The following is a 922,746-nucleotide window of genomic DNA, read 5'->3' as shown; positions in this document are numbered from 1 at the left end:
CTATTGTTTGCGCATCTGATCTTATTGCTATGGGCGTTTTGAGAGCGTTAAGGCAAACAGCGCTTAAAGTGCCTGACGATATTGCAGTGGTAGGTTACGATAATATTGCTGTATCGGCCTTCACGACCCCAGCGTTAACTACCGTTCAGCAAAACACGAAGCTAGCCGGTGAATTATTGGTAAGTACGTTAATTAAAGCCATTTCAAATGAAAAGGTAGAAGATTTCCTTATGCCAGCGGAAGCCATAATTAGACATTCATGTGGGGCAAAAACCTAGGCAGCCTACGAGCCTTGGTTGCCTAATTTAATAAGCCTGGCTAACTCGCTAGGCTAACTTTCTTAGGTTAGCTACCTCAGGCTAGCTATCTTGAGCTGCTTAGTTAAAGAAAATGTTCCGCTAAGAAATGATTTACAATTAGTGAAAAAGCGCTTGATGTTATTAGTAGTAAACGAGCAACAAGCGCTTTTTTATTGCGAGGTAAAATTTACTGCGCCGACATTTGCTTAATAAGCGCCGCTTCTAGGGCATCTGAATCTAACGCTCCTTCCCTAACCCATACTTGAACGCCGTTGGCGGGCACTGAGGTTGTTAACGCGTCACCGGTAACCAATTCACGTGTTTCGCCAGACAGCTGCTCAGTCCATGTGCCAGCTTGCATGTATTCATCGATACTAAAACTTGCAGGTTCTTCGGCTTTATTGAGCAGTACCAATGCGGTTTGTTGTGCGCTATCACTTTGCAACACGCGATAAAACGCGGCTTTGTGCCCGGCTAATTCAAGATTAAACTGCAAACCTCGTTGAAGTGCGGGTGTGTTCTTACGCACATTTGCGATTTTAGTCAATTCAGTAGCAATAGGATGAGACTTGGCATTGTCTATGTTGTGTTGGCCAAGGTAATTACGGTTACCTTGGTGTTCAGACGTACCACGCATAAAGCCAATTTCTGACCCTTGGTACACCACCGGAATACCTCTCACCGTAAACAACCAGTTGTGCGCATTAATGAAACCATTGTCGGTGGCGTTAATGCGTGCCATATCATGGTTGTCGTAGAAAGTCGTTAAATCATAAGGGTTATTGTAAGGCCCATGGGTTAAATACAAGGTGTCGGCTAACGTTGCGAAGTCACTTTCAAGTGGCTTTTCAAACACCTTTACCATGGCTTCTTGCATCGGGAAGTCGAGCACACTTACCGCACCATTTTTGGGAAGGGTATGCTGCGCAATAAAGTTCGCATCATATTGGAAGCTTTCGCCGAACATAAAGAAGTCGGGATGCTCTGCCCTCACCCGGTCAGACATTTCTCGCCAAAAATCATGGGGGACATGGCGAATAGTATCGATACGAAACGCATCCGCGCCTTGTGAAATCCAGTAAAGGTAACTATTGATAAGATAATCTCTTACCTTGGGATTTCGATCATCAAGGTTAGACAGTTTTACTAAGTCTGGATAATCATGAAAAAATTCGTGTAACGGATTATTTTTTGGGTCTAAATCTTCCGGGGCTAGATTCTGGTGATCAGCGACTAACTCGCCTTCAGCGTTATAAATTTCACCGTATCCAGGTTGGTCAGAGGGCATGGTAAAGCTTGGCGTACCGTGGTTGGCTACAATATCAAATACCGATTTTAAACCGAAGTTTTCACGCATTTGTGTGGTGTACTGTTTCACACTTAAATCATGGCTTATTAGATGCTCATCAGCTTTATAAAAGTTAGTTGCCCAATAACCGTGATAACCGGTTTTGCCACCGTCTTTAAATGCGCCACCAAAAGTAATTTGCTCATCGCCACTAAATGATTGGTTAGGATTTTGTAGTACTGGCGTCATCCAAACCGCGGTGAAACCCATATCGCGAATATAGTCGCCATTGTTAAGCACCCCTTTCAGGTCTCCGCCCATGTAACCTACATAGGCTTTTTTGCCATCAGGCCCTTCCATCGGCAACTGCCAGGTTGGAAATCCCCCACCTTGGTCTTCATGGTTATTACTGGGGTCGCCATCCACGAACCGGTCGGTCATTACAAAGTAAATCGCTTCGCTCGCAAACGGTGTGGTGGTACCTGAAATAGTGACTTTGTTATCCGCTTTACCATTCGAGGCAGCTGAAGATTCTGCCTCGGCCTTTGCCGAATCAGCAGACATTGACGACGATGTATAAGCACAAGCTGTTATTGTGCCTACACCCAATGCAAGTGTGATAGCAAGGGTAAGGTTTTTTAGTTTAGGGGTCATTGTGCTAGTTCCTTATCAGCTACGTCTGCTTCTACTACGTCGTGTTCTTTTACGAAAAATACAGCGATAGCCCCCAATAACATGGACGCTCCGGCGACAACAATAATGTATTTAGCTTCGTTATCGAACACACTACTTAAAATCCAGCCTGCGGTTAAGCCAGACACTATCTGTGGTGCGGCTACCGTGAAGTTAAATATGCCCATATAAACGCCGGTTTTGTTGGCCGGTAACGCGCCCGCTAGCATGGCATAAGGCATCGCTAAAATAGCGGCCCATGCAATCCCTACCCCAATCATTGGGATAAGAAGCTTCACTGCCCCAAGGGGCACGGTAACTTCAGTAATCAATAAGTTTACATTCACCATGGTGAGGTCTTGGAAGAACAGAAAACTAACGTAGCTTAAGCCACCTAAAATTAACGCCCCAGCGTAAATAGTTTTTCTGCCAAACTTGTCGGCGAGTCGAGCGAGAAATACTGAGAAGACGGCGGCGAATACCGAATAAGCAGCAAACAATATACCCACCCAGTCACCGGCTGCGCCTTTAGCGGCTACAATAGCGTCGGGTACTTGAGCAACTGAGGCAATGTGCGCTGGATCCCACCATATTTTGTCAACACCCCAGATATGTTGGGTAATTGCTGGCGTGGTGTATACCCACATAATAAACAGGGCAAACCATGAAAAAAATTGTACAACGGCAAGTTGTTTCATGGTTTTAGGCATGTGAACAACCAAGGAACAAAACGCTTTCATACGCTCGATAAATGGTGCTTTTGGCGTATTTTCTGGCTTAACGTCATTCTCAGTGCTTAGGCCTTTGTATCTATTGTACTCTTCGGGCGAGTATTCTTTGGTGCGAAAAACGGTCCAGATGACCGTACCAAGCAATACCGTAGCCCCAATATAGAAAGCCCAACTAACAGACGGAGCGACTTCTCCCATTTGCGCAGTATTTTCAAGACCTACCACGTTAGTTAACACGAAGGGCAAAATTGAACCTATTACTGCACCAATATTGATTAGCAACGATTGTATGGAATAACCAATGTTACGTTGCGACGGCGGCACCATATCCGACACTAAAGAGCGGAAAGGCTGGAAGCACACGTTAAATGAAGCATCCATTAGCGCGACCATCAGCGCCCCCATTAGCATTGGTGCAAGAAAGGCAACAAATAAAGGTGCGTTGGGTAATAAGATCATACCTAGCACGGCAGCTACCGCACCCGCAAGAATAAAGGGTCTTCTTCGTCCTAAACGATTCCATGTTCTGTCAGACGCCGAGCCAACAATAGGTTGCACAATCAACCCCATAATCGGTGCCACTAGCCAAAAAAGAGACAAAGAATGAAGGTCTGCCCCTAGGTCGGAAAGAATTCGGCTCACATTGGCATTCTGTAGGGCAAAGCCAAACTGAACGCCTAAGAAGCCAAAGCTAACATTCCAAATTTGCCAGAATGATAAACGAGGTTGTTGTACTTGCATAAGACCACTCTTCTTTATTGTTGTTCTATTATTTAACGATGAAAACATTCGCCGACATTGGCGCTAACGTTACGGTTTCACTGGAGGCGAATTCCTTATCGTCTTTAAGACGAGTCATATTCTTTTTACCGTTAGTAACCATGTTATATTTATTCATATCTACCGTTGATGCTTTTTCATTTTTGTTCAAGATTACCAATATCACGGGTGACTTACTGTTCACTTTCTTTTCATCGGTATCGTTAGTATCTTTATCGCCCTGTATACTTGGGGGATTTTTAGCATTGGCCTGCCTTGCGTAGGCATACACGCCATCAACAGGTGCATAGTGCTTAAAGCTGCCCTCAAAAACCGCGGGGTAGTTTTGTCTTAGAGAGAGCAATTGTTTAATTCGTGACTGTGCCCAACGCTCATCATCCGATAGCCCTTTGCCAGTAAATGCGTTCTTAGTATCGCTTTTCCACCCGCCAAGGAAATCACTTCGAATAATACCGTGATCTTCCGTGTTAGGGTTGCTCATCAATATTTCGGTGCCGTAGAAAACTTGAGGAATGCCCCGCGCAGTGAGATAAAACGTCATCGCCATATCCCAGCGATTAATGTCTTCATCAACCTGAGAATAGACGCGGCTCATGTCGTGATTGTCAGCAAAAATCACTAGATTATTTGGCTCGCCGTAAAGAAAGTCAGTCGCTAACGTTTCATAAATAGACGTTAGCCCTGTGTCCCAGCCTTCTTTTGAAGTAAGCCCGTCAGCTACCGCATGTTGCAACGAAAAATCCATCACACTCGGTAATGCACTGACATAATCATCATGCCTATGGCTTCCAGCTTGCCAATAAGCGGTAATAGCAGGGTTTACCGACCACTCTTCACCCACTATGTTTAGATTCGGGTATTCTTGCATCAGTCGCGTGGTCCACTCTGACAAAAAGCCTTTGTCAGAATATGAATAGGTATCTACGCGAATGCCGCTTAAATTTGCAAACTCTACCCACCAAATCGCATTCTGAATAAGGTATGTCGCTAGGTGCGGGTTCCTCTGATTCAAGTCTGGCATGCTGGGAACAAACCAGCCATCACTAAATGCTTTGATATCGCTTTGAATTGCATGTGGGTCATGAAGTGATTCTCGTTTATGAGTAGTGCCAACAAACACGCCCTGATTGTTAAGCCAATCTTTAGACGGCTTGTCTTGAACCCAAGCGTGACCGCTGCCGATGTGGTTTAACACCATATCCATAATAAGCCCAACACCATGCTCAGATGCCTTTTCACTGAGCTTTTGATATTGTGAATTTGAACCGTAACGTGGGTCTATTTTATAATAATCTGTGGTGGAATACCCATGGTATGAATACGAATCCATGGCATTTTCAAGTAACGGCATCGACCATATTTGGGTAAATCCCATATCAGCAATATAATCTAGATTGTCGATGATCCCTTGAATATCACCGCCGTGGCGCCCGCCTTTGTTGTCGCGATTTAACCTGTCTTTATATCCATCAACGCTGTCATTGCTTTCATCACCATTGGCAAACCTATCAGGCGCAATAAGGTAAATGGCATCTTTAGGGCCAAAGCCCACCCGCGATTGAGAATGTTGTCGTCGTGCATTAAGTGCATAGTCAATGTCGTGGGATGAACCATCTGGTGCGATGAGCGATATAACAACCCTTCCCGCTTCTGCACTATCTGTATTCAACGTGACAAATAAATAGTTTTCACTGTCTAATCGTTTCGAGTCCACAACGGTGACATCAGTAGCATTGATTGAAGCGGAATAGTTGGCAACACCGTCGCCATGCAACATAAGTTCAACAGTAGGCTTTTCCATACCCACCCACCAATTTGGAGGGTACACGTCTATGTCAGCTATTGCAGCATATGAGAACGTTAGCGATGCAAGTGTCGCAATGCTGTTTACAAAACGGTTAGTGACTAATGAAGCTGCTGAAACCAAAAAGCGAGGCACTAAAGGAGAAGTGAATGAGGGCGCCTTTACTATTAGCCAGATGCGAGAAATGTTAAAACGGAAATGCAACACACCCCCTCCATGTTAATAAGACGTTAAACCACTATGGCATACTACCCCCACAAGCTACTCACGCCAATCCTATGCATACGTATTCACCTTGAGGATGAGTATGAAATAGCCAGCGAAGGCTTGGATAAGCATGTTTTAAGCACATTCTCTGTGTATTTTTCGGCCACCGAATTTCATAACGGGGCATGCATCGAAAAAGTGCCCACTCGATAACTTCTTTCAATTCCATTAGGCATTGGAATAACAATAGAAAACCATATTTGAATTAATCAGGAACCAAATCAAATACCTTACTTTCTAAGCCCGCTAAGCTAATTGTAATTTCAAGCCCATTGTCAGTGGCTGTCATAGTGGCATCATCATGAGGCAGCAGCGCCTTGACGCTGATCGGCTTCGTGCTATTGAAGCGCCTGCCTAGTGCGTTTATTTCCGTCATATCGCCAGAGGGGATCGTAAGTGTAAACTCCCCTGTTGCTTCTTTTGAAAAATTGGCTATGACTAATATCGCGTTATTTTCAGCATGCCTGATAAAGGCAAACTGTTGCTCAGTATAAGCACGAGGGCGCGCACGTTGCAGTTCTTCATAACTGTTACCTTCGAGCACAGCTTGGTTAAGATTAGCTTGATGCAAACTCACAAAATCACCACGGATGGCTGTATTGTTAGATGCAATTTGCATCACATTTTCATAGAAGCGACGTAAGGATATTTCTTCAGCTGTTGACTGGCCACCATCAAATTTCCCCAGATTCATCCAGCGTTGATGGGCGGGTACGCCAGCATAATCGAATATAGTGGTACGGGTAGGACTACCAAATCCCATGTCTTCACTGCCATCCTCTCCTACATCTTGACCGAAATAGAGTAAGAAAGGGGCGGTGTTTATTAACGCACTTACGGTTAATGCTGGTTTGCCCTGCTTCGCACTGCCCGCAAAATCAGCGCTTGGAATGCGTTGTTCATCATGATTTTCTAGAAAATTGAGCATGTGTGAAGATATGTCTGCAACGTCTTTGCGCGTGCTGACCAATTCACTCACTTTACCTTCACCTCGAACAATTGACTTCAAGGTGTCATAAAAGCCAACCTTATCGTAAAGATAATCCATCTTTCCTAGCTGAATGTAATCTCGATATTTATCAGGTTGATAGACTTCCGCTAGTAGAAATGCCTCAGGGTTTCTTTGCTTAATGGCACTGTTTAAAAATGACCAGAATTCGACTGGCACCATTTCAGCCATGTCGAACCTAAAACCATCAACGCCTTTATCTAGCCAGTAAATGGCGATGTCTCTGAATTTGTACCACGAATCAGGTAATGATTTGTTAGCCCAAAAAGCCGCATGTTCTTCTACAGGCATATTTCGATAGGCTTCTGGTAGCTTTGGAAAGTCGTAGCTACCGTCGGGTTTTACGCCGTAATTAATCTTAACGGTTTCATACCAGTCGTTAATATCGGGCTGTGGTGCTCGACTGCCGTTGCCCGTCCATTTAGCCGGAAATTCATCAAACTGTCCGTCAACCAAATGATGCTGATCCTTTCCAGTAACTGCGCACCCTAAAACAGTTTCTGCAACGCCCTCGGGCAATACAAATGGTGTATTAGGTATGTAATAGAAATTATTATCTCGAGAATACGTTTTTGACGTATCGTCGTTAGCGCCAAAGTTATCATGGCGTGATGAAAACGAATGATAACGGCGCGCTACATGGTTAGGCACTATATCGATAACCACTTTCATATCGTGTTGATGAGTACGCTGGATAAGCGCTTCGAATTCTTGTAGTCGGTTAGCGGGGTTATCTGCTAAATCAGGATTAACGTTATAATAATCTTTAACCGCATAAGGCGAGCCAGCACGCCCTTTAATCACATCGGGATCATCGTCAGTAATTCCAATGTTGAGGTAGCTGGTAGCTAAGGCATGATGCGGAACACCGGTATACCAAATATGAGTGGTACCTAACGCTTTAATACTTTGAAGGGCCTGTGGCGTGAAGTCACTAAATTTCCCCACACCATTTTCTTTAAGTGTCCCCCACGGTTTATTGGTTGTATTCGTATTCCCGAACAATCGAGTAAATACTTGATATACCACAGGCTTGCCAGAATTGGGGAGAATTTCTGTCACTGAGTTATTCGTGTTCTCACTTTCCATGAAATTGGCACCTGACTGTGGGTAAGCAATACAGGATAATAGGCCTAGAGATAAAACTGCTACCGTTAATTTCTTAACCGCCGAGCTTATATTTACGTTTTTATAAACGCTTTGGGAAGGAGTTTGTGCCGCGTTTTTCGCCACACTTTTGATCACGTGGAGGTGATTTGTTTTTGTAATATCTAACACTACAAGCATACCTTTGCATTGAATTGCCAATAGCATACTCGTTAAGGGAATGTTAAAACAATTCCATACGTATTCAATACTAAATTAATACGATGTGATTGCTTTGTTCCGTTTCCCTTGTTCTTCGATTTGTCCCTCAATCTGTAGTATTTTAGTCGTCTTTAAAGAACGGCCGTACGTAATATAATACTGATACTATGCCGCTTTACTGGCAGTAAACTCTTCCTCAGCTTTCATGGTGGAACCAAACATGTTTTCAGTTAAGCTGCCGGCAAGATCATTTTTAATACGCAATAAAAAGCTACGCAGCACTGGAGTTAAACCATGTTCTATCGATTCAGCCTTTATTCGATATACAGCTCGCAAACCGTTGTAGTCAATTGGGTCACCCAAACGTTCAAAATCAAACCCAAACATTTTTAATCGGCGTGCCAATTTAGGCTCCATCAGCACATAACCGTAATCAATATTTTGCTCAACACAAATACTAAACGCTATAAAATAGAGCGCCAAAGATAAATAAGGAATATTATCTAGGAGAACACTTTCCGCTTTAGTCATTTTCTGTCTATTAGAAGGTTTGAACGGCGCTTTAGCTTTAAGCTGTCTAACTCTAAATGACTTCGGAATAGCTAAACGAGAAATTTCACATATTGAAGTTCTGCCAAGCTGAGCGGGCACTAACGCTTTGTCTTCAATAGCGTGAATACACTTTTCTTCTAGCGGTAAGGCTTGGTTGCGAATAGCAGGCATAATGATACGAATCGTTCCTGCACAATCACCTGTAGGTAAATGTTTGATATAACAGTTAACTGAGTAATCGTCATAGCGATCTATCTCTAAACCCGTAGAGCGCTCTTTTTCGAAGTTCATTTCTTCACAATAAACTTCGTGTCTTGTGCTGAAACATGTCTCTCGGTCTTCTTTGTTTTGTGCTACCACAAGTGAGTAACGACTAAAGAAAAAACTCGATAGTTCATCCATCTGTTTTTTCTTTCTTTTGTTTCTCAATTTCTTCAGATTAGAAGAAATATGGCTATGAATTGTTTTTAACTTATTTAGCGAAGTAGCGACACGTTTTTTCAATTGTTGGTCCTCTATAGATTTAGCAGGCCTAGTTTGAAAAGAATGACAAAAGTTCACCTTGTGCTCACACACAATTTCACTCTCGAATACAACGATTCAAACCGATTTATAGTTTGATTGATTATTATTATCCCGGCTCTCACGTATGAGGCTATTACCTGAGATATACTCTGATTTTGCTAAACGATCGTAAAGTACGACGTTTGCGGTAGCAGCTAGATTCATACACGAGTACGTGGGTATGTAAACAACATGGTCACACCACTCAAGTACGCTTTTATCTAAACTGCCATCTTCTGGTCCGAAAATGTACATTGCATTTTCAGGATGTTTGAATTCTGGTAAAGGTAACGCGCCTTCTACTAGCTCTATGGCTACTACACTTGCATTTTCGGGCACGACCTCTTTTAAGTCATCAACGCCGATAGTTGGGATCTTTTTATGAAAAGCCTTCGTATCAGCATTAAAGTTCTTTGCAATACGGTATCTGTACCCAGTGTAAAACACACTTGATACTCCGTAGCAGCCTGCAGCTCGTAAGATAGAGGCGACATTTACGGGGTTTTTCGGATTCACTAATCCGATACTTACGGTTTGCTTTGATAGCGAAAGGGAACTCACACGACCTCTTTTTATTATTCTGTTATTTTATTATTTTGCTATTTTGCTATTTTGCTTCGCAATAGCCTTTTAATACTGCCACTTAGCTATTGCTATGACTCGCCATTCTAGTTTATTCATTAGTTCGGTATTGCGCATTATTGTTATACTTTAGTTTAATTACGCGACGGTTTTATTACCTTGCGTACTTTGCGCTTCTACTTTCGACTTCGATATCACTCGTCTTGCCATTCGTCTTCCCTGCCCGTAGCCACGCAGTAATTTCTTTTTATCCATTGTTAAACGCTTAACGCAAAACGCTTCATCAGGCGCTATGACAGTAATCGTGCAGTCAGACGGCGGATCTAACAAAAAATTCAATGTTTCATTATAAATATTTGATCTTTTTGTCATCTTATCTAGTAAAGCCGGTTGAGCGCCATACATTTTTTCTAATAGCCACGCTGTCTTAACTGTGGGTTTTGTAAAGCCCTTAGGTTGAGAGAGCACCACAGTAATATCACGAGCCCCCATCTCATAAGCTTTTCTCACCGGTATAGCATCAGCTACACCACCATCAACATAGCGCTTGCCATTTATTACGGGTTGTTCTCTAAACGCAGTTGGAATTGCACAAGATGCTACCATCAACGCATCAACATTTTCTTCCGTTGCTTGTATGTATTCACATTCACCTGACTCAACACTGGTGATCCCTACATACAATGGCATTGCTGCTTCTTCACCAGGCGCTGGTATACCCAGAGACTTCTTAGAATGGTGCCATAACCAATGTACATCAGTCATATGCCCACCCTTTATAAACCGCATTGGGCTAAAAAACTCACGTTTAGTGGCGTACTGCGTGATGATAGTCTTGCTAAGACCTGGCATTTTAGCAACATAGGTTGAAAGGTTGGTTGCCCCGGCCGATACCCCTATCGCGAAATCGAAAGGATAGTAATTTTGTTCCATGAACTTATCCAATACGCCGGCTGCAAAAACGCCGCGCATCGCACCACCTTCTACCACTAAAGCTGATTTCATTGTCTCAATCTCCGTTAAAGCAATATATGAATTACTGCTTAATTAAATCCTTCTATTGGAGCTCCCCTAGCCCTTTAGAAAGCTCAGGAAAACAATGTCACTCAATGATACCTATCATCATCCACACCTATTGCTAACATGTCATTGTGCATAATCATGCACTTTTATTATGTTGCAATTGTGTAAGGTGGTTATCGACTACATTGGTTGAATAAAGCAAAGTATGTTCCAATAGTGCGAATTTTTATTCTGACGGAATTTCGAAAAATAAATTGCGGAAAAAACTGATTGGTTTAATGGAAAAAACTGTTTAAAGAAATGAAAAAAAGCCGTGAAAATCCACGGCTTTAGTTTCTCATTTATCGCTAACGGTTATTTAGGGCTAACAGTAAGCGTAGGAGACTGACCATTAGGGCCAGATACTTTAAATTCGTATAGCCCCGCTTCAGTTACTTCAACAACAAGATTATTGTTGCTAAATGCCAACACTTTTGGTTGATCAGGGGTCACAAGGTTAGATATTGCATCATTTGGGTTACCTAAGTTAACGGTATTCCAATCTTCTGATGCCACTTTGAATTCTGCACTTCCTACGCTGAGCTCAATGTCTACCGTATATTCGCCTTCACCCTGATAGGTAAATAGGTCAGTGGTTCCCCACCCATTCATCCCGCCACGGACGTACACTTCTGTGTCACCAAAATAGGCTTCTTTGTAAACACCTATGGTTGGATTGTTTTCGTCATTCACATCAAAAACAAATACATAGCGGTCAGCTTCTTCAATGGTCAAAAGCAGGTTATCGTTTGTTCTTGCTAAGGCCGTAGCCTGTCCAACGTTTACATTTCTATCTGCATCATCAGCACTTAATGCACCAAAGTTAACCGTATCCCAATCTTCAGAAGCGACTTTGAATTCATAACTACCTGGTTCTATATCCATTGTCACTTTATAGATACGCCCCCCTTGATACTCAAGTTCGTTATTAGTGCCCCAATCGTTCAGTGCACCTCGAATATACACTGGCGTTCCAACATAGGGCTCCTCGTTTACAATACTGAGTACGGGAGACTCTGCATCCGAGGCATTAATGGTAAACAGATAAGTAGCGCTTATTGCCGGCGTGAATGCTAAGTTATTGTTGGTCCTAGCCAACACTTTGGGCTCAGTTTCTACAAGCGCAGCATCATCACCTTCTGCAGCACCAAAATTAACCGTTTCCCAATCCTCTGAAGCAAACTTGAAGCCGTAAGTGGTGGAACCTTCAAGTGCAACGGCCACTTCATATACACCTTCACCTTTGTATATGAATGGGTTATCAGTCGTCCAACCGTTCATATCGCCGCGAAGGTAAGGCGTAGTCTCGCCATAAGGCACAACATCCGGCGCACCAGAAGTTGCGTAGGCCGATAACCCATAACCTTGTGCGCCTGATTGCGGCTTAACAAATACAGCAATAGTCAGTGCTGGAACGGTGAAAATACCATTCCCGTCTTCTGCTTCGTTAAACGTTGCCCCTCGAACCGCTTCATCACTTGAGTTCATTTGCAGTGCATGTAATGAAAACCCGGTTGCGGTATTAATACTAATGGATTTCGTTTCGTACCCCGTATTTACTAGCACAACAATGGCATCATTTTGCATATCAAGATCGGCGCGGGCTTCTCCGTAAGTGTCAGCGTCAGAAGCAACACCGTCATCAATGCTCATGGCTATCAAACCTTTTTGCTGGTTTGAACCAATATTATGAAAGCCGATACGGTCGATGATGTCGTCAGCGGTGGTTAAACGAAATAACGGACTTTCCGTACGAATGGCCAGCAACTCGTTAAATGCATCTGACGCAAATATGATGTCGGCCATAGATGCATCACGTTCTGGGCTATAAATAAACTCACCCATTTCTTCCCAACGAACTTCATTGTCTTCAGCTAACGGTAAACCCACGTTCCAGTTATTGGTTTCATAGGTAAAATCAACGAAATTGAACCAATCGCCTGCGTCATAGGTGTTTCTGTCCATAGACTTAGATCGCAGTAAATCACCGCCCATCTGTAAGAATGGAATACCTTGCGACACAAGCGGAATACCGATAGCTACGTTTTGTGCACGTACGCGCTCACTCAACGAAATGTCCATTGGTAATGTATAGTTCAGCTGATCCCATAAGGTTTCATTATCATGTTTAGATACATAATTAATAATGTCGGCTGGGTCTAATGCGTAACCACCTAGGTTACTGGTATTGCTAGCTACGCCTGCCGAGGTTTCAAGCACATAGTCTTGCAGTGTGCCTATCATGCTCATTTTCACTTTGTCTTGGTCGCTTAACAGCGCGTCAGACTCAGGTGAAAAGATATTACCTTGGCGAATAGCTTCACGAATTCTATCGTTGTACGTGCCTATTTGCGTACCGGCCATATTCAGCTGGTTCGCTTGTTCGTAACCTCTGTCGATGCGTGTCCAGCCCTCACCGTAGAAGTAATTATCTTCATCTAATGCTTGTACGCTGTTGCGCAATTGCAACATCGTCTCTTTAGAAGCTTGGCTCATGATGTCAAAGCGAAAAGCATCGTATTTGTAATGCTCGGTCCACACAAGTAGTGAATCCAGCATTAATTTTTCCATCATTACGTTACGCGGCTCGGTGTCATCACAGCAGGTTTCACGAACAATATCGCCGGTGTCGGTTTCATAACGATGGAAATAGCCAGGTACAACCTTATCCAGTACAGATTTCGCAAACACGCCAGAAGCATTGGTATGGTTATATACCACATCTAACGCAACACGAAGCCCCATTTCATGCAGAGCTTGAATCATTGCCCGCATTTCGACAATTCGTTCTACACCTTCTGCATTTGATGCATAGCTACCTTCTGGTGCGTTGAAATGATGTGGGTCGTAACCCCAGTTGAAACCATCAATAGCACGCATGTCACTTGTGAGCTGCTGTGCTTTCGCTGCTTCAGCGAGAGGGTCGTAGCTGTTGTAAACATCAATAAGTAATGTGGCACTGTTCTCTTCTTCACAAACCACCGCTTCCGCGTTAAGGCGACATAAGTCTGCAACCGTGTCGAATAAACCAACGGTCTTTGTTGGGTCTTCATCGATGGTGGCAATATCGTTTGCGGGCAGCACATGGAAGTAGTTTAAGCCTGCCTCAACCAATTTTTGTAGATGTAAAACAGGCGCCGTGTTTTGCTCGGTAAAGGCTAAGTACTTACCACGATTTGCTTCGCTTGTAGACATATCGCGAATACTGAAATCACGAACATGGCCCTCATAAATAACTGCATCTTCAGGGTTTTCTAACGTAGGAATATTCTGAGTATCCCACCCTTCTGGTTTTAAATCGTCATCTGATAAGTTTACAAAGCGAGAGAAGCGGCCATTGGTGCTAAGGCTTACCGAATAAGGGTCAGTAACTTCAAGTACTTCTACCGCCCCCGTTTGCGGATGAAAAACCGTAACTTCATAGCGGTAAAGTTGTCTGTCTAGCGACATATCGCCTTCAAATTGCCAGATACCTGTATTGGTGTCTCGCGTCATCGTGTATCGACTCGCCAGGGTTTTATTGTCGTTGTATGTTAGCAACTCTACATTTTGCGCTGTGGGGGCCCATACCGATACAGCAATACCCGTGTCAGAATACACGGCACCTAAACTTGCTTCGTTTGCATCTTCATCACCCGCGGTGAAGATATCATCAATAACCTTTGCGTTTTGTAAGCCTGTTGCTGCTATTAGCACCCCGTCACTGTCATACCCACCCACTACCGCTTGAGTGGTTAAGACAGTCTTAGCATCCTCTAGGCTCCACTCTCCTTCCCAAGCCTGAAGTGCCGCCAGGTTTTCTGCTTTAGCTGTTTGGTTTTCATCTAACGTGGCAGGCATTAACGCTATTGAGGTGCCGTTAATTCCATCTTCCAGTGAACTCTCTAAGTCAGCATTCGCCGAATAGTGAAGCTTCACGGTAGATACGGTATCAGCCACATCCCACAATATCGTATTAGCATCTAACCAATGTGCACCAAAACCTTCTATATCTACAGGCTGTGGCCCGAGAGACATAATGGGGTATTCAAACAACGTGGGCTCCCCTGACAACGTAAAGTTCATACGCACGTACGTTTCGTCATCTTGAACTAGCGAAGCTTGAAAGTCTGAACCGCCCAGCTCTTTACCGGCATCGTCAGTGCCTAAGTGAATGATAAAATTGTGGCAGTTATCAAAATTGTCTTTTAAATCTAATACCCAATACGCACCATAATTAGGGTCGATACCCGTATGTTGACGCCCATTGGCCCAGTCAGTATCTGCATCGGCATAAGCGTCGCATTCATCATTGTTCCATGTATGCAAACGCCAGCCCTCGTACGCGGGGTCGGTTGTGGAATTATCAGCATCAACTGCCGCGCGGTTGTAGTATAAAACTGCTTGATTATCGGCAGGGAAAAACACCGGTAGTGGCAAACTCGGATCGGCGCCAACTACACACGCATCATTAGTTTCATTAGGCACCGTGGGTGCATCACATTGAATAGGCGGTGGCGCGACGCACGCTGTGCCGTCTGCATTAGGTACGTTTGGTACATTACAAGTCAGTAAATTGTTCGAGCCAGACTCAACACCTGAGCCCCCACAACCTACTATAAAGAGCGCCGTTAGGATAAGCGCCGCAATGCGCCATACCTTCAGGGTGGGCATTGGCGTCGATAAGGGTTTTGTTAACATGGATAACTCCAAATTTTTCTTTTTCGTAAACGCAGTATTGGCAGCGATAGCCTTTGGTTTCAGTTTCTGGCAGATAGGTAAAATGCTCATAATTGGTATGTCATCCCCAAGTAATACTGCGTTCCGAAAAACTGGATGGTGCCGGTTTGTTCAGAAGAGGTGAAATAGCTCTTGGTAGGTTCGTCAGTAACGTTGTTAACTTGAAACAATACGCTCCAATTGTCGTTAATTTCATAGGACGCTTGGTAATCGACAACCAGTTCAGAATCAAAATTTACGGTTTGATCGTTTACAGCCACTTGCTCAGACACAAAGAAATCGCGATAACGCCCAGATAAGCGAGTTTCAAACCCTTCGTACTCCCAAAATAGCGTTACCGTGGCGACATTTTCAGATAACCCAGGCAAGCTATCTGAATACACCGAACTACTTAGCGTACGTTGAATTTCACTTTCCGTGTATGAGTAACTCGCCGTTACCCCTAAACCAGACCAGAAGCTTGGCAACATGCTATAAATTTCAGTGTAGGCAATTTCAACACCGCGAATATAGCCACCTTCAGCGTTATTTACCGCCGTGCTATAGCTGCCATTTTCTGTAGGGACGGTAACAAAAATAGGGTTGCCATCAGCATCCCGTGACAACTCAGCCTCTTGCCCTACAAATTCAGGTTCAAGATACACAGGAACCTGAACCGACGCTGGAACCGCAATGCCGTTGCCACTAAAGTCATAAGGTTCTATATTAATTTCTTCGATAAAAGATTCTATATCTTTGTAGAATGCCGCCAGTATTAACGCCCCTTCGGTATCCTCAAAATAGTATTCCCATGAAATATCGTATTGGGTGGCATAAAAAGGTTCTAGGTAAGGGCTATTTGTTGCGTTGCCGTTTACCTTGGCGGTAGGTTGCGACAAGGTCACTTCCCCGGAGTCTCTATCCTGTACAGCGGTTACCGTTTCAACGGTGGTAGAAGCATTTGCCGCAAATCTATTAATAGGCGCACGGCCCATCACTTTTGCTGCGGCTACTCTTAGTTGCGTATTATCTGTCAGCGCAAAATTTAGGTTGATAGACGGCAACACATCGTCGTATTCGTGAGTAAGCGTTGTGAAGCGATAAAAGTTGTTAATGAGGCCAGCATCGTCAGTAATGTTTTGCGCGCCAGCAGTGGGATCACTGACTTCAACTGTGACACCGGTTTCTGGATCGGTAATTAATGAAGTGGCACGCTGGTAAGTGGTAGAGCTTTGTTTTGTTTTTACGTAACGAACCCCCACATTACCGGTTACAGGCATACCCGCAATCTCAGTACTGAGTCCCGCCATCAAATATGCAGAGTTTACGGTTTCAAATACCTGCCCACTTTCCTGCATAGTCCAAGAAGTAGATGGCCCTGTACCTGGGCCATTAATCACACCTGCTGCTCCAGCCCCCCAGGTTTGTACTGGTTGAGGGTAGCCGCTCGGAAACCATGCATTAAGCGCACTGTTTAAATCTACCGACAAATAGCTTGGGAAATAGCTAAAATCGCCAGCCCAATCAACTTGCTCTACCATATCATCCGTTAAACGCAGCGGTGGCTCACTTGCAGAAAACGCACTGTCGTTTCCGTATTCAAATACCGAACGATCGTTACTGTACTCTCTATCGGAATAGCGATAGCCAAACTCCAAACCAGTTACAATAGGCATATCCACAAAGTATTGGAAATCGACTTTATAAGCATCGAGTTCGTCTTTGTTAACAAACGGATAAATGCCGTATTTACTGACCATCACCCTATCGATATCGGAAAATGCATCTGCTTGATTGAAGGCTAAATCAGGAAGGTTGTTGCCATTTAACAAATACGAGATTTGAACGTTCTCATCAAACACTGGACTGACAGCGTTGGCATCTTCGCTGACTAATGACCACAACAAGCCATTACGGAAATCACTTTTCGCAGTAGAGCGTGACACATCAAACTGTACCGATAAGTCAGCACTAATTTCCCAATCTGCGTTAATACCAAAGTTTTCAACGCTATCGAAATCTTGGTTGTCGTCGTTAACTAGCTCGACTCGAGTAAAGCTACTGTCTGTTCGTGAGAAAGTGCCACCAATCACACTATTGTTCACAACAACAGGGTTCGTGATGCCAGCTGTTATCCCCCCTAGTTTGACTCGATACCCGCGGGCAAATTCTTCTGAATCGAACTTAGAGATAAACGCATCAGCTTTTAAGGTGAAATTTTCTAATGGTGCCCACTCTATGGCTGCAACGTAACCGTCGCGAGTTTGCTCGCCACCTTTATGTTGAATCTCAAAGCCTTCAGAAATAAGCTCACATTCTGGGCAGTCGGTGCCAGCTCTGTCGTTATCACCTTCAATACCATCTACATCAACAGCCCCGTTATACGCTAAACCCACAAACTGAGTAGAAACACTGGGTTGGAATAAGCGTGCATAACCTAGGGATAAACCGACGGTGTCGTCCATAAACTTTCCTTGATAGGAAAAGCTCAATCGATGACCAAATTCACTCGCGTCCGATATCTCACTGGCTCGGTCGTTATACATGCCACGCATATTGGCACTGAACTTATGCTGCTCCTCCATGACTAACGGGCTTGCTGTCTTGAGTTCTACCGTTCCAGCGATCCCCCCTTCAATGAGTGATGCTTTAGGCGATTTATATACACTCGCTTCGGTGATTAACTCTGAGGGGTACTGGTCGAACTCAATGGCTCTGCTTCCACTGGTAGACACTTGCTCACGTCCATTTAATGTAGAGAACACAAAGTCACCCGCTAAACCACGAATGTTAATCTCGGCCGCTTGGCCCCCTGTACGAACTGCAGATATACCTGGCAATCGGGTAAGCGCATCTGCCATAGATACATCAGGCAAACCGCCCAAATCATCAGCAGAAATTTGTTCTGACACCGTGTCAGAAAAACGCTTTTGGTTGAGTGATTGTATGAGGCTAGTACTAAACCCCCTCACCTCTATGCGTTCGAGCGTTTCCTCGGATATATCGTTGACCGGTATATCTTCACCTGTTAATTGGCTACCCGATTGATTGTTACTATTTATCGCAGATTCGCTGACTTCATCAATGGTGTCTTCTTGCGTTTGTTGAGCGTATGTAGGCAAAGTAAATGCCAACCCGCTGCTGACCAACGCCACCATGATGGGCTTAATTTTGAATGTTCTCATTGGTGCCCCGTTCCTTATTTTTTATCAACGGTTTGGGAATACCACACCCAAACCCGTCACTTATGGTTCTGCCATAAATAGTATCGGGTTGTATAAAAAGAGAGCAACACTATGCATACGTATTCATTTACATTAAATTTACACAAAATTAAATATTAGCAGTGGCTAACTTAATCAGGATAAGTAAGATATTGAATTGCAATGAGGAAAGTCCCCCTCAAGAAATTCTTAAGGGGAAAGTAGAATAGTTGACGGCTTCGGAATGTTAAATAACGAGGCGCGATTTATGGTGATTTACAGCAAGGCACAGTAACTTGCATCACAGCGCACAGGCCAATTAAATTAAAAGCTTACAGACGTTTTATTTGCACTATCAATCATTGATTGAATGTATGCGTCATGAGTGGGTAGCGATGCTAATGGTTCACGCTTTATGTTATACAACGACGATAGCATGGCTTGCGTTTTCTCATCTGAAAAGCTATTCGCTAACCCATGATAGTCTTCAGGGACTAGCCCTTGCCCATACATAACTTGCAGCCAAGAGCTCTCTAAAAATAAGTCATTTTGTTCACGCACTAAATTGCCATTTTGTTTGAACAACGCCATTTTGTGAGTTAACGAATCTGGCAAGGTTAAATGGCGCATATCTCGCCAAAAATCACTGTCTTCGCGTTCATTTAAACAATAATGTAATACTAGAAAATCTCGTATTTGTTCAAATTCTACTTTTGATTGTGCGTTGTATTCTTTAACCGCACTCTCTGAGATACCTTGGTGCGGGAAAAGCTTAATTAACCTCACGATAGCTGATTGAATAAGGTGAATACTGGTAGACTCCAGAGGCTCTAAGAAGCCAGAAGAAAGCCCTACCGCGACCACATTTTTATACCACTGTTGTCTACGACGGCCAGTAGTAAATTTAATGAATTTAGGATCGCCCAGTGGTTTAGTGTCAAGGTTAGCCATCAAGGTGTCGTGGGCTTGGCTATCACTCATATAGCGTGAACTATATACGTGACCATTGCCATTACGATGTTGTAAAGGAATTCGCCATTGCCAACCAGCACTGTGCGCGATAGAACGGGTGAAGGGTGCGGTATTTTCATGGCGTTCAGAAGGTACAGCAATGGCGGAGTCACAAGGTAATAAATGAGACCAGTCATCATAGCCTGCCCCCAGCGTTTCATTAATTAACAGCCCTCGAAAACCTGTACAGTCAATAAACAAGTCCCCTTCAATGGCATGGCCATTTTCGAGATGTAATGCTTTTACATTCCCACTGTGTTTGTGTCTTGATACGTAGCTGATTTTACCTTCAACACGTTTAACGCCCAGCCCCTCGCTAAGTTTACGCAGGTATTTAGCATATAATGAAGCGTCAAAATGATAAGCAAAAGGGAGCTCTAAGACCGGGTCTTTCGCGTTAATACGTGCAAATTTACCTGCCTCAGCCGCTAAATAGTTAAGGTCATATTCCCACAAATCATGTTTTAAACCTTGCTGACGTGCTTTTAGCCAGAAGTGATAGAAATGACAGAACGCCATGCTTTTGCCTGGCGCACCAAACGTGTGGTAGTACTGTTGCCCCTGTTGCTTCCAGTTTTCAAAGCGAATTGCCAGCTTAATGGTGGCCTTGGTATCGCGAAGAAAAGTGGCCTCGTCAATACCCAGCACTTGATTAACTAGTCTAATGGGCGGGATGGTGGCCTCGCCTACGCCTACTGTGCCAATAGCCTCAGATTCGACCAGGGTAATATTCACTGCGTCGCCAATGACTTTTTTGAGCAACGCCGCTGTTAGCCACCCTGCTGTGCCGCCGCCAGCAACCACAACCCGTTTTACCGGCGTTTGCTTGGCTTCTTGGTGATCCCTTGAATATTGATCGGTTGCCTGTTGATTCGCTGCTGTTTTATTTGCTACTACCATACTCAGCCCTTACTACTTACTTCACCACACTGTAGATGGTTTGCCTGTCTTTTTACAATAAAAAAACCACCTTTTGCTTCGCCGCCAAAATGCATATTCGAGCGCTGAAACAACAAGGTGGTTTGTATTTATTCTAATGTTAGCTTTCGCTCAACCATTAGAAGGTATAGTTAAAGCCCAACAAGTAGTTAGTACCGTAAGATTGATATTGCGTAATTTGACGAGAATCCGCCTGTGACGCTTGAATATCATCTTCATCAGTTAGGTTTTGCGCTTGGAAAGTAACACGTAGGCCTTCCAGAGACTCAATACCAGACTCACTAAAGTCGTATCCGATTTGGGCATCAACCAAGGTACCGCCTTGCTTAGTAGCATCTACCAATGCCAAGCTAGTACCACGTTCTTCCGTTAAGTAATCATCACGCTTAGTTGCCGCAACACGGAACTCGAAACCATCTGACGTGGTCAACCAAAATCACACAACCCAGTTAAGCCGCTTTTTGTAAGTTAGCCATGTCAGCCTCATATTGATTTGGACTCTTGTAATCCAGATATGAGTGCATTCGCTGACTGTTATAAAACATAGTGATGTATTGCAGAATATCCTGCTGGGCAGCACGGCGACTCTGGTAGTGACGCCACTGCACTCGCTCTTGTTTCAATGTGCCGAAGAAGCTTTCTACGACGGCATTGTCCCAACAATCACCTTTCCTGCTCATGCTACCTGTTACCTTGTATTGCGTCAGTAACTGTCTAAATTGTCGGCTTGCGTATTGAGAGCCGCGATCCGAATGATGTATCAGGCCCACTTTAGGTTTACGTTGCCACAAAGCCATCGTTAAGGCATCACACACAAGCTGGGCATTCATCCGCGATGCCATACTCCAGCCCACGATTTTTCGTGAGAATAAGTCAATCACTACGGCCAGATACAGCCAGCCTTCTTGCGTCCAGATGTAGGTAATGTCAGAGACATACGCCTGGTCTGGCTTTTGAGCATCAAAGTCGCGTGACAGCACGTTATCGAAGACAGGTTGCTGATGGTCGCTGTTAGTCGTGACTTTGTATTTTCTACGTCGTCTGACGCTCACTCCAGCTTCTTTCATCAAGGCTCTCGTTCGCTGTTTTCCAACCGGATAACCAAGCGAATTCAACGCGCGTTTCATACGTCTTACGCCATAGGTAAAGTCACTGGCATCTGCTACTTTCTGTACCCACTCAATTAACTCATCATGTTGCGGATCCGGTTCAATGTGTTCCTTGCGTCGCACGGCACTATAGTAATTACAGCGACTGACACCAAGAATCTCGCACATCAGGCTAATCGGCCAGGTCTTCTTATGTTGGGTGATGAAACCGTATTTTACTTGGTTTCTTTGGCAAAGAAGACCGTTGCCTTTTTTAAGATCTCTTTCTCCATTTTCAGGCGCTTATTCTCTGCTCGCAGTTGGCGAATTTCTTCCTGCTCGGGCGTCAACTTACCATTGCCACGAAATGCGTGAGCCCCTTCTGATTCTTGCTCTTTAAGCCAGCGGCCTAACATATTGGCACTGATACCAAGACTGCGAGCAGCCTCAGTAATCTTGTAATTTTGTTCTGTAACCAGACTCACCGCATCCAGTTTGAATTCTTTCGAGTAGCTTTTTCGGGTTTTCATATACACTCCAGTTGAGATAATTATCTCTTAACTGGGTGTGTGAATCTATTGGAGCACGTCAATCGCTTTCGTAAAAGAACGTCATACTGTATGACTCTTCAGACAAGCCTGGAATTCGGGTTTCAGTTTGCGTTGGTGCTGCGTCTACTTCACCTTCCATGAAGGTGGCACTTGCGAACAAGCCAAAGCCTTCAAGTGAGTCGTGAAGCAATTCACCTGGTAATGAACCTTGAAGTTCATAACCGCGCACATAACCTTCAAAACCATCCAGTACACTACCGACTGAACCTAAGAAAGTAGCAGGCGTTTGCCCTTCTGACCCTTGGTGTAAATCAGGAATGTAAACATCAGAGAAATCCGTTAGTACGCTAGTATCGCGATGCCAGTTTTTAATATCTTTATAGAAGAATGATGCCGCTACATAACCCGTATCTGAGAAGTAGTTTTCATAAGCAATATCCAACTGGTTAGCTTCAAGAGGCTTAAGTTCAGGGTTACCTGAGCTACCACTCCAAGGACCATTTTCAGGATCGGTACTGGTAATTTGGTTATCATTAAACGCGAAAGACGCCTGTGTATTTGGACGCATATCGTCCATACGTGGTCTTGAAATCACTTTACCCAATGCGAAACGTACAAACTGGCCTTCAGCTACTTCTGCAGAAAGGTTAAGTGTTGGTAGTACATCAGTGTAATCAGCGCCGCCAGAAACCGGTACCGCTACTGTCATGCCTTCAGCATCTGACGTAGTTGAGAATCCAGTCGATTGTTGGTCAGCACTAACCACTTGTACACCCACGTTACCGCGAATATAAACATCACCTATTTCCGTTTCCAAATCAAATTTAGTGTAGAAAGTCAGCAACTCTTCATCAACTGTATAGCTATCACCTAAGCGATCGTTTTGTACCAGCTTGGCATCAGTCGCTGTGTAATAACCACTTTGGAACAGACCAAGTGAATCATACGCTAGAATGCCGTCTATACCGATGAAATCTAGAGGTACTACGCCTAGTACATCTGGAATAGCCGCATCACCAGGATAGCTAGGGGCAGTTAAATATGCACCGTTGTTTTCTTTGGTTTTGCTACGATCTGAGTAGATAACGCCCGCAGACATGCCAGTTACTACGCCCCATTCAACGTACCCTTTTGCATCAAAGCGGTAAGTATCTAGGTCTTCTTCATAGTTTGGTTGGTTAACAAAACCATCTTGTGCGTCTGCGCCAATAATAGGTGCGCCCCATGCTTGTGGACCTGCAAGACGAATTAAGCTTTCATCAGTAAGGTCAACAGGTGCAATGCTTGGGTGATCAGAATATACCGCGCCGGTAGACGTCATTTCCCAGCTACGAGCAGTAATAGGACGTCCATCAATTCCTGCACGGCCTACGCCTGAATAACTTTCTACATCGATAATGTCTTTTTCAACTTTACCGGTAGAGTAGTCGAACTCTAAGGTCCAGTTATCATTTAAGATGTATTCTGCGTTCACGCCTACCGTCGTTAAATCAGCTTCTTGAGTACGAGCATCATTACGAATAACTGAATAGAAGCCATCGTAGTAACCTGATGTTACTAAACCGTTTTCAACACCAGTAATGGTATATTCGCCAGTTCCCCATTCAGCACCACCTTCTTCAAGACCCCGACGAACGTCATCTTCTACGAAGTCGATATAAAGCGCATCTACTTGAACATTTAGTTTATCAGTAGGCGCCCATTCAACTACAGCGGCGATAGAATCACGCTCTAACATTGCTGAACGTGCAAAAGAGTCGTGACCACCTAAAATAGTAGTTCCTTCTGCCACATCTACACCGGCTGCTGCATTATCAGCATTCGCGCCTGCATAGCCCCAACCACGGAAATGTTGTTCTTGACGTGGTGACTCCATGCTAGCAACAGTCAGTGCAAGACCGATAGTATCGTCAGCAAATTGGTCAACGTAGTTTACTGAAATACGATGTCCGTTGTTGTCAAAATCTGGGTTAGGAGAATCTTCAGCATTCTTTTCATACGAGCCATTAATAGCGAATGTACTTTTTGCTGCAAGCGGACTAATGGTTTGAAGGTCAATTGAACCACCAATATTTTGGGTGGTCATGCCAGCTTCTGCTGTTTTATAAACAACGATACTAGAAATGATCTCAGTTGGGTAAAGGTCGAATTCAACGCCGCGGTTGTCGCCCATACCTAATAATTCACGGCCGTTAAGTGATGTACCTACGTAGTTTTCGTTGAAACCACGTACTGAAATACCACTTGTACGTCCGTTTCTACGCTCACCAGCTAAGCCAGGCAAACGTGAAATAGATTCTGCAATACTTGTGTCTGGTAATTTACCGATGTCTTCTGCGGATAACGCTTCAACAATGGAGGTGCTATCCATTTTAATCGCTTGAGCGCGTTGCAAGCTGCCACGTATACCGCTAACTTGAATAACTTCAACATTAGCTTCATCAGCTGCTTCTGAATTTGTTTCTTGTGCAAATGTAGGCGAACAACCAAAAGCTACGCCACCAGTGATCAGCGCAACCTTGATGAGATTTGGTTTAAATTGTTTCATAAAACAGGTGTCCCATTCAGTTATATTTGTTGTCTTTTTGTTATTTTTATGACAATCGAATGACAATGTATCCAGTCGCTGACAATCCTATAGAGCACACGGGCTTTGCACAATTGCTTGCATACGTATTCATAGAAAATATTCAACACCCCATTAACATTAACCGTTATGAAATTATTGAAATTTAACAACAAAATTACGTAAATTCGCCACCAAACTTGTTTTATGTTGTAATTTTGTTACGTCATAAAGGTATTTTTTGAAGGGTTATGCGAGGGCGCAAACAGTGAGGACGAAAGTTTAAAAAGCAGAATTTTTCTGCTTAGACTTTTTTATAAAACACCAATAGAAAGACACAAAAAAGCCCGCTAATTAGCGGGCTTCACTTAAACACTTACGTGCACTTTGCCAACTACCAACCCGTAGTTTCGCGAAGTGCCTTGCCGATTTCAGCAAGAGAGCGAACTGTTTTAACGCCCGCGTCTTCTAGTGCTTTAAATTTCTCATCAGCTGTACCTTTACCGCCAGCAATGATTGCACCAGCGTGACCCATACGCTTACCTTCAGGTGCAGTAACACCCGCAATGTAAGAAACAACAGGCTTAGTTACGTTAGCTTTGATGAATTCAGCAGCTTCTTCTTCTGCTGTACCACCAATTTCACCAATCATAACGATAGCTTCTGTTTGAGGATCGTCTTGGAACAACTGTAGGATGTCGATGAAGTTAGAACCAGGAATTGGGTCTCCACCGATACCAACACAGCTAGACTGGCCGAAACCTTCGTCAGTAGTTTGCTTAACGGCTTCGTACGTAAGTGTACCAGAGCGAGAAACAATACCTACTTTACCAGGCTTATGGATGTGACCAGGCATGATACCAATCTTACACTCTCCAGGAGTAATAACACCTGGGCAGTTAGGACCAATCATGCGAACGCCTTTAGCATTTACGTATTCTTTAACGTAAAGCATATCTAGCGTAGGAATACCTTCAGTAATACAAACGATAAGCTCGATACCAGCATCAGCAGCTTCAACGATTGAATCTTTACAGAATGCAGCAGGTACATAGATAACAGTCGCAGTTGCGCCTGTTGCTTCTACCGCTTCACGTACTGTATTGAATACTGGAAGACCTAGGTGCTCAGTGCCGCCTTTGCCTGGTGTAACACCACCAACCATTTGCGTACCGTAAGCAATAGCTTGCTCAGAGTGGAAAGTACCTTGACCACCAGTGAAACCTTGACAGATTACTTTGGTATCTTTGTTAATTAATACAGACATTATTTGCCCTCCGCAGCAGCAACAACTTTCTCTGCTGCATCAGTTAGCGACTCAGCAGCAATGATATCAAGACCTGAGTTCGCTAGAACTTCACGGCCAAGCTCTGCGTTTGTACCTTCAAGACGTACAACAACAGGAACACTAACGCCAACTTCTTTAACGGCGCCAATGATACCTTCAGCAATCATGTCACAACGAACGATACCGCCGAAGATGTTAACTAAAACAGCTTTAACGTTGTCGTCAGATAAGATGATTTTGAATGCTTCTGCAACACGTTCTTTAGTCGCGCCGCCACCAACATCAAGGAAGTTAGCTGGCTTGCCACCGTGTAGGTTTACGATGTCCATTGTACCCATTGCTAGGCCGGCACCGTTAACCATACAACCTACGTTACCGTCTAGCGCAACATAGTTAAGTTCGAACTCAGCAGCATGCGCTTCACGTGCATCTTCTTGAGTAGGATCTTGCATAGCTTTAACTTTAGGCTGGCGATATAACGCGTTGCCGTCGATTGCTAGCTTAGCGTCAAGACAGTGAAGGTCACCATCTTCTTTAATGACAAGCGGGTTAATTTCAATCAATGCAACATCAAGATCTTCAAACATCTTAGCTAGGCCAAGGAAAATCTTAGTGAATTGTTTGATTTGAACGCCAGAAAGACCAAGTTTAAACGCCATTTCGCGTGCTTGGTAAGGCTGAGCACCAACAATTGGGTCGATTTCAGCTTTAAGAATTTTCTCTGGTGTTTCTTCAGCAACAGTTTCAATCTCAACGCCACCTTCAGTAGAAGCCATAAACACAACACGACGGGTTGTGCGGTCAACTACTGCACCAAGGTACAATTCGTTAGCGATATCTGTGCAAGTTTCAACAAGGATTTTGCTCACAGGCTGACCATTTTCGTCAGTCTGGAAAGTCACCAAATTTTTGCCAAGCCAGTTTTCTGCGAAAGCTTTAATTGCGCCAGTATCTTTTACTAACTTAACGCCACCTGCTTTACCGCGACCACCTGCGTGGACCTGACATTTTACTACCCACTCACTACCGCCAATGCGGTTAGCGGCCTCTACAGCACTTTCAGGAGTGTCTGCTGCGTATCCTTCAGAAACAGGTAGACCGTATTCTTTGAATAGCTGCTTACCTTGGTATTCATGCAAATTCATGGTGTTTCTATCCGATTTTTAGTAAGACAAAAGCCGCTTTCGCGACTTGATTAATTAGACTGATATTATAGGGCGAATATCAGCGTTGTGGCAGTAACGCGACTTATATAAATAAGCAGCGCTGCTGCACACAATAACAAGAGAGGAAAGCCTTACACGTCTAATAGAAGGCGTGTTGGATCTTCAAGCATCTCTTTAATTGTTACCAAGAAGCCTACTGACTCTTTACCATCAACAATACGATGGTCATAAGACAGGGCTAGGTACATCATTGGCAGAATTTCCACCTTACCGTTAACAGCCATTGGACGATCTTGGATTTTATGCATACCCAAAATAGCGCTCTGTGGCGGGTTAATGATAGGCGTAGACATCAATGAACCAAACACACCACCGTTAGTGATAGTAAAGTTACCGCCTTGAAGGTCTGCCATCGACAATTTGCCATCACGGCCTTTAATTGCCAATTCTTTAATTCCTTTCTCAACACCAGCCATACCTAGTGTATCCGTATCTTTTAAGATAGGCGTAACTAGACCGCGAGGTGTTGATACCGCGATAGAGATATCGAAGTAGTTGTGATAAACAATGTCATCACCGTCAATCGATGCATTAACATCTGGGAAACGTTTAAGTGCTTCAGTTACCGCTTTCACGTAGAAAGACATGAAACCTAAACGAATACCGTGACGTTTCTCAAAGCTCTCTTGATACTGCTTACGAAGTTCCATAATTGGCTTCATGTTAACTTCGTTAAACGTAGTTAGCATAGCAGTAGAGTTTTTAGCTTCAAGTAAACGAGTTGCAATCGTTTTACGAAGACGTGTCATAGGAACACGTTTTTCTGTGCGATTACCAGTAGGTAAATCAGCTGCAGCAGATGGCGCTGAAGCCGCTGGTGCACTGCCACCTTTAAGGTGTTTTTCTACGTCTTCTTTAGTGATACGGCCATTTTTACCCGTACCTTTAACTTTTGCTGCGTCTACGCCTTTTTCTGCCAATAAACGGCGTACTGAAGGACTAAGTGCATCGCTGCTGTCATCTGAATCATCAGATGCAGCTTCAGACGACTCAGATGCTGCTGCACCTGACGTTGCGCCTTCAACAAATTTAGCAATCACTTCTTCAGCTGTCACTGTTGCGCCTTCTTCGGCAACAATTTCTGATAGTGAGCCATCAGCAGGCGCTACCACTTCTAGAACAACTTTATCAGTTTCAATATCAACCAAGTTTTGGTCACGGCTTACCACTTCGCCTACTGCAACATGCCATGTGGCGATGGTTGCATCAGCTACCGACTCTGGTAATACAGGTACTTTAACTTCTGACGTTTTACCGCTAGCTGCAGGTGCTGCTTCTTTTTTAGATTCAGCTTTCGCTTCAGATTTAGCTGGCGCAGCGCCACCCTCTTCTAATTTAGCAATAACTTGCTCGCCTAGTACCGTTGCACCCTCTTCATTAAGAAGCTCACCGATAGTTCCGTCGGCTGGTGCTACGACTTCCAGCACAACTTTATCAGTTTCAATGTCAACCAGGTTCTGGTCACGTTTTACCGCGTCGCCGGCCTTTACGTGCCAAGTTGCAATGGTGGCATCGGCAACTGACTCTGGTAGGACCGGAACTTTTATCTCAATTGTCATCATTGTTCCTTATTTAATAGTGAGTGCGTCTTCAACCAGCGCTTTTTGTTGCTGATTGTGAACGGAAACATAACCTACAGCAGGTGAAGAAGATGCTTCACGACCTGCATATGTTAATTTGGCGCCATCTGGAATTGCTTGCCAGAAATGGTGTTGACTGCAATACCAAGCTCCTTGGTTTTGCGGTTCTTCCTGACACCAAACCCAATCTGTAACGTGGCTGTATTGTGCCACAACTTTAGCGCATTCTTCTTGTGGGAATGGATAAAGTTGTTCCAATCTTACGATTGCAACGTCTGTTTGTTCATTTTTACGGCGCTGGTCAAGCAAATCGTAGTAAACCTTGCCTGAACACATCACCACACGCTTAACGTCTTTCGGATTAATATCGTCAATTTCGCTGATCACGTTGTGGAATTTGCCTTCTGCTAACTCTTCAAGAGAAGAGGTTGCAAGCGGGTGACGCAACAAGGATTTAGGCGACATAACGATAAGCGGTTTACGCATAGGGCGAACCACTTGACGACGAAGCATGTTAAACACTTGCGCAGGTGTTGAAGGTACACATACTTGCCAGTTGTGATCAGCACACATTTGCAAGAATCGCTCAAGACGAGCCGAGCTATGCTCAGGACCTTGACCTTCGTAGCCATGTGGAAGCAACATGGTTAGACCACATAAACGGCCCCACTTCGCTTCACCTGAACTCAAGAATTGGTCAAATACAACCTGTGCACCGTTTGCGAAGTCACCAAACTGTGCTTCCCAAATAGTTAAACACTCTGGCTCTGCCGTAGCGTAACCATATTCAAACGCCATAACCGCTTCTTCTGAAAGCACAGAGTCGTATATTTCGATCTCGCCTTGGCCTTCACGAATATTTTGCAGTGGCATGTACGTTGAGCCATCAGCTTGATTATGCAATACCGCGTGACGGTGGAAGAAAGTACCACGGCCAGAATCCTGACCTGTCATACGTATATCTTCACCAGCATCAACCAATGATGCGTAGGCTAGATTTTCTGCCATTCCCCAATCAAGTTTCTTTTCACCGCTTACCATGGCCTTGCGGTCTTGGTATAACTTGTTTACACGAGATTGAAGTTTATGCCCTTCAGGGAAACTGGTTAACGCTTCGCCAAGTGCTTGAAGTTTTTCAACACTGATAGCACCATCATATGGCGTATCCCAATCGTGACCTAAGTACGGAGACCAGTCTACACTGTGCTTTGTCATCGGACGCCATTCTTCAACTACACATGCACCATGATCTAATGCTGCGCGGTATTCTTCTAAATAGCGGTCGGCATCACGCTGCTCAATAACCCCTTCAGCAATAAGCTGGTCGGCATAAATAGCGCGAGGTACAGGATGCTTCTTCACTTTTTGGTACATAAGCGGCTGAGTTGCATTTGGCTCATCAGCTTCGTTATGTCCATGACGGCGATAACACACTAAATCGATAACAACGTCACGCTTGAATTTATTACGGTATTCAAGGGCGAGCTGAGTCACAAAAGCAACCGCTTCTGGGTCGTCAGAGTTAACGTGGAAGATAGGTGCCTGAACCATTTTCGCAATATCAGTACAGTATTGCGTAGAACGAGTATCTTCAGTTTTTGACGTTGTGAAACCAACTTGGTTGTTCACCACAATACGTACTGTTCCGCCCACGGCGAAACCGCGAGTTTGTGACATATTGAAGGTTTCTTGAACTACGCCCTGCCCAGCAATCGCTGAGTCACCGTGAATGGTAATAGGAAGTACGGTGTTAGTATCGTCGTTACGACGTTCAAGACGAGCACGAACTGAGCCCATCACTACTGGGTTCACAATTTCAAGGTGAGACGGGTTAAACGCAAGTGCTAAGTGAACATTGCCACCTGGCGTAGCAAAATCTGATGAGAATCCAGCGTGGTATTTAACATCACCTGCGCCTAATGAATCATCATGCTTACCGGCGAATTCATCAAACAATACTGATGGGTTTTTACCCAACACGTTGACTAGTACGTTCAGACGACCACGGTGAGCCATTCCGATAACCACTTCTTTGGTGCCTGCAGCACCTGCATTAGTGATTAGGTTTTTAAGCATAGGAACTAATGCGTCGCCACCTTCCAGTGAGAATCGCTTGGCGCCTGGGAATTTAGACCCAAGGTACTTTTCCATGCCGTCAGCAGCCGTTAGCCCTTTAAGTAGGGTAAGTTTTTCATCTTTAGAAAACTCAGGCTTGGCTTGTACTGACTCAATTTTTTGCTGTAACCAGCGTTTTTGGTCTGTATCGGTAATGTGCATGTACTCAGCACCGATAGAGCCACAATATGTTCGGTTAAGTGATTTAAATAATTCACCTAATGACATTGAATCTTTGCCGATAGCAAAAGACCCTACGTTGAACACACTGTCAAAATCTTTATCAGAAAGGTTATGGTGAGATAGTTCTAAATCACGAACACGCTCTTGTTTCCATAATCCTAGCGGATCAAGGTTGGCATGCTGGTGACCACGGAAACGAAAGGCGTTAATAAGCTGTAACACTTTAACTTGCCTGTCATCCGATACCGGAGTGCCTTCAACTGGTGCGCTCGACATTCGTGCTGTCGGGCCTAGAGCAGCTAGCTTCCTAAACTGATCTTTAACACTAGTATGGTTGGTTTCAAGTTCAACGCCTTCGACCTTGGGGAGGCTATCAAAGATTTGACGCCAAGTATCGGAAACGCTCTGCGGGTCTTCCATATACGATTCGTACAATTCTTCGACATAGGCAGCGTTGGCACCTGCCATATGCGAGGAATCCCACCACGCTTTCATCACGCTTTCTTGCATTTAATTTGCCTTGCTACGTTTTGTAAATTCTATTAACCATCGGTTTGTATTATAAGGTTATTCGTGACATAACCAAGCGTTATACCGATGAATACAAAAAAAAATAGCCATCACATCCGGATGGCTATTTAGAGCATTGCTTTCTGTCACTCAGGAGTAACCAGAATATAGTACTAAACAGCCCGTTGTAAAAGCATAGACTTAATGTGTCCAATTGCCTTTGTCGGGTTTAATCCTTTCGGACATACACTTACACAGTTCATAATACCGTGACAGCGGAATACGCTAAATGCATCATCTAGATCGTTCAAACGTTCATCAGTTGCAGTATCACGGCTATCGATAAGGAAACGATAAGCGTGAAGCAAACCAGCAGGCCCGATAAATTTATCCGGGTTCCACCAGAACGATGGGCACGACGTAGAACAACATGCACATAGAATACATTCATACAGTCCATCAAGCTTAGCACGTTCTTCAGGAGACTGAAGGTGTTCTCTTGCAGGAGGCTGTTTGTCATCGTTGATTAAGAATGGCTTAATCTTTTCATATTGGGTGTAAAACTGTGTCATATCAACCACAAGGTCGCGTACTACGGGCAAACCTGGAAGTGGACGAACAACAACTTTACTTTTACCCAATGCAGACAATGGCGTAATACAGGCAAGACCATTCTTACCATTCATATTCACACCGTCTGAACCACACACACCTTCACGGCACGAGCGGCGGAATGATAACGTTGGATCTTGCTCTTTAAGAGCAATTAGTGCATCCAACACCATCATGTCACGACCTTCCTCTACTTCTAGAGTGTAGTCTTGCATGCGTGGCTTGTTATCAACATCAGGGTTGTAACGATATATCGAAAATTGTAATTGCATGATCGTTGCCTCTCTTAATATGAACGCACTTTAGGCGGGAAAGCTTCCCGAAGCTTAGGCGCCATATTGACATCACGTTTAAGCATTTTTTCAGTATTCGGATCGTAAACGCTGTGGCATAACCAGTTCTCATCGTCACGGTCCGGGAAATCGAAGCGGCTGTGTGCGCCACGGCTTTCCGTTCTGAAGTTCGCTGCTACTGCTGTGCTGTACGCGGTTTCCATAAGGTTATCAAGCTCAAGACATTCAATACGCTGAGTATTGAAATCGGCACTCTTATCATCAAGGCGAGCATTCTGAAGACGTTCACGAATTTCACCAAGTTGCTTAAGGCCGTCTGCCATGGCTTCACCTTCACGGAATACTGAGAAGTTAAGCTGCATGCATTCTTGCATATCTTTTTTGATTTGAACCGGATCTTCGCCCTTACCTTTCTCTGAGTTTTCCCAGCGATTGAAGCGAGACATTGCCACTTCAAGGTCAGACTCTGATGCTTCGCGGAATGGCGATACGTCAGAAAGGGTTTTACCTAAGTGTAGACCAGTCGCACGACCGAATACTACAAGGTCAAGTAGTGAGTTACCGCCAAGGCGGTTAGCACCGTGTACAGATACACATGCAATTTCACCACAAGCGAATAAGCCGTTGACTACTTTATCGTTACCGTCTGCATCAACAGTTAAACATTGACCGTCAACGGTAGTTGGAATACCACCCATCATATAGTGACAAGTTGGTATTACAGGGATTGGTTCTTTCACTGGATCAACGTGAGCAAACGTACGAGATAGCTCAAGGATACCTGGTAAACGCGATTCAAGTACGTCTTTACCAAGGTGATCAAGTTTAAGTTTACAGTGAGGTCCCCAAGGGCCATCAAATCCACGACCTTCGCGAATTTCAGTCATCATTGAACGTGCTACAACGTCACGACCAGCAAGGTCTTTCGCGTTAGGCGCATAACGTTCCATGAAGCGTTCACCGTCTTTATTAAGTAGGTAACCACCTTCACCACGACAACCTTCCGTTACTAGCGTACCAGCACCGGCGATACCCGTAGGGTGGAACTGCCACATTTCCATATCTTGTAATGCAACGCCAGCACGGATTGCCATACCAACACCGTCACCGGTATTAATGTGTGCATTGGTAGTAGAAGCGAAGATACGCCCTGCTCCACCCGTTGCTAATACGACTGCTTTAGACTTGAAGTAAACCACTTCGCCAGTCTCGATATCGATAGCAGTACAACCAACAACGTCACCGTCTTGGTTTTTAACTAGGTCGAGTGCGTACCACTCAGAAAAGACCTTTGTTTTATTTTTTACGTTTTGCTGATAAAGCAAATGCAGCAAGGCGTGACCGGTACGGTCAGCAGCCGCTGCGGTACGAGCTGCTTGCTCGCCACCAAAATTTCTTGATTGACCACCGAAAGGACGTTGGTAAACCTTACCATTCTCAAAACGTGAGAAAGGTAAACCCATGTTCTCCATCTCAATGATGGCTTCTGGGCCGGTTTTACACATATATTCAATAGCGTCTTGGTCACCAATGTAGTCCGACCCTTTTACAGTGTCGTACATGTGCCATTCCCAGTTATCTTCATGGGAATTACCTAGCGCAACAGTAATACCACCTTGCGCTGATACCGTATGTGAACGGGTAGGAAATACTTTAGACAGTAGTGCACATGATTTGCCAGATTCTGAAATCTGCAATGCTGCACGCATACCAGCGCCGCCAGCGCCAATAACTACTGCGTCAAACTCGTGAACGGGTAAACTCATCTTACACTCCCCACAATACAAACAGACCAACAGCGACGTAACCAAAAGCAATGATGTTTAGAACATACTGAATGATTGCACGCAAACCAGACGCCTTCACATAATCGGTAAGTACTTGCCAAAGGCCAATACGAACGTGGATCATGATGGCGATAAGTGCTGCCAATGTGAACACCTTCATCGCTAGCCCAGAAAATAATCCGCGCCACGCAATGAAAGTAATATTATCAGTGGATATAAAAAACCACGCCATGAATACCGTATAAGCAAAAATAATTGCAGCGGTAGTACGTAGTGAAACGTAATCTTGAATACCATTACGCTTTAAGCTTGCTTGGTTGCCTAGCATAGTGCTACTCCCAATACTACTGTCAGCACAATCCAAAGAGCGATAGCTATTTTGGCGCTGAGGTTTCCTGACTCCAACTCTTCCCAGTGACCTAAATCCATAACTACATGTCTTAGGCCGCCTAAAATGTGGTAAGTCAGCGCTGATAAAGTGCCTATTGCGATCACTTTTCCAATGATACCGTCCATCATCGCTTGTACGTTCGCAAACCCTTCAGGCGAGGAAACAGATACTGCCCATGCCCAAATAACAAAGAGTAATGCGAAGAACATTGCGACACCGGTAACACGGTGGAGAATTGACGAAATAGCGGCAGGCGGAAATTTAATAGTATTGAGTTCTAAATTTACTGGTCTTTGCTTTTTCACAATGTATGCCTGTTTAATCCGTAGGGATAATGAATTACTCACCGTTATTATGTCCTGTGTGAGTTAATTCGTTTATTACCTGTTAATTACCTCATCCAATGAGTTGTTAACAATTTGTGAATTATTCTTTAATGCAATTAACAGAATAATTATTCTGTTTTAATGCACTGCTGAGTATATCCAGCACAGTATATAATTACAATTTTTTGTGCTGTAGTAAGACTTTAGTCTTTTTTGACAAATCTTCCTGATAAACACAAAGAAAAGTAGCCACAAATACTAACAACAAGCATGGAATGCTTAATAAACAAGGCTGTAAAGTGTATCAGCACTAAACTAGAATAACACTATTTTCACTAGCAAAATTAAGGTCTTTTAATGAAAACGGGTAATTCTCAATCGACAAAAGGTTATTTTTTCAGCTAAGGTGTTAATAAATTTGGTAAACGGTGGTTTACCTTTTGCCAAAAGACATTGATAATTACCCTGAAACGGGTTTAGTGCGATTACCAAAATGTTAACGATAGAGATTCCGGCTGAGCATTATAAATCTCAGTAATTCGGAATATTTATTGTGCATAAATGCAATTAAATTGACTTATTGGTACATAATAAAGTACAAATACGCCACTTTTCCCCAACGAAACGAGCATTTTCGCCCGTTTTCGCTGCAAACAGAACCATTCTGAGGAGAGCATTTTATGGCAGATCAGAAAGCCATTCTTAAAGCCGGCGGTAAGGAAATCGAGCTTCCTATCTTGTCTGGCACCGAAGGACAAGACGTAATCGACGTTCGTACCCTTGGTCAACACGGTTACTTCACCTACGACCCTGGTTTTATGGCGACAGGATCTTGCGAGTCAGCTATTACTTACATTGACGGTGCTGCTGGTGTATTACTACACCGTGGTTTCCCGATTGAAGAATTAGCGCGCGATGCAGACTACCTTGAAGTTTGTCATATGCTTCTACACGGTGATGCACCGTCTAAAGAAGAATATGAAGAATTCAAATCAACGATTACACGCCACACCATGGTACATGAGCAAATTAACATGTTCTTCCATGGCTTCCGCAACGATGCCCACCCTATGGCAATGTTATGCGGTACGGTTGGTGGTATGTCATCTTTCTATCACAGCGACTTAGACGTTTCTAACGATGAAGAGCGTAAACGTAGTGCACATCGCTTAATTGCGAAAATGCCTACTTTGGTAGCCATGTGTTACAAGTACAACATTGGTCAACCATTCGTTTATCCACGTAACGATTTGAGCTATGCAGCTAACTTCCTGAACATGATGTTCTCAGTTCCTGCTGAAGAATTTGAGATTAGCCCTGCGGTTGAACGTGCAATGGATCGTATCTTTACGCTTCATGCTGATCACGAGCAAAACGCATCTACTTCTACCGTTCGACTAGCTGGTTCATCTGGTGCTAACCCTTACGCATGTATTGCGGCTGGTGTTGCTTCACTTTGGGGCCCTGCCCATGGTGGTGCGAACGAAGCATGTCTGAATATGCTTGAGGAAATTGGTACGGTTGACCGCATTCCTGAGTTTATTGCACGCGCTAAAGATAAGGCTGACCCGTTCCGTCTTATGGGCTTTGGTCACCGTGTATATAAAAATCACGACCCACGTGCAACAGTAATGCGTGAAAGCTGTCACGAAGTATTAAGTGAACTTAATGTTAAAGATCCACTACTTGAAGTAGCAATGGAGCTTGAAAAAATTGCATTAAGCGACCCGTACTTCGCAGAGAAGAAATTGTTCCCTAACGTAGATTTCTACTCAGGTATCGTACTTAAAGCTATTGGTATTCCAACCAATATGTTTACGTGTATCTTCGCATTGTCTCGTACAGTGGGTTGGATTTCACACTGGCATGAAATGATGAGCGATCCAAAACAAAAAATTGGTCGTCCTCGTCAGCTTTACACTGGTCACAACCAACGTAAGTACACGCCATTGAAATAAGCGTGAACAGATAGTTATTTGTTCATAAAATAGCGCCTTCTGGCGCTATTTTTTTGGCTCTTTTTTAATAAACTTTCGTACAAGAGTTTATTAGAATAACCGCAGAAGGATTATGTTATATGCCCTACTCTGTTGTGTTGCTTGGCGTTGCTGGGCTCATCCCTTTTTTAGCTATGCCAATAGCTTATTCTTTTAACCTTTTATCACTAACCCAAAGCGCTATTTACTTTATGCAGTACTCAGCGGTTTTATTGTCTTTTTTTGGTGGCATACATTGGTGGGACTCAATCAGTAATCAGCGTTATGGCAAACAAATGTATATCGCCATGTTTCCCAGCATTGTCGGTTGGCTTTGTTTGGTATTTAGCCACGACCCGAAAACCTTAGGGGTGCTTTCGCTTAGTTACGTTGCCATCTTAGTGTATGACAAATTCACGCTTAGCCTACCAAAAGGCCAAATTGTAAGTTATATCAGTTTACGTATAGCACTTACCTCGGTCGTGGTAATTAGCCATGCTTGGATGATTTATCTCATTACCTAACTTTTATAGTACATAGCGCACGTTGTCAGGAAACATCATTGCGTTATAAAAATTGGCTGATGCTACAAGTGTTTGCCAATTGTTGAAACGGCACGTGCCAGCAAGACACAAAAAAAGCGCAGTCATAATTATCATGACTGCGCTTTTTTCATAAACCGGCAATACACTCCGGTTTATGCGTTGTGTTTTTCTTTTAATCTAAACCTTGTTCACTTTATTTAACAAGTCAGCCGTAAAAAGAGTAAAAACGCGGGATGTTACTCGTCACGTATAACCGAAAGCAACTCAGCCGTTTTTTCTTCCATCAAGGCTATATCGCCTCGGCTCTCTACGTTTAAGCGAATAACCGGTTCGGTGTTCGACTTACGCAAATTAAAGCGCCATGTGTCGAATTCCAACCCTAGGCCGTCTGTAGTATCGATCACCGTTGCAAGGGGCTTATATTTAGATGTTGCGCGCTCTAGTGCAGCATCTGCATCTTTAAGCTTGCTGTTAATCTCACCCGACGATGGAAATGCTTCAATGCGCGCTTTAACCATGCTCGCCAACGATTGCTTTTTAACACACACAAGTTCGGCAATTAGCAACCAAGGGATCATACCTGAATCGCAGTAAGCGAAATCTCTAAAATAATGGTGCGCACTCATCTCACCGCCATACACCGCGTCTTCCTTGCGCATACGCTCTTTAATAAACGCATGACCTGTTTTCGACTTAATTGGTGTACCGCCAGCATTCGCCACAATGTCTTCGGTATTCCAAAATACCCGGGGGTCATAAATAATTTTACTGTCTTGGTTCTTCTCAATGAACGCTGCTGCAAGCAAGCCAACAATGTAATAGCCTTCAATGAAGTTGCCGCTAGCATCGAATAAGAAGCAACGATCGAAGTCGCCATCCCACGCCACACCAAAGTCCGCGTTATGTTTAATAACAGCATCGGCAGTGTCTGCTCTGTTTTCAGGTAATAGCGGATTTGGAATACCATGAGGGAAAGTGCCATCTGCTTCGTGATGCACTTTAATAAAGCTAATTGGAACTTGTCTGCTCGCTAACTCAGCTTCAATAGCATCAAGCGCTGGACCTGCTGCACCGTTGCCCGCATTAACCACTATTTTAAGTGGTGTGAACGAATCAAGATTCACATAAGACAACATGTGGTCTACATAGGCTGACATACAGCTATCTTCTACATAGCTTCCTGTATCAGTTAAATGTGAAACCTTAATGTGTGCATGACCGTTATAAAAGGCATCAGCATCAATAGTCTCACCTTGCGTGTAGTAAGCAAGACGCTGTGATACCGCTTCGTCGGTCAACTGCTCAGCGCGCTCTTTAATAGCGTTTAAGCCCGTATCGCCACTAATGGGCACAGAATCAGCTTTTACCAACTTCATGCCATTGTAGTTAATGGGATTATGGCTAGCTGTTACTTCTATTCCGCCATCAACACCTAAGTGTTTAGTCGCAAAATATATTTCTTCCGTGCCTGCCATACCAATATCAGTAACGTTCGCGCCAGCATCAATTAGCCCTGCGCTCAAGGCAAGTTTTAAGGGGGTAGAGGTTAAACGAACATCGCTGCCCACCACTACTGTTTTCGCTTTCAACTCTTCAGCAAAGGCGTAACCAATGCGATAAGCCGTTGCTTCATCAAGTTGGCTGTTAAGCTCACCGCGTATGTCATATGCTTTAAAGCACGTAATTGGTTTAGTCATGTATTAGAGTCTCTGTTCCCTGTTAAAGCTATTATTGGTCACTTGTGTGACAACAAAAAGTGTTACAACAAAAGTGACGAATATCATTCTAAAGTAGATGGTATAAAACCCCTCACCTTCGCGCAATGCGCTTTTCAAATTACTAAGCAATTAAACGTACTTTATTTTTTCTCTGTTGTGGGGGGTCATTAAATCTTGTTTTGGGCCAACGGGAACAACTTGGGTAGGGTTTATCATGGTGTGGCTGTAATAATAGTGACGTTTGATATGGTCAAATTTTACTGTGCTTGCCACACCTGGATATTGATACAACTCTTTCATATATCCGTACACGTTTGGGTAGTCTGCAATTTGGCGAATATTGCACTTGAAGTGACCATGGTACACCGCATCAAAGCGAATCAAGGTGGTGAACAAGCGCCAATCCGCTTCGGTAATTTGATGGCCCACCAAATAACGTTGTGTCGACAATCGTGTTTCTAACGAATCTAACGCTTCAAACAAGACCTCAACGGCTTCTTCGTAGGCACTTTGCGTGGTAGCAAAGCCAGCCTTATAAACGCCGTTATTGATAGCGTGATACACCGTATTATTAATATCGTCTATTTCTTCGCGCAGCGCAGCGGGGTAAAAATCTTGTTTATCTCCCGTAAGCGCATTGAAGTCACTGTTGAAAATACGAATGATATCTGCAGATTCATTATTTACTATAGACTGGGTTTGTTTATCCCACAGCACCGGAACCGTTACCCGCGTGGTAACATCATGTTTTGCTTTGGTGTATAGCTGATGCAGATAATCATAGTGATATAGCTTATCGCCGGTACTTCCTGGGTAGTCAGAAAAACTCCAACCATCCCCAAGCATATCGGGGTTCACCACAGAAACATCAATGTGTTCAGTAAGCCCTTTCAGTTGCCTTAAAATTAACGCACGATGAGCCCACGGACAGGCATAAGCAACATAAAGATGGTATCGACCAGACTCTGGTGGGTGTTCGGCTCCTGCTTCACCGCCTATCGTACCTCTAAACTTCGACGCTTGACGTTCAAATTTACCGCCATTCTCACTCGTGTCATACCATTTATCTTGCCATATTCCGTCTACAAGCAATCCCATTTGTTTCTCCAAGCATTCGTTTCAAAACGTGTTATTCAATCATGTATAACTTTGAACGTAATGCCTGTATTTTTGGATTTAACTTCCTAGTTTTTAGAACGAATAGGTAAAGAATAGGTATAGCACCTTTACCTAACGTCCATATTATCGATGATTGTTGTGGAAATCGGCACGACTTCAGTAGCTACACCCATTTGTATAATGGCAATATCTTACGGTTTTGACATGCCTTACTGGCAGATCAAAGAAGAGCCCTTGCAATATTGCGCTTTTTTGCGATCATGCGCCCCTTGAGTAAAAGCTTTTAATTTTTGTTTAGACTGTTCTGTTTTTCCCCGGTTAACGAGTATTGGCTGAACAGTTTTAACGCAGCACTTAAACAATGCGGCTATTGGCATAGCAAGAACTGGAATACAAAGTGAGTATATTGGAAGATCAACGATTTGGCGGTATCGTGCGCCTATATGGCGTAGAAGCCGCAGAAAAACTTGCAATGAGCCATGTGTGCGTTGTGGGTATTGGTGGGGTTGGAAGTTGGAGTGCAGAAGCGCTTGCGCGCTCTGGTATCGGTAAAATTACCCTGATTGATTTAGATGATGTATGCGTAACCAACACCAATCGACAAATTCATGCGATGGCAGATACCATAGGCGACGCGAAGGTTGACGCTATTGCCGAGCGTATTAAACGCATAAACCCAAATTGCGAAGTGGTATGCATTGAAGACTTCGTCACACCAGAAAACACAGCGGAACTGTTAACCCAAGCTATGGATGCTGTTATTGACGCAACTGACAGCATAAGAGCAAAAGCTGCCATGGTAGCCCATTGCAAACGCGCAAAAATACCTATCGTGACTGTTGGTGGTGCGGGTGGACAAATTGACCCTACCCAAGTGACCCGAGGTGATCTATCAAAAACCACCCAAGATCCTCTTGCGGCCAAATTGCGCAGTGAATTGCGACGCAATTACAATTTCAGTAAAAACCCTAAACGCCGCTTCGGGGTTGAATGCATCTATTCAACCGAGCAGTTGCGTTATCCCCAGCCTGATGGCAGCGTATGTTATAACAAATCGGCAATGGAAGGTGGAACGCGGCTAGATTGTGCAGGCGGTTTTGGCGCGGTCGTAACGGTAACTGCTACCTTTGGTATGTTCGCATCAGCCAGTGTAATCAATCGCTTAACCGGTCATAAATAGACAAACGGGAATAACTACCGCACAATGTTGTTAGCAGGTTTAAAAATGACGATAGCGAACATCACACTATCGCGTAAAGGTTAAGTCAGAAGGATAATAAAATGTCACCTATAGAGCTCGAACAATTAATGAAGGACTGCGCAGAAGATGCGGTTGCTACAGCCCAAGAAGAGTTCAGTTTAACCTTAGATTATTCTGCTGAAAGTGTTTCACTTGTAGATGATATTTTGCTCAGCTTTTTAGACAAATATCATGACAGTGCATTAGAAGATGAAGCAGTTTTCACCATTTGTAATATCTTTGGCGCGTATGTAGGAGAAACATTCCAACGTTTTGTGGGTGGAACATGGCTTTATGACCAATCGAACCCTAAAGCACCTTACGTGTTATTAGTGGTCGGTGAGAATTCTTATGCCTTTGCTGGTATTTGTTACGAGCGGCTAGTGAACGACAGCCAGGTCAGCGTTAAAGCTTATTTCGATCAATCTGTAAGTAATCACCGCCAGTAAACAGTCTGTTTTGCACTTTTTTCGTGTGGGGCTTATACCTTTTTGCCTCACACGCCAGTCGCTTTTTTGGGTATCTTCACCTAAAAATTAATTCTTAATTCCCAGAAAATAACACCTCAAACAAAAGCTTTTTTCTGATTTATTCGGTTTTTACTCGCAATGAGGCTTTTTCCAATCTTGTATCATCCAGCGCAAATGCCGACTTCGACTAATACAATATAAGCTGATAATAGACACCACCACCTTGATGGCAGTTATCATTTCAAACCCCCAATGTACTGACACAATATGATAAAACTGTACACTCAACGACGCTATCACGCCCACTAAAATAAGTGGCAACAATGCGCGAGACCACCCTGTGATCCCCTTTTTCCATAGCCTTTCACGTTGCGATATAAGCACAAGCCCTAACACTATCGGTACACTGCTTAGTAATGCCAAGCCTAAACTCTCACTTTGAGGATAAAACAGCTTAAGTAACGCTTCAGTTTGCGAGCGCGAGGCCAGCGAAAAAATAAACGCAATCCAGTCCAAACTAAATAGCGCCAGTATGACGTACAGCCATTTTGGCGGTAAAATTCGGCCAGATTCATCGTAATATTTTAATGGCAGTTTAAGCATGTAAAACAAATAGCCTTGTTTCAAAGAATAATTAATAACCCAGTTATTATTGGGCTAATAATGCAAACTTAAAGCGCTAAAAGAAAATATCAGGCAATTTGGCATAGTTATAAATGTTTTACTATAAACGACACGGCTTCAGGTGATTTAAACGAATTGTGCTTAGACACAACAATGAGTCTTTCTAAGGCTTCCGGTATATCGGCACTTTCGTAGGTCACCACGCCATCAGTGAGTAATAAACACACTTCCCTTCTTTCACATTCGGTTTCTTTTTTCGACCCAATAATGGAATAAGCTTTTCCTTGAATAGGCATAGAATACAAGGTGTTCATTAATGGGTGACCTGGCTTTAATGAGTCGAGACTTTTAAATTTAGTGTCGGTTAAATAACTCTGCATGTCTGACTGAACAATGTCGACCCCATTTTCATCGAGTAAATCAACAAACATATTTTTGAGTTCATAGGGTATTTGTACCAACGATGAACCAATATACCCGATTGCCGACGCCGCTAACGCCGACCCCTTGTGGGGCGTATCTAAATAAAAAACGGTGTTCGTTGTAAACCTAGGTTCAAAGAAAAAGGTGTCCCGAATATCTTCTGACATCGACTCTTCAAGCTGCTCAGAAGGTACAGCAAAGGTGGTATTCCAAAAGGCGTCGCCAGGCGATACTGTCAGTAACTTGGTTATAAGCCCTCCTAAACTGTGCCCAATAAATACCGCTTCGCGAGTGATTAGTGGGTTATCAATAGTGGCCAGTAGCGCATCAAGCTCTCTTCGAATTTTCATGGCGCTATACAGTGGCGGCTGACCTGAGGGGTAAAGCACATGCCAAACTTGATAGCGTTCGTTCAACCATTCGTCATTCATTACTGCCATAGTCAAATAACGCCAAATCAAGGGGTCGGAATTAAGTCCATGGATCATAATAAGGGGAATTTTGGTGTCAGATATTTCCCCAATAACATAAATCCCTCTAAGGGCTTTTGCTTGATTAGTACCCACAAAGCCTTTCCAGCGAAGCCCTCCGACTATCGAATCATTTAGTAAGGCTAAATAGCTGGCACTTGGAGAGTACCTAGCCATATAGGCGTTATTACCCACACGTACCGTGGTTCGGCTATGAATTTTCTGAGCATCTAACGTTATGTGCACCTCGTTACCATCTAGCTTAATGCCCTGAAACATCAATGTGTAACTGCTGTAAGTCCCTTCTTGAGGGTAATAGGTCTGTTCAGTTTCTGTGGCTGCTTGTTCTCTTACTACCACCGCAACGCCGTATTCTCCTAGAATTTGGGGTTGCAGTGTATCTTCTGAAGTCAGCATTCTAGATGCAAAAATGATTGGCTGGTCTAAATTCAAATGGGTGTGAAAATGTGCTTCATCTTCTTTTCCCGACATGCGCAATGTCAGCAAACTCATTAGCGCATCTCGATGACGTTTTAGCGCAAATTGGCGCTCGTCAGCACTGACATCATCCCGCCCAAGTAGCGCTTGTGTACACAACAAGCTGTTAATTAAGCCTTCTGTCGAACGAGGCAATATGGTCACGCAGCTCCAATAAAGCTCACGGGTGGTGTGCTCAATATAACTAAGGGTGTATTCTGGCGCATTAGACAAGCGCAATGTGAGTGATGGGGGCTCAGATTTATAATAGTCTGAAGAACATGATGCTAAGCCAAACATAATCAAGCTAAATAGAATGGGTAACGTTTTTCTGCACTTAAAACTGCCCATGAAGCCCTGCCGTGAAACTTATGTGAGAAGAGCAAAAGAGTATGATGAATTTTTGTTCAGTATTCCACTAATAGGCAGTATTGTTCTTAGTTGAAAAAGTTTTACCTCAAAGAGCTGCGAACCCGCCATACTTACTGTATAATCCGCGGCCATTTTAGGCACAAGTAGCGTCGTTTACCGGGTGATATTTTAGATGACAGTAGAAACCTTTAATCCAAGTAAAGCAGCAAACAAAACCACTACTTTAGAAACACCAGTCAAAACACTGACTGAAAATCGTAGTTCAGGTGCAAGCAACGGCGCCCGCATTGGGTTTGTCAGCTTAGGCTGCCCAAAAAACTTGGTAGACTCCGAACGCATTCTTACGCAATTGCGTACTGAGGGCTACGATGTTGTGCCTACATACAACGATGCTGATTTGGTTATTGTTAATACCTGCGGCTTTATTGATGCGGCGGTAGAAGAGTCACTTGATACCATTGGTGAAGCGCTTAAAGAAAACGGCAAAGTCATTGTAACTGGCTGTTTGGGCATTAAAGAAGATGAAATCCGTGAAGTACACCCTAATGTACTGGCTATTACCGGTCCTCACGCTTATGAATCGGTAGTTGAGCAAGTTCACGAACATTTACCTAAGCCTCAACATAATCCGTTTGAACATTTAGTGCCCGATCACGGAGTTAAACTTACGCCTCGTCATTACGCGTATTTAAAAATATCAGAAGGTTGTAACCATAGATGTACCTTCTGCATCATTCCTTCCATGCGTGGCGACCTTGTAAGTCGTCCTGTGGGCAGTGTGCTTGATGAAGCGAAGCGCTTGAAATCGGCGGGTGTTAAAGAGCTATTGGTTATTTCACAAGACACCAGTGCGTACGGCGTTGATGTGAAGCACAGAACAGGCTTCTGGGATGGTATGCCCGTTAAAACACACATGCAGCAATTGTGTGAAAAACTGGGTGAGATGGGCATTTGGGTGCGTTTACATTACGTGTACCCCTACCCGCATGTTGACGACCTTATTCCACTGATGAATGAAGGTAAAATTCTACCTTACCTTGATATCCCGTTTCAGCATGCCAACAAACGTATTTTACGCTTAATGAAACGCCCAGGTAGTGCAGATCGTACGCTTGAGCGCGTTAAGAAATGGCGTGAAGCCTGCCCTTCATTGGTTATCCGCTCAACCTTTATCGTAGGTTTTCCGGGTGAAACTGAAGAAGAGTTTGAAGAATTACTCGACTTTATTCGTGAAGCACAGCTAGACCGTGTGGGCGCATTTGCTTACTCACCGGTTGAAGGCGCTCGTGCAAACGACTTACCTGATCCAGTACCTGAAGACGTTAAACAAGAACGTTTAGCGCGCTTCATGGAAGTTCAGGGTGAAATTAGTGCACAGCGTTTACAAGCGCGCATTGGTAATGAATACCAAGTGGTTATCGACAGCGTAGACAGCGAAGGCGCTGTAGGGCGAACTTATGCCGATGCACCTGAAGTTGATGGGTTAGTTCACCTTAATGGCGTTTATGACGTGAAACCTGGTCAACGGGTGTGGGCCGAAGTCATTCATGCTAACGAACACGATGTGTGGGCGGTACTGTCTGAAGATCAAGACGAAGACGAAAGCCAAGATTAATCGTACAAATAACCACTAGGCTTTCAACAAGTCGTTCAAAATAATGACAATATAATAAACAAAAAACCGGTAGTTCCTAAGGAGCTACCGGTTTTTTTTAAGTTAATAGTATGCCGAATGCACATCAGACAGAAGTTACTGCGCACTTACCAAGGCAGTTCATCACCATTTGAATGTATAAAACGCCCTGCACTATCAAGGGTCATTTCGTCGATGCGAGCGACCAATCTTTCAGCAGAAGTATCTGCATCAATATCGCCGCTACCATTTACCATTTCAGTTTGAACAAAGCCTGGGTGAAACAAACCTACCGCTATTCCTTCTGGCTTGAGATCGTTCGCTAGTGACACACCAGCAGCATTCAACGCCGCTTTCGACATTCTATACCCATAGTAACCGCCAGAAGTGTTATCGGTCATAGAACCCATTCTGCTGGTGATCATGGCTATCTTACTGTTGTCGGCCATTGATGGAAGAAGAGTTTGTGTGACAAGCAGAGGCCCCATCGCATTCACTCTAAACTGATAATCTATGGTATGAGGTTCCCAGTCGTCTAAGGTTTCTTTGCCTAACACACCTGCGTTATTAATGAGCAAATCAATCTTAACGTCTGCTAGCTCCGCTAAACTATCAGCCAGCGTATCTGGCTGCGATACATCAACACCTGTGATCACTTTAACGCCAGATGAATTAAGCTCATCACAACTATTGCGACAGGTGGCGTACACCGTCGCGCCTTTCGCTTTATATTGCTTGACCAGGGCTAGACCAATACCGCGGTTACCCCCTGTAATGACTACGTTCATTTTAACGCTCCCTATTTATATGCTGCACGCTACAAATATAAATACAAATACCAGTGCTATGCCGAAAAAAGTCAATGGCATTTATTCACACTGAAAGCCTGTGTTAACCATTTATTGGCAATGCTTAATTAGCCTTTCAGCAGGCTAATCATTTTTGCATTTGAATACCGGAATATCTTTTGGCTTTTTTTGATGATTACTCGTTTTTTTGAGCCGCTAAAAAAGCGAATAAAAAGCGCGGCCTACCCTAACGATGCCAGCAAACGCGCAAGATCCTCAGGCGTGTCTATGCCAACGGGTGGTTTAGCATCTGCTACGTCGCAATGGATTTTGTCGCCATACCACAATGCCCTAAGCTGCTCGAGAGATTCAATTTGCTCAAGGGCACTAGGCTGATAACTAACATACTGCTTCACGTATTGTGCACGGTACGCATAAATGCCTATATGTCGAAAATACAATTTAGGATCAGCACTTTGACGGTTTTTCATCATACGATCACGTTCAAATGGGATAGCGGAACGAGAAAAGTACATCGCCTCTTTATGTGCATTTACCAATACTTTAACCATATTGGGGTTAAATACATCGTCGCTTTCTAAAATAGGCGTAGACAAGGTAGCCATCACACATTGAGGTGCATTCGACAAATTACTCGCCACTTGCTTAATGTTTGCAGCAGGAATGAAAGGTTCATCGCCTTGTACATTAACCACAATGCTATCGGCAGCTATATTTTCTTTCTCAATTACCTCGGCAATACGTTCAGTGCCAGACTGATGTGTATCGGCGGTCATACATACATGAGAAAATTCATTTGCAACATCGGCAATGCGCATGTCGTCAGTGGCGACAATGATTCGCTCAGCACCCGCTTCAGTGGCACGTTGCACCACATGCTGAATCATGGGCTTGCCGTTAATATCAGCCAGAGGTTTACCTGGAAAGCGGCTAGAGCCATATCGTGCGGGAATAACTACTGTAAATGCCATCACACACCTATCGCGTTGCGTCTACTTCATCGAGTGTCATTACCGTTGCTTTACTTTCTATAAGCACCGGAATCCCGTCTTTAATATCGTAAGCTAAACGGTCAAAGCGGCAAATTAGCTTATCTTTTTCATCATTAAGCACCAACTTGCCTTTGCACACTGGGCATGCCAGTACTTCTAATAATTTGTTATCAAATGCCATTGTATTTCCTTGCTTGCTAAGGCGTCATTGTTAAGCCAGCATTAACCAGCTTGTTATCTATTTGTGTGAAAAATTTCTTATCGATACTTGCTGAAACGGGCAAATACCAACAATCGCTGTGAGCGATATCACTTAACTTCACTGCATCTTTTTCGGTCATTAGCACCATGCCCGATGGGATATCATCTGCGGTAAATTGGTGATGATCGGGAAACGGTAATGTGCTGGACAAGTTTAACCCCATACTCGTTAACTGCGAGAAAAAACGTTCAGGCGCACCAATACCTGCCATGGCAGTAATATTCTTACTGCGCAAACTAGTCAACTCAGCCTGCTCGGTGGGGTTTGTAACAGAGCACAATTCACCGGCTACCAACTTCATAAGATACTGAGGTGTCTGGCCTGCTGTAAGGTCTGGTAACGTATTGTCAGCACGGTTATGCACAATGGCATCTACTGTTGCCAGCCGCCAGTGACCTTCCCTAAGCGGCCCCATTGGTATTAAAAAGCCACTGCCGGTTAAACGTTCGTCCATTACCACCACTTCAACATCTCTTGCTAACGCATAATGTTGAAGGCCATCATCACAGATAATAAGGTCGCAATTAAGATCACTTGAAAGATAATCTGCGCCCCGCCTACGTATAGGGTCAATCACCACGGGTACTTGACTTCGAATGGCCAGTAGTCGAGGTTCATCCCCTACTTCACTGGCATCATCATTAGCGGTGACTTGACGAGGATAATAGCTAGACTTCCCCCCATACCCTCTACTTAAAATACCAACTCGAACACCTTTTTCGCGATAATACTGCGCAAGTGCAAGTACCACAGGTGTTTTACCGTTACCGCCAACCGAAATATTGCCTACGACAATAACTTTAGCACGGCCTCGATACACCTTTTTCAGACCGGTAGAGAACAAAAACCTTCGAAAAGCTGATAACAGCCAGAAAAGTATCGCAAGTGGCGATAACAGCCACACTAGCGGGTGACCAGCGTACCAGCGCTTCACCATACGACTCACTTAGTTATCACCAAACTGCAACGCGTGAAGCTGAGCATAATGCCCGCCTTTTTCTAGTAACTCCTGATGCTTACCACTTTCAATAATGCGACCTTGCTCAACCACCATGATAGTGTCGGCATTTTCAATTGTCGATAACCTGTGGGCTACCACAATACTGGTGCATCGTTTTTGTAATGTTTCTAGTGCATCTTGGATAAGTCTTTCCGATTCCGTATCTAGCGCCGAGGTCGCTTCGTCTAAAATCAGAATCGGCGCATCGGCTAAAATAGCGCGAGCAATAGCGATACGCTGACGCTGTCCGCCAGACAACATAAGGCCATTTTCACCAATAACAGTATCGATACCTTCAGGTAAATTACCCAAAAACTCATCGACGTGAGCCATTTTGCAGGCTTGCTCAATTTTGGCCTGCGACACGGTTTCTTTTGCACCATAAGCAATGTTATTGGCAATAGAATCGTTAAATAATGTTACGTTTTGCGACACTACCGCAAACTGCGCCCGTAGTGATTTTAAATCGATACTGTCTAAAGGATTGTCATCCAACCTGACTTGCCCTCTTTGCGGGGAATAGAATCGGGTAAGCAGCGACGAAATGGTCGACTTTCCGCTTCCAGAACGCCCTACCAAAGCAACAGAGTGGCCAGGTTCTGCGGTAAACGACACGTTCGTTAACGCAGGCGAATGCTTTCCAGGGTAAGTAAAGGTCACATCATCGAATTCAATTTTACCGACTGCACGCTCTAGTTTTATGTCGCCTGAATCAGCTTCGTTTTCTCTATCTAGAATTTCAAACACGCTTACGCAGGCAGTCATGCCTTTTTGAAACTCATTATTAATCGTCGTCAGTTGTTTTAAAGGTTTTAGTAGCATCACCATACAAAACACCACGTTAATAAATACACCCGCAGAGAGCTTTTCAACCATGCCAGGCGTGCTGGCAATATAGAGCACTACAGCTAACGCCACAGATGCAATAACCTGAATAGATGACACACTTAAAATCTGGGTAACCGCAAGCTTCATGGTTTGTTGGCGGTTATTATTATTTTTCTGCTCGAAGCGTTTTTGTTCGATGGTTTGCCCACCAAACATAATGACCACTTTATGGCCTTTTACCGCCTGCTCTACCGCAGATGTTAAATTGCCCATCGCTTGTTGAATGTTTCGACTCACCACTCTAAAGCGCTTACTCACGAATGAGACAATAACGGCAACCAAGGGACCAATTAACAAGAAAATAAGAGATAACTGCCATGAGTAATAAAACATGACCGCGAGTAATCCAATAACAAGCGCCCCTTCCCGTACCAAGGTTAACAAGGCTTTACCAGAAGCATTGGCAACTTGTTCTGTGTCATAGGTCACTTTACTAATTAACGCGCCCACCGCTTGGGTATCGTGGAAAGACACCGGCAAATGGATATATTTATCGAACAACTGTTGTCGCATGCGCATGACGACCTGCGCCCCAATCCACGTTAGTGTGTAGGTACCAAGAAAGTTAAATAGACCCCTTAATAAAAACAACGGGACTATCGCATACGCAGCTAATCGTAAGTACGCCTGATCATTTTTCCCTAGTGACTCGTCAATCATGGGCTGCAATTGTGCAAATACGAAAGTATCTACCGCGGAGTAGCCCACCATGCCAATAACGGCAACGAAGAAAGGGAGTTTAAATTCACGCAGATAGCGTAAAAAGCGTTTAACCTGGAAGGCCGACGGATCGGTTTGTTGCATCAAAGTGTTTTAACCTGTTCGTTATTCATTACTTTCACCCTCGCTATTGTACTAGTACTTGAGTCATTTCCCTAATCAACCCCATGCTTTGATTAAAAATTTTCCTCTTTCTTCACTTCAGATTCTGAAGAAACAAGGTGCCTAGGCGTGTAACTTGGCAAATACCAACGGTTTTGGGCGTCTTTTCGTTCTGACCTAACTATATAGCCACCTTCTGTGAACTCAAGTCGAATGAAACCAAATTCGCTGGTGGTAAATTGGCGAACGCCATATTTCTGATAGCGAGAAAAGACGGATTGGCTTGGAAATTTCCACCTATTTTCATATCCTTGGGTATAAAGAACCACATCAGGAGAGACGCGTTGAATCCATATGTCGGTAGATGAAGTTTTACTGCCATGATGAGGTGCAATTAACACATCAGCACGCACAGCTGTTTGTTCAACGTTGCTTTTATTTTCTTGAGTACCGTTTGTTCTCCCTTTAATTCCCGCTGCCATTCGCTTTTTTTCTGCATGTAGTATGGCGTACTCACTGGCTCGTTCAATATCACCAGGAATCAGAACACTGTGGAATCCATCATCAATTTTAATCACGCAAGACATAGCATTACTGTCTTCTAGATTCCCTTTTTCAGGCCATAGAAAGGTAAGCGTTAACCCTTGCCAGTTAATTACCTTTCCTCGCTCACATCCGTCTATCGGGCTTATCCATGCGGGTTTAATACCTTTGGTGTCTAACCAGGCACTCAACGCGGCTTTTCCTCCTGCATGATCAGTATCACCATGACTGTGAATGACCATATCTACGTGTTCGCTGTTATTTTGCTTCAGGAATGCAGGTATAACCTGACTCGCTAATGGCGCTTCAGCGTTATACATAGGCCCTGTATCAACAATGATGGCATGTTCCCCTTTGGTTAACGCGATAGCAGTTCCTTGGCCAGCATCAAACACATTAACAAACCATCGAGTTGGAGAAGAATGAATAAAAGTGAGGGTAACTGGCAGTATTAGCAATGATACACAGGCCCATTTATATCGCCACCTGGGTAAAATGGCTAATAACATGGCGAAAAGCAGGCACAGTATTGAACCCGTGGTGGGATAGAAGTGAATTGCACTTATTGGCCAAGATGCCGCGTCGCTTAAGCAGGTTAAAAGCCAGCCTAATACCTTATCTATTTTAAGTAGCACCCAAATAGCAAAGTCTAAGCTTGTAGGAATATAGTACCCCGCCATTACCGCAAGCAGTGCCACAGGAAGAACAAGCGTAATAACAGGCAATACAAAAAGGTTAGCGATAATGCCGATAGTGCTAGCCGTACCAAACCACAATAGCGTGATAGGCGCCATCACAACGCTTACCCCTAATTGAATGCAAAATAAAGCTTTGTACCACGGCATTGCCTGGAATCGAAATCGCCAATTAAGCAGCCAAATACTTATCACCGCGCCTATGCTTAAATAAAAACTGGCTTGCAGCAACGACAGAGGAAACAACACAATACAAGTAAACAACATGAAAACGCCCATGTGAAATGGCCGTAACACACTATTAAATACAGCAAAGCCAATACCCACCACCAATAAAACAAAAGCTCTGACTACTGGCAATGCCATCCCGCTTAACATCACATACAGCGCAGTACTACAAACCAAAGTCATTAATACGTAGCGCCTTAGGTTTATGAAAGCGTTCTTCCTTTTTATTATGCTACTGGCAACAAAAATAAACGCGCTACACGCATAAAATACCGTCAGGGCGATAATGGATAGGTGCATTCCCGATATACTGAAAATATGCGCGGTACCGGTTTGCCCAATCGTGTGCCAGTCGTCTTTGGTTAACAGACTACGTTCACCAATCAATAACGCCTGAAACCAACGCATTTGATCAAGTGGCAGCGTAGTTATAAAAACGGATATGTTATGACGAACACTATGGTTGTGAACCACGGCTTCAATGTGTAAATGTTTGATATAACCCGTAGCCACAATTTCTTGGCTGGCAAGGTATTGTTGTCGATTGAAGCCTACTGGGTTCAGCGTGCCGTAGGCCGGTTTTAATTTCACCGTGGCAGTGAATTTGTCCCCGTTGTGTAAACAGGTACTCGTCAGGCGATGGCTCAATGCCATTTTTCGAGTGAACTTCAGTGCTATATCGTCTATGGCGTTGACGTTGACGACATACGACATATATCGCGGTTCATCTTTTTCATACTCTGCGTTTACTGCACTGTCGATATTTTCCGCGTTTTGTGTGTGTACTCTATTTTCTTGATTATTCACGACGCTTTTTTGACCACTTAGACAGCCTCCCCGGTCAACCGTCGCATTAATTGTGACATCTTGTTGAATTTTGCTCTGTGGTAGTTGCCAAGATAGGTGCCAATACCCTAAACTCGCCATCCATGTAGCACCTATTAATGCGCCACTTACTGCAATAAGTACAAACTTCATCCAAGACGTTTGTTTACCGCCGCTTATTGAATAAAAGTAAAAATTGCACTTTGATAGGAACAGCAGTACACCACCACCTATGGCAAGCGTCATCACTAGGTTTAGCGATGGCAACTCGGGCCATAAAACAGCGGTTGTTGCGCTAACACAAAAACTGCCACACCAAATTGTGATACGATTTACCATTGTTTTACGTAGCAATAAATATAGATGGCTGAATGTAGCCCATATGTTGATAGTTAACGAACGAGTGTTATGCCTAAGAAATTTATTAGACGTTTCCTGCCTGAACCGCAGGCTGTAAAGAACAACAAAATTCTGCGCGTGTTTGGCAGCGTTTTGCACGAACCTAATTTATGGCATTTAAACAGACGTTCAGCGGCAGGCGGATTTTGTATCGGGCTGTTTTTTGCGTTTTGGCCTGTGCCCTTTCAAATGTGGCTTTCTGCGGGCGTCGCCATTCCTTTTCGTGCTAATTTACCGCTATCGGTAGCCACGGTATGGGTTACCAATCCGTTCACCATACCGCCCATATTTTATGCTGCTTATAAAATTGGTTCTACTGTACTTGGGACTAAGCCTAAACACTTTGAATTTCAATTCAGTTGGCAATGGGTGGTGGAAAGCATCAGCACTATTGGCCCCGCATTTTTGGTTGGCTGCGCAATTTGTTCCATCATCGCCAGTGCCGTGGGTTACTTCACCCTAAACTGGATTTGGCGTTTTCAGGTTAAAAAGGCTTGGGAACGCAGAAGATTGGCTCGTGCGAAAGCCAAAGTGCAAGCACAGTAGCCAGCTCCCCCTACCATAGGCAGGCGGACGCTTAGGCTACGAGTTCTTAGTACGTGCCTAAGTACATCAAATCATACACACGCAGACATGAAAAAGGCGCTCTTAAGGCGCCTTTTTTCATTAGTATGGTTTGCGTTCTGTTAATACTGACTGCTCAAACTGTGCTAATTATAAAGGCTAGTCATGCTCTGCTAAAAAGGCGAGTAACTTAGCTTCATCCCACACTTCAACATCTAGCTCTTGTGCTTTGGTAAGCTTAGATCCCGCTTTTTCACCAGCGACCAAAAACGAGGTATTTTTCGATACCGAGCCTGCCACTTTAGCCCCTAACAATTGCAGTTTCGCTTTAACATCGGAGCGGCCCATTTCGCTTAATGTTCCTGTGACTACACAGGTTTTTCCATCAAGAGGTAACGCACTTTGTGGTTTTTTCTCAATTGCAGGCCAATTAATACCCGCCTCTAGTAAGGCATCGATAACATCGGTGTTGTGAGGTTCGTTGAAAAAGTTATGCAAATGCGCCGCAACAATACCGCCTACATCTTGCACTTCAATGAGTTCATCTTCGCTGGCGTTACGAATTGCCTCAAGGGTTTCAAAGTGCAAAGCAAGGTTCGCTGCCGTGGCCTCACCGACTTCTCGAATACCTAACGCATATAAAAACTTCGCCAATGTGGTGGCTTTCGACGCCTCAAGTGAGAGTAACAATTTGGCCGCAGACTTTTCGGCCATGCGTTCAAGGCCCACAACATCGCCTAACTTAAGATTAAAGAAATCTGCAGGGCTATGCACTAAATCGGCATCAACGAGTTGATCGACCAACTTATCGCCTAAACCGTCGATATCAAATGCTTTTCGAGAGGCAAAATGCTTTAACGCTTGCTTGCGCTGCGCCGCACAGATAAGGCCACCGGTACAACGAGCAACCGCTTCGTCTTCCAGTTTTTCTACATTAGAGCCACAAACTGGACAGTCTGTAGGAAAAACAATGTCTTTAACGTTGTCATCTCTTTTGGCTTGTACCACAGAAACCACTTGGGGAATAACGTCACCCGCGCGTCGAATAATAACGTAGTCGCCTACTTTCACCCCTAGTCGGTCAATTTCATCTTGATTATGTAGCGTGGCGTTTGACACAGTAACACCGCCAACAAACACGGGCTCTAATCTTGCCACTGGCGTTATTGCAAAGTGTCACCAGAGCAACCTAATTTCAATTAGAGAGACTCTCGTAATATTAGACTTTATATACAAAATACAATAACCTCCAGTATTTGAACATATTCAGGTAGGTATATGCAAATGGATAAGAAAATGAGCTTAGATGAAAAATTCGTCTTTATCAAAATCCATTATGGAGAGCCTATACACGATGGCACGGTTGAACTGTTCAAAGAAAAAAGCTACTCCCAAATCATGAAAATATCAAAAAATCTTGTTGCATATAGCAATATTCTCTGCCCTGTATTGCTATCTAGTGGTAGAAAGGACTTAACTTATTGTTTAAAACTTGTAGCTATAGATTTGAGCCAGCGACTTGCTAAACCCACTGCATATTCAGACTTTATATCACTTAAAACACATATTATTAAATTGATAGAGCGTAGTCATATACCTTGGGTAACTTTTTCAAAAAAAGATCTCTCTTTTCTCAGTGTTGCTATCCCCAAAATGACTTATGAAGAACTTAAAAAGCAAGCAATCCCTAGAAAAATTCAATTAGGATTCCATCATGTAAATCCTAAAATTGAAGTATTTAAAGAAGTCCTAAATAAAACATGTAGCCCTGAAATCTCAGACGCTCTGATAAATCACGCGATGGCATATAAGAAGAAAACAAGGCAGAAGATAATAACCCAATTAACAGATTTTCTTAACGGTATAACTACAGATAAGCCTGATTGGTATAATCATCCACTGGTTTTACAAAGTGAATTAATTAAGTTCCGGGCGAACCTGCTTGATCGGTATCAAAGAAATACAGCTTATTTGCATTTCCATATTATTAGTAAAGCAATAAGAACACTAATGGAACAAGGACTACTAGACAGCCAAATAGACCTGCCTGACAACTATAAGGGGTCATGGCGTAATCAAACATTGCGTGCAAACAATCCCTTAATTTCTAACTTAGACTTATACGATTTGAACAGTACATCTTTTACTAAAGATACGCCTCGATTTCTCGAACAGTTGAAAAAAGAAATCGATACGAATCTTGCGTGTTTAACCGATGTAGCAAAAAATATTGTTTGGGAAGGTTATAAAGATTACTTGTTAGGAACCGAAGTTATTACTCAATATAAAAGTTTCATTGAACAACATACAGGTAAACACATTCATGTCGAAGATCAGCTTGCTCCCAAGTTTCAGACTAAATTAAGCGCGATTTGGCCAGAAAACAACATATCTGACTTTTTAACATCTAAACGAGTTGCGTATTATGACAGCAATTATGAGTTTTATATCTCAGGTGGAACCAATGACCCAAATAGCCCTTACAAAGTAAGTAATTCTGTAAACAGATATTTGGGACTAACCATAGAAGTAGCTTCAGCTATGCAAACGATAATCGTGGAAGAAATTGGCATTAATCCATTTTCTCTCTACGATATCTCAATATCATCTGACGGGGTTGGTAGAGAGTTTGTTCAAATTACTGATGAAGGTTCTGTCCGACTTCGCGCTTTAAAAAAACGCGCAAAACAATCAAAAACAAGGAAAGCTAAAGGAGGCCCCGTCTTACTCTCACAGATACAAAAATCAGATATAGATGCTGCTGTTTGTCTGAAAATAGCTTTAGAAATGACAAGTAGAGCCAGAGAGTCTAGCGAAATTAGGAAGCTTTGGGTATTTCGTACAGCAAATGGGGTACAACATGTTTCAGACAGTGCATTTCAAGATAACTTCAACAAAATGAAAGCGAGTCTTCCCAGTAAAAACAAAGCCTTACAACACTCAACATTGAAAAAAATAAGAGGTTCCAAAGGGGTGTTAATATTTCTTCAATCAAGAGGGGATGCATTGAGAACTGCAAATTACTTAGGTAATCAAGTCGAAACAACCTTAAATAGATACATTCCTCCTTATCTATCAGAGCTAATCTATAGAAATAAAATTAGAGCGTTTCAAAATGTATTGCTTTACATGGCGATTGGTTTGGAAGATTCGCCTTCAGACGCTCTTAATATGAGTGAGAAGGAATTAAAGTCTCAGCTTGAAGTTGCTTTTAATAATGAAGATATGGGTGGTAATTTGTACGACAAACTCAAAAACCCGGATGATGAAAATATCCATAATGAAGAATTGTATTTTTGTGTTTCCATCGACAACATAAAAACCGCCCTTATCTATATTAAAACTGGTAGTGATCCTATACTTAAGGAGCAATGTGTCACAGCTGTTTCAGCAATATCCGAAAGCACTGTCATAATGAAACAAATGCTACGAACTGCTCAACTTGCAGTGCAAAAATGCTAGGTTAAATAAAACATGAGTGAAAATGCAAATTTAAAAGACGATGATTTTGTTGACTTTTCCAAATTAGTTGATTCCGCAGAAAAGTTTGAATACGAAATGCCCAGATGGCTATTAAATGACAATGTTTACGACCAAGAATGGTTAGCTTCAAAAGTGGCTGTAGATATTGACTACTATCGTAAAAACAAAAACAAAGCACTAAAGATAAATTTTAAAAGAAAGATTTCCGACGTGGAATATTTGACTGACGCAATTAATGAACCTTTATTAAAAGACATTATGCACAGCTTATTATACTTGGACGCACGAGGAAAAATCACTCGACCATTAAGAGCTAAAAGCATTCTGGTCGCCATTACTGACTTAATAAAACATGTCAATGAGGTTCGGCAAAAAGACTCAAAATTGCTTGTAAGGGGGCTAGATCAAATTAAATTAGACGAGCTCAAAGGTTTTATTATGGACTACAATACACAGCCTCATGTCTTTGCTGCCGCCCTTAAAATCATAGATTTAAACTCTAGTTCATCATCAAAAATCGACTGGATTAAAATAAAAAATGAGCTCAACTTAACAACAAGATCACTATTGTCATTGCAGCACTCTTTGAAAAAATACTATAAGAGTAACCCATTTGAAAACGATGATAGTGCTTATAAAGAAGACCACTCAGTGACAAAGAAATGGAACGCACCCACTAGGGTTCGTGAATTTCAATCTGCTAATACAATAGATTTCGATATTGACACAGATTTATGGCCTTCAGAAAAAACTATATCAAACATAATCTCACTGCTTGAGGCGGTCTACACAGCAAGGGCATCTCAAAAGTATAAATTTGTTCACTCACCCGCAGCATTATTTAGCAATGGTGGAACTCTGTTTGATAGCATGAAACCATCAATAAAAACCCCCGTAATGCCTACATTCAGTTACCTGCACTCTATTTCAACAAGTCTTAAATTTGCTAGGAAGTATGGTTATGCGATACGCCAGCATTTATCCGAACTGGCGAAAAATGAGTTACAAAAAGTAGATAATAGCGACGTTTACTGTTCAAGCTCATCATTGCAAGAGGAAGTGTTTAAAGAAACAGCTTTGCCAGTTGTATTAAAAGAACTGAATATCACGTCGTGGTGTGACGACAATTTGGTGTGTTTTAGCCAATTTAGACAAGAAATGTCCATGGCCGTTGCACTAAGGTTATATGTAGCCTCAATCTACATACTGGTAGCTGGTTTTGTTGCTAGCAGAGTTACGTCTATGAGAAGTTTAAAACGGAATTGCTTTGTTCAATCGCCTATCGATGGGCATTTCGATTTAATTTTACGAATTCCAAAAACTTCTGAACGTATTGAGCTTGAAAATGTTCACCGCCCAATACCAGACTTGATATTCGATTATGGCTTAGAGTTTGCACTTTTAAACAATGTCCTAGAAGAGCGAAGAGGCTTTATTGTAGATGAAACCGAACAGTTCTTATTTGGTGGTTTTTTGTCACACACGTCTTTTAAAGCCCATGGAACAGAATTTGCTCAAAGCCGTGTTGGCCCTCTCAGCAATGATTATATAAATGGTTGCTTAGACTTGTTTGCAGACTGGAGTTCCTCTCCCTTAATTAATGGGAAACGATGGTACCCAAGAAGTCACCAATACCGTCGAACGTTTGCTGTACTGTATTTCAATATGACTGACAATACAGGGTTAGAAGAATTGTCCTGGTTTTTAGGGCACGCTGACTTAGAGCAAACTTTTCACTACGCAGAAGTATCGCCAAGTTCCGAGTGGATTGACTGCGTAATACCATGAAGCCGATCGGTCAATACTATTCAAGCCGATCACTTTTTTGTCTGCCAGTAGACCTTAGTAAAATCTAACTTGAGTGATCGCCATCAGTCAAGGAATTAGTTTTTTTCGCATCGATTCGCCTTTTAATTCCAACTTTATTGCTCCGTGAACAAGCCGATCTAGGATCGCATCAGCATGTGTCGATTCTCCGATCATTTCATACCAATTTTCTATCGGTAATTGGCTGGCAATTAAGGTCGATTTTGTGTCATATCTCGCATCAATTAATTCCAGTAAATCACTGCGTTGTTGAGCTGTTAATGGCTCTAATCCCCAATCATCTAGGATCAGTAAATTGGCAGAGCTAAGCTTGTTGATCAGTTTTCGATAACTACCATCGGCTTGCGCTAAGAACATCTTTTCTAATAGCTCTTTAAGCCTAAATAATAAACGCTACTCCCTTGTTGGCAGTGGTTTTGACCAAGCGCGCAAGCGAGGTAAGTTTTGCCACACCCCGTTGCGCCCGTGATCAAGATGTTTTGATGAAGGCGAAGCCATTCACCTTGTGCTAATGAACGGATCTGAGTTTTATCGAGTTGTCGTGCTGCGCCATAGTTTAGTTGAGCCAGTGTGCCGCCAACTCTGAACTTTGCTTGACGAGTTAAGCGATCAATTTTACGCTGGTCACGCTGTGTTATTTCATGCTCAAGCAATAACTTAGCCGCTCTTCGAAACTTTGTTCTACGTATAGATTGGGTTGCTCATATTGCTGCAATAGTGCATCACGTATACCGCTTAGCTTTAAGTTACTTAACTGGTTATTGACTTGTTGATTGATATTTTGCATAAAGATTTCCTTTGGTTTGTTAGTTTTGATTAATGGTAATAGTTGTTGCCGCGGATATTTTTATGATCAATATCTTGTAGTAAATCACCTTGAGCTTGTGGCAAGGGTTGCTTATCCAAGCCCTTTTCTAAAATGTTTTTACTTGTTTACGCGAGTAACACCTGTGGCTAATGCGCGATGACAGGCTGCTTCAAGACGTTGGTCAGTAAACTTCTTACCTAGGCTTAATAACCCCATACAAGCACGGTAGCTTTGTTCTGGATGCTTTTTAGCTTGCATCAATTGCATAACAAACTGCTCCGTTGAACCACCGAACTTAGCTGCCCAACGCTCGAACCGTTGTGGTGTCCATTGCTGCTGCTTTTGATGAGCTATTGGCATATGTAGATCAAGCGTAGTGTGTGCACCTTCTCGGTGTGATCTTGGATGAACGGCTACTTGAACACCCTGATGGTAAAGTGTCACCAGTTGACCTGTGGCATGGGCTTCAAGCTTTTGTTTGATCAAGGTATGAGGTACTGAGTAGTAGTGTTTTTCAACTTCGACATGATAATCAATATGCACGCTTACTTGTTTGACTAAGGTGTAACTGTAAGCCTGTGTGGGTAGTGGTTTGAGAGCAGGTTTATCAATGGATTCAAACTGACTGAGCCTTGAACCAGGGTGCTTCTTCATTTTCCGCTGGTTTAAGTCGACAAGCAGTTTTTGTATCTTTAGGTTTAATTGGCGCAAGCTAAAGAAGCTTTCATTGCGAAGCCGTGCCATTATCCAGCGTTCGACAATTTGCACACCCACTTCTGCTTTGGCTTTATCCTTGGGCTTATAAGGTCTAGCAGGCACAATGACCGTATTGTAGTGTGTCGCCAATTGTTGGTAGGTTGGATTTAAATCAGGCTCATATCGACAAGGTTTAGTTACCGCACTTTTTAAGTTGTCAGGGATTACCAGCTCTGGCACACCACCAAGAAACTCAAAACAACGAGCATGACTCATCACCCAATCTTCTAGCTTTTGGCTATACGTTGCCTCCGCATACGTATAATTAGATGCGCCCATAAACTGCGACAAAACACTTGAGCTGTACGGTATTCACCTGTACTAGCATCAACAATATTCATAGTTGGGCCGCAGTAATCAAAAAACAGTTTTTCACCTGCTTTATGGTTTTGTCGCATGGACGGTTTTTGACATTTAAGCCATGCCTTGTACTGTCGGCAGAAGTGGGTGTAACTGTAAAATCCTTCCTCGTGTCGCTCTTTGTATTCTTGCCAAAGCAGCAATAGCGTCATGGTTTTGGGTCGCAGCTCCTGCTGAACTAACAACCAGTCAGGAATACTAAAGCCTTTTAGTCGGGGCTTTGTTTTGAAGAATGCTCGTTGCAGAGAATGATCATCCCATTTTTCATCAAGTGGCCAGCAAGTGATACCTAACTCTGCTGATTTACAGGCATATTTAGAAACAATTGAAGGTGAAATAGATAAGCTGTTTGCTATCTTTCGATGACTGAGTTTACAGTCGTATTTTAGTCTTAAAATCTCTTTAAGTTTACGCATTGAAATAGGTGCCGTTGGCATGGTTATTCTCATCATCAAAAATGAAAAGGATAACGGTTAAAAACACCTACTGGATAGACAAAAATGAGTATAAATTGAACGATACCATTCAAGCCGATCACTCAATACCATTTTGACCAAAAAGTGATCTGCATCGATGGTATTGAGTGATCGCGATGGATAGTATTAGGTGATCGGCTTAGATGGTATTAGGTGATCGCGATGCATGAGAATATGCATTGACGAAGCAGAAGCCACGATTGCAAGGATTGGTGCTTCTCTTGGTAAAGCGATACAGGGTGATTTAAGCGTAACAAACATTGTAAATACAGCTCGTAAAAAAGCAAAAACATCTCTAGTAATTGAACCTTTAGTAAGAGATTTGATAGATGAGCATAAAAAAAATACTGGTGAAACAGTTCGATTTCATCGAATTGAAGGAAAGGCCGTGTTTTTTTATTTTCAGAAAAAAGAGGCATATTGACGTGGCGAAATTTCAAAAAGGCCAAACCTCTAAATCTGTACTTTTGAAAAAAAAAATGATCACTCAATCAATGGTTCGTAAAAGTGAAATCCTCAATAGTATAAACCATTATAATGAAATTCCCGATAGTCTAACGACCAGTAAATCCACCATCTCTAAAACAATGGTAAATAAGTGGCAGGACGACTCATTGGGCATAATAAGCTATTCTTACAACTCTTCAATGACAGAACACAACGCATCAGCTTTACGCCAACTATCAGTTGCTATTGAAGACCTTAATGTAAGGCTTAAAAAATCGGAATCAACCAATAATAAAGACTTTGCGACAAAGAGGAGTCGGATAACAACCCATGATGTAAATGAATTGAAAAGAGAAAATGAAGACTTAAAATCTGCACTTGCAGAAGTTTATAGGGCATACATGCAACTTTTAGATAATTTGAGAGAGGACGAACAAATAGACGCAGCTTATAGAAAACTAATTTTGGATCAGGCTCGTATCCTAGGAAATAACAGATTGGCTTTGATAAAGTAATGTCATATGTCGTGACAGCTAAATCACCCTGCCTTGATTTCCTTATAACCAGTCAGCGCAGAAATGAAAAACATGATTGCTCGCTGTCCTTAATAATGAAGAAAGGCGGTGGTATAGATTGGCACGCCAATGCTTACCTAACCAAATTGGGTGGAGGCGCCCAAATATTTAATATTAAACCGTTAGCACCGACGGTTACAAAGAAAGCTTATAGCCTAAATATATTTTGTTCTTTCCTTGAAGAAAAAAATATTTCTCTATCCGACATTAATGATTCAGCAATATATCAATTCATTGAAGTATTAAAAGATCGAAAGATTGCCGACGAAACAGTATTAACGCATGCCAGAGTCGCTTTGAGTTACGTTATATTTTTATCTGATGAAAATCCCAACTGGAAGCTAGCAACTAAAGAAAAAGACACGGTGAGAGCATATAGTGTTCATTACTCTGAAAAAAAGTTTAAAGCAGGTAATAGAGAAATAACTTATGTAGATCATGTATCATTTGCGGGGTTGATTAGCATTACCGTGGACGTAGAGTATATTCACGATCATGAATTTATTTTATGGTTGGACGCCATTAATGAAAGCACGTATCACCCAGAGCTTAATGATTTTTTAATATACAGATGGCAAGCCTTCTCCACACTACTGGAGATTACTGGGGCAAGAATAAGTGAAGTTCACCAGATAACAAAATCTTCAGTTGAAAACGCTTCTAAGGCGCTCCTGAACGCCAAGAAGTGTGTATTAAGAAATATTCCGATTCTAAAAGGTAAATATAAAGGTAAAAACAGAGAAGTAGAAGTCACAGGTGATGACTTACAGATCATAATATATTACTTAAAGTTAGTCGAAAACACATTTCCCAACCAAAACCATGACGCCATTTTTGTTGATGCACGAAGTGGCAAACCATTGGCAAAATCTTATCTAAAAAACTATGCAAAAAAAGTAATTAATGCTAGTAAGTATAGGGAAGAGTTGCGTCATGTCACAAATCACTCTTTCCGACACAGATTTATTACAATGAATGTAGCAAAGGCGATTAAGAAACTAGCAGCATCAGGTAGCTTTAATAATATTTTAAGTGTTGCTGCTACAGCATGTCGAAAAGTCACAATGCATGCTTCGAATGCAACTATGGCAAGATATGTCCATTTAGCTTCTGAACTGAATCATGAATCAACTCAGCTAGATAGTGTTTTACTTGAAATGTCGTCCCAGATCAGAATTAGAATAACAAGAATGCTAAATATTAGTAGGTCCTTGAAAGCGAAACAAATCGATGAAACTGAAGCGATTCAATCGTTATTGATTAACATTGACGAGATTGCAAAATTCGATTTATAAGTTGTCTTAGTGTGATTGCACTAGTACAAGTTACCGCACTTCGCGAGGGCGCTCAATAATCTTTCCGATATGACCACTACAATCGTTTCCAGCAATTACGTGCTGTCATAAAATATTTTTACTATCTGATTTAACGACTTGTATCAAAGCTGGGTTTAAAAAAGCATTTGCCAGTATTGCGTGCAACAACTAATTTTAGGTCCCAGTGTTCAGTTCCTACCCCTTTTAATAAAATATCACTTTTCCAAGTTAGAGGTTTCAAACTTCCCTTTCAACTCAGCATTCTCTCTTACAAGCTTCATAAGCTCAGTCTCTTTGGAATCCAACTTTGAATCCAGATATTCCAACCGAGAAGTTAGCGACTCCACAAGGCCTGAAAACTTAGCACTTTCTTGCCTCAGGTCATCGTTTATTTTTTCTAAAGTCGATAATTCACTTTTTAAATTTTCATTTAACTTATCAGCAGCATCAACAGCTTGAAATGCTTCGAGCTCCGACTGTTGAAATTCCTCAAATTTCTCTTCATGTTTCTTTATGACAGAAGCCACCCTACTTTCTGCAACTTCGATCGCTACCTGATAATTATCCTTTGCCGCTTTTGTAAGTTGCTTCGTTAATGCTTGTATACTTTTTTCAAGTGAATCCTGCAATTCAGCCGGTAGCTCTACTTGATTATCTAAATCATTTTGTGAAACTTCATTACTTCTTCTTTCGAGCTCAGAGTTCCAAACCATCTTTATGCGAGCGGCACTCCCTCCTCCTATGATTTGCCTAATCCCAAAAGGAGTCACAACCTTATTAGAGTTCAGCAGTTGGTTTCCTGCATCAATGATCTCGTCATCTGAAAACTCCGCAACTCTGCCCATATAAAATCTCCCTCACTTTAAATAAGTTATTTAACTTATTTAAGTATATTAACTTATTAAAAAAATACAAGTGTTCTTTCATAAAGCAATTACAGCAAAGCAAGTGCATCTAATTAACTGCGCTCAAGATGAAAAAAAGCGTTTTTTAAAGGAGACTTTGCATGTTTTAAACAAAGCTATTAAAGTCAGAAAATCTGTTACTCGCCGTATTGACCTAAATGGTCAAATCGTATTTACTGAAGCAAAGATTGCTAATAAAGCTCCATCCTAACAGGCAGGTAATTATCTCTAGAGTAGGTATATAATATGTCAGTGCTAAATTTTGAAATAGAAAAACACAGGTCTATCTAGGATGAGGTTGGAGTCCCTTTTAGGGGCGCATCGCTTCATCTTTCTATTGAAAATGGATTTCCATACGATGTTTTTATACAAACGGCAAAGATAATCCAAATCGATAGAAAAGAGCTTGCAGCATAATTATTTATCTCACCTTCCACACTTAGTCGTCGAGCGAAAACCGGCCAACTCAGCACCGAAGAAAGCGACAAACTTTATCGAATATTAAATGTACTTGTCGCTGCAATTGATTTGTTTGAAGATAAACGGGAAGACGCATTACTCTGGTTTAGAACTAAAACTAAAGGGCTCGGGAATAAAAGCCCGATTGAAATGACATCAACCACCGCCGGATACGACAATGCAAAAAACATTATTGGACAACTTCAGCACGGCCTGCTTGCATAATATTATTGAAAGCGAGCTGGAACTAAATGCGTGTAGCGGTATACTTTTTGTACCAGCATATTAAAGTTTGAAATTGGGTACTATTCTAGAACATATGGTCAACAGCCCGTTGACCAACTAAAAGTGCAACAAGCTGTTGCAAAAAATGCAACAGCTAAACAAGCACCAAATATCCAACAGCTTGTTAGACCATTTATTAAGAACATGATTTTACAAAGTTGGCTGAGTAGATTTAGCAATATAGAATTGCAATTTCAATCTTTAATACATTCGCACACTTTTTACCTCTGCAATAAGAAACAAAAGAAATTGGAGTTTAAGTACTGCAATGAGATGAGCTTCAAACTATAGTACGAGCGCCTGAAAAAGACCGAACCGACTAGCCTGAATTGAGCAAAAAGCAGTTACAACGGCTGATAAATGTCTATGACGTGAATGGTTCTAGCAAAATGAATTACTTAAGCTCTCAATTATTTGTGGGTACAGTAGGTGGGTTTATTTCAAACCAGAGCCTCGCAACTTTTCTTGTGGGCTTCAACTTTGTTGCGTAAACTTTTTATTATCTGGCTGAGTGTGGATTCTACACTTAAATTGATTTTTCATTAAACATTGATGAAGACCTCGATATTTTTTGCTCTGTAATAAAGATACAACAACCTACATAAAATTCCTACTTATATCTTAGCGTGCTTTGGTCGAAGCCACTAAACTTAGCTCTCAATTGTTATTCATCATTCCGTGATGAAAATTGATGAATGCTTAACATCTGATATTGTGAGCTAATGTATTTCAACTTAATAAGCAGAGATTGAAGTCCGCTTGTATTCTAAGTACTCAATTTTTAGCTACTCCGAACTTATCGTCTGGCTGCTCTTGTGCATAGTCAAACATAACTATTCGTTTACGGTGATCCCGCAAAGCTGCTAACGCTACACTAAAACAATTTTCGCACAAGTCTATGTGATAAGATTTTCCATCGTTCTTTGAGCCATATCCCCATTGCGCTTTGAGCTCTCCACATTCCTCACATTCGTGGTCACCAATCTTGTTCATGACGCTTTCATTGCAAACGTCACAAACACGGCCCACTACTGTCTTTGTCAATCGCTCTGCGTAAACTTTCACATTGAGGCCTCTAGTCTGAACTTGTATAGGTTTATCATAGCAAATTAAAAAATATGAATGCTCGTTTTTCGGTCTTTATTGGTAAAGCGACCGCTTTAGTCGTGCGAAAAGGTAATCTCTTATTTCGTTATATTATCAGACAATATCACGAGGTTCTTTTTGAAGACGCAATTACTGGTTCTTTGTAGTGGTCAACAATATTTATTTGGTTTACATAAGGTAACTGGTTAGTATTCACTATATTCGGGACAAAACTAATTAAGCCGAAGATATTTGGGAATAAATATGACAGTTAGCTCTTATGAAAAAGACCTCGCTATATGTGAGCATGTATTTAATCATTTTGTTTTAAGTGACCAATTCTTTGGATTTGTCACCATTGGTATCCTTGCAAGGTATGCTAACAAAAATAATATTTATTCTCGTGATTTCAAATTATTAGTTCGCGAACGAGGGTTTGATTTAAAATCTAAATGTAACGAGCGAGGCGTATACTTCTCGCGCTCGTGCTCTAAGGCTCTTGTAAACAAACATCCAGTTAAATTATTAAGGTGTGCAGAAATACTTTCAGTGATTGCTGAAAGCGGTGTAAAGGGAGCTTTATCGCAGTTAAAGATAAAACGAAGCATCATCGACCAACTCCTATACGAAATGATAGGCCCTGTGCAGTACCGAACCAATTTTTTAAAGCTTGGATGGGATATTGCTGATCTGCCCTACCTTAGCACTCCTTTGTACAAACAGATGGTCAAATACATAGTAGACAATCAAATTACAGATAAGCATGCATTACACAATACAATTGTAAGAGATATGAATGATGGGAAAAAGTGGTGGTTGCACGAAAATACAGTGAATTCTGACAAGCCAGGCTTCATTTACGTAGCAATGTTGTCTGAAGAAAATGCGTTGTACCGGGTTAAAATAGGTCAGACTGAGCGTGAAATAAAAAAACGCCACAATGAACATCTCAGAGCAAAAAAGATAAATACTGACACTACATTCTTATGTAAATATGTTGAATCTCCAATTAAAGAGGAATCCGCTATTTTGTCTTATTTAAAGGAGCATGGGCAGCTTATTAGTGGCAGAGAAGAATTTATTATTAACGATAAGTTGGCAGCGACACTGAAGGGGTATTTAGTCAGCAATGTTGGATTTGCCGCGTTTATCATCTAGACATAATTAAGATAGCAAGCTCACCAATAATCACCTAGACTAATCGCAATTCCCCAATTTCGGGACAAAAGATTTCGCTGTCATAATGCGGAGATGATTAAATCTCTTGCACATCCCGATTATTTAGCCCTTACGAGTTGGCTTAAAACTATACGTAAACAGAAAGGTTTAACTTTGAGAGATGTAGCAGAAAGAATTGACGAGCCATTTCAAACAGTAAGTAAGATTGAAAAAGCACAGCGTAATTTAACGATCTTAGAGTACGTAGAATATTGTAAAGCAATAGAAGTAGATCCGGCGATCGGCTTGGATTTAATCGTCAAATTATCTTCAAAGGCAAGGTATCGATAGATTAGCATCTTCCATCGCTAAATTTATGTCTAAGCGGCCTTGCTTGTTCGAAAGCTCTACTTGAGTCACTACTCTGGCTACAACTTCGCGAAGTTCGTTTTCAACATTTAATACATCCATGTGACTCCCTTTACCTTACTGATAATATATACAGTATACATTTGTGCTCAGTTTTTATAAATCAAGTCTCACATCGTATATTTTTAAAAATTAAACGAACGTCATAACTTAGGTATGTATCGATTAGTCTTCCGCATGTATTTTTGAAACACATCCCCATGCACTTCTATTAAATATGGCTCTTCAATTTTCCGAACAATCAGTTCAATGCAAATCCAGCATATTAAGGCGCAAGCCCATAGCAGTAGATGTGCGAATGTGAAACATAACCCCAACCAAAATATATAAATGCCGAAATAAATCGGATTTCGAGACCTTGCATAAATACCATGCGTAATGAGCGTCGTCGTTTCTTTCTGGTCGACACCAATTCGCCATGAATCACCCATTTGGATTTGAGATAAGAGCGTGACGAGTATTCCACAAGTCCCAACCGCAAGACCTAAAGCCTGAAATGGCAGTGGAACAACAAACAAAAGGGGCACTTTGCCAAAATACCCAATGAGTATCACACCAAACGCTAGGCAAAATGTAATCACAAACATAGTACCGGGCAAAATCTCTATCATCGGAGCGCTTAACGAGGCTGCTCTAATGCCAAAATCCCCATTCCTTTTATATTGCACAAAGCTTCGAGCGACTACTGCAAGCAATATAAAAGCACTTATCAACACCAGCGAAATCATATCTACCCTTTTTAGTCATATCATAAAACTATGATTATAAAGTCTATACTTAATATAGGGTCAACACATATCGATGACGTTTAAGTGTAATAAGTGAAATTGGGGCGTTAACAAACAACGGCTAATGCCCCAAATGTGGCTAATTCTTCCTGCTGTGCACAAGTCGGTATAAAACAGGTAAAACTATTAATGTAAGTAAGGTAGAAGATATTATCCCGCCAATAACTACCGTCGCTAGTGGTCGCTGCACTTCTGCTCCCGTTCCCACATTAAGCGCCATTGGCACAAAACCAAGGCTAGCAACCAATGCCGTCATCAGTACCGGCCGCAAACGCGTTAATGCACCGTCAACAATAGCGTTAATTAACTCTCCTGTCTCTTCCAGCCTTTGACGGATAAACGACAACATAACCAAACCGTTAAGCACAGCAATGCCAGACAGCGCAATAAAACCAACGCCTGCTGATATAGACAAGGGCATCTCTCTCACCCATAGCGCAAAAACGCCACCCGTTAATGCTAAAGGCACGCCAGTGAAAATTATCAATGCATCTTTCACCGAGCCAAAGGCAATAACTAGCAATGCAAGAATTAAGAAAAGCGTCGCTGGCACAACAAGGCTCAATCGTTGACTTGCACTTTCAAGCTGCTCGAACGTGCCGCCATAATCGACCCAATAACCACTTGGCAATATGACATTTTCTGCTATTTGCATTTTTGCTTCGGTAACAAACGAGCCTAGGTCGCGCTCTCTTACATTCGCCGTTACCACAATACGGCGCTTGGCGTTTTCTCGGCTGATTTGACTGGGTATGCTGGCATATTCAAGCGTTGCAACCTCTGCTATAGGCACATAATCATCATCCCCTGTCATAATAGGTATGCTGCCTAGCCTATCAAGATTATTGCGAATATCCTCTGAGTAGCGCACGACTATCTCGAATCGCCTGTCGCCCTCGAATATTAAGCCTGCTTCTTTGCCGCCAATCGATGCGCTTAACCAAGTTTGCAGGTCAGTGACATCCAAATTGTAACGCGCTAAAGCATAAGGTTTGGGATTCACGGTAAAGATAGGAATCTCATCAACTTGCTCAACGCGTGCATCCGCAGCGCCGGGTATATCTTGCAGTACCGCTAATATATCACCGGCCGAATCGCGCAGTTTATTTAAATCATCCCCATAAATTTTTATGCCTAAGTCAGCCCTGACGCCACTAATTAACTCGTTAAACCGCATTTGTATAGGTTGAGTAAACTCGTAATTATTGCCAGGTACGCTTTGAAGCTCACGCTCCATTTGCTCGACAAATTCGGCTTTAGATAAAGTAGGATCTGGCCATTGGTCGATAGGTTTCAACATCACAAACGTATCTGTAACATTTGGCGGCATCGCATCGGTGGCAACTTCTGCCGTGCCGGTTTTAGCAAAGACAGTGCTCACTTGTGGGTACTGCATAATGACGTCTTCAAGCCTTTTTTGCATATCCACGGCTTGCTCAATGCCAGTGCCGGGCACTCGCATAGCGTGCAAGGCAATATCACCCTCATCAAGTTGAGGAATAAATTCAGAGCCAAGTCGCATGCTTAGCCAAACGCTTACAACAACCAATAATGTCGCTGAGCCTATTACCAACCAACGTAGTTTAAGCGCCCATAAAAGAACCGGACGATACACCGATTTCGCCCCTACTATGATTGGACTCTCTTTTTCACTGACTTTACCCGACATAAACATCGCAACGGCTGCTGGCACAATAGTGATTGAGAACACCATCGCAGCAAGTAATGCCAAGATGACGGTGGCCGCCATCGGGTGAAACATCTTCCCTTCGACCCCTGTTAAACTAAAAATAGGGATATATACAATGGTAATAATCATCACGCCAAAAAGACTAGGTCGTATTACTTCGTTGGTTGCTTCATACACAACTTCAAGTCTTTCCTTGATGGGCAGTACTGAGCCAGTTCGCCTCTGCGCTTCACTTAAGCGCCTAATGCAGTTTTCAACGATGATAACCGCACCATCCACAATTAACCCGAAGTCTAACGCCCCTAAGCTCATTAAGTTTGCGCTAACGCCTGTTTGCACCATCCCAGTTATTGTGGCGAGCATAGCGAGCGGTATCACAGCGGCGGTAATGATGGCGGCTCTTATATTGCCAAGCAGAAGAAACAACACCACAATCACCAGTAATGCGCCTTCAATAAGGTTTTTACGGACGGTATTGATGGCTTTATCTACCAGCGCGGTGCGATCGTAAACAGTTTCTAATACCACACCTTCGGGCAAGCTAGCTTGGATTTCATCCACTTTGTCAGCCACTGCCAAGGCCACAGCGCGACTATTTTCACCAATAAGCATCATGGCAGTGCCTAAGACGGTTTCCTTACCCTCTCGTGTCGCAGCCCCCGTTCGAAGCTCTTTACCAATAGCCACTTCGGCAATATCGTTGACGGTCACTGGAGATTGGTTAGTGAGTGTTACCACTACATTACCTATATCTTCAATTGTGGCCAGTTGCGCTTGAGAGCGCACCAGTATTTGTTGACCGTTACGTTCGATGTATCCGGCACCTTGATTGGCATTATTTCGCTCCAATGCCCGCAGCAGATCGTCAGTGCTCACACCATAATTAAGCATACGTTGAGGATCAGGATTCACATGATATTGCTTGGTAAAGCCGCCAATAGCGTTAACCTCGGTGATACCTTTTACTAAAGCGAGTTGAGGTTTCACCACCCAGTCATGCAGTTCTCGTAGTGCCATCGCATCAAAGTCTCTGCCGTCAGCCGTCAATGTACCTGGCTCAGCGCTGAGTGTGTACATGTAGATTTCACCCAAACCTGTGGCAATCGGCCCCATTTCAGGCTCGATACCCTCGGGTAGCTGACTTTTGATAATGCCTATCCGCTCATTAATGAGGTTTCTGGCAAAATACAGGTCGGTGCCTTCTTCAAAAACGGCGGTAACTTGTGACAAGCCATAACGAGATAGTGAACGGGTATAATCTAAGTTTGGCAATCCCGCTAAAGCGTTTTCTACCAAAAAGGTGATGCGCTGCTCGGTTTCAAGCGGCGAATAACCTGTTGCTTGAGTATTGATTTGTACTTGGACATTGGTGATATCGGGTACGGCGTCAATAGGCAGCTTTTGATAACTAAATAAGCCAAAACCAATGACTAAAAAACTCAGCATCAAAAATATACCGCGCCTGTCTATTGCAGTGCGAATAATGGAAGCTAACATGTTAAGCCTCCCTTAAAGCCTTGCAGTAGCAAAGATGCATATTCGGGTTGTATTGAGGCATTAATGGTCATGACCGGCCTCCGATTTTTCCAGATCTGCTTTGATCAGGTAACTATTGGTAGCCACCACGCGCTCACCTATTTCAATGCCGCTTATGACTTCAATATAGCGACCATCAGTTACACCGAGCTGCACGGGTCGTGGTTTATATTCATTATCATGATTAACAAATACCACTTGCTTGTCTTCATACTCTTGAATAGCAGTCACAGGCACCATATGACTCACGGCCTTGGTGGTTGTCGTTACCTGCGCTTTTACCAAGGTGCCTAATGGCCAATAGCCACTGCTATTGTCAACAGGGACATTGGCAAGCGAATGCGGACTACTATCGGCAGATGGCGTGAGGTAGGCAATTTCAGATAGCTGCTCAAAGTTTGCATGCCTTAATTCAACAGCTTGTCCGACCTTAATTTTGCCGAGGTGCTGCGAGAACACGGTTAACTGTGCCCACACATCCTTGTAGTTGGCTAAGGAAAATAGTACTTGTCCGTTTGATAACTCACCATTGTTGGCATGCCGCGCTATTACGTTGCCATCAAATGGAGATGTAATTGAGTAGCTTTTTAAACTCTCATTTGATTCTACGACCGCCAAAACATCCCCTTTTTTAACTGTGTCGCCAATATTAACTTTGACATCTTTGATCACACCGTCAAAACGCGCTCTGATATGACTCAAAGAAGCAGGATCTGCACTTATTCGGCCATAAAGTGTGGTCGAGAGGGCAATGTCGCCAGCAATGACATTTGTGGTGGTAATGCCATTTTGCACAGCAGTCTCGTCGCTCATCGTGACGAGCTCACCAGCGTGTTTATCATCCTCATGAGAATCACCGTCTGCGTGTTTGTCTCCCGCGCTCACCGTCCCATGTATCATCATTAGCGTGACGCTTAAAACGAGTACTTTTAATATTGTGAATGTTTTTAATTGAGTAAATTTATTCATGATCGTTACTTCTTATCGAAATGTTTGATGGCTGCTGCATAGTGATGTTGTGCGCTAGCTTTTTGGAAGCGTTGCTCTTTGCAGTATCAGTTTTTGCATTGCTGCTTTGTGGAGCCTTAAGTGCGAGACCGGTAAGCGTTTCAATTTCTGTTTTGCTTAGGTGCACTTGAGACGCCGCGTCAATTAATGTCAGGCGCGTATTTAAGAACTCTTGTCGAGTGGATACCCATTCCAAATAGCTAAACCGGCCATCTAAATAGGCGCTTTCGACTAAATCCAAGGCTTCTGTAAGAGGCGGTATGACAGTTTGTTGGATAGCGTCAACCTTTAATAATCCGCTAGTGTGCTCACCTAAGGCCTGATTAACTGAATGTAAAAGACTGCGCACATTACTCTGTTTTTGGAATTCTATTGCATCAAGGCGAGCTTTTTGCGCCTCGTATTCACCTAGGTTTCGTTTTTGTTGAAACAGTGGCACGCTGATCCCGGCTATTAAAGCGATTTCATCAATACCTTGTATTCGTCGAACACCCGCTGACCACTCAATGTCAGCTCGATTATTGGCTTGCACTAATCTAAGCTGCGCTGCTTGAACACGGCTTTGTTTTGCGAACAACTCTATATGCGGACTGCTTTGGATAGCGGCAGAAAGCATCTCGAATGACCCAATGTCTTGAAACGCAAAAAGCTTACCCTCCACGCGCTTAAAAGTGGGCGTTTGTTCGCCCCACATAATGGCAAGACTGCGCAATGCAAATTGAAGACCTTCTTGAGCTAATTTAACATCGAGTTTTGCTTGAGCTAGCGCTGCTTGGGCGCGTTTTTGCTCTAGCAATGGTGACGCGCCTGCATCAACGCGCTTAGAAACTGCGTTATAGGTATAGAGTGCAAGTGTCTCTGCGTCGTTTTGCACGCCTAAGGTGGCCTGCAATACGAGTGCTTCGATGTAACGACGATTCAGCTCGCCAAGGACATCTAATGTGCGTATTTTCTTTTCCACCTCTTGTTGAATTTTACGCTCGGAGAGTACGTCTAATCTTGCACTAGGCTTGTCGTTGAGCTGTAGTACAGATGACAAGGTCAAACTGACTTCGAGCTCCTTAATGCCCGACACCTCGCCGGTTCCCATAAAGTTCTCTAGTTCAATCCCAGCATTCAGTGCGGGTTTAAGCGCGGCGGTTTTTGATTCACCGTCAATTACTCGCTGTCTAAATTCAAACTCATACAAACTTGGATTATTCGCAAGTGTAAGTCTGATTGCATCTTCAAGGCTTAGCGTTTCTCGCACGGGCGCTTGAACACCTTCATCTAAATAGCGATTAGTTTGCACCGCTTGTGCGGTAATTGGACTCAATGTTAAGCCCAGCATGCAAGCAAACGCCATGGCGCGTGCATGCATAAAAATATGAAACATTTTCATTAGAATATCCTAATAATATTATCAATATTCAGCGTCGCGCGTTTTTTGCAGCGAGACACTTTCGAAAGCGATATTAGGATAGTGTTTTGGGTGGGCGTAGTAATCGGTTGATGGGTGCGTCGATAATCGCATCCAAATAATTAAAGTTGTGGATAGATACCACAGATTGTAGATTGTTGATGTTGTGCTGACTTAACCACTGTGCATGCGTACCGTGGCAGTGGCCACAATGATGGCAATCGGCAGGATTATGGTGATCTGCTTTTACTGACTCACCCAGCGCCTTAGTTGGCATATCGTTTGAAGCTTGATTGTGCTCTGAATGCTGGTGTTCATGTTGCAAATGTTGGGTATCTATTGCATGAAAATCTAATGAATTGGCCACAGCAGAAAACGACTGAAAGAGTATCAGCGAGATCATGATGTAACTTATACGTTTTAAATTTTTCATGGGTGCGAGTTTACCAAGCCTATTTCACTTCGTCACGACATTGTTCATCGGCAAATTCTAGCTCAACGGTAGTATGTTCAAAGTGATATTTGGCTAATGAGCTTTGTATGCTCTCTTTCAATGACTGTATGTGCTCAACGCTGACTTCTCCTTCCAACACAAGGTGGACAGTCATAACATTGCGCTCTCCGTCTAAAGACCAAATATGAAAATGATGGAGGTCGCTTACCTTATCGTTTGCAAGCAAGTCGTTTCGGATTTTTGACATTTGCTCTTCATCTGGCGTTGCCTGTAAAAATAGCATCAGGGTTTCTTTTAGGTTACGAAACACATTGAAGAGGATGAACAAAGTAAAGCCAATGGACAGGATGGGATCTAAAATCGCCCAAGGCTTAAACATTAAGACGATGGATACAATAAATACTGCCACCCAACCGAGAACATCTTCTAGCAAGTGCCAATTAAGCACTCGTTCGTTTAATGATGTTCCTTCGCTTAGTTTATAAGCGGCAAAACCGTTTACTGCCATACCAAAAATAGATAAGGCTAACATCCCCTCTACTTGGGGCATTTCAGGCTCTGCTAAACGAGGGATTGCTTCAAACAATATCCAAATAGAGCCTACCGTGAGCACTAAACCGTTAATCAACGCGCCCAATAAAGAAAAGCGCTTATATCCATATGAGAAGGTTTTATTAGCTGATTTATCGCTAAGTTTGTTCAATCCCCAAGCTGTGCCAATTGACAAACTATCGCCGAGGTCATGCACCGCGTCTGCCATGATAGCGGTGCTGTTGGTCAGCCAACCACCAATAAACTCGATGATGGTGAACACCACATTTAAAAAGAACGCCCAGCCAATGCGCCTTGATGCATCGTCTGAATTGCCATTTGAGTGTGTATTGTTATGTGAATGATTATGACTGTGCATGTTTGATCTTATCCAAGATTACTTTGTTTGCAGGTGAAAGCGGTATGGGTTTAAACGGGCTTACATTTGCCCCGCCAGTATTGCCCTCTGGCAACAAACCAACAGCCGTTTTGGTAACCGCACCAATCAGCCTGAAAAGTTGCCCGAAGACTTCTTTAGTATCCTTGCGTTTTAAGCCAAATTTAAGCATTTCATAGTGTACTCGGGTATGATGAAAAGTAGAGTGTTGACCAATCACATGCGCATCCTCAAGGGCTTTAAATTCTGTTTCTTCATCTTGATTTGTAAATGCATGTTGAGCATCTCTTAATTTTTCTTCTACATAAGGTTTTGCTGCTTGTGTGAAATTCATAACACTTCTCCATTAGATGCGCTGCTATTACGAAGTTCTTGCTTAGCATCTTTTAAGATTAAGACTGCGCCCCGCAAGACGATAAGAGATACAATAAAGCCAATCACTAAATCAGGCCAGCGAGTGTCAAACAAGTAAACCGTCACGCCCGCTGTAATTACGCCCATGTTGGCAATAACGTCATTCGCCGAGAAAATCCAACTCGCTCGCATATGTACTTCGCCACTCTTCTGTTTTCTAATGATTGCTAAACATATAACGTTAGCGATTAAGGCAACAAAACCCATCCCCATCATTAACAATGACTCGGGGTCACTGCCTAATATCAAACGACGAGCAATATCAAATAAAATAATAAGGCCTAGAATCAATTGAAAATATCCGCTAATTTTTGCGGCGTTTGCTTTGTGAATGATGGTCTTACCCACTGCATAAATACCAATGCCATACACCACCGCATCCGCAAGCATATCCATTGAATCTGCAATAAGCGCTGTTGAGTCAGCCAATAACCCTACACTCATTTCAACAACGAACATTACGGCATTAATGCCTAATAACCAATACAACACCCTTTTTTGTTCTTGGTCTTTGATTTCAATGTCGCACCCACAGCCGCTCATAAAAACACTCGCTTTACTGACTTATGACACAAGTGTAAACTCTATACTTGGTATAGAGTCAAGCGCATCAGGTAAAGTAAAATGAAAATAGGACAGTTAGCAGATAAAACAGGCCTAAGTATTCAAACTATTCGCTTTTATGAACGAAAGGCGTTGTTAGCAGCACCACAGCGCACGCAATCGAATTATCGAAGTTATTCGGACGAAGCACTAAAGCAGTTGCTGTTTATTAAGCAATGCCGCGCACTAGATATGACGATTGAAGAAATTAGTTTAGTACTAGAAACACGAACTAACCCAGAAAGCAGTTGCGAAAACGTCAATGCAACAATAGACAAACATATTGATGATATTAAGCATCGAATATCTGAGCTAAACGCTCTACAGAAAACACTTAAATCCATGCGAGCCGCTTGTAACGACGATAAGAAAATCAAGGAATGCGGTGTTTTGCACAGAATAGACAGCATTGTAGATTCGCACTGCCCTGCAAAACGTAACGACTGAGCCTCAATGACTCGTTCGCTAGCGAACGGTATAACAAGTTGTTGCCTCACAATAAATAGTATTTCCAATGAAACGCTAGTTTTACCGATTGGGTTATAAAGTTAAATATCCTGAAATCTATTTAATCCTTGAGCCATCCGCACAATTTCTTGATTTTCCAGTGCCAGTAAGTTGTCCAAAAGTTCTTTATGATGAGGGATTACAGCCTGCTCTCTTAGATAAGAATAAAGTGCTATCACTTCTTGATGTTGTTCAATTACGATTGCTGCAATCTCTGAGTCTGCCTTTTGTTCAAATGCGCCGTCGCAATGTTCGTGTAAAACTATTGGATTCTTTTCCAAATATTCTATAAAGAGCGTTTCCAACTCTCCAGATTCCGCTTTCACTGAAAATGATTTAATAAGCGCTGCTAAATGCTCCTCATGAGCAATCAAGTATTGCATTGCCATTTTTGAGCGCTCAGAATTATTTGGTTCGCAATGCGTGAGGCAGCTTGCTAGTTGTTTATGGAAATCCATGGTCCACTCTAAAATATCTCTTACACTTTCTATTTTCATACTAACTCTCGATATCCCGCACAGATTAAAAAGGCTCCAGACAGAAATTTAAATTAAATACCGCTTAAAATCATAACGGCTAGATTACAGTTGCATTACAAATTTGTCAGATCCGCTCGTTTATGTGTCGTTTCACGTTGGGTCACTTTAAATTAAAAATTAAGCCATGAAAACGTCACCACTTATTCGCTTATTTCAATTAAGAAAGAGGCTAAAACTCTCATCTAGGCTTGACTAGTCATAGTCGGACTGCTTTTTGCACTACTCTCAAATAAGACTAGGAGAGAGTGACTATATGGACATTAAGTTGTGCTCTACTTCCCAAGAACTAGGGCGTTTTGACTTGATTTGTTGTAGAAGAGCGATTTTTTATTTCTGTAAGGTTGATTGCATTATTTACCTACATATGTGAACTTTTTACCCGATATTGACGGGGTTTGAGCAACATTATGAACGCAAATAAAATAGACAAAGAACTACTTGGTGCATTTGTAAAATGCGCTGCGTGCCTTGCTTTGCTTGTTTTATCATTGTCTAGTGTTGCATGTGAGCCTTCAAACAAAAATGATGCAACTGCCAATTTCATTGAGTCTGTAGCGACTCAACATCAATTTGACAATACGCAACATTCGGAACATTCGGAACATCAAAATCACACAGAGTGCGACGGTAAGTGTTGTGACGGTGTTTGTGAGTGTAAATTAGGCTCGTGCTCTAACCTTTCATCAATGGTTGCACCTGTTTTGAAATCAATCAATGCACCATCTTTTTCAAACTTTTATTTCTTCAATTTTTATCATTTCTACTCGGGGTTTAGCCTCCTGAGGCCGCCTAAACTCAACTACAATTCTTAAGCAGTTTGTCAGGTTACTACCTTACAAACATGTAAACAGTGCAGCGTATCGCACATATCGCTAAAGAAGTGAGGTTCTTATGAATAATCGAATGAAGCAACATAGGCGCATTTTTTTGAGAAACGCGGCTTATGCCACTGGTGGCTTTGCCCTGCTAGGTCAGATGAGAGCACCTTGGGCTTTCGCAGAGGGTTATAGCAATAGCAAAAATGACAACAGTATTGCAGAGGTAAACTACGGGGATGCAGTAGTAAGTGGGAAAAACATCAACATGACTATTTCTCGCCAGCAAAAGAAAATTGCCGGCGATGTTGCAAGCCCTATTACCATCAACGACATATCACCTGGCCCATTGCTCCGGTTAAGAGAAGGTCAGCAAGTTAAGATTCATGTTACCAACGAATTACCAGACAGCACGTCTATTCATTGGCATGGTTTTATTCTCCCATTTAACATGGATGGAGTACCTGGCGTTTCATTTCCTGGTATCGACCCGAGCTCTACGTTTACCTATGAATTTGATATAAAACAAAACGGCACCTATTGGTATCACAGCCACTCGGGACTGCAAGAGCAACTGGGGCACTTAGGCCCGGTCATCATTGACCCTTCCGACGGTGACATAGGTGCAGACAGGGAGCATGTCATTCAGTTAAGCGATTGGACCTTTGAAGATCCACACGATGTGTTCAGGCATTTGAAAGTGGCAGAGGGTTACTACAACTATCAACAACGCACCATAAGCGACACTGTTAACGATATTAAAAAGCAAGGTTTTGTTAATACAGTAAAAGAAAGAGCTATGTGGGCCAATATGCGGATGAATCCCAGAGATATTCTCGATGTAACAGGCTCCACATATACATATTTAATGAATGGCAGAGATGCTCAAACCAACTGGACCGCGCTCTATAAGCCCAATGAAAGCATTCGATTAAGGCTCATAAATGGCTCCGCCATGACGTATTTTGATTTTCGTATTCCGGGCCTCGAAATGACGGTAGTGGCTGCTGATGGACAACCAATAAAACCCGTTAAAGTCGATGAACTTCGAATTGCGGTTGCTGAAACCTATGACGTCATTGTAAGGCCAATCGGCACGACTACATACACTCTTTTTGCAGAAAGCATGGACAGAAGTGGCTTCGTTCGTGGAACGCTCAGTACTGAACTTGGAAAAGAAGCGCCTGTGCCAACATTGCGTGAAATGCCAGAGCGTGGCATGGCGGCCATGGGGATGAATTCAGATATGGCCGGGATGGAAGGCATGAACAAGCAATCTAATAAGCCAATGAATAAAGAGGGGTCTTCTGAGTCATCAATGGACACAATGAATGACCATTCATCGATGCATACGCGAGCGCTCCCGGTAGATAATATTAATATAGAGCATGATGAGGAGGGTCATGGACCCGGTGCAAGTATGCTTGCAACAAACCCTACCAGTCGACTTGATGAGCCAGGCATTGGCTTAGAGGACGCAAAACATCGGGTACTATTATACAGCGACTTGACCGGCGCTGAGGAATGGCCCGACACCAGAGAGCCGACCCAAACTATTGAATTACATCTTACTGGCAATATGGAACGTTATATGTGGTCGTTTGATGGACTCAAATTTAACGAAGTCGATGGCCCTATTCATTTTAGGTATGGCGAACGAATTCGTTTGATTTTAGTGAACGATTCTATGATGAACCATCCAATCCACTTGCACGGTATGTGGATGGAGTTAGAAAACGGGAATTATCCGCCCCCCCGAAAACATACGATAAGTTTAAAACCCAGCGAAAAAGTGTCGCTCTTGATAAGCGCAGATGCCCCCGGAAATTGGGCATTCCATTGTCACCTGCTCTATCACATGGATGCGGGCATGTTCAGAATCGTATCAGTCTCGTAGGGGAAATTATATGAAAAACACGTCTAAAATTTTCAGTACTTTACTAATTGGTCTTTGCGCATCGTCTAATGCGCAAGAGATTCCATCAGATTGGCCGAAACCAGTCGAACAGTACAACACGGGCATGATTTTATTTGACCGTTTTGAATATACACGCACAAACGATGAAGAGAACATCGGAGTGTGGGACATGATCGGATGGTACGGCGGTGATACCTATCGCCTTTACTTCAAAAATGAAGGCGAAAACAAGCAAGATGATGGCGAACCAACAGATTTAGAGCGAGCTGAGCTTCTTGCTAGTAAATTAATTGCGCCATTTTGGGAATTTCAAGCCGGTATTGGCACAAGAGGACTGCTAAGTAGCGATACGAGTATGGAGAACTATGCCGTCATTAGCTTGTATGGGGTTGCTCCTTATCAATTCGAAATGGATAACTCCATTGTGATTAATGAGGATGGTGATGTCAGTTTCTCAGTAGAAGCCGAATATGAAATAAGAGTAACCCAAACGTCATTCTTACAACCGAGACTTGCCCTTGCTGGTTCGCTTTCAGAATCTGAAAGGTTTGACCGCCCCTCTGGCTTCAATTCGATACGCTTAGGTTTGCGATATCGCTATGAGTTTGCAAGAGAGTTTGCACCATACGCAGGCTTTTATTGGAGTCGGAGTCTCGGTAATAGCGCTGATATTGCTCGAAACAAGGGTGAGTCGGTAAGTGAAACTGGTTTCGTGGTGGGTGCTCGATTCTGGTTTTAAGTGCTTTAAAAAGGAGCAATCAATGGAAGTAATTATTCAGTTGATGATAGCTTTAGTCGCAATAGGCCTCGCTACGACGAGTCATTTTTTAAGCCTCAGAGCGTTAAAAAATTACGTTGTTAGCTCAGACCTTTCTGCATACTTAAAGCTCATTGCAGTAGTTTATGGCATAACCTTTAGCCAGTTGATAGCTGCCTTTTGGTTCGCCGTAGGGTTTCTGTTATCTATAGAGATCGGTCTAGGCGATTTGCAGGGATCAAGTTCTCTTTATTTTACTGAAATTTATTACTTCTCACTCATTAACTTAACCACCTTAGGACTAGCTCAACTAGAGCCAATTGGGCATTTAATTTTCTTATCAGGTTTGGAGGCAATGACGGGCTTTTTGCTTGTTAGCTGTTCAGCCTCTCTAATATTTAAAACAATGAATCAGTCCTAAAAGGACTGACAGGATAACGTGATGACTAAATATACAAAATTTTTAGCAATGATCTTTACATCAACTGCGGCCATGCTGTTAATGATGTATTTCAATACATATGCATTTGACCACATTTTTTTTAGCGAGACGCGGTTTTACATGGCTATCTACATGGGCTCAATAATGGCAATCATTATGTTGCTATTCATGCTTAACATGTATGAGAACAAAGCCAAGAATTGGACAATTTTGCTAGGTAGCGGACTCATCTTCGTGATCTCACTGTACTTAGTCCGCTCTCAATCAACCATCGCTGATGAAGCGTGGATGAAAGCAATGATACCGCATCACTCTATTGCGATTTTAACTAGCGAGCGAGCCAATATCTCAGATAAGCGAGTCCTCAAGCTAGCAAACGAAATCATTGCGGCGCAAGAGCGAGAGATCAAGGAAATGAAATGGTTATTAGAGGACATAGAGAAGAATGGTCAAGTAAAAACTGAAGCTGAAGTTGAAAGTCGTCAAGTACCGGATTTCGGTCAAAAATAGACACGCCATTGAAAAATTACAAATTACTTATAGTTAGGAGAAAACCATGGAATTAAGAGCAAAATTATATCGAATGCATACAGATGAGCACATTTGTCCCTATGGCTTGCGATCTAAAGACCTACTAAAACGAGAAGGGTATCAAGTAGAGGATCACAAGCTAGCAAGTCGTGAAGAAACCGATAAGTTCAAAAACGAACACGAAGTAGAAACAACCCCTCAAACGTTTATCAATGGAGAAAGAATCGGAGGGTATGACGATCTACGTGAATATTTCGATTTAGGGGAAGCAGGACAAACGGGCACCACCTATACACCTGTCATTGCAATATTTTCAGTTGCATTGTTAATGGCACTAGCAATCGCATATGCCTTTGTTCAAAGCAATTTTTTCATTCAAGTTATAGAATTATTTGTTGCATTTAGCATGAGCTTACTAGCGATTCAAAAGCTTAAAGATCTCTATAGTTTTACGAACTCCTTCATCACCTATGACTTACTCGCTATGAGGAATATACGCTACGGCTACATTTACCCCTTTGCCGAAGCGTTCGCTGGAATCGGAATGCTGGCAGGCCTGTCTGGTTATCTCGTTGGCCCTGTCTCTCTATTTATCGGGACAGTAGGCGCAGTTTCAGTATTCAAAGCGGTGTATATTGATAAGCGTGAACTCAAATGTGCATGCGTGGGCGGTGATAGTAACGTACCGCTTGGCATTGTATCACTCACAGAAAATCTCTTTATGATTGCCGCAGGGTTATGGATGCTCTCAACCGCAATGATTTAAAGACGGTGGAGACATATTTAAAGCTTTAAAAACAAAATAGATTTGTGTCTCCACAAAATAGTCTTTCTTAAACCGCATTTTAAGGAATATTTACAATGAGTTCTCACAACGAAGATTATGAAAAAGGAAGCTTAAGTTTAACCGGTACAATAGCGATGGGCACTGGCGTAATGATTGGAGCAGGAATATTTGCGCTCACCGGTCAAGTCGCGGAATATGCAGGTTCGCTTTTCCCGCTGGCATTCATCATAGCCGCCATTATTAGTGGATTTAGTGCCTACAGTTACATCAAGGTTTCAAACAAATATCCATCTGCGGGCGGGATCGCAATGATATTAAAAAAGGCCTATGGACCAAGTGCCGTGACCGGAGGTGCCGCATTATTAATGGCACTTTCAATGATTATTAATGAAAGTCTGGTGGCCCGAACGTTTGGCACGTACACCCTTCAGTTATTTGATGTGCAAGAAAATAGCATATTAGTCCCAATACTAGCTATCGGACTCATCATTTTTGCATTTGTTGTAAATGTTGCGGGTAACAAGGTAATTGGAAGTGTATCCAAGGTTACAGCCGTTTTGAAAATTGGCGGCATATTAATTTTCGCCCTTGTAGCACTCTGGGCAGCAGGGTTTGCTTTTCAACCCGCTAGCGCTGATGTAAGTGCAAACTCCTCTGCTAGTGGATTTTTAGCTGGGACCGCATTGGCGATTTTAGCATACAAAGGATTTACAACTATCACCAATAGCGGCGACGAGGTGGTCGACCCAAACAAAAATGTTGGGCGAGCAATTATAGTGTCTTTATTAATTTGTTTGGTTATCTATTTATTAGTCTGCTATGCCGTAGGCTCCACATTAACGGTCGAACAGATAGTTGCAGCTAAGGACTACGCACTCGCTGAAGCGGCTCGTCCCGCTATCGGACAGTATGGTGTTTGGTTTACGGTGGGTATTGCAATAATAGCGACCGCATCGGGTCTACTAGCCAGCGTTTTTGCGGTTTCGCGTATGTTGGCAATGTTGACAGATATGAATTTGATCCCCCATCGGCACTTTGGTATGCCCGGTAATATTCAAAAGCATACTTTGGTCTTTACTGTAATTGCTGCCGGACTACTTGCCGCTTTTTTTGATCTTTCAAGGATCGCATCTTTAGGAGCCATTTTTTACCTAGTAATGGATATTATCATTCATTGGGGCGTATTAAAGGTACTTAGAAAAGACGTTGGAGCAAACCCACTGGTGGTGATCACCGCAATTATATTAGATGCTGTTGTTCTTCTCGCATTCATTTGGATCAAAGGCAGTGATGATTTACAGATTATCATCATTGCTGGCATTGGCATTGTTGCCGTTTTTGCCTATGAGCGCTTTTTCCTCAGGCATAAGCGCGAAGATGATGGCGATGAAGGACATGCCCACGATGGCTAGAATGAAAAAACTTTGAGGATATAGTGCGGGAAATGTACGTTTATCGGCCTGAACATTCTATAAAAATGAATCAGTCCGATAGACGTGTGGATAGGAGCTCTACTAGTTACACCTTCACAGATATTGATTGCTTAATTTCACTCGGCTCGGTCTGGTTATTACCATTCACTTTATTCGCCTCCGCAATGGCGCTCTCTTCAGCTTCTTTCTTTTTACAGTTGGACGTTTCTGTTTCTGCTTCTGCTTCTGCTGTTTGATGATTTTTTTCCAATTTGTCATTCACAATCGGTTGATAAACTGGCGTGTTGTTAGAAATCTGCATTGATAATGTCTCCTTAAGATTAAAAAGGTTTTGAACGATGTTTTAAGTCTTTTTATTTAGAGCGCTTGCCCTGATCAGTTGTATGGCAGCTCCATGGCTTACGTTTGGCATTTTCGCGAATATTTTCGTCAACAAATTGATAATAGCCCTCTTTAAAATGCGTCCACCAATCGTCCGAAATGTCGGCTCTGTGCGTTCGAACTATATTCTCGATGCCATCCAGTTCACAATGCGTCGCATCATAACCAATATGAAGCGTGTTGGATGACTCTTCAAAAGACACTGCATCAACGCCGATGGTTGAATCTATATCTCTGATAATTAGGTCTAAATTGTCCGCAGTCACACCCGTCAGTCGAAGGTGACGAATTACTAAATTTAATTCACTCACACCAACTCTATGATGTTTGTTACTCATTGTTTTCTCCTGCCTATAAATATATTGATACCTTCGACCATCGCGTTTTACAAAAAACGTTAATTGCCATATTGTAGATTTGAACTGCTTAATTTAGGGAGCCAAGCAGGCGTGTTATCTTTGTATGCTAAATAACGCTCCCCAAATTCGGCTATCGCAGCCTTTTCTTCACGTTTCGCTAAGCGAATATAGACTAGTGTCAATATTGGAAACATGATCAATGTCGGGATGGTGGGCCATTGCAATAAAAAGCCAAACATTATGATAATAAAAGCTAAATACTGTGGATGGCGACATCTTGCATACCAACCTGTATTGGCAAGCGAATGGTTTTTCTGCGCATGATGTAGAACGTTCCACGCAGAAGATAAAATAAAGAAACCAGCAACTATGAGTACATTGCTAATAATGTGCAATATGCTCCAATGGGCATCCCCCTCAAGACCTAAAATCGTTCGGAGCAAATGTCCATTTTCATGTGCAAAAAAATCTGTGTTTGGGTAAAGCTCTGTTAACCAGCCTGACAAAAAATAGATGGTGAGTGGAAACCCATACATTTCTGTGAACAAAGCAAATATAAAAGCGGAAAAAGCCCCCAAGCTTCTCCAATCGGTCTTTGATTGCGGTTTTACAAAGCTGAATGCAAAAAATATAAAAATGGCCGAATTTATGAAAACTAAGCCCCACAGGCCATAGTCGGATTCACCGTGCATCGTTTTCTCTCTTTTCTTCGATGTTTGTAGTTGTTTTCTGTTGAGGCCTTTCTTTGAACGTCATTTGGTCCTCTTCTGTCTCTTTTTGCTCGTTATTATGACGACCGTGCCCGTGACTCCCATGCATAAAAAAATGCATAAAGGGGCAAAGTAACAGAATCAGGTAAGGCAAATATGGCCACACATGCTCGCCATGCTCAAAAAATAAAAAGTAACTCGCAGCAGCAATGAGTCCCAGTGCAGCCCACCCAGAGGGCGTTTTCCAAAATGATAAATTTGAATTGCTCATATTTATTCTCCTTTTTGAAAGCTAACGAATCATTGAACCGTTATCTTCCCTTTATACATTTGCATTTGACAGTGAAACGCGTACTCACCTGATGGTAGCGCTGGAAGTGATATAACTGTCTTCTTATTTAAAGGTAGCCGTTCTGAAATATCTAAATCGGGTATTGATAGCATTTCTGCGCAAGGAGTCCCATCAGCTCGATGAAATACTATTTGTCTTTCTTCATTCGCTCTGATTTTGATGTGTGCTGGTTGGTAAATACCGTCTTTTACCAAAACCTCTAACGAACCTTCAGCAATACTAATATTGTGCTCTTTGTACAACCAAAACCACCAGACGATTAGAACAATAAGCGCAATTCCTACAAGGTTGATCCATAGCATCATCACAATCTCCTAATGCTCTTTTGCTTTAAAAAATCGCAAACGATTGGCGTTGGTGACGACTGTTAGTGATGAAAACGCCATCGCAGCACCAGCTATTACTGGACTTAATAAAAGACCGAAAAATGGATATAAAACACCGGCAGCGAATGGAATACCCGCAACGTTGTAAATAAATGCTCCGAATAGGTTTTGCTTAATATTGGTTAGAGTGGCTTTACTCACCGCAATTGCGTCAGCAAGACCATGAAGAGAGCCCCGCATTAGCGTAATATCAGCGCTTTCAATGGCTACGTCAGTACCTGTACCTATTGCAAAGCCTACATCTGCGTGAGCCAGGGCGGGTGCGTCATTAATACCGTCACCTGTCATACCCACGATTTCTCCCATCGTTTGATACTCAGCTACTTTATTTGCTTTTTCCTCAGGCATTACTTCAGCCACAAACTCTGTGATACCAGCTTTTTCAGCTACTGCTTTTGCCGTTGAACGATTATCGCCAGTTAGCATTACTACCCGAATTCCATTGTTCTGAAGTCGCTTTATTGCATCAATAGAATCAGTTTTGATTGGGTCGGCAACTGCAATTACTGCAACAAGTGATGAATTAACCGCAAAATACATTGGGGTTTTAGCTTCAGAGGCTAAGCCTTGGGCTTTTTCGACGTAGTCGCTAATGTCAATATTTCGCTCTTTCATTAGCTTTTCGTTACCGAACAAAAGCGTGTCGCCCTCAAGCTGTGCTTCAACGCCCTGCCCAGCAATCGAGGAGAACTGAGTGACTTTTTTAGGTAATATGTTTTTTGATTTGGCACTTTCAACTATCGCCATCGCTAAAGGATGTTCTGAGCCTGCTTCGATACTCGACGCGAGCATTAGCACTTGTTTTTCATCTTGACCGGGTACTAACAATACATCGGTTACCTTAGGTGCTCCCTCTGTAATAGTGCCTGTCTTATCTAAAATCATCGTAGTAATTTTACTGGCTGTTTGCAGCGCCTCGCCGTTTCTTATCAACACACCAGCTTCTGCGGCTTTGCCTACTCCTACCATTACTGACATCGGTGTCGCTAAACCAAGTGCACATGGACAAGCGATGATGAGAACTGTTGTTGCCGACACAATTGCGTAAGCAATAGCTGGAGACGGCCCAAAGTTTAGCCAAACTAGAGCGCTTATTACGGCGATGATCATGACAACGGGCACGAAGTAAGCTGAAATGATATCGGCTAAACGTCCTATCGGAGGCTTTGAATTTTGAGCGCGTTTTACCATGTTGATAATTTGGGCAAGCGCCGTATCTTTGCCTACGCGCGTTGCCTTAAAAATAATTGAGCCTGATTTATTAATCGTACCAGCGACGACTTCTTCCCCCTCTGTTTTTTCTACAGGCATCGGCTCACCGGTCAACATAGATTCGTCAACTGTGGAGTGTCCTTCTACCACCACGCCGTCTACTGATATTTTTTCACCTGGCCTGACGCGAATAAGCTCATCGAGCAACACTTGTTCTATTGGAATATCTTCATCTTTATTGTTTCTAATAACACGGGCTGTTTTAGCTTGCAGGCCAATTAAACGCTTAATCGCTTCTGAAGTCTTACCTCGCGCCTTAATCTCAAGAGCTAAGCCAAGATTGATTAAACCAATAATCATTGCAGTTGCTTCAAAATATACGTGTCTTGCCATTAGGGGAACCACATCAGGAGCAAAAACAACCACCATTGAGTAAAGCCAAGCAGTTCCTGTTCCGAGAGCTATTAATGTGTCCATATTCGCAGAATGATTTTTAAATGAATTCCAAGCGCCCACATAAAAATGTTTACCCGCAAAAACCATTACGCCAAAAGTCAGCAATCCGACGGTTAACCAAACGAGTCTTTCTGTCGTAGTTGTTACTGTCATTTCGCCAACGACCAGACTGTAAATCATCAATGGCACACCAAGCGACAACGCAACGGCCATTTCGCGCATTAATTTTTTGTAGTATTGCCAGTCGGCTTTTTCTTTTTCGTCCAGAGCTTCTTGCTCAGAATCGCTGTCGTCTAATTTTGCTTTGTATCCGGCTTTTTCCACCGCTTCTATAATATTTGAAACCGATGTATCTCCGGTTACCGTGACAACACGCTGAGCGAAGTTCATCTCCGCTCGTTTAACTCTAGGCAGATTGTTTAACGCCGCCTCAATTTTGTTGACGCAACTGGCACAACTGGCTCCTTCAATTATAAATCGATTTTCTGATAGATTATTTGGCTCTTGGTTGGTTATGTCTTTGACCGCAGGAGTTTCGCTCGCTGATTGGGCTTGCTTGCTACAACAACAATTATTCGTTGTCTTTTGGGTAACTTTTTCAGTTGCAGTCATTTAGACTCCGTCGTGTTATTGGCGCGGTTAACTTTTTTCTGTGCTCTGTATTTGCATAGATTCATATTTTTTTGACTCTGATTGCATAGTAATTAGGGGCAATACGGGAGCAAGACAAAAAGCAATAAAGTTGCTTTTAGATTAAACATAATTTTAACGGTGTAAGATGTTAGGAACACGGCACTGGCATTACAGTTTGATTACTTTTCTGTCATTTATGAAATAAATAATTGGTATGCGCAAAAACGACAATGTGAACGGCTACTAATTGACTAGAAGACTTTTAGCTAGAAATTGGACTAACCCAACATTATGAACATCTTTAGGCTATTATTCGCGAGAAGCGAGGTCATGAGTAATCAATGGTGTAGCCCTGAATTTTTAATTAAATCATCACTGACTACGCATAACTTTTTGCGCTTCGAGATAAATATTGCTAAGTGAAGATTCACAAAAATGTATCATACTTTGTGGACGTTTCGACTGGCTGGATTGCCCAAGATAGCGGACGGATCTGTTTTTGGATTTTAGTTGTCATTTTTTGCTAAATACTAGTTTTTTATAGTTGGCCTTGACAGACAAGTAAACGGCAAAAGGGGCAGTACGCCATTCAAATTTGTATGAGAAGTTTGTGCTTTTGAGGACATAGCCAAGGCTTAAAAGCTGGTTATGACGATCTTGATCGCCACCAAACTGGTTAGTTGCGAATTTCAATAGTGTTGTGGCACAGTATGACTTAGCATTCAAACCCAGTGAGAAACAAGACGTAGATAAACTTTTTAAAGCATGCAATAGCGCCATGTCTTATCTTTTTGTAGACCAGTTTTACCTTTGTTGAATAGACAAGAAATAATGTTTATTCTGAGTTAATTTTCTTTTTATTCTAACAAACTATAATTTGGGTTGGACAGTAATATGACCACATCTCTGGACTCAGACCGGGCCCTTGTAAATGAAACGAAAGATCAATTCGGCTTTGTTGGCATAGCACAACGACTTGCCCCGTCAATCGTTGAAGCATCAAAGGGCGATGGCATAGTTATCGGTCTTGAAGGCCGCTGGGGTTCAGGAAAAACGTCACTTTTGAACTTTCTACGCACTGAACTTGTTGCAGCGCAAGACACAGGAATTCATACCATTACAATCGCGCCGTGGCTGAATGGTGATACCTCATCGATGGTCATGTCATTGCTAGGACCGATGACTGCAATACTAAAGGCCAAAGAAGATGAAATTGCTGAAACTGCTGGCAAGAAAAAAATTGCCATTAAAAAACAGATGGCTGAAGTCGGCCGGCTTTTAAAGGACTACGGTCCACAGACGGCCCGGAAGTTTGCGCCAGTTGCCAATCTCGCCGGACACTTCATTCCAGGAGTTCAGATTACAGGAAAAGCATTAGAAGGCGCTGCAACAGTGGCTGAAAAATTTATACCTAGTGGATCAACACCATCTGAGCTAAAGCAAAAAATATCTGACAAAATCCAAGCGTTGGATGTTGGCTTTGTTGTTATTCTCGATGATCTGGATCGCCTTGAACCAGAGCAAGCAGTTGAAGTTGTTCGGTTAGTTCGCTCCGTCGCTGATTTTCCAAAAGTAGCATACCTGATGTGTTACGACCGTGAAATCCTGGCTCAAGCTCTAAAGACGGGTCTGAAAGTTGAAGATGGTGACCTTTTCCTTCAAAAAATCGTGCAGCTCACTTTCAATATTCCGCTTCCAGAGCCATTTGATCTTCGCAACCAATTTCTAGATGAAGCAAAAGCGATCTTTGCCGACGTCATGGGTTCCGACGCCAACGGCGATCTACTAAATGATTTAAAATTAGCTGTAGACCAAGAAGGAATGGGGCTAACTACACCTCGTGAAGTCAAACTTGCTTTGAATAGCATTCGCTTTGTGTTTCCGCAAATCAAAGACGATGTATATTTCCCTGACTTTTGCCGTCTGCACTTGATCAAAATTACAAAATACAAACTTTATCAGTGGATTGAGTCTTATCTTTCAATACGCTCTGTATTAGTCACTGGAGACGCAAGTGTCTCTCTTGATGAAAAGTCTAGAATAGGTAAGCAGTTAAAGACGCTCTTGCCTTCTAAAGATCCTTTCTCTAGCGATTCGATTTGGAATTTGCAACGTTTTATTCCGGGTGTGTCAGAGGCTGAAAAATCAGAAGAAAGCGTTTTTAACAAGATGGATTCGGCTGATGTTGCTGACGCGATTACCCTTAAAAGGCTCGGTAGTCCACTGCATTATCGATTTTACTTTGCTCTCACTGGTCCAAAGACGGTTATGTCAGATGAGGATTTCAATCATATCTTAGCGTTGGCAAGGGAAAATGACGATCAGTTGGCTATTCGCCTTACCGAAGAAGTGATGAAGCGGCGTAACTCAGGCAAAACGTGGTTCGAACATGTGCTAGACCGACTAGACAAAGAATGCATAGCGACCTTGGATGAAGATCAGCTTATTGGGTTAGTTAAAGCGCTGTCCGATATGATGGATAGCGCAATGGCAGCAGACGGTAAACATCGTGTATTTTCTTCTACGCTTGATGGAATTGCTAACAAGGTTGTAAAGAGGTGCCTAAATCGATTAAACGAAGTGAACCCAAAAAAACAGGCTGCGACTGTCCTACAGATAGCAAGAGAAGGAAAGGCGTTGAATTGGTTGGTAGGTAAGTTCTTTAGAAGCCAGTTGTTTCGCCACGGGAAGGTCGGCAAAGAAGAGGTTACCCCGGACCAATGGGAAATTTCAGAAAAGGTTTTGGACGATGCCATCGCTATCTTAAAAGTCCGCGTCAGCAAACAAATTACAAAGGATCTGATACCAGATTTCCCTGACATTAGGGCTTACTTATATGGTTGGCTGAACTTAACTGAAGATGCTCAAGCAATCGACTGGGTGCATGAATACAGCGCTACAGATGAGGGTTTTATTAGGATACTGAACCACCTTAGGGGATGGTCAATGAGTGACAAAGTGTATTACCCTCTGTCTCAAGAGGTCGTCAGTAAATTTTTCGATTGGGATACAACAGTTGAACGCTTGGATAGTTTAAAAGTTGGTGAGTTTTCTGCTCAAGTTGCGGAACTTCAAGCAGCAATTGACCATGCTAACCATTGAGTAGAACGCTGCTTGTTAATTTTTACCCAAAACTGCTCAAGAGTTCAGTTTTACCTGCAAATTAACAATATTGATTGGTATGCCGACTATCGCCTAACTGCCCAAACCCGTCTGTCACTCATTGGATTTTTGAGACTAAAAAAACTACGTTAATTTGAGCAAAAATTTGAACCCGCTATGTCGGCTTTAGGCTCGGAACGGCCGGCCGCAGTACATCAATAATCAAAAAGTGGTATGATACTCTTTTGTAAAGCATGACACTTTCGGTGTTTGTCAGCCTACACCAATCTACACTATTGTAAGTTTCCCAGAATACACATTCATCGCGCTATAAAACTCATACTCGCCTGGCGGATAAGCGGAAAAGTTCACCGATACTTGTTTATTAAGTTTGAGTCTTATCGATAATCCTAGCTCCGGAAAGAGCAGGTATTCAGAGCATAAATTTGAATCCGTTCTCAGAAAAACAATTTGATTAGCTTTACTAGCTTTCAATTTAACCCTTGGGGGTTGATAGTGAAAGTCTTTTACCTCGACTAAGATACTGTTGTGTCGATGTCGCTTTTTAATGTGCTGGCGAAAACTTAGTATTAGTAGTAAACATATTAAAAACAATGCGCCGCTAATCCATGGCATTTTAGAATCCTTTTATATAGTTCGCTGAACAGCTACTTTTTGTTTATAAAGAAACGCTCGTTCAAGCGATATTTAAGTTGGTTGGTACGTCTTGATTTATCAGGAGAGCGAATGAAAAAAAATAGGGCAGCCATTGCTACCCTTATTGGTTTGAGCAATGTCTAATTATTTATCGAACTCCACCATATCATGTTGGTATATTTCTCCTGTGACCACACTAGCGGTTGCAAAGTGTTCATCCTGCTTTTCTCCGAGACTCACTTTGCCCACAAACTCACGAGAATAGCCAGTTTCACCCTCATTTATAACAAGCTTATCCATTACCGTTCTGTAAACGTTAAATACATCGCCTGTTTCGAGGCTTTCTGTGTTTGCAACGCAAATAACAAGAGTGTTGTCATCTTTGACACTAACAACTTGGCCGCTCATTACATAATCATGGTATAAACTGTTGGCACAACCGCTTAGAAGCGCAGTTGCGATTAATATCAGTGTCGCTAATCTTAGTGTTTTATTCATTTCAAATTCCTTTAATACGTTTATCCTTAGCTCAAAACGCAACTACCTTGCTATCAAGCGGCGCAAACCATCATGCATATTAGTTGCTTGGCATCTATTTGTGTTCATGCACCTTTTTGGATTTTTCTACGGTATGCCCCATCATTTGCTCCATCATTTTTTCCATCATCTGAAGGCGCTTTTCCATCATGGACATTTTCATTTCAGCAGACATTTCCTTGCCATGCATCATGCTTGAATCACCTTTAGACTGATGCATCATGCCCATCATGTCTTGCATGCTTTTAGCATGCTCATTGAGCATTTGTTCTCGTTTCGCTGGGTCGTTTTCTTGTTTTATTTTCTCTAAGGCACTGTTCATTTTTGTAATGTGCTCATTCATCTTTTCTATCGATGCATCATCCATCATATTCATCGGCATATGCGATTTATCGCTGTGTTGATGCGCACTGGTGATACTTAATGGGGAAAACATCAAAAGTGAGGAAAAAGCGATTATAAGTAGGTTTTTCATATTCAATTTCCTTGTTGTTGAGTTAATGATTTCTGTCTTTCGATGCAAACAAAATCTGCTTCTTGCATCAAATTTTGAAATGTAACTGTAATTCAAAATAAACGTTGTTTCACGGCAGAAGCATTACAATTTGATTACCTTTTGGTAATTAAACTTTGTGTAGTAATTAACTTGCAGGAGGGTTAAGCGGACTAGCATGAAAATGCGAAAGGTGGAAAAAAAATTTTGACAATAAGATAAACGCTGCCGACCCATTAATAACAGGAAATCGACAGCGCGGTGTTTTTAATTAGACCAATGAATATGCGTGATTTTCCAATCATCATTCAACTTTTCTAAACCTATGGTTTCGTTCCCAATATGGTTTACTTCTTTTCCTTTGTATCGCCCTTTCACCAAGCTTCTCGACAAAGATATTGCATGTGTGCCGTTTTCTTTTACATGATGCTCTATAAGCTCAATTTGCATTTGTGACAAATACTTCATATCAGAGAGCATATGATGACTTGCATACTCTTGGGCGCTTCGCTCCACACCCTTTCCTTCAAAAATTAAAACATCATCTGCCAAAAGGCTTGCAGCTAAGTCGCCATTCCCTGTTTCTAAAGCTTTATGAAATTTAAGCACTAACGTCGCTGCATCGGAATCTGTTCCGCTAAAGTACTGTGATTCTTCGTTGTGTTTCTCATCTCCATGAGCATTAACTACTGCACTAAATGACAATAGAAATGCAAAAACAGTCAAGGGTCTTAAAGCAGTCATTTTCATAAACATTTTCCTTTTCTTATTTTGGCGAAAACGCCGATTATTTATGTTAAAGGTTCGGGCTCAGCGCAGTAGTTAACAGCGCTGTAAGAGACAAAATGAAAAGCCCAATAATGAACTCAAATTTGATTGATTTGAGTAATTTAAAGCGCACATTTTGATCGTTAGGTAGCCTAGGTACCCAAAAAAACTTATGCCCAGCTGCTAACGTGAGCATTAGAGCAACTGCAAAAAGTTTGGATAAAAAGGCAAGTCCATATTCGGTGAATATAAGGGTCGATGGGGAAGACAGTAGCTGTATCAACATTACTACACCAACCGTGACTAAGATAAACACCAACACTATGGCAATGTTACCGTAACGTTTCATGACGAAAGCTAATTCGGAGTGATTGAGTAATCTACAAGCAGTAATCAGTGGGTATAACGAGCCTACCCACGTCAAACCAATGAGGGAATGGATAACAATTTGAATTTCGCCCAACGTGACAAACTGACTAGCATGTCCGGTCAGGGAAAAAGTAAACGCTAGCGGCAATGAAAACATTGCGGTGCTTGTTAGCAGTAGCTTGAATGACACTAAACTCTGGTCACGTTTGAGTTTTTGTAATAGAAACCACGTAAGCAACGCGAACAAAACAAAGATAGCGCTACGAATTGCGGCAATAGTTCCTACCTGTGAGTGCCACATCATCTCCACCATGAAAGGAGAAAACATACCCGCTAATCCTTTCTCCGCCATATAGCCAGTCTGAAGAAAAAAACCAGCGACACTAGCAAAAAAACCAACAACTGAAAGCCGAAAAGAATAGTTTAAGGTAACCAGTTGCCAGCTTTTATGAGCCTTGAATGCTACGCGCTGCTTGCTGCCTTTTAAAAGTAACAAAGTAGCGCTAGAGCTCATAACACCCATCATCCCTAAATAGACTAGGAATTTGCCTAACACTAAAAATGCGGTCCACCATTCTGGCAACATATCGATTTACCTATTTAACTCTTAATAACTAATGAGTCATACCTGAATGATCCATCGAAGTATTTTTCATGTCTTTGTGCTTCATTCCTTTCATTTTTTTGCTCACATGCACCATAAATGAAAGCTGTCCCTTCATTTTATGACCGTCATCTCCCATAATGGTCCATGAGACTACGTAAGTATCCACAGCAAGCAAAGGTAAGCTGAAACTATAGTTTTTGTTTGCGTCCATCGAAGGTTCAAAGCCAACATCCACAAGCTCACCTTTTTTACTTTTAACCTTTAAGTCAACAAGACGCACATCATCTGCAAAATTGAGAGCCAGGTTGTCTGGACTTTCCATCAACATAGCATTGTCTTTCGGCATTGATGAGGCCAACGATGTATGAGCATATGCTTGTATGCTTAAGCTCAGACTTAAAACAAAAAGTGCGATGATTATTGATTTCATATTATTTCCTTAATAGATAGTTTGTTTAAATAATGTAGTTGTTCTTGTTTGATGTCGTAAAAAGTGAATCGTTGGTGATAGGCCGAATTTCACAGACGCATAGTCGCGGGCGAAAAAGTTCGCCACGCTACTACATGTCAATAGTCCTCTTATGAAATGTCGTTCCTTGCTTGAAGCTAGCATCAGAAAGTATCCGGCAAGTGTTGAATTTGCCTTCTCTTCCACAGAAAATAAATTGCGGGTAAAACCAACAAGGTCAGTAGTAAAGCGCTAACCATGCCACCAACCATCGGAGCAGCAATACGACTCATGACTTCAGACCCAGTGCCTGAGCCGTAAAGTACGGGTAATAAGCCAAATATTATGGTCGCTGTGGTCATCATAACCGGTCGGACACGTAATCCAGAGCCATGAATAACCGCTTCAGTTAACATGTTTATGGTGGGTTTGACGCCCTCAGATTTACATTTTTCGATTAAGGCTTGATACTCCTGATTTAAGTAAACAAGCATAATTACGCCAATTTCTACGGCAACACCTGCAAGTGCAATGAAGCCGACGCCGACGGCAACTGAAAAGTTAAAACCCTCTATGTACATGAGCCAGATACTTCCTACCATAGACAGTGGTAAAGTCCCCATAATGATCGCTACTTCGATGAAGTTGCGAAAATTGAGATACAGTAGAATAACGATGATAGCTATGGTCAAAGGAACCACATAGGTTAATTTCTCTTTCGCCCGCAACATATACTCATATTGTCCAGACCAGTTCACCGAATAACCTGCCGGTAAGACTAATTGCTCGCTCACTGCTTTTTGGGCTGAAACCACATAGGAACCAATATCTACACCATCGATATCCACATACACCCAGCCATTAAGCCGTGCATTTTCACTTTTAATACCTGGAGGACCATCTTCAATATACACATCCGCCACATCGGCCAAAGCAATTCGTTTACCCTGTGGTGTAACGATAGGTAATAAAGATAAGGACTCAGGCGATGAACGATAAGACTGAGGATAACGAACATTTACAGGGTAACGCTCTAAACCTTCAACACTCTGAGTCACATTCATCCCGCCGATAGCACTTGAGACAACTTGTTGGACGTCAGCGATGTTTAGACCATATCGTGCTGCCTTTTCGCGCTGAATATCTACTTTGACATAACGTCCTCCTGCGACACGCTCAGAATAAACAGAGGCAGTGCCGTTAACATCGGAAAGTATGGTTTCAATTTGCTGTCCGATTTTCTGAATTTCCTTGAGATCAGGGCCACCAATTTTAATACCAACGGGCGTCTTTATACCTGTTGCCAACATGTCAATTCTAGTCTTAATTGGCATTACCCAAGCATTCGTTAGGCCCGGCAATTTGACCACTGAGTCAAACTCCTTTATTAAATCATCAGTTGTTAAGCCTTCTCGCCACTCCTCTTTAGGTTTTAATTGAATGAAGGTTTCTATCATCGTTAAAGGAGCCGGATCGGTTGCGGTATCAGCGCGACCTACTTTCCCAAACACGGTTTCGACTTCTGGGACCGTTTTGATCAGTTTATTGGTTTGTTGCAACAACTCTCGGGCTTTGCCAATCGATATACCCGCATAGGTTGTTGGCATGTACATCAAATCCCCCTCATCCAAAGGTGGGATAAACTCGCTGCCAATCTTGTTCACAGGCCACAAACCTATCGCTAGTACTAAAGCCGCAGCTAACATCGTTACCTTAGGGAAACGCAGAACAGTTCTAAGCGTCGGCATGTACAAAAAAGTTAAGAAACGATTGACTGGATTTTTGCTTTCAGCAAGTATTTTACCGCGCACAAAATATCCCATAAGAACGGGCACAAGCGTAATTGCAAGAGCTGCTGAGGCTGCCATTGCATAGGTTTTGGTAAAAGCAAGCGGTGAAAACATGCGCCCCTCTTGTGCCTCAAGCGTAAACACAGGCACAAAACTGACTGTTATAATTAGAAGACTGAAAAACAATGCAGGGCCCACCTCAGATGCTGAATCCACAACTATTTGCCATCTATTCTCTTTGGTTAAGGGGGTGCGCTCCATGTGTTTATGCATATTCTCAATCATCACAATCGCTCCGTCGCTCATCGCACCAATAGCAATAGCAATTCCACCCAATGACATGATGTTGGCATTGATACCTTGCATATACATCACAATAATTGCTGTGATAATGCCTACTGGAATACTAATGATGGCAACAAGCGACGAACGCACATGGAACAAGAATGCGATACACACCAGTGCAACGACGATAAACTCTTCCACTAATTTCGATGCAAGGTTGTCTACCGCTCTTTCTATTAGTGCAGAGCGATCGTACACCGTGACAATTTCGACCCCATCGGGTAAGCCTTTTTTAAGGTCTTCAAGTTTTGCTTTGACGCCGTCAATCGTTTTTTGCGCATTTTCACCAAAGCGCATAACAACGACACCGCCAACGGTTTCCCCTTCACCGTTTAACTCAGCTACTCCCCTTCGCATCTGTGGACCAAGACGAACATCAGCAATGTCCTTTACTAAAAGCGGCGTTCCATTATCGTTTACACCCAAAGGAATAAGCTCAATATCCCTTTTACTCTCTATGTAACCTGTGGCACGGACCATGTATTCAGCTTCAGCCATTTCGATGACCGATGCGCCCACTTCCTGATTGCCGCGCTTGATGGCCGTTTGAATGTGAGAGAGCGGAATGCCATATGCTCGCAACTTCTCCGGATCGACCTGCACTTGATATTGCTTTACCATGCCTCCAATAGCTGAAACTTCAGAAACGCCTGGCACCGTTTGAAGCTCATACTTAAGGAACCAATCCTGTAAGCTTCGTAGTTGGCTGATATCGTTTTGTCCCGTTTTATCAACAAGTGCATAGAGATAAACCCAACCCACGCCGGTAGCATCTGGCCCCAATTGTGGTCTTGCGTTTTCGGGTAGATTAGGAGCAACTTGCGATAAATATTCAAGCACTCGACTACGCGCCCAGTACAAGTCGGTGTCGTCATCGAATATGATGTAGACATAAGAATCGCCAAAAAACGAATATCCTCTCACTGTTTGTGCCCCGGGCACTGACAGCATTGCGGTAGTCAAAGGATAGGTAACTTGATCTTCTACCACTTGAGGCGCTTGTCCTGGATAACTAGTTTTTATAATTACCTGTACGTCCGACAAATCGGGTAATGCATCAACCGGCGTGTTTTTAATGGCAAACAACCCACCACCCACGAGAATAAGCGTAGCCAGTAGAACAAAAAATCGGTTATTGACCGACCATCTAATTATGGCAGCTATCATTGATGAGCTCCTTGATGGTCTGAATGATTAGAATGATCAATGTCTTGGGTATCGTTCATGTCTGTCATCGAGCCCATGATGTGGACAGTTGCCACTTCAAAACTTCCAGAGTCGGTTTTGACAATTTCCATGTGCAGTGACATACCGGCTTTCAATTCTTCAATAGCAACGCTATCGGCAACATCGAAATCCATTGTCATACTCGGCCATTCCCACTCATCAATAGGACCGTGATCAACGTTGATTTTTCTGCTCTCCATCATCACGTTATTTATGGTTGCCTCTGTCCAAACCGACATAATAGGCTCTTCCATACTGTGCATTGCGTCATGACCTGAATCAGTGCTCTCCTCAGAGCTATCCATGTCATTCATCGAATCCATGATATGAACGGTGGTTACTTCGAAACTTCCAGAGTCAGTTTTAGTGATTTCCATATGAAGTGACATGCCGGCTTTCAACTCATTAATGTCGACGCTTTCGGCAACGGTGAAATCCATTGTCATGCTCGGCCATTCCCACTCTTCAATAGCGCCATGATCAACATTTATCATTCTATGATCTGTCATCACACTGTTTACGGTCGCCTCGGTATATACCGACTGCGCAGTCGCTTCAGGCTCCTCCATCCTTTTGAAATCAGAACTAATGCTGCTTTCTGAATCGAGTAAGAATTGTGCTGACGTAACGATTTTGTCGTTGAGTCTCAAGCCTGATAAGATCTCTGTATATTCATCAACTACCTGTCCTACTTCTACTGACACCGACTTAAACTTACCGTCTCCAAGTGCTAAAACCACTCTATCTTGGCTACCAGTTCTAATTACCGCCTCAGAAGGCACGAGTAAATTCTCACCTGTTAAATCGGAATGGATCGTTACCTGAGCGAACATGTTAGGTTTTAGTGCATAATCATCATTGGTAAATCTCAGTCTTACTTTAAGCGTCCTAGTCGTTTCATCTAGGGTTGGATAGATATAATCAACCTCTCCTGTCCACTCTTTACCTGGGAGATATTCTAAAGTCATAGTCACAGGCAAACCCTCTTGAATTTGAGCAGACTGTCGCTCAAACACCTCAGCATCGACCCAAACTTTATCCAAGGCACCAATTGATAAAATTGTCAGTCCTGGCTTTACGTAAAACCCTTGACGCACATTCAAGTTATCAACAAAGCCAGTTTGGGGTGCATAGAAGGTTATTGTTTGCTGAACTTTACCAGTTGAGATAAGCGATTGAATCTCAGATTCTGGCATTTGCAGCGCTTTTAACCTTGTTTTTGAAGCCTCTATCAGCTCCTTATTTGAGCGTTTTAAGGCAATAAGATATTCTTCTTGAGCATTTACAAGTTCGGGAGAATAAAGCGCGTATAGTGGCTCGCCCTTTTTGACATATTCGCCCGCTGCTTTTACGTATAGCTCATCTATCCAACCCTCTACCCTTGGGTGAATATGAACGAGTGTGTCCTCATTATATTGGATATAACCTACTGTTTTTATAGGTACGTGCAAAGACCGCTTTTCCACTTTAGCAGTACGCACACCTAGATTGTTCACTACAGTTGGCGAAATCTTCACCGTACCTGGGCTATCGCCAGCGCCTTGTTCATCTTCGTAAACAGGTACTAAATCCATGCCCATAGGGGACTTCCCAGGCTCATCTCTTCTATAGTTTGGATCCATTGGCGCAACCCAATACAAAGGCTGCTTTTCTCCAGCATCCGCCGCACTATCATGTGAGTCATTTGAGCTTGGTAATATTGAGTAGGTAAGAGCTGTCATTACAGCGCCTGCTATCACGCCTATAGCGATTGCGTTAACAGTTTTCATTGGTTTGCTCCAAATTCAGATACAGCTTTAAGACTCTGCTCAGAAAAAAAGTAATTTAGTTGAATGTTTGTTTTAAGTAGTTCGACTTCGATTTCTAATGCGTCAATACGAGCATTTAGATCAGCAATCCTAGCTCTCACAACTTCAGCAAAATCACCGTCATCATTGGTATAAGCTGTTAACGAGGCTTCGGCTTGTTCGCTTGATTGCTGGAGAATATTCGTGCGATATAAGGTCTGTCTCTCCAACAGCCGTTCTCTTGCTGCAAAAATGGATTGCATTTGAGCAAGCATGCCTCTAAGCACTAATCGTTTTTCAGTTTTAATTGCTTCTGATTCGTTAACGGCGGCGCTTACTTCTTTATCTTGTTTATTTTCTGTAAATAAGGGGAGGTCAAAACTAATGCCAATCGAAAGAAAATCTGCACGGCTTCTGTCCATTTGATCATCCGCTCGATATGCATAACTGGCATTTACTCCCCATTGCGGCTTGTATTGTTGTTTCGCTAGTTCAATGCCAGTCTGACTAGACTTTATTCGGCTTTCAACAGCTCTTATAAGAGGGTGCGAGATGAGTATATTTGCCAACATTTGTTGATTATTAGCTTTCAATATCTTGTAGTAGGCGTTCTCTATTCCTTCAATTTCTGGCAACGTTTTTGGTAGTTCAAGAGAGGCAACATTTACCGAGTTATTGAATGCGCCTAAATCGCCGCCGGTCAACCATTCTAAAAGTTCAGCCGAGGCCCTTTCTTTTTGAGAAGATAGTTTTGTGAGTCTGTCTTCAAGTCGCGCTAGTTCTAACTGCGCTCGGATAATATCTTGTTGCCTAACTTTACCGACGGCAGAGGAGTAATTCGCTTCTGCAATTTCACTGAGTTGTTCAAACAAAGATCTGTCTTTCTCAATTAGCGAAATGCTTTGCTGCGCTAGATAAACGTCTAACCACTTCATAGAAACGGCAACTTGTGTTTTGGCTATTCTGTCCAATCGCATAAATGGATGCTGCGTTGCCAATTCTTCGAGTTGCTTGCGTCTAATACTCAAGCTTTCTCCACGAGGAAACATCTGTGATATGCCCGCTTTAATTTGAGTCATAGGCTCTTGATCGAATGCAAAACCATCAGTAGGGATGTTTGCCAACCCTAATGACACAACTGGATCAGGCAAAGTATCTGCGGCGATACTTGAAGAAATAGTCGCGTTTTCCCGATATTGGCTACCTTCCAACCACGGGTCCTTTTGAATAGCTTGGGCAACAGCCTGCTGCAAAGTAAGGGGGGTCTTTTGTTCTGCTGATATTTGACTGCTTGTTGTAACAAGCAAAATTAGGCATGCAAAGCCTTTAAAAGCACTCATCAGAATTGCTCCTCATACGAATTCACCTCTGCAAAAACCTCTGCTGTACCGTCATCTTTGAGCAATAACACTTGATATGGTCTGAATTGATCGCCGTTCTCCATTCCTGGACTGCCAACAGGCATACCCGGCACCGAGAGGCCGATAGACCCTTGCGGAACATTATCTAAGTATTTAACAATAAATTTGACGGGTATATGACCTTCGAAAACATACCCTTCAGTTGACACCGATGTATGGCAGGAGCGGTACATTGGTTCGATTCCGAGATCTTGTTTTTTAGTAGTGAGAAAAACAAGATCATCTACATCGGTTTGGATGCCTTGAGATTCAGCATGTTCAATCCATCCCTGACAACATCCACACGACTCGCGTTTAAAAACGTCCAACTTTAAACTCGACTCAATATCTTGGGAATTGGTCTTGTTTTGTTCAGTAGTAACTGATTCATTTGTGCATGCAACGACGATAGTCACTGAAATAAGCAGCACTAATTTAGTAAAAAGCAATTTTATTGGCTTCATTTGATTTCTCTTTCTAACAATTTAAATGTCGGCCACAGCCTTTATTGGGCGGCGTTCGATATTGGAATTTTGACGAGCTTCGCCAAATTTTTGGAGTTAGGCTAAAGAGCGTTTTGGGGGACGTTGCAAGCGACCAAGGACAGCATCATCTGCATCCGTGATAAAAGTGTTGGGCTTAAGGGATTTGAAGTCGATTGGAGTTAAAATGTCAAAATTCACGAGCATCGCGATGGACACAATGCCTAGTGGACAAGCACACCCGTCGCCACAGCAATCCGCGTTCATCTGACTCATCTCATGACTATTTTGCGATGAATTATGGTCGTTATCCATAAGGTGTTGCTCATGCATATCGTTTTGCATGTCGCAGCCAGCGCTGGACAGCGCAAACGAATCTGCAACTTGAGTGCTTAAAAATATTATAAGCAAAACAGTTTTAATGCATTTACTGACCACACCAACCCTTAATGAATAATCTAATTCGACTTTACTATTCTTGAAATAACTTTGATAAGGTATTCTAAATATAGTTCCAGTTGAAGAGTATAGTTAAGCAACATGGCAGTGCGATTACCTGCTCATTACAATGTTGTAATCTATTAAGGGCAATCGTTGGTTATTTTTATGCATTGGAATATATTGCTTGTGAGTGAGGTACGTTTTGTTGGCCCGAGTTGCAACATCCAATCTCGAACACCCACTTGTTAAACATTTAGCAACACTAAGTACCGAAATCGCATTAAACATGACGTGAGTGAACTATGAAAATTTTGGTAGTCGAGGATGAAAAGAAAATCGGTGACTATATAAAGCAAGGACTAACAGAGTCTGGATTTGTCATTGAACTCGTCCGCAATGGTTTAGACGGTCATCATAAAGCGATGACAGGCGAGTTTAATCTAATAATATTAGACGTCATGCTCCCAGATATTAATGGTTGGCGGATTTTAGAATCATTACGTCAATCTGGCAATCAAACGCCGGTCTTGTTTTTGACAGCGAGAGATAGTGTAAATGACAGAGTAAAGGGTCTAGAGTTAGGCGCTGACGATTATCTAGTCAAGCCTTTTGCTTTTGCAGAATTGTTGGCTAGAGTCAGAACCCTTTTTCGAAGAGGAAATACAGTAGCTGCCAACCTGCTACAAGTCGCAGACTTACAAATGGACATCCCGTCTCGTGTTGTAAAACGCGCTGGCCAATCCATTAATTTGACAACAAAAGAGTTTTCGCTTTTAGAACTCATGGTCAGAAGACAAGGAGAGGTGCTTCCTCGCTCGTTGATTGCGTCTCAAGTATGGGATATTAATTTCGACAGCGATACAAACGTCATCGATGTAGCGATACGCCGCTTAAGAGCTAAAATTGATGATGCATTTTCCCCTAAATTGATTCAAACGGTTCGTGGTATGGGATACAAGTTAACAACTGATGAAGAGCAAAATTAAAAGGCAAAAGCCGTACTCAATTTCCTTTCGAACAATGGTATTTGTGGGAATAGCTATCTTTGTGTGTTTGGGCGTTATGGGCACACTCGTAGTCACCTCCATCGAAGATCATTTTCAAGAACAAGATGCCGATGAGCTTGATGAGGTGTTTCATGCCATTAAGTTAAAGCTCGAAAAGTCACATAATCAGTCAGTACAACCCAGTAAGCTTTTATTTCAGGCGGTTTCAGGACATCATGGTGTGTACTATTATGTAGAGGATGCCGAAGGAGATACAATATTTTCAAGCGAAGGAGCCAACTTTTCTTTCTTTCCTAAAACAGCCAAAACATACACATCAATTAATCCCGCAGACATGCTGTTATTTAGCGATGAAAACCATATGCATAGAGCCATTAAATTAGGTTTTAACACGCATGATACTAGCTATACCATCATCGTTGCTTCAAACATGGAATTTCATATGACATTTATGAACAGCCTTTTGAAATCGATTATTGGCATCATTATTTGTTCGGGCATTATTACAGTCTTAGCTGCGCGTTTTGCGATTTACAGAAGCCTATCACCATTAAGAAAGCTTACGCGAAAAATTGAAACCATCACCGCCGATAATCTTGATATACGACTAAACCCAGATGAGGTACCGGAAGAATTAATCACTCTAGTAAATTCTTTCAATACCATGATTGAGCGGCTTGAGGATGGATTTGAAAAACTATCCCACTTCTCAGCCGATATCGCGCATGAATTACGAACCCCAATAACTAGCTTAACTACCCAAACCCAAGTGATGTTGGGACAAGCTCGGTCAAATGACGAATATGCTGACATACTTTATTCGAATTTAGAAGAATATGAGCGTATGACGAAAATGGTAAGTGATATGCTGCTATTAGCTAAAACCGAGCACGGTCTTATCAAGCCATCAATTGAACCTTTAGATATTCAACAGGAAATATCAAGCCTACTCGATTACTTTAATTTACTCGCTGACGAAAAGCATATAAACATCCAAGTCACCGTATCCGCCCTTACTATTCAATGCGATAAAACCATGTTCCGACAGGCAATAGGAAATCTGATTTCAAATGCGATTAGACACGCTCCTAGTAATAGTACGGTAGAGATCAAAACGGAGTCCAAAGGAAAAAAGCAGAAAATAATGGTGTTAAATAACGGGGAGAAAATTGAGCCTCAGCATATTCCCAAATTGTTCAATCGTTTCTATCGAGTTGACCCATCTCGACAAAGAGATGGGCAAGGTACAGGCCTTGGATTGACTATTGCTAAATCTGTGATGAAAATCAATGGAGCCGATATGTACGTCGAATCCGATGAAAGTAAGACGGTTTTTATTATCGAGTTTAGCGATACTTAAAAATAAGATGATGACGACGGGTAATCATGTTTGGAAAATTGCTAATTTATCGGGCTATTTATTGAGGTCGCAATATGAATTAAATTAAGACTTATGAATATGTTAATTAGAGCATGTTCAAATATTAATAAAATAAATGAAAATTATTTTGAACATGCTGCATTACATGAGCCCAATTTATCGTTAGATTATTTATTGGTCTGACTAACGGGAAAACCTATTTTAATTATCGTGTATTCTTACAACCGTGTTACCCATTTCGCCAAATCAATAAAGGAGCTTTACCTAATAAAGTCAAGATACTGCTGCTCTGACAAAACTTTTACTCCTTTGTCTTTTGCTGCGTTAATTTTAGTTTCGCCAACTTTATCGCCTGTAACAAGATAAGTTGTCTTTGAAGTTACCGATTTTCCAACTTTTGCGCCTAAGGCTTTAGCATTCTTTTCCATATCTGATCGGGAACCTTCAATCATAGTGCCTGTAAAAACAATTATTGCTCCAGATATCGGTGATGACAATTTTTCAGTATTTTCTATAGCTGTTGGTCTTAATGCAAAGCCTAAATCATAAACCTTAAAAAATTCTTCCCTTATATTTTCTAAACCCTCTTTAATAGCCTCAGCGCTAATTTCAGCGAATCCATCAATTTGGATCATGTCAGAAACTGTAAGTTCAAATAAACTAACTAATGAATGATGTTCTAGAAGTTTTTCGCAATTCCCTGAACCTAACCGGCTAACCCCAAACGCAGATAGGAATCGCCAGTCTTCAATCTCAATACTTCTGCTCGCTTGGAGTTGATTAAATAAATTTATCGCCGTCTTCTCACCAAAGCCAATCTTTAAGAAATCGTCAACTTCTAAGCTATATATTTCATGGATATATTTAACTCCAAAGCTGGTTAGCTTTTCAATCGTCTTAGACCCAAACCCATCATTATTACCAAGAGTTTTGAAAAAATGAACTAAGGTGTTTTCAGTTTGCGCGGGGCAGTCTATTTTATTAGGACAAATTAAATTATCTGATTCCCACAATAAATGGGATCCACAACTGGGGCATGAATCAGGAATATCAGGGGCAACCTTCGTTAAGACCTCTTCAATTTTGGGAATTACTAAACCACTTCTCACCAACCTAATGATAGCGCCAGCTCCAACGCCATTTGTTTTGACCATATTATAATGGTGAACTGTCACTCTGCTTATGGTAACACCACTTAATTTCGTTGGCACAAGTTCGGCTACAGGTGCTATCCTTCCAGTTCTTGATGTTTGTGGTATAACCCTAACTACTTCGACATTTGCAGATTCTTCATTTACTTTAAATGCTATTTGCCACCTATGGTTACGTCTTGTCGCGCCCATATACTTTTTTATAGTCTCATTTGTAGTCTCTAAAATTACACCATCCACATCAAAGTCTACCGAACTCCAAATACCCTCAACGATTGATTCAAACTCATCCATCAACACCGAAATTTTGACTGTATTATTTTTAAGAAGAGCGAAGGGATAAAATACACATGCGCCATCTTTTATAGCCTTCTGGATTCTGTTATCAACCTTCTTTTCAGCTATAATAGCGGCTTGGATATTTCTAGAATTTTCAAAATAACTACTGAGTACCTCAGTGAAATAACTTTTTTTAATAACTATTTCACCGGGCCCCAAACCACGCTCTCCGGAGTTGGCTACCTTCAATCCGCGTTTAAATGCTCTTGTTACATCTTGTCCTCTATAACCATCCCCTCTGGTATATAGAGTATCACCGTCATCATAGGCTGCATAACCATCGAGTTTAGGTGTCACCCTAATATCAATCTCTTCTTCAGGTACATTCGTCTCTTGAGCTGCTTTTTGTATTCTCTTTACCCACTTCTCGATATCTTGAAGTGAATATGCTTTTTCCGTTGACAACATTCTTTCTGGAAGTTCGACTGTTTTAGACTCAATTAAAGGCTCTGGCTCAACAGTGTTAAGGTATGGATGAAGATGATTTTGATCTCGCAATAATGAAATGTATATATCATATTGCTTATCTGACAGAATCGGACTACCCGCCCGATAAAGGGCGTTGGATGCTTTTAGAATAAATACTAACTCTTCAGTATTTAAGTCTGACCGAGAGAACAACGATACTAATTTTTCTGGCCTAAATTCTTCACCTGTCTCATTCAATATTTCCAATTGTTCTTTGGTAAAGTCAATATTCAGCATATCAAAGCCCTCCATTTAAACGAACAACTAAGGTGGTATTGTTATATCCTAATAATGGCTGATAAATATCCGTTTGGAAAAACGATGTAAGGGTATCGTTGAGACCTTTTGTGAAGACATTAATTAAATAATGTAACTTGAGTACTTGAACAAATCTATTTGAAACAATTTTGTCCATGGTGACACCCATTGCACCGGTACGTCCTACTTGAAACTCAACATCTAACAGTTTGGTTATTTCTTCTTGGGCAGGGAATTTCTGCGCAATGGCCCAGCGCGGCGCGCGTGCCACAAAGCCTAATGTTTGTTGTACGCTAATATCATCAACTTTAAACACTACGCCATCAATATCGTAAGGTAAGTCGTCACGAAGGGTCAATATACGCTGATAATACGCTAAGCAGCCTTTGCCTCCCTCTGCGGTGTCGATATCAGGGCATAAGGGTATACCCCACTCACCTAACTGCGCTAATCGCGCACTATGATGATGTGGCAGCTCAAAATCCTCAGGCGTAACCACACCCAAAGAATAGGCGTAAAACATTAACGGGCGTTTCGCTGTTACTTTTGAATCAAGCTGTCTAAGGCTTCCAGCGGCAGCATTACGCGGGTTAGCGAAAACTTTACCGTCGTTAGCACGCTGATAATCATTAAGCGCTTCAAAGCCCTTTTTAGGCATAAATACTTCACCGCGAACTTCTAATCGAGATGGGTAGTTTTCGCCGCGTAATTTAAGAGGAACGTTTGCAATGGTGCGAACATTGGTAGTAATGTTCTCACCAACTTGGCCATCACCCCGAGTCGCTGCACGTACCATTTCGCCATTTTCATAAAGAATACTAACCGCCAATCCATCAAGCTTTGGTTCGCAACTAAAACCAAGTTCTTTATTGTCTTTTAAGCGATCGTAAATACGTTTTTCAAACGCCAATAGCGACACATCATCAAACGCGTTATCAAGTGATAACATAGGCACTTCATGGGTAACTTGCTCGAAAGCAGAAAGCGCAGAGCCCCCCACTTTTTGACTTGGCGAACTTACACTCTGCAATTCAGGGAATTGCTTTTCGATGCTGATGAGTTCCTGCATATCTCTATCATATTGCGCATCGGGCACTGTTGGGGCATCGAGCACATAGTATTGATAGTTGTATTCGTTTATCTGCCCACGAAGTGATTCGGCGCGGGCTTTTGCTTGTTCTAACGTGTCTGACATGATGATACTTGCGTGTAATTTTTTAAAAGAAATGGCGGTTTCACTCTGCTAACTAAAACAGAGGCAGCACGCTCACTCAATACTAATTGGTGACTGTACTTAACGCCAAATAATTGTCCTAATGGTAGCATGAGAAAACAAAAAAGGGCCGCTAAAAAGTCAGGCCCTTTATGCTAATTTATAGGAATTGACTACTGGCGGGCAATCATACGTTTGCGCTCAAACTCACGTATTTTTTCCATGTATTGCTGTAAACCTTGTTTAGTTAGCACACTACGACGTCCATCAAGCACTTGAGCACCGAACTCATCCGCCAACTTACGTGCGGCGTTGTGCATCATATTGAACACTTGATGAGGATCGCCCTCAATGGGCAGGATCATAAACAAAGAAACTCCCTGTGTGTTAAACGTTTCAAGGTTATCAATATCGAAAATTCCAGGCTTAAACATATTAGCCAAGCTAAATAACACCGGTCCTTTACCATTGGAATTAACGTGGCGATGGAAAATATCTTGGTCGCCAAACTTAAAGCCAAGCGTTAATAACATTGGCAACAAAGCTGCGCCAGATATTGGGTCGTCCTCGGGGGCTTTAACGTTGAGTACGAGTACTTCTTGTTCAACTTGCTCAGAAGCGCCCTCATTTTGGGTGCGACTGCCTGAAGCAGTTTGCATACTGTTATCTTGGCTGTCTGTACTGGCGCTTTCTGCGTTGGCTGCGTTGGCTGCATTGGCTGCATTGGCTGCACTGTCATCAAAATCGATACGCATTTGATCATCGCCAAATTTAGGCTCTTGGCGCTTGCGAGAAATAGGTTTGCTGCGCTTTCCTTTCATAAAGCGCTTAGCTTGTTCACCTAGGCCGCTGGCACTAACGACTTCAGCACCTTCGCTTGCCTGATTTTGGGTCTCTTTGTGGCCTGTTTGCGCAGTATTACCCGACACAGATTGTGTTGCCGGTGAGTCCAAACTGAAATCATCGATTTCTGGTGAGTTGTGTTCAGGCGTTGGTTGGCTATTGCCCGCATCATGAGACACTGGCGTACTGTCTACTGCACTATAAGTCGCAGAGGGCTGGTTGGTAGCGGCAGTTTCAACTTCGCTAGCAGGTTCATCATCGCCTTCACGTAATAGAAACCCAGGAGGTTCTGGGAAGGAATCTGCACTCAATCCGTCATCTACATTTGCAGGGACTGAAGTGCTCTGAAGATGCGGCTTTGGATTAGACACTACCGAACCATAAAGCTTAGGTTTATCGGCTACCTTTTCTTTCGAAGTATTAGTCTTGGAAGCGGAATCTTCAGCACTCGCTCCACTACTCGCGGCATTAGCTTCTTTCTGCGCAGTAGCAGCTAAATGATCAACCGTTTCATTTTCACCCGATGATTTATCCGATGCATTATTAACATCATGCTGAACACTGACATCGCTAACATCGCTATCAGCGGTGCTATCGCTACCATAAAAGCTTTTTGCTTTGGAGGCACTCGCCGCTGTGTGATTGGCACTGCTATGTGAATCACCTAGGTCTTGTTCATCGCTTGTATCGAAACTGTCTTGCGCATTTTCTTGTGCATTGCCAGAACTCACCACGCGAACCTGGCCAATACCTAATTCATCAAATCCTTCTGATTGCGAACCTTCTTCCTCACCAATATCTGCCCACTGACGGGGTTCAACTCGAGGTTTACTGCTCGCCTTTCCGTTTTTGCGAATTTTCCAAATACCGTGAGCAAGCACTGCAATTATAAAGCAGGTACCTGCAAACAATAGTGATAGACGTAATTCATCTTCCATTTAGCTTCGTCGCCCTTTGTTATGCTTCTGCGAAAGCCATTGCTTGTTCAACATCAACCGCTACCATCCTAGACACACCAGGTTCTGCCATGGTAACACCGGTTAAATGACTTGCCATTTCCATCGCAATCTTATTGTGGGTGATATAAATAAACTGTACCGTTTGCGACATTTCTGAAACCAAGTTACAAAAACGCCCAACGTTAGCATCATCCAATGGTGCATCAACTTCATCCAGCAAACAAAATGGTGCTGGATTAAGCCTAAATATCGCAAATACCAATGATAAAGCGGTTAACGCTTTTTCTCCACCGCTTAAAAGGTGAATTGTACTATTTTTCTTACCAGGAGGGCGCGCCATGATAGTCACCCCAGTTTCTAGTAAGTCATCGTCGGTTAACGCTAAATAAGCGGAGCCTCCTCCAAACACTTTTGGAAACAGGGTTTTTAAATCTTGGTTCACTTGCTCAAACGTAGTAGAAAAACGGGTACGGGTTTCTTTATCTATTTTACGTATCGCGCTTTGCAATGTTTCCAATGCATCGGTTAAATCATGGTATTGAGTATCAAGGTGTAACTTTCGTTCCGATTGGGTTTCGAACTCTTCTACCGCTGCCAAGTTCACCGCCCCTAAGCGAGACAAACTTCCTTGCGTGCTTTCAAGTTCTTTCTGCCACATGGTTTCATCAGCTTCTTCAGGCAATGTTTCAAGAATAGATTTGAGCGACTGCTGGCTGTCTTCCAGCTGCTCCAAAATAGCGGTAGCACGCACTTTAAACCCTTCAATCTCGATATTTAGCTTTTCGATGTTGCTCGTGCGCTCTTGAATATCTTTCGCCAACGCCTGTTGGCCTTTTTCTGACTCACGCAGCATTTGTTCTATTTCATCATGCTTAGATTGGTACTCGGAACGCTTGTTTTCAAGTTCACTTTTTTGTGTAAGCATTTCTTGTAATTGAACTTTTTGAACTGCTTGCGGCGCCGACAAGTCTGTAAGCTCTTTGCTTAGCGTATCCCGTCTGGATTGATAATCGGTTAGCTGCTGTTGGTTACGCGTTACCTGTTGAGCATATAAATTTTGATGACTTTCCAACTGCTGTACTTTTAATGCCATCTCATGAGCCAGGTGTGTTAACGACTCTACCTTACTGCGAAGTTGCGCCACCTTATTATCAAATTGTTCTCGGTTATTTTGCGCTTCGCTAACGCGATCTTCGTATTCCAATAGTTGTGCTTCATGAATTTCAAGCTGTTCAGATAAAGTAACAAGCTGCGCTTCTTCTTTACTTAACATGACATTCTGCTTGTTTAATTCGTCTTTAAGTTTTGTGCTTCGCGCCGCTAATTGTTCGTTTTGCATCACTAATACAGACATGGCATTGGTATGCTGAACTAGCGTATTTTTAAGGCTCTCATAGGTGAGTTTGGCATGGTCACTTTTCTCGGCATTACGACTAACCAGCACGTTGGCTTCTTCTACTTTTGCCTGGGCTAATGCTATATTGTCTTCAATGTGGTTAAGCTTTTCACTCAAATCAGCCAGTTTTGATGCTCTATGTAAAACGCTGTTTTCAACTTCACCGCCCCGCACTACCCAATCTTTAGCACACCAAAGACCTTCTTGTGAAAGTACAGACATTGTGTTTTGAAGGGTGCCGACCATATCCAGTGCATCAGCGTTGGTTTTACACAGTAGAATATGATTGAACGCTTCTGGCACCCGTTTGTTTTGTAACGCCGCAGCCAAGGTGTTGGGTTGCTTTTTATCGGTGAAAGCTGATTGGGCAAACACCCGCCCCCCCATGGGCAAAAGCGTTATCTGATTAACTAAGTCATTTATTTCAAGAGAACCGGCAATATAAGGTTGATGCCAATAGCGCAATACGGTTTCCACACAGTCATTCAAATGTTCTGGCACATTCAGCTGCTGCCACAACAATTGTAAGTCGCTATGCACCTCGGTATTGCCCGCAGCAGCATCGTCTTGCAGTGCCGATAGTGCTGCAATGGTAGATTGCAAAGACTGTCTTTCGCCATCTAGCTCTCTATGCATTGTTTCTACTTGTGCTAGGGCTTGCTGACTGCTTTTAAGGGCTTCTTTGATGTCGTTGTATTGCTCCAACGCCTCGCTTGCCTGAACTTCGGCTTCATCAATTTGCGCATTTAACATTGAAATCCGATCGGTAATATCATCGGTGTCGAGCTGGCTAAGCTCATCGTTCAGTTCACTGATACGCTGTGAAGTACGAAGCTGCATGTTCATCGTCGACTGAATTTGACTATGGCAGGTTTGTACCTCTTGCTTTAAACGATGATAAATTTGTTCGTGCTCGCGGCTTTGTGCACTAAAATCACGGCGTTCTTGCTCGGCATCATCAAACATGTCTTTGGCTTGTGCCAAAGCTTCATCATTCAACGCTTGCTGGGGTAACAAGGTGTCTAAACCCGATTTAGAGGTGGCTAACGCTTGATTAGCTTCTTCTAACCCAGCGACCAACAAGTTCGTTTGCTCGTTCAAGGTGACGAGTTCAGCCTCAATCTGTTGTTTGCGCTGCTGACTATGTAATTCGTTTTGTTCAATACGAGTAATGGCGTTACTGGTGGTAAATAGCTGCTGCTGCACATCATCGGCAGCTTGTTTGTTTTGCGCCAGTTGCTCTTTGTAGGCGAGCATGCCCGCTTCATCACCATGTTGCCGTAACACTAATGCATCAAGTGCTTGCTGGTGACCTTGCAGCACTTGCTGCAAGTTTTCAGTTTGTTCGTTATTTTTTAAAAAGCGGATACCCGCTAATTGCCCCTTCAGTTCACGCACTTTCTCACGCAACATTTTATAACGGGTTGCAGCCGCGGCTTGGCGCTGAAGCTTTTCAAGTTGTTGACCAAGTTCATCACGTACATCATTTAACCTTGCTAGGTTATCTTGCGTGTGGCGAATACGATTTTCAGTTTCCCGCCTTCTTTCTTTGTACTTGGAAATACCGGCCGCTTCTTCGATGAAAACTCGCAGCTCTTGCGGCTTAGATTCTATTAGCCGAGAAATCATACCTTGTTCAATAATGGCGTAAGAGCGAGGCCCTAACCCTGTGCCCAAAAACAAATCGGTGACATCACGACGACGGCATTTGGTGCCGTTTAAAAAATAGGTAGATTGGGCATCGCGGGTGACTAATCGTCTTACTGATAATTCGCTGTAAGTCGCATATTCGCCGCCAATTCGCCCTGCACTGTTATCAAAAAACAACTCAACACTGCACTGCCCCACAGGTTTACGTGCGGTAGAGCCGTTGAAGATAACGTCGGTCATGGCATCGCCACGTAAGTTCTTAGCAGAACTTTCCCCTAGCACCCATCGTACGGCATCGATTACGTTCGACTTTCCGCACCCATTTGGGCCGACAACAGCAGTCATTTCATTAGGAAAAGGAATTGTGGTTGGGTCTACAAAGGACTTAAAGCCCGCTAGTTTGATCTTTTTTAAACGCACAACAATACCTTACGCACTAAAGCTACGTAACAAGATGCGCCCCGTTGATGAGGGTTAAACGTTATAAAAGAAATATTTAGCGTATTGGCTAAGTGCATTAGGAAGCACATTTTTATGGTTTTTATTATGCTTGGACTTTACCAAATCTAACAGCTTGTAACAATTACCATTTCGTTTGCGTTAGGGTGTTACGTATAATGAGTAAATAATTTTGTTTTAGTAAAAGTTTTAGTAGCAGTTTTAGTAAAACCATCGTAGTAAAACCGAGCAGTGGAGTAATGATGAGTTCGCGAAGTGGTATACATTATTTTTTTGAAGGGTTTTCATTAATCAAAACTAAAGGCTTAAAACGCTTTGTTTTTGTTCCTTTGGCTATCAACATTCTGCTTTTTTCCGCCGCTTTCTATTTTCTATTTGGCCAAATCGAATACGGCATAAGCTATGTGATAAACCTAGTACCTGAATGGCTGGGTTGGATCAAAACGGCAGTAAATTTCTTTTTATGGCCGTTAGCGGTGTTAAGTGTACTGCTTATATTTGCCCTAATATTTGGCACACTTGCAAACTGGATTGCTGCGCCTTTTAACGGTGTATTGTCAGAAAAAGTTGAGCGCCACTTAACAGGGCAAGCGATGGGTGACGATGGATTACTCGACCTTGTAAAAGACATTCCACGCACCTTGGGCCGAGAATTTACCAAGCTCTTTTGGTATATTCCTCGCGCTATAGGCTTCTTGATACTGTTTATATTTGTGCCTGTATTCGGGCAAATTCTGTGGTTCTTATTTTCAGCCTGGATGATGGCAATTCAATACTGCGATTACCCTTACGATAACCACAAAATTGACTTCAAGCGCATGCAAAATCACCTGTCGCAGCATAAAGGCAAATCGATGTCCTTTGGCATTATGGTGAATATCTTTTCACTTATTCCCGTGGTGAACTTTATCGTTATGCCAGTCGCCATCTGTGGCGCTACATCAATGTGGGTAAGTGAACTACGTGACGAGGCATTAAGAAACCGGGTTTAATGCTTTATTCTTCGATATTGGTTTTAGCGTCTGTTTTAGCATCGGTAGTGGTAGCAGCATCTGCTGCCGCCTCACCCGCATTTATTTCACCACTCGCTTTGTGGCTTTCGTAGGCCGCAAGCCATTGCCCGGCCTCTTGGGATTGTCCGCTTTTATGAAAAGCCTGAAACAGATTCATTGAAATAGGTCGCTGCGCCGCGGGATTTGCTAACTGGTCTTGCCACAAAGACAAGTATAAATCGGGTATGACTCCACTATCATGGTGTTCCATAAACGTGATAACACGGCTAGGTTTGTAGCTGGTGACGTTTATTGCACCACAGGTTTTCGCAGTGCCTACCCGTAGAGGTAAAAACGCTTCTTTGGCTTTGGTTTCCCAGTGATTTACGGTGTTTTGAGGATGATAAGCAATGGCACCGTCCATAGTAAGATTAGGCGGAGCAAATGTATTTAACCCTTCGTTAGAGCAGTATCGCGTCGCGGCGTTGCGTGACAACGCATATTCGTCAATAAAACCCGCGAAGTGCGCCAGTTCGTGTACCATCACCGAGTAAGCATCGCTTATATCTAAGTACATCACCCCATTTTGAACATTGGCTTTGCCCTGCTCCGATACCACGATGGCATGGGTAAGATCCCGAGCCTTAACAATTGGCGCCAGTGGCTTCACGTTGCAGGCAAGATTACCTTGCCCTTGAAAATTAGCGTTACAATCAAGCACATTATTTTCAAGCCATAAAGGCGGTGCAATACATAGCGGAAGTTCACTCAACCGCTCATCGTTCACATAGTCTTTATATAACTTATCAGCACGAGCAATCGTGGCCAATGAGGTAGCGACAAGTTGTATTCGCTGATGGCACATTGTATTTGATTGCCATGAATATTGAGACACAGCAGTAGGTGTTGTTGGCCTATACCGTTTAATAACAGATGCTATCTGCTGCGCTAATTTATGACCTTCCTTAGCGGCGCGCTGAATAAATACTTTTGCGTCGTCACGATTATTTTCATCCCACAATAACCTGCCGTACTTAAAAGCACTTTGCATATCATCCATGGCCGTTTTCTGAAGCCAAGGTTTTGCTAATTCTGGTTGAGCGTGTAAAAGATACCAATCAGCGAGTGCAGCTTGAGCAGGCATATAACCTTGCTCAGCCGCTCTAATTAACCATTTCTCTCGTTTTTCTGGATTCTCAGTCGCCATGGCAAAGGCGAGTTGCGCTTCGGCGACATTACCAAGGGCAGCTAAACGAACAAGCCGATCTGAAGCGGCCTCTTCACCAAGTAATTGGTACAACGCCCATGCTGCGTCAGCATTATTAATTGAGGCTAACTGCTCAAGCCAATATTGGGCATTATTTTTAGTTGCTACATTGATAAGAAGGTTTTGTGCTTCTTCGCTGGCATTATCGTTGCCCTGACTTGTACCAGATAGTTCATTATTTTGCGCCGCAAGCCATAGCAACGCGTAAACGCTTTGCTTTAACGGCCGAGCTTTATTTGACGAAAGTGGGTTACTCGCGGGAGCGCTAGCAGTTGAATCAGCGCTGGCTGAATTAGAGCTAAGTGGATCAGAACCGGCTTGTTCGGGTGCCAATGCATCAGATAAATCAGGCTCGGTTGAAAGAGGCTCGGCTAAGAGGAATTGCTTATCGTAAGCATGTATTGCCGAGGTAGCATTACGCACTAACTGCTGCGTGTAACGGCCGCTGTCGCCCGCTATCAGCAACAGCGCTATTATCGCTAATGTTAATCCACGCATTGTCTAGACGCTGTTACTCTTCAGCGTCTGACGAACGTTGACGAAGACGGTTAAGCTCCATTCGAGCGTAACGATGTTCAACATAATCAAAGACGTTGGTGCTCAGCGCCAACTTAAAATAGTTAGAAGCGATACCATTGTTGCCATCTTGGCTATGGTACTTACCTAAATAAAAGTACGCTTCACACAGCCTATCAGTTAATGCTTTTTGACTCTTTACACCGTCAAGTAGCGAATTAAGCACTGCGTTTTCATCCACCACGCCTAAAAATAAATCGGTTAGTGTGGTGGCCCAATGTTCATTATTTAATTCTGGCCGAATAGCCGCTAAATAAGCCTGACCTTCTTCTGGCGATAAATCGTAATGGGCAAAATACGCCCACAAGGCACGAAACGGGTCAGAATTATCCTTTTGTAAAAACCGGCCTAAGTCTTCTATAGCCAATTCCGATCTACCGCCGTAATACAAGGCAATGCCACGGTTCAAAAAAGCGAAATCATATTCAGGGTTAATTTCTAGCGTAGAATCGAAAGAATCGTAGGCTTGTATAAAGTCACTTTGCTGAATGTAGTGAATGCCCATAGAGTTATAGGCTTCTGCAAAATCGGGCTTAAGGTTGATAGCCTGACTGTAATCAAACTGTGCTAACCCACCTAACCCAACGCTGTCGTATAGCATTCCGCGTTGTAGGTGAAGTTCTGCTTTGTCTTCATCAGACAAGGCGCTGCTACCCAAAATTTGATTGTAACGGGCAATAGCCATTTCAGAGCGAGGATTAACTGGCGCTGGCTCTGCTAACAGTAAATTACCCATTTGTGGCTGGCGAGAAACTTCTGGAGTTTGTGCACAACCGCCTAAAATACCAACAAATATGAAAAAAAAGATGAGACTAACGTTTCGACGCATGGTAAAAAAGCATTCTTAAGTAAGAAAAACATCCCGCGTTACAGATGCGTAAGCGGCTTTATATGCCGCCAACCTTCTCGCATTTAGTGTAAAAAGTAAAGTTATAAGTCGGGAGAATGTAGGTAGTTATGGATAATAAAAAGATAAAAAAGCTAATAGAACAAGCACAAGAAGTTCAACAACACTCGCACTCACCTTATTCTGATTTTAAAGTGGGTGCAGCTGTACTTACCGAGTCAGGTGATATTTTTGCAGGCTGTAATGTCGAAAGTGCCGCTTACCCCCTTAGCCAATGTGCTGAAGCCAGCGCCATTGGAAATATGGTTAGCCACGGCCATAAACGCATTCATTCTATTGTGGTGGCGAGTCAAAATGACGAATTTTGCTTTCCTTGCGGAGGCTGTCGACAAAAAATTGCAGAATTTGCGCCAGACGATACCCCTGTGGTGATGGTCACTAAATCGGGTAAAACCCACGAAACCACCATTGGTGAATTGCTGCCTAATGCGTTTAGAGCGCACGATTTAGGCAAGTAGGTAGGTTTAGGCTTGATATTTAAGTATAAGATCTTACGCGGTTATTTTACATTTTATAAACCCGCGTAAGGCTTACGCTTTTCACCCGCGATATTCTATGTTTCTTTCCCCCTTTTTATTTTTATGCATTGCTTAATTCACGCTCAACCCAAGTGCTTTTTTAATGACTAGATCTTGTCAGCACATCTTCGGCGCAGCAGAAGGAGTAATATTTAAGATCAATCCATTTTGATTGAACGCTAATGCTACTTGGTCACCAATTTCAATGCCTGTGGCAATACGCTGATGCGCTCTCATACTCGCGACAAGATTATCAGATAGGGTTATTTGCTTTGACGAGCAATCTACTAACGTCCATTGATTATTGATGTTCGTCAGTGTCGCTACGCTTGTTCTTACTGCATTCAACGTGGCCAACTGATGTTCGTAAGCTCTACTATAAGCCTTATATTGTTTGCTGTAATCGTTACTATCTACATCGGCTATTTCATCGCTAAAACCGTGTACTTCAAGTTCAACATCTATAGTGGCAATATCTACAGTATTGCTTACCTGGCTTTTAAAATCATAAATACCTACCAATATAACCAATACAAAAGCAGCCGCACCAAATGCAAACCAGTCCTTATGCCAACTCCCTACAAGTTGCCAAAAGCGTGAACCTTGCCCAAAACCTGAGTATTCATGGTGCTTTGCATTATTTATCACCTTACGTTTAATGCGACTTGGCACTTTGCGTTGGTTTTTGCTGTGCTGATATGCCTGACGGAAGTGTTCATTTTCGTCTTTCATGATTGTGACTCCAATGCTTTTTTAAGCTTTTCCCTTGCATAACGAAGACGTGTTTTGACTGTCTCGTGAGGGACACAACAAATTGTACTTATCTCGTGTACGCTGAACCCTTCTTGCTGTAAGGAAAATGCTTCTTTCTGCTCGAAGGGTAACCGCTTTAATAGTTGGTGAAAGTCAGGTACCTCATCTAACGGATTACTATCAGACACCAAGCTTTCAACCTGATTACAATGGTTGCTTTGTTGATATTGCTTTCTAAGTTCATCTAGCAGGGTGTTGCGGCCAAGGGTGAAAAGCCAGCCCAGAAATTTTCCTTCCTGGCGATACAAGTGCTTTTTTTCTATTACCTTTAGCCACGTTTTTTGAGTTATATCTGCCGCCATATCTGCGTTACTCAACACCAGCAAATAGTAATACAATGCATTGCTATGTCGATCGTATAAACGAGATAACGCTTTAGGTTCCCCCGTACGCGCATATCGTTCCATTAAGCTTTCATCGCTTAAGGGTGCACTGAACCAATCTTTTACCGATATCAGCAGCCCTGCTCTGGCATAACTCATACGCGCTCCCTTATTCACCTTGAAGAACTAAGTAAAAACCAATCAAAACATGCTATTGACGAGCGGATTCAAAACGAAAATCTAATACAACAAACATATCATGTTGAGCCACTGGCACACCATTTTCTATTTTTGGTTTATATTTCCATTTTGACAAGGCTCTACGGGCTGCACGGTCGAACACACGCTTGGGCTCGGCGCTAATAATATAAATATCTTGTACCGTACCATTTGACGCTACCGTAAAACCTAACTTCACCCACCCTTCTATACCATCTCGCAACGCCTCTTGGGGAAAAGAGGGATCTACTCGAAATTGCGGAGAAGCTTGCATATCCTTTTGTCCACTTTGAAAATTAGGATTTATATTCACCGTATTGTTGGTAAATTGAGGGGTAAACTTAAACGTTGTATCGGTGTCATTGGGCGTAGGATCTGCTTTGGGTATTTCCATAGGCGGCTGCGCTACAGGCTTCTCCATGGGTTTTATAGGCGTACGTACAATCACTTTAGGATCGTCCAACGTCAATACAATCGGCCCAACAGTTTGATACTCCGTCACTTTACCCGCAACCTGATCGTTCTCTATCAATTTAGCCATAACGGCAAACAAAGCAAAGGTGATAACTACACTCATTGCTATGTAAATAAGTGGCTTAACGCTGAAGGGGCGAAGTACATCATGTTCTGTGAATGCGTTCATATTGCTCTCCTGTTTTCTTACATAACGAAACAAAATGGCAATAGGGGTGATTTATTTTTACGGCTGGATTAAAACTGCATGCGGGCAACCACTGGTATGACCATTCAAATTGATAAATTGACTCTTCGTCATCTGCTAATACTATATTCAGTCTCGTAGACCGGTGAAACCTAAGCAGCGTACGCTTATCATAGAGCTCGTTTAAATAAGCACGTATTAATGAGCCTGTATCGATAAGCTCGAATAAAAAGATACGAAAACGATAAAGCGGCCTACTAACGTTTCCCAAATGAATTTTGTTGCGTTGAATGTTCGTTTAAAAGCCTAACGCGTTTTTAAGCACATTTTGCGCACTATATATGGAATATAACTACCCATGACCACTAAAACTCAAGCCTTATTTACCCCTTTCGAACATAAAGGGCTTTCGGTAGACAACAGAATTGTAATGGCACCGATGACGCGTGAATTTTCTCCTGAAGGTATTCCTACCACAGAGGTTGCTGATTACTATCGCCGCCGCGCTGAAGGTGGAACAGGATTAATTATCACAGAAGGCACTACGGTAAACGATCCGGTAGCTAATATGAGCCATCGCATTCCTGTTTTTCACGGTGACAAGGCACTTGCCGGTTGGGAAGAAACGGTAAAGGCCGTGCACAGTGTTGGTGGTAAAATTATGCCTCAGCTTTGGCACGTAGGAATGGCTCGTGTTGCTGAAAAAGCCCCTTTCCCGGAACTGCCTAGTGCAGGGCCTTCAGGCTTATTTAAGCCTGGTAAGCAAGGCGCAGAGCCAATGACTCAACAACATATTGAGTCTGTAATCGGTGCTTTCGCAACCGCTGCGGCAGATGCTAAACGCATTGGTTTTGATGGTATTGAAATTCACGGGGCACACGGCTATTTGATTGACCAGTTTTTCTGGAGCGGCACTAACGAGCGCACCGATGATTGGGGTGGCAGCATGGCGAACCGTGGTCGCTTTGCGGTAGAAATTATTAAAGCGATCCGCGCCGCTACGTCGCCTGACTTCCCCATTGTGCTGCGTTATTCACAATGGAAACAACAAGATTACACAGCGCGCCTCGCGGAAACACCGCAATTACTTGAAGAATTTTTAGCCCCGCTTAGTGATGCAGGTGTAGACATATTCCATTGTTCACAGCGCCGTTACTGGGAAAATGAATTCGAAGGTAGCGATTTAAACCTAGCAGGATGGACGAAAAAGCTTACTGGCAAGCCAACAATTACCGTAGGCTCAGTAGGTCTTAACGATGATTTCTTTGGTGCCTTCACCGGGAAAGGTTCGAACACGCGTGCTATCGATGATTTGATTGAACGTTTAGAAAAAGGCGAGTTTGATTTGGTAGCCGTAGGCCGCGCCCTACTCCAAGATGCCAATTGGGCAAATAAAATCAAAAACAACCAGCTTGATGAATTAGAGGAATTCTCAGGGAAAGCCCTCGCGTCGCTTACATAAGCAGTTATACAAGCTCGTGCATAGGCAGTTCCATAGGCATTTATATTAATGCTTGTGGAACCTTTGCACGTTCACTCAATAAATTCGCTAATGATCTGGCTAACTTGCTTACTAAAATGTTTGCAAACGCACATGGGATTATTTGAGTGGCAACATCCAGAATGGCTGACAACACTACGCTCATCATTGACCGTACAACCAAGCAGTAATCTTCACTATGACACAACCCATGCCGTCTAATAAGTTAGCTAAAAATACACTGCTATTAGCCGCAGCTGCCATTGGATTTGCGCAAACCGTTCTGTTCGCAATTTTAGCACCGCTAGGTAGAGAAATTGGCCTAATAGAAGTGCAAATTGGCGCCATTATTTCTTGCTCGTCTCTCACATTATTTTTAATCAGCCCTTTGTGGGGGCGTGCTAGCGATCGCTGGGGTAGACGAATAGTACTCTTAATAGGATTGTTTGGTTATTCTGCGGGTACTTTGGTTTTCGCGGGTGTATTCCAAGCTGCACTATTAGGCCTGCTAGCTCCTTTAGCAGCGCTTGTCTTACTTATCATTACGCGAGTGGGCAATGCCACGGTAATGGCTGCTGTATCGCCTTCAGCAAGTGCCTACATGGCAGATATCACTACGGTAGAAGAGCGAGTAAAGGGGATGGGCGCGCTAGGCGCTGCAACCAATATTGGCTCAATTTTGGGGCCTGCCATTGGTGGGTTGTTGGCCAGTATAAGTTTACTTACGCCGCTTTATTTTTCTGTGGGTGTAACCGTTGCCGTCGCGGTATTAGCCATGTACTCTTTGCCCGTATTGCCTAAGCCTACACATACTTCAGCACCCAAGAAGCTTAAATACACTGATCCTAGAATATTCCCATTAATAGTAGCAGGCGTATTGTTGTTTATGGGCTTTGCCATCGTTCAGCAAACTATAGCCTTTCGGTTTCAAGACACCTTCGGACTAAACAGCACCGATACCGCCAAAATTGTAGGCTTCAGTTTAATGATTTCTGCCGCATCTGCGTTGTTGGTTCAAATGCTGGTTATTCCTCGATTAAAGCTTCGCCCTTTCACCTTATTACGGCTCTCAATGCCCATCATGATGATAGCGTTTGCTATCTTAGCTTCTGGTGAAACTAAACTTCAATTTATGTCAGCCATGTGCGTATTGGGTTTGGGGTTAGGCATAGCGGGGCCAGGGTTTATGGCTGGGGTATCGGTAGCGGTATCATCAGATGAACAAGGTGCGGTAGCAGGCATCGCTGGCGCCTGCCCGCCTTTGGGGTTCGCAGTAGGCCCGCTTTTAGGCTCATATCTTTATGCTATAGATGCCTCACTGCCCTACTGGTTTTCGTTCAGCTGTTATTTATTGGTGTTTTTCTTTACGCTAAAATTTAAAACACGCCATTAAAAAATAGTGAATGCCATTAAGTGGGCTCGCTGCTTGCTGCTATTTGTGAATTATCATGGTGAATTATATTGGTGACTTTCTACTTAAATCGTTTTACTAACGTCTATGTAAGGCTCTCAATAAACTGCAGCGTTGCTAAACAGGCGCTATTTTCTGACCACAATCTCTTCGGCTTCTGTTACCGTTTTTGCGTCGGCCCGTTCAATAACTTTAAGTAATGTAGTTTGAATAGTTTCATCGGTTCTTGCATCAGTCTTGCTGGCAAACTTCTGCTCTTGTGGAGCAACGCCTTCTTCGGCAATAAATCCCATCACTACTTCGTTTGCGCAATCAGGCGTTTCGCCATAATACGTTAAAGTAATTTGTGGGTAGCCTTGAAATCCTTTCTTTACCCTTTTAGCAATGCGTTTTGTCGATTTATCTAAATTCATAATAGCTCTGGTAGGTCATTGTTCTAATGTTCAAAGCATTACATGTAACCTGTTCAATGTCGCAGGTTATTTACTTATAAATACCTAATTCACGGTAACTGGCATAACTGTTGGCTATTAAAAGTGGGTTATTATGAACAAGAAAGCTGATACAACGACGGCAAGACCCACCAATGCACACCATGCATTACTGTGCTGATTACTACTACGGCCACCAAAATTTCGGCCTTCACTTTCCCGTCCGTTCTCACTTTCTGAGCGCCGTAGATTATTTTGTTTTGGGTATCCGCCAAACGTGACCGCTTTGCAAATAGGCCAACCTACCCAATAGCAAACTGTCCAAAAAAACAATTCAATAATTAGGTAACCAGCTGCCCTGAAGAGACCTTTGGCTACTTCCCCTACAATAACTTCTTCCATCATCATTCCCACGTGTATGTGACGCAGTTTGAGCCGCTTATAGATGCTTCTAGGTGAATTGAAAGCGACACGCCCGGTGCAATTAGCTTAAAAGCAGAATAGACAATAACTGCTTTGCTGACAAAGAGTGAGGTGTAACGAGATATGTTGCGTGCCTTTCTAGGTGTAGTCTTTCTAGGCGTAATCTAGAAGCTCAGAAATGGGCGTATAAGTTGGTGCTACTAAATTGCGCTAAACGAAAGCTTTAGCGGGCATGCTTCGTTAATCCAAGGTTATGTTTTTGACGTTTTCACATCGTTTTTTAGTACCAGTACGATTAGCAATATAATTGTTAACGGCGGCACGAGTGCAGAAAAGAACGCTACGACTGCGGTAAGATTAGGCGATTGGGTTTTTCGCTTCCCTAAGTAATAGCCAAGCGCAGCCATGAGTAAAGCAAATACAACAATAACTTGCCCAAACAATGTCGCATTAATATTCATAACAAGCGTTCCATTTTATCATCTTGGTAAAATCAACCTTAGCGGAGGCGATGGACGTCTTACCATCGCCTTTACGTAAAGTTGAATATTTTTACACGAGGAGCTAAACGATAAAGAAGCGAGTGAAAGTGTAGTTTAGTTAACGTTAATGCTGCCTTTATCTATCTGTTGTACTGCGGTGTATGGAATAACAATAGTGTCAGCCACAATAGAAAACGCTGCATCAATAACAAAGAAAGGGACATTCCCAAACGTAGAACCGATATTTTCACGTCGGCTTGGTTCACCGTTTAACAAACATATATTGTATGAAAAACCACTATATACACGAGGTATTTCTTCGCAGTAACTTTTCTTACCTTGATGTTCAATTTGAACATGGTTGTTGTCAGGAGAAATTGTTTTCACAGTCGCACAAGAGCAACATGCTAAAGATAAGATGACGAGAGGTAAAACTTTCATATACTACTAATTCCATTTATTAAGTAAGCATTATCAAACTAATGCTGATTTCATCAAGAGTTTCATTGATCAACGGTTTTATCCATCAACGGTACCATTCATCAGCGATTCCATCCAACAACGGGTCCATTGTTCACCGATACTATTAATCACCGATCACAGTAGCGAACGGTAATGAGGGGTATCATTGCCCGGCCCAATACCCGATTAAGATACCCGACTAAAATTCACGACAAAGGCATGAGCCATACTTATTGTCTTATGTTATCACCGCCTGAAGTTCATACTCAAATTCAATGTAGATTTATATTTGAATGGGTGTGAATTTAAATCAAACATTCAAAATGTTTGATAAAGGTCAAATTGTTCAATAAATAAACGGCGTATTCTATTGGTGTGATAGCATCTTTTATTGAGCGAGCATCAAGTGACACATTCAACCAAAGAACAAATAGATGCGATGCATGTTGGCGTTATTGTGGCGGTAAGAGGGAGTATTGTTGATATCCGTTTTACTAATCAACTGCCAGACATCCACACCATCATTTACGCTAATGACGGTAAAATAACGTTAGAAGTGGCTTCTCAACTCTCGGCAGAAAAAGTACGCACTATTGCGCTAACACCTACCCAGGGTTTAGCTCGCGGTATGGTAGTGAAAAGTTCACAAGGCCCGTTAAAAGTGCCCGTTGGTCCTTCAATACTCACCAGAATGTTCAATGTGTTTGGTGAAGCTATTGATGGCAAACCCTTTATTAATAACACAGAGCGGCGCAGCGTTCATCAATCCCCTCCTCCCCTTGTTAGTATTTCCAGCCAGCTACAGATATTTGAAACCGGCATCAAAATCGTTGATGTTCTGTGTCCGCTTGAGCGAGGCGGAAAAGCGGGTCTATTTGGTGGCGCTGGCGTGGGCAAAACCGTTTTGCTTACCGAAATGATCCACAACATGGTAAGCCACCAACAAGGCGTAAGTATATTTTGCGGTATAGGCGAACGCTGCAGAGAAGGTGAAGAGCTTTATCGCGAGATGAAACAGGCTGGAGTGTTAGACAACATGGTTATGCTATTCGGGCAAATGAACGAACCTCCTGGAAGCCGCTTTAGAATAGGTCACAGCGCGCTAACCATGGCTGAGTACTTTCGTGATGACGAAAAGAAAGATGTGCTATTACTCATCGACAACATATTTCGATTTATTCAAGCGGGTTCTGAAGTGTCTGGCCTAATGGGCCAAATGCCATCACGAATGGGTTACCAACCCACCCTCGGCACTGAATTATCAAGTTTAGAAGAACGTATCGCCAATACACAAAACGGTGCCATTACGTCTATTCAAGCAGTCTATGTACCTGCTGATGACTTTACCGATCCAGCAGCGGTGCATACTTTTTCTCACCTATCAGCAACCTTAGTACTATCACGCAAACGCGCTAGTGAAGGCTTTTATCCTGCCGTCGATCCGTTGCAGTCAAGTTCAAAACTAGCTACGCCTAATGTGGTTGGTGATAGACATTATCAAGTAGCACAACAGGTTCGTCATATTCTCGCCCAGTACAACGAATTAAAAGACATCATTGCCATGTTGGGGTTAGAACAGTTATCTAAAAAAGACCGAAATGTTGTGGCAAGAGCCCGTCGATTAGAGCGCTTTTTTACTCAACCATTTTTCACTACCGAGCAATTTACTGGCATGCAAGGAAAGTTCGTGACTATCGAACAAGCATTAGAAGGTTGCGAACGCATTTTAAGCGGTGAATTTGACGAGCATCCCGAAAGCGCGTTGTACATGATTGGCGATATTAATGACGCGATTAGCGGTCATAAAGCACCTAAAACAGCATCAGATGAGGCACATCATGCAGGTTAATATTCTTTTACCCAATCAAATATTTGCCCAGCTTTCAGGCATCAGCAATCTGATTGTTGAAACCCCTTCAGGAAGTTTTGGCATTCTGCCTCACCGTTTAGATTGTATCACCCCATTGGTGCCCGGAATTTTAACTTATCAATGTAATAACCAAGCGCCTCAATTTGTTGCTATTGATCAAGGGGTGTTAGTGAAAACGGGAAAGCAAGTCTCTATTTCCGTTAGAAGAGCAATAAGTGGGCAATCCCTTGAAACTTTGCAGCAGGCGGTTACCCAAGAATTTATTCATCTGGATGAAGAGCAACAAGCCCTGCGGGCTGTGTTAGCTAAGTTGGAAACCGGGTTTCTTAAACAATTTTCGTCACTGTCTAAGCAGTAGCTTAATGGATAAACCAACTGTCAATGCTAAAAACACTACACCGCGCCGCTCACACAGCATGTCTCATCATGTAAATAAGAAGGTGGCATTAAAGTTACATGCTAAGCGCCATAAACACCCAGGCGTATGGTTTGGGTTGGGATTAATGGGGGTTGTGGGTTGGTCTGTGGCACTTCCCACGCTGTTGGGTATTGCATTAGGCATTTGGCTTGACGCCAGTATTAGTGATTCTCGCGCTTATACGCTTATATTTTTGCTGGCAGGGTTAACGTTAGGCTGCTTTATTGCGTGGAATTGGGTTAGCAAAGAGTATGCAGCAATGCATAGCCCTACCGTCAACATGAAGGCCAACACTAAAGCTCCCACTAAGGCAAACACTGTGCCCAAAACGAAAACAAGTAAAGAAAACGAATAAGGAGCTACTTAGCAATGATACCCATCGACAATTTAAGTTTAACCTCACTTATTTTGCCTTTTCTAATAGGCACAATGCTAGGTTGCTGTTTTTTCTATGCCCTGTGGTTTACCGTAAAAAAAGGCATGAATGCCACGCATCCAGCGCTATGGTTCTTAAGTAGCTTATTGCTACGCATGGGGACGGCAATCAGTGTTTTTTACTGGGTGGGTAATAATGATATTTGGCGTCTATCAGCCTGCTTGGCGGGTTTTGTGATAGGCAGAATATTAATGACTAAAATCACTAATAACGCCAATCCTACCGGCGCAGAGAAAGGAGCGCTACATCATGCACCTTAGCCCGGATGAAATTATTTATTGGCAATATGGCGTAATTAAAATGAGCGCTACGCTTGTTTTTACGTGGGTCATTATGGCGATACTGGTGGTTAGCGCCTATTTTATCACTCGTAACCTCAATAAAAAGAATCACCACTCACGCTGGCAAAATGCCTTAGAAATAATAGTCATCACCATCAATGACCAAATTTCAGATGCAGGCTTAGATAAGCCGCGACGCTACATGGGGTTTCTGGGCACATTGTTTTTGTTCATTGCAATGGCAAATCTACTGACTATTTTCCCTGGATTTGAGCCGCCTAGTAGCTCCTTATCCACCACCCTTGCGCTGGCTTTTTGTGTATTTGTATCTGTGCCTTTTTACGGAATAAAAAACAAAGGGGTGAAACAATATCTACTTTCTTACACGGAACCCACGTATTTCATGTTGCCCTTCAATATTGTAGGCGAGTTGTCACGCACCCTAGCCCTTGCCGTACGCTTGTTTGGAAACATGATGAGTGGCGCCATGATCTTAGCCATTCTACTGGTTATTTCGCCGCTAATTTTTCCTGTTGTTATGTCACTGCTTGGCCTGCTAACCGGTATGGTTCAAGCCTATATCTTTTTTGTATTGGCATCGGTTTACATTGCCGCTGCCAGCACGGTTAGTGCGAAAGCCTCCCTTACCCTAACGCCACCACAACAAAAGGCAGAATAATGGACAGTCTTACGTTAATAGCAATTTGCTCAATTATCACCGCAGGTCTTACCATAGGTATTGGTGTGCTGGGGCCATCGCTTGCAGAAGGAAAAGCAGTTGCCAGTGCGCTAAACGCGCTTGCCCAACAGCCCGATGCGTCCCCCACCATTACCCGTACTTTATTTGTAGGGCTCGCCATGATTGAGTCAACTGCTATCTATTGCTTTGTAGTCTCAATGATTGTGTTATTCAGTAACCCGTTTTGGAATTATTTTATTGCCCAAAATGGAGGCTAAACCATGCCTATCGATTGGTTTACTGTTATTGCACAAATTATCAATTTTTTGATATTAGTGTGGCTGCTTAAGCGCTTTTTATACCGGCCTATTCTTGATGGCATTGATGCCCGTGAACATAAAATTGCTAGTGTTCTATCTAATGCCGAGACCCAAAAGAAACACGCAGAGAACCTTGAAGCTCAATATAAAGAAAAACTAACCAATATAGATGCTGAACGTTCAACCATTATTGAATTAGCCAAAGCAGAAGCACACAAAGCAACCTTAGCCGCCTTACAAGATGCAAAAGCACAAGCAGATGCATTATCAATAAAACGCACCAATGCGCTGAATACTGAAATTCAAATGTTACAAAACGAAGTGATTGATAAAAGCGTGAAAGAAGTGTTTGCCCTTAGTCATAAGGTAATAAGTGAACTCGCAGACCTACAACTTCAAGATAAAATGTTCGACAAGCTTTTATCGCACCTTAAGGCCCTTAACGAAGCGCAACACCATGAGTTATGCCTAGCTATCAAAAAAAACCAAGGGCAAGCCACAGTACGTAGTATCGCCCCTTTATCACAACCACAATGTGAGCACCTAAAAGCATGTTTAGAAGACATACTAACTGACCAACCCTCCCAACGGGCTACGGAACAGACTGGCGGCGATAGCCTGACTATAACCCTCAACTTAGAGGTAGACCCTCAGTTAATTGCGGGTTTAGCACTTAGCTTTGGCGGTTGGAAACTCAGTTGGAGCGCTAATGAAATGTTGAGTGCATTGCAGTACGAGGTAGCGCTGTCTATTGATGCTCAGTATGAAGAAAATCGCGCAAATATGCCCGCCCACAACGAACACCATTCGTTAAGCGCTAACCGTTAAGGTCATAACATGAACGACGCAAACAACAATGCCTTAAAAAAACGCTATCAATATGTGTTCAATCAACTTGAGTATATTCGAGAATCGCATATTCCGGATGTCAGCTTACAAGAGATGGGCACCGTTGAAAGCGTATCCGCTGGCATTGCTATTGTGTCAGGCTTATTCGGGGCTGGCTTTGAAGAATTACTGCTTTTTCCAAACGATATTTACGGTATAGCATTTAATATTGATGAGCATGAGATTGGCGTCATTATGCTAGGTGACTACACTGCGCTGCATGCGGGTGATGAAGTTAAACGCACCGGCCGCGTAATGGATATAGCCGTGGGCAACGGGCTGATAGGCAGAGTTATCGATCCATTAGGCAATGCGCTAGACGCTAAAGGTAATATTGTTACTCGGGAGCGGTTTCCTATTGAACGACCTGCGCCAGACATTATGTCACGTTCCCCTGTTACAGAGCCTTTACAAACCGGGGTAAAAGCATTGGATGCTTTATTACCCATTGGTCGTGGCCAACGTGAATTAATTTTGGGCGACCGTCAAACGGGCAAAACAGCAATAGCTATCGACACTATTTTAAATCAAAAAGACAAAAACGTACTTTGCGTTTATTGCGCCATAGGTCAAAAGTCGGCGTCTGTAGCCAAAACCATCACTACATTACAACGCAACAGTGCCATGGAATACACGGTGGTTATGGTCACAGAAGGAAATGATCCCCCCGGGCTCGATTACATTGCACCTTATGCGGCAACCAGTATTGCTGAGTATTTCACGCAACAAGGTAAAGATGTTCTTATTGTTTACGATGACTTAACGCAGCATGCTCGCTCTTATCGTGAACTATCATTACTCCTTCGCAGACCACCTGGACGAGAAGCCTTTCCTGGAGATATTTTTTATCTGCATTCACGGCTTCTAGAGCGATCCACACACTTAAACGAAGCACTAGGTGGCGGCTCACTCACCGCCCTGCCTATCATTGAAACTGAAGAGCAAAATATGTCGGCTTATATACCGACTAATTTAATCTCTATTACTGATGGGCAAATATACTTATCGCCTACGTTGTTTTCTCTTGGTGTGCTACCCGCAATAGATGTAGGGAAATCGGTATCTCGTGTTGGCGGCAAAGCACAGAAACCAGCGTTTAGAAAGGTTTCAGGTGCCCTAAAGTTAGCGTATGCCCAATTCGAAGAACTAGAAACCTTTGCACGCTTTGGTGCACGACTAGACTCCGATAGTCTTTTGGCTATTGAACACGGGCTACGCATTCGAGCTTGTATGAAACAAGCGGAATCTCATCCCTTTTCAGTAGCCGCACAAATTGCCATTTTACTCGCCCTAACAAAGGGGTTACTTGACACCATTCCACTTAACGTAATTGATAGCGCGCAAGATTCAATCATTGATGGGCTTGGTACGCTAGCCCCAGCATTGTATGAAAAATTAGCGTCAGCACAGCCATTATCCGATGAAGAAAGCGACACTGTAATGACGATGATAAAGACAAAACTGGCAAGTGTGGCATCAACAGCAGATACTAAAACGACAACTGGCACGGAGCGCTGACGTGGGAGCTACTATGGCAGAGCCAATGAGTAAACCAAAGTACAGCGCTAGAATGGGCGAGTTAATATGGGCGAGCTAACATGGAAGAGCTAACATGGGAGAGCTAAGCAGCGGTTTACAACGCAAAATTAATAGCGCCACCGACTTGAAATCGGTGGTGAGAACCATGAAGGCCATGGCAGCAGCGAATATTAGCCAGTATGAAACGGCGGTGTCAGCACTTGATGATTATTACAAAACTGTACAGCTCGGATTAGTAGCTTATTTTCATAGTAATCAGATAAATAGCAAAGCAGTAAACTATTCAACAGTGAACAAAACAACGTCTTTAGGCAAGGTAGGGTTCATCGCCATTGGTTCTGATCAGGGACTAGTCGGTAAATTCAACGATGCCTTGGTTTCTCATCTGCTAAACACTATGAAGTCGCTGCCAGGCGAAAAGCGGGTGTGGGCTATTGGTGAACGTATTCAAACTCACTTAAGTAGTTTGAAGATACCTCTAGAGCAGCCATTTGCGCTCCCTAATTCAATTAATGCAGTAACAGGGTTGGTCACTTCATTGCTGCAAGAAATAGAAGCACTACAGCAAACAAATGAACTATGTGCACTACACATTGTATTTAATCGTAGTTTACCCAACGCAAAATACGAGACATGTACTCAGAAGGTATTGCCGCTTGATAGCGAATGGCAACAAAAGCTAACAGTAACGCGTTGGCCTTCCCGCTGTTTACCTCAGTTGCTTACTGATACAAAGAGAACGTTTAGTGCGTTAATTGGCGAGTATTTATTTACTACCTTGTATAAAGCATGCACTGAATCATTGGCCAGTGAAAACGCAAGTAGATTAACGGCCATGCAACGAGCCGAAAAAAACATAGAAGAACTTCAAACCGAACTTTCCCGACAATTTCACCGCCAACGGCAGCAAGGCATTGATGAAGAGCTTTCCGATTTAGTAAGCGGATTTGAAGCCCTGTCGTTTAAGCCAAGTGTGAAAGCCCGGCCATAAAATTCCCTAAGACACGTCCGGTCGCTTTGTTAATGCCACTTTAAGTTCATCTAAGTAGCCTTCAAAAGGCTTCCACTGCTGCATACCCGTTTTATATATAGGCTGGCGTACTTGTTCTGAACTGGGGGTTTTAATTACCCTTTTGGTTTCATAGAAAGACAAACAAGCAGGTTCAAATGGCAAGCCACAATAATCAAGAATACGATGTACCTGACCTTCTAAATCTTCAAGCACATCTTCGTGCTGCACGGTAAGGATGTGGTCGGGCAATACGGTATGCCAGTGGTTCATTAGCTTCTCATAAGCGCAATAATAACGGCCAATATCATCTAATGAATAGCTAAACTCCTGCCCTTCCCCGAATAGCTGCTTAAAGCCACTAAAACAACAATCCATGGGGTCACGTCTAGCATCAATAATCTTTGCGTTGGGCAAAATGCGTTTAATAAGCCCAATATGCACAAAGTTATTCGGCATTTTATCAATAAAGAAAGGAGCTGATTGACGATAAGCCTGGGTTTGCGCCATGTATTTTTCGCCAAGGGCAATGCACGCTTCATCAGATAAATCGGCAAGATTATACGGGTACGTTTTCTTTTGATTACTTAAACTAGAGGCAATGCCTAAAATATCATGTAGCTCCATGGTGCCATCTATCATAGAGTGAGACGCCAAAATTTGCTCTAGCAACGTAGAGCCCGCCCTTGGCAAGCCAACAATAAAAATAGGATCTGGTGCATCACAACCACTAAATTCACTCATTAATTCGGCATCGCAGGCCAATGCTTGCGCTTCAAGTGCCGCTTCTGTGCGGGTAATGTCGAATCGATGCGTGCGCTTTTTAAGGCTGTTACCTTTGGCATAATAGTCAAACGCTTTGTCGGCCTGCTTGGCATCTTCAAAGCCTTTCCCTAGTGCAAAGCAAAGGTGAATTCTGTCGTCTAGCTTTGTCGTTTCTAACGCTTCTTGAAGTTGCATAACCGCCAAGGCGTTATCATCAAATCGATAAGTTTTTGTGTTGGCTAGGCTCCAATACGCATCGCCGAAATCAGGTGCGAACGCGGCGGCTTTTTCATAAGAAGCAATGGCCTCTTTCACGTCTCCCTTCGCTTTTAACGCATGACCCAGGGCTACCCACAGTGCGGGGCGATCTTGTTTATCGGCCAGTAAGCTATGGTAAATACCAATCGCTTCTTCCAACTCACCAACCCCCACTAACGCGTGGGCCAAGCTAACTTTTATGGAAAAGCTTTCTGGCTGTTGCGCTAAGCGTGCTTGTGCAACTTTAGCGGCTTGCGGAAATTTACCTAGTTTTGCCAGTAGCCCTTGATAAGCCGCTTGGGCTTTATCGTTTTCAGGGTAAAGTGCAACACAGCTTTCTAGTAAAAATTCAGCGTCGTGATACACCTTTAGCTGCACGCCTAACTCTGCCAGTAGCATCATGGCTTCAGGGTGATGTTTGTTTTTGGCTAAAAACTGACGACAGACCTGCTCTGCTTTATGCAATTGACCTTCGTGCATAAGGTCGTGTGCGCCAAGCAAGGGTTTGGGCAAGCTTTGCAGGAAACTGATGTGCTGCTGCGCTAATAGAAGGGCTTGGGGTTGATTGTCACGCTTGTATATCGCTTCAAGTTGCTGCCATGCAGCTAATAACGCTGGATTAAAACGGGTTGCTTGATAAAAAGCATTGGCGGCTTCGCTGTGGGCATTGTCACGAGCATAGCAGTAGCCCAACTCTTGAAAGCCTCTACCATAATCAGGGAACAAACCGACTAACTGTGAAAGCGTAGTAATAGCATTTTTGATATTTCCGGATAGTCGGTACGCCACTGCCATGACATACATGGCTTCGCGGGTTGCATCTTCGCTGGGTTTAGCATCAAGAAACTGCTTACTCTGCGCAATAACATGCTGATGATTAGACTGCATCAAACTTTGTTTTAACGCAGAAAGGGTTTGTTGTTCTTGTGAATTCATAAATACAGCATGCCTAAAAACATAAAAAAACGGCATACCCTAAGGAATGCCGTTTTAGGTAGGTGTAACATGTTACATCAAACTCAAATTACACCAAAGTCAGATTACACCCAATGGGCTTAGTAGTAATCGTAAGAGAAACGAACACCAATAGTGCGTGGACGATTCGTTACTACCTTAGGTGTAAACTGCTGAGTATCAATATTTAATATCGCGCTTTCATCAAACACGTTATCAACATAAAGCTCGGCTTTCCAAACATCGTTAGTCACACCAACGGCTAGGTTAGCTAGCATGTAAGACTCTTGTACGTAACGGCCACCTTCAAATACGTCACCGTTAGAGTCGGCATAGGTTACCCCTTCGTAAACATCAGCATGCTTTTCAATTTTAAGGCCAGAACCTGTGCCGTAAATAAGTTGCGTTGCATCTTCCATTACGTAAGCGTCCATTACCATGCCAGCATAACGGTCACCCGTGTAGCTTACAGAGCCGTTAACATAACCACGCTTGTCACCTTCTAGCTCGAAGAAATAACGCGCGTTAATGTTACCCGAGAAGCCTGCAGAGTAAGGCAGTTCAGAACCTACACCCGCGGCAATACCTTCAAGCTCAGAATTTACGCTAGTTAATTCAGTACTTAGCAAACTGAATGCAGCGTTAATGACTAAATCGTCTGTGGCTAACCACGTAATATCAGCATCTATACCTTGAATCTCTGCATCACCAACGTTGTCGGTAAAGACTAAGAAAGAGATGTTAGTTGGGTCGAAACGTGACGTTTGTAAATCAGTAATTTCAGAGTAATACGCTGTAGCGTTTACACGCAGAATACCGTCTAAGAAGTCACCCTTCACACCTAGCTCGTAGTTATCGAGGGTATCTGTGGTTGAATACACTGGAATACGGAAGTTTTCAAATGCGCCACTTTGGTTTTTCGCCAAACCACCACCAACACGGTTAGTTACTGGCGGACGGAAACCTTCTGAATAGTTAGCAAACAATAGAACATCATCGTTTACCTTCCAATCTAATGAGAACTTGAAGATAGTATCGTCAACGGTAAGTACACCATCGCTACCTAACAAATCAGTTTCTAGCTGGCCACTGGCAATAGCAGCATTTACTGCATCTGGATCTAAACCAACTGCGGCTAACTCATCTGGGTCAAGTGAACCAAAGGCTTGTACACGACGGGTTACATCTACTGTTGTAGTAGAACCTGTGTACTTATCATCAATTTGATACCAACGGGCACCAACACTCGCGGTTAGTGAATCAGTAATGTCGTATTCAAACTGACCAAATACGGCAATTTGTTCAACGGTATGAGTAATATCGTTAACAAAGCTGATTTCAGATGGGAACGGTCCGCCATCGCTATTAATGCCATCAGTACCTACTAGGGTTTTTTGTAGGTTATTGAAGCCGTATTGTGTTAGCTCACCATCGGTATTGGCAATTTTGAACTGCCCTACTGTTGCTACTTCTTGGTCATCATAGAACAAACCAGCTGTTACACGCCAAGGCGTATCCATGGTAGTTACAAAACGAAGCTCGTGAGTTGAACGCGTTGTCGTTGTGTCTTCTCTAAAATACTTAGTAGGATCTAGACAGCGCTGATCTTCAGCTTCAACACCCGACTCATAGTGGTTACACACGTAATACGCGGCGAAAGCACCACCATTGGTGTAGCCTGTGTAATCAGCTAATGTATCGATTTCACGATCTAAATAACCACCTGTGTACACAAGGTCTAGTTTTTCTAAACGACCTTCTAGTGTCCACGTCGTTAAGCCGAACTCATCTTTGTTTTCTTCTTGAGCAAAACGAATAGCTGAACTTTCGCCTTCTAGAGTTGGGTCGTAAGCAAATACACCTTCTGTATCTAACGTTTGTTGGGTGTGCTGAACTAGCAAATCCCAATCATCGTTAAATTCATACAACAAACCAAAACGAGCACCTGTGTACAACGCATCGTTGAAGTCATCTTCTACTAATGCATCATTCTGAGGCGATACTACAGAGGCTTCTTCATTCGAGTTAACGCCAGGGCTAGTTACACGATTAGCGTCCATAGCAACAGGATCGGCAAGTGGGCCACCAGAAATACGGTCGATAACTACCGCACTGCCAATGTATCCACCTTCACCTGGCACGTTCATTACGTTATCAATCCAGCCGCCCTGCTTATCGTTATACGCCGCAACGCGGAAACCAAGCTTATCGGTAAGTGGCATATTGAAGTAAGCCGTTACCGAGTTACTCATTTCACCGCCTTTGGTGAAACCAATGTTGGTATCAAAACCAGCACCAAAACTGTTTAAATCGGGTTTATTCGTGATCAAACGAATTGTACCTGCCTGAGAGCTTGCACCGAACAAAGTACCTTGTGGCCCAGGTAACACTTCAACACGCGCAACATCAGTGGCGTAAACGTCTAGGTTACGGCCAGCCATGGATACCGGTTGTTCATCTACATAGAAAGCAACAGACGGCTGTAATGCTTGAACTGAAGATAACATGATGTTTGATTGGGTAGTTGCCGCGCCACGAATATAAATTTCGTTTTGGCCCGGGCCTGTGCCCTGAAACACTACGTTCGGAAGGAATTCAACGTAGTCTTGAAAATTATCAATGCCTAAATTTTCGAGTGCTTTTCCACTAAGTGCAGTAACGGCGACAGGTACATTTTGGATAGATTCGGCGCGTTTAGTGGCAGTAACTTCTATGGTTTCGAGTTTCGCTGGCGCTTCAGATTCTTGAGCGAGCAACGGTGTAGATGCCAATGCAGCGACAATTGCACAGCTAAGCTGAGTTTTACGCATAATGTGTGTTTTCCCTATTAGGTGATTTTTTATTCTTTGAGCTGTGTTTACTTAAAACACTTATCAAAAATAACTTATCTATTAACCCACAATCCAAGATTAATTTCTACTCTAACTATTATTTATTCACTTATACTTTAGTTATCCCCGTTCTATAACGTGTAATTATAAAAGCGCCAATCAGTTAAAGAATCAGTTCTAATAATTACAATCAAAGTTTATAAAAGTTGTTCCATGCGGTATATTTCAACGTAACAACTCTAATTCGACAGAAAAGAGAAAGGACGAGTATTAGCGTGAGCGAAACAGAGAACACATCACCTTTAAATAAACCCGTGTTTTACACGTCTTCTATAATCATAGCTTGCCTGCTCATTTTTGCAGCAGCTTTGCCTGAAACTGCAGATTCACTTTTCAAAACTATACAATCAGTCATTGTGACTAATGGCAGCTGGTTTTATGTACTTACAGTAGCCATTGTATTGTTATTTGTGGTTTATCTGGGCATGTCTCGCTATGGCGATATAAAACTAGGCCCCGACCACGCCTTACCAGAATTTAAGTTCACTACTTGGCTATCTATGCTTTTTGCTGCGGGTATGGGTATTGGACTTATGTTTTTTGGCGTCGCCGAGCCCCTAATGCACTTTTTAGCCCCACCGACGGCGCAAGCTGAAAGTATTGATGCTGTGCGCGAAGCCATGAAAACCACCTTTTTCCATTGGGGTGTTCATGCTTGGGCAATTTATGCTGTTGTGGCGTTAATATTGGCCTATTTTGCGTATCGCCAGAACCTACCGTTAACGCTGCGCTCTGCGCTTTACCCGCTAATTGGCGACAAAATTTACGGATGGCCAGGCCATGTTGTCGATATTTTTGCCGTTACTTCTACCGTGTTTGGTGTTTCAACATCACTAGGGTTAGGCGCATCACAAGTTAATGCCGGCTTCAATTACTTATTCGGCTTACCTTCAAATACCACTGTTCAAATATTAATTATGGCAGCGGTTATCGGCTTAGCGGTCATCTCTGTAGCAACAGGACTAGATAAAGGTATTCGTATTTTGTCTGAAACCAACATGGTTTTAGCCATTTTACTGCTTCTTATTGTTCTAGTGTTGGGCCCAACCGTATTTTTACTGCAAGCCTATATGCAAAATACGGGGGCGTACTTATCTGATTTAGTTAGAAATACGTTCAACTTATTTGCCTATGATAAAACCGATTGGATTGGTGGCTGGACCATCTTCTACTGGGGCTGGTGGTTAGCGTGGGCACCTTTCGTAGGCTTGTTTATTGCGCGTATCTCATACGGCCGTACTATTCGTGAATTTATCTTGGGTGTGTTACTGATCCCATCTGCCTTTACACTTTTCTGGATGACTGTATTTGGTAATGGCGCTATCGACCAAGTGTTAGTGCATGGTAAGGATATATTAGCCACCATGGTTAACGAGGATAGTGCCGTCGCCCTATTTGTATTCTTAGAGCAGTTCCCGTTCTCATCGATATTAAGCTTTATTGCCGTCATAATGGTGATCGTGTTCTTTGTAACATCGTGCGACTCAGGGGCAATGGTAGTAGATATGCTATGTTCGCATGGTCGAAACGACACGCCGTTGTGGCAGCGAATTTACTGGGCCGTTGGTGTAGGTGTGGTAAGTGCCGTTTTACTTTATGCTGGTGGTTTGGGGGCACTTCAAACTATGACAATTGCCTCGGCGTTGCCCTTCGCAATCGTGTTACTCATAGCGATAGCGGGGCTATTGAAAGCACTTCGGATAGAAGCCTATAAGCGTGAAAGCTTACAAGTACTTGCTGGAACGCCGCAGCATAATGACGGTGATAAAAACTGGAAAGACCGATTAGAAAACATAGTGACCTTTCCCGATGAAGCGGCAGTTAGGCGCTATTTACAGAAAATTGTGAAACCCGCAATGACTGAAGTTGGGAAAGAGTTCGAAACACAGCAATTTGAAATCGTGATTGATGAAACCGAAGAGGCGTTAATGTTAACCGTCACTATGGGAAGCGATCCTGATTTTGTATACGCAGTGTACCCTTCGGTTACTCATCAGCCAGAATTTGGCCCGAGTGACATGCCAGAGGTAGACGAAGGCGAAAAGCCCACGTACTATCGCGCAGAAGTTCATTTAAGTGAAGGTGGTCAAAACTACGACATTATGGGATGGTCGAAGATCTCAGTTATTAATGACGTTATTGATCAATTTCAAAAGCATCAACACTTTATCCATTTGCTTAACTAGTTTGGGTGAGGGTTGCAGATTTATTAGGAATAAAATGCGAAAAGAAGAAGAATTGTTAGTTGCTCTACGGCGCGTTATCCGCGCCGTAGACCTACGCAGCAAGCAATTGAGCAAGCATGTTGGGCTAACAGGCCCACAATTATTGGTAATGCAAAATATTCAAGAGAAGCCGGGTATTATGGTGCGAGAAATCGCTGAAAACATAAACCTGAGCCCTGCGACCATTACCAATATTCTTGATCGCCTAGAAGGCAGAGATTTAGCAACCCGTATTCGAAGTACACAGGATAAGCGCAAAGTTGGCGTATTCCTTACTGAGAAAGGAAAGGTAGTAGTTGTGAATGCTCCTCGCCCACTTCAAGAACACTTTGTGGAACGTTTTTCGCAGCTTAAAGAATGGGAGCAAAGCCAAATGGTTGCTACTGTTCAGCGAATTGCGAGCATGATGGATGCAGAAGATATTGATGCATCACCGTTTCTCGAGCTTGGTAGTATTTCAGAAAAACCAAACTAAAACCTGTTTAGGTTTTTTCGCTTAAACACATTTGCGATATACAAAAACAAAACAGCCGGCATATGCCGGCTGTTTTTATTTGTACTTACGGAAACATTTAAACTTTTAGTGCCCATACCCTCAGTTTCCAACCAAGGGTTGTGACTAGCGCTTTAGTCAGTATTTTTATCTGCAGCTTTCAGCGGATTAACCCTGCCGCCAGTTACTTTGTCGGCACGGCCTTCTTCTTTGGCTTTTTCGGCGCGGCGTTTTCTAATTTCTTTCGGGTCGGCAATAAGTGGGCGGTAAATTTCTATTCTGTCGCCATCTTTGACCGTGTCGCGCAATTTAACCACGCGGCTCCAAATGCCTACTTTGGTGCTCGATAAATCGATATCTGGGTACTCATTTAATAGATTCGAAGCTTGAATTACCTCTTCTACGGTTGCACCTTTGTTTATCGACACATCCACCAAAGACTGCTTAGTAGGAAGTGCATAAGCTACTTCAATGTGCATTAAGCCTTCACTCACGCGTAAACACTCCTAGCACGTTCAGTGAACGCAACCACCATATTCGCTGCCAAGTTATTGAAGATTTTGCCAAATGCCATTTCTACTAACTTATTGGTAAATTCAAACTCAAGGTTTAACTCTATTTTACAGGCTTCGTCAGATAACGCTGAAAACGTCCAACCGCCAGTTAAATAGCGAAACGGCCCATCGACAAGCTGCATATCTATACGCTTACCTGGTTCAAGTTCGTTATGGGTAGTGAACCACTGCTTAATGCCTGCTTTTGCCACTAACAACGAGGCTTTCATGTTTTCACCAGATGCTTCTAAAACCTTGCTGTCTCGACAACCTGGTAAGAACTGCGGGTAAGCCGCAACATCATTTACCAAGTCGAACATAGCCTGGGCGCTGTGTGCTACCAATGCACTGCGTTGTATACTCGCCATGTACTTCACTATATAAATATCTAAAGGCGCATTATATCATAGAAAAAATACCACAGAAAAACCCCTTCTCTCGTCTTCGCTTTTTAGGTTTCGCCCCCACATCGTTATGTAAGGCCACAATACCTTTTTGCACTAATAAATATTAGTAAATGAACTAATAAATATTGCTACAGGTATACAGACATTCTTACGACAATCAGTATAATAGCGAGCATGAAAAAGAATAAAGCCAACAAAAACACCACCGGTACCATCGCGCAAAACAAAAAAGCGCGCCACGACTATTTCCTAGAGGACAAATTTGAAGCAGGTATTCAGCTTCAAGGCTGGGAAATAAAAAGTATCCGCTCAGGTAAAGTTAACATTTCCGATTGCTATGTGATTATTCAAAATGCCGAAGCTTATTTGGTAGGTTGTCGCATAAGCCCGTTGAACCAAGCATCTACTCACGTTGTGTGTGAACCCGAACGTGCGCGTAAATTGTTATTGAAAAAGCGCGAACTAGACCGACTAATGGGTGCAAGAGACCGACAAGGTTATTCTATTGTAGCCACAGCCATGTATTGGAAGAAATGCTGGGTTAAGTTAGAAATCAATCTTGCTAAAGGTAAGCATGAGAGAGACAAACGAGACTCGTTAAAAGATCAAGACTGGCAACGTCAGAAAGAAAGAATGATGAAACACAGCGTTTAACGCTGTGTTTTTCTTTTAACTGCCCCTCTATCTATTGGATTAGTTATTGGGCTAGTTATTGGGCTATTTACTGGACTCGTTGCTGGGCTGGTCTGCACTAACATTACTTGCACTAGCTGAACTAGCGGTAACATTTTTGTCATTACTGCTTTCTTGACTAGTAAGCTGAACACTACCATTTTTAGCATTAACATCACGCTTAGTCATCGACTTGCGATGCATCATATCAAGTACCAAGCTCCACAATGGCGAAGGCGAACGCAGAGTTGTTAAGTTATTACCTAAACGCCTTAACTGACGGCGAACCATAGCCATGTTTGCTAAACTTGCTAATGACTTATCTTTCCACGTACAGTGCGGAATAACACCCGAATAACGCCATTCTTGCTGCCACTTCTTGGCTAAATCAGGCGTAATGGCCAACGCACTGGCTAACCCCACCAAAGAACAACCTTGCTGAATCACTTTTTCAGCAACTTCAGCCCGCTTTATACCACCTGTTGTCATTAACGGAATATCGGTTTTGGTTTCAAGGGTGTGCGCAAATTCAAGAAAATATGCTTCACGAGCAAGGGTAGTATCGTCTCGAGTTTGCCCTTGCATGGCTGGCGCTTCATAACTACCGCCTGACAATTCCACCACATCAACACCTAGCGCCTCTAAACGGCGTACCACTTCACAGGCATCATCAAAACTAAACCCATTGCGCTGAAAATCAGCAGAATTAAGTTTAACCATAACAATAAAGCCACTTGGGCATACCGCGCGAATTTGGCTAACAATATTAATCAGTAAACGTGCACGATTAATAATAGAACCGCCCCACTCGTCTTGTCGCTGATTGGTTAGTGGCGATAAAAATTGGGTGAGTAGATAACCATGGGCCGCGTGAATTTCAACGCCATCAAAACCCGCTTTTTGCGCTTGCACTGCCGTTTCAACAAAGCGTTTGCACACATCGTGAATGTCTTGGCAAGTCATTTCTTTTGGAACGGCAAACAGTTTTGAGTGTTTACCCATCTTAAGAGGTACAGCCGAGGGCGCAATGGCTTTACCCTGCATGGCTTTAAATACCTGACGACCAGGGTGATTAATTTGCATCACCGCTAACGCGCCATTGGATTTGATAATTTTAGCCCAGCGCTCGAACGGCTCTAAGGGAGAGTTTTTATCTAGTACAACACCACCTGGGCCTGTCATCGACTCGCGATCGACCATCACGTTGCCCGTAATAACCATGCCCAAGTTCCCATGCGCCCAGTACCGATAAAGGGTATACAGCGCACTACCAGGAAGACTGCCCGCACTCGACATGTTCTCTTCCATCGCCGCTTTTACGAGACGATTACGTACCACTACCCCGCAAGGTAAGGTATAAGGCGTATATATTATTGAGTCTGAAGGCATTGGCACATCAATTGTAATTTTAAGCCGGTACACTTTAATGGTTATCGCCGATAAATGCATCTTTTGAAAGCAAAATATAAAGAAATCATTTAACCGCAAGCAAGTTATGTTATACTGCGCTTTCACACTCGGGGCTGATTAGGATTCGACAGGATCTTGGAAGCCGGAGGTGCATGCAGAGGTGCGGCTGGCCTCTTAAAAAAGCCGCATATAAATAGTCGCAAACGACGAAAACTACGCACTAGCCGCTTAATAACCGGTATAGGCCCTTCCACCACAGCTTTGTTTGCTAGCGTGGATTCGGAAGGTCATCCAAGCAAACTAGCGAGGGAAACTCTCCTGAGGTTGAACCGCGAAATAGTATCGGGACAGCTACCAAGAACCCTGTTTGTCGGGGTCTAAAGTAGTTAAAGAAAAGACAAACTAAGCATGTAGTACCAAAGGTAGACATTTTCTGGACGCGGGTTCAAATCCCGCCAGCTCCACCAATTCCAGAAGCGGTCTAGACCAATCTAGACCGCTCTATCCCTCTAATAACGCTGCTTACAGCGAATCATCACTTCCTACTCAATCGGTCTCTCAGGGTCTAAATAGGGCTCAAAAGTGTCGTGAATCTATACTCGACTGTCGCGAGACTGTCACCTGCCCTAATGAATTAACAAATGGTATTGGTACTCGCGAATGTCACCTTTTTCGCAAAAAGATATTCGATTTTATATCCCCTCTTGCTTATGACGCTGCGCATAAGTACCTCAAACTGTCTAAACAACATGACTATGTACAAGCCAACCGCTTCCTTTCCAGCCTAAATAAACACCTTCACTTAGCAGATCTAAACCTAACTTCTGACATCAAAGAACTCAAAGCCTTTGCTAAATCGAAAGCTATGGAATGCTTGCGCGATACCGCCGATTTAAGTGAAGCCCACGCACTCTGTCTTAGCAAAGCCAAACTACTTAAATACAACATCAGTCTTCCTGACGACATTTCAGCTACTGAGGGCATTATTCAAGCGCGTTCAGAGAAATTTTGGTTCAACAAGCTCAAACGAATTGCCAGCCAAAAAGTAGAAGAAATACGTCGACAGTTAGATTTAGTGAATCAGAATAAAAGTGCTTATTGCAGTAGTGACCGATTGCGCCAATTTAAGTGGGAAAAAGAGCAAGCCCTTGAGTTTATGAAATCTAAATGGTTCTGCAGTGCTGATGGTGAGTTTATTTCTATGCTGGATGCTTATCAGGCAAACGTATCTAATCCTGAAGTAAGAAGAGCCGAATTGATGGTTCGAATAAAGGGAACAGAAGAGTATTCTAAACTGCTAAACCATGTGGGGTGCTTTTATACCATCACCACACCATCCAAGTTCCATTCACACTACCAATCGGGTAAGCCGAACCCTAAATATTTAAATTATTCTGTTAAAGATGCTAATGAGTATCTTAATGCCCAATGGCGCAAAGCTAGAGCACAATTCCATCGCGAAGGAATAGAAGTGTTCGGCTTGCGTGTTGTTGAGCCACACCATGACGGCACACCACATTGGCATTTATTGCTATTCACACCGCCAGAACAGTTGGCACGTGTAACAAGTATTTTAAGGCACTATGCAATGGAAGATGATGCCGACGAATCCGGCGCGGACAAAAATAGATTCAAAGCAGAGCCAATAGATCCTGAAAAGGGTTCAGCGCAAGACTATATCGCTAAATACATTTGTAAAAATATTGATGGTGAATTTCTAGATACCGACAACTACGGCAACGATGCGAAACAGTCTGCATCAAAAATCACTGCTTGGGCATCACTATACAATATAAGGCAGTTTCAATTTCTAGGGCTGCCTTCGGTTACGTTATGGCGACAGTTAAGAAAGTTAGAATTAGAAAGTAGTGACACACCGTTAGGAAAGCTTCAAAAAGCGGCAGATGAATCTGATTGGCTTTCTTACTTAATTATGATGGGTGGCGCAAACGTGAAGCGTATAGAACGCCCTTTCTCCCTCGAGTATGAAAATCAAATTAAAACACAGTATCAACATTGTGAATTAAGCACCCTTTCGAAACACGCTTACAACCAAAAGCCAAAACACATCCGTTTCACTGAAGGCACATACGCTATACCAGATAAAAGCTGGCAGCTCTTTTCGTCACCCGCTGAACGAGTTGACAGCCCGCCCTCCCAACGGGAAGGACGGGCTGTCGACGAAGGCTCAGGGGGTAGCCAAAGGCGACTGGGGATTTCCCGTGAGGGGAAAGCCCCAAAAGCCGAAGGCATCTTGGACTTGTGTAAATAACTGTACTGAACAAAACAAACTAGAGACAAATATGAAAATTGGTAGAAATGATAAATGCCCATGTGGGAGCAACAAGAAATACAAGCATTGCTGCGCTAATAAAAATGTTACTCGGGAAAGCAGTACTCCGCTATCTATGTCAGAGCAGCAATTTCTCGGTTATTCACGAGAACGCTTGCCCGAAGAGTCACCATTTGATTTATCTACAGATGGCCTCTGCTGTTTAGTAATGACATTAGATAGCCGAAAAGCAAATACACTGAATGAAATGCATAACACTGACGCCTTTATTAGCGGCATGGTTATCGTTACTTCTGGTGAATGCTCTAATGTGCAAATGGCTGGACCGTTCGGTTCATTAGATGAGGCTTTTGAATATTCACGTATCGAGCATGGCGCTATCAGATTCCACAGCAAACCCGAATTCATATAAACCGCAACGCATTATTCATAATGATCTTTAAAAATACGGTCTTGTTTTTAACGAAGGAATGTTCCCTCCTTCGTTATATGGTCAAAAGAAAACACATGTTCTGACGGTGCCACCCTGCACTTTCCAACGAACCTATTATGAAACTCTCTGCTCTTTTCAATTAGTAGGTCTTCCCCACAAACTGAGCATTTCGCTTCAATCGTAACTGCTTTCATGCATATAGGTGCGTTAGTTTGTCCTGTCGCGTTAATCGTTAGTAGCTTATTTTTTGCTAATTTTTTAGACCAAAATGCAGGATATGTCGTTATCCCTTTATTAAGTAACTCGTGCAGCGTCTTGAAAATGATACCTGCAACTATGCCAAAAATAACCACACATGTATTAGTCGTCTTGCTGCCCCACTCTACCAATCCAATAAGCGTGTAGAGTGTTAGTACAATCGACGTCAGTAAACCTATTGCAACTAATATAAGCTTTCTTGGAGTTAGAATCAGATTGGAAAAAGGTTTAGCCCATGGCAATGCATCATCAATATGTGTGACGACGTACCGCACCTTTAGGGCATTTGAATTTCCTGTACCAGTCGATTTCACAGAACCAGTGCGAATTCTCCACTTCGTAGGAATGCCACCTTTCGAATTCACGCGCTCTAGTCTAAGTGGGCTTAAATTTTTTTCTGTAAGTAATGCGTTCAATGAAGATGTTTGAGCAAAAAGCTTTGAGAGTTTTTCTTCATGCCCTTTCATCCAGCGTCTTGCTTTCTCTGAATCGTCTTGCCCATTCATATACTTATATATTTCTGCAGCAGTAAAGTAAAAATGGGATTCATCAGCCGCATTTTGTCGAATCAATCGATGAGTTTGTTCTATTAGAAAAGCCCCAATTTCTTCACCAACTATGTTCGGTAGGTGAACACTAAAAAACTGCAACGCTACGTCTAACGACTTCTCTAGATCTTCAACATCCTGTTTTTCAACAACTTCCATATTTTCACTACCCGTATGTAACCCGTATGCCCCCTGTTTTAGCAGACCAATCAAGACCAATCTAGTACTTCGTTTATACGGGAGTACAAATTTATGAGCGGATTAGTAACAACAGACAAACTTTCTGAAATGACAGGATATTCAAAAGAAGCAATTCGAATGAAGGTGAAAAAAGGTGTTTGGATAAAACAGCGGCATTATCTAAAAGCGCCTGATGGCAGATTGATTTTTATCGTTGAAATGATTTACCAATGGATGAAAGGAGAATAACAAAATGAGTGTTAAAGCTGTAAACGGCGGATATGTAATAGACTTCACTCTTAACCATGAAAGATTCAGAGAAACGATACCCGCCCCACATAATAAAACCGCTGCAAAAAGAATTGAGGAACAAGAAGCTATTTACAAGATGGCGATTTCACTAAACGACAAAGCAATTGCGAGTCGCTTTCCCAACAGCAAGATAATGCAAAAAGCTTTTGATAATGGCTGTACTTACACTATTCACGATTATTCAAACATTTGGTTTAAACAAAAGCAGCGAAACTGGTCACATACAACTATTCGGGGCTATACACAAAAATACAATTCATACATTAAGCCTAATTGGGGACACCTGATTTTAAATGAGTTTAAAGCTAGTATGTTTGATGAATGGGCATCTGAATGCTTACTCTCTGGTAAATCAATTAATGAAACTCGCAATGTGCTTAGTCAGATCTTCAAGCGTGCATACTTTGATGGTGTAATCGACTCAAATCCAGTCGAACGCATTGAAAGGTACAAACAAAAAATTAATGAACCAAAGCCCTTCAATAAGTCTGAGATCAAAAAAATACTTAATGCGTTACAGTCCCCCTATAAAGAGTTTTTTCAATTTGCATTTTATACAGGCTTGCGGACTGGTGAATTACTTGGACTTCGTTGGGAAGACGTTGATATAGAAAAACGTTTGGCACACATACGGGTTAATATTACTTCTGGAAAAGAGAAAGTACCTAAAACTGCTGGAAGCATTCGAACTATAGAATTGCACTGCTTGGCATTACAGGCTCTTACATCAATAGAATCATCAAAGTTCTTTAATTCGAAAAGAGTATTTATTGACCCAAAGACTATGAAAGAGTACAAATATGCTGACGGGTTACGTAAATACACTTGGAAACCTGCTCTTAAAAAGCTAAATATTCCTTATCGTTACCCTTACCAATGTAGGCATACTTATGCATCAATGATGCTATCATCTGGCAAAAATCCTATGTGGGTTGCAAAGCAAATGGGTCATGCTGATTGGGGAATGATTCGAAAAGTTTATGGAAGATGGATAAACGAGTCTTAGTTATTTAGTCGTATTTCTTGTACGATTCGGCACAAGAACACAACAAATTCTTTGCAACTATTTTTTAGTTGCACTATTATCACATGGAACCGATGCGAGTACGGAAGTGGGAAGTCAAGACAAATTCAAGATTTACATACAAAGAATACCGGTACCGAGCGACTGCAGATTTTCTAAACTCAGTAGCTTTTTACAAAATCTCGGTTTTACATTACACAATAGAGGGAAAACCAGCGGGAGTAGGATTATTTTCTTCGATGAATCAATGAATAAAATTATCCTTCATAAGCCGCACGGCAGTGATCCCGTTTGTCAAAGTGCACTTAATGATGTTGTACAGAAGTTGAAAGAATATGGATATTTGTAGAGGTGCGATATGAACGTTTTAGATTATAAAGGGTACATAGGCTCAATAGAAACGTGTCTTCATAAGAAAAATCTTTATGGGAAAATATTATATATTAACGATCTAGTTACCTTTTCAGGTGATACAGTATTGGAACTAGAAGCAGAGTTTAAAAGTGCTGTTGATGATTATTTGATAATTTGTGAAGAATTAGGAGCTGAACCAGATAAAACATTTAAAGGTTCACTCAATGTTCGGCTTGGTAATGACTTGCACAGGCAGGTTGCTTATCAATCCGAAAGGATGGGCATTAAAATTAATGACTTTATCAAAAAAGCCTGCGAGGAAAAATTGATAACTAGAGATGTGATCAATTTGAATGTTACGCACATCACAAGGACTTCTACTACTCAAGACGTAGTATTTGGAGAAGAAGCTACCTTTAGTTATGCTAATAAATCAATCTCAGCCAAGAATGTTGATTATGATTCAAAGGACTGCCATTAACTAATGAACATTCAATTAGATTTACTGAGATCAAAGCTCTTACATTCATCATTCGATGATAAAAGATTAGATGTCTCTAACAAAAAAGGCTTAGTTAAAAGTTCTTTAGCAATTAATTTTGAAGAAATCGATACTACTGAAGACTCGGAAAATAATGTGATCGAATTACATTTTGAGTCTAAATCCGAATTAACTGGATTTGTTGGTCATGATTTAGAAGACTCAGAGATTGCGTTCTCCTTAACTCTCGAGGCAGTTTCTTCATTCACTGTTGATATAACTTCTGTTTCAAAGGATGTAGAGAATACTGTTCAATCCTTAGTTGAAACCGACTATGTCAGATATCTAGTTATGGCGGCATGTAAGCAATTTCACATTGAACAGGCGGGACAATTGTTAAGGTCAACTAAGTTTAGTAGTGTACCGGCTCAATATTCTGGTGACATTAGCAGTGACGAGAGTTAGCTAAGCAATTGAAATCATGAAAATAGTTACGGGTTCAAATCCCGCCAGCTCCACCAATTCGTATTAAGCCCCTATTTTAGGGGCTTTTTGCTATCTAGCCCACTATATCCTAAAGCTGTAGCAGAATTCCCCCCACTATTACCTCACTAACAAAATCAGAAAAGATAAAGCGCTTACTGCCCTCGACGAAGATTAAACTATTTATAATCTTTTCAATTTACTAAATTTCATAGCCAAGCTCGTGGCATTAGTGCTATCACTCGGTTAAACGTTCCAAGGTTTTATTAAGTGTTAGTACGAGAATACCGATACCTATTCATGGGATGAGAGCCCAGATGTAGACGTGACGATTGAAATAACCAGGCTCTAAAAACCGGCCAAAATACAATACACTTTAAGCATCATCCCAGTAACCAGAATGAGAAAAATTATGAATGACACATTGGTCGGTATTACTAATTGAGCCTTATTAGTTCTCCTACTAGAGAACGATACGAGAATGATCAATCTGATAATTTTAGCGTAATCTTAACCTTCCTATTTAAACCTTCCTATTTAAACCTTCTTATTTATACCTTCTTATTTATACCTTCTTATTTAAACAACTAATAACAACTCAATTAACATTCCTCCCCATGCGATGAGCAGCCCAAGTATTAAGATGAAATGCAGAACTAATCTTAAGCAGGTTAAATATCGCACTAACAACTTAAATATTAGCTTATTCGATTCAGAAGATGGATTTCTGAAGTTTTACACCTGAAATTACTGCATGAAAATTGCGCGAAATAAACAAAATTTGACCGCCAGTTTAATTAACACCTAAAGATTTTTCATTTTTCAACCAAAAATCCCGCATATAACAAAAACCTAATGTTTAAATAAAAATCAACAATAAGTTAATACTCCCAAAAGGGTTATTCATTTCTTCGTAAAAAATTGATTTCGTCTGCTCATGCTCATTAGAATGCGCGCCCTCTTAGACACAAGTATAACTTTGAACACAAAATAACCTTTTAAGGCTTGCCTAAAATTTGGCCTTATTTGATAACAAGCACGAAAATTTAATTTACCAGGAACACACATGAAAAATATTGCAACTGCTGTTCGGTTAGCATTGGCTGGAAGCGTCGCGTTGACCTCCGCCAACGTATTGGCGCAAGACTCTGCGACCAGTGGCGCCGATGTCGAAAAAATTCAAGTTACAGGTTCACGTATTTCTCGTCAGGGCGCAATTGCACCTTCGCCGGTTACCGCTATTTCTGGCGAGTCACTGCTTAACTCAGGTGCGATGAACATTGGTGAGGTGCTTAATGAACTGCCCTCTTTAGCTAACACGTTCTCGCTTGGTAACTCAGGACAATTTATTGGTACTGCGGGGCTAAACATTTTAGATCTTCGCGGTATGGGTACAGACCGCACATTAGTGTTGGTCGACGGCAAACGCCACGTATCTTCATCAGCAGGCACAGACGCAGTTGATACGAACACGATTCCAACTTCATGGATTGAGCGTGTTGAAATTGTAACTGGTGGTGCATCTGCTGTTTACGGTGCCGACGCGGTTACCGGTGTAGTTAACTTCATTCTTAAAAAGAATATTGAAGGGTTCGACATTAGCGCAACCCAAGGTTTTGCGCAGGAAAACGGCTATAAGAACGATAAGTATCAAGCGTCTTACGGTTTCAACTTCGACAACGACCGCGGTAACATCGCTTTTGCAGCTGAATATAGCTCACAAGAATCGTTAGATGCGCTAGACAACCCGTGGACTGCCACGTCTTATCGTAACATGAGTTTTGAAAGCATCATGGGTTACGAGCGCAGTGAAGACCAACTAGATTCAACCGCATACCCTGATGATATCTACACGGCTAACGCCGGTTACTACGTGTTAAATAACGCAGGTGTGTTCGGTGATGGAACCAACACTTTCAACGCTGACGGTTCACTTAAAGACATTTATATTGGCGATCAAGTAGACGGCGTTTTCTGCGCTAACTGCGATTTTTTCAACCTTGGCCAGTTCACGCAACTACAGCCTGAGTTTGACCGTACTAACGTAAATGTTAAAGGTAACTACACATTAAACGACGACACCACCGTTTACGCGCAAGCTAAATACGCCCGTACTCGCGCCATTTCTATGGGGCAGCCTGCTTTCTTCTTCTATAGCGATGAAACGACTATCTCTCGAAACAACGCATTCCTAGACGACAGCGTTGCTGAGTACATGGACGCAAACGATCTTGATAGTATCGTGCTAAACCGCATGATGACCGACTTAGGTCGTCGTACAGAGGCGGACGAGCGTGAAACTTATCGCTACGTACTTGGTGTTGAAGGTTACATCAATGATGAGTGGAACTACGAAGCATTCGTAAACTACGGTAAAACTGAGCTAGAGCGTGAGAACCGCAACAACCTGATTCTTCAGAACTTCTATAACGCAATAGACGCTATTGAAGACGACAATGGTAACATTGTTTGTGCATCAGGCAGTGCAGATGGCTGTGTTCCGCTTAACATTATGGGTTACGGTCAGCCTTCACAAGAAGCTATTGATTATGTGAATACCACCTCTGTGGGTAACAGCACAATTGAACAGTACAACGCTGGCGCAACGATTGCGAACTCTGGTATTTATGAGTTACCAGCGGGCTACGTAGGTTTTGCCGCAGGTGTAGAATATCGCAAAGAGAAAAGCGAAATTGAAGAGCCTAATAATGCAGTTGGCACCTTCTTCAATGTTCTTGGCGAAGACAAAGGTGAGTATGACGTATCTGAAGTATTTACAGAACTTACTATACCGCTACTTGAAGGCCTTCCAGGCGTAGATATGCTGACGTTCGACACGGCCGCCCGTATTGCTAACTATTCGTCTATTGGTAATGCGAAGAGCTGGAAGCTTGGTTTAGATTGGCAGGTTTTCGAAGACTTACGAGTGAGAGCGACTAAATCATCAGCGCTTCGCGCACCAAATATTAGTGAACTATACGGCGAAGCTAGCCAAACGTTCTTCAACGTTGACGACCCATGCCGTACAGACAACCTAGATAACCTTGCCAACGCCGACCAGCGTATCGCAAACTGTAACGCATTAGGTGTTCCAGCAGATTTTAACTCTGAGTATGACTCAGCCACGTTGGAAGGTGTAAACGGTGGTAACATTGACCTTCAAGCGGAGCAATCTATCTCTAAAACACTAGGCTTGGTTTACACACCTGGTTGGTTTGAAGGCTTTACTGCTACTGTCGACTATTGGGAAATTGAACTTACCGATGCAATTACCAGCATAGATGGTCAAACTATTCTTGATCGTTGCGTAGACTCTGAAACAGGTATAGATAACCCATATTGCGGCCTTATCGACCGTGATTCAGAAACAGGTGAAATCACGCAAATTCGCAGTTATGCGTTGAACATTGCGGGCCAAGAAGCAAAGGGTGTAGATTTCGAACTAGGCTACGACTTTGATGCGCTAGAAGGTGCCTTTCGTACAAGCCTGATCGCAACCTACCTAAAAGATCGCAAAGAGTTCCCATTCCAAGACAACCCAGACCTATTTTACCAATACGCGGGCACTGCGGGTGAGTCTGATTGGCAAGGTGTATTCACGCTTAATTACAGCCGCGGTGACTGGGAAGCAAGTTGGAAAACTCGCTACATTGAACGTGCAAGCCTTTACGATAATCAAGAGTTAGCTCTCAACCCTAACCCGAGTAATCGTATGGAACTGCCATCATATGCAGTTACTGACGTGACCGCAGGTTACAACTTCGCGAATGGCGTCAACCTAACCGTGGGTATTGATAACCTGTTTAACCGTGCACTGCCTACGGGTACCACTGGTACTGGTTCAAACGATGCTACATACGACAATATCGGCCGCTTTGGTTATGTAACCGTAGCTTATAAAATGTAATTTGCTTTTTATAAGGTCAAGACAAAAACCGGCGTTTCTTCGCCGGTTTTTTTATAGGTAACTCACGCAGCTTACAATGATTCTGACAAGGTTTATTGGCCTTACGCTGATGCGTCTATATTGTTACTGGTATTTTAATTGCTAAAACAAAACATACTCGGTTATTTCTCTTTCAAATCCGAATGCGCTTTTCCTTACTTTTTAATGATGGAAAAAGTAACTCACTAATTTATGTTTTTCCTACATTGCTATCAAAAATGTTGCGGTGAGTGAATAACTAAAAAAGCTATCTGGGCACTTGACCGATAAAACTAAGCTATCTGTGGCGCTAGCAATAGAAATATGATGCATTCCTAAGGCGTGTTGATCTTTCGTGATTGGTTTTTGAGCAGCATGGTAAAGAGTTATAATTTGCTTCGCCAAAAGTAAAAGAACAACTCACTACCATGCCGAGACTAATGCTAACTGATAAGCGGTGGCAAAAGCTACTTCAAGTAATGAAGAGTACAGGCCGCATTTACAATAAACCAGAACATAGAATGACGTTTGAAGGGATACTCTTCCGGCTGAGAACAGGAATTCCTTGGCGTGATTTACCAACAGAATTCGGCGGTTGGAGCGCCGTTTATCGCCGATTCAATTTATGGTCGAAGAAAGGTTTATTGAATATGTTATTCAATGAGTTAGCCAAACTGGCTGATTACGACTGGGTCTTTGCTGATGGTTCGATTGTCAAAGCTCATCAGCATAGTGCCGGAGCAGCTACTAAGGATAATGAGTGCATTGGAAAAAGCCGAGGTGGTAACTCCACAAAAATTCATTTAGCCGTGGATAGTGGTGGGCTTCCAATTTATTTTGAACTATCAGAAGGCCAGAGAAATGATATAGCTCGGGCTCAAAGTCTGGTTGACCATTTAAGGGAAGTAAACATTTTCGTAGGTGACAAAGGCTACGATAGTGACGCATTAAGAGAATATATTGAAGCCAAAGGAGGTATCTCCGTCATACCGAAACGGAACTATGGCCAAGATATAGACAAAGGCAGCGTTGATTGGTGCCTCTATAAATATCGCCACCTAGTTGAAAACGCCTTTGCTCGAATAAAGCATTATCGTTCAATATCAACGAGGTATGAAAAGTTAGCAAGGAATTATGCCAGCATGGTATCACTGGCATTTTCGATGATGTGGCTACCCATGTACTGCTGAGTGAAATATATGCAGCAAAGATCAACAGGCCCTAGCATATAATACCTTTCCTAATAAGAATTCATTGCTTAATGCGAATACCGGTTTATCTCTAGGTTTCCTTTGGCTCAAAACATCCCTACTACACCAAGTTGCTGTATCGAACGTTAACGTAAATACGTTAATTGCTTTCTATCGCGCAATTTCTTACAACGTATTTGTGATTGCTGAGGCTTACATTATTCCTCACCATCAAATTTTAAGGTATTTATGTCTGCATCACCTTCAAACCCAAGCGCCGTAGTTTGGCCTATCTTCGTAATGGCGCTGGGCACATTTGTTTTAGGGCTTACAGAGTTTTCATCTATGTCGATGTTACCTCTTATCGCCGAAACTTATGCTGTCACGCCATCAATGGCCGGCAATGTAATAAGCGGCTATGCCATTGGTGTGGTCATTGGCGCGCCGTCGTTTATGTTACTGACTAACAAGACCAACAGACGCACTTCTCTGATCATCTTTGCAGCAATGATGTGTATAGCTAATGGCTTAAGTGCTATCGCCTCTAGCTTGCCAGAGTTGGTGTTTTATCGTGTATTGTCTGGTTTGCCCCACGGCGCTTATTTTGGTACTGCGTTATTGATTGCCGCTAGTATGGCTCCTGCTGGTAAACGCGCCAGCTATATGTCGATGGTGTTTGCTGGTTTAACTATTGCCACTATTGTCGGTGTGCCCATGGCAACCCTGATAGGGCAAAATATGAGTTGGCGAGTGTGTATGGCGCTAGTCGCGGCCCTTGCGCTCATCACCATCGCACTTATTTATATGTTCGTGCCTAGCAGCCCAGTCACCACGCCAACGAACTTACGGGAAGAGTTTGGCGTGCTTAAGAACAAACTCGTATGGTCAATTTCAGGCATCATATTTGTTGGCTTTGGTGGTGTGTTTTGTATTTATACCTACCTTGCCGATACCATATTAAACGTGACTAACTCGCCAGAAGTAACCATTTCGATTGCCATGATGATGTTTGGTATTGGTACCACTATCGGTAATTGGTTTATTAGTAAACTGGCTGACAAATCTCCTCTTCGTACCACAGGTATTGCGTTGCTATGCAGTGTTGGGGTGTCTGTTATATATGTGTTTGCGGCAAGTAATATTTGGTGGCTTTACCTTACGGTATTTCTGCTTGGTGCAAGCGTGGGCTTAGCCGCCGTTATTCAGTCGATGTTGTTAGATGTTTCACCCACGGGGCATGCAATGATAGGTGCGCTTGTGCAGTGCGCATTTAATACGGCAAATGCTATTGGCCCAATGCTGGGCGGCGCACTATTGGCATCGGGCGCTAGTTTCAACGAAACAGGCTATGTATCGGCTATGCTTTTCTTTGGTGGGTTTATCATGTGGGCGCTTAGTTATTTACAACTGCGTAATCGCAATCCTGCCCTTGCTACTAGCTAAGTTATGTAATAGTGGGGTAGTTTAGGCGCATAAAGTGCCTTTTGACTCCCCACACATCTATAATACTCACTTGCTTCACTAAATACGAAAACCCAAACCTAAAAGGTTCGGGGCTTATTGTTTACGTCGCTAAAACCGAGACGCTTTTGCATTATTAAAATTGGTGTATAATTGAACCTATAACGCACCAAACTATAGTTTTTATATGGCTAATCGTCAAAGTATCAGTATTAATGAACCCAATGCAGAGTGGCTCAAGTTTCAAGTTGAAAGCCAAGAGTATGCAAGCCACAGTGAAGTGATTAATGATCTTATACGGCAGCGACGTAAAGAAGAAGAGGCCGATTTAATTCGCACTAGAGCATTACTGATTCAAGCCGAACAAAGAATTGAAAAAGAAGGCTACAGCAAGCTTAGCATTGAAGACATAAAACAAGCTGCTCTTAATAAGAAAGGCTAACCGTGGCTAAGTACAAGCTATCGCCAGATGCTGCGGACGATATTGAACGTCTATTTCTTTTTGGTATTGACCGATTTGGAGTCAATCAGGCTACCAAGTACTTAAGCGGATTAGAAATTCGTCTGGATCAGATAGCACATACACCGGCCACCTACCCGAAAGTCTCTCACATTCGTCCAGGATATCGCAGAAGTGTGTACGGTGTGCACACAATTTATTTTCGTACAATTGAAAGTTGCAACCAAATAGAAATTAGCCGAGTGATTGGTCGCGAGCATTTAGAAGACCTTTAGGGGCAGTCGTTTTTATCAGCTTTTCTATTAATTAACGAATAAGAACTGAAGAAATGAGGTCAGAATACCTTTACTAGCAAAAGCACTCTGACCCCACTTTCAATATCAACTACTAAAACTGGCTCTCATCAACCAACTCAAGCCAAATAGGATTTGTGAAGGCTTTACGGCCTTCAATATCTTCTACGACCAAAGCAACCCAGCCCGAAACTTGTGGAACTTCAAAGTTAACGGAGTCGTGATCCCCAGTAAGCGTTTTATCTTCAAGCACTACGCTGTTCGCGGCACTTTGCGTATTGGTAGCAGTGGCAGCGTTATCACTACCAATCAACTGCACCGACTTAAGCCCATTTACCGCCACCAAATCGAAAGTAATCGTTCGCGCTTGTGCCTTTGCTAGCTTCATTGTATCGCCAAACATTACGTTTTTAGGGTAAATGACTGGGCCGTAAGACACGTACGAATGGCCATCTTTTGCGGCCTGTGCGAAGCCCTTAGCCGTCGGTTTACTGCCGGTATATACAAACAACCGGTTTAAGCCACTGGTTTGGTTTAACACATCGTGAGTGTCTGATCCTGCGGTAAAATAGTAGGGTAATCCTTCATTCCAAAACTGATGCGCTTTATTAATAGTTGGCTCGTTATTCACCACGGCATTTAACTCAAATAAATCTATGCTAGGGTTAAAGCCGCCCGGCGCTGTGCCTTTATCTAAACTGCTTAAATAGCCATAAGGTATGTAGGGGTGATTTGACGCAATAACGGTAGCGCCCATACGCCGCACATCTTCAATAATGGTATGTATATCATCTACACCTGGATCGACCGTTAATTGCGCGCCACTATCGATAGGAAATGCGTTGAAATGACCCCAAGACGGCGACACTTCAATAGACGGTATAAAGGGCACATCGCGTGCATCGGCTAGAGTTTGAATGGTGTCGTTATTTTTAGTGGAATCATGATCACTTACAAATAACACGTTTAACCCAGCGGCTAGTTGAGAACGCACCAGATTTGTCGGGTTTGTTGACCCTTCTAATACATCGGCATGATGGTGCAGGTCGCCTGCGTACCAACCGTATTTCGTAGGGTACGTTTTTACATCAATAGCACTTGCTAAGGTCGTGGTTTCATTTGCGTTAACGCTTGCCGAAATCAAAGTACTTTTGGCGTTAAAGCCCGCGCCATGTGAAACGCTTAATTCGTATTCCCCTGGTGCCAAACCAAATACGGCGCTGCCAATATTATCAAGGTCGGTGAAGAAGGTTCGTGCCCCTAAATATTCGATGAGTGGTTGATTGCCCTGCTCTATTTTAATTTTTGCATCTATGGGCTGCTGACTCTTCCCATCGATTACATTAAGGCTTATTTCACCTGGGGCGCGAAGCGCATCGAATGAGAGTTTCTGCGTCACGTTCTCTTCAACGGTAATCAGGCGCGTTTTACTGTCTGAATGTTGTTTGCCCGTAGCGTAAACTTCATAGTCGCCTACCGGCAGCGTGAAATCCACATTCTTGCCGTTACCCATGGCCCACATATAAGGCACACCATTTTGCGACACTACAATGGCGGCTTGCTCAACGGTTTGCCCTTCCTGTGTACTTACGTTCGCTTCTATTGTTCCACTTTTAAGTGCCTTTCGCTTTATTTCGGCACTCACAACGGGCGCTAAGTTACCACGGGGCAATACCTGATAATCACCCGAAAAAGTCATATTTTGTGAAGGGCCAAGGGTATGTGCCGCGTATAAATCACGTGACTGATTTTTAGTTTCGCGCATATAAGGTGCGTGCAATGCAACCGCCCATTCTTTGTCGTAACCCACGAAACGGTCTGATAACCATACATTTTCAGATGATTTTTCGGTAGTGTGACTACGAGGAACCGCGAATTTGTATCCGGAATCTGGCCATAAGGTGTAGCCTGAAAGCGCGTCGATATCGCTATCACCTTTATTGGTCATTGTGGTTTCAACATGAATAAGATCGGAGCCCTCAGAAAGGCTGTACGTTGTACTTATTTCAGTTTCGCCAAAGTCTCTTTTGATATTCACGACCGCTTCTTGAGCAGTGTCTTTAAGAATATCAATTTTAGTGTAGGTATTAGGCCAACTTGACCAATTATTTGGAATGAAATCAGCAAAAGCAACGCGGTCATTGCTAAGTGTTCCATCCTCTTTCACATTAGCAATGTCAACTATACAGCCTCTAGCTAAGCCCCACGGCGGCGCTGAATCTACTGCAATAGCGAATGCGAGTTTATCGTTTTGAATGGTTAAATCTTCGTTGGAAATAGCATTCCCATGTGGAATGGCCGTTTTCCCTTTTGTGATACTCACCGAGGCATGACTTGTTTGTGATAAAAGACTCCCCGATACCAATAATGAAATACCCAATAATGCAGGACTTAGCGTCGAAAACTTCATAAAAACACCTTATGTGGTAATACAAGTCGTTTGAGTGAATGGCGCATGAAAAAGACAACAATAGCGCGTTAGTATGTAAACCGTGTGATAACACTTAAGAATAAAGCCGCAGCCAGTAAGCCTGGTTGCGGCTTTATTATTTTTATTCTAAAGCGCTATTGAATAACGCTTTTACACCTCTTTAATTACATAGCAACGCGTACGTTGAAAGAAGCGATGCGAGGGGCACCAATCCATCCGGCGTTTGCAGCAATAGAACCAAGGTAATCTTCATCGAACACATTGTTTACGGTAAAGCTTAGCTCCACGCTATCAATGCTACCGCCAATGTCGTAAGCCGTTTTACCTAAATACAAGTCACTTACAATGTAAGAGTCAGTTTCTTGTGTATTAGCTTGGTCTAGGAAACGCTCACCTACGTATTTTGTGCTAAAGCCAGCGTAGAAATCACCTTTGGTGTAATCAAAACTAACTACGGCCATGTCTTCTGGCGAACCGATTACGGTGTTACCGCTTACGCCTTCGTCAGTGTAAGTCGAGTCGTTTTTAGTATATGAAACATAGATGCCTAATGAATCAGTAATGTTGTAATCAATAGATGCTTCTATACCATCGGATTCAATACCACCGTCATTGATGTAGCCGCCTGCAGCAGATTCTAAGAAGTCGATACCATTTACGTCTTCGTTACTTACAAAGGTAATGCGGTTTTCAAATTCAATCGTGTAATACGTTAAGCTTGCATTGAACCCAGGCGTTGAATAACGCAAACCGAAATCGATATTGTCTGCGGTTTCTGGCTCTACCGTACTGATATCAGTGTCGTCACGCTCTAATACCGCATCTTTAACCGCTGCAAAGTTCTCTGCATATCCACCGAAAAGCTCTAAACCATTAACCGGTAATGGTGCAACGAAACCAGCTGAAATAAGTACATCGGAATCAGAGGATATGTTTAAGTTATTTTCAGGGGTAAATTGGTCTTCTTTAGACACATCAACGTTAAACTGCTTTGCCCCTAAACGAATTTTAGCGAAGCCTGCATCGAGTTCGTTTTCAACATAGTACATAAGGGTTTCAACAGGAAACTCTCGGTCGTACTGAATCCAATAAGGGGTGTTTTCGTAGCGAGCGCTTGTTGAAGCGTCAATGGTTTTGTGCCAATCGCGGTATTCGTCACGCTGATAATCTTCATACCAAAAACCACCACGAACTACGTTGTCCATATCGGCAATGGTTGTGTTCCATACGAAGTCGCCGTTAATACCGTAGCGCTTTTTGTTGTAATGTGTATGACGGTTAGAGCTTACTGCAATAGCGCCTTGCTCATAGCAATTTGGATCAACTTCAGCGCCACCACCACCGTAAGGTGAACTGATTGAACTGACACAGTTATCAATAGGTGAAAGGGCTTCGCCAGCACTATTAACAAAGTAGATTAGGCCTAAGGTGCTGCCGCCGTTTACGGTGCTTGAAGTATTTAATTCAGAGTTTGCATTACCTGCGCCGTCATCAGTTACATCGGCAATATAGTATGGGTTCCACTTACCTGCACCTTCGTTTTCGTGATAATAAACGTTAGTACTAAAATCAACGCTTCCTACTGAGAAATCGGCTTTTAGATAGGTAAAAAAATTCTCGCGCTCGGTAACCCACCCTTCGCGAAAAACCTGATCTTGATAAGGAATACCAGACCACGTATCAGTTAGTCCATCCCATTCCGGGTTTTGAGCATACTGGGCTAACCCATAAACACGTTGATAAGTGTATTCTTGTGCATCGTCGTAACTCACGTAGCCGGTAAGGTCTACTTCACCTATTGTGCTAATGATTTTACCTTCTAAATGGTCACGGGTATTAGTCACTGACCCATCCATGTAATCATCATTTTGCTGAGTAGATAACGAAATCCATGCAAACGTATCTGGAGCAATCTCGCCGGTATCATAACGAACATACACTTTACTGGCATTGTATTCTGCAAACGTAGTGCTTACTGTTAGTTGCTCGTCTAGTGCAGGCATGATGGTTGTGAAATCCATCGTACCGCCTAGCGCTTCATTCGAACGAGAGCTAATATCAGCGGTACCCTGTGAAACAACCGTGCCACGTAAGTTTTCGGTATCAATATATCGGCTGGCTTTAGTACCACCACCGTAGTTAGAGTTACCGTTGGCGATGCCATCAACGGTCATCCCAATTTGCTGAGAGTCAAGGTTAACCTGAAAACCACGAATTGAAATCGTAGTAGACCATTCATCAGAACCAAAAGGGTCGCCTTCAGTTACCAATACACCTGGTAAATTGTCGATAAGTGCCAATGCGCTAGTCATCGGGGTTTGTTGCTTTTTCATTTCTGTTGAAGTTGCACTGTTAGCGTATGAAACATTACGCCCAGTTACTAATATTGATTCAACATCTTTGTCTTCTTCAGCTGCTTGCGTTTCTGCTTCTTGAGCTAGCGCATGCATTGACGTTAATGACGTCGCTGCAAGTACAGATAAAGCGATTAAGCTTCGTTTTTTTGGCACATAAGTGTTCATAAAACTCCCGTTGTGTGTTGTGTTTTATTTTCTGTTATTAGATAGATAGTGATGTTTTTATTTGAGGCTCTTAAGGCCCTGAATCTATTTTTGTAAAATCGATTTCGTTGTCTTCAGGAGAACTATCGATATTTTTTACGGTTTTAGGTTTGCGATACAGCATGAAAAACGCACAGCTGAAAAACAGGCCGATGACTAACGCCCCTACCCACTGAATTTGTAAAAACTCGAATTTAAAAAGCAGTGTCAGCAAGGAAAGCATGACGACATTCATGGCAATATATTTAAATCTGCCAAAGCGCTTCACCGTTAAATTTAAGTTGTCTGTGTACAGGCGAATTAGCGAATCTAATGAGTTAATAACAAATACAATCCCTACGAAGGCCATCGCAAAATTCTTTAAGCCCGTGGTGGGTATGCCAGCTTCGTGATATTGATAAATAACGCTAAACCATACCGCGATAGGTATTGAGGGAAATATCAGCATGGCACCTAGCACTTGATAGGTGCGTAAACCACCTACAAAACGCGAAGTGAACTGCCCAATCATGATGCTCCACGCGAACCACCAAAATAGGTAAAACTCGTGGTATTCGTTTAGCGGCAATACGAAGTGTTCAATGTTTCCAAAGTAACTACCGATGAGTTCTAAATTATGTGTAAATGCGGCAATTTGGCTGTGACTTCCCAAGAAGGCGCCCGCCCACATGAAGCCAATTAACGCAATAAACAACCATGTGGTAGAGATACTTAATAGCCGTACATATTTAATGTCGGTGCTCGAGTAAACCGCAAAGCAGATAGCCGCGAACACGATGAAATAGAAAATTGGAATGATAGATTCGCCATCGCCGATAGCGGGTAAATACCAGGGTAAATTCGACAGTAGTAAAAATGCGGTAAAGGCGCAGGTACCAATAATCACCACGTTATTAATGAATTTAACCAGTGGTATTTCGAAGAACTTAACCTTGGGCTCTACCACGCAAAAATAAAAACAGGTAAGAAAGTAAAAGCCCCATATTAGAAAGCCCCAATAGCCAAACTCAATGGCAATAGGGTTAGTAAAGGCGTATTCAGGGTTCGCTGCTATGTTTGCATAGCCACCGAACTCGGTAAGCGGAAACATGATTAGGCCAACGTCTAGGCCCGAGGTAAATAGAATGGCGATAAAAGTGAAAAGCCTAACCGGGGTGACACCGATACACTTCACATTTCCCCATTTAACAAGAATAACCACAATGGCTAATAGGGTGAAAATGATCCCAGCATTAAGCCATAAGGTCATTACTACCTCCCCAAAACAATCGATAATGCTTCATCTTTCTTCCTGTTGTTATATTTTTCATACGTACCAAAAATGCCTTTTTGGTACGTGTAGGCCGCTCAGATTAAATCGTTGAATTACGCTGAACCGTTTCCCAATTATTTGATGTAGCAACGTTAACCGGTGAATGTGCTAGCGCAGGCTTGCCCAGTATTAAATCAGCCGCTTTTTCTGCCACCATAATGGTAGGCGCGTTTAAGTTGCCATTAGGTACGGTTGGGAAAATTGAAGAATCCACAACACGTAGGCTCTCAATACCATGTACTTGCGTATTGGAATTCACTACTGCCATGGCATCTTCACCCATTTTGCACGAGCAAGACGGGTGATAAGCGCTTTCAACCGCTTGGCGCACGAAGGCGTCAATTTCTTCATCGGTTTGAATATGCTTACCAGGTTGAATTTCATCTTCTCGGTAGTCGTCAAACGCGCTTTGTTCAATGATTTCACGGGTTAAACGCACGCAGGCACGAAAGCCTTCAATGTCGTCTTGATGCTGCAAGTAGTTAAATTGAATTTTGGGTGCGTCGGTAGGATTAGCCGTTTTAATAGTAACGGCACCGCGGCTTTTAGGCTTGTTGTGACCAACATGCACCTGAAAACCATGGCCATCAAAGGCACTGAGCCCGTCGTAACGCATGGCCGCTGGTAAGAAGTGATACTGAATATCTGGCCATTCAACACCAGGCTTCGAGCGAATAAACGCGCAAGACTCAAAATGGTTGGTGGCGCCTAACCCTTTGCGGGTAAACATCCAACGTGCACCAATTAGTCCTTTTGAAATCAGCCCTAATTTACCGTTAAGCGTAATAGGCTGTTTGCACTTATATTGAAAGTAAAACTCCAAGTGATCTTGTAGGTTCTGCCCTACCCCTGGCAAATGGTGCTTAACGTCAACGCCTGCTGCTTTAAGCGTTTCGCTGTCGCCAATGCCAGAAAGTTGTAAAAGGTGTGGCGAGCCAATAGAACCGGCACTTAACACCACCTCTTTATTGGCTTTTGCGGTAACACGTTTACCGTTTACGCTGTACTGCACACCCACCGCTTTTTTACCTTCAAGTATGACTTTTTCAGCCAGGGCACCGGTAACAAGCGTTAGGTTTTTCCGCGATTTAACCGGGTCTAGGTATTCACGGCTAGCCGAACTGCGCACGCCGTCTTTCACGGTCATGTGCATTGGACCAAAGCCTTCCTGCTGGGCGGCGTTATAATCAGCCGTTGTAGCGTAGCCCGCTTCCTTTCCCGCTTCTATAAAGGCGGTGTATAAAGGGTTGGCCATTTCGTTGCCATTGTTAACCCCTAAAGGGCCCTTTCCACCACGGTAGTCATCATTACCTAAATAAAATGACTCGGCTTTTTGAAAATAAGGTAAACAAGCTTGGTAGTTCCAGCCTTGGGCGCCGTGTTCTTCCCACTCATCGAAATCTTTTGCATGGCCGCGAACGTACACCATACCGTTAATTGATGAGGAACCACCCAATACCTTACCTCGTGGGCAATGCATTTTGCGGTTATCTAGAAACGGCTCTTCTTCGGTGTGGAACTGCCATGCATATTTGTCGGTATTCATGGGAATAGATAACGCCGTGGGCATTTTAATAAAAATGCTTTTATCACTGCCGCCGGTTTCTAGCAAAAGCACGTTATTATTTGCGTCTTCTGATAGTCGGTTAGCCAACACACACCCTGCAGAGCCAGCACCCACTATGATGTAATCATATGCTTGCTTACTCATTAAAACGGGCTCTCTATGTCGGTCATGCCCACATATACAGATTTGGTCTGGGTGTAGTGATCTAGCGTTTCAATTCCATTTTCGCGGCCAATACCAGACTGCTTATAGCCGCCCACTGGCATTTCAGCCGGTGAATTACCATAGCTGTTTATCCAACAAATACCGGCTTGCAGCTTATGGATAACGCGATGTGCCCGTTTAATATCTTTGGTAAACACACCTGCAGCCAAACCTAAGTGGGTATTGTTAGCACGCTGAATAACATCGGCTTCGTCTTCAAACACCAACACACTCATGACTGGGCCAAAGATTTCTTCTTTAACAATAGTCATTTCGTCGGTGCAATCGGTGAATACAGTAGGTGCTACAAAGTAGCCGTTTGGCGCTGATTCAGGGTTAAGCGTTGTACCGCCCGTTAGCACGGTAGCGCCTTCTTCAACACCTTTATTGATGTAGCTCATCACTAAGTCTTGGTGATTTTTAGAAATAAGTGCGCCTAAATTCACGTTTGGATCGAGCGGGTCGCCAGCCACTATGTTTTGTTCTGTACGGGTTTTAAGTTCGTCAATAAAGGCTTGGTATACCGATTTATGCACGTAAACCCGTGTACAGTTTGTGCAAACTTCACCTTGGGTATAAAAGTTACCCAGCATGGCTGCGCTTACTGCTTGCGATACGTCGGCGTCTTCAAACACCAACAATGGCGATTTACCACCAAGTTCCATGGTGACGTCTTTTAATGAACCGGCTGCATTCGCCACTACTTTTTTGCCTGTACCGACTTCGCCAGTAAAAGACACTTTTTCAATATCTGGGTGTTGGGTTAACCATTGGCCAACTTCTGCTGCACCTTGTACAACATTGAACACGCCAGCGGGTACGCCCGCTTCAAAGAAAATTTCAGCAAGTTTAATAGCACCTAATGGTGTTTCTTCTGAAGGTTTAAATAGTAAGGCGTTACCTGCCGCTAAGGCTGGGCCAGACTTCCAACATGCAATTTGTAATGGGTAGTTCCAGGCACCAATACCTGCACAAATGCCAAGTGGCTCTTTACGTGTATAGTAGAAGTCGTCGCCTACCATCTGCTGTTGACCTACTTGCGTAGGAGCAAGGCCAGCAAAGTACTCAATGACATCAGCACCGGTTACAACGTCTACACACTCGGCTTCTTGCCAAGGTTTACCGGTATCTAGCACTTCAATTTTAGCCAGCTCATCATTTCGTTCACGAAGTAACGCTACCGCTTTTAATAGAATACGGCTGCGCTCAACCGGTGTCATAGCAGACCAAATAGCAAAGCCTTCTTTTGCGCTTGCTATTGCCGCTTGTTGTACCGCTTCGTCTGCCACTTCAACATGGTAAATAACGTCGTCGGTAGCAGGGTTTTTAACCGCAAACGTCTCACCACTGCTATTAGCAATGAACTTGCCGTGAATAAAATTTTGATAAACTGGAGTCGTCACATTAAACCTATTTTGATAACTATCAGCAGCTTAGAACCCACTGATATTGTTCAAATTTACTTCGTCAGGCGTGCTTACCGCTTCACGCAGGCCTGATCGCTCGAAATAACACACATACTGCTTAATTAACGTCTTGAATCCGTTATTTATGCTTAAAACGTTTACAAACAGCGTTTTCACTAACGCCTACAAATGCTTTGCAACCGTTATACAGCGGCTAACTGAAAGATAGATTAAAGAAGCCCCTCTATTGTGTATTGAAGACTAAAAAAGAAATCTAACTCTATCTGAGAAATGTGTATTTTTTATTAATTGATCGTTCAATAAAAATAAATACTAAGGGATTAACACTAATAATTCAACGTTGACAAAGGCTGAATTTATTTAAAAATGATTTGAGCTAAATCTAAGGCGCTTTGTTTGAACCCAAACACAAAGGTTAAAATGCGCACAATACGCTGTTTTATTAGCTTAATTCTTTCGATTTAGATTTATTTATATACAATTTAAAGGGGTAGTTATCATGGCCTTCGACAACATTCGCTTTTTAGAATTACCGATTAGATTGAACACGAACAATTCCTTACACTAAGTACCAGCCTATAAGAAGATTACAAAACAACCAGAAAAATCCGAAGAAGTTAGTCTTATTTCATAAGAGTATTTCATAAGTGGACAGACAGAATTGTTTAGTTCGAATGGTTTCAACGTGTAGTAGCGTGCTATCAGTGGCGATATTAGTGCAATTTAATTCGTAGTATTCTTCGTAACAAAACCAAAATAGTGCATACTTTCGTAAGAAGCGGTAACACAGTGATGAATAAGGCGAAAATTACCTAAGTGCACAAAATTAAACTCACGCAAGATGAAAACCTGTCTTTTAGAGTCGATTATCAGCTATTACCGAGTGATCATCAGCGTCTCGACCTGTTTTTTTCACTGCCTGATGAAATGGGTATTAGCTCGAAGACCCTTACCGAAGAACAGTATTTTCACCACAGTATTCAAAACCACAGCGCCTATTATTCAGATCAGTTGCATGTTCCTTTGGTTCGAAGCCGCTTTATCAGTCAGAAAAAAGGCGAGCAAAGTGATTACCGCTTAAATTTAAACTTATACTCGTATCAAATCCGTACCGCACTCGACACAGACGTTAAGCAAACGCTGAAGATTAAAGATAGCAAAACGTTTTATCCTCAAGCTATCGTGCTAGCAGAGCAAACCTCAGCTCTGTTAAAAAAACTTAGGCGCTACACCCCTTCTGACGAAAAACTCCGGGCGTATTTTGAGAATGCCGATAATTATTTGAGTTGGCAGGTAGAGCAGTCTTTTTTAAAGCTATTATCCTCTGCCCCTAAAAGTAGCGATTATTCCAGTGAGCGGAAATTTCTTTTCGATTTTTGTAGACGAGAAAGTCAGTACCGCGCAGATAATCAGTACAATTCGCAGATTACGTTAGATGACCCAAACCGCATTACGAACAAAATGCGGCTATTACAGCGTTTAATTGAATACGGTGTGGTATTTCAAAAGAAAACGAAAAGCCTTAATACTTATTTAAACCGCTTGGTTAAAGGTACGGTAACCGCTGTGATCATGGCTGCAGTGATGGTTTTAGTGCTAAACGCTCGTACTAATTTCACTGAGGTGACGGTGGCCTTCGTAGGTATTCTGGGGGTTATTTATGGGCTACGGGAAATCTTTAAAGAAGACATTACGCGGGTAATTTGGAGGCGTATTCAAAAAGGTTTACCGAAGTGGAAAATTATTTATAGCCACAGCGTAAATAAAAGCAGAATAGCCACCCAAACTATTTGGCTTGAATACATTCGTAATAGAGATTTACCTAAGCAGGTTGATAGACTGTATCAAACCCGTAGGCAGCAAAACAAACAAGCCGCTCAGCTGTTACATTTTCGTAGTGACACTCGCGTAAATGCGAAAAGCTTCTTGCCAGGTTACGATGATATACAACAGCGTATTTATTTTAACCTCACCCCTTTTGTTCGCTTTCTCAAAAAAGGCGAAGGTAGGCTGTATTCGCTAGAAAACAATAAAATTACTAAGCAGGCTGTAGAGCGACGCTATCAAATAAATGTAGTGCTCATGCATACTGACAAGCAAAAGCACCAGCAAGTACAGCGATTTAAGATAACCCTAAACCGCTCTACTATTATCAATATTGAAGCGCTGGAAGTACGTGAAGCAGATTAACCTATTACCAATCGCCCACTATTAATCAGCCCTGCGATTAACCCTATAAAACCAAGAATAAGACCACCGTAAAGACCTAGCATGTTAGAAACATTCATTGATTGCTCATATTGAATGTTTTCCCCTTTGAGCTGTCCGTGCTGTTCATACTTTATATCGGAAGATGGCGTATTTAGTTTCTGCGAAGTCGAGTAAATAATCTGATGAGCCCGCTTTGTTAAAATTGCGATACCTGCACCAAACCCGCAGTAGGTTAACAATGGAATTATAAATCCAGTAGACAATTCATAAGAGGCCGCAAATAGCATACCCCAAACAAAAATCCACACTAAGGTGTAATTACGCACCCGCTTAAGTTTTTTCTTATCAGGCTCATGTTTCATGTGACGTTCGGCTAACTTATGTGATGCAATTACCGCTACCATGGCAACAAGCGCACCTAACATAGCGCCACTAAATACCCACAACACTTTACTCCAAAGACTGTTAAATACACCGCCTTTAGAAGCACTTCCCGTAGCCCCTACGGCTACCGCCGCAGTTGCAGATTTAGGGTTAGCTAATAAGGTTAGCGTCATTGAAGTAAATGTGACCGTAGGCGTTGTGGCAATAATAATGCGACTGAATTTGTCCAGCGTTAGGGTTTTAAGCATGGCTCGTGCTCGCGAAAGCTTTTTTCTTACTGCAGCATCAGAAATATCAAGTAATTGCGCGACATGTTTTGTAGAACATTGCTCTCGATAATATAACAACACCACTTCTCTACTATCCGATGGCAGTTCATCTATAAGGGCTGCGATTATTTTCTTTGTTTGCTCGTCTGATATCTTAGTTTCCAGCGCATCGTCACTTTTACAGAAACTTGCCAGTATATTTTCGCCCTCATCACCTTTTATCGATTTCGAAACTTTATTGTCTCGTAGATAATTAATGGCCATATAACGCGCCATTTGGCGTACCCAAGGCATAAAGCTTTTGGGGTTGGTCAAAGTAGATAGATTTTGCCAACAGTTAATAAATACTTTTTGCGCTACGTCTTCGCTAGCATCCATGTCTTTTACAATACCAAGCGCAATTGCACTTACCGTATTTTTGCTTGCATTAATTAAGCGCTCAAAAGCTTTAATATCTCCACTTTGCGCGGCAATGACATCTGAAGAATACACATCCATGCGCTTACTCCTTTCCTATAAACTGTGTTGTCTGTTGCAGTAACCATGGCAAATCATCGTACATAATAAAATGACGAGATTGTGTGTTCATCACCACTTTTGCTTGCTTAGCATTGGCAAATTGTTCTGTGTATAACTGTTTAACCATCTCTTTACTGTCATTATCACTAAACCCGCCACTGGCTCCGAGAAATAGTATAGGAGTATTACTGGAGGTTATAGCCGACCGTAAGTCGGATGTCATCAAGTCTGCCATTATTTGCCCCACTGTCTCTGGGTGCGAACTTGATGCCATAGACAGCACTTTAGCTTGGTTCAATTCGCTGGTCGTTTGAACGTGGATACCTTGACGTGTATACGCGCTTAACTGCTCTTGATTCATATTAGCGTACTGTGATTTAACGCTCATTGCATAAGGTTCTGCCTGTGCTGCTGTGACCTTATTACTACGAGTAAAAATAGGGGTAATAAAAGGCAGGCCATCTACTGAGACCACTTTACTTACTCTTTCTGGTAGCGCAAGTGCAAGCTGGTAAGCAATATGACCTCCCATGCTATGTCCAACGACTATCACATTATTTAAGTTATTATTTTCAATATACGATACCAGCGCAGCGGTAATTTTTGATAACCGATTATTTGGATAAACTTTGTTGTCCGCAAAACCCGCCACTTGGGCAAAGTGGCTTCGATATTGCCCCTTATAGTAACTACCAAGCTCGTGGGATAACTCTGACCAAACTGAAGCGTTAGACATTAAGCCAGGTATAAATAACACGTTTAGTTCATCATATTTGATAGGCTTGTTGGAACTGCTGTCATTATTCCTGCTTATGGTTTGAGTACTAGGGGTTTGAGTGCTGGGGACTTGCGTCTTGGCGCTATCAATTTGTTCGTAAACGGTGACAGGTACAGTGGCTAACGCAGAGGTATCTTCTGCGTGTAGGGTCGCTGAATTAATTAACAATATGGCGGCAGAAAATAGCGTAATTAAGTTTAAAAATTTCATGGTTTCACTCCTCTTTAATTTATAGTCACGCGCTGCAGCAAAAGTGTGACAACAATTTTTCGGAGTAAATTAAAAAAAGTAATAGTATTGGCTATTATTTGTTAATTGATAACGCCACTAAAAAAATAGCACCACTTATTAGGCTAAACCACCAAACAAGTGATATCGCCAGCGAAGGCGTAGCATTAACCGCGACTATTAAAGACCCTACCACCAATAGCCAACCACTTATACGCAGGCCATTTTGAATAAATTTTTTGCCATCAACCTTACGCGTATGGCGTTTTTTATTTTCATACAACCACCCTACTAGTTTGAAATGTTTGTTGCTCGCTAATGCAAGTAAACCAATACCAAGTACCACTAAAATAGTTACCGTTAACATGTCTAACTACTCTTTTTTTGTTTCTAGGTTATCTTGATTACACGTTGCGCCACTTAAAGAGGAGGCGGACAAACGAACTCTTAGCCAATACGCTAGTGCTGAAAAAACAGCGCCGCATAATACAAACCCTAGAAAGAAACTTAAGTAAGTAATGTCTGCGGTACCAACGGCACCTTTTATTCTTTCAAAAGGCATACATATTCCAACCACTGCTAGACTTATAAAGCTTACGACAGCAACCAATGTCTGTTCAAACCACGCGTTTTTTGCAGGCCTAAAAATGACGTGTACCAAGCAGTATAGCCAAGCAACAAAAAACGCACTAATTTCCATGTTAGCTCGGTTTAAGGTGTCGGCAGGGATAAGCCGGTTAGCAAGCAAAAAAACGGGCGTTGCAATGGCCATTCCCATAATGGAAGCGATGTTGCCCTTTTCCATAATGTGTAACGATAAGGGAATACGCTTTTGTCCTTTACTAAGGTTTGTACGCCGCTGATTAACCCAAATAATTAACCCCGACGCTATAAGCACGCAGCTCAATACACCTAAGCCAAAGAGTAACCATCTTAAGCCAGTGGTAGCAAAGTTCGCTTGGTGTAACCCATACATTATTCGCCTGAAAGTGGCGGGTGCACTTTCATCTTCATAGCCTTCAAGAGGCGTTGCAGTATAACTTGAATAAACAAGTCGGTCGGCGCGGTTCGAAACCGTTAGGCTTTTAGTGCGTTCAATAATAAAGCGGCTATTTTCGTTACCCGGCGCTTCTACCGTGATTCGCTTAATCGCGTGTGGCTCTTGCCATTGTGCTTTTAAGCTAGTCAGTATGGCTGAGTACGCTATCGATTTGCTTAGCATATATTCAGAGGCGCCTGCTGCCGAGCTTTTTACCGAGTTTGCTGCCGTACTTGTACTATTAGTAAGTGGCGGAAGCGATGGGATGATTGCTTTATTTACGCCCCGCTCGCCTTGTTCAAAATGCATATTTGCCGAAAAAGGCGTGTACATAATGGCGTAAATCATAATGGCACTTATACAAATCATTAAGCAAAAAGGTAGCGTTACAATGCCGACTAATGCATGAAGATCGGAAGTCCATTTTGATATCTTGCCTTTGCGTAAGGTAAAAAAGTCTTTGAAGAAACGCCTATGAGTATAAATTCCACTGAAAAGAGTAAGCAGCATAGCCATAGCGGCTATTCCGGCGATATAGCGGCCGCCGTAACCTCTAAGCTGCAAGGTATAGTGGAAATTCCTGAAGAACAATCCCCCTTTGGTGTCGGTTGTTGACCCAAGAAGCGTAGCGTCTTTGTTAAAACTCACCGTATGACGTATTTTTCCCTCACGCCACTGAACATACCAATGTTGCTCTCGGGCGGTAGGTAGGTAAATTCGCCATGAACTAGCGTTTTTGGCATGATGTTGTAAGTAGTTTAACGATTGTTCTATCTGGAATCGCTGACTCTCTTGCGCCCCCTTTGTCTTGGTCTGAGTATTGGTTTGCGTCTTGGTTTGCGTATAGCTCGCCTCGTCTACCACAATATTTCGGTCAAACCCATCACTTACAATAACCTGCCGCTCTGGCATCATCCAATACGTAATTTCTGGGGTAAAGTAACTTAGCGTACCCGTTACGAAAATAACGAATAACAACCAGCCAGAAATAATGCCTAAGTAGGTATGAAGCCAAATCATTGTTTTTCTGAATGTTGTTTTCACAATACCTCTACCAAGGGCAAAAATAGCACGGCTAACGCGATAATCAGAGTACAGCTAATCAGCCATCTCACAATGTTCGATACCGCGAAACTAGAAATAAATAGAATAAAAAAAGCGACATAACTCATCATGCTAGCAGTGAGCACAGCTACGCCTTTGTTGATATGCAATAAATGCACGAAAGAATAGGTTAAGTAAATGGATAACAGTGCGGATAACGCATAGCCGCCAATGATGGCGACTATGCTACGCAGTATAATAGCTACGTTTTTATTCAAGCGGTTTAATACCTGTCTTACTATAAATGCCTAGGATTAAAAGCGGTACGCAACCGTTAACTTGGCATTTCGTTCTTCACCAGGAAGACCACCAAGGTACATAGCGCTACTATAGTAATCGGTATTATCAAGGTTTTTGATATTTAGCTGAACATCCCAGTCGTCAGACACATAGCTAATTGCAGCATCCCATACTGTGTATGAATCTACGAAGGCATAGTAAATACCAAACGCAGATGCTGAAATAGTACGCTCATCTTCATAAGACACACCCACACTGAATTTAACGGGTGCAGGTAATGCGCTGAATGAATGGCTGTAGGTCAACCACGTACTTGCCGTTTTTTCGGCAATACCTTTGGTTTGTTCTTCATCAGTACTACTAGCAAAATTACCCGGTTCCGTTACTGGCTCTTGGTACGTAGCATTAGTGTTAAGCGCCCATTGCTCATTAATGTCGAAGTTAATATCAATTTCAACACCGGTAGTACGCTCTTGCTCATCGTAGTAGAACTCTGGTACATCAATGTTGTAAGCAGGGTCGTCAATATTGTCTTCATACAATGGGTTAGTGTATTGCAGGTTCGTTCTTGCGGTATCGAACACTACGATTGAACCAAGTAACTGTTCAGATAACGCGGTAAAGCGTAACCCTAAATCCCACGAGATTGACTCTGAGTCAGGGCGGTTATCTTCTTCGCTCAGTGAACCTAAAACACTGTAAGCGGTTCTACCTTTTGAATGGTTTATAAAGGTAGAGATATTCGGTGTTACTTTGTAGGTTAAGCCTAAGTTGTAAGTGAAACCATCATCGTCGGCATCGTACTCTGGGTTACCATCGCTATATTGGTTCAAATAGGTTTGTTTAACCGCACCATAAGCACCGCCGAAACGACCTGTTAGGTATTCATTAAAGTACAACACTTCTTGAAAACTTACGCCCCAGCTAGATACGTCTTTTTCATACTTGCTGCGAAGCGATGGGTTGTAATCATCGAACGTACCCGTTGGTCAGTTTGGATTACGAATATCTAAAATGTAAGGCACTGCATCACTTCGAGTATCGTCAGCATCCCAAATAGACCACTGCGCGTAGGACATTTCGTGATCTTCGTAGTTCGCGCTAAACAGATGCTCACCTTCAACGCTGCCAGCCGACCACGTATTCGTAACATCAATAAAGTATTGCCATACTTTTTCGTCAGCCACAATGTTTCGGTATTCCTGTCTACGAGCGGCAAACGGGTACAACACATCGTCAATAACTAACGGCGCACGTGGCTCCAAGTTGATTACATCTGTACGTTCTGCATACACATAGTTGTATGCACTGGTTTGGCGAATATAGTCAGTCTCGTATGTACGGTATTGTAATTGCTGAGTCAGTGACCAGTTATCCGCTAAGTTCACATCTTGGCGTATTTTGATACGAAACTCTTTTCCTTCGTTTGGCTCTGACAATGGTGAAATAAGGCTAGTATCACCTAAATCATAGGGTTGAACACCATCTGTAGAGGTTAGCGAAGCTGCAAGCTCTGCTATTTGCTCATCGGTTAGTTGCAATCCACCGCTATCTACGTCGCCATTAACTAAATCTGACGCGGTAACACTACCAGCCTCAGCATCTAATAAGGTTAAGTCGATTAAGCGTACCGGATGACCGATAGAGTCAATCTGCACTGCATCGTCGATATATGCAGCGGAAATTAAAAATTTGTTGTCGGGAGAATAGTCATATCGCAATGAAGTATAAAGCTCGCTTCGTTCATCACTAAGTCCACGATAGCCGTCTGATTGTTCATGATTAGCCACTACGCGATAAGCCAATGAGTCATTAATGGCGTTTGTTGCATCAAACATTAGTGAGTAACTGTCCCAACTACCTAACGATGCTTCTATCTCGTATCGCTCTTCAAACTGTGGCTTTTTCTCAATAAGGTTGATAATCCCGCCTGCTTCACCCATACCGTAAAGACCCGTTGCAGGGCCTTTTAACACTTCAATGCTTTCTACATTAGTCATTGAACGTGTTGGGTTGTAGCTATTACCTAAATCTGCACCAGCATAAATACCATCGTAGGTGTAATTTACACCTAAGCCACGAATAGCAAGGTTATCGCCTACCCCGTAGTTATTGCCATCTTGGGTTAAACCACTAATGTTACGAATACTTTCTTGTAGCGTGTCGACGCCTTGTTCTTTTAATAATGTTCCATCAACCAATACTACAGCGGCAGGCGTTTCCATCAAACTCATGTTCGACTTAGTAGCCGTACCAGATTCTAATATCAATCTGTTGTGACGACCGTAAACGGTAATGATATCTAGGTTTTCGTCCGTTACAGCTTGTTCTTGTTGTGCTTCTTCACCACTTTGCTCTAAGGACGTAAAATCCTGAGATTGAACAGCTTGGGCCGAGATTGCAGTGGTATAAAAAAGGGAGAAAATCGCAGTAGCTGCGCTAACTTTGGTTGTGTGTGTGAAGTCTATGTGCATTGTGTGTCCGCTTTATTAATTGCAAATGATAATCACTTTTATTATCAGGCGCACATGGTATTTAAACACACTATTAAGTTCAACTAAATTTACACAAAATCCTTATTTTACTACTCCCTCTACTTGTAACTAATCAGTGTTTGGCGAATACAAGCGAGGCTAGTCGGCATTTGGCCATTCAGATTCATCAAGTATACCTTTGGAAATCAACGCCTTTCTAAGCGTATTTATTTTCATCTTGAGTTCATCACGGATTAAACGAATTGCAGGCGTGATAAGTTGACGGCTAGGTAGCACTAGCCACATTTCAGTAAGCGGTACGTGATAAGCAGGCATAACCCGCTGAAGGCGCCCCGCCAGTAAATCCTCTGCAATATCAATAACTGACTTCTTTGCGATACCCACCCCATCAACACACCACCGGCGCACAATGTCGCCATCGTTCACTGCGCGGTTACTTTTTACTTTAACTTTGAATTTCTCTTTACCTTTCTCGCCACCTTTGTAGAGATCCCAACCGTCGTGGGTTAGCTCGTACAATTTGTAAAGCAATGCATTGTGATTTGCTAATTCTTCGGGGCTAGTAGGTTCTCCATACTTTTCAATATAGCGTGGCGAAGCACAAATAAAGTGTGGAATATTACAAATTTTGAACCCATACATATTGAGCTCTTGAACCGCGCTTTTGGTCATGGCTCTTAGCGCAACGTCTACCCCGTCGCGGTAGAAATCCACACGACTGTCACTTACCTGTAACCTAACTGATACGTCTTCATGTTCCGCCATAATATCGTTTAGCAAAACCCGCATTAGGTTACGTCCCATCTCCGAAGACATGGCCATTTTCACTTCGCCGTTAATGTCTTGCTGCTCTTCACTGATGCGCATAACACCTTGTTGCAGCAAGTCTAATGCTTGCTGACATAAGGGTAGAAAACGCTCACCTTCAGGAGATAGCCGTATTTTGCGGGTAGTTCGCACAAACAGTTGAGTGCCAACGTCTTGCTCTAACCGTTTTAAAGCTACGCTTGCGGCAGAGGAACTTATGTCTAGCTGGTTCGCTGCAGCAGTTATTGAATGCAGTTCTGCCACCTTGAGCAATACTTGCAAGTCTTCTATCTTCATAACATCTTCTTTCTTATTTAGTAGAATTTAGTTTTATTAACGCTATGGTTGTGTAACTACAATGGCATAAACTTTAGCCAGGTTCATTTTATTATAGCTAAAATCGAATCAATATCTTCAAACACGGCAACTATTATCCACGTTTTAGCGAAAGTGTATTGGCGATTTGCCCATTTATCCACCGTCTTTCTGCACATAAAATACACCCAAGCAATCAAGTTAAAGGGTTTAAAAATGAAATTCACAATTAAAGCAACAACACTCGCACTTGCATTATCAAGCGCAGTGGCACTTTCAATATCATTTACAAGTACAACAGTTTTTGCCGCAGAAACAGCATCTAGGGTCGTAGCAGCAGATGATATTGAATGGGGTTACCTTAACCCTCTTCGTGGTGATAAGAGCCCAGGCGCAGCAGACCTTTGGGGAGACCGCACTAAAGATACCGCAACCGGTATGCTGGTACGCTTTAATAAAGGTTTTGAATCTCCACCGCATATTCATAATATTACGTATCGCGGCATCGTGATTGAAGGTGCTATGCACAACGACGATCCTACTGCAGGTAAAATGTGGATGCCTGCTGGTTCTTTTTGGACCCAACCTGCTGGCGAAGATCACACCACAGCAGCAAACGGTAGCGCCAATTTAATCTATTTAGAAATTGATTCTGGGCCTTATTTAGTACAACCATCTAGTGAGCATTTTGATAATGGTGAACGCCCGCTAAACCTGCATAAAGACAATATTGTGTGGCTTAACGATAGCGAATTGCACGATGTAAGTGCACCAGGTGTGTCATCTACCTACGTGTGGGGCAGCGCCGCCGATATGAACGGCTCAATGGTGAAGCTACCCGTCGGTTTTAACGGCTCTATAAGTACTGATGCTAGTGAGTTCCGTGCTGTGGTAATAGCAGGCGAAGTTAAATATCAATCTGAAGATGTTAGTTCACCTATCACCTTAAGCGCAGGAAGCTATGTAGAGTCGACAGGCGCATTTGAACATCAAATTGTTAATGAAGGTAAAGGCGAAGAAACTATTTATATTCGTACTGATAGCGATTACCAAGTGCGCTAGCATTATATATTTACAATAACCTATTGATATTTATAAATTAGCTTTCTGTTATTTAATGAATGCCTCTAGTAAGCAATACTAAAAATCTGTTGATTACTAGAGGTTGATTAAACAAAAAAGTAAATCCGAACGCTTGCTTAACACGCTGAGAGGAAATTTATTCTTTAGGCTTGCGGAGATTAAAGCTTGCCCATATACATACGTGTAGTAAGCCCCACTGCAATAGTAATTACTACGCTAGTTAATGTGCCCAACAATACATATTCCGTTAGTTTTTTGTCTTCGCTTTTGGTTAGATCGCCAAATCTAAAGATAGATTTAGCAGCAAGTAAGAAACCTATAGCGGCAAATTGATTTATTAACACAAAGGTAAGAATAAGAAGGCGCTCTAAATAACCAATTCGTTGCCCAGCCATGGCCAGAGTATTTTGGATAGGAAGCTGAACTAACGTGGACGAGTTGTGTGGTTTAGCATCTTCATCAAGCTCTTTAGTCCAAGGCGAAAGAAGCTGCTTAATAAATATGGAGGTGGGCTTCAAAATAACCATATAAGCCAATAGCACTGCCAAATGATGATGGTTAATCATTAGAACTTGCTTAAATAGCTGCCCAAGCTGGTTGGTCAGCAGTGCCCACAAAATTACAATAGCCCCAATATGCGCGGCCTGATCAATTGCGAAAGCCAAGGTACTAGGCCCCGCGTAAGACTTTACTGCATCGATAATAAAATGGCTTATCAACACCCCACCTGCAACCAAAAGTAGCGGCCCAACGTCAATGCTATCTAAGCCAGCTTCTTTTGATGCAACTGCGGTTAGTACGGATAGAGTTACCAATGCCGTTAATGCCAACACACCATGTAATAAAGAGTGGAGATACAATGCTGGCGATTTCAGGTGTTTGCTATTTCGGCTCTCTACCCACCTGCTTGGCTGAAAATAAAAATCTCCAAGCAAATGGGCAACTAACAGCCCTATCACTATGCTAAGTTGCTCCATGCTTACCGCTCCGTTTTAACTTCCGTTGCCATATAACGTAAATAATCACCCACTAAGTGGTACTGACTGGCATTTAAAATACGCGTAATATTGCTGCGAGTTTTCCCTAGTGCGCTTGCTATTTGCTCATGTCCTTTATCTTTTGCACTAATATAAGCTAGTAGGGTTTCTGACTGAGTCTGAGTTAGCGAAGTAATATGACTATCGACAAATGCAGTCATTAAGGATGCGTGTTTGTTGAAGTCTTCATCATCACTGATAAACACTAAATACTGAGACTTGAGATTATCTAGCGCCCTGCCCGAACGCACAAATGCACTTCCGGTTCCCGTTTTCACTTGGCCTTCGGTAACGCTCACTTCGCCAAGCGCTACGCTAATACGTACATCCGTAGATGGGGTACACGCCTTTAACGCTAACCTCACGCATATGGCAGCTTGCATCGCCAGTTTAGGTGTACAAATGACAGCCTGAAAGGCATCACCACGAAATAGGTCGTATTGCCCACCATGACAGGACGTTTGCGCTTTAAGTTCACGGGTTAGGACTTTTAGCACATGAGTTAAATCGGCGTCGCTCAAATGCTGCGAATTCGCAATATCACCGGTGATAACCGCTGCATATTTTTTTGTGTTTTCCATCGCTTCCTCTTTTAATGAGAGTAGCTCTTAAGTTGGGATTCACCCTAATGAATAAATAGACTGCCTGTATTTTTATACAGATGCAATATTATAATCTCCTTCGCTGGGTTACTAAGAATGTTACCGTAAATAAACCCTTTTACAAAAGTGATTAAAAATAGTCACTTTAAGCAAAGTTACCATAAACAGTCACAAGTTGACATTTTTTATTCACGAAGCTCATTCAAACTCCTTTAAAATCATCTAATAGCGTACTGTGACCAGACAATTCTGCTCTATTCACATAGATACTAACCGAACAGAAAGCATCCTATTCGCTAGTTCTCACACTAACCCATGTTTGCAAAAGTAGAATGATTACTCTACCATGACAATACAAAGGTAGAGCAGTCATTCTACCCTTAATGGCTATACCCACAAAAATGGCTATACCGATAAAAATGGCTATACCGACAAAAATAGCTATACCGAGAGAAACCTGTACCGAAAAAGTCTATATCTGAAAAAACTTGCTATTGGAAGCGATGATGACACCCGACGAACGAAAGAATGACATTGCAGCCCGATTAGAAACTGCGTTTAGTACTAATGGTTTTACCCAGCCCAATGTCGCCATGTTAAAAACGCAAACCGGCACGACGCTAAAAACCCTATACAAATATTTTCCATCTAAAGAGGATATGATTATTGGCGCTCTCACCCATAGGCATCAGCGTTATTTATCCTTCCTAGCCACAGACTGCCCAGACAATCTCACGAATGCGGTCAAACATGTGTTTGCTCGCCTAGCCTTATGGCTTAAACAATACGCGCCGAACGGATGCATGTCGTTGCAAGCCCTCTCTAGCTATCCAGATTATGATCGAGTAACAACTGCTGTAAATACTCACAAGGCCGATGTTCGCCAGTGGCTTTTAGCACTAACCAATAACAGCTCAATGGCTCATTCACTTTTCATATTACATGAGGGTATGTCGGCAGCTTGGCCCACCATGGGCGAAGAAGCTTTAGCTACAACCCAAGAAATGCTCAACAAACTACTTCTCGAACACGATTTAACGTAAAGGAGATTTTTTATGTCACAACTTCCCACTCAAATGAAAGGGCTAGTACTTACCCACCATGGCGACCTTGATGCGTTAAGTATTCGTAGCGATATTCCTGTACCGGTTCCTGGCGCAACTGATGTTGTTATTAAGGTAGCCGCGGCTGGGGTAAATAACACCGATATTAATACCCGAAACGGCTGGTATACAAAGGGCGACGTTGATGATGATGTTGAATCTTGGAACGGCGCGCCTTTCGCACTGCCTCGAATTCAAGGTGCAGACGTATGCGGATATATTGTTGCAGTGGGCAGTGATGTAGACACCGCTCGCATAGGTGAGCGAGTTATTATTGAGCCCTGCTTAACTGAAGTCGATGGCGTTGAATTAAGTGCGCCTTGGTATTTTGGCTCTGAATGTGATGGAGGTTTTGCCGAATACACAAAAGTAGCCGAAAAACACGCTCTTGCAGTGAACACTAGCATGTCCGATACCGAACTTGCGTCTTTTCCCTGCTCCTATTCTACTGCTGAAAATATGCTTCACCGCGCTAATGTTGTGGAAGGAGATCGTGTACTCATCACCGGCGCATCAGGCGGCGTAGGCTCTGCTGCGGTACAATTGGCTAAAGCACGAGGTGCAACGGTCGTTGCCATCACCAGCGAGTCTAAGCAAGAAGCGTTAAGAACGCTTGGCGCAGATGACACACTAACTCGAGATTGCAACTGGTTAGCGTACGCTAAAGATAAGCCATTCGATGTAGTCATAGACTTAGTTGCAGGTCCGCGATGGCCAGAGCTACTAGATATGATGAAACCATTTGGCCGTTATGCTGTTTCGGGTGCAATTGCTGGGCACACCGTACCACTCGATGTTCGAACGCTATACTTAAAAGATTTACAACTACTGGGATGCACTGTGCTATCAGAAGGTGTATTTGCCAACCTAGTTAAGCGTATAGAAAAAGGGGATATCTCGGCGCTTGTGTCAAAAACGTATCCTATCGACGAAATTAAACAGGCCCAGATAGACTTCGAACAGAAAGCGCATATTGGCAAGCTTGTACTGACGTTTTAACGCAGTACAACCTCCTGCGCTTCCCATACATCAACACGGTTACGCCCTAACGATTTAGCAAGGTAAAGTGCAGCATCGGCTTGCTTTATAAATTCATTAGGGCAAACCGGATGGTCAAATGCCATAGTAGCAACGCCCAAGCTTGCTGTTAGACGATTATTATAGGCTGATAATTTAAATGGTATTGCCGCTTGCTCTATATTCCTACGAATGCGTTCCGCCACTTTTAATGCAGCGCTTAAGTTTGTGGAAGGCATAATGACAGCAAACTCCTCTCCACCATAACGGGCCACCGCGTCATCATTCCCTATACAGGTTTTCTTAATTATTTCTGCCACGCTAATGAGTGCATCATCGCCCGCCACGTGCCCATAGCAATCATTATAATTTTTGAAATGATCTACATCTATAAACAGTAAGCTAAGTGGGGTTTTACTAAGAACGCTTCTTTCAATATCCCGTTGTAATGTATCGTCAAACAACCTTCTATTCGCAATGCCGGTCAGGCCATCAATATTGGCTAACTTAGCTAATTTTGCATTCGCTTCAATGAGTTCTTGCTGCGCTTTATAAAGTGCCCGTTCGTTATGAGCATTTTGCAGCGTGTTAGCCAACATTTGTGCTATACGCTGTAAGTACTTAACGTCATGATTCTTCCACGTGTACGGGCTGCCCGTAATATCGCAGCCGATAAAACCAAAAATACCATTATCCAATACAATAGAAGCACACAAAATAGAGCAAATATTTTCCCGCTCAAATTCTTCTTTTTCCCCTTTTGCTTCTTGGGGTAAATTAGCCACGTTGTTTACCTTAAAAAGTCCATCTTGTTTAAGTTTACTTTCAAAATAAGGCATGGTATTCATTGGCAATGCTTGAAGGTCGTCTTTATAAGGTGTAACCCCAGCTGCAACCCATTCGTGACTGTTACAGGCAAATTTTTCATTGTTAAAAAATTCGAACAAATAGCAGCGATCTAAGTCACAAAACTCACCGAATGCACCTAAGATCCCTTCAATGAGATTGTCAGTTTTATCGCTTGTAGCGTTGATGAGTTGAGATGAGAAAGTAGAGAGTAAGCCATTAAAGGTAATGTGTTTCCCTACGGGAGAAGCCTCTTCCGGCGCGATAAATAAACTATTCTGCACCGCCCTTGCGTTGATAACTACCAAGCTAACGTTATCAAAAGTGATTATTGAGCTTTCAAGGAAAAACTGAATTCCCCGTTCCCGAGATTGGATCCTTACACACTGGCAAAGATGTATGGTTTCCTCCGCAATTGCAAAAGGATGATAACTGCCTAAAAGCTCGTCTTTTGTAATAGGATCGAAGAAGCGTAAACCGTTTGCAAAATCTTCAGATACACGAGCCTGGCCGAACTGACGAGCCAACGCAATACTCACGTCAAATTTCGATGCCCCAATGGGTTTAAATAGCAAACACGTAGGCAACTGACGGAGTAACTCTATGCCTTCAATTGGCTTCACATAAAATCCTTATGGGAAGTAAATTTATCAACTATTACTGTAGTACATATTATAAAAAAGTGCCTTTTATCGCTCTCGTATCGCATTACATTAACTATTTCAGCTTTTTTCAATTTTGGAATACGGTGTAAACCATAATTCAAAACGCACGTAATAAAAAACAACAACTGTTTTTCACCACAGTATCTTTCCTTAGGACACGAGGTAATTTATGGATGCGTCAATTAGTGGGCTTTTGGATAAGCTCGTTGACGAGAGTGATAACGAAAAGCAAAGTGCTGGCGAGATTATTGCTCGCTTCGAAGATAGAGGATTTGGGCCGCTATTACTCATCCCCTCTCTTATTGCATTGCTTCCTACCGGCGTAATCCCAGGGGTTCCCTCTATTTGCGGTATCACGCTATTTTTAATTTGCATTCAAGTCGCTATTGGCAGAAATGCGCCTTGGCTACCTAATAAAATCACAAAGCAGGAAATTGACCAAAAAAAACTAGAAAACGCGGTAGAGCGCGCCAAACCTTACGTAAAGAAAACCGAAAAGTTACTAAAGCCCCGCATAACCGCTTTATCCAACACGCCGGGTAAAAATATAGTAGCAGGTTACTGCGCTTTGGCCTCGTTGTGCATGATTCCGTTAGAGGTAATACCGTTCGCTGTCGCACTCCCAGCCCTAGGACTAACACTAACCGCTATAGGAATGACCAATAGGGATGGCGCATTTATCAGCTTGGGCATGATACTTCAGCTAGGAACCCTTTATTTAGTTTTGAAAGTATCCGGATTAATCTAAGTAAAATTGATTTAAGCAGGCGATGCTACATGGTCATTTTAAATACTTACGCTACAGCGTGTGGCTATTATTAAACGGCATTTTTAATAGCGCGACTATGCCTGCATTTTTATTCGATGCAGGATAATCTTTTTGCCCTATAGCGATGTCTTCATCCCGTCTTGTGGCGCGGCTTTTAAAACTACCAAATATTTTATCCCACCACGATACGCTAAAGCCAAAGTTAGTATTAGACTCATCTTTTAATTGACTATGGTGAATACGATGAAGGCGCTGAGTAATGATAAACAGACCCAGTCTGTCATCCCACTTTTGAGGGAGGCGAATATTAGCATGATTAAACAAGGCAAAACCGTTTAACCCAACTTCAAAAATAACTATCGCAATAGCAGGAACACCAAAAGCGACTACTACTAACGCTTTAATGAAAAGACTCATCACAATTTCTATTGGATGAAAGCGAAGCCCTGTGGTGGTATCAACGTGACTATCGGCGTGGTGCATTTTGTGAATACGCCAAAGCAGTGGAATTTTGTGAAATAACCTATGCTGCCAATAAATTACCATGTCTAACAGCAGCACACATAATCCAATCGCTAACCAATTGTTTATGATTACTATGTTAAACACACCAATACCTTCATTTTGTGCCCACATCGACACACCGACTAAACTGGCAGGTAGCACCACTCTAGAACAAAGCGCGCCTAACACCACCATACTAAGGTTGCCCTTCCACCGACTTAATCTGCCTAGCGAAGATTGTCTAGCCGGTAACCATGCTTCTAATAAAGCCATTAACGCGAATATGCCCAAGAACATACTTATTCGAATGAACCCAGCGTTATCCACGATTACTCCTCTTCTCTATTACAATAATCATCGATACCTTCTACTGATTTAAGGGTTATAAAACCACTGTAAATCCGAGTCACTATGGTTATTGCACACGCCGCAGCAAATACGTAAGCAAGTACCGGGAAATAACTAGGCCAAATACAAAACGCCAAGAATAAAAGTATCGTTTCAGTACCTTCGGTTAGCCCCTGCATGTAATAAAAACTCTTGTTCTTAAATTGGGGCTTTTCTATATTAAATTTTTCTGCGGCTACGGCAAATGCTAAAAAGCTACTGCCCGTTCCTACAAACGCAGCCATTAGCACTAGCGCAGGTACGCCCCATTCACTAGGGTTTGCTATACCAAACGCTAACGGAACCGCAGCGTAAAACAAAAAGTCTAAACAGATATCTAAAAAGCCACCTGCACTACTGCTACTTTGCTGGAAGCGGGCAAGTTCGCCGTCAATACCATCAAGCACCCGGTTGGCTACAATACAAATAAACGCCATTACCCACCAGCCATTCACGATGGCAGGCACCGAGAGCAAACCAATCACAAAGCCAACCACGGTGACCTGATTTGGCGTAACGCACGCTTTACTCAGCGCCACAATCATGGGCCTTAAAAGTGGTTTAATAAAAGGCGTAACTTTCGCATCTAGCATGTTTCAATCTCTATTAGTTGTCCCTGGGCGGCGTTAGCATCTTCAACGTCGTGGGTAACTAACAAGGTAGGTAATCCACGGGCTTTCAACTGCTCAAATACCCACTTGCGCATTTGACCTTTTGTAGCAGCATCTAGTTTGCTGAAAGGCTCATCGAGCAGTACAACACGAGGAGCTGCTGCCAAGGTACGTAACAAAGCTATACGCGCCTGCTGCCCCCCAGATAACGTTTGTACAGGGCGATGTTGTAGCTCGCTAAGCCCTACTTGCGCTAGCATGTCGCTTACTTGTTTTTCTCGTTGTTTTTTTGAAAGCTTAGGTTCAGAAGCCCCCTTATCTAACAAGGCGCTTTTGGGCGAGAGCGCAAACGCAATATTTTGCCCCACCGTCATGTGTTCAAATAGTAAAGGATCTTGATATAACACCCCTACGCCACGTTTGTGCGCCGGCGTATCATTAATGCAAATATCGTTGATATTAATACTGCCGGTCACAGAAAAAGGCGCAGTTAACGAACCCGCAACGGCGTTCAATAAAGTAGATTTCCCTGAACCACTTGGCCCCATAATAGAAAGTACTTCGCCTGCATTAACCACCGCGTTTACATTAAGCAAGATGTCGGTATGTCGAAACAAACTCACCTTATCTAATTTCAAGGTCATAATTTCGACTTCCTCGGTCGTAGAAGCGTGTAGCGCCCCATAGGGTTAAAGCAAATTGTGGGTAGCCACCACGCCAACACGAAACCAACTAGCGGCATAAATATTTGTACCAGCACGTACACGGCCGTTAATCGAACGCTACTGCCAGACGCCGCTGCCACTGCTTCTGTAGTAACAGTGGCAATGCGCCCACCGGTACTTAACACTGTGGGTAAATATTGACTAAAACTAATCGCCACCCCTAATGCAAAAGCTACCAGCAACGGCGCAAACAGTAACGGCAGCTTTATATGAACAAAAACCTGCCAAGGTGATTTTCCCATTCCGTAGGCTACCTGAATATATCGCGGCTCAAATTTACGATAGGCCACTGCCAGAGAAATAAACACATAAGGCAGTACATATACAAGGTGGCTAATAAATAGATGAAGCCAAACCGCATCATTAAAATAGGTGAGTTGGAACCATACCAAACCGTATAAAAATGCCACGCCAGGTACTAGTAGAGGCAAAAATAAGGTACTCGCTAATACCCCGCCTACCCAACGGTTAAAATATTCAGAACGTTTGTTATCTTGCCTATTTAACGCCTCGGCTTCTAAAGCCAAGGTCGCAATTAGCACAGAAAATGCGCTTACAAAAGTCGCCAGTAGTACTGTGTTTTTAACCGGTTCTGCTAGCGCACTAAGCGTGGTTTTCCAATGCAATAAGGTAAAGCCTTCAGGGAGTAATGTGGGAAACGTCCAAAAGGTAGCAACCGACCACAAAGTGGTACTTATTATTATCGACAGCGCTAGCAGTGAATAACTTGCCACCACTGAATAGGCTACAAAAGAGGCGAACATTTGCCCTGTGTAACGAGAGCCATTGGTATAAAAACGGCCTTGAACTCGCTCAATTATATTTTCACCTATTAACCATATACCAATAGCAATCAGCGTAACGACAACTTGCAGCAACGCAGCAGCCGATGCCTGAAAACGCATAGATAAATCCACATGATTGAACCACTGCACCACAGCAACGGCTAATGTAGGAGGGTTATTAGGCCCTAACAATAAAGGTATTTCCACATTCGCTGTAGCATAGGCAAGTACGGCCAATAAGGGCAATCTAACTTGTGAGTACACTACCGGAAAAATCGCTTTAAAAAACACAGTTACCGGAGCATAACCAAGCGCGGTAGCACTATTAAAATAGCCATCAAACTTTCGCTTCACCTGGGGTTGCGACAACACACTTACCGCTATTAAAAATACGAAAGGCAATTCTTTCAACGCTAACGCAACAATGATGGATATACCGAATCTATCGTAAGGAAATTCCCACATCGGCGGCAACACGTTCTGTGTGTTCGACAAGTTTTCAGCACCACTTGAGAAAACAGACACTGCATTACTAACCACAGAGGCTAACAAGCCAGAGGGCGAAAGCACAAATAGCAGCGCAATAGCCGCAGCAGCATGCGGTAACACTAGCAATGGGCTTAACCAACTTTGAAGCCTATTTAGATAGGAAGAGCGGTAGAACACCGACAATAACAAAAACGCGCTGGCTACCGATAACGCGGTAGCGATTAAGCCCGTTAACAAAGAAAGCAATGTCATATTAACAATGCTTTCTAGGGCAAATAGATGTTTAAAAACCCCAAGATTAAAGTCGAACGCATTAAGTGCTGGAAAATATCCAAAAGCGGGCAATACCACGCCAACAAGCCCAGCAAATACAGGTACGCTTAGCAATGCAATGAGCAATACACGCACGCTCTGCGTTATGTGTTGAAATACCGCCATTAGAAGCGCTCACCGTATCGCAGAAACCAAGCCTGCCTCAGAGCGTCAGTCCAGCTGCTATGAGGTTCAGCAAATAGCGGCACTGCTTTTTGTGTATCCAATGCTGCCGTATGTTTCGCCGCAGGTTTAAATAGCGCCTTTTCAGAAGCAGATAGCATCGAAAAATCGAGCACTGAATCGTCGCCCCACACCGCCAATTGCTGCTTTTTCGCTTGTGCTTGCGGCGACAATAAGAAATTCACCACCTGTTTTGCGGCGGTGACGCTTTCAGTGTTATAGGTAATGCCAATGAAGTGCACATTCGCCAAACTGCCATCCTCCATGGCGTATGTGCGTATACTTTCGGCCAAATCAAAGCGGTTTACCGCGCTGGGGATCTCTGCCGCAGTAAACGAAAATGCCAATAGTAATTCACCGGTTCCCATCAGTCGCTGAAGCTGTGAGGCTTGACGCACCATGTATTCCCCCTGCTTGTACATCAGCGGGTGTAGTTCATCTAGGTAGCGCCACAAAGCTTGGGTTATGTGGGCTAATGCAGTTTTAGTAACGGGTTGATACAGGAGGTCACGGTCTTTTTCATTCAGTGCAATAGCGGCGTATTTTAAAAAGCTGATCCCCAAGTAGTCGTTGGGTAAGGGATAGGTAAAGCGTCCCACATGGTCCTTTGCAAAGCGTAAAAGTTCGGGAAGATTAAGCGGTGGCTGTTGTACAAATCGGCTATTGTAATAAAACACCATAGACGCTTTACCCCACGGTGCTTCTTGCCCGTGGGTAGGAATGCCAAAGTCGGTGATCATGGCTGGGTTTCGTGATGGGTTCGTTAATGCAAAGTTGGGAAGGCTGTTTACCCAGTCTTCAAGCAACAAACCATTGCGCTGCATGGCTGCAAAATTTTCACCATTAATCCAAATTAAATTAACGCTACCTTGGCTATCGTTTCCTGCTGCTTTTTCGGCTAATACGCGTGATACCGCATCGCTAGTATCGGCTAACTTCACATGATTCAGCGTAATATTATACTGCGTGTGAACCTGCTCGCTTACCCACTGAATATACCCGTTAACTTGCGCACTTCCGCCCCATGCATGAAACTGCACCACAGGCGATCGCACAGAGTTTTGATCTGATACTTCGTTCTGCTGGGCCTGCGCCGGCATAAAAAAAATACTTACGCCAAGCATAAAAAATAGTCGTGTACGCACCAGCGCGACGCTTAAAAAATAGCTAAACACCAAAAAAAATGAATTACTCTTGGTCATTCAACGCCCAGTTGTAATCCAAAAATTCAATTTCTGTACTTTCTGAAGCGATTTTCTTAGTATCAGTTTCGCTTAGTGGAGTGCCATCTTTTTCTGACAATGCCCCGCTGTAGTGAGTTAAGAACCCTCTTAAGCTTGTTGAGTCACCCCATTGCACTTCAAAGTCTTCTTTATACCAACTGAAAATTTTCGAAATATGAAGGGTATTGCCATCGTAATAATTGCGGCTATTGTCAGATAAAAAACGAACGGTCTGCTGCTCTAATTGCTCATCTAACTTATCGCCCACATAGGCTTCTTCACGTAATGCAGGACAACCAATACTTGCGCAGTTTACGGCGAAGTGAATGCGAGGTTCGTTGTACACTCCCTTTTCACGAATGAGATTGTGTTCTATATCGTCAAGCGTACGCTTTTCACCTAACAGTGGTGCAAAAGCTTGCTTCCAAGGTGATGAAAAGAAACCACCAATGTCACGAATAGAGGTTAAATCAGGGTATCGGGTTAATATTAAATCGATGGTATACGCATTGTACGCATTAATTAAAAACGCCAGCTGCGTGTTTTTATCCCACTGATTAAACGTTTCTTTCGACACTGCAGATAAACTTTTCAGATAAGCAGTAAGGTCCGTTTGCGACGATTTAAAACCCGCATAATCAACTTCTGTGCTCGTGCCTTTAATTTCTACTCCATCACGCGTAGTAACAGGGTTAATAGGCGCAACATATTTCGTTAGCATTGCTGAAAATGCTTCATGTAGAGAAGCTTCAGCATGAGCTACCACCGGCGTCGCCAGTAGTAACGCGCCCATTACCATTGATGCTAATCTTGGCGCTAGAGTTGGCGCTAGAGTTGCCCCTAACGCTGCCGCTAAGCCTGACTTTTTAAGCTTTATAACATGCATAGAAAACATAATATTTACTCGCTTATTAACCACGACGCCACGTGTGGAATTTTTCCACATAGCTTAGTAACTTTTCTGGTGTGTTAGCGCGCTTCCATGTACCAGCAGTGTTTTTGGCACCCTCGGCCCACGTTGGGTAAGCGTGAATAGTGCCAAGTAATTTGTTAAGCCCCAAATCGTGCTTCATGGCTAATACAAATTCCGCGAGCAAATCACCAGCGTGTTCAGACACAATGGTTACCCCTAAAATTTTATCTTTACCCGGCGGAGTAAGTACTTTTATAAAACCTTTTCTAGCACTTTCAGCAATGGCTCTATCAAGTTCTTCAAACTCGTAGCGAGTTACCTCCACCTCTATACCTTGGTCAGCGGCATCGGTTTCGCTTAACCCTACCCGCGCTACTTCAGGGTCGATGAAGGTAGTCCAAGGAATAACACGGTAATCAACTTTGAATTTTTTAAAGATACCAAATAAAGCATTTACCGCAGCATACCAAGCGTGATGCGATGCAACATGGGTAAACTGATACGGCCCAACTACATCACCTGCCGCATAAATGTTAGGCATTAAGGTTTGTAGGTATTCATCGGTTTCAATAGTGCGGTCAAATTGAATGCCTAACTCTTCTAACCCAAAACCGTTAAGGCGTGCTTTACGCCCTACCGCTACAATCACTTCATCGTATTCGATAGCGCTTTCTTTGCCGTCTTTCGCGACTACTAGGGTTTTGACACCGTCTTTATTTTCAAAACGAAGGGCGTCGTGGCTGGTTAACACGTTTACGCCACTATCGCGAAGCACGGTTTCTGAAAATTCAGCGACTTCTTTGTCTTCACGGCCCATAAGCTGTGGTGCTCGCTCAACTTGGGTGACATCACTGCCCAAGCGCGCAAAGGCTTGTGCTAGTTCGCAGCCAATCGGACCGCCACCTAATACAATCATTCGTTTTGGCGTTTCTTCTAGCTCAGCAAAACGGCTCCATAGCGTATCAGAAGTTACGTAGCCACTCTCTTCAATACCTGGCAATGGTGGTACAAACGGGCTTGCGCCTGTAGCCACTACAATGCTTTTGGTCGTTAAGGTTTGCATGCCGCCATCGTTTTGCTTAATTTCCACCGTCCAAGGGTCGATGATTTTTGCGTAGCCTTTTACTACATCCACACCCAAACTGGTGTAGCGCTCTACACTGTCTACCGGCGCGATAGTAGCAATAACGTTATGTACACGCTGCATCACTGTTTTAAAAGACATAGTAGGTTCAACACTGTGCAAACCATAGTTTTCAGCTTGACGCATCTGGTTGGCTACTTTTGCAGTTTTGATGAGAGCTTTACTTGGCACGCAACCATAGTTCAAACAGTCACCGCCCATTTCACCGGCTTCCACTAGCGTAACTTTTGCTTTTACCGCTGCGGCAATATAACTGGTCACTAAGCCACCCGCACCTGCGCCAATAACGATAAGGTTTCTATCGAATTTAGCGGGCTTTTTATAGCCTTTGTAAACACGGCGACGCTCAACAAACGCCACAATGGCTTTAGCAATCCACGGGAATATACCGAGTAATACAAACGATAGAATAAGGCCTGGCGATACAATGCCCGATAAGCTGTCTATCTGCGCAAGCTGGGTACCAGCATTTACATATACGATGGTTCCCGCCAACATGCCTAACTGACTTACCCAGTAGAATGTCCACGTTTTAATTGATGTTAAGCCCATCAACAAATTAATCAGGAAGAACGGAAACACTGGCACTAAGCGCAATGTAAACAGGTAAAAAGCGCCTTGTTTTTCAACGCCTTCGTCAATCTTTTTAAGCTTTTCACCAAAACGCTTTCTTACGGTATCGCGTAAAATAAAGCGTGCCACTAAGAAGGCTAAGGTAGCGCCTACACTTGATGCAAACGATACAATGATAAAACCCTGTACTAGTCCAAATAAGGCACCCGCGGCTAAGGTAAGAATGGCGGCACCGGGCAACGACAAGGCCGTTACTGCTGCATAAATAGCGAAGAAGACCCCAATGCTTACCAATGGATTTTCTTCAATTTGTTGTGTAAAGGTATCTAATGAGCCTTTCAAACCGTCAAGGGTAAGATAGGTATTCAAATCGAAGTAAAAAAAGCCAAAAACGGCAGCCACCAATACGGCGATAAGTGCAATTTTCTTAAACATAAACTATTCCTTAATTGCGCTTAAAACGCGTATTGCATAGTGAACTGAACGTGACGAGGTGTATTGGGCATGGCCAGGGTAGCGCCAAAGTAACCACCTTCAAACACAGGCTGCCAGTTTTCTTCGTCAGTAATATTAATAACATCAACACGAAGCCGCATATCATCAGTAACCTCATAATCGGCATTTACATCAATATTGATTTGATCCCGAATAAATACAGTTTGTAGGAAATCTAGTGGGAACGACTTGGTGTACAAGGCTGATGCACCAACTTGTAAGTCATCGGTAAGTTGCCAGCCAGCATTTAATGACACGATTTGCGATGGAATGCCCTGCACTAATGAGTCAGACGGAGCAAACGCAGCAAAAGACGGCGAACCAACGCCATTGCCTTCAATAATGTCTGGTCGACTATCGTCAAAAGCATCGGCCACTTGTGCAGTATCTTGAAACGCCGCTGAATCATCGAAGCGCGCATCCAAATAACTGTACGCCGCATTTACCCACACATCTTGCCCTTGGTAGAAAACTTGCAGCTCTGCGCCTTTGGTTTTCACACCACTGTTGCTGCCATCGCGGTTACGTAAACTACGAGTTTGGTCAAATACCGACACTTCACCATACCAATGACTATCAGGAGAATACTTAAGCCCTACTTCGTAAAGGGTATTTTCAGTGGCAAAATTTAGCGGGTTAATTTCGTTGGCACTGGTAAGTGTAGTACCCCCTGCCATGCTATTGGATGTGGCATCATTCTCTGACCACGCCACATAAGCATTAAGTGATTCTGTTAGCTTGTACACCGCACTGAGTTGTACGCTTTCAAGTATATCGTTATAAGTGTCAGAAGCGGCGGTAACCCCTTCAGGAGCAAGGGGATCGCGCGCTTCTACATCGTAATAGTCGAATCTAACACCGGCAATGGTTGAAAACGATTCTGTCCACTGTGAACGCTGCTGCAATGCAAGGCCCGTTTGTAAGGTGGTTGAATCCGTGGTGTCGGATAAATTGTAATCCCCTACACCATCGCCATCTATATCGTACTGGGCACCAGGTGATACAAATACGCCGGGACGAAGCTCAACCAATCGTGCTTTTTGTGCATCGGTTAAGGGTATTTCTCGGTTACTTAACGGGCCGGTTAAATCTACAGGGCTGTCAGCTTCAGTCGTAAACTGGCTGTAACCTAATACATCGTTGTAACGTAACGCCAAACCAAATGTGGTGGTTTGCTTATCGTTCCAAACCACGTCTAATTCAGTGCGATTCTCGAACGCATCGGCACCATCAATAATCTCTACAAAGCTATTCTGAGCAATTTCTTCACGGGTTAGGTGCTGATAGTAGGTCATGTTTCGCAGCACAAGGCTATCTGAAAATTGATGGGTTAAATTGCTGCGCAGTACAGTAGTTTCAGCACCATTAACATCATCAGGGTGGGTATACACCTGACTTCGCGGAATAACCACTTCACCGGTTGGTGAAATAATAGCGCCCGCACCAGGTACGGTACTGCCATTCGTTTGTACGCCTTGGCCCGTTATATAAAGGTTGTTATCAATCAGGTTTTGCGTGGGGCGATTAATACCTGCAATGTCAGGATATTCGGCATCGTAATACTCTGCACTTACGTCCCATGTTGTGGCATCGCTCGGTGTATATCTGTAAGCAATAAACAGGTTTTTGCTTTCACGCTCGGCATAGTCGAAAAAGCTGCCATGATCTAGCCACTCAACGCTGACTCTCACCCCACTTTTGCCTTCTTCAATGGCGGTACCATAATCAAGCTGCGCCGAGTATTGATCCCAACGACCAGCGCGCAACGTGATATTCCCTTCGCTATCTGCAGTAGGCGCAGTTTTGGTTTGCAGATTCACAAAGCCACCATTTCGCTGCGTGCTGCCAAACAGCACGGGCGATGGCCCTTTCACTACATCTAGTTGTTCAACACTATTGAATGAAACCGGTAAACCAAAACCATTGTTACCTGATTGGCGGCGTATACCATCTTGAAATAGCTCGCCCAATTGCCCACGTATGCTTGGCAAACTAGGGGTACCAAAACCGCTAGATGCATAAGCGTTAGGCGCAGCTTTTACAATATCGTGTAAGGTATTGATGTTTAATGCATCCATAGCTTCAGCCGACAAAGACGTTACCGCTCGGGGCGTATCAGCTGCCGACATGCCAGCGCCAAATAATCCACTTAACGTATTGTCGCCAGAGTTTAACGGGTTTAGCACTTGCTGATTTCCAGTCACCTCAACGACTTCTATATCTTTTTTTATGTCATTTTTGTCGATGGTATCAAGCGTGTCAGCTTGCTGAGCTTGCAGCCCTTGGCTTACAGATAGAGCCAGTGCACTGATGGCAAGCCCAATATTATTTCTCATTCGTATTTTTACCTTACAAGATTGCTTACTCGACAAGACCGACACCCGGCTAAAAATATTTCATAAGCATTTTTATTTTTTTCTATGAAAGTTTTTGAAATTTAATATGAAAACCCCCGTTCTTTATCGCTACACAAATAAATAGGAGTTAAAATGCAATCTCAACAAACCACTGATATTTCCCATCGCCTCAGTTGGTCTCTACTCGCCCTTCGTGTTTCTGTTTTCATTGTTATGTTCGTGTGGACATTAGACAAATTCGTTAACCCTGCACATAGCGCAAAGATATTTGAACATTTTTATTCAATTGGTGGCGTACCAGAAACAGCCGTATACATTTTAGGTGCATTTCAGTTGGCACTGGTTCTTGCTTTCGTTGCCGGTATCGCAAAGCGTTACACCTACGGTTTAATTTTCTTACTTCACGGCGGGTCAACCTTGTCGTCATTTCCGCAATACTTTGATGCCTTCAACAACATGTTGTTTTTCGCTGCATGGCCAATGTGGGCGGCGTGTTTTGCCCTTTATTTATTAAGAGATGCAGATACTCGTTTTGCGTTAGGCAAATAGAGTATATCCAGCAGCTTAAACGCCGCCGGTATCTTAGATAAAATCTTAGATAAATATTTACTTATATATAGCAGGTTTAGTTCATTTTGGCAGTAGTATAAAGCTGCTGCCATTCTGTTTCTTCCACCGGCATTATCGATAACCTACCGCCCTTTTTAACCAAACCTATTTCTGTAATGTTAGGCATTGCCTTAATAACAGATAGCGGCAATACACTTTCAAACTTTTCAACAAACTTTACATCGACCCGAAACCACCGCGGATTTTCACGCGTAGATTTGGGGTCGTAGTAATTGGATTCAGGGTTGAACTGGGTTTCATCTGGGTAACCTGCCTTTACTACTTCTGCTACCCCGGCGATACCGACTATTTTGCAACTCGAATGATAGATGAAAACCTGATCACCAATAGCGACCTTATCGCGCAAAAAGTTTCTTGCTTGGTAGTTACGCACCCCGTCCCAAGGTTCTGTTTGGTCAGGCCGTGAATTTAAATCATCAATGCTGAATGCATCGGGTTCTGTCTTAAATAACCAGTAAGCCATACATTTTCTCGTTATTATCGTAATTGATATAGCAATGCAGTATAACAAAGGCGGTGAATTTAACGACAGCGCTATACCTTGGTTGCTGAGTACTGGTATAATAGGTGTTCGGTCTACAATGTTTATATTCGCTTTAAGCAATTTCATACTCGCCTATGGCTATTTATTCTGGCTCTTGGCTATTTATGGCTCTTGGCAGTTTTGTATTTGCGATTAGCAATATGAACGATGATGTACTGACCTACTTAATTCTTTTTTTCTCTGCTATATGTGAATCTTATGCAAGCCACCATTAAGGCCGATCGCGGTCTATTTTCTTATCCTAAATATTGGCCGCACTGCCTTGGTACTGCGCCGTTTCTTCCCATGTCTAAAGAGGAAATGGATGCCCTAGGATGGGACAGCTGTGACGTTATCTTAGTGACGGGTGATGCGTACGTAGATCACCCAAGCTTTGGTATGGCAGTTATTGGCCGTGTACTTGAAGCCCACGGTTTTCGTGTAGGTATCATTTCTCAGCCCGATTGGACGAGCAAAGACGCCTTCATGACCCTTGGTAAGCCAAATTTATACTTCGGTGTTACAGCGGGTAACATGGATTCCATGATCAACCGCTATACGGCAGATAAAAAACTTCGTCACGATGACGCCTATACCGCAGGTAATGTTGGCGGCAAACGCCCAGATCGCGCGGTTACCGTATACGCACAACGATGCCGTGAAGCGTTTAAGGGCACGCCTGTTATTGCCGGCGGTATTGAAGCTAGCTTACGCCGTATCGCCCATTACGATTATTGGAGCGAAAAAGTACGTCGTTCTGTATTGTTCGACTCCAAAGCTGACATGCTCTTTTTCGGCAATGCCGAGCGCCCATTAGTTGAAGTTACCCACCGCTTAGCGGCGGGTGAAACTATTGATGAAATGCGCGATATACGCGGCACCGCTATTATCGTGAAAGAAGCACTACCTGAGTGGCAAGGGGTTGATTCAACCTCGTTAGATCGCCCCGGTAAAATCGAGCCTATCTCAAGCCCTTATCAAATGGAGCCTGAGTGCGACTCGCAAGATAAAGATAATGCAAACAGCGAAGCGCCTGAAGCCGCGCCCGTCGTGATACAGCCTCCGGAACGCCGCAAGCCTTGGGAAAATGTATACGTTAAGCTACCTGCGTACGAAACAGTAAAAGATAACAAAGTCTTGTATGCCCACACGTCACGTATTTTACACCAAGAAACCAACCCTGGTTGTGCTCGTGCATTAATGCAGCGCCATGGCGACAGACATATTTGGATAAACCCACCCGCCATGCCTTTGGAAACTGAGGAAATGGACGCGGTATTCGACCTTCCTTATCAGCGTGTGCCTCACCCTGTGTATGGCGATGCCACTATACCCGCTTACGATATGATTAAGTTCAGTATCAATATTATGCGCGGGTGTTACGGCGGTTGTACTTTCTGTTCTATTACAGAGCATGAAGGGCGAATTATTCAAAGCCGCTCTGAAGACTCGATTATTCGTGAAATTGAAGAAATTCGCGATACCGTACCTGGGTTTACCGGTGTTATTTCAGACTTAGGTGGCCCTACGGCAAATATGTATCGTTTGCGCTGTAAGAGCCCTAAAGCCGAAGCCACGTGTCGTCGTCCATCTTGTGTATATCCGAGTATTTGTGCGCATATGGATACCGATCATAAGCCGACCATCGATTTATATCGTCGTGCTCGTGAATTGCCCGGCGTGAAGAAAGTGCTTATCGCTTCTGGTGTTCGTTACGACTTGGCGGTAGAAGATCCTGAGTACGTAAAAGAGTTAGCGCTACATCACGTTGGCGGCTATTTGAAGATAGCCCCAGAGCACACCGAAGACGGCCCATTATCTAAAATGATGAAGCCGGGTATGGGCAGCTATTACCGCTTTAAAGAGTTGTTCGATAAATATTCGCAAGAAGCGGGTAAGAAACAATATCTTATTCCGTACTTTATTGCCTCGCACCCAGGCACCACAGACGACGATATGTTGAATTTGGCGATTTGGCTGAAAGAGAATAAGTTTAAGCTTGATCAAGTGCAGAACTTCTATCCTTCACCAATGGCGACGGCAACGACTATGTACCACACCGAAGTGAATTCACTTCGCAAGGTAACAAAAGACAGTGAAGATGTGCCTTCGGCTAAAGGTGAAATACACCGACGCTTACACAAAGCTATGCTTCGATATCACGATCCTAAGAACTTCGCGCAAATTCGTGAAGCCCTTAAGCGTATGGGCCGCGAAGATTTAATAGGCCGTGGCGCACAGCACTTAGTACCGCCTGAAACCGCAGATGAAAAACGTCAAAAAGCAGTAAAAGGCAGAAATGGCGAACGTGGATTAACTAAGCACACGGGTTTACCGCCAAATTTCCAACGGAAAGGCCGTGGTAAAAACAACACTGCTGGCGCTTCTAGCGAAAATAGAGGTGGGAATAAAACTGAGAACAGAAACGGCGGTAAAAGCGGCGGGCAAAATCGTGGACAGAACACGCCAAGCTCACAGCGAAGAGGGGAAACAACAGCAAAACGCTAGTTTCCCCTATCGCTTTATACTAACGATTTGTTAGTTATTTTTTGTAAGCACTTTTTGTAGGCACAGCAATACCTTTGCTGTGCCACTTAAATACCACAAACACTAAATCGATATCACCGGTATTTTTCACCCCGTGTTCATCCCAAGGGGCTGCGTATAGCATGTCGCCGGTATTAGCCTTAAACACTTCACCTTCAACGCTCCACTCCCCACTTCCCTGAGTCACCAATAGAAACTCTTCGTCACTATGTTCGTGAGGTGGGTGTATTTCTACACCGGGCTTAATAACTGCCATACCCGCTAATGATTGGCTAGTACCAAAGGTTTCATCATTGTGATAGCTATAGAATATCCAACCCTCGCCTTCATCAATGGCTGCTTTGGCCTGTGGGATTACCTGTGTTTTGAAACTGTCGCCAGAAATCACTTTGCCAGTGTCATTCTTATTAACCGCAAAAGTATCTGGGGCATAAGCAATAGAAAAACTGCCAAAAACACCTAAAATAACGGTTAACATTATAGGTAAATTACGCTTCATTCATCCTCTCCCTTTGGTAAATTTGCTTTTTCAACCACCGCCACAGACGACGCAGTTAGGCTGCTAATGTATAGCATATCTGCCGTTTCTAACACCCCTGTTGTCAGTGGATAATTTCCACTTGGATCTTGTAAGTCATTTGTCACCTTGCCTTGTTTATTTAATTTTATTACATGGCCGTAGGCTTTTGCTTTGGGGCGCAATGATGCAGGCAAGCGCTGTACTACTTTACGCAAAAATGGAGAGTTTGATAAATCGTCTAACGAGGCGGAACGCGGTGAAGCAAACCCTACCCAGTAGCCACCGTCGGGTGCTGTGGCAATATTATCGGGAAAGCCGGGTAAGTTATCGATGAACACATCTACCAAACCTGTTTTGGGCCCAGCAATGAAGTAACGCAACACTCGGTAGCTACCAGTTTCGTTCACCAAAACATATTGCTGGTTATGGCTGATAGCAACCCCATTGGCAAAGACTAACCCATCCATTAAAACAGTAGTGACGTTGGTATTTGGATTGTACGCGAGTAATCGGCCATTACCTTTGTGCTCTAAAATTTCTAACAAGCTGCCGCTAAGTGTTCCGCCATAGGCTTTTGCACTAAATTTAGTGGTGGCGTCAGAAAAATATATCATGCCATTTTCTGCCACATCTACATCGTCAGCGTACACAATGGGCGTGCCATCAACAGCATCAGTTAGCAAGGTAATGACACCTGATGGCGAAACAGAAAGTAACCCCAGGTAAGCATCTGCCACAATAAGATTATCGCTGGCATCGAACTCCAACCCAAGCGGCCTCCCGCCCGTGTTAACCCAAGGTGTAAAGTGGGTATCGTTGGGTGCTAATAGCATGATAGTGCCAGAATGCGTGGCCGTGGCGATAGTGCCATCACTTCGCAGAGCAAAATCTTCTGGGCCGTATTCTCTTTTTATTGTGGTGGCTTCTTTATGGCTCAAGGCTGTTAATTCGCCTAAGGCTATAGCATGGGCGAAGGATAGCTTATCGTTGACGTGATGAACGCCGCTATAGCCTTTATCTTTTGGTGCATTCCATGCGTCCGGTTCAACCGGTACAGGCCAAAGTAGTAAATACCCCATCACGGCTATCAAAGCACTTATGACTAAAATTCGCATGCGCTACCCTTATTAATTCCATCTAAAAATGTATAACTGTAGCAATAGCATGTTCCCAACCTGGGGTTAAATTCAGATTGGTGATTATTCAATATGGTTGAAAGCTATAGGCAGTTAAAACACGACCAATCAATGCCCACTAAGTAGGTAAATGGATGTTTAATAAAAAGAACAAGTGATCGCGTTAAGGCGAAGTCAAAGATGACTGTGGAGATGGAGTCGGAAGTGGAGATAAAGGTAAAAGAAACGAAATGTAGACACAAAAAAGCGCGGCTTTCACATTTTGGTTATTTAACCTAAGTAAAAGCCACGCTGTATTAGTTAACGCTACCAATGCAGTCGTGTTTGTACAGTGTATTAAGCCATTGGCGATTGCGTTTCAGTCGATACTGATGCGCTCTTGTCGCCATTACCATCTATATTGTGCGTTGTTGTTTGATTTTCTTTTTGAAAATTCGACAGTAGAGTTTCACGCCTAAGTAAAGTGTTACCTCGTAAAATACTCCATACAACATAAATCAGCATGGGTATGTTTAATTGCAACGATGCCACCGAAAGTGCATGTTCCCCGTTCACAGCGCTATAAATAAATAAAAGCAATAACACACTGATACCTGAAATTATCAGCCACACTGGTTTGGTAAGCCGCTTTATGGCCACCGTAAGTGCTACATTTAACACCATTAGTCCCCAAAATACTGCAATTAACGAACCTGAAAAGAACATATCTGCTATTGCCGTGAACGCCAATGCACTCACACTGCCCCACACCGTGCAATACCACAAGCGCGTGGCCAACACAGGATGCGCTTTTTTAGATAACCACACTTCCATTCCCGATACGCACAGCATGGATAGCATGATACCCAAAACAAAATACAGTACTTTACTCGGTATTCCTGCAAAGTCGCCAAAGTGAAGGCGATAAACAGCCCACAACAATTGCTTACCCCATGCGCCATCGTCGTAACCGGCAGTGCCTAAATAATTACCTGCGGTATCAAATCGATATGCTTCACCGTATATCATTCGCCCAGGTACTTGTGCATAAATTTCAATGAACTGTTCAGGTTTGTTCACCTCGTGAACAGTCACAAATATAAGCGGGTTTTCTGGGGCTATGGTTTCCATTTGCGCGATGGCTTTACCTATCGCTGGTTTACCTTCTTGCGCTTCAATGACTGGGTCGGGGGTAAATACTTGGTTTATTACCGCATCCCTGTCACCGCCATAATTTAATTGTGCCACTAGCACCAGTACGATACCGGCTAAACCAAAATAGGTTCCTGTTATTGCAATGACTAAATGAAATGGTGATGCCCAAAGGCCAAAGCGATTGTGCAAATCAATTTGGCTTTGTTGACCATTGCCGCCTCTTCTAAGTTTAAACGCATCTTTCGCTATACGCTTATGGGCGATAACTCCTGTGATGATAAGGGTACATATTATGGCGCCTAAGGCACTCACCAGTATCATCCCCCAGCTATGCGGTAAGTTGAGGTACAAATGTAAATCCACCAACATTTGGGTGAAGGCTACTTTTTCTTTTTCAAGCAAATTACCTTGTTCATCTGCAAAGTATGCGCCGTGGTCGTTCTCTACTACCAACCTTGGAATACCTGATGTAGGGAGCACCACAAATAGATGATCTGTTTCTTCGGGATGCTTAGTTAAAAAGCTGTCCATCGCCTTTTCTACTGCCCCATCCTCGACGGATTCAAACTCGGGAATATGCGGTTGTTCCCACCGTTCAAATTCTAAATGGAATACGGCGATAGTGCCTGACAGGCAGACCAAAAAAAGGAGTACGCTTAAAAATACGCCAACCCAGCTATGTGCATTTAGGGCTGATTGTTTTGTCGCTTTGTTCATTTTAATTCCTAAATTGGCATTGCCATCAGTATTGCTACACTTACTGCTGTTGCTACAAGATAGCCGCCAACCGTTTTAATTTTTTTCGATGTAGCTAGGTAGTGGTAAACTGCAAGCCCCCAAATGATGGGTGATATCACCATACAGGTAGCTAACTGCCCTGTTATATCCATCGGTAATAGTGCACAAATCGCTAGTGATGCAACGACGCCAAATACCAGTAACAGCAGCAAAACTACGATGTAGTGCAAAGCATGCTGAATTAATGTGCGAAGAGAAAAGTCTAGTTTTCTGGGCTGGGGTATTTGATGCGGTACAGCTGTGTGTGACTGATTCATTGCTATAAAAGGCCACACTAATAATCCAGGTAAACACAGCGCGTAAAGCACACCAAATTCCCAACCTACAGAGTGTGACCACGCTATAGAGGACAAAAGCCAAACGCCTATCCCCACATACAGCATAGGGCCGGTTTGACGCCGCCAGCTTTGGTAGACTGCCGCCATAGAAGCTAAAGAAAGGCCGCTTGCGGCAAATAACATGAACATAACTTACCTTTATATATTTTTATTGGTGCTGAAATGTTTAAACGCTCGGCAAGCGAAAAATAGCCGTCACCCGGCAGGTTTAATGCTTAGCCTTGTAAGATTTTATTACGCGTTTTCTGATCAACTGATGTTATGTATAAATTACCAAAAAACAGCGGCTAATGAAAACAATAATTATTCCTATTTGATATTTTATTGAGGATAAATAGCGCGAAATTCTCTTCATAAAAAAGGCCGACTTACGTGAGTAAGTCGGCCTTATGTATTGCGCTAATTATTAGAAATAATAATTAGGCAGCTTGTGTTTCTTCGTCCATCTCTATGACTTCATGGCTTAGCAAGTATTCAAATGCTGCTAATGACGCTTTTGCACCCTCGCCCATTGAAATAACGATTTGCTTGTAAGGTACTGTTGTAACGTCACCGGCTGCAAATATACCTGGTGCAGACGTGTTGCACTTAGTATCGATAACGATTTCACCGTACTTACTCATGTCAACCACGCCTTCCATGAATTGACTGTTTGGTACTAGGCCAATCTGAACGAACACACCCGAAAGCGGGAGAGTATGGAGTTCTGTAGTATTGCGATCTTGATACTCGATAGCATTAACTTTTCCATTCTCAGCAGTGATTTGATGCGTCGCTGCGTTTCTGATAATCGTGATATTTTCACGTTTTTCAGCTTGGTCAATCAGTACTTGGTCAGCTTTAAGTTCTGGCATGAATTCAAATACCGTTACCGATTTAACAATACCCGCTAAATCAAGTGCCGCTTCAATACCCGAGTTGCCTCCACCAATAACTGCAACGTCTTTACCTTTAAAGAAAGGACCATCACAGTGTGGGCAGTACGCCACGCCGTTACCTACGTTTTCTTTCTCACCTGGCACACCGAGTTCTCTCCAACGTGCGCCAGTAGCAACAATAATTGAACGAGTACGAATTTGTTCACCAGACGATAACGTAATCGTTTTAACATTACCTTGTTCTACAGAATCAACACGAACGTGCTCTTTAAGCGTAATATCATAATCGTTCATGTGTTCCATTAAATTACCTACTAGCTCAGGGCCGGTAGTTTTAGATACTGAGATTAGGTTCTCAATACCCATTGTATCTTTCACTTGACCACCGAAACGATCGGCAACCACTGTCACTTTTAAACCTTTACGTGCGCTGTATATCGCTGATGCCACGCCCGCTGGACCACCACCAATTACGGTAACGTCTTGTAACGGTAACGACTCACCTTTGTTCGCCTCTTTTAGCGATGGGTCACGTTCGATAAGTTTATCGATAAGAACCGATGCATCGACCTTACCATTAGCGAATAGCTCACCATTAAGGTAAACGCTTGGAACGCCCTGAATATCACGTTCTGCTACTACGTTTTGATACAATCCACCGTCAATCATTTCAGACGTAATGTTTGGATTAAGTAGTGCAAATTGGTTAAGCGCTTGAACGACTTCTGGGCAGTTATGGCAGCTTAAGCTGATAAATACTTCAAAGTTAAGTTCTTCTTTAACGCCTTTAACAATCGCTTTTACGCTGTCATCAATTTTAAGCTCGGTACCTGATGCGTGAAGCATACCTAAGATAAGCGAGTTAAATTCGTGACCGCCAGGAATACCAGAAAAGCGAATGCCTGTATCTTCACCATCAGCTTCCAGTAAAAAACTGATTGAGCTGCGTAAAACACCCTTAGTGTCGCGCTCTTCAAGGCTTAGTTTGTCACTTACACCAGCAATGTCGGACAGAAACGACACAAGCTCTTCACGCTTGCTGTGTTCACCGGTCTGTACGACGAAGGTTACGTTTTTCTGCATTGACTCAGCATAGCCTTTCAACGCTTGTAAAATTTCTTTAGTTAACACGGTAGTCTGCCTTATTTTCGACACGCCGATCCCCGCCAACCATTTTTCAGGCTAACAACATAAGCAGGAATTGGAAATTTATTAGATAGGGAGTGGAGGCCCACTCCCATTACTTGCTTAAAAATTACTTATAAGCGCTAAGCGGTTGCTTAGATTTTGCCTACTAGGTCAAGAGAAGGAGCTAGTGTAGCTTCGCCTTCTTTCCATTTAGCTGGGCAAACTTCACCTGGGTGAGAAGCAACGTACTGAGCAGCTTTGATTTTGCGAACTAGGTCGTCTGCATCACGGCCGATACCTTCAGAAGTGATTTCCATCGCTTGCACGATACCTTCTGGGTCAACTACAAATGTTGCACGGTCAGCTAGACCCATAGTTTCACGCATACAATCGAAGTTGCGAGTGATTTCACCCGTTGGGTCACCAATCATTGCGAACTTGATTTTGTTGATAGTGTCAGACGAATCGTGCCACGCTTTGTGAGTGAAGTGAGTATCAGTAGATACTGAGAATACTTCTACGCCACGAGACTGAAGCTCTTCGTACTTATCAGCAATGTCGCCAAGCTCAGTTGGGCATACAAACGTGAAATCGGCTGGATAGAAAACAAATACTGCCCACTTACCGCTGATATCTTCGCTGCTTACTTCGATGAACTCGCCGTCTTTAAATGCTTGTGCTTTGAACGGTTTGATAGCAGTGTTAATTAATGCCATGTTTACTTTCTCCATTAAGTGAATAAATTTTGTATTGTTAGTAAAGTCCTATCCAATACAAATAGTACGAAATATTACAAAGCCCAGTGCAACCAACCAGAATCGGTTTTGGTTAAACTCGACTTCGTTGAAACTGGTGATAAGAATAGCGCGGTTTTTTTAAAAAAACTAATTGGTATTTTTGAATGTTTCAATCAAATTTACCAATCAATAATATAAATTAATCGCAAAAATCCCGAACAAGCGAAATTTCTCACATTCCACCTCCCCACGCAAGCCTCGCATTCAAATACCAATAAAGGTAATGTTAATGCCATCATTGTTACAACGGCATGGCAGTTATGGATCGCGCGAAATTTCTTAATCAAGAAATTGCTAAAATTGACGGCACCTTACCTTCTCCCCACTTAGCTAAACATTTGAAAATGGCCTTAAGCCCATTTGTATTTTACCGCGGTAGCGCACAACTATTTTATGCAGACCTAGCAAATCGCCACCTACCAGTGCCAGAGGCATGCTTTTCGATGTCACTCACCAGTGTAATGGGTGATTGCCATACGTCTAATTTTGGTTTTCTTACTGAGGAAGGCTCACACGGCGACACCGTTATTTTTACGCCGAACGATTTTGACGATGCCTGTGTTGGCTATGCACATTGGGATATTCTTCGCTATCTTACTTCATTGTCTCTGGTAGAAGCCCATTGCAAAGGTATTTCTGAAGGCCGCTTTTTGATAGACATGCCAGGCCCGTTAAAACCAGCAGTAGACACCCACCAGGTTAATCACGCCCAATACCTATTCCTTCAGGAATACGTGGCTACATGTCAACGCGTGACTGAAGATGCGACAGTTATCAATGAAGCTATGGAACAAGAGCCTGATGGAAAATTGAAAAAATTCTATCGCAAAGCATTGGAACGTTCGTCTTGCGGCGAAAAGTTCGAATCTAAAAGCGCGCTAGCTAAAGCGGTTCATTTAACGCAGGATGGCCTGAAATTTAAACACATTACTGATAAATACACGCCGCTGAGCCCAGTAGAACATCAACAGGTGTTAGCGGCATTCGCACCCTATATGGATGATGACATTGTTGATATCACCAGCAGAGAAAATGCCGGAACCGGTTCGGTAAATATGCGCCGCTTCTATTTCTTAGTTGGCCCCAAAAAACCGCATAACGCAGAAAGCTTTCGTTATTGTCACATTGTTGAGGTAAAACAACAGCGCAAAGCCGCGCCCTTATTCTACTTCGATAATGTGTGCCCGGTGAATCGATTGAACCCTGCTCATCTGACCGCACGCAGCCAACGACGAATGCAGCGCCGTCCAGATTTATTGCTCGATGAGGTTATTTGGGACAATGCACACTGGTTAATTCGCTCACGCCACCACGCCAAAGTAGGACTAGACCCTCATGATATTGGTATGGGAAATAAAGCGCGAAACGGAGACTTTGGTTATTTCGCTAAACTGTGCGGCTATACGCTTGCGTTAGCCCATTGTCGTGGTGACAGGCGAAGTACACGCTTTGCGAAAAGTGCTGTAAAAGCGTTAAACCACCATACTAATAGTGCGCTAATTACTAGTGCTAATCATTATGCAAAGCAAGTTATTGATGACCACAGTTGGTTTTGCGATGCGCTAAAAAACATGTAACGCGGGTGTTTATCGTCTAGCGATAACAAGTGTGCACTGAAAAATTTTTAGTCTTTGTAGTGTTATTTATAGATGCAAAATGCCTTTTATGACGAGCCAATGTCATAAATAACTTTATTTGAATAGACTAAGACGCTGATTTATATATACATATTAAAAATAAACTTGAATAACGTTAAGTCATTCCTGCGTTGACATTATAGTTATAGGCTAGGTCTAGCAATAACAAAGAGGGTCTGCTTTGACAGACCTAATAATAAAAGACCTAAGAGGGAAACAACCAGTGAAAACTCCATTGTCACTTATAACAGCAGGTATTCTTACTGCATTTTCGGCCAATGCCAGCGACTTAGTTATCAGCGGTGTTGTTGATGCGTCACTTACCGGCGGCCTTCCTAAAGCTGTTGAACTTTACGTTGTAAACGATATTCCAGATTTATCGGTCTACGGGCTTGGCTCAGCCAACAATGGCGGCGGCACTGATGGCGTAGAATTTACTTTCCCAGCAGATAGCGCCTCAGCGGGTAGTTATATTTACGTAGCATCTGAAATTGATGGTTTTACTGAGTTTTTCGGTTATGCACCAGACTACGATACTTCGGCCATGGGTATTAATGGCGATGATGCGGTAGAGCTTTTCGAAAATGAAGCCGTTGTTGATACTTTCGGTGACATTAATGTTGATGGTAACGGCACAGCATGGGAATACTTAGACGGTTGGGCTTACCGAAAAGATGGTTCAGTCGCTAATGGCGGGACTTTCTCCTCTGACAATTGGACTTACAGTGGCGTAGACGCACTAGATGATGCAGCAACCAATGCAGCCGCCACCACGCCCTTCCCTGTTGCTACTTTTAGTACTGAAGGCGGCGGTGATGATGAAGTTCCACCAGAAGAGCCCGTTATTGAGCTAGGTGTTTGTGCTGACGCAGCAACCCTTATTAGCACCATTCAAGGTAGTGGCGATGCTTCAGAAGAAGTTGGTAACAGCCATATTGTTGAAGCCATTGTTACTGGCATGGGTGCGGGCGGTTTCTTCTTACAAGAAGAAACAGCGGATAGCGATGGTGATGATGCCACTTCTGAAGGTATTTTCGTTAACGGTAGCACTACTATTGCGGTAGGTAACGTTGCTCGCCTATACGGTGAAGTAGTTGAAAACTACGGCATGACTACGCTTAACTTAGACAGCGATGTGACTGCACTTGATTGTGGCGCAAGCGATGACGTATTGATGACGACTATCGATATGCCTTACGATTATTCCCTTGAGCCATTTGAAGGCATGCTAGCTTCTGTTGTTGATGCAACGGTAACTAGCACAAACGATTTGTGGCGTTACGGCGAAATTCAAGTAAGTGACAGCGTTAAACGCCAGCCTAGCGACGTAGCAGCACCACTTTCAGACGCATACGTTGAAGCAGTTGCAGCCTCAGAAGCCAGCTTACTTAAAATCGAAGATAACAGCAGTTCTAGTTACCCAGACACCATTAACTACTTCCCTACCTTTAGCTACGCAAATGCTATTCGTATTGGTGATACTGTGTCTGCAAGCGGCCCGCTAAATTATAGCTTCGGTGCGTTTAGAATTAACCCTACCGATGTGATTACAGTAACTTCTACTCGCGAAGCGAACCCAGTGGTAACTGAAGGTAACTTATCGATTGCTACCTTCAACGTATTGAACTACTTCAATGGCGAAGTTGATGCTAACGGCGATGTAACCTTCGATTTCGATGCAAACCGTGGTGCAGAAGACGAAACTGAATTCGCATTACAAGAAGCCCGTATCGTTGAAGCCATTGTAGGCTTGAACGCTGACGTTGTTGGCTTAATGGAAATTGAAAACGATGGATTTGGCGATGACAGTGCTATTGTTAGCCTAGTGGCTGCGGTAAACGCTGAGCTTGCCGATACTGAACAGTATTCATTTATCAGCACTGCTGATAGCACAGAAATTGGTACTGATGCTATTACCGTTGGCTTGTTATACCGCGCATCTATTGTGACGCCTGAAGGTGATGCACAAGTAGTAGACATGCCAATTCAGCAAATTGATGAAGACAGCGTTGCACAAATGCGCCCTTCTTTAATTCAATCGTTTGCTCACATTGAAAGTGGTAAAACCTTTGCTGTTGCCGTTAACCACTTTAAATCGAAAGGTTCAGAGTGTGGTGAAGATCTTGCTGAAGCAGTCAGTGAAACGGATACCATACAAGGCAGCTGTAATGCACTTCGTGTATCTGCTGCTATTACACTTGGTGAAGCATTAAGCGATGAAAGCTTACCTGAGCGCATTTTAGTATTAGGTGACTTGAACTCGTACAGTGCAGAAGATCCGGTTGCAGTACTTACCGACTACACCGCTGAAACCCAAGGTTACACGGTAATGACCGCAGCAAATACAGGTATGGACGATGGTGCCTCTGTAGAAGTAACGGCTAATTATGGTTACGTAAATCTTGCAGAAGAGTTTGATGCTGAAGGTTACTCTTACTGGTTCTACGGTACAGAGCAAGTGGGCAGCTTAGACCATGTGCTAGCAAGTGAAACCATGCTTGCTGATGCGGTAGACGGTGCGCATTGGAGCATTAACTCTCCTGAAGTTTACCAATTCCAGTACGACCAAGCGCTTTCTTACTACCCTGATGAAGACGGCTATGCATTTACTGATGTAGGTCCATTCCGCAGCTCAGATCACGACCCGTTCATTGCAACCTTCAACTTAGAAGCAGAATTACCTGATGAAGCTGATCCTATTGAAGATGACAACGATTCAGGCGGCTCTATGGGTTTCATCTTAGCATTAATGGCTGGTGTTCTAACCTTTCGCCGCCGTTCAGCTAAGTAAATTCATCAAACGTAACCGCCACAAATAAACGCTGGCGGTTTATAAATAAAAAAAGGGGATGGTTTTATAAACCATCCCCTTTTTATATGTACTTTGTATCTGCTTTGTATCCGTGTAATGCCCTATTGGCGCATGGTTTAGTTTACGCAGGCAGATTCACTGTCCGCTTTACTCATTTAAGCTGTAGGGTGACCAAGAACGCCCAAGGCTTCCTTATCGTTAGGCGCTTCTACCTCAAGCCCTAACTTATCAATATACTGATCGCGCTTGTCTGCTTGTGAAGCTGATAACTTTTCGTTAGTTAACATGCGTGCTGCCAGTGTAACCACTTCCAGTTGCTCATCATTCAATGGTTGGGTGCTGTGCAGTTGAAGCAACACCTTCATTAAACTCAATGCAATTTGTTTGTCTTTAGGCGAAATAGTAAGTGCTTGTCGCAAGTTATTGTAAGCAGGCTGCAACCGGTTCTCTTTATAGTGCACCGTAGCCATGTTCTTCAATTCTTTAGTCGTGAACTGTATCTCTGTGCGTTCAATAGACTCTTGCTTGAGATATTCATCGACGACTTGCGAAGAAAAGGTATCACCCTCAATTTGCGTTTTAAGCTTTTCTAAAATACTGATGCACTGCTCACGCATGCCTAGCTCATGAAAAGCTTTCATTTTGTCTAGGTTATCTTCCATCGATTGCCCAGTGGTATGCACTGAACTGGCGTTCATGATTTCCTCAGCCGACTTCTTTTGATTTCGAAGGCACAACATACGCGCTTTAATAACATCAATTTGGTCGCCAAGTTGGATTTGAACCCCTTTTTGCTGACTGATCTCTTCCAAGTCATTTTGCGCACGTTGTATGTATCTATCACCTTCCCCAGCGCCAAGGCTAGTGGCTAAATCGATGGTAGAACGAATTACATTCAAAGCAAGCTCAGGTGAATCATGAATAGAATTCTTGGCAAACTTCGCCATATTTTGTACCGCCGACAACTGACCTACTTTGTCGTGGTTAAGCCGTGCCAAATCCCACAACCGCTTATTACGTTCAATGTTACGAGGCGCTAACTTACTCGCTTCTTTCATTTGTTCGTAAGCTAACTCAAATTGTTCTTTCTCAATAAAGTACTGTGCCAACAAATCATAGGTTAAAAAACGGGTATCTGTACGAAGTAATAAATCTTCAACCATAGATTGCGCTTCTTCCAATTCATCCTGTCGTAACAAGGAACGGGCTAAGCCAATATGGACCCAAGCATGGTCCATGGTTTGCAGAAGTTCACGGTAGTAATTTTCAGAGGTTTCATAGTCACGTAATTGCAGCAAACACTCACCAATAAGACGCCTAATTCTAGGATGATAGTCAGATAGTGACACATCTTTTAATTGACGCTCGGCATAGTACATTGCGGTAGAATAGTCGCCGACCTTCATGCAGTGCATCATTTTATGAAGTTTATAGCGTATCTGAAGTAAATAATTTAAACGAGACTCGATACTACTTGGCTTTAGCGGTTTCACCCAAAAATCATCAGGCTGTAATTCAACAATGCAATTAACCAATTCTGGCGATGTTTCAGCACTTAGAAAGATAACCGTTGTGGTGTCATTGATATGATTTAAGTGTCTAAGCTCTTCAAATAAATGAAAACCATCTTTGTCGTGACTAACATTGAATGCAAGCAGCACAAAATCAAAACGCTTTTCTCCACACAAGCGAATAGCGTGAAAGGCATTAAATGCACTCACAACGTGTTTGATACCAATAGCATGCAACGCAGAGGCTACAACATCGTGCACTAAACCCTGGTTGTCGATAACCAGAACGCGCAAATCCTCTTTTGAGGTGGGGGCAGGAATTTTTTCCAACATTCAACCAATCACTTTTTTTCTTGTCCCTAAGACTTATCGTAGTTACCACATTTGTTAAATGGAGGGTTTAACTATCTACGATATTATAAGTCAATAATCTACTGTTGGGGTTTAACAGTAACTGCATCACTTGGGAATTATACTTTTGACTTATCGTATTGATACTAGCATTAGAAGCAAGGGTTTAGCCATAGGTGAATTACTTTGGTGGATCAATATTTTCATTAATACTGGTATTCAACCTAAACCACCCCGCAACTGAGTGCCGCTCGCGTTTTGCGGTGAGTACCTCGTGCGGAAAATCCTCACTAAGAAAAATGGCAATGGTGCCTTTTTCAGGTAACACCCTCACGCCAAGGTCATCTTTTTCATTGGTATATAATACTAACTCGCCACCATCAGTAGTTTGCCAATCATCATTTAAATAGGTCACCACCGATAACATTCTATTGCTTTCACCTTTGAAAGCATCTAGATGACGTCTGTAAAAATTACCGGGTGCGTAACAGGCAAAGTGGCTCTCGAATGAGAATAACCCCATGAATAAATGGCGATTAATATACAGCCTTAAAGCCTCACACCAGTCTAGCCACAATTGCCCTTCTGATGAGGAACCGTCTATCCAGCATATCTCATCGCTTCTGACTTTTTCGAGGTGTTGAAATTGCTCAGACCGACCAATGCCCCCGCGCCGATATGCTTGCTTAGACAGGGTATCTTGGCAAGCGACCAGTGCATCTATAACAAACTCTGGTACGCCTAAAGGCCTTATACTAAAGCCCTTTTCGAGTAAATCGCTGACGATACCACTGAAGTAAATTTCATCAAAAACATAAAGAGGTGAAGGTAAATCTAACGAGAAACGTTCCATGATTAATTTTTGGCTTTGCGCAGCAGTGGCGCACGTAAACGGATGCAGGTTTATACGCTTAAGTGACAGGTGCAGCAAGCAATAAATGCACAGTTTACGTACAATTGTGAAAGGCACAATCACGCTAATTGTAACACATTGGTTTTAATGGGAATAAAACTTGCTTTAAACACTTGGTCAAACAAGAATGAATACCATTAGCCCCACGGAAATAATTATGCTCAAATATAAAAAACAACCACTGGTGGTAAAGGCATGAGTCAGGATCAAACAGTCATCGAAGAAACCGAACATCATCTAGCGCTACGTAACTTGCGCCTAGACGATTACAGCGACGTTAAAGCGTTGATGGATAATGTGTATGCGAACGTTGGAGGCGCTTGGCCTTATAACAACTTCAAAGCCCAAGTAACCACTTTCCCAGAAGGTCAAATTTGTATTGAAGACAAAGGTAAGGTGGTGGCCTTCGCAATCTCTGTCATTGTCGATTACGACCAATTCGGCGACAAACACAGTTACGATGAAATTACTGGTGATGCCTACCTTACTACTCACGATCCGAATGGTGATGTGTTGTATGGCGTTGAAGTCATTGTGTGCCCAGACTATCGAGGGCTAAGACTAGGCCGCCGCTTGTATGAGGCACGCAAAGAGTTATGTAGAAACCTGAACTTGAAGTCAATTATGGCTGGCGGTCGTATTCCTACTTATAAGAATTACGCAAAAGATCTGTCGCCCTATGAATACATTGAACAGGTTAAATCTAAAGACATTTACGATCCTATCCTCACTTTTCAGCTATCTAATGGCTTTGAAGTAAAACAGGTTCTCAGTGCCTATTTACCCGAGGACGAAGCATCGAAAGGCTATGCAACGTTACTGCAATGGCACAATATCTATTATGAGCCGAATAATCCGTCGCTTATTACTGGTCGTAAATCGAGTGCCCGTATTGGTTGTATTCAGTGGCAAATGCGTTACTTCAACAATGTGGAGGAACTCCTTCAGCAAGTTGAATATTTCGTAGACGCGTTATCCGATTATTCCTGTGACGTGGCGTTGTTTCCTGAATTTTTCAATGCACCATTAATGGGGCTGAGTCCGTCTGATACTTCAATTGATGCAATATGGCATTTAGCCACCTATACCGACGAAATTCTTACCTCCATTTCTCATCTTGCCGTATCTTACAACATCACTATTATTGCAGGCTCCATGCCTGTGGTAGAAGAAGACGAACTGTATAACGTTAGTTATATCTGTAAGCGCGATGGCACCATAGAGAGTCAGTACAAATTACACCTTACTCCACACGAAAAGAAAGATTGGATAATGAAAGGTGGTAATAGCCTTAAAGTGTTCGATACTGATTTCGGGAAAATCGGGGTACTAATATGTTATGACGTGGAATTTCCTGAACTTGCGCGGTTGTTGTCTGAACAAGAAATGCAGATTTTATTTGTTCCTTTTTGGACAGATACCAAAAACGGCTATTTACGCGTTAGACGGTGTGCTCAAGCCCGCGCCATTGAAAACGAATGCTATGTGGCCATAGCTGGCAGCGTGGGGAACTTACCCAAAGTAGACAATGTTGATATTCAATATGGTCAAACTGCGGTATTTTCACCTAGCGACTTTGCATTCCCCCACGATGCTATTGTGTCGGAAACTACGCCAAACACCGAAATGACGCTGATCGTAGACCTAGACTTAGATAAACTGACTAAGCTTCAAAATGAAGGCTCTGTCAGAAATTATCTAGATCGTCGTCGCGATTTGTATCGTGTAGAATGGTTTGATAGTGATACATAATCGCCATTGGTATTTATAATTAATTCAATATAATATCGATGTTATTATGCGCGATTAATTATATTTTTCGGTTACTGCGCCTACATCTAGGTAGGTTGCAGTTAACCCAATGCTTAAACGAGATAAAATAGAGAACTTATGGCAAATAATTCGAACAATGATGATTTTCCAACTATTCGCTTAGATGATGAAGATCGTCGCGATTATCAAAAAAAGCGTCAGCCTTCGCCAGCCAAGGCACCTTCGAATTCCTCACCGTCTACCAGCCCCTCCCCCAAAGCCCCTGAAAAAAGCAGTGGCGGCGGTAATGGCATATGGGTACTCCTAATCGCACTTATTGCCCTCGGTGCCTGTGGCGGATGTTACTACCTATACACATTGGTAGAACAACAAAAAGTGGTGGCTTCTCACGCTGAAAAGCGCATTCTTGAATTAGAGAATAAGCTTTCTGCCACTGGCGAAGAGATGGGTGAATCTACTGTCGCTTTGCAAGTTAAAGTTAATGAATTAGCCAGTAAGACCAATGATTTGTGGGAACAGATGGACAAACTTTGGGCTTCAGCATGGCGCCGAAATCAAAAAGAAATTGCTGACCTAGGTGATAGAGTTGGTAACGTTCAAACTGCGCTTCAAGGGAATATTAAAAAGGTTGCCGATGATGTAACTGGGCAACAGAGCCAAGTTAGCTCGGTGAAAAATCAACTGGCTTCTTTAGCTGATGAAATTCTTGCCTTAAACGTTCAATTAGAACAAGTCTCTGGTGATAAACGCAGCAGTGAACAACAAGTACGAAACTTGTCTGACAAATTATCTGTGTTAGAGCAACGTAATAGCTCCCTTTCTGGGCGCATTACCAGCCTTGAAAATGAATTAAGAGAAATCGCCACCAAGGTAGTTTCACGAAGCACCACGAGTTCTACAAACTCTGCGCCGTCCTCTGTGGCGAGCGTTTCAGAAGGCTAATTTCAGCTTCAAATTGGTATACATCTTTAAAGGAGCCTATCGGCTCCTTTTTTGCGCGGATGGTATTAACCATAAGTAGCATATATTCTGTTTTTCTTCGATGCTATAAACATTATATAAGTGGTGGCCTTGTGTGTTGCTATTTTTTGCTTAAATGAGAACAGGCGGTAACTATGATTTATCAACCTAGCGCTTACCCCATTATTGAGAACAATAATGTGAAAATTATTGGTTCAGGCACGAAGACACTTATGCTTGCGCATGGATTTGGCTGCGACCAAAACATGTGGAAGTACCTTACCCCCTATCTAGAGCAAAAGTATAAAATTGTACTGTTTGACTACGTAGGTTGTGGAAAATCTAACGTCAGTGCTTTTGACAAATCTCGGTATGAAGAATTAGAAGGATACGCACAAGATGTTATCGATATTTGTGAGGCTCTTGAGTTAACTGAGGTCACATTTATTGGTCATTCAGTGAGCGGCATTATTGGCTACCTCGCTTCGGTTATCGCCCCGCAGTATTTTTCACATTTTGTATTGGTATGCCCTTCTCCTTGTTTCCTGAATTTACCGCCAGACTATTTTGGTGGTTTCGAAAAGGAAGACCTGGAAGAGCTTATTAATTTAATGGACAAAAACTATATTGGCTGGGCGAGTTACCTTGCGCCATTAGTGATGGGGGGAGAGAACGACCCCAACTTAGTGAAAGAACTTGAAAGCAGCTTTTGTTCTACCGACCCTAAATATGCGAAACCTTTTGCTAAGGCTACTTTCTTTTCTGATTATAGGAATGTCCTTCCGACAATTTCATTTCCCTCACTTATTTTGCAAAGTCGCAGCGACTCATTAGCATCAGTAGAGGTTGGGAAATATATGCATGAGAAAACGCCGTTGTCATCACTTGAAGTTATTGATGCTCACGGTCATTGTTTACATATGACGAACCCCCACATCATTGCAGAAAAAATAGAGCTGTTTATATCTTGAATGAGGCTCAGCTCGATCTCTTTCCTAGTTTACTTTTAGTATCGAATTTACGCTCAGGACGCATCGATTATTGTAATAAAGATGCGCTAGAATTCGTCGGTTCTTCTCGCGAAGATGTGGTAGGTAATAATGTTTCCAATATAATTTCGCGGGCAAGTTTAATTTTTTTTGAAAGCTATGTTAGGCCATCTGTGCTCGCAACGGGTAGATTTTCAGAACTTCAAATGACATTGGTCACTGCGCAGCAAGAACGGTTACCTGTATTGTCAAATGTTGCACTGCATGGCGAACAACTGTACTGGTCTATGCATTCAGCAAAAAGCCGCGACAAGCTCTATCAAGAGTTGATAGAGGTAAGAGACAGTTTGGAATTAAAAACTGACGAACTGACACTACTTTCCCGTCTCGATCCGCTTACTAATTTACTTAATCGCCGTGCTGCCTCTGCAGATATTCGTAAGCTTCTCGATCAGGTGAATCGAAAATTTGTTCCTGTATCTTTCTTGCTTATTGATATTGATTTCTTTAAAAACATTAACGATAAACACGGACACGATGTAGGTGACGAGGTTATTGGTTTGTTATCTAAAACGTTAAAAGCGGCCACCCGAAAAACCGATGTTGTAGCCCGCTGGGGCGGCGAAGAATTTCTGATAGTGTTATATAATTCAACCCAAGACGATGCCCGCTTATATTGTAAATATTTACATGAAAGGATTGCCGAAATGCGCTATTCACGCGCAGATAGAATTACGGTGAGTATTGGTGTGACACAACTCCCCGTGCCGCAACGTGACACTGTTTTACAAGTTGAAACATTAATAAAAGAAGCCGATGATGCGCTTTATCGCGCGAAAGACGAAGGCAGAAATCGTACCGTTTTTCACACAGACAAACGCGCCAAAATCTAACTAAAAAGCACCATGATACACGCTTGCAAGCCTACGCATTACCACGAGCTTAACTGGTATTAATCAATCATTGCAACGTGTGTTTCTCAGCATTTCCTATACGTGCTTTTGTTGAGGGATGCGATTGGAACCAACTATTTTCAGAGCCCAGCTGATCATTGTCGTTCGATAATTTGCGCATTACGTCTGCAAAGTCAGCGGGATCTCGTTGCATTAATTTTAATTGTTCAATAGCAAAGTTGTCCGCCTGCCATTCATGTTTTTGGGAGTATTGGTTTTGCACAACACTAGAACCTATTCCCATAAAAGATTCAATTGCTCCGCTTAAATCACCGAAAAAGTAACTTATCGCTAGGGTTGCAAATAAGGACTCGGCCACCATTTGCATAGAATGGTTTTGTGCCACATGGCCAATTTCGTGTAACAAAATAGCATCAAGTAATGCTTGGTCGCCATCTACCAGTGTTACCAAGTCATCGGTAAACACTATGGTGCCGTCTGGTAACGCAAAGGCATTGGGCCCAATTAAATTGGAATCTCTAAAGTGAACCCGAACATTGTTTTCAATACCAAGTCCGCTACCTTGCTTTACAACAGTGTCAAAGCCCTCCATTAACTGCTCACGTTGCAAATTAGGTAGCGTGCTAGGCTCCAACATTGAATAATCTAATGCGCTCAACGTATGCTGTGAAGCTAGGGATTTAATAGAGTATGGTACCTGGTTAGCAAATTTAACGGCCGCCCATGGCATACCTTGTACGAAAATAACATAGAGTAAAAGTGGTACTAATAAAACACTCGCAATTAGCCAAGGCTTTTTAGTTTCCATTTGAGAGATACGACTACCTGCCCCACCATCTAACCACTGATCTAACAGGGGCGATGGAGAGCAAACCAGTAAGCGGTCGTTAGGTAAGGTAATTTCTCGAGGTAAATTACCCAGCTTCGACTTCGCATTGACGTCAGATTGCTGAAACCTTAGCGGCTCAGTGCTTTCACTACTGCCAATATCGACACTTTCACCTTTGTCAGCAGTAACGTTCGCGTATATTTCTAGCTGGCTTGTTGTCACACATCGCTCATCTTTAACACGCTTGTCACCATTTAATAAACGAATGATCAATGTATTGTTTTCAATATTCGCGATAACTGATGTTACCGCTGAATCTTTTGATTGATATAACTGCCCGTGTATCACTAGGCTAGCCTAATGCGACATCAACATCGAACAACGTAGCCGCTTCTTCAGCTGTGGCGCCCACAGAACCGGTGTTAACGGATGTAACGCTATCAATACCTGATAACACACTGACCTCAGTGACGTTAGCAAAGAAATAAGCGCTGCGAATTTTCGCCCACGGAATAGCGAAGCCTAAGGACAGAACGATAGCGATAACATTGGTTGTTCTAAGCCATACCAACGGCAGTATACCCACATTGGAATTGAAATGAGCCACGTTTGGTATTTCACTATTTTCATAAATATGATTGCGGATAAGTGCAGTATAAAAGCTAGATGAAATAGCAAAGGCAATAAGATACATGGCGAACAAAGCGATCATCACTAAAGGAGCGCCGTTTTCTAATGTATGAATTAGACTAGTAAAGCCTAATCCCATTATACTTGCCCCTACCAAAAACACTGCCACGACAATGCCCACAGCGCCGAGTGAGGCAAGGTAATAAGATCCCGTGCTCAGTTTGGTGGTAAAACTACTATCACCGAAAGCAGAATTATCAACTAGGTATTCGTCTATCTTCTTCAGCGCCCATGGCAACATCAAGTACATGGTAAATAAGCTAACAAAAGGCAGAACCACGAAAACAACAAACGCGTCACCAAAGCCGCCGTTGAATTTAAACCGAACATTTCGATACCCTGTCATACGCATACTGAAACGTTGACCAAGCACTATCATAAGAGGCGTGAGTGCCATTAAAGCCAACAACATTAATGCACCTGCGATAGGGTTTAGAGCGCTTAAAATAAAGTAACTAGCAAATAAACACACCGCAATAATACGGCCTTTTAAAATTTGTAAAGGATTCGCTAGGTAGGAGAACCGATGACCATCAATCTCGGTATTGCCATAAAAATATCGGTTGGTTCTTACTTTTGCCCACGCAGAATAAATACCCAGTGTCGCAATAGTGAGCAATAGATTTACAATCCAAATAGAAAAGAATTCTGACGCTTTACCATGAAAGGAAATCTTTCCCTTTCTTAACACACTTGCGGTAGCTACAGGGGAGGAAGCTCTTGTGGATAGAGCTTCTGGGGATGAAGCTTCTGGTAATTCAAACTGCACGATTCGCTCTTCTAACTCTTGCGCCCGTTCTGAGTGCTCAATTTCGTTAATTGTGGCGCGAGCTTGCTTTAATTCTTCCAGTGAATACGTTGAGTAATCAATATTTGACGACATACATCCCTCTTATTAGCAGTAATTTCCATATGCTTAAAGCATTACCAATGCTAAACATACGCAATATTTACTAAGGGGGCAACGTTTTACAGGCATAAAAAAAGCACCCTAGGGTGCTTTTTTCATTAAAAACTTAAGCTTATCGACGTAGGCCAAGACGCTTAATTAGGTCAAGATAACGCTCAGCGTTCTTGCCTTTAAGGTAGTCTAGAAGCTTACGACGCTGGCTAACCATACGTAGAAGACCGCGACGTGAGTGGTGGTCTTTCTTATGATCAGCAAAATGGCCTTGAAGCTTGTTGATGTTGTGAGTTAACAACGCAACTTGAACTTCTGGTGAACCAGTATCACCTTCTTTTACGCCATAATCAGCAATGATTGTTGCAGTTTCGTCTTTAGTTAGTGACATAACATTCTCCTAAATTATGTCCGGCCGATCACTAATTCAGCCAGACGGAATGAAGCGCGTATTATAATGACAGCGCGCCAGTTAGCAAGGGAAAGTGTAAACTTTATTGGTTGAACACAACCCGCCTTTTTGGGTTAACAAAAATATCGCCATTAGACCCCGCTTGGTCCTTTGGATCTTTAACGCCTTCACCTACGCCTAAAAACAAACCTTGTTCGCTTTCACCGAAATAAACCCGGTAAGGCTGACCAACTTCCAACGGCTCATCGCAGGTACCTTTAACACTTTGACCGTTATCAAAGCGATGCTTTTCAGCCTCGTTAATACAGACCAAAGGCAACCTACTGACGGCGGTATCCATGGGGATCATAAATGCGTCAAGTGCGGCAAAGTCACCCTCTTCTAGTGCTTCTTGAGTAGCAATTAGCGTATCAAGAGACACCATTTTATCGGTTGGATAATCGGCCACTTCAGTGCGATGTAAGCGAGTAACGTAAGCGCCGCACTTAAGAATTTGACCAATATCGTCTACTAATGAGCGAATATAAGTGCCTTTACTGCATTTAACGCGCATATCCACTTCTGGCAACGCAATTCGCGTGACTTCAAGTTCAAATATTTCAATATCTCTCGCTTCACGCTCAACCGTTATTCCCTGACGGGCATAATGATAAAGAGGTTTGCCTTGGTGTTTTAGCGCCGAAAACATAGAAGGGACTTGTTTACTCTTCCCTAAGAATTGCAAACACGTGTTTCGAACTGTTTCTTCATCCACCGTCACCGGCTTTTCTTCAACGACTTCACCGTCAGCATCAGAAGTGGTGGTGCGAATCCCTAAGGTTGCGGTGACTTCATAGGTTTTCTCCGCATCCAATAAGAATTGAGAAAATTTAGTGGCTTCACCTAAACACAAAGGCAGCATACCGCTGGCCAAAGGGTCTAGCGCGCCCGTATGGCCACCTTTTGAAGCTTTGAACAACCAACGTACCTTTTGAAGAAGTTGGTTTGAAGAACCGCCTAATGGCTTATCTAGCAATACTATGCCGTTAATATCGCGGCCTTTACGACGCCTTGCCATTTATTCCTTCTCTTCTGACTCGTCGGTATCGCGCTTTGCGTCATCTGCCGCAACGGTTTGCGATACCAAGTTAGAAATGCGCATACCTTCAATAATCGATTTATCTTCAAAGAAGTGAAGGTGTGGCACAGAGCGCATGCGTAAACGCTTAGCCAAAATACTACGAATAAACGGCTGAAACTCGGCCAGCTGTTTTATTTGTCTTTTGCCTTCTTCTTCTGTGCTGTTATAGATAGTCACATATATTTTAGCGTGGGCTAAATCTCGTGTTACATCTACATCAGACACAGTAATAAGTGGCATATCGCCTACACGGTGTTTGTATTCATTTTGCAGAATGCTAGCCACTTCTTTATGAACTTGCTGCGACACTCTGTCGGTACGTGAAAATTCACGAGCCATAACTTTCTCCTGTCTTTAAATCAGCGATTGTTGCCAGTCACTCAGGCTCTTAGAAGCTAAGCCGCTTTAAGGTATAACCTTTTAAAGCTTAGTCTATAAACAACCTAGTCTCATTTTGAAAAGTGACAGACAAAAACGGGGGCTTGTGCCCCCGCTTTATTTATACTGATTTAGTTAGGCAATTAGATTTCGCGTTTAACTTCAACGATTTCGAAGACTTCGATTTGGTCTCCAACTTTTACGTCGTTGTAGTTCTTAACGCCGATACCACATTCCATACCGTTACGTACATCTTGTACGTCATCTTTGAAGCGACGAAGAGATTCTAGTTCACCTTCATAGATTACTACGTTTTCACGAAGTACACGGATTGGATTGCTACGCTTAACCACACCTTCTGTAACCATACAACCAGCGATAGCACCAAGCTTAGGCGATTTAAATACATCACGCACTTCAGCCAGACCAATAATTTCTTGTCTGAACTCTGGCGCAAGCATGCCGCTCATTGCTGCTTTCACTTCGTCGATTAGGCTATAGATAACGCTGTAGTAGCGTAAATCAATTTCTTCAGCTTCTAGTACGCGACGTGCAGTTGCATCGGCACGAACGTTAAAGCCAAGTACGATAGCGCCAGAAGCTGCTGCCAATGTCGCATCAGTTTCAGTGATCCCACCTACGCCGCTACCAACAATGTTCACTTTAACTTCTGCCGTTGATAGTTTAATCAACGATTCAGCAATTGCTTCAACAGAACCTTGTACGTCAGCTTTAAGTACAATGTTAAGTTCGCTAACGTCACCTGCTTCCATGTTCGCAAACATGTTTTCAAGCTTGGCTTTTTGCTGACGAGCTAGTTTAAGCTCACGCTTCTTCTGATGACGTTTAGCCGCTACTTCACGGGCTTTACGCTCGTCTTTCACTACCGCTGCATCTTCACCAGCTACTGGAACACCAGATAAACCTAGTACTTCAACAGGGGTAGAAGGACCAGCTAGCTTAAGCTCTTGACCATGCTCATCGCGCATTGCACGAACACGTCCGTACTCTTCGCCACATAGCAGGATATCACCGGCTTTCAGCTCACCTTCTTGGATAAGTACTGAAGCTACTGGACCACGACCTTTATCAAGGCGTGATTCAATAACGATACCGCGACCAGGACCTTTAGCTACCGCTTGTAGGTCAAGTAACTCAGCTTGAAGGTTAATGGCTTCTAAAAGACCATCAACACCCATACCGGTTTTAGCAGAAACGTTACAGAACTGGTGCTCACCGCCCCACTCTTCTGAAATAACTTCCAGTTGAGAAAGCTCCGTTTTAACACGATCTGGATCGGCTGATTCTTTATCCATCTTGTTCACGGCAATGATTAACGGTACACCCGCTGCTCGAGCATGTTGAACCGCTTCTTTCGTTTGTGGCATTACGCCATCATCTGCCGCAACAACCAAGATAACGATATCTGTAGCCGTTGCTCCACGAGCACGCATTGCAGTAAACGCGGCGTGTCCAGGCGTATCTAAGAAGGTAATTTCGCCATTATCAGTTTGTACTTTATAAGCACCGATATGCTGGGTAATACCACCGGCTTCACCGTCAGCCACTTTCGCGCGACGAATGTAATCAAGTAGTGATGTTTTACCGTGGTCAACGTGACCCATGATGGTAACTACAGGTGCACGTGAAGTTTTATCACCGCCTGTGCCATCATCAGCCAACAATTCTTCTTCAAGTGCATTGTCGTTAACCAGTTCAAATTTGTGACCCATTTCTTCAACAACAAGTACTGCTGTGTCTTGGTCAAGAACTTGGTTAATTGTCGCCATCTCACCCATTTTCATCATGGTTTTGATAACTTCGTTCGACTTAATCGCTAACTTGCTAGCAAGTTCGCCAACAGTGATAGTTTCACCTAGCTTAACGATACGCTCTACAGGTTGAGCTGGCTTGTTGAAGCCTTGCTTCAAGTGCTCACCTGCATTTCGCTTAGACTTTCTGCGACGACGTGAAGAACGCTCAACTTGCGCGTCTTGCTCGTCTTCTGCTTCTTGAGCATAGCGATTTGAATGTAAATGCACTTCTTCAGCTTCCGCTTTCTTACGAGCTTCAGCTTCTTCTTTCCAACGACGCTCGTTTTCTTCTGCTAATTTACGCGCTTCATCAGCGGCTTTCTTAGCATCTTCTTCAAGCTTCTTCTGTGCTTCTTCTTCCTGAGCCTTACGAAGACGTTCTTCTTCAAGACGAGCAGCTTCTTGAGCCGCTTTTTCTTCAGCAGACATTTCAGGCTCATCTTTCTTACGTGCTTCAACATCTTTCTTCGCTTGTTCAGCACGACGAGCACGTTCTTCTTCAGCAGCCTTTCTTGACTCTTCCGCTTTACGTGCTTTTTCTTCAGCAGCTTGTTTTGCTTCAGCAGCAGCTTTTTCTTCTGCTTCACGTTTCAAACGTGCTTCTTCAGCTAACTTCGCTTCTTCTTCCGCTATGCGTTGTTGCTCTTCAGCATCAGTACGCTTAACGTAAGTACGCTTTTTACGTACTTCTACTTTAACTTCTTTCGACTTGCCTACGCTAATAGTACTGGTTGTCTTGCGTTTAAGTGTCATGCGCTGTGGTTCGGACGCGCTGCCGTGTTGCTTACTTAAATGATCCAACAGTTTCTTTTTCTCTTCTTCAGTAACCTGAGCGCCGGCATTCTTTGTAATACCCGCGTCTTTAAACTGGCCAACCAATCGGTCAACGGTCGTACCAATGTCGCTGGCGAGCTTTTCAATAGATACATCTGCCATTACGTATTATTCCCCCTGTTGACCTTTACTCTTCATTGAACCAAACGATATTACGTGCTGCCATAATCAGCGCACCCGCAGTAGCTTCGTCTAGTTCATCAATATCACTAATTTCATCTGTGCCTTGCTCGGCCAGTTCTTCAAGGTCGGTAATGCCGCGGCTGGCCAACACATAGGCCACGTGCTTACTCATTCCTTCAAGGCCTAGTAAGGCTTCGGTAGGCTCTGCGCCTTCAAGCGATTCTTCGTTTGCTAATGCACGGGTCGTAAGGAATGCACGTGCACGATTACGCAATTCTTCAACGGTATCTTCATCAAGTCCGTCGATGGCAAGAAGCTCGCTTGCTGGCACGTATGCCACTTCTTCCAAGGTGGTGAAACCTTCATCAACTAACATAGCAGCAAACTCTTCGTCTACATCTAGGCCAGCGGTAAAGATGTTCAATACCTTCGCGTTTTCTTCTTCATGTTTCTTGTTCAGATCTTCTACTGTCATCACGTTCAGTTCCCAACCAGTTAACTGGCTAGCAAGGCGAACGTTTTGACCGCTACGACCGATTGCCTGAGCAAGGTTGTCAGCTTCTACTGCTACATCCATCATGTGACTGTCTTCGTCCACAACAATAGAAGCAACTTCTGCAGGTGCCATGGCGTTAATAACAAATTGTGCTGAGTTTTCATCCCACAATACGATATCAACACGCTCACCACCCAATTCGCCCGATACTGCTTGTACACGTGAACCACGCATACCAACACACGCACCAACTGGATCTAAGCGTTTGTCGTTAGTTTTAACGGCAATTTTTGCACGGGAACCCGGATCACGAGCCGCCGCTTTAATTTCTAGTGTTTCTTCAGCAATTTCCGGTACTTCAAGTCTGAATAGCTCTACAAGCATGTCAGGGTGAGTACGGCTGATAAACAATTGAGCGCCACGTGCTTCAGGGCGAATTACATATAGTAAGCCGCGAACACGGTCGCCTGGTCTGAACGTTTCACGAGGAAGCATATCGTCACGGTAGATAACACCTTCGGCGTTATTACCTAAATCGATAATAATATTGTCGCGGTTTACTTTCTTAACCGTACCGGTTACCAACTCGCCGACTTTATCTTCGTATTCTGCAATCATTTGCGCGCGTTCAGCTTCACGTACTTTTTGTACGATAACTTGTTTCGCGGTCTGCGTAGTTATGCGGTCAAATTTGATAGATTCAATCTGATCTTCCACATAATCGCCTAATTGAAGCTCAGGCTCTTCTACTTGTGCAGCAGAAAGGGTGATTTCTGCGAACGGGTTCTCTTGTTCCTGATCATCAGGAATAATTAACCAACGACGGAATGTGTCGAAGTCGCCAGAGGTTCTGTCGATACTTACTCGTACTTCAATATCGCCTTCATTTTTCTTTTTGGTGGCACTGGCTATTGCAAATTCCAGCGCTTCAAAAATCTTCTCTCTAGGCACTTGTTTTTCATTTGAAACGGCTTCCGCCACTAACAAAATTTCTTTATTCATTTTAGCCTCACTCAAGCTTTCGTCGATGAAAGCATTGCTGTTCCGTTATTCGAATGTGGGAACAACGTTACCTTTTTCGATATTCGCCACAGCTAACTGGAACTGCTGGCCATCCACTTCAATACTGACTACGCCATTGTCGCAAGCCAATACTTTGCCTTTAAAGTTACGTCTGTCGTCCATCGGCATAGATAAACGAACCTGAACAACTTCACCTACAGAATCAACATAATGCTTTTCTTTGAAAAGCGGTCTATCCATACCTGGTGAAGATACTTCTAGGTTGTACTCTGTGCTAATTGGATCTTCAACATCCAATATCGCACTCACTTGATGACTTACATCTGCACAATTATCTACGGAGATACCGTTTTCATGATCAATAAAAACGCGAAGAATTGAATGTTTCCCCGCTCGTACAAATTCGATCCCAACCAATTCAAACCCCAAAGCTTCTACACCTGGGTTAAGCATTTCGGTTAGTTTCTCTTCAAGTTTTGCCAATGCAAACCTCCAAAAACGAAAAAAGGGCCTTAAGCCCACCTGTCATCACCTAGCTCAGCTAGGCTGACTCCAGGGTCTAATACAACAAAAAGCCCCGGACTAGCGGGGCTTTTATTAAAATTCTGAACCCAAATTTGTCAAAAAGACAAATGCAAACACATGGGTAAAAAACACCGGTAGGTGATAGTTTGCTGAGAATGGAAGCGTTACTTTCCTAAACACTGAGGGAGCCCGCTACCATCACTTAATAAGCGCATTATACTGATTGACGTCACATTAAGCAACAACACTCGACTATTAGTTAGTAGCCCATGATTTATAGCACAGACTCTATTAGTCTTTGTCTAGTCTTCATCTTTCCACTTTTCTTTAATTTCTAGTATCTGAGGTAATTTTGCTAGCAGCAAATCAATTAGCACCGGATCGAAATGCTTACCCTTCTGACTTTCCATAAAGGCTAACGTTTTTTCTACGCTCCACGGCTCTTTATAAGGCCTTTTACTGGTGAGCGCATCGAATACGTCAGCCACTGCACAAATTCTACCCTCAATAGGAATGTCTTCACCTACTAGTCCATTTGGGTAGCCACTACCATCCCATTTTTCATGATGAGTCAGTGATACCGACTTGGCTACCACCAACAATGCAGAATCGCATTCCCCTAAAATTTCAGCACCAATTTCAGGGTGGGTCTTCATTATTGCAAACTCTTCGTCTGTCAATTTACCCGGCTTCAACATGATACTATCGGAAATACCAATTTTACCTATATCGTGCATAGGCGCTGCGTGCAGTAATATTTCAGCTTGTTCATCACTAACCCCGTAAGCGAGTGCCAATTCTTTTGAGTAATGACTCATGCGTAATACGTGCATGCCGGTTTCGTTGTCTTTATATTCAGCTGCACGGCCTAAGCGCTGTACCACTTGCAATCGAGTACGCATTAATTCGTCCGACTGCACTAACGACAAATGGGTTTTAACTCTGGCTTTTACCACCGGTGGTGAAATGGGTTTAGTAATATAATCAACTGCCCCAACCTCAAAACCCTCTGCTTCATCGTGCTCATCATTTAACGCAGTAACGAATATAACTGGAATATGACGTGTATCGTCTTGACCTTTTAATATTCTACATACCTCGAAGCCTGTAAGTCCTGGCATCATAATATCTAGCAAAATAAGTTGAGGTTGACGCTGCGAGGTTAATCTAATCGCCTCTTCACCGTTCTTGGCAAAAATGAGTTGGTAGTCTGCAGCTAACAGTTGCTTTAAGACTCTTAAATTTACTGGCTCATCATCAACCAGTAACAAGGTAGGCTTTTCAATAGTTCTAAGCATTATTGCGTTTCAGTCTCTGTGGCCAACGTATCAATAAGCTCGACGAGCTGCGCTTCGGCACGTTCGAACTCAAAATCATCAATATCCATAATAATGGAGGCTATGGTGTCTTTGTATTCACCACCAGCAAGCGCTTTAACTTCTTGTAATTCATCTTCATCAAGCATGTTCTGCTCAACACTCTGTTTCAGTTTAGTTAGGTGCTCTAACAACACAGTGTAGTTAACATCTTGCTTAACGTGCACCGTTTTGGTCTCGTGAGTGCCTTGAAGCCATGTAATCACTTCATTGAATGATTTTTTAAGTATTTGTACTGTTGAAATATCTAATTCACCAGCATGTGCATTTTTCTCAATATCTCGGCAAACTGACATCAGAGGGTTTAAACATAGGTTTCCGGCAACGCCTTTAATGCCGTGAGCCAGCGATGCTGTTTTTGCTGCATCGTTATCGAGAATTGCTGTACTTATTTGCGCAATTTTGGCTTCGTTTTCACGGGTAAATCGCGCCACTTCGTTGCGATGGGTTTGTGCGTCACCCCAAAGCATAATTGCTCGATTTACGTCTACCACTTTACTTAATTTAGGTTTTTCTGATTTATCATTATTAACAACTAATGTGGCTGATTCATCAATTTCTTTGCCCAGCACCCGTGCCATCTCTCGAGTAAGTACGGGGTAATCAATAGGCTTATTCGCAAAGCCATCCATTCCCGCATCGGTTGCGGCATGTCTATCCTGAACTAACACACTGGCTGTTAACGCGATAATTGGCATCGGAGGTAGGCCATGCTCAACCTCATATTTTCGTCTTAGTATTGATGCTTCTAGGCCATCTAATACCGGCATTTGCAAATCCATCAACACCAATTCAATACCGGGGATATTCATTTTTTCCAGTGCTTCTTGGCCATCGCGCGCCACTTCGACGGTATGCCCAGAGCGCGATAATAACAATGACAACAAATCAATATTTTGAGCGATATCATCCACGATAAGAATATGCATTGGTGGTAATTGGACAGGTTTTCCTTCTTCCATGGCCATAGGGGCTTTTGCTGGCACAAGCGGTAAGCGGAAGGTAAAAGTACTTCCGACGCCAAGCTCGCTTTGCGCACAAATGTTTCCGCCCATCAATTCAACAAGCTGTTTAGAGATAGTTGTGCCTAAACCTGTGCCGCCATACTTTCTACTCATTGACGCGTCAGCTTGGGCAAATGCGTCGAATACACGATTGACCTGCTCGCTATTCATGCCAATACCCGAGTCTTTTACTTTAAAGTAGACAAAAGAGCTGTCACTGGATACTTCTAACACCACACTGCCATCGCCAGTGAATTTAACAGCATTACCAATTAAGTTATTAAGCACCTGCCTAATACGCTCTGGAACACCATTGTAGGCCTCGCGAACTTCGCTCCCCACTTGTACTTCTAATGAAATTCTTTTGCTCTTGGCTTCAAGCCAAAATGTAGAAATCACGGTATCGACTTCTTCGCGAATTATGAAGTCGCGATAATCTAAATCGAGTTTGCCTTTATCTAACTTAGCGCTATCAAGAATATCGTTTAACAGGTGCAGCAGTGAACGAGCAGAGCGATTTACCGTGGTAAGGTGACCGTGCTGTTCTGGCGACATTTTTTCTGCAAGCATTAAATCACTGAAACCAATAATGGCATTCATTGGCGTTCTTATTTCATGGCTCATATTGGCAAGAAAGTTTGTGCGAGCAGCGGCAGCCTGCTCTGCTCTTTCTTTTGCCGCTTTAAGTTCTTCTTCCATTTCCCTTCGGGCGGTAATATCAGAAATAAAGCCATCTAAATAGATAGTGTTGCCTTGCTCATCAAGGACATGAACACCATGTTCGGTCACCCATCGAACATCACCCTTCTTATTTATAATGCGGTACTCAATACTAAATGTGTTTTGGTCGGTAACTTCCGTTTCTACTCGTTTTAGATCATCTGGATGACAAAGGGAGCCAAAAGTAATGCGAGGGTTGGGTAAAATAAAATCATCTGCGGCATGCCCGGTTATTTCACTGACTGCGTCACTGATAAATACCATGGGCCAATCAGGCTCATTCAAGCACCGGTATGCAATACCTGGGATATTTGAAATAAAACTTCTGAATTTAGCTTCACTTTCACGCAGCGCATCTTCCATTGCTTTGCGTTTTCTTAAGTCAGAGAAAAAACCAACGAATAAGGCATTACCATCTACCTTGGTATACCCAATCCCAACCCGAACAGGGATATATTCCCCACCTTTACCAACAATGACCACCTCTCGGCTGGTTCCAATTATTTGCTCAGTCGGTACTGATTTTTGTTCAAAGAAATCGCTGCTGTAAATTGATTTTTTGTCATCTGGCGCCAGTATTTTTCCTTGTTGACCAATAAGCTCCTCCGGTGAATATCCTGTCACCGCAGTGACTGCCGGGTTAGCTGTTTTAATAATGCCGGTACTGTCTACTGTAATAATGGCATCTACCGCAATATCCGTAATAGCCCGCTGAATTCGTTCGCTCTCGATAGCACGTGAACTGACATCTTTGTACTTAAACAACAAGGTAATACCCAGCACTAATGCAATGAGCGTAACCGTAACCATTGCAATTGAAAGTGCTAGATAAATTGATATTTCAGAAGGCTGTGAAGTAAACTCCATCCCTGGCGGCATAACAAATCTGGCTGCTAACATTCCCGTGTAATGCATACCTGCTATGGCAAGGCCCATTACAATACTTGCAATTAAAGCATCCCTTCCCAAGCTCGACTTTTTTATCCCCACAGCACTAAGGCCAAATTTTATCCAAAGAGCAAGCATCGAGAGGGAAACAGCAACCACTATTGAGAGGATAAATAATGAAGGGCTATAGCGAAGTAAAGGCGCCATTTCCATAGCCGCCATACCACTGTAGTGCATGGTGCCAATACCCGAGCCCACAAGCACGCCGCCAGTTACTATTTCAGTGAATGTAATGGTTGGCTTCGTCATAAGATAGAGCGCAACCCAAGCCGAGGCTATGCCCGGTAATGCAGATGCTAGCGTTATACCCAGGTTGTAGGAAACAGCGGTGCAAAGTTCAAAGGCGAGCATACCTAAAAAATGCATGGCCCAAATTCCGCCCCCCATGGCGATACTACCCGCACTGAGTAAGGTGTATTTTCTGAATTTATTAGTAGAAACGGCGGCCTGAGTGGCGACGTTAAATGCCATAAATGACGCAAAAATAGCAATCGTTAACGATAGTGCTACTAAGCCAAAGTCATAACTTCCATCGAGCAAGGTGACCTCTTGCCCTATCGTAAAATATTCTTGAATCATACTACCCAAAAGCGCGCATTTCGAAGCGAAGGAAATTTAAGAATTATCAAATATACCAAGGGTATATTTCTTCTTTTTCTATTATTAGGGTTACTTTTACCATTTTACGTTCACTAATTAAATATGCGCTGTAAATTAAATTGGCCAAGCGTGTGCCGGCAATCCCGCTTAAGAGCCGGGCTTATATATGAGCTTTGGCAATTAAGCGAAAGCTACCACCTTTGGTGCATGCAAAGGCTTTACTGAGAAATTTAGGATGGTCTGTATTGACAACAAAACAGGGGGTTAGCGTGAAGACATATAATGAAGTGAAGTAATTGAGAAATGAAAATCAAGAAGCTGTGCTTTAGAAACAAAAAACCCCGGCATAAGCCAGGGTTATAATGTGGTTGCGGGAGCAGGATTTGAACCTACGACCTTCGGGTTATGAGCCCGACGAGCTACCAGACTGCTCCATCCCGCGTCTGTTCTTTTGAACTACTGCTTGTCTCTATACTTAGACAACTCAGTATTTAAATCGTTTAATTTTCTGTGGTTGCGGGAGCAGGATTTGAACCTACGACCTTCGGGTTATGAGCCCGACGAGCTACCAGACTGCTCCATCCCGCGCCAGAAAATAACGTTGTTGGTTTGAGGTGTTTGATGTCTCCCTTCAACGTGGGGCGTATTATACATACGCACTTTTGTAACACAAGGACTTATTACTTAATTATTTCACTTTTCTGACTGTTCGCTTCATTATTAATCGTTATGTTTAATCGCCAAACAATTTAAGGTCAAAACTTAAACGTTTAGGGTTTAAAGCTTTCCATTTTTGTTGCCAGTTTAAAATCTAATTCGCTTAAACCACCCACATCATGAGTAGTTAATTTCACTTCAACCCGGTTATAAACATTAAACCATTCTGGATGATGCTTTAATTTCTCTGCCCAAATAGCAATTTGTGACATCCAACCAAATGCACGAATGAAACTTTTAAAGGTAAATGTCTTTTCAATAGCATTATCGCTTAATGCCCACCGTTCGTTTTCCTCTAAACCTTCATTTAAAGTTTCAAGGTTGTCTTGAATTTGTTCACGGGTTAATAGCGTACTCATTTAAGCCTCCTTTTTTATAAGTAAACAATGTAAACAATACGCGTTATGAATTCAGCTTTTTAGATAAGAAAGTGATGAAGTAAAAATACAAATATTGGCGAGAATTCTTTACATAAAAAAGCGGCCTAAGCGAATGCGCATTGTCATGAGCACTCAGCATAGGCCGCTGGGTTTATTCAGGCTAAAAAGGTTGAGTGTTAAAACTCTACCGCTAACCGTGCATAAATTTGACGCCCACGGGGGTCATGCACTTTTGAATCAAAACCACTATTGGTAAACAACTGAGGAGGATCTTCATCAAATAAGTTCAATCCGCCTACAGTGACAACATAACTTTGTTCCGTTTCAAATAGCGAACCTAAGTCGATGTTGTACTGAGCATCTACTGTGACATGGCTATCTACTTCGTATAAACCATTTGTACAGGCACCTAAGTTTGTAGTGCCATCTGCGCAGTTTTGGTCATCATCGTACGAAGAAATGTAACGAACAAATAAGTTAGCCGCGTGAATGTCGTTTTTCCACGCAAGACCGAAGTTCATTCTAAGTTCAGGTGAAGAAACCCCGATATTGTTGAAGTTTCTGCGCCCTGCCCCGTCAATATTACCCGCTTGCGGATCCATCAGGTCATATTTCATGGTGTAGGTACCGTTTAAAGACGGCGTGAAACTACCAAACTCAGTGTCAATCTTGTAACTAGTCACAAAATCGATACCCGACGTTTCCATCTCACTTGCATTCACGTAAGTGTTGTTAACTTGTAACACAGGGCCATTTAACGGGTCGCCAGCACGAATAATGCGGTCGGTATCGGTAGGGTCAAGATTTAATACTGCTTGCGCATTTTCCTGAATAATCAAGTCTTCAAACTTGAAGTTCCAGTAATCAAGCTCAATAGAGAAATCTCTGAAAGGCTCGTATGAAAAACCAATATTATATGCAGTAGATTCTTCTGGTTTAAGATCTTCGTTACCTGAAGTCCTCACCGCAACAAACGCCGTAGCACCTTGTACTGGGTCAATAAGTTGTTGTAGTGACGTAGCCCCACCTTGTGCTAAGAACACGGTAGGCGCTCTAAACGACGTAGATATCGATCCCCGTAGCGAGAATTCATCAGTTGCACGATACGAAACCGCAAGCTTAGGATCTACTGTGCTACCAATGCTACCGCCGTAGTCTTCATATCGAACGGCGAGTTGCATATCTAAATCTTCACTTAATGGTAAAGCAAGTTCACCAAAGGCAGCCCATATGTCTTGGCTTCCATCAATATCTGGATTACCTATAACGAAGGTGAAGCTGTCTTGGTTAGCCAAATCATCATAATCTTGGCTTAACTGCTCTTCGCGATATTGCACACCTACTGCTAACGCAGCAAACCCACTACTCATTTCAAAGATATCGAATGAAGTAAATGCTTCGAACACTTCAAGATCAGCTTTTGAATCTATGATTTCTGTGCCGGTGAACGAATCAACCACATAATCAGAGTTAGGTGCTGACGAATAAGAAGTAGCAAAAGGATTGAAAAATTCACAATTTCCTTCGCCTGGTGTTCCTGCAATAGGATCACATGCCGAGCCACCTAAACCATATAGGGCAAGCTGGAACTCAGTGTTTAGCACATCAGGTACTTTGTATAAGAAATCATTCACTGCACGGGTATAACTCACCTCCCAGAAGCCGCTGTCAGTCACACCTTGTAGGTTGGTGCTGAATCTAAAAGTGTCTGATTCTGTGTTTGCCGGATCGCCATCGAAGCCATTTCCTTCAGCACGGCCAAAGAAGGCAACAGACTGACCAAATGGATTTTGAGGGTGGTAATCAGGAACAATCGGTGATGTTAAAATGGGGAAACTTGGCGCCCCGCCACGTTCAGCGCGGTTACGCGCCATACTAAGCTCAGCTGTCCATGTAATGTCATTAGCAAACTCATAGTCTGCTCTTACATAAGAATTAATTCGACTTTCATCGGCAACATAAGAATAGAACTTACCAAAATCGAAGCCGCAAAATCCAACTTCTAGTCCAGGAATTGTGCCACTAGGGGCAAGTAAGTTAGGTGCACCACCAAACTCCTCACACCCGTATGGGTCTATGATAGGTAACGCCCCAGCGCCTGGAATAGTCACAAAGTAGGAGGCAGGGTTACCTAACGCACTGGTGTCGTCTTCGGGGCGGCTTAAGCGTCGGTCACTTAAAAATACCGGTGAACGGTTCGTGTAGCTTATGGCTGCTAGTACGCTACCATTGTCGCCTGTTGCTCCCCATAAACCTTGAAATATATATTCTTTGTTATCACCATGGGCGCCGTCTTGATAATCTACGCTGACCATCGCACCATCATAATTACGTTTGGTAATGAAGTTAACCACCCCTGCAACCGCATCTGAACCGTATAAGGCCGATGCACCGTCTTTTACGACTTCCATTCTATCAATGGCAATCATAGGTACAAGTGAACTTGTATCTACGAAATTTAACCCTTCGTTAGTAGGTTGAGCGGTTACCACTTGGCGTTTGTTGTTTAACAATACTAAGGTAGATGCAACACCTAACCCACGTAAGTTAATGTTTGAGGTGCCGGCTGTGGCGTTTTGTGTAAAGGCATCAGGGTTGTTCTCTGCGCCAGTATTAATCGTTAATGTTTGCGTGATATCCGCTATGTTTTTAGCACCTATTGAATCGATAGCAACGCTGTCTACTACCGCTAATGGTGAAGGTGACTCAAAGTTCTCACTGCGACGAACAAAGCTCCCTGTAACGAGAATTAACTCTACATCTTTTTTACTTTTAGATTCAGCTACAACTTCTTCGTTAGCATCTTGCGCATACGCTAAAAAAGGAGAACAAAATAAGGCAGAACTGACTAAGGCAGCTACTGCAGTCTTACGCGTTTTAAATTTCATAGTGTGATTCCAAATCTGGGCGCATCACTACCGGTAAAACCCACACTTTCCGCTAGCAACAGGCTGGACGATTTCTCATTGTTATTGTGAAAGGTCAATGAACAATCTTTGACCTGCAATATTGATGTTAAGCGTCATCACATAGTTTGTAAATTTATTGTGAATAATATATTTACATTAATTTTACACATGGTCAGACCACTCAAACTTTTGTCTAACACCTATAAAAATGCGTTTAATCACTGCGTAGTTATTTCCCACCCTTGTATTTTTTTCTTAGCGCCTTTTTGCTACAAGTGATTACTCACACACCTTTTATAAATAAATCAAGGACTTATAAAATGACAGCAAAGGAATAAATCTTGAATAGTCACTGCATATTGTTTAATAAATGAATGAGTTCTATGGATTTTCCTAATATTGATGACTTTTATCAGCTAATAAACCAGAAGCTTGAGGGTTGGATCGAGAGCGGAATTAAGCACTTACCCAACTTTGTGGTGGCGATATTAATCGCTATTGTTTTCGGAATACTGGCAAAAGTAGTAGGAAATATTGTCGGAAAGGTAATGCGAAGAGCATTTGAGTCTCGACAAATCGCTAAATTACTCACCTCTATTATCAAATCACTCATTGTTGTTTTCGGTATTTTCATTGCACTGGATTTCGTTGGACTCAAGGGCACGGTGACATCATTACTTGCCGGTGCCGGTATTGTGGGTTTAGCCATCGGCTTTGCGTTTCAAGATATGACGGAAAACCTCATTGCGGGTATTGCAATGGGTATCCGTAAACCTTTCGAGATTGGTGATGTGGTTCAAGCTGAAGGCGTTTTCGGAACGGTTGAAGAAATTAACCTGCGAAACACCTTGGTAGCTACTTTTTATGGGCAGCGTGAAATCATTCCCAATAAAATCCTCTTTAGAAATATTCTAACTAATTATTCAGTTGAAGGTGTTAGACGTATTGAGGTTCCTGTTGGCATTTCCTACGCCGATGATGTTGAAAAAGCCGCCGAACTCATTACCGACGCAATCAATGAAAAAGACTACGTAATAAAGAAAGACGAAACTGCGGTTTACGCTGCGTCATTCGGTGATTCAAGTATCAATCTTTTGCTTTGGTTTTGGATACGTTACCCAGGCGACCCTGGCTTTATGGTAGTGCGTCACGAAGCAATATGTACTGTTAAACGTGTATTAGAAGAAAACGACATCTTAATTCCCTTCCCTATTCGTACGTTGGATTTTAATTCCAAGGGAAGCGATAAGCTTAACACTATGCTTGAAAAGAAAGAGACCACTTCTGAAAGCGAATCATCCCCAACGCGCAACTCTGGCGATCAAGTAAATGGGGATAGCGAAGCGAGTGATGAATAAAGTAACCAAATAACGTTAATTACTAATATCAGGAGATATGCCATGAAAAAGTCAGTTTTGTCGTCACTATTAAATTCGAAATTACTTAGGGGTAGTTTCACCGCGCTATTGTTTTCATCTGCTGTTGTAGGTATGAATGGGTGTGCGACGGTTGAAGGTGCAGGAGAAGATATACAAAGCGCTGGCGAAGCCATTGAAGAAGGTGCTGAAGACGCATCTAATTAATTTATCGCTTTGTTGTTCTGGTTAAGCCACGCTGTAGACTTCTATAGTCGTGGCTTACAACAGTGAGCTAAAGTATGATTGTTCAACTGTACTAGCTCAATCTCGGTTAACGCCTTTCAATCGCGGGAATTTCAATATAGGCATCTGGATCAGATTCCTTTAAAGCCTCCAGTTTACTTTTTCTTTTTGCTCTATCTTCAATGGTTTCACCAAAAACCTGGAAGTGTAAGTCAGCAATAAGCGCCCGCCCTTGCTTTTTACTTATTACGCCAAGTAGTTCGCCTGCATGAATAAACCCTTGCACTCGGTATTTATCCGCATCTACGTTTTTTCCTTCTTTACTTGCCGTGTACAAACTAACAAGTTGAGTAGTACAAGCCTCTATAAACATACTCGTTTCTTCTTCGTTGTTCATCGCAGCGCTCCTTACTATTAATTTGTTATTGCCTCTAGATGAGCTTTCAGTTGCCTTTCTAGTCAGCATTCCTTGCCTAGAGTTTACCTACTTAAGTAATCAAAGTGGAATGACTATTTTATCTGTTGTATGTGCATTTCAACTAAAGTTCATTGGTAAGGTTTCAATATCTTACCTACGATTTAACGAGTGTTAGAAGCGTTTTTCTATTCAAACACCATGAATATATAAAGAGTAGTGAGCACACCATGCGAGTAAAAATAGCTATAGGATTGATTACAGCCTTGGCATTTGCCCCCACTGTTGCTGCAAAAGGAAATGCTCATCATTGGCAAACGTCACCTCATCATCTTTCCGCCCTTGTAGGCACAACATATACAGAAGAGTGCGGTAACGCGTTTACCCTAGGTATTGATTATGAATATCGTATCAGCGACTTTTTGGGGCTTGGCTTCGTGGCCGAATATGCATTTGAAGATTTAGACGCCTACACGTATCTACTGGTTGCGGACTTTCACATTACTAACCACTTTATCGCCCAGATTGGCCCCGGGGTAGAATTTCACGGTAGCCATAAAATGGAAGTTGCACGATTAGGTTTTTTATATGAGTTCGAGATGTCTGGTATCACAGTCTCGCCACAACTGCATTACGACTATCATAGAAACCACGAAAGCGCCGTTGTTGCCGGTCTTGCCATTGGTATGTCTTTTTAACGATTTAAAGATGAAACCATAAAAGAATGATAAAAAATTTGCACTAATTTAATGCATTTTTTTAGCATTGAATCAAACGATTCCTCTGCTTATTTTTTCTCATTCTTACACTGATATCTATTTTAAGTAAAACCGCAAAAATGCTGTGACTGCCCGTGCTGAAAGGCCTATGACGATAACAACCAACGACTGTGCAGATAATAATTAACCCCGATATTTTTAATTACTCTCTAGGTTCAATTGAGTGAAATTGGTTGGAACGTTAATTGCTGTACATAGTAGTATTTATATGCACGCTATGGTTTAAAATCACTTTTAGTGTGAATGGCTTTAGTGCAAATTCGTATGTTATTGGTCAAGGGAAAGTCATGCCAGAAGTTAACTTTGCAGGCTTAGTGTTAGTGCCTGAACTTGTTATCACCGTTACTGTGATACTTGCTAACCTTTTCATGTTCTTAATTAAGCGCATCTTTCTACGAAAGTTTTTGTTGCTTACTGATCGCACTTCATATTTCTATGACTCTTTGCTGGCCCACTCGTTAAACCTGCCGCTCACTATCCTTATTTTCGTTATCGATATTTGGATTTTAAATTGGCTATTCGACAAGTACGATATTGTCAATGAGTCCTATACGAGCTCAATTTCCCTCGCGTCTAAAATATTACTGATCACTGCCGCTATTCTTTTCTTAAATCGTTTTGCCGTTGGGTTACTTGCTAACCAAACACAGCGTTCAGACTCACTTCGAAGTAGTACGGGCATTATTAAAGGCATAGTGAAAGGCCTTATCGTAGGTATTGGTATATTAATAATGTTGGGTACGTTAGGCATTTCAATTACCCCTATTATCGCGTCGTTAGGTATCACATCGCTTGCCGTTGCGCTTGCCCTTCAACCCACTCTAGAGAACTTCTTTTCAGGGGTACAACTGGTTATGGACAAGCCTATTAGAGTAGGCGACTTCATTGAATTAGAGAGTAAAGAGCAAGGTTTTGTAGAGCGTATTGGTTGGCGCTCCACGTGGATAAAAATGTTACCCAACAACACTATTATTGTACCAAATAGTGTATTAGCTGAATCTAAGATAATTAATTATTTCTACCCGAGTAAAGAGTTATCAGTACCGGTTGATGTAGGTGTACATTATAACTCTGATCTTGAGCACGTAGAGAAAGTCACCCTTGAGGTAGCCAAAGAAATATTGGTTTCCCATGAATGGGGAATTGATGATTACGATACCTTCGTGGTGTACCACACCTTTGATAATTCCAGCATCAATTTCACGGTGATGTTGAGAGCAAAAGAGTACTTCCATCGCTTCTTTATAAAATCAGCATTCATAAAGGCATTACATAAGCGATATGCCGCAGAAGGTATTATTATTCCCTATCCAATACGCGCCATTAATACCGAACAAGAGAGCCCGCGTATTGATGTTCAAACTACCAACATCCCCAACAACGCGGGCGAGCCTCCTAGCCAGTAGAGTACACAGTAAAAATATAGTGTACTCACAGCGAATTTATTACTCGCTAGGTTGCATTACTGCCAACATAAGAAAAGTCCCCACCAGTGCTGGTTTGCCTGACGAGGCCAGCTCGCAGCTTGATTCCATTTTAAATAGTTTACCAGCAGGTTTGTTGACGACTTCTACCAATTTGAAGTGATATTTGATTGCATCGCCTGATTTCACGGGCTCCAAAAAACGTAATGAATCGATACCATAGTTAATGGTTGATGCAATTTCGTCAGATGCAGCAAGTACACCTTCAAAGGCCTTAGGCATAACCGACGCGGTGAGAAAGCCATGCGCAATAGTAGTTCTAAATGGGCTCTCTTTGTTACACCGTTCAGTATCAAGGTGTATCCATTGATAGTCACCCGTAGCTTCAGCAAACTGATTAATCATATCTTGCGAAATGGTGAGCCATTCAGCTTGTTCAAGGGTTTCCCCAACCTCTAAGTCGATGAGTGTTTTCATATTTTTTGACCAATGGTAGTTAATTTAAGACGAACAGTACTATTGATGTATTGAATATTTCAATTAACTTTTAATAATAGGTATTTATAAATAACCTTGTTACAATAAGGTAAAAATAATATTAACCAAAGAATTCGCCAGTTACTTTTTGGTATTTTCATACTGGCACTCGCCAGACAAGGATTGCGCAATGAATCTTAATAGAATTGATTTAAACCTCTTCGCCGTATTCGACGCCATATATACTGCGGGAAGCCTAACAAAAGCAGCTGATGTATTGTGTATTACACAACCTGCGGTGAGTAATTCACTGGCTCGTTTACGGGAAATGCTGAACGACCCATTGTTCGTAAGAACCGGTCATAGCATGACACCCACCCCTGTTGCACAGAATATTATTGTACCTGCGAGACAAGCCTTAGCCTTGTTAAGAAAAAGCGTGCAAGAGAGTCATACGTTTGACCCTTTAACTGCAGAAAAGGCATTTAACTTTGCTAGCAGAGATTTGCTAGAAGTTAGCATAATGCCAAGGCTGGTTTCGCGGTTACAAAACCTAGCGCCCAATATTAGCCTAACTAATTACGAAATTCCTCGTAGTCAGATTGTATCTGCGATGGCCAGCGGTACCTTAGATTTCTTCGCCGATGCGTCCACATTTAGCGATCCGCATTTATGCAAAGAAAAAATAGCGCAAGACAGATTTGTGGTTTTAGCACGAAAGAACCACCCTGCGTTAAAGAACGGTTTAGATTTAGACACCTTTTTACGCTTAGGTCACATTAATGTGTCGCAACGTAAATCAGGTGCCGGCCCTATTGATGTAGCACTAGATAGAATGGGTAAACGCCGTAAAGAAGTTATGCGAAGCCAACACTTTTTAACTGTGCCCAGTACAATTGTGAAAACCGACCTTATAGCTTGTTTGCCATTTCATCTAGCTAAACACTACGACTTAGCCATTTATGAATTACCTTTCGATCTACCTACCGTAGAGTACTTCTTATATTGGCACGTAAGTGCAGATCACGATTACGCCCATATGTGGATGCGTGAGCAGATTATGGAAGTGTCGAGCCACTTTAAAAGCCATTAACGTTTACTCGTTATTCCCTAAGGCACACCTCTTCTTAGTGGTGTGCCTTTTTTTGCGCTTACCCTTTCAACGCCACTTAGATATTAAACTGTATACCTTAGTATTAGACCAAGGCTTTCTAACCTCAAAAATTTTGCGTTTAATAGAACCCAACGAACGAACATACTTTTAAATTAAACCGAGGAATTGACCATGTTGAAAATCGTTAAAACTTCGCTAGTTATCGCAGCAACTCTGGGTGTATCTGGCATGGCGCAAGCCAACGTAAACGAAGCATTAGCAAACATTTGTACTATCGTACAAGCAGATGATAAAGGTGAGCTACGCAAGAAAATGCGTTCTGTAGAATCAGATTATCGCCTTAAACTAAAAGATTATTATTCGGGTGTTAGCTGTAGCGGCAACAGCCTGATACGTACAGCAATGCTGAGCAACGCTGTAGAAGCAGGTTCACTGCTAGTTAAAAAGATGCCAAAGAGTGATTTATCAGCACCAGAAACAGACGGTAAGACGTTGCAAGCATGGGTTGCTGAGAATGGTTTGGAAGGTAACGAAATTGCCACAGTCTTGAGCGGAAGATTATAAGCAGCCCTGAGCGGAAGATTATAAGCAGCCCTGAGCGGACGTTTACAAATAAAAAATTCACATACCATGTGAAAAGATTCAACATGGTTGCAGAGTAATCTGCACTTAAAGAGGCGACCACAAGGTCGCCTCTTTTCTTTGTATCTACTAGACGAGAGCTGGCTCGTTTGGTGCACTTGTTAGCGATTTAGCTATTTCTAAAATAGACTCACCGCTATAAATTCGGCTCAAGTAACCTTGATATACAGGCGTGAAGCCTGCCTCATCGCTTAAATCACCGAAAACACTGGTCACTTTCAAGAAAGACAAAGCATCATCTTGGTAACGTGAAGCAGCATTGTGCAATTCATCAGCAAGTTGATCTTGAATAACGAGCGGCGTACCTTTTTGCGACGTGCGTTTATCTGAATAGAAACTCCACGCTGCAAGTATTAGGGCACTAATATCAACTTTTCCACCATTTGCTAAGTTCTCACGAATGGTAGGTAACAAAAACACAGGAATTTTTGCTGAGCTTTCCAAACAAATTCTGGACAGTGAATCTTTAATGTACGGATTTGCAAATCGTGCTAGTAAAATATTTTTGTAATCGTGAACATCAATACCTGCAACCGGATCTAGGGTTGGCATTACTTCATCTACCATGAAGGTTGCTAGCAGAGAACGAAGTTCCGTTTGGGCTACACTTTCATGAATTGTATCAAGCCCGGCAAGTGAACCCGTTAACCCCAACACAGAGTGACCCGCGTTTAGCATTCTTAGCTTCAATTTTTCATAAGGTGCCACATTGTCTACAAACTGTGCACCAACATCTTCAAACGCTGGGCGTTCATTGCAAAATTTATCAGCAATAATCCATTGATCGAACGGTTCGCATACTACAGGCCAGCTGTCTTCAATACCTGATTCAACTAATGCCGCTTTGTCTTCATCAGTCGTTGCGGGAGTAATGCGATCGACCATTGAATTAGGAAAGCTTACGTTTTCCTCAACCCAATTAGCAAAATCGGTATCCGCAAGACGAACATAAGACAACAACATGGCTTTGAGTACATCACCATTATGTTGAATGTTATCGCACGACATCACCGTAAAAGGTGCGATGCCCATTTCTTTACGCTTTTTAAGTGCTGCCGTTAAATAGCCAAACACTAATTTTGGCGATTCTGGATTGGCTAAATCGTGCTGAACGTCAGGATTTTGTGCAATAAATTCGCCGGTAGTGGGGTCGAAGTTATACCCACCTTCAGTGATAGTCAGCGAAACAATTTTAATTGCCTCGGACGCCATTTTATCAATAATGGCAATGGGGCTATCGCCCGCAATTAAAAAGTCGGTAAGGGCACCAATAACACGGGCTTTACGTTCACCATTTGCGTGCTTTTCTACCAATGTATAAAGGTAGTCTTGCTCTTTTAAAAGTGATTGCATATGACGGTCAGCTTCACGCAGCCCTACCCCACATATACCCCATGAAGTGTCACCTGTTACGTTCATATACGCATCTACGTACATGGCTTCGTGGGCACGGTGGAAGCCGCCCACGCCAACATGAACAATACCGGCTTCTACACGAGATACATCGTACTGAGGTACAGCGATGCTCTCATCAAGAGAAGATAACGCAGTACGGTTCAAACGCATATTAGTTGCTGGTTGCATAAAAAACCTCTATTTCGCAAGTGCTTTGTGGCGACGCATTGACCAGTAAGCAGTAGTAAAGTAAATAATTGTGCATACGAAAGCCAAGTTAAAGAACATCTCTCTGTTACTTTCGTAATTGGCTACATCTGGGCTTAACGAGAAGGCATTAATGGCTAATAACGTCGTCACCAATAAGCTACCCCAAGACACAACTTTTAGTAATTTCGATAACATTGACGTGTCTATTGCAGGTGTTGGAATCTCAGCGCCTTGACGCTCCTGCTGAATTTCAACTTCTTTATCGAAAGCATCCATTTCTGCTTTTTCTTCAACGTATTGACGCTTTGCACCATACTTTGCGGCCAACAAGGTGTAAACAATAATGGTGAATATCCACGTTGGAATAAACAGGTAATAGAATGAAATAACATCCAATGCATTAAGACCAAATCCAAATACAAGCCCTAATCCCCAGGTCGCTACTGCAGGTGTGCTGTGGGTTAAGTTTTGGAAATGTGCCCAATAACGAGTGTAACCAATACGCGGGAAGATGACGTGTTCAGCGAATACAATACCGCCAACAGGAACTACTAATAATCCAGCATAGGTTAATAAGGGAAGCAGTTTAGTAAATACGAATGGGAAACACGCGATAACAACGGTAACCATGCCTACTGTGGCGGTGGTTTTAATTCGAGATTTATCTTTAAAAATAGCTTGAGCTGCTAAGCCCGCGCGGTACAAGTTAGCATTCGCGGTTGTCCAACCAGCAACAATAACAATGACCAACCCTGATAGACCTAATGCGTGGAAGGCGACATCACCTGGGTCTAATTCTGTAATAGATTTTTGGACGATAATAGCAGTACCTGCCCCCATAATACCTGCAGAAATCCATGCCACATAGTGACCGAAAAGCATACCAGCAGAAGTAGTAAGGCCGTAAACTTTACGTTTAGCAAAACGAAGCATAGCCATATCAATCAAACCAAAATGGGTGATTGTATTTGCTGCCCAAGAGAAGCCAATAACTTCGAGTAAGCCAATACCCTGTTCACCAGAGGGGGTTAAACCAGTCCATACCGACACAGATCCTATGTGCATGAAGTCAGCCCAACTTGTTAAGAATGTTTGACCAATTACTGCATCAGCCAATGCTGGCATTAGCACTAATGGACCACACACAAACATAGTGAATAACCAAGGTGCGCAAATACGAGAAAAATCAGACACCGCATTGAAGCCGTACATGGCGACAAACACCACGATGACGCCAACCGCTGCAACAACACCTACAAACGCCAGGTTCGTTGGATACCAATCAAGTTGGGCGGGAATATTCAATGCGAACCTGACCGCCGTAGCAGATACGGTTATCATTGCGGCAGATATAACGGTAAATATGATGACGTTGGCCCAGTTATAGAGCTTGGTCATCGAATCACCCGCAATTTTATGCAAGTAAGTATATAAACTTAGGCGTGTATCTACGGCGATGGGCGTAGTGATTAGCGTCCAACTAAGTACCGCTAATATATTACCGATAAGTAAACCAAACAGAATGTCGGTCATGGTTGCGCCTAAGGCAACAAAGGTAGCACCAAACACAAACTCGGTGGCTGCAACGTGCTCACCAGCATAAAGTCCCATGAAGTGCTTCCAGCCCTTCAATTGGTGTTTTGCAACTGGGAGTTGCTCGTCACCTATCTGTGCAATGTCGCCATTGCTTGAATCTGTTTTCATTTTCTATCTCGCTACTTTATTCACCGCTTTGGTATGTCCAAAGTGCATTTTACTGCTAGCTACCAAAACTACACTTGTTATGAATATTATTATCAGTACGTTAACACTCATAAAACGACGCCTTCACCCAAAACATAATTGGAAATTTTTAGGTTTGGCTCAGTAACCGTTAACCCAAATGGGCATTTGCCACAGCTGTGAGTTATTTCTCACGGGCAATACTTATATATCGATGTTTAAATGTAAACGGAATTAACAAGCCTAACGTTATAATTCGGTTAACAAGTTAATTTGTATCCAATAAATGTTATTACTTGTAGGTTCATTTTTGTTTGAATTTAACTGTTATTACTGTGCCTATAGGGGGCTTGTTGACTTAAAAACTCGGTAAGGGCACGATATGTTATGCGTAAGTAAAATAAGTATTTTGAAGTGATACGGCCTGGCAGCCTGTTTAATACTCTTTCGTCATTTACCTCAATGGAAGTATTCTACTGACAAAATGGTGAGAAATGATGAAGAATAGCCTGAAGAGGCGTTTTTTCCCCCAGTTGTAGCGTGTTAACCCAAAGGGCTTTCCCTTCATTTTACTCATAGAGCTAAATAGCTTAATTAGGTAAACTTGAATTGGTTTATTCTCGGGCTTGTACGTAAAATTGCTTCTTAATGGAGTACATGCGTATCTGGAATGCATTAAGGAATTACATGACAATTGAAAGCAGCCTTGTCATTTTCGACTGTGATGGCGTGTTAATTGATAGTGAAATGTTGTCGATGCAAAGCTGGCAGCGCTTACTTGAGACTTATGGAGTGTCGATTAACGCGGAATATTTTATCAGCAAATTTCTTGGCAAAAGTATGCAACATGTTGAACAACAAATTCATCATGATTTTGGCCTGACTGTCACCACTCAAATTAAAGATGAATTTCATATTTTGCTGAAGCGAAGCTTTGCTAAAAATTTGATGCCTACGCTGGGCATTGAAAGCCTACTATCTAGGCTAACGGTTCCCTATTGTCTTGCTACTAGCAGTTCGCCCGAGCGCACAGAGTACGCCTTATCTTGTACTGGTTTAAGCCAGTATTTCACTGGCAATATATTTACACGCTCTTTAGTAAAAAATGGGAAGCCAGCCCCCGATCTTTTTTTATACGCGGCTGAAAAAATGGGTGTTGCGCCTAAACAATGTATTGTTATTGAAGACTCCCCTGCGGGCATTGAGGCTGGTATTGCCGCAAACATGCAGGTTATTCATTACACGGGGGGGAGTCATTTAAAGGATATGCCAACAAACCACACGACAACCATTTCCCATTGGGATAACTTTATACAAGCCTACCCTAAGTTGGTATCTGATTGATGGAACAAGAATAAATGAGTAAAAAACAACAACTAGAAAATCAACGTCTCGACGAAGCCGCTCGTGCTGGCTGGCTTTATTATGTAGGCGGTAAGACACAAGACGAAATTGCGAAACGTTTAAATACTTCTCGACAAAGTGCCCAGCGCTTAGTGGCGCTGGCCATGTCTGAAGGGCTCGTGAAGGTGCGACTCGAGCACCCTATTGCCCGTTGCATGGAGTTAGCTGAAACTATTCAACAGCGCTTCGGTTTGCAATTTTGTGAAGTCGTGCCCTCTGTGGTTGGCGACGAAAACTCTACCTTAGGCTTGGGGCAAGCAGGAGCCAGTGCCATAGAGCGCTCGCTTAAATCTGACTCACCACAAACAATTGCATTTGGTACTGGCCGCGTTTTACGCGCGTGTGCTGACGAACTAGCATTAATGAACTGCCCGCAGCACAAAATTGTGTCTTTGGTAGGGAATATTGCCAACAATGGTGAAGCCACCCGCTATGATGTTGCAGTACACATTGCCGATAGAGTAAAGGCCCAACATTACCCCATGCCACTGCCTGTTATTGCGGGTTCTGAAATTGAACGCGAGCAACTGCATCAACAAGCTCACATTGCGCGAATTCACAAACTGGCTCGACAAGCAGACATTACTTTTGTAGGCATTGGTAATTTAGGCAACACATCGCCACTGCATGTTGATGGCTTCATTAACGATAACGAAACGCAAAGCTTGTCGTCTATGGGGGCCACTGGAGAGGTCATCGGATGGGTTTACAATCGTGAAGGCGCTATTGTGGATTGCGAAGTAAATCGAAGAGTAACCAGTAGCAAATTAACCCTAGCGTCTGATAAGCCAGTTGTGGGTATTGCGGCAGGTATGAATAAGAAAGACGCTATTTTAGGCGCGTTGCGATCTAAACTTATCAATTCACTCATTACCAATGAAACCACTGCCCAAGCCTTACTCAATAGCTAACAGGCTTTTTTCGTAGGCCGTATTTTTTAGTGAGTTTTTTTCTTAGAGCGTAGATGGGTAATCGTATTGGTTATTTATCTACGCCTATTAATAATGTAATTAAATGCTGCAGTTCAACACTACCAATTGATTGTGCTAATCAATAATGCTATTTAATCGCTCCACCACGCCCACTCTTCTTAATAAAAACAGATTTCCCTAAAACGCTGCTTTTATCTAACGATATTCAAACAAAGCGTAAAAAATTAGCGATTCTGAGCTGGATAGGTGAGCAAAATCCATGTCCATTTACCTTTTCAAATTTATTTTTCGCTTTTTTCACCGATAAGTTGACGTAGGTTTGCCGTTTCAATTTTTTCTTATACTTTAGGTTGGCACCTTGTAAATAAAGGGCTAGAACCCAACTCCCATCCCACAACTTTGGTATAAGGTATACTTTGGGATACCCTGTTATTTGCTTCCATGTTTTCTGACCTGCCCATTTGGTTTTTAATTATTCCCGAACCGAACAGACAAACTTTAAATTAAACATTAAATACGAAAGGAAATTAACCATGTTGAAAATTGTTAAAACTTCTTTAGTTATCGCAGCATCTACTCTAGCTTTCTCTAACGCAGCACAAGCCGATGTAAACGAAGCGCTAGCCAACATCTGTACTATCGTTCAAGCAGACGATAAAGGCGAATTACGTAAAAAGATGCGTCGTGTACAATCAGATTTCAAATTAAAATTACATGATTACTACTCAGGTATTTCGTGTAACGGCAACAGCCTAATCCGTACTGCTATCGTAAACAACGCGGTAGATGTAGGTACACTTTTGGTTAAGAAAATGCCAAGTCGTGAACTACAAAACCCAGAAGCAGACGGTAAAACACTTCAAGCGTGGATTGCTGAGCAAGGTCTTCAATCAAGCCCTATCTCTAGCGAGCTTAACGAACGTATCTAGTTTTAAGATACTTCGCACCATGTAAAGATACAGCAGTTCAACATGGTAACGGCAGGATGCCGTGCTTGTGGCCCCGAGAGGGGCCACGCCCCTTTTCCCATATCGCTTTTCTCACACTTTCTTAAATAATCCTACGTTGCAAAATCAGTTATTTCTTTTGCCGCCCAATTCGCTTGCTCTCTGTGAACCCAATGTGTTGCCGTATCGTGATACACAATTCGTAGGTCGGGAACGTACACTGTTAAACCATTCAAGATACCTTCATCAAACGCATCATCTAAACGCCCCCATAATACCAATGTAGGTAAAGTGACGCGTAGAACCGGTACGCGTAAGCGTGACAATTCTGTTTCAGGTGCGTGCTCATCGGGTGCCATTTGTGGCATTTCTCGGTAATAGTTCAGCATGGCTGACAATGTTGGAGTATTGCGCCAACTACGAAGTAGTCTTTGCCCGTAGCTATCTGGGCTAGCTTTATGATCTTTATTTTTGGGCATGGCGCTTTTGGACATCGCGTTTTTGGGCATGTCTCCGTCAAACAGAGCAGAGCCGAGCATCCCCTTAAGCAACGCAAAATCGGTCTGCTTTAAAACTGCCTCTGCATCGTCTGCCACTAGCGATTTTATGTATTCACTTTTCTTGCGCTGAGCGCGACTGGTTTTAAGCGCTTGGGTGAAAGTGCTTGGGTGCGCGGCATTTAAAATAACCAGCTTAGTAAACAAATTAGGTTGAAAAGCTGCTAGCGGCCAAGCTATCGCCCCACCCCAATCGTGACCCACTAGTATCGCTTTTCGACCTTCGCTAACTGTTTCAACAAATTCCTTCATACGAGCAACCAAGGAAGGAACTTGGTAATCGCTCCTATCTGTCAATGGATCTGATTGATGGTAGCCCGGTAAATCAGGCGCAATAATATGATAATCAGGTGGCAAAGCATTGATGAGCGCTTCCCATGTATGGGCATTTTCAGGGAATCCATGAAATAAGATAAGTAACGGGCTATTTGAGGTTTGCCCTTTTCTTTCTAGATAATATATACGGTGATCTTGAATAGAAATGGTGTGAGATGTTACTGCGTTTAGTGGCATACCTAGCCTTTCGCAAAACGGTAAAGATAAAAATGCCGAGCAGGTGCTCGGCATTTCATTACATATCGTGTTTACTCGATAGCAAACATGCTTTCTGGCATAGACATAAGGTTGTCTGCACCTGAATGCATTGCTGATACAAGTGAACGGGTACGCGTTAGTAAGCGATCGAAATAGAAACCAGTGGTTAAGATTTTACTCTTATAGAACTCGGTCTCAGTACTACCTGCATCAAGTTGCTCTTGTGCTTTAACGGCCATTTTCAACCAGAAATAAGCGACTGTCACATAGCCTGAGTACATAAGGTAATCCACCGACGCGGCACCAATCTCATCAGGATTAGACGCTGCTGCTTTACCAATATTCATGGTAAGTTGCTGCCACTCATCTAAATGAGACGTTAATGCATTAGTCCATGCACTGAACTGCGCTTTACCGCGAAGCGATTCGCAATATTCACGCACTTCTTGCACAAATACATTGAGCAATTCGCCATTAGAGCCCATCACTTTACGGCCTAATAAATCGATGGCTTGAATACCTGTAGTCCCTTCGTACATAGTACAAATTCGCGTATCACGTGCTAACTGCTCCATGCCCCATTCTTTGATGAAACCATGCCCACCGTACACCTGCATACCGTAGCTAGTGCTTTCTTGCGCTGTTTCTGTCAAGAAGGCTTTAACAATCGGTGTTAAGAACGCAAGCTTAGTATCTGCCAGTGTCTTCTCTTGTGCATCATCACCGTAAAGGGTCACATCAACCAACTGCATGCAGTAAGCAGCTAATGCACGGTTACCTTCTGCAAACGCTTTTTGCGTAAGTAACATACGACGAACATCAGGATGTACAATAATGGGATCTGCAGGGCCATCTTGGTTCTTACGACCCGTTAAAGAACGAAATTGAATACGATCTTTAGCGTAACGTAATGCACCTTGGAAAGACGCTTCAGAAGCAGCTAAGCCTTCAAGACCAGTACCGATTCGCGCAGTGTTCATAAAGGTGAACATGCAGTTAAGGCCGCGATTAGGTTGGCCAATCAAGAAGCCTTTCGCACCGTCGAAGTTGATCACACAGGTTGCACTGGCTTTAATGCCCATCTTGTGTTCAATACTGCCACACGCAACGCCGTTGCGATCTAGCTTTTCGCCTTCATCAGACACGTTGAACTTAGGTACTACAAATAACGAAATACCTTTTGTCCCTTCTGGCGCGCCAGGCAAACGAGCAAGTACAATGTGAACGATATTTTCAGACATATCGTGCTCACCGGCCGAGATGAAAATCTTCGTCCCCGTCAAGCTGTAGCTGCCATCGTCTTGTGGTTCTGCGCGGCATTTAAGCATGCCCAAATCTGAGCCACAATGCGCTTCTGTTAAGCACATAGTACCTGTCCATTCACCGCTAATAAGCTTCGGTAAATACTGGTTTTGAAGTGTTTCAGTTCCGTGCGCTTTAATAGTTTCCATGCAGCCTTGGCTTAAGCCAGGGTACATAGCCCACGAGTGGTTTGCACCGGAAAACCATTCAGCAATAATAGAAGAAAGTGAATAAGGCAGTGCTTGACCACCAAACTCTTCAGGGTGAGACATACTTGGCCAGCCGCCTTCAACATATTGCTGATAAGCTTCTTTAAAACCAGCCGGCGTAGTGACTTCACCATCTACCCACTTACATCCTTCTTCATCACCCGACATATTGATGGGTGCTAGGCTGTTTTCAGAAAACTTAGCCGCTTCAGAGAAGATAGCTGATACTAAATCTTCTGATGCTTCATCAAAGCCAAGCTTTTGATAATGTTCTTGATAGTTTAATAGCTCATGTGTAACAAACATGGCGTCGCGTTGTGGAGCTTTATAACCTTCCATACCAAATACCTATATAACTTCAAATAAACCAGCAGCACCCATACCGCCGCCAATACACATAGTACAAACAACGTATTTCGCACCACGTCGTTTGCCCTCGATTAATGCATGACCCACCATACGTGCGCCACTCATTCCGTAAGGATGACCAATTGAAATTGCGCCACCGTTTACGTTTAATAATTCATCAGGAATACCTAGCTTGTCGCGGCAATAAAGCACTTGCACTGCGAAGGCTTCATTCAATTCCCACAAACCAATATCGTCCATGGTTAGACCGTGCTGCTTTAACAGCTTAGGAATGGCAAACACTGGGCCGATACCCATTTCATCTGGCTCACAACCTGCTACCGCAATACCACGGTAAATACCTAATGGTTGCGCTTGGCCTTTAGCGGCAGAATGCTCATCCATAATGACAGTAGCACTTGCACCATCAGACAGTTGACTCGCATTACCCGCAGTAATACACCCGCCTTCAATCACAGGGTTCAATGAACGCAAACCTTCAAGCTGGGTTTCAGGGCGGTTACCTTCGTCTTTCGACAACGTGACTTCCTGCTCACTGGTCTCGCCGGTTTCTTTATTGAAAATGGCTTTAGTGGCCGTAATTGGCACAATTTCGTCGTCAAACTTACCTGCTTCTTGACCCGCCGCTGTGCGCATTTGGCTTTGATAAGCGTATTCGTCTTGCACATCGCGGCTAATACCGTAACGCTGTGCCACAACCTCAGCAGTTTGCAGCATAGGCATATAAATATTCTTATGCTTAGCCACTAATTGTGGGTCTACCGCGCGAGACATGTTCATGGCTTTGGTTTGAACCAAAGAAATTGAGTCTAGACCGCCAGCAACCATAATATTGGTGTCGCCAGTGCGAATACTGTTTGCGGCATTAGCAATAGCATACATACCAGAGCTACATTGTCTGTCTAACGTCATACCTGCAACGGTAACTGGCAAATCGCCAGCTAATGCAGCTAGACGACCGATGTTCATGCCGCCACTGCCTTGCGTTAGGGCAGCGCCCATGATCACATCGTCGATACTGGCAGGATCGACACCGGCACGTTGTACGGCGTTACGAATAGCATGACCACCTAATGTAGGGGCAGGTAAATTGTTAAGTGCACCTTTATAGGCACGGCCAATAGGCGTTCTTGCGGTACTTACTATTACTGCATCGCGCATAGCGTACTCCTTAGTTTTTAAATTTTGCGAAGCTACTGCGCTCTTGCGCTAGCTTGATTAATAGGTCGCTTGGTTGTAACCACATTTTTCCGTAGTCACCCAGTCTTTCAGCGTAGGTAGATAGCTTATCGACGATTTCCCCAAGGCCAACTTCATCGGCATACTGCATAGGACCGCCACGATAAACTGGGAAGCCATAGCCATAGACATAGATAACATCGATATCGCTAGACTTAGCCGCTATGCCTTCTTCAAGAATACATGCGCCTTCATTAATTAGGGTGTATAGACAACGCACCAAAATTTCTTCATCGCTTATGTCATCGCGCTGCGTAACCCCTAGGCGAGCAGCTTCTTGTTTAGCAATTTCTAGTACTTCAGGGTCTGGAATGGGAACACGGCTGCCAGCTTCATAAAGATAAGCACCCCTGCCCGTTTTAAGACCGTTACGATCTTTCTCAACTAAACGGTCTGCCACAGCACCGTATGTAGGGTCATGTGAAATAAAGGCTTGGCGAGACTGGCGTACGTAGTAACCAATGTCTAATCCTGCCATGTCACCCATAGTGAATGGCCCCATAGGCATACCGAATTGTGTAAGCACGCGATCGACTTGCTCAGGGCTTGCGCCTTCAAGCAATAAACGGTTAGCTTCACGGCCATAAGGTTCAATCATGCGGTTGCCAACAAAACCGAAACATACGCCAACCAATACCGCTACCTTCTTAATGCGCTTGGCTAATTTCATACAGGTTTTGATAACGTCAGCCGACGTATCTTCAGCTTTAACCACTTCAAGCAACTTCATAACGTTAGCTGGCGAGAAGAAGTGAAGACCGATAACATCTTGTGGACGTGAGGTACACGCGGCAATTTCATTCACATCAAGGGTAGACGTGTTAGACGCTAAAATAGCCCCTGGCTTACAGACTTTATCTAAGGTAGTGAAAACGGTTTTCTTCACTTCCATTTTTTCAAATACAGCTTCAATAACAAGATCTACATCAGCTAGGTCGTCATACGTTGTGGTGCCGCTTAACAGCGCCATACGTGTTTCCACTTGCTCTTGGGTTAACTTGCCTTTTTTGGCTGAGTTTTCATAATTTTTACGAATAAGCGCCAAGCCTTTATCTAGCGCTTCTTGCTTAAGCTCTAGCATAGTGACTGGAATACCCGCGTTCGCAAAGTTCATGGCGATACCGCCACCCATGGTGCCAGCACCAATAACCGCGACTTTTTCAATACTGCGCTCTGGCGTGCTCTTGTCGAAATCACTCACGTGACCCGCTGCTCGCTCGGCAAAGAAGAAATGCTGTTGTGCACGGGCTTGTGGGGTGTTCATGCATTCCATGAACAATTTACCTTCGTGCTTAAGGCCATCTTCAAAGGCTAATGTATATGCGCCTTTTACCGCTTCAATGCATTTTAAGGGGGCAAAAAATCCGCGTGCTGCTTTTTTCGTTTGTGCGGTAACGGCATCAAATACGCCCTGCACTTCTTCAGACATAGTCAGGGTAATGTCACTGGTACGTTTAATACAATTTTCAGCATTCAGTGACGCTAAGTATTGTTTCGTGTCTTCCAGCAAATGCTCAGGCTTGTCTGAAATCTTATCGAATACACCTGGAAGCTTCACTACCGAGGTAGGCTTACCCGTAACAATCATAGTTAGCGCGGTAGCAGGATCGGCTAAGCGCGGTAAACGTTGTGTTCCACCCGCGCCTGGCAATATGCCTAGGTTGACTTCTGGAAGGCCCACTTGGTTTCCAGCAAAGGTAATTCTGTGATGACACGCTAACGCGACTTCTAATCCGCCACCAAACGCAGGACCAGGCAATACTGCCACTACTGGCTTGGTTGCATTTTCGATTTTGTCGAGTACTTCAGGAAGGTTCGGCGATAAATCGCCACCGGAGAATTCACTAATATCAGCGCCGCCTGAAAATAGGGCGAGAGAAGAAGTGATAACAATAGCACTAACGCTGTCGTCGCTTAATGCGCTTTCAATGCCATCTATTAGCCCAACTCGTACTGCACGAGAAAGCGCGTTTACTGGCGCACTTTGCATAGTAATAGTTGCTACGCCCTGTTGGACTGTGTAGCCCACTGCCTTGTTTTCCATCTCTGTCATAACGATATCCTGTTATTCACGTTAACTGGATGTTATTGCAGTGTTGTCAATCATCCAAGTTTATTGGTGTTATAGACATTCATCACAATATTTAATATGGACAGCAACCCCTTTATTTGTGCCCAACTCCCCTTGAGCGCATATTCGATAAGGTATAAGGAAGATTTGACAGATCACCTCACTAGTGTTTTTGTTAACTAACACAATAATTAGTTACATATTATTTACATTTGAGGTGGGCAAGTATGCAAGTCTTAAAAACCCCTGAAAGTGCATTCTCTTCTATTACAGATTTTCCCTATAAGCCGAGGTATGTAAACGTTACCGATACGGTAAGTGGCGAAATAGCCATGGCTTACTATCAGTGCGGTCCTGAAGATGGCCACACTATTCTTCTTCTACATGGCGAGCCTTCTTGGGGCTACCTTTATCGCACCATGATTCCGATATTAGCTGATGCAGGTTTTAATGTGCTCGCACCTGATCTTATCGGCTTTGGCCGTTCAGATAAGCCCACTAGGCGGGAAGATTATACCTATGCCCGCCACCTTATCTGGCTTAAAGACTGGTTTAATCAAACCGTTGAAGGGAAGGTAACGCTTTTCTGCCAAGACTGGGGGGGATTGCTAGGCTTACGGCTGGTAGCCGACATGCCCGACCGCTTTGCTGGCGTCATGGCATCTAATACCTTTTTACCTACCGGTGAGCACAAGCCCTCTGAGGCATTCTTGAACTGGCGTCGCTTCTCGCAAGATGTTCCTGTATTTCCTGTATCAGGTGTGATTAAAGGCGGAACCGTATCTACGCTTTCTCAAGAAACATTAGATGCTTACGACGCCCCCTTCCCCTCTGAAGAATATAAAGAAGGAGCCAGACAATTTCCGTTATTAGTGCCCGCCACACCTGATGATCCACAAACCCAAGCAAACCGAGATGCGTGGGAAAGATTAAAACAATTTAATACGCCATTTATGACCGCATTCAGTGACAGCGACCCAGTAACCGCTGGAGGTGACAAGCTGATGCGGTCTTTGATACCTGGCTGTCGTGGCGTGCAGCACACCACGGTAGTGAAAGGCGGACATTTCGTACAAGAAGATAAAGGCCCTGAATTGGCCGACCTTCTTATCACTTTTATTAATGCAACTGGACAAGCTTAAGGAACCACCATGGATTCATTGTTAGATTTTAGCAACAAAGTGATATTGATCACCGGCGCGGGCAGCGGTTTTGGCCGCTTATTAGCAGAAGGTTTAGGAAGCCGAGGTGCCAAGCTGGTGCTATCGGATATTAACGAAGAAAACTTAGCAGCATGTCGCGCTGACGTTGCAAGCTATACTGACGTAGTCACCAAAGCAGGCGATATTGCCAGCGAGGCATTAAACAAAGCTTTGGTGGAGTTGGCAAAAGACAAGTTTGGTCGTTTAGATATCGCCATCAACAATGCGGGCATTGCTCATGTGCCTGCCCCTATGCATGAAATGACCGAAGAGATAATAGACCTTCAGTTTGCTGTGAACGTAAAAGGCGTGATGTTTGGTATGAAGTACCAATTGCCACAAATGTTGTCGCAAAAGCAAGGGCATATCTTAAACGTGAGTTCACTTGCTGGATTAGGCGGGGCTCCAAAAGGTGGCGCTTATGCTGCTGCCAAACATGCGGTTGCTGGCGTGACTCGAACTGCTGCTGTTGAATATGGACGTAAGAATGTACGGGTAAATGCAGTGTGCCCTTTTTATAGCCCTACCAATATTTTAAATGTGGATGGTTACAACACCAAAGAGGCGCAAGCCCAACTAGGTATGGGAAGCCCAATGAAACGGTTAGGCGAGCCTCAAGAAATTGTGAATGCCATGATCCTCATGTTGTCCCCCGGTAACAGCTATATGAATGGACAAACTATTGCGGTAGATGGCGGGGTAACAGCATGGTAAGCACTTGGTAGATGTCTGTTGATGGTTTGGGGGGGCATCCAAAAGTATTAGGTCTCATACCTAAGTATGAAGAGTGATGTTTTGTTTTAGTGCGACTTTAGTTGTAATGAAGGGGAACAAACAAAACCTTCGGACGAAGCGACTTATTGGTCGCTTCTGACTTTTTTCCCAACCACAGTATACGTTTAGAGACTATACACTGAGAGCACTTATGAAAATGACACTAAGACACTTCATTACTGTAAGCAGCGTTGTTGTTGGTTTGGGCCTATCTTCGAACGGTTTCGCTAACGAACTGTCAACGCAATACGCAACGTCTTCGTCAGTACAAATATCTGGCTTTCAACATGTAAACTCTGCTCAAAATTCGCCAGTAATGGTAAAAAAAGTACGAAGCCAGTCGTCTTCTTTTGCGCTTAAACGTTTAATCTCTGTTTCAACACAGAAGTCATCTGCGTCTAACGCTACGCGCTTACTTCATACTGCATTGCCACAGGGTATTGTTGTAGCCCAGTAATAGCCTGTTAATAGCAGTCATTGCTGGTAAATGCTAACATGTCAGTAAGTATTAGCCGCCCGGTTTCTAGCTCTAGCTACCTATTTCTACGTCAGCTTATTCAAGCCTATTAACATGTACCTTTTATAGCCAACCACTCAATGCGTTGCCAAATAAACGTCGTTCACTTGTCTGCACTAACCCGCTTATACTCTATGTCATAAGTATGCCACAATACTGCTAAAAGTCCGTTAGACATTGGTTGGAGATAGGCATGGACGTTGACCACATTAAAGTATTCATTCCCAGTAAAGATTACGAAGTATCGAAACGGTTTTACTCCCAAATTGGCTTTAAAGGTGAATTTGTTTCCGATGCGTTAACCTTATTTGAAAATGGCGATTGCCAATTTTTTTTACAGAACTTCTACAGTGAAGATTTGGCGAAAAACTTTATGCTGCAGGTTTGTGTACTGGATATTGAAACAGCACATTCATTATGTAAAAAAGCTACCGATAAGCTTAAGATTTCGGATGTTTCTATAGAAACGTGGGGGAAGGTATTTTATCTATGGGGGCCAAGCGGCGAACTATTACATATTACTGAGCTTAGAAAAACTTAGGCAATAAAAAAGCATGGCACCTAGTGGAATAATCACCTTTGGTTAGCCATGCTTTTACGCTTTAACTATTGTGCCTTTTGGGCTGTTCTCTGAAGAGGTTAATTTAAGAGCTTATTTTAAGATGCTCTTTTAAAAGCTACGGCGTAATAACCATTTTACCTTTTACTTCACGGTTCATCACTTTAGCCATGGCTTCAGTGGCACGCTCCATAGGTAAGGCCTCATCTACCACTACTTTCACTTTACCTTGCACATACCAGGTTAAAAGCTCTTGCATGTTAGCAGCAAACCCTTTTGGATCGTGCTGCGTAAACGACCCCCAAAATACGCCTACTACCGAGTAGCCTTTTACTAACGATAAGTTCACAGGGAATTGAGGAATTTCACCGCCTGCAAAGCCAACTACAAGCAATCGCCCTTCCCACGCCATACTGCGGCTACAAGCGTGGAATGTGTCGCCACCAACGCATTCGTAAACCACATCGGCGCCTTTGCCGTCGGTGGCTTCTTTAATAGCATCTTTTAAGTTCTTTTCTTTGTAATTAATAAGTATATCTGCGCCATGCTCTTTGGCTAATGCAAGCTTTTCTCCGGTAGAACAAACGGCTATAACCCTTGCCCCCATTTCTTTACCAATTTGCACTGCCGCTAAGCCAGTACCACCAGCCGCCCCCGTGACCACAAGCGTTTCACCCGGTTGAATTTTAGCACGCTGTTTTAGTGCATGATGGGCAGTAGCATGGGCAGTCACTAATGCTGCACCTTCTTTCACATCGATAGGATCCGGTAGTGGCATAACATGCGTAGCAGGTACCAGTACTTTTTCGGCAAAGCCACCTAGATTAGATAATGCAATAACGCGCTGGCCTACACTAATATGCTTTACGCCTTCACCCACTTCGGCTACCACACCAGCCACTTCATTTCCTGGCACAAAGGGGCATGGCGGTTTCATTTGATATAAACCTTGTACAAGTAGCCCATCAGGGAAATTTACACCAGCCGCTTCTACGTTAACGACTACGTGACCTGGCTTAACTACTGGGTCATCAATTTCTTTGCATTTTAAATCGTCTATTGGTCCGAATGCTTCACATACAATCGCTTTCATAGCCACTCCTAATAATTCGTTTCTTTGCCTACCGCTCGCTTATTAATGAGCGCGGTGGTTTAGCTGTTTTGATGAATCGTTTTATTCGCAATTTGTGCCAGAGGGCGCACCATAGCGCCTAACTGCATTGCCTTGTCGCTTGATGCGTTTCCATCATGTGCACGCTTTACTACCCCTTGCAGGATGGCTGCTAAACGGAAAAAACTAAACGCGAGGTAAAACGTCCAGTTGTCTATCTTGTCGATACCCCGTCGCTTGCAATATGCATCTACGTATTCTTCTTCACTAGGAATTCCTAACGCGTCTCGATCTAATCCACCCAAACCGGAAGCGTGGGCAATGTCACTCGGTAAACGCAGCTGCATGCATTGATAGGCTAAATCGGCATACGGGTGCCCTAAGGTAGACAGCTCCCAATCAAGCACCGCAATGACTTTAGGTGCATCAAGGTTAGACATATCAAACATCATATTATCTAACCTAAAATCGCCATGAACCAAGGCTATTTGCCCATCATCTTCAGGCAAATTTTCTTCTAAATAAGTAATAAGCTGCTCAATATCTTCAACATGCTCAAGCTCAGAAGCACGGTATTGCTGAGTCCACCGGCTTAACTGGCGAGAAAAGTAACTTCCTGGCTTGCCGTAACTTGTTAACCCAGCGGCTTCAATATCAACACTGTGCATCACTGCCAGCACGCGGTTCATTTCATCGTACATAGCGCCCCGAGTTTTCGGGCTCTCTACTTCCGGTAAAGCGCTGTTCCAATAAATGGTGCCTTCAACGTAGGCCATAATGTAAAACATACTGCCAATGATGTCGGCATCTTCACACAAGTGATAAACCTTAGGCACAGGTACTTCTGTATTACTTAGCGCATTGATAACGCGATACTCGCGGTCAACTGCATGGGCAGACTTAAGCAGTTTCCCCGGCGGTTGGCGACGCAGCACGTAAACGCCAGAATCAGCATTTAGTTTAAACGTAGGGTTAGATTGCCCACCTGAGAATTTCTCTGCCGACAACACCGTGCCTATTTCTGGGCACGCCTTATTTAGGTAGTGATTTAGCGTTTCTATATCTAGCGTGTGCGTAGCCACAGATACTCCTTAAGCGTTCTTTTCGGCAATCAGATTGCGACCTAGTTGCATCATGTGCACTTGGTCAGGTCCATCGGCTAGACGAATGGTTCTGGCATACGCGTACATGGCTGACAAGGCGTAGTCTTGACTTGTACCGGCAGCGCCATGCATTTGAATAGCTTCGTCAATAACCTTACAGGCCATTTTGGGTGCAACAATTTTAATAGCAGCAATAATATCTCGAGAGACCTTATTGCCGTATCTGTCCATTTTATCGGCAGCCTTCAGCGTTAGTAAGCGCGCTTGCTCAATATCACAATGCATTTGTGCAATACTTTCGCGCACAGACTGCTGTTTGCTAAGTGGCTTACCAAACGCTACACGCTGTTCTACTCGCTCGCAGGCTAAATCTAAGGCGCGCTGGGCACAGCCAATTAAACGCATGCAATGATGAATACGGCCAGGGCCTAAGCGACCTTGCGCTATTTCAAAACCGCGACCTTCACCGAGTAATAAATTACTTACTGGAACACGTACGTTATCGAACAAAACTTCAGCATGCCCTACAGGTTCATCAAAATAACCCATTGCGGCCATTGGGCGCACAATGGAGACCCCTTTCGTATCCATTGGCACTAAAATTTGTGACTGTTGCTGATGACGAGCAGCTTCAAAATCGGTTTTACCCATGACCACCATGATTTTGCAATTTTCGTTCATGGCACCACTGGTGTACCATTTGCGCCCGTTGATGACGTACTCATCGCCATCTCGGGTAATTGAGGTTTCAATGTTAGTCGCATCACTTGAAGCAACTGCTGGCTCGGTCATGGCAAAGGCAGAACGAATTTCGCCATTAAGCAGTGGCTCTAACCATTGCTTTTTCTGCTCTTCATTTCCGTATTTCGCCAATACTTCCATGTTGCCTGTATCAGGCGCGCTGCAATTGAAAATTTCTGAGCTAAACAGCACCCGTCCCATCTCTTCACACAAAGGGGCATATTCAGCATTTGATAATCCAGCGCCATAAGGCTTGTATTCCTCAGGTAGGAAAAGGTTCCACAGGCCCGCGTCTTTAGCGCGTTGCTTGAGGGTTTGCATCATAACGGGGGTTTGCCAACGATTTTCACCATTTTCTACCGCGTGAACATATTCCTTTTCAATTGGATACACTTCTTCTTGCATAAAGGCTCTTAATTGCTTTAAAAGCGTTTGTGTTCTTTCATTATATTCAAAGTTCATAACTGTCCTTATCCGCTAATAGCGCTGGTTAGCTGTATGTCACAGCGTGCAATCTATCCACAACATCTAAATGTGGTACGCTGTTGAAATTGTTCAAATGCACGCCACGAGTATTCGCGAAGCACTGAGAAAAACTCGCATTTCTGATCTGCAAGTTCATGTTAATAACCGTTGGAGCGTCGTATCCGAGTATGTGTTTTAACATCATGGCAATTGCACCACCTGAACTCACTACTAAGACTCGCTTAGCCTCTGTGGTTTGAAGCGCGCCCAGCATAGTAGCAACCCTATCTTCGAAGCCTGCCCAACTCTCATCCAATAAGTTATGGTCGAGTTCATCAGCTGCCCATGCCAGCATGGCTTTTTTAAGCAACCGGTAATATTCTGCTCGAGACGCACCTTCTGGCACTTTTTGATCTGGATATCGGGTTAAAAATGCTGTTGCCACAGCCTGAAAATTAAATTCGTTCAATTCGCTGTTGATGTTCGCTTCAGGTAAAGAACCTATTCCTTTGGCAATACCTTCGGCGGTTTCTCTGTGGCGCACCATGTCACCCATAAAAACGCTATCGAAAGTAATATCACGCTGCTTGAAATAGTGCCCGAGCCACTGTGACTGCTGCGCGCCTAAATCGCTGAGCTTGTCGTAGTTTGCTGCGCCAAAAGATGCTTGTCCGTGGCGTACTAGATAGATGTCAGTCATACTACTCTCTGATGTTATCATTATGTTAACCATGGTAAGAAAAGTAGCACCATAAGTTTAATTGATATTTTGAATGGGAATACATCATGTTAGGCTATGGGGAGTAAAGGCGACTGCACACGCCCCAATGACGTTGAAGCTGTTGGTTTTGGGTTTATTTCTACCATCGTTGCAGCGGCTTAAAATTACTGCAACACTAAGTTGTTACGTTATTTTTTGCACAATGATGCAAAGCGTAAAATTACTGCTAAGGTTCTAGCTGTAGTCAAACGACGCTATTCGTTTGAAATGGGTTAGATGTCAGGTAAAATAAAAAATGAAAAAATTGCTGCCCAAGCACACTCTCGTCGCACTAGGTGTCTCATTAGGTATTGCGGCGAGTTGCACACCTTCACTTGCTTACAGCCAAGATAGCGCCTTAGAGCATATCACCGTTCAGGCACAAAAAACGTCACAAAATTTACAGGAAGTCCCTGTTGCCGTGACCGCCCTTTCCGGCGACGATTTAATTGAAACCGTGGTGAAAGACGTCTTTGATTTGCAAAACTATGTGCCTGCATTTGGTGCGTTTCAAAATCAAAGCGTGACTAATTCAGGGTTTTCCATCCGCGGTATTGGCACATCATCACAAAATTTCGGCTTCGAATCTTCTGTGGGCTTATATGTGGACGGGGTTTATCGTTCACGGCAAAATGCCCTTATCAACGATTTAGTTGATATTGCTGCTATCGAAGTACTGCGCGGCCCCCAAGGCACCCTATTTGGTAAAAATACTGCAGCAGGTGCAATGACGCTTACCTCTGTGGCGCCAAGTCATACTGATACTGACGGATTTGTAGAAGTATTGGCGGGTAATGATTCATTATTAAGGGTAAGCGCTGGTGCTTCGTTCTCGTTGGTTGATGATATATTAGCCATGCGTATTTCAGGCTTTAAAACCGATGGTGATGGCTATATTACCGATGCCACTTCTGGGCAAAGTTTAAATAACAAAAACCGCTCAGCCATAAAGGCTCAGTGGCTTTATACGCCAACAAAAAGCGTGAGCGTTCGCATTATCGCCGATTACGGTGAATTAAATGAGCGTTGTTGCGGTGCACTTACTTGGCAAAATAATTTTCAGGCAAATGACATTCCTGGTAAATTTGGCACCGATGCGTTGTTATCTCAGCCCACCTTTAACGCCACCATTTACAGTAATGACGATTTCTTCGATTTCACCACGTCGTTGTCCCAACCCCCTATTTCAAAAATGGAAGATAAAGGCGTTTCGGGGCAAATTGAGGTAGCCCTTAATGAGCAATGGTCTTTGGTAGGTATTACGGCTTATCGCGCCTTTGACAGCATAGATATTGTAGATACTGATTTTTCAGATGCGGATCTGTTAACTGCCACTAACGACGCAAAACAACAGTCTTTCTCTCAAGAATTAAGACTGCATTATAAAAGCGATAAAATTCGTGGCCTTGTGGGAGCCTATTACTTTAGTCAAAATTTAGATCTAACCTTTAACACCACGACACAGTCGGCTTTCGATAGCTTTTTTAGCATTGCAGGTGCTGAATTACTTCCTTTAGCAAATGCGATTGATGGACTTAGTGCGGCCACTGGCGGGTTAATAGCCCCTTCTGGGGTGGCAGCACCAAGCAATACCGTATTTATGCACACGGCAAATCAAGAACAAGACAGTGTTGCATTTTTTGCCCAAGCTGACTGGTTGCTGTCTGACACAATCACCTTGACGACTGGCATGCGTTTTACCGATGAAAAGAAGTCGATAGCTGGCCGGTACACCGAACAAGGCCCAGGTATTGATGGCTTGAGCGGCGCTCCCGAAAGCAGGCCCAATATAGGTGCTGCGGTAACAGCGTTAAATGATATTGGCGTAGCGCTCAATACTGGTACTGCAATTAGTCCAACCTCGCTAAATGCCCTAGCGCCTTTTCAACAGGCGGGATGGGGGTATTTTTTCTTGGGTTCATCAGCGGTACTGCCACGACCTGATTTAAACGAAGCAATAGATGATAGCCAGTTAACGGGCACGATAAAGCTTGCTTATCAGGCCAATAAAAACCAACTAATTTATGCCAGCTTAGCCTCTGGTTATAAAGCAGGCGGCACTAATACTGATCGTATTTTACCGTCTTTAGATGCCACTTTTGAGGCCGAAAAAGCGCGTAGTGCAGAAATAGGCTTGAAACAGGATTGGCCTGATTATGGTGTGCGGGTAAATGTTGCGGCGCATTATTCAACCATTGAAGATTTTCAAGCCACCACTTTCACAGGTACCGGTTTTAACCTGCAAAACGCAGGCGACATTCATGTGAAGGGACTGGAGCTTGAAACCACTTGGTTAATGAGTGCAAACACGGAACTTCAGCTTATTGCATCACGCACGTTAGCCAATTTTGATACCTTCAAACAAGGTACATGTTGGGTGGCCTATTCATGGCATACGGGTATTGACGATCCGGGCCGTGCGTCACCTGCCGACCCGTATTGTGCACGAGACGGTGACAGAGTGGGTTTTGAGCCTCAAAATAGCCTTTCAATTATGCTAAACCATCATTTTTTAGTAGCGAGTTACGACGCCACAATAAGCGCAGATTATCAGTATACAGGGGAAGTATATTTGGATGATTCCAACGACCCCTATAAACAGTCTGGTTCATACGAGATTATTAATGCACGACTTTCACTTCAGCTTGAGGAATGGGACACCGAAATTATTGTATGGGCTCGAAACCTTTTGGATGAAGAATATATCGCTAGAAGTGGTTTTGATGTGCCAGTGCAAGAAGGAAAACTGATGGCCTACCCAGGCGCACCTCGCTCCTATGGTATATCGGTAAGAAATCGTTTTTAACTATTGCGTTTGTTAAAACAAAAGCGATGTAACCTTAAATAAAAAGCCCCACTTATTCATCTACTTTGGGGCTATTTATCTACTTCGTGGCAGTTATGGACGCAGTTATGGAGGCTTTATGGGGCTTGCACGGGGCTTGCACGGGGCTTTTACTGAAGCCATGTATAAGACTTTTAAGGAGTGTGTATATAAACTGCGTGTTGCACATAACTACTTTAATGTCGGAAATTTGTTTGCCAGTACTGCATGGCACTGAGCAATAATCGACAACGCGATGCTTTCTGGCAAGTCGCCACCGATATTAAACCCAGCTGGGCTGGCGAAGAAGCCTTTAAAATCACTTTCTTTAACCCCAGCTAACGCGAACATTTCTTCTTTACGGTGAATAGGCCCTAACATGGCCACGTACTTCAGCGGGTACCGAGATAACATTGATAAGGCATTACTGTCTATTTGTCGGTGATGAGACATCAACACCGCTGCATCGATATTGTGTTCTGCGACATGCAAATTCAGTGCTTCGACTTCTGTCGACTCGACAATAAAGTTAGCATCACCGAAGTGCTCTACCCTTGCCTGTGCTGGCCTAGGATCCCATACGCTCACCGACCACCCTTGCTGCACTGCCATCTTCACCACAAAAGTGGCATCGTATCCACCGCCAACAATAAGTAGGTGTGGAGGCGGTTCACAAGGTACTGTTAGAAAGCACTTACCGTTTTGGGTATCAAGTAAAGCGGCCGTTTTTTTAGCTTCAGGCTTCACACGAGTGGTGTTGTCAGCCTGTTCGCTGTTACTCGCTTGCTGGTTGTCGCAAACGCTAACTGAGGAGGAAAGTTCGCCATTAACTTCTTGCTTCCATAAACAAGGTTGCCCGCTCACCAAATATGAATACACAGTATGTAACTGTAAATAGTGATTATCACTAGTTACAGGTAACAGCGCTAAATGTACAACCCCGCCGCAGCCTACACCTAGTTTAAAGGCAATGTCTTCTTCATCGTTATCATCGTAAACTGCTGTACGATGCTTACCATCTTGCATTACCCGCTGGGCTTGTTTGTTAATGTCTGATTCAAGGCAGCCACCACTTAACACACCTAGTTGATGCCCAGCATTGCTGAACAACATGACAGCCCCCGCTTTCCTGTAACAAGAGCCTTCCGTCTTATATATAAGCCCCAGCACCCACTGGTGGGCATCCTTTAGCGGATGCCACTGGGCTAAAAGGTGTATTAGCTGATTACTCATTGCTCAGTAGATGCCTGAACAATAAATTGCGCTAACGTCTCTGGGTCTTGTGCACCCGCAACACCGCTATTACCAATCACAAAAGTAGGTACGCTTTGAATACCACGTTGCAACCATAAGTTCTCGTGCTCTCGAACGACATCTGCATAGGTTTGATTGGCCAGAAGTTCACTTACCTCTTGCTCGTTTAGCCCCACAGACACCGCTTCGTTGACTAACACGTCTATATCATTCACGTTTTTTCTTTCACTGAAATAGGCGGCAAATAAGCGTAATTTTAGCGCTTCTTGCTTACCGTTTTCCCCTGCATAGTGCAGTACTTGGTGTGCATTGAAGGTATTCGCCATACGCATGCCGTCGAAGTAATCAAACTTAAAACCAACCGATGCACCTGCATCAATAAGTTGTTTTCGGTTTTGATCACTTTGTGCTGGAGTAAGCCCGTATTTTTCCATTATATGTTCACGAACATCTTGCCCTTCTTGCGGCATGTTCGGGTTAAGTTCAAACGGGTGAAATTGAATAGTTACTTCTATATCGTCTAATTGCGCGATGGCTTTTTGTAGACGTTCGTAACCAATAATGCACCAAGGGCAAACTACGTCTGACACCATATCTATCGTTACTTTTTTCATTGCACCTCCAGCGCGAAGCCATAAATATTGTTGGTTTTTAAACACCTACTAAATGAATAATGTATTGTAGGGGTGAACCTTTCAGCTTCAACCAACATTGCTATTTTTACCGACCAATTCATCAAGTTCTTCGTTCACTAACTTCACAACAGCGTTAGACCACAATTGATAGCCTGCAACTTGCGGATGAAAGCCATCTTCAGCCATGTATTTGAGCGTGTTGTCTGATTGATCATTACCTATTGGGTTTAAGGTTAGTGTGAGTACGTTAACCCCATGATATTTGTTCACCAGCTTAAGCAAGGCGGTATTGAGGTACTTCGCTCTTTGCCCTAACACCCAACGTAACGGTTGGGGTAGCGCGGGAAATTCGTGCATAGGAGGCAGTGCGGTAAATACCACCAACCTGCACTGGTATCGCGCTTTTAGTATTTCGATTATTTGCGTGACATTACTACGCCACCGGCGCAAGGACGTAAAACCCGTTACATCATTTACCCCTATTGAAATAACCGCCACGTCGAACGATCTGCATTGAAGAGGCGTGTCGAAACTATGGGTAGAAGTGATTGTTGAGAGGGACGTTGAATTAGCATCATACGTAGGATCACGGTTGGGTTTAGCCCGCTGCAACATGGATAACAAATCCGTACTGTTAACCCCTGTCTTGGCCTTTAATTCCCAATTAACGCAAAAGTTTTCCGACAAACTGTTAATTAACCAGCCAGACAGTGCTTGTTCTTGAGTAGATACACCCACGCCAGCGGCAGCGGAATCTCCCGCAATAAGCAACGCCAAGGGAGCCTTTATTTGCTGACAGCTTACCGGAACGCCGCTATGCGCATCGCCTTTAAGATGCACCTTGTTGGAGGCATTGCTAGCGCACTGGCAGCAACCCACTCTTTTACCGGTAGGTTCCGGTAATTTGAGCGTTTTTTTCCTTACCAGCAGGCCTTGTACTAGCAAAATTGGAAAACTGACTATAATGAGTATGTTTAAGAGCAAAACCTTGAACGAGATCAATAAACACCTTACTAGTTTGCATTATTATCAATGATGAAATGGGTTTACCACGAAAGAAAGACCCCCTGTATAAGTGTCTTTCGCTACTTTACTAGCAAACTAAGCAGAAAATACCTATGAATTCGCCAATTGATCGCGCCACAAGTACAATTACAAAATATGCACAACAGGCGCCACGTTACACTTCTTACCCTACTGCGCTTAAATTCGAGTCGGTGAACGAGGGTTATTAGAGAGCGCGTCTGAAAACTGCGGCGCCGATACCATAAGCTTATATATTCACATCCCTTTCTGCGAACAGCTTTGCTATTACTGTGGCTGCAATAAAATAGTAACTCGCCACAACGAAAAAGCCGACCATTACCTTAGCTACATTGAAAAAGAGATGGTAGCGAAAAAATCGCTTTATAAAGATAAGAAAGTGGTAGCCCTTCATTTAGGTGGAGGCTCCCCAAGTTTTCTTTCAACGATACAACATACCTATTTAATGTATCTGATTAAGAAACACTTTCTTATTTCCAGCGAAGCTGAATTTTCAATTGAGTTAGATCCTAGAAATGTGACTTGTGAATACTTAAAAGATTTAAATGAATTAGGTTACACCCGTGTTAGCTTTGGTGTACAAGATATTAATGTAGATGTTCAGCAGTCTATCAATCGGGTTCAAAGTACCGCACACATTGCCAAATTAGTGTTTGATGCAAAAAACATAGGCTATACCTCGGTCAATTTGGACTTAATTTACGGTTTGCCCAAACAAACTATGGAGAAGTTTCGCACCACGGTAGTGGCGGTAAAAGCCATGTCACCCGACCGAGTGTCACTTTTTAGCTATGCCCACTTACCAGACAGATTCGCAGCCCAACGCAAAATACCGCTAGATACCCTAGCCACCCCTGATGAAAAAGCGGCAATGCACCAAATGGCAGTAGAAAGTTTTTCTAAAACAGGCTTTGAAATGATTGGTTTAGATCACTTCGCGAAGCCCAGCGACACACTAGCCATGGCTAAGCATAACCACGTATTGCACCGAAACTTTCAAGGCTACACCACGCATAAAAACAGTGACTTACTTGGTTTGGGCGTATCTGCCATTAGTACAATAGGCAATGCATATGGCCAGAACCCCAAACAACTTAAAGACTATTACAACCGGTTGGACAACGACATACCGCTAACCGCCAACGGCATTGCGTTAACCCTAGACGATCGCATTCGTCGAGACGTGATTATGTCTTTAATGTGTAATTTGTATTTAGATAAGAAAGATATTGAAGACAAGTACAATATTAAATTCAATGGCTATTTCTGTATTGAATTAACGAGCCTTAAATCGTTAGTAGACGACGGTATTATTGAACTTCGCGATCGATATATTAGTGTGCCAGATAAGTCTCGCATTTATATAAGAGCAATATGTGCAAGGTTCGATGCTTACCTAAATAAAGATCATCATATCTCTCGCTATTCAGCGGCAATTTAGACAATGGGAATATAAGGCTGGGAATTTAGACCTAGAAAACTTAGATCTAGAGAACTTAGATCTAGGAAGTTAGTACCTAGGAATAGTAAACGCTGCACTTTAAAACGCTTTGCAAACCTACTGAAGTTTGAACCTAGCCACCACGGATAAACCAGGTTCAAGTTTCAACCTTTCAATCGACAAGGTGCTTACTCTGGCATACAACACTTGATTACCATGAGTTAGCATCACGATTGCGGTTTGTAGTTGCTGGTTTTCAGATTGCGGTATTTCAGGGTGGTAAATTTCCACTACTTCGCACGGTAACGCGTTTAAGATACTGCTAGAGGGCACATTCACTTTTGTATTGGTATCGATACTCACCTCGCTGGCAAAAACGGCTATTTTTCCTCGCTGCTGATGCTGGTCAGTGCTCAACCCTTGCTCGTCTTTATTATTTGTATTCAGTTTACTATCACATTGCACGGTAGCTTTGGCGTACAATATATTGCCGCTTACATTCAAACGCGTAAACGGGTGAGGAAAATCATCCGAGTTCTTAATTATCTCACCTTCTAAAATGGCACAGGGGTTTTCTACGCTTCCTTGGCTAGCGATTTTCGCCATAACGTAAGCTACTGAACCCGTCGCCTCTACCTCGCCATCAACAACAGATATCAGCCCATCACAGAATAGAGCCAAGTCTTGAACATCGTGAGACACCATGATCAATTTTATATTTAGGCGCCCACAGGTTTTGACTAGAAATCGTAGGATTTTGCTGCGTAAAGCCGCATCTAATGCGCTTAACGACTCATCAAGCATCAGCACATCTGGCCCATTAACCAATGCACGCGCTAATGCCACCCGCTGCGCTTCACCACCTGAAAGGCTGTCTATTGATTTATGCAGTAAATGTTCGCACTCACAACCAGCAATAGCATGCTCAACTTTTAACGCCTTTGAGCCAGCATGACGTTCGGCCAGTGCTAAATTACCTTTTACATTTACATGAGGAAATAGCATAGGCTGCTGAAATACCAAACCTACCCGCACGCGGATGGGCGCGCTATTTACGTTTATTTCCTTGGTTGCTGAATGCGCGTTAACTGTTGCGCTAGCAATAGGTTTAGCATCTTCAGCAAACCAATTAACACTTACTGATGCTTCTTGTTCGAACCCAGCTAGCGCACGAAGCAAGCTGCTTTTACCCGCACCTGATGGCCCGGTAATACCCACTACCTGCATGGAAGATGGTAATGCGGATTTCGCATTAATGCGGTTTTCTAACGAGATATTGAACTCCAACCTTGCCCTCCTTTTCCATTAAAGCGATACAGCAGCGTAAGCAGTAAAAATGAAAACAATAGTAGCCCCAACGAAAGTGCATGTGCTTGGCCATATTCTAAGGCTTCAACGTGTTCATACAATGCAATTGAGAGCACTTGGGTTTCGCCTGGAATATTCCCCCCAATCATTAACACCACACCAAATTCACCAATGGTATGCGCAAAGCTAAGACCGAATGCCACTATCAACGGCGCTTTGCACAAAGGAAGTATGATGCTGAAAAACGCCTCTATTTTTCCAAAGCCTAATGAATGCGCCACTTCAACATACCGTTTATCGAGTTGAGTAAAGCCGCTATACAAGGGCTGCAGCGCAAAGGGTAATGAGTAAATAAAAGAGCCTATCACTAAGCCTTCAAAACTAAACGCTAGCTGATGGCCTGTGAGCCATTGCCACCCTTCCCCAACTGGGCTTTGGGGCGAAAAAGCCACCAACAGGTAAAAGCCGAGCACGGTGGGTGGAAGCACTAAAGGTAATGCAAGTACCGACATGAATACGGGTTTTAATTTATGTTGCCAATTTGCCAACTTCCACGCCAGAGGAGTAACCAATACCATTAACAGCACGCTGGTTAAAAAGGCCAGTTTTAGGGTTAACCCTACCGCAGCAAAGGCGCTATGTTCTAGCATTTATGGTATACCCCTAGTGACTCTGTTATCTACTCGCTTGTTCTCATTAATACTGGAAGTTACGCTAACCGATAATGAATCATCAGCGGGTTGATAGCCCCAATTGGGCAAATTTCCCTGTACGTCTAATGACAATAAGTAACGAGCAAATGCAGATGCTGCGGCTTTTCTGTCGGCTGCGGCGGTAACTGCAAGGCTTTGTAATATTGGTTGATGTAGGGTGTCGGGAATGAGTATTGCCCCATCGCCTTCGACCCCGCTTTCGACATAAGCATTGCGCCCAGAAATATTTTGCTCATCAGCCTCATTTATTCGCTTATCAGTCCAATTAATTCGCTTGTCAGCTAGGGCGAGGGAGTATGCCACCAAGGCATAATCGGCGTTACCTGTAGTAAAAAACTGATAGGTTTGAAGTACGTTTTTACCCATCACAATATGGGGGGAAACAGCATTCCACTGATTGGTATTAACAAGATACTGCTTTGCTGCGTTGCCATAAGGAGCAAGTTTAGGGTTAGCGATAGCCAGCTTTTTCCCAGCCAATGCCCCAGCAGTAAAGTGTGGTGTTGAAGCGGTAGTATGAGAAGACAGAAAGGCCAACCTACCTTTAGCGTAAACATGCACATCTTCAGCGCTAACACGCCCTGCCTTTATCAACGCATTGGGCCTGGCTGTATCGGCAGAGAGGAATACATCAAATTGAGCACCATGAGTAAGCTGCGCAAATAGGGTTCCACTGGAAGAAACGGTAACACTGACTTCTTGCCCGCTTTTCTTGAAATAATCATTGGCGATGGTGCGTAAAGGTTTAGCAAAATTTGCGGCTACAGCAATTTGTAATGGCGAAGACAATATGGGCACTGCCGTGTCATTAGTGGCGGCATCTTTTTTAGAAGCGACTACTTCATGGTGTTCATCATGCTGATGGTTGTTTTTGGAAATAGCATTATTATCAGCAATGGCATTTTTATAAGCGTCGGTCTGTTCATATGAAGAGAGATTACTGTTTGATACTGCCGCATTACAGGCAAGACACAGAGTAAAAAAAACAACAGGTAGAAACGTACCCGCGCGGCCTTTAGGGTTACCAACTTGCATGCTTAAAAACGCGGGGGAAATTCTTAAACACGCGAGTATCATTTTTGAACACGCCGGTATCTTTGCGCCAACCGCCATTGCTATTTTTCTCTCAGCCAGGCCAAAGCGGCCTTATCGTCTGAGGACTTTACGTCAACCCATCGTGAATCATCTCGGGTGAACTCTTTTTTCCATAAGGGTACCGATTGTTTCAGCATATCCATCAAAAAGTTAGCACCCTCAAATGCCGCAGCGCGATGGGGTGCGGCAGTGCCAACCCAGACTATTTGCTCGTCGTTATATAATCGGCCAACACGGTGAACCGCGCCTGCCGAGGTTAGCGAAAATCGAGTGATGGCTTCTTGCACTAAGTTGGTTAGGGCTTGCTCTGTCATGCCAGGGTAATGTTCAAGCTCAATACCTAAAATATTACCATCGGCATTGTTGTCTCGTACCAAGCCGGTAAAAGTAACAATAGCGCCTACATTGCCTTTGGCTTTTTGGCTAGCTTCTTGGCGTAAGCGATTGTATAACCACTGTTGATCGAAATCGGCGTCGCCAATTAATGCGAACATGATTACCCCCCTGTTACTGGTGGGAAAAAGGCTAGTTCGTCACCTGGTTGCACATGAGTTTGTATATCGCACAGTTGCTGGTTTCGCGCCATTAATACACTGCCATTTTCGCTACCAGCAGAGGCACCAAGCGCTTGCGACCATTTGTCACTACGGCTTTTTAGCAAGGTAATAACGTCACCCATAGTAACGGCGCTTTCAGGCAGCGTTAATGTAAAGCTACCTTCTTGGGTAATTTCACGTAATTGCGCAAAGGTTTTCACGGTTACATTCATTTTATTTCCTATGAAGGTAAATTACTCACCTAATGTTTTTTTGTCGTTGGTGTGGCTGCTAGTCGATTCATTATCACTTTTCCAATGCCCTGTTTTTCCGCCTTTTTTATCAAGTACCTGAATGCCTTCTAAGCGCATACCAGGATCGATAGCCTTACACATATCAAACAAGGTAAGCAGGGCCACGTTCACACCAGTAAGGGCTTCCATCTCTACCCCTGTTTTGCCATTTAGTTTACAAAAACAGGTGGTTTTTATGCGGTTATTTTCGGGCTCGATGGCAAAGTTTACATCTACTTTCGAGAGCGCAAGAGGGTGGCACAATGGAATGAGATCGGCGCATCGCTTTGCCCCCTGAATACCTGCAATACGCGCAACGGCAAATACGTCGCCCTTAGCAATAGTGGCATTGCTTATTTGGTCGATAACCTCTGGACTGGTATATAAATACCCTTGGGCAGTGGCTTCTCTGACGGTTACTGCTTTATCGCTAACATCCACCATGTTAGCTTCGCCGCCTGCATTTAAATGACTAAATGTGGCCATTACGACACCAAGTGTTTAACGAAATTACAGGGTTTAAAATCGACATCTAACTGGCTAGCAATAATTTTTTCCCAACCGGTTTTACAAGCGCCTGTAGAGCCGGGTAAGCAAAAGATGACAGTATTGTTGGCAAAACCAGCAATAGCGCGAGACTGGATGGTAGAAGTACCAATTTCTTGGTAGCTTACCTGGCGAAACAATTCACCAAAGCCATCGACCTGTTTATCGAACAACACACTGATAGCTTCTGGCGTAGAGTCTCTGTGGGTGAAGCCCGTGCCACCAGTAATTAATATACCGTTAATATCGGGGTTTGCTATCCACGCCGACACTATAGCGCGCTGCTGATAGATATCGTCTTTTACTAAGGCTCTGTCGCCTAAGTTATGCCCCGCAGTATTTAATGCGTTAGTTAAATAATCCCCTGACTTATCATTTTCAAGTGTGCGGGTGTCAGAAATGGTAAGTACCGCCAAATTAAGCGGCTGACTAACTACAGACATAAGAAATCCTAAATTGATATGCGACATTTATTCAGGCTTTGATAAAGTACGCCTAAATTAATACATCATGTTACGTTCAGCTTACCACATTGATGTATGCGGCAACATATACTGCGCCAGCGGCGCTCCGGTTTTTTAGTCAGACGCTGAGCTGTTATAAAGAGTCGATTTTATAACATGCTGCGCCCAACCTGAAAATTGTTGTGGATTGGGAGCATGACTCATTGCCTTGTACCAATATGAATTAAAAATAGTGGTAAAGCTAAAAAGCACAACGTAAATAATACAATTTATCTATGAGGGTAAAAGGATTGTATTCAATAGCTTGGATGTCAATTACTTGGGCAACCAGTTTCCTTTTTGCTACTGTGCCTTACTTGCTCACTTATTTTTACACTAAGGTTAATGCGTAAATGAAAACCCCGCTATCTACTAAGCAGGTAATGCGATACAACCGGCAAATTGTACTGCCTCAAGTTGATATTGATGGTCAGGAATTGTTGGCGTCGTCTCGCATTCTAATAATTGGTGTAGGCGGTTTAGGTAATGCGGCGGCCACGAACTTATGTGGCAGTGGTGTGGGCAAAATTACGCTGATAGACAACGATATTGTTGAGCATACCAACCTCCCCCGCCAAACCTTGTTCGATGAAAGCCAAGTTGGACAGTCAAAAGTGATGGCAGCGAAAGTCAGACTATCGCAAATGAATAGCGATTGTGAAATTGTCAGTATTGAAGCGAGTTTGCTTCAAGACAATATGCCACTTACTGCTGGAAACCGCGCGGGAGAAGAACGCACTGAGACAAACAGCGCAGAGGAAGGGGCTACTAAGACAGGTGCGACTGAATTAGAGAAACCTGAAATCAATACCCACAAACTGTTTGGCGAGCACGACATTGTGCTTGATTGCACCGATAATACTCAAAGCCGCGACCTTATAAACCGCTTGTGTTATAAACACGGCGTTCCTTTAATTTCTGGGGCAGCCATTCGCTTTGAAGGTCAATTATTCGTAGCTAAACCCGGCGAAAGCCAATGCTATGCGTGTTTACGTAGGTTATTTAGCGCGCCTGAATTAAGCTGTACCGAAGCAGGTATTTTTTCGCCCATCGTGAACATTGTAGGGACCTACCAAGCACTGCTTGCCATGCAGGTATTAATGGGAGTAGGTTCAGTTCAGGTAAATACCTTGTTGACCTTCGATGGTTTGCAGCATGAATGGCAACAATGGACGCTACCCGCCACACTGCAGTGTGATGTTTGTGGTAATCAGAATAAAGATGTTGATGAAGGTTAGCGCATATGAGTAACAAAAGTATTAGCATGGGCGTTTTATAAGTTCCTGCATAAGTACTTATATTGGCACTAATATAAGCGCTAGCATTAGCGCTAACGAGAGCATCAATAACTAACAACGACATGAATAACAACGAATTAAAAAGAGAGAGTTATGACAACTGAGGTTGTTAAGCAGCATATTGTCGTGGCGCAAAACGCCTCTGGCAGAAACATGAATGTGCCCATTTACAGAATGCGAGGCGCAAGACCCGGCCCCACCGTATACATTCAAAGTTCGATACATGGCGCCGAAGTGCAAGGTAACGTAGTGATATACCACCTTATCCAACGCTTAAAAGACATGGATATTTGTGGTGAAGTTATCTTGGTACCCAATTGCAACCCGGTGGGCACTAATATAAAAGCCGGCGAATACACCATGGGCCGCTTCGACCCTGTCAACGGCACCAATTGGAACCGAGGCTATCATTTTGACAAAGACAGTGTTGAGCAATTTGCTAACACCGTTACCCCAGAAGAGTCGGTACAAGGCATAAAGCAGCGTTTCAGAGCGTTTTTATCAAACGCGATAGATACTAAGCTTGCCACACCTTGGGGTTTGGGCTTAGCACAGCAGCTAAACTTAAAACTACAGCAATTAGCGGTGAACGCTGATTTTGTACTGGATTTGCATAACGGCCCTGTTTCAACACGCCATATTTATGTGCCTGAGTATGCTAAGCCTAGCGCTAGTTTGTTTAACATACCCCATTGTATTTTTATTCCCAATGTTTTTGCTGGCGCATTAGATGAAGCTACTTTTTGCCCATGGTGGACGCTACAAGAAAGTATTGAGGCAAACCTGCAGCGAAATATTGAGTTTAACGTTGAAGCTTTTACGCTTGAAATGGGTAGCCAAGAGGTGATTAATTTCACCGAGGGCGATGTGGATGCACTTAGTATACTCAGTTACCTAAATGCAAAAGGCGCACTGCACAATTGTGATGTTAAGCCTAATGATATGACTCGGTTAGGGGTAATGCTAAAAGACTATAAAACCCTGTTTACTGACTGGGGCGGCATGGTGGAATACCTGGCAAAACCGGGGGAAAGCATTAAGGCTGGTGAGCCCCTTGCGAAAATTCTAAATATTGACGAGCTTGATAACGATAATGGCAGCCGCTTATTAAACGCTCCTTGCGATTTAATCCCTATTTTGCACTTTCCGTCTGCATCGGTATTAAGTGGCACACAGCTTTATAAAGTATTTACTAATTACGAAACGCTCACCTAACAAAGGTGAGCAGCATGGCGCTAGTGGTCAAATGCGCCTTTTTGTAAAAAATGAACAGTTTGCTTTGCCACTTCTTCGCTATATCGCATTTGAGAATGGCCAACGTCGATGGTGATAAAATCAGTCATGCCTTCCAATTTAGTAGACTCTACTGATACCAGGCCATCGTTTGGCCCGTTGAACCTGTCGTTCGTTAAGCCTAACGGCTTGGTGCCCGCAATAATGCCAATAGTGAAATCTACCGCATCAAGGTTATTGCCCAAGCTTCTAGTGCCAGTGACTAACGCACGGCTAATTCCCCCACCTAGGTTCATTAACCAGCTGTCATTATAATGATCGGCTAATTCACTGCCTTTGTTTGGTGTACCTACCAGTACTACCTTTCCCACGTTCACGGCTTCTAAGGCTTCTTCATGGTTTTGCAAGTATGCTCTAATGACTAAACCACCAAGCGAGTGCCCTACAAAATGTACTTTGGGGGCATTTTGTAGGCACACATCTATTTGGCTGGCTGTTTCATCTAATACCGAAGCCACACTCACCCCGATGGTAGCGTAGTCTAATAGACATACTTTATAGTTCGCGTTCTCCAACCGCTTAGCAAAACGCCACATTGCCCAATCACTTCTACCCAACCCGAGGGCTAGCACAACAATCTCATCATCTGCTTGGTAATTAAGCGGCTTCGCTTCAGAGGTAGCACAACCCGTAGTTAGAAAAAGCACTAGCAATAAAACCGTTAAAACAATTGTTCGGAGCATCATTTAACCTACATTTTTACGCACCTAACCGATAACATATAACTCTTTTTGAGTTTAGTTCGGCGAATTTCTCCCTTATGAGAGTTCCACCACGAATAGGCAAGTGTTCTTGCAAAAGCCTCTTTTTCAGTGGCATTACTGCTTGTCCAAAACTCAGTATACATGCCTTGGGTTATATACCAATTACCAAGCTTTACACCCGCTGGCGTAGCAGAAAATTTATACTTATTGACTTGGGACTGGTCAAAACGCTTAAACAAAGTATTTGGCTGCGCAGCTTTAAGTGTAATAGCCACGTCTTTCTCGCCTCTCCATCCTTCTTTATCAAGATCTGATTCGACAATACCAATAGCTGTCTCTAGCGATTTCCAGTCTTCATCTGATGCCACACGCCATCCCGCAGGACAAATATTTCGCGAGTTGGAAACATCATTCCAATCATAAAGCCTGCCATAGCTTGATAGATTTTTGTCGTTATCATCCGGGACGAAACCCGTATTAACCGGGGTACCGTCCTGAAATTTAGTCGACCTTAAATTCTCAGCCAGCCAGACTCTATCGCCAATTTTCACAGTGCGATAAACATTACCCTCAATATCTTGTATTAAGCTTTGAGCGGAGTTTTGTTCAAAGCTTTGAGCAGCCTGTTGAGTATTGCTTAACTGACTACTATTGTTAGCCGATGAATTCATTGTTATTAACATACTGATACCCACACCAAAAATTAATTTTTTCATCTTTGAGCCCAAGCATAAAGCGCCTGTCTTATTAAATTAAAGCGGCCAGTTAATAGCAGTTTCTTTCTCAGAAAGCGCCCACAACCGAGTTAACGCGTCTTTCTGCACAACAAATGATTCAAGCTTACCCTCACCTACCGGGCCACCAAAATTCATTAGCCCCGTTGGGCCATAATAAGCACGCTCTTTTAAGTTTTCTTCGGTGGCACACATTACCTCTGGGTACGCGCCCTTTTCAGCCGTTTGCGCCAGGCCGATCTTAACCATAAATGCCCACGAAATTCGGGTCATTAAACTCGCGCTTTCCCTAATAAGGGAAGTATTAGAAGCCCCAGGGTGACAAACGTATACCTTCACACTTTTTCCAGCGGTTTTATTTTGCCTTGGAGTTCATAGGCAAACATCATTTGAGCTAGCTTACTTTGGCTGTACACTTTATTTGGATGGTAGTTCTTATCCCAATTCATGTCATCGAATTGAATGGCTCTTAATCCCATTTTGTGGCCTTCACTAGACACCACTACAATTCTGCCTTTTGATGCTTCAATTCTTTCAAAGAGCAAACCACATAATAAAAAATGACCGTAATGGTTTACCCCTAACTGACTTTCAAACCCATCGACAGTTAGCTGTTGTGTGGAAATTTGAGCAATTGCACCATTACACATAAGCGCATCGATTTTAGGCACCTTTTCTAGTATTTCTTGCGACGCGCCCCTTACTGACGCCAATTCCGCTAAATCTAATGGTATAAAACTGACTTTAGCTTCATCACCAAACTCGGTTTGTAGCTTGGCGATGGCAGCTTCTGATTTGCTAGGGTTACGATTTAGCATTACCACGCTCCCCCCTTTCGATAGCAAGATTCGCGTAGCCTGAAACCCCGCCCCACTATTTGCGCCAGTGATTAGAAACGTTTTTCCCGAAAGAGACCCCAAACGCTCGGGAGTCCAACCTTTAGGGCCAAATGGGTTATTCGTCGCCATAAAATTACCTGCCAATGTTGATTATTCAGTCACCGCTTTGCTTGTGGTAACCCGCGTTAGTCTTTGTGACGTGCTTTACATTCAAACCGCACTATAAAGTGCATTATAGTGCTTGAAAGCTAGATTTATCAGGCGTAATAATCGCTAAAAAATGCCTATTTGTATCAATAAATTTATTTTTAGGTTTACTTACAGTAAGAGGATTACTATTGCGGAATTTGAGATTTATTAGACAAAAATTACTTTGTAAAAATACTGTTTATTTACACAGTTAAATATTCAGTTGCATAAGTCCGATTTATTACGGAATTTTTCCGCCTTTCTTGTGGTGTGCTTTAGGGGTTATCATTAATGACTTGCCAATCAGGAGCTTAAAAAATAGACTGGGATAATAAATCAATGAAATATGGAAATTTTCCACCTTGCATAAAGGATTTTTTCCGTACACTAAATTGTTAGCTTCTCAATGAATTGATCTCATAAGAGTATATGGATATGTGTGTATTAGAAAAAATACTAGATTCATTAGTTCCCATATCATCTGCTATAGCAGCTATTGCCGCGGCAGTGGCTGCATTTAAAGCAAATGAAATATCAAGTTCCCTCAGGCGATTGCAAAGAAACAGCATACTTAATCAACAAGAGATTCAGTTGCTCAATAGAATATTGGAACTGCTTAAAATTTATGATGTATGGTGCAGAGATGATGGTGCTGGTTCAGACCTGAATTTTCACGATAGTAAAGAATCTAACTACAATTCAAGAGATGACGCTTCGTCCCAGATACCACGTGATATAAAGTTCATCCTTGTTCAGATATCATCTCATAGTGAAAGGCTCGAAGATTTGCTTAATGAATGGGAAGAAGGCTTCGTTATAAAAATAGCTGATTCATATGCTTTGCAAGAAAATTTGATTAAAGAAAAAATCAAATCACTAAGATCCATAATAGCTGGTGGTTTATAAAGCTAACAAGGCAATTAAAAATCGCCGCAAAAGGCGCGGCTGGACTCGCAAACAGCGCTCGCCTTTTATTGCGGCGTTATGTGCTAAAAAGGAATTTATAATGACTCTGATTGATATGCCTAAACCTCTACTAATCCTTGTCATTGTTTATACAGCTTATTCGCTGGTGTCTCTTATGTCCTTTTCAAACATGTATCTCTCTATCATCCTAATTTCGATCGTATTTGGTATAAGCGGACGATTTCGCAGCGCACTTGTAGGGCTACGCATATTTGTAGCGCTGCAAATCTTCGTTGCAGCTATTCTGCTTATGTTTCTAGTTGCATTTTCAACCGTCGAGATATCTCAAACTTTCAAACAATTTAATGAACTATCATACGCAGAACTTTCAATTTTCTATTTGTTTTTAGCTTTTCAGTGTTATGTTTCTTACTCTAGAAAAACAAGGATGTATGTTGAACGCACCTAACAAAAAAATTAAGTCACTCACTTCGTTCGCTGGGACGCATACACGTGGGCTGCTTCGCATTTTAGCCCACGCGTCTGCGCCCCTTATTTAAAAGTTAGAAGGCGTCAGCCTAAACTACATTTTGCTTTATAAAAATATCAGTTCAACGTACCTCACCTGCTGTTTCAAAAATCGCTCTGGCTTTTGATGGTTTTAACTTCGCCGCATTAACTTCAAAGGTTGCGCAATAGGCGCTTTACCGCCAAGTTCTCATTTTCACCCAGTAAGCACCATTGCACTTGGTAGCTCAAATGGCGGCTTGCTTCAGTCAAATCACCTACATCACTGCACTGGCATTTTGCTTGTTTGCTTTAACAATCAATCGTATGCTGGCTTTATTAGTTTTTAAAAAAGCCAATGGAACAGGCTCTGCTTCTAACAAAGCGCTTAAGCCTCTCCCTTCGGTCGCTGGGACGCCTATACGCGGGGCGGCTTCGCCATTATGCCCCACGTATCTGCGCCCCTTAGCTTAAAGTTATATCGCATAGAAAGTCTTAACTTCTTCTTCCACACTTGAACTATGTCACTTTAGCCGCATGTATTCCTGTATCCATCTGCATCAAGGAAGAGCATGAAAAATATTTTCGAAACTAAGTCAGTATTTATAACTATGGCATGGTGTGTTTTAACTTTTGGCCTTTTCTTTATTTATCGGCTCTATACGTTCACTGCGAAAGTTAACCCTCATACCCACAATCCTATCTCAAAGTACTTCGCTTTTTCTGCAATTTCCATTCACTTAGTCTCTTTTTTCAGCCTCTTTATTTACCTTGCTTCGAGTGCGCCACCAGAGTTACTTCTCTTTTCAAAAGCGATGCACGTCATTTCATCGGCTTTTCATTTAGTTTGGCTTGTAAAAATTAGAAATAGAATTAATGATTTAAATGACGCCAATCCTCAAAGCAAACTTTGGCTCAACCCAATTCTTTGTACTTTTTTTCATGTCATTTACATTCAGCATAAAATCAATCAGGCTAACACCATGGAATTTGAGCACGCTGGCAAACATGCGATATAACAAAAAAATTAAGTCACTCACTTCGTTCGCTGGGACGCATACATGCGGGGCGGCTTCGCCATTATGCCCCACATGCCTGCGCCCCTTATTTAAAAGTTAGGTGCTGAATTGTGAGTTTTAGATTTTTCGTACTGTTTATATTTTCCTGGCCGGTAGCTGCGGGGGAACTGCATCTGGTATTTAGAGAATCTCACTTTCTGAACCAGTATCGGCACGAATTTTATATAAATGAGGCACAATACGTTTACATCGATGATCATTTCAAACTAAATGATGAAGGTAAATGGGTGCCAAAAATCCCAGCGTTAAAGATAAAGACTTTGAATTCAGACGACCAAACAAAGCTTATTAACCAACTAGTAGAGTTGGGAGTTGGCGAGTGGAAATCTGAATATCCCGCAAGTGATGTCTCATTAATTTGCGACGGGTTATCATTCACGCTTTACGTAAAGTCCGACACGCTTAATATGTATTCATCTGGTGGGTGTGACTTTCCGCCAAATTATGAAAAAGTCAGACAAATACTAGAAGATTTATGAACGCACCTAACAAAAAAATCATGTCGCCCGCAGGCGGGCTGGGACACAAACAGGCAGGCGGCTTCGCCATTATAGCCTGCCTGTTTGTGCCCCATATTTAGGTGTTATAAGGCGTCAGCCTAAACTTCGTTTGGCTTAATTAAAAAATCAGTACAACTGCCCTCACCTTTTCTAATTAGCATCGCTCTGACTTGTGGTAGGTTTAAATCCGCCGCTTTCAATTCAAAGGTAGTGTAATAGGCGCTTTATCGACAAGTTCTTATTTTTAGTCAGCAAGCGGCATTACCCTCGGTAGCTCAGCTGGCGGCTAGCTTCAGTCAAATCAAAACCATCACTGCACGGCCGTTTTGCTTGTTTGTGTTAACAATCAATCGTATGCTGGCTTCAACAGTTTTTAAAAAGACCAAAGGAACTGGCTCTGCTTATAACAAGGCGCTTAAGACCACTCCCTTCGGTCGCTCGGACGCATTTACGCGGGGCGGCTTCGCCATGATGCCCCACGCAACTGCGCCGCTTAGCTTAATGTTATGTTTCTCGAAAACTATGCGCAAAATTTTAGTTGGGATTTTATTATTAATAAGCTGGAATATTATGGCTTCTTATAGTTTGCATATTGAGCGTGATAACCAGATTTCTGTAGGTGAATGGTTGGCGATTTGCGAAAGCGATTCGTCATTAACTGTGCAGCATGTTGCTAAAGCAATAAATCCGGAAACGGGTGAAACCATTGAAATCCAAACTCCAAATGGTTGCGTTTGGACTAGTCCAATTTTACGCAGAAAATATTATTTCTGTTAACACCAAGCGATTTTGTCGTACTTTAATTACCACGCGATTCTGTCGTAGTCACTAATTACCAAGGGAAATTGACGGTTATCTTTAACCGTGTTCTTTAAATGTTTTTTTTGTGCATTTGAGGAACGCTAAGGATGATTGTGTTGAATTCCAAAGCTCAATTGACAGTTGATGTCATTGCAAAAGTGGCTGAACGTAAAATTACGATAGCCAATGCCACTAAGCTCCTCAATAAATCCAGACGTACTGTTGAACGTTATTTACAGCGTTACCGAAGCCAAGGGTTACAGTTTATCGTTCACGGAAACACAGGCAGCGAGCCAGTTAATAAAACGCCTGACAGCCTTAAGCAGCAAGTTCAGTCGCTAATCCGCGAGAAATATTATGATCTGAACTTGTTGTGCCTCGCCGAGATGCTTGAGACTCACGAACACATTGTTGTTAAGCGCGAGACACTGCGTAAATGGGCACATGATATCCATCATGTAAAACGGGCTAAGCGCAGGCGTAGCCGTGTTCACAAACGCAGAGAGCGAATGGATGCGCCCGGATTAATGCTACAAATGAACGGCAGCACACATCGTTGGTTCGGCGATAAGAAGTCGTGTTTAATCGCCATGATTGATGATGCCAATAGCGATATTCATGCTGATTTCTTTCCGTCAGAAACGACTGAAGGCTGTATGAAAGTCATGCGCTCAGTCGTTGAGAAATACGGTGTATTTAAAACCCTATACGTTGATCGTGCCGGAATATTCGGTGGCCCTAAACGCTGCAACTTCTCCCAGATGCAAAGGGCCTGTAAGGAGTTGGGCATTGAAATTATCTTCGCCAGTTCTCCTCAAGGTAAAGGCAGAATTGAACGTGCCTTCGATACCCTGCAAGACAGGTTGATACCGGAGTTACGACTTAACAATATTAGTGATATGACGGGTGCGAATAGTTACCTCCAACACGTCTTCATCCCTCATTTTTGGCGTAAGAGACTGATTGTAAAATCAAGAACATCGGGAACCGAATATACACTTTTACCACTCTACACCAATCTTGATGATATCTGCATTACCAAGGTCTACAGAAAAATACGCAACGACCATACGTTTAGCTACGGCGGAAAACTCTACTTTATCGATTCTCCGCTTAAGCATTCAATCGCAAACCAAAAAATTGAAATTCGTACAGCTAAAAACAAACAATTCGAAGCTTACTTCGCCGGACGAAAGCTACAGGTAACAGAAGTCACTGAGCCTGAAAAACTGTCCTCGGAAGACAATGAGATCCAGAAGAAGCTTGAGGTATTAGCGTTGGCTAACAGGCTTGGAAATGTAGCAGAAGCATCCCGACTCAGTGGCGTCTCTCGCGATACGATTTATCGCCACCGAAAACTGCTTAAACAAGGTGGAATCCAGTCTCTAAAACGTCAAGAAGCGCCAGATCTTCATCACAAAAATCGTACTGACAGAGCCATTGAGGAAGTCGTTATCAATGTGTCTTTATCTAATCCGCATATGGGCCAACAAAAGGTATCAATGAGAATGAAGGCTGAATTCGGTATTGATATAAGCGCCAATGGTGTTCGAAACATTTGGCTTCGCAATCAACTTAATACGACTCAGTTAAGGATTGAGAAATCCCAATGTGCATTAATTGTTTGAGTTTTTAGAAGTAATCAAACAAACTGAACACAAATAGAACTTCTTAAACATTGAGATAAAGGGAATTTCCAGATGAGAGTTTTTTTCAAATTTTTTTCGTTCGGTCTAATACTTTTACTGCTGGTTGGGTTTGTATATCAATCATATAAAAGTTACGTCGATTCATCCTCCTTTGAGAAGTCTGGTGAAATGCTTGACGTTGGAGGCTATAGCCTTTACGTCGAGGATAGTGGAAGTGGAAAGGTAAACGTAATCTTCGACTCTGGAATGGGCGATGACTTGTCTGTTTGGAACAAGGTAGCAAACAAAGTCTCAAAGTTTTCGAGAGTCATCACATACGACAGGGCTGGCCTAGGTTGGAGTGAGGAAAGTCCGAAAAAAAGAGACAGTAAAGCCATTATCGAGGAACTTCATTCAATATTAGAGCAAAAGAATTTAACAGGGCCAATTGTTCTAGTTGGTCATTCGTTTGGTGGGGTAAATATGCAGCTTTATGCCCTTACTTACCCCGAAGATATAGCGGCATTGGTTTTGGTAGACTCTGCCCATGAAGACCAAATAAATAGAATGCCGAGAACGGGCTTATTTCAAAAGTACGTGTTGAAATTTGGCATGTTGGCAGCCCCTTTCGGACTGCCTAGATTATATCTATCCAACACTTCTCCCGAAGAGAGAGCCAAAAAAAGTACAACCAAGCATCAGTATACCAGCTTAGACGAAGCCAGTTATTTCCCTCAGAGTCTAAATCAATTAGACACACTAAATCCGAACTATGGTGGTTTGCCATTAGTGGTTATCGCTCGAAATCAACCGTCCTCTGAAATTCAGAATAAAAATACAAAACATTATATATGGGCGGGTCTGCAAGAAAGTCTTGCTTCTCGTTCTACTGATAGCACATTAATATTTACGGGAGAGCGCCAGCATTCTATCCACAAAGTACAGCCCGAAATCGTTATTGAAGCAATTCAAACGTTAGTAAACGGCTTCTAAGTAACATAAAACATACCCTGTTCAGTACCACAGGGTATGTACTGCAACCTTACTGACGAAAAAGTGATATTATGACAAAGTCGCTTGGTACTTATACCGTCAGTTTTCCTTGGTAATCACACAGAAAATATTATTTCACATTCTCAAATGGCAGCATTACTTTAGGTAGTGACAAGGCCCAAATAGGGAAAGCCAAAAAGTTAGCTAAATTACTTGGAGCCAGACTTGTAGGGGATGAGGGTGAGGAGTATTAGAAACATAACAACTCAATTAACTCGCTCACTGCGTTCGCTGGGACGCATACAAGTGGGGCGGCTTCGCCATTATGCCCCACGTGCCTGCGCCCGTTATTGAAAAGTTATGAGACCAGGAAACTTTTTAAAATGGATGTTGTTTCAATAATTCTTATCGTACTTTGTCTTTTAAATCTAAGTGTCTGTGTTTTTTTGTCACAAAGAGAGGACTTGGAAATTGTCCAAAAAGTTGCTCAGATCATAATAGTCTGGTTTGTTCCCTTTCTGGGCGCTCTTGGTTTATATGCTTTCCACCGAAGCCAAGACAAAGATGTCAGTAAACCTTTTAAGGGAAAATTTGGAGGCGGAGACAATGGTAGCAGCCACACGAGTACCGGAGATTAAACAATATGTCCTCGCGTAACAATACAAAGCACTTTTTGGGTAAGTCACATAACAAGGCGCTTAACACGTTCCCTCCGGTCACTGGGACACAAACGCGGCGCGGCTTCGCCATTCTCGCACCGCATTTGTGCCCGTTAGCTTAAAGTTAGGCGTCATTTACTTACAGCATTAAAAAGTGGGTTCAACCGTGACATTTCAGCGCCAAGGTTGTTTCGCTAGGTTGTCTTTACGGCTTCCTTTTTCGGTAGTTTCATCGGCTTTAGCAACGCGCTTTTTATCAACATCGCTACGCCAACATTTTGCATCACCAACTTTCTAAACTCGTTCTTTTATCAAGCATTACCACTAACATCTGGCTTTTCGCACAGGGTTGTTTTATCTTAAATTCAATAATTTAAACAAGCTGGCTAATCGGCTAGTGGTGGCAGCAAAGCTGCGTACTTTCAGTTGTACGCCTAACAAAACGCTGTTGGCACTCCCTTCGGTCGCTGGGACGCTAACACGGGGCCGCTTCGCGATTATAGCCCCATGTTAGCGCCCCAAAGCTTAGCGTTAGGCGTCATTTACCTACAGCATAAAAAAGTAGGTTTAACTGTGACATTCCAACATCAAGGTTGTTTCGCTAGGTTGTCTTTACAGCTTGCTTTTTCGGTAGGTTCAACGGCTTTAGCAACGCGCTTTTTATCAACACCGTAACGCCAACATTTAACATCATCAGTATTCTAAACTCGCTCTTTTATCCAGCATTACTGGTAATATCTGGCTTTTCGCACAGGGTTGTTTTATCTTGAATTCAATAATTTAAACACGCGGTCTATTTGGCTAGTGGCGGCAGCAAAGCTGCGTACGTTCCTTTGTACGCCTAACAAAACGCTGTTGGCACTCCCTCCGGTCGCTGGGACGCTAACACGTGGGCTGACTCACTTCGTTCGGATTTTAGCCCACGTGCTAGCGCCCCAAAGCTTAGCGTTAGGCGTCATTTACTTACAGCATTAAAAAGTAGTCTCAGCAGTGACATTACAGCATCAAGGCTGTTTCGCTAGGTTGTCTTTACGACCTACTGTTTCGGTAGTTCCCACGACTTTAGCAACGCGCTTTTTATCAACTCAGCAACGCCACCACTCTGCATCTCCAGTTGTTTAAACTCGCTCTTTTTTCCAGCATTTCCGTTAACATCTAGCTTTTCGCACAGGGTTGTTTTATCTTAAATTCAATAATTTAAACGCGCGGCCTAATTGGCTAGTGGTGGCAGCAAAGCTGCGTACTTTCAGTTGTACGCCTAACAAAACGCTGTTGGCACTCCCTTCGGTCGCTGGGACGCTAACACGGGGCCGCTTCGCGATTATAGCCCCATGTTAGCGCCCCAAAGCTTAGTGTTAGAAGGCGTCAGCCTAAACTACGTTTGGCTTTATAAAAATATCAGTTCAACAACCCTCTCCTGTTGCTCCCAACATCGCCCCGGGCTTTCGGTGGTTTTAACTTCGCCGCTTTAAATTCAAAGGTTGCGCAATAGGCGCTTTACCGCCAAGTTCTCATTTTCATCCAGCAAGCACCATTGCACTTGGTAGCTCAAATGGCGGCTTGCTCCAGTTAAATCACCAACATTACTCCATTGGCATTTTACTTGTTTACTTTAACAATCAATCGTATGCTGGCTTTATTAGTTTTTAAATAGGCCAAGGGAACAGGCTCTGCTTCTAACAAAGCGCTCAAGTCACTCCCTTCGGTCGTTCGGACGCAGTTACGCGGAGCGGCTTCGCCATTATGCCCCACGCAACTGCGCCGCTTAGCTTAAAGTTAGAAGGCGTCAGCCTAAACTACTATTGGTTTAGCAAAAAAACCGTACAACTACCCTCACCTGTTGTTTCAATCATCGCCAAAGCATTGGTAGTTTTAATGTTACCGCGCGTACTTAAAAGGTTGCGCAATATGCGCTTTATCGCCAAGTTCTTATTCGAGGCCAGCAAGCGCCATTGCACTTGGTAATTCATGGGTCGGCTTGCTTCAGTCAAATCACCTACATCACTGTACTGGCATTTTGCTTGTTTGCTTTAACGATCAATCGTATGCTGGCTTTATTAGTTTTTAAAAAGCCAAAGGAACAGGCTCTGCTTCTAACAAAGCGCTTAAGCCTCTCCCTTCGGTCGCTGGGACGCCTATACGCGGGGCGGCTTCGCCATTATGCCCCACGCATCTGCGCCCCTTAGCTTAAAGTTATAAACCATGTCGCAATTTGCGGTTAAACTCTTTTTAAATCGTCAGTCACTTCACGTTTTTCTTTTCAATTAGCAGTGTCAGTTTGCAAACATTCGACTGCGTAAGCAACGCGGTTGTTTGTCGCCTTTTTTCATTGAAGTGTTCTTTAAGGCCGTCGCCTTTTACTTTTATTGTTGTTTCAGTATTTGCAGTTGCTACTTCGAAGGTAACTGTCATTCAGTAACATTTTTAAACGCCGCTTAAGTTCAATACGCGCCATGGCTGGTTTTAAAAAACATCATCAGAAAAACCAAAAGCATGCTCTTTTTACTTGCAGCTTTATCAGTAAATCATTTATAACAAACAAATTAAGTCGTTCGCTGGCGCTCTCTGGGACAATAACACGTAGGCTCAGGTCGCTTTGCTCCCAAGTTTAGCCTACGTGTTATTGCCCCTTATTTGGGAGTTAAGTGCCAGTCAGGCTTCATCACAATGAAAAGAATCAATGTCATCGGTACAAGCGGAAGCGGTAAATCTCATTTCAGTTACTTGCTTGCTCAAAAGCTAGGTATTCAGTACATAGAAATGGATGCGCTGTTTTGGTTGCCAAATTGGGAGCAACTGGAAACCGAAGAATTTTTGTCTTTGCTTAAAGCTCACTTAGAAAAAGAGGCTTGGGTATTAGATGGCAATCAATCCAAAACTAATTCGCTCAAGTGGCAATACGTGGACACAATTATTTGGTTGGATTACAGCTTTTTTCATACGTTTAAGCAAATCCTCATTCGCTCGTTTAAACGCTCAACATCAAAACAGGAAATCTGGGCAGGTACAGGAAATAGAGAATCCTTTCGGCGTAATTTTTTGTCTTCCGAATCCGTCATCCTGTGGATGCTACAAAACTACTGGAAAACCAAGCGTAAATACGCCAAGCTTTTCGCAAGCGAATCACTTAATGGTATTCAGTTGGTGCATCTCACATCGCCAAAAAAAGCAAAGTTGTTTTTAGAAAATGCGTAGAGCACTTAACAACCCAATCAACACACTCACTTCGTTCGCTGGGACGCATACACGCGGGGCGGCTTCGCCATTATGCCCCACATGTCTGCGCCCGTTATTGGAAAGTTATATTCTTTGAGGAAATATTGACCATGAATCATGAGCACGAACCGTCAGTGCTGATTAGTTTATGCCATTTCCTATTATTTCTATCTGGGTTATTAGTTGGCATCGCAATCTACAATCTTGTTGAAGTGCCAAATAATCAAATATGGCCGCTCACAATTGGGGGTATTTTATCTATAGGCTTACCCGTATCTTTCGGTTTTATTAGGAAGAAAACTCTTTCAGAGGCTTTCAAAGAACTTGCAGGTAGTAGTTCAAAGCTTGGCCAAGGCGGATATAAATCGAATATAGTAGCTTTATGGATATGGACTAGCTTGGTACTTTTTACAATTTTCGGCGCGATTTATGAACGAATATAACAACTCAATAAACTCACTCACTTCGTTCACTGGGACGCATACACGCAGGGCGGCTTCGCCATTATGCCCTTCGCGCCTGCGCCCGTTATTGAAAAGTTATACGCAAACTAGGAACCTGTGAATATGTCGGATGTAATGGGAAAAGTAGAAGATGACATTAAGAAACATGGTTGGCATGTTCTTTCTGTTTTTAGCAAGGATGCTCCGAGCTTTTCATATTCAATAGGTTTTACTGAAACGCTTGATCATCCTGAAATCATCATGTCTGGATTGGATACCTCATTGATGCACTCACTTATCAACGATATTGGACAGTTAATCAGGAACGGTCAACGATTTACCAATAACCAATTAAGTGAAGAGGTTATAAAAGGCTATCCGGTCAAATTTAGTAAAATTAGCGAACTCAACAAAGAGGAATACTTAAGGGCAGCTGTTAGTATATATAGCATTGAAAAGTTTGACGCTCTTCAATGTATTTGGCCTGATAAAGAAGGTAAATTTCAAGAAGAAAGTAACACTGCTCAAGAGGTCTTATCGTGATTGCGTATAACAAAAAAATTAATTCACTCACTTCGTTCGCTGGGACGCATACACATGGACTGCTTCGCATTATAGCCCATGTGTATGCGCCCCTTATTTAAAAGTTATGTACTCAGGGAAGAAATTTAGATGTTAAAGAAATTATTACTACTTTTAGCCGTTCTAGTTGGTGTCTTTATTTATTCCAAGAACGATCAAAACGTGGAAGTATTGCCACAACCTGCCTTACCTACCCAAGAAACTCTAATTCAAGCAGACCGTTTTTCATTTCGTTGCGATGGTAGACAACATTGCAGTCAAATGACATCTTATGAAGAAGCAAAATTTTTCTTAGAAAACTGCCCAAATACAAAAATGGACGGCGACAATGACGGAATACCATGTGAAAGGCAGTTTTAGCAACGTACATAACAACCCAATCAACACACTCACTGCGTTCGCTGGGACGCATACACGCGGGGCGGCTTCGCCATTATGCCCCACATGTCTGCGCCCGTTATTGGAAAGTTAGAAGGCGTCAGCCTAAACTGCGTTTGGCTTTATAAAAATTCCAGTTCAACCGCCCTCACCTGCTGTATCAAAATCGCCCTGGCTTTTGGTGGTTTTAACTTCGCCGCATTAACTTCAAAGGTCGCGCAATAGGCGCTTTATCGCCAAGTTCTTAATTCAATTTAGCAAGCGCCATTGCACTTGGTAGCTCAAATGGCGGCTTGCTCTAGTCAAATCACCAACATTACTCCATTGGCATTTTACTTGTTTGCTTTAACAATCAATCGTATGCTGGCTTTATTAGTTTTTAGAACTTCCAAAGGTAAAGGCTCTGCTTCTAACAAAGCGCTTAAGCCACTCCCTTCGGTCGCTGGGACGCCTATACGCGGGGCGGCTTCGCCATTATGCCCCACGCATCTGCGCCCCTTAGCTTAAAGTTATATGCCACTAGGAAAACCTAACTTATGGTTTACTTATTAGCTGGGATTGTGTGTGTTCATTTGGCTTGGGCATTTTTTAATACTCTAGCGGTTCACAGCACATTGTTTATCAATAATAGCTCTCGAGCTATTACCTTACTTGTCAATTGGCTTATTCCAATAGGTGGGCCTGCTATTACTTTGGTTGTCCTTCGCTCAATAAACCCCAAAGTAAAAGGTCGCAATCCTGTTGCGGACGGTTCTGGTAGTAGCAATCTATATTCGGGGAATGAGGGTTCAGATTCTGGTGGTGGCTGTGGTGATTAACGTAGCTAAACTAGGTTGTATTTAAAATGGCTTATAACAAAAAAATTAAGCACGCCCGCTGCGCGGGCTGGGACGCATACATGCGGGGCGGCTTCGCCATTATGCCCCACATGCCTGCGCCCCTTATTTAAAAGTTAGAAGGCGTCAGCCTAAACTGCGTTTGGCTGTATAAAAATATCAATTCAACCGCCCTCACCTGTTGTTCCCAACATCGCTCTGGCTTTAGGTGCTTTTAACTTCGCCGCTTTAAATTCAAAGGTCGCGCAATAGGCGCTTTATCGCCAAATTCTTATTTTACTCGGTAAGCGCCATTGCGTTTGCTAGTTCAAATGGCGGCTTGCTTCAGTCAGATCAGCAACATCACTGCGCTGGCATTTTGCTTGTTTGCTTTAACAATCAATCGTATGCTGGCTTTATTAGTTTTTAATAAGGCCAAAGGTATAGGCTCTGCTTCTAACAAAGCGCTTAAGCCACTCCCTTCGGTCGCTGGGACGCCTATACGCGGGGCGGCTTCGCCATTATGCCCCACGCATCTGCGCCCCTTAGCTTAAAGTTATATGCCATGAAACATTCGTGCTTTTTACTAATAATTCTTTCATTAGCTTTAGTTGGCTGTATAGCCAAACCTAGAGGATCTTATTACCAACCTTTCCACCCTCTTGGGCAAGCCGCATCTCGCACATGCGACGCGAATAGCAATAAAGTGCGCCTAGAAATAACTATCGAAGACGGTATAACTATGCAAACTCATTTGCTAGAGACAAGCAACGGTTCATTTGTTTTGGAAATTGGTTTTGTCTTAGAAAAAAATAAAGAAATCAAGCTACATTCAGACTCTATTGCAATACAATTTAATGAAGAAAAATCATTACTTGTATCGCTTAAAGAGTGGAAAAAACGAATACTAGTCGGAGGCGTTGTAAAGCAAAAATATCGTGGCTCAGTCTTCGAATACAATATGTCTTATAGTGAGTCTATAAGCATAACCGAAAGCATTGGAAACACTCTCAAAGTAACCGTCCCAGAATTTGAAGTTTCAGGTCAACGTAGACAACTTGTTCCAATAGTTTTCAAGAAAAAATCAGGAGAAGTACAGTGGTTACCGAAACTAAACTGTTAGCATATAACAAAGCGCTAAACACGTTCCCTTTGGTCACTGGGACACAAACGCAGCGGCGCTTCGCTATTATGCCGCTACGTTTGCGCCCGTTAGCTTAAAGTTATAAGCCACGTTGTAGATGAAAAAATTTCAGATTATTTTTGGTACTACTCTTTTCATTTCCCTAGTGCTATCTGCCTTGTTAAGGTTGTTAGGAATAGAGCAATATCAAGTAATTTCAGGTGTACCAGGTCTGATAATTTTATTTTTAATTTTTCTGGGCCATTTCGTAACACTAGATGAGGATCTCGCCGGTGGTTGGTCTAATCCAGATGCCTCAAAAAAAGTTGCTCTACTGTCAGTCGGAGAACTTGCATTAAAACTTATTGCGTTGTTATTTGGCCTTTGGCTAGTACTAAGTTAATTTAAACAGTGGCTTATAACAAACCACTCAAGGCACTCGCTTCGCTCGCTGGGACGCTAACACATGGGCTGCGTCACTTCGTTCCTAATTTTAGCCCATATGTTATCGCCCCTTAGTGGGAAGTTATAGGGAGTGATAGGTTTGGTGAAAATTGTTGATCTAAATGACAAATGGGCTGTTCTTATTGGCAGGTTATTTATTGCATTTGGCTCGATTGAAAGAACAACTCATAACTGCCTAATAGATTGGCTAAAAGATCCCACTTATGCTCATATAAGTAAGATGCGATTCTCACAACGTGTTGACGTAATCATTGATCTTTTAGGTACATTAGAATTTGTTGAGCAGAACAAAGCAGATTTAATTCAAGGGTTGAAGAAAGCTAAGAAATTAGCAGAAAAACGAAATATAGTTGCTCACAATCCATTAATGCTAGATTTGTTTGATGGTGACTTTAAAGAGATTATTATTTCAAATACAAAAGATGGAGTAACTATTACTTTTGAAGAATTACAACAAATAACTCAATCTGCGGAAAGTCTTTCAACAGAGCTAGTTAATACTTGTACAAAAATAAAGTTAGAGGGCTGGGAAGGTCTCCCTATAACAACTCAATAAACTCGCTCACTTCGTTCGCTGGGACGCATACACGCGGGGCGGCTTCGCCATTATGCCCCACATGTCTGCGCCCGTTATTGAAAAGTTATGCCCTATGGAGCGAAGTTTGAAGTTCAAGGATTTTTTCAAGGATAAGAATACAACGGATGCCGTCTTGGATTGCATTCAAGAAATTCTCTGGGACGAAGGAGACGAACTAACTTTACACATCGAAAGACTCTCACATGCTTCTAAAGTAATTTACCTTGCGGAGACTTGTGAAGGACAAATTAATAACGGAGGTTTCGACCAGTTTTTCTGGAACTCGTCAGGCGATTACACGCTGGAAACTATAAAAGCACTTGAGGAAATAGGGGCGATAAAGTCTGTTCAACTTTTCAATAAAGCCACTTCTTGGTTTCCAAACTCAACACCGTCAGCGGATAGAGAAGCCAGATGGAAACAACTAAAAGTCTTCGAAAAATCTACCGCATATGAAAAATTGCTGGATGCATTGGATAAAGAATTTTATAAATACGAGGACAATATCATGGCGTTAATAGACGATTACATTAAAGCACATCCAGACTCATCAATACGGGCATAACAAGCCAATCAACACACTCACTGCGTTCGCTGGGACGCATACACGCGGGGCGGCTTCGCCATTATGCCCCACATGTATGCGCCCGTTATTGGAAAGTTAGAAGGCGTCAGCCTAAACTACATTTGGCTTTATAAAAATATCAGTTCAACCACCCTATTCTGTTGTTTCCAACATCGCCCAAGCTTTGGTAGTTTTAATGTCACCGCGCTTACTTCAAAGGTTGCGCAATAGGCGCTTTACCAACAAGTTCTTATTTTACCCGGCAAGCGCCATTGCACTCGGCAACTCATAGGGCGGCTTGCTTCAGTCAAGTCAATACCATCACTGCGCTGTTGTTTTACTTGTTTGTGTTAATAATCAATCGTATGCTGACTTTATTAGTTTTTTAACTAGGCCAAAGGAACAGGCTCTGCTTCTAACAAAGCGCTCAAGTCACTCCCTTCGGTCGTTCGGACGCATTTACGCGGGGCGGCTTCGCCATTATGCCCCACGCAACTGCGCCGCTTAGCTTAAAGTTAGTTGCCTACAGGAAATTTTTGCTTTTGGTGTAAAACTCGAAGAATGTGAATAATGTCGTCTTTTATGAAATATGAAACGATCATTGAAACCTCTGGAATTATTAACAGTCTTCCCGGTATACCCTCTCTCTCCACTCCCATAAAAGGTTGCTGGTTCAAGTTTTCAACTTTCTTCTCAATTATTGCATCAGTGTTTTCTGCTGCTAATGGGTTAAATTCGTATAAAAACTCGAAAATAGCCTCACGATCGTCCAACGAACTTTTTTCCCATAAGATCATTTTTTGGCTTTATTCCTAATTTTCATTTTTCGAGCTTCCATGTCCAAGTTCGCTTCTTCATGACTGACAAACTTGCTTTGCCCACTCTCTAATTTACTGAACGCAGCATTAACCTCTTCAGTAAGCCACTGATCATGAGTAATTATTTTTCGTTGCTGTTCAGCGAGTTCTTCCGTAAGCTCCCTACAAGCGTCACTTAAAGTGCGTCCTTGGCTTTCGGCCATTATCTGAGCTAGCCGTTTAGTTTCTTCATCTACTCTAAACTGAATACGGGTATCCATGATAAACTCCTTATGAAATGTACACACAAATGTTAGCACATCTGTTGAATTTACGGCAACTAACAAGCGCATTAACACTCGCTGCGCTCGCTGGGGACAAAAAAACGTAGGCTCCCTGCGCTTCGCTTGGTATTCTAGCCTACGTATTTTTGCCCGTTATGCGGGTGTTATGTGCAGGTTTAATTTATGAGGGTTAAATGGATTATTTCTCTTCATGCTCATGCGAAGCTGTTCGCGTAAAACTATCACTTCCTAAGTCAATCGAAAGCTATCAACCTAGAGAATGTGACTGCGACTTTTGTAAGCATCATAGTCTTGCGTACATATCAGATCCGCTTGGAAAGTTAAGCGTTAACTCAAGTGCCTCAGTCAATTTTTTAAAGCAAGGTTCAGAACAAGCCTCCTTTATTCAATGTTCTAGATGCAACCAAGTCGTGGCGGTTTTTTACGATGCAGAAAAAGTTAAAAAAGGTGCTGTATCCGCTACTCTATTTGCCAATCGTCATTCTTTCAATGAATATCAAACCACTTCACCTAAATTGTTGAATTCGGCAGATAGACGTGAGCGTTGGGGTAATTTATGGTTAACTGTGGTTTTAGAAATAAGCGAAAACACATAACAAAAAAATCAAGTTCGCCCGCTGCGCGGGCTGGGACGCAAACATGCGGGGCGGCTTCGCCATTATGCCCCACACGTCTGCGCCCCTTATTTAAAAGTTAGAAGGCGTCAGCCTAAACTGCATTTGGCTGTTTAAGAATATCAATTCAACCGCCCTCTCCTGCTGATTAAAAATCGCTACGGCTTCAGGTTGTTTTAACTTCGCCGCATTAACTTCAAAGGTCGCGCAATAGGCGCTTTATCGCCAAGTTCTTATTTTTAGTCAGCAAGCGCCATTGCGTTTGTCAACTCGAGTGGCAGCTTACTTCAGTCAAATCAATACCGCCGTTGCGCTGTCGTTTTACTTGTTTGTGTTAATAATCAATCGTATGCTGGCTTTATTAGTTTTTAATAAGGCCAAAGGTGCAGGCTCTGCTTCTAACAAAACGCTTAAGCCTCTCCCTTCGGTCGCTGGGACGCCTATACGCGGGGCGGCTTCGCCATTATGCCCCACGTATCTGCGCCCCTTAGCTTAAAGTTAGGCGTCATTTACTTACAGCATTAAAAAGCAGGTTTAACTGTGACATTCCAGCATCAAGGTTGTTTCGCTAGGTTGTCTTTGCGGCTAGCACATATTGCTGTTTAAGCGACTTTAGCAACGTGCTTTTCATAAACACCGCAACGCCAACATTTAACAATACAAGTTATCTAAACTCGCTCTTTTATCCAGCATTACCGTTAACATCTGGCTTTTCGCACAGGGTTGTTTTATCTTAAATTCAATAATTTAAACACGCGGTCTATTTGGCTAGTGGTGGCAGCAAAGCTGCGTACGTTCCTTTGTACGCCTAACAAAACGCTGTTGGCACTCCCTCCGGTCGCTGGGACGCTAACACGTGGGCTGGCTCGCTTCGCTCGGATTTTAGCCCACGTGCTAGCGCCCCAAAGCTTAGCGTTAGGCCTCAGTTAAGTATGTCAGATTTAAAGCCAGATTATTCAAGTTACTCAGTAGCCGAACTTAATGAAGCAAGAGAGTCAATTAATAAACACCAATTCCCTGAAAGACTTGCTGAAATACAATCAGAATTAGCTCAAAGAGGTGTAGGTAATCCCCAAACCACAAACGTGCATAAATCAGTAAAAAAACCAGTGGAAAAGGTGCCCAATATTTTAACGAAAACAGACTCCAAAATTATTCATTTCATAATCCGAGTTTGGTGCATCGTTTTGTTTTATTTACCTGCCTCTGATCTCCATGAAATATTTATGGAAGGTACAACTTACGCAAGGCGATTGGGTACTATTAGTTACGACAGTAATCCCATTTCTTTTAGTATTGAGGTTGCTAAAAGTATTATATTAGCAGGGTTGCTAATATTTGGATTTGTCAAAAATCCACTTACATTGGGTAAAAAAGGTGAGCCAAAGGCCTAACAAACAACTGTTGGCGCTCACTGCGTTCGCTGGGACACAAACACATGGGCTGCGTCACTTCGTTCCTAATTATAGCCCATGTATTTGTGCCCCAAAGTTGGGCGTTATATTTCAAGGAGCAATTGATGCTCAAATACTTTTTTGGACTTCTAATTTCACTATCATTTGGCGCCCAAGCAGGGTGTAGTATTTCAGATGAAATGAGAGAAATGTATAACGCCAAGTACGCAGAGCAGATATCAATAGATGTAAAATTATCTGGGCATAACTACACAGTGTTGATTTCAGCCCCAAAAGCACTTAACTCTGAGCCGTTTCAAGGTTTCCACTTAGTTGCTGACAGTTTTAACGAACCAACGTTTGCGGCAGCCCTAGAAAGTTTTGAAGAAGGAAGTGAATTTAAAACTTGGTTTGACATCGACGCAGGCTTAGTTCGAAAACACTTGATAGTCGTTACATTCGGTGAGGATTGTGGCTTTGATGTCACCAAGGAAGTCTTTTACCAATGAAATATAACAAACAAATTATGGCACTCGCTGCCGCTCGTTGGGACGCAAACACGTGTGCGGCTTCGCCATTATGCCCCACGCAACTGCGCCGCTTAGCTTAATGTTAGGCGTCATTTGCTTACAGCATTAAAATGTGGGTTCAGACGTGACATTACGGCAGCAAGGCTGTTTCGCTAGGTTGTATTTACGGCTGGCTTTTTCAGTATTTTAAACAATTTTAGCAACGCGCTTTTAATCAACACCGCAACGCCAGCATTCTGCATTTCCAGTTGTTTAAATTCGCTCTCTTTTTTCAGCAATGCTGTTAACATCTGGCATTTCGCACAGGGTTGTTTTATCTTTATTTCAATAATTTAAACAAGCTGGCTAATTGGCTAGTGGTGGCAGCAAAGCTGCGTACTTTCAGTTGTACGCCTAACAAAACGCTCAAGCCACTCCCTTCGGTCGCTGGGACGCAGATACGCGGGGCGGCTTCGCCATTATGCCCCACGTATCTGCGCCCCTTAGCTTAAAGTTAGGTGCTTCTGGGAAATCAATGGCTAAATCAGAAATAAGACGATTCTTAAAAGAAATCCGCACTAAATTTCCTGACGTCGTTCCTCTTATGGAAAAACATGAGAGTTGGGCGCTTACATTTCTAATGGAAGAGTTCGCAAATTTGACAACTATTTTGTTAAATCAAGGCGACTTAGAAGAAGCACTAGAACATTTGCAGTACATGAGCGAGAAACTAGATACTGCAACCAAGGCGGAATTCGAGTACATAGATGTATATTATACAGAGCACTTATTCTGCAAAGGTACCAAAGAAGGTATTGAACGTGGCTGGCCTCTCGTACCAGATAATCTCAAAAAATTATACTTGGACTTTCATGATAAACCACCTAGGGTAGTGGTTTAAAAATGCACGCACCTAACAAAAAAATTAAGTTCGCCCGCTGCGCGGGCTGGGACGCAAACATATGGGCTGCTCACTTCGTTCGGATTTTAGCCCACATGTCTGCGCCCCTTATTTAAAAGTTATAAGTCACGAAGGAATCGTTGTGAAATCTGAAATTGAAGCATGGATTAAGCAAATAAAAGAACGCCCTGATGTAATTGCCATAAATATCGGTTTATTCCAGTCTGAAAATGGCTTTCAAGCTTACCTTGTAGGTTCAAACGAATATGATCCTGAGGATGACGATTGGGCTTGTAACGAGGACTTCGTTCCAACTACAAAGTATATTGATTTACCATGCTCTCAGAGTATTAACTGGGAAAGTTTACAATCCGATGTAGTGAGTATAATAAAAGAGCTACTTTCATCTAATTCGTCAACTATTTTGAATCATGTTCCTAATGTTACAGTTGGGTTTGATGACGCTGAACTAGTTAGTGTAAAGTGACTTATAACAAGCTGTTTAACAAGGACAAAATACAGTTGGCTTTTGCTCCTTCGTCGCTTAATTTTAGCCAACTATATTTTGCCCATTAACAGGGCGTTATTGCCCCTAAGTTGGGTGTTATGTTCACAAGGATGTTTTATGAAAGGCTCTAAGTTTTTATTAATAGTTTTAAGCCTTTTAGCTCTTCCACTATTTTTATTTGCCACATACTCAATATACAACTATTTAGCGTTCCCTGAAGCGGACTTACGGCATGAGAATTTGTACATTGTTGCTTTCATGGTTTTATATGGTCTGTTTCTGTTTATCCCATATAGCATCGCAATGGTTGTTGGCTGGCATGTAAACACGCTCAAACTAAAGTTAATATCAGCTTTGCCTTTCATTTTGTTGTTATTTTGTGCAGTATTTGCCGAATTAGAAGGGGTGCCATGGTAAGTAAACATAACAAAACGCTGTTGGCACTCCCTTCGGTCGTTGGGACGCAAACACGGGGCCGCTTCGCGATTATAGCCCCGTGCCTGCGCCACAAAGCTTAGTGTTATATGCTTTTCAGGAAGCTCATCAATAATGAATTTTATGAATCTAAACGCTACATTTTGGGGGCAAGTACTCTTCATTCTCGCTTTAGTTGTAATTTTCTTTACCATCAAATTCGCTAAAGGAAAAGCTGACAATATCGGGTTGGTTGCCATTTACGCTGTCTTGCTCAACTTCTTGATTCCGCCTGTTGGGTGGTTCTATTGTTACCGATGGGCAAATAAATAATTACCTAAAACAAATATCATCCTCTATGTAGCTAAGGTTTGTTTTTATTAGAGTGGATGTGTAAAAGGTTTTAAATTGTACGCATATAACAACTCAATCAACACACTCACTGCGTTCGCTGGGACGCATACACGCGGGGCGGCTTCGCCATTATGCCCCACATGTCTGCGCCCGTTATTGAAAAGTTGGTATGACTCCCTTTGTCAACCCTGAACGAGTGCTTCCCTGACATTCTTTCAGTCCATAATTAGCTTTATTTTTCGCTCATAATAAATGAACTAACGCACCGGATGAGGCAGTAATGTCGTCGGTTAGTATGCTGGTATTCGTAGGTTACTCATTCGTTGAATGAGCAGAGCTGACCTTACATGTTCCGCCGTAGCACCTTCTCATCAGTCTATGCTCGTGGGTCAATCACGGTTAAGTGATTGCCATCATAACTTTTTCGTAGGTTGTGCCACATCCCGCGGCCTGATCCGAATGCGTTAGCTCAAACTCGTTTGTCATGCAGGTACTCTACTTAACCGTAATTTTGGATTAACCGGTGTGAGTACCACTTCCTTTGCAATAGCCCAGATGTATGCCGCCATTTCCCTGGCTATCGCGGTAATGATCAAGTTGTAGTGCTTACCTTTTTTACTCATGCGCTGATAGCGTTTGCACAGACGCAGCTGGGCTTTCCAGGCGATATCAACAATGTCTTTGGGTAAGCCTTCTTGCCTTAACTGTAATTCGGTAGAGACATTTGCTGGATACCGATAGCTATGCGCACCTTCAATCAGTAAACGCCTTGCTCTGCCGTTGCCGGCTTTGGTAATGGCTCCTAAGTGTCGCTTTCCACCTGATGATTGTTCACTGGGAACTAAGCCCAGATAAGCCATGAGCTTTCTTGGGTGGTCGAAGCGATGTAGATCACCGAGTTCCGCCACAACACCAACGGCGACTAATAATCGAACACCGCGCATCGCTTGAATGGCTTTCACTACTGGATAATAACGCCATTGGTGAACGTGGTGAGTTAATTCATTATCTAGCCTTTCCAGTCGACGGATACGCTCTTCTATGGTTTGCAATTGTTCCTGCAAAACTATTTGCTGCGCCGGATGAGGCAATATCAATTCTGTAAGCCAGCGAAGGTGCTTCTTCGACCAGTTAGCAGTGCCTTCATAGCGTATGTTGTTGCGAAGCAGTAACGCTTTAAGCTGGTACTTGGCTTCTTTTAAATCTTTCATTGCCGCTTCACGAGCACGGGATAAATCCCGAACGGCTTCGTCCTCAGGCTCGGGCACATATATGGGCGTGAGATCTTCAGACTTTAGTGACCTAACGAGTTTAAGCGCATCTCGGCGGTCAGTCTTAATTCGTTCTCCAGGCTTTTTGGGAATAAGAGACGGAGCCACGACATAGCAACAATGCCCTAAACTTGTTATCAGCCGATAAATCCAGTAGCCACAAGGCCCAGCTTCATATACGACGTGAAGTGTTGCACCAGGATATTTAGATTCAAACTGCCGGAGCAGCTTTTTTACACTAGCTTTTGATGAAGGTATCCGTCCGTAGTGAACAGGGCTGGCACCACGTTGCTCCTCACAATAAGCTACTTCATGGAACTCTTTATGCGTATCCAACCCGATAAAAATCATGCTATGTTTGTTCATGCTAGCCTCCAAATTGATTTAGTATTGAACAAACTAATTATGGCTCTGGCTGAAAAGTTAACCCACGAAAATGCGGGGGCTAGCACTTTTACAGGGAGTCATTGTGTCTATACACACAAGGAAGATTATGTATAAGCTCTTACTTTTATTTGTCTTTTTACCTCTATCGTTTACTGCCAATGCTGCTCTCTCAGAGGGAGAACTGGAGCAACTAGCGACAAAGTTTGTGGAAGCCAAAAATGCTCGACAGCAACCTGAAACTACAACTCAGGATATTGATGCCTTTATTAATTTAATTGCAGACGAATTCGTCGATGAACATGTGAAGTTTAAAGTAACGATTACGGAAAAGTCCGCTTTACGTGAAGGTATGATTGCCAAAATGAGTGACAAGATTTACTACAGTTCAATAGTTATAAACGAAATAATGACTGGGGGAAATGTTGCCATTATTAAAATGACTGAGTCAGGAAAAGTCAGACCAAATCATTTAGACAAAGATATAACCTACAGCTCAGTAAATATAGTAACCTTAGAATTCAATGATGATAAGTTGATTACGTATATTCGCAGGCATCACGGTTAATGTGTGTATAACAAAACGCTGTTGGCACTCCCTTCGATCGCTGGGACGCTAACTCGTGGGCTGGCTCGCTTCGCTCGGATTTTAGTCCATGTGTTATCGCCCCTTAGTGGGAAGTTATATTGCAAGGAGGCAAATTTGGGTTTAACTCAACATATTAAACTTCAGGATAAAGTGACTAAAGAGCAAGCATCGCTATTCCTAGATGATCTTTGCTCAGAACTACAATTTGAAAAACGCACAGAAAAATGGATTGTCCGTTCAATGCAAGGAAAAAGAATGATCTTTGAGATAGTAGTTACAGATTGCGGCTTTTATACTCATCGTTCAGGAGATTACTTTGAATTTTTAGGTTTTTTAATTGAGCAGCTTACTGAAAAATTCGGCACTATTTGGATTGAGGACGTTTAAGCGAAGCAATATAACAAACCACTTAAGGTTCTCGCTTTGCTCGTTGGGACGCTAGCCGCTACTTGTAAATCCAGCCTTTCACTTCTCTTTTTTAGTGGTAATATCAAATCATACTCAATGGGAGTTATTTTATGTCTGATGCATTAAAAGTGATGCTTGAAAATATCGAGCAACTCAGTACTAAAGAGAAAGCTCTTGCTGCCCACTGTCTTTTAACGGCTATGGATACTAAGATTGATAGCGATGTGGAATCTGAGTGGGTAAAACTTGCAGAAGCTCGCAGCGCAGAGCTAGAGTCTGGTGCGGTAAAAAGCATTAGTTGGGAAGAGATAGAAAAGGATCTAAATTAAAAGATGCTGCCTGTTTCCTTTCACCCAGAGGTTAAAAGGGAAATAAAAGAGTCGTTTGATTGGTATCAAAAGCAGTCACTGGGGTTGGGTCACGAATTTACCCAAGAACTCAAGGAAGCCATCGATTCAGTTAGCTCTTTGCCATCGGCATGGACAAAAATGGGGCAAACTCATCGACGCTTTGTCTTAAGCAGGTTCCCATACTCTATTATTTATAAAATTATCGAAAACAGGGAAATTAGTGTGGTAGCTATTATGCACAACCACCGAAAACCAGGGTATTGGCACGAACGCGCCTAACAAACGCTTAACACGTTCCCTTCGGTCACTGGGACAGTAACGCAGCGGCGCTTCGCTATTATCCGCTACGTCACTGCTCGTTAGCTTAGCGTTAGGCCTATAGAGGTAAAACATGATTTCAGAGGCAGATTGGAAACACTTCAAACGAGTTAAGGCAGATGCATTAGATAAATGCTGCCAGCAAGTTTTGGACGATGTGCGTAAAGGAATCGATAATCCCGAACTTTCAGATCATGCAAAATATCTTTATTTGTATAAATTGATGGAAAACAGCGACAAACGTATCGCCAACATATTCGATTACAATGCAAGGTCCAAAGCTATGCTGCAACTTGCATTAATGAAATCAGATGGCCTTCTAGAGGCTAAGCAAATCAATGGCTTCTCAGATGAATTACAAAGTTTTATTAATAGCCATGACTAACTTATCAGCACGGCCTAACAACTCAATAAACTCACTCACTTCGTTCAACGTACGTAGACACTGAAAGTGATGAGTTATTATTTAACGATAAAGAGTGCACTATTGATGGGACTGTTTATCGATTAAACTCTTGGAAAGACTTTCATGACAAAGATGCAATTACAGTTTTTGAGTTAAAAAAGAAAGGCATCCTGGTAACAAACAGCTATTGTATTGGTATTAGGTTTTCCGCTTATAAAGAACCTCTACTGTTGAGTCAGGAACAATTATGGGAAATAGGAATTCCATAGAACGGGATCTAACAAACGCTTAAGCCACTCCCTTCACTCGCTGGGACGCTATATTTACAGGGAATTTTTGTGAATAAAATACATAGTTATTATCTAATTGGGTTCATACTCTTTTCTGCAATTTTAAATGAATTCTTAGGAAGTGAAAGTATCGGGGTAAAACTACTTTGTTCAGTTTTATTAATTACAACTTTTGTTTTTGCATCTCTATTTCATAGCTTGAAAGTCAGAGTTGCTAGAGATAAAAAGACTAGCATCAAGTAATGTACACATAACAAATTTATCAAGCATCATTACGGCCAAAAAACAAGGAGTCATTTTTAATATGAGTATTTGGCAAATTATCATTTTTATTGTGCTTTTCAGTCTAACGCTTTTACCAGTATTAGTTGCCTTAACATCTAAGAAAGCTAAGGGGGTACACAAACTAGTTTGGTGCCTCGTTTCATTATTCTTTTCATGGTTAGGCTTTTTAGTTTATTACTTCTTTGCTGTCAGAGGTATGAGTGAGCGCAACGCATAGTATAACAACCCAATCAACACACTCACTTCGTTCACGCAAGGTGGCTTCGCCCGCTATTTAAAAGTATGGTCACTAAGGAAATTTCGTGCGAATTTTAATTGTTTTTTTATTATTTCCTTTGGCTGCTTTCGCAGATGAGTCGAGGCTTGTAGAGCAGTTTTTTGGCCAAGATGGACTAGATAATAAAAGAGAAGTGTATACCGGAGAGATGTTGGAGCATTATCTGGATAAGCCCACTTTAGGCGAGGACTTACCAAAAGGCATCAATGTTAGCCTTCGAGCACTTGAACAAAGCCCGCGAAGAGAAATTTACGCTGTATTACTAACGAAAGAAGGAATATCTCAAGATTGGTATATCTATTTGGTAAACGACCAAAACAAATGGAAAATTTCAGCCGTTAGAAATCTAGCATTACCAAGTATGTTCTTTATGTCCCTGCAGGCGATACAAAGCAAACCCAATAGAACAAAAGAAGAAGAGAATCACTATCAGAACATGCTTCTTACTTTGCAGTTGGATTCGGAGCTTAAAGAATACTTGCATAAAAATATTGGTAGCTTAAATGCGATAGCCTTTGAGGCTAAAACAAGTCAGAAAAAGGCTACTGAATCTGCTAAACATTTAAATCTAAATCTAGTAGGTTACGACTCAAGTAGTGGCATAGTTGACGTCAACGTAGGTGGTATTTTAGATAACTCGGTTGGCTACCTGTTTGTACCACCTGGCACTGAAGTGCCCCAAATGTCAGATGAGGATTATATCTATATTGAGCATGTCACAGGAAATTGGTACGTGTACAAGACAACGTAACCATAATAAAACCAGTATAGAATCTCTTAAAGCCTTTACCTCTGTGTCTAAAATTGACATTTCTCAACTTCAAGAGGAAATTATCGTGATAGACAAAACATCAAAAGAATGGAACAAAGAGCCATTATGGGTCAGGTTTTTGTTGTGGGGAGTAGCGATATAACAACTCAATAAACTCACTTCGTTCGCTAGAACGTCTATATCTGGCCCAAGTGTTTAGTTTCTTCATCAGCACTAAATTGTATGCGAGTATCCATGGTGAACTCTCTATTCGTGTGCACACAACTGTTAGCTCAGGCATTGAGTTAAAGCAACTAGCAAACGCCTAAGTCGCAATCCGCGGGGCGGGTCGAGAGTTCCCCCCTATAACGTAAACACCTGAACTAAATATAAGTTAACTGTAAAAGAAATTACCGAGCAACCTTATGACTCATACTGAAATACATCGTTCACAACGCGTAGGTTGGTTGCGCGCAGCAGTACTTGGTGCAAATGACGGAATTGTATCTACTGCAAGCCTTATCATCGGTGTTGCCGCTGCGAGTACTGCCCATGAAGACATTCTTCTCGCTGGTGCTGCAGGTTTAGTTGCTGGGGCTATGTCTATGGCTGCTGGTGAATACGTTTCAGTTAGTTCTCAATCAGATACAGAAAATGCCGATCTCGCCATAGAGCAAAAATCACTGGATCAAAATTTTGAATCTGAAAAAGAAGAGCTAGCAACAATATACGAAGGTAGAGGCCTTGAACCAACTCTGGCTAAACAAGTTGCTGAGCAGCTGATGGCTCACGATGCTCTTGGCGCTCATGCCAAAGATGATATCGGAATTTCACAAAGCGCTAATGCGCAGCCCATTCAAGCGGCTTTCTCGTCGGCGGGTGCTTTCACAGTAGGCGCTGCACTTCCTTTAGCGGTTGCCTGGTTAGTGCCACAAGAGCTACTTATACCTATCGTCGCAGCTTTATCTTTAATGTTCCTCGCCGCTCTAGGTGCGATCGCAGCGCGTGTTGGCGGTGCATCTATTTCCGTGGGTGCAACCAGAGTGACTTTCTGGGGTGCGCTTGCAATGGTATTGACAGCAGTTGTAGGTCGCATCTTTGGAGTGGTTGCATGACAATGGGTTTATTTACAATAGCAGCCTCTTTACAAGTTAAGCTTTCATGTAGGAATTGGAGTGAATTGAAAGTATGAGTCAAGCGCAAGAATACGTTTCAGGGGTGGGGAAAATAGAACTGGGAACAGTGTGAGAAATGTCTTGTAACAATCTGCTGTACCCGCTAAACACGCCTTGGGTGTTATATTTCTAGTTAATTTGATCAGGGAGGTTATATTAATAGATGGACAATATTGATGCTGAATTAGCTTTACAGAAGATAACTAAAATTCAGAACTTAGAGAAAAAATTTTCTCGTGTCTACTACGTTCCTGGTTTTGCGTTTCTATTCGTTGTCATTTTTATCTTCATCAACAACGTATTTATCTCCCCTATTGATAATGGTTATTTAGCCATTTTATTGGCCTCCAATATCTTTGTAACGGGAAATGCTGCAATGAAAAGAACAGAGTACCTTAGACAAATAATCGCGCTGAAAGAAAGCGAGTGCATTGCACGTTAGCATTCTTGGCTAGTTAGCAGGTAAACAAGGCTAGTGGAACAATTGAAGTTTATTTTTATCGTTCTCATTTTCATATTTATGGGTGGCTGTACCACAGGTAAGCTTTACTACACAGACAACAGTGGCAAGCGCAATTTAGGCTGTGATGTAGCGTTTACTGGTTTGCCAAGTGTAGATAAATATGCTGTGGAGTATGCGCTTAGCTTGTGCGCGAAAAACTACGAGAATGCACCTCTTACCTCGGTTCATCGCACAGCAACCAGCAGACATGTGTTTCTTGGCGCCAAGCTTATCCCACGTATTATTACCCCAAAATGAAGTTAGCTGCTTAGAAGGAAATTTATGCTAATTACGCCCACAGTGCTCTACGAAGCCAGTTACAAAGAATACATCAAAGAGCTGGGAAACGAAGAACGGTACCCTTACCCGCTTGACTTAGACCATTCAAATTTTGCATCTTTTGTTAACCTATTGAATGGCTATTCCAAGGGCGTAAACTTGCCAGAAAACTTAGTTCCCAATACGACATTTTGGCTTATTGAAAACAGTGAAATTGTCGGTTGTTCCCATCTAAGGCATTGTTTGAATGATGCATTACGGTTTGCAGGAGGTCATATAGGGTTGGGAATAAGGCCTTCTAAGCGTGGGCAAGGCTATGGTATGAAACTCCTTAATCTAACGCTAGAAAAAGCCTTTGAAATTGGCGTCGATGAGGTACATATTCATTGCTACAAGAGTAATAAAGTTTCATCATCGCTTATAGCGTCATCGGGTGCTAAATTAGATTCTATAGTTGAAACTCAGGGTAAAAACGAACAGGTGCTTCGATTTGTTCATTCACGCTGCTAAACTAACAGTCAAAATATCTCGCTATCTCGGCTTGGACGCAAACACAGGTACCACTTCTTACTATAGGCGCCCCCCTTATTTGCCGCGTTATGCACTTATAAAATATGGAAATTAAATGAAAACCAAATTAACAGCCATTTTGATAGCGTCAGCTATTTCATCAGGATGCGCATCCACCTCTAACAAAACGGTGGGTGATTTTCTTGACGGTGCATCTTCTAGTGCAGAAAAAAGGGAACAAGAAGAATCGAAAGCAATGCACGCTAAAAAGAATTCACCCGAAACCGATGCTATAGAAGACACTATGTAAGGTGTATTTACCGCCCTTTTTCGTGGCATATTTGGCTCAGGGTGAGATCGTGAATATTTATTGACCAGTTGGCGGAAACTAAACGATCAGTTTGACGATCCGGTTTAGTCGTGATCTTATACTCTCTTTTTGGGGAGTAAAACCATGTATATCGAAGCCTTCACCACCCACTTTGGGGAATTATCTGACACGCGTCAATCAGCAAAAGTGACCTATCCACTTGAGGATATTTTGTTTATCACCTTGTGTGGTGTCGTCGCTGGAGCCGAAGGGTGGAGCGATATCCGGGACTATGCCGACGGTCATATTGGCTGGTTCCAACAACATGGTTACTTGCGCGATGGCGTCCCCGTTGATGACACTATTGCCCGTACCATTTCGCGTATCGACCCAGAGCAGTTTAGAGTTTGCTTTATCAACTGGATGCAGGCTGTACATGAAAGCACCGAAGGACAATTGATTGCGATTGACGGTAAAACGCTGCGAAGCTCCTACCAGCGCGGTGACCGCCAATCAACGATACACATGGTCAACGCGTTTGCCTGCACCAATAAAGTCGTTTTAGGTCAGGTTAAAACCTCAGAGAAGTCGAACGAAATTACAGCGATCCCTGAGCTTATTCAGTTACTTGATGTTCAGGACACCTTGGTATCAATTGATGCTATGGGCTGCCAGACCAGCATCGCAGAGCAAATAGTCGAGCAAGGTGGTGATTACCTGTTCACACTCAAAAGCAATCAGGGCAAGCTCTGTAAAGCAGTCGAGGATGCGTTTACTGAGACACGGGAAGCACCACTTGGTGGCTTAACCTTCGAGCAAAAGCGGGGTCGCATAGAAGCCCGGACATACCATGTGTTAAGTGCTGATGACGTGAGCAAAGCGTTCCCGCAATGGCCTGAGTTAAAGACGCTTGGCATGAGCATGAGCTTCCGCCAACAACAAGGCAAAGCACCTGAACTGACATATCGCTACCATATCAGCTCCGCACCATTAAGTGAGAAGCAACTAGCCGAAGCAGTACGTTCTCACTGGGCTGTAGAGAACAGCTTGCATTGGGTACTGGATGTCAGCATGGGTGAAGACGACTGCCAGATACACCAGAATCACGGTGCCGAAAACTGGTCGATGCTACGCCATTTAGCGCTAAACATGTTGCGGGCAGAGTCATCAAAAAGGCAGCATACCCGCCAAGCAAAAACGGGCTTGGATGAAAGCCAGCTATCTGGAAGCTGTGCTAACTGCGGGTTTTAGTGGCATGATTAATTAGTGAGCACTCATGCGGTTGCCCTGATATTTGGCTCAGAATAAAGGCATCAAAAACTAAACATTTTTTAGCATTTGAGCGCTTAAAGGAAAAACAAAATATGAAATTTAAAAAGAGCCACTTTTTACTATTTTTAACCTCACTCTTGCCAGCACTTGCTTCAATTGCTGCCCCGCAAGCCCTTAGCGTGGAACAAGATGGTATTGTGGGTCACTATTATCAGCCACCGGCTAATTCCCACAATCAGCCTGTTATCGTACTTGGTGGTTCAGAGGGCAGGGCAACCGCATGAGTGCTCACTAATTAATCATGCCACTAAAACCCGCAGTTAGCACAGCTTCCAGATAGCTGGCTTTCATCCAAGCCCGTTTTTGCTTGGCGGGTATGCTGCCTTTTGATGACTCTGCCCGCAACATGTTTAGCGCTAAATGGCGTAGCATCGACCAGTTTTCGGCACCGTGATTCTGGTGTATCTGGCAGTCGTCTTCACCCATGCTGACATCCAGTACCCAATGCAAGCTGTTCTCTACAGCCCAGTGAGAACGTACTGCTTCGGCTAGTTGCTTCTCACTTAATGGTGCGGAGCTGATATGGTAGCGATATGTCAGTTCAGGTGCTTTGCCTTGTTGTTGGCGGAAGCTCATGCTCATGCCAAGCGTCTTTAACTCAGGCCATTGCGGGACGCTTTGCTCACGTCATCAGCACTTAACACATGGTATGTCCGGGCTTCTATGCGACCCCGCTTTTGTCTCGAAGGTTAAGCCACCAAGTGGTGCTTCCCGTCGTCTCAGTAAACGCATCCTCGACTGCTTTACAGAGCTTGCCCTGATTGCTTTTGAGTGTGAACAGGTAATCACCACCTTGCTCGACTATTTGCTCTGCGATGCTGGTCTGGCAGCCCATAGCATCAATTGATACCAAGGTGTCCTGAACATCAAGTAACTGAATAAGCTCAGGGATCGCTGTAATTTCGTTCGACTTCTCTGAGGTTTTAACCTTGACCTAAAACGACTTTATTGGTGCAGGCAAACGCGTTGACCATGTGTATCGTTGATTGGCGGTCACCGCGCTGGTAGGAGCTTCGCAGCGTTTTACCGTCAATCGCAATCAATTGTCCTTCGGTGCTTTCATGTACAGCCTGCATCCAGTTGATAAAGCAAACTCTAAACTGCTCTGGGTCGATACGCGAAATGGTACGGGCAATAGTGTCATCAACGGGGACGCCATCGCGCAAGTAACCATGTTGTTGGAACCAGCCAATATGACCGTCGGCATAGTCCCGGATATCGCTCCACCCTTCGGCTCCAGCGACGACACCACACAAGGTGATAAACAAAATATCCTCAAGTGGATAGGTCACTTTTGCTGATTGACGCGTGTCAGATAATTCCCCAAAGTGGGTGGTGAAGGCTTCGATATACATGGTTTTACTCCCCAAAAAGAGAGTATAAGATCACGACTAAACCGGATCGTCAAACTGATCGTTTAGTTTCCGCCAACTGGTCAATAAATATTCACGATCTCACCCTGGTTCAGAGGGCGGCATTCCTACGAAGCTTGCTAAGGTCATCGCCAATAATGGTCACCCTACGTTAGCCATTGCTTATTTCAAAGCCGATATGCTTCCCAAAGAATTAGAAGAAATTCCCCTCTCCTATTTCGAAAAAGCGACAGCTTGGCTAAAACAAAAACACCCTGCGCGAAAACATATCACGCTCATCGGATGGTCTAAAGGCGCCGAGTTGGCGTTGCTGCTTGCGTCCCGCGACACTGTATTTGATCGTGTAATCGCGATTGCACCAAGCTCAGTGGTGTGGGCAGGCATTCTAGATGATTGGCAAACGGTACCTGGCTCAAGCTGGAGTCACAACCAAAAGGGATTACCCTTTGTTGCCTTCAATCCAACCGGACCTGTTGAAGGGTTGTTAGACCTATATACCCAATCTTTACAAAATAGAACGGATGGAGGAAGTGCGACAATCCCTGTTGAAAATATTCGCGGAAATGTTGTGCTTTATTCGGGGGGAATGGATGAAATATGGCCGTCCTCTTCTATGGCGGCTTCAATCTGCCAACGTATGATAGAAAATGAACGGTCTCGTTGTAAGCATATTGATTACCCAAAACTAGGCCATCTGTTAGATTACAAGATGCTTAACGCCTCAGAAGACTTGTATAAACACTTTGTAAACAGCATCGCCGGCAAACAATAAAGAATAATTCTCTAAATCGACCTAGGGTTGGTTCAATCCAATTCAAATACGCTACAGTGGCGAGCTAGACAAACAGGGACTGAAAGTTGAAAAAAGTTGCGATTATAACGGGGGCTAGTAGGGGTATTGGTGCCGCTACCGCTTTTACGCTATCTAAAAAGGGTTACCATGTTTGCATCAACTACCTGAAAAATGAAAAGCTTGCGAAAGCTTTATGCACTTCAATTAACACCAGTGGCGGCGTTGCAATTACTCATAAAGCGGATGTCTCAGAAGAGGCAGAAGTTCAAAGCATGTTTAACAAGGTTAACGCTGAGTTCGGCACCGTTACGCATCTGGTGAACAATGTAGGTGTGCTTTTTACAAAAACTGCATTTTCAGAAATTAGTGCCGAGCGCTTCACAACAATTCTGACTATTAATGTACTAAGCGCTTTTCTTTGCTCGAAAGCTTTTGTGAAACAAGTTCAATATGATGGCGCCATTGTGAACGTTTCTTCTGTTGCATCTCGAACAGGAGCCCCGTTTGAATACGTAGACTATGCTGCATCGAAAGGTGCTATGGATACGCTTACTACCGGAATGTCATTAGAGCTTGCTAGCCAAAATATTAGAGTCAATAGCGTGCGCCCAGGCTTTATTGCCACCGATATACATGCAGACGGAGGTGAGCCAGATCGCGTAAATCGCCTAAGCTCACAAATTCCGATGGGACGCGGAGGCAATACACAGGAAGTAGCAGATGCTATCGCATGGTTATTATCAGATGAAGCATCTTACGTTACAGGTTCATTTATTGATATTGCGGGTGGTAGATAAGTTAGAATAATCACAGACTACATTTATGCGATTAATACGCAGTAAAAAATTCGAGTGAATTTCTCCTTGATAGATAAAAGCTATCTCCAAATATTATTGCTAACTATAGCCAATTATTTAAGCTACAAGCGTGATGATATCACATAACAAAAATCGCAATTTGTATTACAGTATCTGTTTTTTAACGCATTTATGTGTTTCGTTTATATTTTTACAACGTGCAGAAACGTTGCTGGCGTTTTGCGCAAAAGACGAAACCGTTTTAAAATTTGGTAACCAGCTTTAAAACCAACTCAACGATATTCTAAAAGAGAGGTATACATTATGTTTACTAAAGAGATGGTGCATACTGCGCTACAAACGTGGTGCGACAATGTTGTAAAAGTTGGGAAAGTACATACCGAAGGTGGAGACGTGCAAGCGTTCTCTCTTCAGGTGCTCTCTGACAGCTACGATTATGACAATGGTCATGTTTTGTTTAAACCTACCTTGACGTTTGGTCAGCAAACGTTCCGCCCTACGAAAGAAGGCGCGCTATCATATTTTGTGGGTGGAAACAGCGATTACCCCAACGACAATGGTTTTAAGCTCAAGCCTTGGGTGAAAGTATGGTACAGCAAAGAAGACTTTATTCTTAACGGCGAATTAGCCATTGTGCAGTGTAATGTTCACTTTATTGGGGATGACGACAGTCACATTTTTGTGAATAAAAGCTTTGTCTTTAAGCAATGTGACGATGGCAAGGTGCGTATCATTTTGCATCAATCCTCACTACCTTATCAGCCATAAGTAGATTATTGAACATTAACCCAGCGCGTTGCATGTTATCAAAAGATAAAGGCAACGCGGTATTAGCGCTATCGATTACGTCTGTTATCTTCGAACTCACTTTCAAGCATGCCTTCACGCTGATTGACCGGAAGCATTTGCTGGTCAAATTCACTATGAGGATTGGTTTCGTTATAAGCCAGTGGTTCATTTTCGCAATTGAGTGAATTCGTTAAAACTGCTACACAAACTGACTTCTCGGCTTTGGCACTAGGATCGTGACTAAAAGTACAAGCAGACAGTGTGGATAATGCGCCCAGTGCCACTAACCATAAAGCTGCGCTTCTTGTAACTGAACCGGTTATCGTCACACCATGGTGTGTAATCATTGTAAGCCCCTAAATTAACTAACGTTATTTACCAATTTGGTATACAATATTTAGTTCTCTTTGAGTACAATATCATTTTTAAATTGGGCGATAAAGCGCTTTGAAATAACCCTGTTTTAGATACATATCCTGGCCACCAACGATAGTTTATCAATATTTATTGATAGGCCCTCGTTCACAACTTCGAAACCATATCGGTTATTATGACAAAGTAATTAACAATGGGTATATTTTCCTTTATATTCAATAAAGGCTATACATAGCCAAATTTCAATGGAAAGGGATGAAATGAACGTAGATAAAAAAGGATCTTTGGTAGTTGTAGGTACAGGTATTACTGTATCTGGCCAAATGACCTTAATTACGGAAAGCCTACTTAAAACAGCTGATATCGTATTGAGCGTTGTAACACAGTCGGCGCTAATCAATCTGCAAATGATTAACTCGAATGTGGTGTGTTTACGCCACCTTTACGAGCAAGGCAAGTCTCGGGCACTCACCTACCAAAAAATGACGCAACGCATTGTTGATGAAGTCAAGGCAGGAAAAAAGGTGGTGGCGGCGTTTTATGGTCACCCTGGGGTATTTGTAAATCCCTCACATGAGGCCATCAAACAACTAAAAGAAGAAGGTTATAATGCCGAGATGCTACCGGGGATTTCTGCTGAAGACTGCTTGGTTGCTGATTTAGGGCTAGATCCTGCACATTATGGATGTCAGTCGTATGAGGCGACTCAGTTTCTGCTAAGACAATACACCTTAGACCCTCATATGATGCAGATTATCTGGCAGATTGGCAGTATCGCCGATTTCACACATAACAAACACCGTACCGCTCACCCAGGCTTAACGCAGTTAAGAAACGAATTGTTGAAATATTTTTCTCCTGAGCACACCATTATAGTTTATGAAGCCTCTACCATTCCCATTGCGGCTCCCCGAATAGAATACCTTGAACTAAAAGACTTAGCGGCAGTAATACCAAAACCTATCACTACGTTGGTTATCCCTTCTAAAGGATTACCAGATTTTGATATGAAATCGATGGCAGAACTAGATTTAACCCCTGCCCTTTTTGAACAAAAGTTGTTTGGCTAAAACGTAAGTTTCTAACTACATAAAATAAAGGAATAAAAAATGAACGATTTGTTAGTAAAGTTTTTGATTGCTATGGATAAAGATGAAAAGTTGAAACAACAGTATGTCAGCGATCCTAAGGGGACTGCTGAAGCTTTTGGTCTATCTGACGAAGATGTCCAAATATGCGCAAAAAACGATGTTGCAGCGATAAAAAACCGATGTGAAGCTGAAGGCGCAGACAACTTAGAAATCAGTCACTCTAAATAAGTTGATACTGGCTATATGGATTTAATTTTATGAGATTGTGGTGTCTTTTGTGGGTAGTGCTTTTAGCACTGCCCAGTTTTTCTGTGTTTTCTCAAGGCGCAACTGTCGATATTGAGAAGGTATTGCAAACTGCCGATAAGAATGTATTTGTTAACCCCACGCTCGCAAAGAAACTCCTTAATCAAGCCGAAAAGTATCTAGCAGACAAAGACCTTCCAGCCTATGAAGCTCACTTGCTTAACCTAAAAAGTCATTCGTATATTCTTGAGGGTAATTATAAGCTGGCTTATGAAATGGCCACCCAGGCAAAAAAACTAGCCACAGAAGCTAATAACCAATTGCAACTTGCCGAAGCGTTAAGGCGACAAGGAATAATCACTTATTTCTTTGATTTATATGGTGAATCTCTAGAGTTACTGCTTAATAGCCTGAGTATTCATCAGTCGTTAGACACCAGCTACATACAAAACACGTTGCAAGCCATCGGAAATTTGTATTCTAAATCGAATCAATGGGCCGATAACTTAATAAACACAGGTGAACAACTAGTAGCCGAATCAATTAAACGCGGCAACACCTATTATGAAGAACAAGGCTACGGTTTCATTGTGTCTGGCCTACTGGCTAAGGGAGAAATAGAGCAAGCGAAGTCATTGATTGACCGTGTAAATACTAACCCCGACAAATTCGCGCCTATCTTGAATTTCTATTTGGCAAAAACTTACCTGCAATTAGGTAACCATGAAGAAGCGCTTGCGGTTACTAAAAATATTATCGAGCATGCAATTGCTGGGAAGCAACGCCAACGTGAGCTAGCGGGACTTGCATTGCAGTCTGAGGTTTTACTCAAATTAGAACGCATTGATGAAGCCGCCCAAACGGTTTTGAAGTTCTTATCCATTGCACAAGATTTAGACATTACTGAATATCAGTATGAAGGCTTAAAGATGCAAGCCAACATTGCGCTACTTAAGGGCCAATATCGCGATGCCTATCAATTTCTTTTGCAACATTCAGAATTGAAGCAGCAGGTCTTTGATACCCGCCAATCGGAGCAACTAGCGTTTAACAGAGCCCGTTTAGAAACCGATCAAAAGATACAAAAAATTACTGAATTAGAACTTAGTCAACAACTGTCAGAACAAAATAGTACGTTTCAGGTGTACATCATTGTCACGATTTGCTGCGTCGCTATTCTTTTATTTTTTATGTTTGTTATTACGCTTAAACAGAAGCGAGAATTGCGGGAGCTTGCGTTAAACCTACAAAATGCCACCGACGCGAAATCAGAATTTTTAGCCCGTATGAGCCACGAAATTAGAACACCAGTGAACGCCATAGTGGGGCTTACAAAGCTAACGCAAAAATCTGTTGTTAATGAAGAACAAAAAACCAACCTATCCCAAATTGAACAGTCGTCACAAACCCTACTAGGGGTAATTAACGATGTGCTAGATTTTTCAAAAATTGAAGCGGGAAAACTTAATATTGAATCTGAGGTTTTTGAACTCGACAAGCTGGTCGAGCAAGTCATTCGGTTACACGGGATAAATGCTAAAGAGAAGCGTATTGAATTGTTACAGTACGTGGCAAGGGACGTTCCCCTTCAAGTCTCTGGTGATGCCCTGCGTATTGAGCAAGTGCTGAATAATCTGCTAAGCAATGCCATTAAGTTTACTGACGAAGGAATGGTGTTCGTATCGGTTAATAAAAAATACTCTGAACACGGCGTTTTACTTGAGTTCTCAGTAAAAGATACGGGAATTGGCCTTTCAACAAATCAGATAGAATCACTGTTCGATGCCTTTACGCAAGCTGATGAATCCATTACCCGTAAATATGGCGGAACGGGGTTGGGCTTATCAATTTGTAAGCACCTTGTTTCGCTAATGGGCGGGGAAATATGGGTAGAGAGTAAGCTTGGTCAAGGCGCTACTTTCTTTTTCACTGTGTTAGTTGAGCAGCATAATCAACTGCCACAACCCACTACGTTAGGAAACCTAACGTTATCCGACCTAAAAGTGTTGGTGGTTGACGACACTATGCTTTCAAGACAAGCAATAGCGGAAGCGTTACTGCGCATCAATATCAACCCAGATTTGGCCACTGGTGGTAAAGAAGCGCTTATGTACCTGCGTACCGCTGTGGCAAGTAATGTACCGTATGATTTAATCATTATTGATTGGAAAATGGCGGACATTGATGGCATCGAGTTAGCCTCAATTATTAATCAGGAGTTCAGTCAAGGTAAGCCTAATATTGCGATGTTGTCAGCTTATGATATTGAATCACTTAAAACCCTCGGGCGACCAGTGGGCGTAGAGTACTATCTACAGAAACCGGTTAATAGCAGCTCGTTGCAGAATTGCTTACTGAGAATGTCTACTCGGGGCAAACCTCAAATGGCATCGTTAGAAAGTGAAGCTAAAGCGCCACCCGATTTTTCTGATAAAAATATCCTTTTGGTAGAAGATGATGCGATAAATCGCAAAGTTGCCAAACTGTTTTTAGCCGATACTAAGGCCAAGGTCAGTGTTGCAGAAAATGGCTTAATTGCTATGCAAATGTTGGAGCAAGAGAACGTTTTCGATCTTGTCTTGATGGATATGCAAATGCCTGTGATGGACGGGTTAACTGCTGCTCAAAAAATCAGAGAAGAGTTAAAGCTAGATGTTCCAATTGTGGCGATGACAGCACACGCTATGCAAACAGAGATAGAAAAAAGCTTCGCCGTGGGCATGAATGCGCATATTGTAAAACCCGTTAAGCCTGAATATTTGTACCATGTATTAAGTGAGCAGTTTGTAAAAGAAGCTTAAGCCTAACATTTAGAAAAAACCGAGCCTCAACAAGCTCAATAACAACCTTAAGTTTAAGAACACAAACTCAAACAACGCTAGGAACAAAAAAAAGCGGTTAACCTGTTTTAGGTTAACCGCTTTTTATTAATGTTTACGTGTTAGCTGTTGAGTTTTAGGCGTTAGCAAAAGTACACACCTAAATTTCAGCGTTGTTTAAATAAAACTATATAGGTGAACCCGGTGGTAACGGCTTCACTTCAAACGCCCCAGACCAATGACCTGATTTCCAGTAAGTATCGAAGTACTTATGCAAAACTTCATCAGCGTCTCTATCGCTATCATCATCTAGCCATTCATCGAACTCAAGCAACGCACTGTGCATCGCCATTTTAGCTTCTGGTGCCAATGCTGGGTTTGTTACGGCTTTCATTATGGCATTCAATGCAACTAACTGTAGACGTGAAGCAACCAAATCGCCTTTAGCCCCGCGTTTGTGTTTAACGCGATACCAATGCACGTTTAATATCTGGCGTACTAGCCCTTCCACACCCACGAGTGCTTTTGTTCGGCTACTTTGCCACGCTAAACGATTTAAACGCTCTGGGTGTAGTAATAATGACAATGCAAAATCACTGGCAGAGGCTGCTGCTGATACTGGGTCGAGCATAAGCCCCATTTTTCCCTGAAAATGCTCACGGGTAACATCATCACCGTACGCAGTGGGCGGAATGAGTGCTAATACGCTTTCAGGAATAGTTAAATAAGGCACGGTAGTGGCAGTAATAAGCTGCTGCATGGCACGTTGCTGTACCTGTGGTGCAACGTCTTGCTGACCTTGTGGCGTGGTGTAATCGCCCTTACGCTCGTATTCGTAAATCAAGCCTCCCACTTGTTTTGCTACCGCTTCTAATTGAAAGCGATGAAGCAAATAAATTGGCACTAATGCATTTTCTAGTGACGACAAGCTAGCATTGGGTTTCAGAGTATCCATTCCCAGTTGTTCAAGCGCATGGCGTCTGACCGCAGAGATTTCATCGAAAGCATCTAGCGGATCGGCACCGTTTTCCCACATGTGTCCATTTGCCGAACTATGACGCGAACTTCGGGTATCAGAATCTGACTTAAATGCCAGTCCTTGATTACGAGTTTTAACAATTTGCTTAGCCAAACCTTCGGCTTCTTCATTGAGAGAACCAAATTCTTGATAGCCATAAACAATAGCGTGTTTATCCCAGGCACCTATGCCCTTATCGTAAGCCCCTTCAAGGCTAATTTTATCGCCTTTTAGGGTAATGCGCGGGTGTGGATAATCCATCACGGAAGCCAAGTCGTTTTCACTGGCCGCAAAATTGTGTGCTATGCCCAAGGTATGCCCTACTTCATGGGCAGAGAGCTGCTTGATGCGATCTAACGCCATGGCTTCTTGTTCAGGTGAGCTAGCATTGTCACCAGAAAATGGGCTGGTAAGCCCTAGTGCGATTAAATAGTCTTGGCGAACACGCAGTGAGCCCAGCGTCACATGGCCTTTAATAATTTCACCCGTGCGAGGGTCGACCACGGACGAACCATAAGACCAACCTCGGGTAGCCCGATGCACCCAGTTAATCACGTTGTAACGGACATCCATGGGATCGGCATCTTGGGGCAACACTTTCACCTGAAAGGCATTTTTATAACCTGCCGCTTCGAAAGCTTGGTTCCACCAGCTGGCGCCTTCTTTTAATGAGGACATCACCGGTTCTGGAATACCTGGGTCTAGGTAATACACAATAGGTTCAACCGCTTCGCTCATAGGCGCATGTGGTGATACCTTGGCGAGACGGTGGCGTGTAATAAAGCGCTGCTCCGTAGGCTCATTAATTGCCGTAGAGTAATCGAAATAGCGGAATTTCCAATAACCTGAGTAGGGATGATAAGCCCGTGGTGTATAGCCATCGTCAGGTAATGCAACAAATGAATGATGAAGGTGTACCGAAAGGTTTTCTGCATCTGGCGCGACATCTGTCAAATAGTTACCCGGCTTGCTGCCAGCAAACGTGACTAAAGCTTCAAGCTCGGTGTTTTTCTCAAACCCCTTTGTGCGAGGTAAATATACTCCGCTACGGCTTTTGTCTGCTTTAAAGCTGCCTTGTTTTTTAGCTGATAGCCGGTTACCGATGCCATGAATATCACTAAATAAAAAAGGGGTGTAGTCGATTAGATTAGCACTATCGCTCTTTGCCACTATAACAAAGCCGGCTAATACGGAACTGGCAAAGGCTTCGTTAATACTTTGCTTTTCAGCTGCGCTACCATGGGCTGCGCGGTACTTAGTATTTAGCTGCTTCAGCATCAGCTTATTGCCAAAGCGTTCGAAGGCAATTAAGCGAGTGCGCCCTAACTGGCCTCTATCTAAACCAATATCGTTAGAGCCTAAGCCGTAAGGTAAGCTGCTTTGAAATAAAAACTGGCGCTCATCGTTGGGTATCGATAAATACACTTTGTCAGTTTCATCATCATAATACACGGGGATGAGGCCATCTTTGGCGGACATCTCTTTAGTGAATTCACTAATGGTGGGTAACGCTGCCCACACAGGTGTCGCGAAAACAGCGGACATAACAACAACCATGAACCACCGTATAGCGCTGCATGAGAAGCGCCTCTCACCCCTTGCCTTTTTATTACTTTGTTTGTTTTCGACCAACACGACTGATTTCCTTTTAAATAACGCAAACGCTGTATTTTACTTTTTATATCATCTCAACTTATACCTCTTCTACCCTATCGTAAGTGTTTGATTATGCATATGGCTATTCATCGAAAAACACTGACTATTGCGTGAATTTTTAATGGGTAAAGCGCTAACCTAGTCGCTGATGGTAAATGCTGGTATTGATTGCTATTAAAAATCGCGACTAGAACCGCTATTGGTCATTACAGTTGGCTAACGCTACCTGCTTTTGCTATTAGATATGGCGACTTTGTTGGTAATTAGGTTTGCACAATTGATATAGTACGGGGCATTGTTACCCCACGTTGTAAGAAAGCATGTTGAAGTACGCTACTCGAGCCACCACCCTATCCCCTTTTTTAGCCATGGCCTATGGTGAGAAAGCCACTGCGCTGAGCAATCAAGGACACGATGTTATTCGGTTAAACTTGGGTGAGCCTGACTTCGGCGCGCCCACGCCGGTTGTTGAGGCCATGAAGCAGTCGTTGTCTCAAGCTGATTACCCGTATACTTCAGCATTAGGCTTGCCTGAACTTAGAAGCGCCATTGCTCAGTTCTATAAAACTCAGCACAACGTTGATATTCCAGCTTCGCGCATTGTAGTTACCGCTGGCGCATCAGCGGCGTTGTTATTGGTGAGTGCAGCGCTCGTTGAGAACGGCGATAAGGTAATACTTGGCGATCCTTCATACCCTTGTAATCGTCGATTTTTAAACACCTTTGGCGGCGAAGTTACGTTAGTGCCGACTTCTAGCAAGCAACAATTTCAGTTAACCCATGACGATGTAACACACCATTGGGATAGTAAAACCAAAGGCGTGCTTATCGCTAGCCCGGCTAACCCAACCGGCACCGCTATTGCAGAAAAGGAACTATATAGTATTGGTGAAACCTGCAAGCAAAATGATGGATTTCTTATTGTTGATGAAATTTATCTCAACTTAGATTTACGCGATAGCTCGCCTTCTGCTGCAAAGCAACCTGCCCCACTCAACACGGTTTTGGCGAATGAGCGCTTGCACAACAATACTATTGTGATTAATAGCTTTTCCAAATACTTCGGTATGACAGGCTGGCGCTTAGGTTGGTGTGTGGTACCCGAAGGTATGACCCAAGTTATGGAGCGATTAGCACAAAACCTATTTATTTGCCCCTCTACCCTAGCCCAGCAAGCTGCGCTAGCGTGCTTTACACCGGAGTCACTTGCCCAATGTGAACAGAAAAAAGCACAATTGCGCACACGTGCTACGTTTGTGCTGGACGCCATTGCAGACATGGGTTTAAGTATTGACGCGACACCAGATGGCGCGTTTTACGCGTATATCAATATTGAATCTACTGGCCTTACCGCCATTGAGTTCTGTGACCGTTTATTAGAAACCGAATATGTGGCATTAACACCCGGTGACGACTTTGGCGAACATAATGCTACTCGTTATGTAAGGTTGTCGTTTGCCACAGAGATAAGCCGTTTAAAAGAAGGCTTAACCCGCATGAAACGATTTGTTGAACCTTATATTCGCTAATCGCTGTTTATTCGCCTCTATCTATTTTGTTTTGGTAAGCACTGCGCATTGCATACTGGGTGGTAAATTACATGTGTATTCACACCCAAATCAATACTCAATTATTACCTAAAAAAATGATTTAACCTGAAGGGATTGCGTATATTGGTTGCACATAAGTCTTCCATGAAAAATAAAATAGGACACGATATTTATGAGTGATCAACGGGAATTTGATGTAGTAATTTTTGGTGCTACGGGCTTCACTGGTAAATTGGTAGCTGAATACTTCCAAAGCCAATATGGCAGCGACAGCAGCGTAAAATGGGCTATTGCCGGGCGTAACGAAGCCAAGCTTGCGGATGTTAAAGCAGAGTTAGGTATTAGCGATGATGTGGTAAGTATTATTGCAGATGGTGATGACAACGCTGCACTAGATTCGCTGACTAAGCGCACATCAGTGGTATTAACCACGGTAGGGCCTTATCAAATTTACGGTGAAAAATTACTCTCTGCCTGCGTTGACAACGGCACGGGCTATACCGACTTATGTGGTGAGCCTGCGTGGATGCACCAGATGATCAACAAATATGAAGCCAAAGCAAAAGACACGGGTGCCAATATTGTTTTTTCGTGTGGGTTCGACTCTGTACCTTTCGATTTAGGGGTTCACTTCTTACAAGAGCACGCTAAAAAGCAAACCGGCGCCGCGATTGAATACGTAAAAGGCCGTGTGAGAAAAATGCAGGGTACGTTTTCTGGTGGTACAGCAGCCAGCTTAAAAGCCACTATGGTAGCAGCACATAAAGACAAATCGATTATGTCTGCACTGATTAATCCGTTCTCGCTTGCAGATGCTAGCCAAAGTCACCCACAGCCAGATGGCACCAAGCCATACTACGACGAGTCTTTAGGTTCGTGGGCTGCGCCATTTATTATGGCGGCTATTAATACCAAGAACGTACACCGTTCTAATTACTTGGCAAACTTCGCCTACGGCAAAACCTTTCAGTATGATGAGATGATGCTTACTGGCCCTGGCGAGAAAGGCGAAGCGATGGCGAACCATGTTGCCCAAGACAAATCATTAGGTGGTGAGGGTGGCCCTAAGCCTGGTGAAGGCCCAAGTAAAGAAGAGCGGGAAAATGGGTTTTACGATGTTATGTTTATCGGTGAAGCAACTAATGGCGATACCCTTGCGGTATCAGTAACTGGTGACAAAGACCCGGGTTATGGCTCAACCAGCAAAATGATTTCAGAATCTGCCCTTTGCCTTTGTAAAGATGTGTCACTTTCTGGCGGCTTCTTTACACCTGCATCTGCATTGGGTGATAAGTTGATTTCTCGCCTCACTGAAAAAGCAGGGCTTACGTTTAACGTAGAGAAGTAAATTTCTTTTTTAAAGAAAAGCTTTTGAAACGCCGCTGCGGCTCGCTCTGCACGCGGCGTTTTTATTTATAAGCAGCCCTTCTACTGTTTTCCTCTCTGCCCATCTCAGTTACTCAAAGCAAAAATTGTCAACAAAGTGTAAAGGTTTGAACAGATTTCGTATTATTTACTCCTAATCTTTGAACAACAAGATGCCTGCCCCCTCGCCGATCCTTGCCCCGGTATGCAAACGTCTGAAGAAATTAAAAGTAATTATAAATGCTTCAAAGGATTTGAAGGTTCAAATAGCAATCAATCTCCCCCATTTTTTTCAACGAGCTTGATTGTTTTTTAAATTAGTAATTACAGGACATATTATGAAAAAATTAGCGTTTTTAGCCGTTACGTTAAGCAGCTTATATGGCTGCGGTTCGGACAACAACGACGATGAGCAATCCACTAATGCCACATTAACATCCCCTGATGTGGATACCATTTCTGATGCAAATAATGATGGAAACAGCGATGGAAATGATGGCGCCGACAACAATGAAAATACGGACAACAACAGAAACAATGCTGATAATAACCAAAGAGGCAGATCTGCACAGGGAATTGACGAAGATGTAGACCAACAACGTCAAAATAGTCGGGATAGAGAAGGAAGAGAAGATTTTGTTCTCAATACCCAAGGAGGCAGAGAAATACGCTCTTATGATGGCAGTAGTAACAATCAAGATAACCCCGATTGGGGTGTTACCTTTAGTCACCTGCAACGTATAGCGCCTGCTTTTTACACTGACGGCGTGTCAGAAATGGCCGGTCCAGCACAAAAAAGTGCACGTGAAATCAGCAACTTGCTGGTGATGCAGGCTGAGGGGGAAAGTATACCCAACACTTATAACACCAGTGATTACTTATGGCAGTGGGGACAGTTTATTGACCACGATATAAGCCTTACAGACGGAAGTACCTTAGAAGCGGAACACATCATTGTGCCCACAGGCGATGTATTTTTCGACCCTAACAGTACAGGGAGTGTCACTATTTCATTTAATCGTGCAATTTACGACCCAGACACAGGCACCGATGCGAATAACGTTCGTGAACAGGAAAATGAAATTACGAGTTGGATAGATGGCTCGATGATTTATGGCTCTGATTCCGAACGTAATGAAGCGTTGCGCGAAGGGGATCAATCGCCCTTCTTAGCCACATCTGAGAATAACTTACTGCCACGAAACCCTAACGGATTTCCGAATGCTAATGGCTTTGTATCTGACCCTAGCGTGTTATTTCTCGGCGGCGACGTTCGGGTTAATGAACAAGCTGTGCTTACCGCTATGCATACTATTTGGGTAAGGGAGCACAACCGCATTGCGACTATTCTACAGGCGCAACAGCCCCAATCAGATGTCGAAGATATATACGAACAAACTAGGCGTCTTGTTATTGCCAAGTTGCAGATAATTACCTACGACGAGTACCTACCTGCTTTATTGGGCGAAAACACAATGCCTGATTATCAAGGTTATGATGATGACGTAAATCCCACCACCTACAATGAGTTTTCAACTGCAGCCTATCGGCTTGGTCATAGCGAAGTCAGTGACAATATACTTCGCTTAGATGCCGACAATAATCCAATAGATGAAGGTAGTTTGGCGCTTCGTGATGCCTTTTTCACAGGGATAGGGCTGTACGTTGAAGAAGATGATATTGACCCTGTTCTTCGTGGCCTGGCAAAACAACGTCATCAAGCTATCGATATTAAAGTGGTAAATGGACTACGTAACTTTTTATTTGGTAGGCCTGGCAGTGGAGGCTTTGACCTTATCTCTTTAAATATTCAACGGGGGCGAGATCACGGGCTAGCATCCTATAATGATGTTCGGGAAGCCATGGGGTTAGAGCGTGCTGAATTTTTCAGTGACATTACTTCAAACACCACGCTGCAAACTGCACTGTCCAACGCCTACAATTCGGTTGATGATGTTGAGCTATGGATAGGCGGGTTATCTGAAGATCCTCAAATAGAAACGGGTTCTCAGTTAGGTGAATTATTTACTGCTATCAATGTTAAGCAATTCGACGAACTTCGCGAAGGTGATCGGTTTTGGTATCAAAGATATTTGACCGATGACGAGCTTGAAATGGTAGAAGGCACCACGCTAGCAGAAGTGATTCGAGCGAATACTAACATTGGTGACGAACTACAGTCTGAGGTTTTCTTTGTAGAGTAACGTATAGAACGCGGATTTACCCTACTTGCTTTATGGATGAAGGACGCAGTACTAAGACCCAAGAATAAGTAGGGTCTATTCCGCTTATTTGCTTATGTATTAGCTTCTGTATTAGCTCATTAACTTTTATCTATCAGTGCACCAAAATTGCCAAGTTGAAGTATAAAAAGTAAGGCTCAATTAACCTTATCGGCTTTTCTGCTACCTACCGATGAGAAAAATAAGCAAAGGAGATTACCATGGCCAAGCAACACGCAGCACAGATTAAGAACGACGACACGTATGAAGCGCTTCGGGATAAAGGCTACAGCAAAGAAAAATCAGCCAGAATTGCCAATGCGCAAGCTAACGATGAGCAATCGCCCTCGAAAAAAGGCGGTGAAAGTAAAAAATATGAAGAACGTACCAAGAAAGAGCTTTACGACAAAGCTAAAGAAGTAGGTATTTCAGGTCGCTCAACCATGAGTAAAAGTGAGCTTATTGATGCGCTACGACATCATTGATACAGCATTGAGGGTGCTTTATTAGAGAAAGTATATTTTGAATGCTAATGCGTATTAGTAAAGGTAGGGTTAAAAGCCGATGGTTTTGCTGTTGACGTACCCCATAGAGGTACCAACAAAACCACCAGCATTTAGTCTTTATATTCCGTTACAAACTTATGCTAAAACCGTTTTTAATGCTTTTACGCACGCATCCGTTTCTTCAGGAATACCTACACTAATTCGTGACCATGTGTCGTAGCCAGGCCATGTACGGCCAACGACTTTAATTCCTTGCGCCTTCATTAACTTTGCAAACTCGTCGTGTGGCATACCGGTATCCATATAGATAAAGTTGCCTTGCGGGTTTTTCGCATAAGCCTGGCCTAGTGATTCAGCGGCTGCCGTTAGCTTCTCACGTTCTACTTTTACCCTTGAACGCATAGTATTTAGGTTTGCATGATCTTCCATGCTTGCCATACCTGCTACTAATGCTAAGTAGTTCACCCCCCCCATACGCAACATGCCACCTAATTGCTTTGCTTGTTCAGCGGGTAGAATGGCATAACCTAAGCGTTGCCCTGCCATGGCATGAATTTTAGAGAAAGTGCGGCAAATAACCACATCATGCCCTTCGGCCACTAACTTTGATTGTACATTAGCGGGATAAGCGTCTGACATTTCGATATACGCTTCATCGATAAATACCTGCGCCTTTTTAGATACCCGTTTTGCAAACGCGGTGAGCTTAGCCGCATCTACCACGGTACCCGTCGGGTTATTAGGGTTACAAATATACACGGCAGTGGTGTCTTCAGTAACCGCAGCTTCAATCGCGTCTAAATCGAAATTCATATCAGCATCTAGCGGAACGTAAGTTACGTCGGCGCCCATGAATTCTGCGCCACGAGGTACACCCTCGTAAGTAGCCATAGACGTTACCAATTTATTACCGTTTTTTGTAATCCAATCGGCGTAGCCGAATAAGATGGGAGAAGATCCATTGGTAACAATAATTTGATCTTCAGATACCCCTTCTTGTGCAGCAATTTTGCTTTTAAGCACATCCACCGTTGCATCTGAATAGCGTGCTAAGTTGAATAATTCACCTTGCATGGCATCTACCGCTTTAGCTGAAGGGCCAAAGGCGTTTTCATTAGACGATAAACGAACAAGGCCGTCACTCACATTAGGGGTAGCTGAAGGAAAATGATCCGTTTTCATTCCTGCTGCGCTAAGTTCTTTAACGCTAGAGTCTACACATGCTGTTAGCGCAACTGCGCCAGCACCTAAACCAACTGACTTTAACCAATTACGACGTGATGAGTTAACTGATGGATTATTTTTTAATTCTTGTTTCATTTGCCACTATGCCTAATAAGTACACCGAACTTTAGATTAATGGGTAACAAGCGGGCATGCAAGAGAGAATTTTTAGTAACCCACTGAATTTATTGCACTTATTTAGTGCGCGCAATGCTCAAAAATGTACATCTCTTACTAACTGCTACATTGAGATTTTAATTATTCTTTAAATCAGATTTCGGACAATCCACATACAATGCGGTGAAAACCTGATATTTTGCTATAGCGGAGTATAAGGTTTTGTTACGCTAGAATTTCGTCCGTTTTTTACCAAGAAAGGGGATTAGTGACGCATTTTCGTCATTCACGTTTGACACTATTATCATAGAAATCAAAAGAAAATAGCCTATTTTAGCAGCAATGTTTTTATCGTCCTGACTACAAGCCTCCCTCTATTTTTTAAAATCTTTCGGCTTAAAAGACGCGCCTAAACATGAGTTGCAGTTCACTTTTTTGTATACTTTCCCCTATTAATCTGCTTGATCCCCAAGCTCATTTAAGCGCACCGAATACGATGAACACCATGCTACGTGTTGGTGCATTGTGGTGCATATGAAGATTTAGAAAAAAACGGCTTTTTCTGATCATCCTTCAGCATTTTTATTGATCAGTCTTTAGGTAATATCTCTAATGTTCTAAGGCTAGACAAATTCGTAATTAACATGGGTAATACTCCTAGCACTGCCGCTAATGTAGTAATAATAGAATCGAAGGCAATGTTTGCACTGAAAATCACTAACAGAAATAATAGCCCCACCAGCATAAATAATGGCGGTCGCAAATTATGCCAAATACTCGAGCGCGTTTCTTTAAGCCATACCTCAATGTGCTTCGCAGACTCTGCGCTCATGACAAATTGCCTGAAGCTCTCATTCACCAAGTGCCATCCGCAATCTCGATAAATTAGCCCCCTTCGTTGTAAATGACCAATAATTTCAGCACTGGCTGGGTTTAACTTGGCACCTTGGGCAAGCTGTAACAAAATGAGCCGTTCATTCGTGGTGCATTGCTCCCACCGCATGCGATAAGCAGGCCGGGCGTGGTGAACAAAAAACTCAACGATTTGCTGAGGAGACCAGTAATTGTCCAGTTTCAATGCGTGTTGCACCTCTTTTAGGTGAGCCACATTAACGCCATTCAGCGCAGACAATACTGCATCAATATTTTCTGCTGAGCGCTTTAGCTTTATTTCTAGATGGTAAATGAGAAACGCCCGTTGCACATCGAGTAAATCGGGCCAGTACGTAGATTCATGCGCCAGTACCGAAAAGGCGGTAGGCGATGTGGTGAGGGTATTTTTCTTACTGGCTACCCAATAATAATGTATATAAAAACTGCGAAGTAATTTGCTCCACTGCCATAACTCGTTTTTACTCGGTAAATGTTGAGTTTCAAACGCAGGGAAGCTCTCGGCGTGGCTAAGTAACTGCATCGGTGACATTTCAGATACTAATATCAAGTGACACTTGTGTTTTTGAAGGGTTTGAATAAGCTCAAATGCGGCATCCCGTTCGGCGTGATCAAGCAGTGCTTTGTTTAGCCCTTTTAAAATAATGGTTGGCGTATTTTCAAGTTCATCTATTTTTAATATTTTATCAAAATCGGGTTCTTTCACCCGAGTGAGCCAATCTTGAATGTCACCCACTTTATTCTCGAAAATGGTATATTCGTGGGCTAAAAATGCGTTTTCTAAGTCAGATTGGCTAAGTTGGCTAATAAACTGAACCTGCATACGTTCAGAGTGTTGTGGTGTAAGTTGTTTCCAAATGTACTCACTGTCTTCTGCTTCAGATGGAGGGCGCAAGCGATAGCTGTCAAAAATATGCTCACCTAACAGCTTGCGACTAATAAGCAATAGGGCTGCACAAAACACACTGAATACGAAAACAGCAGTAATCATTAGCACAGGTAAAATATAGAAGGCACTGGATGATCGCATGAAGCGTTGTGATGAGTAATGGAGTATATGGTTACTGGTTGTTTTTATGTCAGTCCCCGCTTTGAATCGATACTCGGCTGCAGAATCCGTTTGCAACGCTAAACTACTGACAATAGCGTTAATAAAAGTATCAGTGTTGTTGTTCAATACCGATGAATAGTCTTTAGCTTTATCTAATGTTACCCAATTCTCTCGTTCTAATGCCGGGAATATGGTCTTGAAGGGGATCTCGGGGTTAGCAGCTGGTAGCCCGTCTCTTGCGCTCAATGGCTCTTGATACATTAATGCTCGATACTGCTGGCTTTCCAATGAGACATGTTGCTGCATCTCTAATAGATGTTGGTTCTGGAAGGTTGCCTGCCCTTCTAGCATGTAGCTATTTACGCTATTCACTAATAGAACCGTAGGTACAACCGTAACAAGATAAATGCATCCCGCTAAATACCAAATGTAACTGTTCGGCACGCGACTACTCAACTCAGACAAACTACTGGGTTTTTTATCTGATTGAACAGCAATTCCCTCGCGGACTGATTTTATCCACATTAAGCAGGTAGAGAACAAAAATAATCCGATCCCTAATAGCGGAAAAAACAGCGAATCGTAGCTTGAGTGAGATACATGGCTGTTTTCAGTATTAGTGAAAACTCCCGATAAAAGCAGTAATGACAGCGAGGCGAAGCAAACCAACGGAATAAAGAACGGCATTCGAACTAATAAACCAGGCGTGCTTACGTATCGCCATGCTAAAGCCTTTAATGATAATTTCTTACCCTCTATTTCAACGGGCACAAAGATAAATTGCAAAATGATGAGCATGAACGTTAACGTAAAAGACAAAAAGGCCAACCGTGGAATAACGGTATCGATAATGCCAATGGTGAAAATTTGCATAGCGCAAGCAGACCAAATCCATAAGGCCAACCAGCGATAAGTTTTACGCTCTCCCCCTATGACATTTGCGTTAGGTGTAGTGCTATTTGGGTTAGGTATAGCGGTATTTTCATCATCGTACTGATAATGAAACAAACGCGCCCACACACCTTGTGAGCTAATGTATCGGCTAATTAGTACTAAGGGAATTAACAGGGTTAAGTAAAGGATAACTGCTAGAAACACCAGAAGCATATTAACCTGCGACGCTTCTTCTTGGTTGTAGAACACCACAAGCGCCCATTCAGGTATGGTAGAGTGCAATGGCCCAATAACCATGCTGTGTTCTTCTCCGCCATAATCTAACTGGAGCTGCGCGGGCTGGTCAATGTCTATATTCTGTAAGTTGGATAGCGTCGTTAAAAGCTGTAAATCGTGTCCGTTTTCAGCCACGAAATTCTCCACTAAACTTCGCTCTTCGTTACTGTGGTAGAGCACTTTCCCCACTTGGTCGATAACGGCATACCCTATATTTTTCGGCATTACGCGCTGATTTAAGCTGGTCAGTAGCGTACCTATAGAGCTTACACGCTTGGTTATTTCGCCGGTGCCATTTTCCCCATCTTTATCGATATGTTCGAAAACCAATTGGCTATTAAACCTTGCATCATCGATATTGCGTATTCGTTCAATGAAAAATTGCTGGGGTATAGCGTTAGTTGATTCAAGCAATTTTTCACAGCAAACTTTTCGCCTTGTAGTGTTATAGTGAAATTTACCAACAAGCTGTATGTCTAGGCGCCACAGACCTCCATTCCACGCTCGTTTATAGTACTCACGTTCATTTAGAGGTGTTTTTTTAAAGTTATGAAGGTTTTTATGCGGGCGAAAAATCATGTCAGGCCTGTTCTCTTTATAGCGACTCACCACACCGCTTTTGCCAAGCAAGAACCAGTTTTCAATAAAATAAGCGCTGGTATCAGCTACTGATTGCTCATTAATAAGCGAGCAATTCAATAAATCAGTCACGTTGACACTATTCTCGCTACCGCCTGAATCTACACAGCCTGAAATGACATCACTTTGGCTTCTCTTAAAATAACGAGAATCTAATAACAACAGTTCCGATAACTCTTTATCGAAATCTGAACTTATCATTTTGTGTATATGTGTGGAATCTAGGGTCTTTTGTTGAAGCCAATATCTAAAAAAAAGCTGATCGCTTATCGCAATCGTGGCAACTCCAACTAAAATAAATAACCCTAAAATACATTGGGTAACATCAGAACGCGTATAGCTATAGGTGGGAGCACAGTACTGAATTTTAAGAATAGGAAGTGTAGCAACGAGCAGTGTTAAAAAGAGTACTATCCATAACGCTGTATTGTTACCAATTTTAAGGTTATTGAGGACCACTTCTTTTTTTTCTACGAAAGCTAGCAGGTAGAGCGTCGTTGCGTCGTCTTCACCTCCAGTGTTTAAGCCAGTTATTGTAATGGGTTGCCGATAAACCCGAAGGTATAGCCCAGCAATTTGCCTATCTACAGAATCACTCGCCTTTAGATTACCTTTACTACCCGTTTCATTATTTTCTTGTTTGCCCAGTAATTCTTCTACGTTTGAAAAGCGAAGATCAGACAGCGCTTTTGCGAAATTACTATGTCTTTTTTCCGCAATGACCTCTCCATTCTCATCACTGATCACCAGCAATGGAAACGGGCTTAAATGATTCGAGATAAGGTCAGCGATGGGCACTGTTACCGTGTTATGCGCTACATGAACTTTAAAAATACGAGATTTTGCGTCAAATTCGCTGTTAACTTTATTTGCTTCGACCCTGGTGGGTTCTTCGGTACTAACATCATTTTCTACTTCATTTTTAGTGGTACTATTCACTATCACAAGGTGTTTAAAGTTTTCATTCGAACTAATACGCTTTTTAAACTCACTGACTTTTTCATTGCTATTGTGGCTCTCATTTCCACTTTCGTTTTTAGTTTCTTGAGGCTTAAACTCCTCTTTCACGCTTGTTAAAAGCATATCAATAGACTGCTGTAGGCTCTTGCCCGCCTCATTTAATTGCCGCAGGTAACCATGGTTTTGCTGAATTTCATTCTGTTGAATTCGAAGAAAGTAGTATGCAGAGCCCACCAAAATAGCAATGAGCAAAAGTAGGCTGTAACGTTTGAGGGCTTCATGTCTGCCTGTGTGCATAATCCATACATCCATGTCGAATTAAGATAAATAAGTATGGCTCACACAACCAAATTTGTACATTTTTTAAACAGTTTATTTATGACGACTTAAGCGATAAACAGAGATTTAACCCGTTTTGATCCATATCAACGCTATTTTGCCTGACATAAACCACACTACAGCTATCCCGAAACCAACATGACTACGTGTATGCTCTCGCTAGTAAATAACAGCAATACAAACCACGACATTCATCCTGAACATCATGGCTTGTATAAACTTAGCTTAAGCCCTAATGCGGATATTGCGGTGGCGAGCAAGCCAGTCTTTGGTGCGAGTATTACTTTTCACGCAGACCTACTCACTCACAACAGCTTCATTGTTAAACCTGACAATTTATTAGGATGGGTAGATATGGGGGGACTAGCTTATTTTACGATTTGTTCAGGCCAGCTTCCCCTAGGCGTCAATAACGTGAATGGCAATGCAACCACGCTACCTTCACAATTTATAAGCGCGGAAAATGGCATGCTGCGCTTCACGTCAGCACTTCGCATATACCTACTGGCAAAAAAGCCCAGAGACATTCAGGAACACGGGTTATGTTACTTCACCCCAGTATAATTAAAGACATAAAGCGACGCGCAGACAGATCAGCAAAAATGGTATTTCTTACTAAGGCTGCGCTATTAGCTACTGGCGCTACTTTTTTCGAGTTGTCAGCAGCTTATTCTCGGTTTCTTTAGGAACGCTAACGGTAGACGGCAACACGTTATTCACCTTCTAAAACGCACATCTTAATCGCTTCTGATAAACCTGAAAAACGCTTATCTCGCCGTTCTACCATAGCGCTAAATGTGGTGGTGTTCGCGATAATCAAACATCCTTCTTTCGCCCGCGTTAGGCCGGTGTACACTAGGCCCCGATGAAACAACCCTGCGGCTTTTTCACTTTCCGGTTTAGGCAGTAATAACACCACGTATTTAAATTCTGAGCCTTGCGATTTATGTATTGTCATTGCAAATACCGTTTCAAACGCAGGAACCCGAGATAACGAAATTGAACGTAGGTTGCCGTCTTGAGTTTCAAACCAAGCCAATAGCTTTCCATTAAAATCAGGCCAGATAATACCCACCTCACCATTTGATAAGCGCTGTGGATGATTGTTTTTCACAATCATAATGGGCTGGCCTTGGTAGAAAAAACCTTCGCGGCGTTTGATATTGTGTTTAATCGCATCGAACACCAATGCATTTAATCCTTCTACACCCATGTCGCCTTTTCGTATCGGGGTCAACCATCGCACGCGATTGAGCAAACTAAGGGCTTCTTTCGCGCTTTGCGCTTGAAACACAGGTTCGTAACTTTCTTGTGCTAACTTTTTTAACGCGCTGATTGTGAACTTACTTTCAGGTTGTATAAATACACCATCTTGTAGCCAGCGATTTTTGTCGCTTAGGTTTTTAGGCTTTTGGCTGGAAGCGTTTTCTGTGAGTAGCTTTTCTGTGGCAGCATCTGAATGCATAGCATCAAGCGCCTGCTTGCTTTTTCCTGCCTGAATAGCGGTGGCAACTTCAGCTACCTGCCCTTTAAATCGCTGAGGGGCTTGAAGGGTATGTACCCAGGTTTTGGCATTTTCGTTGAGCGGAAGTAAAGGCAGATGTGGACAGAGGGTAGCGATGTGCTGACGTAGTTCGCTAGTCACTGCGCCTAGGTTATTTTCAGATATACCCATTTCGGCAAACTCTGCTTCGTCGCTATCGTGCACAAGTTGCTCAAGTACATTCCCCAACTCTACAGCAGGCAGTTGATCGGCATCACCAATAAAATACAAACGCGCACGAGGCGGTAGAGCGCGAATAATTCTAGCCATGAGTGCCAAATCTACCATGGACGCTTCATCCACTATAAGCACATCAAGCATAAGCGGGTTGTGCTGATTATAGCGTGTGGCGATGGTGTGTTCACGTAGACCTAACAACCTATGTAATGTGACAGCATCAGTAGGTACACTATTTAATAATTTGTCATCCACCTTACCCCGTAAGGTTTCCAAATTACTCACAATAGACTCGGTCATGCGCTGCTGCGCTTTACCTGTTGGGGCGGCTAGTACTATGCGTTCATTCTGGTTACACGCTTGAAGCGCTAATAACAGCCTGAGTACGGTGTAGGTTTTCCCTGTGCCAGGGCCACCGTTAATAACACTAAATTGTTGCACTAAACTTTTGGCCACCGCAACTTGTTGCCAATCTTGCTCATCAATGGTGTTGGTTGGAAACATTGCTGGCCACAAGGCTTTAACCCGTGATAGCCCGTCTTCACTTAGCGCTGTGATATGAGTTCGATTAGCGATACTGGCGGCTATCTCTTGTTCAAAGTTATAGTAGCGCCGGCTATACAATTTGCCTGATTGATACACAAATAGCGGGGATATCTTGTTATTTTTGTCATCCTTTTCACTGCCCAGTGCCTTTTTAATTACACTGATCATTTCGGTAAGGCCAGGAAATTTGTAGCCTAATTTACGAGATGACGTAACTGAATCTGATGTTGTAGGTTCAGGTTGTACATACAATACCTGAGCAGATTGAGGCTCAGATTCGATCCAAGGTCGTGAATCAGGGTCGATTTCTAATTCACGTTCTTGTTCCTGTTCGGAATCAGTTTCTAATTTGGCTTCTAATTCGGCTTCTGATTCGGCTTCTGATTCGAGAAGGGGCTCAACAAACAACCGAGCTCCCGCGACTTCAGTGAGTAACAAGCAACTATGACCGCTGCGCTGCATAAATGACAACGTTACCAACAGGTGTAACCAAATAACCTGTTCAGCGTCGGTTAGGCTTTCGCAATGCGCAAACTCCAGTGCCACAAAACGATCGATAGCTTCAATGCCGAAAAGTTGTTCTAAGTACTCGTGACTATTTATCATAAGTCCAACTCCCCTTGCACTGCATCGGCTGACGGGTCATTTAAGCCTTGCTTGTTTGAAAGCGCTTCGCTAGAAACCGTTTTTCCTGAAGGTTCTTTTTCTTCTTCTTTGTCGTCGATGACGTCTATGCCTTCGTCTGCAATCTCTGGTGCAATCTCTGAGCCTGAAAATAAGCGATCCAATGCCTGTAGCGTTGCGCTATCTATGGGCGTGAAAAAGACGCCCTCCCCGTTCGTATTGCTTGGGTGCATGCCTCGCAAATACAAATAATACACGCCTCCAAAATGCGCTTCGGGCGTATAGTCAACAATGGCATTCTTTAAGTATCTATGTAGTGCTAAGCAATAGATTAAATACTGCAAGTCATATAGATGGTGCTGATTATTAGCGTTTAATGCTTGAGGCATATAGTGAGACACACTGTCGCCTAGCCACGTAGATTTATAATCGGCAACATAGTACTTACCTTCATAGGTAAATATTAAGTCGATAAAACCGTGCATCATGCCTTCAAGGGCCGACATCATTAAAGACGGAACAGGCTCTGCTGTAATAGGTTCTGATATAGATAAAATTGTGGCAGATTCGCCACTGTTATCTAGTGCAAGCTGCTTTGCCACAGACTTTCTATGTTCGAATAATATGTGCTTTAGTTCGCTCCATTTACTTTCGTTCATGGGAAAATAAAACTCCGCTTCCCGAAGGGTTTGCGGTAGTGAAAGGTCTGATAAGGTTAAATGACTCGGCGCCTGCTTTGTACCCAATGGCGTAGCTAGCACTTCGTCTAACCAGTTATACAAATCGTCTGTACGCGATGCTTCTAAACCAAATCGAACGGCAAGTTCAGCGCCGTTTTCATTCCAATCAGGCGCAGAAAAGTCATTTAGCTCGAGTAAGTCATGCAATAAATTACCGGCGCTCGCCCCTTTTTGTAAGGTAAAGCGTATTTGGTTCTGAGAAACAACCTCAGCAGAGTTAACCTCAAAACCATCATCTGATGTTATCTCTTCGTCTCGCACGGTTTGCATAACGGGTATGCTGGGTACTGTTTGGCTAACATCTTTTACTGCTTGGCTTGCTGACATCACCGTCATGCGGCTAATGGCCGAGAAAGAATATAACCGCCAATCTTCGCTGCTTGTACCTGCAAACGTTAGCGTATTTAAGGGGACAACCGTTTCTGTACTGTCAAAGCTTGAGTACTCATGCGCCATCGAATCAGCACTAATGTGAGTAGCGTGAGCATCGGGTTCACGAGCAATCGCGTCTAGCATGGTGCCCCAATCACGACCTTCATCGTCATTAATGTTAAGAGCGTGGGCCAAGGCGGTTTTTTCATGTCCGTCTAGTGGTAATACGCCCATATAACAGCGATGAGCTGCACGGGTAACGGCTACATAGGCTAATCGCATTTCTTCAGCGTCGCCCTCTTTGCGTACCCGTTCAATTGCCGTATTAGTGCGTCCTAATTGCAGCTGCAATTCTTGGCTCTGTTCATCGTAATAGGTGAATATTTGCGAGTACGACTTTCCACTTTTCGCTGGGTCTCGGTAACCCGTAGCAAAGGGAACAAACACAATGGGGTACTCTAAGCCCTTAGACCCGTGCTGGGTAACCAAGCGTATTAACTGGCTGTCACTTTCAAGTCTTAGCGTCATTTCTTCATCACTTTCAGGCTGATGAATTTGCTTGTGTAACCAATCAAGTAATTGCTCGGGGCGCTGATGGGTTGCCCCCGCTTTTTCTAAGGTTTCCGCTAAATGTTGGTAATTAGTAAGCGCGCGCTCTACTTCTGAACCATATGGTGTGTAATTCTCTTGCATTAAGTGCAGCAGTACGCTCATGCAGCCTTTTTGAAGCCACATATCACGTAGTGAGGTAACCTTGTCATAGGCTTCATCCCATAGCGCATCGTCTTCGTGATACAACAAATTGACTAGGGTTTGCGGTGTGTACCCCCATAAAGGTGAAGCTAAACTTGAGGCCACCTTGCTGGTATCTGTGTTGTGCCACACACCATTAAGTAAGCGCAGCACATCTTTAGCCTCGGGGGTGGCAAATAAATTACTTCTATCGCTTAAATAAACGCAGGCTAAACCCTGTTGCTGTAATACATATTTAATGACGGAAGCTTCATTACGGTTTTTTACCAGTATGGCAATATCGGCAGGTTTAACCGGTCTAGCGGGTTTAGTGGGATCCTTTTCATCTACAAAAGTCACCTCGTTAAACAAACGGTAAATCTCTTGCGCTATCCATTGCGCTAAACCACGGCGTAGCGTATTCGCATCACTTTTTTCATCTAAGCTGAAGCTCACGTAATTCATTGCATCACGTTCGTCATTAGGATCGTTAAGTGGATGCGTTGCTGCCGCGGCTTTGGGTGTAAATTCGACCGGATTGTATTGAATATTAAAGCCGAACACATCTCTAGGGCTAGGCGCTTGTGTGCCTAGCTTTTGTAGATCAGACTCTTGTAGATCAGGCTCTTGTAGAACGGGGGCTTGCGGAACCGGCGCGCCATAAAAAAGACGGTTATAGGCCTTCACCATACCGGCGACCGAACGCCAGTTGGTGTTCATTACCCAGCGATAATCGGCCTGCTGCCCTGCTTTTAAATAAGTAAATATGTCGCCGCCCCTGAAGCGGTAAATCGCTTGTTTGGGATCGCCAATCATCAGAAGCGCGTTTTCGCTTTTCGAATTGCCAGCGCCTGTTTCGAAACCCGTATCTTCTTTAGCGCTAACATCACTACCGTGAATAGATGCTTTGGGATAGACCGCATCTAAAATAGCGTATTGCTTGGCATCGGTATCTTGAAATTCATCAATTAACGCAACGGGGAATTTCTTTCTAAGCTCAGGTACTAAGCTATTATCAGGCTTAACCACTTCATCGGCGAGCATACGAATAAGGTCGTCAAAGTCGATAACCCCAAGTTGCTGCTTTTGCGCCGCTACGTTGCTTTTAATAAAGCTAATGGCATCGTTGATTAGGGTAAAAACGGGAATTTTATCGAGATTATCTTGCTTGTCTTTGCATGCTGCTAATATCGCATCGGCAAAGCCTTTAATGGGTGCAAGAATTTCTTTTACCCCAGACTTATTTCTACCAAACCGACGACCATCAAGAAACGCGGCTCCTTCTGCCGGTAGCGGCTCATATTCACCGCTTTCAAGCCAAGATTTGAGCGCAGCAAGTTCAGGTGTACGCACCGCTTTATGATCAGGTTTTTTAAGTAGTTGAGCGTGAATAAGCGCTTCGTTATCCACAATATTATTATAATGAAAGGTAAACTGTGCAGGCGCAGTACTCTCGTTTTCGTGCAGGCCAGCGATAAACGCTTTTTCTATGGTTTCTTCATCTAGCAAAACCGGCGTAAGCGCACTTCTTACGCTTGATGAGAATTCTTTTAATAGGTTGTCTGGCACATGCCAGCCTTGTTCCGCCAACAACATGAAGTCGTCTTCATTTTGGGAGACTTTTCTTATCCAATCCTGTGTTGCTTGCAAATAGAGATCGTTAGTGTCTTTACTTAAGTTCAGCGCCATTGCAAAACCACTATTAAACGCTAATTGCCCAATCACATGCTGGCAAAAGCCATGAATAGTGAAGACTGACGCATCATCAAGTTCTAATTGCGCAGCTTTTAGCAGGGCCAAACTGTCTTTCGGTGAACAGGCCCTATAGAGGTGGGCATAGACAGGATCGGCACTGTTTAATAGCGCAGCTAGGTCAGCGCTTTCCTTTACATCGTCATTGTCGATACTAGCGCTATCATTACCAGCACTGGCACTAGCTGTATTAATGTCATTAACGTCTAAACACGCTTCCCAAAACGCGGAGGCTTCTCGCAGCGTTTTGGCTACACGGCCTTTAATTTCTTCGGTGGCCGCTTTGGTGAAGGTCATCACCAAAATTTCTTTTACATTAAGCTTTTTCTCTAACAATAAGCGTAAGTACAAGCGGGTGATGTTATAGGTTTTACCCGTGCCCGCGCTGGCTTCAATTAAATGCCTTCCTTTTAGGGGCATGGCTGGCACATTTAGCAATTGCGAAGCACTTGTGGATGCTTCACGGTTAGACAAGCTCATAACTGCTCCTGTGATGAAATGTTAGCCACCAATGCAAACAACAAAAATGCGTGTGTGGCTGGCACATCATGCCAACTCACGCCATCAGGAAATAACCATTTAACATAAGGGTTGCTCGCGATATCAGCAGTAAATTGCCCTGATGACTGAAGCCAATTTTTGAGTATGCGCTGGGCATCATCACTGGCAAAAAATGCACGTATATCCGGTATTAGCGACTTGCAAGATTCATCTGTGTCTTCAGTATCAACGCCGCCTTGTATATCTACACTTTCTCTATCTTCTATATCGTGGCCGCCAAGGCTAGCCAGAAATGTGGGTAAGGAGATTTTGTTTGCCAGAAGAGTTCCGGGGGATTTTTTTGTGCCACTGACTACTGCACTCATTAATGAGCTATATACGGGTGTTGGGGCGCTCAATATCTCAACAAACAATGATTCAATACTTAGCAAAATTTGGTAGGCTGTGGTTTTATCTACTGACGGAAAGCTACGCTTCATTAGCTTGGTTTCACCTTTTACCCAATCGCAGTAAAAGATATCTAGCGGGTATTGTGTATAGGGTGTTACTTCATCGCTTGCGCTAAACACAAGCTGTGTCATAAAGTAACCTAACGCTCTAATGTCATTCACCTTGCCTGCGCACGGCTGCATCAAGCTGTTTCCACCTTCAAGCGCACTCGCGGTAAACGTAAAGTGTTTGCCTGCAAATTGCGCCCGTTTGGGTTCGGCATCATGAGGTCCCATCGCTTGGGTAAGAGCTACCGCGCTTTCCTTCCACAGCTCAAGCTCCTCTTGCGCCACCGGGTTATTGGGAATGTCACCACGAAGCGTGGCGAATTGCACTACCCTATCGCTGTGCTGAAGGGTTGCTGCATTGGCATCATCAAATGAAGCACTGGAAGAAAACATAGCATCGAGTACTTGGTACCGCACTAGTGCGTTGGTTTCAAAAGGTTCGCTATTGTCTAGCAAAGTCACCGATTGGGATAAATTTACCCCCAATCGCTGCTGAGAAAAGAACGCTAGTGGGTCGCTAAACGCTCGAGCCACCTGCATACACTGAAAGCTGGTATTTTCAGGCGAGCTGTCTACCGCCAAAGGCGCGAGTGAATGTGCTTGTTCCCCAGCTTCTTTGCTGCTTTCTTTGCTGCTTTCTTCGCTGCTTTCTTCGCTGGTGTCAATGTTGCGGCCACCCGTAGCGGCGTCTCGTAGTGATTGGGCTAGACGCAACCAGCCCGTTTCATAGCTTGGAAGTGTGCCGGTAAAAGCACTTTCACTAAACGGGTGCAATGGGGCATGTTTTAAATAATGACCAATGTTTACCTGATAGCCCGTGTCTAACATATCAAGAAATTCGCCTAACACTAGGCTGGGCTGCCGCTCACTGTTATTTTTTACATCGTTACCTTGGTAGCTTAAATATAGGCTTTCTCTGGCCGAAATAATCGCTTCTAAAAAAAGATACCTGTCTTCTAAACGACGAGAACGATCGCCCACTCTTCTATCAGGCCCCGCCATTAAATCGAGCCCTAACGGTGTAGACTTACGCGGAAACTCGCTGTCGTTAAGCCCTAATATGCACACTTTTTTAAACGGGATACTACGCATAGGTAGCATGGAGCATACCGTGACTTGCCCCGTCATAAAGTGATTACCCGCATCGGGAGAGGAAAATCGGCTTAACAGTAATTCCCGCACCTGACGTAAACTTAAATCGTAGGTATAATCGGCTTCTTCACATCGAGCAGACAAATCAGCGGCAACTTTAGCAATAAGATCCCAGCTGTGTTCTTGTTCTTTGGTTGGCGTAAAGCAGGTATCACGCAGGGCCAATAAATCGGCACCCCATGCATTCGGGCTTCGCGGGGTATTAAGCTCAGTGGCAAATCTGCCTAGTAACTCAATAACATGGATAAGCTTACCAAGCGTTACCGTCGACTGACCTTCCACATCAGGAATAGTCAGCATGTCGTCAATAACACCTTCACTATCTGGCGCTAACATACCTAACAATAAACGCCTAATTCCCCACCACCAGCTGTAAGTGTTTTCATGGGTGGCCCCTGACGATACATTGGCTTTGTGGCTACCATTTAATCCCCAGTGAATATGGGCTTGCTTAAGCCATACCGTCATTTGATCAATATCGTCTTGTGCAATACTAAAGCGCTTTTGTACCGCATCTAGTTGTAAGTAATCCACGATATCTGATACGCCAAAACGGCTATCTGGCAAATGAAGTAGCGTCATGTAGGCGGCAATAAGAGGTTCTGCATCCATGGGGCTTCTATCTGCGATAGAACATGGTAAGCGTACAGGCCCATTGCCCCCTAGCGGTTTGGTACCCACTCTATGAAATACGGTATCAACAAATGGGGCATAGTTTTCTATCGCGGGGCACATCACCAGCACGTCGGATGGCGTTCGCGATGAGTCTTGCGATAACCAGTGCAGTAAATGATCGTGCAACACCTGTACTTCCCGCAGCGCTGAATGCGTACACATAATGGTAACACTGTCATCAGCGTTATCGGTGTTGTCTGCTTCTGTGCTCTGTATGCTTGCGAAAGGCATAGCGGGTAACGCTTCTAATATGTCGTTGTGAATTTGGTTTAATAGTAACGTTTCACCCGTTTCGCTATCTGCAGGAATAGGTGCGTCGAAGGCACTGACTTCAAAGGTCTCTAAATCGGTGAGCAAATTAAAAAGCTCTCTGCCCTGCTGGCCCAAATTGCCTAACAGCGGGTTACTTTGGTCTTGCTGCATCCATTTCTCTAGCCCATCCATGCGCAGCTGCCTTGCTAGTTCACTATCGCTTTTCGCATCGCCCCAATAATTCACACTTGGGTTCAGATGAAAAATATGAATATCAATGTGCGCCGCTAGCGCATCGAAAAAGGCAATCAACTGCGGCGCCATAGTGTTTATAGCAAACACCACAATACGATTAGGTAATTCGCTATCACCACTTTTTAGATGATCGCCGTTATTTAACGCAGTCAGGGTAAGTTGGTGCAGTCGTGCAGGATGTAAAGGTTCTTGCTTGACTAGATGGCGCCATATTTCACTTTGCCAAATTTCAGATTCATCATTGCTTTTACGCTGGCTTTCTTCCCATGCAAACAGCCAATCTGGACGATATAACAAATATTGCTCGTACACATCGGCAAGCGCCGTTGCCAATTGCAACCGTTGTACGCCCTGCTCTTGCTCACTTCCCGCTTGTAACCAGTATTTATTAACTTGCTCGAACGCTGCCGAAGATTGTAGAGATGCCTCTTGTCCTGATACCTCTAGTCCCGATGCCTCTAGTAAAAGGGCATCAATGCGCCATACGAGGACTTCACGTCGATAAGGTGATTGCTTAGGTACTTTATCTTTACCCAACACCAGCCTTGCCGTGTTCCACATAAATCTAACCGGCAAAGGAAAATCAAGATTCATCGCCACGCCCTGCTCTTTAGCAAGTTGCATACTTACCCAGTGCTGCATACCTGGGCTTTCTACCAGTATGGTTTCAGGCGTAAAAACACCATTGGGTTGATGCTTAATTAGCGTGGTAAGGAGGAAGCTGAGGTGTTCAAGTTTGTTCGATGGATAAAGCGCGAGCAATCGGAAAATCCTTTGTCGTATTCAGCGGGCGTTATGATAATGAGTGTATCGTAATTCGTTGGATAGGTAAGCTGAAATTGGACAGATTTAAGCGATATTATTAAGGGGTGGTATTTAGTAGATAACTAATAGGGACAGACAATAAAAAGAAAAAAACCCATACAGGCCTCAGGACACGAAAAACCTGTATGGGTAAGGTTTACGGGTTACCCAGTAGCAACGTGAATAAACGTTGCCTGGCGCTCATTCACGTTAGCGCTACTGCATAACACAGTTAACAAAATTGATTTTGCAGGTTAAGTGCCAACTTTTATTTTCAATTAAAACAACGAGTTAATTAAAACTCTAATTTATATAAGTCTTTCCTTAGGTTACTAATGGTGCAGATGCACCATTTATGCACCATGAATAAAGCTTCTATCAAGCACTAAACGAGGGACTGACACCCTGAACCTGCAACGGAATTTAAGCTAAATAAGTCATCAATAAACATTCACTGACTCTTCGCATTGCAGTACAATTTCCTCAATTAGAAATTAAGCATACCGCAACCTAGTGCTTAATTTGATAAAGACTTAGTTTTAGGAAAAATAATGCTTACACAACAACAACTTGCCACCATGCTTGCGCTACAAGACAAAATGAACACAAAAGTTAATCCCGATTGGATTAACGCAGGCTACGGTTACTTGCGAGCAGCCATGGTGGAATCCGTTGAAGCTATTGAGCACCACGGCTGGAAATGGTGGAAAGCACAGCAAAAAGACTTGCCACAACTGCAAATGGAATTGGTTGATATTTGGCACTTCGCTCTATCTGCATGCATCATTGATTCTGAAGGTGAAGTCAGTACTGCTGCTGAAAGCATTGCCGCGCAATTGGCGTTAGGTGATGTTACCGTTACTTTCGACGGCAAAGAATACCACCCCAAACAACAGTCGCTGCTAGACAATTTAGAGTTGATGACGGGGCTTTGTGCCGCTAAACGTTTTAGTGTGCCGCTTTTCATGGAAATTGTTGAGCAGTGCGATATGCATGCCGATGAACTTTATCGCCAGTACGTGGGCAAAAACGTTTTAAACTTTTTCCGTCAAGATAACGGTTATAAAGAAGGCACATACAAAAAAGAGTGGCAAGGCCGCGAAGATAACGAACATTTGGTGGAAGTCATGAATGACTTGAACCTGTCTGACGCCAGTTTCAGTGACAACGTGTATAAAGGGCTTCAAGCAAGATACACTGCGTAACCTAAATGACTTAGTGCTAGTTGCGCTTTACCTAACAGCACCTACAAAAAAGCCGAGCATAGTCATGTGCTCGGCTTTGTTATTTTTGATGCTGCTAAACTGATTTGTTAAGCATCTACCCACACTAATTTTTCTTTGTATTCACCTTGAATAACAATATCAAAGCGCTCTTCAAGCACATGACGTTTTACCTTAAGTGTAGGGGTAAGTAAGTCGTTCTCAATGCTCCACTCATTTTTCATGATAACTACACGATCCATAACCTGATGGCTCTCTAGTTTCGCATTGATGTGTTCGAAGGTCTTTTTAAGACTAGCTTCAACACTGGATTTATCATGCTTTTGTGCATCTTCACTTAGTACTAATAAAGCGACAGGCTGAGGAAGGTTATTCCCCGTTACACAAACCTGTTCTACGATAGGGTTTTCCATGAATTTGGCTTCAATAGGTGCTGGCGCTACATATTTACCCTTGGCTGTTTTGAAAATATCTTTCAATCGGCCGGTAATCTTAACGTAACCGTCTGCATCAATAACACCTTTATCGCCCGTACGAAGGTACTTATCTTCAGTAAAAACTTCTGCCGTTTTATCTGGCTCTAAGTAGTATTCCAGCAAATTACAAGGCGCTTTAACCTGAATCTCACCTTCTTCTGAAATGCGAACATCAACGCCCTGATACGCTTTACCGATACAACCAATTTTGTCGTGGCGGAAAGGCACGCTGCTAGTACCGTAGGCACTGTTTTCTGTCATACCCCAACCTTCTGAGATATACACACCAATTTTAGCGAACCATTCAATAACGGCAGGCGCTAATGGTGCTGAACCACTGGCCCATAATCGCGCGCTGTCGATACCAATTCCTTTACGTACTTTCTTCGCTACCAGCTTATTGATAATAGGAATTTTCAGTAAGGTATCGAGTTTTTTCTGTGGCATTTTAGCCAATACGCCCATCTGGAACTTAGTCCAAAGACGAGGAACAGAAATAAATAAGGTAGGTTCGCAGTGAAGTACATCACGTTGGAACGACGATAACGTTTCAACAAAGTGAATTTTGCCACCACTGTAATAGCTTGCCAATTCAACCAGTACTCGTTCGGTGATGTGAGCAAGAGGAAGGTAGCTTAGAAGCCTATCGTCACGGTTGACGTTAAGTTGCTCTAACGATTGCTGTGCAGCCCAACAAATAGTGTAATAACTATGTACTACCCCTTTCGGCTGACCCGTACTGCCTGACGTATAAATAATGGTCATGATGCTGTTCATATCTTGAACAGGCGAGTCATCTATTGGCGAACAATCGATGAACTCTTTCCATTGCTGCTTAGTAGCGATATTCGGATAAGGAAAGGCGACGGTATTATATTCAGCTGGAATAGACGCTACTTGCTCTGCAGTATTATCTAATTTGCCTACGAATAATAATTGAACGTCGGCGTGCTTGAGAACGTATTGTACGGTATCAGGGCCAGCAGTAGAGAAAATTGGCACGGAGACGTGCCCTGCCATCATTATACCTAGATCGGTAATGAACCATTCGGCACAATTTTTCGAGAAAATACCGATTCGGCTACCCGCAGGCAATGCCATTTCTTCAAGGCGTTTTGCCACGCGGCGAGCTAGGTTCCCCACCTGCTTCCACGTATAATTTTGATATTCACCATTAACAGGCTGAGTAAGGAAAACGTCGTCCCCACTGGTTTGTTCCCAGTGGTACAACATACTTAATGGCGATTTAATCACTTCAGTGCTGTTTGCATTTGCTGTCATGTCTAGCGGCATAGGTCACTCATATGTTGTTATAATGTAGCTTATTTTTACAATCATTTCACAGATCTCTAATAAGCCTTATTTTCAGATGAATAACAAGCTTTTTAAACGGACGTTTACATTTCATGCGATGAATGACGTGGCATAGCGCCTGAAATTTAGATTTCTTATAGTTTAGACTTAACTTCTATGATGATCTAATACGCGTTAATTTTAAGCAAACACGCATCACATCATCACTTTAAAAGTTAACAATGCACTTAATCAGCAAAATGCACTCACCATTTTTTATTCAAGTAGGGGAATAGTTCGCTGCTAGGCATAGGTTTAGCGTAAAAGTAGCCTTGGTGTAAAACACATCCTTTCTCAGACAAACTTAACGCCTGCTCTTGAGTTTCTACGCCCTCCGCAACACTCAGCATATTTAAGCTACTAGCAAGGGTTATAGTGGTGGTTACCAAAGCATCATTCGCATTGCCTGGCGCCATATCGTCAACGAAGCTTTTATCAATTTTAAGTACCGATAGTGGGTAACGTTTAAGATAACTTAGCGACGAGTAGCCAGTGCCAAAATCATCTAACGCTAGAATAAAACCTGCATCAACAAAGCGTTCAATTTGACGCAGCGCATTGTCACTATCATCCATCAACACACCTTCTGTAATTTCAAAACGAAACGCTTCTTTTGGCAGATTGAATTCTTTTAGTAACGAAAAAACACTTTCTAAATCAAATTCGGTTTTAAAATGAAGGGCAGATAAATTGATTGAAACGAACCCTGTGAAGCCGTCTTCATACCAAGTAGCAAGGTCTTCGGCAGCCCTACGCATCGCCGCTCGAGTGACTTCAATGATATACCTTAGCTCTTCTAGAACAGGAATAAAGACGTCAGGGTAAATGGGGTTACCATCGAGCTCACCACGCAGTAACAGTTCAACCCCTATCGTGTTTTTTTCATGGGTATTAATGATTGGCTGGTAATGATTGAAAAAACTGTCTTCAGAGTAAGCCCGTTTTATCAAATTCTCTGTGATGAGCCTTTGTTTAGCCCTGTCGTTCATGTCTTTTGTGAAATATGTGAAGCCACTTAGCGTGTCTTTCTTTGCAGAATACATGGCCACATCAGCTTGCTTAATAAGTTCGGCGGGCTCTATGGCATCGTCGGGGTAAAAGGCAATACCCACACTGCATGACACTCGTAGCACCTCGTTAGCCAGCGAGATAGGTGTTTCAACCGACTCGATTAATTGTGCCACAAAGGAGGTTAGCCCATCCGTGGTTTCCATGTCTTCAATGACGATTACAAACTCATCGCCGCCCAACCGCGCCACAGTACCTGCATCAGATACTAAATTGCGCATTCTATTCGCCACGACTTTAAGTAGCTTATCGCCATAATCATGACCGAGTGAGTCGTTAATACCTTTAAAGCGGTCTAAATCGACAAATAACACTGCTACATGGGCACTTTTTTGACGCGCACCAGCAATAGCATGTTCTAGCCTGTCCAACAGTAAGCTGCGGTTAACTAAGCCGGTTAGGCTGTCGTAATTAGCTAACTTTAACAGCTTACGTTCTGCATTTTTTTGTTCAGTAATATCAGACACCACAAGTAGATAATGATCAGCTTGCTCGTCTTTTTCGTTCCCTTTAACAGCGCTGATGTCTATAAGAACGTCGTACTGCTTTGTATCAGCGCCTTCAATAACCGCCTCGTCTTTCCAGAACTCTCCCCCTTTAAGATCAGAGAGCTTGCCAGATAGCTGCCATTCCAACGTAGGATAACGGGTGAAAAGCCTATCTATTTGCTTTGCTAACGACTCTTTACTGTTGAAATTAAATACGTTTTCAAATGCAGGGTTTGCAGCTACAGGCACTTTATTTTTATCAAAAATAAGTACCCAGTCGCGGGTTTGTCGAAACGCATCGCTAAAAAGTAACGCTTGCTGTTGCGCTTTTTGAAGTCGAAATAGATGACGCTGGCGTGAAACCACGTACGCAATAATCATCAGCAGTATTAAGGTGAAATACGCTGCATAGGCAAAAGGCGAACGCCATGGTACATAAGGCATATCAAACGTCAAAGTGGCGGGTAAAACGTTATATTCTACACTGCTAGCAAGTGGTCCCACTGTAAAGTGATAACGACCTGGCTCCAAGTTAGTTAGGGTAATTTTATCGTCTTCTGACACGCCCTCGCTGATAACTTGATTGTAGCGTGATAAGGTGTAGTGATACTTTGCTTTACCCACTCCATTCATCGACAAGGATGAAAAGTGGATGGTCATTCCGTAGTCTTGATAATCCAAACTGATATTCTGTCCGTTCAGATTACCCAGTGGAAGCGGTAGTTCCCGGGAATCTACGCTAACGTCAGTAATGGCAGTTTGTCTTGAAATTAGATTGGAGTTATTACCTATCTGTTTCAGCAAAGCGGGTGAAAACACCACGACGCCGGAAGTGGAACCGTAGGCGAGTCGCCCATCTATGAGCTCAAGTGATGCCCCTTGATTAAATTCTGACACTGATAATTCGCGGCCATAAATAAAGTTTTGCACTTGGGCTGAGGCTGGTGAGTACCGATGCAACCCAGAATGCGAACTAAACCAAATGTCCCCATTACTGTCTTTTTGTAGACCGTAAACGATATTGGAGAGCAACAAATTACTCTCGTTTAAATTGTAAAGCGGTTCAAAGGTATCAGCATCTACACCGAATAACCCATACCCGCTAAAGGCTAGCCATAGCACACCTGTATTATCGATAACCCACGACGTTATCGACCGTTCATTCGCTCGTTGTTTTTCTGAAAAGCGATATACCAACTCATGCTCTAAAGTAACTGGGTCGACCAGCCATAAACCGCCAACCATGGCGAGAAACAGACGGTTATCGTGATAAGGAGAGGCACCTAAGAAACCAATGGAAAAATTGATATCGAAGATATCCTCGTCCAAATCGATAATATCTAACTTTTGCGCGTCTAAGTTGTAGCGGTAGTAATGATTACCTACAAAATATAAGTCGCCGTCAGCACCGATGGTGATACTCGAGTTCCATGCATTGAACACATCGCTATCAAAAGATGATTGCAATCGTGGTATGGATAACTTCCCTGTACTGGGGTCGAACAACCGAATTCCCATGTAAGTTTGCACAAACAACCTGCCATCGCCTGTGGGAACTAACTTTTCGATTAGCCACTCTCTGTCGGCCACAAATTCACTATCAGAGGTAATGAACTGTTCTGATGTGCGCGTAGTTAGGTTAAATCGATTCAGCCCATTCTCGGTACCAATCCACAAGACGTCCTTATCGGTTTGCGCTAAAGACCAAACCACACTGTCGCTTAGCGCGGTACTCTTGTCATTTCGATTGTTTTGAATCGCATAAATTTCGGCGCTTTTCACACCAAAATACAGTGCCCCCGCATAGACCGAACTTAACCATAAGTTCCCCGAATAATCGGTTTCAATATCAAGAATGCGTTTATTAGAGAGTTCTGTTCTGCCGTTATGTGGCTCAAGGATGTGTTCACTCACCCACTTGTTTTGGCTAAGTTGTAATTCAAAAAGACCTTCGTTGGTGCCAAACCAAAATGCATTATCGTCACGTTGTTCCATCGTCCAAATGTTGCGGCTTCTCACTACTCGCTGAAATCCCGAGGGCTTACCACTAACAACATGCGACAACAACTCACCTTTCGTGGTCTGAAATAACCCATTAACCGTACCGAGCCAAATTCTACCTTGTGCGTCGTGCATCAGAAATTTGGTGTTTAGGTTATCCACGTCAGGCTCAATCCCGTTTAAGTAACTAACGGAGATAGCTGTTGCATCGGCGTTGGATAAATCGAAGGCATCTAATCCATCACTAGTAGCCAGTAACAGCCAGTTGTCTACAACGATAATATCTCGAATGAAATGCCGCTGAGCAATCAGTTCGTCACTAAGTGTGAAGATTGTCTCGTAAGACATGGTGTTAGTGTCAAAACGAACGACCTGCTCAGGCATACCAATGAATAAGGTGGTTTCATTTTGCCAAAAAAACTGACTCACATCCTGAAACCAATCTTCTTGAGTTGAAAAAGGCAACGCCACTTGTTTGGTGATGGCTTGGGTGTCGAAATCAAGACGGAAAACACCCGACGCGTACGTGCTTATCCATAATGCTTTGTCAGTTTCTAAACTAATTTTGTTTATAGATGCATTAACGAAAAGATCGTTCGGGCCTTTTATGATTTTTGTTCTAACGCCATCCCAACGTGCTACGCCGCCATCAGTGGCTATCCATACAAAGCCATCTGCATCTATCGCGATATCGTTGACAACGTCTTGTGGAAGCCCATTTTTAGTGGACAGCGATTGAAATACGGGATTTGAAAGACGGGGAGACTCAGCGTAGCTAACAGTGCTAACGAAACAAACAGCAAATAAAACTGAGATTAGGTACCAGCGCATGACAACTCGTTTGAATGAATCGTTATTATTATTTGTTATAGTGTATCAGAATGTTTGAGTAAATTGCAGCCAGTACCATTAAGTTACTGAGACTCGCTTCCGTTTAACTTCATTAGTCTTGTTGGACAGGAACTCGCCCAGTATTAATAACTTGCCGCCGAATACTTGGTTGAGGTGCTAGGCGATACAAATCACCGTTTTGCCCCACGTAGTGTTTTTTCACCCCACATTCTTTAGCTATCATCGCGTGGGCTTTTAAGTGAACCTCTTCACCGTGTACAGGAATAGCAATTTTAGGTTTTACCCAATGATACATGAGTTTAAGCTCTTCGGCGCACGGGTGACCGCTTGCATGAATGGGCAGTTGGCTGTCTTCGCTCATTATTACTTTAACACCTCTAGCACTAAGCACACTGTTTACTCGCTTAATACTGTCTTCGTTACCCGGTATAGCAATAGCAGAATAAATGACGGTATCGCCTTTATCTAACTGTAAATGGGGGTGGCTGTCGTTAGCCATTCGAGAAAGTGCTGTATTTTTCTCGCCCTGACTACCCGTTGCCACGGCAAGCACTTCATTTGGTGGTAAGTACCCTAAGTGAAACGCATCAGCTACTGGCAAATCTACTGGCCAAATGCCCTGTTGGCGGGCAATGCTGTACATATTGATGAGGGAACGACCGTACAGCGCGATGTAACGCCCGGTTTTTTGGGCAACCCTAGCAAGGGTAATTAGCCGCGCGATGTTACTGCCAAAACACGTAACGACTACCCTGCCCTGCAGAGGTTTAATAGTACTTAACAGACCGTCGTAGCAATTGCGTTCAGAGATGGAGAAACCCGGTTTTGTTGCGTTAGTAGAATCTCCCACCATGGCAAGAATATTCTCCTCCCCTAGGGCGCGATAGGTATTACTATCAAAGGGCTTACCGGTAATTGGCTGGGCGTCAATTTTCCAGTCGGCAGTATGTAAAACCGTGCCCGCCGATGTGGCTATTTTTAACGCATATGGTTCGGGCAACGAATGGGTTACCGATAACCAACTAACATCAAAGGGCCCTAGTGTCAGCGTTTGCTCAGAAGCTATCTCTACTATAGGTACTTTATTGATCAATTTTGTTTGTGCAAGTTTGCGGCGCAACACTTCGGCAGTAAAAGAGGTGGTATAAATGGGGCACTGAAAACGCGCCCACAGATAGGGCAATGCGCCCACGTGATCTTCATGCGCATGAGTGATAACAATACCGGCAATATTTTCTTTTTGTGCTGCAATGAAGGTGGGATCTGGTGCAACTACCCTATGATGGGTTTGCTTGTTTGTGCCAGAATAGCGATAAGGCGGAATAAGCGGTTCGTCGAATGATACCCCGCAATCTACCATTAACCACTTGCCGTCATGCCCATACAGGTTCAGGTTCATGCCTATTTCCCCAGTTCCCCCTAATGGTAAAAACCAAAGTTCCTCTTTTTTCGGCGTTATCAAACCTTAACCACTCCTTTAACTGCTTACAGGTTAGAATATAAAACTTCCATGAGAGTTGTTACTATACTTTCATACGTAAATACTTAAAGACCGAATATTTATCATGACCACGACGTTATCTGATATGGAAGCACGTGTTATTGGTGTATTACTTGAAAAGTCAGTGACTACGCCTGAACAATACCCTTTGTCGCTTAATGCACTCACCAATGGATGTAACCAAAAAAGTAACCGATTGCCCGTCACCCAGTTAACTGAAGACGAAGTCATTAAAATACTTGATGGATTGAAAAGTAAACGAATTGTTCAAGCTTCATCTGGCTATGGTAGCCGAGTAGACAAATATTCCCACCGTTTTTGCAATACTGAATTCGGTGACATAAAACTTAGCGACCACCAGCAAGCCATTATCACCGAACTTTTACTTCGAGGGCCGCAAACCCCTGGCGAATTGCGAGGGCGGTGCCAGCGATTAGCGCAATTTGCTGACATCAGTGACGTAGAGGCAACCATCAGCAGCTTACTTGCTTACCAGCCGGATGCGCTTATTTACTCATTACCAAGAGAGTCTGGTAAAAGAGAGATACGCTATAACCACACATTTTGTCAGCTAGGTGAGAACAACAGTGCCAGTGAAAGCACAGACGACAATACCGATACCGTTGAAACACTGAAGGCGGCTCTACTTCAAGTAAAAGCCACCCTTGCCGACCTAGAATCGAGAATTAATGATTTAGCATCAGGCGACTAGTGCAAACGTACGTTGAGTTGGTCAATAATTTCAGCCCAATCAGCGTCGTCTTCGATAGCCGTTTTCAAGAAATCCGCTTGGCTTTCAGACCAAAACGGCGCTTCGAAAATATGTTGGCTCTTATTTAAGCCTTTGTGCGTTTCAATAAAACTTTCTATCGCTTCATCGCTACTAGCTAGCCCTAACTGTTCAAACAAACTGCTCATAGTCGGTTGTTCAGTAAACATGGTAGCTCCTCTTCAATCATGATAATCCGTTAATATTGAAACGCTAGAAGCAAATGATGGGATCATTAAATTTGCTGTGCAAATTCCTCTGGTTCCATCACTTCGCCTTCTTCTCCTGGTACCGGACAAATCATAACCGTAAGATTGTCTTGTGTCATGCCGCCCACCCATTTGGTAAGAAAGTCTTTAGTTGAGATTTCCATCGCTTCACAGTCTGACCAATCTTCAGTTGCCCACAGCAAAGCAAGAGATGATTCTGGCCATACAGGAATGCCATCTTCATCGTCTGTTGTTAACATCACGCAACCATGTTCATCTTTAAGAATGAAAAGTTTGCCCGAAGTTTTAATTAGTTCAACGCTGGCTTCTAAGCGTTCGAACGCGTTCATTTGTAATAATGGGTGTTGAGTCGTCATAATTTTCTCTTTGCTATTTGGCTGGGTGTATGGCCGATACACTTGTAATTAAGGCTTCAAGCCCTACACGCCTAACTTGTTTCATGGTGTGAAGGTAAACTTTCATGGTGATACCTTCTAAAGGCTGTATTAGTGAAATTGCGATAGTTGGATCAAGTTGATTTACCGCTCCTTCAGGGAGTACAGCAACACCACCTTCATATTGTAGGTTATTAAGGGCTAAATTGAGTGAGTTCGTACGCAGTTTAGCATCACGAAGCTGAGGGTATAACGTCAGTAACAAATCTCTGGCTTTGCTACCCCAATCAATAGCGACAAACTCTGCCGCGTCTACCACATTACTACCTTCACCAATTCGGTATAACCCTAATTGGTTTTCTAGTAACACTTCACTTTTAACTTCTTCTGACTTGAGCGGCTCGGTTGAAAACGCCAAATCGGTTACCCGTTCGTGTAATTGACGAGACAGCCCATCAAGTGAGAGTACTTCTGCTTTAACAGACCAGTCTGGAAAGGTATTGTGAAGGTGACTTAAGGTGGTTGGCAGCATTAATTCACTGGCCAATTGCGTTGCCCCGCACACCACGTATTCAGAAGATTGAATTTGCAGTTCTTGCTTGGCTTCATTTAACGTGCTGCATAGCTGACGTGCATACGGCAACAGCTTTTCACCGGATTGGGTTAGCTGAATACTGTTGCGCTGGCGTATGAAAAGCGTGGTATGAAAGTATTCTTCTAGCAACTTGATCCGCGCACTTACCGCAGATTGCGTTAAATAGAGATTTTCAGCTGCTTTGCCAAAATGTCGGGTTTTTGCAACTTCAATAAATGTGGTGAGAAAGCGTATATCCATGCTTCTTACAAAACCGATAAATAAGTGATTGTAAACTGTCACAGATGATACGGCATGTAAACACAAAAGCACAGCAACGCACTGCTATAAAAGCAGTGCGTTGTATTTATTTTCAACTAAGAAGCGTATTAACTACCTTCGTGCATTAAACGGCGCTGTTTCTCTCGACGTTGAAAGTCACGATTTTGTTTGTTTTTTACGCTTTGGTGGCGCTTTGTGCCCACCTTCTTGGTGTGAAAGTCTTCCTCTTCTACCGAGTCCAATTCTTCACTTTGGTAACGATAGTCTTTACTCATGTCTATCTCTAGGTTATTGCCACGTCGTCATTATTGTCTTGGCACCAAAAATAGAAAACGAATTTTTATCATCGTTGCGACAATAATTTTTCATAGTGGGTTTCATCCACGTATTTCGCTTTATCCCCTCAATTTTCCTACGCCCAGCCTCTTCTTCCCCGCTGAATCCAAAAAACAAAAAATTGTATTTTATTCATTAACTTAAATAAAAAAGAAGAAAATACCTTTATAAAAACACACTTTTTACCTCCCATAAATTCGTACATATTTACACTTTTCATTTTCCAACAAAATTTTTTATTGATAAGGAAAAAATGTTTTGTTTTATGTTCTGATTCTTTTGTCTTAAAAGTTCGCTTGAAGACAACTCAATGCTGGGTACAACCATGAAAAATTTATCAATTCGCGTTTCTCAAAAACCTTTTATAGATAGACAAAAATTTCCTTATGGCTTTCGAAAATCTGGCGATTTCAGTATTGGTGAGGCAGATATACTAACCAGTTATGGAAAAACCCTGCTGGCACTGGAATGTGGAGAGTTAACACCAGAGTCGGATGATGAACGTCATTTTGTAGATTTTATTAGTGGTAAAGTGGATGCTGACAATACTATTGAGCGCACCTGGGCCAAGTATGTACGCTTATCTCGAGGCAAGAAGCACTTTTACACGTTGCATAGCACCGCTGCGAGTAATCAGTCAGACTACGATGAAGATTACAGTGATGAAGCATTTGACGTAGCGTAATTTTGCGTTCAATTTATGAGCAACCAGCTCGGTGGAAATCGGGCTGGTTGCTTTTACCTGTGATATTTCCCTCGCTTTTCACCGCTTTGTTGATCCATATCTAGATTGCGCGCGAACAAATCTTTGCATATTTGTAATGTTCTAACAGATGGTTCTATATTAATAACTTAGCTTTGTGAAATTGCTATTTTACGCAAACCACGCTGTTGAGAAGTAGTAGAACAATATCTAATGAATTACCCAAGCCTGAAGGCAAAGGAGGCGCAGCGATGATGGTGTCATATAAACAAATTAAACATTTTTCAATTCATGCTACCGATAAGGACATAGGCGGCGTACGAGACATACTTTTTGACGATAAAAATTTCGTCGTTAGATATGTAGTTGCCGATACGAATACATGGCTTCCCCTTAGCAGAAAAGTGGTGATATCACCCATTTCGGTCACCCGTGTTGATCAGGAAGAAGAAACCGTTGATGTTTCCATGACTGCAGACACGCTGAAAAACAGCCCATCAATTGACGAACATAAACCGGTTTCAAGAGAATTTGAAGAAACACTATTTCGTTACTTTGGCTATGGTTATTACTGGATTGGTCCTGGTGCGTGGGGCGATTTCGCTCATCCTGGTCAACTAGCCGATCCTGAGTTAGCGGCTATGGGTAAAGAAGAAATAGATAATAAACCTGAAAATCACTTACGGGCTTGCGGAGAAGTCAGTGGTTATGAAGTGGCTACCCAAGACGATAACGTTGGGCATATTAGCGATTTCGTGTTTGATACTAATAGCTGGCAGATTCAGTTGTTAGTGGTTGATACAAATAACTGGCTACCTGGTGGTAAAAAGCTTGCAGTACTGCCCTCTGACATCAAGAATATTGATTGGTCTTCTCACAATGTCTCTGTCGACCTAACACATGAGGGTTTGATGGCTAGACCGGAAGTTGATCTTGATAAATTGGATGACGCTGCATATGTAGAGGCATTGGTGGCAAACGCTAAACTTGTCTAGTTAGGTCGAAAATCTATTTAAGCTTTGGTGATTTACCGTTTGTTACTGAGCTAGATTCTAGCAAACTTAATTAATCGTTCTGAGCGCAAAAGAACTTGTGGAGCAAGCCAATAGTTTGCTTCACTCTTTCATCGGCTAATCGATAATAAATGGTTTGTCCAGCTCGGCGTGTGGCTACCATTTTAGATTCTCTCAATAGCGCTAAATGCTGTGAAATTACTGGCTGAGAAACATCTACATGGTCTAACATTTGAGTAACAGATAACTCTTTGTCCATTAAAGAACACAACACCATTAAACGGGTCTTATTTGCCAACTGCTTAAGATAGAGCTCAGCTTCCATTGTATATTGAGCCATTTCGCTCATGTTCACAGATAAATCATCAACGGCTAAATTATCAGTCATAACAACTCACTTATAAAGTTACGTAAATAGGCCACCACTCGCCACCTTATACTAAAGTATACTACTATGGCGGCGAACGCCAAAACTCAATGTCATTTTTTTATAAAAATATAATGAAAGTAGGTGGTAGAAAATATAGCGCTTTCCTTATATAGTAAACTCATCATTAATTTTCAAGGTGCTTTAATGTTAATCGATATCACTACGAGACTTGCCAATATCCCTTTTCCCCTTCGTTGTATAACAGCTAAAGAAGCGATGCAGGAAATATCTTCTAATCACGGTCTATTACTTGATGTTCGTGAACCCGCAGAGGCAGCATCTAGCCCTGTAGAAGCAGCATTAAATATTCCTCGTGGCGTACTTGAGATGAAAGTTATCGAAAAGTGTAAAGATGCCAAATTTCCAATCTATATTCATTGCGCCTCAGGCATTCGCGCCAAATTGGCTGCCGAACAGCTAATGAACATGGGGTATGAGAATGTGAGCGTGGTAACCTGTTCAATAGGCGATATTAAGCAAGCTACCGACGCATAAGCGCTGACAGCCTCTGGGAGCTTGTGGTATAACCCCTCTATACTGTGACAGAATAATCGATTAGAGCTCGCGGATGTTAAAATCTACATTAGAACAATGGCGCATGTTTAAGGCAGTGGTAGATGCTGGAGGCTTCAATCAAGCAGCCGCATTAGTGCACAAGAGCCAATCTAGTGTGCATCACGCGGTTCAAAAGTTAGAAAACGCCATTGGCGTTGTGTTGTTTGAAAACAGTGGGCGTAAGGTAAAGTTATCTCCTCAAGGGGAGTTAATGTATCGGCGAGCGGCGTTTGTATTAAATGAAGCGCAGAAATTAGAAGCGGTAGCGGCTAGTTTACAAGCAGGAACCGAAACCCTTCTTCGTATCGCCGTTGATATCATTTTCCCTTCCGATTTACTTTATAATGTATTAAGTAAAGTGTCTGAAGAATTTCCTCTGCTACGTATCGAGATTGAAGAAACCGTGTTAAGCGGCGCTAACTCCTTGCTTGATAGTGGCAATGTAGATATCGCGATATCCCCCTTCCCCTACCCCGGCGGATTCAGTGAAGATTTGTGCGAAATAGACTTTGCTGCTGTAGCGCATGTTGATCATCCTCTGCACGCACTCGACCGTGCCTTAACACTAGAAGATTTAAAGTCACATCGTCAAATAGTGGTAAGAGATTCATCAGCTGAGCGTAAAGTTGATGCTGGTTGGCTTGGCGCCGAGCAACGCTGGACGGTTAGCCATATTAGAACGTCTGTAGATATGATTTCTCAAGGACTTGGATTTGCTTGGCTACCTATCGCTATTATTAAAAAAGAATTAGAAGAAGAGCTATTGCTGCCACTACCTCTTGATAGCAATGGCGGTTTACGCCGCGCAATGCTTTACCTCACATTTGAGGATGGCGATGGCCTGGGACCAGCAGCAAGAAGCTTTATCGGTGAACTTAGATATCAATCGATGCAGCTTCCTTCTGCTGATGGCATGCTTGAACAATGCGTAGAGTCTATACAAAGGTAATGTGAGCAGTAGTCATTTACTTATCGCTAAGCTATACGTAGCACATTGATATAAAAACAAAAACTCAGCAGTCTTAGCCAATACCTAGCGCTATCTGTTGACCACCGTATAAAAATCCAAATAAGGCGATAGATAGCCCAAATAGTGCTACAGCGCCGTCATCCGTTGCCATACCAATAGCCATAATCTACACAGCAAACGCCGGTATTAATCCCATAAAGGGTACTAACTCTAGTGGCACCATCAACAAACCACACGCCGCACAACTTAGCGCTATAAGTGAACGGAACACAGGTTGGCGCATAAAAAACCAGCGCGGCATTAAGAAACGGTCAAATCGCACCGCCACAGGTTTCATTTTATTTACCAAAAATTCTATTCGCTCTGCATCCATTTCAATTTTCATAATGGTAGCGGGAAGCCACGGATGACGTCGACCGAGTAAAATTTGCATTGCTATCAGTAAAATTGTCACACCGGTAATGGTGGGTACACCAGGAATAGCCCCTATGGGCGTTGCCGCAATAAACGCTGGCAACGCTAACATGGGTCCAAATCCCCTTTTTTCCATTGCATTCCAGAATTCGGAAAACGCCATGACGTCGGTGGTGTTTTTAGGCTGCATTTTTCCCAACAACTCATAAAGTGTCATTGACCTTGCGCCAGTTTCCTTAAACATTTTCATTCCCTATTTATGGCTAAGACTAATGCCTTATTTCCATCGAAACCTATGCGTCTTGGGTGATAGCGAAGCGCAATACGCTTTGGGTATTCCATCAAAAATTTCATTAACTCAGCAATATCACCGTGTACAACGCTTCTATTTTCCGCTTGTCCAACAGTGTAAATCTGAAATAAACTTTCAGAAGCATTCTCGTAAGCGGTGAATTTTCGCGTTCGGTTACAAAGCGACTATGCGGTATAATGCGATAACTGTGCCACTGAAGTTACTCATCATTCAAATTTATGCTTTTTGGTAGTGATCGGCACAATATGTGCTTTATGAGCTAAAGATATGTCATTGTGCGGATTGTATTTAGCTAGCCCACTTTTAAGTGATGCGAGGATCGCATTATGAGGTCAGCCCAAAGATATTGCTGCGCTTTTCAACCAAAGTTGAGTATGAATGCGACAACGTCTACGTTTGAATGTAATAATGCACAAATAATTATAAAATCAGATCAATTTACCCACCCAGTGCACTGAACTAAGCAATCAGGGTGTGATTGATCATTTAAAAAAGGGATATTCAAGTGTTAACTGTTTTGCTTGTAGATGATGATGCCGAGTTTACCGAGGTGGCCTGCACTATTATTGAGTTTCTCGGTCACGAAGTGCTAACTGCTGCCACATTAGGAGAAGCGCGTGATTGGTTAAAGAAAGAAACCTTCGATCATGTATTACTTGATTTCATGTTGCCAGATGGTAGCGGTGCATACTTGTTCGATGAACTTAACGCGCTTCCTAAACGCCCACGCATTACCCTTATTACCGGACACCCATCGGTAAAAGGCGTCATTAAAGGTTTGTGCGGCCCCAATATTGATTACCTTGTTAAACCTATTCAACGTGAAGACATTGAAGCAGTATTAACAGGAAAACCTAAAGTCGCTGAAGATACCAGCGAAAAAATTGAAAAGCATTTCGATTTGCTTATTGGCGAATCTGCGCCAATGAAAGAACTTTATAAATTAATTGAAAGAGTAAGCAGAACGAGTGCCAACGTTATGCTACTGGGCGAAAGTGGTGTAGGTAAAGAGGTGGTTGCAGCCGCCATTCACCGCGCGTCACAAAGTGAAGGCCCTTACGTAGTGACTAACTGTGGTGCCTTTTCAAAAGAATTAATTGGTAGTGAACTATTTGGCCACGAAAAAGGTGCCTTTACTGGTGCAGTTGGCCGTAAGGAAGGTGTTTTCGAACAAGCTGAAGGCGGATGTTTATTCTTAGATGAAATCACCGAAATGCCTATCGATATGCAGCCAAACCTACTACGCGTATTGGAAAACAAAGTGGTTATCCGTGTTGGCGGTACTAAAACTATTCCGGTAAATTGCCGCGTAGTGTCAGCCACTAACCGAACCATGGAAGAGATAGCACAAAGCAAAGTCTTGCGTGAAGATATCTACTTCAGACTTGCTGTGTTTCCAATCACCATACCTACGTTGCGCGAGCGTAAAGAAGATATTCCTTTATTAGCGAAAACCTTTATTGAAGAATTTAATAAAGACAATGGCTCTAAGTTTAGTTGGCAAGAAAGTCAGCTAAATACATTACAAGCCTATGACTGGCCAGGTAACGTTCGTGAATTGCGTCACTTTGTTCATCGTGCCGCCATTATGAGCGACCCGACAAAACAGGTAATAGAGCTTCCTAAAACGATTGAATCGCCTTTTGCTAAAAAGCAAAGTACAGCGCCGGCACTTCAAGCAGGACGCACTATTGAAGACGTTGAAAAGGAACTTATTTACGCCACGCTTGAGAAAGTGAATGGGAATAAGACCATGGCCGCCGACATGCTCGGCATAAGTACCAAAACCCTATACAACCGACTTCACGCGTATGGCGATTTGGTCAAAGAAGACTAGTAAGGCAGGACAAAAGTTATGACTGAAGATGAGTTTGCCCGATTAAGCACTTACGTACATGATGCACGCAAACCACTAAATCGCATTTCTATGCAAGCTGAATTGGTAAAAATGGCGCTTAATGGCGAAGTTCCCGCCCAAAAAGCGATAGCAGCATTGGATAAGATAATTGCCAGTGCTAAAGATTGCAGTGACTCCCTTTCTGAAATGACTTCAGATTTTGGCGACACATTATTGGATTGATGTAATGCTAAACAAAGTTTTTTCTTCGCTATACAGTTGGGTAATCATGGTGGTATTCGTGATTGCTATTATCACTGCGAATTCATTTTATGTGGTGCAAACCCTTGATGACTTGTCAGCCTTAGAAGCGCGTTTATTTACCACTAGCCGCGTGATAAGCGCGGTGAACAAGTTGCATGTGGCCGTATTGCGCGCCGAATCAGGTCAACGTGGTTTCCTTCTTACTGAAGATGAAGCTTATCTGGAGGAGTACACACAAACACTGAATAACTTCACTGCCCTTGCCGATGAAGTTGAAGTGAGTGCACTTGCGTCTGACTTGCCGGAACAATCAGAACGGATTGATAAGCTACTTGCCCTAACCCGCGTTAAAATTAACGGTATGGTGCGTATTGTAGAGCTAGTAAGAGTGGGTGATTTAGCGCAAGCCTTCACATTGCTTGAAAGCGACAGAGGCCTTGATTTATACAACGATTTCGAAAATATGTTCGAACGCATTGATTCCTCAGAAAGAGATATTCAAGGTACGCATTTAGCCAGCTTGATGAAGCTAAGACGTGACTCGGTGAATACACTGTTAATATCTTCAGGTACCACTCTGTTTCTTATTATCTCAATCTTCTTGTTGTTAAAAGCCAACATTCGAGAAAATGAAAAGCATAAAGATACCCTTGTTGACGTTAATGAAGACCTAGAACATAAAATTTCAGAGCGAACTCAGGAACTAAGAATTTATGCAGATGAATTAGCCCGTAGCAACCGAGAGCTTGAAGACTTTGCCTTTGTTGCGTCACACGATCTCCAAGAACCGCTACGTAAAATTCGCGCCTTCGGTAACCGGTTAGACTCTGGCTACAAAGATGTGATGGATGAACGTGGACAAGACTTCCTTGCCCGTATGCTTAACGCAGCCGAGCGTATGTCTATGTTGATTTCTGACCTTCTGTCTTTTTCTCGGGTTTCTACACGGGGCAAAGACTTCGAACAAGTAAATGTCGGCGACGTTATCGATGGTGTACTAGGTGATTTAGAAATAGCTATCGAAGAAAAAGGTGCCAATGTTGTTGTGCAGGATATTCCGACTATTCGCGCAGACAAATCACAAATTGATCAGCTGTTTCTAAACTTATTGTCTAACGCACTAAAATTTCAAACCGCTGACAAAGAACCTCTTATTGAAATTACAGCTACAACCCCAACTGAAGCTGATATGAAAGACATATTGTTAGCTGATGAGTATGACTGGATCAAAATTCAAATCTCAGACAACGGTATTGGCTTTGAACAAAGTTTTGCAGAAAAGATTTTTGCCCCGTTTCAACGCTTGCACGGAAGAAGCGAATATAAAGGAACAGGGATTGGCCTAGCTGTATGCCGACGCATTGTTGAACGACACAATGGTCAAATTTCGGCAAAAAGCTCGCCAGGAGAAGGCGCAACCTTTACTATCCTTCTGCCAACAAACAGCGAGCCTTTTGGCTCTCTAAATAATCATGGAGATACCGCACATGACGCGTAAACAAACCCAACCAATTAATATCCTTATGGCAGATGACGATGAGGACGATCGTCTATTAACTGTAGACGCACTCAAAGAAAGCCGTGTGTTAAACAACTTATTTTGTGTTGAAGATGGCGTGGAATTGCTTGAATTTTTACGCCATGAAGGTAAGTACACAGATGCTAGCAAAGCCCCCCGCCCTAGCCTAATACTGTTAGATCTTAACATGCCGCGAAAAGATGGCCGAGAAGCGTTACAAGAATTAAAAACCGATCCTAAATTACGTGGGATCCCAGTGGTCATCTTAACAACATCCAAAGAAGAAGAAGACATGCTTCGCGGATACGACTTAGGCTGTGCTTCATATATCACTAAGCCTGTGAATTTTGAGGGACTTGTCGAGCTTATGCGCGCGCTAGGTCGCTACTGGATTGAGTTTGTAGAGTTGCCACACGATTAGTCGAGTCTTATTAATTCAATATACGTAGTGATGAGTCCATATGTTGGACGCAGTAAGTTACTACTCATGCTGCACGGCGCTAACCATTAGTGCCGCTATGTTTTAAGGCGCTTGTTATTCAGCGCTACGTTACGACCAATGTTTTATGGAGCGCACAGTGACCGAAGTTATCCGGGTTTTACTGATTGAAGATGACGAAGATGATTATTTTTTAACGTCGGATTATTTACTTCAATGTGAAGAACCCCGTTTCCAGCTTACCTGGGTAACCAACAGTGCTGATGCCATAGATGCGTTACAGCGTCGAAATTTCGACTTGTGTCTGCTCGACTATCTACTTGGCGCAGAAAACGCAGTAGACGTATTGGAAGTGCTTAAATCAAACCAATTTAATCTTCCTGTTGTTATTTTAACCGGTCAATCAGACTCACAGGTTGACGAATTGGTGATGCGAGCGGGTGCAGCCGATTACCTGCAAAAAACAGAAATAGAGTCGCCCCGCTTTATGCGCACCATTCGCTACGCCATGGTTCGACGTGAGATAGAAAACGAGCGATTAGAAAGACACAAAGTCGAACAACAGAACAAAGCGAAAGATAAATTTCTGGCTCACTTGGGCCACGAACTTCGCACCCCGCTTACGTCTATTTTAGGTTACACAGAGCTGCTATTAGACGACAAAGGTAATGACCCTTTGGCCCAAGAGCTGTCTATTATTTATTCCAATGGAAAGCACTTACTTAGTCTGTTAAATGATCTTCTTGATATGTCTCGCATTATGGCGGATAAACTTGAGCTTAATATCAAAGAAGTGCATTTAAGCCCTTTCCTTACTGATATTCACTCATTAATGCGATTAGCAGCGAAAGACAAAGACCTTGTTTTCGATGTGATTGCAGAAACTAAGATACCGGAAGTGATTGAAACCGACCCTACCCGTTTGCGTCAGGTGTTAATCAACTTAGTCAGTAACGCTGTGAAATTTACCGATACTGGCGCCATAACCGTTACCGTAGAAGTTCGCCCTCCAGCACCTGGAAAAGCCAATGAAAGGTTACATTTTATTGTTGAAGACACCGGCATCGGCATGCCACCACATAAGCTAGATAAAATCTTTCAGCCTTTCGAGCAAATCGAAGATATCATGCGTGCAAATCATGGCGGAGCTGGTTTAGGTTTGGCAATAAGCCGAGAACTTGTGGCCAAGTTAGGCGGAAGCATTAGTGTAGATTCAGTTTTTGGCAAAGGCAGTCGCTTTTCGTTTTCTATCGATCCCGGTGACATTAGCGAACAAAGCCGTACTCAACTTGCACTTAAGCCACCTAGCAGAGCTGAAGCCAACAACTTAGATTTACAGGTTACTGGCAAGGTATTGATTGTTGATGATATTCGTGAGATTCGTCGCTTAACAGGTCATCTAGTCAGTCAATGTCACGCTACCGTCGCTTATGCAGAAAACGGCGTTAAAGCATTAGAGGCTGTTTTACAAGCCGAAGAAGATAACGAGCCCTTTCATTTAGTGTTAATGGATATTCATATGCCGGTTATGAATGGTATTGAAGCCCTTCATGCAATAAGGCGGCATAAGAGCAACGTACCTGTTGTGGCCGTTACCGCCGCGAGTCGCAAAGGGTTAAAACAATCTTTAATGGATGACGGGTTTAATAATGTTATTGGTAAACCTATTGAACGAGCTGCCCTTACTGAAGTGCTCGACCAGTATTTGGTGCGCTCTCAAGGTCCTGCCGTGTCGAAGATAGAAACCGTTAAAACAGTGACGCAAAGTACTCAGCCTCAACCGACGGCTAAAAAAATATTAGTGATAGAAGACGACGAAGACGCAGCTGAATTATTACAATTATTTTTGGTACATCAAGGCCACGATGTTATTACGGCGAATACGGGCGCAGATGCTATCGAGTGTATGACCGAAGTGGTATTTGATCATGTATTAATGGATTTGACCCTTCCCGACTACCATGGATATGACTTAGCTGCCGAGTTAAATCAAATTCAACCCAAGGCCAAGCTGGTTATTGTCAGTGGCAACGAGCCAGATAAAGATACCATGAAGCATTTAGGTGTTAGCCAGTCGCTATTAAAGCCAGTGAGTAAAGAAGATTTAATCAGTGTGGTGTCCTAAAAAATACGAAAAGAAATTGTTAGCTGCCATTCGTAGCTAACTTTCCCTCCACAGGAACTGTTGAATTCCTATCGATTACGAAATTATTACACGGCCTACCTTGCAACTCTTACGTTTAATTAAAACTTAGCTTCCTCACCAAAATACGAAACGAAATAAAATCAAACAAAATCAATTATTTATATATCCAGCCATGTTGGTATAAGCGTTGCAACTCTCTATGTGCAATCTAGCAAATTTAAGGAGAGTACTATGGCAACACAAACTACTACGCCAAAAACAGCGAAAGTGAATAGCGTAACCGAGCCTAGTCACCCAGTCACGGATCAGTTAAAAGAAACACTTCATTCGTCAGTAGATAAGCTGGCTGATAGTGCGGCCGTAGCTGAGGACAATATTCGTAACACGGCAAGTCGCTCTGCGGACAATATGTCTGAAAGAAAACGTTTAGCTGAGCAAAAATGGCAGTCGTCTGGTGTACGAAAGTATGCTATCGAGAACCCATTAGCCACTGCTGGTATGGCATTCGCAGCAGGTATGTTAGTGACTTCATTATTTCGCAAGAAATAAAGCATGAAACCTTTACCAGATTTTCGTAGTGCCACATACACGCTGAGCAGCGAAAATCCGTTTCGCCTGACTTCTCCGAGAAGTCAGGCGACATTTCGCATTCCTCAGCAAAGTACAACCGGCGAGACATCCGAGTCGTCGAATAACATTCCCCCAGACATTACTTTTGAAGAGGCGCTGGCTTCTTTTAAAACGCTTTACGCACAGAAAAAATATCAGGGCTTTGCATTAATCGACCTGATTAACGCTGAACTTCAACTCATTACCAAGTCGATTTTTGTCAGCATTTTTGGCGCACTTACCGCATTTGCATTAGGTGGTTTTTGCTGGATTTTGCTCAATTCATGCATCGGGTTAGCAATGCACCATGCTGGCATGCCTGCACTACTTATTATGGTTATATTGTTACTGGTTAATAGCATATTAAGTGTCGTTGCATTTATGCATGCACAGAGTGCATTTCGTTTTATTAATCTAAAGCGGCTTACCACATCAATGCAGTCTTTAACCAAGTAGCAGCAAACTCATTACGGGATTGCCGTCAATCAGCGTAAAACTAAGGAGCACTTATCATGAATATTTTTCTGAAAAAGAACTTAGAGGATATCAGGCAGTGCCAGCATAATTATTTAGCCCAAAAACATCATGCTGAAGAATCATTTGAAGAGGCTAAGCGAGATTGTCGTCTGCTTATGGGCAAACCTGAAGTATTATTGGGTATTGTTGCTGCTGGGGCTTACAAAGGTATAAATACTGACGCTCCAAAGAGCAAAAGAAATCAAGCTATTATGACTTTTGTGCGCACCACCGCACTTTCGTTCCTAAAATAATAGTCACTACAATTAATACTAGGAATTACCATGCGCTTACCAATAAAAATGAAAATAGCGGCTTTAGCATGCAGTTTATTTGTTACCGCTTGTACTACTACACCTGTCGCCTCGCCCACACCCTACAAATCTGCGGTCACTAAGGAGGGCTATGGGTATTCTAGCGTTCAACTAACCGACAATGAATACCGAGTATTATTTAAAGCTACAGATCGCACTCCAGCAGATATTATTCAGCAATTCGCATTACGCCGAGCCGCTGAACTCGCTAACAAACATAACTATGAATGGTTGGCTGTTATCAAAACCGACGTGGATAAAAAACCCGTTATGGCCAGAGCAGTCACCCACAATACAGATAAGCCCCAACCATTTGCAACTAATCAGCAATGTACCATGTCAGGATGTACCGAGGTGGCAGAACCTGCACCGGGTCAAGGGCAAAACACGGTGACGCAGACACAGATTAACGACATTTATTTCTCTGTTCTGGTAAGAATGAGCAATACCCAAAGTAGTTTGGGAAAGAACGCTATATCTGTTACAGAAATTCTCGCTGACCAAGTAGATAAGGTTAAGTAGGCGCGCTTCAAAAAAATTAATTTTTGATGAAATGACCGCCAAATGGCGGTCATTTTTGTTTACAACGCACATTGCTTTATTTAACTTTGCTCAGAATCTAAATGCAATGTGTTGGCTCGCTCTACCCAATCAAGATCTTTGGTTTGTTCATCCAAGGTCCCCTTGGCATCTTCTAAGAAGACTTTACAAAAGTACTCTACTGACTGAAACCTCTCTCGGTATTGTTTCAATTGCACTTCCATTTCATACATAGCGTTTGAAAACTCTGAATTGGATTTTGACAACTCATAATCACATTTTAGATACGCACATAACACGTCAGCGGCTTTAGCAAGCCGTACATGAATATCATCTTTATCTTGTTCTATTAATGGCTGGTAGCGCTTCTGTAGGGGCTCAGGCAAGGTTTGTATCAGCATTGCCTCAAACCTACGCTCGAGTTTTTTTATGGCTGCAGTGGTTTCAGGGTCGTGGTACTTTACAGGACTTGGAATATCACTCATACCAGCAATCTCGCTACCTTCATGGAAAATAGCCATGGCAGCGACTCGATCGGGATCAACCGCTTCGTTGAACACATCCGCCGCTATTGCACCTAACATGTGAGCGACCATAGAGGCTTCGTAGATGTGTGTAGACAACATCTCCTCTTGAAACTGTGCCATTAAAGGCCATCGTTTCACGTTTCTTGCCCGTTGCATCAAACCTATAAATGCGGAGTGAGTTTTCGCCATTTTGCGCCCTTTAAAATTACGATTGTTAGAAATTGATAGTAGCATTTGCAAATCGGGAATGCTGCCTTGCTTACTATGCCTCCCGCCATGTAAAAAGTGCAAATGCTCTGTAAACCTTGTTTAGCCAACGAATACATTATCGGTCAAAAGCAGTGGAATTTAATATAAAATAAATATAAATCATAGACTTAACATTAAGGCACGGAGTTCGCATTAATACCTATGTCAGTAACGGAGCAAAAAGAGGATTTAGCTATGTTAGGTTGGGCAATTACTTTTTTCATTATCGCCATTATTGCAGCAGTTTTTGGTTTTGGCGGCATCGCAGGTGCAGCAACAGGTATCGCACAATTTTTATTCTTTGTGTTTATCGCTTTACTAGTCATTTCACTAGTCGCGAATGCCTTACGCGGTCGGTCACCACGAGCATAGATTTACCACACATTTAGATATTTTTAGATACTTTTAGGAAACAGGAGAATGGACATGATCTCACAGAAATCATTATTGAAACTTTTAGCAGCTGGTACATTTGCACTTACACTTGCCGCATGCGGTGATAACAACGCAGAAGATGCAGGCGAAGAGCTAGACGAAATTGTAACAGATGCAGGCAACGCAGTAGAAGATGCTTGTGAAGATGTTAAAGAAGGCGCAGACGCCGAAGATAAAGACTGTTAATACACGCTTTATCACGAAAAAAGCTGATGGACATTGTCCATCAGCTTTTTTTTATACTTCTTTTTATACTTCTTCGCCGCCAAGCTCTCGCGCTAAATCGTCTAATTCTGATAGCGTTCTATCAAATTCATCTACCGCATACCGGTAAGATACCAACACGTGACGATCACTTCGTCCAAACTTCACGACAAGTGAATCAACATCCATGTGTTTAACCGTGTTGATAAAACGATATGCCGTCATCTCACTGGCAAAACCAAATTCAACTTGGCTTTTCATCTTAAGCAACCACCTCTGGATTGTTATCCAATACATTGACTATTCGTTCAAGTAAATGCGTTTCTTGGTCATCAACTTTCCCATGCGCAATCCAATCTTCTAACAACTGCGCTGGAGACAGGCTCTCACCCTTCTCTAGTTTCGCTGTCATCATGGCTAGCTGCACATTGGTTCGCATGCTGCTATCGCTCTCAGGGCTAGGTAAATCAGTAGCAGCTTCTAACGCCACCGTTAACCAATGACGACTTTGTTGAACAGGTGTAGGCTTAGACAGTGCGGACTTCCATCGCTTTTTAAGCATGTCAGCGTCATCATCACTGATGTTAGTAAAGTCTCCTGCTCGCAGGCTCTCACTTAACACCGAATTAGCCGATTGAGCACGCTGCTGTACTTTGCGAACCTGGCGCTGCTGAGCGCGTGTTTGCTGCTGCTTTTGAATACCGGTTATTTTCTTATCGAGTTTAGCACGCATTGCACCAGGCAACGCTTTCGCACGTGCTTCAATATCCTGTATTGAAGTAGCAATCGTCGATTCATCAGACTCCGAGTCAATGCCATTTAATAGAGTAAAAAGGGTATTAAAGGTTTCATCAAATGCTGATGACTGCGCCTTACGTTGTTCTTTTAAGCGTCCGAATAATGCATCGTTTGCTAAGCGAAACTCACGCCACAATCGGCTTTCATCACGCTTACCGGCATGGCCTATGGCTTTCCAACTGTGTTGAAGCTGCTGCGCTGTTTCAGTGGCGCTAGCAATATCTTCCTCTGCTAACAGCGCTGATGCTTGCGCAACGAGTTGCTGCTTCGCTTTTTTATTCATCGCATGCCACTGGTTCACTTTGGTTTGCAGCGGGCTGATGGTTTTGTTCCACCGTTGCTTTAACGACTCGTATTCACGCTTTTCAACCTGACCACACTCATGCCACTGCTTAACGGTTCTATCGTACAGTTTAGCCAGCACCGCTTCGTCCTGTGACAAATCGATGGCAGCAACTTGTTCAATTAATGAGTGAAGAGCTTTGAGCGCTTTCTCTCGTTCAGCATCCAATGCAGCGTAATGCTCGCGACAAGGCTGAAACGCAAGTTCTAAAGCGGCGTCGAAAGCATTCTGAAGCGCGTCATCGTCGCTGCCAGCGCCTAACGAAAGCCACTGCTGACGAAGATAACGAATGGCTTCACCACGCTGTTTTATATCTTCGACGGGAGTTGAAGCTAATGTCTGCGCTTCCTCTACCAGTGCAGGTTTTCTAGGGGCCGCGATATAATCTTGCCAGCCTTCAAGGTGAGCAATATCTTCGGCAGTTTTCTCAAAACGCTTAGCCAATTGTTTCTTAACACTCTCAGGCATAGATTCAAAGCTTGCAGATAACTTTTCAAACTTAGTAATAGCCCCGCGGTACTTACCTTGGGCGATTAAGTTATCTATCACACTGATTTGCTTTCTGCACTGACGAAGCGCCTGGTCTACTTCTGCTTTTTTAGCTTGTTTTTTCTGACTGAAAACACGGGAAGCTGCATGCCAGCGCTTATTAAGGGCGCTTGGTACTGAAATAAGTTCATTGCGTAAGTCGTGATACTTTTCACTTAACGCTTTAAATTCGGCTTCGATTGATTCTGGGGCTTTATGGCTAACGTCATCATTTTGATCGGTGCCATTTTGAACAGCGTCTCCTTCAACAGATACACTTTCAGTTGCATCAGTGTTTACAGCTTTGGCCGCTTCAGCAGTTTGTTCTGTTAGCCCGTTCTCTTTATCCTCTTGTCCATTTGTTGCTGGTTCAGAAGGCGTACTTGTCGCCTGTTGTTGCTTAGCTTCTTCTGCAAGGGACTCTTCCGCAAGAGATTCTACTTGAGACAAACAAATCAGAAGCTTTTGACCGTACTGCTGTTGCATGGAAAAGGCTTCTAAACTATTGTTTAATGAAGCGATTCCAGTACGAACTTCGTCAAGCAATTTAGTGCTTCCACCTAATGAAGCCATGTGATCTGCGCTTACTTCTAACGCGCGTACCGACTCATTCACTACCGCTACATCAGCAAGGGTCGCCTCACACAAGCGCTCACCATACAGCCAATTAACTTGTGTAGTGGCATGCGATAAATGCTGCTTACAAAGGGCTTCAATCTCGGCTTTTTCTTCTGCCGCTTTTTGCGATTCCCACTCAGGGCGAATACGCGATAAGTGACGTGATACCTTTTCGCTAATGCGTGCGAGTTTAGCGTCCACCGCCGTCTTATCGTCTGAACTCAATATCGATGAATCTGTCATTAAGTCATTATATTCACTTAACAATTCGGCTTGTCGCTTGTCAATATCTTCAACATCTGATTTATCAACCAGCGCTTGATATTTAGACAAACACAGAGTAACGCGTCGCATTAATTCAATAGGCTTTTCGGCTTGCGCTTTCAATACTTGAAGCTTTGTAGCTATAGCCGCGTGAATAGCATTATCTCTGCATTTCTTCTCCAGTTTTTGCAGTACACTACTATCTTCAATAGTGGCCAAAATAGCCTGTTGCAGTGCGTTATCTGCATGATGAAGAAAAATGGTTTGGGTAAAAGCTGGCTTATCGACTTTGTGAAGCAACGTCATCACAAGATTATTATCTGCCAATAAACTTGGGTCGTTAACCAATACAGTCTGAATTAATTCACCATTGGCACTTTCACGCAAAAATGACGCTTTTTCATTCGCGTTTATGGTTACATCACCCTGTCCCATCAAGGCTGCTTCTACGGTGCGTTCAGCAACTTTTTTCACCTTCGCATGGTGGGCGCTTTGTGACATTTTAAGCCACAATACAAACGTATTTAGTTTGTTAAGGGCTGCAAGGCTGACATCAGCATTGGCATCGTTAAATGCTAATTCATGTAAAATCGTTTTGTCTGTGGGCTTTTCCGGCGACAGGTTTTGAATGGCTTCCAGTCTTTTTTCGGGATTCTGACTGGTGTGAGAAGGAGCAAAGAACCGACTAAATATCATCCTGTTTAAACCGCGCTATAGTGTTGTTATCATCTTCTTGCTTGGAAAGTGCACGTTTAAAATCTGATTTACTTTTATGCACTATTTCGCCGCTTTCATTTACCGTCATATGTTCCGACGATTTCTCAATTTTTGCTTGATACAGCATAACTGCTTGCATACAGCTGGCTTTCTGATCTTCACTTAATGGCGTACCATCAAGCCATTTACCGGTTTCCACCGATTGACGCAGGCGTTCGTACACCTCTGGCGTCATACTATTTAGTAATACTTCTATATTCATGAACGGAATCGTTTAATAAGTACAATTCTTACGCGGTTGACAAGATACCACACGAAGCCTGCAATACTGGCTACAATAGCGAGATTATGTTGCAAGTCGCCAGGTCTTGTTCCGCCCCAATACATAAAACCGAATCCCGCCACAAATATGATCATGGCAATAAGCGATTGATTTTGAATGCTCTGTAACTTTTTGAATTTTTGTAGATTTTTCTTACGTTCAATATCTTCTGAGGAAGCATCGCCTATTTTGAAATCACAATGCGGACATATTTTTGCTTTGTCAGACGTTTTTTTATTGCACGATGGGCAGTCAACGAGTGCCATAATTTGCTCCTGTAGGAATGATGCGGAAATAACCAGGTAGCATTGGTTTTAGAGGTGAGTATTTTACGTATTGAAATGCGTATTGCAAAGCCTATTCAAAGGCAGATGAGCATTAATACAATTTAATTGTAATTGTGGTGTGAAAGCCAAACTTAAAAGGCTACCACGTTGACCTGCACACCACGTTCACACTAACAATTATTTTTTATGTCTAGACCAATAATCGTCAACGGTTTCTTTCATTTCTTTACAGAGCAGCACAATACCAAATAGGTTAGGTAAAGTCATTACTACAATGGCCACTGCCGACAACGCCCATACCAAAGTGGTATCAGAAAACGCAGCCCATACAAAGCCAGCTACGTAAATAACACGATATGGCATTACCGAACGGGGGCCGAGCAAGTAAGTCATCGCCCTGTCACCGTAATACGACCACGCAATAGCGGTTGAGAACGCAAACAGCATAAGCCCGATAGACACTATGTATTGGCCGAAGTTACCGAAATATCCGCGTGTAAAGGCGATGGTCGTTAGTGCCGCTGAGTGCACCAAGGATTTACCGCTCACTTCTAGGTTATCTCGTACGGGTTTACCCTCTTCTATTTTAAGCGTACCGGTAAATAAATCTTCGCTACCAATGTTGTATTTAACATCTTCAGCAACTGAGCGTGAATTTAACAAGGTAAAGCCATCGCTAACCGCAGTGCCATTTACTACTGTGATGCTACCTGTGTACGCTGTTATCTCATTACCTTCTACGTCGTTTAGGTAACCGTAAAGCTTATCGACATCGGCTTGATCGCTGTCATCATATTGGCCTTGAACAAAGAGCATGTCAGAACGATCGAATACGTTTTCATGCTTTTCTTTCCATACACCAGAAGACAAGATAACCAAACCAGTCACCGTACAGATAATGATGGTATCGATGAAAGGTTCAAGTAGTGACACCATACCTTCAGACGCAGGCTCTTTTGTTTTAGCCGCAGCATGCGCAATTGGCGCAGAACCCTGCCCCGCTTCGTTTGAGAACAAACCACGGTTTACACCACGGTTAAACGCATACGCAAGTGATGCGCCTAGGAAGCCACCTGCAGCCGCAGACCCTGTAAATGCATCTTTAACTACCGCGGTGAAAGAAGGAATAATATTTTCAACGTTTGCGAAAATAACCGCTAACGCACCAATAAGGTAAATAACCGCCATTACCGGCACGACTCGCGCAGTAAAAGCAGCAATGCGTTGAATACCACCAAGGATAACAAGCGCAAGTAAAATACCCAGCACGCTACCTACTGCCCAAGGCTCGAAACCAAACGTGGCTTCAATACTTTGCGCAATACCATTACTTTGCGGCAAGTTACCGGTACCGAATGAACTCACTACCGTGGCAATGGCAAAAGCCACCGCTAGCCATTTCATGTTTAAGCGTCTGTCCATGTAATACATGGGACCACCCGCCATGGTGCCATCTTCGGTTTTCACACGGTATTTGTGAGAAAGGGTAACTTCAACGAATTTCGTAGTCATACCTAAAAAGGCCGTTACCCACATCCAAAATAAAGCTGCTGGACCACCTAAGAATATGGCGAACGCCACACCACTGATATTACCGGTACCCACCGTACCTGATAGCGCGGTAGTAAGTGCGCGAAAATGAGTGGTATCACCTGGGTCGCTCTCTTTGTCGAACTTACCGGTTACCACTTGCCAAGCGTGTTTGAAAAAACGAATTTGAGGAAATTTAAGGTAGATAGTGAAGAAAAGACCTACACCTAGCAATACGTAAGGAAACCACCCTGCGCCGCCTAAAAAACCATCCAGTATGACGAGAAAACTATATAACCCTTCCAAGGTATCACCCCTTTATTATCTTGTTGTTATGATTTCTATTATTGTATTTATTAATAAAGCCCCGATGAAAAGGGGCTTTTTTGTGATGCTAATTTAACGTATTAACCATTTAACTTCTTTACTACGGCATTTACGGCAATAAGTAAATCCTCACCTAGCTGTCTGCTGCGCTGAACAGACCAGCCATAAATTTCATCAGGCACATCGACATTGTCTTTGAATGGCATTTCAACGGTGTAAGACATGCAGTTAAACTTCTCACCTACTGCATTTGCTGCCACGGTTAAGTTCCCCTCACCTGGCGCGTCTTTATCGTATCCAAACTCATCTTGAAATTCTGGCGTTGCATTTAGTAGCGCATCTTTAAACGTATTTTCTAGCGCTTTAATTTCATCAGAATAACTTGGATTACCTTCACAGCCTGCCACAAAATTGTACGGCAGTGCTTCATCACCGTGCAAATCGACAAACATATCTACGCCTATGTTTTCCATTGCGTTCATGACATAAAGTACTTCTGGGCTTTTATCAGCGCTAGGCGTAGCCCACTCGCGGTTTAAATTGGTGCCTACCGCGTTGGTGCGCAAGTGACCGCGTGCGCTGCCATCAGGATTCATGTTAGGTACTACATAAAACACAGCGTTATCCAGCAATTGTCGCGCCAGTCCGTCTTGCTCATCTAGCAAACGGTAAATTAAGCCTTCCGCACACCACTCCGCCATGGTCTCACCTGGGTGCTGTCTGGCAGTTACCCATACTTTTTTCTTGTTCGGGGTTTCTTCTCCAATCACTAGCATGGACATATCGCGGCCATCTAGTGTTAAGCCTAGAAACCGATGTTCACATAGCAGTGACATTTGCGCATCGTGCACTAAATCTAAGTGCCTCTCATAGCTGTAAGGAATGAAGTAAGCGAAATAAACACTAGGTTGTTCGAGTGTTAGAGAGAATGTGAGGTTATCGCCATCAAACTCGCTGGGGATACGAAACCAGGTTTGGCGATCGTATGATGCAAGCACATTGTAGCCTTTCCAGCCATCTGGATACGCCGACTTTGCTAAATCAGTTAAGGTCATTGTGTGGGTAACAAACGTCTCGCCAACTAAGCGAAAATGAAACCACTGGGCAAACTCAGATTGATTATCTTTTGGAATGGCAAGACGGATGTCTTCAACCGATTCAGCGCTTAACACGTCAATGTTGCCGCTATCGAATTGACTAGAAATATGCATAAACTGTCGTTTCTCTTCTTAATTTTAGCGGTAATTTAGCATAGTCGGTAACACAAATACCATGTGCCAATGCGCTATTTATGCCTCTTGGCGGCACGGTTTTGTTTACACAAATAAAAAACCGACCCTAAGCGGTCGGTTTTTATTCAAATTGAATATTAAAGCGGCAGTGTGGGGAAACTAAGCCCTGCCATATCCCGAATAACACGCATTACCTGACAGCTATAACCAAACTCGTTATCGTACCAAACATAAAGGGTAAGACGCTTATCAGCCACTATTGTAGCCTGCGAGTCGACCACTGACGCTGCGCGAGAGCCCACTAAGTCGGTAGAGACAATCTCTTTACTTGCGGTGTAATCGATTTGGTGTTGTAAGGTAGAAAAGAGTGCAGCATCCCGTAAGAATTCATTCACTGCTACTCTATCTGTGCCTTTCGCTAAGTTAAGGTTCAAAATAGCCAGTGATACATTCGGCGTAGGCACGCGAATAGCGTTACCAGTTAGCTTGCCAGCAAGCTTAGGGTAAGCTTTCGATACCGCTTTTGCTGCGCCTGTTTCGGTAATAACCATATTAAGTGGCGCACTACGACCGCGTCTGTCACCCTTGTGATAGTTATCAATTAGGTTTTGATCATTGGTGTATGAATGCACCGTTTCAACATGACCGTCTTCAATGCCATATTCTTCATCCAACGCTTTAAGCACTGGCGTAATCGCATTGGTAGTACAACTTGCTGCTGAAAGAATGGTGTCGTCTGGCGTAATCTCGTCATGATTTACCCCATGTACGATGTTTTTAATATCGCCTTTACCTGGTGCCGTCAGTACCGCTTTAGACGCACCTTTCGCTTTAAGGTGTAAACCTAAACCATCGCGGTCACGCCATATACCCGTGTTATCAACAATAATAGCGTTGTCGATACCGTATTGGGTGTAATCAACCTCGTCTGGGCTGTTCGCGTAAATCACTTGTATAAATGAACCGTTTGCTTTTAATGCATTACGCTCATGATCGATAGAGATACTGCCGTTAAATGGCCCATGCACTGAATCACGGCGAAGTAAGCTAGCACGTTTTTCCAAATCACCATCGCGTCCGCCACGTACCACAATGGCGCGTAAACGTAGCTTATTGTTTTTACCTTGGCGTTCTATCAACAAACGCGCTAACAAACGACCTATACGACCAAATCCATAAAGTACAACGTCTTGAGGCTTCTGATCGTCCTCTTTATCAATAACGTCGCCTAACTTCTCACTTAAAAATGCATTTAAGTCGTCGTTGTCTACCGCCGAACCGTAATTAAAGTCGAAGGCCAATTTACCAATATCAATTTGAGCAGGGGCAATCTGCATTTCGCTCAGCGCAAGTAAAATTGGGAAACTCTCCCGAAGTCGCAATTTTACTCCCTCGTGCAAGCGTACTTTGCGATGCGCTTTGATCACATCAGTTGCACTGGCATTTAATAAAGAGCGGCCATAAACTGAAATTTCTACTGCGCTATTTCGGTATAGCTTACCGATAAGGGGCAACATCATTTCCGCGTATTCCTGACGCTCTTGCCAGCTGCTTTGTAATTCCTGCTCAAACTGTTGGTTCATGTTTTTGCCTTTATCGACGTAAATTAACGGTATGTGACACGTCAGTTTTTTAATATTTTAGGGTACACTAGGTGAAGATTTCGTCTGACGGTGACGAGCAGTATCTTAAAGAAACAAACAAGGATGACCAAATTGTTGATAAATTTCATGAAATCAAAAAATTTGCCTGTTCTAGGCACTTTATTTAGTAATTTTCCAACAGGTTATAAAAATGTTATCACCACGCTATCGATGACCGTCATGCTGTCTGGATGTAGCGATTGGTTCGAACCCACTATTAGTGAAATTTGCGAAACCAACAGTGAAATGTGTTTAGATTTAAGCCTAGATGCACGTTGTCGTCACGAGCGGGCCGACATCATAAGATTAAGATACAACCACCAAACAGATACCTCAGACGCGTTCAAATACCCATTATTATTAGCGTTTGAAGATTACTTGGTCTGCGTGGAAGAAGCACAGCATATTGAGCACATAAAACGTAAAGGCAAAGAAGCCACCCGCCTTAAGGGGGTCATTACTGCTCAACGCGAACTTACCCGATTAGCCCGCGAGACTAAACGTTCCCTTGACCCTTACCTTTCTTATTACCACTGGTCTCGTCACAATGACAACGAGGCGTTTCACCGGTTTGAGCGCTACGCCGCGAGCAACAAAGTTAACGATCCTGAGTTACTTATTTCTTTGGCCTCGGCGCAAATTAAAACGGATCCTGAGCGCACAATTAATACCTTGTATAAAGCACTAAGCCTATACAAAGATGCAGATGACATAGACAGTGCGGTGTACTTATCATTGGTGTCGTTAGGTACGGATAAAGAAAACTATAGAATGGCTTATGTATGGCTAGGCGTAAGCGAATACTTTGACGAAAACATACCCTCAGCTAGAAGGGAATCACTTGGCAAAAAATTTAATCTTCCGGTTGATATTTTAGACAGCGTGGTTAGTGATATTGTCTCTGCCCTTGATAACAGTCAATTCGATGCGAGCGCACTTAAGCTACATAGACTGTAATAATGAAAATGAATTACATTTTTTTCGTCAGAAATAAGTGCTAAAAAAAGAAAAAATCCGCCAAACATGAGCGGATTTTTTTATTTTTTAGGTTAAGGAAGCTAAAGCTGTATATTTTTTGTTCGACTGTTTACCTTGTGAAAGACTACCTACTCAATGTAATCGCTACAGAGTTCGAGCCTAGCCTTTTACCACAACGTCACCATTACCTTTAAATGTCAGTGAAATTGAATTCACGCAATAGCGCTGACCGCTTGGCTCTGGGCCATCTGGAAACACGTGCCCCAAATGAGAATCACATTGTTTACAGAAAATCTCTACACGATGCATGCCGTGCGTATTGTCATCTCGGTAGCCAACATTGTCGTTTTCAAGTTGCTGAAAAAAAGAGGGCCAACCACAACCAGCATCAAACTTAGTTTGTGATGAAAACAAATCCGCTCCACAGCACTTACAAACATAAGTTCCCTCTCGGGCTTCATCTAACAACGCCCCGGTAAAAGGTCGCTCTGTCCCGGCATTGCGGCACACTCGGTATTCTTCTTCAGACAGCGTTTCTTGCCATTTTTGCTCAGACATCGTTTCTCCTAAAATTCATCCCTTAAAAAGAAAAAAGGTGCGCCTAAAGAACCTGGCACACCTTTCAATTTAGTACAGGAACCGTATTAGCGTTTTATAGAAGTTTGCGGGCGTTGGGGATCACTCCATTCTAAGTGATACTTTTTACCCGCAGGCTTATCTACACGTTGATACGTGTGGGCACCGAAAAAGTCCCGTTGACCTTGTAGCAAGTTAGCCGGCAGCACCGCCGTTCTATAGGAATCATAGTAACTTAGTGATGACATCATAGCCGGGCATGGAACGCCTGCAATAGTGGCTTGCGCAATTGACTGACGCCAATCAGATTGAAATTCTGAAATCTGTTCTGCAAAGAACGGATCCATCAGCAGGTTCGACAACTCTTCGTTGTTTTCATAAGCCTTAGAAATAGACTGTAGGAAAACGGCACGAATGATACAGCCCGCGCGCCAAATTTTTGCTATTTCACCAAACTCTAATTGCCAACCATGCTCTTTGGCAGCGATAGCCATTAGTTGGAAGCCTTGCGCATAAGCACAAATTTTAGAGCAGTATAACGCTTGTTCTAATTTATTGATGATGTCTTCTTTCTGCTCATCCGAATGAACCACAGGTTCAGGGCCCGAAAGCACCTTACTTGCTGCCACACGCTCATCTTTTAAGCTAGAAATACTGCGCGCAAATACAGCCGACGTAATGGTTTGCGCAGGGCTACCTACTTGCAATGCACTAACCGCAGTCCAAAGACCAGTGCCTTTTTGCCCTGCTCTATCTAGAATAACGTCAACAAGGGGCTGCTTGGTATCTGGGTCGAGTTGGTCGAGCACTTCAGCGCTAATTTCCATTAGGTAACTATTTAGCTTACCTTCATTCCAACGTCTAAATACAGCAGCAATGTCAGAAGGCGACATTTGCAATGCTTCGCGCATCACGTGATAGGTTTCACAAATAAGCTGCATATCAGCGTATTCAATACCGTTGTGTACCATTTTCACATAATGGCCTGCGCCAACTGGGCCAATATAAGTGGCACACGGCTCACCTTCTAATATGGGTTTACCTGGCACGAAACTCTCAAGAGGTTTACCGGTTTCAGGATCGACCTTAGCGGCAATCGCTTTAAGTACAGGCTCAATTCGGGTCCACGCATAAGGGTTGCCCGATGGCATTAATGATGGCCCAAAGCGTGCCCCTACTTCCCCACCAGAAACCGCAGTAGAAAAGAAGATAAACTTGCCTTTATATTGCTCTTCCCGTGCAACTGAGTCTGTCCACAAGCTATTACCAGTATCAACCACGATATCGTCGGCATGAATACCCGCATCAATAAGATGATTACATACATGGTCGACAGGGTCGCCGGCAGGAACAGAAAGAATAATAAGATGAGGGGCTTTTAGTTTGCTGAGTAATTCGGTGTAAGAGCTGCAACCTTCAACGCGAGGTTCAGCGTTGGCATCTCGCTCACTGGCGTCTTTTACGAGAATAGCATCGACCTTATGCTGGTCTAAATCGAAACACGCTACTCGATAACCGTGATCTACCAAGTTCATTGTAAGGTTACTACCCATTACACCTAAACCGATAAAACCAATATCACACGCTGTTGTGGCGTGCTTATTTCCACCTTCATTTTGCATAGAAAAACCCTCACATTCAGATGGGAGAGCATAATACCACCTGTACCAATAAAGAACAGCATACCGGGCCGATATCCGTTCGGTATGCTATTTTTTTCGTCAGAGGTAAAGCTTACGAGGTAAATTCGTTAAAACTAAACAGAGTAAGAGACTTACCCGCTTGTAAAAATACTTTTTGAATACAGATTTTGGGTTGCTCGCTGAGTGAAGCGTAGCGAGTATCTAAATGCAAAGTCCAGCCGCCTTTCGGTGACAAACTAGGTAGATTAAACCTCACGTCGTTGTCGCTGGCGTTTACACACATAAACCAATGCTCTGGGGTTTGTTCACCTACCGCGCACCCTCTAATTTCAACACCAAAAGCTTTATTGTGTGCCGCGTTCCAATCTTCAGAGGCTTTATCGGTGCCATCAGGTTTGAACCAGTTAATTTGGCTGACATTTTTCGATAACGAGTAATGGTCGTCTTCTAGCTTTATCTCGCTTAACAAGGTAGAACCTTGTTTTAGGCGAATAACATACTGGCAAAAGCTAAGGAAATCTTGCTGACGCTTGTTCATTTCCCACTGCGTCCAACTAATTGGATTATCTTGACAATAGGCGTTGTTGTTACCGTTTTGCGTGCGACTTAGTTCGTCGCCCCCTAAAATATGTGGCGTGCCTTGTGAGAAAATAAGCGTGGCAAATAAATTACGCTTCTGGCGTTCACGTAGTGCCAATATATTTTTATCTTGGGTTTCACCTTCAACGCCATAGTTAGCTGATAAGTTATGCCCGTGACCATCACGATTTTCTTCTAGGTTAGCTAGGTTATGGCGATCGGCATAACTCACTAAATCATGTAGGGTAAAACCATCGTGGTAGGTGATGTTATTCACCGATGTGGAAATATGCCGGTAGCCTTTATGAAATAGGTCGCGAGAACCCATAAAGCGAGTAGCAAAATCGGCTGCTAAGCCTTCATCACCGCGCCAAAACGCACGTGCCGTGTCTCGGTACTTATCGTTCACTTCTAGCCATGGCGTGGGGAAGTTACCCACCTGATAGCCACCAAGCCCAATGTCCCAGGGCTCGGCTAGTAAAACGGTTTGCTTTAATACGGGGTCTTGCCCGATGGCGCGAATTAGCCCAGCATATTTATTATAAGCTTGTGGCTCTCGTCCAAGGGTTACCGCTAAGTCGAAACGAAAACCATCTACACCAATAGTGGTTGCCCAAAAACGCATGGCGTCTAAAATGAGGGTCATCATGTAAGGATGAGACGTATGCACAGTGTTACCGCATCCAGAGTGATTAGAATAAACCAACTCTCCCCGCTTAGTTTGCTCTAACAGATACGCTTGATATGGGCAGAAACCTTTGTATGACAAAATAGGGCCGCCTTTACCGCCCTCTGCCGTGTGGTTGTAAACCACATCTACAATCACCTCAAGCCCCGCTTTATGGTATTCATCAACCATATGCTTAATTTCGGCCAAAGCATCTTTGCTGGCATAACGAGGTTCCGGCGCGAAAAAGTTAACTGGGTTATAGCCCCAGTAATTCGTTAACCCTTTTTCCGTAATGTAAGGCTCTGGCATAAAGGAGCACATTGGCATGAACTGAACCGTGGTAATACCTAGCGCTTTTAGGTGGGCAATAACCGCGGGGTGGCTTGCCCCAAGGTACTTACCTCTGTGTTCTTTTGGCACATCGGGGTGTAACTTTGTTAACCCTTTCACATGCGCTTCATAAACAATACGTTTGTGTTTTGGGATCTCGACCTTGCGAATAACACTTTCAGGGTAATCGGCGTCTGCCACCACCACACACTTAGGCACCATAAATTGCGAGTCGAATTTATACTGCCTAGCATCCCAATGAATGGGTCTGCTTAGTTTTTTTGCATAAGGGTCGATAAGCAATTTATCGGTGGGCACACCGTGCAGTTGCCCTTCGCCGCGCTCCACTCGATAGCCATATAAATGACCTGCTTTTACATTGGGAAAGAAACCATGCCAAATATCGCCGCTTTTTTCAGGCAGCAATATTTCTTCTATAGGTTCTTCGGTATCGTTGTGAAAGAGACATAACGCCACCGCTTTCGCATCTGGCGCATAAACAGCGAAGTTGCACCCATCATCATAAGGCGTAGCACCTAATGGAAACGCTTCACCTAATAAAACATGGTTTACCTTTGTGACGTTCTGTTTCGCGTCCAACGTAATTCCTATTTCGTAATGTAAAATACGGTAGATAAAGGGGGCAAATTAATACTGATCGAGTGGTCTCGGTTATTCCATGCTACCGGCGTAGGCGTGACATGGCTGTCCACAGGATAATCGCTCCCCCAAAATACCTGACTATCAGTATTTAGTGCAAGTGCCAACTCGCCGGCCCCATCTACCCCTACGCGGTAATGTTCTCTTGGTATAGGCGTAAAGTTACAAATAACATAGACTTTTTGCTTACCATCTAGCGACGTGCGAACAAAAGACACCACACTTTGGTCGGCATTTTCATGGTCAACCCAGGCAAAACCATGATGACTGTGATCTTGTTCGTACATAGCAGGAGTGCTGGTATAAAACTGATTCAATGCTTTATATAAGCTTTGAATACCTTTGTGTTTTTTATGTTCCAGTAGGTGCCAATCTAAGCTGGTGTCATGGTTCCATTCTTTGCTTTGTGCAAATTCATTGCCCATGAAATTTAACTTCTTGCCAGGGTGCCCATACATAAAGCCAGCATAGCACCGTACGTTAGCGGCCTGCTGCCATTCATCACCGGGCATTTTGTGCAATAAGCTGCCTTTGCCATGCACCACTTCATCATGAGAAATAGGCAACACGAAATTTTCGTCAAAGGAATAAACCATGCTGAAGGTAATTTCACCATGATGGTAATTACGATAAGCAGGATCTTTGGCAATATACGTTAGCGAGTCGTGCATCCAGCCCATATTCCACTTAAAGCCAAAACCTAATCCACCTTCAAACACAGGCCGTGATACTTTCGGGAAGGACGTAGATTCTTCGGCAATAGTCATGGCGTCAGGATAGTGTTTATATACTTCTTCATTCATCCAGCGTAGCAGGCTAATGGCTTCGTAATTTTCATTCCCGCCATCCACATTCGGGATCCACTCGCCTTCATTACGGGAATAATCGAGATAAAGCATAGAAGCAACCGCATCGACTCGTAATCCATCCACGTGGAACTTATCTAACCAAAATAACGCATTGGCGACGAGAAACTGACGAACGGTCTGTTTGCCAAAATCATAAATGCACGAATTCCAATCCGGATGCCAACCTCGCCTTGGATCTTCATATTCATAAACATGGCTGCCATCAAAGCGCGCAAGACCATGGCCGTCTTCCGGGAAATGTGCAGGCACCCAATCAATAATTACCCCTAAATCAGCTTGGTGGCATTTATCGACAAAGTATTTAAATGCATCAGGGTTACCAAAACGGCTAGTTGGCGCAAACATGCCCACTGGCTGATAGCCCCACGAACCATCAAACGGAAACTCTGAAACCGGTAATAACTCTAGATGGGTATAGCCCATCTCTTTTGCGTAAGGAATGAGGTCGTCGGCCAACTCTTCATAAGTTAAATAACGCTGACCACTGTCTGCGTCAGGGCGCTTCCACGAGCCTAGGTGCACTTCGTAAATACTCATTGGGTTGGCATATTTATTTTGTTTACGAGATGCTAGCCATGCATCATCGTTCCACTGGTACTTATCGTGGTTAAATATCTTTGACGCATGAGAAGGGTATTGCTCAGCGCTAAACCCTAGAGGATCGGTTTTGTGCGGTAATTCATGCCCGTGGGCGTCTTTAATTTGATACTTATAACGTTCCCCTTCGCCTAGGTTTGGAACAACCAATACCCAATAGCCCAATGAGGTTTTTTCCATTGGATGTAAGCGTCCGTCCCATTGGTTAAAGTCACCAATTAATGAAACTGAAGAAGCGTTTGGCGCGTACACGCAAAAACGAGTGGCAGGGAGTGCCTCCCCTTTTTCAGGCGTAACAGTGATGAGTTGAGCACCGGCTTGGTGATATAGGTTTTCTGGTTTGCTGTCGATGTAATGCACAGCGTGGTATGCATTATCAACGAATTGATAAGGGTCACAATAGATGTAGCTATCGGCTTTATTGTGGATAGTCACCCAATAAACCTGCGCACTTTGGGCCTTTGTAATTTCACCCTCGAATAAACCAGCTTCAGTGAGCGGTTTCAGCATAACCTTTGGCAATGCGGTATCTGGCCAACTTATTTCGATGGATGATGCGTCTGGACGCCATACTCGAATCTTAGTTTTACTTCCTGTTTCAATTGGCCCAAGAACGGAAAACGGCTGAGAACATGTTGCATGCTCTAATTGCTGCGCTATCTGCTTTACCCGCGTTACCTGCATCTGCTACTCCTATTAAAAACCCGCAAGAAAACGCGGGTTTACTGCCCTAATATTAGGCAAAGGCGCGCGTATTTGCACGCCAACATATTCACTTTAAAAAATGAAAATTATAACTTAAGCACTCGCTTGTTTACGTGCTTGCGTTAATTGAGCTGCCAACTCTGTTATATCATGAGTCTCGAAAATAGCCTCAACATTCTTGGTCAGCTTTCTACGCCAGTTAGGGTACTCATTGAAAGTACCTGGAATATTTACGGGCTTGTCCATTTGTAACCAGTCTTCTAGCTGCAAGCTTAATAAAGCACTTGAGCCACCAGCCATATGCACTTGCATCCCTTTGCTAAGTTCGCCAGTCATGCCAGTAGTATTCACATCGCTTCCAACATTGTCAGGAATTGAATGATGACCGTGTAATGAATCTAATATTGACTGTTTGTTTGCATGGCGATCGGCATACAAGGTTTGTAAAATATCGTCTGTTGGATAAAGACCAATATCTTTGCCGAGCGCCAGGTCAAGACAATGCCAGTAACCTATAAGCGTAGGCATGTCGTGTGTAGTAAGTGTAGACATAGACTGCACAGGGTAATGGCTTGGCGAGAAGAAACCGCCATCTTCTGCTTGCTCAAAGAAGAAAACACGGTAGGAATACACACCATTGTCTGCCAACTTACTGCGAATCTCTTCAGGCACGGTGCCTAAATCTTCACCAATCACTAAGCTTTGGTTACGATGACTTTCAAGGGCCAAAATACCCAATAAATCATCTACCGGGTAATAGACATAACCGCCCTCTTTCGCATCATCACCTTTCACTACCCACCACAAACGTAGCAATGCCATTACGTGATCTATACGAAGAGAGCCTGAAGACGCCATATTGGCTGAAAATAAGTCGATGATTGGTTGGTAAGCCTGCTCGTAGAGCTTACGAGGATCCATAGGAGGAAGCCCCCAGTTTTGCCCCAAAGGCCCTAAAATATCAGGTGGTGCACCTACGCTAGCGTTAACGCAATATAAATCTTTGTTACCCCAAATTTCAGCACTACCTTCACTTACCCCTACCGCAAGGTCTCGATATAAACCAATGGTCATACCGCACTCGGTGGCTTTGCTGCTTGCCGCTTCTAACTGTTGCGCTGCTATCCATTGTAAAAATAGGTAGAACTTCACATTACCAGCATTCGCCTTTTTAAATTTCGCAACCGCAGGGTTATGGTAATCTTTGTATTCTTCAGGAAATACAGGCCAGCCCCAGCAGTCTTTTCCTTTCGCTTTCAAATGTGACTGAAGCGCATCGTATACCGCCAGCATATCTAGGCTTTCACCACCTTCGGTAACAAACGCTTTAAATGCTTTATTTTGCTTGGTGTTTTTACGAAGATGGCGAGCATCGTAGACATCAAACACTGCTTTCAACGCTGCCAGTTTGATATGCGCGACAGCCTCATAATCTACATGTTCTGTTTCACGGGCATGGCTCAACGTTTTTTGGAATTCTTCTGCATTCACCACGGCTTGAACACTGTCATCATCAAAGCCTTCAATAGCAGAAGCATCAATGTACAAGTAGTTTAGCCAGCGGCGAGAACTAGGACCATAAGGAGAACACGCATCTGGATTAGCTGGGTAAAGTGCATGAATAGGATTAAGCCCGATAAAATCAGCCCCTACACCTGCCGCTTTCTCAATTAGCGTTGCAAGGTCGGTGAAATCCCCTATTCCCCAGTTTTTTCCACTGCGCACACAATAAAGTTGCACGCTTAAACCCCAAATCTTTTTACCCGCGGCAATAGGGTCTGGGGTATAGCAGGCTTTTGGTGCAACAATAATACGTGACTCTGCAAATTGATCATCGTCAGCACTTAACGCCATGGTGTGATAACCCAGCGGTAAGTTAAGTGGCAAAGACACCACGTATTCATGGAACTCCACCTCATCGATGTGCGCCATGGTCGTCATTTCTTGGTCTACCGGTGTAAACGTATGCTTTTCAATTTTTCCGTTTTCACAGTGAACTGTAATGACATGTTCATCGTTTACAAGCTCTATAGGTAAGCGCACAACGATAACAATAGCCTCATCGCTACGAACCACTTGAACAGGGTTCAGAGGAGATAACCAAACTGAGCTAATGTCGTCTATAATTTGCGATTGAATCTTTTCTTCACTGGCGGTGTCATAACCCAGCACGTTAAGTAATTTGGCTTTACTTGACTCTGCGATGGTTGCTGGTTTGCCCCATGCGTCGACGTATTGAGTCTCTATTCCACGCATTTCAACCAGTTGTTGCAGAAGATCTTGTGTCATCGTAACTTGTTCCTGTATTCCTGTGAGAGGTACGCTTAATTTGCACTAAGCAAATTTGCTTATACGTACAAAATATTAACATTATTCTAGAAACAGTCGCGCTATGAAAACTGAATACGATTGCATAAGCTGTTGTTCGTAATTTTCCAACAGTTTAGCGTTTTTGTTTTGCCAATTATGGCATTTTGATCCATACTTTACGTAATTTATTTTCATATTCAAAAATAATCGAGGTACGTCATGACAATTCGCATCGGTATTAACGGTTTTGGTCGCATTGGTCGCTTAGTAATGCGTGCGGCTGCTGCCCGTGAAGACATCGAAGTAGTTGCTATTAACGACTTATTAGATACAGATTACATTGCCTACTTATTAAAATACGATTCAACGCACGGTTTATTCGACGGTGAAGTTACAGTAGACAACAACGACTTAGTTGTAAATGGAAAAACCATCCGCATCACATCAGAAAGAGATCCTTCAGACCTTAAATGGAACGAAGTAGATGTGGACGTGGTAGTTGAATCAACTGGCTTATTCTTAACAAAAGAAACTGCTGCTAAGCACATCGAAGCGGGTGCTAAGAAAGTGGTTATGTCTGCACCTTCTAAAGACGACACGCCAATGTTCGTTATGGGTGTTAACGATGAAAGCTACGCGGGTGAAACTATTGTTTCAAACGCATCGTGCACAACTAACTGTTTAGCGCCTCTAGCGAAAGTACTTAACGATAAGTTCGGTATTGTAGATGGCCTAATGACAACGGTTCACGCGACTACAGCTACTCAGAAAACCGTTGACGGTCCTTCTATGAAAGACTGGCGTGGTGGTCGTGGCGCTGGCCAAAACATCATTCCATCGTCTACTGGTGCTGCAAAAGCAGTAGGTAAAGTTATTCCTGCACTTAACGGCAAGCTAACAGGTATGGCTTTCCGCGTACCTACGCCAAACGTTTCAGTAGTTGACCTTACCGTTAACCTAGCAACACCAACTAGCTACGACGCTATTTGTGCGGCAATGAAAGAAGCATCTGAAGGCGAGCTTAAAGGTATCATGAGCTACACTGAAGACGCGGTAGTATCAAATGACTTTATCGGCAACGCCAATACATCAATTTTTGATGCAACAGCGGGTATTGCACTTACCGACACATTCGTAAAAGTTATCTCTTGGTACGACAACGAATGGGGCTATTCAAACAAAGTTCTAGACTTGGTTGCTCACATTTCTAAGTAATCAGGTTTATCAATAACGGCGACTTTGTTGATCAGTTATTGAGTACATTGTTAATAGACTGAAAAAAGGTGTGAATACTATTCGCACCTTTTTTATTTTCAATGCACAATAAGCCATTATTAAATGGTAATGCGAGACTTTGCGGAAATCTCGACAACGGTACAATCAGCACGTTGCTTCATGGAGGATTTATGTCAACAGAATCATTGCAAGTAAGCGAATCAAACGGATTGACGTTTTTAGAGGTAGATAACCACCTCGGTTCAGCAAAAATCAGTTTATTTGGCGGACATGTCTTATCTTTTATTCCAAAAAAAGATGGCCAAGAACGCTTATGGGTAAGCCCCCATGCCTACCTTAACGGTGAACGCCCCATTCGTGGTGGAATACCTGTATGTTGGCCATGGTTTAGTGATGACCATGGTAAAGCGAAAGGTGAGCTGCCTGCCCATGGTTTTTTGCGTACACAAGTGTGGCAATTAACTTCATCAAGTGAAGATGAAACTGGCACCCATATTACGCTCGCCCCCTCCTTCACTCGTGCGGAAGGGTTTGAACATGACTGTGCGGTTACCCTATCGATTACTGTAGGTAACGCTCTTACTGTATCGCTAATAACTGAAAATACAGGCGTAGTGCCATTTATTTACAACTGCGCGTTACACAGTTACTTCCATGTTGATCATATTCAAGCGGTTCGCCTTGAAGGTGTAACCGGTGACTATAAAGATAAGCTCGATGACTGGGCGGTAAAGCCCACACCGGAAAATTATACTTTTACCGGTGAAACTGACCGTATTCATATGAGCCCGGTAGAAAAAGCGTCTATTGTGGTAAACGATAAACCATTTACTGATGTTGGTTCAAAAGGCCACGACTCATTGGTGGTCTGGAACCCATGGCAGAGTGCTGCTTCAATTTCTGATATGGATCCGTTCGGGTACAAACATATGCTTTGTGTAGAGTCGTCTATCACCCAAGGCAAGACACTACAGCCAAGTGAGTCTCACGCCATGGTGCAAACGATAACGCCTGTGTTGCGCTAGCGAGCCGTTTAACGGCTTAAATAAAGTAATGCGCTAGCGAGCCGTTTATTGGCGTAAATAAAAAAGCCCCGATAATAAGTGACGTCATATCAGTCACCATTACCGGGGCTTTTTTAATGCTTTTTAATTACCTGATGTTGGCACCCGCAACCGCTTCTTTAGCAAGTTGCGTAATACGTGACCAATCACCTGACTCAATAGCATCGTCTGGCGCTAACCACGAGCCACCAACACAAACAACGTTCTTAAGGGCTAGGTAATCATTGTAGTTACCTGGGCCAATGCCACCTGTTGGGCAGAACGTAAATTCTGGAAATGGACCACTGATCGCTTTAATCGCTTTAACACCACCAGACGCTTCAGCTGGGAAGAATTTCATATGGGTGTAACCCGCGTCTTTCCCTTTCATAAGTTCAGACGTTGATGAAATACCTGGAATTAGCGGTATTTCTGCTTCCATACCCGCTTTTAATAAATCAGCTGTCATACCAGGGCTAATTGCAAATTTAGCACCTGCTTCAATAACCGCTTTAAGCTGCTGTGCATTCGTTACCGTACCAGCACCAATTAAAGAATCAGGTACTTCGTCAGCAATACGCTTAATAACGTCGATAGCCGCAGGCGTACGAAGCGTAACTTCTAATACTTTAATGCCACCTGCCATAAGGGCTTTTGCTAGCGGAACTGCCTTTTCCACGTCGTTGATAACCAATACAGGTACAACAGGGCCAGCAGCAAAGATATCAGCTGGCGAATATTTCCATTTACTTGTCATAAATCAGCTCGCAGTATGTTGTTGAAGATAAGCAGCTGCACCTAATAAGCCGTGATCAGGCTCTGCTATCAAATAAGTAGGAATATCTTTCACATAGTGCTTCATTTGCCCTTTCGCTTCGAAACGAGCTCTAAAGTCACTATTTTGAATGAATTCAGGGAAACGGTTTGCAATACCTCCGCCGATGAAAATACCACCTGTTGTGGCCATATTTAACGCCAAATTACCCGCAAAGCTGCCCATAATTCTGCAGAACTGCGTTAAGGTAGCGGCTGCAATATCACAGGTACCGGCTAATGCGGCTTCTGTAATTTGAGCAGGTTCAGCGAATGTGGCTTCTTTACCTGCATCTTGTGCCAGTGCGGTATAAATATTATGTAATCCCCTGCCAGACATTACTTCTTCAGCAGAAGCGCGGCCGAAGCTTTTTTGCAGGTAACGCCATACCACAACATCGGTTTCATCAACAGGAGAGAAGTCAACATGACCGCCCTCGCCGTCTAGGGTTTGCCACCCCGTAGAGGTCATCGTGATATGCTCTACACCCAAGCCAGTACCCGGGCCAAATACCGCAATGTTACCACCGGTTTTCGCCGTGCCATCACCAATTTGAACCACTTGTGAGTCGTTCAAAACCGGTAATGAATGTGCCACTGCGGTAAAATCGTTAATCACAAATAATGAATCTAATTTTAACTGCGAACATAGCGCATTTTGCGAAAACGCCCAGCTATGGTTTGTCATCACGACTTGGTCGCCCAATACCGGGCAAGCAATACCAATACACCCTTCGGTGAATTGGTATTCAGGCATTTCAGAAAAATACTGTGAAATTGCCAAATCGATACTGGCAAAATCATTACACATGTATTTCTTTATATCGGTTACGCCTGTTTCGGTAACCCGAGCTACGCGAATGTTAGTGCCCCCTACATCGGCCACAAACTTCTGGCTCATAGCGCCTGCTCCTGGTTGTAGAACAACGAGCATGCACCTTCTTCAGCACCGGTAAGGATGGCACGCATGCCGCCGAACATTTCTCGGCCCATACCAATATGGTGGTGACCAATATCGGCAGGTTTCGCTTCACGGGCTTCAAGGGTAGCTTCATCAACGTGCAACGTTAATGCGCCTGTTTCTGTATTAAGCTCAATCAAGTCACCCGCTTCTACTTTTGCAAGTAAGCCGCCTTTATAGGCTTCTGGGGTAACATGGATTGCGGCTGGAACTTTACCTGAGGCACCAGACATACGACCGTCAGTAACCAAGGCCACTTTGAAGCCTTTGTCTTGTAACACGCCAAGAGGAGGTGTTAAACGATGCAATTCTGGCATACCAATAGCCGAAGGCCCTTGGAAACGAACCACGACAATACAGTCTTTGTCCAAGTCACCCGCTTTAAAGGCAGCGTCTAAGTCGAACTGATCTTCAAACACAACCGCTGGCGCTTTAATAGTGCAATGTGGAGTGCGAAGCGCTGATGTTTTAATTACACCGCGACCAAGGTTACCTTCTAGTACACTTAAACCACCATCTGGTTTAAACGGCGTTTCTACTGTGGCGAGTACTTCTTTATCTAAAGACTCAGTAGGACCATCACGCCATTCAAGCTCACCGTCTTTCAACATTGGCTCTTTGGTGTAGAAGTCTAGTCCTTCTCCACAAATAGTATTAACGTCGTTATGCAACAACCCAGCATCTAGCAGTTGCTTGATAAGCAATGACATACCGCCAGCCGCTACAAAATGGTTAATGTCGGCAGAGCCGTTAGGATATATACGAGTAAGCAAAGGCACAGCATTAGAAATATCTGAGAAATCATCCCAGTTAATGATGAAACCGGCTGAACGCGCAACGGCAATTAAGTGCATGGTATGGTTTGTGGAACCACCTGTTGCTAATAAGCCTACTAAACCATTCACAATGGCTTTAGCGTCAACAATATGACCGATTGGACGGTATGTATCGCCTAAGTCAGTAATACGTGTTGCTTGAATAGACGCTGCTTTCGTTAAGGCATCACGAAGCTCTGTACCTGGGTTTACAAACGAAGAGCCCGGTAAATGAAGGCCCATCATCTCTACCACTAATTGGTTAGAGTTTGCTGTACCGTAGAAAGTACACGTACCAGCAGAGTGATAAGATTGAGATTCGGCTTCTAGTAGCGCATCACGGCCTACTTTACCTTCTGCGTATTCTTGGCGAACTCGCGCTTTTTCTTTATTCGGTAAGCCAGAAGGCATAGGACCAGCTGGCACAAATACTGTTGGCAAGTGACCAAAGCTTAACGCCCCCATTAATAATCCAGGTACGATTTTATCGCAAATACCTAGCATAAGGGTAGAGTCGAACATATTGTGCGAAAGCGCAATAGCAGCACCTTGGGCAATATTGTCACGGCTCATTAAGCTTAAATCCATACCGGTTTGACCTTGAGTCACACCGTCACACATAGCGGGAACACCGCCAGCAAACTGAGCAACACTGCCTACGCTTTTTACTGCATCGCGAATTATCGCTGGATACGTTTCGTATGGCTGGTGAGCAGAAAGCATGTCATTGTAAGCAGATACAATCGCCACGTTCGCTTTTGTCATTGAGCGCAGGTCAGATTTATCTTCTGTTCCACAAGCTGCGAAACCATGGGCTAAGTTTCCGCACGAAAGTACACCGCGGTGAGGACCTTGGCGGCGTGCGTGTTCAATTTTTTCTAAGTAAGCCTTACGGCTATCTTTGCTACGCTCTATTATACGTTGCGTAACTTCTGCAATTCTTGAATCCATCATTGTCTCCTAGGGCGCCCACATCAAGGTTACCGGGGCTCTGTTTACCACGGCCGTGATGGGCTTTTGCGCTTCGGTAGCATTATCCAGTGCGTCAAGCAGTACCTGCTTTTTCTTATCACCGGTTAAATGCAGAAAAATATGTCGACTATTTAGCAACGCCGGCAACGTTAGTGAAATACGTTGATGGGGTGCAGTTGTAGGTTGTACAGCAATACATGTGCGGCCACTGTTCATGCTTAAGCCATCATTGACTTGTTCAGAACAGGGGAATAGTGATGCGGTATGCCCGTCTTCACCCATGCCTAAAATAAGCGCATCAAAAGGCTGGGACATACTTGCAATCGCTTTTTCAGCAGCATTTACGCCTTCGCTAGCATCAGCAACATCGCTTTTTAATTCAACGAAATGTGCTGCACTGGCTTTATTTTGAATAAGGTTAGCTTTTACTAAACTGGTGTTACTGGCTTCATGACCTTCTTCCACCCAACGTTCATCAGCAAGGGTTATATCTACCTTGTCCCACTCTATGTCGGTTTCGCTCAACTGCTTAAACAGCGCAAGAGGCGTTCTGCCGCCACTCACCACAAGCGAAGCTCGCCCGCGGGTTTTAATGCCAGTTTTAAGAATGCTCACCAAGTCTTCAGCAAAGGCTGAAGTAAGCGCATCGGGTGTATCGAATGAAAGGGTTGTTAACGCCATATTATTTCTTCTTCCTTACCGTTTTGCTTTCGTACCAACTGCGATTTGCTCGTGCCAAAAGGCCAATTGAATCTACCGGTCCCCACGTACCTGCCTGATAAGGCTCTGGTGGTTCATTAGACGATTTCCATGCTTCTAGAATTGAATCAACCCATGTCCAGGCTTGTTCAATTTCATCACGGCGAACGAACAGCGCCTGGTTACCCAGCATGACTTCAAGAAGCAGCTTTTCATAGGCATCAGGAATACGATCGTCGGCAAAGGCTTCAGAGAAGCTCAAGTTCAATTTTGATTTTTGTAAATCCATAGAGCCAGAGCTGGTTAGGCCAGGCACTTTGTTCATTACGGTAATTTCAACACCTTCATCAGGCTGAAGTCGAATTACTAATTTGTTAGGTGGCAAGTTCTTAAAGCTATCGCCAAACAAGTTGTGTGGCTGACGCTTGAAATAAATAACCACTTCACTCACTTTCGACGGCATACGTTTACCGGTACGAAGGTAGAATGGAACCCCCGCCCAGCGCCAGTTGTCGATTTCAGCTTTAATAGCAATGAAGGTTTCAGTTTTACTTTGAGTGTTCGCACCCTCTTCTTCCAAGTATCCTGGTACTTCTTCACCTTTTACAAAGCCTGCTGTGTACTGCCCACGAACCGTACTATCGCTTATATTGCTTGAGTTGATCGGACGTAATGCTTTAAGTACTTTAAGCTTTTCATCACGAATGCTATCTGCATCAAGCGTGGTAGGCGGCTCCATGGCCACTAAGCTTAAAATTTGAAGTAAGTGGTTTTGTACCATGTCGCGCATTTGACCAGCGTCGTCGAAATAGCCCCAACGCCCTTCAATACCTACCGATTCTGCAACTGAGATTTGAACGTGGTCAATACAGTTGTGATCCCAGTTAGTTGCGAAGATAGAGTTGGCAAAACGAAGCGCAACAAGGTTGAGTACCGTTTCTTTACCTAAGTAATGGTCGATACGATAAATTTGTTTCTCATCAAAGTATTCAGCAACTTGCTCATTAATTACTTTTGAAGACTCAAGGTCGTGACCGATAGGCTTTTCAAGAACCACTCGCACACTTGAATCGATGATTTTGCAACCGTGCAAACCACGACAAATGTCGCCATATATAGAAGGCGGTGTGGCTAGATAACACACCATAGTACGAGCAGGGTCAACATGGTCTTCTAAAACACAGTAACTGCCGATATCTTTCATATCAACACAGGCATAATGAAGACGAGCTTTCAAGCGCTCCCATGTATCTTCGCAAAGCTCCTTGTCGCCAAACTTCACCAAGTTTGCGCGCACTTCTGCGATATAGTCTTCTAATTCCATTTCGTGGCGAGCTACGCCAACAATCGTTGTGTCTGGGTGGATAAGCTCTGCTTTTTCAAGCTGATATAATGACGGCAGTAATTTGCGTCGTGAAAGATCACCCAATGTGCCAAATAGCACGAAATCACAGGGCTCGTAGGAATTTTCCAATACCATTTTCGTCGACCTTTTTAATGTATGTGTGAAACTAACGTGAGGTAGACGTACCTTCTAACGCCATCCACGTGTTATTTGCATATAGTTAACACCAAATGTAGTAAAATTACAACTTTTGGAAACTATTGAATCTCATTTCTATATATTAACGGGTTAGTACCCTGACTTGACCCCTTTTGTTCCCCGAAAATGATAAAAAATGTCAAAAAATTACATTTTTCTTGTCACTTCCGTCACATTGGGTACTATGAGTCGGGTAACCTACATCAATTTTCCCTTACTAATTGCTATTTCTGTATGAATATTTTAGAAAAAATTACACAAAATAAAGCGTCATTCAGCAAATCAGAACGAAAAGTGGCTGATGTGATCCTTGCGAATCCGCAAACAGCTATTCACTCGAGTATAGCAACCTTGGCCAAAATGTCGGATGTTAGTGAACCGACAGTTAACCGCTTTTGTCGACGGTTGGATACGAAAGGCTTTCCAGACTTTAAACTTCATCTAGCACAAAGTCTCGCAAATGGAACGCCGTACGTAAACCGTCATGTTGATGAAAACGATGGGCCAGAAGATTATACCAACAAAGTCTTCGAATCGACCATGGCTTCTCTTGAAGTTGCACGACAGTCTGTAGACGTGCAAGTGGTTAATCGCGTTGTAGATTTGTTAACTCAAGCACAGAAGATTTCGTTTTTTGGGCTTGGCGCATCAGCCTCTGTGGCACACGATGCACTAAACAAATTTTTCCGTTTCAATGTGCCTGTGGTCTACTTTGAAGACATTTTGATGCAGCGCATGAGTTGCATGAATTGCTCTACTGGCGATGTTGTCGTGCTTATCTCACATACCGGCCGAACCAAAAGCTTGGTAGAGATTGCACAGATTGCCCGCATGAACGATGCAACAGTGGTTGGTATAACGTCAGCCGACAGCCCATTGTCACATGAGTGTACGTACGTATTGTCTCTTGAGGTACCGGAAGATACTGATATGTATATGCCAATGGCATCACGTATTGCGCAACTTACGCTTATTGACGTGCTTGCTACAGGGTTCACGTTACGACGCGGTAATAAGTTTAGAGAGAATTTAAAGCGGGTGAAAGATACCTTGCGCGGTTCTCGCTACGAAAAGCGCAACGAATAAGTACTGCTGCTTCACGCATTCGAGTTAGCCTACCAATACGTGCATTGGTGCCTAACTCGGGTTCGCTATACTTGTAATACTTCGGTAAATGCCCCGCTCCCTACTCTCTTCGGTAATTAACCACATTTTTTCGCCATACCTGCTACCCTAGTTAAGTGGAAACAAGCTTAACTATTGATTATTTAAAATACAGAAAAGGCAGTGGATGGCATTAACACTCTTTATTGAGATGAATGACGCAACTGGTCGGCTCAGTTCCCATTTCTTCATCTTTCATTCACATTTATGTCAGATTCATCTACTATTCTGTAATAAAATTACGTAAAGCGATTACAGGTTAACCTTTGTACAAAATACGCAGGCTAGCCATATATCTACTTGTGCTACATCACTTAAAAATTGCGACGGACTCCTAATGACCAGAAGAACGAAAATTCTTGCAACGCTTGGCCCTGCCACTGATTCACTCGAAAAAATTCAAGAACTAATTGCCGCCGGTGCGAACACGGTTCGTATGAATTTTTCACACGGCCAGGCAGAAGATCATATCGAGCGTGCGAAACGCGTAAGAGAAGCGGCTAAAAACTTAGGTAAGTACGTTGCCATTTTAGGCGATTTGCAAGGGCCAAAGATTCGTGTCGCTCGTTTTGCTGAAGGCGCGGTTCAGTTGTCTATTGGCGATAGCTTTACACTTGATGCTGAACTAGACCGTGACGCTGGTGATGCCAAGCAAGTTGGTATCGACTATAAAGCACTACCTGATGATGTAAGTGCTGGCGACATTTTGCTACTCGATGATGGTCGTATTCAACTTAAAGTCACCGGCGTAGAAGGCCGTAAAGTCCTAACAGAAGTGACTGTTGGCGGTAAATTATCAAACAATAAAGGCATTAACCGTCAAGGTGGTGGCTTATCTGCTGAAGCCCTTACTGAAAAAGATAAGAAAGACATTATCACGGCTGCTGAAATTGGCGTTGATTATCTTGCGGTTTCATTCCCTCGTAGCGGTGAAGATCTTAATTACGCAAGAAAGCTGGCTGAAGAAGCAGGCTGTTATGCGAAAATCTGCGCCAAAGTAGAGCGTGCTGAAACCGTAGCCACTGATGAAGCTATCACAGACATTATCAGTGCGTCAGATGCGGTGATGGTTGCGCGTGGTGACCTAGGTGTTGAAATTGGTGATGCCGAGCTAGTGGGTGTTCAGAAAAAGCTTATTGCCCGTTCACGCCAGCTAAACAAAATCGTTATTACCGCAACGCAAATGATGGAATCGATGATTGATAGCCCTATGCCTACGCGCGCAGAGGTTATGGACGTTGCTAACGCAGTACTTGATGGCACAGATGCGGTTATGCTTTCTGCTGAAACTGCAGCAGGTAGCTTCCCGATTGAAACTGTTCAAGCGATGGCGCGCGTTTGTGAAGGTGCAGAGACGCACCCTAGCGTTAAAATTTCAAAGCACCGCATGGATGAGCTTTTCTCATCTACCAGCGAATCAATTGCGTTGTCAGCAGTATACGCAGCGAACCACCTACCTAGCGTAAAAGCGATTGTAGGGTTAACTGAAAGCGGTAACACGCCTAAGTTGATGTCGCGTATTACTACCTCGCTTCCTATCATAGCGATGTCTCGCCATGAAGGTACATTAAACACTATGGCCTTATTCCGCGGTGTTAAGCCTGTTTATTTCGATTCATCGAAAAGCGAACCTGGTCAATTGAAATATGATGTAGTGGCAGCACTTAAAGCCAAAGGTTTAGTGCAAAGCGGCGACAACATCATTTTGACATACGGTGATGAAATGGAAAAAATTGGTGCAACCAATACGCTTAAAATTGTTGAAGTAGAATAACCGTTATTCGTACTTAGCACTTTTTAAAGGCAGCCAGTGGCTGCCTTTTTTATGCGTATTCATCATGCTATTTCACCCGCCCCTACCGCCTATTCACATTGTAATTCATATTGCGAACTGGTAGAAATGAAGGGCGTCTTTTACTTGCAGTTTTACTGACCACTCTTACTTTAACGGAATAACAATGAAAAAAACCACTCCACTTTTTTCCGCGCTTTTTGCGCTACTTTGCTTTAACAGCATGGCTGAATCTTCGATGAAAAGCGTAACAGTAGCCTCTTCTGAAACCCCATTAGCGCCAATCATGATTCAAGGGCCCATGCCAATTGAAGCAGAATACTTCGTGTCACTTTTAACCGACGTACGTGTCGAACATTCCGGTAACGCCACGTTTTATTTAGGGACGTTAAACGGCCACCCTATCGTGGTGGCGAAAACAGGAAAAGGCTTAGAGAACACTGCTGCGGCAACGGCCATAGGCATAAGTCGCTATCAGCCAAGAATCATCATTAACCAGGGCACATCGGGCGGACACGATCCTAAGCTTAACGTCGGTGATATCGTATTAGGCGAAAAAAGCGTTAATGCGAGTAACTTCAAGACCCCCAAACTAGAAGCGGGTGAAGGCTCTCGCCCTCTGAATTGGATCCCTATGGATTTAATGGCGTCAGAAGGCAGTGCCGGCGAAGGTGACAGTGCAACAGATGCTGAAAAGATTCGCTTTTATGCCGGTGACGAAACCTTACTTAAGCTCGCGATGTCGTTAAGCAAGGAACACAAAAGTGGAAACGTTGTGAAAGGCACCATCGGCAGCGGTAATTTTTGGAATAACGAAATTGATCGCATTGCATGGCTTCACAAAAATCTAGGGACCAGCGTAGAGGAAATGGAATCAGCATCGGCAGCGCAAATTGCCCATGCTTATGGCGTACCTTTTCTTGGTATTCGTATCTTATCTAACAACATTACCAATCACGGTGAATATAACCCTGGTACAGCAGAAGCTTGCCAAATCTTTGTAAAAACCGTTGTTGAAGCTTATATCGCATCGTTGCCAAAGACTTTATAAGCGCCTTGGAAAATAGCCCCATTATAGCCGCCAAGTTATTTTACCCTTACAGCAAATAACTTGGCACTTTCATTCTTAAAACCCATTGGCATTTATTTTATGAAATTAACCCTGCTTCGTAAGCTTATACTAGTACTCATCCTAGTTTCACCATCACTAATGGCGAACAACGCCGACGCTAAAGCATCATCGAGTGACTTAACGGTAGCAAACCGCTTCGCCCAACTTGCACTAGCCTGTGTTCATAAAGAGTACCCAAACATCGTTAAACACATGATGACGGGAGCAGAACACGTTAAACCGCCTAAACAGCTATATCCTGCGTTTTACGGCTGCTTTGATTGGCACTCGTCTGTACATGGGCATTGGTTATTAACCCGAATTGCGAGCCAATATCCAGAAACGCCTCACTACCCGGACATTATAAAACACCTCGACATCAGTTTTACCGAAGAGAATATCGCTGGTGAAGTCGCTTACTTTGACCGTGAGGGTACAGGCACAAGCTTTGAACGTCCCTATGGGCTTGCTTGGTTTTTACAACTAACCAGTGAATTACGTGAGTGGAATTCACCCGAAGCTAAACGGTGGCTAACTACCCTACTGCCACTAGAGAAAAAAATCGTTGCCAACGTAACAGATTGGCTCCCTAAGCTGTCATTTCCTATTCGTGTGGGCGAACATAGTCAAACTGCGTTTGCATTCGGGCTTATGTTAGATTGGAGCCGTACGGCTGGCGACGTTGCATTTGAAAATTTGCTTACTAAAACCATCACGCGGTTATACGCCAATGACGTGAATTGCCCGCTAGCTTATGAACCCTCAGGCCAAGACTTCTTATCACCGTGTGTTGCAGAAGCTGACTTGATGCGCAGGGTATATTCAAGGGAGAATTATGCAAAATGGCTGTCTGCTTTTTTACCCAGCGTTCCTATTGATGGCGATGGTTCATGGATAAACGTAGCCACTGTAGTGGATAAAAGTGACGGTAAACTTGCGCATCTAGATGGCTTAAATTTAAGTCGTGCATGGATGCTTGAAGGTATCGCTTCTGCACTACCTGTGGATGATAAACGTGTAGCGGCAATAAATAGTGCGGCACAAGCCCATAAAGCTGCGGGAGTCGATGCTGTGATAAACGATATGCATTATATGGGAAGTCACTGGCTTGGCAGCTTTGCTACTTATCTGGAAACCCAACGCGGGCTTTAAATCACTGACTAACGCTAGGTTAAATGATGCAGAGTTGGCGAGCTTAAATGCTCGCAAACTCTGTTGTTGTAAACGTAAACTGTGTTTGATGGTGAACTAAAATATTCTTTGCGCGGCCGATTAAATCATCACGCTTAAATGTCCAATTACGTAAGTCCGCCTGCTTTGCTTCTGCAAGGTAAAACTCGATACGTGTTTTACGCAACAAATCACGCTTTTGAGATACATCGAATTCGGTCTGAGCAAGTATGCGCTCTATTTTTACGATAGAGGCGTGATGGGCTTTGTTTGAATCATCAGCGTTCGCTTTACTTACATAAGCCATGTTATTTGTTAACACGCCTGCAAGTACAATAAGCAGTGAAATCAACACACCTGAAACTAACCAATTTAATACTTTCATCATTCACTTCCTTTTACACTAACTTGCGATTATCCATGTAAGAACGCGTTGGTTCTAAATGACTACTGCACGTTGTAACTTAAAAACTTAATTACAACTTGTATTGCACATTGTGTTCCAAATTTCTTAACGCTACCTAAATACCGCAAAGAGTATACGCAGCAAGGATTAGAAAGAAAACTCGTCAAAGGTTCTAAGACAAAAGTTGCAAAGTGGATGGGAAAATACTACATGTTGCTGTGAAAAAACGGGATATCGAAAAAAGTGGCTAACAACACTTCTTGACTTAATACAGGGTGTTATTATAGAAATCTACCGTTAGCCAGACATTAAAAAAGGGGCCAATTGACCCCTTTCATTTCACTAATAACTGCTTAGTTCTTCATTGCTGTTTCAGTAATAACCTGCAAATTATCTTCAACATTTTTCACATCTGACGCGTTTTTCGCTATTTCAACTGCTAGCTGACGCTCGGCATCTGAGTCTACGTTACCTGTTAGCGTAACGTTACCAGCTTCAACATCTACATCGATATCAAAACCTGAGATATCGCTATCCATCAGCAGACGGGTTTTAATTACGGTAGCAATTTTGGCATCAGTAAGTGTACCCGTTTGCTCATCGTATTCTGACTCAGTGTCATCTGACATATTGCTAGACACTTCGTCCATGTCTTTCTTTTCAATAACCGAAAGTTGGTTATCTACAGACATAACACCGTCAATGTTAGAAACTAACTCTTCTGCTAATTTCTTATCAACTGAATGATCTACTTTACCTGTTAGAACAACGTTTCCGTTGTTTACATCTGTATTGATATCGAATGAATCAAGGTTGCCGTTGAATAGTAATGTTGCTTCGGCTTTGCCGTCTATCCACGCATCCTTAGCGCCTTTTTCCCATTTGTTATCTGTCTCCATGTCACCAGCAAAAGCTGCGGTTGTCATCGAGGTCGCTACAAGTATAGAAAGTAATGTACGTTTCATAACAGTTCTCCTTTGTTGAAACTCACAGTAGACAATGCGAAACTCGAGCCAAAACAGCAAGCCACTGATATATATGAATTTAAGTCTACTCCCCCCTATTTAAACTTGTTAACATCTCTGCAAACTTTTCGGCCTATGCGAATTTTTTACCTACAGCTTGCCCAACCGGAACGAAAATTGAATATTCATTAACCAATATACATATAATTAATGAAGCAATAGCTGAGCTTGTCTTGTTTTAAGAGTTTGTGGGCAAGTCAATAATGCGAAACACAACTTAGTCAGGAACGACAATGAATATTTTACTGAATACCATGGCGATATTTCTTATTGCTGTCACATTAGCGCCATCACTACCGTCGAAACATTGGCTAGTGAGGGTATGGGAATTTCCACGGCTTCAATTACTAGGTTTAATGGTGATAGTAATAATTGCCCGAGGCGTTATGTATCCATCGGAGCTCTCTGGATTTAACACGCTTATTTCCGCAATGCTCTATATTGGATTAATAGCCTGCGCTATTTACCAAACTATCTGGATCTTGCCTTATACCTTTTTTTACAAAAAAGAAGTGGTTAAAGCAATTTCTCAAGATGCGGGTGAGAGCATTAGTATCCTATCGAGCAATGTCTTTATGCCCAATGAAGATTACGACAAGTTATAAAAGCATGTACGTGACACCAATCCAGACTTCGTCGTTACTCTTGAATCTAACAAGCGCTGGGAAATAGCCCTATCTGCGTTAAACGAAACTCATCCTCACCAGCAGCATTGCCCTTTGGAAAATTTGTATGGTATGCACCTTTACAGTAAATACCCATTGAAAACCGCCAAACTCAACTACTTAGTAGAAGATGACGTGCCCTCCATGCTTGTTACCATTGATATGGACGGACAAGATGTGACACTTTACTTTCTTCATCCGAAGCCACCCAGCCCCACAGAGAACAAAACGGCTAGGCCCAGAGATGTCGAACTCACTATGGTAGGCCATGAAATAGCTAAAAAGGACGGGCCTATAATAGTAGCTGGGGACTTGAACGATGTAGCATGGTCGCCTACTACCAGAAAATTTAAGAAAATAAGCGGTATGCTTGACCCAAGAATCGGACGTGCTTTTTTTAATACTTTTCACGCCCACTACCCGCTAGTTAAATGGCCATTGGACCATGTGTTTCATTCGAGTCACTTTATGCTGGAAGACATTAGGAAATTGCCTGATATTGGCTCAGATCACTACCCGCTGCTAACGCGATTGAAGCTAAAGCCAAAAGCCTGAATGCAGAAAGTAAAAAGCCGCTATAAAGCGGCTTAATATTGAAAAGGCTTACAACTAGGTAGGCACACGGCGTATTGGAACTGACCTAACTGCTTTCGTATTGTGATTTACGCACCACATTACGCTTTCGCATGCTTCTTCACGACGCTTAAAGTGGGCAAGACCAATAAGTTTGTCTTCTCGCGGCCACACTGCTTGTTTCAAAATAGCGGTATCGGTTTCGCTAAGTGCGCTAGTATCCAAACTCATTTCAACCGCTTTTTTGTTGGGTTTAATCAATGAAGGTTGTGCATCGGTAATTATGCTTTTTTTAACACACACATATTCACGCAGAACAGGATCTCTTACCACACCGATATATTCATCATCGCAAATAATGGCTGGCCAACCTTCAGAGATTCGGCTTTGCCAGAACATTACGACTGTGAAGGCCACTAAAACAAATAGGGTTAAACCAATAAATTGACTATCTAAATCCGGTGCAACAGAAACAATTATTCCTACTAATGCAGCAAATAATATCCACCCACCAAATACCCTTCGCATGGCATTAGGTGAAATACCCGAAATAACACTAACCTGTTTTAACTGGCTTTTTTCATAGTTGCGAAGTTCAACTACCGATTCAGAGTTCACAACTCTCTCCACTTGATTTTTACTCACTTTATATAGATGTAATTACGCTCACAAGTGAACCATAGTTTATTATACTAATTAAGATTTACGCCGACTTAGGAAGTTCCGTAGACAATTGACATATTTCAAAATGCATTGAGTCTGCAAGGTTATCTTGCTGACGACGTATTTTTGCCAAAATTACAGACGGGTCTGGCTCACCGAAAAAGAACCATTCAGCAAAGCGCTTTCCAAGCCCTCCACTCCGTAGCTGATAAACATGCACTACAAAGCGGTAGCCATTTACGTAAGCATCTTGATAAGCACGGCTTTCATCTACTGATGTCAAACCGCCTCTTGGGTGAATGGCAAAGCTTTTCACCCCTGCACCTCGTTTCGTTAAAAACGATATTCCTACTTCAGTCACGCGCTTGGCCGCAGCTTGCTTAAGGATCTCTAGCGAAATATGCAAATAAGGCACATCAATTTTACCGAACAACCGACATGCATTCGGGCATCCTGGCGCTAGCCCAACAGAAAACGCCGTATGGTCACGTCCTTCCCAAGGGCGGATCCATACGTAAGGGCTAACGTGAACATAAAGTTCAATACCATCACACTGGATGCTAAATACGTCTGGAACCTCTGAATTTCGGGCGTTTATTAGCTCGTTAAGGCGCTCGTCACTGTACTGCATACTAGGCCTCCAATAAAGTATTTTAAGCCAATGCGCTGTGAAAAAAACAAATAACGGGGCGCACTAAAAATTCATAGCTTAATAATTGACGAGTATGCCATATTCGGTATTTTTTTGTTAGAGCGTTCTGTAATAACAAAGCAGAAACTGACGGTGTATTTTTACACTGCCAGTTTACGTTTTTGGATGGGTATGGGAATAATAGAGCGGGGAATTAGCGCTGTTCGCGAAGATTTTCAGGAACCGCTACCAGTTGCTCCTCAACCATTTCACAGGTACCTTCCACGCTGTCACCGCGGCGGGTTTCGAAAGAGACCGTATCTCCCTCAGATTTATTTTCACACGCTTCAATAGCTTCAGGTGGCGGACCATTCGGACGACCCTGTTGAGCAAATGTGTTTAAACTTCCAGTGAGAAGAGTGGCAACGAATACAAGCTTTAACAATTTCATGACTTTTCCTAAGAAGATTAACTAATTCACATCCAGCATACACGCTAAATGTGCAGATTCTGTGTAAGAAGCATGTAGAAGTGAGGGAATAAAAGCAGAAACAATTGCTAGCATGGCAATAGCATAGATATACTCAGTACAATGAAACTATCCCATAAACTTCTTGTTATTCTTGTTGGCTTTACCTGTGTATCATTGTCGCTTTCGTTAGCACTCGCACGTTGGAGCTTCGAGCAAGGCTTTAATGAATTTATTCAAAATCAGGAGCGAGAGCGCCTGAGGAGTTTGAGTCGCGTACTTATTGCAGAATACAGCAGCAATAATAACAGTTGGGACAACATTCAAATAGAGAGTGTAGCGCCTACTGGCATGCCCCATCGACGCCCTGGAATGCGACCTCGACCTGGTGGCTTCCCTCCCCCTAGACATCAAATTGAAGATGTATCTGCCGGCCCTCCTACATTACTCACTAATCCGTCTGGGGACGTCGTATCTGGGCAAGCGTCCTATGAAGACGAAAACGAACGAAATGAAGTAAGCGTGAAACTCGACTTTAACGGCCAGATCATAGGTCGGCTTACCAGTTACCCGCCTAAGACACCTGATTCTGATGTGGCTCGCGCTTTTTCTGAACAACAGCTGCAAGCCATTATCTTTATAGGCCTATTGTCGCTTATTGCCTCGCTTATACTGGCATTAGGCGTTACGCCGCGCATGCTAAGCCCTTTTAAGGCAATATTACAAAGCGTTAAAGGCCTAACCGCCCATCAGTATAAAACCAACTTGCCAGAAAACCGTCCTGATGAATTTGGCGAGCTGATGCGGCACATAAATACATTGGGAAATACCCTTGGAGCGCACAAAAATACTAAAAGTCAATGGCTAGCTGATATCTCTCACGAACTCCGTACGCCTCTCACCATTTTATCGGGCGAAATTGAATTGATAAAAGCAGGGATTCGACCACTTGATCAAAAACAACTGGCCTCGTTTGACCAAGAGGTCACACGCTTGTCTTTATTGGTTGAAGATTTATACCAATTATCACTGTCTGATATTGGCGGGCTTTCTTATCATTTCTCGTCAGTGAATTTGAGCCAAGTAATCGTGCAACAAAGCGAAAGCCTTGCGCATATTTTTGATACAAAAGGGCTTACCTTCACTTGTTCCTGCCCACCCAACATCACCATTAACGCCGACCACCAACGCTTGAAACAGCTTATGCTCAACTTGTTAGTTAACGCATGTGAGTATACCGATGCACCAGGTACCGTGGAGGTAGTGGTTTCAGAACAACCTTCCTTTATCGTTATTATTGTCCAAGATTCAGCGCCAAGCATCGCGAAAGAAAATGCGGCGGCATTATTTGAACCTTTGTTTAGAGAAGATGCCTCACGTAGACGTCGAACACAAGGTGCTGGCCTTGGTCTATCAATTAGTAAACAAATTATTGAGGCCCATGGTGGCAAAATTAGCGCGTCAGTTTCGTCACTCGGCGGCGTTAAAATTACGGCAGAACTGCCCAAACATTTCACTACGGATAATAACTAATGACACCGCACAAACATGTACTCATTGTTGAAGATGAAGATAAAATTGCGCAAATTTTAGTTGAATTTCTTGCTTTGGAAGGATTCACATCTACCGTATTGAATGAAGGCACACATGTGGTTGATACGGTAAAAAAGGAAGTACCGGCAGCCATTATTTTAGATAGAATGTTACCCGGAGTGGACGGACTCACCATTTGCAAATCGTTGCGTAGTTTTTCTATGGTGCCCATTATCATGTTGACCGCCCGAGTCGATGAAATAGACCGACTTATTGGTTTAGAAGCAGGTGCTGACGACTATGTTTGCAAACCTTTTTCAGCCCGTGAAGTCGTAGCACGGATACAAGCGGTTTTGCGGCGAGCCACGCAACAAAACCAAACCGAGTCGTCATCAGAAAAGCTCACTTTTCGCCACATCGAGTTGGATATGTCTCGATTTGAATGTGCCGTGGATGGCAACATTATTGAGCTTACACCGGTAGAATTTCGATTATTGAAAACCATGATGACAAAACCTGGCGTGGTCTACTCTCGAGACCAGCTAATGGAGCTAGGCTACGACGACGGCAGAGTGGTGAGTAACCGCACCATCGACAGCCATATGAAAAACCTTCGTCACAAGTTAGCGACGGCTGAACACACCAGCCCTATTCATGCGGTATACGGCATAGGCTACAAAGTACAGTAGCCTCTGATACATCTTCACTAAAGCCTCTTTAAACCTGCACAGAAACTGCACATTTTAGCGATAGCCTTTGATTTGATATTTCGATAAGCATTCGAACATAAAACACAATTCTGAGGCTATATATGAAGACGTCATTCTACGCACTGCTCATGCTCGTGCTGCTGGGCGCATCAGCATGCTCTGATAGCGATAATTCCGACAACACTTCCACGACACAGGATAGTGATACGTCTACTGACTCAGATAGCGATAGCGACTCAAGCAATAGTATTGTTGGCGCAAACCCTGACTACTTTCTAGCTGCGGGTTTGGCCGAAACAATTACCACGACCTCTTGTACGCTTACGGATGGAACCACCACCGACTGCTACAAGGTTGTTATCAATGGCGCACCTGCAAATACAGACATAGGCCCTTTCTGCCCGTCCACTATTACTGACGATGCAACCCAAGGCGGTATATGGTTTGACGGAAGTGGCGAGGTATATCAGCTGGAAGGGCAATTCTTTGTGGACGTAAAAACCCTTTATGGCGATGACTGGGAATTATACGATGAAGATACTGGCGAAATTTTCGTTACAGATACTCAGGTAGCCTGTGAAGCTGCAGCCCGTCCCAACGTAGCCGAAGAATATCAAAATCACTGTGTAGAGTGTTCAATTAGCTATTATGACGGTGGAATGCAACAAACCATTTTAATTCCAGTCACGCCAGTACCATTATCAAACCCGGAATCTATAGGAGCTGACTTGGGCGTTTCATTAAACGGTGTAGTGATAGCAGGCCCTGCCCCCGTCTCTCAAATATTAGCTGCGAATACCATTGCCGCCTTTGACGACTGTGGTGGCCATGTGAACCCCGCCGAGGGATATCATTATCATGCTTCATTAGGCTGTAGCGAAGTGGTAACCAGTCTTGATGATCATGCCAATCTCATGGGATATGCCCTTGATGGCTACGGCATCTACGGCATGTTGAACGCCAATGGCGAAGAAGACTATGATCTTGATGAATGTAGAGGCCATGAGGACGATACAAGAGGCTACCATTACCATGCAGCGAGTGCCGCCGAAAATATGTTTATAGGCTGCTATCAAGGTGCCCAAGGCAGTATAGAGGTAAATTAATGACGTCTATACGTGTAAAATTAGGCAAGTCACTAGCCGGTACATTACCTTTATTCTCATTGGTAACCTTACTAGCAATGGCATGCTCGACGACAGTTTTAGCTCATAGCGGTCATATTCACAACGAAGCATTTGAAGCCTGCGAAACAAAAACTAAGGGCGAGGCATGTAGTTACCTTGTAGCCAAAACGCAGCGTTATAAAGGCAGCTGCCAAGTTTTTAATTTAAAGACCTTGTGTGTTCGAAGTGAGCCCATCGAATATTTACACGCTATACCCGATGAAATAGAGATTGAAGTTAAAACAGACCAAGAAACTGCAGCACAATTAGGCACTGTTAAAGCCAACAATGTTAATGCAGCTAACACTCCCTCTCAGTGATCACCAAACCCTTTCCCAAATGGGGCGTTGGCCCCATTCTCACACTATGAAATAGATTCACACTGAGTGAATTCTTTGCAAGCCTAAGCACTGGCACGCAACACTAAAATAAATAATCTCCAAACTTTTCAATATATTAGACTAAGGTCTAATAATTGCTAAGTTACCTGCAAGTAGGCATTACAGATAAGACAGTAAGTGCGACGTTTGGTAACAACCACTGAAGTTAGGTTATCAAATACTCACCAAAGGGAAATTAGGAGGTTTACATGCATTCACCCGTCAGCGTTGTCACGATAGTAAAAAGTCGTACAGAAAAACTCTGCAGACTCATAGAACAGCTTGAGTCGTGTAACCCACTTCCCGATGAACTTGTCATCGTTTGGATGTGTTCTCCTTCAACGCTTTCACTAGCGAAAAGTGAGAAGTTTAATATCGTGCATAAGTTTGTGGCTAATGGCGCATTACCGATTGCTAGAGCACGAAATCGCGGTTTACAAGAAGCCAAAAGTAACCTTTTAGCTTACCTAAATGTTGATGCCATTGTAGATAAAAACTTTATCGCTAAAGGATTGAATGCATGGTGTCCAGGTTCAGTGGTATTTACCAAAGTGACATTCGTTCCAGAGTCACAATGGGTCCTTCCCCACGACACATTATGCCAAATTAAAAGCCAAGAATTACCAGACGAAGATAATAACGAAATTCCGTCAAGACAACAGGAAGATGATCATGGAAAGTTTAGTGACGATAGCATTTGTTCTACAGTGTTTTTTATTAGCAAGACAGATTTTAAGAAAACCGGCGGTTTCGATGAAGGTTACGACGGCTTCGGACTAAACGACGAAGACTTTTTTACCAATTGCCGTTCATTGGGTTTTTCATTAAACCAAATCGAATTGCAGACTTTTGCGCCAGAGCGCCCAAATTACCGCTGCCCTATTAATCACCTTCTAGATTTTGTCAGAAACGCCGAGCGTTACCACGCTAAATGGGGCGTTAACCCTTGTATCAATGTGCTAAATGCATACGCAGAAGCCGGTTATATTAATGAAGATTTTGAAACCGCTGGTATTCATGTTCTGCAATTGCCAAAGCGCGAAAAAACGTCCTCTGAAAACGAAGTTTCTTCACAAGAGCATGATACAGCGTTGATTAAGCAATCTGCTTAAAAAGCGTGGGAAGACTAATCAAGGAGTGAGTATGTCTATTTTAAAACCTGATCTAGAGCAAAAAGTATCAGCGTTTATCAACCAAGCCGATTACCCTTGTGTAGGCGCTAAAACTGCGTTAAACAAGGGTAAAATCACTGTAAAGCAGTATGATAATTTTCGATGCGACACGAATGATACCGACATCTTGACGGACATCTACGACTTCATTCATCGCTTTGAGCTTGATAAAGATATGTATTCTTCGCTGGTACTTACTTTTGAACAACCAGAGATTCTAAGCGAGATTGTTTTTGATAAATTGATGTGGCGCAAACTTCAGCAACTTCATGACATCGACACCTGCATGCACGGCTGGGATAACCAAGTAGACGAAAATCCGCATAGTCCTAACTTTAGTTTTAGTTTGGGCGGCAAAGCATTTTTTATCATTGGACTCCACCCCGGTGCGAAGCGTAAAAGCAGACGCTTTGAGCGCCCCGCGCTAGTGTTCAATCTTCACGAGCAATTCGAACTACTTCGCGAACAAGGAAAATTTGAAGATTTAAGAGACCACATTCGTCAACAAGACGAAGCCTTCTGTGGTTCAAAAAATACCTTGTTGCAAAATCATGGTGAGCAATCAGAAGCATATCAGTACAGTGGAAAGCAGCAACCTAAGCGTTGGCAGTGTCCTTTCCATGCAAATCAAAACTAATCTACATTAATTCAAATAGAGAAATAAAGAGGCAGCAATGCGACAAACCATTCAACCAAGAAGCGGCACAGCATTCACTATTAATAAAGGTGAGCGGCTAAAAGTTATTGACCCTGAAGGGGAACAAGTTGCCGATTTATATGCTTTTAACGCCCACGATAAAAATGAGTTTATGTCGTCAGGCCGTTCGCTAGATTATAACGAAAGCACCCACTTTAAATCAGGATGTAAGCTTTACTCCAACGAAAGTCAGGTGATGTTTGAGATCATTGAAGATACGGTGGAAGAACACGATTTTCTTTTAACCCCTTGCAGTGTGGATACCTTCAAACACTTTTATCCCAGTGACCCCCCCGTACCTGGATGCCATGGCAACTTAGTGGCCGCATTCGCTGAGTTCGACATTCCTGCACATCATATTGGGACTACATTCAATACCTTTATGAACGTGGATGTAAGCCCCGAGGGAAAAATTGCCGTGCTACCGCCTACGAGTAAAGCAGGTGACTACACTATTTTTGAAGCAAAAATGGACATGATTGTAGGTCTTACTGCATGCTCTGCGGGCGAATCGAATAACTTTCGCTATAAACCAATTCAATTTGAAATTTTGCCCGCTTTATAAGCAAAATTTGAGACCATTAAACTTGCTCTCGTTGAGAGCAAGTTCGCCCTACCATCATCTTAAATTCGTTTTACCCTCTATTTTCAACACTGCTTCCTCCAATTAAATACAGTGGGCTTCTCATCAACTTTTTCAAAATTTGAAAAAAGCTTAGCATTTAGTCCCTTTGGAAAATTGCGTAAATGCTTGGTATCAATTATCTTTTAGGTACTCTAAGAAAAACGTTATTTTTATGTCCATTCGCATACGGTACACGCTAGCGCTGCTTCTCATTGCCTGTCTTGTTACGGCATCTGTATTCACAATGCGAACTCTGCTGAACGGTCAGCGTCTTGATGCTGAAATTATCAATATTGCGGGGCAGCAGCGAATGCTCTCTCAACGCATTGCCCTTCTTGTACAAAAAATAAATGCCTGTGGTGAAGACAGCGCATCGTCTACCGACATACTTGAAACGGCCATTAATACCTTATCAAGTAATCATCAAAAACTAATCTCTTTGCCCTCTTTACCAGACTCTATCTCCAATATGTATTTCGGTACTAGCCAGCTTGATGCAAAGGTTAATCAATATATTGGACAAGCAAGGGCACTTGTGAATTCACCCCAATGTTCTTCTTCAATTGTTATTACTATAGAACAAGCCACCAGGCTGCTAGAGCAACTCAATAGTGTGGTTTATATGTTCGAGCTAGAGGCGAAAAGTCATGTTGATGCGGTCTCGTCTCTTGAGTTCTATTTGTGGCTTGCCACTATATTCCTACTAGGGGTTGAAGCTTTTTTCATTTTCGCGCCCATGGATAGAAAAATAAAAAAGACAATACAGCATCTATATGAAGCCTCTGAAAAAGCAGAAACAGAAGCGCTAAAGGCGCAGGAAGCCAATAGAGCTAAGTCCGAGTTTCTATCGAGTATGAGTCACGAATTACGCACGCCAATGAATGGGCTGTTTGGCATGATTGAACTTGCGATGGATAACCCAAGCAAGAGTGAAAATTACTTACGAAAGGCCAAAACCGCTGGGCGACAATTGCTTACCCTTATTAACGACATTCTCGATTTATCAAAAATTGAAGCGGGGAAAATTGTGGTTGGAAAAGGCCCTGTCGACTTGCTTCAACTGCTTGATGAGGTGGTATCTATACAGCGTATTTATTGCCAGAACAAAGGCTTAGATTTTCATTATAATAAACAGCAAACGCTAGCGCCCATTATTCAAGGTGACATCACCCGTATTGCACAAATTTTACACAACCTATTGAGTAACGCCATTAAGTTCACCGAGTCAGGTAGCGTAACCTTATCGGTTAGCCAAGCTGTCACGGCGAGTGGCAATACCTTGCTGTTTTCGGTTAAAGATACCGGTATTGGTATTGATTCTGATAAATTGTCGACTATCTTTCAAAAATTTGAGCAAGCAGACCAGTCAACCACCCGCCATTATGGAGGCACTGGGCTAGGACTGAGTATCGCTAAAGAATTAGCACAATTAATGGACGGTAATATTTTAGCCACCTCAACCTTAGGCGCGGGTAGTGAATTTACGCTAACCCTTCCGGTGGTTGAAGAGTCTCTGCCCGCCATCGAGGTTAAAACTGACGCCACATTGCGCTGCGCTATTGTGGACGACTTGCTTACAAGCCGAGAATATCTAGAACACGTGGTTGCCGCAATGTCGCTTATTCCAACGTCGTACTCAAGCGCAAAGGACTTTCTGGAAGATACGCCCAATAATTACGATGTTATTATTCTCGATTTAGCGATGCCAGAGATGAGCGGCGTTGATTTGTTGCGAGAATTAGTAAAAACAGATATCTCGCCATTTCCAAAAATCATTTTGATTTCAGCAGAACTTGAACGATTAGATTGTGAAGAGGCCGTGAAAGACGTTATTTGGCGCTCACATGCAAAGCCGATCATCCGCAAAGACTTAGAGCTCGATTTACAAAGCCTAGTGTCCCGAGCCAGCAAGCCAACCGGCTTCCCCCATAAAGCAGCGCCTAGGTTGCGCATTCTTATTGCAGAAGATAATGATATTAACGCCGAAATTGTAAAAGCAATGCTTGAAGGCGAAGGTTTTAAAATTGTGCATGTGAAAGATGGTGAGCAAGCCGTTGCAGCCTGTGCCAAGCACTTGTTCGACTTCATATTGATGGACTGCAACATGCCCGTAATGGACGGTATTATGGCCGCTAGCATTATTCGAAACGAATTAAAGATAAACACGCCTATCGCAGCACTTACTGCCAATGCATTCCCTGAAGATAAAGAAGAATGTTTAAATGCAGGCATGAATGACTTTCTTACCAAGCCATTAGATAAAGACCTGCTGCTCTCTAGTATTAAGCAATTTACGCAAAAGTGGTAACGCACCTTGAAGCGACCGACATACCTGCCGTTAGAGAAAAATCTTTTACTCGTAGCGTTTTTCCTCGCCAATATACCCTGGTGCAATGGCAAGATTATCGGTATTTTCCAGCGTTTCCTGATTTCGCAACCACAGTTGGTATTCACCCGTACGCAGACTGGCATGTTTAGTACAATCTACATTCCACCGGCGCAGTAGATACCCTGCCATAGCGGCCCGTACTTCAAGGTGAAGTACTCCTTCTTCCATACCATAATCGAGCTCAATGGCAGTAGGATGGTTTATATTTTTCGGGTGCGGCACTACTTCTAAGGCTATTTTTCGCTGCCATGCTTCATCGGCTAGGCTCTGTTCGCTTAATGCAGGGTTGGCCTTCAGCGTCACTTTACTAATGCGGGTTAATACGAAATCCCTGAAGCTTCCGGTTTTTCTATCAAACGCACGCACGTGCCAACGCTGGCCATTATCTACAATGCTATGGGGCACCAATTCTCGCGCGCCCGAACCACTTGAAAGCGATGTATAAATAACACTCACCGCTTTGTTATTAACAATAGCTTGCACTAGTTTCGCCACTACATAAATATCGGGGATATTTAACGACGACGCACTTTCTACCGGAAAGTGGATATCACCGATAGCATCGAAGCCATCAGAAATATCGTTCGCTAACTTCACCAAGGTTCTACGAGGATCGTGCTCGAACAACGGTACAAAAGTATCGGTTTGAAAGTAACGCTTATCTCTTGCGTCGTAGGTAAGGTTATTTGGCGCCAGCACTTTATACAGACTGAAATCGCGAGAGCCCGCAGATAAACCCACTTCAAAGCGGCCAATTAGATCTTGGCGATAAATCGCCCCTTTAAACAACAAACAAAAATCGATATAAGCCAACCGCTGGCGCTGAGCAAAGCTGACGGTATCAAGACTTGCGTTTTCTGAAGGTGAAGCATCACTAAGGCCGAACTCTCGCCCTTCATTACCTAGCATTTGGGTGGCAGACATATCATTTCCATTTAACTGTACTTTTAACCAGTGTGGTTCATTTTGAGCACACTGTAAATAGAAATTTTTGTCGTATTTTTTGTTCTTGTCTTCTACAAGAAGCCTTAAATGATTTAGCGAGCATCAAATATAAAAAACCCAGCAGATGCTGGGTTTTTGTTAACATGCTTAGTAATAAGCGTGTTGAGTTACATTGCTAGAATATCTCGATTAGCGGCGAGCCTTAACCCGCGATACCGCCATACCGAAGCAAGCAAGTAATGCTAGAACACCAGTACTTGGCGCTGGAACTTCTGTAATTGAAATTTGAGCGGATGACGTAGTCGCCTGCAACTGCTGGCCATTGGAGTTGAGAACACTGCCACTTACATCAAACAGTGAGTCGTTCACAGCACTTAATGCTGAAAAATTCAACGTGTACAGCTCTAAGGTCCCTGCTAGTAATTGCTGAGTCCCTAACATCTCTAACATCCATGAAAACGGGAGCAAACCCGTTGACGATACAGAGATCATTCCAGGAGCCGTTGGGAACAAACCATCTAAGAAAGTAAATCCCGAGCTATCGCCAAAGGTTACAGAGCCATCTGAATACGTCAAGCTTGTTGAATCATAGATAAACGTATTATCGAATGATATCAGAGGTAGTGTTCCACCAATCGCTAGTAGAGCGTTCACATCTAAATTAACCGTAGCCGTAACAGTATCACCCACGTTATAAGATGCCTGATCGGTACTAATGTTAATAACCGCTGCTTGCGCACTAAAACCAACTAATGCAAATAAACCAATAATAAATTTTTTCATTTTTTCAATTCCTACTTATTCTACTGCACAACCAGCGCGGGTACACATGGTCATCAAGGCATTAAGGTCAAAGAAATTAACCATGCCATCATTATTAAAATCATACTGTAAATCGCTCGCACCACCTGATAAGAACAAGCCGTAGAACGCCATAATGTCGTTATAATCTACGTCGTTGTCGCCATCAAAATCGCCAGGTTGTACCGCATCTGGGAAGTTAAGTACTACTAATACTGGGTCGTGATCTGAAGAGCGGTATGCATCAGCGCCGTAATAATCCGTGATTTGCGCGTCAGTTTTATACTCTTCATTGTAATCAAACACACGAGGCTCATCTGCGTTAATGTGCCATACCGTCGCATCAACCACATATTCAGTTAAGCTTGGGCTAGATAATGCGTGGTCTAGGTAACCTAGTTCGCCGCCAAATGTGTATGAGTATGCCGAATCGCCACCAAAGGTGTTAACTAAGTTGGTATAGCCAGCACTTTCAAGGGCCAAAATAGGCTCTTCTGCTGCATACGCGTTTAAGTCACCCATAATGAGTAAGCGGTCAGATAAGGTATCGCTATTGTTTTCTACAATGGCAACCAAGCCATTAGCTGCATCGGTACGCAATGCGTTCCAACAGCCCTGTCCATCACCTGAATCGGCATTATCACCGGTAGCACTTGAACAACTTCCTTTCGATTTAAAGTGGTTTACGGCAAGGGTGAATGCTTCACCGTTGGCGTTCACTGTAAATGATTGAAGAAGCGGCTGACGGTTACCATAGTCAAACGGTGACTCAGACGATGTAACAGCGTTACCAAATGGTGTGACTACTGCAGGCTTGTAAATCATGCCTACTGCAATTTCGTCGGTACCTAATGCTTCACTGATTGACACATAGCTATACACATCACCGCCCATTTCAGCATTAACCGCTGCGGTTAATGTTGCAATAGCAGAGTCTTCACCATGACCATCATTTTCAACTTCTACAAGACCCACAACATCTGCATCCATTGCTGCTAGCGCTGCAACGATTTTCGCTTCTTGGCGAACCAATTCGAATTCATTGGTAGCGCCGCGAGAGGTTGGGAAGTCTGGTCCATCGAAATAGTTAAGTACGTTAAAGCTAGCCACTTTTACATCGCCGGTTAAGCCGATTAACGGGTAAGCCGTACGTGCATTGGTGCGAACTAATTCTAAGTCCATTACCGGTAGCAATTGATACTCGCTGAACGAGTAATGCATTACACCTGTGAGGTTTTCAACTGTATCGCCCAAACGTAGAGGGTTAGCATGCGTTAGCCCGCCCACAGGGAATGGAATACCATCTAGGTTTTGGCTATTTGAAGCATCATCTACCAACAATGTATTGAGGGCATTTTGTTCTGCTAACGCTATCGCTTCGGCTGTGCCCGCAGGATATTGGTTAGTCGGGATCATCACGCGCTCAGAGCCCACGTTAAACTGTCCGTAACGACCTAAGTTATATACGTCATTGACCAGCAACGATTGGGTAAAGGTAATTTGCATACCTTCATAGGCTTCAAGGTTGGTATCTGTACTAAATGGCATACTAAGTTCTGTGTAGAGAATACTTCCACCTGCGCCTAACACTTCAACGTCGCCTGATAATACAAACTCGGTTAAGTCGTTGTATTCAACCACGTCACCTTGCATGCGAACCAAGTCGCCAACCATTGGGAAAGTCTCTAGGGAAGTAGCATATACAAACACACCTTCAGAGGTTGCGTCGTTGCCATCTGAATCAGCCGCTTCTTCTTGAACAAAGAAACCAGACAAGTCTTCCGCTACTTTGGTCACTACCGCTTCAATGATTACGGTAGTATCAGCAAGTGGTGAAGCATCACCTTCGTCCTGCAGTTCACTGATAAGCACCAACTCGACTGTTGGGTCTACCGGATCTACTGGGTCGACAGGGTCTGTCGGATCAGTTGGGTCGGTTGGGTCAGTTGGGTCGGTAGGGTCGACCACACTGCCATTGTGCGAACCAAAATAATCGTAAGTGTTTTGGCTGTAGCTATCCCACTCACTGTCTGGGTCAAAAGCAGCGTTACGTGTTGCATTACCTTCAGTAATTGAAGCTTTACGCACTAGGGTTACATCTTTACCCCAGTTGGTTTTTACGCCAAACGTACCAACAGCATCAATGGTGACATCACCGTAACTTAGCTCGATGTAATCGTCACCGTTGAAGTTCATTACAAAGCTACTCAACGTCGAGCCTGTAGTCAGCGCATCTTCAGCGCTAGCATGACTAAAGGTAGCCACGGCACCAGAGGCTAACGTGCCGCTAAGTTCCAATACTTTTTCGTCACCTACGCTGGTAGCGCCATTTGAAAGTAATTTAAGCTTATAGTTACTTAAATCTACTGCCTCAGTTGAACCATTGTAAATTTCTACCGCTTTGTTAAAGCTGCTGCCTTCAATGTATTCAGAAATGAAAACGGCGTGGCCTGAACCTGTACTTCCGTCAGTGCCATCATCAACTGAGTCACCAGAATCTTCTCCCGTATCACCGCCATCTGAATCGCCAGCGTCTGTACCATCACAACTTGCATTGAATATTAGTGAAGCAAGCTCAGGCTTGTCGATAAAGGGGTTACGGTTACCTTGGAATTCGAAAACTTTGCTGTTTCTTTCAAGTTCGAATTCATCAACAGGGTCGCTTTCATGCCATTGTAAAAGAACACACAGTTTGCCTTGGGCGGCTTCGTCAGTGCTGGTTAAACGGTCAACCAATACCAAGTCTGCTTCCGACTCGCTGCTATCACTGCCATCGTACCGTACGTCCATGTAAAACATAGCGCGTGCTACATCACCCTTTACTGAATCACGAGGTTCAAAAGAGTCACTATCAATGCTGTTTGCTGGCGCTTCAGGTAGTGCACCATCACTGAAATCAAAATCTAGATTGCCGCGAGAACCGTTTACCGATATATCGGTTGGGCGAAGGTGATGAATATCTGAATATGCGGCTAAGCTGCTACTAGAGAAACCATGGCTGTTCGCCCAAACGTGCTCTCTATTCCAATTGTCCTGATTGCTGCTTTGCGTGCCACTACCGTTACTGAATTTAGCTAACGATGTTCCCATGTAGAACAACACGACATTGTCTGGGTTGGCAGGGTCTTGATCGGTGTCAGTTAGGGCTGTCCATGCTTCTGAATAAGAAAGCTGATGGTGATCGAGTGAGATAATATTTTGAGCCAGTGCTTTAAGTGTTTCAGCGCTTTCATTATTCGTTATTGCTGTATCAAGCTGCGCATAATAATCCGCTTCAACATAGTCGCTGGGCAATTTAACCGCGGTTAAATCAGGGCAGTTAAAGCAGGTTTCGGTTAAGGTACGAAGTGTGTCTTCAGATGTTTCGCCATCATCGCCGCCTTCACCCTCTCCTTCTGAGCCAGTCGAACCTGATAAAACAACGCTGTTTACAAAGTGGGATTCTGTCCCAGCATTGTTCTTCATAGCTAGTTTTATTTGAACCGTGCTTGCATCAGGAATAGCAGAATTAACGGTTACACTAGTGTAGTCATCTATAAGAGTGTGAATATCTGTTCCCAGTGCATTGGTGACTAAGACAAACTCTCCACCATCAACTGAGTACATCACATCAACATAATCTATGTCTTCTTGCGTACCACTTTCTGATACTTCGACATCAAGCTGCAAGTCAGTTAAGCCATTTACGACAATAACCTCAGACACCCACACGGCATCGCCATCTACGTCGCGAGCACTTAGTTGGCCGCCATCGACTTTAAACCAGTCAGAAACCGCACTTAAATCAGCGTCTGTTACATCAATACTCCAGCGTGATACGCCATCCATATCAATAGTAATAGTATCTCCTCCAACCGCTCCTTTGCCATCTAATGTGGCTGCGTCGAAGTTTTCTTCCCAAATTACATCTGATAAAGCGTTAAAAGAAAGTGGCAGCGTTAACACACTACCCAATATTAATTTCACGCACAAAGCTGACTTACTCAACTTCGCTCGCCCTTGCCTACCCAGTTCCGCCATGTTGTTATCGTCCACTTTTTTTTAGGAACGTATAAAATTATATACTTGCGTATACACAGCAAGAACTTGTGCAAAATAATAACAGTTTTTTATTTACTGAAAAAAAACAAAAACTTATGACGTTTAAATAAGTTTATTTTTTGTTTAACTCAAGTGTACTTTGGTACAGGTAAAACTAAGTGTGTAAATTTTGTGCAAATAGTCGAGTCGTAATAAAACTGAAGCTTACCGCCTTCTTTTATGACAATTTGAGGTCGAAAATAAAAAAGAGGCTGCCGAATGGCAGCCTCTTACGATTAATCACAGTAATCCTGTTGATTTATAAAGATATTAATTAAATCTTATATTCACTTGCCGTATTTAGCTAAGAATTTATTAAAGTCTTTTTGGTATGTCGCTTTTAAGCGCAAGCATTGGTTCGACTCATCCAACATAATGTCGAAACTACGCGCCATTCCTTCATACTTATCTTTGATTGGCTCGTAGAATGCTTTAGCCATGTCTAAGTTTTCAGCACTACAGCTAGTAGATACAAATTCAGGCATACGAGATACATGGTAATCAGGCATCTTTGCAATCAAGGCATCAAGGTTCTTGTCTAACCATTTATACAATGCAGTTTTGAGCTCTAAATTACGCGATACTCTTACCAACATGTAAAGCGTGTTGGCTGGCGTAATATCATCGGTTAATGCTAAATCTAGCATTTTGTTTGCCGTGGCTTCATCGGTGTAGCGCATTGAATAAAGCAAGGTACGTTTAACATTCGGCAGTTGCGCTTCTTTGAATGCGGCCACTAACGTATCGTAGAGATCCTCTTCACCGTACTTCGTAGTGATACCTATCGCGGTGCCAGCAATACCCGCAGGAACTGCACTGCTATCTTTAATATATTGCTTGGCTATCAATTCACTCTTTTTAATCAGTGTTTCGTTGTTTGCTCTGTTTCCAAGCAGGCTATAAAGCTGGTTACGTAGGCTAATAACACTCTCCGCTTCGCCACTAGTTTGCTCAAGGGTAAGCTCGTTTAGTAAAGGTAAGTATTCTTGATTCAACAAGGCTGCGTAATGTGTTCTGTTGTCGTCATTAATCAAGTAGTCAAACTCACCCAAAACGCCTACCGCGGCACGTTTAACAACAGGGTCGTTGTCTTTCGCCAATGCAGTTAATACTGGCATTATGCTATCAATACTCACCTTACCCGCGTTAAGTAATGCTTGCATGTTATACAACACATTTTTCTTTTCACGGTTATTAAGTACATTGAGGTCGTTTAGAAGGTTGCCCATCTGCTTTGCTGAAATGGCCCAACGAAAATAGCCTGTGGCGTTATCGTTAGGGAAAACCCAGTCTGCTTCAGCAAGTTGAGGCAATGTGGTTTTGGCTTTATCGATAAACACCACTTCTTGCTTTATCTTGCCATTTACTTTGTAAGTAAGTTTAAGTGGAACAGCCCAAGTTTGAGCTTCTACGCTAGCGCCCGCATAATGAAAGCGCTCTTGGGTGATAGTGCCGTTATCGTTAATAGTAATAAGTGGGTAAGCAGGTTGTTCCAAGTAGGCTTTCATCATGGCACTTAGATTAATGTCTGAAACACCATCAAGGGCAGCCCATAAATCATCAGCAACCGTATTGCCCCACGCATGGGTGTTCATATAGTTACGCACGCCCTCACGGAACTTTTCAGTACCAATTAACGACTCTATCATTTGCAAAATAGACTCGCCTTTTGAGTAGTTAAGCCCTAAGCCATCCATTACATCAGGCTGTGTACGAACCACTTTTTTCACCGGTTTAACGGTAGGGCTAGCATCGGCACCGAACGCAGATTCTTGCACGATACGATCGGCAAAATTAAGCTCTGGGTACAGCTCCATCATGGTATAGCTGGCAGCCCACGAGGCAAACGCTTCGTTTAGCCATAAATCGTCCCACCACGCCATGGTAACTAAGTTACCAAACCATTGGTGTGCCAATTCATGTGCAATAACGTTAAGCGGGCCTTTACGTTCTGTTAAACCCGGCTCGTCTTCTAATAATAATAAGCTGTCGCGATAAGTAATTAGCCCTACGTTTTCCATCGCACCGTGCGTAAAGTTAGGCACTGCAACAAAATCGAGTTTTTTGTAAGGGTATTTAATATCGAAAAAGTCTTCTAGCGTGGCTAAAATTTCAGGGGTATGTTTCACCACAAATTTTGTTTTATCTGCATAGCCTTTAGGCACGTAGATTTTACCAGGTACCGACAAGCCTTCTAACTCTGCGCTATCAAACGGCCCTACGGTATAAGCAATTAAGTAGGTTGGCATAGGTTTGGTTTTTTCAAACTTAACCGTTTGCATGCCTTCGCTAACATCGCGGCTCTCAACCGGCGTATTCGATACCACCACTTGTTTTTCAGGCGCTGTGATTGTCATTTGGTACGCTATTTTAAAAGCGGGCTCGTCGAAGCTAGGAAATGCTTTACGTGCATGCATATCTTCAAACTGCGTAAAGAGGTAGTTTGTTTCTTCAAAACGAGATAAATACATACCATCAGATGAGGTATTCACCTTGCCTTCGAAGTCGATTACAAGGGTGTATTTGCCTGGTGCAATGTCAGCATCAGCCATACCCCAATTAATGTTGTACTCGCCTTCTTCAACATTAAGTGCTATTGCACGCTCGTTTTGAATAAGCTCGGCGTGAGTGATCGCAAGATCTTGCTGATAAAAGCCTACTCTTTTGGTTACCGTATTAACTGTGACGTTTATACGAGTAGAACCAGAGTAGTGTGGTGCGTCGGGATCCAGGTTTAAATGAATGTCTTGAAAGGTTGGCGTTACGGAAGATGGTAAGCGGTATTCAACGTCTTTTGCTAACACTTGAGTCGTTAACAGCGCCAAAACACAACTAAACAACGTTATGATTCGTCTCATATATTATAATTCCATGTAGAGAGGGAACTGAGTTCCTGAAGCCGGAGCATTGCCCCATGTATAATCGCGGGGGAGCATAATCAGGTTTATCGAGGCGCGCAACCTGACTAGTCGCAAATTTTTTTAGAAATTGTTACGAGAGATGTCCAGCCTAATAGTTAGTGCATTCAGCGTGTTATACACGTATTCCGCCTCCTATTCCTTTCTCATAACTTCAAGATGTAGCGGGAATTCACCGCTTACGCCAACTCCTATCTTCAATAAAATGCATAAACTGTATCCACAGGTTTACCGATTATTAAGCCCGTCCATCACTGTTAATCTCTTATTGGCAAGTTAACCACAACTAAAAAATGAATTAACAATTAAAGCAATCAGAGGAAACTATCATGGCGTATAACGGCTATACCACTTTTACCGCAAAGCAAGACGGTGCAATACTTACCGTCACTTTCGATTTCGGCCCCGTTAATGTTCAGGGCCAAGAAATGCTAGAAGACCTAATGGGTCTTGCTATGCGCCTAGAGCGCGATCGCACCGTCAAGGTTGTAGTGTTCCAATCAGCTAATCCGGAAATTTGGGTTTGTCACTATGACACTAACCTTCTAAAAGATATGTCAACCGAAGCGGTAGCTCGCAGCGATGTGAAATTGCTCGACCTTCAAGTGGCATTAGAGCGTATTAGTAAATTGCCACAGGCCACAATCGCGAAATTAGAAGGGTTTGCCCGAGGTGGTGGTCATGAATTTGCTCTAGCTTGCGATATGCGTTTCGCCGCTCGCGGCAAATACAAGTTAATGCAGATGGAAGTAGGCATGGGAATACTGCCTTGTGGTGGTGGCGCATCTCGGATGGCTCGTCAAACAGGCCTTGGCCGAGCTCTAGAAATAATTTTAAGTGCCCGTGATTTTAGCGCCGATGAAGCCGAAGCTTACGGCACCATTAATAAAGCGCTGGAGCCTGATGAAATAGGCCCATATGTAGATGCCCTTGCCAAACGCATTGCGCTGTTTCCCGCAGAATCGATTAATGCCTGCAAACAAGCTGTATATGAATCTATCGATAAACCTATAGATGAAGCGTTACGTGCAGAAGCTTACTGGCTATATCAAGCAACCAGTAAAACCCCTGCCGTTAAACGATTTAACGAAGCAGACATTAAAGGAATGGAATACGATATGGAAAATCAACGTAATTGGAATGATCTCGTTGTTGCCGTACAAGATATTAACTAATACTACTTGAAACATTTTAGTGAACAAAAAATTTAGGAGCATATTATGTTAGGTGAAAACCACTCGTTACAATCTGACTTTCCAGAATACAAAGCCGTTATTGAAAAACTTGTAGAAAGCGACAGTACGTTTGCCAGCGAGACTAAACAATACAACGCGTTAGATGAAGAAATCCGTAAGCTTGAGCTAAAAGGCGGTCCAACCAGCGACGAAACGCTACACCAAATGAAGCATGACCGCGCAGTACTCAAAGATACGCTGTACAGCAAGTTACAAGCGGCAATGTAAATAATAAGCAGATTTAATAGGTAAATTCATACGCCCCCTGTTGCACGTATTACTAAGTACCACAGGGGGTATGAATCCTCGTTCTACACTAAGCGGACTTTCCGTAAGCGCGCGTAAAGGTATCGACAATAAACGTGACCCACTGCTCTTTTTGTGCCTTTGTAGGCATATCATCTGGGTGAGTTAAATAATAGAGTTGTAACTCACTTCTCACTGAACCAATAAATATTCTTGCCGCTTCTTCACTCGTTAACGACCCGAGCTCAAGATCCCCTGCTTCATTCGCTGAACCCATAATATTTGCGACAACCTTAATGCTCGCCCGCGGGCCAGATTCATAGAAAATCTTACCTAAATTCGGAAAACGCTCTACCTCTGCAATTACCATACGCGCTAATGCTGCCCCTGATTTAGATAGAACAACATTCAAGTACACGTTAGCCACCTCGTGTAACACGTCGCGTAACTGTCCGGGTTTATATCGAATGGTACGCATACTAGTCGAGGTGGAAAAGCATTCGGTCTGTACAACCGCACTGAAAAGGGTTTCTTTGTTGGCAAAATGCGCGTAAACCGTAGACTTAGATACTCCCGCTTCTCGCTGAATCATGTCAGTTGTAGCATTAGAAAATCCATGGGCTAAAAATACCTTTCTTGCCGCTTGTAAAACCGTGAGGGCCTTTGCCCCTAGTGTCTTACCAAGCGCTTGTGCTACGTTTTCTTGTTCATTTGCTATCGTCATTGTGCACTACCCAACCCTAAACGTTATTGACAAATCTTCAATTCAACTTTATAGTACCGAACTGAGCGGTACAGTTCAATATTATTCTCTTCCCAAGAATTTATCTGAGAATTAATAACACTAGGTTTAAAAGACCACGAATTACCTGAAAATCGATTCACTATTAACTAGTGAGTCGATTTTCTTACGACCTCAAACTGTACCGATAAGTTCGGTTCGATTTTATGATTTGTAATAACCAAGAGATTCTATTGTTATGCGCACCCACTACTTCAAAACAGCCCCTAGGATTAAAAGTCTGACTCTTTCTGTAGGCATTGCGCTTCTTGCTGGTTGCACAGTAGGTCCAAACTTTACTATTCCTGAAGAAGCTTATTCAATAACGGATATAGAGAATAATAGAGACTACGTTCAGCAATATAATGTCTCTAATACCATGATTTCCTCTTCATGGTGGTCGCAATTTAATGACCCTATTCTGACTGAACTTGTCGAGCGAGCTGAACACGCCAATCTGGATTTACAACTTACCGCGAGTCGCATTGAGCAAAGCCGAGCACGCTTAGGAATAACCAAGGCCAATAAACTCCCCCAAGTATCTTTTTTTGGTGATTACACCCGTGAAGATATTAGTGACAATAGTAAATTTGCAGCGCTTGGCGCTAAAGACAGTGGAAACAACTACTGGCAAACAGGCTTCGATGCAAGCTGGGAAATCGACTTGTGGGGTCATATCAAGCGTGCCGAAGAAGGTGCTATGGCTGAGTTAGAGGCAACACTTCTAGACCGAGAAGCCTTTAAGGTTAGCTTGATGGCCGAAGTTGCCCACCAATATCTACAACTTAGAGGTACGCAAAGCCAATTACAGATCGTGCAACACAATAAAGCTATTGCAGCGCATAAACTAAAACTGGTTGGTAACCAAGCTAACAATGGTTTTGCTACGCGCTATGATATGTCGATGGCAGAGGCTCAGCTAGCCACGGTGGAAGCGCAAATGAACAGTATTGCTATCTTGCTTGGCGAATCGCCGCACGCACTCGATGCACTGCTTATTATGCCATGCCCCAACCTTCGCTACCTAATACCATTCCCATTGGCATACCCAGTGAGTTAGCGCAACAACGCCCTGATGTGCTCTCTGCCCAAGCTAAGCTTCATAAGGCCACTGCTGATATTGGGGTAGCACAAGCTAACTTCTATCCGCGCATTACCTTAGTTGGCCGCACGGGGTTCGAGTCATTTGAAAGTGGCGACTTAGCCACATGGGATGCCAGTTTTTTAGTGTGGGCCCTGCCATTTACTTGCCTATTTTTCAGGGTGGGAAGCTCGAACAACGCTTAAAGCTAACTGAGGAAGCGCAAAAAAGTGCGGCTATCGCCTACCGAAAAACCGTATTAAATGCGTGGCACGAAGTAGACAATGCCCTCGATGGATTAGCGTCAATGCGAAGCCATCATGACGCCCTTGAAAAAGCCTATCATGGCTATCAACAGGCGCTTCACTTTGCAGAACGCCGTTTTGAACAAGGTGCGGGAAACTATCTTGATGTACTAACCGCACAGCGCAATTTACTCGATAGCCAACTTGCACTTAGTGAAAGTGTGACCAGCACAAGCTTAAGCTTGGTGTCTTTATATAAATCGTTGGGCGGTGGCTGGAACGCAGTAGAGGTGAGCGATGAGTAAACCAGCTTTACCACCCACCAAAATTCTCGCAGCGTTACTGGGTATATTTATCAGTGCGATGATGGCTGGTCTTAACAACAGAGTTGGCACCTTGGGGCTAGTGGATGTGCGTGGCGCGCTCGGCTTTGGTGTAGATGGTAGCTCATGGATAACTACCAGCTATTTAGCCGGGGAAATACTCATTACCCCCTTTGCGACATGGTTTGCCATTACCTTTTCGGTTCGTCGTTTTCACACCTACATGGTGTTAATTATCGCATCGATTGCGCTTACCTTGCCCTTCGTCAATGACTTATCACTGGTTATCGCGCTCAGGTTCGTTCAAGGCGTAGCCAGTGGGGCTCTTGTTCCACTATTGATGATGATGGCGTTAAAAGCATTGCCGCTGCATATACGTTTGCATGGGCTAGCGCTATACGCCATGACAGCGACATTTTCGCCTAATATTGCTATTTGGTTAACCGGACAATGGACTGATGAGGTAAACAATTGGCGCCTTATATATTGGCAAGTTATCCCGCTGTGTTTTGTGGCTATTGCGTTGGTACGTTGGGGGGCTCCGAAGGAAGCTACCAAGTATGGGCGATTTAAAGAAGGGAATTGGCTAGGCATGGGCTTAGGTGTAATTGGCATGGCGCTGCTAACTATCGCTCTTACACAAGGGGAACGTTTAGACTGGTTCAATTCCACCTTAATCACCCTAGCATTAATAAATGGGGGCGCATTGCTCACTCTTTATCTTATTACCGAGTGGTACCACCCTACTCCTTTTATAAGTTTGCGACTACTCGGACGCAGAAATTTAGGATTAGGATCGCTCATCTTTACCCTATTATTAATTGTGTTCATGTCAGCGACGGTACTACCCATGAACTTTTTAACTGCAGTACAAGATTATCGAGTACTCCAATCGTCTCAACTTGCACTGATCATCGCCCTGCCTCAGCTAGTGTTGGGTTCTGTGGTAGCCATACTGCTATATAAAAAGTGGGTTGATGCGCGTGTTGTGTTCGCAATAGGTTTATTAACTATTGGTATCGCGTGTTTCATAGGTGCCGGTATTACCAGCAGCTGGAACCGTGATCAATTTTTAGTAACGCAAATTTTGCAAGCCATTGGGCAACCTATGGCGGTGGTGTCTATGCTGTTTCTGATGACAAGCGTGGTTCAACCACACGAAGGCCCTTACTTCTCAGGTATTATCAATACGTTGCGGGTATTAGGAACATTGTTAGGCGGCGCATTAGTAGGCCACCTTTTGACGCAGCGCGGCAGTTTGCATACAGATACGCTTATCGGGCACGCGTCAACATCAAGTTCATATTTACCCATACTGAACCCTGCAGAGTTGTCACACATTTTCGCTCAGCAATCGCTTACGCTATCAATAGCCGATATTTACCGTCTATTTGGTGTGCTTGCATGCCTGCTGATCCCCATAGTGCTCAGTATGACTCACGTGCCAGCGCCCAGCTCACCTGTAACCAATTAATCATTTTTAGCAAGGATAACAAATTATGGCATTACCCCGCCCTATCAAATTGACTATCGCTAGCGTACTTGTCGTCTTAGCAGTAGGCACTGTAGTTTATTTAAATGAACCAGAATCTAACAGCACCTTCCAAACCACAAACGACGCTTATATAGAAGCCGACTTCAGTTCGGTGGGTGCAAAGTTATCAGGGACGGTTAAAGCCGTTTTAGTCGAGGAAAATCAGCAGGTCAAACAAGGTGACCTAATGGTTTTAATTGAAGATGATGATGTTAAGCTAGCCGTTGCCGCTAGCAAAGCGAAAGCCCATAGTGCTAATGCGAACCTCGCGAGTATTAAAGCGAAATTATCTCAACAACACACAAAGATTGAACAAGCAGAGGCAACATATGAAGCGAGTAAAGCCGCGCTGGCCTTAGCAAAAGCGAATCAAACTCGTTTCAGCAACCTCGCTCAAGATGGTTCAGGTAGTAAGCAAGCACTACAACAAGCGGATGCTCAACTTACTATTGCTCAGGCTAACGTAGCGAAAAGTAAAGCAGAATTAACCTTTACACAGCAGCAAACCCAGGTACTTGAAGCAAGTTTGGACGCGGCCCGAGCAGCGCTTGAACTCGCCGAAGCAGATCTTGACACTCAAACGCTTAAACTGTCCTACACAAAGGTTTATGCCCCTATAGACGGTATCATTGGGAAGAAACTAGCGCGGGTTGGTGAGTTCATAAATACAGGGGAACCTTTGATGGTAGTCGTCCCTAGTAATACTTTATATATCACGGCAAACTACCGAGAAACGCAATTGGCACATATTAAAGCGGGCCAAACTGTAAACGTTGAAGTCGATGCCTTACCGGGTATCACCCTAAAGGGTAAGGTAGCCAGTTTAGGACCAGCAAGTAATGTCAGTTACTCTGCAGTTGCCCCACACAATGCGACAGGGAATTTCACAAAGATTGTTCAGCGCCTCCCCATACGCATTGGTTTAGACGGGGCACAAGAACATATTGAAGATTTACGGGTGGGCATGTCGGTAGTGCCAACCATAGAAACTAGCGTTGGCAAATAACGAGAGTTTTACTATTTCATAGTCACTTTTCCGCCAATTATTTTATAAGCAGGAGCGCCCCGCACGAGAGTTTCTCGAGCAAAGGGCTGCTCACAGCCCGGGCATTGGCAAGGTGTGGTGGTATAGTTTTCAACAATACGCTCCTTAAAACACTTTACTAATGCTCCTTTACCACCTTTACGGTATTTAAAAATTGGGGTTTTACATTTCGCGCAGGCTATTTGCACTGTTCGAACTGGCCCCTTTTTGTTTGGTTTAGCCATATCTGCCCATTTTATGAATCAACTCGTTCCTGGCGATGCTAAATTTAAACAACTGTGGCAACAACAATTATCCTTTCCACATGCGCTAATTATTGATAATACACCAATCCATAAACTTCTTGGACACACGCTTAGCTTGTCATTAATGGAAGTTCCCGAAAACTTCACCTATTATGGTATTAAGGCTCATATCTCCATAATAACACTCAGGTAATTATGTGAGGTATTCGGTTTTAGGTATTTATTCTGGGTATGCCGTAGTGGAAGTCTGCATCTTTGTTTATTTTTTAAAGGTAAAAGGTAAAAGTAGGCACATTAACGTTCAGTATGGAGGATTTAACATTTTGCATAAACTTTCACTGCTAATATACTGAACTTATACTATTCTAAGTTCGAAGAATTAATACGTAATTATCGCGCCTAGCAGGATACAAGCTGGATTCGACGACACAGACGCAACGGCGCTATCGACTAACGCCTTACGATAGAGCAATCGCCCCCCTGCAATAGCAGTATCTTTAGATTTAGTATTTTAAGGAATAATGAAAATGAAAGCGAAAGCGGTCCTATTACTTAGTTTAATGTGTGCACTTCCTGTAAGTGCAGCAAACGTAATTATCGTTAGTGCAAAAAATAATTCGGGTATTGACGCCGATGCGGTGAAAAGAATCTACCTTGGCAAAATGAAAGCATTTCCTGACGGTAGCAAAGCACTTCCTTTGACATTTGAGCAAGGTAATGATGTTCGTGGTGCCTTCAACACGGGCGTATTAGGAAAGTCAGAAAGCCAATATTCTGCATTTTGGTCTAAATTAGTTTTTACTGGCCAAGGAACGCCTCCTGAAGAGGTATCTACACAAGAAGAAATGCTGCAACTTGTTGCTGATAACCCAAACACTATTGGCTTTGTGGATGAGAGTTTAGCGAATGACTCTGTCACCGTAGTCGGTAGCTTCTAACTAGATAAAATTTTGCAACAAGAGCGCTTTTAATCATATTGAAAGCGCTTTTTTATTTGCCATTAAGTATCAAGTAAACCCTACGCCCCACAGCAAAATTCACCTATTCCTCTCGCGTTTACTGCCCCCCTTTTTTCTTCGGGCTAGCGCAAGATTCTCTTTGCGTTACTGAACAAGAAATCATAATTTTTTGTGAATGCCTGTCTTTATCTTCTATTAATTCAAGAAGAAGCTGGGCAGCTTCCTTTCCGATAATGTAAGGCTCTTGCTTTACTACCGTAACCGGTACTTTAAAAAACTCCGTCATGGGAATATCATCAAAACCTAACAAAGAAACATCGTCAGGCACACTTACCCCTTCTTGGTTTAAGTGCGCTAAAAGTTCGGTAGTAATAGCGAGATGCTGAGTAAAAAACGCCGTAGGCGCAGCATCTGATTGAAGAATTGCCTTTGGCGAGTGTTCAAACCCTGTTTCTCGTTGCCAGTACTGCACTAACGCTTCATTGTATTGAATACCATGCTTTTCGAGTGCATCGGTGTAACCTAAATAACGCTCATTCCTCGATTTAACGTTCTGGTATTCCTGCGTCACAAAGCAAATTCGCTCATGCCCTAATTTGATTAAATAGTCTGTGGCATCAAAAGCGGCTTTGCGGTAATCAGATAAAACAAGGTTCTTCTCGCTACCGTCATGTTCTAATTGCACGTGAACTATAGGCAAACCCTTATGAATATACTCTTCAATAAGGCCATTGTTTTTACCTGATGAGGCGATAATTATTCCGTCAACTTGCAACTGAAATAACGCCTCTAACGATTTGGCTTCTACCTCGGGATCAAAATCCGTGTTGTAGATAAGTGCGTTATAATTCGCTTTTTTACAGAAGTCGTCCACACCGCGAATGGTTCGGCTGGTATCAAAACCGGTAATATCCCGAACAATCACCCCTATTGTCTTGGTCTTGGTAGTTTTTAAGCCTTGAGCAAAGCGGTTAGGCGTATAATTTAATTCTTTAATAGCCGCCCGAACTCGAAGCTCGGTTTCCTTCGACATATAGTCGAAACGCCCATTAATGTACTGAGATACTGTACTGTTCGACACTTTGGCTAAGCGCGCCACATCCGCCAATTTCACTTTTTGCATAGCTTCTGCGAAAAACCTGTAGCTTATCGCACCATTGTTAACAACTTGTTGACATTATGCGTTCGTATGCTAGCTTTAGTCAACTAAAACGTTTTACTAAAACGTTTTATTCTTTCATTTAAAGCAGAGGGAAGACTGGTGAAGATTGAAGAAATTAAGGTATTTGTATGCAGCCCGGGACGCAATTTCGTTACCGTAAAAGTCATGACAGATAGCGGTATTTACGGTATAGGCGATGCAACGTTAAATGGCAGAGAAATGGCGGTAGTCACCTGCCTTGAAGAGCATATTGCACCATGTTTAATTGGCCGCGATGCACATGACATAGAGGATATTTGGCAATATCTTTATAAAGGCGTTTATTGGCGTAAAGGCCCCATAAATATGGCCGCCATTGCGGCAATTGATATGGCACTGTGGGATATAAAAGGCAAAGCCGCTAATATGCCCGTTTATCAATTACTGGGTGGAAAAAGCCGTACGGCAGTTACCTTGTATGCACACGCTAGTGGCGACACTATTGAAGACACTATTGATAAAGCGCAAGCGCATATTGATGCGGGATTTAAAGCCGTACGTTTGCAAGCCGCAGTTCCTGGATTAGAGGTGACCTACGGCGTGCTTGGTGATAAGAAAGATTACTTTGAATTACAAGGCAACCGCCCGCTTCCCCCAGAAGAACCTTGGTCTACACAAAAATACTTTACTATGGTGGAAGACCTTTTCAAGCAAGCTCGTGCTCGCTTAGGCAACAACGTTCATTTACTTCACGATGTGCATAGCCGATTAACGCCTATTGAATCTGCGCGACTGGGTAAACTATTAGAACCTTATAACCTGTTATTTCTTGAAGACGCTTCAGTGGCTGAAAACCAAGAAAACTATAAGGTGATTAGGCATCACACCACTACCCCACTGGCCATTGGTGAAACCTACAACACCATCTGGGAATGCAAAAACCTGATTCAAGATCAGCTTATTGATTATATACGTGCAGCTGCTACCCATGCTGGCGGTATAACCGGTCTGCGTCGTATTGCCGACTTTGCCAATATCTACAACGTGAAAACCGCGCCTCACGGGGCACCAGATTTATCTCCAATATGCTTTGCTGCCCATATGCATTTGAATATTTGGGCGCCTAACTTTGGCATTCAGGAATTTGTTGGGTTTGGAAATGAGCAACTTAACGAAATATTCCCCCATCGCTATGAAGTTAAAAACGGTACGGTTGCCATTTTAGACGCACCCGGTTTGGGCGTAGATTTTGATGAATCTGCAGCGCAAAAATACCCCTACAAACGCTCTTATTTACCCGTGAGCCGTTTAGAAGACGGTACGGTGTGGAACTGGTAATGAGATATTGCGCTGCAACAACAGATACGACAAAGGAAAGAATATGAGTAACCCTATCAAGGTATTAATTCAAGGTACTGGATTTGCAGGCCAAGGACATGCAGAAGCGTTTAGGTATGCAGGTGCAGAGGTAGTTGGCATAGTGGGGAGAACCCCTAGCGTAGTGGAAAGTGTAGCGAAAGAGCTTTCAATTCCTTACTTCAGCACTGACTGGCAACAAGCACTTAAAGACTGCAAGCCAGACATTGTCTCTATTGCCACCCCCGGCGGCGCCCACGAAACGCCCATTATTCAAGCTATTGAATTTGGCTGCCATGTATTCAGTGACAAACCACTTTCTACCACCGGTGATTCAGCTAAAAAGCTGTATGAATTGGCTAAAGAGAAAGGGGTTAAAACTGCGTTTGCTTCAAGCTTTCGCTATATGCCACACGTCATTCATGCCAAACGTTTAGTGGAGCAAGGAATGATTGGTGAGCCACTAGAAGTAGAGTGCATTTCTCATTTCAATTTAGAACGTGACATTCCCTTTGGCTGGTCTCACCGCAAAGAAGACGGTGGCGGGCGCTTAAATAACAACTTTACCCATAAGCTTTCAATTGTAACCTCTATTGTGGGCGAAGAAATATTATCCATTATGGGCGAAGTTCGGGATGATTTGGGTAAAGCCCCTATTGTTGAAGGGGTACATAATTTCAAGAAGCGCCGCGACTTTATACCTAGCGACCTTTCCGACCCAACCCTCAAATGGGGCGACTCGAATGTAGAGTGGTCGTACACCGTACTTGCACAGTTAAGCAGTGAACTCGCAGCAAAGCCTGTCTCTGTGTTGTTCAAACATGGCGGTTTACAACCACGTTTTAACGAAGACCATATTGTTGTTTACGGTAGCAAAGGTGCTATCTACATTAAAGGTCATTACGCCTGTGGCCCCCTTTATTACTATGACGAAAATAAACAATGGACTGAGCTGCCGCTACCGCAAGACATCATAGACAATACGCCCGAAGGCGAAGGTGACACCGAACGCAATTGGCGCTATTTAATTCGCGAATTAGTGAACGATGTGAAAGGTGAAAATATTTTGCCTTATCAAACCTTTAAAGAAGGCGCGCAATACCAGCAACTCATCGATCTTATTCGTCGAAACGATAATTGGATAGACGTTAGCCAACTGTAATAAAAGGGTGTCCCATGGTGTATGAATATCTGGTTATTGCAGGGTACTTCTGCCTGATCCTCGGGATCGGTTTTGCATTTAAATCGATGGCGAAAAACTCCACCAGCGATTACTTTCGTGGTGGCGGTAGAATGTTATGGTGGATGGTAGGCTCAACGGCTTTTATGGCACAGTTTTCTGCCTGGACCTTTACGGGCGCAGCAGGGAAAGCCTTTAGTGATGGCTTTGCTATAAGCCTAGTATTCTTCGCTAATACCTTTGCTTATTTCTGTGGCTGGCTCTATTTTTCGGCGCGCTTTAGGCAAATGCGTGTGGACACCCCTACTGAAGGTATTAAACGTCGCTTCGGAAGCCAGAATGAGCAATTCTTCTCATGGGCACTGATTGTATTAAGTATGATAAACGCTGGCGTGTGGTTAAACGCGCTTGGTGTTTTCTCTAGCGCCGTATTTGATACTGATATTAGTATTACCATTATTGCCACCGGTCTTACCGTGCTGTTTGTATCGGTATTGTCTGGTGCATGGGGCGTGGTAGCGTCTGATTTTGTACAAACCCTCATTGTGGCAATTATCTCAATAGCCTGCGCCATTGTAGCCCTCGTAAAAGTAGGTGGGCCTGTTGCACTGGTAACCGATTTCCCCGTCGATTTTGTGATGGGCCCCGACATGAACTACGGCCTATTGCTTGTTGGTACCTTTGTTTTCTTTTTGGCAAAGCAACTCATCACCATCATGAACCTAAACGACTCGTTTCGGTTTTTAAACGCAAAAGACACCATAAACGCACGTAAAGCGGCATTGCTGGCCATGGTCTTAATGGGTGTGGGCAGTATTGTATGGTTCATCCCCCCTTGGGCATCGGCCATTCTTTACCCTGATGCAGCTACCGCCTATCCAGAGCTGGGTAACAAAGCGGGCGATGCGGTGTACCTTGTGTTTACCCGAAATGCCATGCCGCTGGGTACCGTAGGTTTATTACTCGCTGGTCTATTTGCTGCCTCGATGTCATCTATGGACTCAGCGCTTAATAAAAATGCGGGAATTTTTGTTCGAAGTTTATACCAGCCGTTATTACTGAAAAAGCAGAAACAAGTTTCGGATAAACATCTGCTGAATGTTAGCCGTTTAGTGAGCTTTATTAGCGGTATTATGGTTATTGCGGTTGCGCTGTTCTTCAAATCATTAAAGGAGCTAAGTTTATTTGAGCTAATGATGAACGTATCTACCATGATTCAAGTTCCCCTGCTTATTCCCTTAATATTTGGCTTGTTTATCAAAAGAACGCCCCAGTGGGCACCGTGGGTTACTGTGGCTATAGGCCTGACGGTTTCTTGGTTAATGATGAATGTATTCACACCTGAGCTTTTTGCTAGCTGGATTGGGCTAGAACAAGCACTTACTCGTCGTGAGTCAATTGACCTTAATCTAATGCTTATTATCGTTGCTCAACTGGTGATTACCGCCGGCTTCTTCTGTGCAACCGCCTTGTTTTACAACCCCGAAAAAGACGCACACAAAGCAGAGACTGAGCGATTTTTTGAAGATGTAGAAACACCGGTGATAGCCGATTTGAGCAAGATGACTACGACCGCCAACAACGCAATAAACTGGGGGTGATGGTTATTATCATGAGCGCAGGCATGCTCGTTATGATGCTTATTCCCAACCCATTGTGGGGACGGCTTATGTTTTTAGGTTGTGCTGTCATTATGCTAGCCATAGGTTTACTGCTTAAACACAGTGCCAAAAAAGAGCCTACTACTGCCACTTCATCGTTGAGTAAAAAACCATGCTTAGAATGACGCTATTTGCTGCATTAAGAAACCAACCTTTCCTGTGTTCATCAAGTCTACAAACATTAGCGCAATGGTTAGGCACGACGCTGGTTTCACTATTGCTTTTAGGTTGCTCAATGAGTCATCAAAGTGGCAAGGTAAGCTTAACTGAAGGAATGGATGAGTCGGCGGGGCCTGTACCTGCCTATATTATTTCAACCCCGACGGCGACTTACTATCTTGAAAAGCACGGTGGCGGGCTATCGAGTATGCTCGATAAAGACGGGGTAGACTGGATTGGTTTTAACAACATCAAAGGCTCTGGCCACAAAGGGGAATACCGTGGCTTTCCAAATGCCATTCATAAGCAAGATGGTAGTTATTTTCATGCTATGAATGCTGGTACCGACAAGGCCAATGGTGAAGTGCTTATTGAACATCAGAACCATGTTCGTATAGCATTTACTTCAGCAAACGGAAAATGGGTAGGCCAATGGGATTTCTACCCTTCCCACTGTGATTTCACAATGACAACAGTAAGCCCCGGTTATCATTATTGGGTGCAATATGAAGGGGTGCCTGGCGGTACTATGGATGACACCGATTTTTGGTTTAATTCTGCTACTGACATACGCCATCCAATAAATGATTCACACAAAGGCGATTTGCCCAGCCCTGAATGGTATGCCTTTGGCGATGAATCATCTCCCCGAATGATTTTCTTGCTAAATCATGATGATGATACCCATCCCGATAATTACGTAAGCCGTCCTCACATGACCGTACTCGGATTTGGTCGCCAAGAAAAAAACAAGTTTTTGAATACACCTAAAACGTTCTCAATAGGTTTTATAGAATCGGTTGAGTATGAAAAAGTATCAAAAGACGTGGCCACTATATTGAATTGAGTGAGGGAGTAAGAGAGAGTAAGAGAGAGTAAGAGAGAGTAAGAGAGAGTAAGAGAGTGAGTGAATGAATAAGAAACGGTTCAAGACCATCGATAACACATTCCGACACTGAAAATAAGTATAGGAAGGCAGCTCAAGGTATTATTACAAGCGCTGGAATTAATCCCCCCTAGCGGGAAAGTGAGCTATTATCAATATATCTCATCATGCCTTTAATCACTAAAAAGAGCTTCCAATTCCTAATTTTGCGTTAACTATAGATAAAGACGCGTTTAATCAAATACGTCGCCGCAGACTCATGCAAATTTGTGGCGTGTCTGCTCTCGGGTTGGTGACTTCCCTTTCTGTGGCTCGAAATATTACCTTTTTTATTATCGCCGCCGGCCTTACCTGCTTAATTGCTGCGTTTGTGTTCGCTTATAAGCAAAAAGTACTTGCCTCGGCTTCTACCCTATTGGTGTCATTATCAACGATGTTGTTCGCGCTAGCGGCAACTGGAGCAGGGTCATTCGACATCGCTATTTTGGGTTACCCTACCCTGATAATTTTCGCTGCTATTTTAGGCGGTGTTGGCTTATTCTTAACGCTGCTTTCTTTCATCACCTTGCAATGTGTTCTTATTGTTGGGTTGTCGCTGCAAGGTGTTATTACCCCCCATATTCCTTCCACTAGCTGGGAACATCTAATTTTCACACTAGTGATATTTATCGTCACAGGTTTTAGTGTTTACATTTTAGTTCGTGATATCAAAGATTTGATGACATCGCTTCAGGGCGAAAATATAAAAGTGGCGCAAAGTCGTACGCAAATTCAGCATTTAGCGCATCACGATAGCCTAACAAACTTACCTAACCGGCTTTACGGTGAAACCCTGTTTAACTTATCGCTTAGAGAGTGTGAAGAAAGTGGACAGTCATTAGCATTACTGTTTATTGATTTAGATAACTTCAAACCAATTAACGATGCTTTAGGCCATGCGGCGGGCGATCAGTTGCTTAAATCACTTACCGAACAGCTCAATGAAATACTTTTACCCAGACAATATCTCATCCGCTTCGGTGGTGATGAATTTTTGGTTATTGCCCCGTTCAACCCTCAAAGCGATGAGTTGACGTCCCTCGCCAATTCTTTGATTGGGCAATGCGCGTCTGTTTTCGATATATTTCAAAATCAAGTCACGGTTTCGGCCTCTTTAGGTACAGCTAGCGCGCCAAAAGATGGTACTGATTTTAAACAGCTATGCCGTAAAGCTGACATCGCCATGTACAAAGCGAAACAAGATGGTCGCAATACTTACCATCATTATGATGAGAGCTTAGACAAAGCCAGCGAAAACAAGTTTAAGATGCTTCAGCTTCTGCGCCCAGCGCTAAGCGAACAACAATTCGAGCTTCACTACCAGCCTATCGTAGAATTAAAAAGTGGCAACATTAACACCTTAGAAGCGCTATTACGTTGGCCTCAACCTGATGGCAGTATGATCCCGCCAGACTTATTCATCCCCTTAGCAGAAAGTAGCGGCTTAATTAATGAACTAGGTAGCTGGGTAGTACGCCAAGCAACCCAATTTTGTGCCCAATTGCGCCAGCAGGGACATTCTGACATACGTATTGCGGTGAATTTATCGGTGATGCAATTTAAAGACGGTCAGCTTCAACGCACCATAGAAAGTGCATTGTACGAAGCCGGCTTACCTCCAGAAGCACTAGAACTAGAGTTAACCGAATCGTTGTTGATTGATGAAACCGAGCAAATACAAAAGCAACTTGCCTCACTAAGCAAGCTTGGTATTACTATTGCCATCGACGACTTTGGTACTGGTTATTCTAATTTAGGTTATCTTCGAAACTTTAACGCCTCAAAACTTAAAGTAGATAGGTCTTTTATTAGCCCGTTATGTTTCTCTGAGCACGATGAGTCTCTGGTAGGCGCAATTATCAATATGGCAGCCAGTTTAGGTTTAAAGACGGTTGCGGAAGGGATTGAAGATGACGAAACCTTGCAAAAGCTACTCTCACTTGGCTGCGACATTGGGCAAGGCTATTACTGGTCTAAACCATTGCCCGAAAACGCGTTAATAGAATATTTGTTAAACCGTAACACTTTATCTGGCGGCTTTTAGCAAGTGCCCGCCTTTAACCGAATTCTGTTACGGAACCTGTGAGTTCAGCACTCTTATTAAAGCGCTACACGCGTTAATTAAAAAGCTGCTTGATCCAATTAACAGATAAATTCAGCACTTCTTTCTTTTTGCTCTTTTCCGGCTCATAAACGTTGAATATATGGTCAGCGCCACCTAGATAATAGGCATCTTCACTAACCGCATTACTTGCCTCAAAAATGACTTTCTCATGGGCAGGTAAATAATCGTTAGCGCCTCTTATCGCTAACATCTTTCCTTCAAAGTCACCCAAGTTGCGAATAGGGTTGTAACCTAACATTCCCACTACGTGCTCACGGGTCAGGGTCAAATCAACCCAGCTTTTTATCGTGCTTTGCCCCTCTTCTAGCGCTTGTCTTACTTCCTTGAAGTTTTGCGTATTCGTAACGACTTCATTCGGGTTTAGTGCTGTAGACCACAGCACTAAACCTTCAAATGCTTTAGGGTGCGTGCTGACTAATTCCATAGCCGTCGCGCCACCTAAACTAAACCCGACCACTACCAGCCTTGTACTAGGATATTGCGCTTGCAAATAATCTAACCCGGCCTGAGCATCTTCTACGCGACTTTTAAAGGTACTCGATAATGTATAGTTACTTGCTTCACGCTCAGCTTCACCTCGAACATCAAACCTAACAGAGGCAATGCAATGCGTACTTAACTGATGGGCCAAATCTTTATATAAATCGCCTACTTCGTCTTTTTGCCCTGCCCAACCGTGAATTAACAGTACTGCGCCTTTTACATTAGCATTTGAATCGTTTTTAGCGGTGCAACTAGGCTTTTCTAGCACCCCTTTGGCACCCGAACTCAAGTTTATCTTTTGGCTTAAGTTTACGTTTTGGCTTGAGGCTGCAGAACTGCTTAGGCTTTGATTATTCTCAGCTACCTCTGTTTTCGCATCAGCCGCAGCGCTTAATAGCAATGCGCTCGATAACACGGTCCGTACTAGCACCGAACGTAATGGCACCGACCGTAATAGCACTACATTTAATAGACAAGACCAAAGGCCTAACCTTGCACTACCCCTAACTTTCACGCGGTGTGATTTAACGCTTTGCTGTTGAGCCATTATTATCCTTATTACTGCTGCTTATTATTATCTGGCTTAGCGATTATGTCCTACGCTAGTGCCCAACGCTTGCGTCCAACGCTTGGGCCCAATGCTTGGACCTAGCGCTATTGATTAGTCTCAAAGCCTGTTAATACAAACTTTTGCACTCGTCGACCGGTACTGACTTCCGAGGTGTACAGGTTACCCTCGCTGTCAGCTACCACACTATGCAGCCAAGTAAACTGACCTGGGTAGCGACCAGGACGGCCAAAACTGCCCAATACTTGATAGTTCTCGTGTAATAAAATCCAAATGCGGCCATTCATCATATCGGCCACGTACATGTATTTATTATCGGGCGAAAACGCGATATCAGAAGCTGTCCCTAAGCCGCCGGTTTCGCCAGCGACTATCACGTCTTGCACGAAATTAACCGTACCGCTCTCATCAGCTTTGAATACTTGAATTCGATTATTCCGTCTGTCGCACACATATATTCTGCCGTCAGTTGCTTGGGTAACACAATGCACAATATCACCAAAATTTTGCGCTTGTGTACTAGTAGCTCCGGCATTCGCTGTGGCTTGAGAAACATCGAATGCGCCTTCTCGCGTGCCGCCGCCAGGTGCAGTGCCGTATGCCCCCCATAATTGGTCAAACTCGTTGGCATCTGTGTTAAACGCTGTCACGCGCTTATTAATGTATCCGTCGGCAATAAAAACTTTATTGGTTTGGGTGTTATGAAAAATATCGGCAGGATTGCCTAACGTTGATTTACTTAAGTTACCATCGGTCTTTCCGCGGGTACCAAACTGGCGAATGAATTCGCCTTTTTCAGTAAAGTTAAGCACTACGTGGTCACCATCACCATTTCCACCTAACCATACCGTGTTCTCATCATCCACATATAATCCATGGACAGTTGCTGGCCACTGGTTTTCGCCGTTTATTGAAGGTGAGGTTTCAGGTCCGCCCCACGCATTTAATAAGTCACCTTGTGGGGAAAATTGTAAAACATGAGGAGCTGCTTCACAGCATAGCCCCATATTGTTGGTAAGCCCCACATCGAGTTTACTTAGTGAATTTGGGCGGTGTAGCAACCATACGTTATCGTTTTTATCTACAGACAACCCTGGTACTTGGCCAATTATCATCGTTTTCGGCATTGTAGGCCAGCTAGCATCCACATTAAATTGAGGTACTGGGTGGGTAACATTTGCTTCAGGGTAACGCTCAACGTTTACCAAACTGGATGGTGGTAATTCCTGATGAAATTGACTATTCGTTAAGGCTTGTTTTTTAACGCTAGTTTGGCCCTTGGTGTCTTCAGCACTGGCGGCACTTGCGGCACTTGCGGCACTCACCGAGAAAGAAACAACGACGCTGCTAATGCACAAGCCAGTTATCTTCATAAAAGATTTAGCGCGCGGTAAAGAGATACTAAGCATTGTGTTAACCCTTAAGAGTATTGAACGAGCAATATTTAATTTGGTGTATTGATAAACTTGTCTAACTAGCGCTCTAGCACAAGCTCGCTAGTTACAAGCACTCTGATAATAAACGTTTAAATCATAAGCCAACTGATCATTAAACACACTAACAAGTACGTCATGTTCGTTAAAGTGTCGTTAATTTCCGGCCAGTGATAGCAATTTTTTTGCGGCATCCCACTGTGCTGGTGTATTCACATTAGTCAGTCGCGAATTATTTTTAGGTGTTACTTCAATTGCACCAAAATTTGTACACATTGTATTAACTGAGCGTTGGGGAACTTTGCCTTTAACCACATCATCAAGGTACTGACGAACCTCTGTAGTCAACGGCAAATACAAGGGTAAATAGTGGTGAGAAAAATACGCGGGTCGTTTCGCACTGGTGCCTTCGTTAACAAGCTGCTCTAAATCTTCTGTGCGCAATAAAGGCAAATCGACGGGCGTGATAATCAATGCATCAGCTTTGCTTTGAATAGCAACAGAATATATTCCGCCCAGAGGCCCAATATCGGCGACTACATCATTGAACACCTCAAATTTATGAGCACAATTATAAGCGGAATTATGAGCGTAGCGATTAGCATCATTAGGCTGAAAACTAGCGCTGCTGGCTTCATTTCGACTAATCAATAAACGTTTAACAGGTAATGAAGAAACTAAATCCGCTGTGTAAGTAAGCATATCGCGCTCATCTCGTTTCAAAAGCGCCTTGTCTTCGCCCATTCGACTTGAAAGCCCACCTGCTAGTACTACACCATCGATGATCATATCACTCCCTTTCCTTTTACTACTCTAACCACAACCTCGACAACCTTATCACGCAATTAGCATGGGCATAATCAGATATATTAAGCGAAGTGATAACGCTTAAAGACTCAAAGCATTTTCAACCGGCGCTAGTTTTGATTGGCTATTGTTTCAAACCGCGCATCTATTTGGCGGCGCTCGCCGGACTGTTCAATAAACGCTAATGCCGCATTAAATTTATCGATGTGCGCTTGTGCATTTTCAAGCTCTCTAGAAACAATGTAATAGAGCGGAATAGTCGCTACAGGAATGTCGATAATATTAACATTGTCCAATACCTCAAAGAGCGCTGAATTATGGTCTCCTTGCAGGTAGCCATTGGTAAAGCCTACTTCGCCCCACCCTTTTGATACTTGAACAATACACCCTCCTGCATCAACCGCTCGTTGAACAGAAAGTTTATAAGCTTTGATAAACGCCGCCTGCTCACGACTCAAGCTATGGCCATAGGGCAAACACAGGCGAGCCCCTGTCACATCAGCCAATGTATTCACTGTCATTTCTTTTGAGGTATAAATACGTACGGGAATTGAATTAATTTGTTTAGAGTAAATAAATGACTTAGCTCGCTCGTCGGTATAAACATAAGGAAACGTGCCTTGATACTTACCCTCAAGCGCCCATTTATAACCGCGCTGCCACGGTAAAACGTCTATATATATGGGAGTATTCATATGCTTGAAGACAGCTTTTACTAAGGAAACAGACCAACCACCGTCTAGCGCATTTTTATCAACATAGGGGAAGTAGCTTGCACCTGTAGTTAACAGCGTATCGCTATCTAACGGCAGCGGATTTTGCTTTTGTGCAGCCACACTAAAGTAAGGTAAAAATCCCAAACACAGGAAGATAAGCCCTACTACACCGCACTTTTTCATGTACTACTTCCAGCCGTTTTGATTATTTCATCGCTACTTAGGGTTAAACAACGACTACATATACTTTGAATTAACTATAAAGAAAAAATAACGTGATAAAAATAAAAACTCAGCAATGCCGCACAAAGCAGACCTGTGTTTAAGTTACCAGCAGCATTGCATAATATTGATGACAACAGGAAAACTGCTAAGACTTACCCATCGCTTTCTCACCCCAAATCTCTTCTAAGCGCTGATCGCGACCACAGTTCCAGCGGTAAAGCTTATAACGCACAGGGCTTTTCTTATAAAAATCCTGATGGCCTATCTCATCACCTTTAATAGGATAAAACGTTGATGAATCTAAAATAGGTGTAACCACTGTTTGATTTGGAAATTGCGCTTTTACCGCATTTTTAGTGTCTTGCGCAATGGCTCGTTCTTCTTCATTAGCCACAAACACGGCACTCAAATAACTGGGGCCTTTATCACAAAATTGCCCTCTTGCATCGAAGGGGTCGATATTCACCCAGTAGTGGTCGAGTATTTCTCGATACGACACTTTGCTTTCGTCGTAGGTTATCTTCACCGCTTCATAATGCCCTTTGTGGTTACCGTTATAAGTAGGGTTGGGCACGGTTCCTCCGGTAAAACCCGAGACCACATCGGTTACGCCCTCTAATTTTTCAAAATCAGATTCCATACACCAGAAACATCCACCAGCCAGAACAGTCTCCTCAGCAGTGGCAATTGGGGCAGCGATAAACGTGCTTAACAATAATGCGGGCAAAAAAGCTTTCATTAATAACCTTAAAATTAATTATCGAAGACAAAATATACGGTTCACTAATACAGAACGGATTAAGCCTAAGAAACTTTCATTTTCAGTCTCATTATAATTGCAGGTAAAATTTTCATTTAGCCCTGTAACCTACACGTGATGACACCACCATTAACGTACTACGCCAGTGGCGCTTACTATCATCAATTTGACGCTATCGCCCGCATGGCATTGTCTTGCAGAAAATGAGTAACAACGGCAGAGCACTTGCATCGTTACGTTTTTAAACTTCAAACTGTAAAACCAGTTTGGTCAAAAACGTAAGGAAATAGCAAATGAGCATAGTTAAATCAGGCAGTGCGGCATACAAACCTTTAGGCAAACAAGGCAAAGGCAGTATTTCTACCGAAACGGGCGCATTATCTAATCAACCCTACGGATTTAATACACGATTTGAAGATGGCAAAGGTACCAACCCCGAAGAACTCATAGGTGCAGCGCATGCTAGCTGTTTCACCATGGCCTTATCTTTTGCATTATCGGGCGCAGGCTATGATGACGGAGAGTTAAATACTACCGCTAAAATCAGTTTAGATAAGACAGACGATGGTTATGAAATTAGCCAGTCAGCGTTAAGCCTAGAAGCTAGCGTTGAAGGTATTACCGAAGATGAATTTGCTAAAATTGCTCAGGAAGCAAAAGATAACTGCCCAGTTTCGCAGCTTTTAGACACGAAAATCACCCTTGAATACACGTTGAAGTAGTCGTCTTTTTTAAGCCGCTAGTAAATTGTAGCTTCAGGGCTAAGCACTTGAATTAGGTTATTGAAAATAATATAGCGGATTAGTCAGCAGGCTAACGAAGGCCTGCCGCTTCTTTATCCGCTATTTCACTCCGCCGCTGCCGCTAACGCCTGTAAATCTTGGGTTAAACTGGTTTCTGCACGCTCTACCACTCGCCCTATTTCTTCACCATCGCGCATTAATATGAAGGTAGGCGTATATTTGAGCTTGTGCTTTTCTGCCACCCCTTCCGGATCGCTCTTTTTCCTATCCACGGCGAATAAAGTAAATTGAGGCACATCTAACCCACTAGCATCTAGTGTTTTTAAAAGTCGGGGCACTTCCCTTTCACTGTCATGGCACCATGCGCCAAACAGTATGAGTAGCGTATCGTCGTCTATAGCAGATACTGCTTTAATCTCAGCGGCGCTAGGTTGATACGACTTATATTCATCCATAAAGGCGGGATACTGGGCAAGCAATGCTTCACCACTCATTTCCCCCACAACATCTGGAATGTCATCTGCACTCATAGCATTGGTTGAGACCATCACTATTAATACAGCTAATATTGGCTTTAGCACACTAGACATGAACTTATCTGTAAACACATTATCTCTCCTTAACAGCGTATAGCCGTATTCAATAATGCATTGAAGTAAAACGCAAGTCTGCTGATCTCCAACTTTCCCTTTTCAAGCTTGCCGTCTTAAACTTTTGCTAGAGCCCAAACACAAAAAAAGCGGCATTTCTGCCGCTTTAATTAACAATATTATTAAATGATAATACCAGTTTCAGTACGCTATTTAACGATTACACCGCAAGCCACTCGCTCGCCGCCACCGCCAAGTTTGGCCGGAGAATCTGAGTAATTATCGCCACCGGCATGAATCATAATGGCGCGCCCTTCGATGTCTTCAAGCTCTAATTCTGGTGCGAAAACAGGCTGTGTGGCATTACCATTTTCGTCAACATACAAAGTTGGTAAATCACCTTCATGACCTTCTTCAGACCAAGGTACACTGTGACTACCCGTATTTTCAGGGTCGAAATGCCCACCCGCAGCACCGCCTAACACTTTTTTGCCATCTTTCATCGCTGCTGAACAATCGCCGTTTTCATGTACATGAAAACCGTGAATACCTGGTGTAAGCCCTGATAACTTCGGTGTAAAGACCACACCATCATCATCGTAGCTACTTACCATTACGCTACCGATAGCTTCGCCTGTTTTAAGATTATTCATCATAATCTTTTTCCCTTCATCCTCATGATGACCGGCGAAACTACTTGCGCTCAAGGCTAGTGAGACTGCACCCACCATGGCGGTTAATGTAAGCTTTTTCATAGCGTTCTCCTTCTCTGCTTAAAATTCGTATGACTGAAACCCGTAAACGTGTAATTGTTAGACGAGCGTGCATTACGACTTATTTTTAAGAGGAGCATAATTTGCACCACTAGTGCTTAACTAGCTATAACCACATGAAATATATAAATTAATAGGATTTCGAATATTTAAACATTACCGCTACCTTTGAACAGGTGTAACGATTTAACGGATGATGTGTAATCTTTACGCAAACCAGCGCCTATTCAATGTAGCCTTCGTTAACCCTGTTACCGCTTCTTTCTCGTTGCAACACGAATAACAACGCTTTATTCTCAAGATACAAAAATGATTTAGTGCATCACTATGCATTGGGTTAATAGTAACGATTAACGTGGTGCGCTACTTTGTTAACTAGAGTTTATAATTTGTGTCGCGCTTTATCGGTGCTGTCATTGTTCTTCTGTATCCCCGTGTTAGCTACCACCAGCTGGCATACGCTTCATCAGCCTACGTTTTATACGCCTCTAGCCGAGACCTCACTCATTGACGGCCCTATCCTTTCGGTATTGGAAACTAAAGACGGGTTTATTTGGTTGGTTGATTCCAAAGGATTATGGCGGTGGGATTCCCAGTCATTGAAAGCGGTAACATTTGAAAATAAGCAAAGCGATACGCCTTCGCCGCAAATTCAAGCCACCTTTGCTACAGACAATGGTGAAGTATGGGTAGGCACTCAACAAGGCCTTTACCGTTTACACCAAGAAAAACTTCAACTCATTGCTTATGAAGAAAGTTTACTTTCGAAAGTTTCAATCCTTCACCTTAACGTCACCTCGGTTGCCAAGAATAAAATTTTTGCGTTTACATCAGATAGAGCCTTGTTCATTTTTAATGATACAACGAAAAAACTATTGGGGTTTGAACTGCCTAATAGAGCGAGGATCCACGCACTTCATGTAGATAACAAGCAGCAGTTGTGGGTTGGCTCTGAACAAGGATTGTTTCATTTCCCGCTTGTTCATATCGCCACTAGCGGCATAGAACATTCTCCTCAACTGGTAGAAGTTGGCAGTTATAAGCAACCTCGTATCAGTAGTATTCTTTCGACCGCTTCAGGCTCCCTCGTGGTAGGTACTGCCGACAAAGGCTTGTTTGTCAAAAATGACGATGCACCGTTTCGCCAATTCGCGTTAGGTAACACGACATCGCCTTGGCTTTTCACAATGAGCGAAATCAAACCTGATTTGGTGCTGCTTGGCACTTTTGGCCAAGGCTTAATAGAAGTGAATATTAAGACTCATGAAATCCGCCAGTTTTCGCACAATCCACTGCAACCTGCCTCGCTTGCTGACGACAATGTTTGGTCTACCTTTACCGATAGCAAGGGGCTAGTATGGATTGGCGCTGGGCACAGCCTGAACATTTTTGATGCCAATAACCAATCGATAATTAACATTTTTGGTGGTGCAAATATTGATAAAAGCTTGGGTAACCGAAAGGTACATTCGGTGCAGTCTCATGATGGCGAACTTTTAGTGGGCACGGGTAACGCCGGAATCGAAATACTATCTCCTATAAATGGCAAAACAGGGCAGCTGTGGGAAACATCAGAAAATCCCGTAGAAACCTTACATGCCGCTAAAGATGGAGATGTATATGCTTCAAGCAACTTTGCAACAGTGAAAATTGACTCTGCCACTAAACAAAACTTTCCACTGGCAGTCGGTATACGTAAACCTTCAACATTTACCACTGCTTTTTTATCGACCGAGACGAGTTTGTGGCTAGGCGGCACAGACGGCTTATGGGTGCGACACAAGGGTACAGAAAAACAAATCGAATTTGCTAACAGTATTAACGAGAGACGTATCGCCTCATTGGCCATTGATGAAAGTCGCTTATGGATTGGCACGTGGCAAGGATTGGTAAAGGGCGATATTCACATGGGCCAAACTATCAATTTAGCGACAACCCAAATTACTCACCCCATTTTAAAACAACAATATATATCAAGTTTATTCGTTGACGAAAAAGGTTACCTTTGGGTCGGAACGGGCTCTGCAGGTGTATTTGTTAAACCTCAACAAGCTGATTGGATTCAAATAGAGAGCGCTAATGGCTTACCTGGCAATAATATTGCTGCTATCGCAGGTGAAAATGCAGATCATATTTGGGTGAGTACGACTCGAGGCATTGCGGCAATAAACCGCTATACCTTTGATGTCACCCGCGCAGCTACCGCACCAAGTATGGCCAATGCGCCTTATGCACATTCAGCGGCGACAACGACAGGTGAGAACGACATTGTTTTTGGGGGCGTTAACGGCTTAACCATTATTGACAGTGCTAATTTTACGTTTTCGAGGCCGACTGTTCCCATAGTGCTTACTGATATAACGTTGGTTAATCAGGACGATAGCATTGAATCACTGGGGCTAACTGCGACTGATTTAACCGTTCCTCCGTTAGCAAAACGACTTACTTTCGAATTTGCCGCGCTTGATTATCTTACCCCTGAACATACCCACTATCGCTATCGCGTATTAGGATTGGATGGAAACTGGGTTCAGGCAAATGCTGAGCAACGTTTAGCCGTTATTACTATGCCACAACCTGGCGACTATACTTTGCAAATTGAGTACTCTTACGATGGGATCTTGTGGGAAAAAAATGCATTGCATCGGCAGTTACTTGTTATGCCAGCGTGGTATCAAACCCTGCTAGCAAAATTTGTGGCTATTGTATTTTTATGTATCGCCGTCTACCTAGGTCATTTATTGGGAGTAAGACACCATAGACAACGTCAGGCATTTTTAAAAAAGCTCGTAAACGCGAGAACGGCTGAATTGTTGGCCGCGAATAAACAACTAAAAGAGCAAGCCACTGCGCTGAAAGAGGCTAGCTTGACTGACCCCCTGACCGGGTTACACAACAGACGCTATTTAGCACAACGCATTGAGCGCGACATTGCTCTCGTGCAGCGTTATTACGAAAACTGTGCACAAACCTATTCTATTCCCAAAAACCAGCACGATATACTGTTCTTCGTTATCGATTTAGACGACTTTAAAAACATCAACGATACTTATGGACACCAGGCTGGTGATAAGGTTTTAGTAGAAACACAAAATCGCTTAAAGCATATATTTCGTGAAACTGATTACCTTATACGCTGGGGAGGTGAAGAGTTTCTTGTCGTCGTCCATAACACCCCTAGAGAAGATGCCTATGTGATGGCTGAGCGAGTAGTGGATATTGTAGGTTCACGTGCGTTCCAACTTTCAGAAGGTACACAAAGGCATGTTACCTGTTCAATTGGCTATGCGGCTTACCCGCTTTCTCAACAGCATTATGATATTTTTGATTGGCAAACCACAATAGGCTTTGCTGATACTGCGCTTTATGGCGCGAAAAATAATCGCCGCAACACATGGATGGGCTTAACGTCTATTCCATCAAGCACAGACCGAAAGGCACTAGAAAAGGTTGCCAACGCGCCTTCATCTATTTTCACCTACGCGCAAGTTCAACAACCTACGACACTGCAATAATAAAAACACCGAGTTTTATTTTACTGAATATAGAAAGCCGTCAACGAAAAAGCCCCCGCTCGTTGGGCTTTCCAACTGCGGGGGCTTTTATTAAAAACAATTGTCTATGTTACGACTAACTGTTTCTTTCTCGCTTGTCGCCGCGCTTGCCACGCTTTTCTTTCATCGATTCGAACTTTTCTAGCTGTTCGTCGGTTAGAATTTCGCTTACTTTGACACGTACATCGGCCATTTTAAGGAAACGTGCTTTCGCTTTTTCGGCTTTTAGGTTTGCAAGTTCATTTAGGTCTTGCTCGTAATTAGCGTCTGACGGATCGAGTGCCTTAAATTGCGCTCTAAACGAATCTTCGCTGCCTTTCTCTGGGCGGTTTGCTTTGCGCTCCGCTTTAAGTTCGGCCTTCAGTGCTTTTAGCGCATCTTGCTGCTCGTCAGTTAAATCTAGCACTTTCGTCATTTTGTGTATGGGGAAGAAGTCAGGACCTTTACGGTCATCAGAATGTTTACCACCTGCATAAGCAGTCGTGGCGATACATGCACTCAATAAAACACCGGCAATTAATTTTTTCATCTTAATATTCCTACTTGTTTTGGTCATGATGCTGCATGACATGGGGGAAACGTTTTGTTTCATCAACGGAGCTAAGTATGCATAAACGATTCGATAAGTAGGGTTAAGCTAGTGTAAAGTTCGGTAAAGTTGAAAAGTCCTCAAAATAAAACGGTTAATCTCTATTTTATGGAAAATGAAAAATACAAAATCTTACTGGTAGATGACGACGCAGAACTTTGCGCGCTACTCAGTGAATTCCTGCAAACCGACGGCTTTGCAGTTGAAACCTTAAATAGTGGCGATGCCGCCGTTGCCCGCTTATTGCAAAGCGATGAGTTCGATACGGTAGTGTTAGATATTATGATGCCCGGTATGTCAGGCCTAGATGTGTTGCGAAATGTGCGCGCTAAAAAACAGACGCCTATTCTTATGCTTACCGGTCGTGGTGATGACATAGATAGAATTCTTGGCTTAGAAATGGGCGCCGACGATTACCTAGCGAAGCCTTGTAACCCGCGGGAACTTGGCGCGCGTATTCGCGCCATTATACGCCGGACCCAAAATGGCAATGCGCCAACCCAAACGGTTGTGCATGCTGAACTTCACGGCATTGTGCTTGATAGCGGCGCGAGAACGGCGCTTGTCGATAACACTCCCCTGCCTTTAACGGGCGCAGAGTTCAATGCGCTAAGCTTGTTAATGGAACGCGTTGGGCAAACCATCACAAAACAAGAAATGACAGAAGAAGTGCTTAATCGGCCGCTTGAAGCTTATGACCGTGCCATGGATGTACACGTAAGCCGAATACGCCAGAAGCTGACTGCGGTAGGTATAAACGACGTGATTAAGTCGGTTCGTGGTGTGGGTTATCAAATGCTAACCCCACCAGCACAACAGTAAGGTATAGCATGAAGCATTCAGAGGTTTGGCATTCAATAAAACAGACGTTTGGGATTAAACGCCTGTTTTGGCGAATATTCCTTACATTCTGGGTAGCTAGCTTACTCGTGATGACTGCCACGGGATATGTACTGGTTAGCAAATACACGTCTGATGAATATAGTCAGCGTTACTTTAATGGTGTAATTAGCCAAGCCGAGCGCATTGTATGGCGTTATGAGCAAGACTTAGCTAGCGGGAACGTACCCAAAGGCAAGATAAAAGACTGGATAAGCCATAATGTCAGACATCGTAGCGATCTCATTGCTATGCAGATATCAGACAACACGGGTAGAACCATCTATCACTATCGTATGAACAAGGTGCCTCAAAGGGATCGCACAGTAAAATTAGTATATGGTCTATCGGCACTACCCTATCGCGTTGAAACCCGATTGCCAGAGGCGCCTCGCATCTATAAACAAGTACTTTACCGGTTTCAATCATTGCAGTTCGTTTTTATCTTTATTGCCTCTGCTATTGTCAGTGCGCTATTAAGTTGGGGGATCGTACGCCCTATTAACTTCTTAGGTGCGTTTAGTCGCCGTTATGCCGACCAACAAGAAGTTGCTACGCTGCCTAACGCCATTCTGACTCGTGGTGATGAACTGGGCGACTTAGCCGCCGATATTAGCTTTATGGTCAATAAAACGCATCAAGCTGCCACCAATCAGCAACAACTGCTGCATGATGTTTCTCATGAACTTCGCGCGCCGCTGGCTCGTTTGCAAGCATCAGCAGCCATTATTGAGCAGCACACGCCAGATAGTCGTCACGTAAAGCAAATTCATAATGATTGCGTTCGTATGGATGCACTTATTCAACAGATTTTGGATTATTCAAAGTTAGAAAAAGGTAACCCAACCCCAGAAGCGTGCGATATTAACGCCCTGTGTGAACGTATAGCCGATGATATGGCAGTGCATTACCCGGGCATTCCACTAACCCTTAACTGCGAGCCTAATGTAACAATTTCAGGTTATGCAGAAGCCCTTCATCAGGCACTGGAAAACATTATTGGCAATGCCTGTAAATATTCATCTCGCGGTGAATTGGTTGAGGTGAGCACGGAAAAACGGAGTAACACGGCTGTAATTACCGTGCGCGACCATGGTCCTGGTGTTGATAGTGAGGAAATAGAAAAGTTGCTTCAACCTTTCTACCGTGCAGGCAACCAAATGCATACATCAGGATTCGGACTAGGGCTGAGCATTGCGAAAAAAGCCATTGAAAAACATAGTGGAAGATTACAAATGACTCGCCCTGCCGATGGTGGTTTACGGGTTGAAATTGCGTTGCCGATAAATCAGTAATCCACCACGTAACATCCTCCGACTATTCAATATAGAACCTTGAAACCAGATTCAACCCTGATATAAATCAGTACTTTTTAACCGCCCCCCTACAGCCGAGTTAAAAGTCAGTACAGTGCAGCTTGAAAATAAGGCATATAACCTGCTTATTTATGATGACTAGCTAACTTATTCCCCGTGTTTGCCAATGTGAATAGCCTGCGTTAGGTGCTTGAAATACAGGCTCGACAACACCGTGGAGATAATACGTTTCTAATAAATAGCGTGCTTTTTTCGTGCTTTACTAAGGGTAGGATGATGATGACAAAAACAAGGATTGCGTTAATTGGTGGCGGCCCCAGCGCCCTTTCTATTCTTAAAAAAGCATTGTGTTTTTGTGGCAAGCAACTGGATGATAACGATAGTGTAACTGGCAGAGCATCGCCTCACTTAACCTTCGATATCTTTGAGCGAAATACCGCCCTAGGCAAAGGCATGCCTTACAGTAAAGATGGAGCGTCGTGGGAACATATTACCAATATTTCATCTGATGAATTGGCTCCGTTTGATGAAACCCTGCTTGAATGGTTGCGTCAGCAAAGCACAGAGTACCTCGCGAAATATCAAATTGAAAAAACTAAACTGCATGAAAAACACGTGGTGCCCCGATTGCTCTTTGGAGAATATTTACAGGCCCAATTTTGTGAATTAATTGGCAGATGCCGTGCAGCAGGGATACACGTGAACGTGCATCTTCAGTGCAACGTTTTGGACATTAAACCCAGCACTGCAGATGAAAACAGCCTTGAGCGTAATAATAGCCCTGAGCGTTTAGGCAGCCTTGAGCGCAATAATAGCCTTGAGCGTAATCACAGCCCTGAGCGTGGAAGCAGCCCTGAGCGTGGAAGCAGCCCTGAGCGTGGAAGCAGCCCTGAGCGTCAAACCAGCCCTGAGCCGGTAACCAGCGAGAGCCACACTGGTATCAATATATTAACTGACAACGGATGGGTAACCGGATTTGATAAAGTGGTGATCTGCACTGGTCACATTTGGCCCAAAACCCACGAAGGCAAAGTAAAAGGATATTTTGATTCTCCCTACCCGCCCACTAAGTTGCAGCAAAAATATAACCATACAATAGCGCTTAAAGGCAGTTCCCTTACCGCTATTGATGCAATACGTACGTTAAGCGAAGCTAATGGCGAATTTTATCAAACTGATAACCAACTAAAATATCGTTTATTCGACGACGTACCAGATTTCAAGATAATCATGCACTCGTTAGAGGGTTTACTGCCGAATATTCGCTTTCACTTAGACGACCCGCTAGTGTCTGATGAAGGCATGCTAAGCGAGCAAGAAATTGCTCAACATAGGGCTGATAACGATGGTTTCTTAAGTTTAGATTTTATTTTTGAGCGAAACTTCAAAGCGGCATTAAATAAACTGGACACTGTTTTTTATCAAAAAATAGCGAACAAAAACATAGAGTCGTTTTGCCAATGGATGCTTGATTCTCGTAAAGCGTATGAGCCCTTCACCTTATTTAAAATTGAGTACCTGCAAGCCGAGCAGTCGATTAAACAACAGAGCACATTGCAATGGAAAGAAGCCCTCGCATTATTAAGCTTCACGATAAACCACCCAGCTAAGTACTTTAGTGCAGAAGATACCCTACGACTACGCAATCACCTTCTGCCTCTTATTGGCCTTATGATTGCGAATATTCCGCAATCGTCCGCGGCCCAGTTACTTGCCCTGCACGATAGCGGCGTACTCGATATCATTGCTGTTGATAGCAGCAGCCGCTTAGAAATTGAAGGTGATGGCGATTTTCAATTTCATTTTAAAGACGAGGACAATAAGCCTACTGTAAACACATATAAAACTTTTATCGATTGCACTGGGCAGAAGTCACTGCCAATAGACGCATTCCCTTTTAAATCTATGTTTGCAGGTGCCGAGCCATTAGTCGCTAAAGTGAGGTTTAAAGATAAGTATCAAGGTAAAAAGCATCTAGTAGAGACCCCTAATAGCGTATGCAAAGGCTCCGACAACGAATACTATTTAGAAACAGGTGGTTTTGCTATTAACGATGACTTTCAACCCATTTTAGCCAACGGTAGTCTTAACGAGCGCTACTTTGTTATGGCTGTGCCGTATATTAGTGGGTTCAACCCAGACTATTCAGGTTTCGATTTTTGTGACCAGGTGGCAGAGCTAATTGTCACTAAACTTGGGGAATCTAAAGAACAATAATAATGTAGAAATCATCGCTTCATTCAACAAGGGAAATCAATGTTTTTTAAAAGAATAATAAAATCAGTCATACTCACCACACTACTTGGGTCCAGCGGCGCAATTTATGCAAAAACAGAAGCACAAGCAGATCAAGGGTTCTCTGCGAACTGGCCGCAGGTTAATTACAATAATACTATTCCCAGTGTTGAAGCTGAATTAGGTTACAAAATTGGCCAGCGTATAAGTAGCCATGCTGACATGCTTCGCTACTTTGAAGCGCTTCAAGATGCCCAGCCAACGCGCATCAAGCTATTTGAATACGGGGAAAGTTGGGAAGGCCGTAAATTGATTTATGCGGTTATTGGCAATGAGCAGAATATTGCTAACTTAACCCAGTTCACACGTGATATGCAGGCCTTGTCTGACCCTCGCAATATCAAATCGAGTAAAGCTAATTCCCTGATTGAATCACTACCAGGCTCTGTATGGCTTCAATACGGAGTCCATGGCAATGAAATAAGCAGTACAGATGCGGCCATGATGACGGCGTATCACTTACTTGCGGGCACAGGCGATGCGTCTGTCGATAACATCATGGAAAATAATCTGGTATTTATCGACCCGCTTCAAAACCCAGATGGTCGCAGCCGTTTCATCGCGCACTACTACTCTACCGTTGGCATAATGCACAGCGATGATAGGCTATCAGCAGAGCACAATGAACCTTGGCCAAATGGCCGAACTAATCATTATCTTTTTGACTTGAACAGAGATTGGCTGCCAATAACACAACCTGAAACCAAAGGCCGTATTGCCAGTATCAATAAATACCACCCTATTGTGGTGGTAGATTTACACGAAATGCGAGGAGACAAGAGCTACTACTTTGCCCCTTCAGCACAACCTGTTACGCCAAACCTCTCGCAAGCGCAAAAAGATAACATTGACACTATCGGTCGTAACAATGCCAAGCACTTCGATAAGAACGGTATCGATTACTTTACCCGTGAGATTTTTGATTCATTCTATCCCGGCTACGGGGTAAGTTGGCCAACGTTTACCGGTGCGGCCACATCAACGTATGAAGTAGCCTCTGCCAGTGGCGAGAAATTTAAGCGATTAAACGGCACTACGTTTACTTACGAAGATACCGTGTTCAAACACTTCATCGCATCACTTTCAACCGCTGAATCGGTGGCCGATAATCGCCAAAAATACCTCAGGGATTACTACCAATATCAAATTGATGCCATAGAGGCCGGCAAGTCTGATAAAAAAGAACGAGTTTATATTCTGCCTAACCAGCGCGACCGAGCAGGAAACTTTAAACTGGCAAAATTAATGACCGAACACGGCGTAGACGTGTTTCAAACCTCTAGCAAAGTAAAAGTGTGCGGGAATACATATGAGGCTGGCAGCTACTTTATTGATAGTGCGCAACCTCGAGGAAAACTAGTTAAAACGACCTTCACACAGCAAGTTAACATGAGTGAGTCGTTTTTAAGTGAACAAGAGCGCAGACGAGAACGAAAACTTAAAGATCAAATATATGATGTAACCGGTTGGTCACTTCCTTTGATGTACAACGTTGACGTTCAAACCTGTGGTAAGGCGGTTTCGGGCGATCATCGCTTAGTCAAACTTACAGATACCTTAAAGGGCGAAGTTACCAACCCCAACGCCTCTGTAGCGTTTATCGTGCCTTGGGGCGACATGGCAGCAGGTCGGTTTTTAACTGCCGCTCTACAACAAGGCATTGCAATAAAAACACTCGACAGAGCCTTCACACTAGACAATAACGCCCGCTACCCTGCAGGAAGTTTAGTGATTGAAGTTTTGGCCAATAAACACATTGAAGATGTTGCCACTAAAGTTCAGTTTATAGCCCAACAAACCGGTGCCCTCGTGCAAGGTGTTGATACCAGCTGGGTTACAGATGGACCTAGCTTTGGTAGTGGCGAAGCCTTTGTTCTTAAAGCCCCAAATGTTGCGATAGCGTGGGACACTCCTACGTCAGCATTAAGCGCAGGCAATACTCGGTTTGTGATAGAACAAGCGTTTAATTATCCGGTTACCGCTATTCGCACTCGTAATTTGGTGAAGGCCGATTTAAGCAATTATCAAGTACTCATACTACCTGCAGGGAAATACAAAAACGCGCTAGGCAAAGCTGGCGGCGAAAACTTAAAACAGTGGGTAAAATCTGGCGGCGTGTTAATTACCCTAGGTGGTGCTAACCAATTTGCTGCGGATCCGGATGTTGAACTACTGGACGTGAAACGAGAACTGGCAGTAAAAGAACAGCAAGATAAAAAAGCATCTGAAGGTTCGTCTAAAGCCATGGTAGCTGGTAAAGCATATGATAGCTTTGATGAGATGGTAAAGGACAGCGAAAATATGGAAGAGAGCCCAGACGACTTAGCAGGAATTTTAGCTAATGTCAGCGTTGATCAAGAACATTGGCTAACCGCTGGTGTTCCAGAAAATGTAGTTGGTTTAGTAAGAGGTAAAGATATTTATACCCCTATACGCCTTGCTTCTGGCAAAAACTTAGCCTGGTTTAAGGGCAAAGATGAAGTGCTTGCTAGCGGTTATATGTGGCAAGAAAACAAAGAACAGCTGGCCTATAAGCCTTTCATTATTCACCAGCCTCAGGGCATGGGAATGGTGATAGCATTTCCTTACGAGCAAACTACTAGGGCGTATGTAGACGGATTAAATATCATGTTGTTTAACAGCATATTTAGTGCCTCTGCCCATACTAAGGCCGCCAGATAATACGCAAGGCAATACGGGAAATAATACGGAAAATAGTAATGGCGGTTACGTTCAATGCACCACTTCGGTATATTTAACGTAGTCATTATTACGGTGGGCGCTGGCGGCATTAATCAGCTTAGCGCCCCGTTAACGAATTAAGCGTTTAAGGATATAAATCGTGAAAAAAATAGCGTTAGCACTTCTAGCTGCGATGAGCATAACAGCATGTACCGATAACGAAGTAGGAGATGTGTCGTTAGGCGTATTCACCACAAAGGATATTAAGTTAGACGCTATGCAAGACCCTATCGTAACAGGCGTGACTTGCCATATCTCTAGTATTGAAGCGAACTTAGATGTGTCAGACCCTTCCGATAGCTCTATAGCTTGTCGTCAAACCGGTGAAATTACCGCACAAATGCTAAGAGATATCGACAAATCCGATTCGGGCGACATCATATTCAGAAAATCGAAGAGCATTTTCTTTAAGAACATGAAAGTGAGACGCATATTCGACGCCAAGTCACAAACCTTGATGTATCTTTCGTATTCTACAAAAGAAACATCAGGAAGTTATAAACATAGCTTATCGACAGTGCCTTTATGGGGAACGGCGGCCTACGGTGTGATTACTAACGAAGATTAACCGCCGATTACCTACCAACAATTGCTAGCCGTCAATTGCCAGCCGTCAAAAAATTAGCTAGAGACGTAATTTACGTTTAATTTAGAACTAAAAACCGTGGTACGTGACGAATTCTTCGTTGTCGGCACGTACCGACCTTACCTGGTTAGCAGCAAAGTTTTCATCTGGGTACCCTAGCGCAATACAAATCATAATGGCTTCAGAGTCTGGTATTTGCGCATGTTCATGCACTACATCAGACTGCATAATACCTTGGCCGTTAATTACGCAACCAAGCCCTAAATCCCAAGCTGCTAATACAATACCGTAAGCTAAAGAGCCTAAACCAAATTGTGTAATGCCCGCAGGCTCTAGCGCTTTATCGTAAGTTAATACCAATGACACGGGCGCATCAAACTGCCTAAAACCGCGCATCATCCAATCCATACGTTTTTCTTTGTCTTCTCTGGCTATGCCCATTACATCGAATAGCTGCATGGCAACATCACGCTGACGTTGCTTATGAACGCCGTCATAGTCTTCTTTGTAAGGGAAGTCTCTTACGTACGGCGTACCGGCTAATGTTCTTTCAGTATTACCTTCACGAATTTTATCAAGCACATCACCCGCCACTGCATGTATTTTCCACGTTTGGGTGTTGTAAGACGAAGGAGCCCATTTCGCTGCGTTAATAATGGCATCCACGGTTTCTTTAGTGACAGCTTGTTTCGTAAAACCACGTACACTTTTACGTGATGCAGCAAATTCAGCAAAATTCATACTTACTTCCTATCTCAGTCATTACACTCAATTGTTAAAATAGAGTAAACACAGCTAGATGGGTATGCAATAAGCGCTAACCAGATATTGGATTGTTTGTTTTTATAGATATGTATTCGAGGGGGAAGTCAGGGTGTTGCCAATGATTTCAACAACACCCCCACCGTGCTTTTATTGGTATGGATTAACCATCTGAAGTGATAGTGTCAATTATCTCGTCTAAAACAGCTTCCGCTCTACTGGTTTCTACTTGGCACGTACCAGCGTTCAAGTGGCCACCACCGCCATACTTAAGGCATAGTTCACCTACGTTCGTGTTTGAACTGCGGTTGGTGATTGATTTACCAATAGCGAAAACCACATTTTGCTTTTTAAGACCCCACATTTTGTGAATTGAGATATTGCAATCGGAATACATCGCATAAATCACAAAACGGTTAGTCGCGTAAATGGTTTCTTCTTCGGTTAAATCGAGCACCACAAGGTTCTTGTGAACGGTTGCACATTTGGCCAATTGCACTTTCGCTAGCTCATTGTGCTCGTGATACAAAGCTACTCGCTCGGCAACATCTTCCATTTCCAAAATTTCTTCAATGCTCTTGTCTTTACATGCATCAATTAATTTCATCATTAACTGATAGTTCGAGATTTTGAAATCACGGAAACGCCCCAAACCAGTTCGGGCATCCATAATGAAGTTCATCAATACCCAATCGGTTGGCTCTAGTATTTCTTCTTCGGAAAATTGCGCGGCATCTCCTTTATCTACGGCTTCCATCATATCAACAGAGATATTGGGAAACTTTTCTGCGCCGCCATAATAGTCGTATACCACGCGAGCCGCTGAAGGCGCATCAGGGTCGATAACATGGTTTTTAATATCACTCGCGTTTCGAACTGTTTCACTAAGATGATGATCAAACGCAATATGACAGCCCGCCACATAAGGCAGGTTAGTGGTTATGTCATTCTCAGTAATATCTATTTTGCCATCTTGCATATCTTTAGGGTGCACAAATAAAATATCATCGATGAGATCTAAATCTTTCAAAAGAACCGCACAAACTAATCCATCAAAGTCGCTTCGAGTAACTAGTCTAAATTTATTGTCAGGCATGTGGTTTCCATTTCTTCATTAAGCTGCTGCTTTTAGTGTAACTGCTAAAATGAAGTTTAGCGTAATACCACAACAGTACAATCCTCCCTTCGTAGAAGCGCTTTAAATCGAGTCTAAAATGCATTAGCATTACAATCCTACATTGCGTTAATCGTTGATAGTCTTTGTTTATTAGCAGTGTTAATTAGCAAAGACTTGTAAAACAAACGCTCCCTGGATCAGCAGACAGGGCATAACTGAGCTGGCATCTTTAATTTTATTATTTTATGGAGCCAAGTTATGTCTGAATTATCGCCCTTGTTTAAGCCTCAAAATAAACCTCAAGATAAGCCTTCATCTACATCAAAAACACTCTGGATTAAAAACCCGCAAGCCGTTTTTACGGGCAACGATCTCGATGCCGCAGGCGGCATTGTGGTGCAAGGCAGCAAAATCGTTGAGCTTGTTGGTGCTGGTCAAGCACCTGTAACGCCTATTGATGAAACAGAAGATGCCTCTCAATTGGTGATGCTTCCTGGGCTAATTAATACGCACCATCACTTTTATCAAACCCTCACCCGCGCATGGGCGCCTGTGGTTAATCAGCCGTTATTTCCCTGGCTTAAAACCTTATATCCGGTTTGGGCAAAACTTACCCCCAATGCGTTGTCGCTAGCCTGCGATGTAGCATTAGCTGAATTGTTACTGTCTGGATGTACTACCACGACCGACCACCACTATTTATTCCCTACCGGCATGGAAGATGCCATAGACGTACAAGTAGACTCAGTAAAACGTATGGGCATGCGCGCCCTGCTTACTCGCGGTTCAATGAGCTTGGGTGAAGATGAAGGTGGCCTGCCCCCTAGGCACACCGTGCAAAGTGGTGATGCAATACTAAAAGACAGTCAACGGCTAATAAACACCTACCATGAGCGTGGTGAAGGCGCGTGGATGCAAATAGCCTTAGCACCTTGCTCTCCATTCTCTGTTACTCGAGAAATTATGGCCGACAGCGCACAACTGGCGAAAGATGAAGACGTGCGTTTACACACCCATTTAGCTGAAACGCTAGATGAAGAAGATTTCTGTTTAAAGATGTTTGGCATGCGCACCGTCGATTATCTAGAAAGTGTGGGCTGGTTAAGCGATAGAACATGGTTAGCTCATGGTATTCATTTTAACGAAGATGAAATTCGCCGCTTGGGTGCGGCCGGTACAGGCATAACGCATTGTCCGGTTTCAAACATGCGCTTGGCCTCTGGCATGTGCCCTACCCTTGAACTGATTGAAGCCGGTTCGCCTATTGGCTTAGGCGTAGATGGCTCTGCCTCTAACGATGCATCGAACATGATGTATGAAGCCCGCCAAGCACTTTACTTACAGCGCTTAAAATATGGTGCAGCGAAAATTACCCCAGAATTAATTCTAGGCTGGGCGACTAAAGGTTCTGCATCGCTTATAGGCCGTAGTGACATAGGTGAAATAGCGGTGGGCAAACAAGCCGACCTGGCCTTTTTCAAACTCGATGAGCTACGTTTTAGTGGCAGTCACGACCCTATCTCTGCGCTGCTACTATGTGGCGCAGATAAAGCCGAACAGGTAATGATTGGCGGAAAATGGCGGGTAAAAGAAGGGCAAATTATTGGGTTAGATACCCAAACCCTAATGGCGCGCCACCGGGCAGTGGCGGCGCAACTCGTTAGTTAATCTAGAAACTTATTAGTAACTTAGCAACCCGTTAATCAAAAGCCGGCTTGGCTAAGTATGTCTTTATACTTAGCCAAATAAGCATCTACATCCACGTCTGAACAAACCGATTGCGCTGGACAATCTGCCCATTCATCGATAGGAAAACGCTTTGCTACCGTTTTTTGCATAGTATGGCCTATGGCAGGGCCTTCTGTGATCACACGAATAGGCCCTTCAACAGTTTCAAAAAGCTCTGGTGCTATCACCTGCATAATGGCTGATGAGTCGTGTACGTATATGCCATCAACTTGGTCTGTTTGTTGATGAAAGTTAGCGTAAAAACGGGTGATGTCATAAATAAAAGGTCCATATGTAGGCGAACACTCAGCAAGGCGTGCCAAGTAATCGTTACTCATTATCACCTTTTTAGTGACATCTAGCCCTACTACGGTTACCGGCCAGTCAGCGGTAAGCACTTCGTCTGCGGCATGCGGGTCGCCTATAATATTGGCTTCGGCATATGGGGTCACGTTGCCTGTATTACCATGGTAACCAAACGCACCGCCCATAATCACCACACGCTTCACTAAATTAATAATTTCAGGGCATTTTCGAAGTGCCAGCGCTAAGTTAGTCATACGCCCTACCGCTACTAACGTAATTTCACCGGGGCTGGCTTTCACCTTTTCGATAATGTAATCGTGAGCGGCAAGTGACACTTCGCTTGGTAAGTCAGTTTCATCAATATCAACGTTACCCAAGCCGTTATCACCATGAACAAAATCGGCAGGCTCATCTACCGGGATAACTAACGGCTCTTTTGCACCACGGGCCACATCTGCGCTTAAATTAAAGCGATTTTTAAGGTACAAGGCATTACGCGTGGCGGTGTCGATATTCGCATTACCGAAGCCGGTTGTAATAGCCAGCAAATCAATATCGGCACTTGCCTGGGCAAATAAAATCGCCATAGCGTCATCAATACCTGGGTCGGTATCAAAAATAATCTTTTCCATTTTTAATTCCTTACGCGTGGGCACGCAGCTCACGTTTTTCCAACAATAAACAAAAACCAAACACAAGCGCCACAAAGGTATAGCCAACCCATGTCATAATAATTGCGCTTTGTACGCCAAATAACTGCACCACCCAACCAGATAAAATGGGTGCAATTGTGCTGCCTACATTGCCACTAAATAACAAAAAGGTGACGAGCACGGCGGGCGCTGGCGCTAGTTGCTGAGAACCAACAGATATCGCAATTTTATATATGCAGGTTGTGGTAAACCCAAATAGGTAGCTAGTAAATAAAAACCATTCCGCAGAGGAAGCTAGCATAAATGTGAAAGTGATCAGGCTTGCTAACACGGTTACCAACATCAATAACGAGCGCTGCGGAATTTTATTCACGAAAATAGCGGCGGTAATTAGTCCGAAAATAGACATACCCCAATAATTTCCAACGGCCTGCGCCGATACTTTTTCGCTTACCCCGAACGTGTGTTGTAAGTAATTTGGAGACCAAGTAAGAAAAGTAGTTTGGGCAATTAAATAAGCACAAACGCCCAAGGCAATTAAACACACCCGAGGGGTTAATACCCTTTTAAATTGTGACAATGCCGATGCCGCATTAGTATCGTCGGCCTCAGTGGCAGGAAAGCGAACAAAAAATAAGGTTGCCCAAAGTACTAGTGCCAACGCCCCCACAGCGCCATAGCTATAAACCCAATCTATTTGAGCGGCAATGATTACGGCGGCTAAAGAGGGAAAGATAAACCCCGCGGCACTGAACGCGCAGTCGGTGGCTAAAAATGCCGAAGCTCTTTTTGCTTCATGATAAGTCTTGGATAAAACAACCGCCCCACCAGCAAGGCCACAACCACAGCCTACTCCAAGCCCCCAAAGCAATATTGCAAGCGGCCAATAGGTAGTAGGCGCTACCACGACCAATACCAGCATAATCGCCAAAAACAGCGTGTAATTAGCAATGAGTACTTGCTTCAGTGAATGGCGAGCGTACAAGAATAGTGATGCGAATGTACCGCACAGCGCACCCCCAGTTAGCCAAGAAAACACGCCAACGGTTGCTGCCGGCGTGGCATTCAGCGAAGACGATACAGCATTCAAAATAACGCCAATTTGAGTGAGTAACCCCGACATTATCATGTAACTAACGAACGCTATTGCGGTAAGTAAAAGTCGATTCAATTCTTAGACCTAGGTGCAAGTAATACTCTTTTATACCGAGTTAGCACTGAAACAACAATGCTCTGCATAAAAATATTGACCATTTAGTCAAAAAATCATTTTATAACGCTAACACTTGCCCTTGTTTCGCTAATATAAAGTTAAAGCCTAGTGCATTCGCACTTTCTAATTCTTGTGCAATAACAGCTCGCGGATCTGTGCCTCTCTTCAAGCTGTATTTTATGTGGCTGATGATAACCTTCATATTGCTAAGTTGTTCTTTGTCTTCCACCAACCCATGAAACTTGGTGAGCTCTTGCATCAACCATTTAGGCGTAAGGTGGCCAAATAACAGATTGTCAGGCCGTGTGTTGTCGAACGAGACTTCAATGGAAATACCTCGAAGGGTTTTATGCTGCATTTGCTTTGCGAGATAACGCCACACTGCATCTAGCTTTCCTTGCTTTTCTACTTCATCTGGCCCGGTATCACCAAAATACACAAACATATCGTTATTGTGCTCAATCACAAATGCGGTGGACTCTAACGGATGGCTTAAGCTGAACGGCGTTACCGTAAGGGCCGTATCTTTAATTTCTACCGGTTCCTCGAGCGCTAAGTCGATAACATCGTACTTATTTAACTTTGGCGCGATGCCACGGTTGGTAAAATTAGCCCATGCCTGCCAATTAAAATAAGTATCGCTCATGGTTTGGTTTACTGACGAAAGCGCATAAATAGGCTTGCTGCTGTCATCAGGGGATGCAATCAAAAGCCCAGCAACGTGATCAAGGTGCCCATGGCTAAGCAAGTAGGCTTTCACATGATGATGCAGAATATTACCGTTTGGGTTTAACGCAGGATCTGGTGTGGTAGTTAAGCTATCAAAAGCATTGTTTTCGAGCGCCACGTTAATGCCGTTCACTAAAGAGCCTGCGTCTAAGCTAATAAAGTTCTCGTCTTGTATGCTGCGCAATAAAAACGAACTTAGGTTTCCATCTTCAATACCGCCCGTGTCACCTAAGGTAATAAGTTCAAAAGCCGGTGACACAGTACTTATTGATGTTTGAATGTCTTGCTGAGCCTGCTTTAGGTTTTGGTTTTGGTTTTGACTGTGTTCTTGCGCATTTTGATGAGCCTGACAGCCGCTTACTATTAAAACAAGCAGTAAAGTACTAATGAATTTCACGTATTTTCCAAATCTAGATGTTTAATTTTAGCGAGTCATTTCAAACTGCATATTTCTGTTTATGTTCTCGATATCGACTCACGAAATCAAGTCTCGCGTGCTTGCTAGCGGTTCTTGTTAAGTGATAGAAGAGAAGAAAGCTTGGCTTTCGCTGATGATCCTTGCCGTCTCGATAGGATCGGGCTCGGTAGTCCAATCGTTTAGCTTAAAGGTTCCACCTAATATCATATAGTCGTTTCTAGAGAACATGTATAAAACGTCTGAACCGCCACCTACCGTGAGGTAATCAACCGCGGGGTCTGGTGGTAACAATACCAACTGGCCTTTGGCTGGCATAATACCTTCATCGTTAAACAATGCTCTTGAGCCTAAACCAGTGCAGTTGAAAACAATGGGCTCAGCTAATGAGTGAATATCGTTTTGGCTGGTAAATTCGTGTATCACAAATTCACCGCCCGATAATCGAATATCAGTCACTAAGCGCCTTAAAAATGTGGTGGTTTCCACCAACATGGTGGCTGATGATGTGCAGTAATCGGTTGGAAATGGGTGCTGCTCTGGGCCATACACCTTTGTGTAAGGGTAATATTGTCTAAAACCCCCTTCACTCTCTGGCTTTTTATTTCCGGCGGTATATAGCTCTTTCCATTGAATGCCGTAATCCTTCCCCACCATCTTCGCAAAGGTGCTGTGTGCTATTTTTGCTGCTTGCTGCAATTGGGTTTTAAACACGCTGCTAGATATTAATGGGTCGTGCACACTGTATGGGCCCCATTCTCCACCTGCCACTTGCGAGGTGGTAAAGCGAGGCATCGCTTTGGTGTACAAAGTCACCTTCCAACCCGCTTCTTGTAGTAAGCGCGCGGTGGTTAACCCCATGACCCCGCTACCGATAATAGCCGCTTCTTTGGTTTCAACATTAGCAACTTCATTCACTGCCAGTGCCGAAGAGCCCCAAGATAGGGAAATACCACCGCCCCCATGCCCGTAATTGTGCACTAATGTTTTATTCCCAAATGCTTCGCTTTTCACTACAAAACCTTCGGGCCTGTAAGGGCGATGCCCCACAATTTCAGTCACAATGTTATTGGCGGAGATTTTCGGGGCTACCATAGGCTTTCGGGAAAACGGGCGCTGAAACACGCGGTTTGTTGGGGTTTTATTTGATGATGTAGCACACCCGGCAAGTGATGCAGCTATCGTACCTGCGCCAATACCTTGCATAAACGCTCGGCGTTTTAGTTTATTGTTCACCATGCCCATTCCTCGATTTGTTTTGTTCTATTTTGATTTTTTCAGGCTTCACTGCAAGACACTGGGTTTATTTTGTTAAGCAAAATGAAAGAAAGCAAAACACTTGCCAAGGGCATTGATTTAAAATGGGAAAAGATGAAATCGAAAAGGATAAAGTGAAATCGCTGGAGAACACGGGTTATCTTGATAACGATAACCCGTGCTAAAACTGGAGTAAAAATTGATGGTTAAGTAAAGTTTATTCTTCGTTAAGTTGCGAATTTAGAAACTCAATGAGTGCATTGTAATACACCGCTGCATCATCAGGATCTGAAAAGCCGTGGCCCACGTCGTCCATTACCATCCACTTGTGTTTTATACCGTGGTCTTTTAATGCAAAATGCAGACGATAAGAATGCTCAATATCGACAATATTGTCATCAGTTCCATGGGCAATAAAAACAGGCTTTGTAATACCTTTAAATTGATATAAAGGTGAGTATTTAAATAACTCATCTTGCTGAGTTTTAGGGTCGCCCATTATCTCTGTCAGTGCTCGCATCATGTCATCCCGTTGGGCATCGCTTCGTTGGAACCGTAAAGCAAGATCGGTAACCCCAGCAAAAGACGCTGCACACTTATAAAGCTGCGGGGAACGAATAACACTGTACAAGGCTGAGTAGCCGCCATAGCTGCCCCCTACAATACAGACCTGGTTTGGGTTTACATCGTAATTTTCTTTGGTGTAAGCGAGAGCTTGCTCAATATCATCTTCAATAAGGCGCCCCCATTGCTGAAGCCCCTGTTGTTTAAATGCCTTCCCATAACCAGCAGAGCCTCTGTAGTTAACTTGCAGTGTGGCAAAGCCTGCATCAACTAATACTTGTATATTGCCCGAATAATGACGGGAGTCACTTACGCCGATAGGGCCGCCATGAGGAATAACCACCAAGGGAGGATTTTTGGTACTTGGCAGGGTTAGGAACGCTTCTAGCGTTACCCCATCTTCCGCTTCTAAGCGCAGTAGCTTTGTTTTACTAAGCGACTTATTGGAAAGCCAAGGATACAAATCAATAAGGTGACTGAAACTGTCAGTAGCTCGATTGTAATAGTAAGTTTGGCCTGGGTTCGCGCTGTCATCAGCCACGAAAATAATATTGTTCCCCGACTTATCCATATCTACTGCATAAACCCCTTCGATTTCCGTTGATTTACTGAGCCTAGTGGTTAGCGCGTTGTAGTCGTCAGAGAAATAGACCTGCTTCGCCATGCCTTTTTCAATAAAAGCCACACCGATGATATCTTTCGTTTCAGGATGCCTAATGGCAGCAGTTAAATCGTAAAATGGGTGCTCAAAAACAACCTCAGCAAATTGTTGAGTTTCAATATCAAAGGTACGTAAATTGATTTTGTCGCTATTGTGGTTGGTGAGCAAAAGCAGCTTTTCCGCATCACCGCCAACGACTTTTAAAACATCACCTTTTTTACTTTCCCACACAGACTTGTAACGGTATTTCCTAGGCTTGCTTCCTGTTCTTGCAAACAGCTCAGTGACTTCATCAACAGTTCGTGTTCCAGCCAATCGCCAACCTTTACTGTCAAATACCCAATTATGGAGTTTCGGCCCCGTTTTATTAAGTCGTAGTTTTCTACGAAAATTTGACTCAGAAATCTTTTCAGTAAGATCGAGCTTAAATAAGTCGATGTAATAATCGTAATCATCAGAATGTTCGTAACGGGCAAAAATAGCCTTATGTTCTTGATTAGGCAGTGTATCAACCCAATAACCATTCTGGGAAAGATATGAAAGCCTAAAAGCTGGATTCGGTTGCTGGCTTCTGTCTGCGAACTCAACAAGAACATAGCGGTGAAAACGGCCATTAGAATGTTGCTTAAGCGAAAGAAAGCTATCTGAGAGCCACTTAAGCTCATAAATTTTATTATAGTGAGTTTCCCAACTCATTATCTTGTTTTTATGTTGAACTTGAAGCTGCTGACGCTCGAACGTTATCGGGTCGTCCATAGTGCCCCGTTTCAGATCATAAACAACAAGATCGTACGTGGCTGCTTTGGGCTCTATAAATGCGACCGCTGTGCCTGAAGGGTTTATTGAAAATAACTTGTACTTAGATGCTTTGAAAAAGTCGCTTATATTTTCATTCTTAGCCTCTTTTTCTTCGCCTTGAACAGATGAGCTAATGAACACTAAGCTTGAAAGTATGACTAAAAGTATAATTTTAAAACGTGACATATTTTACTCTCCCTCTTTTAATGCATGAGTGAGGTAAAAATCAATATAGTGATCGTTCGGATAAATACCGTTTACTACATCGAATTTGCCAATGTAACCTGGGTGATCTTGCTCTAGAATTTTGAGGATAATTGATGCTCTGTTTAGCTGTCTTACTTGAAGCTGACGGCCCAGCTTTTCAATCATCAGTAAGCCAGTGTAGTTCAACACGCCGGGTTTTACGGAAAAGGTTAAATTATCGTCAGATAAATCGTAATAGATTTTTAATAAATTATCTTTTTCTAAGGAACCAGTACGTTCAAATACCTCTGTCCATGAGTAAGTACCTGCTGGCATTTTAATGACTTCGATATGCTGGGAGTAGTTTAACGGGCCGAAAGTAAACTTGTTTCCAAAGCCATTGCCTTTTAAAACAATGCTTTCCGAATAGCCTTTAGAATACAGCGCTATGGCAACGTATCCTTCATCAGGTCCAAGGGGTTCTATTTCTGAAAATGCCTCAGCAGAAAATAAGGCAAATATTGCTAGTACAACAGCTTTCATGCAGTTCATTCCTTTGATTTTTTCTAGTTATTTTTGCCAAACACTTTACTCAACCAAAGGAGGGTTATCAACGGCGTTTTAAACAATATTAAATTTTAGCTCCTAACATGGGTGGGCACTATACTTTCATCTATACTCTATCAAGCACGACGTTTAAGGTTGATTCACTATTTTCTGTATGGGCTAAAAGAAGTTCAACATTATTACCTTAACGAGTTAGTTTAATCGCACTTGCAAGCTTACTAACTCTCCATGAGGTATTCAGAAAACAAGGTTGAACAACACAGCTTTAAAATTGTTATTTCAGATGTAAGAGGCAGTTATGACACCCCCTGCAACAAAGCCAAAAACTATTAGCAAAATTCTAATTCAATCGATCAGTTTAATGGTGGCTATAACTGGGCTAGCTATCTCTAGCTATTTGTGGTTTTCAATCAATACAGATATTGAGCAACAAGCCATAGAAGAACGGCAAGAGTTAAAACACGAATTGTTAGGCTTGCTAGATATCACCGACAGTTTAATGAAGCAGCAAGTGGATGCTGCACTAAATGTCTTGGTCGCTAATACACAGCGCCTAGGAGAACCAAGAATTGTCACAAACTCAGCTTCCACTCCCTCGTTGTATTTTGGTGACACTCTGATCAATGATTCAAATGCGCTGGTAGATGAAGTCACTAGGCAAGTTAATGGTACTGCTACCGTTTTCGTTCGTGAAGGCGATGACTATAAGAGAATAGCCACCAACGTGACAAAGCCTAATGGCCAGCGGGCAACAGGTACGCTGTTGTCTAAAGGCGGTTTGGCAATGAAAGCCATCAACAATAAGCAAACCTTTGTTGGCCAGGTTGATATATTAGGTAAGCCATACATTACTGCATATCGCCCTATCATAACTAACGCTAACGAGGTGATTGGCATTCTCTATGTAGGCTATAGCGCAGATATCAGTACCCTGACTAAAGCCATTAATAATGCCAGTGTGTTATCTAAAGGTTATGTGGTACTTAAAGATGATAAAGGCAGAGTCCGCGCTCACAGCGACAATATTAGCGAACATGAAATTAGCGCCAATGCTAATGAAAGTGCACGCTGGGACATTCAGTCTTATCCGTTCGAAGCGTGGCGCTATAGCCTATCAATTGGCTACTCTAAAGATGAAGTAGCCACTCGCGTTATGTCTAGATTAGGTATTTTATTGGTTTCACTTTTTGTAGCCTCTGCCCTACTGATTGCTATTTTGGTGTGGCTGATTAACCGTACTGTTTCAACTCCACTTAATACACTAACCAGACGTATAAGCGATTTAACTGGCGATGATGGCGACTTAACGCAACGTTTTGAAACGGGCCACACAGAGGAAATTAATGATATCAGTAACAGCTTTAACCAACTGTTAGACAAACTGCAGGCCACCATCTGTGAAACGAGAAAATCCACTCAGCAAATTTCGTCGAGTTGCTTACAACTTTCTGATATTTCCCGGCGCTCTAATCAAGCAGTATCTAAACAAGTAATGGAAACTGAACAAGTGGCTACGGCTATTGCAGAGCTAAACGCCACTGCACAGTCTGTTGCGCAAAGCGCTGCTACCGCTGAGACCCTTTCGGTAGAAATAACGGGGGTTGCTGGCTCTACCCGAGACTTAGTGGTAAATACATCAAATTTAGCGAAAGAACAACGTGCTGCATTAGTTGAAACGGCTCAATATTCTGACAACCTTACCCAACTTTCTAGCAATATTGGCAGTGTACTTTCTGTTATTGAAGCCATTGCAGATCAAACCAACTTACTGGCTCTAAACGCGGCCATTGAGTCGGCAAGGGCTGGTGAACATGGACGGGGGTTTGCGGTGGTCTCTGACGAAGTTAGACAACTGGCCGTGAGAACTCAAGAATCGATAAAAGAAATCCAGAGCAATATTTCTAAAGTGCAAAATGCGGTGGTTTCAGTTAATACCTCAATTACTGAATGCTCCACATTATCAGAAGATGTAGAAGCACAGTGTGAACGTATCGCGAACGAAATCACGAATCTAAACGACAGAATTGATAGCATTCGCAACACGAATATTGAAATGGCAAGTGTGGCAGAAGAGCAAAGCCAGGTAACCGAACAGCTGAGTGTAAATATTGAGACCATACGCGAGTCTGCACAAGACAGTGCACGCTATGTAGAAGAAACATCGAAATCGGCACAAACTACGTCTGACACCGCAGTATCAATAGACAAAGCGCTTAGTCACTACAAAGTATAAAAAGTAAACACGCAACTGGTGAATTAATACTAGATTGCACTAACCCATTACTGTCAATTCACCCCTAACTCACGCGGGCTGCTATATGGAAATAGTCAATCGGAGCAGTATTGAGAACGAGATACCCGATCTTCTTTCAGACACATCGGTTTGGAGCTTAGTGCCTCATAAGGTTTCAGAACACAGTGCTGAAATTTGGACGGGCACTTTATTCCCTTATTTAAGAAAACCGGCGCTTAGCCGTATAATTGTATATATAAATAATACCGAGATAAGCCGAGTAGATATTACGCTAGCTCAATGGCAACGCCCTTTTCGCCGCGTCAGCAAGCGATTTTATGTGCTTTTAACGCTGGATAACTTGCTGCCAAATCAAGAATACAGAGTGGTTTTTTTTCAACAATTAGAGGACGATGCTCTGGATTACGCAGGCGATTGGCTTCTGTTAAAAACGGCTTATTTCAGTACCTTGCCTTTAGCACTTCCCACCAGCGAGACAAACGCTTTTACGGTTTCTTTAAGCAGCTGTTTCTATGAGCACAAAGACTATGGCCAAACTGCCCAAGCCTTCAAAACGCTGTACGCAAACAATAATAAGGTGTTTAAACCCGACATAAAGTTCATGGTAGGCGACCAAGTTTACTTAGATATTGGCGCTGACTCTCTTTCCCCGCTAACCAACGAAGTAAGACTTAGAATTGCCGATGACTACGCAAAACACTGGCAAGCACTAGGAAGCATGCTTTCTCGTGGCGGCACCTGGATGCTACCGGACGACCACGAATATTGGAATGATTACCCGTTTTATGATGGCATAGTACCTACCCTATACATGTTGAGAATTCCTAAAATTCGCGCCGCGTGGAAAGGCGCATCTGAAGATGGTGTTAAGCGCATTCAGCAAACGAAAGCGCTGATTGAAACCTTCACCATTGGTAACGATTTATCTTTTTGCATCGCCGATTTACGCTCTTCACGGTCAAAAACCCAGTTTATCAACAAAGCGGGATTTGCTGAGCTCATTGAATGGATAACCACACTTACCACACCTGGGGTATTGGTCATTCCGCAGGTTTTAGTCACCCAAGAAAATAAGCTAGAACGCAACTTACTAAGCTTTAAAAAACAATACACCGCGCTTTTAAATGCCCTTGCTACTGCCAGCCATGACATTGTTGTACTGTCGGGCGACGTGCACTTTGGCCGTATATGCTCAGTAGATATTGGTACAAAGGGAGTTAAACTCATTGAAGTCGTGGCATCACCAACATCGAACCTTACTGGCGTGAACTCTGTTGCCTCATCTAAGCCAAGCTATTTCCCCGAGAAATTTCCCGACCCGAAAGCCAAGCTGGATGTGAATTGGCCAGAAAGTAACGTTAACTATTATGATGAGCCATACCAGCTCACCACAACGAAAGGCAGATGGTTTTCTTCATACTGGCGAGACAGAACGAATGAACACATGATGACAATTGGTTTTAACAAAATAGACGGCAAAGTGAACATGACTGTTCAAGCGTGGTTAATTAGGAAAACGGATGCAGATGGAAAACCAAAACCCCAATTTAAAGCGCCTTTTACGATTGCCTTAAACTGAACAAAAAACGTTATTATTACTGGCTATTGTTTGCTTCAATAGTGTAACTTTTCATTACGCCCCTAATTATCTTTGTAAGGCACCAGCAATGAAGTACGTTGCATTTGCATTAATACTGACGGCACTTTCAGTAAACAGCTACGCTTTTGACCCCAAGCAAGCGCGACAATCACACAAGATTGTAGTGAAATGCAAAGATATCGCTTGGTCAGACATTCAAACTCTTGTACAACCCTATTTATCTGACGATATAAATGCAGCCCTGGTTATGCAGGGGCAAAATGCCAATTACAAAGTGTCGTTAGCTGCCGAACAAATTATCGGTGAACCCCTTCCGGATGTTATTATCACCATACTTGAATCTATCATAGCAGCAGATTGTTAACCTTATAGAGCCGTCAAAGAACAAAGAGTAAGTAAACTTCCCCACCCGCTTCTGATTTTATTCTTTCACCTGCGTAATCATTTCTAAACTCTTTCATGCATTGTACCGTAAAAATATAAAGCCCATAGTCGAGCGACTATGGTTGCAACGCAAACTGGCTTTATGCAAAGCCCAAAAGGATATTTACAATGGCTAAAAAACCCCAATTAACAACATCAGCTGGCGCCCCAGTTGCGAGTAACGAAACAACTAAAACGGCAGGACCACGTGGCCCCGCTCTTCTTCAAGATTATCAATTGCTAGAAAAACTAGCCCACCAAAACCGAGAGCGTATTCCAGAGCGCGTTGTTCACGCTAAAGGCTGGGGAGCGCAAGGGACTTTCACGGTTACTCATGATATTACCGACTATTCTTGCGCCGATATTTTTTCACAGGTAGGCAAGCAAACTGAAGTGCTAAGCAGGTGGTCAACTGTAGCAGGCGAATCTGGCGCGGCTGACACCGAGCGCGATGTACGTGGTTTTAGTCTGAAGTTTTATACCGAACAAGGCAACTGGGATATGGTAGGTAACAATACCCCGGTGTTCTTTGTTCGTGATGGCTACAAATTCCCTGATTTTATTCGCACCCAAAAACGCCACCCGAAAACCAACCTTCGTTCACCAGAAGCCATGTTCGACTTCTGGGCAGGCCAGCCAGAAAGTGTACACCAGGTGACTATTCTGATGTCTGATAGAGGTATACCCGTATCGCCTATGCATATGAATGGTTATGGAAGCCATACTTTCAGCATGTGGAACAAAGATGGCAAACGTCATTGGGTGAAGTTTCACTTCAAGACCCAGCAAGGCATTAAGAACTACACCAATGAAACGTCTGAGAAGATTATTGGTAGTACGCGAGAAAAGTATCAAGAAGAACTGTATAACGCCATAGATGAAGGGAACTTCCCGAAATGGACTATGTACATTCAGGCTATGCCGGAAGAAGATGCTGGTAAGCAAGCTTTTAACCCTTTCGACTTAACAAAAGTATGGCCGCATGATGATTACCCGCTTATTCAAGTAGGCGAGCTGGAAATGAATCAAAACCCTGAAAACTATTTCCAAATGATTGAAAATGCGGCATTCAGCCCATCCAACGTTGTACCTGGCATTGGTTTCAGCCCTGACAAAATGTTGCAGGCACGAATCTTTTCGTATGCTGATGCACACAGATACCGTTTAGGCACGCATTATGAAGCGCTACCCGCTAATGCGCCTAAAAACAGTAAGGTAAACCACTATCATAAAGACGGTGCAATGCGCTTCTTTACCAACGATTTTGGCAATCCTGATGCGTACTACGAGCCAAACCAACACGAAGGTCCTGTGGCAGATTTCTCGGTAAAAGAGCCGCCACTTCGCATTGACGGCGATGCAGACAGATATTATCAAGAAGATGCGGATGTTGATTACGTTCAACCTCGTAAACTTTATGAGATGTTTGATGACGCACAAAAAGAGCGTATGTATAAGAACTACGCGGCGGCCATGGGCCCATGCTCAGATAGCGTGAAAGAGCGCTGGTATGCCGTGTTAGAAAAAGTACATCCAGATTATGCAGCAGGTGTGAAACACGCGGTAGAAACCTTGGATACCGACGTTAACACAGTACCTATTACTGAAAACACGCCGATTGAAGATAACTAAATCTAATTGTGTCTAGCTGGTAACGTTGTGAATTAGCGTTACTTTACATAGCTACACAAAAGCCCCAAACACGATGTGTTTGGGGCTTTTTATTGATAGTCGAAGTAGACTAGTACAAATCTTAAAGATGCGTGGGAATTGAACTACACATTGCTTTATATTTTATGGCTATGACACCCACTTTTATAGCGAGGCTTTAAACGGGCTATTTCTTGTCGGAACGTTCCGCTCTTTTCTTTTTCTTGCGCTCGTTCTTGTCGGTTACAATCTTAATCGCTTCTTCTTGCGTTAAGTTAGGGTGTTTAGTGATTATCTCTTTAACTCTGTCATCAAATTTTGTCATTTATAAATCTCATGTTTTGTATGTTCAATATTACAGCGGTTCTAGCTTTCAACGTGAATAGATGTGTAGCGGTTCAACTTCCTGCACCGTTCAAAAAAGATGGCAAGATTAGAAATAAGCGCACCCTTTATACTTAGATATACTCAGATGCCTTCGCACAAATAAACTAGAACAACAGCTCATGCGTGATAACCGTATTTTACACCAAACTCGAAAATAAAGATGTGGAAATCGAGTTGAAATTTGAGGGGGGCTTTGTGGACACCCACAGTAATTTTAAGGGTATCTAACTTTATGAGATTTTGTGGACACCCACTGCGATAGGTTCAAAAACCGTCGTTCGCAACAACGAGATAAGGGCATCTTTCAATGCATATTAGTTTATTCATCAACGTTACACTCTTCCCCTTGATAATCGGCAGTTTTACTGTGTCGTGACTTTTGGCACATGTGCAAACTAGGCGGACTCATTATCATCGAACTTACTATCAACGGACTAAGTGACACCCACGATGAAAAAACTAATAATCCTTCTCAGTATGTGTTTAGCAACGGCTGCTTTGGCTAATAGTAAGGTTGCTTATCAGGAAGTCGACTTTATTAACCCCAATACACAACAGCCGATTAAATTGTCTATCTGGTATCCAGAGGGTAAACCTTGTGACAATGCCAAACTGTGTCTATCTGAATCCGCGCGCCTAGATCAGGCGGTGCTTTTATCACACGGTGCCATGGGTTCGGCTAGAGAGCTTATTTGGGTTGGTTATGCCACGGCTTCACAAGGTTTTATTACCGTAGGAATTAACCATTTTGGCGAATCTTGGGCTTATGGAAAAGACAGTATTCAGCCACACGCTGCGACAAAGATATGGCGTCGTGCAAGCGAAATATCGGCGGCAATAGACCTACTGCAGCGTAACCAAGCCAGCTCCCAAGAGCCCGCTCATCTATTTAGTCATCAAGTGAATTGGCAACAACTTACCGCTATTGGCTTCTCATCAGGTGGTTCAACCGTTATAACGTTGGGTGGTGGTAAGTACAACCCAGAACAAGCAGTAACTTACTGTGCTTCTGAGCGATCGAAAGGTGATTTGGGCTGCCGCTATGCTAAAAACTTACCGGAGCATGCCATATCAATTGAAGAAGCAAGCCGCGACTATCGCGACGAGCGAATTGTAAAAGTAGTCGCACTTGACCCTGCAGCAGGACCCATGACCACAACAGAGAGTTTATCGAATATGAACATCCCTGTTCTGATTATTGGGGCGAAACAAAACGACTTTTTACCTTTTGCCAATCACGCGGGCTACTATGCATCTACAATACCTAATGCATCACTCTATCGGTTAGACAATAAAGCTGGTCATTTCGTCTTTATCGATAGTTGCCAGCACGAACACAAAGCCATGGGTATTTCTCTATGCAAAGACAAGGAAGGAGTAGACCGCGAAAAAATTCACCAACAGCTTTACCCAAGGCTGTTCCAATTTATTTACTCAGGTACTTAATTTAGAAAGGCCAGAGTACGTTAACATCGTTAGTGTACTCTGGCCTATTTGTCATATAGGTTTAACGTGTAGAACGCCTACGTCCACTTTCACCACTTCTGCCGTTGCGCCCTTTTTTATGGCCGATGAAGATTTAACTGTCCATACCACGCCAGAAAATCGCGCGGTACCGGGCGCCCCAGGAGCCACGTCACTTTCTAAATCGAACTGTGTTCCTATCCAGTCTGACTTTACCTCTTTAGGAGCACGATCTTTTTGAAGTAGCTTCAATGGACGCCAAAGCACTAATGTAAGGATTGCATCAATAATCGCGATGGCAATAAACGCATCTAACAATTCCTCATTGAGTATTCCAATATACATAAGACCTGACACCAGCATCATTGCAATGCCCAACGTCAACAGGAGTATTGTGGTGAAACCCATTAATACTTCGATAATTAGCAATAATAAGCCTATGCCAATTAAAAAGTGCGGTAAGTTGGTAAACATACTGTCCATGGCTACGCCTTCTTACCTATTGTGTTCGCAATCGTCATTGCTTGTGCCACAACATTACCTATTTCTGTTCCACTATCAGGCAGCAATACAATGGAAGACTCTTTTGCAATTTTCTCTTTCGCTTGAATAGCGCCTTTCGCTAGCTCAAGCTGCACCGCTTTTTGCCCTTCTTGGGTTGCGGCCGCTTTACCCACCGTTTCAATGGCTTCTGCATCTGCTTGAGCAACACGAATAATCGCTTGCGCTTCACCGTCGGCTTTTAGTATTTGCTCTTCCCTATCGGCTTCAGCAGCAAGAACGATGGCTTGTTTATCACCTTCGGCGCGGTTAATGGCTGCTTGACGATCACCTTCAGATTCTAAAATCTGGGCGCGTTTTAATCGTTCCGCCTTCATTTGCTGTTCCATCGCATCTAGCACTGAATTCGGCGGGTTAATATCTTTTAGCTCGTAACGCAATACCTGAACGCCCCATGGCGCAGCGGCTTCGTTAAGCGCAGACACAATATTGGTATTCAATAAGTCTCGCTCTTCGAAGGTTTTGTCCAATTCCATTTTTCCAAGTTCAGAGCGCATGGTGGTTTGCGCCAACTGCGTTACCGCAAACGTATAATCTTCTACACCGTAGGTGGCTTTGTAAGGGTCTACCACTTTGAAATACAACACACCATCAACGCTTAACGTGATGTTGTCTTTAGTAATGGCAGATTGCTCTGGAACGTCGCCCGCCTGCTCTTTTAAAGAGCGATTTGCAGCAACCTTATCAATAAACGGAACAATAAAGTTAAGACCGGCTTCCAAGGTGGTGTTGTATTTACCAAAGCGCTCAATGATGTACGCACGGTTTTGAGGTACAAATTTTATTGACGATTTAAGGGTAATAACAATTAGCACAAGTAAGATAATTTGATACGAAAAAACGTATCCTAGTAAGGTGTCTAATTCCATTTACGTACTCCTGAACGATTAATACAATGGCTTCAATAAGTGTTTATATCACAATAAGTAAACACTAAAAGCAGTTAAATTTTGAGGGAACGTTTCAACTGACTAGTGAACGCGGTAATTATTGGACACCCACCGATAGCGGGTAATCAAATATAAACTTACTGAACACCACTATTTTCTCCTGCGTTTTAACAGCTTAGCTCCCGCTCAAAAAATAACCATTGCCATGCATAGAAGTATTATGTAAGTTATACATAACACTTCTATGCAAAGAGACGCTATGGCTTCAATAATTGCAAAAGACTTAGTCGCGGCTTCGGCAACGCCGTTAATACTCTCTATTTTGAAGAATGGTGACAGTTATGGTTACGAAATTATTCAGCAGGTAAAAGAGCATTCAAACGGTTTGCTTGAATGGGCTGATGGAATGCTATACCCCATTTTACATCGCATGGAGAAAAACGACTTCATTGAATCCTATTGGGGTAAGGCCGACACGGGTAGAAAGCGAAAGTATTACACCTTGCAGGATGAAGGCCGCAAAGAATTACTCAAGATGCAAGAGCAGTGGCATCAGCTATACACTTTACTTATGTCTTTCAAAGGAGAATAACGTATGTTTGATCTCGATAACGCTGTTGAAAATTGGTGTAATAAGGTTGTCTCTCACAACATTTGGGATGCAGATAAAATTGATGAATTGAAAGACCACTTATATTGCATTATCGAACAAGATGTAAATTCAGGTACCAATGAACAGCTCGCTTTCGAAAAAGCGACCAGTGAATTAGGCTACCCCGAAGCAGAAATGAAGACGTCTTCTGACCGAGCCAAAGTTATCCATAGAATATGTCGAGTATTAAATAAAATTGAAGGTAATTCCTCGTCAGATTCACCATTAGTGCTCGGTCACGCGATAATATGGGCCAGCGTAATGCTTGCTATGGCTTTAGTTGTTGATGATAAAGACACGAATGGAGCTGTACTGATGATTTTAACACTAGGTTGGTTTGCCAGTTTCCTGACTCTTGATGGTACTAAGGCTTCAGCAAAAAAAGAATGGGCTTGTTTAAAGCGCTTCGTTGAACGAAAAATGTCTTAATTATGGGGCGCTCATTTCATGAGCAATCAATGAGTGGGGTAAGTCATTGAAAAATAGGAGAGATTGGTCGGTGTGAGAGGATTTGAAAATAGTCTGATCACATTACATAGCAATATATAGTGGTACTCCCGTCAGAGCGACACTATATAGTGATACATAGTACTACGTTTTGGGTGCCAAAATATGCTGCTAGTGCACAAATGGGTGCAGTCCCCCAAGTTAAAAACTTTCATATTTCACGCATTCTAAATGCTGTAAATATTGCGATTAGTTGCGTTTTATCCGCGTACGGATTGATACGGCAAACAAGGCAATAATAATAGGGCCTATAACTGCGTATAGCGTATTTATTAAATAAACGGGGGAGTTTTTCGGTAAATTATCAAAAATTTCAAGCTTATCTTTTTGAAGTGTCAAAGTCTGTATCGAATATGTTAGTACCCCTCTAATTCCTTCAACGTTGATCTTGATGGAATTCATTAGCGTTTCAAAACTGTCAAATGAGCTTATATTCACTTCTGAAATATTAATCTCAATTAGTGACTCATTAGCATAAATTGAATAATCCCAAAGGTGATAAGCATTTAGAAAAGTGAGAAGTGACAACCACAAAAACACTCTTAATGGGCTGGTCCCATAGTTGCTAAAAATTTTATATGCAGCAGGTACACTCAGTAACCAACGCCGCCACCATTTTAGCTGCCTTCGCTTAGCTTCCATCTCCCCTACGAAAAAATCATTTGCTAATCCAAAGTCTTTATTCTCTTCAAGTGAATACCTTATATTTCGATAGGTATTCTCGATCCCTGGCAGCATCTCGCGCCTGCTGTAATAGTCATTTTGTTGGTGAAAACTTAGTTCATCAAACAGTCCATTTGCGTATTTCGGTGAATCCGGTCGGTCGTTTCGGTTTTATCCGATCACTTTTTCTTCTTCTTTTTCGTCCTTGCCAGTTTTACCTTAAGTGATCGGATTGGTCTAGTTTTCTCATCGATTCGCCAGCCAGTTCAATTCGATGACTGTTGTGCAGTAAACGGTCGAGTAATGCATCTGCCACGGTGGGGTTACTGATGAGTTTGTACCATTCGGTAACGGGCAACTGGCTAGCGATAATGGTGCTGGTGTTTTGATATCGTTCTTCCATCACGTCAAGTAAGTCATTGGCCTGTCTTGCACTCAGTTTTTCCATTCCCCAGTCATCTAGGATGAGTAGCTTTTTCTTGGCGAGTTGTGCAAGCTGTTGTCGATAACTGCCATCGGCGTGACCGATATTCAGCTCATCAAGAAGCTGGCCGAGCCGGTAATATCTTACTGTATGATGCTGTTCACAGGCTTGTCTGGCTAATGCGCAAGCGAAGTACGTTTTACCGCACCCCGTTGCACCAGTAACGATAATGTTATGGGCGTGATGTAAGTATTGGCCGCTCAACAGTGTGGCGACTTTATCTTTGCGTAGACCGCGCTCTGCACGGTATTCCAATCGGCTGGCGTGAGCTTCTAAGCGCAAGGTTGCTTGCCGCAGTAAACGCTTCACTTTGCTGTCTTGACGACAGTGAATTTCGTGCTGCGCCAGTAATCCCAAGCGTTCTTCGAAGCTCATCTCGTCGTAGGTTGTCGCTTGGCCTTGTTGTTGCAATAACGCTTGAGCGAAGTGCCCAAGCCGTAAGCTACGCAGTTGCTCTTGTAGTTGGAGATTGTGTCATGAGTTGTCCTATTGATAGTAATATTGGCCGCGGATATTGTGGTGGGTAACAGGTTGTTCATCTTGCTCGACAGCGGTGCTCGGTACGCTTTCTTGGTGATGTTTGAGTAAGTTCATCACAACGCTTCTGTGAGGGCGTTCTAGCAGTAACGCCTTTTGGCAAGCGGCTTCAAGTCGCGCAGCACCATGCTGTTTAGTGAGATTTAGAATGGCTAGGCAGCTTTTAATCGCTTGCTCTGGATGTTGACGGCTATGGATGTGCCACTGCACCACACCGCGCGTACCTACACCAATATTCTCAGCCCAGTGCAATAAGCGTTCAGCGCTGAAGCGCTGTTTTACATGGCTGTCCGGCATGTGTTCTTTTTGCGTTGAGAAGCCGCCGTCTTTTGCTGATTTAGCGTGCTGTGTCACCAGTTGATTTTGGTGATAGATGCTAATCACGCTGCCACTAGCTTCGATGGTCACTGTGTTGCCCACTAAGGTGTGCGGTACAGAGTAAGCATGCTTTTGGTACAGCACATGGTAATCCGGCCCAACTTTGGCCCGTTTACTGTCTATGTACTCATACGTGGTGCCAGGCAATGGCATTAACGCGGGCTTATCGAGCAGTTCAAACTGCTCACGGCGAGAGCCTGGATGTAAGCGCTGCGGCCGATTATTTAACTCTTCCATTAACACTTTGATACGTGCGTTAAGGCTCGCTAAGGTGTAAAAGCACTCCCGGCGTAATCGCATTAATATCCAGCGTTCAACAATCAGTACCGCATTTTCTGCTTTGGCCTTATCCTTCGGTTTGTAAGGTCTTGCCGGAACGATGGCGCAGCCATAATGCCGCGCCATTTTGGCGTAGTTTTCATTCATCGTGGGTGCGTAACGGTGGGCTTTGGTAACGGCTGATTTCAGGTTATCCGGCACAAGTAAACGGGGTACACCGCCAAGGTAGCGGAACGTTCTTACGTGCGCCATTATCCAGTCTTCTTCACGTTGTGAGCGGCCAGCTTCAACATACGTGTAGTTGGTCGCACCTAAAGTCGCTACAAAGATTTGTGCGTGATAACGCACTTCGCCTGTATCGGGATTAACAATAGGTACTGTCGGCCCGCAGTAGTCAATAAACAACTTGTCGCCCGCAATATGGTGCTGGCGCATACTACGCTTCTGCTTTTTAAGCCATCGCTGATAATGCTCGCAAAACTGCGTGTAACCATAAGCTGACGCACTATCCTCGGCGCAATATTCTTCCCACAGTAACAGCTTAGTCATGCCTTTACGCTTCAACTCTTGCTGCATAAGCATAAAGTCAGGCAGCCGTTTTTGGCGCTGAACGGGACCAGTGTTATACAACTGAGCCTCGAGCGTTTTATCGTTGATCGCTTCCGGTAACGGCCACGATAAATCACTGGATTTAAAGCGCGAGAGTATTTCACTCACGGTTGAAGGACCGAGACTTAAGCATTGGCCGATGTCTCGATGACTTAATCCTACTTCGAATTTGAGACGCAGGACGTCTTTAATTTTTCTCATATCGGTTCTCTTTCTCGCCATGGCAGCTCGTTCCTTCAATCAAGTGATGAAGTTGAGCTTACCAATTGATTTAGTGAGAAAAAGAAGAAGATTTCGGGATTCCGATCAGTGATTTCGGAAAAACGTCATTTTTGATCGGGTAACTCCGAAATAAGCGATCGGATTAGACCGAAATCACTGATCGGATTGAACCGAAATGGGTGATCGGAATGGGCCGGAACATGCACCATTGCGCCTAACCTTTTTCTGCCGCCAATCATTCCCTATAAAATTAACGCCGCGAAGGTCAGTATTTCGAAAACTCGCTTCAGAAAGTCTTACTCCGTTGAAAGTAACTCCTTTGGGGTCCGCAAAGCTTATTTCTTCAAGCATGGCTCTACTATTGAAAAGAACATACAGAACTACATGTTCTCGCCTGTGTGGAAATCTAACGCGATAACGGTTGAATGCTCTGAGAATAATTGCTCTTATTTTACGTAGATGCTTTTTCACAAATCCCACGAAGATTCGAATATAGTGGCGAATTCGGCTTTTGAGAAATGACCTATAATTTCTATACTGATATTTAATCTTTGTCCAAGTATCAGCTTCAGGTCCAGGTTTCTGGGTTATTACTAAAGATGGGCCGGCTACAGTAAAACTAAATGCCGAGCTTACAGATAATGAAACGGTTTTAGTTTGTATAAATGTTGCCTTACTAGAGAAGTGGCAACGGTTGAAGTTAGCTGACTGTTTTAAAGCTCCCGAAATAAAGAACTCACCATCAAACTTTACTTCTTTTGCGATAAAACTTTCTTCTACTTCAATAGACGCAGCTTTAAAAAAGCTAAACTCTAGTCCGCTAAGATCAACTGAGCCTTTGAATTTGCAGGTTTGTAGTTCCAAACTGCTAATTTCACAACCAGTCATATCTACATTGCCTTCAAACACGCCCTGTTTTATTTTGACTCCATAAAGGCTCGAATTTTGTAATCTCAATGATGTTTTACACACCACATTTTCCAGCTCTTTAGTTATTGGGAAGTTAAAGCCTCTCCAATCACCATCTCCCTTTATATCCAGTCGTTTCAATCTCCACCAAAAACGCTTTTGAGCATCGCCCTGCCTTATAGTTTGATGGAATAGGCACAGCTCTGCCTCATTAAGCGCTTTTTCTTCTGCTGGATGCTTACAGGTTTCGCCATTTCCATGGTTGTAACTGCACTTTTTGACCATTCTTTATTACCTCCATGTATTTTGGCAGCTGGGAACATTTTTGGTGTTTGACTCTAAGCAAACCATATTCCCCCAGTAACTTTTACCCGCATTTTTTATCTGGTGTTATCAATTCGACGCTGCGAAAAGGAAAGCTACATTAGTTATTTTGATTCATGCAGTTGGTTCCCAAAATTTTCAGCAATCTCCTAAACTCATCATTATCCGAATCACTTTTCCAGCGGTTGATAAATCGGCAAACTACTTGAAGATTATCTCTCTCGTAGTGACCGTTGCTATCGATTCTGTCCAAGGAACAAACAAGCTCTTTGTCGCCATTGACTTCGTCCATTTCAAGAGGCAACTCTGATAATGCACACATCCCCTCCTGAGCTTCAATCAACGCGGTTATGTAGTCTTCCAGCTCCATTTCATTGCGAAACTTCACATCCTTATTTTTAACCGCCCTTTCTACTGTTTGGCCATTAGATTGCTTCGCTGTCGTAAACGCCATTCTAGACATTCGCATAGCTGCTTTTCTGGCGCTGTTCGCATAGGTTACAGGATTATATTCTTTTGAAGCATTGGCATTTTTCTTTTTCCACAGTTCCTGCTCATGCCAAGGCGATAGATCTTCGCCATTTATTAAAGCGATAGCATATTCAGCATTTTCAGGTTTTAGTTGCTGGAGTGTGGCTTCGGTTGATAAGAAATCTTTTGCTTTTGGATGAAGACCGTGCCATAGAAGCTGTTGCCCTGATTTGCTGCGGTCTGACCATGGCTCACATGGTTTATGACAGACAACAACTTCTCTTTTTCGGTCAACAGGCTCTTTCTTGTTTTCAAAAAAATGAGGGGCATTTTTTGAAACAGTCCAGTATAGCTTCTCGCCATCTCTATGAATCCAGAGATCATCAGCTGTCTCGGAGATGATCGTCATGAGGTTGTACCAACGGGATGCGGTTGATCTGGTCGGTGGCAGTCCTCTGGCTGATTTATCATTCTTCATTCGAGAAATGATGTATTCTTCCCGTTTACCTTGTTCCCAGAGAGGCTGTGCCTCGACATCGTTCATCGTTGCGACAGTGCCTTTTGCTTTACAGACTGTCCATTCGCAATTTTCTTCGCCAAAATTGGCTATAAACACTCTCAAGTTTTTTACATCCCTGTTTAAACTAAAAAATTATAAAGAACCCTATCAATTACCATTTAAAATAAAATCGCCGCCATCTTCACCTTGCTGTTGAACAAAATCAGATTTAGCGACAAAAGGTTCAATATCAGAAGGCTTAATAGCAGAAAAAAGTTTAAAGTACCAAAAAGACCATTCTTCCGTTTTTAGAGTGTCGATTTCAGGTTCTCTTGAAAAGATTCTTATTTGTAATGTCAGTTCTTCCGAGTCTCTAGTGTTGCATTTATTTATTATCACTTGCTCAAATGCTCTAAACTTCCCTTCTACTCGACTGCGGATTTCATATATTTCGTCCCATGTATTTAATTTATCTAGAACGTTAGCATCCTGTTCATCCCACACAACTTTAATTTTCGGTTCCGGGTCGCGAGCTTCGCTAATTTCAATCTTCAGTGAAGACTGAGCTTCTTCTGCATAGGGATAAAATGCCAATCGCTCTCTTCGTTTTTTATACTTAAAAAGATCTTTCGCTTTTTTCGCATCTTGATTACAAACATCACATAAGGGAATTAGATTATCTGGGTGTACCGCAAATATGGGATATTTTGACTTACATAACTGATGGTCGTAGTCAGCTCTCCACTGTTCACCATCCACTATACCCGCTCTGAATGCTGCCAGCTCTTTCATTCCACACGCTTTACAAATATTTCCGTTAACTGCTTGTGCTCTGAACGCATTGAAATGCGCCGTAATATCAGTTCCACCAGCAGCTCTTATGATAGGAATTAAATCCTTTGTAGCGCAGTAGAGGTGAGTTGATATTGCTTTTTACTTTGCGAAACATTCTGGTGGTAAAAAGTCCAATATGTCTCTGACTGGATTATCGAAGAAAACACTAAAGCTCTGGTTACTATACACAGCATCATACAATCGAGTTTTGATGTCCTCCCCTGCTGCGTTTATCGAATCAAAGAGAAATTCAAACTTGTCCCTTGTAAGCGCGCTTTGTGCTCTAGGGTAGTTTTCTCGAGCATTTTCCCAACATGCATCCCCAACCGCACCTTCTGTAAAAAGCGTGCGATCAAACTCGTCAGCACTTGCTGCATGTTCTAGAAAAAAGAGTAGCTCTGCATTAAGCAAATCAAACACCTTAAACCTAGGCGAATCTGGTGACAACTTAAACAGCATTACTGGCTTAACTTCCTTATTAAATAGGCTTTCTCCGCAGATAAACCAAGATTTTTCTTAATCCATTTTTTGGCGTGTTCATCTCCTTTTTCTAATTGTACACGTATTTCGTAGATTACACTTTGTGAAATCAACGAACGTAATCCAAATAGCTCTTTTATTAGCACATCAAATGATGCCCCGTAAGTCTCGTTTTGCACCATGTTCATCCGTATAAATCCGTTGTCATCTCGCCGGAATTGATAAACATTTTGGCACTTGAGAGAAGAGACCATAAATGGAGAATGTGTCGAGAGAAAAACCTGTGATTTTGTTCCTTTGTTACCGGCATTTAACGCATCAGAAACGTACTTATGAAAAGAAGTTCGCCAGGCTGGATTAAATGCGTCTCTGGTTCGTCGAGTAAAAATAGAGTATTTTCCTGCGAATATAATTTTAATATCGCTAATATCTGCAGTAACTGCGACTCACCATCTGATAACTCTTCAAAAGCAACTGAAGTTAAATTATCTCCTTCTAGCATTAAACGCTTAGCTGCTAATGCTAACTTTACTTTAAGGGGCTTTTTAACTGTCCCAAAAAAATAATTTCTATCCAGTTGATATCGGTCATGCGCGCTAATATTTTTTAGGCCCAACTGCTGAGTCTTATATAAGCGCTCGAAAAGTCTAAATGGGTTAAGTACGCCATGGGTTGATAGCCTGCTATCGTCAGCTAGCTGGCTGAGATCTAAGCTAATAGTCCCCTTCAAAGCATCTAATTCGTAGTACTCAAATTCTTCTGAGGTTGTTTTTCTGCCCTGATACTCTACATTTTCCTCCCCCGCTAATTGAATGAAGGAGCTTACACTTTCTACAACTTCGTCAGATACATAAGGCTGAGTAAAATCAAATTCGAGTATTAACAAAGTTGGAGTTGAATAAAGCAGCCTATATTGACTATTTTTTTTCGCTAAATCTTGGACGAAAAAAGACTCGTACTCAAAATCAATAAAAGAAACGACAAGCTGCGCACTATCGTAGTCTAGATATACCAGGTTAGAGGTCTGAGTAACCGTTTCCGGTAATTCAATTTCATCCTCAACGTAGTCAGCTACCTCAAAATTAAACAAATATGGGTGATTTCGTTGATACCTTTTTAGAAGATCTATTTTGTTCTTTCTAAACTGATTAAAAGCTGATTCCGAATCATTTCGATTATTTTCTGCGTAATACCATGAAGCCGATCGGTCAATACTATTCAAGCCGATCACTTTTTTGTCTGCCAGTAGACCTTAGTAAAATCTAACTTGAGTGATCGCCATCAGTCAAGGAATTTAGTTTTTTTCGCATCGATTCGCCTTTTAATTCCAACTTTATTGCTCCGTGAACAAGCCGATCTAGGATCGCATCAGCATGTGTCGATTCTCCGATCATTTCATACCAATTTTCTATCGGTAATTGGCTGGCAATTAAGGTCGATTTTGTGTCATATCTCGCATCAATTAATTCCAGTAAATCACTGCGTTGTTGAGCTGTTAATGGCTCTAATCCCCAATCATCTAGGATCAGTAAATTGGCAGAGCTAAGCTTGTTGATCAGTTTTCGATAACTACCATCGGCTTGCGCTAAGAACATCTTTTCTAATAGCTCTTTAAGCCTAAAATAATAAACGCTACTCCCTTGTTGGCAGTGGTTTTGACCAAGCGCGCAAGCGAGGTAAGTTTTGCCACACCCCGTTGCGCCCGTGATCAAGATGTTTTGATGAAGGCGAAGCCATTCACCTTGTGCTAATGAACGGATCTGAGTTTTATCGAGTTGTCGTGCTGCGCCATAGTTTAGTTGAGCCAGTGTGCCGCCAACTCTGAACTTTGCTTGACGAGTTAAGCGATCAATTTTACGCTGGTCACGCTGTGTTATTTCATGCTCAAGCAATAAACTTAGCCGCTCTTCGAAACTTTGTTCTACGTATAGATTGGGTTGCTCATATTGCTGCAATAGTGCATCACGTATACCGCTTAGCTTTAAGTTACTTAACTGGTTATTGACTTGTTGATTGATATTTTGCATAAGATTTCCTTTGGTTTGTTAGTTTTGATTAATGGTAATAGTTGTTGCCGCGGATATTTTTATGATCAATATCTTGTAGTAAATCACCTTGAGCTTGTGGTAAGGGTTGCTTATCCAAGCCCTTTTCTAAAATGTTTTTTACTTGTTTTACGCGAGTAACACCTGTGGCTAATGCGCGATGACAGGCTGCTTCAAGACGTTGGTCAGTAAACTTCTTACCTAGGCTTAATAACCCCATACAAGCACGGTAGCTTTGTTCTGGATGCTTTTTAGCTTGCATCAATTGCATAACAAACTGCTCCGTTGAACCACCGAACTTAGCTGCCCAACGCTCGAACCGTTGTGGTGTCCATTGCTGCTGCTTTTGATGAGCTATTGGCATATGTAGATCAAGCGTAGTGTGTGCACCTTCTCGGTGTGATCTTGGATGAACGGCTACTTGAACACCCTGATGGTAAAGTGTCACCAGTTGACCTGTGGCATGGGCTTCAAGCTTTTGTTTGATCAAGGTATGAGGTACTGAGTAGTAGTGTTTTTCAACTTCGACATGATAATCAATATGCACGCTTACTTGTTTGACTAAGGTGTAACTGTAAGCCTGTGTGGGTAGTGGTTTGAGAGCAGGTTTATCAATGGATTCAAACTGACTGAGCCTTGAACCAGGGTGCTTCTTCATTTTCCGCTGGTTTAAGTCGACAAGCAGTTTTTGTATCTTTAGGTTTAATTGGCGCAAGCTAAAGAAGCTTTCATTGCGAAGCCGTGCCATTATCCAGCGTTCGACAATTTGCACACCCACTTCTGCTTTGGCTTTATCCTTGGGCTTATAAGGTCTAGCAGGCACAATGACCGTATTGTAGTGTGTCGCCAATTGTTGGTAGGTTGGATTTAAATCAGGCTCATATCGACAAGGTTTAGTTACCGCACTTTTTAAGTTGTCAGGGATTACCAGCTCTGGCACACCACCAAGAAACTCAAAACAACGAGCATGACTCATCACCCAATCTTCTAGCTTTTGGCTATACGTTGCCTCCGCATACGTATAATTAGATGCGCCCATAACTGCGACAAACACTTGAGCTGTACGGTATTCACCTGTACTAGCATCAACAATATTCATAGTTGGGCCGCAGTAATCAACAAACAGTTTTTCACCTGCTTTATGGTTTTGTCGCATGGACGGTTTTTTGACATTTAAGCCATGCCTTGTACTGTCGGCAGAAGTGGGTGTAACTGTAAAATCCTTCCTCGTGTCGCTCTTTGTATTCTTGCCAAAGCAGCAATAGCGTCATGGTTTTGGGTCGCAGCTCCTGCTGAACTAACAACCAGTCAGGAATACTAAAGCCTTTTAGTCGGGGCTTTGTTTTGAAGAATGCTCGTTGCAGAGAATGATCATCCCATTTTTCATCAAGTGGCCAGCAAGTGATACCTAACTCTGCTGATTTACAGGCATATTTAGAAACAATTGAAGGTGAAATAGATAAGCTGTTTGCTATCTTTCGATGACTGAGTTTACAGTCGTATTTTAGTCTTAAAATCTCTTTAAGTTTACGCATTGAAATAGGTGCCGTTGGCATGGTTATTCTCATCATCAAAAATGAAAAGGATAACGGTTAAAAACACCTACTGGATAGACAAAAATGAGTATAAATTGAACGATACCATTCAAGCCGATCACTCAATACCATTTTGACCAAAAAGTGATCTGCATCGATGGTATTGAGTGATCGCGATGGATAGTATTAGGTGATCGGCTTAGATGGTATTAGGTGATCGCGATGCATGAGAATATGCATATTTTCATAGGACAGATCTAATGCCCGTTTTTCTTTATGGTAACGCGCCCTAGCTTTCAAAGCCTTAAACAACTGGTTCGCATTTTTCAAAAACGGACGTTGTAAGTTTTCATTAAGACCGGAGGAATATCCTACAACATTCGGTAAAGGTAATTGTTCTAAGCCTATTTTTATTGATTGGTCGGCTTGCTCAACATCGATTGGCTGTACGTCACCGCCATTGACTGATACCGAAAATTTGGGATCAGTAAAACCATCAGCAATTTGGAGTTTTTCCCCGAATACTTCCGCACGAGCAGAAGGTGCAGCATTTACATAACCGCTCATGCTATAAACCAGTGAAAAGTCGAATCCTAAATGCCCTTTGTTTTTAAAATCAGTTCGCTGCAAACGTTCTAGATAGGCAAAACACTCTGCAATTAACTCCAATAGTTGGGATTTGCCAGAGCCATTTAAACCAATAAATGCGATGACATTGTCATCGGCATCCTCAAAATTAAAGGTCTGATCTTTCAATCCTTTGTACTGCCCTTCCAAAGTTAGCGACAGCAAACGCATCAGGATTTTTTCCTTACACTACTTTTTTTAACCGGCTTAAACGCTTCACGTTCTGCTTTAATTTTTTCCAACAAAGCCTCAGCACTATTTTCTCCGCAAATTGATTCAGGATTTGCCGCACGCCAATTGGCGGTGAGTTCACCGCGAAATGCTTTGGCTAAAATAGATTGGGTGAGGTTATTCACTCTTTGGAGTGCTGCATTGGCTTTTTGCTCGATGCCATCGGCAAACGCAAGTAACTCTTCAACGCGTCGAACTATCTCACGTTGCTCAGATATCGGTGGTATTTCTAATACAAACTCCTTCACATCTCTTTGAAACAAATGAGGTACAGCTGAACCTGTCATTCTTTCCTGAACAAGCCTTTGCATTGTTGGTCCAGCTAAAAAGAAATAAAGAAACTCTGGGACAAAATATTTACCTGAACGAATCAATAGCAGAGAAGAGTTAATACTTGCCGGCTCTGCCAAGTTTTTCACAATTCCTATTTTTCCAATACCCGCGCCATCTTTGCAAAGAAGAATATCGTCATTTTGTAACATTATTTCAGGGCTTTCATCGTATCTCTCCGGTGAGATATTAAACGCTTCTGAGAGTTTAACCTCTCGCCCATAGTTCAATGAATGTACACTAAGGAACAATGGGCCTGATTGGGTATATTCAGATGCCTTTAAACCTTTCCAGCCTATTCGTGCTGATATGTAAACTAATCCATCTAAAGGTTGGTTCACCCAACTTTCAGGTAACTCTCTTGATTTAAACTCAGGATCAATTTCAGCTTCTTTATATTTTTTCTTCCAAGAATCTGTTTTTGGCCACTTTCCTTTCGCTTCATATTTAGCTTCTTGTTCTTCTATCCATGTTTCATATTTATATTTTCGAATTTCTTCTAGTCGCTCTTCTTTCGTGAAATCCGATTTATTTACTGCTCTCCACTCCTCCGTCAACTTGCCACTCACTGCATCAGCGAGGACAGATTGGCGGAAGGTTTTCAGGATTTCGGGAATACGCTCGAGCCGGGCTTTGGTGGCTTCCACCTGTGCCAGCAGTGTGTCGAGCTTGTCGGCGATGACTTTTTGTTCTCCTAGTGGAGGTAGTGGGAATTCTAATGATTTAAGAACTTCTAAACGAATGCCTTTAACCGTAGTACCCATTCCGAGTTCTTCAACCTTACGCGAAATCGACCTGTACCAACCAATCAGGTATTCGTGATTGACACCACTAGCAGGAAACAATGCTTTCAGATCCTGATTGATTGCAGAATCAAAATTTGCGACAACAATTTTCCCTAGACTCATTCTAGTCGCAACAATAGGTGTTCCTGAAGGAATCACATTAGTGCTGCTGTTCTTTACAGCTTCTTCTGAAATGTGGTCAACAGTATCTTGTAGGATACTTTTGTTCATATCCTTTACACTCATCCAAGGTATATTACCTTCGTAGTAGCTTGGAATGGATTTACTTGGTGTTCCGCCCCCAATTATCGAAAGCAGAATTTCACTAAGTTCAGTTTGTTTCCAAGATGCCGGTATAGCCATCAGCTCGCACCTTCCAAAGCTACCAATAACGCATCAATTTCCTTTAGCGCCTCTTCCAGCTCACCTTTAGCTTCTCGAGCTAAAACATCTGGCTCAGGCAAATCCGCCGCATCCATACTGTCTTTATCTCTTAACCTGGAAATATCTAAAGAATCGCCTTTCGTTTCGCGAATCCACCCACGACTAAAGCAGCGCCAGCGGGAGTGCGCAAGACGTTCATCAATACCTTGGTTTTCCTCAACGACTTCCTTGTCTACTTCAATGTCTTGTGCACCAAAGCTGTATTCACCTTCACTTCGGCTATTTATGCCATCTGAAGATTCGCCATAGACCTTTTCAAAAGCACCTAGGTGCAGGTCTTTACCAAATTCATCGAGTGTAAAGCCAATATCTGCATTACCAAAGGGGCTGCGTTTACCAAAACTGGGCATGTTTGTGCGCAGGTCATATACCCACACATTTTCAGTGCAGTTTTCTTCCTGGTGTTTGTCCTTTGCAGAACCTTTAGTAAAAAACAGAACGTTGGTTTTTACGCCTTGAGCATAAAAAATACCCGTTGGCAGGCGTAAAATAGTGTGTAGATTGCACTTATTCATTAGGTCGCGGCGAACATCGGTACCTACACCGGCTTCAAACAGTACGTTATCCGGCAGTACGACTGCCGCCCGGCCACCAGGTTTTAAGTTGCGATATATATGCTGTAAAAACGCCAGTTGTTTGTTGGTAGTTTTGTAAGTGAGATCGTCTCTGGTATTGGATGCTTCACCACCTTTACTGGTACCAAAAGGCGGATTTGCCAATATAATATCAGCTTGTTTTAACTCCTTCCCTGCATCGCCTAGTGCATTTCCTAAGTGCACTACGCCCTCTTCGTCGCCTTCCATTCCGTGCAGTAAGCAATTCATTAACGCTAAGCGTCGGGTATTAGGTACCAGTTCAACGCCAACGAAAGCTTTGTTTTTCTGGAAATCAGCTTCTTTAGCAGAAAGTTCTAAGTAATCATCAGTTTGCTCACGCATATACTGGTCGGCGGCAACTAAGAATCCAGCTGTGCCTACCGCTGGATCTTGTATCACTTCGCCAACTTGCGGCTTAATGCAGCGCACCATGCTGTTGATTAGCGCACGTGGAGTGAAGTACTGACCTGCCCCGGATTTTGTTTCCGAAGCGTTCTTTTCTAAAAGCCCCTCATACAAATCGCCTAGCCCGTCTTTTTGGGCGCTAAACCAATCAATATGGTCGAGGGTTTTGATCATTTGTTCTAGATGGCGTGGTTCACGCAGTCGAGTTTGTGCATCGGCGTAGATTGCACTGATAAGTGGTCTTCGTGCACAATATTGCCGTCTGAATCTTTACCTGTTGAAAGGCTTAATAGAATGCGTTTGTAGTCATTTAGCAGATTAATACCCGACTTTTCGTTGATGTCTGTCCAACGACATCCCCCTGGTAAAGGATGGCGTTTTAATACTCCCGCTTCTGTGTTTTCGTGCACCATTTTAATAAATAGCAGAAGTACCAGCTCGGTTACATAATCTGAATAATTAATGCCGTCGTCTCGCAGCACGTCGCAGAGGTTCCAGAGTTTTTGAACGATATCGTTATTTGTCATGTGTGTCTCTTAATTAATAATTTGGTTCTTAACTGTGTGCTATCAGTACTTTGCACAACGGCTCATTAATGTAGTAGTTGGCGCGGCCAATTTTTTGTTTGGTTAAAAAGCCGTGTTCTACTAGTTGCTCTAAATATTTAGTAGCGGTTATTCGCGTTACCCCTAGCTCTTCGATGATAAAATCGATTTTGGTATAGGGGTGATGAAACAAGTTGTTGAGTAAGTCCTGGCTATAGATTTTGGGCAATTGTTCACGAATACCGTGTTTCACATTAGCCATCAGGCTTTTCATTTCGGTAATGAGTGAAATTGTGTTTTGCGCTGTGTCGATAACGCCACCAAGCATAAAGGCTATCCAGGGTTCCCAGTTACCGGTATCACGCACGGCCTGCAAATTATTATAGTAATCTGCTTTGTGCTGAATAATAAAACGGCTTAAATACAGTACTGGCAGGTTAAGCAAGTCTTTAACCACCAAGTACAAAATATTCAGGATCCGCCCTGTGCGGCCATTGCCATCGTAGAATGGGTGAATGCTTTCAAACTGATGATGGATGATGGCCATTTTTACCAGCGGGTCTGCATCGCATAACTCATCGTTATTAATAAATTGCACCAAGTTATCCATTAGCGCCGTTATTTCGTCTGCATGTTGTGGCGGGGTGTACACTACTTCCCCCGTACGAGCATTTTTTAAATCTGTACCGGGTAGCTTTCGCAAGCCTGCGTTGTTGTGCTCCAGGTTTTGCTGGATGGCAAGGATGTCACTTAAGCGAATGAGTTTACTTTGCCGTGCTGCTTGAAAGCCCAGCTTTAATGCTACTGCGTAATCCTGCACTTCTTTGGTTGCAGGGCTAGTAATGGCTTCTTCAAATAAGTTAGCTTTATAAAGCTCGTCATGCGTGGTTACAATGTTTTCCACTTCCGAGCTGTCTTTTGCTTCCTGTAAGGCAAGCGTATTGATTAGTATTGCTTCATTGGGAATGCTGGCGGCAACACCCTTTAATTCGGCCAGATATCGGTGAGCTTCAGCCACTTTTTTGAGTACTGCGCGGGTTTCCCACTGCTCTATATTATCAAGTGGTAACAATGGGATAGATGCAGTCATGATTAATATTATGTCCTTTTTATACATTTAGAACTGTATATGTATAGATTTTGCAAAAAATTATACATGTACTTTATAACATGTATAGTTTTTCTGTTTACTTATACATATAAAGTTTATGCACTTTGGGAAGGCCAAATTGTATCACTCAGTCCATCCAGTATTGTATCCAGCTGGTTACCCAGTACTTTATCCAGCTGCTTTGCTCCGCCCTGCTCTGCAAATCGGCTGTTTACGAATTCTCTATCAACAATGACTTCGTGAACCAGTTGTTTTGCCAGGCGATCAAGCCATTTGCGCTGTGCAGGTAACCAGTTATGACTTTCAAATATTCGCAGCATAGCCTGTGCAACACGTTTTTCAAAGGGTACCAATGGCTCGCCGAATGCTGCGCGGCGAATATGGCCAATTATGCTTGCTGCAATATCATGGTTAGTTTGGTTGCGTACAGCGCTTTGTAGTTTAGCCTCTGAGTATCCTGCACCATCAAGTAATAGTTTAATTTCTTTTAGTTGGTCGCGAGTCAGATCTCGAGGTTTATTTACCACTACCGCAAGAGCTGCACTTTGGTTAAGCTGCTCTTTTATAAACTGGTTAAAGCTGTCCAGATAATCTTCTGGCTTTTGATGTACACCGTAGCTTTGGGTGCGTTCTCTTATCTCATCATGATGTTCAGAAATTATAGGCTGGCGTTCACTGCCGAGTAACTCATTCACTTCTGCCAACTGATTTATCAAACCGCTATGTTTTGTAATAAAAGCCGCAGCTAGCTTAGGCCCAAGCTCGTGTAAGTGTTTATGCAGGCTTTTGGGCTCGACGCCCCATAAACCCTATAATTCATCAAGTTTTTGTTTAAGTACTGGTTTGCTCTCGGCTTTTTTATCGGCCTTTCGCATTACGCGCATCACTTTTTGACTGAGTTGACTTAACACCACATCAGCATGGCTTTGCTCAGGCGCATCACCGGGTGCATTCAACGCGCGTTCCAATTGTTGCGGATTAGTGATTTCGTGTACCAATTGTTCCAACGTAATATTGGGATCTTTAACCAATGGCTTCATGGTATTAACATCGGCCAACGCGGCATAAATATCCACCGGGTCGTAAATTCGAAATACCGTTTTACCAATGTCATCACAGCGGCGGGTAGCACGGCCAATCATTTGCTCATACAAAATCCGTGATTTAACCCGCCGCATAAAAACGAGGTTACAAATTTTGGGAACATCGATACCGGTGGTCAGTAGGTCTACAGTAATAGCAATATTTGGATAGCGTTCGTTTTTATACTGTCGAATGAGCTGTTCTACTTTGTCGCTTTGCCCGGTGATTTTAGCCACTGCCGCTTGGTTATATTCACCGTTATAAAGGTCTTTAAACGCTTCGTCTAAAAGTCGCTTTACCATATCGGCATGCAAATCGGTTGCGCAGAAAATCAGAGTTTTTTCATCCCCGAACGGATCGAGTTCTTGAACCAGTTGCTGACAAATCACTTTGTTGAAGTTTTCATTAATTACTTTGCGATTAAAAGCTTCCACTTCAAAATTAAGTTCATCGTCTAGCTCTGCACTTTGTACTTCACCAGTTTGGGTGTTAATGGCACTAACTTCGGCACCTTTGGCAAATTTAATCCCGTTTTGCGTGAGTAATGTTTCGTATCGAATAGGTGGTTCGTGATCTATTAGCCAGTCATCCGCTACCGCTTCCCTGTATGAATAGGTATAAACAGGTGTGCCGAAAATTTCGCTGGTGTGTTTTGCTGGCGTTGCCGTTAAGCCAATTTTGACGGCATCAAAATAGTCGAGCACCCGGCGGTAACTGGAAAGATACTGACTCGCATCCCGCGTAGCGATTTCGCCTTCGGTCATTTCCTGGTCGAGCGTATACCCTCTGTGGGCTTCATCAATAATAATACAATCAAACTGGTCTAACGGTGGCGGGTTATCGCTCATAAATATGCGCTTTACCATGGCCTGTACAGTTGCTACCTGCACACGCGTTTCAGCCTCAGCAGCCATATCTCCCAGCTCTGCAACATTATAGATTTTAGATAAGGTATGGTTTTGTTCTAGTGGTGCTTCATTAAAAGCATCAATGGCTTGCTGACCAAGTGCGGTGCGATCTACCAAAAATAGAATACGCTTAAATCTCTCAGCCTTTAGAAACCGGTACATCAAACCAATGATGGTGCGCGTCTTACCCGTACCGGTAGCCATAGCTAACAGCGCCGTGCGTACTTCTTTCGCTAGCGTATTTTCCACCGCAATAATGGCTTTTTGCTGATAATCGCGAACTTTTAAATAGCCGAATGGCTCAGTTTTTAGTTTTTTCTCAGCCTCTTCTTTACTGCGTTTGAGTTTGTCGATTAAGCCTTCTGGCGTATGAAACTTAGGGAGTGCACGTTTAATATTGGCAGGTTCCCGCACATCACGAAACCAGGTTCCAGACTGTTCAGCCAGCTGAGGAACGTAAGGGCGACCATTGCAAGAATAAACAAACGGGATTTTATAATGGCTTTCTTGTTCATCAGGCCAGGCAATTGTTAAACCTGCTAAATCCCATGCGCCCAGCATAGGGGGTGAAACACTAAAACCCTTGCTATATCGTTCCGCTTGCGAAATTTTTCCTGCAACGTTGGTGTTTTCTTTCTTCGCCTCAACCACGGCCATGGGCGTTAAACCGTAAAACAGTACATAGTCTGCTCTACCTTTTTCGCCATTATGTTCAGTAGGCCATTCAGCAATAGCGATATTCCTGCCTTTTTCTGGTCGAGCCCCACTTTTATAAGTAAGCGCTTCGCTATCGGCTGTCCAACCCGCTTCTAACAGTTGCTGATCGATTAAAATGCGGGTTAGCGCTTCATCCAACACAATGTGTTGCGTTGCCGCCTGTGTATTTTTGTTTATCTGACTGCGTTGGGCAGTTTGCGTTTTCTCATCAGCCGCCGCTAGCTGAGCTTGAAGTGCCTTTATTTTTGTTTCGTAATCCTTACGTTGTGCTTGTAAGGCATCTTCATGTTCAGACGCTTGCTTCGCCAAAGATCGAGATTCCTCGTCCATTGCCATTGCCAATACTTCATACTCTGCTTTTTCTTTAGCTACGAGCGCATGAAGTTGATTACTGGAATCCAAGTCAACATTGGCTTGTTCTAAATCACTTTTTAACTTTGCAATTTCAGACTGTAACTGACGTAACTGTTCGCTGGGGTCTGTAGGTGGAATAAAAGGGCCAGGTTTAAATTGAACCCCTGATTTTCCGAAAGACTGGTGAAACCATATGGCTAGTTTACGTGCAACCACTAAACCATTCATGGCTTCTTTGTGCTGAGTTCTAAACGTATGGATTGCTTTGTTACCTTCCATTCTAAGAGTATGGAATAACTCTCTGACTACCGGCTCTAGCTGTAACTCACGGTTTATTTTGTAGATTAAATCAGCCTGGGAAGTCTTATCGTCAAACTCAATTCCAACCAATGCTGCAATGTGTTGTGCCAGCGCCTCACCCAGTTGCCTAAGCTTCATTAACGTTGTGTTAGGATCGCTCGAGAAGGCTTTTTCAGCAGAGGAGGCAATTTCCACTAAAAGTGAATCATGCTCTTGTAGAAACCCAAAGTTACTTTGCTGGATAGAGGATGCCATGTTTAAGAAACTCCATTTCACCTTGACGCTGGTTCAATCAGAACTCAGTAATACTTTTTTATTCTGTGTGTATTGCAAAGCAGAGACTACCACAAATACTTAATTTCACTATACTTTAGTAGTGAGTATAAAACCATAAAACTACAGAACCGGTGCGTTGAATTGCTTTTTTAAATCCTTGGTTTAACCACTTAAAAATAAATATGAATTCGTGCGGTTGAAGCCATTTAATTAGAACGTTACGCACATCAACCTACTTTTTAAATATATTTATTAAACATGAATACATGGAGAATCATCGCTTTTCTCTGAACGATTCATGCAATGATGGAGGGTAAATTACACGCGAGGCCTATGACCCCCACCCTCTTTTGTCTGCACTTCACTGGACATTCCGTTTCAACAAAATTCACCCGATGCCGCCGCCGGTCGTGCCGCCCGACCAACTGCGTTTGAAACGGTCGAGTCGCTACGCTCCGAAACTGACGGGAATTTCGACCGGCCTTCGGCTGATTGCATCATTTAAAACACAGTTGGTCTGCCGCTCGTTTCACTCCCTCCGACGGCGGCCTGCAGACCTTTCGTCTGTCACTGGGGTGACAATCTCTCTATCAGCGCTTGGGAGCGCTTCTCCTGCACAAAAGAATGTAGATCTCATCTAGAGCGCTGAATGCGCGGCTAATGAACGTTACATCACAATAAAAATACACTTAATTTTCAATCAGTTAAAATAAAAACAAGAAAAAATTACTATTTTAAGCTTATCAGCCAAAAAAACTAGCACATTAAGTGATGTACGCAATTTTTGAAAACTATCGAGGTTCTAATTATGCTAGAAGCGTTATTTCAACAGAAACCACTATCAATCGGGACAAACAAATTACTTCTGTTCCAAGTCAGTGAAATTAACTCTTTAACCCGAGATGCATTGTGGCAATGCTTATCTATTGCGACATCTGACAAGTTAACTGTGACGCTTCTCGTGTCCGGCTATTTGTTTGCGATTTCATTAATTGTTGCAGGTAAATCTTTTTTAAGGGCAGACCAGACCCTCATAACCAGAGCACTCCGTTTTGTCTTTTCAGCACTATCGTTTACTACACTTTTAGCTAGTGTTGGAATTGTCCTCTTGTTTAGTAAATATTTACTTTCAAGCTATATCAATACTGGTAAACCATGGAACATTTACAAAGAGTTTTGCATAGCAATACTGAATAACGCTTCGCTGGGGATGTTGATCGGTTCCATTGGTGCCTTTGTTATCTATTTCTGCATTAAGCGTTATATAGAGCCTTGGTTCTCGTCTCTCATAGAAAGTGTGTCTAAAACCGTAAACGAATATTACGATTTTCCAGATTTCGACAATGTTGTAAAACTTCTACCCAAGCGGCCTAAGAGTAAAAACTTTATTGCAAGGGTACTGAAGTCAACAAAGGGGAAGTCACTGATTTGTGTGGGCCTATCATCTGCTGATAAACCTATTTTGATAGATTTTAAGGTTGCGACTCATCCAAACTATCAGACTTTAGGCCTGACTGGCACGGGAAAGGGGCAATTTTTGGGGTTGTTTTATCTTCAGTTTATACAAAAAAAATGCGCGTGCTTTGTATTTTGCCCCAAAGAAGATAAGCCATTAAAAAATGTACTTAGATTTTCGGCCAAGACTTCGGAAAAACCATTCTTTTATTTAAATCTGTGTGCTTCACATCCTGTAGTTAACCCATTATTCAATATTACTGCCAGAGAATTGTTTGTTTTACTGAAAATGACATTCGAACTTCAATCAAGCTCCGAAGGACTAGGATATTACAAAGATGTCGAGCGAGAACTGGCGCAAACATTGTCTGCCTATGCTGATAGTGATGATAACCCATCACTTCCTGGCCTTCTTCATTTCGCGAATACACTACGAGATACGATATCGAAAGACGCTCTCGGCCTATTCATAAAACTAAAAGAAATTGCTGCTCTGCCCTGCGTTGCAACCCTTGACGGTAAATGCATAACAGAAGTTATTCAAAAAGGTGGGTGCGTTGTAATAGAGGGAAATACGGAAGACGAAAGTATTTTGTTAGTAATGAAACTGTTGCTACATAGAGTAGCGCAATTAACAACTAGCCGAGCAGACTGTTCTCGTAAGGTGTGTATTGCGCTAGACGAAGTTAAATATACCATAACTACTTCTGTCATCAATTATATGGGGAACATCCGTAGCTTCGGCGGTTGTTTTCATGTTACCCAGCAAAGCCTGGCGGATTTCGAATCGGTTCAGCTCAGAATGCCACCAGATGCTGTGCGTGAATCAATGTTGGATAACCTCCCATTCAAAATTATATTTCGTTCGAATAACTACGAAACTGCTCTCAGGGTTAGCAACCTTTGCGGTACCGTTATGAAAAATGAAGAGGTTCGCCACACGGCGGTAAATGAAATTGCGTCGCAAACCAACTTTTTAGAACGCAGAATAAGTCGGCAAGAAGTTCCGTACGTTCACCCAAATATTGTTCAAAATCTACCGCAGTCATGCGCCATCGCTATCGGCATATTTGAGAGACCAACTTATATTTTTGTACCAATCTTACATTGTGAAAGCACATACCTAGAGACCTATAAAGCGTCTCCCATTAACACTACCGATTGTTTAAATAATGAAAGTTTGGAGGATGCTCTGCTATGACATTGTCACCTCTTGATAAAGCATTATTGATGTTTCTTAGAGAAGATACTTGGGCTACGGTCGTTAATGTTCAACTCGCTCTTAAACAAAAATCAATTCAGGCTACGCATCAGTATTTGAAACGAGCAGAAGCCAAAGGCCTCATCGCTTCGAGCAATATTGCTGCAAGTTTTGGTCGCCCGCAAAAGTTAGTAGGCATAACAGAACTGGGGCACGCTTATGCTTGGGAACTCGATGAATGCCCAACAAATCGCCGTGTGTTCAACTCAAGTAAGATTTCGCCAGCTATGTTTGCTCATGAGAATGATCTGCAAAAGCTGCGAATTAGTGCAATCCAAAACAACTGGAAGGATTGGCGGAATGCAAAACATTTGGGGACAAGACTCCAAGCTACAAAATACCCAGATGCAATTGCCTCCTCCCCTGCAAATATCACCTACTGCATTGAAGTTGAGCGTGAAATAAAGAGCAGCAAACGATTGCGAACAATATTTGCCTCACATTTGTCTATGCGTAAAAAAGGTCATTGGGAGAAGATTCTGTACCTTTGCCCATCTAGTGAAATAGCTAAAAGGTTAGCGCGAAAGGCATCGACGCTTTCATATTTGACTTTGGAAGGAAGACGCATCTCTCTGCGAAACGAGCACCTAATACACTTTATCTTTGCCGATTATGGCTATTTCAAATCAATTTATTAAGGACGGGCATATGGCTACTCTAATGAAAACAGTTTTCACTCCGATCGAAGCGTTAACTGAATATTCCGCATTTGTATTTCAGAAAGCTGTTACACGTGAAGAAGTCTCAGTAAATATTATCGCGGAACGAGCGTTAATTTCTGCTGTTGGAGCATCTTTTCACCAAGGCACTTTAGCTAAAGTGTGTAATGAAGTTCTCTTAACCCACTATTCAAACGTTGAGACCGATGAACCTCTCGTTTTAATCATTCAAAATTTTGGCAAAGGCTTGGTATTTTCAAGACTTTACTTAAGCTGGGATAAGGGAATATCATCGTTTGTATCTTGGCAAGCTTATAGGGGAACGCTTGGACGCCTAGGAGACTTACCGTTAAAAATAATCTCTATAAAGCCGGCCAGGTCTGATCACGCATCATTGGCCATGAAGTTACTGAATTCAGTAACTCATAATTAATAATTAGTTGGGAGTGTCCAAATGAACTATCTAATTAATTTGATAACAACTAAAAAGCTAGCCGAGTTGACGGGGTATTCAGTTGGCGCACTCCGTAAAAAAATCCATGACGGGATCTTCAGACAAGGTGTACACTTTGTAAAGTCGCCTGACGGGAGGATCCACTGGAACATACAGGAGTATGAGAAATGGGTTCGACATGGCCAACGGGGATAGTTCCTCGAAATCAGTCGATTGAAGTTCGTTTGAATTACAACGACAAACGCCACTATGTGAGCCTGCCTTGGCGTCCCACTGCGGGAAACATTAAAAAGGCAGGAAAACTACGGCAACAAGCGCAGGAAGCGATAAAATGGGGAACCTTCACGTGGCAAGAGTTTTTCCCTGACTCGAAACATGCCAATGAAGAAACGGGTGCACAGACATTCAAAGATTACGGGCAGTTATATTTGAATACGTTAACGTGCACTGAAAACACTAAGGAAAAATATACTCAGGCATTAGAACGGTTTTATTATCCGAATTTGGCAGACAGGTTAGTTAAGTCGATTAAGCATTCTGAATTACTGGCCTTGCTTGGAAGCTTCGATTTTCAGCATAATAAAACTCGTAACAATGCGTTAATTCCACTAAGAGGTGTGTTCAAACTCGCTCTGCGAGATCGAGCTATTCAATTTAATCCTGTTGAGGGTATTGAGAATGGTAGACATCAGCAGCCAGAGGCAGACCCTTTGCTCATTGAAGAAATAGACACTTTTCTAAATTGGGTAGAACGGACACAGCATCCTTTATGGCATAACTACTTTGAGTATGCGTTTTTTAGCGGCCTTAGACCGAGTGAGCAAATTGCATTGTGTTGGGATAGTGTAGACTTTAATCGTGGTTACTCACGGATTGAACGAAGCAAAATCAAAAAAAAAATTCGCAAACATACTAAAACTTACAAAGTAAGAGACGTAGAGTTTAATGCCCGCTCAAAAACAGCATTATTACGGCAGAAACAGTGGACGTTTTTACAAAATAGCGAAGTATTTGTTCACCCGTCTACAGGAGAACCTTTTACTAATAACGCTTCGCCGAGATTGATGTGGAATAAAGGGTTAAAAGCCTGTGGTATTCGCCATCGTAATAGCTATCAAACAAGACACACGTTTTGTACTACGGCTTTGCAATCGGGAGCGAAGATACACTGGGTGAGTCAGCAATTAGGCCATGCGTCTGCAATGATGACTTTGAACCGTTTATGGGGTAGAGCCCCTTTGTGGCGTCTCACTCGCACCAAAATATCAAAACGGTGCAAAATTGGGGTTTAGACATTTGAAAAATGGATTTTTGCAAGGATATCAGGAAGATAGTTGGTCGGTGTGAGAGGATTTGAACCTCCGACCCCTGACACCCCATAAAAAGTAACATTAGCTTTAATTAGTGGAAATTAGTTCTAATTAGGACAAGAATTAAATTCAAGCCATTGTTATATATAAACTTTATAAAATTTTAGCGGCTTGATTAGAATTAAGTAGAACCAAGTAGTTGAATCATCAAGCTGCTACACATATGCTACACCAATATATTTTTCGACCATTGTGGTGCTACATTTGTCTACCGTAAAGCTACTCATAAGTGATACTTCACTCAGTAAAGTCCCTGAACAAATCAAGCGAATTAATGATTCTAAACTCAGTGGTTTTCATGCTCGGATTGGCAAAGTATCAGAAGACAATAAATCAAAAATAGCGTTATACCTGAATTATCGAATTGGTGGCTCGGGCGGTAAACAACGTAATTATCTATTAGGCTATCACGGAGAGCGAGATCTCAAAGAAGTTCGTAAAGAGGTCGAAAGCTTAAAAGGCCGTATAGCAGCCGGTGAAGACGTTTATGAAACGAAGCGAATAGCTCAGAGAGAGCAGTTTATTGAAGACAGTAGCCCTACCCTTTCAAAGCTAGCGAATGAATTTCTTACGCGTTATATAGACGTTAACCGAAAAGACCCGAAAGAAGTTCGCAGAATGTTCGATAAAGATGTTCTGCCTACCATTGGCGAGATGAAACTGAAAGACATCACCAGGCGAGATGTCATTGAAAACGTACTAGATCCCATCACTGATCGTAGTTCTGGCACTCAGGCGAACAAGACGCTTTCGATACTAAAACAAATGTTTGATTTCGGCGTTGATAGAGACCTTCTTCATGGCAACCCGATTACTACAGTTAAAAAGAAAAATATTGGTGGGTTTGAGAAGTCCCGAAATCGGGCGCTTACTTTCGATGAATTGGTACAGGTTTTCGAACGACTACCTAAATTAGGCGTTAGCCCTCAAGTTATCTATGCTCTAGAGTTTATCGCCCTGACAGGCTGTAGACCGATTGAGGTAACTGGCGCGCGCTGGTCTGAGTTTGATTTTAAGGCGATGCTATGGACTATACCCAGTGAGCGGGTTAAGCAGAAGAAAGGCGGCGATCGAATACACAATGTACCTGTTACTCAAAATATGATTGTAATGCTAGATGAACTGCGCTCTGCTTTTAACTACCTCAATTCAAATTATGTATTCCCCAGCACCACGTGTATCAACTGCGCTCCAGGACAGCAGCCAATTGACAGGCATTCACTATCACGAGCCGTAAATAGAAAACTTGACCGTTTAGGTGTACCTAAGTTTGTACCTCATGACTTGCGACGAACTCTCGCGACACGATTAGGCGATTCTGATATCGGCGCAGATCCGATAGTGGTTGAAAAAATACTGAACCATCAGCTTCAGGGGGTACAAAAAGTATACAACCTCCAAGATTATATGAACGAAAGAGTCGCCGCGCTAACAACATGGGCGCAAAAACTGACAATCGTTGGTAGTTGTTCTCGATAGTGGTAATCTTTTTTTTGCAGTGATGTTTTCATAAATGGAATTAATAGCGAATGATTCGTAAAGAAGTAGACCCATCAGATATTCTTAAACAGAAAGAGAAAGACTCATACCCTATTTACGATTCTCTTTTAAAATCTCTTCCGATAACAAAAGACTGGGAAATATTCGAAAAAATCTGCTTAGAATTATTGCAAGATGAGCAAGATCTTAGTGGCGTCAGAACGTTCTTGTTGTATGGTTCTAGAGGTCAATCACAGTATGGGCTCGACATTGTAGGCCTCGATCTCAGAACAAGTAAAAAAGTTGCTGCACAATGCAAAAGATATAAAAGGGTTTCTCCAAAAAATATTACAGACTGGGTAGAAAAATTTATTTCTGAATCGGATATAGAGAGCTATCAAGAGTTCGTTTTGTGCACTTCTTATTCGATAAGTAGCCACACCAAGTTAGTAGAGTCTTGGCACATGGCAGAAAGAAAACTCGAAGAACACAAAATCATTCCTACATTATGGGATTACGACGTTATTCTAGAAAAATTGCGAAAAGCTCGAAGAATAACCGAGAAATACTATGGTCTAGAAGCTGCTAACAGATTTTGCACCTCACTACCTTTACCAATTAAATACCCCTACTCTTATAGTAAGAAGAAGAGTCTGTGTATTGATAATTTGGCGATTATTGAAAATGATAGTGTAAGACTGGAAGTATTTCTACCCACTGAGAAAAAGCCGAATTTGACCGCAGCATTATCATTTACAAGATCAGACTTGAATGGCGTTACAATTTCTTGCGATGGGAAGGCACTAGTCAAATTCATGCAGGAAAGAGCTCACGCTTCACATATAAAAGAAACGTCACTCATACAAACCCTTAACACTGGAAACTCTCTTAATATTTTGGTTTTACCAACGGTCAGATTAACTCTGAATAACAACGAATCAAATGACTTAGACTGGGTGATTTTTGAGGCTTGGAAAAGATACATATCAGAGGCTACGAGTATAGAGAAGAAATGGAAAACCGCTCGATTTGACTTACTAAAAGAAGATCATTTCGCATTCAAACTTTTTAGCATTGAACTATGGTTTTGGCAGGCAATTATTCAGTATTCCTATGAATTCGACTACGCAAAGGGAAATACCGAGCATCATATCTTCGATAACGCTCCAGGGTGTCTAAAAATATATGTAAAGGATGAAACACTAAGTTTATCTCGAGGTTTCCATCTGATTATGTACCCTTACTCTAGTGAGCGTGTTTACTCAACTGACCTATTTCTTTGTTGGCAGCCACTGACAGACATTGTTGGCGAGCCCCTAACCTACTCATCTAGAGATGCCTGGGACGCAGAATATTCACATAATTGGCTTTTAGACTATCTGTTCCCAAGAGTATACGACTGGTACAAAAATAGAAAAAGCAAAAGAAAAAGTTCTCTTAGCTTTCTAAATTTCAAAAGAAAAAAAACAAAATACAGAACGCTAACTGATATTTGTATTTCATATGCAAACACTTCCAACAGAAATATTGGTCTAAGAGTATCAAACATTTCGGAAGCTCTGGACTTGGCAAACACACTTCAAAGTCACTATACCATCTATAAGTCGAACGTCCTCATTGAGGTAATGATGATAGTTGACGTCTTAAAAGCTTGCCAGCATTTAACAGAAAACATGCCAGCATATGAAAGCTCGTATATAAGAGGAAAGTTAGGACTGAATGATGAAAAGGTTTATGACGGTATTACTTGTTTAATAAACTCTAAAGATAAAAAAGTGTTTCCAACATCAGGGTTTATGGACCATTCACTGCGATCACTATGCGCTATATTAAGAGAAAAATCAGCGCTCAGTGACTACGAAATTCAGTCATTATCTGATTTTATAAAGCCAGCATGGGAACGCTATCTAGAAGATAGAGTGTGCGCGTCCTATTATTAGTAAGTGATTCATATTCATCGTTTATTAAAAAAGTCAAAACAAAGGACAAGGGAATGGCAAAAATAGTTGAACTTGAGATAAAAAACTTTCGAGGCATATCGTCATATCACCAAAGATTGAATCGAGAAGTTATTTGTTTTTTAGGACGGGGAGACAGTAGAAAAACAACTATATTAGATGCTATTAAGGCAGTTCTTTCTCCCTTATGGAATCACTCGTTTTACGATACTGATTTTTTTAAACTTAATTCAGAGAACCCTATTGAGATTATTGCCTCCATCGCCTCTATACCCGAAAGCTTATTAGCTGAACATAAGTATGGACTATGGATAAGAACACTATGCCGCGACACAGGGATAGTTACTGACGATATTACCAAAGGTGATATTACTGTTTTAACGGTGAAACTCACTGTTGGTAGTGATTTAGAACCTAGTTGGACAGTTATAAATGGTAGAGCGGAAAATGAGATTAGTATCTCTGCGAATGACCGTTCAAAGTTTAACTGCTTCATGGTGTCGGACTCTATAGATGGACACTTTTCTTGGAGCAAAGGAAGCCCGTTAAACTCACTTTTAAAAGTACATACGTCAGAAGCGCCAAAGAAAAAAATCGTATTAGATGCAATTCGTGAAGCGAAGGAGAAAATCGATAAAGCTGATTACGCACATTACAGTGGCGTAATGGAAGCTATTCAAAAGCAAGCTGTAGGTTTTGGGTTAAATCTCGAAGAGGTCCAAACGACGATAGATTTTAAAGATATTAACCTCCATGAGGGTAAAGTGAGCTTACACAAAGAAGACGTCCCTTTTAGGCTTATGGGCAAAGGTTCAAAGCGCCTGGCATCAATGGCAATTCAAACAGCTATTTCGAGGGAAGGTGGAATAGTTCTGATTGACGAGATAGAACAGGGTCTAGAACCCGATAGGGTCCGACAAGTAGCTAGAACTTTAAAAGACGAGAACAAAGGGCAAGTAATAATTACTAGTCATTCGCGTGAGGTAGCAGTAGAACTTGAAGCCAAAGATCTTTCTGTGGTTTGCGTGAATAGAAATTCTGGAGAAGTAAGATCAAGCTTTCTAGATGTAGATAACAGTGGTCTACAAGGGTTAATTCGAGCTTGTCCTGATGCGTTCTTTTCTCAAAAGGTTATAGTTTGTGAGGGCGCTACAGAGGTTGGGGTATGTAGGGCCTTAGATGTATTTAGGCTGAAACAAGGGCGAGAACCAATGACCTTCAACGGTTGCGCTTATGTGGACGGCACAGGGCACTCATTTACGGATAGAGCATTAAATACTCGGAAAGCTGGGCTAGAAGTATCTGTGTTATGTGACTCTGATACTGACCAAGATTTAAAGCCGCAAAAGAAAGATTTGCTCGCCGAGAATATTTCTATTTTTGAATGTGAGGATGGGAACTCATTTGAGGACCAATGCTTCAATGATCTTCCATGGGAAGCAATTGATGAATTAATCAATTACGTTCTCAAAGTACATAATAAAACTGATGAATCTCTTTTGGCATCTGTAAAAGCAAAATACCCTGGAGAGTTCCCTGAAAACTGGAGACAGGCTGACACACCAGAAGTGAGGTCAGCTCTAGCTAAGGTATCCGTTACTAAACAAAAGGAATGGTTCAAAAGAGTTGGGCATGGCGAAAAGCTTGGTGAAGTGATATTCAAATATTTTGAGAACATGAACGGCACCCATCTTCATAAAATTTTGAGTCAACTAGACAAATGGATTGGCTAACCCATGGATTATGAAAATTTCGTAAACTGTGAAAAAGCACTTCTCGTAGCCCCTGCAGGATATGGTAAAACACATACTCTTGCTAAATGCCTAGAATTCACTACAGGGAAAAGCCTAATACTCACCCATACCCATGCGGGTATTGCTTCAATTAAACAAAAGTTAAAAAGTGCGGCAATTCACTCCCGTCGTTATTCTGTAGAAACGATAACCAGCTTTGCACAACGGTACGTAGAGTCTTTCTATATAGGCGATGAGAAACCTCTTCAAGAAGATACCACCAATTACTACCCTTTTATCATTAGTGAAGCAGCCAAAATTCTTTCAACCCCCCAAATAAAGAATGTCTTACTAGCAACATATTCAGGTGTCTTCGTGGATGAATACCAAGATTGCTCTCGCGGACAACACTCAATGATAAGAAAGCTCATAGAGCTCTTTCCAACAAGGGTTTTAGGTGACCCGCTTCAAGGTATTTTTGATTTTAATGGGGAGTTGGTGAACTTCGATGAAGATCTTGCTGATTTCAAAACCTTTCCCACATTAGATGTTCCACACAGATGGAATCAGGTTGGTGCAGAAGGGCTAGGTTTGGCACTTGCGGAAATAAGAGAAAACCTTGAAAACGGTAAACCAATCGATCTGAGAAACTTCGAGGAATCGATTGAAGTTACAATTGCTAGTGAACAAGACTTTTATAAATTCAAGTCAGATTATGTTCGTGCCCTCAACTCGTTAAGAGACGAAGATAGCCTATTGGTAATACACCCCAATTCAATGAATAAGCAGCCAAGAATCAAATTTTCGAAGAGGTTTAAAGATATTCGCTTGCTTGAGAGTATTGACGACAGTGATTTCTATAGCCTAGCAAAATCACTGGACAAATTTAATTTACAGAATCCGCTACCCCACATAAGAAACATTTCACTAGAGCTCTTTAACAAAACAGGTGTTAATGAATGGTTCAATGAAAAGGGCTTTAAAAATAAAAAAGATAAGTCTTCCAAAAAGAGAATTACAATCCTTCAGAAGCTAGTCGCGAACTTAGATTCACTGCACGATGTAATCGAAATTCTTAATGAGATTGAAGGTTTACCGAATATTTACTGCTCTCGCAAGGAACTACTCCGTTCAATTTCAAAAGCTATTGAGCTATCAGTTAAAAATAACACCTCTGTATTAGTAGGAATGAGAGAGCAAAGAAACAACATAAGGAGGCTTGGTAGAAGAGTGGAGGGAAAGCACGTTGGAACAACGTTACTAACAAAAGGTTTAGAGTTTGATGTTGTTGTCGTGCTTGACGCTCATAAGATTCAATCTCCGAAGCATCTGTATGTAGCTTTGACGAGATGCCGCAAAAAACTTGTTGTTATTTCTGCAAGTAACGTTTTGAATCCTTACACATAACCTGTGTAATTTCCGGCCCCAAATGGCCCATTTCCTGAGATACTGTTTCTAAGGCTACAGCCCTACTATGCTCTAATAACGATTTTACCCAGTTGTGCTTTCAAACATCCAGCACTATAACACTGAAGTTATCTATACCGTCACGGGCTAGCCTATTCACTTCATTTGAGATCTCAACAGAAAAGTGTTCTCTGATTGACTCATTTAGCAAATTGACTTCCGACCAAAATCCATCGCTACAGAGAATAAGGTTCTTACAGTTAGCCAGCGTCCCTGAAAAGGTTTTTACGCATCCTATATTATTTTGACCTACTTTCAACTTGCATGATAATAAGTGTCTTGATTTTAAATAAAATTCGTAATCTATTACCCCATCCTGGTACATTTTTAAAAACGGCACATCATCTGTGGTTAACCATTCAAGAGCACTCAATGTCACATTACCTATTCGGCAGTCTCCACACCATCCTGCGACATAGTATCCGTCAAAAATGAGAATTATTGAGCAACAAAATGCTCGCCCATCATGATGAGGAGACATACAGTCTATAGCCTTTAACACGTTACCTGAAAGTTGCATTTCTCTATCATTGACGTAGCACCAATCCTCTGCGCTAAGTTTTTCCGCAAACTCAATGACCGCTTCTCTTGTTTCTTCTGTATGAACAATACCGTCACATACTAGATATGCATGCCCCTCCTCTATAGCCCAACTGTGCACAAAATCTGCATTAACTGATTCTATAGAACCTGCCCCTGTTTGCATTACTAATACTTCAGTCAAAGCTTATTCCTGTCCTGCTAATGTATTAAATTTACTCAGTATCAATTCTTGCCTTTCAACTTCTTCATTTTGTAAATTGCTCGACAAAACATACTCAAAGTCCGAATTTTGTATAAATTTGTACATCGCATCTTGAATAAATATCTTCAAATCCTCAGGGCCCTCTACCACTTCGTCTACTAGTGAATCCTTTCCATTAACAAGGAGTACAATGTCTTCTGCATCTTTGCTTGATAACATGTCCTCTCCCCGAGAGGCGAAGGCAACCAATTTCGTTGCCAACAGATATTTTGTTTCTGCAATTCTAATCGTGACTCCATTCGGTAATTGATAGTCAATATTGTGCTTTTGGCATGCCTTGAACCACTCATTACTAAAACCGAGAACTTGCCCATCATCAGGCATGACATCTACACATATATCCCCACACACAAATCTGCACAACGGTACGTTTTCATCACCTTGTGGTATATAATTTTTGAATCCTCTTCCTCTCAGATTTGCGCTTAATTCGTCATAACCACTGTAGCCTGCAACCGATACGATGAAGTCCACATCTTTAGTGCTACTAATATCAATCGGCTGCGCATTATCCAAATGTAAAGATACCGTAGCACCACCAACGAAAGTAATTTCACGAAGAAACCCTTCATCTAACATTGACGCCACGGCCATCAACATCGCCTCGTGTTCTGTTGCCTGCATCATTTCTTTACTCTCAAATTATCCAGTAGCGGTAACACCTCTTCTCGTTCTCTAGCGGTGCCTATTCTAAAAATGTCAATTAATGCCAGTTGATCGTATAACCAACTATCTATCATCACAGCTTTTACCACGGATTTATAAATTGGGGGGATTGCTACTCCTTTCACTGTCCCTCTTGCGCAGGGCCAAACTGGAGGCATATCAGAGCTTAAAAATCTTGTTTTAAATGCTGGTGCTGCAATAGAAGTTGGAATACCTCTAGCTACCTTTCCTTTTTCTGCGTAGAAAGATACCCCAACACCATATCTAATGAAGTTATAGAGAACTGGACGATTCGTTCGAACGGGTCCACGTCCTACTTGATATAGCAACCCAGCGGCTATGCACCGCTTTACTGACTGGTTTGCTTCGCTAACGGATATGAATAGTTGTTTAGCAAGACTGCGATATGTCCAACCAGTGCTAGTAGTTGCTTCGAACTGGCCTAAATAATCTCTTATAGTTTCGAGGTCCTTTTGCTCAAAGTCATCTGGTTCATCACTTACAACCAGCTCATCATTGTCAAGGTCGTACGAGCTTGCGATTTCGGCCGACTCATTTAGGTCTAACCATGCCCTACCCTGTAGCCGCATGGTTGTGACCTTGGTCGCCTCGCTGTACTCCTCAAACCCTAAAATTTTTAATGTAACTAATATATCTTGACTTTTTAGCACTAAAAGCCCTCACATGTTTTCTGTTCGCGAACAACGAACACATTAGCTCAAAGTTTGATTGATATTGCAAGTTAAATATAGTTTTCTCATTTAAATAATGTTTTAAAGATATACCTCGGTTATTTCCGGCCTAAAGTGTCCCATTTCCTGAGATACTGTCTCCAGGGCTATAGCTCTGCTATAGCCTAATGCTTTCAACTCAACCATCCTTTCCTGTGCGTAACTATGACGCAAGCCATGTGCCCCAGTTGAAAAATACAAATTTCTACTTGAAGCTTTACTGAAGGAATCGGACCATTTTTTCCCACCACCAATATCATAACGCTGTAGGTACTTTATTTGACGGTCAGTGACAGTTACAGGGCTTTTGAGTCTGCGCTGTTCAAGTTGATTGACTAAGGCTGTAGGAATAAGCACGTGCCGCTTTAACCCTCCCTTCCCCACAACTGTGTAAAGTGAGCCTGAACGGCCATCCCATTTAGAACTCAATGCTTTTCGTCTATCAGGTTCCCGTTCGTCGTTTCTGGCCAATGTCAAAAGCTCATGAGCACGTAGCCCAGCGGCGTATGCGATTTGTGTTGCCAGACTATGCTTAGACGATTGCCCTTGAGATACGGCCTCGGCTTGTTTTCTAGTATACGCCCTGGACCGTGTTGCTTCAGCTAATTCTGACTTGACGATATAGAGCTTACCGTTATCAGGTAGTCTACCATTTAGCTGCATCATCGCTTGCAAGGCCTGACGTTCCATATCAAGTGTTTTTTGCCCTACACTCTCGGCGCGATACTCAAGGTAAAACCGTGCTTGTTCTAATGATAATGATTGCAAGCCATTAAGCTTTTTTTCCTTAACCCAAAAAGAAACCCTTTTCAGGGCATCTTCGTAGTTTCTAGCTGTTCCAAGAGACTGTATTCTCTCAGTCTTTGTTAGCGCCTTTATGACGTTATGAGCCTGCGTACTGGCTTTTGCAAACTTAGGCATTTTTATCAAGCCATCGTTTTACAGTGGTCCAATCGACACGCATCCCCTTTTTTTTGATCAACCACCTTTGCAGCTCTGCTTTTGTGGCACCGGCATGAAAAAGTTTACATAACTGATACCGATGAACATCGAGCTTTGAAGATTTCTTTCTCTTCCTGGCAATTAGTTTGGTTTCAGCTTTTAGCTGAGCAACTTCGTTTACTTCATTAAAATTCATGACACACCCTGCGTATTGTAAGATTAACTGGCCTTTTACGGCTCAGCGACACTAAAGCCTATTCGCCCCTGTTTAGCGCAACTACGCTTGGCTCGGACTGATCCCGCCAAAATTTAAAACCTCAGATACGTGGAAACGGCAGCTGAATGCGCCGACTTTAAAAACGCCTGAAAATGCGGCGTGACATGAATATAGATATGATAAGTGAGGTTCCTCACTACGTGTAAACGGCAGCTGAAAGCGCCGACTTTTTTCGATGCCCGAACGGGCTATACATTTAGAGATTACCTGCTGAAAAAATCTTTTTCAATCTGCAAATAGCGTCTGCAAACAGATAGCTGCGCGTAAGGAAGCAAAACCCAGACGCCCGCTATGCTGAAGACGATTTTCGGCTTCGACATAGCGGGCGGCAACGCGCCCGAAAAAAGAGAGGGATATTGCTCATGATGCCTCGATAGCAAGGGCTGGGTTTTGCGCTCAGCTTGCTGTTAACGGCAAACTACCTTACGCTTTAATCTCATCGATCGAGGAGGTTTTTATGGCACCGCTAATAGTGAGCAATCTGATGATACTTGGTTTGGTTGCATTCTTCGCTGGCTATTTCCATTTCGCGTCAAAGCAGGTGAAAAACAGCGGTGAGAACTAACCATTTTTAAAACTGGCGATCTGTTCCGCTAAGTCATCTTCTTCACAATAAAGAAAAGCTGTAGGAACTTTCAGTACCTCCGCTAACGCCTTCACCGTCTTAAAGTCGGGCGAATGGACCCCTTTTTCATATTGGTTCATGCGAGCGGAAGCTGAAAACTCGTCCATCCCTGACAGGATACCGAGTTGCTTTTGAGACAATCCCCGATCTTTTCTAGCCTGCTTCAACCGTTTGGGAAAAGGCGACTCATCATTATTCATACTTAAAACTAACTAAAACTTGAAAACTAAGAGTTTCTTAGTTTTAATAAGTCATAGATACTCAGAAATCCTTAGTTTTATTGGAGTTAAAGATGCTTTCGAAGATATTAAAAACAACCGCCCTGATTGCATTAGAAGTTCTGCTAGATGACCCAAGTGAAGATGCAAAAAAACAAGACAGGTTTATTGATGAACATAATGACGGCGCAGGAAATGTAAATTTCTTTGGGGATGATTATTCTGAACAAGAAGCGCGAGATGCCCACGACCGCGGTGAGTTTTACTATTAAGAGAATTGACGAAAAAAAGTTCTAATGTAAAAATTAAACTGGGTTTTTACTTTCATTGGGATGCGCAGCCCTAAGGCTGCGCAGAATTTATTTTTCTTCATCTTCAATTTTGAATTGCATCTGTTTTTCACCAACTCGATTATCTCCAGAGTTAGTGAAATATTCAGAAGGAGATATTACCTTTGAAAATACCTCTCTGGAACACCCTGAAAAATCAAGAAGAGCGCCCAAAAAGCTTTTCACAGGTATAGGTAGATCATCAAAACTTGCCAAGTGTCTATCGAAAGCTGCTTGTTCAAGAGTTCTGGCAACCTCAAATAGAGTATCAGAACTGCTATATTTGACCACTATCTGAGCTAAATCCTCAGCCGGTATACTTTCAGCTTCAGATCGAAACTTTCTATTGACTTGGTTAAATACTGATGACCCGTTCTCAACACTATTCAAGGCCAATTCTAACCACATCATTTTATTATTAATTTCGGTCTGATCATCACCATACCTAATAGCGCTGGACATATGTTTGAGCCTCTCATCTGAAGGTCTCAACGCAGTGTCAGCTGAACTAAAATCTAAAGAAATTGCAGCTATAGATGCAGTGTAATAGCTTAATCTGATCAGACTTTTGGCGCTTTCAGTATTTGGATGGGTTTTTGTAGCACTTCTAGCGAACTGTCCAAAATTATCTAGTGCTATATTCGCAGAAGAAATACCAAACCGATCGCCCAAAGCAGTTTTCATTTTCTCAAAGCCATGACGATACGCTTTCCCCCCCCTAACTTGATCTAGTTCATCTACAGATTGTAAAAACTCTTCTTCAGACAACCGATCAATAGACTCTATAAATTTGTTAGTTTTTATTCTCTGAACATCATTTCCATCAATCCAGAGAATTTTATTTCTTCTGGCTAAGTCTCGTAATACTGGGTTATTGTCAGTCGTAACAATACCTGCGCCTTCTACACCTAAAACTTCGGACAAGCCTTTTACAAAAAACATTCTTTCTGCAGCTTGGGGTCTTTTTTTATCTTTGATATCTATAATTGTCCGTCTTCTGGCGAACGTAGCTGACCTCTCGTATATCCATAAATCTGCATCTGTTAAGTCAAGTTCTTTTACTTGCACATTGATACCTCGAACGACGAAAAATCCAGCTTTGAGAAAATAGTTCCTCATTAATTCTTCGGTTTTAAACCCTTTACTAGTCACTAGAGACCACCTCCACTTCTTACTGAACTCAGTAGTGTTCTCATTTGTGAACTACTTGGCTGAATGCTCTTTTTCTTTTTAAACCTTGTTCTTGCAGCTTCAGGTCCTATGTAAGCCGTTACTTGCGCACTCGGAACATTTTCTAGAACTGTATTGTTAGCAGAACCGTTTTGCAAAACTTGTAGGGCAATTTCACCAACCTCTCGTTTAAGAAGTTGCATTGAAAAACCATAGTTCCCAGCTATTATCCTAACCACTCTCTCCAGTTCTAAAGCTCTATAATCTTTCCCAATTGCGGGCACAGGCCCTACTGTCCCCCCTCGAATTAATTTGCCCAAGATCAGCTCAACACCCCATATACGACCTCTGGAGGATGAACTTACAGACACGCCATAACATAGTGCGGAAACCAGTGCCTTTGCGTGGTCAAATGCATCATCCAACATAGGATTACTAAACTTATGAAAAGAAGAAGGTGATGTTATAAAACTGTGATCTCCAGCCTCATTTGAAACGACATTTTCATCAAAAAACGCTGCTGCTCTCAATTTTGATAATAGTGTTTGACCTAAGATTTTTTCAGCAACTTTAATATGTACCGCACCTTGTAACTTGAGCTTTTCGTTGAAGTTTATTAACGAACTCTGTTCAGTTGAATTCAAAGAGCTCAAAATTTTTTGAGATTTCGAAACAGTATCTCTTCTAAAGAGGTTTCCGTTAAAAAGTAGAGGATCATCGTCATCGGAATCACTATCGATAAAACCAATAGTTGACGCTTGAGTGATTAGCTCACTAACTTCACTATTGGGCAACCTATGAATATCTGAAATGTATTCCGAAGCAAGCTTTCTATTAATTGGCGCTTGAGACACCTTTTCACTCAAATCTAACACAGCGTTTTCATGGGAGTCAGGGGCGTTTCTATTGAACATATCTGTAGCATGAGAAAGCGCACTATTTGTAGTAATCCCCAATACTGATACGGCACCGCTGTTGGCAACATCAATTACTTTTTGCTTCTTCAACTCTTCAAGACAAGCCTTTAATTCCGTTCTGGGGTTCAAGCCACCAACCTTGCCTAAGGTTATAACAAGCTCATTGCTTAATTCATCTTGATCAGACGCAGCCATTCTAGACAGCAACGAAGCGGACTTCGCGGCAATGTCTATAGCGCCATATTCCGCGGCCACATTTGTGTTGTCATTAATTTTTCGGCCATGGTGTACTATCCATGCCCCCATGGTTTGTTTATCCATCTTATTTCCTTCCAGTGGATTGAAAATTAACTTTAGTATTTCTTAGAATAACAAAGTTTCTGACTGAGCCTACCATTTTCCTTTCATAAACAAGCTTTACTTAGATCTACTTATAATTTAAATTAGAGCTTAGGTGTTTTACACCACAAAAAGGCGCTCTAACCAGCTGCCTGTTACACGTAATGAGGAAAAATACGGACCTTCCTTCTCTAGGTCATCCACTTCATAAATGTTTAACAGGTTTAGGTATTACGGTTAGGAGGGCTTATGTCCGCATTTATTACCACGAAACAAGCAGCAGCGTACTTAAACTGTACGCCTCAGCATCTATACAATCTAAGAAATAAACGTAAATCTGCCATTGAAGAAGGCAACAAGACTTTAGCTAACAAGCTCGCGCCTGAAGCAATTAAAATTGGTGGAAAACTACTCTTCGAAGAATCCAAGCTGGAAAGCTGGCTGCGTACCTACGGCGAAGTTGCTTAGTCTGAGAATACGGCAGGCATAAGCGATCAAACCCACTGCCTGCCGTGTTGAACTGAATTTCAACATTGGTAGTTTATGTTATCTGAAATGATTCAGCCAGTCTTGGCTGCGCCTGTTAGTGCGCGAGAGAGACTAATCAAACGGCTAGAAACCACAACTCCCCAACAAACTCTTTGCGCACAAGAGGATGTGACTAAAAGCACCTATCGGTACAGATTTAGTGCCTTACAAAAGTATCTTCACATCCAGGTTAATCCAATAAATACAAAGTGCTGGCTGATATTCGATTTAGACGGGACAGATCCATTTATATGGGAAGACAAACTATTACCACCTCCAAACATTATAGTAAGTGGACAGGGCCCTAAAGCAAAGTTGCAACAGATCTCCGCACACCTTTTTTACGCCATTCAAAATGTACCAACTAGCCGGAATTCACGCCGAAAACCTATTAATTTCCTAAACGATATCAAAAGAAAAATGACTAGCGAATTGATGGCCGATAATGCTTACACTGGTCCGCTTTGCAAGAACCCACTTCATCCGTTTTGGAAAACAAGTTTTCTACACGATCACGAATATAACTTAAACGAACTAAACGATGGGTTTAAGCGACAAGAAATGTACAAACGTGGGGACTTTGATTGGGATGATGTTCCCGATTCAAGAAATTGCACGGTGTTCCATGAGTTAAGGTTTGAAGCATATCGCCGAGTAATTTTCGCTAGGGAAAACTGGAGCTATGAGCAATGGGAACAACACCTTTTTCAGCTCGCGATTTACTTTAATGATTTTACCGGAAAAGACCTGAGCAAAACGCACCAATTGCCGCTTAATGAACTTTCTTCGATAGTTCGCAGCGTATCTCGATGGACCTGGCTGAACTACAACCCACCGCATAATAGGGGCATAGCAGGTCTTTGGAACCTACCCATTCAAGCAATTACCCAAAAGCTGGCACAGCAAGAAGGCGCACGTTACACGCATCGAACGCGACAAGAGAAAACCAAACAACAAATATTGGAAGCTAGATCTCGTCTTACAAAGCGAGGCGAGCGCCTTACTCAGATCAATCTGGCGAAGGAATCTGGTCTAACTCGTCAAACAATAGCGAAGTACAAGGATGTGATTAAATGTTAAGTATGCTGACAATCAGGGTATTATTGTTAAGCAGGTGCCTAGAGAAGCTTAAAAGAAGAAATTATGTATGAGTAAACCAAGCTACATATATGCTACATGGTTTAAAAAATCAGAATTCTCTTTGCTACATATACTGGGGATAATATTTGTAACTTTCTGATTATTAAAGATATAGATTGGTCGGTGTGAGAGGATTTGAACCTCCGACCCCTGACACCCCATGACAGTGCGCTACCAAGCTGCGCCACACACCGACCGAAAGAGCCGATAAGTCTACTTATTTTTAGTCACAATGCAACGACAATTACACAAATCCTTGATTAAGTGCTTAATTGCTAATCAGTTTGTAATATAAAACTGCAAATTCCGGTGCACAACGCCGTTTTTATAACGTTAAATAACACACACCTGTTACCACTAAGGCAACAATTACGTTAAGCACTATGCCCTCTCGTGCCATGGTTTTTATATCAAACTTCTCGGTGGAATAAGCAATTGCGTTTGGCGCGGTAGCTACTGGCAGCATAAACGCACAACTAGCGCTAATAGCGGCGGGTATCATTAGTAGTTTAGGATCTACACCTACCGCAAAGCCTGCTGCCGCTAATATTGGCATAAGTAGTGTGGCTGTGGCGGTATTCGATGTAATTTCGGTCAAGAAGGTTACAAATAAACAGATACCCAGAATAAGGAAAATCACCGGTAGGGTTGAAAGCCCGGTAAGCCACTCCCCCATTAGCACGCTCAAGCCCGATGATTTAAACGCTTTAGCAATACAAATACCACCAGCGAACAATAACAACATGCCCCAAGGAATATTATTGGCGGTTTTCCAGTCGAGTAATTTGTCGTGTTGGCCTTTGCGCGTTTCAGTGGCAGGCGTTGTTTCACCGTTATTGGTCATAAACATGGCCACAACACCGGCTACCGCAATGGTGCTATCGCTAATAGTGGTAATACCTAACCACGCACTCCAGAACGGCCTGAATACCCACGCCATGGCGACGGTGCCGAATATCGCCAAAACGCGCTTTTCGGCCACTGTCCATTTGCCTGGTTGAGGTAAAGCAATGTTACCCACTTGCGTTAACCCCCGTGCTAGCCACAACGCCATTAGCGGAATAGAGACCAGTACAATGGGCACCCCAGTTTTCATCCACTCAATAAAGCTGTATTCATGCCCTTGCGTTTCTTCATAAACGCTCATAAAAATAATATTGGGCGGCGTGCCAATGGGCGTGCCCACGCCGCCTAGACTTGCGGCATAAGCAATACCTAAAATAAGGGCTACACCAAATCGTGGGTTTTCCATAGCATTAATAATGGCCATGGCCATAGGTAGCATCATTAAAATGGTGGCTGTGTTACTTATCCACATGCTTAAAATAGCGGTGGTCAGCATAAAACTTAATATTAGCTTTAGCGGGCTTCCCGCCCCAGTGACTCGTAGCATATAAATAGCGAACCGTTGATGCAGGTTAGCTTTCTCTAACCCTTTCGATAGCATGAACGCTGCCATTAGCAAGATAATAACGTGGCTACCTAGCGACGAAGCCGCTTCGGCATGGGTCAATACACCGGCAAGAGGAAATAGTGCAAATGGGATAAGTGAGGTTGCGGGTATGGGCAGCGCTTCCGTTACCCATAATATTGCCACAAACAAGGTAATGCCTGCGGTAAGGGCAATATCAGCACTTAGATCTGAAAAGTATATTCCTGAGCCAAGCGCTAGTGAAGTAAGAAGGGCAATAAGAATAATAAACGAGCTTCTGTCGAACGGCTTTTCGGCACTCATTGCGCATCCTTATTTATACTTTATTTCATGTTTTGTTACATGCTTTGCTTTATAGAATTTATTCGCTGTAGAGCTTATGCGCTGCCTTTATCATCAGAGGATATACGGCTGGCTACTGCGCCGTCTTGCCCTTTGTATTTTGCATCTACGCGGGCATTGTATGGTTTTTCGGCGGGGTTCGATAACACTTCAAAGCTTAACGCACCAATTTTCATTTTTGGGCGAAGGGCTAAAGGCAGTTTTCCGCTGTTGTAGAACTCCAGCACAATATTGCCAGACCAACCAGGATCGATTCTGTGTGCGGTTACATGCACCATCAGGCCTAATCGAGCTAGCGACGAACGTCCATCTAACCAACCTACAATATAATCTGGCAGCGTCACAGATTCATGAGTGATTGCCAGTGCAAGCTCGCCTGGGTGCAAGAAAAATGCTTTGCCTTCTGGCAATTCAATTTCGTCGCTCATTACATGGTCTAACGCTTCTTGTACCTGCGCTTTAGGTCCGCTTAAATCGATGTAAGGTGCTTGATGATCTTCAAATACGCGAAATTTATTACCTAGGCGAATATCTACCGTCACCCCACTAATTTCTTCGTAGTCGGGAGTTGGGTCTATTTTTATTTTCCCAGCTTTTAAATGTTCGTATATATCGCGATCGCAAAGGCGCATAAGCGGTAAGTCCTTACTATAAAGTGTGCGGTATTATGCGTATGTAGCACTCGCCAATCAACTGGCTATAAGCGACTATTTACATAAATAACAAAATTAGTCACTTAAACGGTTAAAACTGATTAATTTCCGTTAAAGTTTGTCATTTAAAGCTTACTGTTAACGCCAATGGGGTCGCCTTTAATATGCTTGCTTTGCTGCGTTCTGGGTGCAACGGTTAATGCTAATTGCATCGATAACGCTCTAGCGGCTTCGCGGTAGCTTTCACTTAATGGGCTCTCAGGTGCACTTACCAACAGTGGCGTACCCGCATCGGCGTGTTCGCGCACGGTGATATCGAGTGGTAATTGGCCTAGTAGTGGCAAGCCATGTCGCTCAGCTAAGATTTCGCCGCCATCTTTTGAAAACACATAGTCTTTGGTGCCACAGGCACGGCATTGGTAATAACTCATGTTTTCAACCAGTCCCAATACTGGCACTCCCACTTTTTCGAACATGCTAATGCCTTTTTGGGCATCGGCTAGCGCTAAGTCTTGAGGTGTGGTTACTACTACCGCAGCAGTTAGCGGCACTTGCTGCGCCATAGTAAGCTGAATGTCACCAGTACCCGGCGGCATGTCTACAATTAAATAATCGAGTACGGGCCACAAGGTTTCATCAATAAGCTGTTTTAATGCCCTACTCGCCATTGGGCCGCGCCACACAGCGGCGTCTTCTTGCGGCACCAAGTAGCCGATAGAGTTTGCCACCAACCCATGGGCGCTTAACGGCTGCATGTGTTTGTTATCAGTGCTATGCGGATGTGCGTCGGTATTGCCCAACATAATAGGCACCGATGGGCCGTAAATGTCAGCGTCTAAAATGCCTACACTTGCCCCTTCTTGCATAAGCGCAAACGCCAAATTAATACTGGTGGTCGACTTCCCTACCCCGCCTTTGCCTGATGCCACGGCAATAATATTTTTAATATTATTAACGGCGGTATTTTTAGTTTCACCCGACGCTATGTGTTGGCTAACGATGAGTTGCTGTTCGGTAAGCTCGCCTTTTAGTGCTTCTAGCACGTAAGCTTTAATTGTTGCTTGCTGAGTTTTATAACAAAACGGTAAGTTGATAGTGAATGTGTTGGAAGGAGTTTCGTGATCAGCTTTCGTGTTGTCAGCTTTTTTGTCACCAATGGCTTGATCTGCATCTAACTTATCTGCACACCATTGTGCGGTAATGTCGGCTTCAATACTGAAATAGCTGGCTAAAATAGCCGCAACTCTGTCGATGAGTGGCTTAGCTTTACGGGAAAAGAACATAAATTATCCTGTCTACGGGGTATTTTGTGAATTTCGTAATGCAAAAAACGCGGATTTCCGCTAGTATTTGCAGCCATTTTGAAACGCGAAGAATCTATACGTTATTATGTCTGAAAATCGCCGCATTCTGGTAACCAGTGCGTTGCCCTACGCCAATGGCTCTATTCACTTAGGCCACTTGCTTGAACACATTCAAACCGATATCTGGACACGGTTTCAGCGTCTGCGTGGAAACGAATGTTACAGTGTTTGTGCCGATGATGCACACGGTACACCTGTTATGCTTAAAGCGCAGGAACTGGGTATTACACCAGAAGAAATGGTGGCCAGAACTCGTGCAGAGCATCACCAAGACCTGCTCGATTTTCACGTAGAGTACGACAACTACTATGTAACCCATTCGCCTGAAAACAAGGCGTTGTGTGAAGAAATTTACACTCGTTTAGATAACGCCGGTTACATTAGCAAGCGTACGATTAATCAATTATACGATCCGCAAAAAGAAATGTTTTTGCCAGACCGCTTCGTTAAGGGTACCTGCCCTAGCTGTGGTGCTGAAGATCAAAACGGCGATAGCTGTGATGTGTGCGGCGCTACTTATAGCCCTACTGAGGTTAAAAACCCTCGCAGTGTGGTATCTGGTGCTACTCCGGTATTGAAAGAATCTGAACATTTCTTTTTCGACCTGCCTAAGTTCGAAGACATGCTTAAAGGCTGGATCCGCTCGGGTGCCCTGCAAGAAGAAATGGCCAACAAGCTTCAAGAGTGGTTTACCGAAGGTTTGCAGCAGTGGGATATTAGCCGCGACGCCCCTTATTTTGGGTTTGAAATTCCAGGTGCCCCGAATAAGTTTTTCTATGTATGGGTAGATGCCCCCGTTGGTTACATGGCCAGCTTTAAAAACTTCTGCGACCAAAACAATCTGGAATTCGACGATTTCTGGGGCTCAGACTCAGAAGCCGAGCTTTACCACTTCATCGGTAAAGACATTACCTACTTCCACTGCCTATTTTGGCCTGCCATGCTAGAAGGTGCGGGTTACCGTAAGCCTACTGGTGTAAATATTCACGGTTTTGTTACTGTGAATGGGGCGAAAATGTCTAAGTCTCGCGGCACCTTTATTAAAGGGCGCACTTATCTAGACCACTTAAACCCAGAGTACTTACGTTATTACTTTGCGTCTAAGCTTGGCGATAGCGTGACAGATATCGACTTAAACTTTACCGATTTCGCTCAAAAAGTGAATTCAGACCTAGTAGGTAAAGTGGTAAACATTGCTAGCCGATGTGCCAGCTTTATTACTAAGCGTTTTGACGGCAAATTGTCTGACAACGTGTTAGAGCCAGAGCTTATTGCCGAGTTCCAAAATGCAGCCGACACTATTGCCGATTTATTCGAGCGCCGTCGTTACCATCAAGCGATACGTGAAATCATGACATTGGCCGATAAAGCCAACCAGTTCATTGATACCAACGCCCCTTGGGTAACGATTAAAGACGAAACCAAACAGCAGTTCACTCACGATGTATGTTCGTTGGGTATCAATATGTTCCGCTTGTTGGTCATTTACTTAAAACCTGTGCTTCCAGTATTGGCAGAAAAAGCAGAAGGCTTCTTGAACGATGAGTTTACGTGGTCGTCTCTTGAAACCGTGCTAACGGGCCATGCTATCAACAAGTTTAAGCCAATGATGCAACGTGTAGAAATGGAGAAAGTAGACGCCATGGTTGATGATTCAAAAGAAAACCTAGAGCCAGCAAAGCCAACGGTTAACCCAGACAGCCCGTTAGGTAAAGATCCTATTAGCGAGACAATCTCGTTCGACGACTTCGCTAAAGTAGATTTACGTATTGCACGTATCGCCAACGCTGAGCATGTTGAAAAGGCCGACAAACTTCTACGTTTAGAGCTAGATTTAGGCGGCGAAACAAAGCAGGTATTTGCAGGTATTAAGTCTGCCTACTCGCCTGAGGCGTTAATCGGGAAGCATACCGTAATGGTGGCTAACCTAGCACCGCGTAAGATGCGCTTTGGTATGTCTGAAGGCATGGTATTAGCTGCCGGCCCTGGTGGTGATGAGCTTTATATCTTAGAGCCACACGAAGGTGCATTGCCTGGTATGCGCGTTAAGTAAAACTGGGTTGCTGACTTTTTAGGTAAACGAACCGCCAGAAAATTTGAAAGCCGTGTTGATAGTCTCAACGCGGCTTTTTTGTTTATGGGAAAATGATGTAGATTTTCTTGTTTCTCTGCCTAGTTTAAAAGTGGACATCCATGTATTAACGCCACTAAAAACATGGGCACCCACTTATTAAAATCCCAGTTCTATTGCGGACACCCACTTTTATATTGACCAACTGAGTTGTGGGTGTCTTGTTTTTGGCTTCTTGTTTTTGGCTCTCGTCAAATCGGTGATAAAAGTGGACATCCATGTTTTAACCCCAATCAAAAAATGGATATCCACTGATTAAAATTCCAAATTAACGTGGGTGTCCACGTTTAAGCACCCAGAAATATCGTGGGTGTCCATGGTTAGGTTCGGTTAGCTAAACTGTGGGTGTCCAAGTTTCGGCTTAGACCAAAACTGTGGGTGTCTCAGCTTTTGGCTTTATTGTATGAAGAAGTTCTGGCGCTGGCGGCACCGACAGGAGAGAACTGGCGTTTTAGTTGAAGTTTTGGCCGAATAGCCGTCATAGGCATTACTCGCTTTCTGGCCAGTATTACGTAAACGGCACTGCACCACGGGAAGTAAGTGGAAAGGTATTGCTGAATGTTTTTCGCGTAACCCCACCGCTGTTCAAAAAACAATGTAGAAAACATAATTTGGCGCTGTTCTACAATTTCAAAGCCCAACAGCTGCAACCAATCTTTAATGCGATATGAGGTAAAAAAACGAGCGTCATGCAGTTTATTGTCGCGCTTGACCGGTAAGTACTTGGCGATGCCGGCTAAACTCAACGGGTTGAAACCGCTAATAATAACGTAACCACTTTGAGTAATAACTCGGTCTACTTCCCGTAAAATTTCGTGAGGGTCTTGCGCAAAGTCCAATTCATTGGCTAGTAAAAAGCCATCTATGCTGTTTTCAGAAAATGGCAGCTGATGTGACTGTCCTACTATTTTGGGGCTTGCTGAACTATCAACGCTTTCTGTCCGCTCACCACTATTATTCGCACTTTCACTTATTTCATCGTGCTCTAAATGCATAGCACTAAATGGCACTTGGCTAATAATGTTGCGTATAGGGCTTTGCTTCAACGGTATTTGCGCACTTAAACTGCCGAGTTTCACGAAGTGATACCCAAAAATGCGTTGGGTGTAGTCGTCGCACACCTGCGTGATGGCTTGCTTAATTTGCTCTCCTGCTGGAAAGTCGGTCCAGTCTTCAGGATAACGAGGGGCTTGGGAATGAAATGCTGATCTCATAGTTGCTAAGCGTGCCTTAAGGTTGCTCTGTGTACAACAAGTTCTTATAGTATCGCATAATTATACCTACACAAGCAGGTGCACCATGACGACTAACGTTCTTCCTCACGGCATTTCAATTTTTCCAATAGAAGCATTTAGCGACAATTACATCTGGTGTATTCACAATAACGAACAAGCGATCGTTGTCGACCCAGGCGATGCAGAGCCCGTACTCTCGTTTTTAAAAAGTGAAAATTTACATTTAGCGGCCGTATTAATAACCCATCACCATCATGACCATACGGGTGGCATTGCCAAATTAGTCTCAGCAAACCCAGGCCTTCCCGTTATTGGCCCAAGAGGGGGTCATATTCGTGGCATCACTAAATCCGTTTCGCAAGGCGATACCTTACAGCTTCCAGTATTAGATTTAGAATTCCAAGTAATGGAAGTGCCCGGTCATACGCTCGATCATATTGCGTTTTTTGGCCATAACGTTTTGTTTTGTGGCGATACCTTATTTTCAGCAGGTTGTGGTCGGTTGTTCGAAGGTTCGCCTGAACAAATGTTGCACTCGCTGAACAAGCTGAAGCGCTTGCCCGACAACACTCTGGTTTACTGTACTCACGAATATACTCAATCGAACGTACGCTTTGCTTTAGAAGTAGAACCAGAAAATCAAAACCTTCAAAACTATTCATCTTGGGTAGATAAAAAGCGAGAAATGGGTATGCCAACCCTACCCTCAAATTTGGCTGAACAAAAACAAATTAACCCTTTCTTACGTTCTCATGAACTTTCTGTACAAACTGCTGCCGAAGCTTATTGCGAAAAAAACATGGGCGACGATGTAGCGGTATTTGCTGCAGTTCGGCGCTGGAAAGATGAGTTTTAATGCAAAACTAACGCACTGAAGGTAGAATGTGCGGTTTGCAGGTATTCGAGAGGTCCCTTCTACATGCAGTTGAAGTTGTTTGTTTTGTCACCCGTTTTATTAGCGTTAGGGCTAAGTGGGTGCCAAATCACCGAAGAACAAATACAAGAAGACGTGGTGAATGTACAAAATGTTGAAGGCGCTACTGAACCTTGCAACACATTACACGACACACCAGAAGCAATTGAAGACTGTGAAATAGCGCGCGAAGGCGTTATTGATGTAGTGCACCCTAAAGATAATCTGCTGTCGGAAGCAGAGGAACTTATTGACGACCCTTCAGTAGAAACCGAAGCCATTATTACCAATGTATGGCAGCGAGTAAGTGACGGGCTTAATTTATATATTCCTGATGATCGTCGCGTTGATGTACAAAAAAACTGGTATTTAAAGCATCCAGAGTACATGAAACGTGTGGTTACTCGTGCCAAGCCGTTTCTCTATTACATTGTTGACGAAATAGAGAAGCGTGATATGCCAATGGAATTGGTGTTATTGCCCATTGTTGAAAGTGCTTTCGACCCTTTTGCCTACTCTCATGGCCGAGCCGCTGGTATGTGGCAATTTATTCCCGGTACGGGCAAGCGTTTCGGAATGGAGCAAACCTGGTGGTACGATGGGCGTCGTGACGTTATAGCGTCCACCAAAGGTGCTTTAGATTACCTAACCTATTTATCGAACATGTTCGATGGCGATTGGCTACATGCTCTAGCGGCGTATAACAGTGGCGAAGGTCGTGTATCTAAAGCCATTCGCGCAAATAAAAAAGCCGGTAAGCCTACCGATTTTTGGTCGTTAAACTTACCTCGTGAAACCCGTGCGTATGTACCGAAATTATTAGCATTGGCAGACATTTTAAAACATCGTGATGAATATGCTTTTGCATGGCCTGAAGTTGAAAACGTCGCCGTTATCGAAGTGGTTGATATTGGTTCACAGGTAGATTTGGCCTTTGCTGCCGACCTTGCGGGCATGACGCTTAAAGAGTTACATGCATTGAACCCTGGCTTTAACCGCTGGGCTACTGCTCCAGAGGGCCCGCATAGATTAGTGTTACCGTTAACCAAAGCCGCTGACTTTAGTGATGCGCTTGCTAAAATTGATCGTACCGACCGATTGAATTGGGTACGTCATACGGTGAAGCCAGGTGATAGCTTAGGGAAACTTGCGAATAAATATCACACCACTGTGAAAGTGATTAAGCAAGTTAACGAGCTTAACTCTAACGTTATTCGTATTGGCCAACCTATTATGGTACCTGTGGCTTTGAAAGCCCTAGACAATTACGACCTATCACAAGGCCAGCGTTTAGCCAGTGTGCAAAACAAAAAGCACGGTGCATATAAAGTTACCCATACTATTCGCTCAGGTGATACGTTATGGGATATTGCGCGTAAATATGGTGTTACGACTAAAAAACTAGCGAGTTGGAACAATATGGCGCCTGGCGACATGCTCCGTCTTGGGAACAAATTAGTGGTTTGGCAGAATAACAAAAGCAACTCAAAAAACGCAGATGCTATAACCAAACGCGTAACCTATACGGTTAGAAACGGTGATTCCCTGTCGCGCATAGCGAGTAAATTCAATGTCAGCATCAGTAATATTGGCAAATGGAATAACATTAATACATCGCGTTACTTACAGCCGGGCCAGAAGCTAAAGCTGTTTGTAGACGTCACTAGATTAAATAGCACAGGCTAAATAGCAAAGGATAGAGCAATGCTAAGGATTAACCGGGACAATTTACGTAACAGTCATGAAACGCCCTGGTTAATCTTAGATTTAGTCATGCTGGGTATTTTATTTTTAAACCTAGCATGGCTAATTTTCGATGCTTTGTACGCTACCGATTTTATCTATTCTCAAATAGATGCTTTCTTCCCCGCTTTAATTAACGCTTACGACCCCATCCACCACAACTTCTTGTTGGTTGATTTAGTCTTCATTGGCATTTTTCTTACTGAATTTTGTTTTAGGTGGATTGTTGCCATCGTGCGCAAAGAGCACCTACGTTGGTATTTTTTCCCTTTTCTGCATTGGTACGATTTAGTCGGGCTAATTCCTCTTGGGGCTACGCGGCTGTTCCGCTTCCTACGCATATTTTCAATTTTGCATCGGCTGCACAAATATCAAATTATTGATTTAAACCGCACCGCAATTTTTCGGTTCTTCGCCTTCTATTACGATGTATTTGTTGAAGAGCTTAGCGACAGAATTGTGGTGAAAGTATTAAGCGATGCGCAAAAAGACATTGCCGCAGGCTCACCATTGGTAGATGAGATTACCGAGCAAGTCCTTGCACCACGCCGCCCTGTTATTACACAGTGGATGGCGGGTGTTATTAATCACTTAGGGCAATCGATAAGTAACGACGAACATGGTGAAGTGATACGTGAACATGTTCGCAAAAGTGTAGGCAAAGCGGTACGTGGAAACTCCCAGGTGTCTACGCTTAATTACTTACCCATAATTGGTAAAACAATTGAAAACACACTGGAGGAATCGGTAACCGATATTGTCACCATGTCGCTGGTAAATTTACTGTCTGATATAGATGCTGAGCGCATTGACCACTTCATCTCAGTGGGTATGCACGATTACACCCCTACAGCCGATGCTTTAGATAAGGAAGTATTACAGGTGGTAAATGAATGCTTAGAATTGATGAAAGGACACATTGCACAGCAGCGCTGGAAATCAGAGCTCGCTAAAAAGGAATCTACAATGCCAGTAACAGAACCTTCAGAAGAAACAACAATAGAGAAGAACTTGTAGGTACACGCTCAAAAAATTAAAACTTAATGATAACTATTATTATTTCAATACTCATATGGTAGACTTCTGACCAATACCAATGGTTGTTAGTCTTACATTTTGAGGAAATAAAGAATGTCGAACGGTCGTAAAGGTTGGTTTTACCCTTCCTTAACCGCATTAGCGATAGCGGTAGCTACATCACCAGTTGCACAAGAACAAGAAGATGAAAGCCTTGAGCACATTGAAGTTAACCCTATGCAGTCGTACAGAAGTACGGCCACTAAGTCTTCTTTGCGCCCTATCGATTCGCCTGTCAGTATCAGTGTTATCGATCAAGAGCTTTTACAATTGCGCCAAGCACAAACGGTATCAGAAGCCTTGCGCTATAGCTCTGGAGTAACGACTGAAAGTCGCCCAACCATCACTATTTTTGACCAATTTACCATTCGTGGCTTCGATACCTACCAAACCTTTTACGATGGCTTACCTCTTTTAAGTAACAACAGCTGGAACCTTTATCCGCAAGTTGATTCTTTCGCAACAGAATCTTTAGAAATATTAAAAGGCCCTGCGTCATCGCTTTATGGCCTCGTTCCTCCTGGCGGCATGATTAACCAAGTTGCCAAATACCCTAAAGACGAAAACGAAACCTTAATTCGTGCGGCAGTGGGTTCAGATAGTTTATTCGAACTTGGTTTAGATACTACCGGCCAACTTACCGACAACGCGCGCTATCGTGTTGTGGCACTAGGTAGAAAACAAGATGGCTTTCAGGACACTACTGAAAACGAGCGTTATACCATTGCGCCTTCAGTTACCATTGATCTTAGCAAGGCAACGGAGCTTACCTTATCTGCCTATTATCAAGACGACCCTCAAATGGTGCCCTCTACCCCACTTCCAGGCGTTGGTACCCTTTACGAAGCACCTTATGGAAAGCTTGACGCCAGCGTTTATGCAGGTGATGAAAACTGGAACAGCTATTCTCGCGAAGTGCTTATGCTTGGCTATAAACTGAACCATGAATTTAATGATAATTGGTCAGTGTTACAAAAGTTTCGTTATACCGATGCTGACGCCTTGCAACAAAATACCTATCACTCAGGTACCCCAACAGACGATATTTACCTAACTCGTTCAGCGTACCTTACCGATGAAGAAATTGATGGTGTGACTGTTGATACACAGGTGGCTGGGTTTGTTCAAACTGGTGATTTAGCACATAACTTATTATTCGGTGTGGATTATCAAAACTCAGACTCAACCGTTGCGTATCGAGATACATTAACTACCGACACGCCAGTACTAGATTTAAGCAATATCGATAATGACTTGTTCGATGTAGATTCTCTACCACTCGACTTCTACCAAGAAGATCACGTTATCGACATTGAGCAAATTGGTTTTTATCTTCAAGATGAAATACGTATCGATAATTTCACGTTCTTGCTAAATGGTCGATATGATCAATTTGAAAGCACTGATGTGGCAGAGAATGTATATGCGGGTTTTGAGTACGGCAGCACCACAGAAATTGACCAAAATGAGTTTTCAGGCCGTGTAGCCGCTATGTACACGTTTGACTCAGGCTGGCGCATGTATGCGAACTACGCTGAATCTTTCGAACCAGTTTCAGGTACCGACTCAGTTACTGGCGAAGCTTTCAAACCTACTACAGCTGACCAAGTTGAAGTGGGAACCAAGTATATTAGCGGTGATGGCGCAACCACGTTTACCGGTGCGTACTTCGTACTGACTAAACAAAATGTAGTGGTCAATACGTCAGACTTTGCGCAATATACGCAAAATGGTGAAGTTGAATCGAAAGGTGTTGAACTAGAGCTTTCTACTAAAGTAACCAACGCCCTTTTACTGCAAGCAAATGCTACTTTGTTAGATTTAGAAGTAACTGAAGACACATTGGACCCAGACGTAGTAGGTAAAACGCCAGTTTGGGTTGCAGAAGAAAGTGCATCAGTATGGGCGAACTACTTCTTCGATGATGCGCTAGACGGCTTAATGCTAGGTGCAGGTGTTCGCTACGTTGGCGAAACACAAGCAGATAAATACAACACAGATACGGTTCCTTCCTACACGTTAGTTGACGCTGTATTGTCTTACGACATGCCAGAGTACGATTTAAAACTAACAGGCAGTGTAAGTAACTTGACCGACAAAGAGTATGTTGGTGCATGTTACGACACGAATAACTGTTGGTATGGTGCACAACGTAGATTTGAAGTTGGTATTGAAAAGCGTTTTTAAGCGTTTTCACCCCATAAAGAAAGGCCTAACATTATAAAATGTTAGGCCTTTTTTATTATTGATATAAGCTATTTAAAATCAGCGAGTACTATTTATTCGTTTGACTATTACTTTGAAGTTTATCTCATAGAAAAATGAAAACCGTGCTACATGCCTTGTAGCACTAATACTGGTTATCTTTTTCTATCAAAGCTTTACGCTATTTAAACTATCTATATTACCAAGCTTTGACTGGTTAGCCTCTGCGCCAAGTTGTACCCGCAGGCCCATCTTCTAACACTATATTCTTAGCGTTAAGTGCATCTCTCGCAGCGTCTGCTGCTGCCCAATCTTTAGCTGCCCGAGCATCGTTACGCTGTTTTATCAACGCTTCTATTTCAGCGGCTTCATCGTCGTTTTCGCTACCGCCTTTAAGATAAGCATCTGGGTCGCTTTGCAGCATACCCAAAATAGCACCTAAACCTTTAAGCACCGCAGCTAATTTACTCGCTTCTTCGGCATTATCTTTATTACGATTTATTTCACGTGCTACATCAAACAATACTGAAAATGCTTCAGGTACGTTTAGATCGTCATTCATGGCAGCTTCAAACCGCGCTAAATAACCGCCGTAGCTAAGGTCGGTAGATTCATCTACTGTTACACCGCGAAGCGCAGTGTATAAACGCTCTAATGCCGCTTTTGCTTGGGTAATGTTATCTTGCGAGTAGCTTAACTGGCTACGGTAATGTGCCGACATTAAGAAGAAGCGCAAGGTTTCAGCATCGTGCTCTTGCAATACGTCACGAAGGGTAAAAAAGTTACCTAACGACTTAGACATTTTCTCATCGTCTACTTGCACCATACCAGCGTGCATCCATACGTTTACGTACGGTTTATCAAATGCGCAGCATGACTGTGCCACTTCATTTTCATGGTGCGGAAAAGTAAGGTCTGAACCGCCACCATGAATATCAAAATGTGCGCCCAAATGCTTTTTGTTCATGGCAGAACATTCAATATGCCAACCAGGGCGGCCTTCACCCCACGGCGATTGCCATGCAGGCTCACCGGCTTTAGCGGGCTTCCATAATACAAAATCTAGCGGGTCGTTTTTATCCAATGCCACTTCAACACGGGACCCAGATTGAAGCTGATCTAAGTCTTGCTTACTCAACTTGCCATATTCAGGGAATTTGCTTACATCAAATAATACATCGCCATTTGAGGCCTGATATGCAAAACCTTTATCCATCAATATCTTAATAATATCGATGATATCATCCATATGTCCGCTAACGGTTGGCTCTACGTCTGGCTCAAGTAAATTGATAGCCGCAAAGTCTTCATGCATCATGCCAATGGTGCGCTTAGTTAACGCTTCAAAGGTTTCACCGTTTTCATTAGCACGGGCAATAATTTTGTCGTCAATATCTGTGATATTACGAACGTACTTCACATCAAAACCCAAATGACGCAGGTATCGAACTAAGATATCAAAACTAAGGTAAGTGCGAGCATGCCCCATATGGCTTAGGTTGTACACGGTAATACCACACACATACAAGCCCACTTTCCCTTCTTGAAGCGGCACGAATTTCGCCTTGTCACGGGTACGGGTATTGTAAAGGTGTAGCATAAAGTGAATTCCTAAGTATCAAAATGGCCGCAAAGTTTAGCACTGTATGTGGCCAAATGGTAAGATTTTGCGATGCTTTTTAGCATCGCTACTTCCCCGCATGGCTGGTTATGCGGTAATATTACCAAGTATTTACTTATTTAAAGGCAGGACACGAAGAAATGGTTACTCTCAAAACAAACTTTGGTGATATCACCCTAGAATTATTTGAAGACAAGGCCCCTAAAACTGTAGAAAACTTTCTAGCTTATGTTAAAGAAGGTTTTTATGATGACACTATTTTTCACCGTGTAATTGACGGTTTCATGATTCAAGGTGGTGGTTTCACTGCAGATATGGATCAGAAAGACACCAAAGATACTATTGAAAATGAAGCAAACAACGGCGTTGCTAACGAAATTGGTACTATTGCGATGGCACGTACTAACGATCCGCATTCAGCAACTGCGCAGTTCTTCATTAACGTGGGTAATAACAGCTTCCTTAACCATACTAGCGAATCAGTGAATGGCTGGGGCTACTGCGCATTCGGTAAAGTTACCGACGGTATGGACGTAGTTGAGAAAATTAAAAGCGTTAAAACCGGTTCAAGCGGTTATCACCAAGATGTACCTGTTGAGCCAGTTGTTATTGAAAAAGCGGTTGTCGCTTAATTCTGTTAAGTGAGCATTTCAAACCTTAAATGCTCACTATCGCTACATCTTAAGCAAAGGCCGTACTCATTCAAAGCGGCCTCTTTTTTCCAAACGCCTTTCAAAGTTGTCCATTTCTATGTCATTTACCTACTTCATTGCCGATTTACACCTAAGTGCAGATCGACCTGACATCACAGCGTGCCTAATGCAATTTTTAGAAAGCGATGCAAAGGAAGCCGATGCCTTATATGTGCTGGGCGATTTATTTGAAGTATGGATAGGCGATGATGACGTTACCCCATTTAATACCGCTATTGCAGAGGCATTCAAGACTTTAAGCCAACATGTGCCTATCTATTTCATGCATGGCAATCGCGATTTTGCCATACGCGAAGGCTGGACAAATAAAGCGGGCATGACACTTATCAACGAACCCACCGTTATTGACTTATACGGGACACCCACACTTATCACCCACGGCGACGAGCTTTGCACTAACGATGTGGCCTATCAAAAATTCAGAAAAAAATCTCGCGGTTGGTGGTGGCCAAAGCTAATGCTAGCCTTGCCTTTATGGTACAGACGCCGTGTTGCAAGAAATGGTCGAGCGGAAAGTAAAGAGAATCAAAAGCACCTTAAGCCAGACATTATGGATGTGACACCCACAGAAGTGATTAAGGTTATGGAGCAGCACAATGTTCAACGCTTAATTCATGGACACACACACCGCCCAAACATTCATTCTCTTACCGCGAATGGCAAACCTGCTACCAGAATCGTGTTAGGTGACTGGTATGATCAAGGCAGCACATTGTGTGTGTCACACTCCAATGTTATGTTACAACATCACACTTTTAAGTAGCGATATCTGATACTTAGCTTCCTGTCATACTAAAAACTTCATAAATTTAATTTTATTATTTGTCTTTTAAACATGCTTTTCTAACGCCCTAATTTGTAAAGATAATTTACAAATAGTCTTAGCCTCCTTTTCTTAAATTTTGTACTCAGTAGTTGCTTTGTTAAAGCCCGTTCAAAAATATGTCAAATAAACGTCACTTTCACGATATATCGTTGAAAATAGCGCATTCAAATGATAACGAGAATCAATTTCATTTGTCGAATTGCGTACTAATTAACAATAAAACTGACCATCACAATTTAAATTCAATGTAGGGAACGACGATGAATCGTACTTGGAAAACGAAGCTTAGTGCTCTTGCACTGGTTGCTTCATCTGGTTTGCAAGCAGCTGTTTTACCCGAACACCAAACAGATAACGCATGGTATTCAGATGCGCAAAGCAAACTTACTGAAAAACTAGTGACAAACAACCAGTTCAAAGCCAAAAACGTGATTTTGTTTGTAGGCGACGGAATGGGGGTTTCTACGCTAACTTCTGCGCGCATCCACAAAGGGCAGCTTGAAGGCGGGTTGGGCGAAGAAGGTTACTTGGCATTTGAAACCTTCCCTCACACAGCGTTGGTTAAAACCTACAATGTTGATGCACAAACTCCAGATTCAGCAGGTACGATGACAGCGATGATGTCAGGCCTAAAAACGGATGTGGGTGTTATTGGCGTTGACGAAGATATTGAACGCGGTGAATGCGCTACCGTTGCTGGCAATGAAGTTATTACTGCACTTGAACTTGCTGAAATTAAAGGTTTAGCGACTGGTATTATCTCTACTGCACGTATTACACACGCTACGCCTGCAGCCACTTACGCTAAATCAGCTGACCGTAACTGGGAAGATATTTCAGATATGCCAGAAGAGGCTGCTGCGGCAGGCTGTATTGATATTGCCGATCAGTTAGTCAATTTTGAAAGCTTCCTTGAAGGCCGGTACACAGGTGTTGATGTAGACGGTATTGAAGTGGTAATGGGGGGCGGCCGTCGTCACTTCTTACCTAATGACGCGTCTTTTAATAGCGCTGATGCGGTTAGCGAAGTAGAAGGCGATCGTACAGACGATCGTGACCTTACCGAGGAATGGCAGCAGATGTATGAAAATGGTGTCTATGTTGTTGACCAAGCAGGCTTCGACACTTTAGATACTGAATCGACTGAACGGGTTTTTGCTTTGTTCAACGAGTCACACATGCAATACGAAGCAGACCGCGCCAATGACGTAGCGGGCGAGCCATCTATTGCTGAAATGACCGAAGCTGCGGTAAACATCTTAGATAACAACGACACTGGTTTCTTCTTAATGGTTGAGTCAGGCCGAATTGATCATGCCCACCACGCTGGTAATGCAGCCGGTGCACTTACAGACACTTTGGCGTTTGAAGCCGCTGTTATGGCCGCTTATGAAAACACAGATCCATCTGAAACACTTATCTTAGTTACAGCTGATCACGGCCACGTATTTACTATTGCAGGCTACCCAAAACGCGGTAATCCCATTTTAGGTAAAGTGGTTAATGTTGGAGCAGAAGAACCTGCTACAGCGTCTGACGGCACGCCATATACCACATTAGGTTACACCAACGGCTTAGGTTTTCGTGACCTTGGAACAGAAACCGATTCTGATGAAGGTTACAACTACGATAATGCGGCAGGTCGTGTGGACTTAACCAATGTAGATACCACTACCGCCGGTTATCACCAAGAAGCACTTATTCCACTTGGATCTGAAACACACTCTGGTGAAGATATAGCATTACACGCAACTGGACCAGGAAGTCAATTAGCACAAGGTGTGATAGAACAAAATGTTGTTTTCCACCTAATCAACCAAGCCCTTGGCCTGATAAACGAATAAGTGGAGAAGAACAATGAAACTTTTTAAATTGAGTATTGTTGCATTAGCAGTTGCCGGCCTAACCGCCTGCTCTCTTGAAGGCGATGACGGAAACGATGGCGCAGCAGGCGTTGATGGTTCAAACGGTCTTAACAGCTTAACCGTGCAAACAGCGTTAGCAGTAGGCGATACCAACTGCCCGAATAGCGGTGTACAGTTTGATTCTGGCCTAGACACCAATGCAGATGGCACCTTAGGTAGCGACGAGATTACCGACACAAGCTACGTTTGTTCTCTAGGCAGCTCTGAAGTTGCAACCGGTGAGCTACTTATTACTTTAAACAACGACTGGTTTATAGCCGCCAGTGCAGAAGTGGAAAACAACAAGCAAGTGTGGATGGATGCTACCGGCACCTCAGCCAGCATATCTAACGCTAACATTGAAGTAGCTCAAGTAGCTGACGATGAAGAATTACAGGCTATGGTAGCCGACCTTCGCGGTAAAGCGAAAAACGTGATTCTATTCGTTGGTGATGGCATGGGCATTTCAACCATCACAGCCGCACGAATTCTAGATGGCCAATTGAAAGGGCTTGATGGCGAAGAAAACCAGCTTAGCTTTGGTAAATTCCCATTCTCTGGATTGTCTAAAACGTATAACGTTGATGCACAAACTCCAGACTCTGCTGGCACCATGACAGCCATGATTAGCGGTGTAAAAACCGATGTGGGTGTTATTGGCGTTGATGAAGATATTGAGCGCGGCGAATGCAGTACGGTTGCTGGCAACGAACTCGTGACCGCATTAGAACTTGCAGAAATAGCGGGTAAATCTACCGGTATTATCTCTACTGCTCGCATTACTCATGCTACACCAGCCGCTACCTACGCCAAGTCGGCCGATCGCAACTGGGAAGATGTATCTGATATGCCTGAAGATGCGGTTACTGCTGGCTGCCCTGATATAGCCGATCAGCTAGTAAACTTCGAAGCTAATTTAGAAGCTAACTATGAAGGCTTAGACGTGGATGGCTTGGAAGTAGTAATGGGCGGCGGCCGCCGCCACTTTCTTCCCAACGATGCTGCGTTTAATAGTGTAGATGCTGCAAGCGAAGTTGAAGGTGATAGAACGGATGGTCGAGACCTTACAGCGGAATGGCAGAATATGTATGAAAATGGTGTTTATATCGTCGACCAATCTGGTTTTGACGGCTTAGACACCGAAACGACCGAACGCGTATTTGGTTTGTTTAATGAATCGCACATGCAGTATGAAGCTGATCGCAGCAACGATATTGCTGGTGAGCCTTCGGTGGCAGAAATGACTGAAGCGGCTATCAATATTCTTGATAATAACGATGAAGGCTTCTTCCTTATGGTTGAATCGGGTCGTATTGACCATGCTCACCATGCTGGAAATGCTTATGGCGCTTTATACGATACCTTAGCCTTTGCTGACGCTGTTGCCATGGCTGACGAACTGACTAACGATGAAGATACACTCATTATTGTTACTGCTGACCATGGCCATGTATTTACCATTGCCGGCTACCCTAAACGTGGTAATCCCATATTAGGTAAAGTGGTAAATGTTGGCGCTGACGAAGCCGCTACAGCGTCTGATGGTACACCCTATACCACGTTGGGTTACACCAATGGTCTTGGCTTCAGAAACCTTGGAGACGAAACCAATTCAGATGCGGGTTACGCTACAGCGTACGATACTGGTCGCAAAGACCTTACTGATATCGACACTACTACCCCGGGTTATCACCAAGAAGCGTTAGTTCCTATGGGCTCAGAAACTCACTCAGGAGAAGACGTGAGTATTCATGCTAAGGGCCCTGGCGCTTTCTTAGTAAATGGCACAAACGAACAAAGCGTAATCTTCCATATTATGGACTTCGCGGGTGACTTCGTTACCCAAGCAGACGCCGTAGTGGAATAAAAAATTACGTTTATCGTCAGTTCGTAAGGGAGCGTTTACGCTCCCTTATTTCGGAGTTTTAAATACATGAAGTACCTAGTTTTACCCTCGCTAGCTTTAGCCACGTATGTTATTTCAGCCTTACTAACGGCAGCGCCTAGCCTCGCAACGTCTGTTACCGCAGATTTGGACACCCACTCCAGTAACTTGGACAGTAACTTGGACACCCACACAAAATGCGAACTTGAAGCAGGCAACCTGAAAGCTGACTATACCGTCACTACCCGCCGCGGATTCACTCCCGGCAATAGCACGGAAATTTCGCTTATGCGCTATAACAATACGGTTGCTCATCAGTACCCACAGGTTGGCATTACTGAAACTTGGACAATGGTGCGAAACAAGCTAATCAAGCCTGTTCGTTATTTTGATAAGCACGAACGCGCTATCGAATATCAGCCAGGCGAAAGTATTCACGGCCGAGTAGAAAAAGACTTTTCATTTCGTTATCAGTTAATTAGCAATACTTTGCTAAACAAAATGACTTTAGAGCGTTCTGAAGGCAAAGGTTGTATGAAAATTGAGTATTTAACTTATCAAAATAGCAAAGTGGATATGACGCTCGCTTGGCTACCTGAGTTAAAACTAATCCAACAGTTTCGTGTTAATGAAAAGAATACTACCCGAGAGTGGTCATTAGTTTCAGTTGACGACAATGTAAACTTAGAAGCATTTTTTGAAAGCCGAGATAAATACAAAGCTACCGATTATGCTGACATTGGCGATGATCATACCGACCCCTTTTTAACCAATATGGTAAATCAAGGGTTTATAGAAGCAGGCGCTAGCGGATTTTACGACCAAAATGGAAATGCGATAGGTGAAGGTCATCGTCATTAAACTTTAGGTTTATCATATAAAACTGTCCCTAGTTTGGTCGTTTTTCACTGGATATATAAACAGAATGTGATATAAAAAGGTTAATAAAAACATCATCAGGGACGGTGTAAATGTTAGATATTTTGCTGAGCGATGCGAATTTTTGGTTTAGTATCGCGTTAGCCACGGTAGCCATTCTATTTATTATAGAAATTGTGGGGCTTGTTTTTGGCATAAGCATGGTTGGTTTGCTTGACGATATGCCTAACTCAAATATTGATGTAGAAAGTAGTTCTATTCTTAGTTTTGGGAGCTGGCTCAATTTAGATAGAGTCCCGCTACTAATATGGCTGGTGGTACTTTTAACCATTTTCGGTTTACTTGGGTTTGTGACTAATTTCGCCACCCAATCTATTGCTAATATCACCCTACCCGTTTGGGTAACGCTCCCTTTTTCCGCGATTGTCGGTACCCTACTCACATCGAAAGTCAGTGTGATAATTGCGGTTGTTATTCCGAAATTTCAAACTTCTGCTATTCAAAACGACGACTTCATAGGTGCGGTAGCACATATAACTATTGGGATTGCATCGAAGGGAAATCCTGCTGAAGCTAAATTCACCGATGATTATTCACAGCCCCACTATGTTTTAGTCGAACCTTTTGAAGACAATGAACTCTTCAAACAAGGTGAGCGCGTTATCCTTGTTAAGAAAACCACCCACAGCTGGTTAGCCACCCGTTATCAATAATAAATAAGAGACTGAGTATGGAAACCCTTCAAACATCAAACTTACCTTCATTGCTATTTATTGCAGGTATTATTGTAGTAGCCCTTATCACTATTGGGCTTATTTTTGCCAAACTATACACTCGAGCGACCAAAGAAACTGCCTTTGTTCGAACTGGGCTTGGTGGTGAAAAAGTCATCAAAGACGGGGGTGCAATTGTACTTCCTGTTGTACATGAAATTATTCCAGTCAATATGAACACACTGCGTATAGAAGTGGAAAAAACGCAAAAAGATGCGCTCATAACGAAAGACAGAATGCGCGTTGATGTTAAAGCTGACTTCTATCTACGAGTAGCGCCTAATTCAGCCGGAATATCTATGGCAGCGCAAACTTTAGGTACGCGCACAACCCGAGCTGAAGAAGTTAAAAAAACTAATGGAATCGAAATTTGTCGACGTACTTCGTGCGGTTGCCGCCGAGATGACCATGACGGAAATGCACGAACAACGTGCCGATTTCGTACAGAAAGTACAACAGAGCGTGGCTAACGATTTAGAAAAGAACGGTTTGGAACTGGAATCAGTCAGTTTAACTGGCTTCGATCAAACTGACCTTGAATTTTTCAATGAAAACAACGCATTCGATGCTGAAGGTCGTGCTCGCCTTGCTAAAATTATTGAAGAAAAGCGCAAAGAGACTAATGATATTCAGCAAGAGAACCGTATCCTTATTGAACAACGTAACTTAGCTGCTGAAAAGCAGTCTTTAGAAGTAAAGCGCGATGAAGAAGAAGCCCGCTTGATGCAGGAACAAACCCTCGCATTTAAACGCCAAGAACAAAAAGCGGAAATCTCGAAACAGCGTGAAATGAAAGAGCGTGAAGAGCGCGAAGCGGAGATTGCTAAAAATCGTGCGATTGAAGCTGCTGAAATCGAAAAGTCTCGCGAGATAGAAACTCAAGAAATTGCGAAAAGCCAGGCTCTTGAACAAGCGCGTATTCGTCAACAGCAAGAAGTAGAAGTTGCTGAGCAAGTAAAACAAATTGCGGTTGCTAATAAGTCTGAAGAAGAATCTGCGGCACGCGCGAAGGCCGCAGAAGCAGAGAAAACCAAAGTTGAAAAAGAAGAAGCCGTTATTACCGCAAAATTGGTGGCCGATGCTGAACGTAAGAAACAAATTGAAGTTATCGATGCGCAAAAAGAAGCGGAACGTGATGCGGTGAATATTACTGTTGAAGCAGCTGCGAAGAAAGAAGCGGCTGAAAATACTGCTGAAGCTATTTTAACGGAAGCAAAAGCTAGCGCTGATGCGAAAATGCTACAAGCTGAAGCGGACGAGAAAGTGCTTGCCGTAGAAGCCGCAGGTAAACAAGCACTTTATGAAGCAGAAAATACACTTAAAGATGAACAGATCGAACTTCAAAAATCGCTAGCTATGATGGAAGTTTTACCTGAGCTTATCGCCCAAGCAGTTAAACCTCTTGAGAACATCGAAGGAATTAAAATTCTTCAAGGTTATGGTCAAGGGAACGGTCAATCTGGTAGTGGCCAAACCGTTGCTACAGGTAGCGGTTTAGCCGACCAGGTTACACAAGCGGCTTTAAGTTACCGAGCGAATGCACCTGTAGTTGATGCAATGCTTCGTGAAGTTGGTTTGGTAAATGGTGAAAGTGGTACCCTCGATGACTTACTTACTGGCAAAAGTGAAATATTAACAGGCACAGCTGCTAACGCACCTGTCATAAAAGCCCCCACTCCTCCTAAACCCGATGCATTAGCGGAGTAGTATTTCGTAGCAGATAAGCTCATAAAGAAGCCCCTTTTAGGGGCTTCTTTGTTTTATATTGATAGGCTGTATTCACTTTCTTTAAGCAAAACTTCGACACCCACCGAATTTCATATTCGATGCCTCGCCTACACTAGCAACTTAAGCTCGGACAGCCACACAAACCCGCCACAAGTTCAGTATATTAATATTTATGTAAACGGCACTATTGTGAAACTTATAAAATTACAGAGTTTACGCTATGCCGCGCCCTCGAAAATCGCTCATCTGCTTACAAGATACCCCTTACTACCATTGTATTTCTCGGTGCGTACGCAGAGCGTTCCTGTGTGGTGAAGACCATTACAGCAAAAAGAGCTACGAGCATCGCCGTCAGTGGGTTGAAGCCAGGCTAATCAAACTAGGCAGCATATTCGCTATTAATGTTTGCGCCTATGCAGTGATGAGCAACCACACACACGTCGTTCTGCATGTTGACAGAGATGAAGCCTTATCGTGGACTACTCACGAAGTATTGAAACGATGGCATACGCTTCACAAAGGCACAAACTTAACCCGTCAATATATGCAAGCTGAACAGCGTAGCTTGCTTTCAGACGCCCAAATAGAATCCGTAATAGCAACTGCAAATATATATCGTCAAAGGTTGCACGATATCAGTTGGTTTATGCGGCTTTTAAATGAGTTTATTGCGCGTTTAGCAAACAAAGAAGACGAATGTACCGGACGTTTTTGGGAGGGGCGGTTTAAATCTCAATCATTACTTGATGAAGCCGCCTTGGCCGCCTGCATGGCCTATGTGGATTTAAATCCATTGCGCGTAGGTTTATCAGAAACTCCAGAACAATCTGACTTCACCAGTATCAAAAAAAGAGTTGCTGCAGCTAAGATTGGAAAGCAACCTCAGTATTTACAACCTTTTTCTGGTAGCGGAAATGTAGTTAAAGGGCTTCCTTTTCTTCTCCATGATTACCTAGAGCTCGTCGATAAATTGGGAAGAAAAATCCGTTCTGATCAGAATGGCTATATTTCCAATATTCACTCGCCTATTCTTGATCGCACTGGTCTACAAAATATAGACTGGGAAGGCATGTGCCAAGGAATTGAAACACAGTTTTCATCGTCAATTAGCCTTTCAATAGCTATACGGAGACAGAAGATACTGGAAACCGCCTAACTAACTGTATAAACCTAAACGCTACATAAACCTAAAAGACACCCTCAGCGCAACTCTTCTAATAGTAACCAATCGCACGTTCAATTTTATAAAAAACTTTATATCTCGACCACTTAATAAAAGCACCATACGAATTACTCTAACCTCTCCAATAAATCACTTTTAGCAACAAGAGGGGCTATTATTTACTCTTAAAACCTCAAATAGATAAATGGCCTATATTGCAGCTGATGTATGGATGTCTAAATATTGGAACTCTATCAAAATATTCGATTTTTTGATTGAAGTAAAAATAAAATCAGTATGAAATTTAATCAATATGTGAAAAAACTGTTACACTCCGAAAGTCTCTTGGAGTTTGAAGTAGGGGGCATTAACTCACTTCAATATTATCAGGAGATAATGAATGAAAATTATACTTTTAGTCCTTACGCTAATTGGCGTTTGTACAAACCTACAAGCCAAAGATCGCCTTGATGTCTATGAAGATTTTGATATTGGTACCGAGCTTGTTTCGATGACCATGGTTAAAGTCGACCCCAACATGGAAGATATGTATTTAGCTGGGCTACAGCAATCTTGGGCTAAAGCCGTGCAAATTCAAAAAGATATGGGTTACATCAAAGACTGGAAAATATACGCAAGTGAACTCCCCTTAACTGGTGACTTCAATATGCTATTAGTCGTTACCTACGAGAAACTTTCTGATTTGGAGCCCAGTAAGAAAAAATATGAAGCCTTTATGAAAAAGTGGGGGGAAGACAATCAAACTATGTCTGAAGAACTCAGCGCCGGATACCCAAAAATCCGCACCTTGACTGGGGAATATATTTTCCGTGAAATCATCTTAAAATAATCAACGTGATTTATATATCTTCTCAACGTGTGACTCTTCGCGTCCTTGCGATTTAAGAGTCACACATATTTTTATCTTCATAAGTTAAGGATAATGGTAACGTTTTACGGTTAAAGCCTATCGGTTCTCCATAAATTATTGACTAAGCTCATACCTAGCCTAATCACTTATTTTGCAGTCCTTCCATCACCTTATCCATTGTGATTGGAAATTCCCGAATTCGCACGCCTGTTGCATCTGCAATCGCATTGGTAATAGCGGCTCCAGCGCCTGTAATACCAAGTTCGCCAATACCTTTGGCGCCAATAGGAGATGCTTCATAATCTGGCGTTTCTAGGAAATCTAACGTGACCTCAGCAATATCGCGGTTTACCGCAATATGATATTCACCGAAGTCAGGATTGATAAAACTGGCCGAATCAGTGTGATGATGAATGGCTTCGGTAAGTGCATACCCTGCCCCCCATACCATCCCGCCTTTAATTTGCGAAGACGCCGTTTTTTCATTAAGGATTTTACCTGCTGAAAAAATACCATATTGTCTTTTCAGTCGCACTTCACCTGTGTGGGTGTCCACTTCCACTTCTACGAAATGCGCGCCACAAGAGTATTGCTCGTCTTCACTGGTGTCGTCTTCGCTCACTTCACCTACTTCCGTTAAAGGAAAGTCATCCTTATCGATAAGCTCACTTAAAAGAAAACGCTGTGGCTCGCTACTATTAGTGTGGGTGTCCACATCTGTTTTAGTGTGGGTGTCCACATCTGTTTCATAAACCACCAGCGTGTTGCCTTCTAACACCAATTCACATTCCGGCGTAAGGTTTGGCAACTTTTGTCTGAGTGCTTTCTTCAACGATTTCTTCAACGACTCGCAGGCCTTCATTAATGCTGAGCCTGTACTTGCCGCGCCGAAAGAGCCCCCAGAACCACAGGATGGTGGCAAGCTGCTATCACCCAGTTGTACATCTACACTATCAAGCTGTGAATGGAATGCGCCTGCCGCTATCTGCGCCAATATGGTGTAAGATCCCGTTCCGATATCTGTCATATCCGAACGCACCGTAAGCTTTCCGTTGCTGTCGAGGCTTATGCTGGCTGCACTGGGTACCAGAACGTTCATACGCATAGCACTCGCTACACCGTGGCCTATTAATTTCCCAGGCTTGGGCGCTGGTTTATGTTGCCACCCAAACTTCTGTGCTCCTTCTTGCAAGCAGTCGCCAAGCCTATGGGTGGTAAAGCGCTTACCGCTAACAGGGTGAACTTCAGGTAGGTTTTTAATTCGAAAGGTAAGCGGATCTATCCCCGCTTTTAGGGCTAGTTCATCTATGGCCGATTCAAACGCCAGCGAGCCAATGGCATCACCAGGCGAACGTGTAGAATCGATAAGCGGGGTGTCTGCATCCTTTATTCTATGGGTACTGTTTATAAATTCTGCAGCGTACGTTACACGTGCTCCCGCTCCAGTAGCCTCGGCAAACTCGTAACCTTTTGCTTTCGGCATAGCACTATGATGTTCAATATCACCTATCAGACCATCACTGTCGCAACTCAAATGCATCTGCTGAAAACTATGTCCTCTATGAGGCGCATTGTAAAATACCTGGCGTCTGCTTAGAACAACCTTCACCGGTCGCTTCAAATATCGCGCCCCTAAACAGGCCAATACGGCATCGTAATGCAAACCTAGTTTTGAACCAAAACCTCCCCCAATAAAGGGGCTTTTCACCTCAATGTTCTCTTCATCTAATTCGAAAGTAACCGCTAACGCTTCCACTGCCGAAGCAATAATTTGCACGCTGGTATACACGCTTAGCTTTTCGCCATCAAAGTTTGCAATGGTTGCATGTGGCTCCATAGCCGCGGATATTTGAGAGGGGGTGGTATAGTCAGCCTCTATCTCCACTGCCTTTTTATCATGTTCTCTATTTCCACTTTCGACATCAGCTTCAAATCCGCCATCAAGGGAATCAGGCACGGTAGTGGCCTGCTCTGAAGATAGAAGCAAATCTGGACTTTTAGCATCAATCGTATACTCAACCAAGCTTGCAGCATAACGGGCTTGCTCCAATGTATCGGCAATGACTAAAGCAACTGGCGCACCGAAATGACGAATATGAGGCTCGTTTAGTACAGCCCTACTCTGCGTAAAACGGCTTTCGCTTGCGGGCTTACTGAATGGCTTAAGCGGTCCAGCATTTTTATAGGTTAGTACAGCATGCACGCCCTCTGCCTTTTCAGCTTTCTCTGTCGATAAATGAGTAATTTCTCCTACGGCAGTGTCAGAAGATACCAGCCACCCCACTAACGCTTTTTCATCGAACTGCTGCTCGGCTGCGTAGCGTGCGTGTCCAGTTACTTTTAAAACACCGTCTACGCGATTTTTCGGCTTTCCTAATACGTTTTTCGAAGTATCAATTTTCATAAAGCGCTCCTTCGTAATCATCATTTTCACACTGATGTTCATAAAGTGAATTCAGCACGCTTTTGAATGTATTACGGAGTAAATCAGGTTTGAAATTGTTACTGCCATATACCTTCGCATCGGCCAACTCAGCATCAATAGCGAGGTCTAAAACTTCATCAGAAAACTCAGCGCCTGTAAGCACTTTAATAGCGCTCACAGGGAACCAAGGTTTAGTTCCTACCCCGCCAAAACCTAATGTAACCTTTTCAATTCTATTGCCTTTTACCACAAGCCCAGCAGCTACCGATACCAAAGCAAAGGCATAAGAAGAACGGTCACGCACCTTACGGTAATATTGGCTGCCATGACGTTGTTTTGGAATAATGACGGCAGTAATAACCTCTTCATTCTCTAGAATATTTTCTATATGAGGTGTACTACCGGGCTCGCAGTAAAATTCACGTACGGGTACCACCCGTTCGTTACCCGATTTTGCGGTTAGCAGCAGTTTTGCATCAAGAGCCATCATGGCCACCGCCATATCCGATGGGTGAGTGGCAATGCAATCATCACTAGTGCCTAAAATGGCATGAATACGGTTCATTCTTGTTAGCGCATCACATCCTGAACCAGGTTGGCGCTTATTGCAGGCCTTAGTGGTATCGTAAAAATAGTAGCACCGCGTTCGTTGTAGTAGATTGCCTCCGGTCGTCGCCCTATTTCGAAGCTGCACCGTGGCGCCACTTAATAATGCTTGAGATAGCAAGGAAAGTGATGGTTTGTGATAAGCGTAATTGGCGAGCGCCGTATTCGTAACCATGGCACCAACACGATAATGATCGTCGTGTTCAGTAATACTCTGCTCATCTTCCCATTGGCTTAAATTAATCAACTGTGAAGGGGTTTCAACCTGAAGTTTCATCAAGTCGATAAGATTAGTACCTCCCGCAATATACTTAGCACTGTCTTCGGTTGATAAACCGGTAATATCTTGAGTATGCTTTATATTTTGTACGCTGAATGGGTTCATTATTGTGGCTCCAAAGCAATAACATCTTGTATTGCATCAACAATATTGGGATAAGCGCCACAGCGGCATAAATTGCCGCTCATTCTTTCACTAATATCTTCTTTGGGTGAGTAGTCAGCACTACAGGTCACCGCACTGGGGTTCTTTGCCGCTAGCTCATCCATTAACGCGACACCCGAGCAAATTTGCCCTGAAGTACAATAGCCGCACTGAAAAGCATCCCGCTCTACAAAGGCCTTTTGTAGGGGGTGTAACTCATCATTCTTGGCTATTCCTTCAATGGTGGTAACCGATTTTCCTTCAAGCTGAAAGGCGAAAACCAAACACGCATTTACTCGCTCTCCGTCAACTAATACGGTACAGGCACCGCACTGGCCGTGATCGCAGCCTTTTTTGGCACCAAACATAGCGAGGTGTTGATGTAAAAAATCGAGTAGCGTGGTTCTTGGATCTTCAGGGAGGGGATAAGCTTCTTCATTTACAAAAAGAGTGGACATGGCGTTTTCCTATACCGTACAGCTATCAATCCGTTACTGCTCAGGAGTTAGCTGAATATTTGTCATTCACCTTTTCACTACGCCTCCTCTTTAAGTTTGGTTCAGCATTAAATGTTGCGGTTTAAAAAAAGAAAAACCGCACGCTCTTTAGGTTGCCGTTAACATATGAATGCAAACGACAACTATTGGAGTTTGTGCGGCTTTAGTTACACTGCGCATTTCGTTACGCAAAGCATTGCTATTTAAAAACAGCGTTCGCATACACTTTCCATGAAACTGTGATTACCATGCTTTGATTTTATAACGTAATTTCTATAGCGAAACTAAGTTACTGGTACAAGTAAGGGCCCGTCCAGCTATACTTTTCACCGTCTATTTTCACACTATGTTTGGCGTTTTTCGACGCATCTTCATTGGAGATAATAAACACTTGCTCAGTACCTTTAACGTCGGTAATTTTAATACCTGTATAGGCTTCGCTATCAAGCACCACACTCAAGTCAGTAATACTACTTTTTGAATTCTGTGATGATTCACTAACTCGGCTATAAGACCCATGAGGCTCTACTACCGATACGAACAGGGTATCCTGTGTATCATTTCTGCGAAGCATGATGGCTGGATCACGTCGTAAGTTAAACTCAGGGTCGTTAGCGCCTATACGGGTAAAAAACACTTCATCTTCACTGTTAGTGATAGAAGTAATGGTGTAATACTTGCCATTACTTAACCACGAAAACTGAGTGTTGTGGTCAGCCGCATCGCCTTTTCCTTCAACGTATAAATGTTGATAGCCATTATCATCACCTAACGGATTCAGGCTCGTTGGCGTATCGTATTTGAAGTTCATATCTAATACTTGGCCAAAATAGTAGAACGGAAAGTCATACTGATTTTTCTTATCTGACTCAACCCGCATAATGTCTAACACGAACGGCTTTTCGAAGTTGTCGTTAGCGATCATAGCCATAGTGCGGTGCATCAAGGTACCAGGGTACGCATTTTCTTCTGTCGCACTTACCACTTTGATATCTTCGCGCTCTGCATCAAAAGTAAATAACTCTGAATGATGCTGACTCGCTATATCGTAATCGCCGTTAAAATGTTTCTTCTGATTTATCGACAAAGTGTTATGCGCGATGGTGGTTTTCGCCCAGGTTTTGTTCTCTTTTAAGTAGTTACCGCCACCTTTTTGCTCAATATTTACAAAACGCGCTAAACCGTAATCTTGTAATACTTCCTCGCCTTTTTCATACATTGAAAAAGAAAGTTTGTCGTAATGGCCATGACTTAAGCCTTGGGCCGCATACTTAAACACCAAGGTCATATCTTCATCACCTTGGCGCAACACACCTATGCCACCTTGCTTGCCATTCACGCCGTCACTTAAGTTCACTGATTGCTTGATAAAAGGTTCAGCCTTACCATCGCGAACGTCAATTGCCGCTTGTAGCCCTGATTCTTGCAATAACACTTCGCCTTGTTTTTCAACAACACTAAGCAGTTGTGGATTCTTATCACCGTAGAAATAAGCTAAATCCACCGCACTCACCAAGGAACTCTTGTAATAAGACATCCCTTTTTGGGCATCATTAATTGGGAAGAATTCACCATCAGCATCAGACAAATTAAGAAGCGCGTTTACGCCTTTCAATAAAACGTTGTCTTTGTGCTGAAGCACTTTTAAGTCTGGACGACTGTTGTCCATTGCTAAAGCAAAAATAAGGAAAGGATACATTGCATAGCGTTGGTAATATGGTCCTTCGGTATAATAGCCATCTGGCGAGAAAGGTTCTTCTAGGTTAGCAAAGAAGCCTTTGCGCTGACCTTCTACCTTAATGGTGCCACCGTCGTTATCTTTACCGCCTACTTCTAAACCATCATCTTCAATACCATACAAGGCACGCTGAATAAGTTCTTCGTCGTTCATGACTAGGCCAATCATACCGACCGCCGCGATGCCCCACGTGCTATGGTTGTGAACGCGATTGAAAAACTGCGGGTTCTCTAGTGAGATAAAATCAGCGAACGGACGGAACAAATTCGTTTCTAGCGTTTCCCGTTCTTCAGCTGAAAGATAATCATAAATGGCATCATAAGCTTGGCTCATGTAAACCAACCAGTTACTGTCGTTTAAGCACTGCCAAAACAATTTACCACGTGAATACGAGCGTTCTTGAGGGTGTAGCGGTAAATCTTTGTACATGGCTTCATACTGAAACAACATATCGCGAATGTATTTTGCGTATTTTTCGTCGTTCAGTACCTGATACAACACACCGGCTTTTTGAGCTACAAAGAAGTTTTGCTTGTGGCGTTGATGGGTATAACCGCCTGAAAAGTCTTTAGGAATAGGCGTATCAATTCCCATAGCAATTTCTGCATCTACTTCCTGTTTAACACTTGATAATGTTGTGTCAAACAGGGGAACTTGGCCTAAATTGTCTCTCATTCTTTCCACACCAGGTTTAGTAAGAATAAGATTAGGATGTTCTTTTGCTTGCAGGGTAAAAGGCGACATAGTTATGCCCACCGTTAATAACGTAAGGGTAAATTTTTTTATATTCATATTATAAGTTCCGTTTTTAACACTTCGCCTTTTTAGAATTTATTAACAATGGGTGTAGGGTAAAAAATTGTTAATAAGAAGATAGCGAATTGAGGATTAGTACAATAACAGAACCTCTAAGGTATAAAAGCTGACCACTGCGAGAAAACGCAAAAACAACCAACTATTTGTCCGAAATATAGCCATTTGTAGTATTTTTACTAAAAAATCTTGCATAGGCAGGTTCTAAATAAAAACGTGAATAGGATGATAAACGTGACGTACCACTTAGTACGCCACGTTGAATACGTTATGTTTCGCTAGTCAACATTGCATTGAGCTAGTTTTATCACATCAAACTCGATATGCGGTCCCCCAACAAACAAGTTAGAAACCTTCTAAAACGATTTTTCCAATTGCTGTGCCTGCTTCTAGGGTTTTATGCGCTTCAATTAAGTTCGCCGCATTAATTTTACCCAAATGCTTACCTACTGTCGTTTTTACGTGGCCTGCGTCAATTAACGCGGCAACATCGGATAGCAACTCACCTTGGGCGCTCATATCTTCTGTTTGGAACATTGAACGGGTGAACATAAACTCCCAGTGTAAAGAAATACTCTTTGGCTTGAGCTTTGAAATATCTAACGCTTCAGGGTCGTCAATAAGTGCAATCTTACCCATAGGCTTCATTATTTCTACGTAGGCATCGAGATATGCATCAGTGGCATTCAAGCTTGCCACATGTGTAACTGGCCCAATATTTAGCGCAGTAATTTGTTCAGCTAATGGTTGGCGGTGGTTAACGACATAATCAGCACCCAAGCTCTTCACCCACTGTATAGAACTTTCACGAGAAGCAGTGGCTATAACCGTAGCACCGGTTAAGGTTTTTAGCAGTTGAAGCATGATTGAACCAACCCCGCCAGCCGCGCCTACTACCAACACGGTTTCGTTAGTTTTCTTGGGATTACCCGCTTGTTGTTTTTCAAGCGCCAAATGTTGGAACAATAATTCCCATGCAGTTATCGCGGTAAGCGGTAATGCCGCCGCTTCGCTATCAGACAAGCTTTTCGGAGCACGGCCAACAATGCGTTCGTCTATTAACTGGAATTCAGCATTGGTGCCTTGGCGTGTTAAATCGCCCGCGTAATATACTCTATCACCTACTTTCAAGGTTTCTACATCATTACCAGCTTCAACCACTTCACCTACCGCATCCCACCCCAAAATTTTAGGTTCACCATTTTCAGGCGACACACGTTGGCGAATTTTAAAATCTACTGGGTTAACGGCAATTGCGTTGATTTTCACCAAGACATCCCGTCCCGACGCGGCAGGCTTGGCAAGCTCTACATCCGTTAGTGCGTTTTCATCTGTTATAGGTAAAGATGTAGTGTATCCAATTGCTTTCATCGAGAAATCCCCTTCTGCTTAAGTAAAATACTGAACGAATGTGCATATTCATATGCCATGAGAATATAATACGCCTTGACTGTTTCAAATTAAACAGCACAATATTTGAAACATTTTCAATAGAAAATAGATAATCTATGTTGCTTGAAGATCTCATTGTTATTTTAAAGGTCGCTGAATTTCGCAGTATTACTGCAGCAGCATCTAGCTTAGACATGCGCACAGCAACCGCGAGCGCTGCGGTTAAGCGAGTTGAAAGTACGCTAGGTTCCGACCTTTTTATTCGAACAACTCGTTCGCTTCGCCTATCTGCTGCGGGTGAGCGTTACTTACCTGTTTGCGAGCAAGCCATCACCATGCTTGAACACGCAAAGCAAAACTTACAAGAAGATACAGGAAATATTGAGGGTGAATTACGCATAGGCTTATCGTCAGATTTAGGCCGCAATGTTATTGCCCCTTGGCTTAACCGCTTTATGGATGAGCATACTGGTATTAGCATGAAGCTGCATTTAAGCGACAGCAACATCGATTTTTATCGCGATCCTGTTGATATCGCCCTTCGTTACGGTTCGCCAAATGATGCCAGTTTATACGGCTTTAAAATATGTGAAGTGCCTAGGTTATTGGTAGCCTCCCCCGCTTATTTAAAACAGCACGGCACACCAAAAACCTTAGAAGACCTACCTAAACACAACGGCCTTTTTTATCAGCTACACGATATTATTTATAACGAGTGGGAGCTTACCCGCAACAATCAACCCGTGAAAATTAAAATGCAGGGTAACCGTGCTGCTAATGACGGCGACATGGTGCGAAGATGGTGTGTGAATGGCCATGGCCTTGCAGTAAAGTCTAGTTTGGACATGTGCGACGACCTACTTAATAACCGCGCAGTTGCCTTAATGCCTGACTATATTGTTAAGCCTACCCAATTATGGCTAATTTGCCCTAGTAGACAATCCATAACGCCCGCCGTAAGGTTGCTAAGAGATACCCTTAGGACACAATGCCAATACCAATTACAACAGTTGGTGGCGGCAGGTATTTTTGCCGAGGATCGAATCTAAACCGTGATAAGTCCGCTGGGAGTACCGCGCTCAGGCCCGTGTTGCTGAACATGTTCAATTAGGGCAGGAAAAAAGCCTAGAAATAAGCTATTTAAGAGCGTGAAGTTTGCTTCTATATCTTGCACGCATTGAGCAAAATCATTTTTAAATCGTATACGCTTCGCGACTGCCTGTATAGCGAAACCTATCCCTTCAAACTCCGCGTAGTCTGCAAACCAGTTGTGCGTAATCATATGAGAAACACTACGCTGCATGGTGGTGGGCATAACAGGCAACTTCTTTTCCAATAATGAAAAGCTTTGCTCACAAAATGCTTCAAATGGAATGGTAGAGAATCGCGTCCAATGCGTAATTAATAAATGATCGAACAGCATATCTATCGCCACAGGTGCAAAACGCCTGTGCTCTGGTTTAAACAACGCTTTTGCTTGTTTTACGCTAGCATGACTGTCAGTAAACTTATCTACTGTATAGTGGTTTTCTAGGCCTTTACTTACGCCATTACTGAGCGTGGCGAGTGCTACACCTTTGCGAAAATCGCCAAGTAAATTCCCGTAGTGAGAATCGGCAGTAGGTTGGGCTAAAAAAAGGTGTGCTAGATAATTCATTGTTCCATTATACGTAAAGTTACAAATAAAGTTTGTAGGAATGTGGGGTACATGGTTTAACGTCAGCGTTGATAGCTGGCTATGGAGACATCGTCCAACCCTACTTGGTTTAGTAGAGCCTCAAACCTTTCATCTTGCCTTATGGGTGAAAGGCGAGAGTCGAACCGGCTGAATACCAGGCAGTTTGAACGTGATGAAATTGCACTATTCAACAGCTCGAATGCGCGATCAAATTCGTCCAGAATAATGTAACTTATCGCGGTTTCATAAGGACACATAAATGCGTTTAACGTTTCGGCCTGCTTTAATAGCGGCGCTATTTTGTGCTTATCACCTGCATAACCATATGCTTGAGACAGTGCAATTAAAGCAAACGGATATTGTGGAGCGAGCGCTACTCCTTTTTGAGCAAACGCAATAGCTTCTTCGTGCTCCCCCATTAACGAAAGCGAAACACTCGCTCCGCTATATAATACGCTTACCCGAGGGTGTTGCTTTATTTTGACCCTAGCCCAGGCCACCGCTGCATCAAAATCACCTACCATTGCCAATGCCCAATGCCCCCAATCTGCTAACTCAACATTTAACGGATCAAGCTTATCGGCCTGCCTTAGCGCTCTTTTGACACCTTCAACATCCCCTAAGCCAGCGTAATATAGGGCGAAACCTAGCTCGGTTAACACCAGTTCGGAGTTTTGGGATTTCGCGGCATTAAGCACCTTCCAAGCATCATTCCACCTCCACGCAAATACGTAGGCAAGACCCAGTGACGATAGCGCATCTGCGTTATTACTCGAGACCGCTAGCGCACCTTGCACGCTACTCACCACCATTGGAAGTACTTCACTGGGAGTGTCAAAATAAGACATTATCAAACGATATGCATTTGCCCTTGCAACATAGGCAGCTTCAAAAGAAGGATCAAGTGCAATAGCACCACTGAAAAGCTCAATGGATTTACGCAAAGGCTCATGGCTTAACAGATTCATCTGCTGCTGCCCCTCTACGTATAATTCATAAGCGGCTACATTATTAGTAGGCAACGCATACAGTGCCTCTTCCATTTTAGGGCTAATGGCAACCGACAAAGACGATGCTGCGCCACTGGCAATTTCAGATTGAATTGAGAAAAAATTCCTATCATTAACTTGCCCTAAAAAAGCTTGATCCCAAATAAGCGCGCCGGTTTCAAGGCTAAATAGCGTAGCAGAAACTTTAATGTTTCCCTGCGAACTCACGTTCACAGTCGCGTCTAAAACATGCGTAACGCTTGGAATTTTGGTTCTAATATTCGTAAACGATTTATCGTTTTTAAAAACGAATGCTGAAGATGAAGGTACAACTCGAAGTTCGGGTAAATGGCCAAATTTTGTAATCATTTCTCTGGTTATTTGTTCCGTAAAGGGTTGCCATTTTTTGTCGTCATCACTTGATATGCCAAACGGCAATACTAAAATATATGGCTGACTATTTTGGTTATTAGTCTCTGCTGCCCCCCTGTAGAAAGTAATAAAAATTAAACCCAGCAGTAAGGTAAAGAAAATGACCACAGAGGTCTTTGAAAAGAGATACTTTAATAAAGCCTCAGGCTGTTTTAACGTTGAATTGCTATTCGCTGAAGCCTGCTCAGAGGTAGGCGTGTTTTTGAGCTGGGTTACTGTCGCGGCAAATCGATAACCTCTACCTCGCAACGTAGTGATGACCCTTTGCATCTCACCATTGTCGTCAAGTAGCTTTCTTGCGGCTTTTATATGATTGCTAAGTGTGGTGTCTGAAACCTCTCTAGCAGCCCAAATTTCTTTAAATAACTCATCTCGAGTTACTAACCGGTCGCGATGGTCAATAAGATAAACAATTAAGTCGAAAACCTTAGGCTCGACCGCTAGGGGCTCGCCATGCTTTACGATGACAAAGTTTTCTGTGTCTATCTGAAAATCTGCCACTTGGTAAATCATTTTATTCACCGCTATTTTGAAAAGATTAGTAACGCGAGAGCCATAACCTAACGTCACTGCGCTGTAGTTACATAATGATTAGCTATTTTTTAGCTAATCATTATCTAAACCTTAAGTTTCTCCACCCAGCCGACCTTAAAATAGCACCTACTTTTGGCAACATCTATTAACGCTTACCGGAGGAATACATGCCAACCCCTTTAGCTATACTTCTAGATCCGATATCTCTTGGTTTCTTCGCTTTGTACTTATTACTTATCATGGTCGAAACATTGAGGCCTGCAAGAGCGTTGCCGCCAACTAAGTTTTGGCAGGCGCGAGCGTTATTGACCTTTGTAATATATTTCTACGCATCAAGTTATTTGCCCCTTATATGGGACACTCACCTTTATCAATATCAACTGTTCGATCTTACCGATATGAATCCGTTTGCGGCTTGTATTATTGCCCTTTTGGTGTTCGAACTCTTACTCTACGGCTGGCATCGTGCTATTCATGAAAATCGGTATCTATGGCGAATATTTCACCAATTTCATCATAGCGCAGAACGCATCGATACATTTGGTGCTTTTTATTTTAGTCCATTCGATATGATTGGTTTTACAGCACTAAGCAGTCTGGCTTTGGTAGTATTTGCGGGCGTTAGCCCAGAGGCTAGTACATACTTTCTATTCTTCAGCTCGTTTTTAGCTATCTTTCAGCACACAAATATTAGTACGCCCCAATGGTTAGGATTTTTTATCCAAAGGCCAGAGAGCCACTCCTTTCACCACAAGAAGGGAGTGCATCGTTACAATTACTCAGACTTACCTATTTTTGACATTATTTTTGGAACATTTAAAAACCCAAAAACCTTTGTAAGTGAAACCGGGTTCTATCAGGGTGCCTCAATGCGATATTTAGATATGCTGCTATTTCATGATGTGGTTAGAGCAGCTAAAGCAGAGGATGTTATCAACTCAAAAAATCATAGTTAGCAAACAACTTGCGGAGGCGATGCTTCAGGGGGCTATACCTGAAAAGGGCTATGCTTGCGAAGGTTATAGTTGAGAGTGCAATGATAATAACGTGCATTTCCATCGCCAGCCGATGCCTCTAGTGTGGTACAATTATACTTTACGTTGGCCCTAATTTAGTTTTAAAGACAGTGAATACAGCAGAATTACTCGCCCCTATAAATACGTTTTTACACGCTACAACACCAGGTGCATGGGTTGAAGAAGCTACCAAGCCTGAAAACTTTTCCATGCTGCTTTTAGATCATTTGATTTGTGAGCTTAAAGCATCTCAATCGGCCATGTTTCTTATTCGAAAATATGCCGTCGATAAAGAAAGTGGCGATGCCCTTTTGGCGTGGCTACAACCTTTCGAGCAATACGTGTATAAACGCGAAGGTGACTGGCGAGATTTACCGTCGAAAAATAAACTGTCGAAATCTGTTATCCCACGCTCTGATTCAAAATATGGCCAAGACCTTGTTGATAAAATGGTGCTACTAATTAAAGAGGAGTTACATCACTTTTATCAAGTATTGGAGATGATGGACCATTTCGATATTGAGTATCGAAGCATCACCCCTTCGCGCTACGCAAAAGGGTTACTAAGGCATGTTAAAACTCACGAGCCAGATGCCTTAGTCGACAAACTCATATGTGGCGCTTATATCGAGGCCCGCTCTTGCGAGCGATTCGCAAAATTAGCGCCCCACGTAGATGCAAAGCTTGGTGAATTTTATATTTCCTTGCTTCGCTCTGAAGCTAGGCACTATCAAGACTACTTGTCGCTGGCCACCGATATCGCGGGCAAAGATATTTCAGAAAGAATTGCGTACTTTGGTGAGGTAGAGGCTGAATTAATCACTACCAATGACAGCGATTTTAAATTCCATAGCGGGCTTCCAGCTTAAGGTATTTATAACGCCCTTACAGGCTTTCTAAAATGAAGGGTTGGAAGTTGATAATGCGTGGTGTCATGTCACGCTTTCAACTCATCGTTTATCGCCACCTTTTCTCTTTGAGTCTTGTTTACTTATTTTTATTCATACCCTTTTTCTTGTCTGGATGTTCTTCTCTAGTTATTTGAATGCTCTTATCTGGTTGCTCTCAACTAATTAGTCTCGTCTGATGCTCTTACCTGATTACTTTTACTTGGTTGCACTTACCTAATTGCTCTTCTTTACGCGGCTAACCGGGTCGATAGCACCGCCTTACCTAAGATAATCCTTATATCAATTAAGCTATTTAGCCTTCAATTCGTTTAAATTACAGCCTGATTTCGACCCATCTTGGTGCACCCCACCCAAATAGATTAATAAGTGCGTTTTAAGACCTATTTTTCACACTATTTATTTGACTGATTCATCATCCTGTAGCAAAATTGTCGTGTAAATTAAATGTTGCATTTTATACTTTAGTATTAACATTGATTCTTATAAAAAATAATACTCTTCAGACTTTCTCAGAGGCGAAGGACAATGCTTTTAAACCATGTTATTGGGATGTACACACATCCAAAAGAAGAATGCCGTAATATCGATCGACGCCAGGAAACTTTTTTCTACGCATTTAGCCACATTGCTATTATTGCGTTAATACCCACTATTGTGGCGTATTACTCAACTGTTTACACAGGTTGGAGTATGGGCGGAGATCTCATCAAATTAAGCGAAAGCAGTGCGCTATTAATGGCGACGGGTATGTATTTCGGCTTAGTTGCTGGCGTAGTGGCCTTGGCAGTGGTCATTCATGAGCTAGCTAAAGCGTTTGAATCAACCACCACTTTCACGCAATCACTAGAGTTAGCCGCTTACACCGCTACCCCATTATTTATGGTGGGTTTTGCTGGTTTGTATCCAGAGCTTTGGGTGGTAATGGCTGCACTATTAGTAGGTGTAAGCTATTCAGTCTACCTACTTTTTTCTGGTGTGCCTTTGTTATTACAATTGCCACAAGAAAAAGGGTTTATCTATTCCAGCTCAGTGGTTACCTGTGGGCTAGTATTAATGGTTATTTTAATGACTGGCGCAGTACTATTGTGGGGTATTACAACAGGCCCTATTTTCGCCAGCTAGCGAATAAAAAATTGTAATTTACTTTACCTATTCAGCCATAAAATAATAAACACAAAAAAGCCGCTTATTAGCGGCTTTTTTTACAACTACAGCACATAGCGATAACTATCTGCTGACGATTATCCTAGTCGTTAGAATCGATATTATGCATATCTAAATTGCTCAACTCTGCTTGCAGAATGGGCGCTTCACGAGACTTCTCACCACGCGAAATATCAATACGTTCAAGGTAGTCTTGGTCTACATCACCGGTAATATAGTTGCCGTCGAAAACTGAAGTTTCAAAACGTTGAATTGAATCGTTTTCTTCCCGCACTGCCTCAACTAAATCAGTGATATCTTGGAATATAAGACCGTCAGCTTGAATAAGGTCGGCTATTTGATCGATTTCTCGGCCATAGGCAATCAGTTCGTTGGCTGAAGGCATGTCGATACCATATACGTTAGGGAAACGTATTTCAGGCGCTGCAGAGGCGAAGTATACCTTCTTAGCACCAGACTCTCTGGCCATCTCAATAATTTGGCCAGATGTAGTACCTCGAACAATAGAGTCATCAACTAACAACACGTTCTTGCCTTTAAATTCAGACGAGATAGCGTTTAGCTTGCGGCGTACAGACTTCTTACGCATAGTTTGGCCAGGCATAATGAAGGTACGACCAATGTAGCGATTCTTCACAAAGCCCTGACGGTATGGCAACTCTAAGGTGTTGGCAATTTGCAGTGCCACATCCATAGACGTTTCAGGGATAGGAATAACAACATCGATGTCTAAATCGCTCCATTCACGGGCAATTTTTTCACCTAATCGGCGACCCATATTCACGCGAGACGCATAAACTGAGATACCGTCGATAAAGCTATCTGGGCGTGCAAAATACACAAACTCAAAAATACAAGGCGAAGTAATGGGGTTCTCGGCACACTGTCTGGTATGAAGCTCGCCATTTTCAGTAATGTACACGGCTTCACCTGGCGACACATCGCGGATGAATTGGAAACCAACGGCATCCAGTGCCACACTTTCCGATGCTACCATCCACTCTTCGCCAAGCTCTGTCATACGCTTACCTAGCGCTAACGGGCGAATGCCGTGTGGGTCACGAAATGCCACAATACCTTGGCCGATAATAGCGGCAACAACCGCGTACGCACCGCGAATTTTCTTGTGTACTTTAGTAACTACTTCAAAGATATGTTCAGCGGTAACACTTAGTCCTGCCACTTGCTGTAGCTCGTGAGCAAGAATGTTTAACAACAATTCTGAATCAGATGTGGTGTTAATATGACGACGGGCAATTCGAAATACTTCTTCTTGCAAATCGTGTGCATTGGTTAAGTTACCATTGTGTGCAAACGCAATACCAAACGGTGAGTTCACATAGAAAGGCTGAGCTTCGGCTGAACTTGAGGTGCCCGCAGTAGGATAGCGAACGTGCCCAATACCCATATTACCCGATAAACGCTTCATATGACGCGTATGAAATACATCACGAACCAAACCATTTGCCTTACGCAAATTAAACATATTTTGGTCGATGGTCATTATTCCAGCAGCATCCTGTCCACGATGTTGGATTACCGTTAAACCATCGTACAAAGACTGAGCTACTGGTGTTTTACCAACTATTCCGACAATACCACACATGTGCGTTACCTATATCAAGCGGGATTTAAGAAACTGGAGGAGCCTTTCACATATGTGAAAAACCACTCAATAATGACACCAAATTCGGGAATAAGTACCGACGTTTGCCACCACTGCGATGAGGCAGCGGCAGAGAAAGTGTCCATGAAAAAGAGAAGCGCGCTAACGATAAGTACGCCGCGGAGCGCTCCAAATACAATGCCTAAAACGCGATCGGTACCTGACAGGCCTGTAGCCTGAACCAGTTGTCCAATTGCAAAATTTAACATGCCGCCTAGCATCAGAGTTGATACAAATAACGCGGCAATGGCAGCACCATTTCGAAGATACAAATCATCGATGGCAGTAAAATATACGGCTAAGTCGGCATAAAAATGGCTGGCAATAAAGAGTGCGCCAAACCATACCACAAGAGAGATGGCTTCTTTAACAAACCCTCTAATAAGGCTTATTAAGGTAGATACCGCAACGATACCCAATATGGAAAAGTCTACCCAGTTCATTGTCTCTTAATTGCGTTATAGTCGCGGAAGTTGTTAGTAGCGACATGCCGTTGGCGAGATGGCGCGCATTCTAACAGAAGCCGGAAAAATTACCAATGTGTAATATTTTTAGCTTCTGATTTTCACGGTGTAGAAAGTGCTGTGTACCTATCGGTTTACACTATTCTACTTTAAACGTGGTGACCTTACCTTTCAGGTCGGTGAGTTCACGTAAATGGGGCAATGCTGCCTCTAATTTTTGTTTTTCTAAGTCTGGGCCAACAAACACTTTGTTGAGCGGACCAGAGTTAGTCATTATCCGGCGACTAAACGCACGATACCCAGCTTTCTCAAGCTTATTCAATAATGACTTTACGTTTTTCTCATGGCGAAAGCTGCCTAGTTGTATCACCCAACCTGCGTCATCCACAGTAGATGAATCTGGTGCTTCAACAATGGTTTGACTGGCAAGAGTGTCTTCTGCCGTTATTTTAGCCTCTACCGGCTCAGGCAACGCTTGAGTCTCACTAGGCACATTAGACGGTGCGCCTTCATCATCCAGCGCTTTGTCGTCTGTTACCGTAACGGGCAACTGTGCCGCTTTAGCTACCCGCTCACTAGGAAAGGCTTCGGGCTCTACAATGGGTTTCTTAGGAGGACTTGCAGGAACAGATACAAACGGTTCTTTATTGGTTTGCTTCTTGCCATCGAGAAAGTCTGGTAAAAAAATAACTGCCAGCGCCACAATGATGATGGTGCCCACGAGTCTATTCTTTAATGCCGACGTCACTATTATCTCCTGTTGAACTTATTGTTCGATTTTATTGTTGTTCATTTGCGTTGGTATAATCTAACACTTCAGCCACGGTAACAAAGGAACCAAAGACCAATATAAGTTCGCCTTCTTGGTAATCATTACGAGCTGCTTTATAAGCATTCGTCACATCGCTGAAGGTTTTGATATAGCTTTTATCAAGCTGAGCATCCAAAAGCGCCCCCGCGAGTACGTCTGCATCGCAGCCTCGAGGCCCTGATGTGCTTGCTAAGTACCATTGTGCATTCAGCGACGACAAAGGCGCAAGGGTTTCTACAATAGATTTGTCTTTTAACATACCCGCTACCACGCGTATTTTATTTGCGGGGTAACGTTTAAGCCATTCCCGCATTGCTTTGGTCGCTTGGGGGTTATGCGCGACATCCACCACCACTAGCGGATTTTGGCTAATTTCTTGTTGGCGCCCAGGCAAACGGGTATTGGCAATAATGTGCTTTATCGCTGCTTCATCTGGCAGTAAGTTTAATAACTCTAGTGCCGCAAGTGCCGTACTCACGTTTTGCTGCGGAATATGCGGGTATGGCAGCTGGGTAAATTCAGTATGCTTACCCTTCCATTGCCACGTTCGACTGGTGCTAGCGCTAAGGCTATTGTTAGGTGCGGTATTCTCAACGATGAAAAAGTCTTGCTGCGCCCATCGAGCATCAACATCTAATTCGGACACAACGTCACGTAGTGAACTTGGCGGTAAAAGCTCGCCAATAACAGCTTTACCATTTTTTCGCATGATACCGGCTTTTTCACGAGCAATTGCTTCGCGGGTATCACCCAGCCAGTCTTGGTGATCAAGATCAATAGTCGTAATAATGGCTAAATCTGGGTCAAGAATATTAGCGGCATCTAACCTTCCCCCTAGCCCCACTTCCAATACGGCCACATCAACACCCCAATCCTGCATCATTTTCATTGCAGCCAAGGTGCCGAATTCAAAATAGGTTAACGTGATATCGCCACGGGCTTTTTCGATAAGCTCGAAAGCACGGCAAAATGCGCCTTCTTCAGCCAATTCACCGTTTAGCCGCACACGTTCGCAGTAACTCACTAGATGAGGAGAACTAAACACCGCAACGGTTTTACCTTTCGCAAGCATAGCTTGCTCTAACAAGCGACAGGTCGTGCCTTTACCATTAGTACCGGCAACGGTAATAAGTAAAGCGTCTTTTAGATGGATACCCATGGCATTTGCCACAGATTTAACGCGCTCAAGCCCCATATCAATGGCGCTTGGATGAATAGATTCAAGATGAGAAAGCCACTGACTCAACGTGGTTGTTGAGCCAGTATTTTGATTTTTTTGTGTATTCACTAATTCTGATGATGCAGCTTAAGTAACAAGCCGTGTAATTTATCACGCATTTCTCTGCGGTCAACAATCATATCAATAGCGCCTTTCTCAACAAGGAACTCACTACGCTGGAAACCTTGTGGTAACTTTTCGCGTACTGTTTGCTCGATAACACGAGGGCCAGCAAAACCAATCAAGGCTTTTGGCTCGGCAACGTTAACATCACCTAGCATCGCTAAACTGGCAGAAACGCCGCCCATTGTTGGGTCTGTTAACACAGAAATGTAAGGTAAACCTTTTTTGCTCATTTTTGCCAATGCTGCAGAAGTTTTGGCCATTTGCATTAGCGACATAAGCGCTTCTTGCATACGTGCCCCGCCACTGGCAGAGAAACAAATTAGTGGTGTGTTGTTTTCAAGACAAGCATTTACTGCGGCAACAAAGCGAGCACCTACCACAGAGGCCATTGAACCACCCATGAAGGCAAATTCGAAACTGGCTACTACAACCGGCATACCTTTTAGTTTGCCCTGCATAACAACCAAGGCGTCTTTTTCATTGGTTTGCTTTTGCGCGGCTACAATCCGGTCTTTATAACGCTTTGAGTCTTTGAATTTGAGGATATCTTGTGGTTCGAATTCAGCGCCAAGCTCTACGCGATCCCCCTCATCAAGAAAACCGTCTATACGGCGACGGGCCGTAATACGCATGTGATGATCGCATTTAGGGCAAACTTCTTGAAGTTTTTCCAACTCAGTTTTGTACAACACAGCTTGGCAAGAGCCGCATTTTGTCCAAATCCCCTCAGGTACATTACCTTTTGTGGATGTTTGCGTACGCGGAAGAATTTTTTGAATCCAGCTCATGGAAAAGGAATCCTTTATATTTATTAGCGCACCGACACTGTTTTTTCATTCGTGCTTTGTGTCAATACTACATGAATATTTCGGTTACTTTATTGTAGCGCAAGAGAAAAATACGCACTACGTTAGTACAACCACCTAATATAGCGCGCTATTAGACCACAATACAGTAAAATGGAAAAAACAAAACTGGTCTAAGAAGTTGAACGGTAACCCATTGCTACCGTTCACGCTCTTAAGATTCTGGAAGAAAAAGAGGCCCTAGAGGTGATTTTGGTATACCGAAGTGCTCAGGGTAAGTCACATCTACCAAATACAACCCATTAGGTTTGGCGGTGGTAGCGGCTTTTGCACGGTCTTTTAAGGTAAGTAGATGCGCCATCCAATCGACAGGTTGCTCTCCTGCCCCAATGCAAAGCAGTGAACCCGTGATATTACGTACCATGTGATGCAAAAACGCATTCGCACGGATATCTAACACCACATAACGACCTTGCCTATGCACACTCACGCTACTCACGGTTCGGTGAGGCGTTTTGCTTTGGCACAGCGAAGCCCTGAATGTAGTGAAATCGTGCTCCCCTACCAGCGCCTGTGCGGCTTCATGCATTTTTTCTGCGTCTAACTCGCGGTATTCGTGAGTAACACCATTGTGCAGGATAGCAGGTCGCATACGGGAGTTATAAATAACGTAACGATAACGACGATGGGTAGCCGAAAAGCGGGCATGAAAATCATCAGAGACAGGTTTGGCCCAGGTTACGGCTATCGTGTCAGGCATGTTAGCGTTTATACCAAGTGTCCAAGCACGCTCTGGACGCTCTACATCGCTGTCAAAATGAACTATCTGGCCAGTTGCATGTACACCAGCATCGGTGCGACCAGCACAAAATACTATAATAGGCTTATTTGCGATAACGGTGAGTGCTTTCTCTAGGTATTCTTGCACGCTAGCCACGTCTTTTTGACGTTGCCAACCATGTACCGATGCACCATCATACTCGATGCCTAAGGCGATTCGCCCCATGTTTCAAACACCTCTAAATTGAAAAGCCGCTAAGTGTAGTCATACCGCACTCAACATGCAATTAACTGATGGATTTTAAAATACCTTCAGCTTCTTGCTTTTGCTCTTCACTACCCAGATTCATCACATCTTCGAGTAATTCCTTCGCAGCAACGATATCATCCATTTCTAGATAAACCCGTGCGAGGTCGAGGTTAGCGTTTTGCCCTGCATCTTTATCAATATCAATGACATCATCGGCATCATTAACACCGGTGAAATCAGATAGGCTTACGTCTAAATCAAGTTCTGCACTGTCTGGATCTATATCATTGTCTTCACCATCATCCATCAGCGCTTCCACATCCAAGAAATCTTCTGGTGGAGTGCGTGGTTCGGTTTCAGCATCAAGATCCACATCGTTTAGTAGTGCACTTAGATCTAAATCTGGATTGTCAAGCTTAAGTTCAGGCTCGGGACCTTCTTCAAGATTTAGGCTTTCTGTCGATTCAGTGGTGTCAGCTGCAACGCTTGGTTCATCTTCTTGCTCGGATTCAATGCTTTGCAGCAATTCATCAAATTCTGCACCATCTAAATCGTCAAATATCTCTTCTTGTTCTGACTCTTCGGTTCCTGACAACCAGTCATCTAACCCTGGCACATCTTCTAATTCGTCGAAGTCGCTAGGGTCTTTTTCATCGGAAGTAGGCTCTTTATTGGCTGAGGGCTCTTCATTAGCTGAGGGCTCTTCACCGGCTAAAGGCTCTTGATTGGCTAAAGGCTCTTCACTAGCTGAAGGCTCTGGCACCACGCCATCAACTTCATGCTCTAATTCAAATTCATCAATTTCATCAAATGCACTATCAAGAATACTGTCATCGTAATCGTTGCTTTCTGGCTCAGGCTCTGGCTCTTCAGCATCATCGCTTGATTCACCAAATGTAGGAATATCATCCATCATTTGTTTATCAAACGCCGCTAACGCATCGTCAAGTGGATCCGCTTCGGCTTCGGCTTCGGCTTCGGCTTCGGCTTCGGCTTCGGCTTCGGCTTCGGCTTCGGCTTCGGCTTCGGCTTCGGCTTCGGCTTCGGCTTCGGCTTCGGCTTCGGCTTCGGCAAGAGGCTCATCAGCATCTGGCTCGATGTCAAAAGTATCTTCTACATCTTCTTCATCAGCAACATGAGGTTCATCTGGCGCAACGTCTAGACCGGTTTCGATATCAGAATCAAGCTCAGAAAGTAAGTCCTCAGTCAGTAACTCGTCTTCATCACTGTCGCTTTCTACATCGCTGTCGCTTTCTACATCGCTGTCGCTTTCTACATCGCTGTCGCTTTCTTCATCACTGTCGCTTTCTTCGTCGCTGTGGGCACCGTCTACGTCTACTTCTACATTTTCGGGTTCAGCAGACTCGAGAGCATCGTCCCTGTCATCATCACCATCAAAGTCTAGTTGAGCTTCAGCTGGCGGTGCTTCATCTAATATTTCGTCTTCGTTAAACCCGTCAATGTCATCTTGTGACTCGGCTTCTTCTAACGAGGCTATATCTTGTATTTCTGCTTCTGGATCATCAATGACTTGCTCAGCGGAACCTAAAGATTCAAGTTCATCTAGCGGTTCATCATTGCTTAAATCTGTTGCGTCTGTTTCTGACTCATTTGTTTCTGACTCATCTACTGGAAGCGGCTCATCAACATCAATCTCAGCCTCTGAATCACTATCGGCGTTAACGGCCGCTAACAATTCGTCAGCTAATGCATCGTGAGTTTCTTCTTCAGGTACACTTTCTGCTGCCGTCTCTTCCAGCACTTCATCTAGTTCATCTAGTTCGTCTAGTTCGTCTAACAAAGATTCTGTTGCTAGTGTAGTGTCTTCAGGCTCATCTTCAGCAAGCTCGTCTTCGGCGGGTACTTCTTCACCGTGCTCTTCATCGGCGAGTAACTCTTCAACAAGCTCATCATGGGAAGCAGCTTCATCTTCATTGTCTAATGCTAATTCTTCGGGCTCTGGCGCTAGCGCATCGGCCTCAAGTTCTTCATCACTAGAATCATCTTCAGCTAGTGCTTCATCAATAGATAATTCGTCAGCAACATCTTGGTCAGCTTCGTCAAAATCTGATGTTTCTTGCTGCTCGATTTCACTGTCTGTGCTTTCGGCCTCTAAGACTTCATTTTCGGTGGGGCCATTCTCAAGCGCATCGATTTCGGGAGCTTCTTGAGGAACATCAGTTTCATCGCTCAGGTCGTCACTAGATAGTGTTTCATCACTGCCTAGCGGCGCATCGGGCTGAGTCTGTTCAATATCACTGTCGATATCAGCTTCAAGCTCAGCAAGAAGCTCATCTGCAAGCGCATCGCCGGAATCAGTACCTTCATCGGAATCAATATCTGCTTCTAGCTCAGCGAGTAAATCATCAGTAAGTGGATCGTCAAAGTCATCGTCAACTTCTGGTGCTTCAGTAGCCTCAGAGGTTTCTTCTGAATCGTTTTCAAACGCGTCATCTGGTTGATTTTCAGCTTCTAGCTCTGCTAATAAATCATCAGTAAGTGGGTCATCAAAATCGCCATTTTCGTCAAAGGCAGGCTGAGTTTCATCTTCAGAGTCGATTCCCGCTTCAAGCTCGGCAATTAAATCGTCTGTTAATGGGTCGTCAAAATCAGCATTATCATTGTCTGATTCACCATCTATCTGAGCGTCTGCTGATTCGGGCTCTACATCGTCATCATCCGATTCAATGTCAGCTTCAAGCTCGGCCAGCAAGTCATCTGTGAAAGGGTCAGAAAAATCATCATCTGCAGATTCATCTACTTCAGGAGCCAGCTCTTCGTCAGATGCATTTTCATCGAATCCCAACGCTTCTTCACTTTCAGCCTGCAATTCAGAAATTAAGTTATCCGACAAAGGATCAGAGAAATCATCAGCATTCTCCATGTCTTCAACATCAATTTCGTCTAGGTCATCGGTAATACTGTCTAGGCTTTGAATGGCTTGTGGTGAAGGAGCTGAAGCAACAGATTCTATTGTATCCTCTTCGCTTTCGCTGTCTTCGTCACCTTCGTCAAGGCCACCCATCATTTCAATTTGCTCAATCTCGTTAAGCAAATCATCGGTAATACGATCGAGTTCTTGATTCTGCTGATTAATTTCATCATCAAGCTTATCAATCATTTCTTCGTTAATAAGCTCATCTTTACTGTCTAGCTCGTCAAGCAGCGTAGGTTCTGGTGCATTTTGTTCAAGCAAATCATCAATGCTGATCTCAGGCGTTTCGTCTTCGTCATCAACACTGGGTAAGGTGGCAGTATCTTCTTCACTTTCATTCGATGCAGACTGTGCTGCTTCAAAAATGTCGTCAACAGAATCACTCGTTTCAGCTTCTGCCATTGCGCCATCTAAAATATCATCAATATCAAAGTCGTCATCTAAGGCGTCGGGTTCAGACGCATCTGGCGCTTCTTCAATATCGGTTTCGTCTTGTGCTTCGTCTAAATCTTCACCAAGATCTGTATCAAGCGATTCGTCAAAGTTAGCTACGTCGTCATCGTCATCACCAGATAAATCAAACCCTTCTAAACTGCTATCTCCATCTTCACTGAGCTTATCAGACAAATCATCATCATCGAACAAACTGTCTAGCTCATTCTGGTCAAGCTCATCACTGCCCGACTCAAATAAGTCATCGGTATCGTCTTCAGGCACCAACATGTCATCGTCTAGGTCGCCGAAGGTTTCTAAGTCATCATCAAGGCTTTCTTCTAATTCAGACGTAAGCACATCATCAAGCAAGTCGTCGTCGTTGAACAGATCGTCATCCGTCAGCTCCATGCTATCGCCAAGATCTGGCTCTAGTGCACTGGCCAAGTCAGCCATGTCAGTATCTGGTACAGGCACATCATCAGAGATTTCTGGTACTTCTGGTGCTTCTGCAGCTTCAGCTGGTTTGCGTTTCAACAACCACGCAATTAGCCCGCCGACCAATAATAAGGTAATAATGCCGGAGCCTATAATGAGAAGCATTGGGCTAGAAAGCGAACTCCACATCGACTTTTGTTTTTCTGCTTCTCGCTGCATTTGCTCGGCTTTCATCATATCGAGCAGCTCTTGTTGCAGCGCCACTTGCGTATCTATCTGTGTTTTAACATCGCCTTCAACCTGATTACGAAGCTCTTGAAGTTCACCATTAACCTCGTCTACCCGCTCATACAGTTTGCGATTTTCATTTAACAAGGCTTCCACGTTTTCTAAAGACGCAGCAAATTGCATCCGAAGTTCATCAAACTGACGGGTTTGCTCTTGATCTAAACGCGTAATTTTTTGTTCTATATTGGATTGAGTTTGGCTTAAATCGTTTTGATTCACCAAAGGCGCAGGCGGTTTAATATTTCGTACGCTGCTACCAGGTTTGTTTAGCAACTCAGCGAAGGTTCGCTCGTCATTTTCTGCTCGAATTTGTGCTTGTCTTGCATCAATACGAGAAATATACCGTTCTGATGGCAACTTCAGTATTGAACCATCAACCAGTAAATTTAAGTTTTGCTGTTCAAACGCATTGGGGTTCAGCTCATAAATAGCGGACATAACCTGATAAACCGACAGGTTATTATTTTGACGATAACGCTCAGCTATACGCCAAAGGGTATCTTGAGAATCAATGGGGCCGTATTCTAATCCAGAATACTGACTGGTCGCGTTCTTGGGCCCTTTCAGCAGGGTAGCGCGTTCCTGTGCATCGACATTATTGTGGGGGGCTAGTAAACATAAAGTAAGTAAAACTAAGCCCGTCAAATGCAATTTCATAGCAATCCTATATGCCCTCAAGCGTCAACACCACCAAATATCATGGTGGAGATTCGTAGCTAAACCTCTTTTCATTTGCGCTTAAATGCTGCAAACCGGTCCAGCTTTTTATTCTTATCATTTGATAGCGCGTGCGCACGAATGAAAATGCTCTATCAATACAGATTTTCTACATTGCTTACCGCTATTTTTTACCTTTATTGATGTATCGACAACATCACTAAGGCCGGTGGTATTTCCAATCTGGTTTAGGAAACTATAAACCAGTTATTAATGGCAATCTAGTTAGCCCTTCTGTTTTCGGTATCTATTTGTTGAATATCGATATAACTGCTTATCGGCCGAGTAAGCAAAATGTTTACTTACTCGGCGAAATCAATGTCATATGCCCTATTTGAGGCTTTGCTTACTTACCCTATGATTACAGGTAATCGCGAATTAGGGTTTCAGCAATTTGAATACTGTTTGTTGCCGCACCTTTACGGATATTGTCTGACACAACCCAAAGGTTAAGACCACAGGGATGGGTAATATCGTTTCGAATACGTCCAACGTGAACCATATCATTGCCACTAGCACTGCTTACCTGAGTAGGAAACTCGTCGGCAGCATCATAAACTTTAACGCCTGGGGCATCGGCAAGTAATTGTTTAACCTGTTCAGCATCTATTGGCGCGCGAGTTTCTAAGTGAATGGCTTCACCGTGACCATAGAACACTGGCACTCTTACTGCGGTCGCATTAACCAAGATGCTGTCATCACCCATAATTTTTTGTGTTTCCCACACCATTTTCATTTCTTCTTTGGTGTAGTCATTATCTTGAAACGCATCAATCTGCGGAATAACGTTAAAGGCGATTTGACGGCTAAACGCTTTAGTCTCAAGCTCTCGCGCATTTAACAGGCTAGCAGTTTGTTTCACCAGCTCTTCCATCGCTTCTTTTCCTGCTCCCGATACAGACTGATACGTACTGACGTTAATACGGTCAATACCTACAGCATCGTGTATCGGCTTTAGCGCCACCATCATTTGAATGGTTGAACAGTTAGGATTGGCAATAATGTTTCTGTTACGAAAGTCAGCTAATACATGAGCATTAACTTCTGGCACGACAAGCGGAATGTCTGGCTCGTACCTAAATTCAGATGTGTTATCAATAACAATACAGCCTGCATCAGCAGCACGTGGCGCGAATTCCGCAGAAATGCTGCCGCCCGCTGAAAAGAAGCCAAACTGTACCAACGACCAATCGAAAGTATCTGCATCCAACACTTCTACATCTTCGCCCTTGAAGCTAATACTGGTTCCCGCTGAACGTTTGCTGGCTAGTGGATATAAACGATTTACTGGAAAGCCACGCTCTGCCAGTAGTTCTATCATAGTTTGCCCAACTAGACCGGTCGCGCCTAATACGGCAACGTCAAAGGCTTGTGACATAAGTGTTGTTTCTCCTGTAAATAGTATTGCTTAAAAATAAAAGACGTTAGGCTGGCAAGCTAGGCTTGCAACAAAAAACCTAACCCTTTCAATTGCTGTTTAATTCCATCTGATGTGTGACTGGGCAATATCAGCGTGTATGCACTGCATTCCCGTCTTATTCGATAGCTTTTGCGCATAGTAGCAAAGGTGTGGCTAATGCTGGCACTAATTTCTTCGCTTTGCGCACTTTCATTTTGCTGTCTTTTCAACGCTTCCCCTAACTTTTCACGAAACGCTTCATCATCAACACGCAAGTTATAAACCTGTAGCATTAATCCTATCAAATCTTGTTTCGATAATGCAGAAGCTGTCGCAGATGCCAATTCTACTTTAATGGGTTCGACAGCAGACAAATAGTCGCCGAGAGTTTTCGTGTTTGGTTCTTTCAATAAGTTACATATTTGTTCGTAAACATACTGGGTACCACGCACTTTACCCTCAACTGAATGCCCAGCAATATGAGGTGTCATCAACCAACAGTATTGTAATAGTTCAGGATTAATGGCGGGCTCATTTTCAAAAACATCTAACACTACTGTGGGCGCGTTGGGTTGTTTAAGCCTATTTAACAAGGCCAGTTCATCAATCACCTCACCGCGACATGCATTAATTAGCAGCTTATTGCTACCTAGCTGCCCTAGCACATCAGCATTAATCAACTTACCTGTGGTGTGGCGGCCTGTATTCACATAAGGCACATGAAGCGTGATGACATCACAATCGATAATATCTTCAAAATCAACGAAACTACGTGGGTCACCCGACTCATTTAATGGGGGATCGCACAACTTATATTCAATGTTCAATGCCGCTAATCGTTTAGCCAACGCAGTGCCTACATGCCCTGCCCCCACAATACCAACGGTAATAGCATTAATGTCTATTTTACCTGCACGGTCAGCCAAAAATAATGCGCTTAGCACATATTCGGCCACGGCAACGGCGTTACAACCGCCCGCGGAATTCCAGCTGATCCCCTGACTATTAAGCCAGGTTTTATCCATGTGGTTAGTGCCAGAGGTAGCAGTGGTAACGAACTGGAGTTGTGAAGCTTGGCTAAGCAAGGCTTCATTGACTTTGGTAGTGGAACGCACAGCCAAGATATCTACGTTTTTGATATCTTCCGGAGTAAGGGTTTGCCATGCATAACTGCTAACATCGCCTAAGCCGCTGAAGTATTCACGACCTAAAGGGATAGTGTCTTCAAAGAGTATTTTCATGGTGCTAAGTCTACCTCAATCCTTCGGATTAGTAACCTTGAGCACCATTAATCAATACAGTTTTTTAGTCTAATTTAGCGCTTATTCATCGAAACCAGGGAATCGACGAGCAACCCGCCGTTTAATTCCTGGCCACGCTAGGCTTCCACCCGCTTGCTTCGTTACCTCAGACGCTTGGGCACGGATCCCTTGTAAAATAGCAGAATGAATAGGGATTAACTTCTGGCCTGTGGCTTGCGCTTTTAACTGAATTTCGCAGGCTCGCTGAAAGATGAACATAAATAAAAACGCATCAGGAATGTTATCGGCACAGGTAAGCAGCCCGTGATTTCGCAATATCATAAATTGCGTATCACCTAAATCACGAACTAGTCGCGCTTTCTCATCAGGGTTCAAGGCTACCCCTTCATAGGCATGGTAAGACAGCGACGCTAACGGGAACAAAGACTGCTGTGAATACGCTTGCAATCCTTCCTCTAATACTGAAAGCGCTACCCCTTCGGTAGTATGCAAATGCATAACGCACTTCGCATTGTCTCTGGCTTCGTGTACCGCACTGTGAATAGTAAAGCCCGCAGGGTTGATGTCGTACTCACTTTCCATCACCTTGTTACCATGTAAGTCTACTTTCACCAAACTTGATGCAGTAACTTCATCGAACATCATGCCATATGGGTTTATTAAAAAATGGTGTTCGGGCCCCGGCACCCGTGCCGAAATATGGGTAAATATTAAATCGTCCCAGCCATACATGGCCACTGCGCGATAACAGGCGGCTAAATCCACACGGGTTTGCCACTCTTGCTCACTCACTTGTGCTTTTACTTTTGAACTCATCATAGATCTCCTACATTTTTTGCTACCTTACGCCTAAATTACAGGCTAAACTGTCGGATAAACGACACTGTAATGAAAATGTTAAACCAACAATACACTTCAGTTTTAACCAGCTCGATGTGGTTTTCTTCACTCCCTGAAAACTTACAAAGTGCCTTGCTCGATAAAGTGCGTATTCGCCATTTAAAGGCAGGCCAACAATTGCATGCAAAAGGTGAAGAGGGAATTGGCTTTTATGGCCTGTGCGAAGGCCGCCTGCGGGTATTGAACATAGGGGAAAACGGGAAAGAAATGCTATTTGCCTTGCTGGGCCCGGGTACGTGGTTTGGTGAAATATCCTTATTCGATGATTTACCCCGCACTCATAACAGTGTGTGTGAAATCGATACCGTTATTGCCGTTATTCCCAAAGTCGCGTTTAACGCAGTGTTAAAAGCACATCCCGAGCTTTATCCACACTTTGCCCGCCTGCTTTGTTCACGAGTAAGAAGTGCATTTCAATTTATTGATTCCAGCGCAGGGCTAAACTTACAACACCAGCTAATTAAGCGCTTGCTCATGCTAACCACCAGTTATGGTCAGCATTTACCGCAAGACAGTGCCATTACCTTAACCTTGTCGCAAGAATCTTTAGCGCAAATGATAAATAGCAGCCGACAAACCGTAAATCAGCTCTTAGGCGATTTACAAAACCAAGGATTACTGCATTTACATTATGGGAAAATAACGATTAGTCGACCAAGTGCTCTGTTTGCTCTTTTAAAAGATAAAGAGTGAGTTTGACGTACTTCTGCTGGCTTATTAAAAGGTACGAATAAATCTCTGGAAGCAAAAAGGCCCGATGTCAGTAACCTAAATTACCATCATCGAGCCTTTAAAATTAACGGCTGAACGTAAGCTGCTGTTAAGTAGTCTAGTATCAGGTTTGTTTTAAAGCCGACTGTCGACGCTAATTCAAACCAGTTAACTAATTGCTTTATTAACCTTGGTAACGTTGCATCACCAACGTTGCGTTAGTGCCGCCAAAACCAAAACTGTTAGACATCACCGTGTTCAACGTTGCTTCACGTGCTTGTGTCACAATGTCGAGACCATCAGCTGCGTCATCTAATGTGTCAATATTGATTGATGGTGCAATAAAGTTATTTTCCATCATTAATAAGCTGTAAATAGCTTCGTTAACGCCAGCTGCACCTAACGCATGACCTGTTAGTGACTTTGTTGCACTAATTGGCACACCAGATTGGCCGAATACTTCCTGAATAGCCGCCAGTTCTTTTACATCACCTACTGGTGTTGAAGTACCGTGGGTGTTCAAGTAGTCGATGGGTGCAGACACATTCTGCATAGCCATTTTCATACAACGGATTGCGCCTTCGCCTGATGGTGCTACCATGTCGAAGCCATCAGAAGTTGCGCCGTAGCCAACCACTTCACCGTAGATTTTTGCGCCACGGGCTAAGGCGTGCTCAAGCTCTTCCACCACTACCATACCGCCGCCGCCTGAGCTAACAAAGCCATCGCGTGCTGCATCATAAGTACGTGATGCTACTGAAGGGTTGTCGTTATATTTAGAACTCAGTGCGCCCATGGCGTCGAACTGACTTGACAGTGCCCAGTGCAATTCTTCACCGCCACCTGCAAATACAACGTCTTGCTTACCCAGTTGAATAAGCTCCATGGCGTTACCAATACTATGCGAACTGGTGGCACACGCTGATGCGATTGAGTAGTTCACACCACGAATTTTAAATGGCGTAGCAAGACACGCTGAAACCGTAGAGGCCATACAACGTGGCACCATATAAGGACCCACACGTTTTACGCCTTTTTCACGCAGAATGTCTGCCGAAAGTACTTGGTTTTCAGAAGACGCGCCGCCAGAGCCAGCAATAATGCCGGTGCGATCGTTTGAAATGTCGCTATCTTCAAGGCCTGAATCTTCAATGGCTTGTTGCATTGCAACATAAGCATAGGCCGCTGCATCACCCATAAACCGCATCGCTTTGCGGTCGATGTGCTCTTTAAGGTCGATATCGATATTACCCCACACTTGGCTTCTTAAGCCCATCTCAGCAAACTGCTCAGAGTGTGTAATACCTGACTTACCTGCTTTTAATGAAGCAAGTACATCTTGTTTATTGACGCCGATGCTTGAAACAATTCCAAGACCGGTGATAACTGCTCTTCTCATAGTTTACCCTTTGCGTTGATGCGGCTATGGTAACGATTTTGATTGGTAAAGTGGTCTGCTTTGCAGCTTAAGACCCAGCACTTCACTTTTTCTAACCGCATCCTGATGCATTTGCTTTAATTATTCTTGCGCCACGTGAATTGCTTCATGCAATGTATCATGAAAGGCACATTCAAATACTAGAAGAAAATAGCAAGTTCACAAAAGCTTCACTAAATTCTTAAACAATGCACGGGGTTTGACGGCAAGACCAATGCTTTGATGATTATCGATATACTTGTTTAATTTCATCAAACTGGTCACATCTCTTATCCATTCGTCTATCTTTAACAATTAAGATAAACACATTGAGTCAATTCAGATAACATTGTGTCGTGTCACTATGCTCCTGCGCCCTCTACTATGTGCAGTTCTTGAAAGATAAAAATCTTTAGTCAAATTTGTAAGGGAATACACATCACCATGGCCACTTCTAACTTGTGGGGCAATGAACTCGAGTTTCGTCGAACGGTATTAAGCGTTGTTCTACTTGTTATCATTGTTGCGGGTGTCATTTTCACTATCAATAATTGGATTGTAGGTCACAGAGTATTAGCGTTTGTTGAGTTACTGGTTGTTGTTCTTTCCCTCGCTATTTTAGCGATCCATAAAAAGACAACGAACCTAAAATTATGGTCTTCCGTATTTTTATTTGCCCTATATACGGTTATTCTTATTGGCATTCTTACCGCTTCATTTACCTCAGCGCTGTACAGTTGGCTATTCATTGTGCCAGTTCTTTCCTATTTGTTGTTGGGCACCCAATTAGGCACCATCTACTCTGTATTATATGTATTATCAGGCTGCGGCATCTTGACCTACCGACATATTGTGCATAATCCCGACACACCCGTCATTGCCATTGTCAATATTGCCTTAACGCTTACTGCTATTTGGGCGTTATCTTATACCTATGAACGAAAACGGGCAGAGACCGTCAAACGTTTGCAGGAAATGGCCTCATTAGACCCGCTCACAGGGCTGAACAACCGCTTGCTTCTAGGCTCAATTTTCGACATGCTCTGCGAAACCTTGCCCGAAAAACAAAAATCTGTCTCTATGGTGTTAGTCGATCTTGACCATTTCAAGAAGGTAAACGATAGATATGGCCATGGCGTAGGAGATGCAGTACTGGTTGACGTATCACGAATTATCAATAGTATGCGCAGACGAAACGATTGCGCTTTTCGATTCGGCGGCGAAGAGTTTTGTTTACTTGTACCTGATGTTACGCCTTCTCAGGCTCATAGCATTGCAGAGCGCTTACGGCATTCAGTTGAACACACGTTAAGCGCAGAAGGCTTTGATGCGAAAATGACCGTAAGTATCGGCGTGGCCCGCTGGCCTGAAAATGGTGACGCGTTGTCTCAAATTTACAAGGTCGCCGACGAGAGGCTGTATAAAGCCAAAGAACAAGGTCGCAATCAGACTGTCTCTGAATAGTTAGTTATCAACTGCATAAAGAGTTAAATTACACCGGTGAAATCTCAACAAGCAAGCGTGCATTTCAATGAAAACGGCACGCCTGTCGCCGACCATTTTGGCGACGTATACTTTTCCAATGACAGTGGCATTAATGAAACCCAATATGTATTTATGGCTGGAAATAGCATTGTTGAACGCTGGCAGGCACATAGCAACCCTAGCTTTGTGATTGCTGAAACCGGCTTTGGCACTGGGCTTAACTTTCTGGTTGCCATGCAAGCGTTTAAACACTTTAGAAACGCCAATCCCAGCCACCCGCTTAAACAATTATTCTTTTTAAGTACGGAAAAATTCCCACTACCCAAACCAGATATGGAAAAGGCATTACTGTCGTTTCCCGCTTTGAAAGAAGAAGCTACCGCATTAAGTACGCGCTATCCCATGGAGTTAGATGGGTGTCATAGGCGTCATTTCGATGAATTTGATACCACGTTGGATTTGTGGATTGGGGATGTACACGATTTATTGCCTCAATGGCATAGCCCAACAGCCGGGCTGATTGATGCATGGTTCTTAGATGGTTTTGCCCCCAGTAAAAACCCTGACATGTGGGCCGACACGTTGTTTGAGCAAATGGCGCGGTTGTCTAAAGTAGGTGCTACCTTCGCCACCTTTACAGCAGCGGGTTTTGTAAAACGTGGATTGGCTGCCGCTGGATTTACCGTATCAAAACGTAAAGGCTTTGGTAGAAAACGCGATATGTTGGTGGGTGTTTATGAAACAGAAGCCGCGTCGACATTAGCTGAAAAGCGCGCCTTCGAAGGCCCCTACTATCGTTACACCCAAGCTGCTATTGCTCCTAAAAGCCACGTTATTGTGGTGGGCAATGGCCTCGCGGCAGCTACGGTGACACTTTCTTTAGCTAAGCGCGGCATTAACGTTACGGTATGTCATGATCAAGAGGCTTTAGCGACAGGCGCATCGGGCAACCCACAAGGGGGATTTTTCCCTCAGCTTCATTCCGAGGCCAGTATTGCCAGCCGTATTCAAGCCCATAGCTTTTTGTATGCTTCGCATATTTACCACACCCTGCTTGATGATAACGATACCTCAACAAATACTGCGTTGAAAAAAACGCCTGTGGCGCACGACTTTTGCGGTGTTGCGCAGCTTAACTTTAACGAGAAGGTCGCCGTTCGGCAGAAAAAACTGGTGGCTAATGGTGTATGGCCAGAGGCGTTAATCAAACCAATAAGCCCTGAGGCGCTATCGGAAAAAGCGAGCATTGCCTTACCTTATGATGGACTGTTTATAGAGCAAGGGGGCTGGATATCGCCACCTGACTTAGTGCGAGCGCTAATTGAACAAGCAAAACAGTACGCAGATGTGACCGTATTATGTCACCATGAATACCTTTCTCACACTGTATTGAATGACAGTGACAAAGCATCATTATCGGATGCGCTCGCCCAAGCCCACCACCTTGCCGTGGAGTTTAGTGTAACGGCGGGCATAGAGGATTCATCACATAATAAGACCCTGTATGCTGATCATCTTATTTTGGCCACAGGTGCTGGTGCTGTGGGCAGTAGTGCCTTTGCTTCGTTACCGCTTCGCCCCGTGCGCGGGCAAGTAGAAGCCATTACTACTCAAGCGCCCATAAACGCATTAACCACTGTGATATGCCACAAAGGCTATATGACTCCAGCATTGAATAACCGACATGCGCTTGGCTCAACCTACATCAAAAACGACCTATCTACAGAAGTACGAGCTCAGGAAAGTGAACAAAACCTGCAAACCCACCAGCAAGCCATGGCGAATACCGATGTTGTACAACAGCTCAAGCATGATGGCGAAGCAAGGGCGGCCACGCGGTTAGGTTCACCAGATCATCAACCTGTGTCTGGTATGCTTGCAGATTTTTCGGCACTTAAAACTCAATATGTTGGGTTGTCGTTAGGTAAGCCGCTTTATACCGCTGCCCCGTTGCCAGCAACTCCAGTAAGCACATTATGCTGCTTAGGGTCACGCGGCCTCACTACCGCGCCTTTAATGGCGGAATTATTAGCAAGCACGTTAACTCATGAGCCTTTGCCGTTAAACAACGACTTGTGTCAGGCGGTACATCCTGCACGGTTTATGGTGAGAGACTGTATACGAAGTATCTTTGATGAATAGCGATGGCTTTTATCGCTATTTTTAAGCAGCAATTTTTTAAGCTGCAATAAAAAAGCGCAGTGCTGAACGCCTATTTTACTGGGCCACTTCAGACTGCGCTTTTTTGTTTAATTCGATTGTCACCGGCAGTTAAAAACTCACCAATCCGTAACGCCTTATTGTACTGGCACCTGCGCCGTTAAGCCTTTATTTAAATCGGTCACGATGAACGCGGGAATATAGATGTTCGCACTGGCAACAACTTGCTTGTTTTGCATTGAGACAATACGGGCATTAATGCGAACGCCCCTGTCGTCTTCAATAATAGTGCCTGTCACTACATGGTCCATCGACACTTGCTTGGCCAGTGCATTCGCTTTTCGGCTTAATACAAAATCACCAAAGGGCGTTACTGTCACGCCACCAGCCATTTTAAAGTCTACAATGGCTAGCCCAAATTCTTGAAGTTCGGCAATAAGGTATTCAGAAAGTTGATTTCCTAACACCGTGCTATCACCTAAAGATTCATTCAAGCGCACAAAACTGGTCACCCCCACCATGTCTTGCTGTGTAAGGCGGGTTGCGTTATCCATTAAGTCCATCGCCAATTGCGATGCGTAGTCATTTAAGCGTTTGTGGGTTTGTGAAGGAGAAAAACCTTGGTGCAAAGGGTCTCTGTAGCCTGGATCCACAGCAATGTGCTGCTGATATTCACGGTCGCGAGAGTCTGGGTGGTACTCAAGGCCTGATCCCCTTGGCACAGGAACAGGCTCAGCAGAGTGAGAAATTTCTCCGTCATCACCTAGCCAAAAAGAGCCGATTGATTCAGTACTGGTACACGCGGTGAGGTTAGCGACTACCCCCATTGCCAGCAAAGCAATAAGCCTTTTCATGATTAACCTCTACTTAATTTTACGCCATCACGCATGCCGTTCTTTTGGCTACCGTCGCTAGGGATTAACGCTTCTACCACATAAAATGGCACTAGCATTTGTGCACTCGCCACTACCGCGCGAGATTCTATGCCCAAAATTCTGGCGTTAACTAACACGCCGCCCTGGTGTTTAGCCATGGTGCCCGTAAGTACGTAATCTATGGGTAAACTGCTGCTTAATTCTAAATAGTCGCGGCTAAGAACGAAGTCGCCACCGTCGGTAATACGAATGTAGTCTGTGGCTTTAAAATCGATAACGGGCACACGAAATTTATGCAGTTCGTGAACAAATGACTCTGCCATTTGCTTACCTAGTAAATCCGTTTCTTGCAGATTGGTATCAATTAGCGCGAAATGCGTTACACCAATAGGCGTTTTTTCATTCACATATTCCATGTTCGCGATAAGGTCTTGGGTCATATTTTTGACGTAATCACCAATATGCTTAGTGAGCGGCCGACCTTTGTAAGCCCCTTGAACACTTGAATAAAGCGTAGGTTGGCCTATGGCGCCAAACGCATCCATACCCTTGTGCTCGTTTGACTGTTCGTCATCATCTTCTTTTTGCGGCGAAGGGCGGTCTATCGCCATAATGTCTACTACGTTCATGGCCGGTCGAGACGTTTCTTCAACTGCCACTTCTTCTTCGCCTAACATCATAGAGCAACCGCTCAGGGCTAGCATTGATGTTGCTAGGATACATGCCGTACATTTAGCCGTGCATTTAAATAGTGCGTTCATCCCGTTACCTTCCACCTTCAGTTCTGTAGAGTCGACCATTACGGCTCGTTACTCGCTCTTCTTCCCAGAAAATCTCCGCCGGGAAAAAGCGGGTAGCTGCCGCCACCACGTCTTTATTTCTTACGTTGATAATTCTTGCGTTAACCACAGCCCCAGACTGTTGGTAAACCAAGGTACCCGTTATGTAGAAATCGACCCGTTCAATATCGGACAATTGGTCGATATTGCGCGTAAGTACTCTATCGCTTTCGTCATTAACAATTATATCGTTCGAAAGCTTAAATTCTTGAGTAGTAAAACCACGTTTTGTGGCTTCGGTCATCATACCCTGCTCTAATTGATGCCCTAACATCATCAATGGATGTTGATCATTCTTGTTGTATTTCATGGTATCAACAGGCACAAATCCCGCCACGGCATAGCGCGCTTGCCTAGAAGGTCTCAAATCGGCAAACAGCTCATTGGCTAAAATGTAGGTGTGATATTCAACATTCCCAAGGGCAGGAACCGCTAAGGGATCAGACTGTGACATTTGGGCTTTGGCATCGTCCGACGATTGGCAACCACCAACAATGGCAAGTATGAGTCCGACAGACAGCACTCGCGAAGTGTTGCGCAAGATACAGCGAAAGGTACAGCGCACCGTGCAGTACCCTGCTATTTTGGGTGCGTTACTAGCGCTACGCTTGTAACTCGCAAGTTGAATTAAACCGAACATATATTCACCTAGAAATAAGCCATTTGTAAAAAGCGCGTTACGTCACACTTGTTGTCTTTTCTTATCAACAACAAGATTAGCAATATTCGCACCACAACCTGTGGGGGCGTGTCATGTAGCGCGTAAAGTCTGAGAAAAGGTAAACGCTGAAAAGTGCCGAACTAAAGCAAGCGATGTCAGAAGGCTTGTAAAACTAAGCCGTAAGCCGCATTACTCCGCTACTTGGCGCTTAGAGGGAAAATATTGTTTTTAGCTAACGTTAGAAAAGGAACGCCAATCAACGTGGCTGGGTGTTTAAAATAACACCAACGATTGAGAGAAAGTGAGGGTGCCTAAGCGGCAAAGCCATGCCGCTTTCAGGCGTAATTTGCCGGATAATTATTCCGTTTCCAGATTCCACGCATAGCGCTTTGTTGTGCGACATTTTGGCGCTTAGCTGCGCGCCTGGTCAAATAATCGTGACCAAAGGCGCTTAACCTGCGCAGCATCATCGCCCTCTAGTTCTTTGTTGTTAAATGCGGCTTGCAAGCTTGCTGCCATATCTGAATCTAGTTGCTGCATAGTTGCGCTGCTTTGCATTTCTAGCTGACGAGACACCACGGCGAAATGGCCTTGTAAGTAACTGGCTGTAAACAGCTCATCGTCACTACCATGATTAACTACATCATCTAACGCAGCCTCTATCGCTGCAATTTGGTTTACTACTTGTTGGGGGGCTGAAGCCGGAGGTAACACGTATTTCTCCTAATCTTAAACGTAATCTAAAATTTCTAAACTATTCGGCGTTATAAAGAACCTTGTCTTTGTAACCGGTAATAATGGTGAACGCACCTTGTAGCGATGCATCTAACTCAGCATCGCCAGAATCTAATCGTAATGGTTTGTTACCAAGCGATTGTAACTTCTGTTTAGTCGCAACAACCCGCATATTTTGTTTGCCGATAGCGCGGATAAAGTCTGGACTAAGCTGCTGATTTCCACGCCCCAAAATATGACCTTGCCCACCAATAACGGTTAATACCACTTGGGTTGGCTTTCCTTGGGTAAGCGAAAGCAATTCAGATGCAGTTACATCGCTAGCTACAAGCGTTTTATCCAGCACTACATCAACACCTAGTAAGGTATTTTCTAAACCCAGAAACTCCATAACCGCGCCAACGGTAGAGCCCGACCCCATAACAAAATAGGTGTCTGGGTTGTCGTCCATTAATTCGCTAATGGTAGCGGCAATATCATCGAGGACTAGCGCCTCGTCCTCTTTACCACCCATTTTTACGGCTTGCACGTAGGTTAGTTCGGCGGGCACTCGCATCTCGCCATAGTGTTTTGCTATCACTTTTCCGGTTCGAAATGCGTTTTCATCGATATCTCGCACTTCGCCTTCCATCACACTGACAATTTCGCCCTTGATCATTTGGCTAATGACCTGTCCTGCGGCAGACGGAGTCACGCAGTACACGCCCGAGTGGATTTTACATCCCGCCGGCACACCTAACACCGGCACTTTTTCACCCACAACTTTACACACATTGCGGGCAGTACCATCGCCACCAGCAAATAAAATAACATCAAGATTACAGTTAAGGAAAGCCTGTACAGCACGCTCGGTATCTTCCCCTTCTGTTTGTTGCGATGCACTCTTGTACACCACCTCAAAGGGTAATCCTAACGATGCACACACGTCTTCGCCCATTTCTCCAGCGGCGGTAACGATAGTGAACTGTTCTGACAAGGCCTCTACTATAGACAGCGCTTTAGCCATTTTTTCGTTAGCTTTTTTTTCAGCGCCCATTGCTAACGCCTTTTCACGCACATCGGCACCGTCACTGCCTTTTAATGCAAGCGCGCCGCCTATACCTGCAAAAGGGTTAACTACCACACCTAATCGAAATACCGGCTTGTTCATTGGGTTACTGCGCTCCCGTTAATTTCTGTGTGTTTTTTTAAAGCATCGATAAAGCGTGCCGCCCTTGGGGGGAAGCCATTGTTTTTATACCACGCTAACTGGGCTTCTACATTTTTAGTGAAACCTTTTCTATCGGGCTCTGCACCATTTAAATTATCGGTACTCACTTGAAATTGGCGCCCTGCAGCTTCGCTAAACGCCCACTCAATAGCTTGCGGCTTAATCTCTACACTTTCAAATTCAGCTTGCTGCTTGGCATCTCGCCCATCAGGGCAATACCAATAACCGTAATCTTCAAGTAAACGACGTTTCTCACCCGCCACACACCAGTGGGCAATTTCATGCAGCGCGCTGGAAAAGAAGCCGTGGGCAAATACAATACGATGATAGGGAATATCTTCATTGGCGGGAAGATAAACAGGCTCGTCGTCACCTAATACCAGCTTCGTTTGAAAGTCGGTAAAGGTGCTGTTAAACAAAGTAATTAGCGCAGGTACGTCAGGGTCTATCTCATTCCCCACGCTGAAAAACTCCTGCAGCGAGTGAATAAGTTAGCCGTGTTATATTGCACCAAGTACTAAAATTCAAAGACGTTTCCCGTTAGCCATACATTTAAGGGCGGGTATTATAACAGTGAAAATATGGCGGGAATAGGCTTAGCGGCTTGCATGCGCCACTCGCTTGCGTCAAGCTAGTATTAAAGCACTACGGAAGGATGTTATTTGCGTGCCACAGAATATCGTTAAGCATATACACAGAGTGAATGCGCTTCGAGACCTAGCGCTTAAAGTGGGTATTATGGATAGTATTCACGAACTTCAGCACTGGCAATGCGAGCGCCTGCTGGTGTCTCACGATGATTTAGCCAAACAAGCGCGTTATCAAAAAGCCATGCAATTTTTTGTAGATGAACTGTATGGCCCAAAAGATTTCAGCCAGCGTGACGCTGATTTAATCCGCGTTATCCCTAAGCTTGCTAAAGTGCTTCCTGACAAAGCTATGAACGCTATGAACGATGCGTTGGCACTTAACGCCCTGTCATTCGATTTAGATATGCAGATGGTCCATCAACTCAAAGGGGCACCACTAAATCGTGACAGTTACGCCCTAGCCTACCGCAATACGGGCCGGCAGCAAGACAGGCAACGCCAACTCGATATTATTGCGCACCTTGGCGATCAACTCGGCGATGTGATTAAAATTCGCGGGATTGGTATGTTAATTAGCTTATCAAGACGCCCCGCCAAACTAGCTGGACTGCTGTCGCTGCACGAACTACTAGAAAATGGCTTTCACTCATTTAAAGCCATCGGCGATGTGCAAAGCTTTATTCATCCTGTACTTGAACGAGAAGAAGCACTGATGCATGTGTTGTTTGATGAGTCAGTCCCCTTGCCAGAAGATAACCCGCTTCCTATCGTTTCTACTAATTTAACAGCCTGATGTGGTCTTCTACACGGTCGCACCAAGGTAGCAACTGAGTTTACCCCGAATGCCAGAGTCTTTATTACCATGGCGATATCAATCGCCCTTTATCAAATCTTGGCAAATAGATGCTAGTCACTTAGATCACTATAACCACGTTAATAATGTGGCTTACTTAACCCAAGTAGAAGCATTGGCGTGGGCCCATTCAAATTCACTCGGATTGCAGTTTTCTGACTATCAGTCGCTCAACCGCGCCATGGTGATTAAACGCCATGAACTTGATTACCACCTGCCCTCTCACGAAGGTGACAATCTACAATGCGCAACGTGGATTGTGAGTTGTGATAACAAGCTAACCCTAAAACGACACTTTCAATTTATTTGTGAGCGCAGACAAAAAACCGTATTTGAAGCACTAACCACTTTTGTTTGCGTTAGCCTAGATAGTGGCGCACCCAAGCGTTTGCCCGAACCCTTTAAGGAAATTTATGGTAATGCATGCATTGAATCTAGCCTTCAACTGCAAAGCACGGGGGAAATATAAGCGATGAACAAAGGGTTGTTAGCGTGTTTATTTGTGGTGCTTGCTGCATCTTTGCTGTTAAACGGCTACCTGTTTCTTTCGTTGAACCAAGCGGTAGAAATAGCGGCGACGAACAAAGCGTCGCTTATTCAATCTTCAGCCAACCTAAATAGCTATAAAGACGTGCCCGCTACAGATAAACGTAATGCGGAAACTAACAGTGATGTGTACGACGGGTCAAAAAGAGAACTTCAAGTCACCAATAACTACATTCATGAACTAACCCTACTGTTAAACAGCGGTAATTACGCTTTACTCAAGCAACAATTAAATAGCGCACTACAACAATTTCCCACCGATGAAAGCTTATTGTTGCTTGAGGCTGAATTAATTGTAAGAACACAGCCGCTATCAGATGCGCTTATACACTTTCATGATTTAGCAGAATTGCCGTTTTCGCCAGCCAGCAAAGCCAAGGTTGAAAAGCGAATTGCCAACCTTTACGACACTGCTCAAAACGAGCTTTCCGCTAGCGGTCAATGGGACTTACTGGCAAACTTAAATGAACCCTTATTTCAGCGGGTGCCTGATAACAGGCAGTATATTCTTCAACTTGCTGAGGCTTATGCCAGGCAACAGAAAGTGACGCTGATGGAAGATGTACTGGCAAGCCTTTCTTATAACGATAGCCAAGCCAATGCGATACGGAATATCGCGTACAGTGAAAGTAATCTTGATGACCCGAATAGTACTGACGAGCGCGGTGCTCGCAACAAACTACTTGGAAACGATGTTACCCGCGTAGCACTTGTACGAGACGGCGATCAGTACCGTGTGGGAGTAAAAGCCCTTAATCAACAAGCTGACATGGTGCTAGATACCGGTGCCACCACAACCGCCATCACCACAGATTTATTCAGCCGCTTAGGTGGGCTACGTCGCCTTACTTTTATTGGTAATTTTGATGTAAACACTGCCTCTGGCACCATCAGTGCGCCGTTGGTACAAATCCCTACTTTTTATTTTGCAGGCTTCCGTTTTGATGATGTTTCAGCGCTAGTGCTCCCCGTCGATGCGTTGCCTAGCGCAGATGGGCTGTTAGGCATGAATATTTTAGGTAAATTCGACTTTTCCATTAGCCCCCAAGATAGCGAGCTTACCTTAAAAGTACGAGAAGAAAGCAATGTCCCAGATTAGACCGAATACATTCCGCCTAGTAATCATTCATCGCTAGCTTAATACAACGTCTTAACCAACTCGAATTCATCAACATTCCTGCTGCACAAATCAAATACACGTTACAAACCCCACGAAAACCTACCTTTCAAAAATCTACCTACGTGAGTACGTATTTTTAACTATTCACTTGACGAGAATGAATTTAAGCTTACACTTGTGCGCTGACTGAGCATACACTTGTACGCTTAAATTATTTTTACTCTCTAGTTAAGTCCGTTTTGAAAAATTAATAGGTGTGATCTCAACTTTGAAACTATTACTCGATAATCTGGCCCATCGCTTGCTCCATCACAGTTCATGGAGAGGATATTGGGAAGTGCTTATGCAGCAGGTTAAACCTGCGTGGCGAGATGGCTATTACAGAGCGCAAGTTGAAGCTGTCAGAAATCTTAGTTCTGACATGCTGGAAGTTATTCTAACGCCCGAAAAAGCATGGCCTAGTCATATTGCAGGGCAACATATCGCGCTAACCATTGAAGTGAATGGAAGGCTTACTACCCGCGTATTTACCGTTGTTTGCGGGGCAAGCTTTCACCGCGAGACGAAAAATATTCGGCTTATCACTAAGGTCAATAACGAAGGTGCACTTACTCCGGCTCTTTCCTCGATAACACCCAATACATGGGTGAATATTTCGGCGCCTAAGGGGAATTTCACCTTACCTAATACCGATAAACCCGTACTTATGGTTGCTGGCGGTTCACGCATAACGCCGTTTATCGCTATGCTTGAAGACGCCATTGAAAATAACCTAATACACCGCGCACCTGTTCATCTGCTTTACTTTGCAAAGCCCAACGAGCACGTGTTGCAAAGCGAATTACTAGCACTTCAAAAACGCGCCAACAACTTTACTTTTGCCGTGTTAACTCGACAAAAAGATGGCGATGTAAAGGATTACCTATCCCACTTTGCTGATGCCCACTGGTTGGTGTGTGGCCCTAATGCGATGTACGAACAGGTTCACGAAGTAGCAAAACTGGTGAGGGCACCGTTAGACAGTGAACATTTTGCCTCATTGCCCACTGTGAACATTGAAAGTCTGAGCGAAAAAGAAACCTTTTCTTTGGTGCACAACGGCCAGCATTTATCGGTGAATAATCAGAAATCTCTGCTTTCGCAGCTTCAAGAAGCGAAGCAGCCTGTAACGTATGGCTGCGGTATGGGTATTTGCCATCAATGCCAATGTGTGAAAAAGCGGGGCGTAGTGCGAGATACCCGCACCGGCGAGCTGTCTGATAGTGCCGAGCAACTTATTCAGCTATGTGTATCGCAAGCCGTAACCGATTTGGAGATTCAACTATGAACACTCGCGTCTTAATTAATACCGAGAACCTGCAAGAAGCGCCTAGTCAAACTGACGCGCGATTACAACAAGCTACCACCCCACCGCAGAGCGTAAGCAAACCAGATTACGACATGTTGGAAGCTCAGCTTGATGCAATAAAGTCGGAAGTAAAAGATAAAATAGGTGCTGAAGATGCAGCCTATATTCGACGTATTATTCTTATCCAGCGTATTTGTGAATGGAGTGGCCGTATATTATTAATGCTTGGTTTCTTACAACCTCTACTTTGGGTAGCTGGCGTACTAAGTTTAGCCGCAGCGAAAATACTGGATAACATGGAAATTGGCCATAACGTGATGCACGGACAATATGACTGGATGAACGACAGTCATATAAATTCAAAGCGCTATGAGTGGGATATTGCCTGCGATGGGGCAAGTTGGAACCGGGTGCACAACTACGAACATCACACCTACACCAATATTATTGGCAAGGATAGAGACTTTGGCTATGGCCTACTTCGCTTATCGAATGATTTTAGATGGCGGGTAAAAAACCTTTGGCAGTTCGCTACCTATATTTTGCTTAGCGTAATGTTTCAGTGGGGTGTGTCGTATCACGAGATGGCCGCAGAACGCGTATTCTTCGGCAAGAAGAAAAAAAACCGCAAAAACCAAGTAACCCATAGCGAGCTTAAAAAACACTTTTTCAGTAAAGGCGCACGTCAGTTGGTAAAAGATTATGTGCTCTTCCCCTTGCTGGCTGGCCCGCTGTTCTTATGGGTATTGTCAGGCAACCTTATTGCCAATTTGCTACGTAATTTATGGACATCTACCATCATCTTTTGCGGGCACTTTACCGGTGATGTGGAAACCTTTAAAGCAGAGGATTGCAAAAATGAGACACGCGGCCAGTGGTACTATCGTCAGGCCTTAGGCTCATCAAATATCAAGGGCGGAAATTTATTTCACATACTTACTGGGCATTTAAGCTTTCAGGTAGAACACCATTTATTTCCTGACATTCCCGCCAGACGATACCGAGAAATGGCTCCTAAAGTACAAGCCGTATTTAAACAGCACGGTATGCACTACAACACAGGCAGTTTTTGGAAGCAGTACACTAGCGTACTAAAACGCATTGTTCGCTACTCTTTTCCTTAAGCCCTTAAGCGCAAAAACCTACCAGCCGACCATCGCGATTGCGCTGGTGTTTTTGCGCGCAAAGGTATTTACAGAAAAAGGTGCTTGCAGGTAAAGGTACTGGCAGAAAAAGCTACTGGCAAAAAAGTTTTAATTCAATCTAAGCACGATAACACCGACAAAAGCAGCGGTTAAGCCTAGCACTTCTTGACGGCTAAATGTTTCTTTCAAAACAATATGAGAATAAAGGAGAATAAGTAAAATATTCATTCCTGAAATTGCGGAAACTAACCCGGTATTACCAATAGAAAAAGCGGATATTATTGCAACCATTCCACTTACATTTGCGACCCCTACTATCAGTCCGCAAGAAAAGGTTTTTATTTCCGACCAATTAGTTTTCTCTGAATATTGAGACCCTATAAATTTCTTACGCTTTGCTAACCATCTCATGGCAAAAAGAAAACTTCCAAAGCCGAACATAGACGTTAACGTCGCAAAAACATCTGCCTCTAAAAGTGTGGACTGTTTACCCATTAAATCTGTAAACGTAAAACACAATGCAGCAAGTAGCCCCCATTGCGCCCCTTTTAAATTATCAATAGAGATATCTGAAGAATATCTAAGAATACAAAGGCCACAAAAAATAATAACAAACCCAATTAATTGAATAGATGTTAACGTCTCATTCCAAATTAAAAAGGCAAAGATGAGGACAAACAAAGGCGTCAACCCTGCTAGAACGCTGATGAGTGATGCTTTTCCTACTGAAAACCCTTTGTGTAAAACAGCATTAGCGGCAAAAGATCCAAAGCCTAGCCCTATACCAACAGCGACATCTGCCCAGCCGTACCATCGTTGATTTAACAACAGTACCCCTACTACGCTGATGATAAAACCTATACAGAAAACACCAAATAGTAGTAGATCGCGATTTAAGTTTTTCTGCGATGTCCATTGATACAAGATCCCTCGCAAACCAAAGAAAAATGTTGCGAGCAACGCATAAACAATCCACATAATAAATGAATCTCATGTTCGTAATGATTTAATAGCTTAAATTGAAAAAGCAGCGCCTATAAATTAATAACCTGTTTTATTTATAGATGTCTAGGATTCTATTGTTTCATTATATGCTTTATTGATGATTATTTTATTTCAACTAGATGAAAGCGTTAGCGTAGCTAAAGAACGCATTTACTAGACAGTTTTGTATGAATGGCAGATAGTTTGTAGAAACATACTTCATAGCCGCTTCATTACCCTTGTAGGTATTAAGCGACTGCTGTAGACAATTATCGGACAAACAGATTATTGGCTTTTTTGAGTTTTGTACTAATTGCGGATATCTCCTCTGTAGCCAACGTAATTGTTGAGGTCATAAAAGCCCATAGGAAGTGTGTGGTAGCATTTTTGACGATTATTAGAAGCTATGAAAGGTCTGAAAAAACCTGCTCGATTCAGACCTGTAATAAAAAATGCTTAAGGTTTTCTTAAGTTTTTTTGTATATCCTTAAATTTACTGAGAAATTATGGGAGTGTTATGCGCATACTGTTAGTTGAAGACGATAAGCCTTTGTCCAACGCGCTTAAAGTTTCATTAAGAAAGGCAAACTATACTGTAGACTGTGTCTACGATGGTGCCAGCGCAATAAGTACACTTCGCCCATCGCAAAATGATATTGTCATTTTGGATCTAGGTCTACCAGACCAGGATGGATTAATCGTTCTCAAGAGTATTCGAAAAACTAATCCAGTACTGCCAGTCTTAATTCTGACCGCAAGAGACAAGACCTCTGACAAAATATCAGGGCTAGATGCGGGTGCAGACGATTACCTCCCCAAACCCTTTGAAATTGATGAGTTGCTGGCGCGCTTACGGGTTTTAGAGCGCAGATTAGGTACGTCTTCAGAAAGTGTGATCACTGTGCAGAACGTCAGCCTTGATACAAAGCACCATACATTGACTATTGATAGTGACATAGTACATCTTCCGCGTAGAGAGCTTATGCTTTTGAAAGCGCTAATTGAAAACGCGGGTCGCATATTGAGTAAGCATCAACTTGAGAGCAAACTCTATGAATGGGGTGAGGAAGTTTCAAGCAATACAATAGAAGTGCATATCAGCAATTTAAGAAAAAAGATGCCAGAAAACTTCATTCGAACCATTAGAGGCGTAGGGTATTGCATATCCAACTCTGGAGATTAACGTGACGTCGATTCGTCGCTTTCTTATTTTAACTCTTACCAGTGCTTTAGTCCTTATTGTCTTCAGTGCGGCGCTCCACGGCTATCGTGCCACAATAGGTATATCAACTACGCTACTAGACAATGAACTCACCGCGTTAAGTAGTGCCGTTGCTTCGTTCAATGGTGGCTCACCAGGTAAAGATCACGCTTTGTTATTTCAAATCTGGCAGGACGATAAGCTGATAAAAAGTTCAAGCAAAGTGTTAAAGGCCCCACTCTCTGACTTTAAAGACGGTTTCTCAGAAAAAAATGCTCTTGGAACACGATGGCGTGTGCATACCTCTTATGTAAAAGATGATGGCTCTTGGTACATGGTGGCGCAACCATTGAGTAATCGCTTTACGTTAGCAGATGCATTAACCGTTGCTTCCATTACTCCTTTTATTGTCAGTGTTCCCCTTCTTGTCGTAATTTTGTTTTTAGGAATAACCTGGGGGCTTGCCCCCCTAAAACAGCTTTCTCGAAAATTGGCTAAACGAACAGGTAATAACTTTTCTACCATTGCACTTGATAGAGAACCCAGTGAACTTAAACCTGTTGTTTCTACGCTCAACTCAATGTTTTCTCGACTAAGTGCTGCGTTTGAAAGAGAACAGCAGTTTGCGTCCAACGCCGCACATGAACTGCGTACACCGCTAAGTGTGATGAAAATCAATATTCACAATATTGCTGAAGAATTAGGAGATAGCGGTAAACTACTTGAAACGCTTCAACGCGACACCGATCGGATGATTGACGCGGTGAATCAATTTTTGTTACTGACACGTACCAGTCCGGAGACATTTGTAGAACAAAAAGAGGCAGTTAATCTGCACTTTGTTGCGCAAGAAGTGATTAGCGATCTATATGGAAAAATTGAAACCAAACAGCAAGAGATATCCTTAGAAGGCGATGAGATTTGGTTAAACAGCGTACATTTTATGTTGTACACCTTATTGCAAAATCTTATTACCAACGCCAGTAATTATTCCCCTGAAGGGGCACAAATTGTTGTTCGAATTGAACAACTCGCATCAAACGTAGTTTTGAGTGTCGCGGACTCGGGTCCTGGCATACCAATAAGTGAACGAGCCAGCGTATTAAAGCGATTTAACCGCGCAGCACAAGCTAAGACGACAACAGGCAGCGGCCTTGGTTTGGCCATAGTATTGCAAATTGCTGCTCTGCATAATGCCAATGTTGTGCTTGATGATGCTAAGATCGGAGGCCTTGAAGTGAAGGTGGAGTTTGAAAATGAACTCTTACTTTAAATTTTCTATTGGCCTTTTTATTGGCCTTTTATCATTTTTCTCTCCTCGTGCGTTTGCACTAACTGAAGTCGTGATAGAAATTAAAGATCATCTTTTTTACCCGCAGAATGTAGTGGTTCCAGCGGGGAAAAAGGTACGTCTTACTTTCATCAATTTCGACGATAGCCCCGAGGAAATAGACAGTTTTTCCCTTAACAGAGAAAAAGTGATTTTTGCCAAAAGCAAAGGCAGTATTTACATTGGACCGCTGACACAAGGTGAATATCCTTTCTTTGGAGAATTCCACCCTAACAGTGCAGTGGGCAAAGTAGTCGTAAAGGAACAAGAGGAGAAGCCTGATGCTCATTAATACGGTCGTACTCTTCTTAAGAGACACATTACCTATTTTTCTATTGCTCAGTGTACTTCTTGCATTACCTGGCGTTTCACGATTGTCGCTAGTATGGCGAATAGCCTCACTGTTAGTGACCGCAGCAATGACATATTCTTATCTAGGCGTTATCTCTCAACTGGCAGAGGGCGCTGGCTTTGAGTTATTAAAATCGTTACTCCTAGTGAGTGCCTGGATAGGTATTTGTGTGCTAGTCATTTGTCCCTTTTCAAAACGTAACTTCATCAGAATGGGTATTACGTTGCTTGTGCTGGGTATTGGGTTACCTAACAGTTTGCATTTTATGGTGTACTTTGTGTCAGGGCTTACGCATAACAGTGATAGTACGTTGCTTTTTCTTGGTACTACAATTGGGCTGGGGATCAGTATCAGCATCGCTATTTTGCTCAATATCGCACTAACGCACTTTGTAAGCCACAAAGCGACGTTTTGTTTCACGACTCTTTTTGTCGCCGCGCAAGTTGCAAACATCGCGCTTCTTTTGGAACAAATAGATATATTTCCTGCCCCACAACAAGTTTGGGATAGTAGTCATATCGTTAGTGACAACAGCGAGTATGGGCATTTATTGAACGCATTAATTGGCTATGAAGCCACTCCATCAATGAGTTACATGATGTTATTTATATTTACTTTGGTTGTGCCCAATACTATTGCTGCGACAAGGAAGCGCATACCTGCGCTGTGGCAACAAGTGGAGGTTACACAATGAAGCGCACTATCTTATTATTAGTTGTCCTTCTTGCCGCATTTTCTGTGAGCGCTGACAATTTTACCGTAGACAGAGTCTATCACCCTTATGTATTGCCTTTTGAACGCGAATTCGAGTGGCGATTAACTTCACGCCAAAATGATAACGGCAATGTATTGATGCAACGCTACTCGTTTGGACACGCCCTTTCTGAGTTTGTAATCCTGGAGGCTTACCTTGTGGGAGCTCGCGATGAAAACCGAGATTTTGGGATAGAATCTTATGAACTTGAGCTTCGTTGGATGGTCACTGAACAAGGAAAGTATTGGGCTGATTGGGGAGCCTTATTTGAATTAGAAAAGCAACACAATACGGATGACTGGGCAGCTAAGGCCGGCATTCTGAATGAAAAAGAGTTTGGTCAGTTTAGTCTAACTACTAACGCAAGCCTAGTATATGAATGGGGTGAAACCATTGCCAATGAGTGGGAGAGCGAATTCAAAGCAAAATTTCGCTATCGCTGGCTCCCAGAGGTTCAACCCGGTATTGAGATATATGTAGGAGAGGACTATGTGGGCGCTGGTCCGGTTTTTATGGGAATTAAACGCTACGACAGGCAAAAGCAATTAAAATGGGAGCTTGGCTTTATTGCAGGGCTCAATGGTGACAGTAAAGATCATACATTGCGTATGTCACTGGAATACGAATTTTAATGCACAGACGTATTAAGGGCTTAAGTTTTCCTTAAGGTTTTTTACATACAATACTGCGCATCTTTACTTTCATACACGCGCCATATGCACCAGATAGAAGTTAGTGTAGTTCTTCCTGCAAAAAATGAAGCAAAAAATCTTCCTTCATTGCTATGGGAAATTACTCATTCAGTAACTCCTGAACAAACTGAAGTTATCGTAGTCGATGACGGTAGTGATGACGGCACATCTACATTACTGGCCACGTTGGCAGGATCATTCCCCCTTACTCTAAGGGTAATAGTGCATCCCTCCAGTTGCGGACAGAGCACTTCTGTTTATCACGGCGTTCTCGCTGCTCACGGAAAATGGGTTATTACATTAGACGCTGATGGTCAAAACGATCCTGCGGATATCCCAAAGTTAATCGAAACAGCTAAACAAGTAAACAGTCCCCACTTTTGCGTCATTGGTTATCGACAAAAAAGAAAAGATACAAGATGGAAACGCGTGCAATCTAAAGTGGCAAATCGCATTCGTCAGTATGTTTTAGATGATGATACACCTGATACGGGTTGTGGTTTAAAGCTGCTTCCACGACGTACCTTCCTATTGCTTCCTTATTTTGATCATATGCATCGATACATACCTGCCCTCACAAAACGTCTAGGTGGCAATATAGTGTGTGTGCCTGTGAATCATCGAGCTCGCCATGAAGGTCAATCAAATTACAATGCTTGGAATAGAGGTTGGGCTGGTGTTGTAGATATGCTCGGCGTCAGGTGGTTGATGTATCGCAATAAACTCGGTTCCATCAACGAGATATTCACGCATGAAAAGTGAGTGTTTTCCTCTTATGCGTACTGTCAGTATCTTGGTGAGTACCAGTTTGATGGCAGTGGTTTGTTACCTATCAGTTCAAGTAACCAGTGACATTCTTGCACATAGCGCCGATCCAAACTGGTTGATATCTTACATAGCGAAACTCAGCACGGAAGAAGTATTCTTGGTATTAAGTGCCTTTGTTGTATTAATGACACTGGGTATTCCCCGGCAAGCTGTTAGCTTTTTTTGTGGGGTTGGTTTTGGCTCATTTGAGGGTAGTATTATAGCGCTACTACTTACCTGTATCTCCGCAAGTACAGCCTATCTATTGGTACGCGGTCCTTTTAGAAAGCTCATAGCCAAAGCCATTCAATCAGAAGTTTTTGAGAACCGTTTTTCACAAATGCGCGTGAAACTCGTGAAGAGCAGCTTTCGAACAATACTCATGGTTCGACTATTTCCAATAGGCTCTAATGTTGCGACCAATGCTTTAGCTGGTGCGTTTCGAGTACCTTTTATTCCTTTCATTTCGGCAAGTGCGCTAGGATTTATTCCGCAAACCTTACTTTTCTCAATGCTAGGAGGTGGCTCACGTTATATTAATGCCGTTGAAAAACCTATTCATATAGCAGGCCTAGTAGTTAGCGTTTTGCTAATACTTTCAATGTTGCGCTTTACTCACAAGGACAACGCCAAGTGACAAATATATTTCGTCACGAGCGTAAGGTTTTCTTACTTTTTGTTGTTGCAGCCATCATTATTTTCAGTGGTTTAGGCTTTCGCGATGCCTGGCCGCCGGACGAACCACGTTTTGCTTTAGTTGCCAAGGAGATGGTGACAAGTGGTCAATGGCTGATTCCAATGCGTGGGGGAGAGATTTACCCTGATAAGCCCCCTGTATTTATGTGGGGTATCGCACTTTTCTACGTTTTGACTGGCAGTTTAAGCGTTGCAATGCTTTTACCTAATGCCATCGCAAGCCTCGTAACGTTGACAGTCACTTATCGTTTATCACGAGCTCTTGCTGATGAGAGAACAGCTATACTCAGCATGTTGCTGCTATTGTTGAGCCCACAGTTTCTAATTCAAGCCAAGTTTGCTCAAATAGATGCGTTGGTTGCTTGTTTTATTTGGGTTGGCATTTATGGCTTTATTCGCCATTTTTGTATAGCCGAAAGCTGGCGCTGCTATTTCATCGCGTGGGGCGCAATGGGTCTGGGAATTATTACTAAAGGCGTGGGTTTTTTGCCTATTTTTATCTTAATCCCCCTTTCTTTTTTAACCTTCAAAAAACAACTCCCCACAACAAGATGGAAAAAACGCGCATTACTAGGGCCCTTGGTTATGCTAGGTGTGGTCTTAGTTTGGCTTGGGCCTGTGCTTTATTTAGGCGCACATCAGCAAGACCCAACGATTCAGCAGTACTTATCAAATATTTTGCTGAAGCAGACAGCGCAGCGATATGCAAATGCTTGGCACCATATTGAGCCATGGTACTACTATATTTTCAAAGTTATTCCAGTGTTTTGGTTCCCCGCCCTCATAGTACTAGCATTTAAAGGTAAAGGCATAAAACGTCTCTTAAGCGACAACCCTGCCTATTTAGCGCTAGCAGTTTGGGTATTATTAGTCGTTGCATTCTTCAGTTTTAGCCCTGGGAAGCGCGGTGTTTATGTACTTCCAGCACTTCCTGCTGTGGCTATGATTTCGGGGTTATTACTCTCTCGAAGTGGCATCTCAAAAGCGATTGGTAATTTTGCGCGTTCTGTGACTCTTGTGATTTCGCTAGTTGTCTTCATTACTGGCACCGTGCTTTTGTTGAATGAAAAAACAGCAAGCTCCTTAATTTTACGCTTTCACAGCGACTTAAGTACTATTACCAAGTTAGGGGCCATATGCCTTCTAATAGGTATGATGGGTTTGTTCACACAGTTTTTAAATTTATCTAAACATCTCGTATCGTGGTTAGTGATAATAACTGTCATCCCATCGACAATGGGCGTATGGATACTCAATGAAATACGCACCCCATCACAACTGTTAGTGCGTGCTCAAACGCAGATGAGTTTTCTTTCGACCAGCATTGGTAACTTCGATGTGGGCATTGTCGACGTTAAGGAACAATACTTACTATATTCACCATTTCCCCTAGCTCACTTTGGTTACCATACCGAAAAAGAAAGAGAGAATGGCACTGCTTGGGCGTGGCTTAAAGCGCGGCCCGCTCGTTTTTTGTTAGCCCCTAAGGACTACCTATTTCAATGTGTTGATTTAGAAAAGGCATTATCTTTAGGTTTTGCACATCGAGACGAGTGGTTACTTATCTCTTCAGATGCTGCTTATGCGACATGTAGTCTACCTTCAGACGCTCCTGTTTACCGTTAGTAAGGAGTGAAAACGAAATCGACTGTTATGGATAGAGTGCCCGTCAACGCCAGTATAATGTCCAGCATTATTTTAGCACGGCAAGTTTTTGATTTAGCTTTTCTAAAAAAGTGACCCACTTAAGGTACTCTTAAGGTAGCGCGGTAATACTCATACTATCGAAGAACACAAGAGTGTACGTATGAGCCTTACTTTATCGGTAGCACCAACCCCCCTCGACGATGGGGTGGCATTTCAGCACAGAAGACAGCGCACATCACTTGCTTTTGTTGCTGCAAATCTTACTTACCCAGCAAGGCAACAAATTGAAACCTTTATCGCTAATGGCTTCGCTACTCGCTATAACGCGCATATCACTTCATTCATGCCTATGTTGTTTGCACTTGAATTTAACGGAGTAAAGGCTGCCGCCGGTGCGAGATGTAGTGCTACTGACAGCACCAACCACGCACTTTTCATCGAGCAGTACTTAGATAGCACTATTGAGGGAGAATTATTACGTCATGGAATTAGCACGCAAAGACACGAAATTGTAGAAGTAGGTAACTTATTTAGTTGTTCACCGCGATATACGCTACCACTTTTACTGTCACTGTTCTTTTTATTCTCTCAGCTTGGTAAAAAGCACGTGGTCTTTAGTGCGACGAAACAGGTAAAAAAACTTCTTCAAAATTCAGGTGTTTCGCTTATTTTCTTGGCACCCGCTGATGCAAGAAAACTGATATCCAGTCAAGATAACTGGGGTACGTATTACGATACAGCACCACAGGTAATAGCCCTGTCCCTCAAAGAAGTTACTCATCAGGTAGTGAACAGTGTACTTCTTCGTCAATACTATCAACAGGCAATTGGACTCATCACTGGTTCAAATTTCGAACAACAACTAAACGATGCCTTAGCTTGCTACCCAAAAGGAGCCTCGCATGTTGCTTGAACACTACTTAAACGGTGACGACTCAGCTATTGCGCTGAAGCATAATGATAAATCGTTGACGTACTTGGCACTTAAAGAAGCAGTTACTCACCTCGCCACTTGGATCATAAACAACAATGTGAGTAGCATTGCTATCGCCTTTGACAATAGTTTTGCGTGGGTGGTAGCTGACCTTGCATGCCAAGAAGCACAAGTTTGCTGCGTACCTATTCCACTGTTTTTCAGTGAGACGCAGCAGCGACATGTTATCGAAGAGAGTCAGTGTGAATGCCTACTTTCGAGCGGAACATTAACCTTATTTCCGGCGGCTAAAAAAGAAACCTTAAGTGATAGTTTAAACATTACTGGATATACACTAACTCCGTTCGCAACATCTGTGAATATGCCTAAAGACACTAATAAGATTACTTTTACCTCAGGGTCTACAGGCACGCCAAAAGGTGTGTGCCTTTCTAGCGAATCTCAGTGGCAAGTTGCAAAGTCTATTGATAGCGCTTTTCAACAGGACGAAGTCAATCATTTATGCATACTGCCTCTTTCCACATTGCTTGAAAATATAGCGGGTATTTACGCGCCACTACTTCATGGCGGTACTGTACAGCTTGCATCTGCAAGTGCGAGAGGTTTTGAAGGTAGTCGACTTGTAAACCCGCAAGCATTACTAAAGCTCATAGACAGTGTTCAGCCAACATCAATTATCTTAGTGCCAGAATTGCTCATGGTGCTTCTCGAAGCATGCTCAAAAGGCTGGCTGCCACCGACGTCGTTATCGTTTATAGCAGTTGGCGGTGCTCATGTTTCGCCTTTCTTATTGACTGAAGCACGAGCCAGAGGCTTACCGGTTTATGAAGGCTATGGCCTGTCAGAGGCTGTTTCGGTCTCGACACTCAATACACCAAACTGCAATGTGCCTGGTTCTGCAGGCAAAGCGCTTGGCCACAATACTCTTTATATAGACAAAGGCGAAGTTGTCGTGGCGGGCAATCACTTTTTAGGATATTTGAATCAACCAGAAAGTTTTTATCCACCCGAGGTGAGAACTGGGGACTTAGGTGTTATTAACGATGGCGTTCTAACGTTAAGTGGCCGTAAGAAAAATATTATGGTTAACAGCGCAGGTAGAAACGTGTCGCCGGAATGGATCGAATCTTTACTGATGGGGAGTGGATTATTGCGTCAGGCGCTCGTCTTCTGTGAAGCTCGCCCCCACTGTGTTGCTTTGATAGTGCCTTTATCACCTCAGATCTCAACGGACAGAATTAGAAAAGCCGTTGAACTGATTAATCAACAATTACCCGACTATGCACAAATAGAAAACTTTGATGTCGTTGCGCCGTTTACACCAGAAAATGGGTTATTAACTCAAACAGGTAAGGTCAAACGGGACGATGTAATCACTCATTACAGCTGCACTTTAGGCGCACTGTATTCACCCCCTCATATTATCTCGCATACTGGAAACAGTGCGTCTCAAAAGATTAACATTGGAGAGTAAATAGTGTCATTTTATCAACAACTTCAAGAAAGTACCGAGCAAGCTAGAAATGCGTTTTTACAAGTGCCAATAATTCAACGTTGTTTTAATAATGACTTTTCTCTTGATGATTATATCGCGTTCCTTCAACAGGCCTATCACCACGTTAAATTCACCGTCCCGCTTCTTATGGCTACTGGCGCGAAATTAACCGAAGACAAAGAATGGCTTCGCGAAGCAATTGGCGAATATATTGAAGAGGAAATGGGACACCAAGAGTGGATTTTAAACGACTTAGCAGCATGTGGGGTGGATAAGAACGAAGCTCGCTACGGCCAGCCTGCACCTGCTACTGAACTTATGGTTGCCTATGCGTTTGACGCCATTGCGCGTAAAAATCCACTTTATTTTTTTGGAATGGTGTTTGTACTGGAAGGCACAAGTATTGCGCTCGCTGATGCTACGGCAAAGCAAATCAAAGATAAGCTGTCGCTCCCCAAGTCAGCTTTCAAATATTTGACTTCACATGGTGCGCTTGACCAAGAGCATATAGTGTTCTTTGAGGGGTTAATGAACAAAATAGTCGCCCCGCAAGAGCAGGCCATGATCATACACAGCGCTAACATGTTTTATCGCTTGTATGGTGATATTTTTCGCGAACTTACGCCAGAACATGGTTTACGCCCCGTTGCACAAACTGCGTAACTTGTTGAACACTGTTTTAGGTAGGGATAACACAAGGTAAAGTATGATGAATATTCAATGGCAAAATCAAGTAATACTAGTAACAGGTGCCAGTGGTGGCATTGGACACGCCGTTGCTAAAGCATTTGATGAAAAAGGTGCGCACCTCATTCTAACTGGTAGAGATGAATTAAAGCTTAAACAGTTACAGCAGTCCCTCAAACACCAACATACTATTGTCGCTGCAGACATTTCGCACCATGTAGGTCGAGAAAAGCTTATTCACATTTGCGAACGTTTACCGGTAAGTATGCTGATTAACAATGCTGGTACAACCCATGTCGGTGAATTTACCAGTGCCCCTATTGAGTCAGTGGTGACAACTAACCTTTTGTCTCCCATGTTGCTTACCCAAGTTTTACTTCCCATTTTGGCGCAACGTCCTCATGCGCATGTCGTCAATGTTGGGTCAGCATTCGGTAGCATTGGTTTTGCCGCTCACAGTACTTATTGCGCGACGAAGTTTGCGCTTAAAGGTTGGAGTGAAGCCCTGCACCGCGAATATCACGACAGCAACATTCGGTTTCACTATTTGGCTCCAAGAGCGACCTCAACGGCAATAAATGACGAGAGAGCTGTTGCACTCAATAAAGCGCTGGGTAATCAAGTTGATACTCCAGAAGTTGTTGCACAAGCGCTTATTAAATTAGTAGAGCAAAACAAAACTCGCTTTAGCATCGGCTTTGCTGAGCGAATCTTTGCCAAATTGAATGGCATTCTTCCCACCATTGTAGATAACGCGTTGGCGAAAAAGCTACCCATTATTAAACACCACACATTCAGCAAAAGAGAGCAGAGTGCGTGCATAGACAACGCGCAAAATACTAACGAATTATCTAGTAAGTTGATTTAGTACCGGAGCGATCATGATGAAAAATTTAGCCTTTGTAACCCGAATTACTTTACTTACATTATCTCTGGGCTTTGTAAGTTACACATTTGCCCAAGATAACGTAAGACAGTCCGTAAACGAAGTATCAACCCCGTCGATGCAGCAAGAGATTCAGTCTCCTCTTTCCATACTTCAACACGAATGGGCTCATATCAACTATGAGTTGGAGGATAAGCAAAAAGAAAAAGCCTTTGTCACACTTATGGAAAAAGCGAAGCTTTTCGTTACTAAAAATCCCAACAATCCTGAGTTGATTATTTGGCAAGGCATTATTCAATCTAGCGCAGCAGGGGCTAAAGGCGGGTTAGGTGCACTCGAATACGCTAAAGCCGCGCGTAAAAGCTTTGAGCATGCTATGCGATTAGAAGAAAATGCCTTGGCAGGATCAGCCATGACAAGCCTCGGGGTACTTTATCATAAGCTACCGGGTTGGCCGATAAGCTTTGGCAATGACAAGAAAGCGGAGAAACTGTTAAAGCATGCCCTTGAAATCAACCCTAATGGCATTGATCCCAACTACTTTTACGCTGAATTTTTATATGACAATGGTAAGTACGACCAAGCACGAGCGTATGCAAAAAAAGCGAAACAAGCTCCTGCCAGAGCAGAACGCCCGCTTGCCGACTTGGGAAGAAAGCAAGAAATCTCTCGACTTGAAGATAAGTTAGCTCAAAAGAGCTAACGCTTTCATCGTCTAAATATTGCTCGTAATTTAAATGTTACGAGCTTACTTTCACTGTTACGAAAAAAGTTACTAACCGTTCTCAAAAAGAAAGCCTAAGGTGAAAATGTCCGGTTTACGTACAGGCCGTGTGAAAACTCATATTTATGATTGCTGCTTCAAATAGAACGATATAGTAATTCTGAGGGCACTAACATTTTTGGATAAGTGTCGCCACAACTCTCATGTCTTCATTGCAGATATGAGACCGCTAACGTCCATGATATTCATCATTCTTTTGAAGTTGTATGCCAAGACCTGCAAACTTACCTCTGTTTTTACATGTTTTAATGTTCTTGTCAGTAGTTGTTGCGTTCCTGCCCATTGCTTTATTGTACCAAAGGGATGCTCGACGGTTTGATGCCTCAATGTCATTGCGTTTGGCATGTTTTTATAAGCTTGTGCCACGCGTTCAACATGCTCCTCATCATCGAGTCTTCGGATCCGTCTTCCTGCTGGTGATGTTGTGCACCGCGATTTCATAGTACAACCTTTGCAGGTCATGACCGACATGTAAGCGCGTAGCGGTTTTCCTTTGTCAGTTGAAACAAAGCTAAACGGGATATCTTTGCCAGCAGGACATTCATAGACGTCTTTTTCTTTGTTATAGACAAAGTCTTCTTTGGTAAACAGTCCTTTTTTTCGATTAGCCGAAGTACGGATCTTCGGAACAATTGCAGTAACGCCTGCCTGATGAACAGTCTTAAAGCTCGTGCTGTCGTCATAACCTCTATCAGCAAGAATGGTAATGTCTTGTTTACCTAACGCTTGTTGCACATGCTGGCTCATCGGGACAAGCTGATGTCTGTCACTTGGGTTATTCGTCACGTAATGGGCAAGTATCAAGTGATGTTTGGTGTCGACAGCCGCTTGAATATTATAGCCAACTAATACGCCTTTATGCTTTAGTGCCATTCGCCTGCTGTCGGGGTCGGTATAGGAGATTTGTTTGTCGGGTAAGGTTTCCAATTCTTGCTGTATTGTTTTCTCGCTTACCAGACGCGCTTGCAGTTTAGCGAGCTTGCCTTTCACTTTTTCTGCGTCTTCAGTGCGGGACTGGCGGTCTGCTCTATCGAGCTCCATAAGATAATTGGCAATATCTTTTTCGGTTGTTTCGATACACGTCTTTATCAAACCACGTGAGTAGTTCTTAGCGATATTGTTAACCGCTTTGAATTTAGTGCCGTCAATAGCCACGATGGCATCCGTAAACATATTGAGTTCACGGCATATCAACACAAAGCGCTTACAGACTTGTTGTATCGCGTTGCCGTTGTCACGTCTGAAATCAGCAATCGTTTTAAAATCTGGGGTAAGACGCTCAACCAGCCACATCAACTCGACATTACGCTGCGTTTCTTTTTCTAAACGTCTGCTTGATTGAATGCGATTAAGATAACCATAAAGGTAAATCTTGAGCATGGTTGCCGGAGAATAGCTTGGCCTACCTGTTTTGGCTGGTTGGCAACGTGCAAAACCCAACTCAGATAAATCTAATGAATTGATAAACATATCGACTGCACGAATCGGATTATCTTCATGGATGTAGTCATCTAAAACTTCGGGGAACAGCGTGCTTTGTGTTCGGCTTTGGCCTTCGATAAATCTCGACATGTAATTGAAACCTATCAATTTTTTGATAGTTTATTGTACCAATTCAGATATCAATTGAGGATCGATACTTAAGACCGATTGATCATATAAAAAGACTGCTTAGACCAAAAGGTGATCAATAGTTTTCACACAGCCTGCGTACACAACCGCCGCATACCAAAATAGCCCCGAAAGGCTCTTACTGCGCTTAGCTACCTATAAAATACCACAGCAAATAAAAAAGCCTATTCCCGCAGGAATAGGCCTTTTAGACAATTATCAATGTTGGCATCTATATCAGGGTTAGTAAATATTAAGGTATCTTCCTAACCCTGCTGCAAAATCCCAAACATCAATTTAAACCGCAGCACACACTCGCGTACCTTGGTCGATAGCACGTTTTGCATCTAGTTCTAATGCTTCATCGGCACCACCAATTAGGTGATAAGGCATATTAAGCCCTTCAACGATGTCGCGCATCGGCTCTTGGCCAGCACAAATAATTACGTTATCGACAGGAAGTAGTTGGCTTTCACCATTAACAGTAATATGTAAGCCTTCATCGTCAATTTTGTCGTAGGTTACGCCTGGAATCATTTTAACCCCTTTCGCTAACAACCCTACGCGGTGAGCCCAGCCCGTGGTTTTACCTAAGCCAGCCCCCACTTTGTTGGTTTTACGTTGTAGCAAGAATATCTCGCGACTAGACGGCTCAGGCTGTGGCTTGACCCCTTCAATCCCTGAACGCGCGGTAAAGGTCATATCAATACCCCACTCTTTCATAAACGCAGGAATATCCTGGCTTGGGGTCGATTTACCGTGTGATAAGAACTCGGCCGTATCGAAGCCGATACCACCGGCCCCAATAATGGCTACGCGCTGCCCTACTGGCTTTTTCGCTTTAAGCACGTCTAAGTAGCTCATCACTTTTTCATGCTCAACGCCTTCAATGGCAGGCGTGCGCGGTTTAATACCGGTGGCCACCATCACTTCATCAAAGCCTTCGTCGTTAAGCATGGCTGCATCAACTCTGGTGTTTAGCTTTAACGTAATATTTTTATGCAGCTCAATTTGACGAGCAAAATAACGCAAGGTTTCATAAAACTCTTCTTTACCCGGAATTTGTTTCGCTACATTGAATTGACCACCAATTTCGTTAGCACTATCGTAAATTACTACGTCGTGACCACGCTGGGCAGACGTTACGGCTGACGCTAAACCTGCTGGCCCTGCCCCAACTACCGCAATGCGTTTTTTGGTGTCGGCCGGCACAATGTTAAGCTCTAACTCGTGACACGCACGAGGGTTAACTAAACAGCTGGTTAACTTGCCATTAAATACATGGTCAAGGCAGGCTTGGTTACAGCCAATACAGGTGTTTATTTCGTCTGCGCGATTTTGCTGCGCTTTACGTACAAAATCCGAATCGGCCAAGAAAGGGCGTGCCATCGACACCATGTCGGCATCGCCGCGCGCCAACACTTCTTCCGCCACTTCCGGTGTATTAATTCTGTTTGACGTTATCACCGGAATGCTCAAGGCTTCACGGAACTTCGCTGTTACCCAGGTAAAAGCGGCTCTGGGTACTTTTGTCGCAATAGTAGGAATTCGGGCTTCATGCCAACCAATACCGGTATTGATGATAGTTGCACCGGCTTTTTCAATCTCTTTACCTAGCTGAACCACTTCTTCGTAGTTTGAGCCACCTTCAACAAGGTCTAGCATTGATAAACGGTAAATAATAATGAAGTGTTTACCCACTGCTTCGCGTACTCGACGAACCACTTCAATAGGTAGGCGGATACGGTTTTCATATTCGCCGCCCCAGTCATCATCTCTATGGTTGGTGCGCTTAGCAATAAATTGGTTTAAGAAGTAACCTTCAGAGCCCATAATTTCAACGCCATCGTAACCAGCACGCTGTGCTTGAGTGGCTGAAAATACAAAATCTTTAATTTGCTGTTCTATTTCGTCGTCTTCTAATGCCTTTGGCTTGAACGGATTAATGGGCGCTTGCACTGCAGAAGGCGCCACCAATTTATCGCTATAAGCATAACGACCGGTATGCAATATTTGCATACAAATTTTACCACCCGCAATATGCACGGCATCGGTCACTTCTTTATGGTGATTGATAGCTTCGTCTGTATCTAGTCGGCGAGTTGAAGGATGGGTTGAGCCTTCTTCGTTCGGCCCAATACCGCCGGTAACAATAAGGGCGACACCGCCTCTGGCACGCTCTGCATAAAACGCCGCCATGTGCTTATGGCCTTTTGGCATTTCTTCTAAGCCAGTGTGCATAGAACCCATTAACACACGGTTTTTAAGCTGGGTAAAACCTAAATCTAACGGGCGAAATAAACTTGGGTATACAGGATGATCGGTAACGGTCGTATTCATCATAAATCCTTAACTAGTGCCTGTTTCTTAATGCTTCTATATTCTGTTTTTACAGCGTATTTCTTGTAGGCTATTCGGTTGCCTGCACGCTAGTCTTTCATCTTATTTACTGCGCCATGAAGTGGCTCAAAATCAGGAAGCGATTGGGTTTTCTGTGCTTCCATGGCTTTCATCACATCTTCCATTTGGAACATGCCTGCCTGCCACGTTGCCATGTAAGTTAAGCTCTCAGCAATAGTGTGCTCGGTAGCGTAATTAATCATGGTTTTAGTGCCAGCTACCGCAACGGGAGAATTCATCGCGATAGACTGCGCTAACTTAGTCACTTCGCTAAGCATGATATCTTGATCATCAAATACCTTATTCACGAAGCCTAACTGCTGGGCTTCTTGGGCGCCAAAATTACGGCCGGTATACGCCAACTCTTTCACAACACCAATAGGGATAAGCTTAGGTAAACGTTGTAATGTGCCTACATCGGCGGTCATGCCTAATTGCGTTTCTTTAATGGTAAAGAAAGCATCACTGGTGCAATAACGCATGTCACAGGCGCTAAGTAAATCTACTGCGCCGCCAATGGCACCGCCCTGTACTGCTCCAATCACCGGCATACGGGCTTGTTCTATCGCGGTAAAGCTATCTTGTAATAGCATCACCATACGGCGCATGCGCTCTGCGCGACGTGATGGGTCGCCTTTAAAGTCTTTCGCCATATTCAGAAATACCGACAAGTCCATGCCAGCTGAAAAATGCTTTCCGGTAGAAGAAATGATAATAACGCGGGCGGTGCCCTCGTCGTCTATCGCGCGAATGGCGGCGGGGAATTCTGTCCAAAAGGCAGGATTCATGCTGTTCATGGCTTCTGGCCTGTTTAACACGACCTTTGCAATATACCCTTCTTGTATCACTTCAAGGGTAGAATACGGGTTTTCTTGCGGCATTGACTCGGCTTCCACTTCACTCTCCTGTTAACATTTTTGCAAACTAGACGGCGTCAAGATAAAATGCAATGTTGACACTGTCAAGATAAAACGTTATCTATTCGTCTCAACCATAAAATAGGGTTTGGTTTACACCAGTATGACAAACGCAGCACAAACTTATCATCATGGCGATTTGCGCACCGCTTTATTAGAAGCGGCGACGAAACGGGTGGCAGAATTCGGTATAGACAGCTTATCACTTAGAAAGCTTGCGGAAGATGCTGGTGTGTCGCGAACCGCGCCCTATCATCACTTTAAAGATAAAAGCGCCTTGTTAAGCGCCATTGCGGCCAAAGGTTTTAGCCAGTGGCATACCAACGCCAAGCGAATTTTCGAACAACACGACGTGACACCACAAGCGCGGTTTCGTCAGTTTATTCATGAGTATATAGGCTACGCAGCGGACAACCCGCAAATGTATGAGCTGATGTTTGGTCGTACTATTTGGCACGACAATGGCGCAACACAAGGGCTAAAAGAAGTGGCTTACCCTTGCTTTCAGTTCCAAGTAGATATGACAAAATACTGGCAGCAAACAGGCCTACTACCAGCAGGGCAAGACGCACTTCGCATGGCTCAGGTAACATGGGGCACCTTGCATGGTATTGCACGGTTATTAATTGATGGGATATATGCTGATCGCAGCCACATTGATGAAATGTGTGACTGCGCCGCCGATTTGTTCATGCAAGTATCGAAAAGCTAAGACATCAGTTAAATGGGCGCAGTAAGCCCTTCATGCTCAGCTTTAATAAAATCTACCGCTCGTTCTGCAATCATGATGGTAGGCGCGTTGGTATTTCCGCCAATAAGGCTTGGCATCACAGAGGCATCTACCACACGCAGGCCTTTTACGCCGCGCACTTTAAGCTGATTGTCGACCACGGCCATAGGGTCGTCGTCACTCCCCATTTTACAAGTACCGATAGGATGATAAATGGTTTCAGCCCGCTCCCTTAGAAACTCAAGAAGCGCTTCATCAGACTCAGCATCAGTGCCTGGATGCAGTTCACTGCCTTCAAATTTATCAAACGTAGGTGCAGCTAACAGCTTTCTTGCCATTCGTATGCCTTCAATCATTACTTGTCTATCTTCAGGTTCCGTGAGGTAACCTGGATCGATAAGCGGGTGATCGGCAGGATGGCTGCTTTGCAGCGTAATACTGCCCCTGCTTTTAGGGTACAAACAACACACATGCACGCCGTACCCATAACCAAAGGCAAACTTTCGCCCGTGATCATCTAATATAGCGGGCAAGAAATGAAATTGAATGTCTGGGCCTCGGGTAGCAAGGCTTGAACTTACAAAACCACCCGCTTCAGCCACATTAGAAGAATAAATTCCCTTACGGTGAAAAAGATAATCGTACGAGGCCTTTAGGTAAGAGGGTAATGCACCAGCAGCAATCGCATAACCTTCTCGTGCTTTACAGGTAAATTGAACAATAGCGTCTAGGTGGTCTTGTAAATTTTGCCCCACCCCTGGCAGGTCATTCATGACATAAATGCCTTTGTCTTCCAATTCGTTTCTTGGCCCGATACCGGAAAGCATAAGTAGTTGGGGAGAGTTGATAGCGCCGCCGCAGAGTATTACTTCGCTATTAGCCGCTTCACGGTTAATAGAATACCGCGCAATTTTGCCTTTTTCTCGTACTTGCACGCCAATGGCTCTGTTGTCGTCAAATAGTACTTTTTCCGCGGCCACACCGGTAAGTACAGTAAGATTATTGCGGTGAAGTGCTTGGCTTAAATAGCCTTTTGCGGTTGAGCAGCGCTGTCCGTTGACTTGGGTAACATGATAATAGCCAATGCCTTCACGTATATCGCGGTTGAAATCATCTACAACATTAAAATCTGCGTGGCTTGCGGCTTCAACGAAAGCATCGGAAAGCACACTGGTGTGCTTAAGTTGAGAAACATGCAGCGGCCCACCTTCTCCATGAAACTCGTCTTCACCTTTGAAGAAGTTTTCAGAGCGCTTGAAGTAAGGTAGTACGTCCTCAAAACCCCAGCCAGCTGCGCCCTGCTCTACCCAATAATCGTAGTCTTCTTTTTGACCACGAATGTAACACATAGCATTAACGGAACTGCTGCCGCCTAGTGTTTTTCCTCGAGGCCAAAATAGCTCACGATCGTATAGTTCTTTTTGTGGTGCGGTATGATACCCCCACCCTATGCCTTCAAATCGGCTTAATAGCGATAAACCAAAAGGAATATGAATAAGCGGGTTAGTGTCTTTCGTACCGGCTTCTAGCATAAGAATTTTCAGAGCTGGGTTTTCAGATAATCGTGCCGCTAATACCGCACCTGCAGACCCACCACCTACGATGATATAGTCATACTTACCCTGAATCTCATTCATGCATTGCTCCAAAACACGTTTACGCGGTGAAATACTCAGTTAATGCCTGTATTACTATGCAATTACGAATTGTAGGCGCATGACTGAGCTGTGCCGACTCTTATTATTAGATGCTTAGTATTAGTCACTTATTGTCAAAAATAAAATGATATGCAGCATTGTGGTAAGACCAGACTATCAAAATAAACAGCCCATCCAAAAGTGATATGTTATATATTTTAAAAACTGTTTTATGTATAACGAGTTAAGTCCATCACACCCCGTTTAAGTAAATAAACGCATAGCATGAAAAAATGAAACTAGGTTTACGCGACAAAGGTATGCTTCTTATTTCCCAGCTTTTAATCAAGCTAGGAAGGCTTCGCTACGACCAGTTTTCAGCCGATGAGCTCAATGTTTTATTGTCTGAAAATCTGCCTCAATCGTTCCCCTTAGCCATACCCGCAGGCCAAGCACATGTGGCGGTAAACAGTGGTAAATTGACCTTTAATGCCCCAGACAACCGCCTATGCATTCAATTATTAGCGTCAATAACCATTAACGTTGCTGAAACGACCATTTACCGTGCCCACCTTATCATTACGCTAAGTGCCTCACCGGATTACAACAAACATGAATCTACCCTTTATTTTACCGAGAAGCAGGTAGACAACATTATTATGGTGAACGACGACTACGCCTTATTAAAAGACACCCAATTTTTACTTTCTCGCTTTGTACCCGGTAATTTAGATTCGCTGTTGGGTCGCTCGTTAAAAAATATATTATCACTGGTAACCGTGGGTACTTCCGACCAAGCGGTAGAATATTTGAAGCTATATTTAAGCGGCTCGAAACAAGCTGTACTTGATTTCCATAAGCCTCAAATTGAAAAAGCCATATTGGATAAAATGGCTACACTTCCTCTTCACCATATAATGCGCGAAGATCAATGGCGGGAAGTACTTTTTGCACGCTATGGAAAAACAGTTAGGGTCGAACCATCTTCGCTTCGGTTCTATTTTTAGTGTTCGCTAACAATCGACACAGGCACCGACTCTTCATGTTCCCCTATATCAGTAATGCGCAGCCGAGGGTTATCTATGCATGCCTCCAACATCTCGAAAGCTTCTTGCACATAACCGGCTAACGGCTTCAGTGTACTTATATTTTTGTTGCAGCAAACAATACCTACATTGGCCACCCCTGCGTAGGTCATCAATGTGATATTTACCCCGCCGCCTGGGGTCATGGTGGAAATGGGATAACAGGCAAGTAACTTACTGTCTTTTAAATACCGCGTATCTCGTGGGCCAGGTATGTTCGATACCAAAATATTAGCGATAGGTTTAACCACATTGGAAATTTTAAGCCATTCAAATACCAAGGCTAAAGATTGGATCACGATGGTGTAGCCACTAAAGGAAGCTGGGCGGGCTCGCATCGCGGCATGTTTTACGATTCTATGGTTAATAATAATCTGGCGTAAACGAAGATAAGGGTCTTGATCGCCATGGGCTAGCTGTACCGGCACAATAGCAATTTTATTGCCTGTGGTTTTCTCTCCCGGTTTTCGAAGGTTTATAGGCATATTGGTATACAGTGCTTTTTTAAAAACCTGACCATGATCCTGAAGTAACCGGTGAACCCCAATATCAAAAGCGCACAGAAGAATGTCATTGGCTGATGCTCGCGTGCGTCTAGCTAAGGCTTTTACCCGTTTAAAATCGATATCTGTGGTAGTGACTACCCTTCCCGCTTCCACCTGCCCCGTTAGCACGGTTTTCGTGCCTGAAAAAGGCACAGGCATGTAATGGGGATTCACTCTCAACAGTTTTAAAAAATGCGTATTAAAATGATAAGTAAATCGAAGCCCGTTTTTATGGCGCTTCCTACACTCACTAAGCGTTTGTAGAAACTGGTGGAATCATTGCGTTTATGACGGAGTCGTTTCACCGCCCAAATAGGCGTGAATTCAGAATTATTGGAAGCAGAAACATAACAAGATTGAAACCACCTTACTAAGGTCGCGCCATCGCCATACATATGGTGTACCTTGGCGTAAATGGCATAAGTACTACTGTTAGTATCGAAGATGAAATGGTATTGCCACAGAGGTTTATCAGGGTCTAATCGTGCAGCGTGCAATTGCGCAACAAAATCATCTAGATTCTGTCGGTCACTCACATCGTCAATGTGATGCAATTGAACATGATAATCCATGTTCAGATGTTTCACTGGCGAAAGCCCTACCGGATAGCCTAGCACGGTTTTTACAACGCAATTAAACGGTGACGTCCCTTTTGCAAACCCTTTAATTTCATTATAAATAGCAGGTACATATTCAGGGCTTTTCGCGCCTTCGGGCATCTCTAGTAGCTGAAGACATCCAACATGTTTAGGGTTGTCGTCGGATTCCGTTATCCAAAAGGACTTATCAAGAAAACTAAGTGTTTTACTCATCGACTATTCCTTTGTATTAAACATATCCTGTGGCACATGCTCTGTGACATTGGCTAATGCATGTGAATGCAACGCCTCTAAAATACTGTTTTGTTGTGCTTCACTGAGTATTAATCGTGGAAGTAAGCTCACCATCATGAGCGACAGCGCATGATAACGCTGAGATGTTTCATCCATATGGCTGTTAGTTTCATCAAATTGACAAGACTGAGTAATGATGAGGCTAAGCAAATCTGCCAGCAACGTCAGATCTGAAGGTGATGCGACCAATACCTTCTTATGGCTTAATGTAGTCAGTAATTGAGAAAGCTGCTTGTGTAAACTTGAAAGAATATTTTTACGGGGCTTTTCAATTAACGGATATTTTTCAACAATATCCGCTGGGCTTCGATAAAAAAACCGAAATACGTGCAAGCTGTCTACCAGCAGATACAAGTAATACATTACCTCTTCGGCGGTAAGCGAATCTAAAGCGTTGGGTACCAGCACACGCTGCATTTGCTTTTCATGCATACGCATAAGCGCACTCACCATGCTTTCTTTGCCCTTGAAGTGGTAATACAAATTGCCGGGACTAATATCTAACTCCATGGCTATGTCTACACTGGTAACACCATTCTCGCCATGCCGATTAAACAGGGTGAGCGCCGTCAGTAAAATCCGCTGCGATGTCTTCATTTACAAAAACACCAAATATAATTGCGCGAAGCCAGCGAGTAGGCCTAATAAGGCACCTGTGACGATGAGCTTCCACTCGTCTTGTTGATAAGCGGGGCGTAACACCCCTTCAAACTCTTCAGCGCTTAAGGCTTGCATTCGTTCGCATAAATCTTGGCCGACGTGCAAAGCATCGTTAGCGTAATCATAGGCATACAACAGATATTTATCAGAGTTATCAAATATCTGCTTTACCGCCAACGCTTTCATCCTATGATAGTTTTCAGACCCCACACCTAGGGCAAAGTATGGCTGAGTAATAGCGACATAGCGCTCTATAGCATCGTTAACGTGTAGCTCTATAAGCTCCAGGAGTTGAGCTGAACCAGAGCCATGCAATATAACGTGGGTGATGTTTTTAGGCGTGATCAACTTTTGCTCAATAATCTCGGCGTACACCTCAGACACTTCTTTTTGCCGTTTAAGAAACATCCCTTGTATGGTGATTGGGCCAAATTTAACGGGGCGTTTAGGCTCAAATATAATTTTTATCGCAATCCAATTTGTTGCGTAGCCCACTAAAAGCCCACCGAGGGGTAGAATCCACCAGTTTTGAAAGAAGTACCATAAAATCATGGTGGGTAGCCCGAACAGGAAACCAAAATAGAAACCTGAGCGCACAATAAAGGGAAACTCTTTACTACCTGCGGTAAGAAAAATTTCATTAATTAACGAAGGTGAATTTACCAGTTGCTCAACCACAAGTTCTTTTATGTCGAGAATTTCAGCTACATTGTGCTGAAAGTCATCCACCATCTTGTGAACCACATTGGGAATATCATTTTCGATACGTTGATATACAAGGTTTTTTCCTTGCACGGGAAGCGCTGCCCACAATTGAGGGGCAGACTCAGACATAACGTCGTTAACGACTTTGCGGGTAACTTGCCCAAGCCGTCGTTCTATTGCTTTGGTGAGATCGCTAGGGTCGATACGCTGTGCGAGCTCTTCAACGCTCAACAACTTGCCTAAAACAAGCTCTACTTCAATTTCCGCCATTTGTCTGCGCTTGGCAGGAATTAAACCCTTCCAACCAAATATGGGCTTGATCCCGACAAACTCGATGGGATAAAACATCATCTTTACCGCGAGGTAATTCGTTAACCAGCCAACCAGAGCGCTTATCAGCGGAATTGACAGCAAACTCAGTGTTTCTAAATTCCATTCCATATGGCGAACAACTTGCTCGAATTATTTTTCTTCTCTTTCAGGCTACTGAGTGCTTACGAATTGGTCAATGTTTTATCTCTAAATGCACCAAGGTTTGTGAAATTTATTAGATTACATCAAATAAAACCCTCTTAATTTTGATTAATTTTTGTTAGGTAGCGCATTCTAAATTTCCTTTGTACACTTTTTGTATGCTCACTTGAGACACTGAAAATATGGCTTTATTTGACTTACGTTTAAAAAAATTAGACCAAGACATTGCCCATGCTTCAAGCTATCAAGCGTACCAAGAAGCTTGCTTATCGCATGACGAAATTTCCGGTGCAGAAGCGTGGAAAGCCGATGATGCATCAGATGATTACGACTACATACTTATTCAGAAACGGGTACAACGCCTGAAAATTGCCAGAGGCAATGGCGACATGCATGCGCTTATGTCAATTATTCATGAAGGCTTGCATGGGAATTTAGGCAATATTGCAAACCCGGCTATACGCCGCAAATGCAAGATGGGCACTAAATATCTTATCGTGCAATTCATTGAAGAGGTGAAGCTAGCACTTGATCAGATTTACCAAGCGAATGAAGACGACGTAGACTTTTACGAGAAACTGTCATTTTTTGAAGAAACCGCCCATGCATTCGGGCGCAGCTGTCTCATGTTATCGGGAGGAGCTGGGTTGGGGTTCTTTCATTGCGGGGTGGTAAAGTCGCTAAATGAGAAAGAGCTGTTACCTTCTGTTGTATCAGGCGCAAGTGCGGGTTCTATTATTGCAGCCTTGGTAGGCACACGTACTCATGATGAACTACTCGATGCATTAAGCGCTGAAAATATTTATGAAACCTTCAAAAAATGGCGAAGTTGGGCGGGCTTTGGCAAAAATAGTTTATTTGATAGCACTGCGTTAGAGAATGCGTTAATCAGCCTTTTTGACTTGACCACCTTTGAAGAAGCGTATAAAAAGACCCGTCGCCATGTAACCGTAACCGTATCGCCTGCAGATTTACACCAGCATTCTAGGCTACTAAATGCCAAAACTTCGCCTAACGCCATTATCACCCAAGCGGTAAGAGCGTCTTGTGCCGTGCCAGTAGTATTTAGCCCTGTACAACTTCGCGCTAAAACACCTGCAGGTGATATCGTTCCCTATATTCCTAACCGACGTTTCGCTGACGGCTCGCTAATGGCCGACTTACCCTTTGATAGGCTTGCTAGGTTGTACGGTGTTAACCATAGTATTGTTAGCCAAACCAATCCACTCGCCGTGCCCTTCATCCAATCTGCGCGTATCAATCCTCAATCACTGTGGGGGTTATCAACGCGTCACGTGGGGCAGCTATTAAAAAGTAACAGTATTTTTGCCATCGATATTATTGAAAATATGACTGACAATAAAGGTGCTAAACTTACTATTCATAAAGTGAAGTCTATTATCGATCAACAATATGTAGGAAACATAAACATTCTCCCCAAACAACAAATTCGTAATTTGACACAAGTTATTGCTAATCCAAGCCTTGAAAGTATAAATGCGCTCATAGTGAGCGGAGAAAAATCAACTTGGCCACAGCTCGATGTTATTGAAAAAAATACCAAAATTAGCGAAAGTTTGCGGTATTATCTTGGTAAATTGAAACAAAGAGAAGCGGTTGAATTAGGACACAGTGCCTATTAACCCACCCAACGCAGGAATTTGACTGTGATTGGGGTTGAAAACATACACAAAGGATATCGGTGAGCGCACAAATTCAAAGCCCTGACAGCATCTACACGCAGCAAGTAAAACAACTAATAAACATGGTGTACCCGCAAGAGGTTGGCTATGGCTCAGTCTTTGAAGATGCGAAACATTTTTTTTCGTTAACCCCTGAGCTAGAAGCCCATGTTGAGGAGTTGAAGGTACAGCTAAAAAAAGCGAAAGCTTCAACTAAGAAAGAAGTTCTTGTAGATCAGCTCAAAAAACAAATCAAAAACTCTAGTCAAAAGCTTGAAGAGGAACGCTTGGCGCGGCTTACTCGAATTGATGAAGTGAGCACTAAGCTTATCAAGCTATGCGAGGGAGATAGCTGGCAAGAAACTCAGCAGCTAAGTGCAAAGTTTCTTGGCACTTTAATGTTGCTTACCCAAGGCCCAGAAGGTAAATTTGCCCGCATTCACCAGCGCTTTAAGCCTTTGTATAAAGCCGTTTTAGTATTAAGACTTACTGATAAGTTACTTGATCACGACACCATTGCGCACAAGTACCTTTCAAAATATCGTGATGCGATTTCTCGGATGCGTGGTAACCGCTATTGGCGCGAAAAGTGGCGTATAGAATTAGGGCGACCATTAATTACTGCCTCTTTGCTACAAGATGTAGGCTTACAAAGCCCCGCCGCATTAACGATATTACGTGGCGCAGACAATAAGTTGGATGAATTCCGATTACTAGAAGAATTTCAGCGAAAAGACTTGTTGAAGCTTAACTATCACTTCACCATGAAATACCTTACTGAAGGGTTAGGCATTCCAGCCTATGTGGGAAACGTGAAAGAAGAACGTGACCGATTTGTGCAGACCCACAATGAGGCCAATGACTTTGTTAGCCAGTTGGTAAAAGATGCCTTTGTGTCTAAAACTGGTTTAGGTGAGCTAATTAAAATACCGCAAATTTATGCGTCTGTGATTTTTTCAACTAAAAACGATTACAGCCGTAAAAACCTGCCTAAAGGCTACTTACTTATAGAGCAGCTATCTAAAAAAGGCGCGTTAAATAAAAAGCTCGCGGAGGATTTTATTGACTTGGTCGGTTACTTCCCGCAAGGCTTCGGCATTACTTTCATTCCTGTTAATGAAAACGGCCAAGAAAAAGACCAATATGAATGTGCGGTGGTGATAGGATTAAATCCAACTAAACCTGGCGAGCCAATTTGCAAAGTAACCACGCGCAATCAAAAGCATATCAGCAGCGGTCATATCGAAGTTATTGAGAAAGGCAGAAACCTTTATTTCCCAGTTAGCAGAAAGAAGCTAATGAATGTTGATAAAGCGCGCTTGAAAGAAATCATGAGCCAGCTTTCCAGTAATTTCACCCCAGACGCAGTAGATGACTTAATCCCCAGCTTTTGGGAGCCCCACGACTATTTTAGTTTTAAGAAGCACCAAAATCTGTGGAGCAAGACGAACTAGGCCCGTGTCTATGTTTTAACGCCCGTGGCGATGCAACGCCTGTGGCTAAACACTAACATCGCTATCAAACGCGACTATAAAAGAAGAGAGTGCCCTACTCTCTTTTTTTGCGCCTAATGGTGTAGCCAGTAAGGTGCTAAAGGTTTACGAGTCGCCATCTGCCTTGCTGTCACCGTTGGTTTTCGTCGCAGTAGACGTACCGCTACTTGATGTTGAAGACTTCGTCGCTTGGGGCTTAGTTCCTGAAGCCTTAGCGGCAGTCGTTTTAGTCGCTGCTGGCTTCGATGCAGCGGAAGTCGTAGTGGTTGATTTCGCAACGGCAGGTGTTTTTGCCGAAGTCGATTTACTAGCCGTAGTGGTTTTACTAGCCGTAGAGGTTTTACTAGCCGCTTTGGTTGCCGCAGCGGTCGTTTTGGTGGCAGGTTTTGAGGCTGCTTTAGGTGTCGCTTTAGCCGTGGGTTTTAGTGTCGTTTTTGAAGCAGCCTTAGCTGTCGACTTTGGGGCCGCTTTTACCGGGGCTTTTGCAGGTGTTTTTGTTGGCGTTTGGGCTTTCTCTGCCGCTCGTTTCGCGGCAAGCAATGCGACTTGCTCTACCAGTAAATCAACTTTTGCGGAAAGTAACGCTATTTGATGCTCTCTTTCAACCCGTGCTTTCCCACCAGAAAGTAAACTAAACAGTGGCGTAGACATCACCAACTGTTGTGCGCTATCAACTAATGAAACTGGGTTAAATCGACGTTTCAACTCACCTTCTACTTCAGCGCCCTTGCGCTGCATAGCCTCAATTGAGGAGTGAGTATCATCAATTTTTTTACTTACTGTACTAGCTGTACTTTCAAGTTGCGCTGATATTAAATCAGAACCCGCTGTAAGCCATCCAAATAGTGGTGATGATTTGTGATTATTAGGCATGTAACCTCCCGCTTCAAAACGAATAGGGCAAGGTAGTTATTACGTTCTATTAGTATCAGTATTAGCACCAGCATTGGCACTAATACCTTTGTAAGTAACAGGACTACAAAAAACGACAGCAACTACCTTGCTAAAAAATAGCAACAATAAAACTTAAGTGCTATTTATTCGCCGCTAGCTTAGCTACGGCTTCCGTCAACGCATCAATTTTTGCTGAAAGCTCTTCAATACGATGATCGGCGGGGTCGGTATCTAAGCCCAGTTTTTTACGTACATCTGCCACACGGTTTTCAACATCATTGGTGGTCGACTTAAACTTACTACGCGCATCGTCTTCTAGCGTTTCACCTTTGATTACTAAGTCATCAAACATTTTGTTCGCGTCTTCACTTAGCTTTTCGTAACGACCTTGTGCTTCTTCTACGCTTTTTCCGTACGCGCCAAGCCCTGCTAGCCAAATTTTGCGAGCCATGTCTTCTGCTTCGTTAATTTTACCTTTAATGGTATCAGTGGTTGTCATCGTCAGCTCCTGTGAATGTTCGATTACAGAATCACTATACAAAGTACAATTAGAAACCGCATACTAATAAAAAAACAAAACCGTAAAAAGTTTACGCTTGGGAATGAAACCCAATCATATTCCCTTCTGTATCAATGGCTAACGCAATAAATCCATATTCACCAATCGCCATTTTTTCTTTCTCAAGAACGCCTCCTGCGTCAACTACCCTACCCGCTTCAACGGCGCAGTCCTCACATGCAAAATAGACTAAGGTGCTATTTTTACCTACTGGGGCACCCTCCATATGAACTAATGCACCACTGGCGCCATAGTGTTCCATGTCAGAGGGGAACGTCATCATACTGAATGCGCCTTGAGATTTATCTGCTGAGGGGTCTTCCAGTGCTTCCAAGGAAACCGTCAGCACGCTTTCGTAGAAAGCCTGCGCGCGAGGCATGTCTTCAACATAAATTTCAAACCAACCAACGGGATTACTGTTCATAGCATGTTTCCTTTTAGTGTTAACAAATGCCAAATGTAAAAACAGGCAGATGCTGAAGCATTTGCCTGTTCGTTATGTCAGTAAAACATAGTGGTGCTAGCTTAAATCTCGTCAGCTAGATTTCTATACCTGCCAGGTAAAACACGAATGCATATTCTAGCGCTGTTGACTCAAAACGTTTGAACCGACCAGATGCACCACCGTGGCCAGCTTCCATATCTGTTTGAAACAACAACAAATTATCATTCGTTTTGTAGTCACGTAGTTTCGCAACCCATTTCATCGGCTCAAAGTATTGCACTTGTGAGTCGTGAAGCCCTGTTGTCACTAACATGTGAGGGTAATCTTGGGCACTCACTTGATCGTACGGTGAATAAGATAAAATATAGTCGAATTCATCTTTATTCGCAGGGTTACCCCACTCTGTATATTCCCCAGTGGTTAAAGGAATGGAGTCGTCACTCATGGTAGTAACAACATCCACGAACGGAACATGAGCAGAAATCCCTAAATAAAGTTCAGGTGCCATATTCGCAATCGCGCCCATTAACAAACCACCCGCACTGCCGCCCATCGCGAACACACGATTAGGATCGGCATATTGCTTTTCAATCAAGCCTTTTGATACGTCGATAAAGTCGGTAAATGTATTAATTTTGCTGTGCATCTTACCGTCTTCATACCACTGTCGGCCTAACATCTGCCCGCCGCGAATATGGGCAATCGCTACCACAAAGCCTCTATCTACTAGCGATAACCAACTACTTCTAAATGTTGGCTCAATCGTGGCACCGTAAGAACCATACGCATACTGATACAGTGGATTAGTGCCATCTTTGTTAAACATATCATTACGATAAACCAACGAAACGGGAATACTTGCTCCATCCTGCGCTATAATCATGACACGTTCAGAGGTATAAGCCGCTGAAGAAAATGTGTCAGAGACCTTAGTTTGTTTAAGGACTTCTTTATCGAAGGTGTTTAAATCGATATCTACAATGCTTGCGGGCGTAGTTAACGAACTATAATAAATACGCAAAGTATTAGTATCTTGCTGAGTGTTACCGGTAAAGTAAGCGCCGTAAATAGGGTCATCGGTAGGTATTACTGTGGCTTTATCAGTGTTTAGATTGTGCGCAACCAGACGTAACACACCGTCTTGCTTCTCTTTTACTACCAAAAAGTCGCCTAACACTTCAATATCTTGAATAAATACGTCAGGGTTGTGGCTAATCACCTCTTCCCATTTGGACATGTCATCGGTTGCAGAAGCTGGCGCTTTCATAACTCGAAAATTAGTTGCTGCATTGTTAGTCAGAACAAAGTAGCTATCACCCGACTTTTCAATGCTGTATTCCTCATCTTCTCTAATAGGCAAGAATGGAACTGGCGCTTTAGTAGGTTGGTTCGCATCTATTAAGGTCACTGCACTTTTGTCTGTGTGACTATGATGAATGTAAATCATGTCATCATCTTTGCTTTTACTAATGTAGGTATAAAACGTAGGATCAGTTTCCTCAAACACTAGCGTATCGTCTTCTTGGGGTGTACCAAGCACATGACGATAAACCTGGAAGCCTAATAAGGTTTGCAGATCTTTCTTCACATAGAAAAGGTGTTTATTGTCGTTGGCCCACTCTACAGCACCAGAGGTACCTGTCAGTTGGTCTGACAGCAACTCACCCGTGGCTAAATTTTTTACAAGAATAGTATAAACGCGACGGCTCAATGTATCTTCAGAATACGCGAGTAAGTTATTGTCGGTGCTTACTGAGTAGTCGCCAATATTATAGTAGTCATGGCCTTCGGCCATCACATTCATATTCAGTAATACCTGTTCCTCTGCATCCATCGATGGTTTACGCAGATAAATAGGGTATTCATTTTCCCCAGAGTATTCGGTGAAGTACCAATAATCATTTTTTAAATAGGGAACCGTTGTGTCATCTTTCTCTATTCGGGCAATCAGCTCTTCGTACAAGGTTTCTCTGTTATCTTTTAATGGCGCCATAACAGTTTCTAAATACGCATTTTCTTTTTCTAAGTGCGCTAACACTTTCTCGTCTTCACGACTATCATCTCGCATCCAGTAATAGTCATCATTACGAACGACGCCGTGAGCTGTTAACTCATGAGGAATTTTCTGTGCAACCGGTGCTGGAGTATCAGTAATCAATTTAACGCCTTGCTGTTTTTCTATTTGAGAGGATTGTTTCATGCTAGTGCTATTATCGCTGCACGCTCCAAGCGAAAGACTCGCCGTCAACGTCATACACGATGCTATCCATAAAGATTTCATGATAGTTCCTTTTCCGGGAGATGATATGTGACAAAACTTAACCCCAAAGTATAGGTAATTTGTAAGGTTTATATAGGGTTAAAAAGCACTAATGCAGCCAAACTGAGTAGTAAATAGTTACAAGCTGTGTCTTAAAACAAAAAAACGCCCTGAAAGGACGTTTTTGATAATACGTTAATAACTACGATTTTAGCTTGAGGGTGAATTCGCTTTCCCCTACAGCCATCGCGCTAATCCACAATATCTTTAGGCATACTGTCTCGTACTTGCTGCCAAACTTTACCACTTTCAATACCATAGTCTCTTACTACAACAGGTACTTTATCGTGTCTTTCGTTTTCTGCAGCATCAAGCAATTTCGCGTAATAAGCTTTAGCCACATCTCGCGCTTGTTCATGATCGAAATAGAAACCACCAATACGCGAATACATACCTCTGAAACCATTCATCATTAACACGAACACATTATTATTTGATGCCAATGCTAAATCATGGGTCATTTGGTAATCGAATTGCGCAAAAGCAGCGCCGTCTTCTTCCACGTTTTTATAACGAGCAATAATCTCAGCTGATTCTTTGGGGTTGTTGCGAATTGCACCTCGGATAAACACAGCACTTAAATTTGTACGTGCCGCTAAGAGGTTGTCTACTAGCTCAGGAATGCCTTCTTGATCAAGACGCGCTAACGTTTCTAGAATGTTCAAGCCACAGCTTTCCCAAAAGTTATTCACTTTTGTGGGTTTACCATGCTGAATGGTCAACCAACCGTCACGAGCCAAACGTTGCAAAACTTCACGTAAGGTTGTGCGTGTTACACCAATAAGTTCTGAAAGCTCTCTTTCGGCAGGCAAAATTGTACCCGGCGGGAAGCGTCCACTCCAAATCGATTCAACAATATATTCTTCGGCAAATCCAGCGGGACTCTGCGCCTTATAAATCATAACTAATCGCCTGCACGTTATTGTTATTCTGCGACTGATTGTACCAGATGCGCTTTTATTATCACAATGAAAAATCCCCTGCCAACAACACTTGTTAACATTTCATTAAAATAATCCTAAAACTTTTGCGTTAATCGTTTTTTATCACGCAAAAGCAGACTTACTCAACGCAATAAACTACATTGTTAGGTTGATTAACAACCTAACGTGAGAAATTCCGCTAACTTTCCTTTTATGGGGTCTGTGAATTGCTTTCTCAAGGTTGTAATATCATGTACGCTTAATTTCGGACTATTATAATGAAAGCAGCAAAACTGCCCGATTATCGACAACTTGCAATCACTTGCCCTCGATGAAAGTCAGTTTATGTGTGCAATAACCAGAAATTCAAAACGTAAAGACGCAATGTTAGCGGCTTTGTTGTAAAAGGAATAGGAACTCATGCAAACCTCAATGATCTCGGCGGTCTTTAGTAACTTTCTGGGACACGCACCAAATTGGTATAAGCAGACCATAATTGCCTTCCTCATTATCAACCCAGTATTGTTTATGGTTGACCCCTACTTGGCGGGTTGGACATTAGTGATCCAATTTATCTTTACTCTCGCCATGGCGCTCAAATGCTATCCGTTGCAGCCAGGTGGTTTACTACTCATTGAGGCCATGTTCATTGGGATGACTACGCCCGGGCACATGATGCACGAAATTGAGGTTAACCTTGAAGTACTATTACTTCTGGTCTTCATGGTTGCCGGTATCTACTTTATGAAAGACCTGCTGATGTTTTTATTCACCAAGTTAGTGATTGGGGTTAAAAACAAAATGGTGTTGTCACTGTCGTTTATCTTTGCATCAGCCTTTTTATCGGCATTTCTTGATGCGCTAACCGTAGTGGCAGTAATCATCAGTGTGGGTTTAGGTTTCTACTCTATTTACCACAAGGTCGCTTCAGGTAAAGAGTTCCACTCAGATCATGACCACACGAGTGACGACGGTGTAGATTCGCTAGGCAGTAATGACCTAGAAAACTTCCGTGCCTTCCTTCGTAATCTAATGATGCACTCTGCGGTAGGTACCGCACTGGGCGGCGTGATGACCATGGTAGGTGAACCGCAAAACCTAATTATTGCTGATAAGGCTGGATGGGATTTCGTTGAATTCTTTATCCGCATGGCCCCTGTTAGCTTACCTGTTTTCGTTTTCGGCTTGTTAACCACCATGATCCTAGAGAAAACGGGTTGGTTTACTTATGGTGCAAAACTACCAAATTCAGTAAGAAAAATTCTTACCGATTACAGCGAACATATGGATAAAAGCCGCAGCAAACGTGAAACAGCTAAGCTCGTGGTTCAGGCACTAATTGGCGTATGGTTAGTAGTGGGCTTGGCTACGCACATGGCGTCAGTAGGGTTAATCGGCCTTTCTGTTATTGTACTAGCAACGTCGATGAGCGGTATTATTGAAGAGCACGCTTTAGGTAAAGCGTTTGAAGAAGCCCTACCGTTTACCGCATTGCTTTGCGTATTCTTTGGTGTTGTGGCTGTGATTATCGACCAAGGCTTATTCCAACCTGTTATTCATTGGGTACTAAGCTTTGAAGGTGAAACCCAGATGGTGATGTTTTACCTCGCCAACGGTGTGTTATCTATGGTGAGTGATAACGTGTTTGTAGGCTCTGTGTATATCACAGAAGTTACCGCAGCCCTGCAAGCTGGCCAAATTACTCGTGACCAGTACGATATGCTAGCGGTTGCGATTAACACGGGTACTAACTTGCCGAGTGTTGCTACACCTAACGGTCAAGCTGCATTCTTGTTCATGCTAACCTCTGCGATTGCACCTTTACTACGCTTGTCTTACGGCCGCATGGTGATGATGGCATTGCCATACACCATTGTGCTAACCATTGTGGGCTTGGTAGCTACCTATGTAGGCTTAGCCGATGCAACCCAATGGCTGTACGACATGCACTTAATCGAACATCATACCGCGACAGAAGCTGTTAGCGGTGTGGTTTCACACTAGGAAATAGACATGCGTTCAGTAGTACATCGCATTAGTCGCTGGGCAGAGCACAAGTCTTCATGGCTTGTGCTTTTTGCCACATCTCTGGGGCTAGAACTAGCTGCACTTTATTTTCAATATGGTATGGGCTTGAAACCCTGCATTATGTGCATTTACCAACGAACTGCCATGTACGGCATTGTGTTGTCAGCACTTTTTGTTTTGATTAAAAATAACGGCCTTACCCGCATGGTCGGTTTTGCCGGTTGGGCAGTATCTGCTGGTTGGGGCTTTTTAATCGCTAAAGAACATATTGGTATTTTAAATGCGCCGAACCCTTTTTTCGCCAGCTGTGAAATCGTGCCTAACTTCCCATCATGGCTGCAATTGCATGAGTGGATACCTGCCATTTTTGCCGCCGAGGGTGATTGCTTAGAAGACAGTTGGCAGTTTCTTTCAATGGGAATGGCTGAGTGGATGCAAATTCTATTTGCCGCTTACTTTGTGGTATTTGCTATTGTGTTTGCATGTAGATTGCTGGATAAGAAACCCTTTTGATAGACCTTTCTATTTTGCCGTCTAGGCTCCCTCCTATCCACACAGAACAGGGACCGGTGACAATACAGCGCATAGCCCCTAAACATGTTGAAGCCTTGTGTGAGGCTTCACAGCAATCTATTCATCATGTAAAACCCTGGCTTGGTGCCACGCTGTGCCCAGTTACCCCTGCATTGGCGAAACAATGTATTCAATCTATGGAAGCCGCACGAGAGTCAGGCTATGGGTTAACCTACTTGCTTATGCACGATGAGCGCTGTTTGGGCATGGGGATTATCAACTATATTCACCACACTCATCTAACCGCGAATTTGGGTTATTGGCTTCGTTCCGACTCATGTGGAAAAGGCCTAGCAACAGCCATTTGTGAGGCGTTAAAAAAATTAGCCTTTACACAAATGAATTTACACCGATTAGAATGCCTTATCGAGCCCAACAATAAAGCCAGTTTGCGTGTAGCCGAGAGAATTGGTGCTGAAAAGGAAGGACTGTGCCGCAAGCGCATTTTTGGGCGAGATGCGCTGCTTTACAGTATTACCGCTTAATCTAAATCTTCCAACGGCCAAATGGCAATATAATCTTCGAAGGCATCTAAATTCACATCGGTTTCAAACACCGTTTTGTTTCGCACAGACATGCCATTTTTGTGCATCACGTGCTTTTTGCCCTTATTCAACAGTGGATGCCAAGACGGCAAACCTCGCCCTTCATGCAGACGGCGATAAGCGCAACTTGTAGGCATAAAGAAGATATCTTTTAGGTTTGCTTTAGTTAGCTGAACACAATCAGGAACAAGCTCAGTTCGCTTCGCATATTGGGTACATTCACAACTTTTTGTATTTAGCAGAGAACAAACAATATTAGTGTAATGAATTTGCTCATTGGCATTGATGTAATCTGTAGGCGCTTGCGCTTCCTCGTTTTCATCGTCAATAAACTTATGTAAGCAACATTTTGCACAGCCATCGCATAATGACTCCCATTCCTTTTGGGTCATTTCTTCAAGGGTTTTGGTTTCCCAAAAAGGGGCAGTCATTAGCGTACAACCTTTGTATTAACAGTAATTTTATCGTGTAAGGTGGCTTCGATAGTGTCACCCACAAGCAATGGCCCTACCCCTTTAGGGGTGCCAGTTAACACTATATCACCCGCATCAAGAGTAAAAGTCTGCGACATGTGAGCAATTAAGGGCACTATTTTATGTAGCATCATTGCGGTATGCCCAGATTGACGCACTTCACCGTTTATACTTAACGTAAAACGTAAATCTTGTAAGTCAGTGATGCTATCGATTGGAACGAAGCCTGACACTGGACAACTTAAATCGAAGGACTTTGCGCGTTCCCAGGGTTGCCCTTGCGCCTTAAGCTCGCGCTGAACATCACGCAAGGTTAAATCTAAACCAAGCCCAATACCCCAAATGGCCGCTAACACTTCATCTTCTGTTGCTTTAGACACCGCGTGCTTTAGCAGCACAGCAACTTCCAGTTCGTTATGGCATTCACCTTGGTCGGTAGGAATACTGAGCGGTTTGCCCATGTCGCACAACGCCGCTTTGGGTTTTAAAAACAACAAAGGGGATGCTGAAACCACGGATTTCATTTCTTCAATATGATCAAGATAGTTGCGACCGATGCACGCCACTTTTCCTACTGGCAAGGCAATGGGATTGCCCTGAACATCTAAATGTTGATACATATTAGTACCCTCGTTTTATACGTTCAGAAAGGTAACCTACCGACACACCGAAGTAACTAGAGCGGTTCCATTTCATCAAGGTATGAAAGTTATTATAGACAAGATAAACACGTCCTTCGCTGCCATCAGGCATAATGAGAGAAGCCTGAATATCAACATTAGGCAAATCGCTACCGTCGAAACGTCTAACGCCGGCTTGTTGCCAATCGGCTAAAGGCTTATACAGGCTTTTTGAAAGGCCGAACTCCTTTATAGGCTGGGTTAAAGATACCTGCCTACCCCACGTGCCGTTATAATCCCACCCTTCTGATGAAAGGTAGTTTGCAATAGAAGCAAAAACATCGGCTTCGGTTTGCCATATATCTTTTCTGCCATCACCATCGTAATCTACCGCGTAGTTTAAAAAGGAGATTGGCATAAATTGGCTTTGCCCCATGGCACCAGCCCAAGAACCTTTCAACGCATCAACGCTGGTATGCCCTTCATCAAGAATAGTTAACGCGGCAAAAAGGTTGTCTTTAAACAGTTTTTCTCGGCGGCCTTCATACGCCAGTGACGCCAAGGCAGACAGCACACTGTAATTACCTTGAATACGTCCAAAATTTGATTCATTCCCCCACAGCGCAACAATAAATCGGGGTTGTACCTGAAACTTCTTCCCTATCTCTTCAAGCAGTGGCTTGTGCTTGTTGTACATTTCAACCGCTTGCTGCACTTTCCAGTCAGGCACACGACTGGCTAAGTAACTATCAAGTGTAATTTTCTTTTCAGGTTGATTTTTATCAGATTTAATAACTGTTGGGCGGAAACTAATATCACTAAAGGCGTCGTTAAGTAATGATTCATCAAAGCCCTTTTGCTGGGCTTCGGCTTTTAACGCTGTTACGTACTCGGCAAACCCTTTTGCTGTTTTGTCTTCGGCTTGGGCAAACCCAATGCTTGCCAAAACACCCGCGACCATAAGCAGCGATGCTTTTAACCATTTACCCATTTCTAAAACTTTTTATCTGGTGTGGCTTGTAAACCCAAAGACTTTCGATGCGCCATCAATAAGTCGTCTTCTTTAGGTGGCAACTGAAGGTAAAAGCCTTTCTCTTCAAGTTCAGCAACCAGCTTTTGTTTGTCGACTCCAGCTAGTTTCTCGTGCTTATCTAATGATAACACCGTGACTAACTCGGGCTTGCCAAACTTCTCTTTAAGTATTTCAGGCACATCTTCAAATTGGTCTTTATTAGGCACGTATAAGTACATGCCTAGGTGTTTTCGTGATTTATAAATCGCGCACAACATCATTTCGTAAACTCTCCAACGTTAGAGACTAGGTTTATTACCTAGTAACTTTTCTAAATGGGGTTCAAATAGTGGCGCTCTCCAACCAGATAATACATCTGGCTTAAGGCCTAGCACTCGGGTTTCGTCATTGTCGAACCAGTACCATTTTAGCACTTGGTTTAATTGTTTTTTAGAGGCAATGACTTCAGGCGATACATTATTTTCGTTGGCAATTTTATCGCTGACCGCTTTTAGCGATGCTAGTGTTTGCTTATAGCTTGCAACGTCAATCAAACGACTGACTTTAGGTAACCTCTGTGACTCAGAAGTAGCGGCATATTTATCTCGGGCTTCGCTTATTAGCGTAATGATGGTCTCACCGTAGCGCCTAATCGACTGTGGGTTCACCCCGTGTAGTTGAGACAAACCCGATTTGCTTGAAGGCATTAGACGCGCAGCTTCATAAAGATGTATTTCTTTAAATACAAAATTTAATGCCATGTCTTTTTTACGGGCAGTGGCGAGTCGCCATGCAGCAAGAGCTTGTAGTACGGTAAGTTGCTCTTTTGATAAACGCCAGTTGTTTTTAATTTGCATATACGCAAATTCTTCCGGCATTTGACTGCGCTTTTTATCTGCTAACTGGGCTATTTCTTGATATACCCACTCTAACTTCCCGGCTTCATTTATTTTTTCTACTAAATGTTCGTAGCAAGGCAATAAATACAGTACATCGTTGGCCGCATAGCTAAGCTGTGCTTCCCTTAAAGGGCGTGCTATCCAGTCAGTACGAGACTCGCCTTTATCTAGGCTAACATCGCACAATAACTCCACCAGCTTTGCGTATCCTAGCGATGCACCCAAGCCTAAAATACTCGCCGCAAATTGACTGTCGAATACGGGTGTTGGTACGGTGTTAAAAGCGGTCAGGAAAGTTTCAAGATCTTCTGAGCACGAGTGCAGCACTTTTACCACACGGGTATTTTCCATTAAGGCAATAAATGGCGAGAGATCATCAATCGCAAGCGGATCGATAAGTACTAACTGATGCCCATCATATAACTGGATTAAACCAAGATGCGGTGACAGTGTTCTCGTACGAACAAACTCAGTGTCTAGCGCTACCGCTTTTTGTTGCTGGGCAAGATTGCACACGCTATCGAGTTTTTCAAAGGTGGTTACTAATTCATATTGCATAATAATAAAAAGCCGGCTTACGCCGGCTCTACAGTTTTCCTAATTCACTTACCGAATTAATCTCGTAGTTCCCGACGCAGAATTTTACCTACATTGGTTTTAGGTAGATCTTCTTTGAAGACTACCTGCTTGGGCACTTTATAGCCCGTTAAGTGTTCTCTACAGTGCGCAATAACCGCTTCAGCAGTAAGCGAGTCGTTGTTGCGAACAACAAACAACTTAACCACTTCACCACTCGCTTCATTTGGCACACCAACCGCTGCTGACTCAACAATGTTGTCATGCATAGCAGCCACTTCTTCAATTTCGTTTGGAAACACATTGAATCCAGAAACGAGGATCATATCCTTTTTACGGTCAACAATATAGAAATAACCTTCATCGTCTACCGTAGCGATGTCTCCAGTGGCAAGCCAGCCATCTTTAAGAATTTCGTCAGTGGCTTCTGGGCGGTTTAAATATCCTTTCATCACCTGCGGGCCTTTCACCCAAAGCTCACCTGGTTCGCCTTTTTCTACCTCGTTACCATCATCATCAAGAAGTTTGATGTCGGTAGAAGGTACTGGCATACCGATGGCGCCTTTGTAAGCGTCAATTTGTGGTGGGTTTACCGTTACAACTGGTGAGCACTCCGTTAAGCCATAACCTTCAAGAAGTACAGTACCGGTAACCTTTTCCCACTTTTCAGCAACAGGACGCTGAACGGCCATGCCGCCGCCTAAGCCAAACTTGAAGTTCTTAAAATCAAGTTCGCTAAACCCTGGTGTGTTTAATAAACCATTAAACAAGGTATTTACACCCGGAAGAATAGTGAAAGGGTATTTACTCAATTCATTTACAAACCCTGGCATATCACGTGGGTTAGTAATCAGTAAGTTTTGGCAACCGTATTTAAGGAACATCAGGCAGTTCGCAAGCAATGCGAATATATGATAAAGCGGCAACGCCGTTACCACGAAGTCTTCGCCTTCATCTATTACAGTTTCTAAAATGCCAGAAACCTGCTCAAGATTCGCAATCATATTGCGATGTGTCAGCATGGCGCCTTTAGATACACCCGTGGTTCCGCCGGTGTACTGCAGGAAAGCCAGTTCATCGTTGGTTAAATTGGGGCGTGTGTAGGTTAACGATTGCCCTTTCTTTATTGCGCTGGTGAACGACGTGGTAGCAGGCAAATTAAAAGCCGGCACCATTTTCTTCACGTACTTCACTACCGCATTCACTACCCAACGTTTTGGTACAGGCAACATATCGCCTAACGAAGTAAGAAACACTTCTTGAATGTTTGTTTCGCTGATCACTTCTTCAAGCGTACACGCAAAGTTTTCAACAATAACAATTGCCTTAGCATTCGCATCGTTCAACTGATGCTTCAACTCTCTTGCGGTGTACAGTGGGTTTACATTAACCACAACCATACCAGCACGAAGTACACCGAACATGGCAACAGGGTACTGAAGCAAGTTCGGCATCATTATCGCCACGGCATCACCGCGTTTTAACCCACTATTTTGTAGGTAAGCAGCATATTGTGCAGATAATTTGTCGAGTTCGCCAAAGGTCATCGACTGACCCATGTTGATAAACGCAACTTTGTCTTTAAACTTTTTTACTGATTGTTCGAATATATCGACAACGGATGCGTAACGATCTGCATCAATATCTGCAGATACACGAGGGTCGTAAAACTTGAGCCAGGTTTTTTCCACCAAAACCTCCTTCACTTATTTTTAACACAAAGGCGCGTGAAGTCTCACGCGCGTTTGAGCAACTGGTCTAATAACTTGCGAATAGTATAGGAAGTGTAAAAAAAAATAAACTATACAGTTTACATTTGCTCAACAAACTGACGGATTAACATGCCAACGTCGTCAGTTTTTTCCATGTGAATATGATGGCCGCCTGTTAATTGCTCAAACCGAGCATTTTTAAACCAGGATTGCCTTTTCTCATAAACACTGTCCAAGGTTTTAAAGCTACTTGACGCGCCTATAAAAAGTATAGGACAAACTATCGCACTCATGATGTTTTCTGCTTGATCTTCGGTTAAGCGAAGTACAGATTTGGTGCGAAGACGCGGGTCGCTCGACCAAAAACAATGGCCACCGGCATCTTGCGTAAGATTCCTTTCTAGAATTGCGCGTGCATGCTCAGCTGGAATATCAGAGACCTTACAGCGGGCTTTAACTGCATCATCTAAGTTAACCAAGGTTAACTTATTGCGCTGTTTCTTCTTCCTGCTAAGAATAGCTTCCCGCATTTGCGCTTGGCTGGTGTTCGCCTCTAACGTTAGTGGGCCACACGCATCAAGGCTTATTACCCCCTTCACTTTTTCAGGAAATAACCCAGCATACAACGATGCTAAAATACCGCCCATAGAATGCCCAAGCAGTATAACCTGTTCCCACTGTTGATCTTCTATCAATGCATGCAAGTCTTGTAAATAATCAGCTTGATTATAGTGCATGCCTATTGGCCTATGCGATGAACGGCCATGCCCAGCAAGATCAAGGGCGATAAAGCGTTGAGATTGCAGATATGGCGCCAGCAACCTAAGGCTTTCTGCATTATCTAAATACCCATGTAGCCCTATCACTACGGTGCCAGCACCTTGGTTTTCTAGTGCAGCTAAGTGTAAATTTCCTGATGTGAATTCAGTTTCTATCATGTTGCTCCCTCACACAATATGTGCGGCAATACTTTGCCTATAAAGCGCAAAATATTGCCAGATAAAAAATAGGGAGGCAATATCTTGCCTCCCTAGTAAATACATATTTTTATTCAAATACGATTATCTTTACGAAAGTTTTCATCTGGTAGACTACTTATTTCTCTTTATCCTTGCGCATTTTTTCATGCGAGGCTGAAATAGCATTAGACCGACTTTTTGAAGGTTTAGGGCTAGAAGGCGAATTATCGTAGCGTGTTACCCGCACCCTTCTATAGCTTGGGTAGCCCCAAGGTCTGTGCCGCATAAACGGTGAATACCAACCCGTACCATAATCAAAATAATACATGTTCACGTCGTAAACCTCTTGTTTACGCCACATGTGGTAGTCATCAGCCAATATTGTAGGGTACATGTAGGGTTGTTCACCTACCATGCCTGATGTGGGTGGCACCAATTTGCCAACAAACGTGGCCGAACGTCCTTCTTCAAAAACGATAGGATCAACAAAACCGTCGATTTGCACTTTAAAGCGTCCGACAGTTTCACCGCTACTATTAGGCTTGCCATAATTATTCAGTGGAAAATGAACAAGTTCGATGAAGGTTTTGTTTGGCTTATTTTCAACCCCAACAATAACACCGCCCCACCGCGCCATTTTACCTTGAGCATTAGCGCCAGAGGTAACGGCCTTGGAATAAGAAACTAGCTCAGTACCTTTTGGCACCTCTACGCTTTCTGGCACAATCGCACAACCTGCGAAAAGTACCACACTTACTATCACTAACATTCTAACCAGCATGAAGCCTCCTTTTGGCCGCCTAAGCACTTTTAACTTGTAACTGATACTAAGCGCCGAGAAAATATATAGTACTACAAATAGTAATGAATCGAACCCTAATGCGCTGAGTAACGGTGTCACCCTGTTAACCCACATTTTCACCAGAGACTATCATTAAAAAATGACCTTACCAGTAGGGTACTTTGGCTTAAAAGTTAGCATTGATACTTAACAAATGCCATAAAGAACATTGATTTAAACGACTGTTAATCTTTAGACGGGCTTTTTGGCAAAAAGTTTAGTTGGGTTTTATAACACTGAGTTGGAGGGCATTAAATTAAGGCACTAACGCGCAAGGATGCACTGATTTAATGTAAATGCTAAGCGTATATATCTACACCGAACATGCTTTGTACCGACTCACGCTCTTGCTGCTTTTCAAAACTGGTATACGAAGCAATAGCCTGCTGAGAATAGCCGGCACTATCTTCTCGAACGAAACGTTGATAAGCCTGTGCGTTGTCGGTGCCTTGTGCATCTGGGGCCACGACAATATGGTTATTCTGCTGCTTGCCTTCATTATTGCTTTGCTGTTGCGCATCTTTATTAACTTTAGCAACGCGCCCTTGTGAGGGCTCTGATTGATGCGATGAAGGTATCGAAAAATTGTTAGTTATATGCATACCAAAAACGTGTCAGTCTTTTAAATGAAATCAAGTAGGTGAAGTAATGGGATGAATACAACGTATGTTAAGTTGTAAAAGCCATCTCCTGAACAATACACCGCCCAATATAAAGGTGTTACTTGCAAGAATTTGCAAGAATCGCGCCTGAACACTATGACTTTTCCCTGCTCACCTGAGAGCCTTGTTTTAGAGGCTCGTAGTATACGGTGCCGTTAGTGGCTGAGAGTTCGGTTTAACGTAGACTAAATGCTCTTGAATAAGGCGCTCGAAGAATGTTCTTGAAGAAACATTTGAAAAAGCTCTTGAAGAGGCTCTTGAATGAAGTTCCTCAAAAAGTTATCAGGCCTGAGGTTTACCCGCTTATTCGCGGCCCGGTAACTTTTTCCACGTTACTTTGTCTCGTAGATAAACAGGTTTTACATCACTGGCCACGTGTACATCGCCTTTGTTCGCGAGTTGCTCAGCAAGTGGAAGCATGTAAACCGCATCAGGAAATTCAATAGACACTTCATGGCCTTCAGGCAACAATGCTGCAAGCGCAGGATAGGCCTGCCAACCTGTACCAACAGGCTCAAACTCACTCACGTTCTCACCTTGGTTGGCCGCTATAGCATCATTGATAAGTTCCACAGCAGCTTCAGGCGGGCACACTTGCTCTGCAACCACTTCTTTCAATAAACCATTTTCAGATTTGTAGATGGCAAAGTAAACTTCGCCCATCCGGGCATCGGTAGCGCACACTACCCAAGAAACCTGCTTAGCTGTCACCTTGTTATTGACTAACGCTTGCTGCGCCATAGCCGCAAGCGTGCTTACGCCAGCTACCTTCAAACCAGTGCCAAGCGCTAAACCTTGAATCATTCCTGTGGCAATACGCACGCCGGTGAAGCTACCTGGGCCTCGCCCAAACGCTAATAGGTCTAAATCGCCCAGAACAAGCCCTGCATCTTTTAACACTTCGTCCAACATAGGCAATAGACGCTGACTATGTTGCTGAGGGCAAATTTCAAAACGTGAAACGACAGCGTCGCCGGTATTTAGTGCTACTGAACAGGCTTCTGTTGCCGTGTCGATGGCTAAAATCTTCATTTTTTACTCTTCATCAATTCTTGCAAGAAAAGACTCTACTTCGTCTAGACTGCGGGTTCTGCGCATATTCGGCAAGCTACCTATAAAAGTTTTCGCATAGGGTTTGGTGACTAAGCGATTATCGCAAATTACCAATACACCTTTATCGGTAGGGTCGCGAATTAAGCGCCCTGCACCTTGCTTTAACGCAATGACGGCTTGGGGTATTTGAATAACGCCAAATGGATTAGCGCCGCGCTTTTTAACATCGTCCATTCGTGCTTGCAATAACGGGTCGTCTGGTGATGCGAATGGCAGTTTATCTATCATGACGCACACCAAATCATTCCCTCGTACATCTACCCCTTCCCAAAAAGCGCCCGTGCCCATTAACACGGCTTTTTCGTCGGCCAAGTACGCATCTAATAACGCCTGCTTTGTTGTTGTGCCTTGTACTAACAGCGGGTTATCAATTTCATCTTCTAGCTTACCGGCTATTTCACGCAGCATGGCATGACTGGTAAATAACAAAAAGCATCGGCCTTTACTGGCTTTAATTAACCTTTTTGCCGTATTCAGCAAGGTTTCACGCATTGAAAAACTATTTGGCTCGGGCAAATACCGCGGTACACACAACATGGCTTGTTCAGGGTAGTTAAAGGGGCTATCTAAGCCTAACGTTCTTGAGTCTTCTAACCCCATTCTGCGCTGAAAATGTTCAAAGCCGCCGTTAACCATTAAGGTCGCCGAGGTAAATACCCACCCGCGAGGCGGCGATGCCACAAAACGGCGGAACTTAGCTGCAATAGACAACGGCGTTAAATGCATAATTAAATGGCGCGTTGTGGTTTCATACCACAAGCTCACATTTTCTTGTTTATCATCGCTTAACGAGTCAAGTTGCTCCCTAACGGACACTATTCTTTCATAAAGATTATCTAAATCTTTGTCGCGACCAATATGCAGCTTACACACTTCATGTAAAACCCCTAGCGCTTCTGCTAGTTTACCCACTTCTAAGCGCACATCGTCACGCATCAAGGCTTCGGCCCAGTTTCCCCGTTGGGTAGTATCGGGGAATAACAAGCGCAAATCTGCAGCAATCATGCGGCATTTGTCGGCTGCTTTGTCTAACTGAGCCGCGTCTTTCAACACGGTTCTAAAAATAAGGGTAATATCTTTGGCTAAATCTTGAATTTGGCGGGTAGAAAGCGACTCACCAAAGTAGTCTGCGGCAATATCGGGTATTTGATGGGCTTCATCAAATATAATGGCGTCGGCTTCTGGGATAAGCTCACCGAAACCCGTATCTTTTAATGCCATGTCAGCGAAAAATAAGTGGTGATTGACCACAATAATGTCGGCATCTAACGCCTTACGCCGTGCCTTAACCAAATAACACTCTTCATAATCAGGGCAGTCCCGACCAAGGCAATTATCAACGGTAGACGTCACTAATGGCAGCACCCGAGCATCTTCAGGTAAGCTTTTCAGCTCGCCCATATCGCCGGTTTTGGTAGTGGTAGACCATAGTTTCACTTCAGATAGCTGGCCTAACACCTCTTTTTCCACTAACGTGGAGTTACCGCCATGTTGTTCTAGTCGGTGCAGGCAAAGGTAATTCGCACGGCCTTTTAACAACGCCGTTTTACGCCTGCTGCTAAGGGCTTTTTTCACTAAAGGTAAATCGCGATGAAATAACTGCTCTTGCAGGTTTTTCGTTCCTGTAGACACTATCGCTTTGCCCTCTGCCAGCAGTGCTGGTGCAAGATACGCGAAAGTTTTTCCCGTACCTGTCCCGGCTTCAACCACTAGGCTGCCGGTTTCATCAATGGCTTCTTTTACCGCCTGCGCCATTTCTGTTTGCGCTTCACGGGGAACAAAGCCATTGATAGTCTTAGCAAGTAAACCCGTGGAAGAAAAGATGTCATCGATAGTTGGCATAGTGTACTTAACGTAAAAGTGAAGATTTGGCCGCTAGGCCACAAAGCGGTGCATTATGCCAAAGTTTTTCGAAAAATGGTTAGTATTCATAAAAATTCCATCCCGAATGACAGATTTCACTTACCACTAGCGTTACTGATCGCTAGTTTCGGATGTATGTGAGCTCAGCCATGCAACCTCCCCCATATAAGCTCAGCCATACTTACCATTTAATGAGAGCTAATCCATACCTGATAGCCCCACGGGTCAATTTGAACGGCCTTATCAATATGCAAGTGTTCGGTTTCGCTTTTACTCTCGTGGTGGGAAGAGCTTGAATCGAGCGTGCACTTATAATAATGACCATTAAGAATAGGGTCATTAAACGTGACCTTGCCTAAAGTGTCTGAAAAATTGATGATCACTAACACTTTATTGTGTTCATCCATTCTCACAAAGCTGAATACCTGTGACATAGCGTTACTTGGCACCTGAATCATACGTGAACCAAATTCACCATTGCCCAAGGCAGGAATAGATTTTTTTATCTTAATGAGCGCTTTATACAAATCACCAATGCGATGAGGTTGCCATTCAATGGGATCACGTTCGAAAAACGCTAACCGCTTTGTTTCCCCGGCTTCTTGGCCATTATGAATGAGCGGCATACCTTCGCCTAACACCGACAATACAATGGCGCCTTCCAACGCATCGCCAAATTGCTCTGCCTGAGTACCATCCCACGCATTTTTATCGTGGTTACTCACGAACGTCATTCGATAAGCACTGTGCGGCCACGCCCGTTCATTCCATGAATAATATTTTCTCAGTCTATCAAGAGAACATCGCCCATGAGCGAGCTCATGCATGGTTTCATTCCAGCTCCATGCATAAGTCATGTTAAAAGCGGTTTCGTGTAAATCGCGATTTTCCCACTCTGCCAACATAAATACGGGTTTTATAGCATCTAAGGCAACACGCGCTTGATGCCAAAAATCGTTCGGCACATACCCCGCTACATCACATCGAAAACCATCAATGTCAAAGCGTTCTACCCAATAGCGCATGGCATTAATCATATACTCACGTAGCGCAGGTTCGTCGTAATCAAACTCGATAATATCTGACCAATCCCACCAAGGAGACGGGCGAAACTCACCGTGGTGATCTCTGGCATACCAATGAGGATGAGTATCCACTAGAGGGTTGTCCCAGGCGCTATGATTAGGCACCCAGTCTAGGATAACTTTTAAATTCCGGTTGTGCGCTTCTTGCACCAACTCTTGAAAGTCGTCTGCATTGCCAAACTCAGGGTTAATATCCAAATAGTCTTTAACCGCGTACGGGCTACCAAGTTCACCTTTTCGATTTTTTTCACCTATTGGGTGAATAGGCATAAGCCAAAGAATATCAGCACCTAAATCACAAATATGATTTAAGCGTTTCGTCACCTCTTTGAATGTACCAGATACAGAAAACTGGCGAGTATTCACCTGATAGATAACGGCTTGTTTCGACCATTCAGGCTGCGTTACACGGTAAATTTTCTTGGGAGTTGTCTGAATTGTCATCCATGCATCCTTTTTTGCCAAACTATTCCTCTACAAAATATGCACTTAGAAAATAGGTAAACCAGATACGCCGAGCAAAAGAACCCAAGTGCCAAAGAAAAGTTTAAGTTTTTGGGGTGAAAAAGCCAGCACAACATACTTTGCTAACATGCAACCAATAATCGCTCCTGCACCTGCAAATATCACTACGTCCCAAACTACGGCTTGGGTTACTAACACGTGGTAAATCACAGCGCCCCAAACGGTAAAGGCTGACAAGATGACTGCAACAGCAATCGCCATCGTCACATTGAACCCTCTAATGATAAGGTAAACAGCCACCAGCTCGCCTACCCCTACAGAAAGCCAAGCGGTAACAATTCCCCCGAAAAAAGAAATAACTGGCAGCGCGACAATATCGAATTGCTCAGCATCTTGTTTTAAGGCAACCCGTTTTAAAAAAGGAATAGAGGCAAAAATAGCCACAGCAAGCAATATAGAAAATGCGCCAAACCCTAAGTGAATCTGTTCTATTCCTCCTTTTAAGGGTGAAAGCACACTAAACTTCTCTGGGCCAAACTGAGCGAACCACACACCACACAGTGAGGCAGGTACGCTTAGCATTAAGCTTGTAGGTAACGCGCGCCATTGACTGTCGGTTTGATGATGACAACGTTTATAACGCCACCACGTGATAGCGCCAGCAGTCATGCCGCAGCATTGAATAGCAAAACTGGTGGCTACCACACTCTGAGAGGAAAACGCTAAGTGGTTAAAGAAAGGAACAAATACCACGCCCCCACCCGCACCAGTCGCGTTGGCGAAAATAGCGCCAATAATGCCAAGCAAACTAAAAAGGCTATTTTCGGCAATAAGCACTAGCGGCGCGGATTGAGAAAAAATCACCACTACCCACAGTACAACCAAAAGCATTTTTAAAGGGCTTTGTATTACCCATTGAAATAAACGATTCAACACATTCTCCTAAACGGCGCATGGAGATGGAACTCTCGTGTACGGCTAGTGTTTTTATTTAAACAAATCACGACGGCAAAATACCCAATGCCTACTAATATTACTAGGTAGCTCCCGTTTTATCCTTTGAACTTTATGTTAGAAACAATCTCGCTCCAAGGTAAGAAAAGGTTGCGGCTCACGCCTAACCGTTCAGCAAGCTGGCAAGATACTAAATGGCTGATGTTAATTTTTGCCGTTGCTGTATTCACTATCGCTATTGGCTGGGCGTTGGTAGGCGTTTGGGTAATATTACCCTTTGCTGGTGTAGAAGTTGTATTGCTTATTTTTATCATGTACCAAGTGTCCCGCAGCACTTACCGGTGGGAAACCATTGATATTGCCCCACACACTATTCATTTTTGCACACGTCACCGCACACTCACTTTTACTCGTCCGTCCGCGCATATTGAATTTACCGAAGATGAAAACGACTGGCGCCTTCCCACTGTCAGCCTAGTGGATGGCGAACAACGTATTGTCTTAGGGGAGTTCCTCAATCTTGAAGATCGCGCATTACTAAAAGAAACACTAGGTAACGAAGGCATCATGGTATGCCGTAATCATTGGTGGAAAACCTAGCATAGCATCTAGCAATACGTGTAAGCCCCGCTTTGGTTTTAGCGCTCGTTTTAGTGAGGCGACGCGAAGTTTAAATTAAATTTAATATCCGTTTTTCCGCCTATGAACTACAAATAGTAGTGTCTAGTCGTGTTATCTCGGAGAACAATTATGAATCTGTACATAGAGTCAATTGAAGGCGGTAGCTATTTAGCGGCAACAGGGCTAGGTGCATCCCGCACGTTAGTAAGAGACAAAACGTCTCGACCAAAGACATTTCATTGTCTAAATGAAATTAAAGACCACTTTAATTCCAAGGAGTTTGAACATGTTTGGCTGCGTCAAACCACCCCTTACGAGGAAATGGTAGGGCAGTCACAGATTCCAGATGCGCTGGAACTCGAAATTGATTGGCATCGCTAGTAGCTCTTTTCTTAACTGCCCTTCTATTACCAGGTTTGCGTGAGCTTCCTTTGTGTTAGCTACTTAGGTGTGAGCTACCTAGGTGTGAGCGGCCCTGACATTTGCTGTCCTGTGGCTAGTTGGTAAGAAAGTCGTTGAATGCTGGTTAAATAGACCTTGGTTGAATAGAGATAACTTACTCGGTAAAGTGGCTGATTATCATCTAATAGGACAATATGATGAAATTCAGCCCACGTGCTTTTAGCTTAGCGCTTTTACTTACAACTTATGTAGTAGCGCTAACCACGCCAGCCTTTTCTGCCTCAGTTTTTAAAGTTAGTAACGGCGAAAACACCCTTTACATTGGCGGTACGCTCCACTTACTCAGCGAAAGCGACTATCCCCTTCCTGACGCTTACAACACCGCTTACCAACAGTCAGAAACCTTAGTGTTTGAAACAGACCTAGATGCCTTAGAAACACAAGCATTTGCACAGTCTATGATGGACAAGCTGACTTACACCTCGGGTAACAGCCTTGCTGATGAGCTTTCAGAAAAAACCATAGCGAATTTATCAGCACATATGGAAGCCCGTGGTTTATCACTTTCTAATTTTATGATGTATAAGCCTGCATTTTTAAGCATTACTTTGAGCATGATTGAACTACAAATCATGGGGCTAACCAGTGAGGGCGTAGATAAATATTTCTTTAATCGCGGCAAAAACGACGATAAAACCATTCTTTGGCTAGAAAGCCCAGAGCAACAACTTTCATTTATTCAGCAAATGGGTAACGGCGATGAAGATGCGTTTATTCAATACACCCTTGAAGATGTTGAAACCCTCCCCGAGGTTTTACCTAAGTTAAAATCGAGTTGGAAAGCAGGCGACCTCGACACAATGTACGAAGAAAGCATGGCTGATTTCAAATCCGAATACCCTGATATATTCGATACGCTTCTATCGTCTAGAAACAAAGCATGGATGCAATTTTTAGTGAAAGCATTGGCAACTAAACCCACTGAATTTGTGCTGGTAGGCGCATTGCATTTGCCAGGCGAACTGGGCGTATTGAACATGCTAGAACAGCAAGGTTTCAAGGTTGAGAAGGTAAAGTAGCAATAACATTTACATTCAAAACTAACCTTTGAGCACATTTTTTGCGTACTAGAATTGTAGCGACATGCAATAAACGATTAAACCGACCCGTTTAGGTTTATTTAATACCTAAGCCCAAAGTTTAGACAGTACGTTTTAAAATTGAATCGAAGGAAAAAATATGAATTTCAAAAGCTTAACTTCACTTTCGTTGGTAGGTTTAGTTTTACTTGCAGTAACGGGCTGTGCCTCTATGGGTGACGGTAGTGTTGCTGAAAAGCGACAAGCTATTTTAGATATGCAGCAAAATGCATTGGCTAGGCTATATACAGAAAAGCCTGATACTCGCTCTCAAGTGCGTGATGCAGCGGGTTATGCAGTATTCACCAACGCGAACATTAACGTTATTTTCTTCGCTGCAGGTACGGGTTACGGCGTAGTGAACAACCAAATTACTGGTACGAAAACTTACATGAATATGGCCGAAGGCGGTGTTGGTCTTGGACTAGGTGCGAAAGACTACCGCGTAGTGATGGTTTTCCACACGCAAAAAGCCATGAGCTACTTTATCGAGAATGGTTGGACTGTAGGCGGTAACGCTGATGCCGCGGCTAAAGCCGGTAACAAAGGAATGTCAGCGGAAGGCGAAGGCTATTTAGGCAATGTGACGGTTTATACCATGACCGAAAGCGGCTTAGCGTTGCAAGCCACGGTGAAAGGTACCAAGTTCTGGGTAGATAAAGAACTTAACTAATAAAAGCTAGATTTCGCTAAAAATAACAATCTGGCACTGGCCTTTTTAATTTTTATTAAAAAGGCCAATGCCAGTTTTTCTTTTAAGAAAGCGACTTGCACACCGGTAAATAGCCTCAACTTCAGTGAATTCCATTCCCGCAGCCTTGCGCCCTCTCCTACCTCCTTTCCAGCTGTAACCGCCGACAACACATCTGGGATATTGCTTTATTAAATTATATATATGGTTTTGACTTTTGTTTTCGTTTTTGTTTTTGTTTTTGTTATTCGGCTATAAATTATGACATTGATTTCACTACCAAAATATAACATATTGATGCAGTATAGAATTCTCGAGAAAGACTAAGCGTTAGCAATAAAAAAAGGATTTGGCTTAGGTTGTTTACCACCATTTAACTGAAGAGCAAATTAATGGGGCAATAGAATGTCAGCATCCCAGATTATTTTGAAAGAAGAGCCCCCGAAAGTTGTCGACTTCGCATCACTTCGAAGCATCGTAGGTTGGGAAAACCCAGAACTTTCAATCATTCAAAGTAGTATAGATTCCTCTTTATTCTGGGTTTCACTTTATTTAGAAAATCAACTTATAGGCTGTGGACGGGTAATAGGTGATGACGCTATGTACTTCTATGTTCAAGACATTATTGTTAACCCCGAACACCAAAAACGTGGCTTGGGTTTTCAAATCATGCAATCCATCAACCGCTATCTCACTTTGCATTGCCCTGTTGGTTCAACCGTTGGACTACTTTCAGCGTATGGTAAAGAGAAATTCTATGAAAAATTCGGGTTCACATCCCGTGACGGTCAAACACTAGGCCTAGGCATGTGCAAGTTTATTTAGCAATTTGCTGTAACAAGGCTTGTTATTGGGTCTAGGTTAGACTGCGGCGGCTAGCGCGCACAAGAAGCCTTATCTGAAGTGTTAGGGTAGATATTTTAAATGTCTCTACAAACTAAATAGAGAGACGTTAGATAAAAAACAAAGGAAAATCATGAATTTTACGAATAAACATACGGTTAGGGCGACATCGTATTTACTCTTTTTGTTGGCGGCTACCCAGGCGCTATATACCCTACTTCGCATGGCTGGCATCGATTTTCCACGGCAGCTATTTTGGGGAACGGAAAGCATTCTTTTCACCTTCCTTATGGCCTTTGCTGGCGCGGCGATGGTGCGCGCTAAGCATTACCATGTAGGGTGGTCTGCCATTGCGTTCAGTGCAGCCCTTAATTTAGTACAAGTGAGTGTTGGCCTTACTATGTTTACCCCCTTTCGTGAGGCTGCAGGTCAAAACGAGAGCTTAGGGCCATTAGCCGGCGCAGTAGTGGCTTTGTCTTTCATGATTTATTACGCTGCCAAGCTACTGCTGGGTTTTGCGGCGCTTATTTTTGGCATTGCAAAAATGAAAGATGGCGCTAAGCCCTTAGGTGGACTAACTGCGCTAGTGGGTGTTGTTGCTATACTCGCCAATGGAATTTTGATTGTATTTGGCCGTAACGCTTTCTTACCATCAGCGGTGGCTGGAGGGTTTGGTGTGCTCGCAACCCTGCTTCTGGCTTTCTGTCTGATCCGTGTTGCCAGTGAAGATTAGGCGATATGCGCTTACCACCAATAACCTGTGATTAGTCAATTAGTCTAAAAACGCCTGATTTTTAAACTAAAGTTGGGTAGCCTCCCCCTATTTTATAGACACTGAAGTGGTAATATTGGGTTGTAGTTTATTACATTCCTTCTCAACGCCTAGAGGTATTATTATGACAGCGCTACTTTCTTTAAATGCAGATGATTTGTTTATTGTGACTGGCATCGCGCTTATGTTTATCAGCTATGCGTTTTTACTGCCTACTGAACTAAAGCGTGCAATTAAACAACGGGGCAGTAAATAATATAAACTCGCTGATGTGTCTTTGTTACTGCAGAGATACTGAGGGGCAACATTTAAGAGATGATGGTAAGGAAGCCGAAAGCAGCCTGCTGTAATCAAATGGTAATATCCACATGCTTGATGCCCCGCGGTATTTTAGTACCTGTTGCATCTGCGGTATCTAATTCACTGCTTTCAGTTTCGCTCAATTGCTGTCCTATTGAATTATCGTCTTGGCTGTCTTCTTGTTGGCGATTTACTTGGTTGCTCGGGTGTTCTTTCTTTTCGTTGTTTTCCTCGTGCCGTTCCCGCTGCGCCATTTCATCAACAATATGCACTTCATCATGTTGCTCTTTTTCATCTTGATTGAGCGCCTCTGACTTTTCGCTGCGCACCACTTTTTTAACCCTATTATCAGATTCGATGGGCACTTTGGTGTTGCGCGGTAAAATGGAAAAAATTAAGTCATTACTCATGGCTACCCCAACCCGCTAAGGTCAATTTTGTGATATTTCATCATCTACTTTACTTAATAGGGAAAACGATCACATTGGCTCAGATCAAAAAGTTTTACTATATACATATTAATTTAGACTGAAACTGCAAAAAGAGTTCACTTTCGCCTTGCAAAATAGGGGGCAAACCGCTAATGTTTCAGCCGTTCGGAAATAGGTATTAAGAAATCAAATGAATAACTGCGCTGTAAAACATCACCACCATCATAAAGCATAGCCTTTCAGGTTCGTGCTGGAAGGTCTATTATTCCTTCCAGTGGCGCAGATAGAAAAAATTCTCGACCCTCGGAAGGAAACTTCCGGGGGTTTTTCGTTTTAGGCGTAATCGTTAAGACAGTAAAAAGTAGTACAACGTGAAAGGAACGTTTCAATGAGTAACAGCAAAAGACTTCGAATTGCCATACAGAAATCAGGCCGTTTAAGCGATGACAGCATCGCGCTACTTAAGGCTATTGGCATTAAATTAAACATTCGTGATCGCCTGCTGATTGCGCATTCTACCAACGAGCCTATCGATTTATTACGTGTTCGCGACGACGATATTCCAGGGTTAGTAATGGACGGCGTAGCCGACCTTGGTTTCATTGGCGAAAACGAACTTGAAGAAAAAATGTTAGAACGCAAAGCATCTAACAAGCCTTCTGATTATGAAGTATTACGTCGTTTAGACTACGGCGGCTGTCGCTTGTCTATCGCCGTGCCTACTGAAATGGACTACACCAACATTCAGTCTTTAGAAGGCAAGAAAGTGGCTACCACTTACCCATTCCTATTAGAGCGTTATTTTGCAGAGCAAAAAATTAATGCTAAAGCAGTCATGCTTACCGGTTCAGTTGAAGTTGCACCACGCGCTGGCGTTGCCGACGCTATCTGTGACTTGGTATCAACGGGCGCTACCCTTGAAGCGAACGGTCTGGTTGAAGAGGATGTCATCTTCCGCTCAAAAGCAGTATTAATTCAACGTGCCGACGGCAACATGAGTGATGAAAAGCAAACGCTTATTAATCGTCTTATGCCGCGTGTTGATGGTGTGTTGCTGGCGAAAGAAAGCAAGTACATCATGCTTCACGCACCAAAAGCTTATCTAGAACAAGTGAAAAGCTTGTTACCTGGCGCTGAAAACCCAACCGTATTGCCTTTGTCTGGCAATGAAGAGCATGTGGCTATTCATGTTGTTTCTACTGAAACCCTATTTTGGGAAACCATGGAAAAACTAAAAGCCCTAGGCTGCTCTTCAATATTAGTTATGCCTATCGAAAAAATGATGGGCTAAAAGGCAAAAGATTATGATTATCTGGTCATCTCTATCAAAGCTTGAGAAAAAAACAGCGCTTTCGCGCCCGGCTATGGCCAATAGCCAACAGTTAAAACAAACCGTGGGCGACATTATCGCTAGCGTTGAAAGTAAAGGCGATGCAGCTGTTATCGACTTCACTCGTAAGTTTGATTACCCTGATTTGCAATCGTTAGTGTTATCGCAAGAAAACATCGACACGTTAGCAAGCTCGGTTACCGCAGAAGTGGCTGGCGCTATTGATATTGCATTTAACAATATTAAAGCGTTTCACGATGCTCAGTTGCCAAGTGATATTGCGCTAACCACTACGCCTGGTGTGAACTGCGAATTGCGCTTCACCCCACTAGACGCAGTAGGTTTGTATATTCCAGGTGGCAGTGCACCTTTGCCTTCAACGGTGCTAATGCTAGGTGTACCAGCGCTGGTAGCGGGTTGTGACAACAAACTGCTTTGTACGCCACCAAACAAGCAAGGCTTGATTGCCCCTGAAATTGCCTATGCCGCAAGAAAATGTGGCATTGAAGCCATATATCTTTGTGGCGGCGCGCAGGCCATTGCAGCAATGGCATTAGGCACAGATACTATCCCGCAGGTTGATAAAATATTCGGCCCGGGCAATAGTTTTGTGACAGAAGCCAAACAGCAAGTAAGTTTGCGTGCTGATGGTGCGGCTATTGATATGCCAGCAGGCCCGTCTGAAGTATTGGTGTTAGCCGATGAATTTGCCGATGCTGAATTTGTTGCCTCAGACTTACTTTCTCAAGCAGAGCATGGCCCTGATTCTCAAGCCATTTTAGTGTCTAACAGCGAAGCACTGATTGAAAGTGCGAAGGCAGCGGTTGAACGTCAATTGTCTACCCTTTCACGGGCCGACATTGCTCGTCCTGCAATGGAGAATGCCCGCTATATTTTGGCCGACTCAATAGATGACGCTATTTTAGTAAGCAATGCCTATGCGCCTGAACACTTGATAGTGCAAATTGAAGATGCCCGTAGTTTACTGCCGAAAATCAAATACGCAGGTTCAATATTTTTAGGCCCTTGGTCGCCTGAATCTGCCGGAGATTATGCCTCGGGTACTAACCACGTATTACCTACGTACGGTTATGCGAAGAACTACTCCAGCTTAGGCTTACTCGACTTTATGCGTCGTTACACCATTCAAGAGTTATCTGCAGACGGCATGCGCAACTTAGGCCCAGCTATTATGGCATTGGCTAGCGCTGAAGGGCTTGATGCTCACGAACAAGCGGTAGCGCTGCGTATGCAAAAATTAGCAAACGCTAACGATAAGGGAGATGCCTAATGTCTGCGCTTGTAGATACCCTTATTGATAACCTAATTAACGACAATTTAGTGCCGCTTAAGCCTTATGAGTCGGCTAGGCGTTTGTATTCAGGCGGTCAAGATTGGCTAAACGCCAACGAGTCGCCTTATGCGAATGAGTATACAATTGATGCGAGTAACTTTAATCGTTACCCGTCGTGTCAGCCCTCATCGGTGGTAGAAAGCTATGCTGCTTATGCAGGCATTGATACCTCTCAGTTGATGGTTACCCGTGGTGCAGACGAAGGCATTGAATTACTGATTCGTACCTTTTGCACACCAGGCAAAGATAATATTGTTATTTGTCCGCCCACCTATGGTATGTACGCCATTAGCGCAGAAACCTGTGATGTGGGTATTACTACCGTGCCACTAAAAGGCGATTTCAGCCTAGACGTTGAAGGTGTATGCGCAATTGATAACGCTAATGTTATCTTTATTTGTGCGCCAAATAACCCAACGGGTACACAGGTTGCCAGAGACGATATTCGAGCAGTACTCAACCACTTTGCCGATAGCGCCTTAGTGGTAGTGGATGAAGCCTATATTGAGTTTGATGCCGATAATACCTGGGCAAATGAAATAGCGGATTACCCTAACCTAGTAGTACTACGCACGCTTTCAAAAGCCTTTGCGTTAGCGGGTTTACGCTGCGGCTTTACTCTAGCCCAAGCGCCGGTTATTCAAGCGTTGCTAAAAGTTATTGCACCCTACCCTATTGCAGAGCCTGTGGCACAAATTGCTGCACAGGCGTTATCTACTGACTCACTGACATTAATTCAGTTGCAGGTAGATACCATCAATAGAGAAAAAGACCTACTGGCAACCGCGCTTGCCGATATTGACGGCTTTGAATTGGTTGGCGATAGAAAAGCAAACTTTGTGCTATTTCGCTACGAGCGTGCTAGCGAACTCATGCAATATTTGGTGAGCAAAGGGTTATTAATACGCGACCAATCTAAACAGCTTAACCTTACAAATTGCTTGCGAGTAAGCATTGGTACTGAAGAACAAAACCAGCGTTTATTGCAACTGATCAACGAATTTAAAAAGGAGCTAGCGGCATGAGTCAGCAAGCCATTTTATTTATCGACCGCGACGGTACACTTGTAGAAGAACCACCGGTAGATAAACAGCTAGACAGTTTAGAAAAGCTGGTTTTCGAGCCAAACGTTATTCCTGTGTTATTAAAGCTAATAGCCGCAGGCTTTAAGTTTGTCATGGTCACTAACCAAGATGGTTTAGGCACGGACAGCTTTCCACAAGCTGATTTTGACGCGCCTCATAATGCCATGATGGCTATTTTTAAAAGCCAAGGCATTACATTTGACGACGTGCTTATTTGCCCGCACTTTGAAGAAGACAACTGTACTTGCCGTAAGCCTAAACTGGGGTTAGTGAAAGATTACCTTCAGCAAGGAAAGGTGGATTTCACCCGTTCATACGTGATTGGCGATCGCATGACCGACATGCAACTTGCCGAGAACATGGGTATTAAAGGTTTGCAATATAACCCTGACACCTTGAACTGGGATCACATCCAGAAAACCTTGTTGTCGTCTTCACGTATTGCCGAAGTTATCCGCACTACCTCAGAAACCGACATTAAAGTACGCGTAGATTTAGACTCTACCGAGAAGTCGCACATCCACACTGGGTTGGGTTTCTTCGACCACATGCTCGACCAAATTGCGACCCACGGTGGGTTTGAGTTAAACGTGACCGTAGATGGCGATTTGCACATAGATGATCACCACAGTGTGGAAGACACTGCATTAGCATTGGGTGAAGCTCTTAAGAAAGCCCTCGGTGATAAACGTGGTATTGGCCGTTTTGGTTTTGCCCTGCCTATGGATGAGTGCCGCGCAGAATGTATTATGGATATCTCAAACCGCCCTCACCTTAAGTTTGAAGCTGATTTCAGCCGCGACCAAGTGGGCGAAATGGCCACTGAAATGGTGCCGCACTTTTTCTATTCATTGGCGCAAAGCATGGGGCTGTCGCTTCACCTTTCCACCAGCGAAGGGAATGCTCACCACCAGGTAGAAAGTTTATTCAAAGTATTTGGCCGTGCGTTACGTCAAGCCATTACGCGACAAGGTGATGCACTGCCTAGCAGTAAAGGAGCGCTTTAATGCCTGAAATACAAAAATCACAACGACAAAAGATTGTCATTGTGAACACAGGCTGCGCAAATATTTCATCGGTTCGCTTTGCGCTAGAGCGTTTAGGTGTAACCGTTGAAGTATCTGACGACAAAGATGTGATCACCCGCGCCGACAAAGTATTTTTACCCGGTGTGGGTACTGCAGCTGCTGCCATGGCAAGCGTTACGCAAAAAGACTTATCAAGCACATTGCAAAGCCTAACCCAGCCAGTACTAGGCGTGTGTTTAGGTATGCAGTTAATGGTAGAAAGCAGCGCTGAAGGTAGCTTAGAGAACCGCTTAGGAGATACGCAGGATGACATTCCTTGTTTGTCGCTAATGCCTGGTCGTGTTGCTCGTATGGAAGCGAATGGCTTGCGTTTGCCGCACATGGGTTGGAATACGGTTTCTCATAGCGACGACACCTTGTTTAAAGGCATCCCACAAGATACCTATTTCTATTTTGTGCACAGCTTTGCGGTACCAGAGTACGCCCATACCCTAGCCAGCTGTAACTATGGTAACCCGTTTTCAGCGGCCATTAATAAAGACAACTTCTTTGGCGTACAATTTCACCCTGAACGCTCCAGCGATGCTGGTGCGCAACTACTGACTAACTTTGTGAACCTATAATGATTATTCCAGCAATTGATCTTATCGATGGCAGCGTAGTGCGTTTGTATCAGGGCGACTACGAGCAAAAAACAAAATACGAATTCGACCCAGTAGACGTGGTAAACGACTATGCCGACCAAGGCGCTACGTGGTTGCACATTGTTGATTTAACTGGCGCGAAAGACACCAGCAAGCGCCAGCTTACCTTGATTAAATCAATGGTAGATACCAAGCGCATGCAGTTTCAAGCCGGCGGCGGTATTCGTAGTGAAGAAGAAGTAGCCCAGTTACTCGATATTGGCGTAAGCCGCGTGGTGATTGGATCACTCGCGGTTAAACAGCCTGAACTGGTGAAATCGTGGGTAACCAAATACGGTGCTGAACATATCGTATTAGCCTTAGATATTAACATTAGTGAGAACGGCGAAAAGCTGATTGCCACTCACGGATGGCAGGAGAATTCAGGGGTAGCCTTGGAAGACTTGCTAAACGACTTTGCATCAGTTGGTGCTACACATGTGCTTTGCACTGACATTAGCCGTGACGGCACACTACAAGGCGCTAATGTAGAACTTTACGAAGAGATAAGTGCACGCTTCCCTAATGTTAGCTGGCAAGCATCTGGCGGCATAGGTAGCTTAAACGACATTTCGGCGTTGAAACCAACCAACGTTGGCGGTGTGATTTTGGGCCGTGCCTTACTTGAAGGTAAATTTACCGTGAAGGAGGCTATCGCATGTTGGCAAAACGCATAATTCCTTGTTTGGATGTTCGCGACGGCAAAGTCGTTAAAGGCGTTCAATTTAGAAATCACGAAATTATTGGCGACATCGTACCCTTAGCAGAGCAATACGCAAAAGCGGGTGCTGACGAACTGGTGTTTTACGATATTACTGCAAGCTCAGATGAGCGCGTGGTAGATAAAAGCTGGGTAAGCCGTATTGCACAGGTTATCGACATTCCATTTTGTGTAGCCGGCGGCATCAAAAGCATTGAAGATGCTGGGCGCATTTTAGAAATGGGCGCAGATAAAATTTCAATTAACTCCCCTGCCCTAAACAACCCTGCATTAATTAATGCCATGCATGACGTTTACGGCCAGCAGTGTGTAGTCATTGGGGTAGACAGCTTTTACAACGACGCCACCGGGCAATACGAAGTGTATAAGTTTACTGGCGATGAGAACCGCACTCAAAAGAGCCAATGGCAAACCCTAGACTGGATAAAAGAAGTGCAGTCACGCGGTGCCGGTGAAATTGTGCTTAACTGCATGAACCAAGACGGTGTACGCAAAGGTTATGATATAGCCCAGCTTAGCGCAGTACGTGAAGTGTGCGAAGTACCCCTTATTGCTTCTGGCGGTGCCGGTGAGATCTCTCACTTCAACGATGTATTTCAACAAGCCGATGTTGATGGCGCGCTAGCCGCTTCCGTATTCCATAAAGGCATTATTAACATTGATGACCTAAAGGCCGATTTAACCGCTAATGGCGTACCTATGCGTAAGCGTCACGCCCTACCAAACGCACAAGGAATAAAGCCGTGATTGTAACTTCCGAAAACAGTAATACCCTAGCATGGGAAAAAATGGACAACCTGCTTCCAGCCATAGTACAAGACGCCCTTTCAGGCAAAGTACTAATGCAGGGTTACATGAACCAAGATGCACTAGCCACTACACTAGATAGCGGTAAAGTCACTTTTTTTAGTCGCTCAAAACTGCGTTTGTGGCAAAAAGGCGAAACCTCAGGCAATACCTTAGATTTAGTCAGCGTAGCCGCCGATTGCGATTTCGACTCGCTATTAGTGTTAGCCAACCCTAACGGCCCTACGTGCCATACAGGCGTTGAAAGCTGCTGGTTTGAAGGCAATACGCCTAGCTTTACCTTTCTGGCTGATTTAGAGCGCTTATTGGCTGCCCGTAAAGGCGCAGATCCGAAAAGCAGCTACACCGCTAGCTTGTACAATAAAGGCATTAAGCGTATTGCACAGAAAGTGGGTGAAGAAGGTGTTGAAACCGCACTTGCTGCTACGGTACACGACAAAGAAGAGCTTAAAAACGAAGCCGCTGATTTGCTGTATCACCTAACCGTATTGCTGCAAGCAAGCGACATGTCGCTTGATGATGCACTATCTGTATTGCGTGAACGTCAAAAGTAAGTGTTCATCGCCCAAGTTCATTGAGCGAAATTACAACACATAACATGTAGGGAGCAAGTTACTAGCGTAACTTGCTCCCTTTTTATTTTCATGAACCTCTCATCTTATTGCCTCACTGATTTTCTATTTATTTCTCCTTGTAGCATTGTTTTTTATCACTATGCCTAAATATTTTTATCTCTTTTGGGAAGCATTGAGGATTTATATGGATATTAGTTTACGAGAAGTCACCAAAGACAATTGGCTAGATATTATTCATCTAGAAATTACAAAAGAGCAAGAAAACTATGTGGCGTTAAATTCGGAATCTATCGCCGAATCAAGCTTCTACCCTCATTATGTTAACAGAGCTATTTATCAAGGTGATGAAGCTGTAGGTTTTATTCAATATTATCAGGAGTTAGAAGAAAACCTACCCGACGAGTTTTATATTGCGCAATTTATGGTTGACGTCAAACATCAGGGGCAAGGCATTGGAAAAATTGCGACCGAACAAGTTATTAAAGAAATGAGCGTAATCCCTGCCTGTAAAAAGATAACAATACTCTATATGCCAGGGCACCATGCAATGCGAAAGTTCTATTCACAGTTCGGCTTTGTTGTAACCGAGGAAGATGACGAAGACGGTGTTGTGATGGAGCTTGAAGTTAAATAATGCAATCTGCCTTAGGACAGTTTTTTCGCTAAGGTTTAGCTTAGCAAAGCATCGTGTAAGCTGATTCTCATCCTATGATGTATTCTTTATGTGCTAACCGGTGTTATGTAAAGTCTCGGTATTGCTGACAGTCGGAAATAAACAAACAGTAGACCCTCAGGGTTTAGGTTTTAAATTTCCGAGTTGTGCCATAAAGGGCTGTTCGCGCTGAGGGTTTATAAATACTAACAAAGCATCGAAGTAGAGGACGCCCTTGAGATATCTGAAGGAATTGATAGTTAGACGTGCAGTTTAAGTTTTTTAAGTTGAATACAGTAATCCATTGGATTACTATGGTGCTATGAGAACGACAATAGCCGAACTACCAGAATTTATAAAGCGAGCAGATGCGCTATTAAGTGAATCTGAACGAAAAGGTGTCATTGATTACTTATCTGAACATCCGAAAGCAGGCGATGTTATGGAAGGTACTGGTGGGATTAGAAAGTTGCGTTGGAGCAAAGGTAATAAGGGTAAGAGTGGGGGTGTACGTGTTATTTATTATTATCATGATGAACGTATTCCACTTTTTCTATTAACAATATTTGGCAAAAACGAAAAAGCTAATTTAGTCAAAGCAGACAGAAATACTTTATCTAAACTAGTCAAGCTGCTAACTACAAAAGCGTTGGAGAAATATAATGACTAATGCATTCAATAGTATCGCTCAAGGTTTGCAAGAAGCCATCGATTTTACTGAAGGAAAAAAAGTCGAAGCTAAAATCCATAGAGCACCAGAAGTCAACGTTGTAGAAATACGCCGTAATCTTGGTCTAACCCAAATGGAGTTCGCTTCAAAGCTTTGCATCAGCGTTTCAACTTTACGTCACTGGGAACGAGGTGATCGCAATCCACAAGGACCAGCACTTGCTTTATTAAATGTCGTAGCTAAAGAGCCTAAAGCTGTTATGAGGGCGCTTGGGTAAAACGCTAATCAAGCGTTGGAATGTATGCGGTATTCAGTAACCACGAGCGTCTGGTATTGCGCTGAAGTTCGTATTCACGACTAAAATTTGAATTCAGGAATTTTTTCTTCAAACAGCGTCATGCTTATTTTGGCATCAGGGGCCGCAAAACGTACATTGCAGTACTTCAATAGTAAAGCTTATAACACTCAACCGCCTGCCAGAATCGACCAAGCACTAGCATGAGAACTGTAGGCTGGGGTGAAATAAAGAACACACATCTTGAAACACTTTCAGTATGAACTGTTCCCAATCTAAACCCTCTATACTTCTAGCTCCTTTGCGGCTATTAGCGCCATAATCTATTTAGTGCATGGCAACGAACTACAGTTACGCCGTATTAACCACCTATTGTTAGGAATAAAGATGAAGCAACAAACTGGCTCGTTTATTAAAAGAAACTTACCTTTCATACTATTTGTTGTACTGATGTTTTCATTCAGAAGCAGTGTGGCAGATTACTATCATGTACCTTCGGGTTCTATGGAGCCCACCATTCAGGTGGGAGATCGGATAGTGGTAGATAAAAGTGCCTACACCCTCGAACTGCCTTTTACCAATGTGGTGCTTAGCCAAACGGGAGATATCGCCCGTGGTGACATTGTGGTTATTCAAAGTAGCGCGGCCGATACGCGGTTAGTTAAGCGCGTTGTCGCTATTGCTGGCGACACGGTTAGCTTGAGTAACAACACGCTAACCGTAAATGATGAGCACGCCGTAATACAGAGGCGCGACCACTATGTTTTCCAAGAAAATATAGGCGATAGTCAGCGCAGTATTCAGCTATTACCTGTACAAGGGGCGCGCTCGTCATTTAATGAAGTTGTTGTACCTGATAAACATGTGTTGGTGATGGGTGATAACCGAAATAACAGCGTAGATTCACGTTATTACGGCTTTATTCCTGTTGAAGAGGTCCAAGGACGTGCTACCCGTGTGGCTTTTTCATTAGACAAAGAAAATTACTACTTACCAAGAGGAGAGCGTTCTTTGCTAGCGCTTCAATAATATCAGTTCTACAGGCATGCCCTCAAACGGGTATGCCCTCCCTCTCTTTTATTACTGCCTTACCCAACTTCCCACAAATTTGCCTACATTTGCCAGTTACTCTATGTCAACGATGAGCCTCAGCGCTTCTGGTCTCTGCTCATTTTCCATTTGTACACAATTTGTAACTAAGTCTATTCAAAAACAATAGCTTGCCAGCTTGCTACTTTACCCACGTTAATGCTATTGATTAATTAGTAACCATTCGCGTTACTGAGATAAAAAATAACAAGTTAAATGGAACCATAAGGAAATCACAATGAAACATGGTGTTAAATTTAGTACGCTCACACTCGCACTGGCTGGACTCTCCTCAATCTCTTCCTCGCAAGCGCAACAAGCAGAAGAACAAGCTGAGGGAGTAGAACGTATAGCAGTAACAGGCTCTCGTATCAAACGAACCGATATTGAAGGCCCCTCTCCTATTCAATCGATAGATGCCACCATGATAAAAGGCATGGGGTATGAGAACTTACAACAATTACTAGAACGCATGCCGGCCACCGGTGCGGGTACTTTCTCAACCCGTAACAATAGCCAAGACTCAACCGCAAATGGTGCGGCCTCTGTGTCCCTTAGAGGTATGGGTCCAGATGCCACCTTAGTACTTATTAATGGCCGACGTGTTGCCATCAGTGCATTTGCAGAAAGCATTACCAATTCATTTGTTGATATTAATGCTATTCCCGTATCGGCCATTGAACGCATCGATATTTTAAAAGACGGTGCATCAGCTATTTACGGTTCAGATGCCGTGGCCGGTGTAGTAAACGTTATTTTGAAGAAAGACTATGATGGTTTAGAAGTAAACGTAGGCTATGGCGGTACCACAGGGCCAAGCTACGGCGAAACCACGGCTAATATGCTGTGGGGCAGCCAAAGTGAAAAAAGCAGCGCTACTGTCATTCTCGATTACTTTAACAACAGCCAGCTAGGCGCTGACGAAATGGGCCGGTTTGGTACTGCCAATCAATCGCCTTATGGCGGTATGGATTTTCGTTCTTCTCGCGGGTATCCAGGTTATTTCTATGTTGACGGCGTTAAAACTATCGATCCCGATTGCCCAGCCGATAGCGCCACTGCATCTGGTAGTTGTTTGTTCGACTATGGCCCATACGGCCTCACTATTCCTGCATCGGAGCGCGTCGGCTTTATTGGTCAATTCGATTATAAAATTTCGTCAGATGTTACCGCGTTTATGGAAGTCGCCGTACAGCACAATACCTCTGAAGCTGGCGGTGCAGCCACGCCCCTTGATGAAGATGCGGGCTTAACCGTACCTGGCACCCATCCTGATAACCCTTTCGGGCAAGATATTGATATTGGCCGTTACCGCCCTGTGGATGCGGGCGCCAGACGCTGGGATATTGAAACCGATACACTTAGGTTTGTAGCAGGCTTACGAGGCCAAATTTTTGACTACGATTGGGAAGCATCTGTCCAAAAAGGCAGAAGTAGTTCTGAACAAAGCGGCGATCAATCGCAAGGTTGGGTTCGCGTAGATTGGCTACAGGAACAGATTGACCTAGGGCCTGTTGATCTTTGCTGCATATATTTCACTCAGCAGTACATGGGTAGCCACATCATCGAAAATGCCAGTGATACCATGCTGGCATAATTCCTTGCTAACTTTTCATACCTCGTTGATATTGAACGATAATGCTTTATTCGAGCAAAGGCGTTTTCAACTAGGTGGCGATATTTATAGAGGCACCAATCAACGCTGCCTTTGTCTATATCTTGGCCATAGTTCCGTTTCGGTATGACGGAGATACCTCCTTTGGCTTCAATATATTCTCTTAATGCGTCACTATCGTAGCCTTTGTCACCTACGAAAATGTTTACTTCCCTTAAATGGTCAACCAGACTTTGAGCCCGAGCTATATCATTTCTCTGGCCTTCTGATAGTTCAAAATAAATTGGAAGCCCACCACTATCCACGGCTAAATGAATTTTTGTGGAGTTACCACCTCGGCTTTTTCCAATGCACTCATTATCCTTAGTAGCTGCTCCGGCACTATGCTGATGAGCTTTGACAATCGAACCATCAGCAAAGACCCAGTCGTAATCAGCCAGTTTGGCTAACTCATTGAATAACATATTCAATAAACCTTTCTTCGACCATAAATTGAATCGGCGATAAACGGCGCTCCAACCGCCGAATTCTGTTGGTAAATCACGCCAAGGAATTCCTGTTCTCAGCCGGAAGAGTATCCCTTCAAACGTCATTCTATGTTCTGGTTTATTGTAAATGCGGCCTGTACTCTTCATTACTTGAAGTAGCTTTTGCCACCGCTTATCAGTTAGCATTAGTCTCGGCATGGTAGTGAGTTGTTCTTTTACTTTTGGCGAAGCAAATTATAACTCTTTACCATGCTGCTCAAAAACCAATCACGAAAGATCAACACGCCTTAGGTAACTACAATCCTTTCGGTGGTGTAACTAACTCACCTGAGGTTATTGATGCCATTACCACCAGCTTGGTTCGCCGAGGTGAATCACGCATGACTAGCTTCGATGCTCACATTACTGGCGAAGCGTTTGCGTTAGGTGATGAAATGGTCATGATGGCAGCGGGTATAGAGTACCGTGAAGAGCAAGTATCAGACATTCCAGACATTCAATTCCAGCAAGGGCTCATTTTTGGTACTGAATCTGTTTCTGCTAACGCAGAGCGCGACCAATACGCCGCCTATTTAGAATTATCAATTCCGCTCTCTGATCAACTAGAGCTTCAATTGGCGGGTCGTTACGACGACTACAGCGACTTTGGTAACACGACCAACCCGAAAGTTGCGCTACGCTGGGCGCCAAGCGACGAAGTTACCCTTCGTGCTTCGTGGGCGCAAGGGTTCAGAGCACCATCATTGGCACAAGTAGGTTTAGGCCCTTCGCAGAAGAGTGTGTTCTTTGTAGATAGATACCGCTGTGAAGCAACAGGTTTAGACTGCGAATCATTAGATTATAATATTGAGTTTGCGGGTAACCCAGATTTGGAAGCGGAAGAGTCTGAATCGTGGAATGTGGGCGCTATTTGGGCACCTACACAAGAACTTGGTCTAAGCGTTGATATTTGGAGTATCACCCAAGACAACAAAATTGATGAGCAGCAATTTGGTTTGGTATACGACACTGAGTGTAATAACCAAGATAGCGAAATTTGCGTACGCTTAGATCCACAAGGCAGCGCTAGCTTAGGGGTTATCCAAAAGATATTTAATACCTACCAAAACGTGTCTTCACAAGAAGCTGCAGGTATCGATTTAAGTGCAAACTACATGCTTACCCTAAACGACTACGGTGACGTGAAGTTCAATCTTGATTGGTCTTATCTTACCGAGTTTGAAAAGGATGGTTTAGATTACACTGGTGAGTATGGGTATCCTGAGCACCGCTGGTTGTTTGGCACAACGTGGAGCAAAGGTGCGTTTGACGCTAACTTGAATATTAGTTTTGTGGGTGAATTTGAAGATACACCGGATATCGACTTCGACGGCGTGTTAGATTTTGAAGAAAACACATCCCGAATGGTCGATTCACAAGTGCTAGTGGATATTCAAGGTGGCTACAACGTGACTGATACTATCCGACTTGTACTTGGCGTAAACAACGTACTTGATGAAGAACCACCTTTTGCTATTGGCGATGGCGATAGCGACCTTTATGGGTATGTGGGTAGTATCCACAATCCACGCGGCCGCTTCGTATATACCAAAGCAACGTTTAGGTTCTAAACGTTAGCACTCACTGTGATTGCCTGAATGTCAGGCAATCACAATCCAAAATGAATAAGCATTAAGTTAGCAATGGCCGCGACTAACATGGCCAAAAATGTCAGCATCATACCTGCAATACGCTGCCAGCTTGCTCCACTATGATGTCTTAATCCATAAGCATGGAAAATGCGTCCGAATAAAAGTGCACATGCAAGTGCATGTACCGCCCAACCTTGCCCAGTATTCGCTTCAAAGCAAGCGACCATAATGAGGGTAATAGGAACATATTCACTAAAATTTCCATGAGCGCGACTGAGCCTTTTCAGGTCTTCATTACCACCGTCACCCAAGCTAATTTGATTTTTTCTACGAACCCCTATTACTAAAAAAGACAAGTATAGGTAGCAAATCCCCAACAGACTGGCATAAAACGCCGTTATAGGTAATACCATGAGTTAGCTCCACGTTTATATTAGTTATTCTGCAATTATTAAACGCTATTCGCTTATAACATACAAGTAACAAAAAAGGCCGCAGTAGCGGCCTTTACAAATCAACAAGCTTAATTAACCTAGAAGTTCAGCAAGCTCTGCACTTACTTCATCTACTGGGCGTGTGCCGTCTAACTTGTGGTATTCGCAGTTGCCAGCATCAGCTTCAGCACTATAGTAATTAACTAACGGCTTAGTTTGCTCATGGTAAATCGCAAGACGTTTACGTACTGTTTCTTCTTTATCATCATCACGGATAATAAGGTCTTCACCAGTATCGTTGTCTTTCCCTTCCTCTTTAGGTGGGTTGTAAACAACATGGTAAACACGACCTGAAGCAGGATGAACACGACGGCCACCCATACGCTCAACAATTACATCATCCGGTACGTCAAACTCAATACAATGGTCGACAGAAACACCCGCTTCTTTCATTGCATCAGCTTGAGGAATTGTACGTGGGAAGCCATCTAACAAGAAACCATCTTTACAATCGTCTTGCGCAATACGCTCTTTAACCAGCCCGATAATGATTTCGTCAGATACCAACTTACCTTCATCCATTACACGCTTGGCTGCAAGGCCCATTTCCGTACCTGCTTTTATAGCAGCACGAAGCATGTCTCCGGTAGAAATTTGGGGGATCCCATATTTGCCCATTAAAAACTGAGCTTGTGTGCCCTTACCCGCGCCAGGAGCGCCGAGAAGAATAATTCGCATGAGTGCGTTCTCCGCTTATGATTTTGAACTTTTTTACTTGGGGCACTTTACACATTCAGCACCACAGTGACAAGTCTAAGCCCTACTGTAGAGGGAAACTAAACACTTATGATGAATATATATACTACTTATGGCCCGTTATAAAATCCGACTTTGGTCTTAACTCACTGCTTACTTTCAAACGTACCGAATGAAGTTAGCTAAAGGAGGAAAATATAGCATAAATTAACGTGCAAAATAGATTTAAAGACCCTAGAAACAAAAAACGGGCATTACGCCCGTTTTATATTAATTAACTTTTAATAATGAAGCTTATTTCGCTAACTTCATTAATAAAGTGTTTAAGTTTTGCACAAACGTTGAAGGGTCTTTTAAACTACCCTGTTCAGACAATGCCGCTTGGTCAAACAATACACCAACCCATTGCTTAAACAAATCTTCGTCTTGCGTTTCTGCTAAGGTTTTAACCAAAGCATGTTCTGGGTTAAGTTCGAATAGGTACTTAACGTCAGGCACAGGCTGACCTGCAGCTTGCATCAACTTCATCATCTGTGTAGTCATGCCGTTGTCATCAGCAACAATGCACGCCGGAGAATCAGTTAGACGGTGGGTAAACTTAACGTCTACTACTTTATCGCCAAGGGCTGCTTTAGCACGCTCAACAATACCCTCTACTTCTTTCTCTGCTTCTTCTTGGGCTTTCTTAGTATCTTCATCTTCAAGGTCGCCTAAATCTAAGTTTGCTTTCGCAATAGATTCAAACTGCTTCTCGTTGAAATCAGTTAAGTGCGACATTAACCACTCGTCAATGCGCTCACCCATTAGCAATACTTCAATGCCTTTCTTACGGAAGATTTCTAAGTGCGGGCTAGATTTAGCAGCTTGTAAGCTGTCCGCCGTTACGTAGTAAATCTTATCTTGGCCTTCTTTCATGCGCTCAATGTAATCTGCCAACGACACAGTTTGTGCATCAGATGTACTATTGGTTGATGAGAAGCGAAGTAAACCAGCAATTTTTTCACGATTGTTATGGTCTTCAGAAGGACCTTCTTTCAGCACGTTACCAAATTCGTTCCAGAATGACTGGTACTTATCGGCGTCGTTCTTGGCCATTTTCTCAAGCATTTGAAGTACGCGTTTAGTACAACCTTGACGCAATGCTTGGGTTACCTTGTTGTCTTGTAGAATTTCACGAGACACATTAAGTGGCAAGTCGTTGCTGTCTAGAAGACCTTTAACGAAGCGCAAGTAATTAGGCATAAACTGCTCGGCGTCATCCATGATGAAAACGCGCTGAACATACAGTTTTAAACCGTGCGCTTGGTCGCGGTTCCACATATCAAACGGGGCTATAGAAGGAATGTACAACAAACTTGTATATTCTGTCTTACCTTCAACTTTGTTATGCGCCCATGCAAATGGGTCGGCAAAATCGTGAGAAATGTGCTTATAGAATTCTTTATATTCTTCATCAGAAATGTCTGACTTTTCACGCGTCCACAAAGCAGTAGCTTTATTGACAAGTTCCCACTCACCTGGCTGTGCTGGGGTCTTCTCGCCATCAGGGCCTTCGCTTTCAGGCACTTCTTCTTTCCACATTTTAACCGGAATACTAATGTGGTCTGAGTATTTGCTAACAATTGAACGTAAACGCCAATCATCAGCGAATTCTTTTTCGTCTTCACGAAGGTGCAATACAATTTCAGTACCGCGAGTTGGTTTGTTGATTTCTGCTAAGGTGAATTCACCCTCGCCTTCAGAAATCCACTCAACGCCTTGTGAAGCATCTGCGCCAGCGGCACGAGTGCGAACAGTCACTTTGTCAGCAACGATAAATGCTGAGTAAAAGCCAACACCGAACTGACCAATCAGTTGTGAGTCTTTTGCATTGTCGCCAGAAAGCTTACTGAAGAAATCTTTTGTACCCGACTTTGCGATAGTACCTAAGTTGGCTATCACTTCATCGCGGTTCATACCAATGCCGTTATCAGCAATAGTTACCGTGCCCGCTTCTTTATCTACACTAATTTTTACGTTTAGGTCGCCATCATTTTCATAAAGGCTGTCGTTTTCTAGTGCGCGGAAACGTAGCTTGTCTGCTGCATCGGCAGCGTTAGATACAAGCTCACGTAGGAAGATTTCTTTATTTGAATACAAAGAATGAATCATCAGATGTAGAAGTTGTTTTACTTCCGTCTGAAAACCGTGGGTTTCTTTATGGGCTGTTTCAGCCATAATCCAATATCTCCTCGTTGAATGGATCACGTTACTTTCAAACAGGTAAGGTCGAACTCGCAGTTTTCAACAGCAAAGCGAAAAAATATTATTGGGGAAGCGCCGCAATTTAGAGTTTGCGGCGACCAGAAAAGGCGTGAGTAAGGGTATTACCATCTATATATTCAAGCTCGCCACCAACGGGCACACCGTGAGCAATACGAGACGCTTCAACATTATGTGCCGCGCAAAGCTGGGCTATGTAATGCGCAGTGGCTTCACCTTCCACCGTGGGGTTGGTGGCAAGGATCACTTCGTTAATGCCACCTGCACTAAAACGGGTTTCTAATTCATTGAGGCCAATTTCTTCAGGCCCTACTCCGTCGATAGGCGACAAATGCCCCATCAATACAAAGTACTGGCCTTTATAACTAAGCGTTTGTTCGATTGCCAAAACATCTTGCGGGCTTTCAACAATGCATAATAAGCCACTGGCTTCGCGCTCTGGATGACGGCAAATCTCGCACAGCTCATCTTCTGTAAACGTTCTGCAGCGCTGACAGTGGTGAATATGCTCCATGGCGTTGTGCAGCACATTACTTAAATCTATTGCCCCTTTGCGATTACGTTCCAAAAGATGAAACGCCATTCGCTGGGCACTCTTATTACCTACCCCAGGAAGGCAAGTTAACGCTTGAATTAATTCATTCAGTAACGGGCTAAACTTCATACAAACTACTTATCATGTTAAATCGGTTACGAAACAACTACGCATTTTACTCACTAAAAGTGCTTGTTGCACACTCTCAATAAAAGTTTGCTATAGGCTAGTTTGGCTCAATTATTTTTTCTTTTGGCTTTGCTGCCTTTCGAATCAATTTTTTATGCACTTCATCGAGTTTAATCACATACGCATTTCCGCCGAAAATACCTTTAAATTTCTCGTCGGTAAATATAATGGTGTTGTCGTCTTTAAAAGTGACCGCCTCTTTTTGCGTAATCAACCCTAAATCAATGCGGTAAACATCGCCGGAGAAGAACTTATCCCCTTTGAAGTTTTCGAATAACCAAATACTAGTGGAATCCAATAGCGCTAGCTTAGTTCTGTCGGGGCTTAATGCCGCCGACGTTATCCAGCACAGTTTCTCCATGGTAGTACAGGTTTTAAAAGAGTCGATTAATTCGGCATCAAAGTTAGCCGCATGATCACCCACTTTATATACGTTGGTAATACCATCAAAGGGCTCAGTTCTATTTTTGGTGAATAAATAAAGGTGGCGTCCTAGTGCAACAAAGGCTTCTAAATCGAAGTTACGATCATTCGGTTTAACCGGTGTTTTCCCGTCCATTTCAGGGTAGGTAAACTTAATAATTTCGGCGTTCGTCGACTCGGTTTTAATATCGATAGGGTTTTCTATCTTGTAAATAGTCAGCCATTTTCTGTCGTTATCATTATTACCAAAATCGCCTAGGAAAAAGTGTCCGAAGTCGTTTTGGGTAATATCTTCCCAATCAATGTTTTTAGCATTGGCTACCATGACTTCTTTGGTAATGTCGCCGTTATCATCTAAACGATATAATTTGGGATCATCCCCACTGTCGTTAATAGCCCAAAGAAACCCTTTTTTATCGTATTCGATACCAGAAATTTCATTCAACTTAGGGTCTACGGATAACTGTTTTTTGCTATATAGCCTGTGAGTTGAAATGCCAAATAAGGTAATGGCTACAACAGCGACTACTGTCACCGACAGGATAATACTTTTTTTCAGCATGAAAATGTTGATATTTCTGAAGATTAAGATGGAACGTATTATTACTGATGGTCTACCATAACTAAAGCGTTTTATGCCGAACTTACTGACCAATCAGTTGAAGCAAACCAATCCGAAATTATAGGTAAAGCCTTCGTTTAATAAAAAGCTGAAACTAGCTATGTAAAGACTCCACATACACAGCGCTAACGTGCTATCAATAAAATAGAACCCACTAAAATACATAGACTTAGTTAACATAAACTTCATTTTCAACCATTTATAGATAGATATAAATTTAAGTGATAGAAATAACACACTTTCCAAACAGCCCTAAACCGTCAATAATTTTTACACAGAAAGATTAGAAATTAAAAATAACCAATAAATTCAATAAATTAAAAACTGGCCAATTTCTTGCTGGGGCATTTTCGAACTTCATAAATTGATCATTCAAAAAAATAAAAATTTTAGAACATCAGGGATGTAGTAAATGCCTACCTTTAAAAAAATCATAAAAATTAGTACTTTCTCGTTTAGCCTTTTATTTTCTGCTCAATATGCCAATGCAATTGTTATTGAAAGCAGTGACTCAGCCGAAATTTTAACCGATGCGCTATTTATTAATAATTCAGGCTTAACAATTACCGAGCAATCGCTGTCGGGCCAATTTGGTCAAGCTGGCTTTTATACTAATAACTCAGTAACCTACGGTCTTCCAAGTGCTGGCGGTATTGTCTTTAGTACAGGTCAAGTAAGCGATTATGTCGATGGGCCGAATGAATATATCGATACTGGTTCTGAAGTAGTCGAAATCCCTCTTCCCTCGGCCAATGACGGCAACTTGGCAGAAGCAGAGTTTTCTAACAACCCTGTAGAGATTTTTGAGCAAAGTGAAACGAATGAAGGTGGAAATGAGCAGCCTGGGCTAGAAGGCGGAAATGAGCAGCCAGGGCCAGAAGATGGTGGCGGCGAGGAATATGTACCTCAAAACCCAGCCTCAGCGGCACAAAACACAATTTTAACCCCAATTACCGGGCAAGCTGAACATTTCGATGCTGTGCAATTAGATATTACTTTTGATGTATCTGATGATGTGAGTACTGTGTCATTTATTGCGGCCTTCGGCTCAGAAGAATTTCCAGGCTATGTTGATAGTGAATATACCGACGGCTTTGCCCTATTATTTAACGGTGCTAATGTAGCTTTTGCACCTGTGGCTGAGCTTGCCGTAGACGGTGTATTTGCCCCTATCTCAATCGACCACCCTGACTTCGAGGCCATTGAAGGCACAGAATTGAACGGTTTATTAGCACCAAATGGCATTCCGCTTTTACAATTCGATATTCCCGTAGAGCCAGGCAGTACTGGAAATACGTTTACTATGTTGCTAGCTGATGCATCAGACGATGCATTAGACACAACAGTATATTTAAGCAGCTTTGGTAATTTTGCCGTAGAAAATGGTGAGTCGGAATTTACACCGTTAATGCCGGATGAAGATGTTGAAGTAGGTGAAGAGAGCGAATTTGTATTCACGCTACCGGAGGTTGATGCAGGCGAAACCATTTGGTTCGATCCAGATGTATCGACCGGCTACACGTACACCGCTGGGAACAGTGGTCAATTTGCCAGTGTTACCGCACCGACTTTACTCAGCGTAAATGATGACGATGGGTACCTAATCACCTTTAGCAATTCGTTAGGAGATGAGTACACAGAAGCTTTAATGGCGGGACAAACCTTCGACTTCCCTTTTCCTGTCTCAACGTTCACCCTGACAGGTATTAATGAAGACCTTATGTTAGACCCTACAGATCCAACAGCATTCGTTACCGGTGTTTCTTTTGCTGACCCAGGTTCGTATACAATAACCCAAGCTGCTATTGTGACATCTACCACCAGCGTGCCAGCACCTTCAACGATTGCAATATTCTTACTTTCACTTGTTGGCATTTCGCTAGTTCGCAAACGCAAGTAAACGTAAAAGTAATGGAGAGGGGGTGCTAAACCCGCCCCCGTATTTAGTAAAGATGAAGAAGTATGTCGTAACCTTAGTAGTTATTTTATTCTCATTTTGTGCCGTAGCGGCAGATGAAGAAGGCGCGTTCAACACAAAAGGGGCAGCGAAACGCAGCTGCTCTGAATTTGCAAGTACGTATTCTGAGCAAGGTTCAAAAACATATTTATACGGCGGCTGGCTAGAAGGTTACATCACGGCGTTCAATGCGTTGCAGCAAAAAACGTTTGATATAACGCCATGGCAGACTACTGAACTGATGTTATTGATGCTAAATAAGCATTGCACCGATAATCCAGATCAAAAATTTCTAGATGCCACTAATATTATGCTGCAAGCGTTTTTGCCAACACGCATGTCTACACGTTCCGATATTATCGAGATGTCGATTAACGACAGTACTATTTATATTTATCAAACGGTGCTTGATATGACTGTTGAGGCGTTAGAATCAAGTGGGTATAACATTGATACCGAATCGTCTGACATCGCTTTTAACAAGTCATACGTGGAGGCTATTACCCAATATCAACGGGCAAAAGGTATTGCAGTTACAGGCTTCCCCGACCAGCAAACGCTAGTAAATTTGCTGTTGATAAAGCCCCAAATAAAACGCTAATTAGTTTGGTTGTATTGCAGAAATGCTTTACAACCACTTTCCTTATTAAGCGAAGTACTCTGCTCCCCCCTCTATTTCGCTTCAATTAATACCCATCTTCCACTTTTAATCTAAAAAAACTGCAAATTTTTTTAACTACAAATCTGAGACTTAAACTTTAACAAGACTTAAAACTCAATTTAACAGAATAACGCAGTGTACAAATTTTAACCAATAGTGTTTAATTCTAGGCCGCTAGACAGGGAGGGCTGGCAGTTGTTGTTCAATGATGTATCCCCGTCATCAGTTAGCTACAACTGGAGTAGTGAATAACCACTACTATTCAACGAAAAGGAATACTTCAATGAATGAAACTCAAAATCAACGTTCAAAAGACTCACTAGACTACCGTATTCGTATCGCTTCGCTAAATAGGCATCAGTCCATCCATTCTCAAGTGATGCATATAAATAATGGCGATGAAAAGTCGAGTATCAACTACGCCATGAGCTTTACCAAAGGATTAGAACACAATCCCGAAACTGGCCTTGTTCAAAATGCAGAAACCTGTGAGGCATTAATAGATGCAATTAATGGAGGGGAAATATCGCCTTTCCACGCGATAGATGTACCTACAGCCGAGGGCAAACGCCGGCTTTGGGAAGCGCCAACTGCGGGCTTTGTATTTGATGTTCAAGGCCCTGATGCACAAGAAGTGACAATGGCGCCACCGCCAGGGCTTGGCTCAAGTGAGCTAACCTTTGAAATGGCCGAAGTTTATGAACTAGCGGTTTTACGAGACACCGCTCTCAATAAGTTCAGCGAATTGTCAGATGAGATTGCAGGCCCATGCGAAAGACTAAATAAGCTAAGTTATGCAATGCGCGGCTTCTGTGGACGCCCCAGACTCACTGCAAAAAACGCCTGTGGTGACAAAGTGCTTACGCCCGGAACAGTTTTCAGGGGGTCCTCGCCAGGCGTAGGTATCGGTCCCTACCTCTCTTGCTTCATGTTGATGGGGGGAGGGAATACCAAAAGTAGTGTTGAATCCGGCCTTATTAATTACGGCGCGCAAACCATCAATCAAAAAGTACCAAAAGCAAGTGATAAGAATTTCATGTTGGAATTTGACGAGTGGGTAGCGGTTCAAAACGGTTACAGCCGGAATAACACTCCAAAGACAGGAACGGGGAACTATGAAGAAAACAGTGGAGAGTTAAAACTCACTTTTATTAAAACCCCAAGAGATTTAGCGACATACGTTCATTTCGACGCCCTCTATCAAGCCTATTTAAATGCCTGCCTAATACTACTAAGCCAAAAAGAGAGCCAAGACTTTGCTCCTTTTGATAGTAACTTCGTAAACCTTTCTGGGGAATTTCCTAACTCGCGAGCGGGAGGTTTTGCTTTGTTTGGTGGGCCACATATTCTATCGTTGGTAACAGAAGTGGCAACTCGAGCGCTGAAAGCGGTCAGGTATCAAAAATTTCAAGTGCATAGACGCCTGCGCCCTGAAGTGCTAGCAGCAAGAATAGCCAAATCTGACAATGATGCGTTCAAAGCTGCTGTGGGAGGCGCGGCCAGTACAAATTTCGAGAACATGAAAGCCGATTTATCGGACACATTGGCTAAGATCAATGAACTTTTTCACACGGAAGATTTACTACCGATGGCCTTTGCTGAAGGGTCCCCCATGCACCCTTCTTACGGTGCAGGGCACTCAACTGTTGCAGGAGCGTGCGTGACCGTACTTAAAGCATTTTTCGATACTAATGCGCAGTTAGCCCGAAAAGGAGAATCTGTTTGCTTCGTAAAACCAGAAATTGCTGAACGGGATAATTGGCAACCCGTTAAGATTGTAGCAACTGACAACGACGATACCTTAACTATTGAAGATTCTGATGAAGTGATTACCTTAGAAGCTGAGCTTAACAAACTCGCCGCTAATATATCGATTGGAAGAAATATGGGTGGAGTGCATTTTTTCAGTGACTACTACGATAGTTTGAGAATGGGCGAAGAAATTGCGTTGGGAATACTTAAAGACCAAGCTGAAAGTTACCCTTACGATGCATTTACCTTATCGGTTAAAACGTTTGATGGCGATGAGAAATTAATTACACGCTCTTAAACAGTTGAGACATGTATAAGCAAACATGAAAGGCGTTTTTGATTTACTGTTTCGTTTTATAGCGATGGCGAAAACGAAGTTGCAATAACTATATATTCGAATACTTGGCATTAACCTTATACGTAAATCACTGTCTAATCACACCAGTGGTAATACGGACGCCCTTAGTATTATTTGAATACTGACGAACAAAAAGCCCCGGTTTCACCGGGGCTTTTTGTTACAACGTAATGCTTAACTTACGGTAAGCGTTACTAAAACATTCACATTAAAACGGCATTTTGAAGCCTGGTGGAAGTGACATTCCGCCAGTAACGTCACCCATTTTTTCTTTACTGGTTTCTTGAACGCGGCGAACGGCATCGTTAAATGCAGCGGCAACCAAGTCTTCAATCATGTCTTTATCGTCTTCCATTAACGTGTCGTCAATGTCTACGCGGCGAACGTTATGATTACATGTCATGGTTACCTTAACCATGCCTGCACCGGCTTCACCTGTGACTTCCAGCTTTGCCAAATCGTCTTGCACTTTCTGCATACGATCTTGCATTTGCTGAGCCTGCTTCATCATGTTGCCCATTCCACCTTTAAACATATTCTTTTCTCACTTTGTCTTAGTGTTAGTTAATATTGCTATCGCGCTTTAACCGAGTCGGTCACTATTGATGCGTCGAACGCTGATAACAACGCTTGTATTGTTTCGTCGGTATGTACTACCGATTGTGCATGCGCTTGGCGCATAGCAATAATGTCTTGTTGCAACGCATAGGGCGTTTGTTTTGGCGAGCCAAGGGTGATGGTAATATTCTCCCCTTCGCCAAAACTATGATGCAATACATCAAGCAACTGTTGTTTTGCACTGTCTTTTAGTAGATGCGCCTGACTGTTATCAATTTCAAGCGTTATACCCTGATCATTTCGCAAAAAAGAGGCATGAAGCACCAATTGTTTAAGCAAACCTGCAATAGGCATTTGCTCTACGTCATTGCTCCACTTATCAATTTGGCTCGCATGAACAAGCTTACTACCATCATCCAAATACGCAGCTAGCTTACCTTGATACTGACTTTTGAACTGATTTACTGGCTCAGCACTAAATTCATTACGGGTATCGCTTGGCTCTGATTCTAAAGGCTGAGGTTCTAAAGGCTCTGATTCTAAAGTCTGAGGCTCATTACGAGCTGTTTCGCTATTGCCGCCATACTGCGCCGCGTCAGGCATTGGTGAATCAAAGTGGGTATCTTGCTCGTTGGCAGTAAACGGCTCGTCATTATGCTGCATACCAGTATCCCACGGGGGCATATCGGTTTGGTTTTGCATGCTAGCGTTAGAAGTCGTGTTAGAGCCAACATCTAAATTTGCATTAAAAGTATCAGAGCTTGATGGCGCAGTTGCCGGTGCAGTAGTTGATTCTTGTTGAGCACTGATGTCGTCAGCCGTGCCTTTAGATTGCCTATCATCTCGGCCTTCACTAGAAGGGTCAAGAGAGCTTTGGCTTGAAGCCTTACTCATTCTATCTACAAAGCTAGTAGTTTCGTTCGTCGCTTCAGGCTTTTTCGCCGCTTGTTCTGCGCTTTCATCACGTTTTTGCTTTAATCGCTGTCGTAGCGCGAGCATATCAGCAGTGGATGTTAGCTGTGCCTCTGGTGTGGGTGTAGCGGCTGGCACAGAATCAACAGCTTGCTGCGAAGCAAAATGTGTAGATTGCGTGTCAGGGCCTTCATCAGATAGCGGTGTATTTGTCCGCTGAGCATCGGCGAAATCAGGCGGCATAAATGACGACTCATCATCATCGTAAGGCGGTGGCATATCGTCCATGTATGCATCTGCTGGCGGCATATCATTAAACGGGGCCGAATCTGAAGGAGTATGCTCTGACGCCAAACTTCTGACTGGCTTGCCATACTCACCTGCAGGTTGATTGCTACCCGTAGGCTGATCGTTGCCTGTAAAATGATCACTACCTGTAGAATGATCACTACCTGTAGGCTGATTATTTATTACAGACTGATTGGCATCTGACGGCTGGCCATCTTTTGAATACGCTACCGACTGGGAAGGCTTTACCTGTTGCGAAGGCTCTGCCTGTTCAAAAGACGCTACCTGTTGCGAAGCGGCTTCGCCATACGACTCTTTTTCATGAGCCGAGGCTCCTGGTTCAGGGGGGGTATTCTGTGAAGTGGCTAAATCTGCTATGTCAGAAGAAGATGAAATCTCGTGAGTTCGTGCGCGGTCGGTTTCATCAGTAGCAGTTTCTGCATCTTGAACATTTGCACTGTGAGCATCTTGTTCATTGCTGAAAGCCTCTTCACCGGCTGACGATGACCCAGCGTCTGTGCTTTTAGCACTAAGAGAGTTAGCGGTAGAAGTCGTGCTTTGCGCGTCTTGCTCAGAAATTAGTGTTTTTTTTTCCGCCGATGCAATAGGCAACGAACTATCAACCGTTCCGCTGGCTATCTCAGATGGCGCATCAGCTAAAGGCGTACTAGGTGCAAATGTCATCATACGCATTAACGTCATTTCTAATGCGCTCCTGCCGTCTGATGAGAATGGTAAGTCCTTCCTTCCTTGCAGCGCAATTTGATACAACAACTGCACTTGTTCAGCAGAAATTGATTTAGCAAGTTGGTAAATAGCTTTGGCTGAAGTTGTTTCTAATTTACAGGCTTCAGGCACCCATTGGGTTAACGCTATTTGATGTAGCGTACTGCCTAATTCGGCAAGCACATGATCGTAATCTGGTGCTTGTTCCGACATATCCTGAACCAATTGCATAACATCGGCTGGCGTTTTACTCACCACCGCATGCAATAACTTCACAAGCTGATTTTTATCCATCAAGCCTAGCATGTCGGTAACGACTGAGGCGTTAACCGCATTACCACCTTGTGCAATAGCTTGGTCGGTTAAGCTTAAGGCATCACGCATACTCCCCTGTGCAGCGCGGGCTAACAACGCTAGCGCTTGCGGCTCAAAGGGTAAGGTTTCTTGCTCTAGAATATGATTAAGCTGCCCAACTATTTGCTCTCGCGACAATGCTTTTAAATTGAACTGCAAGCAACGAGATAAAATAGTAATAGGAAGCTTTTGTGGATCGGTCGTGGCCAGTAAAAACTTAACGTGAGGTGGTGGCTCTTCTAACGTTTTTAACAACGCATTAAAGCTATGCTTAGACAGCATGTGTACTTCATCAATAAGATACACTTTATACCGGCCGCGGGTAGGCTTGTATTGTACGTTATCAAGTAGCTCTCGGGTATCTTCTACCTTTGTGCGTGATGCCGCATCAATTTCAAGCAAATCAACATAATTACCCTGCTCTATTTCTTTACAGGTATTACATTGACCACAAGGGTTAGACCCCTGCCCTTCTTCGCAGTTTAAACTCTTGGAAAATATACGAGCAATGGTGGTTTTACCTACCCCTCGCGTACCGGTAAATAGGTACGCGTGGTGCAAGCGGTCGTTATCTAACGCATTCGAAATAGCTGAAACAACATGTTCCTGCCCTACGAGTTCACTAAACTTACCCGGGCGCCATTTACGTGCTAATACCTGATAACTCATTGCTTGTATTTTTATCCTTATTCGCCGTCGAACTCACAAAGCGTGAAGCTTTTGATACCCATCGCGGTTAGCTTTTCACGACCACCTAGTTCAGGTAAGCCGATAACAAAGCCAGCATGCTCAATGGTGCCGCCTAATGTTCGGATTAGCTTTGCTGATGCTTCGATGGTACCGCCAGTTGCTAACAAGTCGTCGATAAGTAAAACTTTATCGCCAGGCTGGATAGCATCTTTGTGGATTTCCAACGTATCAGTACCGTATTCAAGGTCGTAGGTTTCACTCACCACTTCACGGGGTAATTTGTTGGGTTTTCTTACTGGAACAAAACCAATGCCCATCTCGATGGCCAATGGTGCGCCGAATAAAAATCCGCGCGCTTCGGTTCCTGCTACTTTGTTGAATCCCATATCTTGGAATTCTTCAAGCAACAATGCGATACAACTACTGAAAGCCTTATGGTCTTCTAGTACGCTAGTAACATCTCTAAATAAAATACCTGGCTTTGGATAGTCAGGAACGGTTTTAACAACTGATTTTATATACTGTGCAGTCACAATTATGCCTTGAATGTCTGCGTTATAACCAGAAGGTAAACCAGCCGCAGATGATATGCATCAGCGGAAACGCGAGTAAAGTTACGATAGAAGCTAGAAAGTACCACTTATTGTAGACTTCTTTGAAATCTGAATTGTCTGCCATATGCACTACCTAAACAATTTAACTAACAAAAAAATGGTCGTAAATGTTAATCGAAAGCAGACCGGATTGACAGCGCTATTGTAGTCAATTGCCTACTTTCCCAACATTTAACAGCCAAAGCTATACACTCGCGTACAACTTTAGCCTTTCTGCACTTAAGTGCCAGTTAAAAACTGGTGATTTAGTGTTCAGCAAACTCCTCAACTAGGTAACAAAATACCTTTTTGCAGCATATCGCTTACTATTTGCTGCATACCTTGAAGCACAGTGTGTTCTGGTAGGTGGTTTAATTGCTTACAAAGCTGCTCGCCTAAGGCCTCTATTTCTATGCCTTGTTCGTGCTGTTCAATGGTATGCAATAAAACTGCAGTCAGCGGATTTAAATGCACAAATTCTACGTGCTGTTCTTCATTTCTATACACCACGTAGAACTGTTGCTCGGGTGCGGGGGTATCGGGAATATAGTCCATACCAATTAAGTGAACTGGGTATGCATATGAAGCAAGGGTTGCTAGCGGGGAAACGCTCACCTTTGTTACCTGTTCGCCAGCTTCAAAATACACCACCTTATGAGGAGTTTTTCGAATGCTGATATCTAATTCTAGCCATTCATAGTGGGCAAGTTCAGCGGCGAACTCAGGTAATTGAAATGCGAGTTCTGGGTTTGCTGACAAATACTCTACGAATTCTTTGCTAATGTCTGAAAAATACGGTGAACGGCTTTCGTGATGAATAAAAAAGGCGCGCACCAAATCATTCCAATTTTCTTCACTTACCAATGACTTTAACACCGGAAAACCTGTGCTTATAAAACCCATAATGTTATTAAAAAAAAGGGACTGATAAATATCCATGCGGCGTTTAATGTCAGCATTGTTTGTTTCAAACGAATCTGGATCTTTAATTGCGTTAACAAACTGTTGCTGGACGGTTTTAAAATTCTCGCTCATGCAGACTGCCCTGCAAAAACGGTTTGGTGATTTGCAATACTCTGGGCTTGTATCGCTTTAATACGCTGCACTTCTTTTACTAATACTTCCATCGCGGGAATATTAAAATCACGTTCTAATAATGTAGGGAATACGCCATGAGTTTCATAAGCGTGTTTTAGTAAATCCCATACGGGTTCAATAACATCAGCGCCATGGGTATCTACTTTTAAATCTGGGGCTTCATCGAAGTGCCCAGCAATATGACCATATACAATTTTATCGCTAGGTAAGCGGTTTATAAAATCGTAAGCATCATACTTGTGATTAATGCTATTTACATAAACGTTGTTTACATCAAGCAGTAACAAGCAACCTGACTCCGCTAGTACCGCATTGGTAAAATCTAGTTCAGACATTTCTTGCCCAGGCGCCAAATAATAAGACACATTTTCTAGCACCAATGGCCGCTCGATAATGTCTTGAACCTGCTTTATGCGGCCTACCACATGTTTAACTGCATCTTCTGTGAACGGTATTGGCATGAGATCGTACATATGCCCGTTACCAGAACAGTAACTTAAGTGCTCGCTATATAAATCGATATTGTGGGTGTCTAAAAAGTGCTTTACGGTTTTAACGAATTCGATATCAAGCTTGTCGCTACTACCGATAGAAAGGGACAAACCGTGTGTGGTAAAAGGCGCTTGTTGAATACTTTGGGCAAACTGGCGTTCGTATGTTCCCCCTAAAGGGATCCAGTTTTCGGGCGCAACTTCCCAAAAGTCGACCTCGCTAGGCAGTGTTGGTAACACTTCATCTAACATCTCGCGACGAAAACCTAAACCTGCACCTTGAATATGCTTCATTATTCCACCCCAATTTCACACTAAAAAGGCCATCGAATGACGGCCTTTTTATACTGCACTTGCCGTAGCGTTACATGCTACCGCATTTACCTTCACCACATTTTCCTTCTTTAGCTTTTTCCATTTTACCTTCAGCCATGCTAGCTGCCTTATCGCCACCGCACTTGCCTTCACCACACTTGCCTTCTTTGGCTTTTTCCATTTTACCTTCAGCCATACTAGCTGCTTTATCGCCACCGCACTTGCCTTCACCACACTTGCCTTCTTTGGCTTTTTCCATTTTACCTTCAGCCATGCTAGCTGCTTTATCGCCGCCGCACTTGCCTTCACCACATTTACCTTCGGTTGCTTTCGCCGCTTTGTCGCCACCACACTTACCTTCGCCGCACTTACCTTCAGCTGCTTTGCCATCTGCAGATTTGGCAGCTTTATCACCACCGCACTTGCCTTCGCCGCATTTACCTTCAGCAGCGAATTGGCTATAGCCAGATTCTAATGACTGCATTGAAAATGGGTTAACTTCAGCCATAGCAACCGTAGATGCTAACGAGCCAATAACAACCGCACCGAGTGCCGTAGCAACAGAAGATTTTTTAATTTGTTTCATTTTATCTACCCTCAAAAGTATAAGTCTGGTTTTAACGTGCGGTAAGCACGTGTAGTAGTATAGACCTAGGGGGTGAGGATCAAATTTCACTTTTTGTTAATATTTTTTATATTATTAAAATTTAAAGGTATTTTTAGTTAACTTTTATAGTTCCAATGTAGTGCTAACTCAGCGTAACTCGTTTACCTTACAACTAAAGTAGGTTAGGTTTGTTCTGATTGGTTTCTTTTGAGCAAATTGAATACATGTTGAAGCAATTTTATTTGGGCGACTGGCAAGTAGAGCCAGCCTCAAACACCCTTATATTAGGTAAAACGAAGCGCACCGTTGAACCCAAAGCAATGGACGTTCTATTGCTATTGTGTCAGCAAGCGGGTGAAGTGGTTAGCGCCGACGACATTATTACCCAGTGCTGGCCAGACGCGCCCGTTGGCGATAACCCTATTCATAAAACCATAACCCAATTACGTAAAGCATTAGGTGATAAAGCCAGTGCCCCTTCTTTTATAGAAACCATACGTAAACGAGGTTATCGGGTTATTGCCGATGTTCAGTTTTTAGAAGATGAACAAACACGTGCCGCCGAAACCGATTGGCAGGGTCAATCTCCGTTCCCTGGTTTAACCGCGTTTACGCAACAAGAAAGCCAAGTGTATTACGGTAGAAATGCGGCAGTAAAAAATTTACTGGCTAGGCTTTCGGATCAATTTACCAAAAAACGCCCTTTTACCCTTATTATCGGCCCTAGCGGTTCAGGTAAAAGCTCGTTAGTGCACGCAGGTTTATTACCTAGGTTATTAAACAACAAGGGCGCCAATGGTGTTCATGCCATCGATTACGCCAGTATTGATATTGCAGATATTCAGACGGCACAGATTGTGGAAGAACTTGCCGCCTGTATGTTAGATTGGGATATCAACGATGCCCCGTTGTTTGAAGGGGAAAGTGCCGATTCATTAGCGGCAAAACTGAAACGCGACCCTAAGCCGGTTATTCATTTAGCGAAAACTAAACTTACAACTGCAAGCCAGTACAATAACGTCGCTTTCCCTTGCTATGTAATAGTACTCGATCGCCTTGAAGCCTATTTGGCCACTAACCATGTTGATAGTACCCAAAAGGAAGCGGTGTTTACGCTGCTTGAAGCATTAGCAGAAAGTGGCTTCATTTTAATGCTTTTAGTATGTCGGAATGATTTTTACCATCACTTAGCTGCCTACCCCACCCTAATGAAAAATAAAGAGCGTGGAGCACATTTCGACCTTACGCCCCCTTCGGCCAGTGAATTAAGCCAAATGATACGCCTTCCAGCTATTGCCGCAGGGCTAGAGTGGGAAGAAGATAACCATACCGATGTTACGTTAGACGACATTATACTTACCGATGCCGCGGCAGAACCCAACTGTCTTCCATTATTACAATACACCTTACAAGAACTGTACTTGCAGCGAACAGCCAACTTGCTGCAAGTTAGTACCTACAAACAGTTGGGCGGTATAGAAGGCGCAATTGGCCACAAAGCTGAACAGCTTTACCAACAGATGCCGGTGTTAGTGAAAACTGCACTCGACCGCGTGCTTCCTCTAATTGTAACGCTTACCCAAGATGGCAGTAACTTAACCAGCCGCACCGCATTGTGGAGTGAGCTTAGTAACGATAACGAGAAAAACTTTGTCGAGCTAATGGTAGAGCATCGGTTATTTGTATCGCACCTTTATCAAGACAAAGCCTGCTTTAAAGTGGCGCATGAAGCCGTCCTTAGGCGCTGGCAGCGAGTACAAGGTTGGATTCAACAACACCAAAGCGCGCTGGTAAGCAAAGGCAGATTAGAACAACAAACCAAACAATGGCTGCAAGATAACAAAAGTAAGGCGTTTTTACTTACACAAGGTAAGCCCTTAACTGATGCTTTGGCGTTAAAAGCCGACACTAGCTTAACACTGACGAATGACGAATTAGCGCTCATTCGGGCGTCACAGAAAACGGTGCAACGCAAACGGGTTATTCGCGGGGTTACCTTTGCAGCCCTTGCTTGTTTAACCGTAGTTTCATTTGGTGCCATGCTACAAAGTCAGCAATCGCAACAACTGGCCGAAAGGAAGCGATTAGAAGCTGAAAATTTAATGGGCTATATGATAGGTGACTTTGCCAATAAACTACGTAGCGTAAAACGTATGGACTTATTGGAAGGTATCAGCGAACAAGCACTGAGTTATGTTGAACAAGCTCAGCAAACGAGTGAATATGGATTTTTTACCATTAGCCCGCCAAAAGCGAGTTTCGAATTGCGTTTTCAACATGCGCTTTCACTGCAAGCTATGGCAGAAGTACGATTTTATAGAGACGATGTAGCCACCGCGAAAGAAGCTTACGAAGAAGCCGATGTACATATAAAGGCGCTGTTGAGCGATGCACCCAATCACTTCGAGCTACTTAAAGCCGCGGGTGCAAACGCATTTTGGTTGGGCCACATCGCTTATAACGATGGCTTGATGGACATAGCCAGAACGGCATTCGAGCGTTACTTAGCTTATAGCGAACGTATGCTATCAATAGCCCCAGACAATACAGACGCTATGCTAGAAGTGGCCTACGCACAAAACTCTTTGGGCTCTCTTGAATATGAAAACTTCGAATTTAGTAAGTCGATTGAATACTTCAGTGCATCACTAAAGCTCAAACAATATATCGCTGAACAAAACCCTGATGATCTTGATGCTCAACTTTATGCTGCCGATACCCTGTCGTGGATAGCGTCGGCTACTGTTCATACTGGGGAATATGAAAAAGCTTATGGATTGTACGAGGATGCTGAACAAGCTTTTGAAGATATATATATACTTCATAGTTCTAATGCTGCCGCCATTGAACCTTATGTTGCAGTTCTTGTTCAAAAAGCGCTCTTAGCTAAAAAGTTAATGCTGAAAAAAAACTACGGCACAACACTAGAGAAAAGTTATATAATTGTAAAACAGGCGATCTCGCAAGATATTAACAACAGTGAATGGCAATTGGCTTTTTTTCGTATAGAAGCACTTTTACTAGTAAGTGATTCAAGTTTTAAAAGCTCTATTGATGCTCAGCAGGTATTAGCCAAGGTAATTGCATCTAATGCAGAATGGATACTTTTTCCCTTAATTGAATACTTTCAAATGAATTCGCACTGGGAAATTATTACTCAAATTCAAAAATATATACGCTCAATTACCCCAGAAATTATTGAGTCTTCATTAAAGTCCCGTGAGCCAAGCTTTACAGAATATAGTTTAAAAACAAAAAAAATATTATCTCAATTTATTAGAAGTGAAAACATTTTTACCGATGAGCGCAAAAGTTTACTTTGTCATGAGCTTCAACTTACCACATCGAAAATCGTCGAAAAATCTTATCACCCCGATGCAATTTTACCGCATTTTTTTGCGAGTCAATGTACTAACAATACTTCTAAAATAAATGGTACTTTGAAAGCTCACGCAAAAACTTTGACCAAACCTTTCTACTTTGATTATTTATAAAAGGAATAAAATATGTCTAATCCAACACCGATATTTCAGTTTATGGTTTCAGTATTTACGGACGAAACTCCACCTCGATATGCTATTTATGATACCTCAGGCAACCCTGCAACAGGTAATGTAACAGTAACTGAGTCCAGTAGCATGATAATGTATACTTTGAAGAAAGAGTCTAGCGATTTACAATTCGTGGGCCCAGTCATATCTGGTGATTTAGATAATGACTTGACTTACAGTATAACTGAAGATGGGCAAACCATTATCTTTGTAGATTCAGACTCAGCAACAGAAAGTATTTGCATGAAACTAGTTACAGCACCTAAGTCGAGCGTTTATACCAGTCAAGATCCACAAATCATTAATAAACAGAAAAATTAATTTTATAGAATTGGCGGCTGTTAGCTGCCAATTCTGGTTTAAAATGCGCTTTAATATCTGAGGACTTACTTAAGCCTCCCTGTTTTTATTCTATACACCAAACAATACTGATATAGTTTTTATGCGCTACTAAAAGTAGCGTATTTAATATTCAATTTTTGAAGGGAATAAAAATGAAGTCTATATATAAGAATAGTAAAATATTGCTTAAACCATTGTTTTTTTTTAGCGGTACTACTCTCTTTCTCAACGTTAGCACAAGAAGCCACATCAACAATAAATTCAACTGAAGCGACTAACACGGCCACCTTTACCTTACAGCTTTGGGCACCAGATGAAGTGCCGCCTTCCGATGCCAAACATGTGGAAATTGGTGAAGGCTACTACTATCGCTACACACCCGAAGCTATTGCATTTGATAGCAATACCAATCGTAAATTGAATATCGAATTTTCGCCCGCTTTAAATGACCGTTACGCCTTTCGTTGGGTTACCGCAACCAGCCCTGGTGATGTAACTTTAGAGGATAAAACCGATGCCAGCATTCACATTGGTGTTGATGACGGTGACGATGTTGCCGACGACATCTACATAGAAGTATGGGTACTTGATACCCAAACCGGCGAACGGTTCATGTGTGATCCACAAATTATAAATAGAAAACCAGTTTAAAAATTTAGGGCTTCGTGAGGAAGCCCCATTCTATTTCACAAAAAACAAATCTGATCTCTTCCCTGAGACTTAGCCTGATAAAGCAATGTATCAGCCGCGTTCAACAAACCTTCTTTTGAACTGTAGCGATTCTCCATTTGCGTTGCCACACCCATGCTTACTGTTAACTCTGATTCTTGCGATAACGCAAACTGCCTGGTACTTAATTGCGATATATGTCGCTTAATACGTATCGCTAATAATTGGGCGGTCTGTGCTGAACATCGGGGCAACACCAAGGCAAACTCCTCACCGCCATAGCGTGCGGCTAAGGTATCGCGATTAGGAAGGCTTAACGAAATAGTTTCCCCTATTCTCTTTAAGCATCTATCCCCCGCTATATGGCCATATTGGTCGTTGAAGTCTTTAAAGTGGTCGATATCAATAAATATAATACTTAGAGGTACATCGTCTTGCTCGCAAACATCCCACTGTTTATCAAGGTATTCGGCAAACCTATGGCGGTTAGCTAGCCCTGTTAAATAGTCGGTATTAGCTTTGTGTAATAGCGAACCATACTCTGCCTTGTGAAGCGTAAGGTCGCGGAGTATACAAAGATACAGTGTATTAGCCGATGAGAATGCTTCTGGTAACGTTGATATCGACATTTCAACACACACATGTGTTTGGTTGTCTTTGTCTGCTTGAAGGTTAACTTCCATAGGAGGGGCGGAAATTAAACCTCTTTGGCCTGCATCTAAGCTCTCAATAACATAAGTTTGAGACTTACCCGTATCATCTATAACTAGCTCAAGTAAATTATGTCCTAGCAATTTGTCTTTTTCTATTCCCAGTAATGAGGCGGATGTAGAGTTAAGCATTTCAATAGTGCCGTTAACATCTATAACGACAACTGCTTCATTGAGAAAATTAATCATGCGCGAAAGTGAAGAATCCTGGTAAAAGTTAAAAAGCTTTTCTGTGGGTTTTTTACTAATATTTTTACTAAGCATTGTTGAAAACATTCCTTATCCCCTAGCTTTGGGCTGTATTGATGGAACAAAGATTACGGAAAATTTTCGAATTAAACCTTCTGGTTACCTTACGAATTAACACACTGATTTAATTGCAAATTTCAGAGTCAGGAAGGTTAAATCTCGAACCAATTAAGAAGGGCATGAAGCTTTTAAGCGGGAATATCTGGGCTATGTAACACAGTGCATATATTTCACAGCTTGTGTCTTTTTAACACTTTATTTACCTATGTCGTTCAGGCAAATAAATAAAAGTGCATTTAAATCAATATATTAACGTTTGGCACAAAGTATGAATTATAAATCAGGAATGAAACAGTGTGATTTACTAAACAGGAATAAAGATATGTAGGAGTAGAAGCACGGAAATACCTTCGTGCCTTTTAGATTGTCGTCAATACCGTGAACGGTTTCGGCATTCACTTCTCATATTTAACCCAAAGCATTACACATGCAAAGAAGGAATTTATTATGAAAAAGCTAACGTTAGCAATGGTTATTGGCGCAGTAATGTCTACTTCCGCGTTCGCTGCCCATCATGAATCTAGAATAACCTCAGACTTTGAGGCACTAGATGCAAATGGCGACGGCATGCTTTCCAAGGAAGAGGTTAAGGGAAGTATTACTGAAGAGACTATGTCTAAAATAGACTCAGACAGTGATGATATGATTAACCACTCTGAGTTTACTGCCTACATAAAGTCTAAACCTGAAAGGTTTACTGACGAATTAGTGGTTAAAGAAAAAACAAACCACGATGGTAAAGCCGATAGCGCACACCATCCCATGGACAAGAAAGAGGCTATGGGCACAGATGGCGATGTAATTAGCGAAGCAAATAAAGAACTCCGCTCTGAAACGAAAACCAATGCAAACCATGATTCAATGAGCAAGACATCCGCTATGGCTAAACATGAATCCATGGGCGCAGACGGCGACGTAATTAGTGAACAAAATAGAGAAATGCGTTCTGAAATGAAAACTAGCGACACACAACACTCGATGAAACATGGTGAAGCCATCGACGAAACGGGTGCTGTGATCAGTGAAAAGAACAACACATTACGTACAGAAGTTACGGATGCTGCGAATATGCGATTCGATGAAGCCGATGCTAATAAAGATGGTGAACTATCTAAACGTGAAATTGAAAACGCAGGTATTAAAGGTGATTTCATGACCATGGATAAAGATGGCAACGAACTTATTACTCGTATGGAATACCGTAGATATTTTGAAGAAATTAAGACAATGGGCCAGTAATACTAAGCTTAATAGTCGCCTAGTTTAAGCCCCGCCCCTGCGGGGCTTTTTATTGCCTGTTCACTTTCTTACAAGCATAAAAAAAGGCTATCCGTTAGGATAGGCTTCGTTGTGAAGCAATCGTTGTGAAGCAATCGTTGTGAAGCAATCGTTGTGAAGCAATCGTTGTGAAGCAATCGTTGTGAAGCAATCGTTGTGAAGCAATTTCTTCGAATGGGATTGCTTCACAACGAACTATGGCAGTGTGGAGGGCCACCCCGTGCTAACTCTGGCAACCATTTCATGGCTTGCACGTTGTCCCATGGGGCTGGGCCACACTAGCTGGGCCACACTGGCTGGGCCGGTCACCGGAACCCCGCACTATCCCCACGCCAGTTACTGGCCGCCGAGTCTCGGCATGCGCTAATACGTTTCACTTCAGAGTTCGGTGGCTCATATACCACTGGGTGCAGAATCATGATGCTTTTTTGGAATGAGCGCGCAAGGAGGACCTGCAGTACGCTCAGTTTTTTACTACGGCGTAACTGCTAATATTATTTTCTATTAGACATAAAAAAAGCCCTTATCATACGATAAGGGCTTTCTTCGAATGGGAGCTTGGCAGTGTGCTACTCTCACATGGGGAAACCCCACACTACCATCGCCGCTAATACGTTTCACTTCTGAGTTCGGAATGGGATCAGGTGGTACCGTATCGCTATGGCTGCCAAGCAAAAACTTTTGCAAACGTTAGTTTGCGTAATACCGACTTATTTAGTCCATATTACTTTAATAATTAACAATTTAGGAATTCTGATATTCACGTAATCAATCTTTTGAGCACTGAGTACTACTACTCTCGTTGCTTTAATCAGCTTTGTCTTACAACACTCAAGATATAAAGCCTCTTGGGCGTTGTATGGTTAAGCCTCTCGGGCAATTAGTACAGGTTAGCTTAACGCCTTACAACGCTTCCACATCCTGCCTATCAACGTCATCGTCTATAACAACCCTTCCGGACTTTAAAAGTCAGGGATGACTCATCTTTGGGCCGGCTTCCCGCTTAGATGCTTTCAGCGGTTATCCGTTCCGAACGTAGCTACCGGGCAATGCCATTGGCATGACAACCCGAACACCAGCGGTTCGTCCACTCCGGTCCTCTCGTACTAGGAGCAGCTCCCATCAATCATCCAACGCCCACACCAGATAGGGACCGAACTGTCTCACGACGTTCTAAACCCAGCTCGCGTACCACTTTAAATGGCGAACAGCCATACCCTTGGGACCGACTTCAGCCCCAGGATGTGATGAGCCGACATCGAGGTGCCAAACACCGCCGTCGATATGAACTCTTGGGCGGTATCAGCCTGTTATCCCCGGAGTACCTTTTATCCGTTGAGCGATGGCCCTTCCATACAGAACCACCGGATCACTATGACCTACTTTCGTACCTGCTCGACGTGTCTGTCTCGCAGTTAAGCTAGCTTATGCCATTGCACTAACCTCACGATGTCCGACCGTGATTAGCTAACCTTCGTGCTCCTCCGTTACTATTTGGGAGGAGACCGCCCCAGTCAAACTACCCACCAGACACTGTCCATAATCCCGATAAGGGACCAATGTTAGAACATCAAACATACAAGGGTGGTATTTCAAGGACGGCTCCACACAATCTAGCGACTGTGCTTCGAAGCCTCCCACCTATCCTACACATGTAGGTTCAATGTTCAGTGCCAAGCTGTAGTAAAGGTTCACGGGGTCTTTCCGTCTAGGTGCGGGTACACAGCATCTTCACTGCGATTTCAATTTCACTGAGTCTCGGGTGGAGACAGCGTGGCCATGGTTACACCATTCGTGCAGGTCGGAACTTACCCGACAAGGAATTTCGCTACCTTAGGACCGTTATAGTTACGGCCGCCGTTTACCGGGGCTTCGATCAAGAGCTTCTCCGAAGATAACCCCATCAATTAACCTTCCGGCACCGGGCAGGTGTCACACCCTATACGTCCTCTTGCGAGTTAGCAGAGTGCTGTGTTTTTAATAAACAGTCCCAGCCACCTGGTCACTGCGGCCCTCATCTGCTCAAGGAGCAAGTCCTATCACAAACAAGGGCGTACCTTCTCCCGAAGTTACGGTACAATTTTGCCGAGTTCCTTCACCCGAGTTCTCTCAAGCGCCTTAGTATTCTCTACCTGACCACCTGTGTCGGTTTGGGGTACGGTTCATATAATCATAAGTTTAGAAGCTTTTCCTGGAAGCAGGGCATCAACAACTTCACCACCGTAGTGGCTCGTCTCGCATCTCAGCTTTAAGAATCCGGATTTACCTAAATTCTCGGCCTACTTGCTTTCACTTGGACAACCAACGCCAAGCTTGCTTAGCCTTCTCCGTCCCTCCATCACTGATTATATAAGTACGGAAATATTAATCCGTTTCCCATCGACTACGCATTTCTGCCTCGCCTTAGGGGCCGACTTACCCTGCCCTGATTAGCATGGGACAGGAAACCTTGGTCTTCCGGCGTGGGAGTTTTTTCACTCCCATTATCGTTACTCATGTCAGCATTCGCACTTGTGATATGTCCAGCAGACTTCTCAATCCACCTTCATCCACTTACACAACGCTCCCCTACCATACGTGTAAACACGTATCCGCAGCTTCGGTATATTGCTTAGCCCCGTTACATCTTCCGCGCAGGCCGACTCGACTAGTGAGCTATTACGCTTTCTTTAAAGGGTGGCTGCTTCTAAGCCAACCTCCTAGCTGTCTATGCCTTCCCACATCGTTTCCCACTTAGCAATATTTTGGGACCTTAGCTGGCGGTCTGGGTTGTTTCCCTCTTCACGACGGACGTTAGCACCCGCCGTGTGTCTCCCGGATAGTTCTCATTGGTATTCGGAGTTTGCAAAGGGTTGGTAAGTCGGGATGACCCCCTAGCCTTAACAGTGCTCTACCCCCAATGGAATTCGTCCGAGGCTCTACCTAAATAGATTTCGGGGAGAACCAGCTATCTCCCGGTTTGATTGGCCTTTCACCCCCAGCCACAAGTCATCCCCTAACTTTTCAACGTTAGTGGGTTCGGTCCTCCAGTTGATGTTACTCAACCTTCAACCTGCCCATGGCTAGATCACCGGGTTTCGGGTCTATACCTAGCAACTAAAACGCGCAGTTAACACTCGCTTTCGCTACGGCTCCGCTATTCGCTTAACCTTGCTACTAAATATAAGTCGCTGACCCATTATACAAAAGGTACGCAGTCACCCCATCACTAAGCACCCTGCTTGATTTTTGGCGGTTTACCGTTGGCTGCTTCGCAGGTCAACGCTAACGCTTATCAAACGGTTGTACTTTGTGAGTCACATCACTAAAGGCACTTAGTGATGGGGCTCCCACTGCTTGTACGTATACGGTTTCAGGTTCTATTTCACTCCCCTCACAGGGGTTCTTTTCGCCTTTCCCTCACGGTACTGGTTCACTATCGGTCAGTTAGGAGTATTTAGCCTTGGAGGATGGTCCCCCCATATTCAGTCAAGATAACACGTGTCCCGACCTACTCGATTTCACAAAAACAAACACTTCGTGTACAGGGCTATCACCTTGTATCGCGCCACTTCCCAGAGGCTTCCACTACGTTCATAATTGCTTAAGGGCTAATCCCCGTTCGCTCGCCGCTACTAGGGGAATCTCGGTTGATTTCTTTTCCTAAGGGTACTTAGATGTTTCAGTTCCCCTCGTTCGCCTCGTTACACTATATATTCATGTAACGATACCTATAAATAGGTGGGTTTCCCCATTCGGACATCTGTGGCTCAAATGCATTTTGTCGGCTCACCACAGCTTTTCGCAGACTTACACGTCCTTCATCGCCTCTAACTGCCAAGGCATCCACCGTATACGCTTAGTCACTTAACCATACAACCCCAAATGGCCTTCGTTAACACTTCCTATTCTTCCTAAATTTCCTCGTTCGCTCAGTTACATACTAAAAGTATGTGTCTTCGCTTACTCGTCGATTTAGTCGACTAGAAACTGTTACCTCGACCATTGCACTAATAACCTTATAAATAAGAATATTAAAACAATGATTGAGCGAAGCGCTCTCCCGCCTTTTGAAATCAGGACTGGATGAGATCTAACTCAGTTGTATGCATGACAAGCTAATCGTGAAATTGCCTTGCTATCTTCTTGCTAATCGGACTTGCCGATTGGCACGCTTTTCAACGCTTTTTCGATAACAAGCAATTCAAGTCAAGTAGAGTAGTAAGTACGTCTTTCGACTTCTCAATTACTCAAATTTTGATTGATTTACTAATTAAATATCAGCTTTCCAAATTGTTAAAGAACGTAGGAGATTTCATGCTAAAAGCATTAATTTCTTCCTTAGAGTAAAAAACCCTAATCAATGCCTACTCATTTGAGTAAATATTCATTAGGATTTCGATCCGATGACACTATCTACGGCATATCGAGTTTGTGGCCAGTTCGCTTGGTGCGGGTAGTTTCAACGCGAGAAACGCAGTGTGCGCTAGCACATGAGTATCGCAACGATTGGAAATAACAAAACCAAGTAGAAATGGTAGGCTTGGGCAGACTTGAACTGCCGACCTCACCCTTATCAGGGGTGCGCTCTAACCAGCTGAGCTACAAGCCTATTACTTGCTTCTGCTTTTTGCCCTATGCTGCGCCTCTTGTTCGTCGCTTGTTCAGTCACATACTAAAGTATGCTCCCTCACGCACTCCTCATTCAGCTTGCCTAGAACAAAAATCATTGCAATTAATTGCTTTGATTTAGCTCTGTTTGGACTAACGTGCAGATGGTGGAGCTAAGCAGGATCGAACTGCTGACCTCCTGCGTGCAAGGCAGGCGCTCTCCCAGCTGAGCTATAGCCCCATTTTCTGTATAACTACAAAAAAACTTCGTGTCGTTCTTCATTTAATAACAAAACAATCTGTGTAGGCACTACACTAACAATGTCACCATCGACATTTTGGTAAGGAGGTGATCCAACCCCAGGTTCCCCTAGGGTTACCTTGTTACGACTTCACCCCAGTCATGAAACACAAAGTGGTAATCGTTCTCCCGAAGGTTAAACTAACTACTTCTTTTGCATCCCACTCCCATGGTGTGACGGGCGGTGTGTACAAGGCCCGGGAACGTATTCACCGCAGTATTCTGACCTGCGATTACTAGCGATTCCGACTTCATGGAGTCGAGTTGCAGACTCCAATCCGGACTACGACATACTTTAAGGGGTCCGCTCCACATCACTGTCTCGCATCCCTCTGTATATGCCATTGTAGCACGTGTGTAGCCCTACACGTAAGGGCCATGATGACTTGACGTCGTCCCCACCTTCCTCCGGTTTGTCACCGGCAGTCTCCTTAGAGTGCCCAACTAAATGCTGGCAACTAAGGACAAGGGTTGCGCTCGTTGCGGGACTTAACCCAACATCTCACGACACGAGCTGACGACAGCCATGCAGCACCTGTGTTTGAGTTCCCGAAGGCACGAAACTATCTCTAGTAACTTCTCAACATGTCAAGTGTAGGTAAGGTTCTTCGCGTTGCATCGAATTAAACCACATGCTCCACCGCTTGTGCGGGCCCCCGTCAATTCATTTGAGTTTTAACCTTGCGGCCGTACTCCCCAGGCGGTCTACTTATCGCGTTAGCTTCGCTACTCACGGCTTAAAGCCACAAACAGCTAGTAGACAGCGTTTACGGTGTGGACTACCAGGGTATCTAATCCTGTTCGCTACCCACACTTTCGCACATGAGCGTCAGTCTTTGGCCAGGGAGTCGCCTTCGCCACTGATGTTCCTCCAGATATCTACGCATTTCACCGCTACACCTGGAATTCCACTCCCCTCTCCAAGACTCTAGTCTGCCAGTTCTAAATGACCGTCCCAGGTTGAGCCCGGGGCTTTCACATCTAGCTTAACAAACCGCCTGCGTGCGCTTTACGCCCAGTAATTCCGATTAACGCTCGCACCCTCCGTATTACCGCGGCTGCTGGCACGGAGTTAGCCGGTGCTTCTTCTGTTGTTAACGTCACGGCTAGCAGGTATTAACTACTAACTTTTCCTCACAACTGAAAGTGCTTTACAACCCGAAGGCCTTCTTCACACACGCGGCATGGCTGCATCAGGGTTTCCCCCATTGTGCAATATTCCCCACTGCTGCCTCCCGTAGGAGTCTGGGCCGTGTCTCAGTCCCAGTGTGGCTGATCTTCCTCTCAGAACAGCTAGAGATCGTTGCCTTGGTGAGCCTTTACCTCACCAACTAGCTAATCTCACTTGGGCCTCTCTTTGCGCCGGAGCCGAAGCCCCGTTTGGTCCGTAGACATTATGCGGTATTAGCAGTCGTTTCCAACTGTTATCCCCCTCGCAAAGGCAAGTTCCCAAGCATTACTCACCCGTCCGCCACTCGACATCATCTAGCAAGCTAGATATGTTTCCGTTCGACTTGCATGTGTTAGGCCTGCCGCCAGCGTTCAATCTGAGCCATGATCAAACTCTTCAATTAAATATATCGAATATGAATCGTCGTTGTGTGACACTCTTAATGAGTGCCCACACAGATTGTCTTGTTATAAATTGTTAAAGAACTATCGTGCAAAAATCATAATGCGAAGCATTCTGTTTTTGCGCAAGGAGGACTAACACTACATATAGTTGCTTAGACTTCCTCACCTCACCCGAACGGCCGTTGCCTTTTCGATGAGCGCTTCTCTTCGAAGCGGATGCGCATTCTACGCGTTTCGTTTTCAGTGTCAACGTTTTTCGTAAATTTCTTTTCGAACCGTTGTTAACCCCAAAGAGTTAATGAAAACTGCTTTTCCAGTGTTGTTACCAACTCCTTGAAGCGAGGCGCGCATTCTACGCGTTTCGGTTTTCATGTCAACACTTTCAGAAAATTAATTTCAAAAGCATTTCGTTGTAAACCTCGCCAGCACTGCCTTTCAAGCTGTAGTGACTTGCTTGGCCAGTGTAAGTTATTTTACTTTCCTGTCGAAGCGGATGCGCATTCTAGAGATTTCTGAGGCAAGGTCAACCTCTTTTTAATAATTCATAAAAAAAGCGACCTAGAAGGTCGCTTTTTAGTCGTTTGGTATATTAATACAACTAACTCATCACTATTAATGACTGAGAGGCGTGTTTTTACACTTTATTAGACGACTCTTCGTCTTGCTGCCCTTCGCTACTATCAACAGTATCGGTCGTACTATTAGCATCAGCATCAAAGTCTGCATCTTCTTCTTGCTCACCTACTACGTCGTTCAACGTAACTTTATCGACGGTTCTAAATGTATTGATTGGGCCAGCAAGCGCGTAAAGAGAAAACACAATAAAGAGTACTAAAGCAGGCTCTGTTGCTACCACCACAAATATAAGTAGCACAATAAGCAGCCCTACGAAAGGAACCTTCCCATGCCAATTCAATTCTTTGAAAGAATTGTATTTGAAGTTACTCACCATTAGTAGGCCAGCGAAACCAGTAACTAATGCCACTACAATTCCGTAGTCTGTACCTACAGCATCATATTCAACGCCTACCCAGACTAAGCCAGCAACTACTGCTGCTGCAGCTGGGCTAGCCAAGCCTTGGAAGAAGCGTTTATCGGCAATACCAACCTGCGTATTAAATCGTGCTAAACGTAAAGCGGCACCTGCCACATAAACAAAGGCTGCTAACCAACCGAATTTACCGAGCTCAGTTAAGCCCCAGTTGTATGCGACTAACGCTGGCGCCATACCAAATGAAACCATATCGGCCATTGAGTCATATTCAGCACCGAAATCGCTTTGCGTATTCGTCATACGCGCAACCCGGCCATCTAATCCATCAAAAACCATAGCAACAAATATAGCTACAGCTGCTGCTTCAAATCTTCCTGTCATCGAAGACACTACTGCAAAAAAGCCTGAAAATAGACCTGCAGTGGTTAGTAGATTGGGAAGAAGATAAATCCCTTTTCGCTTTTGTTCAGACATAAGTCCTCATATATACATAAATAACTAATTCAATTATTTCATAGTTCATTGCTGGCGCATAGATAACATTCTTAGTCAGTCTTTAACCGCAACTGATATGTAGGTATTTAACCATATACGTAACGTCGCTCCCCGTTTAGTTATCATATACGCATCATGTTGAAGTTCACGATGTCTACTCTGCCTGTAAAAAGTAGAGCTAAATATCGTACGAACTACACCTTTATATATTTAAAGAAGGTCTAGTTATAATGCGTTTACTTAATGTATCAATACTTACCGCGGGCTTTATTGGTTTAACCCTATTGCCACTTTCCGCTGCTGAAGCAGGTTCTAACAAATGGCATAATTCCGACTACTCAGGGTGCAGCTCAAATAATAGCTCATCTAACAACGATTTATGCGAATCTGCTTTAGGCGAGAATATCTATGACCTCGTTGATGATGGCGTACAATCAGGAACAGATCCTCTCAATAGCACCATTTCGGTTAACGGGGTAAACATTTCTGTCTCCGCTTGGTCCGACACCTACGGTAAAAACGATGACCTTGTTGTAGATGCGAAGTTAGAAAAAATCTCTGACTACTATGGGTACGGTGTAACAAATGATGATTGGGAAACTTACTATAACCCTGATCACGCTATAGACAATGTAAATAAAGTAAACGGTAACGTCACAGACTTCGATTTCGTTTTGTTGTCATTCGACCAGGCCGTTTCAGTAACAGGCGCAAGCTTTTCCTGGCTATACAGCAACAGCGACTCACAAGTATCTGTGGCCGCACTTGATTCCATTTCAGGTTTAACCTCAGGCAGTCAAACCTGGAGCGATATTGTTGCAGATGCACTGACAACTGCCTCTTATGATATAGAAAATTGTGACTATGTAGAACATAGGGCAGATTTCGATATTTCAGACACTTCCCAGTATTGGTTAATCGGTGCTTATAATACAGTTTTTGAAAATATCGGAGGTTATATTGGAAATGATGCCTTTAAGCTTTCATCAGTTGGATTTTCTGTAGCAAATGATAGTCCACCGGCCCCCTCAGCTGAAGTGAGTGAGCCAACCACGTTAGGCTTATTGCTCGCAGGTGTTTTTCTTGTTGCTTGGCGTAGAAAACAGCTTTGAATGGCGCTTACGTAAGAAGTGCTACTTTAGTTTAAAACTGACAGGTATTACCTGTCAGTTTTTTTTACTACCATTAAAACAACATCATAAAATTACAACAAAATCAACAATATAATAAATGGCACACTAAATGCTTACTAATTATCATTATGGTGAATATTAGTGGTAATGAAACATATGAAAGGCTTAACAAGTTTTGCGTTTAGCGTAGCTGTATTATTGACCGGAAACGTTCTGGCTGATGATAGTCTCAGTGAAGCAACCTATTCTCTTTTTGAAAATGGAATTACTCAAACTTTAACTCCATCTGCCTCACATGGTTCTTTGATTAACATTGACGGAACAGATGTTTATGTCGGTATTACAGCATGGTCGGACACAGGGAACTTAAGCAGTTCTTCGTCTAAAGATACAAAATTAGACCAAGGCGACATCAAAGGCTGGAGCTCTTACGGCAACGTCGGTTATGGCATCTTGAATGGCGATTATTCGTGGGGTGGAGATAGTCATTCGGCTGATAATTACAATGATGACGGTAAAGATGATTTCGATATGTTTTTACTGAGTTTTAGTGAAGACGTGACTCTTCAGGGATCATCATTTTCTTGGGTAAATGGAAATAATGGAACCAAAGAGGTGACTGTTGCGGGGTTAAGTGACATTAATTCGTTTAGCGATAGCGTAGAGTCAACATGGGCTAGTGTTTCAAGTTCTATTGTTGCGGGTACACTCGGTCACTTTGGTATAGGCAGTAGAGACAGTTCAACAAATTTGTATGAATCTAAATTTACGACGTTAACGAATTCTGCAAAATACTGGTTAGTCGGTGCATATAATACTGTTTTTGATGATAGTTCAAGCACTTATCACGGAGTAGGCTTTAAGCTTTCTTCACTTGACCTAGCGATTCAAAAATCTACAACGCCTCCACCGGCTCCAACACCGGTTAGCGAGCCAGGTGCACTTGCGCTGATGAGTATAGGACTTGGCCTTTTAGCTTACCGCCGTAAGCGTCGCGTTTAATTGTTTTAATACGCAGGGAAAACACGTATCTTTATAAGGTGGCTTAGGCCACCTTTTTTTATGCTATTTTTAAGCTTGTAGCTGGGTAATATTTTAAGGTAATTATGGATTTGGTTAATAATAAAAAAGGTTTTTTCAAGCGAGCACTTGTCACGGCTATCGCGACCTCAATTTTTGCTTTCAATAGTTTCGCAACAACTTCTGAAGATTATGAAAAAGCACTCTCAGCTTTTAACGAGACAGCTTACGATGAAGCCTATATACACCTAAAAAACAGCTTACAAAAAGATCCCGAAAACCTTGCTGCAAAAATGTTGATGGGTGAAATTTTACTTATTAACGGTTATTTAAACGCAGCTGAATTGGAATTTGTAGAGGCGCTAGAAATGGGCGCCGATATAAATTTATTGGCTGAGTTGCTGGGCAACACTTGGCTGTTCATGAACAAGTATCAAAGCATCGTCGATTTCACCGATGTGGACAAGTTATCTGGTGACGCTGAGCGGGAGTGGTTACTGATAAGAGCTACCGCGTGCGTTCGATTAGAAGATAGTGAATGTGCGCTTAAAGATTACAATACGATTGTGGCCTCTTCACCTAATTTTGTGCCAGCGATAAACGGGCTAGCCTCTATTGCTTTGCAAAACGAAGAGTTAGTTGAAGCCAACCAACTTATACAGAACGCGATTTCCATCGAGCCAGAAAACGCTATTTCATGGAGATTAAAAGGACAATTAGCTTACCGTCAAGGCGATAAAGATGCCGCTACTGCCAATTTACAAAAAGCGCTCACGTTTAACCGAAACGACCCTATTGCGCTTCGTAATTTAGTTGATCTTTATTTAGAAGCGAAAGACTACGATACGGCAAAATTGTTTGTTGATGAGATTATTGAAGATACACCAAACGATCCTTTAGCTATCCTGTTGAACAGCTGGTTGCAAAGTAGAGATAACAAAGAGGCCATTGATAATAAAAAGCTAAAAGAGCTAAATGACTTTATGGCGCAACTGGATCCAGAGTTAATTACCTCTCAACCTATGTTGCTTTATATCAGTGGTTTAACTAATTTTTTCAATAACAACATGGAAACTGCGGCTAAAGATTTTTCCGCTTATCTGCAAAAAGAGCCCGAAGATTTGCAAGCAGTACTAATGCTCAGTCAAGTTTATATGGCTACCCAGCAAGACAAACAAGCACTGCTACTTCTAGAACGCTATCAAGAACCTTTAATGGAAAACCCCGACTCTGCACTTATGTTGGGTGATCTTTTCATTCGTCAAAAAAAGTCATTTAAAGCTGAACGACTGCTTCGAAATTTGGAAGAAAAATATCCTGATGAAGGAAAACTTCAACTATTCAAAATTAAGTTGATGGCGGCTAGAGGCAAACAAGAGCAAGCCTTGTCTATTCTTCAAGAGAACCTACCAAAATACACACAAAATGCCGGTTTCCTATTTACTTATTCGTTAATGAATTTGCAAGCAGAGCGTTTTGAACCAGCCCTTGAAGGGGCTAACTTGCTAAACAAGCTATTCCCTGATGAAGCCGAGGTTTATAATTTAAAAGCCGGTATTCTTATTAGGCAGGGGCAACTAGAAGCGGCAAAAGAAAATATCGAAAAAGCACTCGAGCAAAACCCCACCCTCTTTCCTGCAAAGTTTAATTTAGCAGCTACAGAAAGTCGGTTGGGTAATGTTGATGAATCAAACGTGCTGGTAGAAGAGTTACTTATCCTATCGCCACAGCACAGTGAAACCCTAATGTTGAAAGCGTTCAACATGACTAAACAGGGCTATGTAGAACCAGCGAAACAGATTTATCTCGATGTACTTACCTTAGACCCATCGAATGTGGGTTCAAGAGAAAGACTGTCATCCTTGTATCAACAGCAAGGTGATACAAAAAATGCGTTGTATCACTTAGATCTATTGTTAAAGGATAACTTCGATAACGCAGAGTACTTACTTCGAAAAGCATCGCTACTCATAAACTCAAAGCAGCTTACTGAAGCAGAAAAAACGCTCAATATTGTTCGAAACTTTATTAACGACAACCCAAGAGATTTAGTAACGTATTCCGATTTGATACGCTCGCTAGGCAACAATGACCTGTCGCTCAACGCGATGGAGCGGGCATACAGTATTTCGCCAGAGAATAGCTCTATTTCTCTACGGTACGCCAGTTTACTGCTCGACTTACAAAACAATACTAAAGCTAAATCACTATTAAATGGCATGCCAAAAGCAAAAGAGCAAACTCCAATTTATTGGTATTTGATTGGCCGTTTAGAAGCTAATTTGAACAAAGACAATGCAGCAGTCGATGCTTACCTCAAGGCTCTGGATGTTAATCCAAGCTTTTCTCAAGCTTTCGTAGCCATTTATAATTACGCATTGAACGAAGAGTTTGTAGATACCTTTCTATCTAAATCTAGAGAATTAATAGCAGAAAATGACGCTAATTTATTAGCGAAAAACTTACTAGCGCAATATTTGTTTTTCATTCGAAATTTTGAAGAATCTACCGCACTATACAAAGAGTTAGTCGAGAACCCAAATACACTTAATCCAGCTGAGGCTTACAACCGTTTGGCTATTATGGCCGTTGAGGACTCATTAGAAACAGCCCATGCACACGCTAATACAGCCTTCGAACTACAGCCTAATTCAGCCAAAATACTTGATACCTTTGGTCATATAAAAGCATTGCGAGGCGAATATGAAACCAGCCTCAAACTATTACGCGACGCCTTTGCACGTGATGCCAATGATCCTAACATTCGCTATCACTTGGGTTACACATTGGCTAAATTAGGCAGAATTGAAGAAGCAAAAGAAGAATTAACCTTTGCGGTAAATGTGAAACGACCTTTCTTTAAACGTCCTGAAGCACAAAGCCTGCTTGATAGTCTCTAGCTACCTTCATTAACCTTTTCTCACGTTTAAAAAAGCCACACTATCTATCAAGATGTGTGGCTTTGTTTTATCTACACAGTCACTACTGCGGCATAGCTAATCAATCACTGGTTTGAAATCACTAGCTTTTCGTTATCCACACCTATTCTGATAACAGAATCTGGCACCAAATCACCAGAAAGTAACTTTTGTGCTAGCGGGTTTTCTATATGAACTTGAATTGCCCGTTTGAGTGGCCGAGCACCATATACTGGGTCGAACCCGGCATCAGCAAGTTTATCCATAGCTGCACCCGATAAATTAAGCTTATAACCTTTTTCTACTAACCTGGCACGTAGTGCTGCCAGTTGAATTTTGGCAATAGATTTAATTTCGTCTTTGCCAAGAGGATGGAATACCACAATGTCATCAACTCGGTTGATGAACTCAGGGCGGAAATGTTGCCCTACCACCGACATGACTGACGCTTTCATTTCTTCGTACTGACTTTCTTCATGCTGATTTTGAATGATGTCAGAACCTAAGTTAGACGTCATGATCACCACAGTATTTTTAAAATCTACGGTGCGGCCTTGTCCATCGGTCAAACGGCCATCGTCTAACACTTGTAGCAAGATATTAAAAACATCAGGATGCGCTTTCTCTACTTCGTCGAGCAAAATAACAGAGTAAGGTTTTCTGCGTACCGCTTCGGTCAAATAGCCGCCTTCTTCGTATCCAACATAACCAGGGGGAGCCCCAACTAATCGAGCAACCGAGTGACGCTCCATAAATTCCGACATATCAATACGCACCATGGCGTCTTCGGTGTCGAACATGAAACCGGCTAGTGCTTTACATAGTTCAGTTTTACCAACCCCTGTTGGGCCTAAAAATAAGAATGAGCCGATAGGACGGTTAGGATCCGCAAGACCAGCTCGAGAACGTCTGATGGCATTAGACACAGCCTCAACCGCTTCCCCCTGCCCTACTACACGTTTGTGTAATACATCTTCCATCTTAAGTAATTTATCACGCTCGCCTTCTAGCATTTTAGCGACAGGTATACCTGTCCATCGGGACAATACATCGGCAATTTCAACTTCGGTGACCTTATTTTTCACCAACTTAGTTTCTCGGGTTTCATTCTCAGATGCCCGCTCAAGTTTTGCTTCTAACTCGGGAATTCTGCCGTACTGAAGCTCAGACATACGATTTAAATCTGATGCTCTGCGCGCAATCTCTAAATCGAGCTTCGCTTGTTCAAGTGCCGACTTAATAGTTTGGGTACCTTGCATGGCTTCTTTCTCATCAAGCCATACTTTTTCAAAGTCATTGTATTTAGTTTCAGCCTGCTCACGTTCAAGCTCAATCATTTCTAAACGTTTATGGCTGGCATCATCAGTTTCTTTCGCAAGCGCTTGCTCTTCCAGCTTCAGTTGAATAATACGGCGCTCTAACCTGTCCATATCCTCAGGCTTTGAATCAATTTGAATGCGAATACTCGATGCTGCTTCATCAATTAAATCAATCGCTTTATCGGGGAGTTGTCTGTCGCTAATATAGCGATGAGACAAGCTGGCCGCCGCTACAATGGCAGGGTCGGTAATATCTACTGAATGGTGAAGTTCATACCGTTCTTTCAACCCCCGCAAGATAGCAATGGTGTCTTCTACGCTAGGTTCATCTACCACTACCTTTTGGAATCGGCGTTCAAGAGCGGCGTCTTTTTCGATATATTGGCGGTATTCATCAAGGGTTGTGGCGCCGACACAGTGCAATTCACCGCGGGCTAAAGCCGGTTTTAACATATTCCCCGCATCCATAGCGCCGTCGCCTTTGCCGGCACCAACCATGGTATGCAGTTCGTCGACGAATAAAATAACGCGGCCTTCTTCTTTAGCTAATTCATTGAGAACCGCTTTAAGGCGCTCTTCAAATTCTCCACGGTATTTTGCGCCTGCCACCAGTGCGCCCATATCTAGAGAAAGTACACGCTTATTCTTGAGCCCTTCTGGTACTTCACCGTTAATAATACGCTGTGCTAAACCTTCAACAATCGCAGTTTTACCGACTCCAGGCTCACCAATCAACACGGGGTTATTCTTGGTTCTGCGTTGCAAAACTTGCACTGCACGACGAATTTCGTCATCGCGACCAATAACGGGGTCGAGTTTGCCTTGTTCTGCGCGCTCGGTTAAATCGGTGGTAAATTTTTCCAGTGCTTGACGCACGTCTTCAGCATTAGGATCGTTTACGGTTTGCCCGCCACGCATAGAATCAATGGCATTTTCAACGTTATCTTTGGTAATGTTAAGCTGCTTTAGAATTTCGCCTAACCGGCCGTTGTCTTGAATAGCGGCAAGTACGAAAATTTCAGAGGTAATATATTCATCTTTACGCTGCTGAGCGATTTTGTCGCACAGGTTAAGCAATATGCCACTTTGTTTACTTAGCTGTACATCACCGCCAATGCCATCAACACTAGCAATGCGGTCAACCGCTTCACTTAACGCCGAGCGAAGTGCATTCACATTTACATTTGCTTGGTCAAGTACGGGTCGTACCGAACCACCTTGCTGATTTAGCAAAGCCGTCATTAAATGTACAGGTTCGATGTATTGATGGTCGCGCCCAAGCGCTAAAGATTGAGCATCCGAAATGGCAAGTTGGAACTTATTGGTGAATCTGTCTAATCGCATAGCTAAACCCTAATAATGTCAAAATACCCTATACATTAGTTATGGGAGCTTATTGAATGAGATTCAAGAGAAACGATTAAAGTTTCGTAAACCTTTGATTTAGCGCAAACCTATTACACTTACCATTCTACCGGTAGATGTCTTGCCTTGATGCGTGGCCCTGCGGTGGGAGTAAAACTGTTTTTCATTGCAGTAGGTGCAAAGCTGACTATTAATGACGGTACCCACATTGAGCGATGCTAGCTGCTGGGTCGCAATGGCGGGTAAATCCAATTTAAACTTAGTGGGTATATCACCTTGGCATAATGCTGACGGATAATCTGCGAAGCGTTGTGCTAACGACGCATCTACTTCATAGCATTGCTGACAAATAGCGGGCCCGATCCAAGCCATTAACTCTGAAGCTTGGCTTGAAAAGTGGTTTACTGTGCGTCTAATAATTTCAGACTCAAGCCCTTTCCATCCGGCATGCACGGCGGCTACTTCCTTACCCGCATTATCACAAATAAGGATAGGTACGCAGTCAGCTGTCATTACCGCACAAAAATGCGTAGTACTTGTGGTATACGCTGCATCGCCTTCTGTCTCGCTAGAAGGCAACGTAACAACATGGTTACCATGAACTTGGTTTAACCACGTAATAGCATTGGCATAGGGCAAACCGGCACGATTTAATGCCACGGCTTTTTTGTCATCACCCACATGGTCACCAATATTGCACTGGGCATACTCCCCACGACTGGCACCTGGGTTATCGAGGTCACAGCCACTACCATCGCGGGTAGTGGTGTAAGCAACCACGTTATTAGGGCTATTCCATTGGGGCGTTATCATACCGAGTTCCGAGATGCAGTAACCATTATTCGTGATTCAGACATACCAGTTACACTGACTAAATCATATCCTCAGGATTTTCTTTAGAGTCTAAGCGTACCGCCGCTAATAAGTCTTGCATATCTTGCGGCAGTGGCGCTTGCCATGTCATCCACTCTTCCGTTTCTGGATGATATAAAGAAAGTTGCGCTGCGTGTAAAGCCTGACGCTGGAAACCCCGTAACGTGTTAACAAAGTCATCAGATGCACCTTTCGGTAAGCGAGGTCTGCCACTGTAGGTAGGGTCGCCTAGTAACGGATGCTTAATGTGGGCCATATGCACACGAATTTGGTGGGTCCTGCCTGTTTCCAGCTTTAAACGCAAATGCGTATAAGCACGAAACTTCTCGATAACACGAAAGTGAGTTACTGCAGGTTTACCATTTTCACGCACGGCCATATGTGTACGCTTAGTTGCATGGCGGCCAATAGGCTCATCCACTACACCACCCGCTACCATAGTACCCATTGCAACGGCTTCATACTCTCGGCTCATCACCCGCGTTTGAAGCTGGTCTACTAGGTGGGTTTGTGCTGGTAAGGTTTTCGCTACTACCATCAAGCCAGTTGTGTCTTTATCTAAACGGTGCACTATACCGGCACGAGGCACTTTATCGATGTCAGGAACATGATTAAGCAATGCGTTAAGCACGGTGCCACTTGGATTGCCCGCACCAGGATGAACCACTAAGTCAGCAGATTTGTTAATGACTAAAATATGTTCATCTTCATAAACAATATCCAATGCAATATCTTGCGCTTGGCTCGTGACCTGTATTTCTATTTCAGCACTAACAGTCACCACTTCATCCATTTGCATTTTATGGCGTGGTACTGTGATAACCTGTCCATCAACGGACACATTTCCGCCTTGGATCCAAGTTTTTAGCTTAGAACGTGAATATTCAGGGAACAAATCAGCTAAAACCTGATCTAACCGAAGACCAAAGTGCTCAGCCCCTGTGGTTGCTTCTAATTGTAATGTGTTGTCCGACTCTGTCATAACACCGATTATTAAGTGTAAAAAGGGTATTATAACAAGCTTTCAATCGGTACACTGCGTTGTTTACGAATTTGTATGGTTTTTATCATCGCGAGTACGTTAGAATAAGTGAACATGAGCTTAGACAGCGAAGTAATCAATACTGTTTAGCAGGAAAAAAGAACTATTATGAAATCAATTCGATTACTAGCACCTGTGTTATTAGGTGCAATGGTATCTGTCGCAGGCTGTAGTAGCTCCTCCGACGAAGAAGAAAAAGCCGTAATGGCTAATATGGGTGCGCAACAGCTGTATAACAGAGCCAAGCAAAGCATGGAAGTGGGTAACTTCAGTGCTGCAGCCCAGACATTAGGCGCATTAGACTCTCGCTATCCATTTGGTCCGCTTTCGCACCAAGTACAATTGGACCTTATCTACAGTTACTACAAATCCGGTAAAAGTGATGAGACGTTGGCCACTATCGATAGGTTTATTCGTCTTAATCCAAACCACTCAGATGTTGATTATGCCTACTATATGCGCGGCCTAACCAACATGGAGTCTGACAGTAACCTGTTTCAAGATTTAATGAACATTGATAGGACTGACCGAGATCCTTCGAAATCTCGTCAGGCTTTTGAAGATTTCAGACGCTTAATGCAGCAATACCCTGACAGTAAATATGCTGCAGACGCTCGCAAGCGCATGCTTCATATTAAAGACAGGCTTGCACGATACGAAATTGCTATTGCCCGCTTCTATATGCGCAGACACGCTTATGTTGCAGCAGCTAACCGTGGTAGATATGTTATCGAGCACTTCCCTGAAAGTACGCAAATTCAGCAAGCGCTTGAAATCATGGTGTCTAGTTACGAGCAATTAGGCTTGGATGATTTGCGTGGAAACGCAATGAAGACATTAAAGCTAAACTTCCCTGAAAGTGATTTTATTAGCTAATGACGCGAATAACTATATCAAAAAAGCGCAGTTCATAATGAACTGCGCTTTTTTTTGATTTTAAACTTTTACAAAGGAAATATTTGGATGCTGCTATTGCGAAAGGTTAGCGAAAGAAAAGATGACTAAACGGATTAAGAAGGCGCGCTATACCTGAAGTAAAATGCAAAGGCTGATCGACAATAGTAAAAACCAAGCAACCTTGGGTGTTATCTGACCGAGGTGTGTGAGTGTTTTGGCCATCCATAAAGATAAAATCGCCGGAGTCGTAGTTGTTAAGCCCGTCACTGAATTCGCCGTTAATGACTAACGTATATTCGGTGCCTCGGTGAGTATGTTCAGGAACACTTCCACCTTTACCCATGTAAATAAAGTTAGCTACACCTTGGCTACCTAAATCTACTGGTGCTTGCCACAGCTTACCTACCAAGCTAGACCAACCACCTGTCTTCTCTTTATACCGCTGAAGTGTTCGTGGCAAGACAAAGTTTCTACCATCAAGCTCAATAGAATCATTAGCAGCCATGCTGACTTCTGTGTTTGTGTTCTGCTTTCTGGGCGATTGTTTCTGTTGTGAACCGGTATCGGCTTCAACAGATGACGGCGATTGGGTAATTTGCGCAATCATCGCGCTATAATCGGCTTTAAGATCAACTTGCTTAAAACCATTATCTTCTAGTAATGAACCAGCAAGGCGCTCGGTTTCTTGCTCCACAAACCGCTGACATGTGCTACACATATCACAATGTGCGGAAACCATCAGCGAAACGGCCGGCGATAAATCCCCGTCCACAAATGAAACAAGTTGTTGAGCACTTGGGTGGAACCTAATCATTACTCTGCAACATACCTTTTAGTCTTTGAAGTGCCAAACGGGTTCTTGATTTAACCGTACCCAAAGGAATATCTAATTCATCAGCGACTTCTTGCTGTGATTTACCATCAATATAGATTGCTTCGATCACTGCTTTTTGTTTTACAGGAAGCGATTCAAACAAATAACCGATTTGTTCTAATGTAACTTGTTCATCAAGAGGTGCTTCGTTTAAGTCTGCAGTTTGTTCACACAATACTGGCCATAAATCATCAGAACACACATCTTCTTTTCGGTTTTGAAGCTTACGAAGCATATCAAAACGAATGTTTCGAGCAATAGTGAAAATCCACGTAGATGGCGAACCTTTTTCCGCATTAAACAAATGCGCTTTTTGCCACACGTTCGACATAGTGTCTTGAACTAGCTCCATGGCAAGGGCTTCGTTACCCATCTGCTTTAAAGCGTATGAACGAAGTCTTGGAGCAAAGTAATTAAAAACTCGCGCAAAAGATGCTTTACAACGCTTTTGGGCAACTTCTACTAGGTAATCTGACATCTCAACCGCGCATTCTTTCGGTTTAATCGTACTCTTACTTTGTTCTAAAGGAATTCCAACTAACATAAGGTTTCGTCCGTTTATCCGATTCGATTAATATATTTTACAAACAAACGATGAAAGAAGTTCGAAAAAATCGCCAAATCCACATTACAATTGTTTAATGGAATTTAAGAAGTTTTCTCTTAATTCGTTTTATCGAATTAAAGCACAAAGATAGTTAAGTAAGTTCTTGTCGCCACCCTCTTTAAGAAACTGCTGCTTTTGTCCACCATCAACAGGTAACAATTCAAGCCACCGTCTTAACACCCATATAGGGTCGTCAAACTGGGTTTCTTCGTAGAGTGATGCTATCTCCGTATACTTCGCAAAAATTTCTTTCAAACGCTCATTTATAGGCGCTAATTGCTGAGGTGATATTTCGCAGTTCCAAGGCGATACAGAACGACAATGGCCTGTACGTAACCCATCTGATTCAACTGCTACATCAGTTACCTCAACTAACTCTAATCCAGCAACCTTTATGCCAAGCAAGCCGTCATCGAGTAAATCGAAGTCGACAACCTTAGCGTAGGTACCAATCGGATAAATATGTTCATTACGGGATTTATCACCAGATGCGTTTAGCATACACATCACAAACCCTTTATTTTCAGCGCATGCCTGCTTAACCATGCGCGTGTACCTTGGCTCGAAAATACGTAACGCCATGCGTCCTTCTGGAAGCAAGTGGGCAGATAACGGAAATAGTGGAATCGATGTCTTACTCATAAACTCTTAACTCTTTTGGTCATAAGCAATTACGCCACTGTGAACAAATTGGATCGCTAGGGAAAAAATTTCACACTTTAGTCTAGGGGCAATGATCCTACGCGCCGCTTTATTTGTAGAATGACTATATTAAGAAAACGTTAACTAACTCGGTTACGCTTGGAATAATAGAACGATAATCAAAATAGCGTGTATAGTAGTTACAAACATACTTTAACGAGTATTAGCAATAGTAACAAAGAGTTACATAGCTGTTTTACGTTAGCAAATTAACAAAGTGAAGAAGTGATGACTGTATTAGATAGATTCTCAACCATGTACGCCGATATATGCCAAATCACTCTAGATGACTTAGCCTATATATATGCTTCCAACGTTACATTTGTTGACCCTATCACTACCCACCATGGCCTAGATGATGTTCAGAAGTATTTTGCAAACTTGCTCGAGCAAGCCGAGCGTTGTCAGTTTGACATATCGATGATTGCGCCAGTGAGTAGTAACAGTGTGACTCATATTGTTAACTGGACGATGAACCTCAAACTTAAACAAAGTGACAAGCTGATAACCGTAGATGGGAACACCCAACTAACGGTAAAGGATGACATTATTGTTTATCACAAAGATTATTATGATTTAGGGGAAATGGTATATGAACACATTCCTCTGTTAGGCTTCTTTGTGAAGAAAATTAAAAAGAGGTTAGCGAAATGAAGACATTACTCATTACAGGCGCCACCTCGGGTATTGGCAAAGCATTAGCACTTCATGCAGCAGAAAAAGGCTATCAGGTAATTGCATGCGGAAGAAACCAAGGTGTTCTAGATGAACTGGCCTCGAAACCAAATATTAAGCCGCTCAAATTTGATGTCACTTCTCTTGAAGATGCAAAACAGGCGCTACACAACGTAAAGTGCGATGTTGCTATTTTAAATGCAGGCACCTGCGAATATGTAGATATTGATGAATTCGAGTCAGATATGTTTAGACGCGTTTTCGAGACCAACTTTTTTGGGGTAGTTCACTGTGTAGAGGCGCTAATTCCTTCATTAAAGAGAGGAAATAAGCTAGTCATCGTGGATAGTATGGCTCGCCTTCTCCCGTTTACCCGTTCTCAGGCTTATGGGGCGAGCAAGGCAGCCCTTCACTATTTTACGAAAAGCTTAGAGGTAGATTTACACGACCGCGGTATAAAGGTTCAAGCGGTATCACCAGGCTTTGTCGAAACCCCTCTTACTGACAAAAATGACTTTGATATGCCAATGAAAATTACGGCCACTGAAGCGGCGGAGTCTATGCTCAAAGGTATTGAAACCGACAAGCAAACCGTTTTTTTCCCCCGCATGTTTGGCCTCATACTTCGGTTTATGCATATTTTACCGGTTGGATTACAAAAAAAATTATCACTATCAATGCGAGAAAAGCAGTAGAGCACAATAACAATGACAAAAAATGTAGCGATTATTGGGACAGGCATTTCAGGCCTGACTTGCGGGTATTTGTTAAATGAAACGGCTGATATAACGGTTTATGAGGCCAATGATTACATTGGAGGGCACACCGCCACTAAGAAAATCAATGATGATGGCATTGAACGAAATATCGATACCGGTTTCATTGTATTTAATGATTGGACCTACCCTAGATTTATAAAGCTGATGAAGCAACTTGATGTTGCATACCAACCTACCGAGATGAGCTTTTCTGTTACCAGTAAGAAAGCTAACATCGAGTACAATGGTAATACGATTAACAGCCTATTTGCACAGCGTAGAAATATACTACGCCCGAGGTTTTGGCGCATTGTACGCGACATTCTGAAGTTTAATAAAGCTTGTAAAGCTTTTGTCGCCGAGAAGAGAGACACTTCTTCAATGACACTTCAAGATGTTATTAACGAGCTAAAGTTAAGTGATGACTTTGCGCGCTACTATATTTTGCCCATGTGCGCCGCTATTTGGTCTGCAAGTCTCGCCCAAACTAGGCAGTTCCCGCTGACTTTCTTTCTTCAGTTTTTTAACAACCACGGTTTACTCAATATAAGTGACAGGCCACAGTGGTATACCATTAAAGGTGGCTCTAGCACTTATATCCCTCCGTTAATCGCCAGTTTTCAAGACAAGATAAAGCTATCATGTGGCGTTACTAATGTTAAGAAAGTGGGTGATACGTGGCAGGTTACTGACACATCTGGCGCTCAAGCCATATTTGATCACGTTATTTTTGCTTGTCATAGCGACCAAGCATTGGCCATGCTAGATACCCCCACCGACGCTCAGCAAGCTGTGTTGGGCGCCATTGGCTTTGCTGAAAACGATGTCCTCATGCACAAAGATACAAACCAACTTCCTAAGCGCAAGCTTGCATGGGCAAGTTGGAATTACCGCTTAAAAGACGATGCTGACGAGGAAGAAAGACCGGCTTCGGTGACTTACGATATGAATATTCTCCAGCGATTAGACGCAGCTAATACCTACTGCGTCACCCTTAATAACACGGATGAAATTGATACAAGCGCGGTATTGGGTAGCTATCAATATGCGCATCCTCAATTTAGTGAAGTTATGGTGAACGCACAACAGCGCCGAAGCCAAATATGTGGTGTGGATAATCTGCATTTTTGCGGCGCCTACTGGTATAACGGCTTCCATGAAGATGGTGTGCACAGCGCATTAGATGTATGCGAGCGATTTGGAGTTAACCTTTGATGGATAGCGCTATTTATGAAGGAAAGGTGTATCACGAGCGCTTTTCACCTACCCAACATAAGTTCGACTATCATATTTATTTGTTCTGGATAAAATTAAACGAAGTCGATGCATTGCCAGCAGCCTTGAAACACTTCTCTGTTAATTCAAAAGCGAGAGTGCGCTTCAAACGTGAAGATTACTTAGGTGATAGCAACACGCCATTAGACCAAAGCGTACTAGAAAAAATGAACAGTTTAAGTGAGGATACCTTAAGCGGTGATGTATATATGCTTGGGCAGCTTCGTATGTGGGGAATGTATTTCAGCCCAGTTAATTTTTACTATTTAAAGGGTAAAGACGATGCCTTTACCCATGTATTAGCAGAAGTCAGCAATACCCCTTGGAATGAGCGGCATTACTATTTGGTAGATTTAGCCGTGCAAGCAGATACACCAAAAGCGTTCCACGTATCGCCGTTTAACCCCATGGACATGACGTACAAATGGCGAATAACACAACCTAGCCAACGCCTATCATTAACGATGGACTGTGTTCGAGGCGAAAAAGAGTTCAATGCTGGAATTAATTTAACACGGCTTTCATTAGATAATGCGAATCTAAGTCGGGTTATGAAACGTATACCTAGTATGACCATTAGAACAATGATTGGCATATATTGGCAGGCGTTAAAGTTACTTATAAAGCGTACGCCACTTTATAACCACCCTAAGAAAAGTCAGGAATAATAACAACATGTCTTCCGGTGAATCTGTATTTAGTACCCCTTCAGAAGCGTCTCTTTTAGACAAGGTTTGTAGGCGCACATTTTTAAAGTGTTTAGAGAAACTTCCACATGGTTCACTTACCATTATGGAAAATGGCAGCACAATTGCTTCAATGGGTAACCCCAATGACGATTTACACGCTACGATTAATTTCAAAGACGTAAAGGCGTATCGCCAGTTATTATTGGGCGGTAGCGTGGGTGCAGGTGAAGCCTATATGGATGGCCTGTGGGAAAGCGATAATGTAACGGCAGTTGTACAAATATTTGCGCGTAACCTATCTACCCTTGATGCTTGGGAAAACAAGTTCAAGTGGATTTCCATGCCGATTCTGAAAATTCAGCACTTTGCCCGCCGTAATACTCAAGATCAAGCCAAGAAAAACATTGAAGCCCATTACGATTTGGGTAATAAACTTTACACTCGTTTTCTTGATAACACCATGATGTATTCATCGGCTATTTATCCTGATGTGAATGCCAGTTTAGAAGAAGCGCAAAATCACAAACTTAAAACAATTTGTGACAAGCTTCAGTTAACCGAAAGTGACCATCTTTTAGAAATAGGCACTGGCTGGGGTGGTTTAGCGGTATATGCAGCCAAGCATTGTGGTTGTAAAGTGACCACCACCACTATCTCTGAAGAACAGTATGCGTGGGCAGAGCAGTGGATTGAGCGCGCACAAGTGTCTGATAAAGTCACCTTGTTGAAAAAAGATTATCGCCTGCTAGAAGGTAAGTACGACAAGCTGGTTTCAATTGAAATGATTGAAGCTGTAGGAAAAGATTACTTAGGTAACTTTTTTGAGAAGTGTTCATCGCTGCTTAAAGACGATGGGCTAATGTTGCTACAATCCATCACCATTGATGATAGACGTTACGAAAGTTACGCCAGCAGTGTGGACTTCATTCAAAAATACATTTTCCCTGGTGGATTCCTTCCCTCACAGTATCAGTTAAACGCTCATTTAAAGCGCTATAGCGACATGATGATTAGAGACCTGCATGATATCGGATTAGATTACGCTCAAACCCTTAATCATTGGTACGAAGCCTTTATTAGCGCCAAAGAAGCATTACTCAACGATGGTTATGATGAACGTTTTATGCGTATGTGGATTTACTATTTAAAATACTGTGAAGGCGGTTTTTTAGAAAGAACCATTAGTACGGTGCAATTGGTAATATCTAAGCCACATCACAGGGAGGCACTGCAACGTTAGTTGCCTATAAAAAACAACGTTAGTTGACTATAAAAACCCACGTTAATTGCCTATAAAAGACAACTTCAAACTAAAAGGGCGAATCATTGATTCGCCCTTTTTGATTTTGTATTTTGCTTAGCAACCTATTCATCAACCACTGATATAGGTTGAGAAGTCATTGGTTTACCTTGATTGATATTAATCTCTACCCGTCTGTTCCGTGCTCTATCCGCCGGTGTTGTTGCATCTTCCACCATGGGGTCGGTATCGGCCTTGCCGACTACAGACATTCTGCTTTCATCGAACCCCGGCGCTGTTCGCATGGCTTCAGCTACGGCTACGGCACGCTGAGACGATAAATCCCAATTAGAACGATAGAGTTCATTAGCAATGTGTTGTCCGTCACTATGCCCTGAGATTTCTATTTCCCCTGGAACGTCTGCTAATAACACACCAATTTTGCGTAAAATAGGCTGAAATTGAGGTTGTAAAAATGCAGAACCGGCAGAAAATGAACCGTTCTCTCTAATGCGAATAGTCAACTGCTGACCTAAAGATTCCAATTCTACTGCGCCATCGAGAATTTGCTTTTGTAACTGCTGCGCTACTTTTTTCATTAACTCAGCAGTTTGTGTTTGATCTGAACTTTGCGACTCTGAGGACGACTGATCGGTGGCGGTTTGTTGTGACTGCCCCCCTCGCTGCTCACCCCTTTGCTTCTGCCTACCGCCGGATGAATCTTCGTCACCCGCTTGGAACTCTAGCATCTGCTGAGTCATTTCGATTGTTTGTTGCTGAATAGTGTCGATGGGCGACGGATCTGGACGACCAGGCCTAAACTCCATCGCAATAACACTCGTCCCTTTTGGGATGTCTTTCACTTCAATTTTGTTTTGCACACCAAAGGCAAACTTCATTGAGCCGGCGATTTGCTTGAACTTCAGTACATCCATTTCTGAAAATGAGAGCAAGAGTACAAAGAAGCACATGAGCAACGACATCAAATCAGCAAAGGTCCCCATCCATGCAGGAAGCCCTTCGGGAGGACATTTTGGGCACTCTTCTTCAGCCATTATTCGTCCTCAGCGCCCGTACCGCGTTTACTTGCCGCCAGATAATTTTTCAATATACCTTCGATAACACGCGGGTTTTGCCCATCGGCAATCCCTACAATGCCATCGAGCACTAACATTTGGTTAAGCTTTTCTTCTTGTGCGCGGTTTCCGAGCTTTACCGCCATGGGTAGGCAAATAATGTTGGCAAGAAATGCACCATACAAGGTGGTTAATAGTGCTACCGCCATTGCTGGCCCAATTGATTTAGGATCATCCATGTTAGAAAGCATGGCCACCAGACCAATCAGAGTTCCAATCATTCCCATTGCTGGTGCGATATCACCCATGCCTTTAAAAATGGTGGCACCAAACTCGTGTCGCTCGGTGGTCATAGAGATATCTTTCGCTAAGGTTTCTCTGACCACTTCTATGTCGTGACCATCAACTAACATGTCTACGCCTTTTTGCATAAACGGATTGTCTATTTCAGCTTCTTCTAATGCAAGAAAACCGCCTTTACGCGCTGCATCTGCCATCTCAACAATTTTTTCAATAAGATCTTCAGGCGTATCAATTTTGAACATGAATGCTTTGCCTGCAATTTTACCTGCACCAAAGAACTGCCCTAAAGTGTATTGGGATAAAATAACGAAAAGGGTGCCACCAAATACGATCAAGATAGACGGTACGTTGATGAACATGGCAATACTGCCACCCATAACCATGGCCATTACTACAAAGCCGATGGCGCCCAACATACCTATGACGGTTGCTAAATCCACTCACTCTTCCTCATTTTTTGCAGACGCTGCATACTATTACTCGTATTCTATCGGCATTGTATAGAATTTCTATAACAAGATTATCGCAAATTGCCTTAATTATTGTATACATAATGAGGTTAGTCGAACTTTAGGCGGTAGTTTTTAATACAAAGAGTTGCTTCACAAAACGTTATCATAGATAGCTGCAATAGGGCATATATTGACAAACCATTTGACCCTTTGGCTACCCTCAGTTAATGTGCGCGTAATCCAAAAAACGCCTAAAAATGAGTGCGATTGTGACGAAAGTGACGAAAAAGACAAATTCTCCCTCGTTTGAGGAAACCCTTACCGAATTAGATGCAATCGTTAATGAGATGGAAAACGGTGAGTTGCCATTAAACGTTGCACTAGAAAAATTCGAGCGAGGCATAGCCCTTTCCCGCGAAGGTCAGAAATCGTTAGAGCAAGCCGAGCAAAAAGTTAAAATTTTGCTTAATGAGCAAGGCGAAAGCGCATTACACCCTCTTCCTGAAGACGAGCAACCTTAAGCCTCGTGTCGCAACAAACAGGTATAGTATGAATTTCACTGCATTGCATCAGCAAGTTAAGCAGCAGACCGATACGTCGTTAAATACGCTTATTGATGACCTTCCCCACGACGCGCCGCGGCTTAAAGAAGCAATGCGTCACGCGTTGTTGGTGGGAGGAAAGCGTATGCGACCTTTACTGGTTCAAGTTATCGGCAACACCCTGGATGTGCCTAAAGGCGATCAAATGGCTATTAGTATGGCCATTGAGTGTGTGCATGCTTACTCGCTTGTACATGATGACTTGCCAGCCATGGACGATGACGATTTGCGTCGCGGCCAGCCGACTTGTCATATTGCATTCGATGAAGCCACCGCAATATTAGCCGGTGATGCATTGCAAGCGCTTGCTTTTAGCACGTTGGCAGATGCGCCTTTAAGTGATTTCGCAACCAATAAACGTGGCGAGTTACTTTCTGTGTTAGCCCGCGCCGCTGGCTATCGCGGTATGTGTGGCGGGCAAGCAATCGATTTAACCAGCACGGGTGAAGAAATAAGCCTTGAGCAGCTTAAGCGACTGCACAATTTGAAAACCGGCGCCCTACTTCGTGCATGTGTTGAAATGGTATCTATTGTTTCTCAAGACCTTGATAGCAACAGTAAAGCAGACTTATTAGCTTATGCCGACGATATTGGTCTTGCATTTCAAGTCCAAGATGACATTCTTGACGTAGAAGGTAATAGTGAGCAATTAGGAAAGCCAGCAGGCTCTGACATTGCTTTGGGTAAGAATACCTTTCCTGCCAAACTTGGCATTGAAGGTGCAAAACGAGAACTTGATAAGCTGCATCAGAATGCCCTTCAAGCCTTGGCTCGTTTACCCTACAATACAGACAGTTTAATTGCGTTTAGCGAACTATTGGTAAAACGAGACCATTAGTTCTGCAACCATGTTGAAAAAGATAATAAATAATGAGTTTAGACCTCCAACATTACCCCACGCTTGCTATTGCGCAAACGCCGGATAAGTTAAGACAGTTACCGCAAGAGAAATTGCGTGAGTTGTCAGATGAATTACGAGAATATTTACTAAATAGTGTAAGCCAAACCAGTGGACATTTTGCGTCGGGCTTAGGCACGGTCGAGCTTACTGTGGCCTTACATTATATTTATAACACGCCTATCGACAGATTGATTTGGGATGTGGGTCATCAGGCCTACCCCCATAAAATTCTTACGGGTCGCGCTAAGCAAATGTCGACGATTCGACAAAAAGACGGCTTACACCCCTTCCCTTGGCCTCCTGAGAGCGACTACGACACTTTTGCTGTAGGCCATTCGTCTACGTCTATCAGTGCTGCACTTGGCATGGCGGTTGCCGCCGAGCAAGAAGGCAAAAACCGTAAAGTGGTTGCCGTAATTGGTGATGGTGCGATTACCGCGGGCATGGCATTTGAAGCGATGAACCATGCTGGTGACATCAATAAAGATATGGTTGTGGTGTTAAACGACAACGAAATGTCTATTTCTGAAAACGTAGGTGCGCTTAATAGTCACCTAGCTCGCTTATTAACGGGTAATGTTTTCAACTCTATTCGCGATGGCTCTAAAAAACTATTAAGCAATGTACCGCCTATCAAAGAATTCGCTAGTCGCGCAGAAGAGCACCTTAAAGGTATGGTAGTGCCCGGCACAATCTTTGAAGAGCTTGGCTTTAATTACATAGGCCCTATTGATGGCCATGATGTAGATGCCGTTGTAGATACCTTGCGTAATATGCGCAAATTTAAAGGTCCGCAACTGCTTCACGTGGTCACTAAGAAAGGTAAAGGGTACGCCCTTGCTGAAAAAGACCCGATTAAATTCCACGCGGTGCCTAAATTTAACCCTGCCGATAACGCGTTGCCAAAAGCGAAGCCTTCAGCGCCAACTTTTTCTGCTATTTTTGGCGATTGGTTGTGCGATATAGCAGCGCAAGATCCTAAATTGATGGCGGTAACGCCTGCCATGCGTGAAGGTTCAGGCATGGTCGCGTTTTCGCAGCAATACCCTGATCAGTATTTCGATGTAGCCATTGCAGAACAACATGCGGTTACCTTTGCTGCGGGCTTAGCCAAAGACGGGTGTAACCCAGTAGTTGCGATTTATTCGACCTTTTTACAGCGTGCCTACGATCAGCTTATTCACGATGTGGCGTTGCAAGACTTGCCTGTTTTATTTGCCGTTGACCGAGCCGGTATTGTGGGGGCTGATGGCCCCACCCACCAAGGTGCGTTTGATATTGCCTTTTTACGCTGCATACCAAATATGATTGTGATGGCACCATCTGATGAAAATGAATGCAGACAAATGCTTTATACAGGTCATAAAGCACAAAAACCTGCGGCGGTACGCTACCCTCGCGGTGCTGGAATGGGCATTACCCCTGACACCGCAATGACCGAGTTACCTATTGGTAAATCGAAGGTTAGCCGCGCTATTACCGGCAAGCCATCGAAAAAAGCAGCCATATTGAATTTCGGCACACTCTTACCTAATGCATTGGCAGCTGCCGAAGCTATTGATGCTACGGTTATTGATATGCGCTTTGTTAAGCCGCTCGACGGCCAGGCTATTGAGAAAGCGGCGGCAGAACACGATTTGCTTATTACCTTAGAAGATGGCTGTATAGCCGGCGGAGCAGGCTCTGGTGTGCTTGAGTACTTGCAACAGCAAGGTATTATGAAACCTGTTCGTACATTAGGGCTTCCAGACAGCTTTGTTTTACAAGGTACGCAACAGGAAATGTACAAAGAGCATGGACTAGATATCGAAGGTATTACCTCCACACTTAGAAGCTTACTGAGCTAGCTGTTTGCTTTCACTCTCGCTCAATAGCCTTTAAAAACAAAAAGCCCGCAGTTGCGGGCTTTTTAATATGTACAAATTTTGCGTATTATTGCACGAACTTATCTTCGTCCAATTTAAAACAAGGTGGTAAATGCCGGCCACATCATCATCATAATATGTAAACACGCACACGCCATAGCCCCAGCCACTATATCATCAAGCATAATGCCTGTACCGCCGTGTAAGCGCTTATCGATAGGCCCTATTGGCCAAGGTTTTAAAATATCGAATATGCGAAACAGCACAAATCCTGCTAGCAAAGACGGTGCAGTAATAGGTACAAATAAGAAGGTAATAAACATACCTGCCACTTCGTCCCACACAATAGAACCGTGATCATGCACCTGCATATCATCAGCGGTTTTTCCGCACAGATAAATACCAAAAATTGAGGCGAAAACAGTGAAAGCGATAAATACCATCACAGGCATGTTGGCCGACAATATAAGTAGTGGTATTGCTACCGCAGAACCAAAGGTTCCAGGCATAAACGGGATAAGTCCGCTACCAAACCCAAGCGCTAAAAAGTGCACTGGATTTTTCATGCTAATTCTAGCGCGATATTCTTTTTGCATAAAATGCTCTATTAGCTTCTAGAAAGTATGTTCGTAGCCATTTTCATTGGTTGGTGTAAACGGCTGATTGTCTTTTAGCAAAGACAACTGACCCGCTTGCCCAGTAAGCTGACCAATGCAAGTTGCTTTCACACTACTACCGCCCATCGAGGTTTCAAAGTTACCTCGCTGTTCTTCACCTACGGTAAAGATGAGCTCATAGTCGTCGCCTGCTGACAGTGCATATTCGATCGCTTGGGCATTATCTACGGCACTGGTTAACGCTCTCGATAAAGGAAGCTTATCAACATGTACGTTTGCACCACAGCCTGATGCTTTCAAAATGTGGCCTAAATCAGAGATTAAGCCATCAGACACATCAATACACGATGAAGCAATACGACGAAGTGCCGTACCCATTGCTACTCGAGGCGTAGGGTAATAATGACGATTAATAAGCACATCTCGCGCTTCACCGGCCACGTTAAGTTTATTTTGCAGAATATCCAAGCCAGCACCAGCATCGCCTAAGGTGCCTGTAACATAAACCCAATCACCGGGTTTTGCATTACTGCGGGTCAGTTCGGAACCGGGTGGTATAAACCCTTGCGCCGTAATGGTCATGGCCATCGGGCCCTTAACGGTATCGCCACCAATTAACTGCACAGAATAGTACTGCGTAAGCTCGTACAAACCATCTACGAACTCGCTAAGCCATTCATCATTCACTGTTGGCAACGACAGCGATAAGCTGATCCAAGCAGGTTCAGCGCCCATGGCGGCTAAATCGCTCAAATTCACCGCTACGGTTTTATACGCAACCGATTTTGCTGGCGCATCTTCTAAGAAGTGCACACCTGCAACCAAAGTATCTGTGGTAACGGCTAATTGTTGATTACTAGGAACGTTAGTTACGGCACAATCATCACCGATACCAATAACTACGTCTTTACGAGTGTGGCCGCCATCAGAGAAGTAACGGCCGATAAGATCAAATTCTTTCACGATAGTCTATTAAACCCTTGTGACATCCAATGCCACTGTACAAGGTTAATCGCGTTCGTCTTTACGCAACGAGCGAACCGCTTTATCAAGCGCACCATTAATGAATTTATGACTTTCTTCGGCCCCGAAAGACTTCGCAAGTTCAATCGCTTCATTAATAATTACGCGATAAGGCACATCCTTACGCTCTGTAAGTTCCAGTGTCGCAATGCGTAAAATAGCCTTTTCGATTGCATCTAGTTCTTCAGGCAAACGGCCCAGGTACGGCTTAATAGTCGTATCTAAGTGGCTAGCGCTGTGCGCCACACCGCGAAGCAGTGCCTGAAAATAAGCCATATCAACTTTCTTCATATCGTTACTGGTCGCAAGCGCCAGTTCAATTTGTTGAATATCGTTATGACTCATTTGCCATGAATAGATGCCTTGAAGGGCAAGTTCACGGGCTTTACGACGAGCTGAAACTTTCACTTAATTTTTTACCTTAAAGCTTTTCAACAGCATCGATAACGTTAACCATCTCAAGCGCACCTAAGGCTGCTTCAGCGCCTTTGTTGCCTGCTTTGGTTCCAGAACGTTCGATAGCCTGTTCAATAGAATCTGTAGTGATAACGCCAAAAGATACCGGTACACCGTATTCTAGCGATACTTGCGCTAGGCCTTTGTTACATTCGCCTGCAACAAAGTCAAAATGAGGTGTGCCGCCACGAATTACCGCACCTAGTGCAATAATGGCGTCAAAAGATTTTTTCTCAGCAAGTTTCTTAGCAACAATAGGCAACTCATAAGCACCTGGAACACGAACCACTGTGATATCGTCTTCATTCACTTCGCCGTGACGGTCTAATGTGTCTAATGCGCCTTCCAATAAGCTCTCAACAACAAAGCTATTAAAGCGTGCAACAACAATAGCAATCTTCTTACCGGTCGCTCTGATATTACCTTCAACTACTTGCATGATTTCATTCCTCGAGAAAAACGGCGCGAAGTATACCACAACTACGCCCAAACTAAATCGATTGTTTTTGTTACTGGCTGACAAGTCCGTTAGCCCGAATAACAAACGGCAAGGTGGGGATAGGGCTCCGTAAACACGCGGTAAATACTTCCCTGTACGCTCCGCCACCGCATCCATGCGGTGGAGGGTTTACTGCGCCCTTTCCCCACCTTTCCTATAAATTACTTACGTAAATTGCATTAGCTTGTGGTAATGACTTTTCGTGAACAGAGCCTTACCAAGAGCTTCTGATTTACCACCACTTAATCGTGTACGTACTCAACCACTTCTAGGCCATAGCCTGATAGAGCATGGTATTTAATAGGTTTGCTTAGTAAGCGCATTTTTTGAACGCCAATAGACGCTAAAATTTGGCTACCAACACCAATAGTGCGCGACGAGCCCTGCCAATCAGCACCGGTTGGGCGCTCGCCTCTGTCTTCAGCAGCAAAGCGGCGGACCTGTTGTTCAATTTGTTCATCTTTACCAAGCAGTACAAGTACACCGCCTTCATCAGCAATTTTTTGCATACCTTCAGATAAGGTAAGCGAACGATGAATACCACGAGTAGAACCCAGTAAATCACTGAAGGTATTATGCAAATGCACGCGAACTAATGTTGGATTTTCGGCGCTAACTTCACCTTTCTTCAAAGCAAAGTGTAGCTGATTATCAATACTGTCTTTAAAAGTATGAAGCTCGAAATCACCATATTCTGTAGGCAGGTTGCACTGAGCAACTTTTTCAATGGTGGTTTCGTTTAGATTTCTGTACTCGATTAAATCGGCAATGGTGCCAATTTTAAGGTCGTGCTTTTCGGCGAACTTCTCAAGCTCGGGGCGACGTGCCATTGAGCCGTCTTCATTTAAGATTTCAACGATAACACCGGCCGGCTCTAACCCTGCTAAGCGCGGTAAATCGACTCCCGCTTCAGTATGCCCTGCGCGGTTTAATACGCCGCCTTCTTTAGCAATTAGCGGGAAAATATGCCCTGGCTGCACAATATCGGTAGCTTTTGCTTCTTTAGCAACAGCGGCTTTAATCGTTACAGCACGGTCAGCTGCTGAAATACCAGTAGTAACACCTGTTGCGGCTTCAATCGATACGGTGAAGTTAGTCGAAAACTGCGCTTCGTTTTTATCCACCATTAACGGAAGATTAAGGCGTCTGCAGCGTGCTTCGGTCATCGGCAGGCAAACTAAACCTCTGGCGTGCGTTACCATAAAGTTAATGGCTTCTGGCGTGACATGTTCTGCTGCCATAATAAGATCGCCTTCGTTTTCACGATCTTCATCATCCATCAAGATAACCATTTTACCTTGACGAATGTCTTCAATAATTTCTTTCGAGGTGTTAAATGCCATAGTTTTTATACTTCTTGTAGGGTTACTTTCTCAAAAATCCGTTCTCAGCCAAAAACGCCATATCAATGTCTTTTGATATCGGTGACGCTGCTTTATCACCCATCATTAAGCGTTCAAGGTAACGTGCTATTACATCTACTTCTAAATTTACAGCGGTGCCTACTTCGTAATGTCCCATCACCGTTTCTTTCAGCGTATGAGGAATTATCCAAAGCATAAACTCAGCACCGTTGACTTCATTCACTGTAAGGCTCACACCATCAACAGTGATGCTGCCCTTATGAGCAATGTACTTGGCTAAAGATGTAGGTGCTTTTACCCAAAATTCAACATAGTCGGTGTGTTTTATAATTTTACTGATCTCGCCCACGCCATCGACGTGACCTGAAACAATGTGTCCGCCCAGTCTGTCAGTGGGTCGCATTGCCTTTTCAAGGTTCACAGTAGAGCCCGTGCCGTAATGGGCAAACCCGGTAAGTTTTATGGTTTCAGCCGATACATCAGCGCAATAATAATCGCTACCCATATCAGTTACGGTAAGGCATACCCCGTTGGTAGCAATACTATCACCAAGCGCTACATCGGCCATATCCAGTGTAGTTGATGAAACCGTTAACCGTATGTCACTACCTCGGTTATCGAGTTTGGTAATCTTGCCTAAAGCTTGAATAATTCCAGTAAACATAATGTTCCTATAAGGCTATTGAGGCGTGTTAAGGGTGTTAAGAAGGTAACGAAGCTTAATATCGTTACCTATTTGTCGACTTTCAATCAGCGACAATTCAATAGCTTGATTCAATTCGGTAAAGGTGGGTAAAGATACCATACTCACCCCTTTGTCTCCCAATAGCTTAGGTGCTTGATAACAGATGAGTTCATCTACTTCACCAGCTATCAGTAAGGCGCCAGCTAAACCCGGTCCTGCCTCTACCCACACTTCATTAAACTGCATGTCGCCTAACTGCAGCATCAATTTACTGATATCCACTTTACCGTTCATCGCATCAACGGTTAGGTGTTGGCGGTTGTCAGTATCGGCGCTATTTTGGGTAGATACCACGAAGGTGGGATGACCATCGTTCATGCACCTGTAGTCTCTTGAAAGATCATCGGCACTATTCACAATTATCCGCACTGGCTGGCGAATAGCCTCCAATGGGTAATGTGCAAACTTCGCTTCGTCTGGTCTGACTAATAGACTAGGATTATCGGCTTTTACCGTTCCCGATCCTGTTAACACCGCGCAGCTTTGTGCACGGTAATGCTGTACATCTCGTCTAGCTTCTGGCCCAGTTATCCATTGACTATTACCATTTTGAAGCGCAATTTTTCCATCCACACTTATGCCTAATTTCACTCGCACATAAGGTTTGCCAGTTAACATGCGCTTGATAAAGCCTGGGTTCAAAGCGGCAGATTCTGCCGACATAATATCGGATGACACCTCAATGCCCGCATCTTGTAACATGCGAATACCATTACCGCTGACATTGGGGTTAGGATCAGTCATGGCAATAACTACTCGCGAGACTTGTGCTTTTATCAGTGCTTCTGCGCAGGGGGGCGTTCGTCCATAATGACTACATGGCTCTAGTGTCACATAGGCTGTAGCGCCTTTTGCTTTTTTCCCTGCTTCACGAAGGGCATGAATTTCTGCGTGAGGGGTGCCGGCTTGGACATGAAAGCCTTGGCCAATAGAGTCATTGTTATTATTAACAATGACACAACCAACACGGGGATTAGGAGAAGTTGTAAATTGGCCTTTTTGCGCCAATCGAATGGCTTTGGCCATCCAATAATAGTCAATTTCAACGGCCTTACCCGGCAAGTCACTGGAAGAGCTACTATTGTGGTCTTTGCCTACGTCGGTATTTGAGCCGCTATTTATATGAGCATGGGTAGTATTAATTGACACTGCAAATCCCGTGGTTAATCCCCTAGTCTGGCTATTTCCTCACCAAACTCTCGGATATCTTCAAAGGAACGATAAACAGATGCAAACCGCACATAAGCGACCTTATCTAGCTCTTTTAGCGCTTTCATGATTAGGTTGCCTAACAGTTCACTCCCCACTTCTCGTTCGCCGGTTGCCCGAAGCTCTGACTTAAGTGACAAGATACACTGCTCAACTTTTTCTGTACTCACTGGGCGTTTTTCTAGCGCGCGCTGTAAGCCTGCACGAAGCTTATCTTCGTTGAAAGGCTCTCGTGAACCATCACGTTTAATAACACGCGGCATTACGAGTTCGGCACTTTCGAAGGTCGTAAAACGTTCATGACACATTGCGCATTCACGACGCCGGCGCACCTGATGCCCCTCTGCCACTAGGCGAGAGTCAATCACTTTTGTTTCTTGTGCTGAACAAAAGGGGCAAAACATGAGCGATCCTTAACTTACTATTTACTACGCGTTAGCCTGTGTTTGTAGAGACTAACGCGTGGTAACTTTTCTTATCTAGGTTGCTTACGCGTAAACAGGGAACTGTTCACAAAGTGCAACCACTTCACTTTTAACACGGTCAATAACGCTGTCATCACCCATATTATCTAGCACATCACAAATCCATGTAGCGACTTGTTTGGCTTGTTCTTCTTTAAAGCCACGACGAGTAATAGCTGGGCTACCGATACGCAATCCACTTGTAACAAACGGTGAGCGAGGATCGTTAGGAACCGAGTTCTTGTTAACGGTAATGTTAGCCGCACCAAGGGCAGCATCAGCATCTTTACCCGTAATATCTTTATCGATAAGATCTAACAGGAACAAATGGTTTTCAGTACCATTAGATACAATTTTGTATCCGCGTTCTTGCATTACCGCCACCATCGCTTTTGCGTTCGCAACAACCTGTGTTTGGTATTCTTTAAAATCTGGCTGAAGTGCTTCTTTAAACGCTACTGCTTTTGCTGCAATAACATGGCACAAAGGACCACCTTGGTTGCCCGGGAATACTGAGCTTTGAAGCTTTTTATAAATCGCTTCGTCACCACAGGCAGACAAAATTAGTCCACTTCGTGGGCCCGCTAAGGTTTTATGTGTGGTTGTAGTGACTACGTGTGCGTGCGGCAGAGGATTTGGGTAAACACCCGCTGCAATCAAACCTGCAACGTGCGCCATATCAACTAACAGGAAAGCGCCTACGCTGTCGGCGATTTCACGGAACTTTGCCCAATCAACAACACCTGAGTAAGCTGAGAAACCACCAATAATCATTTTTGGTTTATGTTCTTCTGCTAACGCAGCAACCTGTTCGTAATCGATTTCACCGGTTTCGTGGTTCAAACCATACTGAACGGCATTGTAGGTTTTGCCCGAAAAGTTCACATGAGAACCATGAGTAAGGTGACCACCTTCAGAAAGGCTCATACCAAGCACAGTATCGCCAGCATCAAGCAATGCCATAAATACCGCTGAGTTAGCTTGTGAACCTGAGTGAGGCTGCACGTTAGCGTAATCTGCACCGAAAAGCTCTTTTGCACGGTCGATAGCAAGTTGCTCAACCACATCTACGTGCTCACAACCGCCGTAATAACGCTTGCCAGGATAGCCTTCAGCATACTTGTTAGTAAGTTGAGAGCCCTGTGCTTCCATAACCCGCGGGCTACAGTAGTTTTCAGAGGCGATAAGTTCGATATGCTGTTCCTGACGGACAACCTCTTTAGCCATTGCATCGGCTAGTTCTGGATCAAAGTCAGCGATATTCATTTCGCGAGGTAACATGAGGACTCCTTAACGGCGTTAATTTATGGCTTGTTCGTGGCTTATTCTAGTCATTTTCAAGGGCTTGTATACCGCTTTATGACCAATTTAATTTAAATGGCGCAGGTTTAACGAATTCCCTGCGCTGTGACGTGATCAGACCTGTTTTTCTAGCGCCTTCACGCGGTCATATAAACTGCCAATTTTTTGCAGTCTTATGGTATTTCGCTTCCATTCTCGGTTAGACGTGGCTGGCTGACCTGAAGAATAAACCCCTGGTTCCGTGATATCTTGAACAATCATGGAGTAGCCGGTTATTTGCACTTTGTCGCAAATAGAAATATGGCCGTTTACGCCAACACCACCGCCGATAACAACGTACTTTCCTATATGGCAACTGCCCGCAATACCGGTTGCACCGCAAATACACGAATGATCGCCAATAATGCAGTTGTGACCTATTTGTACTTGGTTATCAATAATCACATTTTTACCTAGCACAGTATCTTCCATGGCACCGCGGTCGATAGTACTACTTGCACCAATTTGACTGTCGTCGCCAATTTGTACAGACCCCGTTTGCGGAATAGGAAGCCATACGCCTTTGTCGTTCGCGTAACCAAAGCCTGCAGCACCGATAACCGTTTGGCTATGTACTGCTACACGTTTTCCTAAAACAACATCGTGGTAAATAGTAACGTTAGGGTGAATTACACAACCTTCCCCTATTTGCGTACCTCTACGAATAACCGTATTCGCACCAATAGTTACCCTATCGCCTATCACCACGTTATCTTCAATAATCACATTGTGACCTAACGACACATCACTACCAATATTTGCCGACGACGCAATAACGGCGGTGTCGGCAATACCACTTGCTACTACGGGTGTGGTATCAAATAGCTGGGCAATGCGTGCAAACGCTGCATGAGGATTGTCTACCACAAGCGCTGGGCACGGGGCCGTGTCTTTCAAACTGCTGTGTAGAATAACCGCACCGGCAGAGGTATCGCTTAACTGTGATTTATATTTCGGATTAGTAAGAAATGAGATTTGATGGCTGGCAGCGCCTGCCAGCGTTCCTACCGCAGAGATAACGACACTGCCGTCTCCCTCTACAACACCGCCTACATGGCTGGCAAGTTCCGATAGGCTGTAAGGGCGTTTGTTCATTGCAGTCATACAGTGAATACCTATTTTTTCATTAAAGCGTATGCTAGCGAAGTTTACCTCAATTTGTTAAAGGTGACCGCCGTATTATTCGTACTTTTCGCCTTCTTTTTACTTCAATTGAACAAAATACCATCAAGCATGAGGTTGTATGGCGGTTCACACTGGCACAGACTATCCTGTTACGAGTACAATGATGCTTTATTTTCTGGCAAGGACACAGCATGGCTCAATACGTTTACAGTATGCATCGCGTGGGGAAAATTGTTCCACCGAATCGTCAAATTCTTAAAAATATCTCTCTTAGTTTTTTCCCTGGTGCCAAAATTGGCGTATTGGGTTTAAATGGATCTGGTAAATCTACGCTGCTTCGCATTATGGCCGGACTAGACACCGAAATTGAAGGTGAAGCACGCCCTCAACCAGGTCTTAAAATAGGTTATCTACCTCAGGAGCCTCAACTAGACGAATCAAAAGATGTACGCGGAAACGTGGAAGAAGCGTTAGCCGACGTTAAACACGCGCTAACTCGCTTAGACGAAGTGTATGCTGCTTACGCAGAAGCTGATGCCGATTTCGACGCCCTTGCAAAAGAGCAAGGTGAACTTGAAGCGATTATTCAGTCGAAAGACGGACATAACTTAGAGAATACCTTAAACCGTGCTGCCGAAGCGCTTCGTCTTCCAGCATGGGATGCAGACGTTAGCAAGTTATCAGGTGGTGAGCGCCGCCGTGTTGCCTTATGTCGCTTGTTACTCGAAAAGCCAGAAATGCTTCTTCTCGACGAGCCAACCAACCACTTGGATGCTGAATCGGTTGCTTGGTTAGAACGCTTCCTTCACGATTATGAAGGCACAGTGGTAGCGATTACCCATGATAGATACTTCCTAGATAATGTTGCAGGCTGGATATTAGAACTAGACCGTGGTGAAGGTATTCCATGGGAAGGTAACTATTCCTCTTGGTTGGAACAAAAAGATCAGCGTTTACAGCAAGAAGAACGCAGCGAAAATGCACGCCAAAAGAGTATTAGACAAGAACTCGAATGGGTTCGCTCTAATCCAAAAGGTCGCCACGCAAAAAGCAAAGCGCGTATGGCTCGCTTTGAGGAGATGTCTACGGGCGATTACCAAAAACGTAACGAGACTAACGAACTCTTCATTCCACCTGGTGAGCGTTTAGGTGACAAGGTTATTGAAGTTGAACACCTCAATAAGTCCTACGGTGAACGTGTACTTATTGATGACTTGTCGTTTAAAGTTCCTAAAGGGGCAATTGTAGGGATTGTCGGGCCAAACGGTGCGGGTAAATCTACCCTATTTAGAATGCTTACCGGTGCAGAAAAACCAGATTCAGGCGACATCAGCTTGGGTGATTCTGTGAAAATTGCCAGCGTTGAGCAGTTCCGTGACCACATGAATGAAAACACCACGGTGTTTAAAGAAATTTCGGAAGAACAAGATATCATTCGTATTGGTAACTTCGAAATCAATAGCCGCGCGTATTGCAGCCGCTTTAACTTTAAAGGCAACGATCAGCAAAAATTCATTAAAGACTTATCGGGTGGTGAACGAAATCGTGTGCATTTAGCCAAGCTATTAAAAGCAGGCGGTAACGTACTGTTACTCGATGAACCAACTAATGACTTGGATGTTGAAACCTTACGAGCACTCGAGAATGCGCTATTGGAATTCCCAGGCTGTGCCATGGTTATTTCGCATGATAGATGGTTCTTAGATAGAGTGGCCACGCACATCATGGATTACCGCGACGAAGGTAACATTAACTTCTTTGAAGGTAACTACTCTGACTACGAAACTTGGCTTAAGGCTGAATTCGGTCAAGATGCAGTTGAACCTCACAGACTAAAATACAAGCGCATGACCAAATAGCGTTACAAAACGGGCTTATATGAGCCCGTTTTTTTGTGCCGTAAAGACTTGCTTTACACTCCTACACTTATTGCTAGTTGCCATGTGTACTAACATCACTAATACTGAGTGAATGAAAGATTTTCAAGCTTGAGGAAGTTATGTCAGACAAACGCTTATTTACACGTATTCCATTGGCCGTAAAAGGAACACTTGCCCATCATAATAAGCGCATTGATGTCATTATTATTGATGTCTCTCTTCAAGGCGTAAAATTAAGCGCAAACGAAGATGCACTTAACGAATTACCTTTCGACAGTCATGACCCTTACACGGCCACATTCAGAGCAAATGAAGACAGCCCGGTTATCACCCTGCATATAGAGCAACTGTATCGGCAGAATGATAACCGCAAAGATTCGGTTTCTTTGGGCTGCAAAGTTTCTCAAATGGATGTAGACAGCATAAGCGCACTTAGGCGCTTAATACTGCTTAACAGCCAAGAAGCTGATTTAAATGAAAAGGAATTAAACGCGTTAATTGAAGCGGTTTATTCTAATGCGTCTAATGCGTCGCTAAGTTGAGAGACTGGAATAACTTTCATACCATTTATTGCCTGTTTAGGCGCATTCGCCTTTGGCACAATCGCACGTTTGAAGCCATGTTTAGCGGCTTCAATAATGCGCTCAGTGCCATTGGGAACAGGCCTGATTTCTCCGGCTAGCCCCACTTCTCCAAATACAATGAGATCTTTGGGCAACGAACGATTTCGAAAACTCGATACCATTGCTAACAGTAACGCTAAGTCAGCACTGGTTTCGCTCACTTTCACGCCGCCGACCACATTCACGAAGACGTCTTGGTCGTTCATTTGCACATTACCGTGACGATGCAATACTGCTAGCAACATCGACAATCGGTTTTGGTCAAGCCCCACCGCAATTCGTCTAGGGTTAGACATTTGTGAGTAGTCCACCAAAGCCTGTATTTCTACCAATAGAGGCCGCGTGCCTTCCCAAATGACCATCACGCTCGACCCAGGGGTTTCATTTTCGCCACGGCTTAGAAAAATAGCCGAAGGATTGTTCACCTCTTTTAGGCCTTTTTCTGTCATCGCAAATACGCCTAATTCATTTACAGCGCCGAAACGATTTTTATGGCTGCGCAACGTACGGTAGCGCCCATCACTCTCCCCTTCCAGCATCATTGAACTGTCAATACAGTGCTCTAATACCTTCGGGCCAGCTAAGTTGCCATCTTTGGTTACATGACCTACAAGAAACATTGAGATGTGGTGTTGTTTTGCAAAACGAGTTAGATAGGCCGCACTTTCTCTAACTTGGGATACACTGCCCGGGGCAGATTGCACATCGGCTACATGCATCACTTGGATAGAGTCGATAACCATGATTTTTGGTTTTTTGGTTAACGCCAAGTCGCAGATAGTTTCTACGCTGGTTTCTGCCAGCATCATTAGCTTATCATCAGGCAAGGTCAAGCGCTTAGCCCGCATGGCCACCTGCTGAAGCGACTCTTCCCCTGTTACGTATAAAGCCGTTACAGTTTGTGCCATTTGACACATTACCTGAAGTAACAGGGTGCTTTTACCGGCACCAGGGGAGCCGCCAATTAGCATAGCAGCGCCTGGCACTATTCCACCGCCTAAAACCCTATCGAGCTCTTTAAACCCTGCGCTAAATCGCGGTAGAGATTCTAAATCAATCGCATTGAGCATTTCTATTTTAGCGGAAGTTTGCCCGGCATAACCTGATAAGGTTGGTTTTGAATTGGTTTTGGCGCTACTGACTACAAACTCGCTAATGGTGTTCCATGCTTTGCATTCAGAACACTGACCCTGCCAGCGTGGAAATTCAGCCCCACAATCTGAGCATACATAAGCCGTTTTTCGTTTTGCCATATTCCAGTTTTATCCCAGCGTGAAAAAGAGTATTCTATCTTATAAAGGACATCAAGGTACATTAACCCAAGTTAAACCCAAGTTAACCAAACCCACTTTGCAGCCTATCTAACCGTTATATTAGATTTTTCCACTGCGGTTGTTTGTGCGTCAAACTGCAAAATGCTGTTTATTAATGGGTTTAGCACTAGTGCCGATAATAATAATGTCTATAATAATAGAAAGTAACTAAGTTGTGCATACATGAGCCAAGATTTACAGCAATACGCTGACATAATTGAGCAATTGAAACCCCTAGTAAATGAACCTGAATTTAATAAGGTGCTTTTACAAATTGGTGGTGATATTCCCAAGGAAAAACGCTTTCTATTAAAAATGGAAGTGAAACGCCTTGCGAAGCCCTGTATGCGTTCCATTGATTTACGTGGCCAAGTAGACGGTAAATGCAAAAGCTATTTGCATGATGGCAGAACCCATTACATGGATGAAATTGCTGTCGATAAATTCGAAGAGCAAATTAGAATATTTGGTGGGTATACATTTGGTGTATACGAAGCCGTTCAAAATACTGAAAACAATTACCGTATCATTCGTGAGAAAGCAGAAGAAGCTCGCGACACAGGCTCAACTTCAAATGCCCCTCGCAAAAAAGGCTCTGCAATTTTAGAGCAGTTTAAAGTGCCAACGGTAAACCTACTAGATTATCGTCAACGCAACACAGAACGTATGAACTTTGCTGTTGCGGTTGAGCTATTTAATGAAAGCAACCACTCAATTAAAGGCTTAAGCGTTGATGTGTCGCTTGAAGGCCTGCAAGTCAAACTCACCAAAGAAACGTTGTTTAAGCAAAATGAGCTTTTACAAGTCTACTTCCGTGGGCTTGAAGGCGAGTTTGCCATGGATAAGAAAAATGGTATTGCTTATCGCCTCGTAAAAACAGTTCGCAAAAAAGACGTTATTTATTTAGCTTTACAACGTGCGACAGAGCGTCCAGCGCCCAGCTTCGATAAGTTTTTAGAAAGCTTTATTCACGGTAATAAACGCCGTTATAAAGTGAATATGAACAACACCATTGAAGCGATAACCAGCAAAACTTGTGAACAGTACTTTTCCCCAAGAAGCCCAACGTTACCGATTTATGTCGATCTAATTGAAGATAGGCTTATTCCACGCTTCGCTATGGTTAACGAAGTTAACCGCGAGACGGTGAGCTACTGGCAAGACGAGGAAGATGAGTGTCGCTTAGGTTTTCTGCTGTCGCAAAATAGATTGAACACCTTGCACGCTAAGCCTGCGCACCGTCGCGAAATATTTGTATTCAGCTTTACCCACTTACAAAACGACAAAGTCTTTTTTTACTCGGCCTCTTACGAACAACTTATAGAAAAAGACATGCTAAAACAGGTTTTCTTAGGCTTTGGCTCGAAGAAAGTTAGCTGGCGAGTATTTAAGTTAACCTTGACTGACATGTTGCCCGAACAAGCCCATACCCCCTTATCTATTCCTGACTCTGTGGGTACGAAAATAAAGCGGCAAAATACACCGCCTTCGCCTCGGGTTATGTCGAAGTTAAAAAACCTAAAATACTTGCTTCATGTGACCGACGTAACCTCTATATATGGGCAGCAGGCGTATAACGAATTAAAGTTCAATCGCGATAACCTCTCTCATCTGCGCGTTTTTGGACACCCTAGAAACCAGAAGACCTCAAACATAGAGTTGTTCCGATTTAAATATGAAGATCAACGTTTAGAGTCTCGCTACCGTTTGCGCTCTCAAATAGAGCTTAGATTATCTCATGACGACAGCGTACACGTTGGCGTAAGTGAAGATATCTCTGTTCATGGATTGGGGCTGCGGGTTGAGTTAAATAAAGAGTACGACGGGGAATTAGAAGGCCAAGTTGAAGTATCCTTCCCTCGCCTTCAGCAGATTACGCAAAACTTTGACGTAATGCATTTGCAGTATTCGGTAATTTACCACAATGCTGAGAAAAACATTTTGCACCTAAAAGCCATGAACGGTGAAGCAGGAAAAAGTGCAAGGGCGTTTTTTGAAGAATTGATTAAAAAGAACAAACACAGCTTAGAAGAAGACTCTGGTGAAGAAGAGTTGCCTGGCATGGGTCAAGCACTTCGCTGTATTAATGCTCGTAATGCTACGTCTTTATCCTTCTTGATGAGTAAAGAAGGAGTTAGGTACACGCCGCAAGCGGGCATTATCGGAAAGCAGGACCAGCGGGTTTCAAGCCTTGTCACCTACTTAACGGAAAAGCGTCAAGTAAACTTAGAGTTCTTATTCAGAGACAGAAAGCTAGATACCCCTTTCATGCAAAGCGGTATTAAGCAGGTGAAATTGGAAAATATGCCCTTGCGCCAAGAGCTTCTAATCTCTTTTGATGCCAAGCAAAAAGATCCTCGCATGGCCATTATTCCACGGTATTCCCACCGGTTTGAAAATAATGAGCAGCGTAAGACCTTTATTACTGAAGCGTTAAACAGAGGGCAATTCATTGCTATTCACGTGATGCTTACCACCACAGGCAAGCCGGATTTATCCATGTTACAAACAGAGATAAATTACGTTAGCGTGTATGCTATTCACCGGGCAAAAGAACTTGAAAATAAACTTTGGAGCTTAGCTGCCTGTTCGCACTTAATTGATGTAACAGATGAAGTATTGATTAGATATGAATTCGATGACGACACAATTAGCGCCAACCGAGACACTAAAGCGAAAGTAGAAGCGCCCGCTCAGTCCGGTATTCAAGCATTATTACAAGACCAAGCATTTGCGAAATAAAGACAAGCTCTGAAGGCTCTTATATCATCTTCAGAGCCTGCACTCGCTATTTATTCTTCGCGCTCAACACTGCGCCGCTAAAATTCTAATATACCCCCTAGTCAAGGTTAGCTATTTCACTACTAAGATAGAAAGTACAATAGACAATGTAGGCTGCCCAATCGAATAGCAACGTCAGCTTTTTCGTTCACAACTGGCTTTCCATGGCACGCCACCCCTAACGCTGATTCGGCCATCATCACTAAATCGTTTGCTCCGTCACCCATGGCAACCGTTTGCGCGCTCGGCACTCCCCAACGTTCGGCCAACGATTTCACGGTTCGCGCTTTCACTTCAGCATTCACAATTTCGCCAGACACTTCGCCGGTCAATATGCCCTGCTCTATCACCAACGTATTTGACACCGCTTCATCAAGATCTAAACGGGCTTTTAAATGGTTTGCAAAATAAGTAAAACCACCTGAAGCAATAGCAAGCTTCCAATTGTGTTGTTTTAGAATGGCAATCAGCAACTGTACACCTGGCATGATGGGCAAGCTATCACGTATTTGTTGAAGCTGTTGTTCTGGTACACCATCTAGGCAGGCCACTCGATGGTTCAAGCTATCGTTAAATGCTATTTCGCCCCGCATGGCCTGTTCGGTTACAGCAGCCACTTTTTCACCAACGCCCGCTAGTTTGGCAATTTCATCAATGCACTCAATATCAATTAACGTGCTATCCATATCCATCACAAGAAGACCTGGTTCGTTAAGCGATGGCTGCACATCTTGAATACCTAAATCCACATGATAACGGGCTGATAACGACGCGACTAGGGCTGGCACTGTAGTCTCAGCTTGGGAGTCGGCGTTTTCACTTAAGCGGCCTTTCACTACCACCACGCCATCACCGAGTTTGTTGTGTAACGGATGTAAGTGAATTGATGTAGCATTAAAAATGTCGCTAAACCCCTCAACAACCTGACTAACAATGTATGGTGTTAATGCTTGACCAATAACGGTTAAAATTGAAAGACCAGCTTCATCCTCACTGGGTGACTTTGTGGTAAGCTGCGTAGATAAAAAAGAGGTATCATGCATTGCATGAGGCGGTATTTCGTTTAAAAACGTGATCACTATTTATTCAAACCTTTGTTAGTCTTGCCCATATGCTACCCAATCATTACACATGTGGAAATACACACTTTCAAATTAGTCAAAATTACCCTACTGTTACCGCATAAAGATAAAGGAAATTGAGGCGAAATGCTGAACCACTTAGAAAGCGAACGCATTGCTCACAAACACAGCGTTTCACACTCGGCTTATACTGCTTTCAAGCGGCTTATCCATACTATTATCATGGCTACCGCTGTGGCATTGGCTGTGGGTCTATTTCTCATGTACCAGCAGTACCAGACCCATTGGGTTGACGTACAAACGGCCCAACCGGGTACCAGCATTAGCAATCAATATTCAAAAATCTTACAGCCTGCCTTAGTGGCACAAGACACGGTTCAACTAGCCCGTTTAATTACCATTGCATTAGAAGAACCCGCCGTTATCTCTTTAAGCGTATTTAATGCCCAAGGCGTTTATATTGCGCCCTTACCAAGAGTCGACAGTGTGGTAGCACTAGCCAGAGAACGAGACGTTGCTCCCAGTAGTCATGTTGAAAAAATTCTCGATGATAACGGCAAGGTAATTGGCTATTTGAACGTTAACATCGACACTGAGGTGGTACTTTCCAGTCCGTTAACGCTTCGCCAGCAATTGTGGCTTATTATTAGCGCCGTTATTGTGTTGGCATTGATTGTAGGTGTTTATATAACACGAGGGTTTTATAAGTTTCGCCCGTGGATAATTCGAGTTTTTCAGTCTTAAACACCATTTTTCGCTAACCCAAGTTAGCTCAAGCCAACAAACTTCACCTGTTTTTAGGCCTTTTATTGTCTGTTACAAAAAAGCCCTTTATGAAAAAGCGTAAGATAATTTTGGGTGGTAAGTTCGTTTAGGGCTTGCCCATCATACTCCCCTAGTTTACCGAGCGCGGCCAGTACATCCCCAAGATATTCAGGGCTGTTGCGAGCGCCTTGTCGCCCCTGCATTGGCATATCAGGTGAATCAGTTTCAAGAAGTAATCGGTCTGGGTGGTGCTGAAGCAAGTATATGATTGTCTCTTGCGTTTTCTTTGCTCTGTCATAGGTAATGGTTCCCCCTACGCCAATATAAAAACCTTTATCGACATACGCTTTGGCCACCTCTACACTGCCAGAAAATGCATGAATAACGCCGCCTTCTGCAAATCCTGTATTTTTGAGACTTTCAAAAATAAGATGATGGCTTTTTCGGTGATGTAAAATGACAGGAAGGGCGTATTCACTCGCTAATCCCAATTGCGCTTCAAACATCGCTTTTTGAAGCTGCATAGGTATCGCTATATGCCCATCTAAGCCAATTTCACCTACCGCGACAACCTCACTACTAGTCTGAAATAAAAGACGCTCTAGTGCGCTTAAGGCCGTGGCATTATCAGTTTCGCTAGTAGACAAAAAGTATGGATGTAGACCACACGCTATATCTATCGAAATAGCGTGCGTATTTTGGTTCGCAAAGGATTGTATAGCGTGTTGAGTTGACCACTGCGACACTTGCGTACCAGGAATAAGAATGCGTGTTAAGCCGGCGCTGATGGCGTGGCTTATCACCGACTGCCAGTCACCTTGAAATGCTGGCAAGTCTAAATGGCAGTGGCTATCAATCATTAAAGAATGCCAGAATCAGTGCCTATTAAGGCATTAAACGTTGAGTATTCCAGCTGCCATTTTCATCCCGGTTATATTCGAACCGGTCATGCAACCTGTCTTCACCGCCCTGCCAAAATTCTATTTGGTGAGGAACAATACGAAAGCCGCCCCAGAAGTCTGGTGCGGGTAGCGTTTTATTCGCAAACTTTTGTTTCATTTGGGCAAACTGAGTATGCAAAAGCTCGCGACTGCTAATAGGTTTACTTTGCTCAGAGGCATAAGCCGCCAACTGGCTGTCTTTAGGGCGAGAAAGGAAATAGGTCGCGTTTTCCTTAAAGGAAAGCTTTTCTACTACACCGCACACTCTCACTTGTCGCTCCATAAAAAACCAAGGGAAGTGACATGAAACTTTGGGGTTTTGACCAAGCTCTTGTGCTTTGCGGCTGCCTAAATTAGTGAAAAAGACAAACCCAGCTTCACTTACATCTTTCAACAGCACGATGCGCTGAGAAGGCTGACCTGTAGCATCAACGGTCGCCACAGTCATAGCAGTAGGATCGGGAATTTCAGCGCTGATGGCATCTTTTAGCCAACGGTCAAATAATGAAAAAGGATTAGCCGTTAAGTCTTTATCTTGCAGACTCCCTTTTGCATATTGTCTGCGCATATCAGAAATTGCCATACCTACCCCTTTTTATTGCTTTATAACTAATGGATGCTAGCTGATTTTTTAGCTGATACGTTTGGGCTTTTGATTTGGGCTACACGTTCTTACATTATATTTTGGGCTAACAACTATTGCGTTAAGCCCAAAACAGATAATTGCTGAGTGCTAACTATCGTCTGAATAACCTAACGAACGTAGAGCACGTTCATCGTCAGCCCAACCTTGTTTCACTTTAACCCACATTTCTAAGAAAACTTTGTTATCAAACAAGTTTTCCATATCTTTACGGGCATGTTCACCAATGGTTTTAAGGTGCTTTCCACCCTTGCCAATAATCATACGCTTTTGCGTTTCACGCTCTACAAGGATAAGACCACTGATACGATAAACACCATTTTCAGCTAGCTTAAACTGTTCGATTTCTACCGTCGTGGCGTAAGGAAGTTCGTCCCCCGTGAAGCGCATTAGCTTTTCGCGAATGATTTCAGCGGCCATAAAGCGACTTGAGCGATCGGTAATGTAATCTTCTGGAAAGAAAAACTCGCTTTCAGGCAAACTCTTCGCCACAAGCTCTCGGATGTCATCCACCATTTTGCCCTGTTTAGCACTAATGGGGATTATATGCTCGAACTTATATTTTTCTGATAGGCCTTGAAGGTGAACCATAAAGGCTTCTTTATCGTCTACTTTATCCATCTTGTTGACGATAAGGTAGCAAGGTAGACCTGAGGCTTTCACTTTAGACAACACCATTTCATCGTCGTCGTTCCAGCGTGTACCTTCTATCACGAACAATACCAACCCCACTTCGGCAAGAGAACTTGAAGCGGCTCGGTTCATATAACGGTTCATGGCGCTTTTTTCTTCGCTATGAAGGCCTGGAGTATCTACGTAGATGGCTTGATAATCGCCTTCAGTGTCGATACCTAAAATACGGTGGCGGGTAGTTTGTGGTTTACGCGACGTAATACTCACTTTTTGCCCGAGCAATCTATTAAGTAGCGTCGACTTACCTACGTTGGGGCGCCCTACAATAGCGACTAAGCCACATCGGGTTGTATCATTTGGCTGTGTCATCGAGTGTCTCCAAGGTAAGTCTAGCTGCTTCCTGCTCGGCTTTTCTTCGGCTATTTCCAGATGCCGAAACGGGCTTATCTAACGTTGTCACTGTGCAGCTAACTTCAAAAACTTGAGCGTGGTCTTTCCCTGAAATAGAGATAACTTCATAAGAAGGTAACGGTAGCTTACGACCTTGCAGGTATTCTTGAAGACGGGTTTTGCTGTCTTTAGGGTGCGCATTGGGGTTTAACGCTTCAATACGGCTTTCCCATAAATGGTAGATAACGTTACAAACCTCTTCCATCCCTGAGTCCAAGTAAATTGCGCCTAACACAGCTTCCACCGCGTCTGCCAATATTGAACTGCGACGATGACCACCGCTTTTAAGCTCACCGGGACCAAGATGTAGTAATTCACCCATACTCGCTTCACGGGCCAGTTCGGCCAACGTATCACCTTTTACTAAGGTGGAACGCATACGAGTAAGCTTACCTTCAGGCACATCTGGGAAACGCTTAAACAAGGTTTCACCAATAACCATACCTAAAATAGCATCGCCCAAAAACTCTAATCTTTCATTGTGCTGCTTTGCAGCACTTCTGTGGGTTAACGCTTGCTCTAGCAAGGCTACATTATTAAATGTGTACCCTAACGCTTTACTCAAGCGAATATATTTATCAATACCCTGCATTAATTAATGCCACCTACGCGTTCAAATCTAACGCCCGTTGGGATCCATGTTGGTAAAACACTGTCGCGGCCGCGTTCGAATTCAAATGAAATCCAAATGGCAACAGCTTTACCTACTAAGTTTTCGTCCGGTACAAAGCCCCAAAAACGGCTATCTCTGCTGTTGTCACGATTATCGCCTAGTACGAAATAATGACCATCAGGTACAATCCATTCATTGCTACGTGTACCTGGCTGAGTATAGAAGTTACTGGAAGAAATTTCTCTGACGGGGTGGCGCAGTATGTCGTGCTCTTTGTCACCTAGCGTTTCTGTGTAACGCATCAGCTTAGCCATGTCCTGAACAAATTCGTCTCGACCGACAAAATCTAACGGCATAGCCGTAAGCTTCCCGCAATTTTTTGCAGCACCTTCGCATTTCGACTTGATATAAACCTGTTTATCTTGATACACCACGGTGTCGCCAGGCAGCCCTATAACACGCTTGATGTAATCTACTGAAGTATCTTCAGGGTATTTAAATACCACCACATCGCCACGTTCTGGCACGCCGGTTTCCACTAGTTTACTGCGAAATACAGGGTCTTTTATCCCATAAGAAAATTTCTCAACCAGAATAAAGTCGCCCACCAACAAGGTTGGCATCATCGAGCCCGATGGTATTTGAAATGGTTCGTAAATAAACGAGCGCAACACCAATACAAAAGCGATAACTGGGAATATTTGCTGCGAGGTATCAACCAAGTACGGAAGCTGTGGCTCACCTGCAAAATTAGCCCCTTCTGCTTTTGCCGATTCTTGTAACCGCGCCTTTCGTTTTGGTGCAAACACCATACTATCCACCAGCCATACCAGCCCAGTAGTTAGCGTTAGAAGTACTAAAATAAGCGAAAAGTAATTGGCCATTACTTACCTACCTTCAAAATTGCCAGGAATGCATCCTGCGGTAATTCAACATTACCTACCTGTTTCATTCTTTTCTTTCCATCTTTTTGCTTTTGAAGCAGCTTTTTCTTACGACTTACGTCACCACCGTAACACTTGGCGATAACGTTTTTACGTAATTGTTTCACCGTACTACGCGCAATAATGTGATTGCCAATAGCAGCTTGAATAGCGATATCAAACATCTGGCGAGGAATAAGCTCACGGAGTTTCTCAACCAATTCACGCCCACGGCCTTGAGAATTATCACGGTGAGTGATCATGGCTAGCGCATCTACGCGCTCGCCATTAATCATAATATCTACACGTACCATGTCAGAGACTTGGAAACGCTTGAAGTTATAATCAAGAGAAGCAAACCCACGGCTTGTTGATTTCAAACGGTCGAAGAAATCCAGAACCACTTCAGCCATAGGCAGCTCATAGGTTACCGCCACTTGCTTACCGTGATACGTCATTGCGGTTTGCATTCCACGTTTTTCAACACACAAGGTAATAACGTTACCTAAGTATTCCTGCGGCACAAGAATATTTGCTTCCACCAATGGTTCGCGAATTTCGGCAATGTCGTTAACTGCGGGTAGCTTAGACGGGTTATCACAGCTTAAAATTTCGCCTTTGGTAGTTTCTACTTCGTAGATTACCGTGGGTGCCGTCGTAATAAGACCTAAATCGTATTCGCGCTCTAAACGCTCTTGAATGATTTCCATATGAAGCATACCAAGGAAGCCGATACGGAATCCAAAGCCTAGCGCTTGCGAACTTTCTGGCTCATAAAACAATGAAGCATCATTCAAGCTTAGTTTAGCTAACGCATCACGAAAATCTTCGTAATCGTCAGAACTAATTGGGAAAATACCTGCGTAAACCTGCGGTTTAACTTTCTTAAAGCCAGGCAAAGCGCCTACCGCTGGTTGTCTCGCTAAGGTAATAGTATCGCCAACCGGTGCGCCTTGAATGTCTTTAATACCCGCAATAATAAAGCCTACTTCACCGGCGCGAAGCACGCCTGTATCTAGGGCTTTGGGGGTAAACACACCAATTTTATCAACTTGGTGTGTTTGGCCATTCGACATGATTTGAATTTTATCTTTCTTAGTAAGCTCGCCTTCTACGATACGAACTAATGACACTACCCCTTGGTAGTTGTCGAACCATGAATCAATGATAAGCGCTTTTAGCGGCTCTTCACGGTTACCGCCCGGAGGAGGAATTTTATTTACAATAACTTCTAGTACATCTTCAATACCAATACCTGTTTTTGCCGAGCAGCGAACGGCGTCAATGGCATCTATACCAACAATGTCTTCAATTTCTTCGGCTACGCGCTCTGGTTCGGCCTGTGGTAAATCTATTTTATTTAAAATAGGTACCACTTCCATGTCCATGTCCATAGCGGTATAGCAGTTAGCTAGGGTTTGCGCTTCCACGCCCTGCCCTGCATCAACCACTAACAATGCACCTTCACATGCAGCAAGTGAGCGAGACACTTCGTAAGTAAAATCTACGTGTCCAGGCGTATCGATGAAATTCAGCTGGTAGACTTCACCATCTTTAGCAGTGTAATTAAGCGTTACGCTTTGTGCTTTAATAGTAATTCCACGCTCCCGCTCCAAGTCCATTGAATCAAGAACCTGTTCGGCCATTTCACGATCGGCTAGCCCGCCACAATGTTGAATAAGACGGTCAGACAGAGTCGATTTACCGTGATCGATGTGAGCAATAATACTGAAGTTACGAATGTGCGATTGTTGCATAATGCTGGAAATTACCTGCAGAAAAATTCATTAATATAAAAAAGAATGGTAGCTATTGTTTGTGTTGTAGCTAGCGCGTGCGGATTTTACCCATTTCTTTACACAAAAGCGAATAAGCTTGTGGGTTATATTGCCAAAGATTGGAATAGTGTAAGCCAAAGTAGCCATTTTGGTAATAATATTGCCGAATTCGCGCAAGTATTACGCTAAATTGTATTCAATAGTACGGGTTGAAACTTACCTTTATCAAGCCGTTTAAGCTTAAATGCGATGGCTTTATAAGTTACAAAGGTAAATGCGACGGCGGGTAGCAACCCCCACAATTCATGGCTAAGCCCAATGGAAGGTAGCGTGGCATTCCCAAAGGCAAAAACCGCGATAAAAACCGTTAGGGGTAGCAAATACAGCCACGCGGAGGCACTTAACACCCCTTCTTCAGGTACACCCACCGTTACGTCTTGCCCTATCGTTACCGGCATAGGTGAACGCAATGTTAGCTGCTGAGTTTTAGGCGCTAATGCTCTGGATATAGCCCCCGTGCCACAGTCACTTTGGGCTTGGCAACTGCTACAAGTCGATTTAATGGCGGCCTCGACGGTAATAAGATCACCCTCTACAGCAACCACGCGTGCGGTTTCAGTGATCATTATTTATCTGCCATAGGAGAAAGCGAGGTAGCAATAGCATTTGCTGTTTGCAGTGGTATTTCACCCACCACGGTCACTTGCGTGTTTCCATCGGTAAGGGTTAAAAAAGTACTCAAATCATTTCTAAGCACTAAATCACCACCAAGGGCATCTTTTGCTGGTTGTACATAAACAGACACATCGACCAATCCATCACTGTACATTTTATATTCTACCACTTGCCCCGTTAAGGCAAGACGACGAGTATCACCACGCACTTCTTCCATACCATTAGGCAAGTACTTAACTTCCCAATTAGGTTGGCGCGATTGCTTTTGCGTTAATGCCATAGGCTTAGGTAAAGACGCCTGATTAATTCGTGCGAAATAGTCATCAGGGGCGTCGGTTATTTTAAGTGAGGTTACTTGAATCTGCTCTAACAATCCGCCCTGCAAATCAAGCATGTTAAGTTTCAGTACCATGCCTGAATCTTCATCTAACCATAGCTGGTAGCTGAAGCGACTATTGTCGCGGCTAACGATACGGATTTGTTGAGCAGGTCTACCTGCAACGCGTGCTCTGCCCACAGAGACAAATTCATAACCGCTTTTCAATCTATCAGGATGATGAAGCAGTTCACTGGGGATAGGCCCATTGATAAACTCAGAACGAAGACTATACGGCGATACATCAGGTTCAAACACACTCACAATACCATTAACACGAATTTGCTCGCGGCCTGGCCCATTTTGTAAATTGAGTTGCTCCATACTGGTGCCATCCTCTAGCACTCCATGACGCCATAAAAAGGGAATGGTTTCGCGGCCCGCTCGACTTTGAACAAAAGCAACTTCAAAGTTTTGGGTTTTCACCACTTCACTTAGTTGCATAAGCCAATCTGACGTTGTTTGAGGATGGGGATTCACTACAACTACATCAGTAGCTTGAGGTACTGATTGAGGTGCTATCTGGGGCGAAGTTTGTGAAGCATCTGCGCTTGAGGGCAAAATTGAAGGCAACGTATCAGCGCGCTCTGAAGATGTATTTTGCGCAGATACATTTTCTTGCGCTACGACGCTAAACGATAAACCCAAAGACGCTACGACGGCATAGAGCATGGCTTTAATGAAGGCCCGAATGCGAATACTTACTTTTACGTTGGCTAAAAACACGCGTACCAGCACTAAAAGCGCTGGTACGTTATTACGATAATCTATTTTCATTAAACGATATTCTTATTAAGCGTCGTATGAACTGCTTACGGGCGGTTATCTGCACTCGCCTCGGCATCGTCAGTTTCAGATTCTTGCGCTTGTTTCAATTTTACCTGCTGCTCGTGATCAGCAATAAGTGCATTGATTTTACGCTTTTTCTCTAATACTTCGTTCATGTCATTGCGAGGCAATGCGCGGGTTTGCTCTAAGCTAACTGGCGCTAAACCACCCTGCGGCCCTGCTGTAGGTGCTGTCATGAAAGGCTCAGTAGGCGCAGGTTGATTGAAGTGCTGAACACCTAAAATCACTGCTACCGCAACGGATGCAGCAACGGCAAACTGACCTGACTGTTTTGCAAAAGGCACTACACCGCCAGAAACTACGCTGCCGAGTACTGGAATTGAACGCCAACGTGAAGCTTTTGGCGCGACAATAGCAGGCTCATTTTCAAGCGCGGCGGCAACACTGGCAGTAATATCTAACTGCGGTGCGACACTGGCCTCTTTGCGCATTGCGCCCCTAATTACATGGTAGCGTTGCCATTTGGCCTGCAATTCTTCATCTTGCTTAATTGCATCAATGATTGCATCGCCATCTATTTCGCCATCCATGAAAGCGGACAAATTTTCTTGCTGTTGCGTCATAAATTCATTTCCTGATCAACTGTGATCAATTAATACCCTAACACAGCTGTTAGTCTGCTCAATATAATGAAAGTTCATTTTCATTATATTTAATTTTCTAACAATGGCTGAATCACTTTATCTATAGCCTCTCGCGCTCGGAAAATTCGTGAACGAACTGTACCCACTGGGCACGCCATCACATTTGCAATTTCCTCATAACTTAGCCCTTCTATTTCACGAAGGGTTATAGCCATGCGAAGGTCATCAGGTAACTTTTCCACCACTTTAAATAAGGTTTCTTCAATTTCATCCGTTAACAAACTGCGTTCTGGCGTGGATTGCTCTTTAAGCGCATCACTGCCTTCGTAAAAGTCTGCTTCGTCTGCGTCGACATCACTAGCGGGTGGCTTCCTTCCTTGCGCAACAAGATAGTTTTTAGCACTGTTTACCGCGATACGGTACAACCAAGTGTAAAACGCACTGTCGCCACGAAAGTTTGGTAATGCCCGATAAGCTTTAATAAACGCTTCTTGGGTAACATCAGCCACATCACCGCTGTTTTTTACATAGCGCGATACCAAATGCATAACTTTGTGCTGATAGCGAGTTACCAGTAAGTTAAATGCATTTTTATCGCCACGCTGTACTTTTTCGACCAATTGTTGGTCGGTTATCTGCTCGCTCATTCGAGCCATTACTCCTACTTCAACTACCCAATAGCTCTAACAAGCATTGATATAGACGCGTACTGTTACAAAAAGTTCTGTATTAGCATTAAAAATATTTAAAAATGCTTAGGGAAAGCCATCTAGATCATTGTGTTTTGCCACTCATCCTTTAGACTTGCCGAACCTTTGCTCGTTTAATATATACAAAAATACATGAAATCAGTGTCATCTTCACTAACTTCCACATCAAATTCAATTGAACATCGATGTGATGTACTGATTATAGGTAGCGGCGCAGCTGGGCTTAGCCTTGCACTTAGGCTTGCCGACCACTGTCAGGTTATTGTGCTCAGTAAGAGCGATCGTAATGAAGGGTCTACCCGTTATGCCCAAGGCGGTATTGCTGCGGTGTTCGATGAGCAAGACTCTATCGATGCGCATGTACAAGATACATTAAAAGCGGGCGGCGACCTGTGCGATGAACCTGCCGTACGCTTTACTACCGAACGAGCCAAAGAAGCATTGAGCTGGCTAATTAGTTACGGTGTGCCGTTTGATACCGAAACCACAGAGTCTGGTGAAGAGCGTTTCCACCTCACCCGCGAAGGTGGGCATAGTCACAGACGCATTCTTCACGCCGCCGATGCCACCGGCGAAGCACTGCAAATAACATTAAACGATGCAGTTTCTGCACATCCTAATATTCACGTTTTCGAACGTTACAACGCTATCGATCTTATTCCGTCGAAAGACGATAAAAAGCGGGTTATTGGCGCATATGTGTGGAACCGCCAACAAGAGCACGTTGAAGTTATTCGCGCCCCCTTTATCTCACTAGCAACGGGTGGTGGAAGCAAGGTTTACCAATATACCTCAAACCCAGACGTTTCCAGTGGCGACGGTATTGCTATGGCTTGGCGTGCTGGTTGTCGTGTAGCCAATATGGAATTTAATCAGTTTCACCCAACTTGCTTATTCCACCCGCAAGCCCGAAATTTTCTTATTACAGAAGCCCTACGTGGTGAAGGCGCGAACTTATGTCACGCCGATGGCACCCGCTTTATGCACAAGTTTGACGAGCGTGGCGATTTAGCCCCCCGGGATGTGGTTGCACGTGCCATTGATTATGAAATGAAGCGCCTTGGCGCTGACTGTATGTATTTAGATATCAGTCATAAACCCGCTGACTTCATCGTTAAGCACTTCCCTAATATTTATCGTAAATGCCGTTCACTAGGTATAGATATTACCCGAGAGCCTATCCCAGTGGTGCCCGCAGCCCATTATAGCTGCGGCGGCGTTGTAACCGACTTCAATGGAAAAACAGATTTAGCCAATGTGTATGCAATAGGAGAAGTCGCCTATACCGGTTTACACGGGGCAAACCGCATGGCATCTAACTCACTGTTAGAATGTGTTGTGTTTGCCAGCGCTGCCGCCGAGCATATTATCTCTACGTTACCTTCAGCCTCGTGTGAAGAAGCCATTTTGCCTTGGGATGAAAGTCAGGTATCAGACTCTGATGAAGAAGTTATTATTCAGCATAACTGGCACGAACTACGCTTATTTATGTGGGATTATGTAGGCATTGTTCGAACCGACAAACGGTTAGAGCGCGCCATGCGCCGAATAAATCTACTGGAGCAAGAAATTGCCGAATACTACGCGCACTTCAGGGTAAGTAATAACCTTCTTGAATTAAGAAACCTAGTGACGGTTGCTGAATTAATTGTGCGCTGCGCTATGCAACGAAAAGAAAGTCGGGGCCTACACTTTAATCTAGATCACCCTGGGCAACTTGAAAACCCTCAGCCCACCTTTTTGTGCCCCGAAAAAGATGCTTTACCAACGGTACCAGGCACACTTATTTCTTAATGATTTTGGGTGAGTAGACACCTAGCCGTAGCGTTTTCAGCGTGGCTTGAAAAGACAATAGACATACAATAGAAATACAATAGCTATTTAATAGAGATACGAAAAAGCCCACTTCCTAATACAGCGTGTTCAATACACTATATTAGGAAAGTGGGCTTTTTTATTTATATTGCGACGTTGAGCTGCACTCGGCTTATTTCTTTTTAATAAATCGAATACAAAGTCCTGAAATTACAGCACGAAGACCTAGTAGCTCATGGCTAGCAGGTCATGACTATCAGATCATAACTAGCTGGTCATAAAAAGCACCGAACCAAACAGACCGACTTATCGGCTGATAATAATAACCTTGTTACTGTTTCGTCATAACAGCTTTGACCTACAGCGTTGAGACCTCTGCATCTAGGTGTACTTGCTGATCATCACTGCTCGTAATTTCCAAGATAGAGCGGTCTTCATCTTGACACATTTGATAGATGTTAATGCTGCAAGGCAGCATAACGGGTCGTTTAAAACGGCAAACCACATCTGAAATATGCTGACCGTTCGATACTGGTACGAATGATAACGCGCGGGCCAGTGTCCACATTCCATGGGCAATCGGGCGCTTAAAGCCAAATGCTTTGGCACTTAGTCCAAACAAATGAATGGGATTATAGTCGCCAGAAATTTTCGCGTAACGCCTGCCGGTATCGGCCGTTACATCAAGCTCTGCAAGCAAGTTTTTAGGGCTATCGACACAGGCTTCAGTGGTATCTTGTACAGGCGCTCTGGGCGCCACATGTACCGCTTTCACCTTCACCAAGTAGCTACTGATTGCTTTATAAACACAGCGCCCTTGTTGAAAAGCCTCTAAGGAAACATCGACTTCCCAGCCACGTGAGTGCGGCCTGACATCGCTGAATCGAACCCTGCATTCAAACGTCTCGCTTAAATCGCATTCTTCTAGCACTTCTACGCGATTAGCCGCATGTATTAATCCCAGTAATGGAAACGGGCTTTTCTTATCGAGCAAACACTGTATTTGAAGGGGAAGAGACAGCATTTGCAGATACAAAGGATGCATGGTAGCAGCATCTTGCCACGCCACTTCTTGACAGAATGCACCGTAGTGCTTGTTGTCAATATTAAGTTGTTTGGTGTAAATGCGAGGCGGTAATGTGGGTGGTTTGAATTGCATTAACTGTCGGGTATCGACACGTTTTAATAAAGCTTTTGCATACTCACGAAACATCAATGTTATTCCTTGTTTGGCCTGCTCCTTGAGCGAAGATTATCGCTCGGCATAGCCGTCGATAATCTGCTTCAGAGCATTCACCTTTTAATACCCAGCGCACATGCTCGTAATACGGCTGGTACCATTTTCGCGCAGTTCGTTCTACATGAAGGCTTAGACCCCATGGCAACAGTAATGATGACTTGTGAAGATTCACTGCTGGCGAATAAATCTCTTCTCCCGATACCATCAACGCCCGCAATGAACCATTGTCCGTAAGCGTGTAAACATCATTAGATGGCACCGTCGTCGGTTTGCTCAATTTACGCCATACACTCAAGCAGAAAGCGATATACACCGGCAAACACGCAAGCGCGCATAACCAAAGCCAACTTGGACTTACCCACGTCCACAAGGCTTCAGGTAAATTTATAATACTAAAGCCAAAAGCGGCAATAAGAATTAGCATTCCTACTATTTTTCGCCACGGCGAATAAGTGAGTTTAACCCTGTACTTTGACACGATTAACGATAGTAGACACCATACCAGCAAGTTCTGGATCTTGGCATTGTTGATGGCCCATAAACCATGCAAACAAGTCTGGATCGTCGCTGGTAAGTAAGCGTTCGAATATTTCTTGTTGTTCGTAATCAAGCGAGTCGAAGGCTTCATCTACAAAAGGCATGAGTAACACATCAAGTTCCAACATCCCTCTGCGGCATGCCCACTTTAATCTAGCACGTCTTTTTGGCTCAAACATATATTCACATTCTTAATTATTGTTTTAACACTGTCATCATATTACCACGGTGATGGGCGAAGGATCACTGCCCTTTTAGACAGAAAGGCGTTTCAATAGCACCGTAGATAGCACGAATTAACCACAAAACACGATAATCTTAAGGGTTCCCCTTGATAAAGCGCGCAAACCCCTCACCTACTACATTATAAATTCTTCATTCGGAATCTTTGATGACAGCGTTAACGACTCTTTCTGATTTACCTTCGCACTATGCAATTAAGTTAAATGACAACATGCTAATAAAGCTGGAAGGCGAGCAAGCTGACAGCTACTTACATGGTCAAGTGACAGTTAACATTAACGCTTTAGATGAGAATACGGTGAGGTATTGTGCCCATTGTGACAACAAAGGAAAGACCTGGTCTATTTCGTTTGTGGGCCGCCATGGAAATGGTCGCCATGGAAATGCTATCTTCATGCTAACTAACAAAGACTCTGGTGCGCACTCCCTTGCGCAGTTAAATAAGTACGGTGTGTTCTCAAAGGTAGATATAACCGATGAATCAAACCAGTACACGCAATTCTTCTTAGGTGAAAACCTTGGGCAGATGTTACTTAGTAGCTATTTCGACACCCTTCCTAGTGAGCCATTAACCAGTGTTCACAGTGATGTAGGGTGGGTATTTAAAAGTGATACTCAGCGCGCCGGCTATTATGTGGTACTGAATTCTGAGCGAGCCCCTGAATTTGAGCAAAAAGTGAAAGACACCAACGGCTCAATTTTTGAACAAAATGTATACGATGCTATTATGATAGAAAGTGCGATACCGTCTATCGAAGAAACTGGGGTCAGCGAATACGTTCCCCAAATGATGAATGTGCAGGCACTTAACGGTATCGATTTTGACAAAGGCTGCTATATGGGCCAGGAAGTGGTTGCCCGCACTCGATTCTTAGGTAAAAACAAGCGTGCAGCCTATAGTTTTTCAGTGCCAAAAGCGTTTCATATTAACGCTGGCGATACACTAGAAAAGCAATTAGGCGAGAACTGGCGTCGCGCTGGTATGGTAATTCGTAAAGCTGAACTTAGCGAAGAAACATGGTTTATGGCTGTGCTCTCAAACGATACCACTGAGCAAGATATTCATCGCCTAGCTGATCAAGTTGAAATTACCTGCTACCCTAGCCCTTTACCGTACAGCATTGAGCAGGCTAAGAGCTCATTGGTGAAAAACCGTAAATAATCTTTAATAAATTTAAAACCATCGCCCAGTAGGGCAAAACTACAGGACAAATTATGACTATAACCTCTGACAGCGTTGTCACCCTTCACTACACCGTTTCAACCGAAGACGGTACCGAGCTTGATTCTTCAGCCGGTAAGGAGCCGCTTGTAGTGCTTCAAGGGCGCCGCTTTCTTATTGAGGGACTAGAAGAAGCATTGGTAGGTAAAGAGAAAGGTGAAAAGTTCAACTTGTCTGTTGAGCCAGAGAAAGCCTACGGTGAACGTATTGATGAACTCGTTCAGCGCGTACCTAGTTCAATGTTTGAAGGCATGGACGTTGAAGTTGGCATGTCTTTTCGTGCAACCACGCCAGAAGGTGAGCAATCGGTTATTATCATCGAGACATCTGATGACGAAGTAGTTGTAGACGGTAACCACCCACTTGCAGGCATTCCACTTACTTTTGATGTAGAAGTGGTTGATGTACGCGATGCGACTGCTGAAGAATTAGAGCACGGCCATGCCCATACGCCAGGCGGCTGTGGTCACGACCACTAATACTGTTGCTTCGTGATAAACGCACTAACTAAAAAGGGAGCCTAAGGCTCCCTTTTTTGATATTGACTGCAACACAAAGCGTTAGTCAATAATGCCTATTTATATCGCGTCTTCGTTTTGCTCACCCGTACGAATTCGCACCGCTGACTCAACGTTAAATACGAATATTTTGCCGTCACCAATTTTGCCTGTTTTTGCAGAGTTTTCGATAGCTTCTATCGCCTGCTCGACGCGCTCATCATCAAGCACTAGCTCAATTTTAATTTTAGGCAGAAAATCCACTTGATATTCAGCACCGCGATAAAGTTCAGTATGTCCTTTTTGGCGTCCGAAGCCTTTTACTTCAGACACTGTCATTCCAGCAATACCGACTTCGGCTAATGCTTCCCTTACATCGTCCATCTTGAACGGTTTGACTATCGCTTCAATCTTTTTCATGGTAACTACTCATCATAAATGGTTGGAATAGGTACGCGCTTGTGCTGAGTACGCTGATAAATGTACAACAACTTTTCATCCACCTCAGCAGACACTGATTTGCCTTCTAAGAAGTCATCAATTTGATCGTATGTCATGCCAAGAGCTTGTTCATCAGCTTTTTGCGGCGCGAGAGTTTCGAGATCGGCGGTGGGCGCTTTAGTGATAACAGTTTGGGGGGCACCTAAGTGCGAGGCCAGTTGTCGAACTTGGCGTTTACTCAACCCAAACAAAGGCGCTAAATCACACGCTCCATCGCCATACTTTGTATAAAAACCCGTAATATTTTCTGCTGAATGGTCAGTGCCTAACACTAATCCATCAACCATTCCGGCAATTTCATACTGAATCACCATACGGGTTCGTGCTTTTACATTACCTTTAACGAAGTCACGCTTTGCTTCACTTTCAGGTAATAAACCAGCGCTTGATAATGATTCAGTGGTAGAAGCATGAATAGCATCTGCACCGGGCTGAACATTAACCGTCACAGAATGGGAAGGCTCAATAAAGTCTATCGACAACTGAGCATCAGCTTCGTCGGCTTGCGTTTGGTAAGGTAAACGAACAGCGACAAACTGAAAATTTTCGTGCTTTTCTTGGTTTAACTCATTCACTGCTAACTGAGCTAATTTACCCAACGTACAAGAATCGATACCGCCACTAATGCCTAGCACCAGTGAATTTAAACCTGACGTAAGAAGCTGCTTTTTAATGAAAGCCACTCGACGAGTAACTTCAAATGCCACATCGATTTCAGGCAGCACTTTCATTTCTTCAATAACTGCTTGTTTTTGCATTATAATGTCCAATTAGTGAGTGGGCGTCCTGATACCTGAGTTTACGATAAACTCGCCTTAGATGTTAGTGGTAAAAGAATTCAAACTTCATTAATCGTTGAAATTCACTACTTTTTGTATCTTCGGGCATGCCTACACGCCTTTTTTTATACCCATTTCGAGGCAAATTGGTTTACCTTGAATGTTCACGCGCGTTGACCTTTATTGTTGTAATAATAGAGGCTAACGCTAATATCATTGTTAAATTAACCTAGTAAATAAATCTCAGTGAAAATAAAGTCTTCTAGCGCTTTGCGTCTTCAATACGGCCTGACTCTTTTAGAGATGCTAATTACGGTCGCCATTTTGGCAATCTTAGTAGGAGTCGTTGCCCCGTCTATTAATACTATTTTAGTCAAAAATAGAGTAACCGGCGACATCAATACGTTGAGCGCTATTGCACAGCAAGCTAGGTTTAGTGCCATTAACGAACAGTTTAACGTGATACTTTGTCCGACCACGAGTTATAGCACCTGTGTCAGCGATTGGGCCAACGCGAAAATGGTCTTTATTGATGAAAACTCAAATGGAAGCAGAGATAGCAGTGAACCACTTATTGCCAGCAGCGACCCGCTGAACTCAGGCAATACAATCAGTGGCATTTCTGGCGCTATTTCGTTTTCTGAACAAGGCAGTATTAGTAACAGTGCAACCATAACCATCTGCCCAAAGAGTAAAGATGCCTCTTATGCTTCTGCCCTGCTATTGTCACTCTACGGTAGAATATCTGTTGCCATCGACAGTGACGACGATGGTATTAATGAAGATTTATCTGGCACCGCTCTAACTTGCCCTTAATACCTTGTCCTTAATTCCTTGTCATGACCTGATTCGCAGCGGACTAATGGTAAGTCCATGATAGGCTACCTTCCCCAACATCCATGGGGTAAATTTTCGTAAGGGGTGATAGTTAGCAACCGACAAGGGTTAGATTTGTCCAAAAAGCTTAAAGACGCAACAATGCTATAATTTCCATTCTTAGATTCGCTGTATGTCAGTGTAACGCCGTCAATATTGGGTGCCGGCAATCCACTAAGCCCCGAGTATTTACCTTCACTCAACCAATACCGTTCTTGCTTTATTTGCAAAGTGAGCAAATAGCTAATGGTTTCATGCTTATTTGCAAGCGCGATGGTTGATGAATAACTGGGAATGGCGAACATAGAAACAATACCCACAATCGCAACAGCGACCAAAAGCTCGATTAACGTAATCCCTCCCATCTTAATTAAATTGATTTTCCCTTCCATGGTACAGCAGCCCTCTATTTGTTGATTCGCTATGCTGTAAACCTAACAGCAAACAAATGACAAATAACCGGACTAAGGCATGGTTTTAATTAAAGCAGGTGGATTTACCTTGTTAGAGTTACTTGTGGTGCTTTGCATTGTGGTCATTTTCACCGCCATAGCTGCCCCCTCTTTTGTTGAATGGCGACAAGCCATCGCTATAAAGAGCGCGTTAAAGCATACCGCTGACATTGCAAAGTACGCCCGCACGCTTTCTATCTCTGAGCGTAAGGCGATTACCCTAGTCGTAGACGCTTCAGCAAATCATTGTATCGGCTTAACGTCAGCAAGTGACTGTGATTGCCATGTAGCAAGCAGTTGCCACGTTATTAGCCAGCAGAAACGGCTTATTATGCAAAGTTATCATGCAGTCATTGCTAGTCCAGCCAATAAAAAGGCGTTGCTGACGTTCGATGGAACTCATGGCATGAGTTTCGGCAGCGCAATGACAGTCACCATAAGTAACGCTCGATACACCGGCAAAGTTATCATTAATAACCTAGGCCGTGTGCGGTATTGCACTTCTACTTCACTAGAGGGAATTCCGCTATGTTAACGTCCTCTGGTATTAGCCTAGTAGAGCTCACCATAGCCATGGCCATCAGTACAACATTGGTTCTTTTTTCTGCCATGGGCGCTGCGACTATCTCTAAAGAACTAGGTTATTTTCAGCAACAATTAGCACTGCAAAGTGAGTTACGGCTTATTAGCCATTCTCTCTCGCTACAACTCCAGCGGGCCGGATTCGTGGCGCGCCCTTTTGAAGAAATTTTTGCCAACAGCGCATTACTACCGCCTGCTATCAACATCAGCCATCATCCGCTAGAGGCCGAAAATTCTTGTGTCTTATTTTCCTATGATAAAAATGCTGACGGCGACATTAGTCATGAAGCCCCCGCAGAATTGTTAGGTTTTCGATTGCGCAATAAAGCCCTTGAGTACCGTGTAGCGAGCAAAAGTTGCGAGCAAGGTGGATGGCACGATCTTACAGATACATCAGAATTAAAAGTCACTCAATTCACTATATCTTTGCACGGTGAGATAAACCATGCCCCGGTTTACAAAGTTGAGCTTGCACTACAAAGCAAGGCGTCCGCAGAACTCACCGCCGAGCAACATCTGTATTTACGAGTTGCCAATGCGAAATAACGCCGATTTTTACTCATCCTCACTAGTCGTTCAAAAACATGTGATAGGTGCAAGAGAGGCAAGCGCTTGGCAATGTCCTAGTAAGGTAAATGGCGCCGTATTGTTAAGTGTGGTGGGTATACTGTTAAGCTTAATAACACTGGCACTGTGGGCAACCAACGCACTACTTACCAGTGAGTTTCAAGCCAGTAAGCGCAGTATTGCTTATGTTGAGGTGATGAATACATTGCACAACGACATGACACAATTAACCGAGCAACTGCGTATCAGCGAAGATTGGCAACAAACCGCAAGTCTATTCGCGCGAGCATCAGTGACGGCGACTCACTATTCAGGAAGAGATTCTCAGTATTTAACGCTGTTTACCGTGTCCATAACTCACCCTGTTACGTCGCTATTCATTAGACAAGGTTTTTTACGCCACCCCGCCATAGTTCGTCTTCCTGCCAACGGTGTAATAACCGGTGCGACTAACGCTATATTGCCCCACCTTTTTGAACGACATTACAGTAACTTTACGCCGATGTTTTTTCCAAAGCCGCGCATAGCAAACGACTGCGACGATCTTACTCGCCATCTCGTGTTTTGGGTGCGTGGTGACTGCCATATTTCGCCCAGTGAAATTATAGGGTCAGCGAGTCAACCTGTTTTACTTGTAGTAGAAAAGGGGGATTTCACCCTTGATACCCATGCTCAAATTTACGGGTTAGTAGTGATATTAGGCGACACCAGTGTGCCTTCCAGCTCTTCTAGTAGTTCCCACCCTGTTATACCCGTGGCCACTATCGCCTCTTCGGCCAAGCTTGAAGGCGCCATGGTAAGCAATGAGGAAGTATCTAGAGTTTTTCACGGGCACATCAATTTCAATCTTAGTGTATTACGCACCCTTCAACAATCTAGCGGTTTGCAAAAGATGCAACCCATACCCGGGAGTTGGCATGACTTTAATTAAAAAGACACAAGGGTTTTCGCTCATAGAGGTAATAATTGCATCAGGACTCTTTGCGCTGACCTTTACCGCTGGACTGAAGCTTTACCAGCAAATATACGGACAATGGCAGCAACTTAACGCAGTGCAACAAGCTCGGCAACAACTTGAAACCGACCAAACGACTCTACTAATTAATGTGAATGCCAATCAAGATGCATATATCGCCATTACGCCCTCGTCTACCACGAGCGCAGCAAAAGCCGTGACCTTAGAACAAGTTGTAGAGCCTTTACCCCAGTTGAACCATACGGATGAAGCTTTACGTGCAGACGAAACGCTTAGTGAAGAAAGTGGGTTAACGACTGAAGAAAAACTAAATGAAGAAGAGGCCCTTGATGAAGCGCAAGAGCTCATCGAAAAAGTAAAACCTAAAAGCCAAGCGATTACCCAACAATTGAAGGTTGTGGTGGCACCGCCGTATCAATCGCGTTGGCAAGATATAGCGATCATGGGGCCGTTGGTACCACTTCCCCCCGCAAAACCCTAGTGAATTAACAAGACCAGCAATACTCACCCGCCGCCAACGAACCATTGTTGTTTACGTCCCAGCCTTTGCGGCCATCACTAAAATAAAACAGCGCGCCATCAGAAGCTTGCGCGGTGCTACTTACGGGTGTTGCTTTTAGCTGGTAACTGGTTGCATCGGCAGACACTATGGTAAGGTCGTAGCGTTTATTGCCCGCTGCTTCTGTAGAAGGAGAGTAAGTGGCAAATATGGTTGGTGCTCCTGTATTTGCGCCACCTGCACCCGCACCTTGGTAACTGAACGAGCCACTATGATGACGCTCCATTGCAGCAGCAAATGCCAGCATGTCTGCCTGCGCCGAGCCTCTATACCCATCAGTCATAAAAGACTGATATGACGGGTAAGCAATACTGGCAAGAATGCCAACAATAGCCACCACGATCATTAATTCAATAAGGGAAAAGCCTTTATATTTTTCGTTACTACTAATCACTGAGATGTATCCTCTCGCTCAGTTTCAGAATGCCAACTGCCTCGTTGTATTCGTTCAAACTTACCATAAATATTTTGCGCTAAGCATTCAAACGCTGAACCACAGGGTTCTTCGTTGCCATCATCGTCGACACTGATAACAGTGGAAGCACACTCGGTACCAAGGCACACCACAGGACTGGTTATATCTTCAATAAGAATTTTAGTCTCTGGCGCGATCCCTGTTTGCTGTAACTCAACTGATCTGTCTGAACTATCAAGTTCGCCATTATTATTAAGGTCTGACACAGCATTCGCATTAAATAGGTTAACGAGATAAGCACGGCTATTTCCAGACGGCGGCGCACACAAACTGGTGCTACTTACCGCAGGCACATAAGTCGTAAAGAATATTTTGTAATCTACTATTAGAGGTGATGCCAATACTTTTTCCCCATCGGTGGTAAGCTCGATATACCACCCCGCTTTATTTGCAAAGCTTGATGCTGCCACCCCTTGCTCAGTTTCATCGCTACTGGTAAGCAAATGTTCGGTGGCATTGTATAAATCGGACTCAGACACCGTGCTCATAAAGGTAAATTGACCACTCGTGTCGCGACTAAAAACGCCCTCGTCTTTAAGCATATAAAAATTATCTTCTACTGTGACATCTAGCGGTGATGCTCGCCATCCACTACCCATTGCCACGGCATAATATAATTCGTCACCCAGCGCGACCTCTGAAACATCGGGGCCATAGTAAAAGCGACGATGAGTTTCAGCGGTGTCTCCAGCAAAATTAGCCAACCGAGCCCCTTTTATAAAGTTGCTGCCCGACTCGCCATTATAAATATCCATCCGGAACAGCTGCCCGCCCATGTCACCGACATACATATGGTCAGCGAAGCCATCGTTGTCTCTGTCGATTACGGATATACGACCTGGGATACTGTAGTTCATATCAGCTAGATTCAAATCTGCATCAGCGTTACTGGCGTGCCAAAGCAAGCTTCCAGTGTCTGCATCGAACATATAAACCGCATTTCCAATATTATCAGCACTTCTCACTAACTTATCATCTTGCGAGTCATCGTAACCGCCACCGATGATCATGACATTCTTCTCTTCGGTGCCGTAGCGAACTTTAGTGATAGTAGGGCGCGACCATGTTTGTCCTAATTTTTCAAGGCCCGTACTGCCGCCTTCAATCACAAACTTAACCGTAGGTGACGTCTTCTGTGTCACATCAAATACATAATAATTACGGCCACCTCGTCGCATACCTAAATACAAGTAAGTCGACGTTCCCACTGTACGCAACACCATCTCGCCGTCTAAGCCGTAAACGTGATTAAACGTTGAGATATCCTCATAAAAATGGTGCAGGTTAGGCAGTAGCGCTTTAGGCATAATGCCAAAGTTTTCTTCACCGGTTTCTGCATCAAACGAATGCAGCATACCTTGGTTTGTGGCAACCAAAATGGCCGAGTCTGTGCTCCCGTAATTAACCACTACAGGCTGAGAATGAATGGGGTCGCCCATTTGAAGACGGTAGTCCGTTGTATCGCCGTCACCATCATTATCTTTAACATCTATGCCTCTTGCCCATTTAAGCAGTACTTCGCGAAGCGCATCTGCATCGAGTTCGTCATCCACACCTAGCAATGCTGTCGTAATTTCGCTGTTGTCTTCATGCAATTCGTTACTCGATTGAATGATATTTCCAGCACCATCGAAAACATACAAGTTACGGTTAGCAGTCATTTTACTCGCGGTACCGCCCTCTCGAACATCACTACCATCAACGAGAGTTGACCAGTAGCTATGAGAAGTATCTTTAAAAAATCCCGTATCACCATCGACAGCAACCAATGAGTTTTGATCTAAAATATTCTCACCATCTAATCGATATCGCTTAAGATTCCCTGGCCAGATAGCCCCTTCACTTGGCTTAAATAACGCAAAGTAAAGTTCGTCGTTATGGGTCAAGCGATTAAGTTGATTCACCGCTACACCCGGCGATACAAAGGTAGAATTAACATCTTTTACAGAGCGAAGAATAGTATTGAATGCCTCAAGCAACTCAGTGCTGTCATCGGCTTGATAGAATCCACCACCACTTTGTACTGCCAATTGGTTTAGGAAGTTATTGGCGGTACTATTTGCCGCAAATCCAATCGTATGGGTGATTACGCGACGATCAATAACCGATGTATCTGAGTCACTGACATTTTTCACAAGATTTAAACCACACTTTTCACCGCCACTACCGGTACAACTATCACCTAGTAACGACTCGATAAGTGAGACACTGTGATTATTGTTTGCTTCACCGTCAGACAGTAAAACAATATGGTTGTTGGTCTGGCACTGCAGGTCATTCACCGGTGATATATAGGTTGCCCCACTAGGGATATATTCATTAATACAGTCGCTGTCAGACAAGTTGTCATCGGAACACCCATTTGGCTGAACGGCATCCCCCCCCAGATAAGCGCTTCTATGACTGACACGCGTATTCTTCCTCACCGTGTTTGATACTTTATAATTACCACGGGTTAGTCCATAATCAACGTCTCTGCCGCCGTAATAGTTAACCGCCTCATATAATGTATCTACGATGGGTGTATAACCGCTAGCAGTAAGCTCATCAACTTTACTGATCAGGTGTTCTCTTACTGTCGATGTCTGTCCAGGTGTGGCGGAACCATTAAACTTAACGACTAATTTTGCGGCAGACGACTGAGAGCCACTGTAGGTATAAGCACCTCGATAGCCCGTGAAGTCACTAAACACGAACGCCATTGCATTACCGGATTGCCATCCTGCTCTATCTACAATCTCTTTAACGACACCTGATAAATCGGGCGAGGCGTAATCGTTTCCCGATGAAAATGACCCCATAGACCAGGTTACACCTGACGTTTTGCCAATATTTCTAAGCAAATATCGATTTCCAGAAGAGAAATCGTCAGCATCATTAGCAGCAACACCGCGAATTAACATGCTCGAGTTGTTCTGGTTGTAGCTGCTATAGGCTGTTAATTCTATGTAGGCTTCGGTAATTTCAGCCCCTTGAGGGATGTTTACATTTTGAAAGCGAACGCCTATGTAGCTGTTGTAATTACTTGAGAACGTAAGCTCTGAGCCTGTATTTTCATAACCGTTGTTATTTTCTTCTATGTTGTCGTTAGAACGGCTAACTTGGTAAACACTTTCACCGCTGATACAACCTGTAGCGGTTGTATCATCATAAGACACCACCAATTGCGGCGACCCAGTTTGCCCAGAGTCAAATGCTCGGGCTTCTCGGCTACTGGCAGCATCTGAACTTGTGCCTTCTATAAGAATGTTGAGGTCTTTGCCCCCGCACCACTGTGGCAAATCTACAATTTCTTGAATAATCGATGAGATATCTGGCGTGGCAATGACCTCATCAGCAGAAGGAAAATCATTGTTACTTACCCATTCAACTTCTGATGCAGTTTTGGTTCTTGACGAAAGGTTGTTATATGCCGTGGAAAATTCCGTGCTAGTGGCTGACGCCTCTCCACTTATCGTGAGTGTGGTGCCCGCTATATTAAATTTTTCTGATGTAAAACGAAGGTGCGCACTGAGTATCGTTGCCCCTTGAGGAATATTCATCTCAGTAAAACGCATTCCGGATGTGACTATATTCGTGCCAGAGCTCAACACCAGGTCGTTAGCCGTAGTATTTACTGTACCGTTGATTTCTGACGCATCGTGACTGCTTGCACCCGTTGAGGTGATAAGCTCCGGTTGAATAGCATCGTCAATTCCGCTTACTGGAAAGAGTATAGGGCCACCATAGTCGGAAAAACGCATAAGGCCGGCATCTATATTGGTGGCTGACGTTAACGCCTCTTTAAGTGCGTTTTGTACTCTAAGAATGCGTGATTGGCCGGTGCCATCTTTGCCCGTCATACTGCCTGACGTATCCATAATAAAGAGTACATTTGGATTATAAGTAGCAGACTCTGACGCCGTGCCTAAGTAAATATCCAAATCATCACCGACAGCAGAAAAGCCAATGCAAGAAAACATCACTACCGAGACAAAAAAACTACTCACGCGCTTCATAATTATTACTCTTTTTATTGTGACGCAGGGCCAAACACTGATGCCGCTAGGGAGTTCGCAACCACCGTAGATTTACCACCTACTTTGCCGCAGCCTCTAATAATAAATACGTGGCAATTTACGTTGCTACCACCAATAACGTTGCTTGAACCTCGACATGCTTGCTCTCTTATAAACGCTGTACGAGACCAGCTTTTGGTACTCGCCATGGTTTGATAAGTACCATTTGTCGTGTGTTCATTACCCCACGATAGACCACCTTCGGTCATGTACCTATCAGTCCATTCATTTTCATCGAAACAGCTCATTGTTTCTGTTTCAGGTTCGTAGGGGTCAAGCTGGCGTGCCGCAGAAAGAGGGTCAACTTTAGTGCTATCTTGTAACAGGGATTCGTCCTCCGACTCAAAAAACACCCCCGCAATAGCCGCTTCCGCAGCGTCGAATGCTAGCCCCGTCTGCTGCATTGACATTGCCATTTTAGATTGGGATAGGCTACTGGTTACCGCACTTACGCCTAAAATGGTGAGAGAGAGCAACACTAACAATGCAAACACCATTACTAATCCACGCTGTTTCATTGAATGCTCCTAACAAAGTTTTTCACATTTCTAAGTGACACTGTTTTAGCAAAAACCTGATAATAATGGCTCGAATCTAGCGTAACTTGATTCTCGTTTAGTAATGCAAATGTAGGGGCTGAAGTTTGCTGAACTTGATTTTGATAGCTTTTAAGTAAGATACCCCAGCGCAATGCAACCACTTGTTGATTCTGTGCTCGTAGCGCAGCCAACTTATCGGCCGTCACATAGGTTATCGCTTGCCCATTAGAATCCTCAGCAACATCACTAACGCCATATTGAAGTTGGAAGTTACTTACATTGTCTAGCAAGGTCACAGTATTTGGTGAAACGGATTGTGTTTTTAGGCCCCGTAATACTCGCCCATCGTAGCCTGTACATTTAAATTCATTGCCGCTAACGTAGTATCGGTTAACCACATGAAACTCATCACCTGCGGCATAACCATGCTTACTGCCCGTACAGTCTGTAGAGGCAAGCAAATTCACCACTAACACGTCATTTGCACCACTTGATGCTTGCGTGCTTCCGAGCGTAGTGTTTGAGACGAAGTCTCCGGCTAACCCAATTGGCTTATTCTCAATAAATCCAGCCTCCGCCACCGTATCAACTGAGTTATCGATAGACGCGACAATAGTGTCATAGCGACCAATTTCGTAAAACTCACTACTAAGCCGGCTTGTTATATAACGTCCAGACTCCTGAACCTGTGCCACCGCTTGATTAAGTTTGTTCGTTACACTACTACTCACTAATACCTGAATTATCGCGCCAGATATCACCAGCCCTAAGGCCAATGAAATCATTAACTCTACAAGCGAAAAACCCTTTACACGCTTCACAAGGTTAAGTCCTTAATCACACAGGCGTTACTGTCTGAGTCATTTGGATTGCAACGCGTATTTAAGGTGTAATTTTGACTACCTGCTGATGCTACCGGCCACGCTAGAATAACTTGCAGCCGTGAGCCCGCACTGCAACTGTAAACATCTGCTACGTTATTATCTGTACAGGTTAATGACAGTGTGGTTTGAGGGTTAGTTTGTACTGCCGCGCAAGATAATGCCCAGCCATCGTATTTAGCCATATCCAGCTCGTTGCAGGTGGCGGTTTCACAATTGGGCACTCCAGAAGGACGACTCAAACAAAAACATTTATAAGGATGGGTGGAACCCGAGCAGGTGAGCCCGTTGAAGTTGTAATTGCTTGCATTGAAATATTGGTTGTTAACCACAATGCCATCACCTACCGTTGCCACACGCGCAGCAGCACGTAAGCGCTCTGCAACTTGAGCCGCAACAAATTCGCTTTGCGTGCGGCTAATCGCATCTTTGTTCGCAAAAGATCCTGTGAATTGAAGAGCAGCCACCCCGAGTAAACCAATGGCAAGAATGAACATAGTGACAAGCACCTCAATAAGGCCAACGCCTTGTTGCTTATCCAATCCACTAGTGTTTATCGTTCGATTCATAGTCCCTGCATTGCCCAATGGCATTCACGCTAAAATTTAGACACAACCTTATGTTTAGCATTCTATGCTAAAAATTTCTTGCTCAAGGTATAAGCAACCATAAAACGTATCAGATTGTATTACCATTAGACGATAGCGTAAAAAAAAGCACCGCATATCAATGCGGTGCTTTTAAATTCAGCCCAATTTTTATACCTAAAAGGCGCTAGCTTACTTGTTTGACTCTAAGCTCCTTAGGAACCGCGAATTCAACATTTTCTTCTCGGCCAGCACGTTCAAAAGCAGAAACCGCTCCCCATGCTTTAAGCTTATCAACCACGCCTTGAACTAACACCTCGGGTGCAGAAGCACCTGCCGTTACTCCAATATGCTCAACATCTTTAAGCCAACTTTCCTGAATGCAATTCGCATCAGCAATTAAGTACGCCTTCGCACCAATTTTTTCGGCTAGTTCACGTAAACGATTCGAATTTGAGCTGTTTTGAGCGCCAACCACCAACAGTACTTGGCAATCTTGAGATAGATCCCGCACGGCGTCTTGACGATTTTGGGTGGCATAGCAAATATCGTCTTTACGTGGTCCTTGAATATCAGGGAAACGTTCACGCAATGCATCAATAACATCTGCAGTATCATCAACAGATAAAGTCGTTTGGCTGCAGTAATAGAGATTTTTGGCATCTTTTACTTCAAGGGTCGCTACATCGGCTTCAGACTCGACAAGGTAAATTCCACCCTCATCATTGCTGTACTGCCCCATCGTCCCCTCAACCTCGGGATGTCCTGCATGGCCAATCAAAATACATTCAGTGCCTGTTTTACTCGCACGGGTCACTTCCATATGCACTTTAGTCACTAATGGGCAAGTAGCATCAAATACCTTTAATCCACGATTTTCGGCTTCTTTTCTTACTGCTTGAGAGACCCCATGGGCAGAAAAAATAACAATGCAGTTGTCGGGCACTTCATGCAATTCATCTACAAAAATAGCACCACGCTCACGTAGACCATCAACCACAAACTTATTGTGAACGACTTCATGGCGAACATAGATTGGCGGCTCAAATATTTCGAGTGCTCTTTCTACAATGGTGATGGCTCTGTCTACACCGGCACAAAAACCACGAGGATTGGCAAGATGAATTTGCATAATTACTGATCACCTTTTGATGTAGGTGCAGGTGCAACTTTTACATCGACAATTTCAACATCGAAAATAACCGTTTGCCCAGCTAATGGGTGGTTAAAATCTACCGTTATCGAGTCGCCCGCGACACTTCTGATAATACCGGGTATTTCTGAGCCATCTGGCTGAGAAAACGCAAGAATAGCACCTTCTTGAATTTCCAAGTCAGCACCAAAACGGCTTCTATCCATGTAATGGATATTATTAGGGTTAGGCTCACCGAAGGCATCGTTCGCGGCTAACGTGAACGATTTCTTTTCACCCTTTTGAAGTCCTAGTAAGCAAGCTTCAAAGTTAGGGGTAAGACTACCGTCACCCATTACCATTTTCGCGGGCTTATTATTTACGCGGGTGCTGTCAGCGGCTGAGCCATCTTCAAGTTTTAAGTCAAAGTGAAGAATAACTTCGCTGTCAGAACCAATAATTAGGTTGTCGGTCATTGTGGCTCCGGTTACTGCTTTGACGTGCTGGTTGAATCGGCGCTTTTATGTTTCTCGCCGTTCTTGAACATATCAATAATTAATAGGGCTGCACCAATAAATATCGCGCTATCGGCAATATTGAAGGCAGGCCAGTGCATGTTGTTTACATGAAAATCGAGGAAATCGATAACATATCCATGCACTAAACGGTCGTAAACATTACCTAGCGCGCCACCCAAAATAAAAGAAAAGGCGACAGGCAATAAGGTCTGATTTTTGGGTGATTGTTTTAACCACCATAAAATAACCACACTGACGACAGTAGCGATGGCAGTAAAAAACCATCGCTGCCAGCCACCGGCACTATCAAGAAAGCTAAATGCCGCGCCGTAATTGTGTACGTAGGTTAAATTGAAAAACGGTAATACCTCTATCGATTGATAAAGTGACATACCGCCTAACACTGCATATTTGGTAACCTGATCTAGCGCAAATGCAATTAGGGTTATCCAGAGAAACCGTAAACCGGTTTCACTGAATAACTTAGGCTTGGTATCCGCCGTAGTATTAAGCATACTGACGCGTTTCCCCTTCGCCATCAATGTTGGTTACACAACGGCCACATAATTCTTCGTGTCCCTTATGGGTGCCAACATCTTCGCGATGGTGCCAACAGCGAACACATTTGTCGCCGCTTGCTTTGTTTACACTTAACCATAAACCTTCAACATCGGTAGCCGCAGCATTGTCTGGTGCGCCTTCTACTTTTGTCAGGTTCACTGCTGATGTAATCAATACAAAGCGCAGTTCATCTTCAAGTGAAGCCAAGGTGTTAAACAAAGACTCTGTAGCATACAAGTCAATCTTAGCTTCTAACGAACCGCCTAACTGACCGTCTTTACGCGCTTGTTCCATGGCTTGGTTTGCAGCGTCTTTTACGCTTAATACCTGATGCCATAGTTCGTCGTTAAATACGTCACTTTGCGTGAAGCTGTTAAAGCCTTCGTACCAGGTTTCGGTAAATACAAATTCACTACGCTCGCCCGGTAAAGCTTCCCAAATCTCTTGCGCCGTAAAGCTTGTGATGGGTGCCATCCAACGAACTAACGCTTCCATAATATGGTAAAGCGCAGTTTGACAAGAGCGGCGTGCATTGCCGTCAGATTTTGCCGTGTACTGTCTGTCTTTAATAACATCTAGGTAGAATGAACCTAACTCGATGGAACAGAAGTGCATCAGCTTTTGCGTAACGACTAACAAATCGTACTTTTCAAACGCTTCAACAAGTTCTTCTTGTAGTGCTTTCGCACGCGCCACAATCCAGCGGTCTAGTGCCACCATCTCGTCTTCTGGCAAAGCATCTTCTGGCACAAAGCCATTAAGGTTTGCTAGTAAGAAACGTGACGTGTTACGTAAACGACGATATGCATCAGCAGCACGTTTTAAAATTTCATCAGACACCGCAATTTCACCGCGGTAATCAGTAGACGCAACCCATAAGCGAAGAATGTCTGCGCCTAGTTTGTTCGTCACTTCTTGCGGTGCAACTACGTTACCTACCGACTTCGACATCTTTCTGCCGTGAGCATCTACGGTAAAGCCATGAGTTAACACTTCTTTATAGGGTGCGTGGCCATGCATGGCGGTAGACGTCATTAGCGATGACATAAACCAACCACGATGTTGGTCTGACCCTTCTAGGTACAAATCGGCGCTAGCGGGAATGTCTTCACGTTGGTCAACCACAAAGTAGTGCGTGACACCTGAGTCGAACCATACATCTAGGGTATCGGTGACTTTGTCGTAGTTATCGGCTTCGCTACCTAGTAGTGCAGCATCATCGATATCCCACCAGGCTTGAATACCTTTAGTTTCCACCTCAGCGGCCACTTTTTCCATAAGTGCAACTGACTCAGGGTGAAGTTCACCGGTAAGTTTGTGCACGTACAAAGGAATAGGAACGCCCCATGTACGCTGGCGAGAAATACACCAGTCTGGACGACCTTCTACCATTTTCTGGATGCGGTTTTCGCCCCACTCTGGGATCCACTTAGTTTGTTTGATTTGTTCGATTGACTCAGCACGTAAGCCTTTTTTATCCATGCTGATAAACCACTGCGGCGTAGCACGGAAAATGATAGGCGTTTTATGGCGCCAGCAATGCGGGTAACTGTGCTCATATTTCACGTTAAGCACAAGGTTACCGTGCTCTTTTACCGTTTCAACAATGGTATCATTGGCTTTAAATACGAACTGGCCGGCAAATAAAGGCGTGTTTTCTAAATACACACCATTGTTACCGACTGGGTTGTACACTTCAATGTCGTATTGTTTACCTACATTGAAATCGTCAACACCGTGAGCAGGCGCGGTGTGAACACAACCTGTACCTGATTCAGTGGTAACGTGCTCACCCAAAATTAGCGGTACTTTTAAATCTAAGAACGGATGATTAACTAGCAGTTTATCTAAGCTTGAACCTACACAGGTCGCTACTTCACGATACTCTTCAATACCGTAGCGCGTCATGCAGCTTTCAAGCAAATCTTGCGCAACCACTAACCATTCGTTGGTCGACGTGATTTCTACAATCGCGTAGGTTAATTCTGGGTGCAAGCTGATGGCGCGGTTGGCAGGCAGCGTCCACGGGGTCGTTGTCCAGATAACCACGCCCGCTTTGTGCGCGGTTAAGTCTTCACTACTTACACCAAACGCAGCCGCAATAGCGTCTACATCAGCAACAGGGAATTTCACATCAATAGCAGGTGAAATTTTGTCTTGGTATTCTACTTCTGCTTCTGCCAACGCAGAACCACAGTCTGTACACCAATGAACTGGCTTGAAGCCTTTCTCTAAGTGGCCCGATTCAACCACTTTACCCAGTGCGCGAATAATGTCGGCTTCTGAGCGAAAATCCATGGTTTTATAAGGATTGTCCCAGGTACCGAATACACCAAGACGTTTAAAGTCAGCCATTTGGCCATCAATTTGACGTTGTGCGTATTCGCGGCACTTTTGGCGAAACTCAGCAGCCGTCACTTTTTTGCCCGGCTTACCCACTTTCTTCTCTACCATCAATTCAATAGGCAAACCGTGACAGTCCCAACCCGGCACATACGGCGAGTCGAAATCTGACAGTGTTTTTGACTTAACAATAATGTCTTTAAGAATTTTATTTACTGCGTGACCAATATGAATATCGCCGTTTGCGTACGGAGGGCCATCATGAAGAATGAAAGGCTTCTTACCTTTCTTCGCTTCTCTAATCTTTGTGTATACCCCTTTTTCCTGCCAGTCTTTAAGCATTTTAGGCTCACGCTGAGCAAGGTTGCCGCGCATAGGAAAGGCGGTTTCGGGTAGGTTTAATGTGGCTTTATAATCACTCATATAATTGTATTATCCGGTTACCTTTAATAATACCCAACGCCTCGTTAGGCGCTGTATAGGCTTGCATTGGTCGACGCTATGTTAAGCGTGGTGACTTTATCACGTTTCACTATTCTAATAACAGGCGCGCCTTAGCGGCATCGGCCTGTATTTGTGCTTTTAGTATCTCAAACGAGTCAAATTTCTGTTCATCTCGTATTTTTGCAACAGGAAACACGGTCATTGGTTTCCCGTACAGGTCGGCTGACATATCGAAGATGTGCACCTCTAACTGGTTTCGCACCCCGTTTAACGTGGGGCGAGTACCAATGTTTGCCACGCCATTGAATTTTTTTCCATCTACGGCAACATGTACCGCGAAAACGCCGTGAATTGGTGCTCTGCAACGCTTCAGCATGACATTGGCGGTAGGAAACCCTATCGTGCGCCCTTTCTTTTCACCATGTACAACTCGACCATACACAGCAAACGGCCTACCTAACATTTCTTCACCAAGCGCAAAATCCGAATCAGCCAGTGCTTCTCGCACTGCAGTAGAGCTAATACGATGAGCATGCATCATAAAGCTTTGCGTGCTAACCACTTCAAAGCCGTACTTTTGCCCAGCGGCTTGCAGCATGGCAAAGTCGCCTTTACGACCTTGGCCAAAGCGAAAGTCATCGCCGACCACAAGAAATTTAACCCCGAGCTTATCCACCAGCAAATCATGCACGAAGGTATCGGCACTTTGACTGGCAAAAGCTCTGTTAAAACGCACAGCCAATAAACGATCGACGCCTTGCTGTTTCAGCAATTCGTACTTTTCACGCAATGGACTGATGCGTGCAGGCGCTCTATCAGGTGTAAATACTTCCTCGGGTTGAGGTTCAAACACCATCACCGTGGCCGGCAACCCCAGCGCTTTGGCTTTTTGAAGCACATTACTCAGTACTGCCTGATGGCCCAAGTGCACGCCATCAAACTTTCCGATAGTTAGTACACACCCGCTGTGTTGCGGTTTTACGTTGTTAAGCCCGCGGATAAATTCCACTATTAGCCACTGCCTTTAGTTACTACTGAAAATTCAAAGCTCGCGATTATAAACGACCCAGCACGGAATACCAATATTAGCCGCCCCCACTTTTGAAATGACGACGTCTTGCACCCAATAAAATCATGCATGAGAAGAAAGCGGCGGCAGATAATGTGATAGTAATGGCGACATCCACCACTTGCACTGTCCATTCAAGGTCGAAAAATGCCACGCCCTTATCGCGATAATAAATCACTGCCCCCATCACTGCGCTGGCAATGAGTACTCTAATTATAAACATTACTGAGGTACGACTTAATACAAAAACCCCTTGTTTGTGCAGCGTAATATAAAGCAATGTGGCATTAAGTGTAGCCGACATGCTTGTAGCAATTGCTAAGCCCACATAGCCAAACCAAATTGCTAATAGGTTAAACACCATATTGGCGACCATGCACCAAATACCAAATTTAACCGGGGTTTTAGTGTCTTGGCGCGAGTAAAAACCAGGAGCGAGAACTTTTACTAACATAAAGCTCAATAAACCAAATGCGTAAGCGGTTAAAGAATAAGAGGCCATGGTGGCCGTTTCAGCCGTAAAGGCACCCCGCTGGAATATCACGGTTAAAATTGGTCGCGCCATGGTGGCTAAGCCTACGGCGGCTGGAATACCAAGCAAACACACCATACGAAATGCCCAATCTATATTGGCTGAAAAAGCTTTAGGATCTTTACTTACATGATTACGCGACAGCGCCGGCAATATTACCGTGGCGATAGCGATACCAAACAGCCCTAACGGGAATTCTAACAAACGGTCGGAGTAATATAGCCAGCTAATAGAGCCTGTCATCAGGAAGCTGGCGATAAAGGTATCGAACAGCAAGTTAATTTGCCCTACCGACACCCCAAACAATGCAGGGATCATCAAGGTGCGCACCTTAACAACGTTTTCATCTCGCCAGCCCCATTTGGGCTTTACTAATAATCCCGCCCGATACAAAAATGGCAGTTGGAAGGCAAGTTGTACTATACCGCCTATAAACACCCCCCACGCTAATGCGAAAGCGGGTTGCTCCATATCGGGAGCTAAAAAGACCGCACAGGCTATAATGCATACGTTAAGTAGCACTGGCGTAAACGCTGCTACTGCAAATTTGTTTAGTGTATTTAAGATAGCCCCTGCCAAGCCTGTTAACGATACAAAAGCAAGATAGGGGAAGGTGATTTTAAGCATGGTTGATGCGAGTAAGAATTTATCTCCTGCCTCATCGCCCTGTACCCACGCAATGAACCACCCTGTGCCGAACAGCGCGGCTAAAACTGGCGACGCGATAACGCCTACAAGGGAAACCACAAACACAATGGCCCCAAGCGTGCCGGAAATTTTAGCAACAAATGCTTTAAGCTCTGCTTTCTCGTGATTTTGGTGTACTTCGGTTAATACCGGAATGAACGCTTGCGCAAATGCCCCCTCGGCAAATAATCGGCGCAGGAAGTTAGGAATTTTATTTGCAAAGAAAAACACGTCGGCGGCAGCGCCATCACCCATTAGCCTTGCCACTACCACATCTCGCACTAACCCTAACACGCGGGATATCAACGTCATTACGCTGACAATAAGGCCTGATTTTAATAACTTCCGTGACACTAAGACTATTCCAATAGATACATTTCATTCACTTAAGCGCTCAATCATAACGAAACCCTGTTACCGGCGAAACGTATTATTCAAAATATAAGTGCATCTCATGAATTTTTTTTGCTATAATCCGCGCCCGTTGTGGGTATGGTTTCGTACTGTTTCATTTGTATCTGTGTGCTGTATCTGTGCACATGAGTACATATGTACAATAGCCATTTCGTTCTGCACTTTTTATTTGGCGCTTTATTAGCGCCTTTGTTAAGAACAGGCCGAAAAACCAAAGCATTCGATAAACATCTTATTTAATGTAGAAATTAACTTTCTACTTATTGGGTAAAATCGTTTGACTTTTGGCTGGATGATAGGCAAAATCCGCACCCTCGTTTTTGACATGAATTTATTTGGGAGTTACACCTTGGCTAACATCAAGTCTGCTAAGAAACGTGCAATCCAAGCCGAAAAGCGTCGCCAGCATAACGCTAGCCGTCGCTCCATGACTCGTACAAGCTTGAAGAAAGTAGTAGCTGCTATCGCTAGTGGTGATAAAGAAGGTGCACAAACTGCATTTGCTGCTGCAACTCCAATTCTTGACAGAATGGCTACTAAAGGTTTGATTCACAAGAATAAAGCTGCTCGTCACAAGAGCCGCCTAGCTGCACAAATTAAAGCTTTAGCTTAAATTTTACAGTTAGTAAAAAAGCGCCTATTGGCGCTTTTTTTGTGTCTTTTTTTTGTGTCCTTTGTTCGAGGCTTTTATCAGAAGCTTTTATTAGTGTTGTGGCACTAACTCATTTTGCGAATGGTGCTTGAAGGCGCGACACGTAGCACCCAATGTAATAATGCCCACGGCCAACTTGGCACATAAGACACCGCTTTTTCCTTATTAATGGCTTTTACCAACGCCTTACAGCCGGTTTCGGTATCGACAATAAACGGCACTTTTTCTACCGTTTCATTAATTTCGGTACGAATAAACCCAGGATGTACACAGCTAACCTTAATTGGTGTATTCATCACATCTAAGCGGATCCCCTCTGTCATAGACGTAAGCCCTGCTTTAGTGGCGGCATACACCGTCATAGCGCGTCTGAAGCCTCTTACCGCACTAATTGATGAAATCGTTACTAGATGACCTTCATTTTGCGCTCTGAAAATAGTCATGGCCGCTTCGGCTTGCGCCAGTGCAGCCACAAAATTGGTCTCTGCGGTTTGCTTATTTGCATTAAAAAAACCCGTACCAATAGAGGCGCCCTTGCCCATGCCCGCATTAACAATAACTCTATCGAGTTGCCCCATCTCTTGTTTAAACGCATCAAACACTTCAAATACTGCGTTATGATCATTTACATCAAGGGACTTAATTAGCACCTTGATGTTAGGATTTACCGCTAGCAGTTCGCTTCTAAGTTCTTCTAAGCGGTCTAAACGTCTTGCGCACAATGCTAAGTTGCTACCTTGCTTTGCGAACTCCGCCGCCATTCCTTTACCAAGGCCTGAGCTTGCGCCCGTGATCAGAATATTTTGTCTTGTTGTCATTTTCTTTTTCCTGATTTACGAATGGCCTTTTTACAACGCCACATTAAGTAGTGAATGAATATCCAAAAGTTTTTAAACGCGGGGTTATTGGTTTGACCGTGGTGATAGCGATAGTAAATTTGTTGTGCAATACCCGCTAATCGAAACAAGCCGTACACTTCATAAAAAGTGAAATCATCAACGTCAACGCCCATTTGCTTGCAGTAATAAGCCACCACTTCATCTCGTGTCATCATGCCAGCAAGGTGGGTAGGTTGCCTGCGGGTAGATTGGGCCAGAAAATCATCATCTGCATTCACCCAATAGGCTAACGTATTACCTAAATCCATTAATGGATCGCCAAGGGTGGCCAATTCCCAATCAAGCACACCTAAAATTTTGGTGTAGTCGTTTGGATCTAACACCACATTGTCGAATCTAAAATCGTTATGGGTAATGCAAATACGCTCATTGCTTGGCATATTCGCCTCAAGCCACCGCATAACCCCTTTGCCCGAGGGAACATTCCAGGTTTTTGCTTTCGTATAGCGCTCACTCCAGCCTGTAATTTGGCGCTCTATGTAACCACTACCTTTTCCAATCGTGTCTAAACCAGCCGCCTTATAGTCAACCTTATGTAGCTCTATTAAGCTATCGAGTACATTTTTACACAGCTGATGGGTCTGTTCTGGGGAGGTCTTTAAATCACGAGGAAGATTCTTACGTGGAATAACGCCTGTCAGCTTTTCCATGATATAGAATTCTGTGCCAATTACGGCTTCATCATCGCAATATGCCAGCATATCGGGCACATAGCTATACACCGGCTTCAGCGCTGCTTGAAGGCGATACTCTCGCCCCATATCATGGGCACCTTTTGCTTTAGTGCCCGCGGGCGCACGGCGTAATATTAACGACGTATTTTCGTATTCAAGACAGTAAGTCCAGTTAGACGCACCGCCTGAATATTGGGTCACCGTAGGTGTGCCGATGAGGTCTTGAATATGATTTTTTAGCCACCCATCGACAACATTAACGTCTAGCTCTTCGCCTTCTCTTACTGATACTGCTTTATCTAATACTGTATTCGTCATGGGTTACCGTTTTTCCATTGCACGTTTCATCGCTTTGGTTTGTTTTAGCATGTTGTTAATATACATTTGGGTGGGAAGTAGCTTCTTCATCAAAAATGCACGCTTGCCCAATTTGTGGGTAAGGATTAAAAATCGTTTTTTGGCAACCTGATCGCAGATACTTTGCGCAACCTCTTCTTTGGTCATATCTGCTTTTTTGAAAAACCGCGCCATCATTTTGTGCATGGCAGGGTTATCGCTACGCATCGACTCATCAAGATTAGTTTTAAAGAAGCTAGGGCAAACCACACTCACATCGATATTATCGGGCGCAAGCTCTAGCTTCATGGTCTCAGACAGTGATACCACCGCCGCCTTCACCGCGTTATAGCTGTTCATGTAAGGAATAGGCGTTAGCCCCGCTTGGGAGGCAATATTGACAAAATAGCCCGCGCCCTGCGCTTTAAACAAGGGCAGCATGGCCTTGCTGACGCGAACCATGCCTAATAGGTTGATATCGAAAATCCACTTCCACTGCGCAATACTTTCATCGCTTAAACTACCGCCGGACGCCACGCCTGCGTTATTAAACACAACATCAACACCGCCCCATCGTGCTTCTATCGCGGTAACCAAATTAGCGACATCATCATCTTGGGTAATGTCGCATGGTTGATAGAAAGCCTCTGTGCCTTTTTCCGTTAGTAGCGCTAAGGTTTCTTGCCCTCGCTGCTCATGGATATCAGCGATACAAATTTTCAATTGTTCGCCGTTTTTACCGGGTTGCTCGCTTAACGCAAGGGCAATAGCTTGCCCTAATCCCGTGGCACCACCGGTGATAAGGATGCGCTTTTCTTTATTATCTGTTTTTAGGTTATTTGTTTTTATGTTATTGGTTTCTGTACCCATGTTTTTGTACTCGTATGTTTTGCTCTTATGGTTAACGCGCAGCCTAGGCTTTTTGAGTAGCGAGTGGTTTGTCCTTACCGTCACTTTTAGTTGTATTTTTCAAACGCTTCGACCACACAGCTAAAAGCCCCGGGCCTGCATACATAGTTAAACCGTAAACCCCAGCCGCCACGGCAAATTCAGGCGAGTTCAAAAAGGTAATACAAATCAACATAGCTAGCGCAGCGTTTTGTACACCCACTTCTATCGACAGTGTAATACCGTCAATTTTTGACAACTTAAAGGCAAAAGCCAAAATAAGCCCCAGCACTACTGCTGAAATATTCAGTGCTAAGCACACCAGTAAGGCTTCTTCCAATGACGCCATTAAATTCGCCCGCTCACTGATTAATATGCCAACGATCATGGCAATCATGAACCATAATGAAAAGGTTCTAAAAAAGCCTTCTACCTTAATAGAAAATGCAGGTTTGAAGTGGCGTATTGCCATACCAATGATGACTGGCACTATCGACACGCACACCAAACCGACAACGGTAGTAACAATGGAAAATGAAGGCGCGTTCTCACCGGCGAAATAATCCATTGAATAATGAATAATAAAGGGAGTAGAAAATACGCAAATAAAAGTCGATAGCGCGGTTAAACTTACTGATAGCGCTAGATTTGCACGCCCAATATGACTGATTAAGTTACTCATGGTGCCACCAGGACACGCTGATAAAATCATAATGCCAATCGCCATCGCCGGATGGAGGGAAAATGCCAAACACAAACCAAACGCCAATAAGGGGAGCAATACAGTTTGCCCCACCAGCCCCACCACAATGGGTTTAGGTGCTTTAAGTAACCGGGTAAAGTCAGCTACGGTTAACGTAAGCCCCATACCAAACATCACGAAAGCCAAGGCCAGTGGAAGAAGTATTTCGGTAAAAATCGAGGCCTGCATATATGCCCTTTGTTATTGTAATAATAGTAAATAAGCCAGTTTACAAACTGCTACTAAACTTTCTGTGTACCTCATGGCCGAAACGTCATTCTGACAGCAGCACCCGACCACCCAGCCTACTGCTTAACAGTTTAGCTACAAAACCACACTTTAATTAACATTTAAACCAGTGTAACCTCGAATAAAATAAATAGAAATGATACTTTTTTATGGAATTTCATAAATATGATGCATGGAAAAATAGATCTAAATTTGTTTTTTGTTCTTAAAGCTGTGTATGAAGAAGAGAGTATTACTGCGGCCGCTAAAGCATTACATTTAACGCAACCGGCAGTAAGTCATGCAATGTCGCGTCTACGAGATAAATTTGATGATGAGTTATTCGTGCGCCACAGCAGACGAATGGTGCCAACCCCGTTGTGCCAATCTATCATTCAGCCTATAAAAGAGGCTCTCGCGCACTTAGAATCTACGCTGTCAGACCCCATCGATTTTGATATCAGCCGCTATAAAAGAGAAATAAGGTTAGGGTTAAGAGATATTCTTGAGTCAACGTTCTTACCGGCACTTATTCCCGAGCTTTTGCAAAATGCAGCGAATATTACGGTAACCAGCAGGCGGGTTACCCGCCCTGAACTTGAAACCGCCCTTACTAATAAAGAACTCGATATCGTCATCGATGCATTGGTGCCTACTGGCCCTGATATCCGTTCAACACTGGTGTGCGACGAGCATTTCGTGCTTATCTGTGCGAAAGAACACCCCATTTTAAAAGATAAAATGCTAGCCAATTATGTATCAGCATCCCACGTTCTGGTGACCTTGAAAGACTCTCGATTAGATACGGTAGACTTAGCGCTTGCGAAACAAAACGCCACGCGACAATTTGCGCTACAGTGCGAACATTACTTCGCTGCCGCAAGTGTAGTCAGTAAATCAGATTTATTACTTACTGTACCAAGTCGTTATGCACAGCAGATTACTAGCAGCCTGCCAGTTGCCGTTACCACACTGCCCTTTGACATACCACTTATGCCCATTCACATGTATTGGCACAAGCAAGCGGATGAGGATTTAGTGAATAAGTGGATGCGAGAGAAGTTATTAGCACTGGCTAACGAGCTTCTGTAAAACAGATTTTGTTGAAATAGACACCTGTAACACTATCGTCAAACAAGCGTCACCATTTTGTCAATTAACCTCCATATAGTGGCGTTCCAAGGCAATCGCTTTGGGACCTTGCTATGAAAAAAACACATTACCGCACACTTTGGCTTTCTGATATTCACCTTGGCAATCGTGATTGCAAAGCTGAATACCTACTTTCGTTTTTAAACAGTGTCACCGTCGACACCCTTTATTTGGTTGGCGACATTGTCGATATGTGGCAAATGATAAAACAATTTCGTTGGCCACAAGCGCACAATCAAGTTATGCATAAACTAATGGCGATGAGCCAAGATGGCACTCGCGTCGTTTATCTTCCGGGTAACCACGATGAACCAATACAGTCCTATTCTGGAATGGCATTTGGCGATATCGAGATTGAGCGCCAACTTGTTCATACCACGGCCCAAGGCAAACGCTATCTTGTGCTACATGGCGATCAATTTGATGGCGATGTCACCATGGGTAAATTTCATGCCTGGATTGGCGATAAAGGTTACGACTTACTGCTGTTTTTAAACCGCGAGTTCAATCGTTTTCGCAGCTGGCGTAAACGTGAGTACTGGTCACTTGCCGGTTACATTAAAAAGCATATCAAAGGGGCAAACGAAGCGATTGCTCGCTACCGTCAGGCTTGCTGTTCACGGGCAGCAGAAATGGGGCTTGACGGGGTAATTTGCGGTCACATTCATCACCCTGAAAGCACAATGGAAAACGGTATTCATTACATCAACGATGGTGATTGGATGGAAAACTGCAGTGCCTTGGGTGAAGACGAAAATGGAAATTTAAACCTTATCTATTCCCTTGAGAACATGAACAACGCAGATAATGTTACGCCACTTAAAGTGAAAAATTCACCATCGAAAGCAGCATAAGCATATCACTTGAACCCGCGTTTCATGATGAATGAAACGCGGGCCTCTGCATTGTCAGATAACTGACATCAAACTGTGTGAAAAACGTCATATTCCCCTGCTATTGTTCGCAAAAACCGAGAAAGACTATGTTTACTGTTGATGAAGTACTAAATAAACACTATCCCCAAGTGGCTAACAACCCCTTGTTGTTTAGGTCTTTATCGTTTGTGCTGCGCCACCTTTTGCATGAACGAGAAATAATAGAGTTCGGCGAAACCTATCCTCATTACGAAGACATCGATTTTGTAGAGCAAGTGCTCGAATACTTCAATATTAGTTACTCTACCCGAGATGTAGAGAAAGAGCGTATTCCATCACAAGGTCGTGTGGTGATTATTGCCAACCACCCTATCGGCTCACTAGACGCCCTTGCGCTAATTAAACTGGTTAGTGAAGTGCGTCACGACTTAAAAGTAGTGGCGAACCAAATGCTCATGGCCATTGAGCCTTTGCATGACATGCTGCTACCAGTCAATAATATGCAAGGCGGTACGCCGAAACAGCATTTAGGGGCTATTCAAAACCACCTGCAATCAGACGGAGCCATTTTAATATTTCCCGCTGGAGAAGTGTCACGACTACGCCCTCAAGGTGTGCGGGACACCCTATGGCATTCAGGCTTTTTACGTATAGCCCGACAAGCCAAGTCCCCTATTCTTCCGGTTTATATTGATGCCAAAAATAGCCCGCTATTTTATGGGGTGTCTATGGTGTACAAACCCTTAGCCACCGCGCTGCTGGTGAAAGAAATGTTTAAGCAACGCAAAAAACACCTTCCTATGCGAATTGGCGAGCTTATTCCTTTCGAGTCTTACCAACAAACCAGCATAGCGCTAAAAGATCAGGTCAAACTATTTAAGCGCCACTTATACCGCATTGGCAGTAACAAGAAAGGTATTTTCGACACGCAAGCCCCTGTGGCCATGCCGGAAGATAGAAAAGAGCTTTCCCGTGCAATGAAGCAGTGCGAACATTTAGGCCACACTAGCGACGGCCAGTCGATATATTTGTACCAACATAAAAACTGCTCACCAATTATGCGTGAAATTGGCCGCTTAAGGGAAGTGGCCTTTCGTGCGGTAGGTGAAGGTACTAACAAACGCCGCGATATAGACCAATACGATACTTACTACTATCACTTAATTCTTTGGGATGAGAGTAATTTAGAGATTGTGGGCGCATATCGTTTTGGCGATGCTGAGTTACTGAGTCATAAAGACCACCCTACCGGTTTATATTCGGCAACGTTGTTCGACTATGGAAGTGAGGAAAGTAACAGCACCTTGTTCAAAGAAGGGCTCGAACTTGGTCGTAGCTTTGTTCAACCCTGTTACTGGGGTAAACGTAGTTTAGATTATTTATGGGTTGGCATAGGTGCATTTTTAAATCGCTACCCGAAATATCGATACATGTTTGGCGCGGTGTCTTTAAGCAATGCTTACCCTCAACCAGCTAAAGACTTAATTGTACAGTTCTACTCTACGTACTTTCCGGCTAAGTTTGGGCAAGCCACTTCTAAGCGGCCTTATCAAATGTCGCAAGATCCCTTGTATACTTTTACCGGTAACGACTATAAATCTGAGTTTACTCAGTTAAAGCATTTACTCGCCAATATGGGCGTGAACGTACCTACCTTATACAAGCAATACAGCGAACTATCGAAAACCGGTGGCGTGGCGTTCTTAGATTTTAATGTAGACCCTGACTTTAACGACTGCATAGACGGCCTAGTGGTGGTCGATTTAGAAGCGTTAACCCAAAAGAAAAAGGAACGCTATTTAGGAGCAACACAATTAAAACCTGAGCTTAAAAAGTCAGCGTAGAGGTTTACAAAAGGCTAATATAGGTGGCTTGATTACCTGATTTTCGTCAAGCACCCTATATAAGACACTACACTAAAATAAGAAAAGCGCCCGTTGGCGCTTTTTTTATTCTCGTTGGCATATGAATCTAATACAGGCGTTACAGACTCAATAAAACATCTGTAAAAATATCTTCTAGGGTCACAATATCGGATAGGTGAACGTGTTCATTAACTTGGTGGATGGTGGCATTTGGTACACCCACTTCTACCACTTGTGTTGTGTCTGATGCAAAAAACCGCCCGTCTGAGGTACCGCCAGACGTGCTGACCACGGGGTAACGTCCAGTGGCTTGTCGAATGGCTTTTTCTGTAATATTAATTAAGCACCGCTTTTCTGTATTGCTTCTACTCAAATAGGATTCACAGGGTCTAGACCAGCTTATCGAAGCCTCGCTATCTACTTCAGCGGTAATACGTGTTAATAACTTAACTAAGCTGTCACGGTTAAATTGCCATGCGTAACGCACATTAAATTCAATACGGGTACTACCCGGCACCAAATTATCAGTAAACGCGCCCGTATCTACGTGAGTGACTTGCAAAGACGTACCTGGAAAGTCGAGGCTACCTTGTTCAAACTCGTAGGAGGATAACGCCTGTATGATACGGCTTGCTTTGTGAATTGCGTTATCGCACGTATGCGGGTAAGCAACATGCCCTTGTTTTCCCGATACCAAAATTGTGCCCGACAATGAACCTCTGCGGCCTACTTTAATGGTGTCGCCGGTAGTATGCGTAGCAGTAGGCTCGCCTACTAAGCACATATCAAGTGTAATGTGTTTAGCATCTAAATAGGCCTTTATCCATTTAGAGCCATATTCAGCCTCGCCTTCTTCATCACTGGTAATCAACCACCAATACGTATATTGGTTTGAATTCATTGATGGTAGCGCTCTTTCTGTTGCTGCTAGCATGGCAGCAACACCGGTTTTCATATCGGCAGCGCCACGACCATAAAGCTTATTTTGACTTATCACTGGGCAAAAGGGATTAGATTTCCATTGTTCTAATGGGCCTGGTGGCACTACATCGGTGTGGCCAGAAAAAGCAAAATGGATAGGCCCATCCCCCCATTTAGCGATTAAATTAGTCACCCCTTCCACTTTGTGCTTTTCACATGCAAAGCCTAGCTTTTCTAATCGGTGCATTAGATAGCTTTGGCACCCAGCGTCAACGGGGGTAATGGATTCCCGTGCCATAAGCACTTCTGCAAAATGAATGCTTCTAGCGTGGTGGACCAACGAAAGCGCAGTATTGTTCATAAGAATAAATGAAGTCTAAGTTTGCTTACCTGTTATTACACAAAGTAAAGATGACACACAGATAACAAAATTAAGACAAGGAAATGACAAGGCTAAACTGATTTCCCCTTATATACTGTAGTCATATATAGTTAGGGTAATAGATGATTCTATCGATAAACTTGTATTTAGGCAGCGAGCTAAAGTTATTACTAGAAGCGGTTACCCTACATAAAATTTAATCCCCCTTTACCGATACAACGCGAGGTCGAGTTTTGCTAAAGATTATTGTACTAATACCACTTATCTTGTCGTTATTGTGGTTTGGCTACTTGAGGGTGAATAGCTATTCCCTAGCACAAGGCAAACAAGGTTTTACTTACATACTGGTACTGTCGAGTGTTATTGCGGTATTTTACGCGCTGATGCTCTTTCTCACGCATTAGTACTTTTACTTATTAAAGAAAAACGCTCACAAAAAAGCCAGTGTTGGCGAAGCGATAACCACATCGCTTGTTCAACACTGGCTTTTTTAGCGTATTTTTCACTTACCGTTAAGGCGAGGAATAGCGCTAGGCTTACTATATAACGGTTTTACGTTTCAACCTGGTTATATTCTCACAAGCCTTTAAACAGTAAGATCAGTAATACTAAAGGTTCTCAGACACCGTAACATCAGCATCAGCACGTAAAGCTTCAATGAACTGCTGGTAAACACGTTGACCTTGCATCTGTGCTAAACGAGGTTTCAGACTTTCTGACATCTCAGCACTTAGCGCAGGGGCACTGTTCACTTTAACAAGCTCTACAATGGCAACGTCACCGCTCACGGTCGCAATCACATCTACGCGCTTTTCAGCTTCGGTAGATAACGTAAACAGTTTATCAACGATACTGCGGTTTAGTGTACTACCACTTCTCGCTACGGCTTCAGCACTTTCCCAGTTAAGAGACTTTTCTGCTAATGTTGCATCTACACTTTCGCCTTGCTGAAGCGATTCAACAACACTTGTAGCCCAGCTTTCAGCAGCTTCTTGTGCTTTCTGTGCTTTCACTGTTGACACAATTCCATCACGAACTTCATCTAGGGCTTGAGTACGCTGTGGCAAGTGCTCTACAACACGCACAACAACTACCGTTTCATCATCTAGTTCGATAATGTCACTGTTCACGCCTTCATCGATAAGTTCAGAAGAAAACGCGACTTCAGTCAGTGCAGGTGAGCTCATATTTACTGGCACAGTGTTACGGCTAAACAAACCTGTTTCTTGTACCGGTAAGTCAACGGCGTTAGCAACATCTTCTAGTGTATCAGGCACTTCAAATGCAATTTCAGCCATGGTGTTTTGCAGCTCGAAGAATTCTTCTAATGCTTTATCGGTAAGCAATGTCTCGCGGATTTCTGCTTCTACGTCTTCAAATGCTTGAACTTGCGCTTCTTTAAGTTCAGTCAATTTAATGATGTGAAAACCGAATTCAGTTTCTACAACGTCGGTATAGTCTCCCACATTCGCTAAACTAAATACCGCTTCATCAAACGCATCGTCCATCATTCCAGGAGTAATAAAATCTAGATCACCACCATTTTCAGCTGAAAAGGTGTCATCTGAATTATTTTCAGCTAACTCAGCAAAATCAGCACCGTCGTTCAGTTGGTCTAATAGTGCTTGAGTTTTCGCTTTTGCTGCATCAGCATCATCACCTGACTCGATAAGAATATGTGAAACTCGACGCTCTTCTTCTTTGCCATAACCGCTAAGGTTATTGTCATAGTAAGTGCGAACGGCTTCGTCATCGACGCTTACGCGGCTTTTAACGTCTTCTACTGTCAGTGATACATAGGCAAGCTTAATTTGCTCTTCGGTATCAAATGCAGTGATGTTAGCGTTGTAATATTCGGCAATATCATCTTCTGTTACTTCCACCGACTCGGCGAATGAAGCAGAGTCAATCATCACGTATTTAGCGTCACGCGTTTGAAGCTGTAATGCATTCGCACGTTCAGCTTCTCCAGGTAACGCAAACTCAGAATTGGTTAACGCTGCAGCCAATTGATTTTGTGTCATTTGAATGCGTAAATAATCACGGAAGTCAGCAACCTGAAAGCCGTTTTGACGCAAAATAGTTTGGAAACGGTCGTTGTCGAATTGACCACCGAACTGAAACTCTGGCATTTGTACGATAGTTTCACGAATTTGAGCATCGCTAACGCGTAAGCCCATTTCCTGTGCTTGTTGCTGAATGAGTTTTTCAGCAATAAGTCTATCTAGTACGTTACGACGAAAGTCACTTAAATACTGTTCGCTTGAAAACAACTGGGCAATGCTTTCGCCAAATTGTGATTCCATTTGTGCCCGTTGGTTCTGATAACCGCGTTCTAATTCCTGAGCAGAAATTTCTTCGCCATTAACTGTTGCTACTGCCGTAGTACCTGAAGACGTCAGGTAGCTTCCTACACCAGCAAACACGAAACTCAATACGATTAGGGCAATAATTGCCATTGCCCATGGGCCTTGAGAACCTTCTCTGATTCTTTCTAGCATGATTGTTCTTCAACTCCGTTGCTTACTACACTTGCCCTTTAGCGTTGGATAATACCTACGCTAACATCATGGCAAAAAATAAGCGGTGATTATAACCTAATACCTGTGAAGATAAACGGCTTAACAAAAACTAATCCTTCTATTGTCCAATAAAACCGCAGCGTGATGCGCAATGCACTGTCGCGCTATAGGTGAGATAAAGAAAATAGTGGGAAATGATAAATTCGGCGTTACAAATAAAAAAGGCGATGGCATAAGCCATCGCCTTTTTCTTGCAAGTTTTGCTTAGTTACAAGCGTCTTTCAGAGCTTTACCAGCTTTGAAAGATGGAACTTTCGCCGCTGAAATCTGAATAGTCTCACCAGTTTGTGGATTACGACCACTACGAGCAGAGCGCTCACGTACTGAGAAAGTACCGAAACCGACTAGTGCCACTTGGTCACCGTCTTTAAGTGCTGCAGTTACTGAGTCAGTGAATGCATCTAGAGCGCGGCCGGCAGCTGCTTTTGAAATATCTGCGCCAGCAGCAATTTGGTCGATAAGTTGAGACTTGTTCACTATTATGATCCCCTTCGATTGTTATTATACTGTTTGTCCAAAACGATTTGATTGAACGTTATAGCAAGCTTGATTCTGAACATCAAGCATCTGTCACAATTAATTAACTTTTATTGAATCGCTGCAATCCCTTTTGTGGCAAGGCTTCAAGCGAATACAAATTAAAGGTAACACAACTCTTGCGACAAGAAAGCCCTATTTTGAAAAAAATAGGCGAATTGGCGAAGGTATGCACACTTTTTAATCAATTATTGCAAATTTAAGGCTGCAAGCCTTTAAAATTAGGACATGCAGCCAACCATTTTAGCTTTTAGTTGCAACCTCAAAAGACTCTACTGGCTCTTGAAGTGCAATATCAAGCACATCATCAATCCACTTTACAGGGTGAATTGATAAATCTTTTTTCACGTTTTCTGGAATTTCTTCCAGATCACGTTCATTTTCTGCTGGAATAACCACCGTTTTAATTCCACCACGGTGGGCGGCTAGTAGCTTTTCTTTCAAACCACCAATGGCCAACACTTCACCACGCAGTGTTATTTCACCGGTCATGGCCACATCGCATTTAACGGGGTTACCTGTTAACGATGACACCAAAGCTGTACACATGGCGATACCCGCACTTGGGCCATCTTTAGGTGTAGCACCTTCAGGCACATGCACGTGAATATCGCGTTTTTCATAAAAATCTTCGTTAATACGAAGCTTTTCAGCGCGACTACGCACTACCGTCATTGCAGCTTTGATAGATTCCTGCATAACATCACCAAGCGAACCGGTTGATGTCATCTTGCCTTTACCCGGCACTGAGGTGGTTTCGATAGTCAGTAAATCACCGCCTACCTGTGTCCACGCCAACCCGGTAACTTGGCCAATTTGATTGTCTTTGTCTGCCTTACCGTAATCGAAGCGTTGTACACCTAAGTAATCTTTAAGATTATCTTGAGTCACTGACACTTTATCTTTGCTCTTAGTCAGCAAGATATCTTTAACGGCTTTACGACATACCTTAGAAATTTCACGTTCTAAGCTACGAACGCCTGCTTCACGGGTGTAGTAACGAATCATGCCGATAATGGCAGATTCGGTAATCTCAAGCTCTTTAGACTTAAGCCCGTTACGTTCCATCTGCTTACTGATTAAGTGACGTGTTGCGATGTTTAGCTTCTCGTCTTCGGTATAACCAGAAAGACGAATAACTTCCATACGGTCAAGTAATGGGCCTGGAATATTCATGCTATTCGAGGTCGCCACAAACATCACATCAGATAAATCGTAGTCCACTTCTAAATAGTGGTCACTGAAACTATTGTTCTGTTCTGGGTCAAGCACTTCAAGTAACGCAGAAGCTGGGTCGCCACGCATATCAGACGACATTTTATCAATCTCATCTAATAGGAAAAGTGGGTTTTTAACTCCAACTTTTGCCATTTTCTGCACTAATTTTCCAGGTAATGAGCCTATGTAAGTACGTCTATGTCCACGAATTTCAGCTTCATCACGCACGCCGCCTAATGCCATACGTACATACTTGCGCCCTGTCGCTTTCGCAACAGATTGACCAAGAGAGGTTTTACCCACACCAGGAGGCCCTACAAGACACAAGATGGGTCCTTTCAGCTTTTTAACACGCTGTTGTACCGCGAGGTATTCTAGAATGCGTTCTTTGACTTTCTCTAACCCGTAATGATCTTCATTTAAAACCACTTCAGCGCGAGATAAATCTTTCTTCACTGGTGAACGCTTATTCCACGGTACATTGGTTAGCCACTCAATGTAGCTGCGTAATACGGTAGCTTCTGCCGACATGGGCGACATCATCTTAAGCTTTTGCAACTCAGACTTAGCTTTGTCCAACGCTTCTTGCGGCATTTTGGCGTCTTCGATTTTCTTCGCTAACGCTTCAAATTCATCCGGTGCATCATCAAGCTCACCGAGCTCTTTTTGAATGGCTTTCATTTGCTCATTCAAATAGTACTCACGCTGGCTTTTTTCCATTTGCTTTTTAACACGGGTGCGAATTTTCTTCTCAACCTGTAGCAAATCGATTTCACCTTCCATCAAGGCCATTAAATACTCAAGGCGTTCATTCACCCCTTTCATTTCTAGCACTTTTTGTTTTTCGGTGAGTTTAAGCGGCATGTGCGCAGCCATGGTATCTGCTAAGCGTGCAGCATCTTCGATACCATTTAGCGACGTAAGTACCTCAGGCGGTATTTTTTTGTTTAGCTTAACGTAACCTTCAAACTGCGATACCGCAGAGCGAATAAGCACTTCTTGCTCGCTCTCATCAATAGCACCGTCTTCAATTTTATTTACGTTAGCTACAAAGAATGGCTCTGATTGCTCGTAACCTTCAACTTCACCACGCACACTCCCTTCAACTAACACTTTCACCGTGCCGTCAGGAAGTTTCAAAAGTTGAAGAATGGTGGCAATAGTACCAACGGTATAAATGTCATCGGCATCGGGTTCATCCACACCGGCGTCTTTCTGGGCCACTAAGAAAATCTGTTTCTCGTTTTCCATTGCCGCTTCAAGACAACGGATCGATTTTTCTCGCCCGACAAATAAGGGTATGACCATATGCGGATAAACAACCACGTCCCTTAAGGCAAGCACAGGAATTTCAATGCGATTTTCTCGCTCAACTGTCATACGTGTTCTCTATTAGTTAGCATTGTCGATTGATATGGGGATGCTAGCGCAAAGTTCAAATAAAACATTCTTAATGTACGTAAATTCGCTGCTTTCCCTGCTTTTCTTTACCATTATCGATTTTAGACCGTATGGCAATAGTTTGTTGCCGAATCTATCAGAAAGGATAGGTTAAACGGGTTTGTTTGCTTAAATAACCAACAAGTTGTTATTTGAGAGGCGGAAAAACGCTAATTTTAGCCATACAGGAAAGCGTAACATTTGAGTATTATTTTTATGCCGTTGAAGTGAATAATCTTGAATGTTGAGGTTGAGGGTGAAAGTAAGCTCGAGGTTAACAAACCCTCACGCAGAAAATATTTATAGGCTTTTAGAAAACAAAAAAGGCCCTGAAGGACCTTTTCTAGAAAGCAAAGCTACCTACTCAGAGGCTGCTTTTTTATCTGTATTGTCGTAAATCAAGATAGGCTTAGACTCGCCGCGAATAACGGTTTCATCAATAACTACTTTGCTTACGTCTACCGCAGACGGTAATTCGTACATGGTATCAAGCAGAACTGCTTCAACAATTGAACGAAGACCACGGGCACCCGTTTTACGTTCCATCGCCTTTTTAGCGATAGCATGCAGTGCGTCGTCACGGAACTCAAGTTCCACATCTTCCATATCAAATAAAGCTGAATACTGCTTCGTAATCGCATTCTTAGGCTCTTTAAGAATTTGAATTAAGGCTTCTTCATTCAATTCTTCAAGACTAGTGACCACTGGTAAACGACCGATAAATTCAGGAATTAACCCGTATTTAACCAAATCTTGTGGTTCTACTTGTTTGAACAACTCGCTAATTTGCGCGGTGTTTTCGGATTTAGACTTAACAGCCGCACCGAATCCAATACCCGTTCCTTTCTGCGCACGTTGTTCAATAACCTTATCAAGGCCTGCGAACGCGCCACCACAGATAAACAGAATCTTAGAGGTATCTACCTGCAAAAATTCTTGCTGTGGATGCTTACGACCGCCTTGTGGAGGAACCGAAGCAACAGTCCCTTCAATAAGCTTAAGCAATGCTTGCTGCACACCTTCACCCGATACATCACGAGTAATAGATGGGTTATCTGATTTACGCGAAATTTTATCAATTTCATCAATGTAAACAATGCCGCGTTGGGCTTTTTCTACATCGTAATCACATTTTTGCAGAAGCTTTTGAATGATATTTTCAACATCTTCACCCACATAACCAGCTTCGGTTAATGTGGTCGCGTCTGCCATTGTGAAAGGAACGTCAAGCAAACGTGCAAGCGTTTCCGCCAGTAATGTTTTACCACTACCCGTTGGGCCGATAAGTAGGATATTACTCTTACCAAGCTCCACACCATCGTGCACATCACCATTACGTAAACGTTTGTAGTGGTTATATACCGCTACAGACAATACTTTTTTGGCGTGCTCTTGACCGATAACGTAGTCATCTAGGTGCGCATGTATTTCACTTGGCTTTGGTAAAGCATCCTGCTTTTGCTTAGGCGCGATCTCCTTGATTTCTTCGCGAATGATATCGTTACATAACTCAACACACTCGTCGCAAATAAATACCGACGGGCCTGCTATTAACTTTCTTACTTCGTGTTGGCTTTTGCCACAAAACGAGCAGTACAGTAACTTGTTATCACCGTCACCGCTTTGTTTATCACTCATTACTATTGCCTCTGCCTTGCCTGAACCGAAAACCAAATCGTGCCAAGCACTAGTTCAGGTCTACTATATATAACTATACTACTTAGTTGCAGCCGCGTCAGATCGATTTGTCATAACTTGGTCGATAAGACCATACTCTTTGGCTTCGGTTGCACTAAGGAAGTTGTCACGATCGGTATCGTGGGCAACTTTTTCATAATCTTGTCCAGTATGTTGGGCCATTAAGCGGTTCAACTTCTCTTTAATAGACAGGATTTCCTTCGCATGAATTTCAAAATCTGATGCTTGACCTTGGAATCCACCTAAAGGTTGGTGAATCATCACGCGAGAATTCGGTAAACAGTAACGCTTACCTTTAGCACCACCAGATAGCAAGAACGCACCCATGCTAGCCGCTTGCCCCACACATACCGTGCTTACGTCTGGCTTGATGAAATTCATGGTGTCGTAAATTGCCATACCCGCAGTTACAGAACCACCAGGTGAATTGATATAAAGGAAAATGTCTTTTTCTGGATTTTCAGCTTCCAAAAATAGCATTTGAGCCACAATCAGGTTGGCCATGTGGTCTTCTACCTGCCCTACTAAGAAAATAACATTTTCTTTTAGTAGACGAGAATAGATGTCGTACGAACGTTCACCTTTGGAAGTCTGTTCAACTACCATAGGAACAAGTGCATTCATTGGATCAAATGGGGTATTAGTCATAGCTACCTTGATTATCTAGCGTTAAAAACAAAAATGCTCGGAAGGCTCCGAGCATTTAAGCAGTTGCTGACAGGTGAAGTCAATCAGACAGTAAAAAATTACGCCTGTTTGTTCATAACCTCGTCAAAAGCTTTAGTTACTTCGGTAACTTTAGCTTGCTCAAGTACCCACTCAACCGCCTGCTCTTCTAATGCAACATTTTGCATTTGCTGCATGAGCTCTTGGTTGTTGTTGTAGTATTCTACAACTTCTTGAGGGTCTTCATACGCAGAAGCAGCAGTTTCGATCATCTCGTTTACTTTTGCTTCGTCAGCTTTAAGTTCGTTTTGCTTAATTACTTCACCTAATAATAGGCCAATTGAAACACGACGCTTGGCATTATCAGTAAATAATTCAGCAGGCAACTCAGGAAGGTTTTGACCACCGCCCTGTTGGCTGAAACGCTGCTTAGCTTGTTCACGTAAAGCGTTAACCTCTTGGTCGATAAGTGCTTGAGGAATATCAAGCTCATTAGCGTCAACCAATTTAGCAATAACGTCTTCTTTAACCTGAGTTTTAAGTGTTTGATCTAGCTCGCGTTGCATGTTCTTACGAACTTCAGCTTTAAGCGCGTCAACACCACCTTCCTGAACACCGAACAAGGTAGCAAACTCTTCGTCAACTTTAGGAAGTGACTGGCCTTCTACTTTTTTCACTGTTACTTGGAATACCGCGTCTTTACCTTTAAGGTTTTCTGCGTGGTAATCTTCAGGGAAAGCAACTTCTACTGTTACTTCTTCGCCCGCTTTCGCGCCTACAAGTGGCTTTTCGAAACCTGGGATCATGCGATCTTGACCTAGTTCAAGTTCGAAATCTTCAGCTTTTCCGCCTTCAAATTCTTCACCGTCGATAGAACCAACGAAATCGATAACAACTTTATCGTCTTTCTTCGCTTTACGTTTAACTTCTTTCCAAGAAGCGTGTTGCTTCTGTAGCGTTACCATCATGTTATCAAGATCTTCGTCAGTAATCTCTACTACTGGCTTTTCGATTTCAATATCGTTGATGCCTTTAACTTCTACTTCTGGATATACTTCAAAAGAAGCAACAAATTCCAAATCCTGACCATCTTCATCTTTAGTCAGTTCGAAATTTGGCATACCAGCTGGTTGAATTTTTTCTTGAACGATAGCCTGGTAGAAGTTTTGCTGCATTACATCACCAGCAATTTCTTGACGCACTGCTTGGCCGAAACGCTTTTTGATTACGCTTACTGGTACCTTGCCTGGGCGGAAACCGTTAATACGTTGCGTTTTCGCCAACTGCTGTAGGCGAGATTTAACAGCTGAATCAATAGCGTCAGCTGGAACGGTGATAGTAAGACGGCGTTCTAAACCCTGGGTCGTCTCGACTGAAACTTGCATTATATTACCTCAACTTTACGCCTATTTAAGCGCTTTGTTCTCAATCCCCTCTCCCGTCATGTCTATGTGACATATCACACCGGGGTAGAGGTCGTTTCCGACGTTTGCACTAACAAAACACCACACAATACTGTGTTAATCGCGTATTTGTTACAAACATACGAGTTAAAAAAAGACGCCGTAGTATACAGTCGCAGAGAACGAGAGTCGAGAGGGAAACACAAGTTTGTAACACGCTTTTGAATGATAAGTGTGCAAACGGATAGAAATAAGGAAATTAATAAGGAAAATATAACGAGGATAGAGTAAATGGTCGGTGAGATAGGATTTGAACCTACGACCCCTTGTACCCAAAACAAGTGCGCTACCAAGCTGCGCCACTCACCGACAATAATACTTAACAAAACACTTAAAAAGCACTTACAACAGCGCTTTAAACAGCTTTTGTGAAAAAAGCCTAAAACATGGTGCGGAAGGAGAGACTTGAACTCTCACGCCGTGAAGCACTGGAACCTAAATCCAGCGTGTCTACCAATTCCACCACTCCCGCGAAAAAGTGGGGTGGACGATGGGGCTCGAACCCACGACAACCGGAATCACAATCCGGGGCTCTACCAACTGAGCTACGCCCACCACTGAGGTGCTTGCAATAAATAAACATGTTGAATTGATAGTACATGTTTATCTTTAAAGATTCGACCAATCCGAATCAGGTCCTACCTGACTCGCATGGCGCGTCCGGCAGGATTCGAACCTGCGACCCACGGCTTAGAAGGCCGTTGCTCTATCCAGCTGAGCTACGGACGCTCGGCGAATCTTCGCTTGCAAAAAATGGTCGGTGAGATAGGATTTGAACCTACGACCCCTTGTACCCAAAACAAGTGCGCTACCAAGCTGCGCCACTCACCGACTGCGTAACGATACGTTTGAAGCAATTTGCGTCTGTGCCGTTACGGGGTGCGAATATTACTGACAAGACCCCACCTCGTCAAACACTTTTTTAAATAAAATATTCAACCGCTCACAAAGCACGCATAAATGTGCTTTTTTGAGCACTTTGGGCATTTTTCAAACTAACCGAAACCTAAAAACAGATAATTTAGTGCGAACTTGAAGGTAGGCGGCGTACTCGTTCATCGTAAACAACTTCACTCTTTATCGAAATTTACTTTTTATAAGCGCAAATCTTTAAAAATTTTCTCGATTTACAGTAATTGTATGTTTCTACTGGTCGCCAGTAGCAGTTTTATGAAACAATAATTAGCACTTAATGACCACACATTATAATCACTTCTATGACAGCTCATTTAATTGACGGCAAATTGATTGCCAAACAAGTACGCCAGCATGTTGCTTCTTATGTAGATTCACTTATTGACGCCAAGAAACGTCAACCTGGTTTGGCCGTGGTATTAGTCGGTAGCGATGCCGCCTCTCAAGTTTATGTTTCTAATAAACGTAAAGCATGTGATGAAGTGGGATTTGTATCTCGTTCTTTTGATTTACCCGCTGACACTACAGAAAACGAACTGTTAGCGCTTGTCGATCAACTAAATGACGACAAAGAAATAGACGGGATTTTAGTGCAGCTGCCCCTACCTGCCGGTTTAAATGCAGAAAAAGTATTAGAGCGCATTCACCCACATAAAGATGTTGATGGGTTTCACCCTTACAATATAGGTAGATTGGCACAACGTATCCCCGCACTTCGCCCATGTACTCCAAAAGGTATCATGACCATGATCGAGGCCACTAAGCGCCCCGTTAAAGGTTTAGATGCGGTTATTGTGGGTGCTTCTAATATCGTAGGTCGCCCTATGAGCTTAGAACTATTGCTTGCAGGTTGTACGGTCACTACTTGTCATAAATTTACACAAGATTTAAAAGCCCATGTAAGTCGTGCAGACCTTCTTGTGGTCGCGGTAGGCAAGCCAAACTTTATTCCTGGTGACTGGATTAAGCCCGGCGCTATCGTTATCGATGTAGGCATTAACCGTGTGAGTGACGGTTCGCTCGTTGGCGACGTGGATTTTGAGCCTGCTAAACAACGTGCGGGGTGGATTACCCCCGTTCCTGGCGGCGTGGGCCCAATGACAGTGGCCAGCTTAATAGAAAATACCCTAGAAGCTTACGTCAAATACCATTCCTAAGTTGAATTTGTGAACGATACACAGTTTATAGAAGCCACTATGCGTTGGGTTGATGACATTGTCATCAACCACAACTTTTGCCCCTTTGCCGGTTTCGTACGTCAACCGGGCCAAATTCACTGCGTCGTGGTTAACGGGGATGCAGGCGATGTTATTACCTCGCTTTTCGATGAGTGTAAACGCTTAGACGAACAAGATAATATTGCTACTACCCTTATCATCGCGCCTTCATCATCTACAGCTTCCTTCGATGATTACCTGGATGTATTAGCGATATGTGACCGTATGCTATCTGATTGGGGGTACACTGGCGTGTATCAACTCGCCAGTTTTCATCCTGACTATCAATTCGATGGCGAAGCTAAAGACAGCGTCGCGAATTATACCAACCGCTCTCCCTTCCCTCTACTTCATTTAATTCGCGAGCGAGATATTGCCCGCTATATGAAAAACGAAGATGATGCAGAGAAAATTTACACTCACAATATTGCCAAAGCCAATGAACTAGGTTGCCCTTATTTTGAAAAAGTATTGAAGGAAATGCGAAGCGCTAAAAATAAAAACGGCCTGTAAATGTACAGGCCAAAAGGTTTAATTGGGTCCAGGGATGCCAAATACGGCAGCCCCAAATGTCCGTAATTGGTTCAAGGTTTTAAACTTGAATTCGTACTCTACGTAAACTATGTGAGAATTTTATGACAGTGCGTTATGCAAGTAGGATTTTAAGGTAATGACCCCTAGTCAGTTTCCCCTTTCCGCTATCGGTCATATACAAACGCCGTTTAAACAAAAGTTTGCTATTCCCCGACAGCCCAATTTAGCCAAGGCGAAAGGGCAAGTAGTATTAGCGCCTGACTTTGATGATCCTCGAGTGTTTAAAGGTTTAGAGGTATTTAGCCATGTATGGCTACTCTTTCTCTTCCATGAGAATTTAGATAAAGGTTGGAAACCCTCGGTGAAAGCCCCTCGTTTAGGCGGAAATGCAACGCTTGGGGTGTTTGCCTCAAGAAGTACGCATCGCCCGAATGGTATAGGCATGTCGGCAGTGAAAAATTTAGGTTCTGACATTGTAGATGGAAAGCTTACCTTGCACGTCGAAGGAGTAGATTTGTTAGATGGCACCCCAATTATCGATATTAAGCCTTATTTACCCTACGCCGATGCGCTCCCCCATGCATCGGATAGCATGGCAGAACTGAATCACGCAGCCCCCATACCCAACTTAGAGGTAACCATTAACCCTCTCGTGCAAAACATGTTGAACGAAGCCGCATCGCAGCACCCGGATCTACCCACACTACTAACAGCCGTGCTGGCTCAAGACCCCCGCCCCGCTTATCGTCATAAACTATTAAGTGATGAAAAGACCTACCATACTGCACTGTATAATTATGACTTTGCCTTCACAGTAAAAAATAGTGTGGTTGAAGTCATTGGGATTAACACGCTTTAGTCGCACGTGGTTGTAGCACTATTGCTCACAGTTAATTAGAATACGCTCAATTGTATTTTTCATAGTTATAGGAAGACCGCTTCGAATGCGCACTAGTCAATATTTACTTGCCACGCAGAAAGAAACTCCGGCCGATGCTGAGGTTATCAGCCACCAGTTAATGTTACGTGCTGGTATGATAAGAAAACTGGCTTCAGGCCTTTATACGTGGTTGCCAACTGGGCTTCGCGTACTGAATAAAGTGGCAAACATCGTTCGTGAAGAAATGAACAAAGCAGGCGGTGTAGAAGTGTTAATGCCAGTAGTCCAACCTGCTGACTTGTGGGAAGAGTCTGGCCGTTGGGAAGAATATGGCCCAGAGTTACTGCGCATTAAAGACCGCCACCAGCGAGACTTTGTGCTAGGTCCTACACATGAAGAAGTAATCACATCGTTAGTTAGAAACGAAATCAGTAGTTACAAACAACTGCCAATTAATCTTTATCAAATTCAAACTAAATTCCGTGATGAAGTACGTCCTCGCTTTGGCATTATGCGTGGTCGTGAGTTCACCATGAAAGATGCTTACAGCTTCCACTTAGACGATACGTGTTTAGATAAAACTTACCAAACAATGTATGAAGCCTATGGAAATATCTTCAATCGCATGGGCTTAGACTACCGTGCGGTTATTGCAGATTCAGGCTCAATTGGTGGAAACCATTCCCATGAATTCCACGTCCTTGCCGAGTCTGGTGAAGATGCCATTGCCTTTGCAAGCGACAGCGACTACGCCGCAAACGTTGAAATGGCGGCTACTGCAATGCCAGAAAAACAACAAGCTTCAGGCGCAGCAGCAGAAGTCGTAAGTGGTAAAGCTTCAGATAGCGCACTTAGCATTTATGTTGTTAAAGGCGAAACGGAAGAAGAGAGCACAACTGAACAGTGGGTTGTATTAGTATTGCGCGCAGAACATGAGCTTAACGATGTTAAAGCGGAAAAAGTCACTGGCGTAGCTAGTCCGCTTGTTATAGCAAGTGAAGAAAAAGCCACTGAAATCTTAGGCGCTCATCCTGCTTTCGTTAACCCTAATGATATTACGCTGCCAATGCATGTCGATTTTAGTGCCGCAGCACTTGCTGATTTTGTTTGTGGTGCAGGCGAAAATGGCCAAATCACGAAAGATGCAAATTGGACTGTGGACATACAAACGGCAGATTTACGTAACATTGTGGCTGGTGATGCTTCACCAGACGGCAATGGTACTATAGAAATAAAGCGCGGCATTGAAGTGGGCCATATTTTCCAATTAGGTAGCAAATACTCAGAAGCGATGAATTGTGGTGTACTAAGCGAAACGGGTAAACATCAAACGCTTACCATGGGGTGTTATGGAATTGGTGTTTCACGTATTGTTGCGGCGGCTATTGAACAAAACCATGATAAATACGGCATCATGTGGCCTGATCCTATCGCGCCATTTAAAATTGCATTAATTCCAATGAATATGCATAAATCTCACCGTATCAAAGAAGCGGCTGAGGCACTGTACGAACAACTGATTGCGTTAGGTATAGACGTATTATTTGACGATCGTAAAGAACGCCCAGGTGTTATGTTCAATGACATGGAATTAATTGGTATACCTCATAGCATTGTTATCGGTGAGAGAAACCTCGACAATCAACAAATTGAATACAAAAACCGCCGTACAGGTGAAAAGCAATTATTAGATTTAGATTCGGCTAAAGACTTTGTTGTTAGTCTCTAACTTTGTCTATTATTGAAAGATAAATATTAGTAATTTTGCATTTGACCTTGTATACAGCTATGCAATAGCGGTTAGCTACAAGAATAAAAAACGGTGAACATATGCGGTTAACATTTTACGGCGTGAGAGGCTCTATTCCTACTCCTGGAGAAGCCTATGCACGCTATGGTGGTAATACCGCATGCGTTCACATTGAATTAGCCGATGGCACCGATATTGTGCTTGATTCGGGAACGGGTATCAGGCTGTTGGGGAACAAACTTCGCAGCAAAGATACGCCTATTCACTTGTTGCTCAGCCACAATCACTGGGATCACATACAAGGTTTTCCATTCTTCAGCCCTATCTTTCAAAAAGACCGAGATATCTATATTTACCCAGGGCAAACGACATTGCCCGAACACGATCAGATTTTAAGGCAAATGGACGGCTCAACGTTTCCTGTCCCTGTCAGTGCGTTACAGTCAAAACTCCATCTAACCATTATCCCGCCAGAGCAAGATATTTGGGAGATTGGTACTGCTACCATTCGCCGAATCCCTATTAATCACCCTGGTAAGGGTAGCGCCTATAGTATTGAAGAAAAAGGCATAAAAATCGCCTACATTACTGACAACGAACTCTACCCGCCGTATAATAAAGAAACCGACTTTTTAACGTTTGTCGATTTTGCTAGAAACGCAGACGTTATTATTCATGATGCACAATATATGATGTCCGATATGCCGGCTAAAACTGGGTGGGGCCATTCGGTTGCTGAAGAAGCCGTAAAACTTGCCATGGCGAGCAATTCAAAAAAATTAGCGCTATACAGCCATGATCCAGATCGTACAGATGAGGATATTGATAAGCTGGTTGAACACTGCATGGATTACATCACTATTGCAGAATCGAACCTAGAAATATTTGCATCAGCGGAAGGCCAGTTACTGGATTTCACTCATTAAAATAAATTAGCAAAAAACAACAACGACTTACCTAACGGAGAACACCACCAGTGTCAGTGTTTAAGCCATTTTTAATATTGGCTGCAGTCAGTCTGTGCAGCATAAATGCGCTTGCCCAAGAAAGCGCGCAAGATGAACAAGAGAGTGATATTGAAGTTATTGATATCATTAAACGAGATACCACAACAGAAAGTGCGCTCGATAATCGTATGGAAGGTGATAAGGAAGCAATTGATAACGTTTTTGCTATTACCCAGCATAGACAAAACTATTTACTTCCTATGAGTTACATTACCAATCCAAATTCGAACGGAAATGAAGAGCTCACAGAAGAAAATGTTGATAAAAAAGAAGCCAAGTTCCAGGTTAGTGTAAAGCTGCCTCTTTATTTGGAAGACACTGGATTTGATGGTATTTACCTCGGTTTTACCCTCACCTCATTTTGGCAGTTATATAATAGCGAAGTGTCAAAACCCTTTAGAGAAACTAATTACGAACCAGAGATATTTTGGCAAGAAACGGCAGACTACTCTGTTTTAGGGTATAAATTTAATACCTTTCAATTAGGGTTTAACCATACGTCTAACGGACAGAGTGGCCTTAGTTCTAGAAGTTGGAACCGTATTTTCGCCTCTGTTGTGTTTAGTGACCAAGACGATATTTATTATTTAAAAACCTGGTATCGTATTCCTGAAGACGACAAAGCAGACCCGCTTGATCCTACCGGTGATGATAATCCAGATATCGAAAACTATTATGGTCGTATGGAATTCGGTTATGGGCGTAAGCTTGGCAATTTCAAAGTGATGGCATTGCTTCGAAATAACCTTAACTTAGGGAATAACCGAGGTAGCATTCAGCTTGATTTAACCTATCCGCTTACCGACCGTTATGAATTATTGTTTCAATATTTTAACGGCTACGGCGACTCGCTCATTGATTACAACCGCTCTCAAGAACGAGTAGGACTAGGCTTTCAGCTACTTTTCCTATAAGCAGTTTTTAATAAGAGGCCCTACTTGATAGGCCTCTTGTTTAAATGACGCCAGCTGCTTTATAAAGTTGAAGATGAACTTCTACTAACGCATCTATGTCACGCTGATACCCGCCCCCAATAACCGCCGCAATGGGTATGCCCATACGTTCAGCGAACGCAAAAGCCATATCGTCTCGGGCGCTAACGCCTTCAGTCGTGATGTTTAATAAGCCCAAGTCATCATTGATGTGAATATCTACACCAGCGTCATAGATAATGGCATCTGCTTGAAATTGCATAGCAACCATGGCGAGCGTTTCTTGCACCGCATTTAAGTATTCGTCATCTTCACAGCCCTTCGCCATGCCTATATCGATGTTTGAATGCTGCTTTCGATAAGGGAAGTTTTTCTCACCATGAACTGACACGGTGAAAATACTATTATCGTATTGAGTAAGCTTAGCGGTACCGTCACCCTGATGGACATCAAAGTCGATAATTAATACATTGTCTATACCGCTAAATTTTTGCATGGCTTTCGCCGCAAGAAATAAATCGTTAAATAAGCAAAAACCCGATCCAAAATCTGAAAAAGCATGATGGTAGCCTCCGGTTAAATTTAACGCCTTTCCATGTTTTATGGCCAATTCAGCAGTTAAACAGGTGCCAGCTACTGCCGTAAGCGTGCGTTCGATGAGTTGATCGGACCAAGGAAAGCCAATACGACGCATAGCTTTTTTATCTAACGTGCCGCTTGTTAACTGCTGAACATAGTCTTTGTCGAAGTGACACTCTAATTCCGTTATCGCTAACGGTGAAGGAGTGTGAAATACACTATCAGCAACACCGTGAGACGATAACGCGTTTCGAATGCCCTGGTATTTATCAATGGGGAAACGATGGCGTTCAGGTAGGCTAAGTTGGCTATAAATAGGATGGAATACCAATGGGATCATAACGTCTCAGTCACTACCTTATTTTATTTGCGGCGAAAACCCCAGTGAGTTTATGAAAAAGGAGCATGCACTTAAACTAACTGCGTTTCATTATACGCAATATCATGTGTTAGCGGGTTAAACTGTTCACCACTTTTTCCACATTGTCTGACATGCTTTTCATCGACTGTGCCATGTCATCACGTTGTGCCAATTTATGATAGCGGTCGGACGATGCCACCACGTTCGCAATAATACTTTCCACCTGCGACAACACTGCTTCTTGTTCGTCTGCGGCTTCATTAAGGGCAACCACTACACTCGCCGTTTCTTTAATATCCTCAACCACGTTATTTAAGGTTTGCAATGCAGTACCAGCTTCAGTCGCATTGCTGTCTGAAAGCTGTTTACCTTCTTCCATGGCCAGAACGGCTCCACGGGCTTCTGCTTCAAAGCTACTAAGAATATCGTTTATTTCTTTCGTTGATTGCTGTGTTTTAGCTGCTAACGCCCGCACTTCATCTGCCACCACGGCAAAACCTCTACCATGTTCTCCTGCCCTAGCAGCTTCAATTGCAGCATTCAAAGCCAATAAGTTGGTTTGATCGGCAATCTCATTGATAACGTTAACCACTTTAAGAATATTCTTACTGCGGCTTTGAAGGTCGCTGACAATGTCACTCGACTCTGTTACCGTTTTTGCTAGTTGTTTGAACCCTGCATTCGCCCGCTCAAAAGTTGAATAACAACTTGCTACGTTATCCTCTGAATTTTTGGTAGCCACAGCCACTTGGTCGGTAATGGCGACCAAGTTCTGCACTATACCTTTTAATTTATCTGTGGTGGCATCTAAAGAGAGTGAAGCATCGCGCTGCTCTACCGCACCATCCATAATTGACTGCCCCACGTCGCCAAGGGCAACAAAAGCGCGCTCCATTTCTGATTCAGTTTGATGCAACTGGGTAACCGAGGCTTTTAACTTGCTTTGTAATGCTCTGGCAGAGTCAGCCAAAATGCCAAGCTCGTGCCCACTTGAATACGTCAGCGAGTAATCGTACTGACTAGTAGCTAGATTAGAAATGCATGCAGCCACTTCACGGGTAGGGTTAATTACCTGCGTGCGAAGACGACTAATTACATAGGTAACAGATAGCAGTGACAGCGCGATAGCAGCAAGCAAAATCAGCCATAACATCCTTCGCGTACCGTTTTTCAAATCAGTAATGGCTAGCTCAGATTGATGTGCTATTTCATCGGCAATACTTTCTAGTAACTTCGCAGGTTCTCGGTCAATACCGCGAACGTAGCTATCCCCTACTTTCGGATCTAAACCCGATGCTATAAAAGCCGCATAGCCTTCTCGATACTTTTCAGCCATATAGGCGTGCGCCGTTTGGAACTTTCGAATATCCGCTTTGGCTTTATCACTCACTACAGGGTTCGACAGCATTTGGCTGAATTGCTGCTTTATCTCAGCTTCCCGCTTTTGGAAGCGAGACCAGTACTTTTCGCGGTCGTCGTCGTCATGCCCTCGCAGCAGTGTATTTTTCCACTCCTGAACCTGGGTTTTGAAGGTATTTAACGTTGCGTTTACGTCTCGTTCTGCCTGAACAAGTGTATGCTCTAGTGATTCGAAACTGCTCAACAGCGAAAAAGATTTATAAATAGATGCGGCGTTTAAAAATACCAATAAACATAAGCTCGCAAGCACAGGGGTAATTACTAATCGACTGATACTGGTATAATTGAACACGGCGGTTAACCTTTAGTCTAATAAAAATTCGAAAATCGTGAAGCGCCGCCATTAAATGATATATAAATGACAAAAACATTACAGGTAACGTATAACTTTACACACCTTTAAATGCGTATTTATACGAAAGAAATATAGTCAAAAAAAAAGGCCTTGCGGCCTTTTTTTATTCCCACTCAATCGTAGCTGGGGGTTTACCTGATATGTCGTAAACGACGCGGGAAATACCATCAATTTCATTAATAATACGATTCGATACTTTACCTAAGAAGTCGTATGGTAAGTGCGCCCAATGTGCCGTCATAAAGTCGATAGTTTCTACCGCGCGTAGTGATACAACCCAATCGTATTTACGGGCATCACCCATAACGCCCACAGAGCGTACAGGCAAAAACACGGTAAAAGCTTGGCTCACTTTCTGATATAAATCGGCGTTATATAATTCTTCAATGAAAATAGCGTCTGCGCGGCGTAGTAAATCACAATACTCTTTTTTCACTTCACCAAGCACACGTACACCTAAACCAGGCCCTGGGAATGGGTGGCGATAAAGCATGTCGTACGGTAAACCGAGTTCAAGACCGATTTTGCGTACTTCATCTTTAAACAATTCACGTAATGGCTCAACCAAACCTAGCGCCATATCTTCTGGCAAGCCACCAACATTATGGTGAGACTTAATCACGTGGGCTTTACCTGTTGCTGAACCGGCTGATTCAATAACATCAGGATAGATAGTGCCCTGCGCTAGCCATTTCGCATTGGCCAGCTTTCCAGCTTCTTCGTCGAATACTCGGACAAATTCATTACCAATGGCTTTACGCTTAAGCTCTGGATCTTCAATATCCTTTAAGCGTCCTAAGAAGCGCTCTTCTGCGTCAACACGGATAATATTGAGACCAAAATGGTCACCAAACATTTCCATCACTTGGTCAGCTTCGTTTAAGCGAAGCAAACCATTGTCTACAAACACACAGGTAAGGTTCTCACCGATAGCACGATGAAGCAGCATGGCAGTAACCGATGAATCGACACCACCCGATAAACCCAGAATAACGCGATCGTCGCCTACCTTCTTCTGGATACGCGTAATGGCATCTTCGATAATGGCATCAGCAGTCCATAGTTTTTCGCACTTACACACATCTAAAACAAAATGACTTAGTAAACGCATGCCCTGTTTAGTATGAGTAACTTCAGGGTGAAACTGAACGCCATAAAATTGCTTTTCTTCGTTATACATAGCAGCATGGGGGCAGGATGCTGTTTGCGCGATGGTTTCAAATCCCTCAGGAACCGCAGATACCTTGTCACCATGACTCATCCACACGTCGAGCAATGCATTACCATTCTCGCCAATACTGTCTTCAATATGGCTAAGTAAAGACGTTGGTTTAATAATTTCTACTTGCGCATAACCAAACTCTCGCTTGTCTGAGCCTAAAACACCACCACCCAGTTGCGCTGCCATGGTTTGCATGCCGTAACAAATACCAAAAACAGGCACACCAGCTTCGAATACATATTCCGGGGCGCGTGGAGAGTTTTCCTCAGGCACTGACTCAGGACCGCCAGATAAAATGATACCATCGGGGTTAAATTCTCGAATTTGTTCTTCGGTCACGTCCCAAGCCCAAAGCTCACAATAAACGCCTATTTCACGTACACGACGTGCGATAAGCTGCGTATACTGTGAACCAAAATCTAAAATAAGAATGCGTTGGTCGTGGATATTTGTGGTCATGTTTTTACCCGTTTTATAATAGAACGAAGGCGGCAGTAAGGCGGAAAACTACCCGCCTCTTAATGCGCTATATATGATAATAACTCGTCGCGAATCTAGCCTAAACGGTAGTTCGGCGCTTCTTTAGTAATGCTAACATCATGGACGTGTGACTCGCCCATACCTGCAGAGGTAACACGAACAAACTGCGCTTTTGTGCGAAGCTCGTCAATACTGCCACAGCCGGTAAGCCCCATGGCTGAGCGTAGCCCGCCCATTTGCTGATGGATGATATTCGCAATAGGCCCTTTATAGGCTACGCGACCTTCAATACCTTCAGGTACAAGCTTTTCTGCATTATTTGATTCTTGAAAATAACGGTCAGATGAACCGTGGTTTTGGTTCATTGCACCAAGCGATCCCATACCGCGATACGATTTAAAGTAACGACCTTGGTAAAGTTCAACTTCACCTGGCGCTTCTTCTGTTCCCGCTAACATGCTACCTACCATTACGCAGCTTGCGCCAGCAGCAAGCGCTTTCGCGATATCACCAGAGAATCGAATACCGCCATCGGCAATAACCGGAATGTCTGTACCTGCAAGTGCATCTACCGCATCAGATACCGCAGTAATTTGTGGTACACCACAACCGGTCACTATACGAGTAGTACAAATTGAACCTGGGCCTATACCAACTTTAACTGCATCAACGCCTGCATCGGCCAGTGCTTTTGCACCATCACCTGTTGCTACGTTACCGGCAATAATTTGGACATCAGGATAATCACTGCGCACTTTCTTAACGCGGTCAATAACACCTTGTGAATGACCATGAGAGGTATCGATAAGTAAAACATCTACACCGGCTTCAACTAAAAGTTGAATACGCTCATCAGTACCTGGCCCAACGCTAACTGCTGCACCAACACGTAATCGACCCAATGAATCTTTACAGGCATTCGGTTTATTTTCTGCTTTTTGGAAATCTTTAACTGTAATAAGACCAGTAAGCTTGAACGCATCATCAACCACAAGAATTTTTTCAATGCGGTGTTCATGCATAAGATCGAGTACTTGGTCTGAACTTGCACCTTCTTTAACAGTAACAAGGTCGTCTTTACCCGTCATCACATTACTGATTGGTAGTTCTAGGCGCTTTTCGAAACGTAAATCTCGACCAGTCACGATACCAATTAAATTATTTTGATGATCGGTTACCGGAAAACCAGAGTAACCTAGACGCTTAGAAAGGGTAATAACTTCGCCGATAGTGGCATCTTTAGCAACCGTAACGGGGTCAGAAACCACACCACTTTCGTACTTTTTCACTTCACGAACATGCTTTGCCTGTTGCGCAGGTTCCATGTTTTTGTGAATAAAGCCGATGCCGCCCTCTTGAGCAAGTGCAATCGCTAGGCGTGCTTCAGAGACGGTGTCCATCGCCGCAGATACCATAGGGATATTTAACGTGACACCACGAGTTAGACGAGTTTGAAGTTTGGCAGTATGAGGAAGAACTGTCGAGTGGCCGGGAACCAGCAACACATCGTCGAACGTCAGGGCTTCTTGGATGATTCGTAGCATGCAACAACACCTATTCAGTTGAGGGTTAATTGCGGCGCAATTGTAGTGTTTTTTAGATTTCAGGTAAACTCTATTTTATTAAACCAGACGATTTTTTCTTATGTTTACATCTTCACCCTCTACATCGCGACAAATTTTAACAGTTACTAAGCTAAATCGGCTCGCTCGTACCGTGCTTGAAAGCGAGGTAGGACTCATATGGTTATCCGCTGAAATATCTAATTTTGTGAGTGCCGCTTCCGGTCATTGGTACTTCACACTAAAAGATAACAAGGCACAAGTGCGCGCTGCCATGTTTAAAAATACGAATCGTGGTGTGAAACAGCGCCCTAAAGAAGGCGATAAAGTGCTCGTAAGGGCATCTGTAGGTATTTACGAAGCCCGTGGCGACTACCAGCTTGTGATAGAGCATATGGAGAGCGACGGCGAAGGTGCCCTGCAGCAAGCCTATGAAGCGTTAAAAGCAAAACTTAACGCTGAAGGTTTGTTCAGTATTGACCGCAAGCGCCCCATGCCTGAGGTTATTAATCGAATTGGTGTTATAACCTCATCAACAGGCGCGGCACTGCATGACGTACTTAGTGTATTGAAACGCCGTAGCCCGCAAACGGAGGTCATTGTTTATCCTTCCATGGTGCAAGGTGAAACCGCGCCTAATCAGCTTATTAACGCCCTTCGCACTGCGAATCAACGAAATGAAGTAGATGCACTTTTGCTAACCCGTGGTGGTGGCTCGTTAGAAGATTTATGGTGTTTTAACAATGAAAACCTTGCTAGAGAAATTGCCGAGTCGCAATTACCGTTAATCAGCGCCGTTGGGCATGAAGTTGATTTTACTATTGCTGATTTTGTTGCCGATTTACGCGCCCCTACCCCTTCGGCAGCCGCGGAAATATTGAGCCAAGACACGAACGCGCTCAGCGAGAGCTTAGTTCAGTATAAGCAGCGCTTAACCCGTGCCATGCTTCAAAAACTTAGTCATTTAGCTCAGCAACATAAACTTCAGCACCAACGTTTGCAGTCAGTGCATCCGCAAAGCAAAATACAAAATCAGTGGCAAGCCCTCGACAGACTACAATTGCGTTTAAGCCATGCTATTAACAATAAACTCGCTATCGAAAATAAACGGTTTGAGTCTGTCGATAATCGCTTAGCGCGACAAAACCCCACGGTGCGTGTGAATCAAGCTAAAGCGCGCATGATACAAACCCATAAAGCGCTATGTAACAACATGAAGCAGTTAGTAAATAGTAAACAACAAGCTTTTGCTGCAAAAGTGGGTTTATTGCAGTCTGTTAGTCCGCTTTCTACATTGTCGCGAGGCTACAGTATTACGATGTCGAGCGGAAAGGCAGTTACCTCTGTAGATACCGTTAAAGAAAACGATATACTTATGTCTCGAGTGACTGATGGAGAAATAACCAGTAAAATAGTGGAAATTCGTCGTCATCAATAAAGGTTGGCCTTTGTTTCCTATTTTTTCGCGTTCGGGCTGGTTGCTACTTGCGCTAGCCTCTTTATGCGCACCAGCAGTTCATGGTCAACAACAAGCAGTATTATCTGAGCTACCGGTGTTGCCTGAACCGTCATCTTTATCGGCACCTGCGCCTGAAGTTCCTGCAATCGCAATTTCTCTGGCGGTGTTTTCTACTTACCCCAGTGAAACCCTTTTGGATGCCTGTGGCGATACAGAGCCTAATCAGGCGTGTATTGAAGATACCATTACCCCAGAAGCATTTATCTCTACACTGATAGCAAAATCTTGGTTCACTGAGATTAAGCCTTTTGGCAATGACTCAGACTACGAATTACTTATTGCTAACGTGGCTAAGCAAGATGAAACTTCCACTATGAGTAGAGCGCTAAGTGAGGCGCTACTTGAAGAGCTAGACGAAGAACTAAACGAAGAGAAACACTTCACTGAATTAACACTGCAATGGCGAGGAATAGAGATTGATTCTTTGGTTATTAGCAGTCAAGTAAATAGCAATGAAACGGCAACAAATAAAGCCATAGAACCGCTACTATCGTGGTATAAACATGCTACCGAAAACGGCCTGTTAACCCCAAGTTTTTTATATCATGCGCTAAACGCGAGCGACTACGGCAACCATTTAAGCGTACCTGAGTCTTTAGGTGATTTCACCAGACTTGATACTCAGCTGTACCCCGACCCCTTCAAAGGCTCAATTACCAGGTATACCCACCCTTTCTTTGAAGATGCGTTAGTTGATGTAACGGTTTATCCCATATTGGCTAAACTCGACACAAATACGCTAAGTAATCAAAGCGAAACGGCCAGCACTGCTAATACTGAAAACTCAGCCCGCACCGACGCTTTGCTTCACCAACAATTAGACGAAGATTGGAACAAAGCTGACCACGTTGCCCACGCGCGTAATTTAACCTTGTCTCAAGCCCGGCCGATATCCCCTTTTAATGTAGTAGGTTTTGCCAATGGGTGGCGCTTAGCGCTTAAAGCTGAGTCAGCAGTAGACGATCCTATTTTCGCGACAACCTATGTATTTACGCGCAAAGATAAGATAGTGAAAGTGGCTACCACCTTCCCTAGTGACTTCTCTGACAACTTAGCCCACGAACTCATTGCACATATCACAGTGCCAGAAGAATCTATGCTTATGCAGCAAGTTCGCGCCATGCTCAAGTAAATAAACGCGTGAAGCACACCCCACATAAAACCAAAAAGGTCGGCGCTAATAATAGCGCCGACCTTTTTATATGTTTGGAATAATAACGTTTCAAACCTGCATATCGCCATTGCCCAAAAACGCTTAGTTACCAAGCTTTTTCCGATTAAGTGTTACTTTTTGTTACTATGATAAGACAGTAAACGCTTACGTTTACGTTCTTGAGTAAGCGTAAGCTTGTTCTTTTTGCCTTCAAACGGGTTAGCCCCTTCCCTAAATTCGATGCGTATAGGCGTGCCCATCACCTGAAGCGCTTTACGGAAGTAGTTCATCAAGAAGCGCTTGTACGACGTAGGTAAATCATCAACTTGGTTTCCGTGAATAACAATAACAGGCGGGTTATAACCACCAGCATGTGCATATTTCATTTTAACACGACGACCACGAACTAGCGGCGGCTGATGGTCATCTTGAGCCATTTCCATAATTTGGGTAAGCATGGAAGTATTAATACGCTTAGTGGCACTTAGGTAAGCTTCTTGTACAGATTCGAATAAGTTACCTACACCGGTGCCGTGCATTGCAGAAATAAAGTGCAGACGTGCAAAGTCGATAAAACCAAGACGGCGATCGAGTTCTCGTTTGATATCGTTTTTAATATCTGTGCTCAACCCATCCCACTTATTCACGGCAATAACCAGAGAGCGACCTGAATTTAACACAAAGCCGAGTAAGCTTAAGTCTTGGTCGGTAATGCCCTCTCGGGCATCAATAATCATCAGTACAACGTTCGCTTCATCAATCGCTTGCAACGTTTTAACGATAGAGAATTTTTCAACCGCCTCATTCACTTTTCTGCGTTTACGAACCCCAGCGGTATCGATAAGAATATATTCACGCTCGTCACGTTCCATTGGAATGAAGACGCTATCGCGGGTCGTACCTGGAAGGTCAAAAACAACAACCCGTTCTTCACCTAAAATACGATTCGTTAACGTAGACTTACCTACGTTAGGCTTTCCAACAATGGCCAGCTTGATAGGCTGTTCTTGGAGACGCTTAAGCTGTTCTTCAGCATCAATCTCTTCTTCTTGAACTTCTTCAACAATACGCATGTCAGGAAAAGACGCTTCAAGTGGCACTAGAGCATCTTGAAGTAACTGGCTTACACCACGTCCATGAGCCGCGGCGATTTGCTTAACCGTGCCTAAGCCCAGCGCGTAAAAGTCAGCGCTTTCGCTATCGCCATCAATGCCGTCGACTTTATTTGCAACAACAAACACTTTTTTGTTGAGGCGACGAATATGGTCGGCGATCCCTTGATCTGCAGGCAGTAGACCTGCTCTGGCATCAACAAGCAATAAGACTACATCGGCTTCTTCAATGGCTAAAAGTGACTGCTGCGCCATTTCAGCATCAATACCTTCTTCGTCACCCGTGATACCGCCGGTATCCACCACGATGAATTGACGCTGCTCAAACTTAGCCTGACCGTACTTGCGGTCACGGGTAAGCCCTGGGTAATCAGCGACCAGCGCATCTCGTGTATTAGTTAAACGATTAAACAAGGTGGACTTACCCACATTAGGGCGGCCTACCAAAGCAACAACGGGCAACATGTATCGAATCCTAAAGGAAAAAAGCTAAAAAACACAAACCGCAAGTAAGCTATGCTTACTTGCGGTCAGAGTGTGATTGGGCATTATACCTGTTTAGGTATGATGCGTCAGCCTAACAGAAAATATTAGACCAACAATCCAACAAATTATGTTGTTGAACAGGCTATAACGTAGAAATGGCAGCCACTACGCCGTTACGGGTCATGGTTACTACCACACCGTCAACGTTTAATGGTGCATCGTATATAGCATCGTCTTCATCATCGCCGCCTACATCAACGCGAGCCACTATTTGGCCAGTCTCTTGTTCAATCCAATGAACGAAACCCCAGTTGTCACCAACAACAATATGCTCACCCACTGGCGTTGCCGCAGTAACAGAACGAGACTTCAGGCTACCTTGTGACCAAAGCTCTACACCGTTTCGTCTGTCTAGGGCATAAATATTAGAGTTGTTATCTACAACAAAAATACTGTTTCCTTCAATGCTTAGGTTGCGATACGAACCGTACTCACGCTTCCAGATAATACGACCACTGCGCAGCTCTACTGCTGCCAGCGTACCATTGTAAGAAACCGTATAAATAGTGCCACCAAAAAGCACGGGGGTGGTATCAAGATCAACAATACGCTCTAACTCTGTCGCGCCCGTTGGCGTGGCAATAACGGTTTCCCAAGCAAGAATACCTGACTCAAGTAAGTTAACTTGCAACTTACCCGTAGGGGTTCCTATCAAGGCGCCGCCGTTTGCCGCTACAGGGCCAGAAATACCACGAAGGGTTAATGGCGGTGTATCGCCTTCATGTCGCCATAACTGCTCACCAGTTCGAGTATCAAAGCCAAACAAGGTACCCGCGCCAGTATTAACAACTAAAATACCTTCGTCAGCAGAAGGCGCCGCTAACACTTCACCAGGAACAGACGCTTCCCATTTGGTTTCGCCGGTTTCGTAATCTAGTGCCATTACAACGCCGTTTTCTGTGCCTACAAATAACAATCTGTCGGCAACGGAAATGCCACCAATACGCGCACTTGCTCCACTACGCCAAAGGCGTGCAATAGAGTCCCACCAGCCATCACCTTCGAATACAGCGAAGTCACGTTCCCATAAAACATCACCGTTCTCTGGGTTCATAGCCACAACACTGCCATGGCGGTCAGCGGCATAAAGGTTTTCGTAAGCATACACTGGGCGAAGGCGAGAGAAGTAATGATCAACACCGTCGCCGATGTCTCTGTCCCATTTTACTGAAGGCGTAAACTTCGCATCGATTGGTTTCAAACGGCGAATTTCGAGCTCTTCTTCATCTGCAAACCAATCAGAGACGGTAGAACAACCAGAAAGCGTTACAGAAATGGCCAATGCCATGCCCATCGCCCGAGCAAATCGGCCCTTACGGCCACACGTATTGTGAAACAAATTGCTTACCTCTTTATTTTTATGTACCAGCTTATTGGCCCGCAGCAACGGCTAAGTTGTCTAACTTCATTTGCAATAACGGGTTGTTGGCATTTTTTTCAAGCGCACCTGAGTAGGCTAAACGAGCATCATCAAATTTACTTTGTTGCTGATATACATCACCTTTCAGTTCAGATACTTCAGCAGCAAATGCTTCGTTCGTAATATTGCCTAGCGTAGACAACGCTGCGTCTAGCTGGTTCATTTCAATTTGTACTCGTGTTAAACGAATAGCGGCTAGCGCTTTTAATTCTTCATTTTCAGCAAAGGTGACCACACGGTTTAGGTGTGATGCAGCCGCGTCAAAATCGCCAGCATCTACAGCTTGTTTTGCTGCCAAAAGGCTAGCAACACTGGCGTAGCCTGAGTCTTCGTTTGCGTTAATAAAGGCGGTAATTTTATCTGCGCTACCTTCTTCACCATAGGTTTCAACTGCATTTTGGTATTCCACTGATGCCGCTTCTTTGGTTGCCATCTGCGTATCAGAGTAATAACGCCAGCCCCAAAGGCCACCTAGCCCCAATGCTGCGCCAACAATAATGGCGGTACCGTGCTCTTTCCAAAAGCGTTTAATCGCTTCTACTTGTTGATCTTCTGTTGCGAATTGTTCCATGATTTCCTCTTATTATGCGTTCAGCAGGTCGGCAATAGTGCTCGACAACGCATTAAAAGCGATTGTCTGTTGCTCTTGACCATCACGTAACGGCTTTACTGCCACTTCACGTGATTGCATTTCTTGTGACCCTAACAACAAGGCAAAACGTGCCCCTGTTTTGTCAGCGCGTTTTAATTGTTTTTTAAAGTTTCCGCCGCCACAGTGCATCATCACCCGTACATTAGGCAAGGTGTCACGAAGGTGTTCTGATACTTCCAAGGCATAAGCCTGAGCATCATCGCCCATCGCGGTAACGTACACATCAGCACTACTAGTATCTAATGCGTCTTCACTTAATGTGGTAAGCAAAAGTACTAAACGTTCCATACCCATAGCAAAACCTACCGCAGGTGTGGCTTTTCCGCCTAGCTGTTCTACCAAACCGTCATATCGGCCGCCCGCACAGACTGTGCCTTGTGAACCTAAGCTTTCGGTTACCCACTCAAAAACGGTGCGATTATAATAATCCAGCCCACGCACTAAGCGAGGGTTAATTTCAAATGAAATACCTGCTTGTGTTAAGCGTTCACATAAGCTGTCAAAGTGAGTTTTAGATTCTTCATCTAAATGATCAAGCAATGACGGCGCATCAGCAATGGCTGCTTGCACATTCGGGTTCTTGCTATCAAGTACACGAAGTGGGTTTGACTCTAACCGGCGAAGCGATTCTTCATCAAGCTTATCTGCGCGTTCTTTCAAATAACTAATCAAAGTTTCACGATAGGCCTGACGGGCTTCGTTTGAACCTAATGAGTTAATTTGCAAGGTAACGTGCTTTTCAATACCAAACGCTTTCCATAGTCGAGCGCTTAATAAAATGACTTCCAAATCGATATCGGGGCCATCAAGGCCATAGGTTTCAACACCGAACTGGTGGAATTGGCGATAACGACCTTTCTGAGGGCGTTCGTGGCGGAACATTGGCCCCATGTACCACAAGCGCTGCTGTTGGTTATATAACAAACCATGCTCATTACCGGCACGCACTGTGCTGGCAGTACCTTCAGGGCGAAGGGTTAAACTGTCGCCGTTTCTGTCTTCAAAGGTATACATTTCCTTTTCGACAATGTCGGTCACTTCGCCAATAGAGCGCTTGAACAAGTCAGTGCTCTCTACAATAGGCGTGCGAATTTCTTGATAGCCATAACTGGCCACCACTTGACGGAGTACAGATTCTACTTTCTGCCATGTACCGGATACTTCCGGCAGGCAATCATTCATTCCGCGAATTGCCTGAATAGTCTTAGCCACGTGAAATTCTCATACTGCTAAATAGTGAAAAGCCCCGCATTATAGGGGCTTTGTAGATAAACAACAATCGTACAGGCTTAGTCTTTCACCGATACCTGTATTTTGTTGGCTTCGCTCATACGGGTTGCTTTAGCACGAATTCTTGCTTCAAGCTTATCGATAAGGTCATCGTTGGCTAATCGCTCTTTCACACGCTTACCATCTTCGTATAAACCGCTCATGTTTCTGGCGCCGGTTAAACCTAAGTCTGATACCTCAGCTTCACCAGGACCATTCACGACACAGCCGATAATAGAAACGTCCATAGGCGTTAGAATATCTTCAAGGCGTTGTTCTAACGCGTTTACCGTACCGATAACATCGAACTCTTGTCTTGAACAACTCGGGCACGCGATGAAGTTAATACCGCGAGAGCGGATTCGGAGCGACTTTAGAATGTCGAAACCCACTTTAATTTCTTCGACCGGATCGGCAGCCAGTGAAATACGAATAGTATCACCAATACCTTCTGCCAAAAGCATACCTAGACCCACAGAGCTTTTTACTGCACCTGCACGTTGACCGCCCGCTTCAGTAATACCTAAATGTAGTGGTTGATCGATTTGCTGCGCTAATAATCGATAAGCCCCAACCGCCAGAAACACATCAGAGGCTTTTACACTCACTTTGAATTGGTCGAAGTTAAGCTTATCGAGTATGTCTACATGTCGCATAGCCGACTCAACCAAAGCTTCAGGCGTAGGTTCGCCATATTTCTCTTGTAAGTCTTTTTCTAGCGACCCGCCATTTACGCCAATGCGAATGGGGATATTCTTGTCTTTGGCACAATCAACCACGGAACGTACACGTTCCATATTGCCAATATTACCAGGGTTAATTCGCAAACAATCAACACCGTACTCGGCCACTTTAAGTGCAATGCGATAGTCGAAATGAATATCAGCGACCAAAGGCGTGCTTACTTGTTTACGAATTTCCTTGAATGCTTCAGCAGCGTCCATGGTAGGTACGGAAACACGAACAATCTCACCACCAACGGCAACAATACGATTAATTTGATCGACCGTCGCAGCCACATCAGTGGTACGAGTATTCGTCATAGATTGAACGGCAATGGGTGCACCATCGCCAATAGGAATATTACCTACATTAATACGCGTGGACTTTCTGCGTTTGATAGGACTTTCTGCAAACATCTAATTACCTACATAGGAAGCGAGAATCGCGCTATCTGGCCGTTTTGAAAGGCCGTGATATCCACGGGGTCGCCATTAACTGATATACGTACATTATCCGGTTTGCCGAGTGTAACTGCAACAGGAGGCACACCTTGAATTTCCATAACACGGCCAGATTGCTTAACACCGTAAGCAATTGCCTCACCGGTTGCGTCTTTTATGTTCACCCAACAATCATCATCAAAGGTAAATGTCATCGATATGGGCACTGCCCCACTTTGACTACCTGAACTCGACGAATTGCTAGCAACTTGGCTACCTAAGCGGATTTCACCGGAGTCGGAATCGCTCACCAATGCAGTCAGGTTATTACTTTCATTAATACCTGCAGACGGCGGTAAGCTTTCATCATCTGTATAACTGCTATTACCTTGATTATTGGATGGTGAAGGCACAACGCTATTGTTTACGTTGCTATTACCATCGATAGATTGAGGAAGCACTGTGCTCTGCGTATCAGTGCCCGTATTAGTACTTGTAGCTGTATTAGTACTCCCGCCGGTTAACACACCCGAATTAGTGCGGTTAGTTGCTTGAGGAATGGGGGTGTTTGCAGCTTCTTCTTTAATTTTTTCAAGATTAGGCGCTTCAACGATAGCTTCATCACTAGGTTGTTGAACCCACCACGCTACAATGCCACCGATTATCAGCAATAAAATAATATAGGTAACCATCATCCAGCGATCATCGTGTGTCTGTTTAGCGACACGACGAGAAAAACTCTGCAGTTTGGCCGGTGGTTCTACACTTGTATGATATTGCTCGAAGGCAGCAACAACATGTTCGGCATTTAATCCTAGTTGTTTTGCGTAGTTTCTTACGTAGCCTTTTGTAAAAGTAATAGAGGTGGTTTTATCCACAGCATCTTCTTCTAAGGCATTGATTTGAGTGACTTTCAAGAAAAGCTTGTCAGCAATTTGCTGCTGCGTTAGCCCTAGCGATTCCCGTCGCTCTCGAAGCATTTTACCTGGGCTTGGCACGGTAGATTCTTGTGCTAAACCTGCTTCTTCAGTCGTTTGTTGTTCTGACACCATTCGACTTCCTATTCCCCTTGCATGTTGTGTGGTACTAACCAAAGCTTCATACCGGCAAAAATCGAGCCAGCATTTTCAATGTTGTTCCACTCCTTCAGCGAGGTAATTTTAATGTTATGCTTCAGAGAAATACGATAAAGGTTTTCGTTCGCCTTTACTATGTGGAATTGCGCTTGCTGGGAAGACAATCCCGTTTTTGTTTCTGTATTCGCATGTGCTGAGTTAGATACTGTATCAGCATTAGTATCTTCCCCTTTTACTTTTCGTTCAACCTGAGGCGTATGCTGCGCAAGAATATTCTTATAGTCAGCTGTATACGGGCTGTCAGGAAATAAGGTTGATAATTTATACCCTACTTCTTTTGCCCCTTCCCAGTCGTTTGTTCCTTGGTGTATTTCAAAGGACAACCATAAGGAATCGGGAGAAGGTTTAGCAACGCGTTGGTACTTGTCTAACGTGTACTTCGCTGATGTCCACTGCTCGGTGGCAATATAAAGCTCTGTCAGTAAATATAAACTTTTAGCACGTAAGGGTTGGTGTTTAAGAGCACTTTGAAAGTAGGTAATAGCATCATCAACATTGCCTTGGCTTTGTGCACATAAGGCGAGATTTTCGTAAGTTTCTGCTGAATTAGCATATTGTTGATTACTCACGGCCTTAAGGAAATACTCCTTAGCGTCCTCGTAATCACCATCTTGACACTTGAACGCGCCATAGCTGTTTGCGATATCACCGTTATATGGTGCTAACGACATTGCCGTTTGATAGAGATCATCTGCTCGCTTAACGTCCCCTACCAGTTGATAGTAGTAAGCAATTGCATAGTTGACCTCAGCCGAACGCGGATCGTACTCCAACGCTTGGTCTAAATTCACTTTAGCTTGTTTATAATTATTGTTTTTAAGGTAGGTTAACCCTAAAGACATACGAGTTTTAGCAGCTTCCTGGCGGTCAAAGTTACTATTGTAACTCCCAGGTTGCGAGTTGCTTACGCACCCCGCTAAAAAGATTACAGCTGCTATCAATCCTATTCGCATGTTATTACCCTAATATCTTAATGATTATTGGGCCATTTTTACCGAAATCGCTTCGCCCTTCACCTGTTTTTTTAATAATCGCTTAGTTCTGTCTACAACATCACCTACTAATTGCCCACAAGCCGCATCGATATCGTCGCCTCGTGTTTTGCGTACAACAGTGGTAAACCCATAATCCATAAGAACTTTTGAGAATCTATCGATACGCGAATTACTTGAACAAAGGTACGGTGAACCCGGGTAAGGGTTAAATGGAATTAAGTTTATTTTGCACGGTGTATCTTTCAATACTTTCGCTAATTCATGCGCTTGGTCGGTGCTGTCGTTAATATGTGAAAGCATAACGTATTCAACCGTCACTCGACCTTGATTAGCTTTCGATTTTTCAAGATAACGGCGTACGCCAGCCAAAAAGGCTTCAATATTGTATTTTTTATTCACTGGTACAATTTCATTGCGCAGCTCGTCATTTGGCGCATGTAATGAAATCGCCAAGGCCACGTCAATTTGATCGCCCAGCATATCAAGTGCAGGTACAACACCTGAGGTACTTAACGTTACGCGGCGCTTAGAAAGGCCAAAACCAAAATCATCTAACATAATGTTCATGGCTGGCACCACGTTTTTAAGGTTAAGCAAAGGCTCACCCATGCCCATCATAACTACGTTAGTAATGGGACGTTTGCTGGTATCTTTTGATAAGCCAAGAAAAGTGGCTACACGCCATACTTGACCTATAATTTCACTCACGCTCAAATTACGGTTAAAACCTTGTTGAGCGGTAGAGCAGAACGTACATTCAAGGGCGCAGCCTACTTGTGACGATACACACAGCGTTGCACGGTCAGCTTCTGGGATCCATACCGTTTCCACTTCCTGACCGCCCTCAAGCGCTAACGCAAACTTAATGGTGCCATCGCTAGCTTCTTGGAAATAGGCAATCTCTGGCGCTTTCACTTCACAGTGCTCTATCAGCATAGCGCGCAGGTTTTTATTAAGGTTGCTCATTTTCTCAAAATCGCTTTCGCCCTGCTGATAAATCCATTTCATTACCTGATCGGCACGAAATGGTTTTTCTCCTTTTTCTTTGAAGAAATTACGCAAGCCTTCGCGATTAAGATTTAACAAATTTGTCTTTGCCATAAAATGATGACCCTTTTACCTATTCAAGGCTATTGCCTTGTACTGCTAATATGATGACGCGAACGGACATTAGGAGGTTCGAATCCATGCTGCTCTAAATCTACTTGGGTTATAAAGCTAAAGCTTCATGAGCCTCTATCGAGAGCCTCTAGATAACGAGTTACTCTTAAAGCAAAAGTAGTGAAAAGCCGTTCACTTGTAGGACGTAAGCAGAAGCAATACTGCTAAGAAAAACGTTACGCCCAAAACGGTCAAAAGTCATAGACCAAAGCCGTTCAAAATTTGCGCGGATTTTACCATACTTGTTCAAGTAGAAAAAGCGTAACCCACAGACTAAATACAGGGTGTAACTTGCTACATTGTTGCGGCTTCTTGACGAAGCTAGCCAAAACTAGAGGCCGGACGATAAAGCTGAAAAAATAGACTTACAGAAACAAAAAACGAGGCCGAAGCCTCGTTTTTTTAGATTCGGTCGTTTGCGATTAACGCGTACGAGGACAAATCTCTTCTTCAGAGAAGAAGTAAGCAATTTCACGTGCAGCTGATTCTGGTGCATCAGAACCGTGACATGCATTTTCATCAATTGAAGCAGCGTAGTCAGAACGAAGTGTTCCAGCAGCAGCATCAGCTGGGTTAGTTGCACCCATGATTTCACGATTTTTAACAACAGCGTTTTCGCCTTCAAGAACCTGAACCATTACTGGGCCAGATGTCATGAAATCAACTAGAGCGCCGAAAAAAGGACGTTCTTTATGTTCTGCGTAGAAACCTTCAGCCTGTTCTTTGCTCATGTGGATCATCTTAGATGCCACGATGCGAAGACCAGCAGATTCGAAACGGTTGTAAATTGCACCGATAACGTTTTTAGCTACCGCATCAGGCTTGATAATCGAAAAAGTACGCTCTAGAGCCATTGTTTTCTCCAAACAAATTTAAGTCTTATGAATTTTTGGCCGCGAATTATAGGCAATTATTAACGGCTTGACCAGCGGCGATTTCAACACCCCATGGCGCTCTACTACACGTGATAACGGTGACACTATTATGACAGCGTTTATGACGCACTTGGTTATGGACGCATATTACACTTAACTTTACCTAACGCCTACACCCAATTTTTATCTAACTAACTGTTTTCTTTAGCAAGATGTTGAATTTTAGACACAATTGCACGAAGACCATTTCCACGCGTCGGCGTAATATGGCGCTCTAAATCTAGCGCTTCGAAATAGCCATCAATATCAAATTCAAGAATATCTTTCGGCGATTTATTATTATAAGCCGCCAAAACTAACGCTAATAAGCCTTGAACAATCACTGCGTCACTGTCTACTTCGAAGGTAATTAGGTTATTGTCGTAAGATTCAACCAGCCACACACTGCTTTGGCAACCTTTTACCAGTCTGTCTGCCGTGCGCTTGTCTTCTGGCAAACCAGGCACAGATTTACCTAAATCGATAATATATTGATAGCGCTGTTCCCAATCATCGAAAAACGCTAAATCATCAATTATTTCTTCAGTAGAGGGTAATGCCATGAATAATCCTGTGTTATTAAAAGAAAAGACCCGCTTCTAGCTGCGCTTCTTCACTCATCATTTCTCTTGACCACGCTGGGTCAAATACTAACTCTACATTTACAGCCGTAACGAAGGGAACGAGTGCTACACGATATTCAACATCGCCTACCAATACCGGCCCCATGCCACAACCTGGCGCAGTTAGCGTCATATCAATATCAACTTCGCCGCTATCTTGATTAACGTTAACCTTATAGATAAGCCCTAGCGATACTAAGTTAATCGGTATTTCAGGGTCGAAGATAGTTTCAAGCGCATCCCACACCTGCTGTTCACTCACTTTGCCATCTTCGGGCTCAGCGAAGTTAAGTACTTGGGCTTTACGGCCAATTGCATCGGCATCGGTGCCGTCAATACGGTACATATTGCCACGCCACGTAACCGTGTAGTTTCCGCCTAAATCTTGCGTGATCGTAACAAACTCACCTTCTGGTATGGTTGCAGGGTTTCCTGCGGGAACAAGACGTGCTTTACACTCTCGTTCTGTCACCACCATCTTCTGCTTCATGCTATAACTTCTTAATATTGCAGTTAGCCAACGTTGAAGCTTTCGCCGCAACCACACTCATCAACCACATTCGGGTTGTTGTACTTAATAATGCCGTTCACGCCTTCAGTTACGTAGTCAATTTCTGTACTACGTACTAGCTCGGCAGCATCTTCTGATACCGCAACACGAAGGGTTGGTGAAATTTCTACGATTTCGTCGCCGTCTTTCGCGCTATCAGCAAAATCAAGTTCGTATGCATAACCGGTACAGCCACTTACACGGGTAGACAAGCGAATTAACTGACCCGGCTTGTCTTTAAGCTTGCTTTCAAAATGCTTAATGGCGCTGTCGCTCAAGGTAATAAGCTTTGTGCTAGGAACAAATGTTTCAACACTCATAGTGCCTCCTTAGGCCAACATCATTTTCGCTTTCTTAAGTGCAGCAAATAAGCTGTCCACTTCTTCAAGCGTGTTGTAAATTGAGAACGATGCACGAGCAGTGCCTGGAATACCAAAGCGCTTCATCAGCGGCTGAGCACAGTTATCGCCCGTTCTTATTGCTACGCCTTGCCTGTCAAGAATAAACCCAACATCACCAGGGTGCGCACCGTCTAATAAAAAGCTTAAAACACCCACTTTATTAGGCGCAGTGCCAATTAAACGCATACCTTCAAAGGCAAGTGCTTGTTCAGTGGCGTAGCTTAATAGTGCTTGTTCATGGTTATGTAATGCGGCCATATCAAGATTTTTAAACCAGTCAACAGCAGCACCTAAACCAATAGCGCCCGCAATATTAGGCGTACCCGCTTCTAAGCGATTCGGTAATTCGCCCCATGTGGCCTCATGATAAGACACGTCTTTAATCATTTCACCGCCGGTTTGCCATACTGGCCAGTCTTCTAGCACCGATTTACGGCCCCATAAAACACCAATACCAGTAGGTCCGAATAGCTTGTGCCCAGAGAAAGCGTAAAAATCGCAACCTATGTCTTGTACGTCAACGCCGCCGTGAGCAATGCCCTGCGCGCCGTCCACTAACACCCATGCACCTACTGCTTTCGCTTTTTCCGTTAGCAGTTTAATAGGGTTAACCGTACCTAATGCATTTGATACATGCGGAAACGCTACCATTTTGGTGCTAGGTGTTAAGAGTCTATCGAAAGCGTCGATATCGAGCTCGCCGTTATCGAACACAGGCACAATATTTAATGTTGCGCCTGAACGTCGACACGCTTGCTGCCACGTAACCAAGTTCGCGTGGTGCTCTAGTTCTGTCACCATGACTTGGTCGCCTTCGCGAAGCAACTGCCCCAACCCGTTGGCCACAATATTAATGGCTTCAGTGGTCCCGCTGGTCCAAATCACTTCTTCCCGCGCATTGGCGTTAATGAAGCCCGCTACACTCGTGCGCGCATTTTCATAACGTCGGGTTGCTTCATCAGATAAATGATGAGCGCCGCGATGCACGTTTGCATTGGTGTTCGTATAGAAATCGACAATGGCATCAATCACCGCTTGCGGCTTTTGTGTTGTAGCCGCGTTGTCGAGGTAAACCAATGGCTTACCATCTACCGTTTTAGCAAGGATTGGAAACTGGGCGCGAAGCGCAGCAACGTCTAAGCTCATTTAACCTCCATGTGTGCAAAGCGCTCGCTTAGCACAGGAAGTAACCAATCGCGGATAGCCGCATTTGGCATATCGTTAATTAGCTCTTGTATGAAACCAAAGTTCAACATCACTAAGGCTTTACTGCGCGGTACGCCGCGAGTCAGCATGTAATAAAGCGCTTCACCTTCAATTTCTGCCACTGTTGCACCGTGAGCACAGCGCACGTCGTCAGCATAAATTTCAAGTTCAGGTTTGGTGTTGATAACACCGCGACGAGACAACAATAAGTTACGGTTGTTAAGCTCTGCCAAGGTCTTTTGTGCGTCACGGTGAATGTGAATACGGCCATTGAACACAGCGCGCGCTTTATCACCCACAATCCCACGTGCATTTTCTTCTGTGGTGCCGTTAGGCATGGCGTGCTCAATGGTTGAATGTAAATCAAATAACTCACCTTCAGCCAACAAATAAATCGCGTTCATTTTAGCGTTAGCAAATTCACCGGCATGATGCATATCTACATCTAAACGAGACAACTCACTGCCATAGCCCACTAGGGTGCTATTTAAGGTTGAGCGGTCGTGCAACATAAAGTGACTACCACCAAGTTGCTTGGCGCTGCCTGTGAACATAGCAAAGCGGTAATGCTCTAAGTGCGCATCGTCAGCAATATCGTATTCTGCGAATGCGGTGGTAAGGCTATCGGTATCACCTGAACCTTGTTCAATGATAACCGCGCTTGATGCGTTACCTAGCTTAACCAATACCCGAGTATGTGCATCCACGTTCTTAGTCGCTAAATTCACTATGCGAATAGGCTTGGTTACTTTTGCGCCATCTGCCACATTAATGAAAACACCGTGCTGACAAAGTGCATCGTTAACGCGACCAAATAAATGGCGTGTTGGCTTCACTTGTCCGAACACACTGGCAATGGCTTGCTGTGTAGCCGCATCGTCAACATTTAGCGATGTAATTGCCATGCCTTCTGGCACGTCTAGCGTGTTAATTTGCGTAACTAACACACCATCGACAAACACGATATCTAACGCGTTTAGGTTATCGATGTTTGGCACAGGTACGCTGTCAGCCTGAGTAGCAATAGCAACGTTACGCTTTTCAACGGGCGTAAGTGGCGTATTGATCCAGCTTTCGTTGCGGCGTTTCGGCCAACCATCGTTTTTTAATTGTGTTAAGGCCTGCTGACGCACGGGCGCCAGATAATCATCTAGCGCTGCCCCATCAATGACCTGTTCTAGCCATTGACTCATGCTTCAGCCTCCTCGTAGGCTTTACCTAAGAAGGCATAACCGCTTTTCTCTACTTCTAGTGCCAGAGATGCATCACCACTTTTCACAATTTTGCCATCAGCAAGAATGTGTACAAAGTCAGGTTTGATGTAATCAAGCAAACGCTGGTAGTGAGTTACTACGATAAAGCTGCGTTCACCATCACGTTGGCTGTTTACACCATCAGCAACCACTTGAAGTGCATCAACATCTAGACCTGAATCAGACTCATCAAGAATACAAAGCTTTGGCTCTAACAAAATCATTTGCATGATTTCGTTACGTTTTTTCTCACCACCAGAGAAGCCTTCGTTAACACCACGTTTTAAGAAATCTAGTGGCAATTGCACTTGCTTGCAGGCTTCTTTCGCTTTCTTTAAAAACTCTGCAGCAGTAAGCGGGTCTTCGCCGCGCTGTTCACGCATGGCGTTGACAGACTCTTTCATGAATTCCATGTTGCTTACGCCTGGAATTTCTACTGGATATTGAAACGCCAAGAACAAACCTTCACGGGCACGTTCTTCCACTTCTAAATCGAGTAAATCTTTACCGTTCAGTGTTACTTCACCTTCGCTAACTTCATAGCCGTCACGGCCAGAAAGCACATAACCAAGGGTACTCTTTCCGGCACCGTTAGGGCCCATGATAGCGTGTACTTCACCTGGCTTAACTTCTAGGTTAAGCCCTTTAATGATGTTTTTCTCTTCTACGCTGGCATGTAAATTCTTGATACTAAGCATTGATTACCCCACTGAACCTTCAAGACTAATTTCGAGCAGCTTGCCGGCTTCTACGGCAAATTCCATCGGCAGCTCTTTGAATACTTCTTTACAGAAACCGTTAACAATCATGGAAACGGATTTTTCTGTGTCTAAACCACGTTGCTGGCACAAAAACAACTGCTCGTCGCTTACTTTCGACGTTGTTGCTTCGTGCTCAACAATGGCACTTGGATTTCTACTTTCGATATATGGGAACGTATGTGCGCCGCATTTATCGCCGATTAACAGCGAGTCACACTCTGTGAAGTTACGCGCGCCATCGGCACGAGGGCCCATCTGCACTAATCCACGATACGCATTGTTACTGTTACCTGCTGAAATACCTTTAGAGATAATGGTAGAGCGCGTGTTCTTACCAAGGTGAATCATTTTGGTACCGGTGTCGGCTTGCTGCCTACCACGGGTTAACGCCACTGAGTAAAACTCACCTACACTGTTATCGCCTTTAAGCACGCAGCTTGGATATTTCCACGTAACCGCTGAACCGGTTTCAACCTGAGTCCAAGAAATTTTTGCGTTTTTATGGCAAATACCACGCTTAGTCACGAAGTTGTAAATACCGCCTTTACCGTTTTCGTCACCTGGGTACCAGTTTTGTACTGTAGAGTACTTAATAGTGGCATCATCCATAGCAACCAATTCAACCACAGCAGCGTGTAATTGGTTTTCATCACGCTGAGGCGCAGTACAGCCTTCTAGGTAGCTTACATAGCTGCCTTCTTCGGCAACGATTAACGTACGTTCAAACTGACCGGTGTTCATTTCGTTTATACGAAAATACGTAGAAAGCTCCATAGGGCAACGTGTGCCTTTAGGAATATAAACGAATGACCCATCAGTAAATACGGCGCTGTTTAGTGCGGCAAAGTAGTTATCGGTGCGCGGCACTACCGATCCGATGTACTTTTTCACTAAATCTGGGTATTTCACAAGTGCTTCAGAGATAGGGCAAAAGATAACGCCCGCCTCTTCTAACTTGCTTCGAAAAGTCGTTACCACTGAAACTGAGTCAAATACCGCATCCACAGCAACACCCGCAAGCATCTCTTGTTCATGCAACGGAATACCTAACTTTTCGTAGGTACGCAGTAGTTCAGGATCAACTTCATCAAGTGACTGAGGCTTATCTTTCATACTCTTTGGCGCTGAATAATAAGAGATAGCTTGATAGTCAACTTTAGGGTAGTCGACATGGGCCCAATCAGGCTCTTCCATTACAAGCCACGAATGATACGCCTTTAAGCGCCATTCTAGCATCCACTCTGGTTCGTTTTTCATTGCTGAAATACGGCGAATTACTGACTCGTCGAGGCCACTTTCAAAAGTCTCAGATTCGATCTCTGAATAAAATCCAGCATCGTACTTTCTTTCTAACGCCTGTTCGATCTGTTCACTCATGTTGGGATCTCACTTGTTTGCCTGCGTTCGCTGCCTTCACTACTGGCCTCTCGGTCTTGCCAGTAAGTCACGTTGCCGTTTTAGCTACTTACGTATTTGCCAAAACGTATTTGCGATATTCCTATCGAATATCTAGACAGCCTAAAATTTTGGAGCCGTATTATATAATACCTGAGTATTTCACTCAAATATTCAACAGCCCAATTAAATAAAAATTAAATATCATACCAATCGGTAATTACGATAACGTTCAATAAAATGTGCTATCGGCTTGCGGCCAATACAGTCGCCTCACGCAAACGGGTAACAACATCTGTCACTTTATTGATGACGTAAGTGATGTCATCTAATGTGGTGAACCTGCCTATACTGAAACGTATTCCAGCGTGAGCCAGTTCACTGCTTCTTCCAATGGCGCGTAATACGTATGAGGGTTCTAAACTTGCCGATGTGCAGGCAGAGCCAGACGATACCGCAATATCGTTCATCGCCATCATCATACTTTCCCCATCCACACCACCAAAACTCACATTTAAAATGTTCGCTATTCGCTGAGTTTCATGGCCATTAAGGTAAATATCATCTAACTGGCTTAGCCCTTCCCACAACGCGGTTTTCAACTTGCTAATGTGGGCGGTATCATTCTCTAACTGTTGATAGGCAAGGTGTATCGCTTCGCCCATCCCCACAATCTGGTGTGTTGCCAACGTGCCTGAACGCATACCCCGTTCGTGTCCGCCACCATGAATTTGGGCAGCTAAATTGATTTTTGGTCGACGGCGAACGTATAAGGCGCCCATGCCTTTCGGACCATAAATTTTATGCGCTGAAATAGATAACAAGTCGACTGGCAATGCTTGCAAGTCAATGGGAAGCTTACCCACGCTCTGCGCCGCATCTACGTGAAACAGGATGTTCTTAGCACGGCAAAGCTCACCAATAGCGCTAATATCTTGAACAACACCTAATTCGTTATTCACGTGCATTACTGACACTAAAATGGTGTCGGTAGTTATTGCTGCTTCAAGCTGTGAAAGTGAAACAAGACCTGACGTATCCACATCTAGGTAAGTCACTTTAAAACCTTGCTTTTCAAGGTATTCACACGTATCTAAAACAGCTTTGTGTTCGGTATTAACGGTAATGATATGTTTAACGTTATTCACATAGCCTTCTGCTACACCTTTAATGGCCAAATTATTTGATTCTGTCGCACCCGAGGTGAATACGATTTCTCGCGGGTCGCAGTTCAGTGCATCACTTATTTGATTACGGGCGACGTCTACCGCTTCTTCCGCCATCCAACCAAAACGATACGAACGGGAAGCTGGGTTGCCAAAATTGCCATCCATAGTCAGGCACTGCACCATTTTTTCTGCAACCTTTGGGTCGACAGGCGTGGTAGCGGCGTAATCTAAATAAATAGGTGTTGAACGAGACATAAGCGACTAAAACATTCTCTAAAACTGTTGTTATAACTGAAAGCTAACTTCGATATCGTTGGCAACATTACGAAGGGAGGCGCTTTTATCTTGACGCCCAGCCACTTCTTGAACATCGCGCTTGGCCATTAATTCGCCAAGGGTAATATCGTTCAAAAAGGAACTTATCCGATCGCTTAAGTATTGCCATAAACTATGAGTTAGGCAACGGTCGCCACTTTGACAATCCGCTTGACCTTGGCAACGGGTGGCATCTACAGATTCATCTACCGCACGAATAACTTCACCAATTGATATATTGGCAGCATCGCGCCCTAGTAAATAACCACCACCTGGCCCACGAACACTATCGACTAACTGGTTTTTACGTAGTCGAGAGAAAAGCTGTTCTAAATAAGATAGCGAGATAGCTTGGCGTTCAGAGATATCAGCGAGAGGCACAGGACCGCGTGTCGAATGCAATGCTACATCAAGCATTGCCGTTACTGCGTAGCGCCCTTTAGATGTTAATTTCATAGAATCCTCCCGCTATTAATATAGCAAGAATTTTCACATACCTGACTAAATTGGTCAAGTATAAGACCTAGTAATTTAGTCAAGTATTTTGTCGTTTCCATTCCAAAGCAGGAATGGTTTCTAACGAATCTGGAATGCTCACGCAGCATGGGCGAGGGGCCAAGCCGTAGTGTTTTAGCAGCCTCGTATTTTTTTCTATCTAAGCACCTAATATAGCCGATCGCGGGTAATGCGTTTATTTGGGTTAGTTTAATTACCAAGTTAGGTGGCAATTTCACTCCCGAGCAAATTTCTCTTGGTAATCATATCGTGCCGATAGAATTGAGTCATATTCTATCAATAGAGTGTCATCCACAGACTAATGGGATCTGTGAACGCTTCCACAAAACCAATCTCAACGAGTTTTATCCGGTCACATCCGGCAAGAAAATTTATGATTCGCTGGAGATGTTGCAGAAAGATATATACGAGTAGCTGAATTATTACAATAGTGAACAATCTCATCAAGGGAAAATATGCTGTGGCAGAACGCCAATGGAAAAATTAATTGGTGGGAAACAGAATTGGGCTGAAAATAATTTAGCTTAAATCTAATCTGACGATGCCCCTAGAAACACTGGGGAACTGTCAGATCAGGTCCGAGCTAGGACAGATTAACTAAAGAACATTGATCGCATTAATAGAGTCATTGCTTAGATATTGGTTGATGCGTTCTGATTGAATAACCATACCATCGATCGCTAAAGCAATTTGAGCACCTTCTGGTACATCCATTAATAGTCTCAGCTCTGCCGAGCGATTTGATTCTTCGTCTTTTGTACAATTTTTGTTTTCACAAGTACTCTGCGCAAGATGCCAGTTGTAACGAAAGTCATTTTCCAGTGAAGAAATGAGACTCTTATTGGTAGACAACTCATTAGATACAAATAGGATTGCGTTAGCTAACCCTTGATTTCCACTCTGTTTTAAACGCAATGTTTCATATCGTGCCCAATCCAGTTGTACTGGTGTAATACCATTGGTGAGTTGTTGCTTGAACTTTTTCAACGAGCTCAGATATACTTTTTGCCCGCCGAAATAATAAGAAGGCACTGACTGAGGGTTGTAATTTTGAACAATTTCTTTATTCAGTTGTTGCAACCTAAAATGTTCGTGGTTGAGGGCATCCGAACTTTTGCATTCAATTGGCTTGCGAGTAATAACGTCATCAAAAACGCCCTGACTAATCGGATCATCACACTCCATAATAGCTGCAACACGTTTGTCACTGTAATCACCCAAGATCGGAGACCAAAACATAAACACATTGTAGTCTTTGTATTTATCTAGCGCCTTCAGTGCACGAATGCAATAACCACAATTGGGATCTTTAAACACAATTACGCTGGGTGCACTCGGTTTCCAAGGCTCTATTAAAAAGTCACTATAAACCTCTGGGGTAGGGATTATTTTTGCGTTTAGTTCGTTTGTGTCATTTGCTTTAGCGAAACCACTATACCCCAACAAAATACTTAAAAAGAGTATTAGGTACTTCATACTGCTACAAGTCTCCATTCTTTAGCTTCTGCAGGATAGCCTTTTTCTTTGCTTCACGTGCTTCCTGGTTTTGTTCTATTATTTCTCTTTGCGCTGTTGGATCATCTAGTACATCGTTGAAAGAAGTAATAGCTGCAACAAGCTTCTCTTCAGATTCCTGTAGCATAGCATCGACATTAGCGTTGTTCTTCTCGGTGCTAGCACTCGCATTTTGTTCTGCAACTTTCGGACGATAATCAGGATACTCCACAGGAACATTTACGATATTACTATCCCTGTTCTTATCTATGGACTGTTCATCAAATTTTTCATTACCAGCAAGTGATTGCAGATTTTCGCTATGTTCACTATTTTCGCTGAAAAACAGGTAACCCAGTGCCGCTATAGCTAAGACACCGACACTTACTACTATGACTCTGTTTTTTTTTGTTTCCATTGTCTTTCCTTAAACGACTTACAAGGTTTGCGTTGTGAACGAATAACTTCTGCAACAATATGAATTTCCAACGCGGTCTTTAATATATCGTAAATAAATCGTAATTTGCGTATTTTGCGGCAACGGATTGGTCGGCCAAAAGGTAACGACATCACCATTGAATGAGAAAAAACCGTCGTAATAATTTGACCCCGAATAAATTCGAATCTCACCACCTGAATGATTAGACGTAATATTTCTAATATCAAGTGGCTCACTGAAAGTCATCTCGATAGGCGCATTAACCGCATTGCCTGTTGAGCTATGTGCTGGCGTCATAGCTGTAAGGGTTGGGTAAGAATTATCCACTACACCCGTGTTTTCAGTGGTAAACGCCAAGCGATACTCAGCAACTTCATTACCCGCTACATCACACACGCCCGCAACAAGTAGCTCATAATCTTCACCCGCCACCAGATATTCATCCGGCGTAAACGTAATCGTTCTGCGATCACTGCTCAGTGCCACACTGCCCGATACTGTACCTGTACTATTTTGGAGCGATACCGTCTCCTCATTCACACAGTGTGCCGCTAACGTCTCATCCAGAAACAGTCTCACCGGGGCATTCACTGGCACATCCGTTAACCCTTGCGACAGGTTGTTTGCTATCACACTCGGCGCCTGCGCGTCTTCACTGACACCTGCCGTAAACGTATACTGATGATAACTGCCCACGTTATTACCTGCGATATCCTTCAGGTAGCTACCCCAACTGATATACACGTAATAATGATGCCCTTCTTCTAACAATACATCCGGGGTTAACGTCACACGCTTACCGTCTGCACTTAGGCTCAATGTCGCAGCCTCATTGCGTTTTTCCGTATTGTTATACAACCTGAATGACTCACTGGTCAGTGATGTCGGGTCAATACGCTCACTGAAGTCTGCCGTAATCGTCGCATTCAATGCCACGTCCGTTGCACCACTTTTCGGGCTGTAACTCATCAATGACCCTGTTTGTGTATCGATACCCAGCTCTGTTGTGAAGTTGATATTGATGTCTTCTACCTGCACGTTATCTGCCAGGTCTTTCACACCGCTTACATTCAAGCTTAGCGTCTCACCCGCCGGAAGCAGGGTCACCGGGGTGAGCGTGACCAGCGCATGTGAGCTATCCAGTGCACGATTTACCGCAATCTGCTCACCGTTATGAGTCAGGGTAATGCCACCCAGTGATAAATGACTTATCGTTTCACTAAACTTCACTCTCACTCGGGCATTTACCGCCACGTCGGTTAAGCCTTCGTGCACTGATGTGCCTGTTACAACTGGTGCTGCTGTATCTTCTTCCAAACTGGTATAGAAGTAGAAGCTATCTGATGAGTTTGTATTACCACTGATGTCCGCCACACCGCCGAGCCGTGCATTAAACCGTCGACCTGCTGTCAGTACATTGTCTGGTACCCAAGTTATTGTCTTGCCATCCTGACCAATACTGGCACTACCCGCGACATGAACCGAACCATTGTTTACATCTCGTACATATACGGTGCTGCTGTTCACCGTGAGTGGATCAACAACCTCGTTCATTACCCAGATCACACTACTATTTACTGCAACTGTACTGTTCGAGTAGGGTAAATAAGTACTGTAATTCGGACTGGTCAGGTCTGGTCCTGTTCCGGTTGTAAAGGTTTCACTGTGTGAAACAACTTTATTGCCCGACAAGTCTTCTACCTGTGTAATTGTTTCTGTGTGTTCCGTACTCTCTGATAATGGTGAGTAACGGTGGTACAACACTTCGGTATTACTTGCACTGTACGAGATACTCATATCTGCTATGCGTTCGAAGCTGTATGGGTTAATCGCTTCATCAAAGCGCACGTGATAACGCGGATTCAATGCCACGTTTTCCATTCCCGTTGCCGGACTCATCGCAGTTACTCGTGGGGCCTGCAAGTCTTCTACCGCTACTTCACCTGTGGTGAAGCCATAACTGCGACTCCAGTACTGACGGTCACCATCTGTATCCAGAATGTTACTTGACAGACTCACATAATAGTAACTGTCAGCCGATAAGAGTGATTGCGGCGTGATTTCCACTGTACGTAAATCATCTGCCAGACTTATCGTAGCCGGAAAGGCACTGCCATCATTGTTGCGCATCACAATGAATTCATCAGTAATGGTAGTCTCATCCATATCTTGGTTATAAACGATACGCATGCTCGGATTTAGCGACACATTGGTTAAACCGTTACTTGGCAGATAAGCATTAGGCGTTGGTCGCACCCCTGCTGTTGCCGTAGTTGTCGCCATGCGGAACTGACCTTGATAATGGTTCATCGCATTACCTGAATCATCACGCGCTGTGCTATCCAGATAAACATGAACGAGTGCACCTTCTACAAAGGCTTCATCCGGTGTGAATTCGATTGCCTGACCTGATGCTGACAGCGTAATCTGTCCCTCTACCAGTACACCGTTTTCCGCTACATGGAAAGCATCATGTAAGGAACTTTCATCCATTGGCTCTGAGGTGTACATCACTATACTGCCAACACTCGGTACATTATTGGCACCACTGTTCGGGTATAGGCGTGAGACACTTGGCCTACCGTTGTCATTATCTACCACTGCTGTGCTAAATAGGCTGACATAATCCGCCATTGCATTACCGCTTAAGTCCTGCACATCGTCCGTGACGATTACTGACAGTGACTTTCCGGCTGGCCAGGTGCCACGCAAGGTGATTGTTTTACTGTCTGCAGAGCGGTAAACGCTCGGCGTAATAATGCTGCCCTCTGAATATAACTTGAAGTGATTACTGTTGACCGTAGCTGCATTTAACGATTCATTGAAGCTTAGTACGATTGGCGTACCTACTCCTATATCCATGGCTCCGTCTGCCGGACTGATACTGCTTACGGTTGGTGCCGTAGTATCAAGCTCGTCTTCTGTTGTGAAGTAATAATTCCAACAACATGCACTATTTCCAACTCTATCTTTGACGTAGTAAATACTTGTTCTGATTTGTGTACTACCCGGTAATGGCTCACTTGGCGTAAACGTCACCACGCTGCCTTCTACCTGATAGTCACCCGCTACATAACCACTTTGGCCATTCACCTGAACTCGCACTGCATCATTAATGTTTAGTGCATCGACTGCTTCGTTAAAGGTCACCACAATCGCTGTGTTAACTGATACATCTGATGTATTGTTTGTCGGTGTAACACTGCTTATTCTTGGGTAGGCAGTATCAACACTGCCGCTACTATCGGCTGTGAAGTCCATGCGATACTCAGCAACTTCATTACCCGCTACATCACACACACCCGCAACAAGTAGCTCATAATCTTCACCCGCCACCAGATATTCATCCGGCGTAAACGTAATCGTTCTGCGATCACTGCTCAGTGCCACACTGCCCGATACTGTACCTGTACTATTTTGGAGCGATACCGTCTCCTCATTCACACAGTGTGCCGCTAACGTCTCATCCAGAAACAGTCTCACCGGGGCATTCACTGGCACATCCGTTAACCCTTGCGACAGGTTGTTTGCTATCACACTCGGCGCCTGCGCGTCTTCACTGACACCTGCCGTAAACGTATACTGATGATAACTGCCCACGTTATTACCTGCGATATCCTTCAGGTAGCTACCCCAACTGATATACACGTAATAATGATGCCCTTCTTCTAACAATACATCCGGGGTTAACGTCACACGCTTACCGTCTGCACTTAGGCTCAATGTCGCAGCCTCATTGCGTTTTTCCGTATTGTTATACAACCTGAATGACTCACTGGTCAGTGATGTCGGGTCAATACGCTCACTGAAGTCTGCCGTAATCGTCGCATTCAATGCCACGTCCGTTGCACCACTTTTCGGGCTGTAACTCATCAATGACCCTGTTTGTGTATCAGTTTGAGTACCTGTGGTGAAAGAAGTTGATTGTGCAGATTCAAGCAGATTACCACTAAGATCAGAAATACCATCAACAACTAGGGTATAGCCTGTCTCAGGCTCCAAGTTTAACTTAGGCTTTAAGGTTGCTGTGCGCAGATCACTGCTATTGGTAAGGTCTACTGCAACAATTTCATCACTCTTAAAGAGTTGTATGTTCTTAGTTGAATAGCTGTTTATCGCTTCATCAAACCTCACATTCAACCTGGCATTAACAGGTACAGATGTTTCTCCTTCATTAACACTAATACTACTGATCAGTGGAGCAACACCATCAGCATCAAACGCTGTAGTAAAATAGTAATTACGGTTAGACATGGAATTACCAAAGAGGTCTTTAATTCCACTTCTCAAATATATTCTGTGTTGCCTTCCTACAAGAAACGCCGCATTAGGGGTAAAAGTGATAGTCGTGCTATCGTCCTTAACATCTATTAACCCTTCAATACGTTCCCTTGTCGAGTTATCTTCGATATAGAAGCTATCACTGGTTACACTTTCCGGGTCGATCCGTTCACTCATCACCACAGTTAATGCAATATTAACGGGAACGTCTTTTGCGTTGTGAACTGGGTTAATATTGCTAACAGTTGGTCTAACTGTATCAACAGTATTTCCGGTTTCGAAAGTAAACCGTTGTTCTTGTGCCAACGGATTACCTGCAGTGTCTTTTACAATACCGATAACAACTTCATGCACTGTGTAATCTGCCATTAGTGCATTAGGCGTAAACAATACCTGCGTATCACCGCCAATTAACTTAACATTACCCGGAACTGGTACTCCACCGTCTCCATACACACGGATAGAATTAGCGTTGACAGACTTACGCGATAGAGCCTCTGAAAAAGTAACAATAATAGCACTGTTTTCCGCCACCTCAGTTTCATCAGTAGTCGGCTCAGTTGCAACTGTGGTAGGCGCAATAATATCGGGGTTCGCTGGGTCGGTACCTGCTGCAACCTCATCGCCGTCTTTTCTGCCATCGCCATCGGAATCCTGATTGTTAGGGTTAATCCCACGCGCTACTTCTTCCCCGTCTATCAGACCATCCCCATCGGTGTCAGGGTTATTGGCGTCCGTCATCCAGGTGTTAGCTTCTTCTTCATCACCGAGACCGTCACCGTCTTCATCATTTTGCACTTCAAGCGTAACGGTAACCGTTGTTGTACTGTTAGAGCCCAGATCTGTTGCTACTGCTTTAACCGCAATATTTCCAACATTCTGAGGAACAGTGAAAGGAACGGAATACGGATAGGTAGTGTCCTGTGCAACGAGCAAATTATTGACATAAAAATCGACTTTGCCAACGGCAATGTCATCCTGTGCATCTGCAGTTAACGTTAGTCTTGCACCTTCAACTGTAACGCCGTCTGTTGCAGGCTCAACTAGCGAGACAGTTGGAGGTATTCCATTCGCATCGTTTAGCTCTCTATATTGCGCGATAAACAGTTTCGTATCGCCCGTCGCTTTGTAGTCTGAGCCCACAACATATCTTTCTTCTGTAATAAAAGCATGGGTTGCGTTAAGCGCAATACCGGTACCTGCGTAATCACCTAAAGGAGAAAGATTGATCGTATCCTGGAAGAATGGTTCGTCAGGATTTTTAGTATTCACATAAGCAACAACATTTGGGAATAATTGCTCAGCAAAAAAGGTAAAGCCATTTGTCACCGCAACATCGCGTGGAACGAAGGTCCTGTCTCCGCCTTTGAGTTCCAACATTCCAGCATCCGTGATCTTATAAATACGATAGCCAGTGCTGTAAGCTGCAACATAAACATATTCATTACTGATTTCGACGTCTTTAACTGTGCCGATATTAACCGAAGAAAGGTGTAATGGCGCTGATGGGTCTTCAATATCAAATAAGGATAACGTTGTTCCACCCACGGCGACCATAAAGTTGTTTTCTACAGCAATACCTTTTACATCGGTAAGGTGTTCGGTAGAACCAATTGCAAAAGGTTTGTTAGGATTCGCAACATTGAATATTTCGATACCGGCAGAGCCATCCGCAACAAAAACGAAGTCTCCTTTTACCGATAAGTCTTGCGCAGTGCCAGCAGTGTCAAGTTTTGATACAATTTTCGCGTTTTCAGGTTCAGATATATCTACTATTTGCACACCCTCAGAACCGTCAGCCAAATAAGCGTAGGATCCAACTGCTTTAACATCGATGCTAATACCCTGTGTATCTACACTTCCAATGATTTCAGGATTCAAGGTATCTACGACGCTAATCACTTGCAGCCCAGAATCGCCAGCGGCTATATAAGCTAAGTTACCTTGAATATCGACATTATTTGCGTAGCCCGGAATAGACACCGTAGATTGCACAACTGGATCGAACTGAGTCACCGTCACATTAACAACGAAACTCTCGTCACGGTTGGTCACCGTTATTGTCGTTTCGCCTGATTGACCCGCAAAAATTTCGCCGTCTGATAAGCCGAAGTTAGCAATGGTTATATCGTCGGTAGTATAGCGAGTACCACTAGATTGCTGAGTTAAATCTACAGAAGTGCCGTCAAGCATGTAGCCTGTGACAGAAAGCTTGCCGCTAGCTTCACCATCAATGGCATTATAAGTTAGGAGTAAGTTCTCTGGGGATACCGTTATGAAATCAAGATAGTCTGTCAAATTGCCGCTTTCTGAATCATTCGGATCTGAACCACCGGCTATTTCCAGTCCATCAGAAATACCATCTCCATCGGAGTCAGCTAAAAGCGGATTAGTAACAAAACCATTCGTTCCACCAGTAAGTTCTTCTAAATCAGTAAGACCATCACCATCTGTGTCGGCTTCAAAAATGTTGGTACCCGCCTGATACTCTTCGAGCGCCGATAACCCATCGTTGTCGTGATCTTCTAACGCATCAATTGGGTCATTTGGATTAAGTCCAAGCGCACGTTCTGCATCATCCGGAATTCCGTCTGAATCCATATCGCCACCGATTCTGACTTCTACTCGACGGCTTGCTAGCACGCCATCCTTCCTAGCACTTATGAGTGCAACACCATTAGCTCTAGCTGTAACCACACCGTCTGTACTAACAGAAGCAATCGTCTCGTTTGTACTTGAGTAGTTTGTTCCTTTGTCCCCTGCAGTTAAGTCATCTACACTGCCATCGGCAAAAAAACCAGTGACGGTTAAAGGGAAGGTTTGTTTTGGATTGTCTAGAAGGAGCGTATCCGTTGTCGAAAAACGCAATGATACGGGGATAGGATCCAATTTTTCAAACTTGATATCACCAACTTTTGTAATGCCGTTACGTACCACATTAAAATAATCACTTTGACCAGAGACGGTGCGGCCATCTTCCAGTTTACAGGTCGCTCTGGCTCTGATTTGCCCCATATTGGAAGGAACGTTTGGTAAAGCCCAGCCACCATCTTCACTTACTTGAATGGTACGATTTAAAATATTTATGACACAGTTTTTATCAAGCTCTGTTGCATTAGTCTTGAGAAAAAATGCTGAAAAACATAAACCAGTGAGTAAAAGTAAGTTTAATTGTCCCTTTCTCATCTCTATCCCTGCGACACTCATTGTGGTGTATATTGGTTAACTTAAACAAGCAACTTTACTGCAATTGCAATCATTTTAATGTGAGCAAAACTAATTATTGGTGGTGTCAAGCCTCTAGACTTTCCACTTCTAATCCCAGTATTTCAGCGAGTACATCTGAATCATTTTGGATTTGGTGATAATCACTGTGATACATTAAAACAACTCTTTTTTGGTTATTGGTTAGAACGCTTAGTTCAAAACAAGTGAGTGGCGACTCAGTACTATATATTCGAGTTGTAACAAGCAGAAGCTTTTCAAACGAATCAAAAGCAACTTTAGTTTTCGGGCTATTCGAACTGCCGACATTCAGCACTCTTTCGTTTAGGTCAAAATAGAATTTTCTTCTGCTTCTTCTGCATATAAAGGCCGTACCTAAACTAAAGAGTCCCCCCAGTGTAAACACGACAATAACGAATTCGGTTTTCGAATCAAGGTTTGGCTCCAACTGCCAAACTTTAACCGACATAAATATGCACACTGTCCAACAAAATATGTGTAATCCCCATTCAAACAAATAACTTCTGAGGTTAGGAGTGATAGCGACTACATCTTTATTTATGTTCAATTTGGCGTTGCAATAACTAGAAGCAACTAGGTTGCCTGTAGCATCAATTTCGTCGCCCGCTTTCAAATTTAAGCTCTCTTATTAACGATAGAAGCCATTTTTCTATAAAACTCTGGAGAATTAACAATCTCTTGAAGTTTAAAGTTGTTTGGTGTTTGTTTTAGTTTTTTAGTTTTTCGATCCAAAGTAATAATAACTAACTGCTGTTGATTTAGTAGTGAAGCAGTAATGATGACGTACATTTCATTTCTAGCATGAAGTACACCCTCAACTTTCACTTCATCAATTTTGGACAACCTGTCCAAATAAGCAACAGGCGTGTAGTTGCTTAGGCTATAACCCAAGCGAGGATCTATCACAGGAATAAGATTTCTCGTAGAAAAATCGAGCCAATGGGCATCTAAAGACGTTTTATATGTCTTTTCTTTAACTATTCTTTTTACTGTATCTCCGCGCACAGCCCAAAGTTCTCTCAGGAATGACTCTAAATGTGTGAACTGAACATTCTTATCTTGTAGTTTACTTTTTTTATCTGCATTAAAGTTCAATGGCTCGTTCAACCACTCAACTTCAAAATTAAAAACGAGCGCATTTTGATTAGAATCACTAATTGGCTTGGGTCTATAGCTAACAGAGTATGGCAGGTTTGGCACTTTTTTTAGTGGCTTAGCGTAAACATCTGTAAGCACACTGGAGAAGATAGAACTCGAAGTTTTCCCATTAAGCAATAAATTGCTGATGTGGCATTGGCTATTTTCTGCACATATAACCGCCTCGTACCAGCTCATAACTTTCTGAGGAGCTTCGGTGAACCAATCAACAATAAAAAGTTCGTAATCTCCCCAAAACAATTTGTGAGTGGCATCAGCTTTTCGCAACTTAGCAAACCCCTCGAATTTATCAGGGATATTATTCAGTTCTCTACTCATCCAAGAATAAGAACCATCTTTAACATACGACAACTTTCGCAACTTTGCCTTGTCGTTTTCCTTCGCAAGTGTGTAATACCTAGATAAGGTTTGAATACTGTTTTTAGTATCGCTCTCATTCAACGACAGTTGAGTTTTATGAAACAAATTATCTACAACAATGCTACCAGCAACTGAAACCTCACCTCTGGGCGATTCGGCCAAAATAAATGAGGTTCTCTTTTGCTCTGCTAATGCACCAATTGAATATGAGCTTAAGAAAATACAAAAAAATAAAGCTTTAAAAATTCTCGTGCTATCCACACGTACCTCCTGAACCAGCCTCACCAAAAGTTACTGAAACTTCGTTTTGATATTGATATTTATATAACCCACCTACTTCAACTTTATACTGAGCATTTGCTTTAAACTCCGCTTTGCCATAGCTATAGCTATAACAATCAGAGCTGGTGCATTTTTCACCTTTATAGTCTTTGTAATCTGCAGAAGCACCAACATTAATAGTTGATGAAGCTTCAGCTTCACCTGCAATTAATTTGTCACAGTCTTGTTCATTAAAAATATTACAGTATTCGACCGCGCCTGCGACCTTTGCAAAAACACCTAAAGCTAGCGACCCTGAGGTTCCGAGCTTCAATAAACCGCACGTTTCTGGGTCACACTCTGATTCTTCTGTTGAACCAGATGCAGAAACACCTAAATTACCTTTCGCACCAGGCCCAAACTCAACCTCACCACCTAGTTTAACTGGGCCATAGGTTTTGATTGGCAACTTATACAATAGGCCTAGTCCAGGAACAATAAAGGTCGCTTCCAGTGAACCTGAGCCCTTTAATTCGGTTTTAGTGTATGGTTTCGGGTTTTTGCCAATAGAGCAATCTTTGCAGCACTTTTCACCACTTTCTTCGTTTAATGCAAATGAACCTTTCATTTCAAGCTTTGCGTACGGCATACCATTGTTTAAAACATCAAGTCCTTTTAACAAAGGGTGATCGCCTTTTACCTCAATGGACTTTGTTATTTTTTCATTACTTGCTTCGCAATGGTTTCCACAACTTCCATCTTTACAGGTGTAACACGCTTTAGCATCGGAACCGTCACCACATTCCTGTTTATTCTTACTTTCATCTGGCACTTTTTCACCGCCAGAGCACATTCCGCACTTTTTGTCGTCTTCAGATATATCTCCATCATCTGGAACATCAAAAATTGGATTTTCCCCATCGCACCCTGGCTTTTTGCAATCGTATTTCACATCTGCACTTACCGGAATGTCGCCCGGATTTGGTTTAGAGCCCTTGCACAACTGTGTTTTACAATCTTCTGGCGTCTGCTGAGAACGAGGTTTATTATCCTGTGCAGGATCTCTTACACATGAACTGCCTTGACACTTCTGACACTCTGGACAGTTGTGGGCTGTACCTGAACCGCCCGGCTGTGAACCACAGTGCCAGCCTGCTTTCACAACACCCACACCAGGGTTGGATGAAACAACTGAGCCATCTTCCGAAACTGTACCCAAACCTATAGCTACGAATTCTTCTAAGTCGTGATCAAAAGAATACATTTCAACCTGTGCACCTGGCGCATGGCCATCTACATTAGGTAGCGTTAATTTCGCAGCAGGAGAGAAGGTCGCGCCAACTGGCTGGATTGTTACGATGAATTGAGGTTGCATGCCATTGGGCGGCGCCATTGGTACTTTTGAAGCATTTACAGGTGTGACTGAAATAATCCCTTCACGCGAACCGTCTGGGAATGTCACTGAATCTTTTGCGATTTCCAGTTTAAATCCTGGGAAGTTATCAAGAGTAAGTACTACGTCTTCTTTACCCGCATACACACCATTATCTGTGTCTAGTTTGACCATGTAGATCGGGCCAGAAAGTGGGTTGTCCACACCTGACACGGTTACAATATGATAGCTTAACGTCGGATACTCACCAAAAGCAGTCGTGGTTGAGCCATCCACGATTAAATGAACCGGTCCAACTGGCGCTTGATTAACAGTGAACTGACCTTGTTGATCTGTAAATGCGGTCCTGTCTGTGCCTTCTATACGCACCGTCACACCGGGCAAAGGTTTGTCTTGATTGTCCAGTACAACACCACTTACGCTAGTGATTCCGGCGTCTGCTGGTACAAATGCTGTCGCAGAGAAACCTGCCAATAAATCCATACCCTCAAGCGAGTCAATCAATACAGCTTCAACGCGCTGGGCATCTATGCCCGTAAGTGAACCTAAAGTAAGTTGCGCCGACGCACGACCATCGCTGTCGGTCGAGGTTTCATAGCTGCTTTCTTCATTTTGGAAAGCACCCTCGCCTTTAATCACATCAAATCGTACACGTGCTCCTTGCACTACATTGGCACCACTGTCTGTTACTGCAACAACAAACGGAGCTGGTAAGGTTTGTCCTACAACACCACGCTGATTATTACCTGAGTTAACGCTGATTTTGTCGCCCGTTACGCTGGTTGCTGAAGCAGGGAAAACAACCTCGTTTTCAACCCCAACAACTTTAGCGCGAACCTTATGGTTAGCGACACCTGTGCGATAGCCCACCTGAAATTCAGTGCGCGCCATACCTTCAGCGTCAGTCGTCGCAATGATAGCTCGGCCGGATGTTTCTGGCGTGCTGCCAACAATTCCCGCACCTTGCGTTACCCTGAAAACAACAGTTGCATCTGCGATTGGCGCATCAGAGCCATCAACCAATTTTACAATTAGTCGTTCAGGTAGTTTATTGCCGATTTGTGCAGTCTGGTTTTGGCCACTTACCAATACTAAGCGTTTATCTGTTGCAATTTTGTAGATAACTTTTTGCGATATAGATGCGCTGTTGCCTGATTCATCGATAGCGGTAACCGTAAGAACATTTTCGCCCTCGTTTAAGGGCACATCCGTTGCGGCATAGCTACGGTTAGACACGGTCGCTTTAATGCCATTAACTTCAACCGTTGCCTGTTCTTCAGAGACGGTTCCGCGCACAATATCATTAACTAGGCCTGTTACAGTTATTTTGTCACTGTAAACTTCTTGTGCTTCTGTATGAGATTCGATTGTTATGTAAGGAGGGGTTAAGTCCAGTGATACAGAAATAGAATCGGTTGTTTGCTCACCACTTGCATTGGTCGCTCGTGCTACGACGGTATTAAATCCTTCGATTAGTTCAACATTGGCACTAAATTGTTTGCCATCATGCGCAATGACTGCACCATTTAATGTTAATTCCGCATTTTCCTGATTAATAGTACCCGTAACATTTACTGGCGAACTTCCAAAGGTGGACAACGTGGTGGGTGAAAGGATATCCACTTCCAGTGCTACAGGCTCTAATGATACCTGAACATAGGCAGAGCCACTGATATCGAAACTGCTGCGCCCACCAACAATAGTGATGGGACCAACCGTCAAGCTTTGACCGGGTTCCAGTATCTGGTTTTGCGGAAGTGCTACAACATAGTCCAGTTCGCCTAACTCGCCGTCAGCATTGCCAACCGATATAGTAGCTGGCGTAAGCGATTCGATAACAAAGCGGACCGGGCCGTGTATCGGTTCATCACTATTGTTTGTGATTTGTGCCGTAACGGTAGCATCGGGTGAGCGCCTACTACGTGTTGGGTTATTCCAGCTTACTTCTATATTTGTATCTTTTACCCAACCATCTGAATTCGCTTGCGCATTCGCCTTACCTACGTTCACGAGTAAAGCAGCAACCGAACAAACGAATATGAAAAGTAGTGACTTAACCGTGTTCAAACTTTTATCTCCCTGATAACTCGATCTTTTAAAAGAACGAGCGTCTTCCTTAAAAAGGACCTAATTAGCCCCTATAATAAATTTGTTTTTTGTTTACGCAGACTTGCGACAACGAGCTAACAGCGTGAGGCCAACGAGTAACATAATGAAGGACTCTGGTTCCGGCACAGGCACCGGCGTGTTATTGTAAGTAAAGAGGACATTGTCTACTGAGTAGGAAAGATTAAAACCATCATCTTCATCGGCAAGTTCAAATGAGATGGCAATTCCTCGGCCTAACCAATCACTCATATCAAATAAGAAGGTTTCAGCTACATTTCCAAGTGCAGGAATTTCAAACACAGCATCAAAGGTGTAGTCAACCGCATCATAAATTGCCAAAAAAAGCGTGTCACTGAAAGCAGAGCCGCCTTGCTCTGTTGGATCAAAAAGCATACTTAGTAGCGCCGCATCGACACTTAACATTGATACATTAGGGTCAACCATGATTGGAGAATCAAAAAGGAAGCTTCCATCATCACCTTGTATTAGGACGGCTGCAAACGGGTCAGTATTATCACCTGATGATAAAATAGCCTGACCGTCATTCTCTGTCACTGAGCCAGTGAAACTCGCGTCGCTCCAGTCATTCAGTCCTGATGAAAAATCACCATTATTAATTAGGGTCGCAAGTGCTGCCGTACTAAAAAAGAGAGATTGCACAAGACATAAAAGCACAATACAGGCTTTAGTTATTTTACTGCTTTCCATAAACCGCATCCATTCTGTTATTATTTTTTCCGTACAAATTACGCCCAGCCTGCACCCACGGGGTCGTATTTCATGAACCTTAAGACCTAGTGCAAATCATCGACGTATGAGTAAAGCACTAGAAATTGTATATTTTTCACACCAACAGGTAAATATTACACTTGTCACTTTTTCAAGTAAAGAATATTCTTTTTTCTTGTTGCTATTCTGTGAACGGAATAGACTTTCGTTAAAGGCATCTTCCCCGTAAAGTGTTACAGTTTATTGAAAAACAAGGATTGTTGTGAAAAAAGCTCTTCTTAATATCAAAGTACTACCTACCTTTGGATTGATAAGTGTTATCTGTTTATCACTAAATCTCATTTTTGATTTTACTTTTTCGACAACCTCCAAGTCAGTAAATCCTATCAATTTTCAAACTGAGCAAACGCCTGTTCAATTTGTAGAATCAGCCTTTGTAAAGGGCATCATGTTCAAACATATTCAGCGCACTGAAAAGCTATCCGGTATCAAAGATGCAATGGGTTCAGGTGTATGTGTCATAGATTTCAATCAAGATGGGTATGAAGATGTATTTGTTGTGGGTGGCGAAGGCGTTACTCGTCGATATGGAAAACAACATTGGTGGAACAACCCGACAGGTTCCAAGCTTTATCAGAATATCGCCGGACAGTATTTTACAGATGTCACCACCTTAGCAGGAGAAGCGCAGTTACCTGGTGGATATGGCTGTGCTGTTGGCGATTTGAATGACGATGGATATCCAGAGCTAGTTTATGGTAAAACTAACGAATTAATCTTGCTCACTAACATAAATGGCAAAACTTTTAGTCGGTCCACAATAGGTGAGATCCCAAAACCTTACTGGCCGCTATCGATCACTATTTGGGATCACAATTTAGATGGCAAGCAGGATATTCTCGTCGCCAACTTTCTAGATTATGAGAATGACATAAAGATAGGGAACCAGGAATACGGGTATGAAACCGATTCGCAATTTAATGCTGAAAACTACAATGGATTAAGAAACGCAATTCTGCTGAATAGCGGTACCCAAGCCAACACACCTACTCCTCTATTCGAAACTCTGCAACTATCAAGTTATGACCGAACTTTAAGTATTATACCCAAACAAATTATTGCCGGAAATAAGTCCGCTTCAAGCGGCTACTATATTGCAAACGGCTCAGGTTCAAATTCAGACTTTATTGGTTTTGGCGATAACCAGTCAAGTGACCTCTTTACCAAACTATTGAGTTTTAAGAAGTCCCCCAACGTTCAACTCAGTTCTATAAAGGTTTCAGATAAAACTGCATTGTTGTTCATCCCCTTTGGAGGGGGAAGCACTCAATTGCATTTGGCAGGTGAACAAGTAAACAAGGACAGAGCTTGGCAATTATTCGCAACGTCCGATAAGGACGCTTCAGTGCAATCTTGGGGAGCAATTGTTGAGGATTTAAATAATGATGGCCGTGAAGACTTCATCATAGCAAAGGGCAACGCAGAACCCCATATTGACACCCCTTATGTGCCAGTAGGAAATGTCAATTCCGGAAGACTTCAGATAGCCAATGGGCGATTTGAGTCAACTTTATTTTCCCAGTTTCCCACACTAAAACGTTCCTCCCGAGGGATCGCGTCTGCTGATTTTGACAACGATGGGAAACTTGATTACGCCGTAAACAACAATAATGGTGCGCTGTCACTGTATATGAATCGCACTGACACCAATAATAATTGGATATCTTTCACCTGTCAGCCAATAAACCTCTGTAATCTAGTAGAATTTACTTTAAACACTGAGTCAAACACGCAGTTAGCAACCAAGACATTAGTGAAGCCTCAGCCCTTTCTGTCTTCAAGCCAACGCAGGGTGCATTTCGGCCTAGGTCAATTTGAATCTAACGTATCTCTTAAAGTGACAGGACCTGATAACAAAAATATTTTTGAAAACTTAGCACTAAACAACATTTATCAGTTGAGTTTGGCACAAGGCAAGATCGACATTATCTCGAAAAAAACAAGAAGCCATACTGACTCAATTGAGGCCGGCCATTACAATTTTTTTGCGTATATAGATTTACCGGTAAATGAACTTATTCCCGCGCTATCGCAAACAATTGATCCCTCGCTTAGCTCACTGCTGACATTTGCCAGACAATTAAACCATGATAAATTTGTAACAGTGAAAACTTCGCAGGCGAGAAGTCAGGAAGTCATCACATTAATCAGTTGGTTATTTAACCAGATGCAGCGATTTCCGCCATCGCAGCAGCGTGGTGAACTTTATGCCATGCTTATTGAGTTAATCAGTAAAACCGAAAGTGATCTGTTTGTAGAACACTTGGATTATTTGATTCGTTCACTGCCAGAACCACAATTTTGCCAACTAACAGATAACCTTAATTACTGGTTCTGGGAAGAAGAGGTGGCTCCATTAAATAAGCCAGTACTGAAGTCTCAGTTATTGCACCGCGCGCTGAGAACGCCCTTCGAGTCTGAGACAATTTGTGCGCTTCATGCTTTGAGCGCGAGCGAAGACCCAACAATAGGCGCTTCGCTCATGGCATTTCTTCGCCAGGACCAACAGAATCAACACGCATCAAACGCCCTAATTGCATCCGTCATTAGAACAATTGGCTTTTTGAAGTACCGAAAAGCACTAGCCCCATTAGCGCAGATCTGTTCCAACGTTAACGAACCGGTTCTTAAAGCCGAATGCGTAGTGACGTTAACTAAACTTGACGTAAAACCTGGCAGGATAAAATCTATTGTTGAGCGGACTGAAAATGATGAATTGGTATTCAGGCTTCATACTGACAGACTTGTTTTACAAAACGTTTTTGGGCCCACAATAACGACGGAATCGGACCCAACTAAAACTTCGTGGGTCAGCACCTACCTTAATTCGACTCTGTTTAGTCATTTTTCCATCGCCCATACTATCGATATTGTCTCAGCAGCAACAGAGCAGGATAAATTGCGAGCGATAAGTCAACTCAATCGGTTGCGCTCAGAAAAGGATATTGAACGCATTATCTTAAAAATGAACCAACTCGGTCTGCCCCTATCTGAAGATTACTCACAGTTACTACTAGAGCATTATCCTGAGCAATCTTGGTTTATTCCTTACTTAACTTTGCAAAGCTTACAGTCCTTTTTCGAAAACCAAGATTTAAACCAGTACTCCCCAGCATTTCGGTCAGCTATATCAAAAGAGTGTCGTATTCGCGCTTCTTTAACAGAGTATTGTAAGCAACGCTTTGAGCCAGACATGAAGTACCTTAGAAGTGGTTTTAGTGCTATCTTGGAAGACAACCCCATGGCACTTAGTTACTTGATGCAATCCGACTCAAAGGTGAAAAAACGGGTAGTGATAAATCAACTGGCCCGTGCTGCGCGAAATGTACACAAAGAAGGGTTAACAGAACAAAGCCCACAGCTGACCAGAATTTTTGAGTTTTTGTATCTTCAGCACAGTTACACCGGTGTCTCTACTAATCAGGTAAATAATGTTTGGATTGCTAGCTTTATCCGTTACGCGCAAGCTAAAGGTTATGTACTTGATTCGCAGTGGCGCCAGCATTATGTGCTCGCATCAAAAAAAACTACTGACTCGCTGGTGCTTTGAGCACTTTTACGCTGACACTGTCTCGTGCAATATCTATAATTGGATTCGTATCAACTGATTGTTTTAGATTAACCCAATCTAAATACTTCTGGTTGAGTTTGCGAAACTTAAGTGTGGCTGAAATAGTAAGTGGTGATGTGGCCCAGTCTGGCACTATGAGATCAAATTCTACGACGTCAGTAGACCCCGCAGGGATCACATTAACATAACTTCGCCCAACCATATTGAACAAGTCGTGACGCCATACTTCTTTACCGTGTCTGTCGATTGCGATTTCTTTGTAAACAACCGTGTCTGCCCCCAAGGACCCGTCTGTTTGCAACTGACCACTGGAGGTGACAAGACGTTGCTGTCCGTCATATACCTTAAAGTCAATCCAAGCTTCATTTAAGTCTATGGTGCCACCGGGAAAACTATGCCCAACGCCTTGATTCGTCAATAACACTTTGATTTTTTTGTGCTCTCCCCGATACATCGCAACCGGATATTTGTGCTGGTTTCTCAGCTCAGCTTTAAGGTACAGTGCGCTTTGTTTGGCCTGCTCATCTTCGGGAGGCTCAATCGACAACTGAATTTTGTCTTGCTGCAGAAATTCTTTGGTCATTTCAAATAATGTTTCGTTACCGAAATGTTTCGCCAACATTACGTTGGCACCGACAAAGTAGTGAGAACGTACTTGCCCTGCGCCATCGGCTGCGATGTCGTCAGCCTTTATCATCGGCATGTGGCAGTCTTGGCATTGTTTGTTTTGTGGATGAGAAAACCTCAGCTCTTTAGGCGAATTAAACTTACTGTTTGACCAGGCTAGAAATTCATCCTGCATTTTTACCCAGCCCCAGTTATTCATGGATTTATCCATAAACTGGATATGACATGAACTGCAAAATTGCGACTCTTGCAGCAGCGGTGATAAGAGATCCTTCGCATGACGCTGTGGAACCAACTTTAGCGCCTGTTGATGTAAAAAATTAAGAGGCCATACATCCACATTGGCAAACAGATATGATTCTCTGGGGGAAAAGTGAAAACTTGCCACCCCTTCTGAGCTAGTTAAGTGACTCACGCCATGACATGACATGCAGCTGATCCCTTCTTTGTTTGCAACAGTACCTAGTTTACCTCCATGGCTCCCCCCCGGTGTTAACTGTCCAGTTAACAAAGCCACTGGTGCGTGACACCCCTCACAATATCGGGTTGGTGCAATGCCCTTAGATTCCGTCAGCAAATTCACGTTTCGTACGTATGTAGGGTCATCCGCCGCATGTCTGTGCGTAGAAGCCATCCATTGCTCACCTATCCCTTTATGGCATTCAATACATTGTGCAGATTCTGCAATATACCTTCGTTGTACAAAAGTACCACTCTCGGTCATAGTTAAGCTGGGCAAAAAAGGACCGTCGCCATAAGCATAAAGATAATCGTCCACCGTATTATTTGGGTAGTTATTTTGGATTAAGTAGTTTCCAGTCAACAGGGTAATGGTGATAGCACATGCAACCCCTACTACAACTAAAATAGGTTTGATTATTTTATTAGAAAGCGTAATAAACCCAGACGGAACGCTTGAACGTCTGTTTCTTGGGAATGTTATGTAATGCCAAATTAAATGAACGACTAACAGGAAAAGCGTTAGGATTGCACACACTATGTGGCTGTCGAGCAACCAAGCTTGTTTTTTTAATACTCCGGTAAAACTGATCAGAACACCTGTTAGCGCGAGATAGCAGATTGCAAGAAATAAAATCACGCCAAGAATGATCGAGCCAGTCCGTCGAAAACCCACCGTTCGTTTAAAATGCTTATAGGAGTAAAAAAAGAAAATGGCACCAATTACATAACCTGCAAACAGGTGCACAAGGGCTAGCGCCTGACGAAGCCATCCCCAACTTAGGTTCAGCGCATAAGAAGTAAAACCACTAACAACGAGAATTAAGAAAAGGGCAATAAAGCCGTGTAATAGAGAAATTTCCTGTTTATGTTTGTCTGGTATTCCCACTACGGCACGTCCATGTTACTTCTGGCCTTGTTTATTGAGCATGGAAATATATCAAGAGGAGGTTGGAACAGCCAGTTTTAATTTTATCGGTATGGCAACATGAAGTCAGTGATCGAACAATAATAGCGTTGGCCTTTCGGTCAATACAGACGGTTGGCTTTTTTCAGAATGTAGTTCACAGGCCTTTAGCGTTCTCGTCATGTTTGTGAAGCACTTCAAGTGAATCGGTTATAGCCGCCAGCCAGGGCAGCAATTTTTCTTACTCTGTTCGGTAGAAAGCCAATGGAATAGGTAATTTCTGTCAGACACGCGCGACAATGATTTTGTCATACATGTCGCGCTCTACTACCATTTCTCGAGCAGCGGCTAGCGTAAAAAGGGTTTTACCGCTGAACTATTTAAGCTCTAAAATTAGTAACTTAAATACCGTTAGTTTAACAAACCTCTAATGATTAGATTGTTGGGTCAAACGCCTCTTGGCCAGCTTTAGCTTTACTCTCATCTGCAAACTCAATACCCGTATCAGCGAAATCTTGCGCAGATATGTTATGCAAGTTATCAGTACAAACGTCACCGCCGAGTGATTGAATCACTTTGCACATCTCTTCCACCTTGGTATCCATTTGATGCATATGCTCCAGCATGATGCCCATGGCATTAGCGACAGGATCTGGATTGTCAGGCGCAACTGCATAAGCATCGAACCCATATTTTTCCGCAATTTTATTGCGGTTGGGGTTAACCTGCGCTGCATCACTTTGTTGTTTAGAGATAATTATACGCCCAGGAATACCCACTGCAGTTGCCCCCGCAGGTATATCTTTCACCACTACGGAGTTTGAGCCTACTTTGGCATTTTCCCCTATGGTAATAGGACCAAGCACTTTAGCGCCCGCGCCCACTACGGCGCCTTTTTCTAACGTAGGATGACGTTTCCCCGGCGTCCAACTTGTACCGCCCAATGTCACCCCGTGATACAAAGTAACATCGTCGCCCACTTCTGCAGTTTCACCAATCACTACGCCCATGCCATGGTCGATAAATACACGGCGCCCTAAGGTAGCACCGGGGTGAATTTCAATCCCAGTCAGCCAACGGTTAAATGTAGAGAGGCTACGTGCCAACCATTTCCAGTTGGCTTTCCACAATTTGTGGCTAACACGATGCAGCCATACCGCATGTAAACCTGGATAGTTGGTTAAAACCTCAAAGGTATTTCGTGCCGCTGGATCGCGATGAAATACCCCTTGAATGTCATCTTTAATTCTAGAGAACACGAGTGCCTCGTCTAGTTAGGTGATTCATTATCGTTATCAATTTCAGGCTCAGGTTCAGGCGCTGGCGCTTTCACCGATTTATCGATAGACGCCAATATACCACGTAGTATGTTCAGTTCTTGAGACTCAGGACGCGCGCGATTGAACAAACGTCGAAGTTTAGTCATCACTACACCAGGATGGCTTTTACGAATGAAAGAGGTGCTTTCCAAAGTCGTTTCCAGATGGGTATAGAAACGCTCTAAATCTTCGTTTAGTGGGTACTCTTCTTCAACGCTGGGGTAGGTTTCGCGATTAAGATAGGCCATACGAATTTCATAACATAAGGTTTGTACCGCGGCAGCTAAGTTAAGCGAGCTATATTCAGGATTTGCTGGAATACACATATGGAAGTGACACTGCTGCAACTCTTCGTTGCTTAATCCACTATTTTCACGACCAAATACCAGTGCTACGGGGAAATTACTGACTTCCTGTACTAGTTTTTCGCCGCATTCACGTGGCCCAAGCATAGGCCATGAATGGGTTCTAGAACGGGCCGAAGTACCGACCACCAAACCACAATCAGACACGGCTTCTTCTAATGTACTCACTATTTTAGCATTGGCGAGGACGTCTCCAGCACCTGCTGCCAAGGCACTTGCTTGGCCATCAGGCTCATGAACAGGATTAACTAAATAAAGGCTACTCAAGCCCATGGTTTTCATTGCTCTCGCTGTAGAGCCAATGTTGCCAGTGTGTGATGTACTCACCAAAATAATACGGATGTTCTCGAGCATGCTTTTTATTACCTGTAGCCTCGTCAATATTGAGCGAATAGTAGCACAATGGCGGTATAGATGGCTATCTGAAGGCCTACATTGATGCCTCAAACCAGTCGGCATCATCCGTAGTTGTGCGACCTACCCACATTTCATTTGCATCACACGAGCATTCTGGTTAAGATGCGCGCGTTTTGAACACCTTACCTTGTGGGTCACTTGCGTAAAACGCATGTTGGGCTAACCTATGGTCAAGGTCTGTTCTTTGGTCTTTTACAATTGGTGGTTTATCTATGCATCCTATGCTGAATATTGCGGTGCGCGCAGCGCGTGCGGCTGGCACAATTATTGTTCGTGGTTTCGAAAAACACAACGAAGTAGCAACTGAATCAAAAGGCGCTAACGATTTCGTTACGCAAATCGATAAAGATGCTGAACAAGCTATTATTGCTAAAATTCAGCAATCATTCCCAAATCACTGCTTTATGGGCGAAGAGTCTGGCGAAACTGCCGGCGCAGATACAGATTTCCAGTGGATTATTGACCCATTAGATGGCACCACCAATTTCATTAAAGGCATTCCTCATTTTGCCGTATCAATTGCATTACTTCACAAAGGTCGTCTAGACCAAGCTGTTGTATTCGATCCTATTCGTAGCGAGTTATTCACAGCTAGCCGTGGACAAGGCGCTCAGCTAAATGGTTACCGTATTCGTGCGTCTAAGCCTCGTGATTTAAATGAGACTATTCTCGCCACTGGCATGCCGTTTAAAAACAAAGCTAAGTTTGGCGAGTATGCGCTAAGCCTAAACAAAATTTTCCATGAGTGTGGCGACATTCGCCGTGCAGGTAGTGCAGCGTTAGATTTAGCCTACGTTGCTGCTGGCCGTCATGATGGCTACTGGGAACGTGGTATTAAAACGTGGGATATCGCAGCAGGCGAACTTATTGTTCGTGAAGCTGGCGGCCTAGTAACCGACTTTAAAGGCGGTAACGATCCACTTTATAGCGGTGAAATTGTTGCTGGTAGCGCCAAGGTAGTTCAAGGCTTAGTTAAGCATTTAAAATAGCCTTTGAATTTTAGAAGGCAGCTCATTGACTTAGTGTCTTATATAAAGTGAAAAAGCGGTGTTCATACACCGCTTTTTTGTGCCTGTTTATAAGCTGGCTATTTTTGCTAACTTTCAGACTGGCTTTGCTGCTCGCTTAGTAGCTGGTCTTATTGCTAAATTTGTAACCGCTTTAGTAGCTGGCTTTAGTAGGCGCTTTAATCGCGGTCTTTGAATAAACCGATGCAGAAGATGGCGTAATGGTTGTATCAGTATCTCGGTTAGTTTCTTGCGACTTTCCCTTCAAGCCAAATAGTAGTCGTGTAACCATGTTTCTTTTGGCAAGTTCATAAGTTAGCGCACAACCAACTAACGTAAATAGTAAAATGAGCACAAACTGAATGCCTACTGGAAAGCCTATTGAATGCAGGCTATACGCGGCCACTACAATCAGTGTTTGGTGCATCATGTAGTAGGGAAGCACACCGCCATTAAGGTATTTTACCCAGCCCATGGGTTTATTTAAGTAACGCTTACCAAAGCCCAGTATCGCCGCCAACCAAGCCCAATGATTCAGCACTACAATATAACCGACCATCACTCTGAACCACCAATACTCAGTCATCCAGTCGCCAACAGGCCCAAACATGTCATGCCTATCTGCGATAATAAGTGAATACATGCACAACGCCACCACCGCGCTTACATAACGAGTACGCTCTAGTGCTTCCCATAGCTTGGGCTGCAAAATGATAACGGCACCTACCACCATAACAAGGAAGTATTTAGCATGGCTGTACCAGTCATTTAGCAAATCGTGTGTAGTGGGGTATGTATTTCGCAGCATTAGCCATATTGCGACCATTGCTGTAGAGGATGCAAAAGAAAAGCTTATTATTCCAATCTGGAGTTTTGCTAACTGAGCCATTATCGGAAACAGCAAAATTAACAGTAACGAATACACCCACAAGTAAGGTAAAAACCAAAGGTGATTCCACGTGAGTAAGCCAATGTCAGAATGACGCTCGGCAAGCCACTGAGTATTAGGGTTAATGTATTCTAAATAGAACTGCGTAAAAGTGGTGTCTATCACCCCATTAACCGTCCATTCAATATAAACTTGTGGGGCAACTATCACAAACATGCCAAATAATAACGGAATCATTAATCGTTGAGTTCGCTGAGTTATCAACTCCCCTGCCCGTTTTAAGAATAAAAGCGGTTTAGGCTCTACGCGCGTCAACAATACCGTCAGTACCATCGAAGAAATTAGAAATAACAGCGACATTCGCCACTGATTAGTTAAAATCATCACGTCTTGCAGCCACGCTTGAGGCTGTTCACTTTTGATATGCCATCCCCATTCCAACACGTAGTACATACCAATGTGATAAAGAATTAACACACCAAACGCAATAACTCTTAATGCATCGAGTGCATAAAATCGGGTTGATTCGCTGCGATTTATTGCTTGTGTCATTTCTGTCTGTCCTATTCAATAATGTAGTAATAGGGTTTGATATAACGTACATTTTCTTACTTGCACTAGCATAGAGTGACGAAGGAATGAGTAATTGGGGGTAAGCGGTGGGTAGCAGTGACGAAAAACTCAGTCAGTTTTTTCGCAATACAGAGCGATATCACAAATGGGCAGCGTTTTTACTGCTAGTGATATATTTATTTTTGAATAACTCGATTAATGCTGCATCAGATTGGACAGAGCTATCGAGGGATTCAAATAACAGTACGGCTTTGTGGGAGCCTTATCTGTGGGAATATAGCAGCGCATTGGCCACTGCATTATTAGTCGTCCCCCTTATTTATTTCATTCGTAAACTTGATACTCATTCATTTAGGGCAAGGACATGGCTACTTTGGCATTTTGCGTTTGCGAGCCTTTTTTCAATTGCACATGTCACTTTGATGGTGGCCTTTAGAGAGCTGTGCTATTTACTATCGGACAAGGAATACAATTTTGGACCTATAGCCAACGAATTTTTCTATGAGTACCGTAAGGATTTATGGGGTTATATCACCCTTATCACCTTTTATTACATCATAATGTTCAGTTATAGAAGACTTATAGGAGAGGCTTCCGTTATTCGGGAGCATGATGAGCGTGTGGAAGTTAATGGCGCTAGAGGGAATCCCTCCACCTCGGGCATGCCCGACAATTTGTTGGTAAAAAAGCTAAACAGAGAATTTTTAGTAAAACTTAGTGACGTCTATTGGGTAGAAGCATCGGGCAATTATATCAACCTTCACACCTCAAAATCGACGTTTCCATTGCGATGTACCATGAAGCACTTTTGTGAAAGCGCAAGTGAAAAAGGCTTTATTCGCGTTCACCGTTCCTTTGCTATTCAATACACATTCATAAACAATATTGCATTTGAAGAGAGTGGAGACGGGACCGCCATTTTACTGGATGGAACAGAGGTAGCTATATCACGGCGATACAAAGAAAGTTTGAAGTCGCGATTAACCCCTAGCTAAACGGGAATCATTGTAAGAGAAAATACACTTAACGATAGGTGTATTATAATAGCGCGTCCTCTCTAAGCGCATTTCTCGGTGTTATATGGGCGGGTTTAAACGAATGGAAAAACGTTTCGAATTTTTTTGCCTGCGCTGGTTTAGCAATAAAATACCCTTGACCAAAATGACAACCAAACTCTGTTAACATCTCAAGTTGAATCTCGTCCTCAATCCCTTCAGCAACCACTTTAATATTTAGGTTTTTTGCCATCTGAGCGATAGTCTTGCATAGTGTGGTACCCGCTGAATCGATACCTAGCTGTTGGACGAAACTTTTGTCAATCTTGATAATATCAATTTTTAACTGTTGCAAATAAGATAGCGAAGAGTAACCCACTCCAAAGTCATCAATAGCGATCTCAACGCCTTTCTCTTTCAGTAAGCGTAGGTCTTCAACCACTTTCTTCCTGTCAGTCATCAATGCCGTCTCGGTGATTTCTATCGCTATTGCATTTGCGCCTAAATTAGCGGTATCGAGACTGAGGATCAATTCAGATAACCAGTTGTCTTCTGGCTTTAATTGCGCGGCGGAAACATTAATATTTACGCAAAATTCAGGGCATAAATTCTGTCTGAACACGCGGACATTGGCAATAGCATTTTGAAGAACCCAATTTCCCAGCTCGACAATTAAGCCATTTTCTTCCGCAATAGGAATAAAGTCCTGAGGTGAAATAACGCCCTTCGCAGGATGATGCCAACGGATTAAGGCCTCAGCCTTATCAATTTTTCGTGTTTCAATGTTATAAATCGGTTGATAGAAAAGTTCTAGTTCGTCATTTTTTAACGCCTGGCGTAAATCGCTTATCACCAGTTTTTTGGCTTCTAGTTTTTCTAACATTGAAGCATGAAAGAAACGATAGCAATTCCTTCCTGACGACTTTGCATCGTACATTGCTAAGTCAGCTTTTTTCATTATCTCTTCTGCAGACTTACCACACTCTGGATACGAACTCGCGCCAATGCTAGCGGTAATATGAACACTTTCATCTCGGATCAGGAAGGGTTTGTTAAACTCATATCTAATTCGATTAGCAATACTTTCAATAACGCAGGGTTCTACCACATTCTCTAGGAATATAGTGAATTCATCACCCCCTAGTCGCGCAAGGGTATCCCCTTTGTTAATAATGGCCTGTATACGCTTTGCTGCATCAACAATTAACAAATCACCATAATCATGGCCTAAGGTATCGTTTACTTCCTTAAAACCATCCAAGTCGAGAAATAACAAACTAAAGGTATGAGTCTCTGAATTTTTACTTACCTCGTTGATTAATTCATAAATATAACGCCGATTTGGCAAACCCGATAAACTATCTTTATAAGCTTGATCACGTAATTCAATATTGGCCTTTTTCAACTCACCGGTTCGTTGTTGTACCGTGCTCTCTAGTAAGTTATCCCGAAGGGAGATAGTTTCTAACATTGAGTTAAATCCCTTCGTTAAATCCCCTATTTCATCAAAAGAACTGAATGTCGCTCTTATTGAGTAATCATGGCTGTGAGTCACCTTATTCACCACTGCTGCCAAGCGCAAAATAGGATAGATAAAACGCTTGCTGGCAAAGAGTGAGAGAAAAAAGCCAAGAATGATTATGGCGATAAAGATAGCGCCTAGAAATATTAGGTAAAATGACACGTGTTTTCTTATTGAGCTATCATCCGTATAAATAATAAGTGAACCATAATATGAGTCATATGCTTCTAACGAAGCCTCAGTTTTAGTGAGGGCTTGCTTATCTAATCGTGCTGCATTCTCAGCGATATCAATTGACGTAAACTCATCACCCTGCTCATCAATCACACTCACCATGACCACACTGTCTTGATGGGCTAGTGGCTCTATAAGTTCATGGATAGTTTCTTTGTCATTAAAAATGAGTGATGCAGTTACATTTGGCGCCAGTATTTGTGCCAGTGAGTTTACCCGCCTAATCTCAGCACTGCTTAAGATATTGATTTGATACACAGACATGACTAACAACGTAATAAGTGTAGAAAACGAAGCCACAGCCATGAACATAGCCGTCAATCTAAATAATAGTGAACGCTTTTTCAGGAATATGCTCACCATGGCTCTCGCGGCGTGTCAACAACTCGCCCCAATCTCATTACCTTCGAACTTAAGACGATATTTGACCTATTAAGCCTTTGTGGCGCTATTTCAAAACGTATTTTTCCGCCCGTTTTGAATAAGTTTATATGCCCCGACCACTGAGCAATATTCTTTGACTCTGAAATAATCATAGTACTGACGAACTCAACACTATCAAGAGAAACTGGCTGATGTTCGTTTCTTTCTACGATAAACAGTGAGTGACAACCCGCCTCGGCATGATCAATGTAAGTAGCCACTACAGGCTTTCCTTTTACCCTCTGACTCGCAAGTGTAATTTGCGCTGCCTTTACAAAATCAGAATCGTTGCTGCATATCCTATAGAAATCACTGGTATTGGGATCGAACCACTCACCAGTACTGTAAAGCGCAAAGTTGTAGATAAACCCCGCTTTTATTGCATTTTCTCTGTTGCTAGAGCGAGCATGAGACTCACTCAGTGACAGAGCGCTTAAAGAGATGATTAGTACTATTTTGATGTAATTCTTCATAGATATTTACTCAAAAAAGTAGCTGAAGTTGATTACAAAAGAAGGTTCAATAAACGAAGGAACAACAAAAAGTTGCCGTGTATTTGTATACTCAACCCTATCGCTAATAAACAAATTATTTCCGGTCGCACTGAACTGAAGGTTCTCCGATAATTGCCATTGCCATGACACGTCTAACGCATAGTAGTCATCAGTACTGTACGCTTCTCCCTTCTCCCAGCGAGTAGTAGTAAATAGTGAGTGAACATCATTAAGCTGCAAACTTGTTTTAAACAGCCACTGTTCGACTTTTGAATTTTCGCCCGTCGGTGATTGTAAATTTTCTGAGAGATCGTAGTCGATTTTCGCAAAACTATAAGTCAGTTCTGTATTGAGCCAAGAAGCGACTTGCCAATCTACAAATACCTCTCCCCCATAGGTATCAAGGCTACCGTCAGAGACAAATGTCTGAATAAATGACGCAGGCGGAATTATCGCAACGTCTGTGGTAAGGACATTATCAGCATCAGTTTTAAACAACGATAAATCGATATTAAGTTGCCTCGCGTTGTAGCGGTAACCTACCTCCTTTGAAACTGACTGTTCAGCTTGTATATCTCTATTTCCTTGGATGATTTGCGCCAATATGATATTGCCGAATGGGATACCGGCAGCCCGGAAGGATAGATCCATTTCAGTGAACGATGGAAAGCGACTGCCTTTTGATATTGAAGCCCAGAGCTTAGACATCTCACTCACTTCCCAGATCACCTTAACTGAGGGTTGATGCTCCCATCCTATGGCACTATTTCGTTCAACTTTAGTTCCTACGCTAACGCTAATTTGGCTAGGAAGGTGTTCATACTGAGCCTGTAGAAAAGCACTGTAATACTGCAAGCTATCAAGATCATTCAGTGAGGTGAGATAGTCATTGCTTGTCAGCTTCAAATCGATATGTCGATAATTTAATCCAAAGTCGAACTGAACCGTGTTGATTTGCGAACTAATTAAATAATCGATACTGACATCGTCTTGTTTGTCTTCAAAATAAAACGAATCGTACTCTTCGTTGTTATAGGTTACCTGGAAAACTTGGCTGGTATTGGTATCGATAATATGGTCAAGACGAACCGCAAAATTAAATAAGTCTCTTGTTTCTATATCTTCGTTAAATTGGGTAATATTTGTTACTAAATCAGGTGTTAACACGACATTTCTAATGTCTATATTTTGATATTCCCCCTGTACTAGCATGAACACAGTATCACTTAAATTGAGATCGAAGCGTGTACCGACCCCTTGAGTATGATTGCTATCGTTGGGAGAAATAGTGAAATAGGCATTGTTTGATTCACGTAGGTTTTTGCTAAAAGCGTGAACCCTAAACGACCCCAAAGAATCGAGATCTTTGCCAAAGCGAATTGAGGCATTTGTCAGTTCGCTTCCCACCTCTAGGTTGCTCAACAAGCCACGGGTATCTTCACTGTGTTTTGTAATAATATTGACCACGCCGTTGGTGGCATTATTTCCCCACGATAATCCTCCATTGCTTCTAACCACTTCAATTCGTTCAATATCATATAACGGAATATTAAGTGCTTCCCAGTTGACTCCACCATCAACGGCATCGTATATGCTCTGTCCGTTCACGAGCACTAGCATTCGGCTAGAAAAACGCCCAGCAACCCCTCGTAACGTAATAGCCCAGTTGTTGTTATCGATTTTCCGCACCTGTACTCCAGGTACAAGTGACAGTGCTTGGGGAATAGAAGTCACACCTGAACGTTTTATTTCATCGCCAGGGAGAACATAAATGGAAGCAGCATTTTCCTCTGCATCACGTAAGCGACGGGTAACAGTAGAAAGTTGGACATCTAAATCCATTAACGCATCTAACGCTAGATGGTTACTATCTATCGTCTGCGAGACCGCCCAAAGGGGGGTAAGCAAAGCAAGCAATAGTCCGGTTAAAACTTTCATCCATTAATCACCCAGAAGAGACTATATGCATTTTTCTGATTAGCGTTTATAGACTAAGAAAAGAGTACGTACTAACCCAAACCCTGTTATTGATAAATCATAGAAGTCTTTCCACAACAGGTTAGGACGCTTAAATTATAATCTAAGGGTGTATATATGGATGTAATACTTAATGATAATTTTTAAGTTGAAAAGATATAGAGGGAAGCTAACCTAACTTGTATGTAAGGTGACAAGGGTGATGACAAAAAAAAGCTAGTCAATTGCTGACTAGCTTTTTGTAACTTGTAAACCTAGCGTCAAAAGTTAGGGCATTGGGTCTAAATCAGCGCCTTCTTTTTCTACCTGAGGTGGCATCAAATCTTCTTTACTAATACCCAGTGCTAGTGCAACTGAGCTTGCAATATAAACGGAAGAATACGTACCAACAACAACACCAAACAACAATGCAGTAGCGAATCCGTGAATAAGTGCGCCGCCTTTGTAAAACAGTGCTACCAATACCAATACCGTGGTTAATGACGTGATAATGGTACGGTTCAAGGTTTGCGTAAGCGAGATATTGATAATATCAATAGGCTCGCCTTTACGAATTTTGCGGAAGTTTTCACGAATACGATCAGAGACAACAATGGTATCGTTAAGCGAGTAACCAATTACCGCTAATACCGCTGCGAGTACCGTTAGATCAAATTCAATTTGAAGTATCGAAAATAACCCCAAGGTTAGAATAACATCATGAGCAAGGGCCGATACCGAACCTAGCGCGAAACGCCATTCAAAACGCATGGCAACGTAAACCAATATACAGATGAGCGCCACTAGCATGGCCAAACCACCCTGCTCAGTAAGCTCTTCACCCACATTTGGTCCTACGAATTCAATACGACGCATATCAACCGTAGTGCCGTCGGCACGTAACGCTGCTAATACTTGCTCACCAATGGTGGCCGCTTTAACACCGTCACGAGGTGCAATACGAATTAGCACCTCTTGACTGCTGCCAAAGTTTTGTACAATAGCGTCTTCGAATTCCGCGTTGTTAAGTAACGCACGAATCGATTCTAGGTTTGCCGAATCTTCATAACCCACTTCAATTAGCGTTCCGCCAGTGAAATCTAATCCCCAGTTAAGACTGTTAACGCCCAAAGAGACAAACGAGCCTAAAATAAGAATGGTAGATAGCACCATCGCTGGCACACGCAGACGCATGAAATTAATGGTTTCAGATAACTTTAATAATTGCATGTCCTGCTCCTATATCGCTAATTTCTGTACATTACGTCGACCGCCCCACACAGCGTTAACAATAACGCGTGTTAGTAAAATGGCAGTAAACATAGAGGTAGCAATACCAATCATTAGCGTAATAGAGAAGCCTTTAATTGGACCGGTTCCTACAGCGAACAGAATAAGACCCGCAATGAACGTTGTGATGTTAGCATCTAAAATGGTAGAGAACGCGCTGTCATAGCCATGATGAATGGCCTGTTGAGGGCTTCTTCCATCACGTATCTCTTCGCGAATACGCTCGAATATCAGCACGTTGGCATCTACTGCCATACCTACGGTAAGTACGATACCCGCCATACCCGGTAAGGTTAGCGTCGCACCAGGGATCATAGACATAATACCCACAATCATCACCAAGTTGGTGATAAGTGCAATGTTTGCCACAATACCAAAGGCTTTGTAGTAAATGAGCATAAACACAAGTACCGCCAACAAACCATACACAATAGCTTGTGTACCAAGCTCAATGTTCTCTTTACCTAAACTTGGCCCTACTGTGCGCTCTTCAACAATTTGGATAGGCGCAATCAATGCTCCGGCACGGAGTAACAAGGCTAAATCACGCGCTTCTTTTGGTGAATCTAGACCCGTAATTTGAAACTTACTGCCTAACTGTGCACGAATAGTGGCTACAGAAATAACCTGTTCGTGCTTTTCGAAGATTAGCTTGTCGTCTTTATTACGCTCGCCGTTCGACTTGTATTCAATAAATACCGTCGCCATTGGTTTGCCAATGTTGCCACGGGTCGAGCGAGACATTTTATTGCCGCCCTCTGAATCAAGAGAAATATTAACGTTAGGCAAACCGTATTCATCTACACCACTATTGGCATCAATGATATGACTTCCGGTAAGCATAATGCGTTTTTCAAGCAACTGCGGAATACCTTGCTGGTCTTCAATAACTTGAGAACCCGCTGGTACACGACCGCTAATAGCGTCACGCACGTCGTTTTTCTGATCAACCATTCTAAATTCTAAGGTTGCGGTAGCATTTAGAATTTCTTTAGCACGGGCCGTATCTTGAATACCAGGAAGTTGCACAACAATACGGTCAGCACCTTGTTTTTGAACCAAAGGCTCAGCAACACCTAATTGGTTAACACGGTTACGAATAATGGTAATGTTTTGCTTAACCGCGTTCTCGCGAATCTCTTGAAGTTTAGCTTCAGAGAAAACCGCTCGAAGTACTAGGTCGTCAGTTTGGTTTAGCGTAAGGTCGCGATTTTGGTTACGTAAGAAAAACTCTGCTTTATCAAGCGTTTCTTCATCACGGAACGTAATTTCTACGTAGTCTTCTTTCTGTGTAACACCACGATAGCGAATGCCTTCTTCGCGCAAAGAGGTACGAAATCCACTTTCAGCATCTTCTAATGACTTAGTGATGACTTCGGTCATATCCACTTCCATTAAGAAATGAACGCCGCCGCGTAAGTCCAAACCAAGTTTCATTGGCGTGCCACCTAACCCTTCAAGCCATTCCGGCGTATCAGGTGCAAGGTTCATTGCCACAAAGTAATCGTCACCTAATGCATCTTCTAATGCTTCACGGGCAACTAATTGAGTGTCTGAATCTGAGATACGAACGAGAATTTGCTCATCTTCGAATTCGATGCGCTTGGGAGTAATACCTTTTGCCGCCAACGTAGACTCAACTTGGCCTATCATTGACTCGGTTACGACAGCGTCACGGCCTGCAGAAATCTGCACTGCGTGATCTTCACCGTAGATATTGGGAAGTGCATAAAGTGCGCATAGTCCAATGACGATAAGCGTACTTAGCACTTTCCAGATTGAATTTTTATTTAGCACTGGATAGTTCCTTTCGTGCCAGTACCGGGAAGGTCCCGGCCCCGGCGTTTGTCAATTACAGCGACTTCATAGTGCCTTTTGGCAACACAGCTGTTACAGACGACTTCTGCACAACGATGTTGTTCGTGTCGTTAAGAGAAATTTCGATAAAATCTTTGTCGTCAGACACTTTCGTAATACGACCAACAATACCACCTTGCGTTAGCACTTCATCGCCTTTACCTAATGAAGTAACTAAGTTTTTATGCTCTTTTACACGCTTCGCTTGAGGGCGATAAAGTAGGAAGTAAAAAATTAAACCGAATACGGCCAACATGATGATCATTTCCATGCCACCGCCTTGTGCAGCGCCGCCAGAAGCTTGCGCATGTGCGCTTGAGATAAATAGGCTCATAAAATTCCCCAAATATTTTCGTTGTTATAGTGCCGGAACCGGCATATTTTTTTGTTCATAGAAAGTGTGTACGAATTCGTCCAACGAATCTGCTTCAATAGCATCGCGAAGGCCTTGCATAACACGTTGGTAGTAACGAAGGTTATGGATGGTGTTTAAACGCGCACCCAAAATCTCATTACACTTATCTAAATGATGTAGATAAGAGCGAGAATAGTTTTTACAAGTGTAACAGTCACAATTTTCATCAAGGGGCGAGGTATCGTTGCGGTGGACCGCATTACGAATTTTCACTACGCCATCGGTAACAAACAAATGACCGTTTCTTGCATTACGGGTTGGCATAACACAATCGAACATATCGATACCACGGCGCACCGCTTCTACAATATCTTCTGGTTTACCTACACCCATTAGGTAGCGTGGTTTGTCTTCTGGAATTTGCGGCGCAGTATGGTCGATAATGCGGATCATATCTTCTTTAGGCTCACCAACCGATAAGCCACCAATAGCATAACCATCGAAGCCAATAGCTTCTAGCCCAGCTAGCGATACATCACGCAGACCTTCATACATGCCACCTTGGATGATACCAAACAAAGCAGCAGGACTGTCGCCATGAGATTCCTTGCTTCGCTTCGCCCAGCGTAATGACATTTCCATAGAAACGCGCGCTTCTTGCTCAGTGGCAGGAAAAGGCGTGCACTCATCGAAAATCATCACGATGTCGGAACCCAGATCGCGCTGCACTTCCATTGATTTTTCTGGCGTAAGTAAAATCTTCTCACCGTTAATTGGCGAGCGGAAGGTTACCCCTTCTTCAGTGATTTTACGCAAATCACCTAGACTGAATACTTGGAAGCCACCTGAATCGGTAAGGATAGGCTTATCCCAATGCATAAAATCATGCAGGTCGCCATGCTGGCGTATAACGCCTGTGCCAGGGCGCAGCATCAAGTGGAATGTATTGCCAAGGCAAATATGTGCACCACTGTCTTCTAATTCTTCAGGGGTCATCCCTTTCACTGTGCCGTAGGTTCCCACAGGCATAAATGCTGGGGTTTCTACCACACCACGATCAAAAACCAGACGTCCGCGTCTGGCTTTACCATCGGTTTTCAACAACTCAAATTGCATGTAAAGCGTTCCCAATCAGGTGCGCGCTCTGGCGCTGGGTCAAACGAAATTGTGGGCGATTATACCAGTTATTCTTCGGAGATCATGCCCAATACGCATGTTTATCGTTGAGATAAAGAAATAGGGCGGTCATCCTCTGCCCTATTCCCTAAAATATCGCTGAAGCTTTATCTTTCAATTAGGCTTTTTCGATAAACATGCTGTCGCCATAACTGAAGAACCTGTACTCGTTCTCGATGGCTTCTTGATAAGCATTCATCACATTTTCTCTACCAGCAAAAGCACTTATCAGCATCATTAGTGTCGATTCGGGCAAATGAAAATTAGTGAACATGGCGTCGACTACTTTGAAGGTAAAGCCCGGATAAATAAAAATTTCAGTATCTGAGTAAAACGGCGCAATCACAGGGTTTTCACCTGTATTATTTTCGATTGATTGCTCTGCACTGGCTTTTGCCGCAGATTCTAACGAACGTACCGATGTAGTGCCTACCGCAATCACCCGCTTACCTTTTGCTTTGGTTGCCAATACGGCATCTACCACTTCTTGAGATACCTCGGCATACTCAGCATGCATTTTATGCTCTTCGATATTTTCCACCCTTACAGGTTGGAAAGTACCTGCACCAACGTGCAAAGTAACAAAAGCCAAGTTCACGCCTTTTGCTTTTAACGCCGCCAGCATATTGTCATCAAAGTGTAAGCCCGCCGTGGGCGCTGCAACTGCGCCTGGCGTTTCATTGTAAACCGTTTGATAGCGTTCTTTGTCGGTAGATTCATCTGGGCGGTCAATATAGGGTGGCAATGGCATATGACCATATTGCTCTAATAATGAAAGCGCCGTTTCTTCATGGTCGAAGCGAAGCAAGAACAAAGCATCATCACGCCCTTCAACCGTGATATTTACATGTTCTTCTAGCAACAAACGGGTACCAGGCTTTGGTGCTTTACTGGCTCGAACATGCGCAAGTGCGGTGTGCTCGGTTAAAATACGTTCAATAAGCACTTCAACGTGGCCACCGGTTTCTTTCTTGCCTAACAGCCGCGCAGGTATAACGCGGGTGTTATTAAAAACCAGAAGGTCGCCCTCGTCTACTAAAGACAGCATGTCATTGAACATGGAATGCGTAACTGCGCCCGACTTACCATTCAACTGAAGTAACCGGCTTGCCGTTCTATTTTCTGTTGGGTACTTGGCAATCAGGTTTTCTGGTAGTGTGAAGCGATAATCTGATAATTTCATATTTACTATTTAAAACGCTAAAATTGAACTAAAGAATTAAGACAAAAGTTGAATATTAAGTAAATTTAAGTTTTATACACATCGGTTAATTCAACCGAAATACAACTTCACTCAATCATCCAACCTGTTATTTTTATTAGCCTAAAGTAGCTATGTATAATTTACCATACCTACTTATGGGACCCAATACGGTCGTATATCAAACAAAGATAGAAGAAAGAACCTTAAACGGTTAAGATTCATCCCAGATAGTGATGATGTTCTCCCTTAACATTCCTTATCTTAGACCCGACATTAGTCGGGTTTTTTTTCGCTTGTCGATTGGTATCGACTTCTTAAGCGAGCTTTTCACTTAATATCCTTTTTGTAATGAAGCATTTTACCTGTTTGTATCGTCAAGATCAGTTAAGATTTCTTCTATTAACGCCGCATCTACTGCTCGCGCTTTAAGGACGTATAATATTTGTACTAACAAATCTGCGCCCATAATGCCTTTATTCACCTTATTTCTTAAATTATCAGCACTTTGTTCTACACCAATGTCGGCTAAACGCTGACTGAGCGCTTGATATTTCACTCCACGCACAGACATTTCAGACTTAACGAGTCGCGCTACGGTTTGTCGCCATGCATTTTTAGCACTCAATTAAACACCCCACTTGTGACGTATATTTTACAAAAACACACTTTTTTACACATTAAAAGCATATTCGTTATTGACGATTATGGCATAATACGTCTACACTGCAAGTCAAGAATATTGGCGAGTGCGTAAATTGTGGTTACAGTGGCACTCGACATTATCGCTTCAATCGAAAAGGAGAACTGTATGAGTTGGGATCTAGAAAGCATCGAATCTTTGTTTAAAGAGCACGATGACTTTGTGGTGACGCGTGAGGAAAACTGTTTACTCATTGCGAATCAAGACGGTATAGACGCGTGGCTGGCTATTAGCGGCGAGCAAATTTTAGTGGAAACCTTATTGTTTGCTTCATCAGAAGTTAAAGACAAAGCGGCTTTAGATCACGAAATTTTATCTACCCATATGTTGTTCCCGTTAACTACGGTTGGTATTTCAACTGTTGGCGATGAGGAATACTACGTTGCCTTTGGTGCGCTTAGTGCCCAATCGAAATCAGAAAGTATTGTGATTGAAGTAGAAACACTGTTTCAGAACGTTGCATCATTTTTAGATGCCTACGAAACACACCTTAGTTAATATTTACTTCGAAGGAGAAGCGAATGTCAGTTTGGAAAAAATTAGTTACTGCAGTAAAGGGTGGTGCCAACGAAGCGGCACAGTCGGTAGTAGATAGCCAGGCTATCCGTATTCTGGAGCAGGAAATTAGAGAAGCTAAAGAAGAATTACGTAAATCTGATCATGCTAGAACGCAGATTTTAGCGAAATGTAAGTTGTCTCAGCAAAAAGTCGCTAGCTTTAATTCTTCCATTGAAGAATACGAAGCGCATGCACGCAAAGCTATTGATAACGATCGTCAGTTAGCCCTTGATTGTGCCCAAAAGGTATCTGAGTTGAAAGAAGAGCAAGCGCAAGAACAAGCGTATCTTGATCAGTTCCAACAATCAGAAAAGCAATTGGCACAGAATATCCAGCAAGCAAAAGCAAACTTACGCCGTTTAGAGCAGCAAGTGGATATGGTGAAAGCCACTGAAAGTGTACAAAAGGCTCAAGTTGCTGTTTCGTCTCGCCACATGGGCGCGAACAGCAAGATGAAAACTGCAACGGAATCGCTTTCACGTATTCAAGATAAGCAGAAGATGCGCAACGCTGAACTTCAAGCGGCAGAAGAACTTGCCACTGAAGAGTCGAGCAGCGATTTAGAAAAGCGCCTTTCTGAAGCCGGTATAAAAGGGGGAAAAACCTCCGCCGATGATGAGCTTGCTCGTATTTTAGGCAAATAAAGTAATATTTAACGGGAGCTTAAGCTCCCGTTTCGTCTTTTATAGACATATTCCCCGCTTAAAGGCACAGTTAAAGAAAGACAAACAAAGGTTGTTTCTCGCTATGTCGCAATGGATACAGCTGCGCAAAATCATGCTGCAGTATTTCGCCGAATCTCGTTGGTACACGATTCTAGGCGCTACCGCCTTCTATGGTGTGAGTAGTTATTGGCTACTCTATGCCGCCAACGAAAATGCATTAATTGCACAAGCCGATTTTATCTACTGGTTAGCTGTTACCGCATCGACGGTGGGTTATGGCGATTTATCACCCACGACCTCCGCCGGCAAGCTCATCGTAGCATTTTACGTTATTCCCTTAGGACTAAGTATTTTTGCCATGGTAATTGGCCGAATTGCAGCCTGGGTATCTGAACAATGGAAAAAAGGGGTAATGGGCATGACAAGCCTAAATGTTAGTAAACATATTTTGGTGATTGGTTGGAACGAGCAACGCACTATGTTGTTGTTAAATTTGTTATTGCAAGAACGCGAAGCCATGACCGAACGGCCCGACATTGTTCTGTGTGTAAAAGCAGATATCACCAACCCCATGCCAGGTATTATCGAATTCGTTAAAGTAGACTCGTTTAACAAAGACGACGATATGGACCGGGCCTGTATTGACGCGGCTCAAACAATTCTCATCGATAATCCACAAGATGATGTCACTATGACCACTGCGCTTTATTGTTCGAAACGAAATCCGCAAGCTCATCAAGTTGCTTATTTCAATGATGATAGCCTAGTGGGCTTGCTACAAGAACACTGCCCAAAAGTGGAATGTACGCCTAGTGTCGCCGTTGAAATGCTGGCTAAAGCGGCATTCGATCCCGGTTCCAGTATGCTGCACCACGACTTATTAAGCATTGGCGAAGGGCAAGCGCAGTTCTCTGTGAAGATACCTAACGACAGCCCTTCTATTTCCGTTGCCAAACTATTTATGAACTTAAAGCGTCGACACGATGCCATATTTATTGGTTATGCTCCACACGGACAAGTGAAAGACATGGTGGTGAATCCACCGTTAGACTCAACTCTGGCTCCAGGCGATACCTTATTTTACATTGCCGACAGGCGCATTAATGCCATCAATTGGCCATCGTTAGACGCCGAATAACACAGGAGTGTATTGTGTTTAGTAAATTATTTAAGAAAAAAGCGCCAGAAAAACCTAAAGCGCCTGAAGTGATGGGCTTGTATTTAGGTGGTTCATTCGAACTAGATAATTTAAAGCTGTCGTTACTTGAGCCATCGCTTACCATAGAAGGCGCTGCACGTTCACAACTGATTCAAGCCGTGGGTGAAGCACCACTTGATACTGGCGGTACTTTGCTGCGCTTTTACACAGACGATGATGGTTTTTTACAAGTAGTACTTGATGGCGGGCTTACAGAGAATCATATTACCGACGTTAAACTTTGGCATTTTTACAGTACTGAAACCATTGGCAGTGAACAGCAATGGAAATCGTGCGTAAATACCCTGATTAGCCAACCTACTTATACTCTTGATGGCAAAGTATTTAAGCGAGTCTGGGAGGCCGTAGGGGCAGAATCACCGCCCGTAGCAGTGACAGAAACCACCTACGAAGAAGATGAAGATATCAGCACTACCGATCAGTTTATGATGCTCTACGAACGAGAGATAGAAAATGATAGAGTGGAGTCATTACTGGTGGCGGGCGAAGAAAAGATAGTGGGTAGCAATTTCGACCGCTGCCTAGTTATTTCCACGGGGTTTGACGTAGAACCCGCAGACATTACGATAAACGGTTAATCGACATATAAAGGTAAGGACGTTCTATGAACACTATTATGGACTCATTGGCAGGATTAGATAACTTTACGGTGTATTTCGGCCTCTCAATTGTTTTCTTATTCGTCTTCAAACTGGTGTATGCCCTAGTGACCCCACATGATGAGTGGAAACTAGTTAAAGAAGAGAAAAACGTAGCAGCTGCAATTGGTTTTGGCGGCGCGATTGTTGGTTTTGCTATTGCACTTGCTAGCGCAGCGACACACTCAGTCGCTATTGTCGATTTCATTATTTGGGCTGTTGTCGCTATTATTGCGCAATCGTTAGCCTTTGCGTTATTACGTTTTACCTTTATGCCTAAAATTGCTCAGCGTATTAACGAAAATGAAGTTTCTGCAGGCGTGATGCTAGCCAGTATGTCTATTGCAGTGGGTTTATTAAATGCGGCATGCATGACCTATTAAGGGGGACCCATGACAAACTCTAATAAATCACACGCAGCACAAGATGCTATGACAGATAATCAGTCAAGTGGTTCTGCCACCAGCCGAAAACGTAGCTCAGGTATTAACCTTTCTCGTATGCGCAAAAGCTACGCGTTAAAGCCTCTCGCTATTGGTATTGCCAGCGTTTTCCTAAGTGCTTGTGGTGAAGAGAAACAAGACGCACAAATTTACACTTCACTGGAAGACTGCAAGCGAGATTTCCCTGATGCAGTAGAGCGCTGTGATGCAGCTTATAAAACCGCGACAGAAGAAGCCATGCGTACTAGCCCTCGCTTTAATAGCGAATACGATTGTGAGTACGAATTTGGTGCCAACCAATGCCGCACGGTGAATACCAATTCAGGCAGTGTATTTATGCCCTTTATGGCAGGCTTCATGGTAAGTCAGTTGTTATCGCCAAATCGCTATTACTCACAGCCTCTCTATACCTCATATTCACCCTACTCTTCATATCGCTCTCGTTGGGTTACGGCTGATGGAAATGTGTTTAGCGGTGATATTCGCAAGCGCAATTACAAAGTGGGCTCAGATACACTGAAACCCAAACCTACGGTAAATCGCACAATGAAGCGCGGCGGTTTTGGTAGCAGTGTAAGGGCAAAATCATCGTGGGGAAGTAGCTCACGCAAGGGCAGTTGGGGCGGATAAGCCATGTTTAGAATGCCATGCCAGCCTCGCAAAGGTTGGCAGCAATTGGCCGGCGAATTTGGGTTTCATTTTCATACCATGTATGGCGAACCCTATTGGGATGAGCGCGCCTATTATCAATTTACGCTTGCTCAGATTGAAAAAGACATTGAAGACCCCACCGCTGAGCTTCATCAAATGTGCTTAGCTGTGGTAGATGATGTGGTTAATAGTGAGCAGTTACTCACCCGCTTTTCTATTCCCGAAGCCCACTGGGGATTAGTTAAAGACAGTTGGCGCAACCGCGACCCTAGTTTGTATTCCCGCTTAGATTTAGTTTATTCCGGCAAAGGCCCCGCAAAACTGCTTGAAAACAATGCAGATACGCCCACCAGCTTGTACGAATCAGGTTTTTGGCAATGGCTATGGTTAGAACAACAAGTGAATGCGGGTGTACTGGCGCGAAATGCTGATCAGTTTAATAGCTTGCAGGAAAAGCTGGTGTTTCGCTTCGGTGAAATAGCCCAGCATTATCAATTAAATCAAATGCACTTCTCTTGCTGCAAAGATACCGAAGAAGACCGAGGGACGGTGCAATACCTTCAAGACTGCGCAAAAGAAGCTGGTATTCAAAGCGACTTCGTTTTTATTGAAGACATTGGTTTGGCAGATACAGGGGTATTTACCGACCTGGCTGATGCCCCCATTACCGATTGTTTCAAGTTATATCCTTGGGAGTTTATCCTGCGCGAAGAGTTTGGTGACTCACTCGCTGATGCAAAGGTAAATTGGTTAGAACCTGCGTGGAAGTCTATTATTTCAAACAAAGCACTACTGCCTTTGTTATGGCAGAAATTTAAAGGCCACCCTAATTTACTCCCTGCCTATTTCGCCGACGATATTCCTCATAATATCCATCATAAAACCCCTCATAATGCCATGCACGGCGGCAAGTGGGTCAAAAAGCCATTATTTTCAAGAGAAGGCGCGAATATTTCATTAATTGAAAATGGAAAGGAATCGGAATTAAGCCCTGGTCCGTATGGAGAAGAAGGGTTTATTGTACAAGCTTTTCACCCCCTTCCTGTGTTTGATGGAAACCATACACTCATTGGTAGCTGGTTGGTAGATGACATGCCAGCAGGCATTTCGGTGCGTGAAGACAGCAATGCGATTACGCAAGACTTGTCTCGATATTTACCCCACATCATCTTGTAGTTGAACACCAAAACGCTGTTGTTTAATAAGCATAGCCGCCCAACAATACTTCCATACTAGGCAAGTGTTATAACGAAGGAATATAAAACTGTTTATGAAGCCATTGTCTTTTCAACTTCGCGTGTTACTTACCTTGGGCGCATTTCTTATCGTCATTGAGATAGTGAACCTGGTAACGGGAAATAGCTTGAATCAGTTTGGCGTATATCCACGCTCCTTGTCTCATTTGCCCTATATCTTCACAGCCCCATTTTTACACGGTACGCCGTCCCACTTAATGGCTAACTTTATCCCCTTATTGCTGTTTATGTGGCTTACTATGCAGTGGGGAAAGCGCACCTTTCTCATCGCCACCGCAAGTGCGTTGATTATTGGCGGACTGGGGGTGTGGATTTTTGGTCGTAGTGCTATGCATATTGGCGCAAGTGGTATGGTTTACGGCTACTTCGGCTTCGTAGTATTAGCTGGCTTTAAGAGTAAGAAAGTGAAATACCTGCTTATTTCTATCGTTGTTGCTGTCCTTTACGGCGGAATGCTGGTAGGTATATTGCCAACCTCTAGATTTATTTCATTTGAATATCATCTATTTGGCTTTTTAGGTGGGTTATTTGCCGCTTGGCACTGGGCACGATGAATGGATGCCGTATAATTGTGCTCAATTAAACAGTGCGGCAAATAAGAGAAAGATAAAGGCGTTATGGCAGAAGTACAATCGCAGCAAAAGAATCAGGGCTTTTTCGGCAACCTTGCTTTCAATATTATTATACCCGTGGTGCTAATGAGCTATGCAAGCTCTGAAGATTATTTAGGCCCCGAATGGAGTATTGTCGCCGCACTCGCTTTCCCCATAGGTTATGGATTATGGGATTTGAAAGCATCAGGCAAAGTGAACGGATTTTCTGTTTTAGGTATTATCAGCGTATTGCTAACGGGTGGTTTTAGTTTGTTAAAACTGCCTGCCGAGTATATCGCCATTAAAGAGGCAGCTATTCCTGCGGCTATTGGTTTGGCAGTATTGATAACCCAATATACTGAAAAGCCACTGGTAAAAATGCTGATATTAAACGACCAAATTATAAATTGGCCACACTTAAATAGCGTGCTCGATGCACAGAACAAGCAAGCTTTGTTTAAACGCAAAGTCGCAGTCAGTTCTTATATTGTGGCAAGCTCGTTCTTTTTATCTTCAGCCTTAAACTACATTTTAGCCAAGGTGATTTTGGTAAGCGAGCCTGGCACTACGGCTTATACCGAAGAACTAGGCCGAATGACAGCCTTAAGCTACCCCGTCATTGTCATACCCAGCATGATATTGCTTATTACCGCACTATGGTATTTATTCAGCCAGATTAAGAAGATAACTGGCGAAGAGTTAGATGATTTTATTAATCAGTAGACCGACCAATTAATGCGCTTGCTCAATGACGTAAGCGCAGCTACCCCTAAATGAGAGTTCCCCACTGCGTTTAGCGCGGGAGAAAAAACACATATAGAAAAGCGACCCGGTACCACGGCAATGACTCCACCGCCAACACCGCTTTTTCCCGGTAAACCAACCTTAAAAGCAAAGCTACCCGCTTCGTCGTACATACCACTAGTGGCTAACAACGCATTCACTTGACGATTTTGGTCTGGGCTTAGTACCTGTTCGTCGGCACATTTAGAATAACCTCTATTTGCTAAGAAGTTCGTGGCTCGCGCTAAATCAACACAACTCATTTCCAAGGCACAGTTGTTAAAATAGCTATGCAATACATCCTCAACTTCATTTTCAAAGTTGTTATAGGCTTTCATTAAATACGCCATTGCAGCATTTCTAGCACGATGCTCAAATTCAGAGTCAGCAACCACTTTATTGGCGAAAATATTATCGTTGCAGGACAAGCGCCTAACAAAGTCTCGCATACCAATATGAGGCGAGGCGAAACGAGACTGTGTCATGTCACTCACCACTAATGCCCCCGCATTAATAAACGGGTTCCGTGGTATACCGTCTTCGTATTCCAACTGTACTAGCGAGTTAAATGGCAGACCCGACGGTTCGCAACCTACCCGTTCCCACATGCCCTCGCCATAGTGATTCATGGCAAGCACTAAGTTGAAGACTTTAGATATACTTTGAATAGAAAAAGGCACATCAGCATCACCAATTGACGTAATGTGCCCTTCAATATCACAGATAGCGATGCCAAATTGATGAGGATCGACACTGGCAAGCGCAGGAATATAGTCTGCGACTTTACCCTCCCCTAGCATAGGTTTTACTTCATCAAAAATGGCTTCTAACAATTCCAGCATTAGCGCAGTATTCCTATACGTTTAGTTACAACGCCAATTTTCTTTAAAGTCGCAGCTTGCGTTTGTGCCGTCTTTTTTATCCGTTGCTTTTATCAATTCAACGTTTGTTGAAATACCTTGAGCAGTGGTATTGCGGTTATCAATGAAGTTAAAAATCTTCTTAGCGATATCCGTATTATCAATTTGGCCCATAAAATCGTCATGGCCAGCGCCAAATGCGAATACTTCTACGTCTACACCGGTATGGCCCGATGTTGTCCAGCCTGTGTTGGTTTTGTTGTCTAAAAATACCTTCAGGGCATTAAAGCGCGCTTTAACATCTTGCTGTGCAATACTATCGAGCGTGGCGATTTCTTCATCGGTAACATCAAAACCAAAAGTCGTTGCAACATAGTCACCAGGATTATCGTGTTCAACCATATTCTTCGCTATGGTACCCAGTGACGCTTTCAGGTTATGTAAATACTCTGGGCTCCAGCTATAGTCACCTCGAGCACCTATGGTTAAACCGCCAGTGCTGTGATCGGCCGTTAGAATAACCAAGGTATCTGGGTGCGCTTGCACGTAGGTCTTTAAGAATTCTATGGTGTAGGCAAGGTCTTGCATTTCAGCCATCGCCGACGCGATATCATTGGCATGCCCCGCCCAGTCTACTTGGCTGGCTTCAACCAGTAAGAAATACCCGTTGTCGTTTTCTAAGTGCTTAATAGCATGTTCTGTTAGGTATTTAAGGCGATTATCACGGCTGTCGTCTAGCATGGCAGGTAAGGCTACAGGTGCAAATAAACCCAGTACGTTGCTGCCTTTAGGCACTGTCGCTAAACGGTTGTAAGTGTCGGTATATTCATAACCGGCATCAATAAATTCACCAATGATATTACGATCTTCCCGCTCAAAAAAATCAGTACCACCACCTAACATCACATCGGCGACAAGCTCACCATTTACGCGAACATCGAAAAAATCGTCGGCGATAGCATTGTAGTTCTGGCGACTTTCGTTGTGAGCAATATAAGCCGCTGGCGTAGCGTGAACAATTTGTGAGGTGACCGCTAGGCCTGTTCGCATGCCTTTCAATTTCGCGTAATGCATGACAGATTTAACAGGCTGCTTATCTACATCAACACCAATAGCACCGTTATAAGATTTCACACCAGACGCCAGTGCAGTAGCTGCGGCAGCTGAATCAGTTACATAACCAGAAACGGGTGCTGGATAAGTAGATGCATTCCCCATCAAAATATCATCGAATACGACCGCATCAACTTCAGGGGTGTTTTTATCATCAACATAATTACGGTACGCCGTAGAGAAAGCAGGCCCCATTCCATCAGCTACTACCATGATAATATTGTTAGGTGCTGAGTTTTGCGCAACAGTCTTTTGCGCACTTTCATTTGAGGTAGAGCCACACCCAGACAGTGCTAAAAGCGAGCCGCATAGCGTAAAGGTGGTTAATAGTTTGCGTTTACTATAAATCATGAAACTTCCCTGAGAACTGAAAAAGCGCCATATCAAAAAAACGTGGGCGCGGACGACCCTCATCCTAAATGGGTCGCATTTAAGAATTGTGTCATTTCACACATTGCACAAAATATTCACCAGATGACGGCGAGAATGTTGAACATGCTTATTATTGAAGGCGTTAGTGTAAGGCAGACCTACCCATTTCTCAAAGCATTAAGGGTAAATAGCATCGTCAGAAGGGTTAGTGACAAGGAAAATTGCTAACTTTCTGAGAGGTACTGTCGAAGTCGCTGTTGAGCAACCTCTACAAGCATGTCGGGTTGGAATTTGGAAATAAAACGGTCGCATCCCACTTTTTCGACCATAGCATCATTGAAACTACCACTTAGAGACGTGTTTAATGTAATGAAGAGATCGTGCATTCTAGGGTCATTTCGTACTTCTGAAGTCAGCATATAACCGTCCATTTCCGGCATTTCAGCATCGGTAAACATCATCAATATCTCATCGCTGGCTCGCTTTCCAGCATCCGCCCACTCCTTGAGTAACGCTAATGCCTCAGCCCCATTTTTTCTCTCAATGATGGTTATTCCTAATTGCTCTAGCGTGTCTCTGACTTGTTTTCTTGCAGTGCTTGAATCATCGACAATTAATACTTTTTTATCTTTGAAGTGATTAACGATATCTGCATCAAGTACTTCCTCAGATATAGAGATGTCGTAGTCTATGATTTCGGCAAGTACTTTTTCCACATCGATAATTTCAACAATTTCGCTTTTACCTTGCACATCAACTTGCGTAATGGCAGTAAGGTAATTTGTCTTCCCCATTCCACTAGGTGGCGGTTGAATGGTATCCCACGATGTGTTCACGATATTCATTACTTTACCAATAATGAACCCTTGGACGCTTCGGTTATATTCCGTAATGATAACGTTATGCGCATCGCTACCTATTGAGCCGCCTCGCATTTTAATCGCTTGGCGTATATCAATGATAGGAATAGCGCTGCCTCGATAATTCATTACGCCTTTAAGGTTCTGGTGAGAACCAGGCATGCTATTGAATTTAGGAATGTTGATAACTTCTTTAATTTTGAAGACATTCATGGCAAAGATATGACGAGAACCCAACTGAAACATCAGCAATTCAAGCCTGTTTTCACCCACTAGCTTAGTGCGCTGATCAACTGAGGAAAGGACGCCGTTACTCATCGTTACTCACTTTAATTCTCAAAATCAATTACTCGGAAAACCTACTGCCAATTACTGAATTGCAGCGAAGTGTCAAAAGAATTTACACGTCATGCAATCAGAAACCCATTAGCAATTATGCTAATAACCCGCCTAATTTTTACTCTCTTAGGTAAAAGCTAGCCTACAAATCACTTTCTTACGAATATTGATGGAAACTACTACCAGTTTAATCCCCCCCTTATTTATTCACATCATGAATGATGGCAATCAAAAATATACGCTTTTATTATTACGACTGCCACACTAGGATGAAATGGAAGCTTAAGAGAACGCACCAATGCGAAATCTCAAAACAACATTGAAACTAATTATAGTAGGGAGAAACGCTCATGTCGCAGTATCAACAAGATATTGATAACTTCGCCACGTTAAAAGCAGCACAAAAAGGTGCTTGGGAAGGCATTAGCCCTGAGTACGCTGCTAGAATGAAAATCCAAAACCGGTTCAAGACTGGTTTAGACATTGCGCGCTACACTGCTGCAATCATGCGAAAAGACATGGCAGATTATGATGCTGACACAGCGCAATACACTCAGTCTTTAGGTTGCTGGCACGGATTTGTCGGTCAGCAAAAAATGTTGGCAGTGAAGAAACACCAAGGTACTACCGATAAAAGCTACTTATACCTTTCAGGCTGGATGGTAGCCGCGCTTCGCTCTGAATTCGGGCCACTTCCAGACCAATCAATGCATGAAAAGACAACCGTTTCTTCACTCATTGAAGAACTATACACTTTCTTGCGCCAAGCGGACGCTCGTGAATTAGGCGATTTGTTCCATCAGCTAGACGACGCGAAAGCTAAAGGCGGCGACACTGCAGCTATTCAAAGTCAAATTGATAACTACGAAACCCACGTAGTACCTATCATTGCAGATATCGACGCTGGTTTCGGTAACGAAGAAGCGACCTACTTATTAGCTAAGCAAATGATTGAAGCCGGTGCATGTTGTATCCAGATTGAAAACCAAGTTTCTGATGCAAAGCAATGTGGTCACCAAGATGGAAAGGTAACGGTTCCACATGAAGATTTCCTAGCTAAAATTAATGCGGTTCGTTATGCATTCTTAGAGCTTGGCGTAGATGACGGCGTTATTGTTGCTCGTACCGATTCACTAGGTGCCGGCCTAACGCAGAAAATCCCTGTATCAACCTCTGAAAGCGACCTGGCTGCTCAGTACAATGCATTCTTAAAAACAACACCTGTTAACGGTGCTGACGATTTATCTGAAGGCGACCTTGTATTGAAGCAAGGTGGACAACTAGTGAAGCCTGAGCGCTTACCAAATGGCTTATTCCGCTTTAAGGACAATTCTGGTTTCGACCGCGTAGTACTAGATTGTATAACATCACTTAAACACGGCGCAGACTTGTTGTGGATTGAAACTGAAAAACCTCACGTTGGTCAGATTGCTGAAATGGTTAACGCCATTCGTAAAGAAGTACCAAACGCGAAGTTAGTTTATAACAACTCTCCATCTTTCAACTGGACACTGAACTTCCGCCAGCAAGTATTTGATACTTGGACTGAAGAAGGCAAAGATGTTTCTGCATACGACCGCGCTAAGTTAATGAGCGAAGAGTACGATGCGACTGAATTAGCGACCACTGCTGATGAAAAAATTAAGAGTTTCCAAGCAGACGCTGCTCGCGAAGCGGGTATTTTCCATCACCTTATTACACTACCCACTTACCATACTACGGCGTTGTCTACTGACAACTTGGCCAAAGGGTACTTTGGTGAAGAAGGTATGCTGGCTTATGTTCGCGGTGTTCAGCGCCAAGAAATTCGCCAAGGCCTAGCATGTGTTAAACACCAAGCTATGGCAGGTTCAGATTTAGGTGATACCCACAAAGAGTACTTCTCTGGTGAAGGTGCACTTAAAGCTTCTGGTGATGATAACACCATGAACCAGTTCGACGTTTAAACACAAAGTATCCCAACTTTGTTCAAAGGCACCTTAGGGTGCCTTTTTTTATTATTCAGGGAATTTATCTGAATTTGCTCCATATCCAAATTAACAAATCAATGTAATTATCAGCAATAGAAAACAAATATTCATATTTTTCAGATACTTGAAATTTTCATTCTTTTTAAGAGTAAGACCAAAAGCGTATCTGACAGCGGATAAAAAAGGCTTTATAATAGCCCTGTCTAATTGAGTTTATTAAGAGCATTACAATAATGAATATAGCGAAGGTCGACTTAAATTTACTGGTATATTTAGATGTTTTACTGCGAGAAGGCAGTGTAACAAAAGCGGCCAATCAGCTTAGCATCACGCAACCTGCGATGAGCAATGGGTTAAAACGCCTGCGTGACTTATTTAAAGATCCTTTATTGGTGCGCACCAGCGACGGAATGACGCCTACAAAACGGGCACTTGAACTTCAACCCACTATTCGTGATGTGCTCAGCCGACTTGAAAGTTCAATTCAACCAGAGACCGATTTTGATCCGCTAACCAGCGAACGCACTTTTCGCATCATGACAAGTGACTATGCAGAAAGCACGCTATTACTTGAACTAGTAGGCAGGCTAACTGATCTAGCACCAAACATTACGCTAGATTTAATTACCCCTAGTGACGTTACCTTCCACGATGTAGAGCAAGGCAAGGTCGACATGGCCATTAACCGCTTTGAAGAACTGCCGCTGTCTTTTCATCAAAAAGTGATTTGGTACGATACCTTTAGTTGTGTAATGAGTTCAGATCACCCGCTTGTTGCTAAGTGTGACTTAGACAGCTACTTAAGCGCTCAACATATTTGGGTGAGTAAAACTGGCTTTGGTGTTGGCGTGGGTATCGACCCAACAGAAGTACAGAAACTTGGTTGGGTAGACGCAGAGCTAACTAAAATAGGCAAGCAACGGGCTATTCGCGTATTTACACGACATTACCACGCGGCATTACAGATAGCTAAAACGCAAAAGCTTATCGCCACCTTGCCAAGCAAAGCGGCAAAGTTATTTAAAGACGACCCAAGCGTTGTAGTGAAAGAACCACCGTTCGATATTCCCCCAATTGCGTTAAAAATGGCATGGAGTGCACTATTGCACCATGATGCGGGGCATATCTGGTTACGTCGCTTGATTAGCGATGTAGCGAACGAAATGAGTGACAGCTAAAGCATCCTGTAGTGTCTCGCCATTAAGATTTTACATATGAATACTAAATGCACACAAACATTCACTGTAAAAATGGCAAAGATAGGAACCATAAATTAAAAAACTGCCTCTATACTCTCTACACTAGAGCTACAGAAAATGTATAGAGGTAGTTATGCAAAATTATATTACACGAGGCCGTTTACAGGTTGCTGAGCAACTCGATGATTTCATCAACCAAAAGGCAATGCCAGGCACTGGTGTTCAATCAGACGCTTTTTGGCAAGGTGCAGAAGCCCTCTTTTCAGAATTCGTTCCTCAAAATCGTGCCCTGCTAGAAAAAAGAGAACAACTCCAACGCGCTATCGATGACTATCACAAAGCGGGAAACCCCGCTTTCGGTGAGCAATATATAACTTTCTTAAAAGAAATTGGTTACTTAGTAGAGCAGCCTGAAAAGGTACAAGCCGATACCACAAACGTGGATGCAGAAATTGCTACTATGGCTGGCCCTCAATTAGTTGTACCAATTAACAACGCCCGTTATGCACTGAATGCTGTTAATGCTCGCTGGGGGAGTTTGTATGATGCTTTATACGGCACTGATGTTATTAGCAACGAGAACGGAGCAGAACCCGGCAAAAGCTATAACCCTATCCGTGGCGAGAAAGTGGTAGCGAAAGCGAAAAGCTATTTAGATAGTATGCTTCCACTTGCAAAAGGAAGCCACGCAGATGTTGTCGGTTATAAAATAGAAACAGGCAAATTGGCGATTTCCTTAACTGATGGCGACATCACTACACTTGCGAACACCGAGCAATGGCAAGGTTACCAAGGTGATATAACAGCTCCTACTGCGCTGTTATTCGTTCACAACGGCCTGCATTTTGAAATTCAGATAGATGCCACCAGCCCTATCGGTAAAACTGACGCCGCTGGCGTTAAAGATGTGCTGATTGAGGCTGCATTGACTACCATCATGGATTGCGAAGACTCAGTCGCCGCTGTTGATGCCGAAGATAAAACCTTGGTTTATAGCAACTGGTTAGGGCTAATGAAAGGCTCGCTAAGCATTGAAATGAGTAAAGGTGGCAAAACTATCGTTCGGGCTATGCATGAAGATAGAGTGTATTCGCCTTCCAAACATGTAACGAATCAAGAGCAACTATCTTTATCTGCGCGCAGCCTTATGTTTGTACGTAACGTAGGTCATTTAATGACAAACGACGCGATGCTATTCGATGGTGAGCCAGTACCAGAAGGTATTATGGACGGTTTAGTGACTTCGCTTATCGCCAAGCATGACTTACTGAATAACAGTCCATTCCAAAACTCTCGTCATGGCAGCATTTATATTGTTAAACCCAAAATGCATGGCCCTGAAGAAGTGGCTTTTTCTGATGCGCTATTCGCCAAAATAGAAACCGTCATCAATGTGCCTAAAAACACGTTGAAAATGGGTATTATGGATGAAGAACGCCGCACCAGCGTGAATTTAGACGCCTGCATCAATGCTGCGAAGTCTCGCGTTGTATTTATTAATACAGGCTTTTTAGACAGAACAGGCGATGAAATTCATACGTCTATGCTTGCAGGCCCTTTCGCCGAAAAAGCGACCCTTAAGACGATGCTGTGGATTAAAGCCTATGAAACCGCAAATGTAGCCGTCGGCCTTCGATGTGGCCTGTCAGGTAAGGCGCAAATTGGCAAGGGCATGTGGCCAATTCCCGATGAAATGCAAAATATGATGGATGCCAAAATTGGACATCCAAAGTCTGGTGCAAATACCGCATGGGTACCCTCACCTACCGCTGCCACTTTGCATGCGCTGCATTATCATGATGTTAATGTCTTCGACATTCAGAAGGGATTAGATCAAGATTTCTCAGGCCTTAACGATATTTTGACTATTCCACTGCTAGAAAGTAGAGATTCACTATCAGCCGACACGATACAGCGGGAAATAGATAATAATGTGCAAGGTATCTTAGGTTACGTGGTTCGTTGGGTACATCAGGGAGTAGGCTGCTCTAAAGTACCTGATATTAATAATGTTGGGCTGATGGAAGACAGAGCTACACTCCGTATTTCATCGCAGCACATCGCTAACTGGCTTGAGCACGGCATTGTAAGTGCCGCGCAAGTTGATGAATCCCTTCGCAGAATGGCAAAGTTAGTTGATGAGCAAAATGCTGGCGACGCAGAATATATCCCTATGATGCCTGATTTAGATAGCTCAATTGGTTTCTTAGCCGCTAGCGATCTTATCTTTAAAGGGAAAGAACAGCCAAGTGGTTATACCGAGCCTTTATTGCACGCAAGACGCCGCGAAATGAAAGCGAAGTTAGTCTCTGTAAAATAGCCCAACGAGATTAACCTGGCTAAATCAACCGCGTATTCGTTGTTGCTATTTCTATGGCTACGCCAGTCAATAAACGCCATGCCGAGCTTATCTCACCTAGTATTACTAATTAGATAAGTTCGGCATTTTTGCTTCTTTAGCACTGCCAACACTCGTACATAGTTAATTAATAAGTCACCTACCAGCACGCCAATAAAGTGGCAGGCTCGGCTAACTCTACTACGCTTTTACTATAATCACTGGAGTTAAAAACATGCAGGTAACTTCATCGGTACCCGTTGCTAAGGTACCCGCTACTATCGTGCCTATTTTGTCGGGCGGGGGCACTCGACTTAGTGCGCATATTGGTATTTTAAAAGCACTTAAAGATTTAAATGTGGAAATTAAAACACTTGTGGGGGTATCTGGAGGTTCAATCATTGCGGCGATGTACGCCAAAGGCCATAGTATTGAAGATATGCGAGAGTTAGTCATTGCCACCGACTTTAAACAATTTACCGCTTTTTCCGTGTGGCGATTATTGCGAGAAGGCGGGTTGTCGTCGGGAGATCATTTCGAACGCTGGATTGATGATAAGCTTGAAGGCATCACTTTTGCAGAGCTTCCCATCGCACTCACTATATTAGCCACAGATGTAAACGGTGGCGGCCCCGTACTGTTTGGAAAAGACAATACGCCGGACATGAAGGTTTCACAAGCCGTGCGTTATTCTATGTCTATCCCTCTACTCTTTTCCTTTAAACCTTTCAAAGAACACTTGTTGGTAGACGGCGCAATCTTATCTGAAGATGCCTTGTTTGAAGATTGGCAACATGATGGCACGCCGACGGTATGCTTTCGACTTCAAAGTGCCATTCAAAAACGTAAGATAATAAAGAAAGGCGTGCTATTGCTACCGCAGTATCTATCGATGTTGATACGCACCTTTATGACAGCCATATCAAGAGAATATATTAACGCGAAGTACTGGCATAACACTGTGGTCATTAATACGGGGGAAATTTCAGCGGTAGACTTTGCGTTAACCGCTGAAATGAAGAACCATTTATTTGAACTTGGTTACGAAACCACGAAAGAATTTCTTCCTAAAAAGTGCGCCGCTTTTCAATCTATCAAAGTGGCTTCTACTGGCTAGGAGTTCTTTTAGTCTGGATTTCTAGATGTTGTAAAAGTCTTTGTACCAATCTACAAAATTCTTAACACCAACATCGATAGACGTAGACGGTTTATAGCCTGTGTCATTAACCAATGATGATACATCTGCATAGGTATCTGGAACATCACCAGGTTGTAATGGTAAAAGCTCTTTTTTCGCCTCAACACCCAGTGACGCTTCTAAGGTTTCGATAAATTTAAGCAAATGCACTGGTGTTTGTGCACCAATGTTATAAACCTTGTAAGGCGCTTTACTAGAGCTAGGATCTGGCGCGCTTGCATCCCAACTTTCGTTTGGCTTAGCCACGTTATCTAATGAGCGAATAACCCCTTCAACGATATCATCAATGTAGGTGAAATCTCGTCTGTGGTTACCGAAGTTGTATACCTGAATGGTTTTGCCTTCCAGTATGGCTTTAGTAAATTTAAACAGCGCCATATCAGGGCGACCCCAAGGGCCATAAACCGTAAAGAAACGTAATCCAGTAGTAGGTAAGTTGTATAAATGGCTGTACGTATGCGCCATTAGCTCGTTCGCTTTTTTCGACGCTGCGTATAAGCTTACTTGGTGATCGACATTATGCTGCTCTGAGAACGGCATTGTTTCATTAGCACCATAAACAGAACTTGATGATGCATAAACCAAATGACCTACTTTATTATGGCGACATCCCTCAAGGATGTTCATAAAGCCAACTAAGTTGGCATCTACATAAGCATTAGGGTTTTCAATTGAATACCGTACCCCTGCCTGCGCCGCTAAGTGCACCACTTTATCGAACTTTTGGTCTTCGAATAAGGCTGCCATTTCAGGGCGATCTTCAACACCCATCTTAATAAATGTAAAGCGTTCACCTGCCGCTGAATTTTGAACTTGCTCAAGCCTGGCATGTTTAAGCGCGATATCGTAATAATCGTTAATGTTGTCAATTCCAACAACATCGTCACCGCGATTAATTAAATATTGAGAAACGGCTGCACCAATGAAGCCTGCAGCGCCGGTAACCAGAATTTTCATAAAAGTCCTTTAAGATAAATCGTCTTTTGATCTGTTTTTTTGTCTATATTTCCAACAAGCAACTCTGTCATATAGCGACTCATTTTTTTCGCACTATGCTTTAGCAAAATACGAAGTGGCATCTTGAGCAAGTGACCTCTTATGAAGGCTAAATTAGTGGCAAAATTGCGAAAATTAGACGGTATAAGTTTGTGATTTAATGCTAGCACTCGAGTAAAAACGAAATCACAATAAACCAATTGAAGTTTAGATAGTTTAACTTGCGGCAGAAGTGCTTTTAAGTCAAGTTCAATGTTTACGTTTAGCCGTTTCATATGGACCAAAAACACTGTGATTTGAAACCGAAAATTTTAGTCTCAATACCATAATTTTGAATCACAGTGTAATAGAAACGTGAGCCAAATAAGGGCTTATTGTTTTCCCTCTGCCCTAGATATCAATTGTTGAATAAACATCACTGGAATAGCATAAGAAATACCAGAAGGAGTAGAAAGAGCGCTCTCTTTGGTGTCCTTTACGATGACTTTGTTAATAATTCCCACGACTTTTCCAGAATGGATATCATAAACGGGGCTTCCACTGTTGCCTGGGTAAGCGGTAGCATCTAGTTGATAAATTTTACTAGTATCCAGCAGTCTTTTCATCATTTCCAGCGTTAGTTGGTCTGAATTTTTTGCAGGGATAGCATCTGGTGTTAAAGCCGAAATATAGCCTCTATGTGTGGCTGGGAAGAGCCCAAGTATTGCACCAATTGGAAAACCAGTGAACGCTATTTCAGTGCCTGCTGGCAATAAGCTTTCATCCGCTAATACTAAGGGCGTTAAAGGTTCAGAAAGAACGATTAGGGCGATGTCGTGTTGAGGATCGATATATTCAACAGTCCCTTTTAGCATCTTAACTTTCTTGCCCTCACCACTCAAAACAACATAATCTTCAACAATGGTTGGGTCTAGAGGCTCTGAAACTACATGGTAATTAGTTACCACATATTTTCCCTCCCCGACTACAAAGCCAGTACCTAATATTCGCGGCGCAGTATGTTTTATCGGGGCATTGATCGCAATTGCTACCGTACCTTTCGTGACTTCTTTAACGACATCAGGAAAAAAGGAATTATCATTGGCATTGCAATAAAAGCCAGAGGTGGTTAGAACAGCGAAAGAAAAAAGAAGAAGTCTTACAATATTTTTCATGTTACTTTCCTTAAAACACGTTTCATAATTTGTCTATTACAAACAACGCAAATGATAAACTTCTTTCGTGAGATTACCTTCTTTATCATCTCGCCGCTCTGTTTAATTACAGCGTTTTCTGCTGCAGGACTTTGGCTACTTTATTCTTCAAAGTTAAATTCTGCAAAATTAATGATATCAATTACTTTTCTGTCTCTGGTGATTTTCTCACAGAGCTGGGTTTCTAGTATTATTTTATACCCCCTTGAGTTCGGGTTTACCGACGAAAGTGAGCAACTTGAGACTCCAGAATTTATCTGGACTCCAGCGTGCTACTACGCTACAAACGGTTCGGTTCCTGAAATTTCACGCTGGAATGAATGCTCTTTACAACGTTTGCTTCAAGCTAAAATTTTGTCTGAGCAGCATCAAATCCCTATCATATTAACGGGTGGAAATTTTCTGTTAGATGAAACGGTAAACTATGCCATTAAAGCCCAAGAATTATTGATATCACTAGGTATGTCAGCAGACGGCATCGTTATATTAAATGAAGGGACAAGTACATTCACAGAGATTAATGCTTTAAAGAGAAGCTTTGCGGATGTGAAAATTTTAGCCGTTACAAGTGCCACTCATCAAAAACGCGTAGCGATAATGTTAGCCGATGCAAATATTCAGGCTAAAGTTAAAGGGGTCGACTTCAAAAGCTCTGGGGAGCTAAAGCCTTTTGTTACCATGCCATCGGCTTCTTCACTAGACAATATTAGAAAAGCTTTTTATGAATATATGGCTTTATTGAAGTATCTTATATTTGGTAATTAGCACAAAGATTAAATTAAAAGAGTGCTAGCATCTGCTAAAATCAGGTATGTTATTAACAATTTTATAACGGAAGAGCAGTTAAAGTGGCTTCAAAATCATTCCTTGCAAAGGTGAAAAAAATAGTTGGCCCAACATCAAAAGTAGGCAAGCTTTTGGGTGGCTATGAAAAATTGCGTGAAGCTAACTTCATCTCAAAGCACTTTTCAACTTATCTCGATCCTATAGTGGCACAACAAGAAGGTTTAAAGGCTGAAAGCTATAAAATTCGACATAATGTTTACTGTGAAGAACTTGGTTTTGAGCCTCTGAAAGAAGATTTTCAAGAAAAAGATGAGTTTGATGTTTTTTCTACACCTTGTTTAGTTAAGCACAAAGGTTCAGAACACTATGCTGGTACTGTGCGCTTAGTTATGCCCCAAGAAAGTCATCAGCAGTTGCCAATTGAAAAATATTGCCTTAATTCAATAACCCACGAAACACTAAATCCAACAAACTTTGAACGGCGCCAGGTATGCGAAATATCGCGACTTGCCGTTCCAAAAGAGTTTCGAAAACGTGTAATGGACCAATATCAAGGTGCTGCAACCGGTGTTATCAACCAATATACGTATTCAGAAGACGAACTTCGCTGTTTTCCGTTTATTGCAATTGGCTTATATTTCTCTGCTGCGGCTCTTGTCATGCACAACGATATCAAACACACCTATGTAATGATGGAACCTAGGCTCGCTCGCAGCATGCGCTTTATTGGTATTCAATTTGAGCAAATCGGTCCTGTAGTTGAATATCATGGCAAACGTGCACCTTTTTATATTAATCCCACATTGCTTTATCAAAATCTAAGACCTAATTTCAGAATAATGCTTGATGACATTCAAGAGTCAGTTAATAAATACCCTAAAGGATGACATACGATTATGTTCGATTATTCAAAAGCTTTTTCTAGAAACATTGGGTGGCTAACTGAAAGCGAACAGCATGTTATAAAAACAAAAAAAGTGGCTATCGCTGGCGCTGGTGGTGTAGGTTTTGAGCACGCGGTTACATTGGCACGACTCGGAATTGAGAGATTCTCTGTTTCAGATTTTGATACTTTTGAAATTCACAATATGAACCGTCAGGCGGGCGCGTTCGCATCTACGCTAGATGAACCCAAAGTACAGGTTCTTGAACGTGTACTTAAAGATATAAATCCTAACTGCGCTATTGACGTTTTTCCAGATGGAGTACATCCGGATAATGTTGCCGAATTCCTATCAGACGTCGACATATATATAGATAGCTTAGATTTCTTTGTAATTGATATAAGAAGACAAGTATTTAGCTACTGTCAAAAAAATCGAATTCCTGCAATCACTGCAGCACCTCTTGGTATGGGTACTTCTGTAATATGTTTTACTGCGGAAAGTATGTCATTTGATAACTACTTCGACATAATTGATAGCGATGAAGAAAATGAGAAATGTTTAAAATTTTTGGTAGGGCTTTCACCCAAAATGCTCCAAAGGGACTACTTAGTAGTGCCTGATGCAGCTAACTTTAAAGAAAAACGTGGCCCGTCAACGCCTATGGCAGTGAAACTTTGTGCAGGCGTTGCCGCTACAAACGCACTTAAGATTCTTTTGAATCGTGGAGAAGTGTTGAGCGCCCCAAAAGGTATACATTTTGACGCTTACCGCAATAAATTCAAAGTGACAAATTTAAGATACGGTAATAAGAGCCTATTACAAAAATTAAAACTGAAGATTGCCAGAAAGATAGTACTGAGCTAAAGATAGTGCAGGGCTAACGGTGTCGATGTTTTTTACAAAACATAAATACCTAAACTTTAGAAAAATAAAAAAACCATAATTTTCAAACCCTTAAACAGTTGGCACGTTTTAAGCTTAATTGTATCCGTAATATCCTATAAATCGTTTTGTTCAAACGGAGGCGACATGAACAAGCTAACTAAAATTTTTGCAGGTGTGGTTTTAGCAGGAAGCACAGCAATGGCTTCTGCAGCACCATTGTATGTAAACTCGGGTGACAACGATAGCGGCGTACCTTTTGGTGATGCTGATGGTTTCACATACACCTTTGACGCATTCACATTCAACGATCTTCAGCCTGTTTCTACTTATTTAGATCTAGAAGGCGACGGTATCCAAAATGGCACACTAGTTTTTGATAGCGCTGTAGGTGAAGTAGGTCTTTTAAACCCTGATACAGGTTCAGATGAATTCTTTACAGATGCATGGAGTCTAACGTTTGATTATAAACTTTGGGGTTATGCTGGTATCAGTGACGACGTAGTTGCAAACGGTGTGTTTGATGATGGTGAAGTTTTAGCTGCTCAATTCGTTGGTGGTTTCTTCAACATGTATTTTGACGACGACGTTACAGATGGCGTGGACCCAGTAAGTGCAATGACACTTTCATTGACGGGTTCTACATTTAATGCTGGCGGTGGTGTTAACCTTTCTCTTTTTGCTGAAATAGAAACAGTTTTAGCTAACTTGTTCTTCTTGGATCCATCTTTCAATGGTGATTCTGATTTAGCAGCAGTTGTAGCTAATAATGACCCGAGCCAGTATGGTGCAACCATTACTGCAGAGATCACTGATGCGACTCAAGCTCCTACTGATCAAGGTTTCGCTGTAACTAGTTTTGAAACTGATGTTTTGACTTCTTTAGGCATCGATTTAGATGACTACGATAACGAAGTTTTCTTAACGCGTACAACTACTCTTCCAAGTGCTAACCTTGAAATCCAAGTTTCATCTCCTGCTTCAATAGCAATGATGGGCCTAGGTTTAATTGGTCTTGCTGGATTGCGTAGAGTTAAAAAAGCTTAATTATAGAGCTTAATGTATTTTTGTAAAAGCGACCGGAAGGTCGCTTTTTTTTTGTCCTATTTGCAAATAGAACTAACTATCTATTGCAATATGCAATGTTTTAAACCAACATTGAAAAAAATTATTCAGGGAAGAAAATGAAATATTTATCACCTATACTGATTTCTTGTTGTCTTTTTGCTTGTACACCGAGTAGCAATAAAGAACCTGTAACGTCTATCTCCCCTGAATTATCGTCTACAGAATTAGCCTCTTCAGTTGTGAAACTCAGAGGAGCCGTCAAATCCTCTCCACAAGATGCGAATCAAAGATATTTACTTGCCAAGGCATATTTGTATCAAGGAAAATACGATTTTGCTGAGAAAGAAGTAAACAAGTATTTAGAGAACACAGCGGAAGAAAATAGCAAATCTGTAGATCGAATAGTAATGGAAATTCTATTTCTGTCAGAAAGCTATACATCTTTATACTCGTTGGCAAATAAACTAACCCCAGGTTCAGAGGCTCATCATTTAGCCCAAGATCTTTTATCATTTTCAGGTCAGCGCCAAAACAGCGAAGTGAAATCAGCGCTATTTAAAAACCTTTACCCTCTCCTTAATCAAAATAGACTAAACGAACTCGACGCTTTTATCGATGAAAGTACGATAGGCCAACACACCTTTATTCAACAATTACTAGCTGCTAGATTTTATTATTCTACCGGTGACTTCAAGTCTTCATCGATAATTTTTGACCATTTACACACCCTGAGACCGTTCGATACCCAGGTTATAGTGTTAGCGGCTATTTCCTTTTATAAAGCGCATTCATTAGAGAAAGCCGACTACTACGCTGACTTACTGTCAAAGGCAAACAAAGATAACCCTATCGCAATGCTAATAAAGGGGAGTATCAATTTTGAGGCGGGCAACTTCGCTGCTGCCGAACAGGAATTAGAGTTGGCAACATCTAGGGGGTTGGACTCATTTGAGGCAAGGCTGACAAGTGCATTAACTAGCTATCAACTCGGCAATTTTGAAAAAGCATATAATCACTTCGAGAAAATCGAAGATAAAATTCCTGATACGCACCCAATATACCGCTATATAACAGCCACTAAGCTAATGCTAGGCGATCCTTTAGAAGCATATAACTCATCTAAAGGCTTAGAAGTTAATGACTCTACACTACCGTTGTTACTTAACTTAGCGAGATCCTTGAGAGCAACTGGGGAGACAGCAGAGTCAGATTCATTACTGAGCGTGCTTAAAAAAGAAAAATTTTCAGATAAAGATATTAACTATACCTTAGATACTTACCTCAAATCAGTAGGACAAATTGACTCATCGTCCTTAACATCAAGCTTTGAGAACTCTTCTCAAAATACGCAACAAAGAGCCGTACTGATCGTTAGTTTGATTTCGAGTAATGAAGAACAAACCGCTATTGATTATTTAGATGAGTGGTTAACTGAAGCGCCTAATGACGAAAAATTACTGATATTGAAGCTCGCAGCCTTGGTCAAAATTGGTGACTCAGAAAAAATAGATGAAGCCATCGATACTATTGAAGAAATATCGCCCAACCATCCTCTTTTGAATTCATATAGAGCCCTTGCTTTACTTCAGGATGGAAACAAGCCTAAAGCTCATCAGCTTTTGAAAGAAACTATATCCAATAACTTTTACTCTCCGTGGGCAGTAAAACTATTGGTTAATAGCTCTGCTAATGACAGCGAAAAGGAAAGCACCCTCAAGTTTTTGACTTCGGTTTACAACGATAATGATGGGCAAAAATACCTTACTCCAACGTTAGATTTAGCATTCACTCAAGCATCGGCTAGCCAATTCGAAAGGGCGATAGCAACAATTGATAAGTGGGAACAAGCGAAGAGTGATACAACCTCTGAAAGCGATGAAATTTTTGAATTAAAAACAGTCTTGTACTTATCTGTTAAAGAACTAAAAAATGCAAAAGAAACCTTGGCGGAGTGGAAAGAATCTACAGGTATTTCGAAAAAGTACCTTTTAAGGGCTCTGTCTTTAGCAGATCTTGATAAAGACTGGAGATTTGCAATCTCATCCATAAATGAAGCACAGAATCAACTAGATGAAGAAGACTCTGAAACACTTAAGTTATTAAAAGTTAGATACCTTCTAAAAAACAATCAAAATTCCGAAGCTATAAAATCCTTAGAGTCGTGTTCTGTTAAAACTAAAGCTATGCCTGTTTGGAAGAAGTTTAAAGGGCAAACTCTCGCGATAGACAAACAATACTCGCAAGCTATAGCCTTTTTTTCTGATGCTTACAGAATGAGCAATTCCACGGAGTCAGCTATATATTTAATGCAAAGTTACTACGCTAACCAGCAGCTGGCTCAAGCAGAAAAGTTTGCACTTAAACATTTAGACGTTTATCCAAAAGATATTGTTGTGAGAATGCGTTTAGCAGAATTTCTTTTCAACAGCTCTCCTAGCAAAGCTATAAAGCACTATGAATTTTTAAATAATAATGGATTATCATCTACAAGTTCTCTTAATAACCATGCATGGCTATTGCTCAAAATTGGGGAAAATAAATCGGCTCTAGAACTAGCTCAAAAAGCCTATAATAAAGCGCCGGATGAAATAGCAGTCATAGATACATATATAAAAAGTCTTGTTGCTAGCAATAAAACTAATGAAGCATTAGCGTTAGCAGAGTCTCTTTACTCCAAGCAGCGTGATAGTTTTGAAATTGCAATGATTTACACTAAAACCCTCCTTGATTCAAATGACAAGAATACTGCTAAAGGCGTATTAAGACTAATCATTCCCAAAGGCAACCAGCAGCGTGCGGATTACAATAGAATGAAAGAAATGCTGTCTGAGATTTAACAAGTTATAATCGCTAGTAAGATTCTTAATATAAGGCTAAGATTAGCAACTTTACCGGCTCTAAATTCACTAATAAAAGTAGTTTATTTGTTAGTTCATTAACATTATGAGTTATAGGAAAAGTTAAGACACGTTACTATGCCAACAACACTGCAGCTAATAAAATCTGATCTGAAAAGAAAGCAGGCCATCTTTCACCAAGACGGCGCTGAAATTTCATTACTTAGGACATGTCTTACTGATGGAACGAGTGCTAATATTTTATACCGATTGGCTGCTAGGTGCGCTAAAACACGGATTTTAGCTCCCTTCGCGTTATTACTCCAACATGTAAATAGAGTCTATAATGGTTGTGTAATCGGCGTTAAAGCCGACTTCGCCGAAGGTTTTGTGATTATGCATCCTATTGGCGTCGTCATAAATTCGAAGGTAAAAGGTGGTAAGAATATCACTCTAGAGAGTGGTGTAGTGATGGGTGATGAAAAAGGTAAGTCCCCCACCCTTGGTAGTCATATATTTATTGGTGCTGGCGCTAAAGTTTTTGGCCCAATCACTGTGGGTAATAATGTAAAAGTAGGCGCTAATGCAGTAGTAGTAAAAGACGTAGAGTCTAACAAGACTGCACTTGGCATTCCCGCTAAAACAAAGTAAGTTTAAATGAAGTATATCGAAGTATTATTTTGGGTTGTCTCCTTAGCTATTGTTTATAGCTATGTTATCTATCCCTTCATATTAATCTTTGTCAGCGCACTGGTTCAATGCGTACGAGACACACGCTACGCGTTGATAAAAAAAGAACGCCGCACAGAAATATCAGAAGCCTCATCTGTCACCATTGTGATATCAGCCTTTAATGAAGAATCCTGCATTAAAGAAAGAATCGAAAATCTACTTTCTTTAAATTATCCCATAGAAAAACTAAACATCTTTGTCGCATCCGATGGAAGTACCGATAATACCAACACAATATTGTCGTCATTCAGTGATCCCCGCTTACAAACATTCTGCTTTGAAGAGAACAGAGGCAAGATAAATGTGTTGAATGATTTGATGGAGCGAGTGACCTCAGACATCACTGTTTTCTCAGACGCGAATACCACTTTTGAAAAGGACGCGGTAACCCAACTTGTTATGTCTATTAACCAGAAGGGGGTAGGTGCAGTTTGTGGAGAATTAGTGCTTATTGACGCTCATTCTGGTGACAATAAAGACAACCTTTATTGGAAGTACGAGCAAGTTCTGAAGTTCCACGAGTCACGCTTGAATGCGTTATTAGGTGCAAACGGCGGCATCTATGCTATAAAAACAGATTTTTACATTCCATTACCAAGCAACACTATCATCGATGATTTTTGTATAGTGATGAATGTAGCACGCCAAAAGCAATCCGTGGTTTACACCCCCGAGGCTAAAGCAATAGAAGAAATTGCGCCGAGTATGCAAGAAGAAGCTAACCGGCGAATACGTATTGGGGCCGGAAATTATCAGGCCCTTGCAAGACTGACTTGGCTACTCAGCCCTAAATATAAATGGCGCTGTTTCTCATTTATAAGCCATAAAGTTATACGTTGGTTTGTCCCCCACTTTATGATTATTTCTTTGTCGACGAATTTCGCTTTGCTATGGCACAGCCATTCGATTTACACTTACCTATTCAGCGCACAGGCCGCATTTTACTGTCTGTGGCTACTTGGAAGTTTAAAACTTTTAAGAAACATACCGATTTTAAGTGGCATCGTGTCACTAATAACTTTTTTTGTATCAATGAACATTTCACTCTTTCGTGGCTACATTAGATATTTAACAAGCAATTTATCTGCTACTTGGCAAAGGACATCTCGATGATTGCAGTTGTTGCAATAATTTTATTCGCACTCTTTATAGCGGCTTTTATTTTCATCGTCCGTAAGAAAAAAATGCAAAGTTGGCTGTGGAATTATACCAAGAGCCAATTTTCTTCATCTCCTAAAGTTTCAGGAGTAAAACATGTGATGTTTTGCTTCGTCGACCATTATGAGCCCCAATGGCTAAATAAAGATAATATAGAGCTAGAAAGAAAGCGTGTAGATCGCTGGATGGTCGATTACCCCAAAATGGCTCAGAAGTTTACTGATGCTGATGGATGCCATCCCAAACACAGTTTTTTCTACCCAGAAGAAGAATATAGGAAAGAGCATCTTGACAAAATTTCCGATCTCTGTGCAAAAGGGTTTGGTGAAATAGAGATTCACTTACACCACGAAAATGATACTAGTGACAATTTACGAAAGACGCTTTCCGGTTTTGCAAACACCCTGCATAACGAGCATAACGCGCTAAGTTTAGATCCTTCGACAGGCAAGCCTACATACGCCTTTATTCATGGCAACTGGGTTTTAGATAACTCTCATCCTAAAGGTCATTGGTGTGGCGTAAATGATGAGCTTATAGTGCTACGGGAGACCGGGTGTTATGCAGACTTTACTTTCCCCTCTCCTGATGAATCGCAGCCCGCCATGCTAAACACTATATATTACGCCAAAGATGATCCCGTGAAACCTAAGTCTTATGAAACTGGTAAGCCCGTAGAAAAAGGGGGACGAGCGTGGGGAGACATCCTCCTTGTTCAAGGCATTTTGGGTTTAAATTGGAAGGTCAAAAAGAAAGGGATATTTCCCCAGATAGAGAATTCAGATGTAAGAAGTACTTTTCCACCTACACCCAATAGAGTCGATCTTTGGGTAGAGCAAGGAATTCACGTTAAAGGAAAGCCCGAATGGATTTTTATCAAAATCCATACTCATGGGGCTCAAGATAACGATATGAACACGTTATTAGGTGAACCGATTGAAGCAATGCATCGTCACCTTAATGAAAAATACAATGATGGGGAAAATTTTGTTCTACATTATGTCTCCGCTCGAGAAATGTACAATATTATAAAGGCTGCGGAAGCGGATCTTAAGGGAGATCCTAACAATTTTAGAAATTACGTCTTGCCTGCACCGATGTTTAAGAGGTTATAACTTGAAGTTTTCCCGTTTACAAAGGAAGTTAGGTGGATGGCTTGGACTTGATCGCCATTACTGGGAAAAGCGCTCTAATGGGCTTTACAGTCTCAACTTTCATCGAATAGGTTTGGGGAAAGACACGCCTTTTGATCCTTGTGTTTTTTCATGCAGTACCCAGGAGCTTGACGAACATCTTGCATTTATAAAACGTCACTTCACAGTTATTACCTTGGCGGAACTAGAGTCTCTAGTTAAACGTAATGTAGTACCAGATAGGCGCTATATGTGCCTTACGTTTGACGATGGTTATATAGACAACTATACCAACGCGTTGCCTGTTCTAAAAAAACATAACTTAAAAGCGAGTTTTTTTATTGCCACAGGGCTAGTTGGCAATAACACTGTTCCTTGGTGGGACAAAATAGCTTATTTAATTAAACATTATAACCCTCAAAATTTAAAGCTATCAGACTGGGAATTCGAGGTTTTAAACAAAGATGGAGAAGAAAACTTCATAAGAGAAATACTTTCGGCAGTAAAGAGTTGCAAATACTCCGCAGCTAGTCAAATAGAAGAACTTGAATTTAAATTTTCACACTCATCCGGTTATCCAGACGCTGAGTTTATGAACTGGGAACATCTTTCATCGTTACTAGATGAGGGTATGGAAGTAGGTGCCCACTCCCACAACCATGATATTTTAACGAAACTCTCCGACGAAGAACTATTTTATGAATTAAGTCATTCAAAAGCCCTGTTAGAGGAAAAGTTAGCGTGTTGCGTTACTGCATTTTCTTACCCTGTAGGTAATAAGTCTACCTACAATGAGAAGGTAATAGATGGATTAAGAAACACAGGTTATCAGATAGCATTTAACTTTCTACCAGGAGTAAACGTCTCTCCTGCATCCACCCCCTACGACCTACATCGCTTTCCTATTGCTCCAAACATGAACCAGGAAGCATTAAAAAAGATGTTTAGTTATACGAGTAGGTTCTGAACCCAATGCGAATTTTACATTGCGTGAGCAGTTTACAAGTAGGTGGGGCCGAGAAATGTGTCAAAAATCTCGTGTCAGCGCAAAAGCAGCAAGCATTGGACATTGCTGTCATGACTTTTGGTACAAAAGACGATGCATTTCAGCGTGAAATTGAAGTACTAGGGGTGCCCGTTATCAATATAAACGGGAACCTATTAACTCGCACTTTAAAACTGATAAGCCTAATTAAGGGTTATTCAACACTACATGTTCATTCACCTGCTGTAATACGCGCATTCTCTCTAATCTTTCCCTTCTTGTTAAATAAAAATATTGTGTACACCATTCACGGAGAAATAGAGCCCCCCATTGGTTTTATTAAACAATCCCACTGGCTAGCCAAATACTACGTCGACAAAGTATTCGGCGTGTCAGAAAACATAAAAGCTGGAATAAATAAACGCTACGGTTGGTCTTCGACTTCTGTTGAAGTGATTAAAAATGGTGTGGCCATCCCCGAGGCTTTTGAGCTTATCGGCGATAACCCTAAGCTCCAATTATGCACGGTTTCTAGATTAGTCCCCCTTAAAAATATATCTCAGCTTATAAACGCTTTTGAACGCTTTCAATGTAATAAGTACGCCGACCTCCATATTTATGGCGATGGGCCAGAAATGTTAGCACTTAATTCCCTGGCTATGGCTTCAACTATTAAGGAATCTATTGTTTTCCATGGAGCAGTACTAAACGAAGATGAAATTTATCGAGAGAAAGATTTACTTTTAATTAACTCGACGACAGAAGGCCTCCCTATGGCGCTACTGGAGGCTATGGCAAGAGGAATACCCAGCTTTTCGACCAGTGTTGGTGAAATCCCAAACGTTATATCAAATCTCGATAACGGGGTGGTTTATAGTGTAAATGACTTAGAATACTGGCATTCGCAAATTATTGTGATACAAGAAAATAGGCAGAGGTTAAAAGCGATGGGGGTCGCCGCTCGGCAATTTGTAAAAGATCACTTTGCTATTGACCACATTTCAGCGCTTTACAAAAAAAGCTATCAATGATGAAAAGAGAAATTCTTTTTTTTACTAACTTACACCCTTTACCATGGCAATCTACCCGCGCTACGTATAATCGTGAAGAAACGCGCCATTTAGCTGAACATGCCAATATTACTCTATTAATTCCCGTTCCTTGGTTTACCTGGATTAAAGAGGTGCTAATTAACGGACACCGAGGAGAGCCTAACATGTGCCTCTTCCCGTTCTTTTATATTCCCAAAGTACTTAGCTTTCTTCACCCGTTTTTTATGCTGTTATCCGTTGCCTTGTCTATAAAGCCCTTATACTTATTTTTTAGAGCCAAGAATGTAATAGCAAGCTGGGCTTATGCAGAAGGCGTATGTGCAGCGGTACTTAAACGCATATTTCGCTTCAAGCTCATTATTGAATGCCTTGGAAGCGACGTGAATGTGCTGATAAATAAACCAATACATAAGACCCAGATGCGATGGGCATTTGGAATCTCCGATACAGTTACAACTAAAAGTTATGCGCTCGCTAAAGAGGTCAATAAACACGCTCCGTTGGCCAAACTTGAAGTGGTTTATAACGGGGTAGATTTTGATACTTTTTCATTACGAAGTATTCCTCTATTTCGCGGTCACTCTTTAAACCTACTTTTCATAGGTTCCATCATCCCAACTAAAGGCGTTTTCGAGCTTGTAGAGGGGATAGCCGCACTAAAAGACAAACACTCCATTTCCCTATCAATTATAGGGAGCGGCCACAGTACTGCGCTTCTAAGAGATAAGATAATGCAACTTGATATGCAAGCGTCAATCTCACTGACGGGTGCAGTCCCCCACAATGAATTACCTCAACATCTTCAAAATGTCGATGCACTTTTGCTTCCTAGTTATCGAGAAGGCGTGCCTAATGTAATTATGGAATCGTTAGCCACAGGTACGCCTGTAGTCGCCACAAGAGTGGGTGGAATACCTGAGGTGGTATCATCCACCCTTAACGGAGTTTTCATTGAAGAACTTTCAGCTGAAGGGGTAGCGACGGCTATAGATACGTTGATAAAAAAAGATTGGCAACCAGCGCAAATAAGACAGTCAATTCAAAAATACACTTGGGAAAATACTGCTTTGCAATTAATCGATTTGCTAGATAAATAATTTCTGACTTTCCGGATTTTGCAAACTAAAACCTTTAGAGAGAAAAATTATGATTATTAATGCTCATAGAAGCAATGTTAAAAACATCGGGGATCTCCTTTCTTCTCCTCTTCACTACTATAACTTTAATCAAAAGACGTTAGTATTAGATATACATGATCACATTAACAAAATCGAGTTAATCTCAAAAGGTATGAGACTTCTCCCACTCACTACAAATATTATTATTGGTGGAGGCGGACTTCTTGATAATGAATTCTTTGAAGAGAGCATCCAAAAGCTAAACAAATTAAAAGTAAATAGCATCATCTATTGGGGGGTGGGTCACAATAAGCACGACGACGATAATGTAAAAAGAATATACACTTCTACAAAAAGCTTTCTAGATAAATCTTCACTTTATGGTGTCAGAGACAAACTAGATAATTATGATTTTTTGCCGTGTGTAAGCTGTATGCATCCAGAATTAGAAAGAAAGCATAATATTGTTAATGATGTCGTAATATTCGAACATGAGCACATCCCTGTGAAAATTGAATCTGACATTCCAAGAATGAGGAATGACCAGAAAGATTTTTCAAAAATCATTGAATTCTTGGGAAGTGCTAATTACGTTATTACTAATAGTTATCACGGTATGTACTGGTCCATACTAATGGGTAAAAAAGTTGTGTGCATCCCTTTTTCATCTAAATTTGAACTGTTTCCTTTTGAAACACCCATGGGTAAAGAAAGCGAGATAGACAGTCTCTTACAAAGCGCTAAGGTTCACGAAAATGCGATAGACTATTGTAGAAACTTGAATAACACGTTTTATTCAAAAGTTATGGATATTATTTAGCCTTATTTTAACAGTTGTTTTTTGAACTTCATAAAAGCACTATTTTCAAATAGCTTTAAAGTAACGAAATAAGTAAGAACGCCTGTAATAATTTTACAAATTAACTCTATTATGTTTGATTCCAAACCTAGAAGTTTATCAACAGAAAATATTGCAATGGCCATCACGCCAGTTGATACTGCTGGTGCTTTAAACTCTCGAAAAAAGCCTCCTAGTTCAAGGTATCGTTTTGAGTCTTGCACGTGTAAGACGTACCAAATTGATTCTCCTATGAATACCAAGAGAAGCGCAATTGTGATTGAGAACTGGCCGCCAATCAACCAAGCGGTGGCGGTGATACCTAACGCTAAAGCCGCTTGAACAACTTTTCTCTTACCATTTCCGGCAGCAAACAAACCTATCCCGCTAATTTCTTTTAATGAGTTCACTACCTGCATTAGACAGAGAACTTTTACAATATCAATAGCTGGAATCCATTTCGCCCCCAATATGAGAGGAACAAAATTTTCTGCCGTCATCGACAATCCAACAAAAAGAGGCGCTGATATAAAAACCGCAAAAAACACAGAGTCTTTGATGTATTTTGCTAATAATAATTTATCAGACGCCACTTTCGAAAATGTAGCTAGCGTTATGCTTTGAACAACTTTTGAAACAAGACTTACAGGCTTTTCAGAGATCGTTTTAGACATTCTATAAAAACCTAAAATACTAGAAGCATAAAAAGATTGGATAAAGAAAACGTCTAATCTAGAATTAACGTCCCAAATAACGGCAGTAAAAAAGCTGCTATTTACATCCTCCCAAATATCTTTAGTTTTCTTAAAGTCTAAACTGAGTCTCAAGTATTTCCGACATACTTGGCGAAATAATAGTAGTGTCAATATTTGCGAGAACAATAAAGAATATATAATCGACCAATATCCGAAGCCATAGTACGCTAATACTAAATTTACTAAGGACTGAATAATAGTAATAAAAACTTGTATTTTAGCGATTAGCGTAAAATTCATCTCTCTATTTAGCAACACCAAATATATTAATTGAAATGGAGATATAAGAATTAGAATTCCGTTAACCAGTATAAGCTCCCCCACTCCAGGTTTATCGAGTAGCGCTTCCAATGTATCAGAGAAAATAAACAATAAAAGATAGAGAGAGCAACTGATGAGCATTAGCAAAGAGAAAATGGCGTTCAGATCTCCATCTGACAATTCTTTCTTGCGAATTAATGCCCCAAAAAAGCCAAGCTTAGATAACATTAAAGCAAACCCAACGACCATCTCACTAATTGCCAAAAAAGCAAAATCTTCGGGGTACAAAATTCTTACGACGAATAACGTTGAAATCCATGATAATAATTGGCCAAAAACGCCCAAACTTAAACCGACTTTCAGGCCCTTTTTAGCTGTATTTCCTAGACTCAATCTTGTTACCTCGTTGTCAAAAAATTTACTTTAAAGCTTTTAAAACCTAATGCTACCGCGTTAACGCCAGTAGCTCTTACTGAACTTGAATTGATCAAAGCGCCCTCTCGAAGCAGTTTAAAAGCAAACGATCTGGCCTTAATGACGACTCATAGTAGCGTTGATTATCACGCATCATTTGAAATCTATAATCTTCATTCTGGTACAAGAATAAAACTTGTTCAACGCACTGTTCCGCGGAGCTAAATTCCAAAAAGTGCTTATTCGTTTCTAGTTGGGGGATAACATTATCATTTCGTTCGGCAACTATAGCCTTTGATGTTGCAATATATTCTCCAAACTTCCAACCTATTGAATCATGTAAGCCCGTTGAGGCTACACATATATCGTGTGCCTTTAGGGTTGTGATATAGTTGTGTTTAGAAGTTAACCTAGCGTCTTTCACCACTAACTCAGGATGTTGGGATAAAGCAAATTCAGTGGCTAGCAGCCCCCCAGTAAAACGATTTCCCAGCTCTTTTTTGAGCAGGGATATACATTTAGCCCGCTGCTCATTGATTCCTCTCCTTTGTTGGCTATGCTGTTCATCGACGGCGAAATAACTGTCTGCATTTATATCCCATAACCTGGCTAAAAAAAGTGTCTTGGGATCTGTTCTTAATACTGGGGAAGCGCTAAGAGCTGAACATGAAACTTTATAGTGCATTTTTCCTATAAAATCCGCTTGTTTGATGACTTCTTTAAACCAGTTAGGCGTTTTATAGAATTTAACACATCGTCTAAATCCAAAAATATCGAATCCGTTTGGATAAACGAGATAATTTAGACCATATGGCATCACCTTAGACGCGATTGCAGGGTCTACAAAACTAGAGTTAAAACTTCGCTTGAAGTAAACATCACTTCTTTTCAAAGCACTATCACTCAACTCAGTCCCGTCAGACATATCAAAACAGATTCTTTTTCCCTCAATATTTATATTTAAAATGTTACTTTGAACACTAAACGGAACTGTACATGTGCTGACACTTTTATCAAATACTAGTTTGAGATTAATTTTTTCTTGCCGGTGAAGCATCGCAAGCCCAGTATAAACTTGCTGTAGGTGGTTAGAGTTGGTATCGACGTACACTTTACAATTAAGTTTAGTCATATAGTTATTCATCCAACAAGCTAATATTTCCTAAGATAGGAAGGTGATCGCTTCCTAAATCGTTACCAACTAAGGCCTTGTTAGCCTTTAGCTTATTGCTAATGAGCACATGGTCTATTCTAGGGGAAAGCCAAGGGTGGATTCGAGTTGAGCCGTATCCAAAGCCTACTTCACGAAATAGATTCTCAAAATTTCCCCAATACTTTTTATATTGAGGATTTCTATCTGTAATATTAAAGTCACCGGCGATAATGAAGTGCTCATCATAAACGAAGCTGGAAAGCATTGATTTTACCAACCCAAATTCAATTGCTTTCGACTCCTTGAATAGTATCATTTTAGATAAGAAACCATTCAAAGAAGAGAATTCAAAACCAAAATTAGATATTGAAGCAAAATGAGTATTCATAAGAAATACCTTTTTCTTCCCAACCAAGATTGAGTGCAGTGAAGCAAAAAGCCCCCACTCCTCTAGTGCTCGTCTATCTATCGTTTCGTAATCTTCTATCGGATATTTAGACAAAACACATAAGCGTGGCTTACAAGACGAGTATAAGTCGTTTTCTTCCGCAGCATCTAATTGCTTATCCCTTGCTTCCTGAATGAATAAGATATCTATGTCGTGATGCCTGAACCAAGCGTATAACACGGCCTCATCGACTCGTTGAGCAACGTTAAACGAGGCAATATTCAATGTGTCGTATTTTAGGCTTTCTTCACTACCCTTTAATAAGTTCAACTGAAAAGGAGATGATATAAGTATCATTAGTAAAAAAAAACAGAATACCCAATATTTAAAGCGCATTTTTGTAAAAAGTATGGGAGCAGCTAATATTACTAAAATATAATCTGGAACGTACTCCAGAAAGTAGCTTATAGGATGGTCAGAAATTGGTTGAAAGTGCATACCCACTAGATATAAAAGCACCAGTAAGCTACTAAAAAACGTAATTATAGACATCATGCTAGTTATCATTTCATATTAAGCCTATCGTGAGTTTGACTTTAAATATAGTGTTCCAAACAACTTAGATGCTTCGTATGTTATGTGATCCTCATCAATATACACTAGGGTGTTCTCAATAGCGAGATTACAAAACTCGCCATTACAGTAAAATTCTTTCGTATCAATTATTTCCAGCTCCTGTGTACTAAATTTTGCGCTTATTTCATTAAATATATCAGCCATCATTTCATTTTCTAAATATGGTATTTCGCACGTCGTGGATAATGAATACATTGCTTTCTTTATCGGACATGACGGCTTTATTTGTGAATAGAACGCTGTATCTTTGAATAAAACAACTTTCGAACTATGTTGTAAAATACTATTTAATGTATCGTGCAGCTTTTGCTTGAAATATTGATATTTAGTGTCAACATCATCTATTATCACCCCGTCGATTAAAATTGACTCTGATCCAAAGTTTGGCCAACTACCTCCCATATAAACAACGTCGGGTTTATGCTCAATTATGTACTCTTCAGCTAACTCATTTCTCATCTTACACGCTTGAGCGCGTGAGTAGGATGTCCCCCACTGAAGACCAAACAAAGGCACGCATTGGTCAAGCGTATAATCAGTGGTGGAGATATTGGCTTTTTTTCCGAGCACATCGATAAAACCAACTAAGTGGTTTGCATGTGAATCGCCTATTAACAACCCACGCTTCTCTCCGTCTTTATCACCGATTAGGCAGTCCTCGCGGGGTAGGCTATTATACGATTTCAATGCTGAGTGACACTTTCCTCTAAGTTCATTTGATTTTATAACTCTTGAGCTTTCAAGGATTTCTACTCTTTCACTAAACCTCTGTGGAAAACCATTGGAGATTATAGATAATTGGTACAAAGCGATAGAAAATATCAGTGGAGCAATAATAAAGAGGGAAATCGATAACGTGTTAGAGATTTTCTTATTATGCCTAACCGAATTCTCGACAAATCTCCAAGATAGATACCCCAATAGAAGAGTTAATACTGTGGCAGTGGAAACTAAATACAACCCCACGTTCTCATAACGATAATTGACCCATGTTATTACAGGCCAGTGCCAAAGGTAAATGGAGTACGACATTTTACCGATACTTTGAAATATAGGTAAACACAACAATCTATAACCAAGTGATTTATTGTTATACTGAGAGATAAATATTGCCGTAAGGATGCAAACGTACAGTGCGTTCAACCCCGGAAAACGCGTTGTTTCGTCATAAACAACGGCAAATACAAATAAACCAGTTAATGAACCGAGAGAGACAAAGTCAGCTAACAATCGGTTACGGAGTACTCTCGGACCTACAATGCCAACTATGCAGCCTATTCCCAATTCAAACGCTCTTGTAGGGAGTAAGTAATAGGATGCTCCGAAGGTAAAATTTAACGAAAGCTCTGAAACAAAGGCGCTAATCGCCACGAATAGCGAAACGACGACTAAAAGTAGTTTATGCGAGCCTTCTCTATGTAGAGCGAGAAACAAAAGAGGCCAAAGAAGATAAAACTGTTCTTCTATGGCTAGAGACCATGTGTGAAGAAAGGGGGCACTTGATGCACTTTCTGAGAAGTAACCACCATAATTTAGCCAATGAAAAAAGTTAGCCAAATAAGCACTTATCCATAAGCTTCCCTCAATCGATTTTATTAAATCCAAGGGAGATAAAATAAACCCAAACACTATTAGCGTTAGGTACACCATTACGAGAAGAGCAGGAGCTAATCGTTTAACGCGTTTTATATAAAAACTAGTAAGTGAGAAGGTTTCGTTTGAACGCTGAGTCAGAATAAGTTTGCTAATAACAAAACCTGATATAACAAAAAATACGTCAACACCAATAAAACCTCCCTCAAAGAAAGGTGCTTTAAAATGCGCCAGAATCACCAATATTACGGCAATCGCCCGTAAACCATCTACATCCTCACGATAACAGTGCTGCATAGCTTTCATCTCTGTCTTTCGTTCCATGTTACTACCGAAAACCCGAAAATGTTACTTTCCGTGAGTATGTTGGTATTCATTGTGTTTGATACCCAAAAAGCCAGCAATAGTTCCGACGCTAGAGCACATCCTAAACAAGCCATCAACAAAAGTAGCTTTATCCAAATTAAAAAGAGATTTTAGGATCAACCCCCCCCCCCTAATAAAACGAATAAAGGATAGCGCGGTGCATTTGAATACCACTATAGCTAAAGGTTCCTCGAACAAATGAGAGCGTGTATAGCCTACCCCCGAACGAAAACCTCGACGACAAAACCATTTTAGGTTAGCTCTCGAGTCTGGAAACTCTTCGATGACGGGCGCATCTGTATAAATACAACTATAGCCACGTTTATGGCACTTCAAAGAAAAGTGATAATCACTCGCGCCAGTCAAAGCAAATCTTTCATCAAAACAAGGATGCATATCTTTCAACAAAGTACCTGAAAGTAATAGGTTATTAGTGTAAAACGTTGATAGAATTTGCCCTTCTTGAATAGTGTTGGATGTGTACAGAATTTCTGTTGCCCAGTTTTTCCCCATACTCTCATCTACAGAGATAACGTGACTTGTTACTACATCAGCTTCGGAGCTTAAGGCTTTGTTCACGAGCCTTATCAGCCAGTTGTCACGTTCCGGCCACTCATCATCGTCGATGAAAACGAGAAAGTCCGCGTTTAGCATTAGAAACTCAGAAACCACACGATTGCGAGCTGCGACAATCCCTCTTTCGGGTTCAACTTTATAAATTATAGGTGAGGTATTGTCTGCAGCACGAAAGGAGTCTATAACAGATTGAGTCTCGGGGTCATCAGCGTTATCTACTACAAGGATACTATATACGAAACCATCTGTTCGCTGCCTCAAAAGCTCGGTTATAAGCCTTTCTAACCAACTCGGCCGCCTATAAGTAATTATTCCAACTACAACTTGTTTCAAAAGAACTCCGTTTACATGCTGAACGACCTATATTTAACACCTTATATACTAACAATCAGCACATAACTCGTCTAACGTTAAAATTCAGCTAAATATTATTTTTATTAATACGCCAATGCTTTATAGCCTTTATCATAAATGTTGAACTGAGCTATACACTTTTTGCTCTTAAATTCCTATTTCAATTGACACCGGAACTGCGAACCTGTCTTATATAGGCCGAGTTTAATCTCCAATTTTCAACGATTTTGTTACATAAGTGATTTAAATGAATATCTGTTTAGTTTGCGACTCTTTTCCGCCTGAAGATGGCGGTGGCATAGGCACTTACATTAGCAATTTAGCTAGAGCCCTAGTCTTAAAAGGTAATAACGTCTATGTAGTTTGTAAAACCATGGAAAATGAGACAGAAGAAGAACTCACTAATGGTCTCACTATAATTAGAAAAAAGCCGAGTTACTTTCCTGTACTTGAAAGGTTATTGCCTGGTATAGGATGGAGTCTTCAAGTAAAGAAAATCTGCGATACACTTATTAAAGCTAAGCAACTCGACATCATTGAGTTTCCCAATTGGGAAGCTCCTGGCTTTATTTTTCAGGTATTCAACAAAAGTTTTCCGTGTGTCGTTAGAGTACATACACCGTTTTTTGAAACATTGAAAATGGATTTCAGTAGTGCATCTTTGCCACAGAAAATGATTTGCAAGATGGAAAACTATTCATGCAAGCTTTCGCACTCTCTCGTCTCCTCAACGAAAGCTCATGCAAATACTATAGCCAAGGAATATGACTACAATTTAAGTGCGTTTAAAATAATCCCTTTAGGGATCGATGTCCATAAAAACGCCAAACAGTCTGATGGCAAAAACAGCCATAATTTACTTTACGTGAGCCGACTTGAAAATCGAAAAGGCACTTTGACTTTATTAAAAGCTATCCCCAAATTAGTTGAGTATTACCCCCGCTTAACCGTTAATATAATAGGGAAAGACAGACCGCATGCACCTAATGATATGCTCTTTACAGATTATTTCTTAGAGAACTTTGGCGCTTTTAAATCCAATGTTAATTTTCTGGGGTTCGTGGGCGATCGCGAGCTACTATTATATTACAATGAAGCTACTGCCTTTGTAGTCCCTTCAATATATGAGTCTTTTGGACTAATCTATATTGAAGCTATGCAGCATGGATTACCCTGTATCGCTACGTATGGAGGTGGTATTCCTGAAGTAGTGACAGATAGAGAAACAGGACTTTTAATTAATCCCGACGACGACGAAGCCCTTGTTCAGAAAGTGAAAGAAATCTTAGATAACCCAAGTTTTAGGGAGCAACTTAGTAATAATAGCAAGCGAATATTTCATCAGAAATTTACTTCGGAAGTAATGGCCTCACGCACTCTAGAAAATTATAGATCGGTTGCGAAGTTATGAGAAAAGATCAAACTGTGTTAGTTAGTGTGCTCCTTCCTGCATATAACGCAGAGAAAACGGTGGGTAGAACCTTATACAACCTACTAAATCAGACTTACCAACATATTGAAATTATTATTATTAACGATGGTTCTACAGACTCAACCGAGAGTGTGATTAAAGAGTATAAGATAACCGATAGTAGGGTCAAACTTTTCACGCGAAAGAACCATGGGCTCATCGACACACTAAATTTTGCTATTAGTAAAGCTTCCGGTTCGCTATTAGTAAGGGAAGACGCGGATGATTTTTCAAACTTAAACCGAATCGAAAAACAAGTAAATTACATGGTTGCTAATCCAGATGTAGTGGTTTGTGGAAGCGATTATAAAACGTTTGGTAGCACCCACAACCAAATAACAATGTCTCACTCACCCGAAATTTGTAGGGCGGAGGTATACTTTTTCCCCCCAGTCTCACACCCTTCGACGATAATCCGAAAATCATTTTTAACCAAATACACACTAACCTATTCTGAAAAACATAAACATTGTGAAGATTACGCTCTTTGGGTAGATATTATTCGCCACGGCGGAAAAATTACAAACCTTGCTTGTGTACTTCACAACTATCATAATCATGAAAACCAAGTAAGTGTAACTAACTCAAGAGAATCAACTCAAAACCATTATGGCCTTATTCAACAGCAACTCGCAGAATTATCGGTAAACGTTTCGGTCCCAGTTTTAAACCACTTACATTATGCCGATAAGAGCTATCTTAAAGAATTGAGTGGCGACATTTTTCATAAGGTACTAGCGGTCTATACAAAAGTGTATGATGTGTATTCTGATGATACTAAACGAAAAGATGGGATGAAAGAGGTACTCACTTCGTTAACGAATTTCAAAATAAAACACGCTATGGGTATCACTGGTCTCTTCATTGTTTATAAAAGAAAGCCAAGCTATTATTCAAAGAGAACTTTTCTACAAATTATTCCTCATGCCGTGAAGAGAACCTGTATCAATATGCTTAAGAGGTAGAAAATTATATGGAGCCTCTCCCAAATAACGTACAGAATAAGCTCTAATTAGTTACAAATAGCTTGAAAAAAACAAGTAGAAGTTAATGCTTCAAAAGCCTTATTACTGACCTGTACAGCCTAGAAAGCTTTAGGAGGCCAAACAATCTTTCGGTATAGTATCGCTTACCTTTCGATGAATTCCACTCCTGAAGTGCAAATACCTCATCTCCTCGAAGTAAACGCCTCCATTCTTCACAAATAGTATTTAAAGCATAACGCTTCTTAATCAAGTGCAAATCTCTGGCCCTAGTAGCTTCTGATACTTCTTGATTACTCATAGACTCAAGTATTTCTGGCAAATTAACTAAATCATTTACGCAAATTAAATTAACTAAAGAAAAAACACCCAATGTCTCTTGCAGCGCACCACGTTTCAAACAAAGTACCTGCAGACCAGAGGCAACCATCTCTACACCTGTGCAACAGAAAGTTTCAGTACTCTCCCACTGGTTTAAATTCACGACGCCTATCGCGCATTTTTGGTAAAGTGCTCTTAAATCATGCGGCTTCAACGACCCGAGAAAATAAATATCAGCATTATCGAATGAGCCAAATTTTTCAATCAACGGCACCAAATAAAGAGTTTCAAATTTAGCGCTTGCTACGCCAAATTCACCCAACTTGGCGTTTGTGTCGTATAACTTACCAGAGCCTGCGACGTATAATTTAAACTCTTTATTGTACTCCTTAATTTTGGGCCAAAGTAACAAAAGATGTTGTATTCCTTTGTTTTCACCTATAAACCCTGAGAAAACTATCGACTTTCTTTCGCGACTCGATACAGTATTTTTATGGGATGCTATAAAGTGAGGACTAAGAGGATTGTAAATTCGAATAAGTTCGTTACTTCTGAAGCTATGTAACCCAGTTAGTCTTACTGTATCTGAAACACATATAAGCTTTTGAAATACAAAACGCTCTAGTTGCTCAATAAGCCTGTGATTTAGATGAACATGAAGCCAAAGAAAAAAGTCAGTATCAAAAGCGCTGACTCTCTCTAACGCGCTTTCATCATCTGACGTGCAAAGAATCAGTTTACCAGTCCCTTTCCATCTAATGGCGTCTTCGAGTGAGTTAAAGGAGGTTATAGAGTCGGATTTAATCTCTTTTCCTGACAATATGAAGAGACCAATACTCAGGCTATCTAGAAACGAAAGACGATGCGCCACCAAGAAAAAACTTGAATGGGTACCAGAGAGAGGAACATATCCACATTCTATGTCTCCTAAATTTAGGTTATCGAAAGGAGCATCGGGAATAATGAAAAGTGCTTTGGTTTTGTTTAGGTCTGTCATCCAATGATTGTCCTATTTTTAAACCCGCCCTTTCGGAGCAAGCCCCAAAGGTGATAATAAATACATCTGATAAGTTGAGTATAGCTAGAGTAGAACTGCATTACTATTGTTATTGTTTATTTTATACACCGCAAGACGACGAATTCAAATCATTGGTACACACAAATATGTTAATATAAGTTTTTCAAATTCCGAGTTATTCTTTGGAGATTTATGTCTGACAACAAGATACAAAGTTATGTCATTTTTACCACTCAGAGAACGGGTTCAACTTGGCTATGCGACATCCTCCATAGCCACAAAAGCATAAAATCATATACTGAGTTATTTCGAATTAATCCAGATGCTGATTTCCCGAGATATGCAAGTACAGATATGAAGCTTTTTGAACACTTTGCAAAATCGTCTTCTTTCCTTAAACGTACCTTTCTAAAAGAGCATTTGTATAAAGAATACTTTACCGAGCTTTTTTCAATGGCCCGAAGTTCTCCCAAGTGTCGCTCGGCAGGGTTTAAGCTAATGTATTCTCAAGAAAAAAGAAATAGGGGACTGTGGGGATATTTAAGTCAGAACACCGACAAAATTATTCACTTGAAAAGAAAGAATCTTTTAAATAGAGCTATTTCAAAAGTGTATATGGAATCAACAGGTATAGCACATGCAAATGAAGTGGCTAGTGGCGACACGAGTAAACCCAAGGGTTCACTAGATATTGAAAAGGTACTGGATGAATTAAAAAAAGACATTTCAGAATCAAGTAGCTTCAGCAAAAAAATAACAGCATTACCTCCTGAAAGAGTAATAACTATTTATTACGAAGATCTTATAGAAAATTTAGATATTACACTAAAGAAGTTATACAACTTTTTAGAAGTTCCATTTCATCACTATTCGAGCAATTTTAAGAAGCTATCTAACGAACAGCCAGAAGATTATGTTTTAAATTATCATGTATTGAAGGCAGCTGCTATCGAAAACAAGCTTATTGCGAACTTTTAAAATCAAACCCTTATATTACACCTTATTTAAGCATGTTCTCTTTGAACATGATTAATATTAGCAATATATTACAAGTTGAGCAAAACAGTTATCAATACGTATAGTAAAATTAGACTTATTGCGCTCAATATGAAAACTTTTCCAATATCGCTACCTGATAAAGCTTTAATTTTTTCTGGCTCATATTGTCCAATACGAATATAGCTTGCAGCTGCCATGGCGGCGAACATATAAAAGAACATAATATAGCTTCGACTAATAAAAAATGCTGTTGAGCAATATCCAATTAGTGATATAAATAAGTATTTTGCTAAAACAATTTCTTCATTACAGATCACACTGTTAGTCAAATCATTAGGCTTTTTGAGCCTCACAATCTTAACTAGCAGAAGAAAGGTAATTAGTAAGAATGACATCCACAAAAGGTAACCAAACACGCCCAGTTCGGCCATTACAGTTACATAACTATTGTGCGCAACTTTTGAGTGGTATTCAAGAAACCTTTCTTTTCCAAAACCAAACAGAGGGCGATGTTTAAACATTTGTATCCCTTGATACCACGCTGTTAAACGGTCTAGTGAACTTTGGTCATCCTTACCGATAGTCCTAAATGAGCTGAGTCCTATTGTGATCATAGGTAGTGAAATTAATCCGACTATAATAGACTTTACTTTTCCGTATTTGAAATAAAAAATGGCAGCCATAACCGCCAATAATCCTACTAAAGAACCACGGCTCCCCGTCCAATATATTCCGAGCAGCATCCAAACAATTATCCCCCCCCAAAATAATTTCTTCATAGAACTTGTCGTAGAAAACATGAAAAACAAAACAATGGGAATATTCATTACTAGAAACATACCCATATCGTTTGGGTCGTTAAATATACCAATGTACCGTGCCTGAATTATTGGCTCTGGACCGTCATATCGAGTAATAACTGTCTCCGCCCACCCCTCACCTAGAAGACTAGTTACCTGTACGTAGGAATGCAGTGTAAACACAACGCAAGAAAGTATAGAAATAATCAATATTGTCTTTTGCCGTTTTAAAGTAGTTAGAAAACCCAAGTAAACTATAAACGGGATAATATTAGAATTTATCCAATCGATAACTGGGCCTAAATCTGAGAAAAACCTAAAAGCTCTTGCCTCTGAAAGCAACATCGAAAGAAACAACAGTATCAATAGGGTACACTGTGTGTTCCAAGCTTTAGGCCTTAGAGTGATTAAATAAGTAAAGAATGTTAATACTAATATAATTCGTAAAATGGGGAACTGTATATCAAAAATAGGCCACTCATGAGGTCTAATTAACACCAGTGCGGTATAAATACACAATAAGAAAAAGCCAAAGGGAGCTGAGGACATGTTTGGTTGGCTGCTAGAATTCTTGTTATTTTTTAATTCTGACATCATGCACTTATAATTCTTTTAAAAAAGTGTTTACTCAAACTTTTTGCTTTAGACAACGCATAGCTATTAATATTGAGAAAAACATCCAATTCGTAAATAATCTCTGAATGGCTAGTTATATTTTTCTTATAGTTATTCGGGTCAGCAGATGTCATAAAGTCGTACGAATCTAGCTTCATTGACTGGGCAATACAATATTGGTAATGGTGCAATATTAACCCTGGCGAAATATTTGGTTTGTATTTTATATTGACACCATTTTGATAGAAAATAAGATCCTCACCGGATATTATAGAATAATTAACCGCTATAATTTCATCTTTATCTTCGATCAATACCATTGATAATTTATCAGATATTAACAGTGCACGAGTGAGCGAGTAGTGAAAATGGCGAAACGTGTGGTTTTCAAAGATAGCTTTATCGCCCTTTTCTTTCCAACGCTCACTGTTTAACCTAACTAAACTGGGAAAAACTTTTTCTAAATCGCCAACAGTTTCAACACGTCTAATTACCAAATTAAGCTTATCTGCGTTTCTTCTTCCTCTTACTGTTTTTTTCGCTAGCTTATCATCGTGTGGAAGCGTTGGACTATAGAATCGAAAACCAATTTTATTCTTGATAAATTTGAACCTTTCCAATTCTATCCATTTTAATAGCAGGCTATGTTGACGAATATTAGTCAGCATAATATTTTTTATTTTATATTCACTAAACACCGCACGGAGTAGACTAATATTTGGGCGAATTTCATCGGTTAAGCACAAAATATCGTGCCCTTCACTGCAACTTTCAGCATCCAGGGGTTCACCGCTACCCACGTACCACAGCTTACTTTTATCACCTTTCCTAATATACAAGGGAATAATGGCGACTAACTCCGAGCGTATCTCAAATGTTATAATAAAAAGCTGCTCGATGTGTCTCTTATAGTTTTCAGCCCAGATAGATACCCACTCATAGCTATTAAAAATATTCTTCACATGAGCTTTTGAATAAAGAGACAACCAATTTTTTTTAAATTTTTTTAATTCTTCTAGATTTTCTATTACATACATACTCTGTGAATGATTCACATTGTCACTCGCTCTATATCTTCGAGTTCACAACTCTGTTCACACTTAGTAAAGCGCCACTGAATTTCAACATTAGTTTCTCCTAATAACGCCCCCATTAATCTAGCTTTCTTCAACTCGGTAAAATTCAAATAGTAGTTAGATTTGAATTTGTATCTGTAGGCCAATAGATACAAAGCGCCCCTTCGCCCCGCCAATTCCTCAACGTTCCAGGCGTCATTACTATGTTGCTCGATTAGGTGAAAGTCGCTTGGGTGCATATCATTTAAAAAATAGCTTGCTTTACTATCCAAATCCTTTCCGTTAAAAAAGTAGATTAATCTTACGACATCTTCATTGGAACTATTGCAAACTGTTAAGTATTCAGCTATTTCGGGCCTCAATTCCGTGGACTCGTTATCACACTTATCTGTTTTTTCCTCATGTATTAGACTAATCGCAGTTGCTGAAGAAAATACACCTACAATTATTAGCCCTGAATACAGAGCCGATTTAGAGTACCGACTGGGCTTGATTTCTTTATCAGTGGAATTCGATTTAATAGCAGATTTAGCTTCTAAAGACTCTAATTTACTGCCCAAATAGAATTGAGCGAGTGCTACCGGAATATATATGTACCAACCAAAGTTATTATGATCTGTCATCAGTGAGCTTTCCATCTCCGTCACATGCCCAATAATAATGAGGAGTAGGATACGGACCCAATTGGTTACTAAGGCCCCTAACAGAGCAAAGCCGGTAAAGATGATTGCTGACTTTGCGGTTCGCAAATATAAAAATACATAAAGGCTACTGATTGCGAGTGCTACAATTATATAGCGTAGACCACTACAACCTTCTGCTATCTCAAAAATTCCTGATGGAATATTTACAAACTCGTTTTCAACATACACTGGTATATCTGTAAAAGACATTAGCAGCGTTACCATGAATACCGATATATTTTGGAAAACTATCGCTAGCGAACCCCAGAAAGGGAAAATAAAAATAAGATAGGCTACAGGAAATAGAGTAGATATATTAAATTTAAAAACTTGAAAAATTAGAGTAATAAGGACTATGAGAGACATGAGCCAATATAAAAGGCTAATTTGGGACCAAGTTGCAATCCACAGGGCAATACCAGAACTTAAAAGAACACCACTCCAGTACCAACTTACCGAACTACGAAAAGAAACCCGCTGTTCAACTTCCAGAATATACATTAAATAGATAACTATAAATGGAACAAGAAAAGAATGAGAGTAGGTACCGTCATCGAATCCATGATCCCAAATTGTCTCCATTATAGGATAATTGAACAATAACCAGGTTACCACAAGTAATAAAAGTACCCAGAAATGTTTCAATTTACTAAAGACGTTCCTCATGCCGCAACATTCCCTTTACTGCTGTTTTGTTAGTGGTTCTATCGGCCTTTACCAAATAAAACCACCTCTACAGTTCTTATTAATATTAAAATATCCAGCAATAAACTCTGATGTTTAACATAGTAAAGATCAAATTTTAGTTTTTCCATAGAGTCTTCTACACTCGCGCCGTAAGGATAATTTAGCTGTGCCCACCCAGCCAACCCAGGCTTTACATTGTGACGCTGATTATAATAAGGAACTTCTTTAACTAGCTGCTCAACAAATTGAGGCCTTTCGGGGCGGGGGCCAATGAAAGACATTTCACCCTTGAATACATTTAGCAACTGAGGTAATTCATCTATTCTATACTTTCTTATAAAATGCCCAATACGAGTCACGCGATCATCGTTTTTACTCGCCCACTTAGCACCATCTTTTTCGGCATCAGGGCGCATACTACGAAATTTGAGAATTTTAAATAATTGACCATTGAGGCCAACCCTTTCCTGGGCGTAAAAAACCGACACACCAGTTCGACGGCCATCATCTAAATATATAATTAGTGCCGTTGTTAACATGATAGGCCAAACAAAAGCCAATACACATGCCGCCACTAATACATTGAGACTATAATCAAGCGCATCTCTCAAGTAGTTTTGGCTTTGGAAACCGTTGGAGTAGATAACCCAACTTGGGTACATCAGGTTAACGACAATTTGGCCAGTTTCTCTTTCCATGAAATCAAGTAATTCTGTAACCTCTATACCACGGAGGCGACATTCAAAAAGGACTTCAACAGGCAGTGTGCCGCGACGCTGGTCACAAGCGATGACGATTTCTTCAATATCGTTATCGTTGATAAATTGCTGGAAATTTTCGTCTACTTTGATGTGAACAATTTTTTCTCTGCGAATGCCATCTTCTCGGTTATCGCCAGGAATTGGCACGAACCCAACCATTTCAAAACCAATCCTATCGACGTCTCTTCGCATGCGCTTTTCAATTATCGACGCTCTTTCACCCGCTCCTAGCACCACAATACGAACCTTCCCAAGCCCTAATAGCCCTAAACGATTGGTAAAATAGCGGAAAATGACAAGCGTAATGATAATGGAGAATACGGCAGCAGGTAAAAAGTAAGCGTCCATAACCAGTTTATCGAATAATGCTCTACTTACTATCTCGACAAGAAAGTAACTCAACCCAACACTGACAAATATCCGTCTAATAATTCCGCGAAAGGTTTCTCTGAGTTTGGCTTCGTAAAGACCTACTGACAATGAGCACAACAATACCGATACGGTAAGTAGCCCTACATTGATAATTAACTTTTCTGGAGGAACTTTTGATATAAGCCCAACTTGCGTAAGGATAAAGTACGTAATATATCCCATATAAGCTATGAGCAACGCCTCTGTTAATACAAGAATATTAGAGCGTTTATTTTGATTCCGCTTATTTACTGCCACCCCTTGGCCCCTTAACACTTCAAAGTAAACCCATCATAAAGGGATTTATTCTAATAGACTAGAATTCTTGTTGGCATTATAGTGAGATTTCCCGTAGGGTAAACAACGAATGCTATAATCAACCATAATGAGTGTAGGATGATCTCTTATGTTTTTGTTTAAACGCACACCTAAAAGGTATGCTCTTTTATTTGCCATAACAACACTAGCGGGATGCTCAAACACCGCAACCCTTCCTCAGGCCACAACGAGAGCGTCGTTAACAACAGATGTTAATGATTATCAATATTTGATAGGTCCTGGAGATTCGTTGACGATATTTGTTTGGCGAAACCCTGAAGTCTCTGGTCAATTTATAGTTAGGCCAGATGGAAAAGTAACAACATCACTTGTCGAAGACATAGATGTGGCTGGACGCACGCCTTCTATGCTTGCTCGTCAAATTGAGGAGCAACTTTCTGTTTTCATTAATAGCCCACGAGTAACCGTAAGCGTTAACAACTTTTCAGGTCCATTGAGCGAACAAGTGAGGGTTATTGGAGAAGCTACTAACCCTAGTGCTGTTAGCTACACCGAACATATGACACTTTTGGATCTTATGATAGCGGTAGGTGGTTTAACCGAATTTGCTGATGGAAATAACGCAAAGCTAGTCAGAGTTGTTAACGGACAACAGTCAACTTTTGCGCTAAGTATCGACGATCTAATCAGAACCGGCGATATTCAACAGAACGTAGACATACTCCCAGGCGATATAATTATAATTCCAGAAGCTTGGTTTTAGTTCTTAGTAGTATACGGAACATCTTGAAATGCAGGACTTACAACAAACGTTAATCCAATTCCTTGACTTAGTAAAAGGGATTTGGATTAAAAAGCGCCATGTCATTATTATGTCTTGGCTTATCTGCCCAACTGGTTTTGTCATGGTGGCAACTTTACCAGACGAGTACACTTCTAAAGCTCAAGTCTACGTAGATACTCGCTCAGTTTTACAACCGTTACTCCAAGGTTTAGCCATTCAATCCGATCCTGATCAAGAAGTAAGAATGATGGCAAGAACTCTCCTCAGCCGTTCAAATGTAGAAATTATTGCTCGTGAAAGCGATTTGGATATTACTACCGAAACAGAAAGGGACTTTGAAGACCTTGTAACGCGTTTAGCAATCGAGATACAACTAAGCTCGGCAGGTAGAGACAACATTTATAATATCTCTTACAATCATCCTAATGCCGCAACCGCGCAGAGGGTAGTTCAAGAAACATTAGATTTATTTGTCGAAGGTTCGTTAGGGAATAATCGGCGCGATACCGACACTGCGGGTAGATTTCTTCAAGAGCAAATTGCTGAGTATGAAGCTCGGTTAAGTGAATCTGAGCAACGACTTGCCCAGTTCAAACGACAGTATAATGATATACTTCCAATGTCTGGTACTTATTACTCCCGTCTGCAAGACCTGAACTCAGAACTTGGTTTAACACAATTATCAATTAAACAAACCAAACAGCAAGTTGAATCTCTGAGATCTCAAATTAAGAGAGACCCAGCCACTGATAGTTTCGGAGTAACAAGCCAAGAAGAACTAACTTTAAAGACACGATATGACGATAGGATAAAAAAGCTGGAGGAAGACCTCGATACGTTAAAACTAAGATTTACGGATCTTCATCCTGATGTAATTGAGACCCAGCAGCTTTTATCTAGCTTAGAGAATTCTAGAAACAAAGAAATTGAATCATTTTTAGCGAATATGGGTAATGACGACAGCGCACCGCTAAACGAGCTTACTCAGCAAATAAAACTAGAAATGAGCAGATTGCAGAGCGAAATTGCGTCACTAGAAGTTAAAGAAACCGATTTAGAAAATAAAGTGGCAGAGCTTGAATCTAAAGTCGATTTAATTCCTCAGATAGAGGCTGAATCTACGGCATTAAATCGGGACTATGGAATTACAAAAGATAAATATGAAGAGCTATTAGCTAGAAGAGAGTCGGCAGACCTGTCTCGCCGTGCCGAAGTTTCTTCTGAGGAAATGCAATTTAGAATAATAGAACCTCCCCTTGTTGCCAATACGCCTTCTGGCCCCAATCGTCTGATTTTATACACGGCAGTTTTATTCGTTGGTTTTGGTGCCGGTATTGGTTTAGCGTTTGTGGTAAGCCAACTTAGTCCTATACTGACACGACCTAACCAACTCGTTCGCGTGTCTGATTACCCCATATGGGGCACAGTGACTCATTTGGATTTTGAGAATATTAAAAAACGAAATAGGGTTAGATTACTTATATTTGCACTCTCGTCCCTTGCTATTATTTTTATTTATAGTGCTTTAGTCGCAGCGGAAATAATGAATATAAATATTGTCGAGAGGTTCTTCTAATGCGCAATACCATTGAAAAAGCGCTTCAAAAACAAAAAGAAGCAAAGCAAACCAATAATGAATATGATGCTAATTCATCAAAAGCCTCCACATCGTCTCCTAAGCTAGAAAACAGCCTACATGGTAGTACTTCACAAGTTCCTCAGTTAGAGCCGTTTAATATAGATTTAGAGCGTCTGAGTGAAAGTGGTCATATCGCACTATTGGGTGAGCGAAAACAGATTAATGAAGAGTACCGTGAAATTAAGCGTAAACTTTTAGCGAACGCATTTGGTGGACTTTCTAAAACGCTTAATAATCCAAACATCATAATGGTAACCAGTAGTCGCCCATCGGAAGGAAAGACTTTTACGGCTACAAATTTAGCCTTAAGCATTGCATCTGAACAAGATAAAACAGTATTGCTTGTAGACGCAGATGTTCTGAAACCCAACGTACTGAACACGCTCGGTCTTGAACGGCGAAAAGGTTTGATGGAATACTTAGCTGGCGATGTAAGTGACATATCTGAAGTGCTATATTCCACCAATATAGATAAATTAAAGATAATCCCCGCGGGTAAATCTCATCACCTTTCGACAGAGATGCTTGCTAGCCAAAAAATGCATGAAACTGTAGATGAATTTGCTAACCGGTACCCTGATCGTGTAGTCATCTTCGATACCCCCCACTAATCGGTATTAATGAGAGCGCTATTTTAGCGAACTTTGCAGGCCAGGCGGTAGTCGTCGTCGAAGAAGGAAAAGCTAAAATTAGCGATATAAAAATTTCGGTGGAGCGACTCAACCCCGATATGGCAATCGGATATGTGGTGAACAAATCAGTCCATCATGATACCGATGGAAGCGGATATTATGGATATTACTATGCCGAGCGTAAAGTTTAAGGGAAATCAAAATATACTGAGTCTATATGGAACGAGCGTGTTTGTGTTCTCCATAACCTCGCTTTTTCCTGCTTGTGTGTATGCTGATCTCGATATAAAAGCTTCCGCGGAAGCTGAAATGACTTTTCAAGATGTCAATTCAGAAGAACAGGGTGAGTTATCACTGACGACTGTATCATTGCTCCCTAAAGTAAATGCGATTTATGAGTCTCGAACGTTTTCGGGGACATGGACCAGCTCAGTAACTCACCTTGAGAGAGATAAGGAAATAAATAGCAGAAAGGATACTTATGGTGAATATAGTTACTCTGCAAACTGGGCACCTTTTGATAGATTTATTTTTTTTGAAGCATCTGGTGGCCTAACCTATCAGAATACCGATTCTAGTAACTACCTAGTCTCTGACTTTCTGAGTAATGCTGATTCATTATCTAAAACAAGAACTAACAGAGTCGCTGCCCAAGCAATTATTGATAGAGGCGATTGGGTACGTGCCTATGGCACTGCCTCTTATTCTGCTTTGGAGAGCGAAAGCTCAACAACTAATACCGAGAATGGATTAGATAACAGCACCATGCAGTTTTCTGGATCCTTACAAAACTCTGAGCATGCACAGCGTTTTATCTGGGAATTTTCAGGTACATACCAAGATACAGAAAGAAACCAAACCTCATCTAATGATTATATATCACGTACTGCTGATGGATACGTGGATACGGTGTTTATTGAAAATTGGGCTTTCAGGATTACTGCAAGCCACGAAGCGAATCAGATCTCCAACAGAATAGATACCTCAAGTAGCACTAGAAAATTTAATTCGTACGGCGCAGGTTTAACGTACCGACAAAATGCTGATAGATATATTTCGGTTACAGCTAATTCGAGTGATTCAGAGATATCAGACGAAGGTAGCGATAATTTTATAGGCTTTGATCTACAATGGGCACTGAGTAGCCGAACTTCTGTGGCAGGAAGCTACGGTAAACGCTTTTACGGAGATTCAGCCTCTGCCGATATCAAGTATAACTCAAAGTATTTCCGTACGTCTTTATCGTACTCTGAAGACGTAACTAATACATCTCAATTGTTGACCGATTTCGATAACTTGGGGGTATTTATATGCCCTACGAATTCTTCTTCAATTTCCGATTGCTTCCAACCTAACAGTTTGAGTTACACTCCAAGTGCAGATGAGCAATTCATTCAACTTACTACACAAAACGTATCGTTTGATGACAACATTATTCTTTTAAAGAGTACCAACTTCCAAGCGGGGTACGACTTTTCAAGGTTAACACTAGCTTTCTCTTGGCGTTACGATGAGAGTAATTATTTAGATGAAGATAGATTACGGAGAACCTATAGTTTCGGTACTACACTAGCCTATAAACTTGGTAGTTATATGTATCTTAATTCCAACATAACTTACGCAAATATCGAAGAACGTTCTAATAGCGAGAATATCGCCACTGGTGAATCCGATAACTGGAATGCGTCGTTAGGCTTGGAACGTAAAATTGGCCGTTCACTTACGACGAGTATCGATTATAACTATATCGAAAAGAGTGGTGATCTCAACCTTGGCGGGCAATTCGGCGCTAATTACACAGATCAACGAATTACCCTTTCGATTATTTACAATTATATGTAACTTATTCTGAGTGAGGCATAGCGACCTCTCTCCTACTCACTCTTATCAGTACTCTTCAGCCTTACGTACGTTTTAAACTTTTTCTTCATCAGTTTATCTACATACTGCGTCATTTTAACCTTATGCGATATTGCATCGTCTAACGCATCTACCAACTCGGCCAACATATCAAGATAGTATTTAGTATCTCGTATGATATTCCCACCGGGAGTCATAATCGTTTTGTTTTCAGGGTGCTCTGCAAAGTCATGGGGTTGGGATGTTGAATGCCCCCCCCCACTCTCAGGCTCAAACATTTCCGCTTTAACTTCATCTATTACCTCACTTACCGCCTCTTCATCAAAGCTTTTAAGCTCCTCTAAAAAGCCAAAAAGCATGATACGATCCATCAGCGTATTTATTTTACGAGGCACACCGCGGGTAAACTTATAAATGCGCTCATACGCCCCTTCTGAAAACAAATCTTCGCCGTTCCAGCCAGCATGATGTAAGCGATATTCAATATACTCTTTGCACTCATCTAACGTGAGCGGCGCTAAATGGCATGAAGCCACTATACGCTGCCTGAACTGCTCCATATTGGGTGCTCGTAAAATTGGCTGCAGCTCTTCTTGCCCTAATAAAAAGCTTTGTATTAACGGCTTACCATTAAGCTGAAAGTTAGACAGCATGCGCAGCTCTTCAATAGACTCCAAAGGTAAGTTCTGCGCTTCATCAACAAGTAGTAATGCGCGGCGGCCTTGGGTGCTTAGGTCGTATAAGAACACCTCAAGCATCTTGAGAATTTCAGCTTTGCTTCTTCCGTCAGTGTTGATATCAAACTTTGACGCCACCATTTTAACCAGCTCATCAGGAGACAGTTTAGGGGTGACTATTTGGGCAGCAAAAATATCGTCTTGAATTTCAGCCAGCAAACTATTCGCGACGGTGGTTTTCCCCGTACCAATATCACCTGTGATAACAATAAACCCTTCCGCCTGCGACAACCCATACTGAAGGTATGACATGGCGCGTTTGTGCCACTTACTGGCAAAAAAGAAGCCTGGGTCTGGTGTTAACTGAAAAGGTTTAGCGTTAAGTCCATAGTAACTTTCGTACATGCTGATATCCGTTTGAAAAACTGCTCACTTTGCTAGCTCACCGATTAACGGGTGCGGCTAGCGAACGACTACATTTTACATTTACTGAAACAAAAATTGAGGTAACGACGAAAATGCTAGGTTAACTTGTTTCGTGTTATACGCTCAATGATCCCGGTGGTAGAAACGCCATCTTCAAACGTTAACACTTGAACCTCGCCGCCGTTGGCAATCACTTCTTTGCCGCCAGCGATTTCATCAATTTGATAATCACCACCTTTCACCAATATATCTGGCAATAACGAGGCAATTAATCGCTGTGGCGTATCTTCAGTGAAGGGCACTACCCAATCAACCGCACTTAAGCCAGCTAGTACTGCCATACGGCGATTAGTGTTGTTCACAGGCCTTCCAGGGCCTTTAAGTTTCGTCACCGATGCATCGGTGTTTACTGCCACAATAAGCCGGTCACCTAACTGCGCGGCTTCTTCTAAATAAGCCACATGGCCAGAATGAAGAATATCGAAACAGCCGTTAGTCATTACAATACGTTCGCCGCGGGCTTTTGCTGCAGCCATCGCCATCTCAAGCTGACCTTCGGTCATCACACCGCCATCGAGATGTACAGATTGTTCACCTAGGGCTAGCGCTAACTCGGTATTGGTAACGGTAGACGTACCTAATTTCCCAACCACCACACTGGCGGCTAAATTAGCTAACACGCAGGCGGCCTGTAGAGGCAACTTGCTTGCTAACGCTACCGCTAATGTCGATACCACTGTATCGCCAGCGCCAGTCACATCGTACACTTCTTTCGCTTTTGCAGGTAAGTGAAACTCTGCGTTGTCTCCCTCAAACAAGGTCATTCCTTGCTCAGAACGGGTTAGCAGTAGCGCATCCAAATTAAGCTCAGTTTTAACCTGCTGTGCATTTGATACTAATGATTTCTCGGAAGTAGACTCACCTACCACATGGTTTAGTTCTTCCATGTTCGGTGTGATAAGCGTAGCGTTAGCGTACTTTTTAAAGTCACTGCCTTTAGGGTCGACAATAACGCGCTTACCTTTTGCTTTAGCTGCTTGGATTAGCGCTTGGGGGTTGCTTAAGCACCCTTTGGCGTAGTCAGATAATATTACAATATCAACATCATCAAGGGCGCCATCGAAAGCGCTTTCTAGTTCAGATTTATCTGAATCAGCAAAGCTCTTTTCAAAATCTAACCGAAGCAATTGCTGATTACGGCTCATCACCCGAAGTTTGGTTATTGTGTCTTGGCCTTCAACCGCGAAAAACTGGCAGTCGATATCAAAGGACTCTAAGCGCTCACGTAGAAGTTTGGCATTTTCATCGTTACCGCACATACCAAGTAAGGTGACTTTAGCGCCAAGGGTAGCCACGTTCACAGCCACGTTTGCCGCGCCGCCTGGGCGGTCTTCAGAAGACTGCACATTCACTACAGGAACAGGCGCTTCAGGGGAAATACGACCTGTGCCACCGCTCCAATAGCGGTCTAACATTAGGTCACCTACAATAAGCACTTTCGCTTTACTAAAATCTGGTAAAATCATTGATGAGACAACTTTATCGATGTATTTCAAATTGCCAATGAGTATAACAGCCAACAACGTGAATACCCACCAGCAGCAGTCAACTTGGTACCTTTATCTTATCGAAAATAAACTGGGTCAATTGTATACGGGCATTACGACTTCGCCGGAACGAAGAATATCCCAGCATCGAGGTGAAATTGTTGGTGGCGCGCGGGCTTTGAAAGGAAAAGGCCCACTTCAATTTAGGGCCATTTTCTTAATTGGAGATAGGTCGACAGCCTCGAAAGTTGAATACAAGGTAAAGCAACTTTCTAAAGAGAAAAAACGGGCTATCGTCAAACAGAAGGTTTTGCCTGAAAGCCTATTTATCGCCCTATGCGACAACAGCCAGTACATTTGCCCTTCTAATTATCAGTAGTATTTAGTTTGGTCATAGCTGTCAACGTTACGCTGACAGCTTGAAAATTGCTTTAACCGCCCAGTACACCATTTATCACCATGGCAGTACCAATGCTTAATGTAAAGCCAAGTGAAGCTACGCCAACATTATGTTGCTGGTCGACTTCTTGTCTAAAGTTCATACCAAACATGATCACTTTTTTATTAATAAGCACTAATATATGCAATGCGATAGCTAACGCTACACTTACCACTAACCAGCCAGTTACGTTACTTACATAACCTGAAGGGTTATAAATTAGTAAGTTTTTCGCTGCTGAAACAATCATAGCGGTGCCTAGTAAATTGCCCGAGTGTTCTATGGCTAATGCCAATTGACCTTTTCGAAGCGCGCCTTGAAAGGAGTCGTTCTGATTATCTTTTGCATAGCGTACTTCTAAAATACGGGTCATCACCAGTAACATGGTAAGTACGACAGAGAAACCCGTCACGATGGCAATAATGGCATTCATGTCACTACCATCTACCCATACCATAATATTCTTAAGCACGATGGCACTGGCCACTAAGCTTGCAGCATCTACCAGTGCAACACTTACACTGCGCTCGGAAATCATAGCGTGGGTATCTACACGATTGAGTACTAACTTGTCATGGGCAAAACGACCAAACTTCACTAGCAGAATACCAACAATACCGAATGTCACCATACCTGTAGCGGCTTCACTGTAACCCTGGCCGATATGACGACCTACTACCGAACTAAGTACGATACAAAGCGACAACATGCCACCGGCTATACTAATACCAAAAGCAAAATTATCTTTAATACCAAGCTCTTCGGTCACTGAGTTCTTTCTCATAAGCCCAGTCACCCACTTCATAACCACCAACAGTGCTAGGGCGATACTTACATCGATGGCAAGGTAAATCCATAAGTCAGAACCTAGCGGCACGAGTTTAATTAAAGCATCCACGTAATATTACTCCTTTTACCTAAACACAACCTTAGGGTGGTTACGCCCCAAAAACTGTGACAGACTCTTTTTATCTCAATGTTTTGAAATATTTATTATTGTCGAAGCCAGTATTATGCCAACAGACAACACAATTACCATGAGCAATGCACAACAAGCTAACGAAACCTGGGAAAAGCTTTCAGATAATGAGCACGTTAATAGTGACTTAGCCCATTATCAAAATGATCTCACTACCCTATTCGGCCGATCGCTATTTTTTGCAGAGACTTGCCTTCAGCACCCTGAGTGGGTTGGCGCTATGCTGGTTGAATCGATTCCTGACGAGCCACAAAGCTTTTACAATCATGCTGTTACGCAAAAGCTGGAAAATGTTAAATCCGAAGACGAGCTGCTTAGCGCACTTCGCCAATCCCGCCATTTTCATATGGCTGCTATCACCGCGCGTGACGGACTTAACAAACAGACTATTACACAATCGTTAACGCAGGTTTCGGCGTTAGCTGATGTATTAATTACATCCGCTTACCAATGGCTTTACACTATGCTAAGTGACAAACATGGTGTGCCTTGTGGTGAAAATGGCTCTATTCACATGTACATTTTGGGCATGGGGAAATTAGGCGGCCGCGAACTTAACTTTTCATCAGATATCGATTTGATTTTTGCCTACCCCGAAAAAGGCATGACAAATGGTGAAAAGAAACCTATTGAAAATCAGCAATTTTTTACCCGCTTAGCGCAAAAATTGATACAAGCGCTCAACAAGGTTACTCCGGATGGTCAAGTCTATCGTGTAGACATGAGACTGCGGCCATTCGGTGAGTCGGGGCCTTTGGTGATGCACTTTGACGCCATGGAAGATTATTATCAAGAGCAAGGTCGTCATTGGGAACGTTTTGCAATGGTGAAAGCGCGGGTGATTAATAATGATGATTCTACTGATGTAGCTTCGCTAAACGGCATACTTAAGCCCTTTACCTTCAGGCGCTACCTAGACTTCACCACTATTGATGCGCTTAGAAGCATGAAGCACCTTATTGCTACGGAAATTAGACGTAGGCGTTTGAGCAATAACATTAAGCTTGGTGCGGGCGGTATTCGCGAGGTTGAATTTTTCGCACAAAGCTTTCAGCTTATTCATGGTGGCAGAGAGCCTGAGTTACAAAGTAAGTCGCTACTTACTACCCTTGATAAGCTTGCCGAATTTGAAGTTGTAGAGTCTGATGTGACTGAACAACTACGGACAGACTATTTATTTCTTCGTAAAATTGAGCACACGCTTCAGCAATGCCAAGACCGACAAACTCAAACATTGCCTGGTAGTGAGTGGGAGAAAAACGCATTAATTGCCGTGCTTAGTTTCAGTTCATATGATGAATTTATGGCAAAACTGCAAAACACTATGTCTAGAATACATGGGCACTTCAATGAATTAGTTGAAGAAGCACAAGATACTCATACTAGCGAAGATACCTTATTTGATGCCTGCCGCGATGCTTGGCAACTTTCCCTCGATAAAGAAGAATTTAGCATCACGCTAACCCCTTTTATTAGCGTAGACGAAGCGCAAGGTATTTGTACCCAGTTACAAGATTTCAAAACTAATCAGCGCGGATATCGAATGGGTCAAAAAGGCGAAGACACGCTGAATAAACTCATCCCGGAAATATTGTATGTGCTGATTAAATTCGACCCCAGTAAAGCAAATAATATACTAAAACGAATCTTCGGCGTGATAGATGCGATCACCGGCAGGACAACCTATTTAGATTTATTACTGGAAAACCCCAATGTTCTGCAACAGTTGGTAAAACTGTGCGACAGGAGTGAGTGGATAGCGAATGAAATCAAACGCTTCCCGCTGCTGTTAGATGAACTGCTCACCCCGCTCTATTTACAGCAGCAAAATTCAGATATTACCACCAGCAAATACGAATACGCGCAAGAGTTACGGCAAACCATGCTACGGGTTGAACACGATGATGTGGAGCTTGCTATGGACACGTGGCGACAGTTTAAGCTTTGTCAGCAGCTGCGCATTGCAGCCAGTGATATCAGTGGCTCGCTACCCATTGCGAATGTAAGCGATAAACTTACCGTATTAGCGGAAGTCTTGCTTGAGCAAGTTATTGAAGCAGCGTGGCACCAAATTTCAGCGCGCTTTGGCGTGCCGAGTCATTTGAACGATGGTGAGCTGGGCTTTGCGGTTGTTGGCTATGGCAAGCTTGGTGGCTACGAGCTTGGTTATGGCTCTGATCTTGACCTTGTGTTTTTGCACAACGCGCCTCGCCAGTCCGCTACCAATGGGGCTAAGTCTATTGAAGCCCAGCAGTTTTACATCAAACTTGCTCAGCGAATTATGCACTTACTGAATACTAAAACTTTGTTTGGTCAGTTGTATGAAACCGACTTACGGTTGCGGCCATCTGGTAACGCGGGTCTACTTTGTTGTCACATTGATGGATTTGAGCGCTATCAACAAGAAGAGGCGTGGACATGGGAACATCAAGCGCTAGTGAGAGCCCGCGGTATTTGTGGTGATATATCGCTGCTTAGTGCGTTTAATACTGTGCGTCACAACATTCTGTCTATTCAAAGAGACCAGGCTACGCTATCTACTGAAGTGAGTGAAATGCGCGCAAAAATGCGCAAACATTTACTCTCTACCAGCAATCAAAAAGTCGATTTGAAACAATGTGTGGGAGGTATAGCAGATATTGAATTTATGACTCAATACTGGGTATTAGCACATGCGAATAAGATTGAGAGCTTGACTGAATTTTCAGATAATTTGCGTTTACTAGATGCGATCCGTAACGCAGGCATTATTGATGAAAAACAATCTCACGCGCTACAACAAGCTTACCTTGCGCTAAGAGAACAATATCATCACCTGACCCTTGCAGACACTAAATATGCAGAACAAACCGAGCATTTGAGCCAAATGAGAGAAACAGTAAGTGAATATTGGCAGGCGTTATTTGGCAGTGCTGCTGACAGCTGAACCAATAGAAATGCTAGCACTGATGGCAGTAATGATAATAAAGGTGAGCAAGTAGCTCTTCTTTGATTTAACTAATAATCAGCGAACTAGGGTACATCGGGTAGATAAAAACTCGGTCTCTTCAGCGGTCACTACCAAAGAACGTTGCTCAGGGCAAAGATAGGCATTTACCTGTCCTTCGAAACTACTGTCGATAGCGCTAGCAATTTTTGCCAACGACCCAGCTACCGTGTTATCCAGCTGAAACTGATGTTTGATTATGAAGTCTTGCTCTAAATTCCAAATCAGCTGCATGCCTTCCGCTTGCGCAAAAGTAGAGATGGCCTCTCGCAATGTACTCCCTTCTTTGAAGGTGCGGAATTTTTGCTCGCCGGTCCAGCTAGTGTCTACCGTCGTATTCAGGCTAGACATGCTTTCAAGTTTGCTATCGAGTTGGGGGTCAACGCCGCCAGTTTCTATCACAAAATTACCCTGCTCTTCCTTAACTGGATCGGTAGAGGACATTCTGAATTCGCGGTAAAACTCGCTCAATCCCTTAGCCACCGACTTTTCTTCAGCGGGTTTACCGGCAGGAACGTCATCACTGTTATTTTGTTGCAAATATATCATCACACCCGCAATCACTATCAATACGAATGCCAGCGCTACGTGACGCGCCCAAAATAATGTATTTGAATAAACCTTTTTAGCCATGACTTTATTAATGCTTCCAATAACTTAAACCCAAAGTACAGCTTACCTCGCTTTTACCTTGCGCACAAAAAACGCCCTACATCAGTCATTGTACACCTAACAATATAATAGGTAACTGCTCCGTTAGTACAATGACGGTGTGTCTTTACTGGGTCTGGTTTTGAAACGCTTGTGCATCCATAAGTAGCTTTCAGGCTGTTCTTTAATTGCCTTGTCGATATGCGTGTTCAATTCCGTTAATGCAGCAATATCGTCCATTTCCCCTAAATGGGTCAATGGAGGGTATATTTTGATTTTGTAACCTTTTGCAGTGTACTGAGACGTAATCATCATAGGCACACTGGTAGAACGACGAATAAACATCAATGTGGCTGTGGTGGTCGCGGTTTCAGCAACTCCACCAAAGGGGACGAATACGCTTTGCTTTGGTCCGTAGTCTTGGTCGGGAAGGTATAGGCACAGTTCTTTGTCTTCCAATGCCATTAACAAGGCCTTTGCATTACGCTTATCAATCATGTACTTATTTGAGCGATTACGACCATGGTACTGTAAATAATCGACCAGCGGATTATTATGCTTTCTATAGAAGGCGATACTAGGGTGGAAGTACCCAATTCCCCTACATGCAAATTCAAGGTTCATGTTGTGCAGTGCCATCCCAAACACACCTTTTCCGCTAGCTATGGCAGCCTCAACATGCTCAGCACCTTCAATTTCTATGGCTCTTTTTACTCGCCAATCAGGCCACCACCACCCCATAGCGGTTTCAAATAAGGCCATTCCGGTTCTTCGCACGTTCTCTTTTAATAGCGCTTGCACTTCTGACTCTGACAACGACGGGTTCCAAAGTTCAAGGTTTCGCTTTGCCACGCGAACGCGCTTAGGAACAATTTTCGCAATAAGTTTACCTGCACCACCGCCAATAAATCGTATGACAGGAAGAGGGAGCCAAGTGATGATGTAAAGAAGAAATACTCCTAGCCATACAGGCCAAAATTTCGGAGTAAGAAAAGACAGTTTGAATTTAGGAGCCTTAATTGCCGCAGCCAACGCACTCTATTCCTAACAAATTAAGAGGAGCGCTATTGTAGCAGACCAAATTAAAGTCGAAAGTGCGTTGGTGGAATAATTCGACACTACTGCCGTAGGATTTTGTTTTCTATGCGCCGCCCATTGATTTACCAATCTCGATAAAGTGAAATTTTTGAAGAAGGTTGCCCTCCCCAATCAGCCTATTTAGTTAGCGCCGTACTCTTTATCAATCTGTTTCAGCTTTTTCTCAAAAGTATGAAAGTGGTCGTTAGTTTCATAATCAAAGTGATATTGATTATGGAAGCCAAATTGCAATTTGCAGTTTTTATCTTCGATAAATAACGTGTAGCCATCTAGGTCGGTGTACGCAACAATGCCATTTAGGTGGTATTGATCTTCTTTCTTATCGCCGTTGGTTCGGATTTTTTCAAACACCTGTAATAGAAATTTACTGTCTAATTCGTTTTTCATAAATGGCTCCTTAGTTTTTGACTAGCCACTCTTTTTACGCTGAATAATAGCGTTTGGATTACACCGCTATATTTGTATGTATTTAGTCGCCCTACCTTTTTGGCTATTAAAAATTGTAGCGAAAGCCCAAAGACACTAAATGCGTTGAGAGGTTTTCTTCGCCGCCTAGATAAATGTATTCAAGTCGCACCATAGATTTTAGACCAACATAATAATCAAATCCAAGGCCAGCAATACCTGCCACCACACCCTCATCAAATGAGCATGCATCACCAGAAAACTCTGAATTGCCACAGTAGCGCGTACTTGCAATATCAACGTTAGCAACCCCTAACTTATAAAACAGTTCCCCATACTGACTGTTTGCTTTTCCGAGCACTGCAAGGTAAAGCGCGTCACCCGAAAGCTCGGTGCCATTGTCGCTATCGTTAGTTAAATTAAGGTACCCCACTTCTGTATACCACTGCCTATGGATTTGGCGCCCGAAAGCAACACTATAAGTTAGCCCGCTATTTTCGACATCTTTGAACTCAAAATCACTAAACCCCACTGACGCAATACCGTAGTTGGTAGAAGCACTGTGTGCGTTAAATATAAAAAAAAGCGCTATAAAACCAACAACAAACTGCTTCATTAAAACCTCAAGTTAGAACCACAAAAGAATAACCCTATTATTAAATAGCTAGGGTTAAAAGTGTAAGTGTTAAATTTAAATCAGAAATAACGCCTTGTACTAAAAAAAGTACTCAAGGGTAAATTGAAGATGATCATCTCTTCTTAGGAAATAAAAAGTATCGTCGGTATCATCACTTGAAAAGAAATAGCCATCCAGTTTCCATCGCCAATGAGGTGAAATGCGACTGGACGCTTCAATAAATGCACTAGAGGTACTCGATTCATCTAAATCTTGTACGTACCCCATTAACACTTCTGTTCCGTCAATGTCGTTGAATATAAACCGAAAGCCCACCATAAGGTCGTTTTGACCTAAAGCAAAAAAGTTATCTTTGCGTTCATCAAACTGATATTCACTTAATACGCCAAGGCCATATTGCGTGTCGAAGATACCTTGTGTGGTGTACTCGAAACCTGTAACTACCGCAGCAAAATCTTCCGACTGCCCTTCTCGATATATCGACTCAAATTTAAGTAACCATGCCCCGTAAACATTCAGTAAATCAATGCCTACTTGGTTGATTTGTGCGTAATAGGGAAGAATTTCTGGCTGACCTTCGTCATTCACGATGGTAACAAGTTCTGGCTCTCGGCTTGTACCTGAAAAGTAAGATAGCCCCACTTCCCAATCACTGATACTTGCTTGCCACCTCAGCGCATAATCAACATGGCTTTGCTCACCATCTGACTCGTACAAGGCTTCTCCTACAGCAAGGGGTGGTCGCAGACGACCATCAGTACTTTCGAAGGTACGCTCTCTAAAATAGGGCAACACAAATACTGAAAACGTGCCGAAATCACTAAAGTAAGAAGCGTTAACCATTGGCTGACCAAGCTTATCTTCGCCATCTACCGCTTCAATTGCATCAGTTTGATTAACGATGTCGACAAGGTGAATAGACTCGGTTTGCCCCCAGAATACTTTCCCAATTCCTACTTTAGTTTCCCATGTGTCTGCCACATGCATCCACTGCAGTTCTCGAACATCGAAATGGGTTCTTTCCTCGTCGTGTTGGTCAGCCCTGAAAAAGGGCTTAAACAGCAAACTGTCTTCTGCATCATTCCACTCGGTATAGGTTTCGGGGCTGAAAAAGACAGAGCCGTAAGTTCGTTCTTGCGGTTCGTACAGGGCGTCTTGCAAAAAGTAGCGCAACTCTCCACCCGCGGAGCCTGTCACTTCCGTATTGGCCAACAAAGAAAATGAAGCCGTAATACTTGATACCAATAAAGCAATAGATTTAATCACGAATTACCGGGCTCTTTTTAAACTGTTCTTATCAAAGTCTGATTCTGACAAGTCGGTATCAAATATTAAGCTTTCTGTAATTAGCGACGTAGACTTACGTGTTTGTACGTTCGTCATCTCACTGCGTATAGGTCGCCAGTACTTCTCTTTATAAAGCTCGTAATCTTTTAGCTCAAGTACCTTAAGTAGCGCCCCTTTCTTATCGTAAAATTCAACTTTGTGTACACGATAGTGAGACTTATCAATCCATACTTTTTGTAACGTGTAACCCGAATAGTCATACTGAGGAGTTTGCTCTAATACAAAGCACGCTTCGCCATTGATCGTCTCGTCACCTACATAGGTGTAAGAAAATTTTTCTACTTCGAACGATGTCATGTCTTCAAAAGCAAATTCACTGCCGACAAAAGGCCCACTTTTATTTTTTGACGCTATACGCTTTACGCGTTTTAAAGCAGGAAGAAATATCCACTGTTCATCAGCATCAAAAACATGGGAGAAACTCAGGAATGCGGTTCCTTTTACATCTCGAGGGGATTGGAAAACCGTTAGTGCTTTATCACCGTCATCGGTCAACTCCATCGATTTCACGTTGAGTTTGCGTGTTGCCTCTTGGCCTTGCGCATTACGCAGGACCATTAAAATTTCGGCCTCTGAGTTATTCCACCCGCGATCTCTCGCTTTTCGCTCCTGCGCTATTTCTAGTCCTTTTGTGCTAGGCTCACTCTCGGCGGCAACGCTATTGAATGCGCTGATGGATATGAACGACGCCAGTAAAACAAGGCTAATGTATCTCACTATTCTTCTCCGGTAACGGGGTTTCATCTTTGTCCAACCACATTAATAACGCGGGTAGGAAAATAAGGTCAACGGCCAACGCCGCGACGATAATAATAATGGTTAAAATGCCCATGTGCGCGTTAAGCATGAAGCTTGAAGACGCTAGTACACCAAAACCAACTGTCAGCACTATTGTGGTAGTCGTCAGTGCCATTCCAACCGTATTAAATGCATAAAGCACACTTTCTTTAACCGATTTACGTGTTAGCCTCGCCGACTGATACTTCGACAAGAAGTGCACTGTATCGTCAACGATAATGCCCATGGTCATACTGATGACCACCGACAGCGCCATATTAATTTGGCCTGAGATTAACCCCCAAACACCAAAGCCAATAGCGGCGGGTAGCAAATTAGTAAACAAGCTTACTAACCCGAGTCGCCACGAACGTAACGCGAAAAAAATCAAAACAGAAATAAGGACTAAGGCATAAATAGACCCCTTTACCATACTTTCCATATTTCGATCGCCAATATGCGCGAACATTAAAGGCGGACTGGCGGCTTCCAGACGGTTGTCGCTGCCAAGGCTTTTAAAATATGCTTTAGCATCAAACTCTAATGCGGTTAAATCTTTACTGCCTAAATTATCAATAACGGCGATAATTCTCATTGCTGATTTATCAATATCTAACTGATTACTTAAGTCTAGACCAAATGGCAGCGACATTTCGTACAACAATACATACTGCGAGGCCAGCTCTCCATCTTCTGGTAACCGGTAATAGGCATCGTCATCACCATGCATATTTTTATTTAAGCGTTTTAATGTATCGGCAAAGGACAGCACATGATGAACTTCTTCTTTATCGCGAAGCCATTTAGTGAGTAACTCTACTCGTGCCAAAAAGTCAGGCTCTGTGGCACCATAAGGGGTATCTGAATAAATAACGAAGTCGATGTTAGACATACCACCAAGCTTCTCTTCATTGATTTCCACCGCTTGGCCAAACGTACTTCTATCGTCGAAGTACTTCACCGCAACATCATTTAATTCGTTATTGGTAGCAAAAACACTGATCCCCACAATCACTAATGCACAGATAGGTAACAAAGCGCGGTAATTCGACGTGACTTTATTCCCCAATCGCTCGAAGACTTTGTTACTTTTCGTCGCTTTCGCTTTCAATGGCTTTAATAGTAATAAAGCTGGCAGGAACCAAAGTGATAATACACAGGCGAGCATTACCCCGAATGCGGTCATGTTACCTAAATCAGCCAAGAC

General features: G+C 43.1%; 776 protein-coding genes, 10 tRNA genes, 3 rRNA genes, 1 other RNA gene, 19 pseudogenes and 1 other annotated feature (2 of these 810 running past the window's edge). Of the genes and pseudogenes, 352 read left to right on the top strand and 457 right to left on the bottom strand.

The features are described from left to right. Positions 1–278 carry the end of a LacI family DNA-binding transcriptional regulator gene (locus AMBT_RS07450; protein WP_041452850.1) on the top strand. It extends 763 nt beyond the left edge of the window, so 278 of the gene's 1,041 nt are visible here — the last part of the coding sequence; its start codon lies off the left edge, out of view; its stop codon occupies positions 276–278. A gap of 208 nt (positions 279–486) precedes the next feature. On the opposite strand, the gene AMBT_RS07445 is transcribed toward AMBT_RS07450, so the two are convergent. The 13 genes and pseudogenes from AMBT_RS07445 to AMBT_RS07380 all read right to left on the bottom strand — a co-directional run bounded on the left by AMBT_RS07445 (position 487) and on the right by AMBT_RS07380 (position 24,956). Then, positions 487–2,241, bottom strand: coding sequence for an alpha-amylase family glycosyl hydrolase (locus AMBT_RS07445; protein ID WP_013783999.1), 1,755 nt, complete (start codon positions 2,239–2,241; stop codon positions 487–489). Continuing rightward, positions 2,238–3,731: an MFS transporter gene (locus AMBT_RS07440; RefSeq protein WP_013783998.1), complete on the bottom strand. Its 1,494-nt coding sequence runs from the start codon at positions 3,729–3,731 to the stop codon at positions 2,238–2,240. Before AMBT_RS07440 ends, AMBT_RS07445 begins: the two co-directional genes overlap by 4 nt. Before the next feature lie 28 nt (positions 3,732–3,759). Further along, complete coding sequence (locus AMBT_RS07435) at positions 3,760–5,781, bottom strand: glycoside hydrolase family 13 protein (protein ID WP_013783997.1); 2,022 nt, start codon at positions 5,779–5,781, stop codon at positions 3,760–3,762. A 265-nt stretch (positions 5,782–6,046) separates the two neighbouring features. Then, positions 6,047–8,137, bottom strand: a complete 2,091-nt coding sequence (locus tag AMBT_RS07430) for an alpha-amylase family protein (RefSeq protein WP_417874136.1) — start codon at positions 8,135–8,137, stop codon at positions 6,047–6,049. 186 nt (positions 8,138–8,323) lie between these two features. Next, positions 8,324–9,271 (bottom strand): PEP-CTERM/exosortase system-associated acyltransferase, encoded by a 948-nt coding sequence (locus tag AMBT_RS07425; RefSeq protein WP_148259084.1) that lies wholly within the window; start codon positions 9,269–9,271, stop codon positions 8,324–8,326. A gap of 39 nt (positions 9,272–9,310) precedes the next feature. Beyond that, a complete protein-coding gene (locus AMBT_RS07420; RefSeq protein ID WP_041452518.1) occupies positions 9,311–9,835 on the bottom strand; it encodes an RNA methyltransferase in 525 nt (174 codons plus the stop codon). A gap of 159 nt (positions 9,836–9,994) precedes the next feature. Next, positions 9,995–10,861 (bottom strand): patatin-like phospholipase family protein, encoded by an 867-nt coding sequence (locus AMBT_RS07415; protein ID WP_013783993.1) that lies wholly within the window; start codon positions 10,859–10,861, stop codon positions 9,995–9,997. Between the two features lie 372 nt (positions 10,862–11,233). Then, positions 11,234–15,598 (bottom strand): alpha-1,6-glucosidase domain-containing protein, encoded by a 4,365-nt coding sequence (locus AMBT_RS07410; RefSeq protein WP_232363205.1) that lies wholly within the window; start codon positions 15,596–15,598, stop codon positions 11,234–11,236. An 86-nt stretch (positions 15,599–15,684) separates the two neighbouring features. Beyond that, positions 15,685–18,801, bottom strand: coding sequence for a TonB-dependent receptor (locus tag AMBT_RS07405; protein ID WP_013783991.1), 3,117 nt, complete (start codon positions 18,799–18,801; stop codon positions 15,685–15,687). Between the two features lie 342 nt (positions 18,802–19,143). Next, entirely contained in the window at positions 19,144–20,730 is a 1,587-nt protein-coding gene (locus AMBT_RS07400) for a tryptophan halogenase family protein (protein ID WP_013783990.1), read from the bottom strand. A gap of 157 nt (positions 20,731–20,887) precedes the next feature. Continuing rightward, positions 20,888–21,184, bottom strand: a pseudogene (locus AMBT_RS07395) (TonB-dependent receptor); the annotation flags it as partial. A 34-nt stretch (positions 21,185–21,218) separates the two neighbouring features. After that, positions 21,219–22,387 (bottom strand): IS3-like element ISAma1 family transposase gene (locus tag AMBT_RS07390; RefSeq protein ID WP_085929700.1). Its coding sequence is split into 2 segments (ribosomal slippage): positions 21,219–22,138 and positions 22,138–22,387, totalling 1,170 coding nucleotides; the frame shifts between segments, so codons are not numbered across the junction. A 58-nt stretch (positions 22,388–22,445) separates the two neighbouring features. Next, positions 22,446–24,956, bottom strand: coding sequence for a TonB-dependent receptor (locus AMBT_RS07380; protein ID WP_013783988.1), 2,511 nt, complete (start codon positions 24,954–24,956; stop codon positions 22,446–22,448). 59 nt (positions 24,957–25,015) lie between these two features. Here AMBT_RS07380 and AMBT_RS23070 point away from each other — a divergent pair, with 59 nt between their 5' ends. Continuing rightward, on the top strand, positions 25,016–25,144 hold the full coding sequence (locus AMBT_RS23070; RefSeq protein ID WP_257720343.1) for a hypothetical protein: 129 nt from the start codon (positions 25,016–25,018) through the stop codon (positions 25,142–25,144). A 224-nt stretch (positions 25,145–25,368) separates the two neighbouring features. On the opposite strand, the gene sucD is transcribed toward AMBT_RS23070, so the two are convergent. The 8 genes from sucD to sdhC form a co-directional block, all read right to left on the bottom strand. Next, complete coding sequence (gene sucD, locus AMBT_RS07375; RefSeq protein WP_013783986.1) at positions 25,369–26,241, bottom strand: succinate--CoA ligase subunit alpha; 873 nt, start codon at positions 26,239–26,241, stop codon at positions 25,369–25,371. Continuing rightward, positions 26,241–27,407, bottom strand: a complete 1,167-nt coding sequence (gene sucC, locus AMBT_RS07370) for an ADP-forming succinate--CoA ligase subunit beta (RefSeq protein ID WP_013783985.1) — start codon at positions 27,405–27,407, stop codon at positions 26,241–26,243. Before sucC ends, sucD begins: the two co-directional genes overlap by 1 nt. A 152-nt stretch (positions 27,408–27,559) precedes the next feature. Continuing rightward, the gene (odhB, locus tag AMBT_RS07365; RefSeq protein ID WP_013783984.1) at positions 27,560–29,047 is read right to left on the bottom strand and encodes a 2-oxoglutarate dehydrogenase complex dihydrolipoyllysine-residue succinyltransferase; all 1,488 of its coding nucleotides are present in this window, start codon (positions 29,045–29,047) and stop codon (positions 27,560–27,562) included. Between the two features lie 9 nt (positions 29,048–29,056). Next, positions 29,057–31,876: a 2-oxoglutarate dehydrogenase E1 component gene (gene sucA, locus AMBT_RS07360; RefSeq protein WP_013783983.1), complete on the bottom strand. Its 2,820-nt coding sequence runs from the start codon at positions 31,874–31,876 to the stop codon at positions 29,057–29,059. Positions 31,877–32,049: 173 nt separating this feature from the next. Then, positions 32,050–32,760 carry a succinate dehydrogenase iron-sulfur subunit gene (locus AMBT_RS07355; protein ID WP_013783982.1) on the bottom strand — a complete coding sequence of 237 codons (711 nt, stop codon included), beginning with the start codon at positions 32,758–32,760 and terminating at the stop codon, positions 32,050–32,052. 14 nt (positions 32,761–32,774) lie between these two features. After that, positions 32,775–34,547 (bottom strand): succinate dehydrogenase flavoprotein subunit, encoded by a 1,773-nt coding sequence (gene sdhA / locus AMBT_RS07350; RefSeq protein WP_013783981.1) that lies wholly within the window; start codon positions 34,545–34,547, stop codon positions 32,775–32,777. Position 34,548: 1 nt separating this feature from the next. Then, a complete protein-coding gene (gene sdhD / locus AMBT_RS07345; RefSeq protein WP_013783980.1) occupies positions 34,549–34,896 on the bottom strand; it encodes a succinate dehydrogenase, hydrophobic membrane anchor protein in 348 nt (115 codons plus the stop codon). Continuing rightward, entirely contained in the window at positions 34,890–35,264 is a 375-nt protein-coding gene (sdhC, locus tag AMBT_RS07340; protein WP_013783979.1) for a succinate dehydrogenase, cytochrome b556 subunit, read from the bottom strand. Before sdhC ends, sdhD begins: the two co-directional genes overlap by 7 nt. A gap of 701 nt (positions 35,265–35,965) precedes the next feature. On the opposite strand from sdhC, the gene AMBT_RS07335 reads away from it, so the two are divergent. Continuing rightward, positions 35,966–37,243: a citrate synthase gene (locus AMBT_RS07335; RefSeq protein WP_013783978.1), complete on the top strand. Its 1,278-nt coding sequence runs from the start codon at positions 35,966–35,968 to the stop codon at positions 37,241–37,243. Positions 37,244–37,362: 119 nt separating this feature from the next. After that, positions 37,363–37,785, top strand: a complete 423-nt coding sequence (locus AMBT_RS07330) for a DUF3429 domain-containing protein (protein WP_013783977.1) — start codon at positions 37,363–37,365, stop codon at positions 37,783–37,785. A gap of 257 nt (positions 37,786–38,042) precedes the next feature. On the opposite strand, the gene AMBT_RS07325 is transcribed toward AMBT_RS07330, so the two are convergent. Next, positions 38,043–39,503 (bottom strand): phosphohexomutase domain-containing protein, encoded by a 1,461-nt coding sequence (locus tag AMBT_RS07325; RefSeq protein ID WP_013783976.1) that lies wholly within the window; start codon positions 39,501–39,503, stop codon positions 38,043–38,045. A gap of 150 nt (positions 39,504–39,653) precedes the next feature. Further along, positions 39,654–40,622, bottom strand: coding sequence for a glutathione S-transferase family protein (locus tag AMBT_RS07320; RefSeq protein WP_013783975.1), 969 nt, complete (start codon positions 40,620–40,622; stop codon positions 39,654–39,656). Positions 40,623–41,040: 418 nt separating this feature from the next. Between AMBT_RS07320 and tcdA the strand changes: the two genes are divergently transcribed. Together tcdA and AMBT_RS07310 are read left to right on the top strand one after the other, a co-directional pair. Continuing rightward, positions 41,041–41,823: a tRNA cyclic N6-threonylcarbamoyladenosine(37) synthase TcdA gene (gene tcdA / locus AMBT_RS07315; protein WP_013783974.1), complete on the top strand. Its 783-nt coding sequence runs from the start codon at positions 41,041–41,043 to the stop codon at positions 41,821–41,823. 101 nt (positions 41,824–41,924) lie between these two features. After that, positions 41,925–42,332, top strand: a complete 408-nt coding sequence (locus AMBT_RS07310) for a hypothetical protein (RefSeq protein WP_013783973.1) — start codon at positions 41,925–41,927, stop codon at positions 42,330–42,332. 150 nt (positions 42,333–42,482) lie between these two features. Here the strand turns inward: AMBT_RS07310 and AMBT_RS07305 are convergent, their stop codons facing one another. Together AMBT_RS07305 and AMBT_RS07300 are read right to left on the bottom strand one after the other, a co-directional pair. Further along, entirely contained in the window at positions 42,483–42,956 is a 474-nt protein-coding gene (locus tag AMBT_RS07305; protein WP_013783972.1) for a DUF2919 family protein, read from the bottom strand. A gap of 107 nt (positions 42,957–43,063) precedes the next feature. After that, positions 43,064–44,698 carry an esterase/lipase family protein gene (locus AMBT_RS07300; protein WP_013783971.1) on the bottom strand — a complete coding sequence of 545 codons (1,635 nt, stop codon included), beginning with the start codon at positions 44,696–44,698 and terminating at the stop codon, positions 43,064–43,066. Positions 44,699–44,891: 193 nt separating this feature from the next. On the opposite strand from AMBT_RS07300, the gene rimO reads away from it, so the two are divergent. After that, positions 44,892–46,334: a 30S ribosomal protein S12 methylthiotransferase RimO gene (gene rimO / locus AMBT_RS07295; protein ID WP_013783970.1), complete on the top strand. Its 1,443-nt coding sequence runs from the start codon at positions 44,892–44,894 to the stop codon at positions 46,332–46,334. Between the two features lie 146 nt (positions 46,335–46,480). On the opposite strand, the gene AMBT_RS07290 is transcribed toward rimO, so the two are convergent. The 6 genes from AMBT_RS07290 to AMBT_RS07265 form a co-directional block, all read right to left on the bottom strand. Next, complete coding sequence (locus tag AMBT_RS07290; protein ID WP_013783969.1) at positions 46,481–47,140, bottom strand: SDR family oxidoreductase; 660 nt, start codon at positions 47,138–47,140, stop codon at positions 46,481–46,483. 242 nt (positions 47,141–47,382) lie between these two features. Then, positions 47,383–48,132: a 3-deoxy-manno-octulosonate cytidylyltransferase gene (kdsB, locus tag AMBT_RS07285; protein ID WP_013783968.1), complete on the bottom strand. Its 750-nt coding sequence runs from the start codon at positions 48,130–48,132 to the stop codon at positions 47,383–47,385. 7 nt (positions 48,133–48,139) lie between these two features. Beyond that, positions 48,140–48,334, bottom strand: a complete 195-nt coding sequence (locus AMBT_RS07280) for a Trm112 family protein (RefSeq protein WP_013783967.1) — start codon at positions 48,332–48,334, stop codon at positions 48,140–48,142. A 16-nt stretch (positions 48,335–48,350) separates the two neighbouring features. After that, positions 48,351–49,352, bottom strand: a complete 1,002-nt coding sequence (lpxK, locus tag AMBT_RS07275; RefSeq protein WP_041452517.1) for a tetraacyldisaccharide 4'-kinase — start codon at positions 49,350–49,352, stop codon at positions 48,351–48,353. A gap of 9 nt (positions 49,353–49,361) precedes the next feature. Further along, entirely contained in the window at positions 49,362–51,107 is a 1,746-nt protein-coding gene (gene msbA, locus AMBT_RS07270; protein ID WP_013783964.1) for a lipid A export permease/ATP-binding protein MsbA, read from the bottom strand. 92 nt (positions 51,108–51,199) lie between these two features. Continuing rightward, on the bottom strand, positions 51,200–53,755 hold the full coding sequence (locus AMBT_RS07265; protein ID WP_013783963.1) for a DNA internalization-related competence protein ComEC/Rec2: 2,556 nt from the start codon (positions 53,753–53,755) through the stop codon (positions 51,200–51,202). A 69-nt stretch (positions 53,756–53,824) separates the two neighbouring features. Between AMBT_RS07265 and AMBT_RS07260 the strand changes: the two genes are divergently transcribed. After that, positions 53,825–54,361, top strand: a complete 537-nt coding sequence (locus tag AMBT_RS07260; RefSeq protein ID WP_013783962.1) for a DUF2062 domain-containing protein — start codon at positions 53,825–53,827, stop codon at positions 54,359–54,361. A 177-nt stretch (positions 54,362–54,538) separates the two neighbouring features. On the opposite strand, the pseudogene ligA (AMBT_RS07255) reads toward AMBT_RS07260, so the two are convergent. After that, positions 54,539–55,549: pseudogene (ligA, locus tag AMBT_RS07255) on the bottom strand (NAD-dependent DNA ligase LigA); the annotation flags it as partial. Between the two features lie 114 nt (positions 55,550–55,663). On the opposite strand from ligA (AMBT_RS07255), the gene AMBT_RS07250 reads away from it, so the two are divergent. Together AMBT_RS07250 and AMBT_RS07245 are read left to right on the top strand one after the other, a co-directional pair. Further along, on the top strand, positions 55,664–57,841 hold the full coding sequence (locus AMBT_RS07250) for a hypothetical protein (RefSeq protein ID WP_013783960.1): 2,178 nt from the start codon (positions 55,664–55,666) through the stop codon (positions 57,839–57,841). 12 nt (positions 57,842–57,853) lie between these two features. Then, positions 57,854–59,650, top strand: coding sequence for a site-specific integrase (locus AMBT_RS07245; protein WP_013783959.1), 1,797 nt, complete (start codon positions 57,854–57,856; stop codon positions 59,648–59,650). 64 nt (positions 59,651–59,714) lie between these two features. On the opposite strand, the pseudogene istB (AMBT_RS07240) reads toward AMBT_RS07245, so the two are convergent. Both istB (AMBT_RS07240) and istA (AMBT_RS07235) read right to left on the bottom strand, forming a co-directional pair. Next, positions 59,715–60,476, bottom strand: a pseudogene (gene istB / locus AMBT_RS07240) (IS21-like element ISShfr5 family helper ATPase IstB). Positions 60,477–60,505: 29 nt separating this feature from the next. Then, a pseudogene (gene istA / locus AMBT_RS07235) lies at positions 60,506–62,050 on the bottom strand (IS21 family transposase). Between the two features lie 205 nt (positions 62,051–62,255). On the opposite strand from istA (AMBT_RS07235), the gene AMBT_RS07230 reads away from it, so the two are divergent. Genes AMBT_RS07230 through AMBT_RS07220 form a run of 3 tightly spaced genes read left to right on the top strand, consistent with a single transcriptional unit; the run spans position 62,256 to position 64,406 of the window. Then, a complete protein-coding gene (locus AMBT_RS07230) occupies positions 62,256–62,513 on the top strand; it encodes a hypothetical protein (protein ID WP_013783958.1) in 258 nt (85 codons plus the stop codon). Position 62,514: 1 nt separating this feature from the next. Further along, on the top strand, positions 62,515–63,051 hold the full coding sequence (locus AMBT_RS07225) for a hypothetical protein (RefSeq protein ID WP_013783957.1): 537 nt from the start codon (positions 62,515–62,517) through the stop codon (positions 63,049–63,051). Positions 63,052–63,062: 11 nt separating this feature from the next. Further along, on the top strand, positions 63,063–64,406 hold the full coding sequence (locus AMBT_RS07220; protein WP_202945452.1) for a tyrosine-type recombinase/integrase: 1,344 nt from the start codon (positions 63,063–63,065) through the stop codon (positions 64,404–64,406). 236 nt (positions 64,407–64,642) lie between these two features. On the opposite strand, the gene AMBT_RS07215 is transcribed toward AMBT_RS07220, so the two are convergent. Further along, on the bottom strand, positions 64,643–65,272 hold the full coding sequence (locus AMBT_RS07215; protein ID WP_013783955.1) for a DNA-binding protein: 630 nt from the start codon (positions 65,270–65,272) through the stop codon (positions 64,643–64,645). Between the two features lie 70 nt (positions 65,273–65,342). Here AMBT_RS07215 and AMBT_RS07210 point away from each other — a divergent pair, with 70 nt between their 5' ends. Continuing rightward, on the top strand, positions 65,343–65,543 hold the full coding sequence (locus AMBT_RS07210; RefSeq protein WP_013783954.1) for a hypothetical protein: 201 nt from the start codon (positions 65,343–65,345) through the stop codon (positions 65,541–65,543). A 212-nt stretch (positions 65,544–65,755) separates the two neighbouring features. Further along, positions 65,756–66,016 carry an Xre family toxin-antitoxin system antitoxin gene (locus AMBT_RS23155; RefSeq protein WP_083820140.1) on the top strand — a complete coding sequence of 87 codons (261 nt, stop codon included), beginning with the start codon at positions 65,756–65,758 and terminating at the stop codon, positions 66,014–66,016. A gap of 834 nt (positions 66,017–66,850) precedes the next feature. On the opposite strand, the gene AMBT_RS07205 is transcribed toward AMBT_RS23155, so the two are convergent. Then, complete coding sequence (locus AMBT_RS07205) at positions 66,851–67,069, bottom strand: hypothetical protein (RefSeq protein WP_013783953.1); 219 nt, start codon at positions 67,067–67,069, stop codon at positions 66,851–66,853. A gap of 357 nt (positions 67,070–67,426) precedes the next feature. Between AMBT_RS07205 and AMBT_RS07200 the strand changes: the two genes are divergently transcribed. Together AMBT_RS07200 and AMBT_RS07195 are read left to right on the top strand one after the other, a co-directional pair. Beyond that, a complete protein-coding gene (locus tag AMBT_RS07200; RefSeq protein ID WP_013783951.1) occupies positions 67,427–68,320 on the top strand; it encodes a GIY-YIG nuclease family protein in 894 nt (297 codons plus the stop codon). Between the two features lie 93 nt (positions 68,321–68,413). Further along, positions 68,414–68,671 (top strand): helix-turn-helix domain-containing protein, encoded by a 258-nt coding sequence (locus AMBT_RS07195; RefSeq protein WP_013783950.1) that lies wholly within the window; start codon positions 68,414–68,416, stop codon positions 68,669–68,671. On the opposite strand, the gene AMBT_RS22580 is transcribed toward AMBT_RS07195, so the two are convergent. The 9 genes from AMBT_RS22580 to AMBT_RS07155 form a co-directional block, all read right to left on the bottom strand. After that, complete coding sequence (locus tag AMBT_RS22580; protein WP_013783949.1) at positions 68,651–68,791, bottom strand: hypothetical protein; 141 nt, start codon at positions 68,789–68,791, stop codon at positions 68,651–68,653. The genes AMBT_RS07195 and AMBT_RS22580 overlap by 21 nt on opposite strands. A gap of 101 nt (positions 68,792–68,892) precedes the next feature. Further along, positions 68,893–69,477 (bottom strand): methyltransferase family protein, encoded by a 585-nt coding sequence (locus tag AMBT_RS07190; protein ID WP_013783948.1) that lies wholly within the window; start codon positions 69,475–69,477, stop codon positions 68,893–68,895. Between the two features lie 139 nt (positions 69,478–69,616). Then, complete coding sequence (locus AMBT_RS07185; RefSeq protein ID WP_013783947.1) at positions 69,617–72,724, bottom strand: efflux RND transporter permease subunit; 3,108 nt, start codon at positions 72,722–72,724, stop codon at positions 69,617–69,619. 60 nt (positions 72,725–72,784) lie between these two features. Then, entirely contained in the window at positions 72,785–73,732 is a 948-nt protein-coding gene (locus AMBT_RS07180) for an efflux RND transporter periplasmic adaptor subunit (RefSeq protein ID WP_013783946.1), read from the bottom strand. After that, a complete protein-coding gene (locus tag AMBT_RS07175; protein WP_013783945.1) occupies positions 73,725–75,152 on the bottom strand; it encodes a TolC family protein in 1,428 nt (475 codons plus the stop codon). Before AMBT_RS07175 ends, AMBT_RS07180 begins: the two co-directional genes overlap by 8 nt. Before the next feature lie 73 nt (positions 75,153–75,225). Beyond that, positions 75,226–75,603 (bottom strand): hypothetical protein, encoded by a 378-nt coding sequence (locus AMBT_RS07170; RefSeq protein ID WP_013783944.1) that lies wholly within the window; start codon positions 75,601–75,603, stop codon positions 75,226–75,228. A 19-nt stretch (positions 75,604–75,622) separates the two neighbouring features. Next, entirely contained in the window at positions 75,623–76,534 is a 912-nt protein-coding gene (locus AMBT_RS07165) for a cation diffusion facilitator family transporter (protein ID WP_013783943.1), read from the bottom strand. Then, positions 76,521–76,886, bottom strand: a complete 366-nt coding sequence (locus AMBT_RS07160) for a DUF3703 domain-containing protein (protein ID WP_013783942.1) — start codon at positions 76,884–76,886, stop codon at positions 76,521–76,523. The genes AMBT_RS07165 and AMBT_RS07160 overlap by 14 nt, the downstream gene beginning before the upstream one ends. After that, complete coding sequence (locus tag AMBT_RS07155; protein WP_013783941.1) at positions 76,883–77,509, bottom strand: cation efflux transmembrane domain-containing protein; 627 nt, start codon at positions 77,507–77,509, stop codon at positions 76,883–76,885. Before AMBT_RS07155 ends, AMBT_RS07160 begins: the two co-directional genes overlap by 4 nt. 81 nt (positions 77,510–77,590) lie before the next feature. Here AMBT_RS07155 and cadR point away from each other — a divergent pair, with 81 nt between their 5' ends. Further along, a complete protein-coding gene (gene cadR / locus AMBT_RS07150) occupies positions 77,591–78,016 on the top strand; it encodes a Cd(II)/Pb(II)-responsive transcriptional regulator (protein ID WP_013783940.1) in 426 nt (141 codons plus the stop codon). A gap of 101 nt (positions 78,017–78,117) precedes the next feature. On the opposite strand, the gene AMBT_RS07145 is transcribed toward cadR, so the two are convergent. Further along, positions 78,118–78,573 (bottom strand): hypothetical protein, encoded by a 456-nt coding sequence (locus AMBT_RS07145; RefSeq protein ID WP_013783939.1) that lies wholly within the window; start codon positions 78,571–78,573, stop codon positions 78,118–78,120. Between the two features lie 933 nt (positions 78,574–79,506). Here AMBT_RS07145 and AMBT_RS07135 point away from each other — a divergent pair. The 6 genes from AMBT_RS07135 (at position 79,507) to AMBT_RS07110 (ending at position 85,277) form a co-directional block, all read left to right on the top strand. Continuing rightward, positions 79,507–81,327 carry a copper resistance system multicopper oxidase gene (locus AMBT_RS07135; RefSeq protein ID WP_041452515.1) on the top strand — a complete coding sequence of 607 codons (1,821 nt, stop codon included), beginning with the start codon at positions 79,507–79,509 and terminating at the stop codon, positions 81,325–81,327. A 10-nt stretch (positions 81,328–81,337) separates the two neighbouring features. Further along, positions 81,338–82,087 carry a copper resistance protein B gene (locus tag AMBT_RS07130; RefSeq protein WP_013783936.1) on the top strand — a complete coding sequence of 250 codons (750 nt, stop codon included), beginning with the start codon at positions 81,338–81,340 and terminating at the stop codon, positions 82,085–82,087. A gap of 22 nt (positions 82,088–82,109) precedes the next feature. Next, on the top strand, positions 82,110–82,526 hold the full coding sequence (locus AMBT_RS07125; RefSeq protein ID WP_013783935.1) for a hypothetical protein: 417 nt from the start codon (positions 82,110–82,112) through the stop codon (positions 82,524–82,526). 21 nt (positions 82,527–82,547) lie between these two features. Then, entirely contained in the window at positions 82,548–83,057 is a 510-nt protein-coding gene (locus AMBT_RS07120) for a DUF305 domain-containing protein (protein ID WP_013783934.1), read from the top strand. A 46-nt stretch (positions 83,058–83,103) separates the two neighbouring features. Next, a complete protein-coding gene (locus AMBT_RS07115) occupies positions 83,104–83,844 on the top strand; it encodes a MauE/DoxX family redox-associated membrane protein (RefSeq protein ID WP_013783933.1) in 741 nt (246 codons plus the stop codon). Between the two features lie 95 nt (positions 83,845–83,939). Then, on the top strand, positions 83,940–85,277 hold the full coding sequence (locus AMBT_RS07110) for an APC family permease (protein ID WP_013783932.1): 1,338 nt from the start codon (positions 83,940–83,942) through the stop codon (positions 85,275–85,277). A gap of 106 nt (positions 85,278–85,383) precedes the next feature. Here the strand turns inward: AMBT_RS07110 and AMBT_RS07105 are convergent, their stop codons facing one another. Genes AMBT_RS07105 through AMBT_RS07080 form a run of 6 tightly spaced genes read right to left on the bottom strand, consistent with a single transcriptional unit; the run spans position 85,384 to position 89,766 of the window. Further along, positions 85,384–85,599 (bottom strand): hypothetical protein, encoded by a 216-nt coding sequence (locus AMBT_RS07105; RefSeq protein WP_013783931.1) that lies wholly within the window; start codon positions 85,597–85,599, stop codon positions 85,384–85,386. 52 nt (positions 85,600–85,651) lie between these two features. Beyond that, complete coding sequence (locus AMBT_RS07100; protein WP_013783930.1) at positions 85,652–86,017, bottom strand: hypothetical protein; 366 nt, start codon at positions 86,015–86,017, stop codon at positions 85,652–85,654. A gap of 59 nt (positions 86,018–86,076) precedes the next feature. Then, a complete protein-coding gene (locus AMBT_RS07095; RefSeq protein WP_013783929.1) occupies positions 86,077–86,730 on the bottom strand; it encodes a methyltransferase family protein in 654 nt (217 codons plus the stop codon). After that, complete coding sequence (locus AMBT_RS07090) at positions 86,720–87,019, bottom strand: DUF2933 domain-containing protein (RefSeq protein ID WP_013783928.1); 300 nt, start codon at positions 87,017–87,019, stop codon at positions 86,720–86,722. The genes AMBT_RS07095 and AMBT_RS07090 overlap by 11 nt, the downstream gene beginning before the upstream one ends. Before the next feature lie 29 nt (positions 87,020–87,048). Further along, on the bottom strand, positions 87,049–87,405 hold the full coding sequence (locus tag AMBT_RS07085) for a cupredoxin domain-containing protein (protein ID WP_013783927.1): 357 nt from the start codon (positions 87,403–87,405) through the stop codon (positions 87,049–87,051). Positions 87,406–87,414: 9 nt separating this feature from the next. After that, entirely contained in the window at positions 87,415–89,766 is a 2,352-nt protein-coding gene (locus AMBT_RS07080; protein WP_013783926.1) for a heavy metal translocating P-type ATPase, read from the bottom strand. Positions 89,767–90,681: 915 nt separating this feature from the next. Between AMBT_RS07080 and AMBT_RS07070 the strand changes: the two genes are divergently transcribed. Continuing rightward, positions 90,682–92,889 carry a KAP family P-loop NTPase fold protein gene (locus tag AMBT_RS07070; RefSeq protein ID WP_013783924.1) on the top strand — a complete coding sequence of 736 codons (2,208 nt, stop codon included), beginning with the start codon at positions 90,682–90,684 and terminating at the stop codon, positions 92,887–92,889. Positions 92,890–93,177: 288 nt separating this feature from the next. Here the strand turns inward: AMBT_RS07070 and AMBT_RS23150 are convergent, their stop codons facing one another. From AMBT_RS23150 to AMBT_RS07020, 10 genes are all read right to left on the bottom strand, one after another. Further along, on the bottom strand, positions 93,178–93,525 hold the full coding sequence (locus AMBT_RS23150; RefSeq protein ID WP_013783923.1) for a cupredoxin domain-containing protein: 348 nt from the start codon (positions 93,523–93,525) through the stop codon (positions 93,178–93,180). A 165-nt stretch (positions 93,526–93,690) separates the two neighbouring features. Continuing rightward, on the bottom strand, positions 93,691–94,044 hold the full coding sequence (locus AMBT_RS07060; protein WP_013783922.1) for a hypothetical protein: 354 nt from the start codon (positions 94,042–94,044) through the stop codon (positions 93,691–93,693). 94 nt (positions 94,045–94,138) lie between these two features. After that, positions 94,139–94,558 (bottom strand): hypothetical protein, encoded by a 420-nt coding sequence (locus tag AMBT_RS07055; RefSeq protein ID WP_013783921.1) that lies wholly within the window; start codon positions 94,556–94,558, stop codon positions 94,139–94,141. A gap of 285 nt (positions 94,559–94,843) precedes the next feature. After that, a complete protein-coding gene (locus AMBT_RS07050) occupies positions 94,844–95,326 on the bottom strand; it encodes a YybH family protein (RefSeq protein ID WP_013783920.1) in 483 nt (160 codons plus the stop codon). Positions 95,327–95,372: 46 nt separating this feature from the next. Further along, a complete protein-coding gene (locus tag AMBT_RS07045) occupies positions 95,373–96,299 on the bottom strand; it encodes a CopD family protein (protein WP_013783919.1) in 927 nt (308 codons plus the stop codon). A 28-nt stretch (positions 96,300–96,327) separates the two neighbouring features. Next, positions 96,328–96,750, bottom strand: coding sequence for a copper resistance CopC family protein (locus tag AMBT_RS07040; RefSeq protein ID WP_013783918.1), 423 nt, complete (start codon positions 96,748–96,750; stop codon positions 96,328–96,330). Positions 96,751–96,932: 182 nt separating this feature from the next. Next, positions 96,933–100,070 (bottom strand): efflux RND transporter permease subunit, encoded by a 3,138-nt coding sequence (locus AMBT_RS07035; protein ID WP_013783917.1) that lies wholly within the window; start codon positions 100,068–100,070, stop codon positions 96,933–96,935. Beyond that, the gene (locus AMBT_RS07030; RefSeq protein ID WP_013783916.1) at positions 100,067–101,899 is read right to left on the bottom strand and encodes an efflux RND transporter periplasmic adaptor subunit; all 1,833 of its coding nucleotides are present in this window, start codon (positions 101,897–101,899) and stop codon (positions 100,067–100,069) included. The genes AMBT_RS07035 and AMBT_RS07030 overlap by 4 nt, the downstream gene beginning before the upstream one ends. Further along, positions 101,896–103,257, bottom strand: a complete 1,362-nt coding sequence (locus AMBT_RS07025; protein WP_013783915.1) for a TolC family protein — start codon at positions 103,255–103,257, stop codon at positions 101,896–101,898. Before AMBT_RS07025 ends, AMBT_RS07030 begins: the two co-directional genes overlap by 4 nt. After that, the gene (locus AMBT_RS07020; protein WP_013783914.1) at positions 103,257–103,781 is read right to left on the bottom strand and encodes a DUF411 domain-containing protein; all 525 of its coding nucleotides are present in this window, start codon (positions 103,779–103,781) and stop codon (positions 103,257–103,259) included. The genes AMBT_RS07025 and AMBT_RS07020 overlap by 1 nt, the downstream gene beginning before the upstream one ends. Before the next feature lie 761 nt (positions 103,782–104,542). Here AMBT_RS07020 and AMBT_RS07010 point away from each other — a divergent pair. Continuing rightward, positions 104,543–105,226 carry a heavy metal response regulator transcription factor gene (locus AMBT_RS07010; RefSeq protein ID WP_013783912.1) on the top strand — a complete coding sequence of 228 codons (684 nt, stop codon included), beginning with the start codon at positions 104,543–104,545 and terminating at the stop codon, positions 105,224–105,226. Between the two features lie 34 nt (positions 105,227–105,260). Then, entirely contained in the window at positions 105,261–106,607 is a 1,347-nt protein-coding gene (locus AMBT_RS07005; protein ID WP_232363225.1) for a heavy metal sensor histidine kinase, read from the top strand. A 281-nt stretch (positions 106,608–106,888) separates the two neighbouring features. Here AMBT_RS07005 and AMBT_RS07000 read toward each other — a convergent pair whose 3' ends face one another. The 4 genes and pseudogenes from AMBT_RS07000 to smc form a co-directional block, all read right to left on the bottom strand. Next, positions 106,889–108,823 carry a BRCT domain-containing protein gene (locus tag AMBT_RS07000; RefSeq protein WP_041452514.1) on the bottom strand — a complete coding sequence of 645 codons (1,935 nt, stop codon included), beginning with the start codon at positions 108,821–108,823 and terminating at the stop codon, positions 106,889–106,891. Between the two features lie 187 nt (positions 108,824–109,010). After that, positions 109,011–110,039: pseudogene (ligA, locus tag AMBT_RS06995) on the bottom strand (NAD-dependent DNA ligase LigA); the annotation flags it as partial. Positions 110,040–110,230: 191 nt separating this feature from the next. Further along, positions 110,231–111,838, bottom strand: coding sequence for a cell division protein ZipA (gene zipA / locus AMBT_RS06990; RefSeq protein WP_013783908.1), 1,608 nt, complete (start codon positions 111,836–111,838; stop codon positions 110,231–110,233). Positions 111,839–111,857: 19 nt separating this feature from the next. Beyond that, complete coding sequence (gene smc, locus AMBT_RS06985; protein ID WP_013783907.1) at positions 111,858–115,325, bottom strand: chromosome segregation protein SMC; 3,468 nt, start codon at positions 115,323–115,325, stop codon at positions 111,858–111,860. Positions 115,326–115,606: 281 nt separating this feature from the next. Here smc and cysZ point away from each other — a divergent pair, with 281 nt between their 5' ends. Then, positions 115,607–116,356, top strand: a complete 750-nt coding sequence (gene cysZ / locus AMBT_RS06980) for a sulfate transporter CysZ (protein WP_126872387.1) — start codon at positions 115,607–115,609, stop codon at positions 116,354–116,356. A 4-nt stretch (positions 116,357–116,360) separates the two neighbouring features. Here cysZ and AMBT_RS06975 read toward each other — a convergent pair whose 3' ends face one another. Further along, positions 116,361–118,121 carry a tetratricopeptide repeat protein gene (locus tag AMBT_RS06975; protein WP_013783905.1) on the bottom strand — a complete coding sequence of 587 codons (1,761 nt, stop codon included), beginning with the start codon at positions 118,119–118,121 and terminating at the stop codon, positions 116,361–116,363. Between the two features lie 13 nt (positions 118,122–118,134). Next, complete coding sequence (gene nlpI, locus AMBT_RS06970; protein WP_013783904.1) at positions 118,135–119,028, bottom strand: lipoprotein NlpI; 894 nt, start codon at positions 119,026–119,028, stop codon at positions 118,135–118,137. A 128-nt stretch (positions 119,029–119,156) separates the two neighbouring features. Between nlpI and cdd the strand changes: the two genes are divergently transcribed. After that, positions 119,157–119,564: a cytidine deaminase gene (gene cdd / locus AMBT_RS06965; protein ID WP_013783903.1), complete on the top strand. Its 408-nt coding sequence runs from the start codon at positions 119,157–119,159 to the stop codon at positions 119,562–119,564. A 177-nt stretch (positions 119,565–119,741) separates the two neighbouring features. On the opposite strand, the gene AMBT_RS06960 is transcribed toward cdd, so the two are convergent. The 3 genes from AMBT_RS06960 to AMBT_RS06950 are packed head-to-tail and all read right to left on the bottom strand — an operon-like array spanning position 119,742 to position 121,622. After that, positions 119,742–120,356, bottom strand: coding sequence for a hypothetical protein (locus AMBT_RS06960; RefSeq protein ID WP_013783902.1), 615 nt, complete (start codon positions 120,354–120,356; stop codon positions 119,742–119,744). Further along, complete coding sequence (locus AMBT_RS06955) at positions 120,353–120,919, bottom strand: sigma-70 family RNA polymerase sigma factor (protein WP_013783901.1); 567 nt, start codon at positions 120,917–120,919, stop codon at positions 120,353–120,355. The genes AMBT_RS06960 and AMBT_RS06955 overlap by 4 nt, the downstream gene beginning before the upstream one ends. Before the next feature lie 52 nt (positions 120,920–120,971). Next, positions 120,972–121,622 (bottom strand): energy transducer TonB, encoded by a 651-nt coding sequence (locus AMBT_RS06950; protein WP_013783900.1) that lies wholly within the window; start codon positions 121,620–121,622, stop codon positions 120,972–120,974. Positions 121,623–121,998: 376 nt separating this feature from the next. On the opposite strand from AMBT_RS06950, the gene AMBT_RS06945 reads away from it, so the two are divergent. Next, positions 121,999–123,102 (top strand): NADH:flavin oxidoreductase, encoded by a 1,104-nt coding sequence (locus tag AMBT_RS06945; RefSeq protein WP_013783899.1) that lies wholly within the window; start codon positions 121,999–122,001, stop codon positions 123,100–123,102. Positions 123,103–123,319: 217 nt separating this feature from the next. Next, a complete protein-coding gene (locus tag AMBT_RS06940) occupies positions 123,320–124,513 on the top strand; it encodes an MFS transporter (RefSeq protein ID WP_013783898.1) in 1,194 nt (397 codons plus the stop codon). 146 nt (positions 124,514–124,659) lie between these two features. On the opposite strand, the gene AMBT_RS06935 is transcribed toward AMBT_RS06940, so the two are convergent. The 4 genes from AMBT_RS06935 to AMBT_RS06920 form a co-directional block, all read right to left on the bottom strand. Beyond that, positions 124,660–124,944, bottom strand: coding sequence for a hypothetical protein (locus AMBT_RS06935; protein WP_013783897.1), 285 nt, complete (start codon positions 124,942–124,944; stop codon positions 124,660–124,662). Between the two features lie 117 nt (positions 124,945–125,061). After that, on the bottom strand, positions 125,062–125,364 hold the full coding sequence (locus AMBT_RS06930; RefSeq protein ID WP_013783896.1) for a hypothetical protein: 303 nt from the start codon (positions 125,362–125,364) through the stop codon (positions 125,062–125,064). Between the two features lie 272 nt (positions 125,365–125,636). After that, positions 125,637–125,846, bottom strand: a complete 210-nt coding sequence (locus AMBT_RS06925) for a hypothetical protein (protein ID WP_013783895.1) — start codon at positions 125,844–125,846, stop codon at positions 125,637–125,639. Positions 125,847–125,981: 135 nt separating this feature from the next. Beyond that, a complete protein-coding gene (locus AMBT_RS06920) occupies positions 125,982–126,308 on the bottom strand; it encodes a YceK/YidQ family lipoprotein (protein ID WP_013783894.1) in 327 nt (108 codons plus the stop codon). A 460-nt stretch (positions 126,309–126,768) separates the two neighbouring features. Between AMBT_RS06920 and atpD the strand changes: the two genes are divergently transcribed. The 9 genes from atpD to AMBT_RS06875 all read left to right on the top strand — a co-directional run bounded on the left by atpD (position 126,769) and on the right by AMBT_RS06875 (position 133,751). Then, a complete protein-coding gene (gene atpD / locus AMBT_RS06915) occupies positions 126,769–128,178 on the top strand; it encodes a F0F1 ATP synthase subunit beta (RefSeq protein WP_041452513.1) in 1,410 nt (469 codons plus the stop codon). Next, on the top strand, positions 128,168–128,557 hold the full coding sequence (locus tag AMBT_RS06910; RefSeq protein ID WP_013783892.1) for a F0F1 ATP synthase subunit epsilon: 390 nt from the start codon (positions 128,168–128,170) through the stop codon (positions 128,555–128,557). The genes atpD and AMBT_RS06910 overlap by 11 nt, the downstream gene beginning before the upstream one ends. Before the next feature lie 4 nt (positions 128,558–128,561). Continuing rightward, entirely contained in the window at positions 128,562–128,972 is a 411-nt protein-coding gene (locus tag AMBT_RS06905; RefSeq protein ID WP_013783891.1) for an AtpZ/AtpI family protein, read from the top strand. A 14-nt stretch (positions 128,973–128,986) separates the two neighbouring features. Further along, positions 128,987–129,313 (top strand): ATP synthase subunit I, encoded by a 327-nt coding sequence (locus tag AMBT_RS06900; RefSeq protein ID WP_013783890.1) that lies wholly within the window; start codon positions 128,987–128,989, stop codon positions 129,311–129,313. Beyond that, the gene (locus tag AMBT_RS06895; protein WP_013783889.1) at positions 129,303–130,013 is read left to right on the top strand and encodes a F0F1 ATP synthase subunit A; all 711 of its coding nucleotides are present in this window, start codon (positions 129,303–129,305) and stop codon (positions 130,011–130,013) included. Before AMBT_RS06900 ends, AMBT_RS06895 begins: the two co-directional genes overlap by 11 nt. After that, positions 130,013–130,291, top strand: a complete 279-nt coding sequence (locus tag AMBT_RS06890; RefSeq protein WP_013783888.1) for a F0F1 ATP synthase subunit C — start codon at positions 130,013–130,015, stop codon at positions 130,289–130,291. Before AMBT_RS06895 ends, AMBT_RS06890 begins: the two co-directional genes overlap by 1 nt. 3 nt (positions 130,292–130,294) lie before the next feature. Next, positions 130,295–131,161, top strand: coding sequence for a F0F1 ATP synthase subunit B family protein (locus AMBT_RS06885; RefSeq protein ID WP_013783887.1), 867 nt, complete (start codon positions 130,295–130,297; stop codon positions 131,159–131,161). A 9-nt stretch (positions 131,162–131,170) separates the two neighbouring features. Continuing rightward, entirely contained in the window at positions 131,171–132,739 is a 1,569-nt protein-coding gene (locus tag AMBT_RS06880; protein WP_013783886.1) for an alternate F1F0 ATPase, F1 subunit alpha, read from the top strand. Between the two features lie 94 nt (positions 132,740–132,833). Beyond that, positions 132,834–133,751: a F0F1 ATP synthase subunit gamma gene (locus tag AMBT_RS06875; RefSeq protein WP_013783885.1), complete on the top strand. Its 918-nt coding sequence runs from the start codon at positions 132,834–132,836 to the stop codon at positions 133,749–133,751. Between the two features lie 6 nt (positions 133,752–133,757). On the opposite strand, the gene AMBT_RS06870 is transcribed toward AMBT_RS06875, so the two are convergent. Next, positions 133,758–135,728, bottom strand: coding sequence for a tetratricopeptide repeat-containing sulfotransferase family protein (locus AMBT_RS06870; RefSeq protein ID WP_013783884.1), 1,971 nt, complete (start codon positions 135,726–135,728; stop codon positions 133,758–133,760). 119 nt (positions 135,729–135,847) lie between these two features. Beyond that, the gene (locus AMBT_RS06865; RefSeq protein WP_013783883.1) at positions 135,848–138,556 is read right to left on the bottom strand and encodes a TonB-dependent receptor; all 2,709 of its coding nucleotides are present in this window, start codon (positions 138,554–138,556) and stop codon (positions 135,848–135,850) included. A 296-nt stretch (positions 138,557–138,852) separates the two neighbouring features. Between AMBT_RS06865 and AMBT_RS06860 the strand changes: the two genes are divergently transcribed. Further along, positions 138,853–140,823: a BCCT family transporter gene (locus AMBT_RS06860; RefSeq protein ID WP_013783882.1), complete on the top strand. Its 1,971-nt coding sequence runs from the start codon at positions 138,853–138,855 to the stop codon at positions 140,821–140,823. Between the two features lie 34 nt (positions 140,824–140,857). After that, on the top strand, positions 140,858–141,337 hold the full coding sequence (locus AMBT_RS06855; RefSeq protein ID WP_013783881.1) for a MarR family winged helix-turn-helix transcriptional regulator: 480 nt from the start codon (positions 140,858–140,860) through the stop codon (positions 141,335–141,337). A 152-nt stretch (positions 141,338–141,489) separates the two neighbouring features. Here the strand turns inward: AMBT_RS06855 and AMBT_RS06850 are convergent, their stop codons facing one another. Next, a complete protein-coding gene (locus AMBT_RS06850; RefSeq protein WP_013783880.1) occupies positions 141,490–141,849 on the bottom strand; it encodes an RnfH family protein in 360 nt (119 codons plus the stop codon). Beyond that, a complete protein-coding gene (locus AMBT_RS06845; protein ID WP_013783879.1) occupies positions 141,846–142,277 on the bottom strand; it encodes a type II toxin-antitoxin system RatA family toxin in 432 nt (143 codons plus the stop codon). The genes AMBT_RS06850 and AMBT_RS06845 overlap by 4 nt, the downstream gene beginning before the upstream one ends. 213 nt (positions 142,278–142,490) lie before the next feature. On the opposite strand from AMBT_RS06845, the gene smpB reads away from it, so the two are divergent. Beyond that, positions 142,491–142,970 (top strand): SsrA-binding protein SmpB, encoded by a 480-nt coding sequence (gene smpB / locus AMBT_RS06840; protein ID WP_013783878.1) that lies wholly within the window; start codon positions 142,491–142,493, stop codon positions 142,968–142,970. A gap of 63 nt (positions 142,971–143,033) precedes the next feature. Here smpB and AMBT_RS06835 read toward each other — a convergent pair whose 3' ends face one another. Beyond that, positions 143,034–144,377: an NADH:flavin oxidoreductase/NADH oxidase family protein gene (locus AMBT_RS06835; RefSeq protein ID WP_083820186.1), complete on the bottom strand. Its 1,344-nt coding sequence runs from the start codon at positions 144,375–144,377 to the stop codon at positions 143,034–143,036. Positions 144,378–144,507: 130 nt separating this feature from the next. On the opposite strand from AMBT_RS06835, the gene ssrA reads away from it, so the two are divergent. The 3 genes from ssrA (at position 144,508) to AMBT_RS22670 (ending at position 147,103) form a co-directional block, all read left to right on the top strand. Beyond that, positions 144,508–144,865: a transfer-messenger RNA gene (gene ssrA / locus AMBT_RS22140) on the top strand. Between the two features lie 398 nt (positions 144,866–145,263). After that, a complete protein-coding gene (locus AMBT_RS06830; RefSeq protein ID WP_013783876.1) occupies positions 145,264–146,670 on the top strand; it encodes a replication endonuclease in 1,407 nt (468 codons plus the stop codon). A 136-nt stretch (positions 146,671–146,806) separates the two neighbouring features. After that, a complete protein-coding gene (locus tag AMBT_RS22670) occupies positions 146,807–147,103 on the top strand; it encodes a hypothetical protein (RefSeq protein WP_013783875.1) in 297 nt (98 codons plus the stop codon). Positions 147,104–147,150: 47 nt separating this feature from the next. On the opposite strand, the gene AMBT_RS06820 is transcribed toward AMBT_RS22670, so the two are convergent. Continuing rightward, positions 147,151–148,089 (bottom strand): hypothetical protein, encoded by a 939-nt coding sequence (locus AMBT_RS06820; protein WP_148259083.1) that lies wholly within the window; start codon positions 148,087–148,089, stop codon positions 147,151–147,153. A 93-nt stretch (positions 148,090–148,182) separates the two neighbouring features. On the opposite strand from AMBT_RS06820, the gene AMBT_RS06815 reads away from it, so the two are divergent. The 9 genes from AMBT_RS06815 (at position 148,183) to AMBT_RS06775 (ending at position 158,075) form a co-directional block, all read left to right on the top strand. Then, positions 148,183–148,359, top strand: a complete 177-nt coding sequence (locus AMBT_RS06815; RefSeq protein ID WP_013783873.1) for an excisionase family protein — start codon at positions 148,183–148,185, stop codon at positions 148,357–148,359. 4 nt (positions 148,360–148,363) lie between these two features. Further along, positions 148,364–149,428 carry a site-specific integrase gene (locus AMBT_RS06810; protein WP_013783872.1) on the top strand — a complete coding sequence of 355 codons (1,065 nt, stop codon included), beginning with the start codon at positions 148,364–148,366 and terminating at the stop codon, positions 149,426–149,428. 376 nt (positions 149,429–149,804) lie between these two features. Then, positions 149,805–150,281, top strand: coding sequence for a type II toxin-antitoxin system HicB family antitoxin (locus AMBT_RS22135; RefSeq protein ID WP_013783871.1), 477 nt, complete (start codon positions 149,805–149,807; stop codon positions 150,279–150,281). 3 nt (positions 150,282–150,284) lie between these two features. After that, the gene (locus AMBT_RS06800; protein WP_013783870.1) at positions 150,285–150,746 is read left to right on the top strand and encodes a hypothetical protein; all 462 of its coding nucleotides are present in this window, start codon (positions 150,285–150,287) and stop codon (positions 150,744–150,746) included. Positions 150,747–151,830: 1,084 nt separating this feature from the next. Further along, positions 151,831–154,671: a TonB-dependent receptor domain-containing protein gene (locus tag AMBT_RS06795; RefSeq protein ID WP_013783869.1), complete on the top strand. Its 2,841-nt coding sequence runs from the start codon at positions 151,831–151,833 to the stop codon at positions 154,669–154,671. A 446-nt stretch (positions 154,672–155,117) separates the two neighbouring features. Next, positions 155,118–155,879 (top strand): IS5 family transposase, encoded by a 762-nt coding sequence (locus AMBT_RS06790; protein ID WP_013783868.1) that lies wholly within the window; start codon positions 155,118–155,120, stop codon positions 155,877–155,879. 249 nt (positions 155,880–156,128) lie between these two features. Continuing rightward, the gene (locus tag AMBT_RS06785) at positions 156,129–157,322 is read left to right on the top strand and encodes an MFS transporter (protein ID WP_013783867.1); all 1,194 of its coding nucleotides are present in this window, start codon (positions 156,129–156,131) and stop codon (positions 157,320–157,322) included. A gap of 205 nt (positions 157,323–157,527) precedes the next feature. Next, positions 157,528–157,782, top strand: a complete 255-nt coding sequence (locus AMBT_RS06780; RefSeq protein ID WP_013783866.1) for a ribbon-helix-helix domain-containing protein — start codon at positions 157,528–157,530, stop codon at positions 157,780–157,782. 2 nt (positions 157,783–157,784) lie between these two features. Then, positions 157,785–158,075 (top strand): type II toxin-antitoxin system RelE/ParE family toxin, encoded by a 291-nt coding sequence (locus tag AMBT_RS06775; RefSeq protein ID WP_013783865.1) that lies wholly within the window; start codon positions 157,785–157,787, stop codon positions 158,073–158,075. Between the two features lie 112 nt (positions 158,076–158,187). On the opposite strand, the gene AMBT_RS06770 is transcribed toward AMBT_RS06775, so the two are convergent. The 5 genes from AMBT_RS06770 to betB all read right to left on the bottom strand — a co-directional run bounded on the left by AMBT_RS06770 (position 158,188) and on the right by betB (position 167,571). Beyond that, complete coding sequence (locus tag AMBT_RS06770; RefSeq protein WP_013783864.1) at positions 158,188–160,503, bottom strand: CehA/McbA family metallohydrolase; 2,316 nt, start codon at positions 160,501–160,503, stop codon at positions 158,188–158,190. A gap of 185 nt (positions 160,504–160,688) precedes the next feature. Continuing rightward, positions 160,689–163,046, bottom strand: a complete 2,358-nt coding sequence (locus tag AMBT_RS06765; protein ID WP_013783863.1) for a TonB-dependent receptor domain-containing protein — start codon at positions 163,044–163,046, stop codon at positions 160,689–160,691. Positions 163,047–163,116: 70 nt separating this feature from the next. Next, a complete protein-coding gene (locus AMBT_RS06760; protein WP_013783862.1) occupies positions 163,117–164,334 on the bottom strand; it encodes a BCCT family transporter in 1,218 nt (405 codons plus the stop codon). A gap of 103 nt (positions 164,335–164,437) precedes the next feature. Then, entirely contained in the window at positions 164,438–166,108 is a 1,671-nt protein-coding gene (gene betA / locus AMBT_RS06755; protein WP_013783861.1) for a choline dehydrogenase, read from the bottom strand. Further along, complete coding sequence (gene betB / locus AMBT_RS06750; protein ID WP_013783860.1) at positions 166,108–167,571, bottom strand: betaine-aldehyde dehydrogenase; 1,464 nt, start codon at positions 167,569–167,571, stop codon at positions 166,108–166,110. Before betB ends, betA begins: the two co-directional genes overlap by 1 nt. An 840-nt stretch (positions 167,572–168,411) precedes the next feature. Here betB and AMBT_RS06745 point away from each other — a divergent pair. Further along, a complete protein-coding gene (locus AMBT_RS06745; protein WP_013783859.1) occupies positions 168,412–169,785 on the top strand; it encodes a hypothetical protein in 1,374 nt (457 codons plus the stop codon). Here AMBT_RS06745 and AMBT_RS06740 read toward each other — a convergent pair. The 7 genes and pseudogenes from AMBT_RS06740 to AMBT_RS06710 form a co-directional block, all read right to left on the bottom strand. Continuing rightward, on the bottom strand, positions 169,782–170,957 hold the full coding sequence (locus tag AMBT_RS06740; RefSeq protein WP_013783858.1) for an RNA polymerase sigma factor: 1,176 nt from the start codon (positions 170,955–170,957) through the stop codon (positions 169,782–169,784). The two genes, AMBT_RS06745 and AMBT_RS06740, sit on opposite strands and share 4 nt — an antisense overlap. A 4-nt stretch (positions 170,958–170,961) precedes the next feature. Further along, positions 170,962–171,966 (bottom strand): alpha/beta fold hydrolase, encoded by a 1,005-nt coding sequence (locus AMBT_RS06735; RefSeq protein ID WP_013783857.1) that lies wholly within the window; start codon positions 171,964–171,966, stop codon positions 170,962–170,964. Between the two features lie 94 nt (positions 171,967–172,060). Continuing rightward, entirely contained in the window at positions 172,061–172,351 is a 291-nt protein-coding gene (locus tag AMBT_RS06730; RefSeq protein WP_013783856.1) for a DUF3325 family protein, read from the bottom strand. Between the two features lie 6 nt (positions 172,352–172,357). Next, positions 172,358–174,067: a PepSY-associated TM helix domain-containing protein gene (locus tag AMBT_RS06725; RefSeq protein ID WP_041452512.1), complete on the bottom strand. Its 1,710-nt coding sequence runs from the start codon at positions 174,065–174,067 to the stop codon at positions 172,358–172,360. Beyond that, positions 174,064–174,345, bottom strand: a complete 282-nt coding sequence (locus AMBT_RS06720) for a hypothetical protein (RefSeq protein WP_013783854.1) — start codon at positions 174,343–174,345, stop codon at positions 174,064–174,066. The genes AMBT_RS06725 and AMBT_RS06720 overlap by 4 nt, the downstream gene beginning before the upstream one ends. Before the next feature lie 36 nt (positions 174,346–174,381). Continuing rightward, positions 174,382–176,841, bottom strand: a pseudogene (locus tag AMBT_RS23145) (TonB-dependent receptor). Positions 176,842–177,000: 159 nt separating this feature from the next. Next, positions 177,001–177,966: a LysR family transcriptional regulator gene (locus AMBT_RS06710; protein ID WP_013783853.1), complete on the bottom strand. Its 966-nt coding sequence runs from the start codon at positions 177,964–177,966 to the stop codon at positions 177,001–177,003. 234 nt (positions 177,967–178,200) lie between these two features. Between AMBT_RS06710 and AMBT_RS06705 the strand changes: the two genes are divergently transcribed. After that, on the top strand, positions 178,201–179,046 hold the full coding sequence (locus tag AMBT_RS06705; RefSeq protein ID WP_013783852.1) for a DUF4437 domain-containing protein: 846 nt from the start codon (positions 178,201–178,203) through the stop codon (positions 179,044–179,046). 179 nt (positions 179,047–179,225) lie between these two features. On the opposite strand, the gene AMBT_RS06700 is transcribed toward AMBT_RS06705, so the two are convergent. Further along, positions 179,226–180,044, bottom strand: coding sequence for a DUF3307 domain-containing protein (locus AMBT_RS06700; RefSeq protein WP_013783851.1), 819 nt, complete (start codon positions 180,042–180,044; stop codon positions 179,226–179,228). A gap of 2 nt (positions 180,045–180,046) precedes the next feature. Then, positions 180,047–180,685: a hypothetical protein gene (locus AMBT_RS06695; protein ID WP_013783850.1), complete on the bottom strand. Its 639-nt coding sequence runs from the start codon at positions 180,683–180,685 to the stop codon at positions 180,047–180,049. A 524-nt stretch (positions 180,686–181,209) separates the two neighbouring features. Here AMBT_RS06695 and AMBT_RS06690 point away from each other — a divergent pair. Together AMBT_RS06690 and AMBT_RS06685 are read left to right on the top strand one after the other, a co-directional pair. Beyond that, positions 181,210–181,749, top strand: a complete 540-nt coding sequence (locus AMBT_RS06690) for a TetR/AcrR family transcriptional regulator (RefSeq protein ID WP_041452511.1) — start codon at positions 181,210–181,212, stop codon at positions 181,747–181,749. A gap of 12 nt (positions 181,750–181,761) precedes the next feature. Next, positions 181,762–182,808, top strand: a complete 1,047-nt coding sequence (locus tag AMBT_RS06685) for an alcohol dehydrogenase family protein (RefSeq protein ID WP_013783848.1) — start codon at positions 181,762–181,764, stop codon at positions 182,806–182,808. On the opposite strand, the gene AMBT_RS06680 is transcribed toward AMBT_RS06685, so the two are convergent. Further along, positions 182,805–184,295, bottom strand: coding sequence for a sensor domain-containing diguanylate cyclase (locus AMBT_RS06680; protein ID WP_013783847.1), 1,491 nt, complete (start codon positions 184,293–184,295; stop codon positions 182,805–182,807). The two genes, AMBT_RS06685 and AMBT_RS06680, sit on opposite strands and share 4 nt — an antisense overlap. A 211-nt stretch (positions 184,296–184,506) precedes the next feature. On the opposite strand from AMBT_RS06680, the gene AMBT_RS06675 reads away from it, so the two are divergent. Next, entirely contained in the window at positions 184,507–185,085 is a 579-nt protein-coding gene (locus tag AMBT_RS06675; protein WP_013783846.1) for an exopolysaccharide biosynthesis protein, read from the top strand. Between the two features lie 51 nt (positions 185,086–185,136). Here the strand turns inward: AMBT_RS06675 and AMBT_RS06670 are convergent, their stop codons facing one another. From AMBT_RS06670 to AMBT_RS06635, 8 genes are all read right to left on the bottom strand, one after another. Beyond that, the gene (locus AMBT_RS06670; RefSeq protein WP_013783845.1) at positions 185,137–185,937 is read right to left on the bottom strand and encodes a sterol desaturase family protein; all 801 of its coding nucleotides are present in this window, start codon (positions 185,935–185,937) and stop codon (positions 185,137–185,139) included. Between the two features lie 2 nt (positions 185,938–185,939). Beyond that, positions 185,940–186,590 carry a CDP-alcohol phosphatidyltransferase family protein gene (locus AMBT_RS06665; protein ID WP_013783844.1) on the bottom strand — a complete coding sequence of 217 codons (651 nt, stop codon included), beginning with the start codon at positions 186,588–186,590 and terminating at the stop codon, positions 185,940–185,942. Further along, positions 186,584–187,252 (bottom strand): ATP-binding cassette domain-containing protein, encoded by a 669-nt coding sequence (locus AMBT_RS06660; RefSeq protein ID WP_013783843.1) that lies wholly within the window; start codon positions 187,250–187,252, stop codon positions 186,584–186,586. Before AMBT_RS06660 ends, AMBT_RS06665 begins: the two co-directional genes overlap by 7 nt. Beyond that, entirely contained in the window at positions 187,249–189,045 is a 1,797-nt protein-coding gene (locus AMBT_RS06655; RefSeq protein WP_013783842.1) for an ABC transporter permease, read from the bottom strand. The genes AMBT_RS06660 and AMBT_RS06655 overlap by 4 nt, the downstream gene beginning before the upstream one ends. Beyond that, the gene (locus AMBT_RS06650; protein ID WP_232363203.1) at positions 189,045–190,202 is read right to left on the bottom strand and encodes an ABC transporter substrate-binding protein; all 1,158 of its coding nucleotides are present in this window, start codon (positions 190,200–190,202) and stop codon (positions 189,045–189,047) included. Before AMBT_RS06650 ends, AMBT_RS06655 begins: the two co-directional genes overlap by 1 nt. Before the next feature lie 88 nt (positions 190,203–190,290). Then, entirely contained in the window at positions 190,291–191,211 is a 921-nt protein-coding gene (locus AMBT_RS06645; RefSeq protein WP_083820185.1) for a DUF547 domain-containing protein, read from the bottom strand. 25 nt (positions 191,212–191,236) lie between these two features. Then, the gene (locus AMBT_RS06640) at positions 191,237–193,390 is read right to left on the bottom strand and encodes a dihydrolipoyl dehydrogenase family protein (RefSeq protein ID WP_013783839.1); all 2,154 of its coding nucleotides are present in this window, start codon (positions 193,388–193,390) and stop codon (positions 191,237–191,239) included. A gap of 20 nt (positions 193,391–193,410) precedes the next feature. Continuing rightward, positions 193,411–195,786 carry a TonB-dependent receptor gene (locus tag AMBT_RS06635; protein WP_013783838.1) on the bottom strand — a complete coding sequence of 792 codons (2,376 nt, stop codon included), beginning with the start codon at positions 195,784–195,786 and terminating at the stop codon, positions 193,411–193,413. Between the two features lie 153 nt (positions 195,787–195,939). Between AMBT_RS06635 and AMBT_RS06630 the strand changes: the two genes are divergently transcribed. Beyond that, positions 195,940–196,356 (top strand): DoxX family membrane protein, encoded by a 417-nt coding sequence (locus tag AMBT_RS06630; protein ID WP_013783837.1) that lies wholly within the window; start codon positions 195,940–195,942, stop codon positions 196,354–196,356. Positions 196,357–196,432: 76 nt separating this feature from the next. Here AMBT_RS06630 and AMBT_RS06625 read toward each other — a convergent pair whose 3' ends face one another. After that, positions 196,433–196,900, bottom strand: coding sequence for an EVE domain-containing protein (locus tag AMBT_RS06625; RefSeq protein WP_013783836.1), 468 nt, complete (start codon positions 196,898–196,900; stop codon positions 196,433–196,435). A 279-nt stretch (positions 196,901–197,179) separates the two neighbouring features. Here AMBT_RS06625 and AMBT_RS06620 point away from each other — a divergent pair, with 279 nt between their 5' ends. Then, a complete protein-coding gene (locus tag AMBT_RS06620) occupies positions 197,180–199,468 on the top strand; it encodes a YgiQ family radical SAM protein (protein WP_013783834.1) in 2,289 nt (762 codons plus the stop codon). A 34-nt stretch (positions 199,469–199,502) separates the two neighbouring features. Here the strand turns inward: AMBT_RS06620 and AMBT_RS06615 are convergent, their stop codons facing one another. From AMBT_RS06615 to ahpC, 6 genes are all read right to left on the bottom strand, one after another. After that, entirely contained in the window at positions 199,503–200,006 is a 504-nt protein-coding gene (locus AMBT_RS06615; protein WP_013783833.1) for a cupin domain-containing protein, read from the bottom strand. After that, a complete protein-coding gene (locus AMBT_RS06610; protein WP_013783832.1) occupies positions 200,003–201,142 on the bottom strand; it encodes an SMP-30/gluconolactonase/LRE family protein in 1,140 nt (379 codons plus the stop codon). The genes AMBT_RS06615 and AMBT_RS06610 overlap by 4 nt, the downstream gene beginning before the upstream one ends. A gap of 357 nt (positions 201,143–201,499) precedes the next feature. Beyond that, positions 201,500–203,014 (bottom strand): PepSY-associated TM helix domain-containing protein, encoded by a 1,515-nt coding sequence (locus tag AMBT_RS06605; RefSeq protein ID WP_013783831.1) that lies wholly within the window; start codon positions 203,012–203,014, stop codon positions 201,500–201,502. An 8-nt stretch (positions 203,015–203,022) separates the two neighbouring features. Further along, positions 203,023–203,562 carry a hypothetical protein gene (locus AMBT_RS06600; protein ID WP_232363202.1) on the bottom strand — a complete coding sequence of 180 codons (540 nt, stop codon included), beginning with the start codon at positions 203,560–203,562 and terminating at the stop codon, positions 203,023–203,025. Positions 203,563–203,852: 290 nt separating this feature from the next. Continuing rightward, positions 203,853–205,442, bottom strand: coding sequence for an alkyl hydroperoxide reductase subunit F (ahpF, locus tag AMBT_RS06590; RefSeq protein ID WP_013783828.1), 1,590 nt, complete (start codon positions 205,440–205,442; stop codon positions 203,853–203,855). 149 nt (positions 205,443–205,591) lie between these two features. Next, positions 205,592–206,155 carry an alkyl hydroperoxide reductase subunit C gene (gene ahpC, locus AMBT_RS06585; protein ID WP_013783827.1) on the bottom strand — a complete coding sequence of 188 codons (564 nt, stop codon included), beginning with the start codon at positions 206,153–206,155 and terminating at the stop codon, positions 205,592–205,594. A gap of 341 nt (positions 206,156–206,496) precedes the next feature. Here ahpC and AMBT_RS06580 point away from each other — a divergent pair, with 341 nt between their 5' ends. Further along, entirely contained in the window at positions 206,497–207,813 is a 1,317-nt protein-coding gene (locus tag AMBT_RS06580; protein ID WP_013783826.1) for a DUF2252 family protein, read from the top strand. Between the two features lie 283 nt (positions 207,814–208,096). Beyond that, positions 208,097–210,664 carry an ExeM/NucH family extracellular endonuclease gene (locus AMBT_RS06575; protein ID WP_013783825.1) on the top strand — a complete coding sequence of 856 codons (2,568 nt, stop codon included), beginning with the start codon at positions 208,097–208,099 and terminating at the stop codon, positions 210,662–210,664. A gap of 176 nt (positions 210,665–210,840) precedes the next feature. Here AMBT_RS06575 and AMBT_RS06570 read toward each other — a convergent pair whose 3' ends face one another. Both AMBT_RS06570 and AMBT_RS06565 read right to left on the bottom strand, forming a co-directional pair. Then, the gene (locus AMBT_RS06570) at positions 210,841–212,529 is read right to left on the bottom strand and encodes a response regulator (RefSeq protein ID WP_013783824.1); all 1,689 of its coding nucleotides are present in this window, start codon (positions 212,527–212,529) and stop codon (positions 210,841–210,843) included. Positions 212,530–212,728: 199 nt separating this feature from the next. Then, complete coding sequence (locus AMBT_RS06565) at positions 212,729–213,400, bottom strand: 2OG-Fe(II) oxygenase (RefSeq protein WP_013783823.1); 672 nt, start codon at positions 213,398–213,400, stop codon at positions 212,729–212,731. Between the two features lie 255 nt (positions 213,401–213,655). Here AMBT_RS06565 and AMBT_RS06560 point away from each other — a divergent pair, with 255 nt between their 5' ends. The 4 genes from AMBT_RS06560 to AMBT_RS06545 all read left to right on the top strand — a co-directional run bounded on the left by AMBT_RS06560 (position 213,656) and on the right by AMBT_RS06545 (position 218,075). After that, entirely contained in the window at positions 213,656–215,212 is a 1,557-nt protein-coding gene (locus AMBT_RS06560; protein WP_013783822.1) for a bifunctional GNAT family N-acetyltransferase/carbon-nitrogen hydrolase family protein, read from the top strand. A 138-nt stretch (positions 215,213–215,350) separates the two neighbouring features. Then, the gene (locus AMBT_RS06555; RefSeq protein ID WP_013783821.1) at positions 215,351–216,175 is read left to right on the top strand and encodes a hypothetical protein; all 825 of its coding nucleotides are present in this window, start codon (positions 215,351–215,353) and stop codon (positions 216,173–216,175) included. Positions 216,176–216,348: 173 nt separating this feature from the next. After that, complete coding sequence (locus tag AMBT_RS06550) at positions 216,349–217,164, top strand: alpha/beta fold hydrolase (protein WP_013783820.1); 816 nt, start codon at positions 216,349–216,351, stop codon at positions 217,162–217,164. After that, positions 217,161–218,075: a sensor domain-containing diguanylate cyclase gene (locus AMBT_RS06545; RefSeq protein WP_013783819.1), complete on the top strand. Its 915-nt coding sequence runs from the start codon at positions 217,161–217,163 to the stop codon at positions 218,073–218,075. The genes AMBT_RS06550 and AMBT_RS06545 overlap by 4 nt, the downstream gene beginning before the upstream one ends. Before the next feature lie 67 nt (positions 218,076–218,142). Here AMBT_RS06545 and AMBT_RS06540 read toward each other — a convergent pair whose 3' ends face one another. The 14 genes from AMBT_RS06540 to AMBT_RS06475 all read right to left on the bottom strand — a co-directional run bounded on the left by AMBT_RS06540 (position 218,143) and on the right by AMBT_RS06475 (position 235,874). Next, positions 218,143–219,273, bottom strand: a complete 1,131-nt coding sequence (locus AMBT_RS06540) for a M48 family metallopeptidase (protein WP_013783818.1) — start codon at positions 219,271–219,273, stop codon at positions 218,143–218,145. Positions 219,274–219,277: 4 nt separating this feature from the next. Beyond that, entirely contained in the window at positions 219,278–220,498 is a 1,221-nt protein-coding gene (locus AMBT_RS06535; RefSeq protein ID WP_013783817.1) for a YjgN family protein, read from the bottom strand. A gap of 139 nt (positions 220,499–220,637) precedes the next feature. Further along, entirely contained in the window at positions 220,638–220,907 is a 270-nt protein-coding gene (gene rpsO / locus AMBT_RS06530; RefSeq protein WP_013783816.1) for a 30S ribosomal protein S15, read from the bottom strand. 103 nt (positions 220,908–221,010) lie between these two features. After that, positions 221,011–221,985, bottom strand: a complete 975-nt coding sequence (truB, locus tag AMBT_RS06525) for a tRNA pseudouridine(55) synthase TruB (RefSeq protein ID WP_013783815.1) — start codon at positions 221,983–221,985, stop codon at positions 221,011–221,013. After that, positions 221,986–222,387 carry a 30S ribosome-binding factor RbfA gene (rbfA, locus tag AMBT_RS06520; RefSeq protein WP_013783814.1) on the bottom strand — a complete coding sequence of 134 codons (402 nt, stop codon included), beginning with the start codon at positions 222,385–222,387 and terminating at the stop codon, positions 221,986–221,988. Positions 222,388–222,569: 182 nt separating this feature from the next. Beyond that, on the bottom strand, positions 222,570–225,176 hold the full coding sequence (gene infB / locus AMBT_RS06515) for a translation initiation factor IF-2 (RefSeq protein ID WP_013783813.1): 2,607 nt from the start codon (positions 225,174–225,176) through the stop codon (positions 222,570–222,572). Positions 225,177–225,201: 25 nt separating this feature from the next. Beyond that, positions 225,202–226,695 (bottom strand): transcription termination factor NusA, encoded by a 1,494-nt coding sequence (gene nusA, locus AMBT_RS06510; protein ID WP_013783812.1) that lies wholly within the window; start codon positions 226,693–226,695, stop codon positions 225,202–225,204. A gap of 45 nt (positions 226,696–226,740) precedes the next feature. Next, on the bottom strand, positions 226,741–227,199 hold the full coding sequence (gene rimP / locus AMBT_RS06505) for a ribosome maturation factor RimP (RefSeq protein WP_013783811.1): 459 nt from the start codon (positions 227,197–227,199) through the stop codon (positions 226,741–226,743). Between the two features lie 344 nt (positions 227,200–227,543). Continuing rightward, positions 227,544–228,539: a response regulator gene (locus AMBT_RS06500; protein WP_013783810.1), complete on the bottom strand. Its 996-nt coding sequence runs from the start codon at positions 228,537–228,539 to the stop codon at positions 227,544–227,546. Continuing rightward, positions 228,539–231,868, bottom strand: a complete 3,330-nt coding sequence (locus AMBT_RS06495; RefSeq protein WP_013783809.1) for an MHYT domain-containing protein — start codon at positions 231,866–231,868, stop codon at positions 228,539–228,541. Before AMBT_RS06495 ends, AMBT_RS06500 begins: the two co-directional genes overlap by 1 nt. A gap of 386 nt (positions 231,869–232,254) precedes the next feature. After that, positions 232,255–232,331 (bottom strand) — tRNA-Met (locus tag AMBT_RS06490). Positions 232,332–232,400: 69 nt separating this feature from the next. Then, a tRNA-Met gene (locus AMBT_RS06485) sits at positions 232,401–232,477 on the bottom strand. A 182-nt stretch (positions 232,478–232,659) separates the two neighbouring features. Beyond that, positions 232,660–232,965 carry a 4a-hydroxytetrahydrobiopterin dehydratase gene (locus AMBT_RS06480; RefSeq protein WP_013783808.1) on the bottom strand — a complete coding sequence of 102 codons (306 nt, stop codon included), beginning with the start codon at positions 232,963–232,965 and terminating at the stop codon, positions 232,660–232,662. A gap of 197 nt (positions 232,966–233,162) precedes the next feature. Continuing rightward, on the bottom strand, positions 233,163–235,874 hold the full coding sequence (locus AMBT_RS06475; RefSeq protein WP_013783807.1) for a TonB-dependent receptor plug domain-containing protein: 2,712 nt from the start codon (positions 235,872–235,874) through the stop codon (positions 233,163–233,165). Between the two features lie 404 nt (positions 235,875–236,278). On the opposite strand from AMBT_RS06475, the gene AMBT_RS06470 reads away from it, so the two are divergent. Both AMBT_RS06470 and AMBT_RS06465 read left to right on the top strand, forming a co-directional pair. Beyond that, the gene (locus AMBT_RS06470; RefSeq protein ID WP_013783806.1) at positions 236,279–237,253 is read left to right on the top strand and encodes a mechanosensitive ion channel family protein; all 975 of its coding nucleotides are present in this window, start codon (positions 236,279–236,281) and stop codon (positions 237,251–237,253) included. Between the two features lie 42 nt (positions 237,254–237,295). Continuing rightward, the gene (locus AMBT_RS06465; protein WP_013783805.1) at positions 237,296–237,478 is read left to right on the top strand and encodes an entericidin A/B family lipoprotein; all 183 of its coding nucleotides are present in this window, start codon (positions 237,296–237,298) and stop codon (positions 237,476–237,478) included. Positions 237,479–237,584: 106 nt separating this feature from the next. On the opposite strand, the gene AMBT_RS06460 is transcribed toward AMBT_RS06465, so the two are convergent. Beyond that, positions 237,585–237,893 carry a hypothetical protein gene (locus tag AMBT_RS06460; RefSeq protein WP_013783804.1) on the bottom strand — a complete coding sequence of 103 codons (309 nt, stop codon included), beginning with the start codon at positions 237,891–237,893 and terminating at the stop codon, positions 237,585–237,587. Between the two features lie 248 nt (positions 237,894–238,141). Here AMBT_RS06460 and AMBT_RS06455 point away from each other — a divergent pair, with 248 nt between their 5' ends. Both AMBT_RS06455 and AMBT_RS06450 read left to right on the top strand, forming a co-directional pair. Then, the gene (locus tag AMBT_RS06455; RefSeq protein ID WP_013783803.1) at positions 238,142–238,609 is read left to right on the top strand and encodes a hypothetical protein; all 468 of its coding nucleotides are present in this window, start codon (positions 238,142–238,144) and stop codon (positions 238,607–238,609) included. A gap of 368 nt (positions 238,610–238,977) precedes the next feature. Next, positions 238,978–240,096 (top strand): mechanosensitive ion channel family protein, encoded by a 1,119-nt coding sequence (locus tag AMBT_RS06450; RefSeq protein WP_013783802.1) that lies wholly within the window; start codon positions 238,978–238,980, stop codon positions 240,094–240,096. A gap of 39 nt (positions 240,097–240,135) precedes the next feature. Here AMBT_RS06450 and AMBT_RS06445 read toward each other — a convergent pair whose 3' ends face one another. Further along, positions 240,136–240,591, bottom strand: a complete 456-nt coding sequence (locus AMBT_RS06445) for a MaoC family dehydratase (RefSeq protein WP_013783801.1) — start codon at positions 240,589–240,591, stop codon at positions 240,136–240,138. A 190-nt stretch (positions 240,592–240,781) separates the two neighbouring features. On the opposite strand from AMBT_RS06445, the gene AMBT_RS06440 reads away from it, so the two are divergent. Both AMBT_RS06440 and AMBT_RS06435 read left to right on the top strand, forming a co-directional pair. Then, the gene (locus AMBT_RS06440) at positions 240,782–241,684 is read left to right on the top strand and encodes a LysR family transcriptional regulator (protein WP_013783800.1); all 903 of its coding nucleotides are present in this window, start codon (positions 240,782–240,784) and stop codon (positions 241,682–241,684) included. 192 nt (positions 241,685–241,876) lie between these two features. Continuing rightward, the gene (locus AMBT_RS06435; protein ID WP_013783799.1) at positions 241,877–242,269 is read left to right on the top strand and encodes a DUF3718 domain-containing protein; all 393 of its coding nucleotides are present in this window, start codon (positions 241,877–241,879) and stop codon (positions 242,267–242,269) included. Positions 242,270–242,416: 147 nt separating this feature from the next. On the opposite strand, the gene AMBT_RS06430 is transcribed toward AMBT_RS06435, so the two are convergent. Together AMBT_RS06430 and AMBT_RS06425 are read right to left on the bottom strand one after the other, a co-directional pair. Continuing rightward, the gene (locus AMBT_RS06430) at positions 242,417–243,931 is read right to left on the bottom strand and encodes a mannitol dehydrogenase family protein (protein WP_013783798.1); all 1,515 of its coding nucleotides are present in this window, start codon (positions 243,929–243,931) and stop codon (positions 242,417–242,419) included. Positions 243,932–243,940: 9 nt separating this feature from the next. Beyond that, positions 243,941–245,656, bottom strand: a complete 1,716-nt coding sequence (locus tag AMBT_RS06425) for a purine-cytosine permease family protein (protein ID WP_013783797.1) — start codon at positions 245,654–245,656, stop codon at positions 243,941–243,943. Between the two features lie 705 nt (positions 245,657–246,361). On the opposite strand from AMBT_RS06425, the gene AMBT_RS06420 reads away from it, so the two are divergent. The 3 genes from AMBT_RS06420 (at position 246,362) to AMBT_RS06410 (ending at position 248,939) form a co-directional block, all read left to right on the top strand. Next, a complete protein-coding gene (locus AMBT_RS06420; RefSeq protein ID WP_013783796.1) occupies positions 246,362–247,018 on the top strand; it encodes an HAD family hydrolase in 657 nt (218 codons plus the stop codon). Positions 247,019–247,032: 14 nt separating this feature from the next. Next, complete coding sequence (locus AMBT_RS06415; RefSeq protein ID WP_013783795.1) at positions 247,033–247,989, top strand: sugar-binding transcriptional regulator; 957 nt, start codon at positions 247,033–247,035, stop codon at positions 247,987–247,989. A 554-nt stretch (positions 247,990–248,543) separates the two neighbouring features. Next, positions 248,544–248,939 carry a DUF3718 domain-containing protein gene (locus AMBT_RS06410; RefSeq protein ID WP_013783794.1) on the top strand — a complete coding sequence of 132 codons (396 nt, stop codon included), beginning with the start codon at positions 248,544–248,546 and terminating at the stop codon, positions 248,937–248,939. A 131-nt stretch (positions 248,940–249,070) separates the two neighbouring features. Here AMBT_RS06410 and AMBT_RS06405 read toward each other — a convergent pair whose 3' ends face one another. The 4 genes from AMBT_RS06405 to AMBT_RS06390 form a co-directional block, all read right to left on the bottom strand. Beyond that, on the bottom strand, positions 249,071–250,027 hold the full coding sequence (locus AMBT_RS06405; RefSeq protein WP_013783793.1) for an alpha/beta fold hydrolase: 957 nt from the start codon (positions 250,025–250,027) through the stop codon (positions 249,071–249,073). A 71-nt stretch (positions 250,028–250,098) separates the two neighbouring features. Further along, complete coding sequence (locus AMBT_RS06400; protein ID WP_013783792.1) at positions 250,099–251,898, bottom strand: acyl-CoA dehydrogenase C-terminal domain-containing protein; 1,800 nt, start codon at positions 251,896–251,898, stop codon at positions 250,099–250,101. A 9-nt stretch (positions 251,899–251,907) separates the two neighbouring features. Then, complete coding sequence (locus AMBT_RS06395; RefSeq protein ID WP_013783791.1) at positions 251,908–253,089, bottom strand: acetyl-CoA C-acyltransferase; 1,182 nt, start codon at positions 253,087–253,089, stop codon at positions 251,908–251,910. Positions 253,090–253,099: 10 nt separating this feature from the next. Then, on the bottom strand, positions 253,100–255,220 hold the full coding sequence (locus AMBT_RS06390; RefSeq protein WP_013783790.1) for a 3-hydroxyacyl-CoA dehydrogenase NAD-binding domain-containing protein: 2,121 nt from the start codon (positions 255,218–255,220) through the stop codon (positions 253,100–253,102). 245 nt (positions 255,221–255,465) lie between these two features. On the opposite strand from AMBT_RS06390, the gene AMBT_RS06385 reads away from it, so the two are divergent. From AMBT_RS06385 to AMBT_RS06370, 4 genes are all read left to right on the top strand, one after another. Next, on the top strand, positions 255,466–256,380 hold the full coding sequence (locus AMBT_RS06385) for a haloalkane dehalogenase (protein ID WP_013783789.1): 915 nt from the start codon (positions 255,466–255,468) through the stop codon (positions 256,378–256,380). Positions 256,381–256,389: 9 nt separating this feature from the next. Continuing rightward, positions 256,390–257,154: an SDR family NAD(P)-dependent oxidoreductase gene (locus AMBT_RS06380; RefSeq protein ID WP_013783788.1), complete on the top strand. Its 765-nt coding sequence runs from the start codon at positions 256,390–256,392 to the stop codon at positions 257,152–257,154. Positions 257,155–257,365: 211 nt separating this feature from the next. Beyond that, entirely contained in the window at positions 257,366–257,671 is a 306-nt protein-coding gene (locus AMBT_RS06375) for a hypothetical protein (RefSeq protein WP_041452510.1), read from the top strand. Between the two features lie 253 nt (positions 257,672–257,924). Beyond that, a complete protein-coding gene (locus AMBT_RS06370) occupies positions 257,925–258,272 on the top strand; it encodes a VOC family protein (protein ID WP_013783786.1) in 348 nt (115 codons plus the stop codon). Between the two features lie 136 nt (positions 258,273–258,408). Here AMBT_RS06370 and AMBT_RS06365 read toward each other — a convergent pair whose 3' ends face one another. The 4 genes from AMBT_RS06365 to AMBT_RS06350 are packed head-to-tail and all read right to left on the bottom strand — an operon-like array spanning position 258,409 to position 262,410. After that, positions 258,409–259,383 carry an NADPH:quinone oxidoreductase family protein gene (locus tag AMBT_RS06365; protein ID WP_013783785.1) on the bottom strand — a complete coding sequence of 325 codons (975 nt, stop codon included), beginning with the start codon at positions 259,381–259,383 and terminating at the stop codon, positions 258,409–258,411. Between the two features lie 59 nt (positions 259,384–259,442). After that, positions 259,443–260,483 (bottom strand): phosphotransferase family protein, encoded by a 1,041-nt coding sequence (locus AMBT_RS06360; protein WP_013783784.1) that lies wholly within the window; start codon positions 260,481–260,483, stop codon positions 259,443–259,445. Between the two features lie 9 nt (positions 260,484–260,492). Then, positions 260,493–261,707: an acyl-CoA dehydrogenase family protein gene (locus AMBT_RS06355; protein WP_013783783.1), complete on the bottom strand. Its 1,215-nt coding sequence runs from the start codon at positions 261,705–261,707 to the stop codon at positions 260,493–260,495. A gap of 28 nt (positions 261,708–261,735) precedes the next feature. Further along, a complete protein-coding gene (locus tag AMBT_RS06350; RefSeq protein ID WP_013783782.1) occupies positions 261,736–262,410 on the bottom strand; it encodes a histidine phosphatase family protein in 675 nt (224 codons plus the stop codon). Positions 262,411–262,726: 316 nt separating this feature from the next. On the opposite strand from AMBT_RS06350, the gene AMBT_RS06345 reads away from it, so the two are divergent. Next, entirely contained in the window at positions 262,727–265,276 is a 2,550-nt protein-coding gene (locus AMBT_RS06345; RefSeq protein WP_013783781.1) for a TonB-dependent receptor, read from the top strand. Between the two features lie 210 nt (positions 265,277–265,486). On the opposite strand, the gene AMBT_RS06340 is transcribed toward AMBT_RS06345, so the two are convergent. The 3 genes from AMBT_RS06340 to AMBT_RS06330 all read right to left on the bottom strand — a co-directional run bounded on the left by AMBT_RS06340 (position 265,487) and on the right by AMBT_RS06330 (position 268,128). After that, complete coding sequence (locus tag AMBT_RS06340) at positions 265,487–266,527, bottom strand: XdhC family protein (protein ID WP_013783780.1); 1,041 nt, start codon at positions 266,525–266,527, stop codon at positions 265,487–265,489. Then, on the bottom strand, positions 266,524–267,162 hold the full coding sequence (locus tag AMBT_RS06335; protein ID WP_013783779.1) for a DsbA family oxidoreductase: 639 nt from the start codon (positions 267,160–267,162) through the stop codon (positions 266,524–266,526). Before AMBT_RS06335 ends, AMBT_RS06340 begins: the two co-directional genes overlap by 4 nt. Before the next feature lie 87 nt (positions 267,163–267,249). Further along, complete coding sequence (locus tag AMBT_RS06330; protein ID WP_232363201.1) at positions 267,250–268,128, bottom strand: SGNH/GDSL hydrolase family protein; 879 nt, start codon at positions 268,126–268,128, stop codon at positions 267,250–267,252. A 262-nt stretch (positions 268,129–268,390) separates the two neighbouring features. Here AMBT_RS06330 and hemN point away from each other — a divergent pair, with 262 nt between their 5' ends. Continuing rightward, complete coding sequence (hemN, locus tag AMBT_RS06325) at positions 268,391–269,668, top strand: oxygen-independent coproporphyrinogen III oxidase (RefSeq protein WP_335328950.1); 1,278 nt, start codon at positions 268,391–268,393, stop codon at positions 269,666–269,668. A 117-nt stretch (positions 269,669–269,785) separates the two neighbouring features. Here the strand turns inward: hemN and AMBT_RS06320 are convergent, their stop codons facing one another. Genes AMBT_RS06320 through moaB form a run of 7 tightly spaced genes read right to left on the bottom strand, consistent with a single transcriptional unit; the run spans position 269,786 to position 274,602 of the window. After that, positions 269,786–270,955 carry an ATP-binding cassette domain-containing protein gene (locus AMBT_RS06320; RefSeq protein ID WP_013783775.1) on the bottom strand — a complete coding sequence of 390 codons (1,170 nt, stop codon included), beginning with the start codon at positions 270,953–270,955 and terminating at the stop codon, positions 269,786–269,788. After that, positions 270,934–271,626 carry a molybdate ABC transporter permease subunit gene (gene modB, locus AMBT_RS06315; protein ID WP_013783774.1) on the bottom strand — a complete coding sequence of 231 codons (693 nt, stop codon included), beginning with the start codon at positions 271,624–271,626 and terminating at the stop codon, positions 270,934–270,936. Before modB ends, AMBT_RS06320 begins: the two co-directional genes overlap by 22 nt. Then, positions 271,627–272,802 (bottom strand): molybdate ABC transporter substrate-binding protein, encoded by a 1,176-nt coding sequence (modA, locus tag AMBT_RS21885; protein ID WP_013783773.1) that lies wholly within the window; start codon positions 272,800–272,802, stop codon positions 271,627–271,629. A gap of 2 nt (positions 272,803–272,804) precedes the next feature. Further along, positions 272,805–273,278 (bottom strand): molybdenum cofactor biosynthesis protein MoaE, encoded by a 474-nt coding sequence (locus AMBT_RS06305; protein WP_013783772.1) that lies wholly within the window; start codon positions 273,276–273,278, stop codon positions 272,805–272,807. Positions 273,279–273,280: 2 nt separating this feature from the next. Further along, positions 273,281–273,553 (bottom strand): MoaD/ThiS family protein, encoded by a 273-nt coding sequence (locus AMBT_RS06300; protein WP_013783771.1) that lies wholly within the window; start codon positions 273,551–273,553, stop codon positions 273,281–273,283. A 21-nt stretch (positions 273,554–273,574) separates the two neighbouring features. Next, positions 273,575–274,099: a cyclic pyranopterin monophosphate synthase MoaC gene (gene moaC / locus AMBT_RS06295; protein WP_013783770.1), complete on the bottom strand. Its 525-nt coding sequence runs from the start codon at positions 274,097–274,099 to the stop codon at positions 273,575–273,577. Further along, positions 274,099–274,602, bottom strand: a complete 504-nt coding sequence (gene moaB, locus AMBT_RS06290) for a molybdenum cofactor biosynthesis protein B (protein WP_013783769.1) — start codon at positions 274,600–274,602, stop codon at positions 274,099–274,101. Before moaB ends, moaC begins: the two co-directional genes overlap by 1 nt. A 413-nt stretch (positions 274,603–275,015) precedes the next feature. Between moaB and AMBT_RS06285 the strand changes: the two genes are divergently transcribed. Both AMBT_RS06285 and AMBT_RS06280 read left to right on the top strand, forming a co-directional pair. Further along, positions 275,016–275,900: a HesA/MoeB/ThiF family protein gene (locus tag AMBT_RS06285; RefSeq protein WP_013783768.1), complete on the top strand. Its 885-nt coding sequence runs from the start codon at positions 275,016–275,018 to the stop codon at positions 275,898–275,900. A 153-nt stretch (positions 275,901–276,053) separates the two neighbouring features. After that, positions 276,054–277,175: a M14 family metallopeptidase gene (locus tag AMBT_RS06280; RefSeq protein WP_013783767.1), complete on the top strand. Its 1,122-nt coding sequence runs from the start codon at positions 276,054–276,056 to the stop codon at positions 277,173–277,175. 20 nt (positions 277,176–277,195) lie between these two features. On the opposite strand, the gene AMBT_RS06275 is transcribed toward AMBT_RS06280, so the two are convergent. From AMBT_RS06275 to AMBT_RS06265, 4 genes are all read right to left on the bottom strand, one after another. Beyond that, the gene (locus AMBT_RS06275) at positions 277,196–277,939 is read right to left on the bottom strand and encodes an alpha/beta fold hydrolase (protein ID WP_013783766.1); all 744 of its coding nucleotides are present in this window, start codon (positions 277,937–277,939) and stop codon (positions 277,196–277,198) included. Positions 277,940–277,944: 5 nt separating this feature from the next. Continuing rightward, entirely contained in the window at positions 277,945–278,673 is a 729-nt protein-coding gene (locus tag AMBT_RS06270) for a fibrobacter succinogenes major paralogous domain-containing protein (RefSeq protein ID WP_013783765.1), read from the bottom strand. 36 nt (positions 278,674–278,709) lie between these two features. Next, complete coding sequence (locus AMBT_RS22890) at positions 278,710–278,964, bottom strand: Rossmann-fold NAD(P)-binding domain-containing protein (RefSeq protein ID WP_232363200.1); 255 nt, start codon at positions 278,962–278,964, stop codon at positions 278,710–278,712. Between the two features lie 62 nt (positions 278,965–279,026). Beyond that, positions 279,027–279,659, bottom strand: a complete 633-nt coding sequence (locus tag AMBT_RS06265; RefSeq protein ID WP_232363199.1) for an SDR family NAD(P)-dependent oxidoreductase — start codon at positions 279,657–279,659, stop codon at positions 279,027–279,029. A gap of 495 nt (positions 279,660–280,154) precedes the next feature. On the opposite strand from AMBT_RS06265, the gene AMBT_RS06260 reads away from it, so the two are divergent. Beyond that, positions 280,155–280,625 (top strand): hypothetical protein, encoded by a 471-nt coding sequence (locus AMBT_RS06260; RefSeq protein WP_148259082.1) that lies wholly within the window; start codon positions 280,155–280,157, stop codon positions 280,623–280,625. A 785-nt stretch (positions 280,626–281,410) separates the two neighbouring features. Here AMBT_RS06260 and AMBT_RS22575 read toward each other — a convergent pair. Beyond that, positions 281,411–281,584: a hypothetical protein gene (locus AMBT_RS22575; RefSeq protein WP_013783762.1), complete on the bottom strand. Its 174-nt coding sequence runs from the start codon at positions 281,582–281,584 to the stop codon at positions 281,411–281,413. 120 nt (positions 281,585–281,704) lie between these two features. Between AMBT_RS22575 and AMBT_RS06250 the strand changes: the two genes are divergently transcribed. From AMBT_RS06250 to AMBT_RS21880, 5 genes are all read left to right on the top strand, one after another. Then, entirely contained in the window at positions 281,705–282,151 is a 447-nt protein-coding gene (locus AMBT_RS06250; RefSeq protein WP_013783761.1) for a DUF6688 domain-containing protein, read from the top strand. A 110-nt stretch (positions 282,152–282,261) separates the two neighbouring features. After that, on the top strand, positions 282,262–282,690 hold the full coding sequence (locus AMBT_RS06245) for a hypothetical protein (protein ID WP_013783760.1): 429 nt from the start codon (positions 282,262–282,264) through the stop codon (positions 282,688–282,690). A 351-nt stretch (positions 282,691–283,041) separates the two neighbouring features. After that, positions 283,042–283,488 carry a hypothetical protein gene (locus AMBT_RS22885; RefSeq protein WP_232363198.1) on the top strand — a complete coding sequence of 149 codons (447 nt, stop codon included), beginning with the start codon at positions 283,042–283,044 and terminating at the stop codon, positions 283,486–283,488. A gap of 131 nt (positions 283,489–283,619) precedes the next feature. Next, a complete protein-coding gene (locus tag AMBT_RS06235; protein ID WP_013783758.1) occupies positions 283,620–285,140 on the top strand; it encodes an ISNCY family transposase in 1,521 nt (506 codons plus the stop codon). A gap of 189 nt (positions 285,141–285,329) precedes the next feature. Further along, positions 285,330–286,133 carry an alpha/beta fold hydrolase gene (locus AMBT_RS21880; RefSeq protein ID WP_158306764.1) on the top strand — a complete coding sequence of 268 codons (804 nt, stop codon included), beginning with the start codon at positions 285,330–285,332 and terminating at the stop codon, positions 286,131–286,133. 2,900 nt (positions 286,134–289,033) lie between these two features. Here AMBT_RS21880 and AMBT_RS22570 read toward each other — a convergent pair. Next, on the bottom strand, positions 289,034–289,204 hold the full coding sequence (locus AMBT_RS22570; protein WP_013783752.1) for a hypothetical protein: 171 nt from the start codon (positions 289,202–289,204) through the stop codon (positions 289,034–289,036). Between the two features lie 255 nt (positions 289,205–289,459). Between AMBT_RS22570 and AMBT_RS06215 the strand changes: the two genes are divergently transcribed. From AMBT_RS06215 to AMBT_RS06195, 5 genes and pseudogenes are all read left to right on the top strand, one after another. Beyond that, a complete protein-coding gene (locus AMBT_RS06215) occupies positions 289,460–289,987 on the top strand; it encodes a P-loop NTPase family protein (protein ID WP_013783751.1) in 528 nt (175 codons plus the stop codon). Between the two features lie 131 nt (positions 289,988–290,118). Continuing rightward, the gene (locus AMBT_RS06210; RefSeq protein ID WP_013783750.1) at positions 290,119–290,451 is read left to right on the top strand and encodes a hypothetical protein; all 333 of its coding nucleotides are present in this window, start codon (positions 290,119–290,121) and stop codon (positions 290,449–290,451) included. A 123-nt stretch (positions 290,452–290,574) separates the two neighbouring features. Next, on the top strand, positions 290,575–290,994 hold the full coding sequence (locus AMBT_RS06205) for a DUF4262 domain-containing protein (protein WP_013783749.1): 420 nt from the start codon (positions 290,575–290,577) through the stop codon (positions 290,992–290,994). Positions 290,995–291,261: 267 nt separating this feature from the next. Further along, positions 291,262–291,393: pseudogene (locus tag AMBT_RS23030) on the top strand (excalibur calcium-binding domain-containing protein); the annotation flags it as partial. A gap of 554 nt (positions 291,394–291,947) precedes the next feature. Then, complete coding sequence (locus AMBT_RS06195) at positions 291,948–292,229, top strand: hypothetical protein (protein WP_013783746.1); 282 nt, start codon at positions 291,948–291,950, stop codon at positions 292,227–292,229. Positions 292,230–292,575: 346 nt separating this feature from the next. On the opposite strand, the gene AMBT_RS22560 is transcribed toward AMBT_RS06195, so the two are convergent. Further along, positions 292,576–292,758, bottom strand: coding sequence for a hypothetical protein (locus tag AMBT_RS22560; RefSeq protein WP_013783744.1), 183 nt, complete (start codon positions 292,756–292,758; stop codon positions 292,576–292,578). Between the two features lie 33 nt (positions 292,759–292,791). Between AMBT_RS22560 and AMBT_RS22555 the strand changes: the two genes are divergently transcribed. From AMBT_RS22555 to AMBT_RS06170, 4 genes are all read left to right on the top strand, one after another. Continuing rightward, the gene (locus AMBT_RS22555; RefSeq protein WP_013783743.1) at positions 292,792–293,349 is read left to right on the top strand and encodes a hypothetical protein; all 558 of its coding nucleotides are present in this window, start codon (positions 292,792–292,794) and stop codon (positions 293,347–293,349) included. Between the two features lie 118 nt (positions 293,350–293,467). After that, positions 293,468–293,752 (top strand): hypothetical protein, encoded by a 285-nt coding sequence (locus tag AMBT_RS06180; protein WP_013783742.1) that lies wholly within the window; start codon positions 293,468–293,470, stop codon positions 293,750–293,752. A gap of 144 nt (positions 293,753–293,896) precedes the next feature. Then, positions 293,897–294,370, top strand: coding sequence for a hypothetical protein (locus AMBT_RS06175; RefSeq protein WP_148259081.1), 474 nt, complete (start codon positions 293,897–293,899; stop codon positions 294,368–294,370). 106 nt (positions 294,371–294,476) lie between these two features. Continuing rightward, positions 294,477–294,956 (top strand): DMP19 family protein, encoded by a 480-nt coding sequence (locus AMBT_RS06170; protein WP_041452807.1) that lies wholly within the window; start codon positions 294,477–294,479, stop codon positions 294,954–294,956. Between the two features lie 515 nt (positions 294,957–295,471). Here AMBT_RS06170 and AMBT_RS06165 read toward each other — a convergent pair. Next, positions 295,472–295,729: a type II toxin-antitoxin system RelE/ParE family toxin gene (locus tag AMBT_RS06165; protein ID WP_232363197.1), complete on the bottom strand. Its 258-nt coding sequence runs from the start codon at positions 295,727–295,729 to the stop codon at positions 295,472–295,474. A gap of 20 nt (positions 295,730–295,749) precedes the next feature. Further along, on the bottom strand, positions 295,750–296,034 hold the full coding sequence (locus AMBT_RS06160; RefSeq protein WP_013783738.1) for a type II toxin-antitoxin system TacA family antitoxin: 285 nt from the start codon (positions 296,032–296,034) through the stop codon (positions 295,750–295,752). 197 nt (positions 296,035–296,231) lie between these two features. Here AMBT_RS06160 and AMBT_RS21875 point away from each other — a divergent pair, with 197 nt between their 5' ends. The 6 genes from AMBT_RS21875 to AMBT_RS06130 all read left to right on the top strand — a co-directional run bounded on the left by AMBT_RS21875 (position 296,232) and on the right by AMBT_RS06130 (position 300,401). Continuing rightward, on the top strand, positions 296,232–296,654 hold the full coding sequence (locus tag AMBT_RS21875; protein WP_013783737.1) for a hypothetical protein: 423 nt from the start codon (positions 296,232–296,234) through the stop codon (positions 296,652–296,654). Positions 296,655–297,604: 950 nt separating this feature from the next. Then, positions 297,605–298,066: a hypothetical protein gene (locus AMBT_RS06150; RefSeq protein ID WP_013783735.1), complete on the top strand. Its 462-nt coding sequence runs from the start codon at positions 297,605–297,607 to the stop codon at positions 298,064–298,066. 125 nt (positions 298,067–298,191) lie between these two features. Continuing rightward, positions 298,192–298,575, top strand: a complete 384-nt coding sequence (locus tag AMBT_RS06145) for a hypothetical protein (RefSeq protein ID WP_013783734.1) — start codon at positions 298,192–298,194, stop codon at positions 298,573–298,575. Between the two features lie 535 nt (positions 298,576–299,110). Then, positions 299,111–299,476 (top strand): DUF7674 family protein, encoded by a 366-nt coding sequence (locus AMBT_RS06140; protein WP_013783730.1) that lies wholly within the window; start codon positions 299,111–299,113, stop codon positions 299,474–299,476. A gap of 142 nt (positions 299,477–299,618) precedes the next feature. Further along, complete coding sequence (locus tag AMBT_RS06135; protein WP_013783729.1) at positions 299,619–299,963, top strand: hypothetical protein; 345 nt, start codon at positions 299,619–299,621, stop codon at positions 299,961–299,963. Between the two features lie 138 nt (positions 299,964–300,101). Next, entirely contained in the window at positions 300,102–300,401 is a 300-nt protein-coding gene (locus AMBT_RS06130; RefSeq protein ID WP_013783728.1) for a hypothetical protein, read from the top strand. Positions 300,402–301,234: 833 nt separating this feature from the next. On the opposite strand, the gene AMBT_RS06120 is transcribed toward AMBT_RS06130, so the two are convergent. Then, complete coding sequence (locus AMBT_RS06120) at positions 301,235–302,389, bottom strand: IS110 family RNA-guided transposase (protein ID WP_013783726.1); 1,155 nt, start codon at positions 302,387–302,389, stop codon at positions 301,235–301,237. Positions 302,390–302,516: 127 nt separating this feature from the next. Here AMBT_RS06120 and AMBT_RS06115 point away from each other — a divergent pair, with 127 nt between their 5' ends. The 14 genes and pseudogenes from AMBT_RS06115 (at position 302,517) to AMBT_RS06050 (ending at position 310,413) form a co-directional block, all read left to right on the top strand. Then, positions 302,517–302,975, top strand: a complete 459-nt coding sequence (locus AMBT_RS06115; protein WP_013783724.1) for a nuclear transport factor 2 family protein — start codon at positions 302,517–302,519, stop codon at positions 302,973–302,975. 135 nt (positions 302,976–303,110) lie between these two features. Then, positions 303,111–303,383 carry a hypothetical protein gene (locus AMBT_RS06110; RefSeq protein ID WP_013783723.1) on the top strand — a complete coding sequence of 91 codons (273 nt, stop codon included), beginning with the start codon at positions 303,111–303,113 and terminating at the stop codon, positions 303,381–303,383. A 131-nt stretch (positions 303,384–303,514) separates the two neighbouring features. Next, positions 303,515–303,733 (top strand): addiction module protein, encoded by a 219-nt coding sequence (locus AMBT_RS06105; RefSeq protein ID WP_013783722.1) that lies wholly within the window; start codon positions 303,515–303,517, stop codon positions 303,731–303,733. A 3-nt stretch (positions 303,734–303,736) separates the two neighbouring features. Further along, positions 303,737–304,033 carry a type II toxin-antitoxin system RelE/ParE family toxin gene (locus AMBT_RS06100; protein ID WP_013783721.1) on the top strand — a complete coding sequence of 99 codons (297 nt, stop codon included), beginning with the start codon at positions 303,737–303,739 and terminating at the stop codon, positions 304,031–304,033. A gap of 112 nt (positions 304,034–304,145) precedes the next feature. Next, positions 304,146–304,457, top strand: a complete 312-nt coding sequence (locus AMBT_RS06095) for a hypothetical protein (RefSeq protein WP_013783720.1) — start codon at positions 304,146–304,148, stop codon at positions 304,455–304,457. A 615-nt stretch (positions 304,458–305,072) separates the two neighbouring features. Beyond that, positions 305,073–305,270: a PLDc N-terminal domain-containing protein gene (locus AMBT_RS23225; protein ID WP_013783719.1), complete on the top strand. Its 198-nt coding sequence runs from the start codon at positions 305,073–305,075 to the stop codon at positions 305,268–305,270. An 85-nt stretch (positions 305,271–305,355) separates the two neighbouring features. Then, complete coding sequence (locus tag AMBT_RS06085; protein ID WP_013783718.1) at positions 305,356–306,081, top strand: hypothetical protein; 726 nt, start codon at positions 305,356–305,358, stop codon at positions 306,079–306,081. A gap of 425 nt (positions 306,082–306,506) precedes the next feature. Next, a complete protein-coding gene (locus AMBT_RS06080) occupies positions 306,507–307,196 on the top strand; it encodes a VIT1/CCC1 transporter family protein (protein WP_013783716.1) in 690 nt (229 codons plus the stop codon). Between the two features lie 223 nt (positions 307,197–307,419). Then, a complete protein-coding gene (locus tag AMBT_RS06075; RefSeq protein ID WP_013783715.1) occupies positions 307,420–307,698 on the top strand; it encodes a hypothetical protein in 279 nt (92 codons plus the stop codon). Positions 307,699–307,731: 33 nt separating this feature from the next. Then, positions 307,732–308,016: a hypothetical protein gene (locus tag AMBT_RS06070; RefSeq protein WP_013783714.1), complete on the top strand. Its 285-nt coding sequence runs from the start codon at positions 307,732–307,734 to the stop codon at positions 308,014–308,016. A 24-nt stretch (positions 308,017–308,040) separates the two neighbouring features. Then, positions 308,041–308,547: a GNAT family N-acetyltransferase gene (locus tag AMBT_RS06065; RefSeq protein ID WP_013783713.1), complete on the top strand. Its 507-nt coding sequence runs from the start codon at positions 308,041–308,043 to the stop codon at positions 308,545–308,547. Positions 308,548–308,662: 115 nt separating this feature from the next. Next, on the top strand, positions 308,663–308,857 hold the full coding sequence (locus tag AMBT_RS06060) for a hypothetical protein (RefSeq protein ID WP_013783712.1): 195 nt from the start codon (positions 308,663–308,665) through the stop codon (positions 308,855–308,857). Positions 308,858–309,001: 144 nt separating this feature from the next. Continuing rightward, positions 309,002–310,124, top strand: a pseudogene (locus AMBT_RS06055) (ISAs1 family transposase). A 97-nt stretch (positions 310,125–310,221) separates the two neighbouring features. After that, a complete protein-coding gene (locus AMBT_RS06050) occupies positions 310,222–310,413 on the top strand; it encodes a hypothetical protein (RefSeq protein WP_013783710.1) in 192 nt (63 codons plus the stop codon). Between the two features lie 7 nt (positions 310,414–310,420). Here AMBT_RS06050 and AMBT_RS22115 read toward each other — a convergent pair. Continuing rightward, positions 310,421–311,544 (bottom strand): annotated as a pseudogene (locus AMBT_RS22115) (ISAs1 family transposase). Between the two features lie 196 nt (positions 311,545–311,740). On the opposite strand from AMBT_RS22115, the gene AMBT_RS06035 reads away from it, so the two are divergent. The 3 genes from AMBT_RS06035 (at position 311,741) to AMBT_RS06025 (ending at position 313,941) form a co-directional block, all read left to right on the top strand. Further along, positions 311,741–312,334, top strand: coding sequence for an acyl-CoA thioester hydrolase/BAAT C-terminal domain-containing protein (locus AMBT_RS06035; protein WP_013783706.1), 594 nt, complete (start codon positions 311,741–311,743; stop codon positions 312,332–312,334). A gap of 86 nt (positions 312,335–312,420) precedes the next feature. Then, a complete protein-coding gene (locus AMBT_RS06030) occupies positions 312,421–313,152 on the top strand; it encodes an SDR family oxidoreductase (RefSeq protein WP_013783705.1) in 732 nt (243 codons plus the stop codon). 324 nt (positions 313,153–313,476) lie between these two features. Next, positions 313,477–313,941, top strand: coding sequence for a metal-independent carbonic anhydrase family protein (locus AMBT_RS06025; RefSeq protein WP_013783704.1), 465 nt, complete (start codon positions 313,477–313,479; stop codon positions 313,939–313,941). A gap of 68 nt (positions 313,942–314,009) precedes the next feature. On the opposite strand, the gene AMBT_RS06020 is transcribed toward AMBT_RS06025, so the two are convergent. Continuing rightward, on the bottom strand, positions 314,010–314,309 hold the full coding sequence (locus AMBT_RS06020; protein ID WP_013783703.1) for a hypothetical protein: 300 nt from the start codon (positions 314,307–314,309) through the stop codon (positions 314,010–314,012). A gap of 288 nt (positions 314,310–314,597) precedes the next feature. Here AMBT_RS06020 and AMBT_RS06015 point away from each other — a divergent pair, with 288 nt between their 5' ends. The 3 genes from AMBT_RS06015 to AMBT_RS21870 are packed head-to-tail and all read left to right on the top strand — an operon-like array spanning position 314,598 to position 318,475. Next, on the top strand, positions 314,598–315,407 hold the full coding sequence (locus tag AMBT_RS06015; protein ID WP_013783702.1) for an SAM-dependent methyltransferase: 810 nt from the start codon (positions 314,598–314,600) through the stop codon (positions 315,405–315,407). A gap of 39 nt (positions 315,408–315,446) precedes the next feature. Then, positions 315,447–315,656: a hypothetical protein gene (locus AMBT_RS06010; RefSeq protein ID WP_013783701.1), complete on the top strand. Its 210-nt coding sequence runs from the start codon at positions 315,447–315,449 to the stop codon at positions 315,654–315,656. Positions 315,657–315,685: 29 nt separating this feature from the next. Next, on the top strand, positions 315,686–318,475 hold the full coding sequence (locus AMBT_RS21870) for a tetratricopeptide repeat-containing hybrid sensor histidine kinase/response regulator (protein ID WP_013783700.1): 2,790 nt from the start codon (positions 315,686–315,688) through the stop codon (positions 318,473–318,475). Between the two features lie 205 nt (positions 318,476–318,680). Here the strand turns inward: AMBT_RS21870 and AMBT_RS06000 are convergent, their stop codons facing one another. Next, on the bottom strand, positions 318,681–321,056 hold the full coding sequence (locus AMBT_RS06000) for a zinc-dependent metalloprotease (protein ID WP_232363196.1): 2,376 nt from the start codon (positions 321,054–321,056) through the stop codon (positions 318,681–318,683). 431 nt (positions 321,057–321,487) lie between these two features. Here AMBT_RS06000 and AMBT_RS05995 point away from each other — a divergent pair, with 431 nt between their 5' ends. From AMBT_RS05995 to AMBT_RS05980, 4 genes are all read left to right on the top strand, one after another. After that, positions 321,488–322,696: an aminotransferase class I/II-fold pyridoxal phosphate-dependent enzyme gene (locus AMBT_RS05995; protein ID WP_013783698.1), complete on the top strand. Its 1,209-nt coding sequence runs from the start codon at positions 321,488–321,490 to the stop codon at positions 322,694–322,696. Positions 322,697–322,889: 193 nt separating this feature from the next. Then, entirely contained in the window at positions 322,890–324,065 is a 1,176-nt protein-coding gene (locus AMBT_RS05990) for a saccharopine dehydrogenase family protein (RefSeq protein WP_013783697.1), read from the top strand. Positions 324,066–324,420: 355 nt separating this feature from the next. Further along, a complete protein-coding gene (locus AMBT_RS05985) occupies positions 324,421–326,286 on the top strand; it encodes a peroxidase family protein (RefSeq protein ID WP_013783696.1) in 1,866 nt (621 codons plus the stop codon). A 239-nt stretch (positions 326,287–326,525) separates the two neighbouring features. Beyond that, a complete protein-coding gene (locus AMBT_RS05980; RefSeq protein WP_013783695.1) occupies positions 326,526–326,789 on the top strand; it encodes a DUF7218 family protein in 264 nt (87 codons plus the stop codon). Positions 326,790–326,945: 156 nt separating this feature from the next. On the opposite strand, the gene AMBT_RS05975 is transcribed toward AMBT_RS05980, so the two are convergent. Both AMBT_RS05975 and AMBT_RS05970 read right to left on the bottom strand, forming a co-directional pair. After that, positions 326,946–328,130: a pyridoxal phosphate-dependent aminotransferase gene (locus tag AMBT_RS05975; RefSeq protein ID WP_013783694.1), complete on the bottom strand. Its 1,185-nt coding sequence runs from the start codon at positions 328,128–328,130 to the stop codon at positions 326,946–326,948. 610 nt (positions 328,131–328,740) lie between these two features. Next, complete coding sequence (locus AMBT_RS05970) at positions 328,741–333,159, bottom strand: hypothetical protein (RefSeq protein ID WP_013783693.1); 4,419 nt, start codon at positions 333,157–333,159, stop codon at positions 328,741–328,743. A gap of 180 nt (positions 333,160–333,339) precedes the next feature. On the opposite strand from AMBT_RS05970, the gene AMBT_RS05965 reads away from it, so the two are divergent. Beyond that, the gene (locus AMBT_RS05965; RefSeq protein ID WP_232363195.1) at positions 333,340–333,765 is read left to right on the top strand and encodes a hypothetical protein; all 426 of its coding nucleotides are present in this window, start codon (positions 333,340–333,342) and stop codon (positions 333,763–333,765) included. Between the two features lie 148 nt (positions 333,766–333,913). Here the strand turns inward: AMBT_RS05965 and recD are convergent, their stop codons facing one another. Genes recD through recC form a run of 3 tightly spaced genes read right to left on the bottom strand, consistent with a single transcriptional unit; the run spans position 333,914 to position 343,781 of the window. Then, entirely contained in the window at positions 333,914–336,073 is a 2,160-nt protein-coding gene (gene recD / locus AMBT_RS05960) for an exodeoxyribonuclease V subunit alpha (protein WP_013783690.1), read from the bottom strand. Continuing rightward, positions 336,070–340,167: an exodeoxyribonuclease V subunit beta gene (gene recB / locus AMBT_RS05955; RefSeq protein WP_013783689.1), complete on the bottom strand. Its 4,098-nt coding sequence runs from the start codon at positions 340,165–340,167 to the stop codon at positions 336,070–336,072. The genes recD and recB overlap by 4 nt, the downstream gene beginning before the upstream one ends. Further along, entirely contained in the window at positions 340,164–343,781 is a 3,618-nt protein-coding gene (gene recC, locus AMBT_RS05950; protein WP_013783688.1) for an exodeoxyribonuclease V subunit gamma, read from the bottom strand. The genes recB and recC overlap by 4 nt, the downstream gene beginning before the upstream one ends. Before the next feature lie 593 nt (positions 343,782–344,374). Here recC and AMBT_RS05945 point away from each other — a divergent pair. Further along, positions 344,375–345,028: a dUTP diphosphatase gene (locus AMBT_RS05945; protein ID WP_013783687.1), complete on the top strand. Its 654-nt coding sequence runs from the start codon at positions 344,375–344,377 to the stop codon at positions 345,026–345,028. Between the two features lie 107 nt (positions 345,029–345,135). Here AMBT_RS05945 and AMBT_RS05940 read toward each other — a convergent pair whose 3' ends face one another. The 3 genes from AMBT_RS05940 to AMBT_RS05930 form a co-directional block, all read right to left on the bottom strand. After that, positions 345,136–346,815, bottom strand: a complete 1,680-nt coding sequence (locus AMBT_RS05940; protein ID WP_013783686.1) for an AMP-binding protein — start codon at positions 346,813–346,815, stop codon at positions 345,136–345,138. A gap of 266 nt (positions 346,816–347,081) precedes the next feature. Continuing rightward, positions 347,082–351,263, bottom strand: a complete 4,182-nt coding sequence (locus AMBT_RS05935; RefSeq protein ID WP_013783685.1) for an EAL domain-containing protein — start codon at positions 351,261–351,263, stop codon at positions 347,082–347,084. A gap of 112 nt (positions 351,264–351,375) precedes the next feature. After that, entirely contained in the window at positions 351,376–352,683 is a 1,308-nt protein-coding gene (locus tag AMBT_RS05930) for a ribonuclease J (RefSeq protein ID WP_013783684.1), read from the bottom strand. Positions 352,684–352,849: 166 nt separating this feature from the next. Here AMBT_RS05930 and AMBT_RS05925 point away from each other — a divergent pair, with 166 nt between their 5' ends. Then, positions 352,850–353,497 carry a YceH family protein gene (locus AMBT_RS05925; protein WP_013783683.1) on the top strand — a complete coding sequence of 216 codons (648 nt, stop codon included), beginning with the start codon at positions 352,850–352,852 and terminating at the stop codon, positions 353,495–353,497. Here the strand turns inward: AMBT_RS05925 and AMBT_RS05920 are convergent. The 4 genes from AMBT_RS05920 to AMBT_RS22685 form a co-directional block, all read right to left on the bottom strand. After that, positions 353,494–353,724, bottom strand: coding sequence for a DUF2789 domain-containing protein (locus AMBT_RS05920; protein WP_013783682.1), 231 nt, complete (start codon positions 353,722–353,724; stop codon positions 353,494–353,496). The two genes, AMBT_RS05925 and AMBT_RS05920, sit on opposite strands and share 4 nt — an antisense overlap. A 65-nt stretch (positions 353,725–353,789) precedes the next feature. Continuing rightward, positions 353,790–354,140 carry a DUF2750 domain-containing protein gene (locus tag AMBT_RS05915; protein ID WP_013783681.1) on the bottom strand — a complete coding sequence of 117 codons (351 nt, stop codon included), beginning with the start codon at positions 354,138–354,140 and terminating at the stop codon, positions 353,790–353,792. 13 nt (positions 354,141–354,153) lie between these two features. Further along, the gene (locus tag AMBT_RS05910) at positions 354,154–354,993 is read right to left on the bottom strand and encodes a LysR family transcriptional regulator (RefSeq protein ID WP_013783680.1); all 840 of its coding nucleotides are present in this window, start codon (positions 354,991–354,993) and stop codon (positions 354,154–354,156) included. 128 nt (positions 354,994–355,121) lie between these two features. Continuing rightward, positions 355,122–355,289, bottom strand: coding sequence for a hypothetical protein (locus AMBT_RS22685; protein ID WP_013783679.1), 168 nt, complete (start codon positions 355,287–355,289; stop codon positions 355,122–355,124). 386 nt (positions 355,290–355,675) lie between these two features. Between AMBT_RS22685 and AMBT_RS05905 the strand changes: the two genes are divergently transcribed. Beyond that, on the top strand, positions 355,676–356,035 hold the full coding sequence (locus AMBT_RS05905) for a MaoP family protein (RefSeq protein WP_041452799.1): 360 nt from the start codon (positions 355,676–355,678) through the stop codon (positions 356,033–356,035). A gap of 269 nt (positions 356,036–356,304) precedes the next feature. Beyond that, positions 356,305–357,048, top strand: coding sequence for a PRC-barrel domain-containing protein (locus tag AMBT_RS05900; protein ID WP_013783677.1), 744 nt, complete (start codon positions 356,305–356,307; stop codon positions 357,046–357,048). 70 nt (positions 357,049–357,118) lie between these two features. Here AMBT_RS05900 and AMBT_RS05895 read toward each other — a convergent pair whose 3' ends face one another. Then, positions 357,119–357,454: an ArsR/SmtB family transcription factor gene (locus AMBT_RS05895; RefSeq protein ID WP_013783676.1), complete on the bottom strand. Its 336-nt coding sequence runs from the start codon at positions 357,452–357,454 to the stop codon at positions 357,119–357,121. Between the two features lie 186 nt (positions 357,455–357,640). Between AMBT_RS05895 and AMBT_RS05890 the strand changes: the two genes are divergently transcribed. Beyond that, positions 357,641–357,991 carry a rhodanese-like domain-containing protein gene (locus tag AMBT_RS05890; RefSeq protein ID WP_041452502.1) on the top strand — a complete coding sequence of 117 codons (351 nt, stop codon included), beginning with the start codon at positions 357,641–357,643 and terminating at the stop codon, positions 357,989–357,991. Positions 357,992–358,064: 73 nt separating this feature from the next. Next, positions 358,065–359,000 carry a LysR family transcriptional regulator gene (locus tag AMBT_RS05885; protein ID WP_013783674.1) on the top strand — a complete coding sequence of 312 codons (936 nt, stop codon included), beginning with the start codon at positions 358,065–358,067 and terminating at the stop codon, positions 358,998–359,000. 187 nt (positions 359,001–359,187) lie between these two features. On the opposite strand, the gene AMBT_RS05880 is transcribed toward AMBT_RS05885, so the two are convergent. Further along, positions 359,188–359,679 (bottom strand): exopolysaccharide biosynthesis protein, encoded by a 492-nt coding sequence (locus AMBT_RS05880; RefSeq protein ID WP_013783672.1) that lies wholly within the window; start codon positions 359,677–359,679, stop codon positions 359,188–359,190. Positions 359,680–360,253: 574 nt separating this feature from the next. On the opposite strand from AMBT_RS05880, the gene AMBT_RS05875 reads away from it, so the two are divergent. The 9 genes from AMBT_RS05875 (at position 360,254) to AMBT_RS05835 (ending at position 367,914) form a co-directional block, all read left to right on the top strand. Then, a complete protein-coding gene (locus AMBT_RS05875) occupies positions 360,254–361,585 on the top strand; it encodes a sigma-54-dependent transcriptional regulator (protein WP_013783671.1) in 1,332 nt (443 codons plus the stop codon). Positions 361,586–361,603: 18 nt separating this feature from the next. Continuing rightward, positions 361,604–361,828 (top strand): hypothetical protein, encoded by a 225-nt coding sequence (locus AMBT_RS05870; RefSeq protein ID WP_013783670.1) that lies wholly within the window; start codon positions 361,604–361,606, stop codon positions 361,826–361,828. A gap of 4 nt (positions 361,829–361,832) precedes the next feature. Next, entirely contained in the window at positions 361,833–363,347 is a 1,515-nt protein-coding gene (locus AMBT_RS05865) for a sensor histidine kinase (protein WP_013783669.1), read from the top strand. Further along, positions 363,337–363,789, top strand: coding sequence for a response regulator (locus AMBT_RS05860; protein WP_013783668.1), 453 nt, complete (start codon positions 363,337–363,339; stop codon positions 363,787–363,789). Before AMBT_RS05865 ends, AMBT_RS05860 begins: the two co-directional genes overlap by 11 nt. A 157-nt stretch (positions 363,790–363,946) precedes the next feature. Continuing rightward, on the top strand, positions 363,947–365,932 hold the full coding sequence (locus AMBT_RS05855) for a response regulator (RefSeq protein WP_013783667.1): 1,986 nt from the start codon (positions 363,947–363,949) through the stop codon (positions 365,930–365,932). A gap of 252 nt (positions 365,933–366,184) precedes the next feature. Further along, positions 366,185–366,502 carry a hypothetical protein gene (locus AMBT_RS05850; protein WP_013783666.1) on the top strand — a complete coding sequence of 106 codons (318 nt, stop codon included), beginning with the start codon at positions 366,185–366,187 and terminating at the stop codon, positions 366,500–366,502. 3 nt (positions 366,503–366,505) lie between these two features. Further along, entirely contained in the window at positions 366,506–367,018 is a 513-nt protein-coding gene (locus tag AMBT_RS05845; protein WP_013783665.1) for a hypothetical protein, read from the top strand. 56 nt (positions 367,019–367,074) lie between these two features. Continuing rightward, a complete protein-coding gene (locus tag AMBT_RS05840; protein ID WP_013783664.1) occupies positions 367,075–367,332 on the top strand; it encodes a hypothetical protein in 258 nt (85 codons plus the stop codon). A gap of 30 nt (positions 367,333–367,362) precedes the next feature. Beyond that, on the top strand, positions 367,363–367,914 hold the full coding sequence (locus AMBT_RS05835; protein WP_013783663.1) for a CC0125/CC1285 family lipoprotein: 552 nt from the start codon (positions 367,363–367,365) through the stop codon (positions 367,912–367,914). Positions 367,915–367,994: 80 nt separating this feature from the next. On the opposite strand, the gene yfbR is transcribed toward AMBT_RS05835, so the two are convergent. After that, positions 367,995–368,648, bottom strand: a complete 654-nt coding sequence (yfbR, locus tag AMBT_RS05830; RefSeq protein WP_041452797.1) for a 5'-deoxynucleotidase — start codon at positions 368,646–368,648, stop codon at positions 367,995–367,997. Positions 368,649–368,903: 255 nt separating this feature from the next. Between yfbR and AMBT_RS05825 the strand changes: the two genes are divergently transcribed. Further along, positions 368,904–369,080 carry a DUF1328 domain-containing protein gene (locus tag AMBT_RS05825; protein WP_041452796.1) on the top strand — a complete coding sequence of 59 codons (177 nt, stop codon included), beginning with the start codon at positions 368,904–368,906 and terminating at the stop codon, positions 369,078–369,080. 54 nt (positions 369,081–369,134) lie between these two features. Next, positions 369,135–369,329, top strand: coding sequence for a hypothetical protein (locus tag AMBT_RS05820; RefSeq protein WP_083820183.1), 195 nt, complete (start codon positions 369,135–369,137; stop codon positions 369,327–369,329). A 63-nt stretch (positions 369,330–369,392) separates the two neighbouring features. Here AMBT_RS05820 and AMBT_RS05815 read toward each other — a convergent pair whose 3' ends face one another. The 7 genes from AMBT_RS05815 to AMBT_RS05785 all read right to left on the bottom strand — a co-directional run bounded on the left by AMBT_RS05815 (position 369,393) and on the right by AMBT_RS05785 (position 377,896). Beyond that, positions 369,393–369,608: a hypothetical protein gene (locus AMBT_RS05815; RefSeq protein WP_013783659.1), complete on the bottom strand. Its 216-nt coding sequence runs from the start codon at positions 369,606–369,608 to the stop codon at positions 369,393–369,395. 1 nt (position 369,609) lies between these two features. Then, positions 369,610–372,594, bottom strand: a complete 2,985-nt coding sequence (locus AMBT_RS05810) for a DUF349 domain-containing protein (RefSeq protein WP_013783658.1) — start codon at positions 372,592–372,594, stop codon at positions 369,610–369,612. Then, positions 372,584–372,877: a YeaC family protein gene (locus tag AMBT_RS05805; RefSeq protein ID WP_013783657.1), complete on the bottom strand. Its 294-nt coding sequence runs from the start codon at positions 372,875–372,877 to the stop codon at positions 372,584–372,586. Before AMBT_RS05805 ends, AMBT_RS05810 begins: the two co-directional genes overlap by 11 nt. Further along, a complete protein-coding gene (locus AMBT_RS05800; RefSeq protein ID WP_013783656.1) occupies positions 372,874–373,203 on the bottom strand; it encodes a M48 family metalloprotease in 330 nt (109 codons plus the stop codon). Before AMBT_RS05800 ends, AMBT_RS05805 begins: the two co-directional genes overlap by 4 nt. Before the next feature lie 198 nt (positions 373,204–373,401). Then, on the bottom strand, positions 373,402–375,060 hold the full coding sequence (locus AMBT_RS05795; protein ID WP_013783655.1) for an alanine/glycine:cation symporter family protein: 1,659 nt from the start codon (positions 375,058–375,060) through the stop codon (positions 373,402–373,404). A gap of 101 nt (positions 375,061–375,161) precedes the next feature. After that, positions 375,162–376,292: a M14 family metallopeptidase gene (locus tag AMBT_RS05790; RefSeq protein ID WP_013783654.1), complete on the bottom strand. Its 1,131-nt coding sequence runs from the start codon at positions 376,290–376,292 to the stop codon at positions 375,162–375,164. Positions 376,293–376,450: 158 nt separating this feature from the next. Continuing rightward, entirely contained in the window at positions 376,451–377,896 is a 1,446-nt protein-coding gene (locus AMBT_RS05785) for a glyceraldehyde-3-phosphate dehydrogenase (protein WP_013783653.1), read from the bottom strand. A gap of 147 nt (positions 377,897–378,043) precedes the next feature. Between AMBT_RS05785 and AMBT_RS05780 the strand changes: the two genes are divergently transcribed. After that, entirely contained in the window at positions 378,044–378,913 is an 870-nt protein-coding gene (locus AMBT_RS05780) for a DUF2989 domain-containing protein (RefSeq protein WP_126873408.1), read from the top strand. Between the two features lie 180 nt (positions 378,914–379,093). Here the strand turns inward: AMBT_RS05780 and msrB are convergent, their stop codons facing one another. The 5 genes from msrB to malQ form a co-directional block, all read right to left on the bottom strand. Further along, the gene (gene msrB / locus AMBT_RS05775) at positions 379,094–379,492 is read right to left on the bottom strand and encodes a peptide-methionine (R)-S-oxide reductase MsrB (protein ID WP_013783651.1); all 399 of its coding nucleotides are present in this window, start codon (positions 379,490–379,492) and stop codon (positions 379,094–379,096) included. A gap of 86 nt (positions 379,493–379,578) precedes the next feature. Continuing rightward, positions 379,579–381,132 (bottom strand): NADP-dependent phosphogluconate dehydrogenase, encoded by a 1,554-nt coding sequence (gene gndA, locus AMBT_RS05770; protein ID WP_013783650.1) that lies wholly within the window; start codon positions 381,130–381,132, stop codon positions 379,579–379,581. 112 nt (positions 381,133–381,244) lie between these two features. Continuing rightward, positions 381,245–383,332: a glycogen debranching protein GlgX gene (glgX, locus tag AMBT_RS05765; protein WP_013783649.1), complete on the bottom strand. Its 2,088-nt coding sequence runs from the start codon at positions 383,330–383,332 to the stop codon at positions 381,245–381,247. 8 nt (positions 383,333–383,340) lie between these two features. Continuing rightward, a complete protein-coding gene (glgB, locus tag AMBT_RS05760) occupies positions 383,341–385,542 on the bottom strand; it encodes a 1,4-alpha-glucan branching protein GlgB (RefSeq protein WP_013783648.1) in 2,202 nt (733 codons plus the stop codon). A 114-nt stretch (positions 385,543–385,656) separates the two neighbouring features. Continuing rightward, positions 385,657–387,852, bottom strand: coding sequence for a 4-alpha-glucanotransferase (gene malQ, locus AMBT_RS05755; protein WP_013783647.1), 2,196 nt, complete (start codon positions 387,850–387,852; stop codon positions 385,657–385,659). A gap of 240 nt (positions 387,853–388,092) precedes the next feature. Between malQ and gap the strand changes: the two genes are divergently transcribed. Together gap and AMBT_RS05745 are read left to right on the top strand one after the other, a co-directional pair. Next, a complete protein-coding gene (gene gap / locus AMBT_RS05750; protein WP_013783646.1) occupies positions 388,093–389,088 on the top strand; it encodes a type I glyceraldehyde-3-phosphate dehydrogenase in 996 nt (331 codons plus the stop codon). Between the two features lie 191 nt (positions 389,089–389,279). Then, on the top strand, positions 389,280–390,134 hold the full coding sequence (locus AMBT_RS05745; protein ID WP_013783645.1) for a D-hexose-6-phosphate mutarotase: 855 nt from the start codon (positions 389,280–389,282) through the stop codon (positions 390,132–390,134). A 127-nt stretch (positions 390,135–390,261) separates the two neighbouring features. Here AMBT_RS05745 and AMBT_RS05740 read toward each other — a convergent pair whose 3' ends face one another. Genes AMBT_RS05740 through zwf form a run of 5 tightly spaced genes read right to left on the bottom strand, consistent with a single transcriptional unit; the run spans position 390,262 to position 395,892 of the window. Then, a complete protein-coding gene (locus tag AMBT_RS05740) occupies positions 390,262–390,909 on the bottom strand; it encodes a bifunctional 4-hydroxy-2-oxoglutarate aldolase/2-dehydro-3-deoxy-phosphogluconate aldolase (RefSeq protein ID WP_013783644.1) in 648 nt (215 codons plus the stop codon). A gap of 3 nt (positions 390,910–390,912) precedes the next feature. Next, positions 390,913–391,866, bottom strand: coding sequence for a glucokinase (locus AMBT_RS05735; protein WP_013783643.1), 954 nt, complete (start codon positions 391,864–391,866; stop codon positions 390,913–390,915). Then, positions 391,863–393,692: a phosphogluconate dehydratase gene (gene edd / locus AMBT_RS05730; protein WP_013783642.1), complete on the bottom strand. Its 1,830-nt coding sequence runs from the start codon at positions 393,690–393,692 to the stop codon at positions 391,863–391,865. Before edd ends, AMBT_RS05735 begins: the two co-directional genes overlap by 4 nt. A 9-nt stretch (positions 393,693–393,701) precedes the next feature. Then, positions 393,702–394,394 carry a 6-phosphogluconolactonase gene (gene pgl / locus AMBT_RS05725; RefSeq protein WP_013783641.1) on the bottom strand — a complete coding sequence of 231 codons (693 nt, stop codon included), beginning with the start codon at positions 394,392–394,394 and terminating at the stop codon, positions 393,702–393,704. Between the two features lies 1 nt (position 394,395). Then, the gene (zwf, locus tag AMBT_RS05720; RefSeq protein ID WP_013783640.1) at positions 394,396–395,892 is read right to left on the bottom strand and encodes a glucose-6-phosphate dehydrogenase; all 1,497 of its coding nucleotides are present in this window, start codon (positions 395,890–395,892) and stop codon (positions 394,396–394,398) included. Positions 395,893–396,189: 297 nt separating this feature from the next. On the opposite strand from zwf, the gene AMBT_RS05715 reads away from it, so the two are divergent. The 4 genes from AMBT_RS05715 (at position 396,190) to AMBT_RS05700 (ending at position 401,174) form a co-directional block, all read left to right on the top strand. Beyond that, positions 396,190–397,041, top strand: a complete 852-nt coding sequence (locus AMBT_RS05715) for a MurR/RpiR family transcriptional regulator (protein WP_013783639.1) — start codon at positions 396,190–396,192, stop codon at positions 397,039–397,041. Between the two features lie 415 nt (positions 397,042–397,456). Further along, positions 397,457–398,893: a pyruvate kinase gene (pyk, locus tag AMBT_RS05710; RefSeq protein WP_013783638.1), complete on the top strand. Its 1,437-nt coding sequence runs from the start codon at positions 397,457–397,459 to the stop codon at positions 398,891–398,893. Between the two features lie 184 nt (positions 398,894–399,077). Beyond that, the gene (locus tag AMBT_RS05705; RefSeq protein ID WP_013783637.1) at positions 399,078–399,962 is read left to right on the top strand and encodes a 5'-methylthioadenosine/S-adenosylhomocysteine nucleosidase; all 885 of its coding nucleotides are present in this window, start codon (positions 399,078–399,080) and stop codon (positions 399,960–399,962) included. A gap of 159 nt (positions 399,963–400,121) precedes the next feature. Beyond that, the gene (locus AMBT_RS05700; RefSeq protein WP_049791805.1) at positions 400,122–401,174 is read left to right on the top strand and encodes a DUF2891 domain-containing protein; all 1,053 of its coding nucleotides are present in this window, start codon (positions 400,122–400,124) and stop codon (positions 401,172–401,174) included. 43 nt (positions 401,175–401,217) lie between these two features. On the opposite strand, the gene AMBT_RS05695 is transcribed toward AMBT_RS05700, so the two are convergent. Together AMBT_RS05695 and AMBT_RS05690 are read right to left on the bottom strand one after the other, a co-directional pair. Further along, positions 401,218–401,580, bottom strand: a complete 363-nt coding sequence (locus AMBT_RS05695) for a hypothetical protein (RefSeq protein WP_232363194.1) — start codon at positions 401,578–401,580, stop codon at positions 401,218–401,220. A gap of 371 nt (positions 401,581–401,951) precedes the next feature. Next, complete coding sequence (locus AMBT_RS05690) at positions 401,952–402,563, bottom strand: BON domain-containing protein (protein ID WP_013783634.1); 612 nt, start codon at positions 402,561–402,563, stop codon at positions 401,952–401,954. Between the two features lie 293 nt (positions 402,564–402,856). On the opposite strand from AMBT_RS05690, the gene AMBT_RS22875 reads away from it, so the two are divergent. Both AMBT_RS22875 and AMBT_RS22870 read left to right on the top strand, forming a co-directional pair. After that, positions 402,857–403,228, top strand: a complete 372-nt coding sequence (locus tag AMBT_RS22875; protein ID WP_232363193.1) for an endonuclease/exonuclease/phosphatase family protein — start codon at positions 402,857–402,859, stop codon at positions 403,226–403,228. Between the two features lie 63 nt (positions 403,229–403,291). After that, on the top strand, positions 403,292–403,843 hold the full coding sequence (locus AMBT_RS22870; RefSeq protein ID WP_335328949.1) for an endonuclease/exonuclease/phosphatase family protein: 552 nt from the start codon (positions 403,292–403,294) through the stop codon (positions 403,841–403,843). A gap of 54 nt (positions 403,844–403,897) precedes the next feature. Here AMBT_RS22870 and AMBT_RS05680 read toward each other — a convergent pair whose 3' ends face one another. The 3 genes from AMBT_RS05680 to AMBT_RS05670 form a co-directional block, all read right to left on the bottom strand. Beyond that, positions 403,898–404,479 carry a hypothetical protein gene (locus tag AMBT_RS05680; RefSeq protein ID WP_013783633.1) on the bottom strand — a complete coding sequence of 194 codons (582 nt, stop codon included), beginning with the start codon at positions 404,477–404,479 and terminating at the stop codon, positions 403,898–403,900. Between the two features lie 85 nt (positions 404,480–404,564). After that, positions 404,565–405,155: a hypothetical protein gene (locus tag AMBT_RS05675; protein WP_013783632.1), complete on the bottom strand. Its 591-nt coding sequence runs from the start codon at positions 405,153–405,155 to the stop codon at positions 404,565–404,567. 214 nt (positions 405,156–405,369) lie between these two features. Beyond that, positions 405,370–405,606, bottom strand: a complete 237-nt coding sequence (locus AMBT_RS05670; RefSeq protein ID WP_013783631.1) for a hypothetical protein — start codon at positions 405,604–405,606, stop codon at positions 405,370–405,372. Positions 405,607–405,747: 141 nt separating this feature from the next. On the opposite strand from AMBT_RS05670, the gene AMBT_RS05665 reads away from it, so the two are divergent. The 8 genes from AMBT_RS05665 to AMBT_RS05630 all read left to right on the top strand — a co-directional run bounded on the left by AMBT_RS05665 (position 405,748) and on the right by AMBT_RS05630 (position 414,215). Further along, positions 405,748–407,157, top strand: coding sequence for an ATP-binding protein (locus AMBT_RS05665; protein ID WP_013783630.1), 1,410 nt, complete (start codon positions 405,748–405,750; stop codon positions 407,155–407,157). Further along, positions 407,157–407,846 carry a response regulator gene (locus AMBT_RS05660; RefSeq protein ID WP_013783629.1) on the top strand — a complete coding sequence of 230 codons (690 nt, stop codon included), beginning with the start codon at positions 407,157–407,159 and terminating at the stop codon, positions 407,844–407,846. Before AMBT_RS05665 ends, AMBT_RS05660 begins: the two co-directional genes overlap by 1 nt. A 122-nt stretch (positions 407,847–407,968) precedes the next feature. After that, complete coding sequence (locus tag AMBT_RS05655) at positions 407,969–408,973, top strand: YHYH protein (RefSeq protein ID WP_013783628.1); 1,005 nt, start codon at positions 407,969–407,971, stop codon at positions 408,971–408,973. Then, entirely contained in the window at positions 408,973–409,353 is a 381-nt protein-coding gene (locus tag AMBT_RS05650; protein ID WP_013783627.1) for a hypothetical protein, read from the top strand. The genes AMBT_RS05655 and AMBT_RS05650 overlap by 1 nt, the downstream gene beginning before the upstream one ends. 269 nt (positions 409,354–409,622) lie before the next feature. Beyond that, positions 409,623–410,525 (top strand): glycosyltransferase family 2 protein, encoded by a 903-nt coding sequence (locus AMBT_RS05645; RefSeq protein WP_013783626.1) that lies wholly within the window; start codon positions 409,623–409,625, stop codon positions 410,523–410,525. 31 nt (positions 410,526–410,556) lie between these two features. Then, complete coding sequence (gntA, locus tag AMBT_RS05640; protein ID WP_013783625.1) at positions 410,557–411,222, top strand: guanitoxin biosynthesis heme-dependent pre-guanitoxin N-hydroxylase GntA; 666 nt, start codon at positions 410,557–410,559, stop codon at positions 411,220–411,222. 37 nt (positions 411,223–411,259) lie between these two features. Continuing rightward, on the top strand, positions 411,260–411,847 hold the full coding sequence (locus tag AMBT_RS05635) for a DUF1989 domain-containing protein (protein ID WP_013783624.1): 588 nt from the start codon (positions 411,260–411,262) through the stop codon (positions 411,845–411,847). Positions 411,848–412,079: 232 nt separating this feature from the next. After that, on the top strand, positions 412,080–414,215 hold the full coding sequence (locus tag AMBT_RS05630; RefSeq protein WP_041452500.1) for a response regulator: 2,136 nt from the start codon (positions 412,080–412,082) through the stop codon (positions 414,213–414,215). 45 nt (positions 414,216–414,260) lie between these two features. Here the strand turns inward: AMBT_RS05630 and AMBT_RS05625 are convergent, their stop codons facing one another. The 4 genes from AMBT_RS05625 to AMBT_RS05610 form a co-directional block, all read right to left on the bottom strand. Next, positions 414,261–415,220 carry a WYL domain-containing protein gene (locus AMBT_RS05625; RefSeq protein WP_013783622.1) on the bottom strand — a complete coding sequence of 320 codons (960 nt, stop codon included), beginning with the start codon at positions 415,218–415,220 and terminating at the stop codon, positions 414,261–414,263. A 210-nt stretch (positions 415,221–415,430) separates the two neighbouring features. Further along, on the bottom strand, positions 415,431–416,024 hold the full coding sequence (locus tag AMBT_RS05620) for a hypothetical protein (RefSeq protein WP_013783621.1): 594 nt from the start codon (positions 416,022–416,024) through the stop codon (positions 415,431–415,433). Between the two features lie 15 nt (positions 416,025–416,039). Then, on the bottom strand, positions 416,040–420,062 hold the full coding sequence (locus AMBT_RS05615) for an ExeM/NucH family extracellular endonuclease (protein ID WP_013783620.1): 4,023 nt from the start codon (positions 420,060–420,062) through the stop codon (positions 416,040–416,042). Between the two features lie 347 nt (positions 420,063–420,409). Next, positions 420,410–422,980, bottom strand: coding sequence for a M1 family metallopeptidase (locus tag AMBT_RS05610; RefSeq protein ID WP_013783619.1), 2,571 nt, complete (start codon positions 422,978–422,980; stop codon positions 420,410–420,412). 389 nt (positions 422,981–423,369) lie between these two features. On the opposite strand from AMBT_RS05610, the gene AMBT_RS05605 reads away from it, so the two are divergent. Both AMBT_RS05605 and AMBT_RS05600 read left to right on the top strand, forming a co-directional pair. Beyond that, the gene (locus AMBT_RS05605; protein ID WP_013783618.1) at positions 423,370–424,215 is read left to right on the top strand and encodes an enoyl-CoA hydratase/isomerase family protein; all 846 of its coding nucleotides are present in this window, start codon (positions 423,370–423,372) and stop codon (positions 424,213–424,215) included. A 45-nt stretch (positions 424,216–424,260) separates the two neighbouring features. Beyond that, positions 424,261–424,503: an HP1242/YdcH family protein gene (locus tag AMBT_RS05600; protein ID WP_013783617.1), complete on the top strand. Its 243-nt coding sequence runs from the start codon at positions 424,261–424,263 to the stop codon at positions 424,501–424,503. A gap of 88 nt (positions 424,504–424,591) precedes the next feature. Here AMBT_RS05600 and AMBT_RS05595 read toward each other — a convergent pair whose 3' ends face one another. Then, positions 424,592–425,245, bottom strand: a complete 654-nt coding sequence (locus tag AMBT_RS05595) for a TetR/AcrR family transcriptional regulator (protein ID WP_013783616.1) — start codon at positions 425,243–425,245, stop codon at positions 424,592–424,594. Between the two features lie 256 nt (positions 425,246–425,501). Here AMBT_RS05595 and AMBT_RS22865 point away from each other — a divergent pair, with 256 nt between their 5' ends. The 5 genes from AMBT_RS22865 to AMBT_RS05580 are packed head-to-tail and all read left to right on the top strand — an operon-like array spanning position 425,502 to position 429,491. Continuing rightward, positions 425,502–426,362, top strand: coding sequence for a TolC family protein (locus AMBT_RS22865; RefSeq protein ID WP_232363191.1), 861 nt, complete (start codon positions 425,502–425,504; stop codon positions 426,360–426,362). After that, positions 426,308–426,589, top strand: coding sequence for a TolC family protein (locus AMBT_RS23045; RefSeq protein WP_250636034.1), 282 nt, complete (start codon positions 426,308–426,310; stop codon positions 426,587–426,589). Before AMBT_RS22865 ends, AMBT_RS23045 begins: the two co-directional genes overlap by 55 nt. Next, the gene (locus tag AMBT_RS23040) at positions 426,550–426,933 is read left to right on the top strand and encodes a TolC family protein (protein ID WP_250636033.1); all 384 of its coding nucleotides are present in this window, start codon (positions 426,550–426,552) and stop codon (positions 426,931–426,933) included. Before AMBT_RS23045 ends, AMBT_RS23040 begins: the two co-directional genes overlap by 40 nt. Next, the gene (locus tag AMBT_RS05585) at positions 426,926–428,425 is read left to right on the top strand and encodes an MFS transporter (RefSeq protein ID WP_013783615.1); all 1,500 of its coding nucleotides are present in this window, start codon (positions 426,926–426,928) and stop codon (positions 428,423–428,425) included. Before AMBT_RS23040 ends, AMBT_RS05585 begins: the two co-directional genes overlap by 8 nt. A 25-nt stretch (positions 428,426–428,450) precedes the next feature. Further along, positions 428,451–429,491 (top strand): HlyD family secretion protein, encoded by a 1,041-nt coding sequence (locus AMBT_RS05580; RefSeq protein ID WP_013783614.1) that lies wholly within the window; start codon positions 428,451–428,453, stop codon positions 429,489–429,491. A gap of 11 nt (positions 429,492–429,502) precedes the next feature. On the opposite strand, the gene AMBT_RS22855 is transcribed toward AMBT_RS05580, so the two are convergent. After that, positions 429,503–429,754 (bottom strand): hypothetical protein, encoded by a 252-nt coding sequence (locus tag AMBT_RS22855; RefSeq protein ID WP_013783613.1) that lies wholly within the window; start codon positions 429,752–429,754, stop codon positions 429,503–429,505. 581 nt (positions 429,755–430,335) lie between these two features. Between AMBT_RS22855 and AMBT_RS05570 the strand changes: the two genes are divergently transcribed. Continuing rightward, positions 430,336–430,713: a type 2 periplasmic-binding domain-containing protein gene (locus AMBT_RS05570; RefSeq protein WP_126873033.1), complete on the top strand. Its 378-nt coding sequence runs from the start codon at positions 430,336–430,338 to the stop codon at positions 430,711–430,713. A 118-nt stretch (positions 430,714–430,831) separates the two neighbouring features. On the opposite strand, the gene AMBT_RS05565 is transcribed toward AMBT_RS05570, so the two are convergent. Then, on the bottom strand, positions 430,832–431,857 hold the full coding sequence (locus AMBT_RS05565; protein WP_013783611.1) for a LacI family DNA-binding transcriptional regulator: 1,026 nt from the start codon (positions 431,855–431,857) through the stop codon (positions 430,832–430,834). 138 nt (positions 431,858–431,995) lie between these two features. On the opposite strand from AMBT_RS05565, the gene manD reads away from it, so the two are divergent. The 5 genes and pseudogenes from manD (at position 431,996) to AMBT_RS05540 (ending at position 439,200) form a co-directional block, all read left to right on the top strand. Next, positions 431,996–433,213 (top strand): D-mannonate dehydratase ManD, encoded by a 1,218-nt coding sequence (manD, locus tag AMBT_RS05560; RefSeq protein WP_013783610.1) that lies wholly within the window; start codon positions 431,996–431,998, stop codon positions 433,211–433,213. A gap of 43 nt (positions 433,214–433,256) precedes the next feature. Further along, positions 433,257–434,393 (top strand): Gfo/Idh/MocA family protein, encoded by a 1,137-nt coding sequence (locus AMBT_RS05555; RefSeq protein ID WP_013783609.1) that lies wholly within the window; start codon positions 433,257–433,259, stop codon positions 434,391–434,393. A 14-nt stretch (positions 434,394–434,407) separates the two neighbouring features. Next, positions 434,408–436,197 (top strand): annotated as a pseudogene (locus AMBT_RS05550) (sodium:solute symporter family transporter). Continuing rightward, positions 436,194–437,078, top strand: a complete 885-nt coding sequence (locus AMBT_RS05545) for a hypothetical protein (RefSeq protein WP_013783608.1) — start codon at positions 436,194–436,196, stop codon at positions 437,076–437,078. The pseudogene AMBT_RS05550 and the gene AMBT_RS05545 overlap by 4 nt, the downstream one beginning before the upstream one ends. A 346-nt stretch (positions 437,079–437,424) precedes the next feature. Continuing rightward, positions 437,425–439,200 (top strand): putative bifunctional diguanylate cyclase/phosphodiesterase, encoded by a 1,776-nt coding sequence (locus AMBT_RS05540; protein ID WP_013783607.1) that lies wholly within the window; start codon positions 437,425–437,427, stop codon positions 439,198–439,200. Between the two features lie 73 nt (positions 439,201–439,273). On the opposite strand, the gene AMBT_RS05535 is transcribed toward AMBT_RS05540, so the two are convergent. The 5 genes from AMBT_RS05535 to msrA all read right to left on the bottom strand — a co-directional run bounded on the left by AMBT_RS05535 (position 439,274) and on the right by msrA (position 444,252). Further along, complete coding sequence (locus AMBT_RS05535; RefSeq protein WP_013783606.1) at positions 439,274–440,311, bottom strand: alpha/beta hydrolase; 1,038 nt, start codon at positions 440,309–440,311, stop codon at positions 439,274–439,276. Positions 440,312–440,418: 107 nt separating this feature from the next. Beyond that, positions 440,419–441,741: a beta-propeller fold lactonase family protein gene (locus AMBT_RS05530; protein ID WP_013783605.1), complete on the bottom strand. Its 1,323-nt coding sequence runs from the start codon at positions 441,739–441,741 to the stop codon at positions 440,419–440,421. 180 nt (positions 441,742–441,921) lie between these two features. Continuing rightward, on the bottom strand, positions 441,922–442,554 hold the full coding sequence (mobA, locus tag AMBT_RS21865) for a molybdenum cofactor guanylyltransferase (protein WP_013783604.1): 633 nt from the start codon (positions 442,552–442,554) through the stop codon (positions 441,922–441,924). A gap of 128 nt (positions 442,555–442,682) precedes the next feature. Further along, positions 442,683–443,471, bottom strand: coding sequence for a substrate-binding periplasmic protein (locus tag AMBT_RS05520; RefSeq protein WP_013783603.1), 789 nt, complete (start codon positions 443,469–443,471; stop codon positions 442,683–442,685). Positions 443,472–443,658: 187 nt separating this feature from the next. Beyond that, the gene (msrA, locus tag AMBT_RS05515; protein WP_013783602.1) at positions 443,659–444,252 is read right to left on the bottom strand and encodes a peptide-methionine (S)-S-oxide reductase MsrA; all 594 of its coding nucleotides are present in this window, start codon (positions 444,250–444,252) and stop codon (positions 443,659–443,661) included. A gap of 314 nt (positions 444,253–444,566) precedes the next feature. On the opposite strand from msrA, the gene AMBT_RS05510 reads away from it, so the two are divergent. Next, positions 444,567–444,995 (top strand): OsmC family protein, encoded by a 429-nt coding sequence (locus AMBT_RS05510; RefSeq protein ID WP_013783601.1) that lies wholly within the window; start codon positions 444,567–444,569, stop codon positions 444,993–444,995. 125 nt (positions 444,996–445,120) lie between these two features. Here the strand turns inward: AMBT_RS05510 and AMBT_RS05505 are convergent, their stop codons facing one another. After that, a complete protein-coding gene (locus AMBT_RS05505; RefSeq protein ID WP_013783600.1) occupies positions 445,121–445,624 on the bottom strand; it encodes a thioredoxin family protein in 504 nt (167 codons plus the stop codon). Between the two features lie 191 nt (positions 445,625–445,815). Next, complete coding sequence (gene sodC / locus AMBT_RS05500) at positions 445,816–446,361, bottom strand: superoxide dismutase family protein (RefSeq protein WP_013783599.1); 546 nt, start codon at positions 446,359–446,361, stop codon at positions 445,816–445,818. Positions 446,362–446,747: 386 nt separating this feature from the next. Here sodC and AMBT_RS05495 point away from each other — a divergent pair, with 386 nt between their 5' ends. Beyond that, positions 446,748–449,894: a ligand-binding sensor domain-containing diguanylate cyclase gene (locus tag AMBT_RS05495; protein WP_148259079.1), complete on the top strand. Its 3,147-nt coding sequence runs from the start codon at positions 446,748–446,750 to the stop codon at positions 449,892–449,894. Between the two features lie 115 nt (positions 449,895–450,009). Here the strand turns inward: AMBT_RS05495 and AMBT_RS05490 are convergent, their stop codons facing one another. After that, positions 450,010–450,462 (bottom strand): Spy/CpxP family protein refolding chaperone, encoded by a 453-nt coding sequence (locus AMBT_RS05490; RefSeq protein WP_013783597.1) that lies wholly within the window; start codon positions 450,460–450,462, stop codon positions 450,010–450,012. Between the two features lie 168 nt (positions 450,463–450,630). Here AMBT_RS05490 and AMBT_RS05485 point away from each other — a divergent pair, with 168 nt between their 5' ends. The 5 genes from AMBT_RS05485 to AMBT_RS05465 all read left to right on the top strand — a co-directional run bounded on the left by AMBT_RS05485 (position 450,631) and on the right by AMBT_RS05465 (position 458,322). Then, positions 450,631–451,344 carry a response regulator transcription factor gene (locus tag AMBT_RS05485; protein ID WP_013783596.1) on the top strand — a complete coding sequence of 238 codons (714 nt, stop codon included), beginning with the start codon at positions 450,631–450,633 and terminating at the stop codon, positions 451,342–451,344. 8 nt (positions 451,345–451,352) lie between these two features. After that, a complete protein-coding gene (locus AMBT_RS05480) occupies positions 451,353–452,696 on the top strand; it encodes a sensor histidine kinase (RefSeq protein WP_013783595.1) in 1,344 nt (447 codons plus the stop codon). Between the two features lie 297 nt (positions 452,697–452,993). Next, positions 452,994–454,934 carry an FAD/NAD(P)-binding protein gene (locus tag AMBT_RS22845; protein ID WP_013783594.1) on the top strand — a complete coding sequence of 647 codons (1,941 nt, stop codon included), beginning with the start codon at positions 452,994–452,996 and terminating at the stop codon, positions 454,932–454,934. Positions 454,935–454,973: 39 nt separating this feature from the next. Continuing rightward, on the top strand, positions 454,974–457,694 hold the full coding sequence (locus tag AMBT_RS05470; RefSeq protein ID WP_013783593.1) for a M14 family zinc carboxypeptidase: 2,721 nt from the start codon (positions 454,974–454,976) through the stop codon (positions 457,692–457,694). A gap of 160 nt (positions 457,695–457,854) precedes the next feature. Then, positions 457,855–458,322, top strand: a complete 468-nt coding sequence (locus AMBT_RS05465; RefSeq protein ID WP_013783592.1) for a CreA family protein — start codon at positions 457,855–457,857, stop codon at positions 458,320–458,322. 87 nt (positions 458,323–458,409) lie between these two features. Here the strand turns inward: AMBT_RS05465 and AMBT_RS05460 are convergent, their stop codons facing one another. Further along, positions 458,410–459,081, bottom strand: coding sequence for a nitroreductase (locus AMBT_RS05460; RefSeq protein WP_013783591.1), 672 nt, complete (start codon positions 459,079–459,081; stop codon positions 458,410–458,412). Positions 459,082–459,265: 184 nt separating this feature from the next. Next, on the bottom strand, positions 459,266–460,198 hold the full coding sequence (locus tag AMBT_RS05455; RefSeq protein WP_013783590.1) for a DHH family phosphoesterase: 933 nt from the start codon (positions 460,196–460,198) through the stop codon (positions 459,266–459,268). A 279-nt stretch (positions 460,199–460,477) separates the two neighbouring features. On the opposite strand from AMBT_RS05455, the gene AMBT_RS05450 reads away from it, so the two are divergent. Then, positions 460,478–461,887 carry an 8-oxoguanine deaminase gene (locus AMBT_RS05450; protein ID WP_013783589.1) on the top strand — a complete coding sequence of 470 codons (1,410 nt, stop codon included), beginning with the start codon at positions 460,478–460,480 and terminating at the stop codon, positions 461,885–461,887. Positions 461,888–461,922: 35 nt separating this feature from the next. Here the strand turns inward: AMBT_RS05450 and AMBT_RS05445 are convergent, their stop codons facing one another. The 6 genes from AMBT_RS05445 to AMBT_RS05420 form a co-directional block, all read right to left on the bottom strand. Next, positions 461,923–462,885, bottom strand: a complete 963-nt coding sequence (locus AMBT_RS05445) for a nucleoside hydrolase (RefSeq protein ID WP_013783588.1) — start codon at positions 462,883–462,885, stop codon at positions 461,923–461,925. 10 nt (positions 462,886–462,895) lie between these two features. Further along, positions 462,896–464,077, bottom strand: coding sequence for an MFS transporter TsgA (gene tsgA / locus AMBT_RS05440; RefSeq protein WP_041452496.1), 1,182 nt, complete (start codon positions 464,075–464,077; stop codon positions 462,896–462,898). Between the two features lie 100 nt (positions 464,078–464,177). Beyond that, positions 464,178–465,245 (bottom strand): MBL fold metallo-hydrolase, encoded by a 1,068-nt coding sequence (locus tag AMBT_RS05435; RefSeq protein WP_013783586.1) that lies wholly within the window; start codon positions 465,243–465,245, stop codon positions 464,178–464,180. A gap of 117 nt (positions 465,246–465,362) precedes the next feature. Beyond that, positions 465,363–466,502 carry an FAD-dependent oxidoreductase gene (locus tag AMBT_RS05430; protein ID WP_013783585.1) on the bottom strand — a complete coding sequence of 380 codons (1,140 nt, stop codon included), beginning with the start codon at positions 466,500–466,502 and terminating at the stop codon, positions 465,363–465,365. A 235-nt stretch (positions 466,503–466,737) separates the two neighbouring features. Next, a complete protein-coding gene (locus tag AMBT_RS05425) occupies positions 466,738–468,729 on the bottom strand; it encodes an alpha/beta hydrolase family protein (RefSeq protein ID WP_013783584.1) in 1,992 nt (663 codons plus the stop codon). 3 nt (positions 468,730–468,732) lie between these two features. Beyond that, complete coding sequence (locus tag AMBT_RS05420; protein ID WP_013783583.1) at positions 468,733–469,272, bottom strand: hypothetical protein; 540 nt, start codon at positions 469,270–469,272, stop codon at positions 468,733–468,735. Between the two features lie 322 nt (positions 469,273–469,594). Here AMBT_RS05420 and AMBT_RS05415 point away from each other — a divergent pair, with 322 nt between their 5' ends. The 4 genes from AMBT_RS05415 to AMBT_RS05400 all read left to right on the top strand — a co-directional run bounded on the left by AMBT_RS05415 (position 469,595) and on the right by AMBT_RS05400 (position 475,205). Next, positions 469,595–471,529 carry a methyl-accepting chemotaxis protein gene (locus AMBT_RS05415; protein ID WP_013783582.1) on the top strand — a complete coding sequence of 645 codons (1,935 nt, stop codon included), beginning with the start codon at positions 469,595–469,597 and terminating at the stop codon, positions 471,527–471,529. An 85-nt stretch (positions 471,530–471,614) separates the two neighbouring features. Next, positions 471,615–473,129: a metallophosphoesterase family protein gene (locus AMBT_RS05410; protein ID WP_083820134.1), complete on the top strand. Its 1,515-nt coding sequence runs from the start codon at positions 471,615–471,617 to the stop codon at positions 473,127–473,129. Positions 473,130–473,217: 88 nt separating this feature from the next. Further along, positions 473,218–473,514 carry a hypothetical protein gene (locus tag AMBT_RS05405; protein WP_013783580.1) on the top strand — a complete coding sequence of 99 codons (297 nt, stop codon included), beginning with the start codon at positions 473,218–473,220 and terminating at the stop codon, positions 473,512–473,514. 188 nt (positions 473,515–473,702) lie between these two features. Continuing rightward, positions 473,703–475,205, top strand: a complete 1,503-nt coding sequence (locus AMBT_RS05400) for a catalase (protein WP_013783579.1) — start codon at positions 473,703–473,705, stop codon at positions 475,203–475,205. 205 nt (positions 475,206–475,410) lie between these two features. Here AMBT_RS05400 and AMBT_RS22680 read toward each other — a convergent pair whose 3' ends face one another. Continuing rightward, positions 475,411–475,548 carry a hypothetical protein gene (locus AMBT_RS22680; protein ID WP_013783578.1) on the bottom strand — a complete coding sequence of 46 codons (138 nt, stop codon included), beginning with the start codon at positions 475,546–475,548 and terminating at the stop codon, positions 475,411–475,413. 512 nt (positions 475,549–476,060) lie between these two features. Between AMBT_RS22680 and AMBT_RS05395 the strand changes: the two genes are divergently transcribed. After that, the gene (locus AMBT_RS05395; RefSeq protein WP_013783577.1) at positions 476,061–477,056 is read left to right on the top strand and encodes an alpha/beta hydrolase family protein; all 996 of its coding nucleotides are present in this window, start codon (positions 476,061–476,063) and stop codon (positions 477,054–477,056) included. A 51-nt stretch (positions 477,057–477,107) separates the two neighbouring features. Here the strand turns inward: AMBT_RS05395 and AMBT_RS05390 are convergent, their stop codons facing one another. Continuing rightward, positions 477,108–477,557: an NfeD family protein gene (locus AMBT_RS05390; RefSeq protein WP_013783576.1), complete on the bottom strand. Its 450-nt coding sequence runs from the start codon at positions 477,555–477,557 to the stop codon at positions 477,108–477,110. Between the two features lie 2 nt (positions 477,558–477,559). Continuing rightward, positions 477,560–478,504: an SPFH domain-containing protein gene (locus tag AMBT_RS05385; RefSeq protein ID WP_013783575.1), complete on the bottom strand. Its 945-nt coding sequence runs from the start codon at positions 478,502–478,504 to the stop codon at positions 477,560–477,562. Positions 478,505–478,784: 280 nt separating this feature from the next. Here AMBT_RS05385 and AMBT_RS05380 point away from each other — a divergent pair, with 280 nt between their 5' ends. Both AMBT_RS05380 and AMBT_RS05375 read left to right on the top strand, forming a co-directional pair. After that, on the top strand, positions 478,785–479,117 hold the full coding sequence (locus AMBT_RS05380; RefSeq protein WP_013783574.1) for a PadR family transcriptional regulator: 333 nt from the start codon (positions 478,785–478,787) through the stop codon (positions 479,115–479,117). Between the two features lie 3 nt (positions 479,118–479,120). Next, positions 479,121–479,606: a hypothetical protein gene (locus tag AMBT_RS05375; protein ID WP_013783573.1), complete on the top strand. Its 486-nt coding sequence runs from the start codon at positions 479,121–479,123 to the stop codon at positions 479,604–479,606. A gap of 267 nt (positions 479,607–479,873) precedes the next feature. Here the strand turns inward: AMBT_RS05375 and AMBT_RS05370 are convergent, their stop codons facing one another. The 16 genes and pseudogenes from AMBT_RS05370 to hsdR form a co-directional block, all read right to left on the bottom strand. Continuing rightward, entirely contained in the window at positions 479,874–480,422 is a 549-nt protein-coding gene (locus AMBT_RS05370; protein ID WP_013783572.1) for a hypothetical protein, read from the bottom strand. Between the two features lie 139 nt (positions 480,423–480,561). Continuing rightward, positions 480,562–481,242, bottom strand: a complete 681-nt coding sequence (gene istB, locus AMBT_RS05365) for an IS21-like element helper ATPase IstB (protein ID WP_013783571.1) — start codon at positions 481,240–481,242, stop codon at positions 480,562–480,564. A 75-nt stretch (positions 481,243–481,317) separates the two neighbouring features. Continuing rightward, positions 481,318–482,856: an IS21 family transposase gene (gene istA, locus AMBT_RS05360; protein ID WP_041452494.1), complete on the bottom strand. Its 1,539-nt coding sequence runs from the start codon at positions 482,854–482,856 to the stop codon at positions 481,318–481,320. Positions 482,857–483,009: 153 nt separating this feature from the next. Next, complete coding sequence (locus AMBT_RS05355) at positions 483,010–484,050, bottom strand: pentapeptide repeat-containing protein (protein WP_013783569.1); 1,041 nt, start codon at positions 484,048–484,050, stop codon at positions 483,010–483,012. Between the two features lie 139 nt (positions 484,051–484,189). Further along, positions 484,190–485,176 (bottom strand): hypothetical protein, encoded by a 987-nt coding sequence (locus AMBT_RS05350; RefSeq protein WP_417874135.1) that lies wholly within the window; start codon positions 485,174–485,176, stop codon positions 484,190–484,192. Between the two features lie 51 nt (positions 485,177–485,227). After that, positions 485,228–485,851, bottom strand: coding sequence for a hypothetical protein (locus AMBT_RS22840; RefSeq protein WP_013783567.1), 624 nt, complete (start codon positions 485,849–485,851; stop codon positions 485,228–485,230). Between the two features lie 141 nt (positions 485,852–485,992). Beyond that, positions 485,993–486,352, bottom strand: coding sequence for a hypothetical protein (locus AMBT_RS22835; RefSeq protein WP_013783566.1), 360 nt, complete (start codon positions 486,350–486,352; stop codon positions 485,993–485,995). Further along, positions 486,352–486,561 (bottom strand): hypothetical protein, encoded by a 210-nt coding sequence (locus AMBT_RS21860; RefSeq protein WP_013783565.1) that lies wholly within the window; start codon positions 486,559–486,561, stop codon positions 486,352–486,354. The genes AMBT_RS22835 and AMBT_RS21860 overlap by 1 nt, the downstream gene beginning before the upstream one ends. Before the next feature lie 122 nt (positions 486,562–486,683). After that, positions 486,684–487,595: an AAA family ATPase gene (locus AMBT_RS21855; protein WP_049791751.1), complete on the bottom strand. Its 912-nt coding sequence runs from the start codon at positions 487,593–487,595 to the stop codon at positions 486,684–486,686. Between the two features lie 40 nt (positions 487,596–487,635). Beyond that, positions 487,636–488,400 carry an IS21-like element ISShfr5 family helper ATPase IstB gene (gene istB / locus AMBT_RS05335; protein ID WP_013782552.1) on the bottom strand — a complete coding sequence of 255 codons (765 nt, stop codon included), beginning with the start codon at positions 488,398–488,400 and terminating at the stop codon, positions 487,636–487,638. Between the two features lie 28 nt (positions 488,401–488,428). Continuing rightward, positions 488,429–489,974, bottom strand: a pseudogene (istA, locus tag AMBT_RS05330) (IS21 family transposase). 165 nt (positions 489,975–490,139) lie between these two features. After that, positions 490,140–490,751 (bottom strand): ATP-binding protein, encoded by a 612-nt coding sequence (locus tag AMBT_RS05325; protein ID WP_013783561.1) that lies wholly within the window; start codon positions 490,749–490,751, stop codon positions 490,140–490,142. Beyond that, entirely contained in the window at positions 490,751–492,289 is a 1,539-nt protein-coding gene (locus AMBT_RS05320; protein ID WP_013783560.1) for a restriction endonuclease subunit S, read from the bottom strand. Before AMBT_RS05320 ends, AMBT_RS05325 begins: the two co-directional genes overlap by 1 nt. Next, positions 492,289–493,898 (bottom strand): annotated as a pseudogene (locus AMBT_RS05315) (class I SAM-dependent DNA methyltransferase). The gene AMBT_RS05320 and the pseudogene AMBT_RS05315 overlap by 1 nt, the downstream one beginning before the upstream one ends. Positions 493,899–493,926: 28 nt before the next feature. Beyond that, positions 493,927–495,006 (bottom strand): Fic family protein, encoded by a 1,080-nt coding sequence (locus tag AMBT_RS05310; RefSeq protein WP_013783559.1) that lies wholly within the window; start codon positions 495,004–495,006, stop codon positions 493,927–493,929. A gap of 116 nt (positions 495,007–495,122) precedes the next feature. Beyond that, a pseudogene (gene hsdR / locus AMBT_RS05305) lies at positions 495,123–498,644 on the bottom strand (type I restriction-modification system endonuclease). Between the two features lie 829 nt (positions 498,645–499,473). Here hsdR and AMBT_RS05300 point away from each other — a divergent pair. The 8 genes from AMBT_RS05300 to AMBT_RS05265 all read left to right on the top strand — a co-directional run bounded on the left by AMBT_RS05300 (position 499,474) and on the right by AMBT_RS05265 (position 510,441). After that, complete coding sequence (locus AMBT_RS05300) at positions 499,474–501,321, top strand: type IV secretory system conjugative DNA transfer family protein (RefSeq protein ID WP_013783558.1); 1,848 nt, start codon at positions 499,474–499,476, stop codon at positions 501,319–501,321. Further along, a complete protein-coding gene (locus AMBT_RS05295; protein WP_013783557.1) occupies positions 501,318–502,019 on the top strand; it encodes a hypothetical protein in 702 nt (233 codons plus the stop codon). The genes AMBT_RS05300 and AMBT_RS05295 overlap by 4 nt, the downstream gene beginning before the upstream one ends. A 10-nt stretch (positions 502,020–502,029) precedes the next feature. Beyond that, on the top strand, positions 502,030–502,473 hold the full coding sequence (locus AMBT_RS05290; protein WP_013783556.1) for a hypothetical protein: 444 nt from the start codon (positions 502,030–502,032) through the stop codon (positions 502,471–502,473). A gap of 188 nt (positions 502,474–502,661) precedes the next feature. Beyond that, the gene (locus tag AMBT_RS05285; protein WP_013783554.1) at positions 502,662–503,786 is read left to right on the top strand and encodes a site-specific integrase; all 1,125 of its coding nucleotides are present in this window, start codon (positions 502,662–502,664) and stop codon (positions 503,784–503,786) included. A 282-nt stretch (positions 503,787–504,068) separates the two neighbouring features. After that, entirely contained in the window at positions 504,069–505,343 is a 1,275-nt protein-coding gene (locus AMBT_RS05280; RefSeq protein ID WP_013783553.1) for a tyrosine-type recombinase/integrase, read from the top strand. 50 nt (positions 505,344–505,393) lie between these two features. Next, positions 505,394–507,283, top strand: coding sequence for a hypothetical protein (locus tag AMBT_RS05275; protein WP_013783552.1), 1,890 nt, complete (start codon positions 505,394–505,396; stop codon positions 507,281–507,283). A gap of 53 nt (positions 507,284–507,336) precedes the next feature. Continuing rightward, complete coding sequence (locus tag AMBT_RS05270; protein ID WP_013783551.1) at positions 507,337–509,034, top strand: ATP-dependent nuclease; 1,698 nt, start codon at positions 507,337–507,339, stop codon at positions 509,032–509,034. 3 nt (positions 509,035–509,037) lie between these two features. Then, complete coding sequence (locus AMBT_RS05265; protein WP_013783550.1) at positions 509,038–510,441, top strand: UvrD-helicase domain-containing protein; 1,404 nt, start codon at positions 509,038–509,040, stop codon at positions 510,439–510,441. Between the two features lie 100 nt (positions 510,442–510,541). On the opposite strand, the gene AMBT_RS05260 is transcribed toward AMBT_RS05265, so the two are convergent. The 6 genes from AMBT_RS05260 to AMBT_RS05235 form a co-directional block, all read right to left on the bottom strand. Continuing rightward, positions 510,542–511,225 carry a hypothetical protein gene (locus AMBT_RS05260; RefSeq protein WP_013783549.1) on the bottom strand — a complete coding sequence of 228 codons (684 nt, stop codon included), beginning with the start codon at positions 511,223–511,225 and terminating at the stop codon, positions 510,542–510,544. 3 nt (positions 511,226–511,228) lie between these two features. Further along, entirely contained in the window at positions 511,229–511,933 is a 705-nt protein-coding gene (locus AMBT_RS05255) for a hypothetical protein (protein WP_148259077.1), read from the bottom strand. Continuing rightward, positions 511,930–512,643 (bottom strand): hypothetical protein, encoded by a 714-nt coding sequence (locus tag AMBT_RS05250; protein WP_013783547.1) that lies wholly within the window; start codon positions 512,641–512,643, stop codon positions 511,930–511,932. The genes AMBT_RS05255 and AMBT_RS05250 overlap by 4 nt, the downstream gene beginning before the upstream one ends. A gap of 102 nt (positions 512,644–512,745) precedes the next feature. Further along, positions 512,746–513,624, bottom strand: a complete 879-nt coding sequence (locus AMBT_RS05245; RefSeq protein ID WP_013783546.1) for a site-specific integrase — start codon at positions 513,622–513,624, stop codon at positions 512,746–512,748. Then, entirely contained in the window at positions 513,617–513,841 is a 225-nt protein-coding gene (locus tag AMBT_RS05240; RefSeq protein ID WP_013783545.1) for a hypothetical protein, read from the bottom strand. The genes AMBT_RS05245 and AMBT_RS05240 overlap by 8 nt, the downstream gene beginning before the upstream one ends. Positions 513,842–514,483: 642 nt before the next feature. Beyond that, the gene (locus AMBT_RS05235; RefSeq protein WP_013783543.1) at positions 514,484–514,747 is read right to left on the bottom strand and encodes a helix-turn-helix domain-containing protein; all 264 of its coding nucleotides are present in this window, start codon (positions 514,745–514,747) and stop codon (positions 514,484–514,486) included. A 92-nt stretch (positions 514,748–514,839) separates the two neighbouring features. Here AMBT_RS05235 and AMBT_RS05230 point away from each other — a divergent pair, with 92 nt between their 5' ends. Further along, positions 514,840–515,037 carry a hypothetical protein gene (locus tag AMBT_RS05230; protein WP_013783542.1) on the top strand — a complete coding sequence of 66 codons (198 nt, stop codon included), beginning with the start codon at positions 514,840–514,842 and terminating at the stop codon, positions 515,035–515,037. 87 nt (positions 515,038–515,124) lie between these two features. On the opposite strand, the gene AMBT_RS05225 is transcribed toward AMBT_RS05230, so the two are convergent. Together AMBT_RS05225 and AMBT_RS05220 are read right to left on the bottom strand one after the other, a co-directional pair. Beyond that, the gene (locus AMBT_RS05225; RefSeq protein ID WP_013783541.1) at positions 515,125–516,246 is read right to left on the bottom strand and encodes a hypothetical protein; all 1,122 of its coding nucleotides are present in this window, start codon (positions 516,244–516,246) and stop codon (positions 515,125–515,127) included. Next, entirely contained in the window at positions 516,246–517,502 is a 1,257-nt protein-coding gene (locus tag AMBT_RS05220) for a hypothetical protein (protein WP_013783540.1), read from the bottom strand. Before AMBT_RS05220 ends, AMBT_RS05225 begins: the two co-directional genes overlap by 1 nt. Before the next feature lie 267 nt (positions 517,503–517,769). On the opposite strand from AMBT_RS05220, the gene AMBT_RS05215 reads away from it, so the two are divergent. Together AMBT_RS05215 and AMBT_RS05210 are read left to right on the top strand one after the other, a co-directional pair. After that, complete coding sequence (locus AMBT_RS05215; protein WP_013783539.1) at positions 517,770–517,988, top strand: helix-turn-helix domain-containing protein; 219 nt, start codon at positions 517,770–517,772, stop codon at positions 517,986–517,988. Positions 517,989–518,063: 75 nt separating this feature from the next. Beyond that, on the top strand, positions 518,064–519,128 hold the full coding sequence (locus AMBT_RS05210) for a replication initiation protein (protein WP_013783538.1): 1,065 nt from the start codon (positions 518,064–518,066) through the stop codon (positions 519,126–519,128). A 177-nt stretch (positions 519,129–519,305) separates the two neighbouring features. On the opposite strand, the gene AMBT_RS05205 is transcribed toward AMBT_RS05210, so the two are convergent. The 4 genes from AMBT_RS05205 to apbC all read right to left on the bottom strand — a co-directional run bounded on the left by AMBT_RS05205 (position 519,306) and on the right by apbC (position 522,898). Further along, positions 519,306–519,382, bottom strand: a tRNA-Pro gene (locus AMBT_RS05205). A gap of 131 nt (positions 519,383–519,513) precedes the next feature. Then, a complete protein-coding gene (locus tag AMBT_RS05200) occupies positions 519,514–520,923 on the bottom strand; it encodes an SLC13 family permease (RefSeq protein WP_013783537.1) in 1,410 nt (469 codons plus the stop codon). Between the two features lie 74 nt (positions 520,924–520,997). Next, positions 520,998–521,594: a dCTP deaminase gene (dcd, locus tag AMBT_RS05195; protein ID WP_013783536.1), complete on the bottom strand. Its 597-nt coding sequence runs from the start codon at positions 521,592–521,594 to the stop codon at positions 520,998–521,000. Positions 521,595–521,740: 146 nt separating this feature from the next. Beyond that, on the bottom strand, positions 521,741–522,898 hold the full coding sequence (gene apbC, locus AMBT_RS05190) for an iron-sulfur cluster carrier protein ApbC (RefSeq protein WP_013783535.1): 1,158 nt from the start codon (positions 522,896–522,898) through the stop codon (positions 521,741–521,743). A gap of 106 nt (positions 522,899–523,004) precedes the next feature. Between apbC and metG the strand changes: the two genes are divergently transcribed. Next, the gene (metG, locus tag AMBT_RS05185; protein ID WP_013783534.1) at positions 523,005–525,032 is read left to right on the top strand and encodes a methionine--tRNA ligase; all 2,028 of its coding nucleotides are present in this window, start codon (positions 523,005–523,007) and stop codon (positions 525,030–525,032) included. A gap of 461 nt (positions 525,033–525,493) precedes the next feature. Here metG and AMBT_RS05180 read toward each other — a convergent pair whose 3' ends face one another. Beyond that, complete coding sequence (locus AMBT_RS05180; RefSeq protein WP_013783533.1) at positions 525,494–526,324, bottom strand: class I SAM-dependent methyltransferase; 831 nt, start codon at positions 526,322–526,324, stop codon at positions 525,494–525,496. An 85-nt stretch (positions 526,325–526,409) separates the two neighbouring features. On the opposite strand from AMBT_RS05180, the gene gloB reads away from it, so the two are divergent. The 4 genes from gloB to AMBT_RS05160 all read left to right on the top strand — a co-directional run bounded on the left by gloB (position 526,410) and on the right by AMBT_RS05160 (position 532,265). Continuing rightward, positions 526,410–527,201 carry a hydroxyacylglutathione hydrolase gene (gloB, locus tag AMBT_RS05175; RefSeq protein WP_013783532.1) on the top strand — a complete coding sequence of 264 codons (792 nt, stop codon included), beginning with the start codon at positions 526,410–526,412 and terminating at the stop codon, positions 527,199–527,201. A gap of 63 nt (positions 527,202–527,264) precedes the next feature. Then, entirely contained in the window at positions 527,265–528,944 is a 1,680-nt protein-coding gene (locus tag AMBT_RS05170; protein ID WP_013783531.1) for a lytic transglycosylase, read from the top strand. An 18-nt stretch (positions 528,945–528,962) separates the two neighbouring features. After that, the gene (locus tag AMBT_RS05165; RefSeq protein ID WP_013783530.1) at positions 528,963–530,018 is read left to right on the top strand and encodes an ion transporter; all 1,056 of its coding nucleotides are present in this window, start codon (positions 528,963–528,965) and stop codon (positions 530,016–530,018) included. 114 nt (positions 530,019–530,132) lie between these two features. After that, positions 530,133–532,265, top strand: a complete 2,133-nt coding sequence (locus tag AMBT_RS05160) for a TonB-dependent siderophore receptor (RefSeq protein WP_013783529.1) — start codon at positions 530,133–530,135, stop codon at positions 532,263–532,265. A 235-nt stretch (positions 532,266–532,500) separates the two neighbouring features. On the opposite strand, the gene cysS is transcribed toward AMBT_RS05160, so the two are convergent. Then, entirely contained in the window at positions 532,501–533,883 is a 1,383-nt protein-coding gene (gene cysS, locus AMBT_RS05155; RefSeq protein ID WP_013783528.1) for a cysteine--tRNA ligase, read from the bottom strand. A 161-nt stretch (positions 533,884–534,044) separates the two neighbouring features. On the opposite strand from cysS, the gene AMBT_RS05150 reads away from it, so the two are divergent. From AMBT_RS05150 to AMBT_RS05110, 9 genes and pseudogenes are all read left to right on the top strand, one after another. Continuing rightward, the gene (locus AMBT_RS05150) at positions 534,045–534,536 is read left to right on the top strand and encodes a peptidylprolyl isomerase (RefSeq protein ID WP_013783527.1); all 492 of its coding nucleotides are present in this window, start codon (positions 534,045–534,047) and stop codon (positions 534,534–534,536) included. A gap of 118 nt (positions 534,537–534,654) precedes the next feature. After that, positions 534,655–535,380, top strand: a complete 726-nt coding sequence (lpxH, locus tag AMBT_RS05145; RefSeq protein WP_013783526.1) for a UDP-2,3-diacylglucosamine diphosphatase — start codon at positions 534,655–534,657, stop codon at positions 535,378–535,380. 323 nt (positions 535,381–535,703) lie between these two features. Then, positions 535,704–537,287: an alkaline phosphatase gene (locus AMBT_RS05140; RefSeq protein ID WP_013783525.1), complete on the top strand. Its 1,584-nt coding sequence runs from the start codon at positions 535,704–535,706 to the stop codon at positions 537,285–537,287. 13 nt (positions 537,288–537,300) lie between these two features. After that, a complete protein-coding gene (locus AMBT_RS05135) occupies positions 537,301–539,214 on the top strand; it encodes an alkaline phosphatase (RefSeq protein WP_013783524.1) in 1,914 nt (637 codons plus the stop codon). 66 nt (positions 539,215–539,280) lie between these two features. Beyond that, the gene (locus tag AMBT_RS05130) at positions 539,281–540,093 is read left to right on the top strand and encodes a hypothetical protein (protein ID WP_013783523.1); all 813 of its coding nucleotides are present in this window, start codon (positions 539,281–539,283) and stop codon (positions 540,091–540,093) included. A 110-nt stretch (positions 540,094–540,203) separates the two neighbouring features. Then, the gene (locus AMBT_RS05125) at positions 540,204–540,824 is read left to right on the top strand and encodes an OB-fold-containig protein (RefSeq protein WP_013783522.1); all 621 of its coding nucleotides are present in this window, start codon (positions 540,204–540,206) and stop codon (positions 540,822–540,824) included. A 17-nt stretch (positions 540,825–540,841) separates the two neighbouring features. Beyond that, positions 540,842–542,591 (top strand): annotated as a pseudogene (locus tag AMBT_RS23035) (flotillin family protein). 241 nt (positions 542,592–542,832) lie between these two features. Continuing rightward, positions 542,833–543,768 carry a transposase gene (locus AMBT_RS05115; protein ID WP_013783519.1) on the top strand — a complete coding sequence of 312 codons (936 nt, stop codon included), beginning with the start codon at positions 542,833–542,835 and terminating at the stop codon, positions 543,766–543,768. Positions 543,769–544,174: 406 nt separating this feature from the next. Then, complete coding sequence (locus AMBT_RS05110) at positions 544,175–544,624, top strand: hypothetical protein (protein WP_013783518.1); 450 nt, start codon at positions 544,175–544,177, stop codon at positions 544,622–544,624. A gap of 163 nt (positions 544,625–544,787) precedes the next feature. On the opposite strand, the gene AMBT_RS05105 is transcribed toward AMBT_RS05110, so the two are convergent. The 5 genes from AMBT_RS05105 to AMBT_RS05085 form a co-directional block, all read right to left on the bottom strand. After that, positions 544,788–547,049, bottom strand: coding sequence for a xanthine dehydrogenase family protein molybdopterin-binding subunit (locus AMBT_RS05105; RefSeq protein ID WP_013783517.1), 2,262 nt, complete (start codon positions 547,047–547,049; stop codon positions 544,788–544,790). Beyond that, a complete protein-coding gene (locus AMBT_RS05100) occupies positions 547,039–548,061 on the bottom strand; it encodes an FAD binding domain-containing protein (RefSeq protein ID WP_013783516.1) in 1,023 nt (340 codons plus the stop codon). Before AMBT_RS05100 ends, AMBT_RS05105 begins: the two co-directional genes overlap by 11 nt. Then, a complete protein-coding gene (locus AMBT_RS05095; RefSeq protein ID WP_013783515.1) occupies positions 548,061–548,558 on the bottom strand; it encodes a (2Fe-2S)-binding protein in 498 nt (165 codons plus the stop codon). Before AMBT_RS05095 ends, AMBT_RS05100 begins: the two co-directional genes overlap by 1 nt. Before the next feature lie 328 nt (positions 548,559–548,886). Continuing rightward, entirely contained in the window at positions 548,887–551,127 is a 2,241-nt protein-coding gene (locus tag AMBT_RS05090; protein ID WP_013783514.1) for a heparinase II/III domain-containing protein, read from the bottom strand. 366 nt (positions 551,128–551,493) lie between these two features. Continuing rightward, a complete protein-coding gene (locus AMBT_RS05085) occupies positions 551,494–552,519 on the bottom strand; it encodes a zinc-binding alcohol dehydrogenase family protein (RefSeq protein WP_013783513.1) in 1,026 nt (341 codons plus the stop codon). Positions 552,520–552,656: 137 nt separating this feature from the next. On the opposite strand from AMBT_RS05085, the gene AMBT_RS05080 reads away from it, so the two are divergent. Then, positions 552,657–553,589 (top strand): LysR family transcriptional regulator, encoded by a 933-nt coding sequence (locus AMBT_RS05080; protein ID WP_013783512.1) that lies wholly within the window; start codon positions 552,657–552,659, stop codon positions 553,587–553,589. On the opposite strand, the gene AMBT_RS05075 is transcribed toward AMBT_RS05080, so the two are convergent. Next, positions 553,586–554,197, bottom strand: coding sequence for an acyl carrier protein phosphodiesterase (locus tag AMBT_RS05075; protein ID WP_013783511.1), 612 nt, complete (start codon positions 554,195–554,197; stop codon positions 553,586–553,588). The two genes, AMBT_RS05080 and AMBT_RS05075, sit on opposite strands and share 4 nt — an antisense overlap. A gap of 62 nt (positions 554,198–554,259) precedes the next feature. Next, positions 554,260–556,152 (bottom strand): transcriptional regulator, encoded by a 1,893-nt coding sequence (locus AMBT_RS05070; protein WP_013783510.1) that lies wholly within the window; start codon positions 556,150–556,152, stop codon positions 554,260–554,262. A gap of 188 nt (positions 556,153–556,340) precedes the next feature. Between AMBT_RS05070 and AMBT_RS05065 the strand changes: the two genes are divergently transcribed. The 3 genes from AMBT_RS05065 to AMBT_RS05055 all read left to right on the top strand — a co-directional run bounded on the left by AMBT_RS05065 (position 556,341) and on the right by AMBT_RS05055 (position 559,222). Continuing rightward, complete coding sequence (locus AMBT_RS05065; protein WP_013783509.1) at positions 556,341–557,129, top strand: sterol desaturase family protein; 789 nt, start codon at positions 556,341–556,343, stop codon at positions 557,127–557,129. Between the two features lie 170 nt (positions 557,130–557,299). Then, positions 557,300–558,058 carry a tRNA isopentenyl-2-thiomethyl-A-37 hydroxylase MiaE gene (gene miaE / locus AMBT_RS05060; RefSeq protein WP_013783508.1) on the top strand — a complete coding sequence of 253 codons (759 nt, stop codon included), beginning with the start codon at positions 557,300–557,302 and terminating at the stop codon, positions 558,056–558,058. A gap of 567 nt (positions 558,059–558,625) precedes the next feature. After that, positions 558,626–559,222 carry a Yip1 family protein gene (locus AMBT_RS05055; protein WP_013783507.1) on the top strand — a complete coding sequence of 199 codons (597 nt, stop codon included), beginning with the start codon at positions 558,626–558,628 and terminating at the stop codon, positions 559,220–559,222. A gap of 124 nt (positions 559,223–559,346) precedes the next feature. Here the strand turns inward: AMBT_RS05055 and purF are convergent, their stop codons facing one another. The 10 genes from purF to AMBT_RS05005 all read right to left on the bottom strand — a co-directional run bounded on the left by purF (position 559,347) and on the right by AMBT_RS05005 (position 573,673). Further along, positions 559,347–560,870, bottom strand: a complete 1,524-nt coding sequence (gene purF / locus AMBT_RS05050) for an amidophosphoribosyltransferase (protein ID WP_013783506.1) — start codon at positions 560,868–560,870, stop codon at positions 559,347–559,349. Between the two features lie 14 nt (positions 560,871–560,884). Then, positions 560,885–561,373, bottom strand: a complete 489-nt coding sequence (locus AMBT_RS05045) for a CvpA family protein (RefSeq protein ID WP_013783505.1) — start codon at positions 561,371–561,373, stop codon at positions 560,885–560,887. A 160-nt stretch (positions 561,374–561,533) separates the two neighbouring features. Next, a complete protein-coding gene (locus tag AMBT_RS05040; protein ID WP_013783504.1) occupies positions 561,534–562,142 on the bottom strand; it encodes an SPOR domain-containing protein in 609 nt (202 codons plus the stop codon). Positions 562,143–562,173: 31 nt separating this feature from the next. Then, positions 562,174–563,493 (bottom strand): bifunctional tetrahydrofolate synthase/dihydrofolate synthase, encoded by a 1,320-nt coding sequence (folC, locus tag AMBT_RS05035; protein WP_013783503.1) that lies wholly within the window; start codon positions 563,491–563,493, stop codon positions 562,174–562,176. After that, positions 563,493–564,338 carry an acetyl-CoA carboxylase, carboxyltransferase subunit beta gene (gene accD / locus AMBT_RS05030; protein WP_013783502.1) on the bottom strand — a complete coding sequence of 282 codons (846 nt, stop codon included), beginning with the start codon at positions 564,336–564,338 and terminating at the stop codon, positions 563,493–563,495. The genes folC and accD overlap by 1 nt, the downstream gene beginning before the upstream one ends. A 232-nt stretch (positions 564,339–564,570) precedes the next feature. Next, positions 564,571–565,362: a tRNA pseudouridine(38-40) synthase TruA gene (truA, locus tag AMBT_RS05025; RefSeq protein ID WP_013783501.1), complete on the bottom strand. Its 792-nt coding sequence runs from the start codon at positions 565,360–565,362 to the stop codon at positions 564,571–564,573. Between the two features lie 61 nt (positions 565,363–565,423). After that, complete coding sequence (locus AMBT_RS05020; RefSeq protein WP_013783500.1) at positions 565,424–570,136, bottom strand: FimV/HubP family polar landmark protein; 4,713 nt, start codon at positions 570,134–570,136, stop codon at positions 565,424–565,426. A gap of 421 nt (positions 570,137–570,557) precedes the next feature. Then, positions 570,558–571,574, bottom strand: a complete 1,017-nt coding sequence (locus tag AMBT_RS05015; RefSeq protein ID WP_013783499.1) for an aspartate-semialdehyde dehydrogenase — start codon at positions 571,572–571,574, stop codon at positions 570,558–570,560. A gap of 59 nt (positions 571,575–571,633) precedes the next feature. Continuing rightward, positions 571,634–572,836 (bottom strand): 4-phosphoerythronate dehydrogenase, encoded by a 1,203-nt coding sequence (locus tag AMBT_RS05010; RefSeq protein ID WP_013783498.1) that lies wholly within the window; start codon positions 572,834–572,836, stop codon positions 571,634–571,636. 81 nt (positions 572,837–572,917) lie between these two features. Continuing rightward, complete coding sequence (locus AMBT_RS05005) at positions 572,918–573,673, bottom strand: class II aldolase/adducin family protein (RefSeq protein WP_013783497.1); 756 nt, start codon at positions 573,671–573,673, stop codon at positions 572,918–572,920. A gap of 72 nt (positions 573,674–573,745) precedes the next feature. On the opposite strand from AMBT_RS05005, the gene AMBT_RS05000 reads away from it, so the two are divergent. Then, a complete protein-coding gene (locus AMBT_RS05000) occupies positions 573,746–574,450 on the top strand; it encodes a Crp/Fnr family transcriptional regulator (RefSeq protein WP_013783496.1) in 705 nt (234 codons plus the stop codon). A gap of 202 nt (positions 574,451–574,652) precedes the next feature. On the opposite strand, the gene fabB is transcribed toward AMBT_RS05000, so the two are convergent. Beyond that, entirely contained in the window at positions 574,653–575,867 is a 1,215-nt protein-coding gene (gene fabB / locus AMBT_RS04995) for a beta-ketoacyl-ACP synthase I (protein WP_013783495.1), read from the bottom strand. A 462-nt stretch (positions 575,868–576,329) separates the two neighbouring features. Between fabB and AMBT_RS04990 the strand changes: the two genes are divergently transcribed. Further along, positions 576,330–577,349 (top strand): GGDEF domain-containing protein, encoded by a 1,020-nt coding sequence (locus AMBT_RS04990; RefSeq protein ID WP_013783494.1) that lies wholly within the window; start codon positions 576,330–576,332, stop codon positions 577,347–577,349. Positions 577,350–577,385: 36 nt separating this feature from the next. Further along, positions 577,386–579,512, top strand: a complete 2,127-nt coding sequence (mnmC, locus tag AMBT_RS04985) for a bifunctional tRNA (5-methylaminomethyl-2-thiouridine)(34)-methyltransferase MnmC2/FAD-dependent 5-carboxymethylaminomethyl-2-thiouridine(34) oxidoreductase MnmC1 (protein WP_013783493.1) — start codon at positions 577,386–577,388, stop codon at positions 579,510–579,512. Positions 579,513–579,667: 155 nt separating this feature from the next. On the opposite strand, the gene AMBT_RS04980 is transcribed toward mnmC, so the two are convergent. From AMBT_RS04980 to AMBT_RS04955, 6 genes are all read right to left on the bottom strand, one after another. Next, the gene (locus tag AMBT_RS04980) at positions 579,668–580,384 is read right to left on the bottom strand and encodes a FlgO family outer membrane protein (protein ID WP_013783492.1); all 717 of its coding nucleotides are present in this window, start codon (positions 580,382–580,384) and stop codon (positions 579,668–579,670) included. Positions 580,385–580,386: 2 nt separating this feature from the next. Continuing rightward, complete coding sequence (locus tag AMBT_RS04975; protein ID WP_193352905.1) at positions 580,387–581,109, bottom strand: FlgO family outer membrane protein; 723 nt, start codon at positions 581,107–581,109, stop codon at positions 580,387–580,389. Positions 581,110–581,170: 61 nt separating this feature from the next. After that, on the bottom strand, positions 581,171–581,884 hold the full coding sequence (locus AMBT_RS04970) for a FlgO family outer membrane protein (RefSeq protein WP_013783490.1): 714 nt from the start codon (positions 581,882–581,884) through the stop codon (positions 581,171–581,173). A 432-nt stretch (positions 581,885–582,316) separates the two neighbouring features. After that, positions 582,317–582,619 (bottom strand): YfcL family protein, encoded by a 303-nt coding sequence (locus AMBT_RS04965; protein WP_013783489.1) that lies wholly within the window; start codon positions 582,617–582,619, stop codon positions 582,317–582,319. Between the two features lie 40 nt (positions 582,620–582,659). After that, entirely contained in the window at positions 582,660–583,790 is a 1,131-nt protein-coding gene (locus tag AMBT_RS04960; protein ID WP_013783488.1) for an ATP-NAD kinase family protein, read from the bottom strand. Further along, the gene (locus AMBT_RS04955; protein ID WP_013783487.1) at positions 583,787–584,311 is read right to left on the bottom strand and encodes an elongation factor P hydroxylase; all 525 of its coding nucleotides are present in this window, start codon (positions 584,309–584,311) and stop codon (positions 583,787–583,789) included. Before AMBT_RS04955 ends, AMBT_RS04960 begins: the two co-directional genes overlap by 4 nt. A gap of 205 nt (positions 584,312–584,516) precedes the next feature. Between AMBT_RS04955 and AMBT_RS04950 the strand changes: the two genes are divergently transcribed. From AMBT_RS04950 to AMBT_RS04930, 5 genes are all read left to right on the top strand, one after another. After that, positions 584,517–585,233: a DUF8198 family protein gene (locus AMBT_RS04950; RefSeq protein ID WP_013783486.1), complete on the top strand. Its 717-nt coding sequence runs from the start codon at positions 584,517–584,519 to the stop codon at positions 585,231–585,233. A 49-nt stretch (positions 585,234–585,282) separates the two neighbouring features. Next, on the top strand, positions 585,283–585,762 hold the full coding sequence (locus tag AMBT_RS04945) for an acyl-CoA thioesterase (RefSeq protein ID WP_013783485.1): 480 nt from the start codon (positions 585,283–585,285) through the stop codon (positions 585,760–585,762). Between the two features lie 3 nt (positions 585,763–585,765). After that, positions 585,766–586,938 carry a retropepsin-like aspartic protease family protein gene (locus AMBT_RS04940; protein ID WP_013783484.1) on the top strand — a complete coding sequence of 391 codons (1,173 nt, stop codon included), beginning with the start codon at positions 585,766–585,768 and terminating at the stop codon, positions 586,936–586,938. A gap of 364 nt (positions 586,939–587,302) precedes the next feature. Further along, positions 587,303–588,286, top strand: coding sequence for a flavin reductase family protein (locus AMBT_RS04935; RefSeq protein ID WP_041452493.1), 984 nt, complete (start codon positions 587,303–587,305; stop codon positions 588,284–588,286). A 113-nt stretch (positions 588,287–588,399) separates the two neighbouring features. Then, complete coding sequence (locus AMBT_RS04930; protein WP_049791802.1) at positions 588,400–589,431, top strand: fatty acid desaturase family protein; 1,032 nt, start codon at positions 588,400–588,402, stop codon at positions 589,429–589,431. Positions 589,432–589,560: 129 nt separating this feature from the next. On the opposite strand, the gene AMBT_RS04925 is transcribed toward AMBT_RS04930, so the two are convergent. Beyond that, positions 589,561–590,430 (bottom strand): DMT family transporter, encoded by an 870-nt coding sequence (locus AMBT_RS04925; RefSeq protein ID WP_013783481.1) that lies wholly within the window; start codon positions 590,428–590,430, stop codon positions 589,561–589,563. A gap of 523 nt (positions 590,431–590,953) precedes the next feature. On the opposite strand from AMBT_RS04925, the gene AMBT_RS04920 reads away from it, so the two are divergent. The 13 genes from AMBT_RS04920 (at position 590,954) to AMBT_RS04860 (ending at position 602,620) form a co-directional block, all read left to right on the top strand. After that, a complete protein-coding gene (locus AMBT_RS04920) occupies positions 590,954–591,619 on the top strand; it encodes a response regulator (RefSeq protein ID WP_013783480.1) in 666 nt (221 codons plus the stop codon). A 1-nt stretch (position 591,620) separates the two neighbouring features. Then, the gene (locus AMBT_RS04915; RefSeq protein WP_013783479.1) at positions 591,621–592,910 is read left to right on the top strand and encodes an ATP-binding protein; all 1,290 of its coding nucleotides are present in this window, start codon (positions 591,621–591,623) and stop codon (positions 592,908–592,910) included. Further along, complete coding sequence (locus AMBT_RS04910) at positions 592,894–593,259, top strand: cupredoxin domain-containing protein (protein ID WP_013783478.1); 366 nt, start codon at positions 592,894–592,896, stop codon at positions 593,257–593,259. The genes AMBT_RS04915 and AMBT_RS04910 overlap by 17 nt, the downstream gene beginning before the upstream one ends. Beyond that, positions 593,249–594,013 carry an FTR1 family protein gene (locus AMBT_RS04905; RefSeq protein ID WP_013783477.1) on the top strand — a complete coding sequence of 255 codons (765 nt, stop codon included), beginning with the start codon at positions 593,249–593,251 and terminating at the stop codon, positions 594,011–594,013. The genes AMBT_RS04910 and AMBT_RS04905 overlap by 11 nt, the downstream gene beginning before the upstream one ends. Further along, positions 594,010–594,705 (top strand): hypothetical protein, encoded by a 696-nt coding sequence (locus AMBT_RS04900; RefSeq protein ID WP_013783476.1) that lies wholly within the window; start codon positions 594,010–594,012, stop codon positions 594,703–594,705. Before AMBT_RS04905 ends, AMBT_RS04900 begins: the two co-directional genes overlap by 4 nt. A gap of 84 nt (positions 594,706–594,789) precedes the next feature. After that, a complete protein-coding gene (locus tag AMBT_RS04895) occupies positions 594,790–595,527 on the top strand; it encodes a glycosyltransferase family 2 protein (RefSeq protein ID WP_013783475.1) in 738 nt (245 codons plus the stop codon). Then, positions 595,517–596,209, top strand: coding sequence for a TVP38/TMEM64 family protein (locus tag AMBT_RS04890; protein WP_013783474.1), 693 nt, complete (start codon positions 595,517–595,519; stop codon positions 596,207–596,209). The genes AMBT_RS04895 and AMBT_RS04890 overlap by 11 nt, the downstream gene beginning before the upstream one ends. Further along, positions 596,206–597,894, top strand: a complete 1,689-nt coding sequence (locus tag AMBT_RS04885; protein ID WP_013783473.1) for an ArnT family glycosyltransferase — start codon at positions 596,206–596,208, stop codon at positions 597,892–597,894. The genes AMBT_RS04890 and AMBT_RS04885 overlap by 4 nt, the downstream gene beginning before the upstream one ends. Before the next feature lie 181 nt (positions 597,895–598,075). After that, positions 598,076–598,828 (top strand): thermostable hemolysin, encoded by a 753-nt coding sequence (locus AMBT_RS04880; protein ID WP_013783472.1) that lies wholly within the window; start codon positions 598,076–598,078, stop codon positions 598,826–598,828. Beyond that, on the top strand, positions 598,818–600,323 hold the full coding sequence (locus AMBT_RS04875) for an AMP-binding protein (RefSeq protein ID WP_013783471.1): 1,506 nt from the start codon (positions 598,818–598,820) through the stop codon (positions 600,321–600,323). Before AMBT_RS04880 ends, AMBT_RS04875 begins: the two co-directional genes overlap by 11 nt. 3 nt (positions 600,324–600,326) lie before the next feature. Further along, a complete protein-coding gene (locus AMBT_RS04870) occupies positions 600,327–601,007 on the top strand; it encodes an iron-containing redox enzyme family protein (protein ID WP_013783470.1) in 681 nt (226 codons plus the stop codon). Between the two features lie 43 nt (positions 601,008–601,050). Continuing rightward, the gene (locus tag AMBT_RS04865; RefSeq protein WP_148259076.1) at positions 601,051–601,899 is read left to right on the top strand and encodes an SDR family oxidoreductase; all 849 of its coding nucleotides are present in this window, start codon (positions 601,051–601,053) and stop codon (positions 601,897–601,899) included. Between the two features lie 136 nt (positions 601,900–602,035). Beyond that, a complete protein-coding gene (locus AMBT_RS04860) occupies positions 602,036–602,620 on the top strand; it encodes a tetratricopeptide repeat protein (RefSeq protein WP_409513409.1) in 585 nt (194 codons plus the stop codon). Positions 602,621–602,842: 222 nt separating this feature from the next. On the opposite strand, the gene AMBT_RS04855 is transcribed toward AMBT_RS04860, so the two are convergent. The 3 genes from AMBT_RS04855 to AMBT_RS04845 all read right to left on the bottom strand — a co-directional run bounded on the left by AMBT_RS04855 (position 602,843) and on the right by AMBT_RS04845 (position 607,593). Further along, positions 602,843–604,273: an IS1182 family transposase gene (locus AMBT_RS04855; protein WP_013783467.1), complete on the bottom strand. Its 1,431-nt coding sequence runs from the start codon at positions 604,271–604,273 to the stop codon at positions 602,843–602,845. 336 nt (positions 604,274–604,609) lie between these two features. Continuing rightward, on the bottom strand, positions 604,610–606,652 hold the full coding sequence (locus AMBT_RS04850; RefSeq protein WP_013783466.1) for an NADPH-dependent 2,4-dienoyl-CoA reductase: 2,043 nt from the start codon (positions 606,650–606,652) through the stop codon (positions 604,610–604,612). A gap of 89 nt (positions 606,653–606,741) precedes the next feature. Next, on the bottom strand, positions 606,742–607,593 hold the full coding sequence (locus AMBT_RS04845) for a crotonase/enoyl-CoA hydratase family protein (RefSeq protein WP_041452776.1): 852 nt from the start codon (positions 607,591–607,593) through the stop codon (positions 606,742–606,744). A 139-nt stretch (positions 607,594–607,732) separates the two neighbouring features. On the opposite strand from AMBT_RS04845, the gene AMBT_RS04840 reads away from it, so the two are divergent. Beyond that, the gene (locus AMBT_RS04840) at positions 607,733–608,341 is read left to right on the top strand and encodes a TetR/AcrR family transcriptional regulator (RefSeq protein WP_013783464.1); all 609 of its coding nucleotides are present in this window, start codon (positions 607,733–607,735) and stop codon (positions 608,339–608,341) included. Between the two features lie 8 nt (positions 608,342–608,349). Here AMBT_RS04840 and AMBT_RS04835 read toward each other — a convergent pair whose 3' ends face one another. Then, positions 608,350–609,996, bottom strand: a complete 1,647-nt coding sequence (locus AMBT_RS04835; protein WP_013783463.1) for a GMC family oxidoreductase — start codon at positions 609,994–609,996, stop codon at positions 608,350–608,352. A gap of 293 nt (positions 609,997–610,289) precedes the next feature. Between AMBT_RS04835 and AMBT_RS04830 the strand changes: the two genes are divergently transcribed. Further along, on the top strand, positions 610,290–611,003 hold the full coding sequence (locus AMBT_RS04830; RefSeq protein ID WP_013783462.1) for a DUF1439 domain-containing protein: 714 nt from the start codon (positions 610,290–610,292) through the stop codon (positions 611,001–611,003). On the opposite strand, the gene AMBT_RS22820 is transcribed toward AMBT_RS04830, so the two are convergent. Genes AMBT_RS22820 through AMBT_RS04815 form a run of 4 tightly spaced genes read right to left on the bottom strand, consistent with a single transcriptional unit; the run spans position 611,000 to position 614,325 of the window. After that, complete coding sequence (locus tag AMBT_RS22820) at positions 611,000–611,800, bottom strand: WS/DGAT domain-containing protein (RefSeq protein ID WP_232363185.1); 801 nt, start codon at positions 611,798–611,800, stop codon at positions 611,000–611,002. The genes AMBT_RS04830 and AMBT_RS22820 overlap by 4 nt on opposite strands. Before the next feature lie 11 nt (positions 611,801–611,811). Continuing rightward, the gene (locus AMBT_RS22815) at positions 611,812–612,438 is read right to left on the bottom strand and encodes a wax ester/triacylglycerol synthase domain-containing protein (RefSeq protein WP_232363184.1); all 627 of its coding nucleotides are present in this window, start codon (positions 612,436–612,438) and stop codon (positions 611,812–611,814) included. Positions 612,439–612,441: 3 nt separating this feature from the next. After that, entirely contained in the window at positions 612,442–613,116 is a 675-nt protein-coding gene (locus AMBT_RS04820) for a TetR/AcrR family transcriptional regulator (protein WP_013783461.1), read from the bottom strand. After that, on the bottom strand, positions 613,117–614,325 hold the full coding sequence (locus AMBT_RS04815) for a DUF445 domain-containing protein (RefSeq protein ID WP_013783460.1): 1,209 nt from the start codon (positions 614,323–614,325) through the stop codon (positions 613,117–613,119). 215 nt (positions 614,326–614,540) lie between these two features. Here AMBT_RS04815 and AMBT_RS04810 point away from each other — a divergent pair, with 215 nt between their 5' ends. Both AMBT_RS04810 and AMBT_RS04805 read left to right on the top strand, forming a co-directional pair. Then, positions 614,541–616,001: a DUF3336 domain-containing protein gene (locus AMBT_RS04810; RefSeq protein ID WP_013783459.1), complete on the top strand. Its 1,461-nt coding sequence runs from the start codon at positions 614,541–614,543 to the stop codon at positions 615,999–616,001. A gap of 59 nt (positions 616,002–616,060) precedes the next feature. Then, a complete protein-coding gene (locus AMBT_RS04805; protein ID WP_013783458.1) occupies positions 616,061–617,494 on the top strand; it encodes a hypothetical protein in 1,434 nt (477 codons plus the stop codon). 144 nt (positions 617,495–617,638) lie between these two features. On the opposite strand, the gene AMBT_RS04800 is transcribed toward AMBT_RS04805, so the two are convergent. The 5 genes from AMBT_RS04800 to fadR form a co-directional block, all read right to left on the bottom strand. Beyond that, positions 617,639–618,406 (bottom strand): hypothetical protein, encoded by a 768-nt coding sequence (locus AMBT_RS04800; protein ID WP_049791748.1) that lies wholly within the window; start codon positions 618,404–618,406, stop codon positions 617,639–617,641. A gap of 160 nt (positions 618,407–618,566) precedes the next feature. Further along, positions 618,567–618,926, bottom strand: a complete 360-nt coding sequence (locus AMBT_RS04795; RefSeq protein ID WP_013783456.1) for a phasin-related domain-containing protein — start codon at positions 618,924–618,926, stop codon at positions 618,567–618,569. Between the two features lie 91 nt (positions 618,927–619,017). Next, complete coding sequence (locus AMBT_RS04790; protein ID WP_013783455.1) at positions 619,018–619,410, bottom strand: VOC family protein; 393 nt, start codon at positions 619,408–619,410, stop codon at positions 619,018–619,020. 115 nt (positions 619,411–619,525) lie between these two features. Beyond that, positions 619,526–621,631, bottom strand: coding sequence for a S9 family peptidase (locus AMBT_RS04785; protein ID WP_013783454.1), 2,106 nt, complete (start codon positions 621,629–621,631; stop codon positions 619,526–619,528). A 311-nt stretch (positions 621,632–621,942) separates the two neighbouring features. Next, positions 621,943–622,653, bottom strand: coding sequence for a fatty acid metabolism transcriptional regulator FadR (fadR, locus tag AMBT_RS04780; protein ID WP_013783452.1), 711 nt, complete (start codon positions 622,651–622,653; stop codon positions 621,943–621,945). Positions 622,654–623,094: 441 nt separating this feature from the next. Here fadR and nhaB point away from each other — a divergent pair, with 441 nt between their 5' ends. From nhaB to AMBT_RS04765, 3 genes are read left to right on the top strand one after another with little or no spacing between them, the layout of a single operon-like run. Continuing rightward, positions 623,095–624,678: a sodium/proton antiporter NhaB gene (gene nhaB / locus AMBT_RS04775; protein WP_013783451.1), complete on the top strand. Its 1,584-nt coding sequence runs from the start codon at positions 623,095–623,097 to the stop codon at positions 624,676–624,678. A gap of 9 nt (positions 624,679–624,687) precedes the next feature. Next, positions 624,688–625,215, top strand: a complete 528-nt coding sequence (dsbB, locus tag AMBT_RS04770; protein WP_013783450.1) for a disulfide bond formation protein DsbB — start codon at positions 624,688–624,690, stop codon at positions 625,213–625,215. Next, entirely contained in the window at positions 625,212–625,760 is a 549-nt protein-coding gene (locus AMBT_RS04765) for a GNAT family N-acetyltransferase (protein WP_041452491.1), read from the top strand. The genes dsbB and AMBT_RS04765 overlap by 4 nt, the downstream gene beginning before the upstream one ends. Here AMBT_RS04765 and AMBT_RS04760 read toward each other — a convergent pair. From AMBT_RS04760 to AMBT_RS04700, 13 genes are all read right to left on the bottom strand, one after another. After that, positions 625,757–626,251, bottom strand: coding sequence for a YcgN family cysteine cluster protein (locus tag AMBT_RS04760; protein WP_013783448.1), 495 nt, complete (start codon positions 626,249–626,251; stop codon positions 625,757–625,759). The genes AMBT_RS04765 and AMBT_RS04760 overlap by 4 nt on opposite strands. Continuing rightward, positions 626,251–626,913, bottom strand: coding sequence for a fumarylacetoacetate hydrolase family protein (locus tag AMBT_RS04755; RefSeq protein WP_013783447.1), 663 nt, complete (start codon positions 626,911–626,913; stop codon positions 626,251–626,253). The genes AMBT_RS04760 and AMBT_RS04755 overlap by 1 nt, the downstream gene beginning before the upstream one ends. A gap of 1 nt (position 626,914) precedes the next feature. After that, a complete protein-coding gene (locus AMBT_RS04750; RefSeq protein ID WP_232363220.1) occupies positions 626,915–627,874 on the bottom strand; it encodes a lytic murein transglycosylase in 960 nt (319 codons plus the stop codon). 32 nt (positions 627,875–627,906) lie between these two features. Then, a complete protein-coding gene (locus tag AMBT_RS04745) occupies positions 627,907–628,203 on the bottom strand; it encodes a YcgL domain-containing protein (protein WP_041452773.1) in 297 nt (98 codons plus the stop codon). Between the two features lie 21 nt (positions 628,204–628,224). After that, complete coding sequence (rnd, locus tag AMBT_RS04740; protein WP_013783444.1) at positions 628,225–629,382, bottom strand: ribonuclease D; 1,158 nt, start codon at positions 629,380–629,382, stop codon at positions 628,225–628,227. Positions 629,383–629,438: 56 nt separating this feature from the next. Further along, positions 629,439–631,091 (bottom strand): long-chain-fatty-acid--CoA ligase FadD, encoded by a 1,653-nt coding sequence (gene fadD / locus AMBT_RS04735; protein WP_013783443.1) that lies wholly within the window; start codon positions 631,089–631,091, stop codon positions 629,439–629,441. A 119-nt stretch (positions 631,092–631,210) separates the two neighbouring features. Beyond that, complete coding sequence (locus tag AMBT_RS04730; protein ID WP_013783442.1) at positions 631,211–632,050, bottom strand: alpha/beta fold hydrolase; 840 nt, start codon at positions 632,048–632,050, stop codon at positions 631,211–631,213. A 157-nt stretch (positions 632,051–632,207) separates the two neighbouring features. Then, entirely contained in the window at positions 632,208–632,852 is a 645-nt protein-coding gene (locus AMBT_RS04725; RefSeq protein ID WP_231882102.1) for a Slp family lipoprotein, read from the bottom strand. 359 nt (positions 632,853–633,211) lie between these two features. Next, entirely contained in the window at positions 633,212–633,514 is a 303-nt protein-coding gene (locus tag AMBT_RS04720) for a hypothetical protein (protein ID WP_013783440.1), read from the bottom strand. A gap of 363 nt (positions 633,515–633,877) precedes the next feature. Beyond that, positions 633,878–634,606: a tRNA (adenosine(37)-N6)-threonylcarbamoyltransferase complex dimerization subunit type 1 TsaB gene (gene tsaB / locus AMBT_RS04715; protein ID WP_013783439.1), complete on the bottom strand. Its 729-nt coding sequence runs from the start codon at positions 634,604–634,606 to the stop codon at positions 633,878–633,880. A gap of 3 nt (positions 634,607–634,609) precedes the next feature. Next, positions 634,610–636,529: a DNA repair helicase YoaA gene (locus tag AMBT_RS04710; protein ID WP_013783438.1), complete on the bottom strand. Its 1,920-nt coding sequence runs from the start codon at positions 636,527–636,529 to the stop codon at positions 634,610–634,612. Positions 636,530–636,738: 209 nt separating this feature from the next. Continuing rightward, positions 636,739–638,079, bottom strand: a complete 1,341-nt coding sequence (locus tag AMBT_RS04705) for an alpha-amylase family glycosyl hydrolase (protein ID WP_013783437.1) — start codon at positions 638,077–638,079, stop codon at positions 636,739–636,741. Positions 638,080–638,124: 45 nt separating this feature from the next. Continuing rightward, positions 638,125–638,991, bottom strand: coding sequence for a sulfite exporter TauE/SafE family protein (locus AMBT_RS04700; protein ID WP_041452771.1), 867 nt, complete (start codon positions 638,989–638,991; stop codon positions 638,125–638,127). Between the two features lie 177 nt (positions 638,992–639,168). Between AMBT_RS04700 and AMBT_RS04695 the strand changes: the two genes are divergently transcribed. The 7 genes from AMBT_RS04695 (at position 639,169) to AMBT_RS23065 (ending at position 643,778) form a co-directional block, all read left to right on the top strand. Continuing rightward, on the top strand, positions 639,169–639,654 hold the full coding sequence (locus tag AMBT_RS04695) for a DUF2244 domain-containing protein (RefSeq protein ID WP_049791747.1): 486 nt from the start codon (positions 639,169–639,171) through the stop codon (positions 639,652–639,654). 150 nt (positions 639,655–639,804) lie between these two features. Beyond that, a complete protein-coding gene (locus AMBT_RS04690; RefSeq protein ID WP_013783434.1) occupies positions 639,805–640,056 on the top strand; it encodes a DUF6482 family protein in 252 nt (83 codons plus the stop codon). A 215-nt stretch (positions 640,057–640,271) separates the two neighbouring features. After that, positions 640,272–641,156: a TraB/GumN family protein gene (locus AMBT_RS04685; RefSeq protein ID WP_041452490.1), complete on the top strand. Its 885-nt coding sequence runs from the start codon at positions 640,272–640,274 to the stop codon at positions 641,154–641,156. A gap of 160 nt (positions 641,157–641,316) precedes the next feature. Further along, positions 641,317–641,889 carry a lipid-binding SYLF domain-containing protein gene (locus tag AMBT_RS04680; protein ID WP_013783432.1) on the top strand — a complete coding sequence of 191 codons (573 nt, stop codon included), beginning with the start codon at positions 641,317–641,319 and terminating at the stop codon, positions 641,887–641,889. 423 nt (positions 641,890–642,312) lie between these two features. Further along, positions 642,313–642,732: a GNAT family N-acetyltransferase gene (locus AMBT_RS04670; protein WP_013783430.1), complete on the top strand. Its 420-nt coding sequence runs from the start codon at positions 642,313–642,315 to the stop codon at positions 642,730–642,732. Between the two features lie 151 nt (positions 642,733–642,883). Beyond that, the gene (locus AMBT_RS04665; protein ID WP_013783429.1) at positions 642,884–643,483 is read left to right on the top strand and encodes a hypothetical protein; all 600 of its coding nucleotides are present in this window, start codon (positions 642,884–642,886) and stop codon (positions 643,481–643,483) included. A gap of 163 nt (positions 643,484–643,646) precedes the next feature. Beyond that, positions 643,647–643,778, top strand: coding sequence for a hypothetical protein (locus AMBT_RS23065; protein WP_013783428.1), 132 nt, complete (start codon positions 643,647–643,649; stop codon positions 643,776–643,778). A gap of 94 nt (positions 643,779–643,872) precedes the next feature. Here the strand turns inward: AMBT_RS23065 and AMBT_RS21850 are convergent, their stop codons facing one another. Then, a complete protein-coding gene (locus AMBT_RS21850; RefSeq protein WP_013783427.1) occupies positions 643,873–644,232 on the bottom strand; it encodes a hypothetical protein in 360 nt (119 codons plus the stop codon). A gap of 231 nt (positions 644,233–644,463) precedes the next feature. Beyond that, positions 644,464–644,582 (top strand) — a sequence feature (His leader region). Positions 644,583–644,641: 59 nt separating this feature from the next. Here AMBT_RS21850 and hisG point away from each other — a divergent pair. The 13 genes and pseudogenes from hisG to AMBT_RS04595 all read left to right on the top strand — a co-directional run. Next, positions 644,642–645,544, top strand: coding sequence for an ATP phosphoribosyltransferase (hisG, locus tag AMBT_RS04655; RefSeq protein ID WP_013783426.1), 903 nt, complete (start codon positions 644,642–644,644; stop codon positions 645,542–645,544). A 13-nt stretch (positions 645,545–645,557) separates the two neighbouring features. Then, a complete protein-coding gene (gene hisD / locus AMBT_RS04650) occupies positions 645,558–646,874 on the top strand; it encodes a histidinol dehydrogenase (RefSeq protein WP_013783425.1) in 1,317 nt (438 codons plus the stop codon). Next, a complete protein-coding gene (hisC, locus tag AMBT_RS04645) occupies positions 646,874–647,962 on the top strand; it encodes a histidinol-phosphate transaminase (protein ID WP_013783424.1) in 1,089 nt (362 codons plus the stop codon). Before hisD ends, hisC begins: the two co-directional genes overlap by 1 nt. Then, positions 647,959–649,029: a bifunctional histidinol-phosphatase/imidazoleglycerol-phosphate dehydratase HisB gene (gene hisB / locus AMBT_RS04640; RefSeq protein WP_013783423.1), complete on the top strand. Its 1,071-nt coding sequence runs from the start codon at positions 647,959–647,961 to the stop codon at positions 649,027–649,029. Before hisC ends, hisB begins: the two co-directional genes overlap by 4 nt. Next, positions 649,029–649,673 carry an imidazole glycerol phosphate synthase subunit HisH gene (hisH, locus tag AMBT_RS04635; protein WP_013783422.1) on the top strand — a complete coding sequence of 215 codons (645 nt, stop codon included), beginning with the start codon at positions 649,029–649,031 and terminating at the stop codon, positions 649,671–649,673. The genes hisB and hisH overlap by 1 nt, the downstream gene beginning before the upstream one ends. Continuing rightward, positions 649,673–650,410 carry a 1-(5-phosphoribosyl)-5-[(5-phosphoribosylamino)methylideneamino]imidazole-4-carboxamide isomerase gene (gene hisA / locus AMBT_RS04630; protein ID WP_013783421.1) on the top strand — a complete coding sequence of 246 codons (738 nt, stop codon included), beginning with the start codon at positions 649,673–649,675 and terminating at the stop codon, positions 650,408–650,410. Before hisH ends, hisA begins: the two co-directional genes overlap by 1 nt. Continuing rightward, a complete protein-coding gene (gene hisF, locus AMBT_RS04625) occupies positions 650,392–651,201 on the top strand; it encodes an imidazole glycerol phosphate synthase subunit HisF (protein ID WP_013783420.1) in 810 nt (269 codons plus the stop codon). The genes hisA and hisF overlap by 19 nt, the downstream gene beginning before the upstream one ends. After that, a complete protein-coding gene (gene hisIE, locus AMBT_RS04620) occupies positions 651,198–651,815 on the top strand; it encodes a bifunctional phosphoribosyl-AMP cyclohydrolase/phosphoribosyl-ATP diphosphatase HisIE (RefSeq protein ID WP_013783419.1) in 618 nt (205 codons plus the stop codon). Before hisF ends, hisIE begins: the two co-directional genes overlap by 4 nt. A 205-nt stretch (positions 651,816–652,020) precedes the next feature. Beyond that, entirely contained in the window at positions 652,021–652,470 is a 450-nt protein-coding gene (locus AMBT_RS04615) for a GNAT family N-acetyltransferase (protein ID WP_013783418.1), read from the top strand. A gap of 340 nt (positions 652,471–652,810) precedes the next feature. Then, on the top strand, positions 652,811–653,158 hold the full coding sequence (locus tag AMBT_RS04610; RefSeq protein ID WP_013783417.1) for a type II toxin-antitoxin system RelE/ParE family toxin: 348 nt from the start codon (positions 652,811–652,813) through the stop codon (positions 653,156–653,158). Next, on the top strand, positions 653,151–653,435 hold the full coding sequence (locus AMBT_RS04605; RefSeq protein WP_013783416.1) for a helix-turn-helix domain-containing protein: 285 nt from the start codon (positions 653,151–653,153) through the stop codon (positions 653,433–653,435). The genes AMBT_RS04610 and AMBT_RS04605 overlap by 8 nt, the downstream gene beginning before the upstream one ends. Before the next feature lie 405 nt (positions 653,436–653,840). Further along, positions 653,841–654,482, top strand: coding sequence for a signal peptidase I (gene lepB, locus AMBT_RS04600; RefSeq protein WP_013783414.1), 642 nt, complete (start codon positions 653,841–653,843; stop codon positions 654,480–654,482). A gap of 298 nt (positions 654,483–654,780) precedes the next feature. Continuing rightward, positions 654,781–656,052, top strand: a pseudogene (locus tag AMBT_RS04595) (TonB-dependent receptor plug domain-containing protein); the annotation flags it as partial. A 29-nt stretch (positions 656,053–656,081) separates the two neighbouring features. Here AMBT_RS04595 and AMBT_RS04590 read toward each other — a convergent pair. After that, positions 656,082–656,843: an IS5 family transposase gene (locus tag AMBT_RS04590; RefSeq protein WP_013783868.1), complete on the bottom strand. Its 762-nt coding sequence runs from the start codon at positions 656,841–656,843 to the stop codon at positions 656,082–656,084. Between the two features lie 92 nt (positions 656,844–656,935). Between AMBT_RS04590 and AMBT_RS04585 the strand changes: the two are divergent. Next, positions 656,936–658,255, top strand: a pseudogene (locus tag AMBT_RS04585) (TonB-dependent receptor domain-containing protein); the annotation flags it as partial. Positions 658,256–658,293: 38 nt separating this feature from the next. Here AMBT_RS04585 and AMBT_RS04580 read toward each other — a convergent pair. The 5 genes from AMBT_RS04580 to AMBT_RS04560 all read right to left on the bottom strand — a co-directional run bounded on the left by AMBT_RS04580 (position 658,294) and on the right by AMBT_RS04560 (position 663,437). After that, positions 658,294–658,689: an MAPEG family protein gene (locus AMBT_RS04580; RefSeq protein WP_013783410.1), complete on the bottom strand. Its 396-nt coding sequence runs from the start codon at positions 658,687–658,689 to the stop codon at positions 658,294–658,296. Positions 658,690–658,803: 114 nt separating this feature from the next. Beyond that, entirely contained in the window at positions 658,804–659,448 is a 645-nt protein-coding gene (gene adk, locus AMBT_RS04575; RefSeq protein WP_013783409.1) for an adenylate kinase, read from the bottom strand. A 312-nt stretch (positions 659,449–659,760) separates the two neighbouring features. After that, positions 659,761–661,683, bottom strand: coding sequence for a molecular chaperone HtpG (htpG, locus tag AMBT_RS04570; protein ID WP_013783408.1), 1,923 nt, complete (start codon positions 661,681–661,683; stop codon positions 659,761–659,763). Positions 661,684–661,792: 109 nt separating this feature from the next. Next, positions 661,793–662,392: a recombination mediator RecR gene (gene recR, locus AMBT_RS04565; protein ID WP_013783407.1), complete on the bottom strand. Its 600-nt coding sequence runs from the start codon at positions 662,390–662,392 to the stop codon at positions 661,793–661,795. 97 nt (positions 662,393–662,489) lie between these two features. Then, on the bottom strand, positions 662,490–663,437 hold the full coding sequence (locus AMBT_RS04560; RefSeq protein WP_013783406.1) for a hypothetical protein: 948 nt from the start codon (positions 663,435–663,437) through the stop codon (positions 662,490–662,492). 472 nt (positions 663,438–663,909) lie between these two features. On the opposite strand from AMBT_RS04560, the gene AMBT_RS04555 reads away from it, so the two are divergent. The 3 genes from AMBT_RS04555 to AMBT_RS04545 all read left to right on the top strand — a co-directional run bounded on the left by AMBT_RS04555 (position 663,910) and on the right by AMBT_RS04545 (position 668,165). Next, positions 663,910–665,397 carry a choice-of-anchor L family PEP-CTERM protein gene (locus AMBT_RS04555; RefSeq protein WP_013783405.1) on the top strand — a complete coding sequence of 496 codons (1,488 nt, stop codon included), beginning with the start codon at positions 663,910–663,912 and terminating at the stop codon, positions 665,395–665,397. 22 nt (positions 665,398–665,419) lie between these two features. Beyond that, positions 665,420–666,055 (top strand): peptidoglycan-binding domain-containing protein, encoded by a 636-nt coding sequence (locus AMBT_RS04550; protein ID WP_049791746.1) that lies wholly within the window; start codon positions 665,420–665,422, stop codon positions 666,053–666,055. A 343-nt stretch (positions 666,056–666,398) separates the two neighbouring features. Further along, positions 666,399–668,165, top strand: coding sequence for a vanadium-dependent haloperoxidase (locus AMBT_RS04545; protein WP_013783403.1), 1,767 nt, complete (start codon positions 666,399–666,401; stop codon positions 668,163–668,165). Between the two features lie 268 nt (positions 668,166–668,433). Here the strand turns inward: AMBT_RS04545 and AMBT_RS04540 are convergent, their stop codons facing one another. The 6 genes from AMBT_RS04540 to AMBT_RS04515 all read right to left on the bottom strand — a co-directional run bounded on the left by AMBT_RS04540 (position 668,434) and on the right by AMBT_RS04515 (position 674,836). After that, positions 668,434–668,760, bottom strand: coding sequence for a YbaB/EbfC family nucleoid-associated protein (locus tag AMBT_RS04540; RefSeq protein ID WP_013783402.1), 327 nt, complete (start codon positions 668,758–668,760; stop codon positions 668,434–668,436). Between the two features lie 38 nt (positions 668,761–668,798). Continuing rightward, on the bottom strand, positions 668,799–671,732 hold the full coding sequence (gene dnaX, locus AMBT_RS04535; protein ID WP_013783401.1) for a DNA polymerase III subunit gamma/tau: 2,934 nt from the start codon (positions 671,730–671,732) through the stop codon (positions 668,799–668,801). Between the two features lie 17 nt (positions 671,733–671,749). Beyond that, entirely contained in the window at positions 671,750–672,286 is a 537-nt protein-coding gene (gene apt / locus AMBT_RS04530; protein ID WP_013783400.1) for an adenine phosphoribosyltransferase, read from the bottom strand. Between the two features lie 345 nt (positions 672,287–672,631). Further along, the gene (locus AMBT_RS04525) at positions 672,632–673,381 is read right to left on the bottom strand and encodes an HvfC family RiPP maturation protein (protein WP_013783399.1); all 750 of its coding nucleotides are present in this window, start codon (positions 673,379–673,381) and stop codon (positions 672,632–672,634) included. Continuing rightward, on the bottom strand, positions 673,378–674,229 hold the full coding sequence (locus AMBT_RS04520; RefSeq protein WP_013783398.1) for an HvfB family MNIO-type RiPP peptide maturase: 852 nt from the start codon (positions 674,227–674,229) through the stop codon (positions 673,378–673,380). The genes AMBT_RS04525 and AMBT_RS04520 overlap by 4 nt, the downstream gene beginning before the upstream one ends. A 70-nt stretch (positions 674,230–674,299) precedes the next feature. Next, complete coding sequence (locus tag AMBT_RS04515; protein WP_013783397.1) at positions 674,300–674,836, bottom strand: HvfA family oxazolone/thioamide-modified RiPP metallophore; 537 nt, start codon at positions 674,834–674,836, stop codon at positions 674,300–674,302. A gap of 245 nt (positions 674,837–675,081) precedes the next feature. Here AMBT_RS04515 and AMBT_RS04510 point away from each other — a divergent pair, with 245 nt between their 5' ends. The 3 genes from AMBT_RS04510 to AMBT_RS04495 all read left to right on the top strand — a co-directional run bounded on the left by AMBT_RS04510 (position 675,082) and on the right by AMBT_RS04495 (position 679,401). Next, positions 675,082–678,351: an nSTAND1 domain-containing NTPase gene (locus AMBT_RS04510; protein WP_041452766.1), complete on the top strand. Its 3,270-nt coding sequence runs from the start codon at positions 675,082–675,084 to the stop codon at positions 678,349–678,351. A gap of 12 nt (positions 678,352–678,363) precedes the next feature. Beyond that, positions 678,364–678,729, top strand: coding sequence for a DP-EP family protein (locus AMBT_RS04505; RefSeq protein ID WP_013783395.1), 366 nt, complete (start codon positions 678,364–678,366; stop codon positions 678,727–678,729). 339 nt (positions 678,730–679,068) lie between these two features. Continuing rightward, on the top strand, positions 679,069–679,401 hold the full coding sequence (locus tag AMBT_RS04495) for a hypothetical protein (protein ID WP_013783393.1): 333 nt from the start codon (positions 679,069–679,071) through the stop codon (positions 679,399–679,401). 35 nt (positions 679,402–679,436) lie between these two features. On the opposite strand, the gene AMBT_RS04490 is transcribed toward AMBT_RS04495, so the two are convergent. After that, positions 679,437–680,393, bottom strand: a complete 957-nt coding sequence (locus AMBT_RS04490) for a sensor domain-containing diguanylate cyclase (protein ID WP_232363183.1) — start codon at positions 680,391–680,393, stop codon at positions 679,437–679,439. A gap of 492 nt (positions 680,394–680,885) precedes the next feature. On the opposite strand from AMBT_RS04490, the gene AMBT_RS21845 reads away from it, so the two are divergent. Then, positions 680,886–681,677 (top strand): EF-hand domain-containing protein, encoded by a 792-nt coding sequence (locus tag AMBT_RS21845; RefSeq protein WP_013783391.1) that lies wholly within the window; start codon positions 680,886–680,888, stop codon positions 681,675–681,677. 595 nt (positions 681,678–682,272) lie between these two features. Here the strand turns inward: AMBT_RS21845 and rrf are convergent. The 6 genes from rrf to pssA form a co-directional block, all read right to left on the bottom strand. Next, positions 682,273–682,388 (bottom strand): 5S ribosomal RNA (rrf, locus tag AMBT_RS04480). A gap of 187 nt (positions 682,389–682,575) precedes the next feature. Continuing rightward, positions 682,576–685,568 (bottom strand): 23S ribosomal RNA (locus AMBT_RS04475). Between the two features lie 662 nt (positions 685,569–686,230). Then, positions 686,231–686,307 (bottom strand) — tRNA-Ile (locus AMBT_RS04470). 164 nt (positions 686,308–686,471) lie between these two features. Next, positions 686,472–686,547: transfer RNA gene (locus tag AMBT_RS04465), tRNA-Ala, on the bottom strand. 101 nt (positions 686,548–686,648) lie between these two features. Continuing rightward, positions 686,649–688,181, bottom strand: a 16S ribosomal RNA gene (locus AMBT_RS04460). The 16S, 23S and 5S rRNA genes sit together here with 2 tRNA genes alongside, the layout of an rRNA operon. Before the next feature lie 635 nt (positions 688,182–688,816). Continuing rightward, a complete protein-coding gene (gene pssA / locus AMBT_RS04455) occupies positions 688,817–689,650 on the bottom strand; it encodes a CDP-diacylglycerol--serine O-phosphatidyltransferase (RefSeq protein ID WP_013783389.1) in 834 nt (277 codons plus the stop codon). Positions 689,651–689,901: 251 nt separating this feature from the next. On the opposite strand from pssA, the gene xdp1 (AMBT_RS04450) reads away from it, so the two are divergent. The 3 genes from xdp1 (AMBT_RS04450) (at position 689,902) to prsT (ending at position 694,724) form a co-directional block, all read left to right on the top strand. Continuing rightward, entirely contained in the window at positions 689,902–690,783 is an 882-nt protein-coding gene (gene xdp1, locus AMBT_RS04450) for an exosortase-dependent surface protein XDP1 (RefSeq protein WP_013783388.1), read from the top strand. Positions 690,784–690,951: 168 nt separating this feature from the next. Then, entirely contained in the window at positions 690,952–691,806 is an 855-nt protein-coding gene (gene xdp1, locus AMBT_RS04445; RefSeq protein WP_049791745.1) for an exosortase-dependent surface protein XDP1, read from the top strand. 104 nt (positions 691,807–691,910) lie between these two features. Beyond that, on the top strand, positions 691,911–694,724 hold the full coding sequence (gene prsT / locus AMBT_RS04440) for an XrtA/PEP-CTERM system TPR-repeat protein PrsT (RefSeq protein WP_013783386.1): 2,814 nt from the start codon (positions 691,911–691,913) through the stop codon (positions 694,722–694,724). A 104-nt stretch (positions 694,725–694,828) separates the two neighbouring features. On the opposite strand, the gene clpB is transcribed toward prsT, so the two are convergent. The 3 genes from clpB to rluD all read right to left on the bottom strand — a co-directional run bounded on the left by clpB (position 694,829) and on the right by rluD (position 699,281). Further along, positions 694,829–697,405, bottom strand: coding sequence for an ATP-dependent chaperone ClpB (gene clpB, locus AMBT_RS04435; RefSeq protein WP_013783385.1), 2,577 nt, complete (start codon positions 697,403–697,405; stop codon positions 694,829–694,831). A 99-nt stretch (positions 697,406–697,504) separates the two neighbouring features. Beyond that, positions 697,505–698,239: a peptidoglycan editing factor PgeF gene (pgeF, locus tag AMBT_RS04430; RefSeq protein WP_013783384.1), complete on the bottom strand. Its 735-nt coding sequence runs from the start codon at positions 698,237–698,239 to the stop codon at positions 697,505–697,507. A 58-nt stretch (positions 698,240–698,297) separates the two neighbouring features. After that, a complete protein-coding gene (gene rluD, locus AMBT_RS04425) occupies positions 698,298–699,281 on the bottom strand; it encodes a 23S rRNA pseudouridine(1911/1915/1917) synthase RluD (protein WP_013783383.1) in 984 nt (327 codons plus the stop codon). 168 nt (positions 699,282–699,449) lie between these two features. On the opposite strand from rluD, the gene AMBT_RS04420 reads away from it, so the two are divergent. Further along, on the top strand, positions 699,450–700,217 hold the full coding sequence (locus AMBT_RS04420) for an outer membrane protein assembly factor BamD (RefSeq protein ID WP_013783382.1): 768 nt from the start codon (positions 699,450–699,452) through the stop codon (positions 700,215–700,217). A 106-nt stretch (positions 700,218–700,323) separates the two neighbouring features. Here the strand turns inward: AMBT_RS04420 and AMBT_RS04415 are convergent, their stop codons facing one another. The 3 genes from AMBT_RS04415 to AMBT_RS04405 all read right to left on the bottom strand — a co-directional run bounded on the left by AMBT_RS04415 (position 700,324) and on the right by AMBT_RS04405 (position 702,361). Next, positions 700,324–701,052, bottom strand: coding sequence for a ChrR family anti-sigma-E factor (locus AMBT_RS04415; protein WP_013783381.1), 729 nt, complete (start codon positions 701,050–701,052; stop codon positions 700,324–700,326). Next, positions 701,045–701,656, bottom strand: coding sequence for a sigma-70 family RNA polymerase sigma factor (locus AMBT_RS04410; RefSeq protein WP_013783380.1), 612 nt, complete (start codon positions 701,654–701,656; stop codon positions 701,045–701,047). The genes AMBT_RS04415 and AMBT_RS04410 overlap by 8 nt, the downstream gene beginning before the upstream one ends. 129 nt (positions 701,657–701,785) lie before the next feature. Next, positions 701,786–702,361, bottom strand: coding sequence for an LON peptidase substrate-binding domain-containing protein (locus AMBT_RS04405; RefSeq protein WP_013783379.1), 576 nt, complete (start codon positions 702,359–702,361; stop codon positions 701,786–701,788). 288 nt (positions 702,362–702,649) lie between these two features. Here AMBT_RS04405 and AMBT_RS04400 point away from each other — a divergent pair, with 288 nt between their 5' ends. From AMBT_RS04400 to AMBT_RS04380, 5 genes are read left to right on the top strand one after another with little or no spacing between them, the layout of a single operon-like run. Further along, a complete protein-coding gene (locus AMBT_RS04400) occupies positions 702,650–703,075 on the top strand; it encodes a nuclear transport factor 2 family protein (RefSeq protein ID WP_013783378.1) in 426 nt (141 codons plus the stop codon). Next, positions 703,072–703,791, top strand: coding sequence for an SDR family NAD(P)-dependent oxidoreductase (locus AMBT_RS04395; protein WP_013783377.1), 720 nt, complete (start codon positions 703,072–703,074; stop codon positions 703,789–703,791). Before AMBT_RS04400 ends, AMBT_RS04395 begins: the two co-directional genes overlap by 4 nt. 12 nt (positions 703,792–703,803) lie before the next feature. Then, a complete protein-coding gene (locus AMBT_RS04390; RefSeq protein WP_013783376.1) occupies positions 703,804–705,069 on the top strand; it encodes an NAD(P)/FAD-dependent oxidoreductase in 1,266 nt (421 codons plus the stop codon). Continuing rightward, positions 705,069–705,797 (top strand): DUF1365 domain-containing protein, encoded by a 729-nt coding sequence (locus tag AMBT_RS04385; RefSeq protein ID WP_013783375.1) that lies wholly within the window; start codon positions 705,069–705,071, stop codon positions 705,795–705,797. The genes AMBT_RS04390 and AMBT_RS04385 overlap by 1 nt, the downstream gene beginning before the upstream one ends. A gap of 7 nt (positions 705,798–705,804) precedes the next feature. After that, the gene (locus tag AMBT_RS04380; protein ID WP_013783374.1) at positions 705,805–707,058 is read left to right on the top strand and encodes an SAM-dependent methyltransferase; all 1,254 of its coding nucleotides are present in this window, start codon (positions 705,805–705,807) and stop codon (positions 707,056–707,058) included. Between the two features lie 125 nt (positions 707,059–707,183). On the opposite strand, the gene AMBT_RS04375 is transcribed toward AMBT_RS04380, so the two are convergent. Together AMBT_RS04375 and pomA are read right to left on the bottom strand one after the other, a co-directional pair. After that, positions 707,184–708,113 (bottom strand): flagellar motor protein MotB, encoded by a 930-nt coding sequence (locus AMBT_RS04375; RefSeq protein ID WP_013783373.1) that lies wholly within the window; start codon positions 708,111–708,113, stop codon positions 707,184–707,186. Beyond that, entirely contained in the window at positions 708,113–708,877 is a 765-nt protein-coding gene (pomA, locus tag AMBT_RS04370; protein ID WP_013783372.1) for a flagellar motor protein PomA, read from the bottom strand. The genes AMBT_RS04375 and pomA overlap by 1 nt, the downstream gene beginning before the upstream one ends. Positions 708,878–709,158: 281 nt before the next feature. Here pomA and xseB point away from each other — a divergent pair, with 281 nt between their 5' ends. From xseB to dxs, 3 genes are read left to right on the top strand one after another with little or no spacing between them, the layout of a single operon-like run. Continuing rightward, entirely contained in the window at positions 709,159–709,410 is a 252-nt protein-coding gene (xseB, locus tag AMBT_RS04365; protein WP_409513437.1) for an exodeoxyribonuclease VII small subunit, read from the top strand. Positions 709,411–709,438: 28 nt separating this feature from the next. Then, complete coding sequence (ispA, locus tag AMBT_RS04360; protein WP_013783370.1) at positions 709,439–710,329, top strand: (2E,6E)-farnesyl diphosphate synthase; 891 nt, start codon at positions 709,439–709,441, stop codon at positions 710,327–710,329. A gap of 32 nt (positions 710,330–710,361) precedes the next feature. Next, a complete protein-coding gene (gene dxs / locus AMBT_RS04355; RefSeq protein WP_013783369.1) occupies positions 710,362–712,239 on the top strand; it encodes a 1-deoxy-D-xylulose-5-phosphate synthase in 1,878 nt (625 codons plus the stop codon). Between the two features lie 113 nt (positions 712,240–712,352). Here dxs and AMBT_RS04350 read toward each other — a convergent pair whose 3' ends face one another. From AMBT_RS04350 to lpxD, 10 genes are all read right to left on the bottom strand, one after another. Continuing rightward, positions 712,353–712,853, bottom strand: coding sequence for a phosphatidylglycerophosphatase A family protein (locus AMBT_RS04350; RefSeq protein WP_013783368.1), 501 nt, complete (start codon positions 712,851–712,853; stop codon positions 712,353–712,355). Positions 712,854–712,871: 18 nt separating this feature from the next. Continuing rightward, a complete protein-coding gene (thiL, locus tag AMBT_RS04345; RefSeq protein ID WP_013783367.1) occupies positions 712,872–713,837 on the bottom strand; it encodes a thiamine-phosphate kinase in 966 nt (321 codons plus the stop codon). Between the two features lie 45 nt (positions 713,838–713,882). After that, positions 713,883–714,305 (bottom strand): transcription antitermination factor NusB, encoded by a 423-nt coding sequence (gene nusB, locus AMBT_RS04340; RefSeq protein WP_013783366.1) that lies wholly within the window; start codon positions 714,303–714,305, stop codon positions 713,883–713,885. Between the two features lie 13 nt (positions 714,306–714,318). Then, the gene (gene ribH, locus AMBT_RS04335) at positions 714,319–714,792 is read right to left on the bottom strand and encodes a 6,7-dimethyl-8-ribityllumazine synthase (protein ID WP_013783365.1); all 474 of its coding nucleotides are present in this window, start codon (positions 714,790–714,792) and stop codon (positions 714,319–714,321) included. A 302-nt stretch (positions 714,793–715,094) separates the two neighbouring features. Next, positions 715,095–716,195, bottom strand: a complete 1,101-nt coding sequence (gene ribBA, locus AMBT_RS04330) for a bifunctional 3,4-dihydroxy-2-butanone-4-phosphate synthase/GTP cyclohydrolase II (RefSeq protein WP_013783364.1) — start codon at positions 716,193–716,195, stop codon at positions 715,095–715,097. 22 nt (positions 716,196–716,217) lie between these two features. Beyond that, positions 716,218–716,880 carry a riboflavin synthase gene (locus AMBT_RS04325; RefSeq protein WP_013783363.1) on the bottom strand — a complete coding sequence of 221 codons (663 nt, stop codon included), beginning with the start codon at positions 716,878–716,880 and terminating at the stop codon, positions 716,218–716,220. 15 nt (positions 716,881–716,895) lie between these two features. Continuing rightward, positions 716,896–717,987: a bifunctional diaminohydroxyphosphoribosylaminopyrimidine deaminase/5-amino-6-(5-phosphoribosylamino)uracil reductase RibD gene (ribD, locus tag AMBT_RS04320; protein ID WP_041452763.1), complete on the bottom strand. Its 1,092-nt coding sequence runs from the start codon at positions 717,985–717,987 to the stop codon at positions 716,896–716,898. Positions 717,988–718,124: 137 nt separating this feature from the next. Beyond that, complete coding sequence (gene nrdR / locus AMBT_RS04315; protein WP_013783361.1) at positions 718,125–718,574, bottom strand: transcriptional regulator NrdR; 450 nt, start codon at positions 718,572–718,574, stop codon at positions 718,125–718,127. Between the two features lie 84 nt (positions 718,575–718,658). Continuing rightward, entirely contained in the window at positions 718,659–719,915 is a 1,257-nt protein-coding gene (gene glyA / locus AMBT_RS04310) for a serine hydroxymethyltransferase (protein ID WP_013783360.1), read from the bottom strand. A gap of 135 nt (positions 719,916–720,050) precedes the next feature. Continuing rightward, positions 720,051–721,079, bottom strand: a complete 1,029-nt coding sequence (lpxD, locus tag AMBT_RS04305) for a UDP-3-O-(3-hydroxymyristoyl)glucosamine N-acyltransferase (protein ID WP_013783359.1) — start codon at positions 721,077–721,079, stop codon at positions 720,051–720,053. Positions 721,080–721,291: 212 nt separating this feature from the next. Here lpxD and ettA point away from each other — a divergent pair, with 212 nt between their 5' ends. Together ettA and AMBT_RS04295 are read left to right on the top strand one after the other, a co-directional pair. Next, the gene (ettA, locus tag AMBT_RS04300; protein ID WP_013783358.1) at positions 721,292–722,959 is read left to right on the top strand and encodes an energy-dependent translational throttle protein EttA; all 1,668 of its coding nucleotides are present in this window, start codon (positions 721,292–721,294) and stop codon (positions 722,957–722,959) included. A 140-nt stretch (positions 722,960–723,099) separates the two neighbouring features. Next, positions 723,100–723,522, top strand: a complete 423-nt coding sequence (locus tag AMBT_RS04295) for a PilZ domain-containing protein (RefSeq protein ID WP_013783357.1) — start codon at positions 723,100–723,102, stop codon at positions 723,520–723,522. On the opposite strand, the gene radA is transcribed toward AMBT_RS04295, so the two are convergent. Then, entirely contained in the window at positions 723,489–724,856 is a 1,368-nt protein-coding gene (gene radA, locus AMBT_RS04290) for a DNA repair protein RadA (protein ID WP_013783356.1), read from the bottom strand. The genes AMBT_RS04295 and radA overlap by 34 nt on opposite strands. Before the next feature lie 243 nt (positions 724,857–725,099). Between radA and AMBT_RS04285 the strand changes: the two genes are divergently transcribed. Next, positions 725,100–727,658 (top strand): PilZ domain-containing protein, encoded by a 2,559-nt coding sequence (locus tag AMBT_RS04285; protein ID WP_013783355.1) that lies wholly within the window; start codon positions 725,100–725,102, stop codon positions 727,656–727,658. A 122-nt stretch (positions 727,659–727,780) separates the two neighbouring features. Here AMBT_RS04285 and serB read toward each other — a convergent pair whose 3' ends face one another. Beyond that, on the bottom strand, positions 727,781–728,779 hold the full coding sequence (gene serB, locus AMBT_RS04280) for a phosphoserine phosphatase SerB (RefSeq protein ID WP_417874134.1): 999 nt from the start codon (positions 728,777–728,779) through the stop codon (positions 727,781–727,783). 126 nt (positions 728,780–728,905) lie between these two features. Between serB and AMBT_RS04275 the strand changes: the two genes are divergently transcribed. After that, positions 728,906–729,523: a hypothetical protein gene (locus tag AMBT_RS04275; RefSeq protein WP_013783353.1), complete on the top strand. Its 618-nt coding sequence runs from the start codon at positions 728,906–728,908 to the stop codon at positions 729,521–729,523. A 62-nt stretch (positions 729,524–729,585) separates the two neighbouring features. On the opposite strand, the gene AMBT_RS04270 is transcribed toward AMBT_RS04275, so the two are convergent. The 10 genes from AMBT_RS04270 to rpoE all read right to left on the bottom strand — a co-directional run bounded on the left by AMBT_RS04270 (position 729,586) and on the right by rpoE (position 738,656). Next, entirely contained in the window at positions 729,586–730,404 is an 819-nt protein-coding gene (locus tag AMBT_RS04270) for a TatD family hydrolase (protein WP_013783352.1), read from the bottom strand. A 25-nt stretch (positions 730,405–730,429) separates the two neighbouring features. Further along, positions 730,430–731,068, bottom strand: coding sequence for a pyridoxamine 5'-phosphate oxidase (gene pdxH / locus AMBT_RS04265; RefSeq protein ID WP_013783351.1), 639 nt, complete (start codon positions 731,066–731,068; stop codon positions 730,430–730,432). A 150-nt stretch (positions 731,069–731,218) separates the two neighbouring features. Continuing rightward, complete coding sequence (gene era / locus AMBT_RS04260; RefSeq protein ID WP_013783350.1) at positions 731,219–732,130, bottom strand: GTPase Era; 912 nt, start codon at positions 732,128–732,130, stop codon at positions 731,219–731,221. Then, complete coding sequence (gene rnc, locus AMBT_RS04255; protein ID WP_013783349.1) at positions 732,114–732,803, bottom strand: ribonuclease III; 690 nt, start codon at positions 732,801–732,803, stop codon at positions 732,114–732,116. The genes era and rnc overlap by 17 nt, the downstream gene beginning before the upstream one ends. Beyond that, complete coding sequence (lepB, locus tag AMBT_RS04250; protein WP_013783348.1) at positions 732,803–733,708, bottom strand: signal peptidase I; 906 nt, start codon at positions 733,706–733,708, stop codon at positions 732,803–732,805. Before lepB (AMBT_RS04250) ends, rnc begins: the two co-directional genes overlap by 1 nt. Continuing rightward, positions 733,708–735,504 (bottom strand): translation elongation factor 4, encoded by a 1,797-nt coding sequence (lepA, locus tag AMBT_RS04245; protein ID WP_013783347.1) that lies wholly within the window; start codon positions 735,502–735,504, stop codon positions 733,708–733,710. The genes lepB (AMBT_RS04250) and lepA overlap by 1 nt, the downstream gene beginning before the upstream one ends. 206 nt (positions 735,505–735,710) lie before the next feature. Then, positions 735,711–736,151, bottom strand: coding sequence for a SoxR reducing system RseC family protein (locus tag AMBT_RS04240; protein WP_013783345.1), 441 nt, complete (start codon positions 736,149–736,151; stop codon positions 735,711–735,713). Continuing rightward, entirely contained in the window at positions 736,151–737,353 is a 1,203-nt protein-coding gene (locus tag AMBT_RS04235) for a MucB/RseB family sigma factor regulatory protein (RefSeq protein WP_013783344.1), read from the bottom strand. Before AMBT_RS04235 ends, AMBT_RS04240 begins: the two co-directional genes overlap by 1 nt. A gap of 35 nt (positions 737,354–737,388) precedes the next feature. Further along, a complete protein-coding gene (locus tag AMBT_RS04230) occupies positions 737,389–737,988 on the bottom strand; it encodes a sigma-E factor negative regulatory protein (protein ID WP_013783343.1) in 600 nt (199 codons plus the stop codon). Positions 737,989–738,077: 89 nt separating this feature from the next. Continuing rightward, positions 738,078–738,656, bottom strand: coding sequence for an RNA polymerase sigma factor RpoE (rpoE, locus tag AMBT_RS04225; protein WP_013783342.1), 579 nt, complete (start codon positions 738,654–738,656; stop codon positions 738,078–738,080). 195 nt (positions 738,657–738,851) lie between these two features. Here rpoE and nadB point away from each other — a divergent pair, with 195 nt between their 5' ends. Next, the gene (gene nadB / locus AMBT_RS04220; RefSeq protein WP_013783341.1) at positions 738,852–740,513 is read left to right on the top strand and encodes an L-aspartate oxidase; all 1,662 of its coding nucleotides are present in this window, start codon (positions 738,852–738,854) and stop codon (positions 740,511–740,513) included. 379 nt (positions 740,514–740,892) lie between these two features. Here nadB and AMBT_RS04215 read toward each other — a convergent pair whose 3' ends face one another. The 3 genes from AMBT_RS04215 to AMBT_RS04205 are packed head-to-tail and all read right to left on the bottom strand — an operon-like array spanning position 740,893 to position 742,490. Next, positions 740,893–741,747: a MaoC family dehydratase gene (locus AMBT_RS04215; protein WP_013783340.1), complete on the bottom strand. Its 855-nt coding sequence runs from the start codon at positions 741,745–741,747 to the stop codon at positions 740,893–740,895. Continuing rightward, entirely contained in the window at positions 741,737–742,198 is a 462-nt protein-coding gene (locus AMBT_RS21840) for a protein YgfX (RefSeq protein WP_013783339.1), read from the bottom strand. Before AMBT_RS21840 ends, AMBT_RS04215 begins: the two co-directional genes overlap by 11 nt. A gap of 34 nt (positions 742,199–742,232) precedes the next feature. After that, on the bottom strand, positions 742,233–742,490 hold the full coding sequence (locus tag AMBT_RS04205) for an FAD assembly factor SdhE (protein WP_013783338.1): 258 nt from the start codon (positions 742,488–742,490) through the stop codon (positions 742,233–742,235). A gap of 212 nt (positions 742,491–742,702) precedes the next feature. Here AMBT_RS04205 and ygfZ point away from each other — a divergent pair, with 212 nt between their 5' ends. Further along, the gene (gene ygfZ, locus AMBT_RS04200; protein ID WP_013783337.1) at positions 742,703–743,716 is read left to right on the top strand and encodes a CAF17-like 4Fe-4S cluster assembly/insertion protein YgfZ; all 1,014 of its coding nucleotides are present in this window, start codon (positions 742,703–742,705) and stop codon (positions 743,714–743,716) included. 53 nt (positions 743,717–743,769) lie between these two features. After that, positions 743,770–744,255 carry an FKBP-type peptidyl-prolyl cis-trans isomerase gene (locus AMBT_RS04195; RefSeq protein WP_013783336.1) on the top strand — a complete coding sequence of 162 codons (486 nt, stop codon included), beginning with the start codon at positions 743,770–743,772 and terminating at the stop codon, positions 744,253–744,255. A gap of 99 nt (positions 744,256–744,354) precedes the next feature. Here the strand turns inward: AMBT_RS04195 and AMBT_RS04190 are convergent, their stop codons facing one another. Beyond that, positions 744,355–744,693 (bottom strand): P-II family nitrogen regulator, encoded by a 339-nt coding sequence (locus AMBT_RS04190; protein ID WP_013783335.1) that lies wholly within the window; start codon positions 744,691–744,693, stop codon positions 744,355–744,357. A 5-nt stretch (positions 744,694–744,698) separates the two neighbouring features. Continuing rightward, positions 744,699–745,532 carry an NAD(+) synthase gene (gene nadE, locus AMBT_RS04185; RefSeq protein ID WP_013783334.1) on the bottom strand — a complete coding sequence of 278 codons (834 nt, stop codon included), beginning with the start codon at positions 745,530–745,532 and terminating at the stop codon, positions 744,699–744,701. A gap of 267 nt (positions 745,533–745,799) precedes the next feature. Between nadE and AMBT_RS04180 the strand changes: the two genes are divergently transcribed. Continuing rightward, positions 745,800–746,369 (top strand): GspH/FimT family pseudopilin, encoded by a 570-nt coding sequence (locus AMBT_RS04180; RefSeq protein ID WP_013783333.1) that lies wholly within the window; start codon positions 745,800–745,802, stop codon positions 746,367–746,369. Positions 746,370–746,434: 65 nt separating this feature from the next. Here the strand turns inward: AMBT_RS04180 and AMBT_RS04175 are convergent, their stop codons facing one another. Continuing rightward, positions 746,435–746,821, bottom strand: coding sequence for a type IV pilin protein (locus AMBT_RS04175; protein WP_013783332.1), 387 nt, complete (start codon positions 746,819–746,821; stop codon positions 746,435–746,437). 79 nt (positions 746,822–746,900) lie between these two features. Here AMBT_RS04175 and AMBT_RS04170 point away from each other — a divergent pair, with 79 nt between their 5' ends. Genes AMBT_RS04170 through AMBT_RS04155 form a run of 4 tightly spaced genes read left to right on the top strand, consistent with a single transcriptional unit; the run spans position 746,901 to position 749,487 of the window. Continuing rightward, on the top strand, positions 746,901–747,416 hold the full coding sequence (locus AMBT_RS04170) for a prepilin-type N-terminal cleavage/methylation domain-containing protein (RefSeq protein WP_013783331.1): 516 nt from the start codon (positions 746,901–746,903) through the stop codon (positions 747,414–747,416). Next, a complete protein-coding gene (locus AMBT_RS21835; RefSeq protein ID WP_013783330.1) occupies positions 747,410–748,009 on the top strand; it encodes a putative prepilin peptidase dependent protein in 600 nt (199 codons plus the stop codon). The genes AMBT_RS04170 and AMBT_RS21835 overlap by 7 nt, the downstream gene beginning before the upstream one ends. Next, entirely contained in the window at positions 747,999–748,961 is a 963-nt protein-coding gene (locus AMBT_RS22550; RefSeq protein WP_013783329.1) for a hypothetical protein, read from the top strand. The genes AMBT_RS21835 and AMBT_RS22550 overlap by 11 nt, the downstream gene beginning before the upstream one ends. Continuing rightward, a complete protein-coding gene (locus tag AMBT_RS04155) occupies positions 748,948–749,487 on the top strand; it encodes a PulJ/GspJ family protein (protein ID WP_013783328.1) in 540 nt (179 codons plus the stop codon). The genes AMBT_RS22550 and AMBT_RS04155 overlap by 14 nt, the downstream gene beginning before the upstream one ends. 4 nt (positions 749,488–749,491) lie before the next feature. Here AMBT_RS04155 and AMBT_RS04150 read toward each other — a convergent pair whose 3' ends face one another. The 11 genes from AMBT_RS04150 to murJ form a co-directional block, all read right to left on the bottom strand. Next, complete coding sequence (locus tag AMBT_RS04150) at positions 749,492–749,911, bottom strand: type IV pilin protein (RefSeq protein WP_049791801.1); 420 nt, start codon at positions 749,909–749,911, stop codon at positions 749,492–749,494. A gap of 44 nt (positions 749,912–749,955) precedes the next feature. After that, complete coding sequence (locus AMBT_RS04145; protein ID WP_013783326.1) at positions 749,956–754,038, bottom strand: PilC/PilY family type IV pilus protein; 4,083 nt, start codon at positions 754,036–754,038, stop codon at positions 749,956–749,958. A gap of 14 nt (positions 754,039–754,052) precedes the next feature. Beyond that, positions 754,053–754,616: a PilX N-terminal domain-containing pilus assembly protein gene (locus AMBT_RS04140; RefSeq protein WP_013783325.1), complete on the bottom strand. Its 564-nt coding sequence runs from the start codon at positions 754,614–754,616 to the stop codon at positions 754,053–754,055. Beyond that, entirely contained in the window at positions 754,613–755,422 is an 810-nt protein-coding gene (locus AMBT_RS04135; RefSeq protein ID WP_049791800.1) for a PilW family protein, read from the bottom strand. Before AMBT_RS04135 ends, AMBT_RS04140 begins: the two co-directional genes overlap by 4 nt. Positions 755,423–755,454: 32 nt before the next feature. Further along, positions 755,455–756,087 (bottom strand): prepilin-type N-terminal cleavage/methylation domain-containing protein, encoded by a 633-nt coding sequence (locus AMBT_RS04130; protein WP_013783323.1) that lies wholly within the window; start codon positions 756,085–756,087, stop codon positions 755,455–755,457. 205 nt (positions 756,088–756,292) lie between these two features. After that, complete coding sequence (ispH, locus tag AMBT_RS04125) at positions 756,293–757,237, bottom strand: 4-hydroxy-3-methylbut-2-enyl diphosphate reductase (RefSeq protein WP_013783322.1); 945 nt, start codon at positions 757,235–757,237, stop codon at positions 756,293–756,295. Positions 757,238–757,239: 2 nt separating this feature from the next. After that, a complete protein-coding gene (gene fkpB / locus AMBT_RS04120; RefSeq protein WP_013783321.1) occupies positions 757,240–757,713 on the bottom strand; it encodes an FKBP-type peptidyl-prolyl cis-trans isomerase in 474 nt (157 codons plus the stop codon). An 11-nt stretch (positions 757,714–757,724) separates the two neighbouring features. Beyond that, positions 757,725–758,270 carry a signal peptidase II gene (gene lspA, locus AMBT_RS04115; protein ID WP_013783320.1) on the bottom strand — a complete coding sequence of 182 codons (546 nt, stop codon included), beginning with the start codon at positions 758,268–758,270 and terminating at the stop codon, positions 757,725–757,727. After that, a complete protein-coding gene (gene ileS / locus AMBT_RS04110; protein WP_013783319.1) occupies positions 758,263–761,082 on the bottom strand; it encodes an isoleucine--tRNA ligase in 2,820 nt (939 codons plus the stop codon). Before ileS ends, lspA begins: the two co-directional genes overlap by 8 nt. 109 nt (positions 761,083–761,191) lie before the next feature. Continuing rightward, positions 761,192–762,112 carry a bifunctional riboflavin kinase/FAD synthetase gene (gene ribF / locus AMBT_RS04105; RefSeq protein WP_013783318.1) on the bottom strand — a complete coding sequence of 307 codons (921 nt, stop codon included), beginning with the start codon at positions 762,110–762,112 and terminating at the stop codon, positions 761,192–761,194. A gap of 76 nt (positions 762,113–762,188) precedes the next feature. Beyond that, a complete protein-coding gene (gene murJ / locus AMBT_RS04100; protein WP_013783317.1) occupies positions 762,189–763,745 on the bottom strand; it encodes a murein biosynthesis integral membrane protein MurJ in 1,557 nt (518 codons plus the stop codon). 409 nt (positions 763,746–764,154) lie between these two features. On the opposite strand from murJ, the gene rpsT reads away from it, so the two are divergent. After that, a complete protein-coding gene (gene rpsT / locus AMBT_RS04095) occupies positions 764,155–764,418 on the top strand; it encodes a 30S ribosomal protein S20 (RefSeq protein WP_013783316.1) in 264 nt (87 codons plus the stop codon). 104 nt (positions 764,419–764,522) lie between these two features. Here rpsT and AMBT_RS04090 read toward each other — a convergent pair whose 3' ends face one another. From AMBT_RS04090 to AMBT_RS04075, 4 genes are read right to left on the bottom strand one after another with little or no spacing between them, the layout of a single operon-like run. Further along, entirely contained in the window at positions 764,523–765,275 is a 753-nt protein-coding gene (locus tag AMBT_RS04090) for an SDR family oxidoreductase (protein WP_013783315.1), read from the bottom strand. Then, the gene (locus AMBT_RS04085; protein ID WP_013783314.1) at positions 765,272–766,348 is read right to left on the bottom strand and encodes a phosphotransferase family protein; all 1,077 of its coding nucleotides are present in this window, start codon (positions 766,346–766,348) and stop codon (positions 765,272–765,274) included. The genes AMBT_RS04090 and AMBT_RS04085 overlap by 4 nt, the downstream gene beginning before the upstream one ends. A gap of 3 nt (positions 766,349–766,351) precedes the next feature. Further along, positions 766,352–767,236 carry an SDR family oxidoreductase gene (locus tag AMBT_RS04080; RefSeq protein WP_013783313.1) on the bottom strand — a complete coding sequence of 295 codons (885 nt, stop codon included), beginning with the start codon at positions 767,234–767,236 and terminating at the stop codon, positions 766,352–766,354. Between the two features lie 43 nt (positions 767,237–767,279). Then, positions 767,280–768,185 carry a bile acid:sodium symporter family protein gene (locus AMBT_RS04075; RefSeq protein ID WP_013783312.1) on the bottom strand — a complete coding sequence of 302 codons (906 nt, stop codon included), beginning with the start codon at positions 768,183–768,185 and terminating at the stop codon, positions 767,280–767,282. Positions 768,186–768,410: 225 nt separating this feature from the next. Here AMBT_RS04075 and AMBT_RS04070 point away from each other — a divergent pair, with 225 nt between their 5' ends. The 3 genes from AMBT_RS04070 to olsF all read left to right on the top strand — a co-directional run bounded on the left by AMBT_RS04070 (position 768,411) and on the right by olsF (position 772,095). Further along, the gene (locus AMBT_RS04070; protein WP_013783311.1) at positions 768,411–769,316 is read left to right on the top strand and encodes a LysR family transcriptional regulator; all 906 of its coding nucleotides are present in this window, start codon (positions 768,411–768,413) and stop codon (positions 769,314–769,316) included. A gap of 113 nt (positions 769,317–769,429) precedes the next feature. Continuing rightward, positions 769,430–770,230, top strand: coding sequence for a UDP-2,3-diacylglucosamine diphosphatase (locus tag AMBT_RS04065; RefSeq protein WP_013783310.1), 801 nt, complete (start codon positions 769,430–769,432; stop codon positions 770,228–770,230). Between the two features lie 128 nt (positions 770,231–770,358). Beyond that, positions 770,359–772,095: a bifunctional ornithine lipid synthase OlsF gene (olsF, locus tag AMBT_RS04060; protein ID WP_013783309.1), complete on the top strand. Its 1,737-nt coding sequence runs from the start codon at positions 770,359–770,361 to the stop codon at positions 772,093–772,095. A gap of 139 nt (positions 772,096–772,234) precedes the next feature. Here olsF and dapE read toward each other — a convergent pair whose 3' ends face one another. The 12 genes from dapE to AMBT_RS04000 form a co-directional block, all read right to left on the bottom strand. Beyond that, positions 772,235–773,398, bottom strand: coding sequence for a succinyl-diaminopimelate desuccinylase (gene dapE, locus AMBT_RS04055; RefSeq protein WP_013783308.1), 1,164 nt, complete (start codon positions 773,396–773,398; stop codon positions 772,235–772,237). 629 nt (positions 773,399–774,027) lie between these two features. Next, positions 774,028–775,920, bottom strand: a complete 1,893-nt coding sequence (locus AMBT_RS04050; protein ID WP_013783307.1) for a SurA N-terminal domain-containing protein — start codon at positions 775,918–775,920, stop codon at positions 774,028–774,030. 285 nt (positions 775,921–776,205) lie between these two features. Further along, entirely contained in the window at positions 776,206–776,478 is a 273-nt protein-coding gene (gene hupB / locus AMBT_RS04045; protein ID WP_012518978.1) for a nucleoid-associated protein HU-beta, read from the bottom strand. A gap of 303 nt (positions 776,479–776,781) precedes the next feature. After that, entirely contained in the window at positions 776,782–779,136 is a 2,355-nt protein-coding gene (lon, locus tag AMBT_RS04040; protein ID WP_013783306.1) for an endopeptidase La, read from the bottom strand. A 420-nt stretch (positions 779,137–779,556) separates the two neighbouring features. Further along, positions 779,557–780,834, bottom strand: a complete 1,278-nt coding sequence (gene clpX, locus AMBT_RS04035; protein ID WP_013783305.1) for an ATP-dependent protease ATP-binding subunit ClpX — start codon at positions 780,832–780,834, stop codon at positions 779,557–779,559. A 78-nt stretch (positions 780,835–780,912) separates the two neighbouring features. Beyond that, positions 780,913–781,542 carry an ATP-dependent Clp endopeptidase proteolytic subunit ClpP gene (gene clpP / locus AMBT_RS04030; RefSeq protein ID WP_013783304.1) on the bottom strand — a complete coding sequence of 210 codons (630 nt, stop codon included), beginning with the start codon at positions 781,540–781,542 and terminating at the stop codon, positions 780,913–780,915. A gap of 98 nt (positions 781,543–781,640) precedes the next feature. Next, complete coding sequence (tig, locus tag AMBT_RS04025) at positions 781,641–782,945, bottom strand: trigger factor (RefSeq protein ID WP_013783303.1); 1,305 nt, start codon at positions 782,943–782,945, stop codon at positions 781,641–781,643. A 310-nt stretch (positions 782,946–783,255) separates the two neighbouring features. After that, a tRNA-Pro gene (locus tag AMBT_RS04020) sits at positions 783,256–783,332 on the bottom strand. A gap of 78 nt (positions 783,333–783,410) precedes the next feature. Further along, positions 783,411–783,495, bottom strand: a tRNA-Leu gene (locus AMBT_RS04015). Between the two features lie 7 nt (positions 783,496–783,502). Beyond that, positions 783,503–783,578: transfer RNA gene (locus tag AMBT_RS04010), tRNA-His, on the bottom strand. A 97-nt stretch (positions 783,579–783,675) separates the two neighbouring features. Then, positions 783,676–783,752: transfer RNA gene (locus AMBT_RS04005), tRNA-Arg, on the bottom strand. 25 nt (positions 783,753–783,777) lie between these two features. Further along, a tRNA-Pro gene (locus tag AMBT_RS04000) sits at positions 783,778–783,854 on the bottom strand. 386 nt (positions 783,855–784,240) lie between these two features. Between AMBT_RS04000 and folD the strand changes: the two genes are divergently transcribed. The 6 genes from folD to AMBT_RS03970 all read left to right on the top strand — a co-directional run bounded on the left by folD (position 784,241) and on the right by AMBT_RS03970 (position 790,240). After that, positions 784,241–785,095: a bifunctional methylenetetrahydrofolate dehydrogenase/methenyltetrahydrofolate cyclohydrolase FolD gene (gene folD, locus AMBT_RS03995; protein WP_013783302.1), complete on the top strand. Its 855-nt coding sequence runs from the start codon at positions 784,241–784,243 to the stop codon at positions 785,093–785,095. 9 nt (positions 785,096–785,104) lie between these two features. Beyond that, entirely contained in the window at positions 785,105–785,668 is a 564-nt protein-coding gene (locus AMBT_RS03990; RefSeq protein ID WP_013783301.1) for a DUF1415 domain-containing protein, read from the top strand. 157 nt (positions 785,669–785,825) lie between these two features. Then, positions 785,826–786,548, top strand: a complete 723-nt coding sequence (gene tsaA / locus AMBT_RS03985) for a tRNA (N6-threonylcarbamoyladenosine(37)-N6)-methyltransferase TrmO (protein ID WP_013783300.1) — start codon at positions 785,826–785,828, stop codon at positions 786,546–786,548. An 85-nt stretch (positions 786,549–786,633) separates the two neighbouring features. Then, positions 786,634–788,298 (top strand): proline--tRNA ligase, encoded by a 1,665-nt coding sequence (locus AMBT_RS03980; RefSeq protein ID WP_013783299.1) that lies wholly within the window; start codon positions 786,634–786,636, stop codon positions 788,296–788,298. A gap of 101 nt (positions 788,299–788,399) precedes the next feature. Continuing rightward, positions 788,400–789,245: an MBL fold metallo-hydrolase gene (locus AMBT_RS03975; protein WP_013783298.1), complete on the top strand. Its 846-nt coding sequence runs from the start codon at positions 788,400–788,402 to the stop codon at positions 789,243–789,245. 50 nt (positions 789,246–789,295) lie between these two features. Continuing rightward, positions 789,296–790,240 carry a phospholipase A gene (locus tag AMBT_RS03970; RefSeq protein ID WP_013783297.1) on the top strand — a complete coding sequence of 315 codons (945 nt, stop codon included), beginning with the start codon at positions 789,296–789,298 and terminating at the stop codon, positions 790,238–790,240. 40 nt (positions 790,241–790,280) lie between these two features. On the opposite strand, the gene AMBT_RS03965 is transcribed toward AMBT_RS03970, so the two are convergent. The 4 genes from AMBT_RS03965 to guaB form a co-directional block, all read right to left on the bottom strand. Then, positions 790,281–791,177 (bottom strand): histone deacetylase family protein, encoded by an 897-nt coding sequence (locus AMBT_RS03965; protein WP_013783296.1) that lies wholly within the window; start codon positions 791,175–791,177, stop codon positions 790,281–790,283. A 109-nt stretch (positions 791,178–791,286) separates the two neighbouring features. Further along, the gene (locus AMBT_RS03960) at positions 791,287–792,909 is read right to left on the bottom strand and encodes a methyl-accepting chemotaxis protein (RefSeq protein ID WP_013783295.1); all 1,623 of its coding nucleotides are present in this window, start codon (positions 792,907–792,909) and stop codon (positions 791,287–791,289) included. Positions 792,910–793,075: 166 nt separating this feature from the next. After that, on the bottom strand, positions 793,076–794,653 hold the full coding sequence (gene guaA / locus AMBT_RS03955) for a glutamine-hydrolyzing GMP synthase (RefSeq protein WP_013783294.1): 1,578 nt from the start codon (positions 794,651–794,653) through the stop codon (positions 793,076–793,078). Positions 794,654–794,748: 95 nt separating this feature from the next. Next, positions 794,749–796,218, bottom strand: a complete 1,470-nt coding sequence (gene guaB, locus AMBT_RS03950) for an IMP dehydrogenase (protein ID WP_013783293.1) — start codon at positions 796,216–796,218, stop codon at positions 794,749–794,751. A 100-nt stretch (positions 796,219–796,318) separates the two neighbouring features. On the opposite strand from guaB, the gene xseA reads away from it, so the two are divergent. Both xseA and AMBT_RS03940 read left to right on the top strand, forming a co-directional pair. Then, positions 796,319–797,674, top strand: coding sequence for an exodeoxyribonuclease VII large subunit (xseA, locus tag AMBT_RS03945; RefSeq protein WP_013783292.1), 1,356 nt, complete (start codon positions 796,319–796,321; stop codon positions 797,672–797,674). 10 nt (positions 797,675–797,684) lie between these two features. Further along, entirely contained in the window at positions 797,685–798,887 is a 1,203-nt protein-coding gene (locus AMBT_RS03940) for a hypothetical protein (protein ID WP_013783291.1), read from the top strand. Positions 798,888–799,039: 152 nt separating this feature from the next. Here AMBT_RS03940 and der read toward each other — a convergent pair whose 3' ends face one another. From der to iscR, 18 genes are all read right to left on the bottom strand, one after another. Then, a complete protein-coding gene (gene der, locus AMBT_RS03935) occupies positions 799,040–800,485 on the bottom strand; it encodes a ribosome biogenesis GTPase Der (RefSeq protein WP_013783290.1) in 1,446 nt (481 codons plus the stop codon). Positions 800,486–800,648: 163 nt separating this feature from the next. After that, positions 800,649–801,905 carry an outer membrane protein assembly factor BamB gene (gene bamB, locus AMBT_RS03930; RefSeq protein ID WP_083820133.1) on the bottom strand — a complete coding sequence of 419 codons (1,257 nt, stop codon included), beginning with the start codon at positions 801,903–801,905 and terminating at the stop codon, positions 800,649–800,651. A 31-nt stretch (positions 801,906–801,936) separates the two neighbouring features. Beyond that, entirely contained in the window at positions 801,937–802,557 is a 621-nt protein-coding gene (locus AMBT_RS03925; protein WP_013783288.1) for a YfgM family protein, read from the bottom strand. Between the two features lie 12 nt (positions 802,558–802,569). Beyond that, on the bottom strand, positions 802,570–803,850 hold the full coding sequence (hisS, locus tag AMBT_RS03920) for a histidine--tRNA ligase (RefSeq protein ID WP_013783287.1): 1,281 nt from the start codon (positions 803,848–803,850) through the stop codon (positions 802,570–802,572). Between the two features lie 77 nt (positions 803,851–803,927). Next, entirely contained in the window at positions 803,928–805,046 is a 1,119-nt protein-coding gene (gene ispG, locus AMBT_RS03915; protein WP_013783286.1) for a flavodoxin-dependent (E)-4-hydroxy-3-methylbut-2-enyl-diphosphate synthase, read from the bottom strand. Between the two features lie 8 nt (positions 805,047–805,054). Beyond that, positions 805,055–806,122, bottom strand: a complete 1,068-nt coding sequence (locus AMBT_RS03910; RefSeq protein ID WP_013783285.1) for a RodZ domain-containing protein — start codon at positions 806,120–806,122, stop codon at positions 805,055–805,057. Between the two features lie 8 nt (positions 806,123–806,130). Beyond that, complete coding sequence (pilW, locus tag AMBT_RS03905; protein ID WP_013783284.1) at positions 806,131–807,159, bottom strand: type IV pilus biogenesis/stability protein PilW; 1,029 nt, start codon at positions 807,157–807,159, stop codon at positions 806,131–806,133. Positions 807,160–807,183: 24 nt separating this feature from the next. Next, positions 807,184–808,302, bottom strand: coding sequence for a dual-specificity RNA methyltransferase RlmN (gene rlmN, locus AMBT_RS03900; protein ID WP_013783283.1), 1,119 nt, complete (start codon positions 808,300–808,302; stop codon positions 807,184–807,186). A 482-nt stretch (positions 808,303–808,784) separates the two neighbouring features. Further along, the gene (ndk, locus tag AMBT_RS03895) at positions 808,785–809,216 is read right to left on the bottom strand and encodes a nucleoside-diphosphate kinase (RefSeq protein ID WP_013783282.1); all 432 of its coding nucleotides are present in this window, start codon (positions 809,214–809,216) and stop codon (positions 808,785–808,787) included. Between the two features lie 212 nt (positions 809,217–809,428). Then, on the bottom strand, positions 809,429–809,839 hold the full coding sequence (locus AMBT_RS03890; protein ID WP_013783281.1) for a SufE family protein: 411 nt from the start codon (positions 809,837–809,839) through the stop codon (positions 809,429–809,431). Positions 809,840–809,855: 16 nt separating this feature from the next. Then, the gene (sufT, locus tag AMBT_RS03885) at positions 809,856–810,389 is read right to left on the bottom strand and encodes a putative Fe-S cluster assembly protein SufT (RefSeq protein ID WP_013783280.1); all 534 of its coding nucleotides are present in this window, start codon (positions 810,387–810,389) and stop codon (positions 809,856–809,858) included. A 23-nt stretch (positions 810,390–810,412) separates the two neighbouring features. Next, positions 810,413–810,769 carry a HesB/IscA family protein gene (locus tag AMBT_RS03880; protein WP_013783279.1) on the bottom strand — a complete coding sequence of 119 codons (357 nt, stop codon included), beginning with the start codon at positions 810,767–810,769 and terminating at the stop codon, positions 810,413–810,415. 9 nt (positions 810,770–810,778) lie between these two features. After that, complete coding sequence (locus AMBT_RS03875) at positions 810,779–811,996, bottom strand: aminotransferase class V-fold PLP-dependent enzyme (protein ID WP_013783278.1); 1,218 nt, start codon at positions 811,994–811,996, stop codon at positions 810,779–810,781. Further along, positions 811,993–813,249: a Fe-S cluster assembly protein SufD gene (gene sufD, locus AMBT_RS03870; protein WP_013783277.1), complete on the bottom strand. Its 1,257-nt coding sequence runs from the start codon at positions 813,247–813,249 to the stop codon at positions 811,993–811,995. The genes AMBT_RS03875 and sufD overlap by 4 nt, the downstream gene beginning before the upstream one ends. After that, positions 813,246–814,007, bottom strand: coding sequence for a Fe-S cluster assembly ATPase SufC (sufC, locus tag AMBT_RS03865; protein ID WP_013783276.1), 762 nt, complete (start codon positions 814,005–814,007; stop codon positions 813,246–813,248). The genes sufD and sufC overlap by 4 nt, the downstream gene beginning before the upstream one ends. A gap of 3 nt (positions 814,008–814,010) precedes the next feature. Then, entirely contained in the window at positions 814,011–815,447 is a 1,437-nt protein-coding gene (sufB, locus tag AMBT_RS03860) for a Fe-S cluster assembly protein SufB (protein ID WP_013783275.1), read from the bottom strand. 263 nt (positions 815,448–815,710) lie between these two features. Further along, the gene (locus tag AMBT_RS03855; RefSeq protein ID WP_013783274.1) at positions 815,711–816,889 is read right to left on the bottom strand and encodes an IscS subfamily cysteine desulfurase; all 1,179 of its coding nucleotides are present in this window, start codon (positions 816,887–816,889) and stop codon (positions 815,711–815,713) included. A gap of 30 nt (positions 816,890–816,919) precedes the next feature. Next, positions 816,920–817,405: a Fe-S cluster assembly transcriptional regulator IscR gene (gene iscR, locus AMBT_RS03850; RefSeq protein WP_013783273.1), complete on the bottom strand. Its 486-nt coding sequence runs from the start codon at positions 817,403–817,405 to the stop codon at positions 816,920–816,922. A gap of 348 nt (positions 817,406–817,753) precedes the next feature. On the opposite strand from iscR, the pseudogene AMBT_RS22665 reads away from it, so the two are divergent. Then, positions 817,754–817,993 (top strand): annotated as a pseudogene (locus AMBT_RS22665) (integrase core domain-containing protein); the annotation flags it as partial. Between the two features lie 69 nt (positions 817,994–818,062). Here AMBT_RS22665 and AMBT_RS03845 read toward each other — a convergent pair. From AMBT_RS03845 to AMBT_RS03815, 7 genes are all read right to left on the bottom strand, one after another. After that, positions 818,063–818,941, bottom strand: coding sequence for a thioredoxin domain-containing protein (locus AMBT_RS03845; protein WP_013783272.1), 879 nt, complete (start codon positions 818,939–818,941; stop codon positions 818,063–818,065). Positions 818,942–818,945: 4 nt separating this feature from the next. Then, positions 818,946–819,377, bottom strand: a complete 432-nt coding sequence (locus tag AMBT_RS03840; RefSeq protein WP_013783271.1) for a hypothetical protein — start codon at positions 819,375–819,377, stop codon at positions 818,946–818,948. A gap of 18 nt (positions 819,378–819,395) precedes the next feature. Further along, the gene (locus tag AMBT_RS03835) at positions 819,396–826,865 is read right to left on the bottom strand and encodes an Ig-like domain-containing protein (RefSeq protein ID WP_013783270.1); all 7,470 of its coding nucleotides are present in this window, start codon (positions 826,863–826,865) and stop codon (positions 819,396–819,398) included. Positions 826,866–826,971: 106 nt separating this feature from the next. Continuing rightward, entirely contained in the window at positions 826,972–827,538 is a 567-nt protein-coding gene (locus tag AMBT_RS03830; RefSeq protein WP_013783269.1) for a hypothetical protein, read from the bottom strand. Positions 827,539–827,540: 2 nt separating this feature from the next. Then, a complete protein-coding gene (locus AMBT_RS03825) occupies positions 827,541–828,704 on the bottom strand; it encodes a hypothetical protein (RefSeq protein WP_013783268.1) in 1,164 nt (387 codons plus the stop codon). Then, positions 828,697–832,164, bottom strand: coding sequence for a carboxypeptidase-like regulatory domain-containing protein (locus AMBT_RS03820; RefSeq protein WP_013783267.1), 3,468 nt, complete (start codon positions 832,162–832,164; stop codon positions 828,697–828,699). Before AMBT_RS03820 ends, AMBT_RS03825 begins: the two co-directional genes overlap by 8 nt. A gap of 93 nt (positions 832,165–832,257) precedes the next feature. After that, positions 832,258–832,914 carry a PEP-CTERM sorting domain-containing protein gene (locus tag AMBT_RS03815; protein WP_013783266.1) on the bottom strand — a complete coding sequence of 219 codons (657 nt, stop codon included), beginning with the start codon at positions 832,912–832,914 and terminating at the stop codon, positions 832,258–832,260. Between the two features lie 283 nt (positions 832,915–833,197). Here AMBT_RS03815 and AMBT_RS03810 point away from each other — a divergent pair, with 283 nt between their 5' ends. After that, a complete protein-coding gene (locus tag AMBT_RS03810) occupies positions 833,198–836,545 on the top strand; it encodes a CRTAC1 family protein (RefSeq protein ID WP_013783265.1) in 3,348 nt (1,115 codons plus the stop codon). On the opposite strand, the gene AMBT_RS03805 is transcribed toward AMBT_RS03810, so the two are convergent. The 4 genes and pseudogenes from AMBT_RS03805 to trmJ all read right to left on the bottom strand — a co-directional run bounded on the left by AMBT_RS03805 (position 836,523) and on the right by trmJ (position 840,597). Further along, positions 836,523–838,541: a multiheme c-type cytochrome gene (locus AMBT_RS03805; protein ID WP_013783264.1), complete on the bottom strand. Its 2,019-nt coding sequence runs from the start codon at positions 838,539–838,541 to the stop codon at positions 836,523–836,525. The two genes, AMBT_RS03810 and AMBT_RS03805, sit on opposite strands and share 23 nt — an antisense overlap. 143 nt (positions 838,542–838,684) lie before the next feature. Then, positions 838,685–838,932: pseudogene (locus tag AMBT_RS22810) on the bottom strand (PhoH family protein); the annotation flags it as partial. A 61-nt stretch (positions 838,933–838,993) separates the two neighbouring features. Next, positions 838,994–839,818 carry a serine O-acetyltransferase gene (cysE, locus tag AMBT_RS03800; RefSeq protein WP_013783263.1) on the bottom strand — a complete coding sequence of 275 codons (825 nt, stop codon included), beginning with the start codon at positions 839,816–839,818 and terminating at the stop codon, positions 838,994–838,996. Between the two features lie 11 nt (positions 839,819–839,829). After that, the gene (trmJ, locus tag AMBT_RS03795; protein WP_013783262.1) at positions 839,830–840,597 is read right to left on the bottom strand and encodes a tRNA (cytosine(32)/uridine(32)-2'-O)-methyltransferase TrmJ; all 768 of its coding nucleotides are present in this window, start codon (positions 840,595–840,597) and stop codon (positions 839,830–839,832) included. 275 nt (positions 840,598–840,872) lie between these two features. On the opposite strand from trmJ, the gene suhB reads away from it, so the two are divergent. Then, the gene (gene suhB / locus AMBT_RS03790; RefSeq protein ID WP_013783261.1) at positions 840,873–841,649 is read left to right on the top strand and encodes an inositol-1-monophosphatase; all 777 of its coding nucleotides are present in this window, start codon (positions 840,873–840,875) and stop codon (positions 841,647–841,649) included. Between the two features lie 172 nt (positions 841,650–841,821). Here suhB and AMBT_RS03785 read toward each other — a convergent pair whose 3' ends face one another. Continuing rightward, the gene (locus tag AMBT_RS03785; RefSeq protein WP_013783260.1) at positions 841,822–843,108 is read right to left on the bottom strand and encodes an acyltransferase family protein; all 1,287 of its coding nucleotides are present in this window, start codon (positions 843,106–843,108) and stop codon (positions 841,822–841,824) included. Positions 843,109–843,215: 107 nt separating this feature from the next. Between AMBT_RS03785 and AMBT_RS03780 the strand changes: the two genes are divergently transcribed. Continuing rightward, positions 843,216–844,124 carry a LytR/AlgR family response regulator transcription factor gene (locus AMBT_RS03780; RefSeq protein WP_013783259.1) on the top strand — a complete coding sequence of 303 codons (909 nt, stop codon included), beginning with the start codon at positions 843,216–843,218 and terminating at the stop codon, positions 844,122–844,124. A gap of 43 nt (positions 844,125–844,167) precedes the next feature. Here AMBT_RS03780 and AMBT_RS03775 read toward each other — a convergent pair whose 3' ends face one another. From AMBT_RS03775 to AMBT_RS03735, 9 genes are all read right to left on the bottom strand, one after another. Beyond that, a complete protein-coding gene (locus AMBT_RS03775) occupies positions 844,168–846,186 on the bottom strand; it encodes a putative bifunctional diguanylate cyclase/phosphodiesterase (protein ID WP_158306762.1) in 2,019 nt (672 codons plus the stop codon). 50 nt (positions 846,187–846,236) lie between these two features. Next, positions 846,237–846,776 (bottom strand): YfiR family protein, encoded by a 540-nt coding sequence (locus AMBT_RS03770; RefSeq protein WP_013783257.1) that lies wholly within the window; start codon positions 846,774–846,776, stop codon positions 846,237–846,239. A 6-nt stretch (positions 846,777–846,782) separates the two neighbouring features. Then, positions 846,783–848,735: a TonB-dependent receptor plug domain-containing protein gene (locus AMBT_RS03765; RefSeq protein WP_013783256.1), complete on the bottom strand. Its 1,953-nt coding sequence runs from the start codon at positions 848,733–848,735 to the stop codon at positions 846,783–846,785. Between the two features lie 306 nt (positions 848,736–849,041). Then, a complete protein-coding gene (gene secF / locus AMBT_RS03760; RefSeq protein WP_013783255.1) occupies positions 849,042–849,983 on the bottom strand; it encodes a protein translocase subunit SecF in 942 nt (313 codons plus the stop codon). A 9-nt stretch (positions 849,984–849,992) separates the two neighbouring features. Continuing rightward, entirely contained in the window at positions 849,993–851,840 is a 1,848-nt protein-coding gene (secD, locus tag AMBT_RS03755) for a protein translocase subunit SecD (protein ID WP_013783254.1), read from the bottom strand. 55 nt (positions 851,841–851,895) lie between these two features. Beyond that, positions 851,896–852,234 (bottom strand): preprotein translocase subunit YajC, encoded by a 339-nt coding sequence (yajC, locus tag AMBT_RS03750; protein WP_013783253.1) that lies wholly within the window; start codon positions 852,232–852,234, stop codon positions 851,896–851,898. Positions 852,235–852,258: 24 nt separating this feature from the next. Continuing rightward, positions 852,259–853,371 carry a tRNA guanosine(34) transglycosylase Tgt gene (gene tgt, locus AMBT_RS03745; RefSeq protein ID WP_013783252.1) on the bottom strand — a complete coding sequence of 371 codons (1,113 nt, stop codon included), beginning with the start codon at positions 853,369–853,371 and terminating at the stop codon, positions 852,259–852,261. A 178-nt stretch (positions 853,372–853,549) separates the two neighbouring features. Continuing rightward, entirely contained in the window at positions 853,550–854,614 is a 1,065-nt protein-coding gene (gene queA, locus AMBT_RS03740; protein ID WP_013783251.1) for a tRNA preQ1(34) S-adenosylmethionine ribosyltransferase-isomerase QueA, read from the bottom strand. Positions 854,615–854,993: 379 nt separating this feature from the next. Further along, positions 854,994–855,206, bottom strand: a complete 213-nt coding sequence (locus AMBT_RS03735) for a DUF6471 domain-containing protein (protein ID WP_232043593.1) — start codon at positions 855,204–855,206, stop codon at positions 854,994–854,996. Positions 855,207–855,443: 237 nt separating this feature from the next. Here AMBT_RS03735 and AMBT_RS03730 point away from each other — a divergent pair, with 237 nt between their 5' ends. The 9 genes from AMBT_RS03730 (at position 855,444) to AMBT_RS03690 (ending at position 862,081) form a co-directional block, all read left to right on the top strand. Next, positions 855,444–855,833 carry a DUF2170 family protein gene (locus AMBT_RS03730; RefSeq protein WP_013783249.1) on the top strand — a complete coding sequence of 130 codons (390 nt, stop codon included), beginning with the start codon at positions 855,444–855,446 and terminating at the stop codon, positions 855,831–855,833. A gap of 23 nt (positions 855,834–855,856) precedes the next feature. Next, complete coding sequence (locus AMBT_RS03725) at positions 855,857–856,537, top strand: PspA/IM30 family protein (RefSeq protein WP_013783248.1); 681 nt, start codon at positions 855,857–855,859, stop codon at positions 856,535–856,537. A gap of 103 nt (positions 856,538–856,640) precedes the next feature. Further along, positions 856,641–857,696: an ion channel gene (locus AMBT_RS03720; protein WP_013783247.1), complete on the top strand. Its 1,056-nt coding sequence runs from the start codon at positions 856,641–856,643 to the stop codon at positions 857,694–857,696. 14 nt (positions 857,697–857,710) lie between these two features. Further along, entirely contained in the window at positions 857,711–858,355 is a 645-nt protein-coding gene (locus AMBT_RS03715; protein ID WP_013783246.1) for a YjfK family protein, read from the top strand. A gap of 26 nt (positions 858,356–858,381) precedes the next feature. After that, entirely contained in the window at positions 858,382–858,798 is a 417-nt protein-coding gene (locus AMBT_RS03710; protein ID WP_013783245.1) for a DUF350 domain-containing protein, read from the top strand. Between the two features lie 48 nt (positions 858,799–858,846). Continuing rightward, a complete protein-coding gene (locus tag AMBT_RS03705) occupies positions 858,847–859,488 on the top strand; it encodes a DUF1190 family protein (protein WP_041452750.1) in 642 nt (213 codons plus the stop codon). 3 nt (positions 859,489–859,491) lie between these two features. Continuing rightward, entirely contained in the window at positions 859,492–860,685 is a 1,194-nt protein-coding gene (locus tag AMBT_RS03700; RefSeq protein WP_013783243.1) for a glutathionylspermidine synthase family protein, read from the top strand. Positions 860,686–860,779: 94 nt separating this feature from the next. Then, positions 860,780–861,319 carry a rhomboid family intramembrane serine protease gene (locus AMBT_RS03695; RefSeq protein ID WP_013783242.1) on the top strand — a complete coding sequence of 180 codons (540 nt, stop codon included), beginning with the start codon at positions 860,780–860,782 and terminating at the stop codon, positions 861,317–861,319. A 63-nt stretch (positions 861,320–861,382) separates the two neighbouring features. After that, complete coding sequence (locus AMBT_RS03690; protein WP_013783241.1) at positions 861,383–862,081, top strand: VC0807 family protein; 699 nt, start codon at positions 861,383–861,385, stop codon at positions 862,079–862,081. Here AMBT_RS03690 and glsB read toward each other — a convergent pair. The 3 genes from glsB to AMBT_RS03670 form a co-directional block, all read right to left on the bottom strand. Beyond that, positions 862,075–862,983, bottom strand: coding sequence for a glutaminase B (gene glsB, locus AMBT_RS03685; protein WP_013783240.1), 909 nt, complete (start codon positions 862,981–862,983; stop codon positions 862,075–862,077). The two genes, AMBT_RS03690 and glsB, sit on opposite strands and share 7 nt — an antisense overlap. Before the next feature lie 21 nt (positions 862,984–863,004). Next, positions 863,005–864,465 carry an alkaline phosphatase gene (locus AMBT_RS03680; RefSeq protein ID WP_013783239.1) on the bottom strand — a complete coding sequence of 487 codons (1,461 nt, stop codon included), beginning with the start codon at positions 864,463–864,465 and terminating at the stop codon, positions 863,005–863,007. Between the two features lie 245 nt (positions 864,466–864,710). After that, positions 864,711–865,664, bottom strand: coding sequence for a chemotaxis protein CheV (locus AMBT_RS03670; RefSeq protein ID WP_013783238.1), 954 nt, complete (start codon positions 865,662–865,664; stop codon positions 864,711–864,713). Between the two features lie 371 nt (positions 865,665–866,035). Here AMBT_RS03670 and AMBT_RS03665 point away from each other — a divergent pair, with 371 nt between their 5' ends. The 4 genes from AMBT_RS03665 to AMBT_RS03650 all read left to right on the top strand — a co-directional run bounded on the left by AMBT_RS03665 (position 866,036) and on the right by AMBT_RS03650 (position 872,309). Then, a complete protein-coding gene (locus tag AMBT_RS03665) occupies positions 866,036–867,631 on the top strand; it encodes an isocitrate lyase (RefSeq protein WP_013783237.1) in 1,596 nt (531 codons plus the stop codon). Between the two features lie 257 nt (positions 867,632–867,888). Next, positions 867,889–868,833, top strand: coding sequence for a LysR family transcriptional regulator (locus AMBT_RS03660; RefSeq protein WP_013783236.1), 945 nt, complete (start codon positions 867,889–867,891; stop codon positions 868,831–868,833). A 154-nt stretch (positions 868,834–868,987) separates the two neighbouring features. Continuing rightward, positions 868,988–871,174: a malate synthase G gene (locus AMBT_RS03655; protein WP_013783235.1), complete on the top strand. Its 2,187-nt coding sequence runs from the start codon at positions 868,988–868,990 to the stop codon at positions 871,172–871,174. 253 nt (positions 871,175–871,427) lie between these two features. Further along, positions 871,428–872,309: a patatin-like phospholipase family protein gene (locus AMBT_RS03650; protein ID WP_013783234.1), complete on the top strand. Its 882-nt coding sequence runs from the start codon at positions 871,428–871,430 to the stop codon at positions 872,307–872,309. 21 nt (positions 872,310–872,330) lie between these two features. Here AMBT_RS03650 and AMBT_RS03645 read toward each other — a convergent pair whose 3' ends face one another. Both AMBT_RS03645 and AMBT_RS03635 read right to left on the bottom strand, forming a co-directional pair. Further along, entirely contained in the window at positions 872,331–873,347 is a 1,017-nt protein-coding gene (locus tag AMBT_RS03645) for an NAD-dependent epimerase (RefSeq protein WP_013783233.1), read from the bottom strand. A gap of 410 nt (positions 873,348–873,757) precedes the next feature. Continuing rightward, entirely contained in the window at positions 873,758–874,540 is a 783-nt protein-coding gene (locus AMBT_RS03635) for a S1 family peptidase (RefSeq protein ID WP_013783231.1), read from the bottom strand. Between the two features lie 51 nt (positions 874,541–874,591). Between AMBT_RS03635 and AMBT_RS03630 the strand changes: the two genes are divergently transcribed. From AMBT_RS03630 to AMBT_RS03575, 12 genes are all read left to right on the top strand, one after another. Next, positions 874,592–875,344, top strand: a complete 753-nt coding sequence (locus AMBT_RS03630; protein WP_013783230.1) for a YdcF family protein — start codon at positions 874,592–874,594, stop codon at positions 875,342–875,344. Positions 875,345–875,427: 83 nt separating this feature from the next. After that, positions 875,428–876,252, top strand: coding sequence for a PEP-CTERM/exosortase system-associated acyltransferase (locus AMBT_RS03625; protein ID WP_013783229.1), 825 nt, complete (start codon positions 875,428–875,430; stop codon positions 876,250–876,252). A gap of 9 nt (positions 876,253–876,261) precedes the next feature. After that, positions 876,262–877,116 (top strand): ThiF family adenylyltransferase, encoded by an 855-nt coding sequence (locus tag AMBT_RS03620; protein WP_013783228.1) that lies wholly within the window; start codon positions 876,262–876,264, stop codon positions 877,114–877,116. A gap of 165 nt (positions 877,117–877,281) precedes the next feature. Then, positions 877,282–878,181, top strand: a complete 900-nt coding sequence (locus tag AMBT_RS03615; RefSeq protein WP_013783227.1) for a hypothetical protein — start codon at positions 877,282–877,284, stop codon at positions 878,179–878,181. Positions 878,182–878,318: 137 nt separating this feature from the next. Continuing rightward, a complete protein-coding gene (locus AMBT_RS03610; protein WP_148259073.1) occupies positions 878,319–881,039 on the top strand; it encodes a tetratricopeptide repeat protein in 2,721 nt (906 codons plus the stop codon). Between the two features lie 138 nt (positions 881,040–881,177). Further along, a complete protein-coding gene (locus AMBT_RS03605) occupies positions 881,178–881,690 on the top strand; it encodes a serine O-acetyltransferase (protein WP_013783225.1) in 513 nt (170 codons plus the stop codon). A gap of 6 nt (positions 881,691–881,696) precedes the next feature. Further along, positions 881,697–882,884, top strand: a complete 1,188-nt coding sequence (locus AMBT_RS03600) for a glycosyltransferase family 2 protein (protein WP_013783224.1) — start codon at positions 881,697–881,699, stop codon at positions 882,882–882,884. Continuing rightward, positions 882,881–884,044: a hypothetical protein gene (locus AMBT_RS03595; protein WP_013783223.1), complete on the top strand. Its 1,164-nt coding sequence runs from the start codon at positions 882,881–882,883 to the stop codon at positions 884,042–884,044. The genes AMBT_RS03600 and AMBT_RS03595 overlap by 4 nt, the downstream gene beginning before the upstream one ends. Before the next feature lies 1 nt (position 884,045). Beyond that, complete coding sequence (locus AMBT_RS03590) at positions 884,046–885,029, top strand: polysaccharide deacetylase family protein (RefSeq protein WP_013783222.1); 984 nt, start codon at positions 884,046–884,048, stop codon at positions 885,027–885,029. A gap of 5 nt (positions 885,030–885,034) precedes the next feature. After that, positions 885,035–886,078, top strand: a complete 1,044-nt coding sequence (locus tag AMBT_RS03585) for a glycosyltransferase family 4 protein (protein WP_013783221.1) — start codon at positions 885,035–885,037, stop codon at positions 886,076–886,078. Beyond that, positions 886,075–887,196 (top strand): glycosyltransferase, encoded by a 1,122-nt coding sequence (locus AMBT_RS03580; protein WP_232363181.1) that lies wholly within the window; start codon positions 886,075–886,077, stop codon positions 887,194–887,196. The genes AMBT_RS03585 and AMBT_RS03580 overlap by 4 nt, the downstream gene beginning before the upstream one ends. A gap of 49 nt (positions 887,197–887,245) precedes the next feature. Continuing rightward, positions 887,246–888,037 carry a polysaccharide pyruvyl transferase family protein gene (locus tag AMBT_RS03575; RefSeq protein WP_013783219.1) on the top strand — a complete coding sequence of 264 codons (792 nt, stop codon included), beginning with the start codon at positions 887,246–887,248 and terminating at the stop codon, positions 888,035–888,037. A gap of 2 nt (positions 888,038–888,039) precedes the next feature. On the opposite strand, the gene AMBT_RS03570 is transcribed toward AMBT_RS03575, so the two are convergent. From AMBT_RS03570 to AMBT_RS03550, 5 genes are all read right to left on the bottom strand, one after another. Further along, positions 888,040–889,464, bottom strand: a complete 1,425-nt coding sequence (locus AMBT_RS03570) for an oligosaccharide flippase family protein (protein WP_013783218.1) — start codon at positions 889,462–889,464, stop codon at positions 888,040–888,042. 94 nt (positions 889,465–889,558) lie between these two features. Continuing rightward, positions 889,559–890,617: a hypothetical protein gene (locus AMBT_RS03565; RefSeq protein ID WP_148259072.1), complete on the bottom strand. Its 1,059-nt coding sequence runs from the start codon at positions 890,615–890,617 to the stop codon at positions 889,559–889,561. 4 nt (positions 890,618–890,621) lie between these two features. Continuing rightward, positions 890,622–891,581 (bottom strand): endonuclease/exonuclease/phosphatase family protein, encoded by a 960-nt coding sequence (locus tag AMBT_RS03560; protein WP_158306761.1) that lies wholly within the window; start codon positions 891,579–891,581, stop codon positions 890,622–890,624. 24 nt (positions 891,582–891,605) lie between these two features. Next, positions 891,606–893,579, bottom strand: a complete 1,974-nt coding sequence (locus AMBT_RS03555) for an acyltransferase family protein (RefSeq protein ID WP_049791743.1) — start codon at positions 893,577–893,579, stop codon at positions 891,606–891,608. A gap of 24 nt (positions 893,580–893,603) precedes the next feature. After that, positions 893,604–894,530, bottom strand: a complete 927-nt coding sequence (locus AMBT_RS03550; RefSeq protein ID WP_013783214.1) for a glycosyltransferase family 2 protein — start codon at positions 894,528–894,530, stop codon at positions 893,604–893,606. Between the two features lie 268 nt (positions 894,531–894,798). Between AMBT_RS03550 and AMBT_RS03545 the strand changes: the two genes are divergently transcribed. Both AMBT_RS03545 and AMBT_RS03540 read left to right on the top strand, forming a co-directional pair. Then, complete coding sequence (locus AMBT_RS03545; protein ID WP_013783213.1) at positions 894,799–895,962, top strand: glycosyltransferase family 4 protein; 1,164 nt, start codon at positions 894,799–894,801, stop codon at positions 895,960–895,962. Next, positions 895,959–896,987 carry a glycosyltransferase family 2 protein gene (locus AMBT_RS03540; protein ID WP_013783212.1) on the top strand — a complete coding sequence of 343 codons (1,029 nt, stop codon included), beginning with the start codon at positions 895,959–895,961 and terminating at the stop codon, positions 896,985–896,987. Before AMBT_RS03545 ends, AMBT_RS03540 begins: the two co-directional genes overlap by 4 nt. Before the next feature lie 82 nt (positions 896,988–897,069). Here the strand turns inward: AMBT_RS03540 and AMBT_RS03535 are convergent, their stop codons facing one another. Further along, the gene (locus tag AMBT_RS03535) at positions 897,070–898,323 is read right to left on the bottom strand and encodes a glycosyltransferase (protein ID WP_013783211.1); all 1,254 of its coding nucleotides are present in this window, start codon (positions 898,321–898,323) and stop codon (positions 897,070–897,072) included. Positions 898,324–898,536: 213 nt separating this feature from the next. Here AMBT_RS03535 and AMBT_RS03530 point away from each other — a divergent pair, with 213 nt between their 5' ends. Beyond that, positions 898,537–899,322, top strand: a complete 786-nt coding sequence (locus AMBT_RS03530; RefSeq protein WP_083820129.1) for a sulfotransferase family protein — start codon at positions 898,537–898,539, stop codon at positions 899,320–899,322. Positions 899,323–899,390: 68 nt separating this feature from the next. Here the strand turns inward: AMBT_RS03530 and AMBT_RS03525 are convergent, their stop codons facing one another. Genes AMBT_RS03525 through AMBT_RS03510 form a run of 4 tightly spaced genes read right to left on the bottom strand, consistent with a single transcriptional unit; the run spans position 899,391 to position 904,634 of the window. Next, on the bottom strand, positions 899,391–900,740 hold the full coding sequence (locus AMBT_RS03525; protein WP_013783209.1) for an O-antigen ligase family protein: 1,350 nt from the start codon (positions 900,738–900,740) through the stop codon (positions 899,391–899,393). Beyond that, positions 900,737–901,813: a GNAT family N-acetyltransferase gene (locus AMBT_RS03520; protein WP_013783208.1), complete on the bottom strand. Its 1,077-nt coding sequence runs from the start codon at positions 901,811–901,813 to the stop codon at positions 900,737–900,739. The genes AMBT_RS03525 and AMBT_RS03520 overlap by 4 nt, the downstream gene beginning before the upstream one ends. After that, positions 901,810–903,162, bottom strand: a complete 1,353-nt coding sequence (gene xrt, locus AMBT_RS03515) for an exosortase (RefSeq protein WP_158306760.1) — start codon at positions 903,160–903,162, stop codon at positions 901,810–901,812. The genes AMBT_RS03520 and xrt overlap by 4 nt, the downstream gene beginning before the upstream one ends. A 59-nt stretch (positions 903,163–903,221) precedes the next feature. After that, a complete protein-coding gene (locus AMBT_RS03510; RefSeq protein WP_013783206.1) occupies positions 903,222–904,634 on the bottom strand; it encodes a TIGR03013 family XrtA/PEP-CTERM system glycosyltransferase in 1,413 nt (470 codons plus the stop codon). Between the two features lie 148 nt (positions 904,635–904,782). Between AMBT_RS03510 and AMBT_RS03505 the strand changes: the two genes are divergently transcribed. From AMBT_RS03505 to AMBT_RS03490, 4 genes and pseudogenes are all read left to right on the top strand, one after another. Beyond that, positions 904,783–905,418: an XrtA/PEP-CTERM system exopolysaccharide export protein gene (locus AMBT_RS03505; protein WP_013783205.1), complete on the top strand. Its 636-nt coding sequence runs from the start codon at positions 904,783–904,785 to the stop codon at positions 905,416–905,418. Positions 905,419–905,446: 28 nt separating this feature from the next. Beyond that, positions 905,447–907,015, top strand: a complete 1,569-nt coding sequence (locus AMBT_RS03500; protein ID WP_013783204.1) for an XrtA system polysaccharide chain length determinant — start codon at positions 905,447–905,449, stop codon at positions 907,013–907,015. Then, positions 907,015–907,901 (top strand): annotated as a pseudogene (locus AMBT_RS03495) (XrtA-associated tyrosine autokinase). The gene AMBT_RS03500 and the pseudogene AMBT_RS03495 overlap by 1 nt, the downstream one beginning before the upstream one ends. 37 nt (positions 907,902–907,938) lie before the next feature. Continuing rightward, a complete protein-coding gene (locus AMBT_RS03490; protein WP_232363180.1) occupies positions 907,939–909,552 on the top strand; it encodes a porin family protein in 1,614 nt (537 codons plus the stop codon). Between the two features lie 32 nt (positions 909,553–909,584). Here the strand turns inward: AMBT_RS03490 and AMBT_RS03485 are convergent, their stop codons facing one another. Next, entirely contained in the window at positions 909,585–910,652 is a 1,068-nt protein-coding gene (locus AMBT_RS03485; RefSeq protein WP_013783201.1) for an XrtA/PEP-CTERM system-associated ATPase, read from the bottom strand. 116 nt (positions 910,653–910,768) lie between these two features. Further along, entirely contained in the window at positions 910,769–912,199 is a 1,431-nt protein-coding gene (hldE, locus tag AMBT_RS03480) for a bifunctional D-glycero-beta-D-manno-heptose-7-phosphate kinase/D-glycero-beta-D-manno-heptose 1-phosphate adenylyltransferase HldE (protein ID WP_013783200.1), read from the bottom strand. 37 nt (positions 912,200–912,236) lie between these two features. On the opposite strand from hldE, the gene AMBT_RS03475 reads away from it, so the two are divergent. Beyond that, positions 912,237–912,599 carry a GIY-YIG nuclease family protein gene (locus tag AMBT_RS03475; RefSeq protein WP_041452746.1) on the top strand — a complete coding sequence of 121 codons (363 nt, stop codon included), beginning with the start codon at positions 912,237–912,239 and terminating at the stop codon, positions 912,597–912,599. A 52-nt stretch (positions 912,600–912,651) separates the two neighbouring features. On the opposite strand, the gene AMBT_RS03470 is transcribed toward AMBT_RS03475, so the two are convergent. Beyond that, positions 912,652–913,557, bottom strand: coding sequence for a DUF350 domain-containing protein (locus AMBT_RS03470; protein WP_013783198.1), 906 nt, complete (start codon positions 913,555–913,557; stop codon positions 912,652–912,654). A 115-nt stretch (positions 913,558–913,672) separates the two neighbouring features. Here AMBT_RS03470 and glnE point away from each other — a divergent pair, with 115 nt between their 5' ends. Beyond that, positions 913,673–916,564 (top strand): bifunctional [glutamate--ammonia ligase]-adenylyl-L-tyrosine phosphorylase/[glutamate--ammonia-ligase] adenylyltransferase, encoded by a 2,892-nt coding sequence (gene glnE / locus AMBT_RS03465; protein WP_013783197.1) that lies wholly within the window; start codon positions 913,673–913,675, stop codon positions 916,562–916,564. 78 nt (positions 916,565–916,642) lie between these two features. Here the strand turns inward: glnE and AMBT_RS03460 are convergent, their stop codons facing one another. The 7 genes from AMBT_RS03460 to AMBT_RS03430 form a co-directional block, all read right to left on the bottom strand. After that, a complete protein-coding gene (locus AMBT_RS03460; protein ID WP_013783196.1) occupies positions 916,643–917,257 on the bottom strand; it encodes a TcpQ domain-containing protein in 615 nt (204 codons plus the stop codon). A gap of 123 nt (positions 917,258–917,380) precedes the next feature. Next, on the bottom strand, positions 917,381–918,307 hold the full coding sequence (gene lpxL, locus AMBT_RS03455) for an LpxL/LpxP family Kdo(2)-lipid IV(A) lauroyl/palmitoleoyl acyltransferase (protein WP_013783195.1): 927 nt from the start codon (positions 918,305–918,307) through the stop codon (positions 917,381–917,383). 186 nt (positions 918,308–918,493) lie between these two features. Continuing rightward, a complete protein-coding gene (locus AMBT_RS03450; RefSeq protein WP_013783194.1) occupies positions 918,494–918,760 on the bottom strand; it encodes a DUF3081 family protein in 267 nt (88 codons plus the stop codon). A 106-nt stretch (positions 918,761–918,866) separates the two neighbouring features. Further along, complete coding sequence (locus AMBT_RS03445; protein ID WP_013783193.1) at positions 918,867–919,394, bottom strand: hypothetical protein; 528 nt, start codon at positions 919,392–919,394, stop codon at positions 918,867–918,869. Between the two features lie 99 nt (positions 919,395–919,493). Next, positions 919,494–920,681: a hypothetical protein gene (locus tag AMBT_RS03440; RefSeq protein ID WP_013783192.1), complete on the bottom strand. Its 1,188-nt coding sequence runs from the start codon at positions 920,679–920,681 to the stop codon at positions 919,494–919,496. A 3-nt stretch (positions 920,682–920,684) separates the two neighbouring features. After that, positions 920,685–921,479: an outer membrane lipoprotein-sorting protein gene (locus AMBT_RS03435; RefSeq protein ID WP_013783191.1), complete on the bottom strand. Its 795-nt coding sequence runs from the start codon at positions 921,477–921,479 to the stop codon at positions 920,685–920,687. Continuing rightward, positions 921,466–922,746: the 3' portion of an efflux RND transporter permease subunit gene (locus AMBT_RS03430; protein ID WP_013783190.1), read on the bottom strand. 1,029 nt of this gene lie beyond the right edge of the window; only the last 1,281 of its 2,310 coding nucleotides appear in the window; its start codon lies off the right edge, out of view — the gene reads right to left on this strand; its stop codon occupies positions 921,466–921,468. Before AMBT_RS03430 ends, AMBT_RS03435 begins: the two co-directional genes overlap by 14 nt.

The organism is Alteromonas naphthalenivorans (assembly GCF_000213655.1).
Lineage (GTDB): Bacteria > Pseudomonadota > Gammaproteobacteria > Enterobacterales > Alteromonadaceae > Alteromonas > Alteromonas naphthalenivorans.
This window is presented reverse-complemented; position numbering and strand designations above follow the sequence as displayed.

Coding starts and splice junctions, on each gene's coding strand:
- AMBT_RS07445 (WP_013783999.1), bottom strand. CDS start 2,241: ATGACCCCTAAACTAAAAAACCTTACCCTTGCTATCACACTTGCATTG.
- AMBT_RS07440 (WP_013783998.1), bottom strand. CDS start 3,731: ATGCAAGTACAACAACCTCGTTTATCATTCTGGCAAATTTGGAATGTT.
- AMBT_RS07430 (WP_417874136.1), bottom strand. CDS start 8,137: ATGCTTGTAGTGTTAGATATTACAAAAACAAATCACCTCCACGTGATC.
- AMBT_RS07415 (WP_013783993.1), bottom strand. CDS start 10,861: ATGAAATCAGCTTTAGTGGTAGAAGGTGGTGCGATGCGCGGCGTTTTT.
- AMBT_RS07410 (WP_232363205.1), bottom strand. CDS start 15,598: ATGTTAACAAAACCCTTATCGACGCCAATGCCCACCCTGAAGGTATGG.
- AMBT_RS07405 (WP_013783991.1), bottom strand. CDS start 18,801: ATGAGAACATTCAAAATTAAGCCCATCATGGTGGCGTTGGTCAGCAGC.
- AMBT_RS07400 (WP_013783990.1), bottom strand. CDS start 20,730: ATGGTAGTAGCAAATAAAACAGCAGCGAATCAACAGGCAACCGATCAA.
- AMBT_RS07380 (WP_013783988.1), bottom strand. CDS start 24,956: ATGAAACAATTTAAACCAAATCTCATCAAGGTTGCGCTGATCACTGGT.
- AMBT_RS23070 (WP_257720343.1), top strand. CDS start 25,016: ATGACAATGTATCCAGTCGCTGACAATCCTATAGAGCACACGGGCTTT.
- sucD (WP_013783986.1), bottom strand. CDS start 26,241: ATGTCTGTATTAATTAACAAAGATACCAAAGTAATCTGTCAAGGTTTC.
- sucC (WP_013783985.1), bottom strand. CDS start 27,407: ATGAATTTGCATGAATACCAAGGTAAGCAGCTATTCAAAGAATACGGT.
- odhB (WP_013783984.1), bottom strand. CDS start 29,047: ATGACAATTGAGATAAAAGTTCCGGTCCTACCAGAGTCAGTTGCCGAT.
- sucA (WP_013783983.1), bottom strand. CDS start 31,876: ATGCAAGAAAGCGTGATGAAAGCGTGGTGGGATTCCTCGCATATGGCA.
- AMBT_RS07355 (WP_013783982.1), bottom strand. CDS start 32,760: ATGCAATTACAATTTTCGATATATCGTTACAACCCTGATGTTGATAAC.
- sdhA (WP_013783981.1), bottom strand. CDS start 34,547: ATGAGTTTACCCGTTCACGAGTTTGACGCAGTAGTTATTGGCGCTGGC.
- sdhD (WP_013783980.1), bottom strand. CDS start 34,896: ATGCTAGGCAACCAAGCAAGCTTAAAGCGTAATGGTATTCAAGATTAC.
- AMBT_RS07335 (WP_013783978.1), top strand. CDS start 35,966: ATGGCAGATCAGAAAGCCATTCTTAAAGCCGGCGGTAAGGAAATCGAG.
- AMBT_RS07330 (WP_013783977.1), top strand. CDS start 37,363: ATGCCCTACTCTGTTGTGTTGCTTGGCGTTGCTGGGCTCATCCCTTTT.
- AMBT_RS07325 (WP_013783976.1), bottom strand. CDS start 39,503: ATGACTAAACCAATTACGTGCTTTAAAGCATATGACATACGCGGTGAG.
- AMBT_RS07320 (WP_013783975.1), bottom strand. CDS start 40,622: ATGGGATTGCTTGTAGACGGAATATGGCAAGATAAATGGTATGACACG.
- AMBT_RS07310 (WP_013783973.1), top strand. CDS start 41,925: ATGTCACCTATAGAGCTCGAACAATTAATGAAGGACTGCGCAGAAGAT.
- AMBT_RS07305 (WP_013783972.1), bottom strand. CDS start 42,956: ATGCTTAAACTGCCATTAAAATATTACGATGAATCTGGCCGAATTTTA.
- AMBT_RS07300 (WP_013783971.1), bottom strand. CDS start 44,698: ATGGGCAGTTTTAAGTGCAGAAAAACGTTACCCATTCTATTTAGCTTG.
- rimO (WP_013783970.1), top strand. CDS start 44,892: ATGACAGTAGAAACCTTTAATCCAAGTAAAGCAGCAAACAAAACCACT.
- AMBT_RS07290 (WP_013783969.1), bottom strand. CDS start 47,140: ATGAACGTAGTCATTACAGGGGGTAACCGCGGTATTGGTCTAGCCCTG.
- kdsB (WP_013783968.1), bottom strand. CDS start 48,132: ATGGCATTTACAGTAGTTATTCCCGCACGATATGGCTCTAGCCGCTTT.
- AMBT_RS07280 (WP_013783967.1), bottom strand. CDS start 48,334: ATGGCATTTGATAACAAATTATTAGAAGTACTGGCATGCCCAGTGTGC.
- lpxK (WP_041452517.1), bottom strand. CDS start 49,352: ATGGTGAAGCGCTGGTACGCTGGTCACCCGCTAGTGTGGCTGTTATCG.
- msbA (WP_013783964.1), bottom strand. CDS start 51,107: ATGCAACAAACCGATCCGTCGGCCTTCCAGGTTAAACGCTTTTTACGC.
- AMBT_RS07265 (WP_013783963.1), bottom strand. CDS start 53,755: ATGGTAAATCGTATCACAATTTGGTGTGGCAGTTTTTGTGTTAGCGCA.
- AMBT_RS07260 (WP_013783962.1), top strand. CDS start 53,825: ATGCCTAAGAAATTTATTAGACGTTTCCTGCCTGAACCGCAGGCTGTA.
- AMBT_RS07250 (WP_013783960.1), top strand. CDS start 55,664: ATGGATAAGAAAATGAGCTTAGATGAAAAATTCGTCTTTATCAAAATC.
- AMBT_RS07245 (WP_013783959.1), top strand. CDS start 57,854: ATGAGTGAAAATGCAAATTTAAAAGACGATGATTTTGTTGACTTTTCC.
- AMBT_RS07230 (WP_013783958.1), top strand. CDS start 62,256: ATGAGAATATGCATTGACGAAGCAGAAGCCACGATTGCAAGGATTGGT.
- AMBT_RS07215 (WP_013783955.1), bottom strand. CDS start 65,272: ATGGGCAGAGTTGCGGAGTTTTCAGATGACGAGATCATTGATGCAGGA.
- AMBT_RS07205 (WP_013783953.1), bottom strand. CDS start 67,069: ATGAACAAGATTGGTGACCACGAATGTGAGGAATGTGGAGAGCTCAAA.
- AMBT_RS07200 (WP_013783951.1), top strand. CDS start 67,427: ATGACAGTTAGCTCTTATGAAAAAGACCTCGCTATATGTGAGCATGTA.
- AMBT_RS07195 (WP_013783950.1), top strand. CDS start 68,414: ATGATTAAATCTCTTGCACATCCCGATTATTTAGCCCTTACGAGTTGG.
- AMBT_RS22580 (WP_013783949.1), bottom strand. CDS start 68,791: ATGGATGTATTAAATGTTGAAAACGAACTTCGCGAAGTTGTAGCCAGA.
- AMBT_RS07190 (WP_013783948.1), bottom strand. CDS start 69,477: ATGATTTCGCTGGTGTTGATAAGTGCTTTTATATTGCTTGCAGTAGTC.
- AMBT_RS07185 (WP_013783947.1), bottom strand. CDS start 72,724: ATGTTAGCTTCCATTATTCGCACTGCAATAGACAGGCGCGGTATATTT.
- AMBT_RS07180 (WP_013783946.1), bottom strand. CDS start 73,732: ATGAATAAATTTACTCAATTAAAAACATTCACAATATTAAAAGTACTC.
- AMBT_RS07175 (WP_013783945.1), bottom strand. CDS start 75,152: ATGAAAATGTTTCATATTTTTATGCATGCACGCGCCATGGCGTTTGCT.
- AMBT_RS07170 (WP_013783944.1), bottom strand. CDS start 75,603: ATGAAAAATTTAAAACGTATAAGTTACATCATGATCTCGCTGATACTC.
- AMBT_RS07165 (WP_013783943.1), bottom strand. CDS start 76,534: ATGCACAGTCATAATCATTCACATAACAATACACACTCAAATGGCAAT.
- AMBT_RS07160 (WP_013783942.1), bottom strand. CDS start 76,886: ATGAATTTCACACAAGCAGCAAAACCTTATGTAGAAGAAAAATTAAGA.
- AMBT_RS07155 (WP_013783941.1), bottom strand. CDS start 77,509: ATGAGCGGCTGTGGGTGCGACATTGAAATCAAAGACCAAGAACAAAAA.
- cadR (WP_013783940.1), top strand. CDS start 77,591: ATGAAAATAGGACAGTTAGCAGATAAAACAGGCCTAAGTATTCAAACT.
- AMBT_RS07145 (WP_013783939.1), bottom strand. CDS start 78,573: ATGAAAATAGAAAGTGTAAGAGATATTTTAGAGTGGACCATGGATTTC.
- AMBT_RS07135 (WP_041452515.1), top strand. CDS start 79,507: ATGAATAATCGAATGAAGCAACATAGGCGCATTTTTTTGAGAAACGCG.
- AMBT_RS07130 (WP_013783936.1), top strand. CDS start 81,338: ATGAAAAACACGTCTAAAATTTTCAGTACTTTACTAATTGGTCTTTGC.
- AMBT_RS07125 (WP_013783935.1), top strand. CDS start 82,110: ATGGAAGTAATTATTCAGTTGATGATAGCTTTAGTCGCAATAGGCCTC.
- AMBT_RS07120 (WP_013783934.1), top strand. CDS start 82,548: ATGACTAAATATACAAAATTTTTAGCAATGATCTTTACATCAACTGCG.
- AMBT_RS07115 (WP_013783933.1), top strand. CDS start 83,104: ATGGAATTAAGAGCAAAATTATATCGAATGCATACAGATGAGCACATT.
- AMBT_RS07110 (WP_013783932.1), top strand. CDS start 83,940: ATGAGTTCTCACAACGAAGATTATGAAAAAGGAAGCTTAAGTTTAACC.
- AMBT_RS07105 (WP_013783931.1), bottom strand. CDS start 85,599: ATGCAGATTTCTAACAACACGCCAGTTTATCAACCGATTGTGAATGAC.
- AMBT_RS07100 (WP_013783930.1), bottom strand. CDS start 86,017: ATGAGTAACAAACATCATAGAGTTGGTGTGAGTGAATTAAATTTAGTA.
- AMBT_RS07095 (WP_013783929.1), bottom strand. CDS start 86,730: ATGCACGGTGAATCCGACTATGGCCTGTGGGGCTTAGTTTTCATAAAT.
- AMBT_RS07090 (WP_013783928.1), bottom strand. CDS start 87,019: ATGAGCAATTCAAATTTATCATTTTGGAAAACGCCCTCTGGGTGGGCT.
- AMBT_RS07085 (WP_013783927.1), bottom strand. CDS start 87,405: ATGATGCTATGGATCAACCTTGTAGGAATTGCGCTTATTGTTCTAATC.
- AMBT_RS07080 (WP_013783926.1), bottom strand. CDS start 89,766: ATGACTGCAACTGAAAAAGTTACCCAAAAGACAACGAATAATTGTTGT.
- AMBT_RS07070 (WP_013783924.1), top strand. CDS start 90,682: ATGACCACATCTCTGGACTCAGACCGGGCCCTTGTAAATGAAACGAAA.
- AMBT_RS23150 (WP_013783923.1), bottom strand. CDS start 93,525: ATGCCATGGATTAGCGGCGCATTGTTTTTAATATGTTTACTACTAATA.
- AMBT_RS07060 (WP_013783922.1), bottom strand. CDS start 94,044: ATGAATAAAACACTAAGATTAGCGACACTGATATTAATCGCAACTGCG.
- AMBT_RS07055 (WP_013783921.1), bottom strand. CDS start 94,558: ATGAAAAACCTACTTATAATCGCTTTTTCCTCACTTTTGATGTTTTCC.
- AMBT_RS07050 (WP_013783920.1), bottom strand. CDS start 95,326: ATGAAAATGACTGCTTTAAGACCCTTGACTGTTTTTGCATTTCTATTG.
- AMBT_RS07045 (WP_013783919.1), bottom strand. CDS start 96,299: ATGTTGCCAGAATGGTGGACCGCATTTTTAGTGTTAGGCAAATTCCTA.
- AMBT_RS07040 (WP_013783918.1), bottom strand. CDS start 96,750: ATGAAATCAATAATCATCGCACTTTTTGTTTTAAGTCTGAGCTTAAGC.
- AMBT_RS07035 (WP_013783917.1), bottom strand. CDS start 100,070: ATGATAGCTGCCATAATTAGATGGTCGGTCAATAACCGATTTTTTGTT.
- AMBT_RS07030 (WP_013783916.1), bottom strand. CDS start 101,899: ATGAAAACTGTTAACGCAATCGCTATAGGCGTGATAGCAGGCGCTGTA.
- AMBT_RS07025 (WP_013783915.1), bottom strand. CDS start 103,257: ATGAGTGCTTTTAAAGGCTTTGCATGCCTAATTTTGCTTGTTACAACA.
- AMBT_RS07020 (WP_013783914.1), bottom strand. CDS start 103,781: ATGAAGCCAATAAAATTGCTTTTTACTAAATTAGTGCTGCTTATTTCA.
- AMBT_RS07010 (WP_013783912.1), top strand. CDS start 104,543: ATGAAAATTTTGGTAGTCGAGGATGAAAAGAAAATCGGTGACTATATA.
- AMBT_RS07005 (WP_232363225.1), top strand. CDS start 105,261: ATGGTATTTGTGGGAATAGCTATCTTTGTGTGTTTGGGCGTTATGGGC.
- AMBT_RS07000 (WP_041452514.1), bottom strand. CDS start 108,823: ATGCTGAATATTGACTTTACCAAAGAACAATTGGAAATATTGAATGAG.
- zipA (WP_013783908.1), bottom strand. CDS start 111,838: ATGGAAGATGAATTACGTCTATCACTATTGTTTGCAGGTACCTGCTTT.
- cysZ (WP_126872387.1), top strand. CDS start 115,607: ATGAGTTCGCGAAGTGGTATACATTATTTTTTTGAAGGGTTTTCATTA.
- AMBT_RS06975 (WP_013783905.1), bottom strand. CDS start 118,121: ATGCGTGGATTAACATTAGCGATAATAGCGCTGTTGCTGATAGCGGGC.
- nlpI (WP_013783904.1), bottom strand. CDS start 119,028: ATGCGTCGAAACGTTAGTCTCATCTTTTTTTTCATATTTGTTGGTATT.
- cdd (WP_013783903.1), top strand. CDS start 119,157: ATGGATAATAAAAAGATAAAAAAGCTAATAGAACAAGCACAAGAAGTT.
- AMBT_RS06960 (WP_013783902.1), bottom strand. CDS start 120,356: ATGAAAGACGAAAATGAACACTTCCGTCAGGCATATCAGCACAGCAAA.
- AMBT_RS06955 (WP_013783901.1), bottom strand. CDS start 120,919: ATGAGTTATGCCAGAGCAGGGCTGCTGATATCGGTAAAAGATTGGTTC.
- AMBT_RS06950 (WP_013783900.1), bottom strand. CDS start 121,622: ATGAACGCATTCACAGAACATGATGTACTTCGCCCCTTCAGCGTTAAG.
- AMBT_RS06945 (WP_013783899.1), top strand. CDS start 121,999: ATGACCACTAAAACTCAAGCCTTATTTACCCCTTTCGAACATAAAGGG.
- AMBT_RS06940 (WP_013783898.1), top strand. CDS start 123,320: ATGACACAACCCATGCCGTCTAATAAGTTAGCTAAAAATACACTGCTA.
- AMBT_RS06935 (WP_013783897.1), bottom strand. CDS start 124,944: ATGAATTTAGATAAATCGACAAAACGCATTGCTAAAAGGGTAAAGAAA.
- AMBT_RS06930 (WP_013783896.1), bottom strand. CDS start 125,364: ATGGAAGAAGTTATTGTAGGGGAAGTAGCCAAAGGTCTCTTCAGGGCA.
- AMBT_RS06925 (WP_013783895.1), bottom strand. CDS start 125,846: ATGAATATTAATGCGACATTGTTTGGGCAAGTTATTGTTGTATTTGCT.
- AMBT_RS06920 (WP_013783894.1), bottom strand. CDS start 126,308: ATGAAAGTTTTACCTCTCGTCATCTTATCTTTAGCATGTTGCTCTTGT.
- atpD (WP_041452513.1), top strand. CDS start 126,769: ATGCATGTTGGCGTTATTGTGGCGGTAAGAGGGAGTATTGTTGATATC.
- AMBT_RS06910 (WP_013783892.1), top strand. CDS start 128,168: ATGCAGGTTAATATTCTTTTACCCAATCAAATATTTGCCCAGCTTTCA.
- AMBT_RS06905 (WP_013783891.1), top strand. CDS start 128,562: ATGGATAAACCAACTGTCAATGCTAAAAACACTACACCGCGCCGCTCA.
- AMBT_RS06900 (WP_013783890.1), top strand. CDS start 128,987: ATGATACCCATCGACAATTTAAGTTTAACCTCACTTATTTTGCCTTTT.
- AMBT_RS06895 (WP_013783889.1), top strand. CDS start 129,303: ATGCACCTTAGCCCGGATGAAATTATTTATTGGCAATATGGCGTAATT.
- AMBT_RS06890 (WP_013783888.1), top strand. CDS start 130,013: ATGGACAGTCTTACGTTAATAGCAATTTGCTCAATTATCACCGCAGGT.
- AMBT_RS06885 (WP_013783887.1), top strand. CDS start 130,295: ATGCCTATCGATTGGTTTACTGTTATTGCACAAATTATCAATTTTTTG.
- AMBT_RS06880 (WP_013783886.1), top strand. CDS start 131,171: ATGAACGACGCAAACAACAATGCCTTAAAAAAACGCTATCAATATGTG.
- AMBT_RS06875 (WP_013783885.1), top strand. CDS start 132,834: ATGGGAGAGCTAAGCAGCGGTTTACAACGCAAAATTAATAGCGCCACC.
- AMBT_RS06870 (WP_013783884.1), bottom strand. CDS start 135,728: ATGAATTCACAAGAACAACAAACCCTTTCTGCGTTAAAACAAAGTTTG.
- AMBT_RS06865 (WP_013783883.1), bottom strand. CDS start 138,556: ATGCGTAAAACTCAGCTTAGCTGTGCAATTGTCGCTGCATTGGCATCT.
- AMBT_RS06855 (WP_013783881.1), top strand. CDS start 140,858: ATGCGAAAAGAAGAAGAATTGTTAGTTGCTCTACGGCGCGTTATCCGC.
- AMBT_RS06845 (WP_013783879.1), bottom strand. CDS start 142,277: ATGGCGAGTATACAACGCAGTGCATTGGTAGCACACAGCGCCCAGGCT.
- smpB (WP_013783878.1), top strand. CDS start 142,491: ATGAAAAAGAATAAAGCCAACAAAAACACCACCGGTACCATCGCGCAA.
- AMBT_RS06835 (WP_083820186.1), bottom strand. CDS start 144,377: ATGCCTTCAGACTCAATAATATATACGCCTTATACCTTACCTTGCGGG.
- AMBT_RS06830 (WP_013783876.1), top strand. CDS start 145,264: ATGGAATGCTTGCGCGATACCGCCGATTTAAGTGAAGCCCACGCACTC.
- AMBT_RS22670 (WP_013783875.1), top strand. CDS start 146,807: ATGTCAGAGCAGCAATTTCTCGGTTATTCACGAGAACGCTTGCCCGAA.
- AMBT_RS06820 (WP_148259083.1), bottom strand. CDS start 148,089: ATGGAAGTTGTTGAAAAACAGGATGTTGAAGATCTAGAGAAGTCGTTA.
- AMBT_RS06815 (WP_013783873.1), top strand. CDS start 148,183: ATGAGCGGATTAGTAACAACAGACAAACTTTCTGAAATGACAGGATAT.
- AMBT_RS06810 (WP_013783872.1), top strand. CDS start 148,364: ATGAGTGTTAAAGCTGTAAACGGCGGATATGTAATAGACTTCACTCTT.
- AMBT_RS22135 (WP_013783871.1), top strand. CDS start 149,805: ATGAACGTTTTAGATTATAAAGGGTACATAGGCTCAATAGAAACGTGT.
- AMBT_RS06800 (WP_013783870.1), top strand. CDS start 150,285: ATGAACATTCAATTAGATTTACTGAGATCAAAGCTCTTACATTCATCA.
- AMBT_RS06795 (WP_013783869.1), top strand. CDS start 151,831: ATGAAAAATATTGCAACTGCTGTTCGGTTAGCATTGGCTGGAAGCGTC.
- AMBT_RS06790 (WP_013783868.1), top strand. CDS start 155,118: ATGCCGAGACTAATGCTAACTGATAAGCGGTGGCAAAAGCTACTTCAA.
- AMBT_RS06785 (WP_013783867.1), top strand. CDS start 156,129: ATGTCTGCATCACCTTCAAACCCAAGCGCCGTAGTTTGGCCTATCTTC.
- AMBT_RS06780 (WP_013783866.1), top strand. CDS start 157,528: ATGGCTAATCGTCAAAGTATCAGTATTAATGAACCCAATGCAGAGTGG.
- AMBT_RS06770 (WP_013783864.1), bottom strand. CDS start 160,503: ATGAAGTTTTCGACGCTAAGTCCTGCATTATTGGGTATTTCATTATTG.
- AMBT_RS06765 (WP_013783863.1), bottom strand. CDS start 163,046: ATGAACACTTATGTGCCAAAAAAACGAAGCTTAATCGCTTTATCTGTA.
- AMBT_RS06760 (WP_013783862.1), bottom strand. CDS start 164,334: ATGACCTTATGGCTTAATGCTGGGATCATTTTCACCCTATTAGCCATT.
- betA (WP_013783861.1), bottom strand. CDS start 166,108: ATGAGTAAGCAAGCATATGATTACATCATAGTGGGTGCTGGCTCTGCA.
- AMBT_RS06740 (WP_013783858.1), bottom strand. CDS start 170,957: ATGGATGTGTATTCTTCAGATGTCATTGCCGCGCAAAGTGGAGATATT.
- AMBT_RS06735 (WP_013783857.1), bottom strand. CDS start 171,966: ATGAAATTTTTAAACTTAATTACGCTATTTTCTGCCGCCATATTGTTA.
- AMBT_RS06730 (WP_013783856.1), bottom strand. CDS start 172,351: ATGTTAACGGTAACTATTTTAGTGGTACTTGGTATTGGTTTACTTGCA.
- AMBT_RS06710 (WP_013783853.1), bottom strand. CDS start 177,966: ATGAAGATAGAAGACTTGCAAGTATTGCTCAAGGTGGCAGAACTGCAT.
- AMBT_RS06705 (WP_013783852.1), top strand. CDS start 178,201: ATGAAATTCACAATTAAAGCAACAACACTCGCACTTGCATTATCAAGC.
- AMBT_RS06700 (WP_013783851.1), bottom strand. CDS start 180,044: ATGGAGCAACTTAGCATAGTGATAGGGCTGTTAGTTGCCCATTTGCTT.
- AMBT_RS06695 (WP_013783850.1), bottom strand. CDS start 180,685: ATGGAAAACACAAAAAAATATGCAGCGGTTATCACCGGTGATATTGCG.
- AMBT_RS06690 (WP_041452511.1), top strand. CDS start 181,210: ATGATGACACCCGACGAACGAAAGAATGACATTGCAGCCCGATTAGAA.
- AMBT_RS06685 (WP_013783848.1), top strand. CDS start 181,762: ATGTCACAACTTCCCACTCAAATGAAAGGGCTAGTACTTACCCACCAT.
- AMBT_RS06675 (WP_013783846.1), top strand. CDS start 184,507: ATGGATGCGTCAATTAGTGGGCTTTTGGATAAGCTCGTTGACGAGAGT.
- AMBT_RS06665 (WP_013783844.1), bottom strand. CDS start 186,590: ATGCTAGATGCGAAAGTTACGCCTTTTATTAAACCACTTTTAAGGCCC.
- AMBT_RS06660 (WP_013783843.1), bottom strand. CDS start 187,252: ATGACCTTGAAATTAGATAAGGTGAGTTTGTTTCGACATACCGACATC.
- AMBT_RS06655 (WP_013783842.1), bottom strand. CDS start 189,045: ATGGCGGTATTTCAACACATAACGCAGAGCGTGCGTGTATTGCTCATT.
- AMBT_RS06650 (WP_232363203.1), bottom strand. CDS start 190,202: ATGCCGGCGCAGGCCCAGCAGAACGAAGTATCAGATCAAAACTCTGTG.
- AMBT_RS06645 (WP_083820185.1), bottom strand. CDS start 191,211: ATGCATGTTATAAAGCTTAAAAAGTCAGGCTTAGCGGCAGCGTTAGGG.
- AMBT_RS06640 (WP_013783839.1), bottom strand. CDS start 193,390: ATGTTTAAGAAAATTGCACTTATCGCCGTATTGGTGGCTGCCGTTTTT.
- AMBT_RS06635 (WP_013783838.1), bottom strand. CDS start 195,786: ATGAGAAATAATATTGGGCTTGCCATCAGTGCACTGGCTCTATCTGTA.
- AMBT_RS06630 (WP_013783837.1), top strand. CDS start 195,940: ATGCAATCTCAACAAACCACTGATATTTCCCATCGCCTCAGTTGGTCT.
- AMBT_RS06625 (WP_013783836.1), bottom strand. CDS start 196,900: ATGGCTTACTGGTTATTTAAGACAGAACCCGATGCATTCAGCATTGAT.
- AMBT_RS06620 (WP_013783834.1), top strand. CDS start 197,180: ATGCAAGCCACCATTAAGGCCGATCGCGGTCTATTTTCTTATCCTAAA.
- AMBT_RS06615 (WP_013783833.1), bottom strand. CDS start 200,006: ATGAAGCGTAATTTACCTATAATGTTAACCGTTATTTTAGGTGTTTTT.
- AMBT_RS06610 (WP_013783832.1), bottom strand. CDS start 201,142: ATGCGAATTTTAGTCATAAGTGCTTTGATAGCCGTGATGGGGTATTTA.
- AMBT_RS06605 (WP_013783831.1), bottom strand. CDS start 203,014: ATGAACAAAGCGACAAAACAATCAGCCCTAAATGCACATAGCTGGGTT.
- AMBT_RS06600 (WP_232363202.1), bottom strand. CDS start 203,562: ATGTTCATGTTATTTGCCGCAAGCGGCCTTTCTTTAGCTTCTATGGCG.
- ahpC (WP_013783827.1), bottom strand. CDS start 206,155: ATGGCATTAATTAACACTGCTATCAAACCGTTCAAAGCACAAGCATTT.
- AMBT_RS06580 (WP_013783826.1), top strand. CDS start 206,497: ATGGATCGCGCGAAATTTCTTAATCAAGAAATTGCTAAAATTGACGGC.
- AMBT_RS06570 (WP_013783824.1), bottom strand. CDS start 212,529: ATGTTGGAAAAAATTCCTGCCCCCACCTCAAAAGAGGATTTGCGCGTT.
- AMBT_RS06565 (WP_013783823.1), bottom strand. CDS start 213,400: ATGGAACGTTTCTCGTTAGATTTACCTTCACCTCTTTATGTTTTTGAT.
- AMBT_RS06560 (WP_013783822.1), top strand. CDS start 213,656: ATGAGTCAGGATCAAACAGTCATCGAAGAAACCGAACATCATCTAGCG.
- AMBT_RS06555 (WP_013783821.1), top strand. CDS start 215,351: ATGGCAAATAATTCGAACAATGATGATTTTCCAACTATTCGCTTAGAT.
- AMBT_RS06550 (WP_013783820.1), top strand. CDS start 216,349: ATGATTTATCAACCTAGCGCTTACCCCATTATTGAGAACAATAATGTG.
- AMBT_RS06535 (WP_013783817.1), bottom strand. CDS start 220,498: ATGTCGTCAAATATTGATTACTCAACGTATTCACTGGAAGAATTAAAG.
- rpsO (WP_013783816.1), bottom strand. CDS start 220,907: ATGTCACTAACTAAAGACGAAACTGCAACAATCATTGCTGATTATGGC.
- truB (WP_013783815.1), bottom strand. CDS start 221,985: ATGGCAAGGCGTCGTAAAGGCCGCGATATTAACGGCATAGTATTGCTA.
- rbfA (WP_013783814.1), bottom strand. CDS start 222,387: ATGGCTCGTGAATTTTCACGTACCGACAGAGTGTCGCAGCAAGTTCAT.
- infB (WP_013783813.1), bottom strand. CDS start 225,176: ATGGCAGATGTATCTATTGAAAAGCTCGCCAGCGACATTGGTACGACC.
- nusA (WP_013783812.1), bottom strand. CDS start 226,695: ATGAATAAAGAAATTTTGTTAGTGGCGGAAGCCGTTTCAAATGAAAAA.
- AMBT_RS06500 (WP_013783810.1), bottom strand. CDS start 228,539: ATGCTTAGAACTATTGAAAAGCCTACCTTGTTACTGGTTGATGATGAG.
- AMBT_RS06495 (WP_013783809.1), bottom strand. CDS start 231,868: ATGATTCAAGAATATTTTACGATAGGGCAAGAGGTCACCTTGCTCGAT.
- AMBT_RS06480 (WP_013783808.1), bottom strand. CDS start 232,965: ATGAGTACGCTATTAACCCGTGAACAAATTCAAGACAACCTTGAAACT.
- AMBT_RS06475 (WP_013783807.1), bottom strand. CDS start 235,874: ATGAAATTTAAAACGCGTAAGACTGCAGTAGCTGCCTTAGTCAGTTCT.
- AMBT_RS06470 (WP_013783806.1), top strand. CDS start 236,279: ATGGATTTTCCTAATATTGATGACTTTTATCAGCTAATAAACCAGAAG.
- AMBT_RS06465 (WP_013783805.1), top strand. CDS start 237,296: ATGAAAAAGTCAGTTTTGTCGTCACTATTAAATTCGAAATTACTTAGG.
- AMBT_RS06460 (WP_013783804.1), bottom strand. CDS start 237,893: ATGAACAACGAAGAAGAAACGAGTATGTTTATAGAGGCTTGTACTACT.
- AMBT_RS06455 (WP_013783803.1), top strand. CDS start 238,142: ATGCGAGTAAAAATAGCTATAGGATTGATTACAGCCTTGGCATTTGCC.
- AMBT_RS06450 (WP_013783802.1), top strand. CDS start 238,978: ATGCCAGAAGTTAACTTTGCAGGCTTAGTGTTAGTGCCTGAACTTGTT.
- AMBT_RS06445 (WP_013783801.1), bottom strand. CDS start 240,591: ATGAAAACACTCATCGACTTAGAGGTTGGGGAAACCCTTGAACAAGCT.
- AMBT_RS06440 (WP_013783800.1), top strand. CDS start 240,782: ATGAATCTTAATAGAATTGATTTAAACCTCTTCGCCGTATTCGACGCC.
- AMBT_RS06435 (WP_013783799.1), top strand. CDS start 241,877: ATGTTGAAAATCGTTAAAACTTCGCTAGTTATCGCAGCAACTCTGGGT.
- AMBT_RS06430 (WP_013783798.1), bottom strand. CDS start 243,931: ATGCAACCAGCAACTAATATGCGTTTGAACCGTACTGCGTTATCTTCT.
- AMBT_RS06425 (WP_013783797.1), bottom strand. CDS start 245,656: ATGAAAACAGATTCAAGCAATGGCGACATTGCACAGATAGGTGACGAG.
- AMBT_RS06420 (WP_013783796.1), top strand. CDS start 246,362: ATGACAATTGAAAGCAGCCTTGTCATTTTCGACTGTGATGGCGTGTTA.
- AMBT_RS06415 (WP_013783795.1), top strand. CDS start 247,033: ATGAGTAAAAAACAACAACTAGAAAATCAACGTCTCGACGAAGCCGCT.
- AMBT_RS06410 (WP_013783794.1), top strand. CDS start 248,544: ATGTTGAAAATTGTTAAAACTTCTTTAGTTATCGCAGCATCTACTCTA.
- AMBT_RS06405 (WP_013783793.1), bottom strand. CDS start 250,027: ATGCCACTAAACGCAGTAACATCTCACACCATTTCTATTCAAGATCAC.
- AMBT_RS06400 (WP_013783792.1), bottom strand. CDS start 251,898: ATGGAAGGTTATAAAGCTCCACAACGCGACGCCATGTTTGTTACACAT.
- AMBT_RS06395 (WP_013783791.1), bottom strand. CDS start 253,089: ATGCGCGATGCAGTAATAGTAAGTACCGCAAGAACGCCTATTGGCCGT.
- AMBT_RS06390 (WP_013783790.1), bottom strand. CDS start 255,220: ATGACAGAGATGGAAAACAAGGCAGTGGGCTACACAGTCCAACAGGGC.
- AMBT_RS06385 (WP_013783789.1), top strand. CDS start 255,466: ATGCAAGTCTTAAAAACCCCTGAAAGTGCATTCTCTTCTATTACAGAT.
- AMBT_RS06380 (WP_013783788.1), top strand. CDS start 256,390: ATGGATTCATTGTTAGATTTTAGCAACAAAGTGATATTGATCACCGGC.
- AMBT_RS06375 (WP_041452510.1), top strand. CDS start 257,366: ATGAAAATGACACTAAGACACTTCATTACTGTAAGCAGCGTTGTTGTT.
- AMBT_RS06370 (WP_013783786.1), top strand. CDS start 257,925: ATGGACGTTGACCACATTAAAGTATTCATTCCCAGTAAAGATTACGAA.
- AMBT_RS06365 (WP_013783785.1), bottom strand. CDS start 259,383: ATGAAAGCGATTGTATGTGAAGCATTCGGACCAATAGACGATTTAAAA.
- AMBT_RS06355 (WP_013783783.1), bottom strand. CDS start 261,707: ATGAACTTTGAATATAATGAAAGAACACAAACGCTTTTAAAGCAATTA.
- AMBT_RS06350 (WP_013783782.1), bottom strand. CDS start 262,410: ATGACTGACATCTATCTAGTACGCCACGGACAAGCATCTTTTGGCGCA.
- AMBT_RS06345 (WP_013783781.1), top strand. CDS start 262,727: ATGAAAAAATTGCTGCCCAAGCACACTCTCGTCGCACTAGGTGTCTCA.
- AMBT_RS06340 (WP_013783780.1), bottom strand. CDS start 266,527: ATGAGTAATCAGCTAATACACCTTTTAGCCCAGTGGCATCCGCTAAAG.
- AMBT_RS06335 (WP_013783779.1), bottom strand. CDS start 267,162: ATGAAAAAAGTAACGATAGATATGGTGTCAGACGTAGTTTGCCCTTGG.
- modB (WP_013783774.1), bottom strand. CDS start 271,626: ATGCTAGAACATAGCGCCTTTGCTGCGGTAGGGTTAACCCTAAAACTG.
- modA (WP_013783773.1), bottom strand. CDS start 272,802: ATGGCGGTTGGCGCAAAGATACCGGCGTGTTCAAAAATGATACTCGCG.
- AMBT_RS06305 (WP_013783772.1), bottom strand. CDS start 273,278: ATGTTCGCATTAATTGGCGACGCCGATTTCGATCAACAGTGGTTATAC.
- AMBT_RS06300 (WP_013783771.1), bottom strand. CDS start 273,553: ATGAATGTAACCGTGAAAACCTTTGCGCAATTACGTGAAATTACCCAA.
- moaC (WP_013783770.1), bottom strand. CDS start 274,099: ATGGCCACATTTAGTCATTTAAATGCAGGCGGCGAAGCTAACATGGTG.
- moaB (WP_013783769.1), bottom strand. CDS start 274,602: ATGTCTGTAGTTAGTCAGCCGCTTAATTTGGCGGTACTTACCATTTCT.
- AMBT_RS06285 (WP_013783768.1), top strand. CDS start 275,016: ATGAAAACCCCGCTATCTACTAAGCAGGTAATGCGATACAACCGGCAA.
- AMBT_RS06280 (WP_013783767.1), top strand. CDS start 276,054: ATGACAACTGAGGTTGTTAAGCAGCATATTGTCGTGGCGCAAAACGCC.
- AMBT_RS06275 (WP_013783766.1), bottom strand. CDS start 277,939: ATGATGCTCCGAACAATTGTTTTAACGGTTTTATTGCTAGTGCTTTTT.
- AMBT_RS06270 (WP_013783765.1), bottom strand. CDS start 278,673: ATGAAAAAATTAATTTTTGGTGTGGGTATCAGTATGTTAATAACAATG.
- AMBT_RS22890 (WP_232363200.1), bottom strand. CDS start 278,964: ATGACCCGAATTTCGTGGGCATTTATGGTTAAGATCGGCCTGGCGCAA.
- AMBT_RS06265 (WP_232363199.1), bottom strand. CDS start 279,659: ATGGCGACGAATAACCCATTTGGCCCTAAAGGTTGGACTCCCGAGCGT.
- AMBT_RS06260 (WP_148259082.1), top strand. CDS start 280,155: ATGTGTGTATTAGAAAAAATACTAGATTCATTAGTTCCCATATCATCT.
- AMBT_RS06250 (WP_013783761.1), top strand. CDS start 281,705: ATGAAAAATATTTTCGAAACTAAGTCAGTATTTATAACTATGGCATGG.
- AMBT_RS06235 (WP_013783758.1), top strand. CDS start 283,620: ATGATTGTGTTGAATTCCAAAGCTCAATTGACAGTTGATGTCATTGCA.
- AMBT_RS21880 (WP_158306764.1), top strand. CDS start 285,330: ATGCTTGACGTTGGAGGCTATAGCCTTTACGTCGAGGATAGTGGAAGT.
- AMBT_RS22570 (WP_013783752.1), bottom strand. CDS start 289,204: ATGACAGTTACCTTCGAAGTAGCAACTGCAAATACTGAAACAACAATA.
- AMBT_RS06215 (WP_013783751.1), top strand. CDS start 289,460: ATGAAAAGAATCAATGTCATCGGTACAAGCGGAAGCGGTAAATCTCAT.
- AMBT_RS06210 (WP_013783750.1), top strand. CDS start 290,119: ATGAATCATGAGCACGAACCGTCAGTGCTGATTAGTTTATGCCATTTC.
- AMBT_RS06205 (WP_013783749.1), top strand. CDS start 290,575: ATGTCGGATGTAATGGGAAAAGTAGAAGATGACATTAAGAAACATGGT.
- AMBT_RS06195 (WP_013783746.1), top strand. CDS start 291,948: ATGGTTTACTTATTAGCTGGGATTGTGTGTGTTCATTTGGCTTGGGCA.
- AMBT_RS22555 (WP_013783743.1), top strand. CDS start 292,792: ATGAAACATTCGTGCTTTTTACTAATAATTCTTTCATTAGCTTTAGTT.
- AMBT_RS06180 (WP_013783742.1), top strand. CDS start 293,468: ATGAAAAAATTTCAGATTATTTTTGGTACTACTCTTTTCATTTCCCTA.
- AMBT_RS06160 (WP_013783738.1), bottom strand. CDS start 296,034: ATGGATACCCGTATTCAGTTTAGAGTAGATGAAGAAACTAAACGGCTA.
- AMBT_RS21875 (WP_013783737.1), top strand. CDS start 296,232: ATGGATTATTTCTCTTCATGCTCATGCGAAGCTGTTCGCGTAAAACTA.
- AMBT_RS06150 (WP_013783735.1), top strand. CDS start 297,605: ATGTCAGATTTAAAGCCAGATTATTCAAGTTACTCAGTAGCCGAACTT.
- AMBT_RS06145 (WP_013783734.1), top strand. CDS start 298,192: ATGCTCAAATACTTTTTTGGACTTCTAATTTCACTATCATTTGGCGCC.
- AMBT_RS06140 (WP_013783730.1), top strand. CDS start 299,111: ATGGCTAAATCAGAAATAAGACGATTCTTAAAAGAAATCCGCACTAAA.
- AMBT_RS06130 (WP_013783728.1), top strand. CDS start 300,102: ATGAAAGGCTCTAAGTTTTTATTAATAGTTTTAAGCCTTTTAGCTCTT.
- AMBT_RS06120 (WP_013783726.1), bottom strand. CDS start 302,389: ATGAACAAACATAGCATGATTTTTATCGGGTTGGATACGCATAAAGAG.
- AMBT_RS06115 (WP_013783724.1), top strand. CDS start 302,517: ATGTATAAGCTCTTACTTTTATTTGTCTTTTTACCTCTATCGTTTACT.
- AMBT_RS06105 (WP_013783722.1), top strand. CDS start 303,515: ATGTCTGATGCATTAAAAGTGATGCTTGAAAATATCGAGCAACTCAGT.
- AMBT_RS06100 (WP_013783721.1), top strand. CDS start 303,737: ATGCTGCCTGTTTCCTTTCACCCAGAGGTTAAAAGGGAAATAAAAGAG.
- AMBT_RS06095 (WP_013783720.1), top strand. CDS start 304,146: ATGATTTCAGAGGCAGATTGGAAACACTTCAAACGAGTTAAGGCAGAT.
- AMBT_RS23225 (WP_013783719.1), top strand. CDS start 305,073: ATGAGTATTTGGCAAATTATCATTTTTATTGTGCTTTTCAGTCTAACG.
- AMBT_RS06080 (WP_013783716.1), top strand. CDS start 306,507: ATGACTCATACTGAAATACATCGTTCACAACGCGTAGGTTGGTTGCGC.
- AMBT_RS06075 (WP_013783715.1), top strand. CDS start 307,420: ATGGACAATATTGATGCTGAATTAGCTTTACAGAAGATAACTAAAATT.
- AMBT_RS06065 (WP_013783713.1), top strand. CDS start 308,041: ATGCTAATTACGCCCACAGTGCTCTACGAAGCCAGTTACAAAGAATAC.
- AMBT_RS06060 (WP_013783712.1), top strand. CDS start 308,663: ATGAAAACCAAATTAACAGCCATTTTGATAGCGTCAGCTATTTCATCA.
- AMBT_RS06050 (WP_013783710.1), top strand. CDS start 310,222: ATGAAATTTAAAAAGAGCCACTTTTTACTATTTTTAACCTCACTCTTG.
- AMBT_RS06035 (WP_013783706.1), top strand. CDS start 311,741: ATGCTTCCCAAAGAATTAGAAGAAATTCCCCTCTCCTATTTCGAAAAA.
- AMBT_RS06025 (WP_013783704.1), top strand. CDS start 313,477: ATGTTTACTAAAGAGATGGTGCATACTGCGCTACAAACGTGGTGCGAC.
- AMBT_RS06020 (WP_013783703.1), bottom strand. CDS start 314,309: ATGATTACACACCATGGTGTGACGATAACCGGTTCAGTTACAAGAAGC.
- AMBT_RS06015 (WP_013783702.1), top strand. CDS start 314,598: ATGAACGTAGATAAAAAAGGATCTTTGGTAGTTGTAGGTACAGGTATT.
- AMBT_RS06010 (WP_013783701.1), top strand. CDS start 315,447: ATGAACGATTTGTTAGTAAAGTTTTTGATTGCTATGGATAAAGATGAA.
- AMBT_RS21870 (WP_013783700.1), top strand. CDS start 315,686: ATGAGATTGTGGTGTCTTTTGTGGGTAGTGCTTTTAGCACTGCCCAGT.
- AMBT_RS06000 (WP_232363196.1), bottom strand. CDS start 321,056: ATGTCCGCTGTTTTCGCGACACCTGTGTGGGCAGCGTTACCCACCATT.
- AMBT_RS05995 (WP_013783698.1), top strand. CDS start 321,488: ATGTTGAAGTACGCTACTCGAGCCACCACCCTATCCCCTTTTTTAGCC.
- AMBT_RS05990 (WP_013783697.1), top strand. CDS start 322,890: ATGAGTGATCAACGGGAATTTGATGTAGTAATTTTTGGTGCTACGGGC.
- AMBT_RS05985 (WP_013783696.1), top strand. CDS start 324,421: ATGAAAAAATTAGCGTTTTTAGCCGTTACGTTAAGCAGCTTATATGGC.
- AMBT_RS05980 (WP_013783695.1), top strand. CDS start 326,526: ATGGCCAAGCAACACGCAGCACAGATTAAGAACGACGACACGTATGAA.
- AMBT_RS05975 (WP_013783694.1), bottom strand. CDS start 328,130: ATGAAACAAGAATTAAAAAATAATCCATCAGTTAACTCATCACGTCGT.
- AMBT_RS05970 (WP_013783693.1), bottom strand. CDS start 333,159: ATGCACACAGGCAGACATGAAGCCCTCAAACGTTACAGCCTACTTTTG.
- AMBT_RS05965 (WP_232363195.1), top strand. CDS start 333,340: ATGACTACGTGTATGCTCTCGCTAGTAAATAACAGCAATACAAACCAC.
- recD (WP_013783690.1), bottom strand. CDS start 336,073: ATGATAAATAGTCACGAGTACTTAGAACAACTTTTCGGCATTGAAGCT.
- recB (WP_013783689.1), bottom strand. CDS start 340,167: ATGAGCTTGTCTAACCGTGAAGCATCCACAAGTGCTTCGCAATTGCTA.
- AMBT_RS05945 (WP_013783687.1), top strand. CDS start 344,375: ATGCTTACACAACAACAACTTGCCACCATGCTTGCGCTACAAGACAAA.
- AMBT_RS05940 (WP_013783686.1), bottom strand. CDS start 346,815: ATGCCGCTAGACATGACAGCAAATGCAAACAGCACTGAAGTGATTAAA.
- AMBT_RS05935 (WP_013783685.1), bottom strand. CDS start 351,263: ATGCGCTGGTACCTAATCTCAGTTTTATTTGCTGTTTGTTTCGTTAGC.
- AMBT_RS05930 (WP_013783684.1), bottom strand. CDS start 352,683: ATGAACCTGAACCTGTATGGGCATGACGGCAAGTGGTTAATGGTAGAT.
- AMBT_RS05925 (WP_013783683.1), top strand. CDS start 352,850: ATGACCACGACGTTATCTGATATGGAAGCACGTGTTATTGGTGTATTA.
- AMBT_RS05920 (WP_013783682.1), bottom strand. CDS start 353,724: ATGTTTACTGAACAACCGACTATGAGCAGTTTGTTTGAACAGTTAGGG.
- AMBT_RS05915 (WP_013783681.1), bottom strand. CDS start 354,140: ATGACGACTCAACACCCATTATTACAAATGAACGCGTTCGAACGCTTA.
- AMBT_RS05910 (WP_013783680.1), bottom strand. CDS start 354,993: ATGGATATACGCTTTCTCACCACATTTATTGAAGTTGCAAAAACCCGA.
- AMBT_RS22685 (WP_013783679.1), bottom strand. CDS start 355,289: ATGAGTAAAGACTATCGTTACCAAAGTGAAGAATTGGACTCGGTAGAA.
- AMBT_RS05905 (WP_041452799.1), top strand. CDS start 355,676: ATGAAAAATTTATCAATTCGCGTTTCTCAAAAACCTTTTATAGATAGA.
- AMBT_RS05900 (WP_013783677.1), top strand. CDS start 356,305: ATGATGGTGTCATATAAACAAATTAAACATTTTTCAATTCATGCTACC.
- AMBT_RS05895 (WP_013783676.1), bottom strand. CDS start 357,454: ATGACTGATAATTTAGCCGTTGATGATTTATCTGTGAACATGAGCGAA.
- AMBT_RS05890 (WP_041452502.1), top strand. CDS start 357,641: ATGTTAATCGATATCACTACGAGACTTGCCAATATCCCTTTTCCCCTT.
- AMBT_RS05885 (WP_013783674.1), top strand. CDS start 358,065: ATGTTAAAATCTACATTAGAACAATGGCGCATGTTTAAGGCAGTGGTA.
- AMBT_RS05880 (WP_013783672.1), bottom strand. CDS start 359,679: ATGTTTAAGGAAACTGGCGCAAGGTCAATGACACTTTATGAGTTGTTG.
- AMBT_RS05870 (WP_013783670.1), top strand. CDS start 361,604: ATGACTGAAGATGAGTTTGCCCGATTAAGCACTTACGTACATGATGCA.
- AMBT_RS05865 (WP_013783669.1), top strand. CDS start 361,833: ATGCTAAACAAAGTTTTTTCTTCGCTATACAGTTGGGTAATCATGGTG.
- AMBT_RS05860 (WP_013783668.1), top strand. CDS start 363,337: ATGACGCGTAAACAAACCCAACCAATTAATATCCTTATGGCAGATGAC.
- AMBT_RS05850 (WP_013783666.1), top strand. CDS start 366,185: ATGGCAACACAAACTACTACGCCAAAAACAGCGAAAGTGAATAGCGTA.
- AMBT_RS05845 (WP_013783665.1), top strand. CDS start 366,506: ATGAAACCTTTACCAGATTTTCGTAGTGCCACATACACGCTGAGCAGC.
- AMBT_RS05840 (WP_013783664.1), top strand. CDS start 367,075: ATGAATATTTTTCTGAAAAAGAACTTAGAGGATATCAGGCAGTGCCAG.
- AMBT_RS05835 (WP_013783663.1), top strand. CDS start 367,363: ATGCGCTTACCAATAAAAATGAAAATAGCGGCTTTAGCATGCAGTTTA.
- yfbR (WP_041452797.1), bottom strand. CDS start 368,648: ATGGCGAAAACTCACTCCGCATTTATAGGTTTGATGCAACGGGCAAGA.
- AMBT_RS05825 (WP_041452796.1), top strand. CDS start 368,904: ATGTTAGGTTGGGCAATTACTTTTTTCATTATCGCCATTATTGCAGCA.
- AMBT_RS05820 (WP_083820183.1), top strand. CDS start 369,135: ATGATCTCACAGAAATCATTATTGAAACTTTTAGCAGCTGGTACATTT.
- AMBT_RS05815 (WP_013783659.1), bottom strand. CDS start 369,608: ATGAAAAGCCAAGTTGAATTTGGTTTTGCCAGTGAGATGACGGCATAT.
- AMBT_RS05810 (WP_013783658.1), bottom strand. CDS start 372,594: ATGATATTTAGTCGGTTCTTTGCTCCTTCTCACACCAGTCAGAATCCC.
- AMBT_RS05805 (WP_013783657.1), bottom strand. CDS start 372,877: ATGAATATAGAAGTATTACTAAATAGTATGACGCCAGAGGTGTACGAA.
- AMBT_RS05800 (WP_013783656.1), bottom strand. CDS start 373,203: ATGGCACTCGTTGACTGCCCATCGTGCAATAAAAAAACGTCTGACAAA.
- AMBT_RS05790 (WP_013783654.1), bottom strand. CDS start 376,292: ATGCATATTTCTAGTCAATTCGATAGCGGCAACATTGACGTGTTAAGC.
- AMBT_RS05785 (WP_013783653.1), bottom strand. CDS start 377,896: ATGAACCAACAGTTTGAGCAGGAATTACAAAGCAGCTGGCAAGAGCGT.
- AMBT_RS05780 (WP_126873408.1), top strand. CDS start 378,044: ATGAAATCAAAAAATTTGCCTGTTCTAGGCACTTTATTTAGTAATTTT.
- msrB (WP_013783651.1), bottom strand. CDS start 379,492: ATGTCTGAGCAAAAATGGCAAGAAACGCTGTCTGAAGAAGAATACCGA.
- gndA (WP_013783650.1), bottom strand. CDS start 381,132: ATGCAAAATGAAGGTGGAAATAAGCACGCCACAACAGCGTGTGATATT.
- glgB (WP_013783648.1), bottom strand. CDS start 385,542: ATGCAGGTAACGCGGGTAAAGCAGATAGCGCAGCAATTAGAGCATGCA.
- malQ (WP_013783647.1), bottom strand. CDS start 387,852: ATGACACAAGATCTTCTGCAACAACTGGTTGAAATGCGTGGAATAGAG.
- gap (WP_013783646.1), top strand. CDS start 388,093: ATGACAATTCGCATCGGTATTAACGGTTTTGGTCGCATTGGTCGCTTA.
- AMBT_RS05745 (WP_013783645.1), top strand. CDS start 389,280: ATGTCAACAGAATCATTGCAAGTAAGCGAATCAAACGGATTGACGTTT.
- AMBT_RS05740 (WP_013783644.1), bottom strand. CDS start 390,909: ATGACAAGTAAATGGAAATATTCGCCAGCTGATATCTTTGCTGCTGGC.
- AMBT_RS05735 (WP_013783643.1), bottom strand. CDS start 391,866: ATGAGCCAGAAGTTTGTGGCCGATGTAGGGGGCACTAACATTCGCGTA.
- edd (WP_013783642.1), bottom strand. CDS start 393,692: ATGGATTCAAGAATTGCAGAAGTTACGCAACGTATAATAGAGCGTAGC.
- pgl (WP_013783641.1), bottom strand. CDS start 394,394: ATGGCGTTAACAACCCTTTCATTCGATACACCCGATGCGCTTACTTCA.
- zwf (WP_013783640.1), bottom strand. CDS start 395,892: ATGGTATTGGAAAATTCCTACGAGCCCTGTGATTTCGTGCTATTTGGC.
- AMBT_RS05715 (WP_013783639.1), top strand. CDS start 396,190: ATGAATATTTTAGAAAAAATTACACAAAATAAAGCGTCATTCAGCAAA.
- pyk (WP_013783638.1), top strand. CDS start 397,457: ATGACCAGAAGAACGAAAATTCTTGCAACGCTTGGCCCTGCCACTGAT.
- AMBT_RS05705 (WP_013783637.1), top strand. CDS start 399,078: ATGAAAAAAACCACTCCACTTTTTTCCGCGCTTTTTGCGCTACTTTGC.
- AMBT_RS05700 (WP_049791805.1), top strand. CDS start 400,122: ATGGCGAACAACGCCGACGCTAAAGCATCATCGAGTGACTTAACGGTA.
- AMBT_RS05695 (WP_232363194.1), bottom strand. CDS start 401,580: ATGATGAAAGTATTAAATTGGTTAGTTTCAGGTGTGTTGATTTCACTG.
- AMBT_RS05690 (WP_013783634.1), bottom strand. CDS start 402,563: ATGAAACGTACATTACTTTCTATACTTGTAGCGACCTCGATGACAACC.
- AMBT_RS22875 (WP_232363193.1), top strand. CDS start 402,857: ATGAATATTTTACTGAATACCATGGCGATATTTCTTATTGCTGTCACA.
- AMBT_RS05675 (WP_013783632.1), bottom strand. CDS start 405,155: ATGCAGTACAGTGACGAGCGCCTTAACGAGCTAATAAACGCCCGAAAT.
- AMBT_RS05670 (WP_013783631.1), bottom strand. CDS start 405,606: ATGAAATTGTTAAAGCTTGTATTCGTTGCCACTCTTCTCACTGGAAGT.
- AMBT_RS05665 (WP_013783630.1), top strand. CDS start 405,748: ATGAAACTATCCCATAAACTTCTTGTTATTCTTGTTGGCTTTACCTGT.
- AMBT_RS05660 (WP_013783629.1), top strand. CDS start 407,157: ATGACACCGCACAAACATGTACTCATTGTTGAAGATGAAGATAAAATT.
- AMBT_RS05655 (WP_013783628.1), top strand. CDS start 407,969: ATGAAGACGTCATTCTACGCACTGCTCATGCTCGTGCTGCTGGGCGCA.
- AMBT_RS05650 (WP_013783627.1), top strand. CDS start 408,973: ATGACGTCTATACGTGTAAAATTAGGCAAGTCACTAGCCGGTACATTA.
- AMBT_RS05645 (WP_013783626.1), top strand. CDS start 409,623: ATGCATTCACCCGTCAGCGTTGTCACGATAGTAAAAAGTCGTACAGAA.
- gntA (WP_013783625.1), top strand. CDS start 410,557: ATGTCTATTTTAAAACCTGATCTAGAGCAAAAAGTATCAGCGTTTATC.
- AMBT_RS05635 (WP_013783624.1), top strand. CDS start 411,260: ATGCGACAAACCATTCAACCAAGAAGCGGCACAGCATTCACTATTAAT.
- AMBT_RS05630 (WP_041452500.1), top strand. CDS start 412,080: ATGTCCATTCGCATACGGTACACGCTAGCGCTGCTTCTCATTGCCTGT.
- AMBT_RS05625 (WP_013783622.1), bottom strand. CDS start 415,220: ATGTCTGCCACCCAAATGCTAGGTAATGAAGGGCGAGAGTTCGGCCTT.
- AMBT_RS05620 (WP_013783621.1), bottom strand. CDS start 416,024: ATGAAAAAATTTATTATTGGTTTATTTGCATTAGTTGGTTTTAGTGCG.
- AMBT_RS05615 (WP_013783620.1), bottom strand. CDS start 420,062: ATGGCGGAACTGGGTAGGCAAGGGCGAGCGAAGTTGAGTAAGTCAGCT.
- AMBT_RS05610 (WP_013783619.1), bottom strand. CDS start 422,980: ATGAGACGAATCATAACGTTGTTTAGTTGTGTTTTGGCGCTGTTAACG.
- AMBT_RS05605 (WP_013783618.1), top strand. CDS start 423,370: ATGGCGTATAACGGCTATACCACTTTTACCGCAAAGCAAGACGGTGCA.
- AMBT_RS05600 (WP_013783617.1), top strand. CDS start 424,261: ATGTTAGGTGAAAACCACTCGTTACAATCTGACTTTCCAGAATACAAA.
- AMBT_RS05595 (WP_013783616.1), bottom strand. CDS start 425,245: ATGACGATAGCAAATGAACAAGAAAACGTAGCACAAGCGCTTGGTAAG.
- AMBT_RS22865 (WP_232363191.1), top strand. CDS start 425,502: ATGCGCACCCACTACTTCAAAACAGCCCCTAGGATTAAAAGTCTGACT.
- AMBT_RS23045 (WP_250636034.1), top strand. CDS start 426,308: ATGCCCCAACCTTCGCTACCTAATACCATTCCCATTGGCATACCCAGT.
- AMBT_RS05585 (WP_013783615.1), top strand. CDS start 426,926: ATGAGTAAACCAGCTTTACCACCCACCAAAATTCTCGCAGCGTTACTG.
- AMBT_RS05580 (WP_013783614.1), top strand. CDS start 428,451: ATGGCATTACCCCGCCCTATCAAATTGACTATCGCTAGCGTACTTGTC.
- AMBT_RS22855 (WP_013783613.1), bottom strand. CDS start 429,754: ATGGCTAAACCAAACAAAAAGGGGCCAGTTCGAACAGTGCAAATAGCC.
- AMBT_RS05570 (WP_126873033.1), top strand. CDS start 430,336: ATGTGTGCACTTCCTGTAAGTGCAGCAAACGTAATTATCGTTAGTGCA.
- AMBT_RS05565 (WP_013783611.1), bottom strand. CDS start 431,857: ATGCAAAAAGTGAAATTGGCGGATGTGGCGCGCTTAGCCAAAGTGTCG.
- AMBT_RS05555 (WP_013783609.1), top strand. CDS start 433,257: ATGAGTAACCCTATCAAGGTATTAATTCAAGGTACTGGATTTGCAGGC.
- AMBT_RS05545 (WP_013783608.1), top strand. CDS start 436,194: ATGACGCTATTTGCTGCATTAAGAAACCAACCTTTCCTGTGTTCATCA.
- AMBT_RS05535 (WP_013783606.1), bottom strand. CDS start 440,311: ATGGCTCAACAGCAAAGCGTTAAATCACACCGCGTGAAAGTTAGGGGT.
- AMBT_RS05530 (WP_013783605.1), bottom strand. CDS start 441,741: ATGCTTAGTATCTCTTTACCGCGCGCTAAATCTTTTATGAAGATAACT.
- mobA (WP_013783604.1), bottom strand. CDS start 442,554: ATGATCATCGATGGTGTAGTACTAGCAGGTGGGCTTTCAAGTCGAATG.
- AMBT_RS05520 (WP_013783603.1), bottom strand. CDS start 443,471: ATGAAAAAGTGCGGTGTAGTAGGGCTTATCTTCCTGTGTTTGGGATTT.
- msrA (WP_013783602.1), bottom strand. CDS start 444,252: ATGAAAGCTTTTTTGCCCGCATTATTGTTAAGCACGTTTATCGCTGCC.
- AMBT_RS05510 (WP_013783601.1), top strand. CDS start 444,567: ATGAGCATAGTTAAATCAGGCAGTGCGGCATACAAACCTTTAGGCAAA.
- sodC (WP_013783599.1), bottom strand. CDS start 446,361: ATGAAAAAGCTTACATTAACCGCCATGGTGGGTGCAGTCTCACTAGCC.
- AMBT_RS05490 (WP_013783597.1), bottom strand. CDS start 450,462: ATGAAAAAATTAATTGCCGGTGTTTTATTGAGTGCATGTATCGCCACG.
- AMBT_RS05485 (WP_013783596.1), top strand. CDS start 450,631: ATGGAAAATGAAAAATACAAAATCTTACTGGTAGATGACGACGCAGAA.
- AMBT_RS05480 (WP_013783595.1), top strand. CDS start 451,353: ATGAAGCATTCAGAGGTTTGGCATTCAATAAAACAGACGTTTGGGATT.
- AMBT_RS22845 (WP_013783594.1), top strand. CDS start 452,994: ATGATGACAAAAACAAGGATTGCGTTAATTGGTGGCGGCCCCAGCGCC.
- AMBT_RS05470 (WP_013783593.1), top strand. CDS start 454,974: ATGTTTTTTAAAAGAATAATAAAATCAGTCATACTCACCACACTACTT.
- AMBT_RS05460 (WP_013783591.1), bottom strand. CDS start 459,081: ATGAATTTTGCTGAATTTGCTGCATCACGTAAAAGTGTACGTGGTTTT.
- AMBT_RS05455 (WP_013783590.1), bottom strand. CDS start 460,198: ATGCCTGACAATAAATTTAGACTAGTTACTCGAAGCGACTTTGATGGA.
- AMBT_RS05450 (WP_013783589.1), top strand. CDS start 460,478: ATGTCTGAATTATCGCCCTTGTTTAAGCCTCAAAATAAACCTCAAGAT.
- AMBT_RS05445 (WP_013783588.1), bottom strand. CDS start 462,885: ATGGAAAAGATTATTTTTGATACCGACCCAGGTATTGATGACGCTATG.
- AMBT_RS05430 (WP_013783585.1), bottom strand. CDS start 466,502: ATGGTGAACAATAAACTAAAACGCCGAGCGTTTATGCAAGGTATTGGC.
- AMBT_RS05425 (WP_013783584.1), bottom strand. CDS start 468,729: ATGTCACGTTTTAAAATTATACTTTTAGTCATACTTTCAAGCTTAGTG.
- AMBT_RS05420 (WP_013783583.1), bottom strand. CDS start 469,272: ATGAAAGCTGTTGTACTAGCAATATTTGCCTTATTTTCTGCTGAGGCA.
- AMBT_RS05415 (WP_013783582.1), top strand. CDS start 469,595: ATGACACCCCCTGCAACAAAGCCAAAAACTATTAGCAAAATTCTAATT.
- AMBT_RS05410 (WP_083820134.1), top strand. CDS start 471,615: ATGGAAATAGTCAATCGGAGCAGTATTGAGAACGAGATACCCGATCTT.
- AMBT_RS05405 (WP_013783580.1), top strand. CDS start 473,218: ATGAAGTACGTTGCATTTGCATTAATACTGACGGCACTTTCAGTAAAC.
- AMBT_RS05400 (WP_013783579.1), top strand. CDS start 473,703: ATGGCTAAAAAACCCCAATTAACAACATCAGCTGGCGCCCCAGTTGCG.
- AMBT_RS22680 (WP_013783578.1), bottom strand. CDS start 475,548: ATGACAAAATTTGATGACAGAGTTAAAGAGATAATCACTAAACACCCT.
- AMBT_RS05395 (WP_013783577.1), top strand. CDS start 476,061: ATGAAAAAACTAATAATCCTTCTCAGTATGTGTTTAGCAACGGCTGCT.
- AMBT_RS05390 (WP_013783576.1), bottom strand. CDS start 477,557: ATGGACAGTATGTTTACCAACTTACCGCACTTTTTAATTGGCATAGGC.
- AMBT_RS05385 (WP_013783575.1), bottom strand. CDS start 478,504: ATGGAATTAGACACCTTACTAGGATACGTTTTTTCGTATCAAATTATC.
- AMBT_RS05380 (WP_013783574.1), top strand. CDS start 478,785: ATGGCTTCAATAATTGCAAAAGACTTAGTCGCGGCTTCGGCAACGCCG.
- AMBT_RS05375 (WP_013783573.1), top strand. CDS start 479,121: ATGTTTGATCTCGATAACGCTGTTGAAAATTGGTGTAATAAGGTTGTC.
- AMBT_RS05370 (WP_013783572.1), bottom strand. CDS start 480,422: ATGCTGCCAGGGATCGAGAATACCTATCGAAATATAAGGTATTCACTT.
- istA (WP_041452494.1), bottom strand. CDS start 482,856: ATGGCGAGAAAGAGAACCGATATGAGAAAAATTAAAGACGTCCTGCGT.
- AMBT_RS05355 (WP_013783569.1), bottom strand. CDS start 484,050: ATGGTCAAAAAGTGCAGTTACAACCATGGAAATGGCGAAACCTGTAAG.
- AMBT_RS22840 (WP_013783567.1), bottom strand. CDS start 485,851: ATGAAAGAGCTGGCAGCATTCAGAGCGGGTATAGTGGATGGTGAACAG.
- AMBT_RS22835 (WP_013783566.1), bottom strand. CDS start 486,352: ATGCTGTTTAAGTTGTCACCAGATTCGCCTAGGTTTAAGGTGTTTGAT.
- AMBT_RS21860 (WP_013783565.1), bottom strand. CDS start 486,561: ATGAACATGGTGCAAAACGAGACTTACGGGGCATCATTTGATGTGCTA.
- istB (WP_013782552.1), bottom strand. CDS start 488,400: ATGCAAAATATCAATCAACAAGTCAATAACCAGTTAAGTAACTTAAAG.
- AMBT_RS05325 (WP_013783561.1), bottom strand. CDS start 490,751: ATGCGTTTGCTGTCGCTAACTTTGGAAGGGCAGTACAAAGGATTGAAA.
- AMBT_RS05320 (WP_013783560.1), bottom strand. CDS start 492,289: ATGGCTATACCGGCATCTTGGAAACAAACTGAACTTAGTGAAATTCTG.
- AMBT_RS05310 (WP_013783559.1), bottom strand. CDS start 495,006: ATGACTGCATCTATCCCATTGTTACCACTTGATAATATAGAGCAGTGG.
- AMBT_RS05300 (WP_013783558.1), top strand. CDS start 499,474: ATGCTAGAAGCGTTATTTCAACAGAAACCACTATCAATCGGGACAAAC.
- AMBT_RS05295 (WP_013783557.1), top strand. CDS start 501,318: ATGACATTGTCACCTCTTGATAAAGCATTATTGATGTTTCTTAGAGAA.
- AMBT_RS05290 (WP_013783556.1), top strand. CDS start 502,030: ATGGCTACTCTAATGAAAACAGTTTTCACTCCGATCGAAGCGTTAACT.
- AMBT_RS05285 (WP_013783554.1), top strand. CDS start 502,662: ATGGGTTCGACATGGCCAACGGGGATAGTTCCTCGAAATCAGTCGATT.
- AMBT_RS05275 (WP_013783552.1), top strand. CDS start 505,394: ATGATTCGTAAAGAAGTAGACCCATCAGATATTCTTAAACAGAAAGAG.
- AMBT_RS05270 (WP_013783551.1), top strand. CDS start 507,337: ATGGCAAAAATAGTTGAACTTGAGATAAAAAACTTTCGAGGCATATCG.
- AMBT_RS05265 (WP_013783550.1), top strand. CDS start 509,038: ATGGATTATGAAAATTTCGTAAACTGTGAAAAAGCACTTCTCGTAGCC.
- AMBT_RS05255 (WP_148259077.1), bottom strand. CDS start 511,933: ATGATGCAGGCAACAGAACACGAGGCGATGTTGATGGCCGTGGCGTCA.
- AMBT_RS05245 (WP_013783546.1), bottom strand. CDS start 513,624: ATGCCTAAGTTTGCAAAAGCCAGTACGCAGGCTCATAACGTCATAAAG.
- AMBT_RS05240 (WP_013783545.1), bottom strand. CDS start 513,841: ATGAATTTTAATGAAGTAAACGAAGTTGCTCAGCTAAAAGCTGAAACC.
- AMBT_RS05235 (WP_013783543.1), bottom strand. CDS start 514,747: ATGAATAATGATGAGTCGCCTTTTCCCAAACGGTTGAAGCAGGCTAGA.
- AMBT_RS05230 (WP_013783542.1), top strand. CDS start 514,840: ATGCTTTCGAAGATATTAAAAACAACCGCCCTGATTGCATTAGAAGTT.
- AMBT_RS05220 (WP_013783540.1), bottom strand. CDS start 517,502: ATGGATAAACAAACCATGGGGGCATGGATAGTACACCATGGCCGAAAA.
- AMBT_RS05215 (WP_013783539.1), top strand. CDS start 517,770: ATGTCCGCATTTATTACCACGAAACAAGCAGCAGCGTACTTAAACTGT.
- AMBT_RS05210 (WP_013783538.1), top strand. CDS start 518,064: ATGTTATCTGAAATGATTCAGCCAGTCTTGGCTGCGCCTGTTAGTGCG.
- AMBT_RS05200 (WP_013783537.1), bottom strand. CDS start 520,923: ATGAGTGCCGAAAAGCCGTTCGACAGAAGCTCGTTTATTATTCTTATT.
- dcd (WP_013783536.1), bottom strand. CDS start 521,594: ATGCGCCTTTGCGATCGCGATATATACGAACATTTAAAAGCTGGGAAA.
- apbC (WP_013783535.1), bottom strand. CDS start 522,898: ATGTTCTTTTCCCGTAAAGCTAAGCCACTCATCGACAGAGTTGCGGCT.
- metG (WP_013783534.1), top strand. CDS start 523,005: ATGTCTGAAAATCGCCGCATTCTGGTAACCAGTGCGTTGCCCTACGCC.
- AMBT_RS05180 (WP_013783533.1), bottom strand. CDS start 526,324: ATGAGATCAGCATTTCATTCCCAAGCCCCTCGTTATCCTGAAGACTGG.
- gloB (WP_013783532.1), top strand. CDS start 526,410: ATGACGACTAACGTTCTTCCTCACGGCATTTCAATTTTTCCAATAGAA.
- AMBT_RS05170 (WP_013783531.1), top strand. CDS start 527,265: ATGCAGTTGAAGTTGTTTGTTTTGTCACCCGTTTTATTAGCGTTAGGG.
- AMBT_RS05165 (WP_013783530.1), top strand. CDS start 528,963: ATGCTAAGGATTAACCGGGACAATTTACGTAACAGTCATGAAACGCCC.
- AMBT_RS05160 (WP_013783529.1), top strand. CDS start 530,133: ATGTCGAACGGTCGTAAAGGTTGGTTTTACCCTTCCTTAACCGCATTA.
- cysS (WP_013783528.1), bottom strand. CDS start 533,883: ATGCTACACCTTTACAATACCCGTACCCGTGACAAGGCGAAATTCGTG.
- AMBT_RS05150 (WP_013783527.1), top strand. CDS start 534,045: ATGGTTACTCTCAAAACAAACTTTGGTGATATCACCCTAGAATTATTT.
- lpxH (WP_013783526.1), top strand. CDS start 534,655: ATGTCATTTACCTACTTCATTGCCGATTTACACCTAAGTGCAGATCGA.
- AMBT_RS05140 (WP_013783525.1), top strand. CDS start 535,704: ATGAATCGTACTTGGAAAACGAAGCTTAGTGCTCTTGCACTGGTTGCT.
- AMBT_RS05135 (WP_013783524.1), top strand. CDS start 537,301: ATGAAACTTTTTAAATTGAGTATTGTTGCATTAGCAGTTGCCGGCCTA.
- AMBT_RS05130 (WP_013783523.1), top strand. CDS start 539,281: ATGAAGTACCTAGTTTTACCCTCGCTAGCTTTAGCCACGTATGTTATT.
- AMBT_RS05125 (WP_013783522.1), top strand. CDS start 540,204: ATGTTAGATATTTTGCTGAGCGATGCGAATTTTTGGTTTAGTATCGCG.
- AMBT_RS05115 (WP_013783519.1), top strand. CDS start 542,833: ATGCCGCGCCCTCGAAAATCGCTCATCTGCTTACAAGATACCCCTTAC.
- AMBT_RS05110 (WP_013783518.1), top strand. CDS start 544,175: ATGAAAATTATACTTTTAGTCCTTACGCTAATTGGCGTTTGTACAAAC.
- AMBT_RS05105 (WP_013783517.1), bottom strand. CDS start 547,049: ATGAAAATTGATACTTCGAAAAACGTATTAGGAAAGCCGAAAAATCGC.
- AMBT_RS05100 (WP_013783516.1), bottom strand. CDS start 548,061: ATGAACCCATTCAGCGTACAAAATATAAAGCATACTCAAGATATTACC.
- AMBT_RS05095 (WP_013783515.1), bottom strand. CDS start 548,558: ATGTCCACTCTTTTTGTAAATGAAGAAGCTTATCCCCTCCCTGAAGAT.
- AMBT_RS05090 (WP_013783514.1), bottom strand. CDS start 551,127: ATGAATATAAAAAAATTTACCCTTACGTTATTAACGGTGGGCATAACT.
- AMBT_RS05085 (WP_013783513.1), bottom strand. CDS start 552,519: ATGAAAGCAATTGGATACACTACATCTTTACCTATAACAGATGAAAAC.
- AMBT_RS05080 (WP_013783512.1), top strand. CDS start 552,657: ATGTTGCTTGAAGATCTCATTGTTATTTTAAAGGTCGCTGAATTTCGC.
- AMBT_RS05075 (WP_013783511.1), bottom strand. CDS start 554,197: ATGAATTATCTAGCACACCTTTTTTTAGCCCAACCTACTGCCGATTCT.
- AMBT_RS05070 (WP_013783510.1), bottom strand. CDS start 556,152: ATGATTTACCAAGTGGCAGATTTTCAGATAGACACAGAAAACTTTGTC.
- AMBT_RS05065 (WP_013783509.1), top strand. CDS start 556,341: ATGCCAACCCCTTTAGCTATACTTCTAGATCCGATATCTCTTGGTTTC.
- AMBT_RS05055 (WP_013783507.1), top strand. CDS start 558,626: ATGCTTTTAAACCATGTTATTGGGATGTACACACATCCAAAAGAAGAA.
- purF (WP_013783506.1), bottom strand. CDS start 560,870: ATGTGTGGTATTGTCGGAATAGTTGGTAAAACACCAGTAGCTCAGTCT.
- AMBT_RS05045 (WP_013783505.1), bottom strand. CDS start 561,373: ATGAACTGGGTAGACTTTTCCATATTGGGTATCGTTGCGGTATCTACC.
- accD (WP_013783502.1), bottom strand. CDS start 564,338: ATGAGCTGGATTCAAAAAATTCTTCCGCGTACGCAAACATCCACAAAA.
- truA (WP_013783501.1), bottom strand. CDS start 565,362: ATGGGGCGAATCGCCTTAGGCATCGAGTATGATGGTGCATCGGTACAT.
- AMBT_RS05020 (WP_013783500.1), bottom strand. CDS start 570,136: ATGAAATTGCATTTGACGGGCTTAGTTTTACTTACTTTATGTTTACTA.
- AMBT_RS05015 (WP_013783499.1), bottom strand. CDS start 571,574: ATGTCACAAGCCTTTGACGTTGCCGTATTAGGCGCGACCGGTCTAGTT.
- AMBT_RS05010 (WP_013783498.1), bottom strand. CDS start 572,836: ATGAAAATACTCTTTGAAGACACTATCCCTTTAGGTCGTGAATACTTC.
- AMBT_RS05005 (WP_013783497.1), bottom strand. CDS start 573,673: ATGAGTTCAAAAGTAAAAGCACAAGTGAGTGAGCAAGAGTGGCAAACC.
- AMBT_RS05000 (WP_013783496.1), top strand. CDS start 573,746: ATGAAAATGTTAAACCAACAATACACTTCAGTTTTAACCAGCTCGATG.
- fabB (WP_013783495.1), bottom strand. CDS start 575,867: ATGAGAAGAGCAGTTATCACCGGTCTTGGAATTGTTTCAAGCATCGGC.
- AMBT_RS04990 (WP_013783494.1), top strand. CDS start 576,330: ATGGCCACTTCTAACTTGTGGGGCAATGAACTCGAGTTTCGTCGAACG.
- AMBT_RS04980 (WP_013783492.1), bottom strand. CDS start 580,384: ATGAAAAGGCTTATTGCTTTGCTGGCAATGGGGGTAGTCGCTAACCTC.
- AMBT_RS04975 (WP_193352905.1), bottom strand. CDS start 581,109: ATGCTAGCCCTGAGCGGTTGCTCTATGATGTTAGGCGAAGAAGAAGTG.
- AMBT_RS04970 (WP_013783490.1), bottom strand. CDS start 581,884: ATGTTCGGTTTAATTCAACTTGCGAGTTACAAGCGTAGCGCTAGTAAC.
- AMBT_RS04960 (WP_013783488.1), bottom strand. CDS start 583,790: ATGAACAAGCCGGTATTTCGATTAGGTGTGGTAGTTAACCCTTTTGCA.
- AMBT_RS04945 (WP_013783485.1), top strand. CDS start 585,283: ATGCCAGAGTCTTTATTACCATGGCGATATCAATCGCCCTTTATCAAA.
- AMBT_RS04940 (WP_013783484.1), top strand. CDS start 585,766: ATGAACAAAGGGTTGTTAGCGTGTTTATTTGTGGTGCTTGCTGCATCT.
- AMBT_RS04935 (WP_041452493.1), top strand. CDS start 587,303: ATGCAGCAGGTTAAACCTGCGTGGCGAGATGGCTATTACAGAGCGCAA.
- AMBT_RS04930 (WP_049791802.1), top strand. CDS start 588,400: ATGTTGGAAGCTCAGCTTGATGCAATAAAGTCGGAAGTAAAAGATAAA.
- AMBT_RS04925 (WP_013783481.1), bottom strand. CDS start 590,430: ATGTGGATTGTTTATGCGTTGCTCGCAACATTTTTCTTTGGTTTGCGA.
- AMBT_RS04920 (WP_013783480.1), top strand. CDS start 590,954: ATGCGCATACTGTTAGTTGAAGACGATAAGCCTTTGTCCAACGCGCTT.
- AMBT_RS04910 (WP_013783478.1), top strand. CDS start 592,894: ATGAACTCTTACTTTAAATTTTCTATTGGCCTTTTTATTGGCCTTTTA.
- AMBT_RS04905 (WP_013783477.1), top strand. CDS start 593,249: ATGCTCATTAATACGGTCGTACTCTTCTTAAGAGACACATTACCTATT.
- AMBT_RS04900 (WP_013783476.1), top strand. CDS start 594,010: ATGAAGCGCACTATCTTATTATTAGTTGTCCTTCTTGCCGCATTTTCT.
- AMBT_RS04895 (WP_013783475.1), top strand. CDS start 594,790: ATGCACCAGATAGAAGTTAGTGTAGTTCTTCCTGCAAAAAATGAAGCA.
- AMBT_RS04890 (WP_013783474.1), top strand. CDS start 595,517: ATGAAAAGTGAGTGTTTTCCTCTTATGCGTACTGTCAGTATCTTGGTG.
- AMBT_RS04880 (WP_013783472.1), top strand. CDS start 598,076: ATGAGCCTTACTTTATCGGTAGCACCAACCCCCCTCGACGATGGGGTG.
- AMBT_RS04875 (WP_013783471.1), top strand. CDS start 598,818: ATGTTGCTTGAACACTACTTAAACGGTGACGACTCAGCTATTGCGCTG.
- AMBT_RS04865 (WP_148259076.1), top strand. CDS start 601,051: ATGATGAATATTCAATGGCAAAATCAAGTAATACTAGTAACAGGTGCC.
- AMBT_RS04860 (WP_409513409.1), top strand. CDS start 602,036: ATGCAGCAAGAGATTCAGTCTCCTCTTTCCATACTTCAACACGAATGG.
- AMBT_RS04855 (WP_013783467.1), bottom strand. CDS start 604,273: ATGTCGAGATTTATCGAAGGCCAAAGCCGAACACAAAGCACGCTGTTC.
- AMBT_RS04850 (WP_013783466.1), bottom strand. CDS start 606,652: ATGAATACGACCGTTACCGATCATCCTGTATACCCAAGTTTATTTCGC.
- AMBT_RS04845 (WP_041452776.1), bottom strand. CDS start 607,593: ATGCCGCAAGAAAACCCGTATTCTACCCTTGAAGTGATACAAGAAGGG.
- AMBT_RS04840 (WP_013783464.1), top strand. CDS start 607,733: ATGACAAACGCAGCACAAACTTATCATCATGGCGATTTGCGCACCGCT.
- AMBT_RS04835 (WP_013783463.1), bottom strand. CDS start 609,996: ATGAATGAGATTCAGGGTAAGTATGACTATATCATCGTAGGTGGTGGG.
- AMBT_RS04830 (WP_013783462.1), top strand. CDS start 610,290: ATGAAACTAGGTTTACGCGACAAAGGTATGCTTCTTATTTCCCAGCTT.
- AMBT_RS22815 (WP_232363184.1), bottom strand. CDS start 612,438: ATGAGTAAAACACTTAGTTTTCTTGATAAGTCCTTTTGGATAACGGAA.
- AMBT_RS04820 (WP_013783461.1), bottom strand. CDS start 613,116: ATGAAGACATCGCAGCGGATTTTACTGACGGCGCTCACCCTGTTTAAT.
- AMBT_RS04815 (WP_013783460.1), bottom strand. CDS start 614,325: ATGGAATGGAATTTAGAAACACTGAGTTTGCTGTCAATTCCGCTGATA.
- AMBT_RS04810 (WP_013783459.1), top strand. CDS start 614,541: ATGGCTTTATTTGACTTACGTTTAAAAAAATTAGACCAAGACATTGCC.
- AMBT_RS04800 (WP_049791748.1), bottom strand. CDS start 618,406: ATGCCTAATAATCACAAATCATCACCACTATTTGGATGGCTTACAGCG.
- AMBT_RS04795 (WP_013783456.1), bottom strand. CDS start 618,926: ATGACAACCACTGATACCATTAAAGGTAAAATTAACGAAGCAGAAGAC.
- AMBT_RS04790 (WP_013783455.1), bottom strand. CDS start 619,410: ATGAACAGTAATCCCGTTGGTTGGTTTGAAATTTATGTTGAAGACATG.
- AMBT_RS04785 (WP_013783454.1), bottom strand. CDS start 621,631: ATGAAACAATCCTCTCAAATAGAAAAACAGCAAGGCGTTAAATTGATT.
- fadR (WP_013783452.1), bottom strand. CDS start 622,653: ATGATTTATAAGGCGCAGAGTCCCGCTGGATTTGCCGAAGAATATATT.
- nhaB (WP_013783451.1), top strand. CDS start 623,095: ATGCAAACCTCAATGATCTCGGCGGTCTTTAGTAACTTTCTGGGACAC.
- dsbB (WP_013783450.1), top strand. CDS start 624,688: ATGCGTTCAGTAGTACATCGCATTAGTCGCTGGGCAGAGCACAAGTCT.
- AMBT_RS04760 (WP_013783448.1), bottom strand. CDS start 626,251: ATGACTGCCCCTTTTTGGGAAACCAAAACCCTTGAAGAAATGACCCAA.
- AMBT_RS04755 (WP_013783447.1), bottom strand. CDS start 626,913: ATGTATCAACATTTAGATGTTCAGGGCAATCCCATTGCCTTGCCAGTA.
- AMBT_RS04750 (WP_232363220.1), bottom strand. CDS start 627,874: ATGGTCGCGGGTGTTTTGGCAAGCATTGGGTTTGCCCAAGCCGAAGAC.
- AMBT_RS04745 (WP_041452773.1), bottom strand. CDS start 628,203: ATGTTGTGCGCGATTTATAAATCACGAAAACACCTAGGCATGTACTTA.
- rnd (WP_013783444.1), bottom strand. CDS start 629,382: ATGCAATATGAATTAGTAACCACCTTTGAAAAACTCGATAGCGTGTGC.
- AMBT_RS04730 (WP_013783442.1), bottom strand. CDS start 632,050: ATGATAGAAACTGAATTCACATCAGGAAATTTACACTTAGCTGCACTA.
- AMBT_RS04725 (WP_231882102.1), bottom strand. CDS start 632,852: ATGCTGGTTAGAATGTTAGTGATAGTAAGTGTGGTACTTTTCGCAGGT.
- AMBT_RS04720 (WP_013783440.1), bottom strand. CDS start 633,514: ATGCATATAACTAACAATTTTTCGATACCTTCATCGCATCAATCAGAG.
- tsaB (WP_013783439.1), bottom strand. CDS start 634,606: ATGAAGATTTTAGCCATCGACACGGCAACAGAAGCCTGTTCAGTAGCA.
- AMBT_RS04710 (WP_013783438.1), bottom strand. CDS start 636,529: ATGCCAACTATCGATGACATCTTTTCTTCCACGGGTTTACTTGCTAAG.
- AMBT_RS04705 (WP_013783437.1), bottom strand. CDS start 638,079: ATGACAATTCAGACAACTCCCAAGAAAATTTACCGTGTAACGCAGCCT.
- AMBT_RS04700 (WP_041452771.1), bottom strand. CDS start 638,991: ATGCTTTTGGTTGTACTGTGGGTAGTGGTGATTTTTTCTCAATCCGCG.
- AMBT_RS04695 (WP_049791747.1), top strand. CDS start 639,169: ATGTTAGAAACAATCTCGCTCCAAGGTAAGAAAAGGTTGCGGCTCACG.
- AMBT_RS04690 (WP_013783434.1), top strand. CDS start 639,805: ATGAATCTGTACATAGAGTCAATTGAAGGCGGTAGCTATTTAGCGGCA.
- AMBT_RS04685 (WP_041452490.1), top strand. CDS start 640,272: ATGATGAAATTCAGCCCACGTGCTTTTAGCTTAGCGCTTTTACTTACA.
- AMBT_RS04680 (WP_013783432.1), top strand. CDS start 641,317: ATGAATTTCAAAAGCTTAACTTCACTTTCGTTGGTAGGTTTAGTTTTA.
- AMBT_RS04670 (WP_013783430.1), top strand. CDS start 642,313: ATGTCAGCATCCCAGATTATTTTGAAAGAAGAGCCCCCGAAAGTTGTC.
- AMBT_RS04665 (WP_013783429.1), top strand. CDS start 642,884: ATGAATTTTACGAATAAACATACGGTTAGGGCGACATCGTATTTACTC.
- AMBT_RS23065 (WP_013783428.1), top strand. CDS start 643,647: ATGACAGCGCTACTTTCTTTAAATGCAGATGATTTGTTTATTGTGACT.
- AMBT_RS21850 (WP_013783427.1), bottom strand. CDS start 644,232: ATGAGTAATGACTTAATTTTTTCCATTTTACCGCGCAACACCAAAGTG.
- hisG (WP_013783426.1), top strand. CDS start 644,642: ATGAGTAACAGCAAAAGACTTCGAATTGCCATACAGAAATCAGGCCGT.
- hisD (WP_013783425.1), top strand. CDS start 645,558: ATGATTATCTGGTCATCTCTATCAAAGCTTGAGAAAAAAACAGCGCTT.
- hisC (WP_013783424.1), top strand. CDS start 646,874: ATGTCTGCGCTTGTAGATACCCTTATTGATAACCTAATTAACGACAAT.
- hisB (WP_013783423.1), top strand. CDS start 647,959: ATGAGTCAGCAAGCCATTTTATTTATCGACCGCGACGGTACACTTGTA.
- hisH (WP_013783422.1), top strand. CDS start 649,029: ATGCCTGAAATACAAAAATCACAACGACAAAAGATTGTCATTGTGAAC.
- hisA (WP_013783421.1), top strand. CDS start 649,673: ATGATTATTCCAGCAATTGATCTTATCGATGGCAGCGTAGTGCGTTTG.
- hisF (WP_013783420.1), top strand. CDS start 650,392: ATGTTGGCAAAACGCATAATTCCTTGTTTGGATGTTCGCGACGGCAAA.
- AMBT_RS04615 (WP_013783418.1), top strand. CDS start 652,021: ATGGATATTAGTTTACGAGAAGTCACCAAAGACAATTGGCTAGATATT.
- AMBT_RS04610 (WP_013783417.1), top strand. CDS start 652,811: ATGAGAACGACAATAGCCGAACTACCAGAATTTATAAAGCGAGCAGAT.
- AMBT_RS04605 (WP_013783416.1), top strand. CDS start 653,151: ATGACTAATGCATTCAATAGTATCGCTCAAGGTTTGCAAGAAGCCATC.
- lepB (WP_013783414.1), top strand. CDS start 653,841: ATGAAGCAACAAACTGGCTCGTTTATTAAAAGAAACTTACCTTTCATA.
- AMBT_RS04590 (WP_013783868.1), bottom strand. CDS start 656,843: ATGCCGAGACTAATGCTAACTGATAAGCGGTGGCAAAAGCTACTTCAA.
- AMBT_RS04580 (WP_013783410.1), bottom strand. CDS start 658,689: ATGGTATTACCTATAACGGCGTTTTATGCCAGTCTGTTGGGGATTTGC.
- adk (WP_013783409.1), bottom strand. CDS start 659,448: ATGCGAATTATTCTTCTCGGCGCTCCTGGCGCGGGTAAGGGCACACAA.
- htpG (WP_013783408.1), bottom strand. CDS start 661,683: ATGGCTGAAACAGCCCATAAAGAAACCCACGGTTTTCAGACGGAAGTA.
- recR (WP_013783407.1), bottom strand. CDS start 662,392: ATGAAGTTTAGCCCGTTACTGAATGAATTAATTCAAGCGTTAACTTGC.
- AMBT_RS04560 (WP_013783406.1), bottom strand. CDS start 663,437: ATGCTGAAAAAAAGTATTATCCTGTCGGTGACAGTAGTCGCTGTTGTA.
- AMBT_RS04555 (WP_013783405.1), top strand. CDS start 663,910: ATGCCTACCTTTAAAAAAATCATAAAAATTAGTACTTTCTCGTTTAGC.
- AMBT_RS04545 (WP_013783403.1), top strand. CDS start 666,399: ATGAATGAAACTCAAAATCAACGTTCAAAAGACTCACTAGACTACCGT.
- AMBT_RS04540 (WP_013783402.1), bottom strand. CDS start 668,760: ATGTTTAAAGGTGGAATGGGCAACATGATGAAGCAGGCTCAGCAAATG.
- dnaX (WP_013783401.1), bottom strand. CDS start 671,732: ATGAGTTATCAGGTATTAGCACGTAAATGGCGCCCGGGTAAGTTTAGT.
- AMBT_RS04525 (WP_013783399.1), bottom strand. CDS start 673,381: ATGAGCGAGAATTTTAAAACCGTCCAGCAACAGTTTGTTAACGCAATT.
- AMBT_RS04520 (WP_013783398.1), bottom strand. CDS start 674,229: ATGAAGCATATTCAAGGTGCAGGTTTAGGTTTTCGTCGCGAGATGTTA.
- AMBT_RS04515 (WP_013783397.1), bottom strand. CDS start 674,836: ATGAAACAAATTAAAAAATCTTCTGTTGCTACGGCACTCGGTGCGGTT.
- AMBT_RS04510 (WP_041452766.1), top strand. CDS start 675,082: ATGTTGAAGCAATTTTATTTGGGCGACTGGCAAGTAGAGCCAGCCTCA.
- AMBT_RS04505 (WP_013783395.1), top strand. CDS start 678,364: ATGTCTAATCCAACACCGATATTTCAGTTTATGGTTTCAGTATTTACG.
- AMBT_RS04490 (WP_232363183.1), bottom strand. CDS start 680,393: ATGCTTAGTAAAAATATTAGTAAAAAACCCACAGAAAAGCTTTTTAAC.
- AMBT_RS21845 (WP_013783391.1), top strand. CDS start 680,886: ATGAAAAAGCTAACGTTAGCAATGGTTATTGGCGCAGTAATGTCTACT.
- pssA (WP_013783389.1), bottom strand. CDS start 689,650: ATGTCTGAACAAAAGCGAAAAGGGATTTATCTTCTTCCCAATCTACTA.
- xdp1 (WP_013783388.1), top strand. CDS start 689,902: ATGCGTTTACTTAATGTATCAATACTTACCGCGGGCTTTATTGGTTTA.
- xdp1 (WP_049791745.1), top strand. CDS start 690,952: ATGAAACATATGAAAGGCTTAACAAGTTTTGCGTTTAGCGTAGCTGTA.
- prsT (WP_013783386.1), top strand. CDS start 691,911: ATGGATTTGGTTAATAATAAAAAAGGTTTTTTCAAGCGAGCACTTGTC.
- clpB (WP_013783385.1), bottom strand. CDS start 697,405: ATGCGATTAGACAGATTCACCAATAAGTTCCAACTTGCCATTTCGGAT.
- pgeF (WP_013783384.1), bottom strand. CDS start 698,239: ATGATAACGCCCCAATGGAATAGCCCTAATAACGTGGTTGCTTACACC.
- rluD (WP_013783383.1), bottom strand. CDS start 699,281: ATGACAGAGTCGGACAACACATTACAATTAGAAGCAACCACAGGGGCT.
- AMBT_RS04420 (WP_013783382.1), top strand. CDS start 699,450: ATGAAATCAATTCGATTACTAGCACCTGTGTTATTAGGTGCAATGGTA.
- AMBT_RS04415 (WP_013783381.1), bottom strand. CDS start 701,052: ATGATTAGGTTCCACCCAAGTGCTCAACAACTTGTTTCATTTGTGGAC.
- AMBT_RS04410 (WP_013783380.1), bottom strand. CDS start 701,656: ATGTTAGTTGGAATTCCTTTAGAACAAAGTAAGAGTACGATTAAACCG.
- AMBT_RS04405 (WP_013783379.1), bottom strand. CDS start 702,361: ATGAGTAAGACATCGATTCCACTATTTCCGTTATCTGCCCACTTGCTT.
- AMBT_RS04400 (WP_013783378.1), top strand. CDS start 702,650: ATGACTGTATTAGATAGATTCTCAACCATGTACGCCGATATATGCCAA.
- AMBT_RS04395 (WP_013783377.1), top strand. CDS start 703,072: ATGAAGACATTACTCATTACAGGCGCCACCTCGGGTATTGGCAAAGCA.
- AMBT_RS04390 (WP_013783376.1), top strand. CDS start 703,804: ATGACAAAAAATGTAGCGATTATTGGGACAGGCATTTCAGGCCTGACT.
- AMBT_RS04385 (WP_013783375.1), top strand. CDS start 705,069: ATGGATAGCGCTATTTATGAAGGAAAGGTGTATCACGAGCGCTTTTCA.
- AMBT_RS04380 (WP_013783374.1), top strand. CDS start 705,805: ATGTCTTCCGGTGAATCTGTATTTAGTACCCCTTCAGAAGCGTCTCTT.
- AMBT_RS04375 (WP_013783373.1), bottom strand. CDS start 708,113: ATGGCTGAAGAAGAGTGCCCAAAATGTCCTCCCGAAGGGCTTCCTGCA.
- ispA (WP_013783370.1), top strand. CDS start 709,439: ATGAATTTCACTGCATTGCATCAGCAAGTTAAGCAGCAGACCGATACG.
- dxs (WP_013783369.1), top strand. CDS start 710,362: ATGAGTTTAGACCTCCAACATTACCCCACGCTTGCTATTGCGCAAACG.
- AMBT_RS04350 (WP_013783368.1), bottom strand. CDS start 712,853: ATGCAAAAAGAATATCGCGCTAGAATTAGCATGAAAAATCCAGTGCAC.
- ribH (WP_013783365.1), bottom strand. CDS start 714,792: ATGCAAGTAGTTGAAGGTAATATCAGAGCGACCGGTAAGAAGATTGCT.
- ribBA (WP_013783364.1), bottom strand. CDS start 716,195: ATGGCATTTAACACCTCGAAAGAAATTATTGAAGACATTCGTCAAGGT.
- AMBT_RS04325 (WP_013783363.1), bottom strand. CDS start 716,880: ATGTTTACTGGAATTATTCAAGCTTTAGGCAAGATTACCAAACTCGAT.
- ribD (WP_041452763.1), bottom strand. CDS start 717,987: ATGGCCAAAGCCATTCGATTGGCGCAAAAAGGCCAATTTACAACTTCT.
- nrdR (WP_013783361.1), bottom strand. CDS start 718,574: ATGTTTTGCCCCTTTTGTTCAGCACAAGAAACAAAAGTGATTGACTCT.
- glyA (WP_013783360.1), bottom strand. CDS start 719,915: ATGTTACCTCGCGAAATGAATATCGCTGACTTTGATCCAGAACTAGCC.
- lpxD (WP_013783359.1), bottom strand. CDS start 721,079: ATGACTGCAATGAACAAACGCCCTTACAGCCTATCGGAACTTGCCAGC.
- ettA (WP_013783358.1), top strand. CDS start 721,292: ATGGCTCAATACGTTTACAGTATGCATCGCGTGGGGAAAATTGTTCCA.
- AMBT_RS04295 (WP_013783357.1), top strand. CDS start 723,100: ATGTCAGACAAACGCTTATTTACACGTATTCCATTGGCCGTAAAAGGA.
- radA (WP_013783356.1), bottom strand. CDS start 724,856: ATGGCAAAACGAAAAACGGCTTATGTATGCTCAGATTGTGGGGCTGAA.
- AMBT_RS04285 (WP_013783355.1), top strand. CDS start 725,100: ATGAGCCAAGATTTACAGCAATACGCTGACATAATTGAGCAATTGAAA.
- AMBT_RS04275 (WP_013783353.1), top strand. CDS start 728,906: ATGCTGAACCACTTAGAAAGCGAACGCATTGCTCACAAACACAGCGTT.
- AMBT_RS04270 (WP_013783352.1), bottom strand. CDS start 730,404: ATGATTGATAGCCACTGCCATTTAGACTTGCCAGCATTTCAAGGTGAC.
- pdxH (WP_013783351.1), bottom strand. CDS start 731,068: ATGGCAATTTCTGATATGCGCAGACAATATGCAAAAGGGAGTCTGCAA.
- era (WP_013783350.1), bottom strand. CDS start 732,130: ATGACACAGCCAAATGATACAACCCGATGTGGCTTAGTCGCTATTGTA.
- rnc (WP_013783349.1), bottom strand. CDS start 732,803: ATGCAGGGTATTGATAAATATATTCGCTTGAGTAAAGCGTTAGGGTAC.
- lepB (WP_013783348.1), bottom strand. CDS start 733,708: ATGGCCAATTACTTTTCGCTTATTTTAGTACTTCTAACGCTAACTACT.
- lepA (WP_013783347.1), bottom strand. CDS start 735,504: ATGCAACAATCGCACATTCGTAACTTCAGTATTATTGCTCACATCGAT.
- AMBT_RS04240 (WP_013783345.1), bottom strand. CDS start 736,151: ATGATCACTGAAACCGCACGCGTGGTTGCTGTAGAGGGTGATCTTATT.
- AMBT_RS04235 (WP_013783344.1), bottom strand. CDS start 737,353: ATGAAAATAGATTATCGTAATAACGTACCAGCGCTTTTAGTGCTGGTA.
- AMBT_RS04230 (WP_013783343.1), bottom strand. CDS start 737,988: ATGACGCAACAGCAAGAAAATTTGTCCGCTTTCATGGATGGCGAAATA.
- rpoE (WP_013783342.1), bottom strand. CDS start 738,656: ATGAGCGAGCAGATAACCGACCAACAATTGGTCGAAAAAGTACAGCGT.
- nadB (WP_013783341.1), top strand. CDS start 738,852: ATGAAATCAGTGTCATCTTCACTAACTTCCACATCAAATTCAATTGAA.
- AMBT_RS04215 (WP_013783340.1), bottom strand. CDS start 741,747: ATGTTTCGTGAGTATGCAAAAGCTTTATTAAAACGTGTCGATACCCGA.
- AMBT_RS21840 (WP_013783339.1), bottom strand. CDS start 742,198: ATGCTAATTCTTATTGCCGCTTTTGGCTTTAGTATTATAAATTTACCT.
- AMBT_RS04205 (WP_013783338.1), bottom strand. CDS start 742,490: ATGTTTGAGCCAAAAAGACGTGCTAGATTAAAGTGGGCATGCCGCAGA.
- ygfZ (WP_013783337.1), top strand. CDS start 742,703: ATGACAGCGTTAACGACTCTTTCTGATTTACCTTCGCACTATGCAATT.
- AMBT_RS04195 (WP_013783336.1), top strand. CDS start 743,770: ATGACTATAACCTCTGACAGCGTTGTCACCCTTCACTACACCGTTTCA.
- AMBT_RS04190 (WP_013783335.1), bottom strand. CDS start 744,693: ATGAAAAAGATTGAAGCGATAGTCAAACCGTTCAAGATGGACGATGTA.
- nadE (WP_013783334.1), bottom strand. CDS start 745,532: ATGCAAAAACAAGCAGTTATTGAAGAAATGAAAGTGCTGCCTGAAATC.
- AMBT_RS04175 (WP_013783332.1), bottom strand. CDS start 746,821: ATGGAAGGGAAAATCAATTTAATTAAGATGGGAGGGATTACGTTAATC.
- AMBT_RS04170 (WP_013783331.1), top strand. CDS start 746,901: ATGGTTTTAATTAAAGCAGGTGGATTTACCTTGTTAGAGTTACTTGTG.
- AMBT_RS21835 (WP_013783330.1), top strand. CDS start 747,410: ATGTTAACGTCCTCTGGTATTAGCCTAGTAGAGCTCACCATAGCCATG.
- AMBT_RS22550 (WP_013783329.1), top strand. CDS start 747,999: ATGCGAAATAACGCCGATTTTTACTCATCCTCACTAGTCGTTCAAAAA.
- AMBT_RS04155 (WP_013783328.1), top strand. CDS start 748,948: ATGACTTTAATTAAAAAGACACAAGGGTTTTCGCTCATAGAGGTAATA.
- AMBT_RS04150 (WP_049791801.1), bottom strand. CDS start 749,911: ATGATCGTGGTGGCTATTGTTGGCATTCTTGCCAGTATTGCTTACCCG.
- AMBT_RS04145 (WP_013783326.1), bottom strand. CDS start 754,038: ATGAAGCGCGTGAGTAGTTTTTTTGTCTCGGTAGTGATGTTTTCTTGC.
- AMBT_RS04140 (WP_013783325.1), bottom strand. CDS start 754,616: ATGAAACAGCGTGGATTAGTAATGGTGTTTGCATTGTTAGTGTTGCTC.
- AMBT_RS04135 (WP_049791800.1), bottom strand. CDS start 755,422: ATGATTTCATTGGCCTTAGGGCTGGTGATATCTGGCGCGATAATTCAG.
- AMBT_RS04130 (WP_013783323.1), bottom strand. CDS start 756,087: ATGAATCGAACGATAAACACTAGTGGATTGGATAAGCAACAAGGCGTT.
- ispH (WP_013783322.1), bottom strand. CDS start 757,237: ATGCAAATTCATCTTGCCAATCCTCGTGGTTTTTGTGCCGGTGTAGAC.
- fkpB (WP_013783321.1), bottom strand. CDS start 757,713: ATGACCGACAACCTAATTATTGGTTCTGACAGCGAAGTTATTCTTCAC.
- lspA (WP_013783320.1), bottom strand. CDS start 758,270: ATGCTTAATACTACGGCGGATACCAAGCCTAAGTTATTCAGTGAAACC.
- ileS (WP_013783319.1), bottom strand. CDS start 761,082: ATGAGTGATTATAAAGCCACATTAAACCTACCCGAAACCGCCTTTCCT.
- AMBT_RS04090 (WP_013783315.1), bottom strand. CDS start 765,275: ATGACAACAAGACAAAATATTCTGATCACGGGCGCAAGCTCAGGCCTT.
- AMBT_RS04085 (WP_013783314.1), bottom strand. CDS start 766,348: ATGACGAATACAGTATTAGATAAAGCAGTATCAGTAAGAGAAGGCGAA.
- AMBT_RS04080 (WP_013783313.1), bottom strand. CDS start 767,236: ATGGGTACAGAAACCAATAACATAAAAACAAATAACCTAAAAACAGAT.
- AMBT_RS04075 (WP_013783312.1), bottom strand. CDS start 768,185: ATGCAGGCCTCGATTTTTACCGAAATACTTCTTCCACTGGCCTTGGCT.
- AMBT_RS04070 (WP_013783311.1), top strand. CDS start 768,411: ATGATGCATGGAAAAATAGATCTAAATTTGTTTTTTGTTCTTAAAGCT.
- AMBT_RS04065 (WP_013783310.1), top strand. CDS start 769,430: ATGAAAAAAACACATTACCGCACACTTTGGCTTTCTGATATTCACCTT.
- olsF (WP_013783309.1), top strand. CDS start 770,359: ATGTTTACTGTTGATGAAGTACTAAATAAACACTATCCCCAAGTGGCT.
- dapE (WP_013783308.1), bottom strand. CDS start 773,398: ATGAACAATACTGCGCTTTCGTTGGTCCACCACGCTAGAAGCATTCAT.
- AMBT_RS04050 (WP_013783307.1), bottom strand. CDS start 775,920: ATGCTAGAAAGAATCAGAGAAGGTTCTCAAGGCCCATGGGCAATGGCA.
- lon (WP_013783306.1), bottom strand. CDS start 779,136: ATGACAGTTGAGCGAGAAAATCGCATTGAAATTCCTGTGCTTGCCTTA.
- clpX (WP_013783305.1), bottom strand. CDS start 780,834: ATGAGTGATAAACAAAGCGGTGACGGTGATAACAAGTTACTGTACTGC.
- clpP (WP_013783304.1), bottom strand. CDS start 781,542: ATGACTAATACCCCATTTGATCCAATGAATGCACTTGTTCCTATGGTA.
- tig (WP_013783303.1), bottom strand. CDS start 782,945: ATGCAAGTTTCAGTCGAGACGACCCAGGGTTTAGAACGCCGTCTTACT.
- folD (WP_013783302.1), top strand. CDS start 784,241: ATGACAGCTCATTTAATTGACGGCAAATTGATTGCCAAACAAGTACGC.
- tsaA (WP_013783300.1), top strand. CDS start 785,826: ATGACCCCTAGTCAGTTTCCCCTTTCCGCTATCGGTCATATACAAACG.
- AMBT_RS03980 (WP_013783299.1), top strand. CDS start 786,634: ATGCGCACTAGTCAATATTTACTTGCCACGCAGAAAGAAACTCCGGCC.
- AMBT_RS03975 (WP_013783298.1), top strand. CDS start 788,400: ATGCGGTTAACATTTTACGGCGTGAGAGGCTCTATTCCTACTCCTGGA.
- AMBT_RS03965 (WP_013783296.1), bottom strand. CDS start 791,177: ATGATCCCATTGGTATTCCATCCTATTTATAGCCAACTTAGCCTACCT.
- guaA (WP_013783294.1), bottom strand. CDS start 794,653: ATGACCACAAATATCCACGACCAACGCATTCTTATTTTAGATTTTGGT.
- guaB (WP_013783293.1), bottom strand. CDS start 796,218: ATGCTACGAATCATCCAAGAAGCCCTGACGTTCGACGATGTGTTGCTG.
- xseA (WP_013783292.1), top strand. CDS start 796,319: ATGTTTACATCTTCACCCTCTACATCGCGACAAATTTTAACAGTTACT.
- der (WP_013783290.1), bottom strand. CDS start 800,485: ATGTTGCCCGTTGTTGCTTTGGTAGGCCGCCCTAATGTGGGTAAGTCC.
- AMBT_RS03925 (WP_013783288.1), bottom strand. CDS start 802,557: ATGGAACAATTCGCAACAGAAGATCAACAAGTAGAAGCGATTAAACGC.
- ispG (WP_013783286.1), bottom strand. CDS start 805,046: ATGTTTGCAGAAAGTCCTATCAAACGCAGAAAGTCCACGCGTATTAAT.
- AMBT_RS03910 (WP_013783285.1), bottom strand. CDS start 806,122: ATGGTGTCAGAACAACAAACGACTGAAGAAGCAGGTTTAGCACAAGAA.
- pilW (WP_013783284.1), bottom strand. CDS start 807,159: ATGCGAATAGGATTGATAGCAGCTGTAATCTTTTTAGCGGGGTGCGTA.
- rlmN (WP_013783283.1), bottom strand. CDS start 808,302: ATGGCAAAGACAAATTTGTTAAATCTTAATCGCGAAGGCTTGCGTAAT.
- ndk (WP_013783282.1), bottom strand. CDS start 809,216: ATGGCTCTAGAGCGTACTTTTTCGATTATCAAGCCTGATGCGGTAGCT.
- AMBT_RS03890 (WP_013783281.1), bottom strand. CDS start 809,839: ATGGCATTACCCTCTACTGAAGAAATAATTGATGATTTAGCGTTTTTC.
- sufT (WP_013783280.1), bottom strand. CDS start 810,389: ATGAAGCAGAAGATGGTGGTGACAGAACGAGAGTGTAAAGCACGTCTT.
- AMBT_RS03880 (WP_013783279.1), bottom strand. CDS start 810,769: ATGAGTGTTGAAACATTTGTTCCTAGCACAAAGCTTATTACCTTGAGC.
- AMBT_RS03875 (WP_013783278.1), bottom strand. CDS start 811,996: ATGAGCTTAGACGTTGCTGCGCTTCGCGCCCAGTTTCCAATCCTTGCT.
- sufD (WP_013783277.1), bottom strand. CDS start 813,249: ATGAGTCAATGGCTAGAACAGGTCATTGATGGGGCAGCGCTAGATGAT.
- sufC (WP_013783276.1), bottom strand. CDS start 814,007: ATGCTTAGTATCAAGAATTTACATGCCAGCGTAGAAGAGAAAAACATC.
- sufB (WP_013783275.1), bottom strand. CDS start 815,447: ATGAGTGAACAGATCGAACAGGCGTTAGAAAGAAAGTACGATGCTGGA.
- AMBT_RS03855 (WP_013783274.1), bottom strand. CDS start 816,889: ATGTCTCGTTCAACACCTATTTATTTAGATTACGCCGCTACCACGCCT.
- iscR (WP_013783273.1), bottom strand. CDS start 817,405: ATGAAATTAACATCTAAAGGGCGCTACGCAGTAACGGCAATGCTTGAT.
- AMBT_RS03845 (WP_013783272.1), bottom strand. CDS start 818,941: ATGAAGTACCTAATACTCTTTTTAAGTATTTTGTTGGGGTATAGTGGT.
- AMBT_RS03840 (WP_013783271.1), bottom strand. CDS start 819,377: ATGGAAACAAAAAAAAACAGAGTCATAGTAGTAAGTGTCGGTGTCTTA.
- AMBT_RS03835 (WP_013783270.1), bottom strand. CDS start 826,865: ATGAGAAAGGGACAATTAAACTTACTTTTACTCACTGGTTTATGTTTT.
- AMBT_RS03815 (WP_013783266.1), bottom strand. CDS start 832,914: ATGGAAAGCAGTAAAATAACTAAAGCCTGTATTGTGCTTTTATGTCTT.
- trmJ (WP_013783262.1), bottom strand. CDS start 840,597: ATGCTCGAGAACATCCGTATTATTTTGGTGAGTACATCACACACTGGC.
- suhB (WP_013783261.1), top strand. CDS start 840,873: ATGCATCCTATGCTGAATATTGCGGTGCGCGCAGCGCGTGCGGCTGGC.
- AMBT_RS03785 (WP_013783260.1), bottom strand. CDS start 843,108: ATGACACAAGCAATAAATCGCAGCGAATCAACCCGATTTTATGCACTC.
- AMBT_RS03775 (WP_158306762.1), bottom strand. CDS start 846,186: ATGGCTGTGGCTTCGTTTTCTACACTTATTACGTTGTTAGTCATGTCT.
- AMBT_RS03770 (WP_013783257.1), bottom strand. CDS start 846,776: ATGAAGAATTACATCAAAATAGTACTAATCATCTCTTTAAGCGCTCTG.
- AMBT_RS03765 (WP_013783256.1), bottom strand. CDS start 848,735: ATGAAAGTTTTAACCGGACTATTGCTTGCTTTGCTTACCCCCCTTTGG.
- secF (WP_013783255.1), bottom strand. CDS start 849,983: ATGCAATTATTAAAGTTATCTGAAACCATTAATTTCATGCGTCTGCGT.
- yajC (WP_013783253.1), bottom strand. CDS start 852,234: ATGAGCCTATTTATCTCAAGCGCACATGCGCAAGCTTCTGGCGGCGCT.
- tgt (WP_013783252.1), bottom strand. CDS start 853,371: ATGCAATTTGAGTTGTTGAAAACCGATGGTAAAGCCAGACGCGGACGT.
- queA (WP_013783251.1), bottom strand. CDS start 854,614: ATGAAATTATCAGATTATCGCTTCACACTACCAGAAAACCTGATTGCC.
- AMBT_RS03735 (WP_232043593.1), bottom strand. CDS start 855,206: ATGTCTGTGCGTGGAGTGAAATATCAAGCGCTCAGTCAGCGTTTAGCC.
- AMBT_RS03730 (WP_013783249.1), top strand. CDS start 855,444: ATGAGTTGGGATCTAGAAAGCATCGAATCTTTGTTTAAAGAGCACGAT.
- AMBT_RS03725 (WP_013783248.1), top strand. CDS start 855,857: ATGTCAGTTTGGAAAAAATTAGTTACTGCAGTAAAGGGTGGTGCCAAC.
- AMBT_RS03720 (WP_013783247.1), top strand. CDS start 856,641: ATGTCGCAATGGATACAGCTGCGCAAAATCATGCTGCAGTATTTCGCC.
- AMBT_RS03710 (WP_013783245.1), top strand. CDS start 858,382: ATGAACACTATTATGGACTCATTGGCAGGATTAGATAACTTTACGGTG.
- AMBT_RS03705 (WP_041452750.1), top strand. CDS start 858,847: ATGACAGATAATCAGTCAAGTGGTTCTGCCACCAGCCGAAAACGTAGC.
- AMBT_RS03700 (WP_013783243.1), top strand. CDS start 859,492: ATGTTTAGAATGCCATGCCAGCCTCGCAAAGGTTGGCAGCAATTGGCC.
- AMBT_RS03695 (WP_013783242.1), top strand. CDS start 860,780: ATGAAGCCATTGTCTTTTCAACTTCGCGTGTTACTTACCTTGGGCGCA.
- AMBT_RS03690 (WP_013783241.1), top strand. CDS start 861,383: ATGGCAGAAGTACAATCGCAGCAAAAGAATCAGGGCTTTTTCGGCAAC.
- glsB (WP_013783240.1), bottom strand. CDS start 862,983: ATGCTGGAATTGTTAGAAGCCATTTTTGATGAAGTAAAACCTATGCTA.
- AMBT_RS03680 (WP_013783239.1), bottom strand. CDS start 864,465: ATGATTTATAGTAAACGCAAACTATTAACCACCTTTACGCTATGCGGC.
- AMBT_RS03670 (WP_013783238.1), bottom strand. CDS start 865,664: ATGAGTAACGGCGTCCTTTCCTCAGTTGATCAGCGCACTAAGCTAGTG.
- AMBT_RS03665 (WP_013783237.1), top strand. CDS start 866,036: ATGTCGCAGTATCAACAAGATATTGATAACTTCGCCACGTTAAAAGCA.
- AMBT_RS03660 (WP_013783236.1), top strand. CDS start 867,889: ATGAATATAGCGAAGGTCGACTTAAATTTACTGGTATATTTAGATGTT.
- AMBT_RS03655 (WP_013783235.1), top strand. CDS start 868,988: ATGCAAAATTATATTACACGAGGCCGTTTACAGGTTGCTGAGCAACTC.
- AMBT_RS03650 (WP_013783234.1), top strand. CDS start 871,428: ATGCAGGTAACTTCATCGGTACCCGTTGCTAAGGTACCCGCTACTATC.
- AMBT_RS03645 (WP_013783233.1), bottom strand. CDS start 873,347: ATGAAAATTCTGGTTACCGGCGCTGCAGGCTTCATTGGTGCAGCCGTT.
- AMBT_RS03635 (WP_013783231.1), bottom strand. CDS start 874,540: ATGAAAAATATTGTAAGACTTCTTCTTTTTTCTTTCGCTGTTCTAACC.
- AMBT_RS03630 (WP_013783230.1), top strand. CDS start 874,592: ATGATAAACTTCTTTCGTGAGATTACCTTCTTTATCATCTCGCCGCTC.
- AMBT_RS03620 (WP_013783228.1), top strand. CDS start 876,262: ATGTTCGATTATTCAAAAGCTTTTTCTAGAAACATTGGGTGGCTAACT.
- AMBT_RS03615 (WP_013783227.1), top strand. CDS start 877,282: ATGAACAAGCTAACTAAAATTTTTGCAGGTGTGGTTTTAGCAGGAAGC.
- AMBT_RS03610 (WP_148259073.1), top strand. CDS start 878,319: ATGAAATATTTATCACCTATACTGATTTCTTGTTGTCTTTTTGCTTGT.
- AMBT_RS03605 (WP_013783225.1), top strand. CDS start 881,178: ATGCCAACAACACTGCAGCTAATAAAATCTGATCTGAAAAGAAAGCAG.
- AMBT_RS03600 (WP_013783224.1), top strand. CDS start 881,697: ATGAAGTATATCGAAGTATTATTTTGGGTTGTCTCCTTAGCTATTGTT.
- AMBT_RS03595 (WP_013783223.1), top strand. CDS start 882,881: ATGATTGCAGTTGTTGCAATAATTTTATTCGCACTCTTTATAGCGGCT.
- AMBT_RS03585 (WP_013783221.1), top strand. CDS start 885,035: ATGCGAATTTTACATTGCGTGAGCAGTTTACAAGTAGGTGGGGCCGAG.
- AMBT_RS03580 (WP_232363181.1), top strand. CDS start 886,075: ATGATGAAAAGAGAAATTCTTTTTTTTACTAACTTACACCCTTTACCA.
- AMBT_RS03575 (WP_013783219.1), top strand. CDS start 887,246: ATGATTATTAATGCTCATAGAAGCAATGTTAAAAACATCGGGGATCTC.
- AMBT_RS03565 (WP_148259072.1), bottom strand. CDS start 890,617: ATGACTAAACTTAATTGTAAAGTGTACGTCGATACCAACTCTAACCAC.
- AMBT_RS03560 (WP_158306761.1), bottom strand. CDS start 891,581: ATGATGTCTATAATTACGTTTTTTAGTAGCTTACTGGTGCTTTTATAT.
- AMBT_RS03555 (WP_049791743.1), bottom strand. CDS start 893,579: ATGGAACGAAAGACAGAGATGAAAGCTATGCAGCACTGTTATCGTGAG.
- AMBT_RS03545 (WP_013783213.1), top strand. CDS start 894,799: ATGAATATCTGTTTAGTTTGCGACTCTTTTCCGCCTGAAGATGGCGGT.
- AMBT_RS03540 (WP_013783212.1), top strand. CDS start 895,959: ATGAGAAAAGATCAAACTGTGTTAGTTAGTGTGCTCCTTCCTGCATAT.
- AMBT_RS03535 (WP_013783211.1), bottom strand. CDS start 898,323: ATGACAGACCTAAACAAAACCAAAGCACTTTTCATTATTCCCGATGCT.
- AMBT_RS03530 (WP_083820129.1), top strand. CDS start 898,537: ATGTCTGACAACAAGATACAAAGTTATGTCATTTTTACCACTCAGAGA.
- AMBT_RS03525 (WP_013783209.1), bottom strand. CDS start 900,740: ATGATGTCAGAATTAAAAAATAACAAGAATTCTAGCAGCCAACCAAAC.
- AMBT_RS03505 (WP_013783205.1), top strand. CDS start 904,783: ATGTTTTTGTTTAAACGCACACCTAAAAGGTATGCTCTTTTATTTGCC.
- AMBT_RS03500 (WP_013783204.1), top strand. CDS start 905,447: ATGCAGGACTTACAACAAACGTTAATCCAATTCCTTGACTTAGTAAAA.
- AMBT_RS03485 (WP_013783201.1), bottom strand. CDS start 910,652: ATGTACGAAAGTTACTATGGACTTAACGCTAAACCTTTTCAGTTAACA.
- hldE (WP_013783200.1), bottom strand. CDS start 912,199: ATGATTTTACCAGATTTTAGTAAAGCGAAAGTGCTTATTGTAGGTGAC.
- AMBT_RS03475 (WP_041452746.1), top strand. CDS start 912,237: ATGAGTATAACAGCCAACAACGTGAATACCCACCAGCAGCAGTCAACT.
- glnE (WP_013783197.1), top strand. CDS start 913,673: ATGCCAACAGACAACACAATTACCATGAGCAATGCACAACAAGCTAAC.
- AMBT_RS03460 (WP_013783196.1), bottom strand. CDS start 917,257: ATGGCTAAAAAGGTTTATTCAAATACATTATTTTGGGCGCGTCACGTA.
- AMBT_RS03450 (WP_013783194.1), bottom strand. CDS start 918,760: ATGAAAAACGAATTAGACAGTAAATTTCTATTACAGGTGTTTGAAAAA.
- AMBT_RS03445 (WP_013783193.1), bottom strand. CDS start 919,394: ATGAAGCAGTTTGTTGTTGGTTTTATAGCGCTTTTTTTTATATTTAAC.